The 759,970-nt window shown below is 40.0% G+C and carries 645 protein-coding genes and 10 pseudogenes; 387 read left to right on the top strand and 268 right to left on the bottom strand.

What is annotated here, in order from left to right:
* Nucleotides 1-193: 193 nt before the first annotated feature.
* The gene (locus tag NQT69_RS12775) at nt 194-2,218 is read right to left on the bottom strand and encodes a S9 family peptidase (protein ID WP_256828050.1); all 2,025 of its coding nucleotides are present in this window, start codon (nt 2,216-2,218) and stop codon (nt 194-196) included.
* Between the two features lie 467 nt (nt 2,219-2,685).
* Between NQT69_RS12775 and NQT69_RS12770 the strand changes: the two genes are divergently transcribed.
* Nucleotides 2,686-3,597, top strand: a complete 912-nt coding sequence (locus NQT69_RS12770) for a diguanylate cyclase (RefSeq protein WP_256828049.1) — start codon at nt 2,686-2,688, stop codon at nt 3,595-3,597.
* A gap of 462 nt (nt 3,598-4,059) precedes the next feature.
* Entirely contained in the window at nt 4,060-5,046 is a 987-nt protein-coding gene (locus tag NQT69_RS12765; RefSeq protein ID WP_256828048.1) for a WD40 repeat domain-containing protein, read from the top strand.
* Between the two features lie 58 nt (nt 5,047-5,104).
* Here the strand turns inward: NQT69_RS12765 and NQT69_RS12760 are convergent, their stop codons facing one another.
* Genes NQT69_RS12760 through NQT69_RS12740 form a run of 5 tightly spaced genes read right to left on the bottom strand, consistent with a single transcriptional unit; the run spans nt 5,105 to nt 10,173 of the window.
* Nucleotides 5,105-5,962 (bottom strand): aminotransferase class IV, encoded by an 858-nt coding sequence (locus NQT69_RS12760; RefSeq protein WP_256828047.1) that lies wholly within the window; start codon nt 5,960-5,962, stop codon nt 5,105-5,107.
* 2 nt (nt 5,963-5,964) lie between these two features.
* The gene (locus NQT69_RS12755) at nt 5,965-6,825 is read right to left on the bottom strand and encodes a glutamate cyclase domain-containing protein (RefSeq protein WP_256828046.1); all 861 of its coding nucleotides are present in this window, start codon (nt 6,823-6,825) and stop codon (nt 5,965-5,967) included.
* Nucleotides 6,810-7,541 carry a 5-oxoprolinase subunit PxpA gene (locus NQT69_RS12750; RefSeq protein ID WP_256828045.1) on the bottom strand — a complete coding sequence of 244 codons (732 nt, stop codon included), beginning with the start codon at nt 7,539-7,541 and terminating at the stop codon, nt 6,810-6,812. Before NQT69_RS12750 ends, NQT69_RS12755 begins: the two co-directional genes overlap by 16 nt.
* A 12-nt stretch (nt 7,542-7,553) precedes the next feature.
* Nucleotides 7,554-8,351: a putative hydro-lyase gene (locus NQT69_RS12745; protein ID WP_256828044.1), complete on the bottom strand. Its 798-nt coding sequence runs from the start codon at nt 8,349-8,351 to the stop codon at nt 7,554-7,556.
* A 10-nt stretch (nt 8,352-8,361) separates the two neighbouring features.
* A complete protein-coding gene (locus NQT69_RS12740) occupies nt 8,362-10,173 on the bottom strand; it encodes a glycoside hydrolase family 3 protein (RefSeq protein WP_256828043.1) in 1,812 nt (603 codons plus the stop codon).
* A 642-nt stretch (nt 10,174-10,815) separates the two neighbouring features.
* Between NQT69_RS12740 and NQT69_RS12735 the strand changes: the two genes are divergently transcribed.
* Entirely contained in the window at nt 10,816-12,372 is a 1,557-nt protein-coding gene (locus tag NQT69_RS12735; protein ID WP_306174028.1) for a diguanylate cyclase, read from the top strand.
* A gap of 14 nt (nt 12,373-12,386) precedes the next feature.
* Here NQT69_RS12735 and NQT69_RS12730 read toward each other — a convergent pair whose 3' ends face one another.
* Nucleotides 12,387-13,181, bottom strand: a complete 795-nt coding sequence (locus NQT69_RS12730; protein ID WP_256828042.1) for a heme ABC transporter ATP-binding protein — start codon at nt 13,179-13,181, stop codon at nt 12,387-12,389.
* Between the two features lie 56 nt (nt 13,182-13,237).
* Between NQT69_RS12730 and NQT69_RS12725 the strand changes: the two genes are divergently transcribed.
* The 4 genes from NQT69_RS12725 to NQT69_RS12710 all read left to right on the top strand — a co-directional run bounded on the left by NQT69_RS12725 (nt 13,238) and on the right by NQT69_RS12710 (nt 16,475).
* Nucleotides 13,238-13,753, top strand: coding sequence for a TonB-dependent receptor domain-containing protein (locus tag NQT69_RS12725; RefSeq protein WP_306174027.1), 516 nt, complete (start codon nt 13,238-13,240; stop codon nt 13,751-13,753).
* 196 nt (nt 13,754-13,949) lie between these two features.
* The gene (locus tag NQT69_RS12720; RefSeq protein WP_256828040.1) at nt 13,950-14,648 is read left to right on the top strand and encodes a M15 family metallopeptidase; all 699 of its coding nucleotides are present in this window, start codon (nt 13,950-13,952) and stop codon (nt 14,646-14,648) included.
* Between the two features lie 223 nt (nt 14,649-14,871).
* A complete protein-coding gene (locus NQT69_RS12715) occupies nt 14,872-15,081 on the top strand; it encodes a cold-shock protein (RefSeq protein ID WP_004587186.1) in 210 nt (69 codons plus the stop codon).
* Between the two features lie 671 nt (nt 15,082-15,752).
* On the top strand, nt 15,753-16,475 hold the full coding sequence (locus NQT69_RS12710; protein WP_256828039.1) for a substrate-binding periplasmic protein: 723 nt from the start codon (nt 15,753-15,755) through the stop codon (nt 16,473-16,475).
* 9 nt (nt 16,476-16,484) lie between these two features.
* Here the strand turns inward: NQT69_RS12710 and NQT69_RS12705 are convergent, their stop codons facing one another.
* The 3 genes from NQT69_RS12705 to udk all read right to left on the bottom strand — a co-directional run bounded on the left by NQT69_RS12705 (nt 16,485) and on the right by udk (nt 19,262).
* On the bottom strand, nt 16,485-17,204 hold the full coding sequence (locus tag NQT69_RS12705; RefSeq protein ID WP_256828038.1) for a substrate-binding periplasmic protein: 720 nt from the start codon (nt 17,202-17,204) through the stop codon (nt 16,485-16,487).
* A gap of 185 nt (nt 17,205-17,389) precedes the next feature.
* A complete protein-coding gene (locus tag NQT69_RS12700) occupies nt 17,390-18,613 on the bottom strand; it encodes a NupC/NupG family nucleoside CNT transporter (RefSeq protein WP_256828037.1) in 1,224 nt (407 codons plus the stop codon).
* 19 nt (nt 18,614-18,632) lie between these two features.
* Entirely contained in the window at nt 18,633-19,262 is a 630-nt protein-coding gene (gene udk / locus NQT69_RS12695) for a uridine kinase (protein ID WP_256828036.1), read from the bottom strand.
* Between the two features lie 192 nt (nt 19,263-19,454).
* Between udk and NQT69_RS12690 the strand changes: the two genes are divergently transcribed.
* The 5 genes from NQT69_RS12690 to NQT69_RS12670 all read left to right on the top strand — a co-directional run bounded on the left by NQT69_RS12690 (nt 19,455) and on the right by NQT69_RS12670 (nt 23,574).
* Nucleotides 19,455-20,687: a phosphopentomutase gene (locus tag NQT69_RS12690; protein WP_256828035.1), complete on the top strand. Its 1,233-nt coding sequence runs from the start codon at nt 19,455-19,457 to the stop codon at nt 20,685-20,687.
* Nucleotides 20,687-21,388, top strand: coding sequence for a purine-nucleoside phosphorylase (gene deoD, locus NQT69_RS12685; RefSeq protein ID WP_256828034.1), 702 nt, complete (start codon nt 20,687-20,689; stop codon nt 21,386-21,388). The genes NQT69_RS12690 and deoD overlap by 1 nt, the downstream gene beginning before the upstream one ends.
* 256 nt (nt 21,389-21,644) lie before the next feature.
* Nucleotides 21,645-22,385, top strand: a complete 741-nt coding sequence (locus tag NQT69_RS12680) for a ferredoxin--NADP reductase (protein ID WP_256828033.1) — start codon at nt 21,645-21,647, stop codon at nt 22,383-22,385.
* Nucleotides 22,386-22,465: 80 nt separating this feature from the next.
* Nucleotides 22,466-23,236: a nuclear transport factor 2 family protein gene (locus tag NQT69_RS12675; protein ID WP_256828032.1), complete on the top strand. Its 771-nt coding sequence runs from the start codon at nt 22,466-22,468 to the stop codon at nt 23,234-23,236.
* A 17-nt stretch (nt 23,237-23,253) separates the two neighbouring features.
* Nucleotides 23,254-23,574, top strand: a complete 321-nt coding sequence (locus NQT69_RS12670) for a hypothetical protein (RefSeq protein ID WP_256828031.1) — start codon at nt 23,254-23,256, stop codon at nt 23,572-23,574.
* Here NQT69_RS12670 and NQT69_RS12665 read toward each other — a convergent pair.
* Nucleotides 23,571-24,458, bottom strand: coding sequence for a tetratricopeptide repeat protein (locus NQT69_RS12665; RefSeq protein WP_256828030.1), 888 nt, complete (start codon nt 24,456-24,458; stop codon nt 23,571-23,573). The genes NQT69_RS12670 and NQT69_RS12665 overlap by 4 nt on opposite strands.
* Before the next feature lie 356 nt (nt 24,459-24,814).
* Between NQT69_RS12665 and NQT69_RS12660 the strand changes: the two genes are divergently transcribed.
* The gene (locus NQT69_RS12660; protein ID WP_256828029.1) at nt 24,815-26,185 is read left to right on the top strand and encodes a GAF domain-containing sensor histidine kinase; all 1,371 of its coding nucleotides are present in this window, start codon (nt 24,815-24,817) and stop codon (nt 26,183-26,185) included.
* A 617-nt stretch (nt 26,186-26,802) separates the two neighbouring features.
* Here the strand turns inward: NQT69_RS12660 and NQT69_RS12655 are convergent.
* From NQT69_RS12655 to NQT69_RS12635, 5 genes are all read right to left on the bottom strand, one after another.
* Nucleotides 26,803-30,768 (bottom strand): transporter substrate-binding domain-containing protein, encoded by a 3,966-nt coding sequence (locus tag NQT69_RS12655; protein ID WP_256828028.1) that lies wholly within the window; start codon nt 30,766-30,768, stop codon nt 26,803-26,805.
* Nucleotides 30,765-32,384, bottom strand: a complete 1,620-nt coding sequence (locus NQT69_RS12650) for a response regulator (protein ID WP_256828027.1) — start codon at nt 32,382-32,384, stop codon at nt 30,765-30,767. Before NQT69_RS12650 ends, NQT69_RS12655 begins: the two co-directional genes overlap by 4 nt.
* Nucleotides 32,381-33,613, bottom strand: coding sequence for an EAL domain-containing response regulator (locus NQT69_RS12645; protein WP_256828026.1), 1,233 nt, complete (start codon nt 33,611-33,613; stop codon nt 32,381-32,383). Before NQT69_RS12645 ends, NQT69_RS12650 begins: the two co-directional genes overlap by 4 nt.
* A gap of 768 nt (nt 33,614-34,381) precedes the next feature.
* The gene (locus NQT69_RS12640; RefSeq protein WP_256828025.1) at nt 34,382-35,587 is read right to left on the bottom strand and encodes a type II toxin-antitoxin system HipA family toxin; all 1,206 of its coding nucleotides are present in this window, start codon (nt 35,585-35,587) and stop codon (nt 34,382-34,384) included.
* Complete coding sequence (locus NQT69_RS12635; protein WP_256828024.1) at nt 35,577-35,876, bottom strand: helix-turn-helix domain-containing protein; 300 nt, start codon at nt 35,874-35,876, stop codon at nt 35,577-35,579. Before NQT69_RS12635 ends, NQT69_RS12640 begins: the two co-directional genes overlap by 11 nt.
* Nucleotides 35,877-36,315: 439 nt before the next feature.
* Here NQT69_RS12635 and NQT69_RS12630 point away from each other — a divergent pair, with 439 nt between their 5' ends.
* A complete protein-coding gene (locus NQT69_RS12630; RefSeq protein ID WP_256828023.1) occupies nt 36,316-37,437 on the top strand; it encodes a cysteine desulfurase family protein in 1,122 nt (373 codons plus the stop codon).
* A 12-nt stretch (nt 37,438-37,449) separates the two neighbouring features.
* Here the strand turns inward: NQT69_RS12630 and NQT69_RS12625 are convergent, their stop codons facing one another.
* Genes NQT69_RS12625 through NQT69_RS12615 form a run of 3 tightly spaced genes read right to left on the bottom strand, consistent with a single transcriptional unit; the run spans nt 37,450 to nt 42,656 of the window.
* Nucleotides 37,450-38,346: a phosphoadenosine phosphosulfate reductase family protein gene (locus NQT69_RS12625; RefSeq protein ID WP_256828022.1), complete on the bottom strand. Its 897-nt coding sequence runs from the start codon at nt 38,344-38,346 to the stop codon at nt 37,450-37,452.
* A complete protein-coding gene (locus tag NQT69_RS12620; RefSeq protein WP_256828021.1) occupies nt 38,339-41,728 on the bottom strand; it encodes a hypothetical protein in 3,390 nt (1,129 codons plus the stop codon). The genes NQT69_RS12625 and NQT69_RS12620 overlap by 8 nt, the downstream gene beginning before the upstream one ends.
* Entirely contained in the window at nt 41,721-42,656 is a 936-nt protein-coding gene (locus NQT69_RS12615) for a DUF4007 family protein (RefSeq protein WP_256828020.1), read from the bottom strand. The genes NQT69_RS12620 and NQT69_RS12615 overlap by 8 nt, the downstream gene beginning before the upstream one ends.
* Nucleotides 42,657-42,930: 274 nt before the next feature.
* Between NQT69_RS12615 and NQT69_RS12610 the strand changes: the two genes are divergently transcribed.
* From NQT69_RS12610 to NQT69_RS12595, 4 genes are read left to right on the top strand one after another with little or no spacing between them, the layout of a single operon-like run.
* Nucleotides 42,931-44,577, top strand: coding sequence for a DEAD/DEAH box helicase (locus NQT69_RS12610; protein ID WP_256828019.1), 1,647 nt, complete (start codon nt 42,931-42,933; stop codon nt 44,575-44,577).
* Nucleotides 44,577-46,385 carry an ATP-binding protein gene (locus NQT69_RS12605; RefSeq protein WP_256828018.1) on the top strand — a complete coding sequence of 603 codons (1,809 nt, stop codon included), beginning with the start codon at nt 44,577-44,579 and terminating at the stop codon, nt 46,383-46,385. The genes NQT69_RS12610 and NQT69_RS12605 overlap by 1 nt, the downstream gene beginning before the upstream one ends.
* On the top strand, nt 46,385-47,314 hold the full coding sequence (locus tag NQT69_RS12600) for a phospholipase D-like domain-containing protein (protein WP_256828017.1): 930 nt from the start codon (nt 46,385-46,387) through the stop codon (nt 47,312-47,314). Before NQT69_RS12605 ends, NQT69_RS12600 begins: the two co-directional genes overlap by 1 nt.
* Nucleotides 47,311-49,590 (top strand): DUF262 domain-containing protein, encoded by a 2,280-nt coding sequence (locus NQT69_RS12595; protein ID WP_256828016.1) that lies wholly within the window; start codon nt 47,311-47,313, stop codon nt 49,588-49,590. Before NQT69_RS12600 ends, NQT69_RS12595 begins: the two co-directional genes overlap by 4 nt.
* Before the next feature lie 14 nt (nt 49,591-49,604).
* Here the strand turns inward: NQT69_RS12595 and NQT69_RS12590 are convergent, their stop codons facing one another.
* From NQT69_RS12590 to NQT69_RS12580, 3 genes are read right to left on the bottom strand one after another with little or no spacing between them, the layout of a single operon-like run.
* Nucleotides 49,605-51,632: a DNA phosphorothioation-associated putative methyltransferase gene (locus NQT69_RS12590; protein WP_256828015.1), complete on the bottom strand. Its 2,028-nt coding sequence runs from the start codon at nt 51,630-51,632 to the stop codon at nt 49,605-49,607.
* 3 nt (nt 51,633-51,635) lie between these two features.
* Nucleotides 51,636-52,472: a DUF6997 domain-containing protein gene (locus tag NQT69_RS12585; RefSeq protein ID WP_256828014.1), complete on the bottom strand. Its 837-nt coding sequence runs from the start codon at nt 52,470-52,472 to the stop codon at nt 51,636-51,638.
* Nucleotides 52,473-52,637: a hypothetical protein gene (locus NQT69_RS12580; protein WP_256828013.1), complete on the bottom strand. Its 165-nt coding sequence runs from the start codon at nt 52,635-52,637 to the stop codon at nt 52,473-52,475.
* A gap of 141 nt (nt 52,638-52,778) precedes the next feature.
* Between NQT69_RS12580 and NQT69_RS12575 the strand changes: the two genes are divergently transcribed.
* The gene (locus tag NQT69_RS12575) at nt 52,779-53,231 is read left to right on the top strand and encodes a hypothetical protein (protein WP_256828012.1); all 453 of its coding nucleotides are present in this window, start codon (nt 52,779-52,781) and stop codon (nt 53,229-53,231) included.
* Between the two features lie 31 nt (nt 53,232-53,262).
* Here NQT69_RS12575 and NQT69_RS12570 read toward each other — a convergent pair whose 3' ends face one another.
* A complete protein-coding gene (locus NQT69_RS12570; protein ID WP_054452423.1) occupies nt 53,263-53,478 on the bottom strand; it encodes a hypothetical protein in 216 nt (71 codons plus the stop codon).
* 89 nt (nt 53,479-53,567) lie between these two features.
* Here NQT69_RS12570 and NQT69_RS12565 point away from each other — a divergent pair, with 89 nt between their 5' ends.
* Entirely contained in the window at nt 53,568-53,921 is a 354-nt protein-coding gene (locus NQT69_RS12565) for a hypothetical protein (RefSeq protein WP_256828011.1), read from the top strand.
* Nucleotides 53,922-54,079: 158 nt separating this feature from the next.
* On the top strand, nt 54,080-54,490 hold the full coding sequence (locus NQT69_RS12560) for a DUF6088 family protein (protein ID WP_256828010.1): 411 nt from the start codon (nt 54,080-54,082) through the stop codon (nt 54,488-54,490).
* A 124-nt stretch (nt 54,491-54,614) separates the two neighbouring features.
* Here the strand turns inward: NQT69_RS12560 and NQT69_RS12555 are convergent, their stop codons facing one another.
* Entirely contained in the window at nt 54,615-55,475 is an 861-nt protein-coding gene (locus tag NQT69_RS12555; RefSeq protein WP_256828009.1) for a LysR family transcriptional regulator, read from the bottom strand.
* An 81-nt stretch (nt 55,476-55,556) separates the two neighbouring features.
* On the opposite strand from NQT69_RS12555, the gene NQT69_RS12550 reads away from it, so the two are divergent.
* The 8 genes from NQT69_RS12550 (at nt 55,557) to NQT69_RS12515 (ending at nt 60,899) form a co-directional block, all read left to right on the top strand.
* The gene (locus NQT69_RS12550) at nt 55,557-55,772 is read left to right on the top strand and encodes a DUF2798 domain-containing protein (RefSeq protein WP_256828008.1); all 216 of its coding nucleotides are present in this window, start codon (nt 55,557-55,559) and stop codon (nt 55,770-55,772) included.
* A gap of 2 nt (nt 55,773-55,774) precedes the next feature.
* Nucleotides 55,775-56,065 (top strand): putative quinol monooxygenase, encoded by a 291-nt coding sequence (locus NQT69_RS12545; protein ID WP_256828007.1) that lies wholly within the window; start codon nt 55,775-55,777, stop codon nt 56,063-56,065.
* A gap of 726 nt (nt 56,066-56,791) precedes the next feature.
* A complete protein-coding gene (locus NQT69_RS12540; RefSeq protein ID WP_256828006.1) occupies nt 56,792-57,499 on the top strand; it encodes a hypothetical protein in 708 nt (235 codons plus the stop codon).
* Nucleotides 57,500-58,223: 724 nt separating this feature from the next.
* Nucleotides 58,224-58,547 carry a helix-turn-helix domain-containing protein gene (locus NQT69_RS12535; RefSeq protein WP_256828005.1) on the top strand — a complete coding sequence of 108 codons (324 nt, stop codon included), beginning with the start codon at nt 58,224-58,226 and terminating at the stop codon, nt 58,545-58,547.
* A complete protein-coding gene (locus NQT69_RS12530) occupies nt 58,531-58,725 on the top strand; it encodes a HipA N-terminal domain-containing protein (protein WP_256828004.1) in 195 nt (64 codons plus the stop codon). The genes NQT69_RS12535 and NQT69_RS12530 overlap by 17 nt, the downstream gene beginning before the upstream one ends.
* Before the next feature lie 470 nt (nt 58,726-59,195).
* Nucleotides 59,196-59,570: a VOC family protein gene (locus NQT69_RS12525; protein ID WP_256828003.1), complete on the top strand. Its 375-nt coding sequence runs from the start codon at nt 59,196-59,198 to the stop codon at nt 59,568-59,570.
* A complete protein-coding gene (locus NQT69_RS12520; protein WP_256828002.1) occupies nt 59,557-60,147 on the top strand; it encodes a uracil-DNA glycosylase family protein in 591 nt (196 codons plus the stop codon). The genes NQT69_RS12525 and NQT69_RS12520 overlap by 14 nt, the downstream gene beginning before the upstream one ends.
* The gene (locus NQT69_RS12515; RefSeq protein ID WP_256828001.1) at nt 60,147-60,899 is read left to right on the top strand and encodes a phytanoyl-CoA dioxygenase family protein; all 753 of its coding nucleotides are present in this window, start codon (nt 60,147-60,149) and stop codon (nt 60,897-60,899) included. Before NQT69_RS12520 ends, NQT69_RS12515 begins: the two co-directional genes overlap by 1 nt.
* Nucleotides 60,900-60,913: 14 nt before the next feature.
* Here the strand turns inward: NQT69_RS12515 and NQT69_RS12510 are convergent, their stop codons facing one another.
* Together NQT69_RS12510 and NQT69_RS12505 are read right to left on the bottom strand one after the other, a co-directional pair.
* Nucleotides 60,914-64,960, bottom strand: coding sequence for a DEAD/DEAH box helicase (locus NQT69_RS12510; RefSeq protein WP_256828000.1), 4,047 nt, complete (start codon nt 64,958-64,960; stop codon nt 60,914-60,916).
* 103 nt (nt 64,961-65,063) lie between these two features.
* Nucleotides 65,064-65,624 carry a short-chain dehydrogenase gene (locus tag NQT69_RS12505; protein WP_256827999.1) on the bottom strand — a complete coding sequence of 187 codons (561 nt, stop codon included), beginning with the start codon at nt 65,622-65,624 and terminating at the stop codon, nt 65,064-65,066.
* Between the two features lie 123 nt (nt 65,625-65,747).
* On the opposite strand from NQT69_RS12505, the gene arfB reads away from it, so the two are divergent.
* Entirely contained in the window at nt 65,748-66,161 is a 414-nt protein-coding gene (gene arfB / locus NQT69_RS12500; RefSeq protein ID WP_256827998.1) for an alternative ribosome rescue aminoacyl-tRNA hydrolase ArfB, read from the top strand.
* On the opposite strand, the gene hemH is transcribed toward arfB, so the two are convergent.
* Nucleotides 66,162-67,181 (bottom strand): ferrochelatase, encoded by a 1,020-nt coding sequence (gene hemH / locus NQT69_RS12495; protein ID WP_256827997.1) that lies wholly within the window; start codon nt 67,179-67,181, stop codon nt 66,162-66,164.
* A gap of 98 nt (nt 67,182-67,279) precedes the next feature.
* Nucleotides 67,280-68,581 carry an HD domain-containing phosphohydrolase gene (locus NQT69_RS12490; RefSeq protein ID WP_256827996.1) on the bottom strand — a complete coding sequence of 434 codons (1,302 nt, stop codon included), beginning with the start codon at nt 68,579-68,581 and terminating at the stop codon, nt 67,280-67,282.
* Nucleotides 68,582-68,696: 115 nt separating this feature from the next.
* On the opposite strand from NQT69_RS12490, the gene NQT69_RS12485 reads away from it, so the two are divergent.
* The 11 genes from NQT69_RS12485 to NQT69_RS12435 all read left to right on the top strand — a co-directional run bounded on the left by NQT69_RS12485 (nt 68,697) and on the right by NQT69_RS12435 (nt 84,593).
* Nucleotides 68,697-69,809 (top strand): HDOD domain-containing protein, encoded by a 1,113-nt coding sequence (locus tag NQT69_RS12485; RefSeq protein ID WP_256827995.1) that lies wholly within the window; start codon nt 68,697-68,699, stop codon nt 69,807-69,809.
* The gene (locus NQT69_RS12480; protein WP_256827994.1) at nt 69,806-70,369 is read left to right on the top strand and encodes a heme NO-binding domain-containing protein; all 564 of its coding nucleotides are present in this window, start codon (nt 69,806-69,808) and stop codon (nt 70,367-70,369) included. Before NQT69_RS12485 ends, NQT69_RS12480 begins: the two co-directional genes overlap by 4 nt.
* On the top strand, nt 70,356-71,309 hold the full coding sequence (locus NQT69_RS12475; protein WP_256827993.1) for a sensor histidine kinase: 954 nt from the start codon (nt 70,356-70,358) through the stop codon (nt 71,307-71,309). Before NQT69_RS12480 ends, NQT69_RS12475 begins: the two co-directional genes overlap by 14 nt.
* Before the next feature lie 121 nt (nt 71,310-71,430).
* Nucleotides 71,431-72,081 (top strand): UPF0149 family protein, encoded by a 651-nt coding sequence (locus NQT69_RS12470; protein ID WP_256827992.1) that lies wholly within the window; start codon nt 71,431-71,433, stop codon nt 72,079-72,081.
* 299 nt (nt 72,082-72,380) lie between these two features.
* A complete protein-coding gene (locus NQT69_RS12465) occupies nt 72,381-74,918 on the top strand; it encodes a TonB-dependent receptor plug domain-containing protein (RefSeq protein ID WP_256827991.1) in 2,538 nt (845 codons plus the stop codon).
* Nucleotides 74,919-74,991: 73 nt separating this feature from the next.
* Nucleotides 74,992-75,432 (top strand): azurin, encoded by a 441-nt coding sequence (gene azu, locus NQT69_RS12460; RefSeq protein WP_256827990.1) that lies wholly within the window; start codon nt 74,992-74,994, stop codon nt 75,430-75,432.
* A 98-nt stretch (nt 75,433-75,530) separates the two neighbouring features.
* Nucleotides 75,531-75,731 (top strand): ribosome alternative rescue factor ArfA, encoded by a 201-nt coding sequence (gene arfA / locus NQT69_RS12455; protein WP_256827989.1) that lies wholly within the window; start codon nt 75,531-75,533, stop codon nt 75,729-75,731.
* 424 nt (nt 75,732-76,155) lie between these two features.
* Entirely contained in the window at nt 76,156-79,332 is a 3,177-nt protein-coding gene (locus NQT69_RS12450; protein ID WP_256827988.1) for a glycosyl hydrolase family 18 protein, read from the top strand.
* Between the two features lie 65 nt (nt 79,333-79,397).
* Nucleotides 79,398-81,002, top strand: coding sequence for a lytic polysaccharide monooxygenase (locus NQT69_RS12445; protein WP_256827987.1), 1,605 nt, complete (start codon nt 79,398-79,400; stop codon nt 81,000-81,002).
* A 68-nt stretch (nt 81,003-81,070) separates the two neighbouring features.
* A complete protein-coding gene (locus tag NQT69_RS12440) occupies nt 81,071-83,704 on the top strand; it encodes a glycosyl hydrolase family 18 protein (RefSeq protein ID WP_256827986.1) in 2,634 nt (877 codons plus the stop codon).
* Nucleotides 83,705-83,885: 181 nt separating this feature from the next.
* Nucleotides 83,886-84,593, top strand: a complete 708-nt coding sequence (locus tag NQT69_RS12435; protein WP_256827985.1) for a substrate-binding periplasmic protein — start codon at nt 83,886-83,888, stop codon at nt 84,591-84,593.
* On the opposite strand, the gene NQT69_RS12430 is transcribed toward NQT69_RS12435, so the two are convergent.
* On the bottom strand, nt 84,590-86,095 hold the full coding sequence (locus NQT69_RS12430) for a phospholipase effector Tle1 domain-containing protein (protein WP_256827984.1): 1,506 nt from the start codon (nt 86,093-86,095) through the stop codon (nt 84,590-84,592). The genes NQT69_RS12435 and NQT69_RS12430 overlap by 4 nt on opposite strands.
* A 100-nt stretch (nt 86,096-86,195) precedes the next feature.
* Nucleotides 86,196-87,500, bottom strand: a complete 1,305-nt coding sequence (locus NQT69_RS12425) for an NAD(P)/FAD-dependent oxidoreductase (protein ID WP_256827983.1) — start codon at nt 87,498-87,500, stop codon at nt 86,196-86,198.
* Between the two features lie 222 nt (nt 87,501-87,722).
* On the opposite strand from NQT69_RS12425, the gene NQT69_RS12420 reads away from it, so the two are divergent.
* The 4 genes and pseudogenes from NQT69_RS12420 to NQT69_RS19510 all read left to right on the top strand — a co-directional run.
* Nucleotides 87,723-89,660: a RecQ family ATP-dependent DNA helicase gene (locus NQT69_RS12420; protein ID WP_256827982.1), complete on the top strand. Its 1,938-nt coding sequence runs from the start codon at nt 87,723-87,725 to the stop codon at nt 89,658-89,660.
* 45 nt (nt 89,661-89,705) lie between these two features.
* On the top strand, nt 89,706-90,026 hold the full coding sequence (locus NQT69_RS12415; protein ID WP_256827981.1) for a YkgJ family cysteine cluster protein: 321 nt from the start codon (nt 89,706-89,708) through the stop codon (nt 90,024-90,026).
* A gap of 218 nt (nt 90,027-90,244) precedes the next feature.
* A pseudogene (locus NQT69_RS19515) lies at nt 90,245-90,343 on the top strand (YkgJ family cysteine cluster protein); the annotation flags it as partial.
* Between the two features lie 80 nt (nt 90,344-90,423).
* Nucleotides 90,424-90,514 (top strand): annotated as a pseudogene (locus tag NQT69_RS19510) (YkgJ family cysteine cluster protein); the annotation flags it as partial.
* Between the two features lie 444 nt (nt 90,515-90,958).
* Here NQT69_RS19510 and NQT69_RS12410 read toward each other — a convergent pair.
* Together NQT69_RS12410 and NQT69_RS12405 are read right to left on the bottom strand one after the other, a co-directional pair.
* Complete coding sequence (locus NQT69_RS12410; RefSeq protein ID WP_256827980.1) at nt 90,959-91,576, bottom strand: glutathione S-transferase family protein; 618 nt, start codon at nt 91,574-91,576, stop codon at nt 90,959-90,961.
* 45 nt (nt 91,577-91,621) lie between these two features.
* The gene (locus NQT69_RS12405; RefSeq protein ID WP_256827979.1) at nt 91,622-92,653 is read right to left on the bottom strand and encodes an NADP-dependent oxidoreductase; all 1,032 of its coding nucleotides are present in this window, start codon (nt 92,651-92,653) and stop codon (nt 91,622-91,624) included.
* Between the two features lie 228 nt (nt 92,654-92,881).
* Here NQT69_RS12405 and NQT69_RS12400 point away from each other — a divergent pair, with 228 nt between their 5' ends.
* Together NQT69_RS12400 and NQT69_RS12395 are read left to right on the top strand one after the other, a co-directional pair.
* Entirely contained in the window at nt 92,882-93,310 is a 429-nt protein-coding gene (locus NQT69_RS12400) for a hypothetical protein (protein ID WP_256827978.1), read from the top strand.
* A gap of 12 nt (nt 93,311-93,322) precedes the next feature.
* The gene (locus tag NQT69_RS12395; protein ID WP_256827977.1) at nt 93,323-94,168 is read left to right on the top strand and encodes an SMP-30/gluconolactonase/LRE family protein; all 846 of its coding nucleotides are present in this window, start codon (nt 93,323-93,325) and stop codon (nt 94,166-94,168) included.
* A 49-nt stretch (nt 94,169-94,217) separates the two neighbouring features.
* Here the strand turns inward: NQT69_RS12395 and NQT69_RS12390 are convergent, their stop codons facing one another.
* Nucleotides 94,218-94,754, bottom strand: coding sequence for a TetR/AcrR family transcriptional regulator (locus tag NQT69_RS12390; RefSeq protein ID WP_256827976.1), 537 nt, complete (start codon nt 94,752-94,754; stop codon nt 94,218-94,220).
* Nucleotides 94,755-94,812: 58 nt separating this feature from the next.
* Here NQT69_RS12390 and NQT69_RS12385 point away from each other — a divergent pair, with 58 nt between their 5' ends.
* Entirely contained in the window at nt 94,813-95,718 is a 906-nt protein-coding gene (locus NQT69_RS12385; RefSeq protein WP_256827975.1) for a DMT family transporter, read from the top strand.
* Between the two features lie 81 nt (nt 95,719-95,799).
* Here the strand turns inward: NQT69_RS12385 and NQT69_RS12380 are convergent, their stop codons facing one another.
* Complete coding sequence (locus tag NQT69_RS12380; protein WP_306174049.1) at nt 95,800-98,502, bottom strand: TonB-dependent receptor domain-containing protein; 2,703 nt, start codon at nt 98,500-98,502, stop codon at nt 95,800-95,802.
* A 233-nt stretch (nt 98,503-98,735) separates the two neighbouring features.
* On the opposite strand from NQT69_RS12380, the gene NQT69_RS12375 reads away from it, so the two are divergent.
* Entirely contained in the window at nt 98,736-99,941 is a 1,206-nt protein-coding gene (locus NQT69_RS12375; protein ID WP_256827973.1) for an anhydro-N-acetylmuramic acid kinase, read from the top strand.
* Here NQT69_RS12375 and NQT69_RS12370 read toward each other — a convergent pair.
* Nucleotides 99,938-100,435 (bottom strand): hypothetical protein, encoded by a 498-nt coding sequence (locus NQT69_RS12370; protein WP_256827972.1) that lies wholly within the window; start codon nt 100,433-100,435, stop codon nt 99,938-99,940. The genes NQT69_RS12375 and NQT69_RS12370 overlap by 4 nt on opposite strands.
* Nucleotides 100,436-101,101: 666 nt before the next feature.
* Here NQT69_RS12370 and NQT69_RS12365 point away from each other — a divergent pair.
* The 5 genes from NQT69_RS12365 (at nt 101,102) to NQT69_RS12345 (ending at nt 105,388) form a co-directional block, all read left to right on the top strand.
* Nucleotides 101,102-101,494, top strand: a complete 393-nt coding sequence (locus NQT69_RS12365) for a hypothetical protein (RefSeq protein WP_256827971.1) — start codon at nt 101,102-101,104, stop codon at nt 101,492-101,494.
* A gap of 358 nt (nt 101,495-101,852) precedes the next feature.
* Nucleotides 101,853-102,434: an SHOCT domain-containing protein gene (locus NQT69_RS12360; RefSeq protein ID WP_256827970.1), complete on the top strand. Its 582-nt coding sequence runs from the start codon at nt 101,853-101,855 to the stop codon at nt 102,432-102,434.
* A gap of 339 nt (nt 102,435-102,773) precedes the next feature.
* Nucleotides 102,774-103,013 carry a hypothetical protein gene (locus tag NQT69_RS12355; RefSeq protein ID WP_256827969.1) on the top strand — a complete coding sequence of 80 codons (240 nt, stop codon included), beginning with the start codon at nt 102,774-102,776 and terminating at the stop codon, nt 103,011-103,013.
* Complete coding sequence (locus NQT69_RS12350; protein WP_256827968.1) at nt 103,006-103,737, top strand: MBL fold metallo-hydrolase; 732 nt, start codon at nt 103,006-103,008, stop codon at nt 103,735-103,737. The genes NQT69_RS12355 and NQT69_RS12350 overlap by 8 nt, the downstream gene beginning before the upstream one ends.
* Entirely contained in the window at nt 103,727-105,388 is a 1,662-nt protein-coding gene (locus tag NQT69_RS12345) for a hypothetical protein (protein ID WP_256827967.1), read from the top strand. Before NQT69_RS12350 ends, NQT69_RS12345 begins: the two co-directional genes overlap by 11 nt.
* Nucleotides 105,389-105,778: 390 nt before the next feature.
* Here the strand turns inward: NQT69_RS12345 and NQT69_RS12340 are convergent, their stop codons facing one another.
* From NQT69_RS12340 to gapS6a, 3 genes are all read right to left on the bottom strand, one after another.
* Nucleotides 105,779-106,486, bottom strand: coding sequence for an SDR family NAD(P)-dependent oxidoreductase (locus NQT69_RS12340; protein WP_256827966.1), 708 nt, complete (start codon nt 106,484-106,486; stop codon nt 105,779-105,781).
* Between the two features lie 354 nt (nt 106,487-106,840).
* Nucleotides 106,841-110,113 (bottom strand): GapS6b family protein, encoded by a 3,273-nt coding sequence (gene gapS6b / locus NQT69_RS12335; protein WP_256827965.1) that lies wholly within the window; start codon nt 110,111-110,113, stop codon nt 106,841-106,843.
* A complete protein-coding gene (gene gapS6a / locus NQT69_RS12330; RefSeq protein WP_256827964.1) occupies nt 110,114-110,473 on the bottom strand; it encodes a GapS6a family protein in 360 nt (119 codons plus the stop codon). It lies immediately after the preceding gene.
* Between the two features lie 1,158 nt (nt 110,474-111,631).
* Here gapS6a and NQT69_RS12325 point away from each other — a divergent pair.
* The 6 genes from NQT69_RS12325 to NQT69_RS12300 all read left to right on the top strand — a co-directional run bounded on the left by NQT69_RS12325 (nt 111,632) and on the right by NQT69_RS12300 (nt 119,611).
* Nucleotides 111,632-112,318 carry a TnsA endonuclease N-terminal domain-containing protein gene (locus tag NQT69_RS12325; protein ID WP_256827963.1) on the top strand — a complete coding sequence of 229 codons (687 nt, stop codon included), beginning with the start codon at nt 111,632-111,634 and terminating at the stop codon, nt 112,316-112,318.
* Nucleotides 112,315-114,330: a DDE-type integrase/transposase/recombinase gene (locus NQT69_RS12320; RefSeq protein WP_256827962.1), complete on the top strand. Its 2,016-nt coding sequence runs from the start codon at nt 112,315-112,317 to the stop codon at nt 114,328-114,330. The genes NQT69_RS12325 and NQT69_RS12320 overlap by 4 nt, the downstream gene beginning before the upstream one ends.
* Nucleotides 114,327-115,250: a TniB family NTP-binding protein gene (locus NQT69_RS12315; protein WP_256827961.1), complete on the top strand. Its 924-nt coding sequence runs from the start codon at nt 114,327-114,329 to the stop codon at nt 115,248-115,250. Before NQT69_RS12320 ends, NQT69_RS12315 begins: the two co-directional genes overlap by 4 nt.
* A gap of 112 nt (nt 115,251-115,362) precedes the next feature.
* Nucleotides 115,363-116,877, top strand: coding sequence for a TniQ family protein (locus NQT69_RS12310; RefSeq protein WP_306174026.1), 1,515 nt, complete (start codon nt 115,363-115,365; stop codon nt 116,875-116,877).
* 537 nt (nt 116,878-117,414) lie between these two features.
* The gene (locus NQT69_RS12305) at nt 117,415-118,389 is read left to right on the top strand and encodes a transposase (RefSeq protein ID WP_256827959.1); all 975 of its coding nucleotides are present in this window, start codon (nt 117,415-117,417) and stop codon (nt 118,387-118,389) included.
* Between the two features lie 766 nt (nt 118,390-119,155).
* Entirely contained in the window at nt 119,156-119,611 is a 456-nt protein-coding gene (locus tag NQT69_RS12300) for a thioredoxin family protein (RefSeq protein ID WP_256827958.1), read from the top strand.
* Between the two features lie 44 nt (nt 119,612-119,655).
* On the opposite strand, the gene moeA is transcribed toward NQT69_RS12300, so the two are convergent.
* The gene (gene moeA / locus NQT69_RS12295; protein ID WP_256827957.1) at nt 119,656-120,888 is read right to left on the bottom strand and encodes a molybdopterin molybdotransferase MoeA; all 1,233 of its coding nucleotides are present in this window, start codon (nt 120,886-120,888) and stop codon (nt 119,656-119,658) included.
* A 128-nt stretch (nt 120,889-121,016) separates the two neighbouring features.
* On the opposite strand from moeA, the gene modA reads away from it, so the two are divergent.
* The 13 genes from modA to moaE all read left to right on the top strand — a co-directional run bounded on the left by modA (nt 121,017) and on the right by moaE (nt 134,568).
* Nucleotides 121,017-121,673 (top strand): molybdate ABC transporter substrate-binding protein, encoded by a 657-nt coding sequence (modA, locus tag NQT69_RS12290; protein ID WP_256827956.1) that lies wholly within the window; start codon nt 121,017-121,019, stop codon nt 121,671-121,673.
* A gap of 6 nt (nt 121,674-121,679) precedes the next feature.
* The gene (modB, locus tag NQT69_RS12285; RefSeq protein WP_256827955.1) at nt 121,680-122,366 is read left to right on the top strand and encodes a molybdate ABC transporter permease subunit; all 687 of its coding nucleotides are present in this window, start codon (nt 121,680-121,682) and stop codon (nt 122,364-122,366) included.
* A complete protein-coding gene (locus tag NQT69_RS12280) occupies nt 122,359-123,396 on the top strand; it encodes an ATP-binding cassette domain-containing protein (RefSeq protein WP_256827954.1) in 1,038 nt (345 codons plus the stop codon). Before modB ends, NQT69_RS12280 begins: the two co-directional genes overlap by 8 nt.
* A 303-nt stretch (nt 123,397-123,699) precedes the next feature.
* Complete coding sequence (locus NQT69_RS12275) at nt 123,700-125,169, top strand: NarK family nitrate/nitrite MFS transporter (protein WP_256827953.1); 1,470 nt, start codon at nt 123,700-123,702, stop codon at nt 125,167-125,169.
* Between the two features lie 9 nt (nt 125,170-125,178).
* Nucleotides 125,179-126,924 carry a protein kinase domain-containing protein gene (locus NQT69_RS12270; RefSeq protein ID WP_256827952.1) on the top strand — a complete coding sequence of 582 codons (1,746 nt, stop codon included), beginning with the start codon at nt 125,179-125,181 and terminating at the stop codon, nt 126,922-126,924.
* A gap of 166 nt (nt 126,925-127,090) precedes the next feature.
* Entirely contained in the window at nt 127,091-128,566 is a 1,476-nt protein-coding gene (locus NQT69_RS12265; RefSeq protein ID WP_256827951.1) for an FAD-dependent oxidoreductase, read from the top strand.
* Nucleotides 128,567-128,592: 26 nt separating this feature from the next.
* Nucleotides 128,593-131,271: a nitrate reductase gene (locus NQT69_RS12260; RefSeq protein ID WP_256827950.1), complete on the top strand. Its 2,679-nt coding sequence runs from the start codon at nt 128,593-128,595 to the stop codon at nt 131,269-131,271.
* Between the two features lie 31 nt (nt 131,272-131,302).
* Complete coding sequence (gene moaA, locus NQT69_RS12255; protein WP_256827949.1) at nt 131,303-132,274, top strand: GTP 3',8-cyclase MoaA; 972 nt, start codon at nt 131,303-131,305, stop codon at nt 132,272-132,274.
* The gene (mobA, locus tag NQT69_RS12250; RefSeq protein WP_256827948.1) at nt 132,275-132,808 is read left to right on the top strand and encodes a molybdenum cofactor guanylyltransferase; all 534 of its coding nucleotides are present in this window, start codon (nt 132,275-132,277) and stop codon (nt 132,806-132,808) included. It abuts the gene before it with no gap.
* A gap of 26 nt (nt 132,809-132,834) precedes the next feature.
* On the top strand, nt 132,835-133,371 hold the full coding sequence (moaB, locus tag NQT69_RS12245) for a molybdenum cofactor biosynthesis protein B (protein WP_256827947.1): 537 nt from the start codon (nt 132,835-132,837) through the stop codon (nt 133,369-133,371).
* Between the two features lies 1 nt (nt 133,372).
* Nucleotides 133,373-133,852: a cyclic pyranopterin monophosphate synthase MoaC gene (moaC, locus tag NQT69_RS12240; protein ID WP_256827946.1), complete on the top strand. Its 480-nt coding sequence runs from the start codon at nt 133,373-133,375 to the stop codon at nt 133,850-133,852.
* Nucleotides 133,845-134,093: a molybdopterin converting factor subunit 1 gene (gene moaD, locus NQT69_RS12235; protein ID WP_256827945.1), complete on the top strand. Its 249-nt coding sequence runs from the start codon at nt 133,845-133,847 to the stop codon at nt 134,091-134,093. The genes moaC and moaD overlap by 8 nt, the downstream gene beginning before the upstream one ends.
* A 1-nt stretch (nt 134,094) precedes the next feature.
* Complete coding sequence (moaE, locus tag NQT69_RS12230; protein ID WP_256827944.1) at nt 134,095-134,568, top strand: molybdopterin synthase catalytic subunit MoaE; 474 nt, start codon at nt 134,095-134,097, stop codon at nt 134,566-134,568.
* A gap of 10 nt (nt 134,569-134,578) precedes the next feature.
* Here the strand turns inward: moaE and NQT69_RS12225 are convergent, their stop codons facing one another.
* Together NQT69_RS12225 and NQT69_RS12220 are read right to left on the bottom strand one after the other, a co-directional pair.
* Entirely contained in the window at nt 134,579-135,829 is a 1,251-nt protein-coding gene (locus tag NQT69_RS12225; RefSeq protein ID WP_256827943.1) for a nitrate- and nitrite sensing domain-containing protein, read from the bottom strand.
* 246 nt (nt 135,830-136,075) lie between these two features.
* On the bottom strand, nt 136,076-136,564 hold the full coding sequence (locus NQT69_RS12220) for a DUF2798 domain-containing protein (RefSeq protein WP_256827942.1): 489 nt from the start codon (nt 136,562-136,564) through the stop codon (nt 136,076-136,078).
* 248 nt (nt 136,565-136,812) lie between these two features.
* Between NQT69_RS12220 and NQT69_RS12215 the strand changes: the two genes are divergently transcribed.
* Nucleotides 136,813-137,406 carry a DUF4202 domain-containing protein gene (locus tag NQT69_RS12215; RefSeq protein WP_256827941.1) on the top strand — a complete coding sequence of 198 codons (594 nt, stop codon included), beginning with the start codon at nt 136,813-136,815 and terminating at the stop codon, nt 137,404-137,406.
* 31 nt (nt 137,407-137,437) lie between these two features.
* Here NQT69_RS12215 and NQT69_RS12210 read toward each other — a convergent pair whose 3' ends face one another.
* The 11 genes from NQT69_RS12210 to ndk form a co-directional block, all read right to left on the bottom strand.
* The gene (locus tag NQT69_RS12210) at nt 137,438-137,677 is read right to left on the bottom strand and encodes a hypothetical protein (RefSeq protein WP_256827940.1); all 240 of its coding nucleotides are present in this window, start codon (nt 137,675-137,677) and stop codon (nt 137,438-137,440) included.
* 108 nt (nt 137,678-137,785) lie between these two features.
* Complete coding sequence (locus tag NQT69_RS12205) at nt 137,786-138,166, bottom strand: glyoxalase (protein ID WP_256827939.1); 381 nt, start codon at nt 138,164-138,166, stop codon at nt 137,786-137,788.
* 193 nt (nt 138,167-138,359) lie between these two features.
* Nucleotides 138,360-139,823, bottom strand: coding sequence for a ribosome biogenesis GTPase Der (der, locus tag NQT69_RS12200; RefSeq protein WP_256827938.1), 1,464 nt, complete (start codon nt 139,821-139,823; stop codon nt 138,360-138,362).
* A gap of 74 nt (nt 139,824-139,897) precedes the next feature.
* Entirely contained in the window at nt 139,898-141,076 is a 1,179-nt protein-coding gene (gene bamB / locus NQT69_RS12195) for an outer membrane protein assembly factor BamB (RefSeq protein WP_256827937.1), read from the bottom strand.
* Nucleotides 141,077-141,085: 9 nt separating this feature from the next.
* A complete protein-coding gene (locus NQT69_RS12190; protein WP_256827936.1) occupies nt 141,086-141,706 on the bottom strand; it encodes a YfgM family protein in 621 nt (206 codons plus the stop codon).
* Nucleotides 141,707-141,722: 16 nt separating this feature from the next.
* Nucleotides 141,723-143,003, bottom strand: a complete 1,281-nt coding sequence (gene hisS, locus NQT69_RS12185) for a histidine--tRNA ligase (RefSeq protein ID WP_256827935.1) — start codon at nt 143,001-143,003, stop codon at nt 141,723-141,725.
* A 119-nt stretch (nt 143,004-143,122) separates the two neighbouring features.
* Nucleotides 143,123-144,241 (bottom strand): flavodoxin-dependent (E)-4-hydroxy-3-methylbut-2-enyl-diphosphate synthase, encoded by a 1,119-nt coding sequence (gene ispG / locus NQT69_RS12180; protein WP_256827934.1) that lies wholly within the window; start codon nt 144,239-144,241, stop codon nt 143,123-143,125.
* 5 nt (nt 144,242-144,246) lie between these two features.
* Entirely contained in the window at nt 144,247-145,146 is a 900-nt protein-coding gene (locus NQT69_RS12175) for a RodZ domain-containing protein (protein ID WP_256827933.1), read from the bottom strand.
* A complete protein-coding gene (pilW, locus tag NQT69_RS12170; protein ID WP_256827932.1) occupies nt 145,143-147,146 on the bottom strand; it encodes a type IV pilus biogenesis/stability protein PilW in 2,004 nt (667 codons plus the stop codon). The genes NQT69_RS12175 and pilW overlap by 4 nt, the downstream gene beginning before the upstream one ends.
* A 123-nt stretch (nt 147,147-147,269) precedes the next feature.
* Nucleotides 147,270-148,400, bottom strand: coding sequence for a bifunctional tRNA (adenosine(37)-C2)-methyltransferase TrmG/ribosomal RNA large subunit methyltransferase RlmN (locus tag NQT69_RS12165; protein WP_256827931.1), 1,131 nt, complete (start codon nt 148,398-148,400; stop codon nt 147,270-147,272).
* 156 nt (nt 148,401-148,556) lie between these two features.
* Nucleotides 148,557-148,988 (bottom strand): nucleoside-diphosphate kinase, encoded by a 432-nt coding sequence (gene ndk, locus NQT69_RS12160; RefSeq protein WP_256827930.1) that lies wholly within the window; start codon nt 148,986-148,988, stop codon nt 148,557-148,559.
* Nucleotides 148,989-149,267: 279 nt separating this feature from the next.
* Here ndk and NQT69_RS12155 point away from each other — a divergent pair, with 279 nt between their 5' ends.
* The 7 genes from NQT69_RS12155 to NQT69_RS12125 all read left to right on the top strand — a co-directional run bounded on the left by NQT69_RS12155 (nt 149,268) and on the right by NQT69_RS12125 (nt 157,721).
* Nucleotides 149,268-150,584 carry a methyl-accepting chemotaxis protein gene (locus NQT69_RS12155; RefSeq protein WP_256827929.1) on the top strand — a complete coding sequence of 439 codons (1,317 nt, stop codon included), beginning with the start codon at nt 149,268-149,270 and terminating at the stop codon, nt 150,582-150,584.
* Between the two features lie 116 nt (nt 150,585-150,700).
* Nucleotides 150,701-152,080, top strand: coding sequence for a prephenate-dependent tRNA uridine(34) hydroxylase TrhP (gene trhP, locus NQT69_RS12150; RefSeq protein ID WP_256827928.1), 1,380 nt, complete (start codon nt 150,701-150,703; stop codon nt 152,078-152,080).
* 3 nt (nt 152,081-152,083) lie between these two features.
* Nucleotides 152,084-152,329 (top strand): YfhL family 4Fe-4S dicluster ferredoxin, encoded by a 246-nt coding sequence (locus tag NQT69_RS12145; protein WP_256827927.1) that lies wholly within the window; start codon nt 152,084-152,086, stop codon nt 152,327-152,329.
* Between the two features lie 142 nt (nt 152,330-152,471).
* Nucleotides 152,472-153,395, top strand: a complete 924-nt coding sequence (locus NQT69_RS12140; RefSeq protein ID WP_256827926.1) for a restriction endonuclease — start codon at nt 152,472-152,474, stop codon at nt 153,393-153,395.
* Nucleotides 153,396-153,791: 396 nt separating this feature from the next.
* Nucleotides 153,792-154,037 carry a hypothetical protein gene (locus NQT69_RS12135; protein WP_256827925.1) on the top strand — a complete coding sequence of 82 codons (246 nt, stop codon included), beginning with the start codon at nt 153,792-153,794 and terminating at the stop codon, nt 154,035-154,037.
* A 250-nt stretch (nt 154,038-154,287) separates the two neighbouring features.
* Complete coding sequence (locus tag NQT69_RS12130; RefSeq protein WP_256827924.1) at nt 154,288-156,405, top strand: AAA family ATPase; 2,118 nt, start codon at nt 154,288-154,290, stop codon at nt 156,403-156,405.
* On the top strand, nt 156,405-157,721 hold the full coding sequence (locus NQT69_RS12125; protein ID WP_256827923.1) for an McrC family protein: 1,317 nt from the start codon (nt 156,405-156,407) through the stop codon (nt 157,719-157,721). The genes NQT69_RS12130 and NQT69_RS12125 overlap by 1 nt, the downstream gene beginning before the upstream one ends.
* A 61-nt stretch (nt 157,722-157,782) precedes the next feature.
* Here the strand turns inward: NQT69_RS12125 and NQT69_RS12120 are convergent, their stop codons facing one another.
* A complete protein-coding gene (locus tag NQT69_RS12120) occupies nt 157,783-158,457 on the bottom strand; it encodes a hypothetical protein (RefSeq protein WP_256827922.1) in 675 nt (224 codons plus the stop codon).
* Between the two features lie 213 nt (nt 158,458-158,670).
* On the opposite strand from NQT69_RS12120, the gene NQT69_RS12115 reads away from it, so the two are divergent.
* The 6 genes and pseudogenes from NQT69_RS12115 to NQT69_RS12090 all read left to right on the top strand — a co-directional run.
* Nucleotides 158,671-160,689 carry an AAA family ATPase gene (locus NQT69_RS12115; RefSeq protein WP_256827921.1) on the top strand — a complete coding sequence of 673 codons (2,019 nt, stop codon included), beginning with the start codon at nt 158,671-158,673 and terminating at the stop codon, nt 160,687-160,689.
* A gap of 244 nt (nt 160,690-160,933) precedes the next feature.
* On the top strand, nt 160,934-161,680 hold the full coding sequence (locus NQT69_RS12110; RefSeq protein WP_256827920.1) for an LEM-3-like GIY-YIG domain-containing protein: 747 nt from the start codon (nt 160,934-160,936) through the stop codon (nt 161,678-161,680).
* 12 nt (nt 161,681-161,692) lie between these two features.
* Nucleotides 161,693-162,667 (top strand): WYL domain-containing protein, encoded by a 975-nt coding sequence (locus tag NQT69_RS12105; protein ID WP_256827919.1) that lies wholly within the window; start codon nt 161,693-161,695, stop codon nt 162,665-162,667.
* Between the two features lie 76 nt (nt 162,668-162,743).
* Nucleotides 162,744-163,841, top strand: coding sequence for a cell division protein FtsZ (locus NQT69_RS12100; protein ID WP_256827918.1), 1,098 nt, complete (start codon nt 162,744-162,746; stop codon nt 163,839-163,841).
* Nucleotides 163,842-163,921: 80 nt separating this feature from the next.
* Nucleotides 163,922-164,248 (top strand): cyclic-phosphate processing receiver domain-containing protein, encoded by a 327-nt coding sequence (locus tag NQT69_RS12095; protein ID WP_256827917.1) that lies wholly within the window; start codon nt 163,922-163,924, stop codon nt 164,246-164,248.
* 25 nt (nt 164,249-164,273) lie between these two features.
* Nucleotides 164,274-164,395: pseudogene (locus NQT69_RS12090) on the top strand (Sir2 family NAD-dependent protein deacetylase); the annotation flags it as partial.
* Between the two features lie 112 nt (nt 164,396-164,507).
* On the opposite strand, the gene NQT69_RS12085 reads toward NQT69_RS12090, so the two are convergent.
* Both NQT69_RS12085 and NQT69_RS12080 read right to left on the bottom strand, forming a co-directional pair.
* Nucleotides 164,508-164,858 carry a hypothetical protein gene (locus NQT69_RS12085; protein ID WP_256827916.1) on the bottom strand — a complete coding sequence of 117 codons (351 nt, stop codon included), beginning with the start codon at nt 164,856-164,858 and terminating at the stop codon, nt 164,508-164,510.
* Between the two features lie 45 nt (nt 164,859-164,903).
* The gene (locus tag NQT69_RS12080; protein WP_256827915.1) at nt 164,904-165,791 is read right to left on the bottom strand and encodes a LysR family transcriptional regulator; all 888 of its coding nucleotides are present in this window, start codon (nt 165,789-165,791) and stop codon (nt 164,904-164,906) included.
* 103 nt (nt 165,792-165,894) lie between these two features.
* Between NQT69_RS12080 and NQT69_RS12075 the strand changes: the two genes are divergently transcribed.
* A complete protein-coding gene (locus NQT69_RS12075) occupies nt 165,895-167,010 on the top strand; it encodes an FAD-dependent monooxygenase (RefSeq protein WP_256827914.1) in 1,116 nt (371 codons plus the stop codon).
* Nucleotides 167,011-167,060: 50 nt separating this feature from the next.
* On the opposite strand, the gene NQT69_RS12070 is transcribed toward NQT69_RS12075, so the two are convergent.
* From NQT69_RS12070 to NQT69_RS12060, 3 genes and pseudogenes are all read right to left on the bottom strand, one after another.
* Nucleotides 167,061-167,459 carry a ribbon-helix-helix domain-containing protein gene (locus tag NQT69_RS12070; protein ID WP_256827913.1) on the bottom strand — a complete coding sequence of 133 codons (399 nt, stop codon included), beginning with the start codon at nt 167,457-167,459 and terminating at the stop codon, nt 167,061-167,063.
* 45 nt (nt 167,460-167,504) lie between these two features.
* Nucleotides 167,505-167,888: pseudogene (locus NQT69_RS12065) on the bottom strand (DJ-1/PfpI/YhbO family deglycase/protease); the annotation flags it as partial.
* A gap of 174 nt (nt 167,889-168,062) precedes the next feature.
* Complete coding sequence (locus NQT69_RS12060) at nt 168,063-168,323, bottom strand: hypothetical protein (RefSeq protein WP_372823122.1); 261 nt, start codon at nt 168,321-168,323, stop codon at nt 168,063-168,065.
* A 559-nt stretch (nt 168,324-168,882) separates the two neighbouring features.
* Between NQT69_RS12060 and NQT69_RS12055 the strand changes: the two genes are divergently transcribed.
* From NQT69_RS12055 to NQT69_RS12040, 4 genes are all read left to right on the top strand, one after another.
* Entirely contained in the window at nt 168,883-170,367 is a 1,485-nt protein-coding gene (locus tag NQT69_RS12055; RefSeq protein WP_256827912.1) for a SulP family inorganic anion transporter, read from the top strand.
* Between the two features lie 10 nt (nt 170,368-170,377).
* Nucleotides 170,378-171,229 carry a universal stress protein gene (locus tag NQT69_RS12050; protein WP_256827911.1) on the top strand — a complete coding sequence of 284 codons (852 nt, stop codon included), beginning with the start codon at nt 170,378-170,380 and terminating at the stop codon, nt 171,227-171,229.
* Nucleotides 171,230-171,308: 79 nt separating this feature from the next.
* Nucleotides 171,309-172,325: a Kelch repeat-containing protein gene (locus tag NQT69_RS12045; protein ID WP_256827910.1), complete on the top strand. Its 1,017-nt coding sequence runs from the start codon at nt 171,309-171,311 to the stop codon at nt 172,323-172,325.
* A gap of 2 nt (nt 172,326-172,327) precedes the next feature.
* Nucleotides 172,328-173,047, top strand: coding sequence for an SIR2 family NAD-dependent protein deacylase (locus NQT69_RS12040; protein WP_256828074.1), 720 nt, complete (start codon nt 172,328-172,330; stop codon nt 173,045-173,047).
* Between the two features lie 53 nt (nt 173,048-173,100).
* Here the strand turns inward: NQT69_RS12040 and NQT69_RS12035 are convergent, their stop codons facing one another.
* Nucleotides 173,101-173,781, bottom strand: coding sequence for an SDR family oxidoreductase (locus NQT69_RS12035; RefSeq protein WP_256827909.1), 681 nt, complete (start codon nt 173,779-173,781; stop codon nt 173,101-173,103).
* A 353-nt stretch (nt 173,782-174,134) separates the two neighbouring features.
* Between NQT69_RS12035 and NQT69_RS12030 the strand changes: the two genes are divergently transcribed.
* Nucleotides 174,135-174,989, top strand: a complete 855-nt coding sequence (locus tag NQT69_RS12030; RefSeq protein WP_256827908.1) for a mechanosensitive ion channel family protein — start codon at nt 174,135-174,137, stop codon at nt 174,987-174,989.
* An 89-nt stretch (nt 174,990-175,078) separates the two neighbouring features.
* On the opposite strand, the gene NQT69_RS12025 is transcribed toward NQT69_RS12030, so the two are convergent.
* The 3 genes from NQT69_RS12025 to NQT69_RS12015 form a co-directional block, all read right to left on the bottom strand.
* Entirely contained in the window at nt 175,079-176,074 is a 996-nt protein-coding gene (locus tag NQT69_RS12025) for a DUF4382 domain-containing protein (RefSeq protein ID WP_256827907.1), read from the bottom strand.
* 168 nt (nt 176,075-176,242) lie between these two features.
* Nucleotides 176,243-177,586, bottom strand: a complete 1,344-nt coding sequence (gene astB / locus NQT69_RS12020) for an N-succinylarginine dihydrolase (RefSeq protein WP_256827906.1) — start codon at nt 177,584-177,586, stop codon at nt 176,243-176,245.
* A gap of 58 nt (nt 177,587-177,644) precedes the next feature.
* Nucleotides 177,645-177,875, bottom strand: a complete 231-nt coding sequence (locus NQT69_RS12015; protein ID WP_256827905.1) for a hypothetical protein — start codon at nt 177,873-177,875, stop codon at nt 177,645-177,647.
* Nucleotides 177,876-178,447: 572 nt separating this feature from the next.
* Here NQT69_RS12015 and NQT69_RS12010 point away from each other — a divergent pair.
* The gene (locus NQT69_RS12010; protein WP_256827904.1) at nt 178,448-179,482 is read left to right on the top strand and encodes a type IV toxin-antitoxin system AbiEi family antitoxin; all 1,035 of its coding nucleotides are present in this window, start codon (nt 178,448-178,450) and stop codon (nt 179,480-179,482) included.
* A complete protein-coding gene (locus NQT69_RS12005; protein WP_256827903.1) occupies nt 179,463-180,320 on the top strand; it encodes a nucleotidyl transferase AbiEii/AbiGii toxin family protein in 858 nt (285 codons plus the stop codon). The genes NQT69_RS12010 and NQT69_RS12005 overlap by 20 nt, the downstream gene beginning before the upstream one ends.
* Nucleotides 180,321-180,394: 74 nt before the next feature.
* Here the strand turns inward: NQT69_RS12005 and NQT69_RS12000 are convergent, their stop codons facing one another.
* On the bottom strand, nt 180,395-181,405 hold the full coding sequence (locus tag NQT69_RS12000; protein WP_256827902.1) for a zinc-binding alcohol dehydrogenase family protein: 1,011 nt from the start codon (nt 181,403-181,405) through the stop codon (nt 180,395-180,397).
* An 88-nt stretch (nt 181,406-181,493) separates the two neighbouring features.
* Entirely contained in the window at nt 181,494-181,931 is a 438-nt protein-coding gene (locus NQT69_RS11995) for a MarR family winged helix-turn-helix transcriptional regulator (RefSeq protein WP_256827901.1), read from the bottom strand.
* A 118-nt stretch (nt 181,932-182,049) separates the two neighbouring features.
* On the opposite strand from NQT69_RS11995, the gene NQT69_RS11990 reads away from it, so the two are divergent.
* Nucleotides 182,050-182,478 carry an organic hydroperoxide resistance protein gene (locus tag NQT69_RS11990; protein WP_256827900.1) on the top strand — a complete coding sequence of 143 codons (429 nt, stop codon included), beginning with the start codon at nt 182,050-182,052 and terminating at the stop codon, nt 182,476-182,478.
* A gap of 160 nt (nt 182,479-182,638) precedes the next feature.
* Entirely contained in the window at nt 182,639-184,759 is a 2,121-nt protein-coding gene (locus tag NQT69_RS11985; RefSeq protein ID WP_256827899.1) for a methyl-accepting chemotaxis protein, read from the top strand.
* A gap of 49 nt (nt 184,760-184,808) precedes the next feature.
* Here the strand turns inward: NQT69_RS11985 and NQT69_RS11980 are convergent, their stop codons facing one another.
* Entirely contained in the window at nt 184,809-185,396 is a 588-nt protein-coding gene (locus NQT69_RS11980) for a TetR/AcrR family transcriptional regulator (RefSeq protein WP_256827898.1), read from the bottom strand.
* A gap of 110 nt (nt 185,397-185,506) precedes the next feature.
* Between NQT69_RS11980 and NQT69_RS11975 the strand changes: the two genes are divergently transcribed.
* A complete protein-coding gene (locus tag NQT69_RS11975) occupies nt 185,507-186,049 on the top strand; it encodes a carboxymuconolactone decarboxylase family protein (RefSeq protein WP_256827897.1) in 543 nt (180 codons plus the stop codon).
* Nucleotides 186,050-186,091: 42 nt separating this feature from the next.
* Here NQT69_RS11975 and NQT69_RS11970 read toward each other — a convergent pair whose 3' ends face one another.
* A complete protein-coding gene (locus tag NQT69_RS11970) occupies nt 186,092-186,622 on the bottom strand; it encodes a hypothetical protein (RefSeq protein ID WP_256827896.1) in 531 nt (176 codons plus the stop codon).
* Nucleotides 186,623-186,666: 44 nt separating this feature from the next.
* On the opposite strand from NQT69_RS11970, the gene NQT69_RS11965 reads away from it, so the two are divergent.
* Together NQT69_RS11965 and NQT69_RS11960 are read left to right on the top strand one after the other, a co-directional pair.
* Nucleotides 186,667-187,029 carry a DUF1294 domain-containing protein gene (locus tag NQT69_RS11965; protein ID WP_256827895.1) on the top strand — a complete coding sequence of 121 codons (363 nt, stop codon included), beginning with the start codon at nt 186,667-186,669 and terminating at the stop codon, nt 187,027-187,029.
* A 44-nt stretch (nt 187,030-187,073) separates the two neighbouring features.
* Nucleotides 187,074-188,294: an iron-containing alcohol dehydrogenase gene (locus NQT69_RS11960; RefSeq protein ID WP_256827894.1), complete on the top strand. Its 1,221-nt coding sequence runs from the start codon at nt 187,074-187,076 to the stop codon at nt 188,292-188,294.
* 8 nt (nt 188,295-188,302) lie between these two features.
* On the opposite strand, the gene NQT69_RS11955 is transcribed toward NQT69_RS11960, so the two are convergent.
* Nucleotides 188,303-189,388: a rhomboid family intramembrane serine protease gene (locus NQT69_RS11955; RefSeq protein ID WP_256827893.1), complete on the bottom strand. Its 1,086-nt coding sequence runs from the start codon at nt 189,386-189,388 to the stop codon at nt 188,303-188,305.
* Nucleotides 189,378-190,004, bottom strand: a complete 627-nt coding sequence (locus tag NQT69_RS11950) for a hypothetical protein (RefSeq protein WP_256827892.1) — start codon at nt 190,002-190,004, stop codon at nt 189,378-189,380. The genes NQT69_RS11955 and NQT69_RS11950 overlap by 11 nt, the downstream gene beginning before the upstream one ends.
* Before the next feature lie 205 nt (nt 190,005-190,209).
* Here NQT69_RS11950 and NQT69_RS11945 point away from each other — a divergent pair, with 205 nt between their 5' ends.
* Nucleotides 190,210-190,722 (top strand): DUF4198 domain-containing protein, encoded by a 513-nt coding sequence (locus tag NQT69_RS11945; protein ID WP_256827891.1) that lies wholly within the window; start codon nt 190,210-190,212, stop codon nt 190,720-190,722.
* Between the two features lie 17 nt (nt 190,723-190,739).
* On the opposite strand, the gene soxR is transcribed toward NQT69_RS11945, so the two are convergent.
* On the bottom strand, nt 190,740-191,201 hold the full coding sequence (gene soxR, locus NQT69_RS11940) for a redox-sensitive transcriptional activator SoxR (RefSeq protein ID WP_256827890.1): 462 nt from the start codon (nt 191,199-191,201) through the stop codon (nt 190,740-190,742).
* Between the two features lie 102 nt (nt 191,202-191,303).
* On the opposite strand from soxR, the gene NQT69_RS11935 reads away from it, so the two are divergent.
* The 3 genes from NQT69_RS11935 to NQT69_RS11925 are packed head-to-tail and all read left to right on the top strand — an operon-like array spanning nt 191,304 to nt 192,953.
* A complete protein-coding gene (locus NQT69_RS11935) occupies nt 191,304-191,768 on the top strand; it encodes a flavodoxin family protein (protein ID WP_256827889.1) in 465 nt (154 codons plus the stop codon).
* A gap of 52 nt (nt 191,769-191,820) precedes the next feature.
* Complete coding sequence (locus tag NQT69_RS11930) at nt 191,821-192,345, top strand: DsrE family protein (RefSeq protein ID WP_256827888.1); 525 nt, start codon at nt 191,821-191,823, stop codon at nt 192,343-192,345.
* Nucleotides 192,345-192,953 carry a GDSL-type esterase/lipase family protein gene (locus tag NQT69_RS11925; protein ID WP_256827887.1) on the top strand — a complete coding sequence of 203 codons (609 nt, stop codon included), beginning with the start codon at nt 192,345-192,347 and terminating at the stop codon, nt 192,951-192,953. The genes NQT69_RS11930 and NQT69_RS11925 overlap by 1 nt, the downstream gene beginning before the upstream one ends.
* Here the strand turns inward: NQT69_RS11925 and NQT69_RS11920 are convergent.
* Together NQT69_RS11920 and NQT69_RS11915 are read right to left on the bottom strand one after the other, a co-directional pair.
* Nucleotides 192,946-193,425 (bottom strand): ankyrin repeat domain-containing protein, encoded by a 480-nt coding sequence (locus tag NQT69_RS11920; protein WP_256827886.1) that lies wholly within the window; start codon nt 193,423-193,425, stop codon nt 192,946-192,948. The genes NQT69_RS11925 and NQT69_RS11920 overlap by 8 nt on opposite strands.
* Before the next feature lie 336 nt (nt 193,426-193,761).
* Nucleotides 193,762-195,300 (bottom strand): catalase, encoded by a 1,539-nt coding sequence (locus tag NQT69_RS11915; protein WP_306174024.1) that lies wholly within the window; start codon nt 195,298-195,300, stop codon nt 193,762-193,764.
* A gap of 352 nt (nt 195,301-195,652) precedes the next feature.
* On the opposite strand from NQT69_RS11915, the gene NQT69_RS11910 reads away from it, so the two are divergent.
* From NQT69_RS11910 to NQT69_RS11885, 6 genes are all read left to right on the top strand, one after another.
* Nucleotides 195,653-196,333, top strand: coding sequence for an HAD family hydrolase (locus NQT69_RS11910; protein ID WP_256827885.1), 681 nt, complete (start codon nt 195,653-195,655; stop codon nt 196,331-196,333).
* On the top strand, nt 196,330-197,292 hold the full coding sequence (locus NQT69_RS11905) for a sugar-binding transcriptional regulator (protein WP_256827884.1): 963 nt from the start codon (nt 196,330-196,332) through the stop codon (nt 197,290-197,292). The genes NQT69_RS11910 and NQT69_RS11905 overlap by 4 nt, the downstream gene beginning before the upstream one ends.
* A 71-nt stretch (nt 197,293-197,363) precedes the next feature.
* A complete protein-coding gene (locus NQT69_RS11900; protein ID WP_256827883.1) occupies nt 197,364-199,085 on the top strand; it encodes a purine-cytosine permease family protein in 1,722 nt (573 codons plus the stop codon).
* Nucleotides 199,086-199,107: 22 nt separating this feature from the next.
* Entirely contained in the window at nt 199,108-200,631 is a 1,524-nt protein-coding gene (locus tag NQT69_RS11895; RefSeq protein WP_256827882.1) for a mannitol dehydrogenase family protein, read from the top strand.
* Nucleotides 200,632-200,633: 2 nt separating this feature from the next.
* Nucleotides 200,634-201,551: a carbohydrate kinase family protein gene (locus tag NQT69_RS11890; protein ID WP_256827881.1), complete on the top strand. Its 918-nt coding sequence runs from the start codon at nt 200,634-200,636 to the stop codon at nt 201,549-201,551.
* Nucleotides 201,552-201,772: 221 nt separating this feature from the next.
* Complete coding sequence (locus NQT69_RS11885; protein ID WP_256827880.1) at nt 201,773-203,236, top strand: carbon starvation CstA family protein; 1,464 nt, start codon at nt 201,773-201,775, stop codon at nt 203,234-203,236.
* Nucleotides 203,237-203,307: 71 nt separating this feature from the next.
* On the opposite strand, the gene NQT69_RS11880 is transcribed toward NQT69_RS11885, so the two are convergent.
* The 3 genes from NQT69_RS11880 to NQT69_RS11870 form a co-directional block, all read right to left on the bottom strand.
* Nucleotides 203,308-204,267 (bottom strand): carbohydrate kinase family protein, encoded by a 960-nt coding sequence (locus NQT69_RS11880; RefSeq protein ID WP_256827879.1) that lies wholly within the window; start codon nt 204,265-204,267, stop codon nt 203,308-203,310.
* Between the two features lie 60 nt (nt 204,268-204,327).
* Entirely contained in the window at nt 204,328-206,724 is a 2,397-nt protein-coding gene (locus NQT69_RS11875) for a TonB-dependent receptor (RefSeq protein ID WP_256827878.1), read from the bottom strand.
* 168 nt (nt 206,725-206,892) lie between these two features.
* Nucleotides 206,893-208,122 carry an MFS transporter gene (locus NQT69_RS11870; RefSeq protein ID WP_256827877.1) on the bottom strand — a complete coding sequence of 410 codons (1,230 nt, stop codon included), beginning with the start codon at nt 208,120-208,122 and terminating at the stop codon, nt 206,893-206,895.
* A 175-nt stretch (nt 208,123-208,297) separates the two neighbouring features.
* On the opposite strand from NQT69_RS11870, the gene gtfA reads away from it, so the two are divergent.
* The gene (gene gtfA, locus NQT69_RS11865) at nt 208,298-209,770 is read left to right on the top strand and encodes a sucrose phosphorylase (protein ID WP_256827876.1); all 1,473 of its coding nucleotides are present in this window, start codon (nt 208,298-208,300) and stop codon (nt 209,768-209,770) included.
* 17 nt (nt 209,771-209,787) lie between these two features.
* Here the strand turns inward: gtfA and NQT69_RS11860 are convergent, their stop codons facing one another.
* On the bottom strand, nt 209,788-210,819 hold the full coding sequence (locus NQT69_RS11860; protein WP_256827875.1) for a LacI family DNA-binding transcriptional regulator: 1,032 nt from the start codon (nt 210,817-210,819) through the stop codon (nt 209,788-209,790).
* A 331-nt stretch (nt 210,820-211,150) separates the two neighbouring features.
* On the opposite strand from NQT69_RS11860, the gene NQT69_RS11855 reads away from it, so the two are divergent.
* Nucleotides 211,151-212,677: an EAL domain-containing protein gene (locus NQT69_RS11855; RefSeq protein ID WP_256827874.1), complete on the top strand. Its 1,527-nt coding sequence runs from the start codon at nt 211,151-211,153 to the stop codon at nt 212,675-212,677.
* A 78-nt stretch (nt 212,678-212,755) separates the two neighbouring features.
* Here NQT69_RS11855 and NQT69_RS11850 read toward each other — a convergent pair whose 3' ends face one another.
* From NQT69_RS11850 to NQT69_RS11835, 4 genes are read right to left on the bottom strand one after another with little or no spacing between them, the layout of a single operon-like run.
* The gene (locus tag NQT69_RS11850) at nt 212,756-213,772 is read right to left on the bottom strand and encodes an ABC transporter ATP-binding protein (protein ID WP_256827873.1); all 1,017 of its coding nucleotides are present in this window, start codon (nt 213,770-213,772) and stop codon (nt 212,756-212,758) included.
* Between the two features lie 14 nt (nt 213,773-213,786).
* Nucleotides 213,787-215,286, bottom strand: coding sequence for an ABC transporter permease (locus tag NQT69_RS11845; protein ID WP_256827872.1), 1,500 nt, complete (start codon nt 215,284-215,286; stop codon nt 213,787-213,789).
* The gene (locus tag NQT69_RS11840; protein WP_256827871.1) at nt 215,286-216,326 is read right to left on the bottom strand and encodes an extracellular solute-binding protein; all 1,041 of its coding nucleotides are present in this window, start codon (nt 216,324-216,326) and stop codon (nt 215,286-215,288) included. The genes NQT69_RS11845 and NQT69_RS11840 overlap by 1 nt, the downstream gene beginning before the upstream one ends.
* Nucleotides 216,327-217,139, bottom strand: coding sequence for a hypothetical protein (locus NQT69_RS11835; protein ID WP_256827870.1), 813 nt, complete (start codon nt 217,137-217,139; stop codon nt 216,327-216,329).
* Nucleotides 217,140-217,458: 319 nt separating this feature from the next.
* On the opposite strand from NQT69_RS11835, the gene NQT69_RS11830 reads away from it, so the two are divergent.
* Nucleotides 217,459-218,355, top strand: coding sequence for a hypothetical protein (locus NQT69_RS11830; protein ID WP_256827869.1), 897 nt, complete (start codon nt 217,459-217,461; stop codon nt 218,353-218,355).
* Nucleotides 218,356-218,417: 62 nt separating this feature from the next.
* Nucleotides 218,418-218,696, top strand: coding sequence for a peptidylprolyl isomerase PpiC (gene ppiC, locus NQT69_RS11825; RefSeq protein WP_256827868.1), 279 nt, complete (start codon nt 218,418-218,420; stop codon nt 218,694-218,696).
* Between the two features lie 126 nt (nt 218,697-218,822).
* Here ppiC and NQT69_RS11820 read toward each other — a convergent pair whose 3' ends face one another.
* The 4 genes from NQT69_RS11820 to NQT69_RS11805 all read right to left on the bottom strand — a co-directional run bounded on the left by NQT69_RS11820 (nt 218,823) and on the right by NQT69_RS11805 (nt 223,775).
* A complete protein-coding gene (locus tag NQT69_RS11820; RefSeq protein WP_256827867.1) occupies nt 218,823-220,235 on the bottom strand; it encodes a YfcC family protein in 1,413 nt (470 codons plus the stop codon).
* A gap of 204 nt (nt 220,236-220,439) precedes the next feature.
* Nucleotides 220,440-221,087, bottom strand: a complete 648-nt coding sequence (locus NQT69_RS11815) for a DsbA family oxidoreductase (RefSeq protein ID WP_256827866.1) — start codon at nt 221,085-221,087, stop codon at nt 220,440-220,442.
* Between the two features lie 128 nt (nt 221,088-221,215).
* Nucleotides 221,216-222,460, bottom strand: a complete 1,245-nt coding sequence (locus NQT69_RS11810; RefSeq protein WP_256827865.1) for a M24 family metallopeptidase — start codon at nt 222,458-222,460, stop codon at nt 221,216-221,218.
* 22 nt (nt 222,461-222,482) lie between these two features.
* Nucleotides 222,483-223,775 (bottom strand): NAD(P)/FAD-dependent oxidoreductase, encoded by a 1,293-nt coding sequence (locus NQT69_RS11805; RefSeq protein ID WP_372823181.1) that lies wholly within the window; start codon nt 223,773-223,775, stop codon nt 222,483-222,485.
* A gap of 183 nt (nt 223,776-223,958) precedes the next feature.
* Here NQT69_RS11805 and NQT69_RS11800 point away from each other — a divergent pair, with 183 nt between their 5' ends.
* The 5 genes and pseudogenes from NQT69_RS11800 to NQT69_RS11780 form a co-directional block, all read left to right on the top strand.
* The gene (locus tag NQT69_RS11800) at nt 223,959-224,267 is read left to right on the top strand and encodes a hypothetical protein (RefSeq protein WP_256827863.1); all 309 of its coding nucleotides are present in this window, start codon (nt 223,959-223,961) and stop codon (nt 224,265-224,267) included.
* Nucleotides 224,268-224,270: 3 nt separating this feature from the next.
* Nucleotides 224,271-225,272, top strand: coding sequence for a 4-hydroxyproline epimerase (locus NQT69_RS11795; protein ID WP_256827862.1), 1,002 nt, complete (start codon nt 224,271-224,273; stop codon nt 225,270-225,272).
* Between the two features lie 13 nt (nt 225,273-225,285).
* Nucleotides 225,286-226,782, top strand: a complete 1,497-nt coding sequence (locus NQT69_RS11790) for an aldehyde dehydrogenase (NADP(+)) (RefSeq protein WP_256827861.1) — start codon at nt 225,286-225,288, stop codon at nt 226,780-226,782.
* A gap of 134 nt (nt 226,783-226,916) precedes the next feature.
* On the top strand, nt 226,917-227,585 hold the full coding sequence (locus tag NQT69_RS11785) for a GntR family transcriptional regulator (RefSeq protein ID WP_016707038.1): 669 nt from the start codon (nt 226,917-226,919) through the stop codon (nt 227,583-227,585).
* A 1,134-nt stretch (nt 227,586-228,719) separates the two neighbouring features.
* A pseudogene (locus tag NQT69_RS11780) lies at nt 228,720-229,202 on the top strand (transposase); the annotation flags it as partial.
* On the opposite strand, the gene NQT69_RS11775 reads toward NQT69_RS11780, so the two are convergent.
* Nucleotides 229,192-230,205, bottom strand: coding sequence for a GGDEF domain-containing protein (locus NQT69_RS11775; protein ID WP_256827859.1), 1,014 nt, complete (start codon nt 230,203-230,205; stop codon nt 229,192-229,194). The pseudogene NQT69_RS11780 and the gene NQT69_RS11775 overlap by 11 nt on opposite strands.
* 97 nt (nt 230,206-230,302) lie before the next feature.
* Between NQT69_RS11775 and NQT69_RS11770 the strand changes: the two genes are divergently transcribed.
* Complete coding sequence (locus NQT69_RS11770) at nt 230,303-230,710, top strand: linear amide C-N hydrolase (RefSeq protein ID WP_256827858.1); 408 nt, start codon at nt 230,303-230,305, stop codon at nt 230,708-230,710.
* On the top strand, nt 230,683-231,411 hold the full coding sequence (locus NQT69_RS11765) for a linear amide C-N hydrolase (protein WP_256827857.1): 729 nt from the start codon (nt 230,683-230,685) through the stop codon (nt 231,409-231,411). The genes NQT69_RS11770 and NQT69_RS11765 overlap by 28 nt, the downstream gene beginning before the upstream one ends.
* 232 nt (nt 231,412-231,643) lie before the next feature.
* On the opposite strand, the gene NQT69_RS11760 is transcribed toward NQT69_RS11765, so the two are convergent.
* The gene (locus NQT69_RS11760) at nt 231,644-232,612 is read right to left on the bottom strand and encodes a dihydrodipicolinate synthase family protein (protein ID WP_256827856.1); all 969 of its coding nucleotides are present in this window, start codon (nt 232,610-232,612) and stop codon (nt 231,644-231,646) included.
* Between the two features lie 503 nt (nt 232,613-233,115).
* Here NQT69_RS11760 and NQT69_RS11755 point away from each other — a divergent pair.
* The 5 genes from NQT69_RS11755 to NQT69_RS11735 all read left to right on the top strand — a co-directional run bounded on the left by NQT69_RS11755 (nt 233,116) and on the right by NQT69_RS11735 (nt 239,828).
* Nucleotides 233,116-236,109: a TonB-dependent receptor gene (locus NQT69_RS11755; RefSeq protein ID WP_256827855.1), complete on the top strand. Its 2,994-nt coding sequence runs from the start codon at nt 233,116-233,118 to the stop codon at nt 236,107-236,109.
* Nucleotides 236,110-236,345: 236 nt separating this feature from the next.
* Complete coding sequence (locus NQT69_RS11750) at nt 236,346-237,395, top strand: proline racemase family protein (protein ID WP_256827854.1); 1,050 nt, start codon at nt 236,346-236,348, stop codon at nt 237,393-237,395.
* The gene (locus tag NQT69_RS11745; RefSeq protein WP_256827853.1) at nt 237,392-238,477 is read left to right on the top strand and encodes a M24 family metallopeptidase; all 1,086 of its coding nucleotides are present in this window, start codon (nt 237,392-237,394) and stop codon (nt 238,475-238,477) included. The genes NQT69_RS11750 and NQT69_RS11745 overlap by 4 nt, the downstream gene beginning before the upstream one ends.
* A 1-nt stretch (nt 238,478) precedes the next feature.
* A complete protein-coding gene (locus NQT69_RS11740; protein ID WP_256827852.1) occupies nt 238,479-239,423 on the top strand; it encodes an ornithine cyclodeaminase family protein in 945 nt (314 codons plus the stop codon).
* A 6-nt stretch (nt 239,424-239,429) separates the two neighbouring features.
* Nucleotides 239,430-239,828, top strand: coding sequence for a hypothetical protein (locus NQT69_RS11735; RefSeq protein WP_256827851.1), 399 nt, complete (start codon nt 239,430-239,432; stop codon nt 239,826-239,828).
* Between the two features lie 53 nt (nt 239,829-239,881).
* Here the strand turns inward: NQT69_RS11735 and NQT69_RS11730 are convergent, their stop codons facing one another.
* From NQT69_RS11730 to NQT69_RS11720, 3 genes are read right to left on the bottom strand one after another with little or no spacing between them, the layout of a single operon-like run.
* Nucleotides 239,882-240,490: a flavin reductase family protein gene (locus NQT69_RS11730; protein WP_256827850.1), complete on the bottom strand. Its 609-nt coding sequence runs from the start codon at nt 240,488-240,490 to the stop codon at nt 239,882-239,884.
* A gap of 46 nt (nt 240,491-240,536) precedes the next feature.
* The gene (locus NQT69_RS11725; RefSeq protein WP_256827849.1) at nt 240,537-241,271 is read right to left on the bottom strand and encodes an SDR family NAD(P)-dependent oxidoreductase; all 735 of its coding nucleotides are present in this window, start codon (nt 241,269-241,271) and stop codon (nt 240,537-240,539) included.
* The gene (locus tag NQT69_RS11720; RefSeq protein ID WP_256827848.1) at nt 241,271-241,636 is read right to left on the bottom strand and encodes a thiol-disulfide oxidoreductase DCC family protein; all 366 of its coding nucleotides are present in this window, start codon (nt 241,634-241,636) and stop codon (nt 241,271-241,273) included. Before NQT69_RS11720 ends, NQT69_RS11725 begins: the two co-directional genes overlap by 1 nt.
* Before the next feature lie 219 nt (nt 241,637-241,855).
* On the opposite strand from NQT69_RS11720, the gene ppc reads away from it, so the two are divergent.
* Entirely contained in the window at nt 241,856-244,501 is a 2,646-nt protein-coding gene (ppc, locus tag NQT69_RS11715; protein ID WP_256827847.1) for a phosphoenolpyruvate carboxylase, read from the top strand.
* A gap of 5 nt (nt 244,502-244,506) precedes the next feature.
* On the opposite strand, the gene NQT69_RS11710 is transcribed toward ppc, so the two are convergent.
* A complete protein-coding gene (locus tag NQT69_RS11710) occupies nt 244,507-246,549 on the bottom strand; it encodes a tetratricopeptide repeat-containing sensor histidine kinase (RefSeq protein WP_256827846.1) in 2,043 nt (680 codons plus the stop codon).
* 221 nt (nt 246,550-246,770) lie between these two features.
* On the opposite strand from NQT69_RS11710, the gene NQT69_RS11705 reads away from it, so the two are divergent.
* Both NQT69_RS11705 and cdd read left to right on the top strand, forming a co-directional pair.
* A complete protein-coding gene (locus NQT69_RS11705; protein ID WP_256827845.1) occupies nt 246,771-247,148 on the top strand; it encodes a hypothetical protein in 378 nt (125 codons plus the stop codon).
* Nucleotides 247,149-247,197: 49 nt separating this feature from the next.
* On the top strand, nt 247,198-248,127 hold the full coding sequence (cdd, locus tag NQT69_RS11700; RefSeq protein ID WP_256827844.1) for a cytidine deaminase: 930 nt from the start codon (nt 247,198-247,200) through the stop codon (nt 248,125-248,127).
* Here cdd and udp read toward each other — a convergent pair.
* Nucleotides 248,110-248,871, bottom strand: a complete 762-nt coding sequence (gene udp, locus NQT69_RS11695) for a uridine phosphorylase (protein WP_256827843.1) — start codon at nt 248,869-248,871, stop codon at nt 248,110-248,112. The two genes, cdd and udp, sit on opposite strands and share 18 nt — an antisense overlap.
* 398 nt (nt 248,872-249,269) lie before the next feature.
* On the opposite strand from udp, the gene NQT69_RS11690 reads away from it, so the two are divergent.
* The 8 genes from NQT69_RS11690 (at nt 249,270) to NQT69_RS11655 (ending at nt 261,050) form a co-directional block, all read left to right on the top strand.
* Entirely contained in the window at nt 249,270-250,379 is a 1,110-nt protein-coding gene (locus NQT69_RS11690; RefSeq protein ID WP_256827842.1) for an arginase family protein, read from the top strand.
* Between the two features lie 132 nt (nt 250,380-250,511).
* Entirely contained in the window at nt 250,512-251,201 is a 690-nt protein-coding gene (locus NQT69_RS11685) for a substrate-binding periplasmic protein (RefSeq protein ID WP_256827841.1), read from the top strand.
* A gap of 133 nt (nt 251,202-251,334) precedes the next feature.
* Complete coding sequence (locus NQT69_RS11680) at nt 251,335-252,612, top strand: hemolysin family protein (protein ID WP_256827840.1); 1,278 nt, start codon at nt 251,335-251,337, stop codon at nt 252,610-252,612.
* A 100-nt stretch (nt 252,613-252,712) separates the two neighbouring features.
* Nucleotides 252,713-254,308, top strand: coding sequence for a cyanophycinase (locus NQT69_RS11675; RefSeq protein WP_256827839.1), 1,596 nt, complete (start codon nt 252,713-252,715; stop codon nt 254,306-254,308).
* A 290-nt stretch (nt 254,309-254,598) separates the two neighbouring features.
* Nucleotides 254,599-255,756, top strand: a complete 1,158-nt coding sequence (locus tag NQT69_RS11670) for an efflux RND transporter periplasmic adaptor subunit (protein ID WP_256827838.1) — start codon at nt 254,599-254,601, stop codon at nt 255,754-255,756.
* 12 nt (nt 255,757-255,768) lie between these two features.
* Nucleotides 255,769-258,909, top strand: a complete 3,141-nt coding sequence (locus NQT69_RS11665) for an efflux RND transporter permease subunit (protein WP_256827837.1) — start codon at nt 255,769-255,771, stop codon at nt 258,907-258,909.
* The gene (locus tag NQT69_RS11660) at nt 258,899-260,308 is read left to right on the top strand and encodes an efflux transporter outer membrane subunit (RefSeq protein WP_256827836.1); all 1,410 of its coding nucleotides are present in this window, start codon (nt 258,899-258,901) and stop codon (nt 260,306-260,308) included. The genes NQT69_RS11665 and NQT69_RS11660 overlap by 11 nt, the downstream gene beginning before the upstream one ends.
* A gap of 124 nt (nt 260,309-260,432) precedes the next feature.
* A complete protein-coding gene (locus tag NQT69_RS11655) occupies nt 260,433-261,050 on the top strand; it encodes a TetR/AcrR family transcriptional regulator (RefSeq protein ID WP_256827835.1) in 618 nt (205 codons plus the stop codon).
* Here NQT69_RS11655 and NQT69_RS11650 read toward each other — a convergent pair.
* The 6 genes from NQT69_RS11650 to NQT69_RS11625 form a co-directional block, all read right to left on the bottom strand.
* Nucleotides 261,047-262,159: a HupE/UreJ family protein gene (locus NQT69_RS11650; protein WP_256827834.1), complete on the bottom strand. Its 1,113-nt coding sequence runs from the start codon at nt 262,157-262,159 to the stop codon at nt 261,047-261,049. The two genes, NQT69_RS11655 and NQT69_RS11650, sit on opposite strands and share 4 nt — an antisense overlap.
* Entirely contained in the window at nt 262,156-263,163 is a 1,008-nt protein-coding gene (locus tag NQT69_RS11645) for a tetratricopeptide repeat protein (RefSeq protein WP_256827833.1), read from the bottom strand. Before NQT69_RS11645 ends, NQT69_RS11650 begins: the two co-directional genes overlap by 4 nt.
* A 49-nt stretch (nt 263,164-263,212) precedes the next feature.
* Nucleotides 263,213-263,728 carry a cadherin-like domain-containing protein gene (locus NQT69_RS11640; protein WP_256827832.1) on the bottom strand — a complete coding sequence of 172 codons (516 nt, stop codon included), beginning with the start codon at nt 263,726-263,728 and terminating at the stop codon, nt 263,213-263,215.
* A gap of 11 nt (nt 263,729-263,739) precedes the next feature.
* Nucleotides 263,740-265,332, bottom strand: a complete 1,593-nt coding sequence (locus NQT69_RS11635; protein WP_256827831.1) for a DUF4331 domain-containing protein — start codon at nt 265,330-265,332, stop codon at nt 263,740-263,742.
* A gap of 192 nt (nt 265,333-265,524) precedes the next feature.
* Nucleotides 265,525-266,226, bottom strand: coding sequence for an anti-sigma factor (locus tag NQT69_RS11630; protein ID WP_256827830.1), 702 nt, complete (start codon nt 266,224-266,226; stop codon nt 265,525-265,527).
* A complete protein-coding gene (locus NQT69_RS11625; RefSeq protein WP_256827829.1) occupies nt 266,223-266,759 on the bottom strand; it encodes a sigma-70 family RNA polymerase sigma factor in 537 nt (178 codons plus the stop codon). Before NQT69_RS11625 ends, NQT69_RS11630 begins: the two co-directional genes overlap by 4 nt.
* A 281-nt stretch (nt 266,760-267,040) precedes the next feature.
* Here NQT69_RS11625 and NQT69_RS11620 point away from each other — a divergent pair, with 281 nt between their 5' ends.
* On the top strand, nt 267,041-268,048 hold the full coding sequence (locus NQT69_RS11620; protein ID WP_372823180.1) for a branched-chain amino acid aminotransferase: 1,008 nt from the start codon (nt 267,041-267,043) through the stop codon (nt 268,046-268,048).
* Between the two features lie 271 nt (nt 268,049-268,319).
* Nucleotides 268,320-269,942, top strand: coding sequence for a diacylglycerol kinase family protein (locus tag NQT69_RS11615; RefSeq protein WP_256827827.1), 1,623 nt, complete (start codon nt 268,320-268,322; stop codon nt 269,940-269,942).
* A gap of 11 nt (nt 269,943-269,953) precedes the next feature.
* Here NQT69_RS11615 and NQT69_RS11610 read toward each other — a convergent pair whose 3' ends face one another.
* Both NQT69_RS11610 and NQT69_RS11605 read right to left on the bottom strand, forming a co-directional pair.
* Entirely contained in the window at nt 269,954-270,217 is a 264-nt protein-coding gene (locus NQT69_RS11610; RefSeq protein WP_256827826.1) for a VF530 family protein, read from the bottom strand.
* Between the two features lie 56 nt (nt 270,218-270,273).
* Complete coding sequence (locus NQT69_RS11605) at nt 270,274-270,576, bottom strand: DUF1496 domain-containing protein (protein WP_256827825.1); 303 nt, start codon at nt 270,574-270,576, stop codon at nt 270,274-270,276.
* Nucleotides 270,577-270,673: 97 nt separating this feature from the next.
* On the opposite strand from NQT69_RS11605, the gene NQT69_RS11600 reads away from it, so the two are divergent.
* Entirely contained in the window at nt 270,674-270,907 is a 234-nt protein-coding gene (locus tag NQT69_RS11600) for a TIGR02647 family protein (protein ID WP_256827824.1), read from the top strand.
* Here the strand turns inward: NQT69_RS11600 and maiA are convergent.
* Both maiA and hmgA read right to left on the bottom strand, forming a co-directional pair.
* Entirely contained in the window at nt 270,904-271,533 is a 630-nt protein-coding gene (maiA, locus tag NQT69_RS11595; RefSeq protein ID WP_256827823.1) for a maleylacetoacetate isomerase, read from the bottom strand. The two genes, NQT69_RS11600 and maiA, sit on opposite strands and share 4 nt — an antisense overlap.
* 14 nt (nt 271,534-271,547) lie before the next feature.
* Nucleotides 271,548-272,840 (bottom strand): homogentisate 1,2-dioxygenase, encoded by a 1,293-nt coding sequence (gene hmgA / locus NQT69_RS11590; RefSeq protein ID WP_256827822.1) that lies wholly within the window; start codon nt 272,838-272,840, stop codon nt 271,548-271,550.
* 130 nt (nt 272,841-272,970) lie between these two features.
* Here hmgA and NQT69_RS11585 point away from each other — a divergent pair, with 130 nt between their 5' ends.
* Nucleotides 272,971-273,402: a MarR family winged helix-turn-helix transcriptional regulator gene (locus NQT69_RS11585; RefSeq protein WP_256827821.1), complete on the top strand. Its 432-nt coding sequence runs from the start codon at nt 272,971-272,973 to the stop codon at nt 273,400-273,402.
* 64 nt (nt 273,403-273,466) lie between these two features.
* Here NQT69_RS11585 and NQT69_RS11580 read toward each other — a convergent pair whose 3' ends face one another.
* The 3 genes from NQT69_RS11580 to NQT69_RS11570 form a co-directional block, all read right to left on the bottom strand.
* Nucleotides 273,467-276,598: a TonB-dependent receptor gene (locus NQT69_RS11580; RefSeq protein ID WP_256827820.1), complete on the bottom strand. Its 3,132-nt coding sequence runs from the start codon at nt 276,596-276,598 to the stop codon at nt 273,467-273,469.
* A gap of 272 nt (nt 276,599-276,870) precedes the next feature.
* Complete coding sequence (locus NQT69_RS11575; protein ID WP_256827819.1) at nt 276,871-280,077, bottom strand: TonB-dependent receptor; 3,207 nt, start codon at nt 280,075-280,077, stop codon at nt 276,871-276,873.
* Between the two features lie 39 nt (nt 280,078-280,116).
* Complete coding sequence (locus tag NQT69_RS11570; RefSeq protein WP_372823091.1) at nt 280,117-280,977, bottom strand: S1/P1 nuclease; 861 nt, start codon at nt 280,975-280,977, stop codon at nt 280,117-280,119.
* A 219-nt stretch (nt 280,978-281,196) separates the two neighbouring features.
* Here NQT69_RS11570 and NQT69_RS11565 point away from each other — a divergent pair, with 219 nt between their 5' ends.
* A complete protein-coding gene (locus NQT69_RS11565; protein WP_372823089.1) occupies nt 281,197-282,090 on the top strand; it encodes a hypothetical protein in 894 nt (297 codons plus the stop codon).
* On the top strand, nt 282,083-283,030 hold the full coding sequence (locus NQT69_RS11560) for a hypothetical protein (protein WP_256827818.1): 948 nt from the start codon (nt 282,083-282,085) through the stop codon (nt 283,028-283,030). Before NQT69_RS11565 ends, NQT69_RS11560 begins: the two co-directional genes overlap by 8 nt.
* Nucleotides 283,031-283,079: 49 nt before the next feature.
* Here the strand turns inward: NQT69_RS11560 and ushA are convergent, their stop codons facing one another.
* Nucleotides 283,080-284,714, bottom strand: a complete 1,635-nt coding sequence (gene ushA, locus NQT69_RS11555; RefSeq protein WP_256827817.1) for a bifunctional UDP-sugar hydrolase/5'-nucleotidase UshA — start codon at nt 284,712-284,714, stop codon at nt 283,080-283,082.
* A 77-nt stretch (nt 284,715-284,791) separates the two neighbouring features.
* Nucleotides 284,792-284,989, bottom strand: coding sequence for a hypothetical protein (locus NQT69_RS11550; protein ID WP_256827816.1), 198 nt, complete (start codon nt 284,987-284,989; stop codon nt 284,792-284,794).
* Nucleotides 284,990-285,250: 261 nt separating this feature from the next.
* Between NQT69_RS11550 and NQT69_RS11545 the strand changes: the two genes are divergently transcribed.
* Nucleotides 285,251-285,994, top strand: a complete 744-nt coding sequence (locus NQT69_RS11545) for a peptidylprolyl isomerase (protein WP_256827815.1) — start codon at nt 285,251-285,253, stop codon at nt 285,992-285,994.
* A 45-nt stretch (nt 285,995-286,039) separates the two neighbouring features.
* On the opposite strand, the gene NQT69_RS11540 is transcribed toward NQT69_RS11545, so the two are convergent.
* Nucleotides 286,040-286,459 carry an MAPEG family protein gene (locus tag NQT69_RS11540; RefSeq protein WP_256827814.1) on the bottom strand — a complete coding sequence of 140 codons (420 nt, stop codon included), beginning with the start codon at nt 286,457-286,459 and terminating at the stop codon, nt 286,040-286,042.
* Between the two features lie 166 nt (nt 286,460-286,625).
* Between NQT69_RS11540 and NQT69_RS11535 the strand changes: the two genes are divergently transcribed.
* Nucleotides 286,626-289,505 carry an insulinase family protein gene (locus NQT69_RS11535; RefSeq protein WP_256827813.1) on the top strand — a complete coding sequence of 960 codons (2,880 nt, stop codon included), beginning with the start codon at nt 286,626-286,628 and terminating at the stop codon, nt 289,503-289,505.
* A 105-nt stretch (nt 289,506-289,610) separates the two neighbouring features.
* On the top strand, nt 289,611-290,027 hold the full coding sequence (locus tag NQT69_RS11530) for a DUF1801 domain-containing protein (RefSeq protein ID WP_256827812.1): 417 nt from the start codon (nt 289,611-289,613) through the stop codon (nt 290,025-290,027).
* An 89-nt stretch (nt 290,028-290,116) separates the two neighbouring features.
* On the opposite strand, the gene NQT69_RS11525 is transcribed toward NQT69_RS11530, so the two are convergent.
* Complete coding sequence (locus NQT69_RS11525) at nt 290,117-292,297, bottom strand: OsmC domain/YcaO domain-containing protein (RefSeq protein WP_256827811.1); 2,181 nt, start codon at nt 292,295-292,297, stop codon at nt 290,117-290,119.
* 395 nt (nt 292,298-292,692) lie between these two features.
* On the opposite strand from NQT69_RS11525, the gene NQT69_RS11520 reads away from it, so the two are divergent.
* The gene (locus NQT69_RS11520) at nt 292,693-293,139 is read left to right on the top strand and encodes an energy transducer TonB (RefSeq protein WP_256827810.1); all 447 of its coding nucleotides are present in this window, start codon (nt 292,693-292,695) and stop codon (nt 293,137-293,139) included.
* 102 nt (nt 293,140-293,241) lie between these two features.
* Here NQT69_RS11520 and NQT69_RS11515 read toward each other — a convergent pair.
* Nucleotides 293,242-293,580, bottom strand: a pseudogene (locus tag NQT69_RS11515) (Na+/H+ antiporter NhaC family protein); the annotation flags it as partial.
* Between NQT69_RS11515 and NQT69_RS11510 the strand changes: the two are divergent.
* Nucleotides 293,576-293,887 (top strand): annotated as a pseudogene (locus tag NQT69_RS11510) (S41 family peptidase); the annotation flags it as partial. The pseudogenes NQT69_RS11515 and NQT69_RS11510 sit on opposite strands and share 5 nt — an antisense overlap.
* 100 nt (nt 293,888-293,987) lie before the next feature.
* Entirely contained in the window at nt 293,988-294,185 is a 198-nt protein-coding gene (locus NQT69_RS11505) for a CPXCG motif-containing cysteine-rich protein (RefSeq protein WP_256827809.1), read from the top strand.
* Nucleotides 294,186-294,311: 126 nt separating this feature from the next.
* On the opposite strand, the gene NQT69_RS11500 is transcribed toward NQT69_RS11505, so the two are convergent.
* The 12 genes from NQT69_RS11500 to NQT69_RS11445 all read right to left on the bottom strand — a co-directional run bounded on the left by NQT69_RS11500 (nt 294,312) and on the right by NQT69_RS11445 (nt 308,659).
* Nucleotides 294,312-295,304, bottom strand: a complete 993-nt coding sequence (locus NQT69_RS11500; protein WP_372823178.1) for an alpha/beta fold hydrolase — start codon at nt 295,302-295,304, stop codon at nt 294,312-294,314.
* Nucleotides 295,305-295,379: 75 nt separating this feature from the next.
* On the bottom strand, nt 295,380-296,591 hold the full coding sequence (locus tag NQT69_RS11495; protein WP_256827807.1) for a BamA/TamA family outer membrane protein: 1,212 nt from the start codon (nt 296,589-296,591) through the stop codon (nt 295,380-295,382).
* Between the two features lie 5 nt (nt 296,592-296,596).
* Nucleotides 296,597-297,784 (bottom strand): BamA/TamA family outer membrane protein, encoded by a 1,188-nt coding sequence (locus NQT69_RS11490; RefSeq protein ID WP_256827806.1) that lies wholly within the window; start codon nt 297,782-297,784, stop codon nt 296,597-296,599.
* Nucleotides 297,785-297,798: 14 nt separating this feature from the next.
* Nucleotides 297,799-299,256: a hypothetical protein gene (locus tag NQT69_RS11485; RefSeq protein WP_256827805.1), complete on the bottom strand. Its 1,458-nt coding sequence runs from the start codon at nt 299,254-299,256 to the stop codon at nt 297,799-297,801.
* A 58-nt stretch (nt 299,257-299,314) separates the two neighbouring features.
* Nucleotides 299,315-300,100, bottom strand: coding sequence for a hypothetical protein (locus NQT69_RS11480; protein ID WP_256827804.1), 786 nt, complete (start codon nt 300,098-300,100; stop codon nt 299,315-299,317).
* A 159-nt stretch (nt 300,101-300,259) separates the two neighbouring features.
* Complete coding sequence (locus tag NQT69_RS11475; protein ID WP_256827803.1) at nt 300,260-301,456, bottom strand: hypothetical protein; 1,197 nt, start codon at nt 301,454-301,456, stop codon at nt 300,260-300,262.
* A complete protein-coding gene (locus NQT69_RS11470) occupies nt 301,456-303,054 on the bottom strand; it encodes a vWA domain-containing protein (RefSeq protein WP_256827802.1) in 1,599 nt (532 codons plus the stop codon). The genes NQT69_RS11475 and NQT69_RS11470 overlap by 1 nt, the downstream gene beginning before the upstream one ends.
* Nucleotides 303,047-304,030 carry a VWA domain-containing protein gene (locus NQT69_RS11465; protein WP_256827801.1) on the bottom strand — a complete coding sequence of 328 codons (984 nt, stop codon included), beginning with the start codon at nt 304,028-304,030 and terminating at the stop codon, nt 303,047-303,049. The genes NQT69_RS11470 and NQT69_RS11465 overlap by 8 nt, the downstream gene beginning before the upstream one ends.
* A complete protein-coding gene (locus NQT69_RS11460; RefSeq protein ID WP_256827800.1) occupies nt 304,027-304,485 on the bottom strand; it encodes a DUF4381 domain-containing protein in 459 nt (152 codons plus the stop codon). The genes NQT69_RS11465 and NQT69_RS11460 overlap by 4 nt, the downstream gene beginning before the upstream one ends.
* 2 nt (nt 304,486-304,487) lie before the next feature.
* On the bottom strand, nt 304,488-305,417 hold the full coding sequence (locus tag NQT69_RS11455; RefSeq protein ID WP_256827799.1) for a DUF58 domain-containing protein: 930 nt from the start codon (nt 305,415-305,417) through the stop codon (nt 304,488-304,490).
* A 10-nt stretch (nt 305,418-305,427) separates the two neighbouring features.
* Nucleotides 305,428-306,420 (bottom strand): AAA family ATPase, encoded by a 993-nt coding sequence (locus NQT69_RS11450; protein ID WP_256827798.1) that lies wholly within the window; start codon nt 306,418-306,420, stop codon nt 305,428-305,430.
* A gap of 10 nt (nt 306,421-306,430) precedes the next feature.
* Nucleotides 306,431-308,659, bottom strand: a complete 2,229-nt coding sequence (locus NQT69_RS11445) for a tetratricopeptide repeat protein (protein WP_256828070.1) — start codon at nt 308,657-308,659, stop codon at nt 306,431-306,433.
* Between the two features lie 345 nt (nt 308,660-309,004).
* Here NQT69_RS11445 and NQT69_RS11440 point away from each other — a divergent pair, with 345 nt between their 5' ends.
* Together NQT69_RS11440 and NQT69_RS11435 are read left to right on the top strand one after the other, a co-directional pair.
* The gene (locus NQT69_RS11440) at nt 309,005-310,525 is read left to right on the top strand and encodes an arylsulfatase (RefSeq protein WP_256828069.1); all 1,521 of its coding nucleotides are present in this window, start codon (nt 309,005-309,007) and stop codon (nt 310,523-310,525) included.
* Between the two features lie 74 nt (nt 310,526-310,599).
* Nucleotides 310,600-311,568, top strand: coding sequence for an HAD family hydrolase (locus NQT69_RS11435; protein ID WP_256827797.1), 969 nt, complete (start codon nt 310,600-310,602; stop codon nt 311,566-311,568).
* A 27-nt stretch (nt 311,569-311,595) separates the two neighbouring features.
* Here the strand turns inward: NQT69_RS11435 and NQT69_RS11430 are convergent, their stop codons facing one another.
* The 8 genes from NQT69_RS11430 to NQT69_RS11395 are packed head-to-tail and all read right to left on the bottom strand — an operon-like array spanning nt 311,596 to nt 321,930.
* The gene (locus NQT69_RS11430) at nt 311,596-312,381 is read right to left on the bottom strand and encodes a sterol desaturase family protein (RefSeq protein WP_256827796.1); all 786 of its coding nucleotides are present in this window, start codon (nt 312,379-312,381) and stop codon (nt 311,596-311,598) included.
* Nucleotides 312,374-313,006 (bottom strand): CDP-alcohol phosphatidyltransferase family protein, encoded by a 633-nt coding sequence (locus NQT69_RS11425; RefSeq protein WP_256827795.1) that lies wholly within the window; start codon nt 313,004-313,006, stop codon nt 312,374-312,376. The genes NQT69_RS11430 and NQT69_RS11425 overlap by 8 nt, the downstream gene beginning before the upstream one ends.
* Nucleotides 312,999-313,649 (bottom strand): ATP-binding cassette domain-containing protein, encoded by a 651-nt coding sequence (locus NQT69_RS11420; protein WP_256827794.1) that lies wholly within the window; start codon nt 313,647-313,649, stop codon nt 312,999-313,001. Before NQT69_RS11420 ends, NQT69_RS11425 begins: the two co-directional genes overlap by 8 nt.
* A gap of 1 nt (nt 313,650) precedes the next feature.
* Nucleotides 313,651-315,363 carry an ABC transporter permease gene (locus NQT69_RS11415; RefSeq protein ID WP_256827793.1) on the bottom strand — a complete coding sequence of 571 codons (1,713 nt, stop codon included), beginning with the start codon at nt 315,361-315,363 and terminating at the stop codon, nt 313,651-313,653.
* Complete coding sequence (locus tag NQT69_RS11410; protein ID WP_256828068.1) at nt 315,360-316,559, bottom strand: ABC transporter substrate-binding protein; 1,200 nt, start codon at nt 316,557-316,559, stop codon at nt 315,360-315,362. Before NQT69_RS11410 ends, NQT69_RS11415 begins: the two co-directional genes overlap by 4 nt.
* A 58-nt stretch (nt 316,560-316,617) precedes the next feature.
* The gene (locus NQT69_RS11405) at nt 316,618-317,403 is read right to left on the bottom strand and encodes a DUF547 domain-containing protein (protein ID WP_256828067.1); all 786 of its coding nucleotides are present in this window, start codon (nt 317,401-317,403) and stop codon (nt 316,618-316,620) included.
* 31 nt (nt 317,404-317,434) lie between these two features.
* Complete coding sequence (locus tag NQT69_RS11400; RefSeq protein ID WP_256827792.1) at nt 317,435-319,588, bottom strand: FAD-dependent oxidoreductase; 2,154 nt, start codon at nt 319,586-319,588, stop codon at nt 317,435-317,437.
* 11 nt (nt 319,589-319,599) lie between these two features.
* On the bottom strand, nt 319,600-321,930 hold the full coding sequence (locus NQT69_RS11395) for a TonB-dependent receptor (RefSeq protein WP_256827791.1): 2,331 nt from the start codon (nt 321,928-321,930) through the stop codon (nt 319,600-319,602).
* Nucleotides 321,931-322,094: 164 nt separating this feature from the next.
* Here NQT69_RS11395 and NQT69_RS11390 point away from each other — a divergent pair, with 164 nt between their 5' ends.
* On the top strand, nt 322,095-322,508 hold the full coding sequence (locus tag NQT69_RS11390; protein ID WP_256827790.1) for a hypothetical protein: 414 nt from the start codon (nt 322,095-322,097) through the stop codon (nt 322,506-322,508).
* Nucleotides 322,509-322,570: 62 nt separating this feature from the next.
* Here the strand turns inward: NQT69_RS11390 and NQT69_RS11385 are convergent, their stop codons facing one another.
* The 5 genes from NQT69_RS11385 to NQT69_RS11365 all read right to left on the bottom strand — a co-directional run bounded on the left by NQT69_RS11385 (nt 322,571) and on the right by NQT69_RS11365 (nt 328,945).
* Nucleotides 322,571-322,996, bottom strand: coding sequence for a hemerythrin domain-containing protein (locus tag NQT69_RS11385; RefSeq protein ID WP_256827789.1), 426 nt, complete (start codon nt 322,994-322,996; stop codon nt 322,571-322,573).
* A gap of 190 nt (nt 322,997-323,186) precedes the next feature.
* Nucleotides 323,187-325,235 carry an alpha/beta hydrolase family protein gene (locus NQT69_RS11380; protein WP_256827788.1) on the bottom strand — a complete coding sequence of 683 codons (2,049 nt, stop codon included), beginning with the start codon at nt 325,233-325,235 and terminating at the stop codon, nt 323,187-323,189.
* Between the two features lie 139 nt (nt 325,236-325,374).
* Nucleotides 325,375-326,607 (bottom strand): threonine/serine ThrE exporter family protein, encoded by a 1,233-nt coding sequence (locus NQT69_RS11375; RefSeq protein WP_256827787.1) that lies wholly within the window; start codon nt 326,605-326,607, stop codon nt 325,375-325,377.
* 116 nt (nt 326,608-326,723) lie between these two features.
* Nucleotides 326,724-327,944, bottom strand: a complete 1,221-nt coding sequence (locus tag NQT69_RS11370; RefSeq protein ID WP_256827786.1) for a glycosyltransferase — start codon at nt 327,942-327,944, stop codon at nt 326,724-326,726.
* Complete coding sequence (locus tag NQT69_RS11365) at nt 327,941-328,945, bottom strand: LacI family DNA-binding transcriptional regulator (RefSeq protein ID WP_256827785.1); 1,005 nt, start codon at nt 328,943-328,945, stop codon at nt 327,941-327,943. The genes NQT69_RS11370 and NQT69_RS11365 overlap by 4 nt, the downstream gene beginning before the upstream one ends.
* Nucleotides 328,946-329,111: 166 nt before the next feature.
* Between NQT69_RS11365 and NQT69_RS11360 the strand changes: the two genes are divergently transcribed.
* Together NQT69_RS11360 and NQT69_RS11355 are read left to right on the top strand one after the other, a co-directional pair.
* Nucleotides 329,112-331,556: a S9 family peptidase gene (locus tag NQT69_RS11360; protein WP_256827784.1), complete on the top strand. Its 2,445-nt coding sequence runs from the start codon at nt 329,112-329,114 to the stop codon at nt 331,554-331,556.
* Between the two features lie 188 nt (nt 331,557-331,744).
* Nucleotides 331,745-334,468: a choice-of-anchor I family protein gene (locus NQT69_RS11355; protein ID WP_256827783.1), complete on the top strand. Its 2,724-nt coding sequence runs from the start codon at nt 331,745-331,747 to the stop codon at nt 334,466-334,468.
* Nucleotides 334,469-334,517: 49 nt separating this feature from the next.
* Here the strand turns inward: NQT69_RS11355 and NQT69_RS11350 are convergent, their stop codons facing one another.
* The 7 genes from NQT69_RS11350 to NQT69_RS11320 all read right to left on the bottom strand — a co-directional run bounded on the left by NQT69_RS11350 (nt 334,518) and on the right by NQT69_RS11320 (nt 343,104).
* Nucleotides 334,518-335,207 carry a VC0807 family protein gene (locus NQT69_RS11350; RefSeq protein WP_256827782.1) on the bottom strand — a complete coding sequence of 230 codons (690 nt, stop codon included), beginning with the start codon at nt 335,205-335,207 and terminating at the stop codon, nt 334,518-334,520.
* 78 nt (nt 335,208-335,285) lie between these two features.
* The gene (locus NQT69_RS11345) at nt 335,286-336,182 is read right to left on the bottom strand and encodes a LysR family transcriptional regulator (RefSeq protein ID WP_256827781.1); all 897 of its coding nucleotides are present in this window, start codon (nt 336,180-336,182) and stop codon (nt 335,286-335,288) included.
* A 168-nt stretch (nt 336,183-336,350) separates the two neighbouring features.
* Nucleotides 336,351-338,432, bottom strand: a complete 2,082-nt coding sequence (locus NQT69_RS11340; protein ID WP_444860511.1) for a TonB-dependent siderophore receptor — start codon at nt 338,430-338,432, stop codon at nt 336,351-336,353.
* A gap of 188 nt (nt 338,433-338,620) precedes the next feature.
* Nucleotides 338,621-338,854, bottom strand: coding sequence for a hypothetical protein (locus NQT69_RS11335; RefSeq protein ID WP_256827780.1), 234 nt, complete (start codon nt 338,852-338,854; stop codon nt 338,621-338,623).
* Nucleotides 338,851-340,461, bottom strand: a complete 1,611-nt coding sequence (locus NQT69_RS11330; RefSeq protein WP_256827779.1) for a PepSY-associated TM helix domain-containing protein — start codon at nt 340,459-340,461, stop codon at nt 338,851-338,853. Before NQT69_RS11330 ends, NQT69_RS11335 begins: the two co-directional genes overlap by 4 nt.
* Nucleotides 340,458-340,745 carry a hypothetical protein gene (locus NQT69_RS11325; protein WP_256827778.1) on the bottom strand — a complete coding sequence of 96 codons (288 nt, stop codon included), beginning with the start codon at nt 340,743-340,745 and terminating at the stop codon, nt 340,458-340,460. Before NQT69_RS11325 ends, NQT69_RS11330 begins: the two co-directional genes overlap by 4 nt.
* Nucleotides 340,746-340,803: 58 nt before the next feature.
* A complete protein-coding gene (locus tag NQT69_RS11320; protein ID WP_256827777.1) occupies nt 340,804-343,104 on the bottom strand; it encodes a TonB-dependent receptor in 2,301 nt (766 codons plus the stop codon).
* Between the two features lie 271 nt (nt 343,105-343,375).
* Between NQT69_RS11320 and NQT69_RS11315 the strand changes: the two genes are divergently transcribed.
* The 3 genes from NQT69_RS11315 to NQT69_RS11305 all read left to right on the top strand — a co-directional run bounded on the left by NQT69_RS11315 (nt 343,376) and on the right by NQT69_RS11305 (nt 348,384).
* Nucleotides 343,376-345,397, top strand: a complete 2,022-nt coding sequence (locus tag NQT69_RS11315; RefSeq protein ID WP_256827776.1) for a hybrid sensor histidine kinase/response regulator — start codon at nt 343,376-343,378, stop codon at nt 345,395-345,397.
* Between the two features lie 29 nt (nt 345,398-345,426).
* The gene (locus tag NQT69_RS11310) at nt 345,427-346,296 is read left to right on the top strand and encodes a diguanylate cyclase domain-containing protein (RefSeq protein ID WP_256827775.1); all 870 of its coding nucleotides are present in this window, start codon (nt 345,427-345,429) and stop codon (nt 346,294-346,296) included.
* Between the two features lie 174 nt (nt 346,297-346,470).
* Complete coding sequence (locus tag NQT69_RS11305; RefSeq protein ID WP_256827774.1) at nt 346,471-348,384, top strand: methyl-accepting chemotaxis protein; 1,914 nt, start codon at nt 346,471-346,473, stop codon at nt 348,382-348,384.
* 69 nt (nt 348,385-348,453) lie between these two features.
* Here the strand turns inward: NQT69_RS11305 and NQT69_RS11300 are convergent, their stop codons facing one another.
* Nucleotides 348,454-349,317 (bottom strand): EamA family transporter, encoded by an 864-nt coding sequence (locus NQT69_RS11300; RefSeq protein ID WP_256827773.1) that lies wholly within the window; start codon nt 349,315-349,317, stop codon nt 348,454-348,456.
* 313 nt (nt 349,318-349,630) lie between these two features.
* Here NQT69_RS11300 and NQT69_RS11295 point away from each other — a divergent pair, with 313 nt between their 5' ends.
* Nucleotides 349,631-350,818, top strand: coding sequence for an iron-containing alcohol dehydrogenase (locus tag NQT69_RS11295; protein WP_256827772.1), 1,188 nt, complete (start codon nt 349,631-349,633; stop codon nt 350,816-350,818).
* A 185-nt stretch (nt 350,819-351,003) separates the two neighbouring features.
* Here the strand turns inward: NQT69_RS11295 and NQT69_RS11290 are convergent, their stop codons facing one another.
* Nucleotides 351,004-351,744, bottom strand: a complete 741-nt coding sequence (locus NQT69_RS11290) for a FadR/GntR family transcriptional regulator (RefSeq protein ID WP_256827771.1) — start codon at nt 351,742-351,744, stop codon at nt 351,004-351,006.
* A gap of 532 nt (nt 351,745-352,276) precedes the next feature.
* Here NQT69_RS11290 and NQT69_RS11285 point away from each other — a divergent pair.
* From NQT69_RS11285 to eda, 3 genes are all read left to right on the top strand, one after another.
* The gene (locus NQT69_RS11285) at nt 352,277-354,544 is read left to right on the top strand and encodes a chondroitinase-B domain-containing protein (protein WP_372823073.1); all 2,268 of its coding nucleotides are present in this window, start codon (nt 352,277-352,279) and stop codon (nt 354,542-354,544) included.
* Between the two features lie 2 nt (nt 354,545-354,546).
* On the top strand, nt 354,547-356,739 hold the full coding sequence (locus tag NQT69_RS11280; protein ID WP_256827770.1) for an alginate lyase family protein: 2,193 nt from the start codon (nt 354,547-354,549) through the stop codon (nt 356,737-356,739).
* A gap of 76 nt (nt 356,740-356,815) precedes the next feature.
* A complete protein-coding gene (eda, locus tag NQT69_RS11275; RefSeq protein ID WP_256828064.1) occupies nt 356,816-357,430 on the top strand; it encodes a bifunctional 4-hydroxy-2-oxoglutarate aldolase/2-dehydro-3-deoxy-phosphogluconate aldolase in 615 nt (204 codons plus the stop codon).
* A gap of 42 nt (nt 357,431-357,472) precedes the next feature.
* Here eda and NQT69_RS11270 read toward each other — a convergent pair whose 3' ends face one another.
* The 5 genes from NQT69_RS11270 to NQT69_RS11250 form a co-directional block, all read right to left on the bottom strand.
* Nucleotides 357,473-358,459 carry a Gfo/Idh/MocA family protein gene (locus NQT69_RS11270; protein ID WP_256827769.1) on the bottom strand — a complete coding sequence of 329 codons (987 nt, stop codon included), beginning with the start codon at nt 358,457-358,459 and terminating at the stop codon, nt 357,473-357,475.
* 2 nt (nt 358,460-358,461) lie between these two features.
* Nucleotides 358,462-359,256, bottom strand: a complete 795-nt coding sequence (locus tag NQT69_RS11265) for a class I SAM-dependent methyltransferase (protein WP_256827768.1) — start codon at nt 359,254-359,256, stop codon at nt 358,462-358,464.
* 48 nt (nt 359,257-359,304) lie between these two features.
* The gene (locus NQT69_RS11260; protein ID WP_256827767.1) at nt 359,305-360,144 is read right to left on the bottom strand and encodes a GGDEF domain-containing protein; all 840 of its coding nucleotides are present in this window, start codon (nt 360,142-360,144) and stop codon (nt 359,305-359,307) included.
* Nucleotides 360,145-360,201: 57 nt separating this feature from the next.
* On the bottom strand, nt 360,202-360,561 hold the full coding sequence (locus NQT69_RS11255) for a hypothetical protein (protein WP_256827766.1): 360 nt from the start codon (nt 360,559-360,561) through the stop codon (nt 360,202-360,204).
* A gap of 65 nt (nt 360,562-360,626) precedes the next feature.
* Complete coding sequence (locus NQT69_RS11250; RefSeq protein ID WP_256827765.1) at nt 360,627-361,046, bottom strand: DUF3429 domain-containing protein; 420 nt, start codon at nt 361,044-361,046, stop codon at nt 360,627-360,629.
* A 193-nt stretch (nt 361,047-361,239) separates the two neighbouring features.
* On the opposite strand from NQT69_RS11250, the gene NQT69_RS11245 reads away from it, so the two are divergent.
* The 5 genes from NQT69_RS11245 to NQT69_RS11225 all read left to right on the top strand — a co-directional run bounded on the left by NQT69_RS11245 (nt 361,240) and on the right by NQT69_RS11225 (nt 366,616).
* On the top strand, nt 361,240-363,051 hold the full coding sequence (locus NQT69_RS11245) for a S8 family peptidase (protein ID WP_256827764.1): 1,812 nt from the start codon (nt 361,240-361,242) through the stop codon (nt 363,049-363,051).
* Nucleotides 363,052-363,065: 14 nt separating this feature from the next.
* Entirely contained in the window at nt 363,066-363,554 is a 489-nt protein-coding gene (locus NQT69_RS11240) for a hypothetical protein (protein WP_256827763.1), read from the top strand.
* 226 nt (nt 363,555-363,780) lie between these two features.
* Nucleotides 363,781-364,350 (top strand): alkyl hydroperoxide reductase subunit C, encoded by a 570-nt coding sequence (gene ahpC / locus NQT69_RS11235; RefSeq protein WP_256827762.1) that lies wholly within the window; start codon nt 363,781-363,783, stop codon nt 364,348-364,350.
* Between the two features lie 129 nt (nt 364,351-364,479).
* Nucleotides 364,480-366,054 (top strand): alkyl hydroperoxide reductase subunit F, encoded by a 1,575-nt coding sequence (gene ahpF, locus NQT69_RS11230; RefSeq protein ID WP_256827761.1) that lies wholly within the window; start codon nt 364,480-364,482, stop codon nt 366,052-366,054.
* A 157-nt stretch (nt 366,055-366,211) separates the two neighbouring features.
* Nucleotides 366,212-366,616, top strand: coding sequence for a GFA family protein (locus NQT69_RS11225; RefSeq protein WP_256827760.1), 405 nt, complete (start codon nt 366,212-366,214; stop codon nt 366,614-366,616).
* A gap of 7 nt (nt 366,617-366,623) precedes the next feature.
* Here the strand turns inward: NQT69_RS11225 and NQT69_RS11220 are convergent, their stop codons facing one another.
* Together NQT69_RS11220 and NQT69_RS11215 are read right to left on the bottom strand one after the other, a co-directional pair.
* Nucleotides 366,624-367,094 (bottom strand): DM13 domain-containing protein, encoded by a 471-nt coding sequence (locus tag NQT69_RS11220; RefSeq protein WP_256827759.1) that lies wholly within the window; start codon nt 367,092-367,094, stop codon nt 366,624-366,626.
* A 9-nt stretch (nt 367,095-367,103) separates the two neighbouring features.
* Entirely contained in the window at nt 367,104-367,910 is an 807-nt protein-coding gene (locus NQT69_RS11215; RefSeq protein WP_256827758.1) for a transporter substrate-binding domain-containing protein, read from the bottom strand.
* 136 nt (nt 367,911-368,046) lie between these two features.
* Here NQT69_RS11215 and NQT69_RS11210 point away from each other — a divergent pair, with 136 nt between their 5' ends.
* The gene (locus NQT69_RS11210) at nt 368,047-369,672 is read left to right on the top strand and encodes a methyl-accepting chemotaxis protein (protein WP_256827757.1); all 1,626 of its coding nucleotides are present in this window, start codon (nt 368,047-368,049) and stop codon (nt 369,670-369,672) included.
* A 152-nt stretch (nt 369,673-369,824) separates the two neighbouring features.
* Nucleotides 369,825-370,307, top strand: coding sequence for a YdeI/OmpD-associated family protein (locus NQT69_RS11205; protein WP_256827756.1), 483 nt, complete (start codon nt 369,825-369,827; stop codon nt 370,305-370,307).
* Nucleotides 370,308-370,368: 61 nt separating this feature from the next.
* On the opposite strand, the gene NQT69_RS11200 is transcribed toward NQT69_RS11205, so the two are convergent.
* From NQT69_RS11200 to NQT69_RS11180, 5 genes are all read right to left on the bottom strand, one after another.
* The gene (locus NQT69_RS11200; protein WP_256827755.1) at nt 370,369-372,576 is read right to left on the bottom strand and encodes a carbohydrate-binding family V/XII; all 2,208 of its coding nucleotides are present in this window, start codon (nt 372,574-372,576) and stop codon (nt 370,369-370,371) included.
* 83 nt (nt 372,577-372,659) lie between these two features.
* On the bottom strand, nt 372,660-373,091 hold the full coding sequence (locus NQT69_RS11195; protein ID WP_256827754.1) for a GNAT family N-acetyltransferase: 432 nt from the start codon (nt 373,089-373,091) through the stop codon (nt 372,660-372,662).
* Nucleotides 373,092-373,264: 173 nt separating this feature from the next.
* Entirely contained in the window at nt 373,265-373,717 is a 453-nt protein-coding gene (locus NQT69_RS11190; protein WP_256827753.1) for an NfeD family protein, read from the bottom strand.
* Nucleotides 373,718-373,732: 15 nt separating this feature from the next.
* Nucleotides 373,733-374,686 carry an SPFH domain-containing protein gene (locus NQT69_RS11185; protein ID WP_256827752.1) on the bottom strand — a complete coding sequence of 318 codons (954 nt, stop codon included), beginning with the start codon at nt 374,684-374,686 and terminating at the stop codon, nt 373,733-373,735.
* A 146-nt stretch (nt 374,687-374,832) separates the two neighbouring features.
* On the bottom strand, nt 374,833-376,299 hold the full coding sequence (locus NQT69_RS11180; RefSeq protein ID WP_256827751.1) for a sensor domain-containing diguanylate cyclase: 1,467 nt from the start codon (nt 376,297-376,299) through the stop codon (nt 374,833-374,835).
* Nucleotides 376,300-376,525: 226 nt separating this feature from the next.
* Between NQT69_RS11180 and NQT69_RS11175 the strand changes: the two genes are divergently transcribed.
* Both NQT69_RS11175 and NQT69_RS11170 read left to right on the top strand, forming a co-directional pair.
* On the top strand, nt 376,526-377,413 hold the full coding sequence (locus tag NQT69_RS11175) for a cation diffusion facilitator family transporter (protein ID WP_256827750.1): 888 nt from the start codon (nt 376,526-376,528) through the stop codon (nt 377,411-377,413).
* 533 nt (nt 377,414-377,946) lie between these two features.
* Nucleotides 377,947-380,364, top strand: coding sequence for an ATP-binding protein (locus NQT69_RS11170; protein ID WP_256827749.1), 2,418 nt, complete (start codon nt 377,947-377,949; stop codon nt 380,362-380,364).
* A gap of 52 nt (nt 380,365-380,416) precedes the next feature.
* Here the strand turns inward: NQT69_RS11170 and NQT69_RS11165 are convergent, their stop codons facing one another.
* Nucleotides 380,417-384,946: an EAL domain-containing protein gene (locus tag NQT69_RS11165; RefSeq protein WP_256827748.1), complete on the bottom strand. Its 4,530-nt coding sequence runs from the start codon at nt 384,944-384,946 to the stop codon at nt 380,417-380,419.
* A 129-nt stretch (nt 384,947-385,075) separates the two neighbouring features.
* On the opposite strand from NQT69_RS11165, the gene NQT69_RS11160 reads away from it, so the two are divergent.
* The 6 genes from NQT69_RS11160 (at nt 385,076) to NQT69_RS11135 (ending at nt 390,739) form a co-directional block, all read left to right on the top strand.
* Entirely contained in the window at nt 385,076-385,630 is a 555-nt protein-coding gene (locus NQT69_RS11160) for an isochorismatase family protein (RefSeq protein WP_256827747.1), read from the top strand.
* A 97-nt stretch (nt 385,631-385,727) separates the two neighbouring features.
* Nucleotides 385,728-387,194 carry a methyl-accepting chemotaxis protein gene (locus tag NQT69_RS11155; protein ID WP_256827746.1) on the top strand — a complete coding sequence of 489 codons (1,467 nt, stop codon included), beginning with the start codon at nt 385,728-385,730 and terminating at the stop codon, nt 387,192-387,194.
* 73 nt (nt 387,195-387,267) lie between these two features.
* A complete protein-coding gene (locus NQT69_RS11150) occupies nt 387,268-387,702 on the top strand; it encodes a DUF6436 domain-containing protein (protein WP_256827745.1) in 435 nt (144 codons plus the stop codon).
* 120 nt (nt 387,703-387,822) lie between these two features.
* Entirely contained in the window at nt 387,823-388,716 is an 894-nt protein-coding gene (locus NQT69_RS11145; protein ID WP_256827744.1) for a hypothetical protein, read from the top strand.
* Nucleotides 388,717-388,910: 194 nt separating this feature from the next.
* Nucleotides 388,911-389,105, top strand: coding sequence for a bacterioferritin-associated ferredoxin (locus NQT69_RS11140; protein ID WP_256827743.1), 195 nt, complete (start codon nt 388,911-388,913; stop codon nt 389,103-389,105).
* Between the two features lie 86 nt (nt 389,106-389,191).
* A complete protein-coding gene (locus NQT69_RS11135; RefSeq protein ID WP_256827742.1) occupies nt 389,192-390,739 on the top strand; it encodes a phospholipase D family protein in 1,548 nt (515 codons plus the stop codon).
* A 78-nt stretch (nt 390,740-390,817) separates the two neighbouring features.
* On the opposite strand, the gene bfr (NQT69_RS11130) is transcribed toward NQT69_RS11135, so the two are convergent.
* From bfr (NQT69_RS11130) to NQT69_RS11120, 3 genes are all read right to left on the bottom strand, one after another.
* On the bottom strand, nt 390,818-391,282 hold the full coding sequence (gene bfr, locus NQT69_RS11130) for a bacterioferritin (RefSeq protein WP_256827741.1): 465 nt from the start codon (nt 391,280-391,282) through the stop codon (nt 390,818-390,820).
* 10 nt (nt 391,283-391,292) lie between these two features.
* Nucleotides 391,293-391,766, bottom strand: a complete 474-nt coding sequence (gene bfr / locus NQT69_RS11125; protein WP_256827740.1) for a bacterioferritin — start codon at nt 391,764-391,766, stop codon at nt 391,293-391,295.
* A gap of 234 nt (nt 391,767-392,000) precedes the next feature.
* Nucleotides 392,001-394,139 (bottom strand): TonB-dependent receptor, encoded by a 2,139-nt coding sequence (locus tag NQT69_RS11120; RefSeq protein WP_256827739.1) that lies wholly within the window; start codon nt 394,137-394,139, stop codon nt 392,001-392,003.
* A gap of 387 nt (nt 394,140-394,526) precedes the next feature.
* Here NQT69_RS11120 and NQT69_RS11115 point away from each other — a divergent pair, with 387 nt between their 5' ends.
* A complete protein-coding gene (locus NQT69_RS11115; protein WP_256827738.1) occupies nt 394,527-395,054 on the top strand; it encodes a hypothetical protein in 528 nt (175 codons plus the stop codon).
* A gap of 21 nt (nt 395,055-395,075) precedes the next feature.
* Here the strand turns inward: NQT69_RS11115 and NQT69_RS11110 are convergent, their stop codons facing one another.
* Nucleotides 395,076-396,149, bottom strand: coding sequence for a PepSY-associated TM helix domain-containing protein (locus NQT69_RS11110; protein ID WP_256827737.1), 1,074 nt, complete (start codon nt 396,147-396,149; stop codon nt 395,076-395,078).
* Nucleotides 396,150-396,252: 103 nt separating this feature from the next.
* The gene (locus NQT69_RS11105) at nt 396,253-397,125 is read right to left on the bottom strand and encodes a cation diffusion facilitator family transporter (protein ID WP_256827736.1); all 873 of its coding nucleotides are present in this window, start codon (nt 397,123-397,125) and stop codon (nt 396,253-396,255) included.
* Nucleotides 397,126-397,284: 159 nt separating this feature from the next.
* Between NQT69_RS11105 and NQT69_RS11100 the strand changes: the two genes are divergently transcribed.
* The 11 genes from NQT69_RS11100 to NQT69_RS11050 all read left to right on the top strand — a co-directional run bounded on the left by NQT69_RS11100 (nt 397,285) and on the right by NQT69_RS11050 (nt 412,339).
* Nucleotides 397,285-397,665 carry a hypothetical protein gene (locus tag NQT69_RS11100; protein WP_256827735.1) on the top strand — a complete coding sequence of 127 codons (381 nt, stop codon included), beginning with the start codon at nt 397,285-397,287 and terminating at the stop codon, nt 397,663-397,665.
* A gap of 54 nt (nt 397,666-397,719) precedes the next feature.
* The gene (locus NQT69_RS11095) at nt 397,720-398,946 is read left to right on the top strand and encodes an efflux RND transporter periplasmic adaptor subunit (protein WP_256827734.1); all 1,227 of its coding nucleotides are present in this window, start codon (nt 397,720-397,722) and stop codon (nt 398,944-398,946) included.
* Between the two features lie 11 nt (nt 398,947-398,957).
* The gene (locus NQT69_RS11090; protein WP_256827733.1) at nt 398,958-402,098 is read left to right on the top strand and encodes an efflux RND transporter permease subunit; all 3,141 of its coding nucleotides are present in this window, start codon (nt 398,958-398,960) and stop codon (nt 402,096-402,098) included.
* 176 nt (nt 402,099-402,274) lie between these two features.
* Nucleotides 402,275-407,011, top strand: coding sequence for a PAS domain-containing protein (locus NQT69_RS11085; RefSeq protein WP_256827732.1), 4,737 nt, complete (start codon nt 402,275-402,277; stop codon nt 407,009-407,011).
* Nucleotides 407,012-407,503, top strand: coding sequence for a GNAT family N-acetyltransferase (locus NQT69_RS11080; protein ID WP_256827731.1), 492 nt, complete (start codon nt 407,012-407,014; stop codon nt 407,501-407,503).
* A 92-nt stretch (nt 407,504-407,595) separates the two neighbouring features.
* Nucleotides 407,596-408,102, top strand: a complete 507-nt coding sequence (locus tag NQT69_RS11075) for a hypothetical protein (protein WP_256827730.1) — start codon at nt 407,596-407,598, stop codon at nt 408,100-408,102.
* Between the two features lie 31 nt (nt 408,103-408,133).
* Nucleotides 408,134-408,745, top strand: a complete 612-nt coding sequence (locus NQT69_RS11070) for a superoxide dismutase (RefSeq protein WP_256827729.1) — start codon at nt 408,134-408,136, stop codon at nt 408,743-408,745.
* 76 nt (nt 408,746-408,821) lie between these two features.
* Nucleotides 408,822-410,183, top strand: coding sequence for a DNA-3-methyladenine glycosylase 2 family protein (locus NQT69_RS11065; protein ID WP_256827728.1), 1,362 nt, complete (start codon nt 408,822-408,824; stop codon nt 410,181-410,183).
* Complete coding sequence (locus NQT69_RS11060) at nt 410,180-410,665, top strand: methylated-DNA--[protein]-cysteine S-methyltransferase (protein WP_256827727.1); 486 nt, start codon at nt 410,180-410,182, stop codon at nt 410,663-410,665. Before NQT69_RS11065 ends, NQT69_RS11060 begins: the two co-directional genes overlap by 4 nt.
* A gap of 81 nt (nt 410,666-410,746) precedes the next feature.
* Complete coding sequence (locus tag NQT69_RS11055; protein ID WP_256827726.1) at nt 410,747-411,559, top strand: transporter substrate-binding domain-containing protein; 813 nt, start codon at nt 410,747-410,749, stop codon at nt 411,557-411,559.
* A 195-nt stretch (nt 411,560-411,754) separates the two neighbouring features.
* Nucleotides 411,755-412,339, top strand: a complete 585-nt coding sequence (locus tag NQT69_RS11050; RefSeq protein ID WP_256827725.1) for a thymidine kinase — start codon at nt 411,755-411,757, stop codon at nt 412,337-412,339.
* Here the strand turns inward: NQT69_RS11050 and ltaE are convergent.
* A complete protein-coding gene (gene ltaE / locus NQT69_RS11045) occupies nt 412,322-413,329 on the bottom strand; it encodes a low-specificity L-threonine aldolase (protein ID WP_256827724.1) in 1,008 nt (335 codons plus the stop codon). The two genes, NQT69_RS11050 and ltaE, sit on opposite strands and share 18 nt — an antisense overlap.
* A 10-nt stretch (nt 413,330-413,339) precedes the next feature.
* Nucleotides 413,340-414,275, bottom strand: a complete 936-nt coding sequence (rlmF, locus tag NQT69_RS11040; RefSeq protein ID WP_256827723.1) for a 23S rRNA (adenine(1618)-N(6))-methyltransferase RlmF — start codon at nt 414,273-414,275, stop codon at nt 413,340-413,342.
* Nucleotides 414,276-414,409: 134 nt separating this feature from the next.
* On the opposite strand from rlmF, the gene NQT69_RS11035 reads away from it, so the two are divergent.
* Complete coding sequence (locus NQT69_RS11035) at nt 414,410-415,309, top strand: alpha/beta fold hydrolase (protein ID WP_256827722.1); 900 nt, start codon at nt 414,410-414,412, stop codon at nt 415,307-415,309.
* On the opposite strand, the gene NQT69_RS11030 is transcribed toward NQT69_RS11035, so the two are convergent.
* The 3 genes from NQT69_RS11030 to NQT69_RS11020 all read right to left on the bottom strand — a co-directional run bounded on the left by NQT69_RS11030 (nt 415,287) and on the right by NQT69_RS11020 (nt 419,899).
* Nucleotides 415,287-416,729 carry a tetratricopeptide repeat-containing sulfotransferase family protein gene (locus tag NQT69_RS11030; RefSeq protein WP_256827721.1) on the bottom strand — a complete coding sequence of 481 codons (1,443 nt, stop codon included), beginning with the start codon at nt 416,727-416,729 and terminating at the stop codon, nt 415,287-415,289. The genes NQT69_RS11035 and NQT69_RS11030 overlap by 23 nt on opposite strands.
* A 104-nt stretch (nt 416,730-416,833) precedes the next feature.
* Nucleotides 416,834-419,413, bottom strand: coding sequence for a TonB-dependent receptor plug domain-containing protein (locus NQT69_RS11025; RefSeq protein ID WP_256827720.1), 2,580 nt, complete (start codon nt 419,411-419,413; stop codon nt 416,834-416,836).
* A gap of 315 nt (nt 419,414-419,728) precedes the next feature.
* Nucleotides 419,729-419,899 (bottom strand): oxidoreductase-like domain-containing protein, encoded by a 171-nt coding sequence (locus NQT69_RS11020; protein WP_256827719.1) that lies wholly within the window; start codon nt 419,897-419,899, stop codon nt 419,729-419,731.
* Between the two features lie 114 nt (nt 419,900-420,013).
* Here NQT69_RS11020 and NQT69_RS11015 point away from each other — a divergent pair, with 114 nt between their 5' ends.
* Nucleotides 420,014-420,439 carry a hypothetical protein gene (locus NQT69_RS11015; RefSeq protein ID WP_256827718.1) on the top strand — a complete coding sequence of 142 codons (426 nt, stop codon included), beginning with the start codon at nt 420,014-420,016 and terminating at the stop codon, nt 420,437-420,439.
* A gap of 96 nt (nt 420,440-420,535) precedes the next feature.
* Entirely contained in the window at nt 420,536-421,906 is a 1,371-nt protein-coding gene (locus NQT69_RS11010; RefSeq protein WP_256827717.1) for a leucyl aminopeptidase family protein, read from the top strand.
* Here NQT69_RS11010 and gloA2 read toward each other — a convergent pair.
* The gene (gene gloA2 / locus NQT69_RS11005) at nt 421,891-422,280 is read right to left on the bottom strand and encodes an SMU1112c/YaeR family gloxylase I-like metalloprotein (RefSeq protein WP_256827716.1); all 390 of its coding nucleotides are present in this window, start codon (nt 422,278-422,280) and stop codon (nt 421,891-421,893) included. The genes NQT69_RS11010 and gloA2 overlap by 16 nt on opposite strands.
* A gap of 54 nt (nt 422,281-422,334) precedes the next feature.
* Complete coding sequence (locus NQT69_RS11000) at nt 422,335-423,408, bottom strand: ketoacyl-ACP synthase III (RefSeq protein WP_256827715.1); 1,074 nt, start codon at nt 423,406-423,408, stop codon at nt 422,335-422,337.
* 233 nt (nt 423,409-423,641) lie between these two features.
* Between NQT69_RS11000 and NQT69_RS10995 the strand changes: the two genes are divergently transcribed.
* The 8 genes from NQT69_RS10995 (at nt 423,642) to NQT69_RS10960 (ending at nt 430,785) form a co-directional block, all read left to right on the top strand.
* Nucleotides 423,642-424,046 (top strand): nuclear transport factor 2 family protein, encoded by a 405-nt coding sequence (locus NQT69_RS10995; RefSeq protein WP_256827714.1) that lies wholly within the window; start codon nt 423,642-423,644, stop codon nt 424,044-424,046.
* A gap of 36 nt (nt 424,047-424,082) precedes the next feature.
* Nucleotides 424,083-425,306 carry a sensor histidine kinase gene (locus tag NQT69_RS10990; RefSeq protein ID WP_256828063.1) on the top strand — a complete coding sequence of 408 codons (1,224 nt, stop codon included), beginning with the start codon at nt 424,083-424,085 and terminating at the stop codon, nt 425,304-425,306.
* Nucleotides 425,306-425,836: a response regulator transcription factor gene (locus NQT69_RS10985; protein WP_256827713.1), complete on the top strand. Its 531-nt coding sequence runs from the start codon at nt 425,306-425,308 to the stop codon at nt 425,834-425,836. Before NQT69_RS10990 ends, NQT69_RS10985 begins: the two co-directional genes overlap by 1 nt.
* 116 nt (nt 425,837-425,952) lie before the next feature.
* A complete protein-coding gene (locus NQT69_RS10980) occupies nt 425,953-426,357 on the top strand; it encodes a DUF1761 domain-containing protein (RefSeq protein ID WP_256827712.1) in 405 nt (134 codons plus the stop codon).
* A 42-nt stretch (nt 426,358-426,399) separates the two neighbouring features.
* The gene (locus NQT69_RS10975; protein WP_256827711.1) at nt 426,400-426,651 is read left to right on the top strand and encodes a hypothetical protein; all 252 of its coding nucleotides are present in this window, start codon (nt 426,400-426,402) and stop codon (nt 426,649-426,651) included.
* A 149-nt stretch (nt 426,652-426,800) separates the two neighbouring features.
* On the top strand, nt 426,801-427,064 hold the full coding sequence (locus tag NQT69_RS10970) for a CBU_0592 family membrane protein (protein WP_256827710.1): 264 nt from the start codon (nt 426,801-426,803) through the stop codon (nt 427,062-427,064).
* 112 nt (nt 427,065-427,176) lie between these two features.
* Entirely contained in the window at nt 427,177-429,153 is a 1,977-nt protein-coding gene (locus tag NQT69_RS10965; protein WP_256827709.1) for a TonB-dependent receptor, read from the top strand.
* 195 nt (nt 429,154-429,348) lie between these two features.
* Nucleotides 429,349-430,785, top strand: a complete 1,437-nt coding sequence (locus NQT69_RS10960) for a coniferyl aldehyde dehydrogenase (RefSeq protein ID WP_256827708.1) — start codon at nt 429,349-429,351, stop codon at nt 430,783-430,785.
* A 44-nt stretch (nt 430,786-430,829) separates the two neighbouring features.
* Here the strand turns inward: NQT69_RS10960 and NQT69_RS10955 are convergent, their stop codons facing one another.
* Complete coding sequence (locus NQT69_RS10955; RefSeq protein ID WP_256827707.1) at nt 430,830-431,555, bottom strand: tetratricopeptide repeat protein; 726 nt, start codon at nt 431,553-431,555, stop codon at nt 430,830-430,832.
* Nucleotides 431,556-432,068: 513 nt separating this feature from the next.
* Here NQT69_RS10955 and NQT69_RS10950 point away from each other — a divergent pair.
* Complete coding sequence (locus NQT69_RS10950) at nt 432,069-432,932, top strand: DUF6279 family lipoprotein (protein ID WP_256827706.1); 864 nt, start codon at nt 432,069-432,071, stop codon at nt 432,930-432,932.
* A gap of 117 nt (nt 432,933-433,049) precedes the next feature.
* Nucleotides 433,050-434,087 (top strand): GGDEF domain-containing protein, encoded by a 1,038-nt coding sequence (locus NQT69_RS10945; protein ID WP_256827705.1) that lies wholly within the window; start codon nt 433,050-433,052, stop codon nt 434,085-434,087.
* On the opposite strand, the gene NQT69_RS10940 is transcribed toward NQT69_RS10945, so the two are convergent.
* On the bottom strand, nt 434,084-435,031 hold the full coding sequence (locus NQT69_RS10940; RefSeq protein ID WP_256827704.1) for a LysR family transcriptional regulator: 948 nt from the start codon (nt 435,029-435,031) through the stop codon (nt 434,084-434,086). The genes NQT69_RS10945 and NQT69_RS10940 overlap by 4 nt on opposite strands.
* Nucleotides 435,032-435,150: 119 nt before the next feature.
* Here NQT69_RS10940 and NQT69_RS10935 point away from each other — a divergent pair, with 119 nt between their 5' ends.
* The 5 genes from NQT69_RS10935 to NQT69_RS10915 all read left to right on the top strand — a co-directional run bounded on the left by NQT69_RS10935 (nt 435,151) and on the right by NQT69_RS10915 (nt 442,490).
* On the top strand, nt 435,151-436,320 hold the full coding sequence (locus tag NQT69_RS10935) for an efflux RND transporter periplasmic adaptor subunit (protein ID WP_256827703.1): 1,170 nt from the start codon (nt 435,151-435,153) through the stop codon (nt 436,318-436,320).
* A gap of 8 nt (nt 436,321-436,328) precedes the next feature.
* Nucleotides 436,329-439,484, top strand: coding sequence for an efflux RND transporter permease subunit (locus NQT69_RS10930; protein WP_256827702.1), 3,156 nt, complete (start codon nt 436,329-436,331; stop codon nt 439,482-439,484).
* On the top strand, nt 439,477-440,853 hold the full coding sequence (locus NQT69_RS10925; RefSeq protein ID WP_256827701.1) for a TolC family protein: 1,377 nt from the start codon (nt 439,477-439,479) through the stop codon (nt 440,851-440,853). Before NQT69_RS10930 ends, NQT69_RS10925 begins: the two co-directional genes overlap by 8 nt.
* 17 nt (nt 440,854-440,870) lie before the next feature.
* On the top strand, nt 440,871-441,896 hold the full coding sequence (locus NQT69_RS10920) for a zinc-binding dehydrogenase (protein WP_256827700.1): 1,026 nt from the start codon (nt 440,871-440,873) through the stop codon (nt 441,894-441,896).
* Nucleotides 441,897-441,989: 93 nt separating this feature from the next.
* Entirely contained in the window at nt 441,990-442,490 is a 501-nt protein-coding gene (locus NQT69_RS10915; protein ID WP_256827699.1) for a GNAT family N-acetyltransferase, read from the top strand.
* Here the strand turns inward: NQT69_RS10915 and NQT69_RS10910 are convergent.
* From NQT69_RS10910 to NQT69_RS10900, 3 genes are read right to left on the bottom strand one after another with little or no spacing between them, the layout of a single operon-like run.
* On the bottom strand, nt 442,477-443,100 hold the full coding sequence (locus NQT69_RS10910) for a PqiC family protein (protein WP_256827698.1): 624 nt from the start codon (nt 443,098-443,100) through the stop codon (nt 442,477-442,479). The genes NQT69_RS10915 and NQT69_RS10910 overlap by 14 nt on opposite strands.
* Nucleotides 443,100-444,755 (bottom strand): intermembrane transport protein PqiB, encoded by a 1,656-nt coding sequence (gene pqiB, locus NQT69_RS10905; protein WP_256827697.1) that lies wholly within the window; start codon nt 444,753-444,755, stop codon nt 443,100-443,102. Before pqiB ends, NQT69_RS10910 begins: the two co-directional genes overlap by 1 nt.
* 9 nt (nt 444,756-444,764) lie before the next feature.
* Nucleotides 444,765-445,988: a paraquat-inducible protein A gene (locus NQT69_RS10900; RefSeq protein ID WP_256828062.1), complete on the bottom strand. Its 1,224-nt coding sequence runs from the start codon at nt 445,986-445,988 to the stop codon at nt 444,765-444,767.
* Nucleotides 445,989-446,128: 140 nt separating this feature from the next.
* Between NQT69_RS10900 and NQT69_RS10895 the strand changes: the two genes are divergently transcribed.
* Nucleotides 446,129-446,890 carry a substrate-binding periplasmic protein gene (locus NQT69_RS10895; RefSeq protein ID WP_256827696.1) on the top strand — a complete coding sequence of 254 codons (762 nt, stop codon included), beginning with the start codon at nt 446,129-446,131 and terminating at the stop codon, nt 446,888-446,890.
* 3 nt (nt 446,891-446,893) lie between these two features.
* Here NQT69_RS10895 and NQT69_RS10890 read toward each other — a convergent pair whose 3' ends face one another.
* Nucleotides 446,894-447,709 carry an acyl-CoA thioesterase gene (locus tag NQT69_RS10890; protein WP_256827695.1) on the bottom strand — a complete coding sequence of 272 codons (816 nt, stop codon included), beginning with the start codon at nt 447,707-447,709 and terminating at the stop codon, nt 446,894-446,896.
* A 244-nt stretch (nt 447,710-447,953) separates the two neighbouring features.
* Between NQT69_RS10890 and dnaK the strand changes: the two genes are divergently transcribed.
* Both dnaK and dnaJ read left to right on the top strand, forming a co-directional pair.
* Nucleotides 447,954-449,873, top strand: coding sequence for a molecular chaperone DnaK (gene dnaK / locus NQT69_RS10885; protein WP_256827694.1), 1,920 nt, complete (start codon nt 447,954-447,956; stop codon nt 449,871-449,873).
* A 210-nt stretch (nt 449,874-450,083) separates the two neighbouring features.
* Nucleotides 450,084-451,226 carry a molecular chaperone DnaJ gene (gene dnaJ, locus NQT69_RS10880; RefSeq protein WP_256828061.1) on the top strand — a complete coding sequence of 381 codons (1,143 nt, stop codon included), beginning with the start codon at nt 450,084-450,086 and terminating at the stop codon, nt 451,224-451,226.
* Nucleotides 451,227-451,289: 63 nt separating this feature from the next.
* On the opposite strand, the gene NQT69_RS10875 is transcribed toward dnaJ, so the two are convergent.
* A complete protein-coding gene (locus tag NQT69_RS10875; protein ID WP_256827693.1) occupies nt 451,290-452,420 on the bottom strand; it encodes an HlyD family secretion protein in 1,131 nt (376 codons plus the stop codon).
* Entirely contained in the window at nt 452,420-452,761 is a 342-nt protein-coding gene (locus tag NQT69_RS10870; protein ID WP_256827692.1) for a DUF3302 domain-containing protein, read from the bottom strand. Before NQT69_RS10870 ends, NQT69_RS10875 begins: the two co-directional genes overlap by 1 nt.
* Nucleotides 452,762-453,181: 420 nt before the next feature.
* On the opposite strand from NQT69_RS10870, the gene ybaK reads away from it, so the two are divergent.
* From ybaK to NQT69_RS10850, 4 genes are all read left to right on the top strand, one after another.
* Nucleotides 453,182-453,643 (top strand): Cys-tRNA(Pro) deacylase, encoded by a 462-nt coding sequence (gene ybaK, locus NQT69_RS10865; RefSeq protein ID WP_256827691.1) that lies wholly within the window; start codon nt 453,182-453,184, stop codon nt 453,641-453,643.
* Between the two features lie 210 nt (nt 453,644-453,853).
* The gene (locus tag NQT69_RS10860; protein ID WP_256827690.1) at nt 453,854-456,109 is read left to right on the top strand and encodes an acyl-CoA dehydrogenase; all 2,256 of its coding nucleotides are present in this window, start codon (nt 453,854-453,856) and stop codon (nt 456,107-456,109) included.
* 191 nt (nt 456,110-456,300) lie between these two features.
* A complete protein-coding gene (locus tag NQT69_RS10855) occupies nt 456,301-457,257 on the top strand; it encodes an ecdysteroid 22-kinase family protein (RefSeq protein WP_256827689.1) in 957 nt (318 codons plus the stop codon).
* Nucleotide 457,258: 1 nt separating this feature from the next.
* On the top strand, nt 457,259-458,227 hold the full coding sequence (locus NQT69_RS10850) for a Gfo/Idh/MocA family protein (RefSeq protein WP_256827688.1): 969 nt from the start codon (nt 457,259-457,261) through the stop codon (nt 458,225-458,227).
* Here NQT69_RS10850 and NQT69_RS10845 read toward each other — a convergent pair.
* Nucleotides 458,224-459,063, bottom strand: a complete 840-nt coding sequence (locus NQT69_RS10845; RefSeq protein WP_256827687.1) for a hypothetical protein — start codon at nt 459,061-459,063, stop codon at nt 458,224-458,226. The genes NQT69_RS10850 and NQT69_RS10845 overlap by 4 nt on opposite strands.
* A gap of 213 nt (nt 459,064-459,276) precedes the next feature.
* Here NQT69_RS10845 and upp point away from each other — a divergent pair, with 213 nt between their 5' ends.
* The 5 genes from upp (at nt 459,277) to NQT69_RS10820 (ending at nt 466,052) form a co-directional block, all read left to right on the top strand.
* Nucleotides 459,277-459,906 carry a uracil phosphoribosyltransferase gene (gene upp / locus NQT69_RS10840; RefSeq protein WP_256827686.1) on the top strand — a complete coding sequence of 210 codons (630 nt, stop codon included), beginning with the start codon at nt 459,277-459,279 and terminating at the stop codon, nt 459,904-459,906.
* A 9-nt stretch (nt 459,907-459,915) separates the two neighbouring features.
* Nucleotides 459,916-461,166, top strand: a complete 1,251-nt coding sequence (locus tag NQT69_RS10835; protein WP_256827685.1) for a uracil-xanthine permease family protein — start codon at nt 459,916-459,918, stop codon at nt 461,164-461,166.
* A gap of 158 nt (nt 461,167-461,324) precedes the next feature.
* Entirely contained in the window at nt 461,325-463,049 is a 1,725-nt protein-coding gene (locus tag NQT69_RS10830) for an HAD-IIB family hydrolase (protein WP_256827684.1), read from the top strand.
* Entirely contained in the window at nt 463,042-464,265 is a 1,224-nt protein-coding gene (locus tag NQT69_RS10825; protein WP_256827683.1) for a glycosyl transferase, read from the top strand. Before NQT69_RS10830 ends, NQT69_RS10825 begins: the two co-directional genes overlap by 8 nt.
* 14 nt (nt 464,266-464,279) lie before the next feature.
* The gene (locus NQT69_RS10820) at nt 464,280-466,052 is read left to right on the top strand and encodes a sugar phosphorylase (protein ID WP_256827682.1); all 1,773 of its coding nucleotides are present in this window, start codon (nt 464,280-464,282) and stop codon (nt 466,050-466,052) included.
* 57 nt (nt 466,053-466,109) lie between these two features.
* Here NQT69_RS10820 and NQT69_RS10815 read toward each other — a convergent pair whose 3' ends face one another.
* Entirely contained in the window at nt 466,110-467,186 is a 1,077-nt protein-coding gene (locus tag NQT69_RS10815) for an ABC transporter substrate-binding protein (protein WP_256827681.1), read from the bottom strand.
* A gap of 155 nt (nt 467,187-467,341) precedes the next feature.
* Here NQT69_RS10815 and NQT69_RS10810 point away from each other — a divergent pair, with 155 nt between their 5' ends.
* Nucleotides 467,342-467,731 (top strand): cytochrome b562, encoded by a 390-nt coding sequence (locus tag NQT69_RS10810; protein WP_256827680.1) that lies wholly within the window; start codon nt 467,342-467,344, stop codon nt 467,729-467,731.
* Between the two features lie 58 nt (nt 467,732-467,789).
* Here the strand turns inward: NQT69_RS10810 and ykgO are convergent, their stop codons facing one another.
* Both ykgO and NQT69_RS10800 read right to left on the bottom strand, forming a co-directional pair.
* Complete coding sequence (ykgO, locus tag NQT69_RS10805) at nt 467,790-467,933, bottom strand: type B 50S ribosomal protein L36 (protein WP_087533969.1); 144 nt, start codon at nt 467,931-467,933, stop codon at nt 467,790-467,792.
* Between the two features lie 9 nt (nt 467,934-467,942).
* Nucleotides 467,943-468,194, bottom strand: coding sequence for a type B 50S ribosomal protein L31 (locus tag NQT69_RS10800; RefSeq protein WP_087533968.1), 252 nt, complete (start codon nt 468,192-468,194; stop codon nt 467,943-467,945).
* Nucleotides 468,195-468,402: 208 nt separating this feature from the next.
* On the opposite strand from NQT69_RS10800, the gene NQT69_RS10795 reads away from it, so the two are divergent.
* A complete protein-coding gene (locus tag NQT69_RS10795; RefSeq protein ID WP_256827679.1) occupies nt 468,403-468,687 on the top strand; it encodes a hypothetical protein in 285 nt (94 codons plus the stop codon).
* A gap of 4 nt (nt 468,688-468,691) precedes the next feature.
* Here the strand turns inward: NQT69_RS10795 and NQT69_RS10790 are convergent, their stop codons facing one another.
* Nucleotides 468,692-469,579 (bottom strand): LysR family transcriptional regulator, encoded by an 888-nt coding sequence (locus NQT69_RS10790; RefSeq protein WP_256828060.1) that lies wholly within the window; start codon nt 469,577-469,579, stop codon nt 468,692-468,694.
* Nucleotides 469,580-469,682: 103 nt separating this feature from the next.
* Between NQT69_RS10790 and NQT69_RS10785 the strand changes: the two genes are divergently transcribed.
* The 10 genes from NQT69_RS10785 to NQT69_RS10740 all read left to right on the top strand — a co-directional run bounded on the left by NQT69_RS10785 (nt 469,683) and on the right by NQT69_RS10740 (nt 479,543).
* Nucleotides 469,683-470,852, top strand: a complete 1,170-nt coding sequence (locus NQT69_RS10785; RefSeq protein WP_256828059.1) for an MFS transporter — start codon at nt 469,683-469,685, stop codon at nt 470,850-470,852.
* A 91-nt stretch (nt 470,853-470,943) separates the two neighbouring features.
* The gene (gene dkgB, locus NQT69_RS10780) at nt 470,944-471,759 is read left to right on the top strand and encodes a 2,5-didehydrogluconate reductase DkgB (RefSeq protein ID WP_256827678.1); all 816 of its coding nucleotides are present in this window, start codon (nt 470,944-470,946) and stop codon (nt 471,757-471,759) included.
* A gap of 155 nt (nt 471,760-471,914) precedes the next feature.
* Complete coding sequence (locus tag NQT69_RS10775; RefSeq protein WP_256827677.1) at nt 471,915-472,601, top strand: response regulator transcription factor; 687 nt, start codon at nt 471,915-471,917, stop codon at nt 472,599-472,601.
* The gene (locus NQT69_RS10770) at nt 472,598-473,935 is read left to right on the top strand and encodes a HAMP domain-containing sensor histidine kinase (RefSeq protein WP_256827676.1); all 1,338 of its coding nucleotides are present in this window, start codon (nt 472,598-472,600) and stop codon (nt 473,933-473,935) included. The genes NQT69_RS10775 and NQT69_RS10770 overlap by 4 nt, the downstream gene beginning before the upstream one ends.
* Nucleotides 473,936-474,024: 89 nt before the next feature.
* On the top strand, nt 474,025-476,160 hold the full coding sequence (locus NQT69_RS10765; protein ID WP_256827675.1) for a TonB-dependent receptor: 2,136 nt from the start codon (nt 474,025-474,027) through the stop codon (nt 476,158-476,160).
* Between the two features lie 46 nt (nt 476,161-476,206).
* A complete protein-coding gene (locus NQT69_RS10760) occupies nt 476,207-476,497 on the top strand; it encodes a hypothetical protein (RefSeq protein ID WP_256827674.1) in 291 nt (96 codons plus the stop codon).
* A gap of 25 nt (nt 476,498-476,522) precedes the next feature.
* The gene (locus NQT69_RS10755; protein WP_256827673.1) at nt 476,523-478,061 is read left to right on the top strand and encodes a PepSY-associated TM helix domain-containing protein; all 1,539 of its coding nucleotides are present in this window, start codon (nt 476,523-476,525) and stop codon (nt 478,059-478,061) included.
* Between the two features lie 2 nt (nt 478,062-478,063).
* Nucleotides 478,064-478,357 (top strand): DUF3325 family protein, encoded by a 294-nt coding sequence (locus NQT69_RS10750; RefSeq protein ID WP_256827672.1) that lies wholly within the window; start codon nt 478,064-478,066, stop codon nt 478,355-478,357.
* Nucleotides 478,358-478,452: 95 nt separating this feature from the next.
* Nucleotides 478,453-479,301: a VOC family protein gene (locus NQT69_RS10745; RefSeq protein WP_256827671.1), complete on the top strand. Its 849-nt coding sequence runs from the start codon at nt 478,453-478,455 to the stop codon at nt 479,299-479,301.
* Entirely contained in the window at nt 479,301-479,543 is a 243-nt protein-coding gene (locus tag NQT69_RS10740; protein WP_256827670.1) for a hypothetical protein, read from the top strand. The genes NQT69_RS10745 and NQT69_RS10740 overlap by 1 nt, the downstream gene beginning before the upstream one ends.
* Nucleotides 479,544-479,638: 95 nt before the next feature.
* Here the strand turns inward: NQT69_RS10740 and NQT69_RS10735 are convergent, their stop codons facing one another.
* A complete protein-coding gene (locus tag NQT69_RS10735) occupies nt 479,639-480,511 on the bottom strand; it encodes an AraC family transcriptional regulator (RefSeq protein ID WP_256827669.1) in 873 nt (290 codons plus the stop codon).
* 169 nt (nt 480,512-480,680) lie between these two features.
* On the opposite strand from NQT69_RS10735, the gene NQT69_RS10730 reads away from it, so the two are divergent.
* On the top strand, nt 480,681-481,631 hold the full coding sequence (locus NQT69_RS10730; RefSeq protein WP_256827668.1) for an SDR family oxidoreductase: 951 nt from the start codon (nt 480,681-480,683) through the stop codon (nt 481,629-481,631).
* 109 nt (nt 481,632-481,740) lie between these two features.
* Here the strand turns inward: NQT69_RS10730 and NQT69_RS10725 are convergent, their stop codons facing one another.
* Nucleotides 481,741-482,394, bottom strand: coding sequence for a DUF6058 family natural product biosynthesis protein (locus tag NQT69_RS10725; RefSeq protein WP_256827667.1), 654 nt, complete (start codon nt 482,392-482,394; stop codon nt 481,741-481,743).
* Between the two features lie 171 nt (nt 482,395-482,565).
* On the opposite strand from NQT69_RS10725, the gene dapA reads away from it, so the two are divergent.
* Nucleotides 482,566-483,480 (top strand): 4-hydroxy-tetrahydrodipicolinate synthase, encoded by a 915-nt coding sequence (dapA, locus tag NQT69_RS10720; protein WP_256827666.1) that lies wholly within the window; start codon nt 482,566-482,568, stop codon nt 483,478-483,480.
* 80 nt (nt 483,481-483,560) lie between these two features.
* Here dapA and NQT69_RS10715 read toward each other — a convergent pair whose 3' ends face one another.
* Genes NQT69_RS10715 through NQT69_RS10700 form a run of 4 tightly spaced genes read right to left on the bottom strand, consistent with a single transcriptional unit; the run spans nt 483,561 to nt 487,072 of the window.
* On the bottom strand, nt 483,561-484,565 hold the full coding sequence (locus NQT69_RS10715) for a BtrH N-terminal domain-containing protein (RefSeq protein ID WP_256827665.1): 1,005 nt from the start codon (nt 484,563-484,565) through the stop codon (nt 483,561-483,563).
* A gap of 8 nt (nt 484,566-484,573) precedes the next feature.
* Nucleotides 484,574-484,975 (bottom strand): hypothetical protein, encoded by a 402-nt coding sequence (locus NQT69_RS10710; protein ID WP_087532164.1) that lies wholly within the window; start codon nt 484,973-484,975, stop codon nt 484,574-484,576.
* 12 nt (nt 484,976-484,987) lie between these two features.
* Nucleotides 484,988-486,142, bottom strand: a complete 1,155-nt coding sequence (locus NQT69_RS10705; RefSeq protein WP_256827664.1) for a beta-ketoacyl-ACP synthase III — start codon at nt 486,140-486,142, stop codon at nt 484,988-484,990.
* Between the two features lie 9 nt (nt 486,143-486,151).
* Nucleotides 486,152-487,072, bottom strand: a complete 921-nt coding sequence (locus NQT69_RS10700) for a dialkylrecorsinol condensing enzyme (RefSeq protein ID WP_256827663.1) — start codon at nt 487,070-487,072, stop codon at nt 486,152-486,154.
* 83 nt (nt 487,073-487,155) lie between these two features.
* Between NQT69_RS10700 and NQT69_RS10695 the strand changes: the two genes are divergently transcribed.
* On the top strand, nt 487,156-487,596 hold the full coding sequence (locus NQT69_RS10695; protein WP_256827662.1) for a DUF2141 domain-containing protein: 441 nt from the start codon (nt 487,156-487,158) through the stop codon (nt 487,594-487,596).
* 51 nt (nt 487,597-487,647) lie between these two features.
* On the opposite strand, the gene NQT69_RS10690 is transcribed toward NQT69_RS10695, so the two are convergent.
* Entirely contained in the window at nt 487,648-488,466 is an 819-nt protein-coding gene (locus NQT69_RS10690; RefSeq protein ID WP_256827661.1) for a HEAT repeat domain-containing protein, read from the bottom strand.
* 235 nt (nt 488,467-488,701) lie between these two features.
* Between NQT69_RS10690 and NQT69_RS10685 the strand changes: the two genes are divergently transcribed.
* From NQT69_RS10685 to NQT69_RS10550, 28 genes are all read left to right on the top strand, one after another.
* Nucleotides 488,702-490,735 (top strand): FAD-dependent oxidoreductase, encoded by a 2,034-nt coding sequence (locus NQT69_RS10685; protein WP_256827660.1) that lies wholly within the window; start codon nt 488,702-488,704, stop codon nt 490,733-490,735.
* A 43-nt stretch (nt 490,736-490,778) separates the two neighbouring features.
* Complete coding sequence (locus NQT69_RS10680; protein ID WP_256827659.1) at nt 490,779-491,702, top strand: ABC transporter ATP-binding protein; 924 nt, start codon at nt 490,779-490,781, stop codon at nt 491,700-491,702.
* On the top strand, nt 491,696-492,859 hold the full coding sequence (locus tag NQT69_RS10675; RefSeq protein WP_256827658.1) for an ABC transporter permease: 1,164 nt from the start codon (nt 491,696-491,698) through the stop codon (nt 492,857-492,859). The genes NQT69_RS10680 and NQT69_RS10675 overlap by 7 nt, the downstream gene beginning before the upstream one ends.
* Nucleotides 492,850-493,122, top strand: a complete 273-nt coding sequence (locus NQT69_RS10670) for a hypothetical protein (protein WP_055019111.1) — start codon at nt 492,850-492,852, stop codon at nt 493,120-493,122. The genes NQT69_RS10675 and NQT69_RS10670 overlap by 10 nt, the downstream gene beginning before the upstream one ends.
* On the top strand, nt 493,122-494,207 hold the full coding sequence (locus NQT69_RS10665; protein WP_256827657.1) for a beta-ketoacyl synthase N-terminal-like domain-containing protein: 1,086 nt from the start codon (nt 493,122-493,124) through the stop codon (nt 494,205-494,207). Before NQT69_RS10670 ends, NQT69_RS10665 begins: the two co-directional genes overlap by 1 nt.
* On the top strand, nt 494,208-494,732 hold the full coding sequence (locus tag NQT69_RS10660) for a hypothetical protein (protein WP_256827656.1): 525 nt from the start codon (nt 494,208-494,210) through the stop codon (nt 494,730-494,732).
* Nucleotides 494,733-494,814: 82 nt separating this feature from the next.
* Entirely contained in the window at nt 494,815-495,546 is a 732-nt protein-coding gene (locus NQT69_RS10655) for a beta-ketoacyl synthase chain length factor (RefSeq protein ID WP_256827655.1), read from the top strand.
* Complete coding sequence (locus tag NQT69_RS10650) at nt 495,525-496,319, top strand: lysophospholipid acyltransferase family protein (RefSeq protein WP_256827654.1); 795 nt, start codon at nt 495,525-495,527, stop codon at nt 496,317-496,319. Before NQT69_RS10655 ends, NQT69_RS10650 begins: the two co-directional genes overlap by 22 nt.
* Entirely contained in the window at nt 496,312-496,569 is a 258-nt protein-coding gene (locus NQT69_RS10645) for a phosphopantetheine-binding protein (RefSeq protein WP_087532151.1), read from the top strand. The genes NQT69_RS10650 and NQT69_RS10645 overlap by 8 nt, the downstream gene beginning before the upstream one ends.
* A 51-nt stretch (nt 496,570-496,620) precedes the next feature.
* On the top strand, nt 496,621-496,875 hold the full coding sequence (locus tag NQT69_RS10640) for an acyl carrier protein (RefSeq protein ID WP_256828058.1): 255 nt from the start codon (nt 496,621-496,623) through the stop codon (nt 496,873-496,875).
* Complete coding sequence (locus NQT69_RS10635; RefSeq protein WP_256827653.1) at nt 496,875-497,441, top strand: hypothetical protein; 567 nt, start codon at nt 496,875-496,877, stop codon at nt 497,439-497,441. The genes NQT69_RS10640 and NQT69_RS10635 overlap by 1 nt, the downstream gene beginning before the upstream one ends.
* Nucleotides 497,425-498,765, top strand: coding sequence for an AMP-binding protein (locus tag NQT69_RS10630; protein ID WP_256827652.1), 1,341 nt, complete (start codon nt 497,425-497,427; stop codon nt 498,763-498,765). Before NQT69_RS10635 ends, NQT69_RS10630 begins: the two co-directional genes overlap by 17 nt.
* Nucleotides 498,758-499,114, top strand: a complete 357-nt coding sequence (locus NQT69_RS10625; RefSeq protein WP_256827651.1) for an ApeI family dehydratase — start codon at nt 498,758-498,760, stop codon at nt 499,112-499,114. The genes NQT69_RS10630 and NQT69_RS10625 overlap by 8 nt, the downstream gene beginning before the upstream one ends.
* A 12-nt stretch (nt 499,115-499,126) precedes the next feature.
* Nucleotides 499,127-499,864: a glycosyltransferase family 2 protein gene (locus NQT69_RS10620; RefSeq protein ID WP_256827650.1), complete on the top strand. Its 738-nt coding sequence runs from the start codon at nt 499,127-499,129 to the stop codon at nt 499,862-499,864.
* A gap of 15 nt (nt 499,865-499,879) precedes the next feature.
* Nucleotides 499,880-500,869 carry an LpxL/LpxP family acyltransferase gene (locus NQT69_RS10615; RefSeq protein WP_256827649.1) on the top strand — a complete coding sequence of 330 codons (990 nt, stop codon included), beginning with the start codon at nt 499,880-499,882 and terminating at the stop codon, nt 500,867-500,869.
* A 20-nt stretch (nt 500,870-500,889) separates the two neighbouring features.
* The gene (locus tag NQT69_RS10610) at nt 500,890-502,440 is read left to right on the top strand and encodes an HAL/PAL/TAL family ammonia-lyase (protein ID WP_256827648.1); all 1,551 of its coding nucleotides are present in this window, start codon (nt 500,890-500,892) and stop codon (nt 502,438-502,440) included.
* A gap of 14 nt (nt 502,441-502,454) precedes the next feature.
* Nucleotides 502,455-502,883 (top strand): acyl-CoA thioesterase, encoded by a 429-nt coding sequence (locus NQT69_RS10605; protein ID WP_256827647.1) that lies wholly within the window; start codon nt 502,455-502,457, stop codon nt 502,881-502,883.
* Complete coding sequence (locus NQT69_RS10600; RefSeq protein ID WP_256827646.1) at nt 502,873-503,457, top strand: outer membrane lipoprotein carrier protein LolA; 585 nt, start codon at nt 502,873-502,875, stop codon at nt 503,455-503,457. Before NQT69_RS10605 ends, NQT69_RS10600 begins: the two co-directional genes overlap by 11 nt.
* Nucleotides 503,435-505,762, top strand: coding sequence for an MMPL family transporter (locus NQT69_RS10595; RefSeq protein ID WP_256827645.1), 2,328 nt, complete (start codon nt 503,435-503,437; stop codon nt 505,760-505,762). The genes NQT69_RS10600 and NQT69_RS10595 overlap by 23 nt, the downstream gene beginning before the upstream one ends.
* A complete protein-coding gene (locus tag NQT69_RS10590; RefSeq protein ID WP_256827644.1) occupies nt 505,762-507,027 on the top strand; it encodes an NAD(P)/FAD-dependent oxidoreductase in 1,266 nt (421 codons plus the stop codon). The genes NQT69_RS10595 and NQT69_RS10590 overlap by 1 nt, the downstream gene beginning before the upstream one ends.
* A 77-nt stretch (nt 507,028-507,104) precedes the next feature.
* A complete protein-coding gene (locus NQT69_RS10585) occupies nt 507,105-507,593 on the top strand; it encodes a DUF3261 domain-containing protein (RefSeq protein WP_256827643.1) in 489 nt (162 codons plus the stop codon).
* 1 nt (nt 507,594) lies between these two features.
* On the top strand, nt 507,595-508,764 hold the full coding sequence (locus tag NQT69_RS10580; RefSeq protein ID WP_256827642.1) for a beta-ketoacyl-[acyl-carrier-protein] synthase family protein: 1,170 nt from the start codon (nt 507,595-507,597) through the stop codon (nt 508,762-508,764).
* Between the two features lie 3 nt (nt 508,765-508,767).
* Nucleotides 508,768-509,223: an ApeP family dehydratase gene (locus tag NQT69_RS10575; RefSeq protein ID WP_256827641.1), complete on the top strand. Its 456-nt coding sequence runs from the start codon at nt 508,768-508,770 to the stop codon at nt 509,221-509,223.
* On the top strand, nt 509,223-509,948 hold the full coding sequence (fabG, locus tag NQT69_RS10570; RefSeq protein ID WP_256827640.1) for a 3-oxoacyl-ACP reductase FabG: 726 nt from the start codon (nt 509,223-509,225) through the stop codon (nt 509,946-509,948). The genes NQT69_RS10575 and fabG overlap by 1 nt, the downstream gene beginning before the upstream one ends.
* The gene (locus tag NQT69_RS10565; RefSeq protein WP_256827639.1) at nt 509,948-511,177 is read left to right on the top strand and encodes a beta-ketoacyl-ACP synthase; all 1,230 of its coding nucleotides are present in this window, start codon (nt 509,948-509,950) and stop codon (nt 511,175-511,177) included. The genes fabG and NQT69_RS10565 overlap by 1 nt, the downstream gene beginning before the upstream one ends.
* 1 nt (nt 511,178) lies before the next feature.
* Complete coding sequence (locus tag NQT69_RS10560; RefSeq protein WP_256827638.1) at nt 511,179-511,982, top strand: MipA/OmpV family protein; 804 nt, start codon at nt 511,179-511,181, stop codon at nt 511,980-511,982.
* A gap of 1 nt (nt 511,983) precedes the next feature.
* Nucleotides 511,984-512,415, top strand: a complete 432-nt coding sequence (locus NQT69_RS10555) for an excinuclease ABC subunit A (protein ID WP_256827637.1) — start codon at nt 511,984-511,986, stop codon at nt 512,413-512,415.
* A 67-nt stretch (nt 512,416-512,482) separates the two neighbouring features.
* Nucleotides 512,483-513,784, top strand: a complete 1,302-nt coding sequence (locus NQT69_RS10550; protein ID WP_256827636.1) for a DEAD/DEAH box helicase — start codon at nt 512,483-512,485, stop codon at nt 513,782-513,784.
* A gap of 66 nt (nt 513,785-513,850) precedes the next feature.
* Here the strand turns inward: NQT69_RS10550 and NQT69_RS10545 are convergent, their stop codons facing one another.
* Nucleotides 513,851-515,461, bottom strand: a complete 1,611-nt coding sequence (locus NQT69_RS10545; protein ID WP_256827635.1) for an NAD(P)/FAD-dependent oxidoreductase — start codon at nt 515,459-515,461, stop codon at nt 513,851-513,853.
* A gap of 167 nt (nt 515,462-515,628) precedes the next feature.
* Between NQT69_RS10545 and fdxA the strand changes: the two genes are divergently transcribed.
* Both fdxA and NQT69_RS10535 read left to right on the top strand, forming a co-directional pair.
* Nucleotides 515,629-515,952 carry a ferredoxin FdxA gene (gene fdxA / locus NQT69_RS10540; RefSeq protein ID WP_256827634.1) on the top strand — a complete coding sequence of 108 codons (324 nt, stop codon included), beginning with the start codon at nt 515,629-515,631 and terminating at the stop codon, nt 515,950-515,952.
* A gap of 140 nt (nt 515,953-516,092) precedes the next feature.
* Nucleotides 516,093-518,324, top strand: coding sequence for a carbohydrate binding family 9 domain-containing protein (locus NQT69_RS10535; RefSeq protein ID WP_256827633.1), 2,232 nt, complete (start codon nt 516,093-516,095; stop codon nt 518,322-518,324).
* 105 nt (nt 518,325-518,429) lie between these two features.
* Here the strand turns inward: NQT69_RS10535 and NQT69_RS10530 are convergent, their stop codons facing one another.
* The 5 genes from NQT69_RS10530 to NQT69_RS10510 all read right to left on the bottom strand — a co-directional run bounded on the left by NQT69_RS10530 (nt 518,430) and on the right by NQT69_RS10510 (nt 522,622).
* Nucleotides 518,430-519,218 (bottom strand): hypothetical protein, encoded by a 789-nt coding sequence (locus NQT69_RS10530; RefSeq protein WP_256827632.1) that lies wholly within the window; start codon nt 519,216-519,218, stop codon nt 518,430-518,432.
* Between the two features lie 74 nt (nt 519,219-519,292).
* Nucleotides 519,293-520,261, bottom strand: a complete 969-nt coding sequence (locus NQT69_RS10525) for a Solitary outer membrane autotransporter beta-barrel domain (protein WP_256827631.1) — start codon at nt 520,259-520,261, stop codon at nt 519,293-519,295.
* 95 nt (nt 520,262-520,356) lie between these two features.
* Entirely contained in the window at nt 520,357-521,955 is a 1,599-nt protein-coding gene (locus NQT69_RS10520; protein ID WP_256827630.1) for an AbgT family transporter, read from the bottom strand.
* Between the two features lie 77 nt (nt 521,956-522,032).
* Entirely contained in the window at nt 522,033-522,356 is a 324-nt protein-coding gene (locus NQT69_RS10515; RefSeq protein ID WP_256827629.1) for a hypothetical protein, read from the bottom strand.
* A gap of 8 nt (nt 522,357-522,364) precedes the next feature.
* Nucleotides 522,365-522,622 carry a DUF3081 family protein gene (locus tag NQT69_RS10510; protein ID WP_256827628.1) on the bottom strand — a complete coding sequence of 86 codons (258 nt, stop codon included), beginning with the start codon at nt 522,620-522,622 and terminating at the stop codon, nt 522,365-522,367.
* Between the two features lie 143 nt (nt 522,623-522,765).
* On the opposite strand from NQT69_RS10510, the gene NQT69_RS10505 reads away from it, so the two are divergent.
* Entirely contained in the window at nt 522,766-524,046 is a 1,281-nt protein-coding gene (locus NQT69_RS10505; protein ID WP_256827627.1) for a flavohemoglobin expression-modulating QEGLA motif protein, read from the top strand.
* A 103-nt stretch (nt 524,047-524,149) separates the two neighbouring features.
* Here NQT69_RS10505 and NQT69_RS10500 read toward each other — a convergent pair whose 3' ends face one another.
* From NQT69_RS10500 to NQT69_RS10480, 5 genes are all read right to left on the bottom strand, one after another.
* Complete coding sequence (locus NQT69_RS10500) at nt 524,150-525,370, bottom strand: type III PLP-dependent enzyme (protein WP_256827626.1); 1,221 nt, start codon at nt 525,368-525,370, stop codon at nt 524,150-524,152.
* Between the two features lie 367 nt (nt 525,371-525,737).
* Nucleotides 525,738-526,541: a DUF1338 domain-containing protein gene (locus NQT69_RS10495; protein WP_256827625.1), complete on the bottom strand. Its 804-nt coding sequence runs from the start codon at nt 526,539-526,541 to the stop codon at nt 525,738-525,740.
* 37 nt (nt 526,542-526,578) lie between these two features.
* Entirely contained in the window at nt 526,579-528,060 is a 1,482-nt protein-coding gene (astD, locus tag NQT69_RS10490) for a succinylglutamate-semialdehyde dehydrogenase (RefSeq protein WP_256827624.1), read from the bottom strand.
* 17 nt (nt 528,061-528,077) lie between these two features.
* Nucleotides 528,078-529,112, bottom strand: coding sequence for an arginine N-succinyltransferase (gene astA / locus NQT69_RS10485; RefSeq protein ID WP_256827623.1), 1,035 nt, complete (start codon nt 529,110-529,112; stop codon nt 528,078-528,080).
* Between the two features lie 48 nt (nt 529,113-529,160).
* The gene (locus NQT69_RS10480; protein WP_256827622.1) at nt 529,161-530,366 is read right to left on the bottom strand and encodes an aspartate aminotransferase family protein; all 1,206 of its coding nucleotides are present in this window, start codon (nt 530,364-530,366) and stop codon (nt 529,161-529,163) included.
* Nucleotides 530,367-530,559: 193 nt separating this feature from the next.
* Here NQT69_RS10480 and NQT69_RS10475 point away from each other — a divergent pair, with 193 nt between their 5' ends.
* Entirely contained in the window at nt 530,560-530,988 is a 429-nt protein-coding gene (locus tag NQT69_RS10475) for an Lrp/AsnC family transcriptional regulator (RefSeq protein WP_087531560.1), read from the top strand.
* Nucleotides 530,989-531,039: 51 nt separating this feature from the next.
* Here the strand turns inward: NQT69_RS10475 and NQT69_RS10470 are convergent, their stop codons facing one another.
* A complete protein-coding gene (locus tag NQT69_RS10470; protein WP_256827621.1) occupies nt 531,040-531,957 on the bottom strand; it encodes a hypothetical protein in 918 nt (305 codons plus the stop codon).
* 69 nt (nt 531,958-532,026) lie between these two features.
* Nucleotides 532,027-533,949: a putative bifunctional diguanylate cyclase/phosphodiesterase gene (locus NQT69_RS10465; RefSeq protein WP_256827620.1), complete on the bottom strand. Its 1,923-nt coding sequence runs from the start codon at nt 533,947-533,949 to the stop codon at nt 532,027-532,029.
* A 476-nt stretch (nt 533,950-534,425) separates the two neighbouring features.
* On the opposite strand from NQT69_RS10465, the gene NQT69_RS10460 reads away from it, so the two are divergent.
* The 11 genes and pseudogenes from NQT69_RS10460 to rluF all read left to right on the top strand — a co-directional run bounded on the left by NQT69_RS10460 (nt 534,426) and on the right by rluF (nt 550,859).
* The gene (locus NQT69_RS10460) at nt 534,426-534,725 is read left to right on the top strand and encodes an isoamylase early set domain-containing protein (protein ID WP_256827619.1); all 300 of its coding nucleotides are present in this window, start codon (nt 534,426-534,428) and stop codon (nt 534,723-534,725) included.
* Nucleotides 534,726-534,734: 9 nt separating this feature from the next.
* The gene (malQ, locus tag NQT69_RS10455; RefSeq protein WP_256827618.1) at nt 534,735-536,717 is read left to right on the top strand and encodes a 4-alpha-glucanotransferase; all 1,983 of its coding nucleotides are present in this window, start codon (nt 534,735-534,737) and stop codon (nt 536,715-536,717) included.
* The gene (gene glgB, locus NQT69_RS10450; RefSeq protein WP_256827617.1) at nt 536,717-538,939 is read left to right on the top strand and encodes a 1,4-alpha-glucan branching protein GlgB; all 2,223 of its coding nucleotides are present in this window, start codon (nt 536,717-536,719) and stop codon (nt 538,937-538,939) included. Before malQ ends, glgB begins: the two co-directional genes overlap by 1 nt.
* Nucleotides 538,923-540,976 (top strand): annotated as a pseudogene (glgX, locus tag NQT69_RS10445) (glycogen debranching protein GlgX). Before glgB ends, glgX begins: the two are co-directional and overlap by 17 nt.
* On the top strand, nt 540,969-543,479 hold the full coding sequence (locus NQT69_RS10440; protein WP_256827615.1) for a glycogen/starch/alpha-glucan phosphorylase: 2,511 nt from the start codon (nt 540,969-540,971) through the stop codon (nt 543,477-543,479). The pseudogene glgX and the gene NQT69_RS10440 overlap by 8 nt, the downstream one beginning before the upstream one ends.
* 14 nt (nt 543,480-543,493) lie before the next feature.
* Complete coding sequence (gene glgC / locus NQT69_RS10435) at nt 543,494-544,795, top strand: glucose-1-phosphate adenylyltransferase (protein WP_256827614.1); 1,302 nt, start codon at nt 543,494-543,496, stop codon at nt 544,793-544,795.
* A 21-nt stretch (nt 544,796-544,816) separates the two neighbouring features.
* Nucleotides 544,817-546,361 (top strand): glycogen synthase, encoded by a 1,545-nt coding sequence (locus NQT69_RS10430; protein ID WP_256827613.1) that lies wholly within the window; start codon nt 544,817-544,819, stop codon nt 546,359-546,361.
* Between the two features lie 128 nt (nt 546,362-546,489).
* Nucleotides 546,490-547,701, top strand: coding sequence for an EAL and HDOD domain-containing protein (locus NQT69_RS10425; protein ID WP_256827612.1), 1,212 nt, complete (start codon nt 546,490-546,492; stop codon nt 547,699-547,701).
* A 10-nt stretch (nt 547,702-547,711) separates the two neighbouring features.
* Nucleotides 547,712-548,791, top strand: coding sequence for a DUF418 domain-containing protein (locus tag NQT69_RS10420; protein WP_256827611.1), 1,080 nt, complete (start codon nt 547,712-547,714; stop codon nt 548,789-548,791).
* A gap of 45 nt (nt 548,792-548,836) precedes the next feature.
* On the top strand, nt 548,837-549,910 hold the full coding sequence (locus NQT69_RS10415; protein WP_256827610.1) for an ABC transporter substrate-binding protein: 1,074 nt from the start codon (nt 548,837-548,839) through the stop codon (nt 549,908-549,910).
* A 61-nt stretch (nt 549,911-549,971) separates the two neighbouring features.
* A complete protein-coding gene (gene rluF / locus NQT69_RS10410; protein WP_256827609.1) occupies nt 549,972-550,859 on the top strand; it encodes a 23S rRNA pseudouridine(2604) synthase RluF in 888 nt (295 codons plus the stop codon).
* A gap of 67 nt (nt 550,860-550,926) precedes the next feature.
* Here rluF and NQT69_RS10405 read toward each other — a convergent pair whose 3' ends face one another.
* Together NQT69_RS10405 and NQT69_RS10400 are read right to left on the bottom strand one after the other, a co-directional pair.
* Nucleotides 550,927-553,989 (bottom strand): efflux RND transporter permease subunit, encoded by a 3,063-nt coding sequence (locus NQT69_RS10405; RefSeq protein WP_256827608.1) that lies wholly within the window; start codon nt 553,987-553,989, stop codon nt 550,927-550,929.
* A gap of 1 nt (nt 553,990) precedes the next feature.
* Nucleotides 553,991-555,073 (bottom strand): efflux RND transporter periplasmic adaptor subunit, encoded by a 1,083-nt coding sequence (locus tag NQT69_RS10400; protein WP_256827607.1) that lies wholly within the window; start codon nt 555,071-555,073, stop codon nt 553,991-553,993.
* Nucleotides 555,074-555,197: 124 nt separating this feature from the next.
* Between NQT69_RS10400 and NQT69_RS10395 the strand changes: the two genes are divergently transcribed.
* Nucleotides 555,198-556,091, top strand: coding sequence for a LysR family transcriptional regulator (locus NQT69_RS10395; RefSeq protein ID WP_256827606.1), 894 nt, complete (start codon nt 555,198-555,200; stop codon nt 556,089-556,091).
* Nucleotides 556,084-556,398: an MGMT family protein gene (locus NQT69_RS10390; RefSeq protein WP_256827605.1), complete on the top strand. Its 315-nt coding sequence runs from the start codon at nt 556,084-556,086 to the stop codon at nt 556,396-556,398. Before NQT69_RS10395 ends, NQT69_RS10390 begins: the two co-directional genes overlap by 8 nt.
* Before the next feature lie 12 nt (nt 556,399-556,410).
* Here NQT69_RS10390 and trhA read toward each other — a convergent pair whose 3' ends face one another.
* Complete coding sequence (gene trhA / locus NQT69_RS10385) at nt 556,411-557,040, bottom strand: PAQR family membrane homeostasis protein TrhA (protein ID WP_256827604.1); 630 nt, start codon at nt 557,038-557,040, stop codon at nt 556,411-556,413.
* 252 nt (nt 557,041-557,292) lie between these two features.
* Between trhA and NQT69_RS10380 the strand changes: the two genes are divergently transcribed.
* From NQT69_RS10380 to NQT69_RS10310, 15 genes are all read left to right on the top strand, one after another.
* Entirely contained in the window at nt 557,293-557,583 is a 291-nt protein-coding gene (locus NQT69_RS10380; protein WP_256827603.1) for a hypothetical protein, read from the top strand.
* A gap of 205 nt (nt 557,584-557,788) precedes the next feature.
* The gene (locus tag NQT69_RS10375; RefSeq protein WP_256827602.1) at nt 557,789-558,367 is read left to right on the top strand and encodes an LON peptidase substrate-binding domain-containing protein; all 579 of its coding nucleotides are present in this window, start codon (nt 557,789-557,791) and stop codon (nt 558,365-558,367) included.
* Nucleotides 558,368-558,431: 64 nt separating this feature from the next.
* Nucleotides 558,432-559,055: a sigma-70 family RNA polymerase sigma factor gene (locus NQT69_RS10370; RefSeq protein WP_256827601.1), complete on the top strand. Its 624-nt coding sequence runs from the start codon at nt 558,432-558,434 to the stop codon at nt 559,053-559,055.
* Entirely contained in the window at nt 559,048-559,710 is a 663-nt protein-coding gene (locus NQT69_RS10365; RefSeq protein WP_256827600.1) for a ChrR family anti-sigma-E factor, read from the top strand. The genes NQT69_RS10370 and NQT69_RS10365 overlap by 8 nt, the downstream gene beginning before the upstream one ends.
* Nucleotides 559,711-559,718: 8 nt before the next feature.
* Nucleotides 559,719-560,672, top strand: a complete 954-nt coding sequence (locus NQT69_RS10360) for a YbgA family protein (protein ID WP_256827599.1) — start codon at nt 559,719-559,721, stop codon at nt 560,670-560,672.
* Complete coding sequence (phrB, locus tag NQT69_RS10355) at nt 560,672-562,063, top strand: deoxyribodipyrimidine photo-lyase (protein WP_256827598.1); 1,392 nt, start codon at nt 560,672-560,674, stop codon at nt 562,061-562,063. Before NQT69_RS10360 ends, phrB begins: the two co-directional genes overlap by 1 nt.
* An 11-nt stretch (nt 562,064-562,074) precedes the next feature.
* Nucleotides 562,075-562,506 (top strand): nuclear transport factor 2 family protein, encoded by a 432-nt coding sequence (locus NQT69_RS10350; RefSeq protein ID WP_256827597.1) that lies wholly within the window; start codon nt 562,075-562,077, stop codon nt 562,504-562,506.
* Nucleotides 562,503-563,213 (top strand): SDR family NAD(P)-dependent oxidoreductase, encoded by a 711-nt coding sequence (locus NQT69_RS10345; RefSeq protein ID WP_256827596.1) that lies wholly within the window; start codon nt 562,503-562,505, stop codon nt 563,211-563,213. Before NQT69_RS10350 ends, NQT69_RS10345 begins: the two co-directional genes overlap by 4 nt.
* On the top strand, nt 563,210-564,466 hold the full coding sequence (locus NQT69_RS10340) for an NAD(P)/FAD-dependent oxidoreductase (RefSeq protein ID WP_256827595.1): 1,257 nt from the start codon (nt 563,210-563,212) through the stop codon (nt 564,464-564,466). Before NQT69_RS10345 ends, NQT69_RS10340 begins: the two co-directional genes overlap by 4 nt.
* Nucleotides 564,459-565,196, top strand: a complete 738-nt coding sequence (locus tag NQT69_RS10335) for a DUF1365 domain-containing protein (protein WP_256827594.1) — start codon at nt 564,459-564,461, stop codon at nt 565,194-565,196. The genes NQT69_RS10340 and NQT69_RS10335 overlap by 8 nt, the downstream gene beginning before the upstream one ends.
* Before the next feature lie 29 nt (nt 565,197-565,225).
* Entirely contained in the window at nt 565,226-566,491 is a 1,266-nt protein-coding gene (locus NQT69_RS10330; RefSeq protein WP_256827593.1) for an SAM-dependent methyltransferase, read from the top strand.
* A 28-nt stretch (nt 566,492-566,519) separates the two neighbouring features.
* The gene (locus NQT69_RS10325; RefSeq protein ID WP_306174021.1) at nt 566,520-566,987 is read left to right on the top strand and encodes a DUF2878 domain-containing protein; all 468 of its coding nucleotides are present in this window, start codon (nt 566,520-566,522) and stop codon (nt 566,985-566,987) included.
* Between the two features lie 98 nt (nt 566,988-567,085).
* Nucleotides 567,086-567,520, top strand: a complete 435-nt coding sequence (locus tag NQT69_RS10320; protein WP_372823173.1) for a chalcone isomerase family protein — start codon at nt 567,086-567,088, stop codon at nt 567,518-567,520.
* Nucleotides 567,520-568,053: a DUF3833 domain-containing protein gene (locus NQT69_RS10315; RefSeq protein WP_256827591.1), complete on the top strand. Its 534-nt coding sequence runs from the start codon at nt 567,520-567,522 to the stop codon at nt 568,051-568,053. The genes NQT69_RS10320 and NQT69_RS10315 overlap by 1 nt, the downstream gene beginning before the upstream one ends.
* Before the next feature lie 204 nt (nt 568,054-568,257).
* Nucleotides 568,258-568,533: an HU family DNA-binding protein gene (locus NQT69_RS10310; protein WP_087531527.1), complete on the top strand. Its 276-nt coding sequence runs from the start codon at nt 568,258-568,260 to the stop codon at nt 568,531-568,533.
* A gap of 68 nt (nt 568,534-568,601) precedes the next feature.
* Here NQT69_RS10310 and ilvN read toward each other — a convergent pair whose 3' ends face one another.
* Nucleotides 568,602-569,099 (bottom strand): acetolactate synthase small subunit, encoded by a 498-nt coding sequence (gene ilvN, locus NQT69_RS10305; protein WP_256827590.1) that lies wholly within the window; start codon nt 569,097-569,099, stop codon nt 568,602-568,604.
* A complete protein-coding gene (locus tag NQT69_RS10300) occupies nt 569,099-570,823 on the bottom strand; it encodes an acetolactate synthase 3 large subunit (RefSeq protein ID WP_256827589.1) in 1,725 nt (574 codons plus the stop codon). The genes ilvN and NQT69_RS10300 overlap by 1 nt, the downstream gene beginning before the upstream one ends.
* 490 nt (nt 570,824-571,313) lie before the next feature.
* On the opposite strand from NQT69_RS10300, the gene NQT69_RS10295 reads away from it, so the two are divergent.
* Nucleotides 571,314-574,307 carry an immune inhibitor A domain-containing protein gene (locus NQT69_RS10295; RefSeq protein ID WP_256827588.1) on the top strand — a complete coding sequence of 998 codons (2,994 nt, stop codon included), beginning with the start codon at nt 571,314-571,316 and terminating at the stop codon, nt 574,305-574,307.
* Nucleotides 574,308-574,366: 59 nt separating this feature from the next.
* Here the strand turns inward: NQT69_RS10295 and NQT69_RS10290 are convergent, their stop codons facing one another.
* The 6 genes from NQT69_RS10290 to NQT69_RS10265 all read right to left on the bottom strand — a co-directional run bounded on the left by NQT69_RS10290 (nt 574,367) and on the right by NQT69_RS10265 (nt 581,453).
* A complete protein-coding gene (locus NQT69_RS10290) occupies nt 574,367-575,374 on the bottom strand; it encodes an isocitrate dehydrogenase (protein ID WP_256827587.1) in 1,008 nt (335 codons plus the stop codon).
* Nucleotides 575,375-575,554: 180 nt separating this feature from the next.
* On the bottom strand, nt 575,555-577,249 hold the full coding sequence (locus NQT69_RS10285) for a hypothetical protein (RefSeq protein ID WP_256827586.1): 1,695 nt from the start codon (nt 577,247-577,249) through the stop codon (nt 575,555-575,557).
* Between the two features lie 3 nt (nt 577,250-577,252).
* Nucleotides 577,253-577,636, bottom strand: coding sequence for a DUF3192 domain-containing protein (locus NQT69_RS10280; RefSeq protein ID WP_256827585.1), 384 nt, complete (start codon nt 577,634-577,636; stop codon nt 577,253-577,255).
* A gap of 108 nt (nt 577,637-577,744) precedes the next feature.
* Nucleotides 577,745-578,518, bottom strand: coding sequence for a flap endonuclease Xni (gene xni / locus NQT69_RS10275; protein ID WP_256827584.1), 774 nt, complete (start codon nt 578,516-578,518; stop codon nt 577,745-577,747).
* A 9-nt stretch (nt 578,519-578,527) separates the two neighbouring features.
* Nucleotides 578,528-579,871 carry a nucleotide 5'-monophosphate nucleosidase PpnN gene (ppnN, locus tag NQT69_RS10270; RefSeq protein WP_256827583.1) on the bottom strand — a complete coding sequence of 448 codons (1,344 nt, stop codon included), beginning with the start codon at nt 579,869-579,871 and terminating at the stop codon, nt 578,528-578,530.
* 46 nt (nt 579,872-579,917) lie between these two features.
* Entirely contained in the window at nt 579,918-581,453 is a 1,536-nt protein-coding gene (locus NQT69_RS10265; RefSeq protein WP_256827582.1) for a diguanylate cyclase, read from the bottom strand.
* A 209-nt stretch (nt 581,454-581,662) separates the two neighbouring features.
* Here NQT69_RS10265 and NQT69_RS10260 point away from each other — a divergent pair, with 209 nt between their 5' ends.
* Nucleotides 581,663-583,447: a M61 family metallopeptidase gene (locus NQT69_RS10260; protein WP_256827581.1), complete on the top strand. Its 1,785-nt coding sequence runs from the start codon at nt 581,663-581,665 to the stop codon at nt 583,445-583,447.
* 26 nt (nt 583,448-583,473) lie between these two features.
* Here the strand turns inward: NQT69_RS10260 and NQT69_RS10255 are convergent, their stop codons facing one another.
* Nucleotides 583,474-584,271 carry a glycosyltransferase family 25 protein gene (locus tag NQT69_RS10255; protein ID WP_256827580.1) on the bottom strand — a complete coding sequence of 266 codons (798 nt, stop codon included), beginning with the start codon at nt 584,269-584,271 and terminating at the stop codon, nt 583,474-583,476.
* 212 nt (nt 584,272-584,483) lie between these two features.
* On the opposite strand from NQT69_RS10255, the gene NQT69_RS10250 reads away from it, so the two are divergent.
* Entirely contained in the window at nt 584,484-586,643 is a 2,160-nt protein-coding gene (locus NQT69_RS10250) for a S46 family peptidase (RefSeq protein ID WP_256827579.1), read from the top strand.
* 44 nt (nt 586,644-586,687) lie between these two features.
* Here NQT69_RS10250 and NQT69_RS10245 read toward each other — a convergent pair whose 3' ends face one another.
* Nucleotides 586,688-587,647 (bottom strand): LysR family transcriptional regulator, encoded by a 960-nt coding sequence (locus NQT69_RS10245; RefSeq protein WP_256827578.1) that lies wholly within the window; start codon nt 587,645-587,647, stop codon nt 586,688-586,690.
* A gap of 136 nt (nt 587,648-587,783) precedes the next feature.
* Between NQT69_RS10245 and NQT69_RS10240 the strand changes: the two genes are divergently transcribed.
* Together NQT69_RS10240 and NQT69_RS10235 are read left to right on the top strand one after the other, a co-directional pair.
* Complete coding sequence (locus tag NQT69_RS10240) at nt 587,784-588,602, top strand: DUF4437 domain-containing protein (RefSeq protein ID WP_256827577.1); 819 nt, start codon at nt 587,784-587,786, stop codon at nt 588,600-588,602.
* A 147-nt stretch (nt 588,603-588,749) separates the two neighbouring features.
* Nucleotides 588,750-590,021 (top strand): O-acetylhomoserine aminocarboxypropyltransferase/cysteine synthase family protein, encoded by a 1,272-nt coding sequence (locus tag NQT69_RS10235; protein ID WP_256827576.1) that lies wholly within the window; start codon nt 588,750-588,752, stop codon nt 590,019-590,021.
* 55 nt (nt 590,022-590,076) lie between these two features.
* On the opposite strand, the gene NQT69_RS10230 is transcribed toward NQT69_RS10235, so the two are convergent.
* Nucleotides 590,077-590,280, bottom strand: a complete 204-nt coding sequence (locus tag NQT69_RS10230) for a DUF1289 domain-containing protein (protein ID WP_256827575.1) — start codon at nt 590,278-590,280, stop codon at nt 590,077-590,079.
* 74 nt (nt 590,281-590,354) lie between these two features.
* Here NQT69_RS10230 and NQT69_RS10225 point away from each other — a divergent pair, with 74 nt between their 5' ends.
* Nucleotides 590,355-591,392 (top strand): S1C family serine protease, encoded by a 1,038-nt coding sequence (locus NQT69_RS10225; RefSeq protein WP_256827574.1) that lies wholly within the window; start codon nt 590,355-590,357, stop codon nt 591,390-591,392.
* A gap of 71 nt (nt 591,393-591,463) precedes the next feature.
* Here NQT69_RS10225 and NQT69_RS10220 read toward each other — a convergent pair whose 3' ends face one another.
* Both NQT69_RS10220 and NQT69_RS10215 read right to left on the bottom strand, forming a co-directional pair.
* On the bottom strand, nt 591,464-591,976 hold the full coding sequence (locus NQT69_RS10220; protein WP_256827573.1) for a hypothetical protein: 513 nt from the start codon (nt 591,974-591,976) through the stop codon (nt 591,464-591,466).
* A gap of 101 nt (nt 591,977-592,077) precedes the next feature.
* A complete protein-coding gene (locus tag NQT69_RS10215) occupies nt 592,078-592,818 on the bottom strand; it encodes a hypothetical protein (protein WP_256827572.1) in 741 nt (246 codons plus the stop codon).
* Between the two features lie 201 nt (nt 592,819-593,019).
* Here NQT69_RS10215 and NQT69_RS10210 point away from each other — a divergent pair, with 201 nt between their 5' ends.
* Together NQT69_RS10210 and NQT69_RS10205 are read left to right on the top strand one after the other, a co-directional pair.
* Nucleotides 593,020-593,364, top strand: a complete 345-nt coding sequence (locus NQT69_RS10210) for a type II toxin-antitoxin system RelE/ParE family toxin (protein WP_372823171.1) — start codon at nt 593,020-593,022, stop codon at nt 593,362-593,364.
* Nucleotides 593,365-593,384: 20 nt separating this feature from the next.
* The gene (locus NQT69_RS10205) at nt 593,385-593,687 is read left to right on the top strand and encodes a helix-turn-helix domain-containing protein (protein WP_256827571.1); all 303 of its coding nucleotides are present in this window, start codon (nt 593,385-593,387) and stop codon (nt 593,685-593,687) included.
* 18 nt (nt 593,688-593,705) lie between these two features.
* Here the strand turns inward: NQT69_RS10205 and hisIE are convergent, their stop codons facing one another.
* Genes hisIE through hisG form a run of 8 tightly spaced genes read right to left on the bottom strand, consistent with a single transcriptional unit; the run spans nt 593,706 to nt 600,779 of the window.
* On the bottom strand, nt 593,706-594,320 hold the full coding sequence (hisIE, locus tag NQT69_RS10200) for a bifunctional phosphoribosyl-AMP cyclohydrolase/phosphoribosyl-ATP diphosphatase HisIE (RefSeq protein ID WP_256827570.1): 615 nt from the start codon (nt 594,318-594,320) through the stop codon (nt 593,706-593,708).
* A complete protein-coding gene (hisF, locus tag NQT69_RS10195; protein ID WP_256827569.1) occupies nt 594,311-595,090 on the bottom strand; it encodes an imidazole glycerol phosphate synthase subunit HisF in 780 nt (259 codons plus the stop codon). The genes hisIE and hisF overlap by 10 nt, the downstream gene beginning before the upstream one ends.
* The gene (locus NQT69_RS10190) at nt 595,072-595,806 is read right to left on the bottom strand and encodes a 1-(5-phosphoribosyl)-5-[(5-phosphoribosylamino)methylideneamino] imidazole-4-carboxamide isomerase (protein WP_256827568.1); all 735 of its coding nucleotides are present in this window, start codon (nt 595,804-595,806) and stop codon (nt 595,072-595,074) included. The genes hisF and NQT69_RS10190 overlap by 19 nt, the downstream gene beginning before the upstream one ends.
* A 35-nt stretch (nt 595,807-595,841) precedes the next feature.
* Entirely contained in the window at nt 595,842-596,432 is a 591-nt protein-coding gene (gene hisH / locus NQT69_RS10185) for an imidazole glycerol phosphate synthase subunit HisH (protein ID WP_256827567.1), read from the bottom strand.
* Nucleotides 596,429-597,490, bottom strand: coding sequence for a bifunctional histidinol-phosphatase/imidazoleglycerol-phosphate dehydratase HisB (gene hisB, locus NQT69_RS10180; RefSeq protein WP_256827566.1), 1,062 nt, complete (start codon nt 597,488-597,490; stop codon nt 596,429-596,431). The genes hisH and hisB overlap by 4 nt, the downstream gene beginning before the upstream one ends.
* The gene (gene hisC / locus NQT69_RS10175; protein ID WP_256827565.1) at nt 597,487-598,572 is read right to left on the bottom strand and encodes a histidinol-phosphate transaminase; all 1,086 of its coding nucleotides are present in this window, start codon (nt 598,570-598,572) and stop codon (nt 597,487-597,489) included. The genes hisB and hisC overlap by 4 nt, the downstream gene beginning before the upstream one ends.
* Complete coding sequence (gene hisD / locus NQT69_RS10170; protein WP_256827564.1) at nt 598,565-599,875, bottom strand: histidinol dehydrogenase; 1,311 nt, start codon at nt 599,873-599,875, stop codon at nt 598,565-598,567. Before hisD ends, hisC begins: the two co-directional genes overlap by 8 nt.
* Nucleotides 599,876-599,879: 4 nt before the next feature.
* Nucleotides 599,880-600,779, bottom strand: coding sequence for an ATP phosphoribosyltransferase (hisG, locus tag NQT69_RS10165; RefSeq protein ID WP_256827563.1), 900 nt, complete (start codon nt 600,777-600,779; stop codon nt 599,880-599,882).
* A gap of 358 nt (nt 600,780-601,137) precedes the next feature.
* Here hisG and NQT69_RS10160 point away from each other — a divergent pair, with 358 nt between their 5' ends.
* Nucleotides 601,138-601,371, top strand: a complete 234-nt coding sequence (locus NQT69_RS10160; RefSeq protein ID WP_256827562.1) for a hypothetical protein — start codon at nt 601,138-601,140, stop codon at nt 601,369-601,371.
* A gap of 90 nt (nt 601,372-601,461) precedes the next feature.
* Here the strand turns inward: NQT69_RS10160 and NQT69_RS10155 are convergent, their stop codons facing one another.
* Both NQT69_RS10155 and NQT69_RS10150 read right to left on the bottom strand, forming a co-directional pair.
* Nucleotides 601,462-602,742 carry a cation:proton antiporter gene (locus NQT69_RS10155; protein ID WP_256827561.1) on the bottom strand — a complete coding sequence of 427 codons (1,281 nt, stop codon included), beginning with the start codon at nt 602,740-602,742 and terminating at the stop codon, nt 601,462-601,464.
* 134 nt (nt 602,743-602,876) lie between these two features.
* A complete protein-coding gene (locus tag NQT69_RS10150) occupies nt 602,877-603,941 on the bottom strand; it encodes a mechanosensitive ion channel family protein (RefSeq protein ID WP_256827560.1) in 1,065 nt (354 codons plus the stop codon).
* A 268-nt stretch (nt 603,942-604,209) separates the two neighbouring features.
* Between NQT69_RS10150 and NQT69_RS10145 the strand changes: the two genes are divergently transcribed.
* From NQT69_RS10145 to tnpC, 7 genes are all read left to right on the top strand, one after another.
* On the top strand, nt 604,210-606,036 hold the full coding sequence (locus tag NQT69_RS10145) for an ATP-dependent DNA helicase (protein ID WP_256827559.1): 1,827 nt from the start codon (nt 604,210-604,212) through the stop codon (nt 606,034-606,036).
* 11 nt (nt 606,037-606,047) lie between these two features.
* Nucleotides 606,048-606,758, top strand: coding sequence for a tRNA (adenosine(37)-N6)-threonylcarbamoyltransferase complex dimerization subunit type 1 TsaB (gene tsaB / locus NQT69_RS10140; protein WP_256827558.1), 711 nt, complete (start codon nt 606,048-606,050; stop codon nt 606,756-606,758).
* Nucleotides 606,759-606,830: 72 nt separating this feature from the next.
* Nucleotides 606,831-607,163 (top strand): hypothetical protein, encoded by a 333-nt coding sequence (locus NQT69_RS10135; protein WP_256827557.1) that lies wholly within the window; start codon nt 606,831-606,833, stop codon nt 607,161-607,163.
* A 168-nt stretch (nt 607,164-607,331) separates the two neighbouring features.
* The gene (locus tag NQT69_RS10130) at nt 607,332-609,122 is read left to right on the top strand and encodes an EAL domain-containing protein (protein ID WP_256827556.1); all 1,791 of its coding nucleotides are present in this window, start codon (nt 607,332-607,334) and stop codon (nt 609,120-609,122) included.
* Between the two features lie 68 nt (nt 609,123-609,190).
* Nucleotides 609,191-609,490, top strand: a complete 300-nt coding sequence (gene tnpA, locus NQT69_RS10125) for an IS66 family insertion sequence element accessory protein TnpA (RefSeq protein ID WP_256827555.1) — start codon at nt 609,191-609,193, stop codon at nt 609,488-609,490.
* The gene (gene tnpB / locus NQT69_RS10120; protein ID WP_256827554.1) at nt 609,487-609,834 is read left to right on the top strand and encodes an IS66 family insertion sequence element accessory protein TnpB; all 348 of its coding nucleotides are present in this window, start codon (nt 609,487-609,489) and stop codon (nt 609,832-609,834) included. Before tnpA (NQT69_RS10125) ends, tnpB begins: the two co-directional genes overlap by 4 nt.
* Before the next feature lie 86 nt (nt 609,835-609,920).
* Nucleotides 609,921-611,462: an IS66 family transposase gene (gene tnpC, locus NQT69_RS10115; protein WP_256827553.1), complete on the top strand. Its 1,542-nt coding sequence runs from the start codon at nt 609,921-609,923 to the stop codon at nt 611,460-611,462.
* A gap of 135 nt (nt 611,463-611,597) precedes the next feature.
* Here tnpC and NQT69_RS19575 read toward each other — a convergent pair whose 3' ends face one another.
* Both NQT69_RS19575 and NQT69_RS19570 read right to left on the bottom strand, forming a co-directional pair.
* Nucleotides 611,598-611,828, bottom strand: a complete 231-nt coding sequence (locus NQT69_RS19575; protein ID WP_372823170.1) for a zinc ribbon domain-containing protein — start codon at nt 611,826-611,828, stop codon at nt 611,598-611,600.
* Between the two features lie 1,081 nt (nt 611,829-612,909).
* Nucleotides 612,910-613,290, bottom strand: coding sequence for a recombinase family protein (locus tag NQT69_RS19570; protein ID WP_372823009.1), 381 nt, complete (start codon nt 613,288-613,290; stop codon nt 612,910-612,912).
* A 103-nt stretch (nt 613,291-613,393) separates the two neighbouring features.
* Here NQT69_RS19570 and NQT69_RS10105 point away from each other — a divergent pair, with 103 nt between their 5' ends.
* Nucleotides 613,394-613,561: a hypothetical protein gene (locus NQT69_RS10105; RefSeq protein ID WP_256827551.1), complete on the top strand. Its 168-nt coding sequence runs from the start codon at nt 613,394-613,396 to the stop codon at nt 613,559-613,561.
* Here the strand turns inward: NQT69_RS10105 and NQT69_RS10100 are convergent.
* Entirely contained in the window at nt 613,558-614,841 is a 1,284-nt protein-coding gene (locus NQT69_RS10100) for an alkaline phosphatase (protein WP_256827550.1), read from the bottom strand. The two genes, NQT69_RS10105 and NQT69_RS10100, sit on opposite strands and share 4 nt — an antisense overlap.
* Before the next feature lie 100 nt (nt 614,842-614,941).
* On the opposite strand from NQT69_RS10100, the gene NQT69_RS10095 reads away from it, so the two are divergent.
* From NQT69_RS10095 to rnd, 3 genes are all read left to right on the top strand, one after another.
* Nucleotides 614,942-615,793 carry an alpha/beta fold hydrolase gene (locus NQT69_RS10095; RefSeq protein WP_256827549.1) on the top strand — a complete coding sequence of 284 codons (852 nt, stop codon included), beginning with the start codon at nt 614,942-614,944 and terminating at the stop codon, nt 615,791-615,793.
* A gap of 120 nt (nt 615,794-615,913) precedes the next feature.
* Nucleotides 615,914-617,566, top strand: a complete 1,653-nt coding sequence (gene fadD, locus NQT69_RS10090) for a long-chain-fatty-acid--CoA ligase FadD (protein WP_256827548.1) — start codon at nt 615,914-615,916, stop codon at nt 617,564-617,566.
* Nucleotides 617,567-617,616: 50 nt separating this feature from the next.
* Nucleotides 617,617-618,747: a ribonuclease D gene (gene rnd / locus NQT69_RS10085; RefSeq protein WP_256827547.1), complete on the top strand. Its 1,131-nt coding sequence runs from the start codon at nt 617,617-617,619 to the stop codon at nt 618,745-618,747.
* 104 nt (nt 618,748-618,851) lie between these two features.
* Here the strand turns inward: rnd and NQT69_RS10080 are convergent, their stop codons facing one another.
* The 4 genes from NQT69_RS10080 to minC form a co-directional block, all read right to left on the bottom strand.
* Nucleotides 618,852-619,511: an NADPH-dependent FMN reductase gene (locus NQT69_RS10080; protein ID WP_256827546.1), complete on the bottom strand. Its 660-nt coding sequence runs from the start codon at nt 619,509-619,511 to the stop codon at nt 618,852-618,854.
* Between the two features lie 63 nt (nt 619,512-619,574).
* Entirely contained in the window at nt 619,575-619,838 is a 264-nt protein-coding gene (minE, locus tag NQT69_RS10075) for a cell division topological specificity factor MinE (protein WP_087531477.1), read from the bottom strand.
* Nucleotide 619,839: 1 nt separating this feature from the next.
* Nucleotides 619,840-620,649, bottom strand: a complete 810-nt coding sequence (minD, locus tag NQT69_RS10070) for a septum site-determining protein MinD (protein WP_256827545.1) — start codon at nt 620,647-620,649, stop codon at nt 619,840-619,842.
* A 5-nt stretch (nt 620,650-620,654) separates the two neighbouring features.
* Nucleotides 620,655-621,359, bottom strand: coding sequence for a septum site-determining protein MinC (gene minC / locus NQT69_RS10065; RefSeq protein ID WP_256827544.1), 705 nt, complete (start codon nt 621,357-621,359; stop codon nt 620,655-620,657).
* A gap of 172 nt (nt 621,360-621,531) precedes the next feature.
* Between minC and NQT69_RS10060 the strand changes: the two genes are divergently transcribed.
* The 3 genes and pseudogenes from NQT69_RS10060 to NQT69_RS10050 all read left to right on the top strand — a co-directional run.
* Nucleotides 621,532-621,813 (top strand): YcgL domain-containing protein, encoded by a 282-nt coding sequence (locus NQT69_RS10060; protein ID WP_256827543.1) that lies wholly within the window; start codon nt 621,532-621,534, stop codon nt 621,811-621,813.
* Nucleotides 621,794-622,834, top strand: coding sequence for a lytic murein transglycosylase (locus NQT69_RS10055; protein ID WP_256827542.1), 1,041 nt, complete (start codon nt 621,794-621,796; stop codon nt 622,832-622,834). Before NQT69_RS10060 ends, NQT69_RS10055 begins: the two co-directional genes overlap by 20 nt.
* Nucleotides 622,835-623,555: 721 nt before the next feature.
* A pseudogene (locus NQT69_RS10050) lies at nt 623,556-623,852 on the top strand (hypothetical protein); the annotation flags it as partial.
* 82 nt (nt 623,853-623,934) lie between these two features.
* Here the strand turns inward: NQT69_RS10050 and NQT69_RS10045 are convergent.
* From NQT69_RS10045 to NQT69_RS10030, 4 genes are all read right to left on the bottom strand, one after another.
* A complete protein-coding gene (locus tag NQT69_RS10045; protein ID WP_256827541.1) occupies nt 623,935-626,253 on the bottom strand; it encodes a DUF2254 domain-containing protein in 2,319 nt (772 codons plus the stop codon).
* Between the two features lie 553 nt (nt 626,254-626,806).
* Complete coding sequence (locus NQT69_RS10040) at nt 626,807-627,349, bottom strand: GbsR/MarR family transcriptional regulator (RefSeq protein ID WP_256827540.1); 543 nt, start codon at nt 627,347-627,349, stop codon at nt 626,807-626,809.
* 269 nt (nt 627,350-627,618) lie between these two features.
* Nucleotides 627,619-630,030: a TonB-dependent receptor gene (locus NQT69_RS10035; RefSeq protein ID WP_256827539.1), complete on the bottom strand. Its 2,412-nt coding sequence runs from the start codon at nt 630,028-630,030 to the stop codon at nt 627,619-627,621.
* A 210-nt stretch (nt 630,031-630,240) separates the two neighbouring features.
* Nucleotides 630,241-631,506: a Xaa-Pro dipeptidase gene (locus tag NQT69_RS10030; RefSeq protein WP_256827538.1), complete on the bottom strand. Its 1,266-nt coding sequence runs from the start codon at nt 631,504-631,506 to the stop codon at nt 630,241-630,243.
* A 147-nt stretch (nt 631,507-631,653) separates the two neighbouring features.
* On the opposite strand from NQT69_RS10030, the gene NQT69_RS10025 reads away from it, so the two are divergent.
* The 3 genes from NQT69_RS10025 to NQT69_RS10015 all read left to right on the top strand — a co-directional run bounded on the left by NQT69_RS10025 (nt 631,654) and on the right by NQT69_RS10015 (nt 634,597).
* Nucleotides 631,654-633,480: a DUF885 domain-containing protein gene (locus NQT69_RS10025; RefSeq protein WP_256827537.1), complete on the top strand. Its 1,827-nt coding sequence runs from the start codon at nt 631,654-631,656 to the stop codon at nt 633,478-633,480.
* 107 nt (nt 633,481-633,587) lie between these two features.
* Entirely contained in the window at nt 633,588-634,085 is a 498-nt protein-coding gene (locus NQT69_RS10020; protein ID WP_256827536.1) for a YcgN family cysteine cluster protein, read from the top strand.
* Complete coding sequence (locus NQT69_RS10015; protein WP_256827535.1) at nt 634,085-634,597, top strand: RNA methyltransferase; 513 nt, start codon at nt 634,085-634,087, stop codon at nt 634,595-634,597. Before NQT69_RS10020 ends, NQT69_RS10015 begins: the two co-directional genes overlap by 1 nt.
* 17 nt (nt 634,598-634,614) lie before the next feature.
* On the opposite strand, the gene NQT69_RS10010 is transcribed toward NQT69_RS10015, so the two are convergent.
* Entirely contained in the window at nt 634,615-635,370 is a 756-nt protein-coding gene (locus NQT69_RS10010; protein ID WP_256827534.1) for a hypothetical protein, read from the bottom strand.
* 351 nt (nt 635,371-635,721) lie between these two features.
* Between NQT69_RS10010 and NQT69_RS10005 the strand changes: the two genes are divergently transcribed.
* The 5 genes from NQT69_RS10005 to NQT69_RS09985 all read left to right on the top strand — a co-directional run bounded on the left by NQT69_RS10005 (nt 635,722) and on the right by NQT69_RS09985 (nt 642,889).
* Nucleotides 635,722-637,443, top strand: a complete 1,722-nt coding sequence (locus tag NQT69_RS10005) for a polysaccharide lyase family 7 protein (protein ID WP_256827533.1) — start codon at nt 635,722-635,724, stop codon at nt 637,441-637,443.
* Nucleotides 637,444-637,565: 122 nt separating this feature from the next.
* Complete coding sequence (locus tag NQT69_RS10000; RefSeq protein ID WP_256827532.1) at nt 637,566-638,840, top strand: sugar MFS transporter; 1,275 nt, start codon at nt 637,566-637,568, stop codon at nt 638,838-638,840.
* 415 nt (nt 638,841-639,255) lie between these two features.
* On the top strand, nt 639,256-641,145 hold the full coding sequence (locus tag NQT69_RS09995) for a methyl-accepting chemotaxis protein (protein ID WP_256827531.1): 1,890 nt from the start codon (nt 639,256-639,258) through the stop codon (nt 641,143-641,145).
* Between the two features lie 27 nt (nt 641,146-641,172).
* Nucleotides 641,173-642,273 carry a GGDEF domain-containing protein gene (locus tag NQT69_RS09990; RefSeq protein WP_256827530.1) on the top strand — a complete coding sequence of 367 codons (1,101 nt, stop codon included), beginning with the start codon at nt 641,173-641,175 and terminating at the stop codon, nt 642,271-642,273.
* Nucleotides 642,263-642,889: a DsbA family protein gene (locus NQT69_RS09985; protein WP_256827529.1), complete on the top strand. Its 627-nt coding sequence runs from the start codon at nt 642,263-642,265 to the stop codon at nt 642,887-642,889. Before NQT69_RS09990 ends, NQT69_RS09985 begins: the two co-directional genes overlap by 11 nt.
* Before the next feature lie 63 nt (nt 642,890-642,952).
* On the opposite strand, the gene NQT69_RS09980 is transcribed toward NQT69_RS09985, so the two are convergent.
* The gene (locus NQT69_RS09980) at nt 642,953-643,777 is read right to left on the bottom strand and encodes a 2-keto-4-pentenoate hydratase (RefSeq protein ID WP_256827528.1); all 825 of its coding nucleotides are present in this window, start codon (nt 643,775-643,777) and stop codon (nt 642,953-642,955) included.
* 514 nt (nt 643,778-644,291) lie between these two features.
* On the opposite strand from NQT69_RS09980, the gene NQT69_RS09975 reads away from it, so the two are divergent.
* From NQT69_RS09975 to asd, 10 genes are all read left to right on the top strand, one after another.
* Entirely contained in the window at nt 644,292-645,044 is a 753-nt protein-coding gene (locus NQT69_RS09975; protein ID WP_256827527.1) for a DUF3450 domain-containing protein, read from the top strand.
* Nucleotides 645,045-645,057: 13 nt separating this feature from the next.
* A complete protein-coding gene (locus NQT69_RS09970; protein ID WP_256827526.1) occupies nt 645,058-646,425 on the top strand; it encodes a MotA/TolQ/ExbB proton channel family protein in 1,368 nt (455 codons plus the stop codon).
* Between the two features lie 3 nt (nt 646,426-646,428).
* Nucleotides 646,429-646,956, top strand: a complete 528-nt coding sequence (locus tag NQT69_RS09965) for a MotA/TolQ/ExbB proton channel family protein (protein WP_256827525.1) — start codon at nt 646,429-646,431, stop codon at nt 646,954-646,956.
* Nucleotides 646,957-647,006: 50 nt separating this feature from the next.
* Nucleotides 647,007-647,420 carry an ExbD/TolR family protein gene (locus NQT69_RS09960; RefSeq protein ID WP_016706598.1) on the top strand — a complete coding sequence of 138 codons (414 nt, stop codon included), beginning with the start codon at nt 647,007-647,009 and terminating at the stop codon, nt 647,418-647,420.
* Between the two features lie 12 nt (nt 647,421-647,432).
* Nucleotides 647,433-648,038 carry an energy transducer TonB gene (locus NQT69_RS09955; protein ID WP_256828055.1) on the top strand — a complete coding sequence of 202 codons (606 nt, stop codon included), beginning with the start codon at nt 647,433-647,435 and terminating at the stop codon, nt 648,036-648,038.
* Between the two features lie 47 nt (nt 648,039-648,085).
* Nucleotides 648,086-649,393, top strand: coding sequence for a tetratricopeptide repeat protein (locus NQT69_RS09950; RefSeq protein ID WP_256827524.1), 1,308 nt, complete (start codon nt 648,086-648,088; stop codon nt 649,391-649,393).
* A 288-nt stretch (nt 649,394-649,681) separates the two neighbouring features.
* A complete protein-coding gene (locus NQT69_RS09945; RefSeq protein ID WP_256827523.1) occupies nt 649,682-653,791 on the top strand; it encodes a hypothetical protein in 4,110 nt (1,369 codons plus the stop codon).
* A 70-nt stretch (nt 653,792-653,861) separates the two neighbouring features.
* Entirely contained in the window at nt 653,862-656,552 is a 2,691-nt protein-coding gene (locus tag NQT69_RS09940) for a TonB-dependent receptor domain-containing protein (RefSeq protein WP_256827522.1), read from the top strand.
* A 137-nt stretch (nt 656,553-656,689) separates the two neighbouring features.
* A complete protein-coding gene (locus NQT69_RS09935; RefSeq protein WP_372822999.1) occupies nt 656,690-657,493 on the top strand; it encodes a polyphosphate kinase 2 family protein in 804 nt (267 codons plus the stop codon).
* A 144-nt stretch (nt 657,494-657,637) separates the two neighbouring features.
* Entirely contained in the window at nt 657,638-658,774 is a 1,137-nt protein-coding gene (asd, locus tag NQT69_RS09930) for an aspartate-semialdehyde dehydrogenase (RefSeq protein WP_256827521.1), read from the top strand.
* 61 nt (nt 658,775-658,835) lie between these two features.
* Here asd and NQT69_RS09925 read toward each other — a convergent pair whose 3' ends face one another.
* Both NQT69_RS09925 and NQT69_RS09920 read right to left on the bottom strand, forming a co-directional pair.
* Nucleotides 658,836-661,109, bottom strand: coding sequence for an EAL domain-containing protein (locus NQT69_RS09925; protein WP_256827520.1), 2,274 nt, complete (start codon nt 661,107-661,109; stop codon nt 658,836-658,838).
* A 131-nt stretch (nt 661,110-661,240) separates the two neighbouring features.
* Nucleotides 661,241-662,047: an ion transporter gene (locus tag NQT69_RS09920; protein WP_256828053.1), complete on the bottom strand. Its 807-nt coding sequence runs from the start codon at nt 662,045-662,047 to the stop codon at nt 661,241-661,243.
* A gap of 102 nt (nt 662,048-662,149) precedes the next feature.
* Here NQT69_RS09920 and NQT69_RS09915 point away from each other — a divergent pair, with 102 nt between their 5' ends.
* From NQT69_RS09915 to NQT69_RS09890, 6 genes are all read left to right on the top strand, one after another.
* Nucleotides 662,150-662,371, top strand: a complete 222-nt coding sequence (locus NQT69_RS09915; RefSeq protein ID WP_256827519.1) for a hypothetical protein — start codon at nt 662,150-662,152, stop codon at nt 662,369-662,371.
* Nucleotides 662,364-662,651 (top strand): hypothetical protein, encoded by a 288-nt coding sequence (locus tag NQT69_RS09910; RefSeq protein ID WP_256827518.1) that lies wholly within the window; start codon nt 662,364-662,366, stop codon nt 662,649-662,651. Before NQT69_RS09915 ends, NQT69_RS09910 begins: the two co-directional genes overlap by 8 nt.
* 1 nt (nt 662,652) lies before the next feature.
* Nucleotides 662,653-663,114 (top strand): hypothetical protein, encoded by a 462-nt coding sequence (locus NQT69_RS09905; RefSeq protein ID WP_256827517.1) that lies wholly within the window; start codon nt 662,653-662,655, stop codon nt 663,112-663,114.
* Between the two features lie 48 nt (nt 663,115-663,162).
* Nucleotides 663,163-663,357 (top strand): YwbE family protein, encoded by a 195-nt coding sequence (locus tag NQT69_RS09900; RefSeq protein WP_087531427.1) that lies wholly within the window; start codon nt 663,163-663,165, stop codon nt 663,355-663,357.
* Nucleotides 663,354-663,872 (top strand): DUF4240 domain-containing protein, encoded by a 519-nt coding sequence (locus NQT69_RS09895; RefSeq protein WP_256827516.1) that lies wholly within the window; start codon nt 663,354-663,356, stop codon nt 663,870-663,872. Before NQT69_RS09900 ends, NQT69_RS09895 begins: the two co-directional genes overlap by 4 nt.
* A 100-nt stretch (nt 663,873-663,972) precedes the next feature.
* On the top strand, nt 663,973-664,440 hold the full coding sequence (locus tag NQT69_RS09890; RefSeq protein WP_256827515.1) for a hypothetical protein: 468 nt from the start codon (nt 663,973-663,975) through the stop codon (nt 664,438-664,440).
* Here the strand turns inward: NQT69_RS09890 and NQT69_RS09885 are convergent.
* The 3 genes from NQT69_RS09885 to NQT69_RS09875 form a co-directional block, all read right to left on the bottom strand.
* Complete coding sequence (locus tag NQT69_RS09885; RefSeq protein WP_256827514.1) at nt 664,435-665,697, bottom strand: Y-family DNA polymerase; 1,263 nt, start codon at nt 665,695-665,697, stop codon at nt 664,435-664,437. The two genes, NQT69_RS09890 and NQT69_RS09885, sit on opposite strands and share 6 nt — an antisense overlap.
* Nucleotides 665,685-666,098 carry a LexA family protein gene (locus tag NQT69_RS09880; protein ID WP_135473546.1) on the bottom strand — a complete coding sequence of 138 codons (414 nt, stop codon included), beginning with the start codon at nt 666,096-666,098 and terminating at the stop codon, nt 665,685-665,687. The genes NQT69_RS09885 and NQT69_RS09880 overlap by 13 nt, the downstream gene beginning before the upstream one ends.
* Before the next feature lie 96 nt (nt 666,099-666,194).
* Nucleotides 666,195-666,623: a MarR family winged helix-turn-helix transcriptional regulator gene (locus NQT69_RS09875; protein WP_256827513.1), complete on the bottom strand. Its 429-nt coding sequence runs from the start codon at nt 666,621-666,623 to the stop codon at nt 666,195-666,197.
* A gap of 104 nt (nt 666,624-666,727) precedes the next feature.
* On the opposite strand from NQT69_RS09875, the gene NQT69_RS09870 reads away from it, so the two are divergent.
* The 6 genes from NQT69_RS09870 (at nt 666,728) to NQT69_RS09845 (ending at nt 673,851) form a co-directional block, all read left to right on the top strand.
* Entirely contained in the window at nt 666,728-667,510 is a 783-nt protein-coding gene (locus NQT69_RS09870; RefSeq protein ID WP_256827512.1) for a siderophore-interacting protein, read from the top strand.
* Between the two features lie 66 nt (nt 667,511-667,576).
* Nucleotides 667,577-668,575, top strand: a complete 999-nt coding sequence (locus NQT69_RS09865) for an LLM class flavin-dependent oxidoreductase (protein ID WP_256827511.1) — start codon at nt 667,577-667,579, stop codon at nt 668,573-668,575.
* A 183-nt stretch (nt 668,576-668,758) separates the two neighbouring features.
* On the top strand, nt 668,759-669,739 hold the full coding sequence (locus tag NQT69_RS09860; protein WP_256827510.1) for a patatin-like phospholipase family protein: 981 nt from the start codon (nt 668,759-668,761) through the stop codon (nt 669,737-669,739).
* A gap of 110 nt (nt 669,740-669,849) precedes the next feature.
* A complete protein-coding gene (locus tag NQT69_RS09855; protein ID WP_256827509.1) occupies nt 669,850-671,256 on the top strand; it encodes an alanine/glycine:cation symporter family protein in 1,407 nt (468 codons plus the stop codon).
* A 65-nt stretch (nt 671,257-671,321) separates the two neighbouring features.
* Nucleotides 671,322-672,365: a patatin-like phospholipase family protein gene (locus tag NQT69_RS09850; RefSeq protein ID WP_256827508.1), complete on the top strand. Its 1,044-nt coding sequence runs from the start codon at nt 671,322-671,324 to the stop codon at nt 672,363-672,365.
* 88 nt (nt 672,366-672,453) lie between these two features.
* Complete coding sequence (locus NQT69_RS09845; protein WP_256827507.1) at nt 672,454-673,851, top strand: GGDEF domain-containing protein; 1,398 nt, start codon at nt 672,454-672,456, stop codon at nt 673,849-673,851.
* 362 nt (nt 673,852-674,213) lie between these two features.
* On the opposite strand, the gene NQT69_RS09840 is transcribed toward NQT69_RS09845, so the two are convergent.
* Nucleotides 674,214-674,777, bottom strand: a complete 564-nt coding sequence (locus NQT69_RS09840; protein ID WP_256827506.1) for a lipid-binding SYLF domain-containing protein — start codon at nt 674,775-674,777, stop codon at nt 674,214-674,216.
* 136 nt (nt 674,778-674,913) lie between these two features.
* On the opposite strand from NQT69_RS09840, the gene NQT69_RS09835 reads away from it, so the two are divergent.
* Together NQT69_RS09835 and NQT69_RS09830 are read left to right on the top strand one after the other, a co-directional pair.
* Entirely contained in the window at nt 674,914-676,125 is a 1,212-nt protein-coding gene (locus tag NQT69_RS09835; RefSeq protein WP_256827505.1) for a tyrosine-type recombinase/integrase, read from the top strand.
* Nucleotides 676,125-677,327 carry a cation:proton antiporter gene (locus NQT69_RS09830; protein WP_256827504.1) on the top strand — a complete coding sequence of 401 codons (1,203 nt, stop codon included), beginning with the start codon at nt 676,125-676,127 and terminating at the stop codon, nt 677,325-677,327. The genes NQT69_RS09835 and NQT69_RS09830 overlap by 1 nt, the downstream gene beginning before the upstream one ends.
* 52 nt (nt 677,328-677,379) lie before the next feature.
* Here the strand turns inward: NQT69_RS09830 and ydiJ are convergent, their stop codons facing one another.
* Nucleotides 677,380-680,424 (bottom strand): D-2-hydroxyglutarate dehydrogenase YdiJ, encoded by a 3,045-nt coding sequence (ydiJ, locus tag NQT69_RS09825; protein WP_256827503.1) that lies wholly within the window; start codon nt 680,422-680,424, stop codon nt 677,380-677,382.
* Nucleotides 680,425-680,573: 149 nt separating this feature from the next.
* On the opposite strand from ydiJ, the gene NQT69_RS09820 reads away from it, so the two are divergent.
* The gene (locus NQT69_RS09820; RefSeq protein WP_256827502.1) at nt 680,574-680,783 is read left to right on the top strand and encodes a PGPGW domain-containing protein; all 210 of its coding nucleotides are present in this window, start codon (nt 680,574-680,576) and stop codon (nt 680,781-680,783) included.
* 70 nt (nt 680,784-680,853) lie between these two features.
* Here NQT69_RS09820 and ppsA read toward each other — a convergent pair whose 3' ends face one another.
* The gene (ppsA, locus tag NQT69_RS09815) at nt 680,854-683,229 is read right to left on the bottom strand and encodes a phosphoenolpyruvate synthase (protein WP_256827501.1); all 2,376 of its coding nucleotides are present in this window, start codon (nt 683,227-683,229) and stop codon (nt 680,854-680,856) included.
* A gap of 154 nt (nt 683,230-683,383) precedes the next feature.
* Between ppsA and ppsR the strand changes: the two genes are divergently transcribed.
* Complete coding sequence (ppsR, locus tag NQT69_RS09810) at nt 683,384-684,193, top strand: posphoenolpyruvate synthetase regulatory kinase/phosphorylase PpsR (RefSeq protein ID WP_256827500.1); 810 nt, start codon at nt 683,384-683,386, stop codon at nt 684,191-684,193.
* Nucleotides 684,194-684,257: 64 nt separating this feature from the next.
* Here ppsR and NQT69_RS09805 read toward each other — a convergent pair whose 3' ends face one another.
* Both NQT69_RS09805 and tnpA (NQT69_RS09800) read right to left on the bottom strand, forming a co-directional pair.
* Nucleotides 684,258-685,607 carry a class II 3-deoxy-7-phosphoheptulonate synthase gene (locus NQT69_RS09805; protein ID WP_256827499.1) on the bottom strand — a complete coding sequence of 450 codons (1,350 nt, stop codon included), beginning with the start codon at nt 685,605-685,607 and terminating at the stop codon, nt 684,258-684,260.
* A gap of 536 nt (nt 685,608-686,143) precedes the next feature.
* Nucleotides 686,144-686,574, bottom strand: a pseudogene (gene tnpA / locus NQT69_RS09800) (IS200/IS605 family transposase).
* A gap of 346 nt (nt 686,575-686,920) precedes the next feature.
* On the opposite strand from tnpA (NQT69_RS09800), the gene NQT69_RS09795 reads away from it, so the two are divergent.
* Nucleotides 686,921-687,796 (top strand): DNA replication terminus site-binding protein, encoded by an 876-nt coding sequence (locus NQT69_RS09795; RefSeq protein ID WP_256827498.1) that lies wholly within the window; start codon nt 686,921-686,923, stop codon nt 687,794-687,796.
* 137 nt (nt 687,797-687,933) lie between these two features.
* Here the strand turns inward: NQT69_RS09795 and NQT69_RS09790 are convergent, their stop codons facing one another.
* Nucleotides 687,934-689,151, bottom strand: coding sequence for a replication protein A (locus NQT69_RS09790; RefSeq protein WP_256827497.1), 1,218 nt, complete (start codon nt 689,149-689,151; stop codon nt 687,934-687,936).
* 774 nt (nt 689,152-689,925) lie between these two features.
* Between NQT69_RS09790 and NQT69_RS09785 the strand changes: the two genes are divergently transcribed.
* The 5 genes from NQT69_RS09785 (at nt 689,926) to NQT69_RS09765 (ending at nt 698,921) form a co-directional block, all read left to right on the top strand.
* Nucleotides 689,926-691,164, top strand: coding sequence for an AAA family ATPase (locus tag NQT69_RS09785; protein ID WP_256827496.1), 1,239 nt, complete (start codon nt 689,926-689,928; stop codon nt 691,162-691,164).
* Between the two features lie 14 nt (nt 691,165-691,178).
* The gene (locus tag NQT69_RS09780) at nt 691,179-692,141 is read left to right on the top strand and encodes a transcriptional regulator (protein ID WP_256827495.1); all 963 of its coding nucleotides are present in this window, start codon (nt 691,179-691,181) and stop codon (nt 692,139-692,141) included.
* 404 nt (nt 692,142-692,545) lie between these two features.
* Nucleotides 692,546-695,698: a DEAD/DEAH box helicase gene (locus NQT69_RS09775; RefSeq protein WP_256827494.1), complete on the top strand. Its 3,153-nt coding sequence runs from the start codon at nt 692,546-692,548 to the stop codon at nt 695,696-695,698.
* Between the two features lie 1,150 nt (nt 695,699-696,848).
* Complete coding sequence (rmuC, locus tag NQT69_RS09770) at nt 696,849-698,330, top strand: DNA recombination protein RmuC (RefSeq protein ID WP_256827493.1); 1,482 nt, start codon at nt 696,849-696,851, stop codon at nt 698,328-698,330.
* A gap of 12 nt (nt 698,331-698,342) precedes the next feature.
* Nucleotides 698,343-698,921: a DJ-1/PfpI family protein gene (locus NQT69_RS09765; protein WP_256827492.1), complete on the top strand. Its 579-nt coding sequence runs from the start codon at nt 698,343-698,345 to the stop codon at nt 698,919-698,921.
* On the opposite strand, the gene NQT69_RS09760 is transcribed toward NQT69_RS09765, so the two are convergent.
* Nucleotides 698,918-699,808, bottom strand: coding sequence for a LysR family transcriptional regulator (locus NQT69_RS09760; protein ID WP_256827491.1), 891 nt, complete (start codon nt 699,806-699,808; stop codon nt 698,918-698,920). The genes NQT69_RS09765 and NQT69_RS09760 overlap by 4 nt on opposite strands.
* A 116-nt stretch (nt 699,809-699,924) precedes the next feature.
* Here NQT69_RS09760 and tmpT point away from each other — a divergent pair, with 116 nt between their 5' ends.
* The 5 genes from tmpT (at nt 699,925) to NQT69_RS09735 (ending at nt 707,058) form a co-directional block, all read left to right on the top strand.
* Complete coding sequence (gene tmpT / locus NQT69_RS09755) at nt 699,925-700,557, top strand: thiopurine S-methyltransferase (RefSeq protein WP_256827490.1); 633 nt, start codon at nt 699,925-699,927, stop codon at nt 700,555-700,557.
* Nucleotides 700,558-700,771: 214 nt separating this feature from the next.
* Nucleotides 700,772-703,114, top strand: a complete 2,343-nt coding sequence (locus tag NQT69_RS09750) for a S9 family peptidase (protein ID WP_256827489.1) — start codon at nt 700,772-700,774, stop codon at nt 703,112-703,114.
* Between the two features lie 248 nt (nt 703,115-703,362).
* Nucleotides 703,363-705,228 (top strand): CIA30 family protein, encoded by a 1,866-nt coding sequence (locus NQT69_RS09745; RefSeq protein WP_256827488.1) that lies wholly within the window; start codon nt 703,363-703,365, stop codon nt 705,226-705,228.
* A 76-nt stretch (nt 705,229-705,304) separates the two neighbouring features.
* Nucleotides 705,305-706,288, top strand: coding sequence for a sensor histidine kinase (locus tag NQT69_RS09740; protein ID WP_256827487.1), 984 nt, complete (start codon nt 705,305-705,307; stop codon nt 706,286-706,288).
* Nucleotides 706,285-707,058 carry a LytR/AlgR family response regulator transcription factor gene (locus tag NQT69_RS09735; RefSeq protein ID WP_256827486.1) on the top strand — a complete coding sequence of 258 codons (774 nt, stop codon included), beginning with the start codon at nt 706,285-706,287 and terminating at the stop codon, nt 707,056-707,058. Before NQT69_RS09740 ends, NQT69_RS09735 begins: the two co-directional genes overlap by 4 nt.
* A 20-nt stretch (nt 707,059-707,078) precedes the next feature.
* On the opposite strand, the gene NQT69_RS09730 is transcribed toward NQT69_RS09735, so the two are convergent.
* The 3 genes from NQT69_RS09730 to NQT69_RS09720 all read right to left on the bottom strand — a co-directional run bounded on the left by NQT69_RS09730 (nt 707,079) and on the right by NQT69_RS09720 (nt 711,505).
* The gene (locus NQT69_RS09730; RefSeq protein ID WP_256827485.1) at nt 707,079-709,928 is read right to left on the bottom strand and encodes a TonB-dependent receptor; all 2,850 of its coding nucleotides are present in this window, start codon (nt 709,926-709,928) and stop codon (nt 707,079-707,081) included.
* A gap of 101 nt (nt 709,929-710,029) precedes the next feature.
* Nucleotides 710,030-710,905 (bottom strand): FecR family protein, encoded by an 876-nt coding sequence (locus NQT69_RS09725; RefSeq protein ID WP_256827484.1) that lies wholly within the window; start codon nt 710,903-710,905, stop codon nt 710,030-710,032.
* Between the two features lie 60 nt (nt 710,906-710,965).
* Nucleotides 710,966-711,505: an RNA polymerase sigma factor gene (locus NQT69_RS09720; protein WP_256827483.1), complete on the bottom strand. Its 540-nt coding sequence runs from the start codon at nt 711,503-711,505 to the stop codon at nt 710,966-710,968.
* 219 nt (nt 711,506-711,724) lie between these two features.
* Between NQT69_RS09720 and NQT69_RS09715 the strand changes: the two genes are divergently transcribed.
* Complete coding sequence (locus tag NQT69_RS09715) at nt 711,725-714,493, top strand: TonB-dependent receptor (protein WP_256827482.1); 2,769 nt, start codon at nt 711,725-711,727, stop codon at nt 714,491-714,493.
* A 75-nt stretch (nt 714,494-714,568) separates the two neighbouring features.
* Nucleotides 714,569-716,398 carry a metallophosphoesterase family protein gene (locus NQT69_RS09710; RefSeq protein ID WP_256827481.1) on the top strand — a complete coding sequence of 610 codons (1,830 nt, stop codon included), beginning with the start codon at nt 714,569-714,571 and terminating at the stop codon, nt 716,396-716,398.
* Nucleotides 716,399-716,580: 182 nt separating this feature from the next.
* Here the strand turns inward: NQT69_RS09710 and katG are convergent, their stop codons facing one another.
* On the bottom strand, nt 716,581-718,758 hold the full coding sequence (gene katG / locus NQT69_RS09705) for a catalase/peroxidase HPI (RefSeq protein WP_256827480.1): 2,178 nt from the start codon (nt 718,756-718,758) through the stop codon (nt 716,581-716,583).
* A 360-nt stretch (nt 718,759-719,118) separates the two neighbouring features.
* Between katG and NQT69_RS09700 the strand changes: the two genes are divergently transcribed.
* Genes NQT69_RS09700 through NQT69_RS09690 form a run of 3 tightly spaced genes read left to right on the top strand, consistent with a single transcriptional unit; the run spans nt 719,119 to nt 721,291 of the window.
* Nucleotides 719,119-719,739, top strand: coding sequence for a MarC family protein (locus tag NQT69_RS09700; protein ID WP_256827479.1), 621 nt, complete (start codon nt 719,119-719,121; stop codon nt 719,737-719,739).
* A gap of 54 nt (nt 719,740-719,793) precedes the next feature.
* Nucleotides 719,794-720,456 carry a YoaK family protein gene (locus tag NQT69_RS09695; protein WP_256827478.1) on the top strand — a complete coding sequence of 221 codons (663 nt, stop codon included), beginning with the start codon at nt 719,794-719,796 and terminating at the stop codon, nt 720,454-720,456.
* Between the two features lie 13 nt (nt 720,457-720,469).
* Nucleotides 720,470-721,291 carry an alpha/beta hydrolase gene (locus NQT69_RS09690; RefSeq protein WP_256827477.1) on the top strand — a complete coding sequence of 274 codons (822 nt, stop codon included), beginning with the start codon at nt 720,470-720,472 and terminating at the stop codon, nt 721,289-721,291.
* 47 nt (nt 721,292-721,338) lie between these two features.
* On the opposite strand, the gene NQT69_RS09685 is transcribed toward NQT69_RS09690, so the two are convergent.
* Nucleotides 721,339-721,791: a GyrI-like domain-containing protein gene (locus tag NQT69_RS09685; protein WP_256827476.1), complete on the bottom strand. Its 453-nt coding sequence runs from the start codon at nt 721,789-721,791 to the stop codon at nt 721,339-721,341.
* A gap of 57 nt (nt 721,792-721,848) precedes the next feature.
* The gene (locus tag NQT69_RS09680) at nt 721,849-722,733 is read right to left on the bottom strand and encodes a LysR family transcriptional regulator (RefSeq protein WP_256827475.1); all 885 of its coding nucleotides are present in this window, start codon (nt 722,731-722,733) and stop codon (nt 721,849-721,851) included.
* A gap of 103 nt (nt 722,734-722,836) precedes the next feature.
* Here NQT69_RS09680 and NQT69_RS09675 point away from each other — a divergent pair, with 103 nt between their 5' ends.
* From NQT69_RS09675 to NQT69_RS09660, 4 genes are all read left to right on the top strand, one after another.
* Nucleotides 722,837-723,337 (top strand): lactoylglutathione lyase family protein, encoded by a 501-nt coding sequence (locus tag NQT69_RS09675; protein ID WP_256827474.1) that lies wholly within the window; start codon nt 722,837-722,839, stop codon nt 723,335-723,337.
* Nucleotides 723,338-723,500: 163 nt separating this feature from the next.
* The gene (locus NQT69_RS09670; RefSeq protein WP_256827473.1) at nt 723,501-723,845 is read left to right on the top strand and encodes a hypothetical protein; all 345 of its coding nucleotides are present in this window, start codon (nt 723,501-723,503) and stop codon (nt 723,843-723,845) included.
* Entirely contained in the window at nt 723,842-725,452 is a 1,611-nt protein-coding gene (locus tag NQT69_RS09665; protein WP_256827472.1) for a PepSY-associated TM helix domain-containing protein, read from the top strand. The genes NQT69_RS09670 and NQT69_RS09665 overlap by 4 nt, the downstream gene beginning before the upstream one ends.
* A complete protein-coding gene (locus tag NQT69_RS09660) occupies nt 725,449-725,784 on the top strand; it encodes a DUF3325 domain-containing protein (RefSeq protein WP_256827471.1) in 336 nt (111 codons plus the stop codon). Before NQT69_RS09665 ends, NQT69_RS09660 begins: the two co-directional genes overlap by 4 nt.
* A gap of 240 nt (nt 725,785-726,024) precedes the next feature.
* Here the strand turns inward: NQT69_RS09660 and NQT69_RS09655 are convergent, their stop codons facing one another.
* Nucleotides 726,025-726,561 (bottom strand): lipocalin family protein, encoded by a 537-nt coding sequence (locus NQT69_RS09655; RefSeq protein ID WP_256827470.1) that lies wholly within the window; start codon nt 726,559-726,561, stop codon nt 726,025-726,027.
* Nucleotides 726,562-726,688: 127 nt separating this feature from the next.
* Between NQT69_RS09655 and NQT69_RS09650 the strand changes: the two genes are divergently transcribed.
* Genes NQT69_RS09650 through NQT69_RS09640 form a run of 3 tightly spaced genes read left to right on the top strand, consistent with a single transcriptional unit; the run spans nt 726,689 to nt 728,071 of the window.
* Complete coding sequence (locus tag NQT69_RS09650; RefSeq protein ID WP_256827469.1) at nt 726,689-727,138, top strand: YaiI/YqxD family protein; 450 nt, start codon at nt 726,689-726,691, stop codon at nt 727,136-727,138.
* A complete protein-coding gene (locus tag NQT69_RS09645) occupies nt 727,135-727,674 on the top strand; it encodes a DUF6942 family protein (RefSeq protein ID WP_256827468.1) in 540 nt (179 codons plus the stop codon). Before NQT69_RS09650 ends, NQT69_RS09645 begins: the two co-directional genes overlap by 4 nt.
* 34 nt (nt 727,675-727,708) lie before the next feature.
* Complete coding sequence (locus tag NQT69_RS09640) at nt 727,709-728,071, top strand: response regulator (RefSeq protein ID WP_256827467.1); 363 nt, start codon at nt 727,709-727,711, stop codon at nt 728,069-728,071.
* Nucleotides 728,072-728,098: 27 nt separating this feature from the next.
* Here the strand turns inward: NQT69_RS09640 and NQT69_RS09635 are convergent, their stop codons facing one another.
* Entirely contained in the window at nt 728,099-729,400 is a 1,302-nt protein-coding gene (locus NQT69_RS09635) for a BamA/TamA family outer membrane protein (RefSeq protein WP_256827466.1), read from the bottom strand.
* Between the two features lie 236 nt (nt 729,401-729,636).
* On the opposite strand from NQT69_RS09635, the gene NQT69_RS09630 reads away from it, so the two are divergent.
* A complete protein-coding gene (locus NQT69_RS09630; protein ID WP_256827465.1) occupies nt 729,637-732,303 on the top strand; it encodes a CHASE domain-containing protein in 2,667 nt (888 codons plus the stop codon).
* A gap of 15 nt (nt 732,304-732,318) precedes the next feature.
* Here NQT69_RS09630 and NQT69_RS09625 read toward each other — a convergent pair whose 3' ends face one another.
* Nucleotides 732,319-732,954 carry a hypothetical protein gene (locus tag NQT69_RS09625; RefSeq protein ID WP_256827464.1) on the bottom strand — a complete coding sequence of 212 codons (636 nt, stop codon included), beginning with the start codon at nt 732,952-732,954 and terminating at the stop codon, nt 732,319-732,321.
* Nucleotides 732,955-733,125: 171 nt separating this feature from the next.
* Between NQT69_RS09625 and NQT69_RS09620 the strand changes: the two genes are divergently transcribed.
* The 5 genes from NQT69_RS09620 to NQT69_RS09600 all read left to right on the top strand — a co-directional run bounded on the left by NQT69_RS09620 (nt 733,126) and on the right by NQT69_RS09600 (nt 737,333).
* The gene (locus tag NQT69_RS09620; RefSeq protein ID WP_256827463.1) at nt 733,126-733,746 is read left to right on the top strand and encodes a fused MFS/spermidine synthase; all 621 of its coding nucleotides are present in this window, start codon (nt 733,126-733,128) and stop codon (nt 733,744-733,746) included.
* Nucleotides 733,747-733,795: 49 nt separating this feature from the next.
* Nucleotides 733,796-734,632, top strand: coding sequence for a spermidine synthase (locus NQT69_RS09615; RefSeq protein ID WP_372823167.1), 837 nt, complete (start codon nt 733,796-733,798; stop codon nt 734,630-734,632).
* Between the two features lie 168 nt (nt 734,633-734,800).
* Nucleotides 734,801-735,223: a MarR family transcriptional regulator gene (locus NQT69_RS09610; protein WP_256828052.1), complete on the top strand. Its 423-nt coding sequence runs from the start codon at nt 734,801-734,803 to the stop codon at nt 735,221-735,223.
* 3 nt (nt 735,224-735,226) lie between these two features.
* Complete coding sequence (locus tag NQT69_RS09605; protein ID WP_256827461.1) at nt 735,227-736,288, top strand: HlyD family secretion protein; 1,062 nt, start codon at nt 735,227-735,229, stop codon at nt 736,286-736,288.
* 10 nt (nt 736,289-736,298) lie between these two features.
* On the top strand, nt 736,299-737,333 hold the full coding sequence (locus NQT69_RS09600) for a DUF2955 domain-containing protein (RefSeq protein ID WP_256827460.1): 1,035 nt from the start codon (nt 736,299-736,301) through the stop codon (nt 737,331-737,333).
* Nucleotides 737,334-737,392: 59 nt separating this feature from the next.
* Here the strand turns inward: NQT69_RS09600 and NQT69_RS09595 are convergent, their stop codons facing one another.
* The gene (locus NQT69_RS09595; protein ID WP_256827459.1) at nt 737,393-738,550 is read right to left on the bottom strand and encodes a benzoate/H(+) symporter BenE family transporter; all 1,158 of its coding nucleotides are present in this window, start codon (nt 738,548-738,550) and stop codon (nt 737,393-737,395) included.
* A gap of 113 nt (nt 738,551-738,663) precedes the next feature.
* Complete coding sequence (locus NQT69_RS09590; protein WP_256828051.1) at nt 738,664-739,860, bottom strand: alkaline phosphatase family protein; 1,197 nt, start codon at nt 739,858-739,860, stop codon at nt 738,664-738,666.
* A gap of 145 nt (nt 739,861-740,005) precedes the next feature.
* On the opposite strand from NQT69_RS09590, the gene dgt reads away from it, so the two are divergent.
* The 3 genes from dgt (at nt 740,006) to NQT69_RS09575 (ending at nt 743,889) form a co-directional block, all read left to right on the top strand.
* Complete coding sequence (dgt, locus tag NQT69_RS09585; RefSeq protein ID WP_256827458.1) at nt 740,006-741,469, top strand: dGTPase; 1,464 nt, start codon at nt 740,006-740,008, stop codon at nt 741,467-741,469.
* 68 nt (nt 741,470-741,537) lie between these two features.
* Complete coding sequence (locus tag NQT69_RS09580; RefSeq protein WP_256827457.1) at nt 741,538-742,986, top strand: hypothetical protein; 1,449 nt, start codon at nt 741,538-741,540, stop codon at nt 742,984-742,986.
* Nucleotides 742,987-743,199: 213 nt separating this feature from the next.
* A complete protein-coding gene (locus NQT69_RS09575) occupies nt 743,200-743,889 on the top strand; it encodes a DUF3313 family protein (protein WP_256827456.1) in 690 nt (229 codons plus the stop codon).
* A 26-nt stretch (nt 743,890-743,915) separates the two neighbouring features.
* Here NQT69_RS09575 and NQT69_RS09570 read toward each other — a convergent pair whose 3' ends face one another.
* From NQT69_RS09570 to NQT69_RS09550, 5 genes are all read right to left on the bottom strand, one after another.
* A complete protein-coding gene (locus tag NQT69_RS09570; RefSeq protein ID WP_256827455.1) occupies nt 743,916-744,581 on the bottom strand; it encodes a class I SAM-dependent methyltransferase in 666 nt (221 codons plus the stop codon).
* 12 nt (nt 744,582-744,593) lie between these two features.
* Nucleotides 744,594-748,244, bottom strand: coding sequence for an AAA family ATPase (locus NQT69_RS09565; RefSeq protein ID WP_256827454.1), 3,651 nt, complete (start codon nt 748,242-748,244; stop codon nt 744,594-744,596).
* Nucleotides 748,241-749,488 carry an exonuclease SbcCD subunit D C-terminal domain-containing protein gene (locus tag NQT69_RS09560; RefSeq protein ID WP_256827453.1) on the bottom strand — a complete coding sequence of 416 codons (1,248 nt, stop codon included), beginning with the start codon at nt 749,486-749,488 and terminating at the stop codon, nt 748,241-748,243. Before NQT69_RS09560 ends, NQT69_RS09565 begins: the two co-directional genes overlap by 4 nt.
* Nucleotides 749,489-749,563: 75 nt before the next feature.
* A complete protein-coding gene (locus NQT69_RS09555; RefSeq protein ID WP_256827452.1) occupies nt 749,564-749,803 on the bottom strand; it encodes a hypothetical protein in 240 nt (79 codons plus the stop codon).
* 129 nt (nt 749,804-749,932) lie between these two features.
* Entirely contained in the window at nt 749,933-750,175 is a 243-nt protein-coding gene (locus NQT69_RS09550) for a hypothetical protein (RefSeq protein WP_256827451.1), read from the bottom strand.
* A gap of 203 nt (nt 750,176-750,378) precedes the next feature.
* On the opposite strand from NQT69_RS09550, the gene NQT69_RS09545 reads away from it, so the two are divergent.
* The 4 genes from NQT69_RS09545 (at nt 750,379) to NQT69_RS09530 (ending at nt 755,017) form a co-directional block, all read left to right on the top strand.
* Nucleotides 750,379-752,817 (top strand): M1 family metallopeptidase, encoded by a 2,439-nt coding sequence (locus tag NQT69_RS09545; RefSeq protein WP_256827450.1) that lies wholly within the window; start codon nt 750,379-750,381, stop codon nt 752,815-752,817.
* Nucleotides 752,817-753,329, top strand: coding sequence for a DUF6702 family protein (locus NQT69_RS09540; RefSeq protein ID WP_256827449.1), 513 nt, complete (start codon nt 752,817-752,819; stop codon nt 753,327-753,329). Before NQT69_RS09545 ends, NQT69_RS09540 begins: the two co-directional genes overlap by 1 nt.
* 170 nt (nt 753,330-753,499) lie before the next feature.
* On the top strand, nt 753,500-754,123 hold the full coding sequence (locus NQT69_RS09535) for an HAD family hydrolase (RefSeq protein ID WP_256827448.1): 624 nt from the start codon (nt 753,500-753,502) through the stop codon (nt 754,121-754,123).
* 168 nt (nt 754,124-754,291) lie between these two features.
* Nucleotides 754,292-755,017: a YebC/PmpR family DNA-binding transcriptional regulator gene (locus tag NQT69_RS09530; protein ID WP_256827447.1), complete on the top strand. Its 726-nt coding sequence runs from the start codon at nt 754,292-754,294 to the stop codon at nt 755,015-755,017.
* A gap of 189 nt (nt 755,018-755,206) precedes the next feature.
* Here the strand turns inward: NQT69_RS09530 and NQT69_RS09525 are convergent, their stop codons facing one another.
* Nucleotides 755,207-757,393, bottom strand: coding sequence for a malate synthase G (locus tag NQT69_RS09525; protein WP_256827446.1), 2,187 nt, complete (start codon nt 757,391-757,393; stop codon nt 755,207-755,209).
* Nucleotides 757,394-757,632: 239 nt separating this feature from the next.
* Between NQT69_RS09525 and NQT69_RS09520 the strand changes: the two genes are divergently transcribed.
* Complete coding sequence (locus tag NQT69_RS09520; RefSeq protein WP_256827445.1) at nt 757,633-759,234, top strand: isocitrate lyase; 1,602 nt, start codon at nt 757,633-757,635, stop codon at nt 759,232-759,234.
* Nucleotides 759,235-759,970 lie beyond the last annotated feature (736 nt).

Here is a 759,970-nt window from a genome sequence, read left to right as displayed (position 1 = left end):
AACTCGCAAACTCGCAAACTCGCAAACTCGCAAACTCGCAAACTCGCAAACTCGCAAACTCGCAAACTCGCAAACTCGCAAACTCGCAAACTCGCAAACTCGCAAACTCGCAAACTCGCAAACTCGCAAACTCGCGCCTTATATCAGAAATAGGCAAACTCGCACTCTTTATAAGTAATCTGAAAACTCACTTCTATTTACTATGCTTATCAAACCACCATTGAATGTAAGCTACTTTCGTCATTAAATTAGAAGGGCGTTTAGTAATACCATGTGATGCACCAGGAATACGCACCATTGCAGTATCGACACCTTGTAGTTTGAGTGCCTGATAAAACTGCTCGGTCTCAGAAATTGGTGTACGGTAATCAGCTTCACCGGTTAATAGCATAGTAGGGGTTTTTACGTTACCAACATAGCTGATAGGTGAGCGTTTCATATAGTGCTCAATATGATCCCATGGCTTACCCGGGAACCAATAATCTGCAAAAAATGGGTAGTAATCGGCAGTTAGTACAAAACTGATCCAATTGATTACCGGTTTTGCGACAACAGCGGCGGCAAAGCGGTCAGTATGACTTACAACCCAAGCGGTTAATGTGCCACCGCCAGAGCCACCGGTGACAAATAATTTAGATTCATCAATAAAGCCTTTTGCAATTAGGGCATCTACACCTGTCATTAAGTCATCAAAGTCATTACTCGGGTAATTGTGATGAATGGTTTGCGCAAACTCCTTACCGTACGAGTCGCTGCCACGGGGGTTCATATAAAGTACTACATTGCCCTTGGCGGCAAACAATTGTACTTCAGGACTAAAGTGAGGGCCGTAATTGGCCACCGGTCCACCATGGATCTCAAGTACTAATGGGTATTTCTTGGACTTATCAAAACCCGGAGGGTATGCAACCCAACCTTGTATAGCTAAACCGTCATGACTTGATTTAAGCCAAATTTCTTCAACCTTGGCTAGGCTTTTGTTAGCTAGTGCATCTTCATTTAACTGAGTTAATTGTTGCGCTTTACTGCGCTTTAAATATGCGACATCGGCAGGGCGCTGAGTATTTGCTTGGGTAAATGCCACTTCGCCATCTTCGCTCACATCAAAATCACCACCAGAATATGGGCGGCCAAATGATACGCTGCCTATCTCTTTAGTTAACAGCTTACGTTTACCGCTACGTGGCTGATAGGCGAGGGTAGTTTGTCCTTCGCTATCAAAAGCAAAGTAAAGCCCTTTTGAGTCATCAGCCCATTTTATTTGTGCAACACTGCGGTCTAAGTCGGCTGTAAGACTTTGTGTTTTATCTGTTTTTAAATCACGAATATATAATTGCGTATTTTCGTAATTGGTTTTTTTATCATCATACCCTGTGTAGGCCAAATACCGACCATTAGGTGAAATCTGTGGTTGGCCATCTGGGCCGAGTCTATCGGTGATTTGAGTGATCTCAGCAGATTGTAAATCCAGTTTGTAGATTTCAGAGTTGATTGGTTTAAATAAGTAATCTGCATGGCGATTAGCTGAAAAATATAAACTTGCGCCATCATTACTAAAGCTGATTGCACCGCCATGGTCAAAATCGCCAGATGTCAGCTGATTTGCATTACCGCCAGTGGCACTAATTTCAAATAGGTGGCGAAAGCCCTTTTGTGTATAGCCACCACCATCAGCTCGGTAATAAACATCATCAATATACTTAGCAGGCTCAGCCCAATCAGCACCTTTTGGCTTGCCAGGTAAAGAGACTGGGCTTGCGCTGGCAGCGGGTACAAACTGGCTAAACACAATTTTTTTACCATTGGGCGACCAGGTTAAGTTACCAGGGCTTTGAGTTAAATTACTGATCTTGGCAACAGCGCCGGTATTCAACCACTTTACATAAATTTGGCTGCTGCCATCCCGAGTTGAAATAAACGCTAAGCGGGTTTCATCGGGTGAAAGCACTGGCGAGTAATCCATATGCACGCCAGAGGTAAGCGGTTGCAGTTGTTTAGAGCTGCTATTAACCGACCATATATTACTGACTTTACGATCACTTTTAATATCCATGCGATTACGCACAAAGTAAACCGTTTTCCCATCGTTAGTCATTTCAATTTGATTGGCATATTCAAGGTCGAATACATTTTCTAATTTTAAGGTATTGTCAGCTTGAGCCGCCACACCATAAAAGCTCACCGTAGCAAGCATTGCAAGAGAAGAGAGTAATTTCATTTTTATTCCTTGTTAATAAACAGCATTAATACTGTTATAAAGTAACAAAGATTAAAAATACAGCTGATTGCGATAAGTGGGGTTTCGCCAAGCTAAAAGGGCTGTGGGACTATATTCAAAAGAGTAATATGTAGAGAGAGAGTATGGCACTGTGATTATCACCAACTAGCTCTACAGCCTATCCATACAAATAGTTTTTAAATAGACACAAAGATGTTACGACTAAAGCTAGGTAAAAAGCATGTGAAATGCCAGCCAGTATACAGATTGCTTATTAGATTTAGATGGTAATAGATTGAAAGCAAACGGAATAATCTTGCAGGGACAAAAGTTAAATAATGAATACTTTAGTAATTTCTCTGATAGTGTATGCTAGAGTAAAGAATAAGCAAAATATCACGATTAGGTTACTTAACCTGTGTAGGCTTGTGTTAATTCAGCGAGCTAAAGTAGTAAGAGTATAGTAAATGACAAATGTCGAAAGTGAAATAGCTCAAAGCCTTATAAAATCACAAGTGTTGATAGTTGATGATCAAGCTATTAATATTTCCTTACTACAAAAAATTCTCTCAAATCATTATCAGTTAACCACCGCAACCAGTGGTGAACAAGCACTCGAAATTTGTAAAACGCAATCCCCCGATTTAATATTATTAGACATTGAAATGGCGGGTATTAACGGTATTGAGACATGTAAGCGTTTAAAAAGTACACCTGAAACAAAAGATATTCCTATTATTTTTATTACCTCTTTTGAGCAGCACGAAGATCTTTGTTGGCAGGTTGGTGGTGTTGACTTTATAAGCAAACCCATTAATCAAACCACGGTGTTTAACCGGGTAAAAGTGCATTTAACATTGAAATTACAGCGCGATAAATTATTGGACATGGTTTATTTAGACAGCCTTACCCAAGTATATAATCGCCGCTATTTTGACTCTCATTTAATTAAAACAGAGCTTAGCGCTAAGCGTGAAGGCGGTGATTACACGATCATTTTAATTGATATCGACTTTTTTAAGCAATTTAATGATATTTATGGTCACCTTAAAGGGGATGAAGCGCTCAGAGACGTTGCGCAAGCCATTATGCACACACTATTACGGCCAAGTGATTTTGTGGCGCGTTATGGGGGGGAGGAATTCGCGGTCATTTTACCGTTTACCGATCTAAAAGGCGGTATTTTAGTTGCAGAAAATATAAGAAAAAATATCAGCGCTTTGAATATCTCTCACAGTTATAACACATCAAAGCAGTTGACGGTAAGTGCAGGTATCGCAACACTTCGCGGTATTATCGAGCAAGAGAATGTACTTAAATCGGCTGATGAGAAGCTCTATATGTCAAAGCAAACAGGACGAAATAAAATAACTTATTGACACTTTTTTAAGAACGTGTGATTTATTTTGATCTTGGCTCACAATTTACTGCGTTAATTGTTGTTTTACTGTGTGCCTTCCCTCTCATATTATTTAAGTTTGTTGTAACGAAAAATCATGAATGTTCGTTTAAGAAATAACGCTATTAAGCCTGCTTAAAATTTCAAATTATATTTGCTTTTAACGCGCAACTTCCCTAATAGGTATTAAGTTAGTCAGTAGTAACTTATTGCTGTTAGCCCATCATCAGTTCTACTCAAGAGCAACGAGCTAGCTGGTTAAATAAAATTGCCCAGTTAGCGGCTAAGTAGTGCACCAATATAAACCCAAAGCTTAAATTAAACACAATAAAAACAAATAGGTACGGATAAAAATCAACTAGAAACTATGATAATAAAGTGAGAAGATAGTGTGTATCGGTTAAATAGTTTAATGTAAAAATCATAAGATGAGGGAGTATCAGTGAGTAGTCATTTTTTAAAGTCGATTGTCGCGGTGGGCTTAGTTTTAAGTTTACAGGGCTGCTTTGGCGAACCTGTGTTTGAAGCTGAGTCACTCAGTAGTTTTCGTCACACTGATGAGATTGTGCTATCAGCGGCAATGACAGAAGATGGAGCGATGAGTCTAGTCGCCGAGCAAGGCAAAGTGTGTTTATGGGATAACAAAACGAATAAAGTAAAATTTAGCTGTTTTACTGGCGATAACGCTAAACATATTGAGTTGATGGGCTTTAGTAAAGACAAAACTCAGTATTACATTTCAAACCGTACTTCTGTGCTGTTATTTTCTGCTACTACAGGGCAATTAGTCGGCAGCTGGGCAACGGGAAGAAATATAGCCCGAGATATCGCTATATCGGCCGATGCGGGTATTTTACTCCTAGGTTACCGCTCTGGTGAAGCTCAGATCATTAATACAAAAACCTCGTCTGCAACCTTGTTTCCAATTCACCGTTTAGATATTAACTCTGTGGCTCTATCTGATGATGGGAAAACAGCATTAACAGGCTCAAGTGATAAGTTTGCCTATCTGTGGAACACTGAAGACGGTGTAATTAAGCAACGCTTTAAATTAACTACTCGCATCAATCACGTTGCAATGAATAGCACCGCGAGCCTTGGCTTTGCCATAGATTCTGTGGATGACCGAGTGTTTTTAGATTTAAAAACTGGTGAACAACAAGCCGAGCTAGATATTATGGCTAATTTTATGGAGTTTAATGACTCGCTATTTATCAATGATGACAAATGGTTTTTAACAGGCTCGCCAAAAAGAACCTTACATTTATGGCGAGTTGCTGATGGTCAACATCTAGGTGAATATAAAGCTGAAAAATTACGTTTACGTAGTTCTATTTTAGCCATCGCCTATAATAAAAAGAGTAATCACTTGCTCAGTGAAACCAGTGATGGCGTGCTAGAGATTTGGCCTTATAAGCCATTAAAGTAGTGCAATCAGGCCGTGTTGATTTAACAAGCACGGCCGTTATATTTACTGCTGAGTACTATTAATAATCAAATTTATGTTTGCTAAACAGACTTTGCACCTGTTGCCATACCTTACCCGGTTTTCCATCACCAATAAGCTTACCATTTACTTTTACCACTGCGCCGACTTCTTTGGTTGCGCTGGTGATCCATACTTCATCGGCGTCGAGTAGTTCAGCTTTGCTAATAACACGTTGTTGCACTTTAAAATCGCTGTGGCTATGTAGAATATTTAAAATTAACCAACGGGTTATCCCCGGTAAAATTTGGTTATCAAGTGGTGGGGTGCTAATCACACCGTCTTTAACTATAAAAACATTGCTTGAGCTTGCTTCGGTAATTTCTTCTAGTCGGTTATAAAGAATTGTTTCTTTGTTGCCAGCAGCAACACCGTGTTGGTTATGAATAACATTACCAAGCAGTGCGGTTGATTTTATATGGCAACGTTGCCAACGTTTATCTTGCTCTAGTGAAACTGTGTAGCTTGTTGCATGCTCAATGTCGCTCACAGGCTCTGCCGGGATTTCGAATACATAGGCAAACACCGTTGGCGTTATATTGCTTGGGTAAGCATGCGCGCGCTTAGTATCGGTTCCTCGGCTAACGTGCAAGTATATACCTAAATTATCACCTTGATTTTTTTCACAAAGTTGCTCGCAGATGCGGCGCCAAGTATCGGCACTGTAATCGAGCTTAATTTCAATCTCATTTAAGCCATTATTCATGCGCTCTATATGGGCATTAAATCCAAGCATTTTTCCTTTGTATGCGGGAATAACTTCATAAATTCCATCACCAAATAAAAACCCGCGATCCATCGGTGAAATTTTAGCGTCAGCTGCTGCTAGGTACTCACCGTTTAGGTAAACCGTGCTCATGGTTAATCCTCATTCTCTATAAAGCCGTCAAGTTGGCGTAGTCGTGTTATTAATTGCTGACCGTGTATGGCATTTAGGCCATCTTCGGTTAATTCGTTTTTGTGCGTAACACCATCAACGCTGCCACGCTCACTTAAATAATGCAAAATTGCTAAGGTGTCTACATTGGCAAGCAGGTCTTGGCGATGCCAGCGGCTTAAAAATGCGATAATGCCATACGCCGCCCAATTAGATACATCAGCGAGTAATAATTCATCGCAACAGGTTAAGCTGGGCATAATATTCAGCTCTGTCATGTGTTGAGCTACATTGCCCATGCCTATTTCGTTACCGCCATCACCAATGGCGATGGTTGGACAAGACGCTTGTGTGATAAAAAAGTCAAAGCAACCGCAATCTGCTGAGATATCTATGCCGCGCATATTGTAGTATTTATTACCATGGCATAACCCAGGGCGCTCAATAGATAATACACAATCAGGGTTTAATTTAGCCAAGGCTTGTTTGCTAAATGCCATTGCGTCGTTAAAGTTATCTAGCGGTAACTCAAAGCAGTTAAAGTCGTTTTTTAATGCGCTGTAAAGGGGGTTTCCACACACTAAAATAGGCTTTTTGCCTAACTTTTTCAGCGTATTATATAAAGCAATTGCACCAACAGGGCCGTCGGTTTCAAACGTTTGCTTAACGGCAAAACCGGTGCCAATGAGTACGGTATTGTTCGCTTGGTGTAAAGCCTCTGCTGCACGTAAGTAGGTACCTATTTGCTGATGCGCATATAAATTTTGCATCCCCCGCAGGTTTTGCTCAATCATCATCGCTTCGATTGCTTGGCTTAGTTGCTGATCTGTTAGCTTGTTTGGCATAATGCTTTGATCTCAGATATAAGCGCAATGCCATCCGCGTTATCACCGTGTACGCATAAGCTATCGGCATTTAATGTAAGTTTTTTACCACTTTGTGTAGTCACACTGCCTGTGTTTAATAGTTGTTTTACTTGGGCTATTAAGGCGGCTTTGTTATGTACGCTGCCTGGTATTTTGCGTGATACAAGGTGGCCTTGATCTGTATACTGCCTATCTGCAAAGGCTTCTAGAATAAGGGTTACACCATGCTCGTTAGCCAGCTGTTGATGCCGCTTCGCATCAGCTGTAGCCAGTATCATTAACTTTAATTTGCCTGAGTACTGAGCGATGGCTTTGATCACCGACAGTAATATGCGTTCATCAGCCATCATGTCGTTATACAATGCACCGTGTGGTTTTACATAGGTGAGTGTTAAACCGTGCACTTTCGCCATCCCTTCTAGTGCCGCAATTTGGTAGTGCAAACAATGTGTGAGCTCTTGCTCAGTTAGCGCCATTGAGCGGCGACCAAAACCTTGTTTATCAGGGTAGCTAGGGTGGGCACCAATCATGACATTATGGCGCTTTGCTAAGGCTAAAGTTTGCGCCATAACATCAGGATCACCTGCGTGAAAGCCACAGGCAATGTTTGCCAAATCAATATGGGGCATAACTTGGTCATCAAGGCCCATTTGCCAAGCCCCAAAACTTTCACCTAGGTCACAGTTAAGCTTCATCAGTTTTTCCATTTAAAACGCAGAAATGTGCGCATTTTGAATATCGGTTATTAGCATATGCCCTGGGCTGTGAGTAATGCAAAAATCTGGCGCTGCATTAGCAATAGCTACTTGTGGAGTAACACCGCATGCCCAAAATACCGGTACTTCGCCTTCTTTAATGCTCACTGACTCGCCAAAATTAGGCCGGTTTATATTGCTAATACCAATCGCTGCAGGGTCGCCAAAATGAACAGGGGCTCCATGTACGTCAGGAAAGCGACTACAGATTTGAATTGCACGGATGGCATCGGCAGGTTTCATCGGCCGCATACTCACCACCATATTGGAATGAAAAATCCCCGCGCTTTCACAGGCAATGTTGGTCATATACATAGGGACATTCTTATGCTCTGTAATATTGCGAATTTCAATTCCCGCGGCTTGTAATGACTCTTCAAACGAAAAAGAGCAACCAATTAAAAAGGTGACTAGATCGTCTCGCCAGTGATCTTTAATATTGGTGACTTCTTCAATCAGCTGGCCTTTTTTAAAAATACGATAACGGGGAAGGTCAGTACGTATATCTAGATCATGGGCAACATTGGGAATATCAATTGCGCCCGGCGTGCGGCTGCTTGCCACAATTGGACATGCTTTTTTATTTGCTTGGCAAAACTGTAAAAAATCAAAGGCATAACGCTCAGGTAAAATCACTAAATTAGCTTGTACAAAGCCTGGAACAAACCCTGATGTATGACCCGTATAATCTTCATTGCGGATCATATTACGTATAGCGTAAGGTGTTGTTAGCGAAGCGTTATGTTGCATAAAATCCTCTTTAATTGTTATTAATGCCAGAAACGGTCACAGGTAATGTGCCAGTGGCTTTAGCTTTACCAACCAATACTTTAGCAAGAGCTGTAAAAGCCGGTCCTGCTACTTTAACATTATTATCTATATCTATGTTATACGCATAAGTAGCTAAAATTGCATCACCATATTGACCAAATTTAGCAATATCATAAGGGGCACGTAAGCTAACAAACACGGTTTTTTTATTAGCACGTTGTGCGTGTTGTAATAAGCGCTCAAGGGCTGCGCCTTGCTCTGATTTGGCAATGGAAAATTGTGGGTCGTCAGCTAAATCATCCATCCCACCAATTTCAACGGCACTTTGATTGGGTGAGGCGTTACCAGCGATAATAATATCCGCATTGTTTAGCGCTTTTAGGGTCGCGTTAGGTTCAAAGCCTTGTAAACTTGTACAACTAAATTGGTAGTTAGAATTAGAATCAGCGTGTGCTGCAATCGCTTGTTCAAGCGCCATACATTTACGTGTATCTGGCATAATAATGTGTATTTTAGCCTTATTGGCTAATTTAAGTGGTAACGTGCTTTGCTCATTTTTGACTTGTGTAATAGCTGCAAGTGCCAGTTCGGCTTCTACTTTACGATGGCTTGAGTCACCTAAAATAAGCTGTGCTTTTTGAATTGCGAGTGATTCATCAAGCGCGGTAGTTAACTTAAACTTACTTTTAAGCTGTAAAATACGCTGAGCAGATTGGGCCACTTCATCGCCATCTAAATGGCCTTTTTTGACTTCGTTAACTAATCGAGCAATGAGCTGGTCGAGTACGGCCAAATCTTTTGGGCTACGAATTTCAATAGGCATCAAGGCAATATCGACACCCGCAGAAAAAGTATTCACCACGGCTTCAATCGGCTCAAAAAAGTGGCTGATCCCTGCCATATCAAGTGCATCGGTGATCACCACACCTTGGTAATTTAATTCACCACGTAATAAGTCGGTAATGATTTTACGCGACATAGTGGCGGGTTTTATCATGGTTTTACCATCTTTACTAACAAAGGTGGTGTCATCCAATGCAGGGTATTGGATATGCGCGGTCATGATCATGCCTGGGTTTTGCGCTTTTATAATATCTTTAAAAGGCGGTAAATCTTGCTGCCAGATCGTTTCTTTGTCATGCATTACTTTGGGTAAGCCGGTGTGGCTGTCTACGTTAGTATCGCCGTGTCCTGGAAAGTGCTTAAGTGAGGTGATCACGCCATTACCTTCAAACCCTGCAACTTGAGCACCGCCGAGTTTACTTACCAATGCTGGATCTTCACCGTACGAGCGTACATTGATCACAGGGTTGTCAGGGTTCATGTTGACATCAACCGTGGGGGCGTAATTTACGTTGACCCCAATTGCTTTAAGCTCATCAGCGATGACTTGCGCTGACTGCGTCGCAAACTGAGTACCGTGCTGTGCATAGCTTGCGCCGATTGACATATTACCTGTAAACGAGGTGGCAACATCACGAGGAATTCGCGCCACACGGCCGCCTTCTTGGTCAATAGAAATAAATAACGGGGCACCTAAACTGGCTTTAGCCGCTGCTTGTTGCATTTGATTATTGAGCTTAACTATTTGGTTAATACTCTGAATATTTTCAGCAAATAAAATAACGCCGCCAATATTATGTTTGGTGATCACATCAGCTAAATCAGTCGGTAGCTCGGTCATTGCGGTACGACATTTTTGCTCGCTGTCTTGTTCGCAGTAATAACGAAAATCAAGCATCAGCTTTTGGCCAATTTGTTGTTCAAGGGTTAAGTTAGTTGCTGCGAAGGTCGAATCCATTGGTAAAAAACACCCTAGTCCAAAGATAATTGATGATATGGCAAACTTATTTAACACAGTAGGCTCCAAAGCTGAATGCTTATTTGTTGTGTGAATATTTTATTCTTGATGGTAATGCTGTTTTAGTTTGAAATACAGCACTTTTTACAACACTAACTGTTTTTATTGGTTACTGCAAAAGATTAATTTAAGCCTGTTATTTATTAACTAAGGCTTAATAATAAAGGTTTTACTCAGAATTTGATGGCTTTATTTGAGTACTAATGCGCATTTGGAAATGTTAGATAAAAAATTTAAAGTAATAATATATTCCTTTTATATTGTTGTTACGAAAAATACTTGCTTACCCTTAGTTATTGAATCGGGAGGGAGCTCAAGCTTTTAATTAGTAAGAAAGGTTATATGTTGAGTTACTAATGAAGTACGTGTCTTTTAAAGCCTGAAAATGGCTATAGTAGCTAAGTATGTTCTTAATCAAAGAAAATGCCTGTTTTTATATAATTTCTTTTGTATTATTGCTAATCTTTATTTAGATAAGGCCAAGGAAATATAGGCTCTTTACTTTAAACGTTGAGTATTATTTTGCGCCGCCTAACAAAAATTTTAAACATAAAGTTAGACTTAAAAAAGTTAATCTTATTTTTGGCTTTATCTGCCACGATTGTGACATTTCTCAATAGCTTTTATTCAAGCTACCAAGTGCAAAAGCAACAATTAAAGTCTGAAACACTTAAAAGTCAGAGTGCTTATGCCGCCAAGCTCGTTTCTGCAACAGACCGCTTTTTACAATCAGCCCAACAACAACTAGCTTATTCAGCCAGTGTTATTGAAGCTAATTTTGCCAATCCTGCTATTTTGACTCAAGAAGTCGAGCGCTTGAAGCGCCAAACTGATAGCTTTAATTCAACAGTTATCGTACTGGCAAACGGAATAGTCAAAGATATTTCACCAAAAAGTTTAAAACTCACAGGTAAAAAACTCGACAGCTATGGTGCTTTACAAGCGCTTTCGGTAAAGGAACCAATGATCAGTGAGCCGTATACGTCAGCAGCAAATAATTTGATTATTTTTATTTCTCACCCGTTATTTGACGCCAATGGTGGTTATTTAGGCTATTTGGGTGGTTCGATTTATTTAAAGCGTGCCAGTATCTTGCACGATTTACTACAAGTGCATTTTCATAAAGATGGCTCGTATTTATACGTTGTAGATAAAAACCGTCGGCTACTTTATCACCCAGATACTAGCCGAATTGGCGAGCAAGTTTATAATAATGAAGTGATTGAAGCGGTATTAAGTGGAAACCACGGAACACAGCAGCTAATAAACAGCCAAAATAAGGCGATGCTAGCAGGCTATGCACCACTTAAAACCGCTCCTTGGGGCATCATTACCCAGCGCCCATTAGAAGCAACTCTTGAGCCATTAGATGGGTTAATGATCAATGTATTGCAGCGCACACTGCCCATAGGTTTTGCCACATTACTATTTATATGGCTCCTTGCTCGACTGATAGCTCACCCATTAAGAGATTTGGCGAAAACGGCTAACAGTCTCCATAGCCCACATGTAGCACAGCAACTCAAGGACGTTAAATCGTGGTATTTTGAAAGTGCCGAATTACGTAAAGCCATACTCAATAGCGTGGGTGTACTGCAAAACCAAATAGGGATGTTACGCCAAGAAGCACAAACAGATCCGCTTACCGGGTTACACAATAGACGTAGTTTAGATACGACTCTCACACAGTTAACCGTTACGCATACCCCATTTGCTGTATTGGCGATAGATATTGATTTTTTTAAACGTGTAAATGACGAATTTGGCCATGATATCGGCGACCATGTTTTACAGTCATTAGCTAATATTGTGCAGGATGTTACACGTACAACTGACTTTGTTGCACGTACAGGAGGTGAGGAATTTATGGTTATTTCACCTAATGCAACAGCAAGTAGTGCTTATTTATTGGCAGAGCGCGTACGTATGCAGGTATCAGAAACTTTTATTGACCCGGTTGGTTATATCCATGTATCAATTGGTGTTGCCGGTTGGCCGCTACAGCAACTTACCCTTGAAGAGATTTTGAAACTGGCAGATCAGGCGCTTTACCAAGCAAAACACTCAGGGCGTAACCGCACTATTGTAGACTCTCACTACCAAGGGACGGATAGTGAGAAAACGGCTGAAGTGAGATAGACCACATATTTTAATCAACTTGCTTCTTTGTTGATTAAAATATGTGGTAATACACCGTCTAGATCGGCCTGCAATTTAGCGTTGATTTTATAAACTTGCCCTAGCCGAGTTTGAGTTAACACTTGTTCGGGTGTACCACAGACGACTACCTTTCCCTGTTCCATCATATATAAACGATCGGCAAAGCTTGCTGCTAATGAAAGATCATGTACAACTGCAATAACACCGGCGCCTTGCTTTGCAATTGTACGCGCTTGAGTCATGACTTCGTATTGGTGATACAGATCTAAACTTGAAGTTGGTTCATCAATTAATAAATAGCCGGTGCGCTTTTTTGCTAAGCTTGGCTGTAATTGGAAAAGTACGCGGGCAAGCTGTGCGCGTTGTTTTTCACCACCGGATAACTGGGTAAAACATTGCTGCGCTAAATGGGTGACACCTAATGCTTGCATGGCATTTTTTGAGAACCGTTTAAGTGCCGTTGAGCTAAATTGTTCTTGGTGTGCAACATGCGCCATATCGACCACTTCATTCACTGTAAAAGGAAAATCTAGATCATAATTTTGTGTAAGCACAGCTCTTAATTGCGCAAGTTCTGCGATGCTATAATCAGCTAAGTTTTGCTGGTTAATCGTTACTGTGCCTGCGGATAACTCAATATCTCCACAAAGTGCTTTTAGTAAAGACGATTTACCAGCGCCATTGGGCCCGATGATCACCACAACTTCATAGGAGTTAGCTATAAAATCAACATTATCTAACAGTGTTTTATTGCCAATTTTTGCAGTTAAATTATTAGCTAAAAGCATTTTACCCTCGTCGTTGGTAAGTTTTTAATAACATGATTAAAAAGAATGGGCCGCCAATGGCGCTAGTGATCAGGCCAATGGGCAGCTCAACAACCAATCCAGCGCCTGCGCCGCGCTATAACAATAGTGGTGAAAATGACCGAGATGGCTTTGAGCTTGAAGTGAACTACGCCCACTCAATAGGCTATGTAAACCTTGCTTACAGCGAAATATCAGGTGCAGATCAAGACGGTGAGCCACTATGGTATTTACCTGCTGATAAATTAGCGATCACGGCTGGCTTATTCTTCTTCGATGCAAGCCTAGGAACAGGTATTAGCGTTCAGGATGTTGCTGCGCGAACTGTTTTAGCCTATGACGGCGCAAGCCAAAGCTACCAAGAAACTCAGCAAGACGATTATACCTTGGTTGGCTTAAATGCGACGTGGGATATTAACAACCATTGGAACTTACGGTTAGCAGTAGATAACCTATTAGATAAAGAGTACCAAGTGATGGCTGGTACCGGTGGTGCCATTGGTGATTACGGCGTAGGTCGTAATATCAAAACCCAATTGAGCTTTAAGTTTTAACCTTCTCAGAGACTCAGCCAGCTAGGCTGAGTCGCCTTCACAAGGCACTGCCACACAGCACTGTATGCTCAGTTGCAAGGAAATCGCTGTGTATTTAACTGGCCACAAAGCTAATTCACGGCATATTCTTTATTGGCATCAATTTTTAAATATGCAATATTAACAGGTGAATTCAACAACCCTAAAAGTTACAGCCATGTTTAATAAATTACGTTTTAAATCAATTTCATTGCTTTGTGTTATCGGTTTAGCGAGCCCACTAGTGAATGCTCAGCAAACGGAACACACAAATAAGCGCAATGAGTTTGTGGATGTTGCGACAATCATGCCAACCGCCATATTTGATATTCGTTACTACAGCGCTAATAACTTTGTCGGCCAACCTATTGATGGCTATAAAGCACCGAAATGCTTATTACATCAAACCGCGGCAAAAGGCTTACAGCAAGCACATAAGCATGCGCAGCAAGCAGGGTATAACTTAAAAATATTTGACTGCTATCGCCCGCAGCGCGCGGTTGATCACTTTGTACGTTGGGTTAATGACGAAAGCGATACCAAAACCAAACCTGAGTATTACCCAAATTTAGGAAAAGATAAGCTATTGGGTGGCTATATAGCTGCAAAATCTGGTCATAGCCGTGGTTCAACGATCGATCTCACTCTAACCGACGCGACAGGCAAAGAGCTAAATATGGGCTCCTTGTTTGATATGTTCGATACCATTTCAAATACCGACGATGAACGTATTAGCGACAGTGAAAAAGCCAATCGTTATCTACTAAAAAATATTATGATGGCGGCAGGGTTTGCTCCGTATTCAATGGAATGGTGGCATTTTACCTATAAACCACAAGCATACCCAGATACCTACTTTGATTTTGTAGTGCAATGACTATGGGTAAATTTTGCAAAACAAGTATAAAGTATTTGACATAGCACAACAATTCTATATAGTGGGCCTCAGCTAGAAAGAAAGCATGTAATTTATAAATCTCCATTTCGTTGTTGTATAAGTAATACTTGTAGTACCGTCCTGAAGTTTTTAAGTACCATCTCATTTTTTGCTACACCCGCCCATTTGGGCACAATTTTTTATTTTATATCAGGATATTACAATGTCTAACATCGTATCAGGTACAGTTAAGTGGTTCAACGAGTCTAAAGGTTTTGGTTTCATCGAGCAAGAAAATGGTCCAGACGTTTTCGCACATTTTTCAGCAATCAAAAGCGAAGGTTTCAAAACTTTAGCTGAAGGCCAACGTGTAGAGTTCACTCTTTCACAAGGTCAAAAAGGTCCACAAGCGGATAACATCACTCCGTTATAATTTTTACTTTAATTAGTAAAAACAAAAAGCGCTTATAGAAGCGCTTTTTTTGTGCCTGTAAAACATAGAAATAAAGATTTAGGAACAAGGTTGCCAGAGGCTAGGGAAGTGACTAGATTCTAGGGTCTATCGGTGTAAAAACCTATTTTTGTAGGAACAGGCTTTAGCCGTGATGCTGTTTCAGGTTATGTGTTAAAAGCTAATCGGCGCTAAAGCGCTCTCCTACGAAAGTAAAAGGTTCTAGGTGTATTCGTACGGCGCTCGAAGCCCGTTGCTTTGTCTTCTCATTTACCCTCATTCACTTCTCTTTGTACAAATAGATCTTTTAGTAATTTATTCACAAAGAGGTAAAGAGACGCTGCGCTGATGAGGGAATAAAAAAGGGACTAGGTTCTAGGTTCTATCGGTGCAAAAACCTATTTTTGTGGGAACAGGTTTTAGCCGTGATGCTGTTTCAGGTTATGTGTTAAAAGCCAATCGGCGCTAAAGCGCTCTCCTACGAAAGTAAAAGGTTCTAGGTGTATTCGCAGCACGTTGCTTTTCTTCTCTTTGTGTAAATCGCTTTTAATTCCACCGACGCTCGCATCTTGAGGTAGTTTGGGTATATTATTAAGTATCTTTTTCAACTGTAAGTGAACGGCGCTATATTTATTCGAAATGGTTTCGCGTGCTTGTTATTACTGTGTGGCCAGTTTGCCTATGCAGTACAAACACTCACCATCTACACAGAGCAGTTCCCACCTTACAATTTCTCTAATAAAGGGCAATTACAAGGGATAAACCTCGATATTACACGTACGCTTTGCGAGCGAGTGAAGGTTGAATGCCAATTTGAGCTACTGCCGTGGGCGCGTGCCTATCAATTAGCACAGAATAATTCGGCTGCTGGCTTGGTATCGACAGCTCGTACTGTGCAACGTGAAACGCTATTTCAGTGGGTGGGGCCATTGGTGTCATCTCGCACGTTCTTTTACCGTCTGGCGACCAATAAGCATATTAACCCGACTGACTTAAACCAAGTTAGTGCCTATTCCCTTGGCTTGGTAAGAGGCAATGTTTACGAGCAATTGGTTTATGAGGTTGGCTTTGAAGCTGATAAAAATCTGTTACAGTTTTCTCATCATTATGAATACATGAATCTGTTTTTTAAAAATAAAATCGATCTTATTTTAGGCTCAGAGTATGTTCTAGATTACCAGCTCCAGCAATTTGGTCATGGGGGTAAAGAAGTGGTCAAATTGGTTGAGTTACCGGTAGAAAAACTAGGCGGAAATTACTTAGCTTTTAATAAAGCAGTTCCAAAAGAAATTATTGCGCAATTCAATGTACAACTACAGCGACTTAGAGAAGAAGGGGAAATCGACTCGTTTAAAAACCTGTATATCCACAATTAGAGCGCACGGTTATTTTTGCTTTAATAAGGCATTATATTGCGGCGTGCTTTTTACCTTTGCGAATGCGTGTTTTAATTGAGTTACCACGGCTTTATCCATATTGATATTAGTTGCTAAATAGCCCGCCACGGCAAGTTCATCAATTGCATACACAAAGCTAATTTTATCTGCATTTATGGCAAGTTGCTCACTCATCGCAGCCAGATAGTTTTCATCATCAATAATTAAATCTACTTTTTCTGCTAGTAACAAGTGATATGACTTTTGAATATCACTGGTTAGCACAACAGCAAAGCCATATTTAGTTAATACCTTATAAGCAAGATCATGACGCTGTACAGCCACGTTGTATTGTTTGGCCTGCTCTAGGTTATTGATAACAATATCACTGCGTTGACTGAGTTTAACAAAGCCTAATTTAAACTGCGCTACGGTACCAATCCAATGAAATAGCGGCTCCCGATCTGCTGTTTTAGCTAAGCTGTATATGAGCGTATTTGGTTTTGAGTGTGCCATTTTATAGGCACGAGCCCAAGGGTAGATTTCGATTGTGGCATCGATGTTAGCGGCAGCTAAAATAAGCCTTACAATTTCGGTGCTGTAACCCATTACTTCATTATTGATACGGGTTTGATTTGGCGGCGATAACTCAGTAACAACTTTAAGAGGCGTGTGGGCATAACAAAATGGTGCAAATAAAATTAGCATCAAATAAATAAAAGGCCGCATGAAGTTTCCTCAACTGTCAGGTACAGTTTGAGTATAGTAACAATCTATAAAATTTGAAAAGTGGAAGGCTTAAAACGATAAAAGGGCCTTGCGGCCCTTGGTGAAGTATCGTTCAAGTCAGATAGCTCTTTAACCCCTTAAAGCTCTATCCTATTGTTTTGCAACTAAGGCTCATCTCAAAGTTTCTAAGCTAGCGAGAGGAAAAAACCTGCAATTGCGGCGCTCATAAGGTTAGCCATAGATCCTGCTAACACTGCTCTGAGCCCTAAGCGTGCGATATCCTTTCGCCGACTAGGCGCCATACCGCCTAATCCACCTAGTAAAATGGCTATCGATGATAAGTTAGCAAACCCACATAACGCGAATGTGACAATCGCTTGTGTGTGCGCACTTAACGTATCGCGATAATTTATAAAGTCTAAGTAAGCAACAAATTCATTCACTACTAACTTTTGACCAATAAAACTGCCGGCTATAATTGCTTCATTCCATGGTACGCCGAGTAACCAGGCAACCGGGGCAAATATATAACCTAAAATTTCTTGTAGTGTCAGTGTCGGATAATCAAACCAGCCACCAACACCACCTAATAAACCGTTTAAAAGCGCGATTAAAGCAACAAACGCTAATAACATTGCGCCGACATTGAGCGCTAAATGCATACCGTTGGCGGCGCCCGATGCTGCTGCATCTATTACATTGACTGGTTTGTCTTCACTTTCTTCAAGATCAGCCAATGTGTCTTTTGGGGTTTCGGTCTCTGGCACAATCATCTTGGCCATTAAAAACCCACCCGGTGCAGCCATAAAGCTGGCAGCAATTAAATATTTAAGCTCTACACCTATAATGACATAACCGGCCATTACCGAGCCTGCAACCGTGGCTAGGCCACCTACCATCACTGCAAACAATTCCGACTTGGTCATAGTTGCTATAAATGGCTTTACTATCAACGGTGCTTCAGTTTGGCCAACAAATATGTTGGCGGTCGCTGAGAGCGATTCGGTACGCGATGTTTTTAACAGTTTTTGTAAACCACCGCCGAGGATTTTAATAATCCAATCCATAATGCCAATGTGATAAAGCACTGCAACAAGGGCAGAGAAAAACACAATGACCGGTAACACTTGTACCGCAAAAATAAACCCTAAGGTATCTTGGCTGGCAAGGGGACCGAATAAAAACGATATTCCGTCATTTGCAAAACCAATTACCGATGATACGGCTTTTGACATGCTCACTAAGGCGTTTTTTCCTGCTTCAAAAAACAGTACAAACCCGCCGATAATAAATTGCATGGCAAACGCAATACCCACCGTTCTTAAACTAATTGCTTTGCGGTTGGTTGAGGCCACAAAAGCAATGCCTAGCAGCACACACATGCCGACTAAGCTCATAAATGTTGTCATGTTTGGTTATTTCCCGTTGTTATTTTTGCAGTAAATATTTTATTTTACTTTTAATTATATCAATCGCAACACGATTCATGCCGCCACGTGTGACCACTAAATCAGCCTTGTGCTTTGAGGGCTCAATAAACTGATAAAACATAGGTCTCACAGTCGCTTGATATTGTTCAACAACGGACTGTAATGTTCTGCCTCGTTGCTCCATATCACGTTGCATACGGCGCATTAGGCAAATATCAAGCGGTGTATCTATAAACACTTTGATATCAAATTCTTTATTTAGCGCTTTGTCGCTGAGCAGCAAAATACCTTCTACAATAATTATTTGAGCTGGCATAACCGTGCGTGTTTTATCACTACGTGTATGCTGCGCATAATCATATGTTGGAACTTCGACCGCTTCTCCATTGCGTAATTTTGTTAGATGTTCGCACATCAATTCATGTTCAAACGCATCAGGGTGGTCGTAGTTCGTTTGCGTACGATGGGCAAACGGCAGATGCGATTGGTCTTTGTAATACGCATCTTCTTCGATCACGGCGATAGCGCCTGGTTCGAGCTCATTAACCAATTCATTATAAATAGTTTGGCTAAAAAGAGATTTGCCCGACGCAGATGCGCCAGCAATGGCTATTATTGTTCGTGTCACTAAAGTTCTCACCCACACAGAAGGTATATATTGTTGGTAGATCACAATAGCAAAAAAGACACGAATAATCTCTCTTGCTTCGCTTTAAGATGTGAAATTTATAATGTTTAGGTTTTATGAAACAGGACTTATGTCCTGTACGGTAAAAAGCAACAACAGATAAAGTAGCTCTATTGGATAAACGAGGTGAGTATGGCAAGAGCAATTATATTGATGGCAGACAGCTTAGGCATAGGCGCAGCCCCCGACGCTGACAAGTTTGGCGACCTAGGCGCGAATACATTTGCCCATCTGCTAAAAGCATACTCAGACGAAACCGGTAAACCACTTTCACTGCCTAACTTATCATTATTAGGTTTAGTGGATGCATGTGAAGCGGCAGGCAATGAACCTTGCTTAGTGAGCGATCGCCAAACACCGATTGCAGCGTGGGGTTACGCTAAAGAGCTTTCAAGTGGTAAAGACACACCATCAGGTCATTGGGAAATGGCGGGTGTGCCGGTGTTATTTGATTGGGGTTATTTCCCTGATACACAACCTTGTTTTCCGCAAGAATTTATTGACGAGCTAATTGCTCGTACGGGAATTCCTGGCATTTTAGGCAACTGTCATGCATCAGGAACAACCATTTTAGAACAGCTAGGTGAAGAGCACGTAAAAACAGGTAAACCAATCTGTTACACCTCAGCTGATAGCGTGTTTCAAATAGCCGCGCATGAACAAACTTTCGGTCTAGAAAAGCTTTATCAGGTCTGCGAAATCACACGGGCGCTGCTTGATGAAATGAACATAGGACGAGTGATTGCGCGGCCATTTTTGGGTTCGACTAATCAAGACTTTGCCAGAACAGGCAACCGTCGTGATTATTCAGTGTTACCGCCAGCGCCAACCTTGCTAGATAAACTAGCAGAAGATGGCGGCGAAGTAATAAGCATTGGTAAAATTGCAGATATTTATGCACACCAAGGTATTACACAAAAACACAAAGCCCCTGGCTTACAAAACTTATTAGAAAAAACATCACAGGTGATGGCATCAGCGCCAGATCATAGTTTGATATTTACTAACCTTGTTGATTTTGATGAAAAGTTTGGCCACCGTCGTAACCCAGTAGGGTATGCAAAAGCACTTAAAGAGTTTGATGATTATTTACCAACAATTCTTAAGCAGCTTAAACCCGACGACGTACTAATTATTACAGCGGATCACGGTTGTGATCCAACATTCCCGGGCAGTGAGCACACCCGTGAATATGTACCTGTACTTGCTTATCGAGCTGGGCTGGAAAATACCCCGCTTGGTGAGCGTGCTAGTTTTGCAGACATAGGTCAAACACTTGCCCAGTGGTTTAACTTACCTGCACTTGACTATGGTGACGGCTTTGTATCAGAGCTAAAAGCACCACTTGTAAAAGGAAACGAATAATGAGTACTCCGCATATCGAAGCGAACAACGGTGATTTTGCCCAAACGGTATTAATGCCAGGCGATCCACTACGCGCGCAATATATTGCAGAAAACTTTCTTGATAACGCAGTAAAAGTAACTGGCGTTCGTAATATGTATGGCTTTACCGGAACCTACAAAGGTAAGCCTGTAAGTATTATGGGGTCAGGGATGGGGATTCCATCTATGTCAATTTATGCCCGTGAATTGATAGTTAGTTACGGCGTTAAAAACCTTATTCGTATCGGCACCTGTGGCGGTATTGGCAGCGATATAAAAATTCGCGACGTTATTTTCGCCCAAGGCGCCAGCACAGATTCTAACGTAAACCGTGCTCGCGTACGTGGTTATGATTTCTCTGCTATTGCTGATTTTGACCTACTATTAAATGGCGTTAACGCGGCAAAAGAGTTAGGTATTAAAGCAAAAGTAGGTAATGTATTTACCACCGACACCTTCTATCAAGCTGATAACACTTTTTATCAAGAGCTTGATAAATTAGGTATGTTAGCCGTTGATATGGAAACCGCTGGTTTATATGGCGTTGCTGCCGAGTATGGCGCAAAAGCAATGGCATTATTTACCGTAAGTGACCATGTGATCACTGGTGAAGCAACACCAAGTGAAGAGCGTCAAAGCACCTTTAACGAAATGGTTAAAATTGCTCTAGAGTCAGTGTAACTAAACAATGTAAAAAGTTCCTTGGTAACGTATTCGCTGATTTGGAGACACGCCCAAATACAGTGAGACTAACCTCCCAAAGCCGCCTAGTAACCCTAGGCGGCTTTTTTTAGCCGTAAGCTATCAGCTTTCAGCCATCAGTTTTAAGTTGTAAGTACTTAAAGCTTAAAACTTATAGCTTTAAGCTGCTCTGCCATTGACACCTCCCATTCCCTTTGCCACTGTTATATTAGGTATATCAAATAAGGAGAGGGCAATGTCTAATTGGGTTGAGGCGAAGGTGAAAGATATTGTTTGGTGGACAGATACCTTATTTAGTTTAATTGTAAATGCTGATGTTGAGCCATTTAAAGCCGGGCAGTTTACTAAGCTGTCGATGATGATGAATGATAAACGCATTGCTCGTGCATATTCTTATGTTAACTCACCGGATTCTGACGATTTAGAGTTTTACCTAATTAATGTGGCCGGTGGTTTGTTATCGCAGCAACTTGCTAAATTAACCCCTGGCGATACGGTTTTGATCGAACGTCGTGCCAGTGGCTTTTTTACCCTTGATGAAATACCCGCCAGTAAGCAACTGTGGATGCTTAGCACAGGGACTGCGATTGGGCCGTTTTTATCCATGCTTGAGCAAGGGGATATATGGCAGCGGTTTGAAGAGGTTGTGTTAGTACATGGCGTACGGTTAAATGCGGATCTCAGTTATCAAGCAAAAATTACGCAATTACAACAACAGTACCCACAATTACAGTATGTAAGTGTTGTTAGTCGTGAGCAGCCTAAACAAGGGTTACACGGGCGAATAACTGAGCATATTGCCAATGAGACTTTATTTAACCATTGCCATTTAATACCAACACCTGACACGGCGCAGTTTATGGTGTGTGGTAATCCAGAAATGGTAAAAGAAACCAGTACTATTTTAACCGATAAAGGTTATACCCGAAATCGACGCAGAGAGCCGGGGCAGATTACCGTCGAGCAGTATTGGTAAATGCGTAAATCGTGGGATAAAACTATCCCCTAAGCATATTTTTTGCTATTTTAGCGTCTGTTAAATTACTCAGGAACAGTATGAAATCGTTATTTTTTGCAGCTATTTTATTAGTATCATTGCAATCTTTTTCCGCCCCAGTTGAGCAAGCGCTTGAAGCTGAGCAAACGCAAGAAACAAAAGCAAACGAAAAAAGCACTGAAACGACGGAACAATTACAAGACAGTGCTGCGGTGATCACCATGACGCCACAAAACCAAAGTGCTGAAAAATCAACGCCGCCAGAAATTGAGCCAACTCAACCTATTGTTGTTGACCCTAATAAAGACAATATGATTGAGGTTGTAGATACTAGTAAAGTGTTAGGTAATGAAGCCGCAAAACCTGCACTGCAGCCAAAAAACCAAGCAGAAAAAGCACAAGCAATAGCACAAGCAGACCAAGCAGTTGCGCAAGCAAAAGAGGCGCTCACTTTAAAACAGCAAGCTAAAGCAAAGCAATCCCGCGAGTCATTGGCAGTCATTGAGCAATTGATCAAAGCGTATAATGCCCGCAACATTGAAGCATTTGTTGGTATGTATGATGAGAACGTCGAATTTTATGCTTTTCCAAATGAATTACTGTTCAAAGGCAAAGAAAAACTAATCGCCCGTTACGGCATTATGTTTAAAAAATTAAAGTGTATTAAATCATCACCCATTAAACGTATTGTATATGGCAATATCGTGATTGATCACGAGTTATCAGAAACCTGCTCAACCGATCCAAAAGTAGTTGATAAACGTTCAGAGCTGGTATCAAGTTATGAAATCGAAAACGGCAAAATAACTAAAGTACTATTTTTTCGCTAAACCGATAAGGAAAGTCAATGCAGCTAAGTGACGATAAAAAACTTCATTTACTTTATCGTGTAGAGCCTGGTTGCCTTGGTCCTAATGGTGGGCAAATGATTGAGCGCTTTTGTGATTATGCTAATCAACATCTAACAGCGCCTATTTTTGCCCATTACCACTTTACCCCGCGATTTGATAAGTCAAAGGCCGAGCGCCAATACAGTGTGAATAGCAAACTACTTGCTGAGCAACAAGTTAAGACTTATTTAACTCACTTTAAAGTGAGTAAAGATGATTTTGAAGAGCAACTCGACGAGTTGCTCACACAAGCCATTGATCGCTTTTTACAGCGTTAGCATTCCCCTGCCAAAATAATATTAAAGCTTGTATTATCGTGTAAGCTGGCAAACGCACTCTCATGTAGTAACTCATTACGTAAATTCGGCGAATACTCAAGCGCCATTTTTATATCAGCTAACGCATCTGCGTGTTTATGCGTCAGTGCATATGCACAGGCACGTTGCCAATATGCATAGCCATAATCACTGTCAATATCAATGGCTTGGTTGCATAGCTTAATAGCTTGCTCGGTCTCGTTTAACTCAAGTAAGGCATCGGCCTTGTAGGCAATGGCTTCAACATCTTCTGGTTTACGGTTTAAGATTTCATCGAAAATCTCAATTTTATTAGACACATCGCTTTCTAAGTTGGCGCGCATCCATAACGAATGAACCTCATTAGTGACTGAGATCTTCTCTTGGTTTTTTAGGATCTCTTCTGATCGTTCTCGTAGCTTTTCTTCAAAAGTGTTTAAACGCGCTTCGTATTCGTTGGTGATCACACTCACACGGGTATTAACGATATCTTCAACCTTGTTTTTTACATCGCGTAATGAGTTCCAACCTACGAGTACTAAAATAGAAGCGGTGGCAGTAATAATAAAGAACACGTTATTTATAGTGTCAGTGGTGTAAGTTATTGCTCTATCAGCCGTATCTAACTGAGCATGAGTGACTTGTTTAGTGACATCTTCACGCAGCTTTTGCTGATCTTGACGAACCGCTTTTAGCTCATCAAGAATATAACGCTCCATTAAGGGTTGAAACATAGGCTCTTGCACTTGCGCTAACGCTTGCTCTTGTTGCTGCTCTGACGGCGCTTGCCGAGCCTCTTGACCATGCACTTGCATTGAGCCAAGAAAAACCAAAAAGAGTGTAACCAGTAAAAAATTTTGACGCATAGTGCTGCCTAGTAATTAGATTTCGTTCAATATTAAATACAGTGTTGTATTCAATTAGTAAGGGAACTTTAACATGACTATCAATACGGAACTAGCAAATCACAGGCAAAAAAAAACCAGCTCAAGGGGGAGCTGGTCAAACTGCTTAAACAACATAAATGTCGTCAGGGGTATCAACAGGAGTGAGTGTGTATAATAGCCAAGTTTAACTGAACAATGTCTTAATATTTAACGCTTTACATAATTAATATAAAAAAATAGCCCAGCTTTAAATAAACCATGATGCAATCCTTAGGTAGGATTGAGTTTCATCGACTAAACTAAGCTTAACGACCCATTGGAATAAGGCTTATTTGATGCGGCAACAACTTGTGCAGATACTTTATGATGTGTCTACTTCAGCTATTCTCGATGAAGGGTATATAGAGCTAGCGGAGCAACTTATTGTTACGGCAATTATGAATGGCTTAAATAATGCCCGAGCAAGTATTTGGTTATTAAATGATGACTTTAGCCAATGTCACTGCCGATTATTACTTGATAATGACGATGATGACCCTGATCACAGTTTAGTGTTAACCCGTGAGACCTTTCCGGCTTACTTTCAGGCGCTTGATACACAACGTGTGATCATTGCTAATGATGCTCATACCGATCCCGCTACTTATGAATTTTCAGATTGTTATTTAACCCCTTTAGGCATCAATTCAATGCTAGATGCCCCCCTTAGGTTTAAAGGTAAAATGATCGGCATTTTTTGTTGTGAAGATACCAGACCAAGACAATGGCAAGACGACGAATGCGCGTTTTTATCTGCCTTGGCAGATTTATATGGCCGAGCATTGTCAGCGCAAGAAAGCCGTTTAGTGAAACAGCAGTTAGAAGTTGCCAACCAGCAGTTAGAAGAGCGGGTTATTGAGCGTACTAAAACCCTGCAAAAAACCCTAGATGCGTTAAATAACACCCAAGTGAAACTCATCGAGTCTGAGAAAATGGCGGCTTTAGGAAACCTTGTTGCTGGTATTGCCCATGAAGTAAATACACCTTTGGGTGTAGCAGTGACCGCCACAAGTTCAGCAACTGATCACCTTGCTCTGCTTACGCAGCAACTTAATGATAATACGTTATCAAAAAACGATGTAGATAATTTTATTTTGCATATCAGCGAATGTTTAACAATCTCAAGCACTAATTTAGATAAAGCGGCGGTTTTAATTTCTAATTTTAAACAAACTGCGGTTGATCAATCATCATTAAAAGTAAGCACCATAAACCTACATGACTACTTAACTAAGGCAATCCACAGCCTGACGCCATTGACTCGCCGTCACAAGGTTAATACGCAAATACACTGCGATAAAACTCTCAGCGTACTAACCGTTCCTGGGGCGCTGAATCAGATTATTATGAATTTAGTCAACAATAGTTGCGTACATGGTTTTACCGGAGCAGACGACAACCAAGTCACCATAACAGTGACTGACACCCCTGAGCGAGATAGTTACAGTTTATGTTACCAAGATAATGGCCGGGGTATGGAAGAGCATGTTGCTAGCAAAGTGTTTGAGCCATTTTTTACCACATCTCGAGGCAGTGGCGGCAGTGGCTTAGGAATGGCGATAGTTTATAATTTAGCGACACAGGCACTACGAGGCAATGTAACCGTTCACAGTAGGCCGCAACAGGGAGTGATGTTTACGATTGAGTTGCCCTATAAATTAACTTAAAAAACAAACGAAATGGTTTGTTTTTCATCGGATTGCACGAAAATACTACTATTGTTGATGAGAGAATATTCTGGTGACAGGGTAGGTAAATAGTAAAGCGACGGGTTACGTGCAGCGGGCGACGTGCTGCTGGCTTCGAGCTACGAATACACCTAGCGCCTAGTCACTTCCATAGAACCTAGCCTCTTTGTGAATAAATCACTTAAAACCAATTTGCACAAAGAGAAGTGAATGAGAACAAAATGAGAAACGACACTGGCTGCTGGCTTAGTGCGGTGTAGGTCGTCATTTATGGCGACATTGTTTGAGGTTGAAAATTGACGCGCTAAAGCACGACCTACATTAGTAGGAGAGCGCTTTAGCGCCGATTGGCTTTTAACACACAACCTAAAACAGCATCATGGCTAAAGCCTATTCCCACAAAAATAGGTTTTTACTTCGATATACCCTAGAACCTAGTATCTTTTTTATTACCTCATCAGCGCAGCGTCTCTTTACCTCTTTGTGAATAAATTACTTAAAAGGCAAAGCGGCGGGTTTCGGGCTTAGAGCGACGTGCAGCGAATACACCTAGCGCCTAGTCACTTCCCTAGAACCTAGTCCCTTTACTTTATCCACTAATTACTCAATGCTGCCAAACAATCATTGAGCTGTTGGTATAAGGTTTCACATTGTGATTGCTGATGCCGCTTTGCTGCGTCTTCTAATTGGCTTGCGAGGCTACTTAAATTAGTTGCTAGCATCATTTGTGCAGCACCTTTTAAACGGTGTGCAACTTCAGCAAGTTGTAAAAAATCGCCCGCCTGTAGTGCATTATTAAGCTGAGCAATATCAATTTTTGCGCTGCTAATAAACTCACTCAACAGCAAATCCACGTCATCTTTAGAGCCAAACATCGTTTGTAACTCAGCAAGGTTAAAACCGCTGTTATCGGTTATTGCATCAGGGCTCATAGTATCGACTACCGGGTTTAAAGTAGGGGCTATCTTCGGCAGATATTTATTTAATTTAGCCTGTAGCATGCTTTGACTAATGGGCTTGCTGATATAGCCATTCATGCCAAGTGCAATACAACGCTCAGCTTCACCGGTCAGGGCATTGGCAGTAAAGGCAATTATTGGCATGCTATTGCCTTGCTGGCGTAGCTGCTGAGTTAAGCCGTAACCATCAAGCTCAGGCATATGGCAGTCGGTAATAAGTAAATTGTATTGCTGCTTGGCGATGGCAGCGAGTGCTTGAATACCATTTTCAACATAATCAGCTTGATAGCCTAGGCTTTCAAGTTGGCGTTTGATAACGCGTCGGTTGGTCGGATGGTCTTCGGCAACCAAAATGAGCCTACCGGTGGCAATAGCTTGTGCTTTTGTTTGCAACTGAACTTGTTGCTGTTGTTCAACATAATTCAGGTTCTCAGCAAGTTTATCATCCGCGTGGGCAAGTAACTTTAGCAGCGAAGAAATTAATAACGGGTTTGTCGCAATAAAGTGATCGGCGCTGGCATCATTATTAGCCACTTCACAGAGCTTAACCCATACATTACTTGCATCCACTGCTTTAAGCTGCACGATATTAGCTAGTAGATGATGGAATATTATCATACTGTTGTTATAGCGCTCGGGGTTGCGCCATTGCTCAGGGTTAACTAAATCAGTGACGTGAACAAAATCTAATTGCCATTGTTTTAAGTACAGCACAACATTGGCAATACATTCACTGCCATCATCAAGTATGACTAACTGCTTTTTGTTTAAGCTAGTAGGCCATTGTGAAGGCTTGTAAGATTCCAGCGGTATAGTAAAACTAAACTCACTGCCTTGGCCTAAATGGCTAGCCAGGTTTATGTCACCGCCTAAACGGTTTACCAACATACGACAAATTGATAAGCCAAGCCCAGTACCACCATATTGGCGGTTCGTTGAACTTTCAGCCTGCATAAAAGGGGTAAATAGCTTACTTTGGTTTTCAGTTGCAATCCCTAGGCCGCTATCGCTCACAGTAAATGCGACCTGTTGTAAATTATGCTCAGTTGTAGTGGCAGTCACAGTGATATTGATATGACCTTGCTCGGTAAATTTAACCGCATTGCTGATCAAATTTGATAGCACTTGTTGTAATCGCACCGGGTCGGTTTCAATAAAGCGATTAAGCAGGGGATCAAAATAAAAATTCATCCGCAAGCCTTTGGCTTGTGCGTTCGCAATGTGTGCACGTATAGCATTTTCTGTGACCACCAATAAATCACACTCTACTTTCTCTATTGCGAACTGCTGCTCTTCCATCTTTGTATGATCAAGTACATCGTTGAGAATATGCAGTAAATTGTTAGCAGATGCGGTGATTGTGTTGACATCATCGCGCTGCTGAGAATCAAGCTGCGACTGCGAAAGTAGCTCGGTGGTGGTAATAACACCACTGAGTGGGGTACGAATCTCATGACTCATCATGGCTAAAAAGCGTGATTTAGCAATCGCCGCTTGTTCGGCTTTGGTTTTTTCTTCACTGAGGGCTATTTCTTGCTCTTTACGTTGGTTTATCTCAAGTAATACACCGCTCCAAACACAGTCATCTCCGGTTGATGTCGGAAACGCGACCAAGTTCAACCAATTTTTATAAGGCGCGTTTAATTCACATTCAAAATCAATACCTTGGTTATCTATTAATGCTTGATTTGCCGCATCAATAAGTTGCTCTACTTGTGCTTTTGAGATCAGTGTAAAAAAGTCTTTATCGTTAAGGTTAACGGTTTGCGTTGCCGATAAATTAATTTGTTTGAACGGCGTAAATCTTTCTATACCTTGACTGGCATAAGTAAAAATAAGCTGGTTGTCAGTAATTTTAAATTGCACCACGGCACCAGGAATAGCATTGGCAATCGAGGTGAGCTTTTGTTCCGCCTGCAAAGCGCGGTGCTGTGCTACACGCCTGATGTTTACTTCTTGACGTAATTTTTGGTTCCAATATAAAAAACCCACCACAACCAGTAAAAACACTGCACAGGCGAGTAAACTATAAAAGATAATTTTTTTAGTATTGATACCCTGCTTAGTGTTTAACTCAATCCAACTACGAGAAATATCTTCAAGCGCTTCGTAGCCAATCGCATCAAGAGCACTATTCAAAATAGGCAACAAAGGTTGTGAGTGCTTGCTTACTGCTAGTTGCACATCAATATTGTTATTTACTAAAAAGTTTTCAATTAATCGATAGTTGTGACCATCTTTGTGCTTAAGCCAAGATTGCGAGGTAGCTAACGTACTAAAAATAACATCCGCGTCGCCCTGATCGAGTAACGCCAAACTTTGCTCCATATTATTAACGGGTAAGAGCGTGCTGTTTTTAAAGTAATCTAAAATAATTGCACGGGCATAATCACCATTAGGAGAGGCAATATTGTATTCACCTTCTAATAACCGAGTTACATCGATCTGGCTGTTTTTTAATGCCACTATCGCCCATGGTGTGGTTAAATAAGGCTGAGTAAAATGCATATTATTGCGGCGTTGTTGGGTACTCAAAATAGCCGGTATTACATCTACTTTGCCTTGTTGAATAAATTGCATGGCCTCTTCAATTGAACTGGATGGCACATATTCAAGGGTTACCCCTAACAAGGTCGCAATGCGGTTTAACACACTGATTGATAGCCCCATTGGCTTATTTGATTCATCATACATAGTAATGGTATGCCATTTAGGCAGTGTGGTGTAACGAATCACTTTATGCTGTTTTAGCCAGTCTTGTTGCTCTGGCGTGATGACCATGACTGGCTTTTTGCTATAGTGTTGCCACTGACTGGCATGGGCAACAATCGCAGAAACCGTAATTGGATTTGTGTTACTGATAAGCTCATTAATTGCTTTATTTAGCGCGGTATTATTTTTAATAAGCGGAATATGAAACTGCTTATTGGGCACATGAGGCAGCGTAATCGTACTAAATTTGTCAGTATCTAAGTGTGCAGCCAAATATTGGTTAGACAAAGAGTCACTAAAATGAGCGTTTGCTAGGCCATAATTTAATGCTGGCGCGAGATCTCGTTGCTGTTTGATGTCTAATTTTTTCAGCTCAGGATACAGTTGATCAATATATGCTTTATCAACGTCATATTTAAACACCGCGAGGTTAACCTCAGGGTTTGCTGTCAGTTGAAAAGGGGATTTATTAAGCTCTTTGGCAATGAGCGCAGAACGTGGCACGGATAAAATTGTTTCACTAAGTGTTAAATAGCTTTTGCGTTCATTGCTTTGTTGTAAGCCTAAGGCAATATCAATTCGGCCTTGCTTGGCTGCATTTTCAAGCTGGGTAATTGATGAATAAAACTGGTACTGTATTTGTAAGTTTAACCTAGCCGCCAAGTGCTCTATGTATTCTGGGTAAATTCCACCTACTTTATTATTTTCTTTCACCGCAAAGAAGGGAATATAGTTACCTTTTAATGTGCCTACCATTAATACTTTTTTCTCGCTTGCAAGCGAGTGTGTAAGGGCTGTGCTATTTGCAAAGGTATTAAAACTTACTAGCCCGCATACTAAAACCGCGTAAGTTAGCAAAGTAACTAATTTTGAACGAAAGACAGACATCATACGGCAACCTTAGGCTGAGTGTTTAAAAAGCTCACAGTGGATTCAACATAACGGCAATATTTAAAATAGAGCTCACTATTCTCAACTTGGTTTTTGTTGAGTGTGAGGCTGTGTTTAGCCAGTAAGTAATACTGTTTTAGCTGCTGCGGCGTAACATTAATGGGGATGGCTTTAGTAAACCCACGCAATAGTAATTGCGCAAGCTCGACATTGATCCCTAAGTTATCAATTGCTTCAATGCACTGGGTAACGGCTTGCATATAAAACCCTTTATTCTCAGTGCTTTTGATTTTGCGGATCTGAGCATCAACCAATTGTTGATAAGAATGGGTATATTGCAGCGTGTTTTGTAAAAGCAAATGTTGGCTATGCTCATCTTTATTCAAGTTATTGATAAAGTCAGGAAGCGGCAGCGCTAAACGCCGATATAAATGCACAATATCGAGCTGGCAATAAAACGGCAGTGTCACGTAAGTGGCATAATCACTGTATTTACTTACAATCTGCAACGCTTCTTGGCGATCGCCAATACAAAGTGCAAAACGGGCATCAAGAATGTCTTTGATTTCGTGTAATTGCAGTGCTCGTGGGTTTTGTAAAATCTTTAAGCGCTTGTGCAAATAGGTGGTTTCTAGGCGTTTAAATTCACTGCCGTAGCGGCTTTCATTTAACCCTTCAATTTGCGCGAGTAAATAACGCAATACGTTAAACTGGCAATCAATATTTAACCAACTTAGGTGTTGTGTGGTTTTTTGGTAGCGCTCAACGGCGTGTTGCATGTAGTCAGTATTATTTAAAATGACCGCAAGATTAAACTGCATAAGCAAGCGTTGTGGGTTATCTGGCGCAACCGTATTCATTTGCGCTAAGTAATCATATGCCTGTTGCAGCTGCCCTTGTGCCAAGCTAGCACTAACATGCAAATCTAAGGCACTGAGCTGGTAACGCTTAATAGCCAATAATGGTTTTACTGCACTCAGTGCGTCAGTTGTTTTACCGTCATTAAGTAAACAGTTTGCATAACTTAAGCGCGCGTTATCATCGCCTTGTTCAACCAATAACTTAAGCTGTTGGCACATTTGGACTGTTTGCCCATCCCACATTAGCAAAGCATGTTCAAGTTCATGGCAATAGCTTAATGTCGCATAGCGAGAAAGGGTATTTTTAGCACGCTCAAAGCCACGTTTTAAATAGCAGTGTTCAAGTTCAATTAACGACTGTTTTTTACGGTAACATGCAATCATACGCGGCAGCATATTATTTATATTGAAGGGTTTAACTAGGTAACCGTCGGGTTGCCATTCACTAAAGCCTTGTACAACTTGGCGAGACTGCTCGGCAGTGACGATAAAAATAACGCACTCTTTTGCTATTAGTTTTGCCATTTTTAAATGCGCTAAAAGCTGGAGGCCATCAGCCCCTTGACCTAAATTATAATCAAACAAAATAAAGTCAAAGCTACGATTTTGGCAGGCACTTATGGTGGTTTTAGCATCTTTGGCTAGTATGACATTTTTTGCCACCGCGCCTTTATTGATCAGCATTAAACGAATAGCCGATAAAATTAAACTGCTATCATCAATCACCAAAATGCGTTTATCAGTTAAAAAGTTCAAGCGCGTAATGCCTCATCGGTCGATGTTTTAATGGCCTGATATTGAGCTTGCCATTGCAGATACCACGCACTTAGCTGCTCATAAGCCATAGGCTTTGCGCTGTAAAAACCTTGGCAAGTATCGGCGCCCAGTAACTGCATATGTTGCCATTGCTCAAGTGTTTCTACGCCTTCAACCACTACTTTCATGTGTAGTTTTTTAGCTAATTGAATCGCCATTTCGACAATTGCGCCACACTGCGGATTATTGAGCGCATTAGCGACAAAACTACGATCGAGCTTGATTTCGTTAAACGGATACTGACTCAATTGTTGTAATGAAGAATAACCCGTGCCAAAGTCATCTACAGACAAATTAAAGCCATTCATACGTAACCGAGATAACAGCTCAAGCGACAAACTATCGCTTAACAGCTCAGTTTGTTCGGTCACCTCAAGAGAAATACGTTTACGCTGGGCAAGCGCCATTAACGGCTGATTAGCCAATATATGATTGACTGTGTCATCTGATAAGCACGAAGGTGTTAAATTAATCGACAGCTTGCTATGGTTAAATTCATTACCTAACTTTGTCAGCATGGCAACGCTTTGCTCAATAATAGCCAGTGTTAACGCAGGCATGAGTCCGGCATCTTCAATTTGGTCAATAAAAAAGTACGGCGATAACACCCCATGCTCTGGATGTTGCCAGCGGCATAACGCCTCAAGGCCAATACATTCACCCGACTTTAAATCAACTTGAGGTTGATATACCGCTATGAACTGCCCAAGCTGCAATGCTTGCTCTAATACCGCTTTAGAGGTATCAACAGTAATGGCTGTTTGCTTAGCTGGGCGATTAAAACGATTTTGGTGAGCGCTAAAAAAGTGGCTTAACTGACTATGTGAGCTCGGTTTAGGCATAATGCCTAACAGGTTAAGGCCAAATGCGTGAACTAAGTTAGCCGCGGCACGTAATAAGCTGGCATCAGACGCACTCGATAAAATAACACTACCTGTAAATTGCTGCGTACTTAACTGCCTAAGCAGGGCTAGACCATCCATATTCGGCATGGCTAAATCACAAATAATAATATCTGGCGTGATTGTGTTTATCAGTCGTAGTGCATCATCACCATCAGCCGCATGGGAGATACGGTGATCGCCAAGCTGGCTGATCATCGACGTCAGCGCACGACGCACAAATGCGTGGTCGTCGACTATTAAGATATGCATACAAGAGTTGAACATAATGACGCTCCAGATAAAATGAGGCGATATTTTAACCACCGGCGGCGCATAGTATTTGATCTGGATCAATTTTTACGGTGTGTTGTGTGACCACTGTGAACCGTTTTGTAATCAATAATTACAACTGTGTAAAAAACAGCCTAATTACAGCAATGTTGTTGCTTGTTAAGTAAACAAAATACAGTGGAAAGCCTTGTTAATCAGCGGTTCAGCTAATGGTTTAGTTTAGGAGGAAAGCTTAAAACGAGCTGCGGATTACTCCTAAAATTTAGCGCCTTTTCGTCACTTCCTCTTCAGCGCAGCGCCTCTTAACCTCTGTGGTGAATAAATTACTAAAGGATCTATTTGCACAAAGAGAAGTGAATGAGAATAAAGTGAGAAGACAAAGTGACGGGGTTCGGGAGACGAGCTTCGGGCACGAATTAAACCTAGCACCTAGTCACTTTTTTATTATCTCATCAGCGCAGCGTCTCTTGACCTCTGTGGTGAATAAATCACTTAAACCAATTTGCACAAAGAGCAGTGAATGAGGGTAAATGAGAAGAAAACGCGGCTGGCTTAGTGCGATGTAGGTCGTCATTTATGGCGACAATGTCTAATGTTGAAAATTGACGCGCTAAAGCACGACCTACATTAGTAGGAGAGCGCTTTAGCGCCGATTGGCTTTTAACACATAATCTAAAACAGCATCATGGCTAAAGCCTATTCCCACAAAAATAGGTTTTTACACCGATAGACCCTAGCACCTAGTCACTTCCTAGCACCTTGCTATTCTATATCCGGTATAACACTTTCTAAGCGTTTTATATCTATATCGCTGATATCAGCAAAGCGCTTAAAGTGGCTCGGCCATTGCTGCGTGTAGTCTTTGAATTGGCTGATTATTTTTGTCGCTTTTACCCTCGTTAAACCAAAGCGTTTAGCTTGTGATAATAAATTGTCGATACTGGCATATCGGCCATCATCGCCAAGCCCTATACCATGTTGTTTTGAGTTATTTATAGGGGTGATGTCGTAAGCTGGGCTCAAGCGCCATGTTTTATTAGTAAGGTGATATAAAAAAGCATGGTTGCGGCTATGATCGTCGGTATTACCAATCAACGCATTAAATACCATTCGCTTGTAAAGCTCAGTTGCATCATTGGCAAATTCACCAGTATGGTGACGAATAAACTCAGCCAATTCACCGTAACTATAGTAAGTTGCTAAATCACTCATAGCCACTTTAGGTTTTTGTAGTAAGCTATTTGCGCTTAAAAAGTGATGAGTAGGTAAGCCCGCGCTTACATCAAAGCGTTCCACAAGGAGTACATCACCATTTTCTGTTTCATGAATTTGAGTATTCGCACAACGAATACCTAACTCTTTCGCCATACACATGGCTGCGTGTTCAGCGCGCACTAAATTGAATAAATCATCTTGACGATTAAACTTTGCTAAATAAAGTTTGTTGCCAATTTGCACTGAGGTTTTGGGCCGTGCGCCGCCCATGCTTTGACCAAATTCAAATGCCTTTTTAGCCTCATTTGAAATAGCTTTATTAGCTAAAAGATCATCTTTTGCTTGATCCAGCAATGCTAAATCAGCCAAAGTATTTTTATTGGTTTTATGTTTAGAGGCACTGCGCGATAAGCTAAATACCAGTGCGCCCACGCCATAGCCTGAGCCTGCAAGTAAAAACTCCAGCTCATTTTGTGGTTTGGTTGTATGCAAAGATAAAATTAGCTTACGTCCCCACGAATCAGCACCAGCATCACTTAAAACGCCAAATACACCTTTATTTGCGCTATAGCTTACTATACCTTGCTGCAAAGGCAGATGGATTGGATCAAGTGCAAAGGCATCAGTGCGAGCAAGATAACTTTTACCATAGTTAAATTCACCACGACCAGTTTTAGTATCTAACTTAAAAAAGCCACAAATGACGGGTTTGGTTTCTAGCCCATCTATAAAAACATAACATTCAGAAGTCATCGTTAATCACCTGCGCTTTATGAGTTTTACGTTGCCGTGCATTGTACCCACCAACATCAGCGGCCAGCTCGTTTATTTCATCGAGCAGTGACCCTTGTAGTTGCAACACGACTAATGCTTCAAACAATATATCGCTTTTAACAACTTCACCTTGTTCAAGCTTTTGTACAGTTGAGCGCGACACGCCAATCATCTTGGCAAAAGTGTTTTGTGTGTAATGTAGAGTTCGGTGTTGGCGGATTAGATCCCCCAATCGCTGTGCCAGTTTTAATGCTTGTTCAGATCTCATAAGTGAACGCTAAATCAGTCAATAGCTATTTAATGATTAGTTTAGCGGTATTTAGTTTGTTTGCAAGGAGGTTTATAAATCTTATTGATACTGTGATTGTTTTAAAACCTCTATTCGAGGCTTTTGCCAGGTTGCTGGCGGCAACCAAGGGGCGAATACCGCCGTCCGCCCCTTGGAACCCCACGGCGCACCGAGGATCACACTTGATCTTCAACAGTCGTTAATGATGTGAATGTAATCAGCGTAGATAGGCCATCCATGGCCAAGCTACGCTTTTTACAGCATCCATGCTGTAAATTATTCATCATTAACTCAGTTTCAGGAGTGATCACGGGGAAATGGAGTGTGTCTTAGCATTATTTTAAAAGTAAGCTGTTAAATGGGTTAAGGGCTACTCTCTTTATGTTATTCTTAAACCCTCAAATGAAGGATTTATTAAATGATATACCTTGATACAGCCGCCTCATATCCAATTTTACCAGAAGTAAAAAAGTCACTGTTAGATGCATTTGAGAACTGCTATGCAAACTCTGCTTCTAGTCACCTATTAGGTGAGTCTGCACTCACAAAGGTCAATAAAGTACGCGAACTTTTAGCTGATGAAATAGGGGCTTTTCCAAGTGAAATAGTGTTCACTAGTGGTGCAACTGAATCTAATAATGTTGCCTTTAAAAGTTTACTTTTAAATGACGAAAGCCTGTCGCATAAAAAGCATATTGTGATCTCATCAATTGAGCACAAATGTATTTTTGCTATCTGTGATTACTTTCAAAAGTTAGGATATGAAATTTCACTTGTTGAACCTGATGTTAATGGTGTTATTACAGTAGAAAATGTTAAAGCAGCAATAAGAGAAGATACAGCCCTTGTGTCTATTATGCATGTAAATAATGAACTAGGCACAATTAACCCCATTGCTGAAATTGGTGAACATTGTTTTTCAAAAGGCATTATTTTTCATTCTGATGCGGCTCAAAGTTTTTGTAAAACTGAAATTGACGTTGATGATATGAATATAGATGTGATGTCATTTTCTGCACATAAGGTTGGAGGGCCTAAAGGGATTGGTGCAGTTTATATTCGTGACCTTAGAAAACGTAGCCTTCAACCTGTGATACATGGTGCCGGTCAAGAGGATGGCTTGAGGGGAGGGACTGTTGCAGCGCCATTGATTATTGGTTTTGGTAAAGCTATTGAATTGTTTCCTCAAGTGTATAACTATTTTATTAGTGAAGATCCTAAGTCATATTTCTTTAAAAAGTTACAGGAAAATGAAATTGAACACTCTATAAATGGGTACGGTAGCACACTACCACATATTCTTTCCCTATCTTTACCGAATACGAATGTAACCCTTTTAGTACGTGATAATGAAAGTTCCCTGTGCCTTGCTCAAGGTTCTGCATGTTCTTCAAAAGAGATTGAAGCTTCACATGTACTAACTTCATTAGGTTTATTAAGAGAACAAGCTGAACATACCTTTAGGATTAGCTTCACGCATGAAGTAACAAAACAAGACATAGATTTCTTAGTTACAGCTATAAAAAAAGCGGCTTATTGAAGCCGCTTCCTATTATTTATAACAAGTTACACAGGCTCCACCGCCTTCTGCTTCATCATAAATATCATCGAGCTCATTAAATTCACAATATCCTTCAAAATCACCTAATAGTGCATTTCTACGTTTCTTTTTGTTAAAACGTGCAACCTTTTTCTCGTGATTTTCAATAATACGCTTTTGAACTGCAGGGTCTTCAAGGGTCTCTAGAGGCTGGCCTTGCCCCATCCAATAAAAACGTTCACCAACGGTCGTATTATTTTCATCACCTTTTTCGAATGCTTTTGCTTCTTCAAATAAATCAGGGTGCTTCTCCATAAGCTTTACCCATTCAATTTTCCTTTGGTAAAAACAAAAAGTACATCCTGAACGAGAACGCCACTTGTAATATTCGGGTAATTCTAAACCATTGCGTTGAAGAATATTTTCTATATCGCTTCGAACAATGCCATGCTCTCTAAATGGGAATACTGACTCTATTGGTTTTTCTATTGTCATATAGCCAGTACGCTCAGGCTCATCGGCACGAATACCCACGTAATTCTTTATTTTATATCCATCCCTAATGAAAGCATCTAACCATTGTTCAAATGGTTTTAGCTTCATTTGCACGGTACACCAGCGGTCTCTTTGTGAAGGTAAGTAGTTACCATGCTCCTTTAAAAGATGCGCAAAATCTTTTTCGCCGCGCCCTTCAATATTATTTAAAGAGCGCGCATTTAGGCGGTGAATATAACCAAGCTTTTCTTCGAGCTTATCAATAAACTCGTTGGTTTCTGGTAGCTCATACCCAGTATCAGTAAAAAAGTATTCTACATCTAATTCTGGGTATGTTTCTTTAACAAATAACGCTAAAGCACTGCTATCTTTACCGCCAGAAAGCCCAAGTACGTGTTTAACTTTTTCAGTCATCAGCTACCTCTGACTCACTATGTTCCATCAAGTTAGTTAACAAGCTCGTTAATGCTGCAAGCTGTTTTTCTTTAGGCATATTAGCAATCGTTGTATGAATATTATCAACAGCAGCTGTTACGTCTTTATCTTGTTCTAAATCGTGCTTAATAAATCCACCAAACTCTTGATGATTGCCTTCATTATCAGTAGTGATAAATGCAAGTGGTTTAGAGTTACCTTGAGTTTGAATATTACCGAAGGACTCAATGCGCCTAAATTGCACGCATAAGTTTTGTAACTCATCAAGGCCATTACGCAAATGCTTATCGGTCCAATTACGCTCAGGTGTACCTGCGGCTAAATTAATAATAAATTCAAATTTTGTTTTACCATCAATGTGCTGTGAAATCCGTTTTGCAAGCTCTTTTACATTAGGTCGCTTAGCAATTTTCTCAACAAAATCACAGCGCTCTTTTAAAGCTTGATTAAAGTCTTCACCTAACATTTGAATTATAATTTGCTTAAAACCACTTAGTAAAATATCGTGCTGAGCACTTAAATCTTCAATAGCTGTTTTTAAATAATTGCCAAGCTTATCTTCAAGTGCAGGATCATCTTTCTTAAACCCAAATACAGCAGGAAGATCATCTAAAATTAGTTTATATGGGTCATTTGCCGCTATAACTTTATTTCTAAAGTCACGAGCTTGTTTTGTTAAACCATTACCTTTATCGCCAGTAAAACTTTCGCCACTGGTTTTTTTGACCCATGTAGGTAGTTTGTGAACAATTCCTACAATATGCTTAGCGATGTTTAAAATAGCAGCGTCATTCTTTGTTTCACCAAGTGTCGCCTGTGCTAAGTTTTCTAATAAATGGCTTTGTATTTCAGATATCTCAAAATATCGAACACCAGCTTCACTTGGGTGTTTGTAAATTTTATTTACTAGCTCTTCATCAAGTTCAGGAATAAAAATAAACTGGTTCGTCGAATCCCAATCGTAAAAAGCAACTTGCCCTTCAAGAGACTTAAGTAAAGCTAAGCCATAAATACGGCACAAACCTGCAGTTAAGCCAAACGGTGGTAGCATCCAAAATTCATAGAGCTCAGCTAATGTAACCTGCTTGTTCTTTGAGTTCTCTTTTATAAAATTAAAGCCACTCTTAAATAGTTCATACATTTCAGGGTTAGCTTCTTGTGAATTTTTACTCCACTCGCTTGGGAACAAAAATCCCTCAGAAGTTTCACAGTGCCACCCTTTGCTTTTTAAGCAAGAAAGATAAAGGCCTTTTTCAGGCGGAAAAGCTTTTTCATCAAAACCGAGATCTTTTTCATCACCTTGTTCAAACATGGCATTCATTAACTTACGGATAGCACTATTCGCACTACCAGAAGGTTTTGAACGATTCACTAGCTCATTTATGACTACAGGAGATTTACTAAATAGCTCATTTGCAATTTTTGAGGCGATAGATGTTAAAGGTGCTGCTTGTAACTTTTTACCACAATGAAACCAGTCAGCATGTTTATAAACATACTGCAGCTCATGATCTACATTTGTTTGTGCAAATTTAATTCGGTTCTCAAGTTCGTTTTTAGCAATGAGGTCATGAGCTATTTTCTTCTCGTCTTTAAGTATCTGCTTTAAAGCGATTAACTCAATTGCAGCATTTTTAAGATTTGAAAAATCTCCAAATTTACCAACAATACTAAAGGGCATTGATTCTTCATGAGGTTTCAATGCTTTAGCAATATCCTCATTCACACATAGAATAAATGTAGCGAAAGCTTCACCCGTTTTAGGGGGGGTAATAAATGGTTTAATAAGAGCAACATCATATTTGTTTATCAGCTTTGTAGTTGCCCAACGCATAGTGCCTGTTTTATGGTAATGTGCAGTTGCTAAGATATTTTGCGGTATATCACATATTTCAGTCCAATCAACACCATAGCTTATTGCTTCAATGCGATCATTAATTAAGCTGTTAATATCGATATCACTACCTTGAAACACAAACAAAGCATCGTGTTTTTGTCGGTAAATTATAACCGTCCAAGTCTCAAGATCGTTCAAACATTGCATTATTTCCGCGGCTTGATAACCGCGGCTAACAAAATATTTTTTTATAAATTCGCGTTTAGCATGTAGTTGATGATGGAAACCAAAAATAGTGAGTAGAGCGATTAGTTTAGTAATAGCAGTATGTAGTTCACCGCCTTTTTGTTCAGCTCTATAAATGGCATCACAACCTTCTAACCATGCTTTGCTATCTTGAGAAGTAACAATTAAATGATGCAAGTTATGATGCAAATAGTCCCAATACATTTCAGGGCGATATAAACTTAATTCTTCATTAAGCTCACCATATTCTGCCTCTAAAAACTCTCTGAATCCATATTTTTCATGTGACGCTAAAAAGCCAAACAGACTGCGTTCGTTCTGAGAAAAGCGACGACGAGAAACAGGGCCAAGTAATAAGCTAACAATAGGGTCTAAAGGAAGTGTATTGCTTAATGCATCAACATTTTTGTTTTGGTTCGCAAATGCTGAACTTACAACATCAACTAAATTTTCATATTTAGATTCAAGCGCATTAACAATTTTCGGAGCTCTAAAAATTGAATCACCAACCAGCACTAAAGATTCATCAATAGAAGGATTAAAACTTAAATCTCTGTATCGGCCTTGAACCTTGCTCCACTCTTGTTGCGTTTTTACATCTTTATTTTTAGCGTAATCAGAGAATGCTTGGTGCAAAAAGCCAACCAGCAACACAGGGCGTTTAGCTTGTTGAACAATATCAGCGAGAGACTGAAATAAATGTAAATCTTTATTTGCACGTGATTGATAATCTAAAGCTTTACCCATTTCATCGAGTAAAATTAAAACACCGTCTTCGTTTTCATTTTGTTTTTGTAGAAGAGATTTTATCTTTGCTAAACATTTATCATCATCAAGAGCGAGTACATCTTCCGCGTTGAATTTAACATTAAACGCTTTCAATAAGCTAATTAGAATACTATTTGCAGGTGCCTCAAGGCCACAGACATGTTTAATGGTCTTCCAACCGTTTGTAATTTTAAACCTATCATCAAACTCAGTTATTACTTTTTGAGAGCTATTTAACTTGCTTAGTGCGTAATTTCGTTGTTCAGAATCAGTTGACAATAAGCACGATAAAAACAGAGCAACAGTCGATTTACCTGAGCCATAAGGGCCCGTGATTGTATACGCTCTTTGAGTACTTCCCTCGAACTCACGGCTAACAGTATCGAGTACATTTATTGCTGTGCCATGTACAATAAAGTCGTCTATAAAAGGTTTTAAATTAGCACTATCAACATCAATGCGAGTGGAGCTTTTATATCGTTGGTTAATTGCAATAAGAGATTCAGACATTGTGTTTGCCGTAATAGTCATTTAAGTAATTGATAGTATTGTTTTTTGCTGAGTCAGATATATTAACTTGTCTTAGCCCTAGTGAATCTACCCATGAAATACTTTTGTTTGTGAATTCTTGAGCCTCATCGAGCTTTTGCCCTAAACCAGACTCTGATAACCTAAATATTCGCCCGGGCGAACACGGTTTAGTAAGTAATGAATCAAAATCAATAGTACTCACTTTTGATTCAGCTGTTTCTACACTAAAAAACTCAAGTAGGGCATAAACGAATACCTCAATAGGTAACTCAGGCCTTTCAGTCAGGTTGCTAACATAAAAAGAGCGACCGTTATCCTGTACTAAATTAAGTTCAGCAAGCGGGGAGGTAAAATGGTCTTCATCCACTTTTTTCGTTGTTGTTTTAACTTTTTTACTATACATATTTAAAAAACAATCCATGTCTTTTTTTATCGTCGTAACGTTACCAACTTCGCTTTTAACTAAGCGTTTTGCATCTTCATAGCAATCATCGATCAGCTTTGATTTTTCAAAATGTTGAACATTAGAGTAATTAAAAAAATAGCGATAGGCGGTTAAGTGTTCATCATTAAAGTTTAACCAAAAGTGCAATAACCAAATTGAGCCCGGTAACTCTAGGTAAGGGTCCTTACCGTTATTACCAAACAAATACTGCCCTTTATTCTCAGTAACATTATGAAGAGTTTTATTATTTATTCTATCGCTTGCGATAATGCCGCTTGACTCAGCCCAATACTGAATCGCTTTAACCATATTTTTACCAACGCCAAGCTCAACAATAGAATGACGAATACTTTCTTCGTCGGAACTTGAGAAATTACCATTTGAATTCAAATGATTAACCGCTTTGAATAGCCATCCATAGCGCAGAGGGAAAGTATCGTGACCTGTAAACTTAGCTTTCATAGCTTTTTGAGTGCCTCTGGAGAAATTGTCCAAGCGGCGATATTAACGTGAATTAAGATTAAGAGGAAGACTTCTAGGTAATTAATCAGTAAAAAAACTGTACCTTTATACAGTTTAATTAAATTTATCTCAACACCCTTGTAGATGTAAGGTCTTTATTGTAAAGTTTTGAATATAAAGATAAATAATCAAGTGATTTAGCCTGACTTTGTACCTATAGGCTCTAAGTGAATGGAAGCTATCATATTGATTTATATTAAAGGATTAAATAAATATGCTGGCAAAAATTCTATTAAACTTTTCTGAAGATGAACTATTAAGTTTTCTCCCAAAAAACTCAATAAATTTCGCACTTCAACTTGATGCAAAAGATAATCAGATATCTGAAAGTAGCTCCTATAATAAAAACAAGCTGGCCGGTATAGTCGCGAGTGTTAAACAGGTCGACTTTATTTTTGATTCGCAATTGCGCAATAAACTCATTGATCGTTTATCTGCAGAGCAGTTAGCTGAGCTGTTTCCAAGCTTTGGACTTGAAGCAAAAAATGTTACCCCAAAATACTATGATGCGATAATAAGTTGGGCTGATGATAACCCTGATAAATTTGCTGATTTACTAGAGCTTTCTGCATTGTATGAAAGTCAATTAGAGCAAGATAATGGCTTAGAAAGCATAACGTGTATTGAGCCAAATTATGGGCTTTATCCTTATCAGCAAAACATTAGTAAACAGGTCTTTTCTCAGCTTAACCAAGAAAAAAAACGTGTCTTAATTCACTTGCCAACAGGGGCTGGTAAAACACGCACGGCAATGAATATAGCTGCCGAACATTTAAGGCAGTCTGAAAATAACTTGGTACTTTGGCTTGCAGACCGAGAGGAACTTTGTTCTCAAGCATATACTGAGTTTGCGAAAGCTTGGCAATCTTTAGGTAACAGGTCTACTTCTCTTTATGGCTTTTATTCAAGCTCCACAGAAAGTCTAAGTGGTATTGATTCTGGGTTTGTTGTGGGTGGTTTACACAAGTTTTTAAGTCTACGAAAAAGTGATTCTAGACAATTACAACTTTTATATAGCAAGTTGGCTGAAAAAGTAACATTAGTAATTTTTGATGAAGCCCACAAGGCCGTAGCTCCTAAGTTTCAAGAAGTTGTTCAAGACTTTATTGATGACAAAGCATTTCACGCTGACTTAATTGGTTTAACTGCCACTCCTGGCAGAAGCTACTCTGAAGATGGGCTATCCGAAGAAGATGCTCGTTTAGCTAATTTTTTCTACAACAATAAAGTTTCTATGCAAATATCAGGTTATCTATCCCCAATAGATTACTTGGTTGAAAAGGGTTATCTAGCTAAAGCAAACTTTAAGTCGTTAAACTATGACCACTCCGGTATTGCTGCATATGAACTAAGAGATGCAGGCGGTGTAGAAACAATGACGACGTTAGCAAATAACATAGAGCGAAATCGTCAGATCCTCAGTGCTATTATTGATGAATGTAAGCTTGGGTCACAAATCATTGTTTTTGCCTGCACCGTTGATCACGGAATTAACCTTGCCACTGCACTTGCTTATCAAGGTATAAAAGCAGCTTCTATTGATAGTAAAAATGACACAGTAGAGAGCCGCAGAGCAAAAATAGCGCAATATAAAAATGGTGAGCTACAAGTTCTTGTTAATTTTAATGTACTAACAGCAGGATTTGATGCACCTAAAACTAACGTTACTGTAATTGCTAAGCCAATGAACTCCTTAGTTCAGTATTTGCAAATGGCGGGCCGTGCTATGCGTGGCTATAAAAGCGGCGGTAACAAAGAATGCAATATTTATACAGTAATGGATAACATACCTGAGTTTCAAAGTATTAGCCTCGCATTTGGTTATTGGAATGATATGTGGGCAGAAAAGGATATAAACTAATGAGTAATAGATTTTTAAGTGCTGAGACTGTTATTGAGTCATTAAGGGATAATGGTTACAACAATACAGCATACGCTTTAGCTGAACTTATCGATAATAGCTTACAAGCAACGGCCACCCGTGTAGAAGTTGGTTTTATAGAAGAACAACTAAAAGCCCGTAAAAATTATACCGTATCAGAAATCTCCCTTTGGGATAATGGTGTGGGTATGGATATCGATACTCTTAGAGTTGCTATGCAATTTGGTGGCGGTACACACCGTAAAGATACGGGCGGTATGGGTAAGTTTGGTATGGGTTTACCAAATTCATCCATTTCACAGTGTAAGCGCGTTGATGTATGGAGTTGGCAAGCCGGTGGGGAGCCTCACCACACTTATTTAGATGTTGATGAAATGAAAAGTGGTGCGCTTGAAGAAGTGCCAATGCCCACCGCAAAAGCAATTCCAACCAAGTACGAAAAAGCATTTTTTACTAAAAGACCAGAATCTGGCACATTAATTATTTGGTCCAAGCTTGACCGCTTAAGCTGGAAAACGGGAAAATCCATTTACCGTCATTGCGAACATTTAGTAGGTCGTATGTATCGTAATTTCATTAGTGATGACAACATAAAAATAGAAAGCATTACTTATCGTAAATCAGCTGACGAAAGGCTTGATGTTTACGATAAAGAAACCTTTAAAGCTAATGACCCTATGTATCTCAAAAAGAATACTTCACTACCAGAATTACCTGGTAGTTATAAAAATGAAGCGTTTTTTGAAAAAATGGATGAAGAAGTAATATCTGTTGAGTACATTGATGAAAATGGTGAGCCTAAACGAGATGATGTAACTGTTATCACCTCAATGGTTAAAAAGAATATATCAAATCGTATTTTAAAGGATACTGTTGGCAAGTTAGGCGGTACTACTTGGGGTAAGCATTGCAGCAAAAATGTTGGGGTTTCAATTGTTCGTGCTAATCGAGAGTTAGTTTTAAGAGATTCATTCTTAACTTCTGCTTTAAGAGAAAGTAAAGGGCGTTTTATTGGTATTGAAGTATCCTTCCCGCCAACGCTTGATGCTGTGTTTGGTGTAACGAATAATAAGCAAGATGCAATTCGTTTAATTCCTTATGAAATGAAAACTATTTTTACTCAAGCAGGATTCGATTCTGAGCAAGAGTACTTAAGAGACTTAGAAGAAAACTCAGACTCTTTATTACAAGTATTAAAAGTCGTTGCCGTTATCAAAAAGCAAGTGTCAGCTCTTACTAAAGCATTAGATACAATTAATGTAGATGGTAAAGCCGTAAAAGGTGATGAGCCTAAAACTGTTTCTGAAGGTGCTGCATCTAAAGCAACACAAGGCTCTGCACATCGTGAGACTCATGGCCATAAGACTAAAGAAGAAACACCAAAAGAGCTAAAGAAGGAAGATGTTGTTGACCACCTTAAAAAAGCCGGTGGAATGAGTGATGAAGAAGCTGAAGAAAAAGCTGAGCGACTCATCCTTACAGGAAACCGTTTTTTAATCGAAGACGTAGCACGAGATTCTGAAGCCTTTTTTGACGTATCAACAAGTAAAGGTTTAACGCTTGTATTATTCAATACCAACCACGTTTTTTATCAAAAGCTGGTCAGTAAGCTAGATGGTGATGAACTTGAAATCATGCAAACTACAATTGCAGGTTTTGCACGAGTGATGAATGAAACTACAGATGAGAGACGCTTAGCCTATTTAAATACTATTCGCCGAGAATGGGGTTTAGTTATTAGTGAATTTCTTCAAGGCCCAGAGGATGATGAGTTGGATGATTTTTAATGTCGAGCTTAATCTCAAATACTGAGCTTACAATTCAGCTCGAAGAGTTATTACCTAGCTGTAAAAATTTAACTATAATATCTGCTTTTATGACCCAACCAGCGACTCGCTGGTTGGGTCAATTAACTTCTAACAACAAACCTAAAGTTCACTTGGTAGGTCGTTTTACACCGATTGATTTTGCAAAGGGTGCAAGTGACTTAAATGCACTGCGAGATTGTATTAACAACGGCTACCAAGTCAAAGCACTCGTAAATCTGCACGCAAAAATTTATCAAATAGATCACGATACTATTTTTAATGGTAGCGCTAATTTAACGGGCAAAGGTTTAGCGTTAGTTAATAATGGTAATTTAGAGTCGTGTAGTAGAGTAAATGCCTGTGAACAATCCAAAGCATTTATTAATAAAATAGTTGAATCAGCCACTGATTTATCACTAAATATGCTTGATAAAATGCAGAGTTTTTTAGAACAACTTGATAATGCGCCTGAAACAGAGTTACCTGCGGTATGGCCTGAAGAGATATTGCCACAAACAACAGAGCTGTTTGTATCAGACTTTCCTTTATCGAAACCTGGGGAGTATTGTGAGATATATAGTATTAACCCATCACTTGAATTTGCTGTTATCGAAAAAAACAAATTAAATTTTGACGATGCACAAACGCTATTTAAAAATTCAAAAGCATACTGCTGGTTAAAAGCTACATTGATCGCTAATGAAGGAAATAGAGACCTTGGTTTTGGTCAAATATCGAGTTTATTACATGACGCCTTATGTGATGATCCTGCTCCATACCGTAGAGATATAAAAGATATTCAAGCTAATTTATATGAGGCTATAAAAATATATGCTAAAGACGAAATGGAAATATACGTTCCAGGCAGAAGAAGTGAAGTGATCAAATTAATTAAAGGAATGATATGAAAAATAAAATAAAAGATGTTTTTGAAGCCGATTCCTACAGTACATTTGAGGTATTAGCGCAGTCAGGGGTCGCTTATCAAGTACCTGACTATCAAAGAAGTTATAGTTGGAAAGAAGAAAATATTTATAGACTCTTTGAAGATATTTGTCATGGAATAGAAGGGCTTAAAAAGGAGCCTACTACTTTATCTTTTTTCGGAGCAATCATTGTTACTAGGGTAGATTCATCCCCCGATATGCCGAGTACTATACTTTCTATCGTAGATGGACAGCAGAGGTTAACAACTATTGTTCTAATCCTTACAATTTTGCATGAAAATATTAGAACTAAATCACATAAATTAACTTCCAAACTAAATAATAAGCCCTTCACTGATGAGATAAAAAAAACATTACAAATATTGAAAAAATGTATCTTTGATGATCATGCTATGTCTGATGATGTTTATGATCTTCAACCAATAATCACGAGAGATACAGATATTTGGGGTAATGAAAAGCATGATTGCTCTTATCGTTCTGCGGTTTCTTTTTTGCTTCATGAATACGCAAAACATATTTTTGACAACAAAACAGAAACGTTTACTTTTAGGTTAGTTGGTAATAAAGATGATAATGGAAAGGTAGAACTGAATTCTAGACTTGCATATATTCAATCACTTCTTAATAAAATGGTTAGTGAAGAAGCTGAAGATAATTATCTTCACATAGAAAATATTCTATCTTTATCATTTAGTAAAAATATTCAAGAACAATTATATAAATACCATGAAGAGATGGTTGGACTAGAATCATCATTCGCCAATTTACAAAATGAAGAGTACAAAAGCGTACTTTTATCAATATTATTAGGAAAATACATCACCGATAAAGTAGTTCTAACGAAAGTTGTGACTTCTGATGAGTATGCCTTTGAAGTATTCGAATCCTTAAATGCTACTGGTGAGCCCTTAACTGCAATTGAAACATTTAAACCTAAACTTATTGGTGTAGTAAATACGTTAGAAAATAATAAAAAAGGGTTTTATGTTTCAAATACGAAAGTGCATTTTTCAATTGTTGAGGAGTATATTGGAAATAAAGGAGAGGAAGAGAAGCAAGTTATTACTCAAAATTTACTTATTAGCTTTGCACTATTGTATTCCGGAGAAACAATTGGAAAGAATTTATCGGTTCAAAGGAAGTACCTCAGGGATCAAGTAGAAACACTAAAATCTGAACAGGAAATCTCTGAGTTTATTTTTAACCTTAAAGAGTTAGTGTTATTTAGAAAAGAAATTTGGGAAGCTACTGAATTAAATAACTCTTTAAATGGTTGTCCAGATAGAGATGTTGTATTAACAAGTATTGAATTTTTAAGAAGTGCTAATAAAACTTTAACTGTTCCTATTTTAACTAGATATTATATTGCTGCTAAGCAATCAGGTGATTTCAGTACGTTTTCTCAAATAACAAAAGCTATTACCGCATTTACACTGATCTGGAGGGTAGCATTTAGCGGGACAAATAGGATTGACCATGCATATAGAGAGATAATGTCCCATGGTTATAAAAAGAAGAAGAGTATAAAGGTGGCTGAAGTAGATAAGCCTTTAAACTTCAATCATAGTTCCTTGCCTACTATAGAAGAGTTTTGTTGTGTACTTAAAGCCCACCTTGAAGCTAAAAAGATAGGTACCTTTGATGAGTGGTTCAAATACACTAAGAAGTCTAATATTTATAAAGCTTCAGGTCCAATTGCAAAAATGTTTCTTTTATTAGCCAATAACAAAACACAGTGGAATGAAAACAAAGAAATACTTGAACGAACAGCAAGGTCTAATGTTAATGAGTTTATGACTTTAGATGTTTGGCATTCAAAACGTTCTGCAACGATTGAGCATACGGCTCCTCAGAATGTAAATAGTACAAGCACTTGGGATCCCGCTATTTACGATGATTTAGATACAATAAATACTATAGGTAACCTTACTTTACTTCCGAAAAAAGAAAATTTAAATGTAGCAAATAAGAATTGGGATCAAAAGAAGGCTTATTTTAATTGCTTTACTCAAAGGTGCGAAACTACACTTTCTGGTGCGATTACAGCTGCAAGTAAAGTAGGTTTAAACATACCTGAAAAAGTAAAAAAGGATCTTTTAGTTAGCGATTATTTAGATTTTTTAACTCCCCTTGTTCAAGAAAAATCTTGGGATTTAAAAGTAATAGAAAAAAGAACTAAAAATCTTAGTGAACTATTGTGGAGTGAGGCTGATTCATGGCTAAACCTTAAGTAAACTAAGGGTGATTTTTAAGCTAATAAAAGTAACCGGTACCCGGCTACTTTTATTTTCTTAGCGTTCAAGTCACTAAGTAGTTTATTTAAACTATATGTAGTATTTATGTCAATCATAACTTCATTACAAAGGAGTTTATTAAACGCCTTTTGTTTTTTGTAATCGTCAAACGTATCGTCAATGTAATCAATTTTATTGAGAAGTAGAGGGCGTTTTTCTTCGATTACATAATCAAAAAAATCAACGTCTTGCTCTGCCATTTTTATTTTTACGCGCTCTTTTAACTGTGGAAGAGGTGAGTCATAAAATCCTTCATAACCAAGTAGTGTTACCTTACCCGAATGTATGTGAATTTTAATAAGCTGAATATCATCAAGCTCACCATACATTTGTAGGGCCGCGCCAATATATACGCGTAGCACAATTGGTAATAAGGTAATAAAGTCTTTGTGTAGCGTTAGCGCATGAGGTTGGCCGTTTTCAAAATCGACTTTACCTGCGGGTAATATTTTTTCTGCTTCTAGGCATAAAGACTCAATTAATGCGCTATCTGCTATTTGAAAGAGCAGTTCAGTGGCTTGGTTTTGTGCAATTTTGTAAGTATCGAAGAATGCTTTTATATCACGCTTTAAGTCTTCTGGTTGTTGAGTGTAAGGCTTCCGCTTTTCAAACATGGCAAGTGCAAAGTAGAGGAGTAAATCTTCTTTACGCATGGTTTCTGCTGTTTTTAGCTCGTCTTCTTCAAACCATTTTAAAACGAGTTGCAGTGCTTTTTTATTAGAGCCTATCACTTCTTTTATTTTGTCACTTTGCGCAAACTCATTGTTTGCTGGGCAGCGGCCAAGGGTTAAGCATGTGAGCCAAAACGATTCAAAAAGCTGCTGGTGCTGGGTAAATAAAATTCGTGCTTGTTCTTCATTTACGGGTTCTGGTGCTGTTAGGTGTTGCCACTTATAAGTACGTTTATGGCGGTTTTGTAAAAAGTGTTGTTCAAGCTGCTTATCTTTAAATATGTAATAAATACCAGGAGCCACAGCAATCGCGTTTTCGTCAACGCTCATTTCTATAAACGCTTTAAGCTCAGCTTGCGTATAGTATTTTTGAAAAGTATTCCGGCTTGTAATCACACCGTCTTTATATGGCTGAAACTGATTCACAAGTGATTCGTTACCTAACATTGCAGATACAACCAATAACTTTTGCGAAAGTTCCCATGCACCTAATAGTGCTTCTATCCGCTCGTCGCGGTCTTCTATTACATTTATTACAAAACCAATATTTACAATGTCAGAAATAACTTTGTCCGCATCAGGACGATAGTTTAGATCCCAACCTAGGGCATCTATTCCGTGCGCTTCGAGCTCTCGTAAATCATCACCTCGGCCACAACCGTAATCAAAAATTGAATAGTCGCCATTTAAAAAGCCATTTTTAGCTAATGTTTTTAGAGGGGCAGAAAGTTCATGGCGAACAATTGCAGTTAAATGCCTGTCTATAGTTTTATCGTCATCAGGACTTTGTACAGTAGAGCTACGAAACAAACGCCCATCAACGAGTTCATATCCTTTTTTAGCAATCAAACGCTCCCACGAACCTTTAAAGCCGATCATACGAGTGTTTTCGTATAAGCCTGCCTGCTCACCTTCAGCTGTTACATCACAAAATAATTGATAGTGCTTATTAGTTGGCGAAACCATGGTTTCTTTTCGGTGCAAAATAGGTGGGTTTTCGCTGTTATCGTAATTAGTGATTTTATGACTAAGCTTTGCTAAATCAACAGTAACACTTTGCTTTAGTGCCGGGTATGAGTCTTCATAAAAAGAAGGGTAACTTAAAAGCGAAAGCCTGAAGTCGTTTTTAAATAGCTTTATAAGATCGTAATCGGCTTCATCTACTTTAAGGGCTTGAGCAACAACTTTAATAAATTTGATTAATTCTGCAGGGGCATCAGTAAATGCATCTTTGTGAAAATAAATGGCATCAGGTAGCTTTTTGGCTGTTTTTACTTTTTTTACAAGTTGCTTAAATTGCTCTGCGTTCATAAATTAATAATTTGCTAAGTGAAGTGCCTGCACTTTACAGGGGCTAAGTGTATCCAAACTATATAACTCATCTTGTTGATTTACAATGCAAGGGCATTCAGCAATGTAGAAGTCGATACCGTTAGGCGTTTTTATGCTCCGCAAATAAACGGGCACTATTGGCATAGACGAGGGCAGCTTTTGTAATAGGCTTAAACTAGGGTAAAGCAGTTTATGTTTGGCTAAAGAATCAAATTTATTGCCATGCTTTGCCTCAATCACAAATAAGTGTTCTTTACCGTTTCGCTTAGCAACAAATACAGCATCGATTTCAACTTGGCCATTTATATGCTCAAGAACGACGTTTTCGTTAGCGAGTGGTTTAAAGTTAAACGTAAATGTACTTTGCCCCGTTGCAGGCACAACTATTGTTTTATCATCTTCGAGGTTAAGCGCTTCAGCCATTAACCCTGATGCTATAGCTAGATTTACAACTGAGGTTTCAGTTACTTTTGGCAGTAGTTGAAAAGCAAATAAGCTGCGAATAGAAACATTAGGTAAAAATAACTCTGGCTGTAATTGACTAAAGAGAGATACATCGTCAAAAAAGAAAGTCTTCACATCATTCGTTTTCACAAGCGAAAAGTAAGTTTGATTAGAAGCAGGGCGAGAACCGAGCCTCAACACCATCGTATTTTGGTCTTTTAAAACTTTAGGCAGTTCTTTGATTGAGTCTATAGATATTGAAGCTGCGGTGTTTGCTTTTAAATTATTAGCGCTCACATAGTCTTGGAAGCCTTGAGGAATAGATACTACCTGTTCTTTGGCTTGCATTTCTTGCAGTAAATCGTGAAAAATCACTTATTGATCCTTGATTTCAATATAATAAAAATAAGCACGACCGCGCTTTTCAAACTTAAGCTCGCCACGCTCGCGGCGGTGCATTAACTCGCAGCCTGATATTTTTAGATGTTTAATGGCCTCTTTACTCGAAAGCCATTTGCCTTTTTGATCTTGATTAGCCATTTAAGTTACTCAAATTATGTATAAATTTAATATACATAACTCTTGGTGCATCGACAAATTTATTCAAGTAACGTTAATTTCTGTTGATTTATTCAAGCAATATCAATAAGGTATGGTCATAAAAATTTTAAAGGTATAGCAATGGATGCTAGCAGAAACTCACCAAATACAACTTCTAATGAAAAACAGCTCAACTTAGTTTGCCCCTGCTGTTCTGAAGAAAGCTCTTTAGAATACGGAAACCATATTACTTGTAGTAAATGTGCAAAAACGTTTGCAGGCCACACCTATAAAAAATTTAAGAAGCCGCTTTTAACAGCTAAAGTCGCACTATTAATAGGAGCTGTGGGTGCGTATAAGTTAGATAGAGAGTTACTTGAGCCTAGTCGCTACTCGACCGGTGCTATTGTTGAAATAGTTAGTTTTTGTTCTAACCCTCAAGCAAAAATTAGTAAAAAAAATTTACGCGTTAATGCCAGGATGTGTATTTGCGCATTAGATGAAACAATGAAAATTGTACCTGAGGCGGAGTTATCGTCAAACAAGAAGAAATTTATTAACACTTTTGTTAGTAAGTTAAGTCAATGTAGATAGCGATACTTGCGTATCGCTAAAGGTACTCTTTTTATTTCGATTTTGGTGGATTATTACCTCTGCCCGGGCCCGAAGGGTTCCCTGTTTTACTAGGTCCATTATTTGGGGCTGGACGTGAAGTTTGCTGGTTATTTGCAGCAGCTCTTTGAGCTCGTGCAGCAAAACCGCCTTTTTCAACTAAGCCATTGTTAGCTTTTGCCTCGGCAGCTTGGATTCGTGCAGCGGCACTTTGATTCATGTTTTTCATAATATTACCTTTGTTTAGTTTAAGGAATGCTCTTCGCTTTGAGAGCAAAATCATCATAAATAAGGTGTTGGGACAAACTGGGACAGAAAATGGAAAAACACGAAGAATTACAAAATAAAATTAAAACTATTATTAAAGAACTTGGTTTAAGCCAAAAAGAAATGGCCAAGCGAGTTTATTGTGAGCGCTTTGAAGATGATGACACAGAAGAAATTAATAAGTTTGTTGAAACTTTTCGCCAAAATTTAAAACGAAAAGCAAAACCAGAGCTACTCGAAAGTTATTTAGCCAATATCGCAAATTTACGTGAATTTAAAAATTCCGATTTAGCCATTTCTAATCCCTTAGATCTTGGTTTTATATCTTTAGATGTAAAAAGAGCACTGCAAGAAGTATCTAAGGAACTAATAAATAATATAGATTCAGAAGGTAGTAAGCTTTAGCCTGACAAATTACTCGTCTTACATGGCGTTTACGTTCATATCAATTGAGGGTTTTAGGAAATAGCAAAATGCTCGGGGCGCCGAGAGCTGACGAATGATCAAAGTATATGGGTGTCGTATGTTTGCTATATTTTATCTAAGCAACGAGAGTAATTAATATGACAATAGCAAGTAAAGTAACCACAAGAATAAATCGCTCTAAGCGTTATGTTTTTGAGCGCGCTGATTTTGCTGATATTGCAGGTTACGACCAAGTTGGCCGTGTTTTAAAAAAGCTGGTTGATAGTGGCCAATTGTTACGTATTGGTTATGGGCTTTATACCAAAGCGCGCGTAAATCGCATTACTGGTAAGTTAATGCCAGCATCACCTGCGGGTGCAGATGGAGTCATTTTAGAGGCTATTGAAAAACTGGGCGTTGAGTATAAGTTTGATGAATTTTCACAACGCAGCCTTAATGGTGAAAGTTTACAAGTTCCCGCTTCATTTAAAATAATGACCAATAGCCGGTTTAAGCGTAAAATTGTTGTAAATAATAGCGCTATCAATGCGCGAGTCACCGAGAGGTGACGAATGACAAATAAAAATATCAGGAATATTTTTGAACAGCTTTGCTGAAAGGCGACGAGCGACGAGCATTAAACGCTACACTTTTTGCGTCAGTAAGCTGCACGCCTACAGCATAAATAACCCCTTAACCTAACTTAACAATATCACCTTGTAAGCATGGCGTTTGATCAATTACGCTCTGTATTAAAGTAATTAACTGACTTGCCGTTTTACTTGGCTGGCGTGTGTTATGCCATAGGGCATAAATAGGCCTGTTTGCAAAAGCTGGCTGCAATTCAATATAGTCAAAAGCCTGTTTGTCAGTAATACAACTAATTTCACTCATAGGTAATAAACCAACCCCATTACCTTCTTCAACCATTTTTCTGGCTATTGTTATATCAAAGCAATAACTTATATCGCAGTAGAGCTCTGTTAGTTTGTTAAGCATGCCCGTTGGTAACTGAGTTTGAGTGTAAGGTAAAATTAGGCGAGTTTGCGGTGCATCTTTTTTACTGACCAACTTAATTGCAATAGCGCCTAAGCGTTTTTGATAATAACTAGAGTCTTGTTGGTGGCCTATGCGAATAGCGAGGTCAAAGCGTTGTTGGCTCAACTGACTATTGGCATTACTCGGTGATATGTGAAAATTGAGCGAAGGATTATCTTTTATAAATGTATTTAGCGCAGGCATAAGCAGATCTGCAATGATGTTCTGTGGGCATAATAAATAAAAAGTATTGCTGCTATTGCTATCACAATTAAGGGCGGTTATTTGGTTATTAAGCGCTAGCACTGGATCTGCAAGCGATGCATAGAGCTGCTCTCCCTTTGCTGTTAGTACAATTCCTCGTGCTGTACGTTGCAATACTGGCTCTGTTAATTTGGTTTCAAGTGCTTGAATACGTCGCGATAGAGTCGATAAATTTAAGCCTAAGTCTTTTGCTGTTTGGCTCATACTTTTACGCCTAGCTACCTCTATGAATAAATGAATGTCATCAAGCATTTCTGTTTCTCAATCTTAGTTTGCATTTTTGTGAGTATGGAAGCCCCAAGCTTTTGAATATAGTAACGCCAAGGAGGAAATATGAAAATTCATTTTATATTTACATTGGCATTTTCGTTCATGATGTCGTTTTTACTATCTGCATGGGTGACCTACGTTAATTTAGGTTTTAGTGACACATTTGTGCAAAGTTGGCTAACTGCATTTATTAATGCCTGGCCTGCGGCTTTTTTAGTGGCCTTTACCGTAGCACCGCCGATCCGTTCTGTGGTTATTAAATTAATTAATAAGGATTAAAGATGATCAATATAGTGGCAAAAATAACACCTCAAGCTTCATTGTTTGATGACTGTAAAGGGCGTTTACAGCAAATTTTAAAGCCTACACAGGCTGAGGTTGGCTGTATTCGATTTGAGCTATACAGCAATAGTGAGCAAACCTGCTTGTTTTTAGTCGAACAATTTACGTCGCAAGCCGCTTTGGATACGCATTATTCACAGCCTTATGTAAAAGAGGTATTTGCATTTTATGAATCTGCGTTGGCAAAACCGGTAGAAGTAAATAAATTAGTCGCGATTGAGCAAGATTAGTTTGTTGTGTACCTCATTGGAGTGGGGGAATGTGTGATCCTCGGGCGCTGACAAGTTTCCAGAGGGCGGTCGGCGCTTTAATTTAAACGCTACGTTTTTCGCGTCAGCAAGCTTAACGCCTTTGGTGGTAAAGGTGCTAGGCTTTAGGGAAGTGACTAGGCGCTAGGCTGAATATAGCCCGTCGCTCGCAGCTTTAGTCTTCTCATTTACCCTCATTCACTGCTCTTTGTGCAAATAGATCTTTTAGTGATTTATTCACAAAGAGGTCATGAGACGCTGCGCTGATGAGGTATAACGAAAAGGTTCTAGGGGCTAGGGAAGTGACTAGGAGCTAGGATTAGCCCGTAACCATGGCTTTTCTTTTTACCTTCTCTGTGTAGCGAAGCGCCTCGGTGAGCTCGGTGGTAAAATTGGTTTTAAAACAATCACAGCTAAAGCTGGTTCCTACAAAGTAAAAGATGCTAGGAGCTAGGGTTAACCCGCAGCATGTTGCTCGAAACCCGTTGCTATTTCAACTCGTTAACTTTACTCTTTCAAACTCGCAAACTCGCAAACTCGCAAACTCGCAAACTCGCAAACTCGCAAACTCCACAATGAGGCAATTAAACTTAATATTCGCCTCACTATATGAGGCAAATAGTAAGTGTTGAAAATTTCTAATTGAAAGTCTTACCATGAGTGTAAAAAATGGTACGATATCCCTAAATTAACTACATTGATGTATATATGATTAAACGGATTTTGTTTGCAATTAGCTTAGTTTTAAGCGTTAGTACAATGGCCGCAGGGCAATATTCCCAAGCACAATGTGACCGCATCAAAGCTGAACGAGAAAATATTCGTGACAGAATGAGATCAAGCTATAGCGCAAAAGAAGGAGAGCGGTTACGTAAGCGCTCTACTGCGTTATTTGAACAACTGGGGCGCCACTGTAAAAGCCCAACTCGTGCAGGCAGCCGCTCAGGCTCACGTACTTATGTACGTTCATCGGCAAATGATCTTTTAAATAAAAAGGTCCATGACTCCACGGTTTATAGCAAAACATACGACAGTGATAGTAAGCGTCTGCAATGGAATAACTTTTATCAACACCCTGATCGTTGTCGTAAAAAACAAATGCAGCAAGCTGACTTTGTTTGGTGTAGTGAAAACCGTGCCGAACAACGAGCAAAATTTGAAGCGCAGTGGCAGCCACCGACTAAAGTAAACATGCACTTGCATAAACCTGAGGTTACTAAGCCTCAAGTGAATTCGATAGCAGTACCAGTAATTAATCACTCTATGATGCTAACACCTGTATCGAATGTGAATACTTCTTTGATGTCTACCTCTTATGAAGAGGAAAAAGTTAACTACAAAATTTGGCAATTAGTAGTTGTTGGCTGTTTAGCATTTATTGGTGTGTTCGGGTTTTACCGCTGGTTTAAAAATTAGTAAAAGGTACAAGGTTCTAGGAAGTGACTAGGTACTATTGGTGTAAAAACATATTTTTGGTGGGAACAGGCTTTAGCCGTGATGCTGTTTTAGGTTATGTGTTAAAAGCCAATCGGCGCTAAAGCGCTCTCCTACATCGCACTAAGCCAGCCGCGTTTTCTTCTCATTTACCCTCATTCACTGCTCTTTGTGCAAATAGATCTTTTAGTGATTTATTCACAAAGAGGTTATGAGACGCTGCGCTGATGAGATGATAGGTTCTAGGAAGTGACTAGGAACTAGGGTCTATCGGTGTAAAACTTTAGCCGTGATGCTGTTTTAGGTTGTGTGTTAAAAGCCAATCGGCGCTAAAGCGCTCTCCTACTAATGTAGATCGTGCTTTTTACTTCTCGGTGTAGCGCGCAGCGCCTCAGTGGTAAAATTTGTTTTAAAACAATCACAGGCAAGATAAAGGCGTTAGGTTTTAGGGAAGTGACTAGGAGCTAGGATTAGCCCGTCGCCGTTTTTCAACTCGTTAACTTTACCCTTTTAAACTCGCCAGCTTTATTTTCATCTAGTTAATTTAAATTTACTTATGGGGTTTAATTAAATTTCAACTATCCATAAGTAAAATATAATTCTCTTATGGTCTGGTTAATTTGTTCTTCAAACTAAAAGTAAAGCAATGTTGACTTTTGGAGTTGAATTTCTAAAATCAATTGTATAAGTAAACTATAGTTGACTAATGATGAATGATACACCAGTAAAAAAAACCTTAGGTAGAGTGGTTAAAAGCACTGAAATGCCTGAGCTTTCTAAGCCATTTTCACCTATGCAGCTGGCTAAAGCCATTACTGCAAAACGAACCGGTATGAAGCTTACATTAGTTGATGTATCACAAGCACTTGCTATTTCTAAGCCAACCTTAATAAAAATAGAAAAAGGCGATGTAACCGTGCAACTGCATAATGTACTAAAAGTTATGGAGTATTTAGGGTTGTCGTTTAGCCTTGTTAGCGACGATATAGCTCACAGCAATGAAGAGGTGAGCGATGAACAGTGGTACTAAACCAGCTCGTTTAGATGTGTTTATTGGTCAATCGCAAAAGGTGGCTGAGGTAACATTAGCAGCAGGCTCTGAAAATGAGATTTCATTTACTTATGAGGCTAATTGGGTCAACCAGGGTTTTGCAGTTTCACCACACTTGCCACTCAATGGCGATTTTGACTCAGCGCCTCGGTTATAAAGTTTGTTTTAAAACAATCATATGCAAGTTAAAGGTGCTAGGTTCTAGGAAGTGACTAGGCGCTATCGGTGTAAAAACATATTTTTGGTGGGAACAGGCTTTAGCCGTGATGCTGTTTTGGTTGTGTGTTAAAAGCCAATCGGCGCTAAGCGCTCTCCTACTAATGTAGATCGTGCTTTAGCGCGTCAATTTTCGCCCGTGGCCAATGGTTTTTTCTTCTCGGTGGTGAATAATACTTTAATACAATCACGGCTGAAGCCGTTTCCTACGGTCGCAAAAGATGCTAGGGTTTTTGTACAAACTGGAAGCACGTAGCTCGCAGCCCGATATTCGTAGCTTTATACGGCATCTAGTAAAGATAGCGCTGATATAGCGGCAACGAATTTGCGGTGTGGTCTGAACACATTTAATTAATCATTCGATTTGATGTTCACCAGATCATTATTTTACTAACTAAGGAGAGGTATTTAATGACAAACTTGGCGTGCGAAGAGATAAAAGCATTTGTGCCAGCAAAGAATTTTCAATTAAGTTGGCAGTTTTATTCTGATCTCGGTTTTGAGCTTTCCTGGCAAGGCGCTGATATTGCTTGCTTTTTTCATGGAGATTGCAGCTTCTTATTGCAGGACTTTTATAATCAAGCGCATGCTGAGAATTTTATGATGCACTTGTTGGTAAAAGATGTGGATGCATGGCATCAGCATTTAATCGCGCAAGGTATAGCAGAAAAATACCAAGTGAAAATAACAGAGCCATTCGTACAGCCTTGGAATATAAAGGATTTTGTTATTTACGACCCGGCTGGCGTATTATGGCGAATTGGACAAAGCCTTGACTCAGCCTGATTTAGTAAACCAAGTTAGTAAATGCGTGATCTGTGAGCCAGAGTTGCCACTGGGAGCTCGCCCTGTTATTCAATTTAATCCCAGTGCTAGAATACTGATTGCTGGGCAAGCGCCGGGTCTTAAGGTGCATCAAAGCGGTAAACCGTTTGATGACGCCAGCGGTAAGCGGTTGCGTGAATGGTTAGGTTTAACTGAGCAGGTGTTTTACGACGCAAGTAAAATAGCTATTTTACCTATGGGCTTTTGCTACCCCGGCAAAGGTAAATCAGGTGATTTACCACCGCGTAAAGAGTGCGCTCCTGCATGGCGCGAACAGCTGCTAACGGCCTTGCCCAATATAAAGTTAACGATAGTGCTCGGTAAATATGCACAGGCTTATCATATACCACAAAGCAAAAATATGGCGTTAACTGAGTTAGTAAAATCGTGGCGTGAGTATTGGCCTGCTATACTTCCTTTACCTCATCCAAGTCCGCGCAATAATATTTGGTTGAGTAAGAATCCATGGTTTGCAGCTCAAGTGTTACCAGAGCTTGGCAAACAGGTTGCAAGCGTATTAGCGCACGAGGACAATTGATGATCAACACACAGTTTGAGCGAACGGGTTACTTTCATGTGCCGGGGTTTTATAGTGCAGCAGAGCTTAGCCAAGTGCGCGACGTGGTGACGTGTTTTCATCAGTTATGGGTGGCGGATAATCAATCGTTTTATAATAGCAATGCGGTAAATAGCGCTTATTTAACGGCAAATACTTACCTTGATGAAGCGCAACGTATGGTGCTGTTTAAGTTTATTGCTAGTCATAAATTAATGGCGCAAGTGGATTCGATTTTAACGGATGCGGCCTTTATTAATACGCAGTTATTTTTTAACCCGGTTAACCCAGAGCAAGCCAATTACTGGCATCGCGATATGCAATACCATTTAAATTTAGACGAACAACAAGCCGCGCTGACAGGGCCTGAGGTATTGCATTGTCGTGTTGCCCTTGAAGATGAGCCCGGTATTGAGTTGGTGCCAGGAACACATCGGCGCTGGGATAGCCAAGTTGAGTTAGATACGCGTTTAGCCCTTGCGCCCCGTAAGCCTAGCGATGATTTAGCATCGGGTCATACCATAGCAATGAAGGCGGGTGATTTACTTATTTTTTCTGCCAATATGATCCACCGGGGTTTGTATGGTAAGGAGCGCTTGGCATTAGATATTTTATTTTCTGATCCGCAACCTGAGGTGCTGCATTTTGTGCAAGATATTTGTTTACCCAGCCCAGCTATGTTAGCTGAGCTGGATGATGCAAGTGCTTTTGCAATGACCTTACAACATCAATAACCCTTTTTATGCGGTTATTGATGCTGTAATAACGCGAGTAATTGATCTTTTGATAGTTGCCCTGCGTCACCACTTCCAGAGAGTACTTTGTCGGCCAGCGCTTGTTTGTGTTCGTGCAATTGCAAAATCTTTTCTTCTATAGTGTCTTGTGCAATCAGTCTATACACAGTAACGGGGCGAGTTTGCCCTAAACGGTGTGCTCTATCTGAGGCTTGCTGCTCTACGGCAGGGTTCCACCATGGATCTAAGTGCAATACATAGTCTGCGGCGGTTAAGTTGAGCCCTGTGCCACCGGCTTTTAAGCTAATTAAAAACAGCGGTGCAGTGCCTGCCTGAAACTTCTCAACTTGCTGCTTGCGCTTGTTGGTGCTCATGCTGCCATCGAGATAACAGTAATCTATGCCGCGTTTTTGTAGGCGTTGCTCAACGAGTTTTAGTACATCAACAAATTGACTAAAAATAAGTGCTTGGTGGTTATTTTCAAGCAGCTCTTCGATGATTGCTTCTGCGGTATCAAGTTTGCTTGATGGCATTTTGCTGTTTTCTAACAGTAGCTGTGGTGCAATGCAGGCGCGGCGCAGCTTAGTTAGTGAGGCTAAAATAGTGATATATTGGCTGTCTTCTTGATTGGCTTGCTCGAGTGCATTTAAACGAGTGGCTTGGTAGAGCGCTTGCTCTTTTTCACTTAACGCAAAAGTGAGGTTGATTTCGGTTTTTTCTGGCAGCTCGGTTAATACGGTTTGCTTATTTCGGCGTAAAATAAACGGTGCAATCAAGGTTTTTAAGGTATCGGCCTGTTGCTGGTTTTTATCTGCATTACCAAAGCGTTTTTTAAATTGTGGCAAGGTGTGTAAAAACCCAGGCATTAAAAAGTTAAATAAACTCCATAATTCCCCTAAGTGGTTTTCAATCGGCGTGCCAGAAAGCGCTACTTTAAACTGCCCGTTAAGGGCAAATGCGGCTTTAGCTCTCAAACTCAGTGGGTTTTTAATGGCTTGTGCTTCATCGAGCACAATATTAGCAAATTCATGGCTGGCCAGTTGCTCGCCAATTAGCGGGAGTAAACCATAGCTTACAATCACTAAGTCATTGGCGGTTGCTGAGTTAAGTGTTTCGTCACACATACCGGCGTTATCAATGGTTTTTATCGTTAACCCTGGGGCAAAGCGCTGAGCTTCAACCGCCCAGTTATGACACACCGATTTAGGGGCCACCACTAAGCTTGCACCGAGGCTGCTGCGTATTTGTATTGCACAGAGGGTTTGCAGGGTTTTACCCAACCCCATGTCATCAGCTAAACAGGCATTTAAGCCCCAATTTGCTAGTTGCATTAACCACTTAACGCCAACAACTTGATAGTCACGCAGGGTATTAACTAAATGGGCAGGGATCACCGGCTCTATAGTTTGATTAAATTTGGCTAAACGTTGTTGCCAGCTTTCACCGAAGGTCACATCGGCCAAATCGGCCACGCTTTGATACAAAGGTAAGGCGCGGGCATTGGCAATACGCAGTTGCTCAGACTCGTCATTATCTTGTTGCATGCCTTCTAAGCGGTTGAGTAAGTTAGTTAAACGCTGATCTAAAATTAACGATTGATCCTCGTCTAAACTAATAATACTGCCGCGACGGGGAGCTTTAAGCAGTGTTTGCAGGGCATATATGTCGCCACTTGGTAGTGAAATATCGCCACTGATACTTAGCCAGTCATTATCGTCGTTTAGGTTTAGTGACAGGTGTTTACTGCTGGCAAGCTTCATACCTTGGCTATTTTCATCCCAGCTGAGTATTAGCGCTTGGTTTTTGTTTGCCTCTTCGAGTATTTCTATTGCGCGGCTTATATCCTCTGGGATAAAAAATTGTTGTAACGAGGAGTTGAGCTGATGCGTTGTATCAATAAACACGCTATTGAGCTTTTTTAGTAATTTTTTAAAATGACGTTTTTCTGCTTTGAGGTCGCGTTTTATTACCACAGTGTTGTTGTTAGTGTCGTCGTTATAAACTAAGTTGGTTGCGCCTTCACCGGGTTCCAACCAAGGGCCATCAACCGTGTAGGGCATGACATAAAAATTAACGTCAATACCTAATTGGGTTAGTTTGATCACTGCACTAAATTCAAAATCGCCTAAGCGCACGTTATTTACATCAGCAAATTCTGCTTGTTGGCTACTAATGTGGTGTTCGTTTGCTAAGGTTTTAAGTGCTGCATTGAGCTGCGGTAGGCGCTCTTCAGTAAGGTTATTGGGTTGTTGATCAAATAACTGCTGGAGCTTTTGCTGTTTTTCGCTAACAGCAAACACTTGGTAAACATTGCTATGACTGTGGTTGAGTAGAAAATCACCGTCAAAATCGTCTATGCTAGGCTGTAAAACTAACTTGTAGCAATCGTTATTATCTTTGGCTATTTCAATGACGAACTCGCCTTTAATAAGCTTAAGCGGCTCACCGTGATGATCTTCTAAATTGTCAAAGTCGATTAATGTATTGAGTACGGCTGCTGTGGCTTGCACTTCTTTGTAGCCAAAGCCGGCATGGTTATATATCACTTGCACCAGGTTTTTATCGGCGGCGCACAGTGCTGCTTGATACTGGCTGCCTTCTAAATCATGCACAGCCACTTTGCGGCCTTTGGTCCATTCACCTTTTGCATTGAGTTGCTGTACCTTGGCTTGAATTAGCGGTAAGTCGAGATAGCTTGTATCTAGTTGCCATTTTACACGTTGTGTTGCCTGCGGTTGCTCAATTTGGCTGACCTCGTCGAGCCAACGTTGCCACTGGGGCACGCGTTCAAACTGTTGTAAAATGCCACTTTTTGGCAATGGAGTATCGTCATTAAGCCATTTTGCTAAATGCAGGCATTGCTCACCTACCCAATGCTGGTGTTGTGCTACAGCATCGATTAATTGCTTAAGGAGCTCTGGGTGAGCGCGTAGTTCATTTATTTGTTTATCTTCGGCGTATTTTACCAGCGCGATTAAAAAGCAAAATAGTGCAGCAATTGCGCTGGGGTTTGCGATTAAATTTTCTAGTCGGCTAATGAGGCGGTAATCTTTAAATTGCGCTATAGGATCACTATCAAGCAGGTAATCAATTGCTATGCTGGTGTAACTGAGCTCGCCAAGGTGTTTGTGATACCATTTTTTACATGTTTCGAGTTGCTTAAAGTCGGCAGGTTCGCCGCTTGTAAATAAGCTTAATGTATACAGTAAGCCTGTGATTTCGCTTGGGTATCGCCCTTTACCGAATGCCTTTCTAAAGCGAGTCAGTGCGCTTTTGTATTGAACGATGGCAATATCAGGGCAACTGCCATCTATCGCGTTATTATTCGCTTCTAAAAAGTTGCCGAGCAGCCAGTCTGATTTATCTTTAAGTAGATTATCAAAACGCTGTTTTTGTAATAAAGCGCCTAGGTTCTCGTTGTAGTAAAGTCGCGTTTTAGCGTCCAATTGCGAGGATGGCTTAACAAGTTCGGGCCACGCGGGCTCGACGGTGAGATTAAAGAACTGACCTTGTACAAAATACGCTAAGCATTCCTGTTGCCACTGCTTTGGTAAAAAAGGCCAAAGCTGTAGGGCGTAGCGCGATTGCCCAAGCAGTACTAAAAAATGCTCATCAAGATCTTGGCTGGCGCTAATCGGTTTATTGGTTATGCCTCTGTGTTGATTATCGTAGTGCTGAAGCAGCACCGTAATAAAGTTAAGCGAGCGGTCTTGCTGGTGATACACCTTACTGATTTCAATCAGAATAGGGCGAATTAAGTCTTTCAGCTGCTCAAGTAGGTTAATAATAATATAGCTAACAGCATCAATGGATGTTTTATAGTGTGGGCCGTAAGGCATTTGCCATAGTAACCCGAGCTGTTCTAACTTTTGGGTGTCATTGTCTACTTCTGACTTTGATAATGAGTATCCCGGCTTGATGGTGCGAAACAGGCGTTGTGCTATTTGTTGGCAGGAGTTTTGATAGCCATAGGATGATGTACTTATGAGTTGTGCAAGCAGTACGCAGAATTGTTTTTGTTGTGCTTGAGTTTCGACTCTTGGCAGGTTATTCAATGACATAAAGTAGCTAAGATTGTTACAACAATGGCCTTAGTATAAAGAGCTAGCTATAACAAGCAATAAAAAAGCGACCCGAAAGTCGCTTTAAAAGTTTATAATGCGGTTATTGCACCATAGCAAACAGCTTTTGTAGCTGTGGCATGTATTCTTGCACAAGTTCTAGGTTATTTTCACTGACCGCAGGCGCATCAGTTGTTGCTGCGCTTGCTGAGTTACCTAGAGTACCAACCATAGCGCTGGCACTTTTATCTTTAGAGCCGTTCAAGCTTTGTAAACCGCCCATTAGTTGATTCACTTTTTCTTTGTTTTCAGGCGATAAACTGCCTTTTAGGTTTTCAAAGTATGCCATTGATACTTCGGTCCCTACGGTAAGTAATTGCTCAGGAGTAAAACCATATTGATTAGTAAGAGCAGCAAAGTCTTTATATAAATCGTTATCTTTGATCATACCCAAGGCGCTAAGAGCCATACCGCCGGTGCTGCTATCTGAGCCACCTAGCATGCTACCTAAGTTAACGCTTTTTAATGCGTCTTGGTCTTGCGACCAATCAACAACAGCAGGGAGTGCTTGGATGTAACTTTGTAAATCATTTTCTGTAATATCCTTTGCAAAGCTAGAAAAGCTCATTGCCATTAAGCTGACCGCAGCTAGTAACTTTTTCATGTTGAAATTCCTTATTAAATATTTCTGTTAAATTGAAGTATAAAAATCAATATCTCGCCAATACATAGGCTGATTTAATTACAAATGTTACAATCTAATTTTGAACAAAACTAGCTGAACCTAATGTTAATTATTTCAAATACCGTAACGATCGATGAATGGGAAGTCGAATTAACCGCTATTCGTTCCCAAGGTGCTGGTGGACAAAACGTTAATAAAGTGGCTAGTGCAATCCATCTTCGTTTTGATATTAAGCGCTCTAAGTTACCAGATTTTTATAAAGAACGCTTGTTAAAACTTAATGATAGTCGCATCACTAAAGACGGCGTCATTGTGCTCAAAGCACAAAGCCACCGAACGCAAGAACTCAATAGAGAAGATGCTTTAGCACGCTTGAAGGAGTTGATTATTGGTGCGACAAAGGTACAAAAATCACGGCGTGCAACTAAACCTAGTCGCAGCTCTCAGCGCAAACGCATGGATAAAAAAACCAAACATGGTCAAACCAAAGCGCTGCGCGGGAATATTAAGCTGTAACTAAAGCATTGGTCTTATAACATTGAAGATGGCATTGATATGATCGTCTCGGTCATTTAATGCTGCGATGTAACGGTACTTTTCGCCGCCGGCATGCTCGAATATTTCACGGTTTTCACTTTCAAGCTCTTCCAGTGTTTCTAGGCAGTCGGCGCTGAAGGCCGGGCTGATTATTGCAATATCCTTAATACCTTCGCTTGGTAGGGCTTCAAGCGTTGCGTCTGTATATGGCTTTAACCATTCAGCTTTACCAAAACGGCTTTGAAAGGTGCTTATAACTAAATCTTTATCAAGGCCGAGCTTTTCTACAACTAAGCGGGTAGTTTGCAGGCATAAACAATAGTAGGGATCACCACTTTCCAAAAAGCGTTTTGGCATACCATGATATGAAAAAACAAGTTTTTGCGGGGTTCCGTGTGTTTGTAAGTCTTCACTTATGCTATTGGCTAATGATTCAATGTATGACTCATTTTTGTGGTAACCATTAATAAAATGCAGTTCAGGTACCCAGCGCCATTTACGTAATACTTTTGATACAGCATCGAAAGTTGAGCCTGTAGTGGGGCTTGAGTATTGTGGGTACAAGGGTATGATAACAATACGGGTAAGGCCTTTGTCTCTTAACTGTTCTAAACCAGCTTCAATCGATGGGTTACCATAGCGCATTGCCATAACAACTTCGGTCTCGGTATAACCTTGGCTTTTTATAAAAGCATCGAGTTTGTCTCGTTGCAGGGAAGTGATATGAGTTAATGGTGAGCCATTTTCAGTCCAAATACTTTCATATAATTTTGCTGAGCGTTTTGGTCTTACACGTAAAATAATACCGTGAAGAATGATCATCCAAATTAGGCGTGGTATTTCAACGATGCGTGGATCAGATAAAAATTCACGTAAATAAGTACGCAAGGCACTTGCCGTTGGTGCATCTGGGCTGCCTAAGTTGGTGAGTAAAATGCCTGTTTTTTGATTAAAACGTTCATCATGTGGGTTATCAGTAATAGCTGAAAATCGTGACACGCACTGCTCCTTCAAGCAAAATTGAGTCAATGAGGAATAAATTCCTTTAATTTTATAAGGGTATTATAACGAATGAAAGGCTTAATAAGATCACTAAATCACATTGATTTGATCATGATCCTAAAGGGGGCCGGTTTTTTAGCTTCTAATTGCTGCAGTTTCTCAATGGATTTTGCACTAAATATATGCCCTTTAGGCAGTAGCATAATACCGGCATGACTGTGCAAAGCATGACCTAACACCATATTTGCTTTAAGTGCTTGCGCATTCATTATTTGCATTGAGCCTACCTGTGATTGCTGTTTACTGCATTGTATTTGGCATTGGCTTAGTGCTGCGACAATTTTAGGGTGGTAGTAGTTACCACTGTATCTGGATACACATTCAAGGGCGTACTGATAGCGTTGACTTGGCTCTAAAGCGCTTTGCTCATAATGATCCCAATAATCACGAGCAACGGCTAAAATCATTGCGGCTAGTGGAATTTCATTCCCTTTAATACCTTTTGGCAGACCGTTACCATTAAAATGCTCATATTGGTGATAAATAGCCTCAGATACATCATGTAAATGTGTGGCAGGCATAAGCATCAGCTGTGCTGTACTTGGGTGAGTATAGAAGGTTTTTCGTTGCTGCTCAGTTAGTTCATGTAATGGTTTTTTATACAGTTCAGGGTCCATTGCCAGTAGGCCAATTTGCGCTAAATACCCGGCCATAGAAGCCATTTCAACATGTTTATCTGGTAGATTTAGTTGTTTCGCTATGAGATTGCAGGTGTTAGCAATGTTTTGTGCTTTATGGCCATCAAGGTAGGGGTTGGCATTAATAAAGTTATACAGCAACTCTACCGTACTGCGATGTTCGTTTACTTCATGGGCATTGGCAATTTCTAATTGCTTAAGCACGTGCTTAATTTGTTTGGTACGTTTTTCTACTCGTTGCTCTAGTGAGTTATTAAGTTCTTTTAGTTCTTCGTTTTGTTTTGCTATTTGTGATTGCAGCTGCTGGTTTTGCTTTTTTAATTGGTATTTCTCAATGCTGTCGCTAATGGTGCTCAGCAATAGGTTGTTCTGCCAAGGCTTTTGAATAAAACCGTGTATTTGGCCTTTATTTATAGCATCGAGTGTGGTGTCTATATCGGCAAAGCCGGTGACTAAAATGCGTTGTGAGTCTGGGGCTAAACTTTTTGTTTGAGAAAAAAACTCAGCGCCATCCATTTGCGGCATCCGCATATCGCTGATGATCACTGCAAAGTCGTGTTGTTTAACTTGCTCTAGTGCGCTGAGCGGATCAGTTGATGTAGTAATACTATATTGTTGGCTTTTCAGTAGCCGCGATAAACTACGAAGCACTATTTCATCATCGTCTACACATAAAATTTGCACTGCTAATTTGTCCACATCAACACCTTGTTTCCTTATATAGTTTAAACATAGCGTGTGAAACCGACTTTAGAAACGTGTAATAAACTTAATTTGTGCTAATTTTATAAAAAGTCGTTATTTTAAGAATTAAATGCCCATTGCCCACAGCCTTACATTAGTTATTGTCGAAAGTGACCCGCTTTTACTAAGAGCGCTTGGTAAAGCATTGCAGCACATTGATTCATCACTGCAAATTACAGCAATTCCAGCGCAACAATTACACCAGCATAAATTTATAAATTCGCATTTTGATATAGCATTCGTGGGTGTGGGTATTGAAAATGAACAACAAGCTCATCAGTGGCTTACTTTATTACAGCAGCAATGTCCGTTAACCATTCGCTGCTTATTAAAGGGCGCGACGACTACAAGCTGGGATTGGCAGTTAAATGATAATATTCATTTTTGTTTAGCTAAACCTTATAGCCATGCTGACTTAAGGCATGTCATAAACTGCACTGCAAAAATACAAAGCTTAGCAATTGATACAGCGACAAAAAGTGTCTTAGGGAAAATGAATGGTTTGCCCGTAATGCGCCAGCAAATTGCAGCAATAATGTCGGCATTTACAGCAAACCCGGTGGAAATCCCTGTTATTGCTGATTTGATATCTAACGATCCTTTTTTAAGTGGCAAGGTGATCCAAACTGCTAATTCAGCTTTTTTAGGATTTTCTAGTGAGACTGTTAATCTAAAACAAGCGCTAGCAAGAATTGGTACGTCGGCTTGCCATGCATTAGTTGTTCATACCGAGGCGCACAGTCATTATCAACATACATTATCAGAACAACAGCTTGCAGCAATTTCAACGAATGCATTTGCGCGTGCAAAACAAGCGCGTGAATTGGCAAAACAACTCAATTTATCCACAAGGCAAAAAGATACGGTATTTATATTGGGTTTACTGAGTGGTGTGGGTGCTATGGCATTAGCCGTTTTGGCAAAGACCTCAAGTGAACAAGCGACGCTAAATGAAGAGTTGGTGGCCGCTTATATTTTAAACCTATGGGGGTTTTCATCAACGATCACCGAGAACATGTTGCTCCCAGAAAAATTAAGCCAAGTAACGAGCATTGAAATGGCTGTTCATTATTTAGCTAAAAAATCTCCCTGCGAAGCGTTGACTGAATTTGAAGATTCAGAGTATGAATTGCTACAGCAGCTTAAAGAAAATGATGAACTACTGGAGTGCCCTAAAAAATGAAAGGGAGTATTTTCCAAGCTTTAGAAAGTTTAGTGTTGCAGCACAGAGATATGGGGTATTGGAATGCCTTACTTGTGAAAAATGCCCCTAAAGGCCGTTGTTATGTCTCTGTTAATGATTACCCCGATGCAGAGCTTAACGCACTCGTTGCAGATATTTGTGAGGAATTAGAATTAGAACAGGCGGTTGTAATTAGTTTATTTGGTCGGCATTTGTTTTCTCACTTAATGCAGCATTATCAGGTGGTGGTTAGTCGATATCAGCATTTTGAAGCGTTAATTTTAAATATACATAACGTTATTCATAAAGAGGTCAATAAGCTGCATCAAGGGGCAAACTTACCTACGATGCGCTGTATGATGATAGAGCCTGGTTACATTGAAATGCATTATAGTTCACCACGTAAACTCTGTATTTTAGCTGAGGGTTTAATTTATGGGGCCGCGGAACATTTTAATATGCAAATTAACATAGAGCACCCCCAGTGTCAGCATCGTGGTGATGCTGAATGCACCTTAAATATTTACTATAAACGACTAAAAAGCCATGACAGATCATAATGATGAATATCAACAAGCGTATTTGAGAGAACGTGCTGCCCGCATGGAAGCAGAGCAACTGCTTGAAGATAAAAGCCGCGTACTGTATGCATTGAATCAGGAGCTTGTCAAAAATGTTGCTGATTTAGAACATCAGCAACAATTATTTATTCAAGCCGAAAAAATGGCAACTCTAGGCACTCTTTCTGCGGGGATAGCTCATGAAATAAATAATCCGCTTGCTTATGCCATGAGTAATATTGAATGTTTAAAGGGGACGCGATTAGTGATTGATAAACTGTTGTTGTTAAATGAGCAGTTTATGACCGGTAGTATTACAGCGAATGAGCTAAAACATGAAGTACAGTCGTTACAAGCCTTACATTCATTTGCTCAGCTACGAGTGGATATACAGGAGTTGACTGACGATAGTCATGAAGGACTTAGGCGGATAAATTCAATTGTACGGAATTTATTGAATTTTGCGCGGCCAAGTAATAATGAAAAGCAGCTTGCTGATATGACAGACAGCGTAAAAAATGCACTTAAACTACTTAAAAATCAGCTGAGCAGTTGCCAAGTGACTACTGATCTCAATGCCCTGCCACTGACATGGTGTAATTTGGCGACGATTAATCAAGTTATGGTTAATTTATTGATTAATGCCAAGCAGGCTTGTGATGTGGCGAGCAACAAAGAAGGGCATATTCAGGTATATACCGGCTTTGTTGATGACAAAATTACCCTTACGGTGACTGATAACGGCTGTGGTATGAATGAAGATACCAAGGCGCAGGTTTTTAATCCGTTTTTTACCACTAAACCGGTTGGCACAGGAACCGGCATGGGGATGTCATTGGTTTACTCTATGGTGACTGATCACCAAGGAGTCATTGAAATACGCAGCGAGGAGAATCAAGGCACTCAGGTGTGTTGTTATTTTCCTGTGATTAGTAATTAATGAGCGTTAGGGTTAATTATTCATTATTGCCATAATTTTAACGAAAATTGTTTGAATTTAAACCATTTAACTACTAGTGTGGTGATCAGCTTTAGTACAGTTTAATGAAAAGGACTAATGAATGATCAACGAAAAAAGCATACTGGTGCTTGAAGAGTTTTTACGCCAGCAAAATGAGACTAATGAAGTCAACACTCATCATATATTAGGGTTTATGAGTGGAATTTTGGCATGCTCTGAGTTTTTTGGTGAGTCAGTGATCGCCAATTACATTGCTGATGAAAACGAGCAAGCGTATAACTTATTAATGAATGATTCAAAAGAGCGCGATGCGTTGATCACTGTATTAGATAACGTGACTGAAGCACAAGTTGAACAAGCTCATTTATTAAAGCAATTATACCCACATGCCACTGATGCGAGAGCACCTAGTAGAGATTTACAACATTGGTGTAGCGGTTACTTAGCAGCTTATTTAGTCAATCAAGAAGTGTGGCAGCAAGATTTTAATTTTTTACTGAATGTAGATAAACAACACGCTGAAACGCAAACAGAGGGTCAGCTATTTATTGATAACTTTGAGGCTACGCTTAATTTACTTGCAACCTTTGCAATGTGGCCTGATGCGCTCAAAGAGCACCCTGAGCCTGACACGTTAACCAATGGTTTTAACGTGTTGTACGATGGCTTAGATGACAGCTTAGTGTCGATAGCGTCCATGGCGTTGATGCTCGAAGATGAAAAGCTCGCTCTGTGGGAAGAAGAAGGTTAACTATTTCTAGGTGAGATAAAGTTTAACAAAAGCATGATTTGAATAATCATGCTTTTTTTTGTCTAATTTTCAATCAAAATGATTTTATAATGAGATATTTAGATAAAAAATGCATATTTCGACCATCGTCGTAGCTAAATGTGTTTCTTTTTATATACAGATGTTGCTAGGATGTTCCCAAGACGTTGTTTAGTGCCTAGCGTGCAGGTTTTTTAAATAACGAACTAAACCAATAATTTTAAATCAACTTGCCAATGTTGCAATCCATAGGCAAGGATGAATGACAGGGTCGAATACACATGACAACACACCGTTTTAACACCATCGCAATAGCTGTTGGCTTGGCGTTCAATGCGCCAGTAATTATGGCGCAAGATGCGCAAATCACAGCAGATAAAAATATCGAACAAATCTCGGTTTTAGGATCGCGAGTTTCAAACCGTACAGTAACTGAGTCATCTTCACCAATCGATTTAATTGATGCAGATACATTAAATAAAGGCGGTTTTACTGAGCTTGGCCAAAGTTTACAAGCGACAGCGCCGTCATTTAATTTTTCTCGTACTCAAGTTTCTGATGGTTCGGATTTATTCCGCCCTGCAACATTGCGTGGGCTACAACCTGATCAAACTTTGGTTTTAGTGAATGGTAAACGCCGCCATAACCAATCAATTTTTGGCCTTGTAGGCACTGTGGGCGCGGGTGCGGCAGGTACGGATATGAATGCGATACCGCTGTCTGCATTAAATGGCGTTGAAGTATTACGTGATGGCGCTGCTGCACGTTATGGCTCTGATGCAATTGCGGGTGTGATCAACCTTTCCTTAAATGACTCAACAGGCATCACAACTGGTTATGTGCAGATGGGCAGCACGGGTGAAGGGGATGGTGATACTGTTTCAATGGGGTTAAATCGCGGCTTTGATTTAGGCGATGAAGGTGGGTTTATAAACCTATCACTTGAGTATCGCGATGCCGATGGAACTAACCGAGCTGAGCGAGATATAGGTGGATCGCTTGATGTGCCGTATGGCACTCTTTCAGAGGATGTACGCTGGGGCCAAGGTAATTCAGCCAGTGAATTTACTTCGTTATTTTATAATATGGCATTACCTATGGGGGACGCTGAGCTTTATTCGTTTGGTGGCTATTCAGAGCGTACAGCACTTGGCAATGGCTTTTATCGTAACTTTGATCAAGAAAATAAAAATGTTACCCAAGTGTATAGTGATGGCTTTTTACCGCGTATTTATAACGAGGCACAAGATCTTTCATTTGCTTTGGGAGTAAAAGGAGATATTAATCCTGATTGGGGTTATGACGTTTCTGCATTGTATGGTGAAAACCAATATGATTTTACCTCACGCAACACATTAAATGCTTCGTATGCCGCTGAATATGTGTTTAATAACCCTGATGCATCAGATGCTAATATTGCAGCTAATGCGGGTCCGAATGGGGGCTACTCGGGTGGTTTTCGTTTTGATCAAACCACGGTTAATGCAGATATAAATGGGATTATTGATATTGGTCGTAGTGAGCCTGTGTATTTGTCATTTGGTGCTGAGTACCGTAAAGAAAATTACCAGATAGTGCCGGGTGAAGAAGCATCTTATGCGTGTGGCTTAGCAAATATGGATACATCTTATCCTGCGGTAAACGATTCTAGCCAGTTTGCTGAGTGCGGCTTTCAGGCTTATAACGGTTTAAGACCTGAGGCTTCAAACGAGCAAAGCCGTGATAGTTATGCACTTTATGTTGATGCAGAAACCATGATTACCGATGCCTGGAATGTCAGTGCAGCTGTGCGCTATGAAGACTTCTCTGATGCGGGCGATGATTTAATTGGTAAATTGGCCTCGCGTTATGAGTTTACAGATGACTTTGCTATTCGCGGTGCAATATCGACCGGTTTTAGAGCGCCCTCATTACAGCAAAGTGCTTACACAGCTTACACCACAAACTTGGGGGCCGGTGGTGTACTTGAGCAATCATTTATTGCTACAGCAGGCTCAGATTTTCCTGCTGCATTGGGTGTTGATAGTTTAGAGCTGGAAAGCTCAGAAAATTTAAGTTTTGGTTTTGTCTATGATGTTAGCAGTGAGTTATCACTTACTGTTGATTTTTACCATACAGCCATTAAAGATCGTATTACTTTAGGCAGCTTTTTATCAGCCAGTGATGTGGCATTTAGTCCCGAAGCTGTGGTTGCACTTGAACAAACAGGCGCTGATCAAGCCGCTTATTTTTCGAACTCTGTGGATTCCACCACTAAAGGTGTAGATATTATTGCCTCATATCGTACTGATTTATATGATGGAAATTTCTCAGCTACTTTTGCGGGTAACTTAAATAAAACTGAAATTGATAACGTGAACGCACCAGAAGGGATCCCACAAAGTATTGCATTAGATGATATTCAACGGAGTTTTTTAACCGATGGCCAACCAGGTGAGCGTGGCACCTTAACCTTTGATTATGAGCGTGATGTGATCAGTGCTATGTTGCGGTTTAATTATTTTGGCAAAACTGATGTGAAATATTTTGGCAATGATCATATTGGCTTACCAGATGAATTATCGCCAACAGGTGAGTTTAAAGATACCAGCGTCGTTGAGTCAGCTGTATTGGTTGATGTAAACCTGGGTTATGAATTAAATGAATCTTTAACACTAAATGTTGGCGTAGATAATTTGTTTGATGTAACACCTGATGAATTAGGCCAAGATGAAGCTCTCGATTTTATAACCAATCAAGCATTTAAATACCCTGTAAGAGCATTGCCGTATGGCTTTGATGGTATGACTTATTATGCAAAAGTAAGCTTTAGCTTTTAAAAGTAGCTTTAACCTTGAATGAGAATTAATATCAGTATAGTCTGTTGGTAATTATTCTCATTTAAGGTTTGTTATGTTTAAGTCACTGCTCTTATTCGGCTCTTTAATGTTCTCGCTTGCAGCGAGTGCTAATTGTGAGCTAAGTATCTCTGCTAATGATGCTATGCAATTCTCTAGTAAGTCACTCGAGGTTGATAAAAGCTGTAACAGCGTTAAATTAACCCTCACTCACACAGGTCAATTACCCATCAATATCATGGGCCATAACTGGGTTTTAAGTGCCAGCGATGATGTTCAAGAGCTGGCTATTGCAGGTATGCAATCCGGAGTTGATAACCGCTATGTACCGCAGAATGATCCGCGAGTATTGGCTGCCACTGAAGTCGTTGGTGGAGGAGCCTCGACCACAATTGAGTTTTCAATCGAGCAATTAAGTGCCGATAAATCGTATACATTCTTTTGTTCTTTCCCTGGTCACTTTGCGGTGATGCAAGGGGATTTTAAGCTTATTTAATTTTAATTATTTTGCTTGCAAATTAAGGCGCACACTCTACAATCCGCAGCAAGTACACGTATTGTGCTTGCTGACTATTAATTAAAAATGGAAACATTATGAAAAAGCAAAAACGAGGCAAACAGCCTAATAATAACTCGGTGGATATCGGTCGCGGTGTGATCCGTGATAATGCATTAGCAGCATTGGTTACCTCGAAAATATTTAAACCACAGATTGTTAAAGCTAAAAAAGGCAAAGGGTCATATCAACGTAATAATAAACATTCAGGGCGAGAGTCCTATTTAATCGCTGCTTAAAATAGTTGTGATCAAATAGCACTTTCTGCAATAGCAAAAATTTAACCCTGCTTAGACAATCTTTTTCTAAGCAGGTTTTTTTGGTTATATATCCTACAATAATTCATCTTCTTGTTCAGATAACTCACTTTACGTACCCGTAAAGATGGTTACACACCTAGGAACTGCTTGATTTTCATGGTTAACCATCCATTAACCTTGTGTTCATTTTTTCTATGCAAAATTACCCCTTCTTTACACGAAGTGGTTTTTTAGTAGCTCTAAAGTGTTACTAGTTTTTATTTTTGTCATTTCTTTGTATTGTTTATTTGCCATTGTTGACCTTGTTATTTGATCGTTTTTGTTGACGTATAGGTAAGTTGTGTTTATTTTGGTTATGAATGTAAAATAAATGTTATTCTTTAACCCCTGGGCGGAGGAGCAAATGAGCTCACGTAATATAATAAAAAATGCTTTCAAACTAAGTGCCTTATCACTTAGTGCGATAGGCTTAAATGCACATGCAGCTGTAGATTGCAGTGCATTAACAACCTGGCAAGTAGGCCAAACTCATACAGGTGGAAGCCAAGTTCAAGCGCAAGGTAGTGCGTATGAAGCTAAATGGTGGACACAAGCAAACCCTGTGGAGAATTCTGGCCAATGGCAAGAGTGGAAAAATTTGGGTGTTTGTGACAGCGCTGTCACAGAAAATCAAATTCCAAGCGTTACTGCTTTGACACCCGTAGAAGGTTCTCAATTTGCCGATAAAGACAGCGTTGTCATATCGGCGCAAGCAACAGACTCTGATGGGTCTGTGGTGAGTGTTGAGTTTTTTGTTGACGGAACTTCAGTGGCTGTTGATACCACTGCACCGTTTAGCACTAGTTGGGACGCCGTTGCTGGAACTCATCAAATTAGTGCGGTAGCAACAGACGACAAAGGTGCGTCTTCTGCAGAAGTTGTAAACACGGTTAGTGTGTCTGATGCGGTGATCGTTGATCCTGTTAATCAAGCGCCTGTGGCGACAATCTCGTTTAGTACTTTACCTGATCAACTTATTGTTGGCTCACAAGTGGTATTTGCGCTTTCAGGTAGTGATAGTGATGGACAAGTAACGGCATTGAGTTTTGCTGCTAATGGTGTTGATGTTCATCAAGCCAGTGCAGATGCAAGCAGTTATGCATGGCAAGCAACGGCGCTAGGCCAGGCAACCTTTACCTTGACGGTAACTGATAATGAAGGTGCAACTGCGCAAACGACAAAAGTGTTAACCGTTGTTGAAGAAAACACAGGTCCCGTAACTGGTACTGACTGTCGCCCGCAGGGGTTATATCAAACTCCAGGTGTAAACACGCCGTATTGTACTGTATATGATGCAGATGGCCGTGAGATCATGGGCGTAGATCACCCGCGTCGTGTTATTGGTTACTTTACCAGCTGGCGAAATGGCGCAAATGGCCAACCAAGCTACTTAGTAAATGATATTCCATGGGATAAAATTACCCATATCAACTATGCCTTTGCCCATGTTGATGCCAACAATAAAGTATCAATTGGCGATCCTAATGCCGCAGGTAACCCAGCGACTAATATGGAATGGCCTGGTGTGGTTGGCGCTGAAATGGACCCTGAATTTGCTTATAAAGGTCACTTCAATCTACTAAACAAATATAAAAAACAACATCCACATGTAAAAACCTTAGTATCTGTTGGTGGCTGGGCTGAAACGGGTGGTTATTTTGATGATACTGGCCGTGTTGAAAGTGGTGGTTTTTATACTATGACAACAAACGCTGATGGCTCGGTTAACCATGTAGGCATTAACGCATTTGCTAAGAGCTCGGTTGAGTTTATTGAAAAGTATGGCTTTGACGGTGTTGATATCGATTATGAGTACCCGTCTTCAATGAATGATTCAGGTCACCCTGATGATTTTCCTATCTCAAATGCACGTCGTGCAGGTTTGAACGCATCATATCAAGTGCTGATGAAAAAGCTTCGTGAAGAATTAGATATTGCTGGTGAAGCTGCTGGTAAACACTATTTATTAACCATTGCTTCTCCGTCATCAGGTTATTTACTACGTGGTATGGAAACGTTCCAAACTGTTAAATACCTCGATTATGTAAATATTATGTCGTATGACTTGCATGGTGCATGGAACTCACATGTTGGTCACAATGCCGCGCTATTTGATACCGGTTTAGATTCAGAGCTGGCGCAGTGGAACGTATACGGTACTAAAGAGTTTGAAGGTATTGGTTACTTAAACACGGATTGGGCGGTGCGTTACTTCCGTGGTGCTATGTCTGCAGGTCGTATCAATATTGGTTTACCGTATTATACCCGTGGCTTTAAAGATGTAAGTGGCGGAACGAATGGTCTGTGGGGCCAAGCGGCATTACCTAATCAAGCTGATTGTGCGAAAGGCACAGGCGTTGGTGAGAAGAATAAATGCGGTAATGGTGCTGTTGGCATCGACAACTTATGGCATGACAAAAACGATGTCGGTGAAGAAATGGCTGCCGGTTCAAACCCGTTATGGCATGTGAAAAACCTTGAAAATGGCATTGTAGGTTCGTACCTAGGCGTATATGGCTTAACACCAGAGACCGATGTAAATGATCAGCTAACAGGTACTTATACACGTCATTATGACAGCGTTGCCGTTGCTCCTTGGTTATGGAATGCCCAGAAAAAAGTATTCTTATCGATTGAAGATGAAGAGTCGATGGCGACTAAAGTTGATTACGTCATTAACAACGGCCTTGGCGGTATCATGTTCTGGGAATTAGCAGGGGATTATGATTATGACTCGGCTAAAGGCGAATACTTCATGGGTTCTACTTTGACCTCACTTGCGTATGACAAGTTTAATCAAAGTGGCGTGGCGTATGACGTACACGGCGGTAACCCTAACTTTACTGTACCAGCAGAAGCGGTTGATATTACATTTGAAGCGAAAAACTTCCCAATTGGTGATGATAACTACCCAATTAGCCCGACCTTTGCTTTCACCAACAATTCAAACCTTGACTTAAGCGGTGCAAAAATCTCGTTTGATGTGCCTGTTTCAACATCAGCTATTTTTAAATCAAACTGGAATGCGCAAGAAAAGCTGGGTATGGCTGTTGAAGTCAATGGCTCAAATGCTGCGGGCAACAACATTGGTGGTTTTGAAAATGAGTTCCATCGTTTCTCTATCACACTGAACAATGAGTGGGGCGGTCAGCCGAAAGACTTTAGTGCTGGTGCAACAGTGAATGCGCAAGTGATGTACTACATGCCAATTACTGGTCCGAGTAACTTCACTATTGAAAAAGACGGCAAAGTGTATGCTTTCAAAGCGGAATACCCAATGCTTCCTGATGCTACGCCAGGTACTGGCGGTGGTGACACTGGCGGCGGTACAGGTGGAGATACCTCTGGAACGTGTGAAGGTGTAGCAATCGCTGATATTGCGGTTTATCCAAACTTCCCTCAAACCGACTGGGCAGGTAACCCAAGCCATGCCACAGGTGGAGACTTAATGGTTCATAACAACGGCGTTTATAAAGCTAAGTGGTGGACAAGTTCAGAGCCAGGTACAACGGCTGATTGGACTAAAAGTTGTAGCCTGTAAATCAAAATAACAATAAGGGGTAAGCATGTACTTACCCCACATTGAGTCTTTTAAAGGACAATACAATGACATCAATCAAGTTAAAAACACTTTCATTATCGGCAGTAGCAAGCACGGTTTTGCTCGCTATTATGCCAACGCAAGTGCAAGCTCATGGCTATATGGATAGCCCAAAAGCACGTCAGGCAATCTGCCAAGCCGATGGTGGTTATTGGTGGCCAGAAGATGGCTCGAATATTCCTAATTTGGCGTGCCGTGCGGCGTTTTTAGAATCAGGTACTGTGCAGTTTGTACAAGACATTGAGTTTTCGGCTAATGTTCCTGACTACCTCAATCAAACTGCGGTAGAAGCAACGGTGCAAGATGGCCGACTTTGCGCCGGTGGTGACAATGCTAAACGAGGGATGGATTTACCGTCGCCCCATTGGCAGCGCAGTGACGTCGTGCCAAATGCTAATGGTGATATTCAGATTCGCTATTTAGCAGCGACGCCACATAACCCAAGCTTTTGGCAGTTTTATTTAACCAAACCTAGTTTTAACGCGGCGACTGACATATTGACCTGGGCTGATCTTGAGTTAGTACAAGAGCACAGTGATATCGACGTTATAAAAGATCCAGATGGTAAGCGCTATTACAAAATGAGTGTTGCGATCCCCCAAGGGCGCAGCGGTGAGGCGATTTTGTATAGTCGCTGGCAACGTAACGATGTTGTAGGCGAAGGTTTTTATAACTGTAGTGATATAAACATTGTTAGCGATGCCGGCCCGACTGATCCTAATACATGGACAAGTGTGGGTTATTTTGTTCGCCAAGGTCAAGATGCGGTCGCTGGTGATACCGTATGGGCCCGATTATTTGACGAAACAGGTCAAGAGGTGATTAACCAGCAAGTTAAAATAACCACCGACAATCAAGCTAATTGGCAACAGGAACTCGCGGCACAGCTTAATTTAGATTACGCCCATTTAGTGCAAATTGGCGTGCAAAATCAAGCTGGTGACGTGGTATTTAATGCCAATGATGTACTGACTAATCAAGTATACAGCAGTAATGAAAACTACAGTTATACCTTAAGTGTACAAGGTGCACCAAGCAATACAGCTCCTATTGTACATACACCCGATGATTTAGTGGTTGATGAAAATACCAGTACAGCAGTACACCTACATGCTTTTGACGATGAACAAAGCGAACTAACCTACAGCTGGTCTGTGCCTGCTCCTCTTAGCTATACCGGTACAGGTGCAAATATCAATTTAACCTCGCCCGAGGTGTCGGCAAATACCGATTACACCGTTTCGGTGTCGGTATCTGATGGACAATTATCTACGCAAACCAGCTTTAAAGTCACTGTAAGTGATACCTCAGTGGTTGATCCGGTTGATCCAACGGTCCCTGCATGGGATAGCAGCACGATTTACCGAGCAAATGACAAAGCGAGTTTCAATGGGATTGTTTATACCGCGAAATGGTGGAACCAAGGACAGCAACCTGATTCATCAAATGCATGGGAAGCTGCATCGCAACCTGGTTCTAGTGCAGTGTGGAATAACGGCAAAGCTTACCAAGCGGGCGCCGAAGTAACGTATCAAGGACAGCGCTATCGCGCTAAATGGTGGACTCAGGGTGATACGCCAGGACAAGCCAATGTATGGACTCAACTTTAACCAACATTCTAAGTTTTGTAGTTCAAACTTATTAAATAATGACATTAAAAAATGGATAAGAGAGAAATATGAATATTAAACAGTTAACGGCAGCCATTGGTGTTGCTTTATTTGCCAGTGCTGCAACGGCAGCGCCTTCAACCCCAAGTATAAGCTGGGAGCCGCAACAATATTCGTTTGTTGAAGTAGATCTTGAAGGCAATGGTTCATATAAGCAGCTTGTAACGCGTGTTGAGCAAGTCACTATCAATATTAAATGGAGTGCGTGGAGCGGTGACGGTGGTGATAGCTACAAAGTTTACTTTGATGATATGTTGGTAAATGAAGGTGCACTAAGCGCTGGCGCAAAAACTGGCACTATTTCATTCCCGTATGATAAAGCGGGCCGTCATACTATGTATGTTGAGTTATGTGAAGGTGGGACAACCTGTGCTCGTAGTGCAGGCAAGCCGATTGTTATTGCCGATACTGACGGTGGTCACTTAGCGCCGTTGCCAATGGATGTTGATCCAAATAACCGTGATATTGGGACTAAAGAAGGGCTAGTAACCGGTGCTTATTTTGTTGAGTGGGGTATTTACGGTCGTGATTACGATGTTACCAATATGCCAGCTCAAAACTTGAGCCATATTTTATATGGATTTATTCCAATTTGTGGTGAAAACGCATCGTTAACAGGTGGACCTAAGCGTGCATTAGAAACTGCGTGTGCAGGTTCTGCAGATTATGAAGTGGTTATTCATGATCCTTGGGCTGCTGTGCAAAAATCGTTACCGGGTGTGGATGCAAAAGATCCTATCCGCGGTACTTATTCGCAGTTAATGGCGCTAAAACAGCGTTACCCTGATTTAAAAATCTTACCATCAGTCGGTGGTTGGACATTATCAGACCCATTTGGTGGTTTTACTAATAAAGCAAACCGTGACACCTTTGTTGCATCAATGGAAGAGTTTTTAAGAACCTGGAAGTTCTACGATGGTGTTGATATCGATTGGGAATTCCCTGGTGGTGACGGCCCGAACCCTGATATTGGCGATCCGGTAAATGATGGCCCAGCTTATGTTGCGTTAATGCAAGAACTGCGTGCCATGCTTGATAAACTTGAAGCTGAAACAGGCCGTACCTACGAGCTTACATCAGCAATTGGTGCCGGTTACGACAAAATTGAAGATGTTGACTACCAAGCGGCTAGCCAATATATGGATTACATTTTTGCCATGACTTATGATTTCTATGGCGCGTGGAGTAACGTAACAGGTCACCAAACAGCACTTTACTGTGGTGAGCATATGAGTGCTGGCCAATGTAATGGTACTGGCCTTGACGAAAATGGTGAGCCACGTAAAGGCCCTGCTTATACAACTGATAACGCAGTTCAACTATTATTAGCGCAAAATGTACCTTCGAAGAAAATTGTTGTTGGTGCCGCTATGTATGGCCGTGGTTGGGAAGGTGTTTATCCGCAAAATGCTACAATCGATGGTAACCCAATGACTGCGCCAGGTAATGGCAAATTAACAGGCTCAACTGCTCAAGGTGTTTGGGAAGACGGTGTTATTGATTATAAAGGCGTTAAAGCACATATGATCGGTGCTGCAGGCACTGGTATTAATGGTTTTGAAGTGGGCTACGACGACCAAGCTCAAGCGGCTTATGTTTGGAACCGCTCTACTGGTAAGTTGATCACTTACGATAGCCCTGAATCAGTTATTGCGAAAGGTAACTATGTTAAAGAGCATAACCTAGGTGGTTTATTCGCTTGGGAAATCGATGCAGATAATGGCGATATCTTAAATGCAATGCATGATGGCTTAGGTGGTGTGGTTAACCCACCAAGTAATAAAAAGCCAGTACTGTCTGTATCAAGCACTGTTTCTGTTAATTCAGGCGAAACGGTCACTGTAACAGCATCGGCAACTGATGCTGACAACGACCCGCTAAGCTTTAGCTGGACTGGTGACAGTGCGCTAACTCTTTCAGCTCAAAATACAGCTTCTGCAGCTATTACTGCACCAACGGTAACCGTAGATACGCAATATGTAGCAACGGTTGCAGTATCGGACGGCGAAGCGACAGTTAGCCGTGATGTTGTAGTAAATGTTATTGCGCCAACGACAGGCGGTGGTAATACAGCACCGAGTGTTGACGCGATTGCAGATGTAACCGTTGAAGAAGGTACATCAGTGGCTGTTGCAGTGGTTGCAACTGATGCGCAAAACGATGCACTAACATACACTTGGACTGTGCCTGCTGGTTTAACACAGGTTGGAACGGGGGCTAACGTTAGCCTAGAAGCTGGTAATGTTGATGCCGATACTAACCTTACAGTCTCGGTGGCAGTAAGCGATGGCGAACTAACAACAAGCCAAAGCTTTACTGTAACCGTAACTGATGCTGGTACTACAACTCCTCCTACAGGCGATACATGGGATGCAAGTGCTGTTTATGTCGGTGGCGACGTAGTGATTTATAACGGTGTTGAGTACAAAGCTAAATGGTGGACTCAAGGTAACCGTCCTGATCTAGGTGGTGTATGGGAAGCAACAACACAACCTGTGGATGGCTCAGGCAGTGTTGTTTGGCAGTCATCAGCTGTTTATAACAGTGGTGATGAAGTTTCTCACAACGGCAATAAATACCAAGCTAAGTGGTGGACTCAAGGAAATGAGCCGGGCTCAGCTGACGTATGGAAATTACTTTAATGTAAATGCTGCTTAGCCTACTTCTAGGCAGCTATTTAAAGTACCCTTACCCATTTAAAGCAGCTTTTTAGCTGCTTTTTTTGTGTTTTGCTAAGGATGTTCCATACTGTAATTATTAACAATTAAGTGCTCGGTAATCATTATTAAATATCTTTATTTGGTACTAGCGCTGATCAGCACCATGGGTACTGCTTGCGATAAAACATTAAAAGTAGGTATCGGCCAACCTTGGCCACCTTTCGTTATGATACATGGCAATGATTTTAGTGGCATTGATATTGAAATAACTCGCCAAGTATTTACTGAGGCTGGTTTTTGTGCTGAATTTATTGCGCTGCCTTCGTCAATTCGTGGCTTAGCAGAGCTGGAAAAAGGCACCGTTGATGTGCTACCAGCTGCAAGTTTTAGTAAGCAAAGAGCACAGTATAGTCATTTTTCGTTGGCGTATCGACATGAGCGAATGCGATTATTTTGGCATGAAGACAATGAGCTTTCTGAGTTGGATTTAGCTAGCTTGATGGCAAATAACAAAACTTTTGTGATCAATAGCGGCGGCTATTATGGCCAAGAGTTTGAACAGTTAACTCGCCAACCAAGTTATAATAATTTAATTGTAAAAGTAAAAATGATTGAACAAAGAATATACATGCTACAGGCAAAGCGCGTTGACTTTATGATTGATGATGAGCTCTCGGGGTTATACGTTATAGCTCAAAAGCAAATGACCGGGATAAAACTGCACCCCTATGTTGTGCATGATAACCCAATTCACTTTATGTATAGTAAGAAAACGGTGACAACGGCACAAAGTCAAAAAATAGATGACGCCATTGTCAAATTATCAGGCCAAATTGAAAATATAATTGCAGAGTATACGACGGCTATTTAACCAAGCCGTGTCACCTGAACTGTGATCTTTCCTGCATTGGCGCCATAAAAGCGCATTAAGTCATTGGCAAACGGTGTAAACTCGCCTGAGTGAGCTATTTTAAATTCACCGCCATCTGCAATTTCAAATGCGTTATCATCGCTGTTATTAACAGCACCAATTAAAGCAAACCATGGTGCATGAGGTAAACGCCTAAAAGGTTCTAACAGGGCCATTGGTATTTCTTTTACCCCAAGTTGTACATTATCTCTACTCCAGCCTAGTGCCGTACACTTTACGCCATCATCGTACCAGTATTGCTCAGGGTCAGGGGTAAAACGATAAGTTGCGCCTTGCTCCAGCATGAGTCCTGTGCCGTTGTATTGCTCTGCGGCATAAATGACCACGTCTTGGCTTTGACCAATCTGCAGTACTGACATATTTTGATTAAGCAATGCAATATGGTCGCTAAGCCCGGTGAAGTTAAGTGTGCTTTTATCGGCGTAGAGTAATTGATAAGCAAGACTTTTTAACGACTCAGGACGATAGCTGGTTAAATGGTGGATACGGGTAGCAACACTATGGTGTATTAAAGGGCGTATATCACTTTGCTCTTCATCAACTAAAACACAGCATTCACGATCCACGAGTTTGAAAAAAGGATTAAACCAAAAGTAGTTTTGTTGATGGCTTAGAGCAAGAGGATCAGGGGTGACAGTCATATCATCTTGTGCAATCAATGGATTTTCAGTGCTAGGAAAAAGAGATTGATAGTTTATCTGTGCACTGGTGACAAAGCTGACCGAGAGTGCTTGGTCGATTAACCATTCAATTGCAAAACGTAAGCATATATCTGCCAGCCCATCACGATAATAGCCACCACCAATATCAGAATGAGCACCAGCAAACCAAACTTCTTGCACATTGGGCTGGTGGTTCATTAATGTTGGCTCAAAGGCGCGACGTTTTTCATCCAATGCCACACAATGCAAAGCGTTTTCAAGGTTGTTAGCAATGGTGTGGTTTTCAAAAATAACATGCTCTGCACCGCGCGTGGCCTTAGTGACTTTAGATAAGCCAATTGACGCAACAGTATCAAACACACATAAGTAAACATTATTATTGGTGAACGGCTCTAAGCACTTTGCAAAGCGCCTAGCTAAAGCCGCACCACGGCTAAAGCCGGTTAGCAAAACGGTATCACCAGTTTGATAGTATGATTTAAAATCACTGATTGCGTGATTTAAAATACTCGCTACATCATCATCCCGTGGAGCAATAGATTGATTTAATAAGCGCTTTAAACGGCTGCCTTTAGTGCCAATACCTTGGAAATAAAAGCTGAGTTGGTTATCAAATCGAGTCGTGGGTTCGTTATTTAAAGAGCCACCTAGTAAAAGGTGTAATTTGAGGATATTAGAAATACTGGCGTCTTCTTTAAAGTGATCAGAACTGAATTGCTCTGCATCACGGGGCTCATTACCCGTGCCATCAAAGTTGAAAATCAGCGTTTTAGCCGTCATAGCATCATTCCTTATGTGGTTTGTCTCACTTTACACAGCAAATATTAAAAATTAAAGACAATACAGCGCACTGCCCTTAACTATTTTGCTATAACATTGTTTAATGTAATTTCATTTTTGGCCTAACGACACGCAGTACTTTTTCGCTGATCCATAAGGCAAAGGTTTTTGCGCTACCGTGAATAGCTCGTTGGTGCATTCTATAGAGCGAAATATACATAAACCGCGCTATACGGCCTTCGATGAAAAAGCTGCTGCTAGTCAGGTTACCCATTAAACTACCTACGGTACTGTAACGGGATAAATTAACCAAAGAGCCATGATCGTTATATTCAAACTGGCTCAATGGCTGCTGGCGTAGTGTTGCTATAAGGTTCTTTTCAACACACTGTGCCATTTGATGGGCCGATTGAGCTCGTGGTGGTACGAGTTTACCGTCTTGCTGAGTAAAAGCGCAGCAATCACCTAATACATAAATATGTTGATCAGCATTACTTTGTAAGTAATCGTTCACTATGATTTGATTGTTACGAGTCAGCTCAAAAATACCCAGCTCTTTAACAAAGTCAGGTGCTTTTACTCCCGCGGCCCAAACCATAATATCGGCATTTATATGTTCATCGTCTTTGGTGATAAAACCTTGTTCAGTGGCTTGTTTAACTTGGGTGTTTTCACGTACGGTTACACCTAACTTTAATAGCTCGCGTTTTGCTGAATTAGCTATTCGCTCTGGTAAGGCGGGTAATATGCGTGGGCCAGCTTCAATTAAGTGTATATGCAAGCGCTTAGCCGACATATTGGTTAGACCGTATAGTTTGAGTAAATCAGATACATGATACAGCTCAGCAGACAGCTCAACACCTGTTGCGCCGCCACCGACAATGGCAATATCTAACGCGTGTTGGGGGTTGTAGTCTTGATGTAAGCGGGTAAAGTTATCGAGTAGTGCATGCTGGAAGCGTTCAGCTTGTTGGTTGGAATCAAGGTAAAAACAATGTTCTTTAATACCAGGTGTGTTGAAGTCGTTACTGACACTGCCAATAGCGATGACTAGGTAATCATAATGAACAGTGCGCTGAGGCAGAATTTGATGGCCAAGCTCATCATTTAGCGCGCTTAAAGTAATGGTTTTATCGGTATTGTTTAGGTCACAAAAGGTACCGAGTTGAAAATTATAATGGTGTTTTGCAGCATGAGCAGAATAAACAACGCCGTCTAAGTCGGCATCAATAGAGCCAGTCGCGACTTCATGAAGTAGTGGCTTCCAAATATGTGTACGGTTTTTATCAATTAATAAGATATCTGCGTGATTCTTTTTCCCTAGTTTGTGTCCTAATTGGGTCGCGAGCTCTAATCCGCCAGCACCACCACCGATAATCACGATTTTAGGATGTGTTGTTATCATTACGTTGCCCTCAAAAGTAGAATACCTAAATAGTCTGGGCAAACTACTTAGGTATAGCGCCCATAAAGGCAATACCTTGGCAACGGTTTTATTGTGCGCCTTTTATCTGAGTTTGTCAGCAACAAAGGCAAAGAAATCAACGGGCAAAAACGTTAAGATGGCAACCTGTTAAATTTACGACTACTATTTCCTTTATTAGGGAATTTAAACTAAGGGAATATTATGAGTGAACAATTACTTTCCTCACTTTCGCAACACTTTGGCTTTAACCAATTTCGCCAAGGCCAGCAACAAACAATAGAGCAACTTTTAAATAATCAGTCTTCGCTTGCTATTTTTCCAACTGGATCTGGTAAGTCATTATGCTATCAATTAACGGCATTGCATTTACCTCATTTGACCTTGGTTGTTTCACCTTTATTGGCTTTGATGAAAGATCAAATTAGTTTTTTAAATAACAAAGGTATTTACGCCGCCAGCCTTGATTCGAGCCAAACAGCAGAGCAGAGCCATACTATAATGAGTGATGTGCGCGCAGGTAAGGTGAAAATTTTAATGGTGTCGGTGGAGCGTTTTAAAAATGAGCGCTTTCGTGAATTTATTAATCAAGTGGCTATTTCAATGCTGGTGGTTGATGAAGCACACTGTATTTCTGAGTGGGGCCATAACTTTAGGCCTGATTATTTAAAGTTGCCTCGTTATCGCCAAGAGCTAAATATTCCATTAGTTTTGTTATTAACAGCCACAGCCACCAGAAAAGTGAAACGCGATATGAGCGAGCGTTTTGCAATTGCACCGCAGTGCATAGTGCAAACTGGGTTTTATCGGGCCAATTTAGATTTATCGGTACTGAGTGTTAAAACGGCTGAAAAAAACCGTACTCTCACTGACATAGTGCGCGAACAACAGGGCCCCGGCATTGTGTATGTAACGCTACAGCATACGGCAGAGCAAGTGGCTGAAACCCTTAGCCGCCAGGGATTGCAAGCTGTAGCTTATCATGCGGGGCTTGAAGATACCCTACGTTACAGTATTCAAGATGATTTTATGGCGGGTAAAATTAATGTCGTGGTGGCAACCATCGCTTTTGGCATGGGGGTTGATAAATCGGATATTCGCTTTGTGATTCATTATGATTTACCTAAATCGATTGAAAATTACAGCCAGGAAATCGGCCGTGCAGGGCGTGATGGGCAGCCTTCGAATTGTTTTACTTTAGCAAACTTGGATGGTTTGAATACTGTTGAGAATTTTGTTTATGGCGACACACCTGAACTTAGTGGGATTGAGCATGTAATAAATGATATTCGCCAGCATCAAAATGCAAATCAACAATGGGAAATGCAGGAGTACAGTCTTTCAAGTGACAGCAACATTCGCCAGTTAGCGCTTAAAACCTTATTAGTACAACTTGAAATGCAAGGCGCAGTGACACCACTCTATGCTTATTATGCTGATTTTAAATATAAGTTTTTGGTTGATAAATCACAGCTCCTTGAGCATTTCGATGCGCCGCGCCAAGCATTCTTAAATTTGATATTTAGCCATACGCAGTTTAAAAAAATATGGGGAACTTTAAACTTTGATGCCTTGACTCAAGCGGCTCAAGTGGATAGAAAACGTGTGGTTGCAGCACTTGATTACCTTGCTGAGAAAAACCTTATTGCCCTTGAAACAAAACGGATCACGCAGGTTTATGATGTTCATAGCGAGGTAATAAATAACCCGGAACTTGCACAGCAATTACATCATTACTTTGTTGATAAAGAACAAGCTGAAATCAAGCGCATTGGTGCTCTAATTCGTTTTTTTGAGTTAAAAACTTGCTTAAGCTATAACCTTGCTCGCTATTTTGACGATCAGCAAGCGCCAGAGCAATGCGGACATTGTTCGGTTTGTCGTGGCAAGGCTGTCACGCTTGAATATTCTCAAACTCACGACTTTGTTGCTGATGAGGTTATTTATCAAAAAGTTGATGAGTTTATGAATCACCTTGCCAGTAAAGGAGTTGAGAATGTGGGAGTTGAAACCCAATACCGGTTTTTAGCGGGGATGAGTGTACCGTTATTTACCCGTAATAAAGTGCGCCAACTCAGTGGTTTTGGACTATGCGAGCAGCAGCGCTACAGTGAAATAAAAGCGAAATTACTGGCACGATAAACTCACTCAGGTATGCTAGAGGCTTATTCTTAAAAGTAAGCCTCTATGCCCCACATTGTTACTCCCAAACACATTCCAGTTACAGAGATCACGACTTCAAGTGAGCCAATTACATGCAGTAATTGCCAAGCATGCTGTTGCCAGCTAGAAGTACAAATACTTACCGATACCGGCGTACCTTTTCATTATATTGCATATGATAAATGGGGCAGCGAAGTGATGAAGCGTGCTGATGATGGCTGGTGTCAAGCGCTCGACCGTAATACCTTAATGTGCTCAATTTACGAAAACCGCCCGCTTATATGCCGCGAATTTGAAATGGCATCAGACGAGTGCATCACCGAGCGCGATATCGCAGGTATATAAGTTAGTTGGCATAGTGCGAAGTAAGTTTCATGATTTAACATGGGTGTCTTAGTTATTTTTTTGTTTCCTCAATTTACGAAAACCGCCCGCTTAAATTGCCGCAAATTTGAAATGGCGTCAGGCGAGTGCATCACCGAGCGTGACATCGCTGGTATATAAGTTAGTTGGCGTAGTGCGAAGTAAGTTTCATGATTTAACATGGGTGTCTTAGTTATTTTATTGTTTCCTCAATTTACGAAAACCGCCCGTTTATATGCCGCGAATTTGAAATGGCCTCAGACGAGTGCATCACCGAGCGCGACATCGCAGGTATATAAGTTAGTTGCCGTAGTGAAAAGTAAGTTTCATGATTTAAAGTGGGTGTCTTAGTTATTTCCTTAGTTATTTTTTTGTTTCCTCAATTTACGAAAACCGCCCGCTTAAATTGCCGCAAATTTGAAATGGCCTCAGGCGAGTGCATCACCGAGCGCGACATCGCTGGTATATAAGTTAGTTGCCGTAGTGAAAAGTAAGTTTCATGATTTTAACATGGGTGTCTTTGTTATTTCTCAGACGAGTGCATCACCTAGCGCGACATTGCTGGTATATAAGTTAGTTGGCGTAGTGCGAAGTAAGTTTCATGATTTAACATGGGTGTCTTTGTTATTTAGTTTCGTTACTTGAATTACAGTGGGTGTCTGCCTAATTGTTAGTGGGCGTCTGCCTAATTGTAGATCTCCTAACTCTAAAGAGAAAAGGGTATAAATAACCGGCACTTTTATTGTCGATTTATGGTGGGTGTCTTTGTTGTATTTGTGTGGTGGGTGTCTTTGTTGTATTTGTGCGGCAAATTTGAAGTAGCATTAAGTGAGGTTCCACAGAGTGGCTAATATAAACTTACGAAGTGGGATGTAAAGGGGCTTTACACCCCTTTGTATAGCAGGAATACAGGGTTAACCGTATTTTTCTTCAAGCTCATTAGCTGTGTGATATTTTTCATGGGATTGTAATTGCGCTAAATAACGAGCTATTTCCGGGAAATGACTCGTTGCGCCACTTTCGGCCACTTTTTCAATCACAAATGACATCATAAAATCTGCGCCGGTCAGTTGCTCGCCAATTAAGTACTGTTTACCTTTTAATTGTTGATTAATATAACTTAATATCTTTCCTGCTTCGTTCTCAGCGTAATCAGCTATAAAGTTAGTTTTACAGCCATCTTTTTGTATAAACATTTTTAATAGTAGAGGCAAAATTGCCGAACTTTCGGCAAAATGAAGCCATTGCTGATACTCAACATACTCTTTGCTATCACGCTCTGGCGCAAATTTACCATTGCCATATTGAGTAATTAAATAGTCAGTAATAGCACCTGATTCAGCAATAACTTGGCCGTTATCTTCAATAACCGGTGATTTACCAAGAGGATGAACTTGTTTTAGCTCGTCAGGGGCTAAGAAGGTTTCAGTATTTCTGTGGTAGGCAATAATGTCATAATCAACATCGAGCTCTTCAAGTAACCAAATAATACGCTTTGAGCGCGATTTATTTAGATGATGCAATTTAATCATGGGTATCCTTTTTAGCGCAGCATGTGCTGCGCACGAAAAATAAAATTAAAGCGGCTGATTTACTTGTACGACGGTTTTACCAAAGTTTTTACCGTTGAGCATATCGTTAAAGGCCGATACTGTGTTTTCAAGTCCGGTTACGAGGTGCTCACGATATTGAACTTTTCCTTCACTTAGCCATTTTTGCATATCATTGGCAAACTCATCGTAGCGATGACCGTAATCATCAAAGATAATGAAGCCTTGCATTTTTATACGCTTAGTGAGTATTTGCCCCATTAAAGCGCCCATTCTATCTGGGCCTTGTGGTAATTCGGTCGCATTATACTGTGACACTAAACCACATAATGGCACACGTGCCGCGGTGTTAAGTAATGGTAATACGGCGTCAAACACTTTACCGCCCACATTTTCGTAATAAACATCAATTCCTGCGTCGCACGCTGCAGCTAATTGCTCTGCAAAGTCATTGCTATGGTGATCTATACAGGCATCAAAACCAAGTTTATCAACAGCGTACTGGCACTTTTCGCTCCCTCCAGCAACGCCTACTATTTTGCAGCCTTTGATCTTTGCTATTTGCCCAACTGTAGCGCCAACCGGGCCTGTTGCGGCTGCTACCACGACAGTTTCACCCTCTTTAGGTGCGCCAATATCTAATAACCCCATATAAGCCGTAAAACCTGGCATGCCCATAATACCTAATGCATAAGAAGGGTTACTCGGCTCTTTACCTAATGGCATTAAACCTTCACCATTTGAAATCGCATATTCTTGCCAACCAGTATAAGCCAGTACCCAATCACCGACGGCAAATTGATCGTTATTTGATTGCTCAATTTGGCACACAGTTGCGCCGACCATTACATCACCAACTTCAACCGGATCAGCATATGATTTTGCATCACTCATGCGCCCACGCATATAAGGGTCAAGTGATAGGTAAATTGTACGCAATAATACTTCACCTTGCTGTATGGCCGGTAATTGTTCGGTTTTAAGCGAAAAATTCTCATTTGTAGGAGCGCCATGGGGGCGTGATGCTAATGTTAACTGTCTGTTCTCTACATTGTTCATAAAATCTCCGTGTTTATGGTGGTATACGTTGTAATGTGCGGCTGTAAAGCAAAATACTCAGCCTGCGTGTTGAGTATAAAATAGAGGTTAGGGCACTAAGGCTGTAATTCAATCATTAGTTTATTTCTGTACAGGCAATCACTATTGCATAGCTGCAACAGGAGTCTTACTCGAAAAGAGGAACGAGTTGTGTTAAAAATAGACATTTAAATTACGCCAAGGAATGACATGAGTAAATACTTTATATTGGCTATAGTAAGTTTTGTACTGGCAAGTGTGAGTGCTAAAGCTAATGAGTACGTGCTATCAGTTGAAAAAGTTGATCAGGTTTCGTTACAAGGGATGCAATTTGCATTTGATAATGAAGCAAAAATTAAACCAAAAGATAGTGACTTTAATGTTGTTAATGCAGTACATATGAGTAGTGAGCAAGGCAGCCGAGTTGCGGTTGTTACAATACGTAATGACGCATCAGGTTCACGGATCCTTGAAAGTGATCACATAATGGCGCTGTTTGCTGATGGTAGCCGTAGGTCACCGTTTTCATTCCCTGATGCTATTAAGCTAGATGATGGTGAGCAACGTTCATTTACCCTTTCATTTGGAGAGTCGAATTATCCGATTTTGACTATCTATACCAGTAATAACTTAAAGTAAGATGAGAATAAAATGAGAACATTGATAAGTACTTTAAGCGTTTCGGCACTTTTAATTAGTAGCGTAAGCTTGGCAAAAAACAGCACTGACTTTGTCGCTGAGAATACGTTTACAAAAGGGGTTGAAGGGCCTGTATTTTATAAAGGTTACCTATATGCTGTGAATTTTGCAGAGCAAGGCACCATAGGGAAAGTCGATAAGCTTGGCAAAACGAATTTGTTTTTAAAGTTACCAAATGACAGCGTTGGTAATGGCCTGCAGTTTGATAAACAAGGTAATTTATATATAGCTGATTATGTTAATCACAATATTTTAAAAGTACCTGCTAACAGCCTGAGTATAGAGGTTTTTGCCCATAATAAAACCATGAATCAGCCCAATGATATTGCGATGACCAAACGTGGCGCCTTGTTTGCCAGCGATCCTAATTGGGCGAACAGTACGGGGAAGTTATGGCGTATTAATGCTGATGGCAGCACACAATTACTAGAAGACAATATGGGCACCACCAATGGTGTGGCAGTCAATAATAGCAATACGAAACTTTACGTTAATGAAAGTGTTCAGCGAGTTATTTGGCAATACGATCTTGATAGTGATTTAAACATTCGTAATAAGCAGTCATTAATTAAGTTTGATAGCCATGGCATGGACGGCATGCGTGTTGATAATCAGGGTAATCTGTTTGTAGCCCGCTACGGCGCAGGCAAGGTATTAAAAATTAGTCCTGCAGGTAAAGTATTGCAAACTTTTACCTTAAAGGGGCAACACCCAACAAATGTGGCGTTTAACGATGAGCAAACAAAGCTGTTTGTTACCATGCAAAAGCGCGGCGCGATAGAAGCGGTTGATTTATAATAAAAAATTATTCGTGGGATACCATAAAGCCCCACGAATGCCGCTTTATCTACGGGTTCCGATTTTCTAAGTATCCACTTACTAATTTATTTGCAATGATGAATACTTTATTACCAAGTAAAGGCCAGCTTTGCATCAACCCCTCATGTATGAGTAATAACTCATTTTCATAGCCTTTGAGATCTAGGGATTGAGCTAAGTGATTGGCTACCTCAAATTTATGTCGCGCTAATAGCTCTGATAAAGCTTCACTGTTTGGATAGGCGGCCACTGCATTGTGGAACAAACAGCCGTTAGGTGCATATTCGCTCATCCAGAATTCTATTTGGTTAAATATATGCTCAGCTTTAGGGCTATCACTATCATTTAACGAATTGAAAATAGTGGTTAAATACCGAGTGTGACGGTACTCAAGCGCAGTGATTATCATTGCTTCTTTTGAAGGGCAGTATTTATACAGAGTTCTTAGGCTTACCCCTGTGGCTTCTTTAAGCGCATCAACACCTTGTTCTGCAAAGCCATGTTGGGCGAAAGCAGTTTCTAAAGCGGTGGCTATCTTTTCTTGAGTTTTGTTCATAGTTGACATGGTAAAACGATCACTCTACCATTGCAAGTAGAGTGATCGTTTTACTTTTGAGGTGAGTGTGTTTAATAAATTAAAATCAATACCGGTTTTAGAAATAGGCTTGGTTATAGCGTGGAGTTCTGGCTTTATCGGGGGGACGCTAGCGTCTAATACTGGCTCAATTTTTACCGTTTTGTTTTGGCGGTTTTTGCTCACGTCAGTCATCTTACTGCCCTTTTCAATAAGAGTTTTAGCAAAGCTAAATAAACGGGAGTTACTGCTGCAATGTGTTATTGGCGGCTTTGCTATGTTTGGCTATTTAGCAACGATTATCGCAGCAATTGATATGGGCGTCTCTCCTGGAACCGCTGCTTTAATAGCGTCTTTACAGCCTATAGTGACCGCGGCACTTGCTGGTATTGTGTTGACAGAGAGAGTCGTTTTAAAGCAATGGATTGGTCTTTGCTTAGGTTTTATTGGTGTAGCAGTCACTGTGGTCGGTGGATTAAACGATTCGCCTTTGCTTGCATATGCTTTAGCTTTGCTTAGTATGATATGTATCGTAATTGCAACCTTTGTAGCAAAAGCTAGACCGAGTAAAGTAACGATATTGCCGTCGCTCACCATACAATGTTTAATTACCAGTGTATTGTTTATGCCGCTTGCCTATTTTAATGGTGGCTTAGTACCTGAAATTAGCCTGAATTTTGTTTATGCTGTGGTGTGGTTCATACTATTTTCTACCTTAGGCGCTTACGGGCTTTATTGGCAGATCTTATCAAAAAGTTCTGCAACTCGGGTGTCGAGTTTAATTTATTTAACGCCACCAGTCACAACTCTCTGGGCGTGGGTCATGTTTGATGAGGCAATTTCGATACCAGCTATATTAGGTTTAACTATTAGTGCGATTGGTGTTTATTTAACCTTGATGAAGACAAAAAATCAGAGCACCGCAACCACACAACCGTGCAGCTTAACTAAGTGATATGAGAAAAGTGATATGAGCAATAAAAAGCGCGCCGGGCAGGGCGCGCTTGGGGTATCCTGTGCAGCATGTGCAACTGGATCAGAACTCGGGTGAATAGCGTACTGCAACACCCACTGTACGGCCAATCACACTGTAATCACTTACTGCGTTGAAGTGGTTGGCACCGATTTGTGGTGTGGGTGGTTCTTTATCGAATAGGTTATCAATACCAAAGTTTAGCGCTATTGTATCTGTTGCTTGCCATGACGCGGCAAAATCCATGTAATCTTGTGCATCAATTGTTTCTGTTCTATCTACAGCATAGTCTACTTCGCCAATTCTGCGCCAACCTAATTGCAAGTTCATGGTATCGAGTTGCCAGTCAAATGTGGCGCGATGTTTATAATCGGCTTGTAAGATACTTGCGAAATCACCTGAGCAAGCACTACCGTATGTGCCTTTACAGTCCATTGTGGCGACAGTGCTGTTATTTTGCCGGGTTTGTTTTGTTACAAAGTTTGCTTGATAGGAAAGTCTAAAGCGACCACCTAAGTCCATTGGTGCATCAAATACATAATTAGCGGCTAGGTCAACACCGGCTTGCTCGATGGCGGCAAGGTTAAAGTCATTAACAATGGCTGTGCTAATAAACCCTGTGTTTGGATCGCGTAATACTGCGCCACATAGCGGGTTATTCGGATTAGGATCGTCTACGTAACAGCTTTGCAATGCGGCACCGGGCTGAATTTGACTAACTGCGTCGGTAACCCGAATACTATAGTAATCAAGTGATAAATCAAATCCTTCAATATAGCTTGGAGTATAAACAACTCCTAAGGTGTCTGATTCAGCCTGTTCAGGTTTAATTTCAGGGTTACCACCATATGTGTATGCGGCAGTGCTAGTATCAAACTCAGTGCCTACAGCTGGTGCACCAAATGCAGCACATTGGCTGGCATCTCCAGTGCCTAATAAGCATGGGTCGCCATCATAGCGCCCGGCTAAACGCGGTACAAATTGATCGCTATTTTGATCAAATAAAGCTAATGAAAGAGATGAAATAGGGCTAGCAAACTCACCTAAGTTCGGTGCTCTAAATGCGGTTAGTCTATTTGCGCGAACACGTATATCATCGTTAATTGCCCAGTTTATACCTAGCTTGTAAGTATCTTCAGCTTCGGTGTTTGAATAATCTGAAATGCGGTATGCACCTTCAAAGCTTAACTCTTTAGCAAATGCCATGTCGGCCAATATAGGTACTAATATTTCAGCGTAAAATTCGCTACTGTCAAACCATGCGTCCATATCAAATGCGCTAACAGAGGCAAAGCTAGTGCCATTTCTAAATGCATCCCCTGGAGTTTGCTTACCGGTTTCTTTTCGGTATTCATAGCCAATAGCAAAGTCTACATAGCCTGCTGGAAGTTCAAAAAGAGCGCTTGAATCACCAGATAATGTAGCCGCAAACACACTTTGAGTACGCTCTCGGGTGGTATAAAGTAGTGGGTCGCTAAAGCCTGATAAGTCTAAGTTTGGATCAAAAATATCCATACTATTAGCCATACTTGCAAAGCGACTATTGCCACTGCTATCAACTTTATAAGCATTATTATAAAGGGTCGCAACTTCATCGGTTTGGCCATATTGACCGTAAATATCGTAACGTAAATAGTCGTTTATATCGCCTTTTAGCCCTAACTGGAATTGCAGAGAATCGCGAACCGCTTCGGTATTTTGTACTCCAAGCCCTAAGTTTCGCTCAACATTAACCAGTGCATTGCCTTGTTCATCAAACGTCAGTTGTTGGCGCAATTCATCAGGGATATATTGATTATCTTGAGTGAGTGTCACTTGCTCATTAACAAAGATAGGTGTTTGACCACTGGCACCTGCGCCGTTTGCGGTCACTTTTGAATACATAGCGCGGCCATAAGCTATCGCACTGTCGGCTACATCAACGTCGAATAATAATCCGGCCGAAAATCGCTCCATAGGTTGGGTTAAGTAACGATCAGCGGTGTAATCACTGGTTTGGCGATCGGAAACCACTTGCCCTGCGTCGTCAATTGCAAGGCTACTGCCAGAAGCAATATCAGTATAGTAGCCACCGCTATTGATCATAGAGGTACTGTTCTCAAGCGCCCAATCTCGTTCGCCAGCTAGTAACTCTTTACGTTCAGAGTAGCCAATATAACCGGTTATATGGCCATTGCCATCAGCAATGTCACCACCAAAAATAGCTTCAAAATTGAGCTTTTCATTACCCCCATCAGCTGTTTCGTAGCTACTTGAGAATTCTGCACCTGTAAAATCATCATCAAGTACAAAATTTACAACACCAGCAACCGCATCAGCGCCATAGACCGCTGCCGCGCCACCGGTAAGCACATCTACTCGTTTTATTAGGCCAGCTGGAATAGTATTAACATCAACGGAGTTACGAAAACTAAAAGGCACTGCACGGGTACCATCTATTAAAACTAAGGTTCGGTTTTGACCAAGGCCACGTAAATCGATTGTAGAAGAGCCAAATGAATCACCCACAGTTGCACCTGTACTATTTGCGCCAGCTGCAGCTTGTGGTAGTTTTGCTGTGATATCTTCAACATTAACCGCACGATCAAGATGAATCTGCTCTTCATCGACGCTTACAACTGGACTGCTTGAAACCAGCTCTGTTCGTTGAATTCGCGAGCCGGTAACTGTGATCACTTCAGGTTTCTTTTTCGCAACTTCTTGCTCTGCAGCTAATAAATTGGGGCTGGTTGCTCCCAGCGCCAGGGCAATGGGTGAAAGTAACATGAGTGGGCGTAAGGATTTAGATTTGCAGTGTTTCATTATCATTCCCGTCATTATGTTTGCTATTATAGGTTGTTGTCGTTGTCGGCACATTTTATGTGGTTGTTTAGTTTTAAAGCATTTTCATATGCATTGCAAATAATTATTCTTTATTTGTGGTTTGTAAAGGTATAAAGTATTCCTTGTGACTCTGCAAATTATTAGTTATTAATATATTGATTTAGAAGGTAAAATTTATGCACCAGCATATACAGCGACTTTATGAAAGTGCGAAAAAGCAACGAAAATTAATAATTGGTCTGATGAGTGGGACTTCTTTAGATGGTTTAGATGTTGCCCTGTGTGAAATATCAGGCCAAGGAATGGATACCAAAATAGCGTTACTGGCATTTGAAACAGTTGATTATGATGATGACTATAAACAAAAAATAAAAGAAGTCTTTGCAAAACCTGAATGCGATTTGGAGTTGGTAACCTTACTTCACCCTTGGGTAGGTAAGTTGCACGGCAATATGGTGAATCAATGCTTAGCAAAATGGCAAGTGGCCGCCACGGAGGTTGATGTTATTGCTAGTCACGGACAAACAATCTATCACTGCCCCAAAAACCAGCATGGCCGCGAAGATTTTGGTGACGCAACTTTACAAATAGGTGATAGTGACCATTTAGCGGTTACGACAGGAATAACTACGATAGGTGATTTTAGACAAAAACACATAGCTGCTGGTGGCGAAGGCGCTCCTCTTGCGGTGTATGGCGATTACTTATTTTTTACCAGTAGTAACGAAAATCGCATATTACTCAATATGGGGGGGATAGCTAATTTAACCTTTTTACCAAAATCGGCAGATGCAAGCGCAGTATTTAGTTCTGACATAGGGCCGGGTAACACGATTATGGACGCCTATATTCAGCGTTACTTTAAACCTCTGGGTTATGACAAAGACAGTCAAGTAGCAAGCCAAGGCGATATAAATCAAGCATTATTAGACCAACTGTGTGATAACTCGTTTTTCAATTTATCTTTTCCAAAAACTACAGGGCCCGAAGTATTCAATTTGCAATACTTAGTCGATGCGCAGCAAGCAAGCGGTACCACAGACCTAACACATGAAGATATAATGGCGACATTGAATCGTTTTTCGGCGCAGGTAATAGCTAATGCAATTAATGACTGTAGTAAAAAGTTAGATAACGTAATGGTTTATGCTAGCGGCGGTGGAATTCATAACCCTTTATTGATGCAACATATTTTAGCGCTTTGCCCTGAGTTAACTGAAATTAAAAACACCTATTCATTAGGTATTGACCCAGATGCAAAAGAAGCCGTGTTATTTGCTATTCTTGCTAATGAATGCTTGGCTGGTGGGCAAAGCCGTTTTGGCAATCCTGAGCAAGGAATTCCAAATGTCACTATGGGTAAAGTGAGTTTTGCAGATTAGAATAATGATAAAAACGAGCTGCTAAAACTTGTTAGGTATTGGCGCAATGAGTGACTTTTGCTACTTGTTGCTGCTGTAATATTAGGTGTTATGTAACCATTTTCATGAGGTGTCATTAACACATCAAACTCAGCACTGTCTTTTAATGTTGCATGGCGGCCGTGTAACATTAATTGTAAAACATATTCATTGCTGTCATCACAAAATCCAATTTGCGTTAAAACTAATTGCACATAACCAGTTTCGATTTCGGTAAGTGTTAAAGTATGCTCTACCGAATAGCGTGCGTCTCTGGCAAGTAAATGCGTTGCATTTAATGAAATTATATCACCTTCATGAGCATCCTCAGGGAGAATACAGATCAGATTGATCTCGTGTTTCTCATTTGCAAACAAGTACAAAGTATCATATTCCATTGTATGAGCCATGGCGGCAGATAATGGATCTTCAATTGATTGCAGTGCAAAGTTTAATCGCACCAATGGAGCACTCATGAATTCAGTCGTCTTTTAGTGATAAGTTAAATCGGATAGAAATTATCCATTAGTTAGATTGCAAAATTATGACTGGGCAATAAATAAACATAGTTTATTGAGGTAAATTCCAATTTTGTTTGTTCTTTCTGATCCAAAATTGGAATGGTTTCTTACAAGGCTGGAATGCAGAGCCATATACAGCAATGGCTACAGAGGAGGTAATGGCGTTCCCTATTTGGGTTTTTCTGATAGGGCTTGGAATCCCTGTATTGAACTACTAACATGCTGAAACATGAAGTTGCTGATCCAAAAGCTCTGTACACGTACTATATCTTTTTTTGCAATTAATACAATATCGAAAGTGCTCTACATTTATGCGCGATGTTGTTAATGAGAGCTTTGGATTTTAAAATTTGTAAGGCTGGTTTGAGCGATAACCGGACACTGAAAAGTTAAATTTATTCCTGCTTTTTTGAGTAGGTGCCTAATTTTGTCCGATAATATTATGAACCGCCGTTTGGGTTCAAAAAACAAGTTTAATTTATAGCTATTTTAGTCACTCGTTTACAAAGGTAATTATTAGTGAAATTATTAGAGTATATAATATACGCCGTTTCGGTGTGTTATAAACCACCAAAATGGTGTTCAATAAATTATTAAGTAATTTTATCAGGGAGGAGAAAATTGAAAACTTTATTTTCATTAATCACAGTTTTTTTAAGTTTTAGTTCAATTGCCGATGTTGACGAATACTTATTTTGCCAAGTCCATATAGACTCTATTCGGAAGCTATCCGAATTACCTTTAAGTGAGTTAACACTCCTTAAAAAGTCGATAGCTGTTGCAACTTCAATAGAAGAACTCAATAAAGCAACCTCTAAAGATGCCTCATCTATGGTTGTTGCTATTAAAAATCAGAAAAAAATAACTAAAGATGCTGCGGAGAAAGTTACTTTAAAGCTTCTTAAAAAGATTGAAATAGACTCTATTAGTAAAGCGATAAGTTTACAAGGTAATACAAGTGAAATGATCTGGAGTTTACAATTCGATAAGTGTGTAAAGGACAGTTCGAGCTAAAGCGAAAAGTCACATAACAACAAGGCTAAAGTATACAGAAAGCACTTAAGCATACTTTTCACACAAATTCTAGTTGCCTAGCAACGCGTTACTAATGTCTGCAAGTGGCACTTTTACGAAGTTCGGCTAAGAGCGAAAACCGGTCATTCAGGTGAGTCGTCATTAGTTTAGTAATAATAAGAGGAAACTCTCATTTTTTTTACATCTTTATATATACTACAGGAAGCATAACATTCATAGCTGGCAATAACTTACACTATTTGCTATTAATATACGTTCACAAGATAAGGACGTTTTCGCACTAAAATAGGGAAAAGTGTCCTCTGATAAAGTTATTATATTTCAAAAGGAGAGTGCTTTGCAAAACCAACCTATGAGTAGCAACGACCAAGGTAAGCTACTAATTTTTTCGCTTCTTATGGCGCCATCAATAGTTTTTCTCTTTGGGGTAATTCCAACCTTATTTTTAGCCTTTGGAATTTATATGATGAAGAAGAATCAGGACTTCTCCAGCATTGATACAGCAGTTAAAAACTTTAAGGGCTATACATGGCTAGCACTCATTGGTTGTGCTCTGAGTTCTATTTATTGGGGTAATGAATACCTTGTTAAAGGTAGAAGTTATAGTGATGATGAATTCTTTGGTTCGTTAATACTTGCTGGAATTGCTTTTGCCTATTTGGTTGTTGTTCAGGTTTTATTTTATTCCCCCATGAATAGACATAAAGATTGGGTAGAGGTTAACGGAATATTTTCAACAAAACCTAAATCAGACAAGGACTCAATAAGCCTCTCAGAGGTGGACATAATCAAAGGAGAAAAATTGAAGCAATACTCTGTTGCTGACGAATTGACAAAATGGGCGAAGCTCAAAGAAGATGGACACATCTCTGAAGAAGAGTTTAACGAGGCGAGAGCCAAGCTTTTGAAGCGAAATTAAAAAATGAACTTTTACAATAAGCAGTTTAATCTACGCCAAGAGACACCAGCTTACCAGCTTATTGACATAACAAATCACATGAACTTTTGGTGTCTGCTCGCACTCTATGGAACGCAATGCAAAAAGAAAGAGAGTTAGAGATAAATTGTTGGTCAACCTACAATATGCCACTACACCCATATTTAAAGATAAATTACAGGACAGTTATCCGACTCTCTGTATCTATAGAGAAATTAGCTGATGACTTAACTATAATGCTCACATATCTTCACTAACTAAATTTGATCTGTTATCTTGATATAAGACTATAAAGTACTTTATTAAATTGGACGGTTACAAGTGAAATCGATTGAAATTAGAGAGTTACCTGAACTATTGCTTAAAAAAATAAGTGAGCAGTCAAATATAAAGATATTAGATTGGGAGCTTTTGTATAAATGTATAGAAAGCCTCAAGGAAACTCACTCTGATAAAACTTTTATGGAAGCGCCTATTCCATACATTGATATACACAATGGAACTTCGGGCTATATTTTCATCGAAAGATATACAGACTTATTAGTTTACATCTATGAATAACAGGCTTCAAATACTTGGCTGCGGCCATTCCGAATCTGTTTATAATTTAAACAATAATGCAGCGCTAATAGTGAATAATAAATTACTGCTAATAGACTGCGGTTACACAATCAAAAAAGCCCTTTTCAATCAAGAGCTCGATGTGTCAGATGTAGACTCTATATATATTTCTCATGTTCATGGAGATCATGTATTTGGTTTAGAGCGAATTGGATACGAATGTTTATTCAAGTATAAATATAGGCCAGCTCTTTATATAAAAGAAGAACTCTATAAAGAGCTATGGGATCAGACACTTAAAGGTTCTATGTCAAAGATAGGTGAAGGAGAAGCTACATTAGAAACTTTTTTTGATGTTAAATTTATAAAAAATGATAGTTTTAAGTTCCAAGGTATAGAAATTCAGACTTTTGCTGTAAAACACACACCAAATAAGCCCGCATATGGGATTTGTATTGGTAATAAAATATTATACACTACGGATACTACTCCTATCCCAGAACAAATTAAAAAACATACCTTTGAAGTATGTTTCCATGATGTAACCCTTTCTGATTACAATCCAGTTCATGCAACTCTAGATTCTATTTTAATTTCATATGATAAAGAAACGCTAGAAAAGATGTACCTAATGAGCTACGAAGATAACTGGTTGGAATTTGAAGAAAAAGTAAATAAATACTTTAAAGGCTTCGTTAAAGAAGGAGATATTTTTGAATTTTGATAGAAAGAGATTTACAAATATCTATTTCGATAACAAAAATAATCGATTTAGCATTGTCCAAACAGATAATGCTATTGGATTTATCTATTGGCACGAATTAAAAAAATTAGAAGTAAGATCTTTAGATAAAGGTACTGTATTCGAGTCAAAAGCAAGCCTTCATAGCCCTGATGGAATAGCAAGAGGTTATTGCCTTGAAGACTTTAATTCCACAGATAAAAGCCCTTCACATACGGAGGTATATGAAAAAGAAAAATTCAGTCAGGATGATCTTTTAAATATTATATCCAAACAGCATATTTCTCCTGTAATTTTCATCGACTGTACGTTTACATCAATAGAGATAGATAAAACTATCTTTACTAGAGAAATTTGTTTTATTAACTGTATTTTTAAATCAAATTTTAGGATGATATCGTGTCAGTTTTATAAAAATTTATGGTTTCCAAACTGTGAATTCCACCAACATTTCAGCCTAAGGAACTCTCTTGTTGAAGGTAATATTCATATGGAGTCTTGTGATTTTTCAGGAGCTGGAGGTGTTTCATTAAGAGGAGTCACTTGTAATAGCCTGTATATTGATCTGGGAGTTAAAGGAGGTGATGACTTAATCTGGCTCAATGAGATGACTGTTTATAATATAATGTCTATCGGTGGAACTTTTAACAATGAATTCCAAATATTATCCCATCAAGACTCTAAAGAAACTAAATATTCCACTATTGGGTCACTTTTCATTGGTTGCGAGATTTACGAATACGAAAAAGCAAATTCAACTAAGATATGTAACAAGTTAATAATTGATGGTATAAAAGTAGAAAAAGCAATAAGAATATGTGAGTTGTATGTAGACTTCCTGAAAATAGCTAATATAAATACTCGCTTAATTGATATATGCTCAGCATCTATTTGCTACGACTTCGAGTTAAGTCATAATCTTATAAATACAAATCCATCTATAGTAGATAACAAAGCTTTCACCCTTGAAGATACAAGTATTGGCAGGCACCTAAAGATAGAAAATAATGATATTTTAGGCAATATATCATTGTTTGGTAGTGCTGTTAGCGAAGTAACTTATATGGAAGATAATCAACTATCTGATACTACAACTATTAACCTCCTAAAATTCACATCAAGCCGTTTTTTAATGCACCCATTAGAATCCATTTATTCGAATGAGAATTTACACTTTTTCAGCCCAAAGAAATTTAAAATAATTGATACTACAGAACATAAATCCGCTGCTGAACAGTATTGTTCATTAAAACATTGGTTTTCTGATAGTGGTCAGTTAGATCATGAAGACGAAGCCTTTTATTTTATGAGAGACTACTTCACAACAAATAAGTTTAAAAAATTTGTTTTTGGTGTCGTATTCGGTTGGGGGGTGAGGTTAACAAATATAACTCTATCATCTTTAATTGTTATTCTGTTATTTTCTGCTATCTATTTCTTTATTGAACCTAAAATGGGGGTTTTAGCTTCAATATCATTAAGTTCGCAAAGCTTTCTAGGGAGTTTTTTTGGTAAATGGATTGACTTTAAACCTGATAGTTTAGTGACTAGTATTGTTACTTTTGAAACAGCCATTGGTATCTTATTCATTACTGTATTTATCGGCGCGTACATTAGAAAGCTATTAAGATGACTTATTATTATATCTCTATTGGTACAAATATCGTTCCTGAAAAAACGCTATATTAATTATAGAAAATCTCTGTAAATATTTTGGTGAGATATACTTATATCCTTTTGTCTACACTAAAGCTATTAACTTAGATACGAGCTCAAATTTTTAAATTCACTAGCGGTTCTAAAGTCACACCTCGATATTAATTTTGTTAAGTTAAAATTGACTGAAATTGAAGAAAGCCTAGGAAGGGATAAAAACGATCCGATGGCATCACTCAAGGACAGAGTTGCAGATTTAGATATTCTTGCAAAGAGCGACAATTTCGATCTAGGAATTATCACTGATACTCTTGAACCTTATGAGGTTGAAGTACTGAAAGGAAAAAATAAATTTATATGCTCCTCATTACCTATTAAGGGACCTTCCACCATCAACCTTTATTGCAGCTCCTGTAATAAAGGTATTATCGAAAATAAATTCAATGGTATCTAAAATAGGTTTGAACCCCCCCTCTGTTTTAATTAAAGTTTCATTAAGTACTTCAATTTTTTCATCGTCACTATGCTGCGATAAAAACTTTATTGGTCCCGGCTGGATACTATTTACACGTATATTTGGGGCATATTTATTAGCTAAACTTTTTGTTAAACTTTCTAATCCCGATTTTGTAGAGCTATAATACGAAAATTTAGTACTAGGGTTTTCAGCGAAAATATCTGTAATATGGATAATATTAGAGTTTTCACTCTCTTTAAGTGACGGTACTAGAGCCCTGTTTAACATACTTGGGAATAACATATGTACATCTATCATCTTGGTATAAGAATCAATCAAATTTTCAGAACACTCTTCGTCACTTTTAAATATAGAAGCGTTATGTATAACTAAATCTATACTTGGATACTTTTCAACAATTTGGTTTCCAACAAAAATTGCTGTATTAGCATCATAATTTTCTATTTTAAAATGTTCTAAATGTGAATCAGTATGGAGCCCAGAAAAAACTAAATCACTTCGTGAAATAGATATCACACTGTAATTTTTGCTCAGATAAAAATCGGTTAAGTACCTACCTAGACGCCGACTTGTTCCTGTGATCAAAACAGTTCTCATTTTTATCTCTTTGTTAAGTTTAAAGTGGTTTCGGTGAAAGGTTGAGTGAGCTTACAAGTTACAAATCGTGGTTTTATACATATGATAGAATCCATTATTGTGAAGATTACGTTTAAAATCAGCGCTATAACAAGCGCTTTAAACGGAACAAAAACAGTTGGCTGTTTCGCTTCGCTGCACAATTATAATAGCCAACAATTTTTGTTCGAAATACTTTTTCGTGCCTTAAACAATCACCCTAACTGACTCGTTACTATTCCTGAAAGAGCTAAACACAATTCTGTATTTAGCGATAAAGTTATCATTCAGTGAATTTAAGTTGCTAAAGTTGTATTGAATCTTTTGGATTAGCTATTATTTTCCTTGTTGATTTTGTCTTAATAATCCAAGTCTTTTTATCTCTTCATCAATAGCTTGAATATCCAGAAAATGACCTTTAGCAAATCGCCTAAACAGCTCCATAACAAGCTTTTTAACATCATTTAGACCTATTAATCTAAACGTAATTTCTACAATTAGTTGGGCAAATTTACTTTCTGAGTATTTCCCTTCTAGACATTGCATTCCTGAGCTACAACAAGCATATACAATATTTTCAGTGAACTTCCACTCAGACAAATCTAGGCTTTTAAACCTACCTATATAAGCTGTGCAAATTGCCTTGATACAACACTCTGTTAAAACTTGAAGCGCAATTTCGGGTGAGTGAAAAGAGTTTGGGTTCATCTTTAATATCTTAGCAGCTAAGAATTGCCCAGTTTCATTTGATCTACATAGATTTATTACATCCGTGTGAGAAATGGGCACCCTTAGGCCTGAAAATACATTACATTTTGCTAACCTCTCTTCAATACCCACAGCGTATTTTTTAACCCTTAAGAGCAACTGATAAACATTGGTGATTGGTAGTTCAAGTGCTCTATAATAATTACAGAAAAAAGTATCTAAACAGAAAATAGGGATACCATGAGAAACAGAGAGCTTTACAGAGGAATAATGTGAAATATCCAAAATGTCTTTAATTTTCAGCAAAGACTCTGGTACGTTAAAAGAAATTGGTGTTAGTTCTTCACAGTATTCAATCAGCTCTCTAAGTGATTGAACATTTTGGTCTTTAGAAACATCTTCAGAAGTCGTTTTAAAATAATTGCCATCGACTTTGCCAATAGATAGATAGTCCTCTCGTCCCATTTGTTCAAGCCAAGCAAGGACTATTCCTTTTGTTTCTCCTGAAACATATACTTTTATATTTGATTCTTTAAGCGCAGAAGCCAAGCCTGTATAACTGAAATATACTAAAGAAAGTGCATCTAACACTAATTTATCATCTATGGCCTCTCCCTCTGAAAACAAATCAAGATACTTATTACTTTCCTTATCACTTAAATATATAAATGCGCCTTTAACTATATCGCTCTTAAAAGAACGATTTATCCTCATTAAAAGAGGTATCAACCGCCCATCAATATGTGGCTCAATTAACTGTTTTTGCTCTGAGAAAACATCTATTTGTTTTAATATTCCATCGATTCCTTCCTGCTCATTAAACGTCAATTGGTAAAAGCAGTCATTACCAGCATTGATAGTAGACCTGATATCTAAAGAGATCCTGAATGCACCAACAATTGGAGGTAGTTTTTCTATTAAGATTACTGTCTCCACGTCTAACTCATTCGACTCACCAGTATCCATTTCAAGCAACATTTCACCCAGAGGACTCTCAACATCTAATAGGTACTCATTTGTTTCACAACCTTCCACCAACAGCTTAGTAAATTGATTTTTACCTTTTCTATAAGTTACGGCTGCAATACAACGATCAGAGGGGTAGCTTCGCTCTATACGTTTGTCTGATTTATCTAAAGTTCCAAAATGAATATTAGTTAAGTGGGTTGCGATACCTGCCGGATCATCGATAAACCACTCCAACAAAATTGACTCGGCAAAAGCAACATCTATCATAGAGATAGATTGAACTAGTTGTAATTTCTCATATGAGTAACTATAAAACAGACTCGTTGGAATTTCATGTATAGTTTTTTCAATATCACTCTCTGGTAATCCAACCTTAATGCTATTTTGAATTAGCAAAGTCCAAAAGTAGCTTGATCGTGGATACCTAGCTAATGACTTTTGAATTAGTACGTTGGCATTTTCAAATTTAAATAATAAAAACTCCCTTGAGATTCGCACAGCAGCTATTCTATAGCTATCCTGTTCACTATCCATATTTGCAAGAAACGAGTCTAATTTTTCAAATTGCTCAGAGTTTAGCAATGCTTCTGAATAAGCATCTATGATTGGCGAAGCCCAAGGCTTTTGAGGAAGCAATGGCTCTATAATCTTTGTTACTTGATAGTTTAGCCCCATTTGATTCAAACTTAGACAGAGTTGATAAAGTGCTAGGGGGTGGATCTCTTGCGTAATTTCTTTATATTCAACTAAATATTTTTCAAGATTATCTGATAATGTCTGTTTATCTCTTAAATCAGTCGGTTCGAATGCAATGGCACTTAAAACAATTTCAATAAATTGCTTGATTTGAGGTTTAGAGGCCGATACGTTACCGCCTTTGTCTAACCATCTCTTGACCTGCCTTTTATTAATACCTCCTTTGAAATAAGCCGTTGATAGTTGTACAAAATCATCTTCGTTTATGTCCTGAATACTTTGAGCGCGGAGTTTATTGCTAGGTTTAGTATTAACTGGAATATTAGTTTGAAGACGCGTTCTAATGTCTGGGATGGCTTTTTCAGCTTCTTCAATGTGCTTATCACAAAGCTCCGTTAGATCTACGTTCTGAAACCATGTTGTAGCTAGTAAAACGGCTGCTGCTTGAAATACTCTCCCATCATTAATTTTTGAAGAGAGAGCTTTTACGGATTCTATTGTCTCAACGAGTAAGTCCATTCGAGACTGGTCTATCATCCAAAAATGCTTAGTACCAATCAAATTATGAACATTGTATGCACTGCAAAGTAGGTTTAGAACCGTGCTATTTTGGTTCGGATGTTCAAGTACTAATTCTTTGGCTAGATCGAGAGCTAGTTCTAACTCGCCAAGTCTTAAAGCACATCTTACATAAGAGCATAACGTTTGCTCTCTAATTCCAACAGTCCCTTTGGATATTTGCTCGTTAAGCTCTTCTATAGGGGCTAGCTTTTCAAAATAAGTTTCCCTAGATAAATTCGTAGCAACCTTACTCGATTTGTATCTCTTTATAGCTCTTTCCGAAGAGGTTTTACTTAAAAAGTGCAAATACGAAGCTTCGACAATATCTTTAACAAGAGGAGTAGAGCGCTCACTTTCAATTAACTCCAAAAATAGTTCAGGAATTATATCGAAAGAATTGCCTTGAGCCGCGTGAAGATTAAACTCAAGAACTTTGAGTAAATCTTTACATTCTGAATCTAACTTCTCTACAGTTTTTAAACTTTCTATAAAGTTTAAAGCTTTAGACCAACACCTATGAGTCACTAATCTAGAAAACTCTTTAATAAATGTTTCTAGTCCGTCTGAAGACAAACTAGTTATATGAAGATTTACAATTTCTACCGAAGAGCCATCTTCAGCAATTATGTTATGCCCTATTTCTGTTTTTTGATTTACAGACCGCTCTTTAATCAATCAGCTATTTCCTTTATTGACGACTATATCACCAATGCTTACATTACCACTTCCTGCACTGTAAACATTGTGGCCTGTATTGGTGTTTTGCGTAACATTAACAACATCGCCAGAGTATTCGATAGTTTTAAGGAACTCATTTAACTCTTGATGTTCTGTAATTTTTCGTTCAATTGCGTGAGGTGCTAAGTCTTCGTTAATACCCGCATCAATCAACAACTCCGCAATTTTTTCAATTTCAGAATCATCTATGAGCCAATTTTTTAATTTACGTTTTAATAAATCAAAACCAATAGAAGCGCCTTCCTTTACGCCATCATAAATTAGCCCAGATAGCATCGAAGCAGTTAAAAATTCCATCTTTTTCCTTAATAATTTCTAGTTATTCTTAGCTTAACTAACTGTTTGTTGTGGTTAAGTATACATTACAATACATATGTACCAATTAATCAAATTCAAAAGTCAATTATTAATCAACCAGATTACCCTTAAACATTTCCGGGAAGTTTATTCTTGCCTCAACAATTGTGTCCATAACCAGCCCTCGCTCAAAACCCTCTAGATTAACTCAGGGTTTTCCTATAATTGGTTAGAGTCTACTTCAGCCTTAGCGCAAAGCAGAGTGTCGCCTAAATCATTTTGGAGCATAAACGAGTTAGTTATAATGTCCGCGTATGGCGCACATGACTGTAAGGTTTGATTGAATCACAGCTGAGCATCTAAATAATGTCTTACTTCGCGCAAATTTACTGTTTGCCCTAGCAATAGTAATCTAGTGATTAAAGTCCATCAAAAGCGTCGTTTGGCTTGTGAGGCCATCTATTAGCTTGGGCTCTTTCAGGAAATAGTATTCCTAAATTTTTAGAAATATCAAGCGCATAAGGAATGCGTTCCAGAGCATTACTGGTTAGCATTTATACGTTACCTCTTTCCCATCTCTCAAATGTTAAGTAATCAGGTTTACGAAGCAAAATAGTTGCTTGTCTTCATTAACGCGCCACTGCGCCATAACGTTAAAGAACGCTTTTAAAGCTACCAGTGCTGATTCTGTTGATTCTAAATTCACAATTGAACGTGTCATATCCATATATATTGTGATGGATAACCTTCTTTATAGCTCAAATATAAAACCGTCGCACATAAAGCGAGCTGTTTTTCACTTGCTTATAGCTTGTTGAAGAAAGCTGAGTAGTCGGTATTTTGTACCTTTAAGGGGTTAAATACGTTTTTTCTTTACTAACTTTTTAGACTCGTTAGCATGCTGTTGTTAGATTTTATTCCTCTAAACCCATTTTTATTATATCAAATCGCTATAAAGTTATTATGTCAACTATTTATTTTGTGTGTATTTATACATATTTAAATCAATGTCTTAACCTTTAATTTATCTTTTTTTGTAGCTTACTTTGATTTTTTCATCTTAAGCGCTCAAATAAATCTATTTTTTCTTGATTAAATCATATTTGACGTCACTATAACTGAATCTAAACTTGTAATTCAATTAAGGGGGTATTCAGTATGACTATGAAATTTGATTTGTCAGACATAGATGACGCTTATCGCAAAAATGACATGCGTCGTAAACTTCAACGCTTTAGTCGATGCAACATAAGTGGTCTTTCACCTACTAACAAAGACACAAGTCCGCACTTTTTTGAATCGCGGAACGAATCAAATTTTGCGTTGCTTTTTGAGTTTGACTCGAATATCAAATTTGTGAAAAGCCAGCCATTTTCAATCAGCTACTTGGATGATGAAAAAAAGAGGCTGTACACACCCGACTTCTCTACAATCGATTGTTTTGGTAATGTTTTTGTTGTTGAAGTTAAAGTTGAGGACGCAATGAATGATGAGACGAAACGTTTACATAAATTGATTGGGGAAGCGTTTAAAAAGTTAGGTTTTGAGTTTGTTGTGATGACAGAAAAACACTTACCGTCTCGCACTGAATTGTCGAATTTAAATATGATAATGCGAAATGCGCATGCGTTAGGCTGTGTCGATGACGAGGTAGTAAATTACTTACTTGATGTGTTGCCTCGCGAGCTTTCACTGCAATCTGCACTTGAGATATGCGACAGCTTAAACTTGAATCGAGATTTGATTTTTTACTTTGTTTTTAAAGAATATGTAAAAATGGATGTTTCTTCTGTTATTTGTAATGAAACGGTTATAACAAGTAATATTTACAAGGAGGCTAGATGAGTGCTTTAATCTCACAAGGGGCGAAGTTTAAAATGTCCGAGACGTCTTATGTTGTTCGTTCAATAGCACAGGAGCAACTCGGTAATACAATTTTTTACTCACGGTTTGATGATGAAAACCAGACAGTAGACAAGGCAGATGTTAACTCAATATCGCAGTCTGAACTTGTTGACAAATTAGTGAATAGTGAAGCTTTATTGTATGAGAATACTTCAGAGATATTGACTAACAAACTATTGACTGAAAATCAGTTGGTGGCACTTGATATGTGGAGTGACTTTGTGGTGTTGCATCTTGAAATACACCCTAAAAACTTTACTTCAAATAACAATGTTGATGAAACGAGGCAAGTATTTAAATGGGAGGAGTATAAATCAAAAGTTTATTCACGTAGTACATGTCAAGCGAAGATAAAAGCGTATTTAGATAGCCAAGGTGATATCCGCTCTTTAATTAATCGCGGTTATCACGAGAGTAAAAATACATCGCGACTGACAGCGGAAACGGATGATGAAATTTACGACTGTTTCTGTAACCACTACTTTGTGCGCAGTGATGAGACTGCAAAATCAGTCAATGAAATTGCGAGTCTGATACGAACTAAGTTGTCAAAATTGCACAAAGAAGAGCCTGCGTTGTACCCCGTTATTCCTTCTGTCGATACGATTTATCGTCGTTTTAATGCGATGAAGTCGCAGTTTGTGAATGAAAAGAATCTCAGTAAAGCAGAAGTAAAAAATCAGCGTTATCAATTAGGTCGTCAATATGTAGCAGAAAACCCACTCGAAAGAGTTGAAATGGATGCTATCTACATAAATCTTGGAGTGCGTACCAAGTCAGGAAAGTGTCCAAAGACGGGTGAAAAATTGGGAACTTATTTGGGAACTATTGTAATGATGGTTGCTATTGATACATGTACTCGCAATATCCTTGGTTATTCAATCGATGTTGGAAAAAAAGTATCTGAGTCAGCTGATTTAGCAGTTGAATGCTTGAAAAGTGTTATCACACCAAAAGCTAACCCTCAATGGGTTGCAAGCGGCATACCTGTGGCGATTTACACTGATGCAACTACGGCCACGAAAGGTAATGCGTATAAGCGTTTTGCATTGAATATGGGTATAAAACCCATCGTTGTGCGTGCTGGTGAACCGCAAAGCAAACCCTTTATTGAAAGTTTTTTCAATACGTTGCGCCGTGAATGTTTGAAAAAGTTGCCCGGCTACATTGGTTCTAAAACGCGTATAAATAATCGTCACTTAGAGCCTACGGAAACTGCTGAGTTACATTCATCTATGACACGTAAGGAGTTCATCGATGAGTTTGAACGTTTTATATGTGATTTCTATATGGATTCAGCGCATGGCGGACTAAACGATCGCACGCCTAATGCTGTTTGGAAAAGCAAGATTAGCAAACAGCCTTGGCTCCAGACTTTTCCACATGAAAACAAAGGTTTGTCTGAATTTCGTGGATGCTATCGTCACTCGCTTACGCTGTATGGAAATGGCTCAATAAAGCTGAACAATGAGCAATATGTCAGCTCAGAACTGAAAGAGCTCAGCGCGTCTGGCGTTAAAACAGTCGAATGTTTTTACAGTAAAATCGACACGCGCAGCGTTGTTGTGAAACATGAAAATGACACATTTATCGTGCCATTGCGCGAGATGAATCATCATGAGGGAGCTGGTTTTCAGCAAGCTGAGCTTGATACTGCACGTAAAACTCAATACGGAGATGACCCGAAGGGTGAGCGTCTGCATTATGAAACTGAAGGCGGCAAAAATAATGGCCTAGGAAACTTTAAAAAAGCCAAAGCAAAAGAAGCTGAGAAAAAGGAGCTTGAAACAGGCAGAAAGCAGCCAACTAATTCTAAAGTCGATAATACTAAAGTTATTGATGTTAATGCACCTAGCGCGCAAGAATTGATTTTAGCTTCGCTTAATTCGTCTGTCGAATATGATGATTTGTCTGTGAGTGATGATGAGTTTCACGCAGGAGGAGAGCTGTGAGTGAGTCTTTAAAAACGAAAGCTGCCATGCTTTTTGAAAAGACAGTTCAATGCGCTGATAATGCGCAAGAGCTCAACGATTTGCTGCAAGAATCTGAGCAAGTATTAACCCTTGAGGTAGGCAGCTGCTGCGTTATTGTTGGCGATTCTGGGAGTGGTAAAACAACGTTAGTTAACGCGTTTATTAAGCGCTTTAATGCAAAACCAGTTGATGACACTAATGACTCTCTACTAGCTAAAGCATGTTACATACGTTCACCCTCAAACATGAACCCACTCGACCTTTTTCGCTCAATTTTGTCAGGTATGGGCGAGCCCGGCGTTATTCTAGGCTCTGAAGTCGAGCTGCGTCGTCGAATTGTCCAGCAATTAAAAAATAAACATTATCGTGTACTTGTTTTTGATGAATTTCAACAAGTCGTTGAAAAAGTGGGTGTTAAATCTGCGCGACAAATTGCTGACTACTTGAAAGAGCTTGTTGACGAATCTGGCTTATTTTTAATTTTCGCTGGCACGTCTAAAGTAATGAACTTACTCAAAGTTAATGAGCAGTTTGCGTCGCGTTGCTCACTTATCATCAGGAAAAAGTTACTGTCTGTATCAACGAAAAGTAATCACACGTTATTCGTGAATTATCTTCTAACACTGAATAAGGTGCTGCAATTTACACAAGTCGATTTCACAAAACCTGAAATAAATTTACCTATTTTTGCTGTAACGAATGGCGACTTACGACAGTTAAGTATCTTGATACGCAAAGCGATTTACAACGCTGAAAGCGAAAATAGAGGTGAAGTATTAAAAAAAGATTTTGTTGATGTGTCTTCTGCTGTACGTGTAAACCAGCAAAGAAAATCAAACCCGTTTTCAAAAAAATTTATGATTCTAAAAAAAGAGCTTGGAGTGAATTATGAAATCTAATACAACAATAACGGCATTCGGCGCTTGCTCAGTCATTGCAAATTTTTATGGCTTTACGAGTGTACAAAAATTATTTAAATCAAATTAGCTAAGTGCGCCGTACTATTGGCATTTGTATACAAGCGAGCATCTGGATAAGTTATACGACATTGAGCTAGTCAAACGCGATATAGCACAATATAGCTTACTAGATAGTGTTGAAGTTTTGAAATCGAGCTTTGCAGATTTCTATTCGAAAGAATTGAAAGTGTGTCCGTCATGCGTCAAAGAAGATGGGTTGCACAAATCAGTGTGGCAGTATACGTCAACAACAGTGTGTGAGGTACATCGTACTTCGTTAGTTAACACTGCTAACTTGCTTGCTTTGGACTCATGTGAAGAGGAGCAACAGGAAACACTATTGTCATTTGAAGTGCATCTCCTAAGCTTGAGCTGTAGCGAAAGAGAATTATTTGCGAATAAGCTAATGACGTTTGCTGAGTATGTCTTTAGACCATTTGACTTTATCACTGCAAAGCTCAAACTCCGAGAGGTCAGTGTTGCGTTTCTGCGTTCATTGTTTGAAGACGTATATAAGCTTTTATGTTGCAAAGAGCTTATATACGTCTGGGAAGAGTTGATTCTGACACATCGAGAAAACCTTAATACTATGGGAGTACTTGTTACACACTACGGTATTAATGAACTAAAAGCGCAAATTCATTCATTTAATGTTATTTCGGGAACGACTTTAGTCTGTGAGGCGAAACGGATTTTACTGAAATATCACGATGCGGATTTTGATACTGCTATATACGTTTCAACACATCGTTTTGATAATGGTGTTGATGTGAATAACGTCAGTTTTCAAGTAGACGGTGTGATGTTGTCTAAATTCTTAGGCATTCACATGAAATCTATCATATATATGGCTATGCAAAATACATTTACAGCTGTGTACTTATGTAAACAACCGGACAAGTCATTTTTTGATATACAGGTTGTTGAAAGTCTATTGTCGAAAGCGTTTGTACCGAGCTTAAACATTCAACAAACAGAGTCATTTATTAATATTAGCGATATACCAAAAGGTATTTATGACTTATTCGACTTAACAATTGAAGAGCTAATTGACGCTGCGGTATCGGGGCAGGTTGACTCGCAATTTAAAGTTAATACGACAGTTAGCTATGTAAATCATCTTTTAATATCTGAAGCTGGGGTTAAGGAAGTACTGAAAAATAAGTGGCAGTCCATGGGGGATGTCAAAGCGTGCGATGCGATTAAAATGTTAAAAATAAATTCAAACGTGCTAAATAAACTCATAACGGAAGGATACTTAGTACTTACAAATGATAAGTCACGTATTGATGCCGATTCGATACGCGATTTTGTCAGTAATTACTTAATACTGAATCGAAAAGCAAACTTTGAAAAGGCACGTAGTTGTGAAAAACGTGTGACGGGTTGCTGTAAAGTAGAGCCCATTCATCAGATTTACATGAGCCCGAAAACGACCGACTTTGTTTTGTATAATAAAGCCGATTTAAATGATTGTTGTATGCAGCAATTGCAGTCACGATTTACGCATTTTAATCAACAGAAAGTCGACCTTTCAAAAGACGTTATCACTTTTCAAACAAAGTGAATGTAAAGTCGCAAAGTAACCTTACCTTCAACGTTTAAAAATAATAATTGTACCAAGCCTAAAAACTCAGCTAAGATGAACTTAAGTTAACTCCAAGGTCGAAAGGTTTTGGTTTTTCTTTTGCCTGATTTTTGATATTTACCAAGTATTGAAATTGTGGCTCGCTAAATTCCAAAGACTTTTCGTAAAAATGACAAATTCCAGCGTTTAATAAGAAATTTGGAAGATCCCCTATCAGAAACTGATATAAAATTTCCCCGTCGTTAATAGATCTAAATTCCAACTTTGGAACAGAAAGAACATTTGTAATTTCTATTCCAAAATTGAATTTGTTTCTTATAGGCTGGAGTAGAGTTATATATTGCAAGGGCTACCTAGGCGGTTTCTATGACAAGCTTTACTATGATGACATCCATAGATAACTGAGGAGCTTTACTAAGATGACACCCATAGATAACTGAAGAGAGATCTATAACTTGCACTGATATAAATTAGGTACTAAATTTATCGATAGTCTATTAAATGGTGGGTTATCACATGGCTATAGCAAGAAAGCGGCAAATTAGTTTAGCTGATACCAAATATTATCATTGTATTTCAAGGTGCGTACGTCGTGCTTTTTTATGTGGTGAAGACCTTTTTACTGGGCGGTCGTATGAGCATCGCCGGGGTTGGGTTGAGGATAAATTACTCGCTTTAGCTAAACTATTTTGCATTGATGTATGTGCTTACGCTGTTATGAGCAATCACACGCACATAGTGCTGTATGTAGATGATAAAAAAGCCAATAGACTTAATGATAAAGCAATCATCCTTCGCTGGCATAAGCTATGTAAAGGCACTGTTTTGACACATAAATATCTTCTAGGTGAAAAGTTAAGCGAAAGTGAGTGTGTGTTTCTAAGAGAAACGGTGAAAGAATATCGTGGGCGTCTTTCAAGTATTAGTTGGTTTATGCGAATGCTAAATGAAGATATCGCTCGTAGAGCGAATAAAGAAGATAAGTGCACGGGCCGTTTTTGGGAAGGACGTTTTAAGTCTCAAGCCTTATTAGATGAAGCCGCGTTGCTGGCATGTATGGCGTACGTTGATTTAAATCCAATTCGAGCTCAAGTAGCGACAACACCAGAGAACTCAAAACATACCAGTGTAAAACAGCGTTTAGAAACTGCTAAAAGTGGCAAGCAGCCAAATAAATTAATGCGATTTTCAGGTTCAAAGAGACAATATATGACAAAGGGGTTGCCGTTCGAACTCAAATCTTACCTAGAGCTTGTTGAATTTACAGGTCGTTGTATACAAGTAGGTAAAGCAGGTTATATTGAAAAAACACAATTACCATTACTCGAGCGCGTCCATATTTCTTTTGAAAATTGGCTAAAACTAACAACTCAATTTACCCGAGTATTTCATGGCGCTGTAGGGCGCCCAGCATCACATGGAAGCTATTGTGAGCACCTACAGAGAAAGCGACGAACGAATATGAGTAATTGTGAAAAACTGCTAGCTTAGAATTTCAACAAGTAAAACATCTTACTTTAATTTTAATACGAACTTAATGGGCATTAACATGCTAAAAATTTGCGGTTCGTAGCCTACATACTGACGTTCTTCAATTAAATTATATTTAAATGTAACCAGAGGATAGAATTTCGAGTATAACTTGCTATATATTGGAAAGCCTAAAAAGAAATAACAATTACTCACCTAAATTAGAGTGGGTGTCATTTTATTTCTTAAATGTAATCAGAGGATAGAATTTCGAGTATAACTTGCTATATATTGGAAAATCTCAAAAGAAATAACAATTACTCATCTAAATTAGAGTGGGTGTCATTTTATTTTTTTTTGCTTTAGGGCGTCCAGCATCACATGGAAGCTATTGTGAGCACCTACAGAGAAAGCGGCGAACGAATATGAGTAATTGTGAAAAACTGCTAGCTTAGTATTTCAACAAGTAAAACAGCTTACTTTAATTTTTATACGAACGTAATGGGCATTAACATGCTAAAAATTTGCGGTTCGTAGCCTACATACTGACGTTCTTCAATAAAATTATATTTAAATGTAATCAGAGGATAGAATTTCAAGTATAACTTGCTATATATTGGAAAATCTCAAAAGAAATAACAATTACTCATCTAAATTAGAGTGGGTGTCATTTTATTTTTTTTTGATTTTATTTATGCTGTCTTCCTATCGAGAGCGGGGTAATAATGTATATATTTAAAGAATCTAATAAACCTAAACGTTTAGCGATATAAAAATGAGAGCCATAATGCTGAAATATATTTTATTAACGATTACCCTTTTGCTTAGCAGTACTGTTTTTGCAAGCCAAGCTCCTTATAGCGGTGAACTCACTGTAACCGCATTGATTAAAGAATATCCGAAATTTAATGATGAATACCTAAGTTACGCGCCGTCAGAAAATGAACTCAAATTAATCCAAAAGCTTGCAGGTAAAGAGGTGTTGGTCTTGTTTGGAACTTGGTGTCACGATAGTCAACGTGAAGTTCCTAGGTTTTTAAAGTTACTTGATAAAGCAAATGTTGAATTAGCTAAGCTAAGCCTAATCGCTGTGGGTTACGATAAACGCGACCCTGATGGAATCGCCAGCGAGCATAACCTACGTTACACCCCTACGATTATTGTATTCGAAAATGGTCAAGAGCTGAGCCGTATGATTGAAAGGCCTAAGCAATCCCTTGCTGTTGATTTGAGCCAGTTTTAACGAAAAGAATGCCCTAGCATTAGTTTATGATAGGGCAAGTCTTGTTAACTGTTTGAGAGTTGTTCGAACAGTTCAATTTGTACGCTGCAATTTGTAGGTAAAGAGCCTGAGTCCGCATTAAGAACAATAAAACAGTTTGCTTTACTCATTGATGTCAGCACCCCTGAGCCTTGAAAAGGTAGTGGTTCAACTATGTAATGGCCGCTTGAATTAATTGTCGCTATTGCACGTTGAAAGTCTGTCCTGCCTGGGCGTTTCTTTATTGGTTTAGTGGTTGTGGCAGTTAACTTATGATTGTTTACTTGCTGCTGGCCACTTAATTTTGCTAGTGCAGGAAGAACTAACTGCATAAAAGTAACCATGGATGAAACCGGATTTCCAGGTAAACCAAAGAAGTGGCTGTTAGTTAGTTTGCCAAATGCAAATGGTTTGCCTGGTTTCATGGCTATTTTCCAAAATTCAATGTTGCCAATTTTATCAAGTACTTCTTTGGTAAAGTCGGCTTCACCAACAGACACTCCCCCTGAGCTAATCACTACATCGCCAAGTTTATCGGCTTGGAGAAAGGCATCTTCAATTGCTTGTTGATCATCGGGTATAATACCTAGATCAATAACGTGATAATTATGACTGTGTAAGTAAGGAATAAGTACAGCCCGGTTACTTTCATAAATTGCCCCTTTGGGCAGAGGCTCACCTGGGGCAACTAATTCATTACCTGTAGAAAAAATCACAACAGTTACTTGTCTTACTACGTTTACATGTGAAATACCGATTGAAGCAAGCAGTCCAATATCTGCGGGCTTTAGCTTTTTTCCTTGGTGTAGTATGGGAGTGTTTTTCCTGATGTCTTCACCCGCTAGACGAATATTATCGCCTAACCTGACTGTTTCATCTAAAGTTATAAAGTTAGCTTCTCTGGTTACCTTTTCTTGCATCACTACAGCATTGGCATTTTCAGGAATTGCGGCACCTGTCATAATTCGAACGCATTCACCGGCCTGCAAAGGGGTCGTGAAAATCTCCCCAGCAAAAACGCTGCCAATAACTTGATATTGGTTTTGTTCTTCATTTATGCACAGTGCATAACCATCCATTGCTGAGTTATTGCAAATGGGGACGTTCATAGTTGCATTAACATCATCCGCTAAGACATAGTTTACGGCATCGACAATGGGTTTATTTTCATAGTCCGTAATGGCATGAATATTAGAAAGTATATTGGAAAGGGCTTGATCGACAGCTAATAAACCGGGTGCATTACAGGCGTCATTCATATATATTCATTTTAAAAGTAGTTAATTTGTTTTTAACAATAATCATAATGTCAAATATTTACAATAGCGTAGTCTGCACCTTTTGCATTTATTTAGCTTGTTTTGCTCAGGGTGTTTATGCAAAGGAAGTGATTAATATTGCAGTGGCGAGTAATTTTAAAGCCCCTCTACAAACCGTGTTGGCTGATGCCCCATTTATTGATGATTATGATGTTAAGCTCTCTGCAGCGTCGAGTGGCATTCTTTATACGCAAATTAAGCATGGCGCACCGTTTGATATTTTTCTATCTGCTGATCAACACAGGCCTACTCAATTAGTTGCAGAAGGGTTAGCTTATCCACATAGCTTAGCAACATACGCGCAAGGGGTTTTAGCGCTGTGGCAACCGAGTGCCAACTTACCTAACCATTTTATCGCAATAGCGAATCCGCGTTTTTCTCCTTATGGAGTGGCATCGCAGTATTACTTAAATAAGCATTTTGACGGCGGTTACAAGCGTATTCTAGCTAACAATATAACGCAAGCTTTCCAGTATATTGACAGTGGTAATGCTGCTCTTGGCTTGGTGGCTTTATCCACTCTAAAATGGGCTTATAGTAAAGACAGTCAGGTTAAATATTTACAATTTACTGAGTTACCCTCTGATAAATACCCGAAAATTGTGCAAAAGGGTGTCATTTTAAAATCAACTGAGCACAAGCGCGCTGCTGAGCGTGTTATGGATCACTTACTTTCTGAGTCAGTTCAGCAACGGTTTAACCAGTTTGGCTATAAAAGTGAATAACTCGAAATGTTAGAAAGTGATTTTACTGCGTTGTGGCTGACCATCAAATTAGCTGCTATAACCTCTATTATTCTATTAGTCATTTGTTTTCCATTTGCTTGGTGGTTAGCGAGATATCAAGGTCGATGTAAAGCTATGTTGGAAGCCGTTGTAGCATTGCCATTGGTGCTCCCTCCCACATTACTAGGTTTTTATTTGATGGTTGTCTTTTCGCCAAGTTCAAGTTTAGGTCAGTTTTGGCTCTGGTTAACAGGAACTCAGCTTGCATTTAGTTTTTCAGGGGTGGTACTTGGCTCTTTAATTTACTCCTTGCCTTTTGTAATGCAGCCCTTACTTGCTGGAATTTCACAGGTAAATAGTCACTATATTCAAGCAGCCCAAGCGTTGGGTTTCAGTGCTAACAAGCGTTTCTTTTATTTGCTTATCCCCTTATTGAAAAAAAACATGCTTAGCGCTTTTGCTCTAGGTTTTGCCCATACCTTAGGCGAGTTTGGTTTGGTGTTGATGATTGGCGGTAATTTACCGGGAGAAACTCAAGTAGTATCTATCGCGTTATATGATCATGTTGAATCGTTAAATTATACTGCAGCGCACCAATTGTCGCTGATTTTACTAGGTATCTCGTTCTTTTGCTTGGTATTGCTATTTAAGTTTAACCGTTCAGCCTTAACTGGTCGCAATCATCATGCTTAAAGTAAATATTAATTACCCGTTATCCGAGTTTACTCTTTGTGCTGAACTTGCCATTGAGCAAGGGACAATACAGGGGATTTATGGCCCTTCAGGAGCAGGCAAAAGCTGTTTGCTAGCTTGTATTAGTGGCCAAATCAAAGGCCAGCGGATTTTTAATAATGGCATTGAGCTAACGAACTTGAGCTCAGAACAAAAAGGGATCAGCCATCAGCTACAAAGCAGTCAATTATTTCCTCATTTAGATGTTGCTGAAAATTTAAAGTTTGCTTGTAAGCATAGGCCAAAAACGAATAATCAAATCAGTTTCACCGAAGTGATAGAGCAGCTTGAGATCGGCGCACTGCTACAGCGTAACGTAAGCTCTTTATCTGGTGGTGAAACCCAACGAGTTACGTTTGCGCGGACTTTGCTGGTAGGGCAAAACATTATTTTATTAGATGAGCCATTTGCAGCCTTGGATTGGCAAAAGCGATATATCATGCTTAATGCAATTCGTTATTTCGCCAGTACAAAAAACATCACCTTTTTATTTGTTAGTCATTCACTAAGGGAGTTGTCTTTTTGCTGTGATCAACTGCTGCAGCTTATCAATGGTCGTGTTGTTAATAAAGATGCCATACAGCAGGCAGTGAATGCTATAACTTTACAGCAAGCGTTCACACCATTTAGTTACCTTAAAGTTGATGAGGTCGAGTTCCTAAAAGAACATCAGTTGTATAAATTAACACTCAAAGATAGCCAACAGTTTATTTATACCAACTTAGCATCTGTTGTAGTAACACACTCTTTGTGTATAAACGCTGACCGAGTAAATTTATTGCAAAGTATCGATAAAAACAAAGCTAATATAAATATTCTTTGTTGTACTTATCAGCGTGTTTATATTGAGGGTAATAAAGCGGTTGTGCACTTAGATATTTGTGGTCAAAGTTTAATTTGCATACTCACAACCTTAGAATGGCAAATATATGCTTTTACTGAGGGGCAAACTGTTTATGCTCAAATTCCGGTGCACACTGTTGATGAATAGAGCTCATTGAGCTTTGTGAAATTTTTCTATCGTAATCATCCCTTAAGGCGATTGAAATTACCTGGTTTACTTTTTTCACTATGCCGTTTTTATTGCTTTCACACTGCACCGATATGACACATAAAATATGCACTTCAATAGTGCAATTTCACCTGTTTTCACTAGTTGAATCAACTATACCACTGAATATTAAAGTTATATTTTAGTGGCCTAACAATTGCTACTGCTGCTTATTGTTTTGTAAAACAAAACAATAAGCAGCAAATAATCGATTTTATACAATAAAAATTCGGAGAACGTAGCATGCAAGGTAACACAGGCTTTAATCTGCTCTCATTTCGAGGAAAAATGAAAATACTTCATTTGAGTTGGATGGTTTTTTTCATTTCGTTTTTTGTATGGTTTAACCATGCGCCTATGTTAGGTGCTATTGCATCGTCGTTAGGTATTAGCATGGCTCAAGTAAAAACCTTGTTGATCCTCAATGTAGCTTTGACTATCCCCGCACGAGTGATTGTTGGTATGTTCACGGATAAGTTTGGCCCTCGTATCGTATATTCAGCCTTACTTATGGTCTGTAGTATTCCGTGTTTTATGTTTGCATTTGCCAGTACCTTTGAACAAGCTGCGATAGCCCGTTTTTTTATGGGCTTTATTGGTGCTGGTTTTGTAGTGGGCATTCGTATGGTAAGCGAATGGTTTCCTGCTAATGAGCTTGGTATTGCAGAAGGTGTTTACGGTGGTTGGGGTAACTTTGGTTCAGCTGCCGCTGCGATGCTATTACCGGTTATTGCAGTACTATTTGGTGGTGATGATGGCTGGCGTTATGCGATTGGCTTAACAGGCCTGCTAAGTATTGCGTTTGGATTAATTTGGTACTTCAATGTGACAGACACACCAAAAGGGGGCACTTACTTTAAGCCTAAACAAATTGGTGCTATGGAAGTAACCAGTAAAGGCGATTTCTTCTTACTGCTGATCATGAAAATTCCTATGTATGGTGCTTTAGCTTTACTGGCATGGAAATTATCTGAAAACGGTGCCGGATTAATTTCAAGTTCAGTTGAAATCGGTATCTACGTTGCATTAGTTTTGCTGTATTGTTACGAAGTTTATAAAACTATTGTGGTAAATGGGCACATCTTTAAGCAGGACGTTCCTGAATCTCATCGCTATGAGTTTAAACAAGTTGCAGTGCTCAATATTTTGTACTTTACTACATTCGGCTCTGAGCTGGCGGTGATTTCTATGTTACCGTTATTCTTTAGTGAAGTATTTTCACTAGACATGGTTTATGCAGGGTTACTGGCATCAGCTTATGCCTTTATGAATCTAGCCTCGCGCCCGGGAGGAGGATGGATCTCAGATAGACTCGGCCGCAGAATCACTTTAATAGTTTTAACTGCTGGTTTAGCTGTCGGTTACTTTGTAATGGGGTTAGTCGATCAAAGTTGGCCGCTATGGCTAGCCGTTGCAGCAGCAATGGCATGTTCGTTTTTTGTGCAAGCGGGAGAAGGCGCTGTTTTTGCAGCTGTACCGCTGATAAAACGACGCTTAACAGGGCAAATTGCTGGGATGACAGGCGCTTACGGTAACGTGGGAGCGGTGGTGTACCTTACCGTTTTATCGATAGTTGAATACCAAACATTCTTCTTTACGATTGCTATTAGTGCGCTTGTCGGTTTAATTGCTTTATTTTTTATGACCGAACCAAAAGGCCATATGACAGAGGTTAATGAAGATGGCACCGTTGAGTTGATTTCTGTGACCTGAGGACAAAATGTGAAAGTAGAAACCGTTAAAGCAAAATCATCTAAACTAGAGTTAAAGGTAAGCTTTGGCGGTTTTTCTATGAAAGGCAGCAAACGCATCAATCAAGATGCATTTGCTATGCTTGATAGCAAAGGGCAAGAAAAGCACTATAAAGGGATCATCGCATGTATTGCTGATGGCTGTTCAAGTGCAAAATATGCTAAAGACGCAGCAAATTTAGCGGTAACGCATTTTATCCGTGAATACACTAATACTCCCATCAGTTGGTCAGTAAAAAAATCTTCTTCCAAAGTCTTGGCTGGGCTTAATCAATGGCTTTATTCACAATCTAGTAAGCATAGCTCGCTGGGTTATAGGCAAGCTGATTGGTTAGCAACGTTCAGTTCATTAATTCTTAAATCGACAACAGGCTATATTTTCCACTTAGGTGATACGCGCATCAGTGTTATTCGTGATGGAGCCTTACAGCCACTAACCCGCGATCATAAAACCAATCAAGTGTTAACCAAGGCACTTGGGGCTGAGTTGCATCAGGATATTGATTTTTACGAGTTTGATTTACAGCTTGGCGATATATTTGTAATCACTTCTGATGGAGTTCATGATTTCGTATCCGATCGAAAAATAGTCGATCTAGTATATTGCCATCCTAATTTAGAGCTTGCAGCAAAGTTGGTATGTGAGGAAGCACAACATAATAAAAGTGATGACAATTTAACGTGTTTATTAATAAAGGTGACAGAGCTACCGCAAAAATGTTTAGCAGAAAGCTATAAAGAACTGACTTATCGTAAAGTCCCTTTAGCATTACGCGCTGGTCAGAAAATTGATGACTACACAATAATACGTCAGATCCATGCGAGTTCTCGTTCACATATTTATTTAGCGCAACAAAGTATAGATTCAGAGCCGTGTGTATTAAAAGTGCCCTCGATTAATTTTCAAGATGATTTACATTACCTTCAAGGTTTTATGCGAGAGGGGTGGGCTGGACAACTTATTAATCATGCAAATGTAATGAAAGTAATAACCACGGCACCCGATAGCCACTTTTTGTATCATGTTTGTGAGTATATGGATGGTCAAACACTCAGGCAATGGATGCATGATGTAAAGCAGCCTACAATAGCGCAAGTGAGAAGTATTTTAGAGCAAATTGTAACGGCACTGCGTGCATTTCAGCGCTTAGACATGGTACATCGAGACCTAAAACCCGAAAATATAATGATTGATGCTAATGGAAAAATTACGTTAATTGATTATGGTACGGTGAGCTCTGCTAGTTTGGAGGAAGATATCACTCAGCTAAAAGATGAGTGCGCCCAAGGTAGTGTTGGCTATACTGCACCAGAGACAGTATTAACACTTCATGCTGACTTTAAAAGTGACTTGTTTTCTTTAGGCGTCATTGCATATGAGTTACTTTGTTCGAACTTACCTTATAAAAGCTTATCTAACCCAAACTACCACAAGCTTGATTACTCGTTTTGGCAGTACCGTAGCATTCGTCACTATCGTGCTGATATTCCTTTTTGGCTCGATCAAGCTTTAATGAAAGCGGTCGCGCCTCAGCCAAAGCATCGCTACCAAGCGCTTTCCGAATTTATTAATGATATTAAAACGGAAAATGGTGATATTACTGTTGAAACTAGGCAATTTAGCTTTTATCAACAACATACACTGATGATATGGAAAGTCGTCGCAATTGTTCAGTTTTTATTGTTATTAATATTACTACTACCTGTTAACTATTAAGCTGTACTAACTTGGTGCAGTAGCTGGATCTTCATAGTGCTATTTACGGATATTTATAACTTATATTGTTTTAATTTGCTGTTTAATAATACCTTTTTTTAATGGTATAGCAATTGCTTTACATTTTAGTAGCATTTGCAGTGAATTAAATAGGTGTAGGTAAAACATGAGCGGTAAGCAGCGCGTAGTGGTCGTTGGTAATGGCATGGTAGGCCATCATTTTGTCGAACAACTCACACAGCTAAAACAGCACGGAGATGAGTTGGAAATTACCGTTTTATCGGGAGAAGACCGACTTGCCTATGATCGAGTGCATCTATCCGAATTTTTTAGTGGTAAAACAGCAAGCGATCTTGCATTGACAACTGCTGATATCTACGGCGATTGGCATGTTAATTTTTTTACCAATGCGAAAGTTGAAAATATTGACCGTCAACAACAGTTTGTAACCACACAGCAAGGCAATAGGTTTTATTACGACAAACTGATTTTAGCCACAGGTTCATTTCCCTTCGTTCCTCCTATTCCAGGTAAAGACCGAGACCACTGTTTAGTCTATCGAACCATTAATGATTTAGAAGCAATAAAACGCTCAGCATCGCAAAGTAAAGTCGGAGTCGTTATTGGTGGTGGTTTACTTGGGCTTGAAGCCGCTAATGCATTAAAAAAGCTAGGTTTACAAACCCATGTGGTGGAGTTTGCCCCGCAACTAATGGGGGTTCAAGTAGATCAAGCTGGCGGACGTCTTTTAAAGAAAAAAATAGAACAATTAGGGGTAAATGTTCATACCTCGATGGCGACAGAGCAAATTGTTGAAGGTCATCAGTGTCGCTATAAGATGTGCTTTAAAGGAGGCCATGAACTCGAAACCGATATGATTTTATTTTCGGCAGGGATCCGCCCTTACGATAATCTCGGACGTGAGTTTGGTTTAGATATTGGCGAGCGAGGCGGAATCGTCATTAATAACCATTGTCAAACATCAGATCGTAACATTTATGCTATTGGAGAATGTGCGCTTTGGAGTAACTTTATTTTTGGTTTAGTGGCACCTGGTTACACTATGGCAAAGGTTGCTGCAAAGCACATTATTTTCAACAATGAAGTAGATGCCTTTACAGGCGCTGATATGAGTACAAAATTAAAGTTAATGGGTGTTGAGGTAGGTTCGATTGGCGATGCCCATGCCCGAGCTACAGGCGCTAAAAGTTATATTTTTGATGATCAAATAAACGGTATTTATAAAAAAATAGTGGTGAACCAAAGCGGCGATCGTTTACTTGGTGCGGTCTTAGTCGGTGACACCAGTGATTACGACAGCTTATTACAGCGATATTTGAATAATCTTGCTCTGGTCGAGCCTGCAGAGTCGCTGATCATGCCTTTAGCTGGCTCTTTAGCTGAGATTGACCCAGTTGACTTACCCGACGATGCCATTATCTGTGTTTGTAATAAAGTAACTAAATTAACTATTCAGAATTCTATTTTATCAGGGTGTACTGATCTAGCTAAAGTGAAATCGAGCACTAAAGCCTGTACGGGCTGTGGTAGTTGTGAGCAAATGGTAAAGAGCATTATTGATAGTAATAACATGCTCGTGACTATAACTGAGCCTGAGCAACTAAGCGCACCGGCCGTTTAGTCTAACTAATAAAAAGAGAAGCAATAATGGAAGTTGATGTGGCTAATGCAAAACTAAAACAAACGACCTGTGCATATTGTGGTGTGGGCTGTGGTGTTGATATATCGATAGACAATGGTGAAGCAAGTTCATTAACTGGCACCCCAGAACACCCTGCAAATTTTGGTCGGTTATGTGTTAAAGGCACACATTTACTTGATACTCTATCAACTGACAACCGCTTAGCTGAGCCACAGATAAACAATCACGTGGTTAGTTGGGATGAGGCAACGAATTATATTGCTGAGCAATTTAGTCGTATCGTTGCGCAACATGGCGCTGATGCAATTGCATTTTATGTCTCAGGGCAATTGCTTACAGAAGATTACTATATCGCGAATAAGTTAATGAAAGGCTACTTAGGAAGTGCCAATATTGATACTAACTCACGCTTGTGTATGTCTTCTGCCGTGGCAGGTTACAAACGTGCTTTTGGTGAAGATGTTGTACCTTGTAGTTATGAAGACCTTGAGCAAACATCTTTGTTGATATTACAAGGCTCGAATGCAGCCTGGACTCATCCGGTTTTATTTCAGCGTATCGAGCGGGCAAAACGTCTTAATCCAGCGATGAAAATTGTTGTAATAGACCCAAGGCGCACAGATAGCGTTGAAATAGCAGATCAATTCTTACAGTTAAAGCCCGGGACGGATGCTGCTCTTTACAACGGTCTACTGAGCTACTTAGCAAGCAATAATGCACTTGATGATGATTTTATTGCCCAATCCACAACAGGGTTTGACAGTGCACTTGAGCAAGCAAGCGCATGGAGCATAAGTGCTGTAGCTGAATTTTGTCAGTTGTCGGAGCAAGCGCTTGAAACTTTTTATGCTAGCTTTGCTAATAGTTCTTCAGCCATCACCTTTTACTCTATGGGTATTAACCAGTCGAGCTCAGGCACCGATAAATGCAATGCGATTATAAATGCGCACTTAGCGTCTGGTAAATTACTTAAACCAGGATCAGGACCATTTTCAATCACAGGGCAACCCAATGCTATGGGCGGGCGAGAAGTGGGTGGCTTAGCCAATCAATTAGCCGCGCATTTAGATATAGAAAACGCTGAACATAGATCGTTAGTTCAACGTTTTTGGCAATCTCCAACCATAGCTGAAAAAGCAGGAAAAAAAGCAGTTGATATGTTTGCCGACCTTAAGTCTGGTAAAATAAAAGCGGTGTGGATCATGGCAACAAACCCAGTGGTTAGTTTACCGAATCACAATGAAATCACTGCAGCGCTTGAAGCGTGTGAGTTGGTGGTTGTGTCTGACTGTGTGTCAAAAAACGACACCTTAAGTTATGCTAATGTGAAGTTACCAAGTACAGGTTGGAGTGAAAAAGACGGTACGGTTACTAACTCTGAGCGCAGAATTTCGCGGCAACGGGCTGTGTTGCCAAAGTATGCTCAAGCAAAGCATGACTGGGAAATTATGTGTGGTGTGGCAAAAGCGATGGGCTTTCGCGGCTTTGATTTTACTAAGCCAAGTGACATATTTACTGAATGGGCAGCTTTAACCACGTTTGAAAATAACGGTGCGCGTCAATTAGATTTAGGGGCGTTAGCAACATTAAGCGCTGAACAATACGACACCATGCGGCCTTTACAGTGGCCACAACAGACCGCTTTATCTGCACCTGAGCAGTTGTTTGCCAATAATGCATTTAGCACAGATGATAAAAAAGCACACTTTATACCGATCACACCCCAGTTACCTCGTCAACAGACGACTGTTGAGTATCCATTTGTGATGAACTCAGGACGTATTCGCGATCATTGGCATACTATGACCCGTACAGGAGAGGCTTCACGTTTATCGGCGCACATCACGCGCCCCTATATTGAAATTAATCTAGCAGATGCCACTGCACTGGCTTTAAAAACAGATGATTTAATTACTGCACAATCAGCTAGCGGTGAAGTCTGTGCACATGTGAATGTGACCGATGCCGTTAGGGTCGGTGAATGTTTTATGCCTATTCATTGGAATGCACAATATGCATCATCAGCAAATATTAGCCAGCTATATCAATCAGTGACGGATCCTATTTCTGGTCAACCAGAATCTAAACACGCAGCGGTTAAGCTAACAAAAGCGCAATTTGCCCAGTATAGCCAAATATTTATTAATGGTGAGTTTAATATCGACGCTGAATTTTGGCTAAAAGTGAAATCGACCCACTGTACTAATTACCAGTTGGCTCATAAAGAGCCAATTGATGATCTCTTATTTTACTGCCAAGAAAATTCTGGATTGGTCGGCGGTTGGAGTATGTATTGTGATGGTGAATCAACCCATATTCAGTGTATGCAAAAAGACAGTCTAGTGTTTGTTGCTGTGTTTAGCACTGTGCAAAAATCAGTGTCATTAGAGTGGATTGATCATTTGTTTGACACCCAGATACTGAGCTTTGAGCAGCTTCAGGCATTATTTAACGCCCAGCCAGATGCTGAGTTTACGCAAGGTAAGCAGGTATGTAGCTGTTTTAAAGTGCGAGAGCAACCGATAATTGCAGCAATTGAAACGGGTTGTAATAGTGTTGAAAAACTCGGAGCTAAATTGCAGTGTGGGACGAATTGTGGCTCATGTAAAACACAGTTGAGTCAATTAATTAACAAACATGCTAGACGCAGTGAAACGGCAATAGAGATCAGCACAGAGCTTTAGATTAGTGGCAAGCTCAAAAAATAGAGGTGTTATGTTAGAAGATAACTTTGGTAGGCAGTTTAACTATTTGCGTTTATCGATTACTGATGTGTGCAATTTTAGTTGTAGTTACTGTTTACCTGATGGCTACCAGTGTGACACACCACGTAACTTTTTAACGCTGGATGAAATAACACATCTTGTAAGTGCTTTTGCTGATGTTGGCACCAAAAAAGTACGTATAACAGGCGGGGAGCCTTGTTTACGAAAAGATGTTGTTGATATTGTTGCGGCATGCAAATCGATTGCAGGTATCGACGAAGTCGCTATCACCACAAATGGCTTTAATTTAATGGAGAAAATCGATGAGCTGGTCGCTGCTGGGTTAGACTCGTTAAATGTCAGCATCGATAGTTTAAATCCGGCTATGTTTAAATTGATCACCGGTCATGACAAATTAAAAAATATTCTAGCGGGAATTGAACGCGCCATAGAGTTGGGTGTTAAAAGCATAAAAATAAATGCTGTATTAGCAAAATCATTTAGTACAAATCACCTAGGCGAGTTCTTAACATGGATTGCGGATAAACCCATCACAGTTCGATTTATTGAATTGATGGAAACAGGTGATGGCGCACAGTTTTTTACGCAAAATCATATCAGTGGACAAGCGATTAAGGCGCAGCTTCTTGAGGCTGGTTGGCTACAATTAGTCAGAGGCAAGCAGGCTGGTCCTGCACAAGAGTTTACCCACCCAGACTATATTGGTCGTATTGGCCTAATTATGCCCTATAGCCCAGATTTTTGTAGAACCTGTAATCGCTTAAGGGTATCGGCGTTGGGTAAGTTGCATCTATGTTTATTTAGTGAAAGCGGTATAGATTTACGCGAAACGATAAACTTAAATAGCCAAGTTGCCACTATTGCAGCTATTCGTCACGCCCTTGATGATAAAACAGTGAGCCATGAGCTAGCAAAGCGGCTAACCGGTGGCACCAAGCATTTAGCTATGATTGGAGGCTAAATGAGTTTTACTGCAGTAGTTTTGGCTGGTGGATTGTCATCGAGAATGGGAACAGACAAAGCACAATTACAGCTAGAACAAAAAACATTTCTAGCTCGTGCGATTGAATTAGTAGAGCTTGCAGGCTGTGACCGAGTGATTGTTAGTAGTAATAAACCGGGCTACTTAGCTGACGTTTACCCTGGGAATGGTCCTTTGGGGGGCGTTTATACTGCCCTAATGAATACATCTCAGGATATATTGACGGTTGCCGTTGATATGCCTTTAATTACAGAAGAAATACTTATAAATTTATGCGACAAAGGTAAGTGTGACAAGGTTACAGCTACGTTTTACCATGATAATCCGTTACCTATGTTTATTAAAAATTCAACTGCTGTAAAAGCAACTCTCAAAGAAATTTTATTGCAACCTGAAAGCAATAAATCAATAAAAAACTTCTTAAAAATTATAGCGGCAAGTGAGCTTAAAAAACCTTGTGTAGGGGAATTTATAAATATTAATACCCCAGATGAGTTTTTAGCGCTCACTTAACCTAGTAACCAGTAATCGAGAATACAGTGACTCATACAACAACACATAAAGAAGCATTAAATATCGCGGTGCTAACCGTTAGTGATACACGTACTGAAGAAACAGATACATCAGGAGGGTACTTACGTTCTGCCTTGCTCGAAGCTGGGCACGTACTAAGTGACAAGCAAATAGTCAAAGATGACATTTATCAAATGCGGGCGATCGTATCAAAATGGGTTGCAGATAATGAAATTCATGCCATTTTAGTAACCGGTGGCACAGGCTTTACCCAACGTGACTCAACACCCGAAGCACTGATGCCGTTATTTGATAAAACGGTAGATGGGTTTGGTGAATTATTCAGGCATATATCTTACGCTGAAATTGATAGCTCTACTATCCAGTCAAGGGCTGTGGCAGGGCTTGCCAATAACACGGTGATTTTTTGTATGCCAGGCTCAACTGGTGCATGTAAAACCGCGTGGACTAAAATCATCCAAAATCAATTAGATTCAAGCTATCGACCATGTAACTTTGTACCCCATGTTATGCATGGAAAACTATGCCAATCAAGGGGGTAGCATGTTAAGTCATGTCGATAAAAATGGCCAAGCTAACATGGTTGATGTATCGCAAAAAGATATCACCACGCGTCAGGCAAGCGCATATGCTGAAATTACTATGTCACAAGCAGCATTCCATGAAGTACTCAATAACGAGAACAAAAAAGGTGACGTACTAGGTGTTGCAAGGATTGCAGGGATTCAAGCAGCAAAAAAATGTGCTGATTTAATCCCTCTTTGCCACCCATTAGCACTGACGAAGGTTGCGGTCGAATTTAACTTGAATATTGATAGGTCTGTGATTGAAATCACCACAATGTGTAAATTAGCGGGAAAAACTGGTGTAGAAATGGAAGCCCTTACCGCCGCATCGGTGGCTGCATTAACCTTATTTGATATGTGTAAAGCGGCCGATCCATCAATGCGCATAGATAATATTTGTGTGTTAGAAAAGCAAGGTGGTAAAACCGGCACTTGGAAACGAGGTAACAATGATTAATGTATTGTTCTTCGGCCAGTTAAAAGAGTCACTACAGTGTGAGAACTCACAATTGGCCATTGATAAACCTATTACAATCGCTCAATTAAAAGAGTTACTGGTTGAAAAAAATCCCAGTTGGGAAAAATATTTATTTGATAAGCAACTTTTAGTTGCGGTTAATCAATCTATGTGTAGTTCATTACAATTAGTATGCGCTGGAGACGAAGTAGCACTGTTTCCACCCGTGACGGGAGGTTAAAATGAGCGTTATTATTGCTCATAAAGACTTTGACCATACCCAGCAGTATAATTATTTAAGTGAAGAAAACTCAAATGATGGTGCCGTGGTGACGTTTACTGGTCTGGTACGTGAATTTAGCTCAGGCGACAATGTCACAGCGCTTGAGCTTGAGCATTATCCGGGTATGACACAATCCTTATTAGACGATATTATAACTCAGGCTAAAAAGCGTTGGCAGCTAGGGCGAGTACGTATTTACCATCGCATTGGCTATTTACCGATAGGGGAGCAAATCGTATTTGTTGGGGTGACGAGTAAGCACCGTGCTGAAGCATTTTCAGCAGCCGAGTTCATTATGGACTTTCTTAAAAATCAGGCAACATTTTGGAAAAAAGAGCATTTCTCTGGCTCATCACGTTGGGTACAAGCAAAGCAGTCAGATAAAGCAGCACTCACTAAATGGCAAAAAACGAGCTCAACGGAATCTCAATAAAGCGTTGAAATTAATCAACGAGTGACATTATTTTTTGCGCAATCGCGTACACACTTTTTTGGCTGTCCATTGCTTGCTTTTGCAATTGGGCATGGGCTTCATTTTCAGTGATTTTTAATTGTTCTATTAAAATATATTTAGCTTGATTGATTGTTTTTTGTTCTTTTATCACCGTGCGAGCTTCATCAAGCGCACTGTTTATTTGACGGATATATTCACTTTGCTCTGTGATCAAGTCGTACATCGTTTTGTTACTGCTAAATTTACTCTGTGCAATATTCTCGCTATATGCTTGCTTGTTATTAGTTTCCAAGATATGAGAGGACTGCTTTAGTGTCAGTGACTCTAAGGCTTGTTTGTGATCTTTTAGGTGGCGTTTCGATATTAATATTTGCTGAGCGGCACTGAAAACTAGGTGATCCGCTATTTGCAATTCAACTTGATGCAAAACATCAATACGTTCAGTTGTTACACCATACCAGACCTCACTAATTTGCGATAATTCATCATTATTACCCTGAATTAGTTGCAGAAGCATATCGCGCAATTGCGTTATCTGAGTGCAACTTGGGTGTTGCTCAAATGCGTCAAAGGCATTTTTTAACACATCATCAGCATACTCTATAAAAAACTCGAAACACCGTTTTTGGCCTTGTTGGCACTGTTCTAGCTGCTCTTTTGTTTGTTCGTTAAATGTATTACTGGCAAAAGCTGCCGCGCCACAAGCTCGTTCTTGTCCTGCATATTCTTTGCCTTGCATAAAATTAAAAAACGCGACTAATATTTTAGTAATAACAGGATCATTAGCGACATCTGTCGCTTCTAGAAACACGTTGAGCAAGGTACCAATGATTTGATTAAACGCTGTGGTAGCATTTTTGGGGGTAAAAGCTTGCTCTCGGACTCTATTACGTAGAGCTGGTAATGCCTCCAACCCCTGTAATGCATAAGTTATTAAATTAAACAACCGCGCATCACCGGAACCAGGCTTTACCAATAAGTAGTTTTTTTCAAATGAATCAAGTAGTTCTGTTTGATTGTTACTGACAAGTATTATTTGTTCTTTTAACTCAGCTGAAAAACGGCTAGCGTTTGATGCTAAGTAAATATTGCTCATGGCTCTTTCTTTTTGCAATTGGTGTACTAAGTTGCCAATTTTTATCAGAGTAAGGCAAGATTTCTGTAGCTGTTCCAAAGTATGAATTTCTTCATACTTTGCAGCTAGTAAGAATCGACGTGTCAGTGAGCTACTTTGATGCATTATTATTTTTATAAAACGGGCAATGGGTAGACTAATTTTGCAAATACCATTCCATAAAAAAACTATTGGAGGTTAATATTTAAAGCTTATATATCAGTGTATTATAGTTTTTTGGTAGGGGGAGAGATGTAATTAAACTAATTGTGCTATGAAGTGCACAAAGCTGGTGCGAATTAGGTTTAATTTGCACCAAGAGCTAAGTAAGATCAGGTTAAGTAAAATCTAGGGTCTGTTTATCTTTCGAGGTTAACTTTTCATGAATCTTTCGATTTTAGGCTTTAGTGTCATTGTCATGATTAGCATCATAGTTAAACCGACCGGTAAAGCAGCCAGAAAGCCATGTAACCAGCCTTGAGTAAAGCTATTTATATCGCTAAAGCCAATGTTATTAAGTGCTGTTGTAAATGACATGACCGACTCCATAATTGTGGCCATACATACGCCAATCAGCAGATCTTTTTTAAGTTTACTTGCCGATGGCATCAGCTTATTCATTAGCTTAGTGAGTAAAGCCATCATTATCAGAGCAACCGGAATCATTACAGTCACCGCCGCTATAAAAGACGTTGCCCAACTAGTATAAAAGCCGTCATTAAAACCCACGTTCATATAGGTCATAACACCGGTTAGAGTACCGCCTATAGTTAGTAAAATAGTCATAACTACCATGACTTTGTAAATAATGGGGGTGTTCTTTTGCGGTAAGTTTTGCTTTGTTGCTATAGCGTCAGTCAAGTTATGTATCCCAAAATAGGTTATTAATCCGATTGGTCAGTTCATAGTAAGTGAGTTGACCAAAATTGAATTTAGATGATTTTATCAACTATATGGTTTATTGTTGATAAAGTCAACTAAGTTATTTGTTTACGATGAAGCTGAGAGCTTACGTAAATGAACTTAACTGCATTTGCTAATATTCAGCTAGCTATCTCAATTATGGCTGATTAGAATAGTGTTATTAATACAACAATAAGAGCGCCGTCATGTTTGAGCAAGTTATAACCCTAATAGATCAAGCTAATAGCCAAGACCCTAACTCGGAACAGCTTGATAATACAAACTGCCCCAAAGAGCACCTTTATGCTTTGCGTATGACCGAGATGCTAAATCGTTTTTCTCCCCAAGCTGATAAATTAATGCACATAGCAGTACGAGGGCAGCATATTGAGCGTTGGAAGTCCCCTCGCAGTGATTTTCCTATGGGAAAACAAGGTTATCACCAATGGCGCAGCGCTTTGTATGAGTTTCATGCGGGGCGAGTTATTGAGCTAATGCAGCAAGTAGGATACGAAGAGCAAGCATGTGAGCGTGTTTACAATGCAGTCGCTAAAAAGCAAATAAAACGCAACCCTGATAGCCAGTTAGTTGAAGATATTGCGAGCCTAGTGTTTATTGAGCACTATATGTTGGGCTTTGCGCAATCAAAACCTGATTATGATGAACAAAAATGGATAGGGATCATACAGCGAACATGGAAAAAAATGTCGCCTCAAGCACACGAGTTTGTATTGGCAGGGAACATAACTTTACCGTCGCCACTAGTTCCATTAATTGAAAAAGCGTTGTCGGGTGAGTAATGCAAGATAAGCGCTATTAAAGCTACGAAACTTAGTCTTCGCTAAGTTGCGTAGCTTGCGATGCATTTTTTGCCAGTGTTTGTTTATCAATTACCACTGGTAAGGTTAGCTCCATTGTTTCAAGTGTAGCGGCAATCTGCTTTTTAATTTGCGCTTTATTTTCTAGTTGGATCGCAGAAACAGCGTGAGCTGTTTGTTGTTTTATTTCGTTTTCGATAATGGTGTTATTTGGGCTTAATAACATCATTGTAAGTAGTATAGTATTCATCATTATCTCCTTATTTAAATTACCGCTAGGATAAGGAGAAAACATGACAATCCCGTGTTTCTAATATGTCTACTAAGTTAAACTTTCATGTTAATTCAATGAATATAGAGCTTAATTTTGTGATAAACAGATTAGTGTGCCCTCAATTGCGCGCACATATGCATATGACTGTGCGTCTTTTTGGCTTGGTGGGCAAAGTGGCTCAGCACCTGCGAGTATCGCTCTGTCATAACTTTCACTGAGATTGTTGCAGCCAAAACGCAACTCAAAACCAAGGGCCGGCTGCTTTGGGTGCGCTCGGATATACCCTTGTTTAAAATGCGCTTGCGCATAGGGGTGATTAGCAAAGGCTATTTTTACATTACCTGTAGATAACTCACCGTATTCTGCATTATCACTTAACGAACAAGTTATAAAACCAAACGCTTGATAATAAAAGTCTAATGTTTCTTCGACGTTATCAACATAGATAACCTGACCAACAAATTCCATATACCGCTCACTGTGCTACTTCATTCTATAAATAAAGCACATTTTGAGCACCTTCGCGAGCTAAGCCATCAGTATATTATTTAAGTGAGATACAAAAAAACCTTGTAAAGGCTAACTCTACAAGGTTTAATTTTTACAGCTTACAGCTTACAGCTTACAGCTTACAGCTTACAGCTTACAGCTTACAGCTATATCATTTATTACGATTTTCTTTACTAAACGCGCGGATCTTACGTTTTTGCGAAAGCGTTACTTTATTAGTACGCCCTGCAAATGGATTGTCGCCTTCTCTAAATTCAATCTTGATTGGCGTGCCCATAATTTTTAACGCTTTACGGTAGTAATTCATTAGGTAGCGTTTATAGCTATCAGGTAAGTCATGTACTTGGTTACCATGAATTACGATACGTGGTGGGTTATAACCACCCGCGTGCGCATATTTAAGTTTAACACGACGGCCACGTACAAGCGGCGGCTGGTGATCGGCTTGTGCCATATCCATAATACGGCGTAGCATAGCTGTACTAATACGCTTAGTTGCAGACTCGTATGCTTCGTCAATTGATTCAAATAAATGACCTACACCAGTACCGTGCAACGCAGAGATAAAGTGTATACGTGCAAAGTCGATAAAGCCTAAACGGCGATCAAGCTCTGATTTAATACGGTCTTTCACGTAGTCATCAAGGCCATCCCATTTATTCACGGCGATAACCAATGAACGACCAGAATTAAGAGCAAAACCAAGTAAACTTAAGTCCTGATCAGAGATCCCTTCGCGTGCATCAACCACAACCAATACTACGTTTGAATCTTCAATCGCTTGGAGGGTTTTGATCACTGAGAATTTCTCAACGACATCACTTACTTTCTTACGCTTACGTACACCTGCGGTATCAATCAACACGTATTCTTTATCATTACGCGTCATTGGGATGTAAATTGAATCTCGTGTTGTGCCTGGCATATCATAAACAATAACACGTTCTTCGCCGAGTATACGGTTGGTCAGTGTTGACTTACCTACATTAGGACGACCGATAATAGCCAGTTTTACTGGTTTATCGGCAAATGCTTGTTGCTCTGTTTCACCATCTTCTTCAGAGTATAAGTCAACGAGCTCATCGTCATTGTCGGTACCATCATCGTTTTCGGCACTTAACTCTGCAATAACAGGCTGTAGCGTTTTCTCGAGTAATAATGTAATACCACGACCATGTGCAGCAGCAATATGATGTACTTCACCTAGTGATAGCTGATAAAACTCAGCACAGTTTGAGTCGGCATCAATACCATCCGTTTTATTGGCAACAACAAAGCTTTTCTTTTCTTGTTTACGTAAGTGGTTAGCAATTGCTTGATCAGCAACCGTCATACCTACACGCGCATCAACTAAGAATAAAACGATATCAGCTTCTTCAATCGCGAGTAATGATTGATCGGCCATTTCGGTTTCAATGCCTTCTTCAGAGCCATCAATACCGCCCGTGTCTACCACGATAAATTCATAGCCATCATAATTAGCTTGGCCATATTTTCTATCTCGTGTTAAGCCTGGAAAATCAGCAACGAGAGCATCACGAGTACGTGTTAAACGGTTAAATAATGTGGATTTGCCCACATTGGGTCGCCCAACTAGAGCGATCACGGGAAGCATAAACTACCTCTTTAAAAAACAACAAAAGGCTTCGCAGTGCGAAGCCTTATAAAAATACATTTAGTATTAGTAAGTTAGTTAGGGACTTTTACCGCACTAACTTCACCATCTCGGGTGTATAAAATCAGTTTGTCGTCAGCAACAACCGGCTCAATAAAAAAGCCTGAGCTGTCGAAGTCTTCACGCGATACAAGTTCGCCTGATTCTTTATTTAACCAGTGTAGGTTACCTTCTTGATCACCTAAGGCTAAATAATTTCCTGCTACCGCAGGCCCTGTTAAATACCAACCACGAAGGGCTGGTTGGCTCCAGCGTTCAATGCCAGAGGTTTTATCTAATGCGTAAACAACACCGTCACTGTCAACAACATAAACGGTTTGCGCATCCATCGAGATTTCGCGATAGCTGCTGTATTCACGTTTCCAGACAACGTTACCTGAACGTATATCAACGGCCGCTAAGTTACCATTATAGGCAATAGCGTAAGCATATGGGCCGCTAATTACTGGGCGAGTATCTACATCAACCAAGCGTTCGAACTCAGATGAGCCCTTTGGTGTCGCAATTTCAGCGCTCCAAGCAGAATAACCACTATCAGAAATGAGTACGCTTAGTTTACCTGTTTCAAGACCAATTAATACACCCCCATTAGCAACGGTGGGTGAGCTTTGGCCACGTAAAGTTAAAGGCGGTACTTCTTGCTCGTGGCTCCAGCGCTCTTCGCCTGTATCAGGGTGAAGTGCTAATAACTTGCCAGACCCCAAATTGACGAAAATTAAACCATCACCTGCAGCAGGCGAGGCAAGTACTTCGCCAGGTACTTTTTTACGCCAAACAATTTCACCGCTCTCACGGTCAAGGGCAACTAAGTAACCATGCTCAGAGCCAATAAACAGTTTACCATAGGCTTGTAAAATACCACCGGATAATTTAGCGCTGATGTCAGCTTCCCAAGGCCAAAACGTTGAGTTTTCGCGAATATCGGTTTGCCAAATTGTGTCGCCATCTTCAAGAGATAACGCTTCAATATCGCCATCACGACTGGCCACAAAAACACGATCTTTGTAAATCGCAGGTGTTAGGCGTGAAAAGTAATGTTCAACACCATCGCCGATACTTTCTTGCCAAACTACGTCTGTTTCAAATTGATTAACGATTTCAGGCAATACTAGTTCTTCTTCGTCATCGCTTGATGAGCAACCAACCATTGTTGCCATACATAAAGCGATACTTGCCGCTGTTAACTTTTTCATTGTAACCCCTTATGCCGCTGGGCTAGTTACTGCTAAGTCATCAAGTTTGATTTGCAATAATGGGTTATTTTCAAGACCACCTGCATCTGCTGCTGCTTGGTATGCAGTACGCGCTTGCTCTGTGTTGCCTTGTGCAGTATGAATATCGCCCTTGAGCTCAGCTACCGTCGCTTTAAATGTTTCTTCAAGAGGGGCATTTAATGTGCTGAGCGCTTGGTCGTATTGCTCTTGTGCAATTTGCACGCGTGCTAAACGGGTCGTTGCCGTTGCTTTTAGCTCTGCATTGTCAACGTTGGTAACAATCCAGCTTAGCTTTTCGTTTGCAACATCAAGTTGGTCTTTTTCAACGGCTTCTTTAGCTGCTACGAAAGCTGCTAGTACGCTGTAATTTGTATATTGGTTGTCAGTCATGAAGCTATCGGCCGCACCTAAAACTTCACCACTTTCAACAAGTGTGGTGTATGCATCTGATGCACTTTCAGCCGTTGTAATTTGGTTTTGGTTATATGCTTTCCAGCCATATAAGCCGCCTAGACCAATAACTACTCCTAATGCCAGAGTTATGCCATTTTCACGGAAAAATCGCTTAATTGCTTCTGCTTGTTGTTCTTCTGTTGAATAAATATCCATTCTTACCTCGAGTATTTTAGCTTTGTACTAGCTCAGCTAAAAGCGGTTTAACTTGTTCTAATTCTAAGGTGACTTGCTCTTTACGCTCACGTAAATATTTTACAGTCACTACGCCTTGTTCTAATTCGTCTTCACCGATAATCAGTGCAACTACTGCGTCGCTTTTATCTGCACGCTTGAGTTGTTTTTTAAAGTTACCACCACCGGCATGCACCATGACTCTTAAGCCTGGTATGTCAGCGCGTAACTTGGCAGCTATAATAGGCGCTTGAATGCTGGCCTTCTCTCCCATCGCCGCTAAATATACATCAGCACTGCGACGAATGTCACCAACACATTCTAGGGCTTGTAACAGTAACACTAAACGCTCAAGACCCATAGCAAAGCCAACAGCTGGTGATGATTTACCACCAAGTTGCTCAACTAAACCATCATAGCGGCCACCTGCACACACTGTACCTTGCGCGCCTAGGCTATCGGTAACCCATTCAAATACAGTGCGGTTATAGTAGTCAAGGCCACGCACTAAGCGTTCATTAACCGTGTATAAGACGCCAGCGGCGTCTAAACGTTCACATAAATTTGCAAAATGTTCTTTTGATTCAGCATCTAAATGTTCAGACAATTTTGGTGCATCAACTAAAATCGCTTGTACTTCAGGATTTTTGCTATCTAAAACCCGTAGTGGGTTAGTGTGCATACGACGCTTTGAATCTTCGTCTAATACATCAACGTGTTGTTCGAGATAGCTTATCAATGCTTCACGATATTGCGCGCGAGCTTCGTTTGAACCGAGTGAATTAAGTTCTAAGCGAACATGTTCACTTATGCCAAATTGCTGCCATAGTTGTGCGGTCAGTAAAATCACTTCTGCGTCAATGTCGGCTGTTGCAATGCCAAAAGTTTCTAAGCCAAACTGGTGAAATTGACGGTAACGACCTTTTTGTGGGCGTTCGTGACGAAACATAGGGCCCATATACCAAAGGCGTTGCTCTTGGTTATACAACAAACCATTTTGGTTGCCTGCACGCACGCACACTGCGGTTCCTTCAGGGCGAAGGGTTAAGCTGTCGCCATTATGATCGGCAAAAGTATACATTTCTTTTTCTACAATATCAGTGACTTCACCGATAGAGCGCTTGAAAAGATCGGTTGATTCTACAATTGGAAAACGAATTTCTTGATAACCGAACGATGATACTGTCTCGCGTAAGATGTTTTCTACTTTCTGCCAAACTTGGGTGTCGCCCGGCAGACAATCGTTCATTCCACGTATTGCCTGAATTTGTTTTGCCACTGATAAATCCTAAAACTGTATTGTGCACAGAACTGCCACAACAAAAATGCTAAAAATTGACCCGCTATTATAGCTGGCATGCGTGCGGCAAACCACCCAGTTTGCCGACTATATTAACTTTATTCGACTATTTTTATGTCGATAGGTGTTTGCTGCTCTTTTTGAGCAATAAAATCGCGCACGTAACCTTCAAGCTGATCAACAATATTATTATTGTCGATACGCGCTTTTTGACGTTCACCATTGATATAGAGCCCTGAGCGGCGGTTTGCACCCGCTAATCCAATATCACTAACTAACGCTTCGCCCGGTCCATTAACGACACAGCCGATGACTGAAACTGACACTGGCTCAATAATATCTTCAAGGCGCTCTTCGAGCTGATTCATAGTGCTAACTACATCAAACTCTTGGCGCGAACAACTTGGGCACGCAATAAAGTTAATACCGCGCGAACGTATACGTAGCGACTTTAAAATATCAAAGCCGACTTTTATTTCTTGCACAGGGTCGGCAGCTAGCGAAACACGTAAGGTATCGCCAATACCTTCAGCTAAAAGCATACCTAAACCAACAGCCGATTTTACTGAGCCTGAGCGCATACCGCCAGCTTCAGTAATGCCTAAGTGCAATGGCTGATCAATTTCTTTCGCTAAAAGGCGATATGCGCCAACTGCTAAGAATACATCTGAAGCCTTAACCGATATTTTAAACTGGTCAAAGTCGAGGCGTTGTAAAATTTCAACGTGACGCATGGCCGATTCAAGTAATGCTTCTGGCGTAGGTTCGCCGTATTTTTCTTGTAGGTCACGTTCAAGAGAGCCGCCATTTACCCCAATACGAATTGGGATATTGTGCTCACGAGCCGAGTCGACAACAGCACGAATGCGCTCTTCACTGCCTATATTACCTGGGTTAATACGTAAGCAGTCTGCGCCATATTGTGCTACTTTAAGGGCAATGCGGTAATCAAAGTGGATATCGGTGACCAACGGAATAGTCACTTGCTCTTTGATGCTTTTAAATGCTTCAGCGGCATCCATTGTAGGCACAGATACACGAACAATATCAGCCCCTGCATCTTGAATAGCTTGAATTTGCGCAACGGTTGCATCAACGTCCATGGTGTCTGTGTTAGTCATTGATTGCACGGCTATTGGCGCACCATCACCGACCGGGACATTACCGACATTAATGCGGGTTGATTTTCTGCGTTTAATTGGAGATTCTGAAAACATAGCGACTACTCTGCTAACGGTAAATTAAATTTGGCTAAACGGTTTTTAGGAAAGTGGGAAATATCAACGCGCTCACCATTGAGGTTAACTTCAACAGCTTGGTGTTTTCCTAGTACGACTGAAAAAGGTGCCTTCCCCGTTACGGTCATTTCGTAACCTGCTTTTTTGACACCAAAGGCCACTTTTTCACCTTCACCATCGTGAATTTCAACCCAGCTTTCCTCGTTAAAATGCATAACAATGGTGCTTAAATCTGGATTCTCAGGCTGAGCTTGTGCTGCAATTTCGCGTTCAGGTTCCACTTGAGTTTCAGCGGCTGTTTGCGTTTGTACTGCATTTTCTTGCTGAGACGCTTGGGCTTCGTCAGTATCATTAACAAGCTCATCAGGACCTGCCAGCTCTACATCTGGTTGCGGCGCAACCTCAGTAGCCGTGGAGTTTTTACTGCTTTGTTCGCTGTTGCTAAAACCTGATAAAGACTGGGTAACAACCTGTTCACTCAATGGGGTCGAATTTTGCCACCACCACAATGCTGAAGAGCCAATGACGATTGCTAAAATAATATAGCTTACGAGCATTAACCTACTGTCGTGAGCTTCTTTTTCTGTGCGTTTAGAAAAGCTCTGCATTTTGGCTTTTTTAAATGTTTCCTGCGGCTCAGGAAACATCGCCATGACCACGGAATTATCTAAATTAAATTCGCGGCAATAGCTTTTTGCATACCCCTTAACAAATGTGGCAGGGCCGAGTAAGTGGTGTTCGTCATTTTCCAAACGTTGTAATTGCAACACCGATAACTTTAATTTTGCTGCTAGCTGTTCAAGGCTAACATGAGCAGACTCTCGACCTTGTTTTAAAATTTGGCCAAGACTTTGCTCTGTTGATTCTGTATTTTCATCATTCATAATGCGTATGATTCAGGGTCCACTAGTAAAAGTCTATGCCCAGGTTTGAGTGTGACGTCTGGGCTTAATTTATTCCATCGCATTAACTGATCAATTAACAAGCGACGCTCTGTGGCAATACTGTATAAAGTATCGCCCGCGTTAATTTTATAATAAATATTGGGGTCGTTAAGGTAAATTTTAGTCCCGTTGACCACCCGATCAGATTCTTTTAAGCCATTCCATTGGAGTAATTTTTGTAGTTTAACATTGTATCGCACTGAAATGCTAAAGAGGTTTTCACCATCTTGTAAAACGTGGTAAGGCGTACTCAGCTGAGGTATCTGCGAATTAAGCATAGGTGCTTGGTTAATAGGGTCATTATCGCTAAAGCGTACATCAGGATCAGTGGCATATCGATTATTTTGCCCAGCGAAAACTGCAGCATCTTTGGTCGGTTGATAGAACACCACTTTTTCGTCATCGCTCAACGGGGCTGCATTAGCTGAAAATGTCGAAGCCGATGGGTTATCCGTAACGGGTTTTGGATCTGTTGTTGGCGGGCCAAACGACACAATTTTTACGCCATCTTTTGCTTGTTGTTTTGCGATGCTTGCTGTGTTGTTTTGTTCAGTCTGTTTTGAATTAGCTAAATGTACTGTGGGCACAGGGCTAGATGTGACACCAAGCGTTTTTACTTCTGAGGTGTAAAATCCGCTTGTAGTATTTTCTTCAGAGCGGGTATTGGGCTTTTGAACAGAAGGGATCGCTAAAGCTGACATTACCGCTTTAGTGTCATTTACTTCATTAGTTAGAGTATCTTGCTCAGGTATGCTTTGCTTTGCAGGGCTTGCCACTGCTAATGCAGCCAAAACAGCGCTGGTATCGACGCTGGGTGTTGCTATATCGATAGCCGCGGGAATATTTGCAGGCGTTTCAGTCACTGTTGATTGCTGTTGCACAAAAGCCGGATCATCTACCACTTCAGGCTGTGTTGCAGTTTGCTCTGTGGCTAGTAAAACACTCGCGGTGATAGTCGCTGATTGCTCATTTATTGCTGTTGGCGTAGTGGCAACCTGGGTCGTTTTATTATTTGTTGTTTGCGCCTTTGACTCCACTGGCGCTTTTTTCTTTTTTACAATACGTATTTTTGGTTCTGAACTAACAACCCCTGGTGAGCTATCGGCTTTGAGTTCATCTAATTGTGCTTGGCGATACTGCATGCGTAATAATTCAAACTCGCTTTGCTTGAATTGCTGCTCGCGAATTAAAACGGCTTCATTAGATGTTGGGTAGGTTTGTAGTATTGTCGCAGCCGTGGTTTCAGCTTTTTCAATGTGGCCCATGCGCTGCTCAATTAAGTAGCTTAAGAACAATGAACGAGAGGATACTTGACCTGACTTTTCAAATCTTTTGAGTACTTCTTGGGCTCGATGTAAATCGCTCTTTGCATAATACAGGGCAGACAAACCGATTAATGAAGAAGCGCGCATTGAACTATGATTTATAGCCGATCTAAAGTAGCTTTCAGCGTTATCAAAGTCATTAAACTCGATGGCGCATAATGCGAGATTCTCGTAACTTTCAGCAACGCGAATATAGCTTGGTATTGCAATTGCTTTTAAAAGTTGCTCGGTGGCGCGATCGTATTCATTAATACCGCATAAAAATACCCCGTAGTTATTGCGGGTATTTGGATCGTTTGGGTCAATTTTTATTGCTTTTTGGTACGAGTTATCAGCCAGGGTATTTTCACCCACTTGTTGATAATAATAAGCAAAAGAGTAATGTACTTCAGGTAAGTCAGGAGCGAACGAAGCGGCCCTTTCGAGGTTGTATTTTGCTTGCGAACTATTACCTGTATTTAAATACTCTAGGGCTAGAGCAATACGAGTACGAGCTGCACCTGTATTATTAATTTTATTTTCAACAACAGGTTTGTCATTGCCTTCGTAACTGTTTTCAGTAACACAGCCACTCAGGGTGATGACACTGACAGTTAAAGCAAGTAAAGATCGCATTACCTTATCTCTTATTATTATCCATATCCGCCTATCTTACCGAAAAGCACTTGTGTTGCATCAATTTTTTTAAATTAAATACATTAAACACATTAAACACAAGTACTTTGAAAGCTGGGTTGGTTAAGCTTGTTGGATATTGACCGAAATAGTGTTTTCGTCACGCATTTTCTTTTTCGCCATACGTTTAGTACGGTCAACAACATCACCGGCTAATTGACCACAAGCTGCGTCTATATCATCGCCACGAGTACGACGAACGATACAAGTTATACCTGCTGCTTGTAATACTTTAGAGAAGCGATCTATTCGGCTATTACTTGAACGCGTATATTCATTACCTGGGAATGGATTAAATGGGATCAAGTTAACCTTAGACGGTGTGCCTTTTAAGGTTTTAACTAATTCGTGTGCCTGATCGGTACTATCGTTTACGCCATTTAGCATTACATATTCAATGGTCACGTCTTTATTCGCTTTAGAGCCATCAATGTAGCGGCGGCACGCTGCTAAAAACTCTTCAATCGGGTACTTTTTATTGATAGGCACTAAAATATCGCGCAAATCATTGTCTGGTGCGTGAAGCGAAATTGCTAAAGCGACATCGATTTTTTCTTTCAATAAGTCAAGAGCCGGGACTACACCTGAGGTGCTTAAAGTAACACGACGTTTAGATAAGCCAAAGCCCCAGTCGTCCATCATTAGTTCCATTGCGGGTACTACGTTTTTAATGTTCAGTAGTGGCTCACCCATCCCCATCATAACGACGTTGGTGACTGGGCGTTTTTCACTGTTACCATCAAGACCAATATCTTTAGCAACACGCCATACTTGGCCAATGATTTCAGAAACTTTTAAGTTACGGTTAAAGCCTTGTTGTGCTGTTGAGCAAAAAGTACATTCTAATGCGCAACCAACTTGTGATGATACGCACAGTGTTGCACGGTCTTTTTCAGGGATCCAGACCGCTTCGACTTCTTGTCCACCATCAAGTACTAATGCGTATTTGATAGTGCCATCACTTGCTTGCTGGCGTACTGAAATTTCAGGAGCTACAATTTCACACTCGTTTTTAAGCTTTTCTTTTAGCTTTTTGTTTACGTTGGTCATATCGTCGAAATTATCAACGCCAAAATGATAAATCCATTTCATCACCTGATCGCCACGAAATGGCTTTTCACCGAATGAAACAAATAGCTCACGCATTGCATCTCGGTTTAAATCTAATAAGTTAATCTTTTTTTGCTCGGTCATGAAACAACCTCAATCAGTGACGGTGGTGATAAAATTTACGGGGATGAATTGTACACAATTCGACCAGTTTAGTCATTAGCTAAACATCTTTTATTGCTTAGCTAATCACTAAAAAAGGGCCCGAAAGCCCTTTTTGTTTTGCTCAGCGCGTTCGAATTAACGAGTACGTGGGCAAAGCTCTTCGTCTGCGAAGAAGTAAGCGATTTCGCGAGCAGCAGATTCAACAGCGTCAGAGCCGTGAACAGCGTTTTCGTCGATGCTATCAGCGTAGTCAGCACGTAAAGTACCAGCTAGTGCTTCAGCAGGGTTAGTAGCACCCATGATTTCACGGTTTTTAAGTACCGCATTTTCGCCTTCAAGAACGGTAACCATTACTGGACCAGATGTCATGAACTCAACTAAAGCACCGAAGAAAGGACGCTCGCTGTGCTCTGCGTAGAAACCTTCCGCTTTTTCTTGTGAAAGGTGAACCATTTTAGCTGCAACGATTTTAAGACCCGCAGTTTCGAAACGGTTGTAGATAGCGCCGATGTGGTTTTTAGCAACTGCATCAGGTTTTACGATTGAAAAAGTACGCTCTAAAGCCATCTTTATGCTCCAATAATGTTTGATTAAAAGTGTGAATATTAACGGGCGCGAATTATACGCGCTTTAGCTGAAAAATCCTAATTTAATTAAATAGAGGATTGATGGCAGTTTAATGACCGACAAAAATAAGTGTAAATAAAGGGCGCGAAATGCCTTTTACTAAAGCGCCATTAAAGTTAGTAAGACATTATGGAATCTCTAAACTATAGTTTTATATCAGGTTGAACAAATCACAAACTGAAGAGCGTTCAACTTTCTTAAATTCAACAGGATGTAAGTATGTTTTTTAATCGCTCATTACAAAGCCAAATTGACGACATGAAACGTCAACTATTTAGGCAACAACAAGTTAAAAAAAGCTTAGATGAAGAGATGTTGGTATTAGCAATGGACCATTCAGGGTGTATTACTAATCAAAATGCCAATTTCGAGCTTGAATTAGGTTACAACGATGCACAATTATTAAAGCAGTCTTTACTTGATTGTGTACCTGATGGGGCTAAGGGCACGGATCACTATAAAGGTTTAAAAAATGCGATTGAAAATCAAGAACACTGGGTTGGAGCGTTACAGATTTTAAACGCAAAAGGTGAACAGGCGTGGTTAAGAAGTATTTTACAACCCATTTTTGATGAACAAAGCGTTTTAATAGAGTTTACACTGCATTCGACAGTACTTACTCGCACAATAGAAACCTCACGTGAACATCAAGATTTAATTAAGGCATTACATAAAGCCATGGCGGTGATTGAATTTGACACTAATGGCATTGTATTAACAGCAAACGAAAACTTTTTGGCGGGAATGGGTTATTCACTCAATGAAATAGTCGGTCAGCATCATCGCATTTTTTGTGAGCCTGAAGAGGCAAGCTCGGCTGAATACGAAGCTTTTTGGGCTAAACTAAAAAGAGGTACCTACGTTGCCGAGCGTTTTAAACGTATAAACCGTCACGGTCAAACGGTCTGGTTAGAGGCGTCTTATAATCCTATTTTCAATGAACAAAACGAGTTATATAAGGTAGTTAAATTTGCTACTGTGATCACCGAGCAAGTAGAACGAGAGCTGGCAATTGCACAAGCATCGGATATTGCGTATAGCACTTCAACCGAAACCGATAATCTAGCAGATCAAGGTGCTGCTGTAATTGAGCAAACGGTTAAAGTGATGAATGAACTGGCGGTACAAATGGCACAAGCGGGTGATGAAATTTCAGCCCTTGATAAGCAATCACAGCTAATAGCAAGTATTGTGCAAAGTATCAGTAGTATCGCAGATCAAACCAACTTACTGGCTCTAAACGCAGCCATTGAAGCTGCAAGAGCGGGTGAGCAAGGGCGTGGTTTTGCTGTTGTTGCAGATGAAGTGCGCCAGCTAGCATCGAGAACAAGTAAAGCCACTGAAGAAATTGTTGAAGTTGTACAGCAAAACCAAACATTAACGCAATCGAGTGTAAAAGCAATTGAGCAAGGTAAAAGTAAAGCACAGGAAGGGCTCGAGCTGTCTAATGAGTCTGGAAGTGTAATGACGGATATTAAAAAAGGCGCACAACAAGTAGTTGATGCTGTAAGTCAGTTTGCGAGCCAGTTAAAATAGAAGTCAACGTTTTATGATCTTGATCAACATCTGTCGTTTTACTTAATCCTATACTGCCGCGCTTTATAACTTATTCATGCAACTGGCCTGTAACCAGTTCTATGTATGGAGCGCGAATGTCGTCAATTTTTACCCCCGAACTTTTATCTCCTGCTGGCAGCTTAAAAAATATGCGTTACGCATTTGCTTATGGTGCTGATGCCGTATACGCGGGTCAACCTCGCTATAGCTTACGAGTGCGCAATAATGAATTTGATCTTGAAACGTTAAAAATAGGCATTGATGAAGCCCATGCCTTGAATAAAAAGTTTTATGTGGTTTCAAATATTGCCCCCCACAACGCCAAAGTGAAATCTTATTTACGTGATATAGAGCCTGTTATTGCCATGAAGCCCGATGCATTGATCATGTCTGATCCGGGTTTAATCATGCTAGTGCGTGAAAAGTGGCCAGATATGCCAATTCACCTTTCAGTGCAAGCCAATGCGGTTAATTACGCGAGCGTACTGTTTTGGGCCAAGCAGGGCATTGAGCGGGTGATTTTATCGCGCGAGTTATCGCTTGAAGAAATCGCTGAAATTCGCCAGTTATGCCCAGAAACAGAGCTCGAAGTGTTTGTACATGGCGCATTATGTATGGCGTATTCAGGTCGCTGTTTGCTGTCAGGTTATATAAATAAGCGCGATCCAAACCAAGGCACATGCACCAATGCTTGCCGCTGGAGCTACGACGTAAAACCGGGCACTGAAAACGAAACGGGTGAAATGGTGCATAAAATAGATCCTAAAACAGTGATACCCACTTTAGGAGAGGGAGCGCCAAGTAATGACGTTTTCATGCTCGAAGAGCAAGGTCGCCCTGGCGAATATATGCCTGCGTTTGAAGACGAACACGGCACTTATATCATGAATTCAAAAGACTTACGTGCAGTGCAGTACGTAGAGCAGCTGACAAAAATGGGCGTACATAGCCTTAAAATAGAAGGCCGCACTAAGTCATTTTATTATGTAGCACGTACCGCACAAGTTTACCGTAAAGCGATTGATGATGCCGTAGCTGGGCGTCCATTTGATGCTAACTTATTTAAAACCCTCGAGAGCCTAGCGCATCGCGGTTACACCGAAGGCTTTTTAAAACGCCACGCCCATCAAGATTATCAAAACTATGAATACGGCCATTCTGTATCAGATAAACAGCAATTTGTGGGTGAAGTACTTGGCCGAGATCAGCATGGATTAGTACAGATTGATGTAAAAAATAAGTTTTGTGTGGGCCATTCACTAGAGCTGATAACTCCGCTTGGTAATTTTAACTTTACACTGCAAGCGATACAGAATAAAAAAGGTGAGGCTATTACTGATGCAAAAGGCTCTGGCCACGTTGTAAAAATCCCAATGCCTGAAAGTATTGATTTAGAACACGCCATTTTAATGCGTAATCTTGATGAAAACCAAGATACCCGCAATCCGTTTAAAAAAGCCGTGGTAGGTGTTTGAACCGTGGCTTTACTGATAAACAGCAAATGCATTAACTGCGACATGTGCGACCCCGAGTGCCCAAATGAAGCCATTTATATGGGCGCTAAAATCTACCAAATCGACCCAGAGAAATGCACCGAATGTGTAGGCCACTACGACAAGCCCACTTGCGTAAGTGTATGCCCGATAGATTGCATAAAGCCCGATCCTAATTATCGTGAAAGTTTAGATGAACTGGCAGAGAAATATGTGAGGTTAACGAGGTAAAATCGCATACTTCTTGATTCCTGCCAGCAATCCAACCGACATAACCTTTGCCCCATAATCCTAATTTGTATATTATCCTTTGTAACAAGAACAATGGATTAGCCATTTAGTTATTAGCTAATAAGGCTGGCAAAGGAATCGTATGTCATTACCCAATTACCAATCTTTTATGACTCCTCTTTTAGCATGTTTAGCCAATGGCAAAACGGTTAAATTACGTGATATAGACGCTGATGTTTACCGGAAGCTAGGGCTTAGTGCCGAACAATTAAAGCTTCGCATTCCGAGCGGCAAGCAAACCTATGCCTATCATCGTTTAGGCTGGGCTAAAACTTATTTAGTGCAAGCGGGTTTGATCGAACAACCGAAAAGAGCTTTTTGTAAAATAACGCAAAAAGGCTTAGCTGCAATTGAATCTGGCGAGCCAATCAATAATCAATACTTAAGCAAGTTTGCAGCTTTTATTGATTTTAAAACACGTTCTAAAGACGAAAGTGAACCTGCACAAGACAATGCCACTAGCATAGTCAGTAACAATTCAGATAAAACTCCTGAAGAACTTATAGAAGCTGCAGTTGATACTCTCAATACCAATTTAACTGACGAAATACTAAAAGCGATATTAGCAGCATCCCCCGTATTTTTTGAAAACCTAGTAGTCGACTTAATGCTTGCCATGGGTTACGGCGGTTCGCGCAAAGATGCAGGGCAAGCAACGCAATACACCCAAGATGGTGGCATTGATGGTGTAATAAAAGAAGATAAACTCGGCCTCGAAATGATATATTTACAGGCTAAGCGCTACACCAATAAAACAGTGGGTAGACCAGATATACAAGCTTTTGCAGGTGCGCTTGATATGCATCGTGCTAAGAAGGGCGTGTTTATTACTACCAGCGGTTTTAGTAAAGATGCCCTCAAATACGTAGACATGATAGAAAAACGTATAGTGCTGGTGGATGGCGCACAACTAACCGAACTCATGCTTACCCATGACTTAGGCGTAAGCACCAAACACGTATTTGAAGTAAAAGCGCTCGATAGCGATTACTTTATGGAAGATTAACGTACGCGAATAAGCGCTTAGCGCAGTGCGGTTCATTTTGCAGGATAGAGATAGAGGGCATTACGTTATCGCTACTAAATAAATTAGAGAACACATAGCAATGGTTCAACAACACCGGCAAGAATATAATATAGTTTTAATGCTTTTAAAGATTTACAAACGTTACAACTAAAAACCGGCATCATTGACGCAGAGTTTACGCAAAAGGTAGAGCAATTATTACTATCGCTATCAAATCAAGGCACTCAGCAAAACTAAGGTATTCATCGCTTTTCTAATTATCCGAGTGAATTACTGGATTTTTATATTGATCAAAATGACATTGAAAAAGCACGTTCATGGGCTGCAAAGCATGAGGTTAAATCGAGCTAATTAATAACGTTAGCAGAGCTAATAATGGCGCAGCACCCACAAGAGTCGATAGACTTGTATCATAAGTCACTGAGCGACATGATTGAAAAAACCAATAATGACGCCTACCGTGAAGCAACTAATTTATTAATTAAAATAGAAAAAAGCTTAAAAGATAGTAACGCTGACTGCACGTTATTATATGACATGATTGCTGTTCTTATGAAGGATTTTAAACAAAAACGCAATATGATGAAGTTATTGCGGGAGTACTTTCCGGAGTGTTTTTAAGAAATAAACCGTGATGAAGTATTATACAAAGAGCTATTTGAGCATGCACAAAATGTAAAAGTGATTAGAGAGATGTAAAGAGACGAAAATTAAGTAAGGTTATGAAAAGTAATAACTAATTGCTGAAATGCGCATTTTACTGTATGTATAAGATATATTAATAAATAGAGATGTGTAAATGCATCGTTGTTCATTCTTTAAGCTAGCTTTTGTTTGTTGTTCAATTTATAAAATATTAAAAGGTAAGTAAATGGAATTTGAAGAGTTTTTTACTATTCATATGGATGAAAAAAGTAAGAGTTTTCTATTGTTAAAGAGTAATCAACAACAAAAATTATTTGTTGATTCTTTTAACTTGATTCGTGAATATTTCCCCCAATGTGACTGTTATACGATTAATAACGCAAAAGATAATAATCAACGAGCCTTTAGATTCGGTGTTAAGGGTTCTAGTGAAAATAGAGGCACACCACTAATTACACTAAGATTTACCCGAAATGGATTGAGGATATCTTTAAAGAAAGACAGTGTACCGGAAGATAATCGAGTCTTATTTATAGAAGATGCACTTGATTTCCAGCCTCTTTTAAATGATGTAAAAAATAAATTTACAGTTGAAATGGAAGGTAATAAAAATAGTCCAATAGTATATTTACAAGATGAAGAGGATTCAGAAATGGTTACGATAGATGACATGGATAAATGTGCTAACAAAATAATACCTTCCCCCTTAAATCAAATTCTTTATGGCCCACCAGGTACAGGTAAAACTTACTATACAATCGAAGCCGCAGTAAAAGCTGCTGAGCCTGAAAAATACAAAGCGCTAGAAATTAAACCTTCATTAGGTGCATCAAAAGAACAAAGAAAAGAACTTACAAAGCTTTACAAGTCACTTACAGATAATGACCGTATTCGTTTTGTAACTTTTCACCAAAGCTATGGTTACGAAGAGTTTATTGAGGGGCTTTGTGCTAAAACTGAAAATGGGCAGTTAAGTTATTATGAAAAAGACGGCATATTTAAAGAAATATGTAAGGATGCTACTAAACGAGTTGAATTAGATACAGGTAGTTTAATCAATACAAAGGGGAAAGTTTGGAAAATTTCAATAGAAAGTACCAGTTCAAACCCAGCAAAAACGTATTGTTATGAAAATAATATCGCAGTTGTAGGGTGGAGTGATACTGGTGATTTAAAGAATAGCGAGCACAATAATTATTTTAATGGGCTTGGTAAAAATGATCAAAGCTCATTAGCCTCTTTTTCTCAAGAAACCAATATTGGAGATTTAATTCTTTGCATAAATAGTAAATCTTCAGTTGAAGCGATTGGCGTTATAACAGGGGCTTACTTTTTCAATGAAAAAGGAGTACCAACAAGACCTGATTTTTGCCATCAAATTCCTGTGAGATGGTTAGCTAAAGATATTTCGGTTGATTTAAAAAGCTTAAATGATAGTACAAACTTTCATGTCCCGACCTTTTGGTTACTATCAAGATTCAATGTAAATAATACATTATCATATTTACTTGAAAAGGGTATCAACGTTGAGACTGTTCATAGAGTTAAGCAAGCAGATAACTACGTTTTAATCATCGATGAAATAAATCGAGGGAATATTTCAAAGATATTTGGTGAGTTGATCACACTAATAGAGCTATCAAAGCGTTTAGGAAATGATGAAGCACTTGAAGTGACCTTGCCATACACTGGTGATAAGTTTTCAGTCCCTGATAACCTTTATATTATTGGCACCATGAACACCGCCGATCGATCATTAGCGATGATGGATACTGCATTGCGACGCCGTTTTGACTTTATAGAAATGATGCCACAGCCTGAGATCTTTAAAGACAAAGAGGTTAAGGGTATTAAACTTGAAGTGCTACTTGAAACAATTAATAAACGTATAGAAGTACTATACGACCGAGAACATACATTAGGGCATGCTTTTTTAATTCCTGTGTTAGACGCTTTGAATACTGACGATAATACTGAAGAAAAAGCCTTTAGTGAGCTTAAAAATACCTTTAAAAATAAAATCATCCCGTTACTAGAAGAGTACTTTTTTGAAGACTGGAACAAAATTAGCTTAGTTTTAGGTGATAATCGTAAAAAGACAGATAAGCTTGCCTTTGTTAAAACGAATACAGAGACTTATAAGGAAATCTTTGGTTCTAATCATGGCCTAGAGACATATGAAGATAAAAAAACTACTTACACTCTAGCTGATTTTAACGATCAAAATTCAGCATGGAATAACCCGAAAGCCTATCAAACTATTTATGACGAAAAAGTACTTAATAGCCTCGTAGATACCAGTAATACCGAAGAAAACGAAGATACAGCTACGAGTGTTCAGTAATGCCGGAAGTAAAAAAGCAAACTACTGTTTTTGAGTTTGGGTATTTGGGCTTTTGTGAAAAAGCTCAAATGCCTGATCGGGTAGAGTTTATTCCACAAAGCGCATACGACTATTTAAAAGGTTTATGTTTATGTGATGAATCAGAAAGTCGATTTTTACGTTTAAAGCAAATCGATAACTGCGAAGTCTTACAAGTTAAAAACTATGCAGGTGTGATTTTTACTCCCGATGGAACCCAAATAGAAGTATTGCCTAAAGTAGCTAAAAATAGTGATGATAGTACCTCGCGCGCGTCATTACTAATGATGCTTAAATCACTCAAGCAGTTTAGGCACTTACAAACCAATAACGCCAATTTAGCTGAAAATAAAATACCTCTGCTAGAGGTTTTTATTAGCCAGTTTTTAGCCTCTGTAAATACCTTAATAAAACGCGGACTTAAAAGCGACTATGTACTAAAAGAAGATAACGTTGCCTTTTTAAAAGGTAAGCTTTTAGTAGGTAAGCAAGTTAAGTATAACTTTATTAATAAGCATAAGTTTTATGTAGAGTATGAAGAGTATTTACAAGATAGGCCGGTTAACCGTTTAATACATACTGCACTTGTAAAGGTTAAAGGCTACAGCCGCAGTGCTAATAACCAAAAACTACTGCAAGAGTTGTTATTTGCTTTTGCAGATATACCATTAAGTAATAATGTTAAAAATGACTTTGCTAGCGTTAAGCTAGATAGAGGGATGAAGTATTACGAAGTTCCACTGGCGTGGGCAAGGCTAATTATAGATGGGTTTTCTCCGTTAACATTGCAAGGTAAGAGTAATGCATTTTCATTGTTGTTTCCTATGGAAGCGGTATTTGAAAGCTTCGTTGCTCAGCATTTGAAACAGCATATTATAGGTTCCGGGGAAGTATCTGCTCAGGTAAGCACTGAGTCGTTGGTTGATTATGCTAATACGCCATATTTTTTATTAAAGCCCGATTTATACATCTCACGCGAAGGTGCTATTGATAAAGATAATGACATTGTACTTGATACAAAATGGAAATTAATAAACGAGCAAAACTCTAAACGAAAAGATAAGTTTGGTTTATCTCAATCTGATTTTTATCAAATGCTTGGTTATGGTCATAGTTACTTAAATGGCAAAGGGAGTTTGGTACTTATTTATCCTAAAACAGACGCGTTTAAAAAACCGTTTGAGCATAGCTTTAATTACAAAGGTGGAAAATTAAAGCTGTGGGTTGTTCCTTTTGATATCGAAGCTGAGTGTGAAAAAAGAATAGATTTGAGTTGTGTGCAAATAGATGCAATTTAGTATGTAAGGTGAGGGGATATGCAATCAGTATAAGAAAAATTAACAAGCTAACAATTAAGTGTTAGCTTTTTATAAGCCAAGTATTTTCTAGGTTCTTTGAGTCCATCAGCTCATTTATTTGTATTATTTTTAAATAAGCACGTTGGTTTTTATTATGTTTTTTGCTGATACCAAGCTTGGAATTTTCGAATGTGACCGGTGTGACACTGATATAGTGAAAACTATCTAACCTTATGAGTATTTTATTAAGCTTTTCGTTGCTAATACTTGTATTTAGTGATTTTCCTAATAGTTTATATAGTGGAACGTCATTTACTTCTACTAAAGACTCAGTACTTCCCTCAGCTATCCAAAAGCCCTCATCGTCACCAAAGTTATCAAGGTTTATTATGTTGGAGCTACAGATATAAACCATCTCATAAGACCAATGAGCTTGAAAAAATTCATTGAGTGCCAATAAAATTTTCGCCTCTAATGGTTGTAGATGAGGATTGGAGATAACATTTTTTGTAAAGCAGTCTTGGTCATCTCTTAACTTATGAAAAGCAAAGGTGCCACTTTCAGGGTCATTCTTATCTAGTTCATGATTGTTTATAGTATGCATCTGTAGAAGAGGCCTATGGATATACATTTCTCCGTTTTTATGTCTGGCATAGTACTTTTCGGATTCGATATCTTGATGCTTATTCTTTAGAATTATCGGGTTTTTTGCCGATCCTAAATTTACATTTTTCATAAAAGTCCAAAAAAACTTTATAGCTCTGTTTATGCCTCTGCAGGGCCTAAAAAACAAGGGGTTAATAAAAAAACAAACCGAAAGAAAACAAAAAAATAAAAAGCTAACATTATCAATGTGCTATGCGTTTTTTTTGAGACAGGGTTGTGGGTACGTTACTTTTTTCTACTTAGTAATATAGCTACATCAGTTAATAACAACTAGGTAAATAACATGAACACAACCCCTCAATTAAAACGTATTGTGGCACACTTTACCACTGAATTATTGGAAGAATTCGACGTAGAAGAGCTTTGGCAAGATAAGCTATTTAAAAAGGCTTTATGTAACATTTCTGGCTTTAGCTATACAAATTTACAGGGCTTAGATGTTGATGATTTGATCTCGCGATTAGATCATTTAGCAATCAGCACAATGCCTAAAACGTTGCAAAAAAATGTGTATATATTTTGTAAAGCGTTTGATCTACCAAAAATGGTTACTCCTTTAGTTATTTTTTCGTGTTGCATGACGCTCAGTAAACCATTACGCGAACTTGTTGAATACTTACGCGACGATTACGCGAGCGTTATTTTAGAAAAAATAGCTTCTGTGATTGGTATTGATGAAGCACTAATCAACAAGCAAATTAGTTTAATTATTGAATCTGGTATGTATTCAATGGATATGGAGATATTTGCTGGGGAAGATGAGTTTTTAATACTACCAAACGCAATTGCTAAAAGCCTTCTCGAGGATAAGTTAAATAGTGAAAGTGATATTTTATCTAACTTGGTCACTTCTTGTGAGGCTTCTGAACTTAGCGCTGCTGATTTATCTCACCTAGATTTAAATACATTACTAAAAGCTACGCAAAATGCGACTAAGACCGGTGGGCAAGCATTGAGTATTTTATTTTATGGTGTGCCAGGTTCAGGTAAAACTTCATTGGCGAAATATATAGCGCAATCCTGTGGTTCGCAGTTGCTAAAGGTGCAAGCTAAAGGTAGTAATTTAATAAACCCAACAAACGAGCTCGATAGCCGAAGCGCAAGCTCTGAGCTGCGTTTAGAGCACTTTAATGTGGTGAGTAAGTTGGTTGGCAAGCGTAAAAAAACAATGCTGTTACTGGATGAGTGTGAAAACATTTTTGAGCGTGATTTATTCTCTAAAAGCTTCTCAAAAGAATTACTACATACTTACATTGAAAATCACCCTGTAGTGAGTATTTGGATCACCAATCATTTAGAGGATTTACCACAAAGCGTTATTAGGCGATTTAATATTGTTTACGAAATTCCTGAACTAAATAAAACGACTAAAGAAAAAATGATCGGTAAATATGTTAAAGGCTTAAGTGTTGGTAACAGTTTTATTAGCAAATTAGCAGCTCAACAAAACTTACTGCCAGCTCATATTGCTAAAGCAGTACATGTAGCTAGGTTATGCGGATTTAAAGCACAAACCGCCCGTGAATGCATAGAAGAGAATATTCAAGATACCTTAACTGCATGCGGCTTTTCAGCACATGAATTAACTTATCAAGCAGCGCAAAAGTTTAACCCTAAAATGGTGAATATAGAGTCTGAATATGTATCACTCGAACAGGTAGAAGAGGCTGTAATCGAGTATTCGAGTTCACGAACTCTGCTAACAGGCCCGCCAGGCACAGGTAAAACAGCTTTTGTAAATTATTTATGCGAAAAAGCTGATTTTAAACTTATTTCAGTTAAAGCATCAGACTTATTAAGCAAGTGGGTTGGCGAAAGTGAGCAAAACATTGCTCAATTATTTAAACAAGCTACACAAGAAGGAAGTGCAATATTTATTGATGAGGCAGATAGCTTATTGTGTAGCCGTGAACAAGCGACGGCAAATTGGGAAGTGCAAACAATCAACGAATTACTATGCCATATGGAGCAATTTCAACTCCCACTTTTTGCTGCTACTAATTTTGCTAAACACTTAGATAAAGCGGTAATGAGGCGATTTGATTTTAATTTAAATTTAACCTACCTGACTCCGGTGCAGACTAAACAATTATTTAAAGATACATTAGGCCCTGGAGTATTAAATAAGCAGCTAATGCATGAATTATTCAAACTGCCGAAGTTAACACCAGGTGATTTTGCGATTGTAAAAAGGCAAATGAGGTTTTCAAAAAAACGAATGACTCAAGAGCGAATGTTATCGATTTTACAAGAACAAAATGCTCTAAAAGAAGGCGGAAAGCAGAAGATTGGGTTTGTTTGAGGTGTAACAGTATAAAGTACTTGCTTATTAAAGTTTTGTAGTTATACCGTATATGCTAGGTTACATAGGTTACATAGGTTACATAGGTTACATAGGTTACATAGGTTACATAGGTTACATAGGTTACATAGGTTACATAGGTTACATAGGTTACATAGGTTACATAGGTTACATATGTTACTTAAAGATAAGGCTCAGATCTTCTCTTCCAAGTATATGATTATGATAAATAATAGATTTAAACATGAAATTTTCAAAATTGGTAAAAGAGCAACTCGGTTGTTATGTATATGGGTTAATTGACCCAAGTAATGATAAGATCTTTTATGTCGGAAAAGCGTCTCACAATAACAGAGCTTTTGATCACCTAAAAGAAATAGGTAAAGAGTCTGGTAAAGCAAGGAAAATAGCAGAAATTAGAGCTGTAAATGAAGAGCCCAGAGTTGAAATATTAAGATATGGATTAGATGAACAAACAGCTTTTGAAGTTGAGGCAGCTATCATTGATGCACTGGGTTTAGAGAATCTGACAAATGTGGTCAGAGGGCATGGGGTAGTTAAAGGGCGCTTAACAATTGAAGAGCTTGAAAGGTTACATTCGGTGAAGCCAGTTCTAGTTGATGATATAAAAGAAAAGTGTATTTTATTTTATATAAATCAAACATACTCACCCACATTGTCCGAACCTGAAATTTATGATATGACTCGACAGTTTTGGCATGGCGTATCAGCGGAAACTAGAGAAAAAAATGAGTACAACATGGCATTAGCAGTAGTCGATGGGGTTGTAATCCAAGTTTATAAAATTGAGGCTTGGTTTGAAGCTGGCTCTACTCTTTCTACTAGAGCGAGTAAAGGGAAGCCAAATAGATGGGAGTTTGTAGGCCAAGCTCAGGATGAGCACCATCTTCGCGGACGGTTGTTAGTTGACAGCGATGGTTATCCGATACCGTCAATGCAACAAGGTTATAGTTATTTACCAAGGAAGTAGTTAAATAATTTAATGAATTCACATCGCCATTTATCAATTTTAGAGCTTGTGCCAATAGCGCCAAGCTCTATCTCGACCCAACAGCTGCAGCAAAAACTGATTGAACGTGGCTTTGAGCTTACATGTCGCATGCTGCAACGCGACTTGCAATCACTTTACAACCAAGGTTGTTTTGGGCTTGAAAAAGACACACGTAGTAAACCATATGGTTGGTCTATCAATACGCAGTGGCGAGGTGGTAAAGCACAAATAATGAGCAGTGAAGTAGCGGGGCATTATTTGCTGCTCGAGCAGCTACTACCGCAATCTGTCCCCAGTGATGTTAAGCGCTCAGTGCATACTAAAGCGGAGCAGGCGCTGAAGCGTTTTAATGGTCATGTGCCTGACTGGCTTTCAACTATGCCAAAACCTCCTTTAAAAGTTAATATTGATACTCAGTTGGTTGCGCAAATAGAGCATGCTATTAAACATAAACGTGCAGTGAGTGCTGAGCTATATAGGGTGCTTTATGATGAGGCGCATTGGCTAAAGTTTGCTGAATTAAGCTTTTATAACTTAGTTGAGCAAGGCGGCGTTTTAATGGCGCAGTTTATGGTGGGGGCGCTTCACGATAAATGCTACCAAATGCCGGTTTATCGCATTCGTAATGTACACATTTTGCAAAAGATACGACGTGAGCCAAGTGCTGAGCAGTTAAAATCGTTACGTAGTGCGATTAACAAAGGTAAGTCGCAAGAAACGATTGAGTTAGTTGTGAAAGTGCCTAACCATTCTGCGGTTAATCAAGGTTTTATTGAACTTGGCGAGCTGACTGACAAGCAACATATTGACGATAAAAATGTATTACTCACCTATCAAACTATTGATATCGAGCAATTGACCGATGAGCTATTTAAATGTGCTCATTGGCTTGAAGTGATTAAGCCAGAAAAGCTTCGGCAAAGAATTGTTAGCAAGCTTAAAGCGGCGACTGCAAACTACCTTTAATTTATTTAAAAGCTTAGGTGCGTCAAAAATTGACGCACCGGTTTGTTATGCTCCTTTTAAAAATAAAGGAGTGGTTATGTTTCAATTAATTGAGCAGCAAGATGGTTTATCTATTGGTGTATTTGGCATTGGAGGTTGTGGCTGTAATACGTTAGATAGTATTTATGAGCAGCGCGAGAGTAAACAAGCAAAGTTATTTAGTGTTAATACTGACAAAGTTGTGCTCGAACATACCCAAAGTGATGATGCCGTGCTGATTGGCGCTGAACTGACACATGGTTATGGTGCTGGCGCCGATCCTGAGGTTGGCTTACAAGCGGCGCAAGAAAGCAAAGATCAACTTTTAGCATTAATAAATAACTGCGATATTTTATTGTGCGCAACAGGGCTCGGTGGTGGTACTGGTACCGGCGCCAGTCCTTATATCGCAGAGCTTGCTCGTGAACAAAATAAGCCTGTGATATTTGTTGCAACGCTACCTTTTAGCAGTGAAGGGCAGTTTAGATCAAACGTTGCACAAGCAGGTTTAAATACCCTAAAAGAGCATGCAAATGCGGTGATCACTTTACCCAATGATCAACTTATTGAGGTTTTAGGTAATAATGTTGGGTTGTTTGATGCATTTAAACACTCAAATCAAATACTCCACTCACTAATTAAGTCATTAATCGATATGCTGTGCTTTCAAGGTTTAATAAACGTTGATTTAAACGACTTTGCTAAAATCATGGATTGCCAAGGTGATGCTGTACTGGGCGTTGGTAAATGTGATAGTGAGGACGAATTTACTACTGCACTTGATAGTGCACTTAATAACCCCTTAGTTAATCAGGTAGATATGTCATCCAGCTCGGGTGTTATTGTGCAAGTAAATTGTAAAGAGGAGATTTCACTGGGTAGTTATAACCTCATCACCGACACGGTACGCCAGAAAGTAAGCCCTAATGCGCTGGTGATTTGCGGAGTGTCTAAAATTGAAAATTTAGTCAGCAATTATGAATTATTGATTATAGCGACAGGGGCGAGTGCAAAGATGGTTGTAGAGCAGCACGATAAAGCGGCAGATAGCGAATTAAAAAAGCCCGAAGTGGTGATCACTCAACCTCAAGCCTCAGATATTTTTGATATACCCGCATTTATTCGTAATCAAGCCCCGCCGCCCTCCGGGAAATAACGGTTATTCACTATTTGTACTTAAAGGGTTGTTAGCTGTTGTTTTCAGAGTCTGAATACTTTTTTAAGTGGTATAAATCTATGAACCTATATTTAGATGATGAGAGGGAAACTCCAGCCGGTTGGTTACGAGCCTATTGGCCTAATGAAGTGATTAAACTTTTGAAGACCGGTAAAGTAAAGCAGCTCAGCCTTGATCATGATTTAGGAAATGATACTAAAGGCACTGGCTATGACGTTTTACTTTGGATTGAGCGGGCAGTGTTTATTGATGGCTTTGTACCACCAGCAATAACCGTTCATTCATCTAATAGCTCAGCACGCATAAAAATGGAGCGCGCAATTACACAAATTAACTTACTGGCTAGAAATCAGCAGGGTTCTAATCGCTGCAATAACGAGTCGTAAATATTACAATTAAACAGGATTATTTATGACGATATTATATATCACTGGCGCAGGTTTAAGTGCAGCCAGTGGCATCCCAACTTTCCGGGGGCAAGACGGTTATTGGTCCATTGCAGTAAAAATTATACACCGATGAAGATCCTGACCCTGTGGCGTTCTCAATTGGAAACATCACATATAAAAAAATGACGGCAATCGACTATATACAAAAAATGGGATGACTTCTGTTCGTTGCACAGGGCGATTAATTAGTAAATGATTAAAAGCACCTGTAATGAGGATCATCAAACCATTTGGTGGTATCTGGATGGAGGTTAAATGCCGTTATAATTTGGTTTTTAACCTTGGTTTTAAAAATATGTTTGTCTAAAAACACATGTGTCCGTTGTAGATTCGTATCAAATATAACTCGGCCACGGGGATACTGTTGGTACTCAGTACCTACTAATTTAAGGCCAAATCGTGAGTAAATATGCTGTTTTTCCCATTCATGGATATGTAAAAAAGCACTGTCAATTAAACCGTATTGATCAGCATTATAATGTGTTGCTAACTCAGCTATAAAAACTAGCTTGTTTTGTGCAAACCAAAATATACCAACTTTATTCATATTTCTCCGCGTTTAGCTTGTATGCGCATTGAGTTACATTATACCTTACAGAAGTGTAGCGCATTTAGACTTTAGGAATTCTAAAAAAACTTTCACCTTCTCTAGTGGGTATTTTCTGCCTGCATAGAATGCATATAGCACCAGATCTTCTGGCTCATGGTCGAGTTTAATGTTGATCAATGAACCGTTGTCTATATGTTCTTGGCATGCGTGAATGGGCAAAATTGCATAGCCTAATCCTTTAAGTACAGCGGCTTTGGCCATATTGCCACTGTTTACTTTAAAGTTTGATTTTACGTGCGCTGTTTGTTGCTGTTTAAAGCGCCAGGGCATGCCCTGCAGTACAGATAAACTCGTAATACAGGGGACTTTAGTTAACTCATCTAACGAGCGCGGTACAGGTATATTGTTGATTAATTGTGGTGCGCCAACAATGCAACTGGGCCAGCGCAGCAGCTCTTTCGCGATCCAGCCTGAATCATCTAAAGGTCCGCGGCCAAAGCGTAGTACTATATCAAACCCTTCTAGCAATCCTTCACTAGGGTTTAATTGTGTATCACAACTTAGTTGTATTTGAGGGTGCAAAAAACAAAATTCGACTATTATTTCGGCTAAAAAAGGCAGATCAGGCATGATGATTTTAAGGTGCCCAGCAAGAGACTCGCCTTGCAAAGATAGCTCTTCTAGCGAGTCATCCATCGCTTGTGTCAGTGGGGTAATAGATTGGTAAAGCTGCTTACCCGCTGTGGTTGCCACCATTTTTCGGGTGGTACGTTGTAATAATCTTAAATTAAGCTGCTGCTCTAATAACGCGACATGACGACTGACATTGGATGTAGGTAATTGCAATTGCTCGGCAGCGAGTTTAAAGCTCAGTTGTTCATAAACGCATTGAAAACTGATTAACCATTGCAGTTCGATTTTATCTATCATTCATTAACTCAAAATATGGGATTAATAACGCAATTATTACCAATTTATCTTAAAAAATGACTTTGTGATAATGGTTATTCAGTTAATTTTTGAGGAAAATAATATGAACGGTAAACGAATTGCTATTGTGGGTGCGGGTATTGGTGGTATAGCGCTGGCTATTCTTGCTACACAAAAAGGGTATAAGGTGAGCTTATTTGAACGCGATATTAAAATCTCGACGATTGGTGCGGGGGTCACACTATGGCCTAATGCAATGTTTGTGTTACAGCAAATGGGTGTGCATGAACAGATCCAAGCACTCGGTGGTATGCCTATGAATATGCGTCAGTTCGATCAGTATGGCGCAGTGCAAAATGAATTTGATATTGCGAAGATAAATACTCTGACTGGCTTTTCTAGTGTCAGTATCTTACCTCGTGATCTTATGAGTGTGCTGGATCGCACATTAGCTGATTTAGGGGTAAACATACATTTTAACAGCGCAATAACCGTATCAGAGATTGCTCAACTAAAACAAGATTTTGATTTAGTGGTGGGTGCAGATGGGCGAATGAATTCTGTGGTAAGGCAATTCTTATATGCTGAAAAAGTGGCTCCTCAGTATCAGGGGTTTATTAATATTATTGCGATTAGCCAATTAAAACCGAGCACTTTAGATAATGTGATCCATGATTTTCGTGCAGCTGGCGAGCGCTTTGGTATTGTACCTATTAAAGCTGATCTTTGTTATTGGGCCGCAGGGTGGAGTGCAGATATTGATAAAACACGGCCGCTCTGTGATTGGTATGAGCAAATGCATCAGCGCTTTTCAACTTGGCCAGATGCTGTGCAACAGGTACTTAAATCTTATAATAAAGATTCACTCAAGTTAATTTTTGTACACGATATTGACCGTTTGCCATATTGGCACCAAGACAACGTACTTATTATTGGTGATGCGGCTCATGCTCCTTTACCTACTTCAGGCCAGGGGGCGTGTCAGGCGTTGGAAGATGCTTGGCATCTTGTTCGGGTTTTAGAAAAGCATGATGATTTAGAGCTCGCTTTAACGACGTTTTATCAACAACGTATAGATAAAGCCTCAGCCTCTCAATTAGTTGGCCGGAAAGTCGCGCAGCAAATTTTTACTAGCAAAGCGCATAATAATGAGGCGCCAGCTTTAGGTATTTCTGCTCAGCAGTTGGTAACGTTATGGATGCAGGGGTTAGATAATTAACGGCCTTTGCTGGTTTTGACATTAACCGCTATGGCTATTTCCAGACAAAATTAGTTGATAGATGACTTTGATGTATCAACACCAAAGCGGCTTTTACGCAGGGCTGTGCGAAGTTGCTCTTGCTCAAGCACCGTTTTGGCATTTACTTCATTTAGCGGCAGGTGAGCGTCTCGGGTTAAGTCGCCATCAGCCACCAGCGATAAATAACGCGAACAGCAGACTCGTAAAAATGAGGTGAAGTTGCCTATGTCATGATCAGCATCAAGGGATTCAAGGTAGAGTCTGGTGATCATTTGATTAACGCTCATCTGATCGCGAAACGCGACTTCTGCTAAAATATGCCAAAAGAACTCTTCAAGACGAATGGAGGTAACCACGCCATCAATGCGTAAAGATTTAGTCCGACAAGTCCATAACTGGCTGTCGGCATTGATAAAAAGTTGGCACATAAGCTACCTCCAGAATTTTACTGATTGTTGAGCAAATAACGATTGTTACAACAATGCCACAAATTGTTTCAACATGGCAGGGTGTGCAGGCCAAGCTGGGGCAGTCACTAACTTACCATCGGTAATTGCGCCATCCATAGGTAATTCAACATATTCTGCACCGGCCATTTTTACTTCTGGTTGGCAAGCAGGGTATGCTGATACTCGTTTACCTTCAATTACACCTGCTGCTGTGAGTAGTTGTGGGCCATGGCAGATAGACGCGATAGGTTTATCGGCCTTGGCAAAGTGCTGAATAATTTCAATTACTTTTTCGTTTAAACGTAAATATTCAGGAGCACGGCCGCCTGGTAAGTATAGAGCGTCGTAATTTTTAGCGTCTACTTCGGCAAACGTCGCATTGAGGGCAAAGTTATGTCCGCGTTTTTGTATACCCAAACCACCTCAAGATGCGAGTTTCAGTTGGAATTAAAAGCGATATAGGCAAGGCATTGATTGCAAGTAATAGTGGTTCTATTGTTAAAATCAATAACGCAGTATAAATCGCTTTTAAACCAACCCTCTGGGCGCTTCACAGGAACTTACTCTCATCGTTGTTACTTCTTAAAAGGGAGCGCCATTCCTGCAAAGTAACGCCTTGATATTAAGCCCCTGTGAAACGCTGAATTCTGCATCTTGAGGTGGCTTGGGTATATAGGTTTGATCGCCTTCAAAGTCATGAATTGAAGTTGCGATAGTCTCACCCGCTTTTTTCTCAGGGCAGACAGCATCAACGTCGTGGCCCATTGCTAGTAATGCTTGAAATGGCACCATGTTTTCATAGTCTTCAACAAAATCACCGGTGATCATAAGTACTTTAGCCATATTCGACTCCGTATAAAATGTGTGTTGATAGTCAGTAGTCTTGCATCTAAGTAAGATGTATAACCAGTAAAACATACACACCCTTTAATTGGGTAATATAGGAGTACTACAAAATACGTTAGATCCCCGCAAATGGGTAACGTTTGATTACGACTACTCATAATTAAGGTGGTTTTTAATCCAGTAGGCGATGAAGAGCTTTCTTTTTATTGATTTTGCAGATTAATTAACCTATTATTTTGCCAATTATTTTTGTGAAAGGTATGTATTTTGCGCATTACGCCGCCCTAGGTTTCCTCCCCCTCAAAAATGCCATGTATTAATTTTGGCGATCAATTGCTGTTTTCAGCAGGTGCTTTTTTGCGCCATCAAAAATATTTAAACACGATTCAACTTACCTTAAAGAACATACACATGTATTGCGGTATTGGGTTTGTGGTTTTTTAGATTTTATCAATCTCAATAATGTTTTGACTCCCAGTTAATGGCTCTTTAATTAAAGCCAATATTACTGTGGCCATGACATCTGAAAATTGATAACACATAAACAAGGTTTTCTATGTTCGAAAAATTTAAACTCGAGTGGTTTGCTAACATTCGTGGCGATTTGCTTGCCGGTATTGTGGTTGCATTAGCTTTAATTCCTGAAGCTATCGCGTTTTCTATTATTGCGGGGGTTGACCCTAAAGTGGGTTTGTATGCCTCATTCTGTATTGCTGTGATCATAGCTATTGTTGGTGGTCGTCCTGGGATGATTTCTGCCGCAACCGGTGCGATGGCTTTACTAATGGTGACATTAGTAAAAGACCATGGCCTTGAGTACTTACTGGCTGCGACCTTACTTACCGGTGTTATTCAAATTTTAGCAGGCGTTGTTAAGCTCGGCAGCTTAATGCGTTTTGTTTCTCGCTCTGTTGTTACTGGTTTTGTAAATGCTTTGGCCATTTTGATTTTTATGGCGCAGTTACCTGAGCTTACCAACGTAACTTGGCATGTTTACGCTATGACTGCCGCGGGTTTAGGCATTATTTATTTATTTCCTTACTTACCAGTGATTGGTAAATCAATTCCTTCACCTTTAGTGTGCATTGTGACACTTACCGTATTTGCAATATTTATGGGCATGGATATTCGCACCGTTGGTGATATGGGTGATCTGCCAGATACTCTACCGGTATTTTTATGGCCTGATGTGCCGCTAAATCTAGAAACATTGTTGATTATTTTACCTTACTCAATAGGTCTAGCGGTTGTGGGTTTATTAGAGTCGATGATGACGGCAACCATAGTAGATGATTTAACAGATACATCCAGTGATAAAAACCAAGAGTGTAAAGGCCAAGGTATTGCAAATATTGGCGCGGGTTTAATGGGCGGCATGGCAGGTTGTGCAATGATTGGGCAATCTATTATCAATGTTAAATCAGGTGGGCGTGGGCGGTTGTCGTGTTTTACTGCTGGGGTATTTTTACTACTGATGGTTGTATTTTTAGACCAATGGTTAAAACAAATCCCTATGGCAGCCTTAGTGGCTGTGATGATTATGGTATCAATTGGCACCTTTTCATGGAGTTCAATACGGGATCTGAAGACGAACCCATTGTCGAGTAACCTTGTCATGATAGTGACGGTTGCTGTTGTGGTGGCAACCCATAATTTAGCCATTGGTGTGTTTGTTGGTGTATTAATGTCGGCGTTATTCTTTGCCAATAAAATCGGTCGTTTTATGGTGGTACGCACTCAGCAAAATGGCGAGCAACGTACGTACAACGTTATAGGTCAAGTGTTCTTCGCTTCAAGTGAGCAGTTTATTGCATCGTTTGATTTTAAAGAGGTGGTTGATAAAGTGGTCATTGATTTAACTCATGCCCATTTTTGGGATATCACAGCAGTTACTTCTTTAGATAAAGTGGTGATCAAGTTTAGGCGTGAAGGTGCTGAGGTTGAAATTATCGGTATGAGTGAGGCAACTGCGACTATGGTTGATAAATTTGCAGTTCATAACGATCCAGAGCAAGTTGAAAAACTAATGGCAGGCCATTAAGGAGTCTAAAATGAATAGAATAATTAGCTGTATTGATAACTCAAATTACACAGATTCAGTATGTAATGCAGGTATTTGGGCTGCTAGTAAGTTAGACACCCCTTTAATTTTTTTGCATGCCATTGAAAAAAAACGCGCAGTGCATAGCGAAAACCTCAGTGGTGCGATAGGCTTTGGCGCACGCTCAGCATTGCTTGATCAAATGGCTGAACTTGACGAACAGCACAGTAAACTGGCTTTGCAACTAGGCAAAGAGTTACTTGAGTATGCAAAACAAAGCGCGATTTCTCAAGGTCATGAACAGGTGGAAAGTACGCAGCGCCATGGTAAGGTTACCGATGCAATTTGCGATCTTGAGGCGGATGCCCGTTTAATTGTACTTGGCCGTTGTGGGCAAGGGCATAGTGAATCGTTTAAGGCCTTGGGCTCACATATTGAGCATGTGATTCGTCAAGTTCACACGCCTGTGTTAATTACTAATCAAGCTTTTAAACAGCCACAAAGCTTTTTACTTTGCTACGATGGCCGTGAAACCGCCGATAAAGCAGTGCAACGTATTATTGAAGGTGGGTTATTACAAGGTTTGAAGTGTCATTTAGTAACAGTGAAAAATAACGTCAGCGATCAACAAAGTAAATTTAAAACTGCAAAAGCGTTATTGCAGGGTCAAGGCTTTGATGTAGAAGCGAGTTATTTGACTGGGCCTATATTTGATTCACTCATGACTTATAAAGAAAACCATGCCGTTGATATGGTAGTAATGGGGGCTTTTGCGCATTCTAAACTGAGACAAGTGCTACTGGGGAGTAATACTATGAGAATGATTGAAAGTACGTCGTTACCGTTAATCGTTTTGCGTTAATCTAAAAAGCCTCAGCAGTTTAAAGCTGTTGAGGTTATGTTACTCTTAGTCATTATTCCTAATTTCTTAAACAACTTTTATGAGCCTACTGTTTTCCCTTGCCTTAGCCAGTTTACCTGCTTTGCCTGAACCCGTTGCTAATAATGCGGTTGCTAAAGTTGTTGTTAATGACCAACCCTATTTTTTAAGTTTTATGGGCTTAGGTGCCAATAAAGATCACCACAGTGTGCACAACAAAGTGTGGTCGCTAAAACTTGGTGATAAACAATGGCAAGCAAAATCACCTGTGCCCAGTAGTTTGCAACCAAAAGGTCGTTTGGCTAGCACCGCTATTGGCCTTGGCGAATATACTTATGTATTTGGCGGCTATACGGTAAGTAGTGATCACAGTGAAATATCGAGCCCAGATGTCTATCGTTATGATCTAAAAAATGACCGCTATACTCAACTTGCTAATATGCCAGTGCCTGTGGATGACAGTGTCGCATTGAGCTATCAGCAGCGTTACATCTATTTAGTGAGTGGCTGGCATAATGATGGCAACGTTAATTTAGTGCAAGTATACGACACGAAAACAGATACTTGGCAACAAGCCTCGCCGTTTTTAGGCGAGCCGGTATTTGGCCAAGCAGCAGCCATTAGTGGCAATACCATTGTTATTTGTGATGGCGTTAAAACTCAAGCGAATGCAGATAAACGTCGTTCATTTGCAAGCGTTGCACAGTGCTTAAAAGGCACCATAGATGAGCAAAACCCTCTTAAAATAGATTGGCGTACTTTGGATCACCCAACAGGCAAGGCTCATTATCGCATGGCAGCAACCAGTTATAGCAGTGATATTTATATGCTAGCAGGCTCAAATAACCCCTATAACTATGATGGTATTGGTTATAACGGCAAACCCGCACCCGCCAGTAATCATGTGTGGCGTTTTGATATCGCTAATAATCGTTGGCAAGTAATGACACCGCTTGAAACAGCAAGCATGGATCACCGCGGCTTATTAGAGCATGACGGCATACTTTATCGTATAGGTGGTATGACCAACCAACAGCAAGTGAGTAATCAAATAGTGGGCTATAAGGTTAAAGAGTAATGATGAATACATTATATATTACCGGGGCCGGTGTGAGCGCTGCCAGTGGTATTCCTACTTTTCGTGGTGAAGATGGCTATTGGACTATCGGCAGTCAAAACTATACGCCAATGGAAATGGCTACCCGTGCTATGTATGAAAACAACCCACGAGAATTTTTAGCCTGGTATTACCATCGCTTTGCTACGTATCGTAATCATGGGCCAAATGAAGTGCACCAATGGCTGAGTGACAAAAACTTAATCACCCAAAATATTGATGGGCTCGATGGTAAAGCCGGTAATAAAAATTACATTGCGATACATGGCCGACTTGATCAACTGACATTGTTCCATCATCAGGGCGATGAAGTAACACCACAAACCACTCCTTGGGATAATGTTGATGAAAGCCGTTTGCACGACTCGTTGCTTGAATTGTTTAAAATTGAAAACTATCAGCCGGTACTTAACCAATCGCTAAAGCCCTTTGTACTGCTATTTGATGAATATTACACTGAGCTTTATCGTATTAGTGAAGCGCAACAGAGAATGCTCGCCGCTGATAAAGTCGTGTTTATGGGTACCTCATTTAGCGTCAATATTACTCAAATGGCACTGGATATTGCTCGTAACTACGATATTCCTATTGAAGTGGTTGACCCCGATCCTGCTCACATTATGCACCCTAATGTCAGTTATAGAAAAATGACCGCTTTGGATTATATTCAAAGTGAAGAGTAGTAAGTCTTCCAGCTAGGCAAGGTGGGAGACTTATTTACTTAGTTATTTATAACTTAGTTACTGGGCATTAAGAATACTTCACGGACACTGCAACGTGAGTTAGCACTAATAGCATAAAGCACAGCTTCAGCTACATCTTGTGGGTCAAGTTTATCGGGCTTTGCTTCATCAAAAAAAGGTGTGTTCACCATGCCTGGTGCTATCGTTGTACAACGACCATTCCATTCACTCATTTCTTGCGCAAGATTTTGCCCAAACCCATAAGCAAACCACTTTGTTGCCCCATAAATAGACCCTGCTATCGGGTTACGGCCAGCGGCAGAGCTGGTTAAAATAAAGTGTCCAGTAGTTGTACGCAAATGGGGGAGAGTTAGCTTTGCAGTAAAAAGGAGAGCGTTGATATTAATATCTAGCATTTGACGCCACTCGTCGATGTCACCATTTTCGGTACCAGGCGTTTTAACGCCTATTCCTGCATTAGCAAAGACAACATCGAGACAGCCATAATGCTCTATGCCTTTTTGAACGACATTTTCTAATGCCTCAAAGTCAGTTGCATCAGCAGGAATTGCAATTGCATTTTTATCGCCTAGCTTATCAACAAGGTTAGCTAACTTGTCTTTATTTCTAGCTGTTACAATAACTTTATGTCCGTTCTTTACCAGTGTTTCGGCTGTAGCTTTACCAATACCGCTAGAAGCACCCGTTATAAGTACTACTTTACTTTGCGCCATGTGTATTTCTCCTATGATTGCATATTCAAAATTATGGGTAAGCTGAACACAGTAACAACCTTGCCTTAACCTACATTGAATTTGAAATAGTCAGTAAAATCGTGGCTCATTACCTAAGTACACTTTTTGCTTTGCAGTTAAAAAGCGCAGTTAGTGATGAGTTTAAATAAAAAACAATAGGTTTATAAGCGCGATAGCTATATACTCGCGCGCGCTCAGCGAGTGGTCAAATTTAAGTCAGTTACTTTTATCGGCCATTCGCTAAAGAGTGAAGTTAAACTGGGCTGCTTTAAAGCATCGTGCTCAGTTTTATATTATGTTGTTTTTACAGCAATTATTTTCGGAAATATAACGTGAAAGATAAGCTTTTAGTCTTTTGGCAAAACCATTCAGATACTCTCATTACTTTAGGGTATAACTTAGTATTAGCATTGGTAATAGTTACTGCCAGCATCTTAACTGCACGCTCGGTTAAAAAAGCAATCAAAAATTCGAAATCACCACTTAAGAAAGTGGACGATACCTTGCTACCTATTTTATCAAGTGTTGTTAGTTATTTGGTATATGTGATTGCAGGGCTGTTTATCCTAGATATTTTTGGTGTTAATACAGCAAGCTTAATTGCTCTGATGGGGGCGGCGGGTTTAGCGATAGGTTTGGCGCTTAAAAATACGCTTAGTAATATAGCTGCAGGCATTATGCTATTAATACTTAGGCCTTTTAAAGTAGGGGACTTTGTTGATGCAAGTGGCACAACAGGTACTGTGAGTGAAATAAATTTATTTACCACAATATTTAAAACCACTGACGGTCTCTATATTGCCTCGCCAAATGGCAAAGTTTGGGGTGGAAATATCAAAAATTTCACCCGTAATGGTAAAAGGCGTATGGACATTGTTGTGGGTATTTCGTTTACAGATTCAATAGATGAAGGCTTAAATGTACTTAAAGCAGTCGCTGCGTCAGAAAGCCGATTATTACCAGAGCCAGCCCCAAAAGTTATGGTGGCTTCAATTGGTGAAAGTGCTGTGAATATTCAGTTACGTGGCTGGACCGTAAATGGCGATTACTGGCAAACAGTTTGGGATCTTAATAAACGAGTGAAAGAGTCTATTGAGCAAGCGGGTCTGACTATTCCATTTCCGCAGCGCACGCTGCATATCTCGGAGTCGATGGCCTCGGCAATCACTGTTAACAAAGAAGTATAACCGTTGTGTTTGAAGGTATTTGAACGTAGATAAAAAGCCCGTCAGCGTTAGCTGACGGCTTTTTTACTTATACAGGGCCGATTTTAGTGTTACTGACTAATAGTGAAAGTCACGTCAAGATCATCACCCGCGGTTACCGTAACAGGCTTAACTTGGTACAGTGTAAATGCCTCATCGCGTAGTTCAGCATCATCAATATGTGCTGCACAGGTATAAGCTAATTGATAATCACCAGCAGTGATGAAGGCAAGCTCAAATTCATATTCATTGTCTTCGCTATCATACACCACGTTGGCTGTCGCTAGAGGCGCATCAACAGGTGCTTCATCTTCGGTTACTTCGTAATTATCCAGTGGCTCAGTTACATCACTGCTATAAAGGTAAACGGCATGACCGAATGAGCCATCTTCAGCAGCTAGTGCGATATTATCTGTTTCGCAGTTGGCAATAAGTACGTCGCTCACAGTACCTTCAATATCTTCTGACTCAGCTAAGTTTTCTAAACGAACGCCGCGAGGCTTTAAGAATATTTCATCGTTGTTTTGTGGATCGACAAGCGACTTTTTCAAATCAAATTCAAGTACAAAATCATTATCAGTTTGATTTAGAGTAAAGCCGTCAAGTTGGATCTCACCAATACCGTCATTACCTTTACGTTTAACAACCAAAGGTGCAATGCTTCCGTCTTCATACACAACGTGTGAGGTCATCGGGAGATCGTTTTCATCGCCATTAATAATATCGGCACGGATCCATGAATACTCCCCAGCTGGTACGTCTTCACCATCTAGTAATGAAAAGATATCATCGCCAGTATAGTCAAGCAGATTAACCATTTCATGTTTGGTTTCGTCATCCGCTTCACGTGTTTCAAAGGTAATATCTTCTGCGCCATTAGCTTGTCTTAGGGTGATAGAGTTAAATACGACATTCACTTCCCGTAAGCCGCTAACAGGTGCATCAGAGACGCCTAAACTAAATTTTGCAGATTGCGGTGGTGTAGATGAGTCATTGTTGTCTGAGCCACCACATGCCGTGAGTGTAACTAAAATAGCGCTACTTAATAGTGTTGTTTTGATATTCATAATTTAACCCTTTCTTCCTCAGTGTTGGCATCAGTATAGAGGTTACTACTTAACACAGTTGAATTGGGTTAATAAATGGTTACTAGGTTTAGTTGAAGGTTTTGATAGCTGTTAGTTACTAACAGCTATATTGCTAGATAGGGGGTTAAAATTGACACTCAGTACCTGTTAACGCTGGAATGGATACACAGAGCCTAAGTTTAAAATCTGAGTTAGCTCATCGAGCGCTTGCCAGCTTTCGGTTAATAAATTAGCATCGGCAAAATCTTCACTACTGAGCTTGTCACGATAGTGTTTATTTGCCCAAACACAAAGTTGTTGGTACTTACTATCGTTTAATATAATGCCAGCGTTAACTGCGGCTAGCTCTTGTTGATTTAGTGCCACTCTTAGACGTAAACATGCAGGGCCGCCACCATTTTGCATACTCTGTTTTAAGTCAAAAAACTGCACTTGATTAATTGGGTTATCAGCGCGGATCATTTCATTGATAAATGTATTTACAGAGGGGTTATTTTGGCACTCTTGTGGAGCGACTAAGAGCATTTTCCCGTTATTCAAACTGACTAATTGACTATTAAATAAGTAGCTGGTAACGGCATCTTGAATACTCACTTTCGCAGTTGGCACTTCAATAATGTGAAGTGTTTTATCACCTTGGTATGCATTCCTAACCTGCTTTAAGGCATCAGCTTGATTCAAAAAAGCTTGCTCATGGCACAGAAGAACATTGGCGTTACCTACGGCAATAACATCATTATGGAACACACCTTGGTCAATCACTGCAGGGTTTTGTTGTAGTAATAATTGGCTTGATGGTTTTAATTGATGTAATCGGCAAATGGCTTGCGATGCTTCGAGTGTTTGACGAGCTGGAAAGTTACTCGGCTTTGGTAATGCGCTGTTAAAGCTACTTGCACCAAATACGAACAACTCTAAACCTTGTTTGCCATGCGCATCCGTTAGGCGAGTGTGATTTGCAGCCCCTTCATCACCAAAAAAACCTTGTTCGGGTAAATGTTCATGATGACTAAAATAGTCATTGTTATTGAACATGGCTTTGAGTAACCGGGTGGTGGTGGTAGGTTCTAATGAGCGATGAAATTTATTATTTAAATTAGCAGCAGTAAAGTGCACTTTGCCATCTATGGTATCTGCAGAGGGAGACACAGTTGCAGCATTTGCTGTCCACATTGCAGAGGCTGAATAGCATGCACGCAGTAAAATAGGATCCGCTTTATACGCCTTAGTAATGACATCACTATCACTACCGCTAAAGCCTAAGCGGCGTAATACGTTAATATCAGGTCGTGCGTGGGGGGCAAAAACGCCTTGTGTTAACCCCATGTCGTGCATCGCTTTCATTTTAGCGAGGCCTTGTAGTACCGCCTCTTTGGGATTTGAGTAACTTTTAGCATTATTTAATGATGCAACGTTACCGTATGACAATCCTGCATAATTGTGAGTCGGGCCAACAAGGCCATCAAAGTTTACTTCTACTGCTTTATTCATTTTGTTACAACATGGTTGGAGGGTTTATTAAACTATAGCGAAAATTAAAAAAATATCTTTAATTTAGATTTGCTAATTCTAGCTCGATAGTTTGTAAGTTTTGCTGCAAACGCTTTTGAGTTGCAAGCAAGTAGGCTTTTTGCTGTGATATTTTTGACTGCTGTTGGCGTAATGCTTTGTAGATCACACGTTTGGGTAAATCATACTGCGCTGAAGCTTCGGTAATAGTAAGTTGATGTACAGACAGCTTTTTTAGAGCTTCATCTAAATAAGGGTAATCACTTAACATATCTGCGCTCCCTTTCTGCGGTGGTGTGTGTATCGTTTGCTTCGTGAACGTGCCAAACACTGATGTCTAAGCGCCACAATAGATATAAAGTGTGATAAAAGTTAGTCATAGCTCGAGCTCCCTGTAGACGAGGTAAATGAAGTTAAAACTCATGGTTTATGAGTCACTTTTATATAAGGAAGATCTGTGCCAGCCTGCGTAATTATTTTTAGTTTAATAAGATCAATAGCTTGAATTTATGCTACATATTATCGAACGAGTATAAGCACTAATGTAGTGAAAAGTGATGGTGGCTTTGCACTTTTGTGATGCATATCTATTAGTTCTATAGGGCCTGGTTAAACACTCAGTGTGTGAATATCACAGGTTGGCATAGCACTATGACTCCCGTTAGCAAAAGTGGAGGGAGTAGGCGGTTTTTTGTGTCAATGTGTCTAGGTAAATTAAAGTGTTCTGTTCATTTTCAGAGGTGTTCAATATAAATGAACATATAAAAGTGAACAAGATATTTGCTTTTTGTTCAATTTATAGTAGTGTTCAATATTATTGAACGTGATTGGATGTTGAACAAAATGTTAGAGCGAGAACTAATACAAAATGCCATTGATAAATTGAATAGGCAAACTGGTTTAGGGGTAACTTTTAAAGCTTGCGAGAAAGACAGCGATGACGCGGAGATCAGGGTGCCAGGTGTGGAAGAGTGCTTAGATGTTGAGTGCAAAAAATGCTTAAACCCTGCGACCTTACACAAGCACCTTGCAATCATAAAAGCTAAGAAACTGATCTCAAAAGTTGTCTTGTTGACAGACTATATCAATCCAAATCAAGCTACTTTATTAAAAGAACAGAATATTCCATTTATAGACTTAGCGGGGAATACCTATATCAATCTACCTCCCGTATATATTGACATTCAAGGTAAAAAACTAGAAAAACCGCATACTGAAATGATTTTGAAAAAGCAATTGGGTAAAGCATTTCAGCCTAAAGGTATGAAAGTCGTTTTGATGTTATTAATTCAGGCTGATTTAGTGAAAGAGCCTTTGCGTACTATCGCTGATGTTTCAGAGGTTGCACTTGGCACAGTAAAACAGGTTATCGATGATTTAATATATCAAGGGTTCGTTGTTAAAAATGGAAAAAACACTAAAGTTTTAGTCAATAAAACGGGTCTATTGGACAAATGGTTAGATGCTTATCCTACGGCAGTAGAGGCTAAGTTAGAGCAAGAGGTTTATACCACTGATAATATAGCGCTGTTAAAGAAGCTTGAGTTAGGAAGTCTAAAAGCATTATGGGGAGGTGAGTATGCAGCTGAACTCTATGATAATTATCTTTATGCCAAAGATTATCTTGTTTACGTAGAGCCTGAAAATAAAAAAGATGTATTGAAGGCGGCAAGACTACGAAAAGTCAAGACGGATGAAATCTCAAATGATTCGATAACTAAAGTTATTTTGATCAAGCCACTTTTAGCTACAAAGAAGCTTACTGGATCGCAAGCGGGTTTGGCTCATCCGTATTTAATTTATGCCAACCTAGTTGCAAGTTTAGATCCAAGGAACATTGATGCGGCAGGAAGGTTCTATGCAAAACACATCGCTTAATGTAGCAAGTAAGTTACCACGCGGATTGGCTGAACTTTATCGGTTAATAAACGCTCAAGCAGATGCGTTGGCGATTTCTTATTTAGTGATTGGGGCTACCGCAAGAGATATTATTTTGCATCATGGTTTTGGTGCGGCAATTGAGCGAGGTACACGAGATGTTGATTTTGCTATACAAGTTAAAAGTTGGCAACAGTTTGAGCAGCTCAAAGCTAAATTGCTTGCTAATGGTTTTAAAGCCCATGAAACAAAAGCGCACCAATTAATAATATCGCTGACTGATGGTGACGAATGGGAGGTTGATATTATTCCATTTGGTGCTATTGCAGGTGATAGTCATTCAATAACATGGCCACCGCAATACGATATTGAAATGTCAGTTATAGGGTTTAATGAAGCATTTAATAATGCGCTTAATGTAACTATATCAGTTACACCAAAGCTCGAAATTAAAGTTGCATCACCAGAGGGAATGTTACTTTTAAAGTTAAAATCCTGGCAAGAAAGAGAACCGCATATTCGCGGCAAAGATGCGATTGATATCTACTATTTGATTAAACATTATTCGAAAATACCTGAAGTAAATGATTCCCTATATAACGATGATTTTATGGGTGCTCAAGACTTTGATGAGCTTAAAGCCAGCGCAATGAAGCTAGCAAGCGATGCCCAAGAAATTGCAAGCACTGACACACTGTCGTTTATTATGAATAAAGTATGCAATGATGGCGCAAAAAGAGATCAGCTAATATTGGATATGAGTCGAAAGGTTCATATTGAATACGGCGAGGCTGAAAAGTTAATCGCTATTATATTTGAGCAATTAATAAAAAAATGAATTACATCTACAGCTTTGCTGAAGGGAGGAGTTGTATTTTACTCCTCTGACAGCTTTTGTTAGCGAGTTAATTGTTAAAACCCTTCGAGTACCAACTTACCACGTGACTGGTGAGACTCTAATATTGCGTGGGCTTTTAGCAGGTTTTCGACATTAATTTTCCCAAGGTGTTGGCCTAGAGTGGTTTTAATGGTGCCATTATCAACCAGCTCAGCTAACTGCGTTAATAATTGGTATTGCGCTATCATATCGTCAGTTTGGAACATTGAGCGGGTGTACATAAACTCCCAATGCAAAGAAATACTTTTGCGTTTAAGCTTGAGAATATCAAAGCTTGCAGGGTCGTCAATTAATGCCAATTTACCTTGTGGTTTGATCACTTTGATTATTTCATCAAGATGTTGATCGGTATGAGTTAGACTAACCACGAAGTCGAATTCTGCAAGCTTATGCTCAATTCGTTGCGCGTCTAAGCTTTGCGAATGATCAAGCACATGATCAGCTCCTAATTCTTTTAGCCATGTAACACTTTGCGATCTAGAAGCTGTACCTACTACGGTTAAGTTAGTCAGCTGTTTTGCCAACTGCACTAAAATAGAGCCTACACCCCCTGCGGCACCAATAACGAGTAATGAAGCTGGTTTTGCATCTTTGGCGCGTGATATTTGTAAACGATCAAAAAGTAGCTCCCACGCGGTAATGCTGGTTAATGGTAAGGCAGCTGCTTCTGGGTTGCTAAGCGAGGCTGGTGCTTTACCTACTATGCGTTCATCTACCAGTTGAAACTCAGCATTACTACCAGAGCGGGTTAAATCACCAGCATAATAAACACGATCGCCCACATTAAATAAACTCACATCATCGCCAACGGCTTTCACAATGCCAACAGCATCCCATCCAATGACCTTATGACCTTGCTCTGGCGTAACATTTGCGCGAATTTTAGCATCAACAGGGTTTACTGAAATCGCTTTGACTTCAACTAATAAATCGCGCCCTTGTGCGGTTGGCATGGGTAATTCGATTGCCTCGAAAGAGTTATCGCTCAGTGTTTTTGTTGCGGCTTGATACCCGATGGCTTTCATAAATTAGCTCCTTGGAAGAAAGTGATACCTTACTATAACGTATATCGAATATATAAAAAGAGCAGTGGTCATGAATCACTTTCAAAAATTATTTGATAGTTAAATCGCTATTTATTTTATCGAGTAAAGTGTTCAGCTCACCAGCTTCTGATTGAGAGAGTGAAGGAAACTGGCTGCGTATTTGTGCTGGTATATCCTGCGCTGCCAACTGCAGCTTTGAGCCGGCAGGTTGTAGTTGTACCATTCGCTTACGTTTATCGTGCTGGTCTTTGACGACTTCAACAAGCTGCTTATCGGTCATTTTTTTAAGGATTTGCGTCATAGCACCACCATCAATCACGGTTTTATCGAGTAACTCATTGATCGTGATTTTATCTTTTTCCCATAATGCCATCATTACTACATATTGTGGGTACGTTAGATCAAGCGCAGTTAAGGCCTCGCGATAACTACGAACAATGCCATTTGATGCCATATATAAACGGTGGCAAATCTGATTATCTAGCTTTAATTGCGGAAATTTCATCGTCGTAAACTTTTTATCTTCATGTTGTTATTTTAATTTGCATGCAAAGTATTTGCAATCTCAAATTTAAACGTCTATTATTTTGCACGCAAAATAAATTAATCCCAAGGAATTTACTATGAAAGCATTACAAAGCGTCGCATACACAGCAAAAGCAGCCGCAACAGGTGGCCGTGAAGGCACCGCTAAATCAGATGATGGTTGTTTAGATGTTGCACTTTCTACGCCAAAAGGGCTTGGTGGTGATGATGGCCAAGGCACAAACCCAGAGCAATTATTTGCAGCAGGCTATGCCGCTTGTTTTATCGGTGCATTAAAACTCGTTGCAGGGCAAGCAAAAGTAAAATTACCTACTGATACGCGTATTGATTCAGAGGTTTCTATTGGGCCGATTGAAGGTGGTTTTGGTATTGCTGTTAAGCTTGCCGTTTTTGTTGGTGATGTTGATAAAGCAACGGCTGAAGCATTAGTTGCTAAAGCACATGAGGTTTGCCCATACTCAAATGCAACTCGCGGCAATATTGCTGTTGAGTTATCTGTTATTTAAAGTGCTTAAATACCAACTTAACAACCTGTTAAGTTGGTATTTCTATAGCCACCCAGCATGACAGATACACTCAGTTAATCATGTTTTTTCAATAATCTACCTACATCACTCCATAATTAGACTAGACTCTATAAGTAGTTTTAATTATAGGATCAAACGAATGCGGCAAATTGCATTATCTAAAAAGTTACTTTGGCTCACGGTAGGCAGTATTTTTATTACTGTATTTGTATTATCAAGTGTGTTGTGGTGGCAATTATCAAGCAGTAACAAGGTGTTATCGGCCGAATCAGAAGAGCTTATTGTCGCCGAAGTTGAAGAAAAGCTCACCGCCAATGCCGCAGCGTATGGTGAACGCATTGCCGGCTTTATAAATGAGGCTTATCGGGTCCCTTTTTCATTTGCAGCTATTGTTGGTAGCCAAGATGCAGCCAGAACCCTTAGCCGTGAATCAGTTGTACAGCTTAATAAATCGTTGATTGAAAAAAACACCAATATTTCTTCTATCTATTCTCAATTTGAAGCAAATGGTTTTGATAATAATGATGCGCAATTCACGACCGGATTTACTCACTCAGTAGCAGGAGCTGGTAGTTTAGAAATATACTTCACCCGTAGTCGAGAAGGAGTTATAGAGCAGCAAATAATTGAAGATGTCGATGAAAAATATGTGACTACGTTGAATGAGTTTGGTCAGCGCGAAGCTGAGTGGTACTTATGCGCAAAAGACACTAAAACCTCATGTATAATGGAACCTTACCTCTACGAGATCTCTCCAGGTTACTCAGAAATGATGACTTCGTTGGTTGTCCCTGTACTTAGAAATGGCCGTTTTATCGGTGTGACAGGAGTTGACTTAACGCTACCTGTTTTTCAAACCATGACTGAACAACTATCAAAAGAGCTATACAATGGCCAAGCTAGAGTTACGCTTTTGAGCTCGTTAGATTTAATTGTTGGTAGTAGTCATTATAAGGATAAGCTGGGGCGTCCTTTAAAAGAGGCGATATCAGAGACCTTAGTAACAAGTTTTGATCGCTTAAAAAAAGAGGCCGGTATTCATAAGGTTGCTCATGAATATTTAGTTAACTATCCGATTTCTATTAAGCTGGCTGGAAAACAATGGAATTTGTTAATTGAAGTGCCGACAGAGCTTGCACTAAAAGGACCACAAGCACTCGCCTCAACGATGGATGATAATGCCGGTACTTTAGGTGGCCTTATTTTAATTACCGGCATCGTCATTGCCGCTGTGGCCTTTTTTATCATGTTGATTGTGATAAGAAGTATTATTGCCCCGTTACAACAAATTCAAAAAAGGGTTGATAACCTAGCCAGTAGTGAAGGTGACTTAACCCAAACATTAAGTGTGGACTCACATGCAGAGCTCATCGCATTAGCTTATGGATTCAATGCCTTTTTGGCTAAACTGCGTGACTTAATTGCGCAGTTAAAAGATGTCTCTAGTCAAACTAAACAACAAGCGCAAACGGCGGCGCATGTCGCGGTTGATACAAAGCAGAATGTACAAGCGCAATTTCAAGAAATTGAAAGTGTTGTAACTGCAATGAATGAAATGAGTGCCACAGCACTTGAGGTTGCCAGAGCATCAGAGCAATCAGCACAGCAAGCTGACGAAATTAATTCTTTAGTGGTCAGTAGTGAAGCAAGTTTATCGTCTGCTGTATCTCAAGTTAAAACTATGTCTGATGAAATTCAACAGGCAAATCAAGCGGTCGAAAAGGTCGCCGCACGAAGTAATGATATAACGCAAATTTTAGATGTAATTCGAACCATTGCTGAGCAAACCAATTTACTTGCACTGAATGCTGCGATTGAAGCTGCACGCGCAGGAGAGCAGGGGCGTGGTTTTGCTGTGGTAGCTGATGAAGTTAGAGCACTTGCCTCTAAAACACGTGCTTCAACGGATGATATTAGTGGCTTAATTGATAGTCTTCAGCTGGAAGTAGGTAACGCATCAACTGTTATCGAAAAAGGTGTCGTACGAGCGCAAACTGCGGTAGATGAGACTACCGTAGCATTTGATGCGCTGCATAGTGTAGTGACAAAAGTAGAAGAAATAACTGGGCAGATCACGCAAATTGCTACCGCAGCAGAAGAGCAAAGCTCAGTGACTGAAGAAATTAACCGTAACCTAACTTTAATTTCAGATGCCGCTTCGCAATTGGCTGAGCTTTCTACGCAAGCAGGTGATGGCAGCCAAATGCTAAATCAACTGGTTGCTCAGCAAGATGATGAGTTGAATAAACTTAAAACTTAAAAGTGACATGGCAGTAAGTGATTACTGCCATGTTAACCCTGTTTAGGCTTTAAAGCTGTTTGATAGAGAGGAACATCTGATCAATCAACGCATCTGCTAATGCTTGTGTGTTTGGTCTGTTTAAGTAGCTACGTAATCCAGTAAATTGGATTTGAAAATACCGAGCGTACTCAACCGCGGTTAATTTGGTACCAAGCTCTTTAGTGTGTTGAGCCTTTTCAAATAGGGTTGTTAGAAATGCCTCAAATTGGTTTGCAAGATCATTGCTTAATAACTTTAGTGTTGGCTCATCTTCGGTAAACTCATTATTCGCTTTAACTAACATACACAACATACTTGGCGCACATTCAGCATCTTCAATGAGTACCTTTTTCACAAAAGCGGTTAAACCATCAAGTATACTTTCGTGTTCATTGAGTGCAGATAAAAGCTGGTTTTGCATAAATAGAGCATAGTCTTTTATCGCTTCGCAATAGAGACCTTCTTTAGAGCCAAATGCGGCGTAAATACTGCCTGGTCGCATATTGATAGCATTTTGTAAATCGCGCGTCGATGTGGCGTTAAAGCCTTTTTGCCAGAATAACTGACCCGCTGTGCGTATTACTTCATCACGCTCGAATTTTACTTTATTGACCATAGCACTACTACTCTATTTGAACACTTGTTCAATTTTAACTTGAACGGTCGCTCAAAATCAAATAGTATGAGCTTGAACATACTTAAACACTAATGAATTGGAGTTAAACAATGGCTGAATTTACTTTATACACACAAGAGAACGCCCCTGAAGCGGCAAAACCTTTAATGGAAAAGTCAGTAGCGGCGTTTGGTATGCTACCTAATTTACACGCGGTAATGGCGCAAGCGCCAACGTTGCTTGAAGGCTATCAGGTGCTTCACGAGCTATTTCAAAATACTTCGTTTAATGCAGAGGAGTTAACAGTAGTATGGCAAACAATCAATGTTGAGCACGAATGTCATTATTGTGTTCCTGCACACAGCGCTATCGCAGCCAGTATGAAAGTGGATCAAGATATTGTTGATGCATTGGTGAACAAAACACCACTTGCAGATGAAAAGCTTGAAGTGCTTCGCGAAACAACGCTTGCTATGACACAAAACCGTGGTGTGATCAGCGATGAACAAATTGAAAAGTTTTTTGCTGCGGGTTATGCGCAACAACAGCTGCTTGAAATTGTATTAGGCTTATCGCAAAAAGTGATGAGTAACTACACGAACCATCTTGCAAATACTCCGGTTGACGAACCATTTAAAAAGTTCGCTAAGTAAGTATACTTGCGCGGGTGCAAGCCCGCGCTATACATTATTGGTTTATCTAAATCTCACTTCCTTTTCGCTACGCTTGTATACACGTTCTTCAGGTTTGGTCCATTCGCCTTTTTTTAAATAAGAAGTCAGTACAATAAATTTATCATCTTTATATTCACTGGTTGAACGTACCTTGGTGATCCCCTCTTTTGAACCTGTAACGGTTTCGTAGGCGACAAATTTTGTTGGTGATAAGACATTCATGGTGCCTTTTGTATAAAAACCAGCAGTCGTGAAGTAGTAAAAAACAATTGATTGCTCTTTACTATCCCAAAAAATCATCGATTCACCACCATAAACCCCTTCATTAATAGAATGCGAGGTACGAATGGCTTTACCATTTAAAGCACGCTCCCAACGGCTAATATCTTGCATAGCAGGCTTGCCTGGCTCTACTTTAAAATCTGATTGCCACGTACCTAGGTAAGGTTTAAATACAGCAAGCTCTTTTGCTATATCAGCTGAATCATTGGCGATTGCTAAGTTAGTCGCTGTTAAGCAAAGGGTTAGTAAAATGGTTTTTAAATATGACATAATTAAAGCTTGTTATTATTTATAGTCTCAGTATAGGTTAACGCTTGTTAATAAAAAAAGTATTATTGCTGTTTTCGAGCAGTTTTTTAGCTGTTTTAGCGATTGGTGGATTTTTAGAATACTGGCCGATGATGCTCTCAAGTGTCTATCTGTTTATGAGTTCGATCACCATTTTAGTTTATAAATGGGATAAACGTTTAGCCATGGACCCTGTAAATCAAACTGTCAGAGTTCCTGAGCGGAGTTTGCATATTCTGGCTGTGTTATGTGGTTGGCCTGGTGCATTATTAGCGCAGCAGTGGTTTAGGCATAAATCTAAAAAACGACCTTTTATTGCAATTTTATGGTTAACGATCATTATCAACAGCAGCATGCTTGGCTATCTTTACTATTGGCAATATCGTTAATTAGGTGCAATATTAGGTAATTACGAATTTATAAGATTACCTTTATGGCTTTTTTTTATCGTTGTTATCACTTTGCTTTAAAATGTATTGTTTTATTGATTGGCATACCTAATCCGCGTTTGTACATGGGTTATGATGGCTTAGCGCAGTGGTTAAAAACATGGCAAAAAAATAAGCCCTTGCTGGTGGTAACTGATACCACGTTATTAGAGCTTGGCGTGTTGAAACAGACATTAATACTACTTGATGAGCAAAATATTACATGGCACCTATATAACGATGTTGCGCCTAACCCAAGCATAGACAATGTGGAAAATGGGTTAGTGGTTTATAATTCGCAAAAATGTGCAGGGATCCTTGCTATTGGTGGTGGCTCTGTTTTAGATTGCGCCAAACTCATCGGTGCTCGCTCAGTTAAAGCTAAAAAATCAACCCAACAGTTAAAAGGGTTATTTAAAGTTTTAACAAAGCTTCCGCCTTTATGTGCTATTCCAACCACCGCAGGCACAGGCTCTGAAACCACAGTGGCCGCTGTAGTGAATGATCCAAAAACACAAACCAAATATGCCGCTACAGATTTTGCGCTTGTTCCCAGCGATGCAATACTCATTGCAGAGCTTACCCAGTCAGTCCCTGATTTTATAACTGCAGCAACTGGCATTGATGCGCTAACGCATGCAATAGAATCTTATATTGGCAAAATTGGATTAGACTTTAGCGACACTAAAGCATTACAAGCAATTGACCTTATTTTAAATAATCTACCAGTCGCATATGAAAGTGGCGATGACTTAGCGGCGAGAGAAAACATGTTACTGGCTTCGTTTTATGCAGGCCAAGCTTTTACCCGTGCATCGGTAGGCTATGTCCATGCCATTGCACATCAGTTTGGTGCACGTTATGGCACAGCGCATGGTTTAGCTAACAGTGTTTTGCTAATGCCGGTGCTTAATTTTTATGGCCCAGCAATTTACCCTAAGCTTGCTGATATAGCGGATTATTGTAAACTCACTCAGCCTGAGCAAACTGACCAACTGAAAGCACAACAACTATTAAAAACCATAGCGCAGCTATTAGCGACGATACACATTCCTAAATGTCTACCAGAAATACAAAGCGGTGATATTAAAGAGCTAGCAGAAGCCGCATTAAAAGAAGCACATCCAGATTACCCTGTGCCTGTTTTTATGAACCAAACACAATGTGAGGCGATTATACGTGAAGTGTATATACAACAGCCTTCAAAGGCGAAGGCTGTTTGTTAAAGGTATTATTAACGCTTCAGTTGGGCTTGTGGTTGATTTAATAAGCGAATAATTGGGTTAGCTTGGGTTACTTTGGCTTTTAGTAAATAGCCAATTAGTAAGCCTGCAATAAAGCCGCCAATGTGCGCACCATAATCAACTCCATCAGGCGCAGATAGCATGCCAAATATATTAATGCCGAGCCAAATAACGAAAAACCAAACGGCAGAGAGTTTTTTCTGATAAATAATGATCATAAAGGTTAAGCTGGCATGCCTAAACCACATTAAATACATGCCAAATAGCCCTGCTATTGCACCGCTTGCACCAACGCTTGGTATTGTTGAATTCGGGTGAACTATAAAGCTGGCAAAGGATGCTGCCAAACCGCAAATCATATACCAGATAAAAAACTTTTTATGACCCAGTACATCTTCTAGGTTATCGCCAATGATATATAAAAAATACATATTACCGACTAAATGCATTATTGAGCCATGCAAAAAGACGCAAGTTATCACCGTCCATAGGTGCTCACCTTGAGATATTTTACTCGGGTTCATGGCAAATAATTCAAGCGTTGCCATGAAGGTGTCGCTATTGAAAAAATACAATGCAAAAATTATCGCATTAACGGCAATTAGGCCACGCGTTACCCAAGGAGTTTGCTTGGGCTTCAAGTTATATTCAACGGGCATTTGCGTTAAAAACTGAAACAAATATGTCTTCCAATTCACTTTTTGGTTTAATTCACTCAGGCTCGCTTTTAACTCAGGGCTATTTTCAACACTCTCCAATTGGTCTTTTTCAATCCAGCTACCATCACAATGGCGACACACATCAATTTCTGTATGAAAATCTTCGAGTAAATGAAAGCGCTCAAGGTTTTTATGACAATCAGGGCAATCTAGCTGTGAAATACCCAGTGATTCACCAAAATGGGTTTCGTATTTTTCACCTATAGGCCCTTCATTGATCTCGGCGATCATGCGGTTAACTTCGTTTTTTTCAAACCATAAGCCACCACACTCGCGGCAAATATCAATCTCTTCACCTTGGTAATGGGTTATATCCAGTGCACTGTCTTTGCAATGTGGGCAAATTTTAGTTGGCATTATTAAAGTCCTTAAGTGAACCGATAATAATATCGTTTTGTTTTAATTCTTGTTGTAATTGAGTCGCACTGGCTTGCAACTGAGGCAGGGTTTGCTGCTCGATAATATCTGTTAGTTTTTTCAGCTCGATAGATGCTTGCTTTGCAGACATTTGACGTTTTAAAGCAGCGTTAATTACAAACTCTGCACGGCTATAAAAGCGTCTGATTTGAGTTAAAAAGATACTTGGCGTTTCAAGCGTTGTTGGCGAATATTGCATCGTTTGCCAAATGTACTTTTCTAAAGTGGGCTTATGGTACTGCATCTCAGACGTCGCTGGGCTTTTGGCTAACAGTTTTGCGTATTCACTTACATTGTGAGCATTATCTTTCACTTCTTCAAAAAGAGATGTGCGTAGATAATAGTTATCTTCCATCTTACTAAACGTATCAAACTTTAGTGCTTGCTCTAAACCACTTTGTGCGGCTAAATATACACCGAAAACAGTCGAAAGTACTAAAAATACTTGATTGAGCCAGAAGCCGGTACTTTTAAGCTCTTTGTTATCTACAGTTTTTAAAGCTTGTGTTAGTTTAGGTTTATTTACCGGTGTGGTGGGTTGATTAGAGGGATCCAATACTAATTTCCTTTTATTTTAGCTTCCATTTTAGCGCGATAGGCTACTTTAATTTATCGATTTAAACAATAGCATATTGGTTGTTTTTTAGTTACAAACAATACAAACTTCTATTCTCAGTAAGTTATAACTGTATGATGGAATTTAGCATTTACGATACTTATTTCGAGCATCGCGGCTATTTATTTTCATATGAGGATTTTACTTGTTAAGCAAAAATTATTTAACAGTAATCATTGTCACTATGTTGGCATTTATATTTTTATCGCTTCACGTTAGGGCGGATATGTTTGGTTTTTTAAAAAAGCAGGATTATGTATTATCAGCGCCAATTAAAGGTGTTTTATTAAGTGATGGCAAACCTCAAGCTGGGCTGGAGGTAGTGAGGTCACTTACATATGGTAAAGAATATATTGATAAGTCTGTTACTGATAGTGATGGTCGCTTTTCATTTCCAGAAAAGGTGATTAGAACGGCTAAGCCTAACAATATGTTTGATAACACATCTGTGCATCAGCATGTTTATATTGATAATGGGACAGCGGAAGGAATAGTTGTCTGGTATGCCATTATTTCATTGTTTCCAAATAGCAAAACGTTGGTTAAGCTATTAGGCAATCTTATCTGTGATATTGCTAAAGAGCCGCAAACATACGATATACCGATAGCAGAAGATAAAAGCCATACCTTTACTATTTACACAACCTGTCAGCTTTAAGTCACTCATTTACATCTTTAGCTGTTATTTAATAACACCGCACCACTTTGATCTTCACCTAAGTAATCGTCTTTATTATAAATGGGGCACTTATCCATTGATAAACAGCCGCAACCGATACAGCCATCAACCCGTTCACGTAAGCGCTGCATAAATGCAATGCGTTGATCAAGTTGCGTTTGCCATTGCTTAGACAGTGCTGACCAGTCTTTTTTGGTAGGCGTGCGTTCGTCGGGTAAAGTGGCAAGCGTCTGTTTTACTTCTTCCAGTGTTATCCCCATGGCTTGAGCTGCTTTTATAACAGCAATGCGGCGCAGAACATCTGGTTTATAGCGGCGTTGATTGCCGTTGTTACGCCAGCTGCGTATCAGTCCTTTGGTTTCGTAAAAGTGTAGCGTTGATACTTTTACACCGCTACGTTTGGCAACATAGCCCACAGTTAAGTTAGCTTCAGTGAGCTTTTTTTGTTGTACGGTCATCGGTATGCTTCCTTTTTTACAAAAATATAGTTATTACTTATTGACCTTAACTTAACTTGAGGTTTTAAGCTTTGCTCCATCATAAAAAAAGGAGTGATACAAATGCAAGAGAAATCAACGAATAACACAGCCGTAATTTATTCAAGTGCGCGTAAATCAGGTAACACGAGTACACAAGTCAACAATTATATCGCTAAGGAAGGCGGGCAAGGTTTTTGTATTGATGACTTTGTTATCTCGCCTTATCGCTATGACAAAAACTACCCTGAAGATGATTTTTACACTCTATTTGAACAGCTACTGAGCTTTGAGCATTGGGTTATAGCGTCACCTATTTATTGGTATAACACCACCCCACAAATGAAAGCGTTTATGGATAGAATTACCGATTATATGGATGATGAAACGCTAAAACCTAAGCTAAGAACCTTACGACAAAAACAGTTTTCACTGTTGTCTAATGCTGCATCTCCCTCTGCGCCGGATGCATTTTTGGATATGTTTAAACATACATTTAATTATTTAGGGATGACTTTTAAAGCGCATTCGCATGTTCAGGCTAGTTAATTGCGCGAAATAGCGATAGGGTAGGCTAAACAAAAAGTAAAAAGGGTGATTTATGAAAATGTTACTTACTGGCTTTAGCCTACTATTAACTAGCCTAACTTGTTTGGCAGACGAGCCAGCTCCTGTAATCAAAGACTATGGTTATTTTTATAACGTGCCAGCTTATGTGTCAGATTTGAGCCAAGCACAGTTTAAAATAGCCTTTGATGTAGGCGATGGCGCTGAAAAAGGCGCGCAGAATAATCATATTAACTCGCTCGCTCGTTTTATTAATATGCATGTAGCTCATGGCGTAAAGCCAGAAAACATTCAGCTGGCATTAGTGGTACATGGTGGCGCGAGTGTTGATGTGCTTGAAAACAGCTTTTACAAAGCCCGTTTTGACAAAGATAACAAAACCCAATCTTTGATCAAACAGCTACTTGCTAATAACACGCAAGTGTATGTATGTGGGCAGTCGGCAACACATATGAAAGTAGCCCCTGAGCAACTCATTCCTGGAGTGAAAATGGCGCTTTCAGCAATGACCGCTCACGCTCAGTTACAACAACAAGGCTATACACTGAACCCGTTTTAATGAATATTCTTTGTTTTGGCGACTCTAACACTTATGGTATTTCGCCGGTTGATGGCAAGCGGTTGCCTGCGCATGAACGCTGGCCGGGCATATTGGCAGAGCTGTTGGGCTCAGAACACCTTGTTATTGAAGCTGGGCAGCCTAATCGCACCTTAGTGAATAACCCGCCATTTAGCGGCGATAAATCAGGGCTTAAATATCTAAAACCTTATCTTGAGGCGTATCAGCTTGATATCATAATTATTCAACTTGGCACCAATGATTTAAAGGCTCGTTTTGAGTTAACAGCTAAGCAGATCGCGGATGGCTTAGATAAGTTATTACTAGAGATCGCGTGTTTTTACGGATCAAACAATACTCGCCCCAAAATTGTGATATTAAGCCCAACAAAAGTATTTGCAGTTGGCCAATATCAAACTATCTATAAAGGAGTTGAAAAGAAGGCTCAATTACTGATAACTTATTATGCTGGAGTTGCTCAACATCAGTTATGTGAGTTTATAGATTGTTATCCACTGATTGAACCCTGTGCCAAGGAAGGAATTCATTTTCATCCGTGTGCACATCAAAAGCTTGCAAGTAAGGTTAAAAAACTACTAGCTATTTAGATGATAATTTCATTGAATCTAGTAACGCGAGCACTTTATCTTGACCAAATGTTTGTGCAAATTGCTCGGCTGTTTGTCCTGCCTTGTTTGCATGCTCGGTGTCGCAATCTAGGCTTACTAGGGTTTTAGCTATACTAAATTCGCCTCTAAAAATAGCCGCCATGAGTGCTGTGTTACCGCGGTTGTCTTCTAGACACGCATTGGCACCTAAACTTAATAATGAATTTACCGTGTTTTTGTGACCGTGGTAGGTTGCAATCATTAAGGCGGTATAACCTTTGTTGTTGTAGCTATCTATTGGAATCCCGGCAGTCACAAATTGCTCAATCACTTGTTCGTCGCCGGTACGTGCTGCTGCAAAATAGTAGGCAAGTAAGTTGTCGTATTGTGATTGCGTGTCAGTGTCTGTTGGTTCATTTGCAACAGAGCTAAAACTTAACACAGTGGCAAGAATAATGAGAAAATTACGCATAAGTGAATCCTTAAAAAAAGAGGAAGGTCAGGGTCTGCTGACCCTTGTAGATTGAAATTTGTTCAAACTCGGGGCGATTTAATCGCGGCGCGAGGTTTGTAACCTAGTGGGCTAAGTAAAAACCGAGCAACAAAGAGTAAATCGCCCCGAGGCAGAACCCAAAGGGCAGCGCCTGTTTGGCATTGATGCTGCGTTATCGCCTATTTATGGGGAATAGCCACACTACATAGGCGCTGCCTTGCCTAAATACCAAACAGACTGCTGCAAACTTAATCTTAAAAGGTCAACAGACCCTCAGTTTCCTCGTCAAGGTTGGGAGTTAAATTACTTTAATAATTAAAGTTTTGCCGCCAGTTGTTTAACCATTTTAATATCACCGTTTACAGCTTTAGTTAAACGCGTGCCATAGTCGCTATCGGCTTTGTAAAAATGGCTGAGCATTTTGTGTTTCACATCGCTGTTTTGTACTTTGCCTAAATCACCGGCTAGGTTATTGATGAGGTTAGTACGCTCTTGCTTACTAAAGCCACGATATAACACGCCAGCTTGAGCAAAGTTCTGCTGCTTTTTGATAGCCGCTTGTTGAACATACCCTTTTAGCTGCGTTTGGCTTCTACGTGCAATAGGGTTTTCAGCCACGTTTTCGTGACTCGGTTGGTAGTTCACGTTACTGGTGGTGTCGCCATAGTTCATTGCGCCGTCTTGGTTGTAATTTACAACCTCCACTTTTGCGCGGTTAATTGGCAGTTGCTGGTGGTTTGCACCTAAGCGATACATTTGTGTATCCGCATATGAAAACACACGCCCTTGTAATAAGCGGTCTTCCGATGGCTCAATACCCGGAATGATGTTAGCCGGTGCCATTGCAACTTGTTCAGTTGATTGGAAGAAGTTAGTTGGCATACGATTTAATGTCATAGTACCTACTTTCGTTTCTTTTACATCTAACCACATTTTTGTTGCATCTAACGGGTTGTAGTCAAAATCATCAAGCTGTGATGGATCAAGTGTTTTGATATATAGATCCCATTTAGGGTAGTTACCTTTACCAATTTCGGCGTATAGGTCACGAGTCAGGTGTTGAAAGTCTTGGCTTTGTACCTTAGCCACTTCTTTAGCGTCTAAGTTGTCAATTCCTTGCTGACTTACCCAATGAAACTTAACGTATTTAACATCGCCTGATTTATTTATCATTTTATAAGCATGTACGCCCCAGCCGTCCATTTTTCGTAAGCTTGCAGGTGTACCGTAGTCACTGTAAACCCACGTAAGCATGTGAGTTGAACCAGGTTCATATGAGAAAAAGTCAAAAAAGCGATTCGGATCTTGAATATTATCAACCGGTGATGGCTTTAGTGAATGCACCATATCTGGGAATTTAATTGCGTCACGAATAAAGAACACAGGTAGGTTGTTACCCACTAAATCCCAGTTACCTTCGTCAGTGTAGAACTTGGTCGCAAACCCACGTGGGTCGCGCAGCGTTTCAGGGCTACCTTTAGAGTGAATAACCGATGAGAAACGTACAAACACCTCAGTTTCTTTGCCTGCTTCACTAAATGGTGCCGCGATTGTTAAATCATCGAGCTCTTTACTTGCTATAAACACACCGTGCGCGCCTGTACCACGGGCATGTACTACACGCTCAGGAATACGTTCGCGAGCGAAACGTTGTAATTTTTGAATTAATTGTACATCTTCAAGTAACACACTACCGCGCTCACCGGCAGTGATTGAATTTTGGTTATCGCCAACTGCTGCGCCGTTGTCTTTCGTGAGCGTAGTTACTGCACTTGCAGGTAGAGCCATTGCAAGCGCTACAGCACTTAATGTTAGAGCAGATTTATTGTTCATCTTGTTTAATTGAGTATTCATCGTTGACCTCATCTATTTATCAACTTGCGCCGTGCAAGCTTTTAACTGAGCTCAGTGTATGCAATCGATATGCTTCGGTAAAATTGATTGTTTAGATTGGTGTGATTTGTATTTTTGATTAAAACAAAAACTAAACAGAATTTATTTAGTTATTAGACTTAAGTCTAACAGCGACAGTTAGCGCTTTTGAAACAACGGGTTTTTATAATTAATGCCGCTGAATTGCTCATAATGGTGCAATAGTGATTCACTTTTTATTGACATTATCTCAGCTAAAAGAGAATATGCCCACTTGTTGGGCTAATGCTCAAAATGGTGAGGTGTGCGTTTAGTTGCACAAAAAGGTGGCACAATGACCGATAATGTAGAACTTATTATTTTTGATTGTGATGGTGTTGTTATCGACAGCGAGATAATTAGTGCTCGTGTATTGATACAGATGCTGAGTGATTTAGGTATTCATATAGATACCCACTATGTTCAGCAACACTTTCTAGGCTGTAGTTTTAAAACTGTCAGCGAAAAAATAGCATCAGCTTTTGGCGTTGACTTGCCAAGCCAATTTGAAAGTGATTACCGAAATACGCTAGTTACTATGTTTGCTGAGCATTTACAGCCAACGGCAGGCATTAAAAATATATTGTTAAATCTAAACGTACCATTTTGTATCGCCACAAGTAGTAGTTTGTTAAGAACGCAAAAAGCTTTGCATGCAGTGGGTTTTGACTCGTTATTTAAAAATATTTTCACTAGTGAAGAGGTCGCTTTAGGTAAACCCGCGCCTGATTTGTTTTTGCATGCAGCAGCTACAATGAACGTTTCAGCAAAAAACTGTTTAGTTATTGAAGATAGCAGTGCTGGTGTGCAAGCAGCCCTTAGTGCTGGCATGCAAGTAATGCATTATTTTGGCGGGCAGCACTTAAACCGAGGTGTTAATCATGTGCATATTAACTTCCCAGATGTAGCATTGCTTGATCACTGGCAGTCTTTTTTTGCCGCTTTTCCAACTCTCACACACAAGTCATTATTATGAACCAAAAATCAAACACTGAACTAAAAAAATTAGAAGACGCAGCGCGTGCTGCGTGGCTTTATTATGTGGCAAAAAATACTCAAGATGAGATAGCGCAAAAGCTAGACGTTTCACGTCAGTCAGCACAGCGGTTGGTTGCATTGGCTGTCAGCGAAGGCTTAATCAAAGTGCGATTAGATCATCCTATTACACGTTGTATGGAACTGGCTGAGCAACTTAAAAGTAAATTTAATTTAGTCGAGTGTGAAATTGCACCGAGTGATCCAACCGATATTAATTCAACTTATGGCCTTGCGCAAAGTGGCGCAAAAATATTAGAGCGTTATTTAAAGTCAAAACAGCCGAAGACGTTGGCATTTGGTACCGGGCGTTCACTCAAAGCGTGTATAGATGAATTACCCAATATGGAGTGTGAGCAGCATAAGTTAGTTTCCATTGTGGGCAACATGATGCAAGACGGCTCAGCTTCAAAGTTTGATATTGTGGTTAGTATGGCTAATCGAGTCAACGCAAAGCATTTCCCATTACCTTTGCCTTTGTTTGCTCAAACACAAGCGCAAAAAGCATTGTTACATGACCTCGCTCCTGTAAAAAGTATTTTTAATTTAGCCGCTAATGCTGATGCAACGTTTGTCGGCATTGGTCATATGACACAAAACTCACCGTTATTGATGGATGGATTTATTGAACCCGAACAGCTGCAATCGTTTCAACAAACAGGCGTAGCAGGTGAAGTGGTCAGTTGGCTCTATGATGAAAACGGTGATCTTATACAAAATACATTGACCGAATGCTTACTTAGCGCACCACTGCAAGTGAATGCAGCTAAACCTGTGTTTGGCATTGCTGCAGGTCCTGAAAAAGTGGCAGCAATAACAAGCGCTCTAAAAGGCAAATTGATTAATTCGTTGATCACCAACGAGTACACGGCCGAGCAAATTCTTAAACGTATCTCATAAAAATTAATAACACGCCTTGAACCGTTATTCGTACAAGGGTACGAGTAATTGTATGGGCACAGGAAGTGATAATGACAACACATCAAAACACACCTAATTTAAGTGAAGTGAATGAAGAGCAGCTACCCGTTGCTCAACATAAGCTACACGGTTGGAAGCACTTTGCTGGGTTATATGCCGGTGAGCATGTTGCAGCAACTGAGTTTGTAATTGGTGCAACATTTGTGGCACTTGGCGCCTCAACGATTGATATTTTACTCGGTCTATTGATTGGTAATTTACTTGCCATGTGTTCATGGTGGTTACTGACAGCGCCAATTGCAGTAGAAACTCGGTTAAGTTTATATAACTACCTAAATAAAATTGCAGGCAACTCAATGACCAAGCTCTATAATTGGGCAAATGTGGTGATATTTAGTGTTATTTCGGCGGCGATGATCACTGTCTCCTCCACTGCGGTTAGGTTTTTATTTGATATACCCGCGCAACTGAACTGGTATCCCAATAGCTTTTGGTTTGTCGCGATTGTACTGGCTGTTGGTTCCATCGTAGTGTTTGTTGCTATGTATGGTTTTTCTACTGTGGCTGACTTTTCAAAGCTATGTGCTCCTTGGTTGTTTGTCATTTTTATTGGTGGCTCGTTTGCACTTTTCCCTGAGTTATCAAACCATGTATTAGGGTCTACTTCGCTAACAGGATTAGGCGATTTCATTACCATAGGCGATGCCTCTATATGGACCGGCACCAATGCCGAGGGTGAAAAAGGCATCGGGTTATTTGAGGTCATCGGCTTTGCATGGGCTGCAAATTCTATTACTCACTTTGGTTTAATAGATATGGCCATTTTTAGATTTGCGAAACGTAAAAGCTATGGTTTGTTTTCTGGCGTGGGTATGTTTTTTGGTCACTATTTAGCATGGATCTCAGCCGGTATCATGGGTGCAGGGGCGGCGGTGTTACTTAAAACAACTATTTCAGCCCTTGATCCGGGCGATGTTGCTTATCATGCGCTTGGGTGGACTGGATTTGTAATTATCATCATTGCAGGCTGGACGACGGCTAATGCTAACCTTTACCGCGCTGGTTTAGCTGCTCAATCTATTTTTACTAACCATTCACGTGAACGTACCACCGCGATTGTAGGCGTGGTCACTGTTATTATTGCGTGTTTTCCTTTTGTATTTTCGCAGATGTTACCGCTATTAACCTATGCGGGCTTAATCGTAGTGCCTGTGGGCGGTATTGTGTTTGCTGAGCACGTGTTGTTTCCTAAAATTGGCTTAACTCGTTACTGGGCGAAATATAAAAACATAACCCGCAGTGTGCCTGCTATTGGCGCGTGGGCTGCAGCTTTGGTATTTGGTTTTGGTTTAAATGCACTCGATGTGATGTCGTTTTATTACTTATTCATTCCAACGTGGTTCTTCACTATTGTTGTTTATACCATTTTAGCTAAACAATACGGCGCGAATGAAGATTATAGTGAGGCCATTATTGCCGATGCAGCAGAATTAAAAGCCATAAAAGCTTATCAACAAGAGGCTGTTAAATCATTGTCGCCCGCTGTAATAGATACATCGGTTTTTACAAAAATATTAAATGCGATATCAACGTTATCTTTAATCACAATTGTTATTTTTGCCAGCCAAGTGATGTTTTTTAGCGACACTATGAGCATATATAAAGATAACAAGTCACTTTTTGAAATAGTGTGCTTTATTTGTACGCTCCTTTATTTTGCTACTGCTTATTGGTCTTTAAAACGCCATAAAGCTTTAAATACCCCATCGTAAATCTGTTTAGTAAGGCAACGATATGACTCAATTACAACACACACAAGCTCAAGTTCAAGAGCTAAATCAGCACAGCATTGCAACACTGGGCAATACTGTTGATGTTCCTACTTACGACCGTAGCAAAGTAAAATCAGGGATTGTACATATTGGTGTGGGAGGTTTTCACCGTGCCCACCAAGCCGCCTATATTAATGAATTACTGAAAACCCCAGGTAATGAACAGTGGGGAATTTGTGGTGTTGGCTTATTAGAGGCAAACCGTGGTTTGCGTGATGTTCTTGCAAAGCAAGATAACCTTTACACTTTGACTGTTCGCCACCCAAATGGCCAAGTTGATAATAAAGTGATCGGCTCCATGGTTGAGTTTTTGTTTGCACCAGAAAACAAACAAGCGGTTATCGATAAAATGGCTCACCCGGATACAAAAATTGTCTCGTTGACCATCACGGAAGGGGGTTATAACTTACACCCAGCTACCGGCGAATTTGATTATTCCAACCCTGATATTATTCATGATATTGCAAACCCATTGCAGCCTATAACTGCATTTGGCTACATCAGTGCAGCGCTTAAGCAGCGTAAAGAGCAGGGCTTAGCTGCATTTACAGTGCAATCGTGCGATAACATTCAGCATAATGGCCATGTTACGCGCAAAATGTTACTAGCTTTTGTACAAAAACAAGATAGTGAATTAGCGCATTGGATTGAGCAACATGTTGCATTTCCTAATGCGATGGTTGACCGTATTACACCCATTTCAAAACAATCTGATATTGATTATGTGAGCCAAGCTTACGGCGTAACTGACGGTTGGCCAATCACGTGCGAGTCTTTTACTCAGTGGGTTATTGAAGATACATTTAGTAATGGTCGGCCAAACTGGGATACCGTTGGTGCGCAGTTTGTTGGCGATGTAACGCCGTATGAAAAAATGAAAATTCGCTTATTAAATGCAGGCCACTCAGTACTTGGTTTATTAGGCGAACTACATGGTTACAGCACCATAGATGAAACTGTATCAGATCCTTTATTTGCTCAATACCTTCGTGCATTTATGGATTTAGAAGTCACACCACTATTAGACGAACTCCCAGGCATTGATCTGGACGGTTATAAAGATACGTTGATAGAACGCTTTGCAAACCCGAATATTAAAGATAGTTTAGCGCGAATTTGCTCTGAGAGCTCAGCGAAATTACCCAAATTTTTGATTGCAACCATTAGCGACAACCTTGCTCAAGGTCGTGATATAGCATTGGCAGCCCTAGTGATTGCAAGTTGGTGCTTATATAGTGATAGAGGCGTGAACCAACAAGGTAACACAATTGATATTCATGATGCGATGGCACACGAGTTAAGTGTTGCAGCTAAACTAACGACGACGACACCGACGTCGTTTATCGAACAGGGTAGTATTTTTGGTGAGTTAGCCAATAATGATGAGTTTATCAGTCAATATACCCGTGCTATTGCTGCTATCTATGCCCCGAACAGCCAAATAAAAGATGTTATGGCTGCGACTTTAGTTAACAAGAGCAAGTAAAAATGAGCGTATTAATAAATCAAAAAGTGGCGAGTGAATTAACAATTAGTTGCTTTGGCGAAGTGTTATGGGATTGTTTTGATTCAGGTAAACGTTTAGGTGGTGCGCCATTAAATATGTGTGTACGAATAAACTCTTTGGGCATTAAAGCCGACATGATTAGTGCCGTTGGCCATGATGCGCTTGGAAAAGAGTTACTAGGCGAAATAGCCGCAAGAGGAGTGAGCTGTGATTACATTGCTCTAAATAACGATAAGCCAACGAGTACCGTTGAAGTGACCCTTGATAGTAGCGGCAGTGCAAGCTATGAAATTGTTGCTGACACGGCGTGGGATAACATCGCGCTCACAGATACCTTGGTTAAAAAAGTCGCTAGCGATGATGTATTTGTATTCGGTAGCTTAATTGGTCGCAGCGCGCCTTCGTTGGCTACTTTGCAGCAATTACTTGAAGTGGCAAACTTTAAAGTATTTGATGTTAATTTACGGGCACCACACTATCAACTCAACACGCTAATTGAGTTGATGAACAAAGCTGATTTCATAAAACTCAATGATGATGAGCTTTATGAAATTGCAAAAGCGATGGGATGCAAGTATCACTCACTTGAACAAAACCTCGCGTTTATTGCTGAGCAAACCAACACTGATTATTTGTGTGTCACAAAAGGAAGCCACGGTGCGTTGCTGACCATTAAAGGTGTTAATTATTACAACTCAGGGTACTTGATCAGCGTTGTGGATACAGTAGGGGCGGGGGATTCGTTTTTAGGAGCCCTGATATATCAGCTTTGTAGTAATGATAACCCTCAATACAGTGTAGATTTTGCCTGCGCCGTGGGGGCTATGGTGGCCGAAAGTCACGGTGCTACGCCATTATTGAGTCACCAACAAATCAATGAGTTTATGGATCCAGCTTGATCCAAATGCTATTTTTGAAAGCGGTTTTTTAAAACCGCTTTTTTATTGCCTATTTTTTAATCCCTACAATGGTTTGTACCTATGTAATTTGCATTCTTATCACATAGTCTTATTGTGCATTCACACAAGCCCTGCTAACGTGCGTCGATTATTCATGGATTGAAAGGCGGAGCGGCCGATAACACGCTCTACATCACTCATACAAAAAGAGAAACGTGCTAATGATAATCTTTTTTATCTGTCTAACTATTTTAATATTGGGATATAAGTTTTATAGCCCATTTGTAGAAAAACAAGCGGGTATGGACCCAAAAGCCGCGACACCGCAAACACGATTCAGTGAAGGCGTTGATTATGTGCCTATTCACCCGGTTCGTGCATTTTTAATTCAGTTTTTAAATATCGCCGGTGTGGGCCCCATTTTTGGTCCCATACTTGGTGCATTATACGGGCCAGTTGCCTTGGTCTGGATTGTTTTAGGTAATGTTTTAGGCGGTGCCGTACATGATTTTTTCTCGGGTGTAATGAGCATCAAAGAAGATGGCAAAAGCTTACCTGAAATAGCAGGTAAATATTACAACGTGATATTTAAAGGCTTTATGCTAATTTTTACTGCCATGCTGCTGTTTTTTGTGGGTGTGGTGTTCATCATGAGCCCTGCGGGCCTGTTGAGTAATTTGGATTTATTTAAAGATACGTTTTTAGCAAATAATACTTTTTGGGTGTTGGCTATTTTGGCGTATTACTTTTTAGCGACCTTACTACCAATAGATAAAATCATCACTAAATTTTACCCTATTTTTGGTCTATTAATGATTGTAATGACAGTAGCTGTGGCTGTGTCATTACTGTTAAATGCACCGCACTTACCCGTTGCCGGTGACTTTTTAGCTTACTTTGAAGCCGATCACGCTCATGATTTTTTATCACCAAACCCTGATGGACTGCCAACTTGGCCTTTATTGTTCATTACGATTACCTGTGGTGCAATTAGTGGCTTCCATTCAACACAAGCACCTATTATTGCGCGCTGTTTAACCAACGAAAAGTACGTACGCCCAGTATATTATGGCGCTATGATGTGTGAAGGTATTGTCGGTTGTGTATGGGCACTTGCGGGTATTGCGGCCTTCCCAGAAGGCTATGAAGGCTTAAAGGCAATGCTAGATACCGGTGGTCCTGGGCTTGTGGTTAATCACATCGCCAATAGTTACTTAGGTGTTCTTGGTGGAATTATGGCAATTATTGCCGTGGCTGTATTCCCAATTACCTCAGGCGACACGGCGTTTCGCTCTCTACGCTTAACGGTGGTTGATGCGTTTAATATTCCACAAAGTTTACGTAACCGCTTATTGTTAGCTGTGCCTATTTTGACAATAGCGTTCTTTATGACAAAACTCGATTTCTCACTGATTTGGCGTTACTTCGCGTTTTCAAATATGTTGTTATCGACCAGCGTACTTTGGCTTGCAACCAAGTACTTATTTGATCGTGGTGCGTTCCATTGGATTGCAAGCGTTCCAGCAGTTATCGCTTCAGCTGTGACACTTTCGTACATTATGACTGCGGCCATAGGCTTTAACTTATCAAGTGATTTAGGTAAGCCAATTGGTGCTGTTGTTGCGGTCGTAGGCTTGATAGGGTTGGCTGTGGTTCATACAAAACATAAAAAGCAGTTAGCTTAACGGGTAGAGATTCAATCAAGCGGGCAATTAGGTATTGCCCGCTTTTTTGTATCCATGGTTTGTATGAATTTTCAACACTCGTTGTGAAGGACTTCTTCAAGATAAGGAAGTGCAGGGAACGCACCTTTTTTTAAGCACGCTTTTGCCCCACAACGTAAACCAAATGCCATTGCTTGTGCGACAATTTTATCATTGCAAATTTGCTCTGTGACGGGCAGCTTGGTATTAAAGTGATGAAAGTAATATAAAACACCCGCAATAAATGCATCGCCAGCACTTGTTGTATCTATCGCTGTAATTGTGGGGGCATTTTGCTCAATAGAAAATGCACTGCTAATCGCTTTAGCTGGGTTTGGCCCATCAGTAATGAAAATAAGCTTTACCCCTAAGTTGAGTAACTTTTCAATAAAACTATTTGGCTCAATAGCGTGTTGATTGGCTAAAAACTCTAGCTCATCGCGCGATAACTTTATTAAGTCGCAAGAACTGTAGTATCGCTCAACGGTTGCAGCGATGTCATCAGGTTGTTGCCATAAGCTATAGCGTAAGTTCACATCAAAACTTGTCAGCATACCGTGCTGGCGCGCGTGCTTTAAAGTGCTCAGTGTCGTGTTTGCTGCGTGTGAGTCAGTTAAGGTATTCGAACAAAAATGAAGGGCAGAGAAATCTTGCCATTGTATTTGTTCTAGGTGCTGTTCGTTTACCAATAGGTCAGCAGTCTCGTGACGATAAAAATTAAAGCTACGCTCTGCCTGTTCATCTAAACTGACAATAACCATCGCTGTCTGCGAGTCTTTAATTGTAAATAAGTAATCAGTGGCTACATTATATTCTGTTAAGGCATCAGTTAACTGAGCTGCAAAGTTATCATCGCCCATGCCACCACAAAATGTAGCGTTACCGCCTAGCTTTGCATAGCCAACAGCGACATTAGCAGGGGCACCACCTGGAATAGGGGAGTAAGCTGAGTTTTTACTATCATGAGGTAGCATATCAATAAGTAACTCACCAAAGCTTAGTAATTTGTTCATTATTAAAACCTTAAAAAGCCCAGCTAGAGCTGGGCACAAACAAAGGGAGGGTCTGCTTAACTAGTTAAACATGTACTTTAATGTTAATGATGTAGTGCGGCCATTGATTGCCCGAGCACGTATTATGTTATTCTCTGGCACACTGCCTTCCTCAGCTTCAGTAATCCCCACCGTGTCGAATAGGTTATTTACATTAAAGGCAAGGTTAAGGTTTTCTGATAGGTCGTAGCTAACAAAGCCGTTGACCTGGGTATAGCCATCAAATTTCAGATCGTTATTATCTTGGGCATAGGCATCGGTTGTGCCAATAAAGCTTAAGCCTGCAGAGCCTTGATCAAAGTTATAGCGTGCCATTAGTGAGTAAATAAAATCTGCTTGGCGGCGAGGCGTATTACCTACTACCTCTGGAGTTAATGCATCTTTAGCAATTTCAGCATCGGTCCAGGTTAGGTTACCGCGAAAATCCCAAGCATCTAAGAAGTAAGTTGATTCCAGCTCAATACCTTTTGCTTCATACTCACGGTCGAAAAATTTCTGTGATGTTGCTTCGAAGTTTTGCTCTTCCGTTTCAGCATAAAATGCGGTTGCGAAAACTGATAATGAATCAAAACGTTTTTTAACACCAAACTCATACTGGTTTACTTCATCAACGGCATCTTCATCAGCAACAGAGCCATCAGCTGCGACTTTACCAAATAATAAGCGGTCAGCGTTTGCACGCCCCCCTTGGCTTATACGGGCAAATGCAGCTAGGCTTGGGTCAATTTGATAGTTTGCACCTACAGAGTAAGACGCGTAGTCCCAATCATAATTGACGATGCTTGGGTTACTAATATCAATCCCTGCAACATTTTGTTCTGGAATTGAAATACTACCATCACGGTTCATATCAACGGTTGATGTCACTGCACCGGCGTAAGTACCTCTTGCTTCACCACTATCATAGCGAGCGCTGGCATCAATACTTACATCACCTAATTTGGTAGAAAAAGCCACATACGGTGCGCGAGTTTCGTAGTCGGTATCGTAGTTACGTTGACAGCAATTGCCCCAGTAAGGTGTACCATAAGCGTATAAGCCGCTATCAGAAAAACTATCACCATTTGCTGCGTAAACATCTAATAAAGCGGCGTTATCACCTTTAAGCTCCATCAGATAAGAATTCCAAAGCCATGACATGCTTATAGTTTGACTTGATGCATAATAACCAAATGTCAGGCTGGTATCTTCGCCAAACTCTTTTGTAAGCTTTAAATCGTTAACAATAGAGCCGAAATCATTCATGGTTACATCAAACGTATGAATGCGCATAGCAAGGTCATCGGTAAATGCTTGTCCTTGCGCCCCACCTGTTGCATAACTTAACGTAGCGCCTGAGCCTGCAATGCTGGCGGCAATATCGTTTGCGTTGCCTACTTCAGCAGGGATCAATGAAGTAAAGTTACCGCTCACAGATGATTTTCTAAAGCGATTTTCAATACGCCAGTCGTTATCTAGGTCAAATACAGCTTCAAAGCCAACCGCATCTACTTGCGGGTTCATACCATTGCGCATGTCACCTTGGCTGATCTGATTGTTGCCATCAAGGCGAGTCGTTGATAAAAATTGTGCAGAATGTGGTGTATCTGACTGGGCGTCAAACCCTTCTATTGAGCTGCCGTCGGCGTACATAGGCATTGGTAAATAGCCAATGCTTTGATCGTCTAAATGCTTGTAGTAAAGGCGTACATAACCGGTATCGAATTCTTTTGTGATATTGGCTTTTATTTGGCCGCCTTTGTTTGCTGTGTAACCCGCTTCACGAGGGCCTTCACCTTGACGAATAAAGCCACCAACATGAAAACGCACGCTATCGTTTAAGTAGGTACCATATTCAAAGTCAGTTCTTAAAGAGTCGTAATCAAGGCCAATCGTAGTTGCAACACTGCCAGACTCTTCTTCGCCGGTTTTTGATATAAGATTAATAATACCGCCTGGGGCATCACTGGCTGCTGTTGATGCTGAACCTCCTCGAATTGACTCAACAGTTTGTACTGTGCTGTCTAGGCGCATGAAGATGTCAGCATTACCAAATGCAATATCACCAAACTGCATTACAGGAAGGCCATCTTCCTGTAATTGTAAAAATTTAGCGCCACCAGATGCGACAGGTAAACCGCGAACAGCGATATTAGCATTACCTTCGCCACCAGTTGATTCAGAGCGAACACCTGGGATGATTCTAAATGCTTCTGCTGTAGAGCGAGGCGTTGCTACTTCAATTTCGCTCAAAGATACACTGCTTACCGATACACTAGACTCCATAATTGTTGAGCGTCTTGGTACCCCTGTAACGACAATTGTTTCTAAGCCTTTTCTGGCTTGATCAGCTTGCTGTGCTTCTTCTGCATAGAGCCCTTGGCTTACAGCAAGAGCAAGTGAGCTAAGTAAATATAGTGATGTGTTGTATGTTGTCATGGTATGCCTCGTTGATTACTCACCCAGTGGGTTGTTATTTTTTACTTAATCGATTAAGTAAAAATAACAAAGTTTTTACATTAAGCAACTTTTTTTTGCCATTTTAAGTTGTTTTTTTAAACTTACATTGTTTTTAAAAGAGATTTTTTTGATATTTTTAAATCCCTTTTACTCTTCTATAGGGCTTATTTGATGTAAAGCAGCTGCTGAAGGGTCTTTAAAATAGTTATATAGCATAGCTAGGAATAGCAGCACGGCAAAGCCGGTCGCGAGGATAAATCCGTATCTTACATGGCCAAACATATCACTGATCATACCCATAAATAAGGGGGCTAAAGCTGCTGAAAGAGCTGTGAAAAACAGAATAACCCCAGCCACTGCACCGTGCTGTTGAACGGCAAAGCATGAAATTCCTTTTGAGTTAAGCGTTGGGTAAACCATAGACATAAACAATCCCGATAAAGGTAATAACAATACTGCAGCATTTACTCCACCTATGAGCGTGCCAACATAACACAGAGCAATGCCCAAGCTTAACCAAACCATGACACTTTGCCAGCTAAAGCGATTGAGCAGCCATACAGCAATAAATCGACCAGCGGCACGTAATATAAAGAAGATCGTCAGTGCATAAGTTGCCATTAAAGTCCAAGAGCCGGTGTAGTCTGCTAGTAGAGTCGGCATCCAGACATAAATTGCAACTTCGGTTGCAACATATAATGCAATCGCGAGTGAAAAGCCCAGCGCATAAGGGTTTTTTACCATTTTCATAGTGGTGGCGAATGAAGTGGGCTGTGCTGTGGTTTTAGCAACCGGGGGATAATCTGCAAGCCATGCCAGTACTGCAAGTATTAAACACATAACACCAGCTATAATGTACAAGTAGGTCCAACTGACTTGCTGAGTTAATAAGAAGCTCACTAAGGCAGGGCCTACTATTGCGCCTATACCAAAGAACCCTTCAACTTTATTCATGGTTTTTGTGTGGTCATTATTACTTTGTGAAATGTCGCCGAGCAGCGCTAAAGCCCCTGTTTTGAAAAGTCCTATAGCTAAGCCAATTAAACATAAAAGAATAACGAAAATAAGGAAGCTGCTGCTAATTGCAAACAAAAAGCAACTTATAGAAAAAATAAATAAGCCCAACATAATTGTTTGTTTACGGCCAAAACTGTCTGCTAAAAAGCCCAGAAATAGGCCACTTAAAGCGATTAAAGCCATAGGGGCATAATGAAATGCGCTTGCTTGTGTCATGCTTAAATTAAATTCTTTTATTAACTCAGGAATGATCATGCCAACGGCATCAGAGGTCATGGCAAACATAAAAAACATCATATATGTTAACCAGCGTATGTGTTGCAATGAAGTATTGCTAACGAGTGTGTGCGTTTTATTCATCTTTATATCCTCGTCAGGTGGTTAAGCATTTTTCTAATGAACTCAATAAATTAATTATTAAATCATAGTTTAACCACACCGTTTTTGTATCAAAGTTGTAAAAACTTCTTGTAAAAATTGGTTTCCTAGTTAAAGATATATCTTAATCGATTAAGATTCAACTTGGTATTTACACATGATGAAGAATAAAGTTCAACTGATCACCTACGCAGATCGAATAACAGGTAAAGACATTAACGCTTTAACTGATTTACTAAATGGCCCACTAGCAGGGGTTTTTGCTGGGGTGCACTTATTACCTTTTTATAACCCTATTGATGGCAGTGATGCGGGGTTCGACCCTATAGACCACAGTGCTGTTGACGAGCGTATTGGTACTTGGCAAGACATTCAAGCACTCGGTGAAGGGTACGATTTGATGGCTGATTTGATTGTTAATCATGTCTCGGCGCAGTCTTTTCAGTTTAACGATGTATTAAAAAATGGCGATAAATCAGCTTATTGGGACTTATTCTTAACAAAAGAAGATGTTTTTCCTGATGGTATGAGTGAGCAAGAGCAGCAAGCAATCTACCGTCCACGTCCAGGGAGTTGTTTTACACCCATTACCTGTGAAAATGGTGAAACATATGAGTTTTGGACAACATTTACTGATAACCAAATTGATATCAATGTGAAGTCTACGGCTGGGGTTGAGTATTTAGATAATGTTTTGACAAAGTTTTCGCAAAATAACGTCAACATTATTCGTCTAGATGCTGCAGGGTATGCAATAAAAGAAGCGGGAACTAACTGTTTCATGCTTGACCAAACATTTGATTATCTTGATAAACTTTCAGCTCAGGCGAATGAGCTTGGGATGGAAACAATTGCTGAGATCCACAGCCACTATCAAACGCAGGTTGAAGTCGCTAAACGCGTTAACATGGTTTATGACTTTGCATTACCACCGCTAATTTTGCATAGCTTATTTACTAACAATAGTGATGCACTTGTACAATGGTTAACAATCTCACCGCGTAATTGTTTAACTGTACTTGATACTCATGACGGTATCGGAATTATTGATGCGGGGCCTATGGGTGATAAAGCAGGGCTATTAGATGCAGCACAAATCGATAATTTAGTTGAGACTATTCATACAAACAGTAACAATCAGAGCCGCCAAGCAACTGGGGCTGCCGCCAGTAATGTTGATTTATATCAGGTAAACTGCACTTACTACAATGCCTTAGGTGCAAATGATTTTGATTATCTTGTTGCTAGAGCTATTCAGTTCTTTGCTCCAGGTGTGCCACAAGTATATTATGGCGGGTTGTTTGCGTGTGAAAATGATATGGGCCTATTAGCTAGCACTAATGTGGGCCGTGATATTAACCGCCCTTATTTAGATGCTACAGTGATTGATGGTTCATTAGCTAAGCCTGTAGTGCAAGGGCTTTTAAAATTAATTGCGATTCGTAACTCGCACCTTGCATTTAACGGTGATTTTAGTGTTACCGGCGGTGCTAATAGCTGTGTTTTAAAGTGGCAGTTAGATGAAGTGGCCATTGAGTTAAATGTAGACTTCGCACGACGCGAAGCACTAATAATTGAACATAAAGCAAATGAGCAAACTTTAACATCGTTAAGCGATTTATTAAGTTAGTTTATTCAAAGCACTTATTAGCCACTTTGCCCTAATTGTAATTGGTAGTTTATAAGTGCTTTTTTCTCTTCTTTAGAGATAAATAGTTTAGCAGCCAGTGCACCTTTTTCTTCACTGTTTTGGTGGATAGTGGTCAAGGTTGGTACAAAACGTTGGGCTTCATCAATACCGTCAAAGCCGACAATCCTAATATCGTCTGGTATGTTTAAACCGAGTTTTAAGGCCTCTCGCATGGCTGCTAATGCTATTAAATCACTCATACATAGTAAAACAGTGGGTCGAGGTATACTCGATAGCGCTTCTTTTGCGGCAATCGTGGCAAATCGCTCACTGCTTTCGGGGATGTTCCAAATTCTATCTTCAGCTATAGGAATAGCGAGTTCTGTAAGGGCGGTTTGATAACCACGTAGGCGTTGGTGCGCGATTGATTGACCCGCTTCGCATTCATGATGTTCGTAAACACGACACAGTACATTTTCATCAAGTAAACGCAGTCCTAAAATAGCAACTTGGTCCTCTTTGTTTTTAAGTGCATGTTTGGCTACTTCATAGCTTGCTTGTTCATTATTAATATTTACGGATGCATTACGATCAATATCAAAATCGACAGTCACTACATGTTTTGGCACTGTTTTTAATTGCTCTACTAATAGCGGATTTCGTGGGCGGCCATAGCAAATAAAGCCATCTACGAAGTCGACAACGCTATTCAAATTATCGTTATTGCCAGAAAAAAGTAACAGGTTATTACCTTGTGTTTCTAGTACAGATGCTACTCCACGCATAAAGCTACTGGCGACAGGATCAGAAACCATGTATTCAACACTGTCAGGTAAAACTAGAGCAATAATATTAAATTTACCGCGACGAAGTGATTGTGCTGCTTTATTTGGACCAAAATACCCAAGCTCTTTACACGCTGCCAAAATAGACTCTCGACGGCTTTTAGAGAGCTGATCAGGTCGGTTAAATGCATTTGATACCGTTGCATTTGACACACCTAATTCTTTGGCGATGCTTTTTAGTGTCCAGTGGTTTTTTTTAGTCATGTAAGTATTTAATCAATTTGCCGCTCGTAAAAAGTAAATTATCATATTTAACTTTAAATCAAAGTGTTAATTGAACCTAAATGGCTTTCACTAAGGGAGTATCTTCAACACAGAGCGATATTTTAGCAAATATATAAAATGACCTAGTAAGAAAAGCTTATTAATAGAGCGGGAGTACAGATATGGGACTGATTGTAAACAATTTGTAATGTTCTTAAAGTGTTTGAATTAACGCAATAAAAAGTTCGTCACTAGGATGGATTAAATTGTAATAGTAATCTAAACTCGGCAAAGAACTATAATAATATCAATAAGGTTTCTCTTTTTTATCATGAAAAAGTATCAACAAAAGTCATTGTTTGCTGTGTTTGCCGGTATTATTATTTTTTGTTTAGGTATTGTTATTTTAGCTATTGTTACCAGCAGTAAAATAGTCAACGATATTCGAGTTGATTCTTTACACCTTATTAAACATATCGACGCAGCGTCAGCTGAGAGAGACAAATTACTTACCCCATTGAATTTATTAGGCTATACGCAGTGTGATGATAGAACACTTTTAGCTATGCGTAGGGCATTATTTGATGCTAACTATACGATTGATATTGGCTTTTTAGAAAGGGATAAATTAACTTGCACAACAGGCACTGGCGTCTTGGACTCACCGGTAAGTGAAATTCAACCTGATTATGTGCAGCCAGAAGGTATTAGTGTAAAGTTTGCGCCTTCTCTAAATTTATTACTTTTTCCAAACAGACCCATGCAAGGCATCCTTGTTCGACAAGGTAATTATAATATGGTGATTCAGCCTAGCGCCATCCAACCTGAATCGATTAAATCAAGCTTTTGGCAAGTGTTTTATAAAAATACAAATAGCACCACGAATCACCTTGCTGGTCATCAAGGCACCTATCAACGAGCTCTAGGCACCCGATTACCTTATGAGAGCTTAGTGACCTGCAGCCTCATTAATCGTCGTTATTGTGTGGCTATTAATTACCCTTGGGGCGACTTCATATTTAATAATAAAACTTTATTTATTATCGCACTTACTTTATGTGTATCACTTGCACTCTCCACGGGGCTGGTGGTCAATTACTATATGGCGGCTAAACGTTCAATCGGGCGCAGAGTGCGTAAAGGGTTAAGTAAAGGATCTTTTTATTGGGAATACCAGCCGATCATAGAACTACACAGCCAGCAAGTAATAGGTTGCGAAGTATTGGCACGGTTTAAAGATAAACAGGGAGCTATACCTCCGGATGTTTTTATTCCCTTATTACGTCAATATCAGCAAACATGGGATTTTACATCGACAATGATCAAAACGGCTATCGAGGAACTCGATGCAGAGCAGGAATTGGCTGATGGCTTTAAGGTTTCTTTTAATATATTTCCTCACGATGTTAAGTGTGCCAATGTATCAAAATTACTAGATATCACAGGGCTTTTAACATCTAGGTTTACCATTTGTTTAGAGATCACAGAAGATGAATATCTGGACTCTAAAACTGCCCAAAGTGAACTGAAAAGTTTGGTTGATGCTGGATTTGTGTTATCAATTGATGACTTCGGTACGGGTTATTCTAATCTTGCAAATTTGAACCATTTAAATTTTAGTCAGCTTAAAATTGATCGAACCTTTGTTCAAGACATAACAACCGAGGGTCTTAAAGCTTCGTTGATCCCAAATATTATGGCATTAGTTAAAAAGTTTAATTACATATGCATTGCTGAGGGCATTGAAACAGCTGAACAAGAATCAATTCTTAAAGATGCTGGAGTCAATTATGGTCAAGGTTGGATGTACGCTAGATCAATGTCGATAGATGAACTTAAACGATTCATAAAGCAATAATTTACCCATGCCTTTTGGTTATTAAAGGCTGAATCATTTAAACTAACACAAAGCCCATAACATGGGCTTTGTTGTAAATTAATTTGCTCGTTTATAAACGGCTAACGGGTGAGAGGTACTCAAAGAGACATGTACTTTATCGCCAGGGCTTACCACGACTTCGTGGCTGACTCTGCTGGTAACCAGTGTTTTACAGGCGAGTTCAACGGCGCATAAACGACTCCCGCCTTCAAAACGTACCCACACCACAACACCATTATTGCCTGTATCACCCTGTACTAAAACAACATCGTCCGGACGTAATAGTACGTCGACATCGCCCTGTTCACAATCTACGCCATATGCAGGAACATGACCAATATCTGTATTTGCGATGCCTTGATCAAACTGACCACTTATAAAACTGGCTTCACCTAAAAAGCGAGCAACGAAACGGTTATTTGGCATACTAAAGCAGCGCTCAGGCGTATCGAGCTGTTGAATTTTACCTGCTTGTAAAATACCGACTCGGTCACCCACAGATAAGGCTTCTTCTTGATCGTGAGTGACCCAAATAGCAGGCACTCCCGCTTCTTTAAGTGCATTGCGAATATCCCAACGCAGCATGTCTTTTAATGCAGCATCAAGGTTAGAAAGTGGCTCATCAAGTAAAACAAAATCAGGTTGGTGCGCGAGTGTACGAGCAAGAGCTACCCGTTGTTTTTGCCCTCCAGAAAGGGTTGCAGGCTTTTTATCACGAAAGTCATCTAGGCCAAGTAGTTTTATCCAATGATCGGCAATAGCAGTATCTTTCAGCCTAAAGCAGATATTTTGCACCACGGTTAAATGAGGAAACAAGGCAAAATCTTGAAACACCATACCGACACTACGCTTTTCTGGTGGAACCGTGAGTTTTGGGGTCGCTTTCCATTTAGCGAGCTGGATCTCTCCCTCGCTAATAGGGATTAGTCCGGCGAGTGCTTGCAAAATAGTACTTTTTCCGCAGCCTGTGGGGCCAACAAGCATGAGGATTTCGCTTTTTTCAAGCGACAAGTTTAGATCGCTCACTACACGGTTGGTGCCATAATCTATAGACAACTGGCTTACAGATAGCATGTGTTTATTAATCCTCAGTGTTCGAGATGGTTACGTTTTTCGCCAGACATCATAATAGCTAACCCGCAAGCAGAAATCACTACTAACAATAAGCCAGGAATAGCTGCTCGGCCAAAATAACCGGCTTCATAAACACGCCACAAATAAGTAGAGAGTGTTTCAAAACCTGTTGGGCCAAGCAATAGTGTGGCTTCTAATTCACGCATTGATTCTAAAAATACCAGTGCGGCGCCGGCGATAATACCGCGCATAGTCAGTGGTAAGGTAATTCGTGTAAAGGCTTCGCGAGGGCTTGCACCTAGTACACGAGCAGATTTAACCAAACTAGGATCGAGGTGCTCTGTGCTGGTTCGCACTGAGCCGACCGCTAAAGGTAAAAAACGTAACATATAGGCAATAATTAAAAGCCCTAATGTTTGATATAAAAAGGGCAGTTGCAGACCACCGTAAACCAAAGCTGTGCCCATAACGATACCTGGGATACCAAAACCAAAATAAGTTACGCGTTCCATAATGCGCCCGGTTTTTCCACTAAGCGCTGCATGAGCAACAGGGATAGCCACAATGACGGCGACAATGGCAGCAATAGCAGAAGCATACGCTGAGTTCCAGGCAATACTAAAATCAAAAGAGCTGAACCCATCACGGGCCAACCACAATGAAAATATCGCTAAAGGTAAGCCAATTGCTAACAGTAACACAGGGGCAAATGTGGCAAACATAGCAGCAAGTTGCCACTTTTTAGGGAATAAGATGAGTGATCTACCATGGCGTTCACTGGCGGTTTTAATTTGTGACTCTATTAATAGTAAAAAGCCTACAATTACCATCAGTTGTAAAGACAACATAGCCGCACGACTCAGAGCAAAGGCATTATATTCAACGTAAATAACCCGCGTAAATGTATCAAGGCGCATCATTGCAGGAGTACCAAAGTCAGACAAGGTATAAAGCGCTACCAGTAACGAGCCTGCGGCAATACCATTTACTACGCGCGGAAGAATAACTTTAAACACACTTTGGGTCATCGACATACCCAAAGTTCGGGCTGCATTGACCATGCTAGCATCAAGGCTTAATAATGACGAGCGAGTGGTCATCATCACAAATGGAAAAGTATATAGGGTCATGACAATGGCGGCGCCACTAAGACCATCCATTGCGGGAAGTTCTATACCGAGTAGATTATGTAGCTCGCCACCGGAGCCAAAAGCCGCATAAAGGGTAAATGCACCAATATAACTGGGGATTGCCAAGGGAGCTGCAAAGAAAACCAACCAAAACTTTTTAAAGGGTAAATGCACATAAGCGCTAATAAAAGCTAATGGCACGCCAATTAAAATAGATCCAATGACGGTAAGCACCATGAGGGAGAGGGTGTTGCCGAGAATTTTTAAGTTATGGTTATCAAAAAAAGAGCTGGCATCAGCTGCCAGCGTAATTAAAATAAAAATAGGGGTCAAGGTAATAAGCGCTGCAAGCAGCGCCATTGGGTAAGAAGCAGGTAATCGCATTACAATACGCCGCTATTACGCATCAAGTCTATGGTTGGCCGCAAATCAGCTAACTGAGTAAGGTCAATTTTAGGAGGAGAAACACTTGCTAAAGAAGGCAGGCCTTTTGGTTGTTCTACCCCATTAACGAGCGGTATTTCATATGCTTCACGGGCTAAGTAAGCCTGTACTTCACTGCTTAATAAGTAACGCATAAAATTGGTTGCCAACGGATCTTCGCTTAACGCTAGAATACCCGAAGCGTTGACTAAACAACCTGCATCTTGCTCAGTAAATGCAAGATCAAGCTTAGCATCCGGTTTACCTGATTTTAATCGTAGGGTGTAGTAGTGGTTTGCAAAACCAATATCTACTTCGCCGCGCTCAACAGCCATCACTACACCTAGTTCACCAGCGTAGGTTTTTGCACGTTTTTTGACTTTTTTCAGCCACTTGGCGGTTTTATCGTCACCTTCAAGTATACGCATCGCTGTTACAAAAGACTGAAACGAAGCGTATGCAGGTGCCCAACCAATACTTAAGTCGCTGTCAGCAATTTCCATGATGCTGTTAGGAATTTGCTCTTTAGTTAAACGAGAGGTGTTGTAAGGAAGTGTACGTATACGCCCTGTTACTGGTGCCCAATCTTTATAACGAAATTGCGGTTGCAATTGCGTTGCTAGATCGCTTGGCAGTGGTTGTGCTAAACCTGCATCCGACACTAAGCCAATCGCACCTGAGTCCACAGCCCAAAATAAGTCAGCTCTGCGCACCCCAGCTTTTGCTTCAGCAACAATTGTATTTGCAAGCGCCGCTGTTGGCCCGCGGCGAATATTTAATTTGAAATCTGGGTTTTTGTTTTCAATTGCTTGCAGCACATTTTCGTACAAACCGCCTTCACCACGGCCTAAATATAAGGTCAGTTGACCTTTCAGCTTAGGTAAATCATCGACTGATACAGGGTTTGCTATGCTGGCAGCTAGTGCGTGAGAAAGAGGCAATGGTAATGAACCAATTGCCCCTAACGCAGCTAGGCCTTGTATAAAGGTCCTACGCTTCACTTAAAATACATCCTTACGTGCTTTTTCTGCTTCTTCAAGTAAAACTTTGGCGCGGTCTAGTTTAGTTTGCATGTCAACGATTACGTCTCGTACTTGGTCTACGCTTTTGTTATCTGAGATTGCTTTTGGCAACGTTACGTTAAAATCTTTTTCGAGTACTTCAACTAGTTTCGCGTCTTTAGCGATGAGTGTTCCTTCAACACCTTCAAATAAATGTAGGTAAGTATCATGAACAATGCTTGTTGCTTCATCGCTTAAACGTTCAGCATACTTTGCTACAACGCGATCAAGTTTATGTTTAATTTCATCAATGGTGGCACTTTGTGTCATGCCTTCAGTTGCGGTTGTTGCAATATTATCTAACAACCCTTTTTGCTGAAACTGTGCTGCAAGTTTAACAGCACCAAGGCCTTGCCACAATGCAGAATCCATTGCTGCTTGTTGTTTACGAGCTTCACTGGCTGGTTCTTTGTTATCTATGGCCATTTTTACGCCATAAATACCTTGCCAAATTGATGCGTAAACTGGAACGTAATTGGTCTCAATTGCGCTGTGGAACTTTACAGATTCCCAGTATTCAATCAGGTCATCGCTATTAACTGCTTTTGCACCTTTGCTTTCGTAATCGCTTACCATGGTGTCGACTTTACCGATCATCCATTCAACTTCTTCAGAGTAATCTTTAATATTTGCTTGTAAGTGATTTACATGCTCGCCAATTGGGCCATTAGCAAGCACAGGTTGTGCAACAAACGTTGACACCAAAAGAAGGCTTACACCTAACGTTGTAGCTGATTTAAATAGTGAATTCATAACAGAGGATCCGAAATGGTAATTGTAAATGATAGCCATTATCATATCCGTAATAATGGTCAAAATCAATATACTTAAATTTACTCTTAATCTGTCATTTTTTCTATATTTATAAAGTGTTATCTGTGGATAATGTGCTTTTTTGGTCTATTGTTTTTGTTTAAGTTGTTACTTGATTGAATCTTGTTCGAAAATAATGAAGTATACATATCATTAAGTTTTTCGAGTTTAGGTAAATTATATATTGCGTGCAGCCTAGCTATGGGTATGATCTCACTTAGTTATCATTACTTTAAAAGGCATGTTGTTGGTAGATTATTTGCTCAAATTTAATATACTGTATTTTTTGATTATTAGTTTCAATGTCTCTGCGGCCAACAGCGAAAGTAATGACTCAACTATGGTGGTTGATGTTCGTGATAAACTTAACTTGCGAATGCAAAATACAGCACAATGGCTAGACGATCTATTAGCTGATGACATCAACCAGAATCAGGCACATGCTAAAGGCTATTTACGTTTAGGGTGGGCACCACGCAGTGCGGATTTTGCTGACATAGAAACACGCTTTAAAGTATCGTTAAGCTTGCCCAGTTGGGAAAATCGAATTAATTTAATCATCGACAATGACGCCGATGAATTTAGCCGGCTACCTTTTGAAACAAATTCATCTCTTAATCAAGAGGATGAAAAAGTAAATGCGGCACTACAGTTTTTGGTTGAGCGAACGGCTAATGTAGAGTTTGAAAATCGCATCGGTGTATCGCGCAGCCAGTTGTATGGGCGCAGTGCTGTTAGTTGGAAAAAAGAGTTCAATAACACTCAATATGCAGCCTCCGTGGGCGCAGAGTATTATTTCTCAGATGGTTTTGGTTATTTTATTAAGCTTTCAAGCGATACTAAATTTAATGATTTCTATTCTGTGAATGTTTCGGCCAATTATCGTGAAATTGCCGACGAATTAGATAGTGAGTTTCGTTCAGGGGTATATTTAAGCTATATACCAGATACTCAAAGGGCGATGGTTTTTGGTGTTAATGTTCATAACAGTTTTGATGATTTCACCAATTACACACTTTCGTATCGGTACCGACAACAAGCACAATATAGTTGGCTATTTTTTGAGGTGGAGCCTTTTTTAGAGTACCGCGAAGAGCTAAATTACCGTGATGAAGTTGGCCTAGCCATTCGTTTAATTGGTTATTATGGTCAGTGATAATGACCTTTAAAGACAGGTTATGGTAAAATTGCAGCAGTTTAATATAGTAGAGATAGATCATGGCCAGCACCGCCCACGCATTACATATTTTGGTTAAGCACAAAGAGCTTGCCGAAGACATCATCAAGCAGCTGAAAAAAGGCGCGAAGTTTCAAGTACTCGCTAAAAAGCACTCTACTTGCCCGTCAGGTAAAAAAGGCGGTGATTTAGGCGAATTTAAACGCGGTAAAATGGTGCCACAGTTTGATAAAGTGGCGTTTAATAGTGAAATACTCGAGCCACATTTAGTTAAAACTAAATTTGGTTGGCATATAGTGAAAGTACTTTATAGAACTTAAGAGTAAAGTTAGCGAGGGTAAAGTTAGTGTGAAAACCGTGCCGTTTTGATTTAAAAATAAAAACCACCTAGCTCAGGTGGTTTATAAGTTTATGATAGTGAGTACTTAACTGCTAACTGCTAACTGCTAACTGCTAACGGCCTTCGGTTGTACATCCAGACCATAGCCAAACATGACTGCAAGTACTAATACAATAGATGCTGCTACCATTAACTTTATCAGTAGCGGTAAGCAAAAACGGAACCAGTGGCCATAGGGTACACCCGCCATTCCTAAAATACCCATCAATACAGCATTGGTTGGAATGATCATATTAGAAAAGCCATCACCAAATTGATAAGCCAATACAGCAACTTGACGTGGCACGCCGACTAAATCGCCCAATGGTGCCATTAATGGCATTGTGACATAGGCTTGCCCTGAACCTGATGGAATAAACGTATTAAGTAATGTTTGTATTACTAACATGCCTATTGCTGATATTTCAGCGCTTACATAGGAAAGTGGCAGCGACATTCCGTGTACTAAGCTATGTAATATTTGTCCATCTTCAAGGATCAACGCAATACCACGTGCGACACCGATTAAGATAGCGGTCGTTACTAAGTCAGAGACACCTTCAATAAAACGATTGGCTGTTTCGTTTGCAGATAAGCGACCCAGTATCGCAACTACTGCACCCCAAGCAATAAACACGCCGCCTAATTCGTATAAGTACCAGCCTTTGGTTGCAATGCCCCATACAGCAATGCCTAAAGTAATAATAAAGCTACCTAGAATGAGTTTATGGCGCAGTGCTAATTCAGGGTAATGTGGGGTCTCTTTGTTACTTAACGGGCAAGGTACGTCTAGCATCATTGATTTATTTGGATCTGCTGCAACACGCTTGGTGTATTGCCATACATGATGAAAACCAATTAATACAAAGGGTATAAATATCGCTAACCTGAGCCATAAGCCAGAGTAAACAGGCACTTCAGCTATTTGTTGTGCAATTAGAACTGTAAAAGGATTAAAAGCAGACACGCCATAGCCAATACCATAACCTGCGACGATCATTCCTACTGCTGTCATCGCATCTAGTCGCATTGCTTTACATAAAGCCACTAAAATCAGCACAAATGGAATGTATTCGCCGGCAGTACCAATACTGCTTGATGCCAAGGCAAAACAAAAAACCACCATAAATATAAGTCGTTGCGGCTTTTCGCCGTGGCGTTCAAGTAATCGGCCAATCAGTGCATCGACGGTTCCTGTTGCGCGAGCGATGGCAAGTACACCACCCACAATCAATACAAAAAAGATCACATCTTGTGCAGCGGCAAAGGCTCTAGGGATTGCGGTTAGTAGATCCCATGGAGTTAAATAATGACGTTCAGCGACAGTTTGATAAGTGCCTGCCATTACCATTTCGCGGCCATTTTCAGTCAAAGTGGTATCAAAAAAGCCTTGCGGTACTAACCAAGTAGCAACCAGCGCGATTATCATCATACCTAGCAGTAAAATCAAAGTATGCGGGACCTTGAATACGCTTTTCATAGATTCTCCATTATTGTGTGTGAGTTGCAGATAAACCTGCTTTTTATGAAGAATATCATGAGTTTTCAGTGCAAAAATAAAAAAGGAACAGAGTATGTAAACGATTGTAACTGACTGGTAAATCTACTGACGAAAAAGGGGGAGTGGTAAAATATTAACCAAAAGTCACGTAAATTTTATTTACGTGACTGGCTTGTTAAGCTATTAAACTTCTTGCTCTGCAATTTGCTTAAATGCTTGTACAAATGCGTCGCTTGGTTGGCCGCCGGTGAGGGCGTATTGATCGTTAATAATAAAGGTTGGCACTGAGGTAATGCCCATTTGTTGAAGCTTATTTTGCTCGCTACGAACCTCTTGAAAATACTCGCCTGAGTCTAAAATCTCTTTTGCACGGGCTCTATCAAGGCCAACACTTTGTACTACATCAAGCAGGTTGTCTTGCTCATTAAGGAAAATTAAATCAGTAAAGTGGGCTTTAAATAAAGCTAGTTTAAGCTCTGTTTGTTTACCTTCGGTTGCAGCCCAAGTGAGTAAACGATGTAGATCAAAACTGTTGATCATGATGCGTTTGCCGTCAAAATTAAAGGTAAAACCTGCTTTTTCGCCCATCTCTAAAATACGCTGACGGTTTTCGTCACCTTGCTCTTCGCTCAGGCCATATTTTTGTTGTAAATGCTCATTTAAATCTTGCCCTTCAACAGGCATATCAGGATTTAATTCAAATGGCTTCCAACTAATATCAGCTTCGAATTCGTCACTTAATTGGGCTAATGCGGTTTCAAGGTTTTTATAGCCAATAATGCACCATGGACACATAACATCTGAAACGATGTCGATTTTAAGCTTTTTCATGAGTGAGCCTATTTTTACGAAATGTAAGTTTGATATGCTGACTAAGGAAGCTTAATTCAAGTATTATTTCAAAAGTTACAATAAAAGCTGCACAGTATGGGCAAACTGTGCAGCTTTAGATGGGTTTATTAATCGATTTCAGCTGAGCAGAAGTAGTCTTTTAACCCAAATGGGTTGTCGATGCTATGGGCTGGCTCAGTAAACCATTTTGGACCGTTATCAGTCATATAAAAGTGATCTTCTAAGCGTACACCAAATTCATCAGGTACAACCAACATAGGCTCGTTACTAAAGCACATGCCTGTGGCGAGAGGGGTTTTGTCGCCGCCGACTAAATAAGGCCATTCGTGAATGTCCAAGCCAATGCCGTGGCCGGTACGGTGTGGGCACCCAGGTGTTTGGTATTCAGGGCCAAGGCCTTGCTCTGCTAAATAATTACGTGCAGCAGCATCAACAGCTTCACATGTTTGGCCTATTTTCGCTTCATTAAATGCAGCGATTTGTGCGGCTTTTTCATAATCCCAAAACTGACGCTGACGCTCAGTTGCTTCACCAAAGACATAGGTACGGGTAATGTCTGATAGATAATCATGCACTTTACAACCAGTATCAATTAATACCATATCGCCTTTTTTCAGGATTTGCGGATCTTTCACCCCATGAGGAAACGAAGTCGCCACTCCAAACAGTACAATACAGAAGTAGTTTCCTGGCGCGCCTACTTTTTGGTGCGCTTGCTTAATGAATGCTTCAACTTCTGTGGTGCTAATACCTTCGTGAAGCATACTGGCTGTGGCTTTATGTACCGCCAATGTCATATCCATTGCTCGTTGCATTAATGCTAATTCATTGGCTGATTTATGCATACGGCAATGGGCTGTAACCGGCTGGGCATTAATCAAATTTAAGCTTGGTTGTACTTTATTAATACCATCAAAAATAAAAAACTGTGCGCTTTCATCAATGCCTATCGTGCCGTCTGGCGCAATGCCCATTTCGGTTATTACGTTGACAAACAGCTGGTATGGAGATTCATGCTCTTGCCAACCACGGATCGGCCCATCAATGACTTTAAACCCATTCAATGAACCAATCTCAAAATAGGGAGCAATATATTGTACTTCACCTTGTGCAGGTAAAATTGCTCCTACCAGTCGTTCACTTGCATACCAACGCATACCTGTGAAGTAGGTCAAATTTGTGCCCGCATTAAGATAGATGGCATCTATATTATTAGCTTGCATGTATTGCTGGGCTTTTTTTATGCGCTCTCGGTGCTCTTGTGGTTGAATCGGGGTTAAATCGTCAGTCATATTAGTTAAACTGGCAAGTGCTTGTTCTTGGGTTTGGGTGCCAATACCTTGGGTTGTCATAGTGCTCTCCTCGTTAGTGTGGCTATTGTGCAAGTGGGATGTGTGAACTGCAAGCAGCTTGAGTTGAAAAGCGGCTGATACAATAAGGCGTTAGATCAATTTTTGTAGGCTGTTTTAGGCAAAGTGACGTGATTAGCTCTGCTGTAATAGCACCTTGGGTTAATCCGAGGTGTTGATGTCCGAACGCCAAAAATAAATTAGAGTGAGATGGCGCTTCACCGATGACCGGAAGTGAATCTGGTAATGATGGCCTACAGCCCATCCAAACACTATTAGGTTTTAGGTCAACAGTTGTATCATTGAGCATTGCTTTTGCATTGGGCAAAAGTGCAAGTGCGCGCTTAGCATTCATTTTCCGCTCTAAACCTGCAAATTCTACGGTGCCAGCAATTCGTAAGCCTTGACTCATAGGGGTCATTATAAAGCTGCGCTCTGCAGAAGCGACAGGCCTTGAAAGGCCATAATTACTAGTAACCATGCAATGATAACCACGCTCTGTATCTAAGGGTATTTTATAACCCAAAGGCGTTAACAACGATTTGCTCCATGCACCTGCTGCAATAACTACTTTATCTGCAGTAAAATTATGCGTCTTGCTAGCGAGGGTAAAATCCTTGTCAGTCTGTACGATAGAGGTTATTTTTTGTTGACAAAACTGTCCCCCTAACGCGCTAAACTGCTCTGCTAGATTTAGACAAAATAAATGCGGATCAACACTGTGAGCCACATCTTTAAATAACAAAGCGTAAGAAATTGCGGTTGTTAAGTTCGGCTCTAATATACGTAGTTGCTCTGAATTGAGTAATTCAACGGCAACCCCTTGTTCTTTAAAACTGTTATAAAGGCTATTTATTTGAGTTAACGGCGTTGTTTCAAATGTCAATAAACTGCCTTTTTTAGTAAGTAAGTGCCCTAAATTAAACTCATTAAGTAAGTTTTCGTATGCACTGAGTGCCTCTTGATTTAAAGCTTTGAGTGCAGATGTATTCGCCTTATAAATTTTACTTTGCATGTTTTTGCCAAAATGCCAAAACCAAGGCAGGGCTTTGATAATGTATCGCCAATCTATTCGTAATGGCCCTAATGGGTTAAATAACATAGCGGGTAATTTCTTTAATAGTGCGGGGTGTGCCAAGGGGAAAACTTGTTCTGTTGCAAAGTGTCCTGCATTGCCTTTTGAGCAGCCTTGGGCTAAACCATTCTCATCATACAATGTAACCTTAAAGCCAGCGCGCTGTAAATTTAACGCACAACAAATACCAATTACACCCGCCCCAACCACGCCAATATGTTGTGTTTTATTATCAGACAAAATACTACCCCTGTATGCAATATGCTTGTTTTAGCTGATACATCACGGCTTATCGCAATATTGCATTTAGTTTTTAAATTACAAAATATGATTTTTCACAGTTTGTTTTGTTTATGTTTTTATTGTTTATTTTCAGTTTTTTATCGTATTTCAAATCGCTTCTCACGTACCGAACTAAGGCAACAAATGAAGGAATATGAAAACAGGATATTGATTATTGTATACAATATACCTATTATATCAAGTCTAAACATCAATCAGGTAATTAAAATGACAGTAAATTGGCAAAGGGCCTTTGTAGCAGTCACGACACTGTTTTATGCACAGAACGGCATTAAATTTGCGATAAAGGCAAAAATGATCGCTGAACTTATTTTTAAAGGTGTTCATGGCATTATTTCAGCGACTTTGAACAACGAGCAACCCACTGATATGACGCTTTCTAATAAAGTAGTGGCAGAGCGTATTAACTTAACAAAATTAAAATTGGGCTAAGTTATGCGTAAAGGGACCTTTTTTTGTATTGATGGCCATACCTGTGGCAACCCAGTTAGGCTTATAACCAGTGGTCATCCTCTATTGAGTGGGCAGAGCATGAGTGAAAAGCGCCAAGACTTTTTACAAAATCACGATTGGATCCGCCAAGCACTCATGTTTGAACCCCGTGGCCACGATATGATGTCGGGAGGATTTATATATCCACCGACCACAGAAGACGGCGATGCAGCTATTTTATTTGTTGAAACATCCGGGTGTTTGCCTATGTGCGGCCACGGCACAATGGGCATTGTTACGTTTGCTTTAGAGCATGGTTTGTTACATGCAAAAGTGCCGGGCACTCTGCTGCTAGACACACCTGCTGGGCGTGTCCAGATCAACTATGAAATGAGTGATGGCAAAGTACAGTGGGTAAAAATTTATAATGTACCTGCGTATTTAGCACATCAGTCGATAGTTATTGAAGTGCCTGAATTGGGTGAGCTTGAGGTAGATATTGCCTATGGTGGCAACTTCTACATTATTGTTGAACCACAGGGTAATTATAAAGGTATTGAACATTTAACTGCTGGGCAAATTTTACAGTACAGCCCAGTGGTGCGTGATGCGATAAACGCCAAAATTAAATGTGTTCATCCGCTTGACTCAACCGTTCAAGGCGCAAGCCATGTTTTATGGACAGGCACCCCAAAAAATGCCAATTCAGACGCCGCAAATGCAGTTTTTTATGGTGATAAAGCCATTGATCGTTCGCCTTGCGGTACAGGAACAAGCGCTCGCATGGCGCAACTTTTTGCCAAAGGGCAACTAGCACCACAACAAGATTTTATCCATGAAAGTTATATCGGCAGTCAATTTGTTGGCTGTATTGAGCAAGTAACTGAACTCTCAGGAATACCGGCAATACTCCCAAGTATTCGCGGTTGGTCTCGGGTAACCGGTACCAGCACCATCACAGTTGACGACGATGACCCATATGCATTTGGGTTTCAAGTAATATAAAGAGGAATAAAGCATGACATTAACAGGACAAAGTTTAGTCGCAGGGCAATGGCTAGGCCAAGGTGAGCATGGTGAGTTTCATGCATTTTCACCGGCGCAAAACACCCCATTAGCAACGCGCTTTTTTAATATTGGGGCGGTTGAATTGACCGCAGCGGTTAATGCTGCACAAGATGCATTTTTAGAATACCGTAAAACGACTTACGCCCAACGCGCAGACTTTTTAGATTGTATTGCGACGCATATTTTAGCGTTGGGTGATAACCTACTAGAGCAAACGCAGTTAGAAACTAATTTACCATTTGCTCGTTTACAAGGTGAGCGAATGCGCACCGTAAATCAGCTTAAAGCCTTTGCCAATGCATTACGTGAAAACCCTGAATCACCATTAGGCTTAAAATTAGTTGATGAAGCAGATCCAACAAGAGCACCGATGGCCAAGCCTCATACTGAACTCAACTACTTACCGCTAGGCCCTGTTGCTGTATTTGGTGCGTCTAACTTTCCATATGCATTTTCAACCCTTGGCGGCGACACTGCCGCAGCGCTTGCAGCTGGGTGCCCGGTGATTGTTAAAAATCATACAGCACATCCAGGAACGGGTGAGTTAATGGCACGAGCAGTATTAGCCGCTATTAAAGAATGTGCAATGCCTTTAGGGGTTTTTGCCATGGTACAAAGCAAAGCGTATGACATTTCTCATCAATTAGTGGCTGCTCCGCAGATAAAAGCCGTTGGGTTTACCGGATCATTTAATGTGGCAAGTATGCTCCAAGATACGATTGCGAAACGTGAAGAACCGATCCCGTTTTACGGTGAGTTAGGGAGTATAAACCCACAAATAATCTTACCAAATAAAGCAAGCAAAGAAGCAAAGGGTATTGCTCAGTCATTGTGTCAGTCAATGTTGATGGGAAATGGTCAATTTTGCACCAGCCCTGGGCTTTGGTTAGTGCCAACAGGGTGTGACGAACTAGAAACCGAAGTGGCTGATAATATCTGTAGATCAGTTTCAGATACCTTGCTGACACCGGGGATAGTAAACACATTTAAGCATCAAATAAATCAACGGGTTGAACTTGCTGATGTGAGTTTGTTAGGTAAAGGGATGCTTGAACAAGACTTTCACGCCAATGCTCATGTGTTTGCTTGTAGCGCTGATAGCTATTTGACCACACCACAATTACATGAAGAGGTATTTGGTCCGGCGGCTCTAATTGTTCGTTATGATAGCGAACAGCAACTGATGATGGTGATAAATCAGTTAGAGGGCCAGTTAACTGCGAGTATCCATGGCACAGATAATGATTTAACTCAAGCTGAGCCAATCATCGAGGCGTTGCAATATAAAGTAGGGCGGTTAATCAAAAACCAGATGCCAACAGGCGTTGAAGTGTGCGGTTCAATGAATCACGGAGGGCCATTCCCAAGTTCAACGGATATACGCAGTACCTCAGTGGGCACAAATGCAATGTTACGATTTATGCGACCAATTTGCTATCAAGCTTAGGGTTTATTGAGCGGGGAAGTCAGATTGTATTTCCCGCTTCACCCCTTATTTATCTAGGTCTTAGGCAGATTCTAACTTGGCATATGAGTGAACTTGAGTATAATGTATGCTAAATGCAATGTAAGAGGTTCACCATGGCTATCGAGCACAAAACCCGTACCCAATTAGTCGCAGAAGCAATCCGTGAAAAAATATTAACAGGTGAGATCAAAGCCGGTGATCCACTACGTCAAGCTGCACTCGCTGCGGAACTTAATGTAAGCCGTATCCCTGTACGCGAGGCACTCCTTCAGCTTGAAGCGGAAGGGCTTGTTAACTTCGAAGCGCATAAAGGAGCGACTGCAACAGAGCTTTCAGCATCACAAATTGATGAGATTTTTGATTTAAGAGCCTTACTTGAAGCTGAGCTACTAAGCCATTCAATAGACGGTTTAACAGATCAAGATTTAATCGACGCTGAGCTTATTTTAACTGAGCTTGAAAGCGCTATGGATGCAGGTGATACCCATTTAGCAACGGGCGATTTAAATAGTCGATTTCATGGTAAATTATATTCGCGCGCGCAACGGCCACAAACTCGTGAGCTGGTAGATATGTATAGTAAAAATTCAGAGCGCTATGTACGCATGCATATTTTACTGGCTGGTGGTTTAACCACTGCACCCGAAGAGCACCGTACATTGTTAAATCACTGTCGCGCAAAAGACACTAAAAAAGCCTGTGACTTTTTGAAAAAACATATCTTGGGCGCCAAAAACGACATTAAAAAGCTATTATTAAAAATCGAAGACGAAAAAAGGTAGCTTTATAAGTTGTAGTTACACTGTGCAGCACTCACTTAATAGTTCATTGCCTTAGGGGCGTACTTTTCAGTGAATGAGTTAACCAAGTTAGGCATCATAAGCGCACTGAGTGTAACGCCATTAATAGCCAAGTATTGAGATATGAAATGAACGAGTTTGTTTCATATCTCAAACCATACCCTTTAGCTGTGTTTTATCGCCTTTCTAATTAAACAAGGCTTAACTAAGTACTTTAAATTTCAACAATGCAGTGTATCTTTTTGCATGCGTTCATAGCTATTGAGCGGCTCATTTTTGTTTCACTAAAATAAGGTAAGTGCGTTCCTTTAATGGGGTCTTGTGGTTTCAATACTAAAATTCTCGCTATGTAATTAGCATTAATTCTCGCTTGGTATTTTAAGTTTAAAGTAACCAATTGATTTTATTGTGATATACGGTCTTCATTCTCGGTTAACAAAAATGTTCGTTCTCGATTAAGTAAATCCTCGGTATGGCCGTGGCTAGTTTTTGTTGTCATCTTCATCATAAATTAGTAAGTTAATAATATTACTATAAATTTTAATGTGTATTTACGCAGTTTAGGATAATCACTCAAGAGTGTTTATCGGTATTCTTGGTAAAACGCTGTTATGTTTTAAGGGAACTATGAGTCTAATACGCAGTTCAGGCGTTTATACGAAATTAAATATTTGCTTAAGTTTATTTTGTGTTGGCGGCTTATTCGCGTTTTTTGGTGATCTCGTTATTTCTATTGTTGGTTGTTTATTTTTAGTCTTATCATTTTTTATTGGTAAGTTTGGCGTTAAATGTCCTAATTGTGGTTGTAACTGGCTTTTTACTTTTCTTACTCGCACAACATGGAACTTAGATATCAAAGAGTTATATAAACTTGAATCTTGCCCTAGGTGTAATTTAAAACATAACAAGCCAATTAATCAGGACAAATAACAGTTGGTTTTTGCTCCTGCGTCGCTTATTTTAACCAACTGATATTTGCCCATTATTGGGGCGTTGAGGCTGTAGAATTACTCTTTTTAGGAACTGACTCTACACATTTGACTTGAGTGTTTTTTAACCTTGAATCCACTGGGTTACTGTGATCTAGTAGATATTATTCACCCACGGTAAATTGTTATGGCCAACTATAAGCCTGACTTATCCTGCCAAAACAAATTCATTCCTATCAATTTCACTGAGCAAATTTTGCCGGGAACATTTGAATATGCCCTTTGTTATATTGTCGAAAATAAACTCGATTTATCGGGCTTTGACGCGTGGTATAACAACGACAAAACAGGCGCTGCGGCGTATCCACCCACGGTGATGTTAAAAATTACTTTACTTGGTTATGCTCATGGATTAATTAGTAGCCGCCGAATAGCCAAGGCCTGTGAGAACAATATTCTGTTCATGAGTGTGTCAGGGGATATTCAGCCGCATTACACATCAATAGCAAGTTTCGTGGCCAAAATGCATGAGCAGATTGAACCGCTGTTCACCCAAGTGCTGATGATATGTGATGAAGAAGGTTTGATAGGCCGTAATATGCTTGCGATTGATGGCTGTAAATTGAAATCGAACAGGAGAAACAGGAAGGCACATTTATTTAATTTTCTCTTGTGATTATTTGATTTCGCCCTTGCTCTTTTGCGTGATATAACAATTGATCGGCTGTTTTTAACATTTTAGAGAGACTATTAGGTTCTTGTAGCGCTATAGCAGAAAAATGAATAAACCCGCAACTAAGAGTTACATTTATATTATTTCCATTGGAACAGTTAAATATCTTATGCTCTGTTTCTGTACATATTTCTTTTAACACTTTTAACACTTCATCTTCACTGGCATCAAATAATAATACAAACTCTTCGCCACCTGTACGATAAACATCTTTCTCAGATACTTTTTGCTGAAAAAGCTCTACCAGTTGCATCAATATATCATCCCCAACATCATGCCCGTAGGTATCATTAACTTTTTTAAAAAAGTCTATGTCTAGCATGGCTAAGCCAACACCTTTTTCAGCTTTCGTTCGTTGCTCAAAATCATGTCTCAATGCCAGTAAGTTGTTTGCATTGGTTAATGGATCTTTTAAAGCTAACACTGTCAACTGAGCTTGATTTTTTAGGCGGTTTTTTTCATAAACGTGCGCGATCCCCCAAACAATAAGATACGCTAAAACAAAGTTCGCTAATGGTTTTATACTTTGTGTATTATAAACACCGACTAAAATCCAAGTGTATATGAACAAATACATGATGGAAAAGATAAAGCCAGGCCGTATACTATTTAAAAAATAAAATAAAACGGGTAACGTCATTCCCCATGCACCAATAGCCGTGTTTAAATTGCTCATGTAGGTTGCATAAGTCACCAATAGCATATAAATGGAAGAGGTTATTAAACTGTATGATAGCCTCAATTTATCGCTTCGAATTTTTAAAATTAAATAAAAGCATATAAAAACAACTACGGCTTGAATAGAAGCAAGCGCCAAATAGGTGCCAACCTTAAAGTTAATGTAAGAAGTAAAAGCGCTCATCACGGCTATAAAATAATTAGCAGCAAGTAAAACCCGTTTCCTATCTTGGTTATCAATTAAAGTACTACTGGTATGCATTTTTACTTTACTCGTAAAGTTAAGGTTGGTTAGTCATCGTGGTTTTGTCACCTCGGCAACATTATTGTAATTATTAAACACTTTAATAGGAGTGTATATGTGTACAAGAATTTTTAACAGTCAAAATAAAGAGTTCCCTGTAACAGGGAGGAATATGGACTGGTATTGGCAGTTAACCAGCAGTCTTTATGCATTTCCGGCAGGTTTGGAGCGCCAAGGAGTAGATCAAAATTTTGCAGATACAGAATATGGTAAAAACAATACCAGCATTCTAACATGGACATCAAGCTATAGAAGTCTTGTTACCGTATTAGAGTACCCGTCGTCAAAGGTTGCTTTTGCTGCCGCTGATGGCTTAAATGAAGAAGGGCTGGTTGTTAATGCGTTGTATGATGGTGAAACACGATTCCCTGATGAAACAAAATCTGATAAACCTCGTTTAAGTATTCTTCGTATGGTGCAATATATACTTGATACATGTGCGCAAGTGTCCAAGAGGGGATAGAAGCAATTAAGTCTGATCACCATTGTCTTATTTCGGAAGAGATGCCTGATAGCTCAGCGGTTGCTCCTGTCATGCATATTTGCCTTTCAGATGGAAAGAGTGATAGCGCTATTGCTGAATTTCGCGGCGAGAAAGTTCATATTTATCATAGCCCCGACTATCGCGTTGTCACGAATGAACCAGCGTATGCAGGGCAGTTAATTTTAAACGAGTACTGGCGCTTTCAAACAGGCTTATCAGATATTAAAAATCCAACATCGTCTATTATGGCTACACCGGGTGGTGCTGAAGCAACACAGCGCTTTGAACGTGGGTCTTATTATTTAAACTTTTCATTACCTGAAACGGCTGACTACCTTGCAGTGGCTCAAACACGGTCATTTATGGGGGTCTGTGCTCAACCAATTAACTTTGATATGCGTATGACAAGTCGCGAAGAGTCGAACATAGCTCCACGTACATCTCGCACCATATGGACTAACTTAGCTGATCACCATGGTTTAAAATATTATGTAGCTAATGCCCAAACTATGAATGCTTTATATCTAAACATATCGGATGTTAAGTTGATTCCAACACGAGTGTCTATTATGAGTGATAGCAGTGAAGAGCACGCAGCATCAAATAACTTCACAAGTGGCAATGTTGCAAATCAATTATTACCTACAAGAGATCCCTTTTGTAAAGTGAACCATCACTAATAAGAGTTGCTCCTTATGGATCTGTAGGCTCATTATTTGCTTTTGTATAAGTACTCAGAATATTCATAAATATTATTTTGAGTAGTAAGCTATTTATAATATTTAGTGCTATTTAATCTAAGTGTGTAAGAGCCATACATAGTTAATTAACGAGTAGAGCGAGCATCAAATTGTCAAACTCTAAAGACAAAAAACTCCGTATAAACGGAGTTTTTTCCAACCTTTGAAGTAGTCAGTCTAGTAAACCCAGAATCTCAAGTCTTTCTTTTGCTTTGATATAGCGTGTGTGAACATCATCAATCTGCTGTTGAGTTAGCTTTTTGCCAAAGGTACGAAGCCCACCTGTTAGATCATTATGATGAATGCCAAAAGCAAACTTAAGGTATTCTAAAAGTAACGGCTGTGCATCAAGATAGGATATGGAATTCATCGCCTGAGATATTTTATTTGCCTCAGCCCACTCTCCGTTATTTACATACTCTTGCATTGTAATACTCGCTTTTGGGAATATGCAGCCCACACCTGTAATGCCGCCATATGCGCCTGCGAGTCCTGCATGTACAGTAACGGTGTCAACACCGGCCAATACTTTTAAATTTTTGTTCTCTAACATCATTGTTTCAATAACTGACACGTCGATAGTTGATATTTTAAGTGCAGTGACTTCAGGTAGGGCAGCAAGTCTTGTTAGAAGCTCAGTTGAAAGCGCATGATAGCCAGCTGCGTCAGGGTTGTTATAGGGCATTATTGTTATGCCAGCCTCTTTTGCCGCTGTTGCTGCAAGTGCGTAGTACGCATACATTTGTTCATCACAAGGCGCTTCTTTTGTTTTTGGCGGCATTACCATAACGGTATCTACGCCTACAGTCGCAAGCTCTGTAACTATTTTGGCAAGTTTTTCTTTTGTCTCAGCCGCAGCGCCACTGATCAATGGCACATTGTACTCTTTCGCAACGCTTGAAAGGGCTTTGAGTAAAGAAAGGCGCTGCTCAGAGCTTAGGTAACTGTTCTCACCCAATGTGCCGGAGCCGACCAGACCACCCATTCTGGTTCCATGTTTACCTTGCACTTTTAAGATATCCGCAGCGTATTTTTGTGTTGCTTCAAGGTCAATTTCAACGGCTCCGGATTCAGTTTCTTTTAGCCATGTAAATACAGCTGGCATAACAGTATATCGCCAATCTTTACTATTAGTTTCCATTATAATTCCTCTTATAATTATATTGTATACATTATACATTGTTATTGTATCAGTAAAATTTACTTCGGCAAGGCCGAGATAAAAATAAACTAATAACATAAGTAAAGCTCAATAAGGTTCAACAGGTAAGCAGTGTATTGACGTGTAATAACGCTTAGTCAGTCCAAGTCAACAAAGCGAAAATACGTTTTGCAGGTTTGTTACGACAAGTTATGCTCAGCGTTTTACTTTTGAATTTGAATTTTACTATAGCTGCAGTTATTTACCCCTGTATGAATTACTTTGTTCACTCGCTTTGCTTTGTAAGCGCTATGTAATTTTGACTCAACAAATTGATATTAATAATAAAATATGTAATCGGTTCTTATTGATCTTATGCTTTTCATAAAAATATGTGAAATTTATGTATATTTAATATTGTATACAATATGTAATGAGTGTATATTTTTTACGTCAGAGGTACGACAGACAATAAAAAATCAACAGGATCAAGGAACATATTCATGTTTACATATAATAAAAAGCAAACTCGGGGAGCGGGTGTAAAAACCTTACTAGCAACTGCAGTAACTGCGGCATTGATGATGGCACCGACCGCGCAAGCCGTTGATGGTAGCAGTATTGTAAAAGGCCATATTGTTGCGCAATCAGGCAATGATCTGATTGGTGCAACTATTACGCTTAAGCATAAAACGAAAGGTTTAGTTTATACCATTACCAGCAATGCAGAAGGTGATTACCTTTTACGTAATGTACCGGTTGGTACATATGACGTTACAATCGTAAAAGATGGTTACCAAACACTGGTTGAAGAAGATGTAGCAGTGACTATTGGGCAATCCATTATTCTGGATGTGCAACTGTATAAAGCAGGTACAGACATTGAGCGTATCGCTGTAACAGGTTCAGCTATTCGCCGTGTTGATATGGCCTCTTCTACCTCTGGTTTAACGTTCAGTGATGCTGAACTCAAAGCAATGCCGGTAAATACGGGTTTTGAAAGTATCGCCTTATTGGCACCGGGAACTGCTGCACCAGGTGGTTCGAACTTTAAAGGAGCATCAAGCTTTGGCGGCTCATCAGCTGCTGAAAATGGCTATTACTTCAATGGCTTGAATGTAACAAGTATCCGTACAGGGTTAGGTTCTATTCGCCTACCTTGGGAAGCTATTTCGCAAACTCAGGTCAAAACGGGTGGTGTAAGCCCTGAATTTGGTGGCGCATTAGGCGGGATTGTAAACGCGGTATCTAAATCAGGTGATAATGATTTTAAGTTTGGTGCAGAGGTACGCTGGGATCCTGATAGTCTTCGTAGTCAACATGACTCGATATTTCAAGACAGCGGTACGATAAGTACAAACACACAACAAAGTAGTTATGATTTTAAAGAGTTACAGTTATGGGCTAGCGGCGCTATTATCGAAGATACTTTATTCTTTTATGGTTTATTTGCACCTCGTCGTGAAGAATCAACTGGGGCTGGGCAAACCACACTGTCAGATTTTGAACGTGATGAAGACCGCTGGTTTACCAAAGTAGATTGGTTCATTAATGAAGACCATTCAGTCGGTTTCTCTGCGATGAATAACAAACGCACTTGGACTGACAAAACATTCGCTTATAACTGGCAAGATAATGTGGTAGGTGACCAAAAAGGTGTAGATGCGCCAGGCGAAGATGGCGGCAATGTATATAGTATTAACTATAACGGTTACCTCACCGATACATTTTCTGTGTCTGCGGTTGTTGGACGTGTAACGGAAAATGTTGAGAACGTTGTCGCTTCACCTAATCCAGGTGTTTGGGATGAGCGTAATGGTTTCGTAACGTTAAGCCAGCACACAAACTCATCTGTTACTGAAGAAGAGTATACACGGGATCAAGCAAGAATTGACTTTAACTGGGACTTGGATATGCATTCTATCCAGTTTGGTATTGATTATACCAATGTGAAAGTTGATTACTTTGAAGGTCAAAATGGTATCGGCGACGCGCAAGGTTGGTGGACAGTAAAAACCGCTGGCGAAAATGATGTGTCTGGTGCAGCTTTAGGTAGTGACTTCATAGAGCGACGAGTACGTAGTCGTGAAGTTGATTCAGATACAACTTCATTGGCTTTTTACATCAATGATTCATGGCAAGCAACTGATAATTTAGTGCTTAATATGGGATTGCGTTACAGTCAGTTTGAAAACACAGTGACAGATGGCCGTGCTTTTGTCGATATTGATAATCAAATAGCACCTCGATTACAGGCTATTTATGATGTCTCAGGTGATGGTAGCGCGAAAATATTTGCCACTTATGGGCGTTATTTTCAACCTGTGTCTGCAAACATGAATATCACTCAGGGCTCAGCATCTATTGAGTGGTTTGAATATTTTGAGTTAGATGATTTAGACAGTAATGGATCACCGAGTTTATTGGCTGATGGCTCGCCAAGTCGTGGTGATATGTTACGTGATAGGCGCTGGCGTCAGCGTGGTATTACAGAGCCTGGGTTAATTGCTTCGTCTTCTTTAAAACCAATGTACAGTGATGAGTTCACAATAGGCTATCAGCAAGAAGTGTTTGACACTATGTCGGCGGGTGTACGCGCCATCTACCGTGATCTAGGTCGCAGTGTTGAAGATACCGATGTTGGTCCTGTTCTGGCTAAAAAGCTTGCTGAAATGGGGATCGCTGATAACGTAGGGCAAGGTTCATATTATGTGCTTAATAACCCAGGTGAAGCGATTCAAATGTCGTATGACTTTGATGGTGATGGGCAAATCGATAACGTAAACCTAAGTGCCGATGAACTTGCATTACCTGAAGCTAAACGTAAATACCTTGCCCTTGAGTTTACTTTAGATGGCAATGTAACTGATGACTTACGTATTAATACATCTTACACCTGGTCACATAGTTACGGGAATACAGAAGGCTTAGTTAAAACTGATAATAACCAAGCCGATCCTGGCTGGACAACATCTTATGACTATGGTGATTTGATGGATCACGGGTATGGTAATTTACCTAATGATCACCGCCATGCGCTTAAGTTTAGTGGCGCCTATAATATTACAGATTCACTGACAGTGGGCTTAGTGGCCAGAACAACTTCAGGCCGTCCAAAAAGCTATTTCTCAGTGCACCCTGAAGGTGTTGATAGTTGTGAGCAAGGCAGTCCGTGGGATGCATGTATTAGTAAATACTATGACCAAGCATCACACTATGATGAAAACGGCAACCCTGCACCACGAGGCAGCAAAGGTAACTTACCTTGGTTAACTAACGTGGATATGTCATTAACCTATTACACTGATTTCTTTGGTTCTGATATGACCTTAAAAGGCACGGTCTATAACTTATTTGATGGCGATAGTGCAGTATCAATTAATGAGGAGCGTGCACAATATGGCGATAATGGCTTAGAGCTAAACCCTGATTATGGCTTAGTTACAGGCCGTCAAGGTGCTCGCTATGTGTCTTTAACTGCACGTATAGAGTTTTAATTTCCCTGGTGAGTAGCTGTTTGTTGCCGTTTTAGTACTTAGTATCTAACAAGCGAAAGCTAAATAGGCAAAATGTTTAAGCACATTCTCTTATTGAGCAATACAGCTATGATGCTGAGCAGGAAACTGCTCGGCATTTTTATTACTTGTTAAACTAGGTTTCAACTGAATTAAATTGAAACAATTGCACTTTATTTTTTAAAGATATACTGTATACAAAATAATAAGGATTACTGATGATCCATACTTTGTTCTCTCACTGGCAACAACCAAATAGTGGCTGGTTAGCAATAAAAACACTTGATATGCATACGGGAGGTGAACCCCTTCGCATAATTATTGATGGCTTTAGCGACTTGCAAGGGAAAACCATGCTTGAAAAACGTGCTGATTGTTTAGCTCGTTTTGATGAGCTTCGTAAAGCTCTGATGTTTGAGCCCCGTGGCCACGCAGATATGTATGGTGCGTTAATAACCCCTCCTGAGCGTGAAACCAGCCATTTTGGGGTACTTTTCTTACATAACGAAGGTTATAGCACCATGTGCGGGCATGCCATTATTGCACTAGCAACGGCAGCTAAAGACAGTGGGATCGCTCATTTTACTGACGGAATTAATGAATTACGGATCGATACCCCAGCAGGGCTGATTAAAGCGTATGTAGAGCTCAAAAGAAATAAAATCCAGCAAGTGTTTTTCGATAATGTAGCGAGCTTTGTTGATAAATTAAATCAACATGTTGACTTGCCTATGTTTGGCACAATTAATTACGATATCGCGTTTGGTGGTGCTTTTTACGCGTTTGTTGATGCTGATGCACTCGACTTGAACTTATCGCCTGAAAACCATGAGCAAATAATATCTTTAGGCAAAGCAATAAAACAGCAAATTAATGATTCCTACCCGCCGGTTCACCCTGAAAGTGATGATTTAAGCTTTCTTTACGGGGTTATTTTTTACTCTAATAGTCAAATAACTAACAGTGATGTTTTTAGTCGCCATGTATGTATTTTTGCTCATGGTGAACTCGATCGCAGCCCAACGGGTACGGGTGTGAGTGCACGGGTTGCACTAGAGCATGCGAAAGGACGATTATCGCTACATCAACGTATTAAAATTGAGAGCATATTAGGTTGTGCGTTTACAGTTGAGTTAAAGGAGCACACTCGAATCCTAGCTACTCAAGCAGTTATTCCTCGCGTTAGTGGCAGTGCTTATGTGACAGGTCAGCATACATTTTTAATTGATCCTTATGATCCGCTAAAAGAAGGATTTATATTTCGATGAACGATCATTTTTTTCAACGCCAACAATTAATAAAACATCGAATGGCACAGCAAAATTTAACTGCACTATTAATACTCGGGCATGAAAATATTCGTTACTTAATTGGGTTTAGTGGTAATGCAGCTTATGCGTTAATTACTCTAGAGCACAATACATTAATAACAGATTATCGTTATTTTGAGCGCGCGCAAAATGAATGCTCTGGCTTTGAAGTGATCAGTCGCGATCGAGATAACGAATCGTTAGGGCACTGTATTAATCGTTTCTTACCTCGTAACAGCCATCTTGGCTATGATGCTGCATTTATCAATGTGGCGCTATGGCAACAAGTTGCTGCTGATCTTGGGGCACATACACTGATACCAATTCAAGGGCTAGTCGAGCGTTTACGTATAGTCAAAAATGATTGGGAAGTAACACAAATAAAGTCAGCAGCAGCGATTGCTGATAAAGCTTTAGCGCAAACCCTACCTTATTTTGAAGAAGGCGTCACCGAGCGAGACTTGGCATTAGAGCTTGAATTTAGAATGCAAAAACTAGGCTCTGAAGGTATGTCCTTTGCCACTATTTTAATGTTTGCTGAGCGAACATCGCTTCCACATGGCAGTCCTAGCGACAAAAGTCTAAAAGAAGGTGACTTCATTACTTTGGACTTTGGTGCCGTAGTTAATGGTTATCGCTCGGATATGACACGGAGTTATGTACTAGGTAAAGCAACAGAAAAACAATCACATATTTATAACGCCGTTGCTCAAGCGCAACATGCGGCTATTGAGTTAATTCAACCGGGTGTGCAATGCATTGAGCTGCAAAATATTTCTCAACAAATTTTAGAACGCTCAGGCTATGGCAAATTTGCCGGACAAGGGCTCGGCCATGGCTTAGGGCTTTTTTTGCACGAACAGCCATTTATAAATAGTCATGTTGAACATACTCTTGCAGCCGGGAATGTTATTACAATTGAGCCGGGTATTTATATTCCAGATTTTGGTGGTGTTCGGTTGGAGGACGACATTTTAATAACATCCGCAGGCTTTGAGGTTTTAACTCACTCCCCGAAGCCATTTGAGCTGGAGCTTTAACATGCAAGTTATAGATAAAAATCAGATTGATAACGCACTTGATTTTAACACTTTGCTTTTGGCAATGCGCGAAGGCTTTGGCCAAGATTTTGGCATGCCAAAACGTAATGTTTATGAGCTTGATGAAAGTAACTCAAGCCATGATGCGTTTGCAGTTTTGCCCGCGTGGAATGAACAGGTGATTGGGGTAAAGGCCTTTACGTATTTTCCTAAAAATAGCGAAGCTGGTTATGAGTCTTTATATTCTAAAATAATGTTGTTTTCACGCGAGCATGGCGAGCCGTTAGCTTTAGTTGATGGTACGCGTATTACTTTATGGCGCACGGCGGCAGTGTCTGCATTGGCCAGCTATTATTTATCCCGTGAGAATAGCAAACACTTAGTATTCTTTGGCAGTGGTAACTTAGCTGAATATATGGTGAGGGCACACCTTAGCGTGCGTAACTTTACACGTGTTACCTTAATTGCACGCAATCATGAAAAACTACTTTCATTACAAGCTCGTTTAAAAGCGACATTTACTGATGTTGAGTTTGTCATAGGGCAAAACAACGAAGCAACAATTTATAGTGCTGATGTGATCAGTTGTGCTACTGGATCTGCAGAACCATTATTTAATGGTGACTGGCTAAATTCGGGCACCCATGTTGATTTAATCGGTAATCACCACCGTGAAGCAAGAGAGTGTGATAGCAAAACTATGATTCGCAGTCGCGTGTACGTAGATAGCCGAGAAAATGTGTTAAGTGAAGCGGGTGAGCTACTTATTCCGATTAAAGAAGGTGTTTTTAGTGAGCAAGATGTGTGCGCAGAGCTTGCGCAATTAGCGCAACAAAATACCTATGCGCGTTTTAATGAAACAGATATAACTGTTTTTAAATCAGTAGGTACAGCACTTAGTGATTTAATTGCAGCGAATCTTGTTTATCAATCAGTACAAGGCTAAAACGGTATGAGTGGTGTATTTTTAACGTTAGGCATCTGCTTTATGGCGGTTGGTTTACTACCTTTAGCTCGTTGGCTGAAATGTAAAATTAGTAAACATCATTGGCGAGTATGCGAAGTTGAAAATATCACTGCTGTGGTAAGCAATCGCATTGCTACGCTAGAGTTGGTACAGCTGCAAACAATGTTGGTGAGTTTTCGTTTTAATGGGCATTTACACAGTGCGCTAATAGGGCATGATGAAAAGTTATTAGCGCGCTTTAAGCAAGGAATCGTGTGTACGGTATTGGTTGACAGCGATAACCCGAACATTATTTATAATAATGCCCAACTTTGGCAAAGCTTTACTTTAATTTGGTTATTAGCTGGGCTGAGTTTATTAATAGGCAGCTTCAGTTTTAGCTAAAGCGATTATGAAAAGAGTTTGATAGCTTAGGGTTATTTACACAATCAAACTCGCTATTTTTTGGCATAAGGTAAACGTGTAATCGCGTGTGTTGTGTGGTAACTATCTAAACCACTTACCGCAACCGTATCAAGAGACTCAATGTTGATATAACCATCGTCGCTAATAACACTTCCGTCTATGTGTAAATCAATTATTTCGCCTATCACAAGCTCGGTGCCGTTTATTTTAAGGTGTTGATGCTCGACAAGCCTTACGGCGTATTTTAAACGACTCTGTAAAACAAACGGAGCGTTAAAGCCATTTAAATATTCAGTGCTTAAACCGGTTGCATCGAACTCTGACTCATCCCTATCATAGCGAGCCGAAGTTTGGTGAGCTTGGCTGTAAATATCACGATTGACCTGATTAATTGTATAACAGCCGGTTTCTTTAATATTTTCAAAGGTATGTCGTGGTACGCTGTGGGGTCGAATGATCATGCCGACGAGAGGAGGGTGTGCACCTAAGTGAAATACCGAGCTAACAATGGTCAAGTTTGTTTGCCCATTTTTATTTTGTGTACCAATTAAATTGGCACTTTTGAACCCAGACAATGAATTAATTAAATGAGCGCGATAACGTGAATCAAGCTGCTCGAGTGCTTTTGAATCAAACTGCATTGTGACTCCTTTTAAGAGCGTTAAATTGAGTAAGTGGGTAAATGTATTACCAAGGGATTTTGCTCCCTTGATAGTCAATGTAGGCGCAATTTCCTATTTCTGTTAATTCATTTGGCCGTTGTAAAATTGAGTAGAGTGAGCGTGCTACATACTGTGGGCTAAATAATTTGCCGTGCGGAACATTTTTTTGAAATGGCTTTGATAAAGCAGTATCCGTGGTTCCTGGATGAAACAACACTAAACGTGTTTGCTTAGCCCGACGACTAAGCTCAATGGCTGCGCTTTGAAATAGCATATTAAGCGCGGATTTTGACGCTCTATAGCTGTACCAGCCTCCTAGCCTATTATCACTTATACTGCCAACACGCGCGCTTAGGCAGGTTATGGTGCAGGGCGTTTTGTGATCTAATAATGGGGCAATCGCCTGCAAACATAGAATAGGCGTTAATGCATTTGTGTTTAATAAGGTGTTAAAGTATTGCTCATCAATATCTTCAAGCTTTTTCTCAGGCATGGCCTCTTCATGGTGTAATTGCCCATTGAATATAACGACCTGATGAGGCTTTACGTTGTGCTTTTTAAGGTGGTTTGTTAATTCATTCAGGTTTGCTTTTGAGTAGTCGCATTTGAATGATTGAATGTCGAGACGGTTGTCACTTAGGTTAATAGCATGCCTACTAACGCAAATAACGCTCGCGCGGGAGTCATGATCTGCAATCGTATCTAAGTAAGCACTTGCAATGGCACTGTTTGCACCAAAAAGAACGTACACCTTTGCCATTACTTTATCCCGCATCGGCTGGTGCAAAACAAGGTCGTGACTTGTTTACGATACTTGGCAAAGAGCCAATAACCTATATCTGCACAAAAACGAATGATAGGTAATTGCAGCAGTTTTAACCATGAGTGACGGCCAACGGTTTGCCAAGCTGCAAAGGTAACATCTAGGCCGTAAAGCATTTCACCGCTATCTCGTTGGCCGTGCAAAAAAGCCATGGCGTCTTCACGTTTAATGTAGCTGTAACGGCTTTCAAAGTCGTCTCTGTTAATGTCTTCAAGTTTAATTTTGTTATGTGCATCAGCGCGCTTTAATGAACGCATTTCTTTTGCGCAAAGAGGGCAGTTGCCATCATAAAATATAATCATAACGAGTCATTGCTTATTAGGTACATTATTACTTGTTACGAAATAGAATATGCTTTGGATCTGTTAAATTGGGTTTATGAATGATATTAATAGAGGTTCAGAACAATAAAGGTAAGCGCGTGTTGGCTTTTGTTTCTACTCTCACTCCACGCTTTAAAGTCATGCACCGCTTATTACTCATACCCTTTGGGTATAAACATCAACAATGGAGTATTTGGAATGAGTGAACAATATGCCGCCTTGCGTGGGAACGTCAATTTATTAGGCCAGTTATTAGGCCAAACAATAAAAGATACCCAAGGACAAGCGATTTTAGATAAAGTTGAAGAAATTCGCGCTTTAGCAAAATCATCACGCACAGGTAACGAGCAAGACCGCCATGCCCTAATTGATGTTCTGCACGCATTAACTGACGAAGAATTATTGCCAGTGGCTCGCGCTTTTAACCATTTTTTAAATTTAGCCAATGTAGCAGAACAATTTCATACTATTTCTCGTTTTAACGATGTTGGCTTTTGTCAATTAAGCCCTCTCACACAAACGTTAAAAGCATTATCTAGCCAAGCAAAACAGGGCAAATTAGATCCTAACGAAATTGCTGATAGCTTGTCTAAATTACATATCAATTTAGTTTTAACCGCACACCCGACAGAAGTAACACGTCGTACGATTATTAATAAACATGTTGAATTAAGTGACTGTCTAGCCGCGCTTGAGCGTACTGATAACTTGGAATATGAGCGTGAAAATATTCTTAATCGTATTGCTCAATTAATAAGTCAAGCTTGGCATACGGATGATATTCGCCGCTCTCGGCCAACCCCAATTGATGAAGCTAAATGGGGTTTTGCGGTTATTGAAAACAGCCTTTGGCATGCTGTGCCGCGCTTTTTAAGAGACTTTAGTAAAGAAGTAAAAGAGCAGTTAGATCTTGAGCTACCAAATGATTATAGCCCTATTGAGTTTACATCGTGGATGGGGGGGGATCGTGATGGTAACCCATTTGTGACTTCACAGGTCACACAACAAGTGCTGGATCATGGCCGTTGGATGGCACTTGATTTGTATAGCCGTGATATCGATACCTTAAGTACTGAGCTGTCAATGTCACAAGCTAGCGACGAGCTCGTTGAATTGGCTGGGCAAGATTTTGAACCTTACCGCGCAGTGTTAAAAGTATTAAAAGCACAAGTGAGTGAAACGGTTGCTCACTTAGGCGCTAAAATAATGAATAAGCGCACCGAAGCGCAAGATATTGTTACCGATATCAGCCAATTAAAACAGCCACTTGAGGCATGTTATCGTTCATTATTGAAAGCCAATATGAGTGTGGTAGCAAATGGCTTATTACTGGATGTTCTGCGTCGTATCAATAGCTTTGGTATTCGTTTAGCTAAGCTTGATGTGCGCCAAGATTCATCACGCCACGCGGATGTATTTTCTGAGTTAACCCGTTATTTAGGGTTAGGGGATTACAATCAATGGCAAGAAGAAGACAAACAAGCATTTTTACTGGCAGAGCTGAATTCTCGCCGGCCATTGATACCTAAACATTGGCAACCAAGTAATGATGTGCAAGAAGTACTCGACACCTTTGATGTAATCGCAAAGCAAGATGAATCGACTTTCGGTTTATACATTATTTCAATGGCACGCACAGCCTCTGATGTGTTAGCAGTGCAGTTATTGTTAAAAGAAAGTGGTTGTAGCTTTAAGCTTCCTGTCGCGCCATTATTTGAAACCCTTGATGATTTAAACGCAGGTCACAGTGTTATTACCCAACTACTTGATAATACTTGGTATCGTGGGCAAGCTGAGGGTGTACAAAATGTGATGATTGGGTATTCTGACTCTGCCAAAGATGCTGGCATGATGGCCGCTGGTTGGGCGCAGTATGAGGCAATGGATAAGCTGGTACACCTTGCCCAAGAGCGTGGCATTGAACTTGTTTTATTCCATGGACGCGGTGGTACAGTTGGCCGTGGTGGCGCGCCTGCCGCACAAGCGTTGCGTTCGCAACCACCGGGTTCATTAAAAGGTGGCTTACGGGTAACCGAGCAGGGTGAAATGATCCGCTTTAAATTTGGCTTACCAAATGTTGCCTTAGAAAGCTTAAATATTTACGCCGGAGCCGTGCTTGAAAGTAACTTATTACCACCACCAGAGCCTAAAGAGCAATGGCGTGATGTGATGGCCTTGATCAGTGAGAAATCATGCGAGCATTATCGTAATGTGGTGCGTTTTGATGAAAACTTTGTGCCGTACTTCAGAATGGCAACGCCAGAGCAAGAGCTGGGTAAATTGCCATTGGGCTCGCGCCCTGCAAAGCGTAATCCACATGGTGGCGTTGAAAGTTTGCGTGCTATTCCATGGATTTTTGCCTGGAGCCAAAACCGTTTAATGTTACCTGCATGGTTGGGGGCGTTAACAGGCTTACAAGCCGCAGTTGAACAATACGGCGTTGAGACTTTAAACGAAATGAGCCAGCAGTGGCCGTTCTTTAGAGCTCGTTTAGAAATGCTCGAAATGGTATTTAGTAAGGCCGATTGCTGGTTAAGTGCTCACTATGATGATGCGCTTGTTGAACCGCAATATAAGCCACTAGGTGAAGAACTACGTAAAGAGCTTAAACAAGCAATTGCATTAGTGCAGTCACTGAGCCCGCAGCAAAGCTTGTTGGCTGATCAGCCTTGGATCAAAGAGTCAATTGGCTTACGTAACCCGTATACCGATCCGTTAAATGTACTACAAGTAGAACTGCTAAAACGTTCTCGTGAAGCGCAAGAAGGTGCCTCGGGTGACATTGATAATGCATTAATGATCACCATGACAGGTATTGCAGCAGGTATGCGTAATACCGGTTAGTGACTCTATTTTATGGCTTCATTGTGCTCTTTGGCAGCTTTGGGGCCATCAATAGGTAATGTCAGTACAAAGCGTGCGCCGTGTTCACAAGGCTCGGCGCATATATTGCCAAAAAGGTTGTATTTAACTGCATTAAACACCACATTTAACCCCAGCCCTAAGTGATTTCCACCTAAGTTTGTTGAATAAAACGGGGTGAAAATATCCTTTAAAATAGCGTTATCAATCCCACTGCCATTGTCTTGAAATATAATTTTAATGCTGTCGTTGTGTTGTTCAATATTAATAGAAATTTTTGCATCATCTACATCATTAAAGCCATGCTCATACGCGTTGATAACTAAGGTTTTCAATACATCGGCTATGATACTGGGGTAAGTCACTATATTTACTTCATCCCCTTCAACGGTATAACTTATTTGCTTAGCAAAATTATTGTGTAATGTATCTACTTGCTCACAAAGCGTATGTTTAATTGCTATTTCACTCATGGGTTTATTCAGTGATATTGACACGTTGAGCGCTTTAAACTCATCAACCATTGTTGCTAAACGGTTGATATTATTGAGTATTAAGCTATTTGCATCACCGCTATTTTTAATAAAGTTAGTTAGGTCATTGGGGTGGAGGGTTTTGTCCTTAAACTGCTGCTCAAGTTGCTGTAAATTATCAGTAAGGTATGAGCCTGCCGTAATAGCGGTGCCAATCGGGGTATTTAATTGATGAGCCATCCCAGACACCAGCGCCGTGAGTGAGGCCATTTTTTCAGCTTCGATCAAGTTCGCTTGGGTTTGTTCAAGTTCATCTAAAGCATCGCTTAAACGCTGTTTACGTTTGTGGATATTGGTTATCGCAAGGTATGAGCCAATCAGAATAATCAATAATGAAATAGCCACGGCAATGAATAGATTTTTAAAGCCAGTGGCTTTTGCTGCTTTGAGTTGTTTTTCTCGGGTGAGTTCTGCTATTTCGACTTCTTTAGCGTTTAAATCAGCCTCAGCAAGCGCCTTAGCAAGGTTTACGTCAGCTTGCCTGGCTGTTAGTTGATTTTGCACTTCACGATGCTTTTTGTAAGATGCAATCGCCTTTTTAAATTGCCCGCTTTCTTCAAGCATTAATGACTGAAATTCATATACTTTTGAGGCAAAGGCTAAATCACTACGGGTGCTGGCATCATTACTTACTATGGCAAGCTGTGCGCTGGCCTTATCTGTTTCTGCCATTTGCGCGTAAAGTTTAGCTAACTTAAAATGGGCTTTGATCTCGTTGCTTTTCATCTGTTGATCATTAAAGATAGCGAGAGATTTATTGATGTGCTCAAGTGCAGCTGCGAAATGCTGTTGGGCACTTTGTATGTCAGCCATGAGTAAATGAGAGTCAGCGAGTAAGTAATTAAATTGCTGTTGAGTTTGTATTTGGCTTTGCTCTAACACTAATGCTTCGGCTTCGTGATACTGCTGTTTTGCAATTAAAACCCTAGCCAAATTAATCGTCGCAATTGATATATCTAAAGGCTTATTCGAAGGGGCTAAATACGTTAAGTAACGCCTAAATGCTTGTTCGGCTTCATCAAACATTTCTAGGGCGTAATACACTTCACCCATGTTATTAAGCGTTTGGTTGGTAATATCATGGTTTAGCAGCTCGGCATATTCGAGCGCTTTAGAGAAGTTTTCAAGTGCCAGTTGGTGTAAGTTTAATTGGGTATAAATCCCGCCTGAAATATTATAATACCCATACAACAGCCCTGTGCGTGTTGAGCGTTGAGCTAAACTTTTATAGCTAACCAGTGTGCGCATAGCGTCAGAAAAATGCTTGGCTTCCAACTCAAACCAGGCCTTGTAATTAAGTAACACTAATGTTTGATCTGGGGTAAAGTCACCTGTTTTTATCAGTGAATTTAAATCTTGCAGTGCCAATTTTGGGCTTTGTGCGTAATTATCACGGATTTCATTGCGTAATAATTCAAACTCTTGTTTGCTCAATGGCTGAGCGAACGCAGACGACGAAACAATTAAAAATACGACAAGTAAAGCAATACGGCACATTTATTAAACCTTGGATGATTTTTCATCATGTGCCTGTGATTATATGCGAAAGGGCAAAGAACTAAGCTCAGAAAATTCCCGTTTGCGCTCAAGAAATATAGTACTTTTATCTGGAAATCACTCCTGGTCTGACCTGTTTGACTTATATTTCTTGACTCGTGCCAATAAAAAATTACAATACCTCGCTTTTTGGCACTCCATCAATTAACCGAGTCTATTGTATGTCTAATGTTTCAACTTGCATCACATTTGATGCATCCACATCATTAATAATGATGACATTAAAAGGGACTGCAAGTGCACAGGATGTGATTAATTTTTATCAGATTGCTCAGCAATATGGCGAAATGTATAGTAGCAACAAGCTACTGGTCGATGTATCTGAGCTCAGTCATGATTTTCCAGCCAGCGAGCTTTTAAATATTATGCCGACTATATCGGGTTGGCTAAAAGACTACCTGATTGCCAGAATAGTTAGCTTTGATGGTTTTATGCACGATTTGTTTCTACAAAAAGCAAAGCGATTTGGCATACCAGCGGAAAACTTTGAGTGTTTTGCTACTGCGAAAAGTTGGCTGGAAAATCAATCTGGTAATTAGTCGCTGAACATTTTACACTGTGTAGCCATTAAATAAGTAAAATTTGTTTATGACTTCATCAACATCTTCTTCGCCTATAAATTCAATAACAGGGCACACCTTCGAATTTGCTGAACCTGCGCGTAATGCATTGTTCAATCAAGTTAAGTCACAACTGGGTCGATTAACTGCAGCAGATATTAAAACACTTTGTACTGAGCATTCACTCACTCAAGCACAATTACTCAGGGCTTGTTTACCTATTGCCTCTTTATTTGCTGTGGCGCCTATATCTCAGTTTTTAGTGGGAGCAATTGTGGTGGGCTTAGATGCACAACAACAGCCCAGTTTTTATTTTGGTGCTAATGTTGAATTTGCACATCAGCCGCTGAGTTTAGTGGTGCACGCTGAGCAATCAGCAATAAATAATGCTTGGCTCAATGGTGCTAAATCTATTGTTAAAATAGCGATTAGTGATGCACCTTGTGGTTATTGCCGCCAATTTATGAATGAGTTAGCAGATGCGGAAACTTTCGATATTTTATTGCCGACTCAACAATTTAAACTCACCGAATTGTTACCTGCCGCGTTTGGGCCTAAGGATTTGGGTAATCAATATAGTTTGTTTAATCCGGCTCCACAATCTGCTCATGTGGATGCAAACTCTGAGGTTTGTCCTGTGCTTATTGAGCAGGCAAAGCAGGCTTATGTACCTTATACACAAAACTTTAGTGCGGTAAAAATAACCACATTTAGCCATGGCAATTTTTATGGACGTTATGCTGAAAATGCAGCCTATAGCCCAAGCCTTGCCCCATTACAAAGTGCAATTAGTCAGCTTTATTTAGCTGGTTTAAGTTTGGATAATAAGACGGTTGAAAAAGTAGAATTATTACAATCTGAAGGTGCAGAAAATCAACTGCAAGTGAGTGAAGCTGTGCTGGCAAGTTACGATAACTTACCAGCTTTACAAAGCTATAGCTTAAGCTTTATTCAGTAGTACTTTAGCGGCTTCAAGTACCACGGCAACGGATTTTTTCTCAATCTCGCCGTGGTCAACATTGGGTATTTCTTGGCGCGTTCTATTTACTAATACTCCTGCCACACAAGCAGCTTTTAAGCCAAGCGCTGCGCACATGGTGAATAACGTAGCCGATTCCATTTCGTAATTCATTACGCCAAGCTTCTGCCATTCTTCGCAACTACCTTGGAATGCTTTTGGCACGTAGCCTGAATAGGTATCATAGCGTTCTTGACCTGGGTAGAAGGTATCGCTTGATGCCGTTATACCAATATGAAAATCAATATTTAGATTGTTACAGGCGTTAACCATGGCTTGGGTCGCAAAAAAATCAGATACCGCAGGGTAATTAAGTGGTGCAAAGTGCTGGCTTGCGCCATCTAAGCGAACAGAGGCTTGGCTAATTAAAATATCACCTTCATTAATATGTGGTTGAATAGCCCCTGTCGTACCAATGCGTAAGAATGTATCAACACCTAATTGAGCTAGCTCTTCTACTGCAATAGATGTTGATGGGCCGCCAATACCGGTTGAACATATCACAACAGGTTGGCCGCTAAGTAAGCCTAAGTAAGCATGAAATTCTCGGGTTTGTACTAAACAACGTGGATTTTCCAAAAAACTAGAGATGCGTGCAGCTCTATCAGGATCGCCCGGCACGATTGCTAACGTTGCGCCTTGTAAATCGTCGCGAGTAAGTCCTAAATGAAAAACCTTTTCCATAATGTTGCCTTTTAAATCATATGAGTATTGTCAATCTAACATCATTACTATTATGACATTGCCTGTACAGGACGGATGTCCGCTTTAGATTATCAGCTTTATTCATTCTCTTTGAATATTCAATCACTGAAGCAAATTAATCAATCTACACAACGGTTGACTTGTTTAAACAGACACTATATCTATCCTTTAATATACTTAATTTGAATCTATGCGCTGTTTTGAATTTATAGCTAAGGTTATGTTGCATAAAGATAAGTTTAGTTTTCTAAGTGCCTTTGTAAAATTAGTTTTGTTGTCATGTTTTATAAAATGACCATCATGAAGGTTTTATTAAATTTATTTTCAACAGCGTCTGTTTTGCATAACTACGCAAAAACACAGAGTAAGGAATCGCAATGAGCACACAATGGCAAACATTTAAAAGTAAAGTTGAACACTGTTTATGTCCACCGGGTGATGGAGTTTTCACTGTTAATACGGCAAAAGAGCGAAAAGCGGCGTTACGTAACAAGTTGTACGGTCAAGAAGATAACGTAGAACCTTTGTGGCGTGACTCATTAGAGACTTTATCACAGAGTCCTTATAAAGCGGTTACTCTTGGTATTAGCTCTGATTGTGGCGGCGGTATTTTACGTGGTGCTAACTGGGGACCTTTATTTTTGCGCTCGACCTTGATTGATCAGCAACCGCAAGCGAAATCGTTTGATTTAGGTGATGTACGTGTTATCCCACATTTGCTACATGATAAATATTTAAATGACGCGACTATTAGTAATTGTCAAAAAGCACTTTATGACAATCCTAATAGCGAATACTACGTCAGCCCATTGTCAATCACCGAAGATGTATGTGATAGCTTCTACGCCACATTTACCGACAAAGGCATTTTTGGTATCGGTGGCGACCACTCGATCAGCTACCCGCTGACTAAAGCTTATTTGAAAGCTAAACGTGAGCAAGGAAAACGTACCGCGATTATTCATTTTGATGCGCATACCGATTTACTGGTTGAGCGTTTAGGTATCGATTTATGCTTTGGCTCATGGTGTACCCATATTTTAGAGTTTTTACCTGCGCCACATCATTTAATTCAATTTGGTATTCGTTCAAGTGGCAAACCTAAAGCCCATTGGGAATCAACGTTTGGTATTAAGCAGCATTGGGCGCATGAAATAATTGAGCGCGGTGCGCAAGATGTTGCCAGTGAAGTAATTGCACAATTAAAAGCAGATAATGTAGATGAGTTATATGTAAGCTTTGATATTGATGCCCTTGATGAAGAATTTGCCTCTGCGACGGGTACGCCTGAAGGTAATGGTTTAACACCTAAACATGCATTAGATATTTTAGTTGCATTAGCGGATGAGTTTCCAATTACCGGTGCAGATATGATGGAAATAGCACCATTTACGGACAGCTCGCTAGTGGGTCAATCAAGCTCAGAAACAACGCTTAGAGAAGGTGCAAAAATCTCAGCATTTTTAATTAATGCAATGAATCGATAATTTTTTAGAGAAAAACCTCAAAAACAGGCCATCATGGCCTGTTTTCTATTCACTTATCAGTAAATTACCGCTATATTTAGACTGCAATTCACAGCTTGATGTAAAATCAGTTACTAAAATGCGAGGACTAAAGTGATTAAATGGAGTTTGTTATTATTGGTTATTTTGAGCCAGCCATGCTTTGCTAAGCTCAATATAGTGACGGAAAACTTTCCGCCTGCGCAATATATTGATGATAACAATCAACTAACGGGTCATGTTGTTGAAAAGGTACGCAAAGCCTTGGATGCATCCTCAATTGATTATACAATTTCTGTGCATAGTTGGAGTACGGCATTTAATACTGCCCTGCGCGACCCACAAACCTGTATTTTTTCGGTAACACGTTCTAAAGAGCGCGAAGATAAGCTACTTTGGATTGCTGAGTTAGCTGAACTCACTACCAACTTTTATGCTTTAGACTCTAAAAACATTCAGTTAGATAACTTAGAGCAAGCTAAACAGTATCGTGTCGCCGTACTTAAAGATAACTATAGCCATCAGTACTTGTTATCCCAAGGCTTCGAAGAAGGTAAAAACTTACTGGCTATGGATAGCTTTGATAACATATTTAATATTGTTCGTAGTCGAAAAAATAGCATCGATCTTGTCACCTTACCTAAACAGCGAGCTGACTATGAGCAACAAACGCAGCACACAATAGATAGCCTACAGCCGGTGTTAAAACTTAATATCAAACAGCCATCATTGTACTTTGCTTGTAATAAAGCCTTAGACAAAGTGTCTAAGCTAGAGCTGACTCGTGTATTTTCTACTTTATAGCCAATCATAAATATCTAAGTGTATGTTACTTAAGCCCTTTAAAGATAGTTGAAATATCAATTGCTGAGTTTAAAAAAGAGCCTATAATCCAGCTGCTTTTGCTTATAAAAGCGCTTATTGTTGGAGTTGTTAAATGGGTGATTTAATCGGGATTGGTTTATTGATCTTGATCAGTGCGTTATTTGCTATGTCGGAAATTGCCATCGCAGCATCACGCAAAATTAAATTAAGAGTGATGGCCGACGAGGGCAATGCAAATGCGGCCGCCGTATTAAAATTACAAGAGCAGCCAGGTGCATTCTTTGCCATGATCCAGATAGCGCTTAATGCGATTGCTATTTTAGGGGGCATTGTTGGCGAACAAGCACTGTCGCCATATGTTGAACGTGTATTAGTAATGGTCTATCAAGGCCCATTATTAGCGCAAGTCAGCTTTTTAATTTCGTTTTTTACCATCACCTCATTATTCATTTTATTTGCCGACTTAATGCCGAAACGCTTAGCGATGATCATGCCTGAAGCGGTCGCTGTGAGGCTAGTCACGCTGATGAGGTGGGTGACCTTTGCCCTGACTCCTCTAGTGGTATTTTTTAATGGCCTGACAAATATTATTTTACGACTATTTAAAGTTCCCGCAGAGCGTGAAGATATTGTCACCACAGAAGACATCGTGGCGATGATGGATGCTGGGGCGGAATATGGCAGTTTACAGCAACAAGAGTACGACTTAATCGGTAATGTATTTGACTTAGAAGCTCGTTTTTTATCAAGCGTGATGACGCCACGGGACCAAATTGTTTATTTTGATATAAAAGAAGCCAGTACTGACATTGCGAGTAAAATTATTGATCACCCCCATAACCACTTTTTAGTATGTAATGGTAATTTAGATAAACTCATAGGCTCTGTTGAATCGAAAGATATATTACGCCAAGTACTCAAAGGCGAGGCGGCAAACATCAATGAAGATTTATTAGAAAAAGAAATCTTTTATTTGCCTGAAACACTCAGTTTATCTGAGGCATTAAATGCATTTAAAGCGGCGGCAAAACCCTTTGCTGTGGTGGTAAATGAATACGCACTGGTTGTGGGTATTGTCACCGTTAAAGATTTGATGAAAGGCTTTATGGGTGATTTGATAACCCACACGGGTGATGAGTTGATCATTGAGCGAGATGAAAGCTCGTGGTTAGTGGATGGCTTAACCCCGGTGGTTGAGCTGGCTAAGGTGCTGGAAATTGATGAATTCCCCGAACAAATGCATTACGAAACTGTGGCTGGGTATTTGATCTATACCATGAAGCGCATTCCTAAACGTGCCGAGTATATTCATTATGCAGGCTTTAAGTTTGAAGTCGTTGACGTTGAAGGGATAAGAGTGGAACAGTTACTGGTTAGTAAAATTAACTAAACAGCACTTGCTGTTAGATTTTTTAAAACCCTGCTTGTTGTTGCTAGCGAGATCGTTAACAATACAGGCAGAGTTTTTATTAATTGTTTTAAGGTTACTTATGGCGTTTTTTTCGCTTGCATCACGTATCACAACCACTGGCTTACTGTTTTTAGCGCTTCTAAATTGTCATAATGGATTTGCTGCTAATAACGAACAAACCTTGATTATGACAGGCAGTGCAATTGAAACCTGCACAACATTAAGCCCACAGTTTTGTAAATTAGATGCGCCATTAGGCAGTGAAAAAAGTGCCGTCTTTGCCCTTTCAAGTGATGCTATCGCGCGAGTAAAACAGCAATGGCCAACAGATAACCAAAACCACTTAGCAGCCACAGTAACTAATTTAAAAACGTTAGCAACTACTCATCCAGAGCTGCTTTCTAAAAGAGAGTTATTGTGGGCATGGCGAGATATTGCAAATTTACAAATGAGTGAGTTATCTCAATTGGAGTTTGAATATGTGATTGATATGCTTCAAGTAGCTCAACCTGATGGGCAAAATCGCGTACTCAATATTGATGCTAAAAATAGTAAAGCGGATCAAAACTGGTTAGCTGATAGTTATAAATTTATAGCCGCTAGTTTAAAAGTAAAGGCCCAAAGCCCTAAATTATTAGTGATCAGTTCAGCTAGTCGAGACCCTTACTTTGCAGCAAGTTATTATGAAACTGTACTCTCTCAAGTGGGCGTTACAGTGCAGTGGTTAGCACTGACACCGGCACTAGCACAGGCTATAACAGCAGGGCAATGTGATGCGCTTGATAAATATAGAACGCAAAGTATGTCTTTGTACAACAGAGAGACGGTTTTCCCTAAACGAGTTGCGACAGAGCAAGCTTTGTGTGAGCAAGGTATCGAACAGTTAATTACAAAAATTAAAGGTAGCACCGGGGTGGTGTTAGCGGGTGGCCATGATCAGCAAAACCTTTATCGCAGTTTTTTTGATGAGCAGAGTAAGCCGTACCCTTGGCTGAGCGCAGTGCGCGATACCCCTGTATTAATTGCGGAGAATCAAAGCGCCGAATTTCTCGCGATGGAACACATTATTAATCAGCAACAAAATGCAGCTGATGTACTAAACAATGATGATGTAACGCACAGAGCTGGGTTAAACAGTGTCGATTTTGCGTTTATCAAAAGCCAGTTTAGTGAAACAAATAGTACCGCCTTAGTCACAAAAGCACTGCAATCAACAAACCAACAAGCAGGGCTAGGTATTGACGTCAATACGGCATTAGTTGTTATAAAATCTGAGCAAGGCGATTTAATGACGGTATTAGGCGAGCGTGGCGTGATTGGTTTAACTGCCAACACAGAGCAAAACTTTTCATATTCATACTGGCCTTCGAGCAGTGTATTTCATTATTCAAACAAGGTCTTTAGTCTCAATAAGCGAAGTGCTGAGAACGCTTTACCTAACATTAAAATCCCTAGTCTGCCAACACAACGCTTTAGTAATATATTGACTAATAATAAATTGCGTTCTTTAACACAAGCGATGTGTTTGAGCCAAGGTACAGCGGCTGTGGGTCAGCAGGATGGATTCCTAGTCAACTTAAATGCCACAGAAGCCACAGCATATAAGCGTATAAATGCAACTCAGTTTGGCTGTGCTATTGCTCAATTAGAATTAAGCTTCTCCACTATTGAGTAAGGTTTTAAATCTGTATTTCATATCGTAAATATACCCAGTCAGCAGTGCTTTATTAGAGCCTGTTGACTTTTCATGGTTTTATAGCCGGCTCAGCCTGGTCAAAAACCAAACACAACAGCTTAAAGTTCACTTCTAAACACAAAGCTCTTTAGAGCCATACTGATAATTTTCTCTCGTTCTAGCTTAATTCGTTTTACTTTGTAAAGTTATGCAAATAATTCTTAATTAATGTTGATCTGAAAGCATTTTAATTTAGAATGATCGTTCATTCTAAATTAAGGGTAGTTAACATGCAGCGTTCTCGCGTCGTCTTATTTGCAGTGTCAGCTTTAGCCAGTGCAGTTATTTTATCTGGTTGCGACCAGAGTCCTCAGGCAAGCCAACAGGCTCCAAAAGCCACTCCAGTTGGGGTTGTAACATTAAAAAGTCAACCTCTGACTTTAACCAAAGAACTACCTGGTCGTGTTGCTGCATCGCAAGTGTCTGAAATTCGCCCGCAAGTCAGTGGCATTATTCAGTCTCGCTTATTTACTCAAGGGGCTGAAGTTAAAAAAGGCCAAGCTCTTTATCAAATAGATGCTTCAACCTTCGAAGCGCAAGTGGCAACAAGCAAGGCGGCCATTACTAAAGCGAAAGCGAGCATTGCGAATGCTAAAGCAAAGTCTGAACGCTATGATGAACTATTAAAAATTAAGGCGGTAAGCCAGCAAGACTTTGACGAAGCCGATGCCAGTTATAAAGGTGCAGAAGCTGATTTATTGACTGCTCAAGCGCAACTTAAAACAGCGCAAATTAACTTAGACTACAGTAAAGTGAAATCACCTATCAGTGGTCAAATTGGTAAATCAAATGTCACAGCCGGTGCGTTAGTAAGCGCCAACCAAGCAACAGCACTTGCTACTGTCACCCAACTTGATCCTATTTATGTTGATTTAACCCAATCAAGCAGTGAGTTAACGCGCTTGAAAAAAGCCATTGCCAATGGTGAGCTTGATAAAGATTTGGCGTTACATTCAAATGTTGAATTAAAAATGGAAGATGGGTCGATTTATCCTCATCAAGGAAGGTTGCAGTTTTCTGAAGTAACGGTTGATCCAAGCACCGGCTCAGTCACATTGCGCGCAGAGTTTCCAAATCCAGAAAAACTATTATTACCGGGCATGTATGTACGTGCGGTGATAGTTGAAGGTGTAAAAAACAATGCGATTTTAGCCCCCCAACGTGGTATTAGCCGTAATACCAAAGGTGAGCCAACAGCAATGGTGGTTAGTAAAGACAACACCGTTGAGCCGCGCGTTTTAAAAACCGACCGTACAGTTGGTTCTAATTGGTTGATCACAGAAGGCCTAAACGATGGCGATAAACTCATTGTTGAAGGCTTACAAAAAATAGCACCTGGCGCACCTGTTAATGCTGTGCCTGCTGAAACCGCAGCTAAAACTCAATAACGGAGCCATTAAATGTCACGATTTTTTATCGACAGACCCATTTTTGCTTGGGTGTTAGCAATTGTAGTTATGCTCGCGGGTGTATTGGCGGTCAGAGGATTACCGGTCGCTCAGTATCCGTCAATTGCACCTCCGGCGATTAGTATTCAAGCAAGTTACCCAGGTGCGTCTGCCCAAACCTTAGAAGATACAGTTACTCAGGTGATTGAACAAAAAATGAAAGGCTTAGATGGCTTGCTTTATATGTCATCAACCTCTGAATCTAATGGCTCAGCCACATTAACCCTTACTTTTGATGCTGATACCGATCCTGATATTGCACAAGTTCAGGTACAGAATAAACTTGCTTTGGCTACGCCTTTATTACCTGAAGAAGTACAACGCCAAGGTGTGTCAGTGGCAAAGTCTGCGCGTAACTTTTTAATGGTTGCAGGTTTTGTGTCTGAAGATGGCAGCATGAATAACATTGATATTGGTGATTATGTTGCGTCAAATGTGCAAGATATCGTTTCACGTGTAAACGGTGTAGGGGAAGTACAGTTATTTGGTTCACAATATGCGATGCGTATTTGGCTTGACCCTAATATGCTACAAAAATATGAACTCACCCCTGCGGATATCAGCGCGTCAATTAGTGCGCAAAATGCCCAAGTTTCAGCAGGCCAGTTAGGTGCATTACCAGCTGTTGCAGGACAACAATTAAATGCCACTGTGACAGCGCAAAGCCGCTTACAAACCCCTGAACAATTTAGAAATATTTTTGTTAAGACCAATGATGATGGTTCAGTGGTACGTTTATCTGACGTAGCAAAAGTCGAATTAGGGGGCGAAAGCTACGCGGTTGTAGCCCGTTATAATGGTAAACCAGCCTCAGGTTTAGGGATAAAATTGGCCAGTGGTGCAAATGCCCTTGATACTGCACAAGGTGTTAAAGCGGCACTTGCTGAGCTTGAGCCTTTCTTTCCAGAAGGCTTGGCGGTAGTTATTCCTTACGATACAACGCCATTTGTAACCTTATCAATTGAAAAAGTAGTCAGCACATTAATAGAAGCCGTGGTGCTTGTGTTTGTGGTGATGTATTTGTTCTTACAAAATTTTCGTGCAACCTTGATCCCAACCATTGCGGTACCTGTGGTTTTACTTGGTACGTTTGCTGTGCTGCAAGTGCTGGGCTATTCAATTAATACGTTAACCATGTTTGCTATGGTACTGGCCATCGGTTTGCTGGTGGATGATGCCATTGTTGTGGTTGAAAACGTAGAGCGGGTTATGACCGAAGAGAAACTTTCTCCTATTGAAGCAACCCGAAAATCAATGGATGAAATCAAAGGTGCACTGGTGGGTATTGCCATGGTGTTGTCGGCCGTATTTGTACCAATGGCATTCTTTGCCGGCTCTACAGGGGTTATTTACCGTCAATTCTCAGTGACTTTAGTAACTGCAATGAGCTTATCTGTATTAGTTGCGCTTATACTAACGCCTGCACTGTGTGCAACTATGTTAAAACCAAGCCATGTACATAATAATAAGTCGTTATTTGGTCGCTTCTTTATTGGCTTTAACCGTGGTTTTGATAAAACAAATAGCGGTGCGCAAAGCTTTGTGGGGCGAATGATCAAACACAGTAAACGTTACCTTTTATGCTACGGCTTAATTGTTGGCGGTATGGTGTTTATATTCTCACAACTTCCATCAGCTTTTTTACCAGATGAAGACCAAGGTATTTTGTTTAATCAAGTAAGCTTACCAGCAGGTTCAACAACCGAGCAAACGCTTAAAGTGGTTGAAAAAATGGAAAAGCACTACTTAGAAGACCAATCTGAAGCAGTGCGCTCGGTGTTTAGTGTAACTGGGTTTAGTTTTGCAGGCTCTGGACAAAACGCCGCTATTGGTTTTGTTGGCTTAAAGCACTGGGATGAACGCCAACGTGATGACTTAGCTGTTGGTGCAGTTGCAGGCAAAGCAATGGGTTACTTTTCTACGATTAAAGAAGCCTTTGTGTTTGCTTTCCCACCGCCTGCAGTTGTTGAGCTAGGTACCGCCAATGGTTTTACTCTGTTCTTGCAAGACCGTGTTGGCTTAGGTCACGATAAATTGCTAGAAGCACGTAATATGCTTTTAGGAATGGCTGCTCAAAGTCCGGTGTTGGCAGGTGTTCGTCCTAACGGCCAAGAAGATAAACCTGAGCTTGAACTCGATATTGATTTAGCAAAAGCACAAGCCTTAGGGTTAACTCAGGCTGATATCAACAGTACGTTGTCAACTGCATGGGGTAGTAGCTACGTCAATGATTTTATTGACCGTGGCCGAGTTAAAAAAGTGTATCTACAAGGTACGGCTGAATCACGCATGGCACCAGAAGATTTAGACAAGTGGTATGTCCGTAATAGCAATGGTGACATGGTGCCATTTACAGCATTTGCCCAGTCTTATTGGACGTACGGCTCGCCACGTCTTGAGCGTTACAATGGCTTTTCAGCCATGGAAATTCAAGGTGCTGCAGCGCCAGGATACAGTACAGGCCAAGCGATGGACGAAATAGAAAAACTGGTTAAACAGTTACCTGCGGGTATTGCCTTTGAGTGGACGGGTATTTCTTATGAAGAGCGTCTAAGTGGTGGCCAAGCTCCAATGCTTTACGCGTTATCATTACTGGTGGTGTTTTTATGTTTAGCGGCTCTTTACGAGAGTTGGTCTGTCCCTGCGGCGGTAATGATGATAGTACCACTGGGTGTTTTTGGTGCTGCTATGGCCGCCTTTGTTGGTGGTTTATCAAACGATATTTACCTACAAGTTGGCCTACTGACAACTATTGGTCTTGCTTCTAAAAATGCGATTTTGATCGTTGAGTTTGCGATTCACAAAATGGATGAAGGGATGGAGTTAGTCGATGCGGCGATCACTGCGGTGAAGCTTAGACTGAGGCCGATTTTAATGACCTCAATGGCATTTATTTGTGGTGTGTTACCTCTGGCTATTGCTTCAAGTGCAGGCTCAGGTGCGCAAAATGCACTGGGTATTTCGGTGATTGGTGGCACCTTAGCTTCGTCGGTTATTGTGGTGGTATTTGTGCCATTATTCTTTGTCTTAGTAAGACGAGTGTTTCCGGGTAAACATAAAACCGTAGCGCAGGAGCAATCAAATGAAGTTTAAAACATTGAGCCTAGCAAGTATCAGTGCGCTGGTATTAAGCGCGTGTCAAATGGCACCTGAGCTTGAGGATATTGAACTACCTGTGCCAGACAGCTACGGGGTTGAAAGCGGACAAGGTAATATTGCCGATTTAAAATGGCAGCAGTTTTTTAATAACGAAAAGCTGCAAGCCTTAATCGAACAAACCTTAATCCATAATAAAGACATTAAACTTGCTGCACTTAACGTGCAGCAAGTCAGAGCGTTATATCAAATAGAAGACTCAGCCTTGTATCCCTCGATTGATTTTTCAGCATCGGGGACACGCCAACGACTGCCTGCTGATTTGTCATCAACTGGCAGTGCCAGCATAAGCGAAAGCTATTCTGCTACTGTGGGCATGACGGCTTACGAGTTGGACTTATGGGGAAAAGTACGTAATCAATCAGATCAAGCATTACAAACTTTGTATGCCTCAGAGCAAGCACAAACCAGTGTTAAAATTAGTTTAATTGCAGAACTTGTTAATGCATGGCTTAACTATGCAGCCGATAAAGAGCTATTGGCACTTGCTCATGAAACGCTTTCCAGCCAGCAAGAGTCCCTTGAATTAATGGAAAAAACCTATGCACTTGGCGCAGCTTCTAAGTTAAGTCTGGCACAAGTACAAAGCACGGTTGCCACAGCGAAAGTGGATATTGCCAATTATCAACGTTTATTAAAGCGCGATAAAAACGCGTTAGATTTACTGGTGGGAAAAGTGGTGGCCACTGAGTTGTTACCTGAACAAAGCTTGGATGAAGTACTTAACTTTCCTGCGGTTCCCGTGGGTTTACCGTCTGAATTATTAGAGCAACGTCCAGATATTAAAGCGGCTGAATATCGTTTACTCGCAGCAAATGCCAATATAGGTGTAGCAAAAGCGGCTTTTTTCCCCAGTATTAGTTTAACCGCTAATGCAGGTACTGCTTCAGCTGATTTAGATAATTTGTTTTCAGCGGGAACGGGTACATGGAGTTTTGTGCCTTCGATAAATTTACCAATTTTTAATATGGGCCGAAACCAAGCTAATTTAGATGTTGCTCAAGCTCAGCAAGAAATCGCTTTAACAACTTATGAGCAAACAATTCAGCAAGCATTTAAGGAAGTGTCTGATTCACTAGCGGATAGAGCTGGCTATATGCAGCAGTTGGCAGCGCTTGAGGAGCTTTATAACAGTAACCAAGTGACCTTTACGTTATCACAAGCACGCTTTGAAAAAGGGGCCGACAGCTACTTGCAAGTGCTTGATGCGCAAAGAAACTGGGTAAGTGCAGGACAGCAACTGATCACGGGTAAAAAGGCCTATATTGCAAGTCAAATTAGCCTATACAAAGCGGTAGGTGGCGGTTGGCAACGGCCAGAGCACCAAACACAATAATGGTTTTTATCACTAGTTTACTTAGTTCTTGTTGTAACGCACAAGGTCAGTGGTTAAGATCGTGTAAACTAGTGATAATTTTTAAGTTAGAGGTTAAAAAGAGCAGTGCTTTTTTGAAAACACCATGAACACGAAAACGAAGAGAAAAACAGATCCCGCTTTAGCGCAAGCGCGTCGAGAACAAGTACTATGTGCCGCTGCCGATTGCTTTAAGCGGAAAGGCTATCACGGGGCTGGAATGGCTGAAATATCGAGAACAGCGGGTATGAGTGCAGGGCATATCTATAATTATTTCGCCAGTAAAGAAGCGATTATAGAATCTATTATCGAACGAGATATGGAAGAGCTATTTTCTGTCTTTCAAGAGTTTGAAGATCAACCTGGTAATTTGGTCACTATATTACTTAATGGGCTAGATTCAGGTGTAGAGCGCCATATTGATGTTGATCAAGGCGCACTTGATTTAGAAATGCAGTCAGAAGCTGCACGCAATGAAAAAGTCGCGCGGTTACTACGCAAGTCGGACCTTCAAGCCAGAGAAAAGATGCGTAGTTTATTAGTCGGTGAGCGCAGTCCGATAAAAGCAGCCAAAGCGGCTGAAATAGATAGCCGCATTGAAGTGATGTTCGCGCTGATGAATGGGTTGTTAATGCGCAAAATACTTAATCCAAGTATAGATAAAGAGCTTTTATTAATTGCAGTTCGCCCGGCAATGAAAACCTTAATTACCCCTTTTGACTAAATACGCTCTATTGACCACTGTATGGCGATTAACGCTATCGCTAATGACCCTGCAGGCATTAACCATTTTTGATACCAAGCGTGGTTTCTTGCCAAAATCAGTAATGGCAGGGCAACAATTAGGATAGCGAGTTGGCCGATTTCTACGCCTAAATTAAAGGCTAATACACTCAGTAACTGGTAGTCATTAGATAAACCCAGCTCGCCCAATACACTGGCAAACCCCATTCCATGCAATAAACCAAAGCCAAAGGTGATCCAACCTAATCGTAGTATCACAGGCCAAATATTATTCAGCGCAGCGAATAACACGGAAATAGCAATACCAAGTTCTACCCAGCGACTATTCGGTGAAAGTATGTTCATAGCCGTTGCCGTTAAGGTAATTGAATGGGCTAACGTAAATGCGGTGACTATCCACGCGGTGTGCTTAAAAATAGTTAACTTAGAACCAATACCATGCCATTTTTTGTTGTTACGTACCAGTACACAGGTTAGTAATAGTGCAATTAAAAATAAAATATGATCGGGGCCCATCCAAATATGCAATACGCCTTGATACACATACTGAGTAAACGTTGCTAGGTAACCACTGCCTGTGAAATCAATGGTTTGCGTTGAGTTGCCAGCACTAAAAATGCGAGTGTGTTTATTTATGGTTGTAATCGCTTTGTGATTCGCATCTAAATTAAAAAAAGCACTGTAACTAAGCGTAAAAGCATCGCTTGTTGGACAAATAAAGCTCAAGGGGATCACCACATAAGGTTGATTAAAGTGAGAATCCAGTTGTAAGGGGCCATTGCTTGTCAATGCGCAGGTGTGTTTGTTAGATATTGTTGCACTAACAGAGTCAGAGACAAATTCATCGATGGTGGTGCGTTTTGTGGTTATTTCTTGCCATGTTATATGACCATCGGCGTTTAAATCAAAGGCAACTTTTTGCTCTAAATCGGCGAGTTGAATTTGCCAGTAACCGGTTAGTTTGCTTTGATCATTTATTGTCTCTGTTTGTTCTAAGTTAAGATAGCTGGTACTTAGTTGATGGCTATATGTCACTTGGCTGAGCATGATACAGGCAGTATATAGCAGGGTGCATAATAGGGTTTTCATAGCGTTGCTCCTTGTGCACGGTCTAGCAATTGCTGGTCAGACTCAAGCTTAGCTTGTTGCCAATTAACTTTGGCCCAGTACAAGGCTTTATCAGGCTGTTTATTGAGGTCTAAATAATAGCGAGCGAGATAGCTGGCATGAAACCTATCTTGGCGCAGCTCTCTTAGTTGTACACGCTGCGTCATGAGGTGTTGCCATTCGCTCTGTGGGTTTTTAGTATTGTTTTGTTCGGCAATAGCAAGGCGAAGTAATAGGGCATCTTCAAGGTTTTGATTATTACTGGTTAATGAAGGGAGCGTATTAAGTACTTTTTGATAATGCCCAAGCGCTAGTTGAATATCAGCCCACAGTACAACTAGGCTGACAGGGGCTGTGTTTAAAGAGAGTGTATTTAGGTGGCTTAATGCCGCTTTTGGCTTGTTCAACCTCATTGCCATTTCAGCGAGAACATGACGTGTAGACTCACTTTGTTTATGAGGCACAATACTATTTTTTAAGCTTTGGTAACTTTGCTTTAATTGCCCGTCTTGGCTTAATGCATCAAGCGCACACGTATTTACGACATCGATAGTTGTTAAGCCAGTTAATTGTAAACATTGTTGCTTTGACGCTGTAAATTTACCTTGCACCATCAGTATGTTGGCGCGAAGTAGATGCGTATTTATATGTCTAGGGGAGTGCTCTAGCACGTCTTGGGTGATCAATAGTGCTTTGGTGAATAAATGTTCGCGCTGTAATACACGTGCATACATGTAACCAATATCAGCTGTTGGTGATTGTATATAACGTTCATGTAGTTGTGCTTTTAGCAACCCTTGACTGACTTGTGTTTGTCCGACTTGTTGACTACTAAGTAAAAGGCTCATTAATTCATCATCGCTGAGCCTAGCTATATTGGTAGAGCGTGCTTTAGCAATAACAGTATCTCCGCTAGGAATATAAGGCTCAGCCCAGGTATAAAAAGGTACGATTAAAGTGATGTATAAAAGTGCACGAGTCATCATTGTTTTCTCCTAAAAAGGCCATCCGTGGCCTGCAAGTTCTCATAAGGGCTTAATTTTCCGTTAACAGATCATCAAAATTAGCCTGTGCATCGGCATTGGTGAATACGCGACCATTAACACTCAATGGTTTATCGGTTGCGGCTTGACTAAACGCAGCACGCCCAAATTGTGCGAAATCCACTTCTAGTGCTTCAATAGTAATATCAACCACCGCACTTACTTGGGCGTTAACACCATCGCTTACGGCAAATGTAAAGCTATCAGAGCCAGTGGTCTCTGCATTAGGTGTGTAGGTATAACTACCATCACTGTTCACTACAACCATGCCAAGCATGGGTTCACTTAGCAGTGAATAAGTTAGGGCCTCACCTTCAGGATCGGAGCCTTCTAGCATGTCGTTAATGGCAACTTCTGTTTGTGTTGTTACCATGGCTGATGAAGCGGTAGGTGCTTTATTTACAACTTCAATAGGCATGTCTTGTTTACTATGATCATCATCGTTACAGCCACTTAATATAAGTGCGCCAAATAACATAACACCATGTGATAGTTTAAAAGTACGCATAACTAGTCTCCTTATTTAGACCCTGCAAGTGGAGTTGCAAGGTATGGAAAGCTTGCATCCATCATAGTTGCATCAACAGGTGCGCCGTCTGTAAATGGTACAGTGCCAACACTTGCATCATCGCTGGTACACAAACCTAAATCTGTATCAGTTCCATTAACTGGAATTGGGTAACATAAGCGCCCCATGACAACACGCAGTGCAATATCAACAACATCATCGCCAGGACGACGGCCATTCGGGAAACCCGCTAAATCATCACCAGCAACACCAAACGCCGATTGTTCAGCTTGTGCTTTAGCGGCAATCTGGGTGTTTAAACGTAACATTTCAGCACCGGTTACGGTTGCTAATTGGTTAACCCCAGGAAAACCTGTTAAAAATGCAGTAACTAGGTCATTACGTGGGAAGTTAGTGGGTGCAAGGGTCTCAATATCCGTTCCTAAGGTGGTATTTACAGCATCTTTAAATAAGATATTAAGTAATTCAGGTAACGACGGATGGGTAACGTAGTCAATAAACTGGGCATCGTCTTTTGGCTGTGAAGTTGAAAACGCATCTTTATCTTTTAAGCCAATAACCAATTCATTTACCAGTGGGTTACCTAAGCGAGATACTTGCGTCAGTGCGCCACCATTAACGGCATTCTTAGCAAAAGACGCATTTGAATTTAGAATACGGGCTTGCGGTAGGCTTGCTGTTGTCCAAGAGCCGATAGTACCGTTACCATCACCGGTTACACAGTCTTTAGGTACTTCTATAGCAATAGCGGTTACGTTCTTATCCGCTAAGTCATCATTCGTTGCGTCCTGTGTGATGCCACCAGGAAAACCTTCACCATCACCAGCGCCAGGTGCACTGTCGCCTTCAACGGGTACGTAATTTACTAAATCAAATGTTTTACCAAGATTTACTACAAATGGGTCTTTGCGCTGGCCAACAAATACTTTAGCCATGGCATCACAACCAGGCATTGATACCGTATAGACAAACTGATCAGCATAACTTTTATAGTCTTGCATCGAGGTAAATGTTTTATTACCAATATAATCGAGTGGTTTGCCAAAATCACCCGTATTCGTGTTGGTATTAGTGAGCATGGTTTTAGTGCCAGTACGTTGCTCGCCAGATATCATTGCTAGTGTGTATGATTCACTAAAGTTAACTGCTGAGTTATCGCCAGCGGCAACACCGCCAATATTTTTCAACGGTACAGCAACTGTGCGTTGATTATCTTCGGGGCCTACTGTTAATGCTACGCCTTGATTGTTATCTGGCAGCATACTTTTAAAATTAAACGCGAAAGTAATATCTTCAACAGCATCGCCATCATTATCAATATGAATACTGTATGTGGCGTCAGGGTCCATGGCAAAGTAGTTTGGCCCGCCATAGCCATCTTGTAATGGAATATAGTTGGCGATGAACGTAACGTAATCGCCGCGCCCTTGCTCGTAACTATTAAATGCATAAAAATCGGTAGAATCTAAGGTCGGAAAGCGACTGATATTGGGTGCTTCGCGGTGACTTGACGCCTCTGAAGGCGCGCTTACTAAGGTACTGCATACTACAACTGCTAATATTGATGGAGTTAAAGTTTTCATGACTTTTTCCTTTAGTTTTAGATAGTGGTCATAGCTATAACGGGTGGCAGATTCAATTGGATGCAAAAAAACGTGAAATATTTTAATTAAATGTGAACTGTTACTTTTTTTGTACTTAACTATTTAATTTATATAACAAAAGAAAAAGCCAGCTTGCGCTGGCTAAAGTGTAGGAATAGATTTACTTATAGCTTAAAGAAGTATTAACTCAGTTGTGTATAACACTTCAGTTGGCAGGCCATTTGGTGAGCCTCCTAAAGGTTCTAAACTGATTGCCAGTAATGCAATATCTTGGGCATTAAAGCGGTTATCTTTTAGCAATGATTTAATGCCATCTTTAGGTAAAAGACCCAGCGATATAGGTGTATCTTGCCCTTTTAAAATCATCCAAAGCTCATAATCTTTGTCAGTTCTGGCGGCTAACTTATCACTGGCTTTAACAGATAGGCTCTGCTCATTTATATCTATAAACCATAATGGTTGTTCTGATGCATCTTTAAACAAAGCAATTTGCTGAGTTTGCTGTTGTATAGGCGCTTGTGGTTGCCAAATAATTAATGCAAGTACAATACTGGCTGCCGTTGCGATTAACGACCAAGCTTGCCAGATACTGGTTTTTGGCTTAATGACGTTAGCTTCTGGGGATACAGTATGCACACTCGGCTTGGCGTCAATACGTTGAGAAATCACTTGCCATACAGAGTCGCTGGGTGGCTCGGATTTTATTGAACTGGCTAAGTTATTTAAATGCTGCTCCCACATCCAGGTTGCTTCTCTAATGCGATTAGAGGTCAGCATTAAACGTTGAAAACGCTTACGAGCTGGGCCTTTGAGCGTACCAAGTACGTATTCTGCAGCGAGCATGTCGATGAGCTTCTGATTGTCATAATTCATAATGTTAAACACCTTTGCAACTGTTGCAGGCCACGTCGGATCCAACTTTTAACGGTACCAAGTGGGGTCTCAATATGATCCACCAACTCGCTATGAGTTAAGCCTTTATAATAGGCTAAGTGAATAGCCTGCTTTTGTTGATCATCGAGTTGCTCCATGCAGTCCACGAGTTTGCTTTTACCTTCATAATCAACAGTAATTGCTTGATCAGCAGGCTCCATATACGCGTTATCATCGTCAAGGCTTTGCTCTTTTCGGACCTTGTGATAACGAAGTGAATCTAAGCTCCGGTAACGAACAATACTGATCATCCAGCTAATAACCGTTCCTTTTGAAACTTGATACTCAGATGCATTGTGCCAAATCTTAACAAAAGCATCTTGGAGTGCTTCTTCTGCATGAGCACGGTTACTGAGCATTTTTAAGCTTATTGCAAATAATTTCGGGCTTGTAGCACTGTATAGTTTTGCAAAAGCTTGCTTATTTCCCTGAGCGGTCGCACTTAACAGGGGGAGCAATTCGTCGGTTTCCATAAATGTCCTTTATTATTATAAGTAACGTGTGAGGTCGTTGTTTGGATGCAAAAAAATGTTGGTAAAGGTGATTAATATTCAGCCTAGCAGTAATATACGGCTTATCAAGTTAAGTCGATCAGCTTCAGAGTTGAAAAAGTATGAATTTAGAACAATTTCGATGGTTTTTAGCCCAAGGGATAAAATATTACGGTTATCAGTAATAAAAGCCCTCTATTAGTTATGGTTAAACGGTGTATGAATGTAATACACTGTAGGAAAAGCAGACAACATTAAGAGAGATTAAAATGGCAGCATTTGGTACCGTATTTATGCCACAAATGATCCAAGCTCGTTTTACGGACAATGCTTGGAGTGAAAGCGAAATAGTTCCTTGTGATAAAATAGAACTCCATGCAGGGGCACATGTTCTTCACTATTCAAGTACATGTTTTGAAGGTTTAAAAGCGTTTCGCCACGAAGATGGCTCTGTTTACATTTTTAGAATGGACGCAAACATTGCCCGCATGCAACAAAGCTCGCAGTTATTGAGTTTACCAAGCTTTGAAGGGGCAAAGCTTGAGAAAATGATTACTGATATTGTTAAAGAGTATGCTGACGAAACTCCGTTACCGCCAGGTTCTATGTATATACGACCAACTCATATTGGCACCGAAGCGGCCATAGGTAAGGCGGCTGTACCATCAGCAAGCTCATTGCTGTATGTATTATTGTCGCCAGTAGGCGATTATTTTGCAGGTGGTGCAACGGCACTACGAGTTTTACTTGAAGAAGATGGTATGCGTTGTGCTCCACACATGGGCATGGTTAAAAGCGGTGGTAACTATGCCAGTGCATTAGCACCTATTTCTGCCGCGCGTGATAAATATCAAGCAGACCAAATTTTATTTTGCCCTGGTGGTGATGTACAAGAGACCGGCGCTGCTAATTTTATCTTAATCGATGGGGATGAGATCATCACCAAAGCACTCGATAGCACATTTTTGCACGGTGTGACCCGTAATAGCATATTAACCATTGCAAAAGACTTAGGTATGACGGTTTCTGAGCGTAACTTTACAGTAACTGAGTTGCTAGAGCGCGCAGCAAAACCAGGCACTGAAGCGGCACTTTCTGGCACTGCAGCAGTACTGACACCGGTTGGTACGTTTATTCATAATGATAAAGAATACCAAGTAGGCAGCGGTAAACCAGGACCTACCACAATGCGCTTGCGCCAAGCGTTGAATGATATTCAATGGGGCAAAGCACCAGATACACATGGCTGGTTAACTAAAATTGATGTGTAAATGCTCACCTATTTGAAAAGCCTAGGTTTTAACCTAGGCTTTTTTTTGCCTGTCACCTATCCTTTAACTGTAAGTTACTCGCAGTGGTGTGTAAAAATAACTCAGTGTAAATAACAGTAAAACATCTAATGTATTGATTTTAAGTTTATTTTACTTTTTTAAAAGCGGTGTGACTATTGCATTTATTTAGCTGATAAGTTGTATTTGTTAGTCAGTTTTTATCTCAAATACCGACAAATAACGCTATAAAATGAATAACAAAGGAGCATGTATGTGGGCGGCAGTTAGTTATATATTGTTGGCAATTGTGTTTATTATTATGGGTTGGCAAGTTAGCCCTAGTTATTTCTCTATTCTTTTTTACTGGACTGCGCTGTCGTTATTACTGGTAGGGGGCGCATACGTTTTTAATATCGCAAAGATTTTTCGTAAACGTGAAAACGGTGTTATTCCGTTTTATATTCGCTGGGCATTTGTTCCTTTCTTATTGGGGGCGCAAGTTTATAACGCTTGGAGCCGTAAGCAGGATAAAGTACCGCCACTGCAACAAATTAATGATCATCTATTTTTAGCCTGTAGGCTATTTCCTTCTGATATAGATACCATGAAAGAGTACGGTATTACCGCTATTTTAGATGTTACCTGTGAATTTGATGGACTTGAATGGTCATCAACACAAGAGAACATTAAATACCTGAATATTCCAGTGCTCGATCATCGTGTACCTACTCGTTCTCAACTTAACCAAGCGATTAATTGGATTGATCATCATGTTAAGGAAGATCGCCGCATCGTTGTGCACTGTGCACTAGGTAGGGGCCGATCTGTATTTGTGATGGCTGCCTACTTATTAAGCCAAGACAAAAATGCTGATGTGCATAATATATTAGCGCAAATAAAAGAAACCAGAGAAACCGCTAATCTAAATAAGCACCAATTACGCCATTTGGTTAAACGTCATCGCAATGGAGAATTACTGATTAAAAATAAAGCCGTGTTAATCGCAAATCCTGTCTCAGGTACTAAGTTGTGGCAGGAAAAAGAACACCAAATAGTTGCCCGATTATCCGCTTATTATGATTTAACTATTTTAACCACCTCAAAAGAAGAAAACGGCATTGTGTTGGCTAAACAAGCGATGATCAATAAGCCCAATATGATCATTGCATGTGGTGGTGATGGTACGGTTGCTGAGGTTGCCAGTGTTCTAGTTAATTCAGAGTGTAAATTAGGCATAATCCCACTTGGCACTGCGAATGCGCTAGCGCATGTTTTAATGGGCATACAGTCTAAAATTATTCCTGTCGAATTAGCATGCGATTTAATTATTGAAGGACAAACTCAAAAAATGGATACCGCATACTGTAATGGCGAATTAATGCTATTGTTGGCGGGAATCGGCTTTGAGCAAAAAATGATTGAGAAGGCTGACCGTGAAAGTAAAAATGCGGTTGGTCAATTAGCCTATTTACAAGGTTTTTGGCAGGCTCTTGGACAACAAACAGCACAGGAGTTTACTGTGCAGTTAGATGATAATGAACCGCGTGAAATTAATACAAATAGTTTGATTGTGGCAAACGCAGCACCTTTTACCACACTGTTAGCACAAGGTGGTGGACAACCGGATCACAGCGATGGCTTATTAGATATCAACTGGCTAACGCCCAATGAAGACGCTACGACAAATGTATTTAGTATTGCTGAGTTGATGGTTAGTAGTATGACGCAAACCCATCTAGCGATTAACTCTCATCATACCAACGCAAAATGTGTCAGGATAAGTGCTGCTGATGAAATAAAGTACGTACTTGATGGCGAGATCAAAACTGCTGATGAGTTAGTTATCGAGATTGAGCCTAACTCGCTTGCAGTTATTTGTGCCGAAACAGAGTAAGGTCGATGACCTTACTTCTTAATACTTGGCCAAACAAAGCCGCTCGCTTGCGGTTTTGTATCGACGCAATTATCTAAATACAGCTGTTCAACTTTCGCTCGTGCCCAGGGGGTTTTCCGCAAAAACTTAAGACTCGATTTAACGCTAGGGTCTGATTTAAAGCAGCGAATATCAACCTGTTCAGCCATGACTTTCCAGCCAAGTGTTTGCTCGAGTTTTACCACTATTTGCTCTAAAGTAATACCGTGTAACGGGTTGTTTGCTTGCTGATTCATAATTCACTGTAGGTTATAAAATTCGCCGCTATTGTAGCTTAACTGGGCATTGATACCTAGTTCACACGAACTGTTTTTGGCTTTTGCGGGTAAATAACCTCATTTTTTTCGTTGAGCATTAACCAGCTTAGCGCACTGTTATTATGATTTGGGTTTTTCGCCGCGCAAATTAAGCGAATATTAGCCATGCTGATGATTGCTCCTTCGCTATAACGTTTGTCCTCATACCAACAAATAGCATGTTGAGTTAATGCATCTTGTGGGGTTAAAAATAACCGTGCTTCTGGCGTGTTACTAAAACTATTTACTGAGTAAATTAGGGAGATAAAACAAGTGCCTATAATATTTAAAATTCGCATACTCAGCCTTTGCATTAAAAAATAACTACACTAAGCTTAAAGCGTGTTAGGGTAAATAAGCAACAAAATAATAATTTTCTTACAGCAAGGTGAACACATGCAATTTAACCAATTAATGATTGATGAATTTGAACTGCTCGCTAAGTTTCCGCGTAGCAGTAAAATGCAGGGAATAAAAATTCATAGCGATGCGAATGAGAACCTGATTAGTGCAGCGCAACGGTTATTTGATAAAGGGATTATAGATAGCCCAGATGGCGGGTATTTAACAGATCTGGGCTTAGATTTAATTGAGCATGTTAGTGTGTTACACAGTGCTTTAAGTGGTTAAGTTGCATCAGCTTGATTTTGTGGTGCAGCATTAATAAAAGCATCTAACTGATTACAACGTTCATAAATGGCTGCTATCTTAGGATAAGCAGTCATATCAACGTTAAACCGTAAAGCGTTAAACACTTGAGGTACTAAACACACATCAGCAAGGCTTGGTTTGTCACCGACACAATATTCATGGCTGCTATCAAGTAACAGTTCTAGTTTTTCAAAGCCTACTTCAATCCAGTGACGATACCAGGCATTTTTAGCCTCATCATCAACACCCAACTCAGTACTTAAATATTTGAGCACTCGTAAATTATCCACTGGATGAATATCGCAAGCAATGGCGTAGCACAAGTTGCGAATTTGCGCTTTTTGCCATGCATCACCATACAGCAAAGGGTTTTGCGGGAAGGTTTCTTCTAGGTATTCTAAAATAGCCATAGATTGCGCCAGTACGCCTTCATCTGTTTCAAGCGCTGGCAATAAACCTTGAGGGTTTTTGCCGAGATACTGTGCACTCTGTTGTTCAGATTTTAATAAATTAACAGCAACAAGTTCGTGATCAATCTCTTTTAAATTAAGTGCAATACGAACACGATAAGCCGCAGATGAGCGAAAATAAGTATACAGTTTCATAAAATAGCCTCAGGTTAAGCTTTAAAGTGTTTTGTAATTGTACGCCAACAATCAGTATAGTTTGGTTGGCGCTCTTTGCCTTCTAGGGCATACTTGGTCGGAGAAATCACGTAGCGAGATTCAAACATAAACGCGAGGGTGTTTTCATAGCGTTGTGGTGCAAGCTCTGCATTTGAGGCTTTTTCAAATACATCGGCCTCAGGGCCATGGGGCGACATACAATTATGTAAACTCATTCCGCCGGGGACAAACCCATGCTCTTTGGCATCGTAAACACCTTCAATTAAGCCCATAAACTCACTCATGATATTGCGATGATAGTAGGGTGGACGGAAGGTGTTTTCAGCTACCATCCAGCGCGGTGGAAATATTGCAAAATCAATATTCGCAACGCCTTCTGTCGCTGAAGGTGAGGTAAGCACGGTAAATATAGATGGATCAGGGTGATCAAAACTCACTGTATTCATGACATTAAATCGTGCAAGGTCATATTTGTAAGGAGCACTGTTACCCGTCCACGCTACAACATCTAAAGGGGAGTGGCCAATATCGCAACCAAACATATTGCCGTTAAATTTTGCGACTAGTTCAAAGTCGCCTTCTTTATCTTCATAGGCGGCAACAGGGTAGTGGAAATCACGGTCATTGGCGTAGCCATTTGCACCGACAGGGCCACGCTCTGGTAAAACGTATGCATGGCCATAGTTTTCACAAATATAACCACGTGCCGTATCGGTTAATAACACCACTTGGAATTTAATACCCCGGGGAATAACCGCAATTTCTCCAGCTTTAATGGTTAAATGGCCACACTCTGTTTTAAGTAATAACTCACCTTGTTGCGGTACAAATAACATTTCACCATCGGCATTATAAAAATAGCGCGTTGTCATCGACTTATTGGCAACATAAACGTGAATGCCAATGCCTGTTTGAGCATTGGCACTGCCATTGGCGGCCATGGTTACTAAACCATCAATAAAATCTGTTGGCGTAGTCGGAATATCAATCGGGTTCCAACGTAGCATGGTCGGTGGTGTCGGGACTTCAGTGATAGGTGCTGTACGAATTAAACCATTATCAATAGCCTTGTAATCACCTTGGACCACCGACGGGCGAATACGGTACATCCATGTGCGGCGATTATCAGCACGCGGGGCAGTAAATGCGGTGGTACTAAATTGCTCCGTGTATAAATCGTATTTTACTTTTTGCGGGCTAAACTGACCAATTGGAAGGGCACCTGGCAAGGCTTCGGTTTCAAACTCATTACCAAATCCAGTCATGTATTTTAATTCGCTTGTCATCACTCGACTCCTTTATGTTTTACTGTAAGATACTCTCATATGAGAGTAAGTTCAAACATCTAACCTTTATTGGCTGTACATATTTATGGACAATATAGGTTAGTTGTAAATTAAGAGGTTAAACAAGCTTATGGCACTCGATTTAGATACTTTCTTACCTTATCGGTTGGCAAAGTTAGCCAGCAAAATGAGTGAACAGTTTGCACCTGTGTATCAACAGCAGAGTGATTTAACCATTCCTCAGTGGCGCATTTTGTTTAATTTAGCGCAATTTGGGCAGAGCAACGCAAAAGCATTGTGCCAGCAAGCCGCTATGGATAAATCCACAGTATCACGGGCCATAAAAGCATTAATTGAAAAACACTATGTTGTCAGTCTAGTTGACCCTGATGATAAACGAGCTAGTTTATTGAAACTGAGTGAGCAAGGTGTAAGTTTATACCAGCAATTAGCGCCAGCGGCTTTAGCATGGGAACAGAATTTATTAGAAGTGCTATCTCAAACCGAGTACCAAGCCCTGCTTAGTTGTTTGGATAAATTAAACGCGCAGCTAGGTGAATAAAATAAAAAGCCCATCAGACGATGGGCTTTGAAATTACGTTAATTTGTTAAGCTAACTTAGCAAATTAGAATGTGTATTTAACACCGATACGCATTTCCCATAGTGATGAGTCACGCTCTACATAAGTATCTTCATTACCGCTGTTAAAGTCAGAGTAAACATATCGACCTTGTTCATCGATTGTCGTAGTTACCATGCGGTTACCACCAAAAGAGCCTTTTTTCATTGTGCCCCAGCTATTATTTAGCATGTTAGTTAAGTTATCAATGACGAAGAAAACTTCACCTTTATGACCGTCCATGAAGCCAGGTACTTCTTGGCTGATTTTAAGGTCTAATTTTGCAAACCATTCAGCATTTTGGCTGTTACGACCTGTAATTTCACCACGTTTTAGGCCTTCATCAGCAATAAATTGATTAAACTCAGCTAGTTCAGCATCCGACATGTCATAAACTACATTAGGATCATCAACTAAAGGAACATACATTAACTGACGTGAACCATAGCCATAATTATTATAATCACCAAACTGACTATCTGAAGTATCATATACTAAGCTATAAGGCATGCCTTCGCTAAGTTGGCCAAATAGGTTGAATTTGGTGTTATAGCCATCAAAGAAGTCATGGGTATAACCTAATTGTAATGTAAAGCGGTGCGGAACTTCATAGTCTGATGTCGCAGGCCCAGGGTTACCAGGATTTGTTGTGGTAAAATTAGCATAGTTAGATGCCGCTACTGAGCTATTCATAGGGTTTACATCTTCTGAATCTGTATACGCATATGCTAAAGTAAAATCTATCCCATTGTCATAAGACTTACTGATAGCTGCAGAGATTATTGAAGTTTGACCGTCATCACCTTGAACATTGGTCAGCTGATATTCTTCAGCGCGACCTTCTTTACTCGCGTAAATTTCACGTCCATCAAACGTTTGAGAGCCTGTGTACTCAAGCGCAATATCTTTGATAATTGCTGCATCTTGACGTTTAGTGAATAAGTAATCTAGGTTTAAAATATAATCATTTGCAAGTGTATAAGTACCGCCAACAGAGAACTTCCACTCAGAAGGAATTTCAAAGTTAGGATCAATCGAATGCGTTGCTGCATCACCAGTCCCCGGAGTAGTGTTAGCTACTTCATCAAACATTGCTTGTGGGATTTCATAGCCTGGTGTGCCACCATTAGTCATTGGTGTATTTAATAAGTCAACGCCACGATATTGTAAAGGAATCTGTGTAATACCATCATATTGATAAGCACTAGACGCCCACACATTTGGGTTACCGCCAGAATAAAGACCAAAGCCAGCGCGTACTTCTAGAGCGTCATCAACATACCAGTTAAAGCCTACACGTGGCTGGATTAAGTCTTTACCATCCATGTTTTGCTGATTCGAATAACCGTAACGCTCTTCAAAAGCAGCGTTGTAATTCGGATAGTCATCACTTGTGTATTTATCATAACGAATACCAAATAGTAATGTGGCATCAATATCAGTAAAGCTATACTCATCTTGAAGATAGAAAGTATGCGTTTGGTATGAGAAGTCTGCTGCTAAGTCATTTGGGTTATTAGTAACTGCAGCATTATTATAATAAACGCGTGCTGCTAAGCCGTTTTCGTAATCTTCGATTGAATCGAAACGGAATTCACCTTCAGTGTGCTGTACAAATAAGTTAAAAACATTTAAGTTTTCATACTCGTAACCACCTGTAATGGTATGTTGATCAAGGTAATAAGTACCAGACAGCTTTACTGTTAGATTATCCCAATCTAGATCATTCGATTGACGAGAGTCATCTGGTCCGATATAAACAATATCGCGATTATCACCATAAGTAATTTGGAACTCACCAAAACCACTTGCGGCATCTAAAGACTCTTGACGTGCATCTAAATCCGATTTACCAACACGAATTTCAGTTGAAAAATCATCAGACCAGTCAGAATATAATGAGCCAACGAATGAAGTGAATTCAGCACCACGCTCGTAGAAGTGGCTTGAAAATGCAAGTTCATTATTATCAGCATCAGATTGTGATAATGCATAGCCATCATTATAGTTATAAACGAAGCTAGCACGGTGATCTTCATTGATATTCCAATCTAATTTAACTAGAAGTTTTTCATCTTCTACTGGCATGCTACCAGGTGTACCACCAATATCATAACCATAAACATCTTGCGTGATCTGGGCGATGCGATCAATATCTGATTGAGTCAGATTGCCACTATCCAGTGGACCGTAGCTAAATTGCTCAACACCTTCTAGTTTTTCATATGATGCAAATAAGAATAGCTTATCTTCAAGTAATGGTAGACCAACGTTAAAACCATAGCGTTTTTCAGTGTAATCACCACTATCAATATCACCTTCAATCTCATCAATGCTATCGCCTCGCATTGAGTCATTTGTGTAATCGAAGAACATACCACCGTGAACTTCGTTACTACCAGATTTAGTCACAGCATTAATATTACAAGAAGTAAAGTTACCATATTGAACATCAAACGGTGCCATTTCTACAGCTACCTGATCAATAGAGTCAAAAGAGAAAGGCTGACGAACAGTCGGGTAACCATTTGAGTTCAAACCAAAGTTATCATTCATACGAACGCCGTCTAGCGTCAAGCTATTGAAGCGTGGGTTTGCACCACCACACTGGATAGCATCTCTTGATTCATCTACATATACACGTGGATCCGCTTTTACAATATCTTGTAGATCACGATTAATTGCTGGAGCGTTTTGTAAGTCTTCAAGAGTAAAGTTAGCTGCTGGGCCTGTGCCACCGGCAAAAGAGCTAATCGGGCGTCCTGTTACTACGATTTCTTCAATATCACTCTTCGTTTGAAGTTGAACCGTAACTGGATATTCTTTACCTAGGGTAAGAAATACATTTTCTATTAGTTGATCTTCAAAAGTATCAGAATCAATAATTACGTTATAAGGGCCGCCAACACGAAGACCTTTAGCGCTGAAATAACCAGCATCATTAACGGTAGTCGTCTTTGAAGTACCACTAGGAACGTGGATTATGGTTATTTCCGTTCCTGCTGCTGGTACTCCAGATGGAGTAGTAATTTGTCCTTTTACAGATGAAGAGGTTTCATTTGCAACCGCTGCGCCACTTACACTGACACATGCTGCGATAGCAAGTGATAGTGCGGTTTTGCGTAATTGAATTTTCATTGTTAATTTCCCGTGTAAGGTATTATGTAATATTATTAGATTTAAGCTGTACGTATTTTATTAAAGTAAAAGTATGCCTAATTATTTTATTACAAATTAATTACATTGCACATTAATTTGTAATAAAAATATTTTTGACATTGCTCAGTAACAGCTATGAGAGCAACTTAAGTACTAATTTAATAGCAAAAGATGACAGTTGTATGAATAAAAAACTAACAAGCATAAAAAAACCCGTTAAAAAACGGGCTTTTATATTTAGTTAGCTAAAATTAAAATTTATAGCTGATACCAATCTTAGCTTGCCAAGCTGATGCTGCAGTATCAATTTGGCTATAGTTACGAACGTCTGAGCCGTTGTACTTTGCTTCTATTAGGTAGCGACCTTCGTCATCTAAGCCTGTGAAGTCGTATAGGGCTTGCTCTGTATAGCTAAGGCGTTTTTCTACACCCCAGTCACTATTTAGCAAGTTAGCAAAGTTATCTATCATGAAATAAACCTCACCACTGTGGCCCTCAGCAAACCCAGGGATTTCCTGTTTGATGCTAATATCCATAGTTGTAACCCAAGGTTGGGTTCCTGTGTTGCGGTCTAATATTTGACCACGCTCAGAGATTCCCGCTCGGTTAAGTAGGGTTTCAAGCTCAGCCCAAGACATATCTGATTCAGCCCAATTTACATTTGGATCATCAGCACCTGTTGGTATGTAAGCTAAGTATGCAGAGCTTGAGTCAAAATCGCGAGTATCACCTAAATCACCATCGTTATACATACCCATTGTATAGCTAAACGGACGGCCTGAACGACGTTCAAAATACACGTCAAACTTAGTGTTATAACCAGAGAAGAACTCAGTGTGATAACTTACATTTACTTTAAAGCTATGTTCAACTTCATATGAACCACGTTGTGCTAAATCTTCGTTGCGGTTTTTAGTAACATTATAAAGGTAGTTACTTTGTGCTTGTGAAGAAGAGCCTGACGATGCTTCTGTAATATCTTGATGGGCATAACTTGTAGAGATGTATAAGCCATTATCCCATTCTTTTGCAAGCGCGGTTGAGAAGATAACTGAACGACCATCTTCAGATGAGTTAGTCATTGCAATATCAAAGTTATCTTGTAAGTCACCCGTGTAAATACTTTCGTTAATTACTCGCTCACCATCTGCAGTGGTGCCTACTGGGCGAATAGCTGTGTTGTGCCAAACCGCTTCATTTTCTTTTTTATGGTAAGCAATTTCTGCTTGCCATTTAAAGCCATTACCTAAAAGTTCTGAATCAAAGTCATACTCAAAGCCAACTTGAGTACGAATACTTGATGGCAATTCAAAGTTAGGATCAATGTAGTTTGTACTACCTGCACCTTTAACTAAAGAGTCTTGAATAGCACCAGGTACTTGAGTAATGTCTGCAGGATTATTTGCATAGTAACCATCGATAACACTCGCTGGTGCATCAACTAGAGTAATCCCGTCTTTTTGGTATGAGTTATTATACCAAACATTTGGGATACCACCTTGGAAGCGACCAATACCACCACTGATAGTTAGTGCTTCAGTTGCGTAGTACTTAAAGCCAACACGTGGGAGGATGATATCTAACCCATCTAGGTTCTCTTGGTTACTGAAACCATATGTATTATAGAAGTTTTCATTGTAAGTAGGTTTGTCATCAGACGCTAAACGCTCATAGCGAAGCCCTGCGTTAACTTCTAGATCATCACCAATGTAGAAAGTATCTTCAATATAAACAGCTAACTGGCTACGTGTTGCATCATATGCAGTGTCAGCTGAGTTATTTGTATAGGCATTACTGTAGGTAAAGTCATAACTACCGTTATAGTTACCTACTTCACGATTGGCAAAACCATCAAGGCTATCAAACTCCCAAGAGCCAAGTGAGTTCGCAGCAAATAAGTTATATAGATTTAGTGACTCATACTTAATACCAAACTCAAGCTCGTGCTCATCTAATAAGTAGGTACCGTCGAAAGTAAGCGTTAGGTTTTCTGTTGATGATTCATTTGCATGGCGATATTGGTCAGTACCAAACTGATAGGCAGGACCATTGTAATATTCTTCAACTTTTACACTACCAATAGAAGAATTCGTTACGCTGTTCGATGTAACGTCTTTATAAGCGATACCAATTTCACTTGAAAAATTTTCATTCCAGTCTGAATATAACTTAGTAGAAAAGTTATTGAATTTAGTTGCGTAAGTGTATCGGTTTGAGGCCATTGAAACCGTGTCGCCACCAGTACCAAAATTACGCTCATCTTGGTCGTCTTGCCACTGGTAAGTGAAGTCTAAACGGTGATCGTCATTCACATTCCAGCTTAGTTTTACAAGTAATGTTTCGTTGGTGTCTTCAGGGTCGCCACCAAGCGAGTCTTGCATGCCATAAACTGAGTCAAGCGTTGATAAAAAGGCATTATATTGCTCTTGTGAAACATTATACTCGTTCGCAGCACCTGAGCCTTCAAAACCATAGTCTAAATCAAGCTCACTCTTCCAGCTATTGTAGTTAACAAAGTAAAAAAGCTTATCTTCGATCAGAGGGCCGCCTACATTGAAACCAAAACGTTCTTCAGATTGAATTGGTTCAACTTGCGATACACTGTAAGTTCTGTGTCCATCTTCATCAAGAACTGGGCGACCATCAGCATAAATTTGTGAAATACTGTCTACATCACCAGCCATATCGGGTGTTGAAATTTCATAAAAGCCTGAGAACTTAAATTCATTAGTACCTGATTTTGTTACGGCGTTAATTGTTCCGCCACCAAAGTTACCTTTAGATGCCGAAAACGGTGAAACATCAACTGAAATTTGTTCAATAGCATCAAGCGCCACAGGAGGTTGGGCTGTAGGGTAGCCACCATAGTTAAGACCAAAATCATCGTTTTGACCAATGCCATCAACTGTTAAACTGTTAGTACGCGGGTTGTTACCAGCAAATGTTAACTCACCGCTACCATTGATACTTGCGAGAGGGTTTAAACGTGCAATATCTTTAATATCGCGATTAAAGCTAGGCATATTGCTGATAGTGTCTTCACCGAACACACTACTTGAACCACCTGACTGTTGTACTATTTTAAAGCCAGATACTTCGATCTTTTCCATGTTCAATGGTGCAAGTTGAGAAGATAGGCGGTAAGTGTCGCCTAGCTCAAGATAAATGTTATCCAAGGTTGTGTCATTGTATGTATCAGAGTCGACAACAACGGTGTATGGACCGCCAACACGTAAGCCATTAGCAATGAAAGTACCGCTTTCATTGGTTGTTAACTCGCTAATTGTACCAGTAGGTTGGTGGATAACTTTAATTTTAACATTAGCTGCAGCGCTTCCAGAAGGCGTGGTTATTTTACCACGCATAGCCGATGAAGTATCTGCTGCCATAGCACTCGTTGAAACGCCTAAAGCTAATATTACCGCTCCAGTTAATTTCGAAAGACGAAGCTTGTTCATTTTGTTGATTCCCGTGTATAGGTTATTTAAGGTTTATCGTTAATTGATGTTAGTTGGCATCTTAAGTGCCTTTTCTAACGGTTTTGCAGAACTATCGAATAAGCTATTTAATAGTCCCGCGAGTCTGATACCTGCTTGTTGTAGGCGTGTTTTTATTATTGGTGTATTGCGATAAATGTAGCTATAGCCAATTTCATCGCCTTTAATTTTATAAAGTCTTGTAGCTAAATTATGTGACTCGTTAAGCCATTGCTCTGGTGAGCTTGCAAGATAATCGGTAATTACTTCAGTGTTTTTAGTATCAATGAATCGAGAAAATTCGGTGAAGGATAAATTTTGATTTTCAATTAACTTAGTGTCCCACAAAGAATGCAAGTTAGTGTCTTCACCGAAGAAGGTAACCTTTATTCGGTTTCCTCCTCTGTCAGCTGCACGGCCTGCATGAAAGGGTTGGTGACTATCCCCCACTAAATGAACCAAAAAGCGTAAACTGAAGCGCTTTGCATCAATAGAACTGTTTTCGTCTTTAAGTGTCTCAATCGCGAAGTACATACCATCGAGAATATTCTCAACATTGTCTTTATTTAATTTATGAGAGTGATCGTGAGAAAATTCAGCAGAGTTAGTGGGGGAGTTAATGTAGTGCCAGCGTGATGATTTTTTTTGCCAAAATTGATCAGGGTTAGAGCGCATTTCATCGGCCCAGGTTGATATTTGCGCCAAACTTTCACCTTCTAACAAATCAACAAGTGATGCTCTGGTTTGTTCAGTAATATGGTTATCTGCAATTTGGCCAACGATTCTATGACCATTTTGTCCCCAAGCAACTGCATAGTTTGATGTCAGTGCGATACTTATAGCTACAAAACAGCTCATTCCGTTTATTTGTTTACTAAACATTAATTCATTTCCTAAAAAAATTATTACGTCTTGGCAATATCCTTGGAAGTAAATTGTCCAGATTTTTAAATGAATAGGAAGGACTTAACAAGATTCATAATTTCTTGTTCATATATTATTAAAATCAGTGTCTTACGTATTATAGGTAAAATTACCTGTTGTAATAAGTAATTAAAATTGTTCAAATGGAGGAATGTACAACTTTCGATTGTTGCTAATTTGAAAATTAATAAGGTGCTTTTATCTCAACGCTCTTTTGTGACGGTTTTATTACTGTTTATCTTGGTGCTTTGGCTTTGTAGCAAAGCCTTGGTTGCCCAAAATACTTTAGCATTAAAGCCATTAATAGAAACTTCTAGCCAGTGCCAGACCACCGCGGCTCAAAATGCAGATCAATTAATTGTTTACGCTACATCAAAAAAAGTCGCTAAATCATTAATCAACAGCTTGTGTACTGATGCGGTTGTTGCAAAACAGTATGGTAAAGTTATTGGTTTTTGGGGCTATCGCACTGCTGACAGTATCGAGTTTATAGGTAAGGGGATTGCGGATCTCATTTTAGCTAAAAATAATATTATGTCGGCTTTTAAAGCAGAGTCTACTTATAACTATCAACCCGTTGTTGGTTTTCCTAGTTATACCGCTTTTTTTATTTCGGCAAAAGAAAAACCCCGAGTTGACAAGCAATACTTTTTAGGAAAACGAATAGGGCTGTTAGATTACCCAACGAGTCGCTCAGGGCATATATTACCCAAACAAGTATTTAAAGAGTTAGATATAAACTTAGAAAACCTAAAAATCACCTATGCAAGCTCACACAGTGAGTTGAGGGAGTTACTGGCCAATGGTCAAGTCGATTTAATAGCATCTTTTTGGAAAGAGGATGATCAACAACAGTTTTCAAAAAACTACATTACTCCTATTAGCAACAATATTGCTGGAACGCGCTGGTATTTGAAAATGCAGCATGAGAATACGGACTTATTGTGCGCTATCCAAGCACGTTTAATGGCGTTATCTAAATCGCAAACATCTCTGTATTTTAATCACGCTGAAGCGTATTGGCGCTGTAGTAATTCAGGTGCAGTGTTTACTGGAGGGCAAGATGAATAGTCGCATCTTCAAGTTGGTCACCCCTGTGCTCTTTATTGTATTTTTTGTCGTTTTCAAAGTTGCCGTTTTTACCCAGCAGCAGGTTACTTTGCAACAACAGGTAGTACAAATTGAAAAGCGAATCGCATTAGACTTACCACGATTGGATTTATCAAATATTTTTTTGAAACATTCCGGAAATAGTGCAGCCATTACAAGTTACATTGAACGTTTAAATGAAGAAATCCCCAGTAGTATTGTACGGGTTAATACCATCGGGGATATATCTATTAGCAATGGAGTAACGCCACATATTGAGGTAATAAAAAAGCAACTTCTCACCAGTGACAGTAATGTGTCTGTAATTTTTTTTATAGAACATAGATTTTGGCAACTAAGGGATGTGTTTGCTGCGTTACTATGTACTTTGATTGCTGGCGCTTTTGGTTTTTGGGCTGTGACTATAGAGCGTTCAAAATTAGGTATCATTTCAGCACGTAAAGAAGCTGAGCAAAAAGCGTTACCTGAACCGTTAAAGCTAGTCGTTGACTTAAATACAAAAACGCTTGCCAATAACCATACCCCTACGGCAACAGTGGCACTGGCGAATAAACCTCTTTGCTTTTATTTGGCATTAATTGAGTTTTGTATTGAAAACCCAGATGTGTTACTTAATCAAAATAAAAATGTGCCTGAAGAGTTGATTGAAATTGCTAATAAATACTTTTATCGCTTAATTGAACTGGGTCATACTATTCGTAAACGCCCTAATTTCACTAATAGTCTGGAAAAAACCCTGAGTGAAATTCGTGCTGCGCTCGATGAGGTACTTATTGATTACCCAGAGTCAAAAGATATTTATTATCCGCCTAAAGCACATGGTGAAGGGTCGCGTTCTCGCCTTCATAGTTATGGCTTAAATCAAATAAATTGTAACGATATAGAAGTCATTGGCAAGTAAGTCGTTAGGAGATGTACTGAGGTGATGATCACCCCAGTACCAAGTGTGATTATTTTGGCGAAAACTCAGCGACTTTTACTGGGCTATTCGCTTCAAAGAAACGTTTTAAAGCTTGGGCATCTGTTTCGTCTGTGCTGACGTAGCCTTTACGGTCAACTAATATTGGGTAACCATCACCACCTGAAGCATTATAACTATTAATACTCATGCGGTATGTTTGCTCTACATTAAGAGGTTCACCATTAATTCGTACTTGTTTTAGTTCTCCATTGTCACGGATAAAGCTTAGTTTGTGGTATTGTAAATAGGCTCCCGCATCAGGTGGAAAGCTTGTTACAATTTCTAGGTAATCCCATAATTCTTGGCCTTTCCAGTCCATATAAGTAATGCGGTTTTTAAAAGGGTGTACCTTTAGAATATCTTTATAACTTACTTCACCTGCCGTTATACTATCGCGAATACCCCCGCCACTAATAACACCAAAGTCGGCACCGACAGTATTCATTTGTGCTTGAATAATGACTCGAGCAAGGTTGGTTTGCTCAAAGCGAACTTTATTGCGGTCGCCTTCTAGTTTAGCATCAACAAAGCCGATTTTACCTTCGATTTGTTTCGCCCCTTTTGCTTGGTACTCAGCCAAAAAGGCTTCAAGTTCGGGGTTTGGAGTGATGTATTCGTTAGCTAATACTGGCTTAGTAGTACCATCAGCTTGTTGCTCATGGATATATAAGTTTACCGGCAGTAACTTATAGTCCAGTAAGGTTAATTGCCCATTTTCTAGTTTAAACTCTGCTTTACCAACGTATTTACCCCATTCGTGGGCTTGCATGATCCAAGTGCCATTTTGTTGATCGGGTTTACACGCTTTACCTGGTCTAAAATCATCATCATTGATATTTTCACCCGCCATGCAAATAGGCTCTTGAGAGTGACCGCCAATAATCATATCAAGGGTATTGCTAGGTAATAAACGAGCCAAAGTGACATCGCCCGGGGCATTAATACCATAGTTTGCATCTACAAAATGGCCCATGTGGGTCACAGCGATTGTAATATCAGGTTGATATTGCGCTTTTATGTTTTCAACAAGTGCTTTAGTGACAGCGACCGGCTCTTTAAATTCTAGCCCACCTATGTATTGTGGGTTGCCAATTTTAGCGGTATCGGTAGTTGTTAAGCCAACAACTGCTATTTTAAGGCCTTGTTTGTTAAAAATTTTATAAGCTTGAAAAGCATTCTTCCCCGTTTTTTTATCAAAAATATTAGCGGATAAAAGTGGGAAGTTTGCCCATTGTTGTTGTTTTTTAAGAATGTCTAGCGGGTTATCAAACTCATGGTTACCAAGGGCCATGGCGTCATAACCAATTAAAGACATGCCTTTAAAATCAGGCTCTGCAAATTGTAAATCAGATTCTGGTATTCCAGTGTTGATATCACCACCAGAGAGTAATAATACAGCGTGGCCCTGCTGTTTAGCATCATTGCGTAATTCATCAATTAAGGTCTTACGGGCTGCCATCCCGTATTCGCCTTTTTCGTTGTGCCAAAAGCGACCATGGTTATCGTTGGTATGTAAAACGGTTAGATACTTAACTTGATTGTTAGAAAGGGAATCAGCAGGAGATTGATTATTACTACATGCACTGATGCTTAGTAAAATAAAAATTGAAAATAGTATGCGCATAATGTGACCCGTGTTGTCAGTACTGTGCTATTTATTAAGCGCATAGTTTAAACTAGTTTTATTGCAAAATAACGTAATTATTCTATTTTCCTCTCATCTTGCTGAGGTAATTGACCCGTTGCGGCTAGTTGCCTACGTTGTAATTCTTGTTCTGCTAGTGCCGATTTTTCATGATTGCTGCCCACCATCCAATTTAAAAAGCTCGCTGGGAGTTGGGTATACGATTGGCCTTGATGCAAGCCAAAGTCGCAAATATGTTCATTGCTCTGTGCCATGACGGTTAATCCTATTGTGTGTTTTTATTGTCTAATTCATGGTAACAAAATACAAATCGCTAATTGAGATCGTTTAGTTTTAAATAATGTGCTTCTATAACGTCAGCGAATAAGCGCTGAATGTAAGTGGTTGTAATCGAATTGTAATTATTTTGGTGTGTTTTGTGTAAAGCACGTTGAAGCTATCGTAATTATCAACCAACTCATTTATTATTTTCAATAAATTCACATAACAACAACATAATCGTGGAACGAAAATTTATGAAAAAACTATTATTAGCCAGCGCCCTCGCCGCTTTATCTTTTACTACTCATGCGAGCGTTGTAGAAATGCATACTTCGCAAGGCACAATTACCATCAATTTGTTTGACCAACATACACCTAAAACAGTAGAGAACTTTTTAAGTTATGTTGTCAATGAATCATATAATCAAACCGTTATTCATCGCTCTGTAGAAGACTTTGTGATCCAAGGGGGTGGCTTTACTTTCACCGATGACTTTGAAGCCATAGAGACACAGCCTGCTGTAATCAATGAGCCCGCATTATCTAATGTTAAAGGCACAATTGCGATGGCTAAACTAGGCAGTAATGAAAATAGCGCTACTAGTCAGTGGTTTTTTAACTTAAAAGATAACAGCGCTAATTTGGATGTACAAAACGGGGGCTTTACTGTATTTGGGCAAATCACTGAAGATAGTTATGAGGTAATAGATGCGATTGCAGAGTTAGTTCATTGTGGTGATATTCCGGTTGTCAACATTACCACAGAGCAGTGTGCTGATGCCGATACAGTGATTACTGCTGCTAACTTAGTATCTATTAATAGTGCGGTTGTGGTAGATGACGATCCTAACTCTTCAGTTAACTTATCACCTAAAGAAAATACGCTAATTAATGATGATACAACTTCAGAGCCTATTGATAGTGATTCAAGTGGTAGTATGGGCTGGTTTGCGTTGCCTTTACTATTATTAGGTATGAAGCGCCGCGGTAAATTATAAAGTGTTTTAGGATTGCTATCAGTGTGATAGCGATCCTAATTCTTTTTAAATGCCAAATACGCGAAGCATCACCAAAACCCACATCGCTAGTACGAGTAAGCAGCCCACTAAAAAGCAGTAATAGCGCGATTTCAAGTTATTAGCACCAATGTGAATAAGTGTATGCACGATGCGTGAAACAACAAAGCCCCATGCTATCACAGTAAATAAGTAACCCACTGCATTCACTTGCATTGCAGCAAGGCTTGCAACAAAAAATAACACCGGTATCTCAAACTGATTGACAAAATTTCTATCAGCTACACGTACTTTATCACCTGCATTGTCTAACTTCATTGTTGCAAAATCATCTAGAGAAATTGTTTTATTTTTTGCAGCAGCGAAGCGGCGACGACCCATAACTACCATAACCGTAAATGTAAGCAGGACTTGCACAAACATTGCTAACAGTAAATATTTTTCCATTTCAAACCTCTTTGTTCATCATTGTTGCTAAGTGAATGTATTAATCAGAATATCAGTTTGTTTTTGTAATTTACAATGTGTTACAAAGTATATAGGAAAATCATTGCAAGCATTTTGATATTTACCGATGATTAAAACTAAAAATAAATTGATGGATTAACCTCGTATGAAAAAAATTATTACCCTGAGCGCAATCGCACTTGCAGTATTAACGGGTTGTGGTACAACCACTACGCCAGTTCAACAGCAAACCTCATTATTATCAGATACCTTAGTTATAAGCCCAAACGATAGCCGCGAATATAAAACATTAAAATTAGCTAACGAGATAGAGGTTATTTTAGTGTCAGATCCGAGTGCTGAAAAATCGGCCGCGGCGCTGAGCGTAGGCGTAGGCTTGTTACATGATCCAATGAGCCAACAGGGTATGGCGCACTATTTAGAGCATATGTTGTTTTTAGGCACTGAGCGTTACCCAGACACAAAGGGTTACTCTGACTTTATGACCAAAAATGGTGGCGCGCATAACGCTTATACCTGGCTTGATATCACCAACTACATGTTTAAAGTCAATAATGACGCATACGATGAAGCACTTGACCGTTTTGCTGACTTCTTTAAATCTCCAAAGCTTTACCCTGAATACACAGATAAAGAGAAAAATGCAGTGAATGCTGAGTGGTCAATGCGCCGTGAGATGGACTTTTTTGGCCAGTTTAAATTGGCCCGTAAAATGATGGGCGATCACCCTGCAAACCGTTTTCTAATTGGTAATCTTGAAACGCTTGGTGATAAAGAAGGCAGTTCATTACATAAAGAAACTGTTGATTTTTATAATAAATACTATTCGTCTAATATTATGAAAGTGGCGATGATTTCGAACTTGCCATTAAGTGAAATGGAAGCAAAAGCACAAAAGTACTTTGCAGATATTGAAGATAAAAAAATCGAAAAGCCAACGGTCACTAAAAAGTTAGACTTTGAAAACGTCGGTGGCAAACGTGTCCATTACTCACCGAACGAAGATGTAAAGCAGCTTCAACTTGATTTTACGATCACCGATAACAGTGATGAGTTTGCTGTTAAACCTAACCGTTTTGTGGCTTATTTATTAAGCAATGAAATGCAGGGCAGCCCGGCACAAATACTACGTGATAAGGGCTGGGTGTCGCAACTTTCAGCAAATGGCTCTCCTACACACTACGGTAATTATGGCGCTTTAACGGTTGATATTCAGCTAACTGACGAGGGCATGAAAAATCGCGAGACAATAGTTGCAACAATAATGCAGTATATTGATCTTATTAAAAAAGAAGGGGTTGATAGTAAGTACTTTAATGAAATTCGTACATCGTTAAATAATCAATTCCAGTTCTTAGAGAAAGGTGATGAGTTTGGCTATGTCAGTAACCTTGCTGGCAGTATGCAAGAATACCCAGTAAACCATGCTATTAATGCACCGTATCATTATGCAAAATTTGACGCAGATGCAATTAACCGAGTGCTTGAGCAACTAAATGCTGACACATTGCGCATTTGGTATACGTCTAAACAAGAAGAAACCGATTCACAACTGCATTTTTATGACGGTAAATACCGCATTGAAGATATTAGTGAAACCGAAGTTGCAAGCTGGAGTAAACCAAGTGAGTTTGATCTTGCACTTCCTACGGTAAACCGTTTATTACCAGAAAGCTTTGCTATTAAAACTGCTGAGTTTGAGCAGCAAAAACACCCGCAACTTGTTTATGATAAAAATGGCGTAAAAGTATGGCGACAAGCAAGTCAAAACTTTGCAGAGCAGCCAAAAGGCTTAGTTGAAGTTTATTTAAATACACCTGACGCATTAACTGATATTAAAGCGAAAGTACTTTATTCGGTATGGGCTGATTTATATAACCTACAACAAAGTAAATTAAGCACCGAAGCCGCTGTTGCAGGTATGAGCGTTGGCTTAGAAGCTAGCAATGGTTTAACTTTGTCATTAAGTGGTTTTACAGATAAACAAGACGAATTGCTTGCGCAAGCACTTGAGTCAATTAATGTACAAACAACAGAGCAAGGTTTAGCGCAAGCGCTAGATCGCTTCCAACGTGGCTTACTTAATAAGCAAAAGCAATTTCCTTTCTACCAAGCGTTTGATGAATACTCAAAACTTATCAGAACCGGCAGCTTTGATACGGATGAATTGATCAAAACGGCAAAAGCAATCACTCTTGCTGATTTTGAGCAACTTAAGCAGCATACATTCAGCAATAACGAGCTACGTGTGTTTACCTTCGGTAATTACAATCAGCAAGATGTTGAGGCGATTGCGGCAGAGCTGAGCGATGTATTACCAAAGAACCACCAATCAACCACGTTTGCACGTAGTAAAGCATGGTTACCTCAAGCGGGTGAAACCATCGTGCTGCAAAAAGACATTGATGTAGCAGATGTGGCAATTATTGATATGACCGTACACCCTGTGGCAGGTTATAAGCAAAAAGCACAAGCACAAGTGTTGCAAGATCACTTCAGAACAATTGCGTTTGATAAAATGCGTACAGAAGAGCAACTGGCTTATGCAGTAGGCGCGCTTGCCCGCCCAATTGAAGATTACTCCGCAATTGGTTTGTTTATTCAAACGCCTGTGAAAGGGCCGAAAGACATGCAAGCACGTTTTGACGAGTTTAAAAAGCAATATGCAGTAGAGCTTGATAACATGAGCGAAGAAACCTTTGCTCAACTTAAAAATGCTACTCTGGTTTCACTTAAGGAGCAACCTAAAAATTTAAGTGATGAAATGGGGCCGTTAATTAGTGATTGGTATCGTGAAAACTTTGATTTTGACTCTAAAGAAAAGTTAATTGCAGAAGTAGAAAAAGTCACCCTCGCGGATATTAAAGACTACTACAAACAAACCATGCTAAACCCACAAGCCGCGCGTTTAAACGTGCAACTGCGTGGTAGTAAGTTTGCTGACAAAGCGTTTGCAGATTTACCTAAGCAAACTTTAGTGACTGACTTACAAGTGCACTTTGATGGTATTAAATTGCAAAAGTAACTTCTAAATATAAGCAGGTCTTAGTTTAATCACTTAAATTAAAGCCCAAGCAATTAATATGCTTGGGCTTTTTTGTGAGCCAGTGGGATTATAAAGATCTATGTTATGAGCAAAAAAATGGATGCAAGCGTCAAACGAAAGTTCTCTACCTATCCAGCAGCGGCAGTTGTTGTTTTAAATCAAGTTAGAGAGCTGATATTAGATGTTGCCGAGCAAGATGGTATTACGGAACTTGAAGAAACACTAAAGTGGGGGGAGCCGAGTTATATCTCAAAAATAGGTTCGACAATTCGGTTTGATTATAAAGACAAAGCACCGCAGCATTTTTATATTTACTTTAATTGTAATACTAAGCTGGTGGAGACATTCAAAGAGTTGTACGGCGATATCTTTGTCTATCAAGGTAATCGTGCATTGGTATTTGAGCTTGATCAAGCATTGCCGAACAAGGAACTTGCTCATTGTATCTCTTTGGCACTGCGCTACAAAAAAATAAAGCACCTGTCATTGCTAGGTGCTTAGTTTATGCGCGGTATAAAGAGCAAAAGCGCGATATAAAATCACGCCTACTAAAATCTTGAAAGCGAAAATTCACCTCGCGCTGACAATACTTATTTAGCTCTGGCAGCGCGTGCGGCGTGTAGTTTTTTATAGCTATCGATCAAACGCTGATGACGCTCTAACCCTTTAAGTTGCATGTTGGTAGGTGTTAAACCATAAAACACTACATCGCCATTGATAGAGCCGACCACGGCATCCATTACTTCTTGGCCAAACATGCGGGTAAAGCTGTGAATGTAGTCTTCAATCTCAATGTCATCACTTAGTGCGACTTCTAGCGTTGCGTGCATTGCTTGATAGAACAACCCGCGTTCAACGGTGTTATCGTTAAATTGTAAGAAGGTTTCAACCAGTTCCATCGTCGCTTCTAAATCACCCAGTGCTAAATAAATTAACAGCTTAAGTTCAAGAATCGTTAACTGGCCCCAAACGGTGTTTTCGTCAAACTCAACACCAATTAGGGTAATAATGTCGATGTAGTTATCAAGCTGGCTGTCTTCTAGGCGCTCAACTAAATCGGCAAGCTGATCTTCATCTAAGCTGTGTAAGTTTAAAATGTCTTCACGGTATTTAAGGGCTTTGTTGGTGTTATCCCAAATTAAATCTTCAACAGGGTAAACTTCAGAGTAATCAGGCACTAAAATACGACACGCCGTGCCAAGATCTGAAAACTCAGCAATATAAGCTTCTTTACCTAAGTCTTTTAAAATACCGAACAAGCTTGCGGTTTCTTCTTCGTTCGTGCCAGAGAAGTCCCATTCAACAAACTCATAATCGTGCTTCGCACTGAAAAAGCGCCATGAAATTTTACCTGTTGAGTCAATAAAGTGCTCAACAAAGTTTTCAGGCTCTGACACGGCCATGCTGTTAAAGGTGGGCTTTGGTACGTCATTTAAGCCTTCAAAGCTGCGACCTTGTAATAGCTCAGTTAAGCTGCGCTCAAGGGCGACTTCAAAACTTGGGTGGGCACCAAATGAAGCAAATACTCCGCCGGTTTTTGGGTTCATTAAGGTAACGCACATCACCGGAAACTGCCCGCCTAGGGAGGCATCTTTTACCACAACTGGAAAGCCTTGCTCTTCTAAACCTTTAATACCAGCAACAATACCTGGGTATTTAGCAAGAACGTCTTCTGGAACATCAGGCAATACCAGCTCTTGCTCGATAATTTGGCGCTTAACCGCGCGCTCAAAAATCTCAGATAAACATTGTACTTTGGCTTCTGCAAAGTTATTACCCGCACTCATGCCGTTACTTAAAAATAAGTTTTCAATTAAGTTTGACGGAAAATACACGGTTTCGCCGTCAGATTGGCGAACATACGGAATAGAGCAAATACCGCGCTCAATATTGCCTGAGTTAGTGTCGATAAGGTGCGAGCCGCACAGTTCATCTTCAGGGTTATAAATGCTTAGCGTGTAATCGTCTAAAATGCCTTCTGGCAGGGAGTCGTCATCGGTAAGCGCAAACCATTTTTCATTTGGGTAATGAACAAACTCACTGTTGGCAATTTCTTGTCCAAGGAATTGGTCATTATAGAAAAAGTTACAGTTTAAGCGCTCAATAAATTCGCCTAGGGCTGAGCATAATGCACTTTCTTTAGTAGCACCCTTACCATTGGTAAAACACATGGGTGAGGCGGCATCACGAATATGCAACGACCACACGTTTGGCACAATATTGCGCCACGATGAAATTTCAATCTTCATGCCTAAGTCGGCTAAAATCGCGGTCATATCAGCAATAGTTTGCTCAAGCGGTAAATCTTTACCAAGAATAAAGGTGTTCTCACTGCCTTCAGGCTTTGCCATTAACATGGCTTGTGCGTCATTATCTAGGCTTTCTACCGCGTCAATTTTAAATTCAGGCACAGTTTGAATAACACGTTTAACCGTACAGCGGTCAACTGAGCGCAAGATGCCAGTGCGGTCTTTTTCAGAAATGCTTTCAGGGAGTTCAACTTGAATTTGGAAAATTTGGTTGTAACGATCTTCCGGGTCAACGATGTTATTTTGCGCAACACGAATGCCGTCGGTCGAAATATCACGGGCATTACAATACACTTTTATAAAGTACGCAGCGCATAAAGCTGATGATGCTAAAAAATAGTCAAATGGACTTGGCGCAGAGCCATCGCCTTTATAACGGATTGGTTGATCCGCAATGACTGAGAAATCGTCAAACTTAGCTTCTAATCTAAGATTATCGAGAAAATTAACTTTAATTTCCATTGAGTTGGTCCACCTTCATGCGCACTAATAAGTAAGGCTGCTAAATGTTTGCGCCAGACTTCGTCAGTGTATTTTCATTTAGCTGCAATTATCCGCTTTTTAGGGCAGTACATACAAGTAATAGTCGCGGTTAATTTTTAAAAGAGTGAAGTTAGCGAGGGTAAAGTTAGCAAGGTTAAAGTTGTTAGTGACACATTTTTGTTTGCTTAATTAAAGTGGCTGTATGGTTAAATGTGAGTGCATCAGAGATTTACTGTTTTAGACATCTGTTTGATCTAATATTTTTTGAGGCATAGTTTTTATATTTGTTAACTGACTGATTAACAAAGAGTTGCATCAGAACTTATGTTATGGCAGGATGAATGCCTCATACCAAACATAATATAGGAAAAGGGATGAATCCTAAAATTGCGATGCTTGCTCTAGGTGTAACATTGGGTGGTTGTTCGAGTAATGATAATACAACAGCTTCGTTTTCTGAACTATCGTCAAATTATGTCGATCTGAGTGATAAACAACATTCGGATAAACTTTCTAATTATTGGAAAGCTGTAAAAAGAGTCAACCCCGACTTTCCTTCCTTAGCTGCTAAAAAGAGGTTATCTGGTTGTGTCGATATAATAGTTGGGATCAATGAAGATGGTAAAATGGGGATTTACCATGTTAAAAGCTCATACCCCGACGATCTTTTTGTGGATAATGCTATAGCATCATTGGAAAAATGGCGTTGGTCAGCAGCTCCTGAGAACACGAGTAAAACCAGTGTTTTGACTTCTATTCAACTGGATTTTTATTTGCAAGGTAGTAAAAATAGTGAAGAGTTTGCAAAGCACTGTGATTAGCGCTTTTTATTCACCTCTCAAACACGGTACCTCACAACCTCTTTGTGAAAATTAGCTTAGAATTTTTACACAAAGAGGCTTTAGTCATGTATCACCAACTCGCTACGCTATTACTAAAAACCCAACAAATGCACAAGCCGCTGCAATGAGTGTATACGGCAATTGGGTAATGGCGTGGCTCATTAAGTTACAGCCTGAGCCTTGGGCTGCAAGGACGGTTGAGTCTGAGTAAAAACATGCTTGGCTACCAAATGATGAGGCTGATAACAGCGCACCAATCACCAGCGGTATATTCGCATCAACCGCGACGGCAAGTGGCATCACAATTGGAATTGTTACCGCAAAAATTCCCCAGCTTGAACCCGTTGCAAAGGCTAAAATAGCCATTGCTAAAAATACCACGGCAGGTAAATAGCCTGCGGTCATAAACGGACTCAGCGACTTTCAAAATAAAGCGATAGTGATTGTACCAGGGCAGTGTGGTAGCGCCTGTCTTGATGCTGTTGATACCTTTAAGCTGTTTTCAAATACAGCGCTATTTGGCGCGCCAAGTAGTTCAGACTCTACTTATATGGAAGTAAGGTTAATCGATACACCTTCGGGGTTGAGCAAGGTGATTATTCCTAATAAAGTGTACGTAGACAGGCCCCGTGAAAAAGGATTCTATTATCAGCCTGATATTCCATATTATGGACTTGAATGGACAACAGAGGCGTTACTTAAGCAAGTTAATAGTTTGCTAGAGTAACTGTATTTGCTTGTTTAGTGAGCGTCTTCAACAAGCTACTTTATTCAAACACGTTTTGACGGAGTATTTCGCAAACATAAAACCGGCAGGAGCTTTATTTATGAATCAATTAACAGAAAAAACTATCGCCTGCCCTTATTGTGGTGAGCATATAGATGTATTACTTGACCCTGCGGACATAGATCAACAATACATTGAAGACTGCCAAGTGTGCTGTAAACCGATTAATTTTTTGGTATTTGAAACAATGGATGAAGAACTGTCGGTTAGGGTGTTTAGTGATGACGAAAGTTATTGAATTATGAAAATATCATAAGCGTATATGTGTTTGTTCAGACAAGAGTATTTAGGCCTTCATTATTAAACATGAGTGATTAGTTTAATAATGAAGGAGGCTAAATATAATTACTGTATCTTCTTTTGGTTACTGATCTTCTAGCGCCTTTAAAAGCACGTTTTTAAAACGTGCAAAGTCTTCAATATGCGGTAGGTGCCCTAAGTCGTTTAGTTCAAATAGTTCTGCATTTGAAATAAGCGCTGCGGCTGATTTACCTAATTTATCGTAACGACCCAATTCGTAGTTAATACCTTGTTTTTTCCAATTACGGCCAGGGCCTGTCCTGTCACGTGTACCAATAATGAGCTTTACGGGCATCTTAAAATTGCTAAATTCAGTGATTACCGGTTGGGTAAAAATCATGTCGTATGTTTTTGCGTTTACCCATGCGATTTGTTCTTTATCAGGGCCTTGAATTTGCCCTGTTATAAAGTGGGTGAGAGATTCAAACTGACTATTCCATTGACCATCGTAGTAATTTTTTTGCTGATACTTTTTAACGCCTGCTGGTGTTTTTGCAAGCTCACTTTTATAAAAGAAGTTAGTGTCTTTGTAATCAACATATTCAAGGTAGTTTTCGAGCCCGATTGGGTTCATCAGGATAAGTTTTTCAGTGGTGTTTGGATGCATCAATGCAAAACGGCTGGCAAGCATACCGCCCATTGAGTGGCCTAATACAATCGACTTTTTAATATTAAGTGATTCTAATAAAGCGTGAGTATGATGAGCAAGTGCTGCGAAGGAGTATTGGTAATCTGTTGGCTTTGATGATTTACCAAAACCGATTTGATCGGGCATTAGCACACCATATCCAAGGGATTGTAAAAGCTGCGCGGTTGGTGTCCAATAATGGGCGTTAAAGTTTTTACCATGCATGAGCGTAACAACAGGCTTGTCACCTTTGGCAGGTAAATAAATATAGGCCATTTTTAATGTTTGCTGTTGAGATTCGATGGTGAAAAAATTAACGTTGAAATCGTAACTGTAGTTTGATAATTCAGCGTTATAGCTTAAACGCTTAGTATCAGTTTCTGCGCTTATGACGAGACTGGTTAATAATAAAAGACTTAACAACCCTATTTTATACACAGTGAGCTCCTTAGCGTAAAAGGTGGTAATGAATAGCTATTTTAAGGCTCAACATGTTAGCCGTGGCTACCATGTTGAGCCTGCTTGAATGTAGATTGCGCTTTCTTCTGGCCCTTTGGCTATGTCTAACCCTAACCGTATCCCATAATGCTTATCAACTAAATACCTGAACCCCGCGCCATAAGTATTAATGGTTTTGGAGCTTGATAAGTCAGAAAAGTGATCCGCCGCCCAACCAAGGCCGGTAAAAGCATTTAGTTTAATTTTTTCGGTAATTTTATAACTCGCCTCGAGTTCACTCACCATCACATTAAGTCCTTGATAACGAGACGCGGAGACGCCGCGTAAGCGAATACTCGGCGGAATATACACAGGTAACGGTTTTTCTTCTTTATTGTTTACACTGTCATATTGAATACGAAAAGCAAGGTTGCTTTTGTCAGTTAATGCCCAGTAGTTAAGCGCTTTTATTTTCAGGCTTGAGTAATCGATATCGCTGCCGAGTGCTTGATCATAAACCATGTATTCAGCTGTATAATCTATCCCTAACTCAGGGTCTAGCGGGTTGTCTCTGCTATCGTATTCCATGATTGCGCCGAGGCCAGAAGTATTTATCTCTAAATCTAAATGGTTAATTACAAAACCATCTGGTAAGGGCAAGCGGTTAAACGGATTATCCGCTAAGCTTAATTCAACATGGCGATACATTTGTTTTGCGCCAAAGAAGAAGTTGCTATCGTCATAGCGCACTTTTACATTTTGTAAAAGTGCCGGGCCTTCAATATTGAGGGTGATTGGTGTAAGGGCATCAATTTCTGAGAGGTTATAAAAATCTAAATTAACACTGGCATACCCTAAAATGCCTTGATAACGAATGCGATCTTCATCCCAAAAAGTTACATGGCCAACGGCCCCACCTTTGGTGCCATTTTTTGTTGCCAATGCGCCCACAATACTAATACTCTGTGGCAAGGTACTGCCTTCTTTTACTGGCTTTTTGGGTTTTTTATCATTGCCATGAAAAAATAAACCAACCACTCCTAAGCCCGGCCCAACGGCTGGTTCAGTAATAAATGTGGGGATCGGTAAAAATGAGATCGGCTCTGCTTGCTTGTTGCTGGCGTGATTATCCAATTGCTTTTTAGTTGGCTCTATTAGTTGATCGTCATAGCTGGTGGCAAAGCAAAAAGGTTGAATAAGTACACCAATAACCGCAAACGTGATGCTATTTTTATTGAGTATGGTTTTTAATTTATTATTTTTATTAACGGCCATCATAAAGTTTACCAGCTTGCTCCCGCTTGAATATAAATAGCACTCTCTTCAGGCCCTTTGGCAATGTCTAGACCCATTGTAAAACCATAGCGTTTAGCGATTAAATAGCGAAAGCCTGCACCTACTGTCGTTTGTGAGTCGGCACTACCCATATCAGAGAAACTATAACTTGCCTTTCCAAGCCCTGTAAAGCCGTTAATTCGCCAGCGTTGGTTCAATTTATAAGTGAGCTCTACCTCTGTGACTAAAACATCAGTGCCTTGGTAGCGTGATTTTGCAATGCCACGTAAATCAATAAAAGGTAATACGTAAACCGGCAGTTTTGTATCGTCATCTGCATATACACCATCGTATTGATAGCGAAAAGCAAAGTTAGTGGTAGGGCTGAGCTGCCAGTAATTTAAACCTTTAATTTGTGCTGATTGATATTCAACATCACTACCAATACTATCATCAAAAAGCATGTATTCAGCACGGTAATTAAAGCCTTTCTCTGGATTCAAAGGGTTGTTACGATTATCAAATTCAAATACTCCACCTAGCCCAGATGTGGTGATTTTTTTACTTAGTTGCTGATCTAAAATAGACAACTGTTCGCCATTGATATCAATATCAGGCAGTAATGGATCCGCCAGTGCGATATCGACACCGCGATAAAACTGTTTTACACCGGCGAAGAAATTGCTGTTTGGGATGCGCTTGGTGAGTTGTTGTAGTATACCCGGGCCATTTAGGTTTAGGGCAATGGGTTTATTAAGTTCGCGACCCGCTAACGAATAAAAATCTAGGTTAATGTCGGCGTAGCCTGCAAACCCACGATACCTTAATGTGTCTTGTTGCCAAAATGCAATGTGACCAAGCCCTGTGCCCCATGTGCCATTTTCAGTTTTCATTGCGCCAATTATACTAATGCTTTTTGGTAACAAAGCGTGATCGGTATGCTCAGTTTGCTTGTTTTTATCGGTATCGTGAAAAAACAACCCCATTAAGGAGAGGCCAGTCCCTACAGCAGGCTCGGTAATAATGGAAGGGACGGGTAAAAAGCCAAGTGGAGTTTGCGATATATAGCGGCTGGCATCGAGTTGCCCATCGTCTGGATCAATCATAAACTCATCAAAAAAATCAGCCTGGGCGAGAGGGCTGCTTAACAGGCACAAACTGGCCGTGAGCAGAGTTGTTATTGAATATTTAGCCATTACAATTCCTTTGGTTAATAACGAACCGTTAATCCAGCAATAATCGCATCGCGATCATTAATGAAACCATTGTATTCTATATTAAGTGATAAGCTACTACTGATATCCCAGTTAAAGCCCGTTACCATGTTCCAGCGGTTAACATTGGATTGTTTTACTTGATAATCGAGGCTAAAGCCACCTTCACTTGTTAAGCTGCCAGTGACCACATTATGACTATCTAGATAGTTGCCACCGATAAACAATGCTAATCGCCCTAATTTGGGTAAATGAATAATACGCCCAGCCCGTGGGGTGATGGTGAGTGATTGGCCATCAAGTACATTACGATTTGATTGGCTCCACGTTATATTGGTGGGCAGTGCGAAAAACCAGTCTTGCCACGCACCAGCTAAAATGAAACCCAAGCCATAGGTGGTGGGATCAATCGTGGCACGGATAGGCAAAGTGAATAGCGAATCTTGCAATAAACGACAACTAATAGGCTTTATTAAGCTTTGGCAGTCTTCACCTAGTTGATTCAGCATGGTATTACCATCAAGTAGCACATCGGCATGCAAGTCACCTTGTACTTTCCCCACAGTGGCAAATACATTTAAGAAAGGCAACAGCCACATGTCAGCTTTAAGTTGTGTTGTATTTAAGGAGGTTATAGGGGTATCAAAACTCACGAACTCGTATGGCGTTGTGCCATTGCCATTAAAGCCGACTAGCAATTGCGTTAATGACATCTGCTGCTGAACATCAACATAGGTAAAACCAATACCATAGGGCTTAGGTAGGGCAAACCCTTTGGCAATGACTTTATCGGCTAAAAAGGGTAGCGCATATGGCCATTCGGTAACTGTTTGGCTTTCAGCTATTTTTGTTGGTAATTTACTAACGGCAAACTTTGCATCGTTTAAACTTTGGTTTTTAGTGATTGTGATTGCACTGACACTTAACGCGGCGATTGACCCTTCTTTATTGAGCGAGTATAGGTTAGTTTTGTGCTCATACTCTAGGGTTGTGCTCGGGGCAGTTTGCTTTGTTTTACTTAGGTTATTTAATTTGACGCTAAAATGACCGTCTTTGATTTGCTTAATCAAATCTGCATTCTGAAAGGTTATTAAGTATTGAGTTTGGCTAGCACCTAGACCGACACCTAAGTTAACACTATTTAAATCAAGCACAGTTTGCTCATTTTTTTGCTTATCAATTAATAAACATAAACCATTTTGCCCGCCTAAGGCGAGTATCATCATACGATTCGTTTCGCAGATTATATACCCAGCAGCATTATTTAAGTCTTGCTCTATAGCAGGTTGTTGACTGATAAAGGCATCAAGTAATTGCTGTTGTTTATTGGCTATTTTTTGTTGTGAGTCCAAACGCTGTTGCTCAGTTAAAGTTGAACACCCAGTGCTTAAAAGCAACACTAAAATAAGCCAAAATAATTTTAATGATATTAAATAGGAATATAACCGACGCATAAAAACTCTTTGAGTGCTCGCTTAGTCTTTTTACTAAGCGAGGTGTTGGTAGCTAATTTTAAAGTTGGTAGTTAAATTCAATACGTTGATCACCATCAAAAAAATCTACATTTTCATTCCAGTTAGCAAAATAACGTAGATTCATTCTTGGGTTTATTTGATAACTCACGGCAAATTCATGAGTTAGGATATGGCTTTGATCAAAACCATAATAATTGTCTTTATAGTTATCTGAGCCGGCAATGGTTGATAACCAAAATGGGTTGTAGTTAATCCAAATTTGATCAGTAATAGCTACTTTAGAGTACATACCAATTAAACCGTAGACCCCCATTGTTGAATAGCCGCTATCGATTGAGCCATCATCTTCTATCGCACTTTCACCAACCGATACACCGACCCCAGCCAATGGGTAGAAAGAGAACTTACCTTTAGGAGGTAGGGCTTTTATAAAACTGTACGATACGTCCATCGTTTCTTCAGCAACGAGGTTACCGCGCAAACTATAGTTTGCATCTATTTGTGTGGCGGTGCCGTTTGTGAGCTTAGTAGTAAAATTACGAAAGCGAAATGAATCGATAGAGTTGGTCGTTTGGCTATCACTGCGCCAGCCCAGAGTATCACCTAAAATGCCTTTTACTTCGATGATGTTCATAGCTGCAGTGGTTTTATCGCCAGTATCGTATGCTTGGCCTACTTTAAGGTTAATTCCTTTATCTGTAACGCCTGCGCCAACCTGGGTATAGATAGCAAGCGGATCAGACATATCTTGAACTTCTTTAGTTTCAGCAGCGATTGTCGGTGCTGATAAAGCAATCGCTAAACTTAGCAGTGTGTATTTCATAATTTAATCCTTTTAAAGGGCTTAAACAGCCCGCATTACAAAAAATGTGGTAGCTAAATATGTGGGCTTATTTAAAACTTCATAGCGACTAAACTATACAAATAAACGTTACATTTTAAATTGTTAGATACAGTTATATACCCCTTTTACTATACAAGGTTAAGGGTTTAATGGCGATAATTGCTCGCTGTTAGCTTTTTTACTGTGCTTAATGTTTGCCCTTAATGAGGCTATCTGCTCTTTTAAATTTACGGGTAAACTAGCTTGAGTATAAATAGCTTGTTCAAAGCTAATCACAACAGCTTGGTGTTGTTTTAATAAAGCAGCAGATTTGCCAATGTCACCTTTAAGCAAAGTACTCCATTGTAAATAAGCGCTGTAGTATGTTTTTGTATCACTTTTTGCGCTGTGCTTGAGAGCGCTAAAATACGCAGTTTCTGTTTGTTGATAACGTTGTCGCAAACGTTGAAAAACCTTGATAAGAAAATATAGGAAAAGCACAGCGATAGCAGCTGTTATGAGCCATAAAATGAGTCTTTTGCTGGTCATCGCGGGTGGTTTAATAGCGATAACTTGGCCATCAATAGTGGCAGTTTTAATTGTATCTGTACTGGGCTGGTAGTATTGCAGCTCAATTGCTGCAAGCTCAAGCTGACCATCTTGCTTTATCAGGATATCTTGCTGTTCAATACGGGTTCCTAACAGTTCTGAACTTCGCTGATCCAACTTGTCGGTTGTGGTTACTGAAGCGGGGTAGGCTTGCGCTAACTCGGTATTTTGTGTTGCTAACAGTGGCGGAATAAATAACGCTGAGCTAGTCGTTATTTCTGCGGTGATCACACGATGAATACTTTGCCCTGTCACCAATTGTTCTGGTGTCTTTAGTTGCTCTGTTAAGGTGATATTCTCAGCAATGATCACAGGACTTAACGACGCTGCTTTTGTTGGCAGGGAGGCATTAAATTCAACCTTAGGCACAGTAATAGCACGTTTTACAGGGTTGTTGCTATCATCAACAAAGTGAATGTTAAGAGTGGGCAGCTGTAGCTCATATTTACCTTGGGCCATAGCAATAATAGGGTACTCCTTAATAACCCCAGTCCAAGTCGCACCGTCAACCCGCTCAGATGTCGGGTAAGTACTTTTATTACCCTTTATATTGATGATATTAATTGCTTCGGCTTCATCAAAATACAGGGGTTTTGAAAACCAAGTAGGCACCAATACTTTTACTTTAACCGTGGTCACTTGGCCTACAAGCGGCTGTTGCTCGGTGATAGAAACAGTGACTTTTGGCTCTTGTGCATTGACTACACAGCAGAACAAACTAATGAAAAAAATTAAAAAATAGCGCATTATTTTCTTCCTTGATTGTTTGCTTCAGTGGCAAATTTGTTTTTTAAAAAATCACCCATTTGTGAGTCAACACTGCGCATCCATTGCTCTTTTGCATCTGCAGATAGGGTATCGGCTACTTGATAATCCTGTGATTCACCGTTTTGTTTTTCGCTGACCTCGTTGCCATCGACTTCTGTTGTGATGCTCTGTTCAGCATCAACGCCTCCGGCTTGAGCGATTACCGCTGCATAGGCGTATTGGGCAATGGCTAAATTTCGTTGTGCATTTTGATGGTCGGGTTGTTGTTTTAATACTTGTTTAAAACCAGCAATGGCGGCTTCAAACTCTTGTGCTTTTAATAATGCCGTTGCACGGTTATAAAAACCTTCCACAGTGCTGAGCGAGCCATAAATACTGGCGGCTTCTACATAGCGGCCAGATTCAAATAATGCTTTTGCTTGCCACTGTGGATCTGAAAATAAACTAGCAGAGCGAGCATAATCTAAATCGTTGTACGCCATCATGCCCTGTTGATCACGGGTAAAAAACCAATCAGCGGTGCTTGCTGCACTTGGTGGGCTGTAACTTAAAAGCGTACTTAAAACGCCAATTGCTATTACATTGAGTGGTTGAGCTGTTTTTTTAGAGGCGATAGATGTCCAGCCTTTTCTAAACCAAAAGGCACTGAGAATTAACACAGGCCATGCGAAATACCATGCCATATCTTGGTATGGACGAGTGTTATTTTTGTCGAGCTGTTGCTGGTATCTTTGCTGGGCTATTTCATCAATAGCGACAATATCTTGCGCCCCTAAACTGAGCTCTTGCCAAGTAGCAGAGTTAAGAGAAGCCAGTGTATTGCTATTGGGCTTGATGATAAGAGTTTGCCCTTGCTGATCTGACAGTAATTGATTGTTTTCATCTGTGATTGTGCCACCTTCTGGTGTCGCAAACTGCCACCAAATGAAAGCTTGTTGCATTTTATTAAGCGCAGCCACTTGAGCTTGGCTAATGTCATCGGCTATCACTACTATGCTGGCATTGGGTTGTTTTTCTAAAAGGGCTTGGGCTTGTTGCATCGCCGCAGATAGGTTGTCGGCACCTATAGCATGGCTGCCCGGCATTATATCTGGTGCAAGGGCTGCTAAAAAAGGCTGAAAGACATGATTATCTTCAGTAAAAGGCAGTACGTTATGACTGGAGCTTGCGTAGGCAAATAGGGCTGTTTTAGCTCCCGCGCGATACTCAAACAGATCGGTTAACTTTTGTTTTGCGCGTATTAAACGCGTTGGGGCAATATCATTCGCTTGCATACTTTGTGTTACCTTAAGTAGCACAATTAGCGGGGCTTTATCGTCTTTATTATCGGTTTGTTTGTACCAAGCAGGGCCAGCTGCGGCGATAGCCAATAAAATCCCTGTTACTAAAGTAAAATCAATGGGTTTTATTTTATCGAACACGCTTTGTTTTGGGGTTAAAGCTTGCGCAAGGTGACTTGCTATAGCGTTTGTTTGTTGTTGCTTTTGACTTTGCTGTTTGCGAATTAAGTAACATAACGCCACCACTACAATCAGCAGTAATAACACCCAAGGTCTTAAAAAGTGAAAATCAAGCATGGCTTTGCTCCTTGTGGGTCAGTACTTGTATCAGTAAAATAAGTACCAAGCAGCTAAGTGCTAACAGCAGTGGTAAATGCACTAAACTAGTTTCTTTACGCGTTTGCGTGTGGGGCGTTTCAACCGCTGCTATTTTATCAATTTGTTGGTAAATGTTGGCCAGTGCTTGGCTATTTTGTGCCTTGTAAAACTCTCCATCTGCGGCATCAGCTATTTTTTTCAGGGTACTAAAGTCAACCCGATATTGACCTTCGCCTTGTTCATCCCCTATGCCAATCGTAAAAATCCGCAAATTAGATTGTTTAGCGATTTGCGCCGCATTAAGAGGTGACATTCTTGAGCCTGTATCGGCGCCATCGGTTAGCAAAATTAAAATTTTATCGTCTACTTTTGATGCTTCGAACGTTTTTAAGGCTAAACCTATTGCATCACCAATCGCAGTATGAGGGCCTGCCATTGCAACTTGCGTTTCATTGAGTAATTGCTCGGCACTGGCTAAATCTTGGGTAAAGGGCACTTGTAAATAAGCTTGAGTGCCAAACACGATAAGACCAATCCGGTCATCTTTTCGGTCACTAATGTATTGGCTTACAACTTGTTTAACCGCTTGCAAACGTTGAATTGTATCACCGTTTTCTACGGGGAAATCAGGTTCGTCCATAGAGCCTGATAAATCAATCGCAAGCATAATATCACGGCTTACGGTGGTGGTTTTTATTGCGGCTCCTAGCTGTACGGGTTGAGCAAGTGCAGTCACCAAAGCTATCCAAATAAGTCCAGCAAACAGCCAAGTCAGTAATGATTTTTGATTTACTTTTGCTCCTTTACTTGGTTTTGCACCTATTGCCTCAGCGGCAAGGGCAAAAAAAGGAATACGAATAGCCGATGATTTTTGTTTAAATGTGGGCAATAGCCAAAATAGTATAATTGGTAAAAATAAAAGTGAGAAAACCCAAAGGTGCTTAAATAAAATCATAATTGCACCTTATAATGGCTAAGCCAAATAACAGCTTGTTGTTTTAATGCTGTGGTATCTGGTTGTCCATCCAGTTGATAAAAGTCATTAAAGGGTGTGTGCTTTTGGCAATGTGAATTTAAAAAGTTGGCCCAATCAGAGCCTGTGAGCGAGGCTATTTTTTGTCGTTCAAAATCATTTAATGCGCAACGCTTTAGAATACTGCTAATTTCTAATGGACTGGCGTTATCACTCAAGGCATTGACTTGCGCAATTGCATAGTGGCGATGGCGTTGCTTAAATTGCTTATACTTATAAATGGCAAACGCAACGACTGCAATACTAATTAAGCTTACCAGCAGTACGCTCCAGCCGGGTCCTTGGGGCCACATTGAAATGGCCGCGGGCTCGCTAATTGGCTCAATTTCTGCCATTAATTGGTATAGCTCTAAGTTTTCGAGATCGGTATTATCCATAATTAACCCACCGCAAATGCGCTTGAAAATTGGTTTAAGGTATCTTGACTTGCATCTAATTCGATTACCGTTATCCCCAGTTGTTGTTGCCAGCTTTTTACTTTATTGGTGCGCGCTGTAAATGTGGTTTGTAGTTTATTGTGTAGCTTCTTATTACTGGTATCGAGCGTTATTTGCTGTTGTCCGTCACTCACATTAAGATTTAAGTCTTCGGGTAAATCTTGGTTGATGCTGTCGGTGACTAAACACAAAATCACATCATTATGCGCTGCCATCTGCGATAAATATTGCTCAGTCGCTTCATCGACCTGATCAAAATCACTAATAATAATGATCATTTGATCATGGCTTATGAGCCGAGTCGCAGCTTGTAAAGGTTGATTTAACTGCATTGCAGGGGCTGCCAACTCACAATTTAAGGCCAGATTAAATTGGCTAAGCGTATGAATAAATTGCTCTAATGATTGTGGCTTTTTGCTGGGTTTAAACGAGTTTATGGTGCTGTCGTTAAATACTACGCCACCGACACGATCGCCTTGCTCTAAAATACGGTAGGCGCAAATAGCGGCAGCTTCCGCCGCTGTCACTGATTTCATATTAAGTTTAGAGCCAAAAAACATATTGATCCGTTGATCAACAATGATTAACGCACTGCGGTCTTTTTCTTCGGCATAAATACGCACATGGGGTTTACCCGTACGTGCGGTAACGCGCCAATCTATACTACGAATATCATCGCCGACGCGGTAATCTCTGAGCTCTTCAAAACTTAAACCACGGCCACGAATACGCGAGCTGTGGCGACCGGCAAGCACACTGTTACTGTGTTGTTTAGGGAGAAAGCTCAGTTTTCGGGCACGACTTTGCAGGCCCTTTAATTGTTTAAACTCAGAGTATATTCGCTTATCCACTGCGGGATTTGAAATAGCCATAGCTTACTCCTTATGGCAAGGCAACAAGCTCAATGATTTTTGCTATCACATCGTGGCTGCTAATACCTGCGCCTTGGGCTTGGTAGCTTAAACTAATACGGTGGCGTAATACGTCAACAGCGATACTTCGAATGTCTTCTGGTAATACTTGGTCACGTCCAGCAAGCCAGGCGTGAGTACGTGCACATTTATCTAAACCAATTGAGGCACGAGGAGAAGCGCCTAAATCAAGCCAGTTCGCAAGCTCTTCATCGTATTTTTCAGGCGTTCGTGTGGCATAGACTAAATCGGCAATATAACGCGCCATTTCAGGGCTTACAGCAATATTGGCTATTTCTTTACGAGCATCAAAAATGATTTGTTGTGGCAAGCGGGATGAGGGCGCATCGGCGCTTTGCTGAGTGTTCTGCGGTTGATAAAGTGCTTGCTCTTCTTGTCTCACTAAACCTATGACATCAACTTCGTCTTCAATACTAGGGTAATCAATGTTTACCTGCATTAAAAAACGGTCCATTTGTGCTTCAGGAAGAGGGTAGGTACCTTCTTGCTCTACCGGGTTTTGAGTTGCAAGTACCATAAACAGAGGGTCCATTTTATGGGTTTTTCCGGCAACGGTAATTTGTCTTTCTTCCATTGCTTCAAGCAGTGCTGATTGCACTTTGGCTGGTGCGCGGTTGATTTCATCGGCAAGGACAATGTTGGCAAAAATAGGGCCTGGATCAAACTTAAACTCGCCACCTGAGTCGGTTTGAAAATAGACTTCGGAGCCGGTGATATCAGAAGGTAATAAATCGGGCGTGAACTGGATACGGCTAAATTGGCTATCAATGTTTTTAGCTAAAGATTTGATAGCGCGAGTTTTGGCAAGCCCAGGTAGACCTTCAACGAGTAAGTTACCATTGGCTAAAATACCAATTAGAAGGCGTTCAATGACATCTTGTTGGCCGATTATGCTGGCGGCCATTTGCGTTTGCAATTGTTTGATCTGTGCAAGAGTATCCATTCTACTATCCTTATTGATTTAGGCTTTGCATCATTTTTATCTGTTGTATAAATTGTTGTATCTGTTGGTTGCCAGGAACCAATTGCGCTAAATTGTTAGCATAACGCAGTGCTAAGTCATACTGTTTATTGGCTAAGTACGCTTGCGCCAAACTATAGCTGATATCTGGGTTGTTTGGGGTGATCCTAAATGCTTTTTTCAGTGCATCTAAAGAGCGCTCCATTTGCCCCATGTCTTGTAACAGTAATGCATAGGTGTAATTGTAATTAGCATTATTATTAGAAAAATCTGCCGCTTTTTGTAAATGTCCTAATGCAGATTGTTTGTTTTTTCCTCTAATGTAACTCATAGCTAAAGAGTAATGCAAATCAGCCGCTTCAGCATTTACTTTAAGCCCTTGCTTTAAAATGTTTTGTGCTGCTACTTCGTCACCTTGAGTACGATAGAGGTCGGCTAAGTTAACATAGCTTGGAATGAAAATATCTTCCACTTTTATTGCCGTTAAATAGTGCGCTTGTGCTTGTTCTGGTTGGTCAAGTTCAAGTGCTAAGTTACCCAAGTTTGTATGGGAAAACCCGCGCTCTGCTTGGTAAGCCTGAACTTGTTTGTATTCATTTAATGCATCTGTGAGTCGTTTAGTATCTGTTTCATTCAAGCCACCTGGGAATGGTTCTATCAGCATCGCAGCAAGTGCACGGGCGGCTTCACTGCGTATAGGTAAACGGGAGTCATCTAATAAGCTATTTAGCATGCGCCAGCGTTGTGATATTTCATACGGCATCGCAGCGACTATAGCGGCTTGGCGTTTTAATGGTTCATCTTCTTTCACTGCTCTGACAATCGCCACAACCGCATTATTGTCTGGGGTATTTGCCATACGGCCCAGTGCCGATGCACGAATAATATCAGGGAAGTCTTTATTTTGCGCGATTTTGGTTAGCATAGCTGAGCTATTAGGTAGCCGGTTATCAGCCGCATGAAAGGCCAGTGAAAAGTGATCGCTCCCCATATGTTTTGAGTTAGGGTGCCATTGCTTAATATTTTTTACCGCCCATTGAGGTGTTTTGTCTTCGTGGCAACTATTGCATGCATTAGGTGCTTGGGTTTTTAAGGTTAAATCAGGGCGCGGTACTCTAAAGCTATGATCGCGCCTTGCATCGACTTGCATATAGGTTGTTGCTGGCATATGACAATCCACGCATTGGCTGCCCGCAGTATCCACTTTGTGGCCATGATGTTTCGGGGTTTCAAATACATCGCTAGTATGGCACTGAGTACAGGTTTGGTTGCCTGGTAATTTTAATTTACCCGAGTGTGGGTTATGGCAATTGCTACAAGTGACACCTGCTGCAAACATTTTACTTTGCTCAAACGAACCCCATACATAATCTTCATCCCATACTTGACCATCGACGTGGTATAGCTCAGGAGTGATCAGTGACGGTTGAAATTGTTTTAAAAACTCATGCGGGTCTGCTCTGTCGGCGGTTTGGCTGCGCCTTGCATGACACGTTGCACAGACCGGTATTTGCTCTGAGCTTTTCAGCGGCTGAGCGCTTTTCATACTGCCATCAGCTTGGCGAGTAAATAACGGTGTTTTTTTACTAATATTGACCGGGAAGCCTTTGTCTTTAATGTCAGTATCACCATTGGCCCAGCTGAGATGTTGCTGAGTATCACCATGACAGGCTTGGCAGCCAACATTCATTTGCGTAAACGTAGAGTCAAAGCTGTTAGTTTGTAGATCAAATTGTTTTTTAAAATCTGTTGAGTGGCAATCTGCACACATGTGATTCCAATTTTGGCCCATTTGCGACCAGTGAAATAAATCATGCTTTTTTTGCTCTGGGTGTAATACAAACCAACGTTGCCCGCCTTGTTCTTTTGTGCGTGAGTCCCATGCAAACGGGAAGAGTTGAATTTTCCCTTGGCCCATATCAAACATATATTGTTGTAAGGGCTGATAGCCAAAAGTATAAAGCACAGGGTAGTTGGTTAATTTCCCCTGCAGATCTGGCATGCTGATAATCAGCTTTTTATTATCAGTAAAAAACCGCGCCTGTTGCCCTTGGTAGTCGAGTGTTTGGTTATCAAAGTTACCCAATACGGTGTTTACTGTTGCAGGCTCCATGGCATGAAAATGGTCAGACTGTTGCCAATCCAATACTTCAGCTTTATGGCAAGAAATACACGTTTGCTCGTTTGCTTGAACATCGTGAAAAAAAGACAAGGAACACATCCATGTCACAATATATAGAAATCGCATTTACAAATATCCTTGCGCGAACAGCATCATTAAGTATTTCAGTTTATTTATACCAGCACAACAGTACTTGAGTAAAGCTTATAACAGACTAGATTATAACAAGATTGTAATTGAAAAAAATAATTACACTCTGTACCTTTTATACGATAATATTTACATTACAGATGATATTTTTTCGTTGCAATTAAGTTGAAATAGTATAGCTTTAAACTAGTCTATGAAATAGGCGTTAAAAATACGTTGGTTATAACAAGGAGTACACAGGTGATTTCTATAAAATCGAATATCAAACAGCTTGTTGCAGTCGCTGCACTTGCTATGGGGGTTGGCTCAGCGCAAGCTGCAGATAAACCTAATATTTTAGTTATTTGGGGTGATGATATTGGTGTTCACAATATCAGCGCATACAACCACGGTATAATGGGTTATAAGACCCCAAACATCGACCGTATCGCCAAAGAAGGCGCTATGTTTACTGATTCTTATGCACAACAGTCATGTACTGCTGGTCGTGCATCTTTCGTTTTAGGTCAACATCCGTTCAGAACAGGCCTATTAACGATTGGTATGCCGGGCTCTGATCACGGTATTCCTGATTGGTCTCCTACCATTGGTGATTTATTAAAAGAGCAAGGCTACATGACAGGCCAGTTCGGTAAGAATCACTTGGGTGACCAAGATAAACATTTACCTACTAACCATGGTTTTGATGAATTTTTTGGTAACCTATACCACTTAAATGCAGAAGAAGAGCCAGAAGGTTATTTCTATCCTAAAGACCCTGAATTCCGTAAAAAGTATGGTCCTCGTGGCGTACTTAAAGCAACTGCTGACGGTAAAATTGAAGATACTGGTCCATTAACTAAAAAACGTATGGAACATGCGGATGACGAGTTTATGGCTGCTGGTTTAGATTTTATGGAACGCGCTGTTAAACAGAAAAAACCATTCTTCATGTGGATGAATGCAACACGTATGCACGTTTGGACTCACCTTAAAGAAGAGTCTGTTGGTGTAACAGGTAAAGGCTTATACCCAGACGGTATGGCTGAGCATGATAAAGCAGTTGGTGTACTTCTTGATAAACTAGACGAGCTAAAAATTGCTGATAACACGATTGTTGTTTACTCAACAGATAATGGTGCTGAAACAATTTCATGGCCTGATGGTGGTACTACACCGTTCCACGGTGAGAAAGGGACTACATGGGAAGGTGGTTTCCGTGTTCCTATGATGGTTCGTTGGCCTGGTACTGTTAAACCAGGTACTGTTTCTAACGAAATCATTTCTCAAGAAGACTGGATGCCTACTTTCTTAGCTGCTGCTGGTGAACCTAATATTGTTGAAAAACTTAAAAAAGGTTACCGTGCAAATGGTAAAAAATGGCGTGTACACCTAGATGGTTACAACATGAAACCATTGTTTGAAGGTAAAGTTGATAAATCACCACGTGAAACGATTTACTACTTTGGCGCAACAGGTGAGCTAAACGCTGTTCGTTGGAATGATTGGAAAATTCACTTTGCAACACTTTCTGGTGGTATCAATACTGCAACACGTGAAACGCCATCTTGGCCGTTGATCATCAACCTTCGTCAAGACCCGTATCAAAAAGGTGCGCTTGAGTCGGAAATGTACTTAAAATGGTATGCTGAAAACACTATGTGGTTATTCGTACCTGTACAAGAGAAAGTTATGGAATTCTTAAAAACGATTCCTGAATATCCTTTCCAAATGGGCTCTAGCTTAAGTTCAAGCAACATCAGCTACGATACATTTAGAAAGCAAGATGCATTGAAAAAACTTGCAGAATTAGATGCATTAGTTCCACGTAACTAATCACTTTAATTTGTTTGATATTTAAAGCCAATTTCATTTTGAAATTGGCTTTTTCATTCCAAGAAGGAATTTTTATGAAATTACTTATATCTTTTATACTCGTTTTTAGCCTAGGTTTTACAACAATAACCAAGGCTGAGCCATTAGCATCATGGCAAGAAGGCGAAGTAAAACAAGCCATCATAAACTTTGTAAAAAAAACCACAGATAGGAATTCAAATGACTTTGTAGCAGTTACCGATCGAATTGCGGTGTTTGATAACGATGGCACTTTATGGGCTGAACAACCAGCTTATTTCCAATTGTTTTTCGCTCTAGAGCAAGTGAAAAAACTAGCTAAAGACAACCCAGATTGGAAAACCACACAACCTTATGCAGATATTTTAAAAGGTAATATGCCGGCGCACATGTCTGAGGCTGATTTAGTTGCCTTAGTTATGAAGACTCACACAGGCATGAACAGTGATGAGTTTACCAAACGGGCTTCAAGTTGGATGAGCGCAGCAAAACACCCAATTACTAAAAAGCCATTTACCGAGATGGTTTATCAACCTATGTTAGAGCTTTTAAGCTATTTACGTGAACATGATTATAAAACCTTCATCGTCTCAGGCGGTGGTGTGGAGTTTATGCGTGCATGGGCGCCAGCAGTATATGGCATTCCAGCAGAGCAAATTGTGGGTAGCCGCATCGCCTCTGAGTACAAGGTGATTGATGGTAAACCACAAATTGTGAGATTACCCAAACTTGAATTTAATAACGATAAAGCAGGTAAACCCATTGGTATTTATAATGCCATAGGTAAACGCCCTGTTATGGCATTTGGCAACTCAGACGGCGACCGTGAAATGCTTGAATGGACCAAAGCCGGTGCTGGCGCTCGTTTTTCGATGCTTATTCATCACACTGATGACAAACGTGAGTGGGCGTATGATAAAGGCTCAAAAATCGGCGGCCTAGATAAAGCTCTGCAACAAGCAAAGCAAGAAAGCTGGACCGTTGTAGATATGAAAAAAGACTGGAAAGTTATTTATAAACAATAGTCTTACCGATTTTACTTGTAAATTTAATTATTTAAATGGCATCAGTAATAACGTTTTTATTGATGCATTTTTTTTGTTTGCAGGGTACTGGCTCAAACCAACTTGCAAGCGGGTGTCATCTTCAGTTGCGCAGGCTTTATAACTTCTAAACAGCTTGTCCCACCAGATCACACTAAAACCATAATTACTGTTAGTTTCGTTGCTAAGCTGGCTATGGTGAATACGATGCAATTGCTGAGTGATAACGACAAACCGCAACACCTGCTCAGGCTTTTTTGCTAACCGAATATTGGCATGGTTAAACAAAGCAAAACCATTCAGTGCAATTTCGAATATGAGTATAGCGATGGCCGGTGCACCTAACGCTGTAACGGCAACAAGTTTAATTAATATGCTAAGCACAATTTCAAGTGGGTGAAAGCGTAGGCCTGTACTTGCATCTATGTGGCTGTCTGCATGATGGACTTTGTGCAAACTCCACAGTAGCGGTATCTGGTGGAATAGCCTGTGCTGCCAATAAATAAGCATATCGAGTAATAAAATACTGAACGGAATCGTTAGCCAAAGTGGTATTTGGATAAAGTTAAAAAGACCGATACCTTGCTCTGTATTGTAAATGGCAAGCGCGGTTAACCCGATAGGTACAGTTAATCGAGCAATAACAGATGAAATAAGCACTAAACCAAAGTTACCTAACCAGCGATGCTTTGCAGTCACTGTGGATTTACGAGCAGGTTTTAACCCCTCAAACAGCATCATGATGGCTAATATACTGATAAAAAATCCGAGTCGCCAATAAAGTTCATTATTCATCTGTATTTGACTCTTGTTGTTTGAGCGTGACATAGCCGCCATAAATACGGGTAACAATTGTAATAGCGCAGGCAAACGCAAATACATAGGCCATAATGGCAAAGTGCTCTGGCCAAATACAAAAGGCAATAAACAGGGCAATGGTTTCTGTGCCTTCGGTTAGACCATTTAAATAATAAAAGCTTTTATATTTAAACTGTGGTTTTTCAAGCTTAAACTTTTCAGCGGCAATCGCGAAGGCTAAAAAGCTTGAACCAGTGCCAATAAAAGTGGCTAATAAAATGGCGCCAGCAATGGCGTTTTGCTCAGGATTTGCCAGTATAAAACCAAGTGGGATCGCAGCATAAAATAAAAAGTCTAAGGTTATATCTAAAAAGCCTCCCGCACTTGAGCTTTGCCCGCAGTATCGTGCCAATGCACCATCAAGCCCATCGAAGATACGGTTAATAATAATTGTTGCAAGTGCTAAGTACCACAGTTTCAAAGCCAGTAACGGGAGGGCAAGTAAGCCGATGGCAAAGCCTGCTAATGTGAGTTGATCAGCTGTAACCCCACGTGCAGCTAAAAACTTAACCACAGGGGTTAATACTGGCTTTATAACTGGCGTTATATACTTATCAAGCATGTGTAGCTTCCTCAGCATTTAAATTTATGATTTTGCCGTTAGCTGCATCTGCATCGCTTTGATCGTGTGTCACCATGATTGCAGGAAGTTGATGTTCACGTATTTGATTAAAGACCAATTGGCGAGTTTCATGGCGTAATTGGCTATCGAGTTTACTAAACGGCTCATCAAGTAATATGGCTTTAGGTTGGCTTAATAATACCCGAAGTAAAGCTACACGGGCTTGTTGGCCACCTGATAAACTGGCTGGATCACGCTGCTCTAATCCGTCAAGGCCTACCTGTTCTAGGGCTTGAGAGATTGTTTCACTGCGGTGCTGTTTAGCCCCTTTAGGCATCGCAAAAGCAATGTTGCCCGCAACGGATAAGTGCGGGAATAGTAATGGATCTTGGTATAACAAACCAATATGGCGTTGATGAGCCGGTGTGTGGGTTATATCCTGTTGGTTCAAAAGCAAACTGCCTTGGGCATGGAATTGTTGGGGTAACATACCCGTTAACCAGTTTAATAACGTTGATTTACCGCTACCTGATGGGCCCATGATGGTTAAGATTTCTCCACCAGGTATAGACACATCAATATCAATAAGCGGGCACTGTTGACGCCAGATTGTGAGTTGTTGAATCGCTAATAATGAGCTCATCTTACGCCTTATGTTGATAATGTTTTAGAAGTTTAGGTAAAAGCCAGGCAAGTGCAAAAGCCAGTGCAGGCAGTAGCATTTGCATTAATGCATAGACTGAACTGACGCGTCTGCTGGCACCGCTTGCCAATGTAACTGCTTCAGTGGTAATGGTGTCTATTCGCCCGCCACCATTAAGTAAAGTGGGTAGATATTGGCTAAAACTAATGGCCAACCCAAGTGCAAAAGCAATACATATGGGGCTGATAAGCATGGGCAGTTTCACGCGCCAAAATACACTCGCAGGAGTAGCGCCTAAACTCGCTGCTAAATTAGCAAAACGTGGGTCTAGTCGTCGATAACTACTGGCCAGTGATAAAAACACATAGGGCACAACGAATAATAAATGACTAAAAATTACATTGAATAAAGCATGTTGGCTATTTAGTTGCTCTTGCAGCCACACTAAGCCAAATAAAAACGCAATGCTGGGAATAAGCATCGGTAAATAAATAACTAAGCTTGCGAAGCGCGATAAACTTTGCGCTCTTTGTTGCTCCGCTTCTAGGGTAAATAAAGTAAATATAACCGCGATAAACGTGGCTGAAAAGCCTATTAAAAGCGTATTGATTAATGATGTATGCATTTGAATTAGCGCATTTTGCCAGTGCATAAAAACAAATTGTTCAGGCAAACTTGATGGAAAACGCCAATATCCTGCAAAAGCCCAAAGTACGAGGCCCGCTAATGAAAGTACAACACAACTAATTAAAATGAACGTTGTAACGTGAGTAAAGCGCATAATATGCTGGCCTGCGTAATCACGTTTGCCATTAATAATACTTGTTTGGCTGACACGCTTGGTGAGCTTTTCCAGTAGCCACCAAGCTGCTAATAAAGTAATGGTCAATAAAAGTTGAATTACCGCGCCAGCAGATGCTTTGATACGCAAGCTTAAATCCACATCATTAAACCAGTGCATAATAGCGACTGCGAGTGTCGGTGGAGCATTAGGCCCTAATATAAGTGGGATCTCAACATTGGCACTGGCATAAGCAAGAACGGCTAATACGGGTAATCGTAAAAAAGGATATAAGTTAGGTAGCACCACTTTAAAAAATGCGGTCATCGGGCAATAGCCTAGGCTTAATGCGATTTTATGTTGCGCGCGTAACTTGGCTCCTAGGTCAGCTTGCGCTAATGCAGCCAGTGCCATAAGTAATAAAAATGGTAGTTCCTTTAGGGTCAATCCCAAAATCATACTTATTCCCCAAGCATCATGGGGCAGCAACCAATCAGGTGGGCTTTGCCAGCCACTTAGCCAAGGTGAAAACAGTCGTGAAATCATCCCAGATGGGGTAATTAAAAAGCTAATAGCAATGGCCGCGGCTGCATGGGGAATAACTAAAATCGGCCCTAATAAGCGCTGAATTCGATAAAGCCAAGGACTATTAAAATAGCAAGCAAGTATCAATATAGTGATGATAAAGGCGAGTAAAGTACTGCTCAATGCGCTAAAGGCACTGAGTAAGACCATTTGGCTAAAGCCAGCGGTATCAATAAGGGCGTTGAAGCCTTGTAATGAAAAACTCATCTTATTGAGAGCTGGAATATAGCCAAATGCCGGTAACAACACGCCTACAAGACCACCTAAAACAGGCAAGATCAGTAAAGCCATAAGTAGTTTGGGGGTATGTTGCACAGCGTGAGTAAAAAAATCAGCAGATTTGATCATTGTTCAACCTGCTTTTTAGCGTTTTTAGCGTTTTTAGCGCCGTAGCGCAGCAACCACTGCTGGTTTATCAGCGCCACCCAACTAGGGTGAGGCTCTGCCAGAGATGGGCTATTTGATGTTGTTTTTAAGCTACTAGGGTGAGTGTTGGTTTGATTAAATAGCGCCACTTGTTCAGGGCTGAGTGTTGCAAGGTCAAGCACGGTTTGGTCGCCCCATACATTGGCTTGTTGTTTTTTTGCTTGTGCTTGGGCACTGAGCATAAAATTAGCGACCAGTTTGGCGCTCGCGCTATGACTGGCGTTATAGGGAATGGCAACAAAGTGGATATTACTCAAACGGCCATCGTGCATTGCATAACTACGAATACTGGTGGGTAAATCATAACGTTTAACTGCGGCAGGTACCTCAGCAGCAGAAAAAGTCATGGCTAAGCTCAGTTCAGTGTCACCCATTAGGCGCCTTAATGCCGTACTGTGAGAGACAAAATAGCGACCCTTGCGCCAAAGGTTTGGATGTAATGCATCTAAGTACTGCCACAAGTGGGGTAAAACAACGTCTGCGGCCTCTTCAGTGGCAGCTTGATAAAGCAAATGTTGCTTACTTTTAGGCGTTAAACTGATCAAGGCGTATTTTAAAAAACTAACGCCAATAAAATCGGGTGGCTTTGGGTAAGTAAAGCGGCCTTTATTATCGACACTCCAATTAAGTAGCTCTTGTAAAGTAAATGGTGGCTGCTTGGTTGCTGTACGGTCGTAGTAGAAGGTAAGAGCTGCTTGCCCCCAAGGAGACTCCATCCCCTGAGTTGGCACCCCAAAATCCAAGGTAACAGCGGGGTTTTTATCCGGGTTTGTTAAAGCAAAGTTGGGCAGTTGTTGAGCCCAATTAGCTCTAAGCAAACCATGTTGTGCCATAGCCGCGAAGTTAGCACCATTGATCCAAATAAGATCAACTTTACCAGCATGGTGGTTTCCTGCTGACTTTTCTGCCAGAACACGGCTGACAGCTTCGCTGGTATCAGTGAGCTTAATATGCTGTAAGTTGATGTTGTATCGTTGTTTAACTTGTTCAGCAAGCCAATCGATATAGTTATTTATTTGTGGATCGCCACCCCAAGCATGAAAATATACATCTGAATTTTTACCTTCATCAACAACGCTTTGCCAATCGCTCGCCAGTCCTGATGGTACCCACAACATCGCGAGCAATAGCAAAATAATGCTTTGATGAATGTGCAAAAGAAAAGCAGGTAACCATTTACTGACTATCATTCAGTGCCCAGTCGTAATCTAAAAACTTTATTTTCATCGTGTTGTTATTTAATTGCTGCTGTTGTTGTGCAGTTAAGTTTAGCGCATTTGGGTATAATAAAATAAAGTCGGCTAAGGAGTGTGTACCAGCACCGCCTTTTTCAAAGTCACCTTGATACCATTTAAAAATAGAAGACAAATACAAAGTGTCGCCATCGCTATAATTGCGTGTTTTATCGGCCAAAAAACGCGTCGTTTGATGCGTTAATTGTTGCTCTAAGTGCTGTGCATTATAGGCTTGTTCACGCAGTGCAGGGCAACCTATACTGGCACAGTTTACGGCAAAATGAATGCGTGGCTCATTATATTTATTGTCACCTCGGATCAAGGTGTGTTCGATATTATCTAAACTTCGTGTTTCACCTAATAAAGGAATAAACTCTTTGCGCCAGGGTGAACTAAAAAAGCTGCCAAGATCTTTTATTGAGTCGATTTTTGGGTATTCACTAAGTATAAATTCCACGGTCCAAGCGTTGTACGCATTAATCAAAAAGGCGAGCTGGGTCGCCTTGTTCCAACTGTCAAAGTCGCTCTTTTCTACCTGAGATAATGTATTTAAGTAGGTCTGCAATTTTGCTTGTTCAGTTTTAAACCCGGCATAATCAGCTTGGGTACTTACGCCTTCATTAATGCTTTTAACGTGTTTGTTGAGCAATTCATTCCAAGGTTGATGAATTGCATTTGCTTTTTGCTCAGCTTGCACTGTGGTGCTGGCTATAAAAGCCAACACCATAACTAACAACAAGTGGTAAGCTAACTTCATATTAGCCTCTGCGCCATGTGTGGTATTTTTCAAGCCAATTGAGCACAGTTTGTGGCGCATGCGCTCGTTTCCATTCACCAGCCGCGTATTTATTCCCTTCAGCCCATGTTGGGTAGCTATGAATGGTACCAAGTATTTTGTTAAGGCCTAAGCCATGCTTCATGGCTAACACAAATTCAGCTATTAGGTCGCCTGCATGCTCCGAAACCACAGTAACACCGAGTATTTTATCTTTGCCTTTAGGGGTAATTACTTTGATAAAGCCTTGGGTTGCGCTTTCTGTAATTGCTCGATCTAGCTCTGCAAATTCAAAGCGCGTTATTTCGTAATCAATGCCTTGCTCGATAGCATCTTGTTCGTTCAAACCAACGCGGGCTACTTCTGGATCAATAAACGTGGTCCATGGGATCACACGGTAATCGACCTTGAATTTTTTTAGGTTACCAAATAAGCCGTTTACCGCAGCGTACCAGCCTTGATGCGCGGCAACGTGGGTAAATTGGTACGGGCCAACAATATCGCCTGCGGCAAAAATGTTCGGGTAAAGGGTTTCTAAGTATTCGTTAGTGATAATAGTGCGGTTGGTTTCTATACCTAGCTCTTCCAGGCCATAACCTGTTAAGCGAGCGCTTCGGCCTACGGCGCATAGCAGTTCGTCGTATTCAAGCTCAAGTTCTTGCTCGTTATGCTTAACAATAATGTATTTTTTGCCATCGCGAGCTTCACAGCGCAGTGCTTGGTGATTGGTTAATACATTCACGCCACTGGCTTTAAGTGCTTGTGTTGCAAACTCAGAGACCTCCACATCTTCTTTGCTCATGATGCGGTCACTCATTTCGATTTGCGTAACCGATGAGCCTAGTCGTGCAAAGCTTTGCGCCAGCTCTGAACCAATTGGCCCACCGCCCAGTACAACGAGCTTTTTAGGTGCGTGATCAAGTTCAGCAAATTTGTTCCACAATGTATCGCTGGTGACATAGCCGGTTTCTTCAATACCAGGGAGTGGCGGCACGAACGGGCGGGCTCCGGTTGCAATAACAAGGGTTTTAGCGGTAAGCGTTTGGCTGCTACCGTCGTTTAATTTAATTTCCACTGTCCACGGATCAACAATTTTAGCGTAGCCTTTTAGTACTTCAACACCTAGGTTGGTGTAACGCTTAACACTGTCGTGTGGGGCGATATCTGCAATGACTTGGTGTACGCGGGCCATCACTTTTTTAAATGAAAACTCAGCAGTGCTACTTTCTAAGCCATATTTATCAGCATGCTTAAATTGTTCAGCGACTTTAGCACTTTTAATAATGGCTTTACTTGGCACACAACCATAGTTTAGGCAATCGCCCCCCGTTTCACCGGCTTCAATTAAGGTGACTTTTGCTTTAACGGCTGCCGCAATATAGCTGGTCACTAAGCCGCCGGCACCACCACCAATAACAATCATATTACGGTCGAACTGTTTAGGTTTAGTGTAACCTTTATAAACACGGCGTTTTTTTATGGTATTTAAAATGGCTTTGGCAACTAGGGGAAATACACCAAGTAATACAAACGATAAAATGAGATCCAGTGACAATATACCTGATAGGCTATCTATTTGTGCGAGTTGGGTACCTGCATTAACAAATACAAATGTGCCAGCGAGCATGCCAATTTGGCTTACCCAATAAAAAGTCCATGATTTAATTGCAGTGACACCCATTAATAAATTGATTAAAAAGAATGGAAATACCGGCACTAAGCGCAAGGTAAATAAGTAAAAGCCTCCTTCTTTTTCAACGCCTTTATCAATGGCATCAAGACGCTCTGGGAAACGTTTTTTTACCGTGTCTCGTAATAAATAACGTGATACTAAAAAGGCTAATGTAGCCCCTAATGTTGAAGCAAATGAGGCAACGAGTAGACCTTCAACCAAGCCGAATAAAGCGCCTGCAGCTAAGGTTAAAATTGCAGCGCCTGGTAATGAAAGGGCAGTGACCGCAACATATAACAAGAAAAAGCCGCCGATGACCAGCAAAGGAGATTGCTCTCGCCATTGGCTAAATTGCTCCATTGAACCTTTTAGGCCCTCTAAGGTAAGCAGTTGGTGTAAATCAAAATGAAAAAACAAGCCTACTGTAAGCAAGGCAATAATAAGTAATAATAGTTTTTTTAACATGTGCTCTCGCTTTAAAAATTATAGTTAAATGTAAGTTTGGCATGAATCGGCAGCTCTGGGTAAACTAATGTTGAGCCAAAGTAACCGCCTTCAAATACCGGGCGCCAATTATCTTGATTGGTGACATTTGTGATATCTAAACGCAGTGCGGTTTGCTCGTTAAATGCATATCGGCTGTTGACGTTTAGTGTGTATTGGTCGCGAATATAAACCGTGGCTAAATAATCAAGTGGGTAACTCTTTGTGTATATACCTCCGAGGCCGACATCCCAATCATCAGTAATCGAAATACCTGCATTAAAACTAACTGACTGCTCTGGAATGCCCTGTACGCGCTGCGTTGACGGTGCAAACGAGGCAAAATTAGGTGCGCCTACCGCGGTGCCATTAATAATATCAGGCCGTGAGTTATCAAATGCATCGGCAACTTGGCTTGAATCCTGGCTACTAGCTGAATTGTCGTACCGTGCATCAATATAACTATAACCGGCACTAAACCAGTGATCAGCAGCATCGTAAAAAGCTTGCGCTTCAAATCCTTTGGTACGTACTCCGGTATTACTGCCGTCTCGGTTACGTAAGCTGCGGCGCTGATCAAACAGTGCACCATCTACATACCATCGGCTGTCAGCGGGGGCGTATTTTAAACCGACTTCAGCAAGGGTATTATCAGTGGCAAAGTTTTGCGCGCTAATTTTGTTATCACTGCCCAGCACATTACCGCCCGCCATACTGTTTGAAGTGGCTTGGTTGTAACTGCCTGCAAGATAGCTCGTTAGCACTGGTGTTAGCTTATAATTGATACTTGCCTGCGCAGCATGCAGGGTTTCATAAATAGTATCGCTTGCGGCTATTTGCCCTTGAGGTGCAATAGGGTCGCTGGCTTTAACATCGTAGTAATCTATACGGTAACCGGCGCTAGTATTGAGTTTACTGCTCCATTGGCTGTCATGTTGAATAGCAACCCCTGTTTGCCAGCTGGTGGAGTGTGTTGTATCTGATAGAACATAGTCGCCCACACCATCGTTATTTAAATCATATTGACCACCCGGGGAGACAAACACTCCGGGGCGAAGCTCCACTAACCGTGCTTGCTGCTCAGGAGTTAATGGAATACGGCGGTTTTCGATTGGCCCCGTTAAATCGATAGGTAAGTCGGCCTCTGTAGTAAACTGGCTGTAACCTTTGACTTTATTGTAACGAACATCAAAGGCAAACAAGGTACTTTGCTCTTGATTCCATTGATAATTCAACTCAGTTCGATTTTGTGCTGTATCAGCACCATCGATAATTTCAACAAAGCTGTTTTGTGCAATACCTTCGCGTTGCAGATGCTGAAAATAAGTAATGTTTTTAATAGCCGTTTTACTATTTAACTGATGCTTATAAATACTGTGTAATAAATAAGTGGTGGCATTGTTTATGTTTTCAGGGTCGGTTAGCACTTGGCTTCGTGGGATCACCACTTGCCCCGTTGGCGATACAATAGCGCCAGCACCAGGCACTGTACTGCCGTTTGCCTGTACACCTTGTCCGGTAATGTACAGGCCGTCATCGATGAGTGCTTGAGTTGGGCGGTTTATTCCTGCGTTATCGGTATAATCAACTTGGTAAAGCTCAAAATTCATATCCCAACTGGTTTTATCATCAGGTAAAAAGCGTAAAGCAGCAAATAGGCTGTCACTTTCATACCCAGCATAATCATAAAAACTGTTATTTTCTATGTGCTCAGCGCTGACTCTAAAGCCACTTTCACCTTCTACAATCGGGGCTGAGTAATCAAGCTGGGCACTGTACATATCCCATCGTCCTGCTGAGAGTACGATTTTACCTTGAGAGGCATGAGTACTCGCTGTCTTTGAATGTAAATTAACAAAACCCCCATTACGCTGACTGCTACCGAGCAAAACCGGTGGCGCACCTTTGACTACATCAATTTGCTCAACGGCATTAAACGATACCGGGATACCAAAGCCATTATTACCAGCTTGGCGACGCATACCATCTTGATAAAGCTCACCTAATTGACCTCGTAAAGTGGGTAAACTGGGGGCACCAAAGCCGCTTGCAGCATAACTGTTTGGTGTAACAGCGAGAATATCTTGCAGCGTGGTGATGTTAAGTTGTTCAATCATATCGCTTGAAATAGGTGTGACCGCACGAGCGATATCTACAAGGGCCAAGTCATCACCAAATGGCCCGCTAATAGTGGCATCTTTAGGTGATAATTGCTGTGCTGATAGCTTGTCGGCTGATACGTGTATGACTTCTATCTCGCTGTTTGCTTTTGCAAACGCTGTAAAGTTGGCACTGATGCTTAGCGCTAAAAATGCGTATTTCAAAATGATCTCACTACAGTTTTGGTATATGTACGTCTAATGAGACCTCTATGGGGTAAAAATACTTTCACTAATTTTTCAATTATTTATATTTAAATTTTTTTGCAATAAATTATTAGTTAGTCGGTCTTGTTGTTTTTAGTAGTAAAAACCCGAAAGGAAAACCAATGACACAAACAATAACAGCTGATACCCAAAACCGCCTGCAATGGTCGCTATTTTCACTACGTTTAGGCGTATTTGTAGTAATGCTTATGTGGACCTTAGATAAGTTTGTCAATCCAGGGCACAGCGCTCGTATTTTTGAACACTTTTATGGTATCAGTGGCTCAACCGATATCGTTGCGTATGTTTTAGGTGCGCTACAATTAATATTGGTTTTGGCATTTATGGCGGGGGTTAAAAAACGCGTTACCTATGGCTTAATCTTCTTAATGCATGGCGCGTCTACACTTTCATCATACGCACAATATATTGATGGCTTTAATAACTTACTTTTCTTTGCCGCATGGCCAATGTGGGCTGCGTGTTTTGCATTGTATTTACTGCGTGAGCAAGATGTAAAATTCACAGTAAAATAAGTAGCACTAAAAAGCCGCGTTGTCCGCGGCTTAATTAACTTGAACTTTGGTTAAGAGAGTTACTAATGCATAGCATTGTTGTATTTATCAGCCAATGTTTGTTTTTGGCTTTGGGTTAGTGCTTTACCTGCTAACTGAAATACTTCTTGCTCTTCTTCATCAAGATGATGGTGCACAATATGATGCAATTTTTTAGCGGTCACTAGCCAGCCTGCAGAGCTCATATCAGTTTGTTCAAGCTCTTCAACCAATTCATCAATATCGTGATGCTCAGCTACACTGTGACGTGCTTTGTCTTGTGTTAAATCATCACACATTAATGGATTATAGAAAAACCGTTCTTCAAATTTAGCGTGCTCTTCTAATTCTGTTTTTAAATCGTCCATCAGTTTTTGGCGTTTTGCTGAATCGCCATGTGTTTCAATTAGTGCATCGACAAGTGAACGTTGCTTATCGTGATCGTGACGTAATGCTTCAAAAATATTCATGATTTTTCCTTGCTTTGCTCATTTATATATTTAAATTGCAAGGGCTAAGCCAAATTGTAAGAGGCTGTTTTTAATCGTGTTTAATTTTTGCATGGTGTTAGGCAGGGCAAAACAGTGTAAAAGTTACCGATTAAAATGAAAAAGGCCAACACTGTGGTTGGCCTAAAATCTTAAACGTTGTAGCTAAGAATTACTTATTTGCGTCTTTAACCGCTTTAAGTTTAGCTGCATGGTCAATTTCAAATGCCGGCATGTCTTTATTGCCGTCGATTAAGTAGTTATCCATCCAGCGCATTAAACGTAAGCTGTAATCGTATTGCGCGGCTACTTTGCGGTTACCATGCCCCTCACCAGGGTAGTAAACAAGACGAACATCTTTACCTTGCACTTTCATGTAACGGTACATTTCCATTGATTGTGCAGGGTGAACACGTGGGTCATCTTTACCATGCATGATTAATAATGGGGTCTCAGATTGGCCTGCCCAGTAAATAGGGCTGCGCTCTAAGTACCATTGCCATTTATCCCAAGGGTATGAACGGGCATGTACCAAGTTCATTTCATTAGAAATATCGGTGGTACCAAACTTTGAAAGTTGGTTGGTTACACCAACAAACATAACGCTTGCTGCAAAATGTTTAGTTAGTTTTGTTGCCGCCCACGCTGATGCATAGCCGCCGTATGAGCCACCAGTTATACCAACACGTTTAGTATCAACTAACCCCATTTCAACAAGGTGGTTTTTAAAATCAACTAAGTCATCAAACTCTTTACCAGCATAATCGTTTTGGCCAAGCTTAGAGTATTCAACACCTTTACCAGTTGAACCGCGGTAGTTAGGGTAAAATACCGCGTAACCACGTGCAGCACCCATTTGACCAGGACGTGAATAGTTAGTTACCCAACCGTCTTTATCGTGGCTTTCAGGACCACCGTGAACAGACATAATTAACGGGTAACGAGTGCCTTCACTGTAATCAAGAGGATATACCAGTACACCATCAATTTCTACGCCATCACGGGCTTTTAATGAAATGGTTTCTTGCTTAGCAAAACGTTTGTCGTTTAACCATTGGTTGGAATTAGTTAAGCGCTCAGCTTTTGTACCGCGAACAATAAAGACTTCATTAGGGTGCTTAGCTGTATTACCTCGAAGCGCAAGGGTTTTATCAGAGTCAGAAATGCTCAGGTTAGATGCAATAAACTCACCTTCTTTGATAAGTTTTTTGTACTTATTTGAGCCTGTTTTGATGCTCGCGACAAAGCTTTGAGTGCCAACATTGGCAATAAAGTTTAAGGTGTTACGCTTATTTGACCATTCAAAATCAACAACGTGGCCCATAAAGTTGGGTAACCACTCAGTGATTTCTGCTGTTTTAGTATCGGCAATGTATAAGCGCCCAGTTGCAGGGTCGTGTTTATCCTCAGCACCTAAAATAGCAATGTATTTGCCATCGTGGGATAGCTCTGCATCACCCAGTTTACCTTCGGTTTTAAACGATAACGTCACTTTATTGCTAGCAATATCGTACAAATGCCACATTGATTTTGTGTATTTGTCGTCAATTAACGCGGTAGGCTGGGTTTTAACTAATAATTTTTCACCATCGGCAGCCCAGTTAACATCACTAACGTAGTTTTCTACGTTAAGAGCGCTAGGGCTAAGAGGCTTGTCTGCTTTTGCTAAATCAACAATAAACAGTTGTTTGTTTTTTAAACCGAGTTCATAGACTTCAGCTTTAAAGCCAAGTTTTTTAAGTTCTTTATCAGACTTATCGGCAGCAGGCATGGCCAAGATGGCTAATTGTTGGTTATTAGGGCTGAGCTGATAGCTTGAAATTGATGTATCTTTTAATGACAATACTTTTTGCGCTTGGCCACCGTCAACCGGAATTTGGTAAAGAGCTGTGAACTTATCATCTTTTAGTTTCGCTAAAAAATAGATAGTTTTGCTGTCGTTTGACCATTGAATGCTTTTGATACTGACAGAGCCGGTAATGAAAGGGCGCTCTACACCTTCATCATCAACCACGTAAAGTTCGCTGTAAGTACTGCCATTTTCATCCAAATAGAGTTCACGTGGCACAGAGCGAGTAAACGCAACGCTGTCGCCATCTGGGCTAACGCTGGTTTGGATCACTGATTGAATCTTCGTAATGTCCTCAACAGTAAGAGGCGTGGCTGCAGTAGCAAGAGAGCTTGAAAGCCCAATTGCGAGCGCTAAGCTAGTTTTTAACATGAATGTTTCCTTCGCTTGTTTTTAATTATCAATGCAGTATATCAGGATGTACCTGCAAAACTAAAATATGCGTTAAACCTCCAATGCCTTTCGATAGCAATTTTCACAGCGCTAAGTAAAGGCTAAGCGCTGCTTGGGGTTATAAGCTCTTTTTCGGTGGCAGCGCTACATTGGCAAATATTAACCCTGCCACCAGCGACATAAATATTAAGAAGGTTTGTTGACCGATATGATCTGCAGATACAAAATCTTGTCCTTCTATCAACGAGTTTAGTCCGATATAGGTTTTGCTACCCGGTACTAATACAATAAGGCCTTGCATGGCAACGATTGAAGCTGGTGCGTTCGCGACTCTATTAAATAGATTACTAAATACCCCTACAGAGAACGCGCCTATAAATGTACCTAAGGTATAATCTAAGTCTAAATAAATAGCTGGGCCGATACTGGTGCCATAGGCAATAAAACCAGAGGCAATTGACCACGCTGCGTGCTTTAATTTTGTTCTAAAAATAACGATTAAGCTACTACATAAAAGCAGAATGGCTAGGCAAGCAGTCCATTTGGGTAACGGCTCAGGTTGAATAAAATCAGTTTGGCCAAACATGGCAAAGCCAATCGCAATACCAATAAATGCGCCAAAGTAGAGTTTAAACAACAGCATAAACGAGTCCATCACCCGTGCGGTCCCTGACACTAAATGCCGGGCAGCAAGTTCTGCTAAGCCAAGTGCCAGTGCAAGCCCAGGTATAAACACGATAATGGCAGAGAGCACAATAAGGCGAATATTTATTTGCGCATCTATGTAAACACTAATCGCACAGGCCAATATAGCTGAAATAATTGCCACAAGCGGCTCAAGCATGTGAGCAACTCGTTTCGAACGAGCCGACCAAAGTACAAATAAATATACAATAAATGTAAGTAAGCCGGACCAGATGACGTCATTCCAGCTGGTGCCCATCAACATTGCAAATGCCCCGCCCGAGGTGGCAAAAGCAATACCTGTTAAAAGCTTATTATAGGGGTTTGGTGCTGCAAAAATAATATCCAGTTGGTGATCAACTTCTTGCAAGGTTAATTCATCGTTCAGCATTTTATTTACTAGATCATCTGTATCGGCTAATGAGCCTAAGTCGTGATCGCCAGGATCAACCCGTGCTACATGGGTGTATTCATCTTCATGGCCGTCAGTCCAAATCACAAAGGTGACAGATGTAGGCGACATAACAAACGATGATTTTAAGCCAAGATAGGTTGCCACTTCCATTAAATGTGCTTCAAGGCGGTACGCAGGCGTACCGTATTTATGAAGCATTTTGCCAAGCTTTACGATAAATTTGCGTTTTTCAGTAAACGTTGCGGTTTTCAAATGAGTTTTGAACCAAAATTTAAATTATTCAGTTAAAAAATATAGACAATACAGCTTAAATTGCCCAGCTATTTGGCGGCGATTTTAAACACAAATTTGTTCCTGTCTAGCTTTTTTTACTTGTTTTTTGCTTCTATCCATTGTGCCATATATTGAGTACTGCGCATGGTATGGTGTTTAAGCATTTGGCCGGTAAAATTACTTTCTCTGTGTTGTATTAAGTTGCTTTCAATAGCCACAATTTTATTTATTAAATTAGCTGCTAGTTGTGCTTTATCATAATGAGCGCTTAGCAGTGAGTGGGCATTCTTTTGTGCGTTTAAAAACTGGAGTGGATCTTGGTAAAGTGCCACTGCTGTATCTGCAAAACGTTGAGGATCATTTTCAATTACACCTGGCCAAGGTAACTCGTCATGCATGCCTTCACTACCAACTGTTGTGGTGACACTGGGTGTTTGCATGATCATCGCTTCTAATAATTTACCTTTAATACCTGCACCAAAGCGCAGTGGTGATAAACATACACGGGCATCTTCCATCACTGTATAGGCATTATCAGCCCAGCCTTTAATTAAAAAGCCTGTTTTAGGGTTATTGAGTGCGGTTGCTTTGGGTGGCGGGTACGAACCATAAATGTGCAGCTCTGCTTTTGGTAGCTGTTTTCGTATCAGTGGCCAAATTTGCTGTAAATATAATACTGCATCCCAATTTGGCGCATGACGAAAGTTGCCGATGGTCATAAAGTGTTGGCGTTGCTCAAATGATTTAGTTTGTGCGGGCAATGCAGCCAAGTCGACCATAAATGGTAGATGGTGTAGTAACTGACTATCGACTTTAAATACATCTGCCAGCAGTTGCATTTCAAAGCTGGAAATAATGAGGCTTAAATCACAGCGTAAAATGGCGGCAATTTCACGCTTGGCAATATCTGAATGCAAATCACTGTGGCTAAATTCGCGATTGCCCTTATGGGCTTCGTGGCGCGCGTTACGTAGGCATTGTAAGTCTTCTGTATCGAGGATTTTAAGGGCATTAGGGCAATGCTTATCTACGCGCCAGCCAAATTGTTCTTCCATCATAAAGCGGTCAAACATTACGATATCTGGCGCATAAGCCGTTACGTATTCATCAAAGCTACTGCAATTGAGTGCTATTACCTGACTACTAATACCGTAGTCTTCTAGGTTTTCCATGTGCTCAGTTTTTTGTGCTGGGCTGGCAAATTCTACTTGCCAATTTTGTGATTTAAATGCGTTAAGCAGTGACATCATATGTGTACCAGCAGCTGAGGAATTTGGCTCAGGCCAAACATAGCCAATAACTAATACTTTTTTCATTTACTTGAATCTCTAATTTGTAAGCTTACATCTACCAAGGTGCGTACGGGGGCCGCGGTATTGTTTAACAGCTCTTGAAGGGTATGGCAGGTACGTTTGCCAATCTCATGTGCGTCAATAGCCACAGTGCTTAATGAAGGCGACATAAGTTTTGAATCAGCAAGGTCGTCAAATCCGACTACTTTTATGTCTTTGCCTACGCTGAGTCCGTGTTGTCCGATAGCTTCAATGACGCCGTAAGCAATGACGTCATTGAAACAAATCACTGCTTTTATATGAGGGGCTAGTTTATATAATTGGTTAAAAGCATCTCTACCGCCTTGCCGATTGGTTACTGCTTTGATGACTGGTTGGGTGTTAATGTTAAATTTTTCTAGTGCAGACAAAAACCCATTTAGGCGCTCGTGGTAGTCAGAAATATCGTCGGTACCGCCTAAAAACGCGATGTCGGTGATCCCCTGCTCAAGAATATGCGTTGTCGCTAGGTGAGTGCCTTTTTTGTTGTCAGGTAAAATGGTTGGCGCACGACTATAGGGTACTTCTCGCATAATATTGATAACAGGAAAGTTATGTTGAATTAGCTCATCTAGCCATACTTGCTCAGTCCCTGGCGCCGGGCACATTATAAATGCTGCTACGTTGTACTCTTTAAGGTTTTTAACAACTTGTTGTTGGCGTTGATAGCTCTCTGCTGTATTCACCAACATAGGCAACATACCCATAGCGTATAAATGCTCTTCAAGCCCCACAGCAAGCTGAGCTGCGAACGGGTTTGTTAGGTCGTTAATAATTACCGCGACTAAATTTGAGCGCTTACTTCGCAGTGCGGCAGCGTCACGATTATAGACATAACCTAGCTTATCAATTGCCTGTAGTACCTTTTCTTTGCGTTTATCGCTGACTTTGTCACTTTGCGTAAGCACTAATGAGACAGTCGATTTTGATACTTCAGCTTCTTTGGCTACATCAAAAATTGTGACTTTATTGGTTTTATTTTTCATTCATCATTATACAAGAGTCAACATAATAGCTAAGTTTAACGTAAACAGGCTGATAAAGTCATTAAAGCAGTGTTTTAGCTGCTATACGAATGATTTATAAGCTAAGTCTTTATGAATGTACCGAAACATGTTTTACTTATCTAATAACAATTAAAAAGGAAAAATAATGAAGGCTTTTTCGCTTTTTTTAGCTCTTGCCGTAACATTTGGGGCCACAACCCCAGCTCATGCTGAGCAAGGCTATCAAACTCCCTCTAATGATTTAGCTGCGTTAGTTGATGCTAAGCTTGCGCCAAGCAGTTATTTATCTTCGGATGGTCAATGGCTTGCGCTATTTGATCGTAAACGCATAGAGTCACTTGATGATCTAGCCAAAGAAGAGTTTAAACTTGCGGGTGTAAAGCTCAATCCCGCTAATTTTTCACGCTCTCGCGAACGCACCAAGTTCACAAGCTTGTCTTTAAAGCATATTGAAACCGGTGCCGTGGTTACTGTTACTAATTTACCTGCGGGTGTGATCCGCTCGCCGAAGTGGTCATCTGACGGACAATACCTTGCGTTTATTGTCGAGCAGCCACAGCAGGCTAATTTATGGGTGTATAATACTCAAACAAAACTGGCCCGCCAGCTTGCAGATGTTGCTTTAAACTCGGTTTTAACCAGTAGCCCTTATACATGGTTACCCGATAGCACCGCAATTGTAGCGAATGCTGCGGTGAATATTGGTAAACCAAGACTAACCAACAATAGCCAAAATGTCGTTCCGATCATTCAGCAAAGTACCGGCGAAAAAGCGCCAGCACGCACTTATCAGAACTTGTTGACTAGTCCATTTGATGAGCAGCAATTTAAATTTTATGGTCAAGGGCAATTAACTTATATTCCACTTAGTGGTGTAGCGCGAGCAATTGGCAAGCCGGCTTTATTTAAGTCGTTCTCTGTTTCACCTGACTCGACGAATCTACTGGTAGCCAGTATAGATGAGCCCTTTTCTTATCAAGTGCCGTACAGTCGATTTGCAACCACATGGCAAATTTGGGGAATGCGAGGTTATGCGCTAGTGGAACTGGCTAAGCAGCCACTTGCAGATAATATTCCACAAGGTTATGACAGTGTTCGAACTGGCCGTCGTGATTTTGAATGGCGAGCAGATCAAGGCGCAGAAGTTATTTGGGCCGAGGCGCAAGATGGCGGTGATATGAAAACCGATGTGCCGCATCATGATTATATTTATTCTTTACGCGCGCCTTTTAAACGAGAGCCAAAATTATTTGCTAAAATTGAGCGCCGTTTTGCTGGAATTGAGTGGGCCAATCAAAATGTGGCAATGTTGAGAGACTGGCGCTTTAGTGATCGCCAAGTACGCACGTTTGTTATTCAACCGCGCAACGCTGATAGAAACCGAGTGCTGTTTTCTGAGCGTAGTTATAATGATGCTTATAAAAATCCAGGCAGTGCAATTTATGAACGTAATGATTTAGGCAGCAGTGTCATTAAAGTAGTGGGTGGTCGATACATATTTTTACGCGGCAATGGTGCATCTGAGCAAGGTAATGTGCCGTTTTTGGATCAGTATGATATAAAAACAAATACAACAAAGCGTTTATGGCAGTCAAAAGCGCCATATTATGAACGCGTTCGCGCCATGCTTGATGATGAAGGTGAACGATTAATTACCATTCGTGAGTCTAAAACAGAGCAGCCTAACTTTTTTATTCGTGATTTAGATGACGATACGCTGACCCAGCTGACAACGTTTGAACACCCATACCCTGCGTTCAAAGGAGTAACAAAAGAGTTGCTGCGATACAAACGTGATGATGGTGTAGAACTATCTGGTACCCTCTATCTTCCTCCAGGTTATGACAAAACGCAAGGCACACTTCCTGTGCTTATGTGGGCTTACCCGCTTGAATATAAAGATAAAGCAGTGGCATCTCAAGTACGTGAATCACCTTATGCGTTTACCTATGTAGGTTATTGGGGACCTATGCCATATCTTGCTAAAGGCATTGCGGTATTTGACGACCCGAAAATGCCCATTGTAGGCGTAGAGGGTAAAGAGCCGAATGACTTGTTTAGAAAACAGTTAGTATCAAGTGCGCAGGCCGCTGTGGATGTGCTTGTTGAAAAAGGCATTGCCGATAAAGACAAAATTGCTATTGCAGGGCACTCGTATGGTGCATTTATGGTGGCAAACTTATTAGCACACAGTGATTTATTTAAAACTGGTATTGCCCGAAGTGGTGCTTATAACCGTACCCTGACACCCTTTGGTTTTCAAGGTGAAGAGCGTGATTTTTGGCAAGCACAAGATGTGTATGCAGCGATGTCGCCATTTTTTCATGCTGAGAAAATTAACGAACCAATGTTGATGATCCACGGTCAAGAAGATCCGAATTCAGGAACCTTTCCAATGCAAAGTGAGCGTATGTACGCTGCACTTAAAGGCTTAGGCAAAGAGGCTCGCTTGGTAATGCTACCTTATGAAGCGCATGGTTATAAAGCGCGTAAGAGCTTATTGCATGTACTTTGGGAGCAAGAGCAGTGGCTAGAAAAGTATTTATTAAGTGATGGAGGTACTGCTGAGTCAGCTACACCTGGTGAGTGATTTAGTCTAATTTCAATTAAAAAACGCGGTTTAATATCGCGTTTTTCGTCCCTCTTTGTAAAGTATTTTTCATAATAATGTAATTAAGCTGTTACCTAGGTGCCATGTAAATGGCATCTAACTGTCAAAATTCTTCCTTATTGTAGCTGCTCTTAAAATAATAATTTTGTACTTACCAAGGAAATAAGATGAAATTAAAACCACTTGTGGGCAGTCTACTAATGCTCGGCGCTTTATCTGGCTGTGATCTCGATAATAATAATGATATGGACCCAGCACGGTATCAGTTAATGCTCGAAATTACGCCGCAAAGTGCGGGTAATGTTGTGATTTCACCTGAGCGTGAAGATTACGAAGAAAATGCTATTGTTATGTTAACGGCTCAGGCTGCAGAGGGTTATGAGTTTGTATCATGGACGGGTGATATTGGCAGCGCTGATTATGACACCCTGTCGCTTACATTAACGATGGATAGTCATAAAGATATTACAGCGACATTTAGCGCTGTTGTGATGCCTGAAGAGGGTGAGATTGTTATCAATGAGTTGCGCTCAACAGGTGGTGGCTATGATTATATTGAGCTTTATAATACTTCAGATGAAGCATTTACCTTTGATGCTAACTGGGCAGTAAACGATATTAAAGGTTTTTCAGAAGATAAAGAACCTGGAGTTAAAATCCCGCAAGGCACAGTCATTGAAGCCGGTGGCTTTTTAGTGATTGCAGTGGATCAAACAAGTGTACCGTTTGATGCGCCTGCGGGCACGATTGCCGCCAGTGAAGGTGACACTGATTTTGGTTTAGGTAAAGGTGATACCGCGTTACTTGTTCATAATAATGAGATTGTACAAAGCATAAACTACAATGATGGTAGCCATGTTGAAACTTGGGGCCGCTTACCAGATGGTGGTGCTTGGCATAGCCAAGATGAAGCACTAGAAGCCACTCCAGGTTCAGCCAATAAACTTCCTGATGTGGTCGAGGGAGCAACGACTGCAGATATCGTAATTAACGAAGTGGTGTCAAAAGGCCGCGATGACGCCGATTTCGATTACGTCGAACTTTACAACAAATCATCAGAACCATTTGTATTTAGTGAAAATGAGTGGGAATTAGTTGATTTAGACCGTGAGGCCAATAACGAAGCGGGCATGATCATTCCTGGTGGTACTGAAATCCCTGGGCATGGTTTTATTGTGCTTATACCGGACATGGTCGAAGGGGCTGCGCTACCAAATGGCGCGCCTGCAAATGCAATATTTAACAATAATGAAGACTTTGGTTTAGGTAAAGGCGAAACAATTAAGCTTAAATACCAAGGTGAAGTACATGAGCAGGTAAGCTACGGCGATTTCCATGTAAACAGTTATGGTCGCTTCCCTGATGGTATGGACTTTATTGATTTAAATGAAGGTAATGCACCACAGCTTTATGCCAGCCCAGGTCGTAAAAACTTTGCCACACCAGCCACTGTTGCTACGGCAACGACCCTTAACTTTACCGCGTTTAATAACCAAGAAGCTGAGCTGGAAAGCAAAGGGTTCCGTGTGTTTGGTAAAGATGCTGATTTAGCCACCGACGTGGAGCCTGAGTACATTGCAGTATCAGCAGATTCAGCAACAGCTTGGGTGTCATTACAAGAAAATAATGGCCTTGCGAAAGTTGATTTAGTGGGCATGAGCATTACTGATATCTTTGCGCTAGGTCTTAAAGATTACGGTGTAGTTGGCAACGAAATTGATGCCAGTGATAAAGATGATGTAATTAACTTACAAACACGTGCAAATGTGGTTGGTATGTATCAACCAGATGGTATCGCAACGTTTGCACAAGACGGCACTCACTACGTATTGACCGCAAATGAAGGGGACGTGCGCGATTGGTTCACTAACTTTGAAGAAGGTGAGAAAGTTGCTGACGTGATACTCGACGGTTCAGTTTTCACCGATGCCTCTATGCTACAAACCGATGCTGAATTGGGTCGTTTATTAGTTTCGCAATATGTTGATTCTGATAGTGCAGCTTCAAGTCATAATAAATTGCATAGTTTTGGTGCTCGTTCATTCTCTATTTACAATGGTGATACCGGTGAGCAAGTCTTTGACAGTGGATCATCATTAGCGATTGAAGCGCAAAAAGCGGGTGTTTATCCAGATGACCGCAGTGATGCGAAAGGCACTGAGCCAGAAAGTATTACGACGGGGATGGTCGGTGATAAGCGTTATGCCTTTATTGCGCTTGAGCGTGCCGATGCAGTTGCAGTTTATGATATAACAGACGTCAGTGCAGTATCGTTTGTACAAATGTTAGTAACGCAAGATGATGATGCACCAGAAGGTGTCTTGTTTATTGACGCAGCCCAAAGCCCATCAAGTAAAGCTTTAGTTGTTGTTGCTAACGAAGACAGTGGTAACTTAACTGTATATAGCGAAAACATTGACGGCAAGTTTGAGTTTGCTTCTCGTTTGTTATTAGAAGGCGGTGAAGGGGCTGCTGAAATCAGCAGTTTTGATGCAAGCACTAATCGTTTATTCGTCGTTAATAATGGTTCTTTAATCGATTCACCTCGCATAGAAGTCATTGATTTTGCAAACCCTGAAAATATCACTAAATTGGATGCAATTGATATTAGCTACTATGGTGCTGGAGTTAACTCGGTTTCAGTTGCCAATGGCCAACTGGCTGCGGCAATTGAATCAGGTGTGAAAACTCACACTGGTGTGGTTGCGGTATTTAACACCATGACGTACGAGCTGGAAATGATTTCAACAGTCGGTGCATTGCCTGATATGGTCACATTTAGCCCTGATGGCAAGTTAATCTTAACCGCTGACGAAGGCGAGCCAAGTGAAGACTATAGCCAAGATCCACTGGGTACTGTGTCTATTATTACCATGCCTACAGCGCAATAACATTTCTTGCTGCTAACCGAAGGCCTCCTTATTGAGGCCTTTATTTTTATTACTGTAAAATAAAATCATCAATAGGCTGTTTAGTTAGTTTACCTATTTGCATAAAAGTAAAAATAATCGCGCCAACGAGTAACACCATGGTTGGTGCAACAATGACCGGGTAACTTAACCATGTCATACGGCCTAACTCTTCTGCATAGGCAGTAGTGCCAGGCATACTGACCACAATCGCTTTAGCTAAAAAGTAATTTAAGGTTGCTGATAAAAAGAATGCACTGGCAACTATAAACCCAGCTAAACGCATTTTTGCATCAAATACGGCGGTGTTGTTTTGTTGCTCTAGTGACTGAGTTAATTTTTCTATGTCTAACAGCTCAGGGTTAATTAATAACTTGCGTATGAGCGGGTAGGGAGTGTACTGGCTGATCAACACAATAATGCCAATAATCCCAGGCACCATAGCTTCTTTTATCGCAATGTACTGTGGGTCAAGCTCAAATAAACTAATACCGCCAGTAAGTAGTACACTGATAATCCCCAAAATAGAGAAAAAGTTAACTTTGCCGGATTGCTTTAGCTCCCATAAACCAAATAATAGTGGGAAAGCCAAGGCTACGACAACCGCCCAAACGGGACCGAGTGTGTCAGGGGTACTAAAACGGCTCAAAATTACCGCAGGTAAAATAATATTAAAAATAAGATTACTGAAAAAATTACTTTTCTTTTTAGGTGCTGTCATTGCTTACATTTAATTAGAACAATATTGCGTAAGTATATACTTAAGCAGACCTAAGATACACACTGCTTGCGGTGCCAGTTATAAGGTTGCAGAAATTTCATCAAAATGCTGTTTTAAAATATCAATCGCGATAGTTGTCTTAGCGGCTAAGATATCCCGCTCTGGTGTCATTGCGAGTACGTCGTATTTGGGCAACTGCCATTGTGGGCACACTTCAATTAATTCACCATTGTCTAATAAAGTTTTCACTTCCGGTTTGGGCAAAATAGCGTAGCCTACACCATCACACACTAGCTGAATGATACTGTGCATGTTATTCACTTTAATACGGGGTTTGGGTAACTGAACGCTTTGTTGATCTTGCTTATGGGTAAGTGGAAACTCTGCTGAACTATGGGCAATACGGGTGTAATTAGTTAGCTGCCAGGGCGCAAGTAAAGAATTAGTGGCTAATTCGTGGTTTGTAGATACACATAACGTGAGTGGCCAACTAGCAAGAAGCCGAGCGACAAGGTTTGTTTCATCTAACGGGCCAATGGCAATGGCTAAATCAGCCCCTGACTTTATCATATCTACAGGTTCATCTGATAAACTCAGTTGCACATCGAAATCTGGGTATTGATCTGTTAATTGTTTTAATGGTTTACTTAAAATCCCACCACCGAAACCTACCGGAGCAACAAGCTTTAATTGGCCACTTGGCCTATTTTGCAATAGCTGTAATTTTTCACTCGTTTGTTGTGCTGCACTGAGGATGGCTAAACAGCTTTGATAATAGAGTTCACCAGCTTCTGTCAGGGTTAAATCACGAGGACTACGGTTAAATAAGCTTAAATTTATTTCACGCTCAATTTGTTTAATTTGTTGACTGACTGCTGACGTGGTCATAGCAAGCTCTTGAGCCGCTTTACTCATACTGCCAGTTTCAACAATTCTGACAAAGATACTTAATGAGCGAAATAGTTTTGGATTCATCTAATGTCGTCTTATGGTGTTTTAAATGTATACAAGCACGGAAAAGTTATATAGTGCCGGAAAGATTAGCGCAATTATTACATTAAATAAGCGTATGTCACGCAGAAAATATGGTAAATAGCGATCCTATTTATAAGGCCTCATTGAGGCCCTACAAATATGTGGGAGTTAAAATTTGTATGTTAGAGACAGGTAGGCACTTGTCGGCGCACCATAAAAGCCAACAGTTTGTAAGCTGTTTATGTATTTTTCGTCGGTGATATTATTGACGTTAGCTTGCATGGCTAAATATTCTGTAATATTCCAGCGAGCAAATGCGTTTAATAACAAGTAGCTACCTTGCTTTACGTTGTAATCTGTATTTTCAATTTTTGACTGCCAACGACCACCAAGGCCGACAGTTAAAGAGTCTAATAGGGAATAATCAGCAGAAAAGCCAAATACATCGCGCGGTGCCCATTTATTTGTATCGTTACCATCTTTATCAGTAACATCAAGCTTAGTATAGGAAGCAACGATGTTTAATTGATCTGTAATATTACCAACGGCTTCAAACTCATAACCTTTAGATTCAACTGAGGCACCTTCGTAATAATAGATACCAGCAGATGTGGTCCCAGCATATTGAGCGAAATTTTCTTGCTCAGCTGTAAATATCGCAAACGACGTCATTAGAGAATCATCAAGCCACTGCACTTTTACACCGGTCTCAAAGTTTTTACCCTTTGTTGGGTCTAAGTATTGGCCATCAAAATCAGTTTGCTCTTGTGGCTGGTAAATATCAGAGTAACTAGCGTATAAGTTAATGTCATCATGTACCTTATACGTTAAGCCAAAGTATGGGCTTGTTTCGCTTTCTTCGTTTAAAATATCAGCGCCGGCATTATTACCAGAGCGTTTAAATTTGATGGAGTTAAAACCTGCAACGGCAAATAATGAGTCAGTTAAGTTAATTTTTGCAGAGCCAAAGTAACGAGTTAATTTTTGATCAATATCTGAGTACTCTGCTTTTGGTAACCAGTCAGGTTCAGGGATGGCATCTAGCTCATATGGAAATGCTGGAGTCGGGCCATAGGCTGGAGTGTTGGCAAAATCAAAACTATATTGATACATTAAGTCATTACTTTTAGCGACACTTACACCAAAATTAGCTTCGTGCTCACGGTCGAATAATTCAAATGCACCAAACGCTTTGATTTCATATATATCGGAGTCAATCTCACTGTCATATCGACCTGGCCAGCCAGATAAACCTAAGTTTGTATCTTTATCAATGGTGCCGCTGGCATAAAACAGTTTGTCTTGCTCTTCAAAAGCGCGATAGTTATAACTGGCCTGAACTTGCCATGAGTTAGCAAAAATATAGTTATACTCAATAAATGCCGAGCTGTTAACAGTATCCCACATTGTCCAGTCTTGAGTGGTGGTATCGCTTACATCCCACTGGGCCTGCGTTCCATCACTGTAGTTATAAACAAGGCCGCCCCAAGTATTGCCATCGGTGTCCGCATCTTGGTAAGAGTAACCTATTGTTATTGTTGCGTTATCTGTTAATTGTCCGTCAACAATAGCAGAGAAAAACTCACGACTATTCTCAAGACCATCGAGGTAAGATGCTTTATCTTCAGCCGCTGCAACAAATCGAGCAGCCCAACTGCCAGACTCTGTTAATAACACAGAGTAATCAGCTTGGACACGTTTAAAGTCCCATGAACCGATTGAAACGCCAACTTCACCACCATTTTCATTTTTTGGTCTTTTACGAACATAGTTTAGAGTTGCAGAGGCATTACCAACACCGGTTAATAAGCCGTTTGCACCGCGGATCACTTCAATATTTTCGTAGCCATATGCTTCCATGGCACCGGTTACTATGCCCCAATCATTAGGTAAGCCTACGCCATCTACTTGAGTACTTTTGATTTCGAAACCACGCGCCGTATAGTTTGTACGATTTGTTTCCCATTCTTCAACATTTATACCTGGCGCGAGTCGTAAGGCATCATTAATGTTAAAAGCAGCGTAATTTTTTAATTGTTCAGCTGAAATAATGCTGATCGATTGTGGCGTTTCATCAATCTCAAGCGCTAAGCCCGTTGCACCTTCACTAATTCGATTTTGGCGTACACCGACAATTTCAAGTGTTTCAATATTTGTGTCGGCTGTTGTTGACTCTTCCTGTGCAATACTCATATGTGGGGTTAGCGCATAAATTACTGCTGCAGCAACGGGAAGTTGGCGAAATTTCATTCTGATCTCCAATTAATAGCATAGGGTATATATTATTGTGATTTTTGCATAAATCAATCTCATATAATAACGCAATTGATATGAGTTATCATTACTGTTTCTGTGTTTTTATAAAATGAACGGTTGTGTTTTTTTTGGGGTGCTAAAGGCCCTTATATCAATCTAAGGGCCTCAGGGTCGGTGAAGTATTAGATGTTGATTGTGGGTTTACCCAAGATAAAGGCAGTTAATAAGCCGATTAGTAAGCCAGATGCCGTTGCAACGAAAACCCCAGCAATACTGCCATAAACAGTGATAAAACAAATAAGCGCAAGCACAAATGTGGCTAGACTAAGCAGGCGTTGAACTTTAGTCGCATTTCTAAGCAGTAAGCTAGTTGCAACTAATAGTAAACAGCCAAGAGTTAAGTAAAAATATGTCATACAGTTACTCCTTGTGCGTTAGCGTGTTCGGTTAATTTAAATTGCTTAGCGTTAATGCGTTGAGCTGCAAACATGATCAAGGCTCCGATGATTAAAAAGCTGATATCGACCACAGTTACCAATAAGTTATTGGCTGTAAAAGCATGACTTGATGAAAGCGCTAAATTCAGTGGCAAAACAGCCACACAAGCAGCCCCTGTTAATGTTAACGTGACTTGTAAGTAACGATGGTAGTTAATCGGTATAATGGCGAGTAAACACCAGGCTAACCATGAATAAAAGAACAGTGGCCCAAAGTAATCGTTATGCATTTGCACTGGCACAAAGTTATTTAATAATACTTGCGCAGGAAATAAAATAGCAGTGGCTAATACTAAACCACCACAGCTGCCAATGATTGCTCTATTCCAGCGTTGATAAGCAACCTCAGTTAATGTTGGATTGCTGCCGCGGCTGCGTTTGGCAAGCCACATCATCATGCCTGAAAGCGGTAATAATGCCGTTGTTAAACCTAGTAATGCCCAAATAAGTTTAACAAATATGCCTGCAAAATTACCAAAATGCAGTGGAAATAACAGCTCTAACACTTTAATTGCAGGGCCTGGGATATCACCAAAACTACTCATTGATTTACTAAATTCGCCATTACCGTGGTATTGCAATAATTGCGATGCAACAGCATCACCACCAATTAAGCGTAGGTACACTTCAGCATTGGCGTCGTTATGCGCCATTATGGTTAAGTCGATGACTTTTGCTTTTGGATAGCGCGCTTGAGCATCAATCAAAATAGTATTTATATCAGTTGCTTGAAAGTTATTTGTAATGATGGGTTCAGGCATTGCAGTGAATTTTTCGACTAATTTATCTTGATCACCACCAAAGCTGACAAAAGCCGCTGCGGGGAGCAAAATGATGGTTGCTAAACCTAAAAATGCACCGGTGAAGCCAATAACACCATGAAATAAACTGCCCCAAATCCCCATGATTTTATGGGCGTCATTAACGACTACATCTAGCTCTTTTTTGCGCCTAAAGGTAAAGAGTTCTTTAATCAGTTGGCGATGAATAAACAACCCGGTGATTGTTGATACCAGTAAGGTTAAACCTAAAAAGCCAGTAAGTATTAAGCCAATAGGGCGGCCTAAATGTAAGTCAGCATGAAAATGGCCAATAAAGGAAGGGGCATCGGTTTTACGTTGTTCGTAAAAATACCCTGCCGCACCATAATATTCATTAACCAGTTCAAAGTTACGTGGGTCAAATTGATAGGCATATGCCGCTTCTTCATCGTAGTTTTCATCACCTTCATGAGATTCAAATAAAATAGTCAGAAGGTGAGTATTATGGCCGGTGGGTAAGTAAACGTGAATGTTCTCGCCAAACTCTTTAGGGACTTTTTGATGATATTGATTAATAAGCGCGGTTACTTTTTCACTGGGTACTGAACTCAATTGATGTAATTCAGGATTGGCCCAAATTTTTAATTCTGGGCGGCTTAATACCGCTAAAGCACCTGTAAAGCATACGATAAACAGCAAAATAGCCGTGACTATGCCAACCCAGCTATGCAGTAAAAAGAGTTTTTTTAATGTAATTGATTTCATCCTTGCGCCCCCGACAATGCCATAAAACTTAACCCTGCATGGCTGAATATAATTACTAACATCACACTAAAAGGTTGCCATGCTTTTTCCGCCATATAGGCGTAAATAAATAACCCCGCCCAAATAAACGGGAAAAGCATAATTGGAATGAGTATTTGTTGTTCTAAAGCAAAGGGTAAGTAGGTTGTCATACCCGGGATCATTACAACGGCAGTAATTAATGCCAGTAAACAAGCCATTAAATGGCGGCGTTTTGTTGCAGAGAAGGTTGTTTTTTTATTCATTATTAATGTGCCCCTTGAAGGTGACTACTTGTTAGTAGCCACCCACTTGCATACCTTGTTAGAAGTTAACTTCAAAGCGTACACTGGCTGTACGAGGCGAACTTAATGTTTGATTACCAAACCCAGCAGGTGCGAGGGCTATATACTCTTCATCTAAAAGGTTTTCTACTAGGGCATAAACCCCATAGTTTTGCCATTGATAACCAATGCGCGAGTTAACTAACCAATGAGCATCGTTACGCGGCTCAAGGGCTGTTGCTAAGCGTTGTGAGCTGCCTGTATAACTGGCATTAAGATTAGCCACAAAGCCTTCATCACTAGCGTAATCTAGACCAACAAGTGCAGTCCACTCTGGTGCGCCTTCGAACGAGTAACCGCTGTAATCTTGTTCTTCACCATTAAATGAAGCACTAAATTCGTCAAATTCTGTTTTTGAATAACCAATACCACCGTATAAATTGGTAGAAGGGGTTAATTCATAACTTATCTCAGTTTCAAAACCTTGCACATGTGATTCACCGACATTGCGAGTCTCACGGTCATATTGATTACCAGATAAATAAACAGAAACTTGTTGATCAGTCCAATCGAGGTAGAACAAGTTAGCATTGACGACTAATTTTTGATCAAGCCATACAGAGCGCAAAGCTAATTCGTAGTTCCAGGTATACTCTGGATCGAAAGTAAAAGGTGTCGCTTGTGCTATGTTGGTACCGACTCCCCCTGAACGATAGCCTTTTTGAATGGTGAAGCTCGTTGATACGTCCTGGTTGAAACGATAAGTTGCACCTAACTTAGGAAGCCATGCATCAAACGTTGCATTTTCTACAGGTTCATCACCCGAGGCACCATCAGCCATTGCGTATAACTGTTGGTTTATACCACCTATAAGTTGCGCTAGCATAGGATCTGCGGCAAAGCTCTCCGGCTTAGGCAAGGCATTTTGTGTTTGTTCTGTGATGTAAATATCGGCATTAGTACCGTTCGCTTGCTCTTCTTTATCGTAGCGCAGGCCTGCAAAAATATCCCAAGCTTCATTTACTTCATAGGTAAAGTCAGTAAATATGGCCTTAGTCTTTACCTTTTGCGTAAAATCAGAGCTTTGCCCGATATAAACAGGATCTGCGCCAGTGTAGAACTGTAAAACTTGATCCGCTAAAGCGGCAGGTAAGCCTAAACCACCGTATTGTGCTGGTGCCGTTAATAACGAACGTACGCCCAGTTGTTCAAACGAGATCCCGCGCTCACCGCCGCTGCTATCAAATACATCTAAATCTGAATAATAAACGCCAATAAGGCCTGAGAGTTTTTCGCCCTCATAGGTAAAACGCACCTCTTGGGTAGTGGTTTTATCAGTACGTGTATCTGTCAGAATAGATTTAGGTTCTTGCATGCTTGCATCGCCATCCCACTCATAGCCATATACAGCGTCTGAATAAGTTGAGATTGAAGAGAATGACCACTCATCAGAGATATCATAATCAAGGTTTAATATGTATAAATCAGCCTCTGTGGATTCAAAGGTAGGGGAATCTAAATAGACAAAACGATCATCATAAATATTATTGATTGGGTAATCTTCATGGCCGCTTTGTTCCATTACCCAATCAACGCCTTTTTCGTTTTCACTGTGCATAAAGCTTAGTTGGGCTTCAAATTCTGGTAGAGCTGAAGGGGTATAGCGTAATTTTGCGCGATAAAATTCATTGTTATCAAAGTCAGACTCTTCACCGCTAGCCACATTTGTGTTGTAGCCGTCAAAGTCACGCTTTTCTGCGCTGATACGAAATGCTAACTCATCTTCAATTAAGCCGCCGCCAAACGCTACTGCCGCTTCTTTTGTGCCGTATTCACCCATGCCAATACGACCTTTAAAATCATATTCTTGTACCGCATCACGGGTTTTCATTACCACAGCACCGGCAAGTGAGTTACGCCCTTGTAAAGTCGACTGTGGGCCACGTAGTATTTCGACTTGGCTTATATCCCATGTTGAAAAAGCCCCTTGTTGCATAATACGATACGGCACTGGCGCACCATCTACATAAACACTAGCAAGCCCGCCAGAGCCGCCATCAGTGACTCCAAATGCATCAATACCGCGAATATTAAAACCACTGCCATCAGTGCCTGATGCATTCGGTGTGCGTGCTAATACGTCGTAAAAGTCATTCAGGTTTTCGCGCTCAATCGTTTGGCTGGTAATAACCGCTACACTTGCAGGAGTGTCTTGTAATGTACGGTCAATCTTTTGGCCTTTAACCATAATTTTTTCGATGCCTGAGTCATCGGCAACAGCTAAATTGGTGAGAGAAGAGGCAATAGTCAGTGCAATTGTTGATTTGATGAGCTTACGCATTAGCGACTGTAGTCCTTTGGTAACTATAAATGATAATGGTTACCATTGTATATTGATGTGCTTTTATTAACAATCGTTAATAGAGTAATTACTAAATAAATTATTTAACGGGTAAATTACAATGCACTGTTTTAATTTATTCTAACTACAAAGATAAACACGGAATAAATTGCTTTATTAAATTGGCTACATTATTGTTTGGGTAGGATAAAAATACTACCCTCATCAGTTAAATATTGAGCTTAGAATTTGAGCATTAAGGAGCTACACTTTGAATTTTCTGAGAAGTTTTCATGATATAGTATCAGATCAAACACAAAGCTTTGATGAAAAAGTAGATAAGCTTCTTAAATTTGGACTTGAAGTTTTTGATTTAGAGATTGCGATTGTAAGTAAGGTTATTGATGGTACTTACCTTGTTAAGCACGTTATTACACCTGATAATTCATTACCTGTAGGTACTACCTTCGATTTAGAAGGCACTTATTGTGTCCATACATTGGCAGCTGGCAGTGCAGTTGCTTTTAATAAAGCCTCAACTAGTTGTGTGGCAAACCACCCCTGCTACTTAAATTTTAAATTAGAGTCTTATATTGGCGCTCCAATTATAGTTGGTGAAGAAATATATGGGACTGTTAATTTCTCAGCAGCCAAAGTCTCGCCTCCTTTTTCAGATCAAGCTTACGATTATGTTGAACTGCTTGCACAATGGTTAGGTGTAGAAGAAGCCCGCAAAAGAGCAACTGAGCAACTAATACAAAATAACAGCACTTTACTAAAACTAGAAAGCGTTGCAAAAATTGGCACGTGGGAAGTGGATTTACTGTTAGATAAAGTAACATGGAGTGAACAAACTAGGCGTATTTATCAAGTTCCTTCGTCTTATCAACCGGACTTAGAGTCTGCGATTGAATTTTTTACAGCAGGAAAGAGCCGTGACAGCATTACTAATGCTGTTGAGACAGCTATTGAGAGCGGGAATAAGTGGGACTTAGAACTACAATTAATTACTGCAAATAATCAAAGTATATGGGTTTCAACGTTGGGTGAAGCTGAGTTCGTTGACGATAAATGTGTACGTTTATTTGGCACGCTACAAGATGTCACTGAATCTGTTGAACTTCGTGAAGAGCTGAAAAATAAAAAAGCGCTTGCAGAACGAATGCTCGAAGATAGAAGTATGTTACTAGCAAAAATAAGCCATGAGCTACGTACACCACTTAATGGCATAATAGGTATGCTAACCACTTTACTCGATGAACAAAATGAAGAGCGCCGAGTTGAAAAGTTAAAAGTTGCATTAAGAAGTGCAGACATATTACTTAGTATAATTAATGAGGTGCTGGATTTTTCGAAAATTAATCATGGTGAGCTTAAATTAGAACCTAATCACTTCTTATTAAAAACAATCTTTGTGGATTTAGCCTCTCTTTATTTACCTCTATTTAAAGACAAAAATGTTGATTTTCAAACTTCTATAAAAATCGATGATAACTGCTGGGCTTATTGTGACAATGCCCGATTGAGCCAAATTTTGTCTAACTTATTAAGTAATGCACTTAAATTCACAGAAAGCGGAGGTGTAAACCTTACTGTAAGCTCTTTTGAACAAGCGCCTAAAATAATGTTGGATATAACGGTTTCGGATAGTGGCCGAGGTATGACCAAAGAGTTTTTAAAATCATTATTCTCTCCTTTCACGCAGGAAGTTGATGTAACAAAAAGCGTCGGTGGAACAGGACTAGGGTTGGCAATAGTAAAAGAGCTTGTTGATTATATGCATGGCACTATTGCGGTACAAAGTACTTTAAATAAAGGAACTACTTTTAACATCCAAATACCATTAGAAATAGGGACCGCTCAAGTTGAGCATTTTGAGCGAAATGCATTTGAAGTGAGTATTGAAGACTTGTCAGTTTTAGTGGTCGATGATAATCAAATAAATAGGTTAGTACTTGAGGCATCACTTGATAAATTGAATATAAAAGCAGACTTTGCTGTTGATGGCCAAGACGCCATATTTAAGTGTGAACAAAAACAATATAACCTCATTTTTATGGATTGCGTTATGCCTCAGCTTGATGGCTTAGAAGCCACTAAAATCTTACGAAAAACAAACTTAAGTCCAATTGGCGATACTTTAATTGTTGCGCTAACTGCCAACACCTCTGCCACTGATAAAGTCGCTTGTAAAGAGGCAGGCATGGATATGTTTATTTCTAAGCCATTTAAACTACACTCAATAGAAGAAGCTGTCATCCGCGTTTCTGAACAATTAGCTAGTAAGGGCTAATATAAATAACCTCCCCTAAAGCAGGCTCTATGATTAAAAATGATTTAGTTAGTTTGACTGATGTCCTAGAGTTAATGCTGGATGCGGTTTGTGTTGTTGATAAAGAGGGTCGTTTTTTATTCGTAAGTGCTGCTTTCAAAACTATTTTTGGTTATCGTGCTGAAGAGGTTATTGGCCGACCCATGATAGAATTTGTTTATCATGAAGACAGAGAGCTTACGCTTGAAACTGTCGAGATATTATTATCTGGTGCAGCAAACCCTCGCTTTGAAAATCGCTGGGTCCGTAAAAATGGCAATATAGTGTCTGTTTTATGGTCTGTATGTTGGTCAGAGCAGCACCAGGTACGAATAGCCGTTGCGCACGATATTACTGAACGTAAAGAGATGGAAAAAAAGCTGCATTACTTAGTAGGCCATGATCCACTAACTAATTTACCTAACAGAATTTTGCTTTTAGACCGTTTAAAAACTAGCTTGCTTAAAGCTGAACGTGACGTAACTTTGTTGGCCGTATTGTTTATCGATATAGATGGCTTTAAAGCCGTTAATGATAATTTTGGTCATCATATTGGAGATCAATTATTAACGGCAATAGCGCAACGATTATTACGCTGTGTTCGTAAGTCTGATACTGTCGGACGATTAGCGGGGGATGAATTTTTGATATTGTTACATGATGTAAAAAATCATAATAATGCCCTGCAGCTCGCAGAAAAAATAAGGTTAGCGTGTGAGCGTTCTTTTGTCATTGAAGGTCAATCACATACAATTTCCAGTAGTATTGGTATGGCCATTTATCCAGACAAAGGCGACAATGATCGCCAATTAATTCAACATGCCGATAAAGCTATGTATGCAGCCAAAAAAGCGGGTGGCAACCGTGTAGTAAGTGCTTAACCTAAATGTTACATAAATTATTGACTTGTTAAATCTTAATGGGTAGATTGTACCTGCAACTACTGAAAAACTTTTTAATTCCCCCTCCTTCGATTTCCTTTGATTTCGTATTTAGCTGTACCCGATAAAAAGCTTTATCGCGTACATTTACTTACTTTATTACAAAGGTGAAATATGAACCAACTTGGTTTTAAACACGTTTTAATCGTTGTTGTGGTTGGGTTACTGGTAATTGCTTTAGGGCTGACCAGTTATATATCAATTGCACAACTAACAAAACTGACAACAAAAGATCTTATTCATACTATTCAAACCTCTTCAAAATATGAAACAAAAAACATTGAGAAGTATGTGAGTGATAATGCTCGTCCTGTCGTTGAATTAGCAAGTTTATATAAACAATACGACTATCAAACAAGCCATGAAAAATACATGGAATTTGCTGCTCGCATAGCAGGGGTTTATAAAATTACTCTAGGTTTCGATGATGGTACGTCTTATGTTTCTATTGCTTCATCGAGCACCTTCCCCAATGGCATTGGTCGAACTGAAAAGTACGATCCGCGTACTCGCCCGTGGTATCAACTTGGTAAAAAGGTGAATAGCTTAGCATTGAGTGATGTATTTTTTACCAAAGAAGGCGCGCCAATTTTAGGCGCCGTGCAACCGATTAAAAATGGTGTATTGCTTGCTGATGTAAGATTGGATCATTTACAAAAAACATTAGAAGGCGTAAATGTCATTCCAGGTGCAGTTTCTATGATTGTTGATGCGGATGGTCTGGTACTGGCGTCGACAGCAGAGTATGCCAAAATTCGCTCGTACATTCATGAAATGGAAGACTTTAATGATGTATCAGGACAGCTACTAAATAATGAAACCACTATGATTGAGCAACAAATCGAAGGGTTGCCTAGTTTTGTGTTTGCGACACAAATTAACCTGATGGGCTCTGAAAAGTGGTATTTAATTAATGCGATTGATAAAAAAACAGCACTGGCGAGCGTTAATAAAGTCTCTTGGCAGCTAGTCGTTTGGTCTGCAGTGATCGCCGTTATTTTTGTGGTTATTTTGATTGTGGTACTTAATCATATTTATCGTCCGGTAATCGCACTTAAAGAGTTAGTTTTAAGCTTATCAAGAGGCGATGGTGATTTAACACAACGCTTAGCGGTGCGTAGTAATGACGACTTAGGTGAAATAGCCCATGGTATTAATCTATTTATAGAAAGTCTGCATACCATGATGTTAGACGTCAAAACAGTAACGAACAGCTTATCTAATGGTGTTATCAACCTTCGTGAGCACTCAGATACCACAACAAAAATATTAGATCAGCATCACTTAGAGACTAACCAAGTTGTTACTGCCATGGATGAGCTAGGCACAACTGCAGAACTTGTTGCGCAAAATGCCAGTGAAGCGGCACAATTTACTCATGAGGCAAACGATTCTGCTGAAGCTTCAAAAAGTACCATTATTAATGCACAGCATAGTTTAACTAAGTTGATGGGTGAAATTGATTCAGCCAGTAAAAGTGTCACTACGATGAGTGAGGAAACCCAAGACATTAGCTCTATTTTAAATGTTATTGGTGCAATCGCTGATCAAACTAACCTTCTTGCACTCAATGCAGCGATAGAGGCTGCAAGAGCGGGAGAGCAAGGACGTGGTTTTGCCGTTGTTGCCGATGAGGTCAGGGCATTAGCAGCTCGCACGCAAGATAGTACCGGTGAAATTGAAAAGGCGCTGGCTAAGTTACAAAGTGGTGCAAGTAATGTTGTTGACTCAATTGGTAGTACAAAAAATAGCAGTGAAAAAACGGTAAACGAAGCAGTCGGCATTGCCTCTAGCTTAGAAGCTATGAATGGATATGTTAATAAAATTAATGATATCAGTATTCAAATATCGAGTTCTGCTGATGAGCAAAATGTAGTAATTCAGAGCATTAGCCAAAATATGAATCGTATTCACTTAATGGTAGAGAAACTGACTTTTAGTGGTAATACCGTTCATGACGAGGTCGATGAAATTGCCAAATTAAATAACCAGTTAAGCGATATCGTAGGTAAGTTTAAATTAAACTAGTTGCTATCTAAATTTAACAGCAATAGCTCCCCTAAGGGGGGAGCTAAACCCAATCATGGTTATGAGCTGTTAAGTGGTTTGTTTTGCCGCAGATGCAGAGCTACCAACTGATGCGATTATTACCAATGCAATTGCTAGCCATTGCCAAAATGTTAAAAGCTCACCCAGTATCATAAACCCAGCCATAGCTGCAATCGCGGGTTCTAAACTCATCATAATACTAAATCCTTGTGCAGGCATATTTCGCAGGGCAACCATTTCAAGTGTATAGGGTAATGCGCTAGACATAATTGCTATTAATATACCTAAAGGTATTACTTCCAAACTAAGTAAGCTCCCTCCTTGATGAAAAGCGCCATAAGGTACCAATACAATTGCAGCTACACTCATCCCTAACGCAACCGTCATTCCGCCTGAGCCCTGATTCCCTGTTTTTTTGCCAAATAAAATATAGCCAGCCCAACAAGCACCAGCGCCCAGAGCTAAAATTACGCCGATAGGATCTAAACTTTCTTCACCGCTCATATCCGGTAATAATAAAATGATGCCAGCAATAGCACAGGCAACCCAAAATAAATCACGCTTACGTCTTGATGACAGCAAAGCCACTGCTAATGGGCCTGTAAATTCAAGGGCAACGCCAATACCAAGGGGAATGCGCTCAATGGCGTAATAAAAGAGAATATTCATTCCACCCAGACTTAAGCCATATATCACAATCGGTATACGTTGACCGATTGGCGGAAAAGCTCGCCAAGGGCGAAATACTAAACACAAAATAAAAGCAGAAAAACCTAACCTTAATGCGGTGGTGCCTTCAGGGCCGATCAGTGGGAATAACTGCTTTGCTATAGAGGCACCAGATTGAATGGTAACCATAGCAAGTAGGACACACACAACGGCTATAAAAAATGGAGGAATAGCTCGAAACATATTTAGATACAAAAAGTAAAACTGACGATGTGCAGAGTGTACAGGCTCAGGCAGGAATTTAATATATTTGCGACTAGTGTAGAGGCATTAACTCCCCCTCTAATCGTAAAAGCAAAATTTACATTTTAGGTCATTGGTAATAACAAGTTTAATTATTGGTTGACAATTAATTGCGGTGTTATTAATCTGTGTCTTACACCTTGGTTTACCAGTTTTGTTGTGCTGGTATGTTGCTCGTTGTATATATAAATTTTAAAGTAGGTATCAATGCTGATTTATTGCATGTTGCAGCTAACATTATCGAGAAATTCAAATGAATCCATTTGAATGGCATTTTCCTACAAAATTGGTATATGGCCCTGGTCGACTTGATGAACTGGGTATAAACGCGAAAAACTATGGCCAAAAAGCGATGATTGTCAGTTACGCTCGTGGCAATGGACTCGATAATACACTTGAGAGTATGCAGAGCTCGCTACAAGCGGCGGCAATTGATTATGTTGTTTTTGCAGCCATAGAGCCTAATCCGCGCTCTAATACGATTGATAAAGCAACTGCGTTATTTATTTCACAGGAATGTGATTTTGTTATTGCGCTAGGTGGTGGCAGTGTTATTGATGCTGGGAAATATATCGCGGCTACCGCGTTTTCAGGCGGCAGCTGTTGGGATTACATTATGCAGGCAGGTAAAGCACCAAAGCGCTTTTTAGGTGCGTATCCACTCATTGCCATACCAAGCATTGCAACCGTCGGTTCCGAAGTTAATAGTACAGCGGTGGTGGTAAATTCACGCACCCATGAGAAGGGGATAACGCAAACTGACGTGTTTTACCCGACAATGGCACTTGTTGATCCACAAATACATACTTCAGTGCCGCTTAGACTGACTCAAGATAGCTGTATTAGTATTTTTTCAAGCTTATTAGCGAGCTATTTAGTTAGCACAGATGAGTCTGAGTTTGCAGATAGGCTCACTGAAAGCATGATTTTATGTCTTAAAGATAGCACTGAACAAATTATATATGACATCGATAATGATGCCGTTCGTGGTCAGCTAGCACTGTGTGCTATTTTTGCAGGTTCCGGCGCTCAGGCTCAAGATAAGTTGACCAGAATGCCATTACAGTGTTTAGAAATGCCATTAAGTGCTCGTTATGATTTACCTTGCGGTAGGGGGATGGTGGTTTTAATTGTGGCTTATTTAGCCTTTTTCGCTGATGCAATGCCAGCACGTTGGGCCAAGTTAGCACGACGTTGTTTTGCAGTAACTGAGCCAGATGACTTGAAAGCGGCAGCCATGCTATCTCACGAGGTTGCTAAGTGGTTTAAAAGCACTCACTCCTATTTAACTTTGGGTGATGTAGGTATTCCAGATGAAAAATTTGATTTGATGGCAGAGGATGCCATGCGGTTATTTGCTAATGCAGGAGAACTGGCTGCGCTAGGTAAGCGCTGTGTCACTAAGCAGGATGTAATTGATATTTATAACTTATGTAAGTAGTTAACTTGATTCTTGCACATACTATAGTTTGTTTTAAGGGTTCCTCTCACATTAAATCCTTTTGACAACACTGATAGTACGAGGAAACCAAACCCCCGTTAAGGGGGTTTTTTCTTGCTAAATTTGGGTAATTTGATTCGCTTGATCTTTTTAACCTAAGAGGAGGTTAATCAGCCTGTATTAATTTACAGACTGGTTTTAACTAGGCCGTCTAGTGAATAAAGGCCGCGCTTTTCACTATTTTTGCGTTTAATTTCTTCCAGTGCACGTGCTTCAACAGCGTCAAACAATGCATTAATCAAACGATTAAAGTGCTTGTGCATTGCTGTGCGAGCCGCATTGGCATCATGATTAAGCAGGGCTTGATAGATAGCGGTATGCTCGTCCATAACGCAAGCATCATTGTTAGTACATACACTTTTATAATCAGCTACGATCTGCGGGTTCGTTAGGCGCAGCTCCCATAAGTTTGCAACGGCATATTCAAGTGCTTTGTTACGTGTTGCACGAGATATGATTTCGTGAAACTCTTGGTCAGCTTTTTCTACATAACGCCCTTCAGCCATATCAACAAGCGTTTGATGAAGTTGCTCAAGCTCATCTTCTGTGATTGTTTGTGCTGCTAAAGCGGCAATTTCACCTTCAATTAATGCGCGGGCTTGAGTAAGCTCAAATGCACTGATGTCACGTGATTTAAATGCCGGCTCAGGGGTGTCTACAACGTAAACGCCAGAACCTGTTTTAACTTCAACTTTACCACGCACCTCAAGTGCTATAATGGCTTCTCTAATTGTCGGACGGCTTACATCAAACATTTCTGCAAGTTCACGTTCCGGGGGTAAGCGGCTGCCTGCAGAGAATTCCCCTACATTGATTAAAGATTCAACTTTATCGACAATGCGCCAAAATAAGCGACGATTTCCCATATTTTACCTTTATTGCTCTAATTTTTAGTAGACCAAGCGTCAATACCCTAGATTACAGTAAATTCAGCTGTTATGTCAAAATCCCTAAGGATGTTATTACCAAAAATAGTACTTCTTTTTGGTAATTTCAAACTGTATTACCAATTTATTTCAAAATAAAGTAATTGGTCATCTTGATTGGTCAGTTTTCGTGTGTTAGTTTTGTGTTACTTCTTGTTATGATTTTATACACTAAGTTTTACTAAATCATAGGATGTCGGCGAGGAATAATTCACTAGTTGCAAACAGTTGTGAATAAAAATTAAAAGACAATTTCGGAGACAACATGAAAAAACACACAATTAAATTAGCGCAAACAAGCGCGCTAGAAACTCATTTCATTACCACTGATAGCATTCATTACATCAGGTCCTTATCCAGACTTTAAATTATTGCCCCATAAGGTTTGTAGTTAGCTGTGCTTTTCATTAAGCCAAATAAAGTAAATAAGTCACAAGGGTTGTTTACTGTTTTACAAGTAATAAGGATTTGTATGTCTAGTTTTCATAAAAGCAAGATAGTAACGCGTAAATTATTAGCCACTTCTGTAGCACTAGCTACCGCGTTGTCTAGCCAGATGTTGTTTGCCAAAACTTACCTAGTCAGTGACGCTGAGGAATATAGCAAAGTCGCAAATAATCTAGTGGCAGGGGACGTTGTCACATTGAAAAATGGTACATGGAATAACTTTGAAGTGTTATTCAGTGGCCAAGGTAAAAAAGATAAACCGATTACGTTACAAGCACAAACCAGTGGAGAAGTTATTCTCTCTGGTTTATCTAACCTACGTTTAGCTGGCGAGCACTTAGTTGTTAAAGGCCTTGTGTTCAAAGATGGTTACACTCCGACAGGTTCAGTTATTTCATTTAGAAGAAATAAAAGCGAATACGCAAATAACTCACGTGTCACAGAAGTTGTTATCGATAATTACAGCAACCCAGATAAACAAGAGTCTGATTATTGGGTTGCTTTGTATGGTAAAAATAACCGTTTTGATCACAGTTACCTAGCAGGAAAACGCAATAAAGGCGTGACCATGGCAGTTCGCTTAGATGCTGAGCAAAGCCAGCAAAATAATCACCGTATCGATCACAACTACTTTGGTCCACGCCCAGTGTTTGGCTCAAACGGAGGGGAAACCTTACGTATTGGGACTAGTCATTATTCATTAACTGACTCGCTGACGGTTGTAGAAAATAACTATTTTGAACGTTGTGATGGTGAAGTTGAAATTATCTCAGTGAAATCTGGCAAAAATACACTTCGTAATAATACCTTCTATGAATCGAGAGGCACACTAACCTTACGCCATGGTAATGGTAACATTGTTGAGAATAATGTGTTTTTTGGTAATGGCGTAGATCACACCGGTGGTATTCGTGTGATCAATAAAGACCAACTTGTACGTAATAATTATTTAGAAGGGTTAACAGGCTATCGTTTTGGTAGTGGTTTAACGGTTATGAATGGGGTGCCTAACTCATCGATTAATCGCTATCACCAAGTTGATAATGCGACAGTTGAAAACAATACATTGGTCAATGTGAGTCATATTCAATTGGCTGCAGGCAGCGATCAAGAACGCTCAGCCGTGCCAGTAAATAGTGTTATGCGCAACAACTTAGTATACAACCAAGAATCAGCTGATGTGTTCACTGCATTTGATGATATCAGCGGCATTAAGTTTAGTAATAACTTAGTGAGTAAAATGGTTAAGCCAATTACAGACTCAGGCTTTACTCGCGAGTCTATTACAATGAAGCGTGCGAGTAATGGCTTAATGTATCCAAGCGACAACAAGGATTTTGGTGTGTCAAAGGATTTACAGCCAACGCTTAAAAGCCAAACAGGTCCTAAATGGTACGAGAAAAAGCCTTTAACAACAGAGTTTGATTCAGGCCAAAGCCACCTAGTTAATAACGCTGAAGGCGCATTGTTTAACGCCGTTAAAAATGCAAATGACGGTGATATTCTTGTTCTTAAACCGGGCCAGTATGACTTAATGAAAATAGTGAATATTGATAAAACACTCACTCTTCGTGCGCAAAAGGTCGGCAGTGTTGAACTGACATTTTCACGTTCTACACTCTTTGAAATTAATAATGGCGGTAGCTTAAAGCTTGTTGGCTTGACTATTTCAGGTAAAAATAGCCCAGACTCTACGGGCAATAAAGCAATACGTACAGCTAAATGGGGAATGTACTATAACTACCGTTTACTTATTGATACGGTAAAAGTAACCGATTTAGATATTAATCATTCATTCCATTTCTTTGATTCTGGTAAAGGGGCATTAGCTGAAGAAGTTAATATCACTAATAGTCAATTTCATAATATTACTGGCGATATTTTACGCTTAGATAAAGAGTATGAAGACTTAGGTATTTATAACGCTGAATATGTCACGATTAAAAATAGCCAGTTTAGTGATGTAAACGGAGCCGTCGCTAAAGTATATCGTGGAGGCACTGATGAAAGTACTTTTGGCCCACACGTCACTTTAACAAATAATCAATTTAGCAATGTGGGCAACGGTAAACGCAATAAACAAAATGCTTTGGCTTGGTTGCATGGTGTGCAAGTTACTGACATTCAAGGTAATGAGTTTGAAGGCACCGCGGGTATTTTAGTAGAACATACGGTTGGTGAGCCAAAAACTCTTATTAAAAATAATGTTTATAACAATTCTAAGCAGCCAAAAATCGTTGAGCTTTATGCCAAGCAATTAAGCGGCGCTGAAACATATGTAGTTAAGAGGTAGTTATGGCGCTTATTCCATCATCAAAGTTCACTTTAAAATCATTGTTACTGTCGTCTAGTTTGTTGGCGTCTTCATTAAGCTTAGCAAGTGAGCACCCTAATTTGGTGCTTACGCAAAACGACGTGGCAGATATGCGTAAAGCAATTACGCAACCAAGTTCATTTGCTGAACGTTTTCACGCCGTAAAAGCTAAGTTAGATACGCAATTAGCTCTGCCTATTACAGTACCGCTGCCTAAAGATGCAGGGGGGGGCTACACCCATGAGCGTCATAAAGAAAACTATAAATTGATGTATCAAGCAGGGGTTATTTATCAATTAACAGGGGAGCAAAAATACGCTCAATATGTTCGTGACATGTTACTCGAATATGTTGATTTGTATCCTAAAATAGGTTTACATCCGAAGCAGAAAAATCAAAATCCAGGTAAGCTTTTTTGGCAAATTTTAAATGAAGCTGTGTGGCTAGTTCACACTATTCAAGCCTATGATGCCGTAGCGAGTGCTTTATCAAACGATGAACAGCAGCGGATCGAAGACGGAATATTAAAACCGGTTGCTGCGTTTTTATCTACAGAGTCTCCGGGCACATTTGATAAAGTTCATAATCACGGTACTTGGGCAACAGCCGCGGTTGGCATGACAGGCTATGTTCTTGATGAGCAAGAACTAGTTGAACAAGCTTTGTATGGTTTAGACAAGTCAGGAAAAGCAGGTTTTTTACGTCAAGTCGATGAGTTATTTTCACCGCAAGGCTATTATACTGAAGGGCCTTATTATCAACGCTATGCGTTGTTACCTTTTATTACGTTTGCAAAAGCAATAGAGAGTAATGAGCCGCAACGAGATATTTTTGGTTATCGTGATGGCGTGATTTTAAAAGCAATTAAATCGACAATTGACTTAAGTTATAACGGCTTATTTTTTGGTATTAATGACGCAATAAAAGATAAAGGGATTGATACCATCGAGTTAGTTCAAGGTGTGACAATCGCTTATGGCCTTACAGAAGATCCGCAATTGCTCGATATTGCAAAGCGCCAAGAGCAAATTGTGCTAACTGGTGATGGCTTAAAAGTTGCGAATGCAATAGATGCCAATATGGCTCAACCTTATCAATTTACTTCAAAAGAATTTGGTGATGGCAGTAGCGGTCAAGACGGCGCGTTGGTGGTGCTACGTGCCGGGGGAGAAAACGATCAAGCATTGGTGTTCAAAGCGACCTCTCAAGGTATGGGACATGGACATTTTGATAAGCTCAACTGGATCTTTTACGATCAAGGCAACGAAGTTGTTACAGATTATGGCGCAGCGCGCTTTTTAAATGTTGAAGCTAAGTTTGGTGGCCGTTACCTACCAGAAAACAACTCATTTGCTAAACAGACCATTGCTCATAATACCGTTGTCGTTGATGAAAAAAGCCACTTTAATTCAAATGTGACAACTGCTGAAAAGTATGCGCCTACAGTGCATTACTTTATTGATGATAAAAACCTTAAATTAACCTCGGCAAGTATTGATACTGCGTATGAGGGAGTCAATCTTACTCGCACAATGGCATTGTTAACGGTTGATAAAACCATGCCAAGCCTTGTCGTCGATATCGTTGATATTGCATCAGAACAGTCGCATAAATATGATCTTCCCGTGCAATACAGTGGCCACTTTATTGATAGTAATTTTGCCATTGATAACAATAGCCAACAGCGTCGCCCGTTAGGCAAAGCCTCAGGGTATGAACATTTATGGTTAACGGCAACAGCTAAGCCTGAATCTGACAATACTAAAGTGACTTGGCTTAATAGCAATGGCCGCTTTTACACGCAAACAAGTATTGCTGGCGATGATACGCAACTATTATTCACGCAAACCGGTGCTAATGATCCCGACTTTAATTTACGTAATCAAAGTGCATTTATTCAACGGGTTGAAAATGCAAAGAATCATCAATTTGTCAGTATTATAGAACCGCATGGCGAATATAACCCAAGTAAAGAGTATACATTGCAAGGTACCAGCCGAATTAACAAACTGGTAAGTGAACGAGTCGGTGAAGTACAAGTTATTGAAATTAATTTTGTAAATGGCAAAACTAGCTTACTTGCTATTAACCAAGCTAAAAATTTATCTAAGCAAGCATTTAGCTATCAAGGTAAAAAATATACCGTCAGTGGCCGTTACTTACTATTGCAATAATTAAAATTATAAAGCCCTAATAAGCCATTGTTAGGGTCTATTAACACAATAAATCGTCTTAACGACTAAAGGAAACATAATGTTATTTTCAGAATATATGGCTGGTCAAAAATTATTACCGATCATCCAAACAGGTTGCCCAAAAACCGGTGTTGCTATTACAAAGGCAATGCATGAAGGTGGTGTTAATTTGGTTGAAGTGGTATTACGCCACGATACGTCGTTAAGTGTTTTAAGCGCAATTAAAGAAGCATTCCCAGACTTAAAAGTGGGGGCGGGAACTGTGATTGATAGTACAATTTTAGCCGATGCACTAAAAGCTGGCGCTGATTATATTGTTACACCCGCAGTAACGCCAAAGCTACTTGAAGCACTGGTTGATTGCGGTGTGCCTGTGTTACCTGGTGTGTCTAGCACCTCAGATATAACCCTAGCTCGCGAAGCTGGCTTTAAAGAAATGAAGTTATTCCCCGCGAATTTAGCCGGTGGAATCGCGTTTTTAAATACCGTTAAAAGTGTTTATAGAGATTGCCAGTTCTGCCCAACTGGTGGTATCAATGAAAAAAATGTTGATGAATTTCTAGCATTAAGCAATGTATTTGCAGCGGGCGGCACGTGGGTGTCGGCGCAACAATGGATTGATGATGAAAACTGGCAAGCAATTACCGCAGCTTGCCAGCAAGTCGATTAACAGCGTTTCCCTGAGGCGTTAATTTTGTTGTCGGTTAACGCCTTATTTATCTGCAGGATAAACTACGCCTAGTTGTTTTCTAGCTTGATCCAACACGGCCATAACATCGCAGGCTAATTGGTGACTGTTGACCGTCGATTCACAATGATTTTGTTCAGCGGTTGCAATAAAATGGGCCACTTCATGGCGCATAAAGTGCTCATCAAAAGGCTGTGATAACTCTTCGATTGTTCCATCGTTAGCTATAAACTGAATTCGCTTTAACAACGATACAGCTTCAATTCTGATCCGTCCCTTTTCTCCTTGTATTTCAGTGATGTTATCGCCTTGAGATATTTTTGAATAGCTGATCACCGCTTGTTTATCACGGTAGTTTAGTAATACATCACCAGCGCCATCAACGCCTGTATCAAGTAATACGCCACTGGCTTGTACTGATTGTGGTGCGCCCCAAAGTGCAATTAAGATATACAAAGGGTAAATACCGAGATCAACCAATGCTCCATTTGCAAACTCGGGTAAAAAGGTATTTGGGCGCTCACCATTTTTATATTTATCGTAGCGTGAAGAATATTGACTGTATTGACCTATATACTTACGAGGCGTGCCGATTTTTTTTAGCGCTTGTTTTAAAATCGCAAAATTTGGTAGATGTGTGGTCATCATTGCTTCCATGTACAAACATTGCTGTTGTTTAGCGGTTGCAAGTATTTGCGCTAATTCTGCACTGTTGGCGGCAGACGGTTTTTCACCAAGTACGTGTTTATTGGCTTTCAAGCAAGCAATTGCATATTCTTTATGCAAGCTATTTGGGGCCGCGATGTATACCGCATCAACGTTTTCATCGGCGCAAACTTGCTCAATATCAGTAAATACTCTGGCTTGATCTTCGTTATGCTTAGCTAAGAAAGCTTGGCCGCTAGATACTGCGCGAGAGCACACTCCATACAATCTAAACTCAGTGAGAGTTTGCGCTGCTGTAAGTAGCGTATCGCTGATAAAGTTAGTGCCAACTATTACAAAATTCATAATCATTTCTCAGTATAAAAGTTTGTTAGCCATTGTTGCCAATCATCTTCTAGTGATTGCATTTGGCGATGTTTTTTACCATTAAAGTGTTTTTGTTTATCTTCGTCGAAGCAAAATGGCCCGGCACGGCATAGCGCACAATGGTTATCGTTTAAATAGCTTGGATACGTAAGTTTGTCTCGTAGTTTAGTATCGTCGTCTGGGCTAAATACGTAGGTTATTCCACTGGTATCTTTAACATGTTTATCTCTATCCACATTACGAATTTTATAACCAGGGAATTGGTTTATAGCAAACGGCATTTGTCCGATATAACTCGCGTTTAGCCTTTGTACTAAACTGCCTTCGATATTCCAGTGAAGGTACGGTTTTACATCTTTGGAGGTAATGTAACACAGCTGAGGCCCCGCCTTATCAAGGGCATAGTCACATGCATGTTTGATAAATTGATGCAGCAGTGCACGGTTTAAGGTATTTGGCTTCACCTGTTGTTTAAAAGTGGACTCGCTTTTAAATGCAGGAATAAGTGGGAACTGAAATATAACAACATCGAATTTTTGCAGCCCCAGACGCTGCCAATCAGATTCTTTAGTGACATCAAATTCGGTTAATATAGTGACACCTGCATCCCTTAGCGGAGCGAGGGCGTTTTCGCTATATTTAGTTTCAAGGGTGGTTTGACTATCATAAGTAGAAGCGACTAAAGAGCGCGGCTTGCATGCATCTTTTAGTGCATGTGAAAATGATAAATCGCCATCACCAACTGTAAGAATTCGCCAACGAGGGTTTAAATACATTAATTAAATCATTGCTATAACTATATATGTGTGAGTATATCAAATATCTTAATTGACTGCTGTGTTGCGGCTTGTTTTCGTTGTTTTATCTTCATACATGCGCTGATCGGCTTTATGTATTATTGCATCCGTGTCTTCGTCGGGATTTAAATTCGCATAACCGATACTCACTCCCATGCCAAAGTCATGCATAAAACGACAAAGATCATTGCGTACTAACTCAATGTTTAGCTGTTTATCATTACAAAAGGCAACAAACTCATCTCCGCCTAAGCGAAAGCAATTTTCAGCTGAGAAATGAGCACAAAGGCGTTTGGAAAAATCAATGAGGATTTCATCGCCACATTGGTGGCCATAAGTGTCATTTGCATGCTTAAAATTATCTAAATCAAAGTAATAGACACGGTAATAATGAGACTTAAGTTGCTCGAAGCGGGTAAAGCATGCACGCCGGTTACCCAGTGACGTTAACTGATCATGGCTTGCTTCAAATGCTAATTTTTGCTGTAAAACCTGACTGGCTTGAATCTGTTCGTTCAGTAATTTAATTGTTTTACGTTTGTCTTTAATTAATAAAATGAGTCCGGCGCAGGTTAAAATAAACCCTATGTTTTTTAAGGTGGTATCAAATAATAGTAAGGGTAAAAATTGTGTGTCGATTAAGTCATCAAGTAAATCAAATAACAATCCACAATTATAAATAATCCATGCACCTATAAGCAGCTTATTACTGATATAGGCATATACTTGCAGAGTGAGGGATATTGAAATACCTGCCCAAAACAATTCTTCAATCGTGTCTTGGTTAGGCGACTCAACCTTGAGTAATCCGTAAATACAAATAAACACAATCGCCCATATAACCGCTATCCAATACGGGTGCTTCATTTAACCGCTACCAAAAATCATTAATACTTATAGGTATAGCAGAATATAATCAATACGTTAATTTCCTGAGTCAATTTTTGCGACCGGGCACAGCGCTAAGCGAGTTTTGAGGCCTTCAATTGCAATCTGTTTAAGCAGTAAATTAAAGGTAATTAATACTGCAAAAACAATATGAACAGGGCCATAGGTAAAGCCTTTACTGGGATCAAAGATCATCAGGCCAAACAATAAAAATAATACCACTAGAAAAATTTCAATCAGCTGGTTGGAGTAAAATGACAGTCGACCTTCACCCTTACGGTCTTTTTTAATGTGAATAGCACAAAAAAATGGCAGCACTTTTATTTTAAATAAGCCGTTTTTCTCAACATAGTTTTCACCTAGTTGATCGAGCTTCTGGCGTAGTTGGTCTATCATGCTAACTCCTTAAATTGGGAGGCGCAATAGTACAATAATCGCGACTTTTACACCACAAGGTGAACTTATTTAGGGTATACACTCAAGCCAATGACCAATATATGGCATACAAATACCACTGAGGTGAGCACAAAGCGCATTTTTTGGTAATCAACATGATAGTTTTGCCATTGGGGTGATGACTTTTCAAATAGCAGTACTAGCCAAAAGCTCACGGCTAACCAAGCAATCATCCATTCGGTAGGCAAGAAAGATAAAAATGCAATGGGGATCACGGGAATAACCGCTTTTAATGCATTGCGATAACTTTGTTCTCCAGCTCGCCATTGATTACCCGCCATAAAAGCGAGAATGGCAATACTATAAAAAATGAAAAACTCAATATTAACGCTATTACTACCCAATAAAAGTGGCCAAGCGACACAGCCTAAAAAAGGCAGAAGCCCGAAATAGCCTAATTGAATATGGTTAATAAACTTGTTCATTGTTTTGCCTGTTGCAGTAGTAAGTAGAAATTGCTTGGGTAAGTATACCATTGTACGAGTGAAAACGATCGCTTTCGACTTTGTTGAGGTGAAATGACTTACGCTGTCATTTGTGTTGTTATTAGGTAAATATATTGTTACATTGTAAATTCCCTATTTGGGAACTAACAAAATTATTTTACCAGGGGATGCTATGACATTCAAAAAAACAATAATAGCGACGGCATTAACGCTTATTGCTAGTACTGCTTATGCAGACTCATTTGGACCCGATCAGCAATTAATGCAACTTGATCCATTAACGGTTCAACAATGGCATTTAAAAAATACAGGACAAACAGGCTTTTCACACTCAGGAGGTATTGCAGGGCAAGATTTAAATCTAGACTTTTCAAGTTTAATGGGAATTAAAGGTCGTGGTATTACTGTTGCTGTGATTGATTCTGGAGTACAAATAGATCACCCAGATTTAGTTACAAATGTTGTTCCAGGCTCTGTTAATTTAGTTGATGGATCTGACTTTCCGACAGACTTTAATGGCCATGGAACATCTGTTGCAGGGCTTATTGCTGCAACGGAAGGTAATGGTATTGGTGGACGTGGCGTGGCCCCATTAGCTAACCTTGTGGGCTTTAATTTTTTAGATTCGCAATCTTTATCTAGTTGGTTAGTATCACATGGTTTGTCAGAGGATTTTGCTGCATTAGATCGTTTTACCGATCCGCGCGTATTCAATCAAAGTTATGGTAGTACACCACCTATTCCTGTCAATGGTGATATTACTAACAATCCGACGCTTGCGCTTCAAGAGCAAGTAATGGAAGACATTAGTTTAAACAGCCATTGGGGCCGTGGTGCACTTTATGTTAAATCAGCGGGTAACTCTTATCAAAGTTACAATGCAGTGTATGCTGGTCTGCCTATTTTAGTATTACCTTATGAAAATAATACATTTTTTGATAATCAAGGTTTACCATTTCATAATGCTAATATTACGAGCGATAACACGAGCTTCTGGAATGTAGTCATCTCGGCATTAAATGCTAATGGTGAACTGGCATCGTATTCATCTGTTGGTGCTAATGTGCTCTTATCAGCTCCAGGTGGCGAGTTTGGTACGGCTGCTCCAGCGATGGTAACTGTTGATTTGTCAGGTTGTGATCGTGGTGGAAACAGCACAGCAACGCCAAGTGAAAATACCTTACATGGTGGCAGTGACCTTGACCCTAACTGCGACTACCTTGGTACTATGAATGGTACGTCGTCGGCAGCGCCTAATACCGCAGGTGCTATCGCAACAGTTATGTCAGCCAATCCAGCGCTTGATGCGCGTACTGTTAAGCATATTTTAGCTACCACAGCACGTAAAACAGATGCAGACCATCCTGGTGTAGATTTACAGTTCGAAAACATCCACGGTGAGCAAGTTACATACAATGCAATTCCTGCATGGCAAACTAATAACGCGGGTTATGCTTTTCATAACCATTATGGCTTAGGTGCGGTTAATGTTGATGAAGCTGTTTATAAAGCTTTGTTTACAAGTGCTTCGCTCCCTGAATTGCAAATTACAGATTGGCAACAGCAAGTCGCGGATGTTGAAATCCCTGACGCCACAGTTGCTGGTGCTCAGAGCACAATGCATATAGTGAGTGATTTAACTGTTGAAGCTGTGCAAGTTAAGTTAAACATTGATCATCAGCGTATTCGTGACTTAGGTATTGAGCTTATTTCACCTGCGGGCACACGTAGTGTTTTAATGAGTGCTCGTACTGGCTTTTTAGCTGAAAATAACGGTGGTCACACAGATTCAGTAATGCTAAGTAATCATTTCTATGGCGAGAATGCGCAAGGTGACTGGACGTTAAAAGTAATAGATACCGATAAAGGTACCAGTCAATCACTCATCTTTAATTCACAAATAGGTATTATTGGTTTTAAAGGTCAAAACAACAGTGTAAATGGCGTAATCAAAGATTGGTCAATGCGTATTTACGGGCACTAAGATAGGAGTTTATTATGAAAATAACATTACTAGCCTTGGTATTTACAGGCTTATCAAGTAGCGTTTTCGCGACTGTGACTACTGAACAATTAAGCGGCCTAAAAATTAAATCAGCCCCAGTGAAACAAGCGGGGCAAAAAGTTGTGATCAATGGTGAGCAATTTACTAAACAACTTACTAAGCAAGCCCAAACGATTTCTCTAAAGCGCAGTGCTCGCTCGTTAGCAGCGACAGTAGTTAAAGGCGATATCGTAACTGCTGAAAATGGGTTTAATGAGTATCAAGTAACCGGTGAGATAGTTGTTGAGCTGAACACCAATAGCGACGTGCAAGCACTTGCAAAACAACATAACTTGTTAATAAAACAGGCTTATAAAGATTATTATGTGTTAGTCGATGAGCATGGACGAGACTTGAACCAATTAGTTACCACACTAGCCGGTTTGCAACAGATTAAATCAGCTAATATTGATCTACGTGATACGAGTTTAGGTATTCAATAAAAACCCTAAGGTTTTTAAGAAGTAAAAGCATAGCAAAAGTTTTGCTGTGCTTTTTTATTTAGGTTTTCACTACAATCTTAAAAATCGATTGTTTTAATCTAAACAATCAATTTTATTTAATTTCTCATAACCCTTATTGTATTAATCAAGCCAACGCAGAGGACCTTACTAACGAAGAGGCAGTGTTGAGTAACTTAAATACTTTTAAATATAAATGAGGAATACTATGAGCACTTCATTAATTAACACAAAAATCCAACCTTTTAACGCAACTGCATACCACAATGGTGACTTTGTAGAGCTATCTGAAAAAGATGTACTTGGTAAGTGGTCAATCTTCTTCTTTTATCCTGCAGATTTCACATTTGTATGTCCAACAGAGTTAGGTGACCTTGCCGATCACTACGCACAACTGCAAGAAATGGGTGTAGAAGTATACTCAGTATCTACTGATACACACTTCACTCATAAAGCATGGCACGATACCTCAGACACGATTGGTAAAATCAACTACCCAATGATTGGTGACCCAACAGGTCGTATCACTCGTAGCTTCGGTGTAATGATTGAAGATGATGGCTTAGCTCTTCGCGGTACATTTGTAATGAACCCAGAAGGTGAAATCAAAGTGATTGAAACTCATGATTTAGGCATTGGCCGTAGCGCTAAAGAACTAGTACGTAAAGTTCAAGCAGCTCAGTACATTGCAACTCATGACGGTGAAGTATGTCCAGCTTCTTGGCAGCCAGGTGAAGAAACACTCGCTCCTTCACTAGACCTAGTTGGTAAAATCTAAATTACCAATTTGTAGTAAAACTACATAAGCGCTGCTTTGTGTGGCGCTAAATCCCCACTACACAACGTTTTAAGCACATTAGCATGTAATGTGTAGTGGGTTCCTTATGCTGAAAACAAGGGCAGTAACATGTTAGACAACAACATTAAAAACCAATTAAAAAGCCACTTTGCATCGCTTACTCAACCTGTTGAGCTGCTTATCGCCTTGGATGACAGCAAAAAATCAACAGAAATTGAAAGCTTAGCGAACGATCTTGCAAGTTTGAGCAATCAAATTACAGTAATCAATAACCCTGATAGTGACGTTCGTCGTCCTTCAATGGTTGTTCATTCAGCGATAAAAAATACCCATATCACCTTTGCCGGTGTGCCGATGGGACACGAATTTACAAGCTTAGTGTTAGCACTTTTACATACTGGCGGACATGCAAGTAAAGCTAAAAGTGAAGACATTGAGCAAATACAATCTTTAGGTCAAGAATTAAACTTTGAAGTATACATAAGTTTAAGCTGCCAAACGTGCCCGCAAGTTGTGCAGGCGCTTAATACTATGGCGGCAACAAACAGTAATATTAAAGCGACCATGATTGACGGTGCGTTATTTCAAGATGAAGTTGAAGAGCGCAATATCTTAGCTGTTCCAGCAGTGTACTTAAATGGCGAACCGTTTAGCCAAGGTGCGGTTAGCTTGACTGATATTTTAAATAAAGTTGACACTAAAGGAGCCGCTCGTCAAGCCGCAGCTCTTAGCGAAAAAGATGAGTTTGACGTACTGGTTGTGGGCGGTGGTCCTGCAGGTGCATCTGCAGCTATTTATTCAGCGCGTAAAGGTTTAAACACGGGCATCGTTGCGGATAGATTTGGTGGGCAAGTGGCTGATACTTTAGCTATTGAAAACTTTATCTCAATTAAAGCCACTGAAGGGTCAAAATTGGTGGCTCAGCTTGAAGAGCATGTTAAAGAATACGACGTTGATGTAATGCATAATCAACGTGCATCAAGCCTAGAGCGTGGCAGCAATGGCTATGAGATCACTTTAGAGAACGGTGCGACTTTAAAAGCGAAATCGCTAGTACTGGCAACAGGGGCACGTTGGCGTGAAATGAATGTACCGGGTGAGCAAGAGTACCGTGGTCATGGTGTAGCTTATTGCCCACACTGTGATGGTCCACTTTTTAAAGGCAAACCCGTAGCTGTTATTGGTGGTGGTAACTCTGGAATAGAAGCTGCGATTGATTTAGCCAATATTGTTGAGCATGTCACTGTGCTTGAATTTGCTGATACTTTACGTGCCGATGAAGTTTTAATTCGTAAAGCTAATAGTTTGAGCAACATCACGATTATTAAAAATGCGCAAACAACAGCGGTGTTAGGTGATGGTAAAAAAGTCACGGGTTTGAGTTATACCGACCGTGTTTCAGGTGACAGTAAAGATCTGAACTTAGCAGGTATTTTTGTACAAATAGGCTTAATACCAAATACTGAATGGCTAAAAAATTCAGAGCTTGAGCTTAGTCAATTTGGTGAGATTTTGGTTGATGCTAAAGGTGCAACATCGCTACCTGGTGTGTATGGTGCAGGCGATGCAACTAATACACCATTTAAGCAAATCATTATTGCAATGGGCAGTGGTGCAACAGCAAGCCTAGGTGCATTTGATTACTTAATACGACACAGTGAACAAAACAGCGACGCTGCTTAACTATGTTTTAGTTAAAAATCTCTTGATTTAACAGCCATACACCCATGACTGTTATTCTCCAAAGCTGCCCTCTCCAAAGGCAGCTTTTTTCGTGCTTTAAAATAGGCACTTATGTTATATTTTAAAGCATAATTGCAGAGGTTTATTGGAGAAGTGCATGTACCAAGGAAGTTGTTTGTGTAAAAAAGTCGCAGTACAAGTTGCAGGGGCAATTGAGAGTATTATTCATTGTCACTGTTCGCTATGTCGCAAGTCTAGCGGCACTGCGTTTGCCACCAATGGCTTTGTTAACCGCGCTGATTTTAAAGTCATTCAGGGTCAGGATAGTTTAACGGCTTTTGAATTTAAACCGGGTCGTATTCGCCATTTTTGTACAGCGTGCGGCAGTCCAGTCTACAGTGAGAATCTCGATGACAGAGCGCGGTTGAGGTTACGTTTAGGCATCTTAGACAGTGACATTAATGAACGGCCGATTAGTCATAACTTTTGCAGCTCTAAAGCAAATTGGGAAGACTTTGATGCACAGCTACCGCATTATAATGGTTTTGAGCCTAATCGTTAATCATCACTTACTGGTATTTAGCTGCACTGATAAATTCATCAAAACTTTCGCACCACACAATCACAGTATTAAAATCAGCTATATTAATGCCCTGTGGCACATCAACTAAAAATCCATCAAAGGTATTAACACTTGCAACCCGAGTGAAAGTACCTTTATAAGCTAAAAAGTCGGTTTCGTTATCAATAAAGCGATCGGCTAAATAAAGTTGGTAGTCGGGTCCTGGGCTTAACTCTCCAACAAATGAAATAGCGCTATTCGATAAACGAACTTGGCCTTGGCCATAGTGCAGTGCATCTGAGCCTGCTAAATCTCGTTTGAATTCACCACTGAATAATGCACGTTGTGCATGATTTGCAAGTTCTAATTGGCTAGGCGACGCGGGGGCAGTAAGAATAGGTAGCGCATACATACCCGCTGCAAATCCAAATAAAAAAATCACGGCGTAAGATAACAAACGAATTAAACGATGAACCATAGCTAACCCTTATTGTAGTTGAAATGCCTTTCTAGTTGATAAACTTAAACGTTGTTCTTTTTCACCAAAATAGTGTTGATACAAGCTTTCAAACTCGCCACTTTGCTGCATTTTTATAAGCCCTTGTTGTAGCAATGTAATCAGTTGCTTATTTGCTTTATGACTGTAAAAAAAGTATTGATTGGTGTAATGCAGCATGATTGTTGGCTCTACCATTAGGTTTAAATGCTGTTGCTTAGCAACCTCCGCTTCAATTGCTGAGACTGAACGAGGAAAATAGTCACCAAGTTTTGTCTCTAATGCTTTTATCATACTTCTATAACTTAGTTCACCATTTACTGTTAGGCCATTTCTTTTTAACACTTCAAAATCAGACCAACTCTGTTTTTGTAACGCAATAAGTGGTTTGAGATCATCTAAGGTGTTGATGCTGGCAAACCGCTGTTGCTGGTCTTTATTAATCATCAATAAACGCTTGCCATGTAAACCTTTGTATATAGGCAAGGTAGTGTGTATGAGGTTTACAGCTGAATTCGGCTTTATAGATAACCATGCTAAATTGATACTGGTGTTTTTATCGAGCTCTTCTGCAATCCTTTTTTTATTCATAGGTTCAACAGAATAAATAAAATTTACTGTTCTGCCGACTTTGGCAAAACTTTGAGTTAACAGCGCATGAATATATTGATTAGTTGGAGAGTCAACAACACTTGGTCTTGCTAAATGTAAATTAACTACCGCCTGTTGGGCGATTGCACTGTGACAACTAGATAGTAAAAGTATGATAGCGTAATTTTTTATTAGTTTAGGTAACATGGCTAGCTACTTAGTTTGGTTAGTAAATCTACTATAGCAAAAAACATTATTATTAATGCTGTTTATTCTAATATTTAAGGTAGAAAATTTATTTCGTATTATACTAGTTTTATCAACAGTATAATTTTGGTTAACCATGTTAAATAACTACTCAGTTCGTACCCGTTTAGCTGTACTGGCTTTGTTGCCATTAATTGTTTTTATTATTTCATCGTTTTTTGCAATTAACACTATGGGGCGGCTCGTATCAGGTATTGATAGCTTGTACGATGATCGTGTTGTGCCTCTAAAGCAGATTAAAACGGTATCAGACAATTACGCAGTGAATATCGTTGACTTATTCCATAAATACCGTGCTGCTACCATCACCAAGCCAGAGTTCTTAAGTGGCATAAATCAGGCAAAATCGCTTGCTGATAATGAATGGAAAGCCTACCTAAATACTAAGCTAACGGTGCAAGAGCAAAGCTTAGTTAAAGATGTAGAGCAAAAGTTGCGACCTGTACAAACTCACATTACAAACTTACTAAATAGCATTCACAGTGGTGAGTTTGCGTCAATATCGCAAAAACAGTTTGTTGCTGAGTTATACCGTTACTTTGATCCCCTCAGTGCAAGCTATCAAGCACTTATAGAGTTACAGCTAAAAGAAGCAAACAGCTTTAAAAAGCAAGCTAATGATAACTATCAATTTATTAAATACACCATGAGTAGCGCGGTGATAATTTTGATTATATTATTACTTGTGGTTGCTTATTTAATTTACCGCTCAATCCATAATCCATTAATGTCATTGCGCGATACGATTGCGCAAATAGCCTCGAATGCTGACTTAAGGATACGAGCACAAGTGCAAGGACAAGATGAAATAGCGACTACTGCTGTTAATTTTAATAGCATGTTAGCGCGTATCCATACATTAGTGACTGACATGACAGGCGCGACCCTGACTTTGTCATCAGCCGCTGAAGAAATGAATTCCATCAGTATTCAGGTCGCCAGTACTGCAACAGAGCAAGAGCAACAATCAACCATGATAGCAACTGCAATCACACAAATGAGTAGTGCGATTGAGCAAGTTGCTCATAATGCACTTGCCACCTCTGAAAAAGCCAGTAACGCTGATATTAAAGCTCAGCAAGGGCAACAAGCTGTGGCGGATAATATTGAATCAATCAATACATTGTCTACGTTAGTCAATGTAAATACGCAACTAATTAGTGAATTGAATACACAAACTAATGATATAAATCAGGTTGTGATGATGATCCAAGGAGTTGCTGAACAAACTAATTTACTTGCATTAAACGCAGCGATTGAAGCTGCTAGAGCGGGTGATTCTGGTCGAGGTTTTGCAGTTGTTGCCGATGAGGTTAGGCAGTTGGCTCATAACACGCAAAAAGCTACTGCTAGCATCAATGAAATGATCACCAAACTTCAAGATATGGCTCAACAAGCGGTAAGCGCAATGGATAACGCACAAAGTAGCGCTAAAGAAAGTGTTGATCATGCTCAATACTCATCTCAAGTGTTGACCGAAATAAATTTTGAAGTCACTGAAATTGCAAATATGAATACTCAGGTTTCCACTGCAACTCAAGAGCAGCAAATGGTTGCTAATGAATTAAGTAGTAATATCAACGAGTTTAGTACGAGTATAGCCTCAGTAAGTGAAAGCTCACAGCAAAATGCTCAAGCATCTCAGGAGTTGGCACAACTTGCCTCAACACTGCAAGAGCAGGTAAATGAGTTTAAAGTCTAGCTGGTTTATGCTTTTATAGATCTTGTAAAGATTAATCGGTACAGTGGTGTTTGTTTTAGGCAAAGCTAACATTTAAGAATGAAATAGATGACTAATAGCAACGCGAGCGAACAATTTACCGCTCAACCATTGCGACCAAATAATGGTCGGCCATGGGCCGGGCCTTTGTTGTCTTGCCGCATGAGGTAAGCGCAATACTGGCTAGGCGCGGGCGCATTACAGTGCTGGCTGCCATCAACGGTTATGCATTTGAAGCACTTTTAGAGCCAGATGGTAACAAAAGTCACTGGTTACGCATTGAAAACAGTCAACTTGAACTATCCGGTGCGGTAATAGGTATGGAGGCACAATTTGAGATCAAGGTTGTAGCGAAGGAACCAGAACCGTCTGTGCCCGTTGACTTTGCTAGTGCATTACAGACATCTGCTGAAGCTTATGCGACATGGCAGGCCACAACCACTATTGCTCGGTTAGATTGGATTCATTGGGTGACTTCAGCAAAGCAGCAAAAAACGAGGGATAAACGCATTGATGACGCATGTGAGATGCTAGCCTCAGGCAAAAAAAGAGTCTGTTGTTTTGATTCTTCTGGTTTTTACAGTAAGGCGTTTAGCGCACCTCAAGCTGCTGATTAAATTGGATTAAAAAGTGTTACGAAAAAGAGCGGCTAATGCCGCTCTTTTTATTGCTCGCAAGCTAATGGCCGCGTCTAGGTAATTGACGAGGTGTTTGGCGTAGTTGTTGCTGACGCTGAAAACCTTGTTGACGAGCCCGATTAGCATTATTTAGTTGTTGCATGCGTTGGTCAGATAAAGAGCGAGCGCGCTGCTGAACTTGGCTGTTTTGCAAAGTGGAGCGAGCTTTATCGCGGTCAACGGTACTGGCGCGATCTTTTAATTGCTGGCGGTCAATATTGCTGGCTTTACTTTTGATTTGTTGCTGTTTCGCACTATCAAGTTCTTGCCATTTATTTTGACTGCGTTGCTGCCATGAATCACCGTTGTTTTTTAATACATTCCCTTGCTTATCAGCGAAAACGTTATTTTTAGCATCGCGATTACTGCGAGCTGTTTTAAAATCACGTTTAACTTGTGAAGGTGCTGCATTACGTTTGATATTATCGCCACGCTTATACAAGTTATTTGTGCGGTTATTACTGCCTATATTAATATTGTTATGATTACCAATATTGACTTTATTACCGATATTAATGTCGCCGGTGTTAATAATTACAGGAGGGCGGTAACCCCCACCGTACCAACCATTACAGCAGTGGCCTCCTGGTCTATAGCCACCAGGATAGCCTGCGCTCCAGCCAATACCCACACTAAAGAAGCCATTGCTCCAGCTTAGGCCAAAGTTCCAGCCTGTCCATGGGTTATAGCCGACGTTGAACCCCCAAGTCGGTGGGCGAGGGTAATAATAGCCACCACCCCAATAAGGTGGGTAGTACCAACCCGTGCCATACACAGGCACGCCATGATAAGGGTAAGACCACATGTAGCCTGGGTAGTAACCGACATACACGACTTCTGGTGTTGATTCATAAATATCAACATACGTTGTATTATAAACCGGAGAACTTGGTGGGATTTTAGCTATCTCATCTTTTGGAATTTCATCGGCGACTTTCCACGGACCAGTGGCTGAATCAGCTTTAAACCACACGGCATTATCCACAGCATAATATTTTTTGTTTATTAACAATACTTGCGCAGCGGTATTAACGGCATAGGAAACTGCAGTGCCTGGAATCTTTTCAAACTTAGGCTTACCGTCGTAAGTAACTGTTAAACTGGTATCTTTACGGCTAATTGCGGCTGTTTGTGGAATATGGGCATCTAATACTGCTTCATTCGCTTCTTCAGTGCCTGCCACTGATACGCGAAGCCCAGCAAGGTCAGATTCTGGTGGAATATTTGCAAAACTACTGGGTAATTCATCCGCTTTTACGAATGTCCAAGGCCCTGTTTGTTTTTTTGCGCGATACCAACGTCCTGACAGCAAAACATACATATTGCTGGTTTTGAGTTCACGTAACCAGGGAGTTTCAGTATTATTGACATACATTAATTCCCCGCCAGTCAAGCTTTTCCAATTAGCTGTGCCGTCGGTTACGATAAGCTCTGTCGGTTCGGTTGCTACCACAATTTGTGGAACTTGGCTCGTTGCAGATGTACTTTGTTCTGGTTTTGGCACTATTTTAACTAAATCAGCAGGTGGCGTTTTAGTTTCACTATATGGGCCCATAACGTCTTTGGCTTGATACCATGTTGTACCACTGGTGAGATAAACGGTGTTTGTTTTACTATCACGAACCACTGTCATTGGGGTATTTAAAGCACGTTCGTAAGGACTATTATCAATCGCACTAAATTTAGGTTTTCCATCAAAACTTAGTAGCACTGCGAGTTTATCGGCAAAGAGTATTTTTGGCGGCTCATTTTTAAGTTCTGATAAGCTTTTTTCTGCGGCTTGCGCACTTTCAAGGCTGGCAGTCAGCTGCGAGAGAGACGTAACAAATTGCACTTCTTTTAGCGCGTTGTTCACTGCAGTAGTAAAACGTTGTTCTCCCGCATCTTTTGAATCGGGCCAGCGCACTTTTGTAACATCAATATGATGCACGGTCACGCTGTCTGCGCTGCGATCAGTGTCGATTTTTGAATTAAACCAAAACACGCCAAAAATGGGCTCGTCGTCTTTTAATTTAAATGACATTGCAGAGCGCGCAACGAGGACATTCCCGTTGAGGGTTTCTGGTTGTGGTTGGTATACCACAATGATCCCTTCAGCAGTATCAACCTCTTGTGGCCATTCAACGGCCTGACTACTAAGGGAGAAAAAGCACAGAGTTAATGCAAAAAAGTAACGGCAGGCCACTTTAACCTTAACAAAAGCATTCATACAGGTTTCCTTACTAACAAATGAAGTAATTACTATGCCAGTATAGGCTGTTATTGAACAGAAAAAGTTCAATGCAAATAATTTCAGCTATTAAGCATATTTTTATAAATATCAGCGACTCTAATTTCCATCATCGTCTCTGGTGCCGTTAAACTGGTAAAACCAAACTGAGTATACAGTTGATGGGCATCTGAGGTAGCTAAACAAAAACGTCGTAGGTTTTGTAAGTCAGGGTGTGCCATAATTTGTTGCATGAGCAATTTACTCAACCCTTTACCTCGATGTTGCTCTAGAATGAATACATCTGCTAAATAACCAAAAGTAGCAGCATCGGTAATCACACGGGCAAAGCCAACTAGTTCGTTGCTGTTATAGACGCCAAAGCAAAGTGATCCTGCGATGGCTTTTTCGACTATCTCTATGGGGATTTGCTCTGCCCAATAAGAGTGAGCGAGAAAATGGTGAATGGTGTTTATATCAAGGCGCGATTTATCATCACTGATTTCATATTCCATGGCTAAATCAATTCACTTAAAACATTAGCTTAATGGTTTTATATATAAAATCAATTGATTAAACGTGATGTCCTCCATGGATTGTTGTGTCAATTGGAATGCATTTTATTAAAATTAAGGTTAAATCACATACTGAACTAACCATAATTAGCTAATTCAGTATGTTTAAGTGGTTAAATGGCTTCAACCCACATGACACCGACTTCTTTTTTTATCACTTTGACATGCGTGCCTGCGCTCAGTGGTTGTTTGCTTTTTAACCTCCACGCGATACCAGAATAAATATGGCTGGTGAGACCTTGTTCATCAATATCATCTGCAAGTACAAAATCAAGCTCAGCGAAGTCGCTTTTGACTTCTTTGCTATCAACATTTTCTTGCATGCGTTTAAGTGGCTTCCATAAAAGCAGGGCGCAAGCTGCGGTTATCAGCGTATTGCTCCACAGTGCCGTTGCTAATGAATCATCCAATAAGCCAACATTCATCATTAAGCCAGTTGCAAACAGCGAAATACCTAAAAACAATAGTATGAACGTAGACATACCTAGCACTGCAACTTCAATGATCAAAGCTAATACGCCTAAAATCATTAATGCTTCGGGCAAATTATTAATTATAAAGTCCATCAGTTACTCCACAGATTAACTTTTTTGCTTTTGGTTTAAGGTGTTAATAATTGACATACCTTGGGCGACAAGTGAACTGGCATCAGTACCGTTGTCCGGTAGTAAAACAACGGATGACTCACGGGCAATGGCTTCTTTAGCTGCAATTGCTTTGGTTGCGAGATCTAACTGGATAGCCTTTTGACCTTCTTGTGTATCCGCTGCTTCACCGACTTTACGAAGCGCATCAGCTTGTGCTTCAGCAACAGCAATGATCGCTTTAGCTTCACCTTCTGCGCGAAGGATTTGCTCTGATTTATCGGCTTCAGCGGCAAGTACTTGTGCTTGCTTTTTACCTTCGGCAACATTGATATTGGCTTGTCTGTCACCCTCAGACTCTAAAATTTGTGCGCGCTTAACACGCTCGGCTTTCATTTGTGCTTCCATCGCTTCCATCACTGATTGTGGTGGCACAATATCTTTTATTTCATAACGTAAAACCTGGATACCCCAAGGCTCTGCGGCTTGGTTTATCGCTGCCACAATATTTGTGTTAAGCAAATCACGTTCTTCAAATGTTTTATCAAGCTCCATTTTACCGAGCTCTGAACGCATGGTTGTTTGTGATAATTGCGTTACCGCAAACACATAATCGTCTACACCATAGGTGGCTTTGTATGGGTCAAGTACGCGGAAATACAAAACACCATCAACAATCAGTGAAATATTATCTTTGGTGATAGCAGACTGCGAAGGTACGTCTTGCGCTTGCTCTTTTAAACTGCGATCGGCAGCAATCCGGTCAACAAACGGCACAATAAAGTTTAACCCGGCTTCTTTAGTTGATTGGTACTTACCAAAACGCTCGATGAGCCAAGCACGGTTTTGTGGTACAAATTTAACACTGCTTTTAAGCAGCACTAAAACAAAGATCAGTAAAAATGCTTCAACAGTAAACACCATGTTGAGAATTTGCGCGATAGGGTCCATAAATACTCTCCTTAGATTATTGCCAAATTGGCCGTGTTACAAAACGTTGTCTATTTATTATGTACATATGTAACATTTTTAAGATTACCACTGAGAAATCAAATAAACTAATAAAAATCGTGACAAAATATGTATTATTTTCAAAGTTATGTAATGCGAATACAATTACGGCCTGAGTTTTTTGCTTTATAAAGTGCTTTATCTGCGGCTTGAATTAGCTGTTCAGGTTTTGTTTCAAGGGTAGGTATACAGCTGAATCCTCCTATACTGAGGGTCAGTTGAGTTGAAATTTTAGAGTAGTTGTGGGGGATTGCTAACTGCTTAATTTTACTTTGTATGAGTGCAGAGAGCTGTTTACAATGCACCGCATCAATACAGGGAAGAATAATAGCAAATTCTTCACCACCATAACGGGCGGCTAGGTCACCTTGGCGTTTACATATTTCATCCAAAGTATGGGCGACTTGCTTTAGCACATTATCGCCGTGCTGGTGGCCGTAGTTATCGTTAAACAATTTAAAATAATCTATGTCGCAAATAATTAAACTTAATGATTGTTGTGCGCGTGTGGCACGTTTGATTTCATATTGTAGAGTTTGATCAAAACGACGTCGGTTAGCGATACTGGTTAAACTATCGATATTCGCTTGCAATTCGAGTTCTTTATTTGCTTTAACCAATTGCTGCTGAATTTGCTCAATATGTTTTTTATATGATGCATTACTTAATGCACGGGTTATTATTTCACCCATTAACTTGATGCGGATTAAATCTGTGTTAGTCCAGTTTCGCGCTTTGTCTACACAGTCACAACCAATGAAGCCAAACAGCTTATTATCTGCCTGCAGCCCCACACATAATAGTGACTGAATACCTTCAGCTTGAAATTCAGCCCTTTCAGCCTCTGCGCAAGCAGGTAATTGGCTTAAATCAGAGACAATAAACACTTCAGACTCTTTCATTGTTGCATAAAAATAAGGTAGCGCATCTTGAGGAATATTCTGCAAACGTTCTTTGAAGGGGTTTACCTTGTCATTTACCCACTCATGGGTATTACTCATTAATTTGCCATCACGACTAAATTGAAATAAATAGCTGCGGTCTGCTTTGCTAAATGTACCTATTGTTTGCAGTACAAGCTCGATTTGGTGATCAAGGTTGTCAGTTTGTATATCGATTAGCTGCGTGGATATTTTTGCGATGGCTTCATCAAAGTTATCAGCAGAAGCCGCATTATTTAGTGGTTCAAAAATAAAAGCGTTGAGTGACGGCGTTAATTGGCTGCATTTTATGTTGAGTTGATTATTGGCTAGTGAAAATGTTTTCTCGGTAAAGTCGGCATTAGCAAGCAGGTTGTGTAATGTCGATGTTTTCGGTGTATGTAAATCTGTCAGCTGAATTGTTGCAAGCGGTGCGCTGCTGAGTGATAAGTGGTTTGGTAAATTAAAGAGTGTTTGCGAATTTTGATTACAGTAAACGGTGTTGGTTGTTAAATCGAGCAAAATAATAGCAATTGGCAGCGAAGATAATGTATCCCATGTGTTTTTTGTTGTTTGCACTGCATTATTTAAAGCTTCATCATTAAAAGCTTTATCATTAAAAGAATGTGCCATTATTGCTTTAACTCCCTATTAACATATTGAGCATACAAGCAATCTCGTTAAATTGGTACTGTTTTAATATTAGCGGGTGATATCAGGTTTATCATCTTATTGGGGAATTTTTTCGTGCGTTTGGGTAAGGGACGTATTACAATTGAGACTGTATATCATTGCGACGCAATACTTTCATCAGCATGATATCTATCTTCTCAATTAAGCACAGGTAAACTACACCTTCATGACCGATATTACGACGCATCAAGCTTCACGTCGAAGATTATTAATAGCACTTTCTATCACCTGTACCTTTATGGTGATCCAAGTTATTGGTGCTTATTATGCTAATTCACTCGCTGTACTTGCTGATGCTGGCCATTTATTTGTGCATAATAGTTCGTTATTTATCGCGTTAATCGCGTCAAGCTTAGCAATTTATTTGGCTAAGAACTTTAATGAAGGTTATCAAAAGGCAGAGTTAATTGGTGGTTTAATTAATGGTTGTCTTTATCTTGCTATCAGTTTGATCATTCTGCATGAAGGCGGGGAGCGTATTTTGCACCACCATGAAGGGCAAGGTGCACCGGTAAATAGTTATTTAATGTCAGTGATTGCAGCAACCGGGTTCTTATTCCATGGTGCGGCAGCTTGGGTGCTTTATAAAGGGCGCAAAGCAAGTATTAACGTGTATGCTGTTTTTTTACACTCGTTCTTTGATTTAATTTCGACAGTGTCTACGTTTATCGCTGGGGTATTAATTTACTTAACTGGTTGGACAATCATAGATATTTTGTCGAGCATGCTAATTGCGTCATTTGTTATGTTTACTGGCGTAAAGGTTATTGTGTCTTGTATTAAAGGGTTGTTAGCGAGTAAAGCTAAAATGCCAGACGTGGTCGATATTGAAAACTCCATTGCGCAAGTAGAGCATGTTGAAAATGTCCACAATGTCACAGTCGTACGCCGTGAAGAAAAACTAGTAGTGGGTGCTCATGTGGTGCTTAAGCAACATTGCACGAAAGAAAAACACGATGAAGCGTGCCGTTTAAAAGTTGAACAGATACTTGCAAAGCAATTTAATATTATTGAGAGCGTTTTACAAATAGAAAGTAATGGCTGTCAACATTAGCGAGCTTTCTGTGCTTTGCTCGTGTGCTGAGCACTTAGCTTTAACAACCGCAGCGCATTAATTAGCTGCCAGAGAGAGTGGCTAGTAACGATTAAAAATTAGTTGTTTGATTTTAAACTTGGCAAAATTGTTATATTCCTTTATTTTTAAGTATATCGATTAATTATTCAGGTTATATCTTGGCTTATTCTTGGCATCGCTACCTTCCTTTATTTGGCCCCATTCTATTAGCGGTGTTAGCTGGCTCTTTTAATCTTATACCTTTTTGGTTTCTTGGTAGTTCGGAGTTTCTGCTTGGCCAATTATTTGTTTTACTGTGCTTGCTGCTCTTTGGCCTTCGCTCTGCACTGTTTGCCTGCGCTATAAGTGCGGCTTTTATATTTTACCGTTGGGGACATTGTTGGCCTTCCATCGTTTTTTTTGGTGAAGTTTTTTGGCTTTATTACTTTTGTACATGTCGTGCAAAGCGATTGTTTTTTATAGGTGTGACATACTGGTTACTGATAGGGATACCTGTTTTGGCCGTTATAGGTATGTTTATAATTAAATTACCTTTTCTTGAAGTTGCCACCGCTTTAGTTAAATACTTTTTGAATGCCGCGATTGTACTAAGTGTTATAGATTTAGTTAGTTTTTTCTTCATTCGCCAGTCTTGGCATCAAAACTCTTTATCTTTATTTAATATACTCAATAATATTGTCAGTTTATTAGTGATTTTAGTGGTGCTGATCATAACCATCACACTTACTAATAGTCACTACTCGCGTGTCGAGTATGAGGTGAAATCACAACTTTTAGATAAAGCAGAAGACATTGCCGTTAAAATTGATTTTTATCTCGATCACTATCGCCGAGGCGTTGTATTAACGGCCAAAGCAATTGAACACGGTGTGCCTGAAGAGGCCGCTTTAAACACCTTGATGTCGCAATACCCTAACTTACGCAGCTCTATTGTCAGTGATAATAATGCGATTGTACGAGTGTTTAATCCAATTAGTTTAAAAGAAAGCTTAAATAATGACGCGCCGAGTATTGCTGATCGTGATTACTATGTTTTTGGTAAAGACAAACCTGATGGCTTTATATCTAATATTTTTAAAGGTAGAGGGTTAGGTGATGTACCAATAGTCGGGGTTTCTGCACCGATTGTTAAAAATGGGGTGTTTCAAGGGGTAGTTGAAGGTTCACTCGTTTTTGGCTCTTTATTACAATTTAGACCCCATTTTTTTGATAAAGAAGGGGAGCTCATTGTTCTGGATGCTTCAAAGCAGGTGGTATTCTCTACTTTGGAAAAAAATTACCCTATTTTATCGCAGTTAACAGGGCTTGAAGTTGAGCAATTTAATGGCAATGAGCGCGCAATTATGGAGCAAACAATTGATGGCGAACAATATTATGTGCAACTTGAGAAATCTCCTGTGCAAGGCTGGTATGTTGCGACTTTGTTCAAACGTAGGTTTGCAAATTTAGTTGCAGTGGGTGCAGGGCTTGAGTCTTTATTATTGGCTATCGCAATCATTATTTTAATTAGTGTATTTATAACACAGTTATGTAAATGGTTAGTGCGGCCAATACATGAGCTAACCTGGCAAATAGATGAATTTGATCCCAAATCAGATGCAGTGTCGTTGCCAAACAATGCCAACTCTTGGTTGGAAGTATACAATTTACAACAGCAGTTTAATTCGATGGCTGCAAAATTAAAAAGTAACTTTAACCAACTAGAGCAAGTTAATACGCAAAACAATATTTTAAATCAACAGCTAAAGAACTTTAATGTTGAACTTGAATTTCAAGTGAACGAAAAAACAGATGAATTACTGAATGCTGTTACCGTTGCTAATAAAGCCAATCAAGCCAAATCTCAGTTTTTGGCCAATATGAGCCATGAAATTCGCACCCCTCTAAACGGTATAATTGGCTTAACCGACATCTTACTGAGTGATAAAACGCAGCAAGATGAAGCGCACAGTCATTTAAAGATGATCCAGCAAAGTGCGAATAATTTACTGATTATTTTAAATGATATTTTAGATTTTTCGAAAATAGAAGCAGGGGCGCTTAAACTTGATGTACAAAGTGTTAATGTTCATCAGTTAATAGGGCGGCTCAGTGAAGTTTTTAAAGATACCGGCTTAAAACAAGGCGTTAGGTTTAACTCAATAATGCAAGAAAATGTACCGCAAACCTTGCTGCTGGATGAACTTAGGTTGAGCCAAGTTATTAATAATTTACTCAGTAATGCGGGTAAATTTACCACAGCCGGTGAAATTAATCTGCAAGTTCACTACTCGGGTTCAAAGCTTCATATTACAATAACAGATACAGGAATTGGTATTTCTCCAGTTCAGCAAACACAATTGTTTAAAGAATTTACGCAGGCAGATATCTCAACAACACGTAATTACGGTGGTACAGGGTTAGGTCTGGCTATTTGTAAGCGAATTATCGCATTGATGGGCGGCCAATTATTGCTTGAGAGTGAAGTGGGCAAGGGCAGCTGTTTTAGCTTTGAAATTCCGGCTAAGCAAACACAAGCAAGTAGTGAAGTGCTGATCAAACAGGGGATCCCTGATTTAGCTAATTTTAGTGTTTTATTAGTAGAAGATAATGCTATCAACCAATTAGTGATTGCAAAAATGCTCGAGGTCACGGGTTGCCAGCTTACCATAGCGAATGATGGTGAACATGCATTACAGTGTTTAGAAAATCTTCAGCCAGATTTAATTTTAATGGACTGTCAAATGCCAAAAATGGATGGCTTTCAATGTACTGCTCGTATTAGAGAAAACAGCCCGAAATATGGTGATGTTATTATCATCGCTATTACTGCCAATGCATTTGAAGATGATAAAAATAAATGCATTAACGTGGGAATGAATGATTTCATCGCAAAACCTGTAGATCGAGAGCAGCTTTATAAATGCTTGGTTAATTGGCTTGGTAACTAATTAGCGCATTATAAATAGCGCTGTTTTTTACAGCTTGATGAGAGTTAGGCAGTTAAATACTTTGTAGTTTTTCTATCACAGGGTTGAGCTCAGCTTCATTTAACAGCATTGTGCTTGGCATCGGTTTGGCAAAATAATAACCTTGAAAGTCATTACACCCTAATTGCATTAAAAATTCTATTTGCTCTATATTTTCAACCCCTTCGGCAATACAAAACAAGTTTAGGTTTTCTGCTAATAAGAATATGGTTTTAATGATCGACTCGTTGCTGCTATCTACGCCTATGTTTCTTACAAAGCTTTGATCGATTTTAATAACATCGATAGGAAATCGGCTCAGGTAAGTGAGTGATGAATAGCCAGTACCAAAGTCATCAAGCAATAATTTAAAGCCAGCACTTTTGAGCATTTGCAACTGTTTGGCTGCTTTATCTTTATCTTCGAGTAAGGTGTTTTCAGTGATCTCTAATCTAAGTTGGTTAGGCTGCACATTATGTTTGGCTAAAATGTGTAATAGCCGCTCACTTAAGTTAAATTTTAAAATGTGAACAGGTGATAAATTTAACGATAAATAAAAGCGTGGATTTGCTCTAAATAATTTTGCCAATTCAGCTAACGCTCTATTTAAGGCTTGCTCAGTAAGAAGCTCTATTAAGCCTGCTTCTTCAGCTATGGGTATAAATATGGCTGGTGAAACAAGTGAGCCTTGGTGTTTCCATCTTAATAGCAGCTCAACACCGTTTATTTTCTTTGTTATACGATTAACTATTGGTTGATAATGGTTAAACAGTAGATCGTCTTTATAGGCATCTTTGAGGGCGTTTTCTAACAACAGCTTTTGCGTTATTTTTTCGTTCATCTGCTCGGTAAAAAATTTAAAGCCATTTCTTCCGGCCTGCTTAGCGTGCATCATTGCTATATCGGCATGACGTATTAAGGTGTCAGCAGTATCTGCGTCAAAAGGATACAATGCGACCCCGATACTGGCTGAAATATTTATAGCAAAATCATCTATCACAACGCGTTTGCCAAGCTCAGCTGATACTGATTGTACCAAAGCGCTGAGTGCTTGTGGTGACTCAATATTTTTTGTAAGTAATAAAAATTCATCGCCACTTTGACGCCCTAAAATAGAGTTTTCATCCAATATATCATTAACACGTTGCGTTATATTGCAAAGAAGTTGATCCCCCACGGCATGACCAAATGAATCATTTACAGGTTTAAATTTATCCAGATCGATAAATAATAGGGCAACTAAAGAGCCCTCACTTTCCGCTGTTTTAAGTACCTTATTAATTCGCTGATACATAAATGAGCGATTGGGCAGTTTAGTTAACGTGTCATAGTTGGCTAAATAACGTAATTCATTTTCTGCGCGTTTTTGCTCGGTCAGATCCGAAATCACAATGACATAATAACTGATGACATGAGGTGTTTTTGCAACTGCGGTGATACTGACGTGAATAGGGTGTGATGGATTCGTCTTACTTTTTATATATGCTTCACCACGCCAATTCTGTTTAGCCTTGAGTGTTTTTATTATAGTTATAAAATCAATATATTGGCGTTTTCCAAGGGCAGATAAAAAACGTTTGATATTGAGTTTATCGGTATCTGAGTCAATCGAAAATGCATCTGCAAAGCTATTATTAACCGATAAAGGCTGGTAGCTATTATCTAAAATAAGAAGCCAGTCTGTAATTTGACCAAATGCTTCACCTAATATTGCCGCTTGTTGTGCATTGGCTCTTTGTTTGGTGATATTTGTATATATACCGGACACTTTAACGGGAGCACCTGATTCATCCCATTGAGTTACTTTACCAATGTCTTGATACCATAACCAATGCCCGTCAATGTGTTGGATACGATAGGTCGCTTGCCATTGCTCGTCATTACTTTGTAAAAGGTAATTTTCCCAACGCTTGCTAAGTGGTTTCGCGTCATCAGGGTGGATGAGTTTATAAAATTCGTTAGCTGAAACCTCTTTAGTAAAGGGGTAGCCAAGCTCTTGCGCTAAGCGGTTTTGCGTACCTGTTTGCGCTTTTACATTAATTTCCCAAACACCACTGTTACTACTTGTTAATGCTAAATCGGTTTGCTGCTGCGATTGTAAGACCTTTTGATGTGACTGCTCGATGGTGTTGCGTTTTGTTCTGTATTGCCAAACAATAAATAAAACAATGGCAAAAATTATCATTGCATATGAAAACATCGCCAATGGCGAGCGCCATGGCACATAAGCAACTACAAAACGAAGTGTCGCGGGTTGATTAAGTTGATCTTGATAGTTGCTATAGGATGCAATGGCAAGTTCGTATTCACCCGGAGTCAGCGTAGGTAAAAAGACCTTATTGTTTTTATAATTATTATAAGTAAATGAGTTTGGGCCCGATAATGTTATTTTGTAACGCGTTTTATCAATATTAAGAAAATCAAAATTAGAAAAGCTGACCTCTAATCCCATGTCATTTGCATCTAACTGTAGCCGTTCATTGTTGTATTTATTAGGGTGAAAACTGAGATCTTTTGATAAAAGAGAAATATTGGTGATCTGTGTTTGGGCTGGTTTATTTAATGCTGGAATGTCTAAAAAATCTTGCGGTGCAAGTGTGAGCAATCCTTGTGTGGAACCAAATGCTAAGCGGCCATCATCTAGTACTGCATGTGCGTCGAGGTTAAATTCATTAACTGTTAAACCATCCTTTACAGTAAAGCTTGTTACTTGTAGTGAATTTAAATCAATTTTGTATAAGCCATTTTGACTACTTGCCCATAAAAAGCCAAATTGATCAATTTGTAAAGCAAACACTGACTTTGTATTGATCCCTTGTGCGAAGTTGATTCGCTGTTTTTCTTTATAAGTTGTGGCATCTAATGCGATAAGTCCTTCATGAGATGAAGCTAACCAAAGTGTATTGTTGTAATCAATAACCCAGTCATTTATAACCATGTACATTAATGGATTGTGGTTTTTTACTTTATAAATAGTGGTGAGCTTTTGCGTTGCTTCGTTATAGCGATATAACGCTCCAGCAGCACTGATAACCAACTCATTTGGGTAATTGCTAAGGGGCTTTAAAAAAGTATGTATAGTTAGCAAGTCTAACTTATCTGCTAAGCCGTTAATGATGCGAGTTTGGCCTGTTTTACCATTGTAAATATAAAAATTATCATTATTTAAAAACGCAAACGTATCAGGCGCTATCAAGTGATAGCCGTAAGAATCAGCTTTATTTAGGGCCTCTGGTGATTTTTCGTCTTGCGTTATCGGCACCAGTTGTTGGTTTTGTTTATCAAACAATGCCAAACCATGATAAAGCAATAACCATAGGTAGCGGTTTGGCTCACCGAGTTCTGCACTGGTTATGCCATAAACACTATGTTCACCAAAAAATGCTTTTTTATCTTCGCTTGCTAAAAATGTTTCTTTGTTTGCCGTGACAGGGTTGTATTTTGTTAAGCCATTTTCAGTCCCCAACCATAAGTCATTATGTGTGTCTGCAAAGACACTTAAAACTAGGTTGCTGTGTAGCTTTCCGTTATGGGTTATTTCTATGTTAGTAAATCGTTTTGCTAAAGTGGACCAGGTAAACACTCCCTGAGAGCGTGAGCTCAGCCACATTAAGCCAGAGTTATCAATGATAAGCTTGGTGATAGTGTTGTCAGTGATGTTGAATTTACTTTGTTCGAAATTTAAAATAAATTCTTTTTCTCCGGTGTTTCTGTCGTATTGGTAAAGGCCACTTTCGGTTACAAAAAACTCACCATAGTCACTCACAATATGGTGCCAAATGTTATGCTCAGGAATCAGCGTTTTAACACGGTCTATTTCGAGTTTTTTCGTCTGATTAATGGGGATAGAGTAAAGTCCTTCTACAGTACCAACCATTAAGCCTAGCTGTTTATCAAGGTGCAAATATTTGACATTGGTGTTATCAAAATTTTGTTGCTCTGGCGGAAGTAGTGGAATATTAGTTGTGTAATCATCTGTGAGTGATTTTGAATACAGGCCATTGCTTGTACCTATATATAAATAGTTATCATCAATAGTAAGAGCACGAACGATATGGTCACTTTTTTCAATAGAAAACTCTTTATTTAAGTTTTTGGTACTCTCGGTATAGGTATAAACGTGTTGGTTTATCGCAAAATAAAAAATCTCGTTATGTTGGAGAACGGCACTAATAGGAGAGTAAATAGCGTCTTCTTTATTGAGCTTACCAGAATAGATTTGATCGACCTTTAGTGTGATAGGGTCGACCATATATGCACCGGAGTATTCGGTTGAGATCAGCAGCTTATTATTATTGGTTTCATAAATAAGATTAATTGAAAACTGATCAAAAGCAGGAATTGTTTTAACTTGATAACCATCAAATCGATTTAAACCTTGGCCTGTGCCAATCCAAATGTAGCCAAGCTCATCTTGTAAAATATCACTCACATAGCCCTGAGATAACCCTTCATCTGGGGACAAGCGTTGTAGTTGATGGGCATACTTTCTCGCCTCAGCTGCAATACTAAATAAAGTAGATAACAAGCCTAATAGTATGATAAAAAAGGTACTACAACGCACGTATATGTTTATCTCAGTAATATTTGATGTTATTTCAAATATAGCACAACAAATTAATAGCAATGAGTTTATTACCGAGATATTTAAGCAATTTAATCGACAACTCGCTTAACTTGAAGGAAATAAATTATGCCACACTGCTTTTCGCCAAAAGTGACACAAAGCTTGCTTTTAGTTGTTGATATTCAAGTAAAACTGGCACCAGCCATGCCACTCTACGAAAAAGTCAAAAAGGTTGCGTCAAATTTAGCGGCGGCCAGTTCATTGCATAAAGTTCCAATACTCGTCACCGAGCAATATAAACAAGGGTTAGGTGCTACTGATACACAACTACAAAAGCAACTTGGTGATGCATGCTGGTTTGATAAAACGTATTTTAGTGCATATAAAGAAGCCGGATTTAAAGAACTAATTGCAAGCTATAACAAGGACCATATTATTGTTGTGGGTATGGAAGCACATGTTTGCGTGCTGCAAACGTGTTTAGATTTACTTGACCATGGTTACAGTGTATTTCTTGTTGTTGATGGTGTTTGCTCTCGCCAAGATACTCATCGCGATAATGCGGTTGCCCAGCTGCAATCTGCTGGTGCAGTTATTACTAATGCTGAAACTGTTATTTTTCAATGGACAGAAGTAGCGAATAGCCCATTATTCAAAGATATTCTTAAAATTGTTAAATGATATTTCAAACGAGCTAGCCCTTTAGTGGGTACGTGCTATCATTACTATTATTTTTCTAAAAGGATATAGATTAGTTTTTTGTTTTATTGGGGGTTTTATGAGCAATGTGAGTCGCTTATTTACAATAATATTTGTTCTACTATTTATTGAGTCAATTGCATTAGGCATTTACTTTTCGACCCTTTTACCTGGTTTTATTGTCGGTGCGCCGCTTGCTTTATTACCGATTTGGTTACTACAAACACAGCCATCTAATGCAATCACCGCGCATGTAGCTGGCGCGTCGTTGATGCTTTTTTCTTTTTTACATATTCAACAAACGTTTGGTTTAATAGAAGTCCATTTTGAAATTTTTATCTTAATGGCTGTGCTCATTATGTTTATGCAATGGCGTGTTTTTATTACTGCAATTACACTCGTTGCTGTGCATCATTTATCTTTTTACTATCTACAGACGCAAAATGCTGGTTTGTATGTTTTCGACCCAGACAGACTCGCTTTTACCACTGTACTGATCCATGCCGTTTATGCCATTGTTGAGGCATTTGTTGCAGGGTATATAGCTAAAACCTTGCAAAGGGAACGTCGTGGCGGTCTATCGTTAACGTCAGCGACTGAGCTGATTATGAGTGATCCTGAACATGTACAATTATCAGTTCGTGCAGATGATACCAAAAGCATTGCAGTAAAAGGCTTTAATACCTTATTAGACACGGTTAATAAAGTGATTGAACAAGTTAAAGCTCAATCGCTATCACTGCAAACTAATTCACGAGAGCTTGTTGATGTTCACGATGAATTAGCTGATGCAGCGTCACTACGGGCAAACAAAACTGATGAAATTGCTGAATCAGGAATCGCTGTGGCACAAGGGTTTACCCTAGTAAAACAAGAAAGCGAGGTATTAAAACAGCAGGTTGACGCTATCACCATCGCTGCAAATAGCGCTTTGAATGACGTACAACTCACAGACGATAAAAGCCAAGAGTTACGCAACCATTTAAACCACACTGAAGAGCAAATTAGTCACCTCGTTGCTGCAGGTGATGTGATTTCAAACCTACTGAATGAGATTTCAGGTATTGCAGAACAAACCAACTTATTAGCCCTTAATGCGGCCATTGAAGCTGCAAGAGCAGGGGAGCAAGGGCGAGGTTTTGCTGTTGTAGCTGATGAAGTTCGCTCATTGGCTACAAGCAGTAAAGCGACGACAGACAAAATAGCGAATACATTAAACGATTTGGTTAGTAACAGTCGCACTTCTACTCAATCTATGAGTGAATGTTTAAACGTAGTGCAAGAGCTGACACAAATTAGTTGCACGATGAAAGACAATATCTTAACTATGTCAAAACAAGTAGAGACTGTTGCAAGCAGTACGCACTCGGTTGCCGAAGTTGTCGCTGAACAAGCCGGCAATACTGAGCAAATAGCAGCAAGTGCTGATGGTTTACGTATGAGTCAGCAGCTAGACTCTGAGATTGTAGAAAAGTTAACAGCTAAAGTCCAAATGATTGACGTGAGTATTGATGTACTTGAGCAGAGCATTGCTAAATTTAAATAACGCCCAGATCAGATTATATCTGTTAGTTACGCTTTGGTTTATTGTCGTTGTTTTTGGCCTCGTTTATTTTCAAATGTCATCGTTGACGACATTTGACCCCCATAATGAGTTGTCTCAGGTTAACTGGCTGAAAAACTTTAAACAGCAAACTAACTGGGCAACGGCTCAATCCCCAACACTTACTATAGTTGTTGACGATGATTGCGGGTGTACGATGCGCTCAACGAGTCATATCAAACAACTACAATCACAGGCCATAAATAACGGCTACACTGTTGAAATCATAAATCAACACTCCGACTCAACACGCTTATTACCCAATGTACCCGGCGCCGTATTGTTAGCTGAAAATGGTGATTTAGTGTATGCAGGGCCGCTTTCACAAGGCATCGCATGCTCCGCATCGGACGGTTTTGTTGAGTTGGCTATCAACAATTTATCCGCTGGGTTTAACTCGCAATTAATCGTATCTGAGAGTCGTGGCTGTTATTGCTCCGATAAGCGTTAGTAAATAGCTTTTTCTAACTTGGCTTACTCATATACTCTCAATCAATATCTGGCTCTTAACCTTTACAGTTTATTTCTCATAATCTATTTTGGTTAATATATAACCAGATTGGGTGTCAAAATGAAACATTACATCTTTCCTGTTTTATTATTCTTATTGTCATACGCAGTAAGTGTTAACGGCGACACCATTAATTATGTTGACGCATCAATGCTTAGGCACAATCCCAACAATAAATACTTTATTGAAGTACTTACTAAGGCATTAAAAGCATCAGAACCTGAGTTTGGAAGATTTGAGCTACGCCCAATTGATGTTCTGATCAGCCAAGAGCGACAATTAAAGGAGCTAGATAAAGGAACAATTGATGTTTTTTGGACGATGAACACTGCAATACGTGAACAATCAGCATTACCAATAAGAATTCCTCTAATTAAAGGTGCTTATGGTCTCAGAGTGTTGGTAATAAATAAGTTAGATCAGTCAACGTTTTCAGCACTTAACTCTCGGGAGGAGTTAGGGGAAAAAATAGCGGTTTTAGGTAAAGATTGGCCCAACACAAAAATACTGCTCAACAATCAACTTCCAGTTAATACGGAAGCTCCCGAGCATTCTCTATATAACGTGATTGCAAACGAGCAAGGTTTTTACTTTCCCAGAGCAATTACAGAAGCTTGGTCTGAACTCAATAGTCTTAAAAATCGTCAATTAACCATAGATACTAGCCATTTACTTCAATACCCAACGGCGATCTATTTTTTCGTTGCGAAAGACAATGAAAAACTTGCGGCACGAATTGAAGCAGGGCTGAATGAAATGAACGAGACAGGGCAACTGGACGCACTTTTTTACGAATCCCCACTTCATCAAATGTCGTTCGAAGATATTGATTTAAGTAATGTCAAAATATATCAGCTTAACAACCCGCTGATGGAAGACGCCAGTGAAATAGCGATCATTAGACAAGCTCAAAATGAAGTGTTAAATCACATTAAAGGGTTGAATAGACGCTAAAACTTATTAAATATTTATTCTTGAGCATAATTTGCTTTAAATTTAAACAATTCTCAAGCTGCCGCGAATTCTCGATTTAAGTGGCGCTGGCCAAAAATAAAAACAATTATCAGTTTTATACAATTATTAATTGCGAACCGTTTACGTTTAGATTAATATACAAGCCTAAATCTAATTGAGAGTGTTTTTCATTTATGTATATCTGTTTATGTCACGGTGTGACAGATAAAAAAATTGAACAAACAATTGACGAAGGCGCAACAACAATGCGTGAGCTTTCTAAAGAGCTCAACGTGGGTAGTCAGTGTGGCAAATGCTGCGGCTGCGCTAAAAAGATTCTCAATCGCAAACTTATCGAGATCGCAGATATCACCGATCAAGTGGCGTAATTTTTATCCCTACTTAATACTACAATATTTCCGTATTCGTAATTTCCAGTTATAGTTAAAGCACGATAATATTCATTGGATAAACAATGAGTTTAAAAGAGCATATAAAATGGCTTTGTGCGCTCATCATTTTAAGTTGCATGCTTGGCTGTGCGGCTTTACCATCAAGAGATATGATTTCACCTAGCTATGCTATTGATGCTGACTTACACAGTAATTTAGGAGACTTAGTGGGTTATCACCATAATGATTTATCTGGCTTTTACCCGCTTGCAGATGGCGTTGATGCCTTTGTAGCCCGACTTGCTTTAATTGAAGCTGCACAGCACAGTATTGATGTGCAATATTATTTATATCATCGCCAGCAAACGACTAAATTATTTACAGCTTACTTATTGGCAGCAGCCAATAGAGGGGTGAGGGTTAGATTACTACTTGATGATATGTCTCAAGCCGATAGTGCCTTTGATCTAGGGGCCCTTGCTCAGCACGCCAATTTTTCAGTTCGACTTTTTAACCCTTTCCCTAACCGAAGTTTGCCCGCATTGGGCTTTATCACCAATTTTAAGCAACTTTCTCGGCGTATGCATAATAAGAGCTTTATTGTTGATAATCAGGTTTTTATTACTGGTGGGAGAAATATGGGCAATGCTTATTTTGCAGCAGAAGACCATTCTGAGTTTATTGATTTAGATGTTTTAGCAGTGGGGAAAGTTGTACCAGAAGCATCGGTTGCGTTTGATCTTTACTGGAACCATGAGTTGTCTTACCCCATCCAAACTCTCAGAGGTGAAAGTGATGATGATGCGCTGCAAAAGGTAACTGATCGATTAGATAGTTATGTTAAATTAAATCGAGATAGCAACTATGTTCAACGCTTAAGAGCAAGCGACCTTGTGAGTTTACTCGAGAGCGGGCAATTAAATTTAGATTGGCAACAAGCAGATATTTTTTATGATCACCCCGATAAATTATTAAACGAAGTAGGTCAACGCTCTGCTAATATGTCTGCGCATTTATTTAAAGCTATGGGGGAACCGAAGCGCAAAGTTATTATTGTTTCGCCTTACTTTATACCAAAAGATCAGGGCGTTAATCGTTTAACAGAGTGGGTTAAGCAGGGTGTCGAGGTAACTGTATTAACAAATTCACTTGCTGCTACTGATGTGGCTGCGGTACATGCAGGTTACGGTCATTATCGAGCTGCATTATTGCGGGGTGGAGTTAAGCTATGGGAATTAAAACCAAGTAGTTTAGCTGCATTAAAAAACCAAAAGAATAAAAAGCACAAAACGGGATCGTCGCAAGCAAGTTTACATGCTAAAACCATGACCTTAGATGATAAGGTTATATTTGTTGGATCACTGAATTTAGATCCTCGTTCGTTCGATTTAAATACCGAGATGGGCGTGTTGGTACAAAGTGAAAAGCTCAGTATTATGCTCAGTGATTGGGTGGATGATAAAATGAAGTATTTTGCGTGGCAGTTAGCACTAAAGCACTCTGATGAAGAGGCCTTAATTTGGCGCGATACAGTGACAAATGAAACGTTTGATAACGAACCACAAACATCAGCTTGGCGACGTTTTTCAGTGTGGTTTATGTCATTGTTTCCTATCGAAGATGCTTTGTAATGATCAGTGCAAAAATATAATCGCTAAAGCAACAGAAAAAAAGCAGCCTAGGCTGCTTTTTTGGGTTATAACGAAAAGTTACATTTGTGATTGTAGGTAGTTCTCAAGACCTGTGCTTTTGATCAACAGTTGTTGCGTTTCAAGCCAATCAATTTGTTCTTCTTGCTCAGATAAAATGTTATCCAGTGCTTCGCGGCTGATATAATCTTTCTTGCTTTCTGCAAGTTTGATTGCATCTTTTAAATCAACAAGTGAATCAAGCTCAAAACTCATGTTACAGGCAATCATTTCTTCGCTGTTCTCACCAATGCGTAAACGGCCAAGATCTTGTAGGTTTGGTAAACCTTCTAAAAATAAAATACGCTCAATCAAACGGTCGGCATTTTTCATTTTTTGAATTGAGGTTTTGTAATCGGCTTTGTCTAGCACGCTAAATCCAAAATCTTTAAACATACGAGCATGTAAAAAATACTGGTTGATTGCGACTAATTCATTCGCTAAAACTTTATTCAGTGCTGCTATTACGTCTTTATCGCCTTTCATGTTTTAGCTCCTATTCGCCCATTTGTGCTTGGTGATAGTTTTGGCTACCAATTTTGTCAATTAAACCAAGTTGCTGCTCTAACCAGTAAACATGGTCTTCTTCGGTATCGAACAATAGTTTTTCAAGAATTTCGCGCGATTGGTAATCTTTCTCTTGTTCACAGACGGCAATGACTTCTTTTACACATTCAACAACTTCAAGCTCGAGTGTAAGATCGTTTTGCATCATTGATTTTACGTCGTGACCGATAATCAGATCGCGGCGTTTAGTCATATTTGGTATGCCTTCGAGAAATAAAATACGCTTGATTAACCAGTCAGCGTGATCTTTTTCCTCTTCCATTTCATGATTTAAGCGTACATAAAGTTTATCTAAACCCCAGTCGTCATACATGCGAGAGTGAATGAAATACTGATCAATTGCGGCAAGTTCATTTGCTAACAATTTATTGAAGCTGTCGATAACTTTTTGATTACCTTTCATAATGGTGGCCTTCTATAAAACTCAATGCGGTTAGTTTAGTATATATCTCAGGTATTGCAAGTTTTTCTTTAAAAATCAAGTGTTTAGTATTGATTTTGATTCTCGTTTAAGTTTGCATTGTTGGTTGATTTATGGACAGATTGTTATTTATGGTTGTAGGTTGTAGGTTGTAGGTTGTAGGTTCAAGAAAAGGTCTCGTTCATTGCGTAGGGCAATGAACGAGTTGCGTGGTATTTAAAATTGATATTTAACGCCTACTGTGGCTGTAGTGCCAAGGCCTTTTATATTGTAACCACCATAGGTGTATGATTGTGCGCGGGCAGGGAAATAATCTTCATTGAATAAATTTTCGATGCCAATGAACCCTTGCCAACTCGTATTAAATTGATATTGGCCGCTTAAGTTGAAGACGTTATAACTTTCAACCGGTCCTTGATCGCCTACATATTTACCATCATCACCTGCTGCGAAGCGTTTTCTGTCTCCAACATAGAGGTAGCTTAATGTTAAAGAGGTGGCATCATTTGGCTGCCAATTTAGGTTTGCAGTGGCTTTTGGTGGGCTAATTTGTTTAGAGCCTAAATAGACATCAGCTTCGGTGTTTTTCCCTTCAACATAGCTATATGTTGCAAGTAATTTCAAAGTAGCACTCAATGTGTAGTCTAACACGGTTTCGTAGCCCCAAATCTCTTGTGGCGCACGCACCGGCTCATAAACACCGGTTACTTCATTAAAGCTGTTAGTTGTGCCAAGTTCTGAGGTACTACGATACGCGGCCACTTCAATACGCACATTTTCAAATTGTGAGTTAAAGCCAATCTCGTAATTGTCGATAATTGAGGCTTGAGTTTGTATTAAACCAATATCGTTTACAGTTGCGGCGCGTAGTAAACGTCCGACATCTGAAATATCAGAGCCTTGAGAGTAACTTAAAAACGGGCTAAATTTATCACTCAGGTTGTATTTTATGCCCACGTTGTAAGTTGTTGCATCGTACTCAATAGTGTCGCCTTTGACATTAATGGGAACAGAGCATTGTGTGGCAGTTTTACATAATTTGAGGGTACGGTAATCATCAACACTCAAATCAATAGATTCTTGGCGCACACCGGCTTTTACAATTAAGTCATCTGCAATCACCCATTTAGTTTGCAAGAAGCCAGCAATGCTTTGCATATCCATCTCAGGCACCCATACGCGGCCATCAACAAGTGGTTGTGATGTAACGTCATTTAATGCATCTATACCGTAAATGAATGACGCTTCAACAGAATCAAAGTCGACTTGGGTGTTAAATGTTGCCCGAGCGCCTTTTTTATCTGATCGAATAATTGATTGTCCGCCATCATAATTTTCATCAGGGTTAGCAAGATTTGGTGAAAAGAAAAACACGTTTTCTATGTCTTGCATGTATAGGTCGAGTATCATTTGCGTATTGTCGAACAAGGCGTAATCAGTATACTTCAGGGTGATATTTTCGTTGCCTTCAGGGCCTTGTGGTTTACCTCGCTTTTGCAGCTCAGGGGGAACGTGTATTGCGTAGGTCTTTTCTCCTAAGCTCATATCGCCAGCAACATCACCTAAGTCAGTTTTTTGTTGTGAGCTGAAGTAGTTATAGCTAAATTGTAGTTGTTTTTCGTCGTCAAAATCATAGCCGAGCTTGGTAAAGTAGTTTTGCGTAACCGCATCTGATAAGCCATATTGCAAACCAAGAATGTCGCCATCAGCATCACGTTGAACGCCATTTTCTTCGTAGCTTGCCGTGACAAGGTAGCTAAATTGATCTGCACGTCCGTTAATGGCAGCTGAGATTCTTGCGCCCGCACTTTCCTCTAATTTTACTGCACTAAAGCGCGTGGAAAGGCTTACTTCACCTTCGGTTTTGTCACCACTTTGGGCTTGTTTGGTGATGTAGTTAATTATACCGCCCGACGCACCGTTACCATAAATTGAGGTGGCGCCTTTGATAACTTCGATACGGGAAATAGCACTGGGATCAAGGGTTTTAATACCTAAAGATCCGTTTCGTAAGGGGGTAGATTGTGGCACCCCATCAATCATTACTAATGGTGCTCGGCCACGTAGCGATTGACCTGTATTACTTGAGCTACCTGTATCGGGAGCAAGACCCGGTACCATTTGTGCGAGCAAACTTTGTAGCTCAGGGTTTACTTTTAAATGTTCTTCGATTTGCTTTTGGTTAATGATTGTAATTGATGCAGGGACTTCATCAATACTTTCAAAAACACGGCTGCCAGATACGACCACACGCTCCATTTGCTTGTCAGTTAGTTTATTTTTATTAATTGCATCGTCTGCTAAAGTCGCTGTACTTACAGCCAGAGCGATTAACGAAAAAGAAGTTTTGAACATGAAGATCCTTGTAATAATAAGAGTGTGGAAAGTGCTAACTTGTTGCGCGGTATAGTAAATGTAAAGAAGTGTAAAGGCAAGGGTAGTGATAATTGTTTTTATTAACTTTATGCTAATGGTGTTGACTGAAAAATTTACAGCATAGTGTAGTGATTACTTGGTAAATGGCTCACGATATTATTTACAAGCAACTGGAAATAACTTTTCAACAATAGTAATACCGTTTAACCGAGAACTTACTTTGCATATAACTTATTGATTTATTTTGCTCGATGTTTATTTTTAGTAATTTTTTGGCTATATCTAACAGCTTAGTCATTGTCGGTATCTTCTTTGCAACAATCTTTTTATTTTATGGATTTTTATATTCACTTAGAGGTGATAGTCATGGAAACTAAGATAAATGATGAAGAAAATGCAACTAAAGTCGCGGGTACATTTAGCACAAAAGCGCAAGCGGATAAGGCTTATTCAAGTTTAGCTGAAGAGCCTCTTTTAGAATTGAGTAACCTCAATATTATTGCTCCACATGATCAACAGTTTGCTGAGAAAGTAGAACCCGAAGATAAAAATATTGCTAAAACGCTACTCAGAACACATTTAATTTATGCCGCTTTTGGTTTAGCCGCGGGCTTACTATTAAGTACCGCGTTTTACTTTTTAGATGTCACGTTTATACAAAGTTTTGTATTAGAAACTTACGCTGGGGTATGCACTATAACCGTTTTTATTGCTTTGTTAATTGCCGGTTTTGTCTCAATTCGCCCAGATCACGATCCGTTAATAAACGAGGTGAGACAAGCGATCCGAGCAGGTAAGTGGGTAGTTATTGTTCACACTGATTCTAATCAAAAGGGCAATAAGGCAAAGCAATTATTACAACCGCTAGCTGGCTCGGTAACGGCTACGTTTTAATTAAATTTGCTATAAACAACATTAACGATAATGCCGTTTATACCAAAAGTAGACGCCTGATAGGGTAAAAAATAAGGGTAGTATAGCAATTAATAACCATAGGATTTGTAGTAAAGGACCGGCAAAATCACCAATATGAAACTTATATTTAAAGTTCCAAGCTTGCGTAGTTAAATTGGCTTTAGCTGCATTATAGGTTTGTAACACTGCGCCGGTATATTGATTAGCCCAGACCCAGCTGTATGCATGGCTTTCACCTGGGTTTTTTATTCTCAATGCAACGGGGGCTGTGTCTTTTTTAGGTAGGTATATCCTAAATAATTCTCCCTCAGGAAATGCTAATAACGCATTCTCTAGCGCCACGGCAAAGTTATCTGTGTTGACGTGTAAAGGTACATTTAACACGGGCGGTTTAGGTCTTGGCTCTACACTTGTTTGCGTGATGAATTCTAGTACTGTCTTGGTTTGATCTTTCCAATTAAATGCCATGCCAGTAAAGGCTATTAACGTTAAGATCAAAAAGAAATACATGCCTAACACAGTATGTAGCTGATACAGCAAAATACGCAGCTTCGCTTTAGGTTTTATAATTAAGCGTTTTAGCCGATTTTTGGGTTTTATCCATAAATATACACCGACAAGCATATTGATGATGAATACTAAAGCAACTATCGATACCCAGTTTCTCAGAGGTCTTTCTCCCTCACTATCTTGCCACAGCAACCAACGATGCATTGCCATCGTAAAGCCATATAAAGTGGAATAGTAATCGTATTGCAGTAAGATCTCAGCGGTATAAGGGTTAAGGCTAACGTATTGTTTATTCAAAAGCTGAGCCTGCCATGCAGAAGTAGGGTTTTGCTCTGGCATCAATAGAGTAACAGGCTGCTTAGTATGTAAACTTAAGGTCTTTATGATGACAGGGTAAGCAAGCGGTTTGGTTTGTTGCTCTACAGACCAGTAATGTGGATTAACAATTTGTTGAATATCTTTTGCATAAATTAATAGTGCACCGGTGACACTCAAGCAGAGCAAAAAAAGCCCCGTAATTAATGTTAAAATTAAATGTATACGGCGTAACCACAGCTTAAACAATACAGATACCTATGAAATATTAAAAAGCGTAAGGCGCAATATTATAGGAGAGCGAGTGTCATTGACAATAAAAACGCCCTAGCATGAGATGATTAAACCCCTTTTAAATTTTGCTATCACATGTATGTAATTCAATTATGCTGTGGCTTAGGGCAAATTCTTGCTCTAAATAGTGCTTAATCTCATCAAGTTTAACTGAGGCGGGAGCATTGATGATCAACTCACAATAAGTTTGGTTATCATCTAATTGCCATACTTTTAAGCTGTGGATTTGATTAATCACAAATTGAGTCGTTAGTGCCGCGGTTATTTTATCGTGGTCAAAGTTATCGGGGGCCCTTTGCATGAGAATTTTACAGCTTGCAATGAGCAATAACACACCATGATAAATTACATACGCAGAAATTAAAATTGTCGCTATTAAATCAACAATGTACCACTGATAAAGTATAATCAATGTGCCGGCCACTATAACCACAATAGACGCCATGGCATCAGATACATTATGAATAAATGCAGCACGAATATTCATGCTGTTTTTAGCACCCGCGTTAAAGGTAAGTACCGCTGTGGCAATGTCAATGAGTAGTGCCAATGCGGCTACCCAAACCACAATCCAGCCATCAATCGGAGTGGGATTAAAGTAACTTTCGATTGCCTCAATAATTAAAAAACCACCAATAATAATGAGGGTTGTGCTATTTAAAAGGGTGGCCAAAATTTCTGCGCGTTTATAACCATAGTGATACTGTCTATCCGCCGGCTTACCGCCAATTTTACGGGCGATAAGCGCGATAAAAATAGCTGCCGCATCACTTAAATTATGCAGTGCATCGGCAATTAAAGATAAACTACCAGAGAGCACACCGCCGGCAACTTGCGCTACTGTTAGCAGCACATTGATAAACACCGCAAAGCCTAATTGGCGGTTACTTTGCTCATCGTTATGATGACTATGAGAGTGATTATGAGGCATAGCAACTTGCGCTCTATTGATTGCGGTGTTAATAACAATACTAAAATAGCTTGTTTGAATATGCCAGTATGCAAACAGGTATTTAATTGTTTTAGTTGTAGTTGCATTGTGTACACGTTCTGGTAAAGTTTAGTCTCAAATTGTTAGTTGGGTCGTCGCTTGAAGCAATCGGTATTGTTAATTTTAGCTTTTTTACTACTTCAGCCTTTGCTGGATAGTTTTGATGTGGCTGATTATAACCATGCGATTAAAACGACTGCTCAACTGCTGAAACAACAAACTCAATTAGACTCTCACTGCAGTGCTAATAATGACCACGATTTACATCAAAGCGAACACTTGCAATTAAACCAAGCCATCGCCGAAAACCTTGATGAGGCGCATTGTCATGTTTGCCATATTTCGATTTTGTTTTCTCAGTCGTGGGAAAATACAGCATTATTGCCTAGTTCCGACACTATTGCTTTAGCCCAAACGCGCTTTGTTTCACGCTTGATTACGCCTGACTTACGCCCTCCCATTGTTTACTTACTAAGTTAATTTTCTGACCCGCTTTTTGGTCATCTATTTTTAGTATTAGTAAGAGAACAAAATATGAATTTAATAAAACCCTTAGGGTTTACCTTCGCGTGTATAGTTATTGCTGTTACACCGAGTGTATTGGCAACTGTGCTACAACAACCTGCTGATTTAAACGTTTCGTCTGAACAAGCGGCTTATAGCCAAGCTGAGCATGAACATGCACAGGATGACACAGAGCATTCATCCCAAGGGGATGCGGAGCTAACACAAGACAGCCAACATGAACAAACAGGCGCTGTGCGATTAACACAAAGGCAAAGGCAATTAGCTAATGTGAAAGTAAGCACGTTAAAAAACCGTGTTTATCAGTCAGAGCTCTATGCACCGGGTGAAATTAAAGCGAATGGCTATAGTAGCTATGTATTGTCACCACGCGTTGATTCTATCGTGGTAAAACGCCATGCCATTTTAGGGCAACACATTAAGGCAGGTGCGCCGCTTGTAACTTTATTTAGTGCTGATGTGGCTAGCGCACAAACTATTTACCGGCTTGCTAAAGCGCAGTGGCAACGCGTGAGTAAAATGAGTCAAGGCACAGTAAGTGAAAAAAGCTTACTGACTGCGAAAGCCGAATATGAAGTTGCACTAAGTCAACTTGCAGCATTTGGTCTATCGCAAACAGCAATTATACAAAGCGAATCGGTCGCAGCTGAAAAACTCGGTGAATACACTTTATATGCAGGCACATCAGGGGCGGTGTTGAGTGATAATTTTGCCCAAGGGCAGCGTGTTGATGCTGGCACTGAGTTAATGCTTATCGCAGATGAAAGCCAGCTTTGGGTTGAAGCGCAATTATCAGCTAATCAAGCGATTGATATTGCTAAAGGCGCTATCGCTCAAGTGCGAGTGAATCAGCAATCATATACTGCCACCGTTATTCAAGAAGCACACACCATTGATCAGGTGACGCGTTCACGTATTGTGCGTTTGCGTGTCGAAAACTCTCAGCACGTATTACACCCTGGCATGTTCAGTGATGTGTATTTTTCATTTAAAACGAATCAAAAAGTACTCGCTGTACCAGAGCAAGCACTGCTTAGAAACCCTGACGGTGACTGGGCGGTATTTGTACAAGACGAAGATGGTGAACTTATCTCAACTGAAGTTGAGTTAGGCCGAAAATTTGCTGACTTTCGTGAAATTAAAGGCTTAGCACTGGGCACTCAAGTTGTCACTGAAGGGGCATTTTTTGTTGCATCAGAGCAAGCGAAAGGCGGCTTTGATCCGCATAACCATTAGGAGTTGGCGATATGTTTAATAAAATAATCGATAGCGCCATAGCTAATAAGCTACTGGTTTTGCTAGCACTATGCGTTTTGATTGCGACCAGTGCTATGGTTGTGCCAAAACTTAATCTGGATGCATTTCCCGATGTGACCAATGTTCAAGTCGCCGTTAATACTGAAGCACCCGGCTTAGCTGCGGTAGAGGTAGAGCAATTAATTACTTATCCAATTGAAGCGGTGATGTATGCATTGCCTGATGTAGAGCAGGTGCGGTCAATTTCAAAAACCGGTCTATCTGGTGTAACCGTGGTATTTAAAGAAGGTGTAGATATTTACTTTGCGCGGCAATTGGTGTTTGAGCGTTTGCAAGCTGCAAAAGAATTGATCCCAGCAGGAATTGGCTTGCCAGAAATGGGGCCTAATACCTCAGGACTTGGACAAGTATACCAATATTTATTAGCAGCTTCTCCTGAGTCAGGCCTTGATACTATGGCGCTGCGAAGCTTAAACGATTGGATTGTAAAGCTACTTATTTTGCCTGTTGATGGGGTAACAGAAGTGTTGTCGTTTGGTGGTGATGTTCGTCAATATCAAGTTAACCTCAATCCAAATAAATTACTTGCTTATCAGATTGATCTGCAGCAAGTTGTGAGTGCACTTGAAGAAAATAACACCAATGTTGGTGGCTGGTATATGAATCGTGGCCAAGAGCAGCTGGTTATTCGAGGAACGGGCTGGTTTAATGCCGGTGCAAAAGGGCTGCAAGAAATTGCACAAACGCCGCTGAAAAGCATTAATGGAACAGTTGTTACCATTGCTGATGTGGCGCAGGTGTCACTCGGCAGTGAAATTCGTCAAGGCGCTGCTACCATGAGTACAAAAGATGCTGATGGTAAGATTACATCGCTGGGCGAAGTGGTTACTGGCGTGGTATTAAAACGTATTGGTGCAAATACCAAGCACACTATTGATGGGATCAGTGCACGGATTGAATTAATTAATCAAGCCTTGCCCGAGGGTGTGACATTTGAGCCATTATATGACCAAGCCGATTTGATCACCCAAGCGGTCGATACGGTTGTTGATGCGTTGTTGCTTGCATTTGTGTTTATTGTTGTGGTGCTAGCACTATTTTTAATGAATCTTCGTGCAACAATATTGGTTTTACTATCGATCCCGATTTCAATTGCAATGGCACTGTGTGTTATGGCGTGGTTGGGACTGTCAGCTAATCTGATGTCATTAGGCGGTATCGCTGTGGCGATAGGGATGTTAGTGGATGGTTCAGTAGTGATGGTGGAAAATATCTTCCGCCATTTAACTAAAAACGCAGTCTCTACAGCAAGTAAAGACTCAGTAGCAGCATTGGTAGCCCAAGCGGCGAAAGAAGTGGCAAGGCCTGTGTTTTTCGCGGCATTAATTATCTTGGTTGTATTTATGCCTTTGTTTAGTTTTGAAGGCGTTGAAGCTAAGTTATTTCAGCCAATGGCTATTAGTATCATGCTAGCCATTATCGCTGCTGTGGTTGTAGCCCTAGTTATTGTGCCTGCCATGGCGGTGTTTTTATTCTTTAAAGGCGTTAGGGTTAGACGCAGTGTTGTACTTGAGCCTCTTGATCATGCATATAAAACAAGCTTACGTTGGGCGATGCAAGCACGCAAAACTGTGATTGCTATTGCAGCCGGATTGGTTGTTATGGCGGCACTATTATTACCCCAACTTGGCACTGAGTTTGTGCCCGAATTAGAAGAAGGCACAATCAATTTACGTGTGACACTAGCACCTTCAGCTAGTCTTGACACTGCACTTATGGTTGCGCCAAAGCTTGAAGCTATTTTACTTGAGTTTCCTGAGGTAGAGTATGCCTTGAGCCGAGTGGGCCGCCCAGAAGTAGGTGGCGATCCAGAGCCAGTTAATAATATAGAAATATACTTAGGCTTAAAACCTGTGAGTGAATGGCAATCGGCTGGGAACCGAGCACAACTGCAGTTGTTGATGGAGCAAAAGTTAGCGCAATTTCCGGGCTTGTTATTTAACTTTTCGCAGCCAATTGCCACTCGGGTTGATGAGTTGCTGTCGGGCGTTAAAGCGCAACTAGCTATCAAACTCTTTGGTGCTGACTTAGATGTATTAGTGACTAAAGGGCAAGAAATCGAACTGGCGGTTAAGGGAGTCACTGGCGCGAAAGATGTGGCAATGGAACAAATTGCGGGTGAGGCGCAGTTAGTGATCACGCCCAACCGTCAAGCGTTATCACGTTATGGCTTATCTGTAGGTGACTTAATGTCAATCGTTCAGCACGGCATAGGTGGTCAATCGGCAGGGCAAATAATCAATGCCAATGAGCGTTATGACATATACGTGCGTATGGCAAAACAGTTTCGTGATTCGCCAGAGTCAATAGAAGATTTACGGTTATCGTCACCTAGTGGGGCGGTTGTTCGAGTAGGTGATGTGGCGGGTGTTAAAATTGAATCAGGTCCGCCGCAAGTACGCCGAGATGACGTGCAACGCCGAGTGGTTATTCAAGCCAATGTACAAGGGCGCGATATGGGTTCTGTTGTTGCTGATATTCGCCAAACTATTGCTCAACAAGTGGAGCTTCCGACAGGCTACGGCGTCAATATTGGTGGCCAATTTGAAAACCAACAACGTGCGCAACAGCGCCTTTCTATTGTGGTGCCTATTTCTTTAGCCTTGATTGCCTTGCTGCTGTATTTTGCTTTTGGCTCACTATCTCAAGCGTTACTTATTTTAGTTAATGTTCCTTTGGCTGTCATTGGTGGGGTTGTTGCTTTGTTTGTGTCTGGGCAGTATCTATCGGTGCCTAGCTCTGTTGGTTTTATCACCTTGTTTGGGGTCGCGGTGTTAAACGGTGTGGTGATGGTTGAAAGTATCAATAATAGAGTAAAAGCGGGTGATACCTTAAGTGATGCTGCATTTAATGGGGCACTATCACGCTTACGTCCGGTACTGATGACGGCATTAACCTCGGCACTTGGACTCATACCAATGCTATTATCGACAGGGATTGGGGCTGAAATTCAAAAGCCCTTAGCAACAGTGATTGTTGGCGGGTTATTTACAGCCACCTTTTTAACACTCTTTGTTTTACCTGTGTTATATCCAAAATTTAGCCGTCAGTATAAAACACAGCATCGCTAGCTTAGCCATAGGGCTAACAGGCTGAGAGTAAAATTTACAATGCAGTGAATGGCTTATAAAACGGGTTGTAAAGTGAGAGTGCAATTTATAACACAAGGCGCATAAACTTGCGTCCTGTGTTATTTAGTGCATTATTAGTTAGATATAGATGGAAAAGGTTTTGGTTAAAAATAACAATGCAAAAAAATCAGAGTAATTATAAAGGCCAATCTATCCGCAGTAAGTTGATAGTTACGTTTATTATTATTTCTTTAGTGCCTTTATGTTTGCTTTCTTGGTTTAGTTTTAACCATGTTACCCAGTCTTTAGAACAAAATGCTGAAGTAGAGCTTAAAGAGTTAAGCCATATCGGTAAGCAATTTGCTGATATATGGTTTACTGATCATGTTAAAGATATTTATTTATTAAGCGATCAACTCCAGCACAATCAGTTAGAAAAACAATTGTTTATTGATAAATTTGTCGCGCGATACGAGTTTGTTGATAATATTCATATATTGTTTGATCCGCAAAATACGCCTAGCCCACGAACTAACGGGCAATTTACGCAGTTAAATCAAGATCAACTTATCGCCATGCTGGCTAAGTTAGAACAAGGCGAAAGAAGCGTATTTATTTCCAGCTCAGAGCCCGTGGCACAGCACTTTATTGGCGTAGCAATACATGATGAGCAACAAAAATTGACCTCCATTGTGTTGGTTACAGTTAATTTTCAGGGACTGTTGACGAGTTTAGAAAGTATTCATGAAGCAAACCCCAGCTTAAACTTTTACCTTGTTAAAAACGGAGCTATTCAAGGAACAAATCAAGCTTTGAGCTTCATTGCTGGCAGTGAGAACCCTGAAACACACCAGGGGGTATTTACATATTCTAAAAATACCAATGAATTATATTATGCCATTTTAACTGAGCTTAACTTTGCCGATGCGAAAGGCTGGCAGCTACTTGTTGAAAAACCAAGTGATGTTATGTTGTTAAGTGCAAGGCAGTATAAACGAATTGCAGTAATCACTAGTAGTTTAGCACTGATGACCATTTTGATATTGTCGTTGTGGTTTGCACGGCGATTATCACGGCCATTAGTGCAACTAGCGAAAGCAACAGAAAACATAACGAATGGAACTCAAGAGCATGTACCAATTTTAACTGATAGTGCTGAGCTACATCAGTTATCTATCGATCTTGAGTTGCTAGTTAACAGTAAAGAGCAACAGCAAGCGCGTTTACAGCAACAAAGTGATGCCCTAAAACATGCTTTAAAACAATTAACTGAACAAAAAAATGCTTTAGATGAGCACGCCATTGTGGCTATTACTGACATCAAAGGCAGTATTACATTTGTTAATAATAAATTTTGTGAAATTAGTGGTTACAGTGAAGCTGAGTTGCTGGGGCAAAATCACCGTATGCTGAATTCAGGCAGACACACTAAAAGCTTTTTTAAAGGAATGTATAAAACTTTAAAACAAGGCAAAGTGTGGCATGGGCAAATATGTAATAAAGCTAAAAATGGCGCTTATTATTGGGTCGATACCACCATTTTACCTTTTTTTGATGAACAGGGTCACGCACAAAGTTATATTGCCGTACGTACCGATATTACCGCATTAAAGCATCAAGAAATTGAACTTGAGCAACACAAAACCCAATTGCAACTTGTGCTCGACAGTACCGCTGTAGGGGTGTGGGATTGGTATATAGACACCGATAAGGTTTACTTTAACAATCGATGGGCTGAAATAATAGGTTACACGTTAGCGGAGCTCGAGCCAACCGATATTAATACTTGGCAAGACAATGCCCACCCAGATGACCTTATAGTGTCAGAGCAAAAGCTGACGGAGCACTTTTGTGGTCATACTGATTACTATGTTGCTGAGTCGAGAATGAAGCATAAAAATGGTCAGTGGATCTGGATTTTAGATACCGGCCGTGTTGTTGAATGGAATACGGATGGTACGCCAAAACGTATGATCGGTACCCACTTAGACATTACCGAGCGTAAAGAGATCGAAACCCAATTACAACAAGGGCGGGATCGGTTTGCATCGCTGGTTGAAAATATCCCGGGCATTGTCTATCGCTGCAAATATGACGAGCAATGGACCATGCTTTATATGAGTGACCAAACAAAAACGATTACAGGCTATGAACCTCATGATTTGGTTAATAACTATCACCTTGAATTTGCTCAGTTAATTCATCCAGATGATGCCGCTAAAGTGGAACAAGAAGTTGCCAAGCAAATAGCGTTACAGCAGCCTTGGTCTATCGAATACCGGTTAATTGCATCGGACTCAAGCACGCACTGGGTACATGAAAAAGGCCAAGCAGTGTTTGATGATTCGTCGAATGTGCTCTACCTTGATGGATTTATTTTAGATATTACCGAGCAATATAATACCCAATCGCAGTTGTATCGTCAGCAAAGCCTACTTGAAACCATGAGTAAACAAGGGCAAATCGGTGCTTGGGAAGTTGATTTAGAGCGTGCAAAAATCTATTGGTCAGAAGAAGTTAAAGCAATTCATGAAGTGTCAGATGATTATCAACCTAAAATTGAACAAGCGCTGGATTTTTATAAAGAAGGAATGCACCGAGATAAAATTAGTGAGCTATTTGAAAAGGCCGTTGCAGATGGGCAAAGTTGGGAAGTCGAACTGATTATAATTACTAAAACAGGTAAAGAGCGTTGGGTTAAATCAATAGGGCAAGCTGAGTTTTCAGAGGGTAAATGCATTCGTGTTTATGGCTCTTTTCAAAATATTGATACGTATAAACGCCTTGAATTAGAAAGTATTAAAGCAAATCAGTATAACAAAAACTTAGCCAGCCTAACGGTATCACCGCAAATACTCTCTGGTAATTTTAGTAAGGTAAAAGATTTAGTTGCGCAATCCATGTGCGAAGTACTGAATGTACAACGAGCATCAGTGTGGTTGTTTGATTCGAATAACCAAGAAATGCACTGCATGAGTTTATACAGTGCCGAAGAAGGCGTGCAGCAGCAAAGCTTTGTGTTAAAAGTAGATGAATATCCAAGTTATTATAAAACGATTTTTGCCCAAGGCTTATTAGGCATTAACAATGTTAATACCCATCCCGCTACGGTTGAGTTTATTAAAGATTACACTTCGCCTTTAAATATTAAGTCGATTCTCGATGCCGTAATCTCTACGGGTGATGGGATTTTGGGGGTGATTTGTGCTGAGAGTGTGGGTGAATACCGGGCTTGGAGTCAGAACGAAGAAACTTATTTACGTTCACTTGCTACCCTTGTTGGCAGTGTATTAATGTCGCAAAACCAAAAAGAAACCGCTGAAGAATTAAAAGTTGCATTGGCAAAAGCGAATGATGCTGCATTGGCGAAAAGCCAGTTTTTGGCAACCATGAGTCATGAAATTCGAACACCAATGAACGGTGTTTTAGGGATGTTAGAGCTAATAGAGCTGGAGCCGTTAAACAAGCCAGTACAAACGAAGGTTTCGATTGCGAAAAATAGCGCTCATTCTTTGTTGTCGGTGATCAACGACATTTTAGACTTTTCTAAAGTAGAAGCAGGAAAAATCGAGCTAGAGAGCATTAACTTTAATGCGTGTGATTTATTAGGCCAAGTGGCTGAATCGCAAGCTTTACGGGCACAAGAAAAGAACATAGAGATTATTCTTGATGTTGTTGGTGTGGTTCCTGCTGATCTTAGAGGCGATCCAGGGCGGATCCGCCAAGTACTGACAAACTTAATCAGTAATGCTGTTAAGTTTACCCAACAAGGCGAGGTTGTTATAACCGCTAATTTAGCGCGTTTAGATGAGCAGTATCAGTTAACTATTTCGGTTAAAGACTCAGGGATAGGGATTGATAGTGCAAAACAAAAAGACTTATTTAGCCCATTTTCGCAAGTCGATGCTTCAACAACCCGTGAGTATGGCGGTACAGGGCTTGGTCTCGCTATCTGTAAGCAACTTTGTGAGCTTATGGGTGGCTCAGTGAGTGTTACCAGTGAAGTCGGTAAAGGCAGTGAGTTTACCGCTAGTGTTATGTTACTACCAGGAGTTGAAACTCAACAAAGTATTCCTCGTATCGATATGGAACAGCTGAGTATTCTAGTGGTTGATGACAATGAAACAAACCGGATAGTGATCAGCCAGCAATTAGAACACTGGGGAGCAAACGTTGAGCTTGCCTGCGATGCAAATCAAGCTATCCGTTTATGCAAAAGTCGTGTTAGTGACAATTTACCGCTTTATGATATTGCAGTCCTTGATATGCAAATGCCTGACATTGATGGCATCGAATTATGTCGAATATTAAAAGCAGATGAAGCATTTAAGGCTATGCCATTAGTGATGATGACCAGTATAGCGGGCATGGAAGGGGCGCAGCGCTACAGTGATGCCGGTTTTCAGGCATACTTTCCTAAACCTATCACAACGGCGGATCTTATTTCTGCGATGGCAGTGATCGCAAATAACAGCGATGAAACTGATCTACCGCTTGTTACTTCAAGCTACATTTCATCGTTACGCAGTATTAATAAGAATAATTATATCCTGCTAGTGGAAGATAACCCAATCAATCAACAAGTCGCTAAGCTAATGTTAAGTAAGCTAAACTATCAAGTGACTTTGGCTGAAAATGGGCAACAAGCATTGTCTATATTAGCAAAGGTGCCCGGCGACCATTTTGCTTTGGTATTGATGGATTGCCAAATGCCTATAATGGATGGGTTTGATGCCACTCGTGCGATTCGCGCAGGTGAAGCCGGTTATAAACATCAAGATATTACCATTATTGCGCTGACGGCTAATGCCATGGATACCGATCGCGATTACTGTTTAGCCACCGGTATGAATGATTATTTAGCCAAACCAATTCAATTAGATATATTAAAAGAGAAACTCGAGCAATTTTAAATGAATAACACACAGACAATCACAATTAGAGATGCACAGCCATCAGATGCAGCAACCATTTTGCACTTTATTAACGAACTTGCCATTTATGAAAAAGAACCTGATGCAGTAAAAACTGATGAGCAAGCAATTTTAAAAACCTTGTTTAGTGAAGGGGCAACAGCACACAGCATTATTTGTTTAGACGGTGATGAAGCCATTGGCTTTGCCGTGTACTTTTATAACTACTCTACTTGGCTTGGTAAAAACGGTTTGTATTTAGAAGATTTGTACGTAAGCCCAGATAGTAGAGGTAAAGGGGCCGGTAAACTGATAATGAAACACTTAGCTCGTCAGGCGATCAGTAAAGATTGTGGCCGTTTTGAATGGGTTGTTTTAGATTGGAATCAACCAGCTATTGATTTTTATAACAGTATTAATGCCAAGCCACAGGATGAATGGATTATTTACCGACTCGCTGGGCAAGAGTTAATTGAGTTTGCTGAAAGATAAAGGTTAAGATCAATATAAATAAAAATCATTTGCATTAAGTTGTGTTGGTGTGTAGATTAAGCGCATCAATATAATTTTGTGCAGGTGATTAAATGCCACGCCCTCAACTGAATGATAGTTTAAACTTACCACAAGTCGATCAAGCACTTAGTCCTTGGCAATCAAATATCATGGCTGGTAATTATGCGTTTGAGCGTGGTGCGTTACTAGAAGCTAGGGATAAGTACACCACAGCGCATACACTCGCAGCTCACCTTTTAAGCCAATTTAGTAAAGCAAAAGTATGTCAATCGGTGATTGGGGCGATAGAGCACTGTTGCCCTGCATTAGTGGTTGCTGCACATAACCTTGCAGATACTTATCGAGCTATGAATCAATGTGAACAAGCATGTAAATGGCTGTGTGATGTTCACCTTACCTTGAGCGATTTAATAAAGCATCCGTGTAATACAGTGCGCACTGTTGTAGTGCATCACCACCATAAGACTTATTTAGAGTTAGTACAATTTGCAAAATTGCACAGTCATCACCCGCACCTGATTGAAAAAATAAATCACACTTTAAGTTATTCACCTGATCAACCTGCAACCTTGCATTGATCAATCACCCATAAGCCTTAAAGGAGCAATCATGGCATACACACTTCCTCCGTTACCATACGAATATGATGCGTTAGAGCCTCACATAGACGCCAAAACCATGGAGATTCATCATACACTGCATCATCAAACATATATTAATAAAGCAAATGCAGCGCTTGAAGATACACATTATGCAGAGCAAGACACTGAAACCTTGCTTCGTAAAATAAGCACTTTGCCGCAATCATTGCAAAAGGCAGTGCAAGAGCATGCAGGTGGACATAATAACCACTCGTTATTTTGGACAGTGATGAGTCCAAATGGAGGTGGAGAACCACAAGGCGAATTAGCGCAAGCCATTAATACTGCATTTTCAGATTTTGAAAGCTTTAAAACGCAATTTACTAATGCTGCTGTCAGTCGTTTCGGCAGTGGTTGGGCATGGCTTAGTGTTACCGCTAATAAAGAGTTGGTGGTAGAAAGTAGTTTAAATCAAGACAGTCCATTAATGCATGGCAATACACCTATTTTGGGCTTAGATGTATGGGAACATGCTTATTACTTGAAGTATCAAAACCGCCGCCCAGAATACATAGCTGCATTTTACAATGTTATTAATTGGGATGAAGTACAGCGACGTTATGATGCGGCAATAGGATAAGTGCCGAAAACGGCTAGTAAACTGTTATTTTTCGCGTAAGCTAGTTGTTAGAAGCAGTTAGTTTGAGCATTAATTTATGGATACCAGCCATTGGCAACGTGCCCGTCAAAGCCGTGATCATCGTTTTGACGGGCTGTTTTTTATTGCAGTGAAAAGCACCGGCATTTATTGTCGGCCAATATGTCCCGCCCCAACCGCAAAAGAACATAACGTAGAGTATTTTCAGTATGCTCATAGTGCAGCACTCGCTGGTTTTAGACCCTGTATTCGTTGTCGCCCAGATAGCGCCCCAGGCAGCAGCGCGTGGCAAGGCACACAAACCACAGCCTTACGGGCAAAAGCTCTCATTGATAGTAACTTTAGCCAGCCGCAAAGTTGTGAACAATTGGCTGAGCGTTTAGGGATCACCAGTCGTTACTTACGCCGTTTATTTCATCAACATTTTGGTATTTCAGTTACTCAATATCGTTTATTTAATCAATGCCATTTTGCTAAAACGTTATTGCAAGAAACCAGTTTACCTGTATCTGAGATTGCCTTCGCAGCGGGTTTTAACAGTATTCGTCGTTTTAATGATGCATTTTTACAGCAGCTACATATATGCCCAAGTAAAATGCGAACCAAGTCAAAGCCCAATACCAGCAAAATAACGCTAAAGTTGCCTTTTAGGCCGCCTTATAATTGGTTAGCACTACAGCAATTTTTAGCAAAAAGATTGATTGCACCGATTGAGTGGTTATCCGACATTAGCTATGGCCGTAGTTTTAAGACTGAGCAATATCATGGTCAGTTTACGGCCACATTTGTAAAAGATAAGCATTATTTTTCAGTGGAAATAGACATAAGTGATCCCCGCTTTTTGCATCCTATATTGACCAATATACGCCGTGTACTTGATTTAGATGCAGATACAGCCCTGATAGAACAACATTTGAACACCCATATTCACGGCGCTTTTAAGTTGACAGAGGGCTTACGTTTACCGGGTATTTGGTCTGCTTTTGAAGCAGGAATGCGGGCAGTGTTAGGGCAGCAAGTTAGCGTGAGTGCTGCCCATAACTTAGTCACGAAGTTAGTTAGTGAGTTGGGTGAAAAAGACCAAGCGCGTGTTTATTTCCCTACACCCTCATCGGTAGCTACAAGTGAATTGAGCTTTTTTAAAATGCCACAGGCGCGTAAAAATGCACTGATTAACTTAGCTAACTTTTGTCAACAACACCCGAATTGTACGGACTTAGATCAATGGCTGGCATTAAAAGGTATCGGCCCGTGGACGGTTAATTACGCTAAGTTACGGGGGCAAAGTCAGCCAGACATCTTACTTGATGGTGATTTAGGTGTTAAAAAAGCGCAAGCAAATGCCTCAGCTTTTGAGAGCGGGGCATGTTCACCATTTCGTAGTTATTTAACTTTTCAACTATGGCAACAACTTATATGAATACAACACCACACACTATTCAAACGCAGATAATGAGCCCGCTTGATAATGTTATTATTCAAGCAACAACCAAAGGTGTGAGTTATGTTGGCTTTTATCCACCCACGCAATACCCTGAAACAAGTATTGAGCAAGTCACTAACCTTCACATTCTTGAATGTGCAAAGCAGCTCGAGCAGTATTTTAATAAACAACGACAGAGTTTTTCATTAAGTTTGGATACCCAAGGAACCGAGTTTCAACAAGCTGTTTGGCAAGCATTAATAGCAGTACCTTATGGTAAGACGCAAAGCTATAGTGATATCGCAATTGCATTAAATAATCCTAAAGCTGTCAGAGCCGTTGGTGCTGCAAATGGCAAAAATCCAATCAGTATTATCGTTCCTTGCCATCGTATTATCGGCGCCAGTGGAAAATTAACCGGCTATGCCGGTGGCTTAAAGCGTAAACAGTGGCTGCTAGAACATGAGGGGATTTTATAAAATTATCGAACTTTTAAATTTAAGGTCTACACTCTAAAGAGACATAACTAATTACAGTTGATTTAGAAGGGTGAGTGTAGGATGAAAAGCTCATTACATGCTTTTATTTTAATTAATTTATTTGTTTTTAATTTTTCGGTATTTGCGACTACAGAACTAAAATTTTGTTATGAAGATAAACAGGTTGCCCCTTTATTTATAGGGGCAGGGCAGACAATTGCGCTGCATGAACCTGGCGCCGTATTAGAGTTAATACGTCAATTAGATAAAAAACTCTCAAGTATTAAAATTAGCTATCAACGAAAGCCTTGGCAACAGTGTGTGAACGATCTAAAAAACAATCGTATTGACGCAGTTATTGCTAGTTACGGCAAAGGTCGAGAGCGTTTTGCGGTGTTCCCTACGACTCAACATAATACCCCTGATACCAGCCGTGCTTTGAATCAAGTTAGCAGTTGTTTAGTCGGAGGGGAGAAGTTTAGAGAGCAATGGCGAACCCGCGAAATCTTCCAGCAAAGAGCCTTTACACTTGCGTTACCAAACGGTTATGGCTTATCAAACACCCTTGAAAAAGAACCGTTTTTTATTCACTACACCCATTCTCGCGATAAAGCCTTTGAACTGGTGGACAAAGGCGTGGTAGATGCCACCGTCGAGATTTGTAAAATTGGTGATATTGAAATCACCAATTTTGCTAACAGTAACTACGATTTACAAGCTATCTACCCTCCTTATGAACTACAGCATGGCTACTTGGTTTTTTCGCAGCAGTTCTATAAGCAAAATAAAGGGTTAAGTAAACAGATTTGGCAAAAAGTAAGCACATTAGATAGCGCTAAGTTATTGATTGACTACTTTAGTAATATGTCTGATACAAAGTATGCAAAGAATTGATTAGGACGATATTACTTTGGTTAGTTAAAACTGACGTCAAGTTTGACTGTAAAGGGGCATTACAGTACAGGCTTATATTATCAACCAAGACTTAAAGCACTTTATACATTCTTGATCTAATAAAATGAGTGATGAAAGAGCGAATATGCGCTAGCATACTTGCTCTTTTTATGGATTTCAGTTCAAGGTAACTAGATGGCTCAGCTGTATTTTTATTATTCTGCAATGAATGCAGGTAAATCAACCACATTACTTCAATCAGCATTTAATTATCGTGAACGCGGCATGGAACCAGTTATATTAACAGCGGCTATTGATGACAGAGCTGGAGTTGGGGTCGTATCATCACGGATTGGTTTACAAGCAGACGCGCATATTTTTGATGCGGATAAAGATGTATTTGAGCTTATCAAAAGCTTAAACAGTGAACAAAAACGCCATTGTGTATTAGTTGATGAGTGCCAATTTTTATCTAAACAGCAAGTGTTACAGCTGACTGATGTTGTTGATGAACTCGGTATACCGGTTTTATGTTATGGCTTACGTAATGACTTTAGAGGCGAGCTATTTACTGGTTCACAGTATCTTTTAGCATGGGCCGATAAACTTATTGAGCTTAAAACCGTGTGTCATTGTGGGCGTAAAGCGAATCATGTGTTGCGTACAGATGAGCACGGTGAAGCCATTGCTGATGGCGACCAAGTGGAAATTGGTGGTAATAATCGCTATGTCTCTGTGTGTCGTAAACACTATAAAGCGGCGTTAAATCTCAGCCGCTAATGCATGTATAAATGTATCGATTGATTCTCTAGTGATACCCAAGTGTGTCACTAAACGAAGCGGTGCACCTGGCGAAAACAGTATATTTTGAGTTGCTAAGCGTTGACTGATAGCTACTAGATCAATCTCATTATCGACATTAGCATAGACGATATTAGTTTCAACGCTACCAGGCTCTACATGAAAACCACAAAGGGTATTCAGTTGAGTAGCTAAATACTGTGCATTGTTATGATCATCCGATAACCGTTTTGTATTATGTTCAAGCGCATACTGCCCAGCTGCTGCTAACATACCTGCTTGGCGCATGCCTCCACCAAGCACTTTACGCCAACGCCGAGCTTTTGTTATAAGGGCTTCATCACCAAGAAGAATAGAGCCAACAGGGGCACCAAGTCCTTTAGATAAGCACACTGAAACAGAATCAAAGTATTGTGTAATTTCTCTAATATCAACTCCAAGTTTAATGGCTGCATTATAGACTCGAGCCCCGTCGAGATGCAGGGAAAGTTGATACTCGTCAACAAAATCCCGTGCAGATTTAAGGTAATCCAGACTCAATACTTGACCGCCTATGGTGTTTTCAAGGCTGACTAGCTTGGTTTTTGCAAAATGGAAGTCATCAGCTTTAATGGCTGCTTTCACTTTAGTTAAGCACAGGCTTCCATCTTTTTCATTTTCAATTGGTTGGGGTTGGATTGAACCGAGAACAGCTGCACCACCTCCTTCAAATTGATAATTATGGGCACGTTGGCCGCAAATGTACTCGTCACCGCGTTCGCAATGGGCCATCAGGGCAAGTAGGTTGGCTTGCGTACCTGAACTACAAAACAGGGCGCTGGCAAATCCATGGCGTTGTGCTGCAAATTGTTCGAGGGCATTGACACTGGGATCATCGCCGTACACATCATCACCTAAAGGTGCGTTGTGCATCACTTCACGCATAGTTTTACAAGGTTGGGTTACGGTATCCGAACGAAAATCAATCATGCTGTATTCCTTATAAACTTAACTCTTGGCATATCTCTTCACGAGTGGCTTGTTCAAAATAGCTCCAAGCAATGAAGCGGCTCACTTTTTGACCTTGTGCCATGTCGATTATTTTAACCTCTGCGACCGGATGTTTACTCAGCTCCTGTTGTAATACACTGAGCGTTTCTTTTTTTGACACAAGCGATGTAAACCACAAGCATTGCTCTGCAAACTCATTACTTTCTTTGATCATGGTGGAAATAAATTGGGCTTCACCTCCTTCACACCAAAGCTCATTATTTTGACCACCAAAATTTAAGTCTGACTTAGGTGCTTTACCGAGATTGCGCCATTTACGTTCAGTTCCTTGCGCTGCAGCCTCAAAGCTTGCATGAAAAGGAGGGTTGCACAGTGTTAAATGAAAGAGGTCTTTGGCGTTGATCACACCGTTGAAAATATGCTCAGGATGCTTTTGCAGTTTAATGTTGATCTTACGGTTATTAAATTGCGCTAACTGCTTGGCAAGTTTTACGGATGTCGGATCAATATCACTTGCGGTGAATGCCCAGTTATATTCTGCAGTACCTGTAAGCGGATAGACTAAGCTTGCGCCCGTGCCAATATCAAGCACTTTTACTTGTTTACCAGTGGGGATCGTGCCTTGATTATCTGCGCTGAGTAAGTCTGCTAGATAATGAATATAATCAACACGCCCAGGGATCGGTGGACATAAGTTGTGCTCAGGAAAATCCCAAAATTCAACATCATAATAGGCTTTTAATAAAGCTTGATTGAGTGTTTTAACTGCTTTGTTATCGCTAAAGTCGATACTTGTTTGTTTTGCTGGTGTCTCAATTAAAAAAGTAGATAAGGCAGGCTCTTTAGCTGTTAAAAGCGTAAAGTCATAGCCTTGATTATGGCGATTACGAGGGTGTAACTTTGATTTTTTTGACGAGACTTTCATTATTGATTACTAGCTGAGTACACAAGTCGTTAGTTTAACAGATTAAGAAACCGAGGGTAATTTTAAACTGCCATATTACAGGCGTTGCTGGTAGGATGAGTTAAAATGAGCACATAATAACAATAGGCTGCATTATGACAATTAAACAAGAATCTGTTTATATTCAATTAAGCGAGCAACAAACGCTGCATTTAAGGCGCATATATAACGATGAAAAAATCGGACCCGCGGTTTTATTTGTGCATGGGGCTGTAGAGAATGGCAAAATATTTTATACCCACAGTAATAAAGGCTTGGCTCCATATTTAGCTGAGCAGGGGTATGTTTGCTATGTTGCGGATTTACGCGGTCGAGGAGAGAGTAAACCAGCTATTTCAAAGTATGCTCAATATGGTCAAACCGAAGCCATTATTGAAGATATACCCGCGTTCATTGCTAAAATTACTGAGCTTGAAGGTAAGGCTCCTGCGTATTGGGTGGCTCACTCTTGGGGCGGCGTACTAATGAATAGTGTATTTGCTCGCTACCCTGAGTATATTAATGATGTGAAAGCCTGTGCCTACTTTGGTACTAAGCGTTCGTTGTACAATCATCATCCTAAAAAATACCTGCAAGGGAATCTAATTTGGTATTTCTTAGCACCTATTTTAGCGAAAAAGCACGGTTACTTACCGGCAAAACGTTTAAAGTGGGGCAGTGATGATGAAACGAAAAAATCTCATTATCAAAGCATGCAGTGGGCAAAAAGACAGCCTTGGGTGGATTCTGATGACGGCTTTGATTACGCTAAAATTGTCGGTGATTTACAGTTACCACCGACACTGCATATTGCAGGGGTAAAAGATAAAGCCCTTGCTCAGCCTATTGATATTCAAAAATTTATTGATGAATCGGGCAAAGGTGTGCAAAAACTACAAATTTATGGTCGTAAGCATGGTCATAAACATGACTATGACCATATCAATATGCTGACCCACCCAAGCGCTAAGCTGGATCAATTTACTGATTTAGTTAATTGGTTTGCGACGCATTAAGTAAGTTACGTAGTGTTGCTTCAAAACGCTTATACTGCTCAGTTGCTTTGGTGTTTATCGGCTCACGAACAGCGCCTTTACTGAGCGTACTAACGGGTTGCTTCGATTTATAAAAATCTAAGCAACCTGCTTCGTATTCACACCCTAAAAAATTAAAAACGTGCTGTAAAGTTTCTTTCGGCTGGTTTACTAGCTGCTCGTACTGCAATGTGAAAATTGAGTCTGAAAACGCCATATGCCAATGCTGCATAAGGTTTTGGTATAAGCTGTAATAAGTTTTAAATTCAGGTAATGAACAAAAATAGGGTTCGTTTTCGCCAAAGTAATTACTAAAAACCGACCAAGCTGTTGCATCAAAGCCGCGTTGCATATCAATAAACTTGGCGTTCGGGTAAAGCAATTTGATCAGTCCCAGCGACTGATAATTAGCAGGTAATTTATTGACCATAAAGGCACGTATAGATTTGGCCTGTTTGAGCCGCTGGGTGTAAATCTCCCTTGCTTGCATTATTACAGAGGGGGTGAGTGCTGATAAGCATTCAGGATAGGGCAGCTTGGTTTTATGTTCAATAAAAGGCACAACATCTCGGCTGATTGTACTATCTTCACCTATGGTGGCAAATTCGCTATGAGTTGCAAGTATTTGTTCAAGTAGGGTTGAGCCGCTACGGGGCATACCGATAATAAATACTGGCGTTAGGGTCGCTGTAAAATTACTGTGATCTGATTGGAATAGTTCTATAGGGTGATGTTGTTTTATGTGCTCATAAAACTCAGCGAGTTGCGCTGTTTTAAAGTCAGTTAATTGAAATTGCAATTTGTTGGCTAAAATATAATAGTTTGCCGCTTGCTCAAGATCATTTAGCTTGTCATAACTTTTCGCTAAGGCGTAATAACACACCATTTTTAAGCGTAAATTATTGGTTTGTGTGAGCAAGTGGTGCAAATTACTGATGTAATTATGCTGCTCGTCAAAGCGGCCTAATTGCACTAACTCGTAAAGTATATAAGCTGTGACTGGGTAAAGTCCGATACTGAGTGCTTGAGCGAATGTCGTATGGGCTTTATCGAGTTCGCCATAGGTCAAATAATGTTGTGCAAGGTAGTAATGTGGCTCAGGGTGGTTGCTTGCAATTGATTTTGCGTATTCAAGCACGGTCAGAGCATCTGCTGGTGAATTGACCCCGTTAAATGCATCAGCAAGGGCATGCAGCGGTTCAAGCATATTAGGTAAATGCTCGCAGGCCCGTTGTAATAAGTACACGGCTGCATCAAAGCGTTCGAGTCGTAATGCTATTCGGCCTAAGCCAAAAAGCGCATTGCCGTTGTTTGGATCTGTTTTGAGCAGGGTTTTAAAATGAAACTCCGCCTCTTTTAAACGGTTGTCGGCAAGTAATTGGTTCGCTTTTTCAAGTAGCATACGTCACTGTATTTGGATTTTTAGTCTTATTTGTTCATTTAATATAAAACGAAAAAGGCGAAATGTCTTGAGCATTTCGCCTATCTTTTATTACTTAGTCTTGCTTAAAAGGTATACGTTGCTTTCACGTAGTAAAAACCGCCATTAATACCATAAGGTGATGTTTCATAGTATTTCCCACCCCAGTTATTATTAGGAATGCCTGTACTATCATAGAAATCAAGTTCTTCAGCATCTTGGTCTAGCAAGTTTTGTGCGCCGACCGAGAAACTGATCTCTTCATTTAAGAAGTAAGTAATTTCAGCATCTAATGTTACGGCAGCATCAGCGGTTTTAGCTGTAGCATCGTAGTCGACGTGTACTCCTTGATATTCACCATAGTAGTTTAAGCGAGTAAACGCAGAAAAGCTTTCCCACTGTTGTGCCCAGCTTAGCGTTGCTCGGTGATTTGGTAAGTCATTTTCTAAGCGGCTTACTTTAAATGCACCAGTTATATCACTTGAGCGTGTTACTTCGGTGTCGTTCCAGTTATAGGCAAGGCTAAAGGTCGAGCTACCACCGAGTAAATCTGCAGCATAGTTTGCAACGAGGTCAACCCCTTGAGTTGTTGTATCAAAGTCATTGGTAAAGAAACTAACTTGCGCCAGGCTTTGTACATTTGCCACGCCAGCAGCTTCCAAAGTATCTTTATCTTCTTGACTAAGCTCAATTTTATCTGATTGACTAATTCGATCATCTACCTGAATATTATAGTAATCAATCGTTAAGAAAAGGTCGCCAATTGTGTATACCGCACCAAATGTATAACTTTGTGACTCTTCGGGTTCAAGCTCTGTACCACCTAACTGCACTGCGATAGGGTTAGTGGGTGGTAATAATGCTGAATCTACCAATACACCACTGCTTAGGTTGGTTTGTACATTACTTACATTTGCTTGGCCAACGGTCGGAGCTCTAAATCCGGTGCTAATTGAACCACGAATATTTAAATCTTCAGTAACATGGTATTGGCCTGTTAATTTATAATTAGTGGTTGAGCCAAAGGTATCATAATCTTCAAAGCGCAGGGCTAAGCCTACTAAGAAGTCTTCGGTGAAAGGTGCTTCGACATCAACATAGGCTGCATAGTTGCGACGGGTATACTCCCCTGCATCCGATGGTTTAAAACCAGGGAAACCATTTGAGCCGATACCAAAACCTTGATCAGTTAATGGGCCTGCGGTAAATGATGCTTCATCACCCGATGTTACTGTGAAGGTTTCTTCATGCCACTCTAAGCCACCGGCCATATTTACGTCGTATGCTAAACCCCAATCAAAGCCTTTTGATAAATCAAAATTAAAGTTTTTCTCAAGCTGCGAGTATTTACCAGGGCTAAAGTCTCGAGGGCTATCTGGACCTAAAGATGCGTTGATCGTATCATAGATAAAGTAACGTGATTCGTTTAAACCCACAGTACCGCTTAAATCATAAAAAGCCCCTTCTAGCATACCGCCAGTGAACTCACCTTTAGTACCCATGGTTAGTGAGGTATCAGTGATATTACCGCCAAAGTTAGGTGTAAAGCCACCAGGAAGCATTTCGTTAAACGCGAAACAATCAGGGTTATTTGCAACTTGATTAATATAATCAGGATTGTCTAATACATTATCGTCGATCATTATATCTGTAGGGCAGTTACCGCTCATATCACCTGTTAAATCACCAACTAATAGAGTTTGACCTTCATCATTGGAATATGCACCAGGGCGCGTGTGTGGGTTACGATAATAAAAACCACCACGTACATCACGCTCAGAATAATTACCAAACATATAAAACTCAGAGTCGTTAGTAAGCTCTAAGCCAACGTTACCAAAAATTGAAATATCATCATCAACTTCAGGTGCACCCCAAACTTGTGCTAATGATGAAACCTCAGGCACGCCCGCAGCGGCAAGTGCAGCAGCATCTGCACGCTGTACAGAACGACTTGTCGCATCGGCAGTCTTGTATTGAAAGCTCAGGTTGGCAAAGCCATTATCTGTAAAAGGTAGGCCAATGTTGCCTGAGATTTGCGTTGTATCTCCATCGCCTTCGTAGTATTCACCTTGGCGTACTTCAAAGCTTCCGCCTTCTGAGGCATCTTTGAGTACAAAGTTCATTACACCAGCAATGGCATCTGAACCATATTGCGCTGCAGCACCGTCACGTAACACTTCTACTTGCTTAAGCGCGATGCTAGGGATCACTGAAATGTCCGCACCTTGTGCGCCATCATTTATACCACCGCCCAAAAAGGCAATAACAGATGCACGGTGTCGACGTTTGCCATTGAGTAGCACAAGAGTACTGTCTGATGGCAAGCCCCTTAAGTTAGCAGGACGTACCAGTGAAGCGGCGTCACTGATAGGGTTTTGATGTACATTAAACGAAGGTACAGAGCCCTTTAAAAGCTCTAGCATATCAGTGTTACCTGATTTACCAAGTTCCTCCCCACCGATAATATCGATAGGAACGGGTGAATCGCCAATGGAACGCGGTGCAGAACGAGTACCTACGACTGCAATTTTTTCGACGTGTTTATTTACTTCGGTTTTTTCAGCTTCTTCAGCCAGCACATGGCCGGATATAAACAGACTTGCCGTGGTCGTTGCTAAAGCAAATTTTACAGCTTGATTCAATATGTTGTTTTTAAATTTCATTCTAATTTCCCCAGTTAGAATTATTGTAATTATAACACCAATAGATCCAGTAAGACTTTAAGGTGTTATTTATTTATACATATTGTTAATCAATTGTTCAAGGTGTTATAAATATTGGTTTTTTTTGTTGTTTGTATAGAGGAAAATTAAATTTGATTAACCTAGTTGATAAATAACGATTTTATTTGAGCGGCTTTAATGGTGAGGCGGTTTTTTGAACATAAATAGCTATTTTTTAAATGAAAAAAATTTCTAATTGTTATAACTTCAGCTTTTGAAATCGGTTAGATCAAAGTCTAGCCGATTTAGTTATTGCTATTGAGTTGGTGAGAGCGAGTTATTATCACGCCATTGTTTTAAGGCTGCACGGTACTCGTCCCATACACATGGGCAACAACTGCCACCGCCACAGCATTCATCAGAGGCGGGTCTTTGTGGTTTATCATTTGGCTGAAAAGTAGCTATAGTATTGTTGTCAGTCTGCATAGTAGTAAGTAATCAGAGTTTAGGTTAAGTATTTTCAGTGGATTAACAACGAGTATATCACAGCAAATATAAATACTGCTTTGTGAACACGACCAGCTATGTGAAAATACCTCTATGCGACTATATAAATTAATTCATCGAGCACCTTTTCGGGTGGCAAAAATCAGCAAAAAACGCCAGCAATTGCGTTTTAAGCGTTCTATGGTGGCATTAAAAATTGCACTCGCTCAAGAAAAGCAAGAAACCAAGGAAATGCTCACCATCTACCGTCGCTATACCCAAGGTGATGTGAGTAAAGAAGACTTGAGTAAAGCGAATGCGCAATTCGTAGATATTTTAAAGGGCTTAGGTTTGGGGGTATTTGCTATACTGCCTTTTGCTCCAGTTACTATTCCGTTAGTGGTAAAGTTAGGCCAATATGTGGGGGTTGAGGTACTGCCTAGCTCTTTTAATATTAATAAGCCACTAAAAGAAATAGACCAAAAAATAGCCGAAGAAGAAAAGAAACAGCAAACCCCACCACCTTCTGTAAAAAAATAATGCCATTTATCATTATTTGATACCTGCTTAGCTATACCTTTTAATTAGGGTTATTGGTATGCTAACACTCAAACAATTTTAACAATGAGTCATTTAATGAGTGCATTAATTCTTCATACTTCTTCAGGAATTCCCTTATCTTTTATTACTAGAAGTGACTTAGCTAATTGGCAGCAACAGCAATCCACATTTTTACAAAGTTGGTTAGTAAGCTGTGATTTCCAAAAGCAAGGTATTGCCTTGGTTGTCGATGAAAAAACAGGAAAACTAGGACATGTGTATTGCCTCGTTAACAGCTATGATGATTTTTGGTTGGCCGGCGAGTTAGCCACTAAATTACCGGGTGGCTGTTATCAAATTAAAGGTCTTGACGAAAAGCTAGAACAAATTGCGTTAGGTTTTATGCTCGGTGGTTATGAGTTTAGTGAATATAAAGCTAAAGGTGCGGCCAGAGCACAATTAGCTATTGCAGATAAAGGCATGTATGAGCGCTTAAACCAGCAAGCGAGTGCCATTAATTTAGTGCGCGATTTGGTTAACACGCCAGCGGCCGACATGATGCCACAGCATTTATCACAAGTTATGACCGACTTAGCTAGCACCTATCAAGGTGAATTTAGCGAATGGGTTGGCGATGAATTACTTGAGCAAAACTACCCAACAATCCATATGGTCGGACGTGCGAGTGAAAACAAGCCGCGTTTACTTGACTTAAAATGGGGCGATGAAAATGCGCCATTAATTACACTTGTTGGTAAAGGCGTTTGTTTTGACTCTGGTGGTCTGGATTTAAAACCAAGTTCAGGTATGCGTAACATGAAAAAAGACATGGGCGGGGCTGCCCATGTAATTGGTTTAGCGCAACTCATCATGGCGGCAAATTTACCTGTGCGTTTACGTGTACTTGTTCCTGCTGTTGAAAATGCAGTGTCACGAAACGCATTTAGACCAGGTGATGTGATCAAAACACGTAAAGGGATTATGGTTGAAATTGATAATACAGACGCTGAAGGGCGTTTAGTGTTATGTGATGCATTAACAGAAGCACAAAATGATGAGCCAGAATTACTGATTGATTTTGCAACCCTGACTGGTGCGTGTCGCGTGGCCTTAGGTACTGAGCTACCAGGATTTTTCTCTACGAGCCGCGATGTTGCAAACGGTATTGTTGATTCAGGTATGAGTGTAAGCGATCCGGTATGGCAACTTCCTTTATTTGAACAATACACAAGCTTTCTAAAAAGCGATGTTGCAGATATGGCTAACTGTGCCAGCACACCTTTCGGTGGTGCCATAACTGCCGCTTTATATTTAAAAGAGTTCGTAGAGCCTACCACCGACTGGGTGCACTTTGATGTGATGGCGTGGAACTTACGCTCATTACCGGGTCGACCTGTAGGTGGTGAAGCTTTAGGTATTCGTGCGGTATTTAATTATTTAGCAAGTCGTTTTCACTCAGCTTCATAAAGCTCTAGTGGTAAATCATCGGGATCGGCGAAAAATGTAAACCGTTTCCCGGTGATTTCATCCACTCTTATTTGTTCCACTATTACACTATTGTGTTCTAAATAAGCTTTCGCTTGGTCAATATTAGCGACAGCAAAAGCAAGGTGTCTTAACCCTTGAGCCTCTGGGTAACTAGGCCTTTTAGGCGCTCCACTAAATGAAAATAACTCTATTTGGCTGCCATCAGGTAACGCTAAATCTAACTTGTAAGAATCACGTTCAGCCCGATATTGTTCGTGAATTATAGGTAGCTTGAGTATTTGAGTATAAAAATGCTTAGTCCGTTGGTAGTCGCTACAAATAATAGCAACGTGGTGGATCGCAAGTAGTTCCATATCTGTCCAATAAAAAAAGCGCGAAAATCGCGCTTTATTCTAAATGTTTAGCAATTAATCAGTGTTTTTACATGCAGCTACGGCAGCTGCAACAAGCTCTAGGCCAGTTTTATCACATGCCGGTAAAGTGGCATCACTGGTGCTAATAGGCGTCACTCGTTCGCCCCACTTTATGTAACTTGCGGCCCAGGTTAACCCTGCACCAAATGCAGCAGACATAATATTAGCATGAGGCTTAATTAAACCTTGTTCAACAGCTTCACATAGTGCGATAGCGATAGTGGCAGCCGATGTGTTGCCATATTCGCCAATATTTACCATTACTTTCTCATCAGTCACTTTAAGACGCTGTTGAATTGCTTGGATGATACGTAGATTTGCCTGGTGCGGTACTAGAACATCGATTTCTTCAAGGCTTAGATCGGCTTGGGTGAGAACGTCATCACAGGCTTCACTCATCCCTTTTACTGCACGCTTGAATATTTCACGGCCTTCGAATAGCAGATCTGACGGGCCTGCAGGGCTGTATTTATCGATATCACTACCGAAGTTGGTAATATGCAAAATATCGCGGTCTTCACTGTCGCAACCGATCTTGGTGGCAAGTAAACCAGCGGGTGTATCCGCAGCTTCTAAAACCACAGCTCCTGCGCCATCGCCAAATAATACAGCACTGTCGCGACGGTCCCAGTTGACATACCAAGTCATACGCTCAGCAGCAATCACCACCGCTTTTTTAATCATACCGGCCTGAATTTGAGCCGTTGCAGCTTGCATTGCGTACAAAAAGCCTGAGCAGGCCGCATTTGTATCCATCGCTGCGGCACCGACTGCACCGATATTTTTTTGTACCAATGACGCTGTGTTTGCCACCATGGTAGAAGGTGTACAAGTGGCTAACAAAACTAAATCTATATCTTTGGCATCAACCCCTGCACAGGCAATGGCATGTTGCGCTGCAACGGTTGCTAATTCAGCGGTACTTACGTGGCTAACTCGGCGCGCCTTTATGCCAGTGCGAGTTGTGATCCATTCGTCATTGGTATCAACAAGCTGGCTTATTTCATCGTTGCTAATGCGGGCTGGTGGAATGCACTTTCCCCAACCAGTAATATGTGCGTAAGACATAGTGTGTTCTCTTTTAGTGGTCAGACATCTGTCATCAATGGCGTGTTTTATACCAAAAATACAGTTATAAGACTAGTTTATAACTATGTTTAGATCGTAAATAGTGGTAATTAAACGTAATTTACGTTAATAGTAGTAGAAAACAGGCTAGCATGAAAAATAATAAATGCTTATATAATCTTTACCTTGATAGGATAGGTGCAATATGGCTATAAACAATCGTAAGGGCTGCTATGAGTAGCAAAATAAAGGCATCACTCTTTGACCATCTTATTGATGCCGAACGCCAGTTACTTGAGCCTGAAGTGCGTCAATCAGAGCAAGCCTTAGACGCGTTATTGGACGATGAGTTTATTGAAATTGCGGGTAATGGTACGGTGTTTAATAAATACCAAGTACTAACTCGTCTGCCTACCGAAGTTGTGCCACAGTTTTATAATCAGAACTTTAAAGGGCGCATGCTCAGTGAAAATATTGCTCAGCTGAGCTATCAAGCTGCTTATCGGCGTTCAGCCCGCGCCGAATTTAATTACTCTTTACGTATGTCACTTTGGCGTTATAGTGATTCGTCATGGAAAATGGTATTTCACCAAGGAACGCCATGTGCCGTATTTAATATTTCAATGGACGAAGATTAACTTTTAGCTTTAGGTTTTACTTTAATGGCATTTCTTATGCGAACTGACCCTGCAATTAGCCGCTTGTTAATGCTGCGAAGCGGGGCGATTGCAATTCAGTTGTTAGCCGTAATCGCGGTGTATTTTTTGTTTGAATACGCGATTCCACTATTTGAATTACTCCTTGTTATTTCGTTAGAAGCGGTATTTCAAATCTTAAGTGTATTTGCATATCGTAATGTGAGCAAAGCAAAAGAAATAGGCATGTTGATGCAATTGACAGCTGATGTTTTGTTCTTAAGTGTTTTGTTGTCCCTCAGTGGTGGCGCCACGAATGCATTTGTATCGTTATTGCTACTACCAATTATGATAGCAGCAGTGAGTGTCAGTGCAAAAGGACTGGCTTATATTGCAGTGCTGGCGATATCCGCTTACAGTTTATTGTTATACAAAATGCCACAACACAGTATGCATCATATGGATATGACCAGTCACTTCGTTGGCATGTGGGTTAACTTTGTGATCAGTGCCAGTGTAATTGCTTTGGTGATAGGTACGATGAATCGCGCACTTCACTCTAGAGAGCGAACCATTGCAAGTGTCCGTGAGAAGCAACTGCGCAACGAGCAGTTAGTAACACTTGATGGCGCTGCGGCACAGATCACCCATCAATTAGCCAGTCCAATTGCTAATTTGCAATTACTTTTTGAAGAATTACACGAAGAGCAACCCACTAACCCACTCGTAAATGAAATGCATAAACCGCTGATGCAGTGTGCGACTCAGTTAGATAGTTTTAGAGAGTTATCTGCACAGCTTAGAACTCAGTGTAATATTAGTGCGATTGCGTTACCTGATTTAGCGCAACAGATCCAAGATAGCATGCTGTTACAATACCCAGAACAGCAACTTATTTGGCAAAATAATACCCCTGTTGTTAATGTTAAAGCGGATGCTATGTTGTTGCCAGCGATATTAAATTTATTGCAAAATTCAGCAACAGCAAACCGACAAAATAAGCAAACACAATTATCTTTGAATTGGCAAATTAGCGATGCTGAGGCGAACTTGCTAATTCGTGATTATGGTGTTGGCTTTTCAAGTGAGCAGTTAACTCAGCTGGGTGGCCAAATCATGGCGAGCAACTCGGGTATGGGATTGGCGGTGTTGCTCTCTAATGTGACATTGGAGCGGTTAAATGGCTCTTTAACACTCTATAATCATCCCGAAGGTGGGGCTGTGGCTAAGGTGCAACTTGCCGTATTGAAAGATGAAAAATAATGAAACTGTTAATAATTGAAGATGATATAAATTTAGCAAATACGCTAGCAAGACGCCTAACTAAGTATGGTTTTGACTGCATCATAGCTAATGATGCGGCTCAAGCCTTGGTGCAATTAAATCAATACACACCAAACCACGTATTACTCGATATGAAGCTCGGTGATGATAACGGGTTGTTACTAATTAAACCAATAAAAGAATTAGTACCTAGCTGCCATATTGTATTACTAACAGGTTTTGCCAGCATTGCGAGCGCAGTTGAAGCCATACGTATTGGCGCAAATGATTACCTAACCAAACCAGTTGATATGGCTACGCTTATTAAAGCACTTGATATTGATGAACAATTAAAAACGGGTATTACAACAGCTCCTGGCACCGTGATGTCGGCTGAGCGGGTAGAGTGGGAACATATTCAGCAAGTGCTACATAGTAATCATGGGAATATTTCAGCAACGGCAAGGCAACTTAATATGCATAGACGCACCCTACAAAGGAAATTACAAAAAAAACCTGTTAAGCAATAAATAGCAAAGCGAAAGTGTTTACAGTGGCTTTTACAGCTCCACTAGGTTTGCTGTAATAGCATTCATTTACTAAAGTAAAGTTATCCCTTTTATTTACCATCCTAATTGAGCCGTATATGGACTTTTCCCAAGTTAATTTTTTTGCGGTGTTTATTGCTTCTTTATCTTCCTTTGCTTTGGGGGGGATTTGGTATTCGCCATTATTATTTCAACGGATTTGGATGGAAGCCTGTGGCTTAACCGAGCTTGATTTAAAAGCGATCAATCCTAAAAGAGTATTTATTGGTAGCTTTTTACTTTCGTTTTTTATTGCGCTGAGCTTATCCTTATTTGTCGGGCCAACGCCTACTTTGGGTGTAAGTGTTGGCGCGGCATTTATTATTGGTGTGTGTTGGGTGAGTAGCTCATACGGATTAACATACTTATTTGAACAACGCCCGTTAAAACTATTTATGGTCAATAGTGGCTATCATATTTTACAATTTACGCTAATGGGTTTAGTTTTGGGGCTTTGGCCATAACCTGTTACCCTAGTGAAGTGTTTGCAGTAAAAAGTAGTTAAAATGGCAAAACCAAATAAAAAAGGCCCCACTAAAACCGTCGATATTTTTTGCAGTCAATGTAAAGCCCAGTTATTCAAATACCGAAAAGGTGGCAAAGGCGCTTTAGTTAAATGCTTTAAAGAGCGTATCAACCAAGACTTCACCACAACCCCTTGTATTTGCCCACAATGCGAACGCCCTTTTGCCCGCGAAACCCTCATCCGCGGCGCACCAGCCTATAAAATGATTGGCGGCAAAGTCACATTCAAGTAATGCTATTATAATAGCGGACATATATCCTGTGTTGTTTAAACTCGTTTGTTAGAATTACTCGGTTTGCTGTTTCAATGAATGAAAACAACCCTCCCCATGGAATGGGCCAGTAGTGTGGGTGATTATCGTAATGGACAAGGTACCCCCTCGTGATTGCACTTTTATTTGATATTATTGGTATGACTGGCACTTTTTTAGTGGTTGGCGCGTTTTTTATGTTGCAACTAGGTAAAGCAACACCCACTGGCTTAGTGTACAATATGATGAACCTCTCTGGGGCTATATTACTTCTTATAAGTCTTTGTTATAACTTTAATTTAGCTAGTTTTGTTATTGAGATATTTTGGATCGCCGCTTCGTTAATCGGATTGTATAAATATATTAAGGCGAAACGCACCACAGTGACTTCTTAAGTAAATGTAAATAGTTAGAAAAAAACCTCACGCCGTCGCGCATTTGTATTAATATTGATAATAATAGTTTGTTTAACTAATTCAATATAAATACAAGGTGTAAAGCGGCGTAATGACTCTAAAGCATTCTTTTTGTATCTTTTTGTGTTTCAGCACACCCACATTTGCCGCTGAATCTGACGATTTGTTCTCTATGAGTTTTGAAGACTTACTCGAAGTTCAAATTGATATCGCGTCTAAGACTTCAGAAACAATCGCTACAGCCCCCTCAACCATCACTGTTTTTAACCGTAAAACAATTAACTTATTGGGTGTTGACAGTGCCTATGAATTAATGAATTTCGTACCAGGTATGCAATCGACACGTGGCGATTGGGTGGGAGCTGTACCAAAAGACCATGCGCGTGGTGTTTACCTCGATAGCGGTAATATTTTAGTGATGATAAATGGAGAGCGAGTTAATGAGTCCTCGTTTGGTAAAGCCTCTGTTTATATGCCATTTATTCCGGTTGAGGTAATTGATAAAGTTGAGTTTATTCGTGGACCGGGATCTGCTTTGTATGGTAGCAATGCATTTATTGGTGTGATGAACATCGTGACTAAACAAACTGATAATGAAGTGTCAGCAACAGTTGCTTCCAATGACAAATATGCTGCGTCTTTTAATGGACAGCACCAATTTAATGAACTGATAAGTGGCTATACCGCATTTTCATTTACACAAAAGGAAGGCGAATCCTATCCGCAAGGAGTAAATGATCCACTGCAATCTACTTATGTCGAGTTGGGATTAGATGTTGCAAAGGCGAAAATAAGAGCACGTTATAATAAAGTTGAACTTGATGAGTTTTTAAATTTAGCGGGCTATTCTAAGCAAAATCAGCATACTAGTGAAAACACCTTTGTTTCTTTAGCATATCAATGGCTCGAAAGTGATGAAACTAATCTTGTTACAAAAGTGGCCTATGCAGATCATAAAATATCCAGCGCTGGAATGGTTTTATCAGGACTAGAAAACCCTGCTGCAGTGAATGATTTTTTTATCGGCCCTGATTGGCACACAACGAATCTAAATTTTAATATTGATTACAGCCATCAATTTGAGAACGATTGGGTAATAAATGCAGGGTATGAATATTTAAGAGCAAAGCAAATCGGGGCTGATGTACGAACTAATTATTATGACCCGGACACGGCTGCAATTGTGGTTGAAGATGCTTTTTATCTAGGTGAAATCACCACTATAAAAAATTATACGCCATTCTTAAACTTGAAGACTCGATTCGAAACGCAAAGCGGGTATACGCAATTAAAAATTCCATTTTCATCTGAGTTTACCTTGTTTCTTGGTGGACGCTATGATGATGTGAAAAATATAGATAGTAAATTGTCGCCGCGTATTGCTGCTATTTATCAACCATCTGCAGCTAGTACATTGAAATTGCAGTATGGGGAATCTTTTAGAACGCCAGTAACAAACGAGTTATATTCTGATGACGACGTAACAGTAGGAAATCCGGAGTTAAACTCAGAATATGTAAAAACCACTGAGTTAATATGGCGCTATCAAGCCGCTGATTGGCATTTTAACACGGTATTTTTCTTCAACCAGCTGCATGACTTTATTACAACGGTCCCTCACGAATCGAACACAAACATGTTTACATTTGCAAATCAGCTTGACGATACCAACCGTGGTATTGAGTTTGATAGTAGCTGGCAAATAAGCTCTGACTTTAATGTAACGATGACATACACACAATATTTTGATGAGCCTATTAAACCGACTTTTAAGCGTTTTGCTAGCTTACTAGCAAGTTATGAATTTGATGCTTGGTTATTGAGTTTAAATAGTATATGGCGTGACGAAATCAACGCAACGAATGTTAACTTCACCCAGTTCACTCAGCCAAGTTATACCATATTTGGTACTACCGCTCGTTTTAGCTTAGATCAGCAAAGCAGTGTTACTTTAAAGATTAATAACATTTTAGATAAACACTATAGTAGCTTTGATCCTCGGGTCGCTGACGGCGCTGTTGCAGGGGTATCTAGAGAAGTTTCATTACAGTATTTGCTGAAATTTTAAAATAATACACACTGATATAAGCTAGAACATGTATTTATAATTTCCCCATTCATACTATAGTTAAGCTCATTGTTATTTAACTCTTAAATCATTAAGTTATATAGTTGAGCTTAGGTGTAGTGGTATAAAGACTCTTTATTGCTCCTGCCATCAAACATGGTTATAGTGGGTACTTATTAATTTTTATTGATGGGTATGCTTTTGACTGAGAATACAGCTGAAACAAGTTTGGCTTGTGAATTAATCCCTCACTTTGAACAGATGCAACAACGCTTTAAAGAGACCCCTTATTTAGCAATTGCAGAGCGTATTCGTTTACTAAAATTATTAAGACGCAAACTGATTACGCTCGAAAGTGATTTGATTGCTGCAACGTCGAAAGATTTTGGTTACCGTACTGCTTTTGACACTGTAATGGGGGATTTATTGCCTAGTGTCAAAGCAATAACTCACACAATAAAGCATTTGCCTAAATGGGTTAAAGACTCGCCCCGTCAGGCGGGAATGAGTTTAGCCCCCTCAAAAGTGTCTGTTAGTTACCAACCTAAAGGGGTGGTAGGCGTTATTTCCCCTTGGAATTATCCCATTCAATTGGCGTTAGTACCGGTTATCACCGCGCTTGCTGCTGGCAACCGTGTTTTATTAAAGCTCAGTGAATTTACGCCCAGTACCAATCAAGTTCTTAAACAATTATTTACAGAAGAACTTGCTGATCACTGCACCGTTATTGAAGGGGAGGCACAATTAAGTCAGCAGTTTTCTCGCCTACCATTTGCTCATTTGTTCTTCACTGGATCTACTAATGTGGGGCGCCATGTTATGGCGGCTGCTAGTGAAAATTTAACCCCAGTTAGCCTTGAGTTAGGTGGTAAGTCTCCGGTTATAATTACCGCTGACGCAGATATAACCAAAGCCGCTAAAACTATTTTGTTTGGCAAAATGTCCAACGCAGGTCAAATTTGCGTTGCACCTGATTATGTATTTGTGCCAAAACAGTTGCACCATCAACTTATTCATAGTTTATGTACGTTATATAAAAAATATTACCCGCAAGGTGTAGAAGAGAAAAATATGACATCGGTCATTAGCTCTCAACATTTCTCCCGTTTATCAGCCTTGCTTGATGATGCAAACAGTAAGGGTGCTCAAGTTGTTAAGCCCCTTGAAGAAAACATGGCCGATGAAGCAAAGCATCGCATGGGGCTACATCTAGTCACGCATGTTGATAATACAATGAGCGTGATGCAAGAGGAAATATTTGGCCCTATTCTACCTATACTAGAATATGACAATATCTGTGAGGTTGTATCATATATAAATGCGCGTCCACACCCATTAGCTTTATATGTTATTGGTTCTAATACTCAATTAATTCAAGATATTGAGAAAGGTACACAAAGTGGTACTTTTGCCGTTAATGATACTTTGTTGCAAGTGACAGCAGATGATGTGCCATTTGGAGGGGTGGGGGAGTCAGGTATGGGTAATTACCACGGTAAAGAAGGTTTTATCACCTTTAGTCACGCACGCAACAAGCTACAAACAGGTAAATTTAACCCAAGGCTGAACTTGCTATTGTCACATAATAAGTTATTAGTCAAAGCACTTAAGTGGTTGTACTTACGCCCTTAAGACGTAAGTAACCAGGGTTCAGGTTAAGTAAAATCAGTGAATTATTAATAAAGCCGTCCTTCACCGCCATATAGCCCAGCTTGAATACGCTCATATAGTTCATTTGCTTTTTCTTTTGCTTCTATGATCTCTGCGGGTAGCATTTTTCGTTCATCTAACTTGCGGCTGTGGCTTGCGTTTAAATTACCATTAAATTCAGCCACAGTATTCCAGATATACGACTTTTCAACACTTTTCTCTACACCTAAGCCTTCGAAATACATCAATGCCATGTTAAATTGAGCTAAAGAGTAATTATTACCAGCTGCCTTCTCGTACCATTTCATTGCTTGTTTATAATCTTGCTCTACACCATCGCCATTGGCGTACATCACACCCAAATTAAACTGCGCTGCTGGCATATTTTTATCAGCAGCTTGATTAAATAATGATACCGCCATTTGTTTATCGAGTTTTACGCCTTTGCCTTCATCATATAAGACAGCAAGAGCAAACATAGAATCGACGTGACGTTTTTTTACTGCTTGCTGATACAAGCTAGCGGCTTTGCGATAGTTTTTGGTAACGCCGTGACCGCCTTCATAGAGTTTAGCGAGTTCATACATACCCGGGGCATAACCCTTGTCAGCAAGGTAGTTAAATTCTTTCAAGGCTTCTTCGAACTGACCTTCATTTGCTGCTTTAATACCTTCATCTAAACCTGCGTGGCTCATACTAGATAAGCCTAAGGTTGCGAATAATAACAATGCTTTTAATTTAGGCTGCCACATGACAAGACCTCCAATCAATTTTAACTGTTTAATTTTAGCTCTAAGCGAGGTAAAACCCAAGATTACAACTAACAATCAGAATAATGTGGATAAGATACAGATATTACAGAAAATTTAAAGCAATAAAAAAAGCCCCTGAGGGGCTTTTCGATTTCATATCAACCGTCACCGATATGAGCAATGTAGCAAGTAAGTGTGTTTTGATAAAACGTTTTGGGTCGAGTAAATCGTTTTAATAGAGAATCACCATCTCCATCAACTTGAATTAGGGTCCAGCATCCTTACTGGTTATTCTTCCCTAGGCACTGAGGTCGGTTCTGCCTGTTAGGTATATCATGTACTGATACTTAATATACGGGCTTAATTCTTGTTGATGCGAACGATTATTACTTAGTTTTAACTGTGCGTCAATGGGTAACTGATAATTATTTTCATTTATCTCTAAATCAGTTATTTACAGTTCGTAAGAAGTTGATTAACGTTAGCTAAAAGATACTTAAAACTGGGTTTTAAATGTTTAAAAATAATAATAAATTTAATTTAAAAGCAGGGCTGTTAGTGGTTTTAACTCTATTGCTTAGTGGCTGCTCAGCCAGTTTTACCTATAATAATATAGGTTGGTTGTCTGGCTTCTGGATTGATGATTATGTTGATTTAAATAAGCAACAGGAGCAGACAGTAAAAAATTTGATCAAAGAAACCCGTGATTGGCACCGCAAAACACAGTTACCCCTGTACAAGGCAGATCTCATTAAGTTACAGCAGTTATTAGCAGGATCGCCCTCTAAAGCCCAGCTAATTTCACATTTTACTATTTCAAAAGGCCACTGGCAGACACTCGTCAATAAAATAGCGAATCCGGTTATTGAAATCGCTAGCTCATTGGATGCCGAGCAACGCCAGCAATTTATTGCAGCCATTAGCGAGACTATGCGTGAAGAGCAGCAGGAGTATGAGCAGCAAAGTGAACAAAAAAGAAAAGCCGAGCGGTTAGAAGAGCAGATTGAAAGGTATGAAGAGTGGTTAGGTAAGTTATCGCAGCAGCAAGTAACACTAATTACTGTTGCAAATAATAACCATATATCAAGTTTTAAATTATGGCAGCAATATAAACAAACACGTCTTGATGCTTTAACCGTCGCATTTTCTGATCAGGCAATAACAGCAGGTGAATTTGCACAAAGCATGGCGCGTATCATTACACAACGTCAGGCATTTATGAGTGCAGAGCTTATCCACATAGATCAACAAAACTTAGCGCTCTATGCTAATTTACTTGTTGAGCTAAGAGGTAGCTTAACAGCTAAGCAAATTAACCACGCAAATGAGAAATTTGCGCAGATGATTGAACAAATAGATGATTTACTCACTGACTAATATCAATTAAGAGTGTATCAAACCCATAGTTTTATAGGCTTGTACACATTTTTACGCTTGAGATAAAACTAATTCAGTTTACACTTGTAGTTAGTAATTAAAATATTAAGCCTTTTGATGGATATTACAGCTTTAAATAGTACCCTGCTGCTAAGAACAAAAGTACTGAAATGGATGTGCTTGTGTTTGGCTATTTTATCAGCAGCTTTTACCTACTTTAATATATTTATTAACGACTTTATCGTGTTAGGCGTGCTGGAAGGCATGTTTGCGGCCTATTGCTTGGCTGTATTTATTTGTATATCGAAAACGCGACTGCAATCTTGGCAACCGCTGAGTATTTGCCTCTGTATTACCTTTTTGGTGGTTTTGGGGAGTTATCTTTCCGCAATGAAGCATGCTCTGTTCGTGTGGATGCTTGCTTTGCCTGTATTATATTATTTATTACTTGGCGCACGCTGGGGAATTATACTATCCGCCACGCTATTGATATCAGAGTTTATCGCTTTATGGGCAAAAAATGACATCTTACCTTTTGCGACTATTAACCTAACTTTAAATTTATCTTTAAGTTATATCGCTATTTGGGTTGTTGCTCATGTATTTGAAAATAGCCGTGAAGACTCATACACGCGGCTACATAATTTAGCCGTACTCGATCCTTTGACTGGCGTGGGCAACCGACTGGCAATGAACCAATTTTTTGAAATTGAATTACAAGACAAACATGGCTTATTCACCATGATTTTGGATTTGGATTTTTTCAAACACGTTAATGATAAGTATGGCCATGCTGTGGGTGATCGGGTTTTGATTGCTGTGACTGAATTATTGAAGAGCAAACTGACTAAAGGCAAAGTGTTTAGAATTGGTGGAGAAGAGTTTGCAATCTTAGCTCCCTCGAGCTCTTTAACTTGCGCTACAAACACAGCTCAATTGCTATGCAGTAGTTTGGCTGCACATGAATTTATAATTGAAGGGCATAAGATCTCTTTAACAGTGAGTATCGGCGTTGCGAAGTATCAGCCTGGGCAAACGCTTAAGCAGACTATAAAAACAGCGGATGAAAAACTATACCAAGCTAAACGTAACGGGCGAAATCAAGTTGTTATAGACACCACTGAGTGCCAAACCAAGCTCGAAAGTGCCTGCTAACGGCTGGTATACATTTGCTCAAAGTCAGGAATGTTTTTCTCCCAAAGAGGAATATCCTTCCCTATATACTCTTTAACTGCATCAAAGAATAGGCGGGTTCTAACAGGTAAATCTCGATGAGGATAAACAGCGTACATTGCACTGTATTGGGCTAAGTTTACATCTGTAAGTAAGGGGATTAAGCGGCCTGATTTGATCTCATCGCCAATAATGAACGCCGGCGCCAGTACATAAGTGGTACCTGATAGGGTTTTTTCTACTAACACTTCAGCATCATTTGCTCTAAATACACTTTTTATTTTTTGTTCTTGGATATCGCCTTGATGATCAATATACCGGATCCCATCCACTCGCAGGGATGTACTCGAATAACTGGCAGCAGGTAAGTCAGCGAGATCATCAATAGATTTTGGCATGCCATAGGTATTTATAAATTCTGGTGCTGCTAATAACAGTAACCTGTTACGGGCAATTTTACGCGCAATAAGCGATGAATCTTTCGGTTCACCTACGCGAAAAGCTAAATCAAATCCTTCAGAGACTAAATCAACTAATTTATCATCGAGTCTCAGTTCTACCTCAACTTGAGGGAAACGTTTTTGAAAGTCATTGATCACGGGTTGTAGGTAACGCCGGCCAATAATGGTAGAGGAGGTTATTTTCAAGACACCTCGAGGTTCTTGGTGATAATTCTCAGCAAGGCGAACAGTATCAGCCAAAAGCTCCCTCAGCTCAGCCGCTTTTTTGATCATCTCAGCACCTGCGGCTGTTAATGAAAATGATCGGGTTGTTCTGTTTAATAAGCGTACCCCTAAATCATCTTCTAACCGGCTTATTTGTTTCGAGATCACTGAACGGTCGATATTTCGCGTCTCAGCGGCTTTAGCAAATGAGCCGCGTTCTACGACTTCTAACAACATTAATAACCGACTCGTAGTATCCATAATTTACCCAAACAAAGCTTATTGATGCCATATTGGCATTAATGAATTTAAAAATCTATGGTTTTTGTCCGCATGTTTGTTCCGTACCATAAAAATATACTAAATGGAGGAGCGTCGACATGAACAAGCACTTAATCGCTACAGCAATCTTAGGGGTTTCATTGACCCTTGTTGGTTGTGCTGAAGAACCAGGCCAACAGGCCAATCAACAACACTTACAAGCAATAGATGTGGCAACAGTGATAACAAAGCCAGTACAAAGTTGGCACACTTATACTACACGCTTAGAGGCACCTGAAGAGGTATCGCTAATGCCGCGGGTGTCAGGTGTGATAGAAAAAATCACCTTTACCGAAGGTGATGTGGTTAAAAAAGGTGACTTACTGTTTGAATTAGACGCACGTCCGTATGCTGCAGTGGTTGCCAGCCTAGAAGCGCAAGTAGCCAGTGCGCAAGCTGCATTGGAGCAGGCACAAAGTGAAGCAAAAAGAGCCGAACGTTTAACACAACGAAAAGCAATTTCAACAGAGCAAGCTGAATCACGTACTTCGACTTTGCATCAACGTAAAGCGCAATTATCAGCTTATGAAGCACAATTAACGTCAGCTAAATTAGACTTAGAATTTACCCAAATACGTTCACCTATTGACGGTATTGTGTCTCGCGCCAATATAACCAAAGGTAATAACGTACTTGCAGGTCAATCTGTTTTAACCTCTATCGTGTCTAATAAAACTATGTACGCGTATTTTGATGTAGATGAGCGTACTTGGAATAGCGCATTCAGTGATGTGACAAGTTCAGATAAACAGCAAGTAGTGATGCAGAAAGTTGGACAGAAAGCGTTTGAACACAGCGGGTACATTGACTTTATTGATAATCAAATCAATGTTGCAACGGGTACCCTTCGTGTACGTGCACGTTTTGATCAACAAAAATCACCACTACGTGCAGGCTCGTTTGCGCGTATTAAATTGGCTGCAAATGAAGTGCAAGAGCATATTATTGTTCCAGACAGAGCGATTGGTACAGATTTGAAAAACCGTTTTGTATTAACCGTCGGCGAAAACGATATTTTAGAATATAAGTTAGTCACGGTTGGTGAACGTTATGGTCGCTTTAGAGTGATCACTTCAGGATTGTCAGGCTTTGATGTTATCGCCGTGAATGGACCTGCTCGAGTGGGGCCAGGTATGCCAATTGCGCCAAACAGTGTGGAGCTGGATACCTCAGGTGTTGCGTTTACTTTAAAACCAGCCGCTTCTCATCTATTAATGGCTAAGAAGTAGGGCGAGCAATGAAATTTTCACACTTTTTTATACAGCGTCCAATATTTGCAGCCATGTTGTCGCTGGTGATTTTAATCGCAGGGGCAATTTCACTGTTTCAATTACCGGTCAGTGAGTACCCTGAGGTGGTGCCGCCGACCGTAGTTGTAACGGCGAACTACCCCGGAGCAAACCCTACCGTTATTGCACAAACAGTGGCTACGCCGCTTGAGCAAGAAATTAACGGCACAGAAAACATGTTATATATGTTTTCTCAAGCAACTAGTGATGGCCGCATGACCTTAACAGTTACTTTTGCGCTGGGCACTGATTTAGATCGCGCTCAAGTACAAGTGCAAAACCGTGTTAACAGCGCGCTACCTCGTTTACCAGAGGAAGTACAACGCTTAGGTGTGGTAGCTGAAAAATCATCGCCAGATCTCACCATGGTTGTGCACTTATATTCACCTGAGAAAACACACGATACAGCCTATTTATCTAACTATGCCGATCTGTACATTAAAGATCAAATAGCCCGTTTAGCCGGGGTAGGTGATGTGCAACTGTTTGGTGGTGGTCAATACTCTATGCGGGTATGGCTAAATCCAGATGCATTAGCGGCACGAGACTTGACTGCTATGGATGTTGTCACGGCACTTCGCGCTCAAAACCAACAGGTTGCGGCGGGTAGCTTAGGCGCGCAACCTGCATCAACAGATAGCCAGTTCCAAGTATTATTGAATGTAAAAGGCCGCTTAAATAGTGTTGAAGAATTTGAACACGTTATTATTAAAGTGGGTGAGCAGGGGCAGTTAACACGTTTAAGTGATGTTGCGCGCTTGGATTTAGGTCAGAATACCTATTCATTACGTGCTGAACTGAATAACCAGCCAGCATTAGCAATGCCTATTTTTCAACGCCCAGGTTCAAACGCAATTGAGCTGTCAGATCAAGTACGAGAGACCATGGTTCGTTTGTCGAAAGATTTTCCATCGGGAGTGGAGTACGACATCGTTTATGACCCTACCGTGTTTGTGCGTGGCTCAATTGATGCGGTTATTACGACTTTACTTGAAGCGGTAGCGTTAGTTGTGATTGTGGTGGTGCTATTTTTACAAACTTGGCGCGCTTCTATTATCCCGTTAATTGCTGTGCCTGTCTCATTAGTTGGTACCTTTGCCGTAATGCAGTGGCTGGGTGTCTCAATTAATACTCTATCACTATTTGGCTTAGTGCTGGCAATAGGTATTGTCGTTGATGATGCAATAGTCGTGGTAGAAAATGTTGAGCGAAATATTGAACAAGGTTTATCACCGCTCGAGGCTACACGCGTAGCCATGACAGAAGTTACAGGCCCTATTATTGCCATTGCCTTGGTTCTATGTGCAGTGTTTATTCCGACGGCGTTCATCAGTGGCCTATCAGGTCAGTTTTACAAACAGTTTGCGTTAACAATCACTATTTCAACTGTTATATCGGCATTTAACTCATTAACCCTGTCTCCGGCTTTATCTGCTTTATTACTGAAAAGCCACGATGCAAAACCTGATGCATTGACGCGTTTATTAAACCGTTTATTCGGTCGCTGGTTATTTAAGCCGTTCAACCGCGTATTTGACCGTGGCGCTAATGGTTATCAAAAATTAGTACAAAAATTAATGCGTATGAGCGTTATTGTTATGGTGGTGTATGTTGCTTTACTTGGCGGTACAATAAAGCTGTTTGATGCGGTACCGGGCGGTTTTATACCCGCACAAGATAAACAGTACCTTGTGGCGATTGCTCAATTACCAGATGCAGCGAGCCTTGATCGTACTCAAAATGTGGTAAAACAAATGCAAGAAATTGCACTAAAGGTGCCTGGAGTTGCTAACACTGTTGCGTTTCCTGGGCTTTCGGTTAATGGTTTTACGAATAGCCCAAATAGCGCCATTGTATTTACTCCCCTTGAAGCATTTAGTGAACGTACTGATCCAAGTCAATCGGCAATGGCTATTGCTGCGCAATTAAACCAGCGTTTTGCAGCTATAGACGAAGCGTTTGTGGCAGTGTTCCCACCGCCACCGATCCAAGGGTTAGGTACAACAGGCGGTTTTAAATTACAAATTGAAGATCGAGGTAACAAAGGCTTCGAAGCATTATTTAATAGCTTACAAGCTGTCATTGGTAAAGCGCAACAAGACCCTGCACTTATGGGCTTGTACTCTAGCTTTAGAATTCAAGTGCCGCAGATGGATATTGACATTGACCGCGAACAAGCATTGATCCAAGGTATTCCTTTAGATGAAGTGTTTAATGCATTGCAAGTTTACCTGGGCTCTATGTATGTAAATGACTTTAATTTATTTGGTCGCACATACCAAGTGAATGCCCAAGCCGATGCTGATTACCGATTAGACCCTGAACAAATACTAAATCTTAAAGTGCGTAACAGCCGAGGTAACATGGTGCCGCTAGGTTCAGTATTGACGGTAACCCCAACTATTGGCCCTGATCGTGTGATGCATTACAACGGCTACCCAAGTGCTGAACTTAACGGCAACCCTGCGCCAGGTTATAGCTCTGATCAAGCGCAATATGCAATTGAAGCTATTTTAGCAGATACATTACCGACAGGTATTGAATACGAGTGGACTGAGGTAACATTCCAGCAAATCTTAGCGGGTAATACCATGGTGTATGTATTTCCGTTAGTGGTGTTATTAGTGTTTATGGTACTTGCTGCGACCTATGAGAGTTTACGCTTACCTTTGGCTATTATTTTAATTGTGCCGATGACTATTTTCTCTGCATTAATGGGGGTGTGGTTAGTGGGAGATGATAACAATATTTTCACCCAAATCGCATTAATCGTACTTGTTGCGCTTGCGTCTAAAAATGCCATTTTAATGGTTGAATTTGCCAGAGATAAAACGAAACAAAACATGAGCCATTTTGATGCCATAGTAGAGGCGTGCCGCATGCGCTTACGCCCGATCTTAATGACTTCAATTGCGTTTACTGCGGGTGTTATTCCGCTGGTATTAGCCACAGGAGCGGGTGCTGAAATGCGTCATGCAATGGGTAATGCGGTTTTCTCAGGCATGATTGGGGTAACAGTCTTTGGCTTATTATTCACGCCGGTATTTTATATTTTGGTAACTAAAACCCGTAAAGTTCAACAACAGGAGCAAATTAATGAGTAAGTTAACGTTAGCCGCTGTTGCAATAGCGGGTTTGTTAAGCGGTTGCGCCAGCAAAATTGATGAGCAGCAATACCAAGCTGATTTACAATCATTTGTAGCGCAAACGCAAATAGCATCGCAATTACAAGGCACTGATGAGCTTACGTGGTGGCAGCAATTAGATTCAGCGCAATTAAATGAATTAGTCGTTAAAGCACGTGCTAGCAACCATAATTTAAAAACCAGTCAATTACAGCTGCAAAGTGCTTTAGCACGTTTGGGAGCTCAGCGCTCGGAGTATTTGCCACAGGGTAATGTGAGTATTGATACAACGCGTTCGAGCCTTGGTAATGTGCAATCTCGCCAGTCGCAAGCGACGGTTAACCTAGACTGGCAAGTTGATTTATTCGGCAAAGTCACTGCGCTTGTTGATGCTGCAAACGCAGGAGCAATGAGCCAAGCAGAGCAAGTTAGACTGTTACACATAGAAGTTGTATCGTCTGTCGCTAAGGGTTTTGTTAGCTACCAAGGCAATAAACAAAAGCAGCAAATCATTAATTTACAAATTGATGCGTTACAGCAAAGTATTGCTGTTCTTAAAGCTCGGGTTGAAGAGGGCGTTGCCAATGAACTTGATTTAAACCGTACTTTAGCACAGCTTAAGCAGCAACAATCTTTGTTACCTGAAATTGAATATGCGCAGTTTCGTGATTTATCGGCGTTAGCTGTTCTGACAGGTCAATTATCGAGTGAACTGACAATTCAAGAAGAGCTCAGTTTATTTAACCGTGATTTTACAGTTTCGTTAGCAAGCCCCAGTGATGCAATTGCACTTCGGCCTGATATCAGTCGTGCACTATTTGAGTTTAGCCAAGCTAACTCACTTAGTGTGGCCGCAACGAAAACATTGTTACCTGATATTAGCCTAACTGCATTTGCAGGGGTAGTGAGTTTAGGCTATAACCAATTATCAAATACGCAGCAGCAATGGCAGGTTTCACCACAAATAAAGTGGTCATTGTTAAGCTACCCTGCATTACTCGCTCAGCGAGATGCGCAGCAGTTTTTATCCAAAGCTGCCTTTAGTCAATATCAACACGTTGTAATTAATGCAATGGCAGAAAGTGAACTATCGTTGCAGTTATTAGTCAAACAAACTGAACAAAATGCCTATGCAAAAGAGCGCTTTAATTATGCAAATAACGCTTTTTTACAAGCACAAGCTATGTATCAAGAAGGGCAAATACCTTACTTAGAGTTGTTAGATGCGCGGCAGGATGTTTTAATAGCCCAAGAGAATGCGGTTGATTCAACGATTTCATCATTACTTGCTAAGGTTGATACTTATCAAGTGTTTAATGGGCGTTGGAGCTATGCGTTAGTTAATTAAGTTAAGTTGAGTTTTTAATGCCACATACTGATATTTTATCAACAATTCCAGCGTCTATGCGTGCGATTGTGTTACTTGAACCTAATGAGCAGATCAGTGTATCTGAGCTTGAACTGCCAGTGCCTGAGATTTCGGGCAATGAGCTGCTTATAAAAGTGGAGTATGTGGGCTTAAACCCAGTCGATGCACAATTTGCCAAGCAGGGTTTTTGTAAGTGGGACTATCCGCACACATTAGGGCTCGATGCGGTGGGTGTAGTTGTTAAAGCTGAAAAGGGCGTATTCCCGTGTGTAGGTGCGCGAGTGATGTTTCATGGCAATGTGGGTGAGCAAGGGGTGTTGTCAGACTATGTTAAAGTCCCTAATTTTGCCGTGTCTGTCATTCCCGATGATGTTAACTCGCTTCATGCCGCAACGCTACCTTGTGCGGGCATGTCAGCTTTAGTGGCATTAGATAAATTACAACTTGCAGAAGGGGATTCAATTTTAATTGAAGCTGGAGCAGGTGCTGTGGGTCAATTTGCTATTCAATTTGCCAAACAGCGCGGGGCAACTGTTTTTACCACCGCCAGTAAACGTAATCACAAGCTGGTTAAACAACTGGGTGCAGATGTGGTATTTGATTATACGGATACTAAACTGGTTGATAAAATCCGTCGTGAATTAGGGCCTCAGGGCTTTGATGCTGTGTTGGATTCAATTGGTGGTGAGACGACAATTAGAAATGTTGAATTGATGCGGTTTTGTGGCCGAATCGCGTGTCTCAATCCATTACCTAAATTTGAACAAGAGCTTATGTATCGTCGTGCACCAAATATTGGTATTGTCTCGTTGGGCGGGGCATGGCTTGCTAATAGTTTATGCGCCCAACAGCGAATGAGCTTTATGGGCAATTTATTACTTGAGAGCACAGCAAATAATTCACTCGTTATTCCAGATATTTTGCTGGTGGATTTTGACGCTCAAAGTATTTCTGCTGCACTTAATAAACAGCTTGCTGGTGGATTTACAGGGAAACAGGTCGTTCAAGTAAACCCTATGTAATAGCAGTGTATTGTTGCTAATAATAACTAACCAGAACTCTGGTTAACTATACTAAGCCTCGTTTTTTGCGAGGTTTTTTATTTGAGGGTTAACATGAATATCATTAAATCAAGTCGCTTGATTATTAGAGCAGGGCTTTTAACAGACACTAATTTTATTTTAGCATTGCTTAACCAGCCCAGCTTCTATCAATACATTGCCGATAAAGGTATTTACACTCAAAACCAGGCCGCTGAATATATTCAAACAGCGTTTATTGACGCGCATGAAAAGCAAGGCTTTGGACCTTATATCGTCACCTTAAGAGATGGTACTCCAATTGGCATGGCGGGGCTGTTTAAACGTGACTATTTACAAGTTCCTGATATTGGCTATGCATTTTTAGCGCAATTTACAGGTAATGGTTATGCAAGTGAAGCTTGCGAAAGTTTGATGACACTTATGAGTAATAGGTTTGGGGTTTTAGCCGCTATTACTACGAAAGATAACTGTGCTTCGCAACAGGTATTACACAAGCTCACTTTCACAAAACAGTGTGAACTCACTGTAAGCCAAGATCGCAAGCCTGTTTGGCTATATATTAAGGAGTTGTAATTACCCGCAGCTGATTTGCGACTTGTAAATTAATCGTTTGCCATGTCTGCTCGAGCGTTGCGACTAAACCTTCATAATCGTCGTCAACCAACGGGGTTACTTCGCTAAAATAATGAATTTCTTTTAAGGTGCGACCGGTTTCAAATTGGGTGTGGTATAAACGCCATAAGCCAGAAATATCAGCATTACCTGAAGTGTCACCATAAAAGTGATGTATTTCGTACTCTATTTCGTAAAAGCTTTGCTGATCAGTATCGGTGATCACGGGTAACCCTTTTACTACCATCCAGTTTGACAGCTCGCTAAATAGGGCTTGGTGAGCACTGGCTGTTAACATTATATCGGGGGCTTCACTCCAAAGGTGGTAATTGGCCGCCGAAATTTGGTTGTTGTCTAACTTCATCGCGATACCACGGTTATTCAATGCTCCGCGCAATGTCACTGTATTGATTCTTAATTGTGACTGCGTAGTCGCACTCGTTCTTGCCATCGGTTTGATAGTTTGCTCAAATTGATAATACTCAACAGGTGCATTTAGCGATTGGCTACACGCGGTTAATAATAGCATGCCAGAAACACCCAGAGCGTAAGTTATAAATGAAAGGCGCATTATTGTTTCCTCGGTGTTGGATCAGCTGGTAACGATTTATCAAAAATAAACATATTAGGTTGTTCGTTTAGCCCACGAGTGAGAGGTTGTAACTCTTCACTCAAACGCTTAAATTCTGAAAGCGTTTGTTGTAATTGATGATGAAATTGTGACCCTTGCTGGTAGCTTGCCATGGTTTTTTCAAACTGCTTCATAGTGACATCAAATTGCTGCATACTCTTGGTCATCTCAGCAAAGTTACGATTAATATCGCCAGGTAAATTCTGGGTATCTTGTTGGTTTAGCAACGCGCGCATTTCGTTTCCTAAGGCTTGATAATCAGCAAAGGTTTTTTCAATTTGAGCTAGGCTATCTTCAATTTTTAAATTATTAACTTTGTTTAGTACATCGGATACCTGATCTGCTAGCACTGTAATTCCACTGGAGATACTCGGGAATACTTGGTACTGAGACACGGTTGTTAGTTCAGCTTGAGGGGCATCATGATAAATATCAAAATCAACATAGACTGCACCCGTTAATAAGTTACCAGGTTTCAATGAAGCGCGAAGGCCATTTTTAATCCAACCCTCAACACTGCCTTTCCAAAACTCCCGGGCCTGATCACTGTTATGGTATATGCGCCCGTATTCAATTTTTACTAGCACAGGAACGGCGGTGTTATCAGTTTTAAAGTGTGCAGGGACGCCATCAATCATTACATTTGATGGCGCTTCAACTACCGACCCCACACGCATACCGCGATATTCAACGGGTGCACCTGGGCGTAAGCCTCGAATGGATTGTTCAAACTCGATTAGGTAATAATCAAAGTCATAAAAGCGCTCTTCTAGTGCATCTTTATAACTTTTACTTAATGAAAAGCCATGCCCGTCTTGTGCTATATCCCCAGGGGCTTGTTGCTCTGGAAGACCAACAGAAATACCGCCTTTTAATAGTTTGCTTAATGAGCCTGTATTGACATTGATACCATCGGCAGATAAATCGATTTCAACACCGGCATTCACCCAAAAGATAGAGTTGAGCGTAATTAAATTTTGGTATGGTTCGTTAATAAAAATACCGTACTTCATCGCTTGGTTTTGCCAGTCAAATGTTGCCGTTTCGACTTGGCCTATTTTATAGTTTTTAAAATAAATACTGGTGCTTACATCCAGTACTTCGGCGTTGTAACTTAATAAAGTAAAACGTCCTCCTTTGACATCTTTACCAATCAGTGCGGGCTCATCTTGCAGAGTAAAACGCTCTTTGGTATTTTTACTTTCGCCAGGGGAGAATTCTAAATACACACCCGATAACAAGGTACTCATACCACTAATACCAGTTTCGTCAATGCGCGGTTTTACTACCCATATATTGGCATCTTCGGTCAGTAAGCCATCATAGTGCTTGTCTATTTGCGCACGGGCTATTACGCTATTTTTATCATCAGAGAGTCGAACATGATCCACTTGGCCTATTTTTACACTGCGTACTTTTATTTCTGTTTTACCTGCAATAATGCCATCAGCGTGAGGCATTGAAATAAAGATTGTAGCCCCTTTGTTTGCTTGATATTGATAAAGCATCCATGCGCCAACCAGTAGCGCTATCACAGGAATTATCCAAATAGCTGATATGCTTGGTTCTTTTTGTACTGTCGCGGTTTCACTCATGTGCAATCTCTAATTACTATTTTTTTCATTATTAGGCGAATCCCACAGTAACCGTGGGTCAAACGCATGGGCAGCCATCATTTGGCTAAGCACCATGGCTGTAAAAAATACGGTACCAACACCGGGCGTTACTGACATTAAATTACCCAATTGCACTAAGGCTACTAGAATAGCAACAACAAAGACATCAATCATAGACCATTTACCAATAAATTCAGTTAATTGATAAACTTTAGTGTAGCTTTTCGTTTGCTTATTAGCGGGTTGTTTTACTATGTAGCATAAAAAACATAACACTAATGCTTTGGCAAGAGGGACCACAACACTTGCTAAAAATATGATCAAAGCGATAGGGTATGAACCCGCTTGCCACAGTACAATAACACCGCCGATCAATGTTGAAGGAGACTGGTCACCCAAGCTCGTGGTATACATAATTGGGAATAAATTAGCAGGAATATAACAAGCCACAGAGGTAAGCAGCCATGCAGTCGCTTTTTGAATACTATGCGGGTTACGCACATGGGTTTTGCTGTGGCAACGGGAGCAATATTTGTCGTTAGAGAGCTGGTGACATACATGACAAGCACTAATGTTGTTATCGATAGCTCTATGGCTGTGCTGTGCTTCATCAATACTTTTTATTGGTTGTATTTGATCCCACAAACGAGCCCGGTTAAGGTGGGCTAACGCAGCAATGTAAAAAATAACAAATGCAATATAGGCCCAAAAGCTAACACCAAAACTGATATCGGCCATTGACATAATTTTTACCATGCTGACTAACACGCCAATTAAAAAGATTTCAGACATGATCCAAGGCTCAAGTGCTAAGGTAAATTTAAGTAATCGCTTTGCTATGGCGTAGGGTAACACCTTCAATAGGCCTAAATGTAAGGGGATTAATATCGCTAGTAAGGTCATTGGTAAGCCAATAATACTCACATCGATAAAAATACCGAGTAAATCGCTATCGTAATTAAATAGAATTCTAGCCGCATCAGGTAATGTAATTGTTTGTGTGATGCCACTGCTGCTAAATGAAATAAAAGGATAAAACATGCTGCTTAATAACATTAATAGCGCACTAATACTTAATGCAACAATTCGGGCGTCATAGTTTACATTGGCAGCACAAAGCTTGCTGTGGCAATGTGGGCATACTGCCACTTGTTTGGCATCGACAGCTGGTATATCAATTATAAGGTCACAATTAGGGCAAGCAGTTTGCAATTTAACAGTCATCAAAAACACGCATAAATTAAGTTTGCATTAAATAGTGAGTAAATACAAATGCAGGATTAGTTTAGATAGGCTAATCTAATAATGTCGAAATCATTTTAAATTTTAAAGAACTAATTTCATGGAATAAAATGAAGAATCTAGCAGCACTTTGTTTACTTTTGTTCAGTACTTTTGTATTTGGTTTAACGGCACCAAAGCCAATTGATAGGATCACTGTTGCGGTAAACCCTATTTTACCTCCCTATGTTTTCACCGGGGATGGGACTGGCTTACAGTTAGAAATTTTAAAATCAGCGTTTAAATCTCAGGGTATTACAGATCTTGATATTATCTACATGACAAACAAACGCACAGCGCAATCTTTACAAGATATGACTGTGGACGTAGCAATGAATTATGGTGATGCAATCACCTCAAATATCTTCCCCAGTAAAAGTTTATTGTCGTATAACAACGTGGCAATCAGTTTGAAAAAGAATAACTATAAAATTAATACAATATATGACCTGTCAGGTAAGAGCGTACTTTCGTTCCAAAATGCGACAGAATTTTTGCCAGCACCTTTCAAAGCGGTGTCGGCTAAATTAGATTCATATGGTGAAATGACAAACTCTGAAGCGCTGGTAGAACACTTACTGAAAGAGCGGGTTAACGTGGTAATTTTGGATAAACGGATATTTCAGTACTATTTAGAACAGTACAAAAAATCGGGTTCAATTCAAGCTTATACTATGCATCCGATATTTCCTGAAGCACCAAGGCCTGCTTATTTTAATAGTAAAGTTTTACAAGAAGTTTTTGATATGGGTTTAGCCCATATCATTGCAAGTGGTGAGTACAGCGCAATCATGGCGTTTGATGGCAGTGATTACGCTCAAGTGGTTGACTAACTGCTAGTCAAATAAGGCGACTGTTTGTCGAGTGAGTGCTATTAACTCTCCAGACTCAGACCAGATACAACCATCTTCAAGACCATAACCATCTTTACAATGATGTGTAATTGCCTCAAAGCCTAACCAAGACTGGCTATCTAACTGTGGTGCTTGTACAAATTCTAAATACCAAGACATACTGCTAGCAGGTGCTGGTTGTTTAAACATTTGCAACAGGGTCGGCGGCCAAGCGTCGGTTAGAGCAATGATATGCGCTTCATTTAATTCGCTTGTGTTGTGTTTTAGCCTCATCCAGCCACCTAAATGTGAGGTGTCTGCACCTGCAAACGGCATTGCCCCTTGTTGTGGACATAAATCAACATGTTGGAAAAATTCAGGCATGGCACCAGATTGAAAAGGCAAGGTGTAGCGTGGGTCTACAGGTTTTAGCTGCATTTTTTTGCTAACAGGTACATTAATACCTGATGGACGGGATTTAGCAAAGCAAGCTTGAACAATCACACTTACTTGATCATTTTGTATGGCTTTTGCCAATACTTGTGTGCTGCTTTTACCCTCACGCAGAACTTCAACTTGCAATGAGAAATCGCTATCCGCTAATAATGGACCAACAAAATTTGTACTTAAAGAGAGTAATCGTCGAGACGGCTCAATACGTTGTCGCATAGCTTGATATAATAAAGCCGCCGACAATCCGCCAAATGCAGTTCTACCTTGGCACCAATTGGCAGGAAACTGCATTGAAGCCTTACTTTGATCGTTTGCTGGCATATTGCCAATTTTAGCTGCGTTTTTTAGTAGATCATCAAAATGCATCGCCATTCCTTTTCAATATTAAGAGTATGGTTTGGTTTTATATCACACTAAAACTCATCAGACCACTTGTAAAAAATACGCTTTATGATGCAAAAAGCAGCAATCCACACTTTTATTAAGGGTATTTGCAAAATAAATGAAAAAAAATTACTTTTTTTTCATTTTTACAGTTGAATTCAGTTTGGGGCATCCCTATTTACTAGTCATCGAACGTATTAACGAATTTTGAAGTTGGAGAAGATTCATGGGTAAAATTATTGGAATCGATTTAGGTACTACTAACTCTTGTGTTGCAGTACTAGACGGCGAAAAAGCACGCGTAATTGAAAACGCGGAAGGCGATCGCACAACACCATCGATCATTGCTTACACGCAAGACGGTGAAACTTTAGTTGGTCAACCTGCAAAACGTCAAGCAGTGACAAACCCAACTAATACATTATTTGCGATTAAGCGTTTAATCGGTCGTCGTTTCGAAGACGAAGAAGTACAGCGCGATATCGGTATCATGCCTTTTAAAATCATCAAAGCAGATAATGGTGATGCATGGGTTGAAGCCGGTGGCGAAAAACGCGCTGCACCACAAATTTCAGCTGAAGTACTGAAAAAAATGAAGAAAACAGCAGAAGACTTCTTAGGTGAAGAAGTAACAGAAGCAGTTATCACAGTACCAGCGTATTTTAACGATTCACAACGTCAAGCAACAAAAGATGCTGGTCGTATTGCGGGTCTTGAAGTTAAACGTATCATCAATGAGCCAACAGCCGCAGCACTTGCATACGGTATGGACAAAAACAAAGGTGAAAACGTTGTTGCAGTATATGACTTAGGTGGCGGTACTTTCGATTTATCAATCATTGAAATTGATGAAGTTGAAGGCGAGCACACATTTGAAGTATTGGCGACAAACGGTGACACTCACTTAGGTGGTGAAGATTTCGATAACCGTGTTATTAACTACTTAGTTGCTGAGTTCAAGAAAGACCAAGGTATTGACCTTGAAAATGACCCACTAGCAATGCAGCGTGTTAAAGAAGCGGCTGAAAAAGCGAAAATTGAGCTTTCATCAGCACAATCTACAGAAGTGAACCTTCCGTATGTCACTGCTGATGCATCGGGTCCTAAGCACATGAACGTGAAATTGACACGTGCTAAGCTTGAGTCATTAGTTGAAGATTTAGTACTTAAGTCAATTGAGCCACTTAAACGTGCACTAGCGGATGCAGATTTATCTGTAAGCGACATCAACGATATTATTCTTGTTGGTGGCCAAACACGTATGCCACTAGTACAAAAAACAGTAACAGAGTTTTTTGGTAAAGAGCCGCGTAAAGACGTTAACCCTGATGAAGCTGTTGCAGTAGGCGCGGCAATTCAAGGTGGTGTTCTTGCAGGTGACGTGAAAGACGTATTGCTACTTGATGTTTCACCATTATCTCTAGGTATTGAGACAATGGGTCAAGTAATGACTGCGCTAATTGAGAAAAACACAACGATTCCTACTAAGAAGTCGCAAACTTTCTCAACGGCTGAAGATAACCAGTCAGCGGTTACAATCCATGTACTACAAGGTGAGCGTAAACGTGCAAGCGATAATAAATCTCTAGGTCAATTTAACTTAGAAGGTATTCGCCCAGCACAACGTGGTACACCACAAATCGAAGTTACTTTTGACGTAGATGCGGATGGTATCTTACATGTATCAGCGAGAGATAAAGATACAGGTAAAGAGCAAAAAATCACGATTCAAGCGTCTTCAGGCTTAAGTGATGAAGAAGTAGAGAAAATGGTTCGTGATGCAGAAGCGAATGCTGAAGAAGATAAAAAGTTCGAAGAGCTTGTAGCAACTCGTAACCAAGCGGATGCTTTGGTACACGGTACGCGTAAGCAAATCGAAGAAGCTGGCGATGCACTACCTAGTGAAGACAAAGAAGCAATTGAAGCGGCTGTTGTTGACCTAGAAGCAGCAATCAAGAGTGACAACAAAGAAGAGATTGAAGCGAAAACGCAAGCTCTTGCTGAAAAGTCACAGAAATTGATGGAAATCGCACAAGCTAAAGCTCAACAAGCTGGCGGTGACGCTGGTGAGCAACCACAACAGTCAGCTAAGCAAGATGACGACGTTGTTGATGCAGAGTTCGAAGAAGTTAAAGACGACAAGTAATTGTTGCTAACGCTTCTCACTGACTTAAACACCATGACTAAATGTGGTGTTTAAGTTAGGATGAACGAATGAGGCGCGTAGGCTGAAGCTTATCGCGCCTTTTGCATGTAAGACGTATATGTAAAAAAGCTTAAAAATTAATGGTAAATCGATATGATTTATCGATTTATCCGCAGCATAGCTGCAGTAGAAAAGAGTAGTGTGATAGATATGTCAAAACGCGATTATTACGAAGTTCTTGGTGTGGCTAAAGATGCCAGCGAAAGAGACATTAAAAAAGCGTATAAACGCTTAGCGATGAAATATCATCCAGATCGTACCGCCGGTGATAAAGAACTTGAGACTAAGTTTAAAGAAGTAAAAGAAGCTTACGAAATTTTAACCGATGATCAAAAACGCCAAATGTACGACCAATATGGTCATGCCGCTTTTGAACAAGGTGGTGGCGGTGGCCATGGTGGTTTCGGTGGCGGCCAAGGTGATTTTGGTGATATTTTTGGTGACGTTTTCGGTGATATTTTCGGTGGCGGAGGCGGCGGGCGTCGTCAATCTCGTCAACAACGAGGAGCTGATTTACGTTACAACATGGACTTAAGCTTAGAAGAAGCGGTTCGTGGTAAAGAAGTCGAAATTAAAGTCCCGACCTGGGTTAGTTGCTCACCTTGTGATGGAAGTGGTGCTAAACCTGGCTCTAAGCCTAAAACTTGTACTACCTGTCATGGTGCAGGCCAAGTGCAAATGCGCCAAGGTTTCTTTGCTGTTCAGCAATCATGCCCTACATGTCAGGGCACTGGTCAAATTATTTCTGATCCATGTAACAGCTGTCACGGTCAAGGCCGCGTAGAGAAGACTAAAACATTATCAGTTAAAATACCTGCGGGTGTTGATACGGGCGACCGTATTCGTCTATCAGGTGAAGGTGAAGCAGGGGCACATGGTGCACCAGCGGGCGACTTGTATGTGCAAGTGTCTGTGCGCGAACACCCAATTTTTGTTCGTGAAGCAAACAACTTATACTGCGAAGTGCCTATAGGTTTCACAACTGCTGCTCTAGGTGGTGAGATTGAAGTACCTACACTGGATGGCCGTGCGAAGTTAAAAATACCGGCTGAGAGCCAAACGGGTAAAATGTTCCGTATGCGTGGCAAAGGCGTTAAGTCTGTACGCAGTGGTGCTGTAGGTGACTTAATTTGTAAAGTCGTTATAGAAACACCTGTAAACTTAAATGAACGCCAACGTGAACTGCTAGAAGAACTTGAGCTCAGCATGGGTAAAGATGGTTCTAAAAACCGCCCGAAAGAGAAAGGTTTCTTTGATGGCGTGAAAAAATTCTTTGATGATTTAACTAAGTAGTCATCAATGTATTAAATAAAAATGGCGCCAATTGGCGCCATTTTTTATAACTTAAAATAAGCTTTAATGATCTAAGAATAGATAGTTTTGCCAACTTTTCATTCTAATCAATACCTTACGCATTACAGAAACATGCTCAAAGTGATCTGAGTAAACCGCCACTTCAGCACTGGTGCCTTTTGGTAAGTTATACTCACTTAAGTCATCGGTTAGTTTTAATACCACAACTACTTGACCATTACGGTTGAAGTATTCACTGCCCATCAATGTACCTTGCGCTTGCACTTGGCCCTCAGCCATTGCAGGTAATACTGAAACCACTTCACCGGCAAACGTTTTACCTGGAATTGCCTTAAATACAAAATCAGCCTCATAACCTGCCTTTAAACGCAGAGCAGAGTTTTGGCGAAATGATGCAACAAAGCGAGCTTCTTCATCATGTACAAATGACATAACTGGGCGCAGTGGCATAGGCACAGCCATCATACCCGGACGTAAAGTTAACTGGGTGACATAGCCATCTGTTGGTGCATAAATTTTAGTGCTATCTAAATTAAATTGAGCTTCTTCAAGGCGTGCTTCAGCTTGTGCGACAATGGTTTGTTTACCATTTACCTTTGATTCAAACGCTATGCGTTGACGTTCTTCTTCAGCTTTCGCAGCTTCAAAACTTGCTTTAGCTGCGTAATAAACGCCTTTCATATTATCAACACTGCCTTTTGAGTAAGCGCCTTTTTTAGCACCTGCTTCATATCGCTCAAACTCTACCTTACTTCGCATATATTCAGCTTTTGCACGTAATGTACTTGCTTGTGCTGATTTATAAGATGCTTCTAGACCTTTTGCGGCTTGAATTGCATCTTGCAGTTGTGCGGTCGCTTCATTCACCTTTGACTGATAAGGAGTGTCATCAATACTAAATAACAAATCACCCGCTTTAACTTTCTCATTTGGTTTTACAGTTATCTCAGTCACAATACCACGCACGTTAGGCACTATGGGCGTTGTTACATAGACATTGCGAGCAATGTTTGCATGAGGGTGGTTATAGTTCATCACTAAAATAAGTGTACCTATTAAAACAATGCCACCTAAAATAGCAGTAGGTACGGTCCACTTGGTTAGTGGGATATTAAAAATTCGAAATACCGCAATACATAGCGCGGCGTAAGTTAATATTAACAGTAAATCCATTATGAACTCTTTTTGTTGTTATCGTTTAATTGTGTTTGTAAGCTTTCAACAGTGGCAGTTAATTGTGCTACTTTAGCTGCCAATTCATCATGCTCTTGTTGTAAATGGTTAAAGCCCCAACCACGATCATCACGCCATAAAGTGGCCCATATCCAAAGAAATGGCCAAAGTACATGCAGTGTAAACAAACTAACCCAACCCGCATAATGGATTGCATCTAAGTGTGGGTGGTTACGTTTTTTAGCTATTTCGTAGGGAATATCATGTAATGCGATAATGCCATAAAATAAGAAAATACCGACGAAGACCAGTATTCCCAAGGCAAAGTAATCTAAAAACATTCAGTGTCCTTTTTTGTTATGCTTAAATTAAAGCGCTTATGTAATCGTTATAATGCCAAATTTTAGCCGTCTACGCACTTATTTACATTAAGTTTATTTTTTGTAAAAGGGGATAGTGTTAATTATCTAGTACAACAAGATAGTCTAAACACTGACATAAAGTTGACTCACTTAAGTAGACGAGATCAGAGCTCTGATCAATTTTAAAACCAAGCGTTTGGCATTTCTGTTGGCAGGATAAACTATTGATCCAATATGTGTACTCTTTACACATAAAATTAACGGCTGTAAAGCATAATACAACGAAAACCGCGTATTTAAATATAACAGTGGGGGAGCTATTTTTCATTGCTTGGTGCTCAATCAACGAAGGTATCGTTAATTTTAGTTTAAGATAGAAAAAAATAAAAAGGAGAAAAAATGACGCCCGCAATTGTATTGTTAGAACAAAAAAAGGTCGAGTTTGAGGTGTTAAGCTATCAGCATGATCCAGCAAGTACTCAATTTGGGCTCGAAGCGGTTACAAAGCTAAATTTAAATGCGCAGCAAGTGTTTAAAACCCTGATACTTGAAAACACCGATAACCAGTTGATTGTTGCTGTTACGCCAGTAGCGCAACAAGTGAATTTAAAACAGTTGGCCAAAGCCTGTGGTGTTAAAAAAGTGCACATGGCCGCAGCACAAAAAGTACAAAACAGCACGGGGTATATACTCGGTGGGGTAAGCCCGCTCGGGCAAAAAAAGCGTTTAAAAACATTTATTCATAAAACAGCCTCGCAATTTGATGTTATCTACGTCAGTGCCGGTAAGCGCGGTTTAGAAATTGCCCTTAGCCCGAATGATTTAATCACCCTTAGTAACGCACAGTTAGCTGATTTTTAATCTGAAATTAGCTTGCTCAGCATTTTCGTACAAAAATCGCTTTCTAAGGGCTAATTCAGCGTACAGTTGTAAGCTGTTTTGTTTCAATAGCTTACCTGCCTAGATAAAAAATAATTAAAAATAATGTTAAAAAAACTGGTTGGACCAATTGATCTCTTGCTCATTTTATGACGTAATGTAGGTATTACTATCTGGTCGGATGAGTCCATTATGAGCTTACGTACAAAATTAAAAAAAGTTTTACCAAGTATTTCAATCACAGAACAAGAGGCACTTGATGCCGGTGATGTGTGGTTAGAAGGGTCTATCTATCAAGGTAAACCTGACTTCAGTGCATTACGCGCAGTGCCAGCAGCAACATTAAGTGCTGACGAGCAAGCATTTATCGACGGCCCATTACAAGAATTATTGGGTATGATCGACGATACTGAAATACAAAGCGGTGTTCATTTACCTGATTACATCTTAGATTTTCTGAAAAAAGAACGCTTTTTCTCGTTGATTATTCCAAAGTCATTTGGTGGCTTAGAGTTCAGCCCGTATGCAAACTCAACAATTGTTGCAACCATTGCGACTAAGAGCTCTGCAGTTGCAGTAACAGTGATGGTGCCTAACTCATTAGGACCGGGTGAATTATTACTGCACTTTGGTACACAAGAGCAACAAGCACATTATTTACCGCGCTTAGCCAATGGTCGTGATATTCCATGTTTTGCACTTACAAGCCCTGAAGCGGGCTCAGATGCTGGCGGTATCCCTGATATCGGCGTAGTGACTAAAGGCATGCACAATGGCGAAGAAGTACTTGGTCTTGAAATCACTTGGGACAAGCGCTATATCACCCTTGCACCGATTGCCACAGTCCTCGGTTTAGCCTTTAAGGTTGTCGATCCAGAGGGTTTACTTGGCGGCAAAGAAAACTTAGGTATTACCTGTGCGCTTATTCCAAAAGAGCACCCTGGTGTTGAACTTGGTAATCGTCATGATCCTATGGGTATTCGTTTTTACAACGGTACAACACGTGGTAACAAAGTATTTGTACCAATGGATTTCATCATAGGTGGTCAAAAGAACATCGGTCGTGGTTGGCAAATGCTGGTTAGCTGCCTAGGTGCTGGCCGTGGTATTTCACTTCCTGCATTAGGTGTGAGTTCATCACAAGTGGCATTTAAAGGGGCATCAGAGTACGCAGCTGTCCGTGAGCAATTTGGTTTATCAATTGGTCAGTTCGAAGGTATTCAAGAAAAGCTTGCCGATATTGCGGGTAAAACATACCTGCAAGAAGCAATGCGTGTATTAACTACCGAAGGTTTAGGCATGGGCTTAAAACCATCAGTTGTTACCGCAATTGCAAAATACCACATGACTGAAATTGGCCGCGATGTACTTGATTCTGCAATGGATATCCAAGCAGGTAAAGCAATTCAAAATGGCCCGCAAAACACCCTTTCCAGTGGTTATGTAGCACAGCCTATTGCCATTACGGTAGAAGGTGCGAACATTCTTACTCGTAACCTGATGATCTTTGGTCAAGGTGTGATGCGTTGTCATCCATATTTACAATCTATGGTTGAATCTATCCACAGCGAAGACAAAAACGCAGATAAAGAATTTAACAGCATCTTACGTAAAACAGTGGGTTACAGTGTAGCTAACAGCTTACGTGCATTTCGTTTAGGTGTATTACCATTCACCGCAGGCGCAGAGTCTAAGCTACCAGAAGTGCGTGAATACGAAAAAGCGGCGCAGAAATTATCAGCAAAACTTGCTGTATACGCAGATTTCTCATTATTAGTGTTGGGCGGTAAGCTTAAGCAAGCTGAAATGCTTTCTGCACGTTTAGGCGATGTAATGAGCTTCTTATATGCTGCAATGGCATCTATTAAATACTACGAGCAAAAAGTAGCAAGCAGTGAACGCGAGCAAGCGGCGCCTTACTTCCACTATGCTACACGTTTTGCACTACAAAGCGCTGAAGAAGCACTGCATAAGTTTTTAGATAACTTCCCTGCTAGTGGTACGCGTAAGTTTATGCGTTTCATCACCATGAACTACTCAACTAAAATGCCAAAAATTAGTGATGACTTAATTCGTGAATTAGCGAAACAAGCGCAATTAGATACTGCGTTTAAAAAGCAAATTACGCATTTGGTTAAACCAATTGAGGGTGATGGTCATTATATTAATGAGCAAGCCTATAAAGCTAAAATGGGTTGTTTAGATTTGCTTGCGAAAGTGAAAAAAGCACTACGTAGTAAAACAATCAAACCAGGTGTACGCTTTGCACTTACGCTAGATAATGCACTTGTTGCAAACGTAATCACTGAAGAAGAGTATGCAAAACTGATTGATTATAATGTCAAACGTGAACGTGCGATTCGTGTTGATGAGTTTGATTTTGATATGAACTTACTCGATGAAAACGCACAACCAGTGAATCCACTGAAGAGTGTTGTTAATCAGTAATATTTTGAGTTAACTTGATTCAACAATGTAAGCGCCCAGCAGTTCGGGCGCTTTTTATATTTAAAGCCTATGCAATTTTGTGTGGGCTTTTTGTGGTTATGGTTTTAACTAACACCGACTACTCTATTAAAGCCTTTAATCTACAGTTGGTTATGTCATACTAAGCATTAGTTGTGTAAATGTTGGTATGTATGTCTTTTTATCTGCCTTTAATTAGTCTTCATTATAAAAACTTTGAAATCACAGAATCAATCACGGCGCTATGGAGTGGTTGTGGTGAAATAGTGCGTTGTCGTTTGGATGATAATGCTTGTGTAATAAAAGCGATTAGTGTGCCCGATCACATTAATCACCCTCGTATCACTCAAACTGAATTTTCAATAAATCGAAAACGCCATTCTTACGAAGTAGAGTTTTATTGGTATCAGCAGTATGCCTCGAAATTACCAGCGCAAGCGCGTGCGCTAAGGTGTTATGAAGCTTTAGAGCAACAGCAAAAAAAAGTGATGGTATTTGCTGACTTTGTAGCAGATGGTTTTACTAATGCGCAAGTACACAAACAGCACATAGCGGCTATTCTCAAATGGTTGGCGTACTTTCATGCGTTTCACTTTGAAGTTAACCCCGACGGCCTTTGGCAGCAAGGTAGTTACTGGCACTTAGCAACTCGCCCAGATGAATATGAAAAAATGCCAGATAGTGCTCTTAAACGACAGGCAAAAAATATAGATAGAATATTGCGTGAATGCCAATATAGGACGCTTATTCATGGTGACGCTAAGCTTGCAAACTTTGCTGTTAATTGCACTACGATGGAAGTTTTAGGTTATGATTTTCAATATACCGGTGGCGGCGTTGGTGTTGTTGATGTCATGTACTTTTTGGGTAGTTGTTTGAATGAACAGCAGCTCAACGATACCGCCGATGATTATTTAGCTAACTATTTTCAGTATTTTAGCGATGCAATGCGAATGTTTGGTCATGCTAAATCTACGCCCGTCGTTATTAAGGCATGGCGGGCACTTTGGCCTGTTGCGTGGACTGATTTTTATCGCTTTTTAGCAGGTTGGAGCCCCGAACATACAAAGATTAATACCTATATGCGTAAACAATTTCAAATTACAAAAATAAACTTTGGAGCAAGGTAGAATGACAAAACAAATTCGTTGGGGAATGATTGGTTGTGGTGTTGTGACGGAGGTGAAAAGTGGCCCTGCTTATCAGCTCACAGACGGCTTTGTAATTAACGCAGTAACCCGCAGAGATACCGCTCTGGCTGAGGATTATGCAAAACGCCATAATGTGCCTTTGGTATTTAAAACTGCGGATGAGCTGATTGCAAGCTCTGAAATTGATGCCGTGTATATTGCCACGCCACCTGATAGTCACCTAGAGATAGCTTTAAAAGTAGCCGCAGCAGGTAAGCCGTGCTGTATTGAAAAGCCACTCGCGCCAACTTTAGCGCAAAGTGAGGCAATTCTTACTGCCTTTACTGCTAAAAAAATTCCTTTATTTGTTGCTTATTATCGTCGTTCTTTGCCACGTTTTAATAAAGTGAAACGCCTCATTGATGACGGTGAAATTGGCGCTGTGCGTCATGTAAATTGGCATTTGAGTAAAGCATCAAGCGATGTTGATAAGTCCGGTGAGTATAATTGGCGTACAGATAAGCAGGTTGCACTTGGTGGCTATTTTGATGATTTAGCCAGTCATGGTCTAGATCTATTCGGTTATTTATTTGGTGAGTATCAATCAGTGAAAGGGCTCGCTACCAACCAGCAAAATCTCTATAACGCGTTTGATGCCATTAGTGCTTGCTGGCAACATAAAAATGGCATCACCGGATCAGGCAGTTGGAATTTTGGTGGTTTTTCACGCTTTGATATTGTGACTGTGTATGGTGAAAAAGGCGAGATTACTTTTAGTGTATTTGATGAACAAGCAATAAAGGTTGTCAATGCTCAAGGTCAACAGGTATTCACTATAGAGAATCCAACACATGTTCAACAATATCATGTTGAAAATATGGCATCGGCATTACTTGATGACACCATTCACCCCTCTACAGGCTATTCGGCCACCCATACCAGTTGGGTGATGGAGCAAATATTATCTTAATTGAGTGGCAAATTAAATTTTGCCTTTAATGCAGAAATTAATAAGCTTCTTTCGGGTTCACTAAACACTTGCTGATGGAGCTTTATGATCTGATCTTGCATTGACGTTTGCTTTAACACTTTATCAAATGCAGCAATGTTAAGTTTTCCTTGCTCTGAGCGAGAGCAGGCAAGGTAACCAAATACCGCATGACTTTCTTCATCTATTGATAAAAAACGTACTTTATCGATTCGGGGATCGTTTTTAAAACGATCTTTAAGCACAGCGGTGTATTCTAATATGGCGTCTAGCTTATTTTGAAATAACATTTTATGTAAACGTCGTGAGCTCGTTTCTCCAGCAATGTTTATAAAGGAATCTGGATGAGAGGTTATGTATTGGTCGATGTTCTTGCCATAAGAACGACCCGCAGAAATGCCAATTAAAAATTTATGTTTTTGAATGACATCCTCTAAAGTTAAATTTTGAGGTAATTCTGGATGGTTGTAAATTACTAATCTATTAGCCGGAAAAGCCATGATTGGATATTGATTGAAAAAGGCACTGTGCTGGCGTTCATCATTTTTTACTTTATTGTACAAACATACATCGGGCATTGTTTTTAGCTGTTTCCATGCGCGTAACCGGCTCGCAGGTATAAACTCTAATGACGTATCGGGGGATAATTCCTCCCCAATTGTTAACATAATTTTATTTGCGATATTTCTATCAGCCTTGTTATCTTCAGGGATAAAGTCACTCACTATTTGTATTTTAGTTAGTTGCTTTTGCTCAGCACTAAGCGAAGAAACAAATAATACACAGAGACTTAAAACGAAAATTATGGGGACTTTCATGCCATGCGCCATGCTTACGAAATATAATAATAAACTATACCCGTTTAGGTGCTATTTGATAATATATTGTTGTGTTTAATGATATAAAAAGCGTATTTAAGTCTACTATATAAATTACTCTTAATTAATTTGCTATGAGTTAGCATTTTTTAAAAGTCAGTTTAGTATTTTTACGCTAAAATAAGGCAAGTTTAATTTCTATCAGGCACTAAAATGACAATTCATGTAATAAATCACCCCCTTGTTCAACATAAACTAGGCCTAATGCGCGAGTATGGCATCAGTACTAAAAGTTTTCGTGAACTTTCATCTGAAGTGGGTACCTTATTAACCTATGAAGCCACCAAAAACTTGCCACTTGAAAAAGTTGAAATTCAAAGCTGGGATAGTAATAAGCTTGAAGTAGAGCATATCAAAGGTAAGAAAATCACTGTGGTACCTATTTTACGTGCCGGTCTTGGTATGATGGATGGGGTAATGCAGTTATTACCCGCAGCTAAAGTGAGTGTCGTTGGACTGCAGCGAAATGAAGAAACACTTGAGCCTATTCCTTATTTTGAAAAGCTAGTAGGCAAAATAGATGAGCGCTTAAGTTTGGTTATTGACCCTATGCTTGCAACAGGTGGCTCTATGATAGCCACTATTGATATGCTAAAAAAAGCAGGCTGTAAAGAAATCAAGGTCATTGTACTAGTTGCAGCTCCTGAAGGCGTAGAAAAAACACTCGCTGCCCACCCTGATATAGAAATCTTTACCGCCTCGTTAGACTCTCATTTGAATGAGAAGGGTTATATCATCCCAGGTCTTGGTGATGCGGGTGATAAAATATTTGGTACGGTTTAGGCTATTATTGTGACTAAAAATAGTGTGAATCAAGAGTCAGCCTTTTCTATCAAAACCATCTTAACCGGGGCGCAAATGTTATTTGTCGCCTTTGGTGCGCTCGTATTAGTGCCGCTTTTAACGGGACTAGATCCTAATGTTGCACTATTTACTGCAGGCGTGGGTACTTTACTGTTTCATTTGGTCACAAAAGGACAGGTGCCCATATTTTTAGCGTCGTCATTTGCGTTTATAGCACCTATTATTGCATGTGTACAAATGTGGGGCGTACCAGCCACTATGGGTGGCTTAATGGCGGCAGGTTTTGCGTACATGCTGCTAAGCATTTTAGTTAAATTAAAAGGTGTTGCAAGCTTACATAAAATTTTACCGCCAGTAGTTGTCGGTCCTGTGATCATGGTGATTGGTTTAGCGCTGGCACCTGTTGCAGTTAATATGGCTATGGGTAAAAGCGGTGATGGCTCCGTACAGTTGATCCCTTATGAGCAAGCAATTTGGGTGGCCGCATTTTCTTTGTTGGTTACCTTGATATTTGCCGTTTGGGGGAAAGGTGTTTTTAAGCTTATCCCTATTTTAGCGGGGGTTGTGGCAGGTTACAGTGTATCGCTTGTATTAGGTATCGTGCAATTTGATGCCGTCAGTGATGCACAGTGGATTGCTATGCCTGCGTTTACTTGGCCTGAATTTAAATGGCAGGCAGTACTATTTATGGTTCCTGTTGCAATTGCTCCCGCTATTGAACACATTGGCGATATGATGGCCATCAGCCAAGTCACTAATAAGGATTACCTGAAAAAACCAGGCTTGCACCGCACCTTGTTTGGTGATGGTTTAGCCACGACAGCAGCATCAATTTTCGGCGGTCCGCCTAATACGACTTACTCTGAAGTAACAGGTGCGGTGATGCTGACGCGTAACTTTAATCCAAAAGTGATGATGTGGACTGCTGTGATAGCGATCATTTTAGCGTTTGTGGCAAAAATGGGCGCTGGTTTACAAACGATACCCGTGCCAGTGATGGGGGGGATCATGATCTTGCTATTTGGCTCGATAGCTGTGGTTGGCCTTAATTCATTAGTCAAATCAGGTGAAGATCTAACCGCACCGCGTAATTTATCGATTGTTGCACTGATTTTAGTGTGCGGTATTGGTGGTATGCACATCGGCGGTAGTGAATTTAGCTTACAAGGTGTTAGTTTATGTGCAATCTTAGGGATTGTATTAAACTTGGTATTACCAAAAGCACAGAAGCCTGCATAACAACAGTACAAACACTTTCTATATTGCACCAAAATAGCGCATTTCACATGCGCTATTTTTTTAACCTATTAAAATTTATAGATTTTAAATATTGGTCTGCTATCTGCATTTAGTATTATTAATATTAAGATGGTGAGATAGGTAAAGAGGCCAATATAGTGGATATTACCCCGTTTTTAGTAAAGCATCAGTTACCACTTAAATATCAATATTTAAGTGAGCAATTCTTTATCCCTTTAGCCGAAGATATTGTTTCAGCTAAGCCTTCAAATCAATCTATGCTAGTTGCAGTGAATGGCTGTCAAGGTTCAGGGAAAACCACACTAGCAGATTTCTTAGTGACCTGGATAAACAGTAACACTGAATTCAATAGTATCAGTATTTCAATTGATGACTTTTATTACAGTGCCGCGCATCGTGCTAGTTTAGCCAAAGATGTTCACCCATTATTTGCTACTCGAGGCGTACCAGGGACCCATGATACCGAGTTAATGAAACAGACCATAACAGATTTACTCGCGGGTAAAACCGGTATCGCCTTACCTCAGTTTGATAAACAAAGCGATGATCCCGTTGCAAAACAGCTATGGCAAAAAAATGAAAAGCCGGTCGATATCATCTTATTTGAAGGCTGGTGTGTTGGTAGCACGGCTCAGCAGCCTTATCAATTAGAGCAACCCATTAATGAACTTGAGCAACACGAAGACGATGCAGGTATGTGGCGTCGCTGCGTAAATAGTTGTTTAGCAAATGAATATCAAAATGTCTTTGCTTTAATTGATTATACTGTGATGTTACAAGCACCATCGTTTGAAGATGTGTATGGATGGCGTTTAGAGCAAGAACAAAAGTTACTAGCAAAAAAAGGCACCGGTAAGGGCACATTTGATGAGGCGAGCTTAGTTAGGTTTATTTCTCATTTTGAACGCATAACGCGTGAGAACTTGCAAACTTTACCCGAAAGCGTTGACGCACTTCTTACGTTAGATGAAGCGCGAGACATCAGCGCAATGACTCTAAAAGCAGACTCAGTTCCACAGCCGCTAATATTCACCGATTTGGATGGCACATTACTCAATCATGATGATTATGACTGTGCTGCAATTAAGCCATTTTTGGCTCAGCTAGCTGATTCAGGAATTACTGTCGTATTTAATACCAGTAAAACATTTGCAGAAGTCACTCAATTACAAGCTATGCTAGGGCATAACCAGCCATTTATTACCGAAAATGGTTCGGCGATTTATATCCCCAAATTTTTCTTTCCTATTAAGCCAATTGGCTGTGAAGAACTTGAGCTGTACTGGCGTTATGCGCTAGCACCAAGATGCGCGAAACTGCATGAGGATTTAAAAAGCCATGCAAGTGCATTTAGCAACTGTTATCGCTTATTTAGTGAACTTAGTAAACAAGAAGTCACAGAGCTTACAGGTTTGAGTACTGCGCAGAGTGAACTTGCTTTAACACGGGAATATTCAGATCCAATCTATTGGCAAGGGGATGATGAGCAGCTTGGTGCATTTTTAGCACTTATGGAATCTCTTGCTTATGAAGTATTGGTTGGTGGCCGGTTTATTCATTTGAATAAGCAAACTAATAAGGGGCAAGCGCAGAGTTGGCTATTAGAGCAATTTAAGCAGCATTATCGTCATCCATTTACCACTATTGCGTTAGGGGATAGCCAGAACGATATGGCCATGCTTGATGAAGCAGATATCGCAATTTTAATTACTAATCCAAATAGCAAAGCAAAAGCTAAATTAGCACATAAACCATGGCGTGTTAGTGAACGTCCAGCACCGTTAGGCTGGATTGATGAGGTAGCCGACTTACAAATTATTAAAGCGCAACTCGCGTCAAAACAGGAGCAATCACATGGCTGATTTTTACCAAAATGGCATAATCACGACATTGCATAATATTGCAGACCGTCCAGTAGCAGAGCTAGAAGCCGAGCTCGTTGAGTTTTCTAAACAGCGTCCAATGGGGCTTATATTACCGTCGTTATACAGTGAGCTTGAAGGACCTGCACTACAAAATATCGTCAAAGAATTAAAGCATGTGCCTTATTTATCACAAATTACCATCGGGTTAGACAGAGCTGATGAAAGCCAATATCGCAGTGCTTTGAAGTTTTTTGCTGAGCTTGATCAGCCACACCGGGTTTTATGGAATGAAGGGCCACGCTTACAGGCACTTGATAAAGAATTACAACAACTGGGTGTTGCACCAAGAGAGCTGGGGAAAGGGCGAAATGTCTGGTATTGCATGGGCTATAAACTTGCCACGGCAAAAGTAGAATCCATCGCACTGCATGATTGCGATATTTTAACCTATGATCGTGGCCTTTTAGCACGTTTAATTTACCCTGTTGCTCACCCTCGCTTTAACTATGAGTTCTGTAAAGGGTTTTACCCGCGTACAGCCGATGGGAAAATCAATGGTCGAGTGTCTCGTTTATTGGTTACACCGTTGTTGCGCTCGTTTAAAACTATTTTAGGAAGTACCGATTATTTAGAATATATGGACTCGTTTCGTTATCCATTAGCGGGGGAGTTTTCGTTCCGTCGGGATGTGCTTAACGACATTCGTATCCCAAGTGATTGGGGCTTAGAAATTGGCGTATTATCTGAGATGTATCGTAACTATTCACATAACCGTTTGTGCCAAGTCGATATTGCAGATAACTATGACCATAAACATCAGGCGCTTTCACTGGATAATCAAGCGGCTGGATTATCAAAAATGTCGATTGATATTACCAAAGCGTTATTTAGAAAACTAGCCACACAAGGCGTTACATTTACTACCGAAACTATTCGCTCACTTAAAGCTACATACTACCGTATTGCGTTGGACTTTATTGAAACATACCACAACGATGCGATGATGAATGGCCTAACATTAGATATTCACCAAGAAGAAAAAGCCGTCGAAATGTTCGCACAAAATATCATGAATGCCGGCGAACACTTTTTACAACACCCAATGGAAGCGCCTTTTGTGCCAAGTTGGAACCGCGTAGCGTCTGCAATGCCAGATGTATTCGCACGATTAGAAGAAGCGGTAGAGCTTGATAATAAAGAGTTTTCAGCATAAAAATGGGGTAGGGTATGAGTAAAGCGTTATTTGAACAACGGGTTGAACAACATTTAGCGAGTATATACGAAGGTGTTGATCTATGTATGAGTATTGATGCGCTAGCCAGCATGTTGATCACCACCATGTTAAAAGATGATCCAGTACGCGACCCAACACCCCATAAAAATCGCTGGGATCAACAAGACGTCATTCTTATCGCGTACGGCGATTCCATCATGCGTTACCAAGACGCAGATCAGGCGGTCGCTGTACCGAGTGAACCGCCTTTACATACCTTGCATCGGTTTATGAAAAATCAATGTGCAGGAACAATCAACGCATTACATATATTACCATTTTATCCGTATAGCTCAGATGAAGGCTTTGCGGTAATGAATTATGTTCAAGTGAATGAATCATTAGGGAGCTGGGAAGATATCCAAGGCATTGCTCAAGATGTAAAACTCATGGCTGATTTAGTGATCAACCATTGTTCAAGCCGAAGTCGTTGGTTTGAAAATTTTATACAAGGTAAAGAGCCTGGCCTGAGTTATTTTAAAACCGCGAACTTAACGGATGATGTATCTGGAGTTGTTAGGCCAAGAACGTCGCCTTTATTAAACACGGTACAAACAGCCTTGGGTGAGCGTCATGTATGGTGTACTTTTAGTCCAGATCAGGTCGATTTAGACTTTGCAAATCCATTAGTCCTTAATGAATTCGTGGGTATTATTCGCCACTACTTAGACAATGGAGTAAAGATTTTTCGACTAGATGCAGTGGCCTTTTTGTGGAAAGAGCTGAACACTTCGTGCATTAATTTACCGCAAACACACGAAGTGATTCGTTTATTACGGACTTTAATAGAACATGTAGAGCCAAGTGCAGTTATTATCACTGAAACAAATATTCCAAATCGTGAAAATTTATCTTACTTTGGTAATGCCAACGAAGCCCATTGTATTTATAATTTTTCCTTACCTCCATTACTATTACATACCTTACTCAGTGGTGATAGCAAAGCGCTAAAGCACTGGATGATGAGTATGCCACCGGCACAGAACGGCACTGCTTACTTTAACTTTATCGCCTCACATGACGGTATTGGTTTACGCCCTGCAGAGGGCTTACTTGATGAGCAACAACTTGGTCAAATGGTTAATACCATTAGTCGCTTTGGTGGCAAGGTTTCTATGCGAACTGCAAATAATGGCACCAGTTCACCGTATGAATTGAACATCGCATTATTTGATGCTTTACAAGGAACACATAAAGGAGTAGATAAGTGGGGTCTACAGCGTTTTGCCTGTGCTCACGCTATTATGTTTGCCTTAGAAGGGATCCCAGGCTTATACATCCATAGTTTACTTGGTACAACCAATGACTATGAACGATTTGAAAATAGCCAACATAATCGCTGTATAAACCGTCATCGCTGGCAAGAGAAGGCACTGCTTGAAAAACTATCAGATCAATCGAGTCATCATTATCATGTCTTTACTCGTATTAATAACTTATTGGCGATACGTAAGCAGCAAGATGCTTTTCATCCCAATGCGACACAATTTACGCTGCATTTAACGGGGGCGTTGTTTGGTTTTTGGCGGCAAAGTATCGATCGCAGACAAAGTATATTCTGCGTCTATAACATTAGTGATGAACCTCAAACATTGGTCTTAGCTGATCTTAATTTGATTGACACAGAGCAATGGTTTGAGCTTATATCGGCTCAAACCTTAGATAAAGATTTACAGACATTAGAGCTGGAACCTTATCAAGCATTATGGTTATCAAATAAACAATAACGGTATGTTTAAAAGAGTAGACAGATTGAGGGCTTTAGCTGGTGAGTCAATAAAGCCTTAATTATTAGCGGCATCTAATAGGTTATCAATTGTAAATGGCCGCCACGAAGCAGATGTTTTACTGAACATGCGAAAATCGATGTTTTTTAACCGATTGTTATTGATACGTTTAGCCAGCTCTTGGTTTTCACTGGAAAGCGGTTTAAATATCGCAGTAACTTGGTGGGAAGCGGGCCACTTAGCTGGGTCTTGGTGGTGATCATAAATTGCAATCAGCCCTAAAGCCCCTAGCAAAACATGTCCACCGAGAGAAACATCTAACGGCGTTAAATCTTTTGGCGGGGCATCCCAATTCACACCACCAACTAATATATTTTGTTTTTTTAGCTTTCTAATGGCTCTTTTAGCACCAAAACCAATCGCGTCATTTGCGCACCATATAATATTAATTTCAGGGGCAAGCTGCAAAAAAGCCATGGTTTTAATATAGCTTTCATCTTCTGACCAATTTGCGACATCTTGAGCAATAATATTGAGGGATTGTTTTTGCTCTGCGAATCTTTGCAAGCCTTGAGCACGTTCGACTGAGGCTGCAGTGGTATAGTCCCCAAATAAAGCGAGTATATTAGCTGGCTGATTAGATGTTAATGTATGCTTGTTAAAAAGTAGATGAGCGAGATCTTTGCCTGCATTATAGTTGTCAGGTATGACACTACCGATAATGTTTAAGCCATCTCGGTGTAGAGTAGCGAGCCTATCGGGATCAGGCTTATTGAGTAAAAAATAGATAGGAATGTCTTTGGTATTTAATTTGGTTAAATATTCACTAGCAACACTCTTTTCGTCAACCAAAATTAGGTAGTCAGGATTATCAATGACCGCTTCGCGGATCAGCTCTTTCATTAAAATATGGTTTCGATTAGCGTATTTTACAGTCAAATTTATTGCTAAATCATCAGCAACATTTTCCATTTGGTTAGATACTTTAAACCAAAAGTTACCCGTGTTGTTATCACCATCAGCGGTATTAGAGAATCCCGGGTTAATGAAAGTGACATTTAAGCCATAAACATTAAATGAATTTAACAGTATAAAAAAACATGAAAGGTAGATAAATAAACGAGATAAAGGCATTTGAACTCACTAAATTATTAATAAACGAACAAATCCTTGTAGAACTAGAGCATACATAACAACCTCACTTTAGGGAAGGCTATATTTCTAACTAGAGTGCTATATAATATGCATTTTAGCATATCTGATGTCATCAACCTTTAGGGTTTTATTTAATGAAAGCAATTTTTTGTGTGTTCGTATTACTATTGAACCAAAGTGTCTTCGCTGTTGAAGAGAATAACTTAGAAACCACCATGAAAAACATGGGCCTTGCTTACAAGCAAAGTGTTCAAGCAACGCAACTGCAAGAGTTTAATCTGGCGATCGATGAATTTATAACGTTAGTAGAGCAAAGCAAGCTTGCTGGATTTAATAAAGAAGCACAAAAATCACTGCAAGGACTTGATAAAGTAACAGCAAAAGCAAAACTGGCAAAACAACTTGCTAATAGTGAGGGCTTAGAGGCAGCGAAAAAACCTTTAAAAGCGATTGATGGCTTGCGTAAGCAGTATCATGAATTACATGAGCCACCAGGGTTTTGGGAGTTATTGTTTGGTAAGTAGTGTCATCGTTTATTTGTGCGCGTTATAAATAAAGCGCACAAATAGCTCAACTGGCACGTTATTTCTTCCCTTTCTTCTTCATACCTTGCACAGCTTTGAAGCGTGGGTTGTCTTTACAGATCACAAACACACGGCCTTTGCGCTTTACAATTTGACAGCCAGGGCGGTTTTTAGCACTTTTTAACGAGCTTAATACTTTCATTGTCTTCTCCTATTTAGTCGCGAGGTTTTTAAAGCGGCGATTAAACGCTGCTACGCGGCCATCACTGGCGACTGTCTTCTGCTTACCAGTATAAAACGGGTGAGAATCACTCGACACATCAATCGGCACATAAGGGTAGGTTTTACCATCTAGCTCAATAGTGCGGTTCGTTTTTATTGTTGAACCAATAATAAAATAACTGTCAGCAGCTGTATCGTGAAAAGCAACAGTTTGGTAATCAGGGTGAATATTTGGTTTCATAATGAACTCTATGTTATGTGATAGTATAACGGTAATTTATAGTAAATAAGAATCTTTTGCAAATAGTATTTTGCTCGTTAAATAACATTTTTGTCTGCAATTTATACAAACAAGTCAAAAGATGAGCAGTCAGTATAAAAAAACTGGCTATTGGCATTTAGCCTGTTATAAATAAGATGTAATCGAGCAAAAGGAGGCAAGCTTTAGTATGAGCGAACATATTCAACAGAGCACCGATGAGCAAAGTCAGCAGATAGATCAAAGCGTGATGGATACACTACGCAGCAAAGATAATTCATTACTCGCTCAGCAAATTGATCCACTTAGTTGCACTCATAACGACATTGTGGAGTTACTTGCTCAGTATTTGGCATTGAGCGATCAAGACGATGACGATTTGTTTGATGCGTGGTTTGATGGGCTCAATAAAGCACAGCACACTGTGTTAAAAGTATTTGAGGTGTATCGCGGTCAATTCGAGCATCAAGAATAACAGCTTATAAAGTTAGCTTTGGCTGTATAAAGTCTAAAAATGCGGTAATACGTGATGAAACGGCACTGTTTTTGTAATAAACAGCGTTAACCGTCTCGCGCGGGTTTGGGCTTATTATTTCACTCGTTAATACCTGCACCAGCCGTCCTGCGGCTATATCTTTATTGATCATAAAATTTGACAACAATGCCAGCCCTTGATGTGCAAGGCACAGTTGTCTAATTGTCTCACCACTGCTGGCAGTAATGCTAAAGCTTAGATCGGGTAAATTTTTTAATGGCCATTGGTTTAGAGCTTTGTTGTTACTAAAGCCAATCAGTTTGTGTTTGTTTAAGTCAGCAGTGTTGAATACTGAGCCATTACGGGCAAGGTATTGTGGGCTTGCAACCAGATATAGTTTACTGTTACCGAGTAGGCGGGCATGTAAGTTTGAGTCTTTTAAATAACCAATTCGAATGGCCACATCAGTTTTGTATTCAAGTAAGTCATGAATGTTATCAGCCGATGCTAAATCGAGTGTGATATCAGGGTAAACCTCATTAAAGCCGGCAATCAACGGGGTAATTTGGTGCAGCACAAAAGGGCTTGCGGCATCTACCTTTAAACGTCCTGCGGGTTTTTTATCGAGCAATGATAGCGCTTCACTGCCTTTTAATATTTGATTTATCCCTTCGCGGGCAAACTCTCTATATACATGGCCCTCTTGGGTTAGCTCTATACGACGGGTTGTTCTGTTGAGCAAAGTTGTTTGTAAGGTCTGTTCCAGTCGATTCACTGAGCGTGATACTTTTGCAACTTGTACATCTAAGATACGTGCCGCGGCAGAAAAACTACCTGCATCAACCACACTCAAGAATGCTTCAAGATCTTCAGTTTTAACTTTCATTGTAATCACTTTATCATTTTCGACAAAAGTATTTTGCCATTAAGGCTGTTTTTTGCAAACAAATATTCGCTCACACTCTGATCTTCATTTAATTACTGAGGATTTTATTATGCCATTGGCATTATGGGCGCTTACATTAAGCGCATTTGCAATAGGAACAACCGAGTTTGTAATTGTTGGCTTAGTACCAACAATCGCTAACGATTTAGCCGTGAGCCTGCCTTCTGCCGGACTATTGGTAAGCTTGTATGCCTTGGGTGTTGCAATAGGGGCACCTGTATTAACTGCGCTTACAGGGCATTGGCAACGCAAAACTTTACTAGTTGCGTTAATGTCGTTGTTTATAGCTGGTAATGTACTCGCTTGGCTTGCACCTAGTTACGAAACGCTTATTGTAGCAAGGATATTAACGGGACTGGCCCATGGTGTGTTTTTCTCTATTGGCTCTATGATAGCCACAAGTTTAGTAAGTAAAGATAAGGCAGCCAGTGCGATTGCAATTATGTTTACCGGGCTAACGGTAGCCTTGGTTACTGGAGTGCCGCTTGGTACCTGGATTGGTCAAGAATTTGGCTGGCGTAGTACATTTTTAGCTGTTTCATTACTGGGTTTAGTGGCGTTGGTGGGCAGCATCATATTAGTGCCAAATAATTTAGCTAAATCTGCGCCTGCACGGGTTAAGGATCAGCTGCAAGTATTACTTAAACCCCGTTTATTACTGGTGTATTTAATCACTATTTTAGGTTACGGCGGCACATTCACAGCATTTACTTACCTGGCACCCATTTTAGAGCAACAAGCTGGATTTAGCTCATCTTTCGTTGGTTTAATTATGTTGGGTTACGGTGTTTCCGTGGCTATTGGTAATATATATGGTGGTAAACTGGCGGATAAACATGGGTCTATTTCAGCATTAAAAGTGGTATTTATAGGCCTGACTGTGATTCTATTTGCACTGACATTTACTATGAATTCACCTTGGCTGATTGTTGCAACAGTGCTTATTTGGGGCGCATTTGCCTTTGGTAATGTACCTGGTTTACAGCTGTATGTAGTGAAAGTTGCTGAGCAAGATGCACCAAAAGCCGTTGATGTTGCGTCAGGGTTAAACATTGCGGCATTTAACGTAGGCATCGCATTGGGCTCAATAAGTGGTGGATTTGTGGTTGAGCATTTATCGTTACAAGATACAGCATGGATAGGTGCGCTTATTTGTTTGACTGCTTTAGCTGCGACATTTGTGGCCGGCCATATTGATAAATCAAAAACGGCTACTTAAGGGCACATTCAGTGATTGTTTGTCATCATGACATGAAATACATGTTTACGACCACAGTCACTTATTTAAATTAATGTTATAAGGAGATGTTATGACTCAGCACGTAATTGAAATGCCTGATTTAGGTGTAGGTACGTTCCGCTTAGAAGGTAAAACGGCCTATAACTCGGTAAGTATGGCGCTAGAAGTAGGGTTTAGGCATATAGATACAGCGCAAATATATGGCAATGAAGCGCAGGTTGGACAAGCTATACAAGACAGTAACATTGCCCGTGAAGAGTTATTTATTACGACCAAGGTATGGAACGATAAGCTAAATAAAGCGAGCTTTATTGACAGTGTCAAAGAAAGCTTAGCAAAGCTGCAGGTTGAACAAGTTGACCTATTATTGATCCACTGGCCTTCACCGAGTAATAGCGAGCCTATGAGCGAATACTTAACCGAGCTTAAGAAAGCCAAAGATCTGGGGTTAACAAAACATATAGGCGTATCAAACTTCACCATTGCTAATTTGAAAGAAGCAATGCAAACACTTGATAGTCGTGAAATTTTCACTAACCAAATCGAAGTTCATCCTTATCTTACTAATACTAAGCTGCGTGCTTTTTGTCAGCAGCAAGATATTCATGTAACAGCATATATGCCGTTTGTAGTGGGTAAGGTACTTAAAGATGACACGGTACTCGATATTGCGAAAAAGCATAACGCATCGCCTGCCCAAGTTGTACTGGCGTGGATAAATGCCAATGGCATGACCACAATTCCATCATCTACTAAGCGTGAAAACCTAAAAGATAATTTTGATGATTCAGTTAAATTGGATAGTGACGATATCGATCGTATTAATGCGCTCGATTGTGGCGATAGGCAAGCTAGCCCAGAGTTTTCGCCGCAATGGGATGAATGAATTCTAAAATAATCCCAGTCTAAAAACTCAGATCCGAGCGCGGCGAAAAGCCGCGCTTTTTATTTTAAAGCCCCATGCCTTATTTACATCGCTAAGCGCAATGATTACTATAAAAATAATAGTAATTATCGTTTGTGTTAATTTTGGATGCTCCAGTGGCGAAAATAAAAGTTTTATTAATTGAAGATGATAGTACGTTAAATAATTATCTCACCGATTTATTGGTTAAGTCAGGTTATAGTGTTGAGCAATGCTATGACGGTATAACTGGTCTAAAAATAGCCCAAACCCAGCAACATCACCTTATTCTACTAGATAAAATGTTACCTCAACTCGACGGTGTAACCTTGCTAAAAACCCTGCGCGAAACCAGTCAACAGCCTGTTATTATGGTCTCGGCAAAAGGCGCTGAAGAAGAGCGGATTTTAGGTCTAAGTCACGGTGCCGATGATTATGTAGCTAAACCTTTTAACACCCAAGAGCTACTACTGAGAATAGAAAGCTTATTAAGACGCAGCCATAATCACGTCAGTCCACAGACCCACGTTGAAATAAGTATTGATGGACTCATGCTCAACGCGGCAAAACAAACTATTTATGTTAATGGCGAAGAATTAGAGTTTACCCCAATCCAATTTAAATTACTCTGGGAGCTGGTATCGCAACAAAACCAAATAGTGAGTAAAGCAGACTTATACCAGTCGGTGCTTAACAAAAAGCTAGGCGCGTACGATCGCAGTATTGATATGCACTTAAGCCGGGTAAGAAGAAAGTTAACCGATGCCAACTGGTTAGGAGAGCGCTTACAAACAGTTCACGGCAAAGGGTATTGTTTTAAATGAAGCGTAAATTGCTATGGAAGTTATGCCTTATTTTAGCCACTGGCTTGGTTGCATTTTTTTATTTATTACATTTATTTACCTTAAAAACTGAAGAAAGCATGAGCTTTATCGCCAAGCAAGATCGTGCGCAGTTGCAAGCTTGGGGTAGTCACGCAGAGTCGCTCTATACACAAGGTGAACTAGGTAAATTAAATAAATGGCTCAATATATTAAAAGCCCAAGAAGATACCTGGATTTCCATAACGGGTTTTAATGTTAACCATATTGCTGGCGAACCTTTTGATAAAAGCATTGTGGGTAGTTATCACTTTGGGCGCAGTGTGGAGTGGAAAATTCATCTTTACTTTGAGCAAAATCCAATTATGGAAATTCCTTTTGCTACAGCCGATGCCAGCTTACTTATTAAGCTACCTGATAGAATGCGACCAGGAAGCCATTGGACTACCACCAAATTTATACTTCAAATAATTATGCCGATGCTAGTACTGGTGGTGTTGTCTATTATTTTATATCGCCACATTATTACCCCACTGCAAAAGCTTGATAAAGCGACTGCGGAATTTAGTCGCGGTAACTTTTCGGTACGTGTCGCTAAACATTTAGGCGGACGAACAGATGAATTAGCCCAACTTGCTTTCACCTTTGATAAAATGGCCAGTCGCATTGGTGAACTTATTAATAATCAACGCCAGCTTATTTCCGATTTATCCCATGAACTTAGAACGCCATTAACCCGTTTAGATATTGCTGTTGATAACTTTGAACAGCATGACAGTCAACGTCATTTAGAACGCATAAGTCGAGAATCAAAACATATCCGTAAGTTGGTTGAAGACAGTTTAACCTTAGCGTGGCTGGAAAATGAAAAGCCTATTATTCAACAAGAGCCAGTCGATTTGGTGGACCTACTTGATGTGCTTATTGATGATGCACGTTTTGAGTTTCCCGATAGAAAAATAATGCTCAATATTCCGCCCAGTGCAGTGATTGAAAATAGCTGCCATCGGGCTTTAGGGCCTGCAATAGAAAATGTAGTTCGAAATGCATTACGTTATACCCCAGCGTATGCTCAAGTAACTATTAACTTGTCTTTAGAGTCAGGTGTGTACAAATTGCAGGTACTAGATCAAGGCCCTGGTATACCTGAACAATTTTTACAAAAGGTATTTGAACCATTTTTCAGAGTGGATGATGCACGTATCAGTGATGGTGATAGTTTTGGTCTAGGCTTAGCTTTAGCTAAACGGCATTTAGCAAGTGTGCGGGCACAGATCAGCGCACACAACCACGACAGTGGTGGTTTAATAGTGGTGATAATGATTCCTATTTCTTAAATGTAACAATTGTAAAAGTCATATCCTTCTTGAGTTTAAATGGTAATAATTCTTAATTAAGAATTTAACACTTAATTGAGACCCAGTTCATGCCATCTGTATTAAAAAATAAAACGTTTGTAAAAACCAGTATTGCTAGTGCTGTGCTTACGCTGTGCTTTAATGCCAATGCGGTTACAGAGCCAGATTCAAAAAAAGAAAAGAAAATAGAAAAAATCACCGTTGTTGGCGCTACCACAAACTCAGAAATTACCCCAACAGAGCTTGAAAACTACCAAGCAAATGACCTTGAAGATATTTTTCGTCATACGCCATCTGTTACAGTTGGCGGCTCACTAGGTATCGCACAAAAGATTTTTGTACGCGGGATGGAAGACTCAATGGTGAATGTAACTGTAGATGGTGCCCCACAAACCAGTACATTGTTTCATCATATTGGCCGTGTGGCGATTGAGCCTGAACTATTACAAAGCGTAGAAGTACAAGCCGGAGCGGGTGAGGCAACATCCGGTACGGGCGCCGTAGGGGGCGCTATTCGCTTTAAAACCAAAAGTGCAGATGACTTACTTAGTGTAAATGAGCAGTTTGGTGGTATTGCTAAGGCCAGCTATTTCACTAACGATGGTCATAAAGAAAGCCTCGCTTTATACGGGAAATTAACCGATAAAGTGGGGGTTTTAGCCTCTTATGTAAACGTAAGTCGAGACAACATGGATGACGGTGATGGTGAAGAAATACCGGGTACCGCTGCGGATCAAACTCTCGCATTCATCAAACTAAACGCTGAACTGACTGAAAACCAAAATCTTTCACTTAGCTACGAAAACCGCAAAGAAGAAGGTGAGTTTGGTAAACAAACTAACTGGGCACCCCTTGAAACAGATCCGTTATTTATGTCGTGGGGAGAGCGTGAAACCATCGTTTTAAATCATGCGTGGTACTTAAATAGTTTAGTAAACTTAGAAACAACGATTTACCAAACTGAGTCGTCATTTAAACGTGAGCTTTATACTTGGGATGCATCAATAAAAACAACGGGTTTTGATATCCGCAATACCAGTGATTTAGGTATGCATACGCTTACCTACGGTATAGAGCAAAAAATAGATAAAGTACATGCTTATTCGTATGAAGACTTTGGTGGTATTTTTGATGAAGAAGGTACTGTGACCGGTGTTTATATTCAAGATCACTGGCAATTAAGCGATGCTTTGTTACTTAGTTTTGGTGTGCGTTATGATGCTTATGAACTTGATCACAGTGGAATAGAAGCAAACTGGGTTAAAGTTGATGGTGTGTGGGTTGTAGAAACCGATGCCAATGGTCAGCCTGTTACCACCGCGGATGAATTCTCAACAGATAAGCAAGATGGAGTCAGTGGCAACATCGGTTTTGAGTACAGCTTTACAGAATCATTAAAGCTATCTGCTGGGTATGCACAAGCGCTTAGAGGCAGACAAGTCGCAGATGCGTTTACTGTAGGTGAGTTAACACCGAATCCTGATCTTGAACCCGAAGAAGTTGATAACACTGAACTTGGTTTAGTGTATAACGACGGTACTTGGTTGTTTGAAGCGTCAATGTATTTAAGCGTTATTAATGATGTGGTATTTGATAAGTTTAAAGGTGGCGAAGGGGTATTTTACGAAAACATTGGTGATTTAGAAACTAAAGGTATTGAGCTTGTGTCGGGTTATCAAGGCGATAACTTCGATGTCATTGTCAGCTACAGCCATAACGATGTTGAATTAAATAACGCTTCATTTGTGTGGCCAGATGCTGGTGATGCCTCTGGTTACAGCACGTTTAATATTGATGGTATTCAATTGGCGGCTTATGAATATGGTGGATTAGGCACAGCGATTGGTGATTCAATCAATGTTAACTTTAATTATCATGTAAGTGAGCAAATAAAGTTTGGCTTAAACTATAACCATGTGGCCAGCCTCAACGACATTGAGGTTTTCCATCGCTCAATCGAATTGGGTTGGATGAGTGAGCTTGAAACCGTTGATAAACCAGGCTATGACTTATTTGATGCCTATGTAACCTACGAGCCACTTACAAACCTAAGATTTGATTTATCTGTACAAAACTTACTTGATGAATCATACCGTAGTCATGGCAGTGTTGCTGATTATGGTCACATCCCAGGTTACGAAGGTGTAGTTGGAATTAAAGAACAAGGGCGTGATGTTCGCCTAAGTGTGTCGTATAAATTTTAACTGCGGAATTAGTCAGGTGCTTTAATAAAGCACCTGACTTATATAAATGAATCTCACAAAAAAACACCGTACTGCATTTGATGTAACCGTTCGTGTGCTGCTTGCATTAATCGGAGGTTATTTTGTATCAATGTACAGCGCTATATTGATAGGTAACCACCTGCTTAGCGATAAAACCAATAGTATTATCACTGGGCTCATGCTGAGCTTTATTTTTTACCTCGTCACCGTATTATTTGTCTTTGCTACTAAAACCACTTTACGTGCTTTTCTCGTCGTATTCGGTTTTTGTCTAGTACTTAATACATTTAATTACTATTTGCAGGGGCCGCAGTAGTATGAAACCGCGATTTAGACAATCCATGAACTGGCTGCACACCTGGTCAGGCTTTGTATTTGCTTGGTTATTATTTTTTATTTTTGTAACTGGCACTGTGGGTTATTTCGAAAATGAAATAGACCGCTGGATGAAGCCTGAAATAGCCATTGTCAATGAACCTATTGATGATTTAACAATACTCAATAAGGCGCAGCAACAACTCACCGCCAACGCAGAGGACGCAACTCAGTGGTATATTAGTTATCCTTCAACGCGTGATCCATATATTGATATTTCATGGTTACAACCAGCAAATAAAGAGACTGGGACACGTAGGCAATGGCATGAAAAAAACCTTGCACCTAATACCGGTGAACTTATAACCACCAGAGCAACCAGCGGCGGTGAAACACTATACCGATTGCACTACAATTTACATTATGTCCCTTTGGTCGTTGGTTATTTAGTTACCAGCTTAGCGACCATGCTAATGCTGATTGGTTTAGTCACAGGGGTGATCATTCATAAAAAAATATTTATAGAGTTTTTTACCTTTCGTGCCAACAAGGGGCTACGGAGCTGGCTTGATATCCATAATATTTTTAGTGTGTTGCCACTGCCTTTTCATTTGATGATCACCTATAGCGGACTAATGTTATTAATGGGTGTTTCATTTGCACCTGTGGTTGATGCCACTTATGGTGAAGGCCAAAAATTACACCGCCAATTATATGATGAAACACAACGGGAAGCGGCAGAAACTCAATTTATTAATTTACCTGCCAGTGACTTATCTCTTCAGTCAGCGTTAATAGATGCCAAGTCACGTTTTGAAAATCAAGCGGTTAGTTATTTAGGTCTAATTGACCGTAACACCGAGCAACCAGGATTTGAAGTGTGGTTTGATGCACAACAGGGCATTGAGTTTGCAACACTTATCACTTATCGAGTCGTTGATGAACACGTTCAAATAGAACAAGCGGTAGGCAAAAAATACAGTGCGGCAAAAGTGTATGATGTACTCGAGCATCTACATGAAGGACTATTTGCTGATATATATTTAAGGTGGCTGTACTTTTTATCAGGCCTATTAGGTGCGGGTATGATTGCGACGGGCATGATTATTTGGGTGCAAAAACGTAAAAAGCAGCAAACAGGTTTTATCAACGTTATAGATAAATTAAATGCGGCAGTTGTGATTGGTTTGCCTATTGCTATCGCAGGGTATTTTTACGCTAACCGTTTATTACCTGTTGATATGGTAAGCCGTGCAGCATGGGAAATGCATAGTTTATTTATTGTGTTTGTTTTATGTGTTTGCTTTTGTGTGCTGCAAACAGCAAAGCAGGCTTGGCAAAGAATGCTGTGGCTGGCAGCCTCTATTTTTGCCTTAGTGCCGCTCGTTAATATGTTAACAACCAAGCATAATATTATTGTGAGTTTTAAAAACAGCGACTGGTTAATGCTTGGGTTTGATTTAACTATGCTGCTGTTTGCTGCTGGCTTTGCATTAGCGGCGTGTGTGCTAAAAAGGCGAAAAGCCGAAGGTAATGCAGAGCATATAATAAAAAAGGGTCATTAAGGATGTTAATTTTAGTGCAAATTGTATTACAGTTGCTAGGCTTTTCATTGCTGATTTTATCACTCCCACGCCATTACAGTGAAATATTTGGCGCAGCGCAACGTGCGACAAAGATGGCTCGCTTAGTTTTTAAGTGTATGGGCTTTTCCGTGATTATTGTTGCCATTGTGATTGCATTAAACAGCTGGGGCGCAGCGCTTGGTTTAGTGTATTTTTTTGCAACGGCGACACTTATCGTAACATTGTTGGCTATTTTACTGGCGTATTTTAGAAAATTTAAAGTGATAAAAAGTTAACCGTAATGACGGGTTGCATATTTGAATAAAACTCAATCACTTATAGACTTGCCAGTGAATTAACGTAGAATCACCTTAAAAAGGATGATTAATTTATGAAACCCATTTCAAAATTTTGTATCGCAGCTTTAATACCCTTGCTCTCGTTTAGTAGCTCAGGTTTCGCTGTCGAAAGCGCAACGACAACACAGACTGCAATCGAGCAAAGTGCTCAAGGTAAAGTGGTTTGGGCTGATCTTTATACTGGTGATGTGCAATCATCGTTAGATTTTTATACCCGTACATTTGGCTGGACAGTTAAAGCCTTTGAGCAACACAATAGACAATACCACTTAATGTATGACGGTGAGCAACCTATAGCGGGTGTGATCAAGCGTCCAGCAGAGCGAAATCAAACCAATAAATCATTGTGGATTGGCAGTGTTGCAACCAGTAATGTACAAACAAGTGTTGATAATGCCGTTGCACATAATGCAACCATTGTATTTCCACCACATGACTTTGCACTGTATGGTAAACGCGCTGTTATTGCCGATCCACAGGGCGCGATTATTGCTTTTTTAGATTTAGGTGAAAGCAGCACAGCTCATCAAGCGATTGCAAAAAAGTGGGACTGGGCGCAATTATTTAGTGTAAACCCAGAAAAAGCGGCTGAGTTTTATCAACACTTTGGTTATAGCACGGAGCAAATTGCAGCTAATTCACAGAGCTATTACTTAATAAAAGAGCAAGAACTCAGAGCGAGTATTGTAAAGTTACCTGCTTCGGCTGAACAGCGAGATAAATGGATAAATTTTGTAGAAGTAGCCAATCTAGCGGCTGTTTTACAGCAGGCGATAGCCAATGGTGCTACCTTATTGCATCAAGGTGAAGACGCTCAATTAGCCATTATTGCCGATCCCAATGGCGCTATTTTAGGTCTTGCAGAACAGGAAGCTAACTAATGAAACGTTTAAAAATTGCGTTGATCTGCGTAAGTACCGTTTTACTTACTGCTAACCTTGCAGGTTGTGAAAACACCCAAGTCAGTGGCTCAGTGAGTTATGGTGTTGGTTATGGCGCAGGCTATGGATACCCAATGTATTATGGTGCAGGTTATCCTCATTATAATAATGTTACCGTGGTGAGACCCCCTGTACATTCAAGACCACGGCCTCAGCCACGTCCACAACCACGACGTCGTTAACAGTCAAAAGCCTCAATCGTGAGGCTTTTTAGTTTCTACGTTATGTTATAAAAGCGACCCTAATACACAAAGCTTTAGTCTCATACTCAGGTTATTTATTGCGTAGATTTACCCCATTGTTTAGGTGAAGTACCGTACATTCTTTTAAACTCTCGGCTAAATTGAGATGAACTGACATAACCTACGTCCATTGCGGCCACATTAACATGAGTACCTTGAGCGATTTTCATGGCAGCATTATTTAACCGCATGGCTTTAACAAATTGTATTGGCGACATATTAGTTGCTTGTTTAAACTTACGATGAAATACCGCTCTGCTCATACCAGAATATTCAGCCATATCTTCGATAGTAATTGCCTCACTAAGGTGGGCAGATAAATACTCAATTGAGCGAGCAACTTCGTTCCCCACACCAAAAGCACGCTTAAATGACGCACCAGATTGACCCTGTAAAATAGCATAATACAGTTCACGTAACCGGCTTTTACTTAGTATTGCTAAGTCTGTTGGACTGTCTACTAACAGTAACAATCGATATAACGCATCTGTAAATTTATTATCCCATTGTGCACTCGATAGCCCTTGGCTGGGCTGTTGTTTGGGCATATGCATTGTGCCAAGTGTACTTTGTAGTTCTAGTACCAATTCAGTCATCAACTTGGTGTCTAATGTGATGTACACACCTAACAGTGGGTTATCTTTAGAAGACGTTGGAGTACCTGCTTCTATGGGCATGGACATAGTACAACAGATGTAACGCTGGTGATCGTATAGGTGTTTTTTACCATCACAAATTGCTTCTTTATTCCCGTTTAGGATTGCCGTAACAGAAGGCTCATAAACAGCAGGGGCACAGCGAATTGAGTCGGTGATTCTAAATAATTGGATTCCTTTAATGCCACTTTCTATCATGCCACTTTGATTAGTTTTTGCGTTTATTAAACGCTCAATTAATTGTTTACTCATAGGGAAATCCACTCAATTAGTAAGTTGCTAAAGTAACAGCAAACTGAACGAAGCTCAATTGTGTGATATTAATAGGCAGGTTTTAAAGCGTAATACGCCTATTTAATTGCTGATTCCGAGACTAATATGTATTCATATTAGAACTTGAACGAAAAATGGAAAAATGATTATGGCTAATACAGGGCAATTTGGTGCAACAGGCTGGACTCCTAAGCAAATTGATTCACTCAAGGGAAAAACCTATGTTATTACTGGTGCTAACTCTGGTACTGGGTTTCAAGCGTCGCGTTTATTACTAGCAAAAGGGGCAAGGGTGGTGATGTTAAATCGCAACACCAGTAAATCTGATATCGCTATTGGCCAATTAAAAAGTGAATTCGGTGATACAGCCCAAGTCAGTTATATTGTGATGGATTTGGCTGTTCTTAGTTCAGTACGCCATGGCGCGGCACAAATTTTATCACTTGTACCGCATATTGATGCGTTAATATGTAATGGCGCCATAGCACAAATTGCAAAACAACAGCTCACTGTAGATGGTTTTGAGAGTCAGCTTGGTGTTAACCACTACGGCCACTTTTTACTTTGTGGACTGTTATTTGACAGAATTGAGCAGTCACAAGGACGTATAGTTGTGGTGTCAAGTGAGGGTCATAAAATTGGCCTAAGGGCCATCCAATTCAACGATTTAAACTGGGACAATAATTACCATCCAAATAAAGTTTACAGTCAAAGTAAATTAGCGCAAATGATGTTTGCTTATGAATTACAGAAGAAAATCGCGGTTAGCAAGAAACCCGTAAAAGTCTATGTGTGCCATCCAGGTGCATCAAAAACATCCTTGATCAGGTCAAGCGCAAATATAGCTACACGTTTATCTTGGTCAATTATGGTGAAGTTAGGCCTAGCGCAGAGCGCGGAAAAAGGGGCTTATCCAGAAGTAATGTGTGCCACTGAAGAAAATTTAAAGCAGCGAGCATATTATGGCCCTACTGGAATGATGAATTTTAGTGGCCCTGTGGATGAATGCAAACTTGAATCATTTGTTTTAGATGACGACGCATTAACTAAGTTATGGGCCGTTTCTGAGCAGGCCGTGGCATTTAATTGGTCGCTCTAATTGCTCAGGATTTATGTGTCTAGTTGCATTTCACTTTTTATGGTTAAGAAAATGCTTAGAGCTATTTAACCTGAGCTCTGGTTAAGAGATTTATTATCCAGAGTTCAGGTTATTTAACCGACAAATCATACTTAAGCACCAGAGCATCAATATAACGAGTGCGAAGTGTATGTTGTTTTTCGTGATCTGCGCCGTGGCTCAGAGCACGATTAAGTAACTTCATGGCGGGGTGTAGTCGTGTGCGCTCGTCTTGATTGAGGCTTGGCTTAGTGCGCAGCTCGGTGATGTCATCAACCACTAAGCGGCCAATATCGACCGCGGCTATTTCATCTATTAAACCATTTTGGGTGAGTACACCGTACTTGCTGCATAAAAATTGCTGCCATACTTGTTGTAGGTGTTCTTCAATATCACAGCCAAACAATTCTTCGTTAAATTCAAATCCGTGTTGTACCAGCTTTTGAAGTGCAGCCATATATTGCTGGGCAAAGTAATTGAATGCCTGACTGGATGAGGTGATTTTTTGTTTTGCCAATCCTTGTCCCCAATTGACACAGCCTCTTGGATAGTAGTCATCATATTCTTCACACTCATACAAACCTGAGTATGAGCTGCAGCTAAGCTGATTTTTAATGCAATAACTGGGTTTAGGAAATAAGCTAGAATCTTGCCATAAAAGTAGGGTGTCTTCGTCTATCGCTAAGGCTTGGCAAAGCTCTTCGCTGTGATAAAAGTGGGTTGCTAAAAATCGTGATAAACGCATAAAAGGGCACTCAAAGTTAAAAATAATTACACTGTTTATATATACAGTTGTTTTATTTTGGCTTACTCACACAGATAACACAAGTTATTTTATTAATTAGGCTTTGCAGAACTCCCAAAATAAGCTCATTTATGTTACAACTACGGCAAGTTTTTTAAAGAATATATTTTTATGCGCAGCCTAGAACAAATTAAACAAGCAAGTCTTATCACAGCAATTAAAACCCCTTACTTATCAACGGGTGAAATTGACCTTGCCACATATGATGAATTAGTTGAACAGCAAATAGCGGCAGGCGTTGATGGCATTGTTGTTGGTGGTACCACAGGTGAAGGCCAGTTAATGAACTGGGAAGAGCACCTAATGCTGATTGCTCACAGTGTTAATAAATACTCAGATAAACTGATTATTGTTGGTAACACCGGGAGTAACAATACTCGTGAAGCGGTAAAAGCAACAGAATATGGTTTTGCCAGTGGAATGGATGCAGCACTGCAAATTAACCCATATTATGGCCGTACTTCGATTGCGGGAGTTAAAGAACACTTTAAACGTGTACTGGCGATTGGTCCGGCGTTTATTTACAACGTAGCGGGACGCACTGGGCAAGATTTAACCCCAGATATTATTGAGCCTTTGGCGCAACATGAGCATTTTATTGGTGTTAAAGAATGTGGCGGTAATGAGCGAATTGATCATTATGAACAACAAGGGATTGCTTGTTGGTCAGGCAATGATGACGAAGCCCATGATGCGCGCCACAAATATAAAGCACACGGAGTGATCTCGGTGACGTCTAACCTGATACCGGGCTTATTCCGCCAGTTAATGGATACTAAAAATGATGAGCTGAACAGTTCATTACAACCTTTAATGAACTGGTTGTTTTGTGAACCGAATCCAATTGCGATTAATACAGCCTTGATGATGACAGGTGCGGTTAATCCGGTATTCCGTTTACCGTATGTTCCCCTTAGCAATGAGCAGCAAATACAAGGTGTTGAGTTGATCAATGCTTTATCAACTGACGATTTTGTTGGTAATACGGCAAAACCATTGGTGCAAGACGATTTAGTAATTGGCTAACGCACGAACGCTAAGCATGAAAAAAGTCACTTTAGAGTGACTTTTTTCGTTTTTAAGATAATGATTTTTCTTATAGGCTTTTAGGCAATAGCGTTTAATAGCAATTTACTTAATTTTGCCTCTTGCTCTGCGACTTGCTCTAACTTATTTGCTATCTCGTCTAGGTTGATATCGCTGCGCTTTTTGCAGTATTTTACCGCTAACATTGCAAACTCACGCCATAAGTCACCAAGGTCAGTTGTATGCTCTGCACATTCTTTTAATGCAGGGGTATTGGTTTTCTCGCTGGCTTGCTCTAAAAAGCTGGCGTACATAAATCTAAAACCGGCACCACCAGTGCCAATTTCTTCTTGCATCCGTACAATGTGCGCTAAGTAAAGCCGTGCATATTTAGCGGGCTTTTTATCAAGCATACGTATTTGTTTTGCCATGTGGCGAATGCCTTTCAGGCCAAAGTAAGGCAGCACTAAGCCATTCATCATCTTAGCGGTTTTTTTAATTGCAGGTTTTATTACTGGGGCTAAGTCACATTGGCTTGGCGCTGAGCGAATCACATACATTAAGCCTTTTGCAGCCAATGCACCTTTGGCAAAGCGGGCATTTTTTAAATCATCGTATGCGCAAGTAACTGGGTTCTCAAAAACCGGATCGCTGATCAAGTAATCACCTTGCTCGGTTTTACCATACACCACCAAATTATGGGCATTAAAGTGAAAGCGCATATCCTCAGGGAAGTAGGGTAACCAATAAACTGAGCTTTGCAGACCCACTAAATTGCCTTTTTCAAGCTCGTCATCAAGTGCTTGCATACCGGCTTCTGGACTTGAAAACTTGCGGCTTTCTAATTCTATATTTAACTTTTTACATACCTTTTTGATGATGGTTTTTGGTGGCATGCGGTAGGCGATCAATGGCATACCACTAATTTTAACAAAAGGTAAATAAGCAAAAGTAAGCGCCGATGCAAGCCCAAATGCCATTGGCTCGCTCATGTTTATGCCTTTACTCTGCAATAGCGTAGCAACTACGCCAGTTTCACAATGCGAAGATTGCTGGTGGTTTATTGGTAAAATAATATCAGGCATGAAAGTATCTATTGTGAGGGCAAAGTCAGCAATGCTTCGCGGCTAATTTTTAAGGTGTCGCAGTAGCGATTAAGTTTTTTATCAGACAATTTTGCAAACACCGCAGGGCGTAAATGACGTTTAATTTGCCATTGAAAAAAACCGCTGGCGCCAGCGAGTGTGGGAATATCGAAGCGCCTAGCTAACATATGATAAGCTAATGGCGACACTTCACCACGTTGCGCTTGTGCTAGGGCTTCGTTGGTTTGCTCGTTTAAATCGTCAACAGCCAGTTGGGTGGCAAAACTTTCCACTTCCCAACCCGATGATTTTACGCCTTCATAATGGCCGCTCTCATCCACGGCGTAAACAAGTTTGTTTTGACCTTGATAGGTTTTGCTGTTGTCTTGGGGCACATCATGTTTTTTCACAGGCGACTCACATTATTTGTTAATCACGGTTAACTGCATAAAAGCACTAGAAAAACGCCCGCTTTCAGGCACATAACATAATAGTGTTTGTCCATCAGTTAATTGACCTGATTTAAACAGTTCATCAAGCATAATAAAGATAGACGCAGAGCCAGTATTGCCTTTTTGCGTTAAATTTGTGAACCATTTATCGTACGGGATTTGGAAGTCTATATTACAAAGGCCATCGAATAATCGCTCACGAAAGTAACCCGAAGAATAATGCGGCAGGAAAAAGTCGTAATCACAGGCTTTAATGCCTCGCTTTTGAACTATCTTGCTCAGCGCATCTTCTACGGTGTATTTTACAATATTTTCATTTAACAGTTTTACGTCTTGTTTTACTGATAAAATAGAGTGCTGCTCGCGCTCTTGTGAATCAAAACGTGTCCAGCTTTTTAGCTCACCGTTAATTTTTTCTGCACCGGCATACATACAGGCTTCGAGTTGATCAGCATACGAAGTGACATCAATCCAGTCGATACGCAAAGACAAGCCGTGGTCGTTGGCTTTGTTACTTAATAATGCAGCACCGGCACCGTCTGAAAGCATCCAACGTAAAAAATCTTTTTCAAAGGCGATTTCAGGCTTTTGGTTTAGCATTGCAACTTTATGTTCGCTCTCAGCATTAAAATTACGCGAATGCATGACATTTGAAGCAAGCTCACTGGCAACCACCGCGCTGTGCTGGCTTTCGCCTGCTTTTACATTTAAGTATGCGTATTTAAGTGCGGTGATCCCGCATAAACAAATACCGGCGGTTGAGACCACCTCAAGGCTCGGATTTTTAAGCTCGCCATGAACCATCACACCGTGATTAGGCATAATTTGATCGGCCATTGAAGTACTCGCGACTAAGCAATCTAGGTGTTCAAGTTGTGTGCCTTGCTGATTAAACAAACCACGCACTGCATCCGCAGCCAATGACGCATTGGTGTAGTTGTATTCACCAGTTTCTGGGTCAATGGCGTAGTATCTGGTTTTTATCTGGTTGCTTCGTAATATAACGGGTTTTGCGCGGGAGCGTTGTCCGCCAACCTCACCTAAAACGACTTCCATTTCTTTATTGCTTACAGGACTATTGGGTAAGACAGCGTGTAAGTTATTTATATATACAGCATTTTCCATAACGGACGGTTACTCTCCAGATGGCTCAGCAAAATAGGCTTTTTGCTTGGCTATTCTTTTTCTAGTTAAGGGGGCAATTAATTTTTTTATGAGTGCTGTTATTGGCACAACAGTAATGATTAAGGTCAGCAAAAATAACACATAGATCAATAGCCCACAACTTCGGCGCGTTGAATGCATCGGGCCAAGTGTAGCTAAAATTTTACTCCATATTTTAAAGCTATGTTGGCCTACACGTTCGCTGGCTATAAACTTTTCGTTCACCTTGACTGCGCCTAATCCTTTAAGCACGGGTTTATCTAATGTGTGCCCAGGGTCTAAGGTTAATAAGGCTTTTTTGATAGCAACGCCAAAACGACTTGCTGCGGTTATTTCGTGCTGTGCTACACCCGCTGCTGGCACCCAAGATACTGATTTCTTTTTCCCTGAAAACATCCAAAGTGGTGTGGCTAAAAAGCTAAAACCGGTGCCGCATTCATCACTCAGTACCACATTATCAATGAGCTTAGCGTTTACATTACTCAATAGTTGTTTCATTTTCTCTTGCGCGCTTAGCCACATACCACGACAACCAATTACGGTAATAACAGGTTTATTGTTGAGCAGCTTAATCGCTTGTTCAGACTGCATAAACGAAGATATAGGTAACGAAGGCGACAAAAACCATACTTGGTAAGTTAAAATAACTAGATCGTAGTCATCATGGGCAGGCGCTATGAGCTCCATTGGTTGCGGAGTCATTTTTACGCATTCAGGAAATATATGGAAAAAAGTTAAAAATGGCCAAGGGAAAGGAAAAGGCTGACTCGGTTTTAAATTAAGATAGTCGACGATTATATCGTCACCAGCTTTAATCGGTGCGACAATAGAGTCTGCTATTTGAGTGAGTTGACCCGTTTGCGAATAGTGAATAACGAGGACTTTACGCATCCTTTAACCTTTTGTAACTTCCTAAAAGTCCGCTATTATACCTAGATATAGGTACTCAAGCCATAGAAAGGAGCGTATAGGGCATGAAAAAATTCATTGGATTATTAGCCATCAGCTTAATGATGGGCCAAAGTGTCGCGAACGAGCAGCACACACTTAAGCTCTCGTTTGCCAAATTTAAACAGGTCACTGGTACGGTGCATTATCAAATTCTTGATTGCAGTAATGTGGCTTTAAGCTGGAAAGAGTTACCTAATCTAGTCACGCAAGAAGTAGCCGTTTCAGCCAGCTTACTCGAACAGTCAACTTCACTGCAGGCAGGCAGCTATTGTGTACGATTTTTTCAGGATTTAAATGGCAATGGTGAGCTAGACTTAGCTGCCAGTTCGATACCCAAAGAACCTGTTGGCTTTTCAAATAACCCAAATTTGATGTTTGGCCAGCCATCCCCTGAAGATGCTGTCTTTGAGTTTAGTCAAAATAGCGAGATTCAAATTAAAGTGAACAATAAAAAACGCCGCTAAAATGCGGCGTTATTAAGGTTTGTAGACCTTATAACGTCTACAGACCCTATATTATTGTAGTTGTTTTTCGACTTTGACTAGGTCAACAGTACCAGCTTGATAGTAAGGGCCTTTGCCTTCGATTTCGTCAGGACAATGCTTACGCACTGCGCGAATAGGGCTATTTTCTTCGGCATCTTCAATTAAGGCTTTATAGCGACCGTTTTTATCTGTTGCTAAGCCTTTACATATCCATGCGAGTGTATCGTATTGATGTTGTTGCCCCGTTTTGTAGTTTTGGGCAAAATATTCAGCCAGGGTGTCGCCAACTTGTTGCGAAGGAATACCACTTGTGGTGTATTTTTGCGCGAGCATTTTGATTTCAATTAAATTTCCTGAAGCAATATCAAACATTGCTTTATCATCACCAGTTAATGATGAACCGTTTGTAGCAGGGGCTTTTTGAATGCTCTTTAAATCAATACTACCAACAACGTATTGGCTCGCATCAGTAGAGGGTAAGCTTTTTAGTGAGCGTTTCGCGTATTTACGAACTTTTTTATGAGCATCACTGTTTACAATGCTAGTGAGTAACTCTCGGTAACGTGGGTTACCTGTTTCACCTAGTGCGCGACACGCCCATGCAATGGTATCGAGTTGATAATCCGGTGCATGTAAATAGTTTTGTGCGACAAATTCGGCTAGTACATCTAATACTTGAGCATTGTTGGTATTATTAGCGACTATTGATTGTGCGGCTTTTTTTACTTCGGTTAAATCACCAGAAACTAAACGATCATAATCGCGCTGCTCTATTGTTGTAAGGGCAAATGCTGAGCTTGATAGGGTTGCTAATGTTAAGCCAACCAATAAAGGCTTGAATGAAAACATAACCATTCCTTGTTGGTAGAATAAAATTAATAAAAACAGAGGGTACAAACGTTTTTATCCGTTAATTGAGTTTTATCATAATGCCGGTTTAGGTATTCAACAAGCCCTTACTTTTAATTTTGCCTATAAAATGCACTGTTTAATATGCTGCGAAGAAAATTAGTGGGTAATTTTTGCAGTCATTATTAAAGCTTGCTACTCTAGCGCGGTTTTGTACCACAGTTGTGTAGTTTGTATGTCATTCAGTCGATTATTTGCCCCTTATCATTTAGCTTTTACTACGCTGAAAAACCGCGTGGTAATGGGGTCTATGCATACAAATTTAGAAGAGCTACCAGATGGCTTTACTCGCCTTGCTGCATTTTACGGTGAACGTGCACAGGGTGGGGTCGGTTTAATAATCACAGGGGGGATTTCACCGAACCCCGAAGGCATACTGGCACCGAATAGGAGTGTACTTGATTGCCAAACTGGGGTGGCACAGCATAAGCTCATAACAGATGCCGTAAAACAACACGGTACTAAAATATGCATGCAAATACTCCACGCCGGTCGTTATGGCTATCAGCCTCAGCAAGTCGCGCCTTCGGCCATTCAGGCACCGATCAGTCCTTACACGCCAAAAGAATTAACCACCGCTGAAATAGAAAAACAAATAAATGATTTTGCGCAATGTGCAAAACTTGCTAAACAAGCAGGCTATGATGGCGTTGAGATCATGGGCTCAGAAGGTTATTTAATTAACCAGTTTATTGTTAAAGCGACCAATAAGCGTATTGATGAGTGGGGCGGGTGTTATGAAAATCGTATCCGTTTTGCGATTGAAATTGTAAAACAGGTTCGCCAAGCCGTAGGCCCTGAATTTTTATTAGTATTTAGGTTATCATTACTGGATTTAGTTGCAGATGGCAGCACTTTTGCTGAGGTATTACAGCTTGCACATGCGCTAGAGGATGCAGGAGTCGATATGCTCAACTCAGGCATAGGCTGGCATGAGTCACGCGTGCCGACCATTGTAACCAGTGTTCCTAGGGCGCTATTTACGTCATTGAGTCAACGTTTAAAGGCGGCGGTTTCGGTGCCGGTGATCACCAGTAATCGTATCAATACCCCGGAAGTCGCAGAGCAATTATTAGCGGACGAACACGCTGACTTTATTTCCATGGCGCGACCATTTTTAGCTGATAGCCAATTTGTTGCCAAAGCACATAACAACCAAAGTGCACAGATCAATACCTGTATAGCGTGTAACCAAGCTTGCCTCGATAATATTTTTGTTAATTTACCCGCTACATGCATTGTTAATCCTCGCGCATGTAATGAAACCTTAATGCCGACAGTTAAAGCTACACAAAGTAAACAGGTAGCTATTATCGGCGGTGGGGCTGCGGGCATGGCCTGCGCAATTTATGCTGCTGAGCGAGGCCATAAAGTGAGCTTGTTTGAACAAAGCAACCAGCTGGGTGGGCAACTTTTATTAGCGGCAAATATTCCGGGTAAAGAAGAGTTTAAAGAAACATTACGGTATTTTAAAAATCGTTTATCGAGCCTTAATGTTAAAGTTTGCATGAATACACAAGCGGATACTGCAACCTTGGCTCAGTTTGATCATTGTGTTGTTGCTACTGGGGTGAAGGGCTATACACCTGATATTGTGGGAATTGACGACCCGAAAGTGGTCGGCTATCAAGCAGTGTTAGATGGCAGTGTACCAATTAAAGGCAGTGTGGCGATTGTCGGCTCTGGTGGCATAGGTTTTGATGTTGCAAGTTTTATTACTGGCAATCAATCTGGACAGAGTGTGCAACAATCTGCTCAGGGGTTTTCGAATCAGTGGGGCATTGATTTAACAGTGAATTCACCAGGTGGTGTGATAAATAAACAGCCGAAAGCCGACAGTGCTGATACAGCACCTAAAGTGTACTTATTACAGCGAAAATTACGAAAGCATGGAGCTGACTTGGGGAAAACCACAGGTTGGATCCACCGTGAACATTTAAAACATCAAGGTGTTAAGATGTTAGCTGCGGTAAATTACACTAAAATTGATCAACAAGGGTTACATATCAGCGTACGAAAAAGAGAGCGGGTTTTGGCGGTTGACTATGTTGTGATTTGTAGTGGGCAAGAACCCGTATTACCTTGCATTCATCAGCAGCTAGATGAACTCTCTATTCCTGTAAGCTATATTGGTGGTGCATTAAAAGCCGAAAAACTAGATTTACAACGGGCTATTGGCGAGGCGTTTAACCTTGCGCAACGTTTATAATTAAAATAACAACAAGGACAGTAATCATGGCGCAGGATACCTTATGGCAAAAATAGCTCCTATCATGTTGGAACTACAACAACTTAGCTTTGCTTACAAAGGGGCTGAACGGTTGACGGTTGATGCTGTCTCATTGCAGTTAAAACAAGGTACATGCACCGCTATTTTAGGCCCAAATGGCGCAGGTAAATCGACATTAATTTCGTTAATGACTGGCTTGTTAGCCCCTGCAGCAGGACGGATAGAGTACCCGCATTATCAACAGTTAAGCCTAAAACAGGCAATAGCAAAAAAAGTGGCTTTAGTACCACAAGATTTTGCCTTTTATGAAGAGCTAACTGTGTATGATAATCTTGCCTTTTTTGTTGCAATAAGTGAAAAAAATCGTCGCCTACATGCTCAGTATATTGAATCCGCAATTGCTGCCTGCAATTTACAAGCGGTTACTAATAAACGAGCAAGTACACTTTCAGGTGGCTATAAACGGCGTTTAAATATCGCAATCGCACTGAGCAAACAACCTGATATTATATTTTTAGATGAGCCGACTGTGGGAATCGATCCGCTCTCTCGTGATGCCATTATTAGTTTGTTGCAGGATTTAAAAAAACAAGGAAAAACATTGATTTACACCTCGCACTTATTGTATGAAGTGGCGCAATTATGTGACGATGTAGTGTTTATAAAAGACGGTAAAGTTGTCGCCAACCAAGCTATTAATAGTGCTCAACTCACGCTTAACTTTACCACAAGAAACCGTTTATCTCAGGTGCAGTTAGCGTTATTTACAGAGCAATTAACAGTGATTAGTGAGGCTCACTATCAGTTGACTATTTCAGACACCAAGCTACTTGGCAGTCTTTTTAGTGCTTTAAGTCAGCTCAGTGATGAAATAAAGTCTGTTAATTTTTCTGATAACCAAATTGAGCTGCTTTATCGGGCGTTGTTTTCGGAGCAGGCATGTTAATTCACACACTGAAAAAAGAAGCGCGCTTAATTGCTAATGATTTGCACAGTTTAGCAGTATTATTGCTTATGCCTATTGTGTTCATGGTGATTATGACCATGGCAAGTAGTCAGTCACAACAAAGTATACAGCAGAACTTGGTACTGTCAGTGGCGGGTGAAAATAATAGCCAACACAGCCTGGTTATTACTAAGTTACTGCAAGCACAAGGGTTTATCATTAGCGCTAATAAAAGCAGAACCGAGCAAGTCAGTCAGTTGATTATCAACCCGCAGTTTGATCAACAAATCCTTATGCGCCAAGGTACAAGCCAGTTACAACTTATTATAAGTGATGATCTTGCCCCACAAACACGTTTATTACTGCGAGAAAAAGTGAAAGCGTGTTTGGCACAACTGAAACTTTATTTATATATGCTCGAAACCGGTGATTTAGACGCCGATGCCGTTATTGATGAGCAAATAAACGCAGTAATCACAGCATCTGATGTCAATTATTTACTTATTGATACGCCAGCAAAAGCGCTACACAACCCAGCATTAAATAGTATTCCTGCATGGTGGGTGTTTGGCGTGTATTTTATTGTGTTACCAGTCTCTTTAACTTTTATAAACGAGCGAAATAATGGCACCTTAGTGCGGTTAAAAACCTACCCTATTAGCATGGCGCGTTACTTTTATAATAAAGCATGTGCCTATACACTCGTAAGCTTAGTGCAAACAGTGTTATTAGCGTTAATAGGCTGCGTGGTGATCCCGTATTGTTTAGACTTGCCGCTACTATCTCTAAACAGCTTGAGCTTGTCTGTGATTGCATTAATCAGTTTGAGTGTTGCGGCTATTTCCTTTGCATTATTTTTAGCCAGTTTAGTATCAAGCTATGAGCAAGCTATTGTTGTTGGGGGAGGGGTGAATATCATCCTAGCGGCATTGAGTGGCTTTATGGTGCCGCTTGAGATCATGCCAAGCAACCTTGCAGCACTGGCAAATGGTTCGCCTATGTATTGGTCAGCACAAATTTTAAGGCTGATAATGGGCGAGACAATGACACACAGTTTTTGGCATTACAGCGTATTACTTTGGGGTTTTTCATTGTCATGCTTTAGTGCCGCTCTATGGATATTTAATAAAAAAATGAGGAATTTGACATGGAATTAGCAGAGCTAAAACTACAATTAAAGCAGCTGATTATTACCGAGTGTGACAAAGAAGATGATTTTGCCCCTGAAGACATTATCGACTCAGAGCCTTTATTTGGTAGTCAGTCACGCATAAATTTAGACTCATTAGACGCGTTGCAATTATCTTTAGTACTAAAGCAGCATTTTGGTATTAAAGTTGAGGGCTCGAAAGAAACCCGCAAGCATTTGCAGTCTATTGATACTATTGTTGATTTTATTGTTAGTGAGCGCGAAAAATAATGACTTTACGCAGTGTCTATTTAAATGCCAGTGAAGTGATGTGTGCAGCGTTAGGCACTGAAACAAGCAATAATGTACAGACTAACGAAAGTGAAGTAGTGGCGTTTAAATCATTTAGAAATGAAATAGACAACTGTCAATTTGGCGACATTTTAGCTTACTTTGATCAATTGCTATTGCCGCTGTTTGCAAAACTTTCATTAACTGCTGAGGATCTTAAAACCACCTCTTTGTTTTTAGGTTCAACATCATTAGATATCAGTGCAGTTGATATTGGTGCCAGTGATGAACTTTGGCTCTCTACGACCAACAAAATAAATCGTGCTTTAGTTCAACGTTATGGCCTCAATGATTTAGAATTTACTTTTAGTACGGCCTGTACTGCTAGCGCTAATGCATGTTTATACGCAACACGCTTAATTGCCCAAGCTAAAATAGACAATGCGCTAGTCATTGGCTGTGAGTTTTATAATCCTTTAACAGTCGAAGGGTTTAAGTCGCTAGATTTGATTAGTCAATCTGGCTTAGCTGCATTTGCTAAAGGGCGCTCCGGTCTGGTGTTAGGAGAAGGCCTTGCTGCATTGTATCTATCTGCAAACGCAGCTGAGCAGTGTCAGTTTAAGTTATTAGGTGGTGCTTCTGCGTGTGATACTTACAGTTTAACTATGACGCAAGAAGACGGCAGTCATATTGCGCAAGTGATCAGCGATGCGCTTAGCGATGCCGGTATTAGCGCTGGCGAGATTGATGTTGTTAAGGTTCATGGCACAGCAACGCTTGGTAACGATGAAGCAGAGTGCAACGCATTAACAAGGGTTTTTAACCAGCACCAACCACCTTTAATCGCTTTCAAGCCTTTTACAGGTCACACCTTGGGAGCGTGTGGTGTTATTGAAATAGCCTTGTACCAGCAATGTCAGCAACAACAAAATTACGCAGTGGCAAGTTATGCTCACGATAGCAAAGAATTAATGTGGCCGTTTTATGTAAAGCCAGACTTTACGCAGGTAAACACTGTGCTACTTAACTACTTTGGTTTTGGTGGCAATAACGCAGCGTTAGTGATGCAAAGGCATAAGGCTTAGATGATGAACGTACTTGCAAACTCATTAGTTAGTTTAGATAAATCATTGGATATAAAAGCACTGCGCCAGAAAATAAAACAAGAGACAGGTTTAAGTGTTCGTAGAATGGATGCATTTACACTTATTGCCTTACTGGCCGTTTTTAGGGCAAAACAGGGCGTTGATTTAACCTCGCGGATTGGTTTGTACGGTTGCGCTGATTATTTTTCTAGTGATTTAATGCAATCTATGTTGTTTGACGTGCACAACCGAGAAGCCATTAAGCCGCTTAGCTTTGTTGCGAGTGTGGGCAATGCCGCTAATTATTACCTTGCCAGTGCTTATTCTATTACTGGGCCTAATTTATTTATTGGCTCAGATAAGTTAGGAATGGAAAAAAATCAATTGCTAGCGCAGGCTGATATCCAAAGTGGGATCATTGATATTGCTATCTTAGTAATGTGGCAAGAAGATGACAAAACACGGCAATGTTCAGTTAAAATTATAGAAAACGCAGATTTTTCCAACGAACGTGATAAAGATTAGTGTGTTTCCCTTGAATCAAAACATGCACAACTGTAGAATCTAGCCTCTTTTTGTCATCACCTTTGTAATAAGGATTGTTACGTTGAAATTTGCTATAAAAAAATGCATAGCTTGGGGCGACGGTAAAACTAGCGCCGAGGATTGGTATGCGTTTGCTAATAACAATAGTTTAAACACTGAAACGTTAACACTTCCTGAATTAAAACAAATGCCTGCTATGCAGCGCAGACGTCTTAGTCCGTTTGCTAAGTTGACACTACACTGCGCACTTACAGCCAGTGAATCTTATGAACAAACAGTACCCAGCGTATTTTCATCTCGTCATGGTGATTTACATAAAACCAGCAAATTAATTGCTGATGTGGCAAGTAAAGAGCCATTGTCTCCAACCCATTTTGGTTTATCTGTTCATAATGCTGTAGGTGGGTTATTTAGCATCTTTACTGGTAATAAAGCGCCTTTGTCAGCAGTGTCGGCTGGCGAAGATAGTTTTTTTATGGGCTTGGTTGATGCGGTCTCAAAATTATATGCTTACAATTATGACCGTATTTTATATGTATATAGCGATTTAGCTGTACCTGAGCAATACCAACCTTATATACAGCAAAGTCATGATAACGTTGCTGTGGCTTTATTAATCGAGAAAAGCACATCGCAAGCATGCGTTAATTTAGAGTTTACCAGCCATGACCTGCCCAACAGTGCTGAGTCATCGCAGTTACAGGCATTGGCTTTTTTGCGTTTTTATTATTCAAATAATCAACAGTTAGCCCTTGATTCAAAGCGATATCAATGGCAATTAAGCCGCGTATGAAAGCCGCACTCATAAAACTATACCGCGTCATAGCAACGGGCAGTGCGTTTGCCTTATTTAGCGGTGGAGGCTTGGTTTTATCGGTTTTGGTGTTTTCGATTCAACGCTTACTTTATGCTGATATAAACCAACGAAATCAAACCGCACGCACAGCGGTGCATTATTCGTTTAAATTCTTTGTCGGTTATATGCGCCTTGTTGGTATTTTGCGAATTGATCTTGATAAATTAGATACAATAAAAAATGCGAAAGGACAGCTAATTATCGCCAATCACCCTTCTTTAATTGATGTGGTGGTATTAATTTCGATAGTCAGAAATGCAGATTGTGTCGTCAAAGCGGACCTTTGGAAAAATCCCTTCTTAAAAGGAGTGGTAAAGGCTACGGGCTATATTAACAATGATGCTGATCCTGAATATTTTTTAAATCAGTGTCAGCAAAGTTTTGCCCGTGGTAATAACTTGATTGTATTCCCTGAAGGCACGCGAAGTGTACCCGGGCAGCCATGGAAATTTAAACGAGGTGTAGCCAATATCGCGCTTCGTACTGAAGTCGATATGCTGCCGATTTTGATTGATGTATCACCGGTCACGCTGACCAAGGGACAAAAGTGGTATCAAGTGACTGATCGTCGCTTTACCTTTAAAATGCGTGTACTACCGGTTTATGAGATAAAACCTTATTTACAAGGTGATCATGTAACGAACACTGTTAGACAACTAACACGCGACTTACAAGCTTATTTTAACGAGGAAAAATTAAAACATGAGTGATTTAAGCACTGAAGTAAAACAACTAATCATTGAAACCCTTGATTTGGAAGATATCGAAGCATCAGATATTAATGATGATGAAGCGTTATTCGTCGATGGTTTAGGCCTTGATTCAATTGATGCACTTGAATTAGGTGTTGCGATTAAAAAAGCTTATGACGTAAAAATTGATGGTAATACCGACGACAGTAAAAAACATTTTTACTCGGTTAAAACCTTGTGTGATTTTATTGCCTCAACACGGGCATAATAAACTGCAGTCACTCTGCATTGTTTGGAAGTAACTATGAGTAATGAAAACATGAATAATGGCGATAAAATTTTTGCAATGCTAAGCGAAATCCTACAACAGGATTTTGAAATAGATGCAGAAGATATTACCCGCAGCGCGAATTTATATGAAGATCTTGACTTAGACAGCATTGATGCGGTTGATTTGGTCGTTAAATTACGTGAGCAAACGGGTAAAAAAATCGAGCCAAATGACTTTAAACAAGTTCGTACAGTGCAAGACGTCATTGATGCTGTTGAAAAACTGATGACAGCAGACGCTTAATGAACAAAGCCGTGCTAGTTGGGTTACTTTTTTTATATCCACTAGCCGTGTATTTTGGCTTGCAGTTTAGCGAGCCTGCGTTAATTGCTGCACTTTTTATTGTGGTGCTTTTAGCGCGATACTGGTTAACAAAAAGCAATATAGTTAATTTTGCACACATGAAAATAATAACTATCAGTGGTATAGCTTTATTAGGTTTTGCGACTTTTGCTAACTCTGAATTGGCACTGAAGTTTTACCCAGTGGTAATAAGTAGCTGCTTTTTAGCTGTCTTTGCTTATTCACTTTACAACCCACCTAGTTTTATTGAAGTGATTGCCAGTAAATTTGAAACGCTTGACGAGCACGCCAAGCGTTACACCCGTACAGTAACAAAAGTATGGTGTGGATTTTTTATCATTAATGGATTAATTGCGACAGCAACGATTTTTCATCCAGATCCAGTGGTTTGGCTAACCTATAATGGTTTAATTTCCTATTTGTTAATGGGGATATTAATGGCCGTAGAATTTATAATAAGAAAGTTTCAAAAGGCAAAAAATAAATCAAATGAAATGGCCGACTAACAAGACCTACTTTTATTGTCAAAATCATGGCTATGCCATTTGGCAACAGCAAGTACATGCCCATGCACGCGTATTTACTGCACGTGATGAACAAACATGGTTATTATTTGATGCTGACAGTTACCAGTTCAGTGTTTTGTTTTTTGCGTTATTAGCCGCAAACAAGTCCATTGTATTGCCACAAAATGGGCAACAAGAGCAGCTTGCGCAGTGCTTAGCGCAAGCTGAGGCGTTCACTGGCGAAGCCGATAACACCTTTGCAGAAGTGGCTTTTAATAAACACATTCGTGTTGAGCATGCGGTAAATACTGCCATTGAGCTTGATGAAAACGCCGCGATTCGATTTTTTACCTCTGGCTCAAGTGGGACGCCAAAAGCAATTGATAAAACCTTTTCCCAGTTATTGATTGAAGTTAAAGAGTTGGAACAGCAATTTGCTGATCAAATGCAACAAACCATGATGGTTGCCACGGTGTCGCATCAGCACATTTATGGTTTATTGTTTAAGGTTTTGTGGCCACTGTATAGTGGGCGTGATGTCTGTTTTAATAGCTTTGATTACCCAGAGCATTTACTGCACTTTATAAATCAACAAAATGATGACCATGACTTTGTTGTGATCAGCAGCCCTGCTTATTATCATCGATTAGTACAAGATAATGTGCTTGTGGCTATAAAGCATAAAATACGTGGATTATTCTCATCAGGTGGGCCACTAAAAACCGCCGCGGCTATGCAATTGGCGAGTCAACTTGGTGATTCGCCAATAGAAGTGTTAGGCAGTACAGAAACCGGTGGAATTGCTTGGCGTAAACAAAACGGCCAGGGTCACTGGCAGGCTTTTTCAACAATTAAGCTTAAACTCGATGATTGTCAGCGACTTATTATTTCATCTCCTTATGTTGATGATGGGCAGTGGTATCAAACGGATGACCGGGTGCAGTTATTGACAAACAACCAGTTTAATTTATTAGGTCGCGCTGACCGGATTGTCAAAATAGAAGAAAAACGTTGTTCACTCGATGAAATAAGCCTCAGAGTAAACCAGTCTGATTGGGTTGTAGATAGTTATGTTTTATTACTGCAACATGATACAAGTACTGGCAAGCGAGATGAAATTGCCGCTGTATTAGTATTAACAGAGGCTGGTGAGCAGGCATTAGAGCAGCTTGGCAAATTTAAGTTTTCTCAAGTATTAAAAACACATTTAAAAGCATTTTTCGAACCCTTAGTGATACCTAGAAAGTATCGTTATTTAACTGAGTTACCATATAACTCGCAGGGTAAACTTAATAAAGCGCAGTTGGAGAAGTTGTTTGACTGATTTTGTATATAAACCGGATTGTCAGCTGATTGAGCAAAGTGATGAGCACGTTTTGCTAAAGTTAACAATTCCTGAAAATCTCTATTATTTCCAAGGCCATTTTCCTCAGGCGGCTATTTTACCTGGTGTAGCACAGCTTGACTGGGTGATGCACTATTTAACAGAGTTTATGGCGGTCGATTGCACTAAAACAGTGTCGATTGATGCCCTGAAATTTCAAATTATTGTACAGCCTAATTATGTGGTTGATCTGCGTTTGAAAAAAATCAAAGCAAATAAATTTAGCTTTAGCTACAGTTCCACACATGGTCAGCATGCCTCTGGCAAAGTGGTACTTGCAGATGATTAAGGCGAACTGGTCATGAGCAGCCAATACGGATTTGTGATCCCAAATTACAATCATCATTTAGTGATTCGCGATACCATCGCAGCTTTAGTTAGTTTTAATTTACCAATTATTTTGGTCGATGATGGCAGTAATCAACAAACTCAAACAGTGTTAGAGGATGTTGAGCGAGAGTTTGCTCTGGTCACGCTTGTTCGTAGAACACAAAACGGTGGTAAAGGTGCTGCTGTACAAACAGGGTTAGCTCATGCCCACCAAGCAGGATGGAGCCATGCTATACAAGTTGATGCGGATGGTCAGCACGACTTGAATGATGTAGAGCAACTAATCTCGCGCTCTAAGTTTGCTCCCACGGCATTGGTCAGCGGTCAGCCTGTTTATGATGAGTCAATATCTAAAGGGCGTTATTACGGTCGTTTTATCACTCATTTTTGGGTCTATATTGAAACGCTTTCTTTCAAAATTAAAGACACTATGTGTGGTTTTCGGGTTTATCCGTTAGCTGCTTATGCGCAGTTAATAAATAACACGCGCTTAGGCAATAAGATGGATTTTGATATTGAGGTCATGGTAAAGCTTTATTGGCAGGGCACACCCGTTGAGTTCATTAAAACTAAAGTGTTGTACCCAGAAAATGGTGTATCCCACTTTAATGTATGGGAAGATAACGTTTTGATATCAAAAATGCATACGCGTTTATTTTTTGGTATGTTGCTGCGTTTACCTCGGCTCATCGTGAATAAATTTAAATAGGAAGTAATAAACACAGTGTCAGATAACAACAAACCACAGCAACCGCACAACGACAGTGCTTTTCATTGGTCACAATTAAAAGAGCGTGGCTCGATGTTTGGTATTGAAGTGTTAGTGTTTATTTATAAAGTATTTGGCAAATGGTTATTTAAAGTCGTATTAACGCCTGTGATGTTTTACTTTTATATTACGGGACGTTTATCACGACATGCGATTTGGCATTACTTAGACAATTTAAACACCAGCATGGGTGAGCAAAAGCGAGTCGGCTTAGCGCGCTTTAAGCAAGGTTTTAAATTGTATTTTTCATTTGGTATGGCAATACTCGATAAGTTTGATGCTTGGCTTGGTAAAGTAAATATTAAAGATATTGAAATTGCGACCCCTGACGGTTATCAAGAGTTAGTGCAAGCCAAAGGGGCGGTTATCTTTAGTGCTCATTTAGGTAATATGGAAATATGCCGCGCAATTTTTAGTATGGGTGATAATAAGCGTCCACTTAATGTGATCACTTATAATGAGCATACCCCGTCATTCAATAATTTCTTAAAGAAAGTAAACCAAGAAGCGGCCATTAATTTTATTCATATTAATAACTTCGGTCCTGATGACACGATTAAACTAAAACAAAAAATTGATGATGGTGAAGCAGTGGTCATCTTTGCTGATAGAACCTCGGTCAATAACCCAACAAGTGTGCATCAAGCGCCGTTTTTAGGGGAACAAGCCCCTTTTGCTGTTGGTCCATTCGCGCTGGCGAACATTATGGAATGCCCAGTGTTTTTAATGTTTTGCATTAATGAACACGGGCGCTATAGAACCTATATTGAGAAGTTTGCCGATCCCATTAAAGTAAAACGCAAAGAGCGCCAAGCGCATTTTCAAGCAATGGCAACAAAGTTTGCTGAGCGTCTTGAGTTTTATTGTAAAAAAGCGCCTTATCAATGGTACAATTTTTTTAACTTTTGGCAAAAAGCCAGCGACAAAGATTCAAAGCCTAGCTAAATATCTGGAGACAGTAGTAAATGGAAAACAATAAATCAACACACCTTTTATTTGGCGCAGGCCGTTTAACGATTGAAGACATTATTAGTGTTGTTAAAGAAGACCGCACCGTAGCGCTATCAGGTGATAGCCAGTTTGCTGAAAGAATTGATTCAGCCGTCGCTTTTTTAGATAAGCTTTTAGCTGAAGAAGGCCATATTTATGGTGTAACTACTGGCTATGGTGACTCGTGTACAGTAGAGATTCCGTTAGCATTAGTAAATGAGTTACCTATGCACCTTACACGCTTCCACGGTTGTGGCTTGGGTGATTTTTTTACGCCAGAACAAGGTAAATTGATTTTAGCTAGCCGTTTAGCGTCATTATCACAAGGCTATTCAGGTGTTAGCTGGGATTTACTAAAACTACTCGTTGAAATGATCAATCGTGATATTATCCCTGTTATCCCGCAAGAAGGATCAGTGGGTGCAAGTGGTGACTTAACGCCGCTTTCATATGTGGCAGGAAGTTTAATTGGTGAGCGCGACACCTATTATAAGGATCAAGTTGTTAACTCATTAGCGGCCTTTAAAGAAGAAGGTCTCGAGCCTATTACCTTACGTCCGAAAGAAGGCTTAGCAATAATGAACGGCACAGCGGTGATGACAGCGCTTGCTTGTCAGGCTTATGATCGTAGTGAATACGCAAGTCGTTTAATGACCCGTATTACCGCGCTCGCAAGTATTGCACTTAAAGGTAACAGCAATCACTTTGATGATATTCTATTCAGTGTCAAACCACATCCGGGTCAGCAAAATGTGGCAAAGCGCATTCAAACAGATTTAAATCATGTAGAACATCCACGTAATTCACATCGCCTACAAGATCGTTATTCAATCCGTTGTGCACCTCACGTTATTGGTGTTTTAGAAGACAGCCTACCGTGGCTGAGAAATATGATTGAAAATGAACTTAATAGTGCCAATGATAATCCGATTATCGATGGTGTCGGTGAACATGTGCTACATGGCGGTCACTTTTACGGCGGCCATATCGCCATGGCAATGGATTCAATGAAAAACTGTGTGGCTAACTTAGCAGACTTGGCTGATCGCCAAATTGCCACTCTAGTTGATGTGAAAATGAACCATGGTTTGCCGTCTAACTTAAGTGCAGCTTCAAGTGAACGTCGTTTTATTAACCATGGCTTTAAAGCAATTCAAATTGGTTGCTCTGCGTGGACCGCTGAGGCATTAAAATTAACCATGCCAGCCAGTGTTTTCTCACGTTCAACAGAGTGCCACAATCAAGATAAAGTGAGTATGGGAACCATTGCTGCACGTGATTGTTTACGTATCTTGCAACTGACTGAGCAAGTTTTAGCTGCGACTTTACTTGCGGCAGTACAAGGTGTGCGCATCCGTATTTTAAATAATGAAATAGATGCAGATTCACTTAACCCTGAAATCACCGCCATGATTGATGACGTAGCCAGTTTCTTTGAGCTATTAGAAGAAGATCGTCCAACTGATAAACTATTACGCCAAACCATTGAGTATATTCAAACTCAGCGTTGGGCGCTTTATCAATAACGCTAAGGGCTAAAATGAAAAAATCCAACGCTATTGTAACCGCTTATGTTGATATGGTGGTGCCATTTTATGATGTCGATCCAATGCGTATTGTGTGGCACGGTAACTATGTAAAATACATAGAAGATGCACGATGCGCATTGCTTGACAAAATTGGCTATAATTACAATACGATGGAACGCTCAGGTTATATGTGGCCGATTGTTGATATGCGATTAAAGTATGTCGCATCGGCTGTGTTTGGTTCGCAAATACGCATTCATGCGAGTTTGGTTGAGTTCGAAACACGGATCAAAATTGACTATAAAATTGAATGCTTAGACAGCCAGAAGGTGTTGACTAAAGCCTATACCATTCAAGTTGCCTTAGATTTACAAAATCAAGAATTGCAGTTTGAGTCTCCTGCTGTATTTACCGATAAAGTACGTGCATATGTTGAATAAATTTAACCATACATTATGGCTTGTAGCCATGTTGCTAGTTTGTGTGGCGACTAACTGTTTTGCGCAAACGGATTTTAGTGAGTTTGAAATTAAACAAGGAAAAGGGGAGTTTAGCCAAGCAAAGCAGTTCACCTTTTTAAAGCGAGCTATTAAATCACAAGGTGAATTTGTTATTTTTCAGCAACAAGTTTATTGGCATACGCTTTCGCCGGTGAAAAGTGAGCTCCTGGTTTTAGCTGATGGCATTTATCGTCGTAATGATGCTGAGCAAGATTACCAAGTATTGACTCAAGATAAACAAATAAATCAGTTATTAGCCAAGTTATTAAGTGGCCAGATTCAGAGCTCCGATTGGCAAATAACCGCACTAGAGCAAACCCGCTGTTACCAATTAGTGCCGACTTTGACTGAAGTTGCACAGATGTTTAAGCAAGTTAAACTGTGCCGAAATGGTGATAGCCAACGTGAGATAGTGATAACCGATCAACAAAATAATAATACCAACATCACGATGAAAATAATCACGAAGGAGCTTACTCAAGGTGACATGGATGCCGTTAAGCTCACGCACTAAGCTCGTTGTATGGTGCATACAGTTTGCCGTTTTATTAGCGGGATTGAGTTATTTATGGCTATTTAAGTCATTTACGATTGTTGCTGATCTCAATCAAATATTTAGCGTAGAACAAGATCCAGAAATACAACTCGTTAGTGACCAATTAGAACAACAGCAATTACGCCAGCATCTTTTATTAGTGGGCCATCAAGATAAAGCCTCGGCAATTAAATATGCCCAGAGAGCGGCTAAGTCATTAAATGAAATTACGGGTATTGCTGTTAAAGTAAAGTTTGATGCTTTACCCCAACTTGACTCAATAGTACGTGATTACCTTAATTATCCGCATGCTTTTATCAGTGAGCAATATCGATACTTGTTGCAAGCAAACGATAGTCAACGCTTATTCAATTACCAATTTAACCTCCTTAATGACGTGGCGTCGCCTTGGGTTTCAGCTACTTTGAAAAGCGACAAAACATTAGCCCTAGCCGACTTTTTTAATCAACAACGCTTACCTTCAGCACAACTTAAAAACCATGATGGCTTTTTAATTGCGACTAAAAGCGAGGCTTTAGAGCAGGTTCGCTATTATGTACTCGTAAACTTTATGAGTAATGGCACGGGTTTAGATTTAAATGTTGCGAAAAAGATTGCAGCAAACGTCGCTTCTCTTAGACAGCAAGCATTAACACAAGATACTGGTGTGGATTACTTGGCCACTGGGGCTGCTTTTTTTACTGCGAGTGCAAGCTCCAGTGCCCAAAGTGAAATGGCCCTATTTGGGGCAATTTCTATACTCGCAACCTTGTTATTGATCATGGTTATCTACCGAAGTGTATTGAGTGTGTTCTGCACGTTATTCGTCGTTTTGGTCAGTATGATTTATGGTTACACTGCACTGCGATTATTGTTTTCTGAGGTCAATGTTTTAACGTTAGTGTTTGCAGTGACGTTAATTGGTATAGCAGCCGATTATAGTTTTCATGCCCTAAGCGAATTGCGTTTTTCTCAAGCTAAAATAGCAAACCCATTGCACAATATTCGTAGTTCATTGTTATTAGGTTTTCTGACAACGACTGCCGGATATTTAATACTGGTGTTTACGCCATTAATATTATTTAAACAAATTGCGGTCTTCACCATGGCTGGGCTGCTGGGGGCTTTATTGTGTGTATTGTTACTCTACCCAAGTTTAATGCTATTAAAAGCTAAAAGTGCTATGCAGGTGCCGAACTTTATTACTGGATTGCATAACGTACAGCAAGTTTGGCTAAATAATAAGTTGGCGATGGGTTGGCAAATGCTATTCATCATAGTCGCATTATTTGGCTTAACGTTTTTAGATAATGATGATGATCCACGACATTTCTACAAAGTTCCCGATGATTTAATTACTCAGCAACAAACAATCAGCGATTTATTAGCAGCGCAATGGGACAGTTCATATCTGTTGATAGCCGGTGACAGCGAGCAGCAGGTGCTTAGGCAGATGGAGCAACTCTTACCACAGTTTGAGCAATTACAAGCAGACAAAGAGATTGCAGCGTATTCCAGTATCAGCCAATGGCTGCCGTCAATATCTATGCAAAAGAGTAATCAACAATTGCTAAGTGGTGCAGTCAATCGCGGGGATTTTACACAGTTAAACTCAATGCTTGGCTTTAACGCGGTAGCTAGGCCGTTAGATGACTACCAACAACTTGATTTTGCTACATGGCAAAACACTAAAGTAGCGCCTTTGTTTACTAACCAATGGTTGCAAATTGAGAATCGTTTTTACAGTGTGATTAAGTTAAAAAGTCTACAAAACGAAAGTGCGGTTAAAACCTTAGCTAACACTTATGCCGGTGTGTTTCTTATTGATAAAGTGGCCGATATTAGCGAGCAAATAGGGCAGTTTAGACAGCAATTAATTTTTATTTATGCCTTAGCTTTGGCTGCGGCTATGGCAATATTTTGGCTGCGTTATGGGTTGTTGAATGCCTTTGTTGCAGTGACTCGCCCGCTCATTGCAGTTCTAGTTGCACTTATTTTAAGTACATGGTTTTATGGCAGCTTAACGGTATTCAATTACGTGGCCGGAATACTTATCTTAGCCCTAGGTTTAGATTATTGTGTTTTTTATGCAGAGCATGGTTTGTGTAAAAAAATTACGCTGACAACCTGTATGTCAGCGTTGAGTTCATTGTTTGTGTTTGCAATCTTAATTGTTAGCTCAACGCCCGCGGTAAGCCAGTTTGGCTTTACTGTATTTATTGGTGTGGTTGTGGTGTTTTTGCTTGCGCCGCGCCTTGCTTTAGTATCGAAAAGGAACATTTAATGACATCAACTGATTATGATGTAACTATCATAGGTGCTGGCCCTTCAGGCACAGTGGCTGCGTGTTTGTTAATGCAGCATGGTTTAAGCGTGTGCCTTGTTGAGCGGGATGAATTTCCACGTTTTTCAATTGGTGAAAGTTTATTGCCGCAATCAATGGAATTCTTAGGTAAAGCGAACATGCTTGATGCCTTGTTAGACAATGCGGACGCACTTGGCTTTCAATTCAAAAATGGCGCCGCATTTTATCGTAGCGGCCACCATACTAACTTTAATTTTGAAGAAAAATTCAGTGATGGACCCGGCACAACATACCAAGTAAAGCGAGCTGAGTTTGATAACTTATTAGCACAAGAAGCGGTTAAACAAGGGGCTAAAATCCTCTTTGGCCAGCAAGTGACGGGTTTTAAAAGTGATGAAAATGCTACTTATTTAAATATTATTGATTTAAAAACGAAACAAGAAAATACCATTTCTGCAAAGTTCACCTTAGATGGCAGTGGGTTTGGTCGCGTACTGCCGCGTTTACTTGATTTAGAAGAGCCAAGTGAATTGACTCCTCGTAAGGCGGTATTTACCCATTTCAAAGATAATATTGATAACAGCCAGTTTGACCGTAATAAGATACTGATCACCGTACACCCTACAATCCCAGATATTTGGTACTGGGCGATCCCTTTTAGCGATAGCACAATTAGTGTGGGTGTTGTAGGTGAAACAGCACAAATTGAAAGGGCAGATCAAACACTTGAACAAACACTTTTAGACTTTATTCATGCAGATGACAACCTAAGCACATTGCTTGCTGATGCCCAAATTATTGCGCCTGTACGCACAATAGGTGGCTATTCAGCGAATGTAAAAGCACTACACGGTAATAAGTTCGCCTTACTGGGTAATGCTGGTGAATTTTTAGACCCGGTATTTTCATCTGGCGTTACAATTGCGTTAAAATCTGCAGTTCAAGCGACTGAATTGGTGGTGAAACAGCTTCAAGGTGAAACAATTGATTGGCAAACTCAGTACGAAGAGCCGCTGCGAGAAGGAATTGAAGTCTTTAAATACTTTGTTAACTCTTGGTATGACACGAGTTTACAGTCGGTGATCTTTTTTGCTGATGGTCAACCAGATGTAAAAGCCATGGTCTGTTCAATTTTAGCAGGGTACGCCTGGGATAAAAGCAACCCATTTGTTAAAAATACTAAACGTGGATTAAAGATTTTAGAACAAATCTGCGAGCCTGATAACAATGATAGTGTTGCTTAACTGTGTTGTTGATGTTGCGATTATTTAGACGAACGCTGTTGCCATTATGTGTGCTATTTATAGTTGGGTGCCAACAAATGGCCGCCAATCCTGTGGCAACGCCAATGTTTAATTTCATGCCTGTACCCACACAGCTGAATGAACAAGGCTGGCTCGAAAGATTTCAATTTTCAGGCATTGTTGATGAATCAATGTTGGTATCAACTGAGTTTACAACATCATCAATTAAAGTTGTTGCCCTTACTTTTGAAGGGGTGCCATTAACACAGCTGCAATTTGATACTCAAACTCATGAACTAACCACCTCGAATACGTTAGCGGTAGAGCTTGATGGCAAAAAAATTATTTACGATATGCAAAGTGCATTTTGGCCGTTGGCGATGCTTGAGCAAAACATGCTTGATAATAATCAGGTGATTGAGCTCGATAACACAGTAATGCGAACTCGGCAGTTTTATCGCAATGACACATTAGTCCGAGAAATCACGTATAATGGCGCTAGCACTCTACTGACAGAGTATGAGCAAAATTACCGCTTAAAAATAGAACGATTAGAAGAATATTAATATGCAACAACCGCTATTTATTAGCCACTATGCCATGGTTAACCCATTAGGGTGTGACAATAAAACAATTAAACGTAACTTGTTAGCAGGTAATCAAGACGGCATTGTTGTTAATAATGAACTACTTAATGAAGGACCAATTTATGTTGGTGCGGTGCAAGCAGCGTTACCTTCATTAGCGCAATATCCTCGTGAGTTTCATACCCGCAATAACCAATTAGCCGCTTTAGCACTCGATCAACTTATTACCCCTGTTAGCGAATTAAAACAGCAATATGGCCAACATCGCATTGCGGTAATTGTAGGTACAAGTACCTCAGGGATTGCGCAAGGCGAACAAGCTATGGTGCAACACTTAAAGCAAGGCGAGTTTGGGGGAAATTATCATTATCAGCAGCAAGAGATGGAAAATTTATCTCAGTTTATTAGTGTGTATTTAGGAGTGAAAGGGCCGGCTATGACCTTATCAACAGCTTGCTCTTCGAGTGCCAAAGCATTTGCTACAGCGCAAGAACTCATTGCAGCGGATCTTGCTGATGTTGCAATTGTTGGTGGCGTAGATAGTCTATGCGGTATGACTGTCAATGGCTTTACCGCATTGGCTTCAACCTCTGCTGGTATAAGCAATCCCTCAAGTAAAAACCGTGATGGTATCAATTTAGGTGAAGCTGCGGCATTATGCATAGTTGAAAAACAAGGTACAATTAAATTACTTGGCGTGGGAGAGTCTAGCGATGCGCATCATATGTCTGCCCCGCACCCACAAGGCGAAGGTGCAGTGGCAGCTATGCGAGCTGCTTTGTCTCGAGCAGGCTATCAACCAAGTGACGTTGATTATGTTAATTTGCATGGTACTGCAACCCCCAAAAATGATGAGATGGAAGCCATTGCCGTGGCTGAAGTGTTTGGTACTGACACACCCTGTAGTTCTTCTAAAGGCATGATAGGGCATACCTTAGGTGCAGCAGGCGCTACTGAAATCGGTTTATGTTGGTTGCTACTTGGTGAGACTGAATTTGCCCCGCATATTTGGGATGGCGAAGCGGATCCAGCATTGCCGACAATTAATCTCGTGCCAGTAGGGGCGAAGAGCGAAGCAAAAATTAAAACATGCCTGTCAAACTCGTTTGCTTTTGGCGGCAATAACGTCAGTGTATTAATCGGATTATAAGAGATGTCTGTGCACCCAATTGAAACTATTTTACCTCATACTGCACCCATGATTTTGATCGATAGCTTAGATAGTTACGATGAAAATACAGGAATTTGCTCAGTCACTATTACGCCACAGAGCAACTTTTATAATGCAGATAGCCAAAGTGTCGCAAGCCATGTAGGCATTGAGTATATGGCGCAAGCCATCGCAGCTTACGCCAACGCTAACCAAGTTGATAATGGTGCAAAAGTCGAAATTGGCTTTTTAGTGAGTAGTCGTAAGTATAAGATGCACTGTAATCGTTTTGCTTTAAATAGCACATTAACGATAAAAGTAGAAAAATTATACAGCGAAGCAAACGGTTTAAGTGCTTTTGACTGTAGCATTAAGCAAGCGGATACCCTGTTAGTAGAAGCAAAAATTAATGTATTTCAACCTGAAAACCCAGAACAATTTTTAGCGGAGCAAATGTAATGTCAAGACGAGTATTAGTAACCGGTTCAAGTAAAGGAATTGGTAAAGCAGTTGCTCTACAATTAGCTAAAGATGGGTTTGATATTAGCCTGCATTGCCGCTCCGGTCTTGCGGCAGCAGAGCAAGTTAAAGCTGAAATCGCTGCGTTAGGTGTAGATGTTGATATTTTGCAATTTGATGTAGCAGACAGAGCATCAACAAAAGCAATTTTAGATCAGTACGTTGAAACCCATGGTGCTTTTTATGGCGTTGTTTGTAATGCAGGGATCACCGCAGACACTGCATTCCCAGCGATGACAGATGAAGAGTGGGATAGTGTAGTACACACTAATCTAGATGGTTTTTATAATGTGTTGCATCCACTTGTTATGCCGATGGTCAGAACGCGTAAGGGTGGGCGTATTGTTGCCATGTCGTCTGTGTCGGGTGTAGCAGGCAATCGAGGACAGGTCAATTACAGTGCCTCTAAAGCGGGTGTCATTGGCGCATCTAAAGCACTTGCGGTTGAACTTGCAAAGCGAAAAATTACCGTTAACTGTGTCGCACCTGGTTTGATTGATACCGGAATGACTGACGATCTCCCAATTGCTGAAATGACAAAAATGATCCCAGCAAACCGCATGGGTAACCCAGAAGAAGTGGCTGCGGCGGTTTCGTTTTTAATGTCTGATGGGGCCAGCTATATTACCCGTCAAGTACTTCAAGTTAATGGTGGTATGGCGTAATGAAACGAGTTGTTGTTACTGGTATGTCATCTATCACCGCGTTAGGTGATAACTGGTGTGATTTTAAAAGCGCATTGGTGGCGGGTAAAAATGCGGTCAAACGAATGCAGGAATGGGACTATATTGATGGTTTAAATACCAATCTTGCAGCCCCAATAGAAAACTTTAGCCGACCTGCCCACTATTCACGTAAAAAAGTTCGCTCCATGGGCCGCGTGTCGTTAATGTCGACCTTAGCCACTGAGCGTGCTCTTGAGCAAGCCCAGCTACTTGACCACCCAGCATTAACCGATGGCTCGACTGGGGTTTCATATGGCTCATCGATTGGCTCTACGGCACCTTTGGTATCATTTGGCCGTATGATGGACACCGGCTCAATGAATGGTGTAACAGCCACCAGTTATATTCAAATGATGGCGCACACAGCCCCAGTAAATGTTGGCGTGTTCTTTGGTATTAAAGGGCGAGTAATTACAACAAGCTCGGCCTGTACATCCGGCTCTCAAGGTATTGGTTACGCATTTGAAGCGATAAAGTTTGGCCGACAAAAACTCATGGTTGCAGGCGGTGCAGAAGAGCTGTGTGTTACAGAAGCTGCAGTGTTTGATACCTTATATGCAACTAGTACACAAAACGATAGCCCTGAATTGACGCCTAGGCCGTTTGATAAAAAGCGTGATGGGCTGGTGATAGGTGAGGGGGCATCTACGTTAATTTTAGAAGAATATGAGCATGCTAAAGCCCGTGGTGCAACCATATTAGCCGAAATAGTCGGCTTTGGTTGTAACTCTGATGGTCAACACGTTACGCAACCAACATCAGCGACAATGCAAATTGCTATTGAGATGGCATTACAAGATGCGAATTTATCTGCTGAGCAAATTGGTTATGTTAACGCGCATGGCACATCAACGGACCGAGGTGACATTGCTGAAAGTCAGGCCACCTTTAATGCCTTAGGTGCTAAACCTATTAGTTCGTTAAAGAGTTATCTTGGCCATACCCTAGGCGCCTGTGGTGCGATAGAAGCGTGGGCAAGTATTAATATGATGGCAGATAATTGGTTCGCACCAACAATTAATTTAACCGAGGTCGATAGCGAATGTGCGCCTTTGGATTATATTACTGAGCAAGGCCGAGAAATACATACCGATTATATAATGAGCAACAACTTTGCATTCGGTGGCATTAATACATCATTGATTTTTAAGCGCTTTAAAGGTGAGTAGTGTGTCTCGGTTGGCGTTATTGTTGTGTTTTTTTAGCTCGTTGAGTTTTGCCGCATCTAAACTCGAAGTGGGTGGGGGTGTGTTTGTTGCTGATATTCCCCACTATTTAGGTTCAGATCAAAGTGAACAATACATAATGCCTGTGCCTTATGTTCGTTATCAAAGTGATGAGTTAGATGTGGACCGCAATAGCTTTACTGGTTACTTATGGCATTTTGATAATGTACACCTAGATATATCTGCTGGAGTTAGTTTAGCCGTTGACAGCGCAGATAACCAAGCTCGAGAAGGCATGGATGATTTAGATTGGGTGTTTGAACTTGGGCCTTCGCTAAATTATTACTTTAAAGGTGATCCCCAAGCGGCAGAACAATTTTATATTGGCTTATTCACTCGTAAAGCTATGGCAACTGATTTTAGCTCAGTGACTAACGTCGGTTGGCGTTATGGCCCGAGTGTGTATTATGAGAGCCCTGTGCTTATTACGCCAACGTATGAAATTACAACCAGTATACGAGCAAATGCTAATTTTGCCGATGACCGTTACTTTAATTATTATTATGGTATACCTGCATTAGATATGCATAATACACGCTCTGAGTTTAATAGTCAGTCGGGCTATTCTGGCGCTGATATTTCGCTGGGGCTTAATTTTGATAGTAAAAAATATTGGCTAGGTGGTTTTATTAAATATCATCATTTAGCCCAAAGCAAACAGCAACGTAGTCCCTTAGTGAAACAGGATAGTAATATCTCGTTTGGTTTTGGAGTTGCATGGAAGTTCTATACCAAAGAAGGAATATAAAATGAAATTAATGACAAGCTTATTATTAGCTACCTCTTTGTTAACAGTGAGTGCGGTTGAAGCACGTGACGATATAGGTAAATATCCTATTCAATCACTGTTAGAAACAAGTAAAGCCAAAAGTGCGCTATTAGATGTGCCTCTTTACTTTGCTGATCAAAGCTATGGTAGTGAGAGCAGTAAATACGGTGAAGTGATCACTAATAAAAAAACTAACGCATTTAATAAAAGTGATCGCGAAGCGTGCGAGTGGGTCATGCTTAGTGCTTTAAAAGCACTACAAGAGCGTGCCATTAAAGAAGGAATGAACGCCGTTGTTAATATTCAGTCATATTACAAAAAGCGTGAGTTTGTAAGTAGCACTGAATATGAATGTGGCGCCGGGACAATCATGGCAGGCGTTGCATTAAAAGGCACTTTAGTTAAGTTATAACTAACTGTTGTCACATAATTGCTGTATAATTTGCGACCCTTGATAATGTGGCCGTAGGTTATACAGCATGAATTTTAAATCTTTTAGTTTTGCCCCTGAGCTTCTTCAGGCGTTAGATGAACTTAACTATCACACCCTCACGCCCATTCAACGTGGTGCTATTCCAGCAGTGCGCAAAGGCAAAGATGTTTTAGCCAGTGCCCAAACCGGGACAGGTAAAACCGCTGCATTCTCATTGCCAATTATTCAAAAACTGTTTGAAGTAGAGCAGAGCCCTACAAATGCGCCTCGTGCCTTAGTGTTGGCGCCTACTCGTGAACTTGCTGAACAAATCGCAAATAACATTAAAGACTTTGCTAAATACACTTCACTTAAAACAGTGTGCTTATTTGGTGGGGTAAATATCGCGGGCCAAGCTAATGGTCTAAAAGAGGGGGTTGACATCGTTGTTGCAACGCCAGGGCGTTTACTTGATCATATTCGTCTTGGTAACTTAAGCTTAGCAAAAGTCAATCACCTAGTACTAGATGAAGCCGATCGTATGCTTGATATGGGCTTTATTACTGATATGCAAACAGTAATAAACGGTTGTGCTGAAGAGCGTCAAATATTACTGTTCTCAGCTACTTTCCCTTCGGCAATTAAACAATTTGCCAGTAAAGTATTAAAACAAGCTGAAATTATTAGAGTGGATCAAACCAACAGTACCGCTGCGACCGTTCACCACGTGGTTTACCCTGTGGAAGAGCGTCGTAAACAAGAGCTGTTATCTGAGCTTATAGGCAAGAAAAACTGGCAGCAAGTTCTGGTGTTTGTAAACATGAAAGACACGGCTGATGAATTAGTAAAAGAATTAAACCTTGATGGTATTCCAGCGGCTGTTTGCCACGGTGATAAAACTCAAGGTAATCGTCGTCGTGCATTACGTGATTTTAAAGAAGGCAAGGTTCGTGTTTTAGTGGCAACGGAAGTCGCAGCCCGTGGTATTGATATTGATGGTCTCCCTCGCGTGATCAACATTGATCTTCCTTGGCTTGCTGAAGATTACGTTCATCGTATTGGCCGCACAGGGCGCGCAGGTAATCAGGGCCAAGCAATTTCATTTGTAAGCCGTGAAGAAGAAAATATGCTTTTTGAAATTGAAACGTTAATTGGTCAAAAAATTAAGCGAGAATATCTAGCTGGCTATGAAGTCAGTAATCGTGAAGTGCTTATCAATAAAATAGGTAAGAAACCATCTCACCTTCGCCGCACGCGTAGTAATAAGCCATCTGGGCAAGCAACCGGTGAAGCAAGAGCTAAAAATCGCTCACGTATTTCGGGTGTACGTAAGTCACTTAAGGGTGAAAAACTAACGCTTAAGAAATAACACGCAGTTACTTTAAAGCACAAAAAAGCCTGATAAGTTCAGGCTTTTTTGTATCTATAAGTGCCTTTAGCTGTGTTTTTCTAACATTGATAACGCAAGCGCCTCTGCCACTTTAATACCATCTATACCCGCTGATAAAATACCGCCCGCATAACCTGCACCTTCTCCTGCAGGGTATAAACCTTGAGTATTAATACTTTGTAAGGTTTTATCACGTTTGATACAAATGGGTGAGGATGTGCGTGTTTCAACACCAGTCAAAAGGCCGTCGTTGGTTGAAAACCCACGAATTTGTTTATTAAATGCAGGAATGGCTTCACGGATTGCATCAATAGCGAAACTTGGCAGAACTTTAGCTAGATCAGTCAGTTTAATACCCGGTGTGTATGAAGGTTTTACATCACCTAAATCACTTGAATCTTTACCTTTTAAGAAGTCGCCAATTAATTGCGCTGGCGCATCATAATTACTGCCACCGAGAGCATAAGCTTGTTCTTCAAGTTTACGTTGTAAGTCAATTCCAGCTAGCGGGTGGCCTGGAAAGTCTTTTTCTGGAGAGATACCAACAACAATTGCACTGTTGGCATTACGTTCATTACGCGAGTACTGACTCATACCATTGGTAACGACTCGACCTTCTTCAGATGTTGCAGCTACTACAGTACCACCAGGACACATACAAAAGCTGTATACGGTTCGGCCATTATCACAGTGATGCACAAGTTTATAATCTGCTGCGCCTAAAATTGGGTTTCCTGCGTTTGGACCGAAACGGCATTCATCAATCATAGATTGCTTATGCTCAATTCTAAAACCAACCGAGAACGGTTTCGCTTCAACATAAATGCCTTTGTCGTGCACCATTTTAAAGGTGTCGCGGGCACTGTGACCTACAGCTAGCACCACATGCTCAGTATCAAGCTGTTCACCGGTAGAAAGCTTTAACCCTTTAACTTGGCCATTATCAAGTAAGATGTCATCAACACGGGTGCTAAAACGAATTTCGCCGCCAAGCTCTTCGATGCGAGCGCGCATTTTTTCAATCATGGTAACCAGTTTAAATGTACCAATATGTGGTTTGCTTACATATAGAATTTCTTCTGGTGCGCCGGCTTCAACAAACTCGGTGATCACTTTTCGGCCATAATGTTTAGGATCTTTTACTTGGCTATAAAGTTTACCGTCAGAAAACGTGCCTGCACCGCCTTCACCAAATTGAACGTTAGATTCAGTATTCAGTGTACGTTTACGCCAAAAACCAAATGTGTCTTTGGTCCGTTCACGGACTTCTTTACCACGCTCTAAAATAATAGGCTTAAAGCCCATTTGCGCAAGCACAAGACCGGCAAATAGACCGCATGGTCCAAAACCAATCACTACTGGGCGATGTGTTAAAATAGCAGGGGCTTGGGCGACAAATTTATAACTTGTGTCAGGGGCCGACTTTACATGCTGATCTTTACTAAATTTAGCCAGCAGTTCATCTTCATTGGCGACGCCTATATCAAGCGTGTAAATAAGTAATATAGCGGTCTTTTTTCGAGCATCATAGCCACGTTTGAACACATTAAAGCTTTTTAACCGTTCTTTTTCTATGCCTAGCTTAGTTAAAATAGCCTGTTCTATGGCATTTTCGTCATGATCGAGCGGGAGCTTTATTTCTGTTAAACGTATCATATTTTTTCTCTGTAGGGTGTCTTAGCGATAACTTACTAGCTATGCTCACAATAGTGCATTATTTTACGTTAAATTAGCCAATGATGGCAGTGATTATTTATTGTATTTTTGCTGTGGTTGGGTATGATCTTGCGCTGTTCATATATAAACCTTAGGTAAGCGTAAACATGGCATTTGTAGTCACAGAAAATTGTATCAAGTGTAAATACACTGATTGTGTTGCTGTGTGCCCAGCTGATGCTTTTTATGAAGGACCTAATTTCTTAGCTATTAGTCCAATTGATTGTATTGATTGTGGCTTGTGTGTACCTGAATGTCCCGCTGAGGCAATTTACCAAGAAGATGAACTTCCTCAAGACCAACAAGCGTTTACTGAATTGAATGCCGAGCTTGCGTTAGTATGGCCGCGAATAACCGAGATAAAACCAGCTCCCAATGATGCCGAACAATGGAATGGTGTAGTAAATAAACTAAAATTACTCGAAACCTAACTCATTTTGTAACTGATTACTGCGAAATAACTATTATTTTTAACATTTTAGCTATAAAAGTGTTAACAAACGTACCTGACTAAATTACAATCCTCGGGTTAATTTACTCCTGCTGAGTAATCGAACCTAAATGGATGTTTATGCAGTATAAAAATTTAATAATAAAAACCCTTTTTTATATTTTTGTGGTTTATTGTAGTAGCAAGGCTTTTGCACAAAAACAACACTTTGACTTAGCCCATCTAGAACAACCAATTGATCTTGACGGACAGCTCTTAGAGCCGCATTGGCAAGATGCTACTCGGATCCCATTAATCTATCAAAATGAACCCAATGAAAAGGGGTCGCCGCCTGTTAAAACAGATGCTTATTTGTATGAAGATGGATCACATTTGTATGTTGCATTTATGGCTTATGACGACAACCCTGAAAATATCCGCGCTGCACTTCGCGATCGTGATACTTTGTGGACGGATGACAATGTTGCATTAATGATTGACACCTTTAATGATGAAAGAACAGGCTATGAGTTTTACGTAAACCCATTGGGTGCGCAGGGTGATATGCGTATGACAGATACCGATGGCTGGAGTGAAGACCCATCGTGGGATGCAATCTGGGACAGTGCAGGACAAATAACAGACCAAGGTTATGTGGTTGAGATGCGTATTCCTTTTACTGCATTACGCTTTCCTAAAAATAAAGCGGATATGACTTGGAGTATCGCTTTGTGGCGTAACTTTCCGCGTGATGTTATGTATCAGCTGTCAAATGTCGGCTTTGATCGGGATGTAAAATGCAGTTTTTGTCAATTTGATAAAATAACAGGCTTTAATGCAATGGAGCCCAGTAAAAATATCCAGTTAACGCCTACGTTGACAGCGCTAAGACATGACATAAAAGATGCAGTGCCGGGAGATTGGCAAAGTGGTGATATCGATGCCGAAGCAGGATTAGATTTACGCTGGGGTATTAGCCAAGACGCCGTTGTAAACGCCACTATAAACCCCGATTTCTCACAAGTGGAAGCAGATAGTTTAGAGCTCGATGTAAACACCACTTATTCAATCTATTATGCAGAAAAACGGCCATTCTTTTTAGATGGTGCTTCTTATTTTAAAAGCAGCCTATTCGAATTACTGTATACCCGGACAATCGCCGAGCCTGAAGTAGGCGCTAAGATAACCGGTAAAACAGATGCGCATAGTTATGCATTTATGTATGCAGATGATGAAAATACCAGTATTTTATTGCCAACTAATCAAGGCTCTGGTTTTGCAAATTTAGCTGAAAAATCCAAGTCGGCGGTGGGGCGATATCAGTATGATATTGGTGAGCAAGGCACCATAGGTGTTACCACTACACATCGAGAAGCTGACAATTACCATAATACAGTTTTCTCACTTGATGGCAGTTATTGGTTTAATCAAAGTGACAGTGTTCTATATCAAGTCGCTAATTCAGATAGTAAAAATTCACAATACTTAGTTGAAAACTATGGCCTAGAAAGCCAACAGTCAGATCACGCTTTTGAGGTCGAATTTAGCCGAGAAAAGCGCGATTACAAACTTCTTGCCAGCTATGAAGATATAGGTAAAGACTACCGCACTGACTTAGGCTACCAAGCACAGGTTGATTATAAAAAAGTCACACTCGGTGGTGGCCAGAGCTGGTATTTAGACGCAAACGAGATGGTTACTGAATATTCTTACAATGTTGATTGGGATAAAACCTGGGCACAAGATGGCAGTTTGCTTGAAGAAGAATACGAAGGCTATGTATTTTTAAAAGGGCAAATGCAGTCATTTTTAGAGGTTGGTTTTGTCCATAGAAATGAAAATTACTACAATAATTTTTATAATCAAAATATCGGCTATATCTGGGGTGGCTTTAACCCGAGCAAAGACATCACGTTAAATTTATATACTGAGTTTGGTAGTAAAATTGATTACAGCAATGAGCAACTTGGCGACCTATTTACACTAGAGCCAGAACTAACTTGGGATATAAATGATCACTGGCAAGTTCAGCTAGAGCATAGCTATAGCCGTTTGAATAACCCGCAGGGGGATAATGTATTTACCGCGAACCTGACCGATTTACGAATTTATTATAAATTCAATATGCGCTCGATGCTTAAACTTATTTTGCAATTTGAAGACATCGATCGCAACGAAAACGCCTATTATTATGCGGTAGATAAAATAAATCGCGATTATGGTAGCCAATTGGTGTATTCGTATAAAATCAATGCGCAAACATTATTTTATTTAGGCTATTCAGACAAAGGTTACCAAGATGATTCACTTAAAAATATAGAACGTGATCAACGTACTTTTTTCACTAAACTTAGCTACGCTTGGCAGCTATAGTAAAGTTGTAATGAAGATTCAACACCATGACATAGGGCGCCTTTCATCATGTTAGATATTCAGACTGTTTAATTTACATAGCAGTCTGAATTCTCATGTTTTAACTTATAAATTGCGTAAATAGGCTTCTACAAATTGAGCTTGGTTAGGTGCTTTGGGCGCTGTTTTAAAGTGAATTAATGATTCTGTATGGCGAAGTTTTAATTCATCAGTAAATTCACACTCTACTTTGCTAAACTGTTGTGCAACGGGTTTGAACTCGCTGCTGCTTTGACAGTGTTTTGCTAATGAGTTAGCGATTTGTCCACAATAAGCGCCGATGGCATAAGTTTGTAATAAACTATCTTCAATTCCTTGCCAATTAACTGTTGTTATTATCTCGCCACCGCATTGTGTTGCAAAGCGTTGTTGTGCTTTTTCTAGTGCTTCAGCTGAATTTGCAATGGCTTTATCTCGGTTGAATTTTGCAAACTGTGCTTGCGTATTTTCCGCTAACTGAGCTTGATATTGTGCATAGGTATCTTCAGATATTGCTTTATTACGTTTATCTTTAAGCTCAGATAAATAAATGGCATTACGTGTGTCAGGCAAATATAAAGCATAATTGCAGCACGCATAGCCTTGCTCACGAGTGACAAGCGCACGTTGTTGGCCGTCAAATGTGTATTTGTACGCTTTAATACTACCATGAGGTAGTAAGTCGGTAAGAAAAACAACTTCATCAATAGGGTGGTTTACACCAACGACTTTGATCAGCGCTTGGGATTTATCGAGGGTCTCGACAATAGTAACTTGTTCGCCGCTTGAGGACTCTAAAACTATTGGGTATTTTTGCAACTCTAACGCGAATGCACAATGGCAAAAAACAGTGAGAAGAATAAGTAATTTTTTCATGACTAAGTCCTTTTAGAATAATTTAATCAATATTGTAGCAATCCTTGTGGTTAAAATGAATACGTAGATCTTTATTAAATTTCATTAAAATAAATAGCAATTGTACCACCGTCTAGGGAGCTGCCATTATTGATGTTTATACCTATGCCAAAGTTGTCAAACCAATCGGTCCATTTTGAAACATCCCAAAGCACGCCAAACCCGTATTCATAAAAATGGTCGGTACCAAGGGGGGGTCGACTGTCGGCGCCTAAATCTACCCGTTGCGCTTTTACGTAAAATGATTGCTGGAAGTCATAGATTTTCAACATGTTAAAATTAGCTTTAATCCCGTTATTGGTTTGCCAGCTTTCGGGTCTGACGGAATCAAGTTGCTGTGGTTGTGATAATGCCCAGCCATAGTAATAACTGAACTTTAATTTATATTCGTAATAGCCCCAGTGACGCGGTAATCTGTATATTAAAGAAGCCGTTGGGTTTAGCATTAAGGCATTGCTTTGTATATTTGTATACAGGCCATCAATCTGAGGTTTTAGCTCAGCTTGGCTTCGTTCAGAGTTATAGTTGTAGTCATTTTCAAAATGCATTAAATGTGAGTTGATGCGCAATCGATAAAACCATTTTGAGCTTATAGGCTTTTCAAAACTTATGCCTATCATGGCACTGTGCATTGAATCTGTATCGCTGTCTGCAACGATATCTTCAAAAAAGCGTATGTTTTGGCGTTGCTTTAAATAACTAATTTGGCTGTGTAAGGTGCTTTTATAACCCCAAAATTGCGGAGTTAACTCATAATCGTAGGGGATGCTGTACAACGAAAGTTGATGCCTGAGGTCAATTATTCCGTCATCGTTTTCGGGCTTATGTGAGGAGTCAAAAAAGCTTTTTGGGTCAAAGTTACCATAACCTAAGGTAATACTATCGCCATCAGTTAAGACAAGTGCGGTGGCAAATGATGATTCCAGCTCTTTAGTTGCATTAGCATATGCAATTTGAGAAAAAACCAATAAGGGTAAAACACTGTAAAAGCCGATGTGAGACATAATATAAATAAAAGCTAGAGTTTCAAATATTATATATAAAAACAGCAAGATATAAAATAATACCAGCGATTGCTGGTATTATTTTCAAACTAAGATCAAGGAGTGTAATAAATAGGTGAGCCAGGCCCAACAGGCATACCTAATACAAATACCCATAAGTAAAATAGGGCCACCCAGCCGACAAAAAAGATCATACTATATGGCAACATGGTCGCGACTAAAGTACCAATCCCCATATCTTTTTTGTATTTAGTTGCTACCGCTAATATTAAGCCGAAATAACTCATCATTGGGGTGATCAAGTTAGTGACAGAATCACCAATACGATACGCTGCTTGAATTGTTTCTGGCGCATAGCCAATCAGCATTAGCATAGGCACGAATATTGGGGCTGTAATTGCCCATTGTGCTGATGATGAGCCTAAGCTTAAATTAACCAAGGCACACATCAATATAAACAGTACAAAAATTTCTGGCCCAGTGAGGTTGAGTGCTTGTAACAACGCTGCGCCATTGATGGCTAAAATTGTGCCTAGATTCGTCCATTTAAAAAATGCCACAAATTGTGCTGCAAAAAAGACTAAAACGATATACATGCCCATTGAGCTCATACTTTTACTCATGGCATTGATCACGTCTTTATCGTTCTTCATAGTGCCAACAATGCGGCCATAAACAAAGCCTGGAATTGCAAAGGTAACAAAAATAAACACCACTATCCCTTTAGAAAAAGGTGAGTGCTGGAACCCTCCGGTCTCTGGGTGCGCTAATATAGCGCCTTCAGGCACTATGGTCCAAGCCAACAGTAAGCCAATTAGTAACAATGAAAAGCCTGCCCATTTTAAGCCTGACTTTTCACGAGCGCTCAGACCTTGAATATCGCTACTTGGTAAGTCGTCACTGGCTTCATCTGGGTTGTATTTGCCAAGGCGTGGCTCAACGATTTTTTCGGTGACTAAGGTGCCTAAAACAGCAATTAATAATACTGAAATCATCATGAAGTACCAGTTAGCTTCAGTACTTACCTGATAGTTAGGATCAATCATTTGTGCTGCAGGTGTAGTGATGCCCGCCAGTAATGGGTCAATGGTGCCCAATAATAAGTTGGCACTGTACCCGCCTGATACCCCAGCAAATGCCGCAGCTAAACCTGCAAGTGGATGACGACCAAGGCTGTGGAATATCATGGCTGCGAGCGGTATCAATACTACATAACCCAGTTCTGAAGCGGTATTTGATAATATGGCCGCAAACACCACCATAAAGGTAACCAAACGTTTTGAAGCACCCATGACCATACCACGCATAGCGGCTGACAATAACCCTGAGTGCTCTGCAACACTGACGCCTAATAAAGCAACGAGTACAGTGCCAAGCGGCGCAAAACTGGTGAAGTTAGTGACGAGGCCTGTGACAATTCGTTGTAACCCTTCAGCACTTAATAAGCTTACAACTTCAATAACGCCATCTGGATCGCGACCAGCTGAGCCGATTGGACGTGGGTCAATGGCACTTAATCCAAACCAATCAGCAATACCACTGAACACAATAATAGCCACACAAAATAGTGCGAAAAGGGTGATTGGGTGGGGCAACATGTTCCCCAAAAACTCGACGGTTGCTAAAAACCGGTTGAATAAACCTGATTGTTTTTCTGCGTTGGTCGAGTTTGCAGTGTCGACAGCTTTTGACATAGCAAAGTTCTCAAAATAATAAAATTGCCGCAACTTATCATTTTTTACAGCATCTATCACCTATAAGCGACAGTTTGCTAATCAGGTACGTTAAATGAGGCCTCATTGATTACTCCCTTAAAGAGAAGAGGGTAGCGCCTGAGTCGATTGCCAATATAGTCATCAGCCATTATTTGCTCACAGATTTGTTGCACATCATCAGTTGCCTCAAACACCCAGTCAAAACGCTCTATGGCTATTAAAAAACCGCGTTTTAGGAACGGTTGCTGGCGGTATTCATTCAAATTATTACGGATGATTGCAAGTTTGCTCGGATCGGCTTGCAAAGCGGCAATGACTCGATTGATAAATAGGGTATTTCGAGTCGGTGTTGTTCGTCTGCGGCGTTGTGAACGTGTCACCTTGGATCCTATTTCTCATTAATTATATTGCTGAGCTTCTGTAAAAAGTCATCTTTATGTTTATCGTGTTCATAATCTAAGTGATAGGTGTTGTGAAAGCCAAATCTAAGTAGTACGCCACTGCCTTTAAGATAAATAGTATAACCATCAATATCAGAAAAGGCGGTTACACCTTGGTAAAGCTTACCATCGGTAGTATTTTCACCGTGTTGGATGATACGTTCATACGCGGATAATATGTGTTTTCCATCAATTTCGTTTTTCATAATACCTCCTGACAATACAATACGAATGCTATTTATATTTGGTTTAACTATGGTTTAAAATTTAAATTTTGCCTATAAATATTACTTTGAAAATGAGTCGAATTAACCTATTCTCAAAGCTCAAATTTCACTGAGTTATGATTATGATGGATAAAGCGTTACTCCTTAAAACACGCGAATTATCAGACCGTTTAATCGCCCTGCAAACACCTATTAGAATTTTAGATGCTATCAATTGGGACAAGCATGTTAAAGAGGAATTCTTTAAACAAAAATGTCAAAAAAATCCACTGATTGATAAAGCGTATTATCAACAGCGCGACTTAGGCTTTGTACCCAGTGAGTTACGTCAGGCCTTTTCAGATCTCAACCGTAATATTATTAGCCAATTAGGGCAGTTAAACCCAATAGCTCAATATATGAGTAAAATGTGCACTGAATACAAAACCGTGCTGAGTATGATTGAGTACCGCGGTACGGGTGAGTTCCATGATCTATCTGTCGAATTATTTGGTCATCCTAAGGATTTATTTCATGCGGGTGAGCCATCTCTATCAGAGCTTGCAAACATGCTTGAAATGCCACTTAAAGATTTATTAGATGCCGACATACTCCCTGATGATCCGAAAAGTATTAGCGCTGAAGAAGCCGTGAAAATTTTAGCAGAACAAGTGAATACCAGTATGGCGGGCATTGATGTGGAGGTCATACTCAGTGATGGTATTGTTAGCGATGCTGCTGCTGGTGCTAATAACATCAAGCTTAATCAAGATGTTAAGTTTTCTCAAAGAGAGCTAGATATTTTGGAAGTGCATGAAGGCTGGATACATGTTGGCACCACACAAAATGGGTTAGCGCAGCCTTACTTAACGTGTTTGAGTAAAGGGACGCCAAGCTCTACGGTCACTCAAGAAGGCCTTGCTGTGCTAACAGAGATAATCACCCTTAAATCTACACCACGGCGTTTAGCAAAACTGGTCAATCGGATCCAAGCGGTAACAAAGGTGATTGATGGTGCAGAATTTATCGATATATATCGTGATTATGTAGCACAAGGGTTAAGCAAGGACGAAAGCTATACGTTAGCACAACGAGTTTTCCGTGGCAGTACTCCCACAGGTTTACCATTTACCAAAGACATAGCCTACATTAAAGGCTTTGTTTTAGTGTATAACCTAATCCGTGTCGCTATTCAGCTTGGTCGAATTGATCAATTACCGTTATTACTGGTGGGTAAAATATCAATTGATGACTTTAGGTTAATTTCACAATTGTATGAATTAGGCGTTATTGAAGAGCCAAAGTTTGTGCCGCCCCATTTTAAAGATTTACGAGGCTTAGCGACTTGGCTTAGTTTTGGTCGCTTTATCGGTGATTTGTCATTCGAGCAATTAGAAAATGATTATAAGCCGCTATTTTTATAGTGGAGAATTTGACTTTATCACGAATAAAAAAACGCAGTTGCAACAAGCAACTGCGTTTTATGTATATGCATACAAGCCAACGTATTCATAGTTGAGGAGCTATTTAGCCAGTTAAAACTTGGCTTTGTATTTGCTCATTTAATACAATCACTTCAGCACGTTTAAAAAAGTTAAAGTCTGTCGCCGTTGCCAACGTATATGCGCCCATCATACGGCTGATTATCAAATCACCGTTATTTAATTTAGGTAGCATAATTGCATCGCTGACTACATCAATGCTGTCGCACGTTGGTCCCGCTAACACTGATTCTACGCGCGCACCTTCTTGCTTTAAAGAGTCGATAGGGTACGCAGCTTCATCAAACATTAAACCACTGAAAGAGCCATAAATACCATCATCTAAGTAGTACCAAGGTTTGCCTTCGCGAACAGCTTGCCCCATGACTGATGCAACACTGGTTACGCAACTAGCAACAATAAATCGTCCCGGCTCTGCAATTACTCTTATTGTATCTGGTAGTTTTGCCAATGCATCGTTTATTGGTGCGCAAAACTCATCAATCGGTAACACATCTTTACTGTACGGTACTGGAAATCCACCGCCAATGTCCAAGGTGCTCAGCGCAGGTAAGCCTAATTCAGCAACGTTTTTAATCACTAGATTACACGCTTCAATAGCGCTGACGTATTTTGCTGGGCTTGCTGTTTGTGAGCCAACATGGAACGATAATCCTTTAATGCGAATACCAAGCTGTTTAGCATAGGTAATGATTTCGATAGCCATTGCTGGACTGCAGCCAAATTTCTTCGATAAATCAGCAAATGCATCGGCGTTGCGAAAACTTAAGCGAACTAAAATTTCAACGCTTTCTTTGTAAGCTATAAACTTCTCAAGTTCATTTATGTTATCAACAACAAATACATTACAGCCATATTCAAGGGCATCGCGAATATCAGCATCACGCTTAATAGGGTGAGTGTGAATAGTCCGTTCGCTTGGTACGCCTTGACTTGCTACTAAATCAACTTCACCACTTGTTGCTAAATCGAAGCTCGCACCTTCTTCAAGCAAAGTACGCACTACTGCTGCATGAGGTAATGGTTTTAGTGCAAAGTGCAAGGTAACGCCAGGTAATGCATTGCTAAGAGCGCGGTATTGACAACGAACAGCATCGCAATCTAACACCATCAGTGGTGCGCCATGTTGCGTGACTAATTGTTCAATAAGCTTGTTAGACGGTTGTGCAATTTCATCATGAATAGGTTGATTTGCCGCAACCGCTGCTGCAGGTACTTTGATTGTTACGTCAGTTGATAAAGCCATTATATTCTCCGAGTTGAGCAACCGCATTGGATCTATCCATCAGTCGGTTGAGTGTCATTAAGTGTGTCGAAGCCAATTATTTTGGTCTTCATACAGTCAAATTCACTCTTGGATAGTTGCTCTATTGCCTTGCTACAAACTAGGTTTGTAATGTACTCGGATTGGCTATCATCAAGAAGCGGCGTGATAATAAAGTCAGTTTTAAATTTGCGCAATAGTTTTTTTTAAAATAATTAAAAATGTTTTAGCTATTATATATCAGTGATTTTAGCGTTATTGATTGCGTTTGTTATGACTATTAAATTATTGATGAAAAACCTCACTTATAAAGTGAGGTTTGGTCTATATTTATTTTACGATGGTCTAACTAACGTGCGTTAGTACTTTCGAATATTTTATCAGCTGACGCGGCAACAAAGCCAGTGTAAAGTTTGCCATCAGGTTTGTTGTAACGTAGGGCAAACTCATAGAAACAGCTAGGTACACTCATAGTGCCATCACTAAATTCAACGGCATAATCATCAGCAAGCGTGGATGATTGCTCGAGTAAAACCTCAGGTGAACCTTTTATTTCACCGCCAGATGTATTTAAAGCAAAGCCTGCCTCCTTTAGGGCGTGGTTTACATCTTCAATATTATCAAATTTGGCTAGTTCATTAATACTCACTGTGAAGTGGTTAGCACGGTAGCCCCATGCTGACATCCATGCAGCATATTCACTTTCGCTTAGTAGTTTTTTATACGTATCAGAGCTTACTTGCCAATGGGGGCCTGAGTATAAGAAGTCATCCGCTGAGACAGTATCGGCGTCTATGTTTGCTACCATGTCATTGACAATCGTTTGCAGCTCTTCTGAGCATTTCTCAACGAGCAATTCAGAAATAAATACTTTGGGTTGTGTTGTGTCTGGATACTCATAATGTTTCGCATACAATTTTTTCGCTTCAAAATGGTACTCACCACATTCTTTATAGCCAATTGCTAGAAAATGGGCAGCCAGTTTTTCCAGACCTATTTTTTCATGATTGAAGGTACGTAGCGCAATATGGTCATTAATAACGTCATCTTTTTGCGTTGAGCCAAGTAATTCATGTACTTTAACGGCCGACGGTGTTACCTCGAGGTAGTTTTGCCATAAGTTGTCAAATAGCGTATTCACATCTGTATGCATTTTAATTCCTTAATTTTGTGACTGAGTTGTCTATTAATTATTCTATGATTAAGCCCGGCGCGAGGGTTGTTGGTAAACTAACGTGCTCGGCTTCTACTGATGAAACGGGGTACGAGCAGTAATCTGCAGCATAATAGGCGCTGGCTCTGTGATTACCACTTGCCCCAATACCGCCAAATGGTGCTGCACTAGAAGCACCAGTGATAGGGCGGTTCCAATTAACAATACCGGCACGAATTCGTGTTAAAAAATGTTGGTAATCTGTGGCTGAATCACTTAATAGCCCTGCTGATAGGCCAAAAGATGTATTATTAGCCTCTGCAATCGCGTTATCAAAGTCGTCATAACGGTATACTTTTATCAGTGGACCAAAATGCTCTTCATCTGGCATTGCCTTAATGTGGGTAACATCAATAATTCCCGGGCTGACAAAGCCTGTCCCAGACGCTAAGTGTTGCATTTCGACTAATGGCTTTGCACCTAAATCAATTAAGCTTTGCTGAGCTTTGAGCATGCCAAGTGCTGCTTGTTCACTGATCATCGCGCCCATAAAAGGTTGCTGCTCAGCAAAACTGTCAGCAACTAGGATATTTTTAGTCGCTTCAATAAGTTTTGCTAAAATAGCATCGCCATTTTTACTGTTTTCGATAAAAACACGGCGGGCACAGGTACAGCGTTGCCCTGACGTAATAAAGCCAGACTGAATAATATCGTGAGTCGCCGCGCTAATATCAGCTACATCTTTAATAATAAGTGGGTTATTACCGCCCATCTCCAATGCTAAAATTTTACCTGGCTGGCCTGCAAATTGTTTATGTAATAGATGGCCAGTGTTTGAGCTTCCGGTAAAAAATAAACCATCAATATCTTGGTGGCTAGCTAGCGCTTTACCTGTTTCAACCTCACCCTGAACTAGGTTTATTACCCCCTTAGGTAAGCCAGCTTTTAGCCATAACTCTAAAGTAAACTGCGCAACATAAGGGGTTAATTCAGAAGGTTTAAATACCACTGTATTACCCGCTAAAATGGCCGGTACAATGTGTCCGTTTGGTAAATGACCCGGGAAGTTATAAGGGCCAAATATAGCCACTACACCGTGTGGTTTATGGCGGATAAATGCCTTTGCGCCAGGCATTGGGTTTTCGGTCATTCCAGTACGCTCATTATGAGCCTTGATTGAAATGGCAACTTTGCTTGTCATTGCGCCTACTTCTGTACGAGTTTCCCACAATGGCTTACCTGTTTCTCGGGCGATGATGGTGGCAAACTCTTCGCTGTGTTCTTTTAACTGGGCTACAAAATTTTCTAAGATGGTGATACGCTGTGAGATCGGCGTATCTGTCCAAGAGTACTGGGCTTGGCGTGCCGCTTTAATTGCACTATCAACTTGTGCTGGGTTTGCAGTTGCACCTTGCCAAATAATCTCACCATTACTTGGGTTTACTGAATTAAAAGTGTGGCCAAGACCTGCTTGCCACTGGTTATTGATTAATTGTGTATTGAGAGATTCTGAATTCATACTATTCCTACTGAGGTTTACAGGCGGAAAAATCGCGCTGCATCCCCTTGTTTTAATTTAAGTGCGAGGGCAACGTCTTTGCTAACAATTAGGGTATGCTTAGCGTGATTATAATGGGCATGTTTAGTGAATGTGGCTCTAAAGTCACTCACGCCTTGGTTGCAAATCGCCAATGTGTCAGAGCTTTGCTCGTCTACATAATCGAGCTCACCGATAGAAATTGGACAGACCAATGATTCTCGTACACTGCGTATATTACCGAGCTTTGCTTCAACGGTAGGTCCTGCATCGAACAAATCAACGTAGCCGCGATGTTCAAAGCCTTCTTTTTCAAGTAGCTTAAGTGCAGGTTTGGTTTTTTCGTGTACTTGGCCAATAACAGCCTGCGCTTTTTGGCTGAGTAAATTGGCATAAATAGGGTATTTTGGCATTAACTCGCTGATAAACACTTTGTCGCCTAAGCCCACGAGATGATCTGCTTGAGGAAATTCAATACTAAAGAAGTGCTCTTCTAACCATTGCCAAAAAGGAGAATGGCCATTTTCATCACTGACACCGCGCATTTCGGCGATAATAGTATCGGCAAAGCGTTCACTGTGTTGTGCCATAAATAAAAACCGTGAACGAGATAAAAATCGTCCAGCGAGTCCTTTGCGGCTAGCTTCACGTAAAAATAAGGTACAAATCTCAGAGCAACCCGTATAGTCGTTGCACATGCTGAGTATATCAACTGTATTATAAACGTTTAGTGTACGAGAGTGATGAACGGTTTTGCCTAAGTGGTAATGATATAAAGGAACGTTCAGTCCAACCGCAGCTTCAATAGCGGTGGTACCAACAACATCACCTGTTTCACTGTCTTCAAGTACAAATAGGTAACTTTCATCGTGAGGCTGATTAATGTCTTTAGTAAAGCTATTTTCAGCGCGTGCGATTTTTTCTAACAAGAGTTGATCATCGACTGGAAGCGAGGTAAAACCATGGCCAGATTCAACGGCAATTTGCTTAAGTGCATCAAAATCATTTGCTGTTATAGGACGTAATACTTGCATTCTTTTACTCCATTAGCGCCCATGTATTTAACAGGGCGCTAAAATAGATTAACCTTTCACAACAGCCGCGACAGCCTTTTCAAAACGTGCTAAACCTTCTTTAATATCTTCCAATGGGATCACTAAAGAGGGTGTAAAACGAATCACATTAGTACCGGCTACTAAGCTCATTAAGCCCTGTTCAGTACTGGCTACTAAAAAATCTCGTGCTCGACCTTCAAATTTACTATTTAATACCGCACCTAATAATAGACCTTTCCCACGCACTTCACTAAATACATCATATTTTTCATTGATTGCTGCAAATCCATCTCGAAATACTTGTTCGCGCTCTTTAACACCGGCAAGTACTTGCGCTGTATTAACTGTATCAAAAGCGGCTTCGGCCACTGCACAAGCAAGAGGGTTGCCGCCATAGGTAGAACCATGTGTGCCGATTTTAAGGTGCTTTGCAATATCTGTTGTGGTGATCATTGCACCAATAGGGAAACCGCCACCGAGTGCTTTAGCCGTGGTTAAAATATCAGGTGTTACGTCTAACTCTTGATAAGCATATAAAGTGCCAGTGCGGCCAACGCCGGTTTGCACTTCATCAAAAATTAGTAATGCATTGTGCTTATCACATAAAGCCCGCACACCTTTGATAAACTCTGCTGTTGGCGAGATAATTCCGCCTTCACCTTGTAATGGCTCCATCATCACAGCACAGGTGTTATCACTAATTAGTTTTTCAAATGCAGCAAGGTCATTGTAATCACAGTGATCAATAGCCGCAGGTTTCGGGCCAAAACCATCTGAATAAGCAGCTTGTCCACCGACAGTGACGGTAAAGAATGTGCGGCCATGAAAGCCTTTATTAAATGCAATTATTTGTGTTTTATCTTCACCGTGTACATCTAAGGCAAAACGGCGAGCAAGTTTTAGTGCGGCTTCATTGGCTTCGGCGCCAGAGTTGGCAAAATAGACTTTGTCAGCGAATGTCGCGTCGGTTATTTTCTTAGCTAAACGAAGCGCGGGTTCGTTGGTCATAACATTTGATAAATGCCATATTTTTTCGCCTTGTTCTTGCAAAGCACTTACCAGGGCAGGGTGACAATGGCCTAAACAGTTAACAGCAATACCACCGGCAAAATCAATAAACTCTTTATCATTTTGGTCCCATACTCGCGATCCAACACCGCGAACTGGGATAACTGCAGAAGGGTTATAGTTAGGAACCATGACATCGTTGAATAAATCTCTTGTAACTTGCATTTGTCGCACCTTTAATAAAACAGAAAAATTGATTGTTTAACGAGTTAATTGTTAATCACAATCAAATAAAATTGCCGTAAGCGGCTAAATTGTTTTTATTGTTCTATTATCTAGCTTCGTTAGTTAAATTTGCAGTGCTAAATTGTGTAAAATGATTATAATAAAAGTCATATTGATGAATTAGGTTGTCAAAATGATTAGTAAGCAAGATGAAAAGTTACTCGCTATTTTACGAACCAATGCGCGAGCAAGTATTTCTGACCTAGCGCGAGCGTTGAACTTATCGCGCTCTACTGTACAAAGTCGAATGTTAAAATTAGAAGAAACGGGTGTCATCAAAGGTTACAGTGTTGACTACGGTGAAGCCTATTTAAATGCCATGGTTGCGGCCCATGTGTCTATCAAGGTTAAACAAAAATTGACGACCAAAACGAATTTGGAGCTTAAACAAATTGATGCTATTTCTCAGCTATACGCGATTAGTGGTGAATTTGATTTAATCGCCGTTGTACAGGCACAAAACTTAGAAAAACTGAGTCATTTACTGGATGATATAGGTAACCTCGATGGGGTGGAAAGAACCACTTCATCTGTTATTTTAGAAACCAAATTCAATCGTTAATTGTATGATATTTATAACGCCTGTGGGCTGTATTTGAATTTAAATACAGCGTTACTTATTTGGTAGTTGACGGATGATTTTTTTCTCGACTTCATCCAACTTTATTACATAAGCGTTGCCACCAATTCCTTTAAATTCCTCATCTGTGAAGATAAGGGTATTTTCATCATAAAAGGTAATGGCTTCTTTTTGAGTAACAATGCCTAAATCTATTCTGGATACATCACCAGAGAAAAATTTATCTCCAGTAAAGTTTTCAAATAGCCATATGCTGGTGGAATCAAGGAGTACGAGTTTTTTCCTGTCTGGGCTAAGTGCGGCAGAGGTTATCCAGCAAAGTTTCTCCATCGTCGTGCAAGTTTGAAATGAGTCAATCAACTGGGCATCAAAATTTGCAGCATGATCGCCTACTTTATATACATTGGTTATACCATCAAAGGGTTTAGTGCGATTCTTAGTGAATAAATATAAATGGCGGCCAAACGAGACAAACGCTTCTAAGTCGAAATTTCGTTTGTCCGGTGCTACAGGCTGACTATTGAGCTCAGGGTAAGTAAATTTAATAATTTCCGCTTGTGTGGTATTTCCTTTAATGTCGATAGGATTTTCAATTTTATAAATTGTTAACCATTTGCGCTCTTGCTTATTGTTGCCAAAATCACCTAAAAAGAAATGGCCAAAATCATTTTGAGTCATATCTTCCCAATCGATATTTTTAGCGTTTGTCACCAACACTTCTTTGGCAATAGAGCCATCGTCGGCTAACCGATAAAGTTTGGCGTCATCGCCGCCATCGTTTATAGCCCATAACCTCATGGATTTGTCGAACTCAATTCCAGAAATTTCTTTTAGCCGAGGATCAACAGACACTCTCTTTTTGCTGTATAGGGTATGGATTGAAGTACCGATAATAACACTGGCGCTAATAACAAAAATCAGCAGCGTGGCATAAAAGCTTTTTTTAAGCATAAACGTTTGAGGTGGGTATTAAAGTTTTGATTATTATGCTGTATTTTATGACTAATTACTATATTAAAACTATTTTGCTTCGCTCTCTAATTGCCACACACCGGTGCCAGTCGCTGCGATATGGTTAACATTACCTTGCAGTACTTTACAGCCAACATTAACAGAAGATTGAGGCCGACTGACAAGGTAACCTTGTACACTACTTATGCCGAGTCTTTTCACTAATTCGAATTGTTCCAACTGCTCGACGCCTTCAGCTACAATTTTCAGACCGAGTTTTGTGCCCAGTTCACTAATTGAGTTAAGTATTTCATTATATTTAGGATTCTCGTTCGCTTGAGCAGTAAAGAGTCTATCTATTTTTATAACATCTATAGGTAAGTCAGCCAGCGTACTCAGTGAGCTAAAGCCTGTGCCAAAGTCGTCAATAGCAATGGTGACCCCTTTGTTACGTAACTTTTCTAACTCTTCGATAATGCTGTCACTGGCTGTGATAAGCGTTGACTCTGTAATCTCTAACATTAAGGCCGTAGCGGGTAGACCTGTTTTAGCGAGTTTTGTCATTACCCAGTCAAAAATTGGCCGATGTTTTAATTGAATACCAGAGACGTTGACCGATATTTTTACTTTGCGCATTCCTGCATTATGCCAAGCTGACATTTGGCGGCATGACTCAAGCATGATCCAATCACCAAGCTCTAAAATTAAGTTTGACTCTTCAGCGATAGGAATAAACTCAACAGGAGATATAAGGCCTTCCACCGGGTGGTCCCAGCGGGCCAATGCTTCAAAATAGTCAATCGCACAGTCTTCAACATTGACGATTGGTTGAAACGAAAGGTGAAAATTTTGACAAGCAATAGCTAAACGCAGCTCCTCAAGTAAGTAATGATAGCGGCGCATTTTGTTACCCATTTCAGGGGAGTAGACTTTGAAGATACCGCGACCATCGGTTTTGGCTCGGTACATTGCAACATCCGCCATTTGTAACAAAGCGTGGGGAGTTGAGGCGCTTTCTGGGTAAACAGCAATGCCGACGCTTGCACTTATTTTTATGAGCTTATTACCTAAGACAAAATCACGCTCAATTTCATTTAATACATTTTGCGCTACTTCAAGTGTTTTAGAATCTGAGTCAATATTATTGATAAATATTGAAAATTCATCACCACCCAAACGCGCTAGGTTTTGTTCTAACATGCTCGTTGGGTTTACATCATTGAGTTTATGGTTACGTAATACACTCGCCAAACGTTCTGCAACTTGAATTAAGACTTCATCACCAAAACTGTGGCCAAACGAATCATTTACTTGTTTAAATCCATCTAAATCAATGAACAACAATGCGCAGTGAATTTTCTCAAGTTCAGCACTATTTAGTTGCTTTTCTAAATGTTCAATATAAGCATGGCGATCAATAAGCAGTGTGAGTTTGTCTTGGCTAATGCTGGTTTGCGTTTCACGAGCATAGGTTGAGATATGGGAGTTCAGAGCTGATAGCGCTTGATTTAACCGAGCAACAGAATTTGATACTTCAACAGAGGGTAATTGAATATTAAACGAAGCTAATAATTTATCTGTTTGTAGGTTTAATTGCTCAATGGTGGTTTTTTGTTGCTTAATGCGTTTTAAGTTGCCCAAATACCAGGTTAACCACAAACCCATTAAAATGACAATGATCAAATTTGCCGGGGAAAGTAAGGTCGCAAGCAATAAAGACGACGACTTAGCGGTCACAAAATCAGTATCCGTAACTCTAACTAAAAGATAGTCGTTGCCAGCGCTGGTGATCACTCGGTGACCACTCAAAATAGGATTATACCAAGGAGGAGTGATTAGTTGTGTATTTGCAATAGGGAATGTACGGATCGCAATGCTAGATTGTTGTGGTGAAACATCGTTGATTTGCTTTGTTAATAATATATTTAGCCCATAGCAAAACACAATAAGAACTATGATAGCAATACTGACCGTACGAAAAATTTTTATCATTCCATTTAACCATAATGACCCCAATTTTTATTATTAAAACTTGTTTCTGGGGGTGGTACTTTTATTTCAGTATATAGTGTGTGAGTTAAAGTGACAAATGTTAAGTGTTGCCTTTGTTAAAAAATCAAGTGAGCGTTTTTAGAGTAGTTAATCTACTGTCTTAGTTGAGTTTTTATATTACGTCGCATTAGTTTATTTCACTTTACCAGAGGCAAAGTTTTATCTATTTTGTGCATTGAGATTTGTTTAATAACTAAACACTGGTTTAAAACTTGCAGATCTTAGCTTGCTTTGTGTGAGCGAATGGGATTGTTCTTTTTTTGCACAGAGTTAGTGCGAATTTTTTTTTATTGCACTGTCATAATGCATAAATATTTATCTGATTAACTAATATCAGTATACCCCGGCAGATGTTGAGTAGTTGAACAAAGCACGGTGCACAGATTAATAAACGTTGAGTTTAGTTGGAGCCCGCTATGTTAAGTAAACGATTTTTTAAAACTAAAGATGAAGCAGAAGTCACATTTGAATTCAGCCACCCTGAGGCAGAAAAAGTACAGCTAGTTGCCGAATTTACGGACTGGCAACCAGTTGCTATGAAGTTTAATAAAAAAGAGCGATGTTTTAAAATTAAGCAACGTTTGCCAAACGATAAACAATTCCACTTTAGATATTTAGTTAATGACAGTATTTGGGACAATGATCACCAAGCTGATGACTACGTACCTAATAGTTTTGGTTCAGAGAATAGCATAGTTAATACACAACGTGTTTAAGGTGATGTAATGGAGTCACTTTCGCAGTTGTTTTATCTGCATGGTATTGGCTATGATTATACAAAATACACCGGCGAACACATTTATTTTGAGCATGCTACACGCTCTGCTGCACTGCAAGCATGTGGGGTTGAACCAACTAATAGTACCCAAGTTGCGCAATTAAATGTATCACTTGATGCTGCTAAATGGCTGCAACTTGTGCCCAGTTGTAGCCTCGTTAACGAGCAAGTACCATCATTAAAAATTAAAATTGACCATCGTTTACTGAACCAGACGTGCTCAATTGAATTTAAATCTATCGATGTCCATCCTATTGATGTACCGCTGCATCAATTGCCGTGTACAGGTGACTATGTTTTTAATGGCATTACTTACTTGGAGCTTGAAGTTAAGTTACCCCAGCTGCCGATAGGTTATCATGATGTAATCGTACAATCTGGTGCGCAGCAAGCACAGACTCAATTATGGGTTACCCCAAGTCAAAGCTACCAAGTTTCAGATAAAAAATGTACAGGGCTATCGATTCAATTGTATAGCTTAAAAAATAGTGCTGGCTTTGGTATAGGTGATTTTGCTGACTTACTTGATTTGATTAATCATGCAGCACATTGTCATCTCGATTATATATTACTGAACCCTTTGCATTTATTGTTTTCTGACGAGCCAGAGCGGGCCAGTCCTTATAGCCCTAATAATCGAGCGTTATTAAATCCATTGTATATAGCGGTTGGTTTGTCTGAAGATAGCCACAATAACGCGAGTTTAGCTCAGTATATTAGTGAGCATACATTCACAGAAACAACTTCAGATTATATTAATTATAGCCAGGTAACTGATTTCAAATACGCGTTATTTAATCTGCTATATCAGCAGTTTAAGCGCGGTGCAACGAAAGAGCGATTACAGCAATTTGAACTATTTCGCTTACAACACCAAACAACCTTGGCTACTTTAAGCTCTGAAGACTTTGATTTTTCTTGCTATCTACAATGGCAGGCTCATTTACAATTAAAGCAATGCCAGCAACTTGCTAGGCAGCTTGGTATGTCAATTGGGTTAATTAATGATTTAGCTGTTGGCTGTGCTAGTGATGGCAGTGAATATCTCTCACAGCAGCATTTATTCACAGACTCTGCATATGTTGGTGCACCGCCTGATCCATGGGCAGAGCAAGGACAAAACTGGGGCTTACCTGCCTTAAACCCTATAAAGATGGGGGAAAATAACTTTGCTTTTTATCGCGCTCTGATCCGAGCAAATATGGAAGATGTAGGTGGCTTGCGAATTGACCATGTTATGGCTATCAGACGGCTATGGTGGTGTTTCGAAAATCAAGGTCAGCAAGATGGTTGTTACGTTTATTATCCGTTTGAGCATTTGCTTGCTATTTTGACTATAGAATCACATTTAAACCAATGCATCGTCATTGGTGAGGATTTAGGCGTAGTGCCACCGGAGGTAAAAACAGCTATGGCAGATAAAGCCATTTTCTCAAATAGCTTGTTTTATTTCGAAAAGGATCAACATGATGAATTTTTACCCGCTGGTACATTTGCTGCACATTGCTTATTAATGATCGCAAATCACGACGTACCGCCCTTTTTTGGCTGGTGGCAAGGGCATGATCTTAGTATAAAACGTGACTACAACTTGATCGATGAAGCGCAATACAATGCCAACTGTAAGCTAAGAGATATTGAAAAACAACGGTTGCTAAGGCTGTTAGAGCACAGTAATCATTCGGGCTTTACTTTGGACAGCGGAGCTAAAGAAATTTACGCTGCACTGACATTAAGTTTAGCCCATTCACCAGCACGTTTATTTGCAATTCAATTAGATGATCTTGATGAACAACTATTGCCTGTGAATATTCCTGGAACAGATAAGGAATACCCTAATTGGCGTCGCGTACTTAACAACTCGGGTGCAGAAATTCTCACACAGCATACCGAATTGCTGAATGAAATTAATCGTATAAGGACGTGTTAATGAACAGTTCTGTTCAAAAGAAATGTGTTACTAATCAATATGAGCAACAAGTAAATGCACTTAAGCGTGGTTGTTTTAAAGACCCATTTAGTTTTTTAGGTCCCCATACTGCTGGACAGGGGACGCTTGTAATCCGTTGTTATTTTCCGGGCGTAACAAAAGTCACAGTAAAGCTTAATGATCAGCTTATACCTTGCAAGCGTTACCTTGACTCCGACCTTTTTACAGTAAACATAGCGGCAGCTATCGATGATGATTACACGTACATATTAGACTATGCCGATTGCCAAATAGAGCAGCATGATATTTATCGCTTTCAAAGTGCCCTTGATCACGAAGCTATGTACTTATTTAACGAAGGTACATTGGAACACGCATATCGTCATTTAGGTGCACATTTTATTCGTTTAGCGAATGTCGATGGAGTTCGTTTTAGTGTTTGGGCACCCAATGCCAGTAGCGTCTCTGTGATCGGTGAGTTTAATCATTGGCAAAAAAGTCAGCATTTTATGCGTTTTAACCCGAGTTGCGGTGTGTGGGATTTATTTATTCCAGAACTAAAAACAGGACAATGCTACAAATATGCAATAACCACGACGAGCGGGACCGTGGTTGAAAAAGCGGACCCATTTGCATTTAAAATGCAACAAGCGCCAGGTACTGCTTCTGTACTACAACAACATGGTCGTGCTATAGAATTAACCGATAAAATGCGCAAGCAACGGGCCAAGCGTAACGCTGTTGATGCGCCTATAAGCATTTACGAAGTTCATTTAGGCTCATGGCAGCGTAAGACAAACAACGAGTACCTGAATTATCAAGAGTTAGCTGATAAATTGATTGGTTATGTGTCGCAGCAAGGGTTTACCCATATTCAGCTTATGCCAATAAGCGAATACCCATTTGATGGCTCATGGGGCTATCAACCCGTTGGGTTATTCGCGCCGACTAGCCGCTTTGGTGGTGTTGATGAGTTCAAATATTTTGTTGAGCAATGCCATATCGCCAACATTGGCTTATTAATTGATTGGGTACCAGGGCACTTTCCAAGTGATCCGCATGGCTTACACTGTTTTGATGGCACCCATTTATTTGAACATGCGGATGCTAGACAAGGTTTCCACCCTGATTGGAACACCTACATTTATAATTATGATAGACCCGAAGTTCGCAGCTTTTTAATTGCTAACGCAATGTTTTGGTTAGAGGAGTTTGCAATCGATGGGCTGCGTGTTGATGCGGTTGCGTCTATGTTGTATCTCGATTATAGCCGTGAAGAGGGGCAGTGGGTGCCCAATTGCTTTGGCGGACGAGAAAACCTCGGTGCCATTGAGTGTTTAAAGCAAGTTAATTTACGTAGCTATGCTAATAACCCTGATATTTTAATGGTTGCTGAAGAATCGACAGCATGGCCAGGAGTCACTCGCCAAGTTGACCATGACGGCTTAGGGTTTGGCTATAAATGGAATATGGGTTGGATGAATGACAGCCTACATTATATGCAGCGGGATCCGCTTTATCGACAACATCACCATCATGAAATGACCTTTTCAATGGTTTATGCCTACAGTGAAAACTATATTTTACCGTTAAGTCACGATGAAGTTGTACACGGTAAACGTTCTTTAATTGAGAAAATGCCAGGAGACGATTGGCAAAAATTCGCTAATTTACGGGCGTATTACGCCTTTATGTGGGCACACCCAGGTAAAAAGTTACTTTTTATGGGCGGTGAATTTGCGCAACGTGATGAGTGGAACCATGACAAATCACTTGATTGGCATTTGCTTGCGCATATCAGCCACGACGGCATGCAAAAGACAGTACAAGCGTTGAACAAAGTCTACACAACCACGCCAGCGCTGTATGAGCTAGATAATGATCCGTCAGGCTTTGCCTGGATTGACAGCCAAAATGCGCAGCAAAGTATTTTTAGTTTTATCCGCTATGCAAAAAAAATCAGCGAGTATGTGGTCGTTGTATGTAACTTAACGCCGAACGTGTACCAAAATTATCAAATAGGCGTGCCTTCAGACGGAAAGTTTGAAGTTATTCTCAATACCGATGAACAGCGTTACTTTGGTTCTGGTGTTGAGGCAAGTAGTACGTTAATTTCTGCACAAAAAACACCAAGCCATGGTCAAAAATACAGTGTTTCTTTGGCGCTACCACCGCTTGCAACGGTTTACCTGAAAAAGGTCTCAAATGAGTCTATCAATTGAACTAAAACAAGGAGCAACTGCTCCCTTAGGTGCAGCTATAGAAGGTGATGGCATTAACTTTGCTGTTTATGCCCCTTTAGCTAAACAATTATATGTCTGTTTATTTGATTCAAGCGGCCATACAGAAGTTCTTAAATTGGCGATGAACAATAATGAAGGCGGAATTTGGAGCTTATTTATCACTCCATTACCAGCAGGTACTTTATATGGTTATCGTGCAGAAGGAGAGTACCGTCCTGAAAAAGGGCTGTACTTCAATAGCCAAAAATTATTGATAGACCCTTATGCAAAAGATTTATTTGGTGAATTTACATGGAGTGAGCGCCATTATAGCCAAATGCCAATTGGGACACTCAGCGCAGTAAACAATGCCATTGATATGCCAAAATCAAGGGTCAGCGAGTTGCAACCCTATAAGGGAGAAAAACCTCAGCACAGCTGGGGTAAAACAGTGATCTACGAATGTCATGTTAAAGGGGCAACCGCGCGACATCCGTCCATTCCTGCTCATTTACGAGGAAAGTATTTAGGCTTATGTCACGCTACATTTATAGAGCACCTTCGTGATTTAGGCATCACAACCTTAGAGCTTTTACCTGTTCACAGCTTTATTAGTGAACAGTTTTTAACGGGGAAAGGCTTACAGAACTACTGGGGATATAATACCTTAAACTTTTTTACCCCCCATAAAGCCTATTTAGTCGATGATGAAATCGCAGAATTTCAACAGATGGTTACGCAATTACATAATGCAGAAATTGAAGTTATTTTAGATGTTGTATACAACCATACTGCAGAGGCTGGGACAGATGGGCCTTTATTATCTTGGCGGGGCCTAAATAATCCAGGGTATTATCGTTCGTTGCATGATAATCCACAGGTCTATATCAATGATACCGGTTGTGGTAATACCCTTAACATAGATGATCCATACAGTTTGAAAATGGTGCTTGATAGCTTGCGCTATTGGGTTGAAGTCATGGGCGTTGATGGCTTTAGATTTGATTTAGCCACCATTTTAGGTAGAACAGCGCAAGGCTTTACCTCAGCACACAGCTTTATACAAGCTATCAACCAAGACCCTGTGTTAAGCCAAGTTAAATTAATTGCTGAGCCTTGGGATATAGGTCCTGGCGGGTATCAACTCGGCGCTTTTCCTGCACCTTGGCGAGAATGGAACGACAAATATAGAGATGTTGTAAGGCGCTTTTGGTGCGGCGAGCAAAACATGCTTCCCGATTTAGCTAAGCGTTTACATGGATCATTTGATTTATTTGAGCACAATTTACGCGGTCCTCTAAATAGTATTAATTTTATAACCAGTCATGATGGTTTCACATTGGCGGACTCTGTTAGCTATAAAGAAAAACATAATGAGGCGAATGGTGAACATAATCGCGACGGACACAGTGCTAATTATTCCTTTAATTGTGGGGTAGAAGGATTTAGCGATGATACCAAAATAACTGCACTGCGTTTACAACAACAAAAGAATATGTTGCTTACATTGCTGCTCTCCAAAGGGGTGCCAATGATAGCCTCTGGCAGTGAAATGGCGCACTCCCAAGGTGGTAACAATAACGCGTACTGTCAAAATAACAGAACAAGTTGGTTAGCATGGAAAGACTCTCAGCAGCATCACCCATTAACTCGATTTATTGATGATGTATTAAGTTTGCGTAAACAGCATTGCGTATTCAAACACAGCGTTTTTTTACACGATACGGATAAACGTTTCGCTGTAAATTGGTTTACTGAGCATGGCGAGGCAATGCAAGAAAGCGACTGGCATGATGGCAGCAAACAGTTTTTGATGTACAGCTTACATGATACGCAGCTTGAAACCGCTTTATTGATTATTTTAAATGCCAGTGATGTTGAGGTTGAATGCTTATTGCCTACATTAGAGCAAGGAAGCTGGCATCTAGCAGTGTCGAGTGTTGAACAAAGTACAGTTAAAAGCTTTAAACAATTTCACGTTGCTGCACAAAGCAGCTGGGTATTTCAGCAAATTTAGAAGGCGAATGTCATGGCTAATAATGGTGAACAAGTGTGTGTTGCAAAAGGGTGGCAAGATGCCCCTTTAATTGATGAAAGTACATTAGAAGACGATTTATCACGGCATTTTTATTATACCCTCGGACGTGACAAAGTGGGTAAATCACAGCTGTATTTATTTAATGCGCTAGCACTAACAATTCGTGATCGTTTAGTTGCACGTTGCCGCGCAACGAAACAACAAATGCACAGCGAAAAACGACGTAAAACAGCGTATATTTCATTAGAGTTTTTAATGGGTAGAGCGATGGGCAATGCAATTCTAAACTTAGATTTAGATGAGCAAGTGAGCCAAGCTTTACAGCAATATTGCACGAATATTGAAGATGTTGCCCAAGCCGAGCATGATGCTGGATTAGGCAATGGCGGGTTAGGTCGTTTAGCGGCATGTTTTTTAGATAGTTGTGCAAGTTTAGCCCTGCCTGTAATAGGTTATGGTATTCGTTATGAATACGGTATGTTTAATCAAGCTATAGAAAACGGACACCAAGTAGAGCAACCAGATAACTGGCTACGTGAAGGGCACCCGTGGGAATTGAGTGCGCCTGAGCAATCTCAACGGGTGAAGTTTTTTGGTCATGTTGAAAGTTACACCGATAAAAATGGCAGGGAGCATAGACAATGGCTTGCAAGCCATGATGTGTTAGCTGTGCCTTATGATGTGCCGGTTCCGGGCTTTAAAAATGACATTGTTAATACCTTGCGACTTTGGAAGTCAGAAGCCACCGATGAGTTTGATTTAAGCGAATTTAACGCAGGCAGTTATACAGAAGCGGTGGCACATAAAAACTTAGCTGAGCAAATTACTATGGTTCTTTATCCGAACGACAGCAGCGAAAACGGTAAAGAGTTGCGATTACGTCAGCAGTATTTTTTATCCTCAGCGAGCTTACAAGATACAATCGCAACCTGGGTGTCGCAACATGGCGATGACTTTAGCGACTTTGCTGATTATCACGTTTTTCAGTTAAACGATACCCACCCAAGTATTGCTGTTGCAGAGTTAATGCGATTATTGATTGACGAGCACGAACTTGATTGGGATCAAGCATGGCAAATCACTACTAAAACCATGGCCTATACCAACCATACCTTATTGCCCGAAGCACTAGAAAAGTGGTCCGTTGCGCTGTTTGCTCGCTTATTACCGCGGATCCTTGAAATTATATATGAAATTAATGCGCGCTTTTTGGCCCAGGTTGCACAAGCTTGGCCAGGCGATGTGTCGAAGCAACAAGCACTATCATTAATTGAGGAAGGGGCTGAACCTCAAGTAAGAATGGCCTATTTAGCTATTGTGGGCAGTTTTTCGGTTAATGGCGTTGCGGCTTTACACACTGAGTTACTTAAAAGCGGCTTATTCAAGACCTTCTATGAGTTATGGCCTGAAAAATTTAACAATAAAACTAATGGCGTGACACCAAGACGTTGGTTGGCACATTGTAATCCAAAACTGACACAACTGATAAGTGATAAAATTGGTGACAATTGGGTGGGGGATTTTTCACAGATCAGCCAATTACGCCGTTACTTTGATGACGTGGCATTTCATCAACAATGGCAAAGTGTTAAGCAACAAAACAAGCAACGTTTAGTTGATTTAGTAAGACAGCGCTGTAATGTCGATTTTGACACTAACATGCTCTTTGATGTGCAAGTAAAACGAATCCATGAATATAAACGCCAATTACTTAACGTATTGCATGTAATCCATCTGTATGACCGTATTCGCCGCGGCGATACAGAAAACTTAGTTCCACGTTGTGTATTGCTAGGTGGTAAAGCGGCTCCCGGTTATTACATGGCTAAACGCATTATTAAATTGATTAATAATGTAGCCGAAGTCATCAATAAAGACCCGCTTGCGAAGCCATTCTTACGTGTTGCCTTTTTACCTAATTATAATGTCACGGCGATGGAAACAATTTGCCCAGCGACAGATTTATCAGAGCAAATATCGACAGCAGGTAAAGAAGCCTCCGGCACCGGTAATATGAAGTTCATGATGAATGGTGCGCTTACAATCGGTACTCTAGATGGAGCTAATATCGAAATTCGTGATGCTGTTGGTGCTGATAACTTCTTCTTATTTGGAGCAAAGGCTGAGCAAATTGATTCAATTAAGCAAAGCTATAACCCATTACATATCATTCACTCTACACCTGACTTATTTAATGTTATGCAGCTGCTTGAAAGTGGGCATTTTAATTTATTTGAACCAGGTTTATTTGACGACATAATTGGTGCCATTAAAAGTCCTCATGATCCTTGGTTAGTCGCACACGATTTTGAAAGTTTTGTCAGTGCGCAGCGAGATGTTGAGAGCGCTTATCAAAATCAGCAACATTGGACACAAATGAGTATTTTAAATACGGCAGCCAGTGGCGTTTTCTCTAGTGACAGAACAATAAGCCAATACAGCGAAGATATTTGGCATTTAACACCGCTTAAATCGAATACGACAACCCACAGCACAGATTAATACGGAGATAAGTTATGCCAAGTTATGCAAATCGCTACATAAGTAGTTTAACGAGAGAGACCTATGCGTTGATTCTGGCGGGAGGGCGTGGCTCTCGACTGCACGAGCTAACAAACTGGCGCGCAAAGCCTGCGGTTTACTTTGGTGGTAAGCATCGAATTATCGACTTTCCACTGTCAAACTGTATTAATTCAGGTATTCGTAGAGTCGGGATTGCGACACAATATAAATCACACTCCTTAATACGTCACGTGAATCGGGCTTGGGGCCACTTTAAAAAGGAGCTTGGCGAATCAGTTGAAATATTACCCGCATCACAACGCTATGGTGATGAATGGTATTGCGGAACGGCCGATGCAGTATTTCAAAATATGGACATCATTCGTCATGAGTTACCTAAATATGTGATGATTTTATCAGGTGATCATGTTTATAGAATGGATTACGGTGCACTACTTGCTAAGCATGTAGAAACCGGTGCAGACATGACCGTGTGCTGTATTGAGGTTGAGTGTGATGAAGCGGCTGATACATTTGGTGTTATGACTGTTGACGAAGAAAAGCGGGTAAAGCGCTTTGATGAAAAGCCTGCAAAGCCAAGTTCAATACCTGGTAAGCCGGGAACGTGTTTAGCTTCGATGGGTAACTATGTATTCAATACCGACTTTTTATTTGAGCAACTAAAAAAAGATGCTGAGAATGAGGGGTCTGGTCGTGATTTTGGCCACGATATTATCCCTGCGATTATTGAAGAGCATAATGTCTTTGCATTCCCATTTAGAGATCCAGGTCATGTTGGACAACCCTATTGGCGAGATGTAGGGACACTGGATTCATTTTGGGAAGCAAATATGGAGCTGGTGATGCCAGAGCCACAGCTTGATTTATATGATCCAACTTGGCCAATCTGGACTTATCAAGAGCAGTTACCGCCAGCTAAATTCATTTTTGATAATGACGACAGAAGAGGGATGGCTGTCGACTCAACGGTATCGGGTGGGTGTATTATTTCAGGCTCTGTGGTGCGTAAATCATTACTGTTCTCAAATGTACATATTCGTTCGTATTGTGAAATAGAAGAGTCAGTTATTTTACCTGGGGCTGTCATCCAGCGAAACTGTCGAATTCGTCGAGCGATTATTGATCGTGGCTGTGAAATTCCAGCAGGTGTTGAAATTGGCTTTGATAAAAAAGCGGATGAAGAAAATGGTTTTAGAGTATCAAACAAAGGTATAGTTTTAGTCACACGTGAAATGTTAACTGAACTTGCAAAAAAGATTGAACGCCAAGAGCGTGAAAATAAACAATTAGCTTAAGTAGTAGGAAGTAAAATAATAATGCATGTATTGATGGTAGCGGCCGAAAATGACGCATTGCCAAATGCCAAGGTGGGCGGTGTTGCAGATGTAATTCGTGATTGCCCAAGAGCGTTGTCCAAAGCTGGGCTGAGTGTTGATGTTGTCATTCCTGATTATGGTTTTGCAGCATTAGAACGTGTTCACCTAGGGCAATTGAGTGTGCCTTTTGCAGGCCAAATACATCATGTGGATGCATGGCAACTTAACGTTGCTGATAAATCGGTGAGACAGATAGTGCTGTCTCACCATTACTTTAACCAACATAACGGTCAGGTTTATTGTAATGATGCACCAGGACGCCCTTTCGCAACAGATGCCATTAAATTTGCATTATTCAGTGCTGCGGTCTGTGAAGGGTTATTACAGGGGATTATCCCTGCTCCTGACGTGATTCATCTGCATGACTGGCACAGCGCTTGTGTGGCAGTGCTGCTTAAGTTTGATAGTCGTTTTGCTCATTATTTCAATACTAAACTTGTGTATACGGTGCATAATTTGGCATTGCAGGGAATACGGCCTTTTAAAGGCGATGATTCAAGCTTAGAAGCGTGGTTTCCTTCGCTTGGCTATGATGGGCAAGTGTTGTGTGACCCACGTTACCCTCATTGTTTTAATCCAATGCGCAGTGCAATTAATTTAGCTGATAAAGTCCATTTAGTATCGCCCACATATGCAAATGAAGTGCTTTGCCCAAGTGATCCAATGAATGGCTTTTTTGGTGGTGAGGGGTTAGAGCAAGATTTACAAAATGCTCAAGCAGCTAATAAGCTGGTGGGTATATTAAATGGCTGTGAGTATGACTCAAAGACCTCAAACTCTGCGCCAACCTTGGCTAGTTTATATCAAGAGATAAACACTGAACTATTTAAGTGGATGGCTAAAACGCAACAAGTAGAGTCAGGGTTTTATATCGCACATCAACGAATACTCCAGTTTATGCAGCATGAGAGTACAGGCCCTCTGATCACCAGTGTAGGCCGGTTAACTGAGCAAAAAGTATTATTGTTACATCAAGCGTATCAGGGTGTGTGTGTTATTGATGAGCTATGCTCGCAATTAGCATCTTATCAAGGTCGAATGATTATATTAGGTTCGGGTGATGAGGCACTAGAACAAACGTTTGTTCAAGCAATGGCACGAAATAGTAATTTACTATATTTAAGAGGGTATGGGCAAAAAATAGGTGAATTGTTATATCAGCTAGGTGATTTATTTTTAATGCCAAGTTCGTTTGAGCCATGTGGTATTAGCCAAATGTTAGCGATGCGAGAGGGACAGCCTTGCTTAGTACATCAAGTTGGAGGCTTAAAGGACACTATAAAACATTTAGAAAATGGTTTTAGTTTCTCTGCTGATAGCCTGCAATCTCAATGTGAAAATTTAGTTAATTGTTTTGCAGATACGCTTGAAGTGCAGCAAAATAATCTGCAATTATGGCAGAAAATAGTGTCTAACGCCCTAAACTCACGTTTTACTTGGCATGATGCGGCAAAAAAATATATAGCCGATTTGTACCAGCAATAAATAAAAGGGCTATTCTTTCATAATTAACTAGTTATAATGTGCGGAAAATAATAATCAGTATAATGACTTTTTGCTATTTATAAGTTATTACTTATACATCAAAAGGTCGAAATAAAAGGGCATAGCTAGTGCAAGTATTTGTTGCGCGTCAAGCAATATTCAATCGCCGCCAACATGTTGTTGCGTATGAGCTGCTGTTTCGTAATAGTTCCGATAATTTTTTTCCGAGTATCGATGAAAGTGTTGCGACAGCAAAGTTGATTATGGAGAATCAACTTAACTTTGGTACTCGTCATATCACGTCAGGAAAAAAAGCCTTGATTAACATAGGACCTGATTCTTTAAAAATGGATCTGTGTACTTTTTTACCCCGCAGTGACGTTGTCTTAGAGTTACTCGAAACCATTGAACCTACCGAAGAAAATTACCAGTTGTGCCGTGAACTGTTCCACAAAGGCTATACATTAGCGCTTGATGATTTTATTTATGAACCAAGATGGGATCGCTTTCTTAAATTTGTGAAGTTAATTAAGTTTGATATTCGCATAACCCCCCTTACTACCATCAGTGGTGTAATTAAACATCTAAAAAAACATAAAAAAATTAGGCTTCTAGCCGAAAAAATTGAGACTAATGATGAGTTTACACTCGCCCACAGCATGGGGTTTGATTACTTTCAAGGTTATTTTTTTGCAAAGCCAGTAATGGTAGAACAAAAAGACATAGATATGAATTACGCACTGGCGCTATCTATTTATGCTCAAGCAATGAAAGAACACCCAAATATCAAAACCATAGCTGCGCTTTTTCAGCTTGATACTGCACTTGCGTTTAAGCTATTACGATTGATCAACAGTGGGGTGTTCCCGGTACAAAAAGAAATCGAATCAATAAAACAAGCGTTAGTATATTTAGGTGAAGAGCACATAAGAAAATTTATTAGCTTAATTATTACTGCTCATATGTCTCAATCTAAACCAACCGAACTGATTAAAATGTGCATTATTCGAGCTCGCTTTTGTGAGTTGATTGCGCAAAAAGTTGCGCCAGCTCAGTCTGACAGTGCTTTTTTAACGGGGTTATTTTCATTATTAGACGCAATTTTAGATAGGCCTATGGAGCAATTGTTGGAAAAACTACCGTTTCCTGAACCCATCAAACTTGCTTTGATGGCTGAAAAAAATACGCTGTATTATATCTTATCAATTGTAAAAGCCTATGAGACGGGCAGCTGGTGGGCACTTGAAAAAGCCGTGGTATTTTTAAATATTTCCAGTGATGGCTTGCCAAAGCTATACCAAAATGCGTTAGAATGGTCCAATACTCATAAATACGATTGACGAAAAACTGATGCGAAATAACAACATGGATGTCATTCGTGGTATAGCCGTATTTGGCTTAATGTACATGAATGTGTATTTCTTTTGCTTGTTTGAATATGGGTATGTGCCAGCGCAATTCCCGCCTATTTCTGATCATGTTATACAACTAATTACTCTGGTTTTTATAGATGGGCGGTTTCGTACTCTATTTTGTTTACTGTTTGGCGCCGCCTTATATATACAATGGCAGCGTTATCAAAATTTACAGGTGGTTAAAAAACGCCTTGAAATATTAGCTTATTTTGGTCTGTTTCATGGTTTTATTTTATGGGCTGGTGATATTTTATTTATTTATGCGTGTGCTGGCTGGTTGACGTGTAAATACCTCAATCGAGAAGAGCGGGTTATTGTAAAAACCGCAGTGCAGTTTCTCGTGTTTAGCTCAATAGTTTCATTTTTGTTGTTACTAATTGAACCTAGCTATCTTGTGACGCGCGCTGATAATGAGTTTATCCAAAGCTATCAAGACACTTACGCGAGCTGGGATACATTAATGAGCGCCAATGCTTTAGCATTTATTATCATGATCATTGCCGTACCACTGATTACTATGTGGATGAGTGCCAGTTTAATGCTTGTTGGTATATTTGCTTACAAAAAAGAACTGTTCGTAAAGGGAATACCCGCGCCCTATATTAAACATATTAGTGTTGCTGCGTTATTTTTTACAGCACTTAGGGTAATTTTAGAATATCAATCCTCTTATTTTGCTGTTGCTTTAAAAGAACCTATTAATTTATTTGCAGCGCTGTTTGTTGCTTTATTATTTATACATATTGTCGTTAAGAAGTGGTCTGAGAGACGTTTATTCTATTCAAGCTTTCAATGTATGGGGCGCTTATCGCTGTCTGTTTATATCATGCAAACCCTTATACTCCTTATTTTATTCAAAGTGCTCTACCCAAGTTGGGTTTTATCTTTTGATAGGATTGACTATTTTTTATTAGTCACCTTCATTGCCATTATACAGTTGATCGTTTGTCAGATTTATAGCCAGTTTTTTAACCGCGGACCCCTTGAATTTGTGTGGCGAAAGCTGTCAACTTGAGTTTTCTCGGCTATGCTAAAACTATATGTAGTATTAGGTCATTTTATGAAGTATTTCATTACTATTTTAATGCTTACTCTAAGCGTGCAGGTCAATGCCGTTGAAAAGTTGTCTGTTTTATTTGTTAACCCGTCGATTGCAGGGGAGCCTTTTTGGACAAAAGTACAAAAAATTATGGAAGTTTCAGCGGCGCAGCATAACGTCAAGCTAGATGTAATATACGGTGAGGGTAATCGTTACATACAACTTGCAGAGCTGAAAAAATACTTAAAATATAGAGCAACCCCCGATTATGTCGTATTGTTAAATTACCCCGGTGGCGCTGAGCAATCTATGTCGCTGCTTGAACAATTTGACGTAAAGTTTATTACGCTAGAGCAAACGATTGCAGCCCAAGAAAAAGCTGCGATAGGTCAGCCAAAGCAGATCTATAAAAACTGGCTTGGCGAAATTTATCATGATAATTTCAAAGCGGGTAAGGTGTTAGCTGAGGCATTGATAACAAAAGCAATCGAGCAAAAGCTATCACCACAGATAGTAGCCATCAATGGGCATTATGGCTCTGAATCCGATAGTCGTAGTGCTGGGTTAATAGATTACTTAAAGCAACATAACTTACAGCTTAACCAAACAGTTTACGCTAGCTGGTCAAAGTTAGAGGCAATGAGTAAAACCGAAAAATTACTGCAGCGATATCCTAATACTAATGTGATTTGGACAGCTTCTGACTTGATGGCATTAGGTGCTTTTACCGCAGTGAAAGATAAGGATCAGCCTTTTTTTATTGGCGGCTTTGATTGGTTACGGGATAATTTACTATTAATTAAACGAAAAAAACTGACTGCCAGTGTCGGTGGCCACTACTTAATGGGAGGCTGGGCGTTGGTTACCTTGGTAGATCATCATAGCGGAAACACCTTTTGGCAAAACAACAACAAAATTGAAATAGATCTGGGCGTGATCACGCAAGACAACATAGCACAATACGATTATTTAATTGATATAGCTGATTGGTCATTTTTGGATTTTAAAAGATTGTCATTATTTGAATCTAAACAGGATGTATATAAGTTTGATGTAGCCCAATTGCGTAAAGATAAACAGCAAAACAAAAATTAATCGCGCAAAAATTTTAGCAGTGGTTTAAACTATTGCCCTCTAAAATTAAGATGAATTAGCCATGACAGATTTAAAACGATTAAATAAATTTATTAGTGACACTGGTTTTTGCTCGCGACGTGAAGCTGATAAATATATTGAAGAGGGTCGTGTCACTGTTAATGGTAAGCGTCCTGAAATGGGGGTTAAAGTCGCGACCATCGATGTTGTTTTGATTGATGGGAAAGCACTTAAAAAAGTGCCTAAACGCGCATATATTGCTTACAATAAACCAGTGGGAATTACCTGTACTACTGAGCGAAAAATTCAAAGTAATATTGTCAAAGCCGTTAATTACCCAGATCGTATTTTTCCTATTGGTCGTCTCGACCGTCCCTCTGAGGGCTTGATCTTTTTAACTAACGAAGGGGACATCGTTAATAAAATTCTTCGAGCCGGTAATAACCATGAAAAGGAATACGTGGTCACTGTCGATAAACCGCTGAATCGCCAGTTTGTAAACAAAATGGCTGGAGGCATCCCAATTCTTGATACAGTCACAAAAAAATGCAAAGTTACGCAAACAGGCGCTAAAGAGTTCACTATTATTTTGACCCAAGGCTTGAATCGTCAAATACGTAGAATGTGTGAATACCTTGGCTACGAAGTGGTTACACTCAAACGCACCCGTATCATGAATGTGACGCTAAAGGGATTAAAAGTAGGCCAATGGCGTCATTTAACACAGCAAGAAATGGCATTAATTAATGACTCAATTGCGGATTCTGGCAAAACAGAAGAGCGTTCAATTGATGAAAACAAACATGGCACAGCCGATGTTAAAAAACGTGATTTTCAAAAGCATGTTGAAAAAGCAAAGTCGCAACAACCAGCTAAAGCCAATAAATCTTTTAATAAACCTCGTGCAACTGCAAAACGCAGAACAGGCACACTGAGTTTAAAAAAGTAGCTAGAGCTCATCAGATTAGTTAAGCTTTGATAAAGGCCAAGTAATGTGAATTACTTGGCCTTTTTTATTAGCTCTCCTTCGGCACTTTAATCTTAAATAGTACGGTATAAAGCACTGGCACCACGATTAAAGTAAGTATGGTGGCAAAGCCTAAACCAAACATGATGGTCACTGCCATTGACTGGAAGAACACATCAAATAATAGTGGGATCATGCCTAGTATTGTGGTGATAGCGGCCATAGCCACAGGGCGAACACGGCTTACTCCGGAATCAAATACAGCTTGGTAGGGGTCTTTGCCTTCGCTGAGTTCAAGGTTTATTTGATCAACTAACACAATGCCGTTTTTTATCAGCATGCCGCTTAGACTCAGTAAACCAAGCAGAGCCATAAAACTAAATGCTGCATTCATTAGCAATAAACCCGCGCTTACACCAATTATGGCAAGCGGTACGGTTGCCCAAATCACTAATGGCTTTTTAACAGAGTTAAATAACAATACTGTTACAGCAAACATGGCTAAATAGCCCAGTGGTAATGAGCCAAATATAGCTTTTTGCGCTTTAGTTGAGGACTCATACTCGCCGCCCCATTGTAGCTCATAGCCATGAGGGAGTTTTATTGCTTCAATACCACCCCTTACACGAGCAAACAGTTTAGCAGGCGTTTCATCGCCAATAACATCGTGGTCGGCCATGACTGTGATGGTGCGTTTGCGGTCGCGACGCATTATTAGGCTGTCTTCCCACTCAACCACAAAATCATCAACCACTTGGGTGACCGGTACAAATACGCCAAGTACAGGGCTATAGATTTGTAAGTCACGCAGGCTTTCAACATTTAAGCGCTCCTCAGCAGGGGAGCGGGCAATAATAGGTAATTGTTGAGTGCCATCTTTATAAACACCTACTTTTTTGCCAGATAAACTGGTCAGTAATAATTGATCTAAGTCTGTTTTAGCTATACCTAAGCGTCGTGCTTTTTGTTCATTTAGTTGCGGGCGAATTAGTTTTGAGCGCTCGCGCCAATCATCCCGAATATTAAACGCGCCGGGGTCTTGGCTAAGTACATCTTTCGCTTCTTTCGCCAATTGGCGCAGCACAACGGGATCAGCCCCAGAAAAACGCGCTTCTATTTTAGCATCGGTAGATGGGCCTATTTCCATGCGTTTTATTTTAAGTTTGGCATCAAACACATGATGGTATTCATAGTCACGTACTTTTTCAATCATGGTGGTGACTGCTTCACGGTCCTTAACTCTAATGATCAATTGCCCATATGCTGGATACGACTTTTCAGGCGCATAAGTCAACATAAAACGGGGCGCGCCTTGGCCTATTGTTGAAGTGACGTCTTCTACTAGCTCATCTTTTTGTAAAAAGGCTTCAAGTTTTGATACACCATCCATGGTCGCATGGATATCAGCTCCTTGGGTATGCCAATAATCGACATAAAACATGGGGGTGTTCGATGCAGGAAAAAACGCTTGTTTGATAAACTTAAAGCCAAATACGGAGCTTACAAGTAACACCGCCATCAATAACAAGGTTGTTTTACGAAAGCGCATTGCATTGCGTAACAGGCTTTTATAGATATTGAAGATAGCGCCTTGATAAGGGTCTTCATCATGGCTTTGCTCTTTAACTTCGGACTGTTTAAACATTAAATCAGCAAAGAATGGAGTAAGCGTGATTGCTGTGATCCAGCTTAACAGCAATGAAATCAGCAATACCCAAAATAAGCTGCCAGCAAATTCACCACTGGCATCAGAACTAAGGCCTATTGGTGCAAAAGCTGTGATTGCGATAACTGTTGCGCCCAACAACGGCCACTTAGTTTGCTGCACAATATTTGTTGCCGCTTTAACTTTTGTTTGTCCACGCTTTAGGTTGATTAATATGCCTTCGGTGACAACAATGGCGTTATCTACCAACATACCTAATGCAATGATCAGTGCTCCTAAGGATATGCGTTGTAAGTCAATGGCAAAAAGTTTCATAAATATGAAGGTACCCAAGACGGTTAGTAATAAAATGAGGCCAATGAGCACGCCACTTTTAAAGCCCATAAATACCAGTAATACAATGATGACTATAGCCACGGCTTCTAATAGACTGACTATAAATCCACTCACTGATTTTTCTACTTCAACCGGTTGGTTGTAAACGGTATTGATTTCCATCCCATGTGGTCGCTGATATTCTAGTGATGCTAAATGTGCTTGAATATTATCGCCTACATCAACAACATTGACGCCGGTACTAAAAGACACGCCCACTAATAAAGCTTGTTGTTGGTTATAGCGCATGACATTACTTGGCACTTCTGCATACTCACGATATACAGTTGCTACATCACCTAAATATATGAGTTCACTGGCGCCAGGTTTTGAGATCAATAGGTTCTCAAGCTCAGTAACATCGTTAAATTCTCCCGTTGGGTGTAGACGAATAGATTCATCGCCAACACGAACTTTACCCGCATTTGACACGGTATTTTGTGATTGTAACAATTGATAGATTCGATTGGGGGCAATACCCAGTTGCGCTAATTTACGGGTTGAAATTTCAACCATGACTTGCGCTTGTTGTTCGCCACTAACGGTGACTTTGCTGACACCTTCGACTAAGACCAGTTCTCGCTTTAAATAATCAACGTAATCTTTAAGTTCGTCATAAGAGTAACCATCTCCAGTGACGGCATACATGACCCCATATACATCACCAAAGTCATCTAAAATGGTGCTTGGGTAAACGCCACTAGGTAATGAGGAAGCATTATCGTTGATCTTACGACGTAGCTCATCCCAAATTTGACGTAAATCTTGCTTACGATAAGTGCTTTTCATCTCCACAGATATTTGCGATTTACCGGGCGATGAAATGCTGGTTACGTAATCTACGTAGGGCAGTTGTTGAATGGCGTTTTCAATTGGGAAAGTGACTTCTTCTTCAACTTGTTGTGGTGACGCACCGGGGTATAGCGTGATCACCATAGCTTTTTTTAATGTGAATTCAGGATCTTCAAGTTGTCCGAGGCCTAAGTAAGATACCACGCCACCGACTAACAATAGCAGTGCAAACATCCAGCTTATCACTTTGTTTTTGATAGCAACTTCTGCAAAACTCATGCTATAAGCCTCGCTCTTTATGCCAAGGACGCACTTGCATCCCTTCTTCAAGATAGTGGACACCAGCCGCAACCACTGTTTGGCCTTGTGTTATTCCTGAAAGCACCTCGATACCACTACGATGTAATTGCCCAACTTTAACTGCTTGTTTAGTTACTTTGCCGCTCTGTTTGTCATAAAGCCAGACATAGCTGCTATTGGCTGATTCGGTTGGTTCAGAGAAGACAGCTTCTACAGGTAATAAAGTATAATGTGACTGTGAATGGGTAATTTTACTTAAATCAATGTCGACGCGACCTGTCATTCCGGCAAGTAGGTTAAAGTCTTCAGGAACCGGTAATGAAAATACCACCTTATAAGTTAGTGTGGCAGGATCGGCTTGGGTATCAAACTCTTTAATGGTTAGCGTGTAAGATTTATCTGGGTAGCCATCAAAAACAACAGTTGGTTGATAATGTGCGTCTTTATCAATACGTGCAATGAGCTTTTCAGGCACTTGGATAATTACATCCATTAAATCACGGGTTTCTAAACGCAGAATGTTTTGTTTGGCTTGGATGTTTTCATAGTTTTTTACAAACACCTTTGCCACCGTGCCACTAAAAGGAGCGCGTAACTCACTATTATCTAAATTCGTTTTTGCTATTTTTAGAGCTGACTCTGCAACTTGTTTATTGGCCAATGCTTGGTCTAGTTCAGATTGACTGGTAATCGATTTTTTGAATAATTTTTCAACCCGCTCTAACTGTGATTGTGCCAGTTCAAAGCGTGCTTTTCGTTCATCATATTGTAACTCAAAATCTTCTGGGTCAAGTTTGGCAAGTAGTTGACCTTTTTCTACATGTTGGCCTGCCAATGCAGGAAATTCCAGTAATTCGCCATTGACCCTAAATGCTAAATACGAACCTTGGTTTGCTACTACCTCTGCCGGAAAACTGCGTATGGTTTCGTCTGAATTAACATCAATTTCAAATAACTTTACTGGTCGAATAGGCTGTTGTGCAGCCGTCTGGTCATCTGCTTCTTTACAGGCGACTAAACTCAGTAATAATATCGATACAATTAAAACTGGCGACAGTTTCATGGTCTTCTCCGTGGCTATGAAAACATAAATTAGATGCAGCATACGCCGCAAACATATAAAATAAAAATTATTAAATTTTAAAAAGTTCATAAATAAAAATTATGAAGATTAATTTGGGTACTTAATGAACCTTGTGCAATTAAAAATGCTTGATGCGATTGTGCGTACACAAAGTCTTTCCAAAGCGGCCAGTGAATTACATAAATCACAACCGGCACTGACATTGGCGATTAAAAAGCTAGAGTCAGAAATTGGCTTTGAATTACTCGATCGTAATCAATATCGATTAACACTGACTGAAAAAGGTAAGTTGTTTCACCGAGAGGCTGCACAGTTGCTCAGTGCGCAGTCACATTTGACTCAGCTTGCCAATGAGCTTGCCCTAGGCAATGAAGCTAATTATAAAATTTGTTATGAACAGCTTTGTCATGCGCCTTATTACAACGATATTATTTGCGATGTATTCACTCAGTATCAAAGTACAGAATTTAGCGTAAGTAGCGGAAAACGTTTTGCATCCTTAGAGCAAGTCAATACTGCTCAGGCTGATTTAGGGATTGGTCCATGGTTTGATTTGTTTCATGCTACAGGAGACTTGGAAAGCTTACCTATTGGTAAACTTGATATTGGAATTGTGTGTGCGAAGGGCTTAGTGCCAAAACGGGTTAACTATGCGCAACTTCAACACTATCCATGTTTAGCTATGTTTGAAAGTGAGATGAGTTTTGATTCTGAGCGGCTATCGTACTCAAAAGGCTCAGCAATTATGAAGATCGATGATATCGCAACCTTAAAGTCTTTTTTAATTACGGGTGCAGGCTGGGCTATGATAAGTTTAGCCCATTGCCAACATGAGCTTGAATCAGGGCTGTTGCAACAGGTGGAAGTGATTGATAGAGAACATATGTTTAGTGCACAAATTAGAGTTTTTAGACAGCACTCAATTCACCATGGGCCAGTAGCGCGCGCCATTTGGCAAGGATTTAAACAAGCAAGTGAACGATTTTTAAATGACTAATAGTGAAGTATCCAAAGAAGATAAAATTTATACCGTTATGGCCAATATTCCCCTCGGTCGTGTGGCAAGTTATGGTCAAGTTGCTGCCATGGCTGGGCTGGCAAAAAATGCACGTTTGGTGGGGCGATTGCTAAAGCTGATGCCAAAAGATTCAACTATTCCTTGGCATAGAGTTATTAATAGCCAAGGGAAAATATCGTTTCCTGAAGGTTCCCCTCAATACCTTAAGCAATATCAATTACTACAAAGCGAGGGGATCATCTTTAAAAATGGCAAAGTAAATATGCGCATTTACCGCTGGCAGTAGCATAGTGACTGACTAGAAAATATATTGGCTAATTGATATATAGTGACAGACGCAACCAAAAATCACAAAAACATGCCAAATAGCATGACTAAACTGGCGTTCTTTTGCACTGTAAAAAAGCGTTCCTAAGCTATAGAAAATACCGCCACTTAATAACCACCACAGTGCATTTACATTTACGTTTAAATAAAGTGGGTAGACAATAGCCACAGCAAACCAGCCCATTAATAAATAGGTTGCGAGTGATACGCGTTTGTTTTGATTTTTTACTAGCAGCTTATAACACACCCCACCAATTGCTAACGACCAAATAAACACCAGCGTTAAAAGTGACAATGTACCACTCAGTGAAAGAACGAGAAAGGGCGTATAAGTGCCTGCAATTAATATATAAATTGCACAGTGATCGCACTTTTTATAAAACGCACGAGCACGTGTACTAACACTGCTGTGATAAAGTGTTGATGCTAAAAACAGCAAAAATAAACTGCTGCCATACACAATTGCACTGGTTATGTGTGCAGTGCTTTGTGATTTAGTCAGTAACTCCCATAAAACATAAACCGAAAAAATAACCCCAGCCCCATGGGAGAGCGCATTTAATTGCTCTTCCTTTTGAGAATAAGCGGGAACAACACTCATAGCATACTCATAAGATAGATAAAGTGATTTCAGTGTACAAGTGTACGCTGAAATTATCAATGCAAAAATGTGAACTAATTTTTAGTTAAATTAACCACTTTTACTGGTTAAATTTACTATCGGATGAATGTGGGCTGAAATCAATGTAATTAAACTTGTTTAATATTAAAGGAATACGATTTATTTTTCACTTGGCACAACCTTTGATTAAGTAATAGCGACTAACTTAATAACTCGATAAGGAATACCATTATGAAAAGCTATATCAAATTATCTGTTGCGGCACTTTTGGTTGTTGGATCTACACAAGTAAGTGCAACTGAAGTTCAATTAGACTTAACTCAAACAATTTCTAATACCATTTCAAGCTACATTGAAAGTACAAGCAATGAATTGAAAAGTAAATTACAGCAGTCTTTATTTACTGATTCACAAAAATCGTTGACACAATTTATAGCAACAACACAAGCGAATGATACAGAGGCTGAAAATATTGCTACTCAACAGTTGGTAGTAGTAAATACGGCTAGTATTGAGGAATAACATGATGAGCAGTGAATTAGGATTATTTGTTTTAATGATTGCGCCTGTATTAAGCTTACTAAGTGCATATGCTTCTTTTGAACTATTACGTAACCTTGGACAATGGTTGAATATAGGCTAATTAGCTAAAACATTTTTTGATGTTGATCTTATACACTGCGGTGCACGTAACGTAATGCATAGTTAATTAGAGAAGTAGGGCAATATGATACGTGCAATCTTTCCACTCCCTGTATTTATTTTACCGCAGGGTTATACGCGATTAAGAATTTTTGAAACGCGCTACCTTGAGATGGTTAAAGAATCATTAAAAAATGACTCATGCTTTGTACTATGCCTCTATGATCAAGATGCACAGTTAAACGTACCAGAGTATGGATGTTTAGTTGAAATTATTGATTTTGATAAAGATGAAAACGACCATTTGCTGATTGATGTTGTTGCAAAATCATTAGTTAAAATTAGCAATGTTAGCCAAAATAAAATTAACTTACGCCATGGTAAAGTAGAAACGGTGGAATCACCACAGTGGCTGTACCAATCCCAACCTATGACTACACAAAATGATTATTTAAAAACATCTCTAGAGCTTGTTTTTAATCAGGATCATGAAATTGCTGCATTATATAAGCACACTGAATTTGATAACTTAGCCTGGGTTACGGCTCGTTGGCTTGAGTTGCTTCCTATTTCATACGAGAAAAAACAACAGCTTGCGTTTAGTTCTAGCTTTGCCAATATTCAAACTTTCCTCCATACTGTAATTAATAACGAACTTACCTAAAAAAGTGATCCCATTCTTTTATTGTTGCGTATTAACTAGTAGTGAATACAAAGGGGAACTAACAATGGTAAGTCAACAACCGTCAACACGTTGTACACCTAATACAGGTAACTTCACTGCCATGGAACAAACACCAAGCAAAGAGCTCGCTGATGCGCTATTTGCAGTTGCAACACATAGAGATAAAAAAGCATTTGCGTACTTATTTGCTTATTTTTCACCGAAGATAAAACGTTTTGGTATCAAGCAGTTTAACTCAGAAGCGCAAGCTATGGAGTTAGTGCAAGAAACCTTGACTTCGGTATGGCGCAAAGCCCATCTTTATAACAATGATAAAGGTGCTGCTACGACTTGGATTTACACTGTGATGCGTAACGCTTCCTTCGACATGCTGAGAAAAATGAAAAGCACTAAAGAAGAGTGTATCAGTGAAGATATTTGGCCTTTGATAGAACAAAATGAAAACGAAAACTTCGAATTTAGTGATCATTTAGAAGACAAACAAATCAAACAATACCTTGAAAACCTTCCTCAAGCGCAAAGAGATGTCGTCAGAGGGGTTTATTTTCAAGATATGTCGCAAGAACAGCTTGCTGATCAACTCGGGATCCCTGTGGGAACAGTTAAATCAAGATTACGCCTAGCGTTACAAAAACTTCGCAACGAGATGGGAGATAACCATGATTAAACACCATCCATCAGACGCGCTACTTGCGCAATACGCAAGCGCAGCCTTACCAGCTAGCCTTAATGTGGCTGTGGCAATCCACGTTGACATGTGTCCGTGTTGCAAAGCCAAAGTTGCTGCTATCGAAGCGAGTAACGCAAAAGCTATTTTTACTGAAGACACTAATCTGGTTGAAGATGATGAGGTTATTGAAAATGGCGAATTAATGCTCGAAGCCATCATGATGGATGAAGGTGTAGACGATATTTACGACGTGCAACCAAAGCAAGTAACTATCAATAAGCAAAGTTACCAACTACCACGCGCACTTTCTCGCATTGCGCACAGCAAGTTTATGCAAATGGGTAAATTATCTCGTTCGCGCATAGCACTTGAAGATGGCCCATTAAGATCCAGCCTATTTCATATTGCCGCAGGTGGGGAGATACCAGAGCACACTCACACAGGCTTTGAGTTAACACTGTTATTGGCCGGTGAATTCAGTGACGAAACGGGTGATTATGTTGCTGGTGACTTTATGTGGTTAGATGGACGTCATAACCACACCCCGATAACGAAAGAAGGTTGTTTATGCTACACAGTTGTAAGCAGTGCACTACACTTTAATAAAGGGTTAAGTAAATTATTGAACCCTATTGGTAACTTTATTTACTAGGAGTGTCTATGCAACAATCAACAATAAAAATAGGAATTAGCGCTTGTTTGGCTGGTGAAAAGGTGCGTTTTGATAGCGGCCATAAAAAGTCTAACTTTTGTATGGATGAGTTTGCCAAGCATGTAGAGTATAAAAGGTTTTGTCCTGAAGTTGCCGTCGGTTTACCTATTCCTAGACCGACGATTAGGCAAGTTCGGGTAGGCGAAACTATCAAAGTTTGCCGTCCAGACGGCACTGGCGATGTCGGGCCAGAATTAACGCAGTACGGTAAAAAAATTGCTACTGAGCAATCTTCAGAGCTTAGCGGCTTTGTATTTTGTGCTAAAAGCCCGAGCTGTGGCATGGAGCGAATTAAGATTTATAATGAGGCCGGAACAGGAAATACCTCAGAAGGCATCGGCTTTTTTGCTCAGCAAATAATGGCACATAATCCATTACTGCCTTGTGAAGAAAATGGCCGGTTAAACGACATGCATTTGCGTGAAAATTTTGTCATGCGGGTGTACGTGTATAAGAACTGGCAGCAACTTCGGGAGCAAGCGTTAACCGTTCATCGCTTAACCCAATTCCATGCCCAATATAAATACTTATTAATGGCCCATAACTATCAAGCTTACAAAGACTTGGGCAATCTACTGGGTACGTTTGAAGGTAATGATGTTGAGGCGTTAGCTGATCAGTATATTTTGGGTTTAATGACTGCACTGAAAAAGCCTGCTTCTCGCAAAAACAACAGCAACACTTTAATGCATTTACAAGGGTATTTTAAAAAGGTGTTGTCTAAAGTAGAGAAGCAAGAGTTAAGAGGTGCCATTGATGAATACAGAGAAGGGCTTGTGCCTTTATATGTTCCTCTGACCTTACTAAAACATCACCTGAAAGTTCACCCTAACGATTATTTAGATAAGCAGGTCTTTTTCAACCCTTACCCAAATGAACTTAAATTACGGTACGGCATTTAATGGAAACACTCTTTTGGTTTAGGCGCGATTTGCGCCTTTTTAATAACTTTGCTTTATACGATGCGATTGAGCAAGGGGCTAAACACGCAGTATTTTATATTACGCCAGTGCAGTGGCAAAAGCATGGTGTGGCTGCTATTCAAATTGATTTACTTAAACGCAGGCTTGTTTATTTAGGTAACTTACTTGCACAACATGGTATTACACTGCATGTTTTGCAAGCTGATGATTACCACTGTTGTGTCGAGCAGTTAACAGAGTTTTGTGTTGCTAACCAAGTAAAAAAAGTTCTTGCAAATAAAGAGTATGAGATAAACGAGCAGCAACGGGATACACAGTTCGTATCCATGGCGGATAAGCAAGGCTATTCGTTTTATTTATATGATGGTGATGTCATCGCCCCCCCTGGCACTGTCACGACAAAATCCGGTGAAATGTATAAAGTATTTACACCGTTCAAAAACGAATGGTTAAAACAACACCAAGATAGCCATTTTTCTTTTAGAGCAATGCCACGTACTTTTACTGAAATTGAATGGGTAGCACCTGATTTACTTAAAAGTGATAACAGCTCACAAAAGTGGCCAGTGGATGATGAGTCTCTCAGTCAGATCATTCAACGCTTTATTGATGATAAATTAATGGGTTATAAAGAGTCACGAGACTTTCCTGCAATTAAAGGAACATCAGGACTCAGCCCATACTTAGCATTAGGTATTGTCAGTACTTTTCAACTAATTACGCTAGTACAGCAACAGTATATTGATGTACTTAGCAGTGCGAAAAGCAACTTATTTACTTGGGTCAATGAATTAGTTTGGCGTGAATTTTACCGCCATTTGTTAGTTGCTTACCCATCCTTAAATAGATACCAAAACTTTAACGAAAAATACAATGCAGTAAAGTGGCGTGATGACCAAGCCGACTTTATTGCATGGTGTGAAGGTAAAACAGGTTATCCGTTAGTCGATGCTGCAATGCGACAACTTAAACAAACGGGTTGGATGCACAACCGATTGCGTATGGTTGTAGCGAGCTTTCTAACTAAGCATTTGCTTATAGATTGGCGTAAAGGCGAGCGTTATTTTATGAATCACTTAATCGATGGTGATTTAGCTTCAAATAATGGCGGTTGGCAATGGGCTGCGAGTACAGGATGCGATGCACAACCGTATTTTAGAATATTTAATCCAATTACCCAAAGTGAACGCTTTGATCCAAATGGCGAATTCATTCGTAAATATGTACCAGAGCTGGGAAGTGTGCCTGATAAACAGATCCATTTTCCACATAAATATTTAACGAGCATTGGGCGTGAAGCTGATTATTGGCCTGCGATTGTTGACCATAAAGCAGCACGAGAAAGAGCACTTGATGCATTTAAGGTATAACAAGGAATACGATGAGCGAATCCAGAGTTGCAACCTTTGTCACTATTTATCAGCAGTTAAATAAACACACCTTGCATTTATTGGCTGATATTTATCATCAAGATATTGTTTTTTCAGATCCTCTTCATAAAGTTTCTGGAGTTGCGCAGTTGCATGATTACTTTGCCGATTTATACAGCAATGTTAGCGAATGTAACTTTGCTATAAACGCAACATATTGTAGTGACGATGATGCTTTTATTTATTGGGTTATGACTTATCGTCACCCAAAGCTTGCCGGTAATAAACAAATCGACGTTAGTGGGCACAGCCATCTTGTTTTTCAACAAAATAAAATTATTCAGCACCAAGATTTTTTTGATGTCGGTGCATTGCTCTATCGCCACATACCTATTGTTGGCTCAGTCATCAAACTTATTGATAAGCGAGCAACGGGCGTATGATTACTTTAATTACAGGTGCGACCTCAGGCATTGGCGAGCAATTAGCTAAAAAGTATGCAGACTTAGGTGATACGGTGATCGCGTGTGGTCGCAATACACAAAAGCTGATACAGCTTGCTCAACATCCTCAAATTGAAGCGTGTGAATTTGATGTTACTGATTTACAGGCAATAAAGAGTGCAACTATAGCTTATACACATTTTGACCGAGTTATATTGAATGCAGGTAACTGTGAATATATTGATGATGCCAGACATTTTGACAGCAACCTATTTAGTCGTGTTGTGACGACTAATTTACTCTCCATGGGGTATTGTTTAGAGGCATTATTACCTAAAATCAAACCGGGTGGGCAACTTGTTTTGGTCAGTTCAAGTGTGACTTATTTGCCGTTGCCTCGCTCTGAGGCTTATGGTGCATCAAAAGCGGGGGTAAGTTATTTAGCCAAAAGCTTGGCCGTTGACCTAACGGATGTTTATGTCACCTTGGTTCATCCTGGTTTTGTTAAAACCCCATTAACCGATAAAAATGATTTTCCTATGCCAATGGCTGTTAGTGCAGAAAAAGCAGCGGATTATATTATTTCTGGCGTGAAGAAACGTCGCAAAGAAGTCCATTTTCCCTACCGCTTTACACTTATTTTAAAATGTCTTCGCATATTACCTTTGCCACTTTGGCTTAAACTTGCAAAAGGATTATCCCGTTGAAAAAAATAGCAATAATAGGCTCTGGTATTTCTGGTTTGAGCTGTGCTCATTTACTGCATAAATACCACGATGTAACCGTATTTGAGAAAAATAATTATATTGGTGGTCATACCGCTACGGTCGATGTGGACATTGAAGGAATTGAATACGCAATTGATACTGGCTTTATTGTGTTTAACGATAGAACTTATCCCTATTTTGAAAAATTGTTAAAACGTATTGGTATTGAAAGAAAGCCGACTGAAATGAGCTTTAGCGTTCATAATGAACAAACTGGTTTTGAGTATAATGGCCATACATTTATTAGCTTATTTGCACAAAAGCGCAATTTATTGCGTCCACGATTTTACAAATTGTTGCGTGATATAGTCCGTTTTAACACATTGTGCAAAACACTCCATGCGGATAATAATTATATTCAAGAACAAACCCTTGGTCAGCTATTAGATCAACACCAATTTAATACGTTTTTTCGTTACCATTATATTTTACCTATGGGGGCTGCAATTTGGTCTACCAGTATTAAAGAGATGACTCATGTTGGAGTTGAATTTTTTGTCAAGTTTTTCTATAACCATGGTTTATTAGACATCACTAACAGGCCGCAATGGTATGTGATCCCGGGTGGCTCACGCGAATACATTACGCCATTGATTGACGGCTTTTCAGATAAAATACGTTTAAACAGCAATATTGAAACGGTATCAAGAGCTGATGACAAAGTTACAATTCATTTTAAAGGTGGTCAATCAGAACAGTTTGATAAAGTGATTTTTGCCTGTCATTCAGATCAAGCTTTAAAGCTATTGCAAACCCCAACGGCTGACGAGCAGGCTATTTTAGGCGCTATTCCTTATTCAGAAAACTCGGTTATATTACATACCGATACAACTATTTTACCGAAACGAAAAGCAGCGTGGGCCAGTTGGAACTATTTGCTTAATGACAGTACTGATAAAGCGGCGGTTGTGACCTATCAAATGAACATCTTACAAGGGATAAAAAGCGATACTCAGTTTTGTGTCACCTTAAATCATAAAGAGGGTATTGATAAGCAAAAAATCCTTCGTGAGTTTACTTATCATCATCCGGTATTCAATAAAACATCTATTGCCGCTCAGCAACAAAAAGGGCAAATAGATGGATGTAATAATAGCTATTTTTGTGGCGCATATTGGTATAACGGCTTTCATGAAGATGGCGTAAAAAGCGCCGTTGATGTTGCTCGCCAGCTAGGTATTGAGTTTGAGTAGTGCAGTCTACACAGGGGACGTAAGGCATCGTAGGTATGCGGTAAAAGCACATCAATTTAAATACCCTTTGTATATGATGTGGGTTGATTTATCAGACCCTGAATCATTGGATAATGTGCATCCTATGCTTGGAACTAAGGGCTTCAAAGCATTAAAGTTTACCCAATCTGATTACTTACCATCGCCTTCTTTACACGGTGAACCTATCTACTCTCGGGCACTGTCTAAAATAGCTCAGTTGGGTGTGACGCAATCATTCTCTGCTATTTATATGCTCGGGCAGTTGCGCTGTTTGGGCATATATTTTAGCCCAGTAAACTTTTTCTTGTACCAATCAAATACAGGCCATTTTACTCATATGGTTGCCGAGGTGAGTAATACCCCTTGGAATGAGCGACATTATTATTTGGTCGAACTTGACAAAAAAGTGAACTTTAAAAAGGTGTTTTCCGTATCACCTTTTATGGATTTGGATATGAATTACCACTGGTCTACCCGGTTTAGTAATGACAAGGTACTTATTCATATTGAAAACAAAAAAGATAATGAGTTGTTGTTTGATGCAACACTTAGGCTTAAACGTCAGCCGTTAAATAAACAACAGGTTTCAGCTGTATTAAAGCAGTTTCCTGCAATGACATGGACTATTTTTAAAGGTATCTATATCCATGCTTTTAAGTTGTTTATAAAGCGGGTACCGTTTATAGGTCACTCAGGAAGCGGCACTTAAGTCAGCTTCATAACTAGTTAGGTGATGTAATGGAAAAAGTATCCAGTTTATCAAATAGCCACTCAAGTAGTTGGTTAATAAAAATTTACAAAAAGCTGGTTTTTGCTGCATTCAATAGTATTGAAGTCGGTCAAATAACGTTAATTGATGGTAACGATGTTTTTCATTTTGGCAATCAAAGCGATAAAACCCTATCGGCAAAGCTTACTGTTAATGATAGTGCTATGTATAAAGCGTTTGCGCTCAGTGGTAGTGTGGGGGCAGGTGAGTCTTACATTTTAGGTCATTGGGATTGCGATCAGTTAACTAAATTAATTGAAATATTTGCTATAAATCAGGCTCAGCTAGATGCATTTGAAAAAAAATTCGCGTTTTTTAGTAACATCCACTTTAGGTTAAATCATTTAAAAAACAAAAATTCTGAGCAAGGATCGAAAAAGAATATTGTTGCTCATTATGATTTAGGTAATGACCTTTATTCTGCCTTTTTAAGTACAGAAATGTTGTACTCCAGTGCTGTTTATCCTTCAAAAGATGCCACCTTAGAACAAGCACAAAGCCATAAGCTCGACCTTATTTGTCAGCAAGTTGACTTACAACAAGGTGATACTGTGATTGAAATTGGCACTGGCTGGGGAGCTTTTGCTATTCATGCTGCTACTCATTACGGGTGTCACGTGACCACCACGACTATTTCTGATGAACAATACGCGTATGTTGAAGAGAAAATACACCGTTTAGGCTTAACAGATAAAGTGACCTTGTTAAAACAAGATTACCGTTTGCTTGAAGGGCAGTTTGATAAACTGGTATCTATTGAAATGATTGAGGCCGTTGGTCACGAGTTTTTGCCAAGCTTTTTCAAAAAATGTAATGAGTTACTCAAAGAATCCGGTGCTATGTTGATTCAAGCAATTACAATTGCTGATCAGCGTTATCAACACTATCTGAAAAACTCTGATTTTATACAGCAGTATATATTCCCAGGTGGTTGCTTGCCGTGTATTGATGAAATGAATAAACAAATTATGCAGCAATCAAATATGGTTGTGCATAGCGTTAAAGACATAGGCGTTCATTATGCCCGCACGTTAGCTGATTGGCGCACTCGTTTTATCGCGAGCTGGCCTGAAATCGATAAAAAGAAATTTGACCAACGTTTTTATCGACTTTGGTTATTCTATTTGGCTTATTGTGAAGGCGCTTTTCGCACCAGGGTAACCAGTACGGTGCATTTAGTAGCACGTAAACCCCGTTTTAGCCATTCGAGTGATGATATTGCGCTCAGTTATTAACTTTGCACTGTTTCAAGGAGTTTGGTTTATGGCCTTACTCTTTGAAGACAATGCCTTGTTGCCGATAGGTATCATCATCGGTGTAATGTTTTATCTCTCGAAGCAAATTAAACAAGACATTTTAATCGTTTTGTTAGGCCTTGCAATATCGTTGAGTTTTGAATTTCTCATGGTGCAACTGGGGTGGATAGCTTTTAAAGTGTACCCTTACCCTATCTGGTTTATATTGCTATGGTCGGCTTTATTACTCACTATCAATTCATCTATGGGCTTTTTAACTAAGCTGCCTTGGTTTGTGTCTGTACTCATCTGTACTGTATTTGCCCCTGCAAGTTATTGGGCCGGTGCCCGCTTTGATGTTATTTCAATTATGTCACCAGTTTGGCATTTTTGGCTTAGCTATGGCTTAGCGTGGGCGCTGATGTTCAACATTATCTTAATAATAAATAAAAATATTGCGAATAAGTGGTATCAATCCGATCGTAGCGACACTTAATCACGTAGTAATAGTTATTAATTATAAAAAGGTGTGTTATGGGTATCTTTCTTAGTCGTTCTGTATGTTGCGCTATCGTGTTTATTTCTTTCTATTCTATGGCAATAGAATTTAAAACCGTCGGGCAAAGCCGTTTTCAGTATTATTTTTGGGATGTGTACGATGCAACACTTGCGACTCCTTCTGGCACTTATAAATCAGCACAACACCCAGTAAAGCTGTCTTTGACCTACCTAAGAGACTTCGCCGCAAAAGATATATTAAACGCCACTAACGAGCAGTGGCAGCACTTAGGAAAAGTGGAATTAATCGGAAAGTATGATCAGCAATTATTGAGTTTGTGGCCAGATATAAAAGAGGGTGAAACGCTCAGCTTTGTTACTGACGCTCAGGGTCATGGGGTTTTTTATCATCAGCAAAAAAAGCTTGGTGGAGTCGAAGCCAAAGGTTTTGCAAATGACTTTTTGGCCATTTGGCTCTCAGCTGACACGTCAGAACCAACAATGCGAAAACAATTAATAGGAGCGCAATAATGAAACATTTAGCTAGCATATTGACCTTATTGGTTTGTATTTTTTTAGTAAGCTGCGCAGCACCCGATGTCGAGCATTACAAAAGCTCAAGTCCAGAGTTTAACTTTAAACAGTTTTTTAATGGTAAATTAAAAGCTTACGGAGTCGTGCAAGACTATAAAGGTGAGCTAACCAGAAAGTTAGTGGTTGATATGCACGCTTACTGGGAAGGGAATAAAGGGACAATTGAAGAAGATTTTGTTTATGATGATGGCCAAAAGCAGCGCCGCGTTTGGCATATTACACTCAATGATGATAATACTTTAACAGGCACTGCAAGTGACGTCTTGGGGATAGCTCAAGGTAAAAGCAGTGGCAGTGTGTTTCATTGGACCTATGCGCTAGTGTTAAATGTGGATGATAGTGAAATTGAAGTTAACTTTGATGATTGGATGTACTTGGTAACACAATCACGCTTGATTAACCGCACAGCTATTGATAAGTTTGGGGTTGAGGTCGGGGAAGTGACCTTAGTTATCGAAAAAGTTGAGTGATTTAAATCTCCCTGATTGAACTGTTTAATAGCGTTTATTCAGTATTGATTAATGAAAAACCATACTTTCTTCGACAATTTATTTAAATTTTACTCATTTTTTAAGAATTTAAGCAAAAATGGCAATTTGCTGTTGCCAATACTTTAAAAATGCATAAAGATAGGTTTTGCGAAGGCAAAATAATAACGAATAGGAATTTAACAAATGAATAAAGCTCAATTAGTTGAAAAAATCGCTACTGATGCAGAAATCTCAAAAGCAGCAGCTACGCGTGCACTTGATGCATTCACTGGCGCAGTTACAAACTCTCTAAAAGAAGGTAATTCTGTTGCATTAGTAGGTTTTGGTACTTTCTCTGTAAAAGAGCGTGCAGCACGTACTGGTCGTAATCCACAAACGGGTGCAGAGATCCAAATCTCAGCGGCAACTATCCCAAGCTTTAAAGCGGGTAAAGGTCTTAAAGATCAAGTTAATCCTTAATAAGCATTTTTATCTTATTAATAAAAAAAAGGGCTATTTAGCCCTTTTTTTGTGCCTGCTATAAACGTTTAGGCTTTCAATGCTTTATCGCCCCGGCCAATCCCTACTGCACCAGAACGCACCACTTCAATAATATCTGTCTCATGGCGTAAGGTATCTAAAAACGACTCTATTTTATCGGTGCTGCTAACAAGTTGTAAGGTATAACTATTACGACCCATATCAAGTATTGCGCCTTGAAAAACATCAACAACACGAGTAACAGCAGCGCGTTTCGCTTCATCTTGGGCAAAGACTTTAACCAGCAACAACTCACGCTCAATATGCGCCATTTCAGTTAAATCGATAATTTTGAGTACATCAACGAGTTTATTAACTTGTTTTGTGATCTGCTCAACAATTCTATCATCTCCCATGGTGGTAATGGTTATGCGCGATAATGAATGATCGTCTGTAGTGCCAACTGTTAAGCTGTCAATGTTATAAGCACGCTGTGAGAACAGGCCAACAATTCGTGACAATGAACCTGGCTCATTTTCTAGTAAAATTGATAATATACGACGCATTATGCTTTAACTCCTTTACGTAACCACATTTCATCTACAGCACCTAGCTTGATTTGCATTGGGTAAACATGTTCTTTTTCATCAACACAGATATCTAAAAATACTAATCTATCATTGATAGCCATGGCTTTATCAATCGCAGGTTGAAGTTCTTCAATAGTGTCTACTCGGATACCAACATGGCCATAGCTTTCAACTAACTTCACGAAATCCGGTAGCGATTCCATATATGATGACGAGTGGCGCCCGTTGTACATCATATCTTGCCATTGGCGTACCATACCAAGAGAGCGGTTATTCAGTGATACCACTTTTACGGCAAGGTTATACTGTAAGCAGGTTGAAAGCTCTTGGATGTTCATTTGTATTGAGCCATCTCCGGTAACACATATTGACTCTTTATTAGGAAACGCTAATTTAACCCCCATAGCTGCAGGTAGGCCAAAGCCCATCGTGCCCAAACCTCCTGAGTTGATCCATTGTCGAGGGTTTTTAAATGGGTAATACTGGGCCGCAAACATTTGATGTTGACCAACATCAGAGCTAACGTATGCATCACCATTAGTGGCGTGGTAGATGGCCTCAATGACAGCTTGTGGCTTAATTTTGTCACCTTCTGTGCTGTAGCTTAGGCATTTCTGCTCGCGCCAGCTGATTATTTGTCGCCACCAATCTTCTTGGGCACTACGGTCAATCTTAATCGGGCTGTTATCAATGGCTGTTTGTAATTGTTCAAGCACGGTCGCCAAGCAGCCTACCACTGGGATATGTGCCTTAATAGTTTTTGAAATCGAGGTTGGGTCAACATCAACATGAACAATGGTTGCGTTAGGACAGAATTTTTTTACGTTATTTGTAACACGATCATCAAAACGAGCTCCTAATGCCAAAATAACATCAGCGTTTGCCATGGCTTTGTTTGCCTCTAGGCTACCGTGCATGCCTAGCATACCGATAAAGTTAGGATGCACCCCTGAAATTCCGCCTAACCCCATTAATGTATTTGTAATGGGAGCATTTAGAGATTCAACTAAATGAGTAAGCTGTTCTGAGGTATTAGAAATAACAATCCCACCGCCAGAATAGATGACTAGTTTTTTAGCTTCTAATATAGCCGTAACTGCTTTACGTATTTGTTTTGAATGGCCTTTTGTATTTGGGCTGTATGTGCGAAGCTCAGTGGTAGCAGGGAATTTAAAATCATATTTGAGCGCAGGGTTCAGCATATCTTTAGGCAACTCAACTACAACGGGACCTGGGCGACCTGTACTAGCAATATAGAAGGCTTTGGCCATGATCGAAGGGATTTCTTCAGCACTACGACAGTTAAAACTGTGCTTAACAATAGGCCGAGAACACCCAACAATATCGGTTTCTTGGAATGCATCATCACCAATTAAACTGGTTGGTACTTGGCCTGATAGCACCACCATAGGAATCGAGTCCATGTAGGCGGTTGCAATACCAGTGATACAGTTTGTTGCTCCAGGACCTGAGGTTGCCAAAACCACACCAACTTCGCCTGTAACGCGGGCATAGCCATCTGCCATATGTGTGGCTGCTTGTTCATGGCGAACCAGAATATGTTCGACTTCATCTTGTTGAAACAGGGCATCGTATAAGTCTAAAACGGATCCTCCTGGATAACCAAAGATATACTTTACCTTCAATTCTTTTAATGCCTGAACAACAAGTTCAGATCCATTATATTGTTGTGTACTCATCCTCAATCCTCTGCGTGCCTTATACCTTTTGTGATAAATAGGGTATTTTTTAATTTAAATGCATAAAAAAACCCCCGTTTATGGCGGGGGTTTTTAAAAAGCGAATTCACCTTTCAATACATCCCCGCTGGGCTTAGGACTAAGACCAGTACGAGTACGTTAAAAAGGCGAATTTGATATTTCATTTTATATGTCTTTTCATTTGTTTGCGCTAGTAACTGAACTACGTCAATATTAACTAAATCGTCACTTACTTTAATAGGTTATTTTTAAGTCTTTTACTACTTAAAGTCAACAGTTAGCTGCTTTATTTTGCATGAATATTTCTCTTTTTATCATTTTTCATTTTATTTGTAATGAAATGAATTTTAAATTGCGATAAAAAAGCAGAAGTTATGCATTTTTAGTGTCCTTGGTAATTATGCCCAATAGGGTCGTTAACATTTCTTTGTTATGATAAAGCTAATAAGATCGTGAACTAGGTTTTACTGTGAAATTTATTAGGTTAAGTGCCAGCATTTTATTTTTGTTATCTACCACTGCAGTCAAAGCGCAATTACATCAATATAGCCCGACGGATATCGGTGTGGTTAACAAAGAGCGGATCCTCTATTGGCTTGATAAACGAGATGACTTAGCTGGCTATGAAAACAAAAGTGCAGCTGTAACCCACTTTATCGGTAAAGCCACGGCGATTCACGCTGTAAAGTATGTAAAAAAGCAAGGCGCTGTCACTTCTAAGATTAAAAATGCACAGTCCGCACATAGCGCCTCATTACTGCCTACAAATACAAAAACAACAGTGAAAGTATTGGCTATTTTAGTTGATTTCCCCGATTTACCTCATAACGATAATGGTTTACAAGCCGATGATACCGCTATGTATTATGCTGACTATGATGTACAACATTATCAGCAAATGCTGTTCTCCATATCGGGTTATGAAGGACCTAGCGGTCAAACTTTAAATAGTGCCTATCAATATTACCAACAAGCATCAGGTAATAGTTTAGACTTTACAGGTCAAGTATATGGCTGGGTGCGTGCGGATAAAAACGCTAAAGCTTATGGTGAACGACAAGGAGATGATAAGGACATTGATGCGCCCAGTTTAGTCAAAGAAGCTGTAGAGAAGGCCATAACCCAGTTTAATATTGATTTGACGGACTATGACTTGACGGATCTTGATGATGTTGATGGTGATGGTATCACTAATGAACCTAATGGCATTATTGATCATGTGATGATTTTTCATTCTAGTGTTGGTGAAGAAGCGGGTGGTGGATTATTAGGCACTGATGCTATTTGGTCGCATCGTTACTATGTGTACAATGAGCAGTTTCAAGCAACTGATTTACCAAATAGCCCGGTTGATTTATTTGGCTATACCATTAATCCCATAGATGCTGGAATTGGGGTTGTCGTGCATGAGTTTGGTCATGATCTAGGCTTGCCTGATGAATATGATTTAACAAATTCAGATATAGGTGAGCCTGTTGCTTCCTGGTCGGTCATGTCGAGTGGGAGTTGGGCGGGCGTGCCTAGAGGCTCTGAGCCGGTGATGTTTAGCCCCTATGCGCTCGAGTATTTGCAAAATAGATATAGTGGCAATTGGGTTAATCAACGCACGTTTACACTGGATGAAATTAACGAAGTAAATAATCTAGTTGTATATCATGCCAGCGCCACAGGTGAGGAGTTGAATCAAGTAAAAGTGATTTTACCTGCTAAATTAAAAACCTTTAATACCCCAGTTGAAGGAGCCTTTCAATATTATTCAGGTAGAGGGAATAGCCTCGATAATACGATGACGCAAGAAATCACTATTCCTAGTTCGCAGGATGAGACACTATTAACACTTAAAGCCCATTACAGCATTGAAAGTGATTATGACTATGTGCAAATCACAGTGAATGGACAAGCAATCGCTTCTCAATATACTCATGATACTAATCCTTTTCACAGCCAAGTGGTCAATTTTATTAGCGGTGATTCGGCTACTTCCCCTGAATCCCAACAGCCACACAATTATTTACAGCATATATTTGATTTAACTGAGTTTGCTGGGCAAACCATTAACCTTGGTTTTCGCTATGTAACAGATAGCTTTGTTGAATATTATGGCTTTGTAGTTGATGATATGAAAATCAGCCAAGGTAATACAGTTATTTGGCAAGATAATGCTGAGCTACAATCACAATTTACCTTACAAGGATTTAGCCGTGTTGGTGCTTATGTTTACGGTAGCCCTCAGCATTACTATTTACAACAACGTAGTTATGAAGGTGTGGATAGTGGCTTACAAAGTGAGCAATACTCTCCAGGTTTACTGCTTTGGTTAGCAAATTTAGGCTATGAGAATAATAATACTTCAGCGCACCCTGGGGAGGGCTTAATTTTAGTGATAGATGCTGATCAAAATGCAATAGCTAAAGGAACAAGCCAAACCCCAGCAAGTACAGAAATTCAAATTCGCGATGCGGCATTTAGTGTGTATGACCAGCGCCAAGGGCTGGGTGATAGTCACTTAACGGCGAACAGTGAATTTAACGACGCAACTGACTACAGTTTTGTGCAACAACCTGAGTCAGGGGTTAAACTCGAGCCATTTGGTCTGAGTTTTTCTATTGCTGATCAAGCGTCTGATAACTCACGCGTTGAAGTTGACCTAAATTACAATGCTCAAGCTGGTATTACTTATACTGTAAACAACTTAACAGTGACGTTTGAAGTTAAGGGAATGGAGTTGAGCCCCACAGATAGTTTTAACTGGCAGTTTGGTAATGACGAGCAAAGTCATGAGCTAAACCCAACCATGACTTTTCCTGATTACGGCAGCTATGATATTACATTTAGTCGTACTACTGAGTTTGGCGAAACCACCACCGAACAAACAACGATTAGCCTGAGCGAGCCTCTTAAATTAGCGGATATTGAGAGTCAGATTACGCAAGGAAAGATAAACGCAACTGTGGCCGTGAGTGGTGGGCATGCGCCCTATTCGTATACATGGGACTTTGGCGATGGTAATACTTCGAGCAGTATTGTAGCCTCACACAGTTACCAGTTCAGTGGCAATTACTCATTATCTGTTACTGTAATTGATAGCCAGCAAACGGCGTTGACACAGAGAAAAAATATATCAGTGGAGGTGCCATTAAGCTCGCGAGGTGAGTACACTGCAAATGATCTAACCGTTATATTTAAAAGTGATACGCTAGGTGGTTACGGCAGTTACAGCTTTCTATGGGATTTTGGTGACGGTGACACGGCAAATACAGCAAATCCGACTCATACTTATCAGCAAGCTGGTAGCTATACAGTTACGTTAACAGTCACTGATGATGAAACCGCGCATGAGACAGAGTTTACCTTGTTGGTAACAGTGCAAAAACAGGTTGCAAGCTCGGGGTCAAGTGGAGGTTCATTTGGCTGGATATTACTTGGCTCATTAGGCTTGTTATTGAGAAGAAAAGAACGCTAAATTAGCAATAAAAAAGCCAGTTAAAACTGGCTTTTTTATATTCAAAACAATGTTTTAAATTATAGACGGTCAATCACAGCTTGAGTGAAATCAGTGGTGCCGTGGCTGCCACCTAAATCGCGTGTTGTACGGTCACCTGTTTTGATAACGTCAGCAACAGCGCTTCGAATACGCTCGGCTGTATCAGCCATTTCTAAATGCTCGAGCATTTGGATTGAGGCTAGGATAACAGAAGTTGGGTTCGCAAGGTTTTTACCTGCGATATCAGGTGCACTACCGTGAACAGCTTCAAAGATAGCGGCATCTTCACCTATGTTAGCACCCGGAGCCATACCTAAGCCACCAACAAGTCCGGCACATAAGTCAGATAAAATATCACCAAATAAGTTTGTAGTGACAATAACGTCAAACTCTTCTGGGCTCATTACTAATTTCATACACGTTGCATCAACAATCATTTCTGTTGATTCAATTTCAGGATAACGTTCTGCAACTTCGCGAGCAACTTTCAGGAATAAACCTGAAGTAGATTTTAGTATGTTTGCTTTATGTACTGCGGTTACTTTTTTACGGCCTTCACGTACTGCAAGATCATAAGCAAATGTTAATATTTTTTCTGCGCCCTCGCGCGTGATCATTGACATGGCTTGAGCTTCATTACCGTCTTCTGACACGACTTGACCAAGACCTGAGTACATACCTTGGGTGTTTTCACGAACAGTTATGATGTCTATATCTTCATATCGTGCTTTGGTGCCAACAAACGACTTAACTGGGCGTACATTAGCATATAAACCAAATTGCTTACGTAACGTCACGTTAATTGAAGTAAAACCTTCACCTACAGGCGTTGTTAAAGGGCCTTTAAGTGTGATTTTATTACGCGCAATGGTTTCAATAGTCTCTTGTGGTAATAACTCACCGGTTTTTTCTAACGCGGCTAGACCAGCATCAACGAATTCATAATCAAAATCGCATCCTGCGGCTTGTAAGATCTCAAGAGCTGAGTCAATAATACTTGGACCGATGCCGTCGCCTTTGATCACTGTGATGGTTTGTTTAGCCATGAAGTTTTCCTATTAAAGTTAGAAATGCACATAAATAATTCGCAAAGAGTTATGCGATTGCTTGTTAGATTTATTTACATGAATGAATATGAAAATTTAAGCGGCTTTTATAGCAATTTATTCAAAATATTTCCACTAAAATCCGCTAAATTAGGCAATATGTCTAATAATATGGCGGGATCAGACGCTAGATGACAGATTTAAGTCAGGCAAGTGAGAATAAAAATTCGTGCTACTGTCCCAGCCTAGGGTTTTAATAACCTGGTCGAGGGTTTGTTCCTGCCAGCTGCTTATTGGCATATTCGGCTGGTATACTTTTAACACAACTAATTTAACTGCGACCCATAACTGTGACTCATAACTTAGCTTTTGTTTCTTTAGCTGTTCGGCATCAAGTAAAGGTTGTGTCCATGGGTTATCTGCCACCAAACTTAAAACAGAGTTGGTTAATTGCTCTTTGTTATGATTTGGCACGCCAAACAACCATGCCAAAGGTGGGCTGATATCGCTTTTGGCTTCATCTTCACTTAACGTTTTACGGCTTAAAGCATTGCTGGTATGTTCAAATAGATAGTTTACATAGGCGTAAACAGGCAATGTCAGCTGCTCAAATTGCAGCTTACTTTGTTTGCTGAGTAATAAAGCAATAACCTTGATCAGTGCTGCAAGACGAGTTTGAATATGTTGCTTTAATGGATGGTGTTGGAGCTGTACAAGCTGTTGAAAAAGCACGCCTTGTATAATAGCTGGTGCATTATTAAGCCCCACCATAGATAAGCAATGACGTAAGTCTTTTGCTGCTAAGTGTTCTTTATTATAAGGTCTTACTGCTTGTGTTAAATTGTTTATAGTGGTTTCTTGATTGCTTAATAGCCCGGCTAAGGCACGGTAAGAATATTCTTTTTGGATTTTTAATTGGCTAATCAACAATAAAATGTGCTGTTGTTTTTCGTTACTCTTAATGATAGGCGCGGCCAAGTGTTCATTAAACCAAAGTCCGTAGATCAAGCGCTTATCATGTGATAGCCGTTGTCGCTCTTGGCAATTCATTTTTCCACTAACTGCATGCCAGCGCACTCTTTTGTCATCAGCAAGACTTGCTAACAGCAGTTTATTGTTCGCTGTTGTGCCAACATAAATGAACTGCTGATCAGCGTATGTTGCGATGCTGCCAGGCAGGTAAGGACCAATTTCTGTGATTAGGGATTTTAACGCGTGTTGAGCAAAACTATTTGGGGTGCGAATATAAATATCAGAAACAGCTTTAAACAGTGTGATGTGATCATTAGCGTCACGGTAGGTGATATTCATCGCAATGATATTGGCCAAGGCGACAAGCGTTGTGGCACCATCATAAATCATAATTTTTGGCGTACTTAATAAAGCTTGTTTATATTTATTCAGCGCGGCTAAAATTCGTGCTATGTGTGGTGTAGCCACCTTTGCTGATTGTAATAACTTAATCGCAAGCTGATGGCGTGCTTGCCATTGTCTCTTTTGTTGCTGATTTAAGGCCTGTTGTTTAGCTAACTTATTGGTTTGTACCTGTACGCACAAATAATTAGTGAGACTTACTGCAATGAGCTGTTGAGAAACTTGAGCATTGTAATTTAGACTTTTACAAAATGCGGCTACCACACAAGACTGGCTAACCACTAAATTCGTTGTATAGCCATAGCGGGCAACATAGACAGTTAATTGTGCTTGCAGTGCGTTTGGGTTGGTTTGATAAAGCAAGTAAAACTGCTCAGCTAACTGGTTTAATAATGGGTAACAATAAGCCCACTGTGCTTTATCGTGGTACAAACCTAATAACTGATGGGTTTTTTGATACAGGGTGATAAGTTGCTCAGCGCTAGGGTTTTGCATTGACATAAGTTAGCCTTGGCGCATATACGTTTCATGTGCACTGGGACCCCAGAGGATTAACTGACCATTTTTAAATAGCAGGCCGGTGCATTCATCCATTGTGGTAATACCGTCAGATTTCACATGCTGAGTGCGATAAAAAATCACCTGCCATACATCCTCATCAACACGCTTGGCATAAGTGAGATCTGGACTGCCTAAATCATCAAGCACATTATTTAAGGTTGTTGGCTTTTCTATACTTAGCTTTGCAATGAAGCGTTTATTAAACGCTTCTCTGTCTTGCCAGATCATAGCTTGCGGATCATCTTTATAAAAGGTAATCACTAAAGTGGCTATTAGGGCATACACTCCTAAGCCTAGTATGAGATAACGGAAAACCTTTTTAAACATTATTCTCTCTTAAAGTCGACGCAGCCATGCCACAAAGTTGGTGATTTTAATTTTAAATACTGAGTAACATTATACCCTTAGCAATGAATAACAGCTATGTTAATGCGATTAATTGAGTCTTAATTGCTTTAAACTAAATCCTAAGTGGATATCGGTGCGTAGGGTTACAAGCTGCTTTGATATGACAAACATTTGCATACCCAGCTCTAACTTCTTACGAATAGCAGCAGAGAGTGCCTCATCTTCAAGGGCGAGAGCAATATCTCGATGTTTACTTACTATTTCTTGAGCGCTCTTAGTGCCGATACCTTTAACACCAGGTATATCATTGGTTTTGTCTCCTGCTAATGCCCAAAAATCAATTAACTGATGTTGTGCCACATTAAAGCGAGTCACTATGTCTTGGTTTAGGATATATTCTTTTTTAAAATAGTCATAAACCTGAATGTTATCGCTTAACGCTGGTAAAAACCCCTTATCAGTCGATACTATAGTACTAGAAACATGGTGCTGTGAAGCTTTATGAGCTAATGTTGCAATAATATCATCGGCTTCATCATTACTAGGGGTAAACACCACAATACCTGTTTCTTCTATTGCTTGGCGAAATTTAGCCAAGTTTTCTTTTAGGGTTTGCGGCATTGGTGCACGACTATTCTTATATTCAGGGTAAAAGTGATAACGCCAACTTTTATCACCATCAAATACCGCAATTGCATGTGTTGCTGAGGTTGCACGGATCAACTTTTGGCAAGCCTGTGCAACACGTTGGCAGCAGGTCATTATCATTTGTTGTTCACTGCCTTTATTTTGATTACTATCAACAGCATAGATGCGCCTAATTAAATTAAGCGCATCTATTAAAAGTAATTGTCCTGACACAACTGTCCTTTACGCTTTTATTTCATAACAGGGGATATATTTGCTACCCGGTAACTTCATGCGGCCTTGCTCGACAAACGCTTGAAGAAGTTTATCCATATTTTCCATCAGTTTGGGTTCGCCACTGAGTATAAATCGGCCCTGCCTTTTTATAGCTTGAATGCCTTCGTCTTTCACATTCCCGGCCACGATACCAGAAAATGCGCGGCGTAAGTTGGCAGCTAAAATTTGTTTTGGTTGATCCAAATGTAAATCTAAGCTTGCCATGTTTTCATGAGTTGGGGCAAAAGGCTGTTGGAAGTCGTGATCTATTTTCAGGGTCCAATTAAAGTAATACGCATCACCTTGGCTCTTGCGATAATCACGTACATTGGCCATTGCAGATTTCAACTTAACGGCCACTAATTGTGGATCATCAATAATAACTTCAAATTTTGTCAGTGCTTCTTTACCTAATGTTAGCTCAACGAATTTACACAGTTCAGTAAAATAACTTTCGCTTTCTTTAGGGCCCGTCAGGATAACTGGCAACGATTGTTTTTGGTTATCTGGGTGCAATAAAATCCCTAGTAGATAAAGCAGCTCTTCTGCTGTGCCAGCGCCGCCAGGGAATATAATAATTGCATGGGCTGTACGAATGAATGCTTCTAAGCGCTTTTCAATATCAGGCAGTATGACTAATTCATTGACAATAGGATTGGGTGGCTCTGCGGCAATAATACTTGGCTCTGTTAAGCCTAAATAACGGTTATTTGTATTACGTTGTTTGGCATGGCCAATTGTTGCGCCTTTCATGGGCCCTTTCATGGCGCCAGGACCACAACCTGTACAAATATTTAAACCGCGTAAACCTAATTCATAGCCCACTTGTTTAGTGTATTTATATTCTACCTCATTTATCGAGTGTCCCCCCCAACATACAATCATACTGGGATCACTATTGACTTGCAGTGCACCTGCGTTTCGCAGCATGTCAAAAACCATGTGGGTAATTGCTTTTTGTTCGGTTAAATCTTTTTCATACTTTTGACAAATAAATAAGATATCGCGGATCACAGAGAAAATGTGTTCGTGGATCCCCGTGATAATCTCGCCATCAACAAAGGCTATTTCAGGTGGGTTTTCTAATTCAATTTTAATTCCGCGTTCGCGGCTTAATAAGCGAATATCAAAATCTTCGTATTTATTATAAATTTCAGAACTTGAATCTGTATGACTGCCAACATTTAAAACGGCCAGCGCGCAATTTCTAAATAGCTTATAGCGCTCACTCGCGGAAGATTGCTCTAATAAATCGACTTCTAATTGCGACAGTAAATCTAACACACCTGTCGGGTTTAACTGTATTAACATAGGCATATTCCTTGCTGTACTTGCATTAATGGCTTGTCAGTCGTGATTATTTATTAATACATAACTTATCACGACCTGTGTTTTTGGCTTTGTATAGTGCGTCATCTGCACGGTCAAATGCAACTAAAGGTGTGTCACCTTTCTTAAACTGAGTTGCGCCAATAGAAATGGTAATTTCAACACTTTTGTTTTTAAATTTAAATGGAATGCCTTTAACCGCTTTGCGCAGTTTCTCAAGGGGGGCTGCAGCGTGCTCTAATGCCATGCCAGGCATTAGTAACACAAATTCTTCACCGCCATAGCGAGCAATAAAGTCAGATTTACGAATCGACATTTGCAATGCTTTAGCAATCACTTGTAAGGTTTTATCGCCTGCACTGTGACCGTACTTATCATTAATAGATTTAAAGTGGTCCACATCGATAACAACAAGAGTGACATCAAATTCTTGAACAGCAAACAAATGAAATTCATGGTTGAATCTTTCATCAAATGCTGCGCGATTAGGCAATTTTGTTAAACCATCAAGGAGACTTTTAAAGCGTTGTTCATGGAGTCGTTTTTTATATTTCGTGAGTTTACTTTCTAAGTTACCGACACGTTGGTTAATATCTTTAAAGCTTTTTATTAGGGCTTGTCTGTCTTCTTGCTCTAGTCGTTCTTTTTCAATTAAGTCTTCACTGAGAGACTTAAGTTCATCATCAACCAGTGCTTTTAAAGAGGCAATCGAGGTCGCGTTTTGTGTCTGTGTGGTTAGATTCTTAATTTTACCTTCGATACGCTTATTTAATGTCTCAAACTCAACCCCCATGGATTCAGAATGTGAGCTTGTAGCTACAATAGAATGATGCAGTTCTTCTAGGGTTTGATTTAAAGAAACTAAAAAGCTTTGCGCGGATTGGCGCTCTTTAGAAATATTACTCGCAACTATACGAATAATTTCGATGGCAGCAGTGAGTAAGTCATCAATAGAGTCATTTTCAGAAATTCTATTTTTAATCGCCTTAACTTGCTCAGCAGCTTCATCTTCAAATACTAAATCATTAGCAAGGGTTAATAACTCCTTTGCTAAGCCTGGTTGGCTTGTGCCAGGCTGATCTTTACATAAAGTGAGCTTTACATTGAGTGCTTGATGATAAATTGCAACAAGTTGATTTAAAATAGGGATAAAGTCGTTGGTTGCTTGAACATTATTTAATTCATGATCTAGCAGGTGGCGTAAGGTTCTGCGAGTATCATCAGGCAACCCTTTGGTTTTCTGTAGTAATTTACCTGCCTCTAATACACTATCATGTAATTCACGCTGTTGCGCTGTTTGCTGCACTTCTTGGTTTTTTAATATATTAAGTATTTCATCAATTAACGGGGCAAAATTTTCGAAATCAACGCCTTTTGCAAGTGCACGCCTAAATTTTGCTAAGCGGTTATCGAGCTCAATGTCCATACCTTTACAACTAAGTGAAAGTTTGGCTGCAAAATTACAAAGCGTATCTACTTGTTGCTTTCGGGCATTTTCAAGCACCATTCTGGTATCAATAGCCTGTTTCAGTTTTTTATTTAAAACGTCGAGCTTTTCTGACACTAAGAGTTACCGCCATTGATTGAATCTTCTATATCATTAAGTTTACAACAAAATTGGCACAAATGTAGTTACCAAGTCAAAAACTTAGCATTTGATGTTGATTTTTATTCATCGACCTTGTGAGAGCTGGACTTTATCGCTTTTAATTCACATTTTTTTCTATCATTGTTAGTCTCAGCAGTAATAAATTATAAATATTAAGAGTTTTTATGAAAAAGTTTTTAGCTTTATCTGTTGCCGCTGCGTTGTCGCATTCCGCCATGGCCGATGTTAATTATTCATTGTCCATCACTGAGCCTGCACATCACCTAGGTAATGTCAGCGTAGAGTTCCCTGAAACGGCACAAGCACATTTAGACGTAAAGTTACCAGCATGGCGCACAGGTCGTTATGAAATTTTAAATTTAGCGAATGGAGTACGTTTCTTTGAGGCTAAAGACGACGATGGTAAAGCACTTAAATGGGAAAAAATAAACGCCAGCACATGGCGTGTACACCTTAATGAACCATCCGAAGTTAATATTGATTATCAAATCTATGCTAATGAGCTGGGGAAACGTTCTCGTCATATTGATGATAGCCATGCGTTTATTGATGCATCAGGCTTTTTTATGTTCAGCGAATCATTTCGTCAAGAGCCAGTTACCGTTAAGGTTGATGTTCCAAAAGGTTGGCGTTCAGTTTCTGGCATGGCAAACAACGGTTCAAAGCATAGTTTTAAAGCCGCAGATTATGATGTACTGGTCGATTCGCCAATCGAAACAGGTATTAACCAACTTCATAAATTTGTGGTTGATGGTCGAGATTACGAGCTAGTCATTTGGGGTGAAGGTAATTACGATGTTGAACTAATGCTTAAAGACTTAAAAAAGCTGGTAACAACAGGCAATGTTATTTGGGATGACTACCCATATGAGCGTTATGTATTTATGGTGCATGCAACATCTGGGGCAGGGGGAGCCACTGAACATTTAAATTCCACGATTATTCAGCGCCCACGAAATCGTTTTGGTTCACGTGAAGATTACCTTGCGTTTATTAGTACCGCAGCTCATGAATTTATTCATACTTGGAATGTAAAAGCGTACCGACCCGAAGGGCTTGTACCTTATGACTACACTAATATGAACTTTGATAAATTGCTATGGATTGCAGAAGGTTCAACGAGTTACTTTGAAGATCATTTGATGGTACGTGCTGGGATTTCAACTACCGACGAATTTTTTAAAACTTTAACTAAAACAGTTAATCGTCACTTGCAAACCCCTGGACGTGAAGTACAAAGTGCAACAGAAACGAGCTTTGATAAGTGGATTAATCAAGGCGGCGATCATGGGCGTAATTACAGTACTAATATCTACTTAGAAGGCGCGTTAATTTCTATGGCCCTTGATATAGACTTGCTTGATAAGAGTAATGGTCAGCAAAGTTATCGAGACGTGCACCGTGACCTTTATAAAGATTACAAAATGCCACATGGTTTCACCGCAGCGAATGTTAAGGCTATTTTAAAAGACTTAACGGGGCGAGACTACAGTGATTGGTGGGCCATGAATGTCGATAGTCCGGCAGCGATAGATTTTGATGCCCTATTAGCAAAAGTAGGGTTAGAGCTTGCTCGCCCTAAAGGTGCAAAGTCTGTGGCTAGCATTGACAGTTTTGCTAAAAATACTGGTGAGCTACTTACACTTACTCATGTTCGTCGTGGTGGCGCTGCGTGGCAGGCTGGTTTAACTACCGATGATAAGGTTGTCGCGATAAATAAAAAACATGTTGGAAAAGACTTAACAGCAACGTTAGAGGCATTCGAAGCCGGTGACAAAGTAACGATTGATTTTATTCGTCGCGATGCCTTACAAAGTACGACTCTAGTGCTCAGTGAAGACTTTGATAAAGCCAAAAAGGTTAAAGCGTTAGAAAACGCCAATGAGCAGCAAATGGCGCTATTTAAAGCATGGATGGGCGTTGAACACCCAAACCGAGCTAATAAATAACGACTGATCGCTTTGTTTTAGGTGTGTTATGAGTAAAAAGGGGCTGTGGCTCCTTTTTTACTTTTAGGTGTGTGAAAAGTTCGCTTCGCATTTTTAATAAATGCAGCCGTAGCAAAGTGATTGTTTATAGCACTGGTGAATTGCTGAGCTTTGCGTGCGAAAAATGATTTTTTAATATCGGCCGCACTACGTGCTTTAATATCACTAACTTGTTCACAGTTTTGAGCAAACGGATAAGGCATTAACGAATAGCCTGCAACCTGAGTTTCCCAAATATGCTGTAAATCACAATCAACAGGGCGGCCAAACTTTTCAGTCGCTGCTAGTAATTGTTTGGCTCCGTCATAACTTATTGCGGTAGCGCAACAGCCAGTCATCAACTTTTTATGGATCACTAAATACTGCTGATGTCGTAAAGGCGCTTGGTAGGCAATTGGACGTGTTCGGTTTTGATAAGCAGAGAGTTTTATCATTTGCCAATCAGGCTGTAACTGTTCAATATTGCTAATGGTATCGGTCAGACTTTCTTCTAAAATAAAGTCATCTTCTAGCACAATAGCGTAATCAAGCTGCCTATCTACGATAGTTTGCCACGCTTTACGGTGACTTAAATAACAACCGATTTGTCCTACGCTGAGTGGGTAGTGGTATTTTTCCTTATTGAGGCGTGCACTATAATGGCTGTTTATCTGTGCGGGCGTAAGTGTTGCCCCATCAACAGCGTCGATACGCTCAAAACAAAGCCCATGTGAAGCTAATTGTTGCTGGCTGGTCGCTAATCGCTCAGGTGAGCGTTCAAGGTTGATTACAAAAATAGTAGGCATCGTTGGCTGCTTTTTTCTTAATAATTATTAAATTTTAGCTATTAATGATGACAATTTGATTGCAGCATTTGCTGTTAAGTTAAAAGCGCAGCATGTGCGAAGTGTTTATATATTTTGTTACATTATAGCGCTTAGTTTAGTCGCAGAAATATTGACCCTTATAACTATTCACGCGTAACCTAGTTTAGAAACAATAAAAAGGATAAAATTTCATGCGTTTAAAACCTCTTATTGCACTGTGTGCTTTGGCATTTACTGGCACATCGTTTGCTGATGAAGGCATGTGGCAACCACATCAACTACCAGAGCTTGAATCTGTATTAAAAGCGAAAGGACTTGAGATAGATGCAAAGTCAATTTCTAAGTTAACAGAGTTCCCAATGAATGCGGTGATAAGCCTAGGAGGCTGTACAGCCTCTTTCGTATCACCAAAAGGTTTAGTGGTGACAAACCACCATTGTGCTTATGGCTCAATTCAATATAACTCTACGCCAGAAAATAATATTTTAGAGAATGGCTTTTTAGCTCAGAAGCCAGCTGATGACTTACCTGCGGCACCAGGTTCACGAGTTTATGTAACAGAAACCGTGACTAACGTTACAGATAAAGTAATTAAAGGCACTGAACAGCTCAGCGCAAAAGCACGCTATGACGCACTAGAAAAAAACGAAAAACAACTAGTGGCCGAGTGTGAAGCAGATGATAACTACCGTTGTAATGTGTATTCATTTCATGGTGGTTTAGAGTTCTACTTAATTAAATCACTTGAAATTAAAGATGTTCGTCTAGCTTATACACCCGCAATGGGAGTGGGTAAATACGGCGGTGATATTGATAACTGGATGTGGCCGCGTCACACCGGTGACTTTGCCTTTTACCGCGCCTATGTTGGTAAAGATGGAAAGCCTGCTGAGTACAGTGAAGACAATGTCCCTTATGTTCCTGATTCGTACTTAAGCGTCAGTGCGAAAGGCGTACAGGAGGGAGATTTTGTCATGGTAACGGGTTACCCAGGACGTACAAACCGTTATCGTATTGCAGCAGAGGTTGATTATGTATTCAATACTAGTTACCCCAAAGCGCGTATTCACAATAGTAAATATGTATCGTTAATCGAAGAAAACTCAGAAGATGGCAGTAAAGCTCGTATTGCTTATGAAAGCACGATTGCAGGGTATAATAACTACATTAAAAATTTCGGCTCAATGATTGAAAGCTTTAACAAAGGCACTATGTATGAGCGTAAAAAACAGTTTGAACAAGATTTAACAAATTGGATCAATAACGATCGCAAACTGAAGAAGCAATACGGCAGCGTTTTAGCAGAGCTATCGTCATTAGTTGAGCAGTCGCAGCAACATAACGAGCGTGACCGTATGTTAGGTTATGTACATCGTTCACAAATGATCAGCACGGCTCGTCGTTTATACCGCCTTGCTTATGAAAAGCAAAAGCCAAATGAAGAGCGTGAATCCGGTTATCAAGAACGTGATTTACCAAGAATCGAAGCTGGCTTAAAACGTATGACACGTCGTTTTGATGTGGCAGTTGATAAGGCAATTTTACTGCACTTTTTAGAGCTTTATGCCGCACTACCAAAACAAGAGCGCTTTGCTGAAGTTGATAAAGCATTTAGTCTACAAAATGGCTTTGATAAAACAAAGCACAGTGCATTACTAGATAAAATGTATGCGAACTCATCACTTAATGATGAAGACACACGTTTAAAATTGGCTGAGCAATCATTTTCGCAAATTAAGCAAAGTAATGATCCGTTCCTTCAATACGCCGATGCAATCTTTGCTGTTATGAAAGCACAAGAAGATAAAGATAAAGCGCTGGCAGGTAAGCTTCAAGAAGCGCGTCCACAACTAATGGCCGCAATTATTGCTTATAATAAAGCACAAAATAAACCTGTGTATGCTGATGCAAATAGCACATTACGTGTAACTTATGGCACTGTAGGTGGTTATTCACCACAAGATGGATTAGTAGCAACACCGTTTACATCACTTGAAGGTTTGTTGGCTAAAAATACTAATGTAGAGCCATTTAATGCCCCTGAAAACTTGCAAAAGCAGATCAAAGCTAAATTATATGGTGACTACACAGGTGGCATGAATACAGTACCCGTTAACTTTTTATCTAATGTAGATACCACAGGCGGTAACTCAGGCTCACCAACGCTTAATGGCAAAGCAGAGCTGGTAGGTTTACTGTTTGATGGTGTGTATGAAAGTATCATTGGCGATTGGGATTACAACCCTGCACTTAACCGTTCAATCCACGTTGATTCTCGCTATATGCTATGGGTGATGGATAAAGTAGATAACGCACAAAACTTATTAGACGAAATGAAAATCGTAAAGTAAGTTGCCAATAAATAAGGCGCATACCATTTTTGGCTGCGCCTTTTTTAATTTTGATTAGCTGTTGGCCATTCTTCTGCGCTTAAAATGTTATTGGCAATGAGCTGCTCCCTTAGTTCATTGATAGTCTGCTTCAGTTCATCACGGATCAGCCTAATCGCGGGTGAAATTAATTGTTTGCTTGGTAACACTAACCACATTTCGGTTAATGGAATACTGTGATCTGGCATCAAGCGCTTTAACCTTCCTGATAGTAAATCTTGGGCAACATCAATAGCCGATTTCTTAGCAATACCGACACCATCAACACACCACCGTCTTACAATATCACCATCGTTTACAGCTCTATCGCTATTCATTTTTACTTTGTATTTTTGGCTGTGGTGATGAAGCTCCCAGTTATCGTGAACTACTTCATATAGTTTATAAAGTAGAGCATTGTGATCAGGTAGGTCATCGGGGGTTATGGGTGCTCCATGTTTGGCAATATACTCAGGTGATGCACACAATAAATGGGGAATATTACAAATTTTGAAACCATATAAATTAAGCTCTTTTACAGCTTCCTTTGTTAATGCTCGTAACGCAACATCGACACCATCTCGGTAAAAATCTACTCGGCTATCACTGGCATGAAGACGCACAGTAATTTCACTGTATTTATGCATCAGGTTATTAAGTAGCACTCGCATTAAGTTACGGCCCATTTCAGAAGATACAGCTAAACGTACTTCACCACTGAACGATTGTTGTTCTTCGTTAATCAATACTTGACCTTGTTGAAGTAAATCTAACACTTGTTGACAAAGTGGTAAGTAACGCTCTCCCTCTGGAGTCAGGCGTAGTTGTCTGGTGGTTCGCACAAAAAGTTGCGCGCCAAGGGATTGCTCAATACGCTTTAAAGACATACTGGCAGCTGAGGAGCTCATATCTAATTTATTTGCAGCAGCAGTGATGGAGTGTAATTCAGCAACTTTAAGTAATACTTGTAAATCAGCAATCTTCATAATGTTCACTATTTTGCATATTGGCTATTATCCACGTTTGGACGAAAGTGTATTAAAGATTTGCCCATTTATCGAATTAATTTTACGGCTTAAGATAGACCTATAAACGCCATAAACACCTAACGGAGAATCTCTGATGACTCGATTACCATGCTTTATTACTTTTACATTCGTCGCTGCACTTACCTCGGCGCCAACTGCTTTTGCAAATGACTCAACAGCAAAAGTTGTTGCAGCCAGCGATATAAAATGGGGGTATCTAAATCCACTTCGTGGGGATAAGAGTCCTGGAGCTGCTGATTTATGGGGAAATCGTACAACGGATACCGCAACGGGGATGTTAGTGCGTTTTAAAAAAGGCTTTGAATCGCCTCCTCATATTCATAATATTACTTATAGAGGCGTGGTGATAGAAGGCCAGATGCATAATGATGATCCTAATGCTGACAAAATGTGGATGCCTGCTGGCTCATTTTGGACTCAGCCTGCAGGGGAAAATCATACAACGGCTGCTAATGCTAACGCTAACTTAATATACCTTGAGATTGATTCAGGTCCTTACCTAGTTAAGCCATCTAAAGAACAATTCGACAATGGTGAGCGACCGCTAAACTTGCACAAAAACAATATTGTTTGGCTCAAAGCTGATGAGCTGAAAAATATCGAGGTGGATGGTGTGCTATCAACTACCCTATGGGGCAGTGATGTAGGAATGAATGGCTCTATGATCAAACTTCCTGCAGGTTTCAAAGGGAAGGTTATCACTGATGCGAGCGAGTTTAGAGCAGTAGTTATCGCAGGCACTATTGAATATAAATCACAAACAAAACCGTTGAAATTAAGTCCTGGAAGTTACCTTGAATCTGAAGGTAAATATAGCCACTTTATTGAAAACCAGAGCGATAATGAAGCAACACTTTATATTCGTAGTAATAAAGATTACCAAGTAAAGTAATAGGGTTGCTTTGCAATACATAGACGCTTTATAACAAGAGTTATTTTGCGTTGCTGTTATTTTATTCAACACTATTTAAAATATTTCAAGTGCATTATGTGAGCAATCAATGCTAGGTTAAAGGGAAATGATTTTCAGGGAGAAATTATGAAACTTGAATCCTTAGCATTGCACCACGGGTATGAATCAGAGCCTACGACAAAATCAGCAGCGGTGCCTATTTATCACACGTCATCGTATACGTTTGACGATACACAACACGGTGCTGATTTATTTGACTTAAAAGTGGCGGGGAATATTTACACCCGTATTATGAACCCAACAAATGCGGTTCTTGAACAACGTATTGCTGCAATGGAAGGTGGAATTGGTGCGTTAGCTGTGTCATCGGGTATGGCAGCGATCACTTATGCGATTCAATGTTTATGCGAAGTAGGCACTAATATTGTTAGTACCAGTCAGGTATATGGCGGAACCTACAACTTGTTTGCTCATACTTTACCACGCCAAGGTATTGAAGCGCGTATGATTAAAGCTGATGACTTCGCCGCATTTGAACAGGCCATTGATGACAATACACGCGCAGTATTTTGTGAATCGATTGGTAATCCTGCTGGTAATATAGTTGATATTGAGCGCTTAGCACTGATAGCTCACCGTAAAGGCGTGCCATTGATTGTTGATAATACTGTGGCAACGCCTTATTTGTGCCGACCGTTTGAGCTAGGTGCAGATATCGTAGTGCACTCATTAACTAAATACATTAATGGTCATGGTACTGCAATTGGCGGGATGATAGTCGATTCAGGTAAGTTTGATTGGAAAGCAAATGCGACACGGTTTGCTATGATGAATGAGCCCGACCCGTCATACCATAATGTGGTTTATACCGAAGCATTTGCAGAAGCTGCATTTATTGGCCGTTGTCGTGTTGTGCCACTGAGAAATACTGGTGCAGCCCTTGCGCCAAAAAATGCTGCAGATATCATGATTGGCCTTGAAACATTAGGCCTACGTATGGAGCGCCATTGTGAGAATGCTCAGCAATTAGCAGAATATTTAGTCAATCATCCAAAAGTGTTATGGGTAAATTATGCTGGGCTTGAATCAAGCCCTTATAATGCTATCAGCAAAAAAATTACCAGCGGCAAAGCGTCAGGTATTTTAAGTTTTGGTATAGCTGGTGGTTTAGAAGCGGGAACCCGATTTATTGATGCACTTAATATGGTGCTACGTTTGGTTAATATTGGCGATGCTAAATCGCTAGCGTGCCACCCAGCATCAACCACACACCGTCAGTTAAATGATCAAGAGCTTGAGAAAGCAGGTGTAAGTCGTGATTTGATTCGTCTTTCTGTAGGTATTGAGAGTATCGACGATATTATTGCAGATGTAAGCCAAGCATTAGATAAAGCCTAAGCAAGTTAAGAACTGGGCACAATAAATTGTGCCCACTTTTTATAACTCTGTTAAGCTATTTTTTATCTGCTTGTTTGTTTGAGTCATGCCTAGGTGCATCAAGTATTATCTGTTTCTCAGCTTCAGATAATATTATCCAATCGAAAATCTCTTCACTCGTGCGACCACATCCTGTGCAATAGCCCTTTAAGCGGTGGCACTGACCAATACAGTCCGTTTTGTAATCAGTTTTATTATTTTTATTGTTCTTTGTAACCATAATAGGGTTAACCACTGTACTTTAGTTATTGGCTGAGGTTTACTAGTCGTAATATTGATAAAAGGGATTATGGAATGAAAACATTTTTTATTATTTGCTTGAGTTTAATTTCCACCTTAACAAGTGCGAAAGATTATAGCAGCTTATACAAGAAACTCGACCAATCAGTTGTGGTGATTTATGCCGCGACTGATTTACAACACCTTGAGAACAACAAAGCGGTAAAAACTAAAACCAATAGTTTAGGAACTGGATCAATTATTAACGACGAAGGGTTAATTCTGACTGCTGCTCATGTTGTTAATGATGCTGATGAGTTAACGGTCGATGTACCAGAGCGAGGCCATTTTAAAGCAAAAGTGCTTGCCAGTTATGCACCTGCTGATATTGCTTTAATAAAAATCATTAGCAAATATGATGACTTTAAATATATTCAAATAGCTGACTCAGATAAAACAACGATAGGAGAAGAAGTTTTTATTATTGGTACTCCATACGGGTTGAGTCACACACTCACAGTTGGCCATTTAAGTGGTCGGCGCATTCACCCAGGTAGCGACAAACTTAAGTTAGAGTTTTTGCAAACTGATGCTGCAATAAATCAAGGTAACTCTGGTGGCCCTATGTTCAACCAATCGGGCGAATTAATTGGTGTGGTTAGTTATATTCAGACACAATCTGGCGGTAATGAAGGGCTTGGTTTTGCAGCCAGTAGTAACTTAGTCAAACAAATGTTGATTGAGTTACCGACTATCTGGTTTGGAACAAAGTTTACCACGTTACCCAGTGGTATTGCCGCAGCGTTAAATATTCCACAAAAATCGGGGTTGTTGATTGAGCGTGTTACTAAGCAAAGTTTTGCTGATGCTGTAGGTTTGCAAGGTGGAATTGTTCAAGCCAAGATAGAAGGACAATCTTTAGTACTAGGCGGTGATGTTGTACTCGCTGTTGGGCCACATACAATAACGGGGGAGCCGCTAGTTTTTGAACAAATCGCAAACTATATCAAAGATGTGAAAGCAGGCCAGCGTATCGAGTTTACCGTTATGCGTAAAGGGCATATTATTAAATTATCCGCAGCTAAGCCCAATACACAAATTAAGCTCATCTAATAAAAACGGCCAACTGCAGGCAGTTGGCCATAAACGTGTTTGCATTGCTTAGATATTAACGAACACTTTAATTATTTACCTGCTACAGGCTTACCAATTTCTAGCGAGGTAGACCAAGGTGTTGAGCGTGATAATGTTTTACCAGTATGAATTGAAATAACCGGGGTATTTTCGTCAAGTACAAAAGTGGTACGTAATGATTCAGCCGATTCTTTTTGTTGCTCATGCCAGTTGTTTTGCGCTAAGCATTCACGGGTGAAATCTAGAGCTTTTTGGTGAGTTGCAACGGCTTTAGACTGCTCTTTATATTCTTCCTGGCAACGGTAAGTCACTGTATTGGTATCTAGTGCGGTGATCTGACATTGATCGCCCACTAAATTATATTTCGCAGTCCAGGTTTCCATGTACTTAGTATTTACACGGGTACGTTTTAAACCTTCAAAGCGGTTATCGTAAGAGCCTAATAAGCCATTGATTTTTTCACAAGGGGTGAGGTTATCAATTTGCGCTTGTTGCTCTGGAGATAAAGATGTACAACCAGCTAAAATAATACCAGTAAATAATACCGTTAAAGACTTTTTCATAGTGCGCTATCCTTTTGTAATAGCTAATCCTTCGAAGTTCCCTAAAGGATACCTAAGGGCTTGAAAAAATGCCATTAAAGACTAAAAAATAACGCCATAAATTATAAGTTTTGTTTAGGCACATTGTTTACTGTAACCGAGCCAGAACCATCAGATAATAGGGTAAAGCTTGCTGCTTTATCAACATTAATACCACCAGAACCATCAGCAATAGTCACATTTCCCTGTGTATTCTTTACTGTAATATTGCCAGAGCCATCGCTAATTTTCACGTTCTGCTTAGAGTTTACAAGTTTAATACTGCCCGAGCCGTCGTGAATGTCTACATTACCGGTAATGTTTCGTGCCTCAATTGCCCCAGAGCCATCTTCTATGTCTAGATCACCTTTGATATTGCGCACTTGTATTTCACCTGAACCATCGTGAATTGTTGTAGCTGATGCATTATCAACTGAAATTGCGCCAGAGCCATCGGTAATATTAAGCGTCAATGTTTTCGGTAATGATACCGTTAAATCAATGCGTGTTTGTTGCTCGTTATTATTGTTATCACAATTATTAGCGGTGAGCTTCGCTGCAATGACTTTCTTAACCAAATTAAGGCAATAATTATTGTGCGCTTCATATTGATAAATTTCAGCTTTTACAGTGATAGAGTCAGTATCACTGCCAACAATATTTAAAAAACCAGAGCCTGCTTCTACATTTAATGCTGTGAGCGATTGTGCATCAAGTGTCAGCTGTTGTGTATCCTGCAATGTCATATCGTTATTCCACGCTAATGCTTGAGTTGATAGCAATACTGCGCTGATCAGAGTGAGTCGAGTAAATGTGTTGCTCATTATTATTCCCTTTCTTTTTTGTGGTGTTTTTAGTTTAGTCGCAAGAGTAGTCAGAAAGGTTTAAAGCGGATTTGATAATTTTTTATTTTAAATTAAAGTTATCTAATAGAAGTACCCTATATAGGTATTGAAAATAAATGTGTCAACATTATTAGTACCAATTTTACATCTTGTAAATATACCCTATAGGGGTATACTTTTATTTACAAAACGAAGGTTTTCGTATCTTTAACTAAAAAAGAAATCCTGTCAGATAATGATCTTATCAACGCTTGTGAGCAGATGAGCAAAGGGCTTTTTGATGCAGAGTTGGGTGGTAATGTTTTTAAAAAACGTATTGCTGCTGGGAATAAGGGTAAAAGTGCAGGGTATCGCACTATTGTTGGTGCTGTGATAGGAGAAAAGTACTTTTTCCTGTATGCGTTTTCTAGAAGCGACAGAGCTAATATCAACGGCAAAGAAAAACTTGCTTTAAAAGAGTTAGCAAAGGAGTTTTTAGCGTTTAATCAGACTGAGCTTAACCAATTAATTAGTAGAAGATGGTGAGCTGATTGAGGTAGTAAATTATGAGTGATATTTTAACTGCAGTACATAAAACTGCAAAAGGCTTGCAAAAGTCTAAGGTAATTAATAAGACTACCATGCGAAAATTTGATGCACTGTGTTTAACTACGGTACATGAGTTTACGCCCGAGCAAGTTCGTACATTAAGGCAAAAAAATAACCTTTCCCAACCTGTATTCGCTCGCTATTTTAATGTTAGTGATAAACTAGTGAAAAAATGGGAACAAGGTGAAAGCAAACCAAGAGGCGCAGCGCTAAAAATGCTCTCACTAGCAGAAAAGAAAGGCCTTGAGAGCATAGCGTGATTTAGATTGTAAAAAAACTTACTTATGGCGTCCTTGCAAACATGCTACAACGTCTTGCAATTCTAAACCTTGGCGCTGTAGTAACACGATTAAGTGATATAGCAAATCGGCAGATTCGTTAGTCAGCTCATTGTTATCGTGTTTCATCGCAGCTAAGGCGACTTCCACGCCTTCTTCACCGACTTTTTGGCAGCTACGGCTTAAATCTTTGGCAAACAAAGAGGCAGTGTAGCTTTTCTCTGGGTCGTCATTCTTGCGTTCTACAATCACTTGCTCAAGTTGGGCTAAAAAGCTTAAGCTTGGTTTTGCAGCATCGCCAAAGCAACTTTGTGTACCTAAGTGACAAGTTGGTCCAAGTGGGTTGGCTAGCACTAAGATTGAATCGTAGTCGCAATCTGTATGCACCGACACTACCTCTAAGTAATTCTCTGAGGTTTCGCCTTTGGTCCATAAACGGTTTTTTGAACGCGAATAGAATGTCACTTTTTGCTTTTCAAAAGTCACTTCCAGTGATTCTTGATTCATAAAGCCTTGCATTAAAATAACCCCAGTACGGGCATCTTGCACAATGGCGGGGATCAATTCGCTTTTAGCAAAATCAACTTGAGTCAGGTTTTCTTTAGTTAGTTGCATAGTCGCGCCGCCACTTGGTTATCTGTTAAATATTGTTTTAATTCGCCGATGTTGATAACATTTTTGTGAAAAACACTGGCTGCGAGTGCGCCATCAATCTGACTTTGTTGAAATACATCAACAAAGTCTTGCATGGTACCAGCACCACCTGAAGCAATTAGGGGGATATCACATAAAGCGCGCATTTTAGATAACTGCTGGTTATCGTAACCATTACGTACACCGTCTTGGTTCATGCAATTTAATACGATTTCGCCTGCGCCTAAATCTTGCACGCGCTTAACCCATTCCTCGGTTTTGTAGCGTGTACGGCTCGATGCATTAGGATCGCCAGTAAGCTGATATACTAAATATTCGCCGGTGACTTCATCATAAAAGCTATCGATGCCGACTACTACACATTGCTTACCAAACTCATCGTGTAACTCTTTGATAAGCTCAGGGCGTGCAATAGCAGGGCTGTTGATGCTGATTTTATCTGCACCACGTTCAAGTACGCGTGCTGCATCAGCAACAGATTTTATACCACCAGCAACGCAAAAAGGAATATCAATATGACGCGCTATACTTTCTACCCAATTTACATCGAGTAAACGTTTTTCAACGCTTGCGCTAATTTCATAAAAAACCAGTTCGTCTGCGCCTGCTTCACTGTATGCTTGGGCAAGAGTGAGAATATCCCCAACAATTTCGTGGCCTTTAAATTTAACACCTTTAACTACTTGGCCGTCTTTTACGTCTAAGCATGGGATTATGCGTTTTGATAACATGCCAGCGCCTCCTCAACATTAAAAGCGCCATCAAGTAGTGACTTACCTAAAATAACGCCGCCCACACCCAGCTCTTTGAGTTTTTTAATGTCATCAAGTGAGCTTACACCACCAGAGGCTTGTACTTTAATATCACTGTTGTGATTTGCTAAATCTTTATACAGTTCAAAAGAAGGACCCGTCATGGTGCCATCTTTACTGATGTCCGTACATAGGAAATCAATCACACCCAATGCCACATAAAAATCGATGAGTTCAAATAAGCCAAATTCAGACTCACTTAACCAACCATGGGTAGCAGGCGCCCAACCGCTAGCTGTTTTATTGACATCAAGGGCAATCACAAAGTGTTTAGCACCAAATTTTTCAATCCAGTTTTTCACTTCATCACGCTTTTCAACCGCCATAGAGCCAATAACAACTTGGTTAGCACCAGCGTTTAGCCAATCACTGACATCTTGCTCAGTGCGAATACCGCCACCAACTTGATAGGGCACATTAAGTGCTTTAGTGGCCGCTTGAATGTGCTGCCATTGCTTTTTACTTGGGTCGCGTGCGCCTTCTAAATCAACCAGGTGTAATTTACCTGCGCCGCTTTGTGCATATTCTTGTAATCGTGCGCCAAGCTCAAACGGGTAAAATTGTGCGGTATCGTATTTACCTTGATATAAACGCACGATTTGATTTTGTAATACATCTAATGCTGGAATAATCACGTTAAATTCTCTTTTAATTTTTGTTTGCCAGCAGCCTATAGCTGCCAGTCTAAAAAGTTTTGTAATAACCGAGTGCCGACTTTTGCGCTACGCTCTGGATGAAATTGCATCCCCGCGTAATTGTCGTTGGCGACAATCGCTGAGAACGTTTGCCCGTATTCGCCGCTAACCAGTGTTGCATCGTTAACTGTGTGGGCAAAACTATGCACAAAATACACTTGGTCGTTTACATCAAGGCCTTTGGTTAAGGCGTGCTCGCGATTAAGCGTTAAGTTGTTCCAGCCCATGTGTGGCGAGGTTAAATTACCGACATCGAGTGCTTTAACTTGGCCAGGGATTTTTCCCAAACACTGCACATTACCTTCTTCAGTGCTGTCGCATAACAACTGCATGCCTAAACAAATCCCCATAAGCGGGCGTTGGTATTCATTAATTGCTTGTTGCCAACCACCTTCAACTAAGCGTCTCATAGCGACAGAGGCGTGGCCAACCCCAGGTAAAATAGCTCGCTCAAAGTTTTTCAGTTGCTCAGGTGAGGTGATCACCTCAGGGGTTTCGCCAAGGCGCTCAAAGGCAAAGCGCACTGAGTTAATATTGGCACAACCGGTATTAATTATGGCAATCATAAACACCCCTTAGAGCTGGCTGTTTGCTGGCTAGCGTCAGCGGCAATAGCCATACGTAACGCGCGCGAGAATGCTTTAAATAAGCCTTCTACTTGGTGATGACAGTTACCATCGCTTACAGACATGATTAAACTAATTGCAGCGTTATCACTTAAGCTTTTAAAGAAGTGCTCAACCATTTGTACGTCTAAGTCTCCGGCTTTTTCCCGGCTAAAGTTAGCATTTAATACAAATGATGCACGCCCTGATAAGTCAATTTGTGCCTCTGCTTTACATTCATCCATTGGCAGCGCAAAACCGTAACGGGCAATTTGCGATTTTGTACCAAGCGCTTCTTTTAACGCAAGGCCAAGAGCGATACCAATATCTTCAACTAAGTGATGCTCATCGATATGTAAATCACCTTTAGCTTGAATATCAAGACCGATGTTAGCGTGAGTGCGAATTTGATCTAGCATGTGATCAAAAAAGCCAAGACCAGTGCTTATTTCACCATTTTTACTTTGGTCTAAATTAAGTTTTACATCAATTTGCGTTTCTTTAGTATTACGCGTAACGCGGCCTTGGCGGTCGGCAGTGGTAAGCTTGGTGACAATCGCGTTCCAATCACCGTCATATAAAATGCCTTCGCAGCATAAGTTTTGTGCAAGGCCAATATCTGTTTGGCGGTCACCAATAACAAATGAACGACCTAAATCAACTTTACCAGAGCGCATAAGCTCAGTAAGTAAGCCTGTTTTAGGCTTGCGGCAATCACAGTTTTGCTCATCAAAGTGAGGGCAAATTAGCACGTCGTCAAACTTAATCCCTTGGCTAGATAAAATATCCATCATTTTATCTTGGGCGATATCAAAATCAGCCGTTGGAAAGCTGTCAGTGCCTAGACCATCTTGGTTTGACACCATAACCAAACGGTAGCCCGCAGCTTGCAATTGCAGCAGGGCAGGGATCACATTCGGTAAGAATTCTAGTTTTTCAAGGCTATCGACTTGTTTGTCAGTAACGGGCTCTGAAATGATAGTGCCGTCACGGTCAATAAATAAATAAGGGTTACTCATGATACTTCCTGCTCTACTAAGTTGGTTGTTTGGCTAAGGCCATCTAACCATATTTTGACTTGTTCTAATTCTTGTTCGCTGCCAATAGATATACGCAACCAATCGTTCTCACCGTACAGAGTGAATGCCCGCATTACTAGACCTTGTTCTAGGGCAATATTAAAGCTGTTCTTATTGGCAAGTTTTAAGGTAACGAAGTTGCCTTCACCGCTTAGTACGTTTAATACCGCCGGTGAGGCTTTGAGCCACTGCTTTAGTTTCTCTTTTAAGGCATTTAAAATGCTTACTTGACGGCGCATTGAAGTAATTGCATCAGCGCTTAGGGCATTTGCTGCAATGCTTGCGACAACGGTTGATACCGGGTACGGCGCTATTACTTTACGAATCGGTAATAACACCGCTTCTTGTGCCAGCGTAAAGCCAGTACGCAAACCTGCCAACGCAAATGCCTTGGATAATGTACGAAGCACCACAACATTGGCGTAGTCGTTGATTAGTTTACTGGCGCTTTGCTCTGGGCAAAACTCAATATAAGCTTCATCAACAATAACCAATGCTTTACCTTCAAGGGCCGTTGCAATGGCTTTAATTTTATCAAGCGAGGTTAAACTACCTGTTGGGTTATTTGGGTTACAAATAAACACTAACTTAGAATTCCCCACAGCGCTGACGATGTCATCCACTGAGCCTTCAAGCAGTAGAGCTTGGCTTAAACCATTAATAGCGACATTGTGAGTATCAGCGGTGACTTTATACATACCATAAGTGGGCAAAAATAACGCGATGCTGTCTTTGGCTGGTTCGCAGTATGTGCGCACAAGTAGCTCGATACCTTCATCTGCACCACGAGTCATTAATACTTGCTCGGTGCTTAACTGCGCATACTCTGCATAACGGTTAATTACGCTAGCAGGTTGTGGATCTGGGTAACGGTTTAAATCATCAATATTAATATCAATGTTTTTCACATACGGGCTTTCATTAGCATTGAGCCAAGTGGTACCTGTTAGCTTTTCACTTTTGGCAGAGCTGTACGCTGCTAATGCATCAATATTTGCAGGTAATAAAGGATTATTACTCATTATCATTGCCTCTATTCATAGCCTCTAAACGCACATTTACTGCATTGGCATGGGCATCAAGCCCTTCAGCGTCAGCCAGTGGTAAAATAGCTTTTGATAAGTTTTTTAAGCCACTTTGGGTAATGGTTTGTACTGTATATGTGCGAAAAAAGTCGAGCAAATTTAAGCTCGAATAGGTTGCACTATAACCGTAAGTGGGTAACACGTGATTAGTACCAGAGGCGTAATCACCCGCAGACTCTGGGGTATAATCACCAACAAACACAGAGCCTGCATTTTTAACTTTAGCTAAATACGGATTAGCATCGGCTAATTGCAAAATTAAGTGTTCAGGGCCATATTGAGCCGATACATCAAATGCTTGGTCAATAGAATCAACTAATATTAATGATGAATTGGCCAGCGCTTGTGCTGCAATATCTTGGCGCGATAGCTTGGTAAGCTGGCGCTCTATTGCTTGTTGTGTACGCTCGATGGTTAATTCACTATTACTGAGTAAAATGACTTGAGAATCAGCACCGTGTTCAGCCTGAGATAACAAATCAGCGGCAATAAACTCAGGATTAGCACGCTCATCAGCAATAACTAGAACCTCTGACGGGCCCGCTGGCATATCGATTGCCATGCCAGGAATTGTTTGTGCAACAAGTTGTTTTGCCATCGTGACAAAGCTGTTACCGGGGCCAAAGATTTTATTCACTTTGGGCACAGATCCAGTACCATAAGCCATGGCGGCGATTGCTCCGGCGCCGCCACTTTCTACGATTGTATTGATTCCGCATAATTTAGCCGCATATAAAATTGCTGGATTGATGTGTGCATCGCCTTGCACCGGAGTCGCTAGAACAACTGTTTTAGCACCACTAAGTTGCGCAAGAACACCCTGCATGATCACAGAAGAAGGCAATGGCGCGCTACCACCGGGTACATAGATACCGACTGCCTCAATTGCTTGATATTTTAATTCACATAACACACCTGGTTGAGTGGTTAACTGAATATCTTTTGGCAATTGAGCTTGGTGAAAGCGTTTAACATTTGCATACGCCGTATCGATAGCATATTTAAGCTCAGGGCTTAACTGTTGTACTGCATTGTTGATCTCTTCAACAGGCACTAATAATCGCGGCGATGGGCGATTATCAAATTGCTTTGCCATATCGAGCAGGGCCTCATCACCTTGCTCTTTTACATTTGCCATAATTGTTTGGCAAATTTCCTCTACTTTTGCACTCGCACTAACAGCAGGGCGCATTAGCGCCGCTGCTTGTTCGTCTGCGGATACCTCATTCCAGCGCAGCATTTAGTTACTCCATCATCTTTTCAATTGGCATTACTAAGATAGAGTTTGCGCCCAGCGCTTTTAGTTGCTCCATCGTTTCCCAAAATAATGTTTCGCTACTGACCATGTGTAGTGCAACATAATCATCAGAACCAGCTAAAGCAAGTAGAGTAGGTTGACCTGTCCCTGGTAATAAGTCGCAAATTTCATCAAGCTTATCTTTTGGTGCGTGTAGCATGATGTACTTGCTTTCTTTTGCTTGTTTTACACCACGTAAGCGTGGCATGAGCTTATTGATAAGGGCTAACTTGTCAGAATCTTGTAAGTCTTTATTTTGAATTAAACAGGCGTTTGACTCTAAAATAGTATCACCTTGCATTAAGCCGTTAGCTTCAAGTGTTGCACCGGTTGATACCAAGTCACAAATTGCATCAGCAAGGCCAGCACGAGGGGCGACTTCAACAGAACCTGTGAGCATAACGGTGCTTGCGTTAATGCCTTCACGTTTTAGGTATTGTGTTAGAATTTCAGGATAAGTGGTAGCAATGCGCTTGCCTTCAAACCAGCTTTTATCTTGTGGGCCAAGCTCTTGTGGCCATGCAAGTGCTAGGCGGCAAAAACCAAAATCAAGTTTAGCAAGTTTATTTACTTCACTAGGTACGCCTTGACGCTCGCGTTCTGCTTGTACTTCTACAAGTACATTTTCACCAACGATACCTAAGTCACATACACCGTCCATAACAAGGCCCGGGATATCGTCATCGCGCACACGTAGTACGTCAATTGGCATGTTTGTAGAGTGTGCAATTAAGCGCTGCTCACGTAAATTAAGTTTAACACCCAATTGTTTAAGTAAGTCTTGGCAATCTTTAGAAAGGCGGCCACCTTTTTGAATGGCGATACGTAGACGGTTGCTGTTACTCATTATTCATTTTCCTTTAATTTAAAAACTAAAAACCCCGAGGGAACCTCAGGGCGAAAATGAATCTAGTATGTTGATTCGCCAGAGGTTCCTTTTAGGAATAACCTCTCAGCGAAAGACCTGACAGGTTATTCCGGTGAATGGTGGTGATGATGTACTGTTGTCAGGTTTAAGCGCATTATAATATTTCCTAAATAACATTTTGTTTTGTATTACAGAGTCGAAACAAAAGTGTTTAATCTGTTTAAGTAAATTTCACATATAGAAAAACATATTTTTGTTATAGGTGGCAAGTTTTTTTTGCATAAATTAAAGAATAAGCTATAACGGCCGATGATAAGAGTAACCAAAGGAGGAACGCATGGATATTATGATCCCTTATTTAGGGCAAATAACTCGCTTGCAGATTGAATCTAAAGGTGCTTTTCATATTGCGGGGCTAAAAGACTCGAACGCGCAGCGAATTGAGCGTGAAAAGCGGCAAAAAAGGGAGTTGGCTCAGCAAACTAAAATGGCAGAAAAAGCCGTGCAAGAAAGAAAAAAACAGCAGGAAAACAACAACGAAGATGATAACCACTTAGATACATGGGCGTAAAAAAGGGTGATAACTTATTCACCTCAATAGCATAATTAATTAGTTTTTGCTGAGCCGCGATAGGGCTATCGCGGCGATAGCTATTTAATTTTATTTTTCTTTGTTGGCACTGATACTACTTTCAATGAGAGGGGAAATAGTTAGACCCTGAACAATAATAGAGAATATCACGACCACATAAGTAATTATAACAATAAGGTTGTGCAAATCTGATTGCCCAATAAACACCTCATCACGTGGGATTGCTGCGGCCATTGCTAGTGCCAAACCACCACGCAAACCACCCCAAGTTAAGATTTTCACTGTATGTTTGTCGTATTTTCTAAACTTCTTGAACACCACAAACGGCGCGCCAACACTGATAAAACGGGCAAAAAGTACAACTGGTACCATAAGTAAACCTAAGCCAATTTCCGCAAGGCTGATGGGCATAGTGACAATGAGCATACCAATAATCAAAAACAATAACGCATTTAGAAAGCTATCAGTGGCGTGCCAAAAATCTTTTACGTAGCGTGTGTCTTCAGGCCCTGTGCGTTCAGTGGCTTTGCTGCGGGTGATATTACCAAGCAATATACCGCTGGTGACCATGGCCAATGCACCTGATATTTCCCAAATATTGGCAGCAGCAAATCCTGCTGTTGGGATAGTTAAAGTGAGTAATAAACGAATGTTAACATCGCGGCTGTTAATTATTAAAAAGTGGCCTACTAGCGCAATAACTAAGCCAAATACGATACCACCAATGGCATCAACTAAGAATAACTCACCTATATCAACGACTGTTGCTTCAGTGCCATAAAACGCCACTGCAAAAATGGTGGTGAAGATCACCAAACCAATACCATCGTTAAACAGTGACTCGCCTTCAACTTGCACAGATATCCCCTCGGGAGCACGCATTTGTTTGATTATAGCGAGCACAGCTATAGGGTCGGTTGGGCTGATAAGTGCGCCAAACAATAAACAGTAAATAAAGGGGACAGACCACCCAAGTAGCTCAAATGCGTAAAAGCTTAAATAACCAATGATGAATGTTGAAGCCAAGGTTGAAAATAACACCAGAGCAGTGATTTCCCAGCGTTGCTTTTTTAGCGCAGCGAGATTGATTTCAAGCGCGCCAGCGAACAGTAGAAACCCTAACATCCCTTTGAGCAACAATTGGTTGAAATTAATACTTGAAACAACTTGGGTGATCTCAAGGGCGGTTGAGTCGCCTTGTAGTTTTACTGCTAAAATTAATAATAATGAAATCACAACTGAGCCTGTCGTTATGGCAATGGTGGTTTGCATTTTCAGGATGTATTGGTTAGCAAATGCGATAAAAATTGCAATTGCAGATAAAAAACAGATCAGATACCAAGCATTCATAGGTTAACCTTAAAAGTGATTTTCTACTGAAAACTATTAGTGATAAATTAAGTCTGTACATATGCTACTGCGCAAAGTCATATGTGTCACATTATTTATAATTTTTTGACCTACAGCTAAATTTAATCGGTTACCTAAGTGTCTTTTTCTTGGTTTGTATTGATTGCTCTGATAGGGAATGGGATAACAATTCCTTCTTGGCTAAAGCGTTTATGCAGCGCTTTTATAAATGCAGATTTAACCCAAAACCGATTAAAATATTCTTTCACTCTGAGCATTACTGTAAAATTTATACTTGATTGGTCAAAAGTATGATAGACAACAAATGTACTGTAATCATCGACACCCCATTCATGGCTGACTAAAATCTCTCGTGCAACTTCAAGGGTAATTTGTTCTACTCGTTCTAGATCTGATTTGTAATGTACGCTGACTTCCACAGGAACGCTTAGTTCTTTTTCTGGGTAAAAGTAATTAATGATTTTAGATTTAGATAATTGGCTATTCGGTATGATAATCATGTTATTAGGTAGCATTTTAACCCAGGTAGAGCGCCAGCCAATTTTTTCAACAAACCCTTGCTCTTTACTTTCAAGTTCTATGAAATCACCAACACGAATAGGTTTATCTATTACCAGTTGTACACCCGAAAAAAAATTTTCTAACGTTGGCTGTAATGCAAGTGCAACGGCCAATGAAGTGATTCCTAAAGAGGCGATGATAGGTGTAATTGAAATACCTAGAGTACCTAGCAGAACAAGCATCCCGATACATAAAATGGAGCATCGTAACAGACCTTTTATGATACTGTGGCTATTTGAAACCACGGTCGATTTTCGACTGTAATAATCAACAGTACCAAATAAAAAATTATCAAAAAATAGGATCAAGGCAATAATACAAATCGCTTTTGCAGTTGCTTCAATAGGCAAAGGTTGCTCTGCCATAAAGCCTGTTGCATCTAAAAGGTGACTAAAAATAATTAATAGCACCATAATAGTGCACAATGTAACCGGTGTGGAAAGCGAATTAACCAATAAAGTATCAAACACAAACCCAGTTGATTTTGTCCACTTTCTCAATAGCCAAAAAATTATATATTTTAATAAAAACAATATAATAGCGCATGACATAGTGCCAGCAATAAGTAGTAGCCAAGGTTCATCAAACGAATTGTATTGCATTAATTTATCAAGCATTAGCATCCTTTGCGCTTATTCGTTTTACTCTTTTAACTGAAAATATAAGCAATTAGTGTTCCGCCTAACTTGTGTTGTTACAAGTAATGGACTGTATAAAGATTCTTGGGTTATCGTGATGGATTAACTTGCCCTTAAGGCTCTGCTTTTGTAAAATTCCGCAATTATATTTGGTCAAGCGAACGATATTATCAAAGAGCTTTTTAGTGCAACAGGCCCATTAGCGCTTTCCCTTGATGGTTACACCCCTCGGCAACCACAAATTGATATGGCTGTTGCGGTAAGCGAAGCACTGAAAAACCGTTCTCAACTTGTAGTTGAAGCGGGGACTGGTACGGGTAAAACCTATGCTTACTTAGCTCCTGCATTAAAGTCAAAAGGCAAAACCATTATTTCAACGGGGACAAAGGCGCTGCAAGAGCAACTTTATCATCGTGATTTACCGCAATTGGTTAAAGCCTTAGGCGCCAGTAAAAAAACGGCTCTGTTAAAAGGCCGCAGCAATTACTTATGTACCTACCGCTTGAGTCAGCATGTTGCTCATGTGCCAACAGATGACTCTGATGTCATGCATCAACTCGCTATGGTGGCTAAATTTGCTAGTGAAACTCATACCGGTGATTTAGCCGATTGTATTGGCATTGAAGAAGATGCCAAAGTGCTGCCTTATGTCAGCTCCACGGCTGATAATTGCTTAGGTAAAGAATGTCCTGATTTTCAAGAGTGTTATATCCGAAAAGCACGGTTAACAGCCATGGAAGCCGACGTTGTGGTTGTCAATCATCATTTGTTTTTTTCCGATATGGCAGTGAAAGATACAGGTTTTGCTGAACTTATCCCCACTGCAGATGCGTACATTTTTGATGAAGCCCATCAACTTAGCGAAATTGCCAGTGATTATTTTGGAGAAAGTGTTAGTAGCAAAAAGTTAATTGATTTAATTAATGATTTACGTGCTATTTATCGTGCTGAAATCCAAGATATGCTGCAATTAGGTAAAACCCTCAATAAGTTAGAGACCAGTGTGGCTGACTTACGTTTGCAATTTGGCTTAGACAGCAGCCGCGGGGATTGGCGAGAAAAACTTGCCAATAAGGATGTATGTGCAGCCTTGCACCGAGTGATCAGTGATCTAGATTTCCTCTATCAAGTGCTGAAGCATTGTTTAGATAGAAGTGACAAAATAGAACACCCTTTTGAGCGAACCCTTGTATTCAAAGGGCAATTAGAACGTGTATTTGACATTAGCCAAACGGGTTATAGTTACTGGTATGAAACGACCCGTCGCTACTTAACCGTGCATGTTACCCCATTGAATGTGTCCGTTAAGTTTGCGCAAATGATGCAAGAAACTGGCGCGGGTTTTGTATTTACCTCGGCTACTTTATCGGTTGATAATGGCCTTGAGCATTTTAATGCAAGCCTGGGTCTTAAGCCTGCACAAAGCATGATGGTAGATAGTCCGTTTGATTACCATGAGCAAGCATTGTTATGTTTACCTCGCTATCTACCTGAAACACATGCCGCGAATATGCCGCATGCAATTATTAAGCATACATTGGCACTTATTAAAGCAGCGAAAGGGCGGTGCTTTGTGCTTTTTACAAGTTATCGCATGATGCATTTAGTCGCAGAAGGGTTAAGCGCTCAAATCGATTACCCTATTTATATGCAAGGCCAAATGTCTAAACGCATCATACTAGAGAAGTTTACCCGCCATGGTAATGCTGTATTATTAGGCACGGCCTCGTTCTGGGAAGGGGTTGATGTCAGAGGCAGTACGTTAAGTTGTGTTATCATAGATAAGTTACCATTTGCAGCCCCCGATGACCCGTTATTACAAGCAAAAATGCAGGATGCACAAATGCAAGGGCACGACCCTTTTGCTTATATTCAATTGCCTCAAGCGGTTATCGCACTAAAACAAGGGGTGGGGCGATTAATTCGTGATAATAAAGATAAAGGTGTATTAGTCATTTGTGACAATCGCTTAGTTACCCGCCAATATGGCCAAGTTTTTTTGAAAAGTTTACCGCCAATGCGCCGTACCAGAAGCATTGAAGTGGCGAGTGAGTTTTTAGAACAAATAAATTAGAGAAACCAAACATGAGTAATACAGCAACTAATCCTGCGGTAAATTTTTTAGCACTTGATGCATCAACAGAAGCACTTTCTTTGGTGTTAACTATAAATGGTCAGACGTATTCGCATTTTGAAGAGTGTCCTCAGCAACACAGTCAAAAAATTCTTCCTTTAGTTGATGCTCTTTTAGAAAAAGCAAATTGCCGTTTGCAAGATTTAGACGTCATTGGCTTTGGACAAGGTCCGGGCAGTTTTACTGGTGTGAGAATTAGTGTTGCCATAGCCCAGGGCCTTGCTTATGCCTGTAACTTACCGTTAGTTGGTGTATCCACACTACAAATGATGGCGCAGCAAGCATATCAAGAAACCGGTGCAACAGAGGTATTTAGTGCCATTGATGCGCGTATGGGGGAAATTTATTACGCTCAATATAAGCTTGCAGCAGATAGCACCATGGAATTAGTGGGCAAAGAACAAGTACTTAAGCCAGATAATCTTGATTTAAATAATAAGCAGGGGGTGGCTGTTGGTACTGGCTGGCAAACTTACCCAGAAACTTTACAAGGTATTGCTGGTATGACGCTTAATAATGACATTACACTGCCAAATGCGTTGTATATGTCGGCATCAGTTATTAAGGGCTTTGTCCATAACCAAACTGTAGAAGCGGCTCAAGCACAGCCTAAATATGTACGTGATACCGTAACCTGGAAAAAGCTGCCTGGTCGCGAATAGAATAAACTACAAACTTGCAAGGTCACGGATTATGGCACATAATTCAAGTGACCTTTTTGATGAGAACTGCATGTGACTTTACCCATTGGCTCAGGTTTTTACACGGGGGATATTCCCGGTAAGATTACCTCTAAACAGAATGTAGCTAATAAACCGCAACGTTTATTAGAGCAATCTAATGCCCATGAACAAAAGCCAGAATATGTTAAGTCGAGTCAAGAAGGCTTTGATCTTGCTCAGAAGCTTCAATTAAACAGCAACAAAACCAATACCCAATATCAACAAACAATCTATGACCAACCCTCACCTAAAGTAAGTAAAGCCATTTCCACTTATACTGAATTTGCCAACCTTGAGCGCCGCGCCGAAGTGCAAAACCTAATTGGTGTGGATATTTACGCTTAGAGTAATCGCTTATTATGGCGCTAGCACTAATTACATCATCTAGTAAATGTAATGCAGATGTTGCTTTTAAGTAACTTTTAGTTGCTGGTTTTTTGATTTAGCAATAGGTTCGACTTGTTAAATTTCCTTATTTAGGTATTGTATAAAAAAAATAACAAGAAATTCACCGTGCTTTTTACGAATATTTTTCATCATTTTAATCGTTTAGCGGTAAAAGTGTCATCTAATACAGTAATATTGTCTTTGCGTGAAGGCTATATTGCGTTGATCCCTTTTTTTATAGTTGCTTCATTAATTACACTATTAAATCAATGGTTTAATATAGCAGGGAGAAGTGGGGGTTATGCATTTTTAAATAGCTTTAATCAATTAATTTGGGCTTTGTTTCCTTTAATTACGTTATTGGCTTTTAGCTATTACCTAGCAAAAAATTTACGGCTAAATACCATTGCAGTGCCCGTGTTGGTGATAACCTGTTTTACTGCCAGTACGGGTTATTTTTATGATACCGGGACGCAAATCCAGATCGACAACCGCGCAGGGGTTCTATACTCCATTTTGATGCCTATTTTTTGTTGTTATCTACTTAAGTTTTTTTCTTCATTTAGTGCTTTAAAATTGGTTGGGATCAGTACCATAAGTTTATTCTTACGAAAGCACTTAAACTTGATCTTCCCTTATTTGATAGTCAGTCTGCTCACTCTTTTAGTGATCCCAGTTATCACTGAACTTGGCAAACTTGGATTATCCTATTTAGTAAGCTCAAATGATGACGTGTCTATTTTCAGCAAAGTTAGTTTACAAATGCTGGGTGCGCACATCTTATGGTTTTTTGGTATACACGGTGATAATGCTTATCATATTTTAGCGCCAGCAGCTTATACCAACTATACCCTTTTAGGTGGCTTAACCAGCTATAACTTTTTTAGTATCTTCGTGTTATTAGGGGGAACGGGGTGTATCTGGGGATTGATCATTACCTGTTATTTACTGAAAGACGCTGAGCATGAGCGCAGTATTGCACGTATATCGATGCCATTGGCGGTTTTTAATATTAGTGAGGTGATGATTTATGCGTTACCCATTGTGTTTAACCCCTTCTTTTTAATTCCTTTTTTGTTAACACCAATTGTAAACGGTGTTATTGCTTACACTGTGGTTGAGTATGGGTTTGTCGTGATCAATGCCAGTGATAATATTCCTTGGTTTACGCCGGTGTTTTTAAGCGGCTGGATGGCAACACATAGTTGGACAGGTATTTTATTACAATTGGTTTTAATCCTGTTAAATGTGGCAATTTATTACCCATTTGTATTGGCAAATAAGCGTTATAATATTACTGGCAAAGCGGTTGATATGCTGGTGAAGCGATACAGTGCTGGGGCGACAATTGAGGGCAGCTCTGAGCAAAACTTTGTAATTTCCCACTCCAAAAATCAATTACAACAATATAGTTTAAAGACGGTGACTGATGCCTTAAATAAAGGGGCGCTTACGTTATATTATCAACCCAAAATAGATCCCATATCGAAAAATATAGTCGGCTTTGAAGCGCTTCTTAGGTTAGTTCAAGCGGATGGTGAAGTCGTTGGCCCTTGGTTTTTAGATACCTTAGAACAACATAATTTGATGTATATTATTGATGACTTTGTCATTGATCAGTTGGAAGTCGATTTAGCTAATTTTGCCGCGCAAGGTTTTAAACCGAAAGTTAGCTTTAATATTTCGCCACAAAATTTATTAGCCGGTGCTTATAAGCGTGTGGTAAATGCATTTGCTCGTTTTCCAAATCAAGTCGAAGTTGAAATTTTAGAGTCCAGTTATATAGAAGATTTTGAAGCAACCGTTAAACTCGTAGAATATCTTAATAAACATCAGATCAAGTGTGCAATGGATGACTTTGGTACGGGGTATTCATGTTTATCAGTATTGTCTAAACTTAATGTAGTAAGCGTCTAGCAAAATACACCTGCCAGTAACTCAGTAAAATGATTAAGCTATTTCCAAATTTCAATGAGGAGATAGTCATGAGAAAAACGCGTAGCCTAGAACAGTGGCGCAGTATTATTGAAGAACAACAAGCCAGTGATTTAACTATCACTGACTATTGCCAGCAAAATGCTTTATCAAAAACAACGTTTTATGCCGCGCTAAGTAAACTTAATGCCTCATCAGGAAGCTTTGTTCGAGCAAACGTCACGAAACACGTCGATATCATCGAACCACAACAGCCAATCATCCTCTCGATTAGTAAAGTAAAAGTCAGCTTACCACCCACAACGTCTGCATCTTATCTAGGCCAATTACTGCGCGAGCTTGCCCGATGAAAATGTTTCTTGAACCTAAATGTATTTACTTACACCGCGATGCTGTGGATTTTCGAAAATCTATTGATGGCTTGGTCGCTATCGTTGAAGGCGAGCTTGAACGTGATGCCTACACTGGCGCGTTGTTTTTGTTTTGCAATAAGGCGAAAGATAAACTCAAGTTGGTTTACTGGGATAGAACGGGATTTGCATTGTGGTACAAGCGGTTAGAAAAACAAAAATTCAAATGGCCAAACCAAGCGAGTCTACAAGATTTTGAACTCAGTCCCCAGCAACTGGATTGGTTGTTGTCGGGGTATGATGTTCTTGGTCATGAGGAGTTGCAGTATCAATCTATGATCTAATTAACAGTAAACGATCATTGCCACACATCCTATTTTATCTGCCATGCAAACAAGAAAAGTGCACAAAGTTTTGTTAAATTGCAGGTATGAAACTCGATGCACACTCACTGCCTGACGACCCAGAACAACTCAAACGCATGTTACTTGAGTTGCAACACATCGTTGTGAAAAAGGATAAAGAGTTAGCTGAAAAAGACGCGCAAATTCACGAATTACTGCAAGCTTATAACGCAAAACTTGCCAAAGAGTACGCAAAGAAATCTGAAAAGATGCCGGGTGCAGGCGAAGTATTCAATGAAGCCGAAGACATTCTTGATGAACATGATAAAGCGCTATTGGCAACATCAGCCTCAGTAAAGACAGAAAAAGCCAAACCGAAACGCCGCCCACTGCCAGCACAGTTACCTCGAGTTGAAGTGGTTATTGACCTTAATGAGGGTGATAAAAAGTGTGATTGCTGTCAAAGCCCACTACATAAAATGGGTGAAAGCAGCAGTGAAGCACTCGAATTTGTGCCAGCGCATATCAAAGTAATCAAAACCATTCGTCCAAAATATACGTGTCGTCATTGTGAGCGAGAAGGGATTGAAAGTGTGGTGAAAACCGCAAAGATGCCCGCAACAGTTATTCCAAAAAGCATTGCAACGCCCAGTTTGCTGAGCCAAATAATCATGTGTAAATACCAGTTTGGTTTACCGCTTTATCGCCAAGAAACGTTATTTTCTGATATCGGTATTGAGTTGAGCAGACAAACCATGTCGAGTTGGATGTTACGCTGTGCTGAATTATTGTCACCGCTCTATCAGCGTTTAAAAGAAATCTTGCTATCTCAAGCGGTTATTCATGGCGATGAAACCTCGTTAAACGTTATTAACGCAGATAAAGCGACCAGCTATATGTGGCTGTATTGTTGTGGCGATGATAAACCGGGTAAAGGCACTAATATTGTCCTGTTTGATTACCATAACAGTCGCGCAGGCCAATGTGCGGTTGATTTTCTTGATGGTTACAAAGGCTACATGCACGTTGACGGCTACAAGGCTTACGAGCAAACGAATGCAACACTGGTTGCGTGCCTAGCCCATATACGCCGTAAGTTCATCGAGGCCAAAGGCAATAATAAAAAAACCGTCAAAGCGGATGTAGCACTTAACCTTATTCGCAAACTCTATGGTATTGAGCAAGCCATCAAAGGTAAACTGGCCGATGAAAAATTCACCGTTAGGCAGCAAAAAGCCAAACCAATCGTTGATGAATTGTATCAATGGTTACTCAAACACAAAGACAAAATCCCTCCTCAAATGGTGCTAGGTAAAGCAATTTCCTATGCGATAAATCAGTTTGATAAATTCAGGCGTTACCTCGATGATGGCAGGCTGAGTATTGATAACAACCGCGCAGAGCGAGCCATAAAACCGTTCGTAATAGGGCGAAAAAACTGGTTATTCTCAAATACCTGCAATGGTGCACATGCCAGCGCCATACTCTATAGCCTTGTTGAAACCGCAAAGGCCAATGATCTTGTAGTGCATGACTATATTACTACTTGCTTACAACATATTGCGGAGCAGCCAGATAACCTTGAGCCACTTCTGCCTTGGAACTTTAGCAAAGCTAGGTGTCGTTAGCTATACGCTTACTTAATGTAAATACCATTAAATTAGATAAAAGCTTATTACCCGAGTGTGATAACGTAAAATCGGCCGCGCTCTTGATTTAAATCGCAACGAACGAAACATTCGTTGTTATGACTAAGGTTCAAGCTACCTTGTTAAATGTTTAAGCAAGATGTTTCTCGCACCATTCATGTCTCGGCCAACGGTAAAGCCATCGCCTTTAATGACTTTTGATGAACCTAGTTTTGTATTAATAGAACCATCCCAAGACCTAGTTTTAGATGTGTATGCCTCGTTACAATCAACAACTTGCTTACCGTACTTTTTTGCGTACCACTTTAGGCGCAACTTAAAGCCGTAGTGGTTTAAATCAAGCATCTGGCGGCAAGTGTTGCGGCGGATTGTTCGAATATTTTTATTTTTCCGTGTAACCATCCCTTTTGTCTCGAATGACGGCAAAAAGATAACGTCATAGCTCGATGTAAGTTCATAAGCTAGTCGGTTGTGTAAGTCCAAGATAAGGTCATCTTTCTTGCACTTTAAACGGTTAATCTCACTCTCAAAATGAACGATACGATCTCTAGCCCATTGGGGCATATCAGGGAATTTAACGCCTTTCTGAGTGTTTAACACTTTTTGCTTTTGACCGATCAGGTTATCCACACGTTTCATTAACGGGAATAGCTTTTCTTTGGCAAAGTTATCACCTACGACCAACGCATCATCTTTACTAAAGCAAGTTGCAAACGTTCGTACACCTTGATCAACACCAACACATTTTACTTCACCTTGGATCTCGGTTTGAAGCTTGATGTGTTGCTGCACTTGGATAAACCATCGTCCTTTGTCGCAAGTGACAATGCAACTTTTACCAATTGCCTCACTTGGTATGCTTTCAGTTAGGTGGATCTTTCCTAACGCATTTACGCAAGGATTTAACCCCTTTGGTAAGCGGTCGATACTAAAAGAATGCTTAGAGCCCTTGCGGCTCTTAAATCTAATCTCACTAAAACCAGACTTGGCGCCTTTCAATTTCTTGTTGTTGCTGCATACCGCTTTGAATGTCGTGGCAGCAGCTAAAGTTCCGTTATCAGATATTAAGGAGTTATAAGCCCTGCCAGACACTTTTTGTTCTTGTTCGACTTGCGCCTTAATTGCGGGACGCATATTGATGAACTTACCGCTTTCATCCTTGTAATCATCCTTGCGGAATCGCTCGACAGCTAGATTGTAAGATCTGCGATAAAGCGCCAACGCATCAAAGTAAGCAGTCTCATTCTCTGGGTAGAACCTGATCTTTTTTGATGCTATTACTTTGGCGCCTTTCAGCGGATCGTTTTCCGTAATGGCTATTGCAGAACGAGGTAATAAAACCGATAAGTTCAGCGGTGTCGAACGATTCAGTGGTGTTATTCGAGTCATCCAAGATCTCGATTCGTCCACCCGATAATTCAACAAGCTATTTGATAAGCTCGAAACCAGACCTTGCGAGTCGGTCTTTTGTGGCAACCATAATGTGGACTGAGTGACCGAGCATTGCTGATTCCAGAATGGTTTGCAGTCCTTTTCGTTTAAAGTTGAAAGCACTGGCAACGTCACTGATAAATTCTGCGTCAGGATACCGTTCGAGCAGGATACGCTTTTGCGTGTCGATACTAGACTTTTGCTTGATTGAACTAACTCTTGCATAGCATATCCTCCGTTGTTGGGTAATAAAAACGCGGTTGTGACCGCCCTCAGTTTGCTTAACTTTTTCGTAAAACCCGCTTTCTATTTTTCGCCTAATTGTTTGCGTTGTAACGCCCTCAATCTTGGCAAGTTTTGTTGTGGACACCCACATAGATAAGAATACTGTATATACATACAGTACATCTTACAATGTTATTTCAGATTATCAAGTTAAATATTGCGATTGTTGCATTTGGTTTTAACTGTATCAACACTTGGCGCAAATATGTGACGAGCTTGGTTTTAATATTGTCGCCGAAGGGGTTGAAAGTGAATTACATGAATCAGTGGTAAAAAAAGCCCAAATACATTCTGCACAGGGCTTTTTATACAATAAAGCATTAGCGTTTAATGTTGCGTTAAGCTTATTAAAAAAAGCTTAATTGATAAAGTTTATTAATTTATCAGCGATATCGGTATTATTCAGCGAACCAGTAAATTCGCTCGCACCTGCGCCATATGCAAACACTTGCACATCGACAGCAGTGTGACCGCCCGTAGTCCAACCAGTAAAGCTTGCCTTGTTAATAATATCTTTAATGGCTAGGTTCAATGGTTTTTCACCTAGTTTTTTCGCTTGTTCAAGCTTAAGTTTATTTTCAGCTGAAAATTCAATATTAGTATTTGCTTGCCAAACTGATTTCATATCGTTTGATTCGAGCAATAAACCGGTCAGTTTACTTGCTGTCGCTTTTACACCTTTAATAACCTCAGTTTCCCACTTATATTGACCATGGGCACCAATTGATAATCCCCCTGTTGAGTGATCGGCAGTTACCACTAACAAGGTATCAGGGTTGTTATCTATGTACTTTTTAGCCAATTCAATTGAGTTAGCAAAGTCATCCATTTCAGCCATGGCACATGCAATATCATTTGCATGGCCGCACCAATCTATTTGACTGCCTTCAATCATGACAAAAAAGCCTTGCTGTTTTTTTTCATCAAGCAAATTTAATGCTTTATTAGTCATTTGTGCTAATCGTGTAGGGTTTTCATCTAAAGCGAATGGCATACCAACGGGTGCATATAATCCTAATGCAGGGAGCTGCTTAATGTCTTTTAATGCGGTAAAGTCATCGCTGTATTGGTATCCAGCTGCTTTAAACTCTTCAACTAAATTACGGTCTTCACGTATAAAGTACTTAGTACCACCGCCGAGCATAAGATCTACAGGTAATTTCCCGGCGATTTTGTTATCGATATAATCATTGGCTATTTCGTCATAGTTACGACGTGACTCATTATGAGAGGCAAAACTCGCAGGCGTTGCGTGATTAATTTGCGAAGTGGCAACCAGCGCTGTGATCATGCCTTTTTCTTTTGCTATTTCGAGCATGGTTTTAACAGGTTTTTTATCGGTATTAACAGCAATAGCCCCGTTATAACTTTTATGACCTGAGCTGAGTGCTGTTGCACTTGCTGCACTGTCTGTCACATAAGTATGATCATCAGGGTAGGTATACGCCATGCCTGTTAGTATTGTATCGAATACAGTTGTTTCAATCGGCTTTGTTGTTGCGTCATCTTTATAATAGCGATACGCAGTAGTATAAACCGGCCCCATACCATCGCCAATCATGTAAATGATGTTCTTAGGTGCTTGCTCTGCATAGACACTGCTCGAACAAAGCAACGCCAATAGACTTAATTGTTTTTTCATTTTTGTACCCTGTTTATTGTATGGTGTTATTGTATATGCAATGTATTATAAATAAATGTATTTTTCGTTAAATGGACTTAAAACGTAGAGGAGTAACTTGGTGCAATCATTTTCAGTTCAAAGTGGCGAATTAGCACTTCATGGCCTAACCTTTGGCGAAGGTAAAGAAGTTGTGATTGCATTACATGGTTGGTTAGATAATTGTTATAGTTTTCGGCCAATGCTTGAACATGCTACGCTCAATGCAACATGGTATTGCATTGATTTTCCAGGCCATGGGCGTTCTGATTGGCGTAGTAATGATGCTCACTATTATTTTGTTGACTATGTAGATGATGTATATAACTTAATCGCAGAACTGGGGGTTGAAAAAGTGCATCTAGTGGGGCACTCGATGGGAGCGATGGTCGCAGGGCTGTTTGCCAGTTGCTTTGCTGAAAAAGTAATCTCTGTCACTTTAATAGAAGGCATAGGAGTGATCACAACACCTAGCGAAGATGTAGTTAAACAACTTCGTCAGGCCATTACTAAGCGCTATGAGTTACGTAACCGAACAGCACGAAGCTATAGTTCAAAACAACAAATTTACAAAGCGCGCGCGTTGTCGACAGATTTACCGATGAATTTAATTGCGTTATTGATGCAGAGGAATTTAATTGAAACCGACACAGGTGTGAGCTTAAGAACTGATCCAAAGCTTAAAAATCATTCAGGTTTTAGGTTTGATGAAGCACAATGTATAGCTATTATAAAGGAAATAAATGTGCCATGTCAGCTCATTATTGGTGAGCAAGGATATCCGTTTGTAACAGAGAATTTGGTTAAATACAGTAATTACTTCAATGGCTTAAATGTAGTTAAAGTACCAGGAGGTCATCACTGCCATATGCAAAGTAATGAGCAATGCCTATTGCAAGTTCATGCATTTATGCTGCAAACTGGTGCATGTTAATTGTATAATTGCCCCAAATGTGGGATTATTTGCCCATTAGAGTATTTGCTCGATTGTTAAAGTGCCTTACATAGTTTAAGGTTTAATAAAAATAAATTATAAACAGAACAGGAGCTAAGAGTGGAAAAGATCTGGCTTAAGCGCTACCCAGAAGGTATGCCTGAAACTATCGACCCTGAACACTATAATTCGTTATTAGAAGTGTTTGAGAAGAGCTTCGCTGATTACAAAGATTTACCAGCCTTTACTAACATGGGCAAAACACTAAGTTATAACGAAATGGACAGCGCCACAAAACGTGTTGCTTCATACATTCAAAACGACTTAGGGTTAAAGAAAGGTGCTAAAGTTGCGGTCATGATGCCCAACTTATTGCAAACGCCAGTGACAATATTGGGTATTTTACGTGCAGGCTGTGTAGTGGTTAACGTTAACCCACTTTATACTGTTCGTGAACTAGAACACCAGCTCAATGACTCTGAGTCTGATGCTATATTTATCCTTGCTAATTTTGCCGATACGTTAGAAAAAGCACTTGGCAACACCAAGGTAAAACATATTGTTGTGACGCAAGTTGGCGACATGGTTGGTGGGCTGAAAAAGCATATTGTTAATTTTGTGGTAAAGCACGTCAAAAAAATGGTGCCTAGCTACAATTTACCAAACCCAATTAAATTTTCTCAGGCACTTGCTGGGGACGAAAGTCGTTATACAAAACCTGAAGTAAATTTAGATGATTTGGCTTTTTTACAATACACAGGTGGTACGACCGGTGTATCGAAAGGGGCAATGCTAAGTCACGGCAATATGGTAGGCAACCTTGAACAGGTGTCTGGTTGTCTGGATAACGTTTTAGAGCGTGGCAAGGAAGTTGTTGTTACAGCATTGCCGCTGTACCATATTTTTGCACTTACCGCTAACTGCCTTACATTTATGAAATACGGCGGACTTAATCTATTGATCACAAATCCACGCGATATGCCTGGATTTGTGAAAGAGCTAAGTCAGCACAAATTCACTGCAATTACCGGGGTAAATACACTATTTAACGGTTTATTAAACACCCCAGGGTTTGCTGAGCTTGATTTTAGCCACCTTAAAATGTCATTAGGTGGCGGTATGGCGGTTCAACGCCCAGTGGCTGAAAAATGGCAAAAAATTACGAAAACTAAATTAATGGAAGGCTATGGCCTAACTGAGTGCGCACCACTCGTTACTATTAGCCCTTATGATTTAGATGCATACAACGGCTCTATCGGCTTACCAGCACCTAGTACTGAACTTAAACTAGTGCTTGATAATGGCGAAGAAGCCGCTAAAGGTGAGCCGGGCGAGTTATGGGTTAAAGGTCCTCAAGTTATGGTGGGTTATTATAACCGACCAGATGCAACCGCTGAGTGTTTAAAAGATGGCTGGTTTGCTACCGGTGATATTGCAACTTACGATGATGAAGGCTTCTTCTATATCGTTGACCGTAAAAAAGACATGATCATTGTATCTGGCTTTAATGTGTTCCCAAATGAGATTGAAGAAGTGGTTGCTATGCATGATGGCGTACTTGAATGTGCGGCTATCGGTATACCTCATAATGTAAGTGGCGAACAAGTTAAAGTTTTTATTGTTAAAAAAGACCCATCTTTAACTGAAAAAGATATAATAAAGCACTGTCGTGATAATTTAACTAATTACAAAGTGCCTAAGCTCGTAGAGTTTAAGGATGAGTTACCAAAAACCAACGTTGGTAAAATACTCAGAAGAGCTTTGAAAGATTAGCAACTATAAAAAAACCGGCAATTGCCGGTTTTTTTATTGTAGGAGCAAAAGTGCAATACCAATTGATTCAGACCCAAGCGCAATTAAATCAGTTTGTTGAACAAATTCGTCATAAACCTTTATTGGCTATTGATACTGAGTTTATGCGTCGCAGAACACTTTACCCTGAAGTTGCGTTGATTCAGGTATACGATGGCGAACATTTGGCGCTGATCGACCCATTAGCAGAACTTTCATTATTTGATTTTTGGCAAATACTGCGTGACGAGAGCGTGTTAAAAATTTTGCATTCGCCTTCAGAAGATATAGAAGTATTTCAAAAGTATGCGGGGTTTGTTCCAACTCCATTATTTGATACTCAGTTTGCTTTGCAATTATTAGGTCGTGGTAACTGTATGGGTTTTGCACATATGGTAAAAGCATTACTGGATATTGATATCGATAAAAGCGAGTCGCGCACTAATTGGTTACAACGCCCGTTGACCGAAAAACAACTTGATTATGCCGCCGCTGATGTATTTCATCTGTTACCCTGCTTTAAGATAATCATTGAACAAATTAATGAAGCTAATTACTTTCAGTTAGTGATTAATGAAACGGATCTTGTCGCTCAAAAACGCGCTTATCAGGTGCCAGATGAGTTACTATACAAAGATATTAAAAATGCATGGCAATTAAAACCATCAGAATTAGTGATTTTAAAAGAGCTAGCTGCTTGGCGGAGAAATAAAGCCATCCGGAAAAATTTAGCATTAAACTTTGTAGTCAAAGAGCATAACCTTGTTGAGATAGCGAAACGCAAGCCGACGAGCCTTAATGCATTACGCAATATCCCTGATGTAGAAAATATTGAAGTAAATCGTTCTGGTGTTGAGATATTAAAATGTATCGAAAAAGCCAAAGTGATCCCAGTATCTGATTACCCAGAGCAACTTAAGCGCTTAATTGATTTCCCAGCTTATAAAAAAGTGGCGAAAGAGATCAAACAAAAAATCACAAAAGTGGCAAAAGAGCAGGGGATCCCTGAAGATGTAATGGCGTCTAAAAAGCAAATAAACCAACTGATCAGCTGGAATTGGAAATTAACCCCTGAACAACGTAAAACACATTTAAAGCCCGATTTACTTAACTCTTGGCGCTACGATTATGTAAAAGATGCATTACAAGAGTGGGATGTGTAATTACCCGTTACAGAGAATTAGCTTCAGTATCGCAGCTTTTGCAACCAAATAAACCCCAGTAATTCTTACTGGGGTTTATTTATTGTGTTCTTGTAATAAATAGCTTAAGGCGCGTTGCGTTGTGTTGGTGAAGTTTTAAAATCTCCGACCAGCTCGTTGGGGTTAACATGTTCTTTGTATTGGTGTGTTGCTGACGCCCACCACATCAATTGATTAAATGTGCGGCCATAGTAATTTAGCCACGCACTTTCATCTTCACCTTCTTGTATAGAACCATCTTCATTGAACACCTCTTGGGCTTTAGGAAGGTGGATCATTGCGGAGACCGATAAACAACCCAGTTCAGCTAAAAATGTGCGCATTCCAACGGCTGCACGCATGCCACCCCATTGCCCGGCGGAATAAGTAACAATCGCGCTTGGCTTATAGGCAAATGAAGAACTTGCAAAGTGATTGAGCAGATTGGCAAGAGCAGGGCTCATAGAATGATTATATTCAGGGCTTACCATAACATAGCCATCAGCTGCGGCTATTTTATCAGCAAGGATATTAAGTTGCTGCGGGGCTTTTCCTTTAGCATAAGCGAACTGTGGCTTGAAGATAGGGTCTAATTCATAATCAAGTGGGTCGATTAGTTCAAACTGATGATCGCTATAATTTTGTTGTAAACAACTAAGGCAGGATTTCGCAACCCTTAAACCTAGACGAGCAGGTCGTGGCGGCGTGCTATCGCGTACTGTGCCTAAAAAAATAAGAAATTTCATCCTTTATACTCCTATTTAGTGTTTATAGAAGACTAAAAAGGCGCTTATCAGCGCCTTCAATGATTACTTCTTCTCTTCGTCAGGTAAAGTGACGTTGAGTTCAAGTACGGCTAAATCATCTTCATTTTGATCAAACTGAACTTGCACTGCATCAGTGTTCACATTTACATACTTACGTATCACATCAAGAATGTCTTGTTTTAACTGTGGTAAATAATCCGGTGTACCACGTTGTGAGCGCTCGTGCGCAACAATGATCTGCAATCGCTCTTTTGCTAATGATGCTGTATTTTTCTTTTCTGAGCGGAAGTAGTCAAGTAAAGACACATTAACCTCCAAATATCCGTTTGAATAAACCTTTTTTCTCTACATCTAAGAAGCGAAAATCAACTGTTTCACCTAGCAAACGTTCTATAGCATCTGCATATGCAAGTCCCGCGTCAGACTCAGCGTCAAGAATAACGGGTTGGCCTGAGTTTGAAGCGCTAAGCACGGCTTGAGACTCTGGAATAACACCCAATAAAGGGATAGACAGAATATCTTTCACGTCTTCTACAGAAAGCATTTCGCCTTTTTCAACACGGTCTGGGTTGTAACGCGTTAGCAACAGGTGCTCTTTGATATTCTCGAGCCCTTCTTCTGCGCGTTTTGACTTGCTGTGTAAAATACCTAAAATACGATCTGAATCTCGTACAGATGATACCTCTGGGTTCGTCGTAACAATTGCTTCGTCGGCAAAGTACATTGCCATCATTGCGCCAGCTTCAATCCCTGCTGGTGAATCACAAACAATGTAATCAAAATCTTTTTTCAGTTCGTTTAAAACGCGTTCTACACCGTCGCGGGTGAGGGCGTCTTTATCGCGTGTTTGCGATGCAGGAAGTAAAAACAATTTTTCAACACGTTTATCTTTAATAAGCGCTTGATTTAGATTTGCTTCACCATTAATTACGTTTACAAAATCATACACTACTCGGCGCTCACAACCCATGATTAAATCGAGGTTACGTAAGCCAATATCGAAATCGATAATAACTGTTTTATAGCCTTTAAGCGCTAAGCCTGTGCCAATTGCAGCACTTGACGTAGTTTTACCTACACCACCTTTACCCGATGTAACGACAATTACTTTTGCCATAAGATTTATCCTTTAACCAAAGCTGAAATTTCTAAAGATTCGTTTTTTTGTTGTATCTGCACAGCCTGACCCCAGTGCTCACCCTGCAATGAGTCACTGATCCAGTAATTACCATCAATTGAAACTAGTTCAGCTTCTAATTTTTGGCAAAAAATGTGCGCTTCTTTTAAACCTTGTGCGCCAGCTATTGCTCGCCCACGTAAAGTGCCATAAATATGTACATTGCCATCGGCAATAACCTCAGCACCATGGCTGACTGCACCTAGTACAATTAGATCTCTATCTTTTGCATACACTTGTTGACCAGAACGAACAGTGCCGTTGATGATCTGGGCAGGTAAATGAACAGTCTTTTCAACAATCGATGTATTAGGCTCCTGTTTAACAGGCTCACTCTTAACGTCTTGTGAATAATTTAAAACCGAAAGGCCTGCCGATTTAGCTTGAGTATGCTGCTCGTCTGAACCGTTACACACACCTACCGCATTAAAGTTTAAACGTTCAATTAGCGATTTTAAGTGAACAAAATCTATTTCATTGTTTTTAACTTCAATTAAATTAACAACAATAGGCGCGCCTTCAAAAAACCGAGGGGCTTGAGATATTTTTACATAAAGTTGTTCTGCTAAAAGGTTTATATCAGTACTGTACAAGTGTAAAACTGATAATGTAAAAAGATTTCCCTTTAACTCAAAAATTTGGTCCGACATATACACTCAATTGTATTTTTTTTGACTAGAAATAAAATTAAATAAACACAGGCTGAATAAAGCCTTAATTTATATGGGTTAAGATGAAATTTCTAATCTAATTTTTCTAACTTATTATTACTCTCATGTTATAGTGTGCAGCACTGTTAAGCAAGATTTTAGTAGGGTCATAATGCTCACTGCGGTATATAAAAGTAAGAAAAAAGCGGATACCTTTCTTTTTGTTGAAAAAAGAGATGATTTTAGTAAGGTTCCGGAACCTTTGCTGGCCATGTTTGGTCAACCACACTATGTAATGATTATTAACTTAGCAAAGCGTGAACACTTAGGTGGAGCAGACTTAAATACAGTTAAGCAAGCGTTAACAGATGATGGGTTTTACTTGCAACTACCTCCACCAGAGGAAAACTTACTCGCTGAGTTCAAAAAACAAAATGGAGTTGAAAGTGACTAAAAATTTAACCACTAAGTTGGCTGCTATTATTTGCAGTGCCTGTATTAGCACATCGGCGCTGGCCAATACCCAAGAAAAGTTCGACGAATACGTCGCTAACCTTAAACAAGAAGCAGCAGAAAAGGGCTACGACAATCAACTAATAGAAGATGCATTTGCCACTGCTAAGTTTAAGAAAAAAGTAATCTCAGCTGACAAAAGCCAACCAGAAGTGGTTGAAACGCTAGAAACTTATTTACCAAAACGCGTTCCCCAATGGAAAATAGACCGCGCACGTAAATTATACGCTGAAAATAAAGAAATTTTAGAGCAAGTGGCAGACGAGTTTGGCGTTCAGGCGCGTTTTATTGTTGCACTATGGGGCCTTGAAAGTAACTTTGGTAAAATCCAAGGTGGCCATAATGTTATTTCATCGGTTGTGACTCTTGCATTTGATGGTCGCCGCGAAACCATGTACAAAAATCAACTTTGGGCCGCGCTCGATATTTTAAAAGCCGGGCACATTACATTAGATAAATTCAAAGGCTCGTGGGCAGGCGCGATGGGGCAAACGCAATTTATGCCAACCTCATTTAATGCTTACGCGGTTGATTACGATAAAGACGGCCGTAAAGACATTTGGACCACCCAAGCTGATGCTTTTGCTTCCATTGCCAATTACCTAAAACAAGCTGGTTGGAATGACGACCTTACATGGGGTCGCCAAGTGCAATTACCGGATGGGTTTGATTCAAGTTATGTATTACAACGCGGCACCAAAACCCGCAAACAGTGGCTCGAATACTGGGCTAAATCAGAGCGTTCACTTGCTGATTGGCAAGCCCTTGGCGTTCGTAAAATGGACGGCACCGATTTACCCAATGTTGATGTAACCGCAGCACTTGTAATGCCAGATGACATGGGCGGTCGTATGTACTTAACTTATGACAACTACAAAGCGCTCATGCATTGGAACCGTTCATACTACTTCGCCACCAGCGTAGGTTACTTATCAGACCGCATTGGTTATCCAGCGATTTAGTAAGTAATTAGGTAACTAGGTTCTAGGGTGTTTTTAGAAAGCGCGAGTTTATCTCGCGCTTTTGTTTGTTAAAACAGATAAACTAGCTAAAAGCGGTAAGCTTTAAGCGGTAAGAACGGCGTTAAAATTGGCTGCGTAGGTTGGGTAGAGTGCAACGAAACCCAACGAAAAAATCCCTCATCAGTCTGCATTTTGGCTCAGCATTATCAAGTATTTTTGCTTTCGCATTGTGTGTTTTAAGCTCTTAAAGTGATTCATTCACAAAGAGGGCAAGAGACGCTGCGCTTAAGAGTAGATATAAAAGCTAGTTTAGAGCGGTAAGCTTTAAGCGGTAAGTTCAGCGTTAAAATTGGCTACGTAGGTTGGGTAGAGTGTAACGAAACCCAACAAAAAAATACCCCATCAGTCTGCATTTTGGCTCAGTATTATCAAGTATTCTTGCTCTCGCATTGTGTGTTTAAAGCCTTTAAGTGATTTTTTCACAAAGAGGGCAAGAGACGCTGTGCTTAAGAGTAGATATTAAAAACTATAAGTAACAGGGTAGAAAATAGACTGCTTTGTGTCATAAGCACAGAGTTAAAATGATTTGATGTCTGAAGACAAGATTTGACCCCTTTGTCTCTGACCCCTTTGTCTTGTGAAGACAAGATTTGACCCCTTTGTCTCTGACCCCTTTGTCTTGTGAAGACAAGATTTGACCCCTTTGTCTTTATAGCTAACGGTGGATTTAGAACATTGGATTCGCCGTAGGATAAGGATGTGCTACTGGCAGCAATGGCGTTCTCTATAAAGGAATAGCCCGCACAAAAGTACGCAGTTTAATGAAATTGGGTGTTAGCGAACGACTCGCCATAGCCTGTGGTATCACCAGTACCAAAAGTAGGCGCTTGGAAGCGAAGGCCCTTGTAGAAGCTCAAAAACAAAAGGAATTAACATTGCGCTAGGCAATAACTACTTAGCATCACAAGGTTTAGCGTCATTGAGAGGTATTTGGATCAATATTCATTACGGGAGGTGAACCGCCCATTGCGGACCCGCATGATGGGTGGTGTGGGGGCTGGAGGTTAGAGACCTCCGGCTACCCGATTGTGTGGCAAATCTCATTTTTCATCCGAAGATTCAGCAGGTTTGGTATTATGAGTTTCAGGGCATAAATGGTCTGCTATTCCATGCAGCAGCACTCTAATTCTCGATTGGTCGACATGTGCCATTGCCATGTCTATATTACCGTGACCATATCCGGATCGGTATTTATCTGCTTCTTCACGTAGATCAGAGGCGGTTCTTGAACGAAAATCAAAAGTAGGGGCATTTTCCTTAGAAATATATGTATCAATATCAGCTAATAGCTTCTCATCTGACAACTCAAGGATAAGATTTAAGCACGCCAGCCCACAACAAGCTGTTTCTAAGGATGCCCAACCAGTCTGATATTTACCTACCTTACGTGTCCAGCTAAGAAGTAGGTCTCGAATTTCAAGTGCTTCCGTATCACAACCACGTTTATGTGCATCTACTGCGGACTCGAATATTTTATCTGCGATACGGTAAGTTTCTATAAACTTTATTGTCTCTTCATCATCAGGAATCCATGAAAGCACATAAATCAACCAATGAGCCGATTTTCTTAGATTGTCTCTATGATGATCATCGCAAACATCCGAACAAGAAACAGCTAGGAGTAATTTTGTGATATGTACTATCCAGTGGACTAAATCGAACGTAAGTTGCGATCTTTTCTCAATCGCCAGCAATAATAATTCTTTTTCTGTTTGATATAACCCATCTGCCCACTCTTCTATATGGCCGATAACTCTTTGTGCTGCTTCATCACCGGGTTCTGCATTTGATAAAGCATTTGCTAATTCCGTCAACCATGCCATTAATGTATCGTTGCTGGTTCCGGAGTAGTAAGGCGCTAAGCTTGTGCTATGAACTCTCGTTAGCGGTCCATCAGGTATCTTGAGATACATTTCTGCAATCAGTTTTACATCATCTCGCACCTCTTTGACTGCATAGCGCACATCCCATGACTTGCTCCGTAGTAATTCGAAAGTGAGAGTTGCAAGCTGTTTAACTGCTACTTGGGATACCGGCTGGTAGTTTTTATTAACAGCACCAGTGCAAGCTATAAATGCAATTTTCTCCGAGATAGAGGCTGTGTACTCAGGCTTGTCATGTGCAACGATAAGTCTAGCTGCATTTCCTAGCAGTGATACACCTTCAATTAACACATCAGCCATATCATGCGGAATAACACTTTCTACAGCGCTTGTCAGATAGCCTGATATTAGATGGGCATGAGACCGTACAGCATGCTCATCTCCATATTCAATGGATAGGTAAAGTTGTGTGAGATGAAGTAGACTCTGTAGATTTTGCTCAATGAATTGCTCATCTTTTCGTGAAATACCTACTTGCACATTCTGCCGCAAATGCTCAAGTGTGTTTGTCAGAAATCTATCAGACGACAGCGGGTTATCGAAAAAATAGTTGTTTGAGAAAAATGTTTTTCCTTTTGTTTTAATATACAACGCATTGATTGCGACTATTCCATTAAGCGCAACTCGTGAAACCTCGTGATCGCCTTGTTCTGCGTACCGCCTTGAAAAGGTAATGCAATAGAAAATTGCTTTCTCGGCTGATGTTGTCCAATTTGGGTGTAACTGAAAATATGTGACACGATCCATGTCATATTTACTTCTGATTTCCTCATCTTCTGTTCCAGCATTTGCATTTTCTTGAAATATCGGCGCCGTCCGTTTTATGGCTCTATCCCATATTTTAAAATTCTTTTTCGTATCAGCAACCACCAACCCCAACTGCATAGTAGGGCTAATCAAAGTAAGCGCTCTGCGGTACGCAAGCACAAATAGCAATATAATTAACAACGAACACCAGGCTGTTGCTGCAGTAGCGCTAGCCACCCAGGATTTATCTGGTATCAGTGACAACCCTGCGATGATCGCCGCCAATGAGAATGTCGCAACAAATGCTCCAAGCAGCTTTATATCTGAGCTAAATTTCCTGAATAAGCCATGCGGCATACGCTCAACATTAACCTGCATTGCAAACATGATGAGTGAAAACGCGATAGCGGTAGCACCGATCAAGGCGCCACCAAGAGTAAGAAAAAGTGCCCTAATCGAGTCGAGTCGTTCTGGTTCGGAAAAATATGGTTCAAAATAACCTTGAAGCGCTGGAACAAATATTGCGCTTGTCACTATTAGCACCGCTAGAAATATCAATCCTAGCCTGCCACCATAGTTCGACTTAATTTCGAAAAACCAGTTTTTTAGGAAATAGGCATGCTGCCAACCTTTAGCATGCCAAAGAATCAACGATTCTTTGGCTTTTATCTTAATCGCAATGGATTTATGTTTTATCTTTTCCCAATGCACTAAAGCTTTGTCGATCACAGCTTGGCGAGCCCTCTATTTAATTAATCTCTTTCGAAACATTTCGTGCATTAGATGTTTTCCACGGCACTTATATTAGTGCTTATAGAGACACACAACAATTTTATAGTGCGCGAAGGGCGGATATTTCTGCTCCGACACACTCATATTTATATATTTTTAACAAATTAACTAAGATATTACTATCATTAAGTTTTCTATTATCTTTCAAACAAAGCTAAGTGGAATAATATACGCGCGTCGTTCATATCCTTGAATATGTGAGCAAACGACTACTTAACTAGCTCAAAGTACTCAGTCAGCAGAAAGCTAAATAACTTCGATGTGTATGAGGTTAAATACTGTATTTGTCTGTGGGGAGTTACTAGTACAACTTATCTTTTTATTCACCACAGAGAACACAAAGGCGCTTCGCGCTGCACAGAGTTAGAACATTAATTCTTGTATATTTCTCTGTGATCTCGGTGTCCTCTGTGGTTAAAACTTTTAGAACCTAGAACCTAGAACCTAGAACAATAAAGCTCGCTAACTTTACTCTCGTCCCTCGCAAACTCTATTTCTTCAATATCTTATCTTTAAAGTCGAGTACTTTACCTATGCCTGAGCCTAGTTTCATTAAGCTTTGTAGTTGTTCTGGGCTTAGGCGTTGTAATTCGGCTGACCATTTTGTAACGGTTTCGAGCAAGTCGTGGATTTCTTGCATTTGTTGCTGAGCGAAACGTTCATCATCGTTGTGGGCTTGTTCTATAATATTGTCGCGTAATAGGCTGAGTGTTGGGTCTATTTCGCGTTTTTTACGTTCTTCAAATACGCGGTTGGCCATGTCCCAAATTGTACCTGCTGGTGCGTAGTATTCTTTGCGGTCGCCGGGAATATGCTGCACTTTAATTAAGCGCCATGATTGCAGCTCTTTGATGCCCATACTGACATTACCGCGAGAAATGCTTAATGCATCCGCGATTTCATTGGCTGTCATCGGTTCTTTGGTAATGATAAGTAACCCGCACATTTGACCAATAGTACGGTTAAATCCCCAACGGCTGCCCATTTCGCCACAATGCATTACAAATGCATAGTTCTTTTCAGATAATGTCATAGCTTTTTAAGTTTCAATAAATAATGAAAACTATGCTAGCACGCTGAAACTTGATAGCAAGATTTACTACAAGTAACGGCATATATTTGCCTGTAAATTGTGCTGTGCATGTAATTTAGTTTGCGGTTGTTTCTATTTTGGTTATGTGTTTTACATCTTTTCTTTATAATTTAGCAATCAGTGGAAGTTTCAGCTATTAAGGACTGAAAAAAGAGTGTGTAAAGTGCACATAGTGCGCTTACACACTCAACTTTTAATAGCTGATAAACTTACAGTTTATAACTCAAGGTTAACTTAGCGTTGCGCTCTTCACCTGGCATGCCACCTAAAAACATTGCTTTAGAGTAATACACTTTATTAAATAAATTATTTAAGTTTAGCTGTACGCCCCATTTATCTGCGTTATAACTCAGTGCTGCATCGTAGATTGTATAACTTGGTACATATCCATTGGGAATACCGAATGATGTTGAGTTAGTACTACGGTCATCTACATATTTAACACCGGCACTTATTTTTAATGGCTGTGAAAGTTCAAACCACTGTGCACTATAGGTTAACCATGTACTGGCCGTTACATAGGGCACGCCTTTTTGGCGGGTATCAAATGTGCTTGAGTTGGGGTTTTTCTTATCACGGGCATCTTGGTAAACACCATTGATATTCACTTTCCACTGCTCATTTAAATAGGCATTTAAGTCAAATTCAACACCACGGGTTTTTTCTTCACCATCAAAAAAACTCTCAGGAATTGAGGGATCGGGGTTCATATCATCAAATGCTGGGTTGTCATATTCTAAGTTAGTTCGCGCGGTATCAAACACCACTAATGAGGCCAGTAATTGGTCATCAAAGCCTTTCATTCTAATACCTAAGTCAGTGCTAAGTGACTGTGCATCTTCACGGTCGGCCTCATTGCCTGCAACTGAACCTAACACACTATACGCGGTGTGGCCTTTAGAGTGATTTATAAATACTGATATATCATCGCTTGGTTTATAAGTTGCACCTAAGTTATAGGTTAAGCCATTATCGGAAGTGCTTGCTTCTGGTGTTGCAGCTGCGGCACTTGCACGGTAACGGGCGTCTACACCAAAGTGTTCATACTTCTGTGTAATTTCGTTAAAGGCAACACCAATACGGGTGGTAAACGTGTCGTGTATATAGGCTACGTGCTGAATGCCAACGCCCCACGCTTGTACTTTTTTATTGTAATTACTGGTTTTTAGCGGATCGTAATCACTAAATTCACCTTCAGCCCAATTTGGGTCACGAATATCTAAAATATAAGGTAAAGAACCTTGATAAGTGATGTCGCCGTTTTCATCGGTGAGCACGTAATCTTTATCCCAAATCGAATATTGTGTGAAACGTACATCACGGTCTTCGTAATTGGCATTAACTAATAGTTCGTTATCGATATCACCTAGGCTAAAGTCATAGCGTAAGTCTGCAAAGTATTGCCATGATTTTTCATCCGCCTGTACTTGGCGAAATTCTTGCCTGCGCGCAGCATATGGGTAAAGTACATCGTCAATAACAAGCGGCGCACGTGGGGCTTCGTTGATCACACCATTGCGTTGCCAATAAACGTAGTTATAGGCACCAGTTTGTCGCGCAAAGCTAGACTCGTAATTACGATATTGTAATTGTTGGTTTAAAAATAAATTATCAGTTAAATAATAATTATGGGTCAGTTTAAAGCGCAGCTCTTCACCTTCATTGTCTTTGGCCATGGGTGAAATGATCCCGTTATGACCAAACGAATAAGGTGTTAAACCATCAGAGGCAGATAGAGAGTTGGCAAGTTGCTCACGTTGTGCATCGGTCAATTGTAAACCAGCCATTGTAGGGTCATTGACTAAATCATCGCCAGTTACTTCGCCTGCTGTTTTGCCGTTTACCGACTCTGCATTATAAATACGAATAGGGTGCCCGATAGAGTCAACGGCAATTGCATCCTTGATATAGGCCGCAGATATCATGATATCTTGCTTATCATCAAACACATATTTTAGTGATGTGTATATCTCATCACGGTCATCTTTTAAATCACGGTAACCATCACTACGTGCGGTTTTAGCATTAACTCTGTACGCAAGGTTATCTGTGATTGCATCTGTGCTATCAAACGACAGTGAGTAAGTATTCCATTGGCCTACTTCAGCTTGCACTGTGTGCTGGGCTTCAAATTGTGGCTTTTTTTCAATTAGGTTTATCACACCACCTGCACTTCCCATGCCGTATAAACCGGTTGCAGGGCCTTTTAGCACTTCAACTGCTTCAACGTTAGTCAACGAGCGGGTGGGGTTAAAAGTATTACCTAAACCAGCACCACCGTACATTCCATCGTAGGTGAAATTGGCCCCTAAACCACGAATGATTAGGTTATCGCCAATACCGTAGTTATTACCTGCTTGAGTTACACCACTGATATTACGTGCTAAATCTTGCAGGTTATCGACACCTTGTGAATTTATTAACTCTTGATCAACGACAACGATAGGAGCAGGAGTTTCCATTAGTGACATATCAGATTTAGTGGCAAGTCCAGAGTTAAGCACGACTTGGTTTTGCTTTTGATAAACCGTGATATGTTCAAGATCTGATTGCTCTGAAGACATTGCAGTAAAAGAAGTTAAACAGGCGAGTGTAATTAAAGAAAGTTTATGTGTTGTCATAAATAGTTATCATTTGAAATTTTATGTAATGATAATGTGTTGCGTTTTCATTTCAAGTTAAAATGTATTGAAATAGGTAATTAATTAGTGTGTTAATATCGTAGTAACTATTATTTTTTCATGTGTTAACAAGTGGTTGAATTGCGAACATGGAATGTTAATTATAAGAGGGGAAGGTGATGGGATTAATTATTAACCCCATCAACGTGATTATTTGTATGTTTTACCTGCTTTCATCACAAATTCAACCTGTTCAAGTTGGCTAATATTTTCAAGCGGGTTTCCCTTAATGGCGATTATATCAGCTGCAAAGCCGGCTTTAATTTGACCTAGGTTACTGTCTTGTTTAAGTAACTTTGCGCTATTAATTGTAGCTGATTGAATGGCTTGTAGCGGTGTCATGCCAAACTCAACCATGCGTGAAAACTGTTTTGCGTTGTCGCCATGTGGGTAAATAGCTGCATCAGTACCAAACACCATGTTAACACCGGCTTTTACAGCACGAGAAAAACTATCCCGTTGTCTTTTTGAAACAAGTCGCTCTTTTGCTAAGTTTTCTTCAGCAACACCATTTTGCTCGCCATAGGTTAAAGTATATTCGGTGTTATAAATATCCATAGAAAACCAGGTGCCGTGTTTTTTTGCCAATTTGATTGCTTCATCATCAACGTAACTCACATGTTCAACACTGTCGACACCGGCTACTATTGCAGCTTTTATACCGCTGGTGCCGTGTGCGTGAGCTGCTACGGTCACACCGCGCATATGGGCTTCATCAACAATGGCATTCATTTCATCTTGGCTATATTGTTGAATACCCACTTTTGTGCCTTTAGAGAATACTCCCCCCGTGGCACAAAATTTAATAACGTTGGCACCATACTTTATGTTTTCGCGCACTTTTGCTCTTGCTGCCCACGGGCCATCAGCCACGCCCTCTGCGGTATATTTCATTTCAGGTGGTAGTCGGTTGTTATCACAGTGTCCGCCTGTCACACCCAGTGATGGGCCTGCAGCCCAAATACGAGGACCTGTAATATCACCGGCATTTATACCATCTCTTACTGCAATAACACTGTAGCCACCTGCGCCAACATTACGTAGCGTGGTGAAGCCTGCTTTTAATGTTTTTTCAGCGAAATAAGCCGCTTTAATTGCTTGGCGTGGCACTGATTGACCAATACGCTCGCTTCTTGGCACCGTTGGATCACTGGTTAAATGGACGTGCATATCCATCAAACCAGGAAGTAAGGTTAATTCAGGTAGTTCAATATGTTCATCACCTTTTGCTAAAGTCGGCGATTTTTTATAGTCAATGTTAGTGATCACACCATCATTAATGGTTATCAAGGGCTGACTTTTTAGTTTGCCTGTAGCAACATCAAGCATGGCTTTTGCGCTAAGGTAAGTGGTGGCATGCACATTTGTCGCCAAGCTAAATAGACCGATAGACAAAGCAAGTAATTTTTTATTCATTTAATTAGGGTTATATGAGGATTTGATTATTCAATTTAACAATTCATTTTCCCTAAGTAAATAAATGCGCGATAACTTACAGCAAAGCTTGCTAATGATTAACCGCAACACGCATAATTGACAGCACTCACATTCAAGGGTTTTATTATGAAACAAATTAAGCTGGCATTATTAAGTACTGCAATCGTACTATCTCTGAGTGCTTGTAAGGAAGAGCTGGTACAGCAATCGTCAAGTGCTGAATCTGCTCCAAGTAATCCAAGTGACCATGTTATTTCAGCGGCTGAACAACTCAATACTTTAGTCAGCAATTACTTTGATGAAGGACTTGCATTTAATCCGGTAGGCGGCACATTTTTAGGCCGAGCAGAATATAATAATCAATTTATTGCGCCCATTAACGAGACTAACATTACTAAAAAGCGTGACTTTTATCTCAGTTATCAGCAGCAACTTGCACAAATAGATAAATCTTCTTTAACAGGGCAAGAGCTACTTAGTTATGAAATACTAGCGCGAGATCTGGCGTTAATTTTACAAGGGCAGCAGTTTCCAAGCCATTTAATGCCAATAAATCAAATGAGTGGTGCGCACAATACATTTGCAGGTTTTGGCTCTGGTAAAAGTGCGCAACCGTTTAATACCGCTCAAGATTACATTGCATTTATTGAGCGAGCAGATGCATACACCGCTTGGTTACAAAGCGTTGAAAATATGATGCGAGAAGGTATTAAACAAGGTGTTGTGCTGCCAAAACCGTTAGCTGAAAAGCTACTCCCGCAGTTTCAAGCACATATTGTTTCAAACGCTTCTGAATCTTTATTTTGGGGGCCGATAGACAACTTTCCTGAAGATTTTACGCAACAGCAGCGTGTTGAAATTAGTGCAGGCTATAACCAAATGATCATGCAAACTTTAGTACCTGCATATCAAAGAATGAGTGAGTTTTTAGCTAATGAATATATACCGAGTAGCCGTGAATCGATAGGTTACAGTGCTCTGCCTAATGGTAAGGCATGGTATGAGTATGAAATTAAAAAACATACTTCTTTAGAATTAAGTGCGGATGAAATCCACCAAATCGGCTTGGGTGAGGTTGAACGCATCTTGACCCAAATGAAAGAGGTTAAACAAACCGTTGGTTTTGAGGGCGATTTAAAGGCGTTTTTTCAACACTTACGTAGCTCTGATGAGTTTTACTATGATACGCCTGAGCAACTTATTGCAGCTTATGAGCAAGTAAAGGCTAAAATTGATGCCAAAGTGCCACTGTTATTTAATGTTGCTCCAAAAGCGGATTACATTGTCAAAGCGGTTGAAGCGTATCGGGCTGAGTCGGCTGCTGGCGCATCATACCAAGCACCTGCACCGGATGGTTCTCGTCCGGGTATTTTTTATATCAATACCTTTAATTTAAAAGCGCAGCCTAAGTTCTTACTTGAAACACTGTCAATTCACGAAGCAGCACCTGGGCATCATTTTCAAATAGCCTTACAACAAGAAATAGAAGGACTTCCATTATTTCGTAAGTTTGGTGGCTATACCGTTTTTGCCGAAGGGTGGGCACTGTATGCTGAAAGCTTGGGTAAAGAGCTTGGCTTATTTACCGACCCCTATATGTGGTATGGCCGTTTAGCGGACGAGCAATTACGTGCAATGCGTTTAGTGCTTGATACCGGTTTTCATGCCAAAGGCTGGACGCGTCAGCAAGGCATTGACTATATGCTAGCTAATTCTTCAATGGCGTTAAGTGATGTTACAGCAGAAGTAGAACGTTACATTGCTTGGCCAGGACAGGCGCTTTCTTATAAGTTAGGGCAGTTTAAAATCCAAGAGTTACGCGATTACTGTAAAAAAGCATTGGGTAATAAATTTGATATTAAAGAGTTTCACACTCAAATATTAGTTGACGGTGCACTGCCAATGCCTATTTTAGAAGCTAAAATTAAAAGGTGGGTTGCAGCACAAAAATAACCTTTAGCGCGAATCTAGTGCAACAGCCTGGTGCGTAACGTGAGTTGCTTTGCGCACATTGGCTGTTTGCGGTAGAATGCGCGCTCTTAGGGGCGCTGAGTATTAACATGTTAGACAATCAATTTTGGCTTAAAAAATCGCTTGAGCAAATGTCACAACCTGAATGGGAAGCCATTTGTGATGGCTGTGGTAAATGCTGTTTAAACACATTTATTGACAGTGAAGATGAAGACGAATTTACAGCAACAGATCAACTGCGTGAAGGTGAAGAGCTTATTTTCACTAACATTGTATGCCAATACCTTGATAATCAAACGTGTGGATGCAGTGAATATGAAAACCGCCAAGTGTTAGTGCCATCATGTGTAAAATTGACCAAAGAAAACCTCGATAGCATCTTTTTTATGCCACAAAGCTGTAGTTACCGTCGCTTACACGAAGGGCGAGGGCTGGCATCTTGGCATCCATTAAACAATGGTGGCAGCAAACAACTTATGCATGATCTTGATATTTCAGTGCGAGATAAAACCGTTAAAGATTGTGACGTAGAGCTAGACGATTTTGATTTATACGTGGCTTATTGGCCAACACAGGACGCTGATTAATGACTGACTTAGTCGCGACAATAGGCTTAATAAACCCAAAAAGCCCAACCAATGTAGGCGGTGTTTTACGTGCTGCAGGTTGTTATAACGCCAAGCATGTGTTTTTTACCGGTACGCGTTATTTAAACGCAAAAAAGTTTCATACAGATACAAAAAATGTGATTGAACGCATTCCACTGACTTCTGTTGACGATCTTAAGCAAGCAAAGCCTGAGGGGGCTAAAGCGGTTGTGATTGAACTTATTGAAGGCGCCACACCTTTACCTGAGTTTACTCACCCAGAAAACGCTTTTTATATTTTTGGCCCTGAAGATGGCTCAATTAGCAAAGAAGTACTAAATTGGTGTGATGAAGTTGTTTATATCCCTACAATTGGTTGTATGAATCTAGCGGCAACCTGTAATGTCGTGTTGTACGATCGACTAGCCAAAATAGGCGGGGTTGAAAGTTCAGACGCGACTATTAAACAAAGCCGCGATACCAACAATAAAATGAAATGGGCAAAAACCTAAATCATTAACCTCAAACATTAAAACTGGTACGATGCACTAATAATTGGTCCATGCGTGATTGTTTTATATTCAAAGTGACTTTTATCTGCCTTATCGCCAGTGCTGTAATCAACATAAGTGCCTTTATATAAAGCAGATACATCCCAGTGTTCACTGAACTTGTAGCTCACGCCCAATTTTAAGCTTCCTGTTAGCTTGGCAGCGAGGCCAAACCCGCCAATATCACCGGATGAGGTAAATAACCAGTTTTCTGCAAACTGTCTATCAATTTTGTAGCCTAATATAATATCAATCCAGTCTTCATCTCTATCGATTATAGAGCTTGAGGGTAGCCTGTTAGGCTCAAGGGTAAATTGATAGGTATTGTCCCATCGGCGTAAACCAATATAGTTCACCCAATTACCTACACTAGGGCTTGATTGTTTATGGGCAACAGCGACTTCCAACACACCTTGCCTGACTCTAGCGTCTAATACACCCAGCACGGGTTGTGACTTTGATTTACTTAAATCCATGTAAGCCCAATCAAATAGTAGCCCCCAGTTGCTTTGATTAAAAGCCTCACCTCTGAGCATGAAACCACTGTCTAGATTATTCAAAATGGTGTCGAAATCCACTGCAAGTGGGGTATCTACAGTGCCAATTGATGTGTCCCCATCGATACTGGTAAACATGAGATAAGGCTCAATTTTAAAATCCCATGATTCAGCGTAAGCCTGTGTACTAACAAAGTAACAAAGTGTTGTTAGTAAGAAGGGGAGAGTTTTCTTCATTTTCAGTCCTTGTGCGTTTATCTGCTGCCTAAATTGAGTATAGTTTGATTTTTATTTTTTGCTGTAATGTTTGCAATATGACAAAAAATAAATTGGTAATGTCTTGTGGTAAGCTTTTATTTTGATGTTATTCAGGATTGCCGAATAGCCAGTTGTTATTAACTCTTTGTTATTAAGCTAGAAAAATACAAAAAGTCAAAAGGGGTAAGTTTTTGTTTGTAAAGAGTTATAAAATTGTTAGTTAATTAAAACTAATGTGTTAGAGTTTTAGTGAGTAATAGGTTAACCAATTTATGTAATCGGTTTTCTTTTTTGGTAACCACACACAATAATAAATTTAAAGGGGGGGTGATGATGAAAATCACACTACTTTGCTACTGTACTCTCGTTAGTTGTTTGTTGATATTTGGACTCAGTGGTTGTGGCTCGTCAACCTCAACGAGTACACCGGTATCAAGCGCTGTTGTTGAGCCTGTTGATAACAGCTCAGATGTTACTGATGAGGGCAGTCAATGGGAGTTCTTTGATTTTTCTTCGCCGGTAACTATAAATGCGGTTCACATTGCATTTAATAACGGTAACCAGCGTTCAAACCATTTTACGCTTGACTCATCCAACGATAACCAAACTTGGACTACTCAACTAGATACTGTCAGTGCAGTTAACAGCACTGAGTTTGAAACATTTAATTTAGCTGACAAGGTAACAGCTCGGTACTTTAGAATTGTCGGCTTAGATACTAGTAATGATCAGTCAAAGCCTGTATCTGCAGTGAAATTTACCGCCCAATCAGAGCAGGGTTCTGATATGACTCCTGCTCGAATTGAAGCTGAGGATTACAGTTCTGCTTATGATTCAACATCTGGGAATCAAGGGGGCGAATATCGCACAGATGATGTCGATATTGTTCAAACTTCTGATGTGTCGGGAGATTATCATATTGACTTAGTAACGGATACTGAGTGGTTAGAGTATGCTATTAATGTTGGTAGCAGTGGTGAATATACTGCTGATTTACGCATCGCTTCGGGTAATGGGGGCGGCGCAATTGCGTTTTTTATAGATGGTTTCGAAAAAGCGATGTTTACCGTACCTGCTACAGTGCAGTGGGAAACTAAAACGATTAATTTAGGCTACTTAACGAGTGGTCAGCACACGCTAAAACTGGCATTTTCTGATGGTGACTTTGAACTTAACTGGTTGGAGTTGGCAAAAACGAGGGGTCAATTAGCACAGTTAGATTCAAGTTTAGCGCCAGCAGCTAATTTTGATCTATCAGATTGGTACTTAGGGGTACCTATTGATGAAAATGGTGATGGTAAATCAGATTCTATATCAGAACGTGAGCTTGCTGCGGGCTACCAACATCCTCAATGGTTTTATACTGCTGATGATGGTGCCATGGTGTTTAAAGTGGCAATTGATGCGCCTAAAACATCCGCTAATACCAGCTATAGTCGAAGTGAATTACGCGAAATGTTACGAGCTGGAGATACCAGTATCCGCACGCAAGGAGTGAATAAAAACAACTGGGTGTTTTCAACCTACTCATCAGATGATAAAGAAGCTGCTGGTGGTATTGACGGTGAATTAATTGCGACATTGAAAGTTGATCATGTGACAACGACAGGGGATAGCTCACAGGTCGGGCGGGTAATTATCGGGCAAATTCATGCAAAAGATGATGAACCAGCGCGTCTTTACTACCGTAAATTAAAAGACAACAGTAAAGGCTCGATTTATTTAGCACATGAGCCTAATGGTGGAAGTGACCAGCTTTATAACATGATTGGTTCAAGTAGTAGCACAGCAGTGGACCCTGTTGATGGCATAGCACTGGGTGAAACCTTTACTTACTCGATAAAAGTGACAGGAAACACCTTATTGGTCACTATTATGCGCGAAGGCAAAGCAGATGTTTCTCAACGAGTAGATATGAGCAATAGTGGCTACCATACTGGGGATGACCAATATATGTATTTTAAAGCGGGTGTTTATAATCAAAATAATACAGGCGATCCTAACGATTATGTTCAGGCATCATTTTATAGTTTAACGAATTCACATTATTAATTTGACCGTTGAAATTACGATAATTTCATACTTATGTTTAAGAACGTTCCAATTAAAAGTTTGTGATCTTATTTGCTCAGTGTGTAGAATCATTCATAACTTGTTAATGGAGTGAAAATCACGTGAGTGAAATAAATACAAACCAAAGCTTTGCCACCAATGATGCGCAACAAAATAAAAACTACTTGCCAGCATTAACGGCGATGACAACCCTATTTTTTCTATGGGGTTTTATTACCGTATTAAACGACGTATTAATTCCCCGCTTAAAAGGGGTATTTGATTTAAGTTACACTGAAGCCATGTTGGTACAGTTTTGCTTTTTTGGTGCTTACTTTATTGTTTCTTTACCTGCCGGGGTTCTAGTCAATAAATTTGGCTATAAAAATGGAGTCCTAACAGGCTTAATTGTGGCTTCAATAGGGTGTTTATTATTCTATCCAGCGGTAGTTGTACACGAGTACTGGTTATTTCTAACTGCATTATTTGTACTTGCTGGTGGTATTACTGTTCTTCAAGTGTCTGCTAACCCTTATGTTGCAGCCCTTGGCCCAGAAAAAACCGCATCGTCTCGTTTAAACTTAGCTCAAGCATTAAATTCGCTTGGTACAACAGTCGGCCCATATGTCGGTGGTATTTTATTTTTTGGTGCGGCAGGTTCATTAACTGCAGGAGCAGCGAGCGCTGAGTCAGTAAAAGTCCCTTATTTAATGTTAGCGGGCGCTTTATTAACTATTGCTGTGGTTTTTGCATTTTTGAAATTACCTGAGATTAGTGCGCATAAAGAAGAACAAGATTGTAAAGCTAAGGATCACTCTTTAACGCAAGCGCCACACTTAATTATGGGTGTAGTTGCTATTTTTTGTTATGTTGGCGGCGAAGTCGCTATTGGTAGTTTTTTAGTTAACTTTTTTGGTGAGGCGCATATTGCTGGCCTTGAAGAGCATGCGGCTTCTGCTCTGATTGCCTATTATTGGGGCGGAGCAATGGTTGGCCGCTTTATCGGCTCTATTTTATTACAAAAAATAGCGCCTTCTAAAGCGTTAGCGTTTAATGCATTCGCTGTTATAGCACTATTGTTAGTCACTATTTTTACGCAAGGTAATGTTGCACTTTACAGTGTGTTAGCGATTGGCTTATTTAATTCAATCATGTTCCCAACTATATTTTCAGTTGCGATTGAAGGTTTAGGCTCATTGACAAGTAAAGGCTCTGGCTGGTTATGTTTAGCTATTGTCGGGGGAGCTTTAGTGCCACTATTACAAGGTTTTATAGCGGACACTGTGAATATTCAAGACAGCTTTTTTGTACCAGCTATCTGCTATGCCTTTATCGCTTGGTATGGTTTAAACGTTGTTAAATTATCGTCTAAATGGAAAGCCAAAATTAGCGAGTAAACACACGCTTTAGCACAATATCGCAATAATATAATGCACTTGATTTTATTAAGTGCATTTTTTTATGTAAGTGCGTTAGCTACGTTGCTCTCCTGAGTTGCTCACAGTGTATGTGTAAGAGTTTTACTACTATCAATGCTCTCACTATTTTATATACCTAGCTTGTATAAATAGGGTATGAATACGTATTCAAGCTTAGGTGTATGAGTAATTTGTAGGAACGTTCCAACTAATTGCGTTTATTATAATAATAATAACGCTATGCTTTATTATTGATTGCCCATTTTGCTCAACAAACAATCTAAAAACCAGTTTTTGTTCATATTACCGTAACAAATACCGATTAAATGAGACAAGTTAACTCTTTTTTGCTAAAACTAAGGTGCTATCAAATAATAAATAAAATAGGCTTGCCATGTTTAGTTCGTTTAAATTCACTACTAAAGTGACTATTGCCGCGTCAATTGTGTTGGTGTTGGTACTCGGGTTGTTCACAATCAATAACTTTGTTTCTATGCGATCGCAAACACAGCAGCAGCTTTCTTCAGTGCTACAAGAAAGTTCTCAGTCGGTTTCTCAAAACATTGCTAACTGGCTAAACAATAAACTGGCGATTGTTGTCGCAATTGCTAAAACTCATCAACAGAATGACAGTAAAGCACTTACTTTAAGTCAGTTAAATACCGCTGAAATGGCAGGGGATTTTAAAAATACCTATATTGGAAAGCCCGATGGCAGGTTTGTTTTAAACGATCAATCTATCGTATTACCAGCTGATTATGATGCCACCACTCGACCATGGTATAAATTAGTCGAAAATAAAACCACTACAGCATTCACTAACCCTTATATAGATGTGACCACTAATGAACTAACAATCTCTGCGGTAGCCCCTATCACCATTGCTGGTGAATTTATTGGCGTTGCTGGTGCAGACATTGATATGCAAACAATTACTAATATAGTAAACGAAATCGATTTTTTAGGTTTCGGCTATGGCTTTTTACTCGACAGTGATGGTCGCATTCTCAGCCACCCTAATACTAAATTAAACGATCAGGGCATGGATAAACTTTTTGCCAAGAAGTTGCCACTTAATCCTGAGTTTGTTGAAATAAGTATCGATGGCAGTGAGCATTTAGTGTCTTTTACCCAAATCAAAGGGATTAAAAATGTTAATTGGTATTTAGGAGTTGTTATTGATAAAGAAATTGCATATTCATCGGTAGCGTCTTTTCGCAACATGGCTGCTGTGTATATGATTTTAGGCATTGCTGCGATAGTGCTGATGATGCAATATGTTTTGCGCTACTTAATGCGCCCAATGCACCGACTTAATGATGCTATAAAAGACATTGCGCAAGGTGAAGGGGATTTAACCAGACGGTTGGAAATAGAAAATGATGATGAATTTGGCGAACTATCAGGCTACTTTAATGCCTTTATAGATAAAATTCACACGTCAATAGATCAAGTAAAAACCACTACTGTTGAGTTAGAACGTTCGGTTGAAAGTTTGGTAGAGCAAACCGAGTCAACCCTTACTATGTATAGCGATCAAACAAAACGCACCGACAATGTAGCAACAGCAATAAATCAATTATCATCAAGCGCTATTGAAATTTCAAATAGTGCCGGTCATGCATCAACCCTGGCAACACAAGCAAATTCGCAATCGATGCAAAGTCAAAGTTCACTGAATGATAATATTGCTGCTATTAACTCACTTTCAGATAATATGGAACAAGCGCAACATACCATCAATGCGGTCGCTAAGCACTCAGCGAGTATAGAGCAAGTGTTAGAGGTGATAAAAGGTGTAAGTGAACAAACTAATTTGCTGGCTTTAAATGCTGCAATTGAGGCTGCTCGTGCTGGTGAAGCTGGCCGCGGGTTTGCCGTGGTTGCTGATGAAGTAAGGCAGTTAGCACAACGAACACAACAATCCACTCAAGAGATTGAAAATACAGTTACACAATTACAGCAAGGCTCTGAAAGTGCTGTTGCAGTAATGAAATCAAGTTTAATTGAAAGTGAAAACAGCGTGAAACAAGCCCACGGTGCAGGTGAAAAGATGGCTGATGTCACTAAAGCCATTGACGCAATAGATAATGTAAACCACAGTGTGGCGAATGCGACAACAGAGCAAAACCAAGTGATACAATCACTCGATAACGATATCCACACTATTAGTGAACTATCCCAGCAAGGACAAAGCAATTTAAATAAAACCTTGCAAGAATGTACTAAGCTGAAACTACAATTTGATGATCTTGAAAAAATGGTACTGCGATTTAAAGTGTAATTGTCACTTTAAAGGAGCCCTAAAAATATGACCGATCCTTTAGACCAACCGAGCTGGTTAAACATTATCAATATAGAAAATGTCTACAGTGCAGAAAAACAGCGCAGGGCATTCACATTTTTTACCATGATCATAATAGCTGTGTTACTGATCACCGTATTAGTTGTGTTGAATTATAAGGATTATGATCCGATTTTATCCGTGGTTATGATTTTAGCTGATATCACACTTTTATCCTGTGCCGCATATTTTATTAAAACCAACAAACTCACAACCGTTGCACTAATTGTGATGAGTATTATTTGTTTACTTTGTTTGGCTCTGGCATACACAGGCGGTAAAGAAAATACGGCTCTTTATTGGCTCATGTTTTACCCAATAGTAGCTTTTTCTACTTTGGGTTTTCGTCTAGGCTTTGTGGTTGTGTCTATTCTGCTGCTGTTAACAAGTACCTTGTTATTTGGCCCTGATGTCGGTCAAGTTGATTATAAGCAGGCTGAAAAAATTCGTTTTACCTTTGCATTTGTATTAGTGTTTTTGTTTACGTTAATTGGCGAATTCTTCCGTAATAAAAGTCATTTAGCGATTGCCCAAATGACCTTATTGCAAAAGCAAGATGCACACACAGACCAATTAACCGGACTTGCTAATCGCCGTTTTGTTACTAATCATTTTCTTCCTTTGGCAAAATCTCGCCCTGAGCAATACTTACCTGTGGGAGTGTTACTGGTTGATTTAGATCACTTTAAAACGATTAATGACACCTATGGCCATGGTGTGGGTGATCAAGTTTTAATTGAGTTTAGTAAAATACTAGAGAATCAACTACGCTCATCTGATATAAAAGTGCGCTATGGCGGTGAAGAGTTTATGATTATTTTACCTCAATTAGGCTTAATCGCTGCGCACAAGGTGGCAGAAAAACTGTGTCACTATGTACAGCATCACCCAGTCATTTTTACAGAGCAAACAATCGATATAACTTGTAGTATTGGTGTGGCTCAAGTAAATACTATTCAAGAATTTAACGAAGCAGTTAAGATGGCTGATGATCATCTTTATGAAGCAAAAGATTCAGGTAGAAACCGCGTGGTTTCATCATTTAAAAAGGATAATAATGAAGCCTAAAGCTCAACTCATTTATATTCATGATCCAATGTGTAGTTGGTGTTGGGGCTATGCGCCTACGTGGTCTAGATTACAAGCCTTACTTAATGATGACATTGAGGTTATTTATAAAGTTGGAGGACTTGCAGCAGATTCAGATACCGACATGCCAGTGCAGATGCAAACTATGCTCCAACAGACTTGGTGCACCATTGCGACAAAATTAGGCACTGAGTTTAATTTTGACTTTTGGCGGGTATGTAAACCAAGGCGTTCAACCTATCCAGCATGTAGAGCGGCGATAATCGCCCGCGCAAGTGATAAAGAAAGCCAAATGATAGCAGCTATTCAACAAGCTTATTATTTAGAGGCAAAAAATCCTTCGGATGACGATGTGCTTTGCCAGTTAGCACAAGAGCTTGGTATCTGTAGTGCTGAAGAGTTTAGACAACAACTAGTAAGTTCAGCGGTTAATGAGCAGCTGATAGAAGAGCTAAACTATATTAGGCGTTTACCTATTCAAGGGTTTCCGTCATTAGTTATTAAACAACATAATCATTTGTATCCCATTTCAGTTAATTACACTGATGCGCAGGCAACTTACTCAGAAATTAATACGGTATTAAGTAGTATATAAAGTGGGGAATTGTAAGGGCGGATTTCAAAACCGCCCTTAACTGTTTGTGGTGATCAGCTTAAGTTATAGAGATTTATTGTCAACCAACTCAAAATTCATTGTACACATGTCACCAAATTTAACCGTAGATTTTGCTCCTACTAATGTTTCATGCACGCCGGTGATCGCACCTGAGCTACACAATGAACCTGCAGGTAGCGTTATACCGCGCTTAGCACAGCAATCAATCATAAACGCGAATGCTGCCATCGGGCCATTTAATATGCCATCTGTTGGTGCTTCGTTTACTAGTTCATCATTAATGCTAACACTGGTGTTCATGTTAGAGATTTTATCTTGCCAGTTTTCAATAACAGCCCCTTTGATCAAACCATATTGATTTCCGATATCTGCAATGATTGCGGTTGGGCCATAGCTATTTAAATCAATAACAGGGCTACTAGCAATTTCAATACCTGCATATACATTCTTTACAAGGTGCTCAACACCTTCTGCGGTATTAATCGTTCCAGGTAAAATATCCTGGTTTGTTTCAATTACAAGCTCTGCCTCGATAGCAATAAAACCACCGGCATAAACAGGTAACTTAAACTCTTCACCTGAGGCTTGTTGTTCATTTAAATCAACATAGATGTTTTTAAACACAGGACCTAAAATTCGCTCTTCACCGTATTGTGCTCTTAGTTCCGGTGGTACCATACCCACTTTCCAACCAACAATTGCGTCTGATGATGCGTCAATTGAACCATTTTGAACGGTATAAGCTTCTTCTAGAGTACTTGGAATTGGGCCTGGAAATGTATCTAATATTTTATTGTCTTTACGAGCGGTAGATAAAATGTTGGCTAACTGACTAATTTGTTCATTTGTCATAGAAGGGGCTGACATACATGTCCTCACAATATTGGATAAAATTAGGGTGCTAATGTGCATTAGCAAAAGTGGTGCACAAAGTATAAACGCTCTAATTGTGCAAAAAAAGCAATATATATGAATTTTTATGTAAACAAGATGCAGTATTTTCATCTTGTTGAAATTTATATAGGTACAAAAAGTTTCTATTTTAAAGTAACTTAGCTTGGCACAATAAAAGGTATGAAGTGATATATTAATTTGCAATGTTAAATAGCTATGCAACTTTATAGCTATGAAACTTTTTTTATTTTTTATTTATAGCACTAAAATATGTTTGAAATAGTTAGCTAACGTTAACTCCTCGTTATTGCCTAACAATCTTGTTAATACAAAAGGCTTTAAAACACTTTTCTTACTTGTCAATGCGTTACTTTTGTTACGGCTGTCATAAAAAAGACTTTTTCGCGCAACACTGTTGTCATTTTTAAGCTATAGAATCTCGCTCATTAAAACAAACCAATTGTAATTAACGAGTAAGGTGTATGCGATGAAAGGCGTTAAACCATTGATTCTAGCAGGTATTGTAGCAGCAACTGCAACAGTACATGCAAATGAACTAGATAAGGTAATCGACAAAAGCAGTGAAATAAACCAATCAGCTGCGCAATCACAAACAAAAATAGACAAGATTGCAGATTCAATGCAAGGACGTCTGCAACAGTTCACAGCCCTAAATAAAGAAATTGACGGCCTAGCTGTATACAACGCCCAGTTAACAAAGCAACTTAATAACCAACTAACAGAAATGGAAGACTTAAACGCTTCTATGGATAAAGTATCGGTTATTGAGCGTCAAATTACCCCATTAATGATTCGTATGATCACAGGCCTTGAGCAATTCGTTGCCCTTGATGTGCCTTTCTTAAAAGAAGAACGTGCAAAACGTATTACTTCTTTAAAAGAAATGATGGATCGTGCTGATATCAATTCAAGTGAAAAATTCCGCCGTTTACTAGAAGCATACCAAGTGGAAGTTGATTACGGTCGCACGATTGAAGCTTACACAGCATTATTGAGTGTAGAAGGCCAAGAGCGTGAAGTTGATTTTCTTCGCATCGGTCGTTTAGAGCTTATCTATTTAACTCGCGATGGCAAAAAAGCGGGTAGCTGGGATCAAAAAACAAAGTCTTTTGTTGCGCTACATGACTCAACGATTAGCCAAATCAGTAAAGGCTTACGCATTGCTCGTAAGCAACTTGCCCCAGATATGTTAACACTACCAGTACACGCGGCTGAATAAGAGGTTTATGACAATGAAATTATTAACCAAAATGACAAAAATGGCCGCGTTAGCAACAGGCCTAGGCTTTGCTGCAACAAGCATGGCAGCAGAACCAATGGATTTAGATGCCTTACTTAAAACATTAGAGCAAGGTAAATCTGCACAATCAGCACAAAATCAGCAACGTGAACAAGAGTTTAAATCGCGTCAAAACGAGCAAGTGCAAATGCTTAAAGATACGCAAGCTAAACGTAACCAAATGCTTGCTGAGTCTGAACGTCTTGAAACTCAGTTTGAAGAGAACGAAGTTAAGTTAGCAAATTTAACAGACACTTTATCTAACCGTATGGGTTCATTAAAAGAACTGTTTGGTGTACTGCAGCAAGTTGCAGGTGACTCAAGCAATAAATTTATGACATCTGTAGTATCAGCACAGATTCAAGACCGTAGTAAGTTTATGGATGAGCTGGCAGTAAAAATGGGCTCAACCTCAAACCTAGCGTCAATCGAAGATATCGAAAAAGTGTGGTACGAACTTCAACGCGAAATGACAGAGCAAGGTAAAGTTACTCGTTTTAATACTGACGTAATCGTAGAAGGCGGCGCAAAAGCACAACAAGAAGTGGTTCGTGTTGGTGCATTTAACCTTATCTCTAACGGTAAATACTTAGAGTATAACGCGGCAACAAATACAATTAGCCAGTTAACTCGCCAGCCTGTAGCGCGTTTTACAGCAACTGCAGAAGAGTTACAAAATACAGACTCTGGTGTCGTACAGTTTGCACTTGACCCAACAGGTGGTTCAATCCTTGGTTTATTAGTACAAGCGCCTGACACTGAAGAGCGTGTTCACCAAGGTGGAACAGTTGGCTATGTGATTTTAGGTGTTGGTGTTATCGCACTACTTATTGCAATTGAGCGTTTCTTATCGCTTATGTTGATTGGTGGCAAAGTACGTCGTCAGCTTAAAGATAGTGTTGCTCGTGATGACAACCCACTTGGTCGTGTAATGAAAGTTAAAGACCAATACCCAGATGTTGCGTATGACACATTAGAGCTTAAGTTAAGCGAAGCGATTTTACGTGAAATGCCTAAAATTACACGTAACTTAACACTTATCAAAATTATCTCAGTAGTTGCACCGCTACTTGGTCTACTTGGTACTGTAACCGGTATGATCAACACCTTCCAAGCTATTACCTTGTTTGGTACAGGTGACCCGAAACTAATGGCTGGTGGTATCTCTCAAGCACTTGTAACAACTGTACTTGGTCTGGTTGTGGCAATTCCAACTGTATTTTTATACACCTTGCTTAACACTCGCGCTAAAAACATCTTGTTAATTATCCAAGAGCAAAGCGCAGGTATTATCGCTGAACGTAGCGAGAAAGGAGCATAAACCATGGTGCTATTGATTGATTCAATCAATGCTATCCGTGATTTTCTCGACACTGGTGGCCAAGTCCTCTTGGTCATCGGAGTGTTAATCTTCGCGATGTGGTTATTGATACTCGAGCGATTTATATTTTTCTTCAAAGGGTATAAGCAATACAAGCGTGATGTGAAAGCAACTTGGCGCAATCGCCCAGAGCGTAATAGCTGGAATGCAGAGCAAATACGTCAAGCTATGATTTCACGTGCTGGTATGCAACTTAATACAAACTTAGCGTTAATCAACGTTATGGTTGCACTTTGTCCACTACTTGGCTTATTAGGCACAGTAACGGGGATGATAGAAGTATTTGATGTAATGGCAGTCACAGGCACTGGTAGTGCACGTTCAATGGCATCAGGTGTATCTAAAGCCACTATCCCAACAATGGCGGGAATGGTTGGTGCGCTATCTGGTGTATTTGCTTCTACATTTTTACAACGCCGTGCCAAGCGTGAAGTAGAGCTACTTGAAGATAATATGGTTTTAGACCACTAATAGAAAATTTTGTAAAGCAGTCAACAGGCTGCTTTACCAAGGAGTAAACGATGAGAGCCCCATTAGGTAATTTATTACAAGAAGACGAAGCAGAAGAAATTAACATGACACCAATGTTAGACGTTGTATTCATCATGCTTATCTTCTTCATTGTAACAGCCTCTTTTGTTAAAGAAGCAGGTATTGATGTGAATCGCCCTGAAGCTGCAACAGCCGTTAAAAAAGAACGTGCGAATATCTTAGTTGCGATTTCTGATACTGGTGAGATTTGGATCAACAAACGTAAAGTCGATGAACGTGCAGTACAAGCTAACATTGAACGCTTAAAAGCAGAAAACCCTCAAGGTAGCGTTGTTATCCAAGCGGATAAAAAAGCCACCACAGAAGTGTTAATTAAAGTGATGGATGCATCACGTGCTGCAGGTGCGTTTGACGTTTCAATTGCTGCTCAAGAAGCATCTTAAGGAACTGATATGTTGCGATATTTAGTTGCATTAGTAATTGCCGGTGTTGTTACGTTTCTACTTTTTTTAGGTATGCAAGCGTTAATAACTGGCGGTGAAGGGGCAATGAGTGAGCCAGTAAAAGGCAACGTACTTGACTTTGTTCGTCTTAAAAAAGAAGAAACGGTGCAAAAGAAAGAACGTAAACCACAAAAGCCACCTAAACCAAAAGAGCCGCCTCCGCCTATGGATTCACCGCAAATGCAAAGTAGTGATCCAAATGCGAGTGCATCAAACTTTGATTTTGGCGCCAATGTAGAGGCCGATGTCAATCTCTCTGGTGGCTTAGCATTAGAGTCAAGTGATGGTGAATATTTACCTATAGTTAAAGTTGCACCTGTCTACCCACGTAGAGCACTTTCTCGCGGTATTGAAGGCTATGTAATTGTTGAATTTACAGTAACAAAGCAAGGCACAGTACGTGACCCTGTTGTTGTTAGGGCAGAGCCAGAGTCATTATTTGACCGTGCAGCGATGGATGCGGCACTTAAATTTAAATACAAACCACGCGTAGTCAATGGCGAAGCTGTTGAAGTAGCGGGTGTACAGAACAAAATTTCTTTCCAAATTAACGGTTAGTACTGCATTAAGAGTACTTAATAAACGGATAGAGAAGCGAGGCGATTATGAAACCATTAAAAATTGCACTTATTTGTGCCACAGCATTTACCAGTAGTATTGCGCTACCGAGTATTGTTAGTTTGTTTCCTGGCGTGAGCATTGCCACGGCTCATGCGCAAGAGCAAAAAACTAAACGAGTTCCTGCATTGCGTGAGAAAGTTTACAGCCAATTAGCGCGTGCACAAAAGCTTGCAGACGACGGCGATGCAAAAGGAGGGCTTGAAGCCCTTGATAGCATTAAAGAGCGTTCATCAAGCATGAACGAATATGAAATTGCCATGATGTATAACTTTTATGGCTTTATTTACTACAACGAAAACGATCTACCAAAAGCAATTGCTTCATTTGAAAAGGTGGTCAATGCTGAGGCAATTCCTGAGAGTTTACGTTTAAGTACCACGTTTAGTTTGGCGCAATTAGCAATGGCTAATGGTGATTACGATAAAGTTATCTCATTTTTAAATGATTGGGACAAAATTAATACTAAGCCTAAAACTGATGCTTATCATGTGTTAAAAGCGCAAGCTTATTACCAAATGAAAGACTACAGTAAAGGTATAGATAGTATTAATATGGCTATTGCTCAAGCAGATAGTGAAGGCAAAGAGCCAAAAGAAAATTGGTTAGTATTACAACGTGCTATGTATTACTCGCTAAATCAACCACAGAAAGTTGTTGATGTACTTGAGCGCATGGTAAAACTTTACAATAAGCTTGAATACTGGGTGCAGTTGGGTGGCATGTATGGTGAAACTGGCGCTGAGAAAAAACAGTTAGCGGTGTTAGAAGCGGCTTATCAGCAAGGCTTTTTAAAATCAAAATCTGAGTTGACCCAGCTTGCCCAAGTTTATATGTATAACGGCTTATCTTATAAAGCAGCCGATGTAATGAAGCAGGCAATGGATTCAGGCGTTGCTGAAAAAACAGCTAAAAACTATGCATTTATTGCAGAGGCTATGGTGCAAGCCAAAGAAGATGATAAATCGGTGCAATATTTTGCCAAAGCCGCTGATTTATCATCGCATGGTAAATATGATCAACGCTTAGCTGAAGTACTCATTAATACCCAAAATTATGAAGAAGCAGCCGATGCTGCCCGTGCTGCCCTTGATAAAGGCGGCTTGGATTTTGAATCTAACGTGTACGTTGCTTTAGGTATGGCGCAATATAATTTAAAGAATTTTGATGCGTCAATTTTAGCGTTTGAACAAGCTGAAAAACATAAAAAATCGCAACGTTTAGCTGAGCAATGGATCAAGTATGTGAAGAATGAAAAAGTACATGCTGAAACATTACGTACAGCTTTACTTTAGTTGCTAATAATTCGTTAGTAACTCCCAGTTTATAATCGCAACACCAAAACCGCCTTCGGGCGGTTTTTTTCGTTTTAAATTTCTAACTTATTGTTATTAGATAACTAATTATTGTCATTTTATGTTTATGAAAGTGTAACCCGTTTGTCATATAGCTGCCGTAAGGTAGACACCGTTGAAAAACTCAAGTGACCTTAGAACATGTTTAACGTGTTTTAAAGTGACTTGAGTTTTAACTTAATGCGCTAACAAAATAATTAAATATTAAATATCTTAACGGAGTGAACAATGAAATTATCTGACTTATTTAAAGTTAGTTTAGTAGCAGCAGCAGTTTCTTTAGCAGGTTGTGGTGGTGATTTAGTCGTTAAAGAAGGCGATACTAATACAACTGTGAATGAAGGCGACACTATTAATAATAATTATGAAAATGGTGGCGACAATGGTGGAGATAATGGCGGGGATGATTCAAGCCGTGATGATTCACAAAATGCAACAACTGGCTTCCCAACTGATATCGAAAATGCTTTCACTCAAGGTTTAGCTACGGATGTTTCAAGCTCATACCCTGAAATAACAGATAAACCTGTTTATAAACTAGCTGCTGATACTGTATTTACAGTTGATGCTAGTTTAACAAATGATGCTCACTGGATCTTACAAGGCAGAACAGCTGTTGGTAACGATCGTGCTGACAATGCAGTTCTATACATACAACAGGGTACTACATTAATTGGTGAATCAGGTGATGACTTCTTAGTTGTTCGTCGTGGTTCACAAATTGAATCTGTGGGTACAGTATCTCAACCTATTACAATGACATCAATTCAAGATGTAACTGGTGGCGAAACTGCAATTGGTCAATGGGGTGGTTTAGTATTACTTGGTAATGCACCAGCTAACTCTTGTGGTGATCAGGAAGGTGAAACGACAGCTGACGAACTTGCAAATTGTGGTGTTCCAGCTGAAGGTGATGCTGGCTTGTTCGGTGGTGAAGATGCAACCGATAACTCAGGTACTTTAAAGTATGTTTTAGTTAAGCAAGCTGGTAAGACACTAGGTAATGGTGATGAATTAAATGGTATTACATTCGCAGGTGTTGGTTCTGAAACAACGGTAGATTATATCCAAGTACACGAAAACTTAGATGATGGTATTGAGTTTTTTGGTGGTTCAGTAAGTGTTAGCAATGTGGTACTAACTAGCATTGGTGATGATTCACTTGATTGGTCATTTGGTTGGACAGGTAAAGCAACTAATGTTTACATCCAACAAGCAGCAAATGTGGGTGATAATGCAATCGAAGCTGATAACTCAGAGTTTGATTCACAAGCGTCACCGCTTACTATGCCAACTATCGAAAATGTAACCATTGTTGGCGCCGATGCGAATAACGGTATTCGTCTTCGTGCGGGTACAGCTGGTGTTCTTAAGAATGTTTTTGTAACAGGTCCTGCAACTTATGAAAACTGTTTGCGTGTTGGCTCTGATTCTGTGCCTCGTGCTGAAGATGGTTCTTTAACTATCACCAACTCTATCGTTGCATGTCAAACACCTGCTAACAACTTTGGCAGCGAGACAATTAATGGCGGTACTGTTCAAGCGTGGTTTGAAGGGCAAGACGCAAACCAAACATTAACACCTGCTGATTTAATGCTTGATGACAATGGTTATATGCCATTAGCTGGCTCACCATTGTTGGCAAATGGTCAAGTCGGTGCATTTGATGGCACGACTAACTGGATGGAAGGTTGGACAGTTGCGATTAACGGTGGTTTCCCAACTGATATTGAGAACGCACAAGCTCAAGGTTTTGCAACGGATGTATCAAGTGAGTTCCCACAAATTACTGATAAACCTGTATACCGCTTAACCGAAGATACTGAATTCACTGCTGATGCAACATTAACAAACGATGTACACTGGATCTTAAATGGTCGTACCGCAGTTGGTGGTGACCGTGAAAATAGTGCAACACTTTATATTCAAGCAGGTACTACATTAATTGGTGAGACAGGTGATGACTTCTTAGTTGTTCGTCGTGGCTCTCAAATTAATGCAAATGGTAATGCAACTGCACCAATTACAATGACTTCAATCCAAGATATGACAGGTGCTGAAACAGGCATAGGTCAATGGGGTGGTTTAGTTCTTTTAGGTAATGCACCAGCAAACTCTTGTGGTGACCAAGAAGGTGAAACTACCGCTGATGAGCTTGCTAACTGTGGCGTTCCGGCTGAAGGTGATGCAGGCTTATTTGGTGGTACAGACCCAGAAGATAACTCAGGTGTTGTTCGCTATGTTGTTGTAAAACACGCTGGTAAAACACTAGGTAATGGTGATGAACTAAACGGCATTTCATTCGGTGGTGTTGGTTCTAAAACAAAAGTTGAGTATATCCAGGTTCACCAAAACTTAGATGACGGTATCGAATTCTTTGGTGGTACTGTTAATGTTCGTAATGTTGTATTAACTGACATTGGTGATGACTCGTTTGATTGGTCATTCGGTTGGACAGGCCGTGCACAAAATGTTTACATCCAACAAAGTTCAGTAGGCGGCGACAATGCATTTGAAGCAGATAACTCTGAATTTGATTCAAATGCGACACCGCTTACAAAACCACTTATTTCTAATGTTACCGTTGTTGGTGCTGATGGCGTAAATGGTATTCGTCTACGTGCTGGTACTGCGGGTATTCTTCGTAATGTTGTTATCACAGGCCCAGATGGTTATCAAAATTGTTTACGCGTAGGTTCTGATTCAGTTGCTAATGCAGAGTCTGGTGAGTTATCAATTGAAAACTCAGTAGTTGCATGTAACGCTGATAATAACTTTGGTGATGAAGCAATCGGCTCAGGCAATGTACAGTCTTGGTTCGAAGGACAAGCAGGTAACCAAACACTCACATCTGCAAACTTAAACTTAGCGACTGACGGCTTCACACCTAAGTCAGGTTCACCTCTGTTAGGTGCTGGTGCTGATGCTTCAGAGTTGGATGGATTCTTTACCAAGACTGATTACATTGGTGCATTCGACGGAGACAATAACTGGATGGACGGTTGGACCGTTGCTGTAACGCCTAACTTCCCAACAGATATCGAAAACGCGCTAGCTCAGAACCTTGCTACAGATGTTTCTGCAAGCTTCCCACAAATTACTGATAAACCTGTTTACCAATTAACACAAGATGTTGTGTTTACTTCAGATGTAACGCTTACTAATGACGCTCACTGGATTTTGAAAGGCCGTACTGCTGTAGGTGGTGACCGCACTGATAGCGCAACTCTTTATGTTCAGTTTGGTACAACTTTAATTGGTGAGTCAGGTGATGACTTCTTAGTGGTTCGTCGTGGTTCTAAAATTGAAGCTGTTGGTTCTGCAACTCAGCCAATCACTATGACGTCTATACAAGATATGACGGGCGCTGAAACCGATATTGGTCAATGGGGTGGTTTAGTATTACTAGGTAATGCACCAGCTAACTCATGTGGCGACCAAGAAGGTGAAACAACTGCTGATGAGCTTGCAAACTGTGGTGTTCCGGCTGAAGGTGATGCAGGTTTATTCGGTGGTACAGACCCAGAAGATAATTCAGGTACATTAAAATACGTTGTTGTAAAACAAGCAGGTAAAACACTAGGTAATGGTGATGAGCTTAACGGTATCACTATTGCGGGTGTAGGTAGCCAAACAGAGCTTGATTACATCCACGTTCATGAAAATCTTGATGACGGCGTTGAGTTCTTTGGTGGTACAGCAAGTATCAGCCACTTGGTATTAACTAATATCGGTGACGATTCACTTGATTGGTCATTTGGTTGGACTGGTAATGCTCAATATGTACTTATCAAACAAGGTTCAACAAATGGTGATAATGCAATCGAAGCTGATAACTCTGAATTTGATTCAGAAGCTTCACCACTAACAATGCCAACAATTTCAAATGTAACCATTATTGGTGCTGCTGATGTAAATGGCGTGCGCTTACGTGCAGGTACTGCAGGTATTATTAAAAACTTAGTTGTTACAGGCCCTGATAGCTACAGTAACTGTTTACGTATAGGTTCAGACTCTGTGCCTCACGCAGAAGACGGTAAGTTGTCTATTACTAACTCTGTAGTTGCATGTTCTGCTGAAAACAATTTCACAGAGCAAACAATTAATGGTGATACTGCACAGGCTTGGTTTACAGCTCAAGATGGTAACTCTGTAATGGAAGCAGCTATGCTAGGTTTAAGCGAGAATGGCTACATGCCAACTTCAGACTCTGCATTACTTGGGCAAGGTTTTGACTCATCAAGCTTAAACAGCTTCTTTGACGAAGTTGATTACATAGGTGCAATGGACGCACAAACTGACTGGACAGCAGGTTGGGTAAAAGTAGGTCTTGAATAACCCCTCTTTTATAACCATGGGTGGGAGTTCGCTCTCACCCAGCTTCTAGTTCATGTTTCGGAGTATAATAATGAATTCTTTTAACCCCTCTAAACTTGGTCGTTCAAAGCTAAATTACGCAGTTGTTGCTGCTCTTTTGGGTTTGTCGATAAATTCTGCTCAAGCGCAAGAATCTGACCAAGAGATAGAAGAAGTGGTCGCTGTTGGACAGCGTTTAAAAGGAAGTGCGGGTGCCGTATTGCAAGAGCGTCAAAATCAAGCGTTTGTTGCAGATATTATGGGTGCCGATCAAATTTCAAGAACAGGCGATGGTGATGCCGCTGCAGCACTGCGCCGTGTAACAGGCTTAACCCTTGTAGATGGCAAATTTATCTATGTACGTGGTTTAGGTGAACGTTACTCGAGTACGCAATTAAATGGGATGTACGTTCCAAGTCCCGATCCTACGCGTTCAGTTGTTCCTTTGGATTTATTTCCATCAGACATTATTGAAAGCTTAAGTGTACAAAAATCGTTTTCACCTGATATGCCAGCGCATTTCGGTGGTGGTAACGTCAACATCAGAACTAAATCTATCCCAAGTGATTTCTTATTTAAAATTGATGTTGGTACTTCATACGATACCAGTAATAGTGAAACAGGCTATTTCTATGAGGGCGGTGATGATGATTGGATGGGGCGTGATGATGGGACACGTGCATTACCCCAAGAGTTCATTGATGCATTTGCTGCTGATGGTATAGAAGGTAACCTTGATACCACACTTGAGCAGCGTCAGGCGTTAATGTCATCACTTGATTGGAACATAGGACCAACCGAAAAAGATGTTCCATTAGGTATGGACTTTTCAGTTGCACTTGGAGACCGATTTGAGAGTGACTTAGGTACTTTTGGTGTACTAGCGGCTGTTTCGTATGAAAACGAGTGGGAAGTCAGCCAAGAGCAAAATGGCACCAACCTAGGTAGCTTAGGCTGTGAAGACAAATGTTTCGCGCAATATTATGATGGCACTTCTACAGAACAAAGTGTTCGCTGGAGTGGAACTTTAAACTTGGGTTATGAATTTAACTCAAATCATAAAGTTGAGTTAACTAATATTGCTTTACATGATATGCGTGATCGTGTGCGTGACCGTAACTTCTATGATGCCAATGAGTCAGAAGAAGGAACTCGTGAATTACGTCGTGTCGATGTCGTGTATGAAGAACGCGAAATGTTTTCTAGCCAGTTAAAAGGTACTCATAACTTTATAGAGTATAACAACCTATTTGTTGATTGGTACGCAGGCACTAGCCGTGCTAATCGTGATGCACCAGGTATGGTTGACGCTATTTTTCAAAAAAATTATAGCGATGGGGTTTTTGAATCTGAACAACTGCAAGATGTTTCTGCAACAAATTTAAGCCGAGAGTTTCAAACCCTGCATGATAAGGTGGATACTTGGGGCTGGAATATGGGCATGCCATTTTATGGTGATGGTTATGAGCTAGAATTAAAAGCGGGTGGCGACTTCTCTGAAAAATCTCGAGATGCTTCAAATACGCGTTTTGGTATTACTCACCGTGGCATCGCTGATGAATTTAGCTATGGCTCTCGCTTAGATGAAATTTTCGCTGATGATAATATCAACAACGATGACTTCTACACGAGTGCTACAGGTTCTGGCATTTTTGATGATAGAACAGCTGATGGAGATTCATACACTGCAGCGAATAAGCTAGATGCTTATTATTTCATGGCTGATTATTTCTTAGATAATACATGGCGCTTTACAGGTGGTGTACGTTGGGAAGATTTTGCACAAGTATCTGTACCGTTTAAAGCTCATAGCAATGAATTTGATGCAACGACTGATGAAATCACTGAAGTAGCAATTAAAGATGACGATTTCTTTCCGTCTCTTGCGGTTACTTATATTATGGATGAAGAAATGCAATTTCGCTTAAACTTAAGCGAAACAACCATTCGTCCTGATATGCGTGATGTTAGCTCTAGTTACTATGTTGATCCGTTAACTGAGTTTTTGGTTCGTGGTTCACCTAGTTTACAAAGCTCTAAATTAAAGAACATTGACTTTAGATTCGAATGGTATATGCAATCAGGAAATAACTTCTCAGTTGCTTTATTCCATAAAGATATTGAGAATCCAATTGAAATGGTTGAGCTTGCTGGGGTTGGCGGTGCTGCACCACAGCTATTAACAGCCAATGCAGAGTCTGGTGAGTTAACGGGTATCGAGTTAGACTTTTTATCTGACTTTAGCTTTATTGACTCGTCTTTAGCTAATATATTTGTATCAGGTAATTTAACTTTGTCAGATTCATCAGTTAATCTTGGTATTGATGACTCTGATGGCGTAGATTCTTTATTTGAACAGCAATTAAAAGATGCATTAGAAGCTGATTCTGTTTCTAACATTGTTACAAATAATGAGCGTCGACTTGTAGGTCACTCTGAATGGGTAACTAACTTACAAATGGGTTATGACTCAGATGATGGCTTCCATTCAACATCATTAGTTTATAATGTGTTTGGGCCTAGAATAATCGTACCAGGTACTCGTGGTAATGAAGACGCTGAGGAGCAATCATTCCATTCATTAGATTTAGTTTATTCTTATTTTCCAAACTTTAGCAGTAAAGTGAAATTTAAAGTTGAAAATATTCTTGGTCAAGATAAAGAAATTGAACAAGAAGGTTTATCACTCTGGAAAAAAGAAGAAGGGACTAAATTTAGTATAGCGTATTCTTACGAGTTCTAGCTTAGTTTAGCCTAGGAAGGCGAATACAATAACCTCACTTCATTGCCCTACATTTGTAGGGCTTTTTTTTGCCCAGCTGTTTGCTATGCTTATTGGCACCTACAAATGCCCAAGCTGCTTGTTGAAAAGGAATTATTGTGCACTCTGTTAGTAAAATTAAACTCAATAAAAATAAATTAGTGTTAGACGAGTCACAAGCGCAGTGGCCATCGGTTAAAGATAAACAAACTTATAAGCGACAGCTCAAACACTGGCAAACTAAGTTGTTGCATGTACAGCAAGCTTATTTTCATCAAGGGCGTCGCGCCGTTATTGTTTTAGAGGGCTGGGATGCGGCAGGCAAAGGCGGTGCAATTAGGCGTTTAACGCAGCGGTTAGATCCCCGAGGGTTTACTGTTTACCCGATTGCTGCACCAACGTCTGAAGAGCAAGGCAAACATTATTTGTATCGATTTATGACTAAACTACCTGCGCCAGGCACTATCGCCTTTTTTGATCGATCCTATTATGGCCGTGTTTTGGTAGAAAGAGTTGAGGGACTTGCCAGTTCACAGCAGTGGCAACGTGCATATCAAGAGATCAATGAATTTGAACGCTTATTAATAGATGATGAGGTACGCATTGTTAAGGTGTTTTTAAATATCAGTAGTGATGAGCAGTTAAAGCGCTTTGAAGGACGCCTGCAAGACCCTTATAAACGCTGGAAACTCACCAGCGAAGATATCCGCAATCGTGAAAAACGTGGTGAGTATGTAAATGCTATTAACGATATGTTTGTTCATACCAATACCAAAGCTGCGCCATGGCATATTATTGCAGCACAATATAAATGGTATGCCCGTATTGAGGTGCTTAAAACAGTTGTAAAACAGTTACGCAAAGGCGTTGATTTATCGCCACCTGCATTAGATCCCAGTTTAGAAGATATAACCATTGATTGATCTTTAAGTTACAGAATCAATATGAAATATTTTTATGTTCTATGACTATTACTGGTTTTGCATTTACTGCAATGCTAGATTAACTCGTCTAAAAATTAAATCTCACGCAATGAATTTTAATTTTTAACGTATTAGGTATTTCTTATGACTCAAATAGTGGAACAAACAATGAAAAAAGTAGGATTAGTCGGTTGGCGGGGCATGGTTGGCTCAGTGTTATTAGAACGTATGCAGCAAGAAAATGATTTTGCCAATATTGACACCACTTTTTTTACCACCTCTCAAGCAGGGCAACTAGGGCCTGACATAGCCGGCGAGGCAAAACCTTTACTCGATGCCACTAGCATTGAAGAGCTGGCTAAAATGGACATCATTATCACCTGCCAAGGTGGTGATTATACTAAAGCGGTTTACCCACAGTTACGTGAAGCAGGGTGGAACGGCTATTGGATTGATGCCGCGTCAGCTCTTCGTATGAGCGATGACAGTATTATTGTACTTGATCCTGTAAACAAAGATGTCATTGCACAAGGTCTTGAACAAGGCGTTAAAACCTATGTGGGTGGTAACTGTACCGTTTCACTCATGTTATTGGCTCTAGGTGGTTTATTTGAGCAAGATTTGATTGAGTGGGTCAGCCCAATGACTTACCAAGCAGCCTCTGGTGCCGGTGCTCGTAATATGAAAGAGCTTATCGCGCAAATGGGCTCTATTCATGCAAGCGTAGCTGATAAGCTTGCAGATCCACAAGCTGCTATTTTAGAAATTGATAAGCTGGTAACCGAGCAAATTGCATCAAGTGATTTACCACAAGATCAATTTGGTGTACCGCTAGCGGGCAGTTTAATCCCATGGATTGACGTGCCTATGCCATCAGGGCAATCAAAAGAAGAATGGAAAGCGCAAGTTGAAGCCAATAAAATTTTAGGCTCATCTAAGCAACCTGTTCCTGTTGATGGTTTATGCGTACGTATTGGTGCCATGCGTTGTCATTCACAAGCTATGACTATTAAACTACGTGAAGACATCAGCGTTGACAAAGTAGAGCAAATCTTAGCGTCGCATAACGAATGGGTTAAAGTGATACCCAATGAACGTGATATTACAGCGACAGATTTAACACCGGTTAAAGTGACTGGTACATTAAATATTCCGATTGGCAGAATCCGTAAATTATCTATGGGGCCTGAGTACATTAGTGCGTTTACTGTGGGTGACCAATTACTGTGGGGGGCAGCAGAGCCACTTCGCCGTATGTTACGTATTATTGTTGAAGGCTAAACAAGATGTCTAAAAAGAGAGCTTAAGCTCTCTTTTTTAGGTACTGTTATTTTTGTATTACTTAAATGCTATAGTTTCTGTTCTTATTCATTTGTTGATTGAAATATAATCCGTTTTGCTCTATATGTTTGGTGTACTCATTCGCGGGTAGGGGCCTTGCAAAATAAAACCCTTGAAACTCTTTACAGCCCATATCAGCCATCGTATCTACTTGTGATTTTGTTTCAACGCCTTCCGAGACACATTCAATATTAAGCTCTTTACACATTGCATGTATTGCTTTCACTAGACTTTTTTGTCTTATTGATGTTGTTACTTGGCTAATTAAAGATCTGTCTAGTTTTAATTTATTGATAGGGTAATCAGCTAAACGGGCTATATTAGAATACCCAACACCAAAATCATCGACCGATATTATGAAACCCCACGATTGTAAATTTTGAATTAATGATAACGAGTGCTCTTGATTTGCTTCTAATGATGTTTCAGTGAGTTCTAGCTCGATTTGATTTGGTTTTACGTTAAAATCAGCTAAATACTTGACGAGCTTTGACATAAAATCCGTTTGACTAAAATCGATTAACGAAATGTTGATTGCAATAGGGACTAAAGGTGTATTAGTGTTTGCCCACATTTCAATTTGTGCACAGACTTTTTGAATGACTAGATCGGTCAATCGGCTGATCATTCTGTATTCCTCTGCGATAGGAATAAATACCGCAGGTGAAACTACGCCTAGTGTTGGGCTATTCCATCGAGCCAATGCTTCAAGGCCAATACACTTACCTTCATTTGTTACTTTAGGTTGATAATGCATATCTAGCTCACCATTTTGTAGAGCTTCGTCTAATAGCATTGATATTTCATGTTTTTCTAAAAATGCTTGTGAGCGTTTCTCGTCATATCGATTAATAGATTTATAATTATTACCCAGTTTAAGTGCTTCTATTGCATTGTTGAGGACATTTCCACTGTCTTTACCTTGAGTTGGGTAATGGGCAAAGCCTAATAAAAAAGCTTGTTGACACTTTGTGCCTCTAAGATTGTAGGGTTCATCTAAGATACGCTTAATAGTGTCAAGCAACTTATGTTCAGGTTCATTTATTGGCGTAGTATTAAGAATAAACGCCAATTTCCCATCACCTATATGGGCACAAAATAATAGTGCATCAATTGCTTTTAATCGCTTATGTGATGTAATAAGTAAAGTCTTAGAATCATTCTTATTATATTTAAGGCTTAAATATTCACTGTTTGAACTTTGTGCGACAACGATATAAAAACCACGTTGATATTTAGCTATCAATCTTTCACTTTGTAATACAAACCATTCTCTATTTGGTAAATGCGATTGCCCGTCACAATAACGTAAACGCTTATTTTCAAGCTCCATTGCGGATAGATTTTGTTTTATTTTTTGTTCTTCTGTGCAGTCATCAAACCGAAGTACATAATAATCTGAACTTAACACTTTTTGGCAGTGAACACTTTGGTATGTATTTTTATATTTTATTATTTGGGTTCGTTTACCTTTAGATTCAATTTTCACTGTGGGTAATATAGTGTGTAGCCCTACCTCCATATAGCATGTTATATCTTTAAAATTAAACAATTCTCTCGCTTTATCGTTACAGTCAATAATTTTTAGCTGACTATCTATTATCAACTTGGTAATTGTAGAGTCTGTAAAAAAAGTACGATAAAGCTCATTTTTATCCTTTAAGTATGTATTTGACTCTTTCATTGTTTTATTTAATCGTTTTGCTGCAACAATTGTTCGTGCTACAGCTAGGGGAATGCAGACATTAAAAAATAAAAATATCAAACCAGATATATACCAGTCTGCGTTTGGTAGTTGTGTGCTTATAGAAGTCAAAGAAGAAAGGTTTATATCGTTGATTATAAAATAGAAAGGGATAATGTTTAAGATTGCATAGAATAACGCAGTTCTAGTGCCTAACAACATTAGTGCAATTATAGGGCAAGCATACATATACATGGAACCAACTTTAATGAGATTTAAATCACTTAAAAAGAGGTTCATTGATACTGTTGCCGCAACGATACAGAGCAAAAGTGTATGAGAACAAAATACATAGTATTTTTTACTTGCTATAAGTAGGGACACCATGGCTGCAAGAAAGCTGACTGACAATATAATTACGTAAGCTAAATCAAACTTTATAGCTGCATTAAAAGTATGGCATAGGACAGAGAAACATAACATGAGCCCAGTAGCTAAAATAATACGTAGTGCGCTAATTCGCCAATTAGGTATAAAAGTGTGTGAATTGTCTTTATCGGATAGTAAAAAATAACGGCTGAAATAATGCATTGTAATCAGTGTTAATTACTCATTTTTTTATTAGACATTGATAGTTTATTAAATGCAATTATTTGTTAGTTATTTGCTATTTTTTAATTGTAAAGTATTAGGGGGGCCTAATACTTTACTTCAAACCTCACTTATTTTTTATTGACTATAAGTTCTTTCAATTCGTCAAGCTGCGCTTTAAGCTCATTGATTTGCCCTTGGGTTGAAGGTAATGAGTCTACATCTGCTTGCTCTTCGCGGGCGTTACGGTGCTCTTCAGACATAACTTCTAAAATTGCCCCGACCATCATGTTTAAAAATACAAACGCCGTTAAAAAGATAAATGTTAAGTAGAAAATCCAGCTTAACTTATAAACCGCCATGGTTTCGTACATGACATCAGTCCAATCCTCGAATGTGGCAATCCTAAAGAGAGTCAACATTGAAATAGACACATCCCCCCATAATACGGGGTTTATATCAGCAAATAACATGCTGCCCATTGCTGCATAAATATAAAAAATCACAAACATTAATAAACCGATATAGCCCATTTGTGGGATGGCTTTGATCAGTGAGTTTACCAATAACCGTAACTCGGGGATCATAGATACCAAGCGCAATACGCGGAATATTCTTAATAAACGGGCAATAAATATGGTTGAACCAGCAGCAGGGTATAAACTCCCTACTACAATGATAAAGTCGAAGATATTCCAGCCTTTGGAAAAGAAATCTTTGATTCCTTTACTGGCTATATACCTGATAATCAGCTCAATTAAGAAAAAGACAGTGATCCCTATATCCATCCAATGTAAAGCAAGCTCAACTGTTGGATGTAACGAATAGGTATGAGCTCCTACAGTGAGCGCGGAGACCACAATAACGGCGATAACAAATGATTGAAATATTTTACTTTTATCGATACGCTGGAACAGCTCTTGTAACTGCGACAACATCATAATACAGCCTTAATTGTAATTAATATAAAACGAGAGCAATATACAGCAAAAGCGCGTTTGATGAATTAGTTTTGCGCTATAAAATGTAAGGAATTTTTAATGGTTTTCAATACACTGAAATTATTTTTTAGTGCTTCAATGATTTTTATCTTATCGGCTTGTACATCTGATAGTCGTTATCATGAAATTCAATCTGCGCGGTTAGATGAATGTAACTATATGGCTGATAAAGAATATCACGAATGCATTAAGCGCCAAGAAGATAGTTACGACGAATACAAAAAAAATAGAGCCACAGAGCAAACAACACAAAATGACTAAAACAGAAAAATTACTCGATAAATCACTTCGAAAAATGTTGACCATTGCCTGTGAAAATATTAAATATGATTGTAGCGGTTTTGCGTATTTAACCCATGAAGTTAATTTAAAAAAACCAGCGGGCAGTTTACAGGTAAGCTGTTACTTTATTGATGAATTAGCTTTATCTGAGGCTAACAGCAAACAACAATTACCAGCGCTTGAAAGTGAAATAAAAGCGCAGCTTGCTGTAATCAACATCAAACCACAGGCAATCAGTTTTTTAGCGGACTCACTTTAATATGATAACCGTTTTTTCAAATCTATCTAACAAACAAAAACAATATAGTTTATTGGCACTTGCGTTACTGTTTTTTATTCTAGGTATTTATCAAATAACCGCGTCAACGAATGACACTGCGATACCTGTTTTTAGTAATGGCTTTGTTATTGCAATTGCGTTTTGGGCATTTTCACGTCGCTACAGTGATAAATTTATAAAACAACATGCGATTGTGAACGCCCTTACTCGGGTTAATGAGCAATTGGTGGTGAAACAAGCGCTAATTAAAAAAGTATCTGAGGTGGATATTTCTCGTATAAGCACGCTTGCAATTGCTGACAATTACCTAAGTTGTATATTAGATGGTAATGGACAAGGGTTTGATTTCCAAATAATCGGTAATGCGAGTGACATACATGCACGACTAATCGCAATTTTAACTGCCAATGAGCGCCAGTCCATTGTCATTACCCTTGTATAGCCTGCACATAAAGCTATAATCCTTAAAAATTGTAAAAGAGATACATTTATGGCTGTTCCTACTCGTTCTCAAATTTCCCCAGGCACTGAAGTCAACATTGTTTTAAAACAAGATCAACGTAGTGGCACATTAACTAACGGTATAGTTTCGCGTTTATTGACTAAATCACCGAATCATCCTCATGGCATTAAAGTGCAATTAGAAGACGGCCAAGTAGGGCGTGTTAAAGAGATTGTTTCATGAGCGAATTTACAGAAGCTGAATTTTGGCAATTAGTGACGGTTGAAGATAAAACCGCTGATCCTGAGTCAGTTAGTAAACGATTAAAAGCGTTACTCGCTGATTTAGATGACGAGCAACTCATTGCTTTTGATAAACAGTTTAGTATTTGCATGCGCCAGAGCTATACCTGGGATTTATTTGGTGCAGCATTTGTTATGGCTGGCTGTAATGATGATTATGGCTTTTCAGAGTTTCGCTGTTGGCTTATTTCTCGTGGTGAGTCAGTATTCAATGCTGCCATTGCAAACCCTGACTCATTAGCTGACAGCACGCCGCTTTATTACTTAAATGAGCAACCTTACCCGTACTTAGACGAGTATGATCTTATCGCCGGGTTATTGTATGAAGAGCGTAACGATGATGAGTTACCGTTTGTGCCTTCAGGGCTAAATCAACCTAAAGGTAAACGGTTTAAAGATAAACCAAAATTTTTAAAATTAAGTTACCCACAACTGTTTGCTAAGTATTGGCAATAATGATCATTTAAAGCGAGTTTTGTTACTTGCTTTATCATTATTTTAATCACTGTACCTATGCTATGCTAAAGAGATAGGTCATCCTAAACTTAGGTATTTAATGCATTTTTATAAAGCTTTATTTTGTATGGTAGGCGTATTATTTACGCAAGTAAGTGATGCTAAATCTGTGTTGCCCAGTAATAAAAGCCAATTTGTTAAATTATTAAACGCTAAATTAGGAAGTTATAAGTTAATTGCTGGGAACAGTGATATTTGCTCAAGCGGTGAACTTAGCTGGCATAATAAAAACGAGACCGACCTTGGTTTTAGCCTCGGAAGCGGTATTATTTTTAATGCATTACACAATGGGACTCAAACCAATAAAGTGCCTAACTTTTGTTTAGTAACCACCAAGTTTAAATACACCAGTGAAGGCCTTACCATGACACTTCGCCACAACCGTTGTGAGAATGACAGTGACAACCTCGATACCAGTCAAACTTTACGCTTTTTAGCCGACCATAAAATACAGTACAGCATTGAGAACACCGATGTTGAGTGTACCTTCGAGCTACAGCGTTTATAAGTCACACGTTATTTTAGGTAAAGCATGCCAGCGTGTAGTGTATTGCGGTGATAAAAACGCGCGTTTCATATGCCATGATTGTGTTTGATGTTGACTGGCAAGGCTGAGTGTATCACTGCCATAACGCTGATTAATGGCATCTAAACATTGCATGAGCTTAATATTATCATTTGCCACCGCAAATAAATCGGCTTGTTGAAATTGCACCGAGTTTAGCTCGAGTGCACCGACACCACATTTATAAAACTTCACCCCAGGCTGATAAAGCTGATCAAATAAACAACTCACTGCACTGGCTAACACACGGCTGTCAGCACTCGGTATAGTAAAGTCATAGATTAATGATTTTTTGTAGTAATACTGTTCATGTGGGGAGCTTGCGACAAATAATAATAGCCGTTTAGTTACTGAGCGTTGTTGGCGCAATTTCTTTGCCACGACAACACAATGGTTCACTAACGCCGTTTTTAATGCAATAGGGTCGGTTAAACGCTTGCCAAAACTACGGGTTGAAAATACTTCCCGTTTATCTTGGCGTACTTCATCCCAACTTAAGCAGCTTATGCCATTGAGTTCATTTACAGTGCGCTCTAATACAACACTAAATTGTCGTTTAATACGTCGTGGTTGTTGCTCGGCTAAATCAAGTGCGGTATTGATATTTAATAATTTTAGCTTCTTAGCTATACGCCGACCAACCCCCCACACATCGCTGACATCCATCAAACTAAGAACGTGTTTACGTGAGTTTTCATCATCAATTACTGCAACACCATTAAAGCCCTTAAGCTTTTTAGCGGCATGGTTGGCGGCTTTAGCAAGTGTGGGTGTTGAACCAAATCCCACGCCGACAGGTAACTTCGTTTCTTGCCACACTGTGTGGCGTATCATTTGCCCATATTGATGCCAATCTTTAATTAAAGGTGCAAAGCCATTAAAGTGTAAAAATGATTCATCAATCGAATAGATATGTTGGTTATCACAAAAGCGACTGATCACATTCATCATTTTGTCGCTTAAATCAGCATACAGCTCATAGTTAGATGAGCGAATAATCACGTGATGCTTTGCTAGTAAATGCTTTACTTTAAAATACGGCTGAAATTTAGGAATATTTAACTTACGCGCAATCGGGCATACAGCGCAAACGCAGCCATCGTTATTAGTTAGTACAACAACGGGTTTGCGCCTAATTGCAGGATCAAATACCTTTTCGGCACTGGCGTAAAACGATACCGCATCGACTAAGGCATACATTGGTGTAACTCAGGGCTTAAACGATGTAGGCGAATAGAGCGGGTCACAACGCCTTCTAATTGAAACTCATCACTGGCTGATAGTTGTACAGGCCCATAGGCAGGGGATGCTGACAACAACTGTGCGTTAGTTCTATCGAGTAACTTACAGACAAATAAGCCATTTAAGTTGGCAACGATCACATCACCATTTTTAGCATCTTCAGCTCTGTCAACTAACAGTAAATCGCCATCAAAAATACCCACCCCTTGCATTGACTCACCGGAGGCCACACCGATAAATGTGGCATCGGGGTGCTTTATTAATAATTGATCAAGAGATAAGCCTAATTCTTTATATTGTGCGGCGGGGGATTCAAACCCGCACACGCCTGCTTCGATATAAATTGGAATAACACGCATACTAAAACACACTTAACTGTATATTTGTACAGTATAGTGCTTGGCAAGTTAAAATGCCAAGGGTTAGATTAGTATCGCTAGCGTATATTAGCTATGTTATTCATTTTTTATATTGCTGATCATAGTCTTAGCTGTATGCAAAAAATTATCAATTTGGTTTTGATCTAGCCCTTGGCACAGTAAGGCATCAACACTTTGCTCCGCAGCATGTAATTTTTGTAATAACAGCTCACCCGCCGCGGTAAACGAGAGGATAAAACAGCGTTTGTCATTTTCATCGGCACATTTAGTAATTAAATCAAGTTTGAGTAACTCTTTGATCAAACGTGCTATTTGTGCTTTATCACGTTGAGTTTGCTGAACAATATCGTTTGCTGTGCAATGAGGCGTTTGCGCAATAATATGTAAGCAGCGTACATGTAATGCGTTGATACCTAACTCGTTAGCGTTAATTGAATTGCGTACGGTCACACGGTAGCTCTGAGCAAGAGCAAATAAAGTAGCGGCTAAATTTTGTTGTGTCATAAAACACCTAGTTAGTTGACAAAGTCAATTAAAAGTATATAGTTGATTTTATCAACCAATGGGGCGTTGTGCAATTAATCATTACTAAATAATTGGAGACAACCATGAGTAAAAAAATACGTCGTGCACAGGTAATAAGCAGCAAACAGATATCACCGCACTTAATGCGAGTTGTTGTTGGCTCTGACGAGTTTGCTGATTTCCCCATTGATCAACAAGGTGCGTATGTAAAAGTGCTTTTTCCTCATGAAGGTAAAACCGAGGTTGAGTTAAATTTAAAAGCGGATAATCCTGCGCCAATGCGTTCTTATACTATTCGTAATATCGACCCACACAGTGGTGCCATTACGCTAGACTTTGTCATAAACCAACATCGCGGTATCGCGACAAACTGGGCAAAACAAGCAAAAATAGGTGATAACCTTGGTATCGCAGGGCCCGGCCCTCGCAAACTTTCTGACTTTAGCCAATCTGAGTACTTATTAATTGGTGATTTAACATCTGTGAATGCAATTAATGGCTATTTGCAAAAACTACCAGCCAGTGCCTCAGTAAACGCAATCATTCATGTACCTGATGAAGGCGATATTATTGAACTAGACACAGTACCCAGTCATTATCAGGTTAATTGGCTCGTAAGCGAGCAACCACAAGTTGACTTAATTAATGCAGTGATAACGCAATTGACTGCAAGTAATTCAAGGTCAACAGGCAATAAACCTGTGATATTTATGGCACTGGAGTCGTCACTTATTCGTGAAATAAACACCATTGCACGCTCACAGTTTGCGATTGCTAGAGAAAACATTGCTTGCTCAGCGTATTGGAAGCAAGGCATAACAGCCGATGGTTTAAAAGTCGAAAAACAGCATCAATCAAATGCTTGAACGGCATTTGAAAAATAAACCTGCGGCACCACTGTATACTTATATTGAACTTAAACAGAGAGTGTTATGAGCGTACTTAAAAATATGCATTTTTCATTATTAGAGCTAAGCCCAATGAAAGAGCATGAGAGCGTGTCGCAAACATTAGCAAACAGTGTAGCGTATGCGCAAAAGGCTGATCAATTAGGGTTTAATCGCTTTTGGATGGCTGAGCATCATAATATGCCTGGCATTGTATGCGCAGCAACGTCTGTATTAATTGGTCATATCGCCGGGCAAACACGTAATATCCGTGTTGGCGCTGGCGGCGTAATGTTACCTAACCACCCGCCACTAGTTGTTGCTGAGCAGTTTGGTACGCTTGAGAGCTTATATCCTGGGCGTATTGATTTAGGGCTAGGGCGAGCACCAGGAAGTGACCACATAACAAGCCGAGCACTTAGACGCGATGAACGCAGAGCAGAGAACTTTGCCGATGAAGTAACCGAACTGCAAGCGCTATTAGGCCCAAGTGATGAGCGCTCCCCAGTACGTGCTATACCAGGCGAAAACACCAATGTGCCCATTTGGTTACTTGGTTCAAGCTTATACAGTGCGAAACTGGCAGCTAAAAAAGGTTTACCTTATGCTTTTGCAGGGCATTTTGCACCGCGCTTTTTATATGATGCAATTGCTTTGTATAGAAGTGAATTTAAACCATCAGCAGTATTAGACAAACCCTATGTCATGCTGGGTTTACCTGTGGTTGCAGCAGATACTGATGAACAAGCGCACTACTTAGCGAGCACTTCTAAACAACGCGTTTTAGCGTTAATGCGTGGCCATCCTTTGTGGTTAAAGCCGCCCGTTACCAGTATGGATGCGCTGTGGAGTGAGCAAGAACAAGCCCAAGTAGAAAACTTTCTCGGCTTATCGATTGTAGGCGGCCCTGCAACGGTGAAACATAAGCTCGAAATGATTGTTAAAGAACTCGGCGTTGATGAGTTTATTTTTACCAATGATTTATATGATAGTGAACACAGGCAGCGAGCGCTGGAAATATTAGCGGATTTAAAAAGTCGTTAAGTTAAATTAAGCAAACATACATTTAGCGTTTGCTAAAGTAGCCATATCAAAAATAGCGGTAAGCGAACTTCTTACTGTTCTATTTTATTAATTAATTCAATTTATATAATCAATTTTAACGTTTAGTGAAAACTCATTAGAATGAGGGTATAAACCAGTAACAAACACAAAGGAAGAAAGGCAGTGAAATCTCAAGACGCTACAATCTCAAACACTTTCAATAAAACAGCATTGATCGCAGAAGGAGGTGGGCAACGAGGGATCTTTACCGCAGGCGTTCTTGATGCGTGGCTTGAACACCAGTATGACCCATTCGACCTTTTTATTGGCACGTCTGCCGGCTCACAAAATTTGACAAGCTTTTTAGCTAGACAAAAAGGCTATGCAAAACGCCTGATCAGAGGTTTGTCACGTCATAAACGTTTTTTCCAACTTGGCCGTGGTTTCCTGGGTAAAAGTATTGTCGATCTTGATTGGTATTTCGATAAAACCACCGAGTTTAACCGTGCTCTTGATTTTAAAACAGCTAAAACCAGCTTAGGTCAAAGAGAGTTGCTGATCACAGCCACCAATGCACGCGATAGAAAACCATACTTCTTAACTCCAACAGGTGAAGGCAAACAATGGCGTGAGCTGTTAAAAGCCTCCAGTGCGTTACCATTTTTATATAAACAAGGCGTTAGATTAACTCCTTGGCTTGATAAAGCAGCTGCAAACGAAGAGCCTGAATGCAGTACCTGTACTTTAGCCGACGATGACTTCTTTTTAGATGGCGGCCTTGCTGCGCCGCTACCTGTAAGAGAGGCTTACAATCGGGGTGCGCGCAAGATAGTTGTTATTCGTACCGTTGATGCCAGCTTGCCAATACAATCAGCTTGGGTAAATAAACTGAAAACCTTTGTTTGCGCATCAGGTTACTGCCCAAAATCACTCGATTATCTACTACAGCATGAGCAGGCTTACTTAGACGAATTAAACTTTATGGAAAACCCGCCTGAAGATCTCGAAGTAATACAGATTTTTGCTGGCAGCAAATTACACAGTAAGTTACTCGGCAGTACCGATGCAGATTTACGCAATGATTATAAATTAGGACTTGCTGCAGGTAATGATTATCTTAAACATCAGTACCCACAAACAGATAAACAGCACCATTATGGTTAATTAAAAACAAAAGCCCTTGAGTATTTTATAAATAAAGATAAAGTGATGAATATTCTTAATTTAAGAATTTATATTCTATCTTTGTTTTATAAAAATTATAAAGGCAAAACATGTTCGATTTGATTGTAGGCACAATTAACAACTTACTGTGGGGCGAAGGGCAAATACTCATTTACATTTTATTGTTCACGGGTATCTGGTTTTCAGTGCGTTTAAAGCTTATTCAAATCGTAAAATTTAAACACATGTTTTCGTTATTACGCACAAGCAGCAAATGCGATAAAAACGATATTAGTTCATTTCAAGCATTGTGTACTGGCTTAAGTGCGCGAGTAGGTACAGGGAATTTAGCCGGTGTAGCCGTTGCTATATCACTTGGCGGCAGTGGCGCAATTTTTTGGATGTGGATGATTGCCATTTTAGGTATGGCCACAGGCTTTGCCGAAAGCGTACTGGGGCAAGTGTATAAAGTACGCGATAGTAACGGCGAATTTAGAGGCGGGCCTGCTTATTACATTCAACAAGGTATAGGAAGCAAAGCTCTCGCAATTGCATTCGCTCTGTGTTTATTTTTGGGTTACGGTTTTACCTTCAGCGCAATGCAAACCAACACTATAACCGATGCACTTAATTACGCATTTGAAATTCCAACCTTTTATTCTGGTATTGTTATTACTGTTCTTGCAGGGTCAATTATACTCGGCGGGTTTAAAGCAATCGCCCGATTTGCCGAGCGCGTTGTGCCCATCATGGGCATTGTATTTGTATTAGCGGCGGTGCTCATAACCATTATAAACTTCACCCAAGTACCTGCCATGCTTAAAGATATCTTTTTATCAGCATTTGGTTTGCAAGAAGCAGGTGCCGGCGCAATGGGCGCAGCTATAAAAAATGGTATTCAACGTGGGTTGTATTCAAACGAAGCAGGCGCGGGGAGTGTACCTCATGCATCAGCCTGCGCGACTCCAATCCCAAACCATCCCGTTACTCAGGGCTACATTCAAATGTTGGGGGTGTTTTTTGACACCATAGTACTGTGTAGTTGTACCGCTGTAATTATATTATTAGCTGATGTTGATATTAGTGGTGAGATGGAAGGAATTCGTTTAACGCAAGAAGCCATGATAGCCCATCTAGCACAAGGGGGAGTATACTTTGTGGCAGCTGCAATTACCTTATTTGCTTTCACCTCAGTGGTTGCTAATTATGCATACGCTGAAAGTAACCTGCATTTATTTAAACTCGATAACAAACTCGGGCGCGGCATTTATACACTGTTGTATTTATCTATGATGATGTGGGGCGCATCGGCCACGTTAAAAGAAGTGTGGGATTTAGCGGATATTGCGTTAGGGTTAATGACGGTGGTTAATGTTATTGCTATCATCATCTTAACACCAACAATACTTGCGGTAACTGGCGATTATAATAAACAAAGAGCAGAAAATACCGAGCCAGAATTTGATGCAAACAAGGTTAAAATTCAGGGAAAAACAGAAAAAGGGATTTGGCATTAACTCATTTTAAAATGATCAACCTGCATACTTATGCAATTTGAGCGTTAAGTAGATTAAGATATTAGATGATTGAAATACACGCCGGTAAAACGGCTGCAAAAATAATAAATGAACAAGGCCTAAAGCCTGAACTTTTTACATCATTTTTAGGCGCAAGCGGCGGGCCAAAATGGTTTACCTTATTTGGTTTAGATAAATACCTTTTTGGCGAATTTTTTAAAGGTAGAACGCAGCAATTAAACTTAATAGGTTCATCTGCGGGAGCATTTCGTGCTGCCTGTTTTTCACAAAATGATCCTGTTGCTGCGATATCGCGATTAGCAAAAACTTACAGTGAAACTCGTTACGCAACCAATAAACCAACCCCTGAAGAAATAACAACCAAAGCGCGCGCCTTACTTGAAGATGTATTTGGCGATAATGGCGTTACTGAAATAATTAATAACCCTGTATTCAAATCACACTTTATTGTAGCAAAATCAAATGGTTTGGTAGCAAGTGAGCGAAAGGCATTACAGTTATTAGGCTTAACAAAAAGCTATTTAAGTAATCGCGTGCATCGCCGGTTTTTAACCAAGCAATATGAGCGCTTTATATACCAAGCGCCAAACAGTGATTTAACTATTGAAGACAGTTATAAATTTAAAACCACACAATTAGATTTAACCACTGATAATTTAAAAGATGCATTACTCGCATCGGGCTCGATACCGCTAGTTATGCAAGGTATAAAAAATATTGCCGGCTCACCACCTGGTATGTACCGCGATGGCGGAATTATTGATTACCATTTTGACTTAAAAATAAATAACCCGGGGCTAATTTTATATCCACATTTTAACTCAACGCCAAAAGCAGGGTGGTTTGATAAAAGTTTAAAACGCAACGTCGCCCCAGAAAACTACGACAACGTAGTCATGATCACACCATCACAAGAATTTATCGCAAGCTTACCTTATGGCAAAATACCAGATCGAACCGACTTTACTGATCTCGATGCCGACACCCGGATTAAATACTGGCGCACCGTATTTAGTGAAACAGAAAAACTAGCTGATGCATTTGATCAACAGTTGAATAATAAAATCAAGGTCAATTTAATGGAATAATAAATGTTCTAAATGCGATAATAATTGCTTAATTTATTCAAACCTATATCATAAACCTCTAAAAAAAAAGCACTAAACGGTATAGAGTATGGCGATAGCTACATTTGAAAAGTTACATAATGAACAACAAGCGCTGACATATGATCAGCGAATTCGTTATGTAAAAGTAATGGCCAAAGCATTTTCATTAGGTTGTTTCTTATTAATATTACTTTCAATCACTGGCTATATTTTTTCCGTACCTCAGCTGTATCGTCCACTACTAAATGGGGCCGCAACAAACCCTCTAACGGCTTTAAGTGTTATTTTTATTAGTTTGACTGTATTACTTCAACAGCAAAAAATATCAAAATATATAAAGCCTATTTTTAGTCTTCTGAGTTTAGTTATTTCATCAACTATTATATTTGATAGCTATTTCAACACAGATTTAGCCCGTCATATCACACCTTTTCAAGCAGTAATAAATAATGAGCATAAATTAGGTTTATCTAATTCTATGGGAATAAATACAGCCATAATGTTAGCGTGTTTATCATTATCGATGATTTTTACAAGTTTGAATAAAAAAATAACAAGCCAATTACTCGCTTTTATTGGAATGGCAGTCCCTATGCTGTCGATCATCGGCTATGCGTATGGAATATCCAATTTTTTTGGTGAAATGTCTATTTTAACAACAACCTATGGTTTGTTACTGGCGTTAAGTGTGCTGTGTATTAATGCTGAAAGTGGGGCTGTTTATGCATTATTATCACCACATATTGGTGGGCGAATAGCACGTTTCCAAGTAATGTTGGGCTATGTTGTGCCTGTATTAATCGGATACTTATTTATAAAAACAATAGTATTTAGTGAAGTCGAAGACTTATTTGGTTTATATGTTGTTATTATATCTTGGTTTATCATTATATTAATAATTTCAAGCGCGATAATTCAAGAACGAGTTGATGAAAAAAGACGTATTGCTGAATTTGCTCTACTTAAAGCTGCTACACATGACAGCCTTACAGGATTAGCTAATAGACGCCGATTCATGGATTTAGCAGAAAAAGAAATTGGAAATTCCAAAAGTAAAGAAAACCCAAGTTGCTTATTAATGGTTGATATTGATCACTTTAAACTCGTTAATGACAAAGCTGGGCATTTAGTTGGTGATAAAGTACTGATACAAATAGCAAAAAAATTGGCTATGAATGTACGAAAAACAGATTTAGTTTGTAGATTAGGCGGAGAAGAATTTGCTATTTTACTACCTTCAACAGATAAATCTGGAGCACATAGAATTGCTGAAAAAATACGAACAGAAATTGAACAAACCCATATTGAAGGCTATACAGATATATACAGCAATGTAACAGCGTCTATTGGTGTCAGTGAAGTAACTCAAACAGATAATATTGATTATATAATTTCAAATGCTGATAAAGCGTTATATACCGCAAAAGAAACAGGCCGTAATAAAGTTGTGGTGTATGAAGAATAAATATCAATAAAAGCTGACAATCATGATTCACTATTTTTAAATTTCATTGGAATGAAAAAACTCAACAATAGACCTTATGGCAAGTGCAATAAAGTAATAGTCTAGATTAATAATTAAAATCCTCTTTAACTGTGGTTTGATAAATGACTAACAAGAACAAAGTTTGATATCAAAGAATTGACAATTTTAAGCTGCGAAAATACTTTTGCTTACGGCTTACGGCTTACGGCTTACGGCTTACGGCTTACGGCTTACGGCTTACGGCTTATACCCCATAAATTACGTTATGTTAAATTAACTAATTTAAATTAAAGTGGGCGTAGTTACACGAACTAGCCCACTTTTAGCAGGGTTTTAAAAGCTTAATTTAGCTCAGAATCTACCCAAAATTTTGTGCCTTTTAGTACAGCTTGAAGTGCAAGGCCATTTTCGGTCAATGAATATACTGTAACTTGATCCGCAATCGCTTCAGCAACTATAGCGCCACCTTGATCTTGGTATTTTGCGGCTGCATCAGCGTTGCCACCAAATGCCCAACCATGTTCAATAAAGCGGTTTAATGCATCTTGATTATGAAAAACCATCACAACATTAAAGTCTTTAACACCTAAACCAAGGCCTAAACCTGCTTCACCCATATTCATGTAAGTAGATTTGCCAGTTAGGTTATTTTTTACAACACCGTAACCACCACCAAAACTAGCAAGTACCACATTTACGTTGGCATTATCAAATACAGCATAGCCAGCAGAACCTGCAATTTGTTGCTTAACATCAGGTTTTTCTTTATATAATTTAGCTAGTGTATCTGCACGCATGTTTTGTACTAGGTTACGTTTTTCACTGGGTGATGCACTGCCTGTTGTAGCGCAGCCAGATAGAACTAACGTAAGAGTAACTAAACCTAAAACAATCAATTTTTTCATATGCTTTCCTTAAATAACGACAACAGCAACATGACATAATTAACAGTATATTGAAACTGTTAATGTCCAATACTAGACAGTATCGGACTTTACTATTAAACTGTAACTAATTTATTTTAATAGAAATTAGCTTAATATGCTTGTTGCTTTGGTCGATACATTAAAACAATTACGGTATCAAATTGCTCACCTTGAAGATGATACGTTGCAATCAGAATACCCTGAACTTGCATCCTTTATACAGCAAGTTGGCTTGACTGTCGCTGAATCGAAAATTGACCTAGTATTTTTATATCAATTTTTATATGTATATGGTCGAAAATCAGAAGCAACTTACAATCGTTTTCGCAATGAACTTGAACGATTTTACCTTTGGTCATGGCTTATTGCAGAAAAATCAGTATTTGATTTAAAACGCGAAGATATTGAAGCGTATGTAGATTTTATGGTTGAGCCAGATCCCGCTTGGTCAACAACTTCAGTTCAGTGGCGCTATAAAGATGAACAAGGAGTGCGTCGGTTAAACGGTAATTGGCGCCCTTTTATGCGCAAAGAGTCAATTGCCAGCCAACAAACTTTAGCTGCAATGTTTACAGCGCTTAATGTATTTTATAAATTTGCAATTTTAGAAGAAAAGACATTTGCTAACTTTGTTCCTGTTGTTAAAAAGAACAGTCCTTATCTTGTTGTACAATCTCAGATAAAAATTCCAGATACGCTCAGTGATATTCAATGGGAATATGTGTTTGGTGTAACTCGCGATAAATGTGAACAACAACCTGATTTTGAAAGAAATTTATTTACGCTAGCGTGTTTGAAAGGTTTATATCTACGTATTTCAGAATTATCAGAGCGGCCACAATGGTCACCTGTAATGTCACACTTTTGGCAAGATAACGACGGCTTTTGGTTTTTACGAATAATGGGCAAAGGTAATAAATTAAGAGACGTTACATTAAGTGAAGATTTTATTGAATACTTAAAACGTTATCGACTTTATCGTGGTTTAACTGCCCTGCCCCGCGTTGATGAATCAGATCCACTGGTACATAAAATACGCGGTCAAGGTGGTATGACTGTTAGGCAAATACGTCGATTAGTGCAACAAAGTTTTGATTTAGCTAAGCAATCTTTATTAGATGATGGTTTTACTGATGATGCTGAGCAATTAGAATCGGCAACAGCACACTGGTTACGTCATACTGGCGCGACTCATGATGCTCAAACTCGGCCATTAAAGCATTTATCTGAAGATTTAGGTCATGCAAAAATAGCGACAACCGATCAAATTTATATTCAAACAAATATAAAAGAACGTGCAAAATCAGGTATTAAAAGGAAAATTTAATGGAATACTTTGTATTAGCAAGTGTTGGCTTAGCGTTTTTAGCTTATTCAGTCTCAATACGCCAACTTGAAATTGTAGAAATCACTGGCCCTATGTTTTTCGTTTTAGTTGGTATGTTAATCGCTTATATGATGCCAACATCGGTAACTAGTAAAGCTGAATTTTTACAATCCGATTTAGATACGCTGTTACCGTTAATTGAATTAACGCTAAGTATTTTTTTATTTACCGATGCGGCGAAAACAAAAATATCCGTTTTAAAGCATAGTTTTCAGTATCCAAGCTTATTATTATTTTTAGCTTTACCGCTAACTTTGTTTGCGGGGATTGTAATTGCAAGCTTGATGTTTACTCAGTTAACACTGGTTCAAGCTGGATTGATCGCAATTATTTTAACGCCGACAGATGCTGCATTAAGTAAAGGGTTATTAAGTAGTGAGCAAGTACCCGAAAAAATTCGTGAAGGAATAAATACAGAAAGTGGTTTGAATGATGGCTTATGTGTTCCCGTTTTTTTAGTGTTAATGTTGTTCGCACAAGAACCGGAAACGTCAGTTAGCCTTGCATCTATTGCTGGGATTTTTAGCCGTGAACTTGTGGTTGCAATTGTTATTGCCATTGTTGCGATGGCGATGTTTATCCCATTGATTAAATTTGCAATGAAGCGACATTATTTTTCAAATAACACGAGCCCGTTTTTGGTCATTGGAATGGCGATGGCTATTTTCTCGATTGCGCAATGTGTACATAGTAGCGGATTTATTGCAGTGTTTGTTGCGGGGTTAATTTTTGATAGATTTACTGATAAAGGTTTAACAGAGCAATTAGTTGAAGACAGTGAGCATATTGCTGATTTTACAAGCTTATTAATTTGGTGTTTATTTGGTTATGTTTGTAGCTATTTAGTTTTCCCTGAGATTAATTGGCAAGTCACCGTGTTTGCAATTTTGAGTGTTACACTTTTACGTATTATTCCAGTGATGTTGAGTTTACAATTTACTAAATTAAATATTAAAGAGCGTTTTACTTTTGCTTGGTTTGGACCAAGAGGTTTGGCGTCAATAGTGTTTACGCTGATGGTGATCGATACTCAAATAGAAAATAAATATCAAATTGCAACAGTTGCCATGACCACTATATTATTTAGTGTATTTATTCATGGTATGAGTACTAAACCCATTGCCGATAGTTATGCTAAATAATTTAAAAAATTTTGCGGTGAGTTTTGCAACTCACCGCACTGTATTTTCAACGTTAAAAAAGTTGTGCCAGTAATTCAATTGGGTGTTTGGGTTTAAATTTTTCGTAACGTTTAACTTGGCTTCGACATGAGAAACCGGTCGCAAGTAATTGCTCAGGTTTATTCTTTTGAACTACACTTTGCCAACTCATTTCATAAAGTGCACGAGAATTTTTTTGGTTTTGCGCTTCATGACCATAAGTTCCCGCCATACCACAACATCCTGTTGCAGTTGTATTTAATGATAAACGTAAATCAGAAAATATATTTTGCCAAACATTAGCAGCTTTTGGCATGGCTGTAGTTTCGGTGCAATGACTTAATAAGGTATATGTGTCACTCGATTTAATATTGTCAGCTAGATGGTTGAAAGATTGTTTTGCCAACCACTCATGAGCGAGTAAAACTTCAAAGTCACCACGTTGTTCACCTAAAATAGAATTATACTCATCGCGATAACACATAACTAATGATGCATCTAAACCGACAAGCGGTGCATTAATTTCGCTGAGTGAATTTAAAAATTGCGCTGCATTTTTTGCTGTCGCTTTAAATTCGTTTAAAAAACCTTTTACGTGCTGAGGTTTTCCGTTTGGTTTAAATGGCAACAGAATTGGTTTCTTGCCAAGCGCGGTGATCACTTTTATAAAACTTTCTACTAACTCAGCCTCGTAAAAACTGGTAAATGGGTCTTGAACAATGAGCACGTAGTCATTTTGTTCTTCACTTGTTAGCATTGAAAGTTTGTCAAAATTAAAACTGTGTTCTTTGTTAATCCGTTTACTTAAGCGAGGTGTACTAAGTGTAGGCGTATCAACATAACCAATCGTTTTTTTGATTAATGCTGACACTAGTTTTGTTTTTACAATTGGATTTATCACCCGAGAAAAAGTGGCCATGGTTGGGGCGCTGTTTTCAATATTAGCAACTAAATAATCCTTAACTGGTCTTGCATAGTAGCTATGATAATAATTTAAAAATCGTGAGCGAAAAGTTGGCACATCCACTTTAATTGGGCAAGCAGTTGTACAAGCTTTGCATGCTAAACATTCATCCATTGACTCTTTTACTTCGTGAGAAAAATCATACACTCCTTTGTTTTTATCGCGGCCATGTTGAAAACGCTCCCACCATGTGATTACTTCACCTTGGTTAAGATGTTTTTCTACTTCAAGAAGATCAATATCTTTAGCTTCTTGTAGCCGTAACCATTCACGCATTAAACTCGCTCGCCCTTTGGGTGAATTACGACGGTCTCCAGTGACTTTGTATGATGGGCACATAGGTGAGTTTTCATCATAATTAAAGCAAATTCCATTACCATTACAGGTCATTGCATTGTTAAAGCTGGTTTTAACATCAATTGATATTTGCTTATCAAACCATGAACGTTTTTGATCATCAACACTTACTAGTGAGTCATCACTTTCGATGGGAGTGCATATTTTACCTGGGTTTATACGGTTATGAGGATCAAAAGCGGCTTTTATTATTCGTAACTGTTTAAACAGGTGATCGCCAAAAAATTCTGGACCGTATTCACTACGGTAACCTTTGCCGTGTTCACCCCACATCAAGCCACCATATTTTGCGGTGAGCTTTACAACTTCATCAGAAATTAAACGCAGTAGTTTTTCTTGTTCTGGATCACACATATCCAGTGCCGGTCTAACATGCAAAACACCCGCATCAACATGACCAAACATACCATATTGTAAGTTATAGCTGTCGAGTAAAGCTCTAAATTCGACGATAAAATCGGCTAAATTTTCAGGTGGAACGGCGGTATCTTCAGCAAATGCGAGAGGCTTTTGTGCTCCTTTTACATTACCGAGCAGGCCTACCGATTTTTTACGCATGCCATAAATTTTTAAAATGTCAGCTTTGTTGCTTGTGAGTTGGTAACCAATTACACCACTGGTTTGATTTTTAACGCAATCATCAAGCAAGTCAGATAATCTATTAACTTTTTCTTCAATATCATCCGCCGACACAGCATTAAACTCAACCATGTTGAGCCCTTGCATATCTTTATTTTCAACATCTTTTATTAAGTCCGATACTGAATGCCATACAATATCTTGGCGAGCCAAATTTAGAACTTTACTGTCGACAGTTTCAACCGATGTGGCATTTGCAGCCACTAAAAAAGGTGAATGACGAAGGGCTGAATCAAAGCTATCGTACTTAATATTAATTAAGGTTTTAAATTCTGCTATAGGCGTAATATTAAGTTTTGCCTCAGAGACTATCCCTAATGAGCCTTCTGATCCGGTAATAAGCCGGCTCATATCAAAAGTTTGTAAGTCATCACTTAGTACATGTTCCAAGTCATAGCCGGTTAAGAAGCGATTTAACCGCGGGAACTTGTCAATTATAGCGTCACGATTGTTTAAACAGACATCAAGCACGGTTGCATATAAGTTGCCAATGGTAGAGTCTTGTTCGGCGATTAATTTTGCTTTTTCAATTTCGATGGGCTTAGTTGACATTTGTGTGCCGTCAACTAAATAGGTTGTTAAACCTAATACATGATCACTGGTTTTACCATATACAAGTGAGCCTTGTCCCGATGCATCTGTATTTACCATTCCACCAATCGTTGCGCGATTACTGGTTGATAAATCAGGTGCGAAGAAAAACCCATATGGCCGTAGAAAATCATTAAGTTGATCTTTAATAACGCCAGTTTGTACTCTGACCCAGCCTTCGTCAGCGTTTATTTCTAAAATTTCACGCATGTAGCGAGATAAATCTACAACAATGCCAGGTGTTAAAGATTGGCCATTGGTACCAGTACCGCCACCGCGTGGGCCGAACGTAAGTGATAAAAATGGGTCTTGCGCTGCAGTTTGTAGCGCAATTTGTATATCTTTTTCAGACTTTGGAAAAATAACCCCTTGCGGTATTTGTTGATAAATACTGTTATCGGTAGCGGCGGTTAAACGGGTACCATAGGTTGCATCAGTATCTCCAGAAAACCCTTTATTAGTTATTGTTTTTATGTAACTTACTACTAATTCGCTGGCGCTATCTTGTTGGCTTATTGTTGCTATCATGACGGTGATAAATTAAGACATTTGTTATATTGTACCATGCAAACAGCGATATAAAATTGATGTTTTTACAGTTTGTAACACTCTTTTTATCGTATTTAGGCGTGTATTAATTATACTCAATTTAATGATTTGAATTACGAGTTATAAAAATGAAGAAATGTGTCTTGCTACTACTTGGTAGCTTTTTTATGGTGCTAGGATTGTTTTTTGTGGTTGTGCCTGGGCCATCATTAATATTTTTTATTGCTGGTTTAATGTGCTATTCGTTTTACTACCCTAAAGCACGCTATTATCTGCGATTATGCCAAAAAGCGTTAACTAAATCGTGCGCATTTTTAGACAAAAAATTAGCTCGTTAATTTTATAAACGATAATTGAGTAAATAAAAATGCCAGCAATATTGCTGGCATTTTTTATCACTAAATTGAATTAGTTTGCTAGCTTTTTAGCAAGGTATAACCATGTTTCTAGTACTGTATCTGGGTTTAGTGAAACAGAGTCAATGCCCTGCTCTACTAACCATGCAGCAAAGTCTTCATGATCTGAAGGCCCTTGACCACAAATCCCTACATATTTACCTTTAGCTTTGGCTGTCTGAATTGCCATAGATAAAAGCTTTTTGATAGCAGGATTACGTTCATCAAATAGATGTGCGATTAGACCTGAATCACGATCAAGACCCAGAGTTAACTGTGTTAAATCGTTTGACCCGATAGAAAAACCGTCGAAATGTTCTAAAAACTCATCTGCTAATAACGCGTTTGATGGTAGTTCACACATCATGATAACTTTTAAGCCATTTTCACCACGTTTAAGGCCATGCTCTTCAAGTAGCTCAATAACGCGTTTGCCTTCTTCAAGCGTACGAACAAATGGGATCATGATTTCAATATTAGTCATATCCATTTGATTACGAACACGTTTTATTGCTTCACACTCTAGAGCAAAACAGTCACGGAAATCTTCAGAGATATAACGTGCAGCACCACGGAAGCCAATCATTGGGTTTTCTTCTTCTGGCTCGTATTGTTGCCCACCGACTAAGTTTGCGTATTCATTTGACTTGAAATCAGACATACGAACAATTACACGCTCCGGCGCGAATGCACAACCGAGTGTTGAAATACCTTCAACAAGTTTAGAAATATAAAACTCAACAGGTGAATCATAACCGGCAATCATGTCGGTGATTTCTTCTTTTAATGCACCAGTTTGTGCATCAAAATTCAGTAGTGCTTTAGGGTGAACACCAATCATACGGTTGATGATGAATTCAACACGCGCAAGACCAACACCAGCGTGCGGTAAACGAGCAAAATCGAATGCGCGATCTGGGTTACCAACATTCATCATGATTTTCATAGGCAGTTCAGGCATTTCATCTACACGAGAGGTGAGGATTTCAAAATCTAAAATACCTTCGTAGATATAACCAGTATCACCTTCTGCACAAGAAACAGTGACTTCTTGACCTGCTTTGATTAAATCGGTTGCATTACCACAACCTACAACAGCTGGAATACCAAGTTCACGTGCAATAATTGCTGCGTGACATGTGCGGCCACCACGATTTGTTACAATCGCAGCCGCACGCTTCATAATTGGTTCCCAGTCAGGGTCTGTCATGTCGGTAACTAAAATATCACCCACTTGAACTTGGTCCATTTCATCAATGGAATTAAGTACACGAACAACACCTGAACCAATTTTATGGCCAATTGCACGCCCTTCAACAACAACATTACTGCTGCCGTTTAATTGGAAACGCTCCATAACGTTGGTATCTTCGTTTGAACGAACGGTTTCTGGACGAGCTTGAACAATATAGAGCTTACCGTCGTTACCGTCTTTGGCCCACTCGATATCCATCGGGCGACCATAGTGTTGTTCAATAATCACAGCTTGTTTAGCGAGTTCTTCTACTTCAGCATCTGTGATAGAGAATTTGTTAGAAAGTGCGCTATCGACATCTACAATTTCAACTTGTTTGCCATGGGCTTCATCGGTTGAGTAAATCATTTGAATAGCTTTAGAGCCGATATTACGGCGAACTACAGAAGGTTTACCCTTAGCAAGCGTAGGTTTGTGAACATAAAATTCATCTGGGTTTACAGCACCCTGAACAACCATTTCACCTAAACCATAACTTGATGTTACAAAAACAACATCTTCAAAACCAGATTCGGTATCAATACTGAACATTACCCCTGATGCTGATTTATCAGAGCGTACCATACGTTGAATACCAGCAGATAATGCTACACCACGGTGATCATAACCTTGGTGTACACGATATGAAATTGCACGGTCATTAAATAATGAAGCGAAGACATGTTTTATGGCAACCATGACAGCGTCAATACCGCGAACATTTAGAAAGGTTTCTTGTTGACCTGCAAATGATGCATCTGGCATATCTTCAGCGGTAGCTGACGAGCGCACTGCGAATGAAACATCTGCTGCTGTATCGCCGTGGAGTTGGCTATAAGCTTCGCGAATTGCTTGGTCTAAATTAGGTTGGAATGGTGTGTCGATAATCCATTGGCGGATATCGGCACCTACTTTGGCTAGTGTATTTACATCATCAACATCGAGGGTGTCTAAGATGTCATGGATTTTTGCATTGAGTCCTGATTGATCTAAAAACTCATTAAATGCATCTGCAGTTGTAGCAAAACCTCCAGGGACTTGCACACCAGCGTTAGCTAGGTTTGAAATCATTTCACCGAGTGAGGCATTTTTACCACCAACACGAGGAACATCTTGCATACCAAGCTCTTGATACCAGAGAACGTATTCTTGCACGGGATCTTTCTCCAAAAAACAAATTGTAGTATTAACTGTGAGAGTTAAGAAAGAAAACCTTCTAAAAAGGTCACCTTCATTCTACACTGGCAACAGTCCATACGTAAACCGTGTGGAGACGCAATTTACTAGAATAGGTAATAAAAAGGTTAATATGAGAACTGCATTTTATATTTCTGATGGCACTGCCATTACTTCAGAGGTATTTGGCCATGCGACGCTATCGCTTTTTCCGGTCGAATTTAACCATAAAACCATTCCGTTTGTTGAAACTGAAGAAAAAGCAAACGAAGTTAAACAATTGATAGATAAAACAGCCCAACGCGATGGCGAGCAACCATTTGTATTTTATACCTTTGTTAATCATGAACTGAGTGAAATAATAAACTCTTCGTGTGCGGTGTGTTATGACTTTTTATCAACGTATAGCGATAAAATTGGTAAAGAATTGCAAGTGGCCCCTGTGCCAAAGGTGCACCGTACTCATTCGATGCACGAAAAAAGTTATGACTTTAGAATAGACGCAGTTAACTATGCCCTGACCAATGATGATGGCGCTAATATTAAAAATTATGCAGAAGCTGACATTATATTAGTTGGCGTTAGCCGCAGTGGTAAAACTCCAACGAGTTTATATTTGGCCTTACAATATGGCATTAAGGCCGCAAATTACCCATTAACTGAAGACGATTTAGAAACAGGTAAACTGCCCGCATGTTTAACAGCATATAAACATAAATTGTTTGGTTTAACCATTGACCCTGTTAGGCTAGCTGATATTCGCCAACGCAGAATGGCAAATTCAAAATATGCGTCTTTGAAGCAATGTCGAATTGAGGTGCGTGAAGTTGAAATGCTTTATAAAAAACATAAATTGGCATACTTAAATTCAACCCACCATTCAGTAGAAGAAATATCTGCGAAGATTATATCTGATACTAACCTTGAGCGACGTAAGTACTAACTATAAAGTTAATATCGGACATTAAAAAAGCCGCAATTGCGGCTTTTTTATTAATGCGAGATGCTTACTTACGTGCGTCTTTTAGTAAATCTGCAACTAAGAAACCTAACTCAAGTACTTGATCTGCATTTAAGCGTGGATCACATTGTGTACGGTAACGTTGCGCTAAGTCGTCATCAGATAAACCATAAGCGCCGCCTGTACATTCAGTGACATGTTGCCCTGTCATTTCTAAGTGGACACCACCTGCGTATGATCCTTCAGCTTTATGAACAGCGAAGAACTGGCTAATTTCACGTAGGATATTATCAAAGCTTCGTGTTTTATAACCTGATGTAGCTTTCTCTGTATTACCATGCATTGGATCTGAGCTCCAAATAACCTTACGACCTTCTTGTTGAACTTTACGAACAAGCGCCGGTAGTTTTTCTGGTAATACGTCTGCACCCATACGTGTAATTAAAGTAAGGCGACCAGGAATGTTATCTGGGTTTACTGCATCAATTAGGCGGATTAATTCATCAGGGTCCATTCCTGGGCCGACTTTAACACCAATTGGGTTTTTAATACCTTTGAAAAACTCAATATGTGCATGGTCAAGTTGACGAGTACGTTCACCAATCCAAACAAAGTGAGCAGAACAATCATACCAGTCGCCAGATAAATGGTCGCGACGTGTAAGCGCCTCTTCATAACCTAACAATAATGCTTCATGTGATGTATAAAGGTCAGTTTCTTTCAAGCTAGGTGCGATTGAAGAGTTAATGCCACATACTTCCATAAACTCTAGTGCATCTTGAATTTTATCTGCAAGTTGCTGGTATTTTTCTTTCAGTGGATTAGCTGCAACAAAGCCCATATTCCAGCGGTTTACTTGGTGTAAATCTGCAAGACCACCCTGTGCAAAGGCACGTAGTAAATTTAGCGTAGCTGCGCTGTGATGATAGGCAGTCATTAAGCGTTGTGGATCTGGTATACGTGCTTCTTCAGTAAACTCAAAGTTGTTAATGATATCGCCACGATAAGACGGTAACGACACGCCATTAATCGTTTCCATATCGGCAGAGCGTGGTTTAGCGTATTGACCCGCCATACGGGCAATTTTAACTACCGGGCATTTGCCACCATATGTGAGCACCACAGCCATCTGTAAAAGTGTTTTAAATGTATCGCGAATATTAGCAGCATTAAAATCACTAAATGATTCTGCACAATCTCCACCTTGCAGTAAAAACGCTCGGCCTTCGCATACATCTTCAAGTTGTTTAAAAAGACTACGAGTTTCCTCAGCGAAAACTAAAGGGGGCGCACTTTTTAATTGACCTTCAACGGTTTTAAGAGCGTCTTGATCTGGGTACTGTGGTTGCTGAAGTATAGGGAGTTCTCTCCAGCTATTTGGGTTCCACGACTGCATGTTATTTCCTCATTCCTACTATTACCTGTTACAAGGAAATTAACGTATGCAGCCCCCCTGTTCAAGGACTATATTCACCGATTATCAATTATTTAGTTATGACATAAATTAAATCGCTTATTTGTTTAGTTTTAATCACTATATAATCGGTTTATGGTGAGCTTTAAATGCTGTAACGTACTGAAATATAATAAATATATCTTTGTTATAAAATTAACAAAGAATGATATTGCCCAAAATGCCAGAAAAGAACACATCATACTAAAAAGGCGGGGCTCTGTAATCTTAGCTTTACGATGTATTTATGCTTATTAACTTCCAAAACTGGCGGAGACAAACTTTATGTGCTAGCGATAGGTTCATAACATAATTAATCGCTATATTTAGTTTTCTTATCTTAATGATCAAACAACACACGTCTGTATGTTATGTCAATTACAACAAGCCGCTCGTGGCAAATCTTGCGAGTAAACATTCTCATGGCAAGCGCCAGTCCTTCTGCTAACGCAGAGCTCACTTCGTGAGCAGGTATTTGGTTAGAACATAGCTAACTGATGATCCGAATGGAGTTGGTCATAATTAGTTCCTTCGTTTTCACTTACTTTCTTACTATTGTTTCGTCATCATTTTTTCTAGGGTACTTGTAATATAACCATCTGACCAAAATTCCCCTCCCCGTAGCTGCTTTATAACATGAGGGCACTTTTTAAAAACCTCTCTTGCCGTTAAATTTTTAATCATCGTTACCAACTTTGTAATGCTATAGGTGAACTAAAAAATGAATATGCTTTTCATCCGCCCTAATTTCTAAAAATTTTATTTCGTAACGTTTTTCTATTGCCACACAAATTTCTTTGTTTGCCCTATCAACTCCTACATCAAGAAGCGCTCCCCTATATTTTGCTGGGAAAACTAAGTGATAAAGTAAAACTGTCACATTGTCGCTTTTATGTATAAATTGGCTCATTCTCAATACTACGCCGCAAGCGCCTGGGAATAAACCCGAAGAGATTATACTCTAAAGGCCGGATTGCATTTAACTAAGATACTTCCCTAACTATTTATTTGAAACCAGACATAGCTACTACTCTATATCCAACATCCAGTCTAGAGAAATGAGATGTAGGTAGATTAGTAATGATGTTAGTTATTAAATACCTTTATTCACACACCCAATAAGAACACATCATACTTACTATTATATAAGTCTAATCTCAGCAATAACTAATAAATATATATTAAAGTTAAACAAAGATAGAAATAAAATTGAAATTTGGTATGCTATAAATATATATTCAGTATGATGTGTTCTTATGGTTTCTAAAGTACAAATTCGCAGTCAGTTTGATTTATTAAGTGATTTAACAAATTTATTTGTCGAAGACTTAGAATCTTATGAGTATTCTAAGGCTGAATGCTATCAGCTTCCAGAAGTAGATAGTAAAGATGAGAAAATTATTCCTCACACTATTGAAGTTTCGCAACAAACGGGGGCAATAGCGCATAAATCTATTTTAAATGCTTACAAGGATATATATAAAAAAGAAGGGCTTAGCTCTCGTATTTTAAAGCGTCATCCAGGTTTATTAGTTTTAAAAAATGCGAATAAAGAAAGTCTAATTGCGCGTATCCAACAGCTTAATAAAGCTAAAGCGGCTTTTAAAGAGTGTATTCTTGCTATTGATAATAACGATGCTAGATTTGAAGCTGTCCACAATGCTATACCAAATTTAATAACATTAGCAGCATACAGAAAAGTACATTTTGAGCATGAATCCCCTTTTTCGGTTCGTTTTACATGGATGCATAAACACGCAACAAAAACCCTCACTAAAAAAATGGCGTTGGCCATGCTTGAGAAATCCGCCGGTTATTCGAACCCTAGAATGATAGACCAACAAAGTTGGCAATCACTTGTTGCACAAGAACAATTACGTGTTGCAAGTTTAGGTGATACAGAAAAGCTTAGAATTCGAAGACCGACAAGAGTTAGTCCGCAAGTAAATGTAAGATACACAGCACAAAATAGATACCATGTTAGTGCCGCTTTACCTTTTATTCTTATTAATCCGGAACCAGATGTAAAACTTGGTACATTACCAAATTACTTAAAACCCGATACTCACCCCAGAAAGAGAGAGTATGATTTTTTAGTTGATAGACTTTACTTAGAGCAAGTAACAGACTGATTAATTGCTATCTAACACTAGTTTTATTATGTTAAATAGCATTGTTTTTTAATCTTGTAGAGTAATTAACTTAACTGACAGTACTAATAAACTTTGCTAATACAAATAAGCCTTTAGCTTTACTAAAGGCTTAATGTTTAATTATCTTCGACGATTTCTTCTATTTTATCTTCATCAATTAAAACGGCATTTTCTACAATACGTTTGCCACCTTGAATTTCAATACGCTTATTGTGTTTATTAAGCGTAAGAATCTCATCGCAAAATTGATCTGATGGGTACATCTCATAGGTGTAATCAATAATAGTTCCGGTTTTATCATCTTTTACATTTGTTATGCTGTATTCTGAAATAGCGCCCTTTTCGATCAAATCCTTCATAGTCGTAGTCATATCACGGCGTAATGCTTTTAACTTATTTTCAGTGATATCATCAGTTGAATAAATCGAACCGTATTTTTCCATGATAGATAACAATCTAAAATGATAGGTTTTTCCCGGAGCCGCATAGCGCCATAAATGATATAACCTTAGCATCATCCAACGCGACAAACCGCGTTTTAATTCTTGCGCACTATTAAAGTAATATCCCTTATATTCTAAGTTATCAATCATGTTATGAACAAATGCATTCAAGCAGGCAACACATTTTACATTACCGCCCTGCCCTTTCTTACCACTAAAATGTAATGATGATAAAAAGTTCATATTCGACTCATAAAATGAATCATCAATATCTGTATTTTTTGTATCTGTCGCAGAATATTTAAATGAAAGTTTAGAACCTTGCAAAGCTTCTAATGCTTCTTTGATTTGCGGGTACGGCATTGATTGCCCAACAGCTTTTAATTCTTGGGCTAATTCGTTCATTGAAAAAACCACAGCATATTGAATACCGGACTTAAAATTAATTTTTACTATCTTACCTTTAGACGCCAGACGTATAAGTGCTCGTTCAACTTTTTCTTCACGATCTGACGGCCAAACTAAATACTCAACATCTTCGCCGTCTTTGCGTGAGCTAACGACTGCAGGTGTAATTTTAATTTCGCCATCGTATAAGATGCCATCTACTTTTTCTGATATTTTACGCGTAATGATAGTTTTCTTTGGTGCTTCTTCAAGCGGTAACTTTTTATGACCCGAGCGGACAAAACGACCCCATAAATCATAATGATTAAATGTATTTGAATATGCTCGCAATCCATGTGCTACGTTTTCAATTGAAATACGTACATCTTTATTATCTGTAAATAAAGCTAAACTTTCGTTATCGATTGCACTTTCCACCCCGTGGATTTGACCCCGTAATGTATCGGGCAAGTTATCTACCGAGATGTTGACCTTTCGGCTCATTGTTCTTATTTCCAATTTTTATTGCGACACTTAATAACAACACATAAAAGGTCAAAAGTTAAATGTTTAAGTTAGTATAAACTTGATCTGAGTTCAAAATAAATCTTCGGATCATTATTTTACTAAGCAAATGCTATAAACACCTTTTTCAGATCACTTTTTTACTAAGTAAGCTATAACAGCTCAAATTTTTACTAACTCAGGCATATTTTTGTCCATTAAAATTACTTATTTTCTGAAAATACCACGACAAAAACCCTTTTCATTTAATTTGACTGTGTATAACTATGTTTTCAGTTATGATAGATCTGATCTGTACTTACTACAGATCAGATCTATACTAATTAAAAGTTATAAAACACTCCATTGATAGTGTATAACTTATTATTTTACTTAGTAAAAAACTGATCTAACAGGTCAATTTTGTGATTAACATTGTGCCAAAGCTGTGAATAAGTCTCTAGCGACAATTCCACTTAGTAAAATAGTGATCTTCATGTTGTAAAAGATCTGATCTTAACTAAGTATAAAGTTGATCTGATTTTTTTAATATTATTGTTATAAATCAATATATTAATAGATTTTTTTACTACCCTAACCTTTACTACCTTATATATTTAACCACCTTTAAACTTCTTTATTTATACTAAGCAATATTAAAATTACAAATAAGGATTTAAATGTCTTCTAGTTAAAAGGCATGTCGCCATAAATACTTGTTTACAGTCATTTGAATGGACATTATACTTAAAGCCTAACTTTGAGGAATAAAGCATGTCAATTCATAATAATGCATTAGCCACTTACCGGCTCTTAAAAGCAACAGCAGAAGTTGCAGAAAAATCTTTAGAAGGACGTATTCAGCATTATCGTGCCCACTTAAAATCAGAAGAAAAAGAATTACGTACTTATACCCAAAAAGCAGCAGCTGATCTCTTAGGATGTAATAATAGAACATTAAAACGCCGCCATGATAACGGTGACTTTGATGAGCTAAATATTAAACGTGGTGCTAATGGCCACTATGCCTATACGTTGGTCAATATTTTTGCTATGGCTGATATTATGGATATTCAGCCTGATCACCGCAAAGATGATGATAAATTACAAGTTATTGTTATCAATTCTCTTAAAGGTGGTTGTGGTAAAACGACCAGCATGGTTAATATTGCAGCAGCTCTAGCAACGACTAACATCAAACGATACCGTATCGGTATCATTGACTTAGATCCACAAGGTTCGTCTTCAAGCTTTTTTCCGCCTAGTGAACCCGATCCAATCACCGTTGGCGATTTAATGCGAGATTGTATTGAATTAGACGAAGGTGAAACTTGGCAGCAACTTGTTTCAAATTCATTTTTACCGACTCATATTCCAAATATTAGAATGTTACCTTCTGGAATGGATGATTTTTACTTTGAACATGAAACTGCGACCTTGCTCAAAGATAGCTCTAGTTATGACAAAACTCGTCATTATCATAAATTACTAGAGAAAGTAATTGAACCGGTGAAAGATCAATTTGATATTATTTTAATTGATACAGCACCTTCTCTTAACTTTATGTTTTATAATGCTTTAATGTCATCAACAGCGATGCTTATTCCAGTACATCCAGAAGCTGTAGATTTTGATGCTAACAATAAATATTTAAAACGTTTGGGCGAAATTTATCACACGGTTGCATCTTTAGGTCATGAAGGTTGGGACTTCATGCAATTCTTAGTCACTAATTATGTTAAAGGTAACCACTCACAACGTGACATTGTAAAAGATGTCAGAAGTGCTTTTGGCCGACAAGTTATGAGTTACCCTATTAATCATAGCTCTGCAATTACAGCCAGTTCATCATCATTCAACACTATATTTGACCAAAAAACCTCGGATAGCTTAGCTAGCAGGGAGTCTTTACTTCGTGCTCAAGAAAATATTAAAGACGTTGTCGATGAACTAGAAATGTTGATTCGTTCGAATTGGAAATCAACTGAATCACAACTAAAAGATCCTAAGTAAGGTAGTTTATAAAAATGGCTAAAAAACGTAAAAACGACACCAGCCTTGACCCTTTTGCAACATCAATTGGCAACAGTAATCTTGATGAGTTATTAGAACAGGCCAGTGCAGGTGATGTTATAAAAATGCCTGCACCGAGTGACCCTACACGCTCGATTACACTAATTTGCAAAGTTATTCCTCATGCTCAAATTGAGAAAACGACAAAAGTTTATGGTAAAAATCGCCGTGTTCAAGCGCTTTTAAATGAAAAGTCAGTTGCCGATATTTTGCCTGCAATTAGCGAGGACGGACGTAACCAACATCCTGCGCTATGTTGGGATAAAGGAGAAGAAACACTGGTACTGGCCGGCTCTCGTCGTCGTATGGCGTGTATTTTAAGTAATGCTGACTACATGGTTTTGAGCTCACCTGATTTTACGGAATTAGATGCAAAGATTTTAGCCGTTTCGTCAGACCAGTATATTGCCCCTAGCCTTTGGGAGTTAGGCCAAGCTTATCAGCAGACGAAAGATGAGTTAGTCGCTCAAGGAAAAAAAGGCTCATATCGTGAAATTGCAGCAATTGAAGGGGTTTCTCATACCGCTGTAGCCGATGCCATTAAAGCCTTTGAGAAGTTGCCTGCCAATGTTTTAGCGCTTTATCCTACTGCTAACCATGTCGGCCGTGAAGTTGCAAAGAAACTCATTGCCGCTAAAGAGCGTGATGAAAATAGCTTTAATCAAACAGTAACTCGTTTAATTGATGATCAAAGCCTCATTGCAATGGAAGGTGATGATAAGCGTGCAATGGCGATAACCAAATTACTTACCGCTGAGCCGCAAGCTACATCACGCAAAGAAGCCTTACTCGAGAATGACTTTATCACTGTACAACGTAATTTAAAAAGCGGTGACTTATCGATCAAGATTGATAATAAAGTTATGACAGACAAACGCTTAGAACAATTAACTAAACTGCTTAAAGCATTCAACTAGTTAATAAAATACTGATCTGAGATCATGGTGTTGTTAGTCAAATCATGATCTCAACATATCATTTAGTTAGTAAAATAATGATCTAAATTATAAAATCATGCCTTTTCTTTCCCTTTAGATCATTATTTAACGTACTTATACTATTAATTGAGCCGTAAACTTCTCTTTAAACCACTTCTTAGTAAAATTTTGATCTGTAAAGTCCCTGCTTTGCTGTTAAGCTGTATATAACTTGTGCACTAGCTGTTAACTAACTGCACTATATGGCTTTATTTTCACATAAACCGATTTTTTACTAACTTAGCTACTCCAACCAGTGCCAATAAGTATTTTAATGCTTTAGCTGCGGAGCGATAAATCATATACTGGTAGAATTATTTTTTATTTACACTGCCTTAGGCGTTATGTCTGCTAATTTATCAAAATCTGATCTGCTTGCTATTTTTGAAGAAATTAAACAAGAACAAGAAACTTTGTTTCCTCTTTCTGAACGCTTTATTAAACAGTTATTTAAGCCACAAGTGCTCGCCCAAGCAAAAGAGTATGTAGCAAACGGACAAATTAACTGGTTAGAGCATAATAGTGACTTTTCTGTTATTGATGCCTCAATGTTGGGCAATGAAGGTAGTACCTTTACTCAACATATTGAAATTAAAAAATTAGCCAATGGATTTTCAGTCGATCGTCACTGTTCATGTAATGCAAAAACTAATTGCCGTCATATAGCAGCCGTTTTACTAAAATTAAAAATTGATAACTCCGGAGAATATGGTCAAGACTATATTATGAATGATTGGTTTGATGAGCTTAAACAAATCAAACATACTCATACCGATAAAGCTAAAAATGTGCTTTTATTTGTGCTTGATGTTGAGGCATCTAAAGTCATCATAACACCTAAAATAGCAGGTGCATCTGCTGAGCATAATTATACATTAGGCCGTAATCTCACTGATCAACAGCTAAATAGCTTTGTTACTCCAACGCACTTACTTGAAAGTGACTTTCGATTATATAGCTGGATCCGCTCGCAAAATGCGCTAGGTAGCCTCGAGCTAAAAGGACAATGGGGCTTTGCTGCACTGCAACAGCTTATCGCAACACAAAGGTTGTTTTTTGGTCGCTCTCGTAAATCTATTAAACCGGCTTCAGCAGTTGATTTAAATTTTGTTTGGTCAGATTCAGACAATTTAAAACAGCTTAATGTTGGCATTGAAAATAAACAGTCGTGGTTATTATTAAAAACAACCCCGCCAACTTATTTAGACACTGAAACATTAACAATAGGCCGTATACGAACCCCTCTCAGTGGTGAAGAAGTTTCGCATATTCAATCTATACCAGCTATCCATAAAGATAATTTAGCGCGTGTTTATACACAAATAAGCACTAATTTTGGTGAGGGGGTTATTCCTCATTACTTACCCTCATCGCAGCAAAAACCAAAACGTCATGCTGCAATTGCACCAATAATTGAAGTTGATAACATTAATAGTCAGTTAAATATAAATTTAAAATTTAACTATCAAGGTAAACACTACACTCCAAACGAGGCACCAACCACCATACTTAATACAGCGCTGGAAAATACAGTAATAACAGAATTAATAAACCTCGGTTTTGAGCACTGTAAAGGCCCTTTACAAAATAATTTTATATTTAATAAACAAGATGATATTTATCAGCACTGGTTTAAGTTTGATCTAATACCTAGTTTTAAGCAACGTGGTTGGCAGGTTTCAGATAAAAAGCTAATAATAAAGAAAGCAAAAGTGCCTGTTACACTCGAAGTAAAACGAGGTAAAGGTCATCAAATAGTTAGTAAAATCTTGATCTCAAAATCTAAAGCTTCAGTTGTCTTGGCTAACGATAACCCAAATTATCAGTCTTTAAATCGGCAAAGTAACAAGTTCTTTTATTTCCCAAGTGGTAAAAGTTTTGCGGTAATAGATAAAAACGCGTTTAACACTTTATCTGATTTTATTAACCGCTTTGAGTTAATAAAAACCCGTGATGAACTACTGATCCCATTATCATTTTTGCCACAACTCATGGCGTTAGAGTGTATAGCTGTTAACCTAGTTGATGATAATTTAGAATCTTATCTACAAGAGCTGGATAATAATTCTAATTCGAGCCCTAGTAAAACCCTAATGGGCCTTAATAAAGGCGTTAAATTACGTGATTACCAGCAACAAGGTGTTGATTGGCTTAACTTTTTAAAGCGCCACAAGTTAGGTGGGATTTTAGCTGACGATATGGGGCTAGGTAAAACGTTACAAGTTATCGCTTTTTTGGCTAATGCTAAACGCAAAGTGCAAGCGGGTCCAACATTGATCGTCTGTCCAACAAGTTTAGTTAGTAACTGGCAAAACGAAATTGAAAAGTTTGCCAGCAGTTTAAAAGTTACGACTCTCTTTGGTGCATCTCGTATGGAGCCGTTACAGCATCTTGCACAAGCCAATTGTATATTAACGACCTATCCCCTATTAAAGCGTGATATAGCCTATTACACACCACTGTATTTTGAAAACATTATTCTTGATGAAGCGCAGTATATTAAAAATGACAGTGCGCAAGTTTCGCGATTGGTAAAACGTTTAAATGCTGATTTTAAGCTATGTTTAAGTGGAACGCCGATTGAAAATAACTTATTTGAACTGAAATCTTTGTTGGACTTTGCTATGAGCTCTTTACTTGGCTCTGTTTCGCATTTTAAACAACACTTTCAAATACCCATTGAGCGCGATGGAGATAACGAAAGGGCAAACGAGCTGAAGTCTCTAATAATGCCATTTATATTGCGTCGTACTAAGGCTGAAGTTGCGCAGGAGTTACCTTTAAAAACTGAGTTAGTAAAGGAGTTTGAATTTGAGCCTCAGCAAAAAGTAATGTACGAGGGGATCACACACTCATTAGAAGAGAAAATGATTAATTTATTTGCTGCACAAGGTGTGCAAAAAAGTAAACTCGCTTTTTTAGATGCTCTTCTTAAACTCAGACAGGTTTGTTGTCATCCCCGACTAGTTGATCCAGATACAAATGCAGGCAGTGCTAAATTAGCGTGGTTAAGTAAACACCTACCAACCATGCTGAATGAAGGGCGAAAAGTTATCATCTTTAGCCAGTTTACTTCAGTGCTGGATATACTTGGTGAACACTTAAATACTTTAAACATTGATTATAGTTTATTGACCGGGCAAACACGGCATCGTGAAAAAGTGATTGATGAATTTACTCAAGGTAAGAACTCCGTGTTTCTTATCAGTTTGAAAGCAGGTGGTACTGGGCTTAATTTAACGCAGGCCGATACTGTTATTCATTTTGATCCTTGGTGGAACCCTGCTGTTGAGAAGCAAGCAACCGATCGTGCGTATCGTATTGGTCAAACCAACCCCGTATTTGTTTATAAGCTAATAATGGCTAATTCAATTGAGCAAAAAGTATTTAAAATGCAACAAGAAAAACAAGCCCTTGTTGACGCATTATTTACCGATAAATCAATGAGTTTTACCAGCTTTGATGAGACGCAAATGTTGTCATTAATTAAGCAATAAAATTTATATCAAACTTTTTTGAACTTAATATGGCTTTTGCCGTCTACTATTGTGCGTGTGGTTAAATTGCAGTTTATCCAGGCATCATGTTGATTTCCCCGTTTAGTTACTTAATTTAGTAATATTGAGCCAGCTCCCTTTGAGCTGGCTTTTTTTATGCTTGGGTATATGTGCCGTTAGTTTGATCTTTTTTTTATTTATTTTTGAACTAACTGCAAATTATGTCGTCTACTATTATGCGTGGCGTTAAATTGCAGTTTACCCAGGCATCATGTTGATTTCCCCGTTTAGTTACTTAATTTAGTAATATTGAGCCAGCTCTCTTTGAGCTGGCTTTTTTTATGCCTGAGTGTTTTTTATGCTTGGTATATGTGCCGTTAGTTTGATCTTTTTTTAATTTATTTTTGAACTAACTGCAAATTACGTCGTCTACTATTATGCGTGGCGTTAAATTGCAGTTTACCCAGGCATCATGTTGATTTCCCCGTTTAGTTACTTAATTTAGTAATATTGAGCCAGCTCCCTTTGAGTTGGCTTTTTTTATGCCTGAGTGTTTTTTATGCTTGGTATATGTGCCGTTAGTTTGATCTTTTTAATTTATTTTTGAACTAACTGCAAATTACGTCGTCTACTATTATGCGTGGCGTTAAATTGCAGTTTACCCAGGCATCATGTTAATTTCCCCGTTTAGTTACTTAATTTAGTAATATTGAGCCAGCTCCCTTTGAGTTGGCTTTTTTATGCCTGAGTGTTTTTTATGCTTGGGTATATGTGCCGTCAGTTTGATCTTTTTTATTTATTTTTTGAACTAACTGCAAATCGCAGCGTCTACTATTATGCGTGGCGTTAAATTGCAGTTTACCCAGGCATCATGTTGATTTCCCATTTAGTTACTAATTTTAGTAATATTGAGCCAGCTCCCTTTGAGTTGGCTTTTTTATACTTGTGTTAAAACCCCCTTACTTAAATAGTTCCTTAGCTAATTGAAATTTCACCTATATTCAATTCTTATACATACCTGTGTGCATTTTACTAAGGGGTTTGTAATGCCGTGTAATATTTTTTCGCTGCAATAAAATAGTAAAAATACCTATCTTGGCATTTTTAGATTCGCTATGATGAATTGTCTTTTGGTTAATTAAGTTTATTTATGTATTTACAGCTACTTACAAATTTTGATTGGGTTAGTGTTGGCGTAGGTTTTACGTTCAGTGCTGTGCTTTTCAGTGTGATTGGGGCTGCGCGACGCAAGTCTCTTTACAAAGAGCTTAACGAGCAACAGCATCAGCTTGCTTTATTACAAACTCAATATAATGAAAAGCAGCAACAATATGTGGCATTAGTTGATGAACAAGATTTACTTGAGCAAAGTTACCAAGAACAAAGAGACGAAACACAACATTTTAAAACCCGCTTTAGTGAACAAGAGAAACAAAGTCAGCAGTACAATCATTATTGGCGCAAAGCCGAGGCCGATTTAACCTCATTACGCGGTGAATTTAATGCTCGAGATGTAGAGCTTAACTCATTACGTACCGTGCTAGAACAAAAGCAAACTCACTTTGAACAACAACTACAACATATAAAAGACAGCAAAGAGCAGCTGAAAAAAGAGTTTGAAAACCTGGCAAACCAAATCCTTGAAGACAAATCACAAAAGTTTAAAACCCTTAACCAAGAGAGCATAGAACAACTGCTAAAGCCCGTGCAAGGTGAATTAAAAGGGTTTCGCGATAAGCTTGAATCTATTCATGTTGAAGACTCAAAACAACGTGAAGCCCTTAAAATTGAGTTACTGCACTTACAAGCTAAAAGCCAAGCGGTTACCGAACAGGCTGATAAGCTAAGTAATGCGCTACAAGGGCAAAAGAAAACTCAAGGGAATTGGGGGGAATTAATGCTCGAAAACGTGCTCGACAGCGCAGGACTGCGTGCTGGTACTGACTATGAGCGTGAGGTTTCGTTTAATACTGAAGACGGTCGTTTGCGCCCAGATGTAGTAGTGTATTTACCCCAAGGGCGTCACTTAGTTATTGATGCTAAAACATCGTTAAATGCCTATACACGCTTTGTAAATGCAGATGACGACTTACAAGCGCAACAAGCGATTAAAGAGCATGTGGAAGCGGTTAAAGCTCGTATTAACGAACTAGCTAGTAAGTCATACGACCGGCTACCCGGGCTTAACTCCCCTGAAGTGGTGATCATGTTTGTGCCGATAGAATCTGCCTTTGTTGAAGCCCTAAAATATCAAAGCGATATTTACCAACAAGCTATTGAACAAAATATACTGGTTGCCACACCCACTACCCTTTTAACTAGCTTGAATATTGTTAAACAACTTTGGCGTTTTGAAGAGCAAACGAAGTATTCAAAAGAGCTGGCAAACCGCGCGGAACGTTTTTACAGCAAACTTAATGGCTTTTTATTAAGTATGGAAGGCGTAGGTAAACAGTTAGATAAAGCCAAAGAAAGCTATGATAAAGCGTTTTCGCAGTTATATCGTGGTAAAGGCAACCTAATTAAACAAGCTTCTGAGTTTAAAGAGCTAGGGGTTTCTGTACAAAAAGAGTTACCAGCCGAAACCTTGGAGCGAGCGCAATTAGAGCTAGATGAATCTAAACCTACTTAAGAAGCACTCAGTATGAACATTGGTATTTATATTTACGATAATGCAGAAGTGCTGGATTTTTCTGGCCCATATGAAGTGTTTAGCACGGCAAAGCGTTTGGCAGATAATAACTGGCAGGTATTTTTGGTGGCTGAGCACAAAAGTCTCGTTACAGCTCGAGGTGGTTTTGTTGTAAACCCCCATTACAGTTTTGCTGATCATCCAGCCATAGATGTGCTGATTGTTGTCGGTGGTGTACATACTGCTGAATTAATTAAACCGCAAGTAATTAACTGGATCAAACAAACAGCTGATTCTGCAAAGCACGTTGCTTCAGTATGTACCGGAGCATTCTTACTAGCAAAAGCAGGTTTATTAGACGGTTTAACGGTTACCACACATTGGGAAGATCAAGCCGATCTGGCTAATATGTTTCCAAGCCTAAAGGTGATTGCAAATAAGCGTTGGCTATCACAAGGTAAATTTACCACCTCAGGCGGTATTTCTGCGGGAATAGATATGAGCTTAGCGTTAGTTGCGCAGTTGATAAGCCCTGAACATGCAGAACTTACAGCAAAGCAAATGGAATATCAGTGGCATAAAAAAACTTAGCCCTCTGGTAGCTGCTGTTGAATAAAAGCGTGCATGTAATCACGTAAACAAACCGATTTTTTACTAAGTAAACGCCCACTTGGCCAAATAGCAAAAATCTCCCTTGGCAAACTTTGCCAAGCTGATAACACCCTTACTAACTCGCCCGTTTTAAGCTCGTTTATAATTTCAAAGCGCGGCAGTAAACCTACCCCTTGATGATCACATAGTTGATACTTCACAAAGCCTGTATCGTTATAAATACTGCTAAAGCGGCACATATGTGTGTAACTGGCGCGAGTTTGGTTATTAGTAAGTGGCCAATTATTTCTCAATGTTGTGCCAATTAAACGGTGTTGTTTAAGGTCACTTGGCTCCTCTAACTTCGTGCTATTAGCTAAATAGCTAGGGGTCGCCACTAAAATAGAGTCTGCTTGTCCGAGCTTTTTTTGTTGTAATAGCGAATCTTCCTGTGGTCCTATTCGTAGGGCTATATCGGCTTGGCTTTTTATTATGTCTTCTAGTTGATTGCTTAAAATAAGCTCTAATTGAATGTCAGGGTACGCTTTAGTGAACGACAACCACATTGGCCTTAAAAAACCATGGCAAATATTAAGTGGTGCAAGTACTTTTAACTTGCCATTGAGCTGTTCTTTTTGTTGATTAAGTTGATGGCTGGTTTGTTCAAATTGGTCAACTAAACTGGCGTAGCTTTGATAGTAAACTTGGCCTTGTTGAGTCAAGGTACACTGGCGCGCAGAGCGATGCAGCAGCTTTTGCCCAAGCCGAGATTCAAGACGTTGTAGCCGCCGTGTAACGGTTGCCGCAGGGAGCGATAAGTACTGCCCTGCTTGGGACAAGCCACCTTGTTGCACTATGTGCACAAATAACACAATATCGTCTAACATGATTCCACTTTTGCAATTTAAGTTTGATTTATTTGTTATATCTAACATTTTTGCAAGTGATTATCATTGTTTATATTATAAATTAGCTTGTTTCAGCTTTAATATGAGGAATCAAAATGGACGCAAATCATTGGCATGAACGTTGGGAAAAAAACGAAATTGGCTTTCACGAAGGTGAAGTAAACCACTATTTAGATCGTTATTTTACTAAGTTAAATTTACAGCAAGAAGGTACCGTTTTTGTGCCATTGTGCGGTAAAACTTACGATATTCATTATTTGTTGAATAAAGGCTTAAAAGTCATCGGTGCTGAATTAAGCGAAATTGCTATTTCGCAGCTCTTTAGTGAGCTTTCGCTTACCCCCACTATTAGCAAGCATGATCAACTAAAATGCTACAGCGCTGGTAATTTAACTGTTTGGGTTGGTGATATTTTTAACGTTAACAAGTCGCTATTAACTAAAGTTGATGCGATATATGATCGCGCAGCACTTGTTGCCCTACCCAATGAAATTAGAGAAAACTACAGCCAACACCTTATTGAAATAACAGGCAATGCGCCGCAGCTTTTGGCGGTATTTGAGTATGATCATAATGAAATGGCAGGCCCTCCTTTTAGTGTCGTAGCAAGCGAAATACAAGCACTTTATGCAGCGCATTATAAAGTTTACTTATTGTGTGAAGAGCCTGTTGCAGGTGGCTTAAAAGGGCAAGTGAGTGCTAATAATGTAATTTGGTACTTAAATTAAAGTTTGCAGTGAAGGTTGCGCTGTGAAAAAGCTGAAAAGCACTTTGTGCAGCTCAACCTACAATTTATTTACGAGGAAATTTTAATTTATCGCTTTTGAGCTTAACCTTACCTATATTGCGACAAACGTTCAGATCTTAAAGGTATTTTTTGCTAAAGTGATATAACTCACATAAATAATTACAATAAGCGCTATGCGCATTTAGGATCTCCACATGAAACTACTTAAATCCTCGGTTTTAGTACTGTCAGTACTCACCGGGCTTTCGTTATCAGGCTGCTCTGTAACACAAAATACCACAGGGAATACTGCGATGAGCCAAGTTAGTAATCCACTCACCCTTGAGCAAATCTATAAAGATAAATACTTTAAAGCACAACGTAGCACGTACTTTAAATGGCTAGACGATGGCACTGGCTACACCGTACTTGAAGAACGCGAAAGCGAAAAAGATAAAAAAGACGACGCTGATAATAGCAAAGCCGATGACGACAAAGAGCACGGCGTAAAAGGTAACGACATTGTATTTTACAATGCTGACGGTACGGGCCGTAAAGTGTTGGTTGAGTTTGAAAAGCTACACCCAGAAGGCGTTGATGAGCCGTTGGCAATCGAAAGCTACCAATGGTCAAAAGACGGTAAATGGCTTATGGTATTTACCAATAGCGAGCAAGTTTGGCGTTCACGCAGCCGCGGAGATTTTTGGTTACTCAATCTAGAGACCAACCAATTACAGCAATTAGGTGGTGCAGACGTTGAGCCAACTAAGTTAATGTTTGCTAAGTTCTCGCCAGATAGCTCAAAAGTGGCTTACGTGCGCGATAACAACATTTATATGCAAGCGGTTGGTAGTAACGATGTAACAGCGCTTACAACCGATGGCAGCGCCACTATTGTTAACGGCAACTTTGATTGGGTGTACGAAGAAGAGTTCACCATTGCTGATGGCTTTCGTTGGAGCCCAGATAACAAATCAATTGCTTATTGGCAGCTTGATACCAGCGACGTTAAATTTTTCACTATGATCAACAACACCGATGAGCTCTACCCTACTCTAAAAGAATTCCCTTACCCTAAAGCCGGTGAAACCAACTCAGCAGTACGTGTTGGTGTGGTAAGCCTTAGCGACAAACAAACCCGTTGGGCTGAGCTTGAAGGCGACAACCGCGACCGCTACATTCCGCGTATTAGCTGGGCAGGTACTGGGAATGAGTTAATGATCCAAGACTTAAACCGCCCGCAAAGCCACAATAAGGTATGGTTATTTGACTGGCAAAAGCAGCAACTGACTAAAATTTTAGAAGACAAAGATGATGCCTTTATTGAATGGTTTTATAAAGCCAATTGGTCAAAAGACGGCAAATTCTTTATTTGGCACAGCGAACGTGACGGCTGGCGTCATCTTTACCGTGTATCGCGCGATGGCAAAAGCATTATTGACCTAACGCCTGGCGATTACGATATTGTTGATATGCTCACTATCAATGAAGACAAAAATGTCATGTACTTTATTGCCTCGCCAAACGATCCTGGTCAGCGTTATTTATACAGCACACCGCTTGATGGCAGTAGCAAACCTGTGCGTGTAACCCCTGATGAGTTTGAAGGCTCTAACAGCTATTACATGTCTAAGGATGCCTCATGGGCAATGCACAGCTATTCTAAATTTGGCACCCCACCAACCAAAGAAATCATTAAAGTAAGCGATCACAGTAATGTTAAAACCTTAGTTGAAAATAATGAGCTGAAAGAAAAACTTGCTGAGCAAAGCTTACCAAGCCATGAGTTTTTTAAAGTGAATGCGCAAGATGGTACCGAGCTTGATGGCTACATTATGTTCCCAGAGAACATGGATAAAAGTAAAAAATACCCGATTGTGTTTTACGTATACGGCGAACCGTGGGGCTCAACAGTACAAGACCGCTGGGAAGGCAATAGCTACTTGTATAAATCACTGTTAACGCAAAAAGGTTTTATTGTCGCATCGGTTGATAACCGCGGTACACGTGCACCAAAAGGCCGCGATTGGCGCAAATCGATTTATAAAAAAATCGGCTCTGTCACCGTGCAAGATCAAGTTGATGCGCTAGATGCTATGGCAAAACGTTGGGATGTAATAGACACCGACCGCGTTGGCGTGTGGGGCCACTCAGGTGGTGGCAGTTCAACCCTTAACTTACTGTTCCGCCACGGTGATAAATTTAAAGTGGGTATTGCCTCTGCGCCAGTGCCAGATATACGTTTATACGACACTATTTACCAAGAGCGTTACGCGGGTAACCCAAATATCGATCCTGAGAGCTACGATAACACCTCGCCTATCACCTTTGCTAAAAACCTAACGGGTAAGCTATTGCTGATTCACGGCACTGGCGATGATAACGTGCATTACCAAGGCTCAGAGCGTTTAATTGACGAACTCGTTAAGCACAATAAACAGTTTGAGTTTTTCTCATACCCAAACCGTTCACACAGCCTACGTGAAGGTAAAGGCACTGCCCTGCACTATCACACTATGATGGCCGAGTTTTTTGAAAATAACTTATTAACTAAGTAATCGATTTAAAAAAGTAAAATACTGAAGCCGCATACTAATTATTAGTGTGCGGCTTTTTTAATCAAAACGTAATGGGGGTTTACAGCTGAGGTGGAAGATTCAAGGAGCAAGGTAAAAAGTGAAGTTATTAATAAATGTCGATTCAAGTGCAAATTGTGTCGGTTCAGCCAAACATTACTGAATAGTGTAATTTAAAGCGCTAAATTTCATATCAACAACTCAGAAATTGTATTGATAAGGAATTTAAAATGAAAGCTATAACAAGAGCTGTAACAAAAACATTCACCGGATTATGTTTAGTCGCTCAATTGAATGCATACGCCATTGATTTGCGAGTTGATAACGTACGTATATACCAACATGAATCGCAAGGCTTTTCTGCGCCGAGTAGTATTTATATTGATGACGGAAAAATAGTAAACATTACTAAGGCGTCGAGCGAGAAGCAGCAGGCTGATAATATCTTTAATACGAATAATCAATTTGCATTACCTGGGCTGATTGATTTGCACGTACATTTAGGTTCTTCAGGGAGCAATTTCACAGAGTTTCAATATTTACCGGTAAAATCGCATTTCAATGCTAATTTATACTTAGGTGTGACTAATATTGTTGATTTGTTTTCATTTCAACAAACCCTTGATGAAGCGGCAAAACTAAAAGCGACGCAGACCACCCCTAACTTATTTTATGCCGGCACCTTATTTACCAACCCGGGTGGTCATGGCACTCAATTTGGTGGCAGCGTTTATGAAATCAGTAATGACAGCGACATTGATGGATTATGGCAACAGCATATGGCTACCAATCCAAATCTTACTAAAGCAGTGATTGAAACATTTGGTGGTACTGGCAGCTCACTCACAGATAGCCAATTAGCACAACTTGGTAAACGATCTAAAGCCGCTGGCTTACCTTACTTTGTGCACGTATCTACATTAGCGGATGGTAAAAGAGCCATAAAAGCGGGGGCCACTGCGCTTGCTCATGGTATTAATAGTGAAGCGATTGATGATGAGTTTATTGCCTTAATGAAGCAAAATAAGGTGACTTATATTCCTACCCTTGCGGTTTACCATAATCACAGTGATGAAAAACATAATCACGCATTAAGCTCGCAATCTGAGTTATTAAAACCCGTACCAAATAAACTGCAAGGCTGCTTATTTGAGAACGTGCCTGCGCCATCAAAATGGAAAGAGCACAGCTGGCAAGCACGCAGTATTGCCTACGCTAATATTCAAAAGTTACAGCAGGCGGGCGTTATGATTGGCACAGGCTCAGATGCGGGCAACCCTTACACGTTGCATGGTTTAGGCTTGCATAACGAGATTGACGCGCTAAAAAAGGCGGGCTTAACGAATGCACAAATTATTGATGCAGCAACAGTTAATGGCGCACAGGCAATAAATCAAAGTAAAAATATCGGCCAGCTAGCAACGGGTTTTGAGGCAAGCTTTATCTTGCTAGAGCAAAACCCCATTGAAGATATAAGCGCTATACATACAATTTCACAGGTTTATAAGTCGGGTCAACAAGTTAACCGAGAAGAGCTACTAAGCGAAAATGCTAAAATCGAACCACAAGGCCCTGCATGTAATCAAGCAGCGCAAAGTACAAAGACACAACAAAGTATTGATGACTTTAACGGCCAATCACCTTGGCAGGAGTTAAGTGATGAGGTTATGGGTGGCCAATCAAGTGTTATATTAACGCCAAGTCCCCAGTATTTAACAATTGAGACTGCGGTCGCTAAACCAACTAACTTTGGTGCTTGGGCGGGTGCTGAAATAAAGTACGCACAGCCAGTAGATGCATCAGCCTATACCGGTGTGCGACTTACTTATAAAGGGTCTACAGTGCCATTTGCTTTAGCAATCTACCACAGTGATGTGAAAGACTGGGACAACTTTAGTGTGCTAGTAAAACCCAGCGCTCAATGGCACACAATCGACCTTCCTTTTAGTGAATTTAAGCAGTTTGGCTTTGGTAACTCTGTTACGTGGTCTGCGCAAAAAATTACTGGATTTAATCTAATGTGGCGCAAAATGCCCAGCGCAGCAGAGACAATATTAAGCAACACATTAGAAATTAAAGAATTTAGTTACTATTAAACAGTTAAGGCCATAATCAATAAGTTTGGTTTTGGCCTTGTTTATTTGTTATGGTTTTTAAAAAAGAATCTTAATTATGTTTAAACACCCTTTTTATAAATACAGTTTTTGTATTCTGCTAATTGTAGATATCGCTTATGCGTTTGGCCTTGTAATCGCCAATTCAGTCCCTATTTCTGGTGACACCGTGATTGCCTCGCTTGTTTGGTTTGTAACCTTTTACTGGATACCTGTATGGGCTGCTGCCGCGTTAATTTTTTATCTTCGTGATAAGGGCTATGCGAAGATAATTTTTGAATGGCTAATCGCCGTTACATTTATGGCTGTGGGTAATCTTGTCACCGATCATGTATTACTCAGTTTATATGACGATTACCGACCTCTTGGTATTTTTGTTATTTTTAATGGCTTGATTTGGGGCTCTTGTACATACTTTTTAAGTATTTACATCGAAAGTAAAAAGAAAGTCGCCACTGAAAAACACTCACGTAAAAAAGCACAGCTTGCCACGTTGCGTTATCAATTAAATCCGCACTTTATGTTTAATAGCCTTAATACTATTTCTGCGTATATTCATACAAACCCTGATTTAGCTGACGAAGTACTGCATGAACTCGCAGACATTTTGCGTTACTCCCTCGATACAGCAGAGCAAACCCTCATTCCGCTTGAGCAAGAGCTCGCCATTATTGAGAAGTATTTAAATATTGAAAAAGCGCGCTTTGGTGAAAAGTTGCAAGTGCATTTTCTTATTCCTCAAGAGCTAAAAAATATTCATATTCCACCACTCATTATTCAGCCGATTATTGAAAATGCCATCAAACATAACGCGCTGCAGAGTAACTTAGTTTTAAAGATTGAGCTTGCTGTGATCGACAAAGGTGTGCAAGTGAAAATTAGCGATAACGGTAAAGGATTTAATGAAGAGGTTTTAAAGCAAGGATACGGTTCAGGGGTTGGTATGAAGAACATACAGCAGCGAGTCAACCAGTTAGGTAATAGTAAAATCGCCCTGAGTAATCACGGTGGTGCGGTGGTTTGTTTGGAGTTAGCGTTATGAGTGAAGCTGTTAGTAAATTACGCTTGGTTTTTGCTGATGATGAGTTGCCAGCACGAGAAAAGCTCTCTCATCAACTAAGCCTCATGGATAACGTTGAGGTTGTGGGCATTGCTAGTAATGGCAAAGAAGCCATTTCATTAATAAACGAACTTAAACCTGACGTTGCGCTTTTAGATATTCAAATGCCAGAAATTAATGGTTTAGAGCTTGTTGATTTACTTGCTCATCAACCGTTGATCATCTACACAACTGCTTACGATCAATTTGCCGTGCAAGCATTTGAACATGCCTCAATTGACTATTTGTTAAAGCCCTTCCCCATTGCTCGGCTAAAAAAAGCACTGGAGAAAGCGCTACAGCAGCTTTGCCAACAACAGGCTATTGTACGTGCGAATGCTGAGCCTAAAAGAGTGCAGTATGAATTAGCCGACAACAAACTTAATAAACTCATTAGTAAAAGTGGCGAGCGAATTTTTTTACTATCACCAGCAGATATTAAATTTATTAAATCAGAACAAGGAAATAGCCTTGCACACGATGGTACAACATTACATCACTTAAGTGACACCTTAGATCAGCTAGAGCACAGCTTATCTGGCCAGAACTTTGTGCGTATCCACCGTAGTTACCTTGTAAATATTGACCACATAAAAGAAATTCAGCGCTGGTTTAACGGCAAGCTAATGGTGATTATAAATGATGATGAGAAATCTGAACTTAGTACCAGCCGCGCAGGCGCAGATAAACTAAAGCAGCTGTTAAAGATTTAATTATTTCGATGAGCACTATCCTAAATTTCTAGTGACAGGCTTACGACAAAACGGCGGCCAAACTCTTCTACTTTCATTAATGAGCTGGCGTTGTCAGTTTTGGCGCTGCGAGTAAGAGTTTCGTTGGTGGCATTAAATACATCTAGGCGAAGACTTGCACTGGTTGAGTAAAACCAACTGAAACTTAAGTCAGTGCTGGTATAAGCTTCAACATAAATATCAGCGTTATTACTGATGTCCCGATGTTCTAAAAAGTCACTACGATAGTTTATATTGATCGCGGCTTGCCATTTATCATCACTGACCAAAAACCGCAGATTACCGGCCCAATCAGATACCCCTTCAACATCAAAATTATTTTCACCAGGAGTTATAACATCAGCATTTGTTATATGGGTAAGGTTGGCAGATAGTTGGCTTTGTAAAAACCATGGGCTGTATAGTGGTAGTTGCCATTGTGAACTAGCCTGTAAACCATTTACAGTCGCTTTGCCATCGTTAGTCTGTTGTAGGGAAATATAATCTAGCCCTTCATAGTTAATCGTTTTAGTTTGTTCAACGATGAAATTATCCATATTATGGTTAAAAGCTAGTAGCTGTAAGTTTAAATCCTCTGGTAACCAATTAACTGAAAGTGTGCTGGTATTAGCAATAACAGGCTCTAAATTTGGGTTACCAAGTTCGGCATAAGGTAAACCACCGGAGTTAACATGTAGTTTGGGGTTAAGATCCGAATAATTTGGCCGATTAACCGAGCGACTATAGCTTGTTCGCCATTGCCAATAGGTTGATGGTTGCCATTTTATATTAATTGAAGGTAGCCAAATATTATGGTGATGATTGTGTTTCAAAGGTGTTAATTCACCATCAGTTGTAAGTTGAGCACCTTGTGTTTCATTTAATGTATTACTGTAACGTAGCCCTGCGTTTAAAGTAACGTTTGCTAATTGCCATCGTGAAGATATGTACCCTTCATTTGATTCAAAACTAACTTGATAACTATTAAGTTGGTCGTTATCAGTAATATTATTAAACGGTAAATTAATATCATAGAGCTGAAATAAATCGCTTTTTGGGATCAGCCACGACTGCACTTCAGAATTCATAAAACCAGCGCTAAAGCCATGTTGAATTGGCTCAAGCCAGCGGCCATCTAATTTCGGCAAAGCGTTTAAAGATTGGGCGTCTAAACTAATATCTCTGCGAGTATAACTATATTGTTGTGTTGAACTTAAAAAGCCAAATTGCAAATGCTGAAAACCAGACTCAGTTGAACTGTGCCAGCTGCCATCAATTCCCCATTCACTCACTTGATTAAGTACATTGATAGTACGTTTACTCATTTGATTGATATGTGAATAGCTATTAACAAGGCCTAAATTACGGCTAAAGCTATAGTCATTTACAGAGTCAGTTTGTAAATCAACGTAGGCATTCATAGGGGAAAGTGCAGCATGCACTCTCGTGATGGGCTCTTTGGTTTCGCTTTTTGCTTCGCTACGACTATAAAAAGGAGAAAGAGTTAATGGTATTTGCTCATTTGGTTGCCAGTGTGCGTCTACTTGCAGCGTTTGATTCGCATAATATAAGTTAGACTCTTCACGACTGGTTTTAGCATTTACATTATTAAAAAAGAACTTATTTATACTATTTAATGGTGTTGAAACCTCTGCAATTGCATTTTGACTCTGAGGGTTGATCCCTAGTCTATGCTCATCAAACGAAAAGTCAGTGTCGGACCTAAACCAAAGTGTATTGAGCGTTAAATGATCTGAAGCTTGCCATGCTAAAGCGCCGTAATAAGTGGCGCGAGTACGATCTTCGTTTTCGATGGTAATAGCTAAACCGTCTGTAGGTACTAAAATTTTATCGTCTAATCCTGACCACTGATATTCACTCGGGGCACCACTATTATCACCCCAATGCCAGCTTTCAAACTGATATTGGCGTTGTAAGCGATTTTCGTAGTTCATTTTGAAAATAACACCTACCTTGTCGTTTTTGCCATTTGCAGTTAAGCCGAAGCTCGGTTGAAAGTTACGCTCATCTTCTAAAGTTGCTGCGGTTAGCATTACTTGTAGATTATTTTCTTCGTAAGCTAGTGGGTCATCGCTTAATAAATTGACAGTCGCCCCTATAGCACCACTTGGTAAGCTTGAGTTTGCAGTTTTGAATACCGTGATATTGGAGAATAACCCAGCGCTGAAAATATCAAACCTATGTTGTTGCCCATACTGATTTGAGTTACGAACATTTTCTGTATTAGCTAGACGGCGACCATTAAAGAGCGTTAATTGGTATTCAGCACCTAGTCCCATAGCATTGATGTTAAGCGCTTCACCTCGGTCACGAGTAATACTTAAGCCCGGTACGGCTTGTAATGCTTCGGCTAGGTTTTCAGCAGGTAATTGTGTCAACATTGCGCCAATTGCTACTTCACTCTCCCCTGCATAATCACTTTTTGCTTGTTGCGCATAACTAACAGCCTGATGATAATCAGTATTGTAAGCTTGAATAGTGGACGTTGTAGGTAACTGCCCAGTTACCGTAACTTCTTCTAATAAATTTACTTTTTTAGATGATAAGGGCACTTCATTTGATGCTGGTATTTTAAAAATAATGATACCAGCAGGTGTTTTTTGCCAGCTTAATCGATGAGGTTTAAGTAGTTGATTAAGTGTGTTTTCCACAGTTGTAACTTGGATTGGTTTTTGTACTAGCCCCTTGAGTAATTGGGTATCGTAAATTAATGCTGTATTAGATTGTTCTGACAAACTGGTAAGTTGTTCTATTAAACTTGAATTCGTTGCCTTCGCTGTAAAACTAAGGCCCACAAGTGCTACACATAATAAACTGCTTATACGTAACATCTATGAACGGCCTTTTAATCTCATAAAACTCTAAGTGTGAAGAACTTAGATGAATAATTTATGACAGCACCCATAATTTGGGGATAAATAAAACCAACTCATTACTCTATGGGGCTTAAAACAACACTGTCGTCAAATTTAGTGATTTCAAGTTGATTTAATTGCGCTATCAATGTTGCTGCGCCCACAACATCAGTGGTTTTAAAGCGGCCGCTAACGCGTAGATGAGCATCAACATTATTTAACACTAACGGTTTATCGGCATAACGATTAAGTTGAAAAATTGCATCGTTAATTGTTACATTCTCTAAATCTAGCCAGCCAAGTTTCCAGTCTGGGTGCGTTGCTTTAAATGTAGTAACAACAATATCATTATCAATAACACGTGCGCGCTGGCCCTTAACTAGCTCTACTTGCTTTGAATTATTTGCCGTATTAACTGCGACTTTGCCGTGAAATACATCAATTGTTGTTTCCCGTAGGGTTTTATCAACATTAAAAGCTGTGCCTAATACTCTAATTGTAGCGTTGCCTGCATCAATCGTGAATGGACGTCGTTCATCTCGCTTTACTGAAAAGTACGCTTCACCTTTGCTCAAAGTGGCTTGCCTGGTTTTATCGTTCTCATTAAACAGTAAGTTAGTATGCGTATTTAAAGCGACCTCTGTGCCATCCGATAAAGTAATATCAGATGCTTTTGTTGCAAAAAACTGCTGCGCAGCAACAAGTGTAGATGCTTGTTGTGTTGTTGGATCACTTAAGTGAGTTAAGCCAATAAACGCCATAATTAAAGATGCAGCAACCGCGCTGCCCCACATCAATAAAGGATTCTTTTTATGAGGTGCTATTGCAATAGGTTCATCCAACTTTTGCTGTGAATCTGCTTTTTGTAATGCTTCAAGGAGTGCCGCGTCCTGCCAAATTGCTTTTTCAAGCTGCTCATTACTTTCATCGTTAGGTTTGAATGGGGTATGCATTAAATTTCTCTATCTGTCTTTATTACTAATATAACGACTTAACGTGCACTAAGGGGACAATTAGTCGGCGATAAATGCGCTGATAGCATCTTTGAGCATATCCATAGCGCGTGAAATATGCTTTTTAACCGCCTCTTCTGATAAGCCTAAGCTTTGCGATATTTGTTGACGGCTCTCTCCATGTAGGCGTCTACGTATAAATACATCTCGGCGTAGCGCAGGCATTTGCGCCAATACTTGCTGATACACCTTGAGTCGCTGCTCATGCTCAAGCAGGTTTTCTAGAGAAAGATCATTACTTTGAGGTTCGTGCTCTAGGCTCTCTGGAGATTTCTTTTGTTCTCGATGATGATCAACGGCCAAATGATGTGCCATGCGATAGCCATAAGCTAATGGGTTATCTATATGTGCAGTACATTCAATTTTTAATGCTTTCATTAGCAGTTTTTGAAATAAGTCATCAGCATCTGCATCGTCACCAACCCCACGACGAAAAAAACTTTTCAATGCATCTTGGTTGGCAATAAAGCATTTCACAAGTGGTCTATTTTGTTTGCCTTGTTCGCTTATTGGTAATGGCGATGTCTGTGTTTGCGGCATTATTTTTATCGTTATCTATAGCGTTAGGTTCTTTAATAGACGCTCATACTAGAGCAAAGGTGACACCTTTTTTATGATGATTTAATGACACTTTTATGATGTCGTTGTCGTAAAACCGACACAAAAACTTCATCGAATAAATACGTCCCCTATTAATTTTAAGCTGCGTCATTAGAAGCGAAATCAATTTAAAGTCGTAATACTTACAACAGGAACAACATGATGACTAAGCGAGTTTTTACATTATCACCTTTAGCACTAGCATTAAGCGCACTGTTCGTCGCACCTGCATATGCGCAAGACACTGAAAATGAAGAACAAGCGATGGAGCAAATCGTCGTAACAGGTAGCTACATTAAGAGTTTAGAAAAAGCGATAGATTTAAAGCGTGAGAACATCGGTTTTTCAGATTCAATAGTGGCGTCAGATATTGCTGACTTCCCAGAGCAAAATTTAGCTGAAGCGCTACAACGTATGCCAGGTGTAACCATTGAGCGTAACAAGGGGTTAGGCCAAAAAGTTAATGTACGTAGCTTACCAAGCGAGTTTACATTTGTATCAATTAATAATCTTGCTACTGCGTCAGGTAGTGGTGGCCGAGATGTCGAATTTGATATGTTTGCTTCTGAGATTATTCAAAGTGTTACGGTGAAAAAATCGCCGACGGCTGCTGATGAAGAAGGCGGTATTGCGGGCTCTGTTGCAATTACAACAGCACGGCCATTTGATTATGAAGGACGCAAATTAGTGGCATCCGTTGAAGGTGCTTACAACGAAATTTCTGAACAAACAGATCCTAAATTTGCATTTCTAGCGAGTAATACGTTTGGTGATTGGGGGGCTCTTGCTTCGATAGCTTATTCCGAGCGAACAAATCGTACAGATAGTAACTCTGGAATAGATTTTCGTCCGCTTTCACGCTGGTTAGAAAAATCAGGTTCATCACAATGGCAGTCAGATCAAGCTGCGGACGTACTAGAGCGAGATACGGGAATTACGATTAATGACCGCTTCGACAGCGATGAAACCAGTCGAGTGGTGTTTTTAAATAAAGTAGGCGATCGTTCCTATTTAACGGAGCAAGAAAAGTGGGGAGCAACACTTTCATTACAATATAAACCGAGCAGCGAATTTAGTTTAACTTTTGACGGACTATTAGGGAATTTTGACGATCATGAGGATGAGTATGATGCTGCTGCCTATGCTGCTTCAAGTGTTAGCTCTTTAGAGCGCGTAAATCAATACGACAGTTCAACCTTAAGTGATTATGGTATTACTGTTTTAACCGATGTTGATTATGCCGCGACTCAACATGAGTTCCTAAGTAAAGAAAACAGCAGTGATACAGATTACCAACAATTCAGCATTGCAATGGATTGGCTAATTGGTAATTGGGATATCAATGGTTTAATTGGTTACAGTGGTGCGGATAAATCAATTGAGTCGACAAACTTAAAGCACACAGCCTATCGTGCAACTCGTTCGCGTTATACTAGTACCGGTGCAGAGACTATTCCAAGTGATAGCGCAGATACTTTTGATATGTATAATTCTCCAGAAGCTTATTTATTTGACTACAATGAAGTTAATCGTGAGGCTATTTCAGATGATAAATATGCTGCGCAATTAGATTTCACTCGTCAGTTAAATTTAGAGTTTTTCCCTGCGTTAACCAAAGTGCAATTTGGCGCACGGTACACTGATAAATCAAAAGAGCGTAATTACGGTTCTAATCGAGTAACAGGCCCCTCAGAAGGTGATACATCGTGGGTGGGTACGCGTACCTTAGCTGATAGCGAGCTGACAAGTATTACAGATCTGGTAAATGGTGGCGAGTACTTATCTGAAGTACCATCCAAGCAAGGTTGGAGTCAAGTTTCAAATAGTTATGCTCGCGATCAACTTAGATATGATGGCTTTGGGGTAGACTTTGAACCAGACCAATACTATCAAGTCGAAGAGAAAACCACGGCAATTTATGCAATGGCTGACTTTGCTTTCGATATCGGCGATATGCCTGCAACGCTAAATACAGGCGTGCGTTATATTGATACTGATGTAAATTCATCAGGTTACCATCAGGTTCAAAATGATGACGGTACAACAAACTACACTTCAGAGCCAGTTTCAAAAAGTGGTAACTACACCGACTTACTGCCAAGTATTAACTTTACTCTTGAACTTAATGATGACCTAGTTCTGCGAGCTGCGGCATCTGAAACACTCATGCGCCCAGCTCTAACAGATATTGCTTATAAACGCACAGTGAGTTTGAGTGAGTTTAAATATCGTGATGGCAATCCAGATCTTCAACCAACTTATGCCGACCAATGGGAAGTGGGCCTTGAATGGTATTTAGAAGAAGGTGGATTACTTGCTGTTTCATACTTTGAAAAAGAAATTGAAGGTGTTGTTCGGGAATCCCTCACCGGTGTAGTTGAAGGTGTGACTAAGTACAATGATAACGGTACTGTTGATGGTGTTTATGATTTTGATGTTTATCAAAAAGTGAATGCTGAGGGTTCGTATGATGTCAGTGGTATTGAGTTTATCGCGCAAATTCCGTTTGTTCGTTTTCACAACATGTTAGATGGGTTTGGTATAAACGCAAACTACACGACATTAGATAATTCACTAACGGGTGCATCTGATCTAGGTATTCCAACACCGCCAGAAGGTCTCGCTGATGAAACCTATAACCTGACTTTTTATTATGAGAATGAGAGCTTTGATGCGCGTATTTCGTATAACTACAAAGACAAGTATGTTGAGTATATTGAGCGTGATATGTACCCAGTTTATCGTGATGCTTACGGGCAAACAGATATTTCATTAGGTTACAATATTAATGACTCTATGAAGGTAACGCTTGAAGGTATTAATATCACTGACGAAGAAACCACAGGTTATACTCTTGATCCTGCTTTCCCGACTATGTATGAGTTCTCAGGTCGACGTGTATCGTTAGGCTTTAGAGCTATTTTTTAATTATAAAAACTCATATTGCCGGGAGTCTGTACGCTCTCGGCTTTTTTGTTTTAAATATGATAGCAGGGCATTTTTATGAAGTTATTGCTACCTTTAATACTGTGCATAGTTACTACAACATTACATGCTACTCCACTAAGTAATACGCAAATAGCCTTTGTGCCGGATATTCATTTTCATGATATTTATGGTGATTTTTCAACAGAAGGGTTTGCAGGCATTGAATTAGGTAAAGCAGAAAAGCCTGTAAGTATTCGTAGTATGCAGGCGCAGATCCATTCAACCCGTTTATTTAATGAAAATTACTTTGCGTTAATTGCCACATTAGATGACATTGCGGCTAAAGGTGTGAAGTTGGTCGCACTACCGGGGGATTTCACTGATGACGGTCAACCAATACATTTACAGGGCTTAAAAGCTATTCTTGATAGTTACGCAAAAAACCATGGTATGCGCTTTTTTGCTATTCCAGGTAATCACGATCCAGTTAAACCATTTAAAAGCGCAGGCGGTAAAGCTGACTTTTTGGGCCAGCAAGGCCAGCAAGTGGGGATTTATTCCACTGATCACCCTCGTTGTAAAGCATCGATAAAAGAGGAGCATGGGTTGATATGCAGCGATAAAATAGCCCATGCAGGTTATAAAGGCATAGTAGAAATAATGGGATCGTTTGGTTTGTTACCTGATAATCGTGATTTACTGTGGGAAACACCCTTTGGTAAAGAGGATTCACTGGCTGAGCGTCGTTATTCCCAATGTGCAAAGAATGACAACAATAGATGTAAGCTAGTACCTGATACCAGTTATTTAGTTGAGCCTATGAAGGGACTTTGGTTGCTTGCTATAGATGCCAATGTATATATCCCGCAGTTTAAAAATGGCACTATAGTTTTTCAAGGTTCAGGTAATGCAGGTTATAACAAGGTACTGACTGAGAAACCTTTTTTATTAGACTGGATCACGGAAATCGTTGAGCGTGCTAAGCAGCAAAATAAAACATTGATAGCATTTAGCCACTTTCCGATGGGGGAGTTTTACGATGGTCAAACTCGGTCGATTAAATCGTTATTTGGTGATACGGCTTTTCAGTTAGCCCGCGAACCTAACAGTGATACACGAAAACTACTCGCCGAAACAGGCTTGAAACTGCACATTGGCGGGCATATGCATATGAATGACACATCGGTCATTGAGAGCGAACATAACACTCTGTTTAATATTCAAGCCCCGTCTATTGCAGCATACCGCCCTGCTTATAAGTTAGTCACACTTGATAAACAGCTAGCAAAAGTAGATACAATTACTATTGATAATGTTGCCCAGTTTGACCTACTTTTTAGTGCTTACCAAAAAGAGCATGATTACCTTATAAAAAACAATCCAGAGCAAGCTTGGGATGACATTATTTTAACGGCCAAGGACTATCACAGTTACAGTAAAATGCATTTACACGCATTGGCGCAGTGGCGGTTTATTCCTAAAGAATGGCCACAGGACTTTCGTGAGCAAATATTGAATATGTCGCTATTAGAGGTCATGGTTTTGTTTAGCGATGATAGTCAGTTATCTAAAGCACAACGCCAAGGCTTACAGGCTAAAACAGTCCTAGATTTTATCACTGACTTTTACTTAGTGCGCAATGCTGGATCACTTGCATTTGCTGATATTAACCAAGCAACTCAGCAAACTTATCAAACAATGGCAAATATATTAAGTAACAATACAAGATGCACCGCTAGCAGTGACAATAAAGGTAAAAACCTTTGTCAGTTAAGAACAGCTCTAACTCAAGCATTCAGTATTTACGATAATCTTAATCATGCGCTGCCAGATAAATGCTTAATTATTGATATGTCAGAAAATAAGTCGTTGCAAAACTGTGCCGAGGATACTGTATCGACATAACTGCGGCTTTAATAATTTTCATTATGTAATGGGGGTTTACAGTCTTCGGTATATGTCGTTGTGAACTACCCATCAACGCCGCTTCGCGTCGAACAATGGGTTTTCTCGGAAGGATTCGATAAATAAAAAAGCGCGAGAATGTAAACTCTCGCGCTGTTTTTTAAATGGGTTTAGTGCTTTAGTTAAATATCGAAGCGGTCGGCGTTCATTACTTTAACCCAAGCTTTTACAAAGTCTTGTACAAAACGCTGTTTGTTATCGTCTTGGGCATAAAACTCAGCAAGTGCTCTTAGAATAGAGTTTGAACCAAACACTAAATCAACACGAGTTGCCGTCCATTTAGTGTTGCCGGTGCTGCGATCTACGATATTAAAGGTCGTTTTACTTGCAGGCTCCCAGCGGTTGTTCATATCAGTTAAATTAACAAAGAAATCATTTGTTAAAGTCCCTACATTATCTGTGAATACACCGTGTTGGGTTGCACCGTGGTTAGTGCCAAGCATACGCATACCACCCATTAGTACCGTGACTTCAGGGGCTGTAAGGCCCATCAATTGGCTTCGCTCTAATAGTAGCTCTTCTGGGGATACAGAATAATCTTGTTTTAACCAGTTTCTAAAGCCATCATGAATTGGCTCTAATACATCAAACGATGCGGCGTCTGTCATGTCGTCAGTTGCATCACCACGTCCAGGAGCAAAAGGTACGGTAATGTCATAACCCGTTGCTTTAACTGCTTGCTCAACGGCTGCGGTACCAGCAAGCACAATTAAGTCCGCTAAACTAACAGGCTTGCTTAAATCAGCTTGTACTTTTTCAAGCGCAGTGAGCACTTTAGCTAAGCGCTCTGGCTCATTACCTTGCCAATCTTTTTGCGGGCTTAAGCGAATACGTGCACCATTGGCACCACCACGGTGATCTGAGCTTCGATAAGTACGAGCACTGTCCCATGCTGTGCTGATCAAATCATTCGCTGCGATACCACAATTAAGTAGTTTAGTTTTAAGTTCACTAATTTCAGTATCCGATAACGTGTAATCTACACTTGGGATAGGGTCTTGCCAGATTAAATCTTCACTTGGTACATCAGCGCCTAAGTAACGTGCTTTAGGGCCCAAGTCACGGTGAGTGAGTTTAAACCAAGCACGGGCAAATACGTCGCTAAAATACTCAAAATCATCGTTAAATCGTTCGATAATCTTACGGTACTCAGGATCCATCTTCATTGCCATATCGGCATCGGTCATAATGGGGTTTAAGCGAATTGATGGGTCTTCAACATCAACGGGTTTATCCTCTTCTTTGATATTTACCGGTTCCCATTGCCATGCACCTGCTGGGCTTTTTGTTAACTCCCAATCGTAATTTAATAGCAGGTAGCAATAACCATTGTCCCATTTGGTCGGGTGTGTGGTCCATGCGCCTTCAATACCAGATGTCATAGTGTCGCGGCCTATGCCACGTGTTTTATGGTTGTTCCAACCAAGGCCTTGCTCAAATATATCAGCAGCTTCTGGCTCTGGGCCTACGTTTTCTTCACTGCCATTACCATGAGTTTTACCAACGGTATGACCACCGACTGTAAGCGCTGCCGTTTCTTCATCGTCCATCGCCATACGGGCAAAGGTCTCGCGCACTTGCGCTGCCGTTTTTAATGGATCAGGTTGGCCATTTACCCCCTCAGGGTTAACATAAATTAAGCCCATTTGTACTGCAGCTAAAGGGTTGTCCATGGTGTCTGGTTTAGTTAAATCACCATAGCGGTCGTCACTAGGTGCAAGCCACTCTTTTTCAGCACCCCAATAAACGTCTTTTTCTGGGTGCCAAATATCTTCGCGGCCGCCGGCAAAACCGAAGGTTTTTAAGCCCATTGATTCGTAGGCCATATTACCGGCCAGAATAATTAAGTCAGCCCATGATAATTTATTGCCGTATTTTTTCTTGATAGGCCACAGTAAGCGACGGGCTTTATCAAGGTTGGCATTATCTGGCCATGAGTTTAACGGCGCAAAACGCTGGTTTGCGGTGCCACCACCGCCACGTCCATCCGCTAAACGATAAGACCCCGCTGAATGCCAAGCCATGCGGATCATTAAACCACCATAGTGGCCCCAGTCAGCAGGCCACCATTCTTGGCTTTGCGTCATGAGGTTTTTTAAATCAGTTTTTACCGCTTCAAGATCTAATTTTTTAAACTCTTCGGCATAATTAAAATCATCACCGTAGGGATTAGTTTTTGTGTCGTGTTGATGAAGAATGTCGAAATTTAATGCGTTCGGCCACCAATCAGTGTTGGATTTAGACGATTGTGTGTTACTACCGTGCATGATTGGGCATTTGCCCGCACCTGAATTGCTCATTTTTAGCTCCTGTATCGGAATGTATAACGCTACCTTAAAAACTACGTTTAAAGTTTAGTTCAAAATAATCAACTTACTATTTAGCTTAATGGGTTGATTATCCTGCCTTATAAAAAGTTCACCTGATAAAATTAATATAGAGGATAAATGTTAAAAAACTAGATCTAGATCAAAGCTTTAAAGCGATTGTAGTCATCAATTAATTAGATAGTGTCAGAAGCAACACTAGCCGTACCTGCATTGCAGTTTAGTTTGCTTACAAAGTGCATTTTTTATTTTTATAAATATTTCGTTTATCTGATCCAAATTATTAATAAAAAGTGTTACTTTCTATACTGTTGTTAAAATAGGGGAAAGTGCATGATTGACTTTGTTGCTGTTTTTATTACTTTTTTTGCGGTTATAGACCCCATCGGCACGGTACCTGTATTTGTGGCTGTGACCGAAAAATACGATGCGAAAACCAAGCGACGTATTGCACTTTTGGCGACATTAGCTTCGGCTGCAGTGTTAATCTTTTTTGTTGTTATTGGCGAAATCATTTTAAAAGCGTTGTCTATTCCATTACCTGCATTTCAAATATCGGGTGGGATTGTTTTATTCTTATTTGCTTTGAGCATGATTTTTGGTGACAGCAAGCCCGAAGAAGAACTTAAGCGATTTGTGAAGTCAGATAGAGAAACGGCAATTTACCCTATTGCTGTTCCTTCAATAGCTAGTCCAGGGGCCATTTTAACCGCTGTATTGTTAACCGAAAATGCTATTTTTAGCCTTTGGGAACAATTACAAACTGCGTTAGTGATGCTGTCTGTTTTAATTGTGGTATATATATTAATGCTGCTATCTGGCTATATCAGTAAAGTAATTGGCAGCAGTGGCGCCAGTGTTATTAGCCGTGTGATGGGGCTAATTTTATCGGCAATTGCGACTACAAATATACTCACAGGGTTTAGCGAATATTATAAATTAGTATCCACATGATTTGTATGTAAGTACTAGCAAACTACAAGTTATATATAATAATTAGGGATTTGTGTGATCAAAAAGTTGCCCCGTTGGGTTGAGTATGGCTCATTTATACTTGCTTTAGTTGCTGGGCTGGTAAACGCTATTGGCTTATTAGGGTTCAAACATCAATCGGTTTCTCACCTATCAGGTACAGCGACTTCATTTGGCTCAGGTTTGGTTAATTCAAACATTAGTGATGTTCTGGAACTTGGTTTTATTTTAGCTAGCTTTTTAATCGGCTCAATTATATCTGGGTTGTTTTTACGCAGTGGATCGCTAAAGTTAGGCCATAACTATAGTGGGTTATTAGTACTTGAAGCATTGCTTTTATTTGCTGCAGTATACTTTTTATCAAATGACTGGGTACATGGACATTATTTTGCGTCAGCGGCATGTGGGTTGCAAAATGCCCTTGCAACTACCTTTAGCGGCGCGGTTGTTCGTACTACCCATGTGACCGGTATTTTTACTGATTTAGGCATTATGATTGGCGCAAGGCTGCGTGGTGAACCGTTTGATAAGAGAAAGGCTTTTCTTTTTTCACTGATCATAGCAGGGTTTGTTTCAGGAGGGGCGTGCGGAGCGTACTTGTTCAATTTCTTTCAGTTTAATGCGCTATTTATTCCTGCGCTTATTTGCATTTGCTTAGCGTTATCGTACTCAATTTATAGCGCTAAATTTAAACAATAAAAATAGGGTCAGTATGAGGCAGTTTCTTTTTATTTTTATATCACTTGCTAGTTTTACCATTAGTGCGGAACACTCTTATGAGGTTCCACGAAGTAAAGTGGTTGAGGTGGTTGATCACAATACTAAGCTCAGTTACTCCCTATCTATAAAATTGCCTCGAAGTTACAAAGCTAAATCTGATAAAACATACCCAGTGGTTTACTTACTTGACGGCTCGTATGCGTTTCAAGTGGCATCGGGAGCTACCCGTTTCCCTATGAATAGCGGCGCTATGGATGAAGCTATACTCGTTGCAATAGGTTATTCGCAAGGCTCTAAAGGATCATCAAGCCGAATACGTGATTACACCCCGAGTAAAGCCAAGGATTGGCAGCTCGAAACCGGTAAAGCCGCGCAACACATCGATTTTATTGCTGATGTGGTGTTTACGCATATAAACGCTAACTACCGCGTTAATCCAAAGCAACGTACTTTAGTGGGAAATTCTCTTGGCGGTTTATTTGCCGCTTATGTGCTTTTTACTCAGCCGGACTTATTTAGCAGTTATATTATTGGTAGTCCGTCGGTGTGGTTTGATAATGAGGTGATTTTATCTCAGCCAATCACAGCACCTAAGCAAGAAATTAAAGTCTATATATCAGTAGGTAGTAAAGAAACCCCTAAGTTTGGTGAAGGTCAAAATATGGTTGCGGGAGCTAACAAGCTTGCGACTAAGATACGTCAAAATGGCAGTAAGCATATTAAGTTGCAGGTTAATTTTATTGATGGGGCTAAACATAGTACGGCATTTCCAACGACGCTAATTCAAGGGCTTGATTGGCTTTATGGAAAATAGTTAACACAGCTAGGTTGGGGTATATATAACCTAGCTGCTTTGTATTGTTACTCCGCTTTTATGGCAATTGCTATTTCAACCTCAGAATCGCTTTTATAATATTCAAAGTCGCTGGTATAGGTGCGTTGGTGTGCGCAATCTTCACTACTAAAGTATTGCCAAATTTCACCCCACAAGTCGATAACAGCATCAGGCATTTCGCCTTCCCCATTGAATACTAAATAACGGCTTTCTTTAGTGGCAACATTTATTGAATCCGCTACTTTAATATTTTTATCATCACAGCAGGCTATGACATCAAAGTCACCTGTCATATCCGTATCATAATTTGTATAAACACCATAAACCTTTGTATCAGCGGTGAGTTTTGGGCCATACTTTTGGCCAAATGCTTGCCATAAATCTGCTATTTTTGCCGTGTCGGTATTCATTTCATTAGCATTACAGGTGCGTACTTTTAACCCTGTCAGGCTCATACTTTTAAGTTGCTTTATTTGCATACCGGCTATCCTTTATGTGAGTTCATATATCAACTTAACAGAAATTACAGTAAAGGTTTACTTTATCGGCTGAGTATTTATGGTTTTAATCGCATCAATAACAGTATGCATGCGTTTAGCTAATGGCCGATTTCTATGGTGGCACACATAAATAGATTCGTTAATTGGGTTGGCAAGGTGGTGAACCTTAATGAGCTCGGGTTTATTAAAAGCTCCAACAGCATGAGCAGGTAAGACCGTGAAACCAAAGCCGAGGCTAACTGGCTCTAAAATTAAGCTGATTTGGTTTGAAAACCCAGTACGCTTAATTTGGCCAATATGCTCAAACTCTGGGTAGTTTTCGCTTAGTAAGAGCTGAGCGTGGTGTTTTGCGTCTGGGTGGCTAATAAAACCTAGGTCGCATAAAGCTTGCCAAGTCGGCGACTCACAAGTTACCGGGGTTATTAATAATAGTGCTTCTTGACCAACTTTGTGGCTTGTCACCTCACTCAAGGTAGGGGCTTGTGTTAAAAAACCAATATCAGCATTGTGATTAGCAACGGCATGCTCGACACTTTCATTTGGCGCAAATCGATAATCTATCGTCAGATGCTGATGTTTCGTTTGTAACGTAAGTAATTGAGCATAAAATTTTAGCCCGCAACTGCCGGGGGATTGCACCTTTACATTGCCATTATAAGGGGAATCACTATGCAGCTCTTGTTCTAAAAACTGCCAATCTTTAAGTAGCTGGCTGCCCTTGTTATATAAGCTTTGTCCTTGAGCCGTTAAGGTAAATTGTTTGCCGTGGCGTTCAAGCAGTTGGCAGTCAAGCTGCTGTTCTAGCTTTTTGATATGTTGGCTTACTCCTGATTGCGTCATAAACAGGCGCTCGCTAGTACGAGTAAAGTGATTTACTTCAACAAGTGTGCAAAAGGTATTTAGCCAAACAGGATTTATCATTACAAATTGTACTCATAATTATGTTTAATGATAATTTTACTTAATGGTTGATTGTTCGTAAAGTGGCCTTTCTCGTATTTTATATGCAACAGGAGCACAGTTTATGAGTAATGTTTATCCACGTAATTTTTCACATATTGGTATTTCGGTACCAGATCTTGAAAAAGCGGTTGAGTTTTATACTCAAGTTTTAGGTTGGTATTTAATTATGAAGCCAACTGAAATAGTTGAAGACGATAGCGCTATTGGTGAAATGTGTACTGATGTATTTGGTGCAAACTGGGAGAAATTTCGTATCGCACATTTATCGACAGGCGATCGTATTGGCGTTGAGTTATTTGAATTCAAAAACCAAGAAAACCCAGAAGATAACTTTGAATACTGGAAAACAGGTATTTTTCACTTTTGTGTGCAAGACCCTAATGTTGAAGAGCTTGCTGAACGCATTGTTGCCGCTGGCGGTAAAAAGCGTATGGCCGAGCCGCGTTACTATTACCCAGGTGAAAAGCCATATCGTATGATCTACATGGAAGACCCATTTGGTAATATTTTAGAGATTTACAGCCATAGTTATGAGCTTATTTATAGTGAAGGTGCCTACTAAGTTTTTTTGATTAGATCATATTTTTACTTAGTAAAAATATGATCTATGAAGTTTATTAAGTCGAATTATCGTGAAGTTAAATACGAATCACTATCTTTTCTGAACCCAAAATATATAATACCCTTTTTATTCGTTTCCCATTATGGGTTTTAAGGGATTATTTATGCATGCCCAATCACAAAAAAACAGCCAATTACTTATGTTGGTTGCTAAAATTAGTCAATACTATCAATCATATGCATATCAGCTTGCTGTTGTTTCTCGGTTTTTTGCGGCCATTGTAGGGGGTTACCTTTTTACCAGCGTATTTACTGCTTTAATGAGTATAACTTTACCACTAAAAAAATCAGACGCCGTACTTTTAAGTATCAGCCTGACTATTTTTATTTATAGCTGTGTTTTTATTTGGGTATTTGCTGTTAAGTCTTTAAAAACTATTTGGATCACAATTTTACTAACATCATCAGCATGCGGGTTGAGCATTGCCTTATTAAAGGGTTGGTTATGAAAGATAGTTTTTTTCGCTCCATGACATGGATGCATACTTGGGTTGGCCTACTGGTATGCTGGTTACTGTATTTAATCTTTTTTGCCGGAACGGTTAGTTTTTTCCGTGATGAGATAACACTTTGGAGCAAACCTGCGTTACATGACGCTCACGTGCCGCAAGAGCGTATCGGGCTTCAGCATCAACAAATAATAGCGGGAGTTGAATACTTAAAAACGGTAGCGCCAGAGTCAAATCGTTGGGGAATTTACCTGCCGAGCGAGCGCGAACCTTGGCTGATATATGCGTATGAAAAACCCCGCCCTGAAGGGAAGCGTTTTGGTGGTTGGAACGATTACTATATTAATCCAGAAACAGGTGCGCCGATACAGCAGCCTAGAGAAACCAAAGGCGGTAACTTTTTTTACCGGCTGCATTTTGATCTGCACTATATTGATGTACGCACAGCGCGCTGGATAGTGTGTTTTGCAAGTTTATTTATGTTGGTGGCACTGATATCTGGGGTTGTGATTCATAAACGTATTTTTAAAGATATGTTTAGTTTTAGAAAAAACAAAGGCAGCCGAAGTTGGCTTGATGGTCATAACGTATCGTCAGTTTTAGCTCTACCTTTTCATATAATGATAACCTATACAGGTTTGATAACATTAATATTTATGCTTTTTCCTTATCCGGCAATGACTGCTTATGACAACGGGGTAAGAGGGCTATTTAATGATGTGCTGCCAACCAATGTACGCACTCAGTCAAGTGCCGAAAGTGCCCCATTAGTTGCAGTAGAGACGGTTTTAGATCAAGTTTATACTAACTGGCCTAATGCCGATATAACGCAATTTGCTATTCGCGATCCTAATACTGCGTCTGCCACTATCACGGTTCGTGCTGCGACAGGAACGCAGGTGCGTGATCAAACCCCCACTCTCCTTTTTAATGGTGTGGATGGCAGTTTAATGGCTAAAACACGCGATGAACTTTCTGCCACTGAGGTCTTTTATGACTCTTTAACGGCTTTACATACGGGGCGTTTGGCTAATCCTCTGCTGCGTTGGTTATATTTTCTATGTGGAGTTGCGGGCTGTGTCATGATAGCAACGGGTTGCATTATGTGGGCTAAACGTATTCGTGAGCGGATGAAGAAAGACCAGGTTCCATCATTTGGCTTAAAGCTAGTAGAAGGCTTAAACCTAGCCACATTAATGGGGTTGCCTGTTGCGACCAGCGCATTTTTTATTGCAAATAGGTTATTACCGATAACCACCGCAGAACGTGCTGATAAAGAAATACTGGTGTTTTTTGTGACTTGGCTAGCCGTTGCCTTGTTTGCTTTGTTTAAACGTGCAAAACAGCAATGGATTATGCTTGCGTGGGTCAATTGTATTGCTTGTATTAGCATTTCACTGGTTAATGCACTAACAACAAATGGTAACCTGATTAGCTACGTATTAAACAGCCAATGGGCGCTGTTTAGTTTTGACTTAATGTGCCTAATAAGTGCAGTGTTATTTATTGTTCAAGCCAAAAAATTACGTACTCAACTACATGCCCCAACAGCCCCTTTTCGCGCTAATCGAGCTGGAAAAAGTAATTTAAGGGAGCAAAATACATGAGTGAAATACTGCAATTTAGCCTGTGTTTATTCGCATTTAATTGTTTTGCATTAGCAAAATTTAATCACTATCGTGATGTATTTAAAGTTAGACCAACACAAACGCAAAGTAATCAGTTTGTAGTGGTTGCTTGGATCAGTATTTTACTAAGTTTAGTATTGAGTGTGGTTGAGTATAAAGGCTATGGGGCATTACTTTTTTGTGGTTACATGGCGCTAAGTGTTTTAATTTTAATGATTTTTTATAGTTTTAAAACCTCTTGGGTAAAGGCTATGAGTGTCATCAATATAAGCGTTATTCTATTTAGTGGCTTATTTTTTGCCATTTATTAGTATACGTTGGTAAAAATCTGATCTGCGATAAATCTCACCGCGCAGAAATAAAAAAGGCAAGCCAATCTGGCTTGCCGTTATATCCAAAATCTGGGTATAAATAGTGGGGATACTCATGTCAACACATAGAGTAAGACAGAAACTAGTTACTCTATGGCGTAAATATTAACCTGAATCCATGTCATATTTATTACTTTGATATTACCCTTTTAATACAGCCTGCAATTTTGTAAAGGGGCTTTACGGTTGGGTATTTTGCTCTACCCAAATTAAAGATGTTGCATCAAAACCACGCTGTTTAACTGTCTTTATAAAATCATCTTTTCGTGCTTGAGAAACACTCGGTGTCCGAGATAAAAGCCATAAATAGTCAGTGTTATAACCAGCTACATATGCATATTGATAGTATTGCTTGTCCATTTTAAAAACTACATAGGAGCTGTAAAAGGGGCCAAAAAAAGATACTTTCAAGTGGCCGATATCGGCATTTTCTACAAATTTTGCTTTTCCTTGTGCTTTACTCCATTGTTGCTCAGCATCATTAAAGCCTTGATTCTGTACTGTGACAGATCCATCTTCATTTAATGTATAGTGTGCAGTAACATTGCTTAGACCTTGTTCAAATGAGTGGTCTAATCGAGCAATTTCGTACCATTTCCCTTGGTAGCGTTCTAGCGAAAAGTTATCTACGGGTGTGATATTTTGCGGCAGGCCTGTACAGCCAGAAATCAACACTGTACAGAATAAAACTAGACTGAGAATGAAAGATTTAAGCATAGAGGTTTACCGTGTTTGTTTGTAAAAATAGATTATACGTAACCTATTTGCAAAAAGTTCACTTAGTTCTGGCTGTTAGTTTAGGTGTACGATAGGATCACATTTTTACCAACAAGTGCATAATTAAATGAAGATATGGGTAGATGCCGATGCCTGTCCGGTTGTGATAAAGGAAATTTTATTTCGTGCTGCAGAGCGCACGCAAACCGACACTATTTTAGTAGCGAATCATGCGATGCGAGTGCCGCCATCAAAATATATTAGTCGTGTTCAAGTTTCCTCAGGATTTGATGTGGCTGACGATGAAATAGTAAAACGAGTTGCTGCAAATGATTTGGTGATCACCGGTGATATTCCTTTGGCATCAGAAGTGATTGATAACGGCGCGCAAGCGCTTAACCCTCGCGGTGAGTTATACACCGCAGAGAATATTCGTTCATTACTTAATGTCCGTGATTTTATGGATACGATGCGCTCAAGTGGTGTCGAAATGAATGGCGGGCCACCTCCACTTAGTCAAAGTGACAGGCAAAACTTTGCTAATAATTTAGACCGTATTTTAGCGCAAAAGAAATGACCGATTTATATAACATTGGATTTGGTGATCAAAATTTTAGCATCGCAGTGTATATGGCTAAGCCACCTCCGATGCCAGAGTATAGCAATATGACCACTTTGACTCCGTTAACTTGTGAGCATATCAATACTATTAACCAAGCGTGTGGCAATGATTGGCGCAAAGTGTTTAACGTGTATGCAAAGGTACTATTTGCATTACCAAGTGAGCATTACAGTTTTGCAAAGCTAACCGCCACTTGGCAGCAGTATCGCGATCAGTATTTGCTTCAACACTCGAGTAAAACTGCCCTATTATTTAGCCCGCCAGAGCTAACTAAAGGTGATACGTTGCATATTATTGCAGGGCGCACCCATGCGAAAAACTTAATTAATCAAGCTATGTTAACAGCTCAACTAGATTGGCTAGACGATGAGTTTGCAGTAGATAAAGCCAATAAACTTATTGTCTGCCCTTATTTTGATTATCGTCAATTAAGTAATATTAAAATAGCGCGATTGAGCCAATTAGTAGCTAATTGTTTAGAAAGTAGCTAACCTAAGGTTATCTTCTTTTTGCTTAGCTAACTTAATGAAAATACTTGTAGTTGACGATATGCCCTTGATGCGAAACGTACTGGTTAATATGCTGCGTAAGCTAAATCTAAATGATATCACCGAGGCATCTAATGGCGTTCAGGCATTCACTCTAATGCAACAACAGCATTTTGATTTAGTGATAACAGATTTGCACATGCCTAAAATGGACGGTAAAACCTTACTTAACCGTATTCGTAATGATGAAATATTAAGTGAAATACCTGTTTTGATGGTCACTTGCGAAGATAACAAAGAACCAATTAAAGAGATAATAGCGGCTAAAGTGTCGGGTTTTATTGTGAAGCCGTTTAATTTAAGTACCTTAGAAAAACAACTGAATAAAATAGTGAATTAAGGGGCCTAAGTTTATCAGCCCCTCAATTTAAAATGGTTGGTCAACCATTACCCACATATTGGTGCCTTCATCAGATACCGCTAAATCAGTTCGCACCACAAGCCCAGCCAACATGGCTCTGAGCCCTACACCATAGTCAAATTTAATATCATCAGTTAATGTGCTTAAGTGATATTCAGGAGCCACTCTACCAGCTTCTGCAAACGCTACTAGCTGGAACCAGTCTAGCTTTAAAAACTTAAGCCATTGTACGTCTTCAATAGGGTTATATTTTAAAGTGTGACGATACTCTGCGGTGGTATAGATAGCAGCTTTGTCGTGGAAACGATAAAAATCATAGCCTTTCATGCGCTTAAACCCACCAAGGTTAGCACCTTCATTGTAAGGAGCGGCGTCGGTAATTTGCCGTGTGCCATCTGGGTTAGTGACTAGTTGCCAGCTGGGAGAGTATGCTGTCCAAAAGTTTAACGCTAATACCCGTTGGTGGGCATATTCAGTTTCCCCGAAGGAGAAAAATTTACTGGCGCTAAATTGCCATAAATCCCAATCATAGTCATCATCCCCCCAAGGTGAAGACACCGAATAAGAGATGTATTGGCGACTACCAAAACTTGGGTTAGTCGCAAAATCAGTATTATCGTATAGCAAACCAAACTCTAACGCAGACATATCGCCACTGATTTGCTCTGTTTCATACTCGAAACTTTGAAACCGACTAAAGTATCGCGTCGTTGCCACCATGGCTCCAGAAGTGAGTGGATTCCATTCATGGCCACCTGAAGGTTCTGAGACCAAGATGCCATTTTTAAGCGTATAGTCGATAAGGCCTTTATTTTTTGTTGCGCCAAATGGGAGGGCATATTCTAGCTTCATATCAACCCAGTTTGAGTCGCCATCGGCTTCTAAATATTGTTCATTCGATGACTCATTACTACCGGGCATTATTTCATCTGGAGCAATGGGGACACGTCCTCCAGAGTAAGCGCGTTGATCAGGAAAGTATGCAAATAATCCATTTGCACTTAAATACCAGCGCTCGCTATCGTTAATGCGATAATTAAACACCCCGGCCCAAAAACCATGGCTAATATCACCTTTAAATGCAGTTGCACCTAGGCTCATTTGATCTTGATGCCAACCCTTTAGCATGCCCCCTACCCCTAAATTTAAGCCCATCGTTTCAGAGCTAAAAAAATACGGTAATACTAGGTTTTCTTGCACTTTACTGGGAGTTTCTGTGCGGTTAATGCTCGATTTTACTCGTGTGACATCAGCAAGGCTTGGTGAGCTAATAGCTGCTATAAGTAGCAATGGAATATACTTTTTCAACAATTTGCTTCCTTAAATAAAAGGCGAAAAGGTAATTAATAAAATATAACATAATTTTAAAAACTTGAGTGTTTAAAAATAAAAACACCTAAATATGCACTATTTTGGGAAAAACTAGGTTGGATTTTTTTCTTTGACTATAATCAAAACTTTACCTTTGTAGAGTCGTATTTAATTACCCCATAATTAAGCGGTTTCTACGTTCTTTTTTTGGTATCTTTTTTTGGTAGGAAACTTTGATAAAAATAGCTAAGTCTTTATTGATACCGAGTATTTTCTTATTACTGTTTGGTGTTGTTGTTAATGGTTTTATTTATATCCAGCAAGCAGAGTCATATGAACAGCATGTTGAGCATGCGCTTGATGATAGGCTATTGCAGGTTATCGATGTTCTTAATGAAAGAGTAACACTGTATTCTTATGGCATATTAGGACTTAAGTCGGCGATAAACTCACAACCAAAAAATGAATTTAACTATATAGCGATGTTACGCTATACCCAAAGCCAAGACTTGAAAGAAGCCTTTCCTGGAGCCCGTGGGTTGGGAGTTATTCGCTATGTTGAGGTTGAGCAAGAGGCGCAGTTTATTGCAAGTGCAATACGCGACCGAAAACGTGATTTTGCTATTAGAAAATTGAACGAACATAATGATAGTCGTTTTATTATTCAATATATTGAGCCAGAGTCGCTGAATAAACAGGCGGTTGGTTTAGACATTGGCTCAGAACACAATAGAAGAAAGGCTGCGTTAGCTGCAGCTAAAACAAATAAACCCCATCTGACAGCACCAATAACGTTAGTACAAGCAGATAACCAAGTGAAGTATGGTTTTTTAATTCTTGCACCGTATTATAAAACCGCTATCGCCCCTAAAACACCAGAGCAAAGACTTAAGCAACTGGTTGGCTGGACATACTCCCCATTGCTCATTAATGAAATCATAGACTCTTTAGCATCACTCAAAAGTGATTTAACTTTAACTATTAGTGACATTACAGAAGATCCACAAGCAGCGCCTTTTTACCTCGCTAAAAATAGCAAAGCAACTGCTTATATTGAATCTGCTGAGCAACCTGTCATGTTGTTTGGCCGCCGCTGGCTGGTACACATAGAATCAACGGATGAGTTTGCCAATTCACTCAATTTATTGAGCCCAAGTACAGTGTTAGTAATTAGCTCGGTTATTTCGCTGCTACTTGCCATTGCCTTATTTAACCTTTTGAGCATTATTATTCGTCGTCAAGAGCATGAGAGGCAAACGCGTCTAGCTGAAATCGAAAAAACGCAGCATCTCAAGGAGTTAAATGTAAAACTTGAACAAGAAGTAAAGCTACGAACGCAAGAGACCATCAAGTTTAGCCGATTACAACGCAGTATTGTTAATGCTGCTGGCTACCCAATCGTGGCGATTGATAATAATGGCATTATTACTTTATTTAACCCAGCGGCAGAGCGATTGCTCGGCTATAAAAAAGAAGAACTAATAGGTAAACACAGTCCATTAATTTTTCATGTAAAAGAAGAGTTAGTGACTCGTGCGTGTGAGCTCAGTGACGAGTTACAACAAAATATAAAGCCAGGTTTAGAGTGCTTTGCGGCAAAGGCAAGATTGGGTGAAATCGATACACATCGCTGGACTTATGTCACTAAAGATCAGCGCCATATTCCTATGCGCTTATCAATCACAGGGCTTGGTGAAGTTGATGATGACATGGATGGCTTTTTAGGTATTGCTTATGACCTTACCGAGCAAATAGAACATGAACAGGCGTTGTCAGAAGCCAAAGAAGAAGCAGAAATGGCGAGCCATGCTAAATCAGCTTTTTTAGCAAATATGAGTCATGAAATAAGAACTCCTTTGAATGGCTTATATGGCACGTTACAGCTTTTAAAGGATGAGCCGCATACCGACAGCGGTAGCAACTTACTTGAGAAAGCGATTTACTCAATGAAGGGCTTAAACACCATTATTAATGATATTTTAGACTTTTCCAAAATTGAAGCAGGAAGACTAACCCTTGAAAATCGCCCCTTTAATATAGCAAAAGTAATTGAACATTTACGCTCAGAGTTTTCAGTATTAGCGGTTAATAAAGGCATTGCTCTGGATATATCATCGAGCCTTGTAGATCATTACTGGTTAGGAGATGAGGTTAGGATCCGCCAGATACTACTGAACATTTTATCCAATGCGATTAAATTTACCGAAGTTGGAAATATAGCTGTGCACTTAACACAAGACCAAGCTAATCAAGGAATAATTGTCACTGTTAAAGATTCCGGTATTGGCATGACAGAAGAGTCAGTCAGTAAGTTGTTTTCTCGGTTTGAGCAAGGTGATAAGTCTACTACGCGTAAATTTGGTGGTACAGGTCTAGGTTTATCTATCACAAAATCGTTAGTTGAACTAATGGGTGGCTCAATTAGTGTTGAAAGCCAACTCAATCAAGGATCATTGTTTACCATTCAATTACCATTAGAACGGACTGAAAATACTGATGAAAATCATGAGATTGAACCACTACAGTATAACTTTAACAATGCTGTTATTTTGTTGGCAGAAGATAATGCAATTAACCAGTTAGTTGTCAAAACCATGGTAACTAAAGCACATGCTCAGGTTCACATTGCAAACAATGGTTTAGAAGCTATTGAGTTATTCACAACGCTTTCGCCTGATTTAATTTTAATGGACATTCAAATGCCGAAAATGGACGGTATTGAAGCGTGTAAAAATATAAAAGCTGCTGATTCAGGTATACCCATAATTGCACTTACTGCCAATGCACTCAGTGAAGATCAATTACTTTATAAACGAATAGGTTTCGATAGCTATGTACCAAAACCTGTCGATAGAAATTTGTTGTTGTCGCAGATCTGCATGCTACTTAATAAAGCTTAGTGTTATTTAAAGCGCTTAAAATATAGCAAACCTGCAAAAAACACTTGCGGTGAGGGCAAAAAACACCCATATAGGAAGCTTGGTAGTGTCTGGCTCGTTAGTTGTATCCGTTTGCACTGTGCTAGAGCTATACGACGATGTCTGGCTAACTTTTTGAGCGGGAGCTTTCTCTATTAGCTGTTTTTTTTCTTGATTAATAACAGCCCTCTGTTTCGTAGGCATTTGATTTACAGGTGCGGTATTAGCTGAGCTGTGACTTTCAAACAAAGCCCGTTGCTCTATTTTTAATTCATCACACCACAGCTGCGTAGCTTGGTTAATAGTTGGTTGCGTACAGCGAGGAGGTAGTTGATTAAATTTCTGTAATGTGGTGTCGTTTGACTCACCTGCCTGTGATTTTTCTTGTCCTGCAAAGGAGGAGTGGTTGGAGTTAAAATAACGGCAATATTTTGTATAAGTATCTGCTAAATCAGATTTTTTGTCGATTAATTGTTGTTTGTTTTGTGCTGAGCCATTGCTATTTATCTGTTTTTGTAAATTTTGTTGAGCTTGCTGTAATTGCTCACATGTGGACTGAGAGTAAATTGTTTGCTGTGCTAGTAAGTTGTGGCTGAAAATTAACAGTGTAGGAAATAAAATCCGTTTTATCATTTTGTTTTTTGATTGTATTTATAATGTAGCAAGCCTAGCAGTTTTAGAAATACATGGAAAGTTACAGCAAAACTTAACTTTTAGCCGAATAAAATTCAACCGTTTCCTCTAGCACACTACTGCACATCACGTTAAGATGGCTCTAACATTAAACAACAAGAATTAGAATGAATGTTAAATAAAACCAATGCACTAATTTATCTTTTAGCCTTTAGTAGTGGCTTCAGCATCATGGGGATCGAGTTACTCGGTGGGCGAATTTTAGCGCCGTTTTTTGGCAGCAGCGTGCATATTTGGGGCAGTATTATCACTGTATTTATGCTCAGTTTATCATTCGGTTACTTGCTTGGCGGTAAGCTGTCGATAAAGCAGCCTTCATTAACTAAGTATGGTCTTATCTTTTTAGTGGCAAGCGTTATGGTACTACCGATAGCGCTGTTTGCTGAGCCGATTATGGCATTCATTTTTAGCCATATTGAGGATAGTCGCTATGGCTCACTGATAGCATCGACCGCGTTATTTTTTATTCCAACCATTATTTTAGGCATGATATCGCCCTACTCAGTTCGTTTATTAGTCACTGATAGTGAACATAGCGGGCAAGTGGCTGGCGGCTTATACTTTGTAAGCACATTGGGCAGCGCTCTAGGTACTATCATTACTTCGTTTTACATGGTGCTGGCGTTCGATGTAAACACCATTATTATCGGGTTTGCGAGTTTTATAGGGTGCTTAGGTTTATTAGCTATTGTGGTTGATTCAATCGCTAAGAAGGAACCCGTTTATGCGTAATTACTTTCACCTAATTGCGGTTTTAGCTTTATTCGCAAGTGCGCCGACAATGGCTGATATTATTCATAAGGAACGTTCACTCTATCGCAATATCTTAGTGGAAGAAAATGGTGATTTACGGTGTTTAAAGTTCGACGAAAAAACACGTAAAAGCAGTCAAAGTTGTATGTACATCAGCAAACCGAAAGAGTTGGTTTTTAATTATACTAAGTTGACTTTTGCTAGCTTACTGATGATTGAAAACCCGAAAAACGTGCTCATTATTGGCCTTGGAGGCGGTACTTTATCAAACGTAATACATGAGTTGTACCCCGATGCAGCTATTGAAAATGTAGAAATAGACCCCGCCGTAATTAAAGTTGCTAGAGACTATTTTGATTTTATTGAAACCGATAACGTCACAGCAAAAGTGCAAGATGGGCGTATTTTTATAAAACGGGCAGCGATTAAAAAAGCGCAATATGATTGGATTATTCTTGATGCGTTTAATGGTGATTACATTCCCGAGCACCTGTTAACGAAAGAGTTTTTCACAGAGATAAAAAGTGTGCTTGCGCCCGGTGGTATTGTGGCTGCAAATACCTTTTCATCTAGCAAGCTATATCAACACGAATCTGCAACTTATCATGCTGTGTTTGGTGATTTTATAAATGTAACGACAGAAAAAAACAGTAACCGCATCATTTTAGCGGGGTTTAAGAACGCCCCTTCACAGCAAATAATGGCTAAGCGGGCTGAGCAACTAAGTCCGTTATTATCTCCGTATAACATTGATATTAAAGCCATCAGTCAAGGTATGAAGTCTACCCACGACAATCAAGATTGGCCTAAAGACACCAAAGTATTAACCGACCAATACTCCCCAGCTAATTTACTTAACTTCTGATATAAGACCCTAATAAGTAATTTACTTATTAGGGTGAAACAACAAGATAAAGCAAATATTTACTTAGCCTGCTAACTAATGTTAAACTAGTTAGCATGCTAACTAAGTGAGGCCGAGATTGTGTCACAACCTTTTCATGAAACTTTAGATTTAACATTATGCGGTAATATGGGCCGTGTACATCGCTTATGCCGTGAGGCCATTACTGCTGCGGTTGAGCCTTTGGGGTTAACTCAGTCACGTTGGACCGCGATGATTCACATTAATCATTTGCCTGATGGGGCTACGCAACAACAGCTAGCCCACAGTCTAGGAATTGAAATGCCTTCTCTGACTCGAACCGTTAAGCAACTGGAACAGCAACAACTCATTATTCGTCGTGTCGATATTGAGGATAAACGAAGTCGTCGAATTTATTTTACTGATCAAGGTAAGCAACTACTCACCACCCTAACCGTATTGATCACTGACATAAAACAGCAGTTATACGCCGGGTTAAGCACCGAGCAACTTGATGTGATGGCTTATGGTCTGGTGCAAATGGAAGAGAATGCTCGACGTTGTTTAACACTGTTAAATCAAGAGAAATAAACGATGACACCTGATCAAAAGTTTGCCCGTTATGTCAAAATTTCCTTAGCTGGATTTATCTTCCTTTTTGCCTATTTTGTAATTGCAGATATGTATTTTCCTGTTACTCCTCAGGCACGTGTTTTTCACCCTGTGATACAAGTTACACCCCAAGTAAGTGGTCGTGTTAATGATGTTTTAGTGAATAACAATCAAGCCGTAAATCAAGGTGACACGTTGTTTTTAATTGAACCTACTGCATTTGAATTAGCGGTTGAACAAGCGCAGTTAGCGTATGCTGATACGCAGTTACAGAATCAGCGCCTTGATAGCAGTGTTAAAGCGATAGAGGCTCAACTAGCGGCTGCAAACGCGAAATTGCATGAGCAGGCGTTGTTATTTGAGCGTAGTGAGTCGTTACTCAAACAGCGCTCTATATCTGAACAAGAATATGAAACTATCAGTGCTAATTTTCAATCAAGTAAAGCGAATGTTGCCGCAGTCGAATCGCAGCTAACAGAGGCAAAACTTGCTCGTGGTCAAGTTGGTAATGAGAATCTTGCATTACGTCATGCGCAAAACTTACTTGCTCAAGCTAAGTTAAACTTGTCTTATAGCCAAGTCAGTGCCGATGTGGATGGTAAAGTGGCCAATTTGCAAGTAAATCGCGGTACTTATGCTAACAAAGGGCAGCCCATGTTGGCTATTGTCGCTAATAAAGCTGATTTAGTTGCTGACTTTAGAGAGAAATCACTAACCCATTTCAAGCTAAAAAGCGTCGCAAAAGTAACGTTTGACGCTTTACCAGGTCAAGTATTTGAGGGTGTTATTAGTTCATTTGAAGCAGGGGTGAGTGATGGTCAGATCAACGCAAATGGCTTATTAAGCAGTACTGAAAGTAGTAATCGTTGGGTGAGAGATGCCCAGCGCCAGCGTATTCATATCGAGTTAAAACAGCCACAACTGCTTAGCCAGTTACCCAGTGGTGCCCGAGCGACAGTTCAACTTCTACCAGAGTCAACCCTTGGTCAGTGGTGCGCCAGTGCGCAAATTCGGTTAATTAGTTTACTTCACTTTATTTATTAGGCAAGGCAGTATGACAGCACCTTCTCTCGATAAAAATGGCTTGAGGCAAGCGCTGCGTATTGCTGGCGGCAGCGCGCTTGGATTTAGTTTATGTAAACTAATGAATTGGCCTAATGGCATTTTCTTTACTGTTTATCCTATGTTGTTACTAGGTTTAGTGCCGATTTTAAACGGCCATATTATTCGCCAGTTTTTTGCTAGTGCGGCGTTTAGCGCATTTTTTGTCTTAGTGGTGCAAGGGTTGTTTTCGCATTTGCCTGTTGTGATGACCCTGTTAAGTTTTTTCGCCTTTGCTTTTTTATTTTATCAGATGAGCCGAGGAGCTAACTTTTTGTTTGGTGCGCTGGGGGTGGTTGGTTTATCTATTCAGCTGCATTTCGCCAGCTATGTGGGAAGTGGCACGAGTATCTATCCACTCATTATTAGTAATGGGTTAGCGGTGATGACAACTGTATTGACTGCTATATTAATGCACTTTGTGTTTCCAGATGTCGCTCCACGCCCGGCTCGAGAGCGGCCAAATAAAGCGATAGAAAGTGTGCGTCATGAAGTATTGCTGTGCTCAAGTGTGGCAACCTTATCGTTTGTGATTTTTCAAATATTTGACTTACAAGATTCAATCTCAGCACAGGCAGCCTTTATTTTAATTTTATTCCCGTTATGTTGGAAAGCAGCAGGTATGGCAGGTTGGCAACGGGCAGTTGGTACGCTTATTGGCTGTAATTTGGCGTTGATATCGCAACTATTTTTATATAATTACACCGATATTTTAGTGTTTCCTGCGTTAATACTATGGAGTTTAACCTTTATCTTTAGTCGGTATCATATAGTCGCTGGCGGAATGCCTGGTGTTGGATTTGGCGTGATCACTACCTTTGGCATTTTATTTGGCCAGTCACTTGGGCCGGGGCAGGACTTAGTGTATAGCGCTTTGTATCGTTTTTCGTCAGTGTCGGTGGCTATTTTGGTAAGTTTATGTGCAGTGTATATTATGCACCATATTCTTAATCGCTTTAAGGTAACCCGCCACCATACATTTGATTAGCATGATGGCGTTTGACTAAGGTAAGGCGGCTTGGCTTCATGATCGTACAGAGTGCATATTTATTTACGTGGTATTAGCCACAATGTTAAAGCGCCGGCTAATATTCCCCAAAAGGCAGAGCCTACAGAAAACAAGCTGAGATCAGACGCTGTAACTAAAAAAGTGATCATGGCAGACTCAGTGTAATAACTGTCTGACAGTGCTTGTTGTAAGCTTGAAGCAATCGTAGTAAACAGTGCAATCCCAGCCAGTGCTAATATGAGTGCCTGCGGTAAACTGGCAACTAAACCTACTAGTGTTGCTGCGCCAATTGCCATCAAAATATAAAAAATCCCGCCGGCAATACTTGCCCAATAGCGTTTGCTTGAGTCTTTATCTGCCTCACTGCTCATACAGATTGCTGCGGTAATGGCTGCTAAATTAATCGCATAACCACCGAATGGCGCAATAAAAATATTTGTAAACCCAGTCACGTTTAGTGACGCAGAAACCGGCGCTGGGTAATTATGTGCTTTGAGTACTGCAATTCCAGGTAAATTTTGTGAGGTCATGGTGACAATATACAGCGGAATACCTATGCTGATCATCGCTTGCAAGTTAAATTCTGGCGCAATGAATGCAAACTCGCTCATTTTCCATTGCCAGCTACTGGTATCTATTTGCCCTGTTACACCCGCCATAATAAACCCCGCCATGAGCACCATTAACATAGTAAAACGCGGCATTAAGCGTTTGCTAAGCAAGTAAATTAGCACCATCACACCGATTAACAGTGGCTGTTTGGCCATGAAATTAAACACATCGATGCCAAAAGTGACCAGCACGCCAGCGAGCATTGCGCAGGCAATTTGACTGGGAATGCGCTGCATTACTTTTTCAAACCAGCCTGTGATACCGGATATAAACACCAGTAATGCGCTGAACATAAACGCACCAACCGCTTGATTTAAGCTATAACCTTGTGCGCTGGTTATTAACAAAGCAGCACCTGTAGTCGACCAAGCAATTAATATTGGTATTTTATAATAATAAGACAGCCCAATGGAGGTCACGCCCATTGCAAGGCCTAACGTGAGTACCCAACTGGCAACTAAGTCAGCAGTGCCACCAAGCACTATCACAACTTGATAAATCAGTGCGATTGAGCTCGTAAAGCCAATAATTACAGCTACCAACCCGGCGGTAACTCGACTAAGTATTTGATCTGAGATTTGCATGTCGTGCCTTGATATAATGGTTAAACCAGTTATACCTAAGCTTTCTTTTTCTCGCTAGGTACAATTTTAAAACTATGACTAAGGTCTAACCATTATCACTTTTAGCAGACTTTTTATTTTAATGCTGGTTGAAGTGTTTTACCATCGCTGTCAATTTGACTGAGTATTTTAATCCCCAACACTTTAGCAATGAGCGGGTAAACATCTAAGTTATTAACTTCATCAATCACTAAGCTTTGTTTAAATGCAGGCCCATTTGCTATAAAGGTTGCTGCCATATCATCGTTATATGCATAGCCATGAGTCCCTAAGTAGTTCACTTTGCCTTCATTAGAAAATGCCCTAGGCGCAGTTGTTTGTAAAATAATGTCGCCAGTACGGCCATTACTTGGATAATGATACTCATCCCGTTGACTATCAGTCAGCACGGTATAACGCCCTTTTGCAGCTTCAGCCAAGCGCTTTTTGTACGCTGTTATTTGCCCTTGAGTGGTTTTATTATTGGCATAAATAAGTACCCGAGGGCCGGTATTTTTAACCATAAATGCGTCATCTTCAGGTAAGCTATTCAAAGGAATGCTTTGTTCTGGGTCAACTTTACTCATACCGTGATCAGAAACTAAAACTAAATTAGCATTAAGCGATAGCGCATTGATACGTGAATGTAATTGGCCAATTAATTCATCAAGTTGATGTACCGCCGCTTGGGTTTGCTTTGCATCAGGGCCAAATTCGTGTCCCATACTATCAACTAATGAAAAATAGCTGATCACCAAGCGAGGTCGCTGTGCTTTAGGCAGTGTTAACCATTGCACTATTTGGTCAACTCGATTTTGATAGTCGCTATGTTTTGAATAATGGTAATAATAATCGGGTAGCATACCATTAAAGCGCGCATCTGATTCTGGCCAAAAATAGGTGGCTGACTTTAAGCCCTGCATTGAGGCTAAATTCCATAATGGAATGCCGTTAAACCAAGTGCTGTCGTCTTTGCCCTTACCCATGCTATAGCATTCATTACGTTCGCTGTCGCAAAAACGGTTATCTACAACCCCATGGTTGATAGGCAGCAGCCCAGTAATTATTGATAAATGATTTGGGAAGGTTTTAGTGGGATACACTGGGCGCATTTTAAGGCCTCGTACTCCCTGCTGCGCTATTTTAGCAATGTTTTTAGCACCATGCTTTTCAATGTAATCCCAACGAAAACCATCAAGGGAAATGAGCACCACAGTGTTCTGCGATGGTTCTGAGGCGTTAGCTTTACTTATACAGCTGACAGCTAACAATAAATATATAAAAAACTTCATCATCAATTACTTAAATTTAAACCGTGTGTTTTACTAGTGTAATACGCATCTGTTGCAAAAATAAGACCTAATAATGGGGAAAATATTAAATTCTCTTTTTCTAAACAAGCTGTTAGATTAAAACTAAGTAATAAAAGGAGCTGCTATGATCGACTTTCGAAAAAAAATAACGCCTGCGCGTGAACTGCGTTCGACTGCTAATTTGCACACGGCACTGGAAAGTGATCGAGGCCGAATAATTAATAGTGCGGCAATTCGTCGATTACAGCAAAAAACCCAAGTATTCCCGTTAGAACGCAATGCAGCTGTGCGCTCAAGACTTACTCACTCGCTTGAAGTGCAGCAAGTGGGACGCTTTATCGTACAGCGTATTTTTCATTATTTAACGAAAGCAGAGCAGCGAAACTATGGCTTACTCGATTTAGAACGGCCACTAGAGAGCTTGGTTGAAATGGCGTGTTTAATGCACGATATTGGTAATCCACCGTTTGGCCACTTTGGTGAAGCGGCAATTAACCAATGGTTTCAAACCCACCTTGAAAGCATTACACCAGAGCGCTGCAAAACTGCCAACACCGGAATTAGTGTTATTTTTAAACATCTGCGCGATGATATTCAAAACTTTGAGGGGAACGCTCAAGGGATTCGAATTGTACATTCATTATTGTCACTTAACTTAACCTATAGCCAAACGGCAGGAATATTAAAATACACGCGCCCTGCTAGTATGGCAAAGAGTGATAGCCCAAAAGATAAAAACTATTTAATGAAAAAGGTTGGTTATTATTTTAGTGAAAAGCCGTTTATTGAAGCATTACAAAATGAGTTAGAGATAAAGCAATATTGTCGTCACCCCGTCAGCTATATCATGGAAGCAGCTGATGATATTTCTTACTGTTTGGCAGATATTGAAGATGCGGTTGAAAAAGGGATTATCAGTGTCGAATCATTATGTGAAAAACTAAAGTATCAATATACCCGTACTTTGATAAATCTCACTATCGATGATACTGAGCATCTAGACTTTGCAGAAAAGGCTATTGATTATGCTTATAACAAGGCAAGTGAACAACCTTATAATTTCAATAGTGAATTCTTTATTTATCTACGCGTGTCGTTAATGCATCCGTTAGTTAATCATGCGGCTAAACGCTTTATTGAACATATTGATGCAATTTACCATGGTGATTTTAATCAAGCTCTTCTAGAAGATAAAAGTTATTTGCATGCAGTGACTAAAACTTTAAAACAAGTCGCCTTAGAGCATGTATTTTGTCATCAAGAAGTCGGCAAATTAGAGTTACAAGGATATCGCATAATAAGTGGCTTACTGGATTGTTATAAGCCATTACTGGCGCTCAATAGTGATGCGTTTAAACGAGTATTAAAAGGTGATACAGGATTTTTAATTGAATCCAGATTAATCAAGAAACTATCTAAAAAGCACATAAATAGCTACCAAAAAGCGATCGATCATTTAACCGATGAACCTGATCACTTTGCTGCTTATGAATTTTATTATCGTTGTCGGCTTATTCAAGATTACATTAGTGGTATGACAGATCAGTTTGCTTATGATGAGTATCGTTCACTGATGGTCATTGACTAGATTAATTAGCATAGTGATATTACACTTGAGTCATTGTGTTTTATCGGTGATAGATATTTGTAATGGCTATGTATACACGACTTTTTTTATTCATTCTTTTTAGTTGTAGTTTTAACGGTACGGCAAAATACAGCGAGGCAATGTGTATTTTGTATAAGCAGCAAATGCAGCAGTATAGTTATGATAAAAGCAGCCAAAGTTATCGCAAGGCAAAACGTGATTTTGACAAAAACTGTAGTAATCCACCGGTCGAAAAGAAACCCCAAGAGATAGTTAAAGAGCCTGCCAAGGTTGACATAATTGAAGATGAGCCGGTTGATACTGACTTAGAGCCGCTCACGGATACTGTAAACCCCCTTGACAGTACAGAACAAAATACGCAGCTAGTAACTGAGCAAGCTGATGGTTCTACTGAGCTTGTGGCTGAAGCTATAGAGCAGAATACGCAAGCAGTGGCAGCAGATGAAAAGCTGCAAGAGGTAGCAGTTGAGGAACAACAGGTCGTAACTGATATTGAACCTAGCACTGCTGTAAAACAAATAACGCCGCCCGTGAAGCCGATTATAAATCCACCCATAACAGCAGCAGAACAACCAACTTCATTAATGACTCCACTATTAATAATTATTTTAGTATTATTAATTGCCGGCTGGGTACTATACAAACTGCGCATGAAAAAGCAGTCCCGTGAACAGTCGAGTAAACTTGTTCAAAGCAAACCTGATGTTCCACCTGTTGCGAAAAAGTCAGTTAATGAAATTAATGATGCAGCAATAAAGCCCGCTCCACCACAAACAGACATGCAACAAAGCGAACATTTGAGTGTAAATAGTGACAGTGACGCGGCTGATTCAAAGCTTAGCGACGAAACACTCGCAGTTGATACTACTGATTCGGTAAAACCAATGCTCAGTACAGAGCACGATTTTAAAGAACCAGAAATACGCACGTTTGATCCTAATGCGCCTTTACCAGGTGTAAAGGCAGGCGTTGAATCGCACACTAAAGCTGAAAAATCTGAACAACACCTAGAGTCTGAGTTAAATAAGTCGGCAGCCGATGAGCTCGAGCAAGCGCCTAGCCCAATTGCAGACAATGATATTGGCAATCGTACTCAGGATTTCGATATTAGCACTAAACCAGACACTGATCCGGCGACGTTACAAAATGACGAAACACTAACCACTGCGCCATCAGTACCAATATCCGATGAAACACCATTAAGCTCAGCAGATATGTCTGACGATGAGGATGAAATTGCCCAGGCGTTAGCTGCACTTAATAACGAAATAGACGCAGAGCAACACAAAGATGAGCCGAACGTCACAGATGATAGTAACCCATCTGCTCAAGAGCAGGGTGATAAAGCTAACCCGTTTGCAAATTTATCGTTAGACCCAACTTGGGATCCAAATAACGATGAAAAGCCAAAGATAGAGGCGAAAAAGAAAGCACCAAAATCTGCGCAGTTAATCGCGGCAGAAGAGCGAGCTAAACAACTGAAAACAGATGAGTAAATTTATAGTTTTAACGTGGTTTTTATTGAATTTAGCTTATTTACTATTAGTAAAACTATTTAATCTACGGCCGCGTCAATATTCGGTGTGGGCTTTATTAATGTAAACTGAGCTGTAAGTATCTGTATGATGGCGCATGAGTTAGCTAAAAATACTTTCCACACTCGAAAATAACAGTACTATTAATAATCTCTATTGATAAGGAAAACAACAATGACTAAATCATTACTGGTTTTAAGCTTAAGTCTAGTACTTGGAGCATGCTCTAATACGCCTCTTTCAGTCGATACAACACAGCAAACTAAAGACGGATTATCAAAAGTTGAAAACGGCAAAATGAATATGGCCTATGTTAAAGCAGGCATGGATTGGAGTCGCTTTACTAAAATTTATTTTGCACCTGTGACTGTTACTAATGATCACCCTGAGGGTTATAAAGCCCCGCGAATAGACACCCGCGCTGATGGGTTAAACGCAACCTATGATTTGGATGATAAAACACTGCAAGAGCTTGCAACCGCTTTTAATACCGTAGCTAAAGATGTGTTTGATGGTGAACAACCATACCAATTGGTTAACTCAGTGGATGAGAATACGTTAATTGTTGAAGTGGCGATTACTGATATTCGTTTAAGCGCGCCGGTAGAAAGTTCTCGTCGTAGCTTTCAAACAGCGGGCGGTGCAACCTACACACAAAACTCTGGCTCAATGATGTTGTTAGCACAAGTCAAAGATGGAAAAGATAATACGGTTATTGCAAAAGCCGCTGATCGGGGACAAACCATGGATCAGTGGCAGCAAAACACGAAAGTATTCAATATGGGAGATGTTAAAACCATTTACCGTAGTTGGATAAATGGTTTCAAAAACGCCTTAATGCAAACTCACGCTGCTAATAAATAGCTATCTATAAAGCGTTAAAGTACAGTTTAACGCTTATGCATTACATAGCCACTAAAACCAAGCGCTTTAAAGTACAGCTTTGCAACACTAAAGCGAGTTTCATCGAGCAGATCAGCTAGGCGAATTCTATCAAGCGGATAAAACTCATGTTCAAAATTGTGTTTCATTCGCTCAACGCCTACTTCGGTAAGCCCCAGTTGCTGGCAAAGGGCAAATTGAGCATCACGCTCAAAACCGGTTTCTGGGCGCATTAAATCAGCTAAATACAGGTTCGCTTGTGGTTTGAGCTGCTTTGAGATTGCTTTAAACATTGCTTTTTTATCGCCGTTATCTGCTAAAAAATGCATAACAAATAAGCATAGCGCTGCATCAACTGGCTCTTCTAACTGCGATACGTCGCCAACATGAACCTTCACTCGTTCACTTATGCCTAAATCAGAGAAGCGTTGCTGGCCAATATTAAGCATATCAGTGGAAATATCCTGTGCGGTGAAGCGCCACGTCGCATTTATTTTCGCAAGCTCGGCAATTTCTTTGCCAGTGCCAGAGCCGACAACTAAAATATGGGCGTTATCACCCAAGGTTGCACTAAGCTGTGCGGCCGTGGTGTTATGGAGCAAGTCATAACCTGGTATTAGTCGTGTGATACGAGAGTCGTATTCAGTTGCTTCATCTTGTGTAAATGTTGGCATAGTCTAGTTCCTTTAAATAATAGAAATAGTTGAATAACCACCTGGTTTTTTAGCTACATGAACCTGGTTAGCAACCCGTTCAGTCATTTGCGATACATGAGATATAACCCCCACTTTTCGCCCTTGTGCTTGCAGTGAATCTAGTGCATCCATTGCAATACTGAGTGTTTCGCTATCTAACGTACCAAACCCTTCATCAATAAACAAAGAGTTAATACTTACTTTGTTTGATGACAGTGACGCAAGGCCGAGCGCCAACGCCAGTGAAACTAAAAATGACTCTCCCCCAGAAAGTGTATTAACAGAGCGTTGCTCGTCCGCCATATCGCGATCAATAATGGCAATATCGAGAGTTTGAGCGATAGCCGTTAACTCGTAGCGTTTATTCAGGGTTTTTAAATGGCTGTTTGCATAATGTAGCAATATTTTTAAGGTTTGTGTTTGCGCTAAATTACGCATTTTTTTGCCTTCTTTATCACCAATGACTTTATTCAATAAGTGCCATTGCTCAACACGCTTTTGCAATGTTTTGAGTTCATTTTGCTTGGTTTGCAAGTTATGCTGATTTTGCTTGTGTTGCTCAAGCTTGGTACTTACCTCTAACAGTGATTTTTGCAGCTTGGTATGTTGCTCATTTAAGGCGTTTAACTGCTCAATTAACTCGCTGTGCGGTTGTGCTGGCTTATTATTATTTTGATGCTGCGAAAGTGTGTTTTGTTGCTGTTTTAACGCGGCATCAGCATCAATCAAGGCTTGGCTATACTGCGTAAATTGCTTTAGTTGTGCTTTAATTTCTTCATTATTTAAGCTGTGTAGAAGTGCTACCTGCTCATGAGTCACCGTGGTGAATTGAGCTTTAAACTCGATAAACCATTGCTCATAGCGAGCCTGCAGTTTAGCTTGCTCTTGTTTGTTCTCTGATAAGCGTAATTGATGCCCTTTTAACGTAATGGCTTGCTCATCACGTTGTTTTACCGCGCTGTCATAGCTATGCTGGCTTTGCGTTAGCTGTGTTTGGCTAAGCTCAAGTTGTGCGTTTAGCTTGGTTTGGTACTCATCAGCAGTTAGGTTTTCATTATTAAATAGTGCCAAACGCTGGGCCTGTGAGTTGCTTTGTTGCAGCTGTAGCTTGTCTGACTCTTCATTTAGTCTCTTTAAGGTTTGCTCTACCTCATTTATTAGAGGGCTAAGTTGCTGAATTTGCTGCTCAGCTGTATTGATTTTCTGTTGGGCTTGCTCAAGCTGGGTTTGTGTTTGCTGGTAATGTTCAACCTGCTGCTTTAAATCGGCTAAATCGAGCGCATCGTTTTGTAATTCATGCCAAAATTCACTCTGAGCGAACTGTGACTCAAGCGTGGTGGTTAATTCATTTTGTTGAGCAGTCAGCTCATTTAGTTTGTTATTACATTGAGTTTGCTGGTTTATTAAATCAGTATGCTGGGTGTTGTATTGTTGCTGCGTCTGTTGCTGAGCCTTTAGAGTATTTTGTAATTGGTTGACGGTTTCTTGGCGTTGTTGTAGCTTTTGTTGCGCCTCAAAATATTGGCTTTTTTGCTGTGCTAACTGTTGATAGTGAGTGGCTAATTGCTCTGGTGATAATTCATTTAGTTCACCGCGTGTAGCTTGCATCGTATTACTAATTTCAAGTTTATTCGCTCGAGCAGTTTCTATTGTACGTTGTAATTGCTCATGCTCACTCTGTAAAACAGCATGCTGAGTTTGTTGTTGATGAAACCGTTTAAGTACCAGTTCTAATTGCTGCTTAGCATTTTGATAGTGAGTTTCAAAGTCGGCGATTAAGTTATCGAACTGTTGGTTTTGCTCCGTTATAAAAGGGTGTTCAGTTGCTCCACACACTAAACATGGCTCATTGGGTGTCAGTTGTGCTCGTAGGTGCTCAACATTCTCACTGGCGCGAAGACGCGCTTGATTTAAGCTGTATTCACAGTGTTTAACAGCTTGCTCTGCACTAGCTACATCCTGCTTTAACGTGCTTTGTATGCGCTCACTCTCACTGAGCTTTGTTGTAACTAGATTTTGTTGCTCATAGCTGTGCTTGAGTTCTTGATTGAACTGCTGATAACGCGTGCGCTGCTCTTGTAAGTATTCAATACTTTTAAGCTGAGTATCGCACTGCTCAATATTAAACTTACCTTGCTGCTCATTAAGCTGCTTAAGGGCTGCTTGCTCACTGAGTAATGCTTTCTCACTCTGTTCGGTCAGTGCGTTTTGCGTCGCGAGCACTTCATTCAATTTGAGATGCTCTCGATCTAATTGACTATTTTGAACCGCTGTAGCGCTTAATTGCTGCTTGAGCTGCAACCACTGTTTAAAACTGTGGTGATAGTATGTCCAATCTAAGGCTAACGGTTTAAGTTGGCTATGTGGACTGAGCCATTTTTGGCACTGCTCACTGAGTTTGATGGCTTCATCACGGTGACAGGTGCTTTGCTTAATTTGTTGTTGTAACTGACTCAGTTGCTTTTGTTCTTTAGCAACTTGTTGCCCCGTATTGGTTATCGCTTGAGCCTGCATAGCAAGTTGGCTATCCAATTGGCGAGCTTGCGCTATAACAGGCTCTGCTGCTTGCAGTTGGTGTTTTGCTTTTTGTAAGTCATCACTGTATTTTTGCTTTGTTTCAGCAAGCTTAGCTATAGTTGAAGCGTGATCAATCTGCTCTAAGTCAGCGATTGTCTTTTTCAACTCATTATTTTGCGTATTAAGCTGCTCAAAGCGCTCTCTATTATCTTTTATTTCTGCCGCTGCTTGGGCTTGCTTTGCTTGGTTGCTTTGCTCTGCTATTGCTTCAAGCGCGTCATTGGCTTGTTGCTGCTCGGCTAAAGCGTTGGCGAGAGCTTGCTCTAGTACTGTGGCTTGTTTATACCAATTAACACCTTGCTCTGACACCGCAAAGCTTTCTTTGTTAAGTGCTAGCTGTTGTGTTAAATCGGTTACCTGCTGATTATTAGCTGCTAACTCTTCATCACTGAGCAAGGTGTAATTTGCTAGGCTAGCATTGAGTATCTCAAGTTCATCTTTTAGCTCTTTATGGCGTTCAAATACCCTTTTACCGATTAAACTAAACTTATCAGTACCGGTTAAACATTCTAAAAGTTGTGCCCGTTCATCGCCTGTGGCCTTTAAAAAGGCGGCAAATTCGTGTTGCGCTAATAGTACAGCGCGAGAAAACTGCTCAAAGCTTAAGCCTATCTTAGTTTCTACTTCTTTTACGGCTTGGCTTTTGTCAGCTATTAGAACGAGATCAGGCAAAATATATAAACTATGTTCGGCCGTCTTTAACTTACCCGTTACTTTTTTATGTGCTCTTTGAATTGTATAACGCGCGCGGTAAGCTTGTTTATCTTGGCCAATAAAGTCAACCTCAGCAAAACCTTGCCAGCTCCCTCTTCGGAGCAAGTTACGAGGGTCATTTAGCTTGATATTGTCGCCATTAAAATCAATTAAATTCCCCTTATCGCCCCTTAAACGTGCCGTTTTAGTGTAAAGAGCGAGGCAGATTGCATCTAAAAATGTGCTTTTTCCTGCACCGGTATCACCGGTAATAGCAAATAAACCCGCATCTTTCAGTGGTGCTTGGGTAAAGTCAATTTCAGCATCAACAATTGAGGCTAAATTATGTATGCGTACTGCGGTTATTTTCATAGTTGTTCTTGCTCCGTCAGTTCACTAATAACTTCGTTTAACAAACCTTTAAGTTCGTCAGGTACGGCCTCTCCAGCCATGTCTTTATCATTGGCAAAAGCTTGCTCTAATAAGCTTAGCGGATTGAGCATCTCGACTTGGTTTAGATCTTCAAACACGGTGTTGTCACTGTGTGTTTGTTTATGCTCTCGCACCCGTTCAATACCACAAAAACGTACGTTTTTACCATCAAGTGCTTGTTCTATTTGCTCTCTAAATGTGGTGTCAGTATCACTGGATTTAAGTTTTACTCTTAAATACGCAGGAGCAATATTTTTTGCTATATCTAAGTCTTTAATTTGTTTGCACAGTTCGGGTAAGGGCACACACTCTCCCTTGGGTAACACAATGACATCGGCAGTACGCGAAATGTAAAGGGGCTTTACAGTTGTTGTTATTTGTTGATTTTGTTCAGTATTAAACTCAATGACATTTACTTGATGGGTATAATCTCGCTCAGAAAACGACATAGGCATCGGTGTACCGCTGTACCTAATCGCATCAGATTTAGCGACTTTTTGCGCTTTGTGTAAATGACCCAGAGCCACATAATCAGCATGTTCGCTAAATACCTTCGCAGTTATGGCTTCTTCACCACCTATGACTAAATTACGCTCGGAGTCACTGGAAATGTCACCCCCTTTGGCGTGCAAGTGGCCCATAATGATGAGTGGTGTGGTTTTGGCTTTATTTGTGAGTGCGCTTTGGGTGCTGAGCTCATAGGCTTGTGCTACGCCGTGAGCATAGCTTACGCCATCTTCGGTGTTACTTAGTGTGCTGACGTCACTGGCACGTAAAAAAGGCATAGCGACAATATGGGCGTAGGTATTTTGATGGTTAATCTTAATCACCACATTTTCAGGTTGCTGCGCCTCAAAGCGCCCTACTACATGGGTGTCAAACTGAGCTAATAAAGGTTGGGCTGCTAAAATACGATTGGCAGAGTCATGATTTCCCGCAATCAGCACTATTTGTAATTCGGGACAGCGCTTTTTAACATCTTTTACGAATTGATATAGTTGGTTTTCAGCACTCGCTGCTGGTGTTGCAGTATGGTATATATCACCAGCGACTAAGAGTAAGTCAATTTTTTCATTTGCGAGCGTGTCGATGAGCCAAAGAAAAAACGCTTGATGTTCATGGAACCTAGAGTGTTCATAGAATTGTTGGCCAAGGTGCCAATCTGAGGTATGTAAGACTTTCATGTCACGCTCTTAAAAAAGGTTAAGAGCGTCAATATACCCAAGCTAAAACAAGATGCAAGGGCCTACTTTAAATCTTTACGAGCTTAAACTGTACCAAGCAAAAATAACAATAGGTAAGGCAAGTAGGGCCATCATTAACGGTACTTTTAAAGCGCGGGTTTGTTTAGCTTGAAGCGCTTTTAATGCATTAGTTTCATTGCAGGCTGCCACTTTATCAATATAAAAATAGCCTGAATCTAGATACTGTTTACAACTTTGTTCGTCCGCTGGTATAGCAATTAATTCTTGTTGTTTTTTTAGGATATAAAAATCCATACGCCCACCGTATTTTCTGCTTCATTTTGGAACACGTTTGAGAGAAAAGCTGCGCTATTGCTTCCCCTCAAATCAAAAAAGTGGGCGATTTTAAATACAAATGACGGTAAAGATCAACTAAAAAATTCACTATTTATCAATTAGAGAGTAAATACTTAAAATTATCGCTAAAAGCAGCAAACTTGTGCATAAAGCGCGCCACTTTTTACTGTTTTTACGCCGAGTTGGATGGCGATCTAAAGCGTCATTTTTGTCCCTTGCGGCGATGACTTCGACAAACTTAAAACCTTTATTTTTATACTCGTTAAGGAGAGATTCTTGTGCAGGAATTGCTGCGACACATTGATCTTTTTTTACGATGTAAAATTTCATCTTGGACTCCTATTAAGTAGCTACCTTATACTTTAGTAAACTGGTCTGAATTAAACCTGAATTAGGTTGTAAACCCCCTTTACATTAAGAGCTGACGAATAACATATTCTTTACCTTATTAAATCGGGGCTTGGTCGCTATTTTATTGAATTTAGTCATGTGTTTTGCCAAAGTATTATCACGTAAATTTAACAGGATTAATTATGAAAAAGGCAGTTGTTACTTTAGGTGCTTTGCTAGTACCTTTGGCAATGTCGAGTGCGGTACTTGCTTCTTCGGTAGTGCAAACTAAAGGCTCATTTGTTGATAAATTTCGCCAACTTGATGAAGCGTTGCCAACACCTAACGTATATCGTAGTGCCGCAGGTGAACCGGGTGAAAAATACTGGCAGCAGCAAGTAAATTATGAAATAGATGCCAAGCTTGACGAGAAGAACCGTCGTTTGACTGCAAGTCAAAGTATTGAATATAAGAATAACTCGCCTCACACGTTAAAATACTTATGGTTACAACTAGACCAAAATATTTTTAAAAGTGATTCAATCGCTGAGCGCACCGCTACATTTAATGCTGGTAAATTACAAGGCCGCCCTGATGCCAAACCAACTAAGCTTAGTTTAGGGCAATTACGTCGCCAGCAATTTATGAGCGATAACGAGCTAGGTTTTACCATTGCCAATGTTAAAGACGACAGTGGTGATGAGTTAAAGGTTACAATTGTAGATACACTTATGCGTATCGATTTAAATGAGCCACTTAAACCTGGTCAAGACGTTGAGTTCAGCATGGACTTTGCATTTAATATTGTTGAGGAAGATGCTGTAGGCGCTCGTTCAGGTTATGAGCACTTTGAAGAAGATGGTAACGACATCTTTTTACTTGCGCAGTGGTTCCCTCGCCTAGCGGCTTACACCGATTATGAGGCATGGACAAATAAAGCCTTTTTAGGTCGTGGTGAGTTTACCTTAGAATTTGGTGATTACGATGTTGAATTAACGGTTCCTGCTGACCATATCGTATCAGCAACGGGTAAGCTTGATAATCCTCGTTCAGTTCTTACTAGCACTCAGCGTAGTCGTTTAAAAGACGCTGAAAATGCTAAACGCCCTGTTTTCATTGTGACTGAAGAAGAAGCTCTTGAGAACGAAAAAGCAGGCACTGATAAAACTAAAACGTGGCACTTTAAAGCAGAAAATGTACGTGACTTTGCATGGGCTTCATCACGTAAATTTATGTGGGATGCTAAAGGTTATAACCAAGGTGGCGATGAGCAACCATTAGTAATGGCTATGTCATTCTTCCCTAAAGAAGGTGGCGACTTATGGAAGAAATATTCTACTGAATCTGTGGTTCACACCATGGAAGTTTATTCTCGTTTCTCATTTGACTACCCATATCCGGTTGCACAATCAGTAAATGGTCCTGTAGGTGGTATGGAATACCCAATGATCACCTTTAACGGCCCGCGTACTGAGCTGCAAGATGATGGTAGCCGTACTTATTCGCAAGCTGAAAAACGCTTTTTAATTGGCGTAGTTATCCACGAAGTCGGCCATATCTATTTTCCTATGATTGTTAACTCAGATGAGCGCCAATGGACTTGGATGGATGAAGGCTTAAATAGCTTTTTAGACGGTGTTGCTGGCCGTGAGTGGGATCATACAATCCCATGGGGTGTTGAACCGCGCGATATCGTGGCGTACATGAAGTCTGAAAATCAAGTGCCTGTAATGACTCAATCAGATAGCGTATTACGCCTTGGTCCAAATGCTTATACTAAACCTGCTGCCGCACTTAATATTTTACGCGAAGTGATTTTAGGTCGTGAACTATTTGATTTTGCCTTTAAAGAATATGCACAGCGCTGGAAGTACAAGCGCCCTACTCCGGCTGACTTTTTCCGTACAATGGAAGAAGCCTCAGGGGTGGATCTAGATTGGTTCTGGCGTGGCTGGTTCTACACAACGGATCATGTTGATATCTCTCTCGATAAGGTTTATCAATTACAGTTAGATACGAAAAACCCTGATATTGATTTCAAACGTTTACGTGACATTGAAGCAGATAAACCAATGCCATTATTTGTTGAGCGTAACCGAGCTGAAGGTAAAAAGTTATGGGTTGAAGAAAACCCAGACGTGACTGATTTCTATGATGCTAATGACCGTTTTACCGTCACAAATAAAGAGCGTAATGCTTACAACAAGTTCTTAAAAGGCCTAGAGCCATGGGAACGTAAAGTATTTGATCGCGCCATTGAAGAAGACAAAAATTACTACGTGCTGGAGTTTTCAAACTTAGGTGGCTTAGTAATGCCTATCTTACTTGAGTTGACTTATGAAGATGGCAGTAAAGAAGAGCAGTATATTCCTGCCGAAATTTGGCGTCGTAATCATAAGCATGTACAAAAGCTAATTATTACCGATAAAAATAAACCTGTAGTGTCTGTATCTGTGGATCCTCGCTGGGAAACTGCTGACGTTGATGTTGAAAACAACCACTACCCGCGTCGTATTATTCCTTCACGTATCGAAGTGTATAAACGTGAAAAGAGTAAAGCGAAAGTAAGTCGCGATATCATGCAAGATATTAAAACTGAACTTAAAACAGACGAAGAAAAAGAGACTAAGGAGCAAAATTAATGCGCTTAGTGCTCATTTTTTTAGCTCTTATAATTGCTGCGCCAGTGATGGCGCATCAATTAAAGGCATCGGTAACAACGGTTTTATTTAACAAACGCACTAATAATATTGAGCTTATGCATCGCTTTTACTTACATGATACAGAGCATGCAGTGGAGCATTTGTTTCCTGGTGGTGCAGATATTATTAGCAATAAACAAGATCAACAGCGCTTTGCAAAGTACATAGAATCTCATGTAGCACTGCAGACGTTATCGGGCGACCCTCTTAATTTGGTTGAAGTGGGTGCGCAGGTTGATGGTAAGTTTTTTTGGGTTTATCAAGAAGCGCCTATTCCTGAGGATATTCAAGGAATTCGAATGAGTCATGGTGCGTTGCGAGATCTTTGGCCTGCACAAGTCAACATGGTGAATGTAGAAGGTAAAGGTAAAGTCAAAACCTTACATTTCACTCAGAATGACACCTGGCTAGAAGCGCGTTTTGAACCAAAGCAAGCGAATACCTCACAGTAAATAGTTCAGTTCCCAACCTACGCGCACAGCTGTTTTGTGCGCGTTTTTTAAATTTAGATAGATTAATATACTAAAAAAGATCAGTTGATCCTTTGCAAAACAAGCCGCGTACACTATCTTAAAGTAATGCGGATGTAGCTATGAAAAAACAATCATATACAAGGAATGGTATGAATAGTCATCATGACAATGTGAAGGGTGTTATCTTTGATTTAGATGGCACTTTGGTTTCGTCTGAGTTGGATTTTACCTTGATAAAAGCCCAGCTTGGTTGCCCTGAAGAGCATGATTTACTTAGCCACATAGCAGCCCTTCCTTCGCCTTATATGCGAGAAGAAGCAATGAATATCGTACATCAGCATGAACTTATTGATGCTCAGCATGCAAGTTTGCTCCCCGGCGTTGCAAAAACGGTTGGTTATTTAAAAGAGCTCGGTATGCCGATGGCTATTGTTACACGCAACTATGATCGTGCCGCAGCGCTGAAATTAAAAAATAACCCCCTGCCTATTCAAACGGTGTTAACCCGAAGCGATGCTCCACCTAAACCTGATCCTAGCGCACTTAATGCAATTGCTACGTTATGGCAGCTAGAGCAAACTCAGCTGCTTTATGTGGGAGATTACCTTTATGATATACAAGCTGCGCAAAATGCTAATATGCGTTCATGCTTATATGCACCGGGTAAAGTTCCTGATTATGCTGAGCAAGCTGATTATGTTTTGCACCACTTTAGTGAGCTTGCATTATTGATTGATGAACTTACTGAGCAACATGTAGCACTTCACAATTAGTGTATTATGTTAAATTACCCTGTTTTTTGTTTTTAACTAGACCTAACTAGATTAGAGGGCTCTTTTTACAGTTACAGCCGTGACTTATAATTGTGCGTTAGCTACTAGCTCAACAGTGTTTGAATTGGTAAAATATCAGTCATATCGAGTTTACAATAGAGGCACAAGATGGGCAGAGCATTTGAAGTCCGCAAAAATTCTATGGCAAAAACTGCCAATGCGAAAACGAAAGTTAATTCTAAATACGGTAAAGAAATTTACGTTGTTGCCAAAAACGGTGAACCTGATCCAGAAGTCAACCAAGCACTCAAACGCATCATTGAGCGTGCTAAACGAGATCAAGTTCCAGCCCACGTAATCGATAACGCGATTAAAAAAGCAGCAGGCGGGGCAGGGGAAGATTATTCACCAGCACGCTATGAAGGCTATGGCCCTGGCAACTGCATGGTGATTGTTGACTGTTTAACAGATAACCCAAATCGTACTATCAAAGATGTACGCTTACCGTTTACTAAAACAGATTCAAAAATTGGCACCCCTGGTTGTGTAGCTCACATGTTTGATCACCTCGCTGTACTTGGTTTTAGTGGTGATGATGACGAAGTGGTACTTGAAGCTCTGATGATGGCTGACGTGGATGTAACCGATGTAGAGGTTGAAGATGGAAAAGTATCTGTTTTCGCACCGCACACAGAATATTACAAAGCGAAAACAGCCCTAGAAGAAGCATTTGAAGGTATCAACTTCGAAGTAGACGAAATCACCTTTGTGCCACAAGTCCATGTTGATATAACTGATGAAGATGATATCGCCAACTTTGAAAAATTCATCAACATGCTAGAAGACTGCGACGACGTACAAAACGTCTATCACAATGCAACGGTTATTAGTTAAGTAAAGTTAGCGAGAGTAAAGCTAGCTAGGATAAATCTTGCGTAAGATTACGCCGTTGTTTTGAAAGCGCATTATTTTTAATGCGCTTTTTTGTTGGTTGCTGAATGTTAGCCATTCATTGTAGTTATGAATAGGTAATAAAAAAGCCAGCGCTAAGGCTGGCTATGACACAAACAAACTTTATTATGGCTAACTCGCTAACTCACTTTTATATTTAATCCGAAACGCATGCAATAGTGGTTCAGTATAACCACTTGGTTGTTTTACCCCTTCCAATACAAGGGCTAATGCAGCTTGATAGGCGGTGCTATTCGCTAAACTCTGGGCTGAATCCGCCATGTTTTTATAAGCCGGATCGTGGGCATTTTGTTCATCGACCACTTTAGCCATTTTTGCCATTGTATTTTCTATTTGTGACTGGGTACACACCCCGTGATGCAACCAGTTGGCCATATGTTGGCTAGAAATCCGTAATGTAGCTCTATCTTCCATTAAGCCTATGTGGTTAATATCAGGTACTTTTGAACATCCAATACCTTGATCTATCCAGCGCGCGACATAGCCTAGAATCCCTTGCGCGTTGTTGTCTAGCTCGGCTTGAATATCTTCTTTAGTTAGCGTGTTAGGATCTGCCATTAATGGCGGTGTAAGTAAATCAGACAAACTTGCCTCAATGCGCGTTGCTATGGCTTTTTGACAGGCAAATACATCAATATCATGGTAATGCATTGCGTGTAATGTGGCAGCGGTAGGCGAGGGCACCCAGGCGGTATTAGCACCAGATTGCGGATGCGCTACTTTCTGCTTCATCATTAACGCCATTTTATCGGGCATTGGCCACATGCCTTTCCCAATTTGTGCGCGGCCACTTAAACCTGTTTGTAAACCGATATCAACATTTCTATCTTCATAAGAGCTAATCCAAGGCTGCTGTTTAATAGCCGCTTTTGGTAGTACTACACCTGCTTGCATCGAGGTGTGTATTTCATCACCTGTGCGGTCTAAAAACCCTGTATTAATAAACACTACGCGCTCTTTAGCTGCTGCAATACAGGCTTTTAAATTAACCGAGGTACGGCGTTCTTCGTCCATAATTCCCATTTTTATGGTATTTTTTGGCAATGCTAATACTTCTTCAACGCGTGAAAATAAAGTATTAGTAAAAGCGACTTCCTCTGGCCCATGCATTTTAGGTTTTACAATGTTTATGCTCGCAGCCGATGAGTTTTTAACCGCGCTATTACCTAATAAGTCATGTAATGCGGCTGTGGCTGTGATCATCGCATCCATAATTCCCTCAAACACATCTTGGCCGTGGCTATCTTGGATGGCTGGGTTTGTCATTAAATGGCCTACGTTACGCACAAACATCATGCTACGACCTTTTAAAATGAGTTGCTTGCCATCAACACTGGTAAAGTGTTTATCGGCATTCAGCTTGCGCTCGACGGTTTTGTCTGCTTTGGCAAATGTTTCCACTAAACTGCCATTCATTAAGCCTAACCAGTTTTGATAAACCTGCACTTTATCCTCTGCATCGACTGCTGCAACAGAGTCTTCGCAATCCATAATGGTCGTTAGGGCAGCTTCCAGTACTACATCCTTTAACCCTGCCTTATCAGCTTTACCAATAGGGTGCTGATGATCTACTTGTAGTTCGATGTGTAAACCGTTATTTTTCAACAAAATAGAGCTCGGGTTCTGTGCTTCACCAATATAACCAACAAGCTGTTCTGGTTGTTTTAAGCACGTTTGAGAGCTGTCTCTGAGGGTAATTATTAATTGCCCATTGACGATAGAGTAATTGCTACTTTCAATATGCGAGCCGCTTTCTAGGGGGAGTGATTTATCTAAAAACTGTCTGGCATAAGCCATCACTTTAAAACCACGAACAGGGTTATAAGTAGCCCCTTTCTCTGCACCATCTTCTTGCGATAATACATCAGTACCATAGAGCGCATCGTAAAGTGAGCCCCAGCGGGCGTTGGCGGCGTTCAAGGCAAATCGGGCATTACTCACTGGCACTACAAGCTGCGGGCCTGCACATTGTGCAATTTCAGGTTCAACTTGGAGGGTTTCAATCTGAAAATCTTCAGGTTGTGGTGCCAAATAACCAATCTCGGTTAAAAAACTGTGGTACTGCTGAGCATCCCACTGTTTATTAGTTTGATGGTATTCATCAATTTTTTGTTGCAGAACATCGCGTTTAGCTAGAAGTGCGCGATTCGTGGGCGTTAAATCTTCGATTATTTTAGCAAAGCCTTGCCAAAATTGTTGCTCGCTAACACCTGTGTCAGGTAGAAGCTGTTGATTAATAAAGTCAGCTAACTGCGTATCAACAGTTAAACCAAATAGGCTGTGAGAGGAGGTTGTCATAGTTGCTATCCTTTAAACGGTCACGGTGCATAAATATCTTATGTGCTAACCATAACGTAAAAATGCCAAGATGGATGCCTTTTAAACATTCATAAAAAATATACCCGGCATAACAACTATAAATTTACTAAATCTAAAAAATCCGCCTAATGTTGAATTAAGCGCTACGGAGCACATGCCCCATAGTCTCTCTCACAACAAAATAAATATTTGCTTTAACCGTTCAAAGGATTTTTATTATGAGTACTTATCAACATCACACAGACACATTAGCAACTCTTTGCCAAACTCAAGGCAAAACGTGGCAGGCAATTAATCCAGAATATGCAAGTCGTATGCGTTTACAAAATCGCTTTCGTACTGGGCTGGATATCGCACAATTTACCGCTGATATTATGCGTGAAGATATGGCGGCATATGATGCAGATACCAGTCAGTACACTCAATCACTTGGTTGTTGGCATGGTTTTACAGCGCAACAAATGATGATGGCCATTAAGCGTCATCAAAAAACCACAAAACGTAGTTATGTATACTTAAGTGGCTGGATGGTTGCAGCGCTACGCTCTGAATTTGGCCCATTGCCAGATCAAAGCATGCATGAGAAAACCTCTGTGCCAGCATTGATTGAAGAAATTTATACCTTTTTAAAACAAGCTGATGCGCGTGAACTTGACCATTTATTTAAAGACCTCGATGCCGCAAAAGCAAGCGGTGGCGATGTGCAAGCAGTGCTTGATAAAATCAATAACTTTGAAAGTCATGTAGTGCCCATTATTGCTGATATTGATGCAGGTTTTGGTAACGAAGAAGCTACTTATTTACTGGCTAAAAAAATGATTGAAGCGGGGGCTTGTGCGATTCAAATCGAAAACCAAGTGTCAGATGCTAAACAATGTGGACATCAAGCGGGCAAAGTAACGGTGCCGCATGAAGATTTTTTAGCAAAAATTAATGCGGTACGTTATGCGTTTTTGGAGCTGGGCATTGATAACGGGATTATCGTAGCACGTACAGACTCTCTCGGTGCTAGCTTAACGCAAAAAGTGCCGGTATCAAAAACGCCAGGCGATTTAGCAAGTCAATACAATGCGTTTTTAGAAACTACGCCTATTAATGGGGTAGAAGATTTAAACGAAGGCGATACGGCAATGAAGCTAGACGGCCAATTGTGTAAACCAACTCGCCTTGAAAATGGCCTTTATCAGTTCCGTGAGGGGACAGAGAAAGATCGCGTGGTTCTTGATTGCGTCACCAGCTTACAATCTGGCGCTGATTTATTGTGGATTGAAACTGAAAAGCCACATGTTAAACAAATTGCAGAGCTGGTAAATCGTGTGAAAGAGCAAGTACCTAATGCCAAGTTAGTTTATAACAATTCACCATCATTTAACTGGACGTTGAAATTCCGCGAACAGGTTTATCAACAATGGCTTGATGAAGGTAAAGACCTTTCAGCTTACCCAAGTATCGATGATAACAAAGCACTCATGGCGCCAGAAATGGATAACACTGAGCTTGCGAAAGCGGCCGACGTGCTAGTACAGAACTTCCAACGTGACGGCGCACGTGAAGCGGGCATTTTCCATCATTTAATTACATTACCTACTTACCACACAGCGGCATTGAGTACAGATATTCTATCTGAAGGCTACTTTGGCGACTTAGGAATGCTTGCTTATGTACGTGATGTGCAACGTCAAGAAATTCGCCGTGAGCAAGCATCTGTTAAGCACCAAGATTTAGCAGGGTCAAATATGGGTGATACGCATAAAGAGTATTTCTCAGGTGAGAATGCGCTTAAAGCCGGTGGCGAAGCAAACACTATGAACCAGTTTTAGCTTTACCTACTAGCTAATCTATTCCTATCAACAATGTTACCAGGGCCGCAAGGCCCTTTTTTCCTGCAGAGCTAAGTAAAAAAGCTTGCGCACAACTGGTTTTATACACAAACTAACTCGCCAACTCAGATCACTATTTAACTAGGTTAAAGTTTCAAACGGCAATCTGGATCAGAGTTTAACTAGCTGCTCATTTTGGCCTAAATATTTGGATTAGGATTTTATCAGCTAACCTTTTACTTGCTACTTTTTAAGAAAAAGTCCGCTTTAATGGCTTTTTTGCCGAACAAGAAGCGGGATTGCAGGTGAAAATACCTGCTATTAGCCATTAAATAAAAAATATAAACCGATTTTTTACTAACTCTAAACAAGGGCAAACCACTTTTTTACCAACTTAAACGCCATAAACAGTGACTCAAACCGATTTTTTACCAACTCAATTGATTGATATTACAATAAACCGAAATTTTACTAACTCAATTAAGCGACAAAGTCCGATACTTGGTTTTAGTATGTAAGGGGTTACTCACATTATTAGTGTAAAGGGGGTTTACAAAAAGTTAGCGAGGGTAAAGAGACGCAGTACTTGACTACCGCGTTTAAAAATTTATTCTGATCAAACTCGCAAACTCGCAAACTCGCAAACTCGCAAACTCGCAAACTCGCAAACTCGCAAACTCGCAAACTCGCAAACTCGCAAACTCGCAAACTCGCAAACTCGCAAACTCGCAAACTC

The sequence above is a fragment of the Pseudoalteromonas shioyasakiensis genome (assembly GCF_024518675.1).
GTDB classification, from domain to species: Bacteria; Pseudomonadota; Gammaproteobacteria; order Enterobacterales; family Alteromonadaceae; genus Pseudoalteromonas; species Pseudoalteromonas shioyasakiensis_B.
Note: the sequence above shows the minus strand (reverse complement) of the source record. Positions and strands in the feature narration are given on the sequence as shown.

Coding starts and splice junctions, on each gene's coding strand:
- NQT69_RS11075 (WP_256827730.1), top strand. CDS start 407,596: ATGCCACGCCCTCAACTGAATGATAGTTTAAACTTACCACAAGTCGAT.
- NQT69_RS10795 (WP_256827679.1), top strand. CDS start 468,403: ATGAGCGAACATATTCAACAGAGCACCGATGAGCAAAGTCAGCAGATA.
- NQT69_RS11775 (WP_256827859.1), bottom strand. CDS start 230,205: ATGCATACCAGTAGTACTTTAATTGATAACCAAGATAGGAAACGGGTT.
- NQT69_RS12380 (WP_306174049.1), bottom strand. CDS start 98,502: ATGTTACTTTCACCCATTGCCCTGGCGCTGGGAGCAACCAGCCCCAAT.
- NQT69_RS10290 (WP_256827587.1), bottom strand. CDS start 575,374: ATGGCTAAACAAACCATCACAGTGATCAAAGGCGACGGCATCGGTCCA.
- NQT69_RS11885 (WP_256827880.1), top strand. CDS start 201,773: ATGATAATCTTTTTTATCTGTCTAACTATTTTAATATTGGGATATAAG.
- NQT69_RS10665 (WP_256827657.1), top strand. CDS start 493,122: ATGACTTTACGCAGTGTCTATTTAAATGCCAGTGAAGTGATGTGTGCA.
- NQT69_RS11460 (WP_256827800.1), bottom strand. CDS start 304,485: ATGGATAATACCGATCTCGAAAACTTAGAGCTATACCAATTAATGGCA.
- NQT69_RS11360 (WP_256827784.1), top strand. CDS start 329,112: ATGAAGGCTTTTTCGCTTTTTTTAGCTCTTGCCGTAACATTTGGGGCC.
- NQT69_RS09905 (WP_256827517.1), top strand. CDS start 662,653: ATGATAACCGTTTTTTCAAATCTATCTAACAAACAAAAACAATATAGT.
- NQT69_RS10715 (WP_256827665.1), bottom strand. CDS start 484,565: ATGCCTGATATTATTTTACCAATAAACCACCAGCAATCTTCGCATTGT.
- NQT69_RS09960 (WP_016706598.1), top strand. CDS start 647,007: ATGAGAGCCCCATTAGGTAATTTATTACAAGAAGACGAAGCAGAAGAA.
- NQT69_RS11740 (WP_256827852.1), top strand. CDS start 238,479: ATGCAAGTTATAGATAAAAATCAGATTGATAACGCACTTGATTTTAAC.
- NQT69_RS11355 (WP_256827783.1), top strand. CDS start 331,745: ATGAAATTAAAACCACTTGTGGGCAGTCTACTAATGCTCGGCGCTTTA.
- NQT69_RS11520 (WP_256827810.1), top strand. CDS start 292,693: ATGAATCCTAAAATTGCGATGCTTGCTCTAGGTGTAACATTGGGTGGT.
- NQT69_RS10040 (WP_256827540.1), bottom strand. CDS start 627,349: ATGACATTATCTGAAAAGAACTATGCATTTGTAATGCATTGTGGCGAA.
- NQT69_RS09855 (WP_256827509.1), top strand. CDS start 669,850: ATGTTCGATTTGATTGTAGGCACAATTAACAACTTACTGTGGGGCGAA.
- NQT69_RS12265 (WP_256827951.1), top strand. CDS start 127,091: ATGAGCGGTAAGCAGCGCGTAGTGGTCGTTGGTAATGGCATGGTAGGC.
- NQT69_RS09600 (WP_256827460.1), top strand. CDS start 736,299: ATGACAGCACCTTCTCTCGATAAAAATGGCTTGAGGCAAGCGCTGCGT.
- NQT69_RS12095 (WP_256827917.1), top strand. CDS start 163,922: ATGAACCTATATTTAGATGATGAGAGGGAAACTCCAGCCGGTTGGTTA.
- NQT69_RS12110 (WP_256827920.1), top strand. CDS start 160,934: ATGAAATTTTCAAAATTGGTAAAAGAGCAACTCGGTTGTTATGTATAT.
- NQT69_RS12135 (WP_256827925.1), top strand. CDS start 153,792: ATGGCGCAGCACCCACAAGAGTCGATAGACTTGTATCATAAGTCACTG.
- NQT69_RS10700 (WP_256827663.1), bottom strand. CDS start 487,072: ATGCGTAAAGTCCTCGTTATTCACTATTCGCAAACGGGTCAACTCACT.
- dapA (WP_256827666.1), top strand. CDS start 482,566: ATGCGCAGCCTAGAACAAATTAAACAAGCAAGTCTTATCACAGCAATT.
- NQT69_RS12510 (WP_256828000.1), bottom strand. CDS start 64,960: ATGTCATTGAATAACCTGCCAAGAGTCGAAACTCAAGCACAACAAAAA.
- NQT69_RS10705 (WP_256827664.1), bottom strand. CDS start 486,142: ATGGAAAATGCTGTATATATAAATAACTTACACGCTGTCTTACCCAAT.
- NQT69_RS11225 (WP_256827760.1), top strand. CDS start 366,212: ATGTACCAAGGAAGTTGTTTGTGTAAAAAAGTCGCAGTACAAGTTGCA.
- NQT69_RS12730 (WP_256828042.1), bottom strand. CDS start 13,181: ATGCTTTTAGCTAATAATTTAACTGCAAAAATTGGCAATAAAACACTG.
- NQT69_RS09685 (WP_256827476.1), bottom strand. CDS start 721,791: ATGCAAATAAAGCAACTTAAAAGTATGAGCCTGACAGGGTTAAAAGTA.
- minD (WP_256827545.1), bottom strand. CDS start 620,649: ATGGCAAAAGTAATTGTCGTTACATCGGGTAAAGGTGGTGTAGGTAAA.
- NQT69_RS12725 (WP_306174027.1), top strand. CDS start 13,238: ATGGCGCTAGTGATCAGGCCAATGGGCAGCTCAACAACCAATCCAGCG.
- NQT69_RS11690 (WP_256827842.1), top strand. CDS start 249,270: ATGAGCACACAATGGCAAACATTTAAAAGTAAAGTTGAACACTGTTTA.
- NQT69_RS10535 (WP_256827633.1), top strand. CDS start 516,093: ATGCAGTATAAAAATTTAATAATAAAAACCCTTTTTTATATTTTTGTG.
- NQT69_RS10475 (WP_087531560.1), top strand. CDS start 530,560: ATGATTAGTAAGCAAGATGAAAAGTTACTCGCTATTTTACGAACCAAT.
- NQT69_RS12390 (WP_256827976.1), bottom strand. CDS start 94,754: ATGTCAACTATGAACAAAACTCAAGAAAAGATAGCCACCGCTTTAGAA.
- NQT69_RS12115 (WP_256827921.1), top strand. CDS start 158,671: ATGAACACAACCCCTCAATTAAAACGTATTGTGGCACACTTTACCACT.
- NQT69_RS10285 (WP_256827586.1), bottom strand. CDS start 577,249: ATGTCAATGCAAAACCCTAGCGCTGAGCAACTTATCACCCTGTATCAA.
- NQT69_RS10590 (WP_256827644.1), top strand. CDS start 505,762: ATGACATCAACTGATTATGATGTAACTATCATAGGTGCTGGCCCTTCA.
- NQT69_RS12050 (WP_256827911.1), top strand. CDS start 170,378: ATGAATAGAATAATTAGCTGTATTGATAACTCAAATTACACAGATTCA.
- NQT69_RS10100 (WP_256827550.1), bottom strand. CDS start 614,841: ATGAAAAAACAATTAAGTCTATTGGCGTTGCTTTGTTCGAGCAGTGTC.
- minC (WP_256827544.1), bottom strand. CDS start 621,359: ATGTCGGACCAAATTTTTGAGTTAAAGGGAAATCTTTTTACATTATCA.
- NQT69_RS11060 (WP_256827727.1), top strand. CDS start 410,180: ATGAATACAACACCACACACTATTCAAACGCAGATAATGAGCCCGCTT.
- NQT69_RS11415 (WP_256827793.1), bottom strand. CDS start 315,363: ATGATCAAATCTGCTGATTTTTTTACTCACGCTGTGCAACATACCCCC.
- NQT69_RS11550 (WP_256827816.1), bottom strand. CDS start 284,989: ATGGCACAGAGCAATGAACATATTTGCGACTTTGGCTTGCATCAAGGC.
- phrB (WP_256827598.1), top strand. CDS start 560,672: ATGGAAACACTCTTTTGGTTTAGGCGCGATTTGCGCCTTTTTAATAAC.
- NQT69_RS10530 (WP_256827632.1), bottom strand. CDS start 519,218: ATGAAAAAATTACTTATTCTTCTCACTGTTTTTTGCCATTGTGCATTC.
- NQT69_RS12420 (WP_256827982.1), top strand. CDS start 87,723: ATGAGTGAACAATTACTTTCCTCACTTTCGCAACACTTTGGCTTTAAC.
- NQT69_RS11580 (WP_256827820.1), bottom strand. CDS start 276,598: ATGAAAATTCAATTACGCAAAACCGCACTATCACTTGCTATCGCAGCA.
- NQT69_RS09785 (WP_256827496.1), top strand. CDS start 689,926: ATGTCAATTCATAATAATGCATTAGCCACTTACCGGCTCTTAAAAGCA.
- NQT69_RS12540 (WP_256828006.1), top strand. CDS start 56,792: ATGATTAAACGGATTTTGTTTGCAATTAGCTTAGTTTTAAGCGTTAGT.
- NQT69_RS11910 (WP_256827885.1), top strand. CDS start 195,653: ATGACCGATAATGTAGAACTTATTATTTTTGATTGTGATGGTGTTGTT.
- NQT69_RS10260 (WP_256827581.1), top strand. CDS start 581,663: ATGAAAAAGTTTTTAGCTTTATCTGTTGCCGCTGCGTTGTCGCATTCC.
- NQT69_RS11115 (WP_256827738.1), top strand. CDS start 394,527: ATGGAAACTAAGATAAATGATGAAGAAAATGCAACTAAAGTCGCGGGT.
- NQT69_RS09750 (WP_256827489.1), top strand. CDS start 700,772: ATGAAACTACTTAAATCCTCGGTTTTAGTACTGTCAGTACTCACCGGG.
- NQT69_RS11765 (WP_256827857.1), top strand. CDS start 230,683: ATGTGCGCAAGTGTCCAAGAGGGGATAGAAGCAATTAAGTCTGATCAC.
- NQT69_RS11465 (WP_256827801.1), bottom strand. CDS start 304,030: ATGATTTTATTTAAGCACCTTTGGGTTTTCTCACTTTTATTTTTACCA.
- udp (WP_256827843.1), bottom strand. CDS start 248,871: ATGGAAAAGGTTTTTCATTTAGGACTTACTCGCGACGATTTACAAGGC.
- NQT69_RS11280 (WP_256827770.1), top strand. CDS start 354,547: ATGGCGCTTATTCCATCATCAAAGTTCACTTTAAAATCATTGTTACTG.
- NQT69_RS10370 (WP_256827601.1), top strand. CDS start 558,432: ATGGTAAGTCAACAACCGTCAACACGTTGTACACCTAATACAGGTAAC.
- NQT69_RS11210 (WP_256827757.1), top strand. CDS start 368,047: ATGTTAAATAACTACTCAGTTCGTACCCGTTTAGCTGTACTGGCTTTG.
- NQT69_RS09610 (WP_256828052.1), top strand. CDS start 734,801: ATGGGCCGTGTACATCGCTTATGCCGTGAGGCCATTACTGCTGCGGTT.
- NQT69_RS10225 (WP_256827574.1), top strand. CDS start 590,355: ATGAAAACATTTTTTATTATTTGCTTGAGTTTAATTTCCACCTTAACA.
- NQT69_RS10940 (WP_256827704.1), bottom strand. CDS start 435,031: ATGGATACTACGAGTCGGTTATTAATGTTGTTAGAAGTCGTAGAACGC.
- NQT69_RS11185 (WP_256827752.1), bottom strand. CDS start 374,686: ATGGACCCTATCGCGCAAATTCTCAACATGGTGTTTACTGTTGAAGCA.
- NQT69_RS10740 (WP_256827670.1), top strand. CDS start 479,301: ATGAAACGTTTAAAAATTGCGTTGATCTGCGTAAGTACCGTTTTACTT.
- NQT69_RS11010 (WP_256827717.1), top strand. CDS start 420,536: ATGAGTGCATTAATTCTTCATACTTCTTCAGGAATTCCCTTATCTTTT.
- NQT69_RS12105 (WP_256827919.1), top strand. CDS start 161,693: ATGAATTCACATCGCCATTTATCAATTTTAGAGCTTGTGCCAATAGCG.
- NQT69_RS10800 (WP_087533968.1), bottom strand. CDS start 468,194: ATGAAACCAAATATTCACCCTGATTACCAAACTGTTGCTTTTCACGAT.
- NQT69_RS12015 (WP_256827905.1), bottom strand. CDS start 177,875: ATGTTAAGTGATTACCCTTATTTAGATGAAGCTCTAAAAAAGCTGTCT.
- NQT69_RS10395 (WP_256827606.1), top strand. CDS start 555,198: ATGAACCTTGTGCAATTAAAAATGCTTGATGCGATTGTGCGTACACAA.
- NQT69_RS11325 (WP_256827778.1), bottom strand. CDS start 340,745: ATGAATAAAAAAACAACCTTCTCTGCAACAAAACGCCGCCATTTAATG.
- NQT69_RS11535 (WP_256827813.1), top strand. CDS start 286,626: ATGAAAAAAATTATTACCCTGAGCGCAATCGCACTTGCAGTATTAACG.
- moaA (WP_256827949.1), top strand. CDS start 131,303: ATGTTAGAAGATAACTTTGGTAGGCAGTTTAACTATTTGCGTTTATCG.
- NQT69_RS11815 (WP_256827866.1), bottom strand. CDS start 221,087: ATGAAAAAGCTTAAAATCGACATCGTTTCAGATGTTATGTGTCCATGG.
- NQT69_RS12000 (WP_256827902.1), bottom strand. CDS start 181,405: ATGAAAGCCATCGGGTATCAAGCCGCAACAAAAACACTGAGCGATAAC.
- NQT69_RS09575 (WP_256827456.1), top strand. CDS start 743,200: ATGACTAAATCATTACTGGTTTTAAGCTTAAGTCTAGTACTTGGAGCA.
- NQT69_RS09945 (WP_256827523.1), top strand. CDS start 649,682: ATGAAATTATCTGACTTATTTAAAGTTAGTTTAGTAGCAGCAGCAGTT.
- NQT69_RS11505 (WP_256827809.1), top strand. CDS start 293,988: ATGAATCAATTAACAGAAAAAACTATCGCCTGCCCTTATTGTGGTGAG.
- NQT69_RS09660 (WP_256827471.1), top strand. CDS start 725,449: ATGAGTGAAATACTGCAATTTAGCCTGTGTTTATTCGCATTTAATTGT.
- NQT69_RS09965 (WP_256827525.1), top strand. CDS start 646,429: ATGGTGCTATTGATTGATTCAATCAATGCTATCCGTGATTTTCTCGAC.
- tsaB (WP_256827558.1), top strand. CDS start 606,048: ATGAGTAATACAGCAACTAATCCTGCGGTAAATTTTTTAGCACTTGAT.
- NQT69_RS10255 (WP_256827580.1), bottom strand. CDS start 584,271: ATGCCTACTATTTTTGTAATCAACCTTGAACGCTCACCTGAGCGATTA.
- NQT69_RS09645 (WP_256827468.1), top strand. CDS start 727,135: ATGACCGATTTATATAACATTGGATTTGGTGATCAAAATTTTAGCATC.
- NQT69_RS09535 (WP_256827448.1), top strand. CDS start 753,500: ATGAATAGTCATCATGACAATGTGAAGGGTGTTATCTTTGATTTAGAT.
- rlmF (WP_256827723.1), bottom strand. CDS start 414,275: ATGAAAGTCTCGTCAAAAAAATCAAAGTTACACCCTCGTAATCGCCAT.
- dkgB (WP_256827678.1), top strand. CDS start 470,944: ATGACTCAGCACGTAATTGAAATGCCTGATTTAGGTGTAGGTACGTTC.
- NQT69_RS12480 (WP_256827994.1), top strand. CDS start 69,806: ATGAAAGGGAGTATTTTCCAAGCTTTAGAAAGTTTAGTGTTGCAGCAC.
- ahpF (WP_256827761.1), top strand. CDS start 364,480: ATGTTAGACAACAACATTAAAAACCAATTAAAAAGCCACTTTGCATCG.
- moaD (WP_256827945.1), top strand. CDS start 133,845: ATGATTAATGTATTGTTCTTCGGCCAGTTAAAAGAGTCACTACAGTGT.
- NQT69_RS09625 (WP_256827464.1), bottom strand. CDS start 732,954: ATGATAAAACGGATTTTATTTCCTACACTGTTAATTTTCAGCCACAAC.
- NQT69_RS12505 (WP_256827999.1), bottom strand. CDS start 65,624: ATGAAAAAGTTACTAGCTGCGGTCAGCTTAATGGCAATGAGCTTTTCT.
- NQT69_RS12690 (WP_256828035.1), top strand. CDS start 19,455: ATGGCAAGAGCAATTATATTGATGGCAGACAGCTTAGGCATAGGCGCA.
- moaE (WP_256827944.1), top strand. CDS start 134,095: ATGAGCGTTATTATTGCTCATAAAGACTTTGACCATACCCAGCAGTAT.
- NQT69_RS10910 (WP_256827698.1), bottom strand. CDS start 443,100: ATGCGCCTTTCATTTATAACTTACGCTCTGGGTGTTTCTGGCATGCTA.
- NQT69_RS11320 (WP_256827777.1), bottom strand. CDS start 343,104: ATGCGTAAGCTCATCAAATCAACAATTGCACTGACTATTGCCTCTTCT.
- NQT69_RS12215 (WP_256827941.1), top strand. CDS start 136,813: ATGTTTGAGCAAGTTATAACCCTAATAGATCAAGCTAATAGCCAAGAC.
- NQT69_RS11785 (WP_016707038.1), top strand. CDS start 226,917: ATGGCTATCGAGCACAAAACCCGTACCCAATTAGTCGCAGAAGCAATC.
- NQT69_RS12640 (WP_256828025.1), bottom strand. CDS start 35,587: ATGACTTCTGAATGTTATGTTTTTATAGATGGGCTAGAAACCAAACCC.
- NQT69_RS10080 (WP_256827546.1), bottom strand. CDS start 619,511: ATGAAATTTCTTATTTTTTTAGGCACAGTACGCGATAGCACGCCGCCA.
- moaC (WP_256827946.1), top strand. CDS start 133,373: ATGTTAAGTCATGTCGATAAAAATGGCCAAGCTAACATGGTTGATGTA.
- NQT69_RS09985 (WP_256827529.1), top strand. CDS start 642,263: ATGAAGCCTAAAGCTCAACTCATTTATATTCATGATCCAATGTGTAGT.
- NQT69_RS19570 (WP_372823009.1), bottom strand. CDS start 613,290: ATGTGGGTGTCCACAACAAAACTTGCCAAGATTGAGGGCGTTACAACG.
- NQT69_RS11985 (WP_256827899.1), top strand. CDS start 182,639: ATGCGGCAAATTGCATTATCTAAAAAGTTACTTTGGCTCACGGTAGGC.
- NQT69_RS10695 (WP_256827662.1), top strand. CDS start 487,156: ATGAAAAAATTCATTGGATTATTAGCCATCAGCTTAATGATGGGCCAA.
- NQT69_RS11545 (WP_256827815.1), top strand. CDS start 285,251: ATGAAAAAACTATTATTAGCCAGCGCCCTCGCCGCTTTATCTTTTACT.
- der (WP_256827938.1), bottom strand. CDS start 139,823: ATGCTTCCCGTGATCGCTCTAGTTGGGCGACCCAATGTGGGCAAATCC.
- NQT69_RS11240 (WP_256827763.1), top strand. CDS start 363,066: ATGAAAATAACATTACTAGCCTTGGTATTTACAGGCTTATCAAGTAGC.
- NQT69_RS11650 (WP_256827834.1), bottom strand. CDS start 262,159: ATGAAAACCCTATTATGCACCCTGCTATATACTGCCTGTATCATGCTC.
- NQT69_RS11935 (WP_256827889.1), top strand. CDS start 191,304: ATGCAAGAGAAATCAACGAATAACACAGCCGTAATTTATTCAAGTGCG.
- NQT69_RS09675 (WP_256827474.1), top strand. CDS start 722,837: ATGAGTAATGTTTATCCACGTAATTTTTCACATATTGGTATTTCGGTA.
- NQT69_RS12275 (WP_256827953.1), top strand. CDS start 123,700: ATGCAAGGTAACACAGGCTTTAATCTGCTCTCATTTCGAGGAAAAATG.
- NQT69_RS11030 (WP_256827721.1), bottom strand. CDS start 416,729: ATGCTACTTGAAAAAGCGAACCAATTACTTGCCGACAACCGTTTAAAA.
- NQT69_RS11065 (WP_256827728.1), top strand. CDS start 408,822: ATGGATACCAGCCATTGGCAACGTGCCCGTCAAAGCCGTGATCATCGT.
- NQT69_RS11350 (WP_256827782.1), bottom strand. CDS start 335,207: ATGACAGCACCTAAAAAGAAAAGTAATTTTTTCAGTAATCTTATTTTT.
- NQT69_RS10650 (WP_256827654.1), top strand. CDS start 495,525: ATGGCAATTAAGCCGCGTATGAAAGCCGCACTCATAAAACTATACCGC.
- NQT69_RS10250 (WP_256827579.1), top strand. CDS start 584,484: ATGCGTTTAAAACCTCTTATTGCACTGTGTGCTTTGGCATTTACTGGC.
- NQT69_RS12470 (WP_256827992.1), top strand. CDS start 71,431: ATGATCAACGAAAAAAGCATACTGGTGCTTGAAGAGTTTTTACGCCAG.
- NQT69_RS09765 (WP_256827492.1), top strand. CDS start 698,343: ATGAACATTGGTATTTATATTTACGATAATGCAGAAGTGCTGGATTTT.
- NQT69_RS12375 (WP_256827973.1), top strand. CDS start 98,736: ATGCACCAGCATATACAGCGACTTTATGAAAGTGCGAAAAAGCAACGA.
- NQT69_RS10675 (WP_256827658.1), top strand. CDS start 491,696: ATGTTAATTCACACACTGAAAAAAGAAGCGCGCTTAATTGCTAATGAT.
- NQT69_RS09920 (WP_256828053.1), bottom strand. CDS start 662,047: ATGTTGTCGCAGTTACAAGAGCTGTTCCAGCGTATCGATAAAAGTAAA.
- NQT69_RS12405 (WP_256827979.1), bottom strand. CDS start 92,653: ATGAACAATGTAGAGAACAGACAGTTAACATTAGCATCACGCCCCCAT.
- NQT69_RS12610 (WP_256828019.1), top strand. CDS start 42,931: ATGCTGGCAAAAATTCTATTAAACTTTTCTGAAGATGAACTATTAAGT.
- NQT69_RS10875 (WP_256827693.1), bottom strand. CDS start 452,420: ATGGATTTACTGTTAATATTAACTTACGCCGCGCTATGTATTGCGGTA.
- NQT69_RS10640 (WP_256828058.1), top strand. CDS start 496,621: ATGAATAATGGCGATAAAATTTTTGCAATGCTAAGCGAAATCCTACAA.
- NQT69_RS12525 (WP_256828003.1), top strand. CDS start 59,196: ATGACAAACTTGGCGTGCGAAGAGATAAAAGCATTTGTGCCAGCAAAG.
- NQT69_RS12260 (WP_256827950.1), top strand. CDS start 128,593: ATGGAAGTTGATGTGGCTAATGCAAAACTAAAACAAACGACCTGTGCA.
- NQT69_RS10440 (WP_256827615.1), top strand. CDS start 540,969: ATGGCTAATAATGGTGAACAAGTGTGTGTTGCAAAAGGGTGGCAAGAT.
- NQT69_RS10240 (WP_256827577.1), top strand. CDS start 587,784: ATGACTCGATTACCATGCTTTATTACTTTTACATTCGTCGCTGCACTT.
- NQT69_RS11425 (WP_256827795.1), bottom strand. CDS start 313,006: ATGCTTGATAAGTATATAACGCCAGTTATAAAGCCAGTATTAACCCCT.
- NQT69_RS11635 (WP_256827831.1), bottom strand. CDS start 265,332: ATGAAAACTTTAACTCCATCAATATTAGCAGTTGTAGTATGCAGTACC.
- NQT69_RS12700 (WP_256828037.1), bottom strand. CDS start 18,613: ATGACAACATTTATGAGCTTAGTCGGCATGTGTGTGCTGCTAGGCATT.
- NQT69_RS11155 (WP_256827746.1), top strand. CDS start 385,728: ATGAGCAATGTGAGTCGCTTATTTACAATAATATTTGTTCTACTATTT.
- NQT69_RS11645 (WP_256827833.1), bottom strand. CDS start 263,163: ATGATGACTCGTGCACTTTTATACATCACTTTAATCGTACCTTTTTAT.
- NQT69_RS10580 (WP_256827642.1), top strand. CDS start 507,595: ATGCAACAACCGCTATTTATTAGCCACTATGCCATGGTTAACCCATTA.
- NQT69_RS12570 (WP_054452423.1), bottom strand. CDS start 53,478: ATGAAAAACATGAATCAAAGTGCCGCTGCACGAATCCAAGCTGCCGAG.
- NQT69_RS09895 (WP_256827516.1), top strand. CDS start 663,354: ATGAGCGAATTTACAGAAGCTGAATTTTGGCAATTAGTGACGGTTGAA.
- NQT69_RS10155 (WP_256827561.1), bottom strand. CDS start 602,742: ATGAATGCTTGGTATCTGATCTGTTTTTTATCTGCAATTGCAATTTTT.
- NQT69_RS11020 (WP_256827719.1), bottom strand. CDS start 419,899: ATGCAGACTGACAACAATACTATAGCTACTTTTCAGCCAAATGATAAA.
- NQT69_RS11175 (WP_256827750.1), top strand. CDS start 376,526: ATGACCGATATTACGACGCATCAAGCTTCACGTCGAAGATTATTAATA.
- NQT69_RS09525 (WP_256827446.1), bottom strand. CDS start 757,393: ATGACAACCTCCTCTCACAGCCTATTTGGTTTAACTGTTGATACGCAG.
- NQT69_RS11875 (WP_256827878.1), bottom strand. CDS start 206,724: ATGACAACATACAACACATCACTATATTTACTTAGCTCACTTGCTCTT.
- NQT69_RS10955 (WP_256827707.1), bottom strand. CDS start 431,555: ATGTGGCAGCCTAAATTAAAAGCATTGTTATTATTCGCAACCTTAGGC.
- NQT69_RS11960 (WP_256827894.1), top strand. CDS start 187,074: ATGGCTTTTTTTTATCGTTGTTATCACTTTGCTTTAAAATGTATTGTT.
- NQT69_RS11610 (WP_256827826.1), bottom strand. CDS start 270,217: ATGAATCAGCAAGCAAACAACCCGTTACACGGTATTACTTTAGAGCAA.
- NQT69_RS12395 (WP_256827977.1), top strand. CDS start 93,323: ATGAGAACATTGATAAGTACTTTAAGCGTTTCGGCACTTTTAATTAGT.
- NQT69_RS12530 (WP_256828004.1), top strand. CDS start 58,531: ATGAACAGTGGTACTAAACCAGCTCGTTTAGATGTGTTTATTGGTCAA.
- NQT69_RS11725 (WP_256827849.1), bottom strand. CDS start 241,271: ATGGCAAAGGTGTACGTTCTTTTTGGTGCAAACAGTGCCATTGCAAGT.
- ppc (WP_256827847.1), top strand. CDS start 241,856: ATGAGTGAACAATATGCCGCCTTGCGTGGGAACGTCAATTTATTAGGC.
- NQT69_RS10035 (WP_256827539.1), bottom strand. CDS start 630,030: ATGACAACACATAAACTTTCTTTAATTACACTCGCCTGTTTAACTTCT.
- NQT69_RS12630 (WP_256828023.1), top strand. CDS start 36,316: ATGATATACCTTGATACAGCCGCCTCATATCCAATTTTACCAGAAGTA.
- trhP (WP_256827928.1), top strand. CDS start 150,701: ATGTCGTCAATTTTTACCCCCGAACTTTTATCTCCTGCTGGCAGCTTA.
- NQT69_RS10860 (WP_256827690.1), top strand. CDS start 453,854: ATGAGCTTACGTACAAAATTAAAAAAAGTTTTACCAAGTATTTCAATC.
- NQT69_RS10980 (WP_256827712.1), top strand. CDS start 425,953: ATGGACTTTTCCCAAGTTAATTTTTTTGCGGTGTTTATTGCTTCTTTA.
- NQT69_RS10950 (WP_256827706.1), top strand. CDS start 432,069: ATGTTTAAAAATAATAATAAATTTAATTTAAAAGCAGGGCTGTTAGTG.
- NQT69_RS11760 (WP_256827856.1), bottom strand. CDS start 232,612: ATGGAAACTAATAGTAAAGATTGGCGATATACTGTTATGCCAGCTGTA.
- NQT69_RS12645 (WP_256828026.1), bottom strand. CDS start 33,613: ATGTTCAACTCTTGTATGCATATCTTAATAGTCGACGACCACGCATTT.
- NQT69_RS09680 (WP_256827475.1), bottom strand. CDS start 722,733: ATGATAAATCCTGTTTGGCTAAATACCTTTTGCACACTTGTTGAAGTA.
- NQT69_RS10300 (WP_256827589.1), bottom strand. CDS start 570,823: ATGAGTACACAACAATATAATGGATCTGAACTTGTTGTTCAGGCATTA.
- NQT69_RS12755 (WP_256828046.1), bottom strand. CDS start 6,825: ATGCCAAACAAGCTAACAGATCAGCAACTAAGCCAAGCAATCGAAGCG.
- NQT69_RS10990 (WP_256828063.1), top strand. CDS start 424,083: ATGCGAACTGACCCTGCAATTAGCCGCTTGTTAATGCTGCGAAGCGGG.
- NQT69_RS11770 (WP_256827858.1), top strand. CDS start 230,303: ATGTGTACAAGAATTTTTAACAGTCAAAATAAAGAGTTCCCTGTAACA.
- NQT69_RS11220 (WP_256827759.1), bottom strand. CDS start 367,094: ATGGTTCATCGTTTAATTCGTTTGTTATCTTACGCCGTGATTTTTTTA.
- NQT69_RS10960 (WP_256827708.1), top strand. CDS start 429,349: ATGCTTTTGACTGAGAATACAGCTGAAACAAGTTTGGCTTGTGAATTA.
- NQT69_RS10870 (WP_256827692.1), bottom strand. CDS start 452,761: ATGTTTTTAGATTACTTTGCCTTGGGAATACTGGTCTTCGTCGGTATT.
- NQT69_RS10235 (WP_256827576.1), top strand. CDS start 588,750: ATGAAACTTGAATCCTTAGCATTGCACCACGGGTATGAATCAGAGCCT.
- NQT69_RS11525 (WP_256827811.1), bottom strand. CDS start 292,297: ATGGAAATTAAAGTTAATTTTCTCGATAATCTTAGATTAGAAGCTAAG.
- NQT69_RS10855 (WP_256827689.1), top strand. CDS start 456,301: ATGTCTTTTTATCTGCCTTTAATTAGTCTTCATTATAAAAACTTTGAA.
- NQT69_RS10945 (WP_256827705.1), top strand. CDS start 433,050: ATGGATATTACAGCTTTAAATAGTACCCTGCTGCTAAGAACAAAAGTA.
- NQT69_RS10310 (WP_087531527.1), top strand. CDS start 568,258: ATGAATAAAGCTCAATTAGTTGAAAAAATCGCTACTGATGCAGAAATC.
- maiA (WP_256827823.1), bottom strand. CDS start 271,533: ATGAAACTGTATACTTATTTTCGCTCATCTGCGGCTTATCGTGTTCGT.
- NQT69_RS10585 (WP_256827643.1), top strand. CDS start 507,105: ATGGCCGCCAATCCTGTGGCAACGCCAATGTTTAATTTCATGCCTGTA.
- NQT69_RS12450 (WP_256827988.1), top strand. CDS start 76,156: ATGAGCTCACGTAATATAATAAAAAATGCTTTCAAACTAAGTGCCTTA.
- NQT69_RS11905 (WP_256827884.1), top strand. CDS start 196,330: ATGAACCAAAAATCAAACACTGAACTAAAAAAATTAGAAGACGCAGCG.
- cdd (WP_256827844.1), top strand. CDS start 247,198: ATGACTTCATCAACATCTTCTTCGCCTATAAATTCAATAACAGGGCAC.
- NQT69_RS12770 (WP_256828049.1), top strand. CDS start 2,686: ATGACAAATGTCGAAAGTGAAATAGCTCAAAGCCTTATAAAATCACAA.
- NQT69_RS09540 (WP_256827449.1), top strand. CDS start 752,817: ATGCGCTTAGTGCTCATTTTTTTAGCTCTTATAATTGCTGCGCCAGTG.
- ilvN (WP_256827590.1), bottom strand. CDS start 569,099: ATGCGTCGTATATTATCAATTTTACTAGAAAATGAGCCAGGTTCATTG.
- NQT69_RS12205 (WP_256827939.1), bottom strand. CDS start 138,166: ATGGAATTTGTTGGTCAGGTTATCTATGTTGATAACGTCGAAGAAACA.
- NQT69_RS10025 (WP_256827537.1), top strand. CDS start 631,654: ATGAAACAAATTAAGCTGGCATTATTAAGTACTGCAATCGTACTATCT.
- NQT69_RS12075 (WP_256827914.1), top strand. CDS start 165,895: ATGAACGGTAAACGAATTGCTATTGTGGGTGCGGGTATTGGTGGTATA.
- NQT69_RS10975 (WP_256827711.1), top strand. CDS start 426,400: ATGGCAAAACCAAATAAAAAAGGCCCCACTAAAACCGTCGATATTTTT.
- NQT69_RS12155 (WP_256827929.1), top strand. CDS start 149,268: ATGTTTTTTAATCGCTCATTACAAAGCCAAATTGACGACATGAAACGT.
- NQT69_RS09795 (WP_256827498.1), top strand. CDS start 686,921: ATGGTTTCTAAAGTACAAATTCGCAGTCAGTTTGATTTATTAAGTGAT.
- NQT69_RS09870 (WP_256827512.1), top strand. CDS start 666,728: ATGAGTAAAAAAATACGTCGTGCACAGGTAATAAGCAGCAAACAGATA.
- NQT69_RS09915 (WP_256827519.1), top strand. CDS start 662,150: ATGGTTTTCAATACACTGAAATTATTTTTTAGTGCTTCAATGATTTTT.
- NQT69_RS12660 (WP_256828029.1), top strand. CDS start 24,815: ATGCGGCAACAACTTGTGCAGATACTTTATGATGTGTCTACTTCAGCT.
- NQT69_RS12175 (WP_256827933.1), bottom strand. CDS start 145,146: ATGAATGATGAAAATACAGAATCAACAGAGCAAAGTCTTGGCCAAATT.
- NQT69_RS12600 (WP_256828017.1), top strand. CDS start 46,385: ATGTCGAGCTTAATCTCAAATACTGAGCTTACAATTCAGCTCGAAGAG.
- pqiB (WP_256827697.1), bottom strand. CDS start 444,755: ATGAGTGAAACCGCGACAGTACAAAAAGAACCAAGCATATCAGCTATT.
- NQT69_RS11450 (WP_256827798.1), bottom strand. CDS start 306,420: ATGGATACTCTTGCACAGATCAAACAATTGCAAACGCAAATGGCCGCC.
- fabG (WP_256827640.1), top strand. CDS start 509,223: ATGTCAAGACGAGTATTAGTAACCGGTTCAAGTAAAGGAATTGGTAAA.
- NQT69_RS11675 (WP_256827839.1), top strand. CDS start 252,713: ATGGCGTTTTTTTCGCTTGCATCACGTATCACAACCACTGGCTTACTG.
- NQT69_RS11330 (WP_256827779.1), bottom strand. CDS start 340,461: ATGAAATCAATTACATTAAAAAAACTCTTTTTACTGCATAGCTGGGTT.
- NQT69_RS10725 (WP_256827667.1), bottom strand. CDS start 482,394: ATGCGTTTATCACGATTTTTAGCAACCCACTTTTATCACAGCGAAGAG.
- NQT69_RS11980 (WP_256827898.1), bottom strand. CDS start 185,396: ATGGTCAATAAAGTAAAATTCGAGCGTGATGAAGTAATACGCACAGCG.
- NQT69_RS12055 (WP_256827912.1), top strand. CDS start 168,883: ATGTTCGAAAAATTTAAACTCGAGTGGTTTGCTAACATTCGTGGCGAT.
- NQT69_RS11035 (WP_256827722.1), top strand. CDS start 414,410: ATGACAATTAAACAAGAATCTGTTTATATTCAATTAAGCGAGCAACAA.
- NQT69_RS11000 (WP_256827715.1), bottom strand. CDS start 423,408: ATGTCTTACGCACATATTACTGGTTGGGGAAAGTGCATTCCACCAGCC.
- NQT69_RS10545 (WP_256827635.1), bottom strand. CDS start 515,461: ATGATACGTTTAACAGAAATAAAGCTCCCGCTCGATCATGACGAAAAT.
- NQT69_RS12655 (WP_256828028.1), bottom strand. CDS start 30,768: ATGATGTCTGTCTTTCGTTCAAAATTAGTTACTTTGCTAACTTACGCG.
- moeA (WP_256827957.1), bottom strand. CDS start 120,888: ATGAATGACGCCTGTAATGCACCCGGTTTATTAGCTGTCGATCAAGCC.
- NQT69_RS10735 (WP_256827669.1), bottom strand. CDS start 480,511: ATGAGTAAACAATTAATTGAGCGTTTAATAAACGCAAAAACTAATCAA.
- NQT69_RS11170 (WP_256827749.1), top strand. CDS start 377,947: ATGTTTATAATTAAATTACCTTTTCTTGAAGTTGCCACCGCTTTAGTT.
- NQT69_RS09725 (WP_256827484.1), bottom strand. CDS start 710,905: ATGCATACCCCATTCAAACCTAACGATGAAAGTAATGAGCAGCTTGAA.
- bfr (WP_256827740.1), bottom strand. CDS start 391,766: ATGAAAGGTAATCAAAAAGTTATCGACAGCTTCAATAAATTGTTAGCA.
- NQT69_RS10145 (WP_256827559.1), top strand. CDS start 604,210: ATGGCTGTTGCGGTAAGCGAAGCACTGAAAAACCGTTCTCAACTTGTA.
- NQT69_RS11390 (WP_256827790.1), top strand. CDS start 322,095: ATGACACAAACAATAACAGCTGATACCCAAAACCGCCTGCAATGGTCG.
- NQT69_RS12130 (WP_256827924.1), top strand. CDS start 154,288: ATGGAATTTGAAGAGTTTTTTACTATTCATATGGATGAAAAAAGTAAG.
- NQT69_RS09790 (WP_256827497.1), bottom strand. CDS start 689,151: ATGAGCCGAAAGGTCAACATCTCGGTAGATAACTTGCCCGATACATTA.
- NQT69_RS11245 (WP_256827764.1), top strand. CDS start 361,240: ATGACATTCAAAAAAACAATAATAGCGACGGCATTAACGCTTATTGCT.
- NQT69_RS12515 (WP_256828001.1), top strand. CDS start 60,147: ATGATCAACACACAGTTTGAGCGAACGGGTTACTTTCATGTGCCGGGG.
- NQT69_RS12775 (WP_256828050.1), bottom strand. CDS start 2,218: ATGAAATTACTCTCTTCTCTTGCAATGCTTGCTACGGTGAGCTTTTAT.
- NQT69_RS11290 (WP_256827771.1), bottom strand. CDS start 351,744: ATGGGAAATCGTCGCTTATTTTGGCGCATTGTCGATAAAGTTGAATCT.
- dgt (WP_256827458.1), top strand. CDS start 740,006: ATGATCGACTTTCGAAAAAAAATAACGCCTGCGCGTGAACTGCGTTCG.
- NQT69_RS11600 (WP_256827824.1), top strand. CDS start 270,674: ATGCAATTTAACCAATTAATGATTGATGAATTTGAACTGCTCGCTAAG.
- NQT69_RS12225 (WP_256827943.1), bottom strand. CDS start 135,829: ATGCATCAAAGTAGCTCACTGACACGTCGATTCTTACTAGCTGCAAAG.
- NQT69_RS11260 (WP_256827767.1), bottom strand. CDS start 360,144: ATGAAGCACCCGTATTGGATAGCGGTTATATGGGCGATTGTGTTTATT.
- NQT69_RS10350 (WP_256827597.1), top strand. CDS start 562,075: ATGAGCGAATCCAGAGTTGCAACCTTTGTCACTATTTATCAGCAGTTA.
- NQT69_RS11880 (WP_256827879.1), bottom strand. CDS start 204,267: ATGAACAAATTACTAAGCTTTGGTGAGTTACTTATTGATATGCTACCT.
- NQT69_RS11205 (WP_256827756.1), top strand. CDS start 369,825: ATGGGCCGGGCCTTTGTTGTCTTGCCGCATGAGGTAAGCGCAATACTG.
- NQT69_RS12440 (WP_256827986.1), top strand. CDS start 81,071: ATGAATATTAAACAGTTAACGGCAGCCATTGGTGTTGCTTTATTTGCC.
- NQT69_RS10575 (WP_256827641.1), top strand. CDS start 508,768: ATGTCTGTGCACCCAATTGAAACTATTTTACCTCATACTGCACCCATG.
- NQT69_RS11485 (WP_256827805.1), bottom strand. CDS start 299,256: ATGCGTCGGTTATATTCCTATTTAATATCATTAAAATTATTTTGGCTT.
- NQT69_RS11475 (WP_256827803.1), bottom strand. CDS start 301,456: ATGCGCTATTTTTTAATTTTTTTCATTAGTTTGTTCTGCTGTGTAGTC.
- NQT69_RS09950 (WP_256827524.1), top strand. CDS start 648,086: ATGAAACCATTAAAAATTGCACTTATTTGTGCCACAGCATTTACCAGT.
- NQT69_RS10055 (WP_256827542.1), top strand. CDS start 621,794: ATGGAGTTGAAAGTGACTAAAAATTTAACCACTAAGTTGGCTGCTATT.
- NQT69_RS10645 (WP_087532151.1), top strand. CDS start 496,312: ATGAGTGATTTAAGCACTGAAGTAAAACAACTAATCATTGAAACCCTT.
- bamB (WP_256827937.1), bottom strand. CDS start 141,076: ATGAAAAAGTTAACAGCGGCAAGTATCGCTTTATGTATGGCAACAATG.
- NQT69_RS12370 (WP_256827972.1), bottom strand. CDS start 100,435: ATGAGTGCTCCATTGGTGCGATTAAACTTTGCACTGCAATCAATTGAA.
- NQT69_RS11150 (WP_256827745.1), top strand. CDS start 387,268: ATGTCATCGTTGACGACATTTGACCCCCATAATGAGTTGTCTCAGGTT.
- NQT69_RS09670 (WP_256827473.1), top strand. CDS start 723,501: ATGCATGCCCAATCACAAAAAAACAGCCAATTACTTATGTTGGTTGCT.
- NQT69_RS11200 (WP_256827755.1), bottom strand. CDS start 372,576: ATGAATGCTTTTGTTAAGGTTAAAGTGGCCTGCCGTTACTTTTTTGCA.
- NQT69_RS11720 (WP_256827848.1), bottom strand. CDS start 241,636: ATGATTATATTTTATGATGGCAACTGCCCTCTTTGCGCAAAAGAAATG.
- NQT69_RS12045 (WP_256827910.1), top strand. CDS start 171,309: ATGAGCCTACTGTTTTCCCTTGCCTTAGCCAGTTTACCTGCTTTGCCT.
- NQT69_RS10010 (WP_256827534.1), bottom strand. CDS start 635,370: ATGAAGAAAACTCTCCCCTTCTTACTAACAACACTTTGTTACTTTGTT.
- NQT69_RS11480 (WP_256827804.1), bottom strand. CDS start 300,100: ATGAAATACACACTGCTAAGTTTAGCGATTGCTTTATCAGCACCGACA.
- NQT69_RS12575 (WP_256828012.1), top strand. CDS start 52,779: ATGGATGCTAGCAGAAACTCACCAAATACAACTTCTAATGAAAAACAG.
- NQT69_RS11845 (WP_256827872.1), bottom strand. CDS start 215,286: ATGCGATTACCTGCTTCTTACCCAATGGCGCTGCTTGCAGCGCTTATT.
- NQT69_RS12595 (WP_256828016.1), top strand. CDS start 47,311: ATGAAAAATAAAATAAAAGATGTTTTTGAAGCCGATTCCTACAGTACA.
- NQT69_RS12750 (WP_256828045.1), bottom strand. CDS start 7,541: ATGAAGCTTAACTGTGACCTAGGTGAAAGTTTTGGGGCTTGGCAAATG.
- NQT69_RS09730 (WP_256827485.1), bottom strand. CDS start 709,928: ATGTTACGTATAAGCAGTTTATTATGTGTAGCACTTGTGGGCCTTAGT.
- NQT69_RS10920 (WP_256827700.1), top strand. CDS start 440,871: ATGCCACATACTGATATTTTATCAACAATTCCAGCGTCTATGCGTGCG.
- NQT69_RS11250 (WP_256827765.1), bottom strand. CDS start 361,046: ATGAACAAGTTTATTAACCATATTCAATTAGGCTATTTCGGGCTTCTG.
- ppnN (WP_256827583.1), bottom strand. CDS start 579,871: ATGTTAATACAGTTAAACCCGACAGGTGTGTTAGATTTACTGTCGCAA.
- NQT69_RS12620 (WP_256828021.1), bottom strand. CDS start 41,728: ATGTCTGAATCTCTTATTGCAATTAACCAACGATATAAAAGCTCCACT.
- NQT69_RS12010 (WP_256827904.1), top strand. CDS start 178,448: ATGTTAGAGCGAGAACTAATACAAAATGCCATTGATAAATTGAATAGG.
- NQT69_RS10825 (WP_256827683.1), top strand. CDS start 463,042: ATGGCTGATTTTTACCAAAATGGCATAATCACGACATTGCATAATATT.
- NQT69_RS11655 (WP_256827835.1), top strand. CDS start 260,433: ATGAACACGAAAACGAAGAGAAAAACAGATCCCGCTTTAGCGCAAGCG.
- NQT69_RS09850 (WP_256827508.1), top strand. CDS start 671,322: ATGATTGAAATACACGCCGGTAAAACGGCTGCAAAAATAATAAATGAA.
- NQT69_RS10345 (WP_256827596.1), top strand. CDS start 562,503: ATGATTACTTTAATTACAGGTGCGACCTCAGGCATTGGCGAGCAATTA.
- NQT69_RS11370 (WP_256827786.1), bottom strand. CDS start 327,944: ATGAAAAAAGTATTAGTTATTGGCTATGTTTGGCCTGAGCCAAATTCC.
- NQT69_RS11025 (WP_256827720.1), bottom strand. CDS start 419,413: ATGAAATTTAAAAACAACATATTGAATCAAGCTGTAAAATTTGCTTTA.
- NQT69_RS11435 (WP_256827797.1), top strand. CDS start 310,600: ATGAAATTACTTATATCTTTTATACTCGTTTTTAGCCTAGGTTTTACA.
- gloA2 (WP_256827716.1), bottom strand. CDS start 422,280: ATGGAACTACTTGCGATCCACCACGTTGCTATTATTTGTAGCGACTAC.
- NQT69_RS11800 (WP_256827863.1), top strand. CDS start 223,959: ATGAAGGAATATGAAAACAGGATATTGATTATTGTATACAATATACCT.
- hisD (WP_256827564.1), bottom strand. CDS start 599,875: ATGCTGCGCTGGAATGAGGTATCCGCAGACGAACAAGCAGCGGCGCTA.
- astA (WP_256827623.1), bottom strand. CDS start 529,112: ATGCAAGTATTACGTCCTATAACAGCAAATGATTTTGATGCACTTAAG.
- NQT69_RS10660 (WP_256827656.1), top strand. CDS start 494,208: ATGATGAACGTACTTGCAAACTCATTAGTTAGTTTAGATAAATCATTG.
- NQT69_RS09990 (WP_256827530.1), top strand. CDS start 641,173: ATGACCGATCCTTTAGACCAACCGAGCTGGTTAAACATTATCAATATA.
- hisG (WP_256827563.1), bottom strand. CDS start 600,779: ATGAGTAACAGCAACCGTCTACGTATCGCCATTCAAAAAGGTGGCCGC.
- NQT69_RS12550 (WP_256828008.1), top strand. CDS start 55,557: ATGAAAATTCATTTTATATTTACATTGGCATTTTCGTTCATGATGTCG.
- NQT69_RS12415 (WP_256827981.1), top strand. CDS start 89,706: ATGCCCCACATTGTTACTCCCAAACACATTCCAGTTACAGAGATCACG.
- NQT69_RS10325 (WP_306174021.1), top strand. CDS start 566,520: ATGGCCTTACTCTTTGAAGACAATGCCTTGTTGCCGATAGGTATCATC.
- NQT69_RS10820 (WP_256827682.1), top strand. CDS start 464,280: ATGAGTAAAGCGTTATTTGAACAACGGGTTGAACAACATTTAGCGAGT.
- NQT69_RS09970 (WP_256827526.1), top strand. CDS start 645,058: ATGAAATTATTAACCAAAATGACAAAAATGGCCGCGTTAGCAACAGGC.
- NQT69_RS10520 (WP_256827630.1), bottom strand. CDS start 521,955: ATGTCAAAAGCTGTCGACACTGCAAACTCGACCAACGCAGAAAAACAA.
- NQT69_RS09740 (WP_256827487.1), top strand. CDS start 705,305: ATGTTTAAACACCCTTTTTATAAATACAGTTTTTGTATTCTGCTAATT.
- NQT69_RS11790 (WP_256827861.1), top strand. CDS start 225,286: ATGACATTAACAGGACAAAGTTTAGTCGCAGGGCAATGGCTAGGCCAA.
- NQT69_RS12040 (WP_256828074.1), top strand. CDS start 172,328: ATGAATACATTATATATTACCGGGGCCGGTGTGAGCGCTGCCAGTGGT.
- NQT69_RS10755 (WP_256827673.1), top strand. CDS start 476,523: ATGAACTGGCTGCACACCTGGTCAGGCTTTGTATTTGCTTGGTTATTA.
- NQT69_RS09550 (WP_256827451.1), bottom strand. CDS start 750,175: ATGAAATTTTACATCGTAAAAAAAGATCAATGTGTCGCAGCAATTCCT.
- NQT69_RS10600 (WP_256827646.1), top strand. CDS start 502,873: ATGTTGAATAAATTTAACCATACATTATGGCTTGTAGCCATGTTGCTA.
- NQT69_RS12740 (WP_256828043.1), bottom strand. CDS start 10,173: ATGGATTCGACCTTCGCAGCAACTAACTTAACCCTTGAACAACAAATT.
- NQT69_RS10390 (WP_256827605.1), top strand. CDS start 556,084: ATGACTAATAGTGAAGTATCCAAAGAAGATAAAATTTATACCGTTATG.
- NQT69_RS11420 (WP_256827794.1), bottom strand. CDS start 313,649: ATGAGCTCATTATTAGCGATTCAACAACTCACAATCTGGCGTCAACAG.
- NQT69_RS11860 (WP_256827875.1), bottom strand. CDS start 210,819: ATGACTAAAAAAAACCACTGGACACTAAAAAGCATCGCCAAAGAATTA.
- NQT69_RS10620 (WP_256827650.1), top strand. CDS start 499,127: ATGAGCAGCCAATACGGATTTGTGATCCCAAATTACAATCATCATTTA.
- NQT69_RS11295 (WP_256827772.1), top strand. CDS start 349,631: ATGAATCCATTTGAATGGCATTTTCCTACAAAATTGGTATATGGCCCT.
- ppiC (WP_256827868.1), top strand. CDS start 218,418: ATGGCCAGCACCGCCCACGCATTACATATTTTGGTTAAGCACAAAGAG.
- NQT69_RS11625 (WP_256827829.1), bottom strand. CDS start 266,759: ATGGAAACCGACGAATTGCTCCCCCTGTTAAGTGCGACCGCTCAGGGA.
- NQT69_RS11135 (WP_256827742.1), top strand. CDS start 389,192: ATGAGTTTAAAAGAGCATATAAAATGGCTTTGTGCGCTCATCATTTTA.
- NQT69_RS12300 (WP_256827958.1), top strand. CDS start 119,156: ATGCTGAAATATATTTTATTAACGATTACCCTTTTGCTTAGCAGTACT.
- NQT69_RS11605 (WP_256827825.1), bottom strand. CDS start 270,576: ATGCGAATTTTAAATATTATAGGCACTTGTTTTATCTCCCTAATTTAC.
- NQT69_RS12580 (WP_256828013.1), bottom strand. CDS start 52,637: ATGGCTAATCAAGATCAAAAAGGCAAATGGCTTTCGAGTAAAGAGGCC.
- pilW (WP_256827932.1), bottom strand. CDS start 147,146: ATGCGATCTTTACTTGCTTTAACTGTCAGTGTCATCACCCTGAGTGGC.
- NQT69_RS09820 (WP_256827502.1), top strand. CDS start 680,574: ATGAAGAAATGTGTCTTGCTACTACTTGGTAGCTTTTTTATGGTGCTA.
- NQT69_RS10605 (WP_256827647.1), top strand. CDS start 502,455: ATGAAAAAATCCAACGCTATTGTAACCGCTTATGTTGATATGGTGGTG.
- NQT69_RS11440 (WP_256828069.1), top strand. CDS start 309,005: ATGGGGGTTGGCTCAGCGCAAGCTGCAGATAAACCTAATATTTTAGTT.
- NQT69_RS11850 (WP_256827873.1), bottom strand. CDS start 213,772: ATGCTATCTGTAAGCCAGTTGTCTATAGATTATGGCACCAACCGTGTA.
- NQT69_RS11385 (WP_256827789.1), bottom strand. CDS start 322,996: ATGAATATTTTTGAAGCATTACGTCACGATCACGATAAGCAACGTTCA.
- NQT69_RS09715 (WP_256827482.1), top strand. CDS start 711,725: ATGATGACTAAGCGAGTTTTTACATTATCACCTTTAGCACTAGCATTA.
- ykgO (WP_087533969.1), bottom strand. CDS start 467,933: ATGAAAGTATTAAGCTCGTTAAAAAGTGCTAAAAACCGCCCTGGCTGT.
- NQT69_RS11365 (WP_256827785.1), bottom strand. CDS start 328,945: ATGAAAAATAAAACCAATAAAGTCACAATTTTTGATGTAGCCAAAGAA.
- NQT69_RS09690 (WP_256827477.1), top strand. CDS start 720,470: ATGAGGCAGTTTCTTTTTATTTTTATATCACTTGCTAGTTTTACCATT.
- soxR (WP_256827890.1), bottom strand. CDS start 191,201: ATGACCGTACAACAAAAAAAGCTCACTGAAGCTAACTTAACTGTGGGC.
- NQT69_RS12435 (WP_256827985.1), top strand. CDS start 83,886: ATGGGTACTGCTTGCGATAAAACATTAAAAGTAGGTATCGGCCAACCT.
- NQT69_RS11575 (WP_256827819.1), bottom strand. CDS start 280,077: ATGAACAAGCTTCGTCTTTCGAAATTAACTGGAGCGGTAATATTAGCT.
- NQT69_RS10745 (WP_256827671.1), top strand. CDS start 478,453: ATGAAACCCATTTCAAAATTTTGTATCGCAGCTTTAATACCCTTGCTC.
- NQT69_RS12060 (WP_372823122.1), bottom strand. CDS start 168,323: ATGGCTAAAGTACTTATGATCACCGGTGATTTTGTTGAAGACTATGAA.
- NQT69_RS10230 (WP_256827575.1), bottom strand. CDS start 590,280: ATGGTTACAAAGAACAATAAAAATAATAAAACTGATTACAAAACGGAC.
- NQT69_RS09980 (WP_256827528.1), bottom strand. CDS start 643,777: ATGTCAGCCCCTTCTATGACAAATGAACAAATTAGTCAGTTAGCCAAC.
- NQT69_RS10280 (WP_256827585.1), bottom strand. CDS start 577,636: ATGTTTAAAAAGGTTTTCCGTTATCTCATACTAGGCTTAGGAGTGTAT.
- NQT69_RS10550 (WP_256827636.1), top strand. CDS start 512,483: ATGAATTTTAAATCTTTTAGTTTTGCCCCTGAGCTTCTTCAGGCGTTA.
- NQT69_RS10510 (WP_256827628.1), bottom strand. CDS start 522,622: ATGAAAAACGAAATTGATGGAAAACACATATTATCCGCGTATGAACGT.
- NQT69_RS09620 (WP_256827463.1), top strand. CDS start 733,126: ATGTTAAATAAAACCAATGCACTAATTTATCTTTTAGCCTTTAGTAGT.
- NQT69_RS11090 (WP_256827733.1), top strand. CDS start 398,958: ATGTTTAATAAAATAATCGATAGCGCCATAGCTAATAAGCTACTGGTT.
- NQT69_RS11160 (WP_256827747.1), top strand. CDS start 385,076: ATGCCACACTGCTTTTCGCCAAAAGTGACACAAAGCTTGCTTTTAGTT.
- NQT69_RS10320 (WP_372823173.1), top strand. CDS start 567,086: ATGGCAATAGAATTTAAAACCGTCGGGCAAAGCCGTTTTCAGTATTAT.
- NQT69_RS11995 (WP_256827901.1), bottom strand. CDS start 181,931: ATGAAATTTCCGCAATTAAAGCTAGATAATCAGATTTGCCACCGTTTA.
- NQT69_RS11870 (WP_256827877.1), bottom strand. CDS start 208,122: ATGAATAAAACGCACACACTCGTTAGCAATACTTCATTGCAACACATA.
- NQT69_RS10815 (WP_256827681.1), bottom strand. CDS start 467,186: ATGCCTTTATCTCGTTTATTTATCTACCTTTCATGTTTTTTTATACTG.
- tnpC (WP_256827553.1), top strand. CDS start 609,921: ATGAAACTCGATGCACACTCACTGCCTGACGACCCAGAACAACTCAAA.
- NQT69_RS11900 (WP_256827883.1), top strand. CDS start 197,364: ATGACAACACATCAAAACACACCTAATTTAAGTGAAGTGAATGAAGAG.
- NQT69_RS11195 (WP_256827754.1), bottom strand. CDS start 373,091: ATGGAATATGAAATCAGTGATGATAAATCGCGCCTTGATATAAACACC.
- NQT69_RS12140 (WP_256827926.1), top strand. CDS start 152,472: ATGTCATTACCCAATTACCAATCTTTTATGACTCCTCTTTTAGCATGT.
- NQT69_RS10465 (WP_256827620.1), bottom strand. CDS start 533,949: ATGATAAAAATTTTTCGTACGGTCAGTATTGCTATCATAGTTCTTATT.
- dnaK (WP_256827694.1), top strand. CDS start 447,954: ATGGGTAAAATTATTGGAATCGATTTAGGTACTACTAACTCTTGTGTT.
- NQT69_RS11975 (WP_256827897.1), top strand. CDS start 185,507: ATGGCTGAATTTACTTTATACACACAAGAGAACGCCCCTGAAGCGGCA.
- hisIE (WP_256827570.1), bottom strand. CDS start 594,320: ATGCAACTAACTAAAGAAAACCTGACTCAAGTTGATTTTGCTAAAAGC.
- NQT69_RS11795 (WP_256827862.1), top strand. CDS start 224,271: ATGCGTAAAGGGACCTTTTTTTGTATTGATGGCCATACCTGTGGCAAC.
- NQT69_RS09875 (WP_256827513.1), bottom strand. CDS start 666,623: ATGACACAACAAAATTTAGCCGCTACTTTATTTGCTCTTGCTCAGAGC.
- NQT69_RS11540 (WP_256827814.1), bottom strand. CDS start 286,459: ATGGAAAAATATTTACTGTTAGCAATGTTTGTGCAAGTCCTGCTTACA.
- NQT69_RS11300 (WP_256827773.1), bottom strand. CDS start 349,317: ATGTTTCGAGCTATTCCTCCATTTTTTATAGCCGTTGTGTGTGTCCTA.
- astD (WP_256827624.1), bottom strand. CDS start 528,060: ATGAATTCAGAATCTCTCAATACACAATTAATCAATAACCAGTGGCAA.
- hisB (WP_256827566.1), bottom strand. CDS start 597,490: ATGAGTAACCCTTATTTATTTATTGACCGTGACGGCACTATCATTTCA.
- NQT69_RS10015 (WP_256827535.1), top strand. CDS start 634,085: ATGACTGACTTAGTCGCGACAATAGGCTTAATAAACCCAAAAAGCCCA.
- NQT69_RS10315 (WP_256827591.1), top strand. CDS start 567,520: ATGAAACATTTAGCTAGCATATTGACCTTATTGGTTTGTATTTTTTTA.
- NQT69_RS12545 (WP_256828007.1), top strand. CDS start 55,775: ATGATCAATATAGTGGCAAAAATAACACCTCAAGCTTCATTGTTTGAT.
- NQT69_RS09780 (WP_256827495.1), top strand. CDS start 691,179: ATGGCTAAAAAACGTAAAAACGACACCAGCCTTGACCCTTTTGCAACA.
- NQT69_RS11410 (WP_256828068.1), bottom strand. CDS start 316,559: ATGTTGTGGGTACCATCAGGACTGGCGAGCGATTGGCAAAGCGTTGTT.
- NQT69_RS10810 (WP_256827680.1), top strand. CDS start 467,342: ATGAAAGCAATTTTTTGTGTGTTCGTATTACTATTGAACCAAAGTGTC.
- arfA (WP_256827989.1), top strand. CDS start 75,531: ATGAAAAAGCAAAAACGAGGCAAACAGCCTAATAATAACTCGGTGGAT.
- NQT69_RS11445 (WP_256828070.1), bottom strand. CDS start 308,659: ATGTGTTCCTTGTCTTTTTTTCACGATGTTCAAGCAAACGAGCAAACG.
- NQT69_RS09595 (WP_256827459.1), bottom strand. CDS start 738,550: ATGCAAATCTCAGATCAAATACTTAGTCGAGTTACCGCCGGGTTGGTA.
- mobA (WP_256827948.1), top strand. CDS start 132,275: ATGAGTTTTACTGCAGTAGTTTTGGCTGGTGGATTGTCATCGAGAATG.
- rluF (WP_256827609.1), top strand. CDS start 549,972: ATGACAGATTTAAAACGATTAAATAAATTTATTAGTGACACTGGTTTT.
- ybaK (WP_256827691.1), top strand. CDS start 453,182: ATGACGCCCGCAATTGTATTGTTAGAACAAAAAAAGGTCGAGTTTGAG.
- NQT69_RS12635 (WP_256828024.1), bottom strand. CDS start 35,876: ATGAGATCTGAACAAGCATTAAAACTGGCACAGCGATTGGGGGATCTA.
- NQT69_RS11920 (WP_256827886.1), bottom strand. CDS start 193,425: ATGCGTAATTTTCTCATTATTCTTGCCACTGTGTTAAGTTTTAGCTCT.
- gtfA (WP_256827876.1), top strand. CDS start 208,298: ATGATGAAGAATAAAGTTCAACTGATCACCTACGCAGATCGAATAACA.
- NQT69_RS10415 (WP_256827610.1), top strand. CDS start 548,837: ATGAAGTATTTCATTACTATTTTAATGCTTACTCTAAGCGTGCAGGTC.
- NQT69_RS11855 (WP_256827874.1), top strand. CDS start 211,151: ATGAAAAAGTATCAACAAAAGTCATTGTTTGCTGTGTTTGCCGGTATT.
- NQT69_RS11915 (WP_306174024.1), bottom strand. CDS start 195,300: ATGAATACTCAATTAAACAAGATGAACAATAAATCTGCTCTAACATTA.
- malQ (WP_256827618.1), top strand. CDS start 534,735: ATGGAGTCACTTTCGCAGTTGTTTTATCTGCATGGTATTGGCTATGAT.
- NQT69_RS10770 (WP_256827676.1), top strand. CDS start 472,598: ATGAAGCGTAAATTGCTATGGAAGTTATGCCTTATTTTAGCCACTGGC.
- NQT69_RS10160 (WP_256827562.1), top strand. CDS start 601,138: ATGGATATTATGATCCCTTATTTAGGGCAAATAACTCGCTTGCAGATT.
- NQT69_RS11050 (WP_256827725.1), top strand. CDS start 411,755: ATGGCTCAGCTGTATTTTTATTATTCTGCAATGAATGCAGGTAAATCA.
- NQT69_RS10400 (WP_256827607.1), bottom strand. CDS start 555,073: ATGAAACTGTCGCCAGTTTTAATTGTATCGATATTATTACTGAGTTTA.
- NQT69_RS10330 (WP_256827593.1), top strand. CDS start 565,226: ATGGAAAAAGTATCCAGTTTATCAAATAGCCACTCAAGTAGTTGGTTA.
- NQT69_RS12665 (WP_256828030.1), bottom strand. CDS start 24,458: ATGCGTCAAAATTTTTTACTGGTTACACTCTTTTTGGTTTTTCTTGGC.
- tmpT (WP_256827490.1), top strand. CDS start 699,925: ATGGACGCAAATCATTGGCATGAACGTTGGGAAAAAAACGAAATTGGC.
- fdxA (WP_256827634.1), top strand. CDS start 515,629: ATGGCATTTGTAGTCACAGAAAATTGTATCAAGTGTAAATACACTGAT.
- NQT69_RS12210 (WP_256827940.1), bottom strand. CDS start 137,677: ATGATGAATACTATACTACTTACAATGATGTTATTAAGCCCAAATAAC.
- ndk (WP_256827930.1), bottom strand. CDS start 148,988: ATGGCTTTAGAGCGTACTTTTTCAATCGTAAAACCTGATGCAGTTGCT.
- NQT69_RS09975 (WP_256827527.1), top strand. CDS start 644,292: ATGAAAGGCGTTAAACCATTGATTCTAGCAGGTATTGTAGCAGCAACT.
- hisF (WP_256827569.1), bottom strand. CDS start 595,090: ATGTTATCAAAACGCATAATCCCATGCTTAGACGTAAAAGACGGCCAA.
- NQT69_RS11070 (WP_256827729.1), top strand. CDS start 408,134: ATGGCATACACACTTCCTCCGTTACCATACGAATATGATGCGTTAGAG.
- NQT69_RS09775 (WP_256827494.1), top strand. CDS start 692,546: ATGTCTGCTAATTTATCAAAATCTGATCTGCTTGCTATTTTTGAAGAA.
- NQT69_RS12425 (WP_256827983.1), bottom strand. CDS start 87,500: ATGATAACAACACATCCTAAAATCGTGATTATCGGTGGTGGTGCTGGC.
- NQT69_RS10220 (WP_256827573.1), bottom strand. CDS start 591,976: ATGAAAAAGTCTTTAACGGTATTATTTACTGGTATTATTTTAGCTGGT.
- dnaJ (WP_256828061.1), top strand. CDS start 450,084: ATGTCAAAACGCGATTATTACGAAGTTCTTGGTGTGGCTAAAGATGCC.
- NQT69_RS12320 (WP_256827962.1), top strand. CDS start 112,315: ATGAGTGCTTTAATCTCACAAGGGGCGAAGTTTAAAATGTCCGAGACG.
- NQT69_RS12485 (WP_256827995.1), top strand. CDS start 68,697: ATGCCCATTGCCCACAGCCTTACATTAGTTATTGTCGAAAGTGACCCG.
- NQT69_RS11810 (WP_256827865.1), bottom strand. CDS start 222,460: ATGACAACCCAAGGTATTGGCACCCAAACCCAAGAACAAGCACTTGCC.
- NQT69_RS09555 (WP_256827452.1), bottom strand. CDS start 749,803: ATGGATTTTTATATCCTAAAAAAACAACAAGAATTAATTGCTATACCA.
- NQT69_RS12465 (WP_256827991.1), top strand. CDS start 72,381: ATGACAACACACCGTTTTAACACCATCGCAATAGCTGTTGGCTTGGCG.
- NQT69_RS11755 (WP_256827855.1), top strand. CDS start 233,116: ATGTTTACATATAATAAAAAGCAAACTCGGGGAGCGGGTGTAAAAACC.
- NQT69_RS12190 (WP_256827936.1), bottom strand. CDS start 141,706: ATGGATATTTATTCAACAGAAGAACAACAAGCAGAAGCAATTAAGCGA.
- NQT69_RS11470 (WP_256827802.1), bottom strand. CDS start 303,054: ATGCTTGATTTTCACTTTTTAAGACCTTGGGTGTTATTACTGCTGATT.
- NQT69_RS11560 (WP_256827818.1), top strand. CDS start 282,083: ATGAATAGTCGCATCTTCAAGTTGGTCACCCCTGTGCTCTTTATTGTA.
- glgB (WP_256827617.1), top strand. CDS start 536,717: ATGAACAGTTCTGTTCAAAAGAAATGTGTTACTAATCAATATGAGCAA.
- NQT69_RS12080 (WP_256827915.1), bottom strand. CDS start 165,791: ATGATAGATAAAATCGAACTGCAATGGTTAATCAGTTTTCAATGCGTT.
- NQT69_RS11640 (WP_256827832.1), bottom strand. CDS start 263,728: ATGCGTACTTTTAAACTATCACATGGTGTTATGTTATTTGGCGCACTT.
- NQT69_RS12100 (WP_256827918.1), top strand. CDS start 162,744: ATGTTTCAATTAATTGAGCAGCAAGATGGTTTATCTATTGGTGTATTT.
- NQT69_RS10635 (WP_256827653.1), top strand. CDS start 496,875: ATGAACAAAGCCGTGCTAGTTGGGTTACTTTTTTTATATCCACTAGCC.
- NQT69_RS11405 (WP_256828067.1), bottom strand. CDS start 317,403: ATGGTGTTGGCTTTTATAGCCAGCACCACAGTGCAAGCTGAGCAAAAA.
- NQT69_RS10360 (WP_256827599.1), top strand. CDS start 559,719: ATGCAACAATCAACAATAAAAATAGGAATTAGCGCTTGTTTGGCTGGT.
- deoD (WP_256828034.1), top strand. CDS start 20,687: ATGAGTACTCCGCATATCGAAGCGAACAACGGTGATTTTGCCCAAACG.
- NQT69_RS10750 (WP_256827672.1), top strand. CDS start 478,064: ATGTTAATTTTAGTGCAAATTGTATTACAGTTGCTAGGCTTTTCATTG.
- NQT69_RS12430 (WP_256827984.1), bottom strand. CDS start 86,095: ATGACGGCTAAAACGCTGATTTTCAACTTTGATGGCACGGGTAATGAG.
- NQT69_RS11345 (WP_256827781.1), bottom strand. CDS start 336,182: ATGAATCCAAAACTATTTCGCTCATTAAGTATCTTTGTCAGAATTGTT.
- NQT69_RS12675 (WP_256828032.1), top strand. CDS start 22,466: ATGAAATCGTTATTTTTTGCAGCTATTTTATTAGTATCATTGCAATCT.
- NQT69_RS11730 (WP_256827850.1), bottom strand. CDS start 240,490: ATGCAGTTTGATTCAAAAGCACTCGAGCAGCTTGATTCACGTTATCGC.
- ushA (WP_256827817.1), bottom strand. CDS start 284,714: ATGCGCATACTATTTTCAATTTTTATTTTACTAAGCATCAGTGCATGT.
- ltaE (WP_256827724.1), bottom strand. CDS start 413,329: ATGATTGATTTTCGTTCGGATACCGTAACCCAACCTTGTAAAACTATG.
- NQT69_RS10150 (WP_256827560.1), bottom strand. CDS start 603,941: ATGCTTGATAAATTAATGCAATACAATTCGTTTGATGAACCTTGGCTA.
- NQT69_RS11055 (WP_256827726.1), top strand. CDS start 410,747: ATGAAAAGCTCATTACATGCTTTTATTTTAATTAATTTATTTGTTTTT.
- NQT69_RS10495 (WP_256827625.1), bottom strand. CDS start 526,541: ATGCATACAGATGTGAATACGCTATTTGACAACTTATGGCAAAACTAC.
- NQT69_RS09910 (WP_256827518.1), top strand. CDS start 662,364: ATGACTAAAACAGAAAAATTACTCGATAAATCACTTCGAAAAATGTTG.
- NQT69_RS10245 (WP_256827578.1), bottom strand. CDS start 587,647: ATGAAGATTGCTGATTTACAAGTATTACTTAAAGTTGCTGAATTACAC.
- NQT69_RS12340 (WP_256827966.1), bottom strand. CDS start 106,486: ATGAGAACTGTTTTGATCACAGGAACAAGTCGGCGTCTAGGTAGGTAC.
- NQT69_RS11735 (WP_256827851.1), top strand. CDS start 239,430: ATGAGTGGTGTATTTTTAACGTTAGGCATCTGCTTTATGGCGGTTGGT.
- tnpB (WP_256827554.1), top strand. CDS start 609,487: ATGAAAATGTTTCTTGAACCTAAATGTATTTACTTACACCGCGATGCT.
- NQT69_RS11080 (WP_256827731.1), top strand. CDS start 407,012: ATGAATAACACACAGACAATCACAATTAGAGATGCACAGCCATCAGAT.
- NQT69_RS09655 (WP_256827470.1), bottom strand. CDS start 726,561: ATGCTTAAATCTTTCATTCTCAGTCTAGTTTTATTCTGTACAGTGTTG.
- NQT69_RS09665 (WP_256827472.1), top strand. CDS start 723,842: ATGAAAGATAGTTTTTTTCGCTCCATGACATGGATGCATACTTGGGTT.
- NQT69_RS12475 (WP_256827993.1), top strand. CDS start 70,356: ATGACAGATCATAATGATGAATATCAACAAGCGTATTTGAGAGAACGT.
- azu (WP_256827990.1), top strand. CDS start 74,992: ATGTTTAAGTCACTGCTCTTATTCGGCTCTTTAATGTTCTCGCTTGCA.
- NQT69_RS19575 (WP_372823170.1), bottom strand. CDS start 611,828: ATGCTTGATTTAAACCACTACGGCTTTAAGTTGCGCCTAAAGTGGTAC.
- NQT69_RS11455 (WP_256827799.1), bottom strand. CDS start 305,417: ATGGCTATTTCAAATCCCGCAGTGGATAAGCGAATATACTCTGAGTTT.
- arfB (WP_256827998.1), top strand. CDS start 65,748: ATGTTAATTATTTCAAATACCGTAACGATCGATGAATGGGAAGTCGAA.
- NQT69_RS09580 (WP_256827457.1), top strand. CDS start 741,538: ATGTATACACGACTTTTTTTATTCATTCTTTTTAGTTGTAGTTTTAAC.
- NQT69_RS10205 (WP_256827571.1), top strand. CDS start 593,385: ATGAGTGATATTTTAACTGCAGTACATAAAACTGCAAAAGGCTTGCAA.
- NQT69_RS11400 (WP_256827792.1), bottom strand. CDS start 319,588: ATGTTAAAAAAACTATTATTACTTATTATTGCCTTGCTTACAGTAGGC.
- NQT69_RS10030 (WP_256827538.1), bottom strand. CDS start 631,506: ATGAATAAAAAATTACTTGCTTTGTCTATCGGTCTATTTAGCTTGGCG.
- NQT69_RS09560 (WP_256827453.1), bottom strand. CDS start 749,488: ATGAAAGTCTTACATACCTCAGATTGGCACCTTGGCCAACAATTCTAT.
- NQT69_RS12760 (WP_256828047.1), bottom strand. CDS start 5,962: ATGAGCACGGTTTACCTAAACGGTGAGTACCTAGCAGCAGCTGACGCT.
- NQT69_RS10680 (WP_256827659.1), top strand. CDS start 490,779: ATGGCAAAAATAGCTCCTATCATGTTGGAACTACAACAACTTAGCTTT.
- katG (WP_256827480.1), bottom strand. CDS start 718,758: ATGAGCAATTCAGGTGCGGGCAAATGCCCAATCATGCACGGTAGTAAC.
- NQT69_RS10850 (WP_256827688.1), top strand. CDS start 457,259: ATGACAAAACAAATTCGTTGGGGAATGATTGGTTGTGGTGTTGTGACG.
- NQT69_RS11820 (WP_256827867.1), bottom strand. CDS start 220,235: ATGAAAAGCGTATTCAAGGTCCCGCATACTTTGATTTTACTGCTAGGT.
- NQT69_RS10895 (WP_256827696.1), top strand. CDS start 446,129: ATGAAGAATCTAGCAGCACTTTGTTTACTTTTGTTCAGTACTTTTGTA.
- NQT69_RS11835 (WP_256827870.1), bottom strand. CDS start 217,139: ATGAATTCACTATTTAAATCAGCTACAACGTTAGGTGTAAGCCTTCTT.
- NQT69_RS10005 (WP_256827533.1), top strand. CDS start 635,722: ATGATGAAAATCACACTACTTTGCTACTGTACTCTCGTTAGTTGTTTG.
- NQT69_RS09565 (WP_256827454.1), bottom strand. CDS start 748,244: ATGAAAATAACCGCAGTACGCATACATAATTTAGCCTCAATTGTTGAT.
- NQT69_RS11925 (WP_256827887.1), top strand. CDS start 192,345: ATGAATATTCTTTGTTTTGGCGACTCTAACACTTATGGTATTTCGCCG.
- NQT69_RS10595 (WP_256827645.1), top strand. CDS start 503,435: ATGCCGTTAAGCTCACGCACTAAGCTCGTTGTATGGTGCATACAGTTT.
- NQT69_RS09880 (WP_135473546.1), bottom strand. CDS start 666,098: ATGCGTGTTATTCCAATTTATATCGAAGCAGGCGTGTGCGGGTTTGAA.
- NQT69_RS11495 (WP_256827807.1), bottom strand. CDS start 296,591: ATGATGGCCGTTAATAAAAATAATAAATTAAAAACCATACTCAATAAA.
- NQT69_RS09520 (WP_256827445.1), top strand. CDS start 757,633: ATGAGTACTTATCAACATCACACAGACACATTAGCAACTCTTTGCCAA.
- NQT69_RS11615 (WP_256827827.1), top strand. CDS start 268,320: ATGTGGGCGGCAGTTAGTTATATATTGTTGGCAATTGTGTTTATTATT.
- NQT69_RS11710 (WP_256827846.1), bottom strand. CDS start 246,549: ATGTGCCGTATTGCTTTACTTGTCGTATTTTTAATTGTTTCGTCGTCT.
- NQT69_RS12280 (WP_256827954.1), top strand. CDS start 122,359: ATGCTTAAAGTAAATATTAATTACCCGTTATCCGAGTTTACTCTTTGT.
- NQT69_RS11570 (WP_372823091.1), bottom strand. CDS start 280,977: ATGTTTAGTAAACAAATAAACGGAATGAGCTGTTTTGTAGCTATAAGT.
- NQT69_RS12070 (WP_256827913.1), bottom strand. CDS start 167,459: ATGTGCCAACTTTTTATCAATGCCGACAGCCAGTTATGGACTTGTCGG.
- NQT69_RS10930 (WP_256827702.1), top strand. CDS start 436,329: ATGAAATTTTCACACTTTTTTATACAGCGTCCAATATTTGCAGCCATG.
- NQT69_RS09745 (WP_256827488.1), top strand. CDS start 703,363: ATGAAAGCTATAACAAGAGCTGTAACAAAAACATTCACCGGATTATGT.
- NQT69_RS11335 (WP_256827780.1), bottom strand. CDS start 338,854: ATGACATATTTTTACTTAACTCTTGGCTGTTTACTATTAGTTGCAACT.
- NQT69_RS09805 (WP_256827499.1), bottom strand. CDS start 685,607: ATGCAGTCGTGGAACCCAAATAGCTGGAGAGAACTCCCTATACTTCAG.
- NQT69_RS10525 (WP_256827631.1), bottom strand. CDS start 520,261: ATGTCTCACATCGGCTTTTACAGTGTTTTACCCTTATTGGTTTTTTCT.
- NQT69_RS09900 (WP_087531427.1), top strand. CDS start 663,163: ATGGCTGTTCCTACTCGTTCTCAAATTTCCCCAGGCACTGAAGTCAAC.
- NQT69_RS10730 (WP_256827668.1), top strand. CDS start 480,681: ATGGCTAATACAGGGCAATTTGGTGCAACAGGCTGGACTCCTAAGCAA.
- NQT69_RS11895 (WP_256827882.1), top strand. CDS start 199,108: ATGACTCAATTACAACACACACAAGCTCAAGTTCAAGAGCTAAATCAG.
- NQT69_RS11015 (WP_256827718.1), top strand. CDS start 420,014: ATGCGACTATATAAATTAATTCATCGAGCACCTTTTCGGGTGGCAAAA.
- NQT69_RS09530 (WP_256827447.1), top strand. CDS start 754,292: ATGGGCAGAGCATTTGAAGTCCGCAAAAATTCTATGGCAAAAACTGCC.
- NQT69_RS11890 (WP_256827881.1), top strand. CDS start 200,634: ATGAGCGTATTAATAAATCAAAAAGTGGCGAGTGAATTAACAATTAGT.
- NQT69_RS09700 (WP_256827479.1), top strand. CDS start 719,119: ATGATTGACTTTGTTGCTGTTTTTATTACTTTTTTTGCGGTTATAGAC.
- NQT69_RS12720 (WP_256828040.1), top strand. CDS start 13,950: ATGTTTAATAAATTACGTTTTAAATCAATTTCATTGCTTTGTGTTATC.
- bfr (WP_256827741.1), bottom strand. CDS start 391,282: ATGAAAGGCGATAAAGACGTAATAGCAGCACTGAATAAAGTTTTAGCG.
- tnpA (WP_256827555.1), top strand. CDS start 609,191: ATGAGAAAAACGCGTAGCCTAGAACAGTGGCGCAGTATTATTGAAGAA.
- NQT69_RS09845 (WP_256827507.1), top strand. CDS start 672,454: ATGGCGATAGCTACATTTGAAAAGTTACATAATGAACAACAAGCGCTG.
- NQT69_RS10690 (WP_256827661.1), bottom strand. CDS start 488,466: ATGTTTTCATTCAAGCCTTTATTGGTTGGCTTAACATTAGCAACCCTA.
- NQT69_RS10845 (WP_256827687.1), bottom strand. CDS start 459,063: ATGAAAGTCCCCATAATTTTCGTTTTAAGTCTCTGTGTATTATTTGTT.
- glgC (WP_256827614.1), top strand. CDS start 543,494: ATGCCAAGTTATGCAAATCGCTACATAAGTAGTTTAACGAGAGAGACC.
- NQT69_RS11670 (WP_256827838.1), top strand. CDS start 254,599: ATGCAGCGTTCTCGCGTCGTCTTATTTGCAGTGTCAGCTTTAGCCAGT.
- NQT69_RS10380 (WP_256827603.1), top strand. CDS start 557,293: ATGAAAAGCTATATCAAATTATCTGTTGCGGCACTTTTGGTTGTTGGA.
- trhA (WP_256827604.1), bottom strand. CDS start 557,040: ATGAGTGTTGTTCCCGCTTATTCTCAAAAGGAAGAGCAATTAAATGCG.
- NQT69_RS11745 (WP_256827853.1), top strand. CDS start 237,392: ATGAACGATCATTTTTTTCAACGCCAACAATTAATAAAACATCGAATG.
- NQT69_RS09650 (WP_256827469.1), top strand. CDS start 726,689: ATGAAGATATGGGTAGATGCCGATGCCTGTCCGGTTGTGATAAAGGAA.
- NQT69_RS10995 (WP_256827714.1), top strand. CDS start 423,642: ATGAGTAGCAAAATAAAGGCATCACTCTTTGACCATCTTATTGATGCC.
- NQT69_RS12120 (WP_256827922.1), bottom strand. CDS start 158,457: ATGAAAAATGTAAATTTAGGATCGGCAAAAAACCCGATAATTCTAAAG.
- NQT69_RS11180 (WP_256827751.1), bottom strand. CDS start 376,299: ATGGCACATTCTTTTAATGATAAAGCTTTTAATGATGAAGCTTTAAAT.
- ppsR (WP_256827500.1), top strand. CDS start 683,384: ATGAGAACTGCATTTTATATTTCTGATGGCACTGCCATTACTTCAGAG.
- NQT69_RS11305 (WP_256827774.1), top strand. CDS start 346,471: ATGAACCAACTTGGTTTTAAACACGTTTTAATCGTTGTTGTGGTTGGG.
- NQT69_RS12715 (WP_004587186.1), top strand. CDS start 14,872: ATGTCTAACATCGTATCAGGTACAGTTAAGTGGTTCAACGAGTCTAAA.
- NQT69_RS12325 (WP_256827963.1), top strand. CDS start 111,632: ATGACTATGAAATTTGATTTGTCAGACATAGATGACGCTTATCGCAAA.
- NQT69_RS11930 (WP_256827888.1), top strand. CDS start 191,821: ATGAAAATGTTACTTACTGGCTTTAGCCTACTATTAACTAGCCTAACT.
- NQT69_RS12410 (WP_256827980.1), bottom strand. CDS start 91,576: ATGATTAAATTGCATCATCTAAATAAATCGCGCTCAAAGCGTATTATT.
- NQT69_RS11705 (WP_256827845.1), top strand. CDS start 246,771: ATGTCTAATGTTTCAACTTGCATCACATTTGATGCATCCACATCATTA.
- NQT69_RS11750 (WP_256827854.1), top strand. CDS start 236,346: ATGATCCATACTTTGTTCTCTCACTGGCAACAACCAAATAGTGGCTGG.
- NQT69_RS10420 (WP_256827611.1), top strand. CDS start 547,712: ATGCGAAATAACAACATGGATGTCATTCGTGGTATAGCCGTATTTGGC.
- NQT69_RS10020 (WP_256827536.1), top strand. CDS start 633,588: ATGTTAGACAATCAATTTTGGCTTAAAAAATCGCTTGAGCAAATGTCA.
- NQT69_RS10685 (WP_256827660.1), top strand. CDS start 488,702: ATGTCATTCAGTCGATTATTTGCCCCTTATCATTTAGCTTTTACTACG.
- NQT69_RS12565 (WP_256828011.1), top strand. CDS start 53,568: ATGGAAAAACACGAAGAATTACAAAATAAAATTAAAACTATTATTAAA.
- NQT69_RS10555 (WP_256827637.1), top strand. CDS start 511,984: ATGAAATTAATGACAAGCTTATTATTAGCTACCTCTTTGTTAACAGTG.
- NQT69_RS10890 (WP_256827695.1), bottom strand. CDS start 447,709: ATGCATTTTGATGATCTACTAAAAAACGCAGCTAAAATTGGCAATATG.
- NQT69_RS09830 (WP_256827504.1), top strand. CDS start 676,125: ATGGAATACTTTGTATTAGCAAGTGTTGGCTTAGCGTTTTTAGCTTAT.
- NQT69_RS09735 (WP_256827486.1), top strand. CDS start 706,285: ATGAGTGAAGCTGTTAGTAAATTACGCTTGGTTTTTGCTGATGATGAG.
- NQT69_RS09995 (WP_256827531.1), top strand. CDS start 639,256: ATGTTTAGTTCGTTTAAATTCACTACTAAAGTGACTATTGCCGCGTCA.
- NQT69_RS09605 (WP_256827461.1), top strand. CDS start 735,227: ATGACACCTGATCAAAAGTTTGCCCGTTATGTCAAAATTTCCTTAGCT.
- NQT69_RS09570 (WP_256827455.1), bottom strand. CDS start 744,581: ATGCCAACATTTACACAAGATGAAGCAACTGAATACGACTCTCGTATC.
- NQT69_RS10505 (WP_256827627.1), top strand. CDS start 522,766: ATGATGGATAAAGCGTTACTCCTTAAAACACGCGAATTATCAGACCGT.
- NQT69_RS12605 (WP_256828018.1), top strand. CDS start 44,577: ATGAGTAATAGATTTTTAAGTGCTGAGACTGTTATTGAGTCATTAAGG.
- NQT69_RS10630 (WP_256827652.1), top strand. CDS start 497,425: ATGAAATGGCCGACTAACAAGACCTACTTTTATTGTCAAAATCATGGC.
- NQT69_RS10500 (WP_256827626.1), bottom strand. CDS start 525,370: ATGGCTTTATCAACTGACGTAACAATCAAAGTACCTGCAGCAGCGGTT.
- NQT69_RS11680 (WP_256827840.1), top strand. CDS start 251,335: ATGGGTGATTTAATCGGGATTGGTTTATTGATCTTGATCAGTGCGTTA.
- NQT69_RS12705 (WP_256828038.1), bottom strand. CDS start 17,204: ATGCGGCCTTTTATTTATTTGATGCTAATTTTATTTGCACCATTTTGT.
- NQT69_RS12350 (WP_256827968.1), top strand. CDS start 103,006: ATGAATAACAGGCTTCAAATACTTGGCTGCGGCCATTCCGAATCTGTT.
- hisC (WP_256827565.1), bottom strand. CDS start 598,572: ATGAGTAATAATCCTTTATTACCTGCAAATATTGATGCATTAGCAGCG.
- NQT69_RS11215 (WP_256827758.1), bottom strand. CDS start 367,910: ATGTTACCTAAACTAATAAAAAATTACGCTATCATACTTTTACTATCT.
- NQT69_RS10405 (WP_256827608.1), bottom strand. CDS start 553,989: ATGAGTTTTGCAGAAGTTGCTATCAAAAACAAAGTGATAAGCTGGATG.
- NQT69_RS10365 (WP_256827600.1), top strand. CDS start 559,048: ATGATTAAACACCATCCATCAGACGCGCTACTTGCGCAATACGCAAGC.
- NQT69_RS10480 (WP_256827622.1), bottom strand. CDS start 530,366: ATGCAAGTTACAAGAGATTTATTCAACGATGTCATGGTTCCTAACTAT.
- NQT69_RS11265 (WP_256827768.1), bottom strand. CDS start 359,256: ATGTATTTAAACCCTCGTTGGCGAATTCTTACAGTTGGTGATGGCGAT.
- NQT69_RS09940 (WP_256827522.1), top strand. CDS start 653,862: ATGAATTCTTTTAACCCCTCTAAACTTGGTCGTTCAAAGCTAAATTAC.
- NQT69_RS10965 (WP_256827709.1), top strand. CDS start 427,177: ATGACTCTAAAGCATTCTTTTTGTATCTTTTTGTGTTTCAGCACACCC.
- NQT69_RS09710 (WP_256827481.1), top strand. CDS start 714,569: ATGAAGTTATTGCTACCTTTAATACTGTGCATAGTTACTACAACATTA.
- NQT69_RS11990 (WP_256827900.1), top strand. CDS start 182,050: ATGAAAGCATTACAAAGCGTCGCATACACAGCAAAAGCAGCCGCAACA.
- NQT69_RS12085 (WP_256827916.1), bottom strand. CDS start 164,858: ATGAATAAAGTTGGTATATTTTGGTTTGCACAAAACAAGCTAGTTTTT.
- NQT69_RS10985 (WP_256827713.1), top strand. CDS start 425,306: ATGAAACTGTTAATAATTGAAGATGATATAAATTTAGCAAATACGCTA.
- NQT69_RS12035 (WP_256827909.1), bottom strand. CDS start 173,781: ATGGCGCAAAGTAAAGTAGTACTTATAACGGGTGCTTCTAGCGGTATT.
- NQT69_RS12555 (WP_256828009.1), bottom strand. CDS start 55,475: ATGCTTGATGACATTCATTTATTCATAGAGGTAGCTAGGCGTAAAAGT.
- NQT69_RS12745 (WP_256828044.1), bottom strand. CDS start 8,351: ATGCAACATAACGCTTCGCTAACAACACCTTACGCTATACGTAATATG.
- NQT69_RS12305 (WP_256827959.1), top strand. CDS start 117,415: ATGGCTATAGCAAGAAAGCGGCAAATTAGTTTAGCTGATACCAAATAT.
- NQT69_RS09590 (WP_256828051.1), bottom strand. CDS start 739,860: ATGAAGTTTTTTATATATTTATTGTTAGCTGTCAGCTGTATAAGTAAA.
- NQT69_RS09885 (WP_256827514.1), bottom strand. CDS start 665,697: ATGTATGCCTTAGTCGATGCGGTATCGTTTTACGCCAGTGCCGAAAAG.
- NQT69_RS12535 (WP_256828005.1), top strand. CDS start 58,224: ATGATGAATGATACACCAGTAAAAAAAACCTTAGGTAGAGTGGTTAAA.
- NQT69_RS12590 (WP_256828015.1), bottom strand. CDS start 51,632: ATGAACGCAGAGCAATTTAAGCAACTTGTAAAAAAAGTAAAAACAGCC.
- NQT69_RS12005 (WP_256827903.1), top strand. CDS start 179,463: ATGCAAAACACATCGCTTAATGTAGCAAGTAAGTTACCACGCGGATTG.
- NQT69_RS11095 (WP_256827734.1), top strand. CDS start 397,720: ATGAATTTAATAAAACCCTTAGGGTTTACCTTCGCGTGTATAGTTATT.
- NQT69_RS10375 (WP_256827602.1), top strand. CDS start 557,789: ATGATACGTGCAATCTTTCCACTCCCTGTATTTATTTTACCGCAGGGT.
- NQT69_RS09865 (WP_256827511.1), top strand. CDS start 667,577: ATGAGCGTACTTAAAAATATGCATTTTTCATTATTAGAGCTAAGCCCA.
- NQT69_RS11665 (WP_256827837.1), top strand. CDS start 255,769: ATGTCACGATTTTTTATCGACAGACCCATTTTTGCTTGGGTGTTAGCA.
- NQT69_RS11255 (WP_256827766.1), bottom strand. CDS start 360,561: ATGATAGACCAACTACGCCAGAAGCTCGATCAACTAGGTGAAAACTAT.
- NQT69_RS11285 (WP_372823073.1), top strand. CDS start 352,277: ATGTCTAGTTTTCATAAAAGCAAGATAGTAACGCGTAAATTATTAGCC.
- NQT69_RS12560 (WP_256828010.1), top strand. CDS start 54,080: ATGACAATAGCAAGTAAAGTAACCACAAGAATAAATCGCTCTAAGCGT.
- astB (WP_256827906.1), bottom strand. CDS start 177,586: ATGAATAAAGCAGTAGAAGTAAACTTTGATGGCCTTGTTGGCCCGACT.
- NQT69_RS11190 (WP_256827753.1), bottom strand. CDS start 373,717: ATGGACTTTATAATTAATAATTTGCCCGAAGCATTAATGATTTTAGGC.
- NQT69_RS11085 (WP_256827732.1), top strand. CDS start 402,275: ATGCAAAAAAATCAGAGTAATTATAAAGGCCAATCTATCCGCAGTAAG.
- NQT69_RS10060 (WP_256827543.1), top strand. CDS start 621,532: ATGCTCACTGCGGTATATAAAAGTAAGAAAAAAGCGGATACCTTTCTT.
- NQT69_RS12680 (WP_256828033.1), top strand. CDS start 21,645: ATGTCTAATTGGGTTGAGGCGAAGGTGAAAGATATTGTTTGGTGGACA.
- NQT69_RS10470 (WP_256827621.1), bottom strand. CDS start 531,957: ATGCTTAAAAAAAGCTTTTATGCCACGCTGCTGATTTTTGTTATTAGC.
- NQT69_RS11140 (WP_256827743.1), top strand. CDS start 388,911: ATGTATATCTGTTTATGTCACGGTGTGACAGATAAAAAAATTGAACAA.
- NQT69_RS12400 (WP_256827978.1), top strand. CDS start 92,882: ATGAGTAAATACTTTATATTGGCTATAGTAAGTTTTGTACTGGCAAGT.
- NQT69_RS09640 (WP_256827467.1), top strand. CDS start 727,709: ATGAAAATACTTGTAGTTGACGATATGCCCTTGATGCGAAACGTACTG.
- NQT69_RS11970 (WP_256827896.1), bottom strand. CDS start 186,622: ATGTCATATTTAAAAACCATTTTACTAACCCTTTGCTTAACAGCGACT.
- modB (WP_256827955.1), top strand. CDS start 121,680: ATGTTAGAAAGTGATTTTACTGCGTTGTGGCTGACCATCAAATTAGCT.
- NQT69_RS10215 (WP_256827572.1), bottom strand. CDS start 592,818: ATGAGCAACACATTTACTCGACTCACTCTGATCAGCGCAGTATTGCTA.
- NQT69_RS11145 (WP_256827744.1), top strand. CDS start 387,823: ATGAAACATTACATCTTTCCTGTTTTATTATTCTTATTGTCATACGCA.
- NQT69_RS11105 (WP_256827736.1), bottom strand. CDS start 397,125: ATGCCTCATAATCACTCTCATAGTCATCATAACGATGAGCAAAGTAAC.
- gapS6a (WP_256827964.1), bottom strand. CDS start 110,473: ATGGAATTTTTAACTGCTTCGATGCTATCTGGGCTAATTTATGATGGC.
- hisH (WP_256827567.1), bottom strand. CDS start 596,432: ATGATTGCCATAATTAATACCGGTTGTGCCAATATTAACTCAGTGCGC.
- NQT69_RS09840 (WP_256827506.1), bottom strand. CDS start 674,777: ATGAAAAAATTGATTGTTTTAGGTTTAGTTACTCTTACGTTAGTTCTA.
- NQT69_RS11380 (WP_256827788.1), bottom strand. CDS start 325,235: ATGTTAAAAACTAGCTTAGCGCTCGCAATTGGGCTTTCAAGCTCTCTT.
- NQT69_RS11490 (WP_256827806.1), bottom strand. CDS start 297,784: ATGGCTAAATATTCAATAACAACTCTGCTCACGGCCAGTTTGTGCCTG.
- NQT69_RS10460 (WP_256827619.1), top strand. CDS start 534,426: ATGTTAAGTAAACGATTTTTTAAAACTAAAGATGAAGCAGAAGTCACA.
- NQT69_RS09615 (WP_372823167.1), top strand. CDS start 733,796: ATGGCTGATATTATTCATAAGGAACGTTCACTCTATCGCAATATCTTA.
- ispG (WP_256827934.1), bottom strand. CDS start 144,241: ATGTTTTCAGAATCTCCAATTAAACGCAGAAAATCAACCCGCATTAAT.
- NQT69_RS11120 (WP_256827739.1), bottom strand. CDS start 394,139: ATGTTCAAAACTTCTTTTTCGTTAATCGCTCTGGCTGTAAGTACAGCG.
- ahpC (WP_256827762.1), top strand. CDS start 363,781: ATGAGCACTTCATTAATTAACACAAAAATCCAACCTTTTAACGCAACT.
- NQT69_RS12025 (WP_256827907.1), bottom strand. CDS start 176,074: ATGAATATCAAAACAACACTATTAAGTAGCGCTATTTTAGTTACACTC.
- NQT69_RS11585 (WP_256827821.1), top strand. CDS start 272,971: ATGGCACTCGATTTAGATACTTTCTTACCTTATCGGTTGGCAAAGTTA.
- NQT69_RS10915 (WP_256827699.1), top strand. CDS start 441,990: ATGAATATCATTAAATCAAGTCGCTTGATTATTAGAGCAGGGCTTTTA.
- NQT69_RS11310 (WP_256827775.1), top strand. CDS start 345,427: ATGATTAAAAATGATTTAGTTAGTTTGACTGATGTCCTAGAGTTAATG.
- NQT69_RS12615 (WP_256828020.1), bottom strand. CDS start 42,656: ATGAAAGCTAAGTTTACAGGTCACGATACTTTCCCTCTGCGCTATGGA.
- NQT69_RS11660 (WP_256827836.1), top strand. CDS start 258,899: ATGAAGTTTAAAACATTGAGCCTAGCAAGTATCAGTGCGCTGGTATTA.
- NQT69_RS10765 (WP_256827675.1), top strand. CDS start 474,025: ATGCCATCTGTATTAAAAAATAAAACGTTTGTAAAAACCAGTATTGCT.
- NQT69_RS10610 (WP_256827648.1), top strand. CDS start 500,890: ATGGAAAACAATAAATCAACACACCTTTTATTTGGCGCAGGCCGTTTA.
- NQT69_RS10935 (WP_256827703.1), top strand. CDS start 435,151: ATGAACAAGCACTTAATCGCTACAGCAATCTTAGGGGTTTCATTGACC.
- NQT69_RS09890 (WP_256827515.1), top strand. CDS start 663,973: ATGCATTTTTATAAAGCTTTATTTTGTATGGTAGGCGTATTATTTACG.
- NQT69_RS12165 (WP_256827931.1), bottom strand. CDS start 148,400: ATGACCGAGCAAAAAAAGATTAACTTATTAGATTTAAACCGAGATGCA.
- NQT69_RS11340 (WP_444860511.1), bottom strand. CDS start 338,432: ATGAAATTTCGCCAACTTCCCGTTGCTGCAGCAGTAATTTATGCGCTA.
- NQT69_RS10925 (WP_256827701.1), top strand. CDS start 439,477: ATGAGTAAGTTAACGTTAGCCGCTGTTGCAATAGCGGGTTTGTTAAGC.
- NQT69_RS10760 (WP_256827674.1), top strand. CDS start 476,207: ATGAATCTCACAAAAAAACACCGTACTGCATTTGATGTAACCGTTCGT.
- NQT69_RS09720 (WP_256827483.1), bottom strand. CDS start 711,505: ATGCCGCAAACACAGACATCGCCATTACCAATAAGCGAACAAGGCAAA.
- NQT69_RS10565 (WP_256827639.1), top strand. CDS start 509,948: ATGAAACGAGTTGTTGTTACTGGTATGTCATCTATCACCGCGTTAGGT.
- ydiJ (WP_256827503.1), bottom strand. CDS start 680,424: ATGATAGCAACAATAAGCCAACAAGATAGCGCCAGCGAATTAGTAGTA.
- hmgA (WP_256827822.1), bottom strand. CDS start 272,840: ATGACAAGCGAATTAAAATACATGACTGGATTTGGTAATGAGTTTGAA.
- NQT69_RS09545 (WP_256827450.1), top strand. CDS start 750,379: ATGAAAAAGGCAGTTGTTACTTTAGGTGCTTTGCTAGTACCTTTGGCA.
- NQT69_RS11270 (WP_256827769.1), bottom strand. CDS start 358,459: ATGAATTTTGTAATAGTTGGCACTAACTTTATCAGCGATACGCTACTT.
- NQT69_RS11955 (WP_256827893.1), bottom strand. CDS start 189,388: ATGCCAACTAAAATTTGCCCACATTGCAAAGACAGTGCACTGGATATA.
- NQT69_RS12670 (WP_256828031.1), top strand. CDS start 23,254: ATGCAGCTAAGTGACGATAAAAAACTTCATTTACTTTATCGTGTAGAG.
- NQT69_RS10785 (WP_256828059.1), top strand. CDS start 469,683: ATGCCATTGGCATTATGGGCGCTTACATTAAGCGCATTTGCAATAGGA.
- NQT69_RS12445 (WP_256827987.1), top strand. CDS start 79,398: ATGACATCAATCAAGTTAAAAACACTTTCATTATCGGCAGTAGCAAGC.
- asd (WP_256827521.1), top strand. CDS start 657,638: ATGACTCAAATAGTGGAACAAACAATGAAAAAAGTAGGATTAGTCGGT.
- NQT69_RS11630 (WP_256827830.1), bottom strand. CDS start 266,226: ATGAATTATGACAATCAGAAGCTCATCGACATGCTCGCTGCAGAATAC.
- NQT69_RS12125 (WP_256827923.1), top strand. CDS start 156,405: ATGCCGGAAGTAAAAAAGCAAACTACTGTTTTTGAGTTTGGGTATTTG.
- NQT69_RS10670 (WP_055019111.1), top strand. CDS start 492,850: ATGGAATTAGCAGAGCTAAAACTACAATTAAAGCAGCTGATTATTACC.
- NQT69_RS10430 (WP_256827613.1), top strand. CDS start 544,817: ATGCATGTATTGATGGTAGCGGCCGAAAATGACGCATTGCCAAATGCC.
- NQT69_RS11530 (WP_256827812.1), top strand. CDS start 289,611: ATGAGCAAAAAAATGGATGCAAGCGTCAAACGAAAGTTCTCTACCTAT.
- NQT69_RS09760 (WP_256827491.1), bottom strand. CDS start 699,808: ATGTTAGACGATATTGTGTTATTTGTGCACATAGTGCAACAAGGTGGC.
- rmuC (WP_256827493.1), top strand. CDS start 696,849: ATGTATTTACAGCTACTTACAAATTTTGATTGGGTTAGTGTTGGCGTA.
- NQT69_RS09835 (WP_256827505.1), top strand. CDS start 674,914: ATGCTTGTTGCTTTGGTCGATACATTAAAACAATTACGGTATCAAATT.
- NQT69_RS09925 (WP_256827520.1), bottom strand. CDS start 661,109: ATGCATTATTTCAGCCGTTATTTTTTACTATCCGATAAAGACAATTCA.
- upp (WP_256827686.1), top strand. CDS start 459,277: ATGACAATTCATGTAATAAATCACCCCCTTGTTCAACATAAACTAGGC.
- NQT69_RS12625 (WP_256828022.1), bottom strand. CDS start 38,346: ATGACTGAAAAAGTTAAACACGTACTTGGGCTTTCTGGCGGTAAAGAT.
- NQT69_RS11430 (WP_256827796.1), bottom strand. CDS start 312,381: ATGAATAATGAACTTTATTGGCGACTCGGATTTTTTATCAGTATATTA.